At 41.6% G+C, this 922,746-nt stretch carries 790 protein-coding genes, 30 tRNA genes, 1 other RNA gene, 7 pseudogenes, 2 riboswitches and 1 other annotated feature (2 of these 831 only partly in view); of the genes and pseudogenes, 387 read left to right on the top strand and 441 right to left on the bottom strand.

Features of this window, described 5'->3' with window-relative positions; translation table 11 throughout:
* Positions 1-667: the 3' portion of a 2-octaprenyl-3-methyl-6-methoxy-1,4-benzoquinol hydroxylase gene (locus VCA1004_RS07900; RefSeq protein WP_086983339.1), read on the top strand. It extends 515 nt beyond the left edge of the window; 667 of the gene's 1,182 nt are visible here — the last part of the coding sequence; its start codon lies beyond the left edge, outside the window; it ends in the stop codon at positions 665-667.
* A gap of 120 nt (positions 668-787) precedes the next feature.
* On the opposite strand, the gene VCA1004_RS07895 is transcribed toward VCA1004_RS07900, so the two are convergent.
* The 17 genes from VCA1004_RS07895 to lolB form a co-directional block, all read right to left on the bottom strand.
* Positions 788-1,825 carry a lactonase family protein gene (locus VCA1004_RS07895; RefSeq protein ID WP_086983342.1) on the bottom strand — a complete coding sequence of 346 codons (1,038 nt, stop codon included), beginning with the start codon at positions 1,823-1,825 and terminating at the stop codon, positions 788-790.
* 276 nt (positions 1,826-2,101) lie between these two features.
* Positions 2,102-2,186 (bottom strand) — tRNA-Leu (locus VCA1004_RS07890).
* Between the two features lie 111 nt (positions 2,187-2,297).
* Positions 2,298-2,372 (bottom strand) — tRNA-Gln (locus VCA1004_RS07885).
* An 82-nt stretch (positions 2,373-2,454) separates the two neighbouring features.
* A tRNA-Leu gene (locus VCA1004_RS07880) sits at positions 2,455-2,539 on the bottom strand.
* 110 nt (positions 2,540-2,649) lie between these two features.
* Positions 2,650-2,724: transfer RNA gene (locus VCA1004_RS07875), tRNA-Gln, on the bottom strand.
* A 35-nt stretch (positions 2,725-2,759) separates the two neighbouring features.
* Positions 2,760-2,844: transfer RNA gene (locus tag VCA1004_RS07870), tRNA-Leu, on the bottom strand.
* 111 nt (positions 2,845-2,955) lie between these two features.
* Positions 2,956-3,030: transfer RNA gene (locus tag VCA1004_RS07865), tRNA-Gln, on the bottom strand.
* An 82-nt stretch (positions 3,031-3,112) separates the two neighbouring features.
* Positions 3,113-3,197, bottom strand: a tRNA-Leu gene (locus tag VCA1004_RS07860).
* A gap of 104 nt (positions 3,198-3,301) precedes the next feature.
* Positions 3,302-3,378, bottom strand: a tRNA-Met gene (locus tag VCA1004_RS07855).
* 138 nt (positions 3,379-3,516) lie between these two features.
* Positions 3,517-3,591: transfer RNA gene (locus tag VCA1004_RS07850), tRNA-Gln, on the bottom strand.
* A gap of 82 nt (positions 3,592-3,673) precedes the next feature.
* A tRNA-Leu gene (locus VCA1004_RS07845) sits at positions 3,674-3,758 on the bottom strand.
* Between the two features lie 104 nt (positions 3,759-3,862).
* Positions 3,863-3,939 (bottom strand) — tRNA-Met (locus tag VCA1004_RS07840).
* Between the two features lie 273 nt (positions 3,940-4,212).
* Positions 4,213-5,304, bottom strand: a complete 1,092-nt coding sequence (gene ychF / locus VCA1004_RS07835; protein ID WP_086983344.1) for a redox-regulated ATPase YchF — start codon at positions 5,302-5,304, stop codon at positions 4,213-4,215.
* Positions 5,305-5,373: 69 nt separating this feature from the next.
* The gene (gene pth, locus VCA1004_RS07830; protein ID WP_086983347.1) at positions 5,374-5,964 is read right to left on the bottom strand and encodes an aminoacyl-tRNA hydrolase; all 591 of its coding nucleotides are present in this window, start codon (positions 5,962-5,964) and stop codon (positions 5,374-5,376) included.
* A 190-nt stretch (positions 5,965-6,154) separates the two neighbouring features.
* Positions 6,155-7,099, bottom strand: a complete 945-nt coding sequence (locus tag VCA1004_RS07825) for a ribose-phosphate pyrophosphokinase (protein ID WP_086983350.1) — start codon at positions 7,097-7,099, stop codon at positions 6,155-6,157.
* Between the two features lie 27 nt (positions 7,100-7,126).
* The gene (gene ispE / locus VCA1004_RS07820; RefSeq protein WP_086984644.1) at positions 7,127-8,020 is read right to left on the bottom strand and encodes a 4-(cytidine 5'-diphospho)-2-C-methyl-D-erythritol kinase; all 894 of its coding nucleotides are present in this window, start codon (positions 8,018-8,020) and stop codon (positions 7,127-7,129) included.
* A 71-nt stretch (positions 8,021-8,091) separates the two neighbouring features.
* Complete coding sequence (gene lolB, locus VCA1004_RS07815) at positions 8,092-8,799, bottom strand: lipoprotein insertase outer membrane protein LolB (protein WP_086983353.1); 708 nt, start codon at positions 8,797-8,799, stop codon at positions 8,092-8,094.
* Positions 8,800-9,027: 228 nt separating this feature from the next.
* On the opposite strand from lolB, the gene hemA reads away from it, so the two are divergent.
* The 22 genes and pseudogenes from hemA to VCA1004_RS07710 all read left to right on the top strand — a co-directional run bounded on the left by hemA (position 9,028) and on the right by VCA1004_RS07710 (position 27,374).
* Complete coding sequence (hemA, locus tag VCA1004_RS07810; RefSeq protein ID WP_086983356.1) at positions 9,028-10,287, top strand: glutamyl-tRNA reductase; 1,260 nt, start codon at positions 9,028-9,030, stop codon at positions 10,285-10,287.
* A gap of 77 nt (positions 10,288-10,364) precedes the next feature.
* On the top strand, positions 10,365-11,453 hold the full coding sequence (prfA, locus tag VCA1004_RS07805) for a peptide chain release factor 1 (RefSeq protein WP_086983358.1): 1,089 nt from the start codon (positions 10,365-10,367) through the stop codon (positions 11,451-11,453).
* Between the two features lie 8 nt (positions 11,454-11,461).
* The gene (gene prmC, locus VCA1004_RS07800) at positions 11,462-12,307 is read left to right on the top strand and encodes a peptide chain release factor N(5)-glutamine methyltransferase (protein ID WP_086983361.1); all 846 of its coding nucleotides are present in this window, start codon (positions 11,462-11,464) and stop codon (positions 12,305-12,307) included.
* Positions 12,308-12,364: 57 nt separating this feature from the next.
* Positions 12,365-12,745 (top strand): SirB2 family protein, encoded by a 381-nt coding sequence (locus VCA1004_RS07795; RefSeq protein WP_086983363.1) that lies wholly within the window; start codon positions 12,365-12,367, stop codon positions 12,743-12,745.
* A 31-nt stretch (positions 12,746-12,776) separates the two neighbouring features.
* Positions 12,777-13,592: a SirB1 family protein gene (locus VCA1004_RS07790; RefSeq protein ID WP_086983366.1), complete on the top strand. Its 816-nt coding sequence runs from the start codon at positions 12,777-12,779 to the stop codon at positions 13,590-13,592.
* Between the two features lie 43 nt (positions 13,593-13,635).
* Positions 13,636-14,487, top strand: coding sequence for a 3-deoxy-8-phosphooctulonate synthase (gene kdsA, locus VCA1004_RS07785; protein ID WP_086983369.1), 852 nt, complete (start codon positions 13,636-13,638; stop codon positions 14,485-14,487).
* A 319-nt stretch (positions 14,488-14,806) separates the two neighbouring features.
* Positions 14,807-16,471: a bifunctional UDP-sugar hydrolase/5'-nucleotidase UshA gene (gene ushA / locus VCA1004_RS07780; RefSeq protein WP_086983372.1), complete on the top strand. Its 1,665-nt coding sequence runs from the start codon at positions 14,807-14,809 to the stop codon at positions 16,469-16,471.
* Positions 16,472-16,566: 95 nt separating this feature from the next.
* Positions 16,567-17,043, top strand: coding sequence for a Cys-tRNA(Pro) deacylase (gene ybaK, locus VCA1004_RS07775; RefSeq protein ID WP_086983375.1), 477 nt, complete (start codon positions 16,567-16,569; stop codon positions 17,041-17,043).
* Positions 17,044-17,303: 260 nt separating this feature from the next.
* The gene (locus VCA1004_RS15210) at positions 17,304-17,441 is read left to right on the top strand and encodes a hypothetical protein (protein ID WP_164520847.1); all 138 of its coding nucleotides are present in this window, start codon (positions 17,304-17,306) and stop codon (positions 17,439-17,441) included.
* Positions 17,442-17,605: 164 nt separating this feature from the next.
* On the top strand, positions 17,606-17,818 hold the full coding sequence (locus VCA1004_RS07770) for a hypothetical protein (RefSeq protein WP_086983378.1): 213 nt from the start codon (positions 17,606-17,608) through the stop codon (positions 17,816-17,818).
* 32 nt (positions 17,819-17,850) lie between these two features.
* Complete coding sequence (locus VCA1004_RS07765; protein WP_086983381.1) at positions 17,851-18,444, top strand: hypothetical protein; 594 nt, start codon at positions 17,851-17,853, stop codon at positions 18,442-18,444.
* A 99-nt stretch (positions 18,445-18,543) separates the two neighbouring features.
* Positions 18,544-19,068: a hypothetical protein gene (locus VCA1004_RS07760; protein WP_086983384.1), complete on the top strand. Its 525-nt coding sequence runs from the start codon at positions 18,544-18,546 to the stop codon at positions 19,066-19,068.
* Entirely contained in the window at positions 19,061-19,438 is a 378-nt protein-coding gene (locus VCA1004_RS07755; protein ID WP_086983387.1) for a hypothetical protein, read from the top strand. The genes VCA1004_RS07760 and VCA1004_RS07755 overlap by 8 nt, the downstream gene beginning before the upstream one ends.
* A 7-nt stretch (positions 19,439-19,445) precedes the next feature.
* A complete protein-coding gene (locus VCA1004_RS07750; RefSeq protein ID WP_086983391.1) occupies positions 19,446-20,588 on the top strand; it encodes a hypothetical protein in 1,143 nt (380 codons plus the stop codon).
* Between the two features lies 1 nt (position 20,589).
* Positions 20,590-20,967 carry a hypothetical protein gene (locus tag VCA1004_RS07745; protein WP_126000526.1) on the top strand — a complete coding sequence of 126 codons (378 nt, stop codon included), beginning with the start codon at positions 20,590-20,592 and terminating at the stop codon, positions 20,965-20,967.
* Positions 20,968-21,144: 177 nt separating this feature from the next.
* The gene (locus VCA1004_RS15375; RefSeq protein WP_086983397.1) at positions 21,145-21,540 is read left to right on the top strand and encodes an RDD family protein; all 396 of its coding nucleotides are present in this window, start codon (positions 21,145-21,147) and stop codon (positions 21,538-21,540) included.
* A 270-nt stretch (positions 21,541-21,810) separates the two neighbouring features.
* Positions 21,811-22,253, top strand: a pseudogene (locus VCA1004_RS15370) (SMI1/KNR4 family protein).
* Complete coding sequence (locus VCA1004_RS07730) at positions 22,243-24,039, top strand: hemagglutinin repeat-containing protein (protein WP_126000525.1); 1,797 nt, start codon at positions 22,243-22,245, stop codon at positions 24,037-24,039. Before VCA1004_RS15370 ends, VCA1004_RS07730 begins: the two are co-directional and overlap by 11 nt.
* A gap of 9 nt (positions 24,040-24,048) precedes the next feature.
* Positions 24,049-24,492, top strand: a complete 444-nt coding sequence (locus tag VCA1004_RS07725; protein WP_086983409.1) for an SMI1/KNR4 family protein — start codon at positions 24,049-24,051, stop codon at positions 24,490-24,492.
* Entirely contained in the window at positions 24,482-26,449 is a 1,968-nt protein-coding gene (locus VCA1004_RS07720; protein WP_086983412.1) for a hemagglutinin repeat-containing protein, read from the top strand. Before VCA1004_RS07725 ends, VCA1004_RS07720 begins: the two co-directional genes overlap by 11 nt.
* Positions 26,436-26,816 carry a hypothetical protein gene (locus tag VCA1004_RS07715; protein WP_086983414.1) on the top strand — a complete coding sequence of 127 codons (381 nt, stop codon included), beginning with the start codon at positions 26,436-26,438 and terminating at the stop codon, positions 26,814-26,816. Before VCA1004_RS07720 ends, VCA1004_RS07715 begins: the two co-directional genes overlap by 14 nt.
* Before the next feature lie 36 nt (positions 26,817-26,852).
* Positions 26,853-27,374: a hypothetical protein gene (locus VCA1004_RS07710; protein ID WP_086983417.1), complete on the top strand. Its 522-nt coding sequence runs from the start codon at positions 26,853-26,855 to the stop codon at positions 27,372-27,374.
* 116 nt (positions 27,375-27,490) lie between these two features.
* Here VCA1004_RS07710 and VCA1004_RS07705 read toward each other — a convergent pair.
* From VCA1004_RS07705 to smrA, 4 genes are all read right to left on the bottom strand, one after another.
* Positions 27,491-27,564 (bottom strand) — tRNA-Cys (locus VCA1004_RS07705).
* A gap of 53 nt (positions 27,565-27,617) precedes the next feature.
* Positions 27,618-27,704 (bottom strand) — tRNA-Leu (locus VCA1004_RS07700).
* A gap of 428 nt (positions 27,705-28,132) precedes the next feature.
* Positions 28,133-29,185: a 23S rRNA pseudouridine(2604) synthase RluF gene (gene rluF, locus VCA1004_RS07695; protein WP_086983420.1), complete on the bottom strand. Its 1,053-nt coding sequence runs from the start codon at positions 29,183-29,185 to the stop codon at positions 28,133-28,135.
* Between the two features lie 177 nt (positions 29,186-29,362).
* Entirely contained in the window at positions 29,363-29,944 is a 582-nt protein-coding gene (gene smrA / locus VCA1004_RS07690; RefSeq protein WP_086983422.1) for a DNA endonuclease SmrA, read from the bottom strand.
* A 334-nt stretch (positions 29,945-30,278) separates the two neighbouring features.
* On the opposite strand from smrA, the gene VCA1004_RS07685 reads away from it, so the two are divergent.
* Positions 30,279-30,355: transfer RNA gene (locus tag VCA1004_RS07685), tRNA-Pro, on the top strand.
* Between the two features lie 241 nt (positions 30,356-30,596).
* Positions 30,597-31,109 (top strand): RNA methyltransferase, encoded by a 513-nt coding sequence (locus tag VCA1004_RS07680; RefSeq protein ID WP_086983425.1) that lies wholly within the window; start codon positions 30,597-30,599, stop codon positions 31,107-31,109.
* A gap of 45 nt (positions 31,110-31,154) precedes the next feature.
* On the opposite strand, the gene VCA1004_RS07675 is transcribed toward VCA1004_RS07680, so the two are convergent.
* From VCA1004_RS07675 to VCA1004_RS07665, 4 genes and pseudogenes are all read right to left on the bottom strand, one after another.
* Positions 31,155-32,567: an FAD-dependent oxidoreductase gene (locus VCA1004_RS07675; RefSeq protein ID WP_408646900.1), complete on the bottom strand. Its 1,413-nt coding sequence runs from the start codon at positions 32,565-32,567 to the stop codon at positions 31,155-31,157.
* Between the two features lie 111 nt (positions 32,568-32,678).
* A pseudogene (locus tag VCA1004_RS15365) lies at positions 32,679-32,930 on the bottom strand (4Fe-4S dicluster domain-containing protein); the annotation flags it as partial.
* 332 nt (positions 32,931-33,262) lie between these two features.
* Entirely contained in the window at positions 33,263-34,138 is an 876-nt protein-coding gene (locus VCA1004_RS07670) for a TraB/GumN family protein (protein WP_164520846.1), read from the bottom strand.
* 116 nt (positions 34,139-34,254) lie between these two features.
* Positions 34,255-36,999 (bottom strand): heavy metal translocating P-type ATPase, encoded by a 2,745-nt coding sequence (locus tag VCA1004_RS07665; RefSeq protein ID WP_086983432.1) that lies wholly within the window; start codon positions 36,997-36,999, stop codon positions 34,255-34,257.
* A gap of 628 nt (positions 37,000-37,627) precedes the next feature.
* Between VCA1004_RS07665 and VCA1004_RS07660 the strand changes: the two genes are divergently transcribed.
* The 13 genes from VCA1004_RS07660 (at position 37,628) to VCA1004_RS07600 (ending at position 53,023) form a co-directional block, all read left to right on the top strand.
* Positions 37,628-39,064, top strand: coding sequence for a multidrug transporter (locus VCA1004_RS07660; protein WP_408646899.1), 1,437 nt, complete (start codon positions 37,628-37,630; stop codon positions 39,062-39,064).
* Positions 39,065-39,459: 395 nt separating this feature from the next.
* Complete coding sequence (gene gltX / locus VCA1004_RS07655; protein ID WP_086983438.1) at positions 39,460-40,887, top strand: glutamate--tRNA ligase; 1,428 nt, start codon at positions 39,460-39,462, stop codon at positions 40,885-40,887.
* A 256-nt stretch (positions 40,888-41,143) separates the two neighbouring features.
* Positions 41,144-41,980 carry a DUF3450 domain-containing protein gene (locus tag VCA1004_RS07650; protein ID WP_086983440.1) on the top strand — a complete coding sequence of 279 codons (837 nt, stop codon included), beginning with the start codon at positions 41,144-41,146 and terminating at the stop codon, positions 41,978-41,980.
* Positions 41,981-41,988: 8 nt separating this feature from the next.
* Positions 41,989-43,362: a MotA/TolQ/ExbB proton channel family protein gene (locus VCA1004_RS07645; RefSeq protein WP_408646898.1), complete on the top strand. Its 1,374-nt coding sequence runs from the start codon at positions 41,989-41,991 to the stop codon at positions 43,360-43,362.
* A complete protein-coding gene (locus VCA1004_RS07640) occupies positions 43,362-43,907 on the top strand; it encodes a MotA/TolQ/ExbB proton channel family protein (RefSeq protein ID WP_086983445.1) in 546 nt (181 codons plus the stop codon). The genes VCA1004_RS07645 and VCA1004_RS07640 overlap by 1 nt, the downstream gene beginning before the upstream one ends.
* On the top strand, positions 43,904-44,311 hold the full coding sequence (locus tag VCA1004_RS07635) for an ExbD/TolR family protein (protein ID WP_086983447.1): 408 nt from the start codon (positions 43,904-43,906) through the stop codon (positions 44,309-44,311). Before VCA1004_RS07640 ends, VCA1004_RS07635 begins: the two co-directional genes overlap by 4 nt.
* Positions 44,312-44,322: 11 nt before the next feature.
* Positions 44,323-45,027 (top strand): energy transducer TonB, encoded by a 705-nt coding sequence (locus VCA1004_RS07630; protein ID WP_086983450.1) that lies wholly within the window; start codon positions 44,323-44,325, stop codon positions 45,025-45,027.
* Positions 45,028-45,080: 53 nt separating this feature from the next.
* Positions 45,081-46,301: a tetratricopeptide repeat protein gene (locus VCA1004_RS07625; protein WP_086984645.1), complete on the top strand. Its 1,221-nt coding sequence runs from the start codon at positions 45,081-45,083 to the stop codon at positions 46,299-46,301.
* The gene (locus VCA1004_RS07620; protein WP_164520845.1) at positions 46,301-47,254 is read left to right on the top strand and encodes a helix-turn-helix domain-containing protein; all 954 of its coding nucleotides are present in this window, start codon (positions 46,301-46,303) and stop codon (positions 47,252-47,254) included. The genes VCA1004_RS07625 and VCA1004_RS07620 overlap by 1 nt, the downstream gene beginning before the upstream one ends.
* Before the next feature lie 144 nt (positions 47,255-47,398).
* Positions 47,399-49,627: a TonB-dependent siderophore receptor gene (locus VCA1004_RS07615; protein WP_086983456.1), complete on the top strand. Its 2,229-nt coding sequence runs from the start codon at positions 47,399-47,401 to the stop codon at positions 49,625-49,627.
* A 320-nt stretch (positions 49,628-49,947) separates the two neighbouring features.
* Positions 49,948-50,700 (top strand): siderophore ferric iron reductase, encoded by a 753-nt coding sequence (locus VCA1004_RS07610; protein WP_164520844.1) that lies wholly within the window; start codon positions 49,948-49,950, stop codon positions 50,698-50,700.
* A gap of 165 nt (positions 50,701-50,865) precedes the next feature.
* Complete coding sequence (gene yegD, locus VCA1004_RS07605; RefSeq protein WP_086983461.1) at positions 50,866-52,230, top strand: molecular chaperone; 1,365 nt, start codon at positions 50,866-50,868, stop codon at positions 52,228-52,230.
* Between the two features lie 37 nt (positions 52,231-52,267).
* Positions 52,268-53,023: a DUF1499 domain-containing protein gene (locus tag VCA1004_RS07600; RefSeq protein ID WP_086983463.1), complete on the top strand. Its 756-nt coding sequence runs from the start codon at positions 52,268-52,270 to the stop codon at positions 53,021-53,023.
* Positions 53,024-53,161: 138 nt separating this feature from the next.
* Here the strand turns inward: VCA1004_RS07600 and VCA1004_RS07595 are convergent, their stop codons facing one another.
* The 6 genes from VCA1004_RS07595 to VCA1004_RS07570 form a co-directional block, all read right to left on the bottom strand.
* Positions 53,162-54,766 carry an ABC-F family ATPase gene (locus VCA1004_RS07595; protein WP_086983466.1) on the bottom strand — a complete coding sequence of 535 codons (1,605 nt, stop codon included), beginning with the start codon at positions 54,764-54,766 and terminating at the stop codon, positions 53,162-53,164.
* Between the two features lie 246 nt (positions 54,767-55,012).
* Complete coding sequence (locus tag VCA1004_RS07590) at positions 55,013-55,522, bottom strand: OmpA family protein (RefSeq protein ID WP_164520843.1); 510 nt, start codon at positions 55,520-55,522, stop codon at positions 55,013-55,015.
* 383 nt (positions 55,523-55,905) lie between these two features.
* Entirely contained in the window at positions 55,906-57,879 is a 1,974-nt protein-coding gene (gene fhuB, locus VCA1004_RS07585) for a Fe(3+)-hydroxamate ABC transporter permease FhuB (RefSeq protein WP_086983471.1), read from the bottom strand.
* Between the two features lie 128 nt (positions 57,880-58,007).
* Positions 58,008-58,928 (bottom strand): iron-siderophore ABC transporter substrate-binding protein, encoded by a 921-nt coding sequence (locus tag VCA1004_RS07580; protein ID WP_086983474.1) that lies wholly within the window; start codon positions 58,926-58,928, stop codon positions 58,008-58,010.
* 49 nt (positions 58,929-58,977) lie between these two features.
* On the bottom strand, positions 58,978-59,748 hold the full coding sequence (locus tag VCA1004_RS07575; protein WP_086983477.1) for an ABC transporter ATP-binding protein: 771 nt from the start codon (positions 59,746-59,748) through the stop codon (positions 58,978-58,980).
* Positions 59,749-59,821: 73 nt separating this feature from the next.
* Complete coding sequence (locus tag VCA1004_RS07570) at positions 59,822-61,936, bottom strand: TonB-dependent siderophore receptor (RefSeq protein WP_086983480.1); 2,115 nt, start codon at positions 61,934-61,936, stop codon at positions 59,822-59,824.
* Positions 61,937-62,160: 224 nt separating this feature from the next.
* On the opposite strand from VCA1004_RS07570, the gene VCA1004_RS07565 reads away from it, so the two are divergent.
* Complete coding sequence (locus VCA1004_RS07565; protein WP_086983483.1) at positions 62,161-64,026, top strand: ABC transporter ATP-binding protein; 1,866 nt, start codon at positions 62,161-62,163, stop codon at positions 64,024-64,026.
* A 131-nt stretch (positions 64,027-64,157) separates the two neighbouring features.
* On the opposite strand, the gene VCA1004_RS07560 is transcribed toward VCA1004_RS07565, so the two are convergent.
* Positions 64,158-64,233 (bottom strand) — tRNA-Arg (locus VCA1004_RS07560).
* A gap of 146 nt (positions 64,234-64,379) precedes the next feature.
* Here VCA1004_RS07560 and VCA1004_RS07555 point away from each other — a divergent pair.
* Positions 64,380-65,645 (top strand): DUF2254 domain-containing protein, encoded by a 1,266-nt coding sequence (locus tag VCA1004_RS07555; RefSeq protein WP_086983486.1) that lies wholly within the window; start codon positions 64,380-64,382, stop codon positions 65,643-65,645.
* Positions 65,646-65,688: 43 nt separating this feature from the next.
* Here VCA1004_RS07555 and phrB read toward each other — a convergent pair whose 3' ends face one another.
* Together phrB and VCA1004_RS07545 are read right to left on the bottom strand one after the other, a co-directional pair.
* The gene (gene phrB, locus VCA1004_RS07550; protein ID WP_086983488.1) at positions 65,689-67,071 is read right to left on the bottom strand and encodes a deoxyribodipyrimidine photo-lyase; all 1,383 of its coding nucleotides are present in this window, start codon (positions 67,069-67,071) and stop codon (positions 65,689-65,691) included.
* Between the two features lie 24 nt (positions 67,072-67,095).
* Entirely contained in the window at positions 67,096-68,046 is a 951-nt protein-coding gene (locus VCA1004_RS07545) for a YbgA family protein (protein WP_086983491.1), read from the bottom strand.
* Between the two features lie 700 nt (positions 68,047-68,746).
* Between VCA1004_RS07545 and ccmA the strand changes: the two genes are divergently transcribed.
* The 10 genes from ccmA (at position 68,747) to VCA1004_RS07495 (ending at position 76,821) form a co-directional block, all read left to right on the top strand.
* Positions 68,747-69,367: a cytochrome c biogenesis heme-transporting ATPase CcmA gene (gene ccmA, locus VCA1004_RS07540; RefSeq protein WP_086983494.1), complete on the top strand. Its 621-nt coding sequence runs from the start codon at positions 68,747-68,749 to the stop codon at positions 69,365-69,367.
* Positions 69,367-70,035 (top strand): heme exporter protein CcmB, encoded by a 669-nt coding sequence (ccmB, locus tag VCA1004_RS07535; protein WP_086983497.1) that lies wholly within the window; start codon positions 69,367-69,369, stop codon positions 70,033-70,035. The genes ccmA and ccmB overlap by 1 nt, the downstream gene beginning before the upstream one ends.
* Positions 70,036-70,156: 121 nt before the next feature.
* Positions 70,157-70,927 carry a heme ABC transporter permease gene (locus tag VCA1004_RS07530; protein ID WP_086983499.1) on the top strand — a complete coding sequence of 257 codons (771 nt, stop codon included), beginning with the start codon at positions 70,157-70,159 and terminating at the stop codon, positions 70,925-70,927.
* The gene (gene ccmD / locus VCA1004_RS07525; protein ID WP_086983502.1) at positions 70,927-71,133 is read left to right on the top strand and encodes a heme exporter protein CcmD; all 207 of its coding nucleotides are present in this window, start codon (positions 70,927-70,929) and stop codon (positions 71,131-71,133) included. The genes VCA1004_RS07530 and ccmD overlap by 1 nt, the downstream gene beginning before the upstream one ends.
* A complete protein-coding gene (ccmE, locus tag VCA1004_RS07520; RefSeq protein WP_086983505.1) occupies positions 71,130-71,615 on the top strand; it encodes a cytochrome c maturation protein CcmE in 486 nt (161 codons plus the stop codon). The genes ccmD and ccmE overlap by 4 nt, the downstream gene beginning before the upstream one ends.
* Positions 71,616-71,620: 5 nt before the next feature.
* Positions 71,621-73,600: a heme lyase CcmF/NrfE family subunit gene (locus tag VCA1004_RS07515; protein ID WP_086983507.1), complete on the top strand. Its 1,980-nt coding sequence runs from the start codon at positions 71,621-71,623 to the stop codon at positions 73,598-73,600.
* A gap of 2 nt (positions 73,601-73,602) precedes the next feature.
* The gene (locus VCA1004_RS07510) at positions 73,603-74,187 is read left to right on the top strand and encodes a DsbE family thiol:disulfide interchange protein (protein WP_086983510.1); all 585 of its coding nucleotides are present in this window, start codon (positions 73,603-73,605) and stop codon (positions 74,185-74,187) included.
* On the top strand, positions 74,187-74,684 hold the full coding sequence (locus VCA1004_RS07505) for a cytochrome c-type biogenesis protein (protein WP_086984646.1): 498 nt from the start codon (positions 74,187-74,189) through the stop codon (positions 74,682-74,684). The genes VCA1004_RS07510 and VCA1004_RS07505 overlap by 1 nt, the downstream gene beginning before the upstream one ends.
* Positions 74,681-75,916, top strand: a complete 1,236-nt coding sequence (ccmI, locus tag VCA1004_RS07500; protein WP_086983515.1) for a c-type cytochrome biogenesis protein CcmI — start codon at positions 74,681-74,683, stop codon at positions 75,914-75,916. The genes VCA1004_RS07505 and ccmI overlap by 4 nt, the downstream gene beginning before the upstream one ends.
* Positions 75,917-76,098: 182 nt before the next feature.
* A complete protein-coding gene (locus VCA1004_RS07495; RefSeq protein WP_086984647.1) occupies positions 76,099-76,821 on the top strand; it encodes an MlaA family lipoprotein in 723 nt (240 codons plus the stop codon).
* Between the two features lie 113 nt (positions 76,822-76,934).
* On the opposite strand, the gene VCA1004_RS07490 is transcribed toward VCA1004_RS07495, so the two are convergent.
* The 3 genes from VCA1004_RS07490 to VCA1004_RS07480 form a co-directional block, all read right to left on the bottom strand.
* The gene (locus VCA1004_RS07490) at positions 76,935-78,227 is read right to left on the bottom strand and encodes an outer membrane protein transport protein (protein ID WP_086983516.1); all 1,293 of its coding nucleotides are present in this window, start codon (positions 78,225-78,227) and stop codon (positions 76,935-76,937) included.
* 367 nt (positions 78,228-78,594) lie between these two features.
* Positions 78,595-79,317 (bottom strand): DUF3379 family protein, encoded by a 723-nt coding sequence (locus tag VCA1004_RS07485; protein ID WP_086983520.1) that lies wholly within the window; start codon positions 79,315-79,317, stop codon positions 78,595-78,597.
* Positions 79,310-79,873, bottom strand: a complete 564-nt coding sequence (locus VCA1004_RS07480) for a sigma-70 family RNA polymerase sigma factor (protein ID WP_086983523.1) — start codon at positions 79,871-79,873, stop codon at positions 79,310-79,312. The genes VCA1004_RS07485 and VCA1004_RS07480 overlap by 8 nt, the downstream gene beginning before the upstream one ends.
* A gap of 484 nt (positions 79,874-80,357) precedes the next feature.
* Between VCA1004_RS07480 and fadI the strand changes: the two genes are divergently transcribed.
* Both fadI and fadJ read left to right on the top strand, forming a co-directional pair.
* Entirely contained in the window at positions 80,358-81,695 is a 1,338-nt protein-coding gene (gene fadI / locus VCA1004_RS07475) for an acetyl-CoA C-acyltransferase FadI (RefSeq protein ID WP_086983524.1), read from the top strand.
* 56 nt (positions 81,696-81,751) lie between these two features.
* The gene (gene fadJ / locus VCA1004_RS07470) at positions 81,752-83,872 is read left to right on the top strand and encodes a fatty acid oxidation complex subunit alpha FadJ (RefSeq protein ID WP_086984648.1); all 2,121 of its coding nucleotides are present in this window, start codon (positions 81,752-81,754) and stop codon (positions 83,870-83,872) included.
* Positions 83,873-83,953: 81 nt separating this feature from the next.
* Here fadJ and VCA1004_RS07465 read toward each other — a convergent pair whose 3' ends face one another.
* Positions 83,954-86,749, bottom strand: a complete 2,796-nt coding sequence (locus VCA1004_RS07465) for an insulinase family protein (protein ID WP_086983527.1) — start codon at positions 86,747-86,749, stop codon at positions 83,954-83,956.
* A gap of 350 nt (positions 86,750-87,099) precedes the next feature.
* Between VCA1004_RS07465 and sixA the strand changes: the two genes are divergently transcribed.
* Entirely contained in the window at positions 87,100-87,567 is a 468-nt protein-coding gene (gene sixA / locus VCA1004_RS07460; protein WP_086983532.1) for a phosphohistidine phosphatase SixA, read from the top strand.
* 251 nt (positions 87,568-87,818) lie between these two features.
* Here the strand turns inward: sixA and smrB are convergent, their stop codons facing one another.
* On the bottom strand, positions 87,819-88,349 hold the full coding sequence (smrB, locus tag VCA1004_RS07455; protein ID WP_086983535.1) for an endonuclease SmrB: 531 nt from the start codon (positions 88,347-88,349) through the stop codon (positions 87,819-87,821).
* Between the two features lie 117 nt (positions 88,350-88,466).
* Here smrB and prmB point away from each other — a divergent pair, with 117 nt between their 5' ends.
* A complete protein-coding gene (prmB, locus tag VCA1004_RS07450) occupies positions 88,467-89,399 on the top strand; it encodes a 50S ribosomal protein L3 N(5)-glutamine methyltransferase (RefSeq protein WP_086983538.1) in 933 nt (310 codons plus the stop codon).
* A 352-nt stretch (positions 89,400-89,751) separates the two neighbouring features.
* On the top strand, positions 89,752-90,837 hold the full coding sequence (aroC, locus tag VCA1004_RS07445; protein ID WP_086983541.1) for a chorismate synthase: 1,086 nt from the start codon (positions 89,752-89,754) through the stop codon (positions 90,835-90,837).
* A 292-nt stretch (positions 90,838-91,129) separates the two neighbouring features.
* On the opposite strand, the gene VCA1004_RS07440 is transcribed toward aroC, so the two are convergent.
* Positions 91,130-91,771, bottom strand: a complete 642-nt coding sequence (locus VCA1004_RS07440) for a trimeric intracellular cation channel family protein (RefSeq protein WP_086983543.1) — start codon at positions 91,769-91,771, stop codon at positions 91,130-91,132.
* Positions 91,772-92,015: 244 nt separating this feature from the next.
* Here VCA1004_RS07440 and VCA1004_RS07435 point away from each other — a divergent pair, with 244 nt between their 5' ends.
* The 3 genes from VCA1004_RS07435 to VCA1004_RS07425 all read left to right on the top strand — a co-directional run bounded on the left by VCA1004_RS07435 (position 92,016) and on the right by VCA1004_RS07425 (position 93,548).
* Positions 92,016-92,555, top strand: a complete 540-nt coding sequence (locus VCA1004_RS07435) for an elongation factor P hydroxylase (RefSeq protein WP_086983546.1) — start codon at positions 92,016-92,018, stop codon at positions 92,553-92,555.
* Between the two features lie 77 nt (positions 92,556-92,632).
* Positions 92,633-92,890, top strand: a complete 258-nt coding sequence (locus VCA1004_RS07430) for a YfcL family protein (RefSeq protein WP_086983549.1) — start codon at positions 92,633-92,635, stop codon at positions 92,888-92,890.
* Between the two features lie 130 nt (positions 92,891-93,020).
* Positions 93,021-93,548, top strand: a complete 528-nt coding sequence (locus tag VCA1004_RS07425; RefSeq protein ID WP_086983553.1) for an NADPH-dependent FMN reductase — start codon at positions 93,021-93,023, stop codon at positions 93,546-93,548.
* Positions 93,549-93,676: 128 nt separating this feature from the next.
* Here VCA1004_RS07425 and mnmC read toward each other — a convergent pair whose 3' ends face one another.
* Positions 93,677-95,728 (bottom strand): bifunctional tRNA (5-methylaminomethyl-2-thiouridine)(34)-methyltransferase MnmD/FAD-dependent 5-carboxymethylaminomethyl-2-thiouridine(34) oxidoreductase MnmC, encoded by a 2,052-nt coding sequence (gene mnmC, locus VCA1004_RS07420; RefSeq protein WP_086983556.1) that lies wholly within the window; start codon positions 95,726-95,728, stop codon positions 93,677-93,679.
* Positions 95,729-96,034: 306 nt separating this feature from the next.
* Here mnmC and fabB point away from each other — a divergent pair, with 306 nt between their 5' ends.
* From fabB to purF, 10 genes are all read left to right on the top strand, one after another.
* On the top strand, positions 96,035-97,258 hold the full coding sequence (gene fabB, locus VCA1004_RS07415) for a beta-ketoacyl-ACP synthase I (protein WP_086983559.1): 1,224 nt from the start codon (positions 96,035-96,037) through the stop codon (positions 97,256-97,258).
* A gap of 124 nt (positions 97,259-97,382) precedes the next feature.
* Complete coding sequence (locus VCA1004_RS07410) at positions 97,383-98,552, top strand: 4-phosphoerythronate dehydrogenase (protein ID WP_086983562.1); 1,170 nt, start codon at positions 97,383-97,385, stop codon at positions 98,550-98,552.
* Between the two features lie 46 nt (positions 98,553-98,598).
* Positions 98,599-99,612, top strand: a complete 1,014-nt coding sequence (locus VCA1004_RS07405; protein WP_086983565.1) for an aspartate-semialdehyde dehydrogenase — start codon at positions 98,599-98,601, stop codon at positions 99,610-99,612.
* A 488-nt stretch (positions 99,613-100,100) separates the two neighbouring features.
* The gene (locus tag VCA1004_RS07400) at positions 100,101-102,083 is read left to right on the top strand and encodes a FimV/HubP family polar landmark protein (protein ID WP_126000524.1); all 1,983 of its coding nucleotides are present in this window, start codon (positions 100,101-100,103) and stop codon (positions 102,081-102,083) included.
* Between the two features lie 204 nt (positions 102,084-102,287).
* Entirely contained in the window at positions 102,288-103,076 is a 789-nt protein-coding gene (gene truA, locus VCA1004_RS07395; protein WP_086983571.1) for a tRNA pseudouridine(38-40) synthase TruA, read from the top strand.
* A gap of 415 nt (positions 103,077-103,491) precedes the next feature.
* Positions 103,492-104,406, top strand: a complete 915-nt coding sequence (gene accD, locus VCA1004_RS07390) for an acetyl-CoA carboxylase, carboxyltransferase subunit beta (RefSeq protein WP_086983573.1) — start codon at positions 103,492-103,494, stop codon at positions 104,404-104,406.
* A gap of 104 nt (positions 104,407-104,510) precedes the next feature.
* Complete coding sequence (gene folC / locus VCA1004_RS07385; protein WP_086983576.1) at positions 104,511-105,800, top strand: bifunctional tetrahydrofolate synthase/dihydrofolate synthase; 1,290 nt, start codon at positions 104,511-104,513, stop codon at positions 105,798-105,800.
* On the top strand, positions 105,790-106,377 hold the full coding sequence (locus VCA1004_RS07380; protein ID WP_086983579.1) for an SPOR domain-containing protein: 588 nt from the start codon (positions 105,790-105,792) through the stop codon (positions 106,375-106,377). The genes folC and VCA1004_RS07380 overlap by 11 nt, the downstream gene beginning before the upstream one ends.
* 64 nt (positions 106,378-106,441) lie before the next feature.
* Positions 106,442-106,936: a CvpA family protein gene (locus VCA1004_RS07375; protein WP_086983583.1), complete on the top strand. Its 495-nt coding sequence runs from the start codon at positions 106,442-106,444 to the stop codon at positions 106,934-106,936.
* A gap of 44 nt (positions 106,937-106,980) precedes the next feature.
* Positions 106,981-108,498, top strand: a complete 1,518-nt coding sequence (gene purF, locus VCA1004_RS07370; RefSeq protein ID WP_086983586.1) for an amidophosphoribosyltransferase — start codon at positions 106,981-106,983, stop codon at positions 108,496-108,498.
* A gap of 163 nt (positions 108,499-108,661) precedes the next feature.
* On the opposite strand, the gene VCA1004_RS07365 is transcribed toward purF, so the two are convergent.
* Entirely contained in the window at positions 108,662-109,537 is an 876-nt protein-coding gene (locus VCA1004_RS07365) for a LysR family transcriptional regulator (RefSeq protein WP_086983589.1), read from the bottom strand.
* 522 nt (positions 109,538-110,059) lie between these two features.
* On the opposite strand from VCA1004_RS07365, the gene VCA1004_RS07360 reads away from it, so the two are divergent.
* The 6 genes from VCA1004_RS07360 (at position 110,060) to recR (ending at position 116,003) form a co-directional block, all read left to right on the top strand.
* Positions 110,060-111,160: a response regulator gene (locus tag VCA1004_RS07360; RefSeq protein ID WP_164520841.1), complete on the top strand. Its 1,101-nt coding sequence runs from the start codon at positions 110,060-110,062 to the stop codon at positions 111,158-111,160.
* Positions 111,161-111,595: 435 nt separating this feature from the next.
* Positions 111,596-112,003 (top strand): DUF454 family protein, encoded by a 408-nt coding sequence (locus VCA1004_RS07355; protein WP_086984650.1) that lies wholly within the window; start codon positions 111,596-111,598, stop codon positions 112,001-112,003.
* A 173-nt stretch (positions 112,004-112,176) separates the two neighbouring features.
* Positions 112,177-112,722, top strand: a complete 546-nt coding sequence (apt, locus tag VCA1004_RS07350; protein ID WP_086983591.1) for an adenine phosphoribosyltransferase — start codon at positions 112,177-112,179, stop codon at positions 112,720-112,722.
* A 53-nt stretch (positions 112,723-112,775) separates the two neighbouring features.
* Entirely contained in the window at positions 112,776-114,917 is a 2,142-nt protein-coding gene (gene dnaX, locus VCA1004_RS07345; protein ID WP_086983593.1) for a DNA polymerase III subunit gamma/tau, read from the top strand.
* 117 nt (positions 114,918-115,034) lie between these two features.
* Positions 115,035-115,364: a YbaB/EbfC family nucleoid-associated protein gene (locus VCA1004_RS07340; protein WP_086983596.1), complete on the top strand. Its 330-nt coding sequence runs from the start codon at positions 115,035-115,037 to the stop codon at positions 115,362-115,364.
* A gap of 39 nt (positions 115,365-115,403) precedes the next feature.
* Entirely contained in the window at positions 115,404-116,003 is a 600-nt protein-coding gene (recR, locus tag VCA1004_RS07335; protein ID WP_086983599.1) for a recombination mediator RecR, read from the top strand.
* A gap of 101 nt (positions 116,004-116,104) precedes the next feature.
* Here recR and VCA1004_RS07330 read toward each other — a convergent pair whose 3' ends face one another.
* A complete protein-coding gene (locus tag VCA1004_RS07330) occupies positions 116,105-116,353 on the bottom strand; it encodes a YkgJ family cysteine cluster protein (RefSeq protein WP_086983602.1) in 249 nt (82 codons plus the stop codon).
* A 157-nt stretch (positions 116,354-116,510) separates the two neighbouring features.
* Here VCA1004_RS07330 and VCA1004_RS07325 point away from each other — a divergent pair, with 157 nt between their 5' ends.
* Positions 116,511-116,951 carry a YcgN family cysteine cluster protein gene (locus tag VCA1004_RS07325; protein WP_086983605.1) on the top strand — a complete coding sequence of 147 codons (441 nt, stop codon included), beginning with the start codon at positions 116,511-116,513 and terminating at the stop codon, positions 116,949-116,951.
* A 281-nt stretch (positions 116,952-117,232) separates the two neighbouring features.
* On the opposite strand, the gene VCA1004_RS07320 is transcribed toward VCA1004_RS07325, so the two are convergent.
* Both VCA1004_RS07320 and VCA1004_RS07315 read right to left on the bottom strand, forming a co-directional pair.
* Positions 117,233-117,571 (bottom strand): cytosolic protein, encoded by a 339-nt coding sequence (locus tag VCA1004_RS07320; RefSeq protein WP_086983608.1) that lies wholly within the window; start codon positions 117,569-117,571, stop codon positions 117,233-117,235.
* Between the two features lie 538 nt (positions 117,572-118,109).
* Entirely contained in the window at positions 118,110-119,069 is a 960-nt protein-coding gene (locus VCA1004_RS07315; protein WP_086983610.1) for a ChaN family lipoprotein, read from the bottom strand.
* Between the two features lie 174 nt (positions 119,070-119,243).
* On the opposite strand from VCA1004_RS07315, the gene VCA1004_RS07310 reads away from it, so the two are divergent.
* Positions 119,244-119,993, top strand: a complete 750-nt coding sequence (locus VCA1004_RS07310; protein ID WP_086983612.1) for an endonuclease — start codon at positions 119,244-119,246, stop codon at positions 119,991-119,993.
* 34 nt (positions 119,994-120,027) lie between these two features.
* Here the strand turns inward: VCA1004_RS07310 and rlmA are convergent, their stop codons facing one another.
* The 3 genes from rlmA to gap form a co-directional block, all read right to left on the bottom strand.
* Entirely contained in the window at positions 120,028-120,879 is an 852-nt protein-coding gene (gene rlmA, locus VCA1004_RS07305; RefSeq protein WP_086983615.1) for a 23S rRNA (guanine(745)-N(1))-methyltransferase, read from the bottom strand.
* A gap of 115 nt (positions 120,880-120,994) precedes the next feature.
* Positions 120,995-121,879 (bottom strand): D-hexose-6-phosphate mutarotase, encoded by an 885-nt coding sequence (locus VCA1004_RS07300; RefSeq protein WP_086983618.1) that lies wholly within the window; start codon positions 121,877-121,879, stop codon positions 120,995-120,997.
* A 228-nt stretch (positions 121,880-122,107) separates the two neighbouring features.
* Positions 122,108-123,103 (bottom strand): type I glyceraldehyde-3-phosphate dehydrogenase, encoded by a 996-nt coding sequence (gene gap / locus VCA1004_RS07295; protein ID WP_086983621.1) that lies wholly within the window; start codon positions 123,101-123,103, stop codon positions 122,108-122,110.
* A 465-nt stretch (positions 123,104-123,568) separates the two neighbouring features.
* Between gap and msrB the strand changes: the two genes are divergently transcribed.
* Together msrB and VCA1004_RS07285 are read left to right on the top strand one after the other, a co-directional pair.
* Positions 123,569-123,952 carry a peptide-methionine (R)-S-oxide reductase MsrB gene (gene msrB / locus VCA1004_RS07290; RefSeq protein WP_086983624.1) on the top strand — a complete coding sequence of 128 codons (384 nt, stop codon included), beginning with the start codon at positions 123,569-123,571 and terminating at the stop codon, positions 123,950-123,952.
* Between the two features lie 132 nt (positions 123,953-124,084).
* Positions 124,085-124,369, top strand: coding sequence for a YeaC family protein (locus VCA1004_RS07285; RefSeq protein WP_086983627.1), 285 nt, complete (start codon positions 124,085-124,087; stop codon positions 124,367-124,369).
* Positions 124,370-124,471: 102 nt separating this feature from the next.
* On the opposite strand, the gene ansA is transcribed toward VCA1004_RS07285, so the two are convergent.
* Together ansA and sppA are read right to left on the bottom strand one after the other, a co-directional pair.
* Entirely contained in the window at positions 124,472-125,485 is a 1,014-nt protein-coding gene (gene ansA, locus VCA1004_RS07280; protein WP_086983630.1) for an asparaginase, read from the bottom strand.
* A 152-nt stretch (positions 125,486-125,637) separates the two neighbouring features.
* A complete protein-coding gene (sppA, locus tag VCA1004_RS07275; RefSeq protein ID WP_086983633.1) occupies positions 125,638-127,494 on the bottom strand; it encodes a signal peptide peptidase SppA in 1,857 nt (618 codons plus the stop codon).
* A gap of 278 nt (positions 127,495-127,772) precedes the next feature.
* Here sppA and VCA1004_RS07270 point away from each other — a divergent pair, with 278 nt between their 5' ends.
* The 3 genes from VCA1004_RS07270 (at position 127,773) to VCA1004_RS07260 (ending at position 132,551) form a co-directional block, all read left to right on the top strand.
* A complete protein-coding gene (locus VCA1004_RS07270) occupies positions 127,773-129,776 on the top strand; it encodes an NADPH-dependent 2,4-dienoyl-CoA reductase (protein ID WP_086983635.1) in 2,004 nt (667 codons plus the stop codon).
* Positions 129,777-129,942: 166 nt separating this feature from the next.
* Entirely contained in the window at positions 129,943-130,491 is a 549-nt protein-coding gene (locus VCA1004_RS07265) for an NAD(P)H nitroreductase (RefSeq protein ID WP_086983638.1), read from the top strand.
* Between the two features lie 101 nt (positions 130,492-130,592).
* Complete coding sequence (locus VCA1004_RS07260; RefSeq protein ID WP_086984651.1) at positions 130,593-132,551, top strand: DNA topoisomerase III; 1,959 nt, start codon at positions 130,593-130,595, stop codon at positions 132,549-132,551.
* A gap of 38 nt (positions 132,552-132,589) precedes the next feature.
* On the opposite strand, the gene VCA1004_RS07255 is transcribed toward VCA1004_RS07260, so the two are convergent.
* The gene (locus VCA1004_RS07255) at positions 132,590-133,813 is read right to left on the bottom strand and encodes an alpha/beta hydrolase (RefSeq protein ID WP_086983641.1); all 1,224 of its coding nucleotides are present in this window, start codon (positions 133,811-133,813) and stop codon (positions 132,590-132,592) included.
* Between the two features lie 440 nt (positions 133,814-134,253).
* Between VCA1004_RS07255 and VCA1004_RS07250 the strand changes: the two genes are divergently transcribed.
* A complete protein-coding gene (locus tag VCA1004_RS07250) occupies positions 134,254-135,237 on the top strand; it encodes a glycosyl transferase family protein (protein ID WP_086983643.1) in 984 nt (327 codons plus the stop codon).
* Between the two features lie 112 nt (positions 135,238-135,349).
* Here the strand turns inward: VCA1004_RS07250 and pncA are convergent, their stop codons facing one another.
* The 5 genes from pncA to VCA1004_RS07225 all read right to left on the bottom strand — a co-directional run bounded on the left by pncA (position 135,350) and on the right by VCA1004_RS07225 (position 138,835).
* A complete protein-coding gene (gene pncA / locus VCA1004_RS07245) occupies positions 135,350-136,021 on the bottom strand; it encodes a bifunctional nicotinamidase/pyrazinamidase (protein WP_086983646.1) in 672 nt (223 codons plus the stop codon).
* 119 nt (positions 136,022-136,140) lie between these two features.
* Positions 136,141-136,231: transfer RNA gene (locus tag VCA1004_RS07240), tRNA-Ser, on the bottom strand.
* A 378-nt stretch (positions 136,232-136,609) separates the two neighbouring features.
* Positions 136,610-136,686 (bottom strand) — tRNA-Pro (locus VCA1004_RS07235).
* 75 nt (positions 136,687-136,761) lie between these two features.
* A complete protein-coding gene (locus VCA1004_RS07230) occupies positions 136,762-138,579 on the bottom strand; it encodes a DUF3413 domain-containing protein (protein WP_086983649.1) in 1,818 nt (605 codons plus the stop codon).
* A 40-nt stretch (positions 138,580-138,619) separates the two neighbouring features.
* Complete coding sequence (locus tag VCA1004_RS07225; protein ID WP_086983652.1) at positions 138,620-138,835, bottom strand: YejL family protein; 216 nt, start codon at positions 138,833-138,835, stop codon at positions 138,620-138,622.
* Between the two features lie 184 nt (positions 138,836-139,019).
* Between VCA1004_RS07225 and yejK the strand changes: the two genes are divergently transcribed.
* Complete coding sequence (gene yejK / locus VCA1004_RS07220) at positions 139,020-140,021, top strand: nucleoid-associated protein YejK (protein WP_086983655.1); 1,002 nt, start codon at positions 139,020-139,022, stop codon at positions 140,019-140,021.
* A gap of 150 nt (positions 140,022-140,171) precedes the next feature.
* Positions 140,172-141,290: an aspartate-semialdehyde dehydrogenase gene (asd, locus tag VCA1004_RS07215; protein WP_086983657.1), complete on the top strand. Its 1,119-nt coding sequence runs from the start codon at positions 140,172-140,174 to the stop codon at positions 141,288-141,290.
* 223 nt (positions 141,291-141,513) lie between these two features.
* Here the strand turns inward: asd and VCA1004_RS07210 are convergent, their stop codons facing one another.
* Both VCA1004_RS07210 and VCA1004_RS07205 read right to left on the bottom strand, forming a co-directional pair.
* Positions 141,514-142,377 carry an ion transporter gene (locus VCA1004_RS07210; protein ID WP_086983660.1) on the bottom strand — a complete coding sequence of 288 codons (864 nt, stop codon included), beginning with the start codon at positions 142,375-142,377 and terminating at the stop codon, positions 141,514-141,516.
* Between the two features lie 31 nt (positions 142,378-142,408).
* Positions 142,409-143,047 carry a YchE family NAAT transporter gene (locus VCA1004_RS07205; protein WP_086983664.1) on the bottom strand — a complete coding sequence of 213 codons (639 nt, stop codon included), beginning with the start codon at positions 143,045-143,047 and terminating at the stop codon, positions 142,409-142,411.
* Positions 143,048-143,757: 710 nt separating this feature from the next.
* Here VCA1004_RS07205 and adhE point away from each other — a divergent pair.
* Positions 143,758-146,424 carry a bifunctional acetaldehyde-CoA/alcohol dehydrogenase gene (adhE, locus tag VCA1004_RS07200; protein ID WP_086983668.1) on the top strand — a complete coding sequence of 889 codons (2,667 nt, stop codon included), beginning with the start codon at positions 143,758-143,760 and terminating at the stop codon, positions 146,422-146,424.
* Between the two features lie 80 nt (positions 146,425-146,504).
* Here the strand turns inward: adhE and VCA1004_RS07195 are convergent, their stop codons facing one another.
* Together VCA1004_RS07195 and sodB are read right to left on the bottom strand one after the other, a co-directional pair.
* Positions 146,505-147,167 (bottom strand): SDR family oxidoreductase, encoded by a 663-nt coding sequence (locus tag VCA1004_RS07195; RefSeq protein WP_164520840.1) that lies wholly within the window; start codon positions 147,165-147,167, stop codon positions 146,505-146,507.
* A 277-nt stretch (positions 147,168-147,444) separates the two neighbouring features.
* On the bottom strand, positions 147,445-148,029 hold the full coding sequence (gene sodB / locus VCA1004_RS07190; protein WP_086983674.1) for a superoxide dismutase [Fe]: 585 nt from the start codon (positions 148,027-148,029) through the stop codon (positions 147,445-147,447).
* Positions 148,030-148,428: 399 nt separating this feature from the next.
* Here sodB and VCA1004_RS07185 point away from each other — a divergent pair, with 399 nt between their 5' ends.
* Positions 148,429-148,764, top strand: a complete 336-nt coding sequence (locus VCA1004_RS07185) for a Grx4 family monothiol glutaredoxin (RefSeq protein WP_086983677.1) — start codon at positions 148,429-148,431, stop codon at positions 148,762-148,764.
* A gap of 91 nt (positions 148,765-148,855) precedes the next feature.
* Complete coding sequence (locus VCA1004_RS07180; protein ID WP_086983681.1) at positions 148,856-149,473, top strand: DsbA family protein; 618 nt, start codon at positions 148,856-148,858, stop codon at positions 149,471-149,473.
* A 90-nt stretch (positions 149,474-149,563) separates the two neighbouring features.
* Here VCA1004_RS07180 and VCA1004_RS07175 read toward each other — a convergent pair whose 3' ends face one another.
* The 11 genes from VCA1004_RS07175 to VCA1004_RS07125 all read right to left on the bottom strand — a co-directional run bounded on the left by VCA1004_RS07175 (position 149,564) and on the right by VCA1004_RS07125 (position 159,349).
* Positions 149,564-150,883, bottom strand: a complete 1,320-nt coding sequence (locus VCA1004_RS07175; RefSeq protein ID WP_086983685.1) for a Na+/H+ antiporter family protein — start codon at positions 150,881-150,883, stop codon at positions 149,564-149,566.
* Between the two features lie 46 nt (positions 150,884-150,929).
* A complete protein-coding gene (gene rnt, locus VCA1004_RS07170) occupies positions 150,930-151,577 on the bottom strand; it encodes a ribonuclease T (RefSeq protein ID WP_086983688.1) in 648 nt (215 codons plus the stop codon).
* A gap of 217 nt (positions 151,578-151,794) precedes the next feature.
* Positions 151,795-152,211, bottom strand: a complete 417-nt coding sequence (gene gloA, locus VCA1004_RS07165) for a lactoylglutathione lyase (protein ID WP_086983690.1) — start codon at positions 152,209-152,211, stop codon at positions 151,795-151,797.
* Between the two features lie 41 nt (positions 152,212-152,252).
* Positions 152,253-152,894, bottom strand: coding sequence for an endonuclease III (nth, locus tag VCA1004_RS07160; RefSeq protein ID WP_086983695.1), 642 nt, complete (start codon positions 152,892-152,894; stop codon positions 152,253-152,255).
* Positions 152,895-152,950: 56 nt separating this feature from the next.
* Positions 152,951-153,646 (bottom strand): electron transport complex subunit E, encoded by a 696-nt coding sequence (locus tag VCA1004_RS07155; protein ID WP_086984652.1) that lies wholly within the window; start codon positions 153,644-153,646, stop codon positions 152,951-152,953.
* 55 nt (positions 153,647-153,701) lie between these two features.
* Positions 153,702-154,328, bottom strand: coding sequence for an electron transport complex subunit RsxG (gene rsxG, locus VCA1004_RS07150; protein WP_086983697.1), 627 nt, complete (start codon positions 154,326-154,328; stop codon positions 153,702-153,704).
* A gap of 5 nt (positions 154,329-154,333) precedes the next feature.
* On the bottom strand, positions 154,334-155,386 hold the full coding sequence (gene rsxD / locus VCA1004_RS07145) for an electron transport complex subunit RsxD (protein WP_086983700.1): 1,053 nt from the start codon (positions 155,384-155,386) through the stop codon (positions 154,334-154,336).
* Entirely contained in the window at positions 155,386-157,917 is a 2,532-nt protein-coding gene (gene rsxC, locus VCA1004_RS07140) for an electron transport complex subunit RsxC (RefSeq protein WP_126000523.1), read from the bottom strand. The genes rsxD and rsxC overlap by 1 nt, the downstream gene beginning before the upstream one ends.
* Positions 157,918-157,927: 10 nt before the next feature.
* Complete coding sequence (rsxB, locus tag VCA1004_RS07135; protein WP_086983704.1) at positions 157,928-158,527, bottom strand: electron transport complex subunit RsxB; 600 nt, start codon at positions 158,525-158,527, stop codon at positions 157,928-157,930.
* Positions 158,528-158,529: 2 nt separating this feature from the next.
* Positions 158,530-159,108 carry an electron transport complex subunit RsxA gene (rsxA, locus tag VCA1004_RS07130; RefSeq protein ID WP_086983706.1) on the bottom strand — a complete coding sequence of 193 codons (579 nt, stop codon included), beginning with the start codon at positions 159,106-159,108 and terminating at the stop codon, positions 158,530-158,532.
* Between the two features lie 165 nt (positions 159,109-159,273).
* Positions 159,274-159,349 (bottom strand) — tRNA-Asn (locus VCA1004_RS07125).
* 553 nt (positions 159,350-159,902) lie between these two features.
* Here VCA1004_RS07125 and uvrB point away from each other — a divergent pair.
* On the top strand, positions 159,903-161,933 hold the full coding sequence (gene uvrB / locus VCA1004_RS07120) for an excinuclease ABC subunit UvrB (protein ID WP_086984653.1): 2,031 nt from the start codon (positions 159,903-159,905) through the stop codon (positions 161,931-161,933).
* A gap of 86 nt (positions 161,934-162,019) precedes the next feature.
* Here uvrB and yvcK read toward each other — a convergent pair whose 3' ends face one another.
* Positions 162,020-162,910 (bottom strand): uridine diphosphate-N-acetylglucosamine-binding protein YvcK, encoded by an 891-nt coding sequence (gene yvcK / locus VCA1004_RS07115; RefSeq protein ID WP_086983707.1) that lies wholly within the window; start codon positions 162,908-162,910, stop codon positions 162,020-162,022.
* 150 nt (positions 162,911-163,060) lie between these two features.
* A riboswitch (molybdenum cofactor riboswitch) is annotated at positions 163,061-163,217 on the top strand.
* A gap of 39 nt (positions 163,218-163,256) precedes the next feature.
* On the opposite strand from yvcK, the gene moaA reads away from it, so the two are divergent.
* From moaA to moaE, 5 genes are read left to right on the top strand one after another with little or no spacing between them, the layout of a single operon-like run.
* Entirely contained in the window at positions 163,257-164,270 is a 1,014-nt protein-coding gene (moaA, locus tag VCA1004_RS07110; RefSeq protein WP_086984654.1) for a GTP 3',8-cyclase MoaA, read from the top strand.
* A 41-nt stretch (positions 164,271-164,311) separates the two neighbouring features.
* Positions 164,312-164,824 carry a molybdenum cofactor biosynthesis protein B gene (moaB, locus tag VCA1004_RS07105; protein WP_086983710.1) on the top strand — a complete coding sequence of 171 codons (513 nt, stop codon included), beginning with the start codon at positions 164,312-164,314 and terminating at the stop codon, positions 164,822-164,824.
* Positions 164,825-164,850: 26 nt separating this feature from the next.
* A complete protein-coding gene (moaC, locus tag VCA1004_RS07100) occupies positions 164,851-165,333 on the top strand; it encodes a cyclic pyranopterin monophosphate synthase MoaC (protein WP_086983713.1) in 483 nt (160 codons plus the stop codon).
* A 22-nt stretch (positions 165,334-165,355) separates the two neighbouring features.
* On the top strand, positions 165,356-165,601 hold the full coding sequence (gene moaD / locus VCA1004_RS07095) for a molybdopterin synthase sulfur carrier subunit (RefSeq protein WP_086983715.1): 246 nt from the start codon (positions 165,356-165,358) through the stop codon (positions 165,599-165,601).
* Between the two features lie 3 nt (positions 165,602-165,604).
* Positions 165,605-166,066, top strand: coding sequence for a molybdopterin synthase catalytic subunit MoaE (gene moaE / locus VCA1004_RS07090; RefSeq protein ID WP_086983718.1), 462 nt, complete (start codon positions 165,605-165,607; stop codon positions 166,064-166,066).
* Positions 166,067-166,180: 114 nt separating this feature from the next.
* Here the strand turns inward: moaE and VCA1004_RS07085 are convergent, their stop codons facing one another.
* Positions 166,181-168,715: a glycosyl hydrolase family 18 protein gene (locus tag VCA1004_RS07085; protein ID WP_086983721.1), complete on the bottom strand. Its 2,535-nt coding sequence runs from the start codon at positions 168,713-168,715 to the stop codon at positions 166,181-166,183.
* Between the two features lie 591 nt (positions 168,716-169,306).
* On the opposite strand from VCA1004_RS07085, the gene VCA1004_RS07080 reads away from it, so the two are divergent.
* The 5 genes from VCA1004_RS07080 (at position 169,307) to oppF (ending at position 175,417) form a co-directional block, all read left to right on the top strand.
* A complete protein-coding gene (locus VCA1004_RS07080) occupies positions 169,307-170,941 on the top strand; it encodes an ABC transporter substrate-binding protein (protein WP_086983724.1) in 1,635 nt (544 codons plus the stop codon).
* A 611-nt stretch (positions 170,942-171,552) separates the two neighbouring features.
* Positions 171,553-172,473, top strand: a complete 921-nt coding sequence (gene oppB / locus VCA1004_RS07075; protein WP_086983729.1) for an oligopeptide ABC transporter permease OppB — start codon at positions 171,553-171,555, stop codon at positions 172,471-172,473.
* 15 nt (positions 172,474-172,488) lie between these two features.
* On the top strand, positions 172,489-173,391 hold the full coding sequence (oppC, locus tag VCA1004_RS07070) for an oligopeptide ABC transporter permease OppC (RefSeq protein WP_086983731.1): 903 nt from the start codon (positions 172,489-172,491) through the stop codon (positions 173,389-173,391).
* Positions 173,392-173,420: 29 nt separating this feature from the next.
* Positions 173,421-174,395: an ABC transporter ATP-binding protein gene (gene oppD, locus VCA1004_RS07065; protein ID WP_086983735.1), complete on the top strand. Its 975-nt coding sequence runs from the start codon at positions 173,421-173,423 to the stop codon at positions 174,393-174,395.
* Positions 174,392-175,417, top strand: coding sequence for a murein tripeptide/oligopeptide ABC transporter ATP binding protein OppF (gene oppF / locus VCA1004_RS07060; protein ID WP_086983738.1), 1,026 nt, complete (start codon positions 174,392-174,394; stop codon positions 175,415-175,417). The genes oppD and oppF overlap by 4 nt, the downstream gene beginning before the upstream one ends.
* Positions 175,418-175,709: 292 nt before the next feature.
* Here oppF and VCA1004_RS07055 read toward each other — a convergent pair whose 3' ends face one another.
* Entirely contained in the window at positions 175,710-176,609 is a 900-nt protein-coding gene (locus VCA1004_RS07055; protein WP_086983741.1) for an ROK family protein, read from the bottom strand.
* A 445-nt stretch (positions 176,610-177,054) separates the two neighbouring features.
* Here VCA1004_RS07055 and VCA1004_RS07050 point away from each other — a divergent pair, with 445 nt between their 5' ends.
* Positions 177,055-178,434 (top strand): glycoside hydrolase family 1 protein, encoded by a 1,380-nt coding sequence (locus VCA1004_RS07050; protein ID WP_086983743.1) that lies wholly within the window; start codon positions 177,055-177,057, stop codon positions 178,432-178,434.
* Between the two features lie 399 nt (positions 178,435-178,833).
* Here VCA1004_RS07050 and VCA1004_RS07045 read toward each other — a convergent pair whose 3' ends face one another.
* Positions 178,834-179,136: a cysteine-rich CWC family protein gene (locus VCA1004_RS07045; RefSeq protein WP_086983746.1), complete on the bottom strand. Its 303-nt coding sequence runs from the start codon at positions 179,134-179,136 to the stop codon at positions 178,834-178,836.
* A 159-nt stretch (positions 179,137-179,295) separates the two neighbouring features.
* Between VCA1004_RS07045 and VCA1004_RS07040 the strand changes: the two genes are divergently transcribed.
* Both VCA1004_RS07040 and VCA1004_RS07035 read left to right on the top strand, forming a co-directional pair.
* The gene (locus VCA1004_RS07040; RefSeq protein ID WP_086983750.1) at positions 179,296-180,234 is read left to right on the top strand and encodes a glutathione S-transferase family protein; all 939 of its coding nucleotides are present in this window, start codon (positions 179,296-179,298) and stop codon (positions 180,232-180,234) included.
* Positions 180,235-180,367: 133 nt separating this feature from the next.
* Positions 180,368-180,748, top strand: coding sequence for a LysM peptidoglycan-binding domain-containing protein (locus tag VCA1004_RS07035; protein WP_086983753.1), 381 nt, complete (start codon positions 180,368-180,370; stop codon positions 180,746-180,748).
* Between the two features lie 181 nt (positions 180,749-180,929).
* Here VCA1004_RS07035 and VCA1004_RS07030 read toward each other — a convergent pair whose 3' ends face one another.
* From VCA1004_RS07030 to VCA1004_RS06995, 8 genes are all read right to left on the bottom strand, one after another.
* A complete protein-coding gene (locus VCA1004_RS07030) occupies positions 180,930-182,255 on the bottom strand; it encodes an anaerobic C4-dicarboxylate transporter (protein ID WP_086983755.1) in 1,326 nt (441 codons plus the stop codon).
* A gap of 215 nt (positions 182,256-182,470) precedes the next feature.
* A complete protein-coding gene (locus VCA1004_RS07025; protein WP_086983758.1) occupies positions 182,471-183,883 on the bottom strand; it encodes an 8-oxoguanine deaminase in 1,413 nt (470 codons plus the stop codon).
* A gap of 114 nt (positions 183,884-183,997) precedes the next feature.
* On the bottom strand, positions 183,998-185,521 hold the full coding sequence (locus VCA1004_RS07020) for a nucleobase:cation symporter-2 family protein (RefSeq protein ID WP_086983762.1): 1,524 nt from the start codon (positions 185,519-185,521) through the stop codon (positions 183,998-184,000).
* 475 nt (positions 185,522-185,996) lie between these two features.
* Positions 185,997-186,081: transfer RNA gene (locus VCA1004_RS07015), tRNA-Tyr, on the bottom strand.
* 99 nt (positions 186,082-186,180) lie between these two features.
* Positions 186,181-186,265 (bottom strand) — tRNA-Tyr (locus tag VCA1004_RS07010).
* A 99-nt stretch (positions 186,266-186,364) separates the two neighbouring features.
* Positions 186,365-186,449: transfer RNA gene (locus VCA1004_RS07005), tRNA-Tyr, on the bottom strand.
* Between the two features lie 99 nt (positions 186,450-186,548).
* A tRNA-Tyr gene (locus tag VCA1004_RS07000) sits at positions 186,549-186,633 on the bottom strand.
* Positions 186,634-186,732: 99 nt separating this feature from the next.
* Positions 186,733-186,817, bottom strand: a tRNA-Tyr gene (locus VCA1004_RS06995).
* A gap of 248 nt (positions 186,818-187,065) precedes the next feature.
* Here VCA1004_RS06995 and VCA1004_RS06990 point away from each other — a divergent pair.
* Both VCA1004_RS06990 and VCA1004_RS06985 read left to right on the top strand, forming a co-directional pair.
* The gene (locus VCA1004_RS06990) at positions 187,066-188,127 is read left to right on the top strand and encodes an efflux RND transporter periplasmic adaptor subunit (protein WP_086983765.1); all 1,062 of its coding nucleotides are present in this window, start codon (positions 187,066-187,068) and stop codon (positions 188,125-188,127) included.
* The gene (locus tag VCA1004_RS06985) at positions 188,127-191,240 is read left to right on the top strand and encodes a multidrug efflux RND transporter permease subunit (protein WP_086983768.1); all 3,114 of its coding nucleotides are present in this window, start codon (positions 188,127-188,129) and stop codon (positions 191,238-191,240) included. The genes VCA1004_RS06990 and VCA1004_RS06985 overlap by 1 nt, the downstream gene beginning before the upstream one ends.
* Positions 191,241-191,441: 201 nt before the next feature.
* Here VCA1004_RS06985 and VCA1004_RS06980 read toward each other — a convergent pair whose 3' ends face one another.
* Positions 191,442-192,062 carry an outer membrane beta-barrel protein gene (locus VCA1004_RS06980; RefSeq protein WP_086983771.1) on the bottom strand — a complete coding sequence of 207 codons (621 nt, stop codon included), beginning with the start codon at positions 192,060-192,062 and terminating at the stop codon, positions 191,442-191,444.
* Between the two features lie 155 nt (positions 192,063-192,217).
* On the bottom strand, positions 192,218-193,273 hold the full coding sequence (locus VCA1004_RS06975; RefSeq protein ID WP_086983774.1) for a PLP-dependent cysteine synthase family protein: 1,056 nt from the start codon (positions 193,271-193,273) through the stop codon (positions 192,218-192,220).
* Between the two features lie 136 nt (positions 193,274-193,409).
* Between VCA1004_RS06975 and VCA1004_RS06970 the strand changes: the two genes are divergently transcribed.
* Positions 193,410-193,898 carry an Lrp/AsnC family transcriptional regulator gene (locus VCA1004_RS06970; RefSeq protein ID WP_086983777.1) on the top strand — a complete coding sequence of 163 codons (489 nt, stop codon included), beginning with the start codon at positions 193,410-193,412 and terminating at the stop codon, positions 193,896-193,898.
* A gap of 105 nt (positions 193,899-194,003) precedes the next feature.
* Here VCA1004_RS06970 and tesB read toward each other — a convergent pair whose 3' ends face one another.
* The gene (tesB, locus tag VCA1004_RS06965; protein WP_086983780.1) at positions 194,004-194,870 is read right to left on the bottom strand and encodes an acyl-CoA thioesterase II; all 867 of its coding nucleotides are present in this window, start codon (positions 194,868-194,870) and stop codon (positions 194,004-194,006) included.
* Positions 194,871-195,003: 133 nt separating this feature from the next.
* On the opposite strand from tesB, the gene VCA1004_RS06960 reads away from it, so the two are divergent.
* Complete coding sequence (locus VCA1004_RS06960) at positions 195,004-195,453, top strand: YbaY family lipoprotein (protein WP_086983782.1); 450 nt, start codon at positions 195,004-195,006, stop codon at positions 195,451-195,453.
* Between the two features lie 149 nt (positions 195,454-195,602).
* Here VCA1004_RS06960 and VCA1004_RS06955 read toward each other — a convergent pair whose 3' ends face one another.
* Positions 195,603-195,905, bottom strand: a complete 303-nt coding sequence (locus VCA1004_RS06955; RefSeq protein WP_086983785.1) for an MGMT family protein — start codon at positions 195,903-195,905, stop codon at positions 195,603-195,605.
* Positions 195,906-196,149: 244 nt separating this feature from the next.
* On the opposite strand from VCA1004_RS06955, the gene ffs reads away from it, so the two are divergent.
* From ffs to VCA1004_RS06920, 6 genes are all read left to right on the top strand, one after another.
* Positions 196,150-196,246: signal recognition particle sRNA small type (gene ffs, locus VCA1004_RS06950), an RNA gene on the top strand.
* A 307-nt stretch (positions 196,247-196,553) separates the two neighbouring features.
* Positions 196,554-196,955 carry a DUF4113 domain-containing protein gene (locus VCA1004_RS06945; protein WP_086983788.1) on the top strand — a complete coding sequence of 134 codons (402 nt, stop codon included), beginning with the start codon at positions 196,554-196,556 and terminating at the stop codon, positions 196,953-196,955.
* A 277-nt stretch (positions 196,956-197,232) separates the two neighbouring features.
* Positions 197,233-199,077 carry an ATP-binding protein gene (locus VCA1004_RS06940; RefSeq protein ID WP_086983791.1) on the top strand — a complete coding sequence of 615 codons (1,845 nt, stop codon included), beginning with the start codon at positions 197,233-197,235 and terminating at the stop codon, positions 199,075-199,077.
* Positions 199,078-199,244: 167 nt separating this feature from the next.
* Positions 199,245-200,150: a retron St85 family effector protein gene (locus VCA1004_RS06930; protein ID WP_086983797.1), complete on the top strand. Its 906-nt coding sequence runs from the start codon at positions 199,245-199,247 to the stop codon at positions 200,148-200,150.
* Between the two features lie 153 nt (positions 200,151-200,303).
* Positions 200,304-201,263: a retron St85 family RNA-directed DNA polymerase gene (locus VCA1004_RS06925; RefSeq protein WP_086983800.1), complete on the top strand. Its 960-nt coding sequence runs from the start codon at positions 200,304-200,306 to the stop codon at positions 201,261-201,263.
* 857 nt (positions 201,264-202,120) lie between these two features.
* Positions 202,121-202,654: a GNAT family N-acetyltransferase gene (locus VCA1004_RS06920; RefSeq protein ID WP_086983802.1), complete on the top strand. Its 534-nt coding sequence runs from the start codon at positions 202,121-202,123 to the stop codon at positions 202,652-202,654.
* Positions 202,655-202,766: 112 nt separating this feature from the next.
* Here the strand turns inward: VCA1004_RS06920 and VCA1004_RS06915 are convergent, their stop codons facing one another.
* From VCA1004_RS06915 to VCA1004_RS06885, 7 genes are all read right to left on the bottom strand, one after another.
* Complete coding sequence (locus VCA1004_RS06915; protein ID WP_086983805.1) at positions 202,767-204,482, bottom strand: hypothetical protein; 1,716 nt, start codon at positions 204,480-204,482, stop codon at positions 202,767-202,769.
* Between the two features lie 470 nt (positions 204,483-204,952).
* A complete protein-coding gene (locus VCA1004_RS06910; RefSeq protein ID WP_086983810.1) occupies positions 204,953-205,441 on the bottom strand; it encodes a peptide-methionine (S)-S-oxide reductase in 489 nt (162 codons plus the stop codon).
* Positions 205,442-205,995: 554 nt separating this feature from the next.
* Entirely contained in the window at positions 205,996-206,457 is a 462-nt protein-coding gene (locus tag VCA1004_RS06905) for an NfeD family protein (protein ID WP_086983813.1), read from the bottom strand.
* Between the two features lie 3 nt (positions 206,458-206,460).
* On the bottom strand, positions 206,461-207,411 hold the full coding sequence (locus tag VCA1004_RS06900) for an SPFH domain-containing protein (RefSeq protein ID WP_086983816.1): 951 nt from the start codon (positions 207,409-207,411) through the stop codon (positions 206,461-206,463).
* A 266-nt stretch (positions 207,412-207,677) separates the two neighbouring features.
* On the bottom strand, positions 207,678-208,109 hold the full coding sequence (locus tag VCA1004_RS06895) for an acyl-CoA thioesterase (RefSeq protein WP_086983819.1): 432 nt from the start codon (positions 208,107-208,109) through the stop codon (positions 207,678-207,680).
* 127 nt (positions 208,110-208,236) lie between these two features.
* Positions 208,237-209,139: an EamA family transporter gene (locus VCA1004_RS06890; RefSeq protein ID WP_086983821.1), complete on the bottom strand. Its 903-nt coding sequence runs from the start codon at positions 209,137-209,139 to the stop codon at positions 208,237-208,239.
* A 90-nt stretch (positions 209,140-209,229) separates the two neighbouring features.
* Positions 209,230-210,063, bottom strand: coding sequence for a patatin-like phospholipase family protein (locus VCA1004_RS06885; protein ID WP_086983824.1), 834 nt, complete (start codon positions 210,061-210,063; stop codon positions 209,230-209,232).
* 129 nt (positions 210,064-210,192) lie between these two features.
* Here VCA1004_RS06885 and VCA1004_RS06880 point away from each other — a divergent pair, with 129 nt between their 5' ends.
* A complete protein-coding gene (locus tag VCA1004_RS06880) occupies positions 210,193-211,302 on the top strand; it encodes a GGDEF domain-containing protein (protein ID WP_086983827.1) in 1,110 nt (369 codons plus the stop codon).
* Positions 211,303-211,412: 110 nt separating this feature from the next.
* Here VCA1004_RS06880 and VCA1004_RS06875 read toward each other — a convergent pair whose 3' ends face one another.
* Positions 211,413-212,597: a sugar efflux transporter gene (locus VCA1004_RS06875; RefSeq protein WP_086983830.1), complete on the bottom strand. Its 1,185-nt coding sequence runs from the start codon at positions 212,595-212,597 to the stop codon at positions 211,413-211,415.
* Positions 212,598-212,987: 390 nt separating this feature from the next.
* Here VCA1004_RS06875 and VCA1004_RS06870 point away from each other — a divergent pair, with 390 nt between their 5' ends.
* The 3 genes from VCA1004_RS06870 to udp all read left to right on the top strand — a co-directional run bounded on the left by VCA1004_RS06870 (position 212,988) and on the right by udp (position 216,164).
* Positions 212,988-214,532: a bifunctional GNAT family N-acetyltransferase/carbon-nitrogen hydrolase family protein gene (locus tag VCA1004_RS06870; protein WP_086983833.1), complete on the top strand. Its 1,545-nt coding sequence runs from the start codon at positions 212,988-212,990 to the stop codon at positions 214,530-214,532.
* 168 nt (positions 214,533-214,700) lie between these two features.
* The gene (locus VCA1004_RS06865; protein WP_086983836.1) at positions 214,701-215,117 is read left to right on the top strand and encodes a CBS domain-containing protein; all 417 of its coding nucleotides are present in this window, start codon (positions 214,701-214,703) and stop codon (positions 215,115-215,117) included.
* Between the two features lie 276 nt (positions 215,118-215,393).
* Positions 215,394-216,164 (top strand): uridine phosphorylase, encoded by a 771-nt coding sequence (gene udp, locus VCA1004_RS06860; protein WP_086983839.1) that lies wholly within the window; start codon positions 215,394-215,396, stop codon positions 216,162-216,164.
* A gap of 152 nt (positions 216,165-216,316) precedes the next feature.
* On the opposite strand, the gene VCA1004_RS06855 is transcribed toward udp, so the two are convergent.
* A complete protein-coding gene (locus VCA1004_RS06855; RefSeq protein ID WP_086983842.1) occupies positions 216,317-217,480 on the bottom strand; it encodes a Card1-like endonuclease domain-containing protein in 1,164 nt (387 codons plus the stop codon).
* A gap of 450 nt (positions 217,481-217,930) precedes the next feature.
* Here VCA1004_RS06855 and hinT point away from each other — a divergent pair, with 450 nt between their 5' ends.
* The 7 genes from hinT (at position 217,931) to VCA1004_RS06820 (ending at position 224,082) form a co-directional block, all read left to right on the top strand.
* Positions 217,931-218,281 (top strand): purine nucleoside phosphoramidase, encoded by a 351-nt coding sequence (gene hinT, locus VCA1004_RS06850; RefSeq protein ID WP_086983845.1) that lies wholly within the window; start codon positions 217,931-217,933, stop codon positions 218,279-218,281.
* 154 nt (positions 218,282-218,435) lie between these two features.
* The gene (locus VCA1004_RS06845) at positions 218,436-219,821 is read left to right on the top strand and encodes a COG3014 family protein (RefSeq protein ID WP_086983848.1); all 1,386 of its coding nucleotides are present in this window, start codon (positions 218,436-218,438) and stop codon (positions 219,819-219,821) included.
* Positions 219,818-220,207 (top strand): YcfL family protein, encoded by a 390-nt coding sequence (locus tag VCA1004_RS06840; RefSeq protein ID WP_086983851.1) that lies wholly within the window; start codon positions 219,818-219,820, stop codon positions 220,205-220,207. The genes VCA1004_RS06845 and VCA1004_RS06840 overlap by 4 nt, the downstream gene beginning before the upstream one ends.
* Before the next feature lie 16 nt (positions 220,208-220,223).
* Entirely contained in the window at positions 220,224-220,808 is a 585-nt protein-coding gene (gene lpoB / locus VCA1004_RS06835; protein WP_086983854.1) for a penicillin-binding protein activator LpoB, read from the top strand.
* Positions 220,809-220,810: 2 nt separating this feature from the next.
* The gene (locus VCA1004_RS06830; RefSeq protein ID WP_164520839.1) at positions 220,811-221,731 is read left to right on the top strand and encodes a phosphotransferase; all 921 of its coding nucleotides are present in this window, start codon (positions 220,811-220,813) and stop codon (positions 221,729-221,731) included.
* Positions 221,732-221,868: 137 nt separating this feature from the next.
* Complete coding sequence (ycfP, locus tag VCA1004_RS06825) at positions 221,869-222,408, top strand: alpha/beta hydrolase YcfP (protein WP_086983860.1); 540 nt, start codon at positions 221,869-221,871, stop codon at positions 222,406-222,408.
* 384 nt (positions 222,409-222,792) lie between these two features.
* Complete coding sequence (locus tag VCA1004_RS06820) at positions 222,793-224,082, top strand: NAD(P)/FAD-dependent oxidoreductase (RefSeq protein ID WP_086983864.1); 1,290 nt, start codon at positions 222,793-222,795, stop codon at positions 224,080-224,082.
* 88 nt (positions 224,083-224,170) lie between these two features.
* On the opposite strand, the gene VCA1004_RS06815 is transcribed toward VCA1004_RS06820, so the two are convergent.
* The 3 genes from VCA1004_RS06815 to mfd all read right to left on the bottom strand — a co-directional run bounded on the left by VCA1004_RS06815 (position 224,171) and on the right by mfd (position 229,160).
* Positions 224,171-224,713, bottom strand: coding sequence for a GNAT family N-acetyltransferase (locus tag VCA1004_RS06815; RefSeq protein WP_086983867.1), 543 nt, complete (start codon positions 224,711-224,713; stop codon positions 224,171-224,173).
* Positions 224,714-224,780: 67 nt separating this feature from the next.
* Positions 224,781-225,530 (bottom strand): peptidoglycan binding protein CsiV, encoded by a 750-nt coding sequence (locus VCA1004_RS06810; protein ID WP_086983871.1) that lies wholly within the window; start codon positions 225,528-225,530, stop codon positions 224,781-224,783.
* A 132-nt stretch (positions 225,531-225,662) separates the two neighbouring features.
* Positions 225,663-229,160 carry a transcription-repair coupling factor gene (gene mfd, locus VCA1004_RS06805; RefSeq protein WP_086983874.1) on the bottom strand — a complete coding sequence of 1,166 codons (3,498 nt, stop codon included), beginning with the start codon at positions 229,158-229,160 and terminating at the stop codon, positions 225,663-225,665.
* Between the two features lie 264 nt (positions 229,161-229,424).
* Between mfd and lolC the strand changes: the two genes are divergently transcribed.
* From lolC to lolE, 3 genes are all read left to right on the top strand, one after another.
* A complete protein-coding gene (lolC, locus tag VCA1004_RS06800; protein ID WP_086983877.1) occupies positions 229,425-230,639 on the top strand; it encodes a lipoprotein-releasing ABC transporter permease subunit LolC in 1,215 nt (404 codons plus the stop codon).
* 63 nt (positions 230,640-230,702) lie between these two features.
* Positions 230,703-231,410, top strand: coding sequence for a lipoprotein-releasing ABC transporter ATP-binding protein LolD (gene lolD, locus VCA1004_RS06795; RefSeq protein WP_086983880.1), 708 nt, complete (start codon positions 230,703-230,705; stop codon positions 231,408-231,410).
* Positions 231,410-232,654, top strand: coding sequence for a lipoprotein-releasing ABC transporter permease subunit LolE (gene lolE / locus VCA1004_RS06790; RefSeq protein WP_086983882.1), 1,245 nt, complete (start codon positions 231,410-231,412; stop codon positions 232,652-232,654). The genes lolD and lolE overlap by 1 nt, the downstream gene beginning before the upstream one ends.
* Before the next feature lie 239 nt (positions 232,655-232,893).
* On the opposite strand, the gene VCA1004_RS06785 is transcribed toward lolE, so the two are convergent.
* The gene (locus VCA1004_RS06785) at positions 232,894-233,403 is read right to left on the bottom strand and encodes a DUF2062 domain-containing protein (RefSeq protein WP_086983885.1); all 510 of its coding nucleotides are present in this window, start codon (positions 233,401-233,403) and stop codon (positions 232,894-232,896) included.
* 5 nt (positions 233,404-233,408) lie between these two features.
* Between VCA1004_RS06785 and VCA1004_RS06780 the strand changes: the two genes are divergently transcribed.
* The 6 genes from VCA1004_RS06780 to VCA1004_RS06755 all read left to right on the top strand — a co-directional run bounded on the left by VCA1004_RS06780 (position 233,409) and on the right by VCA1004_RS06755 (position 240,241).
* Complete coding sequence (locus tag VCA1004_RS06780) at positions 233,409-235,718, top strand: DNA internalization-related competence protein ComEC/Rec2 (RefSeq protein ID WP_086983888.1); 2,310 nt, start codon at positions 233,409-233,411, stop codon at positions 235,716-235,718.
* Positions 235,719-235,748: 30 nt separating this feature from the next.
* Positions 235,749-237,515, top strand: a complete 1,767-nt coding sequence (gene msbA, locus VCA1004_RS06775) for a lipid A ABC transporter ATP-binding protein/permease MsbA (RefSeq protein ID WP_086983891.1) — start codon at positions 235,749-235,751, stop codon at positions 237,513-237,515.
* A 43-nt stretch (positions 237,516-237,558) separates the two neighbouring features.
* On the top strand, positions 237,559-238,566 hold the full coding sequence (gene lpxK / locus VCA1004_RS06770; protein WP_086983894.1) for a tetraacyldisaccharide 4'-kinase: 1,008 nt from the start codon (positions 237,559-237,561) through the stop codon (positions 238,564-238,566).
* Positions 238,547-238,726 (top strand): Trm112 family protein, encoded by a 180-nt coding sequence (locus tag VCA1004_RS06765; RefSeq protein ID WP_086983897.1) that lies wholly within the window; start codon positions 238,547-238,549, stop codon positions 238,724-238,726. Before lpxK ends, VCA1004_RS06765 begins: the two co-directional genes overlap by 20 nt.
* Positions 238,726-239,475 carry a 3-deoxy-manno-octulosonate cytidylyltransferase gene (gene kdsB, locus VCA1004_RS06760; protein ID WP_086983899.1) on the top strand — a complete coding sequence of 250 codons (750 nt, stop codon included), beginning with the start codon at positions 238,726-238,728 and terminating at the stop codon, positions 239,473-239,475. The genes VCA1004_RS06765 and kdsB overlap by 1 nt, the downstream gene beginning before the upstream one ends.
* A gap of 424 nt (positions 239,476-239,899) precedes the next feature.
* Entirely contained in the window at positions 239,900-240,241 is a 342-nt protein-coding gene (locus VCA1004_RS06755) for a hypothetical protein (protein ID WP_086983902.1), read from the top strand.
* Positions 240,242-240,352: 111 nt separating this feature from the next.
* Here the strand turns inward: VCA1004_RS06755 and VCA1004_RS06750 are convergent.
* A pseudogene (locus VCA1004_RS06750) lies at positions 240,353-240,583 on the bottom strand (IS110 family transposase); the annotation flags it as partial.
* A gap of 246 nt (positions 240,584-240,829) precedes the next feature.
* A complete protein-coding gene (locus VCA1004_RS06745; RefSeq protein ID WP_086983905.1) occupies positions 240,830-241,147 on the bottom strand; it encodes a hypothetical protein in 318 nt (105 codons plus the stop codon).
* 493 nt (positions 241,148-241,640) lie between these two features.
* Here VCA1004_RS06745 and VCA1004_RS06740 point away from each other — a divergent pair, with 493 nt between their 5' ends.
* From VCA1004_RS06740 to VCA1004_RS06725, 4 genes are all read left to right on the top strand, one after another.
* Positions 241,641-242,051 carry a lysozyme inhibitor LprI family protein gene (locus VCA1004_RS06740; RefSeq protein WP_086983907.1) on the top strand — a complete coding sequence of 137 codons (411 nt, stop codon included), beginning with the start codon at positions 241,641-241,643 and terminating at the stop codon, positions 242,049-242,051.
* A gap of 282 nt (positions 242,052-242,333) precedes the next feature.
* Positions 242,334-242,735, top strand: a complete 402-nt coding sequence (locus VCA1004_RS06735) for an ACT domain-containing protein (protein ID WP_086983910.1) — start codon at positions 242,334-242,336, stop codon at positions 242,733-242,735.
* Between the two features lie 102 nt (positions 242,736-242,837).
* Positions 242,838-243,419, top strand: coding sequence for a nicotinamide mononucleotide transporter (locus VCA1004_RS06730; RefSeq protein ID WP_086983914.1), 582 nt, complete (start codon positions 242,838-242,840; stop codon positions 243,417-243,419).
* Positions 243,420-243,513: 94 nt separating this feature from the next.
* The gene (locus tag VCA1004_RS06725; RefSeq protein ID WP_086983918.1) at positions 243,514-243,948 is read left to right on the top strand and encodes a nucleotide triphosphate diphosphatase NUDT15; all 435 of its coding nucleotides are present in this window, start codon (positions 243,514-243,516) and stop codon (positions 243,946-243,948) included.
* 170 nt (positions 243,949-244,118) lie between these two features.
* Here the strand turns inward: VCA1004_RS06725 and cueO are convergent, their stop codons facing one another.
* Positions 244,119-245,756 carry a multicopper oxidase CueO gene (gene cueO, locus VCA1004_RS06720; RefSeq protein ID WP_086983921.1) on the bottom strand — a complete coding sequence of 546 codons (1,638 nt, stop codon included), beginning with the start codon at positions 245,754-245,756 and terminating at the stop codon, positions 244,119-244,121.
* Between the two features lie 322 nt (positions 245,757-246,078).
* On the opposite strand from cueO, the gene VCA1004_RS06715 reads away from it, so the two are divergent.
* Positions 246,079-246,399, top strand: coding sequence for a YkgJ family cysteine cluster protein (locus VCA1004_RS06715; protein WP_086983926.1), 321 nt, complete (start codon positions 246,079-246,081; stop codon positions 246,397-246,399).
* Between the two features lie 56 nt (positions 246,400-246,455).
* Here the strand turns inward: VCA1004_RS06715 and VCA1004_RS06710 are convergent, their stop codons facing one another.
* From VCA1004_RS06710 to pflB, 6 genes are all read right to left on the bottom strand, one after another.
* Entirely contained in the window at positions 246,456-248,021 is a 1,566-nt protein-coding gene (locus VCA1004_RS06710; RefSeq protein ID WP_086983929.1) for a SpoVR family protein, read from the bottom strand.
* A gap of 11 nt (positions 248,022-248,032) precedes the next feature.
* A complete protein-coding gene (locus VCA1004_RS06705; protein ID WP_086983931.1) occupies positions 248,033-249,307 on the bottom strand; it encodes a YeaH/YhbH family protein in 1,275 nt (424 codons plus the stop codon).
* 86 nt (positions 249,308-249,393) lie between these two features.
* A complete protein-coding gene (locus VCA1004_RS06700; RefSeq protein WP_086983934.1) occupies positions 249,394-251,328 on the bottom strand; it encodes a PrkA family serine protein kinase in 1,935 nt (644 codons plus the stop codon).
* Positions 251,329-251,819: 491 nt separating this feature from the next.
* The gene (locus VCA1004_RS06695; protein WP_086983937.1) at positions 251,820-252,320 is read right to left on the bottom strand and encodes a YfbU family protein; all 501 of its coding nucleotides are present in this window, start codon (positions 252,318-252,320) and stop codon (positions 251,820-251,822) included.
* A gap of 58 nt (positions 252,321-252,378) precedes the next feature.
* Positions 252,379-253,119 (bottom strand): pyruvate formate lyase 1-activating protein, encoded by a 741-nt coding sequence (pflA, locus tag VCA1004_RS06690; RefSeq protein ID WP_086983939.1) that lies wholly within the window; start codon positions 253,117-253,119, stop codon positions 252,379-252,381.
* 219 nt (positions 253,120-253,338) lie between these two features.
* Positions 253,339-255,615, bottom strand: a complete 2,277-nt coding sequence (gene pflB, locus VCA1004_RS06685; RefSeq protein WP_086983942.1) for a formate C-acetyltransferase — start codon at positions 255,613-255,615, stop codon at positions 253,339-253,341.
* A 666-nt stretch (positions 255,616-256,281) separates the two neighbouring features.
* Between pflB and VCA1004_RS06680 the strand changes: the two genes are divergently transcribed.
* The 4 genes from VCA1004_RS06680 to VCA1004_RS06665 all read left to right on the top strand — a co-directional run bounded on the left by VCA1004_RS06680 (position 256,282) and on the right by VCA1004_RS06665 (position 259,474).
* Complete coding sequence (locus VCA1004_RS06680; RefSeq protein WP_086983945.1) at positions 256,282-257,052, top strand: ABC transporter ATP-binding protein; 771 nt, start codon at positions 256,282-256,284, stop codon at positions 257,050-257,052.
* Between the two features lie 151 nt (positions 257,053-257,203).
* The gene (locus VCA1004_RS06675) at positions 257,204-257,974 is read left to right on the top strand and encodes an ABC transporter substrate-binding protein (protein ID WP_086983948.1); all 771 of its coding nucleotides are present in this window, start codon (positions 257,204-257,206) and stop codon (positions 257,972-257,974) included.
* 71 nt (positions 257,975-258,045) lie between these two features.
* A complete protein-coding gene (locus VCA1004_RS06670) occupies positions 258,046-258,789 on the top strand; it encodes an ABC transporter permease (RefSeq protein WP_086984655.1) in 744 nt (247 codons plus the stop codon).
* A gap of 7 nt (positions 258,790-258,796) precedes the next feature.
* Positions 258,797-259,474, top strand: a complete 678-nt coding sequence (locus tag VCA1004_RS06665) for an ABC transporter permease (protein ID WP_086983952.1) — start codon at positions 258,797-258,799, stop codon at positions 259,472-259,474.
* Between the two features lie 125 nt (positions 259,475-259,599).
* On the opposite strand, the gene xthA is transcribed toward VCA1004_RS06665, so the two are convergent.
* Together xthA and VCA1004_RS06655 are read right to left on the bottom strand one after the other, a co-directional pair.
* Positions 259,600-260,406 carry an exodeoxyribonuclease III gene (gene xthA, locus VCA1004_RS06660; protein ID WP_086983955.1) on the bottom strand — a complete coding sequence of 269 codons (807 nt, stop codon included), beginning with the start codon at positions 260,404-260,406 and terminating at the stop codon, positions 259,600-259,602.
* Between the two features lie 167 nt (positions 260,407-260,573).
* Entirely contained in the window at positions 260,574-261,734 is a 1,161-nt protein-coding gene (locus VCA1004_RS06655) for a ribosomal protein uL16 3-hydroxylase (RefSeq protein WP_086983958.1), read from the bottom strand.
* Between the two features lie 314 nt (positions 261,735-262,048).
* On the opposite strand from VCA1004_RS06655, the gene VCA1004_RS06650 reads away from it, so the two are divergent.
* Positions 262,049-263,275, top strand: a complete 1,227-nt coding sequence (locus VCA1004_RS06650) for an alginate lyase family protein (protein ID WP_086983961.1) — start codon at positions 262,049-262,051, stop codon at positions 263,273-263,275.
* 183 nt (positions 263,276-263,458) lie between these two features.
* On the opposite strand, the gene purB is transcribed toward VCA1004_RS06650, so the two are convergent.
* The 4 genes from purB to VCA1004_RS06630 form a co-directional block, all read right to left on the bottom strand.
* Complete coding sequence (gene purB, locus VCA1004_RS06645; RefSeq protein WP_086983963.1) at positions 263,459-264,832, bottom strand: adenylosuccinate lyase; 1,374 nt, start codon at positions 264,830-264,832, stop codon at positions 263,459-263,461.
* Positions 264,833-264,891: 59 nt separating this feature from the next.
* The gene (gene hflD, locus VCA1004_RS06640) at positions 264,892-265,512 is read right to left on the bottom strand and encodes a high frequency lysogenization protein HflD (RefSeq protein ID WP_086983965.1); all 621 of its coding nucleotides are present in this window, start codon (positions 265,510-265,512) and stop codon (positions 264,892-264,894) included.
* Positions 265,513-265,600: 88 nt separating this feature from the next.
* A complete protein-coding gene (gene mnmA, locus VCA1004_RS06635) occupies positions 265,601-266,743 on the bottom strand; it encodes a tRNA 2-thiouridine(34) synthase MnmA (RefSeq protein ID WP_086983968.1) in 1,143 nt (380 codons plus the stop codon).
* A 114-nt stretch (positions 266,744-266,857) separates the two neighbouring features.
* Positions 266,858-267,550, bottom strand: a complete 693-nt coding sequence (locus VCA1004_RS06630) for an rRNA large subunit pseudouridine synthase E (RefSeq protein ID WP_086983971.1) — start codon at positions 267,548-267,550, stop codon at positions 266,858-266,860.
* A gap of 406 nt (positions 267,551-267,956) precedes the next feature.
* Here VCA1004_RS06630 and VCA1004_RS06625 point away from each other — a divergent pair, with 406 nt between their 5' ends.
* Positions 267,957-270,191 carry an NADP-dependent isocitrate dehydrogenase gene (locus tag VCA1004_RS06625; RefSeq protein ID WP_086983973.1) on the top strand — a complete coding sequence of 745 codons (2,235 nt, stop codon included), beginning with the start codon at positions 267,957-267,959 and terminating at the stop codon, positions 270,189-270,191.
* 365 nt (positions 270,192-270,556) lie between these two features.
* Here the strand turns inward: VCA1004_RS06625 and cspD are convergent, their stop codons facing one another.
* Positions 270,557-270,778: a cold shock domain-containing protein CspD gene (gene cspD / locus VCA1004_RS06620; protein ID WP_086983976.1), complete on the bottom strand. Its 222-nt coding sequence runs from the start codon at positions 270,776-270,778 to the stop codon at positions 270,557-270,559.
* 348 nt (positions 270,779-271,126) lie between these two features.
* Between cspD and clpS the strand changes: the two genes are divergently transcribed.
* Entirely contained in the window at positions 271,127-271,447 is a 321-nt protein-coding gene (gene clpS, locus VCA1004_RS06615) for an ATP-dependent Clp protease adapter ClpS (RefSeq protein WP_086983979.1), read from the top strand.
* 62 nt (positions 271,448-271,509) lie between these two features.
* Positions 271,510-273,777 (top strand): ATP-dependent Clp protease ATP-binding subunit ClpA, encoded by a 2,268-nt coding sequence (clpA, locus tag VCA1004_RS06610; protein ID WP_086983982.1) that lies wholly within the window; start codon positions 271,510-271,512, stop codon positions 273,775-273,777.
* Between the two features lie 200 nt (positions 273,778-273,977).
* Here the strand turns inward: clpA and infA are convergent, their stop codons facing one another.
* The 3 genes from infA to aat form a co-directional block, all read right to left on the bottom strand.
* Positions 273,978-274,196, bottom strand: a complete 219-nt coding sequence (infA, locus tag VCA1004_RS06605) for a translation initiation factor IF-1 (protein WP_001040192.1) — start codon at positions 274,194-274,196, stop codon at positions 273,978-273,980.
* 118 nt (positions 274,197-274,314) lie between these two features.
* Positions 274,315-275,001: an arginyltransferase gene (locus VCA1004_RS06600; RefSeq protein ID WP_086983985.1), complete on the bottom strand. Its 687-nt coding sequence runs from the start codon at positions 274,999-275,001 to the stop codon at positions 274,315-274,317.
* 39 nt (positions 275,002-275,040) lie between these two features.
* Positions 275,041-275,754: a leucyl/phenylalanyl-tRNA--protein transferase gene (gene aat, locus VCA1004_RS06595; protein ID WP_086983988.1), complete on the bottom strand. Its 714-nt coding sequence runs from the start codon at positions 275,752-275,754 to the stop codon at positions 275,041-275,043.
* A gap of 131 nt (positions 275,755-275,885) precedes the next feature.
* Here aat and aroA point away from each other — a divergent pair, with 131 nt between their 5' ends.
* The 8 genes from aroA to VCA1004_RS06555 all read left to right on the top strand — a co-directional run bounded on the left by aroA (position 275,886) and on the right by VCA1004_RS06555 (position 283,625).
* Positions 275,886-277,166, top strand: a complete 1,281-nt coding sequence (gene aroA / locus VCA1004_RS06590) for a 3-phosphoshikimate 1-carboxyvinyltransferase (protein WP_086983992.1) — start codon at positions 275,886-275,888, stop codon at positions 277,164-277,166.
* 196 nt (positions 277,167-277,362) lie between these two features.
* Complete coding sequence (cmk, locus tag VCA1004_RS06585) at positions 277,363-278,043, top strand: (d)CMP kinase (RefSeq protein WP_086983995.1); 681 nt, start codon at positions 277,363-277,365, stop codon at positions 278,041-278,043.
* 122 nt (positions 278,044-278,165) lie between these two features.
* Positions 278,166-279,836 (top strand): 30S ribosomal protein S1, encoded by a 1,671-nt coding sequence (rpsA, locus tag VCA1004_RS06580; RefSeq protein ID WP_086983998.1) that lies wholly within the window; start codon positions 278,166-278,168, stop codon positions 279,834-279,836.
* Positions 279,837-279,910: 74 nt separating this feature from the next.
* Positions 279,911-280,198 carry an integration host factor subunit beta gene (gene ihfB / locus VCA1004_RS06575; RefSeq protein ID WP_086984001.1) on the top strand — a complete coding sequence of 96 codons (288 nt, stop codon included), beginning with the start codon at positions 279,911-279,913 and terminating at the stop codon, positions 280,196-280,198.
* 195 nt (positions 280,199-280,393) lie between these two features.
* The gene (locus VCA1004_RS06570) at positions 280,394-280,681 is read left to right on the top strand and encodes a LapA family protein (protein ID WP_086984004.1); all 288 of its coding nucleotides are present in this window, start codon (positions 280,394-280,396) and stop codon (positions 280,679-280,681) included.
* Positions 280,682-280,693: 12 nt separating this feature from the next.
* Positions 280,694-281,863: a lipopolysaccharide assembly protein LapB gene (gene lapB / locus VCA1004_RS06565; RefSeq protein ID WP_086984007.1), complete on the top strand. Its 1,170-nt coding sequence runs from the start codon at positions 280,694-280,696 to the stop codon at positions 281,861-281,863.
* A gap of 66 nt (positions 281,864-281,929) precedes the next feature.
* A complete protein-coding gene (gene pyrF, locus VCA1004_RS06560; RefSeq protein WP_086984009.1) occupies positions 281,930-282,634 on the top strand; it encodes an orotidine-5'-phosphate decarboxylase in 705 nt (234 codons plus the stop codon).
* 196 nt (positions 282,635-282,830) lie between these two features.
* Positions 282,831-283,625 carry an alpha/beta fold hydrolase gene (locus VCA1004_RS06555; protein WP_086984012.1) on the top strand — a complete coding sequence of 265 codons (795 nt, stop codon included), beginning with the start codon at positions 282,831-282,833 and terminating at the stop codon, positions 283,623-283,625.
* Positions 283,626-283,627: 2 nt separating this feature from the next.
* Here VCA1004_RS06555 and VCA1004_RS06550 read toward each other — a convergent pair whose 3' ends face one another.
* The 7 genes from VCA1004_RS06550 to elyC all read right to left on the bottom strand — a co-directional run bounded on the left by VCA1004_RS06550 (position 283,628) and on the right by elyC (position 290,334).
* The gene (locus VCA1004_RS06550; RefSeq protein ID WP_086984015.1) at positions 283,628-283,951 is read right to left on the bottom strand and encodes a putative signal transducing protein; all 324 of its coding nucleotides are present in this window, start codon (positions 283,949-283,951) and stop codon (positions 283,628-283,630) included.
* The gene (locus tag VCA1004_RS06545) at positions 283,938-284,582 is read right to left on the bottom strand and encodes a CDP-alcohol phosphatidyltransferase family protein (RefSeq protein WP_086984018.1); all 645 of its coding nucleotides are present in this window, start codon (positions 284,580-284,582) and stop codon (positions 283,938-283,940) included. The genes VCA1004_RS06550 and VCA1004_RS06545 overlap by 14 nt, the downstream gene beginning before the upstream one ends.
* 33 nt (positions 284,583-284,615) lie before the next feature.
* Complete coding sequence (locus VCA1004_RS06540; protein ID WP_086984021.1) at positions 284,616-285,299, bottom strand: ATP-binding cassette domain-containing protein; 684 nt, start codon at positions 285,297-285,299, stop codon at positions 284,616-284,618.
* 4 nt (positions 285,300-285,303) lie between these two features.
* A complete protein-coding gene (locus VCA1004_RS06535; protein ID WP_232012580.1) occupies positions 285,304-286,986 on the bottom strand; it encodes an ABC transporter permease in 1,683 nt (560 codons plus the stop codon).
* A gap of 24 nt (positions 286,987-287,010) precedes the next feature.
* Positions 287,011-288,156, bottom strand: coding sequence for an ABC transporter substrate-binding protein (locus tag VCA1004_RS06530; RefSeq protein ID WP_086984023.1), 1,146 nt, complete (start codon positions 288,154-288,156; stop codon positions 287,011-287,013).
* A gap of 152 nt (positions 288,157-288,308) precedes the next feature.
* Positions 288,309-289,313, bottom strand: a complete 1,005-nt coding sequence (locus VCA1004_RS06525) for a substrate-binding domain-containing protein (RefSeq protein ID WP_086984026.1) — start codon at positions 289,311-289,313, stop codon at positions 288,309-288,311.
* Positions 289,314-289,536: 223 nt separating this feature from the next.
* On the bottom strand, positions 289,537-290,334 hold the full coding sequence (elyC, locus tag VCA1004_RS06520) for an envelope biogenesis factor ElyC (RefSeq protein ID WP_086984029.1): 798 nt from the start codon (positions 290,332-290,334) through the stop codon (positions 289,537-289,539).
* Positions 290,335-290,445: 111 nt separating this feature from the next.
* On the opposite strand from elyC, the gene cmoM reads away from it, so the two are divergent.
* From cmoM to mukB, 4 genes are all read left to right on the top strand, one after another.
* Complete coding sequence (gene cmoM / locus VCA1004_RS06515; RefSeq protein ID WP_086984032.1) at positions 290,446-291,279, top strand: tRNA uridine 5-oxyacetic acid(34) methyltransferase CmoM; 834 nt, start codon at positions 290,446-290,448, stop codon at positions 291,277-291,279.
* A 58-nt stretch (positions 291,280-291,337) separates the two neighbouring features.
* Positions 291,338-292,669 (top strand): chromosome partition protein MukF, encoded by a 1,332-nt coding sequence (gene mukF, locus VCA1004_RS06510; RefSeq protein ID WP_086984657.1) that lies wholly within the window; start codon positions 291,338-291,340, stop codon positions 292,667-292,669.
* A gap of 61 nt (positions 292,670-292,730) precedes the next feature.
* Entirely contained in the window at positions 292,731-293,444 is a 714-nt protein-coding gene (gene mukE, locus VCA1004_RS06505) for a chromosome partition protein MukE (RefSeq protein ID WP_232012642.1), read from the top strand.
* 14 nt (positions 293,445-293,458) lie between these two features.
* A complete protein-coding gene (gene mukB, locus VCA1004_RS06500) occupies positions 293,459-297,919 on the top strand; it encodes a chromosome partition protein MukB (protein ID WP_086984658.1) in 4,461 nt (1,486 codons plus the stop codon).
* Between the two features lie 345 nt (positions 297,920-298,264).
* Here the strand turns inward: mukB and VCA1004_RS06495 are convergent, their stop codons facing one another.
* Positions 298,265-299,152 (bottom strand): LysR family transcriptional regulator, encoded by an 888-nt coding sequence (locus tag VCA1004_RS06495; protein WP_086984038.1) that lies wholly within the window; start codon positions 299,150-299,152, stop codon positions 298,265-298,267.
* A 113-nt stretch (positions 299,153-299,265) separates the two neighbouring features.
* Between VCA1004_RS06495 and VCA1004_RS06490 the strand changes: the two genes are divergently transcribed.
* Both VCA1004_RS06490 and VCA1004_RS06485 read left to right on the top strand, forming a co-directional pair.
* The gene (locus VCA1004_RS06490) at positions 299,266-300,132 is read left to right on the top strand and encodes an MBL fold metallo-hydrolase (RefSeq protein ID WP_086984041.1); all 867 of its coding nucleotides are present in this window, start codon (positions 299,266-299,268) and stop codon (positions 300,130-300,132) included.
* Positions 300,126-300,746 (top strand): DsbA family protein, encoded by a 621-nt coding sequence (locus VCA1004_RS06485; RefSeq protein ID WP_086984044.1) that lies wholly within the window; start codon positions 300,126-300,128, stop codon positions 300,744-300,746. Before VCA1004_RS06490 ends, VCA1004_RS06485 begins: the two co-directional genes overlap by 7 nt.
* Before the next feature lie 151 nt (positions 300,747-300,897).
* Here the strand turns inward: VCA1004_RS06485 and VCA1004_RS06480 are convergent, their stop codons facing one another.
* Positions 300,898-301,137 carry a TIGR02647 family protein gene (locus VCA1004_RS06480; RefSeq protein WP_086984047.1) on the bottom strand — a complete coding sequence of 80 codons (240 nt, stop codon included), beginning with the start codon at positions 301,135-301,137 and terminating at the stop codon, positions 300,898-300,900.
* Between the two features lie 268 nt (positions 301,138-301,405).
* Here VCA1004_RS06480 and VCA1004_RS06475 point away from each other — a divergent pair, with 268 nt between their 5' ends.
* From VCA1004_RS06475 to VCA1004_RS06460, 4 genes are all read left to right on the top strand, one after another.
* A complete protein-coding gene (locus VCA1004_RS06475; RefSeq protein WP_086984050.1) occupies positions 301,406-302,311 on the top strand; it encodes a manganese-dependent inorganic pyrophosphatase in 906 nt (301 codons plus the stop codon).
* 192 nt (positions 302,312-302,503) lie between these two features.
* Complete coding sequence (locus VCA1004_RS06470; protein ID WP_086984053.1) at positions 302,504-302,893, top strand: DUF2750 domain-containing protein; 390 nt, start codon at positions 302,504-302,506, stop codon at positions 302,891-302,893.
* Between the two features lie 170 nt (positions 302,894-303,063).
* Positions 303,064-304,476 (top strand): SLC13 family permease, encoded by a 1,413-nt coding sequence (locus tag VCA1004_RS06465; RefSeq protein ID WP_086984055.1) that lies wholly within the window; start codon positions 303,064-303,066, stop codon positions 304,474-304,476.
* Between the two features lie 102 nt (positions 304,477-304,578).
* Complete coding sequence (locus VCA1004_RS06460; RefSeq protein WP_086984058.1) at positions 304,579-305,064, top strand: response regulator; 486 nt, start codon at positions 304,579-304,581, stop codon at positions 305,062-305,064.
* 121 nt (positions 305,065-305,185) lie between these two features.
* Here VCA1004_RS06460 and VCA1004_RS06455 read toward each other — a convergent pair whose 3' ends face one another.
* From VCA1004_RS06455 to pspF, 6 genes are all read right to left on the bottom strand, one after another.
* Positions 305,186-305,974, bottom strand: coding sequence for a peptide ABC transporter ATP-binding protein (locus tag VCA1004_RS06455; protein ID WP_086984061.1), 789 nt, complete (start codon positions 305,972-305,974; stop codon positions 305,186-305,188).
* Complete coding sequence (locus tag VCA1004_RS06450; RefSeq protein WP_086984064.1) at positions 305,971-307,002, bottom strand: peptide ABC transporter ATP-binding protein; 1,032 nt, start codon at positions 307,000-307,002, stop codon at positions 305,971-305,973. Before VCA1004_RS06450 ends, VCA1004_RS06455 begins: the two co-directional genes overlap by 4 nt.
* Positions 307,002-307,889, bottom strand: a complete 888-nt coding sequence (locus tag VCA1004_RS06445; protein ID WP_086984067.1) for an ABC transporter permease subunit — start codon at positions 307,887-307,889, stop codon at positions 307,002-307,004. The genes VCA1004_RS06450 and VCA1004_RS06445 overlap by 1 nt, the downstream gene beginning before the upstream one ends.
* Complete coding sequence (locus VCA1004_RS06440; RefSeq protein WP_086984070.1) at positions 307,876-308,838, bottom strand: ABC transporter permease; 963 nt, start codon at positions 308,836-308,838, stop codon at positions 307,876-307,878. Before VCA1004_RS06440 ends, VCA1004_RS06445 begins: the two co-directional genes overlap by 14 nt.
* Entirely contained in the window at positions 308,838-310,460 is a 1,623-nt protein-coding gene (locus VCA1004_RS06435) for an ABC transporter substrate-binding protein (protein ID WP_086984072.1), read from the bottom strand. The genes VCA1004_RS06440 and VCA1004_RS06435 overlap by 1 nt, the downstream gene beginning before the upstream one ends.
* Before the next feature lie 79 nt (positions 310,461-310,539).
* Positions 310,540-311,598: a phage shock protein operon transcriptional activator gene (gene pspF, locus VCA1004_RS06430; RefSeq protein ID WP_086984075.1), complete on the bottom strand. Its 1,059-nt coding sequence runs from the start codon at positions 311,596-311,598 to the stop codon at positions 310,540-310,542.
* 199 nt (positions 311,599-311,797) lie between these two features.
* Between pspF and pspA the strand changes: the two genes are divergently transcribed.
* From pspA to VCA1004_RS06395, 7 genes are all read left to right on the top strand, one after another.
* The gene (gene pspA, locus VCA1004_RS06425; RefSeq protein WP_086984078.1) at positions 311,798-312,466 is read left to right on the top strand and encodes a phage shock protein PspA; all 669 of its coding nucleotides are present in this window, start codon (positions 311,798-311,800) and stop codon (positions 312,464-312,466) included.
* A gap of 94 nt (positions 312,467-312,560) precedes the next feature.
* On the top strand, positions 312,561-312,791 hold the full coding sequence (gene pspB / locus VCA1004_RS06420) for an envelope stress response membrane protein PspB (RefSeq protein ID WP_086984081.1): 231 nt from the start codon (positions 312,561-312,563) through the stop codon (positions 312,789-312,791).
* A gap of 4 nt (positions 312,792-312,795) precedes the next feature.
* The gene (pspC, locus tag VCA1004_RS06415) at positions 312,796-313,185 is read left to right on the top strand and encodes an envelope stress response membrane protein PspC (protein WP_086984659.1); all 390 of its coding nucleotides are present in this window, start codon (positions 312,796-312,798) and stop codon (positions 313,183-313,185) included.
* Between the two features lie 80 nt (positions 313,186-313,265).
* The gene (locus VCA1004_RS06410) at positions 313,266-313,844 is read left to right on the top strand and encodes a DNA-3-methyladenine glycosylase I (RefSeq protein ID WP_086984085.1); all 579 of its coding nucleotides are present in this window, start codon (positions 313,266-313,268) and stop codon (positions 313,842-313,844) included.
* Between the two features lie 350 nt (positions 313,845-314,194).
* Complete coding sequence (locus tag VCA1004_RS06405) at positions 314,195-315,061, top strand: BCCT family transporter (RefSeq protein ID WP_331813066.1); 867 nt, start codon at positions 314,195-314,197, stop codon at positions 315,059-315,061.
* Positions 315,062-315,255: 194 nt separating this feature from the next.
* Positions 315,256-315,990 carry a recombinase family protein gene (locus VCA1004_RS06400; protein ID WP_086984089.1) on the top strand — a complete coding sequence of 245 codons (735 nt, stop codon included), beginning with the start codon at positions 315,256-315,258 and terminating at the stop codon, positions 315,988-315,990.
* Positions 315,991-315,992: 2 nt separating this feature from the next.
* A complete protein-coding gene (locus tag VCA1004_RS06395) occupies positions 315,993-316,799 on the top strand; it encodes a siderophore-interacting protein (RefSeq protein WP_086984093.1) in 807 nt (268 codons plus the stop codon).
* Positions 316,800-316,888: 89 nt separating this feature from the next.
* Here the strand turns inward: VCA1004_RS06395 and VCA1004_RS06390 are convergent, their stop codons facing one another.
* The 3 genes from VCA1004_RS06390 to cls all read right to left on the bottom strand — a co-directional run bounded on the left by VCA1004_RS06390 (position 316,889) and on the right by cls (position 320,229).
* Positions 316,889-317,320 carry an EamA family transporter gene (locus tag VCA1004_RS06390; RefSeq protein ID WP_086984096.1) on the bottom strand — a complete coding sequence of 144 codons (432 nt, stop codon included), beginning with the start codon at positions 317,318-317,320 and terminating at the stop codon, positions 316,889-316,891.
* 213 nt (positions 317,321-317,533) lie between these two features.
* Positions 317,534-318,736 (bottom strand): cystathionine beta-lyase, encoded by a 1,203-nt coding sequence (locus VCA1004_RS06385; RefSeq protein WP_086984099.1) that lies wholly within the window; start codon positions 318,734-318,736, stop codon positions 317,534-317,536.
* Positions 318,737-318,774: 38 nt separating this feature from the next.
* Complete coding sequence (gene cls / locus VCA1004_RS06380; protein WP_086984102.1) at positions 318,775-320,229, bottom strand: cardiolipin synthase; 1,455 nt, start codon at positions 320,227-320,229, stop codon at positions 318,775-318,777.
* Between the two features lie 386 nt (positions 320,230-320,615).
* On the opposite strand from cls, the gene VCA1004_RS06375 reads away from it, so the two are divergent.
* The 8 genes from VCA1004_RS06375 (at position 320,616) to VCA1004_RS06335 (ending at position 334,256) form a co-directional block, all read left to right on the top strand.
* Positions 320,616-321,956 carry a sodium-dependent transporter gene (locus tag VCA1004_RS06375; RefSeq protein ID WP_086984105.1) on the top strand — a complete coding sequence of 447 codons (1,341 nt, stop codon included), beginning with the start codon at positions 320,616-320,618 and terminating at the stop codon, positions 321,954-321,956.
* Between the two features lie 279 nt (positions 321,957-322,235).
* On the top strand, positions 322,236-324,236 hold the full coding sequence (locus tag VCA1004_RS06370) for a ShlB/FhaC/HecB family hemolysin secretion/activation protein (RefSeq protein ID WP_164520836.1): 2,001 nt from the start codon (positions 322,236-322,238) through the stop codon (positions 324,234-324,236).
* 11 nt (positions 324,237-324,247) lie between these two features.
* On the top strand, positions 324,248-325,171 hold the full coding sequence (locus VCA1004_RS06365) for a hypothetical protein (protein ID WP_086984111.1): 924 nt from the start codon (positions 324,248-324,250) through the stop codon (positions 325,169-325,171).
* Between the two features lie 565 nt (positions 325,172-325,736).
* Positions 325,737-327,542, top strand: coding sequence for an AMP-dependent synthetase/ligase (locus tag VCA1004_RS06355; RefSeq protein WP_197715831.1), 1,806 nt, complete (start codon positions 325,737-325,739; stop codon positions 327,540-327,542).
* 606 nt (positions 327,543-328,148) lie between these two features.
* A complete protein-coding gene (locus tag VCA1004_RS06350; protein ID WP_086984116.1) occupies positions 328,149-331,070 on the top strand; it encodes a pyridoxal phosphate-dependent class III aminotransferase in 2,922 nt (973 codons plus the stop codon).
* A gap of 110 nt (positions 331,071-331,180) precedes the next feature.
* Entirely contained in the window at positions 331,181-332,425 is a 1,245-nt protein-coding gene (locus tag VCA1004_RS06345) for a carboxynorspermidine synthase (RefSeq protein ID WP_086984119.1), read from the top strand.
* 149 nt (positions 332,426-332,574) lie between these two features.
* On the top strand, positions 332,575-333,720 hold the full coding sequence (nspC, locus tag VCA1004_RS06340) for a carboxynorspermidine decarboxylase (RefSeq protein WP_086984122.1): 1,146 nt from the start codon (positions 332,575-332,577) through the stop codon (positions 333,718-333,720).
* A 200-nt stretch (positions 333,721-333,920) separates the two neighbouring features.
* Complete coding sequence (locus VCA1004_RS06335; protein WP_086984126.1) at positions 333,921-334,256, top strand: hypothetical protein; 336 nt, start codon at positions 333,921-333,923, stop codon at positions 334,254-334,256.
* Positions 334,257-334,330: 74 nt separating this feature from the next.
* Here the strand turns inward: VCA1004_RS06335 and VCA1004_RS06330 are convergent, their stop codons facing one another.
* The gene (locus tag VCA1004_RS06330; RefSeq protein WP_086984130.1) at positions 334,331-334,864 is read right to left on the bottom strand and encodes a glycine cleavage system protein R; all 534 of its coding nucleotides are present in this window, start codon (positions 334,862-334,864) and stop codon (positions 334,331-334,333) included.
* 138 nt (positions 334,865-335,002) lie between these two features.
* Between VCA1004_RS06330 and VCA1004_RS06325 the strand changes: the two genes are divergently transcribed.
* Positions 335,003-336,205 (top strand): CinA family nicotinamide mononucleotide deamidase-related protein, encoded by a 1,203-nt coding sequence (locus VCA1004_RS06325; protein ID WP_086984133.1) that lies wholly within the window; start codon positions 335,003-335,005, stop codon positions 336,203-336,205.
* 113 nt (positions 336,206-336,318) lie between these two features.
* Positions 336,319-337,071 carry a DUF481 domain-containing protein gene (locus VCA1004_RS06320; protein WP_086984137.1) on the top strand — a complete coding sequence of 251 codons (753 nt, stop codon included), beginning with the start codon at positions 336,319-336,321 and terminating at the stop codon, positions 337,069-337,071.
* Between the two features lie 162 nt (positions 337,072-337,233).
* Here VCA1004_RS06320 and VCA1004_RS06315 read toward each other — a convergent pair whose 3' ends face one another.
* From VCA1004_RS06315 to ubiG, 4 genes are all read right to left on the bottom strand, one after another.
* Positions 337,234-337,512 (bottom strand): 2Fe-2S iron-sulfur cluster-binding protein, encoded by a 279-nt coding sequence (locus VCA1004_RS06315; protein ID WP_086984140.1) that lies wholly within the window; start codon positions 337,510-337,512, stop codon positions 337,234-337,236.
* Positions 337,512-338,645: a class Ia ribonucleoside-diphosphate reductase subunit beta gene (gene nrdB, locus VCA1004_RS06310; RefSeq protein ID WP_086984143.1), complete on the bottom strand. Its 1,134-nt coding sequence runs from the start codon at positions 338,643-338,645 to the stop codon at positions 337,512-337,514. The genes VCA1004_RS06315 and nrdB overlap by 1 nt, the downstream gene beginning before the upstream one ends.
* Positions 338,646-338,781: 136 nt before the next feature.
* On the bottom strand, positions 338,782-341,070 hold the full coding sequence (nrdA, locus tag VCA1004_RS06305; RefSeq protein ID WP_086984149.1) for a class 1a ribonucleoside-diphosphate reductase subunit alpha: 2,289 nt from the start codon (positions 341,068-341,070) through the stop codon (positions 338,782-338,784).
* A gap of 451 nt (positions 341,071-341,521) precedes the next feature.
* Positions 341,522-342,232, bottom strand: a complete 711-nt coding sequence (gene ubiG / locus VCA1004_RS06300) for a bifunctional 2-polyprenyl-6-hydroxyphenol methylase/3-demethylubiquinol 3-O-methyltransferase UbiG (protein ID WP_086984151.1) — start codon at positions 342,230-342,232, stop codon at positions 341,522-341,524.
* Between the two features lie 306 nt (positions 342,233-342,538).
* Between ubiG and gyrA the strand changes: the two genes are divergently transcribed.
* The 4 genes from gyrA to VCA1004_RS06280 all read left to right on the top strand — a co-directional run bounded on the left by gyrA (position 342,539) and on the right by VCA1004_RS06280 (position 347,463).
* The gene (gene gyrA / locus VCA1004_RS06295; RefSeq protein ID WP_086984154.1) at positions 342,539-345,154 is read left to right on the top strand and encodes a DNA topoisomerase (ATP-hydrolyzing) subunit A; all 2,616 of its coding nucleotides are present in this window, start codon (positions 342,539-342,541) and stop codon (positions 345,152-345,154) included.
* Positions 345,155-345,393: 239 nt separating this feature from the next.
* Positions 345,394-345,993: a GTP cyclohydrolase II gene (locus VCA1004_RS06290; RefSeq protein ID WP_086984157.1), complete on the top strand. Its 600-nt coding sequence runs from the start codon at positions 345,394-345,396 to the stop codon at positions 345,991-345,993.
* Between the two features lie 316 nt (positions 345,994-346,309).
* Positions 346,310-346,549 carry a hypothetical protein gene (locus tag VCA1004_RS06285; protein ID WP_086984160.1) on the top strand — a complete coding sequence of 80 codons (240 nt, stop codon included), beginning with the start codon at positions 346,310-346,312 and terminating at the stop codon, positions 346,547-346,549.
* A gap of 260 nt (positions 346,550-346,809) precedes the next feature.
* A complete protein-coding gene (locus VCA1004_RS06280) occupies positions 346,810-347,463 on the top strand; it encodes an MBL fold metallo-hydrolase (RefSeq protein ID WP_086984163.1) in 654 nt (217 codons plus the stop codon).
* 3 nt (positions 347,464-347,466) lie between these two features.
* On the opposite strand, the gene VCA1004_RS06275 is transcribed toward VCA1004_RS06280, so the two are convergent.
* The gene (locus VCA1004_RS06275) at positions 347,467-348,135 is read right to left on the bottom strand and encodes a DUF2982 domain-containing protein (protein WP_086984166.1); all 669 of its coding nucleotides are present in this window, start codon (positions 348,133-348,135) and stop codon (positions 347,467-347,469) included.
* 280 nt (positions 348,136-348,415) lie between these two features.
* Between VCA1004_RS06275 and VCA1004_RS06270 the strand changes: the two genes are divergently transcribed.
* Both VCA1004_RS06270 and VCA1004_RS06265 read left to right on the top strand, forming a co-directional pair.
* Complete coding sequence (locus tag VCA1004_RS06270; RefSeq protein WP_086984168.1) at positions 348,416-348,823, top strand: MarR family transcriptional regulator; 408 nt, start codon at positions 348,416-348,418, stop codon at positions 348,821-348,823.
* Positions 348,824-349,233: 410 nt separating this feature from the next.
* On the top strand, positions 349,234-350,817 hold the full coding sequence (locus VCA1004_RS06265; protein ID WP_086984171.1) for a BCCT family transporter: 1,584 nt from the start codon (positions 349,234-349,236) through the stop codon (positions 350,815-350,817).
* A gap of 206 nt (positions 350,818-351,023) precedes the next feature.
* Here the strand turns inward: VCA1004_RS06265 and VCA1004_RS06260 are convergent, their stop codons facing one another.
* From VCA1004_RS06260 to VCA1004_RS06245, 4 genes are all read right to left on the bottom strand, one after another.
* On the bottom strand, positions 351,024-351,755 hold the full coding sequence (locus VCA1004_RS06260; RefSeq protein ID WP_086984174.1) for a 3'-5' exonuclease: 732 nt from the start codon (positions 351,753-351,755) through the stop codon (positions 351,024-351,026).
* A gap of 13 nt (positions 351,756-351,768) precedes the next feature.
* Positions 351,769-353,700: a putative nucleotidyltransferase substrate binding domain-containing protein gene (locus tag VCA1004_RS06255; protein WP_086984177.1), complete on the bottom strand. Its 1,932-nt coding sequence runs from the start codon at positions 353,698-353,700 to the stop codon at positions 351,769-351,771.
* Positions 353,701-353,786: 86 nt separating this feature from the next.
* Entirely contained in the window at positions 353,787-355,940 is a 2,154-nt protein-coding gene (locus VCA1004_RS06250; protein ID WP_086984180.1) for an FAD-dependent oxidoreductase, read from the bottom strand.
* A gap of 188 nt (positions 355,941-356,128) precedes the next feature.
* Positions 356,129-357,319: an amino acid aminotransferase gene (locus VCA1004_RS06245; protein WP_086984183.1), complete on the bottom strand. Its 1,191-nt coding sequence runs from the start codon at positions 357,317-357,319 to the stop codon at positions 356,129-356,131.
* A 157-nt stretch (positions 357,320-357,476) separates the two neighbouring features.
* Here VCA1004_RS06245 and VCA1004_RS06240 point away from each other — a divergent pair, with 157 nt between their 5' ends.
* Positions 357,477-358,145: a YoaK family protein gene (locus tag VCA1004_RS06240; protein ID WP_086984185.1), complete on the top strand. Its 669-nt coding sequence runs from the start codon at positions 357,477-357,479 to the stop codon at positions 358,143-358,145.
* Positions 358,146-358,468: 323 nt separating this feature from the next.
* Positions 358,469-359,671, top strand: a complete 1,203-nt coding sequence (locus VCA1004_RS06235; RefSeq protein WP_086984188.1) for an MFS transporter — start codon at positions 358,469-358,471, stop codon at positions 359,669-359,671.
* Between the two features lie 49 nt (positions 359,672-359,720).
* Here VCA1004_RS06235 and VCA1004_RS06230 read toward each other — a convergent pair whose 3' ends face one another.
* Entirely contained in the window at positions 359,721-360,455 is a 735-nt protein-coding gene (locus VCA1004_RS06230) for a TerC family protein (RefSeq protein ID WP_086984191.1), read from the bottom strand.
* Between the two features lie 214 nt (positions 360,456-360,669).
* On the bottom strand, positions 360,670-362,070 hold the full coding sequence (gene asnS, locus VCA1004_RS06225; RefSeq protein ID WP_086984194.1) for an asparagine--tRNA ligase: 1,401 nt from the start codon (positions 362,068-362,070) through the stop codon (positions 360,670-360,672).
* Positions 362,071-362,341: 271 nt separating this feature from the next.
* Here asnS and VCA1004_RS06220 point away from each other — a divergent pair, with 271 nt between their 5' ends.
* Together VCA1004_RS06220 and VCA1004_RS06215 are read left to right on the top strand one after the other, a co-directional pair.
* A complete protein-coding gene (locus VCA1004_RS06220) occupies positions 362,342-362,923 on the top strand; it encodes a hypothetical protein (protein ID WP_126000522.1) in 582 nt (193 codons plus the stop codon).
* Between the two features lie 256 nt (positions 362,924-363,179).
* A complete protein-coding gene (locus VCA1004_RS06215; RefSeq protein WP_086984199.1) occupies positions 363,180-363,530 on the top strand; it encodes a RidA family protein in 351 nt (116 codons plus the stop codon).
* Between the two features lie 221 nt (positions 363,531-363,751).
* On the opposite strand, the gene VCA1004_RS06210 is transcribed toward VCA1004_RS06215, so the two are convergent.
* From VCA1004_RS06210 to pabB, 5 genes are all read right to left on the bottom strand, one after another.
* On the bottom strand, positions 363,752-364,747 hold the full coding sequence (locus VCA1004_RS06210; protein WP_086984202.1) for a 2-hydroxyacid dehydrogenase: 996 nt from the start codon (positions 364,745-364,747) through the stop codon (positions 363,752-363,754).
* A 235-nt stretch (positions 364,748-364,982) separates the two neighbouring features.
* Entirely contained in the window at positions 364,983-366,344 is a 1,362-nt protein-coding gene (locus VCA1004_RS06205) for an L-serine ammonia-lyase (RefSeq protein ID WP_086984205.1), read from the bottom strand.
* Positions 366,345-366,482: 138 nt separating this feature from the next.
* A complete protein-coding gene (locus VCA1004_RS06200) occupies positions 366,483-367,727 on the bottom strand; it encodes an aromatic amino acid transport family protein (RefSeq protein WP_086984660.1) in 1,245 nt (414 codons plus the stop codon).
* A gap of 267 nt (positions 367,728-367,994) precedes the next feature.
* Positions 367,995-368,591, bottom strand: a complete 597-nt coding sequence (locus tag VCA1004_RS06195; protein ID WP_086984209.1) for a CoA pyrophosphatase — start codon at positions 368,589-368,591, stop codon at positions 367,995-367,997.
* A 141-nt stretch (positions 368,592-368,732) separates the two neighbouring features.
* Positions 368,733-370,184 (bottom strand): aminodeoxychorismate synthase component 1, encoded by a 1,452-nt coding sequence (gene pabB / locus VCA1004_RS06190; protein WP_086984212.1) that lies wholly within the window; start codon positions 370,182-370,184, stop codon positions 368,733-368,735.
* A gap of 222 nt (positions 370,185-370,406) precedes the next feature.
* Between pabB and VCA1004_RS06185 the strand changes: the two genes are divergently transcribed.
* The 7 genes from VCA1004_RS06185 (at position 370,407) to VCA1004_RS06155 (ending at position 377,941) form a co-directional block, all read left to right on the top strand.
* Positions 370,407-371,924 carry a fumarate hydratase gene (locus VCA1004_RS06185; protein WP_086984215.1) on the top strand — a complete coding sequence of 506 codons (1,518 nt, stop codon included), beginning with the start codon at positions 370,407-370,409 and terminating at the stop codon, positions 371,922-371,924.
* Between the two features lie 205 nt (positions 371,925-372,129).
* Positions 372,130-372,324: a hypothetical protein gene (locus VCA1004_RS06180; protein ID WP_086984218.1), complete on the top strand. Its 195-nt coding sequence runs from the start codon at positions 372,130-372,132 to the stop codon at positions 372,322-372,324.
* Between the two features lie 153 nt (positions 372,325-372,477).
* On the top strand, positions 372,478-373,887 hold the full coding sequence (locus VCA1004_RS06175; protein ID WP_086984220.1) for a YcjX family GTP-binding protein: 1,410 nt from the start codon (positions 372,478-372,480) through the stop codon (positions 373,885-373,887).
* Positions 373,884-375,014 carry a YcjF family protein gene (locus VCA1004_RS06170; protein WP_086984222.1) on the top strand — a complete coding sequence of 377 codons (1,131 nt, stop codon included), beginning with the start codon at positions 373,884-373,886 and terminating at the stop codon, positions 375,012-375,014. Before VCA1004_RS06175 ends, VCA1004_RS06170 begins: the two co-directional genes overlap by 4 nt.
* A 224-nt stretch (positions 375,015-375,238) precedes the next feature.
* Entirely contained in the window at positions 375,239-376,861 is a 1,623-nt protein-coding gene (gene tyrR / locus VCA1004_RS06165; protein WP_086984224.1) for a transcriptional regulator TyrR, read from the top strand.
* A complete protein-coding gene (locus tag VCA1004_RS06160; protein ID WP_086984226.1) occupies positions 376,861-377,451 on the top strand; it encodes an HD domain-containing protein in 591 nt (196 codons plus the stop codon). Before tyrR ends, VCA1004_RS06160 begins: the two co-directional genes overlap by 1 nt.
* Positions 377,452-377,467: 16 nt before the next feature.
* Complete coding sequence (locus VCA1004_RS06155; protein WP_086984228.1) at positions 377,468-377,941, top strand: DUF2947 domain-containing protein; 474 nt, start codon at positions 377,468-377,470, stop codon at positions 377,939-377,941.
* 113 nt (positions 377,942-378,054) lie between these two features.
* Here VCA1004_RS06155 and VCA1004_RS06150 read toward each other — a convergent pair whose 3' ends face one another.
* Entirely contained in the window at positions 378,055-378,624 is a 570-nt protein-coding gene (locus VCA1004_RS06150; protein WP_086984230.1) for a PhnA domain-containing protein, read from the bottom strand.
* 281 nt (positions 378,625-378,905) lie between these two features.
* Here VCA1004_RS06150 and VCA1004_RS06145 point away from each other — a divergent pair, with 281 nt between their 5' ends.
* The gene (locus tag VCA1004_RS06145; protein WP_086984232.1) at positions 378,906-379,106 is read left to right on the top strand and encodes a hypothetical protein; all 201 of its coding nucleotides are present in this window, start codon (positions 378,906-378,908) and stop codon (positions 379,104-379,106) included.
* 156 nt (positions 379,107-379,262) lie between these two features.
* On the opposite strand, the gene VCA1004_RS06140 is transcribed toward VCA1004_RS06145, so the two are convergent.
* Entirely contained in the window at positions 379,263-380,081 is an 819-nt protein-coding gene (locus VCA1004_RS06140) for a phosphate ABC transporter substrate-binding protein (protein ID WP_086984234.1), read from the bottom strand.
* A gap of 258 nt (positions 380,082-380,339) precedes the next feature.
* Here VCA1004_RS06140 and VCA1004_RS06135 point away from each other — a divergent pair, with 258 nt between their 5' ends.
* Complete coding sequence (locus tag VCA1004_RS06135; RefSeq protein ID WP_086984236.1) at positions 380,340-380,705, top strand: DUF3024 domain-containing protein; 366 nt, start codon at positions 380,340-380,342, stop codon at positions 380,703-380,705.
* Between the two features lie 278 nt (positions 380,706-380,983).
* Here the strand turns inward: VCA1004_RS06135 and rnb are convergent.
* Positions 380,984-382,987 (bottom strand): annotated as a pseudogene (gene rnb, locus VCA1004_RS06130) (exoribonuclease II); the annotation flags it as partial.
* Positions 382,988-383,409: 422 nt separating this feature from the next.
* On the opposite strand from rnb, the gene VCA1004_RS06125 reads away from it, so the two are divergent.
* From VCA1004_RS06125 to VCA1004_RS06115, 3 genes are all read left to right on the top strand, one after another.
* Positions 383,410-385,269, top strand: a complete 1,860-nt coding sequence (locus VCA1004_RS06125) for a DEAD/DEAH box helicase (protein ID WP_086984240.1) — start codon at positions 383,410-383,412, stop codon at positions 385,267-385,269.
* Between the two features lie 269 nt (positions 385,270-385,538).
* Entirely contained in the window at positions 385,539-386,735 is a 1,197-nt protein-coding gene (locus VCA1004_RS06120) for an acetate/propionate family kinase (RefSeq protein WP_086984242.1), read from the top strand.
* Between the two features lie 315 nt (positions 386,736-387,050).
* Positions 387,051-387,965 (top strand): HNH endonuclease, encoded by a 915-nt coding sequence (locus VCA1004_RS06115; protein WP_086984244.1) that lies wholly within the window; start codon positions 387,051-387,053, stop codon positions 387,963-387,965.
* Between the two features lie 167 nt (positions 387,966-388,132).
* Here VCA1004_RS06115 and VCA1004_RS06110 read toward each other — a convergent pair whose 3' ends face one another.
* The 5 genes from VCA1004_RS06110 to VCA1004_RS06090 all read right to left on the bottom strand — a co-directional run bounded on the left by VCA1004_RS06110 (position 388,133) and on the right by VCA1004_RS06090 (position 394,787).
* Positions 388,133-388,978, bottom strand: a complete 846-nt coding sequence (locus VCA1004_RS06110) for an IS3 family transposase (RefSeq protein WP_086982454.1) — start codon at positions 388,976-388,978, stop codon at positions 388,133-388,135.
* Positions 388,975-389,484: a helix-turn-helix domain-containing protein gene (locus VCA1004_RS06105; protein ID WP_086981789.1), complete on the bottom strand. Its 510-nt coding sequence runs from the start codon at positions 389,482-389,484 to the stop codon at positions 388,975-388,977. The genes VCA1004_RS06110 and VCA1004_RS06105 overlap by 4 nt, the downstream gene beginning before the upstream one ends.
* Positions 389,485-389,800: 316 nt before the next feature.
* Positions 389,801-391,390, bottom strand: coding sequence for an ABC-F family ATPase (locus VCA1004_RS06100; protein ID WP_086984247.1), 1,590 nt, complete (start codon positions 391,388-391,390; stop codon positions 389,801-389,803).
* Between the two features lie 236 nt (positions 391,391-391,626).
* Positions 391,627-392,814 carry a mannose-6-phosphate isomerase, class I gene (gene manA / locus VCA1004_RS06095; protein WP_086984249.1) on the bottom strand — a complete coding sequence of 396 codons (1,188 nt, stop codon included), beginning with the start codon at positions 392,812-392,814 and terminating at the stop codon, positions 391,627-391,629.
* A gap of 80 nt (positions 392,815-392,894) precedes the next feature.
* Complete coding sequence (locus tag VCA1004_RS06090) at positions 392,895-394,787, bottom strand: PTS fructose transporter subunit IIABC (RefSeq protein ID WP_086984251.1); 1,893 nt, start codon at positions 394,785-394,787, stop codon at positions 392,895-392,897.
* Between the two features lie 265 nt (positions 394,788-395,052).
* On the opposite strand from VCA1004_RS06090, the gene VCA1004_RS06085 reads away from it, so the two are divergent.
* Positions 395,053-395,907: a helix-turn-helix transcriptional regulator gene (locus VCA1004_RS06085; protein WP_086984253.1), complete on the top strand. Its 855-nt coding sequence runs from the start codon at positions 395,053-395,055 to the stop codon at positions 395,905-395,907.
* A 135-nt stretch (positions 395,908-396,042) separates the two neighbouring features.
* Here VCA1004_RS06085 and VCA1004_RS06080 read toward each other — a convergent pair whose 3' ends face one another.
* The 5 genes from VCA1004_RS06080 to VCA1004_RS06060 all read right to left on the bottom strand — a co-directional run bounded on the left by VCA1004_RS06080 (position 396,043) and on the right by VCA1004_RS06060 (position 402,374).
* The gene (locus VCA1004_RS06080) at positions 396,043-396,897 is read right to left on the bottom strand and encodes a PTS sugar transporter subunit IIA (protein ID WP_164520835.1); all 855 of its coding nucleotides are present in this window, start codon (positions 396,895-396,897) and stop codon (positions 396,043-396,045) included.
* Complete coding sequence (locus VCA1004_RS06075; RefSeq protein ID WP_086984257.1) at positions 396,887-397,195, bottom strand: PTS fructose transporter subunit IIB; 309 nt, start codon at positions 397,193-397,195, stop codon at positions 396,887-396,889. The genes VCA1004_RS06080 and VCA1004_RS06075 overlap by 11 nt, the downstream gene beginning before the upstream one ends.
* A 77-nt stretch (positions 397,196-397,272) precedes the next feature.
* Positions 397,273-399,582 (bottom strand): zinc/cadmium/mercury/lead-transporting ATPase, encoded by a 2,310-nt coding sequence (locus tag VCA1004_RS06070; RefSeq protein ID WP_086984259.1) that lies wholly within the window; start codon positions 399,580-399,582, stop codon positions 397,273-397,275.
* A 231-nt stretch (positions 399,583-399,813) separates the two neighbouring features.
* Positions 399,814-400,623, bottom strand: a complete 810-nt coding sequence (gene yidA / locus VCA1004_RS06065) for a sugar-phosphatase (RefSeq protein ID WP_086984261.1) — start codon at positions 400,621-400,623, stop codon at positions 399,814-399,816.
* Positions 400,624-400,712: 89 nt separating this feature from the next.
* Positions 400,713-402,374 carry a DUF2813 domain-containing protein gene (locus tag VCA1004_RS06060; protein ID WP_086984263.1) on the bottom strand — a complete coding sequence of 554 codons (1,662 nt, stop codon included), beginning with the start codon at positions 402,372-402,374 and terminating at the stop codon, positions 400,713-400,715.
* A gap of 293 nt (positions 402,375-402,667) precedes the next feature.
* Between VCA1004_RS06060 and VCA1004_RS06055 the strand changes: the two genes are divergently transcribed.
* On the top strand, positions 402,668-404,401 hold the full coding sequence (locus VCA1004_RS06055) for a bifunctional metallophosphatase/5'-nucleotidase (protein ID WP_086984265.1): 1,734 nt from the start codon (positions 402,668-402,670) through the stop codon (positions 404,399-404,401).
* 344 nt (positions 404,402-404,745) lie between these two features.
* Positions 404,746-405,699 (top strand): TerC/Alx family metal homeostasis membrane protein, encoded by a 954-nt coding sequence (locus VCA1004_RS06050; protein ID WP_086984267.1) that lies wholly within the window; start codon positions 404,746-404,748, stop codon positions 405,697-405,699.
* A 138-nt stretch (positions 405,700-405,837) separates the two neighbouring features.
* On the opposite strand, the gene moeA is transcribed toward VCA1004_RS06050, so the two are convergent.
* Positions 405,838-407,097 carry a molybdopterin molybdotransferase MoeA gene (gene moeA, locus VCA1004_RS06045; protein ID WP_086984268.1) on the bottom strand — a complete coding sequence of 420 codons (1,260 nt, stop codon included), beginning with the start codon at positions 407,095-407,097 and terminating at the stop codon, positions 405,838-405,840.
* Between the two features lie 316 nt (positions 407,098-407,413).
* On the opposite strand from moeA, the gene folE reads away from it, so the two are divergent.
* The gene (folE, locus tag VCA1004_RS06040) at positions 407,414-408,076 is read left to right on the top strand and encodes a GTP cyclohydrolase I FolE (RefSeq protein ID WP_086984661.1); all 663 of its coding nucleotides are present in this window, start codon (positions 407,414-407,416) and stop codon (positions 408,074-408,076) included.
* A gap of 126 nt (positions 408,077-408,202) precedes the next feature.
* On the opposite strand, the gene arfB is transcribed toward folE, so the two are convergent.
* Positions 408,203-408,616 carry an alternative ribosome rescue aminoacyl-tRNA hydrolase ArfB gene (arfB, locus tag VCA1004_RS06035; RefSeq protein ID WP_086984271.1) on the bottom strand — a complete coding sequence of 138 codons (414 nt, stop codon included), beginning with the start codon at positions 408,614-408,616 and terminating at the stop codon, positions 408,203-408,205.
* Between the two features lie 161 nt (positions 408,617-408,777).
* Here arfB and VCA1004_RS06030 point away from each other — a divergent pair, with 161 nt between their 5' ends.
* Positions 408,778-409,365, top strand: a complete 588-nt coding sequence (locus VCA1004_RS06030; RefSeq protein WP_086984273.1) for a beta-phosphoglucomutase family hydrolase — start codon at positions 408,778-408,780, stop codon at positions 409,363-409,365.
* Positions 409,366-409,547: 182 nt separating this feature from the next.
* Here VCA1004_RS06030 and VCA1004_RS06025 read toward each other — a convergent pair whose 3' ends face one another.
* Both VCA1004_RS06025 and VCA1004_RS06020 read right to left on the bottom strand, forming a co-directional pair.
* Positions 409,548-410,018, bottom strand: a complete 471-nt coding sequence (locus tag VCA1004_RS06025; RefSeq protein WP_086984275.1) for an FKBP-type peptidyl-prolyl cis-trans isomerase — start codon at positions 410,016-410,018, stop codon at positions 409,548-409,550.
* Positions 410,019-410,031: 13 nt separating this feature from the next.
* A complete protein-coding gene (locus tag VCA1004_RS06020) occupies positions 410,032-410,658 on the bottom strand; it encodes a thiol:disulfide interchange protein DsbA/DsbL (RefSeq protein WP_086984277.1) in 627 nt (208 codons plus the stop codon).
* A gap of 254 nt (positions 410,659-410,912) precedes the next feature.
* Here VCA1004_RS06020 and VCA1004_RS06015 point away from each other — a divergent pair, with 254 nt between their 5' ends.
* On the top strand, positions 410,913-411,932 hold the full coding sequence (locus VCA1004_RS06015) for a S1 family peptidase (protein ID WP_086984280.1): 1,020 nt from the start codon (positions 410,913-410,915) through the stop codon (positions 411,930-411,932).
* 186 nt (positions 411,933-412,118) lie between these two features.
* Here VCA1004_RS06015 and VCA1004_RS06010 read toward each other — a convergent pair whose 3' ends face one another.
* Positions 412,119-412,619, bottom strand: a complete 501-nt coding sequence (locus VCA1004_RS06010) for a CreA family protein (RefSeq protein ID WP_086984282.1) — start codon at positions 412,617-412,619, stop codon at positions 412,119-412,121.
* A gap of 199 nt (positions 412,620-412,818) precedes the next feature.
* On the opposite strand from VCA1004_RS06010, the gene VCA1004_RS06005 reads away from it, so the two are divergent.
* The 4 genes from VCA1004_RS06005 (at position 412,819) to VCA1004_RS05990 (ending at position 416,530) form a co-directional block, all read left to right on the top strand.
* A complete protein-coding gene (locus tag VCA1004_RS06005) occupies positions 412,819-413,340 on the top strand; it encodes a hypothetical protein (RefSeq protein WP_086984283.1) in 522 nt (173 codons plus the stop codon).
* Positions 413,341-413,497: 157 nt separating this feature from the next.
* Positions 413,498-414,169 (top strand): 6-phosphogluconate phosphatase, encoded by a 672-nt coding sequence (gene yieH, locus VCA1004_RS06000; protein WP_086984285.1) that lies wholly within the window; start codon positions 413,498-413,500, stop codon positions 414,167-414,169.
* A gap of 439 nt (positions 414,170-414,608) precedes the next feature.
* Positions 414,609-415,202 (top strand): acyl carrier protein phosphodiesterase, encoded by a 594-nt coding sequence (locus tag VCA1004_RS05995; protein ID WP_086984287.1) that lies wholly within the window; start codon positions 414,609-414,611, stop codon positions 415,200-415,202.
* 38 nt (positions 415,203-415,240) lie between these two features.
* Positions 415,241-416,530 carry a DEAD/DEAH box helicase gene (locus VCA1004_RS05990; RefSeq protein WP_086984289.1) on the top strand — a complete coding sequence of 430 codons (1,290 nt, stop codon included), beginning with the start codon at positions 415,241-415,243 and terminating at the stop codon, positions 416,528-416,530.
* Here VCA1004_RS05990 and VCA1004_RS05985 read toward each other — a convergent pair.
* The 3 genes from VCA1004_RS05985 to VCA1004_RS05975 form a co-directional block, all read right to left on the bottom strand.
* Positions 416,527-417,243 carry a TetR/AcrR family transcriptional regulator gene (locus tag VCA1004_RS05985; RefSeq protein ID WP_164520834.1) on the bottom strand — a complete coding sequence of 239 codons (717 nt, stop codon included), beginning with the start codon at positions 417,241-417,243 and terminating at the stop codon, positions 416,527-416,529. The two genes, VCA1004_RS05990 and VCA1004_RS05985, sit on opposite strands and share 4 nt — an antisense overlap.
* Positions 417,244-417,399: 156 nt before the next feature.
* Positions 417,400-418,413: a low-specificity L-threonine aldolase gene (gene ltaE, locus VCA1004_RS05980; protein WP_086984293.1), complete on the bottom strand. Its 1,014-nt coding sequence runs from the start codon at positions 418,411-418,413 to the stop codon at positions 417,400-417,402.
* A gap of 33 nt (positions 418,414-418,446) precedes the next feature.
* The gene (locus tag VCA1004_RS05975; protein ID WP_086984295.1) at positions 418,447-418,968 is read right to left on the bottom strand and encodes an NUDIX hydrolase; all 522 of its coding nucleotides are present in this window, start codon (positions 418,966-418,968) and stop codon (positions 418,447-418,449) included.
* Positions 418,969-419,168: 200 nt separating this feature from the next.
* On the opposite strand from VCA1004_RS05975, the gene VCA1004_RS05970 reads away from it, so the two are divergent.
* The 6 genes from VCA1004_RS05970 to ppiC all read left to right on the top strand — a co-directional run bounded on the left by VCA1004_RS05970 (position 419,169) and on the right by ppiC (position 425,936).
* Positions 419,169-420,833 carry an ATPase RavA domain-containing protein gene (locus VCA1004_RS05970; RefSeq protein WP_086984296.1) on the top strand — a complete coding sequence of 555 codons (1,665 nt, stop codon included), beginning with the start codon at positions 419,169-419,171 and terminating at the stop codon, positions 420,831-420,833.
* A gap of 12 nt (positions 420,834-420,845) precedes the next feature.
* Positions 420,846-422,294, top strand: a complete 1,449-nt coding sequence (gene viaA, locus VCA1004_RS05965; protein ID WP_086984298.1) for an ATPase RavA stimulator ViaA — start codon at positions 420,846-420,848, stop codon at positions 422,292-422,294.
* Between the two features lie 227 nt (positions 422,295-422,521).
* Positions 422,522-422,608, top strand: a tRNA-Leu gene (locus VCA1004_RS05960).
* A gap of 193 nt (positions 422,609-422,801) precedes the next feature.
* Complete coding sequence (locus VCA1004_RS05955) at positions 422,802-424,547, top strand: choice-of-anchor I family protein (RefSeq protein WP_086984300.1); 1,746 nt, start codon at positions 422,802-422,804, stop codon at positions 424,545-424,547.
* 334 nt (positions 424,548-424,881) lie between these two features.
* Positions 424,882-425,565: a MaoC family dehydratase gene (locus tag VCA1004_RS05950; RefSeq protein WP_086984302.1), complete on the top strand. Its 684-nt coding sequence runs from the start codon at positions 424,882-424,884 to the stop codon at positions 425,563-425,565.
* A gap of 92 nt (positions 425,566-425,657) precedes the next feature.
* A complete protein-coding gene (gene ppiC, locus VCA1004_RS05945) occupies positions 425,658-425,936 on the top strand; it encodes a peptidylprolyl isomerase PpiC (RefSeq protein ID WP_086984305.1) in 279 nt (92 codons plus the stop codon).
* A 63-nt stretch (positions 425,937-425,999) separates the two neighbouring features.
* On the opposite strand, the gene VCA1004_RS05940 is transcribed toward ppiC, so the two are convergent.
* The 3 genes from VCA1004_RS05940 to msrP form a co-directional block, all read right to left on the bottom strand.
* Entirely contained in the window at positions 426,000-426,791 is a 792-nt protein-coding gene (locus VCA1004_RS05940; RefSeq protein WP_086984307.1) for a lipase family protein, read from the bottom strand.
* Positions 426,792-427,048: 257 nt separating this feature from the next.
* The gene (gene msrQ, locus VCA1004_RS05935; protein ID WP_086984309.1) at positions 427,049-427,672 is read right to left on the bottom strand and encodes a protein-methionine-sulfoxide reductase heme-binding subunit MsrQ; all 624 of its coding nucleotides are present in this window, start codon (positions 427,670-427,672) and stop codon (positions 427,049-427,051) included.
* Positions 427,672-428,682, bottom strand: a complete 1,011-nt coding sequence (gene msrP / locus VCA1004_RS05930) for a protein-methionine-sulfoxide reductase catalytic subunit MsrP (protein WP_086984311.1) — start codon at positions 428,680-428,682, stop codon at positions 427,672-427,674. Before msrP ends, msrQ begins: the two co-directional genes overlap by 1 nt.
* A 407-nt stretch (positions 428,683-429,089) precedes the next feature.
* Between msrP and VCA1004_RS05925 the strand changes: the two genes are divergently transcribed.
* Complete coding sequence (locus VCA1004_RS05925; RefSeq protein ID WP_086984313.1) at positions 429,090-429,629, top strand: cytochrome b; 540 nt, start codon at positions 429,090-429,092, stop codon at positions 429,627-429,629.
* A gap of 11 nt (positions 429,630-429,640) precedes the next feature.
* The gene (locus tag VCA1004_RS05920; RefSeq protein ID WP_086984662.1) at positions 429,641-430,213 is read left to right on the top strand and encodes a YceI family protein; all 573 of its coding nucleotides are present in this window, start codon (positions 429,641-429,643) and stop codon (positions 430,211-430,213) included.
* Positions 430,214-430,332: 119 nt separating this feature from the next.
* Here the strand turns inward: VCA1004_RS05920 and nadE are convergent, their stop codons facing one another.
* On the bottom strand, positions 430,333-431,163 hold the full coding sequence (gene nadE, locus VCA1004_RS05915; protein WP_086984315.1) for an ammonia-dependent NAD(+) synthetase: 831 nt from the start codon (positions 431,161-431,163) through the stop codon (positions 430,333-430,335).
* A 173-nt stretch (positions 431,164-431,336) separates the two neighbouring features.
* On the opposite strand from nadE, the gene VCA1004_RS05910 reads away from it, so the two are divergent.
* Positions 431,337-431,864, top strand: coding sequence for a nicotinate-nicotinamide nucleotide adenylyltransferase (locus VCA1004_RS05910; protein WP_086984317.1), 528 nt, complete (start codon positions 431,337-431,339; stop codon positions 431,862-431,864).
* A 168-nt stretch (positions 431,865-432,032) separates the two neighbouring features.
* On the opposite strand, the gene VCA1004_RS05905 is transcribed toward VCA1004_RS05910, so the two are convergent.
* Positions 432,033-432,665, bottom strand: coding sequence for a hypothetical protein (locus VCA1004_RS05905; RefSeq protein WP_086984318.1), 633 nt, complete (start codon positions 432,663-432,665; stop codon positions 432,033-432,035).
* 288 nt (positions 432,666-432,953) lie between these two features.
* Here VCA1004_RS05905 and VCA1004_RS05900 point away from each other — a divergent pair, with 288 nt between their 5' ends.
* Positions 432,954-434,069, top strand: coding sequence for a 1-acyl-sn-glycerol-3-phosphate acyltransferase (locus VCA1004_RS05900; RefSeq protein ID WP_086984320.1), 1,116 nt, complete (start codon positions 432,954-432,956; stop codon positions 434,067-434,069).
* Between the two features lie 73 nt (positions 434,070-434,142).
* Here VCA1004_RS05900 and VCA1004_RS05895 read toward each other — a convergent pair whose 3' ends face one another.
* From VCA1004_RS05895 to VCA1004_RS05865, 7 genes are all read right to left on the bottom strand, one after another.
* Positions 434,143-434,454, bottom strand: coding sequence for a DUF406 family protein (locus tag VCA1004_RS05895; RefSeq protein ID WP_086984321.1), 312 nt, complete (start codon positions 434,452-434,454; stop codon positions 434,143-434,145).
* Between the two features lie 88 nt (positions 434,455-434,542).
* Positions 434,543-435,436 carry a heme ABC transporter ATP-binding protein gene (locus VCA1004_RS05890; protein WP_232012578.1) on the bottom strand — a complete coding sequence of 298 codons (894 nt, stop codon included), beginning with the start codon at positions 435,434-435,436 and terminating at the stop codon, positions 434,543-434,545.
* On the bottom strand, positions 435,436-436,470 hold the full coding sequence (locus VCA1004_RS05885) for a FecCD family ABC transporter permease (protein ID WP_086984322.1): 1,035 nt from the start codon (positions 436,468-436,470) through the stop codon (positions 435,436-435,438). The genes VCA1004_RS05890 and VCA1004_RS05885 overlap by 1 nt, the downstream gene beginning before the upstream one ends.
* A 9-nt stretch (positions 436,471-436,479) precedes the next feature.
* Positions 436,480-437,352, bottom strand: coding sequence for a heme/hemin ABC transporter substrate-binding protein (locus VCA1004_RS05880; RefSeq protein WP_086984323.1), 873 nt, complete (start codon positions 437,350-437,352; stop codon positions 436,480-436,482).
* Positions 437,352-437,768, bottom strand: coding sequence for an ExbD/TolR family protein (locus VCA1004_RS05875; protein ID WP_086984324.1), 417 nt, complete (start codon positions 437,766-437,768; stop codon positions 437,352-437,354). The genes VCA1004_RS05880 and VCA1004_RS05875 overlap by 1 nt, the downstream gene beginning before the upstream one ends.
* Positions 437,761-438,447, bottom strand: a complete 687-nt coding sequence (locus VCA1004_RS05870; RefSeq protein WP_086984325.1) for a MotA/TolQ/ExbB proton channel family protein — start codon at positions 438,445-438,447, stop codon at positions 437,761-437,763. The genes VCA1004_RS05875 and VCA1004_RS05870 overlap by 8 nt, the downstream gene beginning before the upstream one ends.
* Before the next feature lie 3 nt (positions 438,448-438,450).
* A complete protein-coding gene (locus VCA1004_RS05865; protein WP_086984326.1) occupies positions 438,451-439,212 on the bottom strand; it encodes an energy transducer TonB in 762 nt (253 codons plus the stop codon).
* A gap of 158 nt (positions 439,213-439,370) precedes the next feature.
* On the opposite strand from VCA1004_RS05865, the gene hutX reads away from it, so the two are divergent.
* Together hutX and hutZ are read left to right on the top strand one after the other, a co-directional pair.
* On the top strand, positions 439,371-439,880 hold the full coding sequence (hutX, locus tag VCA1004_RS05860) for a heme utilization cystosolic carrier protein HutX (RefSeq protein ID WP_086984327.1): 510 nt from the start codon (positions 439,371-439,373) through the stop codon (positions 439,878-439,880).
* Positions 439,881-439,889: 9 nt separating this feature from the next.
* Positions 439,890-440,435, top strand: a complete 546-nt coding sequence (hutZ, locus tag VCA1004_RS05855; protein ID WP_086984328.1) for a heme utilization protein HutZ — start codon at positions 439,890-439,892, stop codon at positions 440,433-440,435.
* A gap of 128 nt (positions 440,436-440,563) precedes the next feature.
* Here the strand turns inward: hutZ and VCA1004_RS05850 are convergent, their stop codons facing one another.
* Complete coding sequence (locus VCA1004_RS05850; protein ID WP_086984664.1) at positions 440,564-441,349, bottom strand: M48 family metallopeptidase; 786 nt, start codon at positions 441,347-441,349, stop codon at positions 440,564-440,566.
* A 167-nt stretch (positions 441,350-441,516) separates the two neighbouring features.
* On the opposite strand from VCA1004_RS05850, the gene VCA1004_RS05845 reads away from it, so the two are divergent.
* The 5 genes from VCA1004_RS05845 to VCA1004_RS05825 all read left to right on the top strand — a co-directional run bounded on the left by VCA1004_RS05845 (position 441,517) and on the right by VCA1004_RS05825 (position 444,842).
* The gene (locus VCA1004_RS05845; protein WP_232012641.1) at positions 441,517-441,939 is read left to right on the top strand and encodes a hotdog fold thioesterase; all 423 of its coding nucleotides are present in this window, start codon (positions 441,517-441,519) and stop codon (positions 441,937-441,939) included.
* Complete coding sequence (locus VCA1004_RS05840; RefSeq protein WP_086984330.1) at positions 441,936-442,169, top strand: DUF3389 family protein; 234 nt, start codon at positions 441,936-441,938, stop codon at positions 442,167-442,169. Before VCA1004_RS05845 ends, VCA1004_RS05840 begins: the two co-directional genes overlap by 4 nt.
* A gap of 100 nt (positions 442,170-442,269) precedes the next feature.
* Positions 442,270-443,967, top strand: a complete 1,698-nt coding sequence (locus VCA1004_RS05835; RefSeq protein ID WP_086984331.1) for an SgrR family transcriptional regulator — start codon at positions 442,270-442,272, stop codon at positions 443,965-443,967.
* A 38-nt stretch (positions 443,968-444,005) separates the two neighbouring features.
* On the top strand, positions 444,006-444,332 hold the full coding sequence (cutA, locus tag VCA1004_RS05830) for a divalent-cation tolerance protein CutA (protein WP_086984332.1): 327 nt from the start codon (positions 444,006-444,008) through the stop codon (positions 444,330-444,332).
* Positions 444,333-444,368: 36 nt separating this feature from the next.
* Positions 444,369-444,842, top strand: coding sequence for a LabA-like NYN domain-containing protein (locus VCA1004_RS05825; RefSeq protein ID WP_086984333.1), 474 nt, complete (start codon positions 444,369-444,371; stop codon positions 444,840-444,842).
* A gap of 8 nt (positions 444,843-444,850) precedes the next feature.
* Here the strand turns inward: VCA1004_RS05825 and VCA1004_RS05820 are convergent, their stop codons facing one another.
* Entirely contained in the window at positions 444,851-445,030 is a 180-nt protein-coding gene (locus tag VCA1004_RS05820) for a DUF2986 domain-containing protein (protein WP_086984334.1), read from the bottom strand.
* Positions 445,031-445,169: 139 nt separating this feature from the next.
* On the opposite strand from VCA1004_RS05820, the gene queD reads away from it, so the two are divergent.
* Positions 445,170-445,532 carry a 6-carboxytetrahydropterin synthase QueD gene (gene queD / locus VCA1004_RS05815; protein ID WP_086984335.1) on the top strand — a complete coding sequence of 121 codons (363 nt, stop codon included), beginning with the start codon at positions 445,170-445,172 and terminating at the stop codon, positions 445,530-445,532.
* A gap of 13 nt (positions 445,533-445,545) precedes the next feature.
* Entirely contained in the window at positions 445,546-446,214 is a 669-nt protein-coding gene (gene queE / locus VCA1004_RS05810; protein WP_086984336.1) for a 7-carboxy-7-deazaguanine synthase QueE, read from the top strand.
* A gap of 172 nt (positions 446,215-446,386) precedes the next feature.
* On the opposite strand, the gene VCA1004_RS05805 is transcribed toward queE, so the two are convergent.
* Positions 446,387-447,553 carry an MFS transporter gene (locus tag VCA1004_RS05805; protein ID WP_086984337.1) on the bottom strand — a complete coding sequence of 389 codons (1,167 nt, stop codon included), beginning with the start codon at positions 447,551-447,553 and terminating at the stop codon, positions 446,387-446,389.
* A 199-nt stretch (positions 447,554-447,752) separates the two neighbouring features.
* Entirely contained in the window at positions 447,753-448,187 is a 435-nt protein-coding gene (gene trxC / locus VCA1004_RS05800) for a thioredoxin TrxC (protein ID WP_086984338.1), read from the bottom strand.
* A gap of 118 nt (positions 448,188-448,305) precedes the next feature.
* On the opposite strand from trxC, the gene VCA1004_RS05795 reads away from it, so the two are divergent.
* The 5 genes from VCA1004_RS05795 (at position 448,306) to hutW (ending at position 452,368) form a co-directional block, all read left to right on the top strand.
* The gene (locus tag VCA1004_RS05795; RefSeq protein ID WP_086984339.1) at positions 448,306-449,400 is read left to right on the top strand and encodes a ketoacyl-ACP synthase III; all 1,095 of its coding nucleotides are present in this window, start codon (positions 448,306-448,308) and stop codon (positions 449,398-449,400) included.
* Positions 449,401-449,700: 300 nt separating this feature from the next.
* A complete protein-coding gene (locus tag VCA1004_RS05790) occupies positions 449,701-450,123 on the top strand; it encodes a YeeE/YedE family protein (RefSeq protein ID WP_086984340.1) in 423 nt (140 codons plus the stop codon).
* A gap of 9 nt (positions 450,124-450,132) precedes the next feature.
* Complete coding sequence (locus VCA1004_RS05785; RefSeq protein ID WP_086984341.1) at positions 450,133-450,558, top strand: DUF6691 family protein; 426 nt, start codon at positions 450,133-450,135, stop codon at positions 450,556-450,558.
* 68 nt (positions 450,559-450,626) lie between these two features.
* Positions 450,627-450,869 carry a DUF2789 domain-containing protein gene (locus tag VCA1004_RS05780; protein ID WP_086984342.1) on the top strand — a complete coding sequence of 81 codons (243 nt, stop codon included), beginning with the start codon at positions 450,627-450,629 and terminating at the stop codon, positions 450,867-450,869.
* A 110-nt stretch (positions 450,870-450,979) separates the two neighbouring features.
* On the top strand, positions 450,980-452,368 hold the full coding sequence (hutW, locus tag VCA1004_RS05775; protein WP_086984343.1) for a heme anaerobic degradation radical SAM methyltransferase ChuW/HutW: 1,389 nt from the start codon (positions 450,980-450,982) through the stop codon (positions 452,366-452,368).
* Here the strand turns inward: hutW and VCA1004_RS05770 are convergent.
* Entirely contained in the window at positions 452,365-453,117 is a 753-nt protein-coding gene (locus tag VCA1004_RS05770) for a 5-oxoprolinase subunit PxpA (protein WP_086984344.1), read from the bottom strand. The genes hutW and VCA1004_RS05770 overlap by 4 nt on opposite strands.
* 131 nt (positions 453,118-453,248) lie before the next feature.
* On the opposite strand from VCA1004_RS05770, the gene galE reads away from it, so the two are divergent.
* Positions 453,249-454,265 (top strand): UDP-glucose 4-epimerase GalE, encoded by a 1,017-nt coding sequence (gene galE, locus VCA1004_RS05765; protein ID WP_086984345.1) that lies wholly within the window; start codon positions 453,249-453,251, stop codon positions 454,263-454,265.
* A gap of 667 nt (positions 454,266-454,932) precedes the next feature.
* Here the strand turns inward: galE and VCA1004_RS05760 are convergent.
* Entirely contained in the window at positions 454,933-457,107 is a 2,175-nt protein-coding gene (locus VCA1004_RS05760; protein ID WP_086984347.1) for a TonB-dependent hemoglobin/transferrin/lactoferrin family receptor, read from the bottom strand.
* Positions 457,108-457,331: 224 nt separating this feature from the next.
* Here VCA1004_RS05760 and VCA1004_RS05755 point away from each other — a divergent pair, with 224 nt between their 5' ends.
* Positions 457,332-458,228, top strand: a complete 897-nt coding sequence (locus VCA1004_RS05755; protein ID WP_086984348.1) for a LysR family transcriptional regulator — start codon at positions 457,332-457,334, stop codon at positions 458,226-458,228.
* A 36-nt stretch (positions 458,229-458,264) separates the two neighbouring features.
* On the opposite strand, the gene VCA1004_RS05750 is transcribed toward VCA1004_RS05755, so the two are convergent.
* Positions 458,265-460,946 carry a bifunctional acetate--CoA ligase family protein/GNAT family N-acetyltransferase gene (locus VCA1004_RS05750; RefSeq protein ID WP_086984349.1) on the bottom strand — a complete coding sequence of 894 codons (2,682 nt, stop codon included), beginning with the start codon at positions 460,944-460,946 and terminating at the stop codon, positions 458,265-458,267.
* Positions 460,947-461,173: 227 nt separating this feature from the next.
* Here VCA1004_RS05750 and VCA1004_RS05745 point away from each other — a divergent pair, with 227 nt between their 5' ends.
* Together VCA1004_RS05745 and VCA1004_RS05740 are read left to right on the top strand one after the other, a co-directional pair.
* Entirely contained in the window at positions 461,174-461,761 is a 588-nt protein-coding gene (locus tag VCA1004_RS05745; protein WP_086984350.1) for an SPOR domain-containing protein, read from the top strand.
* 150 nt (positions 461,762-461,911) lie between these two features.
* The gene (locus VCA1004_RS05740; RefSeq protein ID WP_408646848.1) at positions 461,912-462,919 is read left to right on the top strand and encodes a D-alanine--D-alanine ligase; all 1,008 of its coding nucleotides are present in this window, start codon (positions 461,912-461,914) and stop codon (positions 462,917-462,919) included.
* A gap of 109 nt (positions 462,920-463,028) precedes the next feature.
* Here VCA1004_RS05740 and VCA1004_RS05735 read toward each other — a convergent pair whose 3' ends face one another.
* Positions 463,029-463,997 (bottom strand): tyrosine-type recombinase/integrase, encoded by a 969-nt coding sequence (locus VCA1004_RS05735; RefSeq protein ID WP_164520833.1) that lies wholly within the window; start codon positions 463,995-463,997, stop codon positions 463,029-463,031.
* A gap of 178 nt (positions 463,998-464,175) precedes the next feature.
* Between VCA1004_RS05735 and yciH the strand changes: the two genes are divergently transcribed.
* The 3 genes from yciH to VCA1004_RS05720 are packed head-to-tail and all read left to right on the top strand — an operon-like array spanning position 464,176 to position 466,362.
* Positions 464,176-464,487 carry a stress response translation initiation inhibitor YciH gene (gene yciH / locus VCA1004_RS05730; RefSeq protein WP_086984352.1) on the top strand — a complete coding sequence of 104 codons (312 nt, stop codon included), beginning with the start codon at positions 464,176-464,178 and terminating at the stop codon, positions 464,485-464,487.
* A gap of 27 nt (positions 464,488-464,514) precedes the next feature.
* Positions 464,515-465,933 carry an MATE family efflux transporter gene (locus VCA1004_RS05725; RefSeq protein ID WP_197715827.1) on the top strand — a complete coding sequence of 473 codons (1,419 nt, stop codon included), beginning with the start codon at positions 464,515-464,517 and terminating at the stop codon, positions 465,931-465,933.
* A gap of 36 nt (positions 465,934-465,969) precedes the next feature.
* Positions 465,970-466,362: a cystatin domain-containing protein gene (locus VCA1004_RS05720; protein WP_086984354.1), complete on the top strand. Its 393-nt coding sequence runs from the start codon at positions 465,970-465,972 to the stop codon at positions 466,360-466,362.
* 590 nt (positions 466,363-466,952) lie between these two features.
* On the opposite strand, the gene VCA1004_RS05715 is transcribed toward VCA1004_RS05720, so the two are convergent.
* Both VCA1004_RS05715 and matP read right to left on the bottom strand, forming a co-directional pair.
* Positions 466,953-467,255, bottom strand: coding sequence for a c-type cytochrome (locus VCA1004_RS05715; RefSeq protein WP_086984355.1), 303 nt, complete (start codon positions 467,253-467,255; stop codon positions 466,953-466,955).
* 158 nt (positions 467,256-467,413) lie between these two features.
* The gene (gene matP / locus VCA1004_RS05710) at positions 467,414-467,863 is read right to left on the bottom strand and encodes a macrodomain Ter protein MatP (protein WP_086984356.1); all 450 of its coding nucleotides are present in this window, start codon (positions 467,861-467,863) and stop codon (positions 467,414-467,416) included.
* A 235-nt stretch (positions 467,864-468,098) separates the two neighbouring features.
* On the opposite strand from matP, the gene VCA1004_RS05705 reads away from it, so the two are divergent.
* Positions 468,099-469,769 (top strand): AAA family ATPase, encoded by a 1,671-nt coding sequence (locus VCA1004_RS05705; protein WP_086984357.1) that lies wholly within the window; start codon positions 468,099-468,101, stop codon positions 469,767-469,769.
* A gap of 63 nt (positions 469,770-469,832) precedes the next feature.
* Positions 469,833-470,357 carry a bifunctional 3-hydroxydecanoyl-ACP dehydratase/trans-2-decenoyl-ACP isomerase gene (fabA, locus tag VCA1004_RS05700; RefSeq protein ID WP_086984358.1) on the top strand — a complete coding sequence of 175 codons (525 nt, stop codon included), beginning with the start codon at positions 469,833-469,835 and terminating at the stop codon, positions 470,355-470,357.
* Positions 470,358-470,482: 125 nt separating this feature from the next.
* Here the strand turns inward: fabA and rmf are convergent, their stop codons facing one another.
* From rmf to VCA1004_RS05635, 13 genes are all read right to left on the bottom strand, one after another.
* Positions 470,483-470,656, bottom strand: coding sequence for a ribosome modulation factor (gene rmf, locus VCA1004_RS05695; protein ID WP_086984359.1), 174 nt, complete (start codon positions 470,654-470,656; stop codon positions 470,483-470,485).
* A 336-nt stretch (positions 470,657-470,992) separates the two neighbouring features.
* A complete protein-coding gene (locus tag VCA1004_RS05690) occupies positions 470,993-472,948 on the bottom strand; it encodes a DUF3466 family protein (RefSeq protein WP_086984360.1) in 1,956 nt (651 codons plus the stop codon).
* Positions 472,949-472,967: 19 nt separating this feature from the next.
* Positions 472,968-474,896, bottom strand: coding sequence for an ABC transporter ATP-binding protein (locus VCA1004_RS05685; protein ID WP_086984361.1), 1,929 nt, complete (start codon positions 474,894-474,896; stop codon positions 472,968-472,970).
* Positions 474,874-475,161: a glutaredoxin family protein gene (locus VCA1004_RS05680; protein WP_164520832.1), complete on the bottom strand. Its 288-nt coding sequence runs from the start codon at positions 475,159-475,161 to the stop codon at positions 474,874-474,876. The genes VCA1004_RS05685 and VCA1004_RS05680 overlap by 23 nt, the downstream gene beginning before the upstream one ends.
* An 11-nt stretch (positions 475,162-475,172) precedes the next feature.
* Entirely contained in the window at positions 475,173-477,311 is a 2,139-nt protein-coding gene (gene rlmKL / locus VCA1004_RS05675) for a bifunctional 23S rRNA (guanine(2069)-N(7))-methyltransferase RlmK/23S rRNA (guanine(2445)-N(2))-methyltransferase RlmL (protein ID WP_086984363.1), read from the bottom strand.
* Between the two features lie 597 nt (positions 477,312-477,908).
* Entirely contained in the window at positions 477,909-478,451 is a 543-nt protein-coding gene (locus VCA1004_RS05670) for a cell division protein ZapC (RefSeq protein ID WP_086984364.1), read from the bottom strand.
* 162 nt (positions 478,452-478,613) lie between these two features.
* Complete coding sequence (gene pyrD, locus VCA1004_RS05665) at positions 478,614-479,624, bottom strand: quinone-dependent dihydroorotate dehydrogenase (RefSeq protein WP_086984365.1); 1,011 nt, start codon at positions 479,622-479,624, stop codon at positions 478,614-478,616.
* A gap of 128 nt (positions 479,625-479,752) precedes the next feature.
* Entirely contained in the window at positions 479,753-484,597 is a 4,845-nt protein-coding gene (locus VCA1004_RS05660) for an NAD-glutamate dehydrogenase (protein ID WP_086984366.1), read from the bottom strand.
* A 627-nt stretch (positions 484,598-485,224) separates the two neighbouring features.
* Positions 485,225-487,831, bottom strand: a complete 2,607-nt coding sequence (pepN, locus tag VCA1004_RS05655) for an aminopeptidase N (protein ID WP_086984367.1) — start codon at positions 487,829-487,831, stop codon at positions 485,225-485,227.
* 164 nt (positions 487,832-487,995) lie between these two features.
* Complete coding sequence (locus VCA1004_RS05650; protein ID WP_086984368.1) at positions 487,996-488,652, bottom strand: lipocalin-like domain-containing protein; 657 nt, start codon at positions 488,650-488,652, stop codon at positions 487,996-487,998.
* A gap of 151 nt (positions 488,653-488,803) precedes the next feature.
* Complete coding sequence (gene prc / locus VCA1004_RS05645; RefSeq protein WP_086984369.1) at positions 488,804-490,810, bottom strand: carboxy terminal-processing peptidase; 2,007 nt, start codon at positions 490,808-490,810, stop codon at positions 488,804-488,806.
* A gap of 16 nt (positions 490,811-490,826) precedes the next feature.
* Positions 490,827-491,462, bottom strand: coding sequence for an RNA chaperone ProQ (gene proQ, locus VCA1004_RS05640; RefSeq protein WP_086984370.1), 636 nt, complete (start codon positions 491,460-491,462; stop codon positions 490,827-490,829).
* 158 nt (positions 491,463-491,620) lie between these two features.
* Positions 491,621-492,094 (bottom strand): GAF domain-containing protein, encoded by a 474-nt coding sequence (locus VCA1004_RS05635; RefSeq protein ID WP_086984371.1) that lies wholly within the window; start codon positions 492,092-492,094, stop codon positions 491,621-491,623.
* Between the two features lie 68 nt (positions 492,095-492,162).
* On the opposite strand from VCA1004_RS05635, the gene VCA1004_RS05630 reads away from it, so the two are divergent.
* The 4 genes from VCA1004_RS05630 (at position 492,163) to rsmF (ending at position 499,473) form a co-directional block, all read left to right on the top strand.
* Entirely contained in the window at positions 492,163-493,968 is a 1,806-nt protein-coding gene (locus tag VCA1004_RS05630) for an ABC transporter ATP-binding protein (protein ID WP_086984372.1), read from the top strand.
* Positions 493,969-494,011: 43 nt separating this feature from the next.
* Positions 494,012-495,310 (top strand): paraquat-inducible protein A, encoded by a 1,299-nt coding sequence (locus tag VCA1004_RS05625; RefSeq protein ID WP_232012630.1) that lies wholly within the window; start codon positions 494,012-494,014, stop codon positions 495,308-495,310.
* On the top strand, positions 495,300-497,936 hold the full coding sequence (locus tag VCA1004_RS05620; RefSeq protein ID WP_086984373.1) for a PqiB family protein: 2,637 nt from the start codon (positions 495,300-495,302) through the stop codon (positions 497,934-497,936). The genes VCA1004_RS05625 and VCA1004_RS05620 overlap by 11 nt, the downstream gene beginning before the upstream one ends.
* Before the next feature lie 94 nt (positions 497,937-498,030).
* Positions 498,031-499,473 (top strand): 16S rRNA (cytosine(1407)-C(5))-methyltransferase RsmF, encoded by a 1,443-nt coding sequence (rsmF, locus tag VCA1004_RS05615; protein ID WP_086984374.1) that lies wholly within the window; start codon positions 498,031-498,033, stop codon positions 499,471-499,473.
* 214 nt (positions 499,474-499,687) lie between these two features.
* Here the strand turns inward: rsmF and VCA1004_RS05610 are convergent, their stop codons facing one another.
* The 5 genes from VCA1004_RS05610 to VCA1004_RS05590 all read right to left on the bottom strand — a co-directional run bounded on the left by VCA1004_RS05610 (position 499,688) and on the right by VCA1004_RS05590 (position 503,912).
* Entirely contained in the window at positions 499,688-500,476 is a 789-nt protein-coding gene (locus VCA1004_RS05610; RefSeq protein ID WP_232012629.1) for a transporter substrate-binding domain-containing protein, read from the bottom strand.
* A 404-nt stretch (positions 500,477-500,880) separates the two neighbouring features.
* Positions 500,881-501,144: a hypothetical protein gene (locus VCA1004_RS05605; RefSeq protein ID WP_164520831.1), complete on the bottom strand. Its 264-nt coding sequence runs from the start codon at positions 501,142-501,144 to the stop codon at positions 500,881-500,883.
* Between the two features lie 273 nt (positions 501,145-501,417).
* The gene (locus tag VCA1004_RS05600) at positions 501,418-502,251 is read right to left on the bottom strand and encodes a CvfB family protein (RefSeq protein WP_086984376.1); all 834 of its coding nucleotides are present in this window, start codon (positions 502,249-502,251) and stop codon (positions 501,418-501,420) included.
* A 135-nt stretch (positions 502,252-502,386) separates the two neighbouring features.
* A complete protein-coding gene (locus VCA1004_RS05595; protein WP_086984377.1) occupies positions 502,387-502,860 on the bottom strand; it encodes a PaaI family thioesterase in 474 nt (157 codons plus the stop codon).
* A 149-nt stretch (positions 502,861-503,009) separates the two neighbouring features.
* Positions 503,010-503,912, bottom strand: a complete 903-nt coding sequence (locus tag VCA1004_RS05590) for a putative PEP-binding protein (protein ID WP_086984378.1) — start codon at positions 503,910-503,912, stop codon at positions 503,010-503,012.
* A 201-nt stretch (positions 503,913-504,113) separates the two neighbouring features.
* On the opposite strand from VCA1004_RS05590, the gene VCA1004_RS05585 reads away from it, so the two are divergent.
* On the top strand, positions 504,114-505,178 hold the full coding sequence (locus VCA1004_RS05585) for a 3-deoxy-7-phosphoheptulonate synthase (RefSeq protein ID WP_086984379.1): 1,065 nt from the start codon (positions 504,114-504,116) through the stop codon (positions 505,176-505,178).
* 2 nt (positions 505,179-505,180) lie between these two features.
* Positions 505,181-505,663 carry a YajQ family cyclic di-GMP-binding protein gene (locus tag VCA1004_RS05580; protein ID WP_086984380.1) on the top strand — a complete coding sequence of 161 codons (483 nt, stop codon included), beginning with the start codon at positions 505,181-505,183 and terminating at the stop codon, positions 505,661-505,663.
* A 198-nt stretch (positions 505,664-505,861) separates the two neighbouring features.
* Here VCA1004_RS05580 and VCA1004_RS05575 read toward each other — a convergent pair whose 3' ends face one another.
* The 3 genes from VCA1004_RS05575 to VCA1004_RS05570 form a co-directional block, all read right to left on the bottom strand.
* Positions 505,862-506,515 carry a hypothetical protein gene (locus tag VCA1004_RS05575; RefSeq protein WP_086984381.1) on the bottom strand — a complete coding sequence of 218 codons (654 nt, stop codon included), beginning with the start codon at positions 506,513-506,515 and terminating at the stop codon, positions 505,862-505,864.
* Between the two features lie 58 nt (positions 506,516-506,573).
* Positions 506,574-506,732 carry a hypothetical protein gene (locus VCA1004_RS15195; protein ID WP_086984382.1) on the bottom strand — a complete coding sequence of 53 codons (159 nt, stop codon included), beginning with the start codon at positions 506,730-506,732 and terminating at the stop codon, positions 506,574-506,576.
* A gap of 362 nt (positions 506,733-507,094) precedes the next feature.
* Positions 507,095-507,736, bottom strand: coding sequence for a LysE family translocator (locus VCA1004_RS05570; RefSeq protein ID WP_086984383.1), 642 nt, complete (start codon positions 507,734-507,736; stop codon positions 507,095-507,097).
* A gap of 146 nt (positions 507,737-507,882) precedes the next feature.
* Between VCA1004_RS05570 and VCA1004_RS05565 the strand changes: the two genes are divergently transcribed.
* A complete protein-coding gene (locus VCA1004_RS05565) occupies positions 507,883-509,364 on the top strand; it encodes a carboxypeptidase M32 (RefSeq protein WP_086984384.1) in 1,482 nt (493 codons plus the stop codon).
* A 120-nt stretch (positions 509,365-509,484) separates the two neighbouring features.
* On the opposite strand, the gene VCA1004_RS05560 is transcribed toward VCA1004_RS05565, so the two are convergent.
* Together VCA1004_RS05560 and VCA1004_RS15190 are read right to left on the bottom strand one after the other, a co-directional pair.
* Complete coding sequence (locus tag VCA1004_RS05560; protein WP_086984385.1) at positions 509,485-509,820, bottom strand: DUF1971 domain-containing protein; 336 nt, start codon at positions 509,818-509,820, stop codon at positions 509,485-509,487.
* 28 nt (positions 509,821-509,848) lie between these two features.
* A pseudogene (locus VCA1004_RS15190) lies at positions 509,849-509,983 on the bottom strand (NADH:flavorubredoxin reductase NorW); the annotation flags it as partial.
* Positions 509,984-510,142: 159 nt separating this feature from the next.
* On the opposite strand from VCA1004_RS15190, the gene VCA1004_RS05555 reads away from it, so the two are divergent.
* Together VCA1004_RS05555 and VCA1004_RS05550 are read left to right on the top strand one after the other, a co-directional pair.
* Positions 510,143-510,763 (top strand): outer membrane beta-barrel protein, encoded by a 621-nt coding sequence (locus tag VCA1004_RS05555; protein WP_086984386.1) that lies wholly within the window; start codon positions 510,143-510,145, stop codon positions 510,761-510,763.
* 47 nt (positions 510,764-510,810) lie between these two features.
* Positions 510,811-512,439 carry an ABC transporter substrate-binding protein gene (locus VCA1004_RS05550; protein ID WP_086984387.1) on the top strand — a complete coding sequence of 543 codons (1,629 nt, stop codon included), beginning with the start codon at positions 510,811-510,813 and terminating at the stop codon, positions 512,437-512,439.
* Positions 512,440-512,571: 132 nt separating this feature from the next.
* Here VCA1004_RS05550 and VCA1004_RS05545 read toward each other — a convergent pair whose 3' ends face one another.
* From VCA1004_RS05545 to VCA1004_RS05525, 5 genes are all read right to left on the bottom strand, one after another.
* Positions 512,572-513,108, bottom strand: a complete 537-nt coding sequence (locus VCA1004_RS05545) for a DUF924 family protein (RefSeq protein WP_086984388.1) — start codon at positions 513,106-513,108, stop codon at positions 512,572-512,574.
* A gap of 22 nt (positions 513,109-513,130) precedes the next feature.
* Complete coding sequence (locus VCA1004_RS05540) at positions 513,131-513,925, bottom strand: EcsC family protein (RefSeq protein ID WP_086984389.1); 795 nt, start codon at positions 513,923-513,925, stop codon at positions 513,131-513,133.
* A gap of 102 nt (positions 513,926-514,027) precedes the next feature.
* Positions 514,028-514,522 carry an outer membrane beta-barrel protein gene (locus VCA1004_RS05535; protein WP_086984390.1) on the bottom strand — a complete coding sequence of 165 codons (495 nt, stop codon included), beginning with the start codon at positions 514,520-514,522 and terminating at the stop codon, positions 514,028-514,030.
* 239 nt (positions 514,523-514,761) lie between these two features.
* Entirely contained in the window at positions 514,762-518,682 is a 3,921-nt protein-coding gene (hrpA, locus tag VCA1004_RS05530; RefSeq protein ID WP_164520864.1) for an ATP-dependent RNA helicase HrpA, read from the bottom strand.
* Positions 518,683-518,997: 315 nt separating this feature from the next.
* Positions 518,998-519,720: a sulfite exporter TauE/SafE family protein gene (locus tag VCA1004_RS05525; protein ID WP_408646886.1), complete on the bottom strand. Its 723-nt coding sequence runs from the start codon at positions 519,718-519,720 to the stop codon at positions 518,998-519,000.
* Between the two features lie 198 nt (positions 519,721-519,918).
* Between VCA1004_RS05525 and VCA1004_RS05520 the strand changes: the two genes are divergently transcribed.
* The 6 genes from VCA1004_RS05520 (at position 519,919) to purT (ending at position 525,739) form a co-directional block, all read left to right on the top strand.
* Positions 519,919-520,365, top strand: coding sequence for a tellurite resistance TerB family protein (locus VCA1004_RS05520; protein ID WP_086984392.1), 447 nt, complete (start codon positions 519,919-519,921; stop codon positions 520,363-520,365).
* 261 nt (positions 520,366-520,626) lie between these two features.
* Complete coding sequence (gene sbcB / locus VCA1004_RS05515) at positions 520,627-522,051, top strand: exodeoxyribonuclease I (protein ID WP_086984393.1); 1,425 nt, start codon at positions 520,627-520,629, stop codon at positions 522,049-522,051.
* Between the two features lie 94 nt (positions 522,052-522,145).
* Positions 522,146-522,478, top strand: coding sequence for a CidA/LrgA family protein (locus VCA1004_RS05510; protein WP_164520863.1), 333 nt, complete (start codon positions 522,146-522,148; stop codon positions 522,476-522,478).
* Complete coding sequence (locus VCA1004_RS05505; RefSeq protein WP_086984395.1) at positions 522,479-523,165, top strand: CidB/LrgB family autolysis modulator; 687 nt, start codon at positions 522,479-522,481, stop codon at positions 523,163-523,165.
* 317 nt (positions 523,166-523,482) lie between these two features.
* Positions 523,483-524,373 (top strand): cytidine deaminase, encoded by an 891-nt coding sequence (gene cdd, locus VCA1004_RS05500; RefSeq protein ID WP_086984396.1) that lies wholly within the window; start codon positions 523,483-523,485, stop codon positions 524,371-524,373.
* 190 nt (positions 524,374-524,563) lie between these two features.
* Complete coding sequence (gene purT / locus VCA1004_RS05495) at positions 524,564-525,739, top strand: formate-dependent phosphoribosylglycinamide formyltransferase (RefSeq protein WP_086984397.1); 1,176 nt, start codon at positions 524,564-524,566, stop codon at positions 525,737-525,739.
* Between the two features lie 108 nt (positions 525,740-525,847).
* Here the strand turns inward: purT and VCA1004_RS05490 are convergent, their stop codons facing one another.
* From VCA1004_RS05490 to nrfB, 9 genes are all read right to left on the bottom strand, one after another.
* Positions 525,848-526,492 carry a thiopurine S-methyltransferase gene (locus tag VCA1004_RS05490; protein WP_086984669.1) on the bottom strand — a complete coding sequence of 215 codons (645 nt, stop codon included), beginning with the start codon at positions 526,490-526,492 and terminating at the stop codon, positions 525,848-525,850.
* An 87-nt stretch (positions 526,493-526,579) separates the two neighbouring features.
* Positions 526,580-526,876 (bottom strand): integration host factor subunit alpha, encoded by a 297-nt coding sequence (ihfA, locus tag VCA1004_RS05485; RefSeq protein WP_086984398.1) that lies wholly within the window; start codon positions 526,874-526,876, stop codon positions 526,580-526,582.
* A 779-nt stretch (positions 526,877-527,655) separates the two neighbouring features.
* Positions 527,656-529,269 carry a peptide ABC transporter substrate-binding protein gene (locus VCA1004_RS05480; protein ID WP_086984400.1) on the bottom strand — a complete coding sequence of 538 codons (1,614 nt, stop codon included), beginning with the start codon at positions 529,267-529,269 and terminating at the stop codon, positions 527,656-527,658.
* A gap of 175 nt (positions 529,270-529,444) precedes the next feature.
* Complete coding sequence (locus VCA1004_RS05475; protein ID WP_086984401.1) at positions 529,445-530,017, bottom strand: hypothetical protein; 573 nt, start codon at positions 530,015-530,017, stop codon at positions 529,445-529,447.
* Between the two features lie 133 nt (positions 530,018-530,150).
* Entirely contained in the window at positions 530,151-530,684 is a 534-nt protein-coding gene (locus VCA1004_RS05470; RefSeq protein WP_232012628.1) for a cytochrome c-type biogenesis protein CcmH, read from the bottom strand.
* Positions 530,677-532,659 carry a heme lyase CcmF/NrfE family subunit gene (locus tag VCA1004_RS05465; RefSeq protein WP_164520829.1) on the bottom strand — a complete coding sequence of 661 codons (1,983 nt, stop codon included), beginning with the start codon at positions 532,657-532,659 and terminating at the stop codon, positions 530,677-530,679. The genes VCA1004_RS05470 and VCA1004_RS05465 overlap by 8 nt, the downstream gene beginning before the upstream one ends.
* Positions 532,660-532,761: 102 nt before the next feature.
* Positions 532,762-533,730, bottom strand: coding sequence for a cytochrome c nitrite reductase subunit NrfD (gene nrfD / locus VCA1004_RS05460; protein WP_086984403.1), 969 nt, complete (start codon positions 533,728-533,730; stop codon positions 532,762-532,764).
* Complete coding sequence (gene nrfC / locus VCA1004_RS05455) at positions 533,727-534,416, bottom strand: cytochrome c nitrite reductase Fe-S protein (protein ID WP_086984404.1); 690 nt, start codon at positions 534,414-534,416, stop codon at positions 533,727-533,729. The genes nrfD and nrfC overlap by 4 nt, the downstream gene beginning before the upstream one ends.
* The gene (nrfB, locus tag VCA1004_RS05450) at positions 534,416-535,027 is read right to left on the bottom strand and encodes a cytochrome c nitrite reductase pentaheme subunit (RefSeq protein WP_086984405.1); all 612 of its coding nucleotides are present in this window, start codon (positions 535,025-535,027) and stop codon (positions 534,416-534,418) included. Before nrfB ends, nrfC begins: the two co-directional genes overlap by 1 nt.
* 384 nt (positions 535,028-535,411) lie before the next feature.
* On the opposite strand from nrfB, the gene nrfA reads away from it, so the two are divergent.
* A complete protein-coding gene (gene nrfA / locus VCA1004_RS05445) occupies positions 535,412-536,914 on the top strand; it encodes an ammonia-forming nitrite reductase cytochrome c552 subunit (protein WP_086984406.1) in 1,503 nt (500 codons plus the stop codon).
* Between the two features lie 93 nt (positions 536,915-537,007).
* Here nrfA and VCA1004_RS05440 read toward each other — a convergent pair whose 3' ends face one another.
* The 3 genes from VCA1004_RS05440 to pheS all read right to left on the bottom strand — a co-directional run bounded on the left by VCA1004_RS05440 (position 537,008) and on the right by pheS (position 541,252).
* Complete coding sequence (locus VCA1004_RS05440) at positions 537,008-537,682, bottom strand: TPR domain-containing protein (protein WP_086984407.1); 675 nt, start codon at positions 537,680-537,682, stop codon at positions 537,008-537,010.
* A 183-nt stretch (positions 537,683-537,865) separates the two neighbouring features.
* Entirely contained in the window at positions 537,866-540,253 is a 2,388-nt protein-coding gene (pheT, locus tag VCA1004_RS05435; protein WP_086984408.1) for a phenylalanine--tRNA ligase subunit beta, read from the bottom strand.
* 18 nt (positions 540,254-540,271) lie between these two features.
* The gene (gene pheS / locus VCA1004_RS05430) at positions 540,272-541,252 is read right to left on the bottom strand and encodes a phenylalanine--tRNA ligase subunit alpha (RefSeq protein ID WP_086984671.1); all 981 of its coding nucleotides are present in this window, start codon (positions 541,250-541,252) and stop codon (positions 540,272-540,274) included.
* A 430-nt stretch (positions 541,253-541,682) separates the two neighbouring features.
* On the opposite strand from pheS, the gene VCA1004_RS05425 reads away from it, so the two are divergent.
* Positions 541,683-542,840, top strand: coding sequence for a PQQ-dependent sugar dehydrogenase (locus VCA1004_RS05425; RefSeq protein WP_086984409.1), 1,158 nt, complete (start codon positions 541,683-541,685; stop codon positions 542,838-542,840).
* 187 nt (positions 542,841-543,027) lie between these two features.
* Here the strand turns inward: VCA1004_RS05425 and VCA1004_RS05420 are convergent, their stop codons facing one another.
* Together VCA1004_RS05420 and VCA1004_RS05415 are read right to left on the bottom strand one after the other, a co-directional pair.
* Positions 543,028-543,756, bottom strand: coding sequence for an SIMPL domain-containing protein (locus VCA1004_RS05420; protein WP_086984410.1), 729 nt, complete (start codon positions 543,754-543,756; stop codon positions 543,028-543,030).
* Positions 543,757-543,794: 38 nt separating this feature from the next.
* Positions 543,795-544,190, bottom strand: coding sequence for a GFA family protein (locus tag VCA1004_RS05415; protein ID WP_086984411.1), 396 nt, complete (start codon positions 544,188-544,190; stop codon positions 543,795-543,797).
* A 102-nt stretch (positions 544,191-544,292) separates the two neighbouring features.
* On the opposite strand from VCA1004_RS05415, the gene VCA1004_RS05410 reads away from it, so the two are divergent.
* The 3 genes from VCA1004_RS05410 (at position 544,293) to VCA1004_RS05400 (ending at position 548,004) form a co-directional block, all read left to right on the top strand.
* A complete protein-coding gene (locus VCA1004_RS05410) occupies positions 544,293-544,985 on the top strand; it encodes a tRNA (adenine(22)-N(1))-methyltransferase (RefSeq protein ID WP_086984412.1) in 693 nt (230 codons plus the stop codon).
* Positions 544,986-545,297: 312 nt separating this feature from the next.
* Positions 545,298-546,986 (top strand): NAD-dependent malic enzyme, encoded by a 1,689-nt coding sequence (locus tag VCA1004_RS05405; protein WP_086984413.1) that lies wholly within the window; start codon positions 545,298-545,300, stop codon positions 546,984-546,986.
* A 295-nt stretch (positions 546,987-547,281) separates the two neighbouring features.
* Positions 547,282-548,004: a SanA/YdcF family protein gene (locus VCA1004_RS05400; RefSeq protein WP_331813065.1), complete on the top strand. Its 723-nt coding sequence runs from the start codon at positions 547,282-547,284 to the stop codon at positions 548,002-548,004.
* Here the strand turns inward: VCA1004_RS05400 and VCA1004_RS05395 are convergent.
* Positions 547,985-549,298 (bottom strand): GGDEF domain-containing protein, encoded by a 1,314-nt coding sequence (locus VCA1004_RS05395; RefSeq protein WP_086984414.1) that lies wholly within the window; start codon positions 549,296-549,298, stop codon positions 547,985-547,987. The two genes, VCA1004_RS05400 and VCA1004_RS05395, sit on opposite strands and share 20 nt — an antisense overlap.
* Before the next feature lie 272 nt (positions 549,299-549,570).
* Here VCA1004_RS05395 and VCA1004_RS05390 point away from each other — a divergent pair, with 272 nt between their 5' ends.
* The 4 genes from VCA1004_RS05390 (at position 549,571) to cydC (ending at position 555,352) form a co-directional block, all read left to right on the top strand.
* Positions 549,571-550,410, top strand: coding sequence for a DUF2797 domain-containing protein (locus VCA1004_RS05390; protein WP_086984415.1), 840 nt, complete (start codon positions 549,571-549,573; stop codon positions 550,408-550,410).
* A 224-nt stretch (positions 550,411-550,634) separates the two neighbouring features.
* Positions 550,635-551,597 (top strand): thioredoxin-disulfide reductase, encoded by a 963-nt coding sequence (gene trxB, locus VCA1004_RS05385; RefSeq protein WP_086984416.1) that lies wholly within the window; start codon positions 550,635-550,637, stop codon positions 551,595-551,597.
* A 256-nt stretch (positions 551,598-551,853) separates the two neighbouring features.
* Positions 551,854-553,638 (top strand): heme ABC transporter permease/ATP-binding protein CydD, encoded by a 1,785-nt coding sequence (gene cydD / locus VCA1004_RS05380; RefSeq protein ID WP_086984417.1) that lies wholly within the window; start codon positions 551,854-551,856, stop codon positions 553,636-553,638.
* Positions 553,631-555,352 carry a heme ABC transporter ATP-binding protein/permease CydC gene (cydC, locus tag VCA1004_RS05375; RefSeq protein ID WP_086984418.1) on the top strand — a complete coding sequence of 574 codons (1,722 nt, stop codon included), beginning with the start codon at positions 553,631-553,633 and terminating at the stop codon, positions 555,350-555,352. Before cydD ends, cydC begins: the two co-directional genes overlap by 8 nt.
* A gap of 117 nt (positions 555,353-555,469) precedes the next feature.
* Here the strand turns inward: cydC and serC are convergent, their stop codons facing one another.
* Together serC and VCA1004_RS05365 are read right to left on the bottom strand one after the other, a co-directional pair.
* Positions 555,470-556,552, bottom strand: a complete 1,083-nt coding sequence (gene serC, locus VCA1004_RS05370) for a 3-phosphoserine/phosphohydroxythreonine transaminase (RefSeq protein ID WP_086984419.1) — start codon at positions 556,550-556,552, stop codon at positions 555,470-555,472.
* Positions 556,553-556,757: 205 nt separating this feature from the next.
* Positions 556,758-558,023: a DUF945 family protein gene (locus VCA1004_RS05365; RefSeq protein WP_086984420.1), complete on the bottom strand. Its 1,266-nt coding sequence runs from the start codon at positions 558,021-558,023 to the stop codon at positions 556,758-556,760.
* A gap of 387 nt (positions 558,024-558,410) precedes the next feature.
* Between VCA1004_RS05365 and VCA1004_RS05360 the strand changes: the two genes are divergently transcribed.
* Complete coding sequence (locus tag VCA1004_RS05360; protein WP_086984421.1) at positions 558,411-558,965, top strand: hypothetical protein; 555 nt, start codon at positions 558,411-558,413, stop codon at positions 558,963-558,965.
* 154 nt (positions 558,966-559,119) lie between these two features.
* Here VCA1004_RS05360 and VCA1004_RS05355 read toward each other — a convergent pair whose 3' ends face one another.
* Positions 559,120-559,713, bottom strand: coding sequence for a TfoX/Sxy family DNA transformation protein (locus VCA1004_RS05355; protein WP_086984422.1), 594 nt, complete (start codon positions 559,711-559,713; stop codon positions 559,120-559,122).
* 443 nt (positions 559,714-560,156) lie between these two features.
* Between VCA1004_RS05355 and VCA1004_RS05350 the strand changes: the two genes are divergently transcribed.
* The 6 genes from VCA1004_RS05350 (at position 560,157) to VCA1004_RS05325 (ending at position 566,967) form a co-directional block, all read left to right on the top strand.
* A complete protein-coding gene (locus VCA1004_RS05350; protein ID WP_086984423.1) occupies positions 560,157-561,062 on the top strand; it encodes a lysine exporter LysO family protein in 906 nt (301 codons plus the stop codon).
* 108 nt (positions 561,063-561,170) lie between these two features.
* Positions 561,171-561,689 (top strand): M14 family metallopeptidase, encoded by a 519-nt coding sequence (locus VCA1004_RS05345; protein WP_086984424.1) that lies wholly within the window; start codon positions 561,171-561,173, stop codon positions 561,687-561,689.
* A gap of 106 nt (positions 561,690-561,795) precedes the next feature.
* The gene (gene panP / locus VCA1004_RS05340) at positions 561,796-563,460 is read left to right on the top strand and encodes a pyridoxal-dependent aspartate 1-decarboxylase PanP (RefSeq protein ID WP_086984425.1); all 1,665 of its coding nucleotides are present in this window, start codon (positions 561,796-561,798) and stop codon (positions 563,458-563,460) included.
* A 278-nt stretch (positions 563,461-563,738) separates the two neighbouring features.
* The gene (locus VCA1004_RS05335; RefSeq protein WP_086984426.1) at positions 563,739-564,593 is read left to right on the top strand and encodes a MurR/RpiR family transcriptional regulator; all 855 of its coding nucleotides are present in this window, start codon (positions 563,739-563,741) and stop codon (positions 564,591-564,593) included.
* A 167-nt stretch (positions 564,594-564,760) separates the two neighbouring features.
* The gene (locus VCA1004_RS05330) at positions 564,761-565,024 is read left to right on the top strand and encodes a GrxA family glutaredoxin (protein ID WP_086984427.1); all 264 of its coding nucleotides are present in this window, start codon (positions 564,761-564,763) and stop codon (positions 565,022-565,024) included.
* Between the two features lie 260 nt (positions 565,025-565,284).
* The gene (locus VCA1004_RS05325) at positions 565,285-566,967 is read left to right on the top strand and encodes an aspartate:alanine antiporter (protein WP_086984428.1); all 1,683 of its coding nucleotides are present in this window, start codon (positions 565,285-565,287) and stop codon (positions 566,965-566,967) included.
* Positions 566,968-567,233: 266 nt separating this feature from the next.
* Here VCA1004_RS05325 and ansB read toward each other — a convergent pair whose 3' ends face one another.
* The 12 genes from ansB to rsuA all read right to left on the bottom strand — a co-directional run bounded on the left by ansB (position 567,234) and on the right by rsuA (position 582,723).
* On the bottom strand, positions 567,234-568,289 hold the full coding sequence (gene ansB, locus VCA1004_RS05320; protein WP_179949580.1) for an L-asparaginase 2: 1,056 nt from the start codon (positions 568,287-568,289) through the stop codon (positions 567,234-567,236).
* A gap of 160 nt (positions 568,290-568,449) precedes the next feature.
* Positions 568,450-568,914, bottom strand: coding sequence for a methyltransferase family protein (locus VCA1004_RS05315; RefSeq protein WP_164520828.1), 465 nt, complete (start codon positions 568,912-568,914; stop codon positions 568,450-568,452).
* Positions 568,915-569,205: 291 nt separating this feature from the next.
* Positions 569,206-570,408 (bottom strand): enoyl-ACP reductase FabV, encoded by a 1,203-nt coding sequence (fabV, locus tag VCA1004_RS05310; protein ID WP_086984431.1) that lies wholly within the window; start codon positions 570,406-570,408, stop codon positions 569,206-569,208.
* Between the two features lie 179 nt (positions 570,409-570,587).
* Positions 570,588-572,885 (bottom strand): acyl-CoA dehydrogenase, encoded by a 2,298-nt coding sequence (locus tag VCA1004_RS05305; RefSeq protein ID WP_086984432.1) that lies wholly within the window; start codon positions 572,883-572,885, stop codon positions 570,588-570,590.
* A gap of 48 nt (positions 572,886-572,933) precedes the next feature.
* On the bottom strand, positions 572,934-573,563 hold the full coding sequence (locus tag VCA1004_RS05300) for a TetR/AcrR family transcriptional regulator (protein ID WP_086984433.1): 630 nt from the start codon (positions 573,561-573,563) through the stop codon (positions 572,934-572,936).
* Positions 573,564-574,111: 548 nt separating this feature from the next.
* Positions 574,112-575,260, bottom strand: coding sequence for a Na+/H+ antiporter NhaA (nhaA, locus tag VCA1004_RS05295; protein ID WP_086984434.1), 1,149 nt, complete (start codon positions 575,258-575,260; stop codon positions 574,112-574,114).
* Between the two features lie 250 nt (positions 575,261-575,510).
* Positions 575,511-576,635 (bottom strand): lipocalin-like domain-containing protein, encoded by a 1,125-nt coding sequence (locus VCA1004_RS05290; protein WP_086984435.1) that lies wholly within the window; start codon positions 576,633-576,635, stop codon positions 575,511-575,513.
* A complete protein-coding gene (locus VCA1004_RS05285) occupies positions 576,635-579,088 on the bottom strand; it encodes an ABC transporter permease (protein ID WP_086984436.1) in 2,454 nt (817 codons plus the stop codon). Before VCA1004_RS05285 ends, VCA1004_RS05290 begins: the two co-directional genes overlap by 1 nt.
* Positions 579,069-579,740, bottom strand: coding sequence for an ABC transporter ATP-binding protein (locus VCA1004_RS05280; protein ID WP_086984437.1), 672 nt, complete (start codon positions 579,738-579,740; stop codon positions 579,069-579,071). Before VCA1004_RS05280 ends, VCA1004_RS05285 begins: the two co-directional genes overlap by 20 nt.
* Positions 579,741-579,918: 178 nt before the next feature.
* A complete protein-coding gene (locus VCA1004_RS05275) occupies positions 579,919-580,563 on the bottom strand; it encodes a DUF2913 family protein (RefSeq protein ID WP_086984438.1) in 645 nt (214 codons plus the stop codon).
* 49 nt (positions 580,564-580,612) lie between these two features.
* On the bottom strand, positions 580,613-581,803 hold the full coding sequence (locus tag VCA1004_RS05270) for a Bcr/CflA family multidrug efflux MFS transporter (RefSeq protein ID WP_086984439.1): 1,191 nt from the start codon (positions 581,801-581,803) through the stop codon (positions 580,613-580,615).
* Between the two features lie 221 nt (positions 581,804-582,024).
* Positions 582,025-582,723: a 16S rRNA pseudouridine(516) synthase RsuA gene (rsuA, locus tag VCA1004_RS05265; RefSeq protein ID WP_086984440.1), complete on the bottom strand. Its 699-nt coding sequence runs from the start codon at positions 582,721-582,723 to the stop codon at positions 582,025-582,027.
* 725 nt (positions 582,724-583,448) lie between these two features.
* On the opposite strand from rsuA, the gene VCA1004_RS05260 reads away from it, so the two are divergent.
* The 4 genes from VCA1004_RS05260 to VCA1004_RS05245 all read left to right on the top strand — a co-directional run bounded on the left by VCA1004_RS05260 (position 583,449) and on the right by VCA1004_RS05245 (position 587,642).
* A complete protein-coding gene (locus VCA1004_RS05260; protein WP_086984441.1) occupies positions 583,449-584,687 on the top strand; it encodes an outer membrane protein transport protein in 1,239 nt (412 codons plus the stop codon).
* 178 nt (positions 584,688-584,865) lie between these two features.
* Positions 584,866-586,656, top strand: a complete 1,791-nt coding sequence (locus tag VCA1004_RS05255; RefSeq protein ID WP_086984442.1) for a DEAD/DEAH box helicase — start codon at positions 584,866-584,868, stop codon at positions 586,654-586,656.
* Positions 586,657-586,826: 170 nt separating this feature from the next.
* Positions 586,827-587,105 carry a 50S ribosomal protein L25 gene (gene rplY, locus VCA1004_RS05250; protein WP_086984443.1) on the top strand — a complete coding sequence of 93 codons (279 nt, stop codon included), beginning with the start codon at positions 586,827-586,829 and terminating at the stop codon, positions 587,103-587,105.
* 327 nt (positions 587,106-587,432) lie between these two features.
* On the top strand, positions 587,433-587,642 hold the full coding sequence (locus VCA1004_RS05245) for a hypothetical protein (protein ID WP_086984444.1): 210 nt from the start codon (positions 587,433-587,435) through the stop codon (positions 587,640-587,642).
* Positions 587,643-587,800: 158 nt separating this feature from the next.
* On the opposite strand, the gene VCA1004_RS05240 is transcribed toward VCA1004_RS05245, so the two are convergent.
* A complete protein-coding gene (locus tag VCA1004_RS05240; protein ID WP_086984445.1) occupies positions 587,801-588,061 on the bottom strand; it encodes a DUF1289 domain-containing protein in 261 nt (86 codons plus the stop codon).
* A gap of 166 nt (positions 588,062-588,227) precedes the next feature.
* On the opposite strand from VCA1004_RS05240, the gene VCA1004_RS05235 reads away from it, so the two are divergent.
* The gene (locus VCA1004_RS05235) at positions 588,228-588,680 is read left to right on the top strand and encodes an META domain-containing protein (RefSeq protein ID WP_086984446.1); all 453 of its coding nucleotides are present in this window, start codon (positions 588,228-588,230) and stop codon (positions 588,678-588,680) included.
* A gap of 268 nt (positions 588,681-588,948) precedes the next feature.
* Positions 588,949-589,743: a hypothetical protein gene (locus tag VCA1004_RS05230; protein WP_086984447.1), complete on the top strand. Its 795-nt coding sequence runs from the start codon at positions 588,949-588,951 to the stop codon at positions 589,741-589,743.
* An 81-nt stretch (positions 589,744-589,824) separates the two neighbouring features.
* Here VCA1004_RS05230 and metE read toward each other — a convergent pair whose 3' ends face one another.
* A complete protein-coding gene (gene metE, locus VCA1004_RS05225) occupies positions 589,825-592,203 on the bottom strand; it encodes a 5-methyltetrahydropteroyltriglutamate--homocysteine S-methyltransferase (RefSeq protein WP_086984448.1) in 2,379 nt (792 codons plus the stop codon).
* A gap of 268 nt (positions 592,204-592,471) precedes the next feature.
* Here metE and metR point away from each other — a divergent pair, with 268 nt between their 5' ends.
* Entirely contained in the window at positions 592,472-593,383 is a 912-nt protein-coding gene (gene metR / locus VCA1004_RS05220) for an HTH-type transcriptional regulator MetR (protein ID WP_086984449.1), read from the top strand.
* A gap of 341 nt (positions 593,384-593,724) precedes the next feature.
* On the opposite strand, the gene VCA1004_RS05210 is transcribed toward metR, so the two are convergent.
* The 3 genes from VCA1004_RS05210 to elbB all read right to left on the bottom strand — a co-directional run bounded on the left by VCA1004_RS05210 (position 593,725) and on the right by elbB (position 595,500).
* On the bottom strand, positions 593,725-593,919 hold the full coding sequence (locus VCA1004_RS05210) for a DUF4250 domain-containing protein (protein WP_086984450.1): 195 nt from the start codon (positions 593,917-593,919) through the stop codon (positions 593,725-593,727).
* 124 nt (positions 593,920-594,043) lie between these two features.
* Positions 594,044-594,718 (bottom strand): hypothetical protein, encoded by a 675-nt coding sequence (locus VCA1004_RS05205; protein WP_126000521.1) that lies wholly within the window; start codon positions 594,716-594,718, stop codon positions 594,044-594,046.
* Positions 594,719-594,849: 131 nt separating this feature from the next.
* A complete protein-coding gene (gene elbB, locus VCA1004_RS05200) occupies positions 594,850-595,500 on the bottom strand; it encodes an isoprenoid biosynthesis glyoxalase ElbB (RefSeq protein WP_086984452.1) in 651 nt (216 codons plus the stop codon).
* A gap of 128 nt (positions 595,501-595,628) precedes the next feature.
* On the opposite strand from elbB, the gene VCA1004_RS05195 reads away from it, so the two are divergent.
* Positions 595,629-598,007: a YgiQ family radical SAM protein gene (locus tag VCA1004_RS05195; protein WP_086984453.1), complete on the top strand. Its 2,379-nt coding sequence runs from the start codon at positions 595,629-595,631 to the stop codon at positions 598,005-598,007.
* Between the two features lie 179 nt (positions 598,008-598,186).
* Entirely contained in the window at positions 598,187-599,104 is a 918-nt protein-coding gene (locus tag VCA1004_RS05190; protein WP_086984454.1) for a 1-aminocyclopropane-1-carboxylate deaminase/D-cysteine desulfhydrase, read from the top strand.
* A gap of 41 nt (positions 599,105-599,145) precedes the next feature.
* On the opposite strand, the gene VCA1004_RS05185 is transcribed toward VCA1004_RS05190, so the two are convergent.
* The 3 genes from VCA1004_RS05185 to speA form a co-directional block, all read right to left on the bottom strand.
* Complete coding sequence (locus tag VCA1004_RS05185) at positions 599,146-599,586, bottom strand: hypothetical protein (protein ID WP_086984455.1); 441 nt, start codon at positions 599,584-599,586, stop codon at positions 599,146-599,148.
* A 233-nt stretch (positions 599,587-599,819) separates the two neighbouring features.
* Positions 599,820-600,755 (bottom strand): agmatinase, encoded by a 936-nt coding sequence (gene speB, locus VCA1004_RS05180; RefSeq protein WP_086984456.1) that lies wholly within the window; start codon positions 600,753-600,755, stop codon positions 599,820-599,822.
* Positions 600,756-600,914: 159 nt separating this feature from the next.
* Positions 600,915-602,828 (bottom strand): biosynthetic arginine decarboxylase, encoded by a 1,914-nt coding sequence (gene speA, locus VCA1004_RS05175; protein ID WP_086984457.1) that lies wholly within the window; start codon positions 602,826-602,828, stop codon positions 600,915-600,917.
* Between the two features lie 254 nt (positions 602,829-603,082).
* Between speA and VCA1004_RS05170 the strand changes: the two genes are divergently transcribed.
* Together VCA1004_RS05170 and VCA1004_RS05165 are read left to right on the top strand one after the other, a co-directional pair.
* Positions 603,083-604,774, top strand: coding sequence for a mechanosensitive ion channel domain-containing protein (locus VCA1004_RS05170; protein WP_086984458.1), 1,692 nt, complete (start codon positions 603,083-603,085; stop codon positions 604,772-604,774).
* 109 nt (positions 604,775-604,883) lie between these two features.
* The gene (locus VCA1004_RS05165) at positions 604,884-606,365 is read left to right on the top strand and encodes a diguanylate cyclase domain-containing protein (RefSeq protein WP_086984459.1); all 1,482 of its coding nucleotides are present in this window, start codon (positions 604,884-604,886) and stop codon (positions 606,363-606,365) included.
* 157 nt (positions 606,366-606,522) lie between these two features.
* On the opposite strand, the gene VCA1004_RS05160 is transcribed toward VCA1004_RS05165, so the two are convergent.
* Genes VCA1004_RS05160 through VCA1004_RS05135 form a run of 6 tightly spaced genes read right to left on the bottom strand, consistent with a single transcriptional unit; the run spans position 606,523 to position 617,522 of the window.
* A complete protein-coding gene (locus VCA1004_RS05160; RefSeq protein ID WP_086984460.1) occupies positions 606,523-610,380 on the bottom strand; it encodes a cellulose synthase subunit BcsC-related outer membrane protein in 3,858 nt (1,285 codons plus the stop codon).
* The gene (gene bcsZ, locus VCA1004_RS05155) at positions 610,368-611,579 is read right to left on the bottom strand and encodes a cellulose synthase complex periplasmic endoglucanase BcsZ (RefSeq protein ID WP_086984461.1); all 1,212 of its coding nucleotides are present in this window, start codon (positions 611,577-611,579) and stop codon (positions 610,368-610,370) included. Before bcsZ ends, VCA1004_RS05160 begins: the two co-directional genes overlap by 13 nt.
* Positions 611,579-613,891, bottom strand: a complete 2,313-nt coding sequence (bcsB, locus tag VCA1004_RS05150) for a cellulose biosynthesis cyclic di-GMP-binding regulatory protein BcsB (protein ID WP_086984462.1) — start codon at positions 613,889-613,891, stop codon at positions 611,579-611,581. Before bcsB ends, bcsZ begins: the two co-directional genes overlap by 1 nt.
* Before the next feature lies 1 nt (position 613,892).
* Entirely contained in the window at positions 613,893-616,520 is a 2,628-nt protein-coding gene (bcsA, locus tag VCA1004_RS05145) for a UDP-forming cellulose synthase catalytic subunit (protein WP_086984463.1), read from the bottom strand.
* Positions 616,513-617,301 carry a cellulose biosynthesis protein BcsQ gene (gene bcsQ, locus VCA1004_RS05140; protein WP_086984464.1) on the bottom strand — a complete coding sequence of 263 codons (789 nt, stop codon included), beginning with the start codon at positions 617,299-617,301 and terminating at the stop codon, positions 616,513-616,515. The genes bcsA and bcsQ overlap by 8 nt, the downstream gene beginning before the upstream one ends.
* Positions 617,298-617,522, bottom strand: a complete 225-nt coding sequence (locus VCA1004_RS05135; RefSeq protein WP_086984465.1) for a BcsR/BcsP family cellulose biosynthesis protein — start codon at positions 617,520-617,522, stop codon at positions 617,298-617,300. Before VCA1004_RS05135 ends, bcsQ begins: the two co-directional genes overlap by 4 nt.
* Before the next feature lie 189 nt (positions 617,523-617,711).
* Between VCA1004_RS05135 and bcsE the strand changes: the two genes are divergently transcribed.
* Genes bcsE through bcsG form a run of 3 tightly spaced genes read left to right on the top strand, consistent with a single transcriptional unit; the run spans position 617,712 to position 621,107 of the window.
* Positions 617,712-619,277 (top strand): cellulose biosynthesis protein BcsE, encoded by a 1,566-nt coding sequence (gene bcsE / locus VCA1004_RS05130; protein ID WP_086984466.1) that lies wholly within the window; start codon positions 617,712-617,714, stop codon positions 619,275-619,277.
* Complete coding sequence (locus VCA1004_RS05125) at positions 619,274-619,471, top strand: hypothetical protein (RefSeq protein ID WP_086984467.1); 198 nt, start codon at positions 619,274-619,276, stop codon at positions 619,469-619,471. The genes bcsE and VCA1004_RS05125 overlap by 4 nt, the downstream gene beginning before the upstream one ends.
* Positions 619,472-619,475: 4 nt before the next feature.
* Positions 619,476-621,107, top strand: coding sequence for a cellulose biosynthesis protein BcsG (gene bcsG, locus VCA1004_RS05120; protein WP_232012626.1), 1,632 nt, complete (start codon positions 619,476-619,478; stop codon positions 621,105-621,107).
* A 241-nt stretch (positions 621,108-621,348) separates the two neighbouring features.
* Here bcsG and VCA1004_RS05115 read toward each other — a convergent pair whose 3' ends face one another.
* The 10 genes from VCA1004_RS05115 to uvrY form a co-directional block, all read right to left on the bottom strand.
* Positions 621,349-623,679 (bottom strand): peptidase U32 family protein, encoded by a 2,331-nt coding sequence (locus tag VCA1004_RS05115; RefSeq protein WP_086984468.1) that lies wholly within the window; start codon positions 623,677-623,679, stop codon positions 621,349-621,351.
* 165 nt (positions 623,680-623,844) lie between these two features.
* Positions 623,845-624,939 (bottom strand): HNH endonuclease, encoded by a 1,095-nt coding sequence (locus VCA1004_RS05110; RefSeq protein WP_086984469.1) that lies wholly within the window; start codon positions 624,937-624,939, stop codon positions 623,845-623,847.
* Positions 624,940-624,941: 2 nt separating this feature from the next.
* On the bottom strand, positions 624,942-625,550 hold the full coding sequence (locus VCA1004_RS05105) for a class I SAM-dependent methyltransferase (protein WP_086984470.1): 609 nt from the start codon (positions 625,548-625,550) through the stop codon (positions 624,942-624,944).
* 561 nt (positions 625,551-626,111) lie between these two features.
* Positions 626,112-626,187: transfer RNA gene (locus VCA1004_RS05100), tRNA-Gly, on the bottom strand.
* A 29-nt stretch (positions 626,188-626,216) separates the two neighbouring features.
* A tRNA-Leu gene (locus VCA1004_RS05095) sits at positions 626,217-626,303 on the bottom strand.
* An 83-nt stretch (positions 626,304-626,386) separates the two neighbouring features.
* Positions 626,387-626,462: transfer RNA gene (locus VCA1004_RS05090), tRNA-Gly, on the bottom strand.
* A 24-nt stretch (positions 626,463-626,486) separates the two neighbouring features.
* Positions 626,487-626,560 (bottom strand) — tRNA-Cys (locus VCA1004_RS05085).
* Positions 626,561-627,108: 548 nt separating this feature from the next.
* On the bottom strand, positions 627,109-627,666 hold the full coding sequence (gene pgsA, locus VCA1004_RS05080) for a CDP-diacylglycerol--glycerol-3-phosphate 3-phosphatidyltransferase (RefSeq protein ID WP_086984471.1): 558 nt from the start codon (positions 627,664-627,666) through the stop codon (positions 627,109-627,111).
* 45 nt (positions 627,667-627,711) lie between these two features.
* Positions 627,712-629,559 carry an excinuclease ABC subunit UvrC gene (uvrC, locus tag VCA1004_RS05075; protein WP_086984472.1) on the bottom strand — a complete coding sequence of 616 codons (1,848 nt, stop codon included), beginning with the start codon at positions 629,557-629,559 and terminating at the stop codon, positions 627,712-627,714.
* The gene (uvrY, locus tag VCA1004_RS05070; protein ID WP_086984473.1) at positions 629,559-630,203 is read right to left on the bottom strand and encodes a UvrY/SirA/GacA family response regulator transcription factor; all 645 of its coding nucleotides are present in this window, start codon (positions 630,201-630,203) and stop codon (positions 629,559-629,561) included. Before uvrY ends, uvrC begins: the two co-directional genes overlap by 1 nt.
* A gap of 410 nt (positions 630,204-630,613) precedes the next feature.
* Here uvrY and VCA1004_RS05065 point away from each other — a divergent pair, with 410 nt between their 5' ends.
* The 3 genes from VCA1004_RS05065 to VCA1004_RS05055 all read left to right on the top strand — a co-directional run bounded on the left by VCA1004_RS05065 (position 630,614) and on the right by VCA1004_RS05055 (position 634,204).
* On the top strand, positions 630,614-632,992 hold the full coding sequence (locus VCA1004_RS05065; RefSeq protein ID WP_086984674.1) for a DNA polymerase II: 2,379 nt from the start codon (positions 630,614-630,616) through the stop codon (positions 632,990-632,992).
* Between the two features lie 234 nt (positions 632,993-633,226).
* Positions 633,227-633,796: an elongation factor P-like protein EfpL gene (gene efpL, locus VCA1004_RS05060; RefSeq protein ID WP_086984474.1), complete on the top strand. Its 570-nt coding sequence runs from the start codon at positions 633,227-633,229 to the stop codon at positions 633,794-633,796.
* 87 nt (positions 633,797-633,883) lie between these two features.
* The gene (locus VCA1004_RS05055; RefSeq protein WP_086984475.1) at positions 633,884-634,204 is read left to right on the top strand and encodes an HI1450 family dsDNA-mimic protein; all 321 of its coding nucleotides are present in this window, start codon (positions 633,884-633,886) and stop codon (positions 634,202-634,204) included.
* Between the two features lie 176 nt (positions 634,205-634,380).
* Here the strand turns inward: VCA1004_RS05055 and rluB are convergent, their stop codons facing one another.
* Complete coding sequence (gene rluB / locus VCA1004_RS05050) at positions 634,381-635,391, bottom strand: 23S rRNA pseudouridine(2605) synthase RluB (RefSeq protein WP_086984476.1); 1,011 nt, start codon at positions 635,389-635,391, stop codon at positions 634,381-634,383.
* Positions 635,392-635,739: 348 nt separating this feature from the next.
* On the opposite strand from rluB, the gene VCA1004_RS05045 reads away from it, so the two are divergent.
* Positions 635,740-636,150, top strand: coding sequence for a hypothetical protein (locus VCA1004_RS05045; RefSeq protein WP_086984477.1), 411 nt, complete (start codon positions 635,740-635,742; stop codon positions 636,148-636,150).
* Positions 636,151-636,309: 159 nt separating this feature from the next.
* Here the strand turns inward: VCA1004_RS05045 and VCA1004_RS05040 are convergent, their stop codons facing one another.
* The gene (locus tag VCA1004_RS05040) at positions 636,310-636,930 is read right to left on the bottom strand and encodes an L-threonylcarbamoyladenylate synthase (RefSeq protein ID WP_086984478.1); all 621 of its coding nucleotides are present in this window, start codon (positions 636,928-636,930) and stop codon (positions 636,310-636,312) included.
* Between the two features lie 75 nt (positions 636,931-637,005).
* Positions 637,006-637,884, bottom strand: a complete 879-nt coding sequence (gene rnm, locus VCA1004_RS05035) for an RNase RNM (protein WP_086984479.1) — start codon at positions 637,882-637,884, stop codon at positions 637,006-637,008.
* A 478-nt stretch (positions 637,885-638,362) separates the two neighbouring features.
* On the opposite strand from rnm, the gene VCA1004_RS05030 reads away from it, so the two are divergent.
* The 10 genes from VCA1004_RS05030 (at position 638,363) to gspS2 (ending at position 647,249) form a co-directional block, all read left to right on the top strand.
* Positions 638,363-640,000, top strand: coding sequence for an anthranilate synthase component 1 (locus tag VCA1004_RS05030; protein WP_086984480.1), 1,638 nt, complete (start codon positions 638,363-638,365; stop codon positions 639,998-640,000).
* Positions 640,001-640,011: 11 nt separating this feature from the next.
* A complete protein-coding gene (locus VCA1004_RS05025; protein ID WP_164520827.1) occupies positions 640,012-640,593 on the top strand; it encodes an aminodeoxychorismate/anthranilate synthase component II in 582 nt (193 codons plus the stop codon).
* Positions 640,594-640,664: 71 nt separating this feature from the next.
* The gene (gene trpD, locus VCA1004_RS05020; protein ID WP_086984482.1) at positions 640,665-641,663 is read left to right on the top strand and encodes an anthranilate phosphoribosyltransferase; all 999 of its coding nucleotides are present in this window, start codon (positions 640,665-640,667) and stop codon (positions 641,661-641,663) included.
* 14 nt (positions 641,664-641,677) lie between these two features.
* Positions 641,678-643,063 carry a bifunctional indole-3-glycerol-phosphate synthase TrpC/phosphoribosylanthranilate isomerase TrpF gene (gene trpCF / locus VCA1004_RS05015; protein WP_086984483.1) on the top strand — a complete coding sequence of 462 codons (1,386 nt, stop codon included), beginning with the start codon at positions 641,678-641,680 and terminating at the stop codon, positions 643,061-643,063.
* A gap of 47 nt (positions 643,064-643,110) precedes the next feature.
* A complete protein-coding gene (trpB, locus tag VCA1004_RS05010) occupies positions 643,111-644,316 on the top strand; it encodes a tryptophan synthase subunit beta (RefSeq protein ID WP_086984484.1) in 1,206 nt (401 codons plus the stop codon).
* Positions 644,316-645,137 carry a tryptophan synthase subunit alpha gene (gene trpA, locus VCA1004_RS05005; RefSeq protein ID WP_086984485.1) on the top strand — a complete coding sequence of 274 codons (822 nt, stop codon included), beginning with the start codon at positions 644,316-644,318 and terminating at the stop codon, positions 645,135-645,137. Before trpB ends, trpA begins: the two co-directional genes overlap by 1 nt.
* Before the next feature lie 256 nt (positions 645,138-645,393).
* Positions 645,394-645,930 (top strand): septation protein A, encoded by a 537-nt coding sequence (locus VCA1004_RS05000; protein ID WP_086984486.1) that lies wholly within the window; start codon positions 645,394-645,396, stop codon positions 645,928-645,930.
* Positions 645,931-646,026: 96 nt separating this feature from the next.
* Positions 646,027-646,428, top strand: coding sequence for an acyl-CoA thioester hydrolase YciA (gene yciA, locus VCA1004_RS04995; RefSeq protein ID WP_086984487.1), 402 nt, complete (start codon positions 646,027-646,029; stop codon positions 646,426-646,428).
* A 121-nt stretch (positions 646,429-646,549) separates the two neighbouring features.
* Positions 646,550-646,849 carry a YciI family protein gene (locus VCA1004_RS04990; protein WP_086984488.1) on the top strand — a complete coding sequence of 100 codons (300 nt, stop codon included), beginning with the start codon at positions 646,550-646,552 and terminating at the stop codon, positions 646,847-646,849.
* A 1-nt stretch (position 646,850) separates the two neighbouring features.
* Entirely contained in the window at positions 646,851-647,249 is a 399-nt protein-coding gene (gene gspS2, locus VCA1004_RS04985; protein WP_086984489.1) for a type II secretion system pilot lipoprotein GspS-beta, read from the top strand.
* A gap of 65 nt (positions 647,250-647,314) precedes the next feature.
* Here the strand turns inward: gspS2 and VCA1004_RS04980 are convergent, their stop codons facing one another.
* The 3 genes from VCA1004_RS04980 to VCA1004_RS04970 all read right to left on the bottom strand — a co-directional run bounded on the left by VCA1004_RS04980 (position 647,315) and on the right by VCA1004_RS04970 (position 649,593).
* Entirely contained in the window at positions 647,315-647,524 is a 210-nt protein-coding gene (locus tag VCA1004_RS04980; RefSeq protein WP_086984490.1) for a hypothetical protein, read from the bottom strand.
* A 396-nt stretch (positions 647,525-647,920) separates the two neighbouring features.
* Positions 647,921-648,856: a class I SAM-dependent methyltransferase gene (locus VCA1004_RS04975; RefSeq protein WP_086984491.1), complete on the bottom strand. Its 936-nt coding sequence runs from the start codon at positions 648,854-648,856 to the stop codon at positions 647,921-647,923.
* Between the two features lie 14 nt (positions 648,857-648,870).
* Entirely contained in the window at positions 648,871-649,593 is a 723-nt protein-coding gene (locus VCA1004_RS04970) for a TIGR01621 family pseudouridine synthase (protein ID WP_086984492.1), read from the bottom strand.
* Between the two features lie 651 nt (positions 649,594-650,244).
* Here VCA1004_RS04970 and VCA1004_RS04965 point away from each other — a divergent pair.
* Entirely contained in the window at positions 650,245-651,201 is a 957-nt protein-coding gene (locus VCA1004_RS04965) for an IS110 family RNA-guided transposase (protein ID WP_086984493.1), read from the top strand.
* 22 nt (positions 651,202-651,223) lie between these two features.
* On the opposite strand, the gene VCA1004_RS04960 is transcribed toward VCA1004_RS04965, so the two are convergent.
* The 4 genes from VCA1004_RS04960 to VCA1004_RS04945 all read right to left on the bottom strand — a co-directional run bounded on the left by VCA1004_RS04960 (position 651,224) and on the right by VCA1004_RS04945 (position 655,434).
* Positions 651,224-651,700, bottom strand: coding sequence for a GNAT family N-acetyltransferase (locus VCA1004_RS04960; RefSeq protein ID WP_086984494.1), 477 nt, complete (start codon positions 651,698-651,700; stop codon positions 651,224-651,226).
* A gap of 295 nt (positions 651,701-651,995) precedes the next feature.
* Positions 651,996-652,083 (bottom strand) — tRNA-Ser (locus VCA1004_RS04955).
* Positions 652,084-652,219: 136 nt separating this feature from the next.
* Positions 652,220-652,660, bottom strand: coding sequence for an L-alanine exporter AlaE (locus tag VCA1004_RS04950; RefSeq protein WP_086984495.1), 441 nt, complete (start codon positions 652,658-652,660; stop codon positions 652,220-652,222).
* A gap of 326 nt (positions 652,661-652,986) precedes the next feature.
* The gene (locus VCA1004_RS04945; protein WP_086984496.1) at positions 652,987-655,434 is read right to left on the bottom strand and encodes a family 20 glycosylhydrolase; all 2,448 of its coding nucleotides are present in this window, start codon (positions 655,432-655,434) and stop codon (positions 652,987-652,989) included.
* A 334-nt stretch (positions 655,435-655,768) separates the two neighbouring features.
* Here VCA1004_RS04945 and VCA1004_RS04940 point away from each other — a divergent pair, with 334 nt between their 5' ends.
* Positions 655,769-656,344 (top strand): UPF0149 family protein, encoded by a 576-nt coding sequence (locus VCA1004_RS04940; protein ID WP_086984497.1) that lies wholly within the window; start codon positions 655,769-655,771, stop codon positions 656,342-656,344.
* 221 nt (positions 656,345-656,565) lie between these two features.
* Here VCA1004_RS04940 and nadA read toward each other — a convergent pair whose 3' ends face one another.
* The 16 genes from nadA to aspS all read right to left on the bottom strand — a co-directional run bounded on the left by nadA (position 656,566) and on the right by aspS (position 671,104).
* Complete coding sequence (gene nadA, locus VCA1004_RS04935; RefSeq protein ID WP_086984498.1) at positions 656,566-657,627, bottom strand: quinolinate synthase NadA; 1,062 nt, start codon at positions 657,625-657,627, stop codon at positions 656,566-656,568.
* A gap of 111 nt (positions 657,628-657,738) precedes the next feature.
* Complete coding sequence (ybgF, locus tag VCA1004_RS04930; RefSeq protein WP_086984499.1) at positions 657,739-658,524, bottom strand: tol-pal system protein YbgF; 786 nt, start codon at positions 658,522-658,524, stop codon at positions 657,739-657,741.
* A gap of 14 nt (positions 658,525-658,538) precedes the next feature.
* Positions 658,539-659,054 carry a peptidoglycan-associated lipoprotein Pal gene (gene pal / locus VCA1004_RS04925; protein WP_086984500.1) on the bottom strand — a complete coding sequence of 172 codons (516 nt, stop codon included), beginning with the start codon at positions 659,052-659,054 and terminating at the stop codon, positions 658,539-658,541.
* A 36-nt stretch (positions 659,055-659,090) separates the two neighbouring features.
* Positions 659,091-660,404, bottom strand: a complete 1,314-nt coding sequence (tolB, locus tag VCA1004_RS04920) for a Tol-Pal system beta propeller repeat protein TolB (RefSeq protein WP_232012640.1) — start codon at positions 660,402-660,404, stop codon at positions 659,091-659,093.
* A gap of 60 nt (positions 660,405-660,464) precedes the next feature.
* A complete protein-coding gene (gene tolA / locus VCA1004_RS04915; RefSeq protein ID WP_086984675.1) occupies positions 660,465-661,460 on the bottom strand; it encodes a cell envelope integrity protein TolA in 996 nt (331 codons plus the stop codon).
* A gap of 7 nt (positions 661,461-661,467) precedes the next feature.
* Positions 661,468-661,917, bottom strand: a complete 450-nt coding sequence (gene tolR, locus VCA1004_RS04910) for a protein TolR (RefSeq protein ID WP_086984502.1) — start codon at positions 661,915-661,917, stop codon at positions 661,468-661,470.
* 2 nt (positions 661,918-661,919) lie between these two features.
* Positions 661,920-662,606 carry a protein TolQ gene (tolQ, locus tag VCA1004_RS04905; protein ID WP_086984503.1) on the bottom strand — a complete coding sequence of 229 codons (687 nt, stop codon included), beginning with the start codon at positions 662,604-662,606 and terminating at the stop codon, positions 661,920-661,922.
* Entirely contained in the window at positions 662,596-663,015 is a 420-nt protein-coding gene (ybgC, locus tag VCA1004_RS04900; RefSeq protein ID WP_086984504.1) for a tol-pal system-associated acyl-CoA thioesterase, read from the bottom strand. The genes tolQ and ybgC overlap by 11 nt, the downstream gene beginning before the upstream one ends.
* A gap of 356 nt (positions 663,016-663,371) precedes the next feature.
* Positions 663,372-663,689: a cyd operon YbgE family protein gene (locus VCA1004_RS04895; protein WP_232012624.1), complete on the bottom strand. Its 318-nt coding sequence runs from the start codon at positions 663,687-663,689 to the stop codon at positions 663,372-663,374.
* The gene (cydX, locus tag VCA1004_RS04890) at positions 663,673-663,780 is read right to left on the bottom strand and encodes a cytochrome bd-I oxidase subunit CydX (RefSeq protein WP_027697179.1); all 108 of its coding nucleotides are present in this window, start codon (positions 663,778-663,780) and stop codon (positions 663,673-663,675) included. Before cydX ends, VCA1004_RS04895 begins: the two co-directional genes overlap by 17 nt.
* A 12-nt stretch (positions 663,781-663,792) precedes the next feature.
* A complete protein-coding gene (gene cydB, locus VCA1004_RS04885) occupies positions 663,793-664,929 on the bottom strand; it encodes a cytochrome d ubiquinol oxidase subunit II (protein WP_086984506.1) in 1,137 nt (378 codons plus the stop codon).
* A gap of 14 nt (positions 664,930-664,943) precedes the next feature.
* Positions 664,944-666,530 (bottom strand): cytochrome ubiquinol oxidase subunit I, encoded by a 1,587-nt coding sequence (gene cydA / locus VCA1004_RS04880; RefSeq protein WP_086984507.1) that lies wholly within the window; start codon positions 666,528-666,530, stop codon positions 664,944-664,946.
* Positions 666,531-666,926: 396 nt separating this feature from the next.
* Positions 666,927-667,940 (bottom strand): Holliday junction branch migration DNA helicase RuvB, encoded by a 1,014-nt coding sequence (gene ruvB / locus VCA1004_RS04875; protein WP_086984508.1) that lies wholly within the window; start codon positions 667,938-667,940, stop codon positions 666,927-666,929.
* 15 nt (positions 667,941-667,955) lie between these two features.
* Positions 667,956-668,573, bottom strand: coding sequence for a Holliday junction branch migration protein RuvA (gene ruvA, locus VCA1004_RS04870; protein ID WP_086984509.1), 618 nt, complete (start codon positions 668,571-668,573; stop codon positions 667,956-667,958).
* Between the two features lie 129 nt (positions 668,574-668,702).
* Positions 668,703-669,224 carry a crossover junction endodeoxyribonuclease RuvC gene (ruvC, locus tag VCA1004_RS04865; protein WP_086984510.1) on the bottom strand — a complete coding sequence of 174 codons (522 nt, stop codon included), beginning with the start codon at positions 669,222-669,224 and terminating at the stop codon, positions 668,703-668,705.
* Positions 669,225-669,331: 107 nt separating this feature from the next.
* Positions 669,332-671,104 (bottom strand): aspartate--tRNA ligase, encoded by a 1,773-nt coding sequence (aspS, locus tag VCA1004_RS04860; protein ID WP_086984511.1) that lies wholly within the window; start codon positions 671,102-671,104, stop codon positions 669,332-669,334.
* Between the two features lie 451 nt (positions 671,105-671,555).
* On the opposite strand from aspS, the gene cmoA reads away from it, so the two are divergent.
* From cmoA to VCA1004_RS04835, 5 genes are all read left to right on the top strand, one after another.
* Complete coding sequence (gene cmoA, locus VCA1004_RS04855; RefSeq protein WP_086984512.1) at positions 671,556-672,284, top strand: carboxy-S-adenosyl-L-methionine synthase CmoA; 729 nt, start codon at positions 671,556-671,558, stop codon at positions 672,282-672,284.
* 112 nt (positions 672,285-672,396) lie between these two features.
* Positions 672,397-673,368, top strand: coding sequence for a tRNA 5-methoxyuridine(34)/uridine 5-oxyacetic acid(34) synthase CmoB (gene cmoB, locus VCA1004_RS04850; protein ID WP_086984513.1), 972 nt, complete (start codon positions 672,397-672,399; stop codon positions 673,366-673,368).
* A gap of 136 nt (positions 673,369-673,504) precedes the next feature.
* The gene (locus tag VCA1004_RS04845) at positions 673,505-674,293 is read left to right on the top strand and encodes an ATP-dependent zinc protease family protein (RefSeq protein ID WP_086984514.1); all 789 of its coding nucleotides are present in this window, start codon (positions 673,505-673,507) and stop codon (positions 674,291-674,293) included.
* A gap of 43 nt (positions 674,294-674,336) precedes the next feature.
* On the top strand, positions 674,337-675,845 hold the full coding sequence (locus VCA1004_RS04840; RefSeq protein WP_086984515.1) for an inactive transglutaminase family protein: 1,509 nt from the start codon (positions 674,337-674,339) through the stop codon (positions 675,843-675,845).
* A gap of 3 nt (positions 675,846-675,848) precedes the next feature.
* The gene (locus VCA1004_RS04835; protein WP_086984516.1) at positions 675,849-676,820 is read left to right on the top strand and encodes an alpha-L-glutamate ligase-like protein; all 972 of its coding nucleotides are present in this window, start codon (positions 675,849-675,851) and stop codon (positions 676,818-676,820) included.
* 218 nt (positions 676,821-677,038) lie between these two features.
* On the opposite strand, the gene VCA1004_RS04830 is transcribed toward VCA1004_RS04835, so the two are convergent.
* Together VCA1004_RS04830 and cysS are read right to left on the bottom strand one after the other, a co-directional pair.
* Entirely contained in the window at positions 677,039-677,617 is a 579-nt protein-coding gene (locus tag VCA1004_RS04830) for a thymidine kinase (RefSeq protein WP_086984517.1), read from the bottom strand.
* 93 nt (positions 677,618-677,710) lie between these two features.
* Positions 677,711-679,093: a cysteine--tRNA ligase gene (cysS, locus tag VCA1004_RS04825; protein ID WP_086984518.1), complete on the bottom strand. Its 1,383-nt coding sequence runs from the start codon at positions 679,091-679,093 to the stop codon at positions 677,711-677,713.
* A 303-nt stretch (positions 679,094-679,396) separates the two neighbouring features.
* Between cysS and VCA1004_RS04820 the strand changes: the two genes are divergently transcribed.
* The 4 genes from VCA1004_RS04820 to VCA1004_RS04805 all read left to right on the top strand — a co-directional run bounded on the left by VCA1004_RS04820 (position 679,397) and on the right by VCA1004_RS04805 (position 682,628).
* A complete protein-coding gene (locus VCA1004_RS04820) occupies positions 679,397-679,891 on the top strand; it encodes a peptidylprolyl isomerase (protein WP_086984519.1) in 495 nt (164 codons plus the stop codon).
* Between the two features lie 103 nt (positions 679,892-679,994).
* On the top strand, positions 679,995-680,717 hold the full coding sequence (gene lpxH / locus VCA1004_RS04815) for a UDP-2,3-diacylglucosamine diphosphatase (RefSeq protein ID WP_086984520.1): 723 nt from the start codon (positions 679,995-679,997) through the stop codon (positions 680,715-680,717).
* 172 nt (positions 680,718-680,889) lie between these two features.
* Entirely contained in the window at positions 680,890-682,119 is a 1,230-nt protein-coding gene (locus VCA1004_RS04810) for an EAL and HDOD domain-containing protein (RefSeq protein WP_086984521.1), read from the top strand.
* A gap of 20 nt (positions 682,120-682,139) precedes the next feature.
* Positions 682,140-682,628, top strand: a complete 489-nt coding sequence (locus VCA1004_RS04805; protein WP_086984522.1) for a YchJ family metal-binding protein — start codon at positions 682,140-682,142, stop codon at positions 682,626-682,628.
* Positions 682,629-682,753: 125 nt separating this feature from the next.
* Here VCA1004_RS04805 and VCA1004_RS04800 read toward each other — a convergent pair whose 3' ends face one another.
* From VCA1004_RS04800 to VCA1004_RS04745, 12 genes are all read right to left on the bottom strand, one after another.
* Positions 682,754-684,268 (bottom strand): DHA2 family efflux MFS transporter permease subunit, encoded by a 1,515-nt coding sequence (locus tag VCA1004_RS04800; protein ID WP_086984523.1) that lies wholly within the window; start codon positions 684,266-684,268, stop codon positions 682,754-682,756.
* Between the two features lie 16 nt (positions 684,269-684,284).
* The gene (locus VCA1004_RS04795) at positions 684,285-685,361 is read right to left on the bottom strand and encodes an HlyD family secretion protein (protein WP_086984524.1); all 1,077 of its coding nucleotides are present in this window, start codon (positions 685,359-685,361) and stop codon (positions 684,285-684,287) included.
* Between the two features lie 11 nt (positions 685,362-685,372).
* Positions 685,373-685,795: a MarR family winged helix-turn-helix transcriptional regulator gene (locus VCA1004_RS04790; protein WP_086984525.1), complete on the bottom strand. Its 423-nt coding sequence runs from the start codon at positions 685,793-685,795 to the stop codon at positions 685,373-685,375.
* A 205-nt stretch (positions 685,796-686,000) separates the two neighbouring features.
* Positions 686,001-686,660, bottom strand: a complete 660-nt coding sequence (gene hisIE, locus VCA1004_RS04785) for a bifunctional phosphoribosyl-AMP cyclohydrolase/phosphoribosyl-ATP diphosphatase HisIE (protein ID WP_086984526.1) — start codon at positions 686,658-686,660, stop codon at positions 686,001-686,003.
* On the bottom strand, positions 686,657-687,430 hold the full coding sequence (gene hisF, locus VCA1004_RS04780; RefSeq protein ID WP_086984527.1) for an imidazole glycerol phosphate synthase subunit HisF: 774 nt from the start codon (positions 687,428-687,430) through the stop codon (positions 686,657-686,659). The genes hisIE and hisF overlap by 4 nt, the downstream gene beginning before the upstream one ends.
* Positions 687,412-688,149 carry a 1-(5-phosphoribosyl)-5-[(5-phosphoribosylamino)methylideneamino]imidazole-4-carboxamide isomerase gene (gene hisA / locus VCA1004_RS04775; RefSeq protein ID WP_086984528.1) on the bottom strand — a complete coding sequence of 246 codons (738 nt, stop codon included), beginning with the start codon at positions 688,147-688,149 and terminating at the stop codon, positions 687,412-687,414. Before hisA ends, hisF begins: the two co-directional genes overlap by 19 nt.
* A gap of 17 nt (positions 688,150-688,166) precedes the next feature.
* On the bottom strand, positions 688,167-688,805 hold the full coding sequence (gene hisH / locus VCA1004_RS04770) for an imidazole glycerol phosphate synthase subunit HisH (RefSeq protein ID WP_086984529.1): 639 nt from the start codon (positions 688,803-688,805) through the stop codon (positions 688,167-688,169).
* Complete coding sequence (hisB, locus tag VCA1004_RS04765; protein ID WP_086984530.1) at positions 688,805-689,872, bottom strand: bifunctional histidinol-phosphatase/imidazoleglycerol-phosphate dehydratase HisB; 1,068 nt, start codon at positions 689,870-689,872, stop codon at positions 688,805-688,807. Before hisB ends, hisH begins: the two co-directional genes overlap by 1 nt.
* A 51-nt stretch (positions 689,873-689,923) precedes the next feature.
* Positions 689,924-690,964, bottom strand: coding sequence for a histidinol-phosphate transaminase (gene hisC / locus VCA1004_RS04760; RefSeq protein ID WP_086984531.1), 1,041 nt, complete (start codon positions 690,962-690,964; stop codon positions 689,924-689,926).
* Between the two features lie 13 nt (positions 690,965-690,977).
* Positions 690,978-692,276 (bottom strand): histidinol dehydrogenase, encoded by a 1,299-nt coding sequence (gene hisD, locus VCA1004_RS04755; RefSeq protein WP_086984532.1) that lies wholly within the window; start codon positions 692,274-692,276, stop codon positions 690,978-690,980.
* A gap of 4 nt (positions 692,277-692,280) precedes the next feature.
* Entirely contained in the window at positions 692,281-693,177 is an 897-nt protein-coding gene (gene hisG, locus VCA1004_RS04750) for an ATP phosphoribosyltransferase (protein ID WP_086984533.1), read from the bottom strand.
* A gap of 77 nt (positions 693,178-693,254) precedes the next feature.
* Positions 693,255-693,382 (bottom strand) — a sequence feature (His leader region).
* 217 nt (positions 693,383-693,599) lie between these two features.
* On the bottom strand, positions 693,600-695,183 hold the full coding sequence (locus VCA1004_RS04745; RefSeq protein WP_086984534.1) for a Na+/H+ antiporter NhaC family protein: 1,584 nt from the start codon (positions 695,181-695,183) through the stop codon (positions 693,600-693,602).
* A 117-nt stretch (positions 695,184-695,300) separates the two neighbouring features.
* Positions 695,301-695,534: riboswitch (Lysine riboswitch) on the bottom strand.
* Positions 695,535-695,877: 343 nt separating this feature from the next.
* On the opposite strand from VCA1004_RS04745, the gene VCA1004_RS04740 reads away from it, so the two are divergent.
* A complete protein-coding gene (locus VCA1004_RS04740) occupies positions 695,878-696,294 on the top strand; it encodes an H-NS family histone-like protein (protein ID WP_086984535.1) in 417 nt (138 codons plus the stop codon).
* 81 nt (positions 696,295-696,375) lie between these two features.
* On the opposite strand, the gene VCA1004_RS04735 is transcribed toward VCA1004_RS04740, so the two are convergent.
* Positions 696,376-697,680, bottom strand: a complete 1,305-nt coding sequence (locus VCA1004_RS04735) for an inosine/guanosine kinase (protein WP_086984536.1) — start codon at positions 697,678-697,680, stop codon at positions 696,376-696,378.
* A gap of 156 nt (positions 697,681-697,836) precedes the next feature.
* Entirely contained in the window at positions 697,837-698,871 is a 1,035-nt protein-coding gene (locus VCA1004_RS04730; protein WP_086984537.1) for a porin, read from the bottom strand.
* 616 nt (positions 698,872-699,487) lie between these two features.
* Between VCA1004_RS04730 and dinG the strand changes: the two genes are divergently transcribed.
* The 4 genes from dinG (at position 699,488) to rsmS (ending at position 703,155) form a co-directional block, all read left to right on the top strand.
* A complete protein-coding gene (gene dinG / locus VCA1004_RS04725) occupies positions 699,488-701,569 on the top strand; it encodes an ATP-dependent DNA helicase DinG (RefSeq protein WP_086984538.1) in 2,082 nt (693 codons plus the stop codon).
* A gap of 66 nt (positions 701,570-701,635) precedes the next feature.
* Positions 701,636-702,406 (top strand): sulfite exporter TauE/SafE family protein, encoded by a 771-nt coding sequence (locus VCA1004_RS04720; RefSeq protein ID WP_086984539.1) that lies wholly within the window; start codon positions 701,636-701,638, stop codon positions 702,404-702,406.
* 25 nt (positions 702,407-702,431) lie between these two features.
* Positions 702,432-702,998 (top strand): primosomal replication protein, encoded by a 567-nt coding sequence (locus VCA1004_RS04715; protein WP_086984540.1) that lies wholly within the window; start codon positions 702,432-702,434, stop codon positions 702,996-702,998.
* Positions 702,985-703,155: a pleiotropic regulatory protein RsmS gene (gene rsmS / locus VCA1004_RS04710; RefSeq protein ID WP_086984541.1), complete on the top strand. Its 171-nt coding sequence runs from the start codon at positions 702,985-702,987 to the stop codon at positions 703,153-703,155. The genes VCA1004_RS04715 and rsmS overlap by 14 nt, the downstream gene beginning before the upstream one ends.
* 123 nt (positions 703,156-703,278) lie before the next feature.
* On the opposite strand, the gene htpX is transcribed toward rsmS, so the two are convergent.
* On the bottom strand, positions 703,279-704,142 hold the full coding sequence (htpX, locus tag VCA1004_RS04705) for a protease HtpX (protein WP_086984542.1): 864 nt from the start codon (positions 704,140-704,142) through the stop codon (positions 703,279-703,281).
* Between the two features lie 393 nt (positions 704,143-704,535).
* Here htpX and VCA1004_RS15185 point away from each other — a divergent pair, with 393 nt between their 5' ends.
* The gene (locus VCA1004_RS15185) at positions 704,536-704,688 is read left to right on the top strand and encodes a hypothetical protein (RefSeq protein WP_164520826.1); all 153 of its coding nucleotides are present in this window, start codon (positions 704,536-704,538) and stop codon (positions 704,686-704,688) included.
* A 184-nt stretch (positions 704,689-704,872) separates the two neighbouring features.
* Here VCA1004_RS15185 and bioD read toward each other — a convergent pair whose 3' ends face one another.
* From bioD to bioB, 4 genes are read right to left on the bottom strand one after another with little or no spacing between them, the layout of a single operon-like run.
* Positions 704,873-705,571: a dethiobiotin synthase gene (bioD, locus tag VCA1004_RS04700; protein ID WP_086984543.1), complete on the bottom strand. Its 699-nt coding sequence runs from the start codon at positions 705,569-705,571 to the stop codon at positions 704,873-704,875.
* Positions 705,568-706,356 (bottom strand): malonyl-ACP O-methyltransferase BioC, encoded by a 789-nt coding sequence (bioC, locus tag VCA1004_RS04695; RefSeq protein WP_086984544.1) that lies wholly within the window; start codon positions 706,354-706,356, stop codon positions 705,568-705,570. The genes bioD and bioC overlap by 4 nt, the downstream gene beginning before the upstream one ends.
* Entirely contained in the window at positions 706,349-707,554 is a 1,206-nt protein-coding gene (gene bioF / locus VCA1004_RS04690; protein ID WP_086984545.1) for an 8-amino-7-oxononanoate synthase, read from the bottom strand. Before bioF ends, bioC begins: the two co-directional genes overlap by 8 nt.
* A gap of 4 nt (positions 707,555-707,558) precedes the next feature.
* Positions 707,559-708,608: a biotin synthase BioB gene (gene bioB / locus VCA1004_RS04685; RefSeq protein WP_086984546.1), complete on the bottom strand. Its 1,050-nt coding sequence runs from the start codon at positions 708,606-708,608 to the stop codon at positions 707,559-707,561.
* 95 nt (positions 708,609-708,703) lie between these two features.
* On the opposite strand from bioB, the gene bioA reads away from it, so the two are divergent.
* The 4 genes from bioA (at position 708,704) to VCA1004_RS04665 (ending at position 712,197) form a co-directional block, all read left to right on the top strand.
* A complete protein-coding gene (gene bioA, locus VCA1004_RS04680; RefSeq protein WP_086984547.1) occupies positions 708,704-710,023 on the top strand; it encodes an adenosylmethionine--8-amino-7-oxononanoate transaminase in 1,320 nt (439 codons plus the stop codon).
* A 133-nt stretch (positions 710,024-710,156) separates the two neighbouring features.
* Positions 710,157-710,756: an ATP-dependent zinc protease family protein gene (locus VCA1004_RS04675; RefSeq protein WP_086984548.1), complete on the top strand. Its 600-nt coding sequence runs from the start codon at positions 710,157-710,159 to the stop codon at positions 710,754-710,756.
* An 89-nt stretch (positions 710,757-710,845) separates the two neighbouring features.
* Complete coding sequence (locus tag VCA1004_RS04670; protein WP_086981789.1) at positions 710,846-711,355, top strand: helix-turn-helix domain-containing protein; 510 nt, start codon at positions 710,846-710,848, stop codon at positions 711,353-711,355.
* A complete protein-coding gene (locus VCA1004_RS04665) occupies positions 711,352-712,197 on the top strand; it encodes an IS3 family transposase (RefSeq protein ID WP_086982454.1) in 846 nt (281 codons plus the stop codon). The genes VCA1004_RS04670 and VCA1004_RS04665 overlap by 4 nt, the downstream gene beginning before the upstream one ends.
* A 66-nt stretch (positions 712,198-712,263) precedes the next feature.
* Here the strand turns inward: VCA1004_RS04665 and serS are convergent, their stop codons facing one another.
* The 5 genes from serS to lrp form a co-directional block, all read right to left on the bottom strand.
* On the bottom strand, positions 712,264-713,574 hold the full coding sequence (gene serS / locus VCA1004_RS04660; RefSeq protein ID WP_086983017.1) for a serine--tRNA ligase: 1,311 nt from the start codon (positions 713,572-713,574) through the stop codon (positions 712,264-712,266).
* Between the two features lie 126 nt (positions 713,575-713,700).
* Positions 713,701-715,050, bottom strand: coding sequence for a replication-associated recombination protein A (locus VCA1004_RS04655; protein WP_086983015.1), 1,350 nt, complete (start codon positions 715,048-715,050; stop codon positions 713,701-713,703).
* Positions 715,051-715,064: 14 nt separating this feature from the next.
* On the bottom strand, positions 715,065-715,664 hold the full coding sequence (gene lolA / locus VCA1004_RS04650) for an outer membrane lipoprotein chaperone LolA (protein ID WP_086983013.1): 600 nt from the start codon (positions 715,662-715,664) through the stop codon (positions 715,065-715,067).
* A 32-nt stretch (positions 715,665-715,696) separates the two neighbouring features.
* The gene (locus VCA1004_RS04645) at positions 715,697-719,020 is read right to left on the bottom strand and encodes a DNA translocase FtsK 4TM domain-containing protein (protein ID WP_408646885.1); all 3,324 of its coding nucleotides are present in this window, start codon (positions 719,018-719,020) and stop codon (positions 715,697-715,699) included.
* 274 nt (positions 719,021-719,294) lie between these two features.
* A complete protein-coding gene (gene lrp, locus VCA1004_RS04640; RefSeq protein ID WP_086983011.1) occupies positions 719,295-719,789 on the bottom strand; it encodes a leucine-responsive transcriptional regulator Lrp in 495 nt (164 codons plus the stop codon).
* A gap of 297 nt (positions 719,790-720,086) precedes the next feature.
* On the opposite strand from lrp, the pseudogene VCA1004_RS15360 reads away from it, so the two are divergent.
* Positions 720,087-720,365, top strand: a pseudogene (locus VCA1004_RS15360) (alanine dehydrogenase); the annotation flags it as partial.
* A 153-nt stretch (positions 720,366-720,518) separates the two neighbouring features.
* Here the strand turns inward: VCA1004_RS15360 and VCA1004_RS04635 are convergent.
* The 3 genes from VCA1004_RS04635 to VCA1004_RS04625 all read right to left on the bottom strand — a co-directional run bounded on the left by VCA1004_RS04635 (position 720,519) and on the right by VCA1004_RS04625 (position 723,845).
* Complete coding sequence (locus VCA1004_RS04635; protein ID WP_408646884.1) at positions 720,519-721,730, bottom strand: methyltransferase; 1,212 nt, start codon at positions 721,728-721,730, stop codon at positions 720,519-720,521.
* 9 nt (positions 721,731-721,739) lie between these two features.
* Positions 721,740-722,714, bottom strand: a complete 975-nt coding sequence (gene cysB / locus VCA1004_RS04630; protein WP_086983009.1) for an HTH-type transcriptional regulator CysB — start codon at positions 722,712-722,714, stop codon at positions 721,740-721,742.
* Positions 722,715-722,846: 132 nt separating this feature from the next.
* Positions 722,847-723,845 carry an AraC family transcriptional regulator gene (locus tag VCA1004_RS04625; protein ID WP_232012623.1) on the bottom strand — a complete coding sequence of 333 codons (999 nt, stop codon included), beginning with the start codon at positions 723,843-723,845 and terminating at the stop codon, positions 722,847-722,849.
* Positions 723,846-723,999: 154 nt separating this feature from the next.
* On the opposite strand from VCA1004_RS04625, the gene VCA1004_RS04620 reads away from it, so the two are divergent.
* The 3 genes from VCA1004_RS04620 (at position 724,000) to miaE (ending at position 726,501) form a co-directional block, all read left to right on the top strand.
* Positions 724,000-724,329 carry an MFS transporter gene (locus VCA1004_RS04620; RefSeq protein WP_086983005.1) on the top strand — a complete coding sequence of 110 codons (330 nt, stop codon included), beginning with the start codon at positions 724,000-724,002 and terminating at the stop codon, positions 724,327-724,329.
* Positions 724,323-725,546: an HlyD family secretion protein gene (locus VCA1004_RS04615; protein WP_086983002.1), complete on the top strand. Its 1,224-nt coding sequence runs from the start codon at positions 724,323-724,325 to the stop codon at positions 725,544-725,546. The genes VCA1004_RS04620 and VCA1004_RS04615 overlap by 7 nt, the downstream gene beginning before the upstream one ends.
* 163 nt (positions 725,547-725,709) lie before the next feature.
* Positions 725,710-726,501: a tRNA isopentenyl-2-thiomethyl-A-37 hydroxylase MiaE gene (miaE, locus tag VCA1004_RS04610; RefSeq protein WP_086983000.1), complete on the top strand. Its 792-nt coding sequence runs from the start codon at positions 725,710-725,712 to the stop codon at positions 726,499-726,501.
* A 143-nt stretch (positions 726,502-726,644) separates the two neighbouring features.
* Here the strand turns inward: miaE and topA are convergent, their stop codons facing one another.
* Positions 726,645-729,272, bottom strand: a complete 2,628-nt coding sequence (gene topA / locus VCA1004_RS04605) for a type I DNA topoisomerase (RefSeq protein WP_086982997.1) — start codon at positions 729,270-729,272, stop codon at positions 726,645-726,647.
* Positions 729,273-729,607: 335 nt separating this feature from the next.
* Between topA and VCA1004_RS04600 the strand changes: the two genes are divergently transcribed.
* Entirely contained in the window at positions 729,608-729,865 is a 258-nt protein-coding gene (locus VCA1004_RS04600; protein ID WP_086982995.1) for a YciN family protein, read from the top strand.
* Between the two features lie 81 nt (positions 729,866-729,946).
* Here the strand turns inward: VCA1004_RS04600 and focA are convergent, their stop codons facing one another.
* Both focA and sohB read right to left on the bottom strand, forming a co-directional pair.
* Positions 729,947-730,792, bottom strand: a complete 846-nt coding sequence (focA, locus tag VCA1004_RS04595; RefSeq protein ID WP_086982993.1) for a formate transporter FocA — start codon at positions 730,790-730,792, stop codon at positions 729,947-729,949.
* A gap of 291 nt (positions 730,793-731,083) precedes the next feature.
* Positions 731,084-732,151, bottom strand: a complete 1,068-nt coding sequence (gene sohB, locus VCA1004_RS04590) for a protease SohB (RefSeq protein WP_164520825.1) — start codon at positions 732,149-732,151, stop codon at positions 731,084-731,086.
* 127 nt (positions 732,152-732,278) lie between these two features.
* On the opposite strand from sohB, the gene VCA1004_RS04585 reads away from it, so the two are divergent.
* Positions 732,279-733,040, top strand: coding sequence for a YciK family oxidoreductase (locus tag VCA1004_RS04585; RefSeq protein WP_086982989.1), 762 nt, complete (start codon positions 732,279-732,281; stop codon positions 733,038-733,040).
* 75 nt (positions 733,041-733,115) lie between these two features.
* Here the strand turns inward: VCA1004_RS04585 and mlc are convergent, their stop codons facing one another.
* Positions 733,116-734,330 (bottom strand): sugar metabolism global transcriptional regulator Mlc, encoded by a 1,215-nt coding sequence (mlc, locus tag VCA1004_RS04580; protein WP_086982987.1) that lies wholly within the window; start codon positions 734,328-734,330, stop codon positions 733,116-733,118.
* 264 nt (positions 734,331-734,594) lie between these two features.
* Here mlc and pyk point away from each other — a divergent pair, with 264 nt between their 5' ends.
* Positions 734,595-736,040, top strand: coding sequence for a pyruvate kinase (gene pyk, locus VCA1004_RS04575; RefSeq protein ID WP_086982984.1), 1,446 nt, complete (start codon positions 734,595-734,597; stop codon positions 736,038-736,040).
* Between the two features lie 96 nt (positions 736,041-736,136).
* Here pyk and VCA1004_RS04570 read toward each other — a convergent pair whose 3' ends face one another.
* A complete protein-coding gene (locus VCA1004_RS04570; RefSeq protein WP_086982980.1) occupies positions 736,137-737,318 on the bottom strand; it encodes a patatin-like phospholipase family protein in 1,182 nt (393 codons plus the stop codon).
* Positions 737,319-738,000: 682 nt separating this feature from the next.
* Between VCA1004_RS04570 and VCA1004_RS04565 the strand changes: the two genes are divergently transcribed.
* Both VCA1004_RS04565 and VCA1004_RS04560 read left to right on the top strand, forming a co-directional pair.
* Positions 738,001-739,473 carry a sodium-dependent transporter gene (locus VCA1004_RS04565; RefSeq protein WP_086982978.1) on the top strand — a complete coding sequence of 491 codons (1,473 nt, stop codon included), beginning with the start codon at positions 738,001-738,003 and terminating at the stop codon, positions 739,471-739,473.
* A gap of 1 nt (position 739,474) precedes the next feature.
* Complete coding sequence (locus VCA1004_RS04560) at positions 739,475-739,570, top strand: MetS family NSS transporter small subunit (RefSeq protein WP_086982977.1); 96 nt, start codon at positions 739,475-739,477, stop codon at positions 739,568-739,570.
* 410 nt (positions 739,571-739,980) lie between these two features.
* Here VCA1004_RS04560 and VCA1004_RS04555 read toward each other — a convergent pair whose 3' ends face one another.
* The 15 genes from VCA1004_RS04555 to yceD all read right to left on the bottom strand — a co-directional run bounded on the left by VCA1004_RS04555 (position 739,981) and on the right by yceD (position 753,024).
* On the bottom strand, positions 739,981-740,448 hold the full coding sequence (locus VCA1004_RS04555; protein ID WP_086982975.1) for an RDD family protein: 468 nt from the start codon (positions 740,446-740,448) through the stop codon (positions 739,981-739,983).
* A 4-nt stretch (positions 740,449-740,452) separates the two neighbouring features.
* A complete protein-coding gene (locus tag VCA1004_RS04550; protein ID WP_086982973.1) occupies positions 740,453-742,066 on the bottom strand; it encodes a PTS transporter subunit EIIC in 1,614 nt (537 codons plus the stop codon).
* 241 nt (positions 742,067-742,307) lie between these two features.
* The gene (locus tag VCA1004_RS04545; protein ID WP_086982971.1) at positions 742,308-743,078 is read right to left on the bottom strand and encodes a TatD family hydrolase; all 771 of its coding nucleotides are present in this window, start codon (positions 743,076-743,078) and stop codon (positions 742,308-742,310) included.
* A gap of 74 nt (positions 743,079-743,152) precedes the next feature.
* Complete coding sequence (gene holB / locus VCA1004_RS04540) at positions 743,153-744,127, bottom strand: DNA polymerase III subunit delta' (protein ID WP_086982969.1); 975 nt, start codon at positions 744,125-744,127, stop codon at positions 743,153-743,155.
* Entirely contained in the window at positions 744,127-744,771 is a 645-nt protein-coding gene (gene tmk / locus VCA1004_RS04535) for a dTMP kinase (protein ID WP_086982967.1), read from the bottom strand. The genes holB and tmk overlap by 1 nt, the downstream gene beginning before the upstream one ends.
* Positions 744,771-745,793, bottom strand: coding sequence for an endolytic transglycosylase MltG (gene mltG, locus VCA1004_RS04530; RefSeq protein ID WP_086982965.1), 1,023 nt, complete (start codon positions 745,791-745,793; stop codon positions 744,771-744,773). The genes tmk and mltG overlap by 1 nt, the downstream gene beginning before the upstream one ends.
* On the bottom strand, positions 745,790-746,611 hold the full coding sequence (pabC, locus tag VCA1004_RS04525; protein ID WP_086982964.1) for an aminodeoxychorismate lyase: 822 nt from the start codon (positions 746,609-746,611) through the stop codon (positions 745,790-745,792). The genes mltG and pabC overlap by 4 nt, the downstream gene beginning before the upstream one ends.
* Before the next feature lie 138 nt (positions 746,612-746,749).
* A complete protein-coding gene (gene fabF / locus VCA1004_RS04520) occupies positions 746,750-747,994 on the bottom strand; it encodes a beta-ketoacyl-ACP synthase II (protein ID WP_086982962.1) in 1,245 nt (414 codons plus the stop codon).
* A 92-nt stretch (positions 747,995-748,086) separates the two neighbouring features.
* Positions 748,087-748,320 (bottom strand): acyl carrier protein, encoded by a 234-nt coding sequence (gene acpP, locus VCA1004_RS04515; protein WP_004406112.1) that lies wholly within the window; start codon positions 748,318-748,320, stop codon positions 748,087-748,089.
* 182 nt (positions 748,321-748,502) lie between these two features.
* A complete protein-coding gene (fabG, locus tag VCA1004_RS04510; RefSeq protein ID WP_086982960.1) occupies positions 748,503-749,237 on the bottom strand; it encodes a 3-oxoacyl-ACP reductase FabG in 735 nt (244 codons plus the stop codon).
* 63 nt (positions 749,238-749,300) lie between these two features.
* Positions 749,301-750,227 (bottom strand): ACP S-malonyltransferase, encoded by a 927-nt coding sequence (gene fabD, locus VCA1004_RS04505; RefSeq protein WP_086982958.1) that lies wholly within the window; start codon positions 750,225-750,227, stop codon positions 749,301-749,303.
* Positions 750,228-750,293: 66 nt separating this feature from the next.
* Positions 750,294-751,244, bottom strand: a complete 951-nt coding sequence (locus VCA1004_RS04500) for a beta-ketoacyl-ACP synthase III (RefSeq protein WP_086982956.1) — start codon at positions 751,242-751,244, stop codon at positions 750,294-750,296.
* A gap of 5 nt (positions 751,245-751,249) precedes the next feature.
* Positions 751,250-752,275, bottom strand: a complete 1,026-nt coding sequence (gene plsX / locus VCA1004_RS04495) for a phosphate acyltransferase PlsX (protein WP_086982955.1) — start codon at positions 752,273-752,275, stop codon at positions 751,250-751,252.
* A 9-nt stretch (positions 752,276-752,284) separates the two neighbouring features.
* Entirely contained in the window at positions 752,285-752,455 is a 171-nt protein-coding gene (gene rpmF / locus VCA1004_RS04490; RefSeq protein WP_017025198.1) for a 50S ribosomal protein L32, read from the bottom strand.
* Between the two features lie 44 nt (positions 752,456-752,499).
* A complete protein-coding gene (gene yceD, locus VCA1004_RS04485; RefSeq protein WP_086982953.1) occupies positions 752,500-753,024 on the bottom strand; it encodes a 23S rRNA accumulation protein YceD in 525 nt (174 codons plus the stop codon).
* Positions 753,025-753,188: 164 nt separating this feature from the next.
* On the opposite strand from yceD, the gene VCA1004_RS04480 reads away from it, so the two are divergent.
* The gene (locus tag VCA1004_RS04480) at positions 753,189-753,773 is read left to right on the top strand and encodes a Maf family protein (RefSeq protein ID WP_086984633.1); all 585 of its coding nucleotides are present in this window, start codon (positions 753,189-753,191) and stop codon (positions 753,771-753,773) included.
* Positions 753,774-753,921: 148 nt separating this feature from the next.
* On the opposite strand, the gene rluC is transcribed toward VCA1004_RS04480, so the two are convergent.
* On the bottom strand, positions 753,922-754,866 hold the full coding sequence (gene rluC, locus VCA1004_RS04475; RefSeq protein WP_086982951.1) for a 23S rRNA pseudouridine(955/2504/2580) synthase RluC: 945 nt from the start codon (positions 754,864-754,866) through the stop codon (positions 753,922-753,924).
* Positions 754,867-755,533: 667 nt separating this feature from the next.
* On the opposite strand from rluC, the gene rne reads away from it, so the two are divergent.
* From rne to cobO, 3 genes are all read left to right on the top strand, one after another.
* Positions 755,534-758,659, top strand: coding sequence for a ribonuclease E (gene rne, locus VCA1004_RS04470; protein ID WP_086982949.1), 3,126 nt, complete (start codon positions 755,534-755,536; stop codon positions 758,657-758,659).
* Between the two features lie 257 nt (positions 758,660-758,916).
* Positions 758,917-760,476, top strand: a complete 1,560-nt coding sequence (locus VCA1004_RS04465) for a SulP family inorganic anion transporter (RefSeq protein ID WP_086982947.1) — start codon at positions 758,917-758,919, stop codon at positions 760,474-760,476.
* A gap of 81 nt (positions 760,477-760,557) precedes the next feature.
* Positions 760,558-761,157, top strand: a complete 600-nt coding sequence (cobO, locus tag VCA1004_RS04460) for a cob(I)yrinic acid a,c-diamide adenosyltransferase (protein ID WP_086982945.1) — start codon at positions 760,558-760,560, stop codon at positions 761,155-761,157.
* Between the two features lie 127 nt (positions 761,158-761,284).
* Here the strand turns inward: cobO and VCA1004_RS04455 are convergent, their stop codons facing one another.
* The 4 genes from VCA1004_RS04455 to apbC all read right to left on the bottom strand — a co-directional run bounded on the left by VCA1004_RS04455 (position 761,285) and on the right by apbC (position 766,094).
* Entirely contained in the window at positions 761,285-763,471 is a 2,187-nt protein-coding gene (locus VCA1004_RS04455) for an AsmA family protein (RefSeq protein WP_086982942.1), read from the bottom strand.
* 86 nt (positions 763,472-763,557) lie between these two features.
* Positions 763,558-764,139, bottom strand: a complete 582-nt coding sequence (gene dcd, locus VCA1004_RS04450; protein ID WP_086982940.1) for a dCTP deaminase — start codon at positions 764,137-764,139, stop codon at positions 763,558-763,560.
* 42 nt (positions 764,140-764,181) lie between these two features.
* Complete coding sequence (gene udk, locus VCA1004_RS04445; protein ID WP_086984632.1) at positions 764,182-764,823, bottom strand: uridine kinase; 642 nt, start codon at positions 764,821-764,823, stop codon at positions 764,182-764,184.
* Positions 764,824-765,023: 200 nt separating this feature from the next.
* A complete protein-coding gene (gene apbC, locus VCA1004_RS04440) occupies positions 765,024-766,094 on the bottom strand; it encodes an iron-sulfur cluster carrier protein ApbC (RefSeq protein ID WP_086982937.1) in 1,071 nt (356 codons plus the stop codon).
* A 287-nt stretch (positions 766,095-766,381) separates the two neighbouring features.
* On the opposite strand from apbC, the gene metG reads away from it, so the two are divergent.
* The 3 genes from metG to VCA1004_RS04425 all read left to right on the top strand — a co-directional run bounded on the left by metG (position 766,382) and on the right by VCA1004_RS04425 (position 770,279).
* Positions 766,382-768,430 (top strand): methionine--tRNA ligase, encoded by a 2,049-nt coding sequence (gene metG, locus VCA1004_RS04435; RefSeq protein WP_086982935.1) that lies wholly within the window; start codon positions 766,382-766,384, stop codon positions 768,428-768,430.
* A gap of 161 nt (positions 768,431-768,591) precedes the next feature.
* Positions 768,592-769,230: a type II secretion system protein gene (locus VCA1004_RS15355; protein WP_408646882.1), complete on the top strand. Its 639-nt coding sequence runs from the start codon at positions 768,592-768,594 to the stop codon at positions 769,228-769,230.
* Positions 769,231-769,454: 224 nt separating this feature from the next.
* Positions 769,455-770,279 (top strand): hypothetical protein, encoded by an 825-nt coding sequence (locus VCA1004_RS04425; protein WP_086982933.1) that lies wholly within the window; start codon positions 769,455-769,457, stop codon positions 770,277-770,279.
* 33 nt (positions 770,280-770,312) lie between these two features.
* On the opposite strand, the gene fadR is transcribed toward VCA1004_RS04425, so the two are convergent.
* From fadR to VCA1004_RS04410, 3 genes are all read right to left on the bottom strand, one after another.
* Positions 770,313-771,152, bottom strand: a complete 840-nt coding sequence (fadR, locus tag VCA1004_RS04420; RefSeq protein WP_086982932.1) for a fatty acid metabolism transcriptional regulator FadR — start codon at positions 771,150-771,152, stop codon at positions 770,313-770,315.
* Between the two features lie 144 nt (positions 771,153-771,296).
* Positions 771,297-772,142, bottom strand: coding sequence for an IS3 family transposase (locus VCA1004_RS04415; protein ID WP_086982454.1), 846 nt, complete (start codon positions 772,140-772,142; stop codon positions 771,297-771,299).
* Positions 772,139-772,648, bottom strand: coding sequence for a helix-turn-helix domain-containing protein (locus tag VCA1004_RS04410; protein WP_086981789.1), 510 nt, complete (start codon positions 772,646-772,648; stop codon positions 772,139-772,141). The genes VCA1004_RS04415 and VCA1004_RS04410 overlap by 4 nt, the downstream gene beginning before the upstream one ends.
* Positions 772,649-772,996: 348 nt before the next feature.
* Between VCA1004_RS04410 and nhaB the strand changes: the two genes are divergently transcribed.
* Complete coding sequence (gene nhaB, locus VCA1004_RS04405) at positions 772,997-774,589, top strand: Na(+)/H(+) antiporter NhaB (RefSeq protein ID WP_086982927.1); 1,593 nt, start codon at positions 772,997-772,999, stop codon at positions 774,587-774,589.
* A gap of 145 nt (positions 774,590-774,734) precedes the next feature.
* On the top strand, positions 774,735-775,271 hold the full coding sequence (gene dsbB, locus VCA1004_RS04400) for a disulfide bond formation protein DsbB (RefSeq protein WP_086982925.1): 537 nt from the start codon (positions 774,735-774,737) through the stop codon (positions 775,269-775,271).
* A gap of 66 nt (positions 775,272-775,337) precedes the next feature.
* Here the strand turns inward: dsbB and VCA1004_RS04395 are convergent, their stop codons facing one another.
* On the bottom strand, positions 775,338-775,961 hold the full coding sequence (locus VCA1004_RS04395; protein WP_086984631.1) for an SEC-C metal-binding domain-containing protein: 624 nt from the start codon (positions 775,959-775,961) through the stop codon (positions 775,338-775,340).
* A gap of 156 nt (positions 775,962-776,117) precedes the next feature.
* Between VCA1004_RS04395 and dusC the strand changes: the two genes are divergently transcribed.
* Entirely contained in the window at positions 776,118-777,059 is a 942-nt protein-coding gene (gene dusC, locus VCA1004_RS04390; protein ID WP_086982923.1) for a tRNA dihydrouridine(16) synthase DusC, read from the top strand.
* A gap of 1 nt (position 777,060) precedes the next feature.
* Here dusC and VCA1004_RS04385 read toward each other — a convergent pair whose 3' ends face one another.
* From VCA1004_RS04385 to yfbV, 5 genes are all read right to left on the bottom strand, one after another.
* The gene (locus VCA1004_RS04385; protein WP_086982920.1) at positions 777,061-778,542 is read right to left on the bottom strand and encodes a sensor domain-containing diguanylate cyclase; all 1,482 of its coding nucleotides are present in this window, start codon (positions 778,540-778,542) and stop codon (positions 777,061-777,063) included.
* Positions 778,543-778,687: 145 nt separating this feature from the next.
* Entirely contained in the window at positions 778,688-779,482 is a 795-nt protein-coding gene (locus VCA1004_RS04380; RefSeq protein ID WP_086982917.1) for an ABC transporter ATP-binding protein, read from the bottom strand.
* Positions 779,479-780,378, bottom strand: a complete 900-nt coding sequence (locus tag VCA1004_RS04375) for an ABC transporter permease (protein ID WP_086982915.1) — start codon at positions 780,376-780,378, stop codon at positions 779,479-779,481. The genes VCA1004_RS04380 and VCA1004_RS04375 overlap by 4 nt, the downstream gene beginning before the upstream one ends.
* A 138-nt stretch (positions 780,379-780,516) precedes the next feature.
* Positions 780,517-781,485 (bottom strand): ABC transporter substrate-binding protein, encoded by a 969-nt coding sequence (locus VCA1004_RS04370; protein WP_086982913.1) that lies wholly within the window; start codon positions 781,483-781,485, stop codon positions 780,517-780,519.
* Positions 781,486-781,748: 263 nt separating this feature from the next.
* Positions 781,749-782,198, bottom strand: a complete 450-nt coding sequence (gene yfbV / locus VCA1004_RS04365; RefSeq protein WP_086982911.1) for a terminus macrodomain insulation protein YfbV — start codon at positions 782,196-782,198, stop codon at positions 781,749-781,751.
* A 325-nt stretch (positions 782,199-782,523) separates the two neighbouring features.
* Between yfbV and VCA1004_RS04360 the strand changes: the two genes are divergently transcribed.
* Positions 782,524-783,720, top strand: a complete 1,197-nt coding sequence (locus tag VCA1004_RS04360; RefSeq protein WP_086982909.1) for an acetate kinase — start codon at positions 782,524-782,526, stop codon at positions 783,718-783,720.
* A 90-nt stretch (positions 783,721-783,810) separates the two neighbouring features.
* Positions 783,811-785,952 carry a phosphate acetyltransferase gene (pta, locus tag VCA1004_RS04355; RefSeq protein WP_086982907.1) on the top strand — a complete coding sequence of 714 codons (2,142 nt, stop codon included), beginning with the start codon at positions 783,811-783,813 and terminating at the stop codon, positions 785,950-785,952.
* Positions 785,953-786,130: 178 nt separating this feature from the next.
* Here pta and VCA1004_RS04350 read toward each other — a convergent pair whose 3' ends face one another.
* Positions 786,131-787,006 carry a Tim44 domain-containing protein gene (locus VCA1004_RS04350; RefSeq protein ID WP_086982905.1) on the bottom strand — a complete coding sequence of 292 codons (876 nt, stop codon included), beginning with the start codon at positions 787,004-787,006 and terminating at the stop codon, positions 786,131-786,133.
* Between the two features lie 141 nt (positions 787,007-787,147).
* On the opposite strand from VCA1004_RS04350, the pseudogene VCA1004_RS04345 reads away from it, so the two are divergent.
* A pseudogene (locus tag VCA1004_RS04345) lies at positions 787,148-788,407 on the top strand (MFS transporter); the annotation flags it as partial.
* A gap of 232 nt (positions 788,408-788,639) precedes the next feature.
* Positions 788,640-789,572: a YeiH family protein gene (locus tag VCA1004_RS04340; RefSeq protein ID WP_086982901.1), complete on the top strand. Its 933-nt coding sequence runs from the start codon at positions 788,640-788,642 to the stop codon at positions 789,570-789,572.
* Positions 789,573-789,578: 6 nt separating this feature from the next.
* Here VCA1004_RS04340 and VCA1004_RS15180 read toward each other — a convergent pair whose 3' ends face one another.
* The 6 genes from VCA1004_RS15180 to VCA1004_RS04315 form a co-directional block, all read right to left on the bottom strand.
* Positions 789,579-789,752 (bottom strand): hypothetical protein, encoded by a 174-nt coding sequence (locus VCA1004_RS15180; protein WP_164520823.1) that lies wholly within the window; start codon positions 789,750-789,752, stop codon positions 789,579-789,581.
* A 199-nt stretch (positions 789,753-789,951) separates the two neighbouring features.
* A complete protein-coding gene (gene menE / locus VCA1004_RS04335; protein ID WP_086982899.1) occupies positions 789,952-791,457 on the bottom strand; it encodes an o-succinylbenzoate--CoA ligase in 1,506 nt (501 codons plus the stop codon).
* Between the two features lie 6 nt (positions 791,458-791,463).
* Positions 791,464-792,486: an o-succinylbenzoate synthase gene (menC, locus tag VCA1004_RS04330; protein ID WP_086982897.1), complete on the bottom strand. Its 1,023-nt coding sequence runs from the start codon at positions 792,484-792,486 to the stop codon at positions 791,464-791,466.
* A gap of 8 nt (positions 792,487-792,494) precedes the next feature.
* Positions 792,495-793,319 carry a 2-succinyl-6-hydroxy-2,4-cyclohexadiene-1-carboxylate synthase gene (menH, locus tag VCA1004_RS04325; protein WP_086982895.1) on the bottom strand — a complete coding sequence of 275 codons (825 nt, stop codon included), beginning with the start codon at positions 793,317-793,319 and terminating at the stop codon, positions 792,495-792,497.
* On the bottom strand, positions 793,309-795,087 hold the full coding sequence (gene menD, locus VCA1004_RS04320; protein ID WP_086982893.1) for a 2-succinyl-5-enolpyruvyl-6-hydroxy-3-cyclohexene-1-carboxylic-acid synthase: 1,779 nt from the start codon (positions 795,085-795,087) through the stop codon (positions 793,309-793,311). The genes menH and menD overlap by 11 nt, the downstream gene beginning before the upstream one ends.
* Positions 795,084-796,400 carry an isochorismate synthase gene (locus VCA1004_RS04315; protein ID WP_086982891.1) on the bottom strand — a complete coding sequence of 439 codons (1,317 nt, stop codon included), beginning with the start codon at positions 796,398-796,400 and terminating at the stop codon, positions 795,084-795,086. The genes menD and VCA1004_RS04315 overlap by 4 nt, the downstream gene beginning before the upstream one ends.
* Before the next feature lie 340 nt (positions 796,401-796,740).
* Between VCA1004_RS04315 and VCA1004_RS04310 the strand changes: the two genes are divergently transcribed.
* Together VCA1004_RS04310 and yfbR are read left to right on the top strand one after the other, a co-directional pair.
* Positions 796,741-797,955: a pyridoxal phosphate-dependent aminotransferase gene (locus VCA1004_RS04310; RefSeq protein WP_086982889.1), complete on the top strand. Its 1,215-nt coding sequence runs from the start codon at positions 796,741-796,743 to the stop codon at positions 797,953-797,955.
* Between the two features lie 62 nt (positions 797,956-798,017).
* The gene (gene yfbR, locus VCA1004_RS04305; protein ID WP_179949574.1) at positions 798,018-798,614 is read left to right on the top strand and encodes a 5'-deoxynucleotidase; all 597 of its coding nucleotides are present in this window, start codon (positions 798,018-798,020) and stop codon (positions 798,612-798,614) included.
* 47 nt (positions 798,615-798,661) lie between these two features.
* Here yfbR and VCA1004_RS04300 read toward each other — a convergent pair whose 3' ends face one another.
* From VCA1004_RS04300 to VCA1004_RS04280, 5 genes are all read right to left on the bottom strand, one after another.
* Positions 798,662-799,354: a fimbrial biogenesis chaperone gene (locus VCA1004_RS04300; RefSeq protein WP_164520822.1), complete on the bottom strand. Its 693-nt coding sequence runs from the start codon at positions 799,352-799,354 to the stop codon at positions 798,662-798,664.
* On the bottom strand, positions 799,326-800,666 hold the full coding sequence (locus VCA1004_RS04295; protein WP_086982883.1) for a fimbrial protein: 1,341 nt from the start codon (positions 800,664-800,666) through the stop codon (positions 799,326-799,328). Before VCA1004_RS04295 ends, VCA1004_RS04300 begins: the two co-directional genes overlap by 29 nt.
* Positions 800,667-800,675: 9 nt before the next feature.
* A complete protein-coding gene (locus VCA1004_RS04290; protein WP_086982881.1) occupies positions 800,676-803,165 on the bottom strand; it encodes a fimbria/pilus outer membrane usher protein in 2,490 nt (829 codons plus the stop codon).
* An 11-nt stretch (positions 803,166-803,176) separates the two neighbouring features.
* A complete protein-coding gene (locus tag VCA1004_RS04285; RefSeq protein WP_086982879.1) occupies positions 803,177-803,872 on the bottom strand; it encodes a fimbrial biogenesis chaperone in 696 nt (231 codons plus the stop codon).
* A gap of 67 nt (positions 803,873-803,939) precedes the next feature.
* Positions 803,940-804,488 carry a fimbrial protein gene (locus VCA1004_RS04280; protein ID WP_086982876.1) on the bottom strand — a complete coding sequence of 183 codons (549 nt, stop codon included), beginning with the start codon at positions 804,486-804,488 and terminating at the stop codon, positions 803,940-803,942.
* 424 nt (positions 804,489-804,912) lie between these two features.
* Here VCA1004_RS04280 and VCA1004_RS04275 point away from each other — a divergent pair, with 424 nt between their 5' ends.
* Positions 804,913-805,536 carry a response regulator transcription factor gene (locus VCA1004_RS04275; protein ID WP_086982874.1) on the top strand — a complete coding sequence of 208 codons (624 nt, stop codon included), beginning with the start codon at positions 804,913-804,915 and terminating at the stop codon, positions 805,534-805,536.
* Positions 805,537-809,085, top strand: coding sequence for a transporter substrate-binding domain-containing protein (locus VCA1004_RS04270; protein WP_086982872.1), 3,549 nt, complete (start codon positions 805,537-805,539; stop codon positions 809,083-809,085).
* Between the two features lie 6 nt (positions 809,086-809,091).
* Here VCA1004_RS04270 and VCA1004_RS04265 read toward each other — a convergent pair whose 3' ends face one another.
* Entirely contained in the window at positions 809,092-809,886 is a 795-nt protein-coding gene (locus VCA1004_RS04265) for an EAL domain-containing protein (protein WP_086982870.1), read from the bottom strand.
* 155 nt (positions 809,887-810,041) lie between these two features.
* Between VCA1004_RS04265 and VCA1004_RS04260 the strand changes: the two genes are divergently transcribed.
* The gene (locus VCA1004_RS04260) at positions 810,042-811,409 is read left to right on the top strand and encodes an anti-phage deoxyguanosine triphosphatase (protein ID WP_086982868.1); all 1,368 of its coding nucleotides are present in this window, start codon (positions 810,042-810,044) and stop codon (positions 811,407-811,409) included.
* A gap of 58 nt (positions 811,410-811,467) precedes the next feature.
* Here the strand turns inward: VCA1004_RS04260 and VCA1004_RS04255 are convergent, their stop codons facing one another.
* Positions 811,468-812,082, bottom strand: coding sequence for a tRNA-uridine aminocarboxypropyltransferase (locus VCA1004_RS04255; RefSeq protein WP_086982866.1), 615 nt, complete (start codon positions 812,080-812,082; stop codon positions 811,468-811,470).
* Between VCA1004_RS04255 and rrtA the strand changes: the two genes are divergently transcribed.
* Positions 812,081-812,641, top strand: coding sequence for a rhombosortase (gene rrtA / locus VCA1004_RS04250; protein ID WP_086982864.1), 561 nt, complete (start codon positions 812,081-812,083; stop codon positions 812,639-812,641). The two genes, VCA1004_RS04255 and rrtA, sit on opposite strands and share 2 nt — an antisense overlap.
* A 95-nt stretch (positions 812,642-812,736) precedes the next feature.
* Here the strand turns inward: rrtA and VCA1004_RS04245 are convergent, their stop codons facing one another.
* The 13 genes from VCA1004_RS04245 to VCA1004_RS04185 form a co-directional block, all read right to left on the bottom strand.
* Entirely contained in the window at positions 812,737-813,039 is a 303-nt protein-coding gene (locus VCA1004_RS04245; RefSeq protein WP_086982861.1) for a ComEA family DNA-binding protein, read from the bottom strand.
* A 314-nt stretch (positions 813,040-813,353) separates the two neighbouring features.
* Positions 813,354-815,213, bottom strand: coding sequence for a peptidylprolyl isomerase (gene ppiD, locus VCA1004_RS04240; RefSeq protein ID WP_086982858.1), 1,860 nt, complete (start codon positions 815,211-815,213; stop codon positions 813,354-813,356).
* A gap of 203 nt (positions 815,214-815,416) precedes the next feature.
* Complete coding sequence (locus tag VCA1004_RS04235) at positions 815,417-815,689, bottom strand: HU family DNA-binding protein (RefSeq protein WP_086982857.1); 273 nt, start codon at positions 815,687-815,689, stop codon at positions 815,417-815,419.
* Positions 815,690-815,924: 235 nt separating this feature from the next.
* The gene (gene lon / locus VCA1004_RS04230) at positions 815,925-818,276 is read right to left on the bottom strand and encodes an endopeptidase La (RefSeq protein ID WP_086982854.1); all 2,352 of its coding nucleotides are present in this window, start codon (positions 818,274-818,276) and stop codon (positions 815,925-815,927) included.
* 129 nt (positions 818,277-818,405) lie between these two features.
* Complete coding sequence (gene clpX, locus VCA1004_RS04225; RefSeq protein WP_086982852.1) at positions 818,406-819,686, bottom strand: ATP-dependent protease ATP-binding subunit ClpX; 1,281 nt, start codon at positions 819,684-819,686, stop codon at positions 818,406-818,408.
* A gap of 166 nt (positions 819,687-819,852) precedes the next feature.
* On the bottom strand, positions 819,853-820,479 hold the full coding sequence (gene clpP / locus VCA1004_RS04220; RefSeq protein ID WP_086982850.1) for an ATP-dependent Clp endopeptidase proteolytic subunit ClpP: 627 nt from the start codon (positions 820,477-820,479) through the stop codon (positions 819,853-819,855).
* A gap of 267 nt (positions 820,480-820,746) precedes the next feature.
* A complete protein-coding gene (tig, locus tag VCA1004_RS04215) occupies positions 820,747-822,051 on the bottom strand; it encodes a trigger factor (protein ID WP_086982847.1) in 1,305 nt (434 codons plus the stop codon).
* Between the two features lie 489 nt (positions 822,052-822,540).
* On the bottom strand, positions 822,541-823,152 hold the full coding sequence (locus VCA1004_RS04210; protein ID WP_086982845.1) for a hypothetical protein: 612 nt from the start codon (positions 823,150-823,152) through the stop codon (positions 822,541-822,543).
* A 175-nt stretch (positions 823,153-823,327) separates the two neighbouring features.
* Positions 823,328-824,035, bottom strand: coding sequence for a cytochrome b/b6 domain-containing protein (locus VCA1004_RS04205; protein WP_164520821.1), 708 nt, complete (start codon positions 824,033-824,035; stop codon positions 823,328-823,330).
* Positions 824,022-824,840, bottom strand: a complete 819-nt coding sequence (locus VCA1004_RS04200) for a 4Fe-4S dicluster domain-containing protein (protein ID WP_086982840.1) — start codon at positions 824,838-824,840, stop codon at positions 824,022-824,024. The genes VCA1004_RS04205 and VCA1004_RS04200 overlap by 14 nt, the downstream gene beginning before the upstream one ends.
* Positions 824,837-827,359, bottom strand: coding sequence for a molybdopterin-containing oxidoreductase family protein (locus tag VCA1004_RS04195; RefSeq protein ID WP_086982838.1), 2,523 nt, complete (start codon positions 827,357-827,359; stop codon positions 824,837-824,839). The genes VCA1004_RS04200 and VCA1004_RS04195 overlap by 4 nt, the downstream gene beginning before the upstream one ends.
* A gap of 138 nt (positions 827,360-827,497) precedes the next feature.
* The gene (locus tag VCA1004_RS04190; protein ID WP_086982836.1) at positions 827,498-828,046 is read right to left on the bottom strand and encodes a hypothetical protein; all 549 of its coding nucleotides are present in this window, start codon (positions 828,044-828,046) and stop codon (positions 827,498-827,500) included.
* A gap of 255 nt (positions 828,047-828,301) precedes the next feature.
* Complete coding sequence (locus tag VCA1004_RS04185) at positions 828,302-829,543, bottom strand: aromatic amino acid transporter (protein WP_086982833.1); 1,242 nt, start codon at positions 829,541-829,543, stop codon at positions 828,302-828,304.
* Positions 829,544-829,931: 388 nt separating this feature from the next.
* On the opposite strand from VCA1004_RS04185, the gene VCA1004_RS04180 reads away from it, so the two are divergent.
* Complete coding sequence (locus tag VCA1004_RS04180; protein WP_086982831.1) at positions 829,932-830,474, top strand: hemerythrin domain-containing protein; 543 nt, start codon at positions 829,932-829,934, stop codon at positions 830,472-830,474.
* A 1-nt stretch (position 830,475) separates the two neighbouring features.
* Here VCA1004_RS04180 and VCA1004_RS04175 read toward each other — a convergent pair whose 3' ends face one another.
* Positions 830,476-831,360: a LysR family transcriptional regulator gene (locus tag VCA1004_RS04175; protein WP_086982829.1), complete on the bottom strand. Its 885-nt coding sequence runs from the start codon at positions 831,358-831,360 to the stop codon at positions 830,476-830,478.
* Positions 831,361-831,516: 156 nt separating this feature from the next.
* On the opposite strand from VCA1004_RS04175, the gene VCA1004_RS04170 reads away from it, so the two are divergent.
* Positions 831,517-832,773 (top strand): adenylosuccinate synthase, encoded by a 1,257-nt coding sequence (locus VCA1004_RS04170; protein ID WP_086982828.1) that lies wholly within the window; start codon positions 831,517-831,519, stop codon positions 832,771-832,773.
* Between the two features lie 285 nt (positions 832,774-833,058).
* On the opposite strand, the gene VCA1004_RS04165 is transcribed toward VCA1004_RS04170, so the two are convergent.
* Positions 833,059-833,135, bottom strand: a tRNA-Arg gene (locus VCA1004_RS04165).
* A gap of 242 nt (positions 833,136-833,377) precedes the next feature.
* Here VCA1004_RS04165 and folD point away from each other — a divergent pair.
* Positions 833,378-834,232 (top strand): bifunctional methylenetetrahydrofolate dehydrogenase/methenyltetrahydrofolate cyclohydrolase FolD, encoded by an 855-nt coding sequence (folD, locus tag VCA1004_RS04160; protein ID WP_086982826.1) that lies wholly within the window; start codon positions 833,378-833,380, stop codon positions 834,230-834,232.
* A 136-nt stretch (positions 834,233-834,368) separates the two neighbouring features.
* On the opposite strand, the gene VCA1004_RS04155 is transcribed toward folD, so the two are convergent.
* Positions 834,369-835,289: an AraC family transcriptional regulator gene (locus VCA1004_RS04155; RefSeq protein ID WP_086982824.1), complete on the bottom strand. Its 921-nt coding sequence runs from the start codon at positions 835,287-835,289 to the stop codon at positions 834,369-834,371.
* A gap of 183 nt (positions 835,290-835,472) precedes the next feature.
* Between VCA1004_RS04155 and VCA1004_RS04150 the strand changes: the two genes are divergently transcribed.
* Positions 835,473-836,423, top strand: a complete 951-nt coding sequence (locus VCA1004_RS04150) for an SDR family oxidoreductase (RefSeq protein WP_086982822.1) — start codon at positions 835,473-835,475, stop codon at positions 836,421-836,423.
* A gap of 66 nt (positions 836,424-836,489) precedes the next feature.
* Here VCA1004_RS04150 and VCA1004_RS15175 read toward each other — a convergent pair whose 3' ends face one another.
* The 5 genes from VCA1004_RS15175 to VCA1004_RS04130 all read right to left on the bottom strand — a co-directional run bounded on the left by VCA1004_RS15175 (position 836,490) and on the right by VCA1004_RS04130 (position 842,743).
* Complete coding sequence (locus VCA1004_RS15175; RefSeq protein ID WP_164520820.1) at positions 836,490-836,639, bottom strand: hypothetical protein; 150 nt, start codon at positions 836,637-836,639, stop codon at positions 836,490-836,492.
* Between the two features lie 284 nt (positions 836,640-836,923).
* Positions 836,924-840,067: an efflux RND transporter permease subunit gene (locus VCA1004_RS04145; RefSeq protein ID WP_086982820.1), complete on the bottom strand. Its 3,144-nt coding sequence runs from the start codon at positions 840,065-840,067 to the stop codon at positions 836,924-836,926.
* Positions 840,068-840,077: 10 nt separating this feature from the next.
* Positions 840,078-841,226, bottom strand: coding sequence for an efflux RND transporter periplasmic adaptor subunit (locus tag VCA1004_RS04140; protein WP_164520819.1), 1,149 nt, complete (start codon positions 841,224-841,226; stop codon positions 840,078-840,080).
* Between the two features lie 162 nt (positions 841,227-841,388).
* Positions 841,389-842,309 carry a lytic murein transglycosylase gene (locus VCA1004_RS04135; protein ID WP_408646896.1) on the bottom strand — a complete coding sequence of 307 codons (921 nt, stop codon included), beginning with the start codon at positions 842,307-842,309 and terminating at the stop codon, positions 841,389-841,391.
* Positions 842,310-842,467: 158 nt separating this feature from the next.
* Positions 842,468-842,743, bottom strand: coding sequence for a YcgL domain-containing protein (locus VCA1004_RS04130; protein ID WP_086982815.1), 276 nt, complete (start codon positions 842,741-842,743; stop codon positions 842,468-842,470).
* Between the two features lie 280 nt (positions 842,744-843,023).
* Between VCA1004_RS04130 and minC the strand changes: the two genes are divergently transcribed.
* The 3 genes from minC (at position 843,024) to minE (ending at position 844,923) form a co-directional block, all read left to right on the top strand.
* The gene (gene minC / locus VCA1004_RS04125; RefSeq protein WP_086982813.1) at positions 843,024-843,686 is read left to right on the top strand and encodes a septum site-determining protein MinC; all 663 of its coding nucleotides are present in this window, start codon (positions 843,024-843,026) and stop codon (positions 843,684-843,686) included.
* Between the two features lie 161 nt (positions 843,687-843,847).
* Positions 843,848-844,660, top strand: a complete 813-nt coding sequence (gene minD / locus VCA1004_RS04120) for a septum site-determining protein MinD (protein ID WP_086982811.1) — start codon at positions 843,848-843,850, stop codon at positions 844,658-844,660.
* A gap of 2 nt (positions 844,661-844,662) precedes the next feature.
* Complete coding sequence (gene minE, locus VCA1004_RS04115) at positions 844,663-844,923, top strand: cell division topological specificity factor MinE (protein ID WP_086982809.1); 261 nt, start codon at positions 844,663-844,665, stop codon at positions 844,921-844,923.
* Positions 844,924-845,143: 220 nt separating this feature from the next.
* Here minE and rnd read toward each other — a convergent pair whose 3' ends face one another.
* From rnd to VCA1004_RS04085, 6 genes are all read right to left on the bottom strand, one after another.
* Positions 845,144-846,262: a ribonuclease D gene (gene rnd / locus VCA1004_RS04110; RefSeq protein ID WP_086982807.1), complete on the bottom strand. Its 1,119-nt coding sequence runs from the start codon at positions 846,260-846,262 to the stop codon at positions 845,144-845,146.
* A gap of 100 nt (positions 846,263-846,362) precedes the next feature.
* Complete coding sequence (gene fadD / locus VCA1004_RS04105) at positions 846,363-848,069, bottom strand: long-chain-fatty-acid--CoA ligase FadD (protein ID WP_086982805.1); 1,707 nt, start codon at positions 848,067-848,069, stop codon at positions 846,363-846,365.
* Between the two features lie 152 nt (positions 848,070-848,221).
* A complete protein-coding gene (locus VCA1004_RS04100; RefSeq protein ID WP_126000520.1) occupies positions 848,222-849,136 on the bottom strand; it encodes an alpha/beta hydrolase in 915 nt (304 codons plus the stop codon).
* A gap of 10 nt (positions 849,137-849,146) precedes the next feature.
* Positions 849,147-849,695 (bottom strand): Slp family lipoprotein, encoded by a 549-nt coding sequence (locus VCA1004_RS04095; RefSeq protein WP_086982801.1) that lies wholly within the window; start codon positions 849,693-849,695, stop codon positions 849,147-849,149.
* Positions 849,696-849,809: 114 nt separating this feature from the next.
* Positions 849,810-850,526: a tRNA (adenosine(37)-N6)-threonylcarbamoyltransferase complex dimerization subunit type 1 TsaB gene (gene tsaB, locus VCA1004_RS04090; RefSeq protein ID WP_086982799.1), complete on the bottom strand. Its 717-nt coding sequence runs from the start codon at positions 850,524-850,526 to the stop codon at positions 849,810-849,812.
* A 111-nt stretch (positions 850,527-850,637) separates the two neighbouring features.
* Positions 850,638-852,584, bottom strand: a complete 1,947-nt coding sequence (locus VCA1004_RS04085; RefSeq protein ID WP_086984630.1) for an ATP-dependent DNA helicase — start codon at positions 852,582-852,584, stop codon at positions 850,638-850,640.
* Between the two features lie 237 nt (positions 852,585-852,821).
* Between VCA1004_RS04085 and purU the strand changes: the two genes are divergently transcribed.
* Positions 852,822-853,655 (top strand): formyltetrahydrofolate deformylase, encoded by an 834-nt coding sequence (gene purU / locus VCA1004_RS04080; protein ID WP_086984629.1) that lies wholly within the window; start codon positions 852,822-852,824, stop codon positions 853,653-853,655.
* 170 nt (positions 853,656-853,825) lie between these two features.
* On the opposite strand, the gene VCA1004_RS04075 is transcribed toward purU, so the two are convergent.
* Positions 853,826-854,422, bottom strand: coding sequence for a VOC family protein (locus VCA1004_RS04075; protein ID WP_086982797.1), 597 nt, complete (start codon positions 854,420-854,422; stop codon positions 853,826-853,828).
* A gap of 226 nt (positions 854,423-854,648) precedes the next feature.
* Here VCA1004_RS04075 and argS point away from each other — a divergent pair, with 226 nt between their 5' ends.
* Entirely contained in the window at positions 854,649-856,382 is a 1,734-nt protein-coding gene (gene argS / locus VCA1004_RS04070) for an arginine--tRNA ligase (protein ID WP_086982795.1), read from the top strand.
* Positions 856,383-856,478: 96 nt separating this feature from the next.
* Positions 856,479-856,913, top strand: a complete 435-nt coding sequence (locus VCA1004_RS04065; RefSeq protein ID WP_086982793.1) for an HIT family protein — start codon at positions 856,479-856,481, stop codon at positions 856,911-856,913.
* A gap of 113 nt (positions 856,914-857,026) precedes the next feature.
* Here the strand turns inward: VCA1004_RS04065 and feoB are convergent, their stop codons facing one another.
* From feoB to znuA, 5 genes are all read right to left on the bottom strand, one after another.
* Positions 857,027-859,315, bottom strand: a complete 2,289-nt coding sequence (gene feoB, locus VCA1004_RS04060; protein WP_086982791.1) for a Fe(2+) transporter permease subunit FeoB — start codon at positions 859,313-859,315, stop codon at positions 857,027-857,029.
* Positions 859,312-859,542 carry a FeoA family protein gene (locus VCA1004_RS04055; protein ID WP_086982789.1) on the bottom strand — a complete coding sequence of 77 codons (231 nt, stop codon included), beginning with the start codon at positions 859,540-859,542 and terminating at the stop codon, positions 859,312-859,314. The genes feoB and VCA1004_RS04055 overlap by 4 nt, the downstream gene beginning before the upstream one ends.
* Positions 859,543-860,158: 616 nt before the next feature.
* A complete protein-coding gene (locus VCA1004_RS04050) occupies positions 860,159-863,632 on the bottom strand; it encodes a helix-turn-helix domain-containing protein (protein ID WP_126000519.1) in 3,474 nt (1,157 codons plus the stop codon).
* A gap of 144 nt (positions 863,633-863,776) precedes the next feature.
* Positions 863,777-864,985 (bottom strand): peptidoglycan DD-metalloendopeptidase family protein, encoded by a 1,209-nt coding sequence (locus VCA1004_RS04045; RefSeq protein ID WP_164520818.1) that lies wholly within the window; start codon positions 864,983-864,985, stop codon positions 863,777-863,779.
* Between the two features lie 111 nt (positions 864,986-865,096).
* Complete coding sequence (gene znuA, locus VCA1004_RS04040) at positions 865,097-865,981, bottom strand: zinc ABC transporter substrate-binding protein ZnuA (RefSeq protein ID WP_232012622.1); 885 nt, start codon at positions 865,979-865,981, stop codon at positions 865,097-865,099.
* 215 nt (positions 865,982-866,196) lie between these two features.
* Here znuA and znuC point away from each other — a divergent pair, with 215 nt between their 5' ends.
* From znuC to VCA1004_RS04025, 3 genes are all read left to right on the top strand, one after another.
* Positions 866,197-867,000: a zinc ABC transporter ATP-binding protein ZnuC gene (gene znuC, locus VCA1004_RS04035; protein WP_086982781.1), complete on the top strand. Its 804-nt coding sequence runs from the start codon at positions 866,197-866,199 to the stop codon at positions 866,998-867,000.
* A 2-nt stretch (positions 867,001-867,002) separates the two neighbouring features.
* On the top strand, positions 867,003-867,788 hold the full coding sequence (znuB, locus tag VCA1004_RS04030; RefSeq protein ID WP_086982779.1) for a zinc ABC transporter permease subunit ZnuB: 786 nt from the start codon (positions 867,003-867,005) through the stop codon (positions 867,786-867,788).
* A 216-nt stretch (positions 867,789-868,004) separates the two neighbouring features.
* A complete protein-coding gene (locus VCA1004_RS04025) occupies positions 868,005-870,011 on the top strand; it encodes an alpha-amylase family glycosyl hydrolase (protein ID WP_086982778.1) in 2,007 nt (668 codons plus the stop codon).
* A 133-nt stretch (positions 870,012-870,144) separates the two neighbouring features.
* On the opposite strand, the gene VCA1004_RS04020 is transcribed toward VCA1004_RS04025, so the two are convergent.
* The 9 genes from VCA1004_RS04020 to sdhC form a co-directional block, all read right to left on the bottom strand.
* The gene (locus tag VCA1004_RS04020; protein ID WP_086982776.1) at positions 870,145-870,519 is read right to left on the bottom strand and encodes a VOC family protein; all 375 of its coding nucleotides are present in this window, start codon (positions 870,517-870,519) and stop codon (positions 870,145-870,147) included.
* Between the two features lie 145 nt (positions 870,520-870,664).
* Complete coding sequence (gene sucD, locus VCA1004_RS04015; RefSeq protein ID WP_086982774.1) at positions 870,665-871,537, bottom strand: succinate--CoA ligase subunit alpha; 873 nt, start codon at positions 871,535-871,537, stop codon at positions 870,665-870,667.
* The gene (gene sucC / locus VCA1004_RS04010; RefSeq protein WP_086982772.1) at positions 871,537-872,703 is read right to left on the bottom strand and encodes an ADP-forming succinate--CoA ligase subunit beta; all 1,167 of its coding nucleotides are present in this window, start codon (positions 872,701-872,703) and stop codon (positions 871,537-871,539) included. The genes sucD and sucC overlap by 1 nt, the downstream gene beginning before the upstream one ends.
* A 122-nt stretch (positions 872,704-872,825) precedes the next feature.
* The gene (gene odhB / locus VCA1004_RS04005) at positions 872,826-874,031 is read right to left on the bottom strand and encodes a 2-oxoglutarate dehydrogenase complex dihydrolipoyllysine-residue succinyltransferase (protein WP_086982770.1); all 1,206 of its coding nucleotides are present in this window, start codon (positions 874,029-874,031) and stop codon (positions 872,826-872,828) included.
* Between the two features lie 58 nt (positions 874,032-874,089).
* The gene (gene sucA, locus VCA1004_RS04000) at positions 874,090-876,903 is read right to left on the bottom strand and encodes a 2-oxoglutarate dehydrogenase E1 component (RefSeq protein ID WP_086982768.1); all 2,814 of its coding nucleotides are present in this window, start codon (positions 876,901-876,903) and stop codon (positions 874,090-874,092) included.
* A 130-nt stretch (positions 876,904-877,033) separates the two neighbouring features.
* Positions 877,034-877,747, bottom strand: a complete 714-nt coding sequence (locus tag VCA1004_RS03995; protein WP_086982767.1) for a succinate dehydrogenase iron-sulfur subunit — start codon at positions 877,745-877,747, stop codon at positions 877,034-877,036.
* 14 nt (positions 877,748-877,761) lie between these two features.
* Positions 877,762-879,528, bottom strand: coding sequence for a succinate dehydrogenase flavoprotein subunit (gene sdhA / locus VCA1004_RS03990; protein ID WP_086982766.1), 1,767 nt, complete (start codon positions 879,526-879,528; stop codon positions 877,762-877,764).
* Positions 879,529-879,876 carry a succinate dehydrogenase, hydrophobic membrane anchor protein gene (gene sdhD, locus VCA1004_RS03985; protein WP_086982764.1) on the bottom strand — a complete coding sequence of 116 codons (348 nt, stop codon included), beginning with the start codon at positions 879,874-879,876 and terminating at the stop codon, positions 879,529-879,531.
* Positions 879,870-880,262 (bottom strand): succinate dehydrogenase cytochrome b556 subunit, encoded by a 393-nt coding sequence (gene sdhC, locus VCA1004_RS03980; protein ID WP_086982762.1) that lies wholly within the window; start codon positions 880,260-880,262, stop codon positions 879,870-879,872. The genes sdhD and sdhC overlap by 7 nt, the downstream gene beginning before the upstream one ends.
* A 388-nt stretch (positions 880,263-880,650) precedes the next feature.
* Here sdhC and VCA1004_RS03975 point away from each other — a divergent pair, with 388 nt between their 5' ends.
* Positions 880,651-881,940 carry a citrate synthase gene (locus tag VCA1004_RS03975; RefSeq protein ID WP_086982760.1) on the top strand — a complete coding sequence of 430 codons (1,290 nt, stop codon included), beginning with the start codon at positions 880,651-880,653 and terminating at the stop codon, positions 881,938-881,940.
* 124 nt (positions 881,941-882,064) lie between these two features.
* On the opposite strand, the gene VCA1004_RS03970 is transcribed toward VCA1004_RS03975, so the two are convergent.
* The gene (locus VCA1004_RS03970; RefSeq protein WP_086982758.1) at positions 882,065-882,823 is read right to left on the bottom strand and encodes a Nif3-like dinuclear metal center hexameric protein; all 759 of its coding nucleotides are present in this window, start codon (positions 882,821-882,823) and stop codon (positions 882,065-882,067) included.
* A 96-nt stretch (positions 882,824-882,919) separates the two neighbouring features.
* Here VCA1004_RS03970 and VCA1004_RS03965 point away from each other — a divergent pair, with 96 nt between their 5' ends.
* A complete protein-coding gene (locus VCA1004_RS03965) occupies positions 882,920-883,714 on the top strand; it encodes a DUF1853 family protein (protein WP_232012621.1) in 795 nt (264 codons plus the stop codon).
* Positions 883,715-883,783: 69 nt separating this feature from the next.
* Here the strand turns inward: VCA1004_RS03965 and pgm are convergent, their stop codons facing one another.
* From pgm to VCA1004_RS03945, 4 genes are all read right to left on the bottom strand, one after another.
* Positions 883,784-885,418, bottom strand: coding sequence for a phosphoglucomutase (alpha-D-glucose-1,6-bisphosphate-dependent) (gene pgm / locus VCA1004_RS03960; protein ID WP_086982756.1), 1,635 nt, complete (start codon positions 885,416-885,418; stop codon positions 883,784-883,786).
* A gap of 99 nt (positions 885,419-885,517) precedes the next feature.
* Positions 885,518-886,054, bottom strand: a complete 537-nt coding sequence (gene seqA, locus VCA1004_RS03955; RefSeq protein ID WP_086982754.1) for a replication initiation negative regulator SeqA — start codon at positions 886,052-886,054, stop codon at positions 885,518-885,520.
* Positions 886,055-886,268: 214 nt separating this feature from the next.
* Positions 886,269-887,180 carry a c-type cytochrome gene (locus tag VCA1004_RS03950; protein ID WP_086982752.1) on the bottom strand — a complete coding sequence of 304 codons (912 nt, stop codon included), beginning with the start codon at positions 887,178-887,180 and terminating at the stop codon, positions 886,269-886,271.
* A complete protein-coding gene (locus VCA1004_RS03945) occupies positions 887,177-887,830 on the bottom strand; it encodes a c-type cytochrome (RefSeq protein ID WP_086982750.1) in 654 nt (217 codons plus the stop codon). Before VCA1004_RS03945 ends, VCA1004_RS03950 begins: the two co-directional genes overlap by 4 nt.
* Before the next feature lie 212 nt (positions 887,831-888,042).
* Between VCA1004_RS03945 and VCA1004_RS03940 the strand changes: the two genes are divergently transcribed.
* The 4 genes from VCA1004_RS03940 to fcrX all read left to right on the top strand — a co-directional run bounded on the left by VCA1004_RS03940 (position 888,043) and on the right by fcrX (position 890,426).
* On the top strand, positions 888,043-888,816 hold the full coding sequence (locus VCA1004_RS03940) for an alpha/beta fold hydrolase (protein ID WP_086982748.1): 774 nt from the start codon (positions 888,043-888,045) through the stop codon (positions 888,814-888,816).
* A 95-nt stretch (positions 888,817-888,911) separates the two neighbouring features.
* On the top strand, positions 888,912-889,133 hold the full coding sequence (locus VCA1004_RS03935) for a DUF2788 domain-containing protein (RefSeq protein WP_086982746.1): 222 nt from the start codon (positions 888,912-888,914) through the stop codon (positions 889,131-889,133).
* Between the two features lie 78 nt (positions 889,134-889,211).
* Positions 889,212-889,739 (top strand): flavodoxin FldA, encoded by a 528-nt coding sequence (gene fldA / locus VCA1004_RS03930; RefSeq protein ID WP_086982744.1) that lies wholly within the window; start codon positions 889,212-889,214, stop codon positions 889,737-889,739.
* A 240-nt stretch (positions 889,740-889,979) separates the two neighbouring features.
* The gene (gene fcrX, locus VCA1004_RS03925; RefSeq protein ID WP_086982742.1) at positions 889,980-890,426 is read left to right on the top strand and encodes a ferric iron uptake transcriptional regulator FcrX; all 447 of its coding nucleotides are present in this window, start codon (positions 889,980-889,982) and stop codon (positions 890,424-890,426) included.
* A 74-nt stretch (positions 890,427-890,500) separates the two neighbouring features.
* Here the strand turns inward: fcrX and glnS are convergent, their stop codons facing one another.
* Both glnS and nagE read right to left on the bottom strand, forming a co-directional pair.
* Complete coding sequence (glnS, locus tag VCA1004_RS03920; protein ID WP_086982740.1) at positions 890,501-892,162, bottom strand: glutamine--tRNA ligase; 1,662 nt, start codon at positions 892,160-892,162, stop codon at positions 890,501-890,503.
* Positions 892,163-892,335: 173 nt separating this feature from the next.
* Positions 892,336-893,829: an N-acetylglucosamine-specific PTS transporter subunit IIBC gene (gene nagE, locus VCA1004_RS03915; protein ID WP_086982738.1), complete on the bottom strand. Its 1,494-nt coding sequence runs from the start codon at positions 893,827-893,829 to the stop codon at positions 892,336-892,338.
* Positions 893,830-894,100: 271 nt separating this feature from the next.
* Between nagE and nagB the strand changes: the two genes are divergently transcribed.
* The 5 genes from nagB (at position 894,101) to asnB (ending at position 900,902) form a co-directional block, all read left to right on the top strand.
* Entirely contained in the window at positions 894,101-894,904 is an 804-nt protein-coding gene (gene nagB, locus VCA1004_RS03910) for a glucosamine-6-phosphate deaminase (RefSeq protein WP_086982736.1), read from the top strand.
* A 12-nt stretch (positions 894,905-894,916) separates the two neighbouring features.
* On the top strand, positions 894,917-896,053 hold the full coding sequence (gene nagA, locus VCA1004_RS03905) for an N-acetylglucosamine-6-phosphate deacetylase (RefSeq protein ID WP_086982734.1): 1,137 nt from the start codon (positions 894,917-894,919) through the stop codon (positions 896,051-896,053).
* Between the two features lies 1 nt (position 896,054).
* The gene (gene nagC, locus VCA1004_RS03900) at positions 896,055-897,269 is read left to right on the top strand and encodes a DNA-binding transcriptional regulator NagC (RefSeq protein WP_086982732.1); all 1,215 of its coding nucleotides are present in this window, start codon (positions 896,055-896,057) and stop codon (positions 897,267-897,269) included.
* A gap of 96 nt (positions 897,270-897,365) precedes the next feature.
* Positions 897,366-898,994: a cation:proton antiporter family protein gene (locus VCA1004_RS03895; RefSeq protein WP_086982730.1), complete on the top strand. Its 1,629-nt coding sequence runs from the start codon at positions 897,366-897,368 to the stop codon at positions 898,992-898,994.
* A 243-nt stretch (positions 898,995-899,237) separates the two neighbouring features.
* Positions 899,238-900,902: an asparagine synthase B gene (gene asnB, locus VCA1004_RS03890; RefSeq protein WP_086982728.1), complete on the top strand. Its 1,665-nt coding sequence runs from the start codon at positions 899,238-899,240 to the stop codon at positions 900,900-900,902.
* Between the two features lie 130 nt (positions 900,903-901,032).
* Here the strand turns inward: asnB and rfaH are convergent, their stop codons facing one another.
* The gene (gene rfaH, locus VCA1004_RS03885) at positions 901,033-901,521 is read right to left on the bottom strand and encodes a transcription/translation regulatory transformer protein RfaH (RefSeq protein ID WP_086982726.1); all 489 of its coding nucleotides are present in this window, start codon (positions 901,519-901,521) and stop codon (positions 901,033-901,035) included.
* A 374-nt stretch (positions 901,522-901,895) separates the two neighbouring features.
* On the opposite strand from rfaH, the gene VCA1004_RS03880 reads away from it, so the two are divergent.
* Positions 901,896-903,395, top strand: coding sequence for a peptide MFS transporter (locus tag VCA1004_RS03880; protein ID WP_086982724.1), 1,500 nt, complete (start codon positions 901,896-901,898; stop codon positions 903,393-903,395).
* A gap of 89 nt (positions 903,396-903,484) precedes the next feature.
* On the opposite strand, the gene hemH is transcribed toward VCA1004_RS03880, so the two are convergent.
* The 3 genes from hemH to htpG form a co-directional block, all read right to left on the bottom strand.
* On the bottom strand, positions 903,485-904,459 hold the full coding sequence (gene hemH, locus VCA1004_RS03875; protein WP_086982722.1) for a ferrochelatase: 975 nt from the start codon (positions 904,457-904,459) through the stop codon (positions 903,485-903,487).
* A 129-nt stretch (positions 904,460-904,588) separates the two neighbouring features.
* Entirely contained in the window at positions 904,589-905,236 is a 648-nt protein-coding gene (gene adk / locus VCA1004_RS03870; protein WP_086982719.1) for an adenylate kinase, read from the bottom strand.
* A gap of 252 nt (positions 905,237-905,488) precedes the next feature.
* On the bottom strand, positions 905,489-907,414 hold the full coding sequence (gene htpG / locus VCA1004_RS03865) for a molecular chaperone HtpG (protein WP_086982717.1): 1,926 nt from the start codon (positions 907,412-907,414) through the stop codon (positions 905,489-905,491).
* 221 nt (positions 907,415-907,635) lie between these two features.
* Here htpG and VCA1004_RS03860 point away from each other — a divergent pair, with 221 nt between their 5' ends.
* The 3 genes from VCA1004_RS03860 (at position 907,636) to VCA1004_RS03850 (ending at position 909,512) form a co-directional block, all read left to right on the top strand.
* Positions 907,636-908,502, top strand: a complete 867-nt coding sequence (locus VCA1004_RS03860; protein WP_086982714.1) for a winged helix-turn-helix domain-containing protein — start codon at positions 907,636-907,638, stop codon at positions 908,500-908,502.
* An 8-nt stretch (positions 908,503-908,510) separates the two neighbouring features.
* Complete coding sequence (locus tag VCA1004_RS03855; RefSeq protein WP_086982712.1) at positions 908,511-909,020, top strand: regulatory protein ToxS; 510 nt, start codon at positions 908,511-908,513, stop codon at positions 909,018-909,020.
* Positions 909,021-909,236: 216 nt separating this feature from the next.
* Positions 909,237-909,512, top strand: coding sequence for a SelT/SelW/SelH family protein (locus VCA1004_RS03850; protein WP_086984627.1), 276 nt, complete (start codon positions 909,237-909,239; stop codon positions 909,510-909,512).
* Positions 909,513-909,565: 53 nt separating this feature from the next.
* Here VCA1004_RS03850 and yfcE read toward each other — a convergent pair whose 3' ends face one another.
* Positions 909,566-910,132, bottom strand: a complete 567-nt coding sequence (yfcE, locus tag VCA1004_RS03845; RefSeq protein WP_086982710.1) for a phosphodiesterase — start codon at positions 910,130-910,132, stop codon at positions 909,566-909,568.
* A 99-nt stretch (positions 910,133-910,231) separates the two neighbouring features.
* On the opposite strand from yfcE, the gene VCA1004_RS03840 reads away from it, so the two are divergent.
* Complete coding sequence (locus VCA1004_RS03840; RefSeq protein ID WP_086982708.1) at positions 910,232-911,140, top strand: TIGR01777 family oxidoreductase; 909 nt, start codon at positions 910,232-910,234, stop codon at positions 911,138-911,140.
* 395 nt (positions 911,141-911,535) lie between these two features.
* Positions 911,536-912,390, top strand: a complete 855-nt coding sequence (locus tag VCA1004_RS03835; RefSeq protein ID WP_086982706.1) for a co-chaperone YbbN — start codon at positions 911,536-911,538, stop codon at positions 912,388-912,390.
* A gap of 54 nt (positions 912,391-912,444) precedes the next feature.
* Here the strand turns inward: VCA1004_RS03835 and cueR are convergent, their stop codons facing one another.
* The 5 genes from cueR to zipA all read right to left on the bottom strand — a co-directional run bounded on the left by cueR (position 912,445) and on the right by zipA (position 918,323).
* Positions 912,445-912,843, bottom strand: a complete 399-nt coding sequence (gene cueR, locus VCA1004_RS03830; protein WP_086982704.1) for a Cu(I)-responsive transcriptional regulator — start codon at positions 912,841-912,843, stop codon at positions 912,445-912,447.
* Between the two features lie 88 nt (positions 912,844-912,931).
* Positions 912,932-913,675, bottom strand: coding sequence for a YccT family protein (locus VCA1004_RS03825; protein WP_086982702.1), 744 nt, complete (start codon positions 913,673-913,675; stop codon positions 912,932-912,934).
* A gap of 82 nt (positions 913,676-913,757) precedes the next feature.
* Positions 913,758-914,846 carry a porin gene (locus VCA1004_RS03820; protein WP_086982700.1) on the bottom strand — a complete coding sequence of 363 codons (1,089 nt, stop codon included), beginning with the start codon at positions 914,844-914,846 and terminating at the stop codon, positions 913,758-913,760.
* Positions 914,847-915,333: 487 nt separating this feature from the next.
* Positions 915,334-917,349: an NAD-dependent DNA ligase LigA gene (ligA, locus tag VCA1004_RS03815; protein ID WP_086982698.1), complete on the bottom strand. Its 2,016-nt coding sequence runs from the start codon at positions 917,347-917,349 to the stop codon at positions 915,334-915,336.
* An 86-nt stretch (positions 917,350-917,435) separates the two neighbouring features.
* On the bottom strand, positions 917,436-918,323 hold the full coding sequence (zipA, locus tag VCA1004_RS03810; RefSeq protein ID WP_086982696.1) for a cell division protein ZipA: 888 nt from the start codon (positions 918,321-918,323) through the stop codon (positions 917,436-917,438).
* 372 nt (positions 918,324-918,695) lie between these two features.
* On the opposite strand from zipA, the gene cysZ reads away from it, so the two are divergent.
* From cysZ to ptsI, 4 genes are all read left to right on the top strand, one after another.
* Entirely contained in the window at positions 918,696-919,460 is a 765-nt protein-coding gene (cysZ, locus tag VCA1004_RS03805; protein WP_086982694.1) for a sulfate transporter CysZ, read from the top strand.
* Positions 919,461-919,755: 295 nt separating this feature from the next.
* Positions 919,756-920,724, top strand: a complete 969-nt coding sequence (cysK, locus tag VCA1004_RS03800; protein WP_086982692.1) for a cysteine synthase A — start codon at positions 919,756-919,758, stop codon at positions 920,722-920,724.
* Between the two features lie 286 nt (positions 920,725-921,010).
* Entirely contained in the window at positions 921,011-921,268 is a 258-nt protein-coding gene (locus VCA1004_RS03795) for an HPr family phosphocarrier protein (RefSeq protein WP_086982690.1), read from the top strand.
* A 60-nt stretch (positions 921,269-921,328) separates the two neighbouring features.
* A protein-coding gene (gene ptsI / locus VCA1004_RS03790; RefSeq protein WP_086982688.1) for a phosphoenolpyruvate-protein phosphotransferase PtsI crosses the window boundary here: on the top strand, positions 921,329-922,746 show its 5' portion. The gene runs 307 nt beyond the window's last position; the window shows 1,418 of its 1,725 coding nt (coding positions 1-1,418); its start codon is at positions 921,329-921,331; its stop codon lies off the right edge, out of view.

Below are 922,746 nucleotides of genomic sequence, written 5' to 3'. Positions count from 1 at the left end.
AGCGAAGATTGGGGTGACAGCGTGGGATTATCGTCAACGCTGTATGTTAATTAATGTGGCTTTACCTGATCTTGCTGAAGGTAAAGTACGAGATGTGACATGGCAATGGTTTACGCCACAGGGGCCACGTTCGTTTCTGCCACTTGCTGCAAGTGCGGAAGGGGTACAACAAGGGTCATTAGTGTGGTATGACAGCCCTCAACGTATCAAGCAATTACAAGCGCTGTCTCCGGAATCGTTGAGAGAGGAAGTATTAACTCATTTTCCTAAAGAGCTCGGTGACATTCAAGTTTTGCAAGCGGGCTCTTTCTCGTTAACTCGTCGTCACGCTCAATGTTATGTGTCAAATCGTTGTGTACTGGTTGGTGATTCAGCTCATACGATTAATCCTTTAGCCGGGCAGGGAGTCAATCTTGGATTTAAAGATGTCTCCGTATTACTTGATACGATTGCAGATAAAGGGTTGGACTCAGAGGCGGCATTCATTGCTTATGAAAAGCAACGTCGTAAAGATAATTTATTGATGCAAACCGGTATGGATTTCTTCTATACAACCTTCAGTAACAATATCGCCCCGCTGAAAGTTCTGCGTAATGTGGCATTAAAAGCCGCTGAGCATTCTGGAGAAATTAAAAAGCAAGTATTGAAATATGCGTTAGGTTTATAAGAGCAATAGTACTTATTACCTGATCCTTTAACCTCTAATTAATGTGGTTGATATAACAAGAAATGGCCGCTTATCTCTAACTAAGCGGCCATTTATTATTTTTTCGTTGCTCGTTGCTCGTTAAATAAACTTTATGCAAGTTGGGGAAGGGACTTTATGCCTTATCTTCGTATCTTGCAGTTCACCTGTTTCATTATCGCGGCGAAAGAGCGCAAGGTTGTGGCTTAATTGGTTAGCTACTACCAGCCAGTTTCCACAGTGTGATATCGCAAAATCACGCGCAAAACGTCCTCCACAATCTATCGCGTATTGATACTCACATTCGCCAGTTAAACCATTAAACGCAAAGCACGCGATTAAGTTTTGACGGCGGCCGGTGAGATAGATAAAGCGCTCGTCTGGTGAAAATTTGATGGCTCCTGCCGCTTGACCATTTTCTGTTTGTGGTAATGCAGCTTGATGACCATGTATTTGCCATTTCCCTGCGATTTTTTTGAGTAAAATCAATTGTTCAGAAATCTCACATAACACGACCCCAAACTGTTCATTTTTATCAAAGATGACATGTCTAGGGCCACTTTCGATAGGGAGCGCTACAGAATAGGAGTCTGTGATAGCAACGGTGTGGTGATGATGATCAAAAGGAAACACACGTAAGCAATCACACCCTAAATCGACAGTAACCAGAGTCTGGCTGATAGGGAGTAAGACCGCTTGGTGGGCGTGTGATTCTTGCTCGTCAGACGCTGCAAAGGCCTGGCTATTAATGGTTTGTCTATGTTGATCAATAATCCCATCATCTGTGCATGAAAAAATATCGATATGGCCCGACCCATATTGAGCGGTTGCAATCATATTAGTGCTCAAACTGGCTTCTACATAGCAAGGTGCACTACCAGATAAGGGCGATTGAGTCTGCGGCGTTACTTGCCAGTTATCTAGGCGATATTGGCAAATAGTTGGTGACTGAGTTTCTAATACTTCTGAGATGACGGTTAATTGTTGGTTGGCATAATCAAAATAAGAAGGATGTTTTAAATCGATATTGGAAGGATGAAGCGTGAATTGATGGTGTTGAGTATTTAACTGAGCAAAATAAATACCGGTAGGACTTTCGTCATGAGTGTAACCACTGATAATTAAAGATAAATCTGCCATTCTTTTTTCACCATAAAGACTAAACGCTTCTATCTTGCAAGGTTCTAAAAGAGAAAGGAATCAAAAACTGCGTCAGGAAAAGTGATGTCGATTGCAAACTTGATAAAGATCGGTCATTTAGATTAATTAACACCATGATCAAGCCTTTACCAGCAAGGATTATCCGGTAATTAGGGCAATTGGTATGAGTACGATTGGTATCAGAAAGAGAATGGCAATAAAATGAAGAAACACCAGATACGACAAAGCCCACAATAAAGTGGGCTTTGTTGATGATGGTGCGGACGGAGAGACTTGAACTCTCACACCTTGCGGCGCCAGAACCTAAATCTGGTGCGTCTACCAATTCCGCCACGTCCGCAAATACGTGTCTAGAAAACTCGTTTCTAGTTTCTCGAATGTTACGAACATACTAATTGATGAAATATGTTCTTCGAGATACGAAACTCGATAACCGAGAAACGTAAAAAATTGGCTGGGCTACCTGGATTCGAACCAGGGAATGCCGGCATCAAAAGCCGGTGCCTTACCGCTTGGCGATAGCCCAGTCGACGGAACTCGAATTTTCGTTACTCGTCGCTCGATATGTTTCGAGAAACGAGACTCGATAACCGAGAAACGTTTATTCATGGTGCGGTCGGAGAGACTTGAACTCTCACACCTTGCGGCGCCAGAACCTAAATCTGGTGCGTCTACCAATTCCGCCACGACCGCAAAACCGTGTTCTGAGAAAAAGCTCTCAGTTATCTCGATAAAAAAAGCAAGCTGATTGGTTAAGCTTGCTCTCGAGATACGACACTCTAAAAGAATATCGTTTGCAAATATGGCTGGGCTACCTGGATTCGAACCAGGGAATGCCGGCATCAAAAGCCGGTGCCTTACCGCTTGGCGATAGCCCAGTCGACGAAACTCGATACCGAGAAACGTTTATTTATGGTGCGGACGGAGAGACTTGAACTCTCACACCTTGCGGCGCCAGAACCTAAATCTGGTGCGTCTACCAATTCCGCCACGTCCGCAAATACGTGTCTAGAAAACTCGTTTCTAGTTTCTCGAATGTTACGAACATACTAATTGATGAAATATGTTCTTCGAGATACGAAACTCGATAACCGAGAAACGTAAAAAATTGGCTGGGCTACCTGGATTCGAACCAGGGAATGCCGGCATCAAAAGCCGGTGCCTTACCGCTTGGCGATAGCCCAGTCGACGGAACTCGAATTTTCGTTACTCGTCGCTCGATATGTTTCGAGAAACGAGACTCGATAACCGAGAAACGTTTATTCATGGTGCGGTCGGAGAGACTTGAACTCTCACACCTTGCGGCGCCAGAACCTAAATCTGGTGCGTCTACCAATTCCGCCACGACCGCAAAACCGTGCTAGGAAGTTAATTCCTAGTAACTCGATATTAAATAGCTGATTGGTGAAGCTATTTCGAGTGACAAATCTCTTAAAAAGACATTTGTATAAAATATGGTGGCTACGACGGGATTCGAACCTGTGACCCCATCATTATGAGTGATGTGCTCTAACCAACTGAGCTACGTAGCCAATAGTTACTGAGTAACTTTATTTTGAGCCAAGTAATATAATATAAACTGACTCTTTGTTCCACCTTAGATGAAACTTTTTCTTTGAGCTTTTGCTCTGCCTAGAAACTAGCGACTAGTTATCTAGGAACTTAAATAGTGGCTGGGCTACCTGGATTCGAACCAGGGAATGCCGGCATCAAAAGCCGGTGCCTTACCGCTTGGCGATAGCCCAGTCGACGGAACTCGAATTTTCGTTACTCGTCACTCGATATGTTTCGAGAAACGAGACTCGATAACCGAGAAACGTTTATTCATGGTGCGGTCGGAGAGACTTGAACTCTCACACCTTGCGGCGCCAGAACCTAAATCTGGTGCGTCTACCAATTCCGCCACGACCGCAAAACCGTGCTAGGAATATATCCTAGTAACTCGTTAATGAAACAACTGATTGGTGACGTTGTTTCCGAGTAACGAATCTCTTTAAAAGACATTCGTATAAAATATGGTGGCTACGACGGGATTCGAACCTGTGACCCCATCATTATGAGTGATGTGCTCTAACCAACTGAGCTACGTAGCCAAAACTTGTTTCCTCTGCAACACTCGCTGTGCCTTGAGGACGGAGCGCATTATGCGTATCTGAGCCTCGAGCGTCAACAGTTTTTTTTAATAAATTAAGATTCTTGAATCGTTCGACTTTTTTTTAGACAAAAAGCCTTGTTTGTGAGCAATATCGCAGGGTAAATAGCAATTTTATCCTGAAATCGATAGAGACTTTATTGTCGAGCAGATAACAAAAAAGTCAGCGAAGGTGCTGACTTTTTAAAATTGCTTAAAAAATTATGCTTATATATTAAACATTAAAGCGGAAGTGGACCACATCGCCATCTTTTACGATGTACTCTTTTCCTTCTAAACGCCATTTACCAGCTTCTTTTGCGCCACTTTCACCTTTGTACTGGATGAAATCATCGTAACCAACGACTTCTGCACGAATAAAGCCTTTTTCAAAATCGGTGTGGATTTTACCTGCTGCTTGTGGCGCGGTTGCACCAATCGGAATAGTCCAAGCTCGAACTTCTTTGACGCCAGCGGTGAAGTAGGTTTGTAAATTCAATAATTCGTAGCCAGAACGAATCACACGGTTTAAACCAGGTTCTTCAATACCAAGATCTGCTAGGAATTCATCACGGTCTTCTTCATCAAGTTCAGACATTTCAGATTCAATTGCAGCACACACTGGTACAACAACAGCATTTTCGTTCTCAGCATACTCACGGACTTTGTCTAGGTATGGGTTATTTTCAAAACCATCTTCATTAACGTTAGCAATGTACATAGTTGGTTTTAAAGTCAGGAAGTTTAAGTAACCAACCGCTGCTAGTTCTTCTTTTGATAATTCAACAGAGCGAGCCATGCCGCCTTCTGTGAATACAGGAAGTAACTTTTCAAGTACGGTGATTTCAAATTTCGCGTCTTTATCGCCACCTTTGGCTTTTTTCGCTTGACGTTGGATCGCACGTTCACAGCTATCTAAGTCTGCTAAAGCCAGTTCAAGGTTGATGATTTCGATATCTTCGATAGGTGAAATACGACCTGCAACGTGCACGATGTTTTCATTTTCAAAACAACGAACCACATGGCCAATGGCATCAGTTTCACGGATATTGGCTAGGAATTTGTTTCCTAATCCTTCACCACGAGATGCACCTGCTACTAAACCTGCGATATCAACAAATTCCATCGTTGTTGGTAGCGTACGTTGTGGGTTTACAATTTCTGCCAAAGCATCAAGACGTAAATCAGGTACTGGAACAACACCTGTATTTGGTTCGATAGTACAGAAAGGGAAGTTTGCCGCTTCAATACCCGCTTTTGTTAGCGCATTAAACAGAGTGGATTTACCTACGTTTGGTAAACCGACGATTCCACATTTGAAACCCATGATATTAACCTTCTTTCATTCGGCGGTTGTGCCGACTTATGTTGTAATTTGAAAACCTTGAAAGGGAGATTATTCCGCTTTAAAGGTGTGCAATCTATTTTGTGCTTTTGCTAAACCATCTTTGAGTAGAATATCTAGGCTTCTAACGGACTCATCAACAACAGCATCTAATAATTCTTGTTCTTTGGTTGGCGCTTTGCCTAAAACATAACCTGCAACGCGATCTTTATGACCAGGGTGGCCAATACCAATGCGTAACCGGTAAAAATCTTTATTGTTGCCTTGCTTGGCGATGATGTCTTTCAATCCATTGTGACCACCATGGCCACCGCCTTTTTTAAACTTAGCGACACCAGGAGGAAGATCCAATTCATCATGTGCGACCATGATTTCTTCTGGGGTGATCTGGTAAAATTTCGCAAGTGCGGAAACAGATTTACCGGATAAGTTCATAAAGGTTGTTGGGATCAATAATCGTAAATCTTGACCATTAATTAAGAGGCGACCTGTGTAACCGAAGAATTTACTTTCATCTTTTAAGGTTACATTATGGACACGAGCTAACTCTTCTACCACCCATGCTCCTGCATTATGGCGAGTCTTTGCATATTCTGGCCCAGGATTGGCGAGGCCAACAAGTAATTTTATTGGTTGAGTCAAAGCGAGAAGTCTCTTTTCAAATTTAAAAAGCGCGGCATGATAGCATATTTTTTGCCTTGGTGGGCAAAGCAATAAAAAACCACTTTACCCTAAGGCAAAGTGGTTTCATTTTTTCGAGTTTCGAGTTTCGAGTTTCGAGTTTCGAGTTTCGAGTTTCGAGTTTCGAGTTTCGAGTTTCGAGTTTCTGCGATTAGTTAAACATGGCAGAGATAGATTCTTCGTTGCTAATACGACGAATCGCTTCAGCTAGCATGCTTGAAAGTGTCAATTGAGTCACTTTACCTGTTGCTTTCATCTCTTCAGTTAACTTGATTGAGTCAGTGATGATCACTTGGTCAATCACAGAGTTTTTGATATTTTCAGCGGCTTTACCAGAGAATACGGCGTGAGTTGCATAAGCAAATACACGTTTCGCACCACGTTCTTTTAACGCTTCAGCGGCTTTACATAAAGTACCACCAGTATCGATCATGTCATCAACGATCACGCAATCGCGACCTTTAACATCACCGATGAGGTTCATTACTTCAGAAACGTTAGCGCGAGGGCGACGTTTATCAACGATAGCAATATCAGTGTCATCTAACATTTTTGCTGTTGCACGAGCACGTACCACACCGCCTAAGTCAGGAGAAACAACCACTGGATCTTCTAAGTTACGAGACTTCATATCTTCCATTAGTACTGGCGTACCGAAGATATTGTCTACAGGAACATCGAAGAAGCCTTGGATTTGTTCTGCGTGTAGGTCGATGGTAAGAACACGGTCAACACCAACGTTAGAAAGGAAATCTGCAACAACTTTTGCAGTGATTGGAACACGAGCTGAACGGACACGACGGTCTTGGCGTGCATAACCAAAATAAGGAATGACAGCTGTAATACGACCAGCAGAAGCACGGCGCATTGCATCGATCATTACGACCAATTCCATTAAGTTGTCGTTGGTTGGGGCACAGGTAGATTGAATGATAAATACATCACTACCGCGAACATTTTCGTTGATTTGTACTGCAACTTCACCATCAGAAAAACGGTTAACAGTTGCATCACCAAGGGAAATGTAAAGACGATCGGCAATACGTTGGGCTAGTTCAGGTGTGGCGTTACCAGCAAATAGCTTCATATCAGGCACGGTGGAAACCTCGGGTTGCGTCCAGTTTTAGATTGAATTGTTGTCGGCTTGTTTATAGTCAGCCAAAGTCTTATGAAGTGGTGAGATATTCACCCCTTTGGCAATAAAGCCGAAGACACTATTTAATTTTGTATGGTCGTTGAATTTTTCGAGAACAATTTCTGCTGCTTGTTGAGTGTCAAACTCGGCAAATAGGCATGAACCCGTTCCAGTCAATCTCGACGGCGCATATTGTAGCAGCCATGAAAGTTGCTTAGCAACCTCCGGATACAGCAAAGTGACGATTTTTTGGCAATCGTTTCCGTACGGCAACTGTAAAAGTGTGTGTAGATCTCGTTTTTCAGTATTTCTTGTTAAATTTTGGTGAGAAAAAATATCAACAGTCGCAATGTTTGTTTCAGGTTTGATCACTAGATACCACTTCTCTTCTGGAGTGGCCGGGGTGAGTTTTTCGCCAACCCCTTCGGCAAAAGCCGCTTGACCTCGTACAAAAACCGGGACATCTGCGCCCAGTTTTAATCCTAATTCAGCCAAGGTATCCATCGGTAAATTGAGATTCCAGATAGCATTTAAAGCGATTAATGTGGTTGCCGCGTTAGAGGAGCCACCTCCTAATCCTCCACCCATAGGCAATACTTTGGTGAGATGAATGTGAGCGCCGAGTTGAGCTGCTTCTGGATAACCTTGATTAAACGCTTCTTGTTTTAGTGCTTGTGCGGCTTTCCAAATGAGATTGTCTTCTAATGCAACCCCGGAAATAGCCGGTTCAATATGGATATTACCGGAATTATTTGCTGCAAATGTGAGCGTGTCGCCAAAATCAATAAATTGAAATAATGTTTGTAATTCATGATAGCCATTCGCTAATTGACCAGTGATGTACAAAAAGAGGTTGAGCTTGGCAGGGGAAGGCCAAGCCATGAGCGTATTATTTGGTTCCGCTAATGGTGTTGATGGGGTGTTTGTTAACATAGCGCGTTCTTGTTGGGACATTAGATTATCCATTTACTGATCAGGATTTTAATGGTCGTTTCATTTTGTTGTAAAAGCATTTGCTTGGGTAAGGTTATCGAGGATTGACCTTTTTCAAAACTGGGCGATTCAACACTTTGGTAGCTTTGATAATTGAGTGACCAATTTTTATTGTCCATGGTTTTTTCTAGGTGTTCCACGGTATTGGACTGATTGAAAGTGATTGTATCAGCATTGGTCGGTAAGCCTTTTAACCAATCTGGTAACTGGCTCACAGGAATGGCAAGACCGGTGAGGTTTTTTATTAATTGGTCGGCCTGCTTGGCAGTTTGAATCTGTCCATCTGAAGTGGTAATCATGGCACCACTTGGCATCATTTGAACGGTCAGTACCGTTTGGCCAAAAAGCGATAACAGCTTGAGTTCGTTATAACTCGCTGCCTGCTTAAAAATAAAGCTGAGTGACTGGCGATGCTCAGGATCGGTATAGCCTATTTTACCGGTTGCTTTAAAGGTATTGAGTTGCTCTAGCTTGTGTTTTTGGATTTGCCAGTCAACAGAGTAGTTTTCTTGGCTAGGAGGTACACTGCTACAACCTGTTATCAATAGCATTAAGGCGGCTAAGCTGGTGGCAAACCAATGACGATATGCTTGGCTGATAAACGAGCTTTTATTGAAACCTAATGTAAGAGCTAGCTGAGAGTCGGAAAGGGAAAAAAATGAAGACAAAGCAACTTCCTTAGACGGTCTATAAACTGGCGCTGACTATATCATATTAATCAGATGAGAGCGCAGCCGTGCGACGATTTTACACAATTATTGCCTCGTTATTTTGTCACTTATTTTGGATGAATATTAGAGAAATGTGTTAATAAACATCGAAGACGCTTTCATTCATTAGTCCCATCAAGTAAAATTGCAGCCCTTTTATAACTAATTTCAGAGTATTCCCACTAGATGTCCTTGCTTGCTATTGGTATCAATCACAATACAGCGTCGGTTGAGTTGCGAGAAAAAATTGCATTTTCGCCTGAAAAACTGTCTGAAGCCTTAGCTCAGATAGCGCAGAGTGACGTCATTAAAAGTGGGGTCATTGTCTCAACATGTAATCGTACTGAAATTTATTGTGATCTTAAAAAAGGCACTCAAAAAGGCTATATCATTGATTGGTTGATGAATTTTCACCAATTAAGCTCAGATGAACTCATGTCTAGTATCTATTCTTATGAAGAGCAAGCGGCGGTGCGCCATTTAATGCGTGTGGCTTGTGGTCTGGATTCATTAGTATTGGGTGAGCCTCAAATTTTAGGTCAAGTGAAGCAAGCTTACGCAGAATCTACCGATTTGAAGGCCGTCAATGGCATGACCGAAAAGTTATTTCATAAAGCCTTTTCTGTTGCCAAACGAGTTCGTACCGAAACCGCAATCGGTGGGAGTGCCGTCTCTGTAGCGTATGCCGCGTGCATTTTAGCCAAACAAATTTTCGAATCGATGAAAGAGGTCACGGTACTCTTAGTTGGTGCCGGTGAAACCATTGAATTGGTAGCGAAACATATTTCATCGACGCAGTGTAAAAAGATCATTGTGGCCAACCGAACGGTTGAAAGAGCAAGAACCTTAGCGGAGCAGTTTGGTGGCGAGACGATTACCTTATCTGAAATCCCTGAACATCTTGCGAGCGCTGATATTGTGATCAGTTCAACCGCCAGCCCTTTACCGATCATTGGCAAAGGGATGGTGGAAACGGCCTTGAAAAAACGCCGACATCAACCGATGTTGCTGGTGGACATTGCGGTTCCTCGTGATATTGAATCGCAGGTCGGTGATCTTGATGATGCCTATCTCTATAGTGTGGATGATCTACAAGGTATCGTGAATAAAAACATGGAGCAGCGCAAAGTTGAAGCTATTCAAGCAGAAGCGATTGTTTCAGAAGAAAGTGCTGCGTTCATGACGTGGTTGCGCTCATTACAAGCGGTAGACAGTATTCGTGATTACCGTGAACAAGCCAATGACATCAAAAATGATTTGCTTGAAAAAAGCTTAAATGCTCTAGCTTCGGGGGGCGATCCTGAAAAAGTCTTACGAGAGTTGAGTAATAAATTGACTAACCGTTTAATTCATACCCCAACACGAGCTATGCAAGTAGTCGCAGAACAAGGGCAACCTGAAAAACTCGCAATTATTCGTCAAAGTTTGGGCTTAGAAGAATTGTAGCTATATTCATTATTAGCGCTACCCAAACCACACGCACTCCTAAAAATTGAATTATTAATCTAAATAAGAACTTAATTATGAATTCGTCAATTTTGACAAAATTAGAAACATTAGTTGAACGTTATGAAGAGGTTCAATATTTGCTTGGTGACCCTGGTGTTATCGGCGATCAAGATAAATTCCGTAATTTATCCAAAGAATATTCTCAGCTAGAAGAAGTGACGCAATGCTTCCAAGCCTATCAACAAGCGCAAGAAGACTTAGTGGCTGCCGAAGAAATGGCGCAAGAAGACGATGCTGAGATGCGCGAAATGGCTCAAGACGAAATCAAAGAAGCGAAAGCTACGATTGAACGTTTGGCAGATGAATTACAAATTTTGTTATTACCGAAAGATCCTAACGATGACCGCAACTGTTTCTTAGAAATTCGTGCCGGTGCAGGTGGCGATGAAGCGGGTATTTTTGCGGGCGATTTATTCCGTATGTACAGCCGTTTTGCTGAGAAAAAAGGCTGGCGTATCGAAGTGATCAGCTGTAATGAAGCCGAGCATGGTGGTTACAAAGAAATGATTGCCAAAGTAAACGGTGATGGTGCTTATGGGGTTCTTAAATTTGAATCTGGTGGTCACCGTGTGCAGCGTGTACCAGCAACCGAATCACAAGGCCGTGTGCATACTTCGGCTTGTACTGTGGCTGTGATGGCTGAGATCCCTGAAGCTGAAATTCCAGAAATTAAAGCCTCGGATCTAAAAATTGATACCTTCCGCTCATCAGGTGCCGGTGGTCAGCACGTTAACACCACCGATTCTGCTATTCGTATTACCCACTTACCAACAGGAACTGTGGTTGAGTGTCAGGACGAGCGTTCACAGCATAAAAACAAAGCCAAAGCGATGGCCGTTTTAGCCGCTCGTATTATTCAAGCGGAAGAAGCAAAACGCGCAGCAGAAGAGTCAGATACACGTCGCAACTTGCTGGGTTCTGGTGATCGCAGTGACCGTATTCGTACTTATAACTACCCACAAGGTCGCGTATCGGATCATCGTATTAACTTAACGGTTTATCGTTTAAATGAAGTGATGGAAGGCGATCTACAAAGCCTTGTTGATCCGGTTATTCAAGAACACCAAGCGGATCAACTTGCTGCGCTTTCAGAACAAAATTAATTGTCCGAATGATCAGTATTGAAGCGAATTTAAAATCTGCTATTGCCGCTTTAATGAAAAGCGGCAGTGAAAGCGCGGCACTGGATGCTTCGGTATTGCTTTGCTACGTGCTTGATAAACCTCGCAGTTACTTGTTGACTTGGCCAGAAAAAGAATTAACGCTCGAGCAGCAAGAGCAGTTTGATGTCATTTTGAGTCGCCGTCTGAATGGAGAGCCTGTTGCCTATATCGTAGGTGAACGAGAGTTTTGGTCCTTGCCGTTAGAAGTGTCGACCTCGACTTTAATTCCGCGAGCTGACACTGAAAGGCTAGTTGAATTAGCGTTAGACAAAGCGGAGCAACAGGAAGGGGATATTCTCGATTTAGGGACTGGGACCGGGGCGATTGCGCTTGCCTTAGCCTCCGAATTACCGACACGGCAAATTATTGGTATCGATTTACAGCCGGAAGCGCAACAACTGGCCACACGCAATGGTCAAAAGTTAAATCTGACGAATGCACAGTTTTTACAAGGCAGCTGGTTTGAACCGTTAGACCCGCAAGCGGAGTTTGCTTGCATTGTGAGTAACCCGCCATATATCGATAAGCTCGATCCCCATCTTTCTCAAGGTGACGTACGCTTTGAACCACTCAGCGCTTTAGTGGCTGAACAAAAAGGACTCGCCGATTTAGCCTATATTGCACAGCATGCTATTCACTTTCTTAAGAAAGGAGGGTGGTTATTGATGGAACATGGCTTTGAACAAGGTTCAGAGGTGCGTGATATCTTAACGCAATTAGGCTATCAAGATGTGACGACTGAACAAGATTATGGGCATAATGACCGAGTAACTTTAGGTTGTTGGAACGCTTAAATTAAAAAATAACCATATAGCTGCAACAGGTAATTAGCTTAAAAGGAAGAGTAAGTGATGTTATATAGTTCAATCAAACACATTCACCTATTGGCGATAGCGTTTAGTGTCTTACTGCTAACCCTTCGTTATATTTTAATGATGATGGATTCATCGCTGCTACACAAAAAATGGTTAAAAGTGACACCACATGTCGTAGATACCCTTTTATTGGTCTCTGGTGTGGCATTGATTTTTATTACCGGCTTTATTCCATTTACCGCCGCAGGTGCTTGGCTTACAGAAAAAATAAGCTGTGTCTTGGTGTATATTGCACTAGGTTTTGTAGCTTTGAAACTAGGTCGCAATAAAATTATTCGTAGTGTGGCATTCTTTGGCTCTTTAGGGTGGTTGTATTGGGCTGCGCACCTTGCAATGACAAAAGTTCCCACTCTGTAATCGCCAACCTAATGAGAGTACTTTAGCTTCAATGACTGATTTAGAATTATTTGAACAAGATTTAGATGAATGCAGCTTGCTTGAAGGTGCATTAGCCTTAAATGCAATGATTTTTCCTGAAACGGATAAGCACTGGGTTTCATGCACACTGGATTCTTTGTTTGAAGAGCTTGAACAAGCTTTAGTTCATGAAAGTGATGAAAAACAAAAGTTCGAATCATTCATACGTCACTTCTTTCATGAATGGAAATTTCATGGTGATAGTGATGAGTTCTTCAACTCGGAAAATACCCGCGTCGACTTAGTGCTAAAACGTCGTAAGGGGATCCCTGTCAGCTTAGGTGCATTACTTTTGTATTTTGGCCAACGCTTAGGCTTTCCTATTGAAGGTGTGAATTTTCCGAGCCAGTTTTTGATTAAATTAAGCTGGCCACATGAAGCGCCTTTGTATATCAATCCTTTTGATGGCGAATACGTTTCAAAGTCAATCTTACGAGCTTGGTTGATTGGTTATGAAGGGGCGCTGGCGAAATTAAAACCTCAGCACTTAACCGGTTGCGATAATCCTAGTGTGCTTGGCCGTTGGCTTGCGGTGATTAAAGGGGCATTACTACGCGAAGATAACTTTATTCAAGCCTTAAAATGTACCGATATCGCCTTGAGTTTTGTACCAGATGATCCGTATGAAATTCGAGACCGTGGGTTTATCTATCAACAATTAGATTGCCAACAATTGGCAGCTGATGATTTCCAATTCTTTATCGATAATTGTCCAGATGATCCATCATCTGAAGTCCTTAAAATACAGGTGAACGCATTAAGCGGACATCAGGTGACCATTCACTAAATTTATTAACTTCAAACGTCTTTGTTTGAATGATGGAGCAAGTATGCAACAGAAAACCGTTCAGATTGGCAACATCCCAGTTGCAAACGATAAGCCATTTACCCTATTTGCGGGTATGAATGTACTGGAATCTCGTGATCTTGCGATGCAAATTTGTGAGCATTACGTGAAAGTGACTGAGAAATTAGGCATTCCATACGTATTCAAAGCCTCTTTTGATAAAGCCAATCGCTCTTCGGTGCATTCTTACCGTGGCCCAGGCTTGGAAGAAGGCATGAAAATTTTCCAAGAATTAAAAGATACGTTTGGTGTAAAAATCATTACTGACGTACACACCGAAGCGCAAGCACAACCAGTTGCTGATGTGGTTGATGTTATTCAACTTCCAGCTTTCCTTGCTCGTCAAACGGATCTTGTTGAAGCAATGGCAAAAACCGGTGCTGTCATTAACGTGAAGAAACCACAATTTATGAGCCCAAACCAAGTGGGTAATATCGTGGATAAATTTGCAGAATGTGGTAATGATAAAATCATTTTATGTGAACGTGGTTCATGTATGGGTTACGATAATTTAGTGGTTGATATGCTAGGTTTTGGCGTGATGAAAAAAGCCTCTAACGGTAGCCCAATCATTTTTGACGTCACACATTCATTGCAAATGCGTGATCCATCAGGTGCAGCTTCAGGTGGTCGCCGTGAGCAAACCGTTGAACTGGCTAAAGCGGGTCTGGCAACCGGGATTGCAGGTTTATTTATCGAAGCTCATCCAAATCCAGACCAAGCGAAATGTGATGGTCCATCAGCGTTACCACTTGATAAACTTGAGCCTTTCTTAAAACAAATGAAAGCGCTTGATGATTTAATCAAAGGGTTTGACCATATCGATATTCGTTAATATTTCAATCATTAACGTTTTAAAACCAGTTCACGATGAGCTGGTTTTTTTATATTCATTATCTGGTCACCCTTGCGTGTTAAAAGGCTAAGAACAAGATGAAAATTTTAACGTAGTTATCCGCAACTGAGGTTAGTTATCAAGCCTTTTTTCTGCGCAACTTCTGAGCATCTAATCAGAGTGAGTGGTGTAACTAAATGTGATCTATATTGCATTTTTCTGTGCTATCGATTCACTAGAGTGATCAATGAATTAGACTTTCCTCACTTGTCTGGAACAAGTACCCCTTTTCGACTCTCACTTTTACAGGTATTCATTGATGAAGCAGTTTTTCTTAAAGACTTCCGTGGTAGCGATAGCGCTAGCCTCGGTGGTGGCATGTTCTTCTCAACAGTCAGCGCAACGCCAATGGCAAAGCGATAAAACCTATCACCTGACAATTTTACATACGAATGATAACCATGGCCGTTTTTGGCACAACCAAGATGGTGAGTACGGTATGGCGGCCCGTAAGACGGTGATTGATCGTATTCGTCAACAAGTGGTTGCGGAAGGGGGAAGTGTCTTGCTCTTTTCTGGTGGTGATATTAATACCGGTGTTCCTGAATCCGATTTACAAGACGCAGAGCCAGATTTTAAAGGCATGAACCAAATTGGTTACGACGCTATGGCGGTGGGAAATCATGAGTTTGATAATCCACTTTCAGTGCTGATGAAGCAACGAGATTGGGCTAATTTCCCTATGTTATCGGCCAATATTTACGATAAGCAAACCGGTAAGCGTTTATTCCAACCTTATAAGATTTTTGATGAGCAAGGAATCAAGATTGCCGTTGTCGGTTTAACCACCGAAGATACTGCTAAAATTGGTAACCCAGAATACATAGGCGGCATTGAATTTCGTGATCCAAAAGCTGAAGCGAAAAAAGTTATTGAGCAACTGCAAGCCAATGAAAAGCCGGATTTGATTTTTGCTGTTACTCACATGGGCCATTATGACAATGGTCAAAGCGGGGTTAATGCACCGGGTGATGTGACGTTAGCTCGTTACTTGCCACAAGGTGAATTAAATATGATCGTTGGTGGGCATTCACAAGAGCCAGTTTGTATGGAAAGCCCGAATCATCGTAATCAATCGTATCAACCGGGTGAGAAGTGTGTTCCTGATCAGCAGAATGGAACTTGGATTGTGCAAGCCCATGAGTGGGGAAAATACGTTGGGCGTGCAGATTTTGAGTTTAAAAATGGCGAACTTAACCTGGTCAGCTATGATTTGATTCCAGTCAATTTGAAAAAAACGGTGCAAGTAAACGGTGAGAAAACTAAAGCTTTCATCCAACCGGAAATCCCACAAGACCCTGAATTAAAAGCTTTGTTACAGCCTTATCAAGATAAAGGCCAAGCTCAACTGAATGTGAAAATTGCGCAATCAGATGGCAAATTAGAAGGTGATCGCAATGTGGTTCGCTTTAAACAAACCAATTTAGGTCGATTAATTGGTTTATCGCACATGGAAAGAGTGAATGCGGATTTTGCTGTTATGAACTCGGGTGGGGTACGTGACTCTATTGCCGCGGGCGATATTACCTATAAAGATGTCTTAAAAGTGCAACCATTTGGGAATATTGTCACTTACATGGATATGAAAGGCAGTGAAGTTCTGGATTACTTAAATTCAGTCGCAACGATGCCAGTAGATTCTGGAGCGTATGTGCAATTTGCTGGTATTTCCATGACGGTGGCAAATGATAAAGTCTCTAATGTTAAAATTGGCGGAAAAGCGTTAGATACCAATAAAATGTACCGTTTCACCATCCCAAGCTTCAACGCCGCAGGGGGTGACGGGTATCCTAAAATTAACCATAAACCAGGCTTTGTGAATACCGGGTTTGTGGATGCTGAAATATTGAAGGACTACTTAGAAAAGCACAGTCCAATTCATATCGCTGATTATGAACCAAAGGGTGAGATTCAATATAAGTAACCGATTTAACTCATTGATCTTAATTTGACTTTATTCAAAAATAGAACAGCGCCTAGCCGCGCTGTTTTTTTATTGTTTATTCTTAGGATATCGTTATGACTCCAGCCATTAACTTAGCAAAGAAGAAGAAAATCCCTCATACTGTGCATCAATATAAGCATGATCCAAATGCAGCAAGTTACGGGTTAGAAGCGGCAGAAGTCTTAGGTCAAAATCCTGCTCAAGTATTTAAAACCTTATTATTTTGTTTAAATGGTGAACCTAAAAATTTAGCTGTGGCGATCGTACCGGTTGAAAACAAATTAAATTTAAAACAAGCGGCTAAAGCGGCGGGTAGTAAAAAAGCCGAGATGGCAAACCCAGAGATTGCCCAAAAAACCACAGGCTATGTAGTCGGTGGTATTAGCCCCTTAGGACAAAAGAAAGCGCTCCCCACCTTTATTCATCAAACGGCCTTAGAGTTTGCCACCATTTGTGTCTCTGCTGGTAAGCGTGGCCTAGAAATTGAATTAGCGCCTCAGGATTTAGCCACATTAACCAGAGCTAAGTTTGTCGATTTGTGCCAAGGTTAGACCCAACGCAGTATTAACTATATAAGCGATGTAATATCAATCGTACAAATTATTTGATCATCCTGCTTATTAACTGGCTTAATAATGGAGTTTAGCTTTTCGTTTATACAGAAGTTAATTGTAGGATAAAGGCTTATCGGCATTTTAGCTTTGTTCTCAAATCTACGTCCTATACGTAATTTTTACCCATCTAGTTACCCGCAGCTGAGGTTAATTAGTATGATTGGTATAAGCTCATATCACACAACAAGGTAACAACCATGCTCATGAAGTTTTTTTTAATCGTATTAGCGTTACTCAGCCTGGTTATGGTCAGTCAGTGTGATAATTGGACAATCGATGCTTGTCTTGATAAAGGTGGTTATTGGAGTATGGATGAAGAAGAGTGTAAATTTTAATATAATGATATACCTCATGTTTTATTTTTTAATATAAAAATATACTTCATTTTTACGTTTTTATAAGGTGTAATTTTTATACCTCCTGCCGATGTTGGGTAAATGTTATATCTAGTTTGTGTTTGTTTGATTTTTGATTTTTAATTTAAGGGGTGAGGTGTTATATGTTTAAGTTTGTTTTTAAATTGTTTTTTTGTGTTTTTATTTTATCAGGGTGTGGTGGTTCAGATAATGAAGATTCGAGTTCATTGAATAGCTCCATAACAAAAAATGGCTTGGAGATTTTTAATCAATTGGATTATTGTTTTGAAAAAGAAGATGGTTGGACTGATTTTGAAAGTGAAGTGAAAAAAAACAAGATGACTACCTTCAAATAGAAAAAATTCAATATCATTGTCATGATGGTAAAGTGGCATTAGATAATAATGGGAACTTTGCCAAAATAGAGGGGGAGGAGATAGAGCTTAATGAATTAGAAGCCGATTCCTCTAGCTATTATCGCTCATTTATTAGTATACATGATGAATATATTCACATTTATACGGTTGAAACGGAATCTGATTGTTCCAACTTAATTGTACCTAATGAAGACAATACCTTTTATTTCAATTTATTGACGATTTCTTTGGGGGATGATGAGTTAAGTTATATTGAGGATGGTTTATACATAGATTCTTATTATGAAAATTTAAAAGATAAATTCATTAATGCTTCTCAGATCTATGTTAATGCTAATAATGGTTTTATTTACAAGCTAGACTCTGGTAATTTTAATAATGAAAGGCAGGTTATTGTTGACCTAAATTTAATTGTTTTGGAGATACTAGATGAAATTTCTGTTTTAAATGAGGGGGCTTTGTCTAGTGATGAAAGGGAAAATTTATTTTTAAATAGTGAAGTGGATATTTTTGATAACTCAAATGTGAATAATTTTAAATTTTATTATAATAAGGTTAGAAATACACTAGCTACTGGAGAGTCGGAGTTACTAGAAATACCATAAAATGATAGTTTTTATGTGGTAGCCAAAATATAGCATTAAAGGTCTGATTTCGAATATTTTTGAGATTAGATCTTTTTCTTTAATACACCGGGCAGTGGTGTGTTGCTAGATATCAACACGAACCAGTTTAATCAGGCCAAAGAGCATGGTGAGTTGGAGAATCGCCTTCCACCTAATGCGTTTAGTGTTGATTGGTCAAATATGGATGTTGGTGGTATTCAGGCGCAAGCGGATGTTGCAGAGATTGTAAAACAAGCTGATAAAGAGTCAAAAGAAGAGATGGTTGAAGCGACAAAAACCTATGGTCCATTAGCTGTAGGTACTGCGTGTACCGTTATGTCTATGGGCGTTTGTGCAAATGCCATGGCTGGTGCCGGATTTCTTATAGATTTAGAGGATTACGTCAGTGATGCCTCAGTAAATGGAATGGGTTCACCGAAAGCAGGTAAGCTAGTGATGGATGGTGGTACATTTCTTTTATCAAAAGAAATAGTTAATAGTCCATTTTTAGGGAACAAAGGAAAGATTACAGGCCAAATTACAACTGGGCTGTTTGGTTTTATGGCAAATGGTTGGGCAGATAAAGCTGCTGAACAACAGTTAAAAGAGAAAAATAATGACTAATTATAGCGCCTACATTAGTTTTAATAGCATCACAATGAGTGGCTTAGTTCTTGCGGCAGGAATATCTAAATGGATTTCCGGCTTATTATTAAATGTAGAGTTTGTATTTATTATAGCTTTTATTTCATTATTCTTCTTTATTGTATTTTTAACAACAAACCAGCACAGGCTCATCCTTAAAAAGGATCCTGTTTTTAGGGTAATAATTACTATCTATTATTTTTTTGTGGTTTTTAATACATCGGTTATTTTATATTTTATTCCTAGCTATTATTTGAGTGTTTTTATTTTAATTATTCCGGCCACCATAATGGTGGTAAAACGAATGATTGTAAGTTACGAGCGTTTAACTGGTGAAAAAGTAGAGTAACTCAGGCGTGTCTTTCGTTGGCAACGATGACGATAAAACCCGCGGCATATGGGAAACTCAGGTTAACAAACAAGAGTTCTTTACTGCGACTAAAAACTTTGTCGCTAACCCTGAGAATGCACAATATGTGCAAACACTGAATGACCCTAATGCCAGCCTTGAGCAAAAACAACAAGCGCAACAGGTGCTAGTTAATAACATTGCGGCGCAAATGAAGGTTGACCCTGCGGTGGTACTGCAAGTGATGACCAGGGATGAACAAAATAGCCCAACCAAAGGCGGCTACATTAATGGCGGCGATACTTTGTACGTGAATGGTGGTTTACACGACACGATTCAAGATGAAGCCAACACCGTCGGCCATGAAATGCAGCATTATTTGGATGATAAAGCTGGCACCACTGCGGGCAATGAGACCGCTAAGCAAAATTTAGAATACTTTGCTGATACTATGGGAAATGCTACTGAAGATTTTCTGGGCTTTAACTACGTCAACTTAACTGATACTACCTTTGGCGGTGACATCAACCATACCGCCAGCACTCATGCACCGGGCAGTGGTGTGTTGCTAGATACCAACACGAACCAGTTTAATCATGCCAAAGAGCAAGGTGAGTTGGAGAATCGTATGCCTCCAAATGCTTTCGGTGTTGATTGGTCAAATATGGATAGTGGTGGTATTCAGGCGCAAGCGGATACCAATCAGGCCGTGGCATATGTAGATTCAGTGATGAAAGATAATGCCACTTCGAAAGAAGCTGTGGCAGATTATGCAGGAATAACAACTGGGATAGGGAGCTGTTTGACATTGGCTGGTTGTGGTGCAGGACTGACGAATGCTGCAATTGCATTTAGTGATTTAGGGGAAGTGTTATCTCAGGGTATTTCAGTAAATCCAGTAGATAATGATCCAATCCAAAAAGGTGTGATTAGTATAATGCCAGACTTTGTTGGTAAGGATCAAAGCAAAAAATTAGCTTCAGATATTGTATTAGGGTTACCTACAGTTAAGTCGTTAATAGATATTAATAAATCAATCTCCAAATCGGAAGCTATAATGGATTCCGTGAACAAATCTTTAGATATACTAAGTATTGATGTATTGCATGATACAATCAAATCAGATTTAAATGAGGTAGATGGTGAATGATATGAACTCATTTTTTCTCGGTGGATTGAGAAAACTTGTAAGTTGGGTTTTTATTATATTTTTAATTATTGGCTCGGTTTCACTACTGTCAACATTAGATCGAGATAAAACTAGTGTAGGAGTTATTGTTCAAAAGTCTTGCGAGCCAGTGATTAAAGATAATGATAGATTATATATCGTAATAAAAAACAACAATAAGCTTCTTGATTTTAAGATGAAGCTGGATAGCCCAAATTGTAAAATACTTCTTGATGAAATTAATTTAAAAGATAAGGTAAAGGTTGTTTATAATCAAGGTACATTAACCTCAAGTATATATTACTTAGAGTTAAATGATGAGAGAGTCATAAAAGGACGATATTATAATGAAAGTAATTAGCTTTCAAAATATTCCGACTAAAGAGTTTGAGGAGCTAGAGAATGTCGGTTTTGAAATCTGCATTTATTTCGGTTTTCTATGATTTTCATATTAATTAAGGACAGTGTTTATGGAAAGTAACAATAACATCAGGAGCACAACTTAGCACCAAGATCTTCTAGATTAGGGGCGGTTTTTATCGATGGGCTTATCAATTTTGCTTGTCTTATGGGGTTGTTATACGTTACTGGTTGGGATGCAAAATTATTCGCGGATATTAGTTTGTTCGATACCAAATTTATAGTGTTGTTCGTCTATGGTAATGCTTGTTTTGTCATTTTTCATGGGTACTTGTTGTATAAAAATGGCCAAACGTTGGGTAAGTGGGTTTTTGATATTTCTATCGTAGCAAATGATGGAAGTAGGTTGAGTCTTACCCATATTTTATTTAAGCGCTATTTTCCTATTATGATTTTAGGTTTTATACCCATTGTGGGGCGTTTTATATGTTGGGTAGATGGTTTGTTCATTTTTAGAAAAAATAAACGATGCCTTCATGATTTGATTGCGAGTTCTAAAGTTATTCAGATATAGATAATTCACGGTTAATAGAACTCACTAATGTTAGTTTTGGGGTTTTATGATGGAAAGTTAAAACTTCTTTTCTATTGATTTTTTTCTGTGTTATTAATTGATATTAGTCTGCACCTCTATTTTCTTCCCTCTGTAGTTTTTTGGGCTTTGTTTTAGTTTTTTGGGGAGTGAGAGTGGCTAAAAAATGATTCATTATTTAATGAGGTCAAAGTGTAAGGGGTAAATAAAATATTGCCCGAATGGATTTGTGATAATAAATAAGGTTTACATATGAATTTTGATGGATTTAAGAAGCTTACAGATAAAAAGAAATCAATTAATCCTGTTTGGTTTTCTTTAGATGCTGATGAAATTAAAGATGGTAAATATATTAAAAAAATTGAGTGTAAGTTAAATGCTAAATTACCATTGGGTTATGTTGAATTTATTTTGACATATGGAGGGGGTACTTTGCCTTTTCTAATGTTTTTTCATTGGATGAGAAAAGTGATTGGTATATTTTAAATAAAAATAGAATATATAAAGATATAGCTCAAAATTATTTTTTATTTTCAGAAAGTGGAAGTGGTGATTTTTATGGCTTTGAAATAAAAGATGGGGAATGTTTATCTCAAGTTAATTTTTATGATCATGAATGCCATTCGTGGAACAAAACTCAATATTCTAATATATTTGAATACTTGGAAAAATATGCTCTTATGAATGGAGAGTAACAGCACTCACTACAACAACAGCGTGTTAGCTGGTGATAATGTCAATATCACCACCAGCAACGACACCACCATTAAAGGCGGTAATGTGATTGCGAATAATGGGTTGAATGTCGATGTCGGCGGCGATTTAACGGTTGAGTCTGTGCAAAACCGCGATACGGCCAGCAACCACGGTATGAGCATTAGCGCGGGAGTTGGCTCAAAAGACGGCAATCTTTCTGGTGCAAATGGTGGCTTTAACCAATCTCAAGGTCGCAGCAGCCAAACCGACACTGTCATCAGCAGTCTCGTGTCTAACGGTGAGGCCAACATTAATGTCAAAGGCAATACTGACTTAACCGGTAGCACCATTGCCACGCTTGATGAAAACGGCAATGACAGCGGCAAGCTTGCCCTAAACACAGGCAGCTTAACCTTCACTGACTTAAGTGACACTAGCTACAGCAGCCATAACAATAATGGCTTGAATACCTCAGTGGGCATTAACTCCACCGGCATTGATGCTACCAACAATAGCTCAACCTTGAACCTTGATAACGGCAGCCATTACAGCAAAGACAAAACGTTAGCCACATTAGGTCATGGGGATATTCAAATAGGCGATGGTACGGTTTTAGCGCCGGAGCTTAACCGCGATGTTCACAACCAAGACAAAGAACTGTTTGCGGTAGACCGCCAGCAAGGCAATGTGGATGTGACGGTTGACCATAGATTGTTGACGGAAGAAGGGCGTGAGCAGATAAAACAAGACATTAAAGAAGTTGGTAAAGCTTGGAATGACATCGCCACTCACGTGGATGTCGCGATTAAACAAGCGACAACCAATCTGAATAATCCAGAGATTAATGCCAAGCTGCAAGGCAATGCCGAAAGTGCATTGGATTTGATGATAGCGAAAGGTGTTGACCCTGAATTAGCGAAAGTAATACTCAGTGACCCGAATATTTATAATGCCGCAGGTCAAATATTAGAAGGTGCGCAAGAGGCCACAAATGGACAAACTTCACCTGAAACCGCTCAACAATCCCATCAACCGGGGCAACCGTTAGAGTTAGTTATTACAGAGGGTAGAAATCTCAGTGGCGGTGAAAAAGTGCTTGATGGTTTTGCGCAGACTAAGGATTACTTAGATACTCTGCCAACCGAGCAAGCGGAAGCGGCTTTGGTCGCCATTTCAGTATTAACTTTAGGTCCGACGAAAACCATTTTAGATGCAGGAAAATCAACGGTTGCGGATACCGTGATAGGCGATACATTAAAAGAGTTAAATACAGGTATAGCCAAACATGTTGTTGCAGGGGTTGAAGGGGTAACGGTTGAAAGCCATGAGAAGAATTTAGAACTAGAATCACAATATGTAGAAAATGGTTGGTCGACACGTTTTCAAGAGGGAGCAGAGTTTGGTGTTAACCTAGCAGGGATTGGTGTAGGAATTGGTGCTGCTGGTAAGGGGGTAAGCAATTCTGTAAAATATGGGCCAAATGATACTCCTGTTAGGGTTGAAGCTAATTGGTCGATAAATGATATGAAACAGGGATTATTAGGCCATCCACCAAAAGGGTTAGGGAGTCCTGATTTACATCATGCAGACCAAATGCCCGGTTCTGGCATTCATGAAATACTTCCGGTGGAACATCGAGGAAATAAAGAATTACATCCAAATAAATTCAATCAAGGAGTAACTCCTGAAATGCGAGATTCTGATCGTAAGTTGCATTGGTGGTATAGAGCTAGAGAGCAAGGGGCAGATAAAATATTGCCTGAATGGATTTATGATAATAAATAAGGTTTACATATGAATTTTGATGAATTTAAGAAACTTACAGATAAAAAGAAATCAATCAATCCTGTTTGGTTTGCTTTAGATGCTGATGAAATTAAAGATAATAAATATATTAAAAAAATTGAGTGTAAGTTAAATGCTAAATTACCATTGGGTTATGTTGAATTTATTTTGATATATGGTGGGGGGTACTTTGCTTTTTCTAATGTTTTTTCATTGGATGAAAAGAGTGATTGGTATATTTTAAGTAAAAACAGAGTATATAAAGATATAGCTCAAAATTATGTTTTATTTTCAGAAAATGGAAGTGGTGATTTTTATGGTTTTGAAATAAAAGATGGAGAGTGTTTATCTCAAGTTAGTTTTTATGATCATGAATGCCATTCGTGGAACAAAACTCAATATTCTAATATATTTGAATACTTGGAAAAATATGCTCTTATGAATGGAGAGTAACAGCACTCACTATAACAACAGCCTGTTAGCCGGTGATAATGTCAATATCACCACCAGCAACGACACCACCAGCAACGACACCACCAGCAACGACACCACCATTAAAGGCGGTAATGTGATTGCGAATAATGGATTGAATGTCGATGTGGGTGGTGATTTAACGGTTGAATCTGTGCAAAACCGTGACACAGCCAGCAACCACGGCATGAGCATCAGTGCGGGCACCAGCTTTGGCGGTGATAAGGCAAGCTCAAATTGGCACTTTCCTGAAGGGGGTGATTTAAGTGGTGGTAGCGCAGGCTTTAGTCAATCTCAAGGTCGCAGCAGCCAAACCGACACTGTCATCAGTAGTCTCGTGTCTAACGGTGAGGCCAACATCAATGTTAAAGGTAATACCGACTTAACCGGTAGCACCATTGCCACACTGGATGAAAACGGCAATGACAGCGGCAAGCTTGCCCTAAATACAGGCAGCTTAACCTTCACTGACTTAAGTGACACCAGTTACAGCAGCCACAACAACAATGGCTTGAATACGTCAGTGGGCATTAACGCAACCGGCATTGATGCTACCAACAATAGCTCAACCTTGAACCTTGATAACGGCAGCCATTACAGCAAAGACAAAACGTTAGCCACATTAGGTCATGGCGATATTCAAATAGGCGATGGCACGGTTTTAGCCCCCGAGCTTAACCGCGATATTCACAACCAAGATAAAGAGCTGTTTGCGGTCGATAGGCAGCAAGGCCATGTGGATGTGACGCTTGACCATAGGTTGTTGACGGAAGAAGGGCGTCAAAGCATTAAAGAGGATTTTAAACGCAATGACATTGTGATTGATTCGATTGTGGATGCGACCAAAGATGACTCAGGCGTGTCTTTCGTTGGCAATGATGACGATAAAACCCGTGGTATATGGGAAACTCAGGTTAACAAACAAGAGTTCTTTACTGCGACTAAAAACTTTGTCGCTAACCCTGAGAATGCGCAATATGTGCAAACACTGAATGACCCTAATGCTAGTCTTGAGCAAAAACAACAAGCGCAACAGGTGCTAGTTAATAACATTGCGGCGCAAATGAAGGTTGACCCTGCGGTGGTACTGCAAGCGATGACAACCGATGAAAAGGATGCTCCAACCAAAGGCGGCTACATTAATGGCGGCGATACTTTGTACGTGAATGGTGGTTTACACGACACGATTCAAGATGAAGCTAATACCGTCGGCCATGAAATGCAGCACTACTTGGATGATAAAGCTGGTACAACCGCAGACAATGACACCGCTAAGCAAAATCTAGAGAACTTTGCCAATACCATGGGAAGTGCTACAGAAGACTTTCTGGGCTTTAACTACGGTAACTTAACTGATACTACCTTTGGTGGTGACATCAACCACACCGCCAGCACTAATGCACCGGGCAGTGGTGTGTTGCTAGATACCAACACTCAACTATTTAATCAGGCCAAAGAGCAGGGTGAGTTGGAGAATCGTATGCCTCCGAATTCGCTTGGTGTTGATTGGTCAAATATGGATGTTGGTGGTATTCAGGCGCAAGCGGATGTTGCAGAGATTGTAAAACAAGCTGATAAAGAATCAAAAGAAGAGATGGTTGAAGCGACAAAAACCTATGGTCCATTAGCTGTAGGTACTGCGTGTACCGTTATGTCTATGGGCGTTTGTGCAAATGCCATGGCTGGAGTGGGTTTTGTAATTGACGCTGCTGATTATAGGAGTTATGAATCAGATGATACTTTAAATCCAAAAGCCGGCAAGTTAGTTTTGGATGGAATCTTATTCCAAGTATCACAAGAAATAGAAAACCTCCCTTTTGTTGGAGGCAAGGCAAAGATTGCTGGGCAAGTTGGCGCAGGATTGTTTGGCTTTATGGCTAATGGATGGGCAGATAAAGCGGCAGAACAAGAAATAGAGGTTAAAAGTGAAAGTAAATAGAGTTGGCTTTTATATTGGATTTACCAATGTGAGTATGAGTTCATGGATGCTTGGCTCAGGAGTCGGAAAATGGGCGTACGATCAATTTGAAAATTTAAATACACTAGGGGCTGCAATTTTTTTTGCAATATTGTTAATGTTACTTGCCCTGACCAGTAAAGAGCAGAGGTTAGTTTTAAAGCAAGATAAGACGTATAGAAGAAATTTTATTATGTTTTTTATCCTCAACTTTATTATCGTAGCTGTTATAACGTCTGTATGGTTTAGTTATATTTTTATATCACTAGTTTTTACCATACCTTATGGTTTGCTTTTGGTCAGAATGTTTATTAAGAGCTATGAGGAATTAACTGACGAAAAACTGTAGTGATTTTATCTTATATCCAACACCGTCGTCCATGAAATGCAGCACTACTTAGATGATAAAGCTGGCACCACTGCGGGTAATGAGACCGCTAAGCAAAATTTAGAATACTTTGCTGATACCATGGGAAGTGCCACTGAAGATTTTCTGGGCTTTAACTACAGCAACTTAACCGATACGACCTTTGGCGGTGACATCAACCACACCGCCAGCACCAATGCACTAGGCAGTGGTGTGTTGCTAGATACCAACACTCAACAATTTAATCAGGCCAAAGAGCAAGGTGAGTTGGAGAATCGTATGCCTCCGAATTCGCTTGGTGTAGATTGGTCAAACATGGATGTTGGTGCTATTCAGGTGCAAGCGGATACTAATCAGGCCGTGGCATATGTAGATTCAGTGATGAAAGATAATGCCACTTCGAAAGAGGCTGTAGCAGATTATGCAGGAATAACAACTGGGATAGGGAGCTGTTTGACATTGGCTGGTTGTGGTGCAGGACTGACGAATGCTGCAATTGCATTTAGTGATTTAGGGGAAGTGTTATCTCAGGATCTTTAGGTAAATTCTGTGGATAATGATCCAATCCAAAAAGGTGTGATCAGTATAATGCCTAAAGTGAATGGGAAATTTTAGACATAAAAAAAGACGTTTTTAAACGTCTTTTTTTATCAATTTGGAGGCGCCTCCCGGAGTCGAACCGAGGTCCACGGATTTGCAATCCGCTGCATAGCCACTCTGCCAAGGCGCCATATAATACTGAGTATTTATTTGAAGAGATATTTTCAGATATCTAAATTTAGATGGTGCCCCGGGCCGGACTTGAACCGGCACAGCGCGAACGCCGAGGGATTTTAAATCCCTTGTGTCTACCAATTCCACCACCAGGGCACAAGCAATCTAAATTGCAAGGCACCTAACTGAACAGTTAGAACACCATCGTTCCCGTTTGTCTTGGGAACGAGGCGTACTTTAACGCATTGAAAAAATAGGTAAACCTTTTTTTATTAAAAATACGTTTGAATGGCTGCTTTTTGGGCTATTTGTTTTCTTTATATCCATTGCTGCTAATTTTTTGTGCATTGATTTGCACAAGCGTTACCCGCTACGCATTATATTTCTCTTATACGACTCTTGGTGTGGAAAGGGTCGGAGTTAGGGGATATTTATCCAGACGTGATATAGCTGTTGTGTTTTACTGTAGGTGGGATTGTGATTTCAGCATTACGTTTTAAGAAAACACTGGATTAAACCACCGACAAAGTTAGTTTCATCGGCGGTTTATGAGAAATTAATTCATTGCTTTGGAAGAAGACAAGTTATTTCTTTGGTGTCCACTTTTTGATGGTGCTGCTGTTTGAATTACCGAAGCGAGAGCCTTTATTGGCTGGTTTACCTTGAGAATTTGAACCCGATTTTGGCGTGTCTTGATTGCGGCGACGGTTGCCACCAGAGCGTTCACCATCTTTGTGTGAAGAACGGCTTTTCCGTTCAAACTCACCTTTTCCACGGTAGGTTTTAAATCCGGATTGCTGATTTTTTTGCTCACGGGCTTTTTCATCTTGAGCTTGCTGGCGAGCATCATGCAATTTAGCATCGGTTGGCTTGGCGATGCGTTTGCCATCAACCACAACTTTAGAAGCGTCTTCCGTACCACTTGATCCTTCAATCATGCTATGAATTTCTGCCATCTCAGTATCACTTAAATAACGCCATTTACCGTTAGGCAAACCATCAATAGTGATGTTCATGATGCGCACGCGGCGTAATTTGTAGACATCATAGCCTAATGCTTCACACATACGGCGAATTTGGCGATTTAAACCTTGAGTCAGCACGATACGAAAGGAAAAGTCGGTTTCTTTGGTGACTTTGCAAGGCAGTGTCGTGGTATCTAAAATATCGACTCCAGCGCCCATCTTTTGAATAAATTCATCGGTAATCGGTTTATCGACACGTACCACGTATTCTTTTTCGTGAGCATTACCAGCACGTAGAATTTTATTAACAATATCCCCATCGTTAGTTAAGAAAATTAAACCATCAGACGGTTTATCTAAGCGGCCAATGGGGAAGATGCGTTTGCGGTGGCCAATGTAATCGACAATATTGCCTTCAATATGACGCTCGGTGGTACAGGTAATCCCCGTTGGTTTATTGAGTGCGATATAGATGGGTTTTTCTTTGCTACGAATTGGTTTGTTGTCGACTTCAACTTCATCATTAGGAAAGACTTTGGTGCCCATCTCTGGCACGATGCCATTGATAGTAACACGGCCTAGGTCAATCAGCTTGTCAGCCTCACGGCGTGAGCAAAAACCAGAGTCACTAATGAATTTATTTAAACGAATAGCAGAAGTTTGATCAGTCATAATGTTCTCTTTTGACGTTTCACAACGGAAGTGCTCACCGTACAGTCTAAGTGTTATGGTAAAGCGGTAATGTATAGTTAAGCGCTAGTATGTGCGATTAAGCGGGCTAAGTTTAGCAGCTTGGTAGAAAAAGAGACAGATTAATACAAATCGGCCTCTTTAGTGCAAAAGGGCGGGTTAACTCATTCTCTTTTGATGACGCTCGCGGTTGTCGAGTTTCATTTCGGCGCTTTTTTTAATTAGGACGTAAACGGCACCGCTGCCACCATGAAAAGGTTGCGCAGAATGAAAGCACATGACTTCTGCAATTTGCTCTAACCATGCGGCCAAATAACTTTTCATTAAAGCCGGAGGGTTAGAACGTTCGCCTTTGCCATGAACAATCAACACACTGCGAGTGTCTAGGCGCTGAGCTTGGCGTAAAAAAGACACTACATCATCTCGAGCTTGTTCTAAGGTTCGGCGATGCAGATCCAGCTTAGCGGTGATCGGGTATTTACCTAGGCGCAGTTTACGGAAGACCCCATCTTGCACACCGTCTTTTTTGTATTCTAAAATATCATCCGGTTTGAGCATGGGGGCATTATCAAGAGAAAGATATTCATCATATTCATCAGCAAGTGATACTGCTGCTTGACGTCGAGCGAGGTGAGCTTCGGTAATGGTTCTTTCTTTCAAGCGAACGGTGGTGTCTTGTTCGATGGGTTTTACGTCGCCCATCATTTGCTGGAATAAGTCTACATCATTATCATCATTCATCTTCGGCACCATGATTACAGGATGGGGATATTAGGGCCAATCGTAGCGATTATCGTTTTAGTCTTATTGTTCAACAGGCTTGATAACGGCATTATCAATATTGATTGGTATAGGCCGATTATAGCGGTCAGTGATCAGAATGAAATTGAATTTGATTATTAAATCAGCAAACAAACCGATTTTTTTAAAATATCAAAATAATTACAGAAAAACGCTTGCTAACGCTGAATAAATCCGTATTATACGCAGCTCATTCAGCGACACATTGTTGAATGTCTAGAGTTAAAAATACTAGCCTCTAGAAGACTTTAGCTAAAAGTTAAAGCAAAAATCTCGGTGAATAGCGCAGCTTGGTAGCGCATCTGGTTTGGGACCAGAGGGTCGGGGGTTCGAATCCCTCTTCACCGACCATATTAGAAAAAGGCTCTGCAGCAATGCAGAGCCTTTTTCGTTTCTATTCCGTTAAAATCTTAGCTCTTCAGTGAGCATAATGAAGAAAGCCACCTTAGTCAGGGGGTGGTTTTTTTGCCTCCTCTTTGCCTGTCTTTATTTTGAGGCTTCTTTTCTGTTTTTTATCTCATTTCTATCCTCACTTCGCCTGCTTACAATTATTTGCTATTATCGCCGCTTCCATTTTTTCTAGATATTGCCAATGAACCATTCAAATTCTCACGTTATTATCGGTTTAACTAATCCCAAGAGCCCATCGAATGTGGGGGCAGTGATGCGCGCCGCAGGCTGCTACCGCGCTGATGCGGTACGCTATACGGGAGTGCGTTACGAAAAAGCGGCTAAGTTTCATACTGACACCAAAAGTGCAGCGCGACATATTCCACTGGAAGGGGTGGATGATATGTTGCAAGCTCTTGAGCCTGATACTCAGATTGTGTGTGTGGAATTGGCTGAAGGGGCGATCCCATTACCGGATTTTCAACACCCTGAAAAGGCTTTGTATGTCTTTGGGCCAGAAGATGGCAGCATTGACCAAGGTGTTGTTTCTCATGCCGATGCGGTGGTGTATGTGCCGACGGTTGGTTGTATGAACCTAGCGGCAACGGTTAATGTGTTGCTTTATGACCGCTTGGCAAAATCAAAGAATGTGGAACAAGGGGATGAATTAATTCGTAAAAGCCGAGATAACCGAAATAAGCTACAAGTAAAGTAACCTATTTCGGTGTACTGAAGTGGAAGAGGGAGCGAGAGCAGCGGCTTAATGCTGCTCCTGACGCTCAAAGACTTGAACCATTTGTTGCGCGGCATTTCTTCCAGCTACCATGGCGGTGACGACTAAATCGGCACCATGTACGGCATCGCCGCCAGCATAAAACTTAGGGTTCGTAGTTTGGGTGCTCAGTGGCGTATCACTTTGAGTGATAATACCTCCCCATTGATCGAGTTTGATGCCATGTCCCTCTAGCCACGGCATGGCATGAGAGCGAAAACCAAACGCTAAGATCAAAACATCAGCGGGTAAAATAAATTCAGATCCTTCAATAATCACCGGTCGGCGGCGACCATCAGGCCCAGCTTCACCCATCTTGGTACGAATCATGCCGACACCTGTTACTTGTCCCTGTTCTCCAACTTCAATATATTGAGGTTGAACGTTAAACTGTAACTGGACGCCTTCCTCTTTTGCATTAGTGACTTCTTTTTTTGAGCCCGGCATATTGGCTTCATCGCGGCGATAGGCACAAGTGACACTTTTGGCGTTACGGCGAATCGAGGTTCGCACACAATCCATCGCTGTATCACCACCGCCAAGTACGACAACATTTTTATTTTCAACCTCTACCCACGGGAATTTATCACTTTCTTGTAAGCCCATCACTTCGCGAGTGTTGGCGATTAAAAAAGGTAGAGCCTGAATCACGCCTGGTGCATCTTCATTATCTAGCCCGGCACCAATGTATTGATAGGTGCCGACGCCTAAGAAAATAGCGTCGTAGTTATCGACGATCTCATCGAGTTGGATATCTTTGCCAATTTCACAATTTAAGTAAAAATTAATGCCCATTTGAGAAAAAATTTCTCGTCGCGTGGCGAGTACCGTTTTGTCTAATTTGAATGAGGGAATACCAAAAGTCAGCAGGCCACCAATTTCAGGGTGCTGATCATAAACATCTACTTGCACTCCTTGGCGGGCTAAAACATCCGCACAGCCTAAGCCTGCAGGCCCGGCTCCTATCACGGCCACCTTTTCTTTACGTGGAGTTACGTGTTGCAAGTTAGGACGCCAGCCTTGGGCTAAAGCATTATCAGTAATGTAACGCTCGATATTACCTATGGTGACGGAGCCTGAATAAGGAGTCATGGTACAAGCTCCTTCACAAAGCCTATCTTGCGGGCAGATGCGGCCACAAATTTCAGGCAATGAGCTGGTTTGGTGAGAGAGCTCTGCCGCTTCAATAATCTTCCCTTCCCGGGCCAATTGAATCATCTCTGGGATGGCATTATGTAAAGGGCATGTCCAGTTACAATTGGCTTTAGAGGCACAATGCAAGCAACGGTCGGCTTCATAGTCGAGCGTTGATTTATCAAATGGGAAATAGATTTCTTCAAAGTGTTGTTTGCGCTCTGCAGCGGCAAGTTTGGTGGCACCAATTCTAGCTGGTTTATCCAATAAAACGTCACGTTTGAGTGCTTTAGTGCCTGCCTTCCAATCTCTTGGGGTTAAGCAGGCAAGTTGTCTTTCGGTTCTTAATTGTTGAAGGTAATCTTCATCAGCCAGTTGCAAAGCTTGTGTCGGGCAGTTCGCGACACATTGCGGAGCCCCTTGAGGTGTCGATTCGCACAGATCGCATTTTTGAGCAATGCCTCGTGGTGATTCAACCAGAGAGATTGCCCCGAATGGACAAGCGATCTGGCATTGTTTGCATCCAGTACACTTGCTTTCATCTAAATGCACCATGCCATCTTGATGAGACAGCGCTCCTACCATACATCCTTTAACACAAGGTGCATCTTGGCAGTGTCGACAAGTCATGGTGACGTATTTATCACCCGCCGGATGTACCCAAATTCTAGGCTGAAATTCTGAACGGCGAGCTGGCCATTGCTGGTGGTTATGAGCTACAGAGCAGGAGATTTCGCAGACATGACAACCTATGCATTCTTGTGCATTGGCGAGGATAAATTTATTCATGGTTTACTCACATTAGCAGGAGGGATTCCAAAGGCAGTCCGATTAATGATTGCTTAGTTCGATTTCTTGAGTGAATCGTTATCTCACCAATTTATATCAAAATAATAACATCATTTCTAATGTGGTTAATCAATTTATGATTTGAGTCAGTGTTGTGGCGATTAATCCAAGTATTACTGGCAATCTACCGGTTTACTTTTTGTTATTTGCTCGACGTGGTAACCATGCTCAGTGAGGAGTTGGCGTAAATTTTGTTGCCCAATAAAATGCAATGTGCCTACCGCGACAAGGTACTTCCCTTGAGGTAATAAAAAGCTAGGATTGGTAATGCGGGATATCCAGCGTTGATTTCGTTGATAGAGCAGTTGTTGGCTTACCTCATCATCCCACTCGGAGGTGGTGAGAAGGTGTAATAAACGCTCACGGTCACCTTGCTTCCAGCTTTGAACAAGACATTGATAAAGGTGAGTTTCATCGCTGGATTCGGCCTCTAAACTGGCGATTAATAAGTCTTTGCCATTTTGTGGCAGACTTTGCAAAATCTGTAATTGCTCTGCCATGGTTTCTAGGGTTAATAACGGAACATTAAGCTGCTGTGCTTGGCGTAATAAGGTTTGATCGACGCCATTGTGGGCATCATAACCTAGCTTTTGGAAGGCGGTGTTCTCAATGGTTACTGCACTGAGCCAAGGGGGTAGGTTGAGTAACGTATGTGGATTCAGAGCTAACTTCTTGGCAAGGGCTTGAAGTTGGTGTTGTTGCGCCTCATCGAGTACTTCTCGGGTTAATAAAGCATCGGTTAAGTTGATCTCAGGGGGTTCTTCGGTGTCGGTCTCTAAGACCAATCCATCACTGGTTTTTAGAAATTGCGTTACAACAGCAGGAAGGGGATACATACTGTGATCGCCCAAATGAATGGTTCCGAGCAAGAGTAATTGTTGTTCGCCTTTTATTGCCTTCCAGATTAAGGGTTCGGCTTGAGCGCTATAGCTAAACCATAAAGAAGGAAGAGATAAAAAGGATAAGAGCAATGGACGCCAGTTTTTCATTATTCGCCTAAATGGATTTAAAATAAAAAGCATAGCATGAGAAGGAAATTCTCAAACTATGCTTTTCTATTATTTTTTATTGGAATGCGAGAGGTGTGATTTCCCCATGAGTGCGATTATTTAGGCTGAAATAATCGTAGTCGGTTAGCATTACTTACAACCGTGATTGAGGATAAAGCCATGGCAGCACCTGCAACAACGGGGCTTAGCATCACCCCAAAGAAGGGGTATAACACACCAGCGGCAATTGGAATACCTAAGCTATTGTAAACAAAGGCACCAAATAGGTTTTGTTTAATATTGCGCACTGTTGCTTTCGATAGCTCAATACTGTGTACGACGGCTAATGGGGACGATTTCAATAACGTCATATTGGCATTTTCAATCGCAATGTCTGAGCCACTGCCCATCGCAATCCCCACATCGGCTTGCGCTAAGGCTGGGGCGTCATTAATCCCATCACCGACCATAGCCACTATACGTTTCCCATGTTCATTGTGTTGCAAGGCTTTAATGTGCTCTGCTTTTTGGTCAGGCATAACACCTGCAATGACTTTATCGATCCCCAGTTGTTGAGCAATCGCGTGAGCTACCGATGGGTGATCGCCTGATAATAAAACCGTTTCAATGCCCATTTTTTGTAGTTGTTCAATCGTCGCTTTTGACTCGTCTCGAACGGGGTCAGATACGCCAATAATTGCTACTAATTGTGTTTGTCTTGCCACTAAAATCGGGGTTTGTGCTTGTTGTTCAAGTCGATTTAGCTCAGTGCGATGCGCGGTTAAGTCGACGCCGTTCTGTTCTAAGTAGCGTGGGCTACCAATCCAATATTGTTGTTCATTTATCGTGCCAGTTACCCCAAGGCCACGTTCTGTTTGGTAATGGCTAATCGTTGAGGGTTGATTGGCCTCAACTGGCAACTTTTGTTGTGCATAATGACATACCGCTTGGGCTAATGGGTGTTCTGATTGTGCTTCTAATAGGTTGATATGCTGCCAGAGTGTAGCGTGATCATCTGACAATAGCGTAGCCGATTGGACACTTGGTTTACCTTGGGTGAGCGTGCCGGTTTTATCAAATACGATGGTTTGAATTTGGCTGGCGGTTTGTAGAATTTCAGCATCTTTAATTAATACGCCCAGTTCAGCGGCTTTACCGACACCGACGGTCACTGACAATGGAGTGGCGAGTCCTAAAGCACAAGGACAAGCAATAATCAGTACCGTGGTTACCACTACGAGCATGTAACTGATTTGTGGTTCAGGACCAACCAAGTACCACACGGCGGCGGCAATGATGGCAATCGCGATAACGGTGGGAACAAAGACTGCCGAAATTTGATCCGCTAAGCGTGCCAGTGCCGGTTTACTGCTTTGTGCTTGACGGACCAACTGAATGATTCGTGCCAGTGTGGTCTGTTCTCCAACCATAGTAGCTTTGATCAATAAGCGGCCATCTTGGTTAATTGTTCCGGTAAAGACACTATCGCCAGGCTGTTTTAATGCTGCGATGGGTTCGCCAGTGAGCATGGCTTCATCAAGATAAGATTCACCTTCTATGACTTCACCATCTACCGGAATACGTTCACCCGGCTTCACGCGCAAAATCATCCCCGATTGAATGTCTTTTACCGAGATGGTTTGTTCTTGACCTTGATTATAAAGAACGGCGGTTTTGGGTTGTAGGTTAATTAACCCTTGTAGGGCGTCGGTGGTACGTGCTTTCGCTTTTGCTTCAATATAATGACCAAGAGAAATCAAACCAATAATCATGGCACTGGCTTCAAAATAGACGTGGCGAGCGGGCTCTGGGAACCATGAAGGCATTAATACTACCAACATTGAGTATAGCCAAGCTGCGCCGGTGCCAAGCGCGACTAAGGTATCCATTGTCGCACGGCGGTGTGTTAACGCTTGCCACGCATTGGTGAAAAAAGAACGCCCTGCGGTGGCAAGCAAGAAGAGACAAATAAGGCCAACGATTCCCCATCCCCATTGTGATTGGGAGCTCGTAATCATCATGCTACCACCCAGTAATCCCCATAGCATTAACGGCACCCCAATACCTATACCGGCAATGGCGCTGCGGCGATGGGTTTGCTGAGTTTGTGAAAATTGGGTTTGCTGCTGCTCACGCATTTGTTCATCATCTTTGATTAACTCCGCTTGATAGCCAGTTTGTTTTACGCGTTCAATGAGTTCATCAATCAGTTGTGGTGAGCTTTCTTTGGTATAAGCCCAAGCAGTTTGTTCCGACAAATTCACTTGAGCTCGCGCAACCTGCGGATGTGTCGCGATAGCTTTTTCAACGGAAGACACACAACTTGCGCAAGTCATACCAGAAATTAAAAAGTGTAAAGCCGCAAGATTGTCAGACTCTAATTCTGAATGGGATTGCGGCTCACTACTCATGCTCTCTATTGGCTGAGCGGATGGGGTATCTGAGCAAGCAATATCTGAGTTTGAATTGTCTGACGTTGGAAGAGCTTGATAACCAAGTTGCTCAATCGTTGCTATGATTTGGCGCTGCTCAACCTGACCTACAACTTGTAAAGTCTCTTTAGTCACTTGATAGTCTTGAAGGTTTGGGATTGCTTGCAGTGCCGTTTCTACTTTTGCCACACAACGACCGCAATTAAGCCCTTGCAGATGAAATTGATAGACCGCTTGCGCTTGATAGCCAAATTCATCCAAAGCTTGGTTAATGTCAGTCAATGAAGCTGATGTTTGTACTTGGGCCGTTTGGGGCGTGATATCAAGTACGGCAGTATTCGGTAGGGTTTCTAATTTTGCTTTAGTTTTTTTTGCGCACCCCATGCATTTTAAGCCATCGAGTTGCAATTGATACTGTTGAGTAGCCATATTTTTACTCCACTTATGTTTCAATGAAGACACTATAAACCCTCCCTTAAGGTAAAGGTCAATACCTTAAAATGACTCATTAAGAGATACATATTTACCTCTATTGATAGCGACGGATGTTATTTTTATTGTTGTTTATTTTTAATAAAAATTAAGTTGATGCTTTATTGCACAGGTCGTGACTTAAAAAGCAAGTGATAAATGTCAATATAACGCTCATTGATGTTGATAAATTGTTTCAAGCTATTGATTAATAGGTAATTAACGGTTTTGACGAGATTTTTTTTGTGCTCTTGATCATGTTTTCCCTTTTTACAATGAACTTATATTTTGTGTGGATATAAATTCGTTGTGATGCTGATCGGGATAAAGGTAAGAATATATAAATTCACGTGATTTGACTCACATTGCCTCAGCTTTATCTATTTTTACATTCAATGTAACCTATTGATTTGTATTGAATATGTTTTTTTATGTTCAGGTTGGTTTGAACAGGGTCATATTTTTTATTGATTTGAATTTTCGTCGAAAAAAAAGGTGGCATGATTTGGATGTGAGCTTTATTGAGCAACATCACCAGCTAGATGGGCTTAGTAAAATATAAAAACAATAGGGGAAAACTATGAAAATGTTTAAAAAGACAGTGCTTAGCACAGCCGTAGCGTCTTTACTTTTAGGTGTGTCAGCCTACTCAACGACAGCCTTAGCGGCTGATGACGTAGCACCTAATGATCCTGCTGTGGCGGGTGAAGGTATTCCTGAAAAACCATATGAAGGCGGTTTTTTTGAAGATGCAACCGTAAATGGTGCTGTTAATATTTGGATGCGTGATCGTACTCGCGCCAAAATTGTCGATGGCCATCAAACACCAAAATACACCAACCTTGATCATGGTTCGATTTATACGGGTTTAGATATTAAATCTGGTTATGCCGCCGATGTTGTGGGTTTAGATATCAACGTCTATGGCACCTTTGATATGTGGAATAACGGCTCTCCTGACCATGAAATGAACTTTTGGAACGTCGATAACCCTTATGACATGACTCCTGGCTCCAATACGGGTTGTGAAGGAACATGGGACTCTTCATGTACGGATAACGGCGCAGCTTTCCAAACCGCCGCAGTAAAATTCAAGTTTGGTGAACACGTTACTGCGCGTGGCGGTTATTTCCAACCGTCCGTACCAACGGCAATGGGCGTGAACTGGTCTTATGCGGCTGGTACTTATGAAGGGGGCGAAATTGGTGTCAACTATGGTCCAGTCGCACTCGGTTTTGTATACGCTGATGCTTATAAAGCGCCTTGGTATAAGCACGATTACAATTTCCGTACCGGTACAGGCCCAACCGCTGAAGATGCGGGCGATGCTTACTCAATCGGTATGCGTTATACCATTAATGATCAAATGCTGTTAGATGTGGCTTATGCCGGTTTAACCGATGGTGACCGTAAAAATGCGCATGTGAAATTTAAGTGGACAACAGATGGTGGTTGGTATGTTTCGCCACAAGTCTATGTTGTCGATGATGATAATCAATATGATAAAACCGCTTTCCAAGCTGCATTATTAACCGCGAAAACCTATGGTCAATATGGTCTACGTTTAGAGAGTACCTATACTTCTGCGGATTCAGAAGATACTCGTGGTAACGTTGGTAACATGGCTTACCGCTTGACTGAAGCTTATGGTGGTTCAAACGGTGCTTACGATATCTGGTGGAACAACCGTTCGGATTTCAACCACGATGGTGAGCTAGGCTTCTTTGCTGAGTTAAAACGTGATTTTTCTGACTTAGGTGCTCAGGGTCTATCTATTGGCCTAAACGGTGTTTATGCCTTCGGTGCGAAAGCAGAAGGTTACGATGAGCTAGTCGAATACTCAGGCAGTGCTTTTGTTAACTACGCTATCCAAAATGGCGCACTAGCTGGAGCTAACTTTGGAATCTATTACACTCATTACGTGAATGATTCAAACGCTGACAGCTGGGTTGGTTACTCAAATGCCTTCCAAGATGAGAATGACTTAAAAGTCACCTTAACCATTCCTTTTAACGTAAAATAAAGGAAAATATAGCGAACAAGCCAAGTGGTACTTAGTGTATAAAAGTGCCACTTGCAGAATGAAGGTGGCCGCCATTCGTTCATCGTTATCCTAAATGTTGATATAGCAAACCAACAGGAAGCGTTTCGGCGTTTCCTGTTTTTTTATTGGTAGGCTAATTATAAGTAGGTTAAATGGCGATTCATGCTCAGGCTTGGCGCTAATGTTGCACTAAAGTCATCCCTCTAAGCTATTTATCAAGCAAATTCCTGATTGGCTATTTTAGTGCCTAGCTTAGGGTGCTAGAATATGGTCACTATTTTGCTTACTTAGCCAACTTTTTATGCTGTATGGCTAAGTATTTTCAGCAAGTCTTCTTTCTCCTCTTTTATAAAAGAATTGATAAGGTAATTTTCATGACGGTTAAAACTCGCTTTGCCCCTAGCCCAACAGGCTATCTTCACGTTGGTGGCGCACGTACGGCTCTTTATTCTTGGCTTTATGCAAAAAACCAAGGCGGTGAATTTGTTTTACGTATTGAAGATACTGATTTAGAACGTTCAACCCAAGAAGCGGTAGATGCCATTATTGAAGGCATGAACTGGATGGGGTTGGATTGGGATGAAGGTCCTTATTATCAAACTAAGCGTTTTGACCGTTATAACGAAATGGTGGATAAACTGCTTGCCGAAGATAAAGCTTACAAATGTTATGCTTCAAAAGAATTGTTAGACGAAATTCGTGCTGAGCAAGAAGCGAATAAAGAAATGGCTCGTTATGATGCGAATCATCCAAAAATTGTTGCCGTGAATCAAGCAGCCAAAGAAGGCGATCCTTGTGTGATTCGTTTCCGTAACCCAAAAGAAGGCTCAGTGGTTTTTGATGATCAAATCCGTGGTCGTATTGAAATTTCTAACAGCCAATTGGATGACTTGATCATTCGTCGTACTGACGGCTCACCAACCTATAACTTCTGTGTGGTTGTCGATGACTGGGATATGGGAATTACTCACGTGGTTCGTGGTGAAGACCATATTAACAACACGCCTCGTCAAATTAACATTTATGAAGCGTTAGGTGCTCCTGTACCCACTTTTGCACACTGTGCGATGATCTTAGGCGATGATGGCGCTAAATTATCAAAACGTCATGGTGCAGTGAGCGTAATGCAATATCGTGATGAAGGTTACCTACCTAATGCACTGAATAACTATTTAGTACGTTTAGGCTGGTCTCATGGTGACCAAGAAATCTTCTCTCGTGAAGAAATGATTGAATTCTTTAGCTTGGATGCGATCAGTAAATCCGCGTCGGCATTTAATACCGATAAGTTGCTTTGGTTGAACAACCATTACATCAAGACTTCTGAGCCTGAGTATGTAGCGAAACATTTACAATGGCATTTAGATCATTTATCGATCAGCTTAGACAACGGTCCAGCAATTACGGAAGTTATTAAGTTAGTTGGCGAACGCTGTCATACCTTAATCGAATTAGCTGAGCAATCACGTTATTTCTACCAAGATTTCTCTGAGTTTGAAGCGGGTGCTGCGAAAAAACACTTACGCGGTGTCGCAAAAGAGCCACTAGAATTAGCGCTTGCAAAAATTGAAGCTTTAACAGATTGGACCGTTGAAAATCTACACGGCGTGATTGAAGCTGTTTGTGCTGAACTTGAAATTGGTATGGGCAAAATTGGTATGCCACTTCGTGTTGCGGTAACCGGTGGTGGTCAATCGCCATCTGTTGATGCGGTTATGCACCTTGTAGGTAAAGCTCGTGTGGTTGCTCGTATCCAAATGGCACTTGCTTTCATCGCTGAACGTGAAGCTAACGCTCAATAACATCATCTCTGACAGTGCATACGCACATTATCTCAGAACGATTCCTAATGCCGGTCTATAAGATCGGCATTTTTTATAGATGGCATAAAAATCGACAAAAAGCTGATTTTTATCAAGGATATTTTGAAATTCCATTCTTAATGGTAACTATTATCATTAACTTTTCTCTTTTTATCGTATAGAATATCCGCCTTACTGAATTCCTTATGGGATTCCGTTAGTTTATCTGACGTCATAATATCGAACGGACTTAATCATGTTGTTTCCATCATCAATCTCGTTTTCTCATAGTGACCATACTATGACGCTAAAAGGTTTTGCTTTAGCTAGCCTACTTGCGGTTTCTTGTTCAGCTTCTGCAGATTCATTAGACAATGCACGTAATATTGAACGTCAAACCAATCAGGCTGCCCAAACCGCCCAAAAGAAAATAGACACCAATTCAGATCAGAGCTTTCAATTGCTCGCTGAAGTCGAAAGCTTACAAGATCAAGTCGACAATTTGTCTTTATACCAAACGCATTTGAAAAAATTGGTGGCAAGTCAAGAAGCTGAAAAACAGAGCATTGATGAGCAATTAGTCAATATTGCTGAGACACGTCAAGGGGTAGTACCTTTGATGTATCACATGATTGATGGTTTACAATCTTCGATTGAACAAGGTGTGCCAGTACGACTTGAAAGCCGTCAACAACGTTTAGCGGCCTTAAAGACTTTGATGGGACGTGCGGATATCTCTGAAGCTGAGAAATATCGACGTATTTTAGAAGCCTATCAAATTGAATTGGATTACGGTTCAAAAATTGGGGTTTATGAAGGCCAAATTCAATTATCTGATGATGACCAACGTCAAGTGGATGTCTTGTATGTAGGTAAAATGGTGTTAGTCGCTCGCAGTAAAGATGCCAGCCACGCTTGGTTATGGAAGCAAGATGTGAAGCAATGGCAAGCCGTGAACAATGAGCAACAGGTTGAGATTAATAAAGCGTATGCCTTAGCACAAAAACAACAAGCGCCAAGCTTACTTACCTTACCGCTTTCAGTGACCCAAATTTCTACTTCAAATGACACTCACCTTAAGGAGACAAAATAATGAAGTCCCTGTCTCTAAAATATGCAGCACTTTGCATGGTTATGATCAGTGCAAGTTTGAGCTTTACTGCCTCTGCCGATGATCTTGCCAACCTGGATAATAAAGCGAAAGCGGATCAACAGGTAGAACGTAGTCACAACCAACAACGTGTTCAATTAAGCAGCAAACAGCGTGCAGAGCTACAAGCAAAACGCGATCAATTAGCCAAACAATTGGCGCAAATTGAACGAGAAAATGCTCAACTGAGTGATACCTTTGCCGCCAATGAAGAAGTCTTAGCAGAAAAAAGCAAAGAATTACAATTGGCAACTGGCAGTTTAGGTGAGCTATTTGGTGTGGTTCGTCAGGCGGCCAAAGAGCTCCAACTCAGCTATGAAAACTCATTACTGGGGCCACAAGGTCAAGTTTTTAATACTCAGTTAGATAAAGTGATCAGCACCGATAGCTTACCGTCATTGACGTTATTAAATGGTTTATGGCATGCCATGCAATATAAAGTCGAAACGGGCAGTCAATTGAGTGCGGTAACGATCCCGTATGTACAAAGCAATGGTAAAACGGAATCTATCCCAGCGTTGCGTTTGGGTGATATGGCTTTATTAGCTGAGCAAGGGTATGTTAAGTGGGACTTTAATCGTCAACAAGCCTCTGACTATCTCGCTTTGCCATCTAACACACCAACATTATCTAGCTTTAAAGCGGAGCCCGCTCAATCTATCTTGCTTGACCCAACTCGTGGTGTCATGTTGGAACAATACGCCCACCAGCCTACGCTGATGCAACGTATCGACCAAGCGGGGATTGTCGGTCAAATTATTATTGCGCTTTTACTGATTGGACTTGTGATTGCCATCGTGCGTGGTGTGCGTTTAGGTGTTACTCAGCAACAAATCTCTAAACAACTAAAGCAACCTGAAAACCCAACTGACGATAATCCACTTGGCCGCATTTTGCATGTTTACAATAAAGAGAAAAAGCAATCTGTTGAGTCGCTAGAACTGCGTTTATTAGAAAGTATTTTAGATGAACAACAAGGGCTTGAACGTGGCTTGTCTATGTTGAAGCTGTTTGCTGCGCTGGCGCCAATGCTGGGCTTATTGGGTACGGTAACCGGTATGATTGAAACTTTCCAAGTGATCACGCAGTTTGGTAATGGCGACCCAACTGTAATGGCGGGTGGTATTTCGATGGCGCTAGTAACCACCGTGCTTGGCTTAGTGGCAGCGATGCCGTTACTGTTGGCTCATAATATCTTATCAAACCGTGCGGAAGTCATTCGTAATACCTTAGAAAAACAAGGTGTTAGCTTAGTAGCAAGTCGCGCTGAAATAGAATCAGATAAAGCACTAACGACGTCTGAATTGGCGGGGGCAAGTGCCTAATGTTAGCGTGGATTTCCATCCAATTTCCTGACTTGATGAACTCGCATTTAATGGAGTTCATGTCTCGTGGCGGGCAAGTGTTGTGGTGGTTAGCTGCGGTAGTCCTCTTGTGTTGGATTTTAATCATCGAACGCATCGTCTATTTAAGCGTCTCTTACCGTCATCAAAAAGCCCAATGGGTTGCACAATGGAAGCAACGTTCTGAACATGATTCATGGTTTGCCTTAGCGCAAAAAGAAGGGATGTTACAGCAAGCTCATGTGATGCTCACTCAACACTTAGACTTTATTAAAGCCTTAGTCAGTTTATGCCCGATGCTTGGGCTGCTCGGAACGGTTACCGGGATGATCACTGTTTTTGATTTAATGTCTATTTCAGGCAGTAGCGATCCAAAGTTAATGGCATCTGGTATTTCAATGGCAACATTGCCGACAATGGCTGGCATGGTTGCCGCCTTGGCTGGCATGTTTGCCCATTCTCGATTAGTTAAAGTGGCTACTCGTAAAGAGCTGCACTTAGAACAACAATTAAGGAGTGGCGAATGAGATTAGTTCGTCCTGCAAAAGCAAAAGAAGAAGCACAAGTGGATTTAACCTCCATGCTCGATATCGTATTTATCATGTTGATCTTTTTCATCGTGACGAGTTCATTTGTCAATGAATCTGGGGTAGAAGTCAATCGCCCACAAGCGTCACATGCCACCGCACAAAAAGATGCTGGTATTTTTATTGCGGTGACGGCGGCCAATGATGTGTATATCGATAAACAACGTGTTGATGTTGAGCGTGTGAGCGCCGCTTTAGAGCGTATTGTGAGCGATAAACCCGATGCCAGTCTTGTGATTCAAGCCGATCAGCATGCTTATAATGGTACGGTAGTTGCGGTGATGGACGCAGCGAAAGGTGTCGGAATTTCAAAGATTGCTTTAGCCACAGCAAATAAGTCTTAAGGGTATAACGCATGCGTGTGAGCAGTACAGCACATAAGATGAACCGTTCGTCATTCAGATTATTGATTGCGATTCCATTAGGGTTAATCACGGCTTTTGCGTTATTTGCTTTTATGTCGTGGATGGTGGGCAGTGTGAAAACCAATGTTTCAGGTGATCAAGCGCCACTGGCCTTTGACGTGATTATGCAAGAGCAAGATTCTGACTCACAGCGTCGTCAGCGCCCGTTACCTGAGCCACCTAAAGTGCCGGAGCAGCCTCAACAATTGGCGACACCACAAACGCCGACAGCAGCGATGCCACAAGTGCAAGCTCCTCAAGTGGCCATTGATACCACCATGACGTTTTCAGATTCTAATGTGGCGATCAATATGCCAGCGATGAATATCAATCATTCATCTCCGGTAGCCGCAGGACAAATTGGTACAGGAGTAGGGCAACAGCAACAAGCAATGCCTCTATACCGCGCGGAACCGGCTTACCCTTCTCGCATGTTAAAGCGTCGAGTGGAGGGTTTTGTGGTGATGTCTTTTACGATTAATGAGCAAGGTCGCCCTGAAGATATTCAAGTGGTACAAGCTGAGCCAAGTAAAGCGTTTGTTCGCCCTGCGGTTCAAGCATTAAGAAACTGGAAGTACCAACCTCAAATTGAAGGGGGTAAAGCGGTGAAGCAACCTGGTCAACAAGTCAAAATTGAATTTAAGATCAATCGATAAGGTACATGGGATTTAAAATGAAAGTATCAATTTTTAAATCATGGCTTTTCAAGATGAAAAAAACCGGGGCACTGTATGGTGTCACAGCGTGTTTGGCCTTATTGCCATTGAATAGTTTTGCTGCGGGTTTGACTCCCTATGCGGGGGCGAAATTAGCCCAAGCGAATGATTTAGCTCAAAAAGATCATTTGGATAAAGCCATTGAAGTCTTGCGTGATTTTGATCCGAGTACAGATTACGATAAAGCGTTTGTGCAGCGTGTGCTGGCGATTTATTACTGGCAAGCCGAACAACCTAAATCGTCAATATCCAGTTTAAGAAAAGCTGTTGGCTTCAAGGCTTTAGAGCCCAAAGTGCAATGGCAAGCAAATCGTATGTTGGCTGATATTTTGTATTCTCAGCAAGATTTTGCTCATTCTGTAAAAGAATATCGAAATACTTTAGCGATAAAATACACGCCGACGGCACAAGAAAAACCGCAATTTTCCAAAGACGTCAATGAGGTGTATTTTCGTTTAGCTGCTGCCTATTATCAGCAACAGCAATGGGACCAAGTACGCTCGGCTATTGTTAAATACAAAGCACCAGATACACGAAAGCGTTTGCAAGCGTTACGTATGCAAGTGATTGCCGAATTAAGACTCAAACAATGGGCACATGCTGAAGGGACGCTGAGTAATTTGATTCGTATCGAACCCAATAATAAAGCTTGGTGGCAGCAACAAATTTCGGTTCAATTGCAACAACGTAAAAATACTTCAGCTTTGGACACTTATGCGTTAGCGAAAAAACAAAATGTTGAATTTAGTGCATCCGATTACAAAACACTGGCTCAGCTTTATGCTCAAAATAAAATTCCAGAACGTGGGGCTCGAATTTTACAAGAAATGTTTGAGGCATTTCCTGATAGTAAAACTCAACAGAATCAAAAAACACAAGCTTACTATTATCAAATGGCGCGTGAATGGCCACAAGCTATCCAGACTTGGGAAGCACTGGCACAGCGTAATAGCAAATACAATTGGCCATTAACTCAGTTATATTTACAACAAAAGCACTATCAAAAAGCGGCTCAAGTTATTGAAAAAGCAAAGCCTTATGCCAATAAAAAAGACTATAGTTTAGCCAAGATTCAATTGCTCTATCGCCTCACTCAATACAACGATGCTTTGGCGGAAGCAAAACGGTTAAATGAAGAAATGCCTTCTGATTCTGCTCAAACTTGGATTGTTTTCTTGCAGAATAAATTACAGAAGCAGGAGATGGCATCATAGTGGCGAATGATGCAAAAGGAGGAGCGAAAACTCCCCATTTCACTCGTATAGAAAAGGTGCTGGAATATATCCATCAGCACCTTTTTTTGCCTTTATCATTAGAAGAACTGGCCGATAAGAGTTGTTGGTCACGTTGGCAATTACAGCGTGTATTTCGTGCCGCAACCGGCATCAATGTGGCGCAATATGTCCGTGAATTAAAATTGAGTCGTGCCGCGGAAAGATTATTAACGCACCCCAATGAGCGAATTTTGGATGTCGCATTAACATTTGGCTTTAATTCTGAAATCAGCTTTAGCCGTGCCTTTAAACAATTTTTTGATTGCTCACCAAGAACCTACCGTAAACAAGCGATTCGCCGAGGGCTAAGACAGCCTTTAGCCTTCTCCCAAATTGAGCGCTCAGATTCAAGTAATCCTTATTTTGATCATACCTTTACTCAGATCCGAGTGGAATTTAAAGATACATTTGAATTGTTAGGTCACCCAGGAAGCATTAGTGGTTTATTTGCTTCGCAACCGGATTTTCAAACCAGTGTACCGAATATTTGGCAGCAATTTGAACATTTTGGTTTGTCTCAAGCCGAGATAAGCGGGCTTCGCTATGGAGTGATCGACACCTTTTCTCTAAACGCTGAAAGTTTAGTGTACTGGGCATCCATCGGAATAGAGGATTTACACGAAGAGGTGCTGAGTCGTCCAGTTATTCAAACAGCCATATCACAAGGTCTATTAAAGTCAGTTAGCATCCCGCCACAACATTATGCAGTTTTGACTTATCAAGGGCCTATTCAGGGGCTAAAGTCACAATTGCAATGGCTTATTACTCATTGGTTACCCCAAAGTGGCTATTGTGGTGTGGATGGTTTTGAATTGGAAATCTATCCTGCCGATTTTCAAATTCAAGATAAAGCGGCCAAGATGGAATATTGGTTACCGATTGAAGCGATATAAATGCCATTCTCATTCTTAACATGCACCAAATTGTTAACTTTCTTATCCAGCAACATCGTAATATATGCAAATGATAATGATTATCGTTAGTTTGCTTGGCTAACGCTTTGCTGTTAGAAATGAAACTGCTGTTAGGAAGAAAACATGTCTTTATTTGACCAAGATTTTAAAACTCATTCTTTAAAAGCTAGTTTTTTAAAAGCTAGTTCTTTAAAAGCCAGTTATTTGAAAACTATCCCTTGCATTACTCCGGTTGCCTTAGCGGTTACCAGTATTCTGATTGCGCCTTCATTGTATGCGGCTGACCTCGCCAATGAGCAAGAAGTCAGCGAGCAAGAAACCATTACGGTACTCGGCCAGACCTATCGTAACACCGCGACCAAAACCTCATTGGAACCAGAAGAAACGCCACAGTCGATTTCCGTTATTGACTCTGAGCAGTTCGAAAACCGTGGCGCGACTTCGGTACAACAAGTCCTACGTTATGCACCTGGCGTGAATGCGGAGTTAAAAGGTGGCAGTGTCACCATGTATGACAACTACAACATTCGCGGCTTTGAAAATAACCAGATGTACTACGATGGGTTAGTGTTGCAGTATTTAACGGGATGGAATTTACAGCCACAAATTGACCCGATTGCATTAGAGCGAGTAGAAGTCTTCAAAGGCCCAAGTTCAGTGTTATATGGCGCAATGCCTCCCGGCGGAATGGTAAACCTAATCACCAAGTCTCCGCAAAAAGAAAGTCATACCGATGTCTCTGTGGCTACCGGCTCTCGTAACCTAGCCAAAGCATCGATTGATACTACCGGCCAATTTGGTGACTCCAATGTGTATTATCGTTTGATTGGTTTAGCCTCTCATCGTGATGGACAAGTCGATAATACGACGGAAGAACGTTATGTTTTTGCCCCTTCTATTGATTGGTATGTGACTGATAATACCCTTATAAACTTCAATTTTTATTATCAGAACGATCCAAACATGGGCATGAACTCTTCGATGCCTGCTTCGGGTTCGGTGTGGGATAATCCGAATGGCAGTATTGATAAAAATGCCTCAATGGGGGATGAAAACTGGAGTAAGTTTGAACGCGAATTCTGGATGGCAGGCTACAAGATTGATCATCGATTTAATGATAATTGGTCATTCTTGCAAAACGCGCGTTTCATGAAAGCCGATCTATATCAAGAGAATACGTATCATGTGGCAAGCGGCTGGGATCCAACAACCGGAAGCTTAGATCGTTACATTTATAGCACTGATGAAGAGTCGGAAGGCTTTACTATTGATAACCAGTTATCAGGTCGCGTGGTCACTGGTGCGGTTGAGCATAATTTATTATTGGGTGTGGATTACCAACACTTAAAAGGCAGCTCAAATTACACCAGTTATAGTTATGGCAATAGTGCAACGGCACCAAGTTTTAATGTGTTTGCACCGAATAATAACCAAATCGATCGCTCGCAAGTGACGGCATCTGGTGTGTATATCGATAAAGTTAAGCTTGAACAACTGGGCTTTTATTTCCAAGATCAAATGCGTATTAATCGTGTGATCTTAATGGCGGGTGGTCGTTTTGATAATTATCAAGCGAGCAGTGATTACGTTGGAAGTTTAACTAAAACGGACCAAAATAATTTCTCTTACCGTATCGGAGCCATGTATGAGTTTGATTCAGGTTGGTCACCATATATTAACTATGCGACGAGCTTTGAACCGACGGCAGGGACTGATAGTAATGGTCAAGCGTACGACCCTGAAATTGGCCAACAAATTGAAGGGGGCGTGAAATATACGTCGGCAGATTATGCTACCTCCATGACTGCTTCGGTTTTCCATATTATTAAAAGTGATGTCTTGATGGCGAACCCTGAAGATATTTGGGGACCTGAATTGCAAATTGGTGAAATTCGATCTCAAGGTATTGAGTTAGAAGGAAGAACACTGTTAACGTCTAATTGGGATGTGTCTGCCAGTTATACTTTCACTGACATGGAAATTACCAAAGATAGTGAAGGTGGTTACGAAGGTAAAACACCGATTTATGTTCCTAAAAACGCAGCAACCTTATGGACGAACTATTATCTCTATGATGGTCTGTTAGCGGGTACAAGCTTAGGTGCGGGTGCACGTTATATCGGTGAGCGTCAAATGGATGCCGCCAATACAGATACGGTTCCTGCTTATACTGTTGTGGATCTCTCGGTAGGTTATGACTTAAGTAATATTAGCGGTGATTTACAAGGTGCTGCTCTGAACTTAAGTGTGAATAACCTGTTTGATAAAGATACTTTCAGTTGCTATGACACGGCGAACTGTTGGTATGGTGAAGAGCGTACCGTTGAAGTGAAGTTTGATTATAAGTTCTAGCATATAGCATCACTTATCAAATTACTGTAAAGAGCTAGCCGTTGGTTGGCTCTTTTTTGTTGAGTGAACGCTACATTTGGTGTTGCGGGTAAATTATCTGTTACGAGAAAAAGCGACAAATTAAAAAAGCTCGTCATCCTGAACGACACTCGTACCTCGTTTTTCAGGATGACGGTTTTCTTTCGGCAATATCTTTTCATATTAGTCACAGCACAGCACATGAAACAACTTTCGCGCATTTTAAACATCTTTTTACTTTTTAATATAAATGAAAATTAGTATCATTACGCTTAACGTAATTGAGTTTGATGAGCCTTGCTGTGAGTGATCCTAGATACCAACAATTATTCCACTATGCCGACCATGTGACGCCCTATCTTAGCGGTCAATTGTTCCATGATGAACTCATGCAAGCTCCATTAGGTGATGATTGGTTACTTGCGGAGCATAACAATCAAGAATTACTACACGATATTTACGCTAAACTTCAGCTCTCTCATCCTGAAGCAGGCCATGCATATTGGTTAAACCGCACCTGGACGTTGCTTGTTTGGCAACCGGTTTATATTAGCTTTATTAGTATTTATGGCATTCAAGCACTCCCTTCGCTTTCGAGTATGGCGCAACAATGGCGTGGCGAGGCTAACTTTGTTGCCGGCTTCAAATTGCACGATCAGCCGATGCAAGAGGGCAGTGCTGAGTGGCTTATTCAAAAAGCCGCTGAACAGTTGTTGCCATTGTTTGAATGTTACCGTAGTCAATTAGATCAATCGGTAAGAATTCGCCCCGGTTTCACCCAGCATATTTTGGCGGATTTGTTGGTGATGGCGTTATTACGGTTACAAGATCTGCATCAAGACTTACCGCAAGATTATATCCCTCAGCATGCCAAACGATGGCTAACCGCTTTTGGTTTGTCATTAAAAGCGATGGATTCACTGCATTATGATTTAGCCTCTCAACAATGGTGTTATGTGCGAACAACCTGTTGCATGGTGTATCGCTGTGAGGGGCGTGATGTGTGCCCTGATTGTCCTCGTGCAGGAAAAGCGACACTTCCATTGTCGAGTTAACTATTGCCGAGTTAATTTGCCATTGTTTAAAGAGCAGAATAACTAGTCATCCACAGCTGAGGTTAATTATGGAGCCGGATAATCACAGCGACATTGGGTTACTGTTATTTTAGTCAAAATACGTTAATATCAGCGCCCTTTTTTTATGGTATGGGTGAGGTGACAATGTTTATTGGTTTTGACTATGGGACGGCAAATTGTTCTGTCGCAATGATGAAACAAGGGCAACCTCAATTATTAGCGCTAGAAAACGTCGGCCTTGAGAGCGCAACTCCTTATATCCCATCAACGATCTGTGCGCCCACACGTGAGTCGGTCAGTGAATATCTATTTCGTTTTATGGACACTAAACCGAAAGATGCGTTAGGTGAGCAAGCGTTACGTCGTGCTATCAATTTAAATCGAGAAGAAGATATTGAGCTGCAACTGGGTGATGTGCAATTTGGTCAGCATGCACTGGATACTTATCTCTCTGATCCACAAGACGTGTATTACGTAAAATCTCCTAAATCCTTTTTAGGCGCAAGTGGATTGCACCCAACGCAATTGGTCTTTTTTGAAGATCTTGTTTGTAGCATGATGAAAAACATCAAAACGCAAGCGGAAATCTCAACTCAGCAAACCATTACCCAAGCGGTCATCGGCCGTCCGATTAACTTCCATGGCCGTGGCGGGGAAGAGGCTAACCAACAAGCGGAAACCATTCTGCGCCATGCTGCAACTCGGGCAGGTTTTCAAGATGTCGAATTTCAATTTGAGCCCGTAGCCGCAGGTTTAGAATACGAAAGCACCTTAACGACAAACCAAACCGTCTTGGTGGTGGACATTGGTGGTGGTACGACCGATTGTTCCTTGATTGAGATGGGACCAAGTTGGCAGAATCACACCGACCGTAGCGCCAGTTTATTAGGGCATAGCGGGCAGCGTGTTGGTGGCAATGATCTTGATATTCATTTGGCTTTCAAACAGATCATGCCATTATTTGGTTTAGGCTCCCAAATGTTATCGGGTATTGAAATGCCCATTACTCAATTTTGGAACCCGATTGCCATCAATAATGTGGTGGCACAAAAAGATTTTTATGAAAGTGCAAACTTTAAGGCATTAAAATTGCTTCATAAAGAAGCCAAACAACCGGAAAAATTGGCCCGCTTGTTGGCGGCTTATCAGCATACTTTAGGCTATCAAATAGTGCGCAAAGCGGAAGAGGCGAAGATTGGATTATCCGATAATGCTTGCCATCCGCTATCGATGTCGGTCGTGACTGAATGTTTAGAGCAAGAGATTACATTGCCACAAATGATTGAAGCGGTTGATATTCCAACTCAAAAAATGATGGATTTGGTGAAGGAAGTGATGGCGCAAGCAACTCAAAAACCGGATGTAATTTTTATGACAGGGGGGAGCGCGCGTTCGCCATTTTTACGCCAAGCATTAGAAGCTACCCTACCGAATGTACCAGTGGTCAGTGGTAACTATTTTGGCTCGGTCACCGCTGGGTTAGCACGCTGGGCGCAGATGATTTTTTAATTAAACGAATAGAATATCTAAGGATGGAGTAGAAGTAATGATAGGACAAAGAATTAATGCAGGGAATATTGCTTTGGTTATCGCAGTGCTATGTTTTGCGATAGCATTATTAATGGTATTTGGTTCACAATTGGGCTTATGGGAACCGATTGTCGGTTTTAGTGCCAGCCGCAATTATAATAATACCGTAGGCTATCTTGCGGTTGTGGTTGGGTTGTTCGGTTTTTTCATAAGCCTTAAGCAACAACAAAAAAGCGGCGTGTTTAAATCTATATTGGCGGTGGTGCTTGGTATTGGGATTTTAATGCCGATGATCGTTGGTTTATTGAAAACACCAGTCCGTTATCCTCCCATTCACGACATTACGACCAATCTAGAGCAGCCTCCATTATTTCAATTTTTAACAGATGACAGACCTGGGGCTAAAAATACTTTGGTGTATGGTGGTGAAGAAATCGCTCATCAGCAATTAAAGGCTTATCCTGATATTAAACCTCTTATTTCATCATTAGCTCCTCACGCGGCTTACCGCCAAGCGTTGGAGGTGGCTGAACAACTGAATTGGACTCTGGTTTATCAAGATTTTGAGCAATTCCATTTTGAAGCGACAGCAAGAACGGCGTTTTTTAATTTTGCCGATGATGTCGTGGTGCAGGTTGTAGCACTAGAAGGTGGCAGCCGAGTTGACGTGCGCAGTGTTTCTCGGATTGGACGTTCTGATCGAGGTGTGAATGCGCAACGTATTAGAGAGTTTATCCAACAATTTAAAGAGAATGAATCTGCAAGCCAATAAGATAAAATAATAGCCATATAAAAACAGAAACGGGGTCAACCGTTTCTGTTTTTTTATCGGTGATTGATAGACAGGTTCATAAGCCATAACGAATGTCATCATACCGCTATTGTGGGGTGATTATTTATAGCTTATAGCTTATAGCGTGGCAGTCATTTTCTTTTGATGATCTAAATACTCATCGTAAGTGCCTTGAAAACTCACCAATTTTTTATCTTTAATATCAATGATTGATGTCGCAAGTGATGAGACAAACTCACGGTCATGACTGACAAAAATGAGCGTACCTTTATACACTTTGAGCGCTGAGTTTAATGCCTCAATCGCTTCCATATCCATGTGGTTAGTTGGTTCATCCATAACTAACACATTGATATCTTGCATCATTAATTTACCAAATAATAGACGGTTTTTTTCACCACCGGAGCAATTACGTGCTTTTTTATTTGCATCATCTGCGGTGAATAGAAGGCGGCCTAAAATACCACGGACCATTAAATCATCATGTTTGGTGGTGCGCCATTGGGAAATCCAATCAAAAATAGTTAAGTCGTTATCAAAGTCTTTGGTACTGTCTTGTGGGCAGTAACCGATAGAAGCATTCTCTGACCATTTCACAATACCTTGTGTTTGTTCTAGATCTTTGACTAAGCAGCGTAAAAACGTAGTTTTACCCACACCATTTTCTCCGATCACTGCTAAACGTGTACCGGCTTCGAGCAGTAAATTACCTTGTTCAAACAGCAACTCCTCATCAAAGGCATGCCCTAGATCTTGGAGTTCTAGCGCTAAACGATGCAGTTTTTTACCTTCACCAAAATCAATCGAAGGGCTAATACGGCTTGATGATTTCACTTCATCTAGTTTGATTTTTTCCATTTTTTTCGCGCGAGAGCTGGCTTGCTTGGCCTTAGAAGCGTTGGCGCCAAAACGGTTGACGAAATCTTGCAGTTCATTGATCTCGGCAGCTTTCTTAGCGTTACTCGATAAGAGCTGTTCACGAATCAGCCCAGAAGCTTCTAAAAAGTATTCATAGTTACCCGGGTAGATTCGCAACTCACCATAATCAATATCCGCCATGTACGTACAGACTGAGTTTAAAAAATGGCGGTCATGCGAGATGATGATCATGGTGCATTTACGTTGATTCAGCTCTTCTTCTAACCAATTAATGGTGTGGATATCTAAGTTATTGGTTGGTTCATCAAGTAATAAAATATCTGGGTTGGCAAATAAGGCTTGTGCGAGCAGCACACGGAGTTTCCAGCCGGGGGCAACACGTTGCATTAAGTCGAAGTGGAATTCTTCTTCAATACCCGCTTGAATAAGGATGTCACCAGCACGGCTTTCTGCGGTGTAGCCATCCATTTCGGCAAATTCACTTTCCAGTTCAGCCACTTTCATCCCATCTTCTTCACTCATTTCAGGTAATGAGTAAATACGATCACGCTCTTGTTTGATTTCCCATAATTTGCGATCCCCCATGATCACAACATCAATCACGTTGTGCTGTTCAAAAGCAAATTGGTCTTGGCTTAAGACGCCTAATTTAAGCCCCGGTGTGATGGAAACATTACCTGAGCTAGGGGGTAAAGCGCCGCTTAAGATTTTCATAAAGGTGGATTTACCACAACCATTGGCACCAATTAAGCCATAACGGTTTCCGTTGCCAAATTTAGCGGAAATATTTTCAAATAAGGGTTCAGCACCAAATTGCATGGTGATGTTTGCAGTTGAGATCAAAGAAGTATCCTTAGAAGCCAGAAATACCCATAGAAAAAGGTCAATGGCTGAATGAGAGTGGGTAATAGGCGGCGGATTATACAGCTTTATTGATTAAAGAACAGGCGAGAAGTCAATCAAGAGCAAGAGAATAATTGGCAACGAACAGGTAAAAAAATAGTGAAGCCAAGCAGACTTCACTATTTCGTTATTCAGTGTTCTTGTCTTAATGTTTGACAAGAAGTGATGATATTAAGCTAGAGGCGTTTATTCAGCCGCTGCTTCTTCTGTTACAGCTGGTACTGGTTGCTCGATTTCAGCAGAAACAGTGACATCAGCACGACGGTTTTGTGAACGGCCTTCTACTGTGCTGTTATCAGCAACAGGAGAAGCTTCACCTTCACCACTAACAGAGATTAGGCTTGAATCAAAACCTTGGCTTACTAGGTAATCAGCTACTGCTTGTGCACGTTTTTCAGATAGTGTTTGGTTGTACTCTTCAGTACCCACGCTATCAGTGTGACCGACGATAGTGATTGATTTTAGATCCGCATCAGACGCTTTGCTTACTGCTTGATCAATAGAATCTGTTGTTTTAAGTGTTGCAGAGTCGAAATCAAAAAGTAGGTCAGCACTTAGGCTAATAGGAGCCTTAACTGTTGCTGGCATTTCTTGAGTTTGAACTGGAGCTTCAGCAACTTCTTCGCTTGAACTACAACCGGCTAGTGTTGCCATTAAGCCTAAAGTGCAGGCCATTGCTAGGTAATTTTTTTTCATACGTTTTTCCATTATTATTACTCCGATATTGAGCTATAGATTTTATCGTAGCCACTTATCAGCTCAGCGTAATCCTAAAAGGACCCACAAAAGAAAGCCAATTGTGAACCTAAATATAGTTGAACTACTGATTTAATTACAGTTATTGCAATCTCATTCAGTACATTATTTCAACCCATGACTTATAGCATGGTAAATAGTAAATGAAAAATCAATTGTTTACCTAGAGATTTAGTGTTAATTATCTGTGATTTTTTATATTTCACTTTTGTTCATACGGTATTCAGTTGTATTTGTTCTCGTACTATGTCAAATATCAATGCTTTCTTGTTAATCATTAGCTGTGTTTATTTTTGATACTGAGAAAAGCAACGGTTACTAGTTTAGCTTCTTTGCCCTCGGATCAATAAAAGTAAGAAATAACTCCCACCAATAATCGAAACAACGGTTCCGGCGGCAATTTGCATCGGGAATAAGAGGGTTTGCCCGATCCAATCTGCAGCCAGCATTAAGAGCCCGCCCATTAAACCGGCAACAATCAATTGATTGCGAGCTTGCTTTGCGCCCATCATGACGGCCATATGAGGGGCTAACAGACCAACAAAAGCTACTGGGCCCATTGTGGTTGTGACTAAGGCACACAGTAAGGCCACACTGCACAAGAGTATGACGCTGGTGGCTTGTACGTTTAACCCTCGAGCTGCGGCAAACTGGCGGCCTGCTGAAATTAACGTCAGCCAACGTGACACACTAATCAGCGCGATAAAAATCACCGTAACACTGATGGCAAGCACTAAAGCGTTGGTGCTGGAGACGCGATAAGTTGAACCAGCCAACCACCCTAAGATGGTATAAGTATCTTGTGAACCTTTAGCTAAAGCAAATTGCACTAAAGATTCAATGAGGGCGCTGATGGCAATACCGATTAAAATCATGCTTGAAGGCGCAAATTGGTTTTTTCTCCCTAATAACAATAAGAGTGCTAGAACCACCATACTACCGGCAAACGCCACTAATGAGCCAGACGCAAAAATATTACTCCCCAAAAATACGGTGGCGCCGACTAAGGCAAAAGTTGCCCCTGCGGAAATACCTAAAATATCAGGACTGGCGAGAGGGTTATAAATTAAGCGTTGTAAGACGGTACCAGCCGCCGCAAGTGCAATGCCGGCGGCTAAAGAGGTGAGGAATCTTGGCCAGCGTAAATTCCAGTTAAAAGCATCAGGAATGGCCCAATGTAAGCCAGTGTCAGACATAGAAACAGTGGTACTAATGAACAGGAATATCAGGGTTAAGCCAATAAAACACGGGATCGCTAAAGGAAATAATTGTGCTTTACTTGGGGGTAATTTAATGGAAATTTGATCTTGAGCTTTTAACGCTCGACGGCTAAACCAGACAAGTGCAGGCGCACCGATGGCCGCAGCGGTTGTGCCACTGGGCAGCATATCTAACGTAAATAGGCTAATGGATAAGGCTAAAATGTCGGTGAACAATAAGGCTATACTGCCAATCAACATACTGAGATAAAGTTCAGCTTTTGGTGTACGTGCTCCAATGGCGCGGGCGATGTTAGGCGATAATAGGCCTATAAAACTGATCACACCAACCGCAGTGATTGAAGCTGAAACCAACCATAAGCCGAGCACGATCAATAATAAAAAATACGGAATAACATTAAGACCACGAGCGGCAGCCCCTTGGTGCCCTAAACGCATTAAATTTAAAATACGAGGAGCAAATAGGAGCAAAGGGATAGCCACTGACAAACGGGGTAAGAGCCAATACACCATTTCCCAGCCATTTTGTGCTAGATCACCCGCGCCCCAAATAAAGACATTTTTAGCGTATTGATCATTAAGTAAAATAATGGCTGTGGCAATGGCTCCAAACAGAATATTGACCACCATGCCTGATAAGATCAAAGGCAAGCCGGTAATATTTTTAGGACCAGCAATGGTGATCACTAGCCCCATCGCAAATAGAGCTCCTACCATGGCCGACAATGCCATGTAATCTGCGGCTAATGTTGGAAACCAAACATTGACGATAATAAGTGCCAACCAAGCACCGGATGACGTACCTAATGTTAGAGGTGATGTGAGTGAGTTTTGTGTCAGTTGCTGCATTAAGCTACCAACGAGCCCTAACATTGCGCCTACAACAATAGCCATCACTGCGCGAGGTAACTGAGCATAGACAAAGTTGAAATCGGCAAATTCTTGGGCTTCCGCTCCGCTTAATAAATCCCATTGTTGAGAAAAGGAAAGCGGATTATCGATTTGAAGGCTAAAGATAACCACTAAAGTGAAGGCGAATGTGAGAATAATGGTCGTAATAGTTGGAAAGCGGAGCATCAAGAGTTCCTGGGTTTCTAGTTCCCTGTCCCTAGCTGTGTATGCTAGGGATTAGGAGATCATAATTAATTTTTGTGAAGCAACAGATTTTCGAGGTATTTCTTTTTCTAGAGTCTAAGCGCTCGACACTAGAGCCTTTTTAGTTCTAGCATACTTTTTGTTATCGACTCTGCGATATACTCCATCGACATTGCCCCGCCATAGTTCCAAACCGGTTCCGCTTCATTGACATGACCGTTGCGAACAAAAGGCATTGCTTTCCAGAGCATGGACTTATTCAGTTGTGCTTTTTGTTGTTGAGTGAAAGGACCAAAATACAGCACATATCCGTCTTTAATGTGTTGCAGTTCGGTGATTCTTTTTTGGCTAATGCCCCAAGGTTGTGAAGGTAGCGATAGAGCCGGTGTTAACCCTAATTGCTTGAGTACGTATTGAGTAGTGGAATGCTCAGTGTAAAGGTATACCGATGTTTGATTGGCAAATCGCATCGCCAAAACTTGAGGTAGAGGCTCACCAAAGGCCTCAATGAGTTGATGGCGTAGCTCGGCAAAACGAGTTTGCATGGCTTGTAATTTTTGATTGGCTACGTCTGATTTATTCACCACTTGCGCAATCTGCTTAAAGTTATCAATGGCCTCTTGAGCACTGTCTTGTTGGCCAGCATAAGATTCATAATACAGCACAGGTGCAATGGTTTGCAGGCGAGGGATTAAGTCTTTTTGTGGCGAAGCGGCTAAGATTAAATCCGGTTTTAATTCGGCTAATTTTTGCATGTTGGGCTCGGCGCGAGTCCCTAGGTCATCTACGGAAGCAGGGATAGCCGGTTTTACAACCCATTCAGAATAATCTTTGATATTTGGCACACCAACGGGCGTGATGCCAAGTTCGAGTAATTGCTCGGCTAAATCCCAGTTCAAAGCGACGATACGAGTTGGATGCCCATCAAGTTGATGTTCTCCTCGGCTATCGGTCACGGTAATTGCGGCGAAACTTGGAAAGGTGATAAATAAAGCCATGAAGACTGTAGCGATGTGACGACGTATTTTCATATTGGAAAAGTTCCCTGATTTTTCGTTCTTAGATGATGGCCTGTAATGGCTATATCACGACAGCGATTTTCTGATCTTGTTGTTGTGGGTGAGCAAGTAATTGAATATCAGTTTTATACAAATCACTGAGTCTTTTTTCATCTAGGAGTAATTCTTTAGCACCACTAAAAGCAATCTTGCCTTTTTTCAACGCCACAATATGCGTGGCATAACGTAGCGCGAGATTCAAATCATGTAAGATGACGAGTACGCCACATTGGGTTTCTTGGGTCAAAGATTGCAGCAATGATAATAAATGGTATTGATGATGGACATCGAGCGCAGAGGTGGGTTCATCCAGAATTAATACCGGAGATTGTTGTGCCAATAACATTGCAACCCAAGCACGTTGACGCTCGCCCCCTGAGAGTTTATCGGCTAGGTTGTCTGCGTAATGTTCGACGCCAGTCTTATGCATGGCATCGAGAATAATCGTGTCATCATTGTTTTGCCAACGACCAAAAACACCACGCCAAGGGAAGCGGCCTAAACGAACCAATTCTTTAACCGTGAGCCCGGCAACATCTGGCAATTTTTGTGGCAAGAACGCAATTTCTTTAGCGAGTTGTTTTTGAGAAAAATCGTGAATATTGTGGTTATTGAGTTTAACGGAACCTGAATCGGGCTCGGTTTGGCCGGAAAGTAAATTGACGAGTGTGGATTTACCACTGCCATTATGACCAAGTACCACAGTGAGCCCATCGGTAGGTATGGTTAATTCATCTATCGATAATATATCGCGATTATCACGATGCACTCGGACTTGATTCAATGTGAACATATTTTTCTCTAATTTAATAACACAAAAAGCTAGGGCTATTGTAATGAATAGCCCTAGTATAGTTAAGCTTAGATTACCAACTGTAGTTTAAATTGGCCGTTACTCTCCGATCCTCACCATAGTAGCAGACAGTACTTGAGCAACTTGCTACGTACTCTTTATCCAGTAAGTTATTTGCGTTCATTTGGAGTTGTAACTGACGAGTAAATTGATAACTTGCCATCGCGTCCCAGAGTGTCACCGCTGATATTTTGTCACCAGTTGTTGAGTTGACGCTAGTCCCAAGGTAGCGAACCCCTGTCCCCATTCTTAAATCAGGTAATCCCAATGACGCAAAATCATATTGTACCCAGCCTGATGCTAAGTTCTTAGGGACCAATGAAGCTTGGCGATAGCCTCCATTTGGGTCAACTTCTTCTAGGTTTGTGTAGGTATAGCTGGCGGTTAACTTTAGATTCTCAGTGACAAAAGCAGACCCTTCTAGCTCAATACCTTGGCTTTTTTGATCGGTTTGACTCGTTCCTAAAACACCATTGTCTCCCACGACCGAGGTTGTTGCATTGTCTTGCTGTATATCGAACCATGCAATATTGACGTAACCATCTAGCCAGAATGGAGAGTATTTCACCCCAACTTCCGTTTGTTTACTTTCGATTGGTTCATAGAGTTTATTGGTTATAAAGTCGAGACTAGCCAAAGTGTAGAATGAACTTGAGTAGCTAACATAAGGCGATAAGCCATTATCAGCAAGGTACATTAAACCAGTATTAAATGAGAGCTGACCATCATCAATTTTATCTGCATATAGGCCGGTATTTTCTACGTTAACCCAATCATAACGTAAGCCTAAGTTAGCCACCCAGTGGCTTGCTAATATGGATTGAAGCTGGGCATAAGTACCAATTTGCTCTTTGGTGATGTCATTCTTATACATTGAACTTGAAAGATCAGCTGGCACGCCATTGTCATAAGTCGGATTTCGACTATCGACGATTCCGGTCGACACACCTAAACCATTACCCATCCAGTTATTATTATGATGCTGATAATCGATACCAACCATCAGCGTATTCTCAGCAATACCTGTGATGAAGTTTGCGGTCAAGTTGTTATCAAAAGTATAACTATGAGAATCACCATCATTAATTAAGGTAGAACGTAGCAGAGTATTTGGATCGGAATCTCCACCCCATGCTGGATCATAATCATTTTGATAAGCGCTGGTACTGCGTAAATAGAGCTCTTTATAGGCAAAGTTGAAGTTTTGTTTATAAGTCCACACATCGTCAATATCGTATTTGAATTGATAACCTGCGGAAACTTGTGTTTGGTCTAAGCGGTCGGTATCTGGCTGGCCATAGTTCGTTGTTGGGTCAATATAACCACCGTCAGGTAAAGCTTGGTAAGTGCCATCGATAGGGAAGAAGCCATTATTAGGAACCCCTGTATCCTTTGTAAAGCTAGTTAATAGAGTTAATGTCGCTTTTTCATTGAAATCGATTGTATAGCTTGGGGCAATATAAAAACGTTCATTTTCAGTACCATCGAGTGCGCCGTCTTGGCGGTTTACCATCGCCACTAAACGATAACGTTGGTCACCTGTATCATTGGCCCAACCTGAAACATCGATACCCAGTTGCATATAATCATTGCTGCCACCAGAAATATTGATACTGCCTTGTGGGACATCGGTTGGTTTTTTCTGTACAACGTTTAAAACCCCACCAGGTTGAGAGTCACCATAAAAAATAGCGCTAGGGCCTTTTAATAGCTCAATACTTTCCATTCCATAAGGTTCGGTAGACCAACCAAAGAAACCTTCCTTATAAAGACGGTTACCATCTAAATAGACGCTAGGTTCAAAACCACGGACTAATAACCAATCAGTATCGACATCAACCCCATAAGGAGATACCACGCTAGTGCTATAGCGAAAGGCTTCATCAAGCTTGATCACATCATGAACATCGAGTTCCTCACGATCGATAATCGTGACACTTTTGGGCGTATCTTCGATTGGTGTCTCAACCTTCAAGGCAGAGGCTGTAACGGTAATCGTCTCTAAGTTTTGGATATCGGAAGTGTCTTCAGCAAAAGTGGGTAGAGCAAAAAGCGCTAAAGACAATCCAGCAACGGGTTTCATGATAGTTGAAACCGCTTTGGTCACGGGGTGTTGTGTAAAATGCATAAGTGAAATTTCTGTTATTGAGAATTGTTATTATTGCGAATTGTATTCATTTTTTAGGTGTGTGCCTAGTACTTATTTCGTTCAAATCCATGCCACTAAACTCAATCGGGGGTGGGCAATTTACTCTTTTACCTTTATGATAACGGTTCTTATTTTCCACCTCTTTATTTCAAAACAGTTAAGTGATTGATTGCGTTTGAATTCAATTCTTATGGAATACCTTTATGTTCAAATTCTTTGAAGGGCTGACGAAGCCTTTTCCAAAAGAGACGCTCACAACACCACCTAATACTTTATTTGCATTTTGTATGCATTACAGTCGTGATTTTTTATTACCCATTTTTGTGATGTCTATACTCAGCGCTGTTATTGCCATTATTGAAGTGTCTTTAATGGGCTTTATGGGCTCCTTGGTTGATATGTTATCGAGCCACACACCAGAGACACTTTGGGATGCTGAAGGGAGCAAAATTATCGGGATGGGTGTGGTTGTCGTCGTGGTCATACCCGTGGTGGGCTTTATTCACTCAATGATCATGCACCAAACCTTACTGGGTAACTTCCCGATGTCGATTCGTTGGCTGGCTCACCGTTATTTGTTGAATCAAAGCGTTACTTTTTATCAAGACGATTTTGCTGGGCGTATCGCGACGAAAGTCATGCAAACCTCTTTGGCTATTCGCGAAACCGTGATGAAATTTGCTGACGTATTGGTGTATGTGTCGGTGTATTTTTTCTCGATGATGTTCTTGATAGCCAAAGCAGATATTTGGTTAATGATCCCGGTTTTGGTTTGGCTGGTGGCTTATGTGCTGATTCAAGTGTATTTCATCCCTAAAATGAAAAGGATTGCTACGGCTCAGGCTGATGCTCGCTCGTTGATGACCGGTCGAATTGTCGATAGTTATACTAACATTTCAACAGTGAAATTATTTTCTCATACTAACCGTGAAACGGAATATGCAGAAAAAGGCATGAAGTCATTCTTGAAAACCGTGTATGCCCAGATGCGTATGGCAACGGTGTTTTTATTCAGTATCGATATGATCAACTATTTGTTGTTATTTGCCATTGCTGGTTTATCGATTGGTTTATGGATGAACAGCATGATCACGGTGGGAGCAATTGCGGTTGCGATCAGTTTGGCATTGCGTATTCAAGGCATGTCAAAATGGATTATGTGGGAAATCAGTACCATTTTTGAAAATATCGGAACAGTCGTTGATGGTATGAATACCTTATCAAAACCGGTGGTGACGCAAGATGTTGAAAATGCACCAGCTTTAGAGGTGAAAGAAGGCGGACTAGAGTTTGACCATGTTAGTTTCCATTATGGCGAAGAACATAAAGCGGTGATCACCAATTTAAACTTGAACATTAAACCGGGTGAAAAAGTCGGTTTAGTTGGACGCTCTGGAGCAGGTAAATCGACCTTAGTGAACTTATTGCTCCGCTTTTATGATGTAGAAAGTGGCACTATCCGTATTGATGGGCAAGATATTTCAAAAGTCCAACAAGATTCTCTACGTAGTAAAATCGGTATGATCACGCAAGATACTTCACTGTTACATCGCAGCATTCGCGACAATATTTTGTATGGTCGTCCAGAAGCAACAGAAGAAGAGTTGTTATCTGCGACAAAACAAGCACAGGCTCATGAGTTTATTGAGACTTTAACTGATACCTTTGGTAATAGCGGCTACGATGCGCAAGTTGGTGAACGTGGGGTGAAATTGTCAGGGGGTCAACGCCAGCGTATTGCGATTTCACGAGTGCTACTTAAAGATGCGCCTATTCTTATTATGGATGAAGCGACCTCAGCCTTAGATTCGGAGGTCGAAGCGGCAATTCAAGAGAGTTTGTATGAGCTTATGGAAGGCAAAACTGTGATCGCCATTGCGCACCGTTTATCTACCATTGCAGCTATGGACCGACTGATCGTATTAGATAAAGGTGAAGTGCTCGAGCAAGGTTCTCACCAAGAATTGTTAGCAGCGGGTGGTGTATATGCTCAATTATGGGCGCATCAAACGGGCGGATTTTTAGGTTCGGATGACGACGTGGTAGTCGAAGAAGTGGTGCAAAGCTAACCGTTTGTATTAATTGATTCCGCTTTATACTTAAAAGGCTTGCTGCGTTATGCGTGGTGAGCCTTTTTTAATTCTACATACTAAGCAGTAGCGTTTTAAAGCGTGGTGTTAAGTGGAAAGGTTAGGTGAAGTGGCGTCCCCTACAGGATTCGAACCTGTGTCTAAGACTTAGGAGGTCCTTGTTCTATCCAACTGAACTAAGGGGACGTATTAACCGCAGCTGATAATACGGACTTTAGTGCCATAATCCAAGTAGCAAGCTGTTTTGCTTTAATAAATCTGATGCAAATGCTGTTTTTTTATTCATTTAATACAGTGTTTAATTATCAATACATGAAACATAAGGAGATGTCATGCTGACTCGTTATTCGTCCGATCATCTACGATTTTTATATAATCGTCTAAAAGATAAATTATGGGTAAAGCCATTATGGATGTGTATTTGTTCTATTTTGGCTGTTTTTATTGCAAAAACTGCTGATCATGTTGATATCGGTTTATACATTTTGCCCATCAGTTTAAAGTCGATTATTGCTTTACTTGAAATCATGTCATCGAGTATGTTGGTGATTGCAACATTTTCAGTCGGTTCGATGGTTTCGGCTTATGCGTCCGCGAGTACTTCTGCCACCCCACGTTCTTTTAGTGTCGTGGTTTCAGATGATGTGTCTAAAAATGCGCTTTCTCGTTTCATCGGCTCGTTTATTTTTAGTATCGTGGCACTCACGGCTATCAATAATGATTTTTTTGATGTGACGGGGTTGCTGGTTCTATTTGTGTTGACCTGCTTGGTCTTTGCTTTGGTGATTTTAACTTTCATTCGTTGGGTTGACCGATTGGCTCGGCTCGGGAGAATTGGTAATACGGTCGATCGAATTGAAGAAGTGGCGATGAAGTCATTGCTGCATTTACGTAATAACCCGACTCGATGTGGTGCGCCTTGTGTCGATACCGGGCAAGGAGAGCCGGTGGTTGCGACTTCTGTTGGTTATGTACAACACCTTGATTTGAGCCGTCTACAGCACTGGGCTGAAGAACATTCTTCGGTGGTTGTCTTAGCGGTTTTACCTGGTGCATTTGTGGCTCCCGGAACAGTTTTAGCTTCTGTGATTCATCAAAAACAACAAAGTGATGATTTTGATTACCGAGCGGTATTAGCCATCTTCCAAATTGGTGCTGATCGATTATTTGATGATGATCCTAGATTTGGGCTGGTGGTGTTGTCTGAAATTGCGGGTAAAGCTTTATCTCCAGCTGTCAATGACCCAGGTTCTGCGATTAAAGTGATTGGAAGTTTAGTTCGATTATTTGTGAGCTGGAGTGAGCCTGTCCCTGAGCAAGATGAGCATTCTTCTCGTTACGATAGAGTGCAAGTACCTGAAATAACGATTGATGAAATGTTCGATGATGCTTTTACTGCGATTGCGCGTGATGGCGCAGGATGCGTGGAAGTGGCAAATCAATTACAAAAAGCGTTGAGTGCCTTATCTATGGTGGGAGATGAGGGCATGAAACAAGCGGCTAAACGACATTCAGAATTGGCATTAAAACGCTGCAAATTAGCGATGAATCTAGAAGAAGATTGGCAACAAGTAGAGAAGTCCAGCTTAACTCAATAGCTGAACATTGTTGTTGTGGCTCCATTCTTCTGGCCAATTTGAATTAGGCTTGTTGATAAAAGCTTAATGCCTGTTGTCTTGCGGTGGCATGATCGACAATGGCGGGCCAATAGCTTTCAATTTGATGGTGTTTTAAGTACTCATGGGGAAAATGTAAGTATTTTAATGGCACCTCTTCCAGCTCTGGCAAATACTTGCGAATAAAACTGCCATCGGGATCGTATTTTTCACTTTGGCTAATGGGATTAAAAATTCGAAAGTAAGGTTGGGCGTCGCAACCTGTTCCTGCCGACCATTGCCAACCGCCGTTATTTGCGCACAGATCGCCATCAATTAAATGTTGCATAAAAAATTGCTCACCTAATCGCCAATCAACTAGGCAGTGTTTGGTGAGAAAGCTGGCGACGATCATACGTAAGCGATTATGCATCCAACCGGTTTGCATTAATTGTCTCATTGCTGCATCAACAATGGGATAACCTGTTTTAGCATTTTTCCAAGCCTCAAAAAGTTCAGCAGAATTAGGCCAAGTTAAGGCATCGTATTTATCATTGAAATTTTGGTGTTTATTGAGTTTAGGAAAGTGATGCAATAAATGACGATAAAAATCTCGCCATGCCAGTTCATTTAGCCAACTGCCTTGCGGTTGGGAGATATTTTCCAATGCATGTGGAAAATGGTGGCATAACTCAGCAAAAACGCGACGAGGACTGATCGCGCCAATGGCTAGATAAGGAGATAGACCAGAGGTGCCTTTGAGGGCAGGGTAATCTCGGTCGTGATGATAATCGTGATATTTGTGATGAAAAAAAGTAGGTAGCACTTGTCTGAGTATAACTTCTGCCAGTGGCCATTTACTCGAGTCTTTTGTGTTCGTATCAAAGCCAATCACGGGGCATTCTATCGCTTGATTTTTATTGAGTTCGACTAAAAGTGGTTTGGCGGGCTCACGCATTAAATGGCTTGCCCAGGCTTTTTTAAACGGCGTAAAGACTTTGTACATCTCTCCTTGTTTATTGAGAATTTTTCCTTTTGCTACTATCACATCGGCTTCAAAAAGGTGGAGTTTAAGGCCTTGTTTGATTAACCATTGATCTCGTTGCCGCTCATTGAGCTCGACTTCTTCATTGGCATAGAGGTTTTCAATTTGCTCGCTCTGGCAATAATCGAGGAGCTGTTGAGCTTGGTCATGAAAGTCTGTGGCTTTGAGGTGAATAAAACGCACCCCCATACGCGAGAATTGCTGGGCTAGTAAATTGACATGACGTTCAATCAAATCAATTTTTATTGGTGCAAGATCATGTTGTTGCCATTGCTTAGGCGTGGAAATAAAGAGTCCACATAAGGGGTGACCAGTACTAAGGGCGGCCTGAAGAGCAGGGTTGTCATCTAAGCGAAGATCGTTACGAAACCAGACAATATTCATGAGGGGGCAATCCTTTAGGTGAATTTATATATAGCGCAGTTTGAGTTCTTGTGGGTAAGGAGATAAGTACACTTGCGCTGCTAGATATTGTTGGGGAAACTCTTTTAAATAGTGGTTAATCAAGGTTAGTGGGACTACTAAAGGCACTAATCCACGGCGAAAATCTTCAATATGGGTTGAGAGTTCTTGTTTTTGTTGTTTAGTTAGGACTTTTTTAAAGTAACCTTGTAAGTGCTGTAAGGTATTGGTATGACTGCGATGAGTGGCAACGTGCTTGAGGCCCGACATTAAAATAGCGAGGTATTGTTCCGCCATCTCATGAAGCTCCAGATCGGCTTTTGCCAGTATACGCCCAGCTTCTTTATAACTGATAAGGTGATGACTCATGAGTAGGTATTTTCGCTCACTATGAAAAGTGATTAACTTATGTTTAGTTAATCCAGAAGCGAGTAATTCCTTCCAATGTTGATAAGTGAAAACCCGAATAATAAAGTTTTCCCGTAAAGCGGGATCCATCAATCGACCATTTTCCTCACAAGGCAGATTGGGATGATGTGCCATAATCTGTTGAGCAAATAAACCCACCCCTGTCGCGGTACTGCCTTTACCATCTTCTTGATAGACTTTGACTCTTTCCATACCACAGCTTGGGCTTTTTTGGCAAAAAATAAACCCACTTAATGTCTCGAGCTGTTGAGCAACTTGATGACCGTAGTCGAGTAGCGGTTGTGTGACGTCGCCACTGCCATCTGGACGTTGAACATGAATGCCATCGGGATATTGTACTTGCCTAATCGTCGCTCTTGGGATTGGCAAGCCAATGGCAACTTCTGGGCAAAAAGGTTGATAAGTCACAAATTTAGCCAGTTGGCTCATACAAAAATCAGAACGCTTGTGACCTTTATCAAAACGAACCTCTTGCCCTGTTAGGCAAGCGCTGATCCCTATTGTTGGTGGTTGTTGTGGCTTTTTCATCATCATCCTTGTGAGGTCTTATTTTCCTTGAGCATATTGCTCTAAAAGAGGGGAGAATGTCCGTCAGTATTTGAGGCGGTTAATAAGCTTAATCGTTTGTAGTATAAAGCGTTTTACTTTTTATTTAACCTCAACTGCGGATAAGAGTGTCACAATAACAAGCCTAACCTTATGATATATAAAAGATAAAAAATCTATCAGGTACATAGGGTTGATTACTTTCTCTCAATATTGCAATTTGGGATGGCTAACAAGGCAAAATCATAAGTCAATAGCTGGCCTATTGCGTTGATTTTAACGAAGTTAGACGCCCAAAGTGCTGTATTGAGTGACTTCTAGTTATCCGCAGCTGAGGTTATTTACATTTGTTTTGTGATTAGGATTAGGCGATGGTTGCCGCTAACGAAAGGCGAGAGTACAGGATTGATTAAAATCATTAAAACTTTCATTAACCTGAGTAATACCTCTTTTGGATTATAGGTCTGATTAACAAGGTCGTTATTATTAATGGAGATGTAAAATGAAAAATGTTGATTTTTTGGTCAAGTCTTTGTTGCTAATTTATTGGGCTGGATGATGAATTTTACTCATTTTTGTGATTCTCTGAACATTCGTTAAACGCTTTACATGTTAACGCTTTCGAGAGCGTTTTCCTGTGGTAACATAAGCGCTTAATAACCTTAACGATAGATGAATACCTATGCTGGAAGTACGCGACTTGACCGCGATTCGTGATGACAGGGAATTATTTGAATCCGTGACGTTTTCTGTGTGTGCTGGTGACCTTGTTCAGGTTGAAGGGCGCAACGGTTCTGGTAAAACGACCATGCTGCGTATTATTACAGGTTTGGGGGAGTGCGATTCTGGACAGATCTTTTGGAATGGTGTTGAAACCCGTAAAGATCGAGACGCTTTTCATCAAGATTTATTATTTATTGGCCATCAAACGGGTGTGAAGAAAGAGCTGACTGCTTTCGAAAACCTGTCTTTTTACCAAAAGTTAAATGGTTCACCAGGCGTTACTCAAGATGATATTTGGTTAGCATTAGCCAAAGTGGGTCTAGCGGGTAAAGAAGACATTCCCGCTGGTAAATTGTCGGCAGGGCAACAAAGGCGCGTGGCGTTAGCTCGGTTATGGTTGAGTCAACACCCGTTGTGGATTTTGGATGAACCTTTAACCGCCATTGATAAGCAAGGTATTAAAGTGATTGAAGCTTTATTCATGGAACACACCAGTAACGGAGGTATGGTGCTATTTACGACTCACCAAGATATGTTTACGGATAACGACCTGCTTAAAACAATTCGGCTGGGTGAATAATGATAACCAATATGATGTCGATTATCCGACGAGAACTTCTGATTGCCTATCGTCGCCAAGCGGATGTATTTAACCCTCTGTGGTTTTTTATTATCGTTATCACTTTGTTTCCATTAAGTATTGGTCCTGAGCCTAATTTGTTAGCGCGTATTGCTGCAGGCATTATTTGGGTGGCGGCTTTGCTTTCGGCTCTGCTATCGTTAGAGCGTTTATTTCGTGATGATTTTCATGATGGGGCGTTAGAGCAATTGATGTTGTTACCCATTCCGTTACCACTGGTGGTGATGTCTAAAGTGCTCGCCCATTGGTTACTAACAGGGTTGCCACTCATTTTAATTAGCCCTTTGTTGGCGGTATTACTGTCTCTTGATTTCAATACTTGGTTGGCGGTCGTGATCACCTTGTTATTAGGAACCCCAACACTGAGCTTTATTGGGGCGATTGGCGTGGGGTTAACCGTTGGCTTACAAAAAGGTGGTGTGCTATTGAGTTTATTGGTTTTGCCACTGTATATTCCAGTACTCATTTTTGCGACATCGGCTATTGAGGCCGCAACCAGTGGGTTTGCTTATTCTGGACAGTTGGCCGTTCTTGGCGCCATGTTGATGGGAGCGGCTACCTTTACGCCTTTTGCTATTAGTGCATCATTGCGTATTAGTGTGAATTGATGGTAATCCAAGTTTCAAGGTTTACCTGGCTGGCAACGGCTATGAGAAGCAATAATAAAGATAATAACTAGAAAGATAATAAATAGGGCAGTCAAGCTCTAAACATAAAGTGAGAAGCACAATGTGGAAATGGTTACATCCATACGCGAAAGCTGAGAAAACCTATCAGCTATGCGGTTCGTTATTGCCTTGGTTTGCGGTATTGGCATTTGCTTTACTGAGTGTGGGCACCGTATGGGGTTTGGCTTATGCTCCAGCCGATTACCAACAAGGTGATAGCTTTCGTATTATTTATATTCATGTTCCTGCTGCAATATGGTCTATGGGGATTTATGTCTCTATGGCGATTGCCGCTTTTATTGGTTTAGTGTGGCAGTTAAAGCTGTCTAATATGGTGGCGGCTGCAATGGCTCCGATAGGCGCGGTTTATACTTTTATCGCCTTAATTACTGGGGCAGTTTGGGGTAAACCGATGTGGGGCGCTTGGTGGGTTTGGGATGCTCGCTTAACCTCTGAGCTGATTTTATTATTTTTATATCTAGGTGTGATAGCGCTTTATCATGCTTTTGATGATGAAAAAACCGCGGCCAAAGCTGCCGGGATTCTCGCGATTGTGGGAGTCGTCAATATTCCAATAATTCATTACTCTGTAGAGTGGTGGAATACGCTGCACCAAGGGGCAACGATTACGAAAATTGGTAAGCCCTCGATTGCACCAGAAATGTTATGGCCTTTATTGTGTAATATTTTTGGCTTTGCCTTCTTCTTTGCCGCGGTCACTATGATTCGTTTCCGCACAGAGATCCTTCGTCGTGAAAGTCATCGCCCTTGGGTTTTGCAATTAGTTAAGCAACATCGTGCTTCAGCGACTCATCAGCGTGAGGTGAAATAATGCATTTTGATTCCTTGAGTGATTTTTTTAATATGGGCGGCTATGCCGTGTATGTTTGGTCTTCATTTGGTATTACTTTTTTGAGTATGGCGGTGGTGTACTGGAAAAGTGTCAGTGATAGCAAAGCATTATTGAAAGAAATCCAACAAAAAATGGACCGTGAAGAGCGTCGTCAAGCGGCGAAAAATATGGAAAACACACTATGACCCCTAGACGTAAAAAAAGACTCGCAATTATTTTAGCCATTTTGATCGGCGTGGCCGGTACGGTTGGTTTGACCATGTACGCGCTGAATCAAAATATGAATTTATTTTATACCCCAACTGAAATCGTAAATGGTAAAGAGGATGGCACCAAGCCTCATGTTGGTGAGCGTTTGCGTATTGGGGGAATGGTCGTGGAAGGCTCTGTCAAACGGGATTCTGATTCCTTGCAAGTGAGTTTCGACTTAAAAGATATTGGTCCAGCTGTCACGGTAAAATATAACGGTATTTTGCCGGACTTATTCCGTGAAGGCCAAGGCATTGTGGCGCAAGGTACCTTAGTTGATGCAACCACCATTGATGCGTTTGAAGTGTTAGCAAAACACGATGAAAATTATATGCCGCAAGAAATTGAAGAGGCGATGCAAAAAGGCCATAAGGTCAAATATGACTATGAAACTCATACCATTAAAGAGCAGGAATAAGTGCAATGATTGCTGAACTTGGACATTTTGCCTTAATCCTCGCATTAGGGTTTTCTCTACTATTAAGTGTCATCCCTATGTATGGCGCAAGCGTGAATAACCGGACGTTAATGGGCATGGCAAGACCAATGTCTTGGGGTATGTTTTTAATGCTGGCGGTGTCATTTGCGACGTTGCTGTGGGCTTTTTATAGCAACGATTTTACTTTGCAATACGTCGCTAGTAACTCCAATAGTCAATTGCCTTGGTATTATCGCTTAACGGCGGTGTGGGGGGCACACGAAGGGTCATTATTACTTTGGGTATTGATTCAGGCGATTTGGACGATTGCTGTCGCGACCTTTAGCCGTGGCATGCCTCAAGAGTCGGTTTCTCGTGTGTTGTCGGTCATGGGGATGATTTCGGTTGGCTTCTTGCTATTTATCATTTTGACATCTAACCCATTTCTTCGCACCTTACCGTATTTCCCGATTGATGGTCGTGATTTAAACCCATTATTACAAGACCCTGGTTTGATTGTGCATCCACCTATGTTGTACATGGGGTATGTTGGATTTTCTGTAGCATTTTCGTTTGCGATTGCCTCACTTATGACGGGGCGTTTAGATACTGCTTGGGCGCGTTGGTCTCGTCCGTGGACGACGGCTGCTTGGGTATTCTTGACCGCAGGTATCGCTCTAGGTTCATGGTGGGCTTATTATGAACTTGGCTGGGGCGGCTGGTGGTTCTGGGATCCGGTTGAAAACGCATCCTTCATGCCTTGGTTAGCGGGTACGGCCTTGATGCACTCATTAGCGGTAACAGAAAAACGAGGCACATTTAAAGCGTGGACGGTGTTACTTGCCATTAGTGCCTTCTCATTGAGTTTGTTGGGTACTTTCTTAGTCCGTTCTGGGATCTTAGTGTCCGTGCATTCATTTGCCTCTGATCCAGCGCGCGGTATGTTCATCTTAGCGTTCTTGGTGATCGTAATTGGTGGTTCACTCTTGTTGTTTGCTTTGAAAGGCGCTTCAGTGCGAGTACGAGGCAACTACTCACTAATTTCACGTGAAAATGCCTTGTTATCGAATAATATTTTACTGGTAGCCGCTTTAGTGGTTGTGCTGATTGGTACTTTATTACCGCTAATACATAAACAAGTTGGATTAGGCTCAGTCTCGATTGGTGCGCCTTTCTTTAATACTTTGTTTACTTGGTTAATCGTGCCGTTCTCATTAATTTTGGGGATTGGTCCATTGGTACGTTGGAAGCGCGATAATTTGGCTGAAGTGAAAAAGCCAATGTTGGTGTCTTTCATTCTTTCGTTGTTGGGAGCTTTATTAATTGCTTTCGTATCTTCTAAAGAATTTATGCCATTGGCGACATTAGGTTGGTTCTTAGCGATTTGGATCATTGCGATGCATGGCTTTGAATTACACCAACGCGCGACTCACCGTCATACCTTCTTTAAAGGCATAACGAAACTTCAACGTAGCCATTGGGCAATGATGCTTGGACATGTTGGCCTTGCGGTAACCATTATTGGTATTGCGATGGTGCAAAACTACAGCATTGAGCGTGATGTTCGTTTGGCTCCGGGTGATAAGTTTACCATTCATGGTTATCAATTTGATTTTGCAGGGCTGCGTGATCATGATGGCCCGAACTATGAAGGTTTTATTGCCGATTTCATCATCAGTGAAGATGGTCAATTTGTGAATGAATTGCATGCGGAAAAACGTTATTACCATACCGCACGTTCGATGATGACTGAAGCGGCGATTGACCGTGGCTTTACTCGTGATCTTTACGTAGCGATGGGAGAACGTTTAGAAGGTACCGATGCCTGGGCAGTGCGTATTTATTACAAACCATTTATTCGTTGGATTTGGTTTGGTGGCATCTTAATGTCCATTGGTGGCATCTTGGCCATCAGTGATAAACGTTATCGCTTTCGGAAGAAAGTTGGTAAAACTACCGTTCGTTCAGAGAAGCAGGAGGCGTAATCATGAATCGTAATATTTTATTTGCGCCTTTGGCTTTGTTTGCCATTTTGGTCATAGTGTTTGCGACTCAATTAACTCGCAATGCGGATGGTGATGATCCAACAAAACTAGAATCCGTATTGGTGGGCAAACCCGTACCGCACTTCCAATTAGAAGATTTATTTCAATCAGAAAAAACCTACGATCAGAGTTTATTTACTGGTAAGCCCTTATTGTTGAATGTGTGGGCCACCTGGTGCCCAACTTGTTACGCTGAACATCAGTTTTTAAATAAATTGTCTCAACAAGGCGTCAATATCATTGGTTTGAACTATAAAGATGACCGCGAAAAAGCGAAGAAATGGTTACGTGACCTTGGTGACCCTTATCAAGTCGTGTTATTTGATGGTAGCGGTATGTTTGGTTTAGACCTTGGCGTTTATGGCGCACCGGAAACCTTTCTCATTGATGCCAATGGCCGTATTCAATATCGTCATGTCGGTGATGTGAATGTTGAAAATTGGAATGAAACCTTATTGCCGCTTTATAACCAATTGGCAGGTCAAGAAACGGAACTGAAACCAATTCCAATGGGGCGTTTGAAATGATGAAAAGATCACCGTTATTCATATTGTTGTGTTTGTTATTTGCAATTCCGGCCATGTCGGCAATTGAAGTATTTGATTTTGATACCCCTCAGCAAGAAGCACAGTTTCAAGAGTTGAGTCATACCTTACGCTGTCCTAAGTGTCAGAATAACTCTATTTCAGATTCGAATGCCGAGTTGGCGAAAGACTTACGTCTGAAAGTGTATCAAATGACGAAAGAAGGTAAGTCAAAACAAGAGATTGTCGATTATATGGTGGCCCGTTACGGTAACTTTGTGACTTATAACCCACCAGTAACAGCATCTACCGCCATTTTATGGTTAGCGCCTTTGGTGATCGTGGTCTTTGGTTTTGGCTTTATTGTTTTGAGGAGTCGAAACAAAGCGGCGATTCAAGCCACTCAAGAGACAGCCCAATGGGATGAAGAACAAGAGCAGCGTTTAAAGCATATTTTAGACGAGTCTGATTCAAAAGATAAAAAGGGTAATAATTCATGATGGCATTTTGGATTGGCACAGTATTGTTATTAATCGTCTCTTGCGCATTAATTGTTTACCCACTCTTGAAACCTAAAGAAGTGGATGAAGCGACGCAACGAGATGATCTCAATAAAGCGTTTTTTAAAGATCGTCTTGCCGAGCTTGAATCCGAAGATCAAGCGGGCATTGTGGGCAATAAAGACGACCTGGTTATCGACTTGAAACAGTCTTTACTGGACGATATTCCCAGTAATGCATCAAGCTCAACCAGTAATGCTTCTTCTATGAAGTGGCTAGTATGGCCTTTAGTGCTTTTTATGGCGGTGGTGTCTTACGGTGTTTATAGCTTGTATGGTGCGCATTCTAAAGTGGCACATTGGCAGCAAGTAGAAAATAATCTGCCACTGTTATCGCAAAAGTTAATGAATCCAAATGGGGTGGAATTAACCGATCAAGAAATGGATGATCTGACATTGGCATTGCGTTCTCGTTTACAATATAACGAACAAGATGCGACGGGTTGGGTATTACTTGGCCGTATTGGCTTGGCTAACCGTGATATTGAAACCGCGATTGGTGCATTAAATAAAGCCGATAAATTAATGCCTGGCAATAATGATATCCAATTAAGCCTAGCGCAAGCGTTAATGTTTTCATCGGATCCTGCCGATTTACAAAAAGCAGATGGTATTTTAGAGAGCCTGATCAAACAACCGAATGTGGATTTACGAGTGTATTCTTTGTTGGCCTTTAGTGCTTATGAGAATGGAGATTATGGTCAAGCCATTGATTATTGGAAGCAACTGCAAGCCAAAATCGGTAAAAATGATGAACGCTATGATATGTTAACTCGCAGTATCAACACCGCACAACGTGAGTTGGATGCACAAAAACTGGCGCAACCGACAGCCGTTGAAGGAACGCCGGTGAAAGTGAGTATCTCAATCGCACCACAAGTTACTTTGCCGAAAACTGGAGTGTTAATTGTGTCTATCCATACGGCGGATGGTTCACCTATGCCAGTGGCTGCCGGGCGTTATCCAATCAATCGCTTTCCAATGACGGTGGTACTCGATGACCGTAATAGTATGATTGAAAGTCGCAAGTTATCGAGCTTAACGGATATTATCGTCCGCGCGCGCATTGATACCGATGGCAATGTGGCGACCAAAGAGGGCGATTGGCATGGTGAAAGCTTAGTCATTCATCTTGGCGATGATGCCGTGGTATCTATTGATCAGCAGTATTGATGTTCAAGTTAAAGATACTCTATAATTAACCTAATTATAGATCGTTGATTAGTCGGTTATACTAGAGGCAATGTATTGATTTACGTTGCCTTTTTATTATTTTAGTCTTAATAAGGTGTCATGGTTTGAGTAATGTAAAACCAATTCAGTTGTTTCCCTTGTACTGCTTAACATTTCTGCTCATGTTAGGCTGTAGCTCGACACCAGAAGAAACCGCGACCTCATCAATAGCAGAAGAGCCAACCGATGAACGTTGGGACCCATTCGAAGGATTTAACCGTACGATGTGGGATTTTAACTATGATGTTCTGGATCCTTATGTAGTGCGCCCACTGTCGATTGGCTACATGGAATGGACCCCGTCACCGATTCGTTCCGGGTTAAATAACTTTTTAGACAATCTCGATGAACCCGCAAGTGGTATAAATAACTTATTAATGGGCAATGGAGCAGAAGCGGTACAAAATTTTAGTCGTTTTATTATCAATAGCACCATTGGGTTATTAGGTTTGATTGACGTGGCTTCTGCTGCGGATATCCCTCGCACTACTCGTGAATTTGGTGATGTGGTCGGACATTACGGAGTGGGCGATGGACCTTATGTTATGGTTCCTGCATACGGTCCAGTCACTCCTCGAGATATCACAGATACGGTTGATACGCTTTATATTCCTTTGAGTTGGTTAACTTTTTGGCAGAAAACGGGTAAATGGGCCTTCCAAGGTTTAGAGTCTCGCTATGAATTGATTAATCAAGAAGGCATGTTACGCAACTCTCCTGATAGCTACGAGTTGAGCAAAAGCATCTACTTTCAACATCAAGATTTTAAAGCGCAAATTAATCAAGAGCCTGAAGAGGTGTTGGATGAAGATTTATTGGAAGATTACCTTGGGCATGATTATTAATTTAACCTCAACTGCGGATAAGTTAAGTTAGCCACAAGATAACAAAAAGAAAGCCTTGTCATGATGGTGGCAAGGCTTTTGTTTTTTACAGATTATAGATTACAGATCACCCACTAGAAGGTTTTGCTGTATTGAACACCGGCAATCAGCGCGTCGGTATGGGTAGTCGCATCAATACTCGACACCCCTGCATGCTCTTCGTGAACATCGACATCCACACCAAGCAAATAAGTTATACCAAAATCAATACTAGAATCATGGCTAGGCGCATAAGAAAAACCGGCAGATAACCAATTACGGTTTGAATCAGGGACCGAAATAGTGGTGATTTTATCTTGTGCCCCTTGGTCAAATTTATACCCCGTACGCAGCGTCCATTTATCATTTAAGTAATAAGTACCACCGATTGCGACGGTCCATGTATCACGCCATTCAAATTTTTGTAAGGTATTGACTGCGCCATCGGTTGCTAACTTGTCGAATTTACTCCAATCCGTCCAGCCTAAGGTATAGCTGAGGGCAAATCGTGTACCTTTAAAGTGGTTATAACCTGAAAATTGCGCAAAGTCAGGTAAAGGGACATACAGGGTATCTGCAATGGTTACATCTGCAGGGCCATCAATTTTTCCTTTGGCCGAGATTTCAGGGCTGGCATGATAGGAAATCCCCCAGCGATTATTACGATCAAGCTCATAAGTGGTACCGACATTCCAACCTACTCCAGCCCCCGAAGCATCTACATCAGCGGCGTTAATACGGCTATCGACAGTAAAGGTATGCGAATAATCAGGTAAAGGGCGAGGAGTCTCAATGGTGATGGTTTTATTGGCATCGACATCAAGGCTTCGTTGAAATTTCCCGTGACCGTAAATTAAGTCAAGGCCAGCGCCAAAGCTCCATTGTTGATTTAAACGATAAGACACGGCTAAGGCTAAATCAGCGCTGATAATGCTTGAAGTACCGCCGTATTCACCGGGGAAAGAATCATCAAATTCAGATTCTGTACCAAAATTCGAATACAAGCCTGCGCCAACGGCCCACTTATCATTAAGAGGTACGATTAAAAACAGATTCGGAGCGACCGCTAAGTTGCCAGCATCATCATAACTGACCGCACCGCTATTATCATTGATGGCAGCATTGTAATCACCATTCTCAACGGAAATGTTTGGCTTGATGGCGGTGGCTCCCATGGTGAATGCTTTTTTATCAAAAAGAGCCATAGCGGCAGGGTTAATAGCCATGACCGCTGCGTTATCGGCAATAATGCCATCACCGGCATAAGCACGTCCTACACCGGTCGCTGATTGCGCTTCAATTTGGAACCCTGCAGCAAGAGTGGTTGGGCTAGAGAGTAAAGCTGCGCTTATCAACATGGATGTGGTGAACACAGGCATTTTTTTCATTAGAGAGTACCTAATTTAAATTTGTTTTTTCAAAGATGATGCTTTGAAAAGAGTGTGCTGGTTACAAAGGGGGCGCATTATGGTGGAAAACTGACCTTTGACAAATCCGACCAATGAGAAATTTGCATTAAATAGCGGGCATTTGCATCGAACTGCTTTGAACGTCTTGTATTTTATTTGTTATCAAACGAAGTGTTTGGGCTGCAAAGGTAATAACTATGGTGGTTGATATTTGAGCTGTGAATGCTTTGGCAGGTGAATGTTTTTGAGAGAGGAAGAGGAAAGTGATGACAAGCAATGGTTTGATAAGGCACCACCGGTTCATCTGGAAGATTATGATGAATCGGTGGTGATTTAAAGCGGCGAGTTAACCATTAAATTGCAGTAGCGGAGTAAGTTGTTGTGATATAGCGTTAATATCTTCGCCTTGTTGCCCAACTAACACGAGGCTGCCATAAGGTAATGGAGTGATTTCACCAGATTTACCTGAGCTTTCAAACTGACTCTGTTGCTGGACTGGAATATTAGAAATAAAGGCGGTCACTCGGCCTTTAGTTCCTTGGAACACAATATGTAAGGCATGGTGTTCTTTACTAAAACCACAATGATTTAAATAATAAATGTGATAAGGAAAGCGACCATCTAGGGCATAGGAATATACGCCTAATTTTGATTCCATTTCTTGGTGACTACTGCCTTCATTAACCCCCTTAATGAAAGGTTCCTCAGCCTCGATATGCGCCATCGCCATATTGACTAAATTGGCTTGAGCGGGAGTCACAATTAGATTTCCCCAATTGATTTGACCAATGAATAAGCCAAAAGTGAATAGGATTGATGCCGCTAATGCAAAGCTTTTACGCGAGAAGCTGACCGTTTTGACTTTAGATGAAGATTGCTGAAAAAGAATTTTATCGGCAAGATCATCAGGAACCTCCACCTTAAAGGCTTGCTCAAGTTGGGCATCCAGCTCGAGTAAACTCTCGGCGTACTTTTTATTTTGTTTATTGGCATGGAGTTCAGCCAAAACGTCTTGGCTATTATCATGGGGGTCCGATAATAAACGACGTCGTAGTTCTAAATCATCCATGTGTCACTCCTTGAGATATTGACGAGGAATCAAGCTGCTCTTTAATTTGGTTACGGGCACGAAATAAGCGTGTCATGACAGTATTTTTATTCAATTCTAAGATTTGGCTAATCTCTTCACCGGAAAAACCACCGATAACTTGTAGAAATAAAGGCTCTCGGTACTCTACATCCAGCTTCATGATTTGATGCCTTAACCAGTTAAGTTGATGATGCTCATTATCATCAGTAAAACCATGATTTCCTGGCTCATCAATATCGACTAAATCAAATTGTTTGCGTTCAAAGCGTCGAGCATTTTCGCGTCGTAAAATAGTAATTAGCCAAGATTTAGCGGCTTTTTCATCTTTTAAGCTATCGATGGCTTTCCAAGCACGTAGGCAAGTCTCTTGCACTAAGTCTTCTGCAACGTGTTTATCTTTGCATAACCAATACGCGTAACGGTAAAGATCACGATGATATGCTCTGACGAGTGATTCGTAACGTTTTTGTCTATTCATATCGCTATTGACCGTGTTTGACGGCTTTTTCTTTCCGAGCGATTGAAAAATACTCATCTTATTTCCTTATGAAGATGTATTCTCTTTGGTAAACCTGCCAAAAATTAAGCACAAAAACAAGAGCGTATAAATTTTAAGCGTATGATTTATTTTATTATTTCTTGAATGGATACTTTACATAAAGAAATGCTAACACTTATATTATGTAGAGTTACTTTTATTGTAAGAATGAAGGTCTAAGTATCAATATTGTTAATTATGTGTGTTTTTGGCTTGGGTTGAAATAGCCAACAGTAAAAAACTTATCCACTTTCTCTATGTGGTGAATTTATGTACCAATGTCACAAGTTTACTTTTGCAATAAAGGAAAGCACGGTTGATTGGTTTTAAGTTTTTGTCTCTTTATATACACTGAGGTCAGACCTCTTTGAGTGGTTCTCATTTCTTTAAATTCTAACCAATAATTTGAGCGTAATGTGGCTGGGTAGAACATCTCTATTGGTTTGATTTAAGAAAGATCGTTATTGATAAAGGAAAGAATATGATTCAGCAGGAAGTCAAAACCCGTAATGGGGAAAGAATTGCTATTGTGGCGGGTCTTCGCACACCGTTTGCACGTCAAGGTACCGCTTTTAAAGAAGTGCCCGCCGTCGATCTGGGAAAAATGGTCGTCAGTGAACTGCTGGCTCGAACGCAAATTGATCCTAAATTAGTGGATCAAGTGGTCTTTGGACAAGTTGTGCAAATGCCTGCCGCCCCTAATATTGCTCGTGAAATTGTGTTAGGCACAGGAATGGACGTTGCAACCGATGCCTACAGCGTAACACGTGCCTGTGCAACCAGTTTTCAATCTGTAGTCAATGTGGCTGAAAGCATCATGGCGGGCAATATCGAAATTGGAATTGCCGGTGGTGCGGACTCTTCTTCAGTCCTGCCGATTGGCGTCTCGAAAAGGTTAGCTCAAAGCTTATTAGAGCTCAGTAAAGCAAAAACACTTCCCAAGAAGTTGTCGATTCTAAGAAAACTTTCCTTTAAAGATCTTATGCCTGTTCCTCCTGCGGTTGCTGAATATTCAACAGGGCTATCTATGGGGCAAACTGCTGAGCAAATGGCAAAGACCCATCAAATTCCTCGTGATCAACAAGATGAATTAGCTCACCGCTCTCATACCTTGGCCGCACAAGCTTGGGAAGACGGTTTGATTCAAGATGAAGTCATGACCGCCTATCCTGAACCATATAAAGAATGGATTCATCAAGATAATAATATTCGTCAAGACTCTCAAATTGAGCAATATGCCAAATTACGTCCAGCCTTTGATCGTCACTTTGGCAGCGTGACGGCGGCCACCAGTACACCACTGACAGATGGCGCTGCGGCCGTGTTGATGATGAGTGAAGGCAAAGCCAAAGCACTTGGTTTAGAAGTGCTGGGTTATATTCGTTCTTATGCGTTCTCAGCCATTCAAGTCGAAGAAGATATGTTAATGGGGCCTTCGTATGCTACACCAGTTGCGTTAGAGCGTGCTGGATTAGAACTGGCTGACCTTGATCTCATCGAAATGCATGAAGCATTTGCCGCTCAAACATTAGCGAATGTGAAAATGTTTGCTTCTGACAAATTTGCGCAAGAAAAATTAGGTCGTGATAAAGCGATTGGCGAGATTGATATGGACAAATTTAATGTGCTGGGTGGCTCTTTAGCCTATGGGCATCCGTTTGCTGCAACCGGAGCCCGTTTAATGACCCAAACCTTAAGGGAGCTGAAACGTCGAGGGGGCGGGTTAGCCTTAACGACTGCTTGTGCCGCTGGTGGGTTAGGCGCTGCCATTATTTTAGAAGTCGATAAAGATGAAGCACACATGCAAGGAGCGAAATAATCATGAGTGAAAATCCAATTTTAACGTCAAGTGCTTCAGAGAATAACCTTGCAGAGATGAGTCCTGCTGAGACAAATCCTGCGTTTAGCCTGACGATTGATGATAACCAAGTAGCTTGGCTTGCGATTGATGTACCAAATGAAAAAATGAATACGCTTCAAGCTGAATTTGCCGATCAAATGGAGGCGGTATTTAAACAGCTTGATGCATCTGCAAACCGTTTAAAAGGGATGATAGTCCACTCTTTAAAACCGGATAACTTTGTAGCTGGCGCGGATGTTCGTATGTTGGAGGCCTGTCAATCTGCACAAGAAGCGGAGCATTTAGCCACCCAAGGGCAAGCCATGTTTAACCGTTTGGCAGCACTGCCATTTACGGTAGTGGCGGCCATTCATGGACCGTGCTTAGGAGGCGGCTTAGAGCTAGCCTTGGCGTGTGACTATCGTGTGTGTAGTGATGCTGATATTACCCGTTTAGGTTTACCTGAAGTGCAATTAGGCTTGTTACCAGGGTCTGGGGGAACTCAACGTTTACCGCGTTTAATCGGTTTACTCGAAAGCTTAGATATGATGTTAACTGGTAAACAAGTGCGCGCTAAAAAAGCCCTCAAACTAGGATTGGCTGACGCGTGTGTTCCACCAGCGATTTTATTGCAAGCGGCTCAACAATTTCTTGAAAAATCAAAGCGCAAAGAGAAGAAAGACATTAAAGAGAAATTGTTAGCGAATACCGGTTTTGGGCGTAAGGTGATTTTTGAACAAGCGACGAAGAAAGCCAATCAAAAAGCTCGAGGCAATTACCCGGCGATTCCGGCTATTTTACAAGTCATTCAACATGGTTTGGAAAAAGGGCTAACAGAAGGCCTTGCAAAAGAAGCGCAAGAGTTTGGTCAGTTAGTCATGACGCCTCAATCACAAGCTTTACGCTCGATCTTCTTTGCCACAACGGAAATGAAGAAAGATTTTGGCTCTAGCGCTCAACCTCAAAACATTAATAAAGTGGGCGTGCTTGGCGGTGGACTCATGGGGGCTGGTATTGCCTATGTGTCTGCTACGAAAGCGAAAGTACCAGTACGGATTAAAGACGTGTCAAATGATGGCGTTTTACATGCCATGAATTACAGCTATCAATTATTAAGCAAATTACAAAAGCGCCGCGCAATTACTCAAACTCAGCTCCAACGTCAGATGCAATTCATTTCTGGTGGAACGGATTTTACCGGCTTTAGCCAAAAAGATATGGTTATTGAAGCGGTATTTGAAGATCTGTCATTGAAACAAAACATGGTGCGTGACATTGAAGCACAGGCGAAGAAAGGGGTGATATTTGCCACCAACACCTCTTCATTGCCAATCGCCAGTATTGCTAAAGGGGCGGCCAAACCGGAAAATGTCATTGGTCTGCATTATTTTAGCCCGGTGGATAAAATGCCGCTGGTTGAGGTAATTCCACATGAAGGCACCTCGGAAGAAGTGATTGCCACAACGGTCAAATTTGCGCGTCGACAAGGGAAAACTCCGATTGTCGTGAAAGATAAAGCTGGCTTTTATGTGAATCGCATTTTGGCACCATACATGAATGAAGCGGCAAAAATTTTGTTGTCGGGCGAGCCGATTGAGCATATTGATGACGCATTATTGAATTTTGGCTTCCCAGTTGGGCCAATTGCTTTACTGGATGAAGTGGGAGTGGACATTGGTGCGAAAATTACCCCCATCTTAGTTGAAGCGTTAGGCGAGCGTTTCCAAGCACCCGATGTATTTGAAACGCTCTTAAAAGATGGCCGTAAAGGACGTAAAAGCGGTAAAGGATTTTATACCTATAAAGGCAAGAAAAAGACAGTAGATAAATCCGTATACAGCTTATTAAAACTGAAACCAGAGTCTTTATTGACAGAAGAAGTCGTGGCGCTGCGTTGTGTGTTGTTGATGTTGAATGAAGCCGTCAGAGCCTTTGATGATGGGATTATTCACAGCGCAAGAGACGGTGATATTGGTGCGATTTTTGGTATTGGTTTCCCACCGTTCTTAGGAGGGCCATTCCGCTATATCGACCAAATTGGTGCTGCTAAATTGGTTGAGATGATGAATGGCTATGCAGAAAAATACGGTAGTCGTTTTGCACCTTGCGATGGCTTATTGACTCGAGCTGGCACCGGTGAGAAATTTTATTCGTAAGCCTCGGCCTTAGCTGAGAAAATGAAAAGCTTTGTCGGTGATCGGCAAAGCTTTTTTATTTGGTACTCTCTTAGCTCGACTCTAGCCGATATCGACATCTGTGGGGCGCAATTGAAACTCGTCGATAGAGCCAATTTCTAATCCCGCCTCTAAATCAGGTGCATCGAGATGGGCGGTGCCCTTAGAGTGCATAATCAATCGATTAGCCGTTCTAGGTTTTAAGGTATTTACGACAAAGCGGATCATGTCGGTGCGGTCTAATTTGAGAATTTCTTCGACCACCAGTTCACGATTATTGAATTGTGCATCCTTATTGCCAATCGCTACCCAAAGTCGTTGACCTCGTGCTCTTAAATTGCTGTCAGGTGAGAGAATTTGGTTTAATAAGCCTTGCTTACTGTTTTGCCATTGCTGTTCATTTAATTCGAGCAGAACCAGATAAAAAGCATTGAGAAATTCATCGACCGAAGACAGTAACTCATTAGGTGCCGCATTGGGTGATTGCACATAAAGCGCTAAACCCGGGTGGCGATTGAGCGGCATATTACCGGTACCGACCATATAACCCAACTGTTGCTTAGTGCGAATTTCATGGAAAAACGCAGCAGACATTAAGTGGTTGGCTAAAATGTAGAGCGCAACATGATTTTCGGATATCTCTGTCGACTGATAATAAACAACTAACGCTGAATCAGCTTGATCACAGTAAACTTCACGCTGGAAGGTGCCATTATCGCCCAGCATAACTAAGGGGCGTAGCGACTCTTCATACTGCTGATCTTTAACGCGCAATGCTTCTTTTAAACTGTTGGCTAAACTCAAAGCCGATTGTTTACTCCAGTCACCATACACAAACATTTCAATGTGCAGCTCTGCTAGCATGGCGCTGACAAATGAAGGCAGTTCATCGACTTCAATTGATTCTAACGCTTCTATCAATACAGGATAAGGGGGATTATTAGGCTGTAAAATGCCCGTCATCGCATTAAATAGTTGTGAGATCGGACGATCTTTAGCGGTATTTCGCCAATTTCTGAGCATTTGTTGTTTGATCGAATCAAAACGCGCTTGATTAAATTCACGGGTATTAAATTTATTGATGATGACGTCTAATAATTGTGCTTGTTTTTGGGTAAAGCCCGATAGCATTAACGTCACACCACCTTGATGGGCATATAAGTTATAGCCCATACCCGCTATTTCTGCTTGATAGGTTTCTTTGGCTAAAGAGTCGAGAAACATCTCTACACATAAGCGAGTTTTGACGATTGTTCGCGCAGTTGATACCGCATGAGGGCTATCAATAGCAATGAAGGCTAAACCTTTTGGAACACGAAACTCTTTCTCTTGTAGGTGCCATAAACGAAAGCCGGGTTTATCTTCGATAATTTCAGGTAAGGTGTGGTCATCTTCAATCGGTTTAGGATCAAGCTCATAACAGATATATGGATTAGGTTCTGGCAGCTTGAGTTGACCGGTTAACCTTGGGTGTGTCCAAGTGTGCAGTTCTTGATCGTTAATGGCTCGGCTTGAGTAGGGCGTCTCATACCATTTTGCGGTACGGTCATAGTGCAGGCCTTTCGCCAGTAACATGACTCGCATATTGTAAGCCGTGAAGTGTTGCAATAATTGTCGCAAATGGCTTTCATCATACTCGGTCATCATGTAGTCGCCGTAAATGACGTCATCGGGATGATAGTGCTGTAAATTCATGACTAAATGGCTGGCGATATCCATAGGACGAGAGGCCTCTTGAAAGCGAAATGCCGATTCCAGAACCGCTTGTTTTTCAAGATAACGCCATTGAGCAAGGCCCTCTTGACGCACCAATTCGATAAATTCAAAGACACGTTGAATAATATAGGTGGTTTGCGATAAACCTTGTTTTGTTAGGCTACAGCTGATAGAAAATTCACGAAAGTTACTGCCACTAATACCGCCTCCAGCAGTGAGAGAGGTGATCAGTTCCTCTGATTTTAAAACTTGCAATAGGCTTCCTTCACTTTCATCGCCAAGCAAGTGAGCAAAATAAGACAAGGGCTTAGAACGATAGTATTGATCCATGCTTGGAAAATTAAAGGTTAGCATTAATTTTCGACTGTCTTTTTCTGGTTCTACACAAATAAATTGAGCGGCATCTTGTTCCCGAACTAATGGGATATTAATGATTTTCCCCGCACGTTGATGATTAATGATGGATTGAAAATAGTGGGAAGCGCAGTGCTCTAATTGATCTAAGGATTGAGGGCCAACGAGAGTGACAGTCATTAAATCTGCAGAGTAATGGTTATGGTAAAACTCAATAATCTCATCGCGGATTGAGCCTGTTGTTTGGCCGTTGTCATCCACTATGTCACTTAACGTTTGTTCATTACCCACGGAGAATTTAGCAAAAGGATGTTCTGGATTTACCACTTCTTTATGCACTTGATATAAGCGGCGCATGTCATCTTTCAGCTTTAAACGAAACTCGGAATCAACCGCCTGACGCTCTTTCTCTAAAGCTTCTGGATTAAATAACGGGGCGATAAAAAATTGGCTGAAACGGTCGAGGGCTTCTTCAAATTGAGTGGCGATAATGTCAAAGAAAAAGCACGTATGTTCAGTTCCTGTCCAGGCATTATTCTTACCGCCATGTTGACTAATAAAGGCTTGAAACTCACCAATAACAGGGAATTTTTGCGTCCCTAAAAACAACATATGTTCAAGATAGTGGGCTAATCCTTCACGTTGGTAAGGATCATCAAAATGACCAACATTGACGGCCAATGCTGCCGCCGCTTTTTGCGCTGAGCTATCATGGACGAGCAAAACCTTGAGTCCATTATTGAGAGTGATAGAGCGATAGTGTTTTTTATCGTTTGGACTTATGTGCACGATACATTCCCTGCGTTGAGTTGGCGTCCTTGCAATGCTGAGTATTTATTCTATTGAGAAGGCAAGACCGCACACTGATTTTCCTCAATCAATTGAGGGCTCCGAGATACATGAAACGAGTTGGTCATTGAATCATTATCATCATCAATTAATTATGACGCTTCAGCTTCAAGCTGCAAATGATTTCTTAAAGGAATTAATTCAAATCAAAGAATTAAAATGAATCTTGTGGTCAACTGTACAATTTTGTAATTTTTTCCTTCAAAGCACTGGAATTTGAATAATATTTGTAGCGGACTTGTTATACTAAAGTCTAACGCTCATTATCAGAGTATGAATTAGGATTGTGTATGCAAATTTTTATTATGCGTCATGGTGATGCGGAAACATTTGCCGCTTCAGATGCAGAGCGTCCGCTCAGTTCTCTTGGACGTGAAGGCTGTTACCAAATGGCTCAATATTGCAAAGCGCATGGACACGATGAGTTTGATTTAGTGTTAGTGAGCCCTTATTTACGTGCCCAACAAACCTGGCAAACTATTGCGCCATTAATCAGTGCACAACGGGTGGAAGACTGTGACGATATTACGCCTTATGGTGATTCTGATACGGTGGTCGAGTATGTCTGTGCTCTGGCGGAAACCCAAGATTTAGCGCGTATTTTGCTGGTTTCTCACTTACCCTTAGTGGGCTATTTAACTGCGGACTTTGTTACTGATATTCCGCCTCCAATGTTTCCGACATCGGGTCTGGCTTGTATTGAGTTTGATTTATTGTCACGTCGTGGTGAGCTGTTGTGGCAAACGCAGCCTTCTTAATGACGGCGAGCCTTTTAAGCAAAAAACAATAAAAACCACACAATCAGTACGAATATTTCATTGAAATAAAAAAGGGAAGCGAAATAAAAAAGGGAAGCGTAGGTGCTTCCCTTTTCGTTGCTGTCTCCCAACTTTTAAATGATGAAGGAGAGCATCAATCTTACTCACTATCTGACCATCTAATTAATGTGATTGGTATAAAGTGGCGCAGAGGGCAGGTGTTAAGTCAATAAGAGGACAATAGAAAGGCGTTATTTTTCTGGAATTGTGATAAGCACTAAGAGCGCGCCATTGCCTCCAAATTCAAGTGGTGCTTGATGATAAGCCATAACATCAGGGTGTTGCGCCAACCATAAAGGGACTTTTTGTTTTAAAATATGTTTGCCAATACCGTGCATGACGCTCGCGCAAGCCACCCCTTCTTTGACACAGTGCGCAATCATGGCACCTAACTCTCGCTTTGCTTCCATTTGAGTCATACCATGGAGATCTAAATATACGTCAGGGACATAAACACCGCGACGTAAACGCTTTAATTCGTATTTAGATACATCATCACGAGCGTATCGGGTTGGACCTTCATCACTTAATAGCGGGACAAACTCATCGGAAAAATAAAACTCGTTATCTTTGGCTTCACGGAAGGTGCGACGAATCTCTTTTTGATGTAAATTCTTTTTCGGTTGTTGGATTATGGTATCCTGTGACAACTTTTTAACGCCCTTCATTTCTTGTTGAAATAGCGCAAAGTCGTCTTCGTTATTGAAGTCTTTCTCGCTCATGATAGATCCTTTACAGTAAGGGCGGTATTGTAACCTTAAGATTAGTTAAGATGCGAGTTTCCTTATCGGTTTGTCGTGTCAGGATGTATTTTAGCTAAAAGCCATGTGGAGGCACTCTTGGATAAAATTTTTATAGATGAAGCGGTATCAGAACTGCATACCCTTCAAGATATGATCCGTTGGACGGTTAGCCGATTTAATGCCGCGGGATTATTTTATGGTCATGGCACGGATAATTCTTGGGATGAAGCCGTACAATTGATCCTACCAACTTTATATTTACCGATTGATATTCCTCCACACGTATTAAATTCACGCCTTATCACCAGCGAGCGCATGCGTATTGTTGAACGTGTGATTCAGCGTATAAATGAACGTACACCAACAGCATATTTAACCAATAAAGCCTGGTTCTGCGGCTTAGAGTTTTATGTCGATGAGCGTGTTTTAGTGCCTCGTTCGCCGATTGGTGAGTTGATTCAGCAACAATTCCAGCCATGGATAACAGAGCAACCGACTCGCATTATGGATTTATGTACCGGCAGTGGTTGTATCGCAATTGCTTGTGCCTACGCCTTTGAAAATGCTGAAGTTGATGCCGTGGACATTTCTGTGGATGCATTACAGGTTGCGGAGAGAAATATTGCCGATCATGGTTTAGAGCAACAAGTGTTCCCACTTCGTTCTGATCTTTTTAACGATATTCCACAAGATAAATACAACATCATCGTGACCAATCCGCCTTATGTGGATCAAGAAGATATGGACAGTTTGCCGGAAGAGTTTAAACATGAACCGGAGCTTGGCCTTGCAGCGGGAACTGATGGGCTTAAATTGATGCGACGTATTCTTGCCGATGCCCCTGATTATTTAACCGATGATGGTATTTTGATCTGTGAAGTTGGCAACTCGATGGTGCATGTGATGGAGCAATACTCACATATTCCATTTACTTGGTTAGAATTTGAAAATGGTGGCCATGGCGTATTCTTGCTTACTCGTGAGCAATTAGTTGAGCACGCGGCGGATTTTTCAATTTACAAAAGATAATGAGATAACCTGCGTATCATATCTAAGCTAGGTTTTTTAAATGGGCTTTTAAGACAATGCCAATCTCATACGAGGTTGGCATTTTTGTTTATAATAAGGCGATTATTTTCTCAAATAGGGTTTACAAGCTAAAGGCTTAAAGACACTATCTAGTCAGGTATAGAAAATCATTGTAATAATAGACAGTCATTATAGTAATAGACAGTTATTGTGCTATTGAAAGCAACGGTGTAATTAACGGTACACTTAAGCTAACTAACCTCAGCTGCGGATAATTAGAAGTTAATCAATACCGCAGTTGAGGCTAACTATGAAATTGAAACACGATTAGAGATATCGATAAGAGGGATTCATGGCAGGGAATAGTATTGGTCAGCATTTTCGAGTAACCACGTTTGGTGAAAGCCACGGAAAAGCACTCGGGTGCATTGTGGATGGTTGCCCTCCAGGGCTTGAGATTTCTGAACAAGACTTACAACAAGATCTTGATCGCAGACGTCCAGGAACATCTCGTTATACAACGGCGCGTCGGGAACCGGATGAAGTTGAGATTTTATCGGGTGTATTTGAAGGCGTGACAACAGGAACGTCAATTGGTCTGTTGATCAAGAATACGGATCAGCGCTCTAAAGACTATTCTGAAATCATGGACAAATTCCGCCCAGGCCATGCAGATTACACTTATCACCAAAAATACGGTGTGCGTGATTACCGCGGTGGTGGCCGTTCTTCTGCACGTGAAACCGCAATGAGAGTGGCGGCTGGGGGCATTGCGAAGAAGTATTTAAAGCAAGAGTTTGGCATTGAAATCCGGGCTTATTTATCCCAAATGGGCGATGTGACTATAGATAAAGTCGATTGGGATGAAATTGAAAATAACCCATTTTTCTGTCCAGATGTCGATAAGGTTGCCGCCTTAGACGAGCTAATTCGTGATCTGAAAAAACAAGGTGATTCGATAGGGGCCAAGCTTTCAGTAGTAGCAACCAATGTGCCAGTCGGTTTAGGTGAGCCGATTTTTGATCGCTTAGATGCTGATATTGCTCATGCACTTATGGGAATAAATGCAGTAAAAGGTGTTGAAATTGGTGATGGTTTTGACGTCGCCACGCAAAAAGGTAGCCAACATCGTGATGAAATGACCCCACAAGGTTTTAAATCTAACCATGCAGGTGGCATTTTAGGGGGCATTTCTTCTGGTCAAGATATTGTGGCCAACATTGCTTTAAAGCCCACCTCAAGCATTACGGTTCCTGGTGAAACAATTAATCGACAAGGGGAGTCCACGTCACTTATCACCAAAGGACGTCATGACCCATGTGTCGGTATTCGTGCGGTTCCAATTGCAGAGGCGATGTTAGCCATTGTTTTAATGGATCACTTATTGCGCCACCGTGGTCAAAATCATGGGGTGACAACGCAAACGCCGAAGATTTAATGGGTTTAACTGCATTTTTTGTTTTTATTCTATCCAAGATTCATTTTCGGTGAGTGACTGCTCTTGATAGAGGTAAATGAAAGGCTGTGGTAATTCCACGGCTTTTTTAGTGCAATATTGTTCTTATCATTTGATGGTGGGTGTAGCGCATAAGCTACCATTATGGATACGATTATTGGTCAAAGTGACATTGTGCTTTGAGCTCTGTGACGTAAAGAACTCTTTGACATAAAGAAAATAGAGAAACGAACTTTCGATACATCATCAAAGTTCGTTTCTTAAGAAGGCTGAGTTAATGTTTGACGGTTGACTCTGAATTGTTGTCTGAGTTGTCGATTAAACAAAACGTCGGTAATCGCCATTTAAAACGCACGGATGCCATACGCATAACATAACCAACAATTAAGGAGCTCACGGTTGCTATCTCATTAAAGCCAAAATGCAATAAAGCTAAGTACAAGGCCGCGACGACTAAAGCTACCGAGGCGTATAAGTCTTGATGCAAAACAAGTGGCGCTTGACGACAAATGAGATCGCGCAATAAACCACCAGAGACACCTGTCACGATAGCAGCAACCAGACAGATCCCTGGATGCAGCCCCATATTGATACCCACTTGGCAGCCAATAACACTAAAAGCCGCTAACCCTAAGGCGTCTAGGCGAATAAAAATACCATGGAATTTTACTACCCATTTTGCAACCCAGGTCGTTAAAATTCCTGCTACACAAGTAATGAGTAAATACTCAGGGTGCTTTACCCAAGTTAGAGGGTAGTTCCCTAAAATAATGTCGCGCACACTGCCGCCGCCAATTGCCGTTGCACTAGCAACTAGCATCACACCAAACCAATCCATATTTCTGCGTCCAGCACTTAATGCACCGGTCATCGCTTCAGCAGTAATGCCAATAACGTAAATAATACTTAACAACATGGAAGACTGTACCATTTCATTTATAAATTAGGCGAGATTGTAGAGTGGATCACTATTTATTGCGAATGAAAATTATCGTGCTTTTTAAGCTTAGAAGATTAGAAAAACTAATCTGAATGTTATGGGCTCGTTGAGAATAACTCATCTCCTTGATATTGCCTGTTATGGAAGCTTTACCTGACTAATAAAAGAAAGGACAATAGCCACCTATTAATTGTTATTATCGTTATTATTCATGAATACAATGCCGTTACAAACACATACACCTGAAGATATTATTGCTATTTTCAATCAAACTTTTTTTGCCGACTACAATACTCGTTTAGTTCGCGGTGATGATGAACCTATCTATTTACCTGCAGATGAAAAAACGCCTTATCATCGTATTGTCTTTGCTCACGGCTTTTTTGCTTCAGCGATGCATGAGATCGCTCACTGGTGCGTGGCTGGACCACAACGCCGTTTATTAGAAGATTTTGGCTATTGGTATGAACCGGATGGTCGAACGGCACAGGTTCAAGCGGAATTTGAAAAAGTTGAAATTCGGCCACAAGCTTATGAATGGATATTGTCAATGAGTGCCGGTTTTCCATTTTCGGTCAGTTGCGATAATTTAAATGGTGATTTTGAGCCAGACCGTTTAGGCTTTATGCAAAAAGTGAAACAAGAAGTGGTCACTATTTTGCAACAAGGACTTCCGCCTCGAGTAGCGATGTTGTCGGAGTCATTGCGTGAATATTATCAAGTGCCACCATTAAGTGCTGAGCAATTTATCGTTGCTTAAATCTTATTGTTAATTAAATCATATTGTTAATTGAATCATATTGTGGCTTAAACCGTTAAAGGAATAGAGAAAATAAAATGATACTTGAATTAGAAGAAGCCTTATTGGAATCCATTGATGCCACAGTAGCGACTGCTTCAGACGATGAGCTGTTTGCTGGTGGTTATTTGCGTGGTCATATTTCATTAGCGGCAGCAGATTGTGAATTGGAAGGGATCGAAGATGTAGAGATCTTTAAGCAAAAGATTCAAACCAGTTTGGATGAAGCTCGTAGTGAATTGAAACCATCAGACCAAGTGATTGTGGCAAAAATGTGGGACAGGTTGAACGGTTAACATGCAATTAACATCTTTTCTTGACTTTATTCTAAATTTTTGAACAACTTGATAAAAGCGTTTGGGTGTTAATAGGGAAATAAACTGAGTACAGTTAATCCATCGTTAGTGATTAAAATTTGGAGTTTTTATGAAAATTATTGCCTTTGGTGCGAGCACTAGCTTTCACTCAATTAATCGTGCTTTAGCGACTTATACGGCAAATTTAGTGAAAGGTGCTGAAGTGGAAGTGTTGGATTTGAACGACTTTCCCGTGCCTATGTTCAGTGAAGATACAGAAAAAGAAGTGGGTCGCCCAGAAGGTGCTCAGGCTTATTTTAAAAAGTTAGAAAGTGCCGATGCTTTTGTGATTTCTTTAGCAGAACATAATGGTACTTATACTGCTGCCTATAAAAACTTATTCGACTGGGCTTCAAGAATTAATCAACAAATGTTTGCTCACAAACCGGTGGTTTATCTTTCGACTAGCCCAGGTCCTGGTGGCGCACAGAGTGTTTTAGCTCAAGCGGTTAATTCGGGTGCTTTTTTTCATGCAGATGTTAAAGCTTCGGTATCTGTACCTAGCTTTTATGATGTGTTCGATATGGAAAAAGGACAAGTAACGGATGAAAAAATAGCGACAAAATTAGCGCAAGCCGCCGCAACATTAAATGCCTAACTCTCAGTTATTGAATTAATAAAAAACGGGATGCGCGGTAAGCTCATCCCGTTTTTTATTATATCAATCACACTAATTATACCAATCACATGAATTAGATGGTCAGATAATGAGTACGATTAATGGTATTACTCCTCGGTAATGGGGCGACCTTTGAGCATTTTTCTTACCCACATTCTCGCCGGATGAATTTTTTCTAATACTTCTAATGGTAACGGAAGTGGATCACCCGAGATTTGTGATGCCAGTACTTCGGCAAGTAATGGTGCAGAGCAAAGTCCGCGCGCACCTAGGCCTACCATACAAAATAAATTTGGATAATGCGGAATATTAGGCATGAGCTCTGAATGCTTACGTAGAATTTGAGGGTCTAATTGAGCATAACTTTCGACAACTGGCTCAAATTGGAAGACATTACCTACGAAAGGAAGGTGATCACGGGTGACACTACGAATGCCTTGTCGAGAAAGGTTACCGGAAGTATCAACCTCATTCACCCAAGCTTGGTTAGGAATGCAATCTTGTAAGCGTTTACCATTGCTCACCTGAGCTTCAGGATCAAAATGCGCATCGATATGACTGCGATCATAACTAGCCCCAATACAGTGATGTCCATTATTAACGTTTTGTGGCGTCATATAACCGTCATAGCATAAAACCGTGTTTAATTTACTGAGGGTATCCGTGGTCGGAATATGGCTCACTTGTCCTTTAACGGGAGTGGCCGCAATGGCGCTCAATTGTTTGAAGCGGGAAAATTGATGACCATTGGCGACAACAACGGCGCTATGGGTAAAGGAAGCCTCTGATGCTTGTAAAGTCCATTGACGCTCTTCGGGATGGAATGATAACGCCTCAATACGAGTATTAAACTGTACTTGGACATTTGGCTGTTTTTCCAACTCATAAATTAACGCTTGCGTCAGTTGCTGAGGGCATAACCAACCTCCTAACGGGTAATGGATGCTCTCTAAATCCATATCTAGGCCGATAGTCTTGGCGGTGTGTTCACTATCTAAAGCGGTTAGCAATTGGTCTGGATATTCATTGAGTAACATTTTATCCAGCTTACTTTTGGCTTTATCACTCCAAGCTAATTGGGTCACGCCACAAAATTGATGATCAAACTCAAGCGCTTGAGAAGCTTGTTGAACCAGTTGACGAGCAAATAAAAAGGCCGGGGCAAAGAATCGATTTAATGCGGAGCCAGGTTCAGCAATTAATGGATACAAAGCACCTTGGCGGTTGCCTGAAGCGCCTAAAGCGGGCTTATCATCTTCACAATAAAGGTTAATGTGATGGCCTCGACGATGCAGCGCTAACGCTAATGTCGCGCTGGCAATGCCGCCACCAATGATAGCAATAGATGGGTGTGTTGATTCCGATTCTAATGGGAAGCGAGGTAACCACGGTGCATAGGTTGATTGCGCTTTAAGGCTCATTAGTTGGCCGGCGATCATTTCGCGTTTGGTGCCAAATCCTTTGACTTTTTTCATGTCAAAGCCTGCTTCGATTAAACCGCGACGAACAAAGCCGGCAGCGGTAAAGGTGGCACAAGTTCCTGCAAGCTTGGTTAATCTTGCCATGTGATTAAATAGCGCGTCATTCCACATGTCTTTATTTTTACTTGGTGCAAAACCATCTAAGAACCACGAATCGACTAAGCCATGTTCAGATTGAGCAAGCTTAGGTAATGAGTCGTGGATGTCTCCAAACCAAAGATCAAGCGTGATCATGCCATCGGCCAACACTAAACGGTGGCATTCAGGGATCGCAAGCGGATAATGTTGCTGTAATTCTTTGGCGTATTGTTGCAGCTCTGGCCAAGCCGCATGAGACTTGATTAAATCATCTAATTGGACAGGGAATTTCTCGAAGCTAATAAAGTGCAATTGGGTAAGCGCCGATTGTGGATTAGCCAATCGAAATGCAGCAAATTCTTGCCAAACGGCTAAAAAGTTAAGGCCAGTTCCAAACCCGGTTTCTGCAATCACAAAGCGTGGTTGTAGTGCTGCTTGCCAACGTTCAAGCAAATGATTTTGTTTGATGAAAACGTAACGACTTTCTTCTAAACCGTTTTGGTTGGAAAAGTAGACATCATCAAATTGGTGGGAAATGGGAGTACCGGATTCATTCCATTCGAGCTGGGCATTTTTAATCACGCGGATATTACCTGTCATTTTGTATCAATTTGGGGCTATTATATACTTTAATGAAGTAAGGGTAAGGGGTGATCATTGCTAAGCGGTGAATTATAAAGGCCTTATTACCGATTTAATGGCTTGGGTTTTATCATTGGCCCGTTTTCTGTAGCATGACGATCAAGATCAACGCACAGAGAAAAGCTGGGCAGTAAGCTACAGCGACATCGAGTGATACAGAGCGATGAATTTTTGCTCATGTAGAATAAGTATTAAAGGAAAGCTGACCACTTAAATTGTGAAGTCAGTTATCATTAAGCGATTTTTGAATTATAGGAACGTCACATGAAACGAGCCGTCATCACTGGTCTAGGTATTATCTCTAGTATCGGTAATAACGTAGAAGAAGTATTAGCGTCTTTAAAAACAGGTAAATCAGGCATTACAGGTTCTGAACAGTTTAAAGAAGCTGGTCTACGCTCTCAAGTTTGGGGTGAATTGAAGATTAACCCAAGCGAGCACATCGATCGTAAACAAATGCGCTTTATGGGTGATACTGCCTCTTTTGCTTATCTTGCAATGCAGCAAGCGATTGAAGATTCTAAATTAACTGAAGATCAAGTGTCTAACGATCGTACTGGCTTAGTGGCTGGTTCAGGCGGTGTGTCTTCTCAAAACCAAGTACTTTCAGTCGATACCTTACGCGAAAAAGGCGTAAAACGTATTGGGCCTTATATGGTGCCACGTACAATGGCTTCTTCGGTATCAGCTTGTCTTGCGACGCCATTTAAAATCCGCGGTGTGAACTACAGCATCAGCTCAGCTTGTGCAACATCGGCACACTGTATTGGTCACGCTCTAGAACTTATCCAACTTGGTAAACAAGACGTAGTCTTTGCCGGTGGTGGTGAAGAATTACATTGGTCATCCGCGATGATGTTTGATGCAATGGGCGCGCTTTCAACCAAATACAACGAAACCCCTGATCGTGCATCTCGTACTTACGATGCTGACCGTGACGGTTTTGTTATCTCTGGTGGCGGCGGTATGGTGGTCATTGAAGAACTTGAACATGCTCTAGCTCGCGGCGCAAAAATCTACGGTGAAATCGTTGGTTATGGCGCAACATCAGATGGTTACGACATGGTTGCGCCATCAGGTGAAGGCGCAGTGCGCTGTATGAAGATGGCAATGCAAAATGTCGATGTGATCGATTATGTGAATACGCACGGTACATCAACACCTGTGGGTGATGTTAAAGAGCTTGGTGCGATTCAAGAAGTCTTTGGCAAAGGTAGCGATAGCAAATGTCCGGCGATTTCTGCAACTAAAGCGATGACAGGTCACGCATTGGGTGCAGCGGGTGTTCATGAAGCGATTTATTCTACTTTGATGCTTGAGCATGGCTTTATTGCACCGAGCATCAACGTTGACACGCTTGACCCTGAAGCAGAAGGTCTTGATATCGTGACAGAACCTCGTGAGCAAGAGTTGAAGACGGTCATGTCAAACAGCTTTGGCTTCGGTGGAACCAACGCAACGCTTGTGATTAAGAAATACGAAGCGTAATGGTCTTATGCCTTAAGCGGTCATCCCAATGATGTTAGGCATTATCAATATTTAATAAAAAAATCCTCGGCTTAGGCTGGGGATTTTTTTATTATGGGCCCTTATTCACTATTGAGATCTCAGAATGAAAATCGTCATTGATGAAAACATGCCTTATGCCGAAAGTTTATTTAGCCAATTAGGTGAGGTAGAAATGAAGCCTGGGCGAACGCTATGTGCAGATGATCTGGTGGATGTGGATGCCTTGATGATTCGTTCGGTAACCAAAGTAAATGCTCAACTGTTAATGAAAGCCAATAAGCTCAAGTTCGTTGGGACGGCGACAGCGGGCATGGATCATGTTGACCAAGCCTTATTAGCAGAAAAAGGCATTGCATTTTCAGCAGCGCCAGGCTGTAACAAGGTTGGGGTGGCAGAGTACGTGATCAGTGCGTTATTGGTTATGGCGCAGCAACAAGGCTTTCACTTATTCGATAAAACCGTAGGGATTGTGGGAGCTGGGCAAGTTGGAAGCTATTTAGCACAATGCTTACAAGCTATTGGAGTGAAAACTCTACTCAATGATCCTCCTAAGCAAGCTGCAGGCGATCCACGTCATTTCACGGAATTATCGGTATTGCTTCAGCAAGCGGATGTGATTTCTTTGCATACTCCTATTACTAATTCAGGGGAATGGCCGACTCATCATTTAATCGGTTCGGCGCAGTTAGCCTCGTTACGTGGCGATCAAATTTTAGTGAATGCTGCTCGTGGCCCTGTGGTGGATAATCGAGCATTAAAGCAACGTTTACAAAAACAAGATGGCTTTTGCGCTGTCTTAGATGTGTTTGAACAAGAACCGTGTGTGGATTTAGACTTGCTGCCTTTGTTGACTTTCGCCACGCCTCATATCGCAGGATATGGCCTTGAAGGCAAAGCACGAGGCACCACCATCATTTTCAATCGTTATTGTCAGTTTCTTGGCTTAGAGCTGCGCGCAAATCCTGAATCATTATTACCGGTTGCGCCCATTCCGGCGGTTAATTTGGCTCAAGGCTGGCAAGATGACGATAATAAAAACCAAGCATTACTGCACAATTTGACTCAGTTGATCTATGATGTGCGCCAGGATGATGCGCTGTTTCGTCGTGTAATCGATGAAGCAGACAGCGAAAAACAAGCAAAAGCGTTTGATCGGATGCGAAAAGAGTATTGGGACCGTCGTGAGTATTCGGCGATCACCGTATCCGCAACCCCGCAATTCAACGCAAAACTGACACCTTTGTATCAATTAGGGTTTAAACGAGCTGAATAAACAGCTTAAATGAATCCATACGCTCTATATCTAAATTGAGGTTTAAATGAGTCAAGAATTTAACGTGGCAATCTTTGGCGCAACCGGTGCCGTTGGCGAAACCATGCTGGAAGTACTGCAAGAGCGTAAATTCCCAGTAGGAGATTTATTCTTATTGGCGAGTGAGCGTAGTGAAGGCAAAACGTATCGTTTTAATGGCAAAACCATCAAAGTGCAAAACGTTGAAGAGTTTGACTGGTCGCAAGTGCATATCGCACTCTTTTCTGCGGGCGGTGAATTATCGGCGCATTGGGCACCAATTGCTGCGGATGAAGGGGTTGTCGTGATTGATAATACCTCACAATTCCGTTATGAATTTGATGTACCGCTAGTGGTGCCAGAAGTGAATCCTGAAGCGATTGCTGAGTTCCGTAACCGTAATATTATTGCTAACCCAAATTGCTCAACCATTCAAATGTTAGTGGCATTAAAGCCGATTCATGATGCGGTAGGTATTGAACGTATTAATGTTTCCACTTATCAATCCGTTTCAGGAGCAGGTAAAAAGGGCATTGATGAATTAGCAGGACAAACTGCAAAACTTCTGAATGGTTTACCAGCAGAAAATGATGCTTTCTCACAGCAAATTGCTTTTAACTGTATTCCACAAATCGATGTGATGATGGAAAACGGCTACACCAAAGAAGAGATGAAAATGGTGTGGGAGACGCAAAAGATTTTCAACGACCCATCCATTCAAGTCAATCCTACCTGCGTGCGAGTTCCGGTATTTTATGGCCACGCAGAATCTTTACACATCGAAACGCAATCGCCAATCGATGCTGAACAAGTAATGGATATGCTTGAGCAAATGGAAGGGGTGGAAGTTTTCCGTGGTGAGGATTATCCGACTCAAGTTCGTGATGCTGGCGGTAAAGATACCGTTATGGTAGGGCGTGTACGTAATGATATTAGTCACCACAGTGGGATCAATATGTGGGTTGTGGCTGATAACGTGCGTAAAGGAGCGGCCACCAATGCGGTACAAATTGCCGAAGTGTTAATCCGAGATTATTTTTAACACTGCCATCAGCAATAATATAAATTGATTATCACGAAAAGCCTTATGTCAAACATGAGGCTTTTTTTCTAACTTATCCGCAGTTGAGGTTAACTTAACCTCAACTGCGGATAAGAGTGTCACAATAACAACTCTAACCTTATGATATATAAAAGATAAAAAATCTATCAGGTACATAGGGTTGATTGCTTTCTCTCAATATTGCAATTTGGGATGACTAACAAGGCAAAATCATAAGTCAATAGCTGGCCTATTGCGTTGATTTTAACGAAGTTAGACGCCCAAAGTGCTGTATTGAGTGACTTCTAGTTATTCGCAGCTGAGGTTAACTTATTGGCCGTTAAGGTTAACTTAGGGTATGAAAAGTGAGGTTTGAGAGAAAAATAACTGAAAAATAGATGTTTTTAGACATCATCACTACCCGAATAGGGGTATTATCCTATATATTTAAATTTATTGATTAACTTCTTGGATCAGCCGAATTTTATATGCGCTATACATTTAAGCACTTTATCACTCCTGTTGTTTTATTGTTTGCAACGCAAATGCCGGCTGCTTGTGCAGATGAGGTAAGAACAGCAGAAGAACCAATAAGCCAGGTGTCTAGCCAACAAACATCGGAATCTCTGTCTTTGCCAACGGTCTCGTATTCTGACGATGATATAGCCTCAACTTATGGGCCAACGCAAGAAGAGGAAACGTTGTGGTCGATAGCAAAAGATTATCGTCCTGCGAAGTCGGTCTCTGTGGCTCAAACGGTATTAGCGACCTACCAACTCAATGCTAAGGCGTTTGAAGATCATAATATTCACGGTTTAATTCCCGGCAGTATGTTGCGCTTACCCACATTAGACGCGATTCAAAAGGTCACTACAGAACAAGCCGTTGAGGTTATTCAGCGCGATAAACAACGCCCGGTGCCTTCACAAGTTGATTCAAGCCTTACTCCCCCCCCGCCAGCCAAACTAGAAGATTATACCAGCCTAGCTGTGCCCGTTGAGGAGCGAGAAGGCGACGCAAAACCTACTATTACAGAAGCTGTTGTTAGCGAAACAGCGGCTACAGAACCTGTAGTTGCAGAACCGGCGTCTCAATCCCCACAAGAGCTTGCATCAGTTTCACAGAGCGCAAGTGCGTCACTAACAACGGATTCTCAATCTACAGTTTCTCAAACCACCGTTTCTCAAGCTGCGACCTCTCAAGTTTACGCTGTGTCGCCAGAGGATAGCTCAGTATCAAAGGCTAGCTTGCAACAAAACGAAGAAGCTGATGCTCCGGTGAATGGGGTCATCGCAACACAAGCTCCTGCTCATGAGGTGATGGATGAGGAGCAACAATCGATAGTATCGGATTTAACCACTGAAACCATCGAGATGGAAAAAGTTGAGGAAATGAATTCTCGCTTAACCGATGAACTGACAAAAATTCAGCAGCAGTTAAATGAATTGAAAAACAGTTTGGCCATAGGCGATCACAATCGAGCCAATGCTATGCAGGTTGATGAAGCGCCTTCTACATCAATCGACTCTCCTCAAGCTTTTGTACGTATTGCTAATCAACATCCTTGGTTGTGGGTGATCATCTTATTACCGTTAGTCTTGATTTTATTAATTGTGCGACTGCTTTTTGTGCGTCAACCGAAAACAAATCAACCGCTAGAAACCTTGGCAATGACTCAGAAAGTTGAGCCTAAAGAGGTGAGTGTTAATCCGGAAATTTTGCTTGCAGATGTCTCTGCTGTCGATAACCATTATCAAGAAACAGAAACAGAAACAGAAACAGAAACAGAAACAGAAACAGAAACAGAAACAGAAACAGAAACAGAAACAGAAATCAGCTTTGATGACATGGCATCGATGGTTTATAGCGAAGATGAAGCGCGCCTTGATGCAGAAATGAAACCGGTCGAATTTGATGTGTCAATGCAAGAGGTTCCAGAAGCACAAGCAGACGAGCCAGCTCCGCAACATGAGTTTGATGAACGTTTAATTACTCAGCCTCCTGTTCAATCTGAACAAGCGGTGGCGCTAGTATCTCCAACACTTGACGATAATACACAGTTACAGGCGTCTGTTTCGCAACAGCAGTCCCTCGAGCAATCGCAGGCCGAAGTTGCCACGAAAGCGCATAACGAGTTAACGCAAGCAAAAGCCGAAGCTCAACCAACTGGAATAGCTCAACCACCTGAAATAGATCAACCAACTAAAATAGCTCAATCATTTGAAACAGTCGACGCTTCTGATGAACCAGATTTAGAAGTCGGGCTGGATGAGTTCCCTGATGTGTTAGGGGATGTCAAACCTTTCGATGTGGATATTAACGCTGAAATGAACAGTCATTTAGATCTTGCTCGCGTCTTTATGGAAATGGATGACAAGCGTACCGCTGAAAAATTACTCAAAACAGTATTAGCCAAAGGCGACCAATCACTCAAACAGGAAGCGAAAAAGCTATTAGGGTTATTGTCGTGAATCGATAATATGTAAGGACAGTTTTATCATTTAAGGCGGCTTCGGGCCGTCTTTTTGTTGTTTAAATGGTTGTTTTACACCTGAGAAAAGGTGGCGATAGACTCACTGCTAGGTAATGAATTACGTGGTTATGACTTTCTTATCCATAATTGAGTCTATATACTTTGCGGCTTATTGATTGATGTATAAAAAAGAGTGGTTAACATGCGCATTGCTTTAGGTGTTGAATATGATGGTAGTAAGCTTTTTGGCTGGCAAAAGCAAAAAGACGTACCGAGTGTACAAGAACATTTAGAAAAAGCGTTATCGATTGTCGCGAATCACCCTATTGAAGTGCAATGCGCAGGGCGAACCGACGCAGGCGTTCACGGCACGGGACAGGTGGTACACTTTGATACTACGGCCTCTCGTAAGTTAGTTGCTTGGACAATGGGTGTGAATGCTAACTTACCAAGTAATATTGCGGTGCGTTGGGCGCATGAAGTCTCAGATGAGTTTCACGCACGTTTTACAGCGACAGCGCGTCGATATCGCTACATCATCTTTAATAATGCTTTTCGCCCTGGAATATTAAGCTCGGGAGTAAGCCATTATCATAATCCGCTCGATGAGCAAAAAATGCACCAAGCCGGGCAATACTTGTTAGGCGAAAATGATTTTACCTCTTTCCGAGCGGTACATTGCCAGTCGAGAAGTCCGTGGCGTAATGTGATGCACCTTAATGTTTCTCGCATGGGGCAATATGTGATTGTGGATATTAAAGCCAATGCTTTTGTACATCACATGGTGAGAAATATCGTTGGGAGCTTGATCAAAGTGGGCACTGGCGAAGAAAAGGTCGAATGGATTGAATGGTTGTTGGCGCAAAAAGACCGAACCTTAGCTGGAGCCACCGCCAAGGCCGAAGGGTTGTATCTTGTCGATGTGGATTATCCAGAACATTTTAATTTGCCGAAAGTGGCAATTGGTCCGTTATTTTTAGCTAATAATTAGTTTTATGTTAGCCTGCAATTCGCTCTATTTTAGCCAATAACTGGTTTTAGCGAATAATTGGTTGTGTTACCAAGGGGGTTGTGGAGAATCATTTGCGGCTGCTAATATCTTTTGCTGGTTGATTGCCTGTTATTGCTAATCAACCTTCAGTTTTATGGATTAGTTTGATTTTCTTCACATTATTATTACACTAGCGTGATTACGTCACTGTATGATAAATCTCAATTTTTCGATTAAAAACTGTGCATTAGTTAACCTTTTTGTGATTTTTGGTGTTTTTTAAAACGCATTAATATAGGTACAACCAGTTTTTTATCTACACTGCGGACATTATGTGTTTTAATTTGCTCCGTATTTTATTTCTCAAATTCTCATCTCTTGCATGACGCGAGGGATCTAGCTAAAAGGTCTTCCCATGAGTTGGCTTGAAAAAATTTTTACAACTACCAATATTGTTAATACTCGTAAAGCGTCTATCCCTGAAGGCATTTGGACCAAATGTACCTCTTGTGAACAGGTGTTATATCAAGCAGAGTTAGAGCGTAACTTAGAAGTTTGTCCTAAGTGTGACCATCACATGCGCATGAAAGGCCGTCGTCGTCTTGAAACCTTTTTAGATACCGGTACTCAAGTTGAAATTGGTCAAGAGTTAGAACCGAAAGATAAATTGAAGTTTAAAGACTCTAAACGTTATAAAGACCGTCTTTCAACTGCACAAAAAGAAAGTGGTGAAAGCGAAGCTCTTGTTGCTATGAAAGGTGAGCTGATGGGCATGCCATTAGTCGCTTGTGCTTTTGAATTCTCATTTATGGGCGGTTCGATGGGCTCTGTAGTCGGCGCGCGTTTTGTTCGTGCGGTCGATGCGGCGATTGAAAATAATTGTGGTTTAGTGTGTTTCTCTGCAAGTGGCGGTGCTCGCATGCAAGAAGCATTAATGTCCTTGATGCAAATGGCCAAAACCAGTGCGGCGTTAGAACGTTTATCTCAAAAAGGTTTGCCTTTTATTTCCGTGATGACAGACCCTACTTACGGTGGTGTGTCTGCCAGTCTTGCGATGTTAGGTGATATCAATATCGGTGAGCCAAAAGCCATTATTGGTTTTGCTGGTCGTCGTGTTATCGAGCAAACGGTACGTGAAAACCTACCAGAAGGCTTCCAACGTAGTGAGTTCTTATTAGAGCACGGTGCGATTGATATGATCGTTGACCGTCGTGAGATGCGTCCACGTATTGGTAAGCTGGTGGCTAAATTAACGAATTATCAGTTTCCATTAGAATCTTCTGATGATGCCGCATATGAAGTCCCTGTGGCAGATAAGAAAGAAAAATAATCCCTTTATCTTAGGATAAATAGCGGTTTATTTTTTGCGATAAATAGCCAATAAAATGTTATCTTATCTTCATTGATGTGAAGATATAATGAGTTCAGCATTTAATGAGCAAACTTAATTCTCCTGAAGCCACATCTCCTTTAGCGATGTGGCTTCATTATTTAGAAAATATCCATTCCAGTGCCATTGATCTTGGCTTAGATCGCGTGAGCCAAGTTGCTCAAGCCGCCAATCTAACCAAACCCGCTCCAACGGTGATTACAGTCGCCGGGACCAATGGGAAAGGGTCAACCTGCGCACTCATGGAATCCATTTTACTTGATGCCGGCTATACAGTGGGTGTTTATAGTTCTCCTCATCTGATTCACTATAATGAACGTGTACGTATTAACGGGCAGGATGTGTCAGATGCATTGTTAACCCAATCTTTCGATTTTATTGAACAACAAAGAAAAGACATTAGTTTAAGCTTTTTTGAGTTTGGGACCTTGTCGGCTTTGCGGATATTTCAACAACAAAATGTGGATGTAGTCTTGCTTGAAGTTGGGTTAGGAGGGCGCTTAGATGCCACGAATGTGGTTGATCACGATGTGTCTGTGATTACAAGTTTAGCGATAGATCATGTCGATTGGCTTGGTGATGATATTAATGTCATTGGCTTTGAAAAGGCAGGAATTTATCGTACAGGTCGACCGGCGATTTGTGGACAACCGAAAGCCCCTCATACCGTTGCAGCGCATGCTGATGATATTGGCGCTGAGTTTTATCAAGTAGGATTGCAATTTAACTATCAAGTGACGGATGAAAAACAACAACGCTGGCGTTGGCAGTCTGGTGGCTTTGATTTAAACGATTTACCTATTCCCTCTCTTCCTTTAGCCAATGCGGCTACCGCCCTGATGGCCTTGAGTGTCTCTGGTTTAGAGCTTAGCGATGTCAATGTTGTCAATGGCTTGCACAATGCGACGCTAGCAGGCCGGATGCAAGTTCTGTCTCAACAGCCCCTTATTTTGTTAGATGTGGCTCATAATCCACATTCTGCTCAATATCTGGTGACGCAGCTAAAACATGCTTATCCTAACCAAACCATTCGAGCCGTAGTGGCAATGTTGCATGATAAGGATATTGCTTCCACTTTATCGGCATTGTCTTCTGTCGTCACTCATTGGTATCCTGCTTCTTTGCATGGCCCAAGGGCGGCGAATGTGGATGAATTAGTCGGTTATCTTCCACAGGTGGAAGGTAAGTTTGAGACGCCTGTCGAAGCCTTTGTACAGGCAAATCAACACGCTACTAAAGATGATGTGGTTTTAGTTGTCGGTTCTTTCCATACGGTAGGAGCGGTTCTCGATTATTGGCAAACAACGAACATGGGGAGTCAGCATGGCCAGTAAGTTTCAAAGTCGTTTGATAGGGACGGTGATCTTAGTCGCGATTGGGGTCATTGTATTACCTGATGTATTTGATGGTCAGAAGGAACATTATAAAGAAGACTTCGCGGCGATTCCGATCAAACCTAATCATGAGGCAACGCCAAGCTCTGGTCATCAGGTTAAGCCACCGGTTGAATTAGATGTAGCCTTACCTGACGAACCCGTTAGCCAAACGATTGAAGAGCAACCTACAACCACAGCTAAAGCGGAACCTCAATCGAACAATCGTCCATCTGTTACCCAAACTAAGCCTAAAACCGTGGCGCAAAAGCCGGCACCAATGAGGGAAACCAATCAATATAATGATAGCGCTTGGATGATTCAGTTAGTTGCTTTGAAAAACCAAGATAACGCGAAGAAGCTCGTTGCCGATCTGCAAAAGCGCGGTTTCCAAGCGCATTTAAGACCAGATGGTGGATTATCTCGTGTAATTATCGGTCCTGATGTTTCAAAAGAAAAAATGGAACAACAAATTGATAAGCTAAAAGAAATTACTGGGCTCAAAGGTCAATTACAGACATTTAAGCCACTTAATTAATAAGAAAACGTTTGCGTCGCGTATTTTTCTGTTAAAATGCGCGCCAACTTAAGATGTAAATTTTATGATTTGGATAGATTTTGTCATTTTAGGGGTGATCGGCTTTTCAGCTTTGATCAGCTTAGTACGTGGTTTTGTAAAAGAAGCTTTGTCATTGGTGATTTGGTGTGGAGCATTTTATATTGCCACTCAATACTACCTGAAGCTTGCTGCCTACTTCACTAATATCGAAAATGATATGGCCCGCAATGGCGCTGCTTTAGGGGCGTTATTTATTGCCACTTTAGTGGTTGGAGCTTTGTTGAACTACGTGGTTAGTCAATTGGTGATTAAAACTGGTTTATCGGGCACTGACAGAGTATTAGGGATTGTATTTGGCGCTTTGCGTGGGGTACTGATCGTAGCGGTCGTGTTATTTTTTATGGATGCCTTTACAGCATTCCCAAATTCAGATTGGTGGAAAGAGTCGCAGTTGATTCCGCAATTTAGTCGAATCATTGCTCCTTTTTTTGACCATCTAAAACAAACATCAAGTTTTTTGTCTGGTGCGGCTATCTAAAGGGACGGTAAGCACCAGTTCTTTACCAATCGAGGATTTAAGACATGTGTGGTATTGTTGGGATCGTAGGTGTAACGCCTGTCAATCAATCGATTTATGATGCTTTAACGGTACTGCAGCATCGTGGCCAAGATGCGGCAGGTATTATTACCATAGATAGCAATCGTTTTCGTCTACGTAAGGCTAATGGATTAGTTAAAGATGTGTTTGAAATTAAGCACATGCAAAGACTACAAGGCACAGTGGGTGTGGGGCATGTTCGTTATCCGACGGCGGGGAGTTCAAGTGCTTCTGAAGCACAGCCTTTTTACGTGAACTCGCCTTATGGAATAACCTTAGCCCATAATGGTAATTTGACTAATGCCAACGACATCAGGCAGTGGTTATTTGAACAAGGACGCCGTCATATTAATACCACCTCCGACTCAGAAGTTCTTCTTAATATCCTCGCCCAAGAAATTGATCAATTCGAAAATTATCCCCTCACTCAAGCTGATATCTTTAATGCGATTCGAAAAGTTCACACCATCGTAAAAGGTGCTTATGCCGTCGCTGCGATGATTATTGGGCACGGTATGGTAGCGTTTCGTGATCCTAACGGCATTCGTCCATTATGTTTAGGTAAACGTGTCGTTGATGGCCGCGCTGAATACATGGTGGCGTCTGAATCGGTGGCATTGGATGCGGTTGGTTTTGATTTTGTTCGCGATGTCGCACCAGGTGAAGCGATTTATGCCACCTTTGATGGGCAATTATTTAGTGAGCAATGTGCTGAAGAGCCGAAATTAAATCCTTGTATCTTTGAGTTTGTGTATTTTGCTCGTCCAGATTCTTTCATTGATAAAATTTCCGTGTACAGCGCACGTGTTGAAATGGGTAAAAAACTGGGTGAGAAAATTAAGCGTGAATGGGATGATTTAGACATTGATGTGGTCATTCCTATTCCTGAAACTTCGTGCGATATTGCGTTAGAAATTGCGCAACTTATCGATAAACCTTACCGTCAAGGCTTTGTGAAAAACCGCTATGTTGGGCGAACTTTCATTATGCCGGGCCAACAACAGCGTAAAAAATCGGTACGTCGTAAATTAAACGCCATCCGTTCGGAGTTTAAAGGTAAGAATGTGTTATTAGTCGATGATTCTATTGTCCGAGGCACGACCTCTGAGCAAATCATTGAGATGGCTCGTGATTCTGGGGCGAAGAATGTGTACATGGTGTCGGCTGCGCCAGAAGTTCGTTTCCCGAATGTGTATGGTATCGATATGCCTAGCGCTAATGAATTGATCGCTCACGGTCGTGATATTGACGAAATTTGTCAAATGATAGGAGCTGATGCGTTAATGTTCCAAGAGATTGATGATTTAGTGGATGCAGTCGGTATTGGCAACCCCAATATTACTCAGTTTGAAACCTCAGTATTTAGTGGACAATACGTGACTGGTGATATTGACCAAGCTTATCTCGATCATATCGATTCGCTGCGTAATGATGACGCAAAATTAGAGCGTGATATGCAAGTGGATCTAGCAAATTTAGAGATGCATAACGAAGGGGCATGATTGGGAATGTGTTCGTAAGTCTGATATTTATCAGGCTTAGCCTTTCTCGACAGTGGGCTTGAGACCACGACAAATCTTGTTTACCAATAGCTTGTTTACTACTAGAAAGCCAGAGTGTAATGCTCTGGCTTTGTGTTTTCACGAGAGAGTCGTAGTTGCGAGATTAGAGCGCTTCGTGCTGCGCAATAAAATCAATCAAGAGACGAACTTTTTCTGGTTGATGATGTTTGTGGTTATACAGCATATAAATATCACGTGAGTTTGCGCTCCAGTCATCCAGCACTTGAACTAAACGACCCTCACGTAAATAGGCTTCAATCATTACATCTGGCATCAAACTGATCCCCAATCCATACGTACATGCTTTACGTACCACATTAAGTTCGCTGGCTTCCAGACGGCCTTTTTCATTTATTGTAATGGTTTCACCTTGAGAGTTAGTCAGTTGCCACTTAACGAGGGGTAAGCCTTTTAAGAGGGCATGATGACGTAAATCTTCGGCGTGGTGTAAATCACCGCAGTCAGCAAGGTATTTAGGGCTTGCGACCAGAATATCTTTCACTTGGTTTATTTTACGTGCAATTAGGGTGGAATCGCGTTGTGGGCCAACACGGAAGATCACATCCCACTCAGTAGGATCAAGTTGATCGGCGTAATTGGTCATAGAAAGCTCAATGCGAATCTCTGGATATTTGGCCATAAATTCATTCAGCATTGGCATGATCATGCGCTTGGCGGTATTGGAAGGCGCGGAGATACGCAATTTACCAGATGCGCCTCGACATTCATCTGAGATACTTTCGGTCGTTTCTGCTAGGTGCTTTAATAAAGGTGAACATTCATCGTAGAAACGTTGTCCAGCTTCGGTAAGTGAAAGCTTGCGCGCATTACGATTGAGTAAACGTAAGTTTAAGCCTTCTTCTAAAGCTTGAATCCGACGAGTGATAGTGGCAACAGGGATACTCGTTTTACGGGATGTTGCCGTGTAACTTCCATTGTCTACAACTAGTCGAAATAAATTCAAATCATCAAGTTTCATGGTATGTGCACTTATAAATACATCGAGTTAGTGGTTAGTGTAATCAAACATCCACAAAGTTGGTTGTTCAATATCAAAAATGATTGTGTATTATCAAAAATCCTTGTTATTTGACCTTATCATCAGGCCAGCTAGTTTTAAATACAATCTTTTATCTCTCATTTTCAAGCTGCCATCTAATCTTATTGATAAAAGTTCCAATTATTATTTGTTTTTGAGATCCCCTCAAAATAATCTGAGTTGTAAGTTGAATTTACTCTTTTTGATAACTACTTTTGAAGTAGGTTATGTGAACAAACTTGATGTGTTTAGGCTCTAGTTTTCGTAACAATCATTCTCATAAAAATCGTTTTATTCTCGTGTTTCACAATAAGTATTTTTAACTCGGCAGTTATTCTTATAAAAGCCAAGATATTGATAACCACACACTATAGATTGGCTGATGAACGTGTTGATGAGATAATTTCACCTTTCATATGAATGGTATTAGAGATTCACTGACGATTAAGAGGTTATCCCAATATGCATAATTTTGTGTCTTATATGCAAACCCCTGATGCTGACCTAGGTAATGCAATGCAAACAATTATGCTGGTGGATGATGATTCTGTTTTTCGTTCTATGATGGCTACTTACTTGCGGCAATTAGGCTATGAGGTCATTGAAGCGGAAGATGGTCTTGAAGCTCTGAAAACGTTACGCCAACATGTTCCCGATTTGATGATTTGTGATTTGAATATGCCAATCATGACCGGGATTGAATTAGTGGAAGAAGTCAGTTGGCAATTTCCCATGTTACCTATGATTGTGGTCTCAGCGACCGAAGATATGGCTGATGTGGCAAAAGTTCTCCGTTTTGGTATTAAAGACTTCCTGACCAAACCCATCACTCGCCTTGAACATTTTACCTCCGCAATTCAATCAACACTCTCTGAATCCCACGCAAATCCTAGTGTTGTCAGAGACTTTTCAAGCCAATGGTTTCAATTGGATCATTCTGGGCAAATTGATCAAGAAAAAGAGCTGTATTGGCACTTAAATCACTTAAAAGACAATGTTGTGACGTCTCGAGATCTGTTGCAAGCGCTTCAACCTGAACGGGACACCCAACAAGGGGGTTGGAAGTGCAGTTACTTAGTCTTACAGCCTTCGGAAATGATGCCCTTAGTGTTTGATTATGCTTGGTTAATGGATGGTCGATTTGCCTTTTATTTGTTGGATTCTTCTGATGGTGGCGACAATGGTGTGGGCTCAGCTTTGTTAGTAAGAGCATTATTTAATGACTTTTTAAGAACTCGTAAACGTTGTCATTCGGATTTAAAAGATTTGGCGGATGCGGTAGAAAAAGGCATTAGTTGTACTCAATGTTCTGCACCGATTAATGCGTTATTTGGCATTGCTGATATGGTTGAAGGCAGTATTTCTATTTTACCTGCTGGATTAAAAAGCCGTTGGACACACGCAGGCTCGGCACAAGTGATTGAAAAAGGAATTAAATTAGGTGAAGGGTGTACAGGTAACTTTATGACCAGCGACTTGCCGATGAAACAGGGTGGGGAGTTGGTGTTAAGTGAAATAGGAGTGCGAAGTTTTAAATTAATGATCACTAATCTTAGTTATTAATAACGGTGATGTTTTATGAGCTTGATTTGACTTTGTATGTTGGAGTTACTGATTCATAAGTTAGGTTCCTATCACTTGATTTGTGAGTATTAGGTTTGTGAGTATTTAGGCTTTTGAGGATTTAGCTTTTTGCCAACGGGTTTTGTGACGTAGCTTTCAGCTTTGGAATAACCCTTTGGATTGTCCGTTTTTGTCATCAACTTTATCTTTTATAGTGCGGCTTTCATGATAATGAAGGGATGAATGATGGCAGAGACCAATTTTAAGGAACCGTTTAATCTTTTTTACTTTTTAGGGATCATAGTAGCTTTACTTTTACCCACACTTCCTGCAACACTAACTTGGATAAACCTGCTTAGCCAAAACTAGTGTTACCACTAAAAATCTTGCAGTTAAGTAGGCGGTCTATTGCTTGTTTTTAGTGTTTATTTAGGGATAAAAGCCATCATACGTAAAATTTTATTAAACGCCGTAGGTGGCTTAGCCTTGATATTAGGCGTTTTGGGGATCTTTTTGCCCTTACTTCCTACCACCCCTTTTTTATTGCTTGCGAGTGCTTGTTTTCTTCGCAGCAATGAAAAATTCCATCACTGGATTCACCACCACCCTCATCTTGGGCCGATCATTGATAATTGGCAACAACACCGAGCCGTCAGTGCAAAGATGAAAAAGCGCGGTTATCTGCTGTTGAGTCTCAGTTTTATCTTTTCCTTTATCATGCTGACAGCTTGGTGGATGAAGTTAGGTCTTGTGCTCGGTTATGCCATATTATTGTTTTGCTTTCATCGATTACCCATTCTTGAAACTGATCATGAGGTTGATGAACCTCGTGAAAATCACTAACATCGCCATCTCAGGCGGCACATCAGCCTCTTTGTATAGGAAATGCTAAAAGCTTGCTTCTATATTGGAGCTTTTGTGTTCGTATATTGTAATGACAGGATATAAATCATTACTCCCACGCTTTAGGAGTGTTATTATTCTCCTTAAAGTTAATTTTAGATAAGAAATAGATTATGACTACAAAGACTCAAGCTTTCATTCAAGCGAGCATTAAAACCATCCCTGATTATCCAAAGCCGGGCATCTTATTTCGCGATGTGACCAGTTTAATGGAAGATGCTAAAGCCTATCAGGCAACCATCCAATTATTGGTTGAACAGTATCAATCAAAAGGTTTTACTAAAATCGTCGGTACGGAAGCCCGTGGGTTTTTATTTGGTGCACCTCTAGCGCTGGAATTAGGTTTAGGTTTTATCCCAGTTCGTAAACCCGGCAAATTGCCACGCGAAACCGTTTCTCAATCTTATGAGCTTGAATACGGTACTGACGTGCTAGAAATTCACACTGACTCTATTCAACCTGGTGATAAAGTCTTAGTGGTCGATGACCTGCTAGCCACTGGTGGCACCATTGAAGCAACCGTAAAATTAATTCGCCAATTGGGCGGTGAAGTAACGGATGCGGCCTTTGTGATTAATCTACCGGATATTGGTGGTGAGGAAAAATTAAAAGCATTGGACTTAACGGTGTACAGCATTTGTGAGTTTGCAGGACACTAATAGCCGCGAGCACGGTATCTTTCACTGTTGGAACAACTGAACCGGAATCATTAATGAGTTATTTAGCGTTAGCCCGAAAATGGCGACCAACCAAATTTGAAAATGTCGTTGGCCAGAGCCATGTCATTACTGCGTTAGAGAATGCCCTTAAACAGAATCGCTTGCATCATGCGTATTTGTTTAGTGGTACCCGAGGCGTAGGTAAAACCTCTATTGGTCGTTTATTTGCAAAAGGGCTTAACTGTGAAACCGGGATCACGGACAACCCTTGTGGTGTCTGTGACAGTTGTGTCGAAATTGACCAAGGGCGCTATGTCGATTTATTAGAAATTGATGCAGCGTCACGCACCAAAGTGGAAGACACTCGTGAGTTGCTTGATAATGTGCAATACAAGCCAGCACGTGGCCGATTCAAGGTGTATCTCATTGATGAGGTGCACATGTTATCGCGCCACAGCTTCAATGCTTTATTGAAAACATTAGAAGAGCCCCCTGAGTATGTGAAATTTTTACTCGCGACCACCGATCCACAAAAGCTACCGGTCACGATTTTATCGCGTTGTTTGCAATTTCATCTTAAACCGATTAATTCAGAACAGATACACGAACAGCTTAATTATGTGTTAGGTGAAGAGAGCATTACTTCTGAACCTCGCGCCTTGAGGCTGATCGCACATGCTGCAGATGGCAGTATGCGTGATGCGTTAAGTTTAGCCGACCAAGCGATTGCACTTGGAAATGGCCATATTGATGATGCAACCGTTGCCAATATGCTTGGTACTTTAGATACCGAACAAGCAATCTTTTTATTGGAAGCCATTAGCAGTAAGCAGCCACAAACCGCGATGGATTGCTTAGAAAAATTGGCAGCCAATGGCACGGATTGGGATGGTTTATTAAAAGAGTTAGCGACACAGCTGCATCGGATTGCGATGTATCAAGCGCTACCTGCCAGCTTAAATAAAGAACAGCCAGATGCGGAAAGAGTGGAGTTACTTAGCCAATCTTTGACGCCACAAGATATTCAACTGTATTACCAAATTATTGTTAAAGGTCGACAAGACCTTCCTTTTGCGCCAAGTGAAAAAATGGCGGCAGAAATGTTGATCCTGAGGATGTTGGCTTTTCGGCCTGCGACCGTGACCTCAGGTAATGCCATTGTTGAACCAACTCAACAAGCACATACTATTCCAGTGGTGGAATCTGCCCCTAAAGCGAAGCCAATGGCGAATCAGCAAGTGAACATGAGGCAAACCGATGCACCGGCTGCGCCAATGAACAAAGCACCGCAACGGCCTGCTTCGCAAGCTCCAACTTCGCAGACAGCAGTCTCGCAACCAACAGGCTCGCAACCATCAGCATCACAGTCGTTAGCGCCACAAGCGCCAGTTTCTCAGCCACCGGTTCAAGCTCAACCACAAGAGCCAAGCTCCGCAGCTTCACCATTAACTGGCTTGAGACATCAGTTGCGCAGTAAGCGTGAGCATTTAAAAGCCGCACCAACACAAGCGAGTGCGCAAGGAAACGACCGTTCAAAAAAGTTTGATACGACGTCTGCAAAACCGGCTAAAACCTCTGTCCTTGATCGTATCGCAAGTAAGCATACGGCAGCGGCAGTTGAGGCTGTGCAGGGGTCGTCTGCGACATCAATAGCAACTACGAGTACCGACAACGCGTCTGAGCAACAACCTTATCAATGGATACCCTCACAACCAGCACCATTGCAAGCAGAGAATAATGAGCTCACGCCTTCGCAAATTAAAAAAGCGTTAGAGCACGTTAAAACGCCTGAAATGGCAGAGATGTTATTACAAGAAAGTATTGCTCAAAGTGAATGGGCAGCCATCATTGCGAAAATGAATACCGCAAAGCTGGTGGAACAATTAGCCTTAAATTCCACATTTAGTAAGCAAGAGAATCAAATCGTTCTTGGGCTTCGTGCTGAACAAGCACACTTGAATACTCCGAAAGCTCAACAAGAATTAGTTGATGAATTATCGGCACACTTTCAACAAAGTTGTGAATTAGTGGTGGAAGTCAGCGACCAAGGCATGACACCGCTAGAATTAAGAGAAAAGCTTTATCAAGATAAATTACACAAGGCATTTGAAAGTTTAGAAAGTGATCCGAACGTGCAATTTTTGCAAAAGCGTTTTGCTGCAGAAATGGATGTGGATAGTGTACGTCCAATCTAAAATCAGCATTGTATGAAAAAGCAACACTTGGTCAATGAAGGATTGAAATCCAATCTTTCTAACCCAATAACCAACTTAAATATTTTATTCTAGTTAGATAACAAGCGAGAAATGAGCATGTTTGGTAAAGGCGGAATGGGCAACATGATGAAGCAAGCCCAGCAAATGCAAGAGCGTATGCAAAAGCTTCAAGAAGAAATCGCGAACATGGAAATTGTTGGTGAATCTGGTGCTGGCCTAGTGAAAGTAACAGTAACAGGCAGCCACAGTGTACGCCGCGTTGACATTGACGAAAGTTTAATGGAAGACGACAAAGAAATGCTAGAAGACTTAATTGCGGCGGCATTTAATGACGCCTCTCGTCGTATCGAAGAAACCCAAAAAGAGAAAATGGCTTCTATTACTGGCGGTATGCAATTACCACCAGGTATGAAAATGCCATTTTAATTTAACCATCAAAGGTCAATAGACCCGAGAGAGTCATACATGCGCACAAGCAGTATGCTGGAACAATTGATGGAGGCCTTACGTTGCTTACCTGGGGTAGGACCCAAATCAGCACAACGTATGGCCTTTCATTTATTGCAGCGAAATCGGAAAGGTGGCTTACAACTGGCAGAGGCGTTATCTCAAGCAATGACAGAGATAGGGCATTGCGATCAGTGTAGGACATTTACTGAAAATGAAACTTGTCACATCTGTACCAACCCAAAACGTCAAGCCAATGGGCAAATTTGTGTGGTTGAAACGCCAGCAGACATTGCCGCTATTGAAGCGACGGGCCAGTATTCAGGCCGTTATTTTGTGCTGATGGGACATTTATCACCCCTTGATGGGATCGGGCCAAGTGACATTGGCTTAGACTTATTGGATCGCCGTTTAAGTCAGGGTGATATTGAAGAAGTGATTTTGGCAACCAACCCAACGGTAGAAGGGGAAGCGACAGCGCACTATATTGCGGAGTTGTGTAAGGCCCATCAAGTCAATGCCAGCCGAATTGCTCATGGCGTTCCTATGGGAGGCGAGCTGGAGCTGGTGGATGGCACCACGTTATCGCACTCACTATTGGGACGTTTGAAACTGTAAGTTATATTTCAAACAATAATTTATATTTCAAATAATAAGTTAAACTCGAAACTTGATAAAGGTATTGATGATTCGACCCGATATTAAGTTTCGATTTTTGCTTAGGTCATCTTTTCTAAATCAGAAATAATCACGAGTGCTTCAGCATTAGAATGACCACAAATGGCTTTCTCTGCCTTAAATGCATGGCAGACGGCTGGGCGTTCAGGTTGACCAAATAACTGACATAAGTTGTCTTGATTCAATTGAATGCAACGCACACCAGCGGGTTTACCATTAGGCATACCTGGGATCGGTGATGAAATACTGGGGGCAATACAACAGGCTCCACAACCTAATCGGCATTCCATAAACTATTCCTCTACCTTTATATGCGCGAAAATTGGCCGCAGAGTGTAGCAAAATACCCTTTCAAAAAGTAGCATAACTTGAATTTCATTCAGAATGGGCGTATAAAGCGCAACCTATATTGAGTATTGGTTCCATTTATTTTTAAGTAGGCAGGTTATGACAATTCCATTTTGGCAAGCAAAGACATTACAACAAATGAGCGAGCAGGAATGGGAGTCTCTATGTGATGGTTGTGGTAAATGTTGCCTACATAAACTCATGGACGAAGACAGCGATGAGGTATATTACACCAATGTTGCCTGTAGCTGGCTGAATAGTAAAACCTGCAGCTGTAAAGATTACCCAAACCGCTTTCAATCTGGTGAAGAATGTTTAAAGCTGACTCGTGATAAAATTGAAGAGTTTAATTGGTTACCAGAGACATGTTCTTATCGCTTATTAGCCGAAGGGCAAACATTACCACAATGGCACCCGTTGATTACCGGCTCGAAATCTGCGATGCACGCCGCCGGAGAAAGTGTGCGCAATAAAGTCGTTTATGAAATCGATGTCGTGGATTGGGAAGATCACATTTTGAACCACCCACATCGTAGATAAGTGAGATGAAGCTGGATAAGGGCTTGTCCGTTATGTGAGTGCCTTTTTACGCCGATATCATTTTCTGTTATGACAATTTGCCGCCACTTTGTTGCCTATTTAATGGTAACAAAGTGGCTTTTTTAATGGTGATAAAAAATGATGGTAGAAAGAGTGGGAGTAAGAAGATCGTTGAGAGGTTTTAAAACAGGACACCATTTTAAGTGACCAGTGGATAAATAAGCGCACCGTGTGTTTTATCTGCGTGCTTAATTTACAGCGGTCAGCTAACTAAATGATTTTCAATCTATTCGAGTAATAAAGGTTTGCTCATCATCGACAAAAGCCACAAAGCCGCCGTGATAGATAAACACCCGACCACGCCCCTCAACGAGACAGGCAAGCTGTGGGTTTAAATCTTCTTCATTGTCTTGGCTCTGAAAAGTACCGGTATCGGTGATCACGCCACGGAGTGGAGGCAAATATCCATAAGTACGCTTGGCTTGATCAATTAGGCTCAATTCGCTAGCAATAGAGAAGCAAGAAGGGATCGTACCGGCATCTTCAATAAAGAGAGTTTTCAGCTCTTCAAAAGCGGTAATCACCAGCCAGTCGATATCATTAACATGATGAATATACATTGATTTTCTCGGTAATTCTGATGCGGAGATTCTATCATTATTAGCGATAGAGCGTAGTAGAAATTTAAGTAATCACAACTGAGACTAAGTATTAAAGGGAGTCATTTTGTGCCTGATTCGGATATCTGCGAGTAGCTTAAAATGAGTTTTCCCTCAAAAAGGATTTAGTGTAATCAATCCCATCCCCGCTTCCCCTTATAAACTATTATTGTCAGTGTGTAGTGGTACAGTGACACCATTTGCCAAGGGGAAGCTTTAGTTGCAGCTAAAGTCTTACCCGAAACAGGTCGAACGATAGGGATAATTTTCCATACTAAAGTTCAAGGCTTCAACATACTTTCGCTGATCTGATAGAAAGAGTTCCCTAAATCACAATTGTCCAAACACCTGTTACAACGAATAATCGACTGTGTAGTCACTATGGTGGCTGACGGTGTAAAGGAGTAGGGTTCACTTGTAGGGTAGAGAACTGCTTAGTTACACAAAGGTAGAATAGAGACAACGCCCTGCTTAATATTATCAGCAGGGCGTTTTTTATTTACTCACAACGAGTTGGGGCTGCGCGGGTGGACATTGCCTTATAGGCTTGTTGCTGGTTTTCTTTTTTCACATAGCGAACTGGTGGCGCTAAAACGTGTAATTGATAGTCGCTGTGATTGAGTTCTGGAGTGGCTACCGGAGTCACAATCATTACCTTTAGCTTAGGGTTCAGCTTGTTAATTTGTGCAGCGGTGCCTAAGCCACCTTCAGTATGAAACTTTCCTGCAATATGTAAGACTGTGGTATGTGGGTGCTGCTCAAGGTAATCAACGATGGTTTCTGCCATTGTGGCATCCCAAGTTAATTGAGAGGCATACATATTGATATGTTGGCTTGGTTCCCCATGGTGCATCGAGGCCATGAATTTTTGTTTATAGGCTGAGTCACTGATGTCGATATTAGCTGCTACAGAATGGCGGGTTGAAGCATCAAGTTTATCTAAGTAACCCAATCCTTGCTGAGCAATACAACGAATGATGGGTTTGGGAGCATTGGCTGCGAGTACATCAATATTCGACGCTTTAGCCACTTCAATTAAAGGGCGATAATCACTTTCATAATTGGGCCAAGCTTGTCCTTGTTGAATTAAGGTTTGCTCGCCGATCTCACCATGCAAATATTCATCGACGATAGGTTGCGCATCACGGCTAAATTGTTCCATCGACAAAGCAACGGGATGACTGCTGTTTGTGATTAATTGCTGCAAAGCTTGGGTCTGGAAGCGATGAATCCCCGCGTGTGTATGCCATTCACCAATCAAGATAACATCGGCTTGCTGTGCTTCTGTCACCCATTGTGATAATTCAAGTGGCTGATTCTGTGGGGTATAGAGTTGATAGTCGTAAAAAGTGTTCACTGAATCTGGCTCAGATGGGGTATTGAGCGTGCTGCAACCACTTAGCAATGCTGTGGCAGATAATAAGGCTGTTAGAGGTAAAGAAGTCGAAAGATTAACCATAATGTTCTCCGTGTAGGCGCTTATAGTAAAACGTTGGAGCAAATGATTCAATGCAATTGATAATTATTTTCATTAAAAATCTGTTTGCTGATTAATTGCACAATAACGTGATAATAAGTATGAAAAAAGTATTAAAGGCAACGTAAAATATAGGCTTCAAAAAGGAAGCTTATAATGAAAAAGTGGTCACTTATCCCTTATATGTTGTCTCCGTTACTGGCGTTACCCAGTTTCGCAATGGCAAGCCCTAATACTCAAATTGATTCATTTTCTAAAGCCAAGCGCTTGCTGATGGAAAAGGTTTACAATCAACCCTCTATGCGTAACACCGTGTATTGTGACGCCCAATTTGACGCGAAGAAAAATATCACCTTGCCCGCAGGTTTTGACGATCGTTTATATACCAAACGTTCAAAACGAGTGGAGTTTGAACATATTGTACCTGCTGAGAACTTTGGTCGTGCTTTTGTTGAGTGGCGAGAAGGGGATGCACAATGTGTGAGTAGTAAAGGCAAATCTTATAAAGGCCGGAAGTGTGCCGATAAAGTCAGCCACGAATATCGATTAATGCAAGCGGATGGTTATAACTTATTTGCAGCGATTGGCAGTGTGAATGCCTACCGCTCAAATTATAATTTTCAGATGCTTTCAGGCACTCAATCGGATTTTGGTAGCTGTGATTTTCATGTCGATGAGCGCAAAGCACAACCACCAGAAAAGGCTCGAGGTTTAATTGCTCGAACCTATTTGTACTTTGATGTGACCTACCCTAAGTTTCGCTTGAGTAAACAGCAAAAACAATTGTTTACCGCATGGGACAAACAATATCCGGTCAGTGATTTTGAATGTCAAAAAGCGAAAATTGTGCAAAGTTACCAGCACAACGATAACCCGATTTTAGCGGCACGTTGCGCGGCAAAATAATGTTATCCATCCGTGTTATTTGGCACTCTTTGCGCTAGTTATCCTCAGTGAGGCTAGTTAATGCGGATTTCTTATATACTCTCAACATGAAATCGGCTTCACATTGAAATTGTGGTGTAGATTTCAGTTGTTTCCGCATTGCCTCGGTTGCTTTCCAAGCGAACGGCGTCATTTGTAATAAGTCATCCGCCTGCTCTCCACTCATTGTCATGGTGTAGTGGAGTTTGTCGGCCTGTATCAATTCAAACCCTTCAATCTCTTCAGGGGTTTCATCATGCAAGCGAACGTCTTGATAAACCAATTCACGTAGTTGGTAAAGATGACGTGCTGCTGGCGTAACCGTAATAACGCAACCATTTTCTGTAGTGACTCGTTGTAGCTCTGAGTGATGACAGGGTGCGTATATACGTAAAATGGTATCTAAACTTTGATCCGCAAACGGGAGTCGGTGACTGGAGGCGACGCAAAATTGTAAATCATCACGAGCGTAGCGTTTGGCAGCATAGCGAATGGCGACTTTTGAAATGTCCAAACCATAACAGGTTGCGTTGGGGCTGCGCTGTTGGAGTTGCTGGGCGATAAAATCAGTGTAGTAGCCCTCACCACAGCCGATATCAAGGAGCTGGGGAGAGGCGACTAAGCTATGCTCAACACAAAGTGTGGCTACCGCTTCACGCATTTGATGGTAATGATTCGAATCTAAAAAGCGGCGTCGCGCTTGCATCATTTCTGCATTGTCACCGGGTTGTTTTGAACGCTTATGCTGAACCGGCATTAAATTAACATAGCCTTCTTTAGCACGATCAAATTGATGATTATGGTCACATTGATAGCCACTTGAGGTGACTGTGAGAGTGTGATGGCAAAGAGGGCATTGATAAGTCATACGGCTTTTAATCTTATTGTTAATTGGGCTGTGAAGTATGGCATGGAGTATATGATGAAAAAAGGACTAGGTTGAAAAAGATCCTAGCCCTTAGTTTTGAGCGTCTATATAGGTATTAAGCTTGCAAACCTATCTTAGTACTGAGTAAATAGCTTTCACCTGGCTCAAGAGTATGGCCAGTTTCAAGGCTTTCGGCATATAAGGTTGACTCGACACATACCATATTGCGGTAGGCTTCATCTTTCATATCAACCATACCATGGGTAAGCTCCCATGGGTTCCAAATCACGGCCGCATTATCACCGCTATTTTCCACACAAATGGTGCGTTGATGGCTGGGATCTGAAATGCAAATTTGTTGTGTTGGATGAGTATAAACACGATCAACACCGGCTGTGATATTTAATGTTGTGCCACCGAGACAAATTTTATCCGCCTGTAATTTATCAATATAGTGATCACCCATACCAGTAATTTGCGTTTCTAAGATATTCGCAATATTGAAATAGCTATGAAGAGCACCTGAGAAGGTCCACGCATGGTCATCGGTATTTTTAATGCGTAAAGTCGTCGTTAATTGCTCGGCAACTTCAATATCTAAAAAAACTTCAAATTGATGAGGCCAAATCGCGAGCGTTTCTTGTGAGAGAGGCAGGGCGATGCGTACCATAGCGCCGTGTTCATTTTCTCTATGCTCTACGAGTGACCATTGAGTGGTTCGTGCAAAGCCATGTGAAGGCGTGCCTATACGCGCAAACCAAGGCCAACAAACCGGAATACCGCCGCGGATCGGAGTGATTGCATCGAAAATAGCGTCTTCGCTAGTCCAAATAAGATCTTGCTCACCTTGTGGTTTGAATGAAATGACATGACCACCAAATAGAGAAATTGCAGCTTCGGCTTTAGGGTGTTGAATGTGGATGATTTTAAGCTGATCTTTTTGAGTAATCGTGATGTAGTCAGAGAGAGTACTGATGATAGGTAAATGGGTTAGCTTCATGGAATGGGTTCCTAGTTTCTGGTCCCTAGTTTCTAGGAAAAGAAGATTTCCTGAAAAAGGGAGTCATCAAAATCATAACTATAGTCAGTAAAGCAAATAGCTTCAGTGAAAACCCAGGGACTAGGGACTAGCCACCCAGGAACTATCAACAAAAAAGGCGACACTATGGCCGCCTTTTGTCACTTATCTTCTAAAAGAAGACCTTTCAAAGAAAGTCTGTGCTAATGCTTACTTAGAGATGTGAGCGATTAGGTCAAGAACTTTGTTTGAGTAACCGATTTCGTTGTCGTACCAAGATACAACTTTAACGAATTTGTCGTTTAGTGCGATACCAGCTTTAGCATCAAATACTGAAGTGTTAGTTTCGCCGATGAAGTCTTGAGAAACAACTGCATCTTCAGTGTAACCAAGAACGCCCGCTAGTTCATTTTCAGAAGCGCGTTTCATTTCTGCACAGATGTCAGCGTAAGAAGCAGCGTTAGATAGGTTAACTGTTAGGTCAACAACTGAAACGTTAGCAGTTGGTACGCGGAAAGCCATACCAGTTAGTTTGCCTTGTACTTCAGGAAGTACAACGCCTACCGCTTTAGCAGCACCAGTTGAAGATGGGATGATGTTTTGAGAAGCACCACGGCCACCACGCCAGTCTTTCATAGAAGGACCATCTACAGTTTTTTGAGTTGCTGTAGTTGCGTGAACAGTAGTCATAAGACCAGATTCGATGCCCCACTTGTCGTTAAGAACTTTAGCGATTGGCGCTAGGCAGTTAGTAGTACAAGAAGCGTTAGAAACGATGTCTTGACCAGCGTAAGTTTCGTGGTTTACGCCCATAACGAACATTGGAGTTGCGTCTTTAGAAGGACCAGTTAGAACTACTTTTTTAGCACCTGCAGTGATGTGTTTACGTGCAGTTTCGTCAGTTAGGAAGATACCAGTTGCTTCTGCAACGACATCAACATTGATTTCGTTCCATTTTAGATCTTCTGGGTTACGTTCTGCAGTTACACGTACAGTTTTACCGTTAACGATTAGGTTACCGTCTTTAACTTCAACAGTGCCGTTGAAACGACCGTGAGTTGAATCGTACTTAAGCATGTATGCCATGTACTCAACGTCGATTAGGTCGTTGATACCAACAACTTCGATGTTGTCACGCTCAACAGAAGCACGGAAAACGAAACGTCCAATACGGCCAAAACCGTTAATACCTACTTTGATAGTCATTGTAGTTGCTCCACAACTTAATTTTCAGATTAAAGATAACTGGTAGTAAAATTACAAAACCCAGTCAGTGACTGCAAGGCATAATCGGCTTTTACTTGTTTAAAGTCAAAAAAAAGAGTTACTTTCTTCCAAAACCGGCAAAATCGATTAATTTGCGCCCAATAAGTGACTGTTTCACTTTGCTAATACTACAAGCTTGTACATATCCTGCATGTTCAGACATGAATCATAGCTTAACGTGATTCACATCACCATTTCAAATCGTTGGAAAGTATGTGCCACATTGTAGTCAATACGCAAGTTTTTCTTATCCATATTCAGTGATAAACTTTTCCACTATAAAATGACGACAATAAAACAGAGACTGGACTATCAGTTTAATTCTCTGGTTATTGACTTCAATCTCTTCAATGTTGAATATCAGCCGCAATAAAACGATAACCTTAATCAAATGGAGTAGCTCTAGTGAAGAAAACGGATAAAGAATGGAAGGCAAGTCTGAGCGAAGAGCAATACCGTGTTTGTCGCTTAGGGGGAACTGAAGCGCCGTATTCGGGAACGTTACTTCATAATAAAGACACCGGCATTTATCAATGTACCTGTTGTCAGGCTGATTTGTTTTCATCCGAGAGTAAGTTTGATTCTGGTTGTGGGTGGCCCAGTTTTGATAAGCCGATCTCTGATGAGGCGGTGCGTTATTTGGAAGACCGGAGTCATGGCATGGTTCGTACAGAAGTTCGCTGCGCTCAATGTGATAGCCACTTAGGTCATGTTTTTTTAGATGGTCCTCAAGAGACGACTGGCCAACGTTTTTGTGTTAACTCAGTATCGCTAGTCTTTAATCAATAAATGATAAATCGACAAACGTTCAATCAAAGTGCCAATATATAACAGTATAAAAGTACTAATACATAAGCTATCAATACTCACTGTCACGGCGTGTCGTGATATCAAATTTAGTCTCATCAAGGAAAATTAAAGATGAATGTAGAACAATTGCTGGCCGCCATGACACCGGAAGTTTACCAACGTTTAAATTATGCGATTGAGACCGGTCGTTGGTTAGATGGCACTCCAATTAGTCAAGAGCAGCGTGATGCCTGTATGCAAGCGGTGATGTTGTACCAATCAAAGCATAACGTTGATGCGCAACACATGACGGTGGCAGCTGGTGGAGAAGTGTCGTTTAAATCTAAAGCAGAGCTGAAAAAGCAGTTTGCAGAACCTAATGAAGCCGATATTGTGAGAATGAAGGTGGATAATTAGTTCCTAGTTTTGAAAGGCACGGGGCTTGTTTCTCGGGCGCTTTGCTTCTCGTTGCTCGAACTATCTTTTCCGAGCAACGAGTAACGAGAATTCAAGTAACGCTTAAATACTCATCTCTCCACGCAAAACTTGTTTCATTTGCGCTTTGACTTCTTCGTAGCTTAAATTTTTACTTAATAAATAATGCAGTTTTGCCAGAGCGGCTTCATGGGTCATGTCATAACCACTGATCACTCCTGCTTCAGCCAGAGAAACGCCAGTCGCATAGCCATCCATATTTACTTTGCCTGTTAAACATTGCGTTAAGTTCACCACGATCACGCCACGTTCCGACGCTTCTTTTAAGTGAGCAAGCATATCTTTATTTTGTGGCGCATTACCCACACCAAATGTCAGCAGAATCATCGCATTGACCGGTTGAAGCAAGGTATTACGAATCACTTCGTGAGAAATACCTGGGTACATAGTGATCACGCCAATCGGTTGTGGGGTGATGTTGTGTACCTTAAATTCGCCTTGTGGTTTTTTATTAATCAGATCCGGATTGCTCACTTGGATGTTGATTCCCGCTTCTAATAAATGCGGTAGATTCGGCGAAGTGAAAGCATTAAAGCCATCAGCACGCGATTTGGTGCTGCGGTTACCACGCATTAATTGGTTATTGAAGAATAAGGTTACTTCATTAATCGGGTAGTTTGCCGCAATATGCAAAGCATTAAGCAGGTTAGCTTGACCGTCTGAACGTAATTCCGCTAAAGGAATTTGTGAGCCAGTGACAATCACAGGTTTGCTTAAGTTTTCAAACATAAATGATAAAGCCGACGCCGTGTAGGCCATAGTATCGGTACCATGCAGGATCACAAAACCATCGTATTTGTCATAATTGGCTTTAATGTCATCGGCGATATGTTGCCAATCATTAGGCGTCATATCCGATGAATCCATTAAGGGCGAATACTCATGAACCGTAAACAGTGGCATTTCTTCACGATGGAACTCAGGCATCGCTTCAAGTTGTTGGGTCATGAAACCATCTGCTGGAATGTAACCATGAGATGAACGTTTCATCCCAATCGTGCCGCCAGTGTAGGCAATATAGATGTGTTTTCTTGTCATAATAAGATTAATGTACTTGGGAACAGAGACCGCGATTATAGCGATAAATAACAATAAAAGGAAAAGGATAGCAGATTGAATATGAGGGAAATAAAAAAGCCAACGAGCGTGTCGTTGGCTTGAATCAATAGGATGGGTGTTTTACTGGTTAACTAGAGAGTCTGGCAATTTAAGCAAAACGCATAATAACCTTTAGGGTCATTAAAGCGATTGAGTAAGTCAGCACTTTGGACCATTTGTGTCGCGGCTGGTTTTAACGCATCAGGTAAGTATTGCTCAATGTGAGCGCCAAGAGAGGCATCCACCGTACTGAACAAATCTTGTAATAATTGCTGAGTTGGCGTGAGTGATTTATCTACCCACTTGAGTTGATAATCAGACACTTTTGCCAGTTTGGCCGCGGCGGCCACAGCATCATCAAAGTCACCGAGTTGATCGACTAAACCATGATTTAAGGCATCTTGTCCTGTCCAAACACGACCTTGAGCTACTTTATCAACCGCTTCTGTTGTCATGTCTCTATTGGCTCCAACTAATGAGATAAAGCGATGATACCCATGTTCAATCCCCATTTGCATCGCCTCAGATGCGCCTTTAGATAAACCATTGGTAATACCAACACCGGAGAATGGGCTAGTACCAATACCATCGGTGTGAACGCCCAGTTGATTTAAACCTTTTTCAAAGGTCGTAATGACGCCAAAAATACCAATTGAACCGGTTAAGGTTGTCGGCTGCGCAATGATTCTATCTGCGCTCATTGAAATCCAATAGCCTCCAGAGGCGGCTAGACTCGACATAGACACCACGACAGGTTTGCCCGCTTGCTTGAGCGCTTCGACTTCATGACGAATCACTTCTGAAGCAAAGGCGCTGCCTCCTGGGCTATCGACACGCAAGACTACCGCTTTCACATGCTCATCTAAGCGAGCTTGACGTAATAAGCGCGCAGTAGAATCTCCGCCAATACTGCCTTTGGGTTGGTCACCATCTAAAATGGTGCCACTGGCGACTACGATTGCAATATCGTTGGTTGTATTGGTGATTGGCTGAGACAAAGAGTGTTTATATTGATAATAACTGATGCCGTTGTAACCCTTACTCTCAGTACCGCCAAATTGGTTGCGTAGGAAGGTGGTCACTTGTTGGCGAGTCATGAGGCTATCGACCAAACCGACTTGTTTTGACAACGTGGCGAGATCACCATCTACCGCTTTCATTTGTGCCAAAAATTGCTCCATGGTTGGCGATAATACTTTGCCATCAATGTTACGGTTATGGGCAACGTCATCGACATAAGCTCCCCAGAGTTGAGTAAGCCAAGCGGTAGCCGATTCTTTTGCCGCAGGTGACATATCATTTCTAATGAAAGGTTCGACGGCCGATTTGTAAGTACCTACTCGGAAAATATGCGTTGAGACGTTCATTTTTTCGAGAAGATCTTTGAAATACAAATTATAGGCACTGTAGCCTTTGAGTAATACTGCGCCATCAGGGGAGAGCATGATTTGATTTGCGTAACTGGCTAAATAATATTGGCTTTGATTGTAAAAATCGCCATAAGCATAAATCGGTTTTCCGCTCGCTTTAAATTCGCTGATCGCTTTACCAATATAACGCAACTTAGTGAGGTTGGTTTCAGGCATTTGCTTGAGATTAAGAACGAGCCCGGTGATCGAAGGATCGACAGAGGCTGCGCGAATGGTGGTGACAATGTCGTACAACACGTTTTCTTTCGGTAGGTCTTTATCAAATACCGAGCTGGAGACGGAATCTAATGGGTTGACATAAGAGCGTTGTTCAACAATGGGGCCTTCTAAATTAAGGATCAGCGCTGATTTTGTATCCACGGCTTCATCGGAGGAGGTGGTGGATTGAGGAAAGAATGAGAAGTAAGCGAAGACTAAAAGCGCTAAAAAGGCGATGTTCAATAAGGCGACACGAAGAAAGCTAATCAACTTCCATATCCCTCTGAACATTTTCGCGATAAAGCAAAACAGTTTTTTCATATCTTTTATCCAGTTAAACGTGTGTATCTCTAATTGAGTAGCAAGAGAAGCATAATGCATTTAAGCAAATGTAACATAAGCTTGTGGCAGAAGGGTAAATCTGTCAGCGTTAAATATAAGCTTTTCATCCCTTTTTTCTATTTATGCTGCGTAAACGAAATATCGATATGAAAATTGGAACTAGGTTGCAAAAATGTAAACAGATGTTTGAGTCCTTGATTGGCAAGTTATATTCTGGTCGGACCATATACAATAATTATTAGCCGAAAAGGTAAGATATGTACCCACATTTATTAGCGCCACTCGACTTAGGTTTCACCCAATTACGCAACCGTGTTTTGATGGGTTCCATGCACACTGGCTTGGAAGAAGAACGTGGTGAGCTCAAAAAATTAGCCGCCTTTTATGAAGAAAGAGCAAGAGGTGGGGTTGGGCTCATTGTTACTGGTGGCTTTTCGCCTAATTTACGTGGACGTCTCACGCCTTTTAGCGCCCAATTAAGTACCTCATCTCATGCTAAAAAGCACCGAGTAGTCACGCAAGCGGTACATAAACATGGCGGTAAAATCGCGCTACAAATCTTACATGCGGGTCGTTATGCTTTTCATCCGTTTGCCCAAAGCGCCAGTGCGACGCGTGCGCCTATTGCTAAATTTACCCCGAGTAAAATGAGTGAGCGGCAAATACTCAATACAGTGAAAGATTTTGCAAATACCGCCAAGTTAGCCCAATCGGCAGGTTACGATGGGGTAGAAATCATGGGCTCTGAAGGGTATTTGATTAATCAGTTTATTTGTCAACGCACCAATCAGCGCAGTGATAAATGGGGGGGCAGCTATCAAAATCGCATCCGCTTTGCGTTGAATATCGTGAAGTCTATCCGGCAACAAGTCGGCACCGAGTTTATTATCATTTTCCGTCTCTCCATGCTGGATTTAGTCGAGCAAGGCAGCACTTTTGATGAAGTTGTTGAGTTAGCAAAATCACTTGAGCAAGTCGGCGTCACGTTAATTAATACCGGTATTGGTTGGCACGAGGCGAGGGTTCCCACCATTGCAACACAAGTTCCTCGTGCCGCTTTTAGTTGGGTTACCGAAAAAGTGAAGCCTCATTTATCTATTCCGGTGATTACTTGTAACCGTATTAATACTCCCGAAGTTGCAGAAGATATTCTCGCAAAAGGGCATGCCGATATGGTGTCAATGGCGCGTCCTTTTCTTGCCGACCCTGAGTTTGTCAATAAAGCGGCGCAGCAACAATCGAAACTGATTAATACCTGCATTGGTTGTAACCAGGCGTGTTTAGACAATGTTTTTAAAGGTAAGCAAGCCAGTTGTTTGGTAAACCCAAGAGCGTGCAGTGAAACCGAAATGATCATTCAACCTACAGATAGGCAGAAAAAAGTGGCGGTGGTTGGCGCAGGTCCTGCGGGGTTAGCATGCGCTACCATTGCGGCTGAACGTGGTCACATGGTTGATTTGTTTGAAAAGAGCGATCGAATTGGTGGGCAATTCCGTTTGGCTATGCAAATACCCGGCAAAGAGGAATTTCGCGAAACTATTCGTTATTTTGCTAATCGTATTGAACAAACAGGAGTGAATCTCAAGTTAGAAACTGAAGCCACTTTTGATGTGTTAGCGCAATACGATGAGGTGGTGATGGCAACGGGAGTGAAGCCAAGACAGTTGAAGCTGGAAGGTCTACAAGGTAATGACAAGGTGATTGATTATCAAACCTTGATCCGTGAAAAAAGCGCATTAGGTCAGAGTGTTGCCATTATTGGTGCTGGCGGTATTGGGGTAGATGTCGCCAGTATGATCACCGAGCCGGAGGCGCACGATATTAATGATTGGTTAGAAGAGTGGGGAATTGACCAAAATTTACAACAAGCGGGTGGATTAATGCCAATGCCAGATATGTCCAGTGATAAACAAGTTTGGCTAATGCAACGGCGTAAGGGCTCGGTGGGAAAAGGGCCGGGTAAAACCACAGGATGGATACATCGCGCGACATTAAAAAAACGAGGCGTACATTTAATCGGCGGCGTCAGTTATCAACGAGTCAGTGAACAAGGTTTACACATTAAACTGAATGACCAAGAAAGGTTATTAGAAGTCGATAACATCATCATTTGTGCTGGGCAAGAGTCAGTACGGCCTTTTGAAGAACGCTGGGACAGCATCAAAGATAAATTGCATATTATTGGCGGTGCTGATGTGGCGGGTGAATTGGATGCGGTACGTGCCATTCGTCAAGGAACCCAAGTTGCGATGTCTATTTAGGAGCGAGGTTTATTTAATAACAATATCTATTTACAGTCGCGAGGTTAATGTCGTCATTATCTCAATATAACCGACATGAATTTTCTGAAATTTCAATGAGAGTCATAGTCAATATTATTTTATTTGATTATGATTCTCATTGGTCTTTTAAGCGTTAGGGATAGTTATGCAAGCATTGGATTTGTTATTAGAACGCCGCTCTCTTGCCAATTTAGTCGCACCGGCACCAGAAGGTAAGGTATTAGAGAATATTATTAAAGCTGGCTTGCGAGCGCCTGATCATGGCAGTTTGACTCCGTGGCGTTTCGTGATTGCTCAAGGTGAAGGGTTAAAGAAACTGGCTGATATATTGGTTGATGCTGCACAAGCTAACCAAAGTGATGAAGCCGTAATTGAGAAATTAAAAAAAGCACCGTTTCGTGCGCCGATGGTGATCACTGTGATCGCCAAAGTCACCTCCCATGAAAAAGTCCCAGCGCTAGAGCAATATTTATCTGCAGGATGCGCCGCTCAAGCAATGCAAATGGCTGCGGTTGCTCAAGGATTTCAGGGCTTTTGGCGCTCCGGTGAATGGATGTTCCACCAAGAAGTTCACCAAGCTTTTGGTCTTGCCGAACAAGATCAAATCGTTGGCTTTTTATACCTTGGTACGCCAGGGTGTTCGCCAATGAAAGTACCAGAAAGAAAAATCAGTGATTATGTGTCTTTTCTTTAGCAAAAAATAACTGTATAAATTAACAGGTTAAATGATTTTAAAAGGTAACATAGAGATGTTGCCTTTTCTTTTTGTTATTTGAACTGCTATTTGAGATTGCTGTGCGTTTATTTATTGCTGAAAAACCAAGTCTAGGGCGAGCCATCGCGGCTGCGCTGCCAAAACCCCATAAAAATGAACAAGGTTATATCCGCTGTGCTAATGGCGATGTGGTGACTTGGTGCATCGGACATTTACTCGAACAGGTAGAACCTGACGCTTATGACCCGCGCTATAAAAAATGGAATATGGCCGATTTGCCTATCTTGCCGCAGCAATGGCAACTTAGACCACGGGCTGCGGCTAAAAAACAGCTTTCCGTGATCAAGCAGTTATTGAAACAAAAGCCAGATTTAATCAATGCCGGAGACCCAGATCGGGAGGGCCAATTGCTGGTGGATGAAGTCATTGATTACCTCAAAGCGACCAAGGCGCAGAAGCAAGCGACACAACGTTTATTGGTCAATGATTTAAATTTACCGGCAGTCAAACGTGCGTTGACCCACATGCGGTCGAATCAAGAGTTTATTCCGCTTTCCGTCTCGGCTTTGGCGCGTTCGCGTGCCGATTGGTTGTATGGCATGAACATGTCTCGCGCTTATACTTTATTGGGTCAGCAAGCCGGTTATCAGGGAGTGTTGTCGGTAGGGCGAGTGCAAACACCGGTTTTGGGCTTAGTGGTTAGACGTGATGAAGAGATCGAAAACTTTGTCCCACGAGATTATTTTACGCTACATGCTTTGATTCCCTATCAACAGGGTAATGACGCTTTTGATATTCGCGCCAAATGGAAACCAAGTGAAGCGATTAAGCCTTGGCAAGATGAAGAAGGGCGCGTGCTTAACCGTAAGTTGGTGGAGAATGTTGCCCGCCGTATTCAAGGCCAGCCTGCTATTGTGAAAGACTCAGAACAAAAGCAAACCAAGCAATCTCCACCATTACCTTATTCCTTATCTGCGTTACAAATTGATGCTGCGCGTCGTTTCCAAATGAGTGCGCAAGATGTGCTGAATGTGTGTCAGTCCTTGTATGAAAAACATAAACTGATCACTTATCCGCGCTCCGATAGCCGTTATTTACCCAAAGAACATTTCGCTCAAGCCAAGAGTGTGACGGAAGCCATTGCTAATAATGAGGCTCACTTACAAAAAGCGGTGGCTGAGGCGGATTTATCGTTGAAATCCAAAGCGTGGAATGATGCTAAAGTCGATGCGCATCATGCGATCATTCCGACACCTAAAAAAATGGCCGCCAATGGATTATCTGGTCAGGAAATGAAAATTTATCAGCTGATTGCTCGCCAATATTTGATGCAGTTCTATCCTGCTGCGGTATATGCCGAATCGAAATTAGAATTTGATATTGCTGGGGGATGTTTTATTGCCAAAGCGCGAGTATTGGTCAGCTTAGGCTGGAAAACGTTAAGCAATAGTAAAACGACAAACAACAGTAAAACGCTAAACAACAAAGCGACCGTGGTTGATGAAGATGATTTGGATCCGGTTCCAGCATTGGCGATCGGAGAAAGTTTGCTGTGTCGAGAAGGACAAATCAAAGATCATAAAACCGAGCCACCACGCCACTTTACTGAATCCACCTTATTGCAGGCGATGACGGGGATAGCGCGCTTTGTTGCCGATAAAAACTTGAAAAAAATCTTAAGAGAGACAGACGGCTTAGGAACAGAAGCGACACGTGCCGGCATTTTAGATACGCTGTTTAAAAGACAATTGCTGCTCCGTGATGGCCGTTTTATAAAAGGCAGTGAGGCAGGTAGAGGGCTGATCCATGCGCTGCCAGAAGAATCGACGTATCCTGATATGACCGCTCATTGGGAGCACCAATTACAAGCGATGGCGGAAAAGAAACAAAGCTATAGCCCATTTATGAGTACTCTTGAGCAACAAATCTCCGGTTTGATCGAGCAGGTGCAAAGCGGTGGTGTCCCTGAGGCTCTACGTCATCTACCTAAAGTAGACGGCAACAAAAAGTGGAAACGTAAAAAAGTGAGAAAAAAATAGGGACACACTCACTGGTGTCCCTACGGTTTATTCTCATTTTAAGGTTGTGCTATTGAGTCGGTTCTTGTGGCGTGCTCTGGTGGTGTATTACTGGCCTGCAGAGCATGTAAAACAAAAGGTACGGAATCGCGCAAAGACACATTCACTGTTTCAGAATGACTCATTTGAGGATAGGTACGAATTAGCGTTTGCGTACCTGAATTAGAGGCCGTTTTAGCAAAGATTTGCTGCATCACTGTTGGTACATTGACATCATTGAGGCCAATGCCGATGAAAACCGGATGATTGATTTTCAAAGTGGGATACGCCATTTTTTCAAGCTCTGATTCTAATAGGGTCTCAATATTAGGGAGTAAGCTATTACTCGCATTCAGTCCTTTTTCCATCACTAAAGCCGTTAAATCACCAATGCATAATTGACGAGCATATTGGATATTTTGTGCCGCCAATGGTTGGAAATAGTCTTCAGGTTTGAGTGTTTTATCTTGATCGGCTGCCGAAAGATAGATGTACATTGCATAAGGCAGCTTTGGATCGCCACCTTCTATTTTATGAGTACTATTAAATACTTGCGCAGCCGACATTCCCGGTTTGAAATAAGGTGTCCCCGTTAATACAGTTGCGACAATATTGAGTTCCGGTGCGTATTCAGGCTGATAACCCGCTGCAGAAAAGGCCGCATGTGCGCCTTGAGATTGGCCGACAATGATCATTTTATTATTCAGCGGAAATTGACTAAGAGCTGCACGGGCACCATCTAACACACTCCAAGCCTCAGCACGAGCATTGAGATAATGATGTAAACCGGAAGACCCTAAACCTGGATAGTCAGGGGCAACCACCGCAAAGCCCAGCGATAACCAAGTATTAAGATATTGTACATCACGAGGAGTGCGTGGGTTGAGTGAAGGAGCACATTGTGAGGCAACGCCAATCGTGCCATGCGCCCAAATCACAACAGGCCAGCCTTCTTTAGGCGCGGCACTTTTAGGGATAAACACCGCAGCGGTATCTTCTCTTTTAGTTTGACCATCAACACCACTGACTGAGGTGTAATGGATCTGATATTGTAGTGCCGCTTCACTTAATCCCAATGAAGAGGCTAAGGGCTCCTGAGCAACCAAAACCCCAGATGCGGTCTCGGTAGGATTAGAATCCAAAGCGGCATAAGAATTAAGAGAAAGACAAGATAACACCAATAAAGCAATTTTTAGCCACGGGCGGTGGATGGTTCTGAAATGAAACAAGGTCAATGATTTCATAAAGCTATTCTCTGGAGATGAGATTAAAAGTAATCAATCAGTTGAAAGGGGGCGTGATAATAAAGCGGTTTTAACCACGACCAAGTCAATTGAATGATCCATTCGTCCATAAATGTTAGCTTCAGTCTGCCGACTCAACTCCAATACAAGCACTTAAAAATGTGGGTAAATATCGATGGCTAATATCAATTTTGAATAGGCGTGAATGAATAAAGCCTAGCATTCACAACAATGATATTACTCAGTTAATTATTGCGCACAATATATACATTGCCGGATTTACATAAATTTTAACTTGGTCATCATTATGTTAATAGCGGGTTGCAAATTGGTAGTTATTTAAATCGTCAATAAAGCTGGTTTTCTCTTGGGAAAAAACACCATATTGGCTTACTTTAAGGTAAAGTAGCGCAGAGTTTTTAGGAAAATTAAGGATAAACATGAGCATTATTTTAGAGTGTATTCGTACAGTTGGGCGGGGAGAAAGAGGAAGGAAGCCGCTAACTGAAGCGCAAGCATTTGCTGTGATGGATGCCTATTTGACGAGCCAAGAAACACACAATGGCGAAATTGGTGATGATCAAATGGCGATGTTACTAATGTTGATCCGAGTGCAAAATGAAACTCAGCAAGAAATAGCCGGTTTTGTGAAAGCTTTCCAATCTCGTGTGCCAACTATTGGGGCAGATATAGATTGGCCTTGTTATGCGGGTAAGCGAGCGGGTGATGAGGCTTTATCATTTCCTTGGCATGGATTGGCGGCAAAGATTTTATCTCTTAATGGTTACAAGGTGTTATTGCATGGCTATAAAGAAGCCAATAATGGCCGGGTGCACATTGAAGATCATTTGGAGCAACTAGAGATTCCCCTTGCTGACACGCCGGAGCAGGCTAAACAATTATTAGAGCGTCACCATATTGCTTATTTACCATTGCAGGCTTTTGCTCCGATAGCACAGACGATGATGGGATGGAAAGCTCGCTATGGTCTTCGTACACCAATCAATACGGTTGTGCGCGCGCTTAATCCTGGAGCCGCCAAGTTAGGGGTTCGTGGGAGCTTTCATCCCGGTTTTCAGCAATTGCATGCAGAGGTTGACCAAGTCATTGATCGAAAAAGTTTATCGGTAATTTCTTATAAAGGTCAAAATGGAGAATCAGAATATAACCCCAAAGTGAGCCAAACCGTTTGGTTGAGTAATCAAGATGGCGTGACCTCTTATTATTGGCCTGAAATGCTCAAAGAACATAGGTCATTTCCAGATTCTTTTTCTGCTTTTGCGGCTTCACAACAAGGCGCTCATATTGCCAGTATTGTCATTTCCAGCATGGCGGCTATTTTATTTGCAGCTCACCAAAATGAAGATTTAGCTCATGAGCAAGCTTGTGGTTTCTGGGAGCAATATTGCCGAGATCATTCGTAATGTATAAATGAGAAGTGTGAATAACGAGTGACACCTTGTAAGGCAAACTTGTTAAGCCAAGAAGTGAAAAGCCGCCAGTGAAGCGGCTTTTGGTTAGATCAATCAAGCGAAATTAGAATATTTGTTCGGAATGAATTACCTGAACTCCATGTTGAGTTAATTCGCCATAAAGCTGCTTAAGATTGCTTTCACTAGGGTTGACCGCCTTGGTGAGATCTTTGACAAAATAGGTGGTATACCCCAGCTCCGCGCCATCGATAGCGGTAAACTTTACACAAAAATCTGCCGCCAAACCCACCACATAAATATCACTTACTGAGTGCGATTTTAAATAATCATTCAAGTCAGTATAGGCATGGCTGTTATTGTCTTTAAAGCCACTGTAGCTGTCTACCAAAGGGTCAGTTCCCTTTTGGGTAATATGTTGAATGCGCGTCGTGTCTATGTGAGGGACAAATTCAGCACCCTGGGTATTTTGCACGCAATGATCTGGCCACAGAATTTGTTCGACACCGCTTAAAGTAGTGATATCAAAGGGCTGTTTATCTGGGTATTGACTGGCAAAGCTTCCATGGTTTTGTGGATGCCAATCTTGCGTTGCGACAATTAAATCAAACTTGGCTTGTAAAGCATTGATCGCTGGAATTAATTCTCTGCCACCTTGGACTGCTAAACTATGTACGTTTGGATCATCGCCTTCAACAAAGCTGTTTTGCATATCCACAATAATGAGTGCACTTTTGCTCGATAATGACAGTTGAGCGGTATGATTCCCCGTGTTCATCAGACTTATCCTTTGTCTTAAAATATCAAATGTCTTAAAAAATCAAACTATACCATTTGCGAATAATTTGTATATTCCAGATACGACAAAGCCCGCTAAAATTAGCGGGCTTTTAAAAGTGGTGGAGGGATAGGGATTTGAACCCTAGAGCCGCTATTAACGACTGCCGGTTTTCAAGACCGGTGCTTTCGACCACTCAGCCATCCCTCCAGACGCGGTAAATAATATATAGAGCTAAAAAATTTGTAAACCCTTAATTTCAATAGTTTGAATGAATTTTAAGCGGTTGAACCATAAAAGTCGTCTTTTTACCCAAAAGAGGATTTGAACCTCGATGTTGGCACCTCATACGCGGTGGGTGACGACGCTACCAAGCTGCGCTCACGATAATTTCAGCGAGCCTAAAAAGCAAAAAGGCGCTGTGAACTCACAACGCCTTTAAATAAATGGTCGGTATGAGAGGATTTGAACCTCGATATTGGCACCTCATGCGCAGTGGGTGACGATGCTACCAAGCTGCGCTTACAATAATTTCAGCGAGCCTAAAAAGCAAAAAGGCGCTGTGAACTCACAACGCCTTTAAATAAATGGTCGGTATGAGAGGATTTGAACCTCCGACCCCTGACACCCCATGACAGTGCGCTACCAAGCTGCGCTACATACCGATTTCGCTAATGTAAATCATCATTATAAATGTCGTCAATATCATTCAGAAGTGAGTGATATCGTTCGACTAAAAACTAATCACTTTGACGATAAAAACGTTTAAGCTCTGATAAACCTTGCAACACAATGGATAACTTAGGTTTGATATCTTCACTGCGTTTGTAGTTTTGATCGTAGACTTTATAGTTGCCAAATTTATCGACAACCGTTGTAGTATCGTCGGTAATGAGTGCAATATCATCGCTGTCTCCAGCCAATATCCATGGGCGAGGAGTACTATTAAATAAGTTTTTCCCACTACCAAAGTCATAAGGGTTGGAAGAGGACTGAAATAAATCCTGCATCAGTGTGGCCGATAAATCTAAATGACTGGTTTTATGTTGAAATAACTCTGGTGCTTTTCCTGGCCAGTGAATGACCATTGGCACTTGTAATTGGTAGCGGCTAAAGTTGGTGTTTGAACCCCAGCTGTTACTTTTCGTTTCATTAAACTCAGTACCGTGATTTGAGGTCACGATGACAATGGTGTTGTCATACAGTTCTTTTATTTCTAATTCATTTAAGATCTGAGCAACCTTTTGGTCAGCAGTGAATGCCGCAGATTGATATTGGGCTAATAATTTATCACTCGCTTTTTTCGAGCCCGTATCAAATTGAGGCAAAATGGTCGGGTTATCTTCAAATTTATCCACTTCAGATAATTCAATGTAACTAAACCAAGGCTTATTAGTACTTGCACTGAGCCATTGTTGCCATTCAGAAATAGTTTCTTGATCGTTCTCGGTTTGGCGATTGCTTAATTTGGTAATATCAATTGGCGCAAAAATCTCATCATAAAATTTGGCATTATTAAACTGATCGCCGCTGAAAGCCGACATCGAGTAATCACGGTTATTCATAGTTGAGATAAATAACGGTGGAGTATCTTGGGTTTTGATGCTCGCGGCATAGTTGCTAGGTAGCCCATAAAATAGCCCGAAGACACCATAGATATTGTTACTGGCACTATAGTGATTGACGAAGTTTTGATTATTTTTAGCAAAATCAAACGTTGTCGGCATCGTAGCTTGAGTGAGCATGTCGCTACGTAAATTATCAATCATGACAATCAGGACATTGTACTTTTTGCCTCGACCCTCAAATTTAAGTGGTTCAAGAGGGTAATTGACTACTTCACTCGATTTACCATTTTTTTCCAAACGTTCTAGATATTCATCTTTATCTAAAAGCCCGTGTTTCTCCATGAAGGATTTCGCCGTCATTGGATAAGACAGTGGGAAGTTCGCTCTTTGGTTAGTAATTGGGCTATAGAAAAAAGCATCCGCCCAAATGTAAATTAGGTGGCTACTAATAAAGCACAAAAAGAAAATGATGGTAGCGGGTTTACCAATCTGCTTGCGAGACAATTTACGTTGCTTTTTCCAGATCCACTCTGAAATGGCGATTTGCAATAAGAAAATCACCGGCACAGCAGCAAATAAGTATTGCCACTCAGCATTAAAGGCGGTTTTTTCTTTGCTTAATAACAGCTCCCAAACGACGGGATTTAGGTGCAAATGCAATCGTTCGTAAGCTTGGCTATCAAGAATCAATAAGGTTAAGCAAATCGTGGCAAAACAGACACTGAATAAGCGTAACAATTTCCGCGAAGGGATAATGAAAGTTAGCGGAAACAATATCAAGATATAGAGACCGAAAACTAAGAAACTAAAGTGACCTACCCAAGAAATGAGTAAGTAAGCTTGACCTAGAATCGTCTCTGGCCATGGTGATTGGGTAATAAAGCTCGTCCCAATAAGCATGGCTATAATAATATTGAAGAAGGCGAACCAATGCCCCCAACTGACTAGTCGAGAGACTCGCTCTCCGTAAGAATTTCCGCTATCTACCATGTATGATTTCGTTCTAACTCAATTAGTTTAAGAATACATTTTAGTCATCGATTGATGATAAAAGAGCTTGAGAAAATTTATCCGCAATGAGTTTACGTTGAGATTTTGGCACATTTGAGTTCAAGATGTTAGTGGCTATATTACCAGCTATCATTAAGCTCAGATCAGGATTTGCATCATGCTTTTTTAACACGGCAGCAATTTCTGCCAGAATTTGTTCGATCTTTTGGTCGCTGTATTTTGAATTAATAGGCATAACGGTCTTGAATATTTTCCTAGATTTCGGTTAATGATAGTACTGAGTAGCAAGTCTGTGTTGAGATTTTTTCTCTGCTTTCAGAGCCTCTTAGTTAAGAGTGCTAAGCTACTTGGGTATATAAAGCGGCTTATGATAACCTAGTCTTCCTCACAACTGAAACATCAACTGAAACTAATTTACCATGAGCTTAAATATTTCCAACGTCATACTGCATAAATTGACAAAAAATGACCAAAATGAGCTAGTTGTTAGCTTACGCGATTCAGCTTTACCCAATGATGGTGTGACTGAGCAATTAGTTGCTGAGCTGCATCGAACCTTTAGTGCGAAAGCGGGTAAAGGGTTTGGTATCTACAAAGAAGACAGTGAATTCCAAGCGTGGATGAAGCAGTTACGCCAAGGTGAATTAAAGTTTTATGACTTTTCTCAGCAATCGGCTGAGCGTTTGAAGTCAGAATTAGCCAAATACCCTTTTGCCGATGAAGGCGTATTAGTGCTCGCCGAATACCAATCATTAGCGACAGATTACCTATTTATTGCATTGTTGCCTTCTAATCAAAGTTTAAAAGTAAACGATGATCTTGATATTAGCGGTACAGATTACCTTGATATCAATAAAATGGATATTGCCGTGCGTATCGATTTATCTCGCTATGAAACGGACCCAGATTCTAATCGTTATTTAAGCTACATCAAAGGTCGTGTGGGGCGTAAAGTGGCTGATTTTTTCTTGGACTTTTTGCAAGCTGAAGTGGGCTTAGACACCAAAAAGCAAAACCAAGTTTTGATGCAAGCGGTAGACGATTACTGTGCCGATGCGCAACTCAATAAAGAAGAAACAGTAGCCTGCCGTAAACAAGTGCATGATTTTTGTAATGAACAGCTTAAAGCGGGCGATGAAGTCACAATTAAAGAATTATCAGGTGAGCTAGCAGGCGCTGGGCATCATGATAATTTTCAAGATTTCACTCAAAAGCAAGGCTATGAATTAGAAGACAGCTTTCCGGTTGATCGTTCGACGATTCGTAAGTTAGCAAAATATGTGGGTGCGGGTGGTGGTTTATCCATCAACTTTGACAGTATGCTACTGGGCGAGCGTGTGTTTTATGATCCAGAAACGGATACATTAACCATTAAAGGTATTCCGCCGAATTTAAAAGATCAACTGACTCGCCATTCTTAAGTTTGTCAGTAATCTCTGATCATTAAAATCTTGAAATCGGATTTGAAGAATATCAGCAGCAATGAGATAGTACAGGTAACGTATAAAATTTTGGCTGTCTAACTGGGCGGCCTTTATAACATTAAAATTAATCATGGAGAGGATGAAATAATGAGAGTAGGTTTAGTCGGATGGCGTGGCATGGTGGGTTCAGTACTGATGCAACGCATGGTGGAAGAGAAGGATTTCGACCTCATTGAACCGGTATTTTACAGTACATCTCAAGTGGGCATTCCTGCCCCGGTTTTTGGTCAAAAAGAAGCCGGCTTATTACAAGATGCGTTTGATATTGAAAGCCTCAAGCAACTTGATGCCATTATTACTTGCCAAGGTGGTTCTTACACTGAAAAAGTGTATCCAGCATTGCGCCAAGCGGGATGGAAAGGATATTGGATTGATGCAGCGTCGACATTACGTATGCAAGACGATGCCATCATCACCCTTGATCCTGTCAACCTAACGCAAATTCAACAAGGTCTCCACTCTGGTACTAACACTTTTGTCGGTGGTAACTGTACGGTCAGCTTGATGTTGATGGGCCTCGGTGGTCTATACGAAAAAGGCATGATTGAATGGATGAGCGCGATGACGTATCAAGCTGCTTCAGGTGCTGGTGCGAAAAATATGCGTGAATTGATCTCACAAATGGGTGTGATTAATCAATCGGTAAGCGCAGAAATGGCTGATCCGGCGAGCTCTATTTTGGATATCGACCGCAAAGTGGCAGAGACGATTCGTTCTAGTGACTATCCGACTAGCGAGTTTGGTGCGCCTTTAGCGGGCTCGTTGATTCCATGGATTGATGTCAAACGTGACAATGGTCAAAGTAAAGAAGAGTGGAAAGGCACCGTCGAAACGAACAAGATTTTAGGTTTAGATGGAAATGCCATCGTACCGATTGATGGCACTTGTGTGCGTATTGGTGCCATGCGTTGTCACTCTCAGGCACTCACCATTAAATTGAAGCAAAATGTGCCAATGGATGAAATCGAAGACATCATTGCAAGCCATAACGATTGGGTCAAAGTGATCCCTAATGAGCGTGATATTACGATGCAAGAGCTTTCTCCTGCTAAGGTGACGGGTACTTTGTCTGTTCCGGTTGGTCGTTTACGTAAAATGGCGATGGGGGATACGTTCCTAAATGCCTTTACAGTGGGTGACCAATTGTTATGGGGAGCGGCAGAGCCACTTCGTCGTACATTACGTATTATTTTGCAAAACCGTTAATTGCGACTAATTACAAATAAATAAAAGAGGCGGAGTGTAAAAAGTGGCTTACTTTTAATGACTCGCCAGTACCTTTTAAAAACTGAAAGTCCGCGTTGAATCTAACGCGGACTTTTTTATGGGTAATAACGCATAAAGTTAGATGGAGCGAGCGATGAATATCAATCGTAGTCGTTATTCACAATGGAGATTAATTCGTAACTAAGGTTAATTCTGTGGCCATCTAATTAGTGTGATTGGTATCAGGGTCTTTGACCGGGACCACTCGCTTATCGGGATCGGCTAATTCACTGCCACAATGTTTACAGAATAGAGCATCAGTTTCATGACCAGGCTTGGTGCAATTAGGGCATAACACTAATGTGCGATGGGCTTTCATTTCTTGATTGAGCTCTGCCGTGATGATCCCGGTGGGGACGGCTAAAATGGAATAACCGAGTAACATCGTTAATGCTGCCACACCTTGACCGAGTGGAGTTTGTGGTACGACATCCCCATATCCTACCGTTGTAATGGTAATAATGGCCCAATAAATTCCTCTAGGAATACTGGTAAAGCCATTTTCTGGTCCTTCAATGACAAACATCAGTGCGCCAAAAATAGTCACTAAGATCGCAACCGCACTGAAAAATATTAAAATCTTTCGTTGTGACATCGCGAGCGTACGAACCAGTAAATTAGAGTCTTGTAAAAAGCGTACCAACTTTAAGATACGGAAAATGCGCATGACGCGTAATAAGCGGATGATGCCAATAAAACTGGCTGATGGGAAAAAGAAAGCCAAATAAGTTGGTAAGATCGCGAGTAAATCAATCACACCATAAAAGCTTTTGGCATAGGCACTGGGTTTAGGTGAGCAATATAAGCGCAATATATATTCGAGAGTGAACAGTGCGGTAAAAAAGTATTCAAGGAAATCAAATTCTCGTTGCCAGCTCGTAGCAAAATACGGTACTGAATCAAGGATCAGTACCGTTAATGAACTAAAAATAGCAAGGATTAATAAGATATCAAAACGGCGGCCCGCTGCGGTGTGAGTGCCAAATATGATGACATAGAGTCGATGTTTTAATGATTCTTGATTCATCAGGGTCCTTCCTAAGTTATCGTCCCAGTTATTACATTAAGCCCTGAACTAAGTTTCGTACACCTGTCACAATAAATTCAACGCCTAAGGCTGCAAGAATAAGACCCATGATACGAGTAATCACGTTAATGCCCGTTTGTCTTAAAAAGCGCACGATAAAAGGAGCGGAACGATATAAAAGCCAAGAACAAAAGCAAAAAACCATAATCGTAATGATGATGCCAACGGTTTCAAGTAGGGTTGGGTATCGAGAGCCATATACAATGGTTGAACTGATTGCGCCCGGGCCAGCCATTAAAGGCATTGCAAGCGGCACCACACCGATTTGTTCTCGGCTAATGTATTCGGTGCGTTCTTGTTTGTTTTGTTTATCTTCACCAAGTTTACCGCTCATCATGGAAAAAGCGATACTGATTAATAGCAACCCACCAGCAATTCGGAACGAATCGAGAGACACACTGAACATATCCAGTAGTAATTGTCCGCAAAGTAATGAAGCAATTAAGATAATCGCCACCGCAATATTGGCTGTAGTCGCCGTTTTATTTTTTTCTTCTGGTGACATGTGGCCAGTTAATGACACAAACACCGGCATAATACCTATGGGATTTACTGCAGCGACTAGCCCGAGGAAAAATTGTAAATAAATGGCAAATTCGATGGAGGTCATAGTGTTATCTCGGATATTGAACAGAAGAGGGGGGAGTATACATAGGGGGTGTGAATCTTTCGAGCTTAAATTTAATGATGAAAAAATTTATTTTTACTTAATGGGGCTGAGAGAGAAATCAAATTTCATCTCATGCTTTATATTTCGTCATGTTGACGTCACGGACGAGTGAGAACATGTGAGGTAGAAAAACACTGGTGGTGATATTTTAGCCAATACAGGGCATTTTGATATCAGTGTTGATTCAGCGTTTTACAACAGGTTAGATGTGAATTTCGAGCTAAGTCTTTAAAATCATTAATATAGTGAAAAAAATACCGCTAAAGTATTACCTTTCTATTTAGATTACGTATACTCGTTGTAGCACGATAAGATTGTGCTTTTTTGCAATGGTTTTATAGTAATAAACTTACAAAAATTGTGCTTAATTATGGTGTATGCTAACGGTAGGTTAAATATTTTTCACATTGTGAAATAAATAAAAACCTTTAAATATCAGTTATTTATAATTTTATTTTAACAGTAACTACCGCTTTGGGGGTATTTAGATTGCAAGAACTGATCTATATCAATATTCCAGAATATTTGAAGGAATATACTCAGTTTCGAAAGCGATTTACTAAGGCGAGTTTAGCGTTAAATTTGGTGCAAAAATCAAGCCGTATAGCCTTAATAAATAGTTTTTAATTTTTAATCTTAGGAGATTCATTATGCCTGTAACTAACTTAGCTGAGCTAGATGCTTTAGTCGCACGCGTTCAAGCAGCACAGAAAGAGTTTGCTACTTATTCTCAAGAGCAAGTTGATAAAATCTTCCGTGCCGCGTCTTTAGCTGCTAACCAAGCACGTATTCCTCTAGCGCAGCAAGCGGTAGCCGAATCTGGCATGGGTATTATTGAAGACAAAGTAATCAAAAACCACTTTGCATCTGAATTTATCTACAACAAATACCGCGATGAAAAAACGTGTGGCATCCTTGAAGAAGGCACTGACACGATTACTATCGCAGAGCCAGTCGGCATTATTTGTGGTATCGTCCCAACTACTAACCCAACGTCAACAGCAATCTTCAAATCTCTTATCTCTCTAAAAACTCGTAACGGCATTATCTTCTCACCACACCCACGTGCAAAAAATTCAACTAATGATGCGGCAAAATTAGTTCTTGAAGCAGCTGTGGCTGCGGGCGCTCCAAAAGACATCATTGGCTGGATTGACCAACCTTCAGTTGAATTGTCTAACGCACTGATGAAGCACGATGGTATCAACCTTATCCTTGCAACTGGTGGTCCAGGCATGGTTAAAGCGGCTTACTCTTCAGGTAAACCAGCTATCGGTGTAGGTGCAGGTAACGTTCCTGTGGTTATCGATGAAACAGCTGACATCAAACGTGCGGTTGCTTCTGTTCTTATGTCAAAAACATTCGACAACGGCGTAGTATGTGCATCTGAGCAAGCTGTTATCGTAATGGACGAAGTATACGAAGAAGTAAAAGAGCGTTTTGCTTCTCATAAAGGTTACGTTCTATCTAAAGCGGAAGCGGATAAAGTACGTAAAGTACTACTTATCAACGGCAACCTAAATGCTGACATCGTAGGTCAACCAGCAGTTAAAATTGCTGAATTAGCGGGCGTTAAAGTGCCAGCTGACACTAAAGTGTTAATCGGTGAAGGTGGCGTAGTCAGCCATGACGACGAGTTCGCTCATGAGAAACTGTCTCCAACTCTAGGCATGTTCCGCGCGTCTTCTTTCGAAAATGCAGTAGAGCAAGCCGTGACTATGGTTGAAATCGGCGGTATCGGTCATACCTCTGGTCTTTATACAAACCAAGACACCAATGCTGAACGTATTAAATACTTTGGCGACAAATTAAAAACAGCTCGTATTCTTATCAATATCCCAACGACTCACGGTGGTATCGGTGATTTATACAACTTCAACGTTGCACCATCGCTAACACTAGGTTGTGGTTCATGGGGTGGTAACTCTATCTCTGAAAACGTAGGTCCAAAACACCTAATCAACAAGAAAACTGTTGCTAAGCGAGCTGAGAATATGTTGTGGCATAAACTTCCAAAATCAATCTACTTCCGTCGTGGCAGCCTACCCGTTGCATTGACTGATTTAGAAGGTAAAAAACGCGCATTCCTAGTCACTGACCGTTTCTTATTCAACAACGGTTATGCTGATGAAATCGTAAGCCTACTGAAAGCGCAAGGTATGGAAGTGCAAACGTTCTTTGACGTAGAAGCGGATCCAACGCTATCTGTTGTTGAAAAAGGTGCAGCACAAATGCAAAGCTATCAACCAGACGTGATCATTGCGCTAGGCGGTGGTTCACCAATGGATGCAGCGAAAATCATGTGGGTTATGTACGAGCACCCAGAAACGCACTTTGAAGAACTATCAATGCGCTTTATGGATATCCGTAAACGTATCTACAAGTTCCCTAAAATGGGCGCAAAAGCTGAACTAGTCTGTGTAACGACGACTTCTGGTACAGGTTCTGAAGTTACACCATTCGCTGTGGTAACTGATGACCGTACTGGTGCGAAGTACCCACTAGCGGATTACGAGTTAACACCAAACATGGCGATCGTTGATGCGAACCTTGTGATGAACATGCCGAAGTCTCTAACAGCGTTTGGTGGTTACGATGCAATCACTCACGCACTAGAAGCTTATGTTTCAGTACTTGCCAACGAATACTCAGATGGTCACGCTCTGCAAGCTCTTAAGATGCTGAAAGAATACCTACCATCAAGCTACCAAAATGGTGCGGCTGACCCAATCGCTCGTGAAAAAGTACATAATGCGGCGACAATCGCAGGTATGTCATTTGCAAACGCCTTCCTAGGTGTGTGTCACTCAATTGCTCACAAACTGGGTGCTGAGTTCCACATTCCACACGGTCTAGCGAACGCATTGATGATCTCGAACGTTATCCGTTTCAACGCGAACGATAACCCAACTAAACAAACGGCATTCTCTCAATACGACCGCCCACAAGCACGTCGTCGTTATGCTGAAGTTGCCGATCACCTAGGCTTAAGCCAAGCAGGTGACCGTACTGCACAGAAAATTGAGCGTCTATTAGCTTGGTTGGATGACGTGAAGAAAGACTTGGATATTCCAATGTCAATTCAAGAAGCCGGTGTTAACGAAGCTGATTTCTTTGCGAAAGTCGATGAATTAGCGGTTGATGCGTTTGATGACCAATGTACTGGTGCAAACCCACGTTACCCTCTAATTAAAGAGCTTAAAGAAGTCCTTATCGCTTCTTTCTACGGTAAAGCCTACATTGAAGGTGAAACGTTTGAAGGTACGACTGTGATTAAGAAAACAGAAGAACCTAAAAAAGTCGCTAAGAAAAAATAATCTTAGTCTGACCAAATAATGAAAGCCCTACTTATTATGTAAGTAGGGCTTTTTTATTATTGATGATCTGAGGCATAACCTTAATAAGAATCAAGCACTCGCCCACTGAAGTAATCATTTTGTACGATATACTCGGTATTGCGGATCAACTCCTCATTTCTTTTTGCCCAACTACGCTGCCTAGAATGATGGCCTGAGCGAGGAGGTAAAATGCCAGCGACTCGAATATTAAAAGGCATTAATTCCTGCGCCCAATTTTGAGTAAACTCAGCAATCAAAGAAGATGACTGAACAAAAGCGTCTTGAGTTTGACTAGATAAATTGACGATAACCCCACGTTTTTGATTGGTTAGCATTTGTTTGGCTGCCAACTTACTAAAACACAACATCGTGGCGGCAAGCTTGGAAAATTGATAACTGTAGCTATCAATGGTTTCATCTTTGAATAAAGAAGGGCAAGGTAGGCTAGGGTATAGGTTTATTAGCACGTCGATACCTTTATCAAAATGTTGATTAATAGAGGAAAATAAAGGTTGGACACTTTCAAAGCTTTCATCATCAAGATGATATGGGAAGACATGAGAAGCATATGCCTGACAATGTTGCAGTGCTTGGTTTAGCGCCGTTTGATTGTTATCGACTAAAATGACGTTGGCATTAAGGGAAAGAAAATGTTGTGCTAAGTTTTGACCTAAATGAGAGCCTGCGGATGTGATCACTACGACTGAATTATTTATGTTCATGCGGAACCTCATTGGTATCAAAAAAAGTATCTAATACTCCCATCACTTCAAACCTCTGGACTTCATACTATAGTGAGAGCCTTAGAAGGTAATAATGGTCATAAAATAGACAAAGTTCCTGTGAATAATCTCAAAGAAGTAAAATGAAACAATGCAACTTATTGAATTAATTTGCCAATATTGAAAGGAAATTATGTGATATTAAAATAAAAAATGGCAAGAATAAAAAAGACTGGCGATAACCAGTCTTTTATGACGATATTATCTAATCAATGGATTATTTGATTAGGTTTTCTTCAACGAATGACCAGTTAACTAAAGACCAGAAACCATTCATGTAATCTGGACGTACGTTACGGTAATCGATGTAGTAAGCGTGTTCCCATAGATCTACAGTTAGTAGTGGAGTCACACCTTCTTCAGTGAGAGGCGTTGCTGCGTTAGACGTATTCACAATATCTAAAGAGCCATCAGCTTTCTTGATAAGCCAAGTCCAAGAAGAGCCGAAGTTATTGATTGCTGCATCAGTAAATTTTGCTTTGAAGTCTTCAAAAGAACCAAACTGTTGTTTGATCGCTTCTGCAACTGCACCTGTTGGTTCGCCACCTGCATTTGGTGCTAGGCAGTGCCAGTAGAAAGTGTGGTTCCAGATTTGTGCCGCATTGTTGAAGATGCCACCGGTTGAAGTTTTGATGATGTCTTCAAGTGACTTACCTTCAAACTCAGTACCTGGAATTAGGCCATTTAGTTTTACAACGTAAGTGTTGTGGTGCTTACCGTGGTGGTAATCTAAAGTTTCTGCTGAGATGTGTGGTTCTAGTGCATCTTTTGCGTAAGGCAGGGCTGGTAATTCAAATGCCATTGCTCAAATCTCCATGTGTTAGAAAGGGACTTTCTTGTGTTTTTACCGTAAGGAAAAACAGCTTCCGATTGTTATCATACTAACTGATGATGCCATTTTAATGACGATAAAACCTTAACACTCAGTTCAAAAAACTGAAATTTATGTCAGCGTAAATTGCCTTCATCAGCTTGAGCCGTTATCGACTGTGATCAGTTTAGCAAGTTTTTACTTTATTAAAAGAGGTTGTAAACAAAAAGTTCTTACTCATCACTTATTTGTGTGGTTTTCGCTATAAAAATTGTGCAGAAAGGAAACAAATCGAATAACCTTACAAAGATTGGCTTTTTATTCTTGGCGAGTTACAAGTAGAATGGGGCCCAATAAGAACAGCGATACCGATATCCGAGAGAGGAAGTAATGGAAACTATCGATAAAATTAAACAACAAATTTCTGAAAATGCCATTTTGCTATACATGAAAGGCTCACCAAAATTGCCTAGCTGTGGTTTTTCTTCTCAAGCGGCGCAAGCACTGATGTCTTGTGGTGAGAAGTTTGCTTATGTAGATATTCTACAAAACCCTGATATTCGTGCAGAGTTGCCAAAATATGCGCAATGGCCAACCTTCCCACAGCTTTGGGTTGAAGGCGAGTTAGTTGGTGGTTGTGACATTATTATTGAAATGTTCCAAAAAGGTGAGCTGCAAACGCTTATCAAAGAAGCTGCTTCTCGTGTACCTGCTGACGAAGAGTAACAGACTTCAATTGATTTAATACGATAAAAAAGAGCCGCACTAGGCTCTTTTTTTATAGACACAATATTGTTTAGTCATTTAAGGAAGAGTGATGAAAGCCATTTTATATTACATCCATGATCCCATGTGCAGCTGGTGCTGGGGATATAAGCCAACATGGGATAAATTAAAAGCCGCGTTACCAAGTCAAGTTACTGTTACGCCGTTATTAGGAGGACTTGCGCCAGATAATACTGAACCGATGTCAGTGGCTATGCAGCAGAACCTACAACAGATCTGGCGACAAATTGAAGCTAAATTAGGGACTCGGTTTAATCATGAGTTTTGGCGTCAAGCAAGTCCAGTGCGTACTACGTATCCGGCTTGTCGCGCGGTGATCGCCGCTCAAATGCAGCAGCAAGGTGAAGCGATGAATGAAGCGATTCAGCAAGCGTATTATTTAAGGGCAATGACACCGCATACGGAAGCAACTCATACGCTATTAGCCAAAGAGTTAGGACTGGATGTTGAACAATTTTTAATAGACAGGAAAAGTGAGAGGGTAGAACAAGAGTTTGCTCGCCAAAGGGCACAATGTCAGGCTCTTGGCATCGCTTCATTTCCAACATTAGTATTACAGGCTGGTGAGCAGTATCATTTACTGGAACTGGATTATTTGTCTGAAGTCACGACGTTAAATCACATTCAAGCCATCTTGAATACACTATAAAAGAAAACCGCATAGACATGCGGTTTTTTTATGATTTACTTTTATACCAATTGTACGAATTAGATGATCCGATAATGAGTACGATTGATATTACAGTACCATCGCTGCAATCCAACCAAAGATCACAAGCGGAATGTTGTAATGTAAGAAGGTTGGGATCACCGAATCTTTAATGTGATCATGCTGACCATCGGCATTCAAACCAGAAGTTGGGCCTAAGGTTGAGTCTGAGGCGGGCGAACCGGCATCTCCTAATGCAGCGGCAGTGCCGACAAGCGCAATAGTGGCTGCCGGAGAGAAACCAAATGAAATTGCCAGCGGAACATAAATGGTCGCGATGATAGGAATGGTAGAGAAGGATGAACCAATACCCATGGTGATCAACAAACCAACAATCAACATCATGAATGCGGCAATGGCTTTATGACCACTCATGCTTTCTTGTAAGAAGGCAACCAGTGTTTCAACACCGCCGGTAGCTTTCATGACACTCGCAAATCCATTGGCTGAAATCATAATGAAGCCAATCATCGCCATCATTTGGACGCCACGAGTAAAGTTATCTTGGCTAGTTTGGAATGGTTTACCGAAAGATAAAATAATGAAACCGACTAGCGCACCGACAATCATAGAGCCAGAATAAAGCTGAGCCGATAAAGTCGCAATAATACTGATCACAGCAACGATCACGGCTTTCTTATCAATACCTTGTTGTTGAACACTTTGCTCAGTATTTTGCTCTGGAGTATAAGTGCGAGGTTTGCGGTAAGTAAATAACACGCTGACTAATAAACCAAAAATCATCCCACAAGCTGGAATAAACATTGCCACAGGAATTTGTGAAGCGGTGGCGGTGGTTAAGCCATTGCTTTGTAGTGCGGGTAACAAAATATCATTTAAGAAGATGCCACCAAAACCAATGGGCAGCGTCATGTATGGCGTTACAAGACCAAAGGTAAGAATACAAGCGACCATGCGGCGGTCGATATTCATTTTATTAAATGCTGAAAGTAGCGGCGGAACAATGATAGGAATGAACGCAATATGCACGGGAATGACGTTTTGTGAAAAAATAGCCATGATAAAGAGAGCGCCAAAAATCGCGTACTTTAAAGCATTTGAAGCGCTTTGATTTTCTTTGCCGTGGACACGTTTTATCACTGCATTGGAAAGAAGATCGGTAATGCCTGTTTGTGACAGTGCAACGGCAAATGCACCAAGTAAAGCATAGCTTAATGCAATTTCAGCACCATCACCTAAACCGGCTTGAAAGGCGGCAATGGTATCATTAAGTGACATGTGTGCTAGTAAGCCACCGGTTATGGCGCTTAAAGTTAAAGCAATAACGACGTTGACTCGGAATACTGACAAAGCCAGCATCAAGCAAACGGATATAACGACAGGATTCATTGTAGTACTCTTTTAATATAGTAAATGTTGTGTGTTGGTATTGTATTTATTCTTCTTCTGAAACCACAGGCCAGCCACCAAGTGCTTTCCACTTATTGACAATATTGCAAAACAGCTTAGCGGTGATTTGGGTATCATAGAGAGCAGAATGGGCGGCTTGATTATCAAATTCGAACCCGGCTGCACGGCAGGCTTTCGCTAATACCGTTTGCCCATAAGCTAAGCCACTTAGCGCGGCGGTATCAAAAGTGGCAAAAGGATGAAAAGGAATGCGCTTTAATTTGCTGCGTTCAGCGGCCGCCATAACAAAGCTGAGATCAAAATTAGCATTATGAGCGACCATGATGGCGCGACTGCAATCTGCCGCTTTTTGCTCTTTACGTACTAATTTGAAAATTTCTTTTAATGCTTCTGCCTCACTCACGGCCCCTCTTAGTGGGCTATAAGGATCACGAATTCCGGTAAATTCAAGAGCTTCTTTCTCTAAATTTGCTCCCTCAAAAGGCTCCACGTTAAATTGAATTGTCGAGGCAGGGTACAAATCGCCCTTGTCATCCATAGCCAAAGTAACGGCACAGATTTCAAGTAACGCATCGGTTTGAGCATTAAAACCCGCGGTCTCTACATCGATAACAACAGGGAAATAGCCACGAAAGCGGTGTTTTAGGGTCAAAGCTTCATTTATGTCGGTCATGTGTTTTCATATCCGTGAATGTGAGGCGTATTATTGCAGATTAGAAATTGAACTTCACTCATAAATGTTACCAGTAGGTAGGAAAACATGACATTTTATTTAATATAAATGATTTTTTATGGATTCTGCAAAAGGTGGAAAATTTACAAAGAGTGAAATATCGATAAGAAAAAGAACCCATGGATTTGGGTTCTTTTTATTTGAGTTAGAACTAAGATTAGCCTTCTAAACCAGCGGACATTTGATCACGTTGAATTAACTCAATCATATAGCCATCAGGATCTTTTACGAACGCGATGTGGGTGGTGCCGCCTTTTACTGGGCCCGGTTCACGAGTCACTGTACCGCCGGCGGCTTTGATCGCATCACATGCTGCGTAGATATCATCAAAACCAAGTGCAATGTGACCATAACCTGTACCAAGATCGTATTCAGAAGTACCCCAGTTATAGGTTAATTCGATTACCGCACCTTGAGATTCATCACCGTAACCAACGAAAGCTAAGGTGTATTGATATTCGGTATTTTCATTTTTACGCAGTAACTGCATGCCTAGAACTTTGGTATAAAACTCGATAGAACGATCTAAATCGCCTACTCGAACCATAGTATGTAAAATTCTTCCATTCGACATTATGTGCTCCTAATAATGATAATAAGTAGTCTGAAGCGGTGTTATTCTTCAGGATAAACCTTGTCTTTAAATTCGCATAAATCTTCGATAATGCAGCTACCGCAACGGGGCTTACGAGCAATGCAAGTGTAGCGGCCATGTAAAATTAACCAATGATGCACATCGAGTTTGAATTCTTTTGGGACCACTTTGAGTAATTTGGCTTCAACATCATCGACCGTTTTACCCATGGCGAATTTGGTGCGATTGCTAACACGATAAATATGCGTATCCACGGCGATGGTTGGCCAGCCAAAAGCGGTATTTAAGACCACATTCGCGGTTTTTCGTCCAACGCCAGGTAAGGCTTCTAAGGCCGCACGATCTTCTGGCACTTGACTTTGATGCTTTTCAATCAAGATCTTGCAAGTTTTGATGGTGTTTTCGGCTTTGGAATTAAATAAACCAATAGTCTTGATGTATTGTTTTAGCCCATCAACCCCTAATGCCAAAATTGCTTCAGGAGTATTGGCAACAGGGTAGAGCTTGTCGGTGGCTTTATTGACACTGACATCGGTGGCTTGTGCGGATAATAACACCGCAATTAAGAGCTCAAAAGGCGTCGACCAATTAAGCTCTGTTTGCGGGTTTGGATTATTTTCACGTAACCTTTCAAGGATCAATCGACGTTTTTCGTTATTCATTATTTACCCGTTATAACCCGATTCAATTAATGATGTATCCATGTTCATTAGCTGGCTCATGCATTGGTGACACGAGCACGTTCAATAGTGGGTTTTTGTGCTTTGGGTTTACGCTTTTCAAACTGTTTATCAATAATTTGTTTTAAAGCAATTAAGAAACCCACCCCAATAAAGGCTCCTGGTGGTAGTAAGGCAAGTAAGAAGCTGCTGTCAATGTGAAAGACTTCAATTCGCAAAGACGCTGCCCAATCACCTAGCAGCAAATCAGCGCCATCGAATAGGGTTCCTTGACCAACGATTTCACGTAATCCGCCTAATAAAGTCAGCACAGCGAGCATACCTAATCCCATCCAAAATCCATCGAGTGCAGCTTTGGCCGCCGTATTTTTGGAAGCGTAGGCTTCGGCGCGACCAATGATGACACAGTTGGTCACGATCAACGGGATAAAGATACCTAATGAAAGATACAGTCCGTAAGCGTAAGCACTCATCAACAATTGCACACAAGTAACAACAGAGGCAATGATCATCACAAAAATGGGGATACGCACTTCATTCGGGACATAGTGACGTACCAGCGAGATAATCGTGTTGGTTGATATCAATACCATCATGGTTGCAATACCAAGGCCTAAAGCGTTTGTCACGGTCGATGAGACGGCCAGCAAAGGGCATAAACCTAGCAATTGCACTAAAGCTGGGTTGTTGTCCCATAAGCCATTTTTCATGAGCTGTTTATGCTCAGGATCCATCCCTTTCACTTCAGAAGCGACCGGGGTATCAAGAGTGGTGCTATCGTCAGACATATTATCCCTTACAGTTTAGAGGTTGCTTTAGGATCGTTTCTTTATTGGCTTTAAAATAAAGGACGGTTTTCTTTACAGCATTAACTACGGCACGTGGCGTAATCGTGGCACCGGTAAATTGGTCAAACTGGCCACCATCTTTACGTACTGCCCAACTTGACTGATTATCCTCGGTCACCGTTTTGCGATCAAAACTAAAAATCCAATCGCTCTTACGGGTTTCAATTTTATCGCCCAATCCTGGGGTTTCATTATGTTTTAAAATGCGAGTGCTGGTAATGACACCGTTCATATCTAACCCGACGATCAGCTTAATCGCACCACTATAACCATCAGGCGCATAGGTTTCGATGGCGATGGCGGTTGGCTGACCATCTTTGGTAGCAAGATAAGCCGGTTGTGGCGCAGTCGTCACGGTTGTTTGTGATGGCAATAGCATACAAGATGAAAATAATGGATTGTCATGCATACTTTGAGGAATGACTTGATTGAGCGTTTGCTGTAATTCACGCTGCTGCTGTTCAATTATTTTGTCTTGAGTGATCCAATTGGTGATCGCCACCAATGAAGTCGCAGCAATCGCAAAGACCGCTAAGACACCACCGTTTTTTTTCATTGCATTAAGCATAGACGTTACCTTGCATGACCGTAAGTACGAGGTTTGGTGTAGTAGTCGATAAGTGGAACCGACATATTGGCTAATAATACGGCGAAGGCAACGCCATCAGGGAAGCCACCCCAACTACGAATGAGAAAGACTAAAATACCAATAAAGGCCCCGTATATGATCCGCCCTTTGGTGGTGGTGGAAGCGGTAACAGGGTCTGTGGCTATAAAAAATGCCCCTAACATAGTCGCTCCTGAAAGTAGGTGCATCATAGGTGAGGCCGTGGTGCCAGGCAGAATCAATGAACAAATCGTGCTGATAATAAAAAGGCTCGCCAACATGGAAAGTGGGATTTGCCACTGCACAATTCGCTGCTTGATTAAGACTAATCCACCTAACAAAAAGGCGAGATTAACCCATTGCCAGCCGACACCTGCGACGCCAGAAAATACCGGTTGTTGCATGATTTCACTCGGTAGTAGCCCGGTTGTTAATGAGGTTTTAAACGTGTCTAATGGGGTCGCCATGGTGACACCATCAATGCCCGCTCGAACTTGTTGTAGCGAGAGACCATCGGCATTAAAACCGGTGAAAAACAATTTCAAACAGTCATCAAAATGCAAGTGAACAGAAGTGATGGATTCCGGCGTGATCCAACTGGTCATTTGTAGTGGAAAAGAAATCAATAGCACCACATAAGCGACCATAGCTGGATTAAATAAGTTTTGACCTAAGCCGCCGTATAAGTGTTTACCAATGACGATGGCAAAGAAAATACCGATCGCCAATAGCCACCATGGAGATAATGGTGGAATAGCGACAGCAATTAACATTCCCGTGACTAAAGCACTATGATCTCTGAGACTGGCTAGAATAGGGCGTCGGCGAACCAACATCACTAGGGCCTCTAATAACCAAGCAATGAAAATAGCAAAGGTGACTTGGATGAGCACGCCATAGCCAAAAAAGTACGTTTGTACGGCGATGGCAGGTAATAAACACAGGGCAACCCACATCATAATGTTGGATGTGGTGCGCTTCATTCTAACATGTGGAGAACTGGCGATGAAAAAAGGCACTATTTTTTCTCCTGAGAAGATTTATCAATAAATACGGGGATGTCTAATAAATCAAGAGTGACGGCAGGATCTGAACCTGAAGGTGGTTGAGATTCACTGTTCGTTGTGTCTTGTTGGGTTATGGCCTGCTGAGCTTTACGCGCTTTGGCACGGGCAATCGCTGCGGCGACCGCGGCTTTTTTCGAATCAGCCTCGCTGGCAGGTTGAGCTTGCTCAGCTTCTTTTGTTACAGGTGCTTGCTCTGTTGTTTCAGATTCGGTTGGTTGCTGAGCCTTACGCGCTTTGGCACGGGCAATCGCTGCGGCGACGGCGGCTTTTTTCGGATCAGCGTCGCTGGCAGGTTGAGCTTGCTCAGTTTCTTTTGCTACTGGTGCTTGCTCTGCTGCCGGTGTTTGCTCTGTTGTTTCAGATTCGGTTTGTTGCTGAGCCTTACGCGCTTTGGCACGGGCAATTGCCGCGGCGACCGCGGCTTTTTTCGGATCAACGTCGCTGGCAGGTTGGGCTTGCTCAGTTTCTTTTGTTACTGGTGCTTGTTCTGTTGCCGATGTTTGCTCTGTTGTTTCAGATTCGGTTTGTTGCTGAGCCTTACGCGCTTTGGCACGGGCAATCGCTGCGGCGACCGCGGCTTTGTTCGGATCAGCGTCGCTGGCAGGTTGAGCTTGCTCAGTTGCTTTTGTTACTGGTGCTTGTTCTGCTATCGGTGTCTGTTCGGTTGTTTCAGATTCGGTTTGTTGCTGAGCCTTACGCGCTTTGGCACGGGCAATCGCTGCGGCGACCGCTGGATTTTTATGCTCTGCCTCTTCAGGGGTAGTAGGTGCTTGATTATTAACTTGTTGCGCTTTTCTTTCACGCGCTTGTTGCTTACGCTCTTCGCGTAATCTCATCATTTCTGAGTTATCAGGTTGAGCCTGTCCTGAGTTGACCGCTTCGGCTTGTTTAGCTTTGGCTCTTGCGATAGCCGCCGCAACGGCTGGTTTGACTTCATTACTTGCTGAGGTTGCTTGTTTTGCTTTTACTCGCGCAATGGCGGCGGCAACGGCATCATCACCGCCTGTTTGGGTCATTTCACCACGACGTTTTTCAGCGGCTTGTTTAAAGCGTTGCTCACGTTCGACTTTATCGCGCTCAAGACGTTTTTGACGTTCTTCAAAGCGTTGTTTTGCTCGCTCTGCCTCTTTGGCTTCTTGTTTACGAGTCCAAATTTCAGATTTTGCTTGTCGGTAATACTGTACTAAAGGAATTTCACTTGGACACACGTACGCACAAGCGCCACATTCGATGCAGTCGGATAAATGATATTCTTCGCATTTCTCATAATCTTGTGCTTTGGCGTACCATTGAAGTTGTTGCGGAAGAAGCGAAGCAGGGCATGCCTCAGCACAAGCGGTACAGCGAATACAAGCCAGTTCATGACCAGCGGGAGCGATTTCTTTATTTTTAGGTGCGAGAATGCAGTTGGTGATTTTAGTGATTGGCACATCGGCATGAGGAATCGTAAATCCCATTAATGAGCCACCCATGATCAAGCGAGGTTTTTTACGCTCCGCTTTATAACCAAATTGACGCAATAGTGATGAAATTGGGGTGCCAAGACGTGCAAAGACATTCCCTTTTTGAGCAAAGGACTCCCCGGTGAGCGTGACGACACGTTCAATCAAAGGCTCACCATCGATAATGGCACGTTTAATCGCAAAGGCTGTGCCCACATTTTGCATTAATACCCCAACCGCTGCGGAGTGCTCTTTGGTAGGCACTTCTCGCCCGGTTAAAATTTTAATCAGCTGCTTAGCACCACCGGAAGGGTATTTTGTCGGTACGACTCGAATAATGAGATCAATGTCTTTCGCCGCGAGTTCCAGTGCTTCAATCGCGGCTTTTTTATTATCTTCGATACCAATAATGGTAATTTCTGGTTGCAAGATATGCTGAATGACTTGCACGCCCTGAATCACTTCTTGGGCATAATCTTGCATTAAACGATCATCTGCCGTGATATAAGGTTCACATTCAGCAGCATTAATGATGAGAATTTTGGTTTTAGCAAGGCCAGTATGCAGTTTACGTGCAGTAGGGAAACCAGCGCCACCCATGCCAGAGATTCCCGATTGACGAATTTTCTCAATCAGTTCTTCTGCATTACGCTGTTGGTAGTCTTCAATAGGTTCTTTGTCACACCATTGATCTTGCCCATCTGGTTTGATGACAATGCACAAATCAGATAAACCGGATGGATGAGCGATGGTGCGCTTCTCAATTGCGGTTACGACACCTGAGCTTGGGGCATGAACTGGCACCATAAAGGCTAAGTTAGCTTGGGTGAGTTGTTGGCCTTTTAATACGGTATCACCGACCTTAACGCAAATGTCACCGGGGCGGCCGATATGTTGCTTAAGCGGAAGGACGAATTCGTCAGGTAAATCGGCCAAAACAATCGGGGTGCCAGAAGATTGCAGTTTATTTTCAGGCGGGTGAATACCACCGGGAAAGTCCCAAATCATACCTTGACGAATTTTTTCAATGAGCGACAACATACAATTTCCTTTAACTCACAGTGGATTCTTTTGATTCAGCAGAGGCTGAAGTGGGTTCAAGATCAGTCACAACAGGAATGAGTTCAAGTTGCCATTTCCACGTATCAGGTGTGGTTTCAATTGGGATCATTTCAATACAATCGGTTGGGCAGGGGGCGACACATAAATCACAGCCAGTACATTCACTTTTGATCACAGTGTGCAACGCTTTGGTTCCACCAACGATGGCATCGACTGGGCAAGCTTGAATGCATTTAGTGCAACCGATACACATGTCTTCGTGAATAAATGCTACTTTTTTAACCGCATCTTCAACATCATCCGCGCTACTAGGCACATCAACACCCATCAGATCAGCCAGTTTTTCGATACCAGCTTGACCGCCAGGAGGGCATTTGGTGATCACGTCACCATTGGCAATGGCCTCTGCATAGGGACGACAGCCAGGGTAACCACATTGGCCACATTGTGTTTGAGGAAGAATACTATCAATTTGGTCAACGATAGGGTCTGCTTCCACTTTAAAACGAATAGAAGCAAAACCTAAAATGACGCCAAAGATAGAAGCCAGTACCGCAATGGCAACAATGGCAATAAATACAGTAGTCACGATTATTTCACCAAGCCAGTAAAGCCCATAAAGGCCAGAGACATTAATCCCGCCGTAATCATCGCAATAGAAGCACCTTTAAATGGCGCAGGCACGTCAGCGGCAGCAATTCGTTCGCGCATAGAAGCAAATAAAATCAAGACTAAAGAGAAACCAACGGCAGCGCCAAAGCCATAAATAATGGATTCGATGAAATTATGGTTTTCATTGATATTCAGTAACGCCACCCCTAATACCGCACAGTTTGTGGTAATAAGAGGTAAGAAAATACCCAGAAGTCGATATAAGGTAGGGCTCGTTTTATGCACCACCATTTCGGTAAATTGCACCACAAACGCAATCACTAAAATAAAGCTCATGGTTTGTAAGTATTCGATACCAAGCGGTCTTAAAATATAGCTCTGGACAAGATATGAACAAACAGAGGCTAAGGTTAGGACGAATGTCGTCGCTAGGCCCATTCCTATTGCGGTTTCGAGTTTTTTTGATACTCCCATAAATGGGCAAATACCGAGGAATTTAACCAGAACAAAGTTGTTGACCAAGACAGTGCCAACAAGCAGCAGTAAGTAGTCTGTCATATCGTCTCTTAAGGTTACTAATGATCTGAGTATTATCGTCATTTGTGAGGCCAATAACAACCTATAGGAAATAGGTATTTAGCGCTATTGAAGACTTTATTGATGATATGCCCGAAATTTAGACGAAAAAAAACCGCATATTCGATATATGCGGTTTTCTTAATTTGGCTCCCTGTGCTGGACTTGAACCAGCGACATACGGATTAACAGTCCGCCGTTCTACCGACTGAACTAACAGGGAATGAATATGGGGCGAATTTTAGCGAGTGATAAATTGACTGTCAATGTTTTGCGAAGCTAAAAAAGTGCTTTTTATGATAATTTTTTACTTTACTTTTTCGAACATCAGGCCGGATAAGGGGTTGCTATAGTTATCCACTAAATTTGTGGATAAGTGTGTTGATGAAATCTGATTAACATTTTTGAATAAAAATTCAACGGCATAAATACTGAGTTTTATTGTGGTAACTAGTTGATTTATTGGCTTTTAATTTTGATTCTGCTTGTGGGTAATTTTTAAAGTCAACTCTGTGATGTTCTGAAATGAAGCATTATTGCTCTATTTTGGGGAAAAGCAGTGGATTAAAATATTAAATATTGGGAGGGTATTAAATGCGTGGGACAGGGATACTATCAAATATGCCTACGTTACGCTAGAGATAAGTGGACTTTTTCTCTAGATATTTTAGCAAAAAAAACTATCGTTACCTTGGATGTAGCGATAGCAGCATGAGCGTGGCAAAATGTGTCGCAAACCTTTCGAGGAAGGGCAACGTTTATTGCAAGAGGCCAAAATGAGCAAGTTGTATCAATTAGAGTCGGATTACCAGCCCGCTGGCGACCAACCGAGTGCGATTGCACAATTATCCGAAGGATTAGACGTGGGCTTGGCTCATCAAACATTACTTGGGGTTACCGGGTCTGGCAAAACGTTTACTTTAGCTAATGTGATTGCCAAAGCACAGCGGCCGACCATACTACTTGCGCCAAACAAAACGCTTGCTGCGCAACTTTATGGGGAGATGAAAAGCTTCTTTCCTAATAATGCGGTCGAATATTTCGTTTCTTATTACGATTACTATCAACCAGAAGCCTATGTACCTACCACTGATACGTTTATAGAAAAAGATTCTTCGGTCAATGCGCATATTGAACAAATGCGCTTGTCTGCCACCAAATCCCTGATCGAACGTAAAGACGCAATTATTGTGGCTTCGGTATCTGCAATTTACGGTTTGGGTGATCCAGATTCCTACCTCAAGATGATGTTACATATTCGTCGTGGCGACATTTTAGAGCAGCGTGACATTATTCGTCGGCTAGCAGAATTACAGTACAGCCGTAATGATATGGTGTTTGAGCGTGGTAACTTCCGTGTGCGTGGTGAAGTGATAGATGTGTTTCCTGCCGATTCTGAACACGATGCCATTCGTATTGAAATGTTCGATGAAGAAGTTGAGTGCATCAGTGTTTTTGATCCACTGACGGGGGCGATAAAACAGCGTGATCTTGCTCGCGCGACGATTTACCCAAAAACGCACTATGTAACTCCGCGTGAGCGTATTTTAGAAGCCATAGAACAGATCAAAGAGGAGCTGGTTGAACGTCAGAAAGTCTTACGTGATAACAATAAGCTACTAGAAGATCAGCGAATTACCCAACGTACACAATTTGACATTGAAATGATGAATGAATTGGGTTTTTGTTCAGGGATCGAAAACTACTCTCGTTATCTCAGTGGGCGTAAAGAGGGTGAGCCACCACCGACGTTGTTTGATTATTTGCCACATGATGGCTTACTGATCATTGACGAATCCCATGTGACGGTGCCGCAAATTGGCGCAATGTATAAAGGGGACCGCTCTCGTAAAGAAACCTTAGTGGAATATGGTTTTCGATTGCCGTCAGCGTTAGATAACAGGCCGCTACGCTTTGAAGAATTTGAAGCCTTAGCGCCACAAACGATTTACGTTTCAGCGACCCCGAGTGATTATGAATTAGAAAAGTCCGCTGGAGAGGTCGCGGAACAAGTGGTGCGTCCGACAGGGTTATTGGACCCTGAAATTGAAGTGCGTCCGGTAGCAACACAAGTGGACGATTTGCTTTCGGAAATTCGTCAGCGTGTGACAGTGAATGAACGAGTGTTGGTTACTACCTTGACGAAACGCATGGCGGAAGATCTAACGGAATACCTAACTGAACATGATGTCAAAGTACGTTATTTGCACTCAGATATTGATACTGTTGAACGGGTGGAGATCATTCGCGATCTTCGTTTAGGCGAGTTTGATGTGCTGGTTGGGATCAACTTGTTGCGAGAAGGTTTGGATATGCCAGAAGTGTCTTTGGTTGCGATCCTCGATGCCGATAAAGAGGGCTTTTTACGTTCCGAACGTTCACTCATTCAGACCATTGGCCGCGCAGCACGTAACCTGCAAGGTAAAGCGATTTTATACGGTGACACCATCACGAAATCAATGCGTAAAGCGATTGATGAAACCGAGCGCCGTCGAGCTAAGCAGCAACAATACAATGAGAAAATGGGGACCAGTCCGCAAGCCTTGAAGAAAAGTATTCAAGATATTATGGAGCTGGGCCATGTAGGGACTCGTAAAGGAAAGAAAGACAGCAAGGTGATCCCATTGTCGAAAGTGGCAGAGCAGGCCGCCAACTATCAAGCCTTGACCCCACAACAACTTGAGAAACAAATTACCCAGCTTGAAAATGAGATGTATCAGCATGCGCAAAACTTAGAGTTTGAGCAAGCGGCGCAAAAGCGGGATGAGATAGAACAATTGAGAGCGCAGTTTATTGCCAATAGTTAAAGCGGAAGCTTGTTACTTGAGTGCTTCTCTTCTCGTGGCTCGAGGGATTATTCGAGCTACGAGAAACGAGTTTTCTCATACCGGTTTTATTGTAAAATAATCTTCTCTATTTCTTGTTGTAACTTTTTACGATCATGACGCCATTCGTGGTTTGGTGAGGCTAAATTGACTTCCACACATTGATAGTCTTGTTTGACATTATCCGTGAAGTTCTCTCCAAGTAACACATTCACTTTACGTCCATCACAAGCTCGCTGACACCACTTTAATTTTTCTTCTAAACTCATCATTCCCGCTGGACCAAACTCATTATCTAAGTTATCGACAAAAATGACTTTAGCTTGAGTATTTTTCGCAATGGCTTTTCCTATCTCGGGTAATAACAAAGGCGGCATAATACTAGTGAGAAAGCTACCAGGGCCTAAGATAATATAGTCTGCGGCTAAAATGGCTTCGACACCTTCGTCGGTTGCGGGGACTTCTGGCTCAACGTATAAACGTTGCAAAGGCTCTGACATGTCATCGACATTAGTTTCACCACGTACCCATTTGCCCGATTTTGATAATGCAGTGAGATCGGCAGGGTGCTCCGACATAGGAACAATATTGACCTCAACTTTGAGCATATCGCAAATCAGGTGAATCGCATCTAATGGGCGAATCGATAAATTATCTAAAGCGGTGAGCATCAAATTACCAAGATTATGGCCATTGAGCTCACCTTGTCCGCGGAATCGATACTCAAACATCATTGAGCTAATATTGGGTTCGGTGATCAACTGATTAATGCAGTTACGAGTGTCGCCCCAAGCGATCCCACCTTGGCATTGGCGAATACGACCTGTTGAGCCGCCGTTGTCGGTTGTCGCTACAATCCCAGTAGCATTTGAGCCAAAATCCTTTAGTGCGGCGAGCATTCGTCCGAGGCCGTGGCCACCACCAATCGCGACCACTTTTTTGGTTTTATGAATAGGCATGAATAAGATTCTCTGTCTTAAAGACAAATATTTGAATGTTCTTTGATATGGATTCGGTAAATATAACTGCCTCAGCCCTAAATGGGTATGGAAAAAATGCCATTTATTGCGTACTATTTAAAAACAGTGTTGCCGATCAAATTATTGGTAATTACGTCATAACTCCGAGCGTTAATCACTAAGTTCTTTATTCATTTAATTCTTGAATCCAGAATAGGTTTTTAAGGCCAGTGGCTTTATGTCACCAGGGTTTACTTAGAAATGGGTAGACCTCCCGTATTTGGAAAGGTGTTTCGTGACTCAATTAGTGTCTCAGTTTACTCCAGAGCATTCTGGTGTTTCTGCTGTGGATCGTGTCGATTCCGCAACAGAACAATCTCAATTTGTCGATCGTTTTGAGCGTAAGTTTTACTATTTACGTTTATCGGTTACTGACGTCTGCAATTTCAAATGTACCTATTGCCTTCCTGATGGTTACCATCCAACGGGTCGAAAAAATTCCTCTTTTCTTAACCAAGCAGAAATTAAGCGTATTGTTAATGCCTTTGCCGATTGCGGCACCACGAAAGTTCGTATTACTGGTGGTGAACCGACCTTGCGGAAAGATTTTAATGATATCGTGGCCTCAGTCGCCCAAACACCAGGGATTAAAAAAGTCGCAACTACCACCAATGGCTATCGTATGGCCAAGCAAGTGAATGATTGGAAACAAGCGGGCTTAACACACATTAATGTCAGTGTGGATAGCTTGGACCCTCGTTTATTTCATGAAATCACGGGTGAGAATAAATTTCACGATGTGATGGCCGGTATCGACCGAGCGTTTGACGTCGGTTATAAGCAAGTCAAAGTCAATGTGGTGTTGTTAAAGCAATATAATGGTAATGCGCTGCCTAGCTTCTTAAATTGGATTAAGCACCGACCCATTCAACTGCGCTTTATCGAATTAATGCAAACGGGTGAAATGGATGACCTGTTTCAGCAACAGCATCAATCTGGAGTGACGATTCGTAATCACTTGATCGCTAATGGCTGGTTATTAAAAGTCAAAGAAGCGAATGATGGCCCGGCACAAGTTTTTGTTCACCCTGACTATCAAGGTGAAATCGGGTTGATCATGCCTTATGAAAAAGGTTTTTGCGAAACCTGCAACCGTCTGCGTGTTTCGGCCACAGGGAAGCTTCACTTATGCTTATTTGGTGAAGAAGGGGTTGAGTTACGTGATTTATTGCAACACGATGAGCAACAACCAGCCTTAATTCAACGCATTCAAGGTGCGCTGGATACCAAATCGGTGAGCCATTTCTTGCAAGAAGGCAAAACCGGCATGACTCCCCACTTGGCTTCTATTGGTGGTTAACCTTTCTTTATTTTATTTTTTATTGGCTTGAGGATAACAACATGGCACGTGTGGCTGCTGAATTTAAACCAGCTCATATTGCGGTGATGACCGTATCGGATTCTCGTACTGCTGACAATGACACTTCTGGTGATTACTTTGTTGAGCAGCTTCAATTAGAAGGGCACCATTTAGCTGAGCGCCATATTGTGGTAGACAATAAATATCAAATACGCGCTCAGATTTCTCAATGGATCGCCGATGAGTCTATTCAAGTTATTTTGATCAGTGGTGGTACTGGCTTTACCGCTAAAAACTATACCACGGAAGCGGTGCTGCCTTTATTTGATAAGCCAGTTGAAGGGTTTGGTGAAATCTTTCGAATGTTGTCTTTTGCTGAGATTGGCTCTTCCAGTTTACAGTCGCGTGCAATTGCTGGCATGGCTAATCAAACGGTGATCTTTGCGATGCCAGGCTCGACAGGTGCGTGTCGCTTAGGCTGGGAGAAGTTAATCAAAGAGCAGCTTGATGCACGTCACCGCCCATGCAACTTCATGCCACATCTTTCGCTGTAATCTTTTAGTTTCATAGGAATAATGAGATGTCTCAATTTACTCACATTAATGCTTCTGGTGAAGCGAATATGGTCGATGTGTCGGCAAAACAAGAAACCGTACGTGAAGCACGAGCTGAAGCTTGGGTGAGCATGTCCAAAGAAACATTAGATTTGATCGTTTCAGGCTCTCATCATAAAGGTGATGTGTTTGCGACCGCACGTATTGCGGGTATTCAAGCCGCCAAAAAAACCTGGGACTTAATTCCGCTGTGTCATCCATTATTGCTTTCGAAAGTCGAAGTGCAGCTAGAAGCAAAGCCGGAAACCAATCAAGTGCGTATTGAATCGGTATGTAAATTGGCGGGTAAGACCGGGGTTGAAATGGAAGCGTTAACGGCTGCTTCAGTGGCGGCGCTGACTATTTACGATATGTGTAAAGCGGTTCAAAAAGACATGGTGATTGGGCAAGTCCGCTTATTAGAAAAAACCGGCGGTAAATCCGGTCATTTTGTTGCGACCGATTCATAATTTAGATTGGCAAGGTTAAATAATGATTAAAGTTCTATTTTTTGCTCAGACTCGTGAACAAATTGGTGTCGATTCTATTGCTATCGAAGCAGATAACCTCCGAGTTGACGCTTTACGTGAGCAACTGTGCCAGCAAGGCGAACACTGGGCGAGAGCCTTACAATCGGGTAAATTGCTGGTGGCAGTCAATCAAGACATGGTGTCAATGGACACGGTCGTGAAATCTGGTGATGAAGTGGCGTTTTTCCCACCGGTCACAGGAGGCTAAGCAATGTCACAAGCAGAGTGGGTCAGTGTTCAATTTGACGATTTTGATGTTGGTACAGAATACCAACGTTTAGCACAAGGAACGCAAGCGGGAGCTGTGGTCACGTTTGTCGGAAAAGTGCGGGATATGAACCTTGGCGATTCGGTCACTGGGCTAAGTTTGGAGCATTATCCGGGCATGACAGAACGCTCATTATTGGCGATTTGTGAACAAGCTCAATCACGCTGGCCATTGTTAGATATTCGTGTTATCCATCGCGTCGGAGATTTGGATTTAGGCGATCAAATTGTGTTTGTAGGAGTGTCGAGTGCGCATCGTAACGCGGCATTTGAAGCCTGTGAATTTGTGATGGATTATTTGAAAACCCAAGCGCCATTTTGGAAAAAAGAACGAACCACCGACAGTGTGCGTTGGGTTGAGTCGCGCGATTCTGATGCTCAAGCGGCAGAGCGCTGGAAACAATAGATTCTGAGGTTGCGCTAAACCTAGGAAAATAACAATAAAGGCCAACAGATTTGTTGGCCTTTTTGATGTTGCTACTTCTCGTTATCCGTAGCTGAGGTTACTTAGGGTTTCGAATTAATGACAGGTTGCTGCACCGAGGTTTTTCCATACTCCCCATTCACCAGTTTGTGTTGGGTTCTCACCTTTAGTCCACCATTTAGCTTCATACAATACGCCCTCCAGCGTGACTTGATCGCCACCAGTGTATACTGCGGAGGCGTCCCAAGCGTTGTCACAAGTGGGATCTGGGTCGACGTTACCTGAGGTTTTAAGTACCACAACCGAGGTCGTTGCTTGGCTAGTCAATTCACCATCGTTGACCGTGACGGAGAACGTGAGCGTAGTATCTTGTTCATATTCACTGGCAGTAAAGTGAATGCTCGAACCGGAGCCTGTTATCCCCGAAGGCAGGATCCAAGTATAGGTTAAGGGATCGCCTTCGGCGTCGCTAGAACCAGAAGCATCTACAGTCACGCTGTCACCCGCATTGACTTCACTTGGTGCACTCAGTTTAGCGACTGGCGCAGTGTTGTCGGGAGCTGTCGACATGGGATTAACTGTGATCACCACCGTATCGGTATCGGTTGCTCCTTCATTATCAGTGACGGTGAGTGAGAAAATCAGAGTTTGAGTTGCGGTGACTTCATCAATATCAAAGCCGGTTTTGGCTGCGGTTGGGTTTTGAATCGTTACCGCTTGTCCTGAGGTTTGAGTCCATTGATAAGAGGTTATCGAGCCATTACGATCGCTAGAAGCTGAACCATCCAGTTCAACACTTGCAGGACCTACAACGGTTTTATCAACTCCAGCATGGGCAGTTGGGGTTACATTGGTGACTTCTCCGGCAAGTCCTTCGTGCATGGCATTTAAAATATCACCATTATCGGCATCAATTTCCCAAGAGAAAAGCCCTGCTAAACCTAGACTACGAACATATTGCCCTTTGGCGATGACAGAACGATCATTGTCAAAGGTGACCAGCTTTCCATTGGTACGATTCCACGCCCAAGCGGCTTCAGCTTGCTCATCATAACCCAGTTCAAAGCCATTAATGCCGTTGCCATTTGGCCCCATCATGGTGCTTTTGATGCCTTTATAATCAATGACACCAGCTTCCCAAACGCCTTGTTCTTTTGTGCCAGTCAGTTTGCCATTGCCTGTTCCGGTCATTGGATCACTCGCAACGGTTAAGCTCTCTGGCATCACTCCATCCCAACCACGACCGTACATGGCAGCACCAACGACTAACTTATTCGCTGGCACGCCTTGTTCCAACAAGATCTTAATGGCGTTATCTGTGGTGTAAGCAGGACCTTTATACGGAACACCTTCTTCATCCACGCCACTGCCATCACATTGGCCTGGGCGCATGAAGCTACCACAATACAGAGCAGTTTGATGACCTGTTACATTATTCCAGCCACCGTAAAAGTCATAAGTCATGGCAAAGATATAATCCATGTACTGCGCCGCATCGGCGTAATTCACATCTTCAAGTTTGTCGTAGCCAACTCCAATCGCGGAAGTCAGTTCATATTCTTTGCCGTTTTCGGCTTCAAGTTCGTCTAACATGGCACGAAGCTCACGCATTAATGCCACATAAGCAGGGCCATCTTTGACGGGATCTCCTAAGTTGGCATTTTCACCGCCACCACCAGGAAACTCCCAATCAATATCGACGCCATCAAAAAACTTCCAAGTGGTCAAAAATGTTTTAACGGAAGCCACAAAGATGTCACGCTTGGCTTTATCTGTAAATGAGAAGAACGGATCAGAAAGGGTCCAACCCCCAATCGAAGGCACTATTTTAAGCTCAGGATTACGCTGTTTTAACGCCATCATCATGCCAAAATTACCCTTAATAGGTGTATCGTATTCATGACCAGCTTGTTTGAAACTTTTTTGATACGCGGCCCAAGGGTCATGGATCACAACATGATAATCAGGCACTCCTTTACAGGCGGTTTGCAAGGCATTAAAGCTATTGCCACCAACCGATTTTAGCGATTCATTTGGACCACAAATTGGGATAAAGCCATAAAGGATATGGGTCAAATTGTCCGCAGGAAGATTATCGACAGTGTAAGCACGCTCATAGATTCCCCATTCAACAAAGTAGGTTCCGACGACAGTATTGGGGTCGGTATTATAGGATTTATTGTTGGGGTCAACATTCATCGTTAATGGCGCTAAGTGCGAGCCATCCGTATCAGCAATCGACAACGGGTAAGCTTGAGTTTTGGTACAACCATTGGCATCACAAGCTTCAATGGCCATTTGATAAACACCTCCTTGTGGGTAGGCAAAAGAAGCGGTGGTTTTACTGCCAGAAATTGGTCCAGTAGCGACTTTATTATCATCAAAGTAGATATGATAAGTATCGCCTCTCTCGCCACTGTATTGATTGAAGATAATATCGATTTGGGCTGCGTCATGATATTGCACCATATCGTAGTAACCGGAAGTGGTCTCCATGGCTAAATCGATTTTAGAAAACTTTAAATTTTTGGAGCCATACATATCAAGACTCGGCATGCTAGGGGCGGCAATGACGGACGCAGACCCTAAGGCTAAAGCAATACTCACTGCGGTGAGATTGAAACGTTTCATAGCATTTCTCTCTATATTCCTTGTGATTGGTTCACGTTTAATCATTCGTGAAGATCTGCAGCTAATGTGCATCTCAAGCAGTGTTGTTGAGATAAAGAGAAGCAACAAAGTAGCAAAGGGCATTTTTGAATCGACTTACCAGTAATTCTGCGGGCGTGCACCCTGCTGACAAGCAAAGTATTTGTAGCCTCGATATTTGATAAAACTTGTCATTTATGGACTTGCAATGAGCGAGAAGTGGGCTAAAGCGTGAAAGTAGATTTAGAGTTGTGCGATTTTTAAACGAATTAGATGGTGGTAATTGAGGGGATATTAGTTAATCAAACTATAGGTTAAGTATTTTTTAGCAAAATATATGGGCGGTAAGTAAAAATGTAATCTATGTATTATTTTTATGATTCTGTTGTGGTGGTTTTCAAAAAATATTGATAGCGTTAACCGATCTTTATATCGCCAGTATGGTGTAAATTAGAGCGAAAATTCTACAAATCATTAAGTTCTAGTGAAGCCTACTGATAGGCCGAACTTACTTGGCGATAAACGATATGAAGATGTCACGGATGCATTATTATAAAATTGGAGTTCATTCATATGCGTAAAAACACACTCACCACGGCTATTTTGCTAGGCGCAGGCCTTACTTTTAGTGCCGCTTCTCTTCCCACTTTTGCCGCTCAGGTTCCTGCAGGTACTCAACTAGCGAAAACCCAAGAATTAGTAAAAGGTAATGGCGCTGAAGTGGCGTCAATTGACCCGCAAAAAACGGAAGGCGTGCCTGAATCTAACGTGATTCGTGATTTATTCGAAGGGCTAGTAAACCAAGATGCCGATGGCAATGTAGTGCCGGGTGTCGCAGAAAGTTGGGAAACTAAAGACAATAAAACGTTTATTTTCCACTTACGTAAAGATGCCAAATGGTCAAATGGTGAGCCGGTAACCGCCGATGACTTCGTGTTCACTTTCCAACGTGCAGTTGACCCAGCTACCGCATCTCCTTATGCATGGTATTTAGAAATGACGACCATGAAAAATGCCGCTGAAATTATTCAAGGTAAAGCCGATAAGTCTACTTTAGGTGTGAAGGCGATAGATGCTAATACCTTAGAAGTGGATCTAGAATCGGCGGTTCCTTACTTTGTGAAAATGATGGGCCACACCACAGTAAAACCGGTTAATAAGAAAGTGGTTGAGAAGTTTGGCGATCAATGGACTAAGCCTGAAAACTTTGTCAGTAATGGTGCGTATGTATTGGATAAATGGGTATTGAATGAGCGTATGGTGTTAGTGCGCAATACTCATTATTGGGACAATGAACATACCGTGATCGATAAAGTTACTTATTTACCGATTGAAAGCCAAAATGCGGAAATGAATCGCTTCTTGTCAGGTGAACTCGACATGACCGATGAGCTACCTAATGAGCAGTTTAAACGTCTGCAAAAAGAACATCCTGAAGATGTTAAAGTCGTGGGTAACCTATGTTCATATTACTACGGCTTTAATAATACCAAACCACCATTTGATGATGTGCGTGTACGTAAAGCACTTTCATATACGATTGATCGTGATGTAATGACCCGTATTTTATTAGGCCAAGGTCAGAAACCGGCGTATTTCTTAACGCCAGAAATCACAGCTGACTTCCACCCAACAATGCCTGAATATGGGACTTGGACGCAAAAGCAACGTAATGAGAAAGCCAAAGAATTATTAGCGGAAGCGGGTTATAACGAATCCAATCCGTTGAAGTTTACTTTGCTGTATAACACAGATGATAACCATAAAAAGAATGCGGTCGCGATTGCTTCTATGTGGAAAAAATCATTAGGTGCGGTGGATGTGACGTTGGAAAACCAAGAATGGAAAACTTATCTTGATACCCGTCGCCAAGGTAACTTTGAAGTAACGCGTGCGGGTTGGTGTGGTGATTATAATGAAGCATCAGCATTCTTATCACTCATGCAATCAAATAATAGCTCAAATGATCCACGTTATCACAGTAAAGAATATGACGCGGTGATGGAAAAAGCGCTGAATTCGACCAGTGATCAAGAACGTGCGGAGCTGTATGCTGAAGCAGAAAAGATTCTGGCTCGTGATATGCCTATTGCGCCTATCTTCCAATACGTTAAAGCTCGTTTGGTCTCACCATTAGTTGGTGGTTATCCAATGAATAATGCGGAAGATAAAATTTATACCAAAGATCTTTATAAGATTGCTAAATAATTAGCTGTGGCTTATAGGTTCTGCACGCTTAGTGTGGAACCTATTTTATTTGTATTTAACTTGATTCACTTCTCTACCTATTCTGAACGATATCCTGAAGTTTGCGTATAAGTTGAAACGAGCATAAATCGCCCGCATTGGTTGCTTTTTGTTCTGTTTTGCGTTTTTTGTTTGCAATATATACTAACTTTGACGCTTATTTCTAGATTATTCTATGGAATATTGGTAATGTGAATACAAGCAAGGTATTCCACTATTTGTAGTATGGATATTACGAAAATGGCTTTTTCATGTTCTGTCAAAGAGTGTGAAATTGATACCTGAACATACAGGGTAGGCATCTGTGTGTGTTTGAATGGAACTCAAATGATGAACTGGTACACGAGTCGACACGCTTAGTGACCAAAAACACCTCTAACCGTATTGGGATTAGAGTCTGTCTTCCTTCTCATTCCTCCAATGCTCCTGCTATTTTGTCGTAAATGTGTTTTTTCATTTATCGATATTTATCTTAATTGACAACGACAAAACATAATAAAAATAACATTACAAGGACTGTCGCCCACTGAAGTCGGCAACACAATTATTTCGTCACAACTGGAAGTTTTACTATGTTGAAATTCATTTTTAAAAGGCTTATCGAAGCAATACCCACAATGTTGGTGTTGATTACGGTATCCTTCTTCCTGATGCGGTTCGCACCGGGTAACCCTTTCTCTTCTGAGCGTCCGCTGCCCCCGGAAGTCATGGCGAACATCAACGCCAAATATGGTTTAGACCAACCGGTCTTGGTGCAATACACCACTTATTTGACCAATATCTTACAAGGTGACTTTGGTCCTTCATTTAAGTACCAAGATTATACCGTGAATGAATTAGTGTATTCCGCCTTGCCTGTGTCAGCCAAAGTGGGCTTTTTTGCTTTTATCTTTACGGTTGTGCTTGGGGTCGGGATAGGGACCATCGCGGCGTTGCGGCAAAATACTTGGGTGGATTACACCATTATGTCGACCGCCATGTTAGGGGTGGTGATGCCATCGTTTGTATTAGCTCCTGTTCTGATTTATTTCTTCTCGATTAACCTAGGTTGGTTTCCGGCTGGTGGCTGGAAAGATGGCGGGTTCTATTACATGTTTTTGCCTATGGTCGGGATGTCTCTACTTTATGTGGCGACCTTTGCACGTATCACCCGTGGCAGCATGATTGAAACGCTTAATAGTAACTTCATTCGTACAGCCCGTGCCAAAGGATTAAGTTACAAATACATTATTTTTAAACATGCGTTAAAGCCGGCGTTATTGCCTGTGGTGTCTTACATGGGGCCTGCTTTTGTGGGAATCATTACCGGTTCGGTGGTGATCGAAACCATCTTTGGTCTACCTGGGATCGGCAAGCTTTTTGTGAATGCGGCGTTTAACCGAGATTATTCATTGGTTCTAGGCATTACGATTCTTATTGGGTTCTTATTTATTTTGTTCAATGCCATCGTCGATGTGTTGTTGGCGTACATTGATCCAAAAATTCGTTACTAATCAGGGACTGAACGCATGTTAACAAAAAAAGAAAATTTAGAAGCGATCGAAAAGTTCTCTGAAAGCTTAGAGATCGAAGGTCGCAGTTTATGGCAAGACGCACGTATTCGTTTTATGCGCAATAAAGCGGCGATGGTTAGTTTGGTGATCTTAGCCTTAATTACTCTGGCGGTTATCTTCTTACCAATGTTTGCTCAATTTGCTTATGACGATACTGATTGGTATTCCTTACAAGCCGCGCCTTCGGCGGAACATTGGTTTGGAACGGATAGCTTAGGGCGTGATTTGTACGTTCGTACCTTAATGGGTGGGCGAATTTCCTTGATGGTTGGTGTATTAGGTGCGCTGGTGGCGGTGTTGATCGGTACGTTGTACGGCGCAGCTTCTGGCTTCATCGGTGGTAAAGTTGACCGCATTATGATGCGTATTTTGGAAATCTTATACGCAGTGCCTTTCATGTTCCTTGTGATTGTATTGGTGACTTTTTTTGGTCGCAATATCATCTTAATTTTCGTAGCCATTGGTGCCATTGCCTGGCTGGATATGGCGCGAATCGTACGTGGTCAAACGTTAAGTTTACGTAATAAAGAGTTTATTGAAGCGGCACATGTGTGCGGTGTCAGTAACTGGAAAATCATTACTCGTCATATTGTGCCAAACGTTTTAGGGATTGTTGCGGTGTATTCAACCTTACTCGTACCAAGCATGATCTTGACGGAATCCTTCTTATCTTTCCTTGGTCTTGGTGTGCAAGAGCCGATGACCAGCTGGGGCGCGTTACTGCAAGAAGGGGCACAAACCATGGAAATCGCCATTTGGCAACTTGGTTTCCCTGCCGCCTTTATGGTGGTGACACTATTCTGCTTTAACTATGTCGGTGATGGTCTGCGTGATGCGCTTGACCCGAAAGACCGCTAAACCGCAGACACAGAATTTAAGGAAAGATGATGAGTAATTTATTAGATGTACAAGATTTGCGGGTTGAGTTTAAAACCCAAGACGGCATGGTTACCGCAGTCAACGATCTGAGCTTCTCTATTAAACAAGGGGAAACTCTAGGGATTGTGGGAGAGTCTGGCTCAGGTAAATCACAAACGGTTTTTGCAATCATGGGATTACTGGCTAAAAATGGCGTGATCAGTGGCAGTGCGAAATTCGAAGGTAAAGAAATCCTGAATTTACCTGAAAAAGAATTGAATAAGATTCGCGCAGAACAAATCGCCATGATTTTCCAAGATCCAATGACCTCGCTAAACCCTTATATGAAAGTAAGCGCTCAATTGATGGAAGTGCTGATGCTACATAAAGGCATGGGCAAAGCGGAAGCATTTGAAGAATCGGTCCGCATGTTGGAAGCGGTAAAAATTCCCGAAGCACGCAAACGTATTAATATGTATCCGCATGAGTTTTCGGGTGGTATGCGTCAACGTGTGATGATTGCGATGGCGTTATTATGCCGTCCAAAACTGTTGATTGCGGATGAACCAACAACCGCGCTGGATGTGACTGTGCAAGCGCAGATCATGGATCTTCTCAATGAATTAAAGAAAGAGTTTAATACCGCGATCATCATGATCACTCATGACTTAGGCGTGGTTGCTGGCTCATGTGAAAAAGTCTTAGTGATGTATGCAGGTCGTACGATGGAGTACGGCAGCGTGGATGAAATCTTCTATAAGCCAAGTCACCCATACAGCGAAGGGTTGTTGCGAGCCATTCCTCGTCTTGATACCGAAGGAGAAGAACTGCCGACGATACCTGGAAACCCACCTAACTTATTACGCTTACCGACAGGCTGTCCTTATCAAGAGCGTTGTCATCGTGTAACAGAGCGTTGTCGTCAAGAAGCACCACAACTTTTACCGTTCGGTGAAGACCGTTTCCGTGCTTGTTTTTCTGATTGGGAGACTTGGAACGTATGAGTATTCAAACTAATGCCGCGGTTGAAAAAGTCGCGTTAGCAGATAAAAATTTATTACTGGATATCAAAGACCTTAAAGTGCATTTTAACATCGCCTCGAAATCAGCTTGGCCATGGTCAAAGCCATCGAAGTTAAAAGCGGTGGATGGTGTCAATGTTCGTTTGTATGAAGGTGAAACCTTAGGGGTTGTGGGTGAGTCTGGATGTGGCAAGTCTACCTTTGCTCGCGCAATCATCGGGTTAGTAGAAGCAACCGAAGGTGAAGTGCTGTGGTTAGGCCAAGACTTAACTCGTATGCATGCGGTACAAAAGCGTGAAAAACGGAAAGAAATTCAAATGATCTTCCAAGATCCACTGGCATCGCTCAACCCGCGTATGACAGTAGGTGACATCATTGCTGAGCCGCTTGTGACTTTCTACCCGCAACTGTCTAAAGCAGAAGTCAAAGCTAAAGTAAAGACCATGATGGACAAAGTAGGGTTATTGCCGAACGTGATTAACCGCTACCCACATGAGTTTTCTGGTGGTCAATGTCAGCGGATTGGAATTGCACGTGCGTTGATTTTAAACCCTAAAATGATCATTTGTGATGAGCCGGTTTCTGCACTGGATGTGTCGATTCAAGCGCAGGTTGTTAACCTTCTAAAAGAGTTACAAAAAGAACTCGGTTTGAGTTTGGTGTTCATTGCGCATGATTTGTCGGTAGTGAAACACATTTCAGATCGCGTGTTGGTGATGTATTTAGGCAATGCTGTGGAATTAGGTGAAGCCGATGCACTGTTTGCCAACCCTAAACACCCCTACACCAAAGCGTTAATGTCTGCCGTACCGATCCCAGATCCAAAGAAAGAACGTGCGAAAGTCATTCAAATGTTGGAAGGGGATTTACCGTCACCGATTAATCCACCGTCGGGGTGTGTGTTCCGTACTCGTTGTCCTATCGCCACCGAACAATGTGCGCAGCAAAAGCCTCAAATCAAAGGCAATGATGTGCATGCGGTCTCCTGTTTATTGGTGGACTAGTAGTTTATTGGTAGCCTCGCAGTTGATTGATGGACTAACAGTTTATGGGTGGATTAATGGTTTAGCTGTAGATTAACCACCACTTATTTATGCGAGAAGCTATGTAGTAGCGTTTAGCCCAATAAAGTCAAACGCTCGTAAAGCAGTGCTCACAGTGGCACTGCTTTTTTGTGGGTAAAATACAAGATACGATGAGAAAATGGGTATTAGATGGCGATGACCCCTTTACTCTCGCAAGGGCCTTATCGTCCTCCTTCCTTGGTCTGAATTACTTATGTTGAGGCAGCAATCTTCAGCCTTGGCGTTGTAAATAATGATATAACGCGCCGATCAAATTAGCATCGTTACCTGCTTTACAAACCCTGAGTTTAGGGCGAACACTAGAAAACGGAGCACCCTCAAAAATCACATCCAGTTTTGTTTCAAGTTGTGCGATGAAGTCTTGACGTGCACTGATGGCACCGCCAAGTATAATGAACTCGGGGTCGAGACAATATTGAACATTGTAAATACCATAAGCGAGCATCTGATACCATTTGTCAATAATGGCTTGTATTGCTAGATCCCCCCCTTCAGCTAGTTCAAAAACGGTTTTACCATCCAGTTGTTCTGGTGGCTTCTTTAGGACTTTCGCACACTGTTGAATTAATGCACGAGTTGCTGCACAAGCACTCAAAGTAATGGGCTTTCCTTCTTCATCAACCCCGACAAACATATAGCCAAATTCACCGCCATGTAAATGATGACCATGATGAACCTGCTGATTGATGACGATCGAGCCCCCAACACCTGTGCCGATCACCAATAAGCACATATCACCTTTGATATTTGATTGCCACAACTCAGCCAGTGCGGCGCAATTGGCATCATTTTCAATTTCACAAGCAAGTTGGTAATGGTGCTGAATATGTTGGCGAAAATTAGGTCCATGTAAATAACGTAAAGCACTATGGCCATAAATAATGCCAGAATCACAATCGACAGAACCGGGCGAACTGATGGCGATCCCTGAGATTGCGTATTGGCTAACTAAGGGTAATAAGTGCTGTTCAAAGGCTTGCCAAAAATGCTCGATTGAATGCCTAGGGCTAGGATAATGGCCTTTGTATTGAATCTCACCAACCGCAGTCATGATGGCATACTTGATGTCTGTACCACCAATATCAAGGGCTAAATAACGTTGTTCATCCATCTGACAACCTTTACTAAATGAAAGCAAAAAAGGAAAGAATTTAACGTAACAAAAAAAGGAGTAGCAAACTGAGGCGATGGAAAAGAAATTGCTCTAAAGTTCTGTAAATGCACATATATTTGTGTGTCTTCACATTTTTTTACTAAAGCGGGTTAAAGGGCGAATTGAGTTTATTGAATAAAAAGCTAGGTAGGATAACCTGTTGATTCTCCGGCTAGTTGATATTTATCGGCTCATTGTTATCACCGATATCTCATTTTTTCAGTATAGAGCTTACCCTCTGGTGATCCTATTCACAGTTAATTTGTTCATTAATGGAGACCGATTTCCATTATGTTTCCTTGTGATAAATTATTTTCCATCATAACAAACAAAAAACAACTCTATAAATAACCCAATAATATGGCGCTGATGAAGCCGTCATATTCATGAAGGATAGCGTGATATGAAACATCAATTTCCAGACAATTTTTGGTGGGGTAGTGCCTCTTCTGCTCCTCAAACTGAAGGGGCGGCGTTTGAAGGTGGTAAAGGTGAAAATATCTGGGATCTTTGGTATCAATTACAACCTGAGCGTTTTTTTAATAACGTCAGTGCAACTGAAGCCTCAACCTTTTATAAAAATTACCGTTCTGACATCGCCTTGATGAAAGAGATTGGTCATAACTCGTTTCGAACTTCAATTTCTTGGTCTCGTTTGATTCCTGAAGGTCGAGGTGAGGTTAACCCGATTGCAGTTGATTTTTATAATAAGGTGATTGATGAAATGCTGTCGCAAGGCATTCAACCTTTCATGAATCTTTTTCATTTTGATATGCCTGTCGCGATGCAAAAAATAGGCGGCTGGGAAAACCGTGATGTGGTGGATGCTTATGCTGAATTTGCCGCTACCTGTTTTCAGTTATTTGGCGATCGTGTGAAGCATTGGTTTACTTTTAATGAGCCGATTGTGCCGGTTGAAGCTGGGTATTTGTATGACTTCCATTATCCGAATGTCGTGGATTTTAAACGTGCCGTGAGCGTGGGCTATCATACGCTTTTAGCTCATGCAAAAGCCGTTCAGGCCTATAGAGAACAACAACAAGATGGGCAAATCGGAATTATTCTGAACTTAACCCCATCTTATCCTCGCTCTGATTGCACCGACGATGTCGCGGCGGCGGAATGTGCCGATTTACTATTTAATCGCAGCTTTTTAGATCCGGCGGTAAAAGGTGAAATTCCACAAGGGTTGATTGAGATCTTACAACACTATCAGCAAATGCCAGAATGCCAACCGGGAGACCGCGAATTAATTGCTCAAGGGAAAGTGGATTTACTTGGCGTTAATTATTATCAGCCTCGCCGAGTCCAAGCGCGTACCACGGCTGTTGACCCGAACTCGCCTTTTATGCCGGAATGGTTATTTGAAAACTATGAAATGCCGGGGCGTAAAATGAACCCACATCGTGGCTGGGAAATTTATGAGAAAGGCATTTATGACATCATGATTAATTTACGTGATAACTATGGCAATGTGCCTTGTTTTATCTCTGAAAATGGCATGGGCGTTGAAGGTGAAGAGAAGTTTCTAAAAGAGGGGCAAATTCAAGATACTTATCGAATTGAATTTATAAAAGATCATTTAACTTGGTTGCATCAAGCGATTCAAGAAGGCGCCGACTGTCGAGGATATCACCTGTGGACGTTTATCGATAACTGGTCATGGTGCAACGCCTATAAAAATCGTTATGGCTTCTATCGCTTAGATTTAGAGACGCAACAAAGAACGAAAAAGCTCAGTGGTGAATGGTTTGCTCAAGTGTCAAAAAATAACGGTTTTTAACCCCGTGCATGATGATCTGAAAATACTAAATATTAAATACTAATAAAAAGGTTGGAACCGAAAATGGATTTAGAAGAATAAGTGATGGGCTTTATGAGCAATGCGAGGCAATCGAAAAGCTTAGCCTTTGAAGCCTTGTATCAAAAAGTGGCTTAATATTGAGAGAAAGTAATCAACCCTATGTACCTGATGGATTTTTTATCTTTTATATATCATAAGGTTAGACTTGTTATTGTGACACTCTTATCCGCAGTTGAGGTTAATAAGGTTAATAAGGTTAATAAGGTTAAAAAGCAGTGCTCACCATGGCAGTGCTTTTTTATAGTGTGCTTTTTGTAATGTGTTTTTGGAGGCTGTAACAGGTTCTGTGGTAGCGCGCTTTATTTATTTTTAAGCGGTCTATTTGAGAGGTTGCTTTTCTAAGCAGGAGCGGCATAAACAAGTGTGAGGCGATGGTGAGCGTTCACGTTCTTCTAACTGAAAACACCAACACGATGTTTTACCTGCGGCGAGGTCGCAATGGCTAGGTTCAGCACATTGAGGACAGAAATGGGTGTGCTGCTGGCCTTGCAATTGTTCAATAATCTGTTGATGTTGCTGATCTGTCATCATGCGCCATTCTCGGATTTCTGCAACAGTGCGATGGCAACCTGCGCATATTCCACCATTATTCTTACACGCTGCGATGCAAGGGGTTTTCATAAAGTTAAATCCATTTGTTATTAAGGTGATCAGTTTAACATAGCCAGTGATGTTACTCACATCTTCAAATCTTTCGAACAAAACTATCAAATACTTACGGCGTCATTGCCACACTTGAGCCGTATACTGGGAGAAATTCTACAACGTAAAGGTGACGCAATGGGCAAGTTAGTGGAAGGCGTATGGCATGATGTTTGGTATGACACCCAATCAAGTGGCGGTAAATTTGTTCGCGAAGATGCAGGCTTTAGGGAGTGGGTGTCTGATCAGCCTGATGCCACATTTCAACCTGAATCGGGACGTTATCATTTGTATGTGTCTTTGGCTTGCCCTTGGGCGCATCGCACCTTAATTATGCGCGAGTTAAAAGGCTTAACTGAACATATTGATGTGACGGTGGTATCGCCCGATATGCTAACCAAAGGCTGGGAATTTATCGAGCCTGAACCTTTGTTTGGATTTACTCAATTGCATCAGATTTACACTCAAGCTAAACCCGATTATAGCGGCCGGGTGACGGTACCTGTGTTATGGGATAAACACACGAACCGCATCGTGAGCAATGAGTCGTCAGAAATTTTGCGGATGTTTAACTCAGCATTTAATGGCTTAACCGGTAACCAAGACGATTATTATCCGCAGGCGTTGCGATCTGAAATTGATAAGTGGAATGAGTTTATTTACCCCAACATTAATAATGGAGTCTATAAGACAGGGTTTGCAACGACTCAAGATGCTTATGAAGAAGCCTTTGAACAGTTATTTAGCGCATTAGAGACCATTGAAGCGCATTTAGCTGAGCATCGTTATCTGGTTGGGCAACACATAACAGAGGCCGATTGGCGCTTATTTACCACCTTAATTCGTTTTGATGCTGTGTATGTAGGTCACTTTAAATGTAACTTAAAACGCATTGCCGATTACCCGCATTTACAAGGTTATATGAAAGAGTTGTATCAAGTTCCAGGGATCAAGTCGACGGTCAATTTTGAGCATATTAAGCGTCATTACTATTTCAGCCATCAAACTATTAACCCTACTCAAGTAGTGCCTAAAGGGCCGCAATTGGACTTAGATTCTCCACATGGTCGCGATTAAAAAGAGTGGCAGACCTATACTAATCTGTGGCATGAATATAAATCACTTGAAATGTATAGGGTTTATTGACTAAATTAGAAGTGCAAAACAATCCCTCGAAATCATATTCGACTTAATAAAGGGTATTTGAACTATGTTAAAGAGTAACAAGAAAATCATCACATTAACGGCGCTAGTTTCTGCTGTCGCGTTATCGGGTTGTGCCTCTAATGATGAATTGATCGAGCAACAAAGCCAGCAAGCAGAACAACTTAGCACACTGCAATCAAACCTTCAGGCTCAGCAAGAGGCGACTCAGCAATTGGCGGATAAAGTCAATCAGTTGGCTTCTGATCAAGATGCAATGCAACAAAAAATGGCGGAAAGCAACAATACTTATGTGATCAAAGAAAACGACACACTGTACCGTATTGCACAAGAAAACGGCATGTCGCTCGATGAATTACTTCAATTGAACGCGGATATTAAAAATCCAAATTCATTATTAATTGGTCAGAAAATTAATCTTAACTAAAGCTGATTTTCGTATCACATCAATACACATGATGCTCAATATAAATGGCTGCTTACGCTAAGGTAAGCAGCCATTTTTTTGGTGAGTTAGGCTCTTTGAAATCTACGCGAGTTAGGTACCGCTAGGCTTAACAGAGCGGTTAATGCTCGCTTATCGGTTCGTACTCGCCTCGTCATAGCCATTAGCTCAATAGGGTTGTAGAGATGAAGTAACCGATGCAAGTTGCTGTGGCCACTCCAAGAATTCCTGGAATAAAGAAGCTGTGGTTCAACACATATTTACCAATCGAGGTTGTGCCAGAACGGTCAAAAGTAATGGCAGCTAAGTCTGATGGGTAAAATGGGAAGAAGAAATAGGCATAACAGGCTGGAATCACACCGACTAAAACTTCTGGTGGAATACCTAATGAGAAGCCTAGTGGGAACATAATAGTAAGTACCGCGGCTTGGCTTTTTAGGAAGACCGAGGTAGCAAACATGGCAAGCGCAAACGTCCAAGGGTGAACACTGACGATGTCACTTACCATTTCGATTAAATAAGGTTTGTGGTGCTCAATAATGGTGTCACTCATCCAAGCGATACCAAAAATAATGATCACAGCGGTCATCCCAGCGGTGAAAACATTACTTTTCACAATCTCTTTTGGGTCAACTTTAGTGCATAACAGAATAATTGCACCCACCGCTAACATTAAGAACTGAATCGCAACGGACATGCCCACGCCTTTTGGCAAGAGGTTTAAATCTTTGCCAAACATAGCCACAAATACCACGACGGCAATACCAGCTAAGAAGACGGTTAATCCCATTTTAGCTTGTTTGCTATTGGCGATGTCTGAGCCATCGGCAGAACTTTCATCAATCAAGGCAGCTTTAAATTTAGGATCTTTGCAACGTTCAATAAAGGCTGGATCTTTGTCTAAATCTTTGCCACGGAACAAGCTCCAAGTACAGCCAGCCATTAAGCCGCAGAATGTCGCAGGGATTGTCACTAATAAAACATGCACGAGAGAAATATCAAGATCATTTTGTGCAGCGGTTGCCATGACCACGGCGGCAGCGGCAGCAATAGGGCTCGCGGTGATGCCCATTTGTGAACCGACAGATGCCATCGCCATAGGACGTTCAGGACGAATGCCTTTTTTAATCGACACATCATAAATAACAGGAAGTAATGGGTAAACACTATGGCCAGTACCGACAAGGACGGTTAAAAGGTAAGTACAAAATGGGCCAAGGAAAACAATTTGATTGGGGTGTTTGCGTAGCAATTTTTCTGCAAATTGAACCAGCAGTTTTAAGCCGCCAGTCGCTTCTAATGTAGCCGATGCTGCGACAACAGCCAAGATGATCAACATAACACTGATTGGTGGCGTACCCGGGGCAATGCCGAACACAAAGGCGAGTACCGACACACCTAAGCCACCCAGTAAACCAAAGGCGATACCGCCAAACCGAATCCCGGTAAAAATGACTGCCAATAACAGCAGCATATGGACGTAAAACATACTAACTACCTCTAAAGAGTTATAAACTGAGAAAGAAGCTAGCATTGACGACTACTTAACATGTTGATCTAGTGCAACTTCCTGCGTGTATAGGCTTGTTCAGTCAAAATAGTGTGATAGAGATAAAACGCCCCTGAATACTTTATAATCAAGTGTTCAGGGGGTGTTAAGTTATTATGTTAATTGAGTTTATTTGATTGGTAGGGCAGAGGGTCTTAACGTAACTTGAGGGCCTTGTTGGCTAATCGTTTGGCTGCTTGTCGGTGTTGAATCAATAGAGCCTCAAGATCAAGCCCAATGACATAACCATCATGGACTCGCCATTCACCGTTGATCATCACGCGGTCGGCTTGTTGCGCGCCACACATAATTAAAGCGGCCAGAGGATCATGAGAACCTGAAAAGCGGATTTCATCTAAACTGAACATGGCAATATCGGCTTGCTGGCCGACCGCTAAGCTGCCGATATCGTGACGACCCATTGCGGCGGCAGAGCCTTGAGTTGCCCAACGTAGCGCATCCAGATGAGAGACATTGGCCGAGCCGTAGCGTAATCGTTGTAAATACATCGCCATGCGAACTTCAGCTATCATATTGGAACCATCATTAGAGGCAGAGCCATCAACCCCAAGGCCAACTTTCACTCCCGCAGCTTCCAGTTCGTTATTACGACAAATACCAGATGCCAACATCATATTTGAGGTTGGGCAGTGACTTATCCCTACACCTGCCTGACCTAAGCGTTTGATCTCTTCATCATTAAAATGAATGCCATGAGCAAGCCATGTTTTATCGTTCAGCCAGCCTACATTTTCGAGATAATCGACAGGGCGAAGACCAAAGCGTTTGAGACAGAAGGCTTCTTCATCCATGGTTTCACATAAGTGGGTATGCATCATGACATTTTCTTGATGCGCAATACGTGACGTCTCTTTCATTAAATCGCTAGTCACCGAAAAAGGAGAGCAGGGTGCAAGGGCAATTTGAGTCATCGCACCGGCTTCTCGCTGGTGATATTGATGGATCAAGCGCAGGCTATCATCAAGGATAGTTTGTTCGCTTTGAATCGTATGGCGAGGAGGTAAGCCGCCGTCGTCTTCTCCTAAGCTCATTGAACCGCGAGTCAGAATGGCGCGAACCCCTAAATTTTTTGCGACCTCAACTTGAATATCAATGGCATGTTCTAATCCCACAGGAATGAGATAATGGTGATCAGATGCTGTGGTGCATCCTGACATCATCATTTCCACTAAAGCAACCTCAGTGGATAAGGCGTGCATTTCTTCATCTAACCCAGCCCAGACTGGATAAAGCGTTGTTAACCAATGAAAGAGTTCTTTATCGAGCGCCTCAGGGTAAGCCCGAGTTAAAGTTTGATAAAAATGGTGATGAGCGTTAATTAAGCCAGGTGTAACAACGTGATTTTTGGCTTCGACCACATTGTCGATGCGATGAATGGGTTCTGCGTTTAAGGCGACTAATTCGATGATAAGGTTGCCTTGAACCACCAGGCCACCTCTTGCATCTTTTTCGCTACCGCTATAAATCGCTAGCGGGTTTTTAATCCAAGTGGTTGGGGCGTTACTAGTTGGGGTATTGCTGGTTGGGTTATTCACTTGATGTAACATTCATAATTGTCCTTAGCCTTCGCAACCATTTCAGGGGAGAAGGTCTTATTTATGATTGAGCGTGTAAAAAAGCAAAAGCCGAACGGGTCGACTTTTGCAGGAAGTATTACGTCATTATTTCATGACAGTACTATGAGTTAATTGGCTATCTGAGCAAGACTGTTTGTCATTGAGTTCCTCTTCATATTGCGCTTCTAATAAGGTTTGGTTTCTTACCGCTTCACGTTCTGCTGCAATGGTCGCAATCGCTTTAGATATCGTAGCTTTTGATTCCATGACCTTAAAGGCAGGTGAATGGCATTCTTCATCTTTGGCCATTTCAACCACTTCTTGTTTTTTAACCGCGATTTCTTCTTTACGGTTTTGCGGTAATACTTGGTGTAAAACAATCGCTACTAAGGTTCCTGTGGTGATCCCTGAGTGGAAGAACTCCGCTAGCGCATGTGGTAAGTGTTGAATTAAGCGTGGCTCAACGGTGACAGCAAGGCCTGCGGCAAGGCTGACACAAATAATGAGCGCATTACGTTTTGTATCTGCCGCTTTAATCAACATGCGAATACCTGCATAGGCGATCATGCCAAACATAATAAAGCCAACGCCGCCTAAAACGGGTTTAGGGATGGTGACGGCAATCGCAGCCAGTTTTGGAAATAGACCGCCAATGATTAATAGTCCACCAGTTCCCGCAACCACATAACGGCTAGCGACACCAGTGATTCCAACAATGCCCACATTCTGGCTAAATGAAGCAAGAGGCATGGCTGTCATTAAAGAGGCTAAAGTACTGCCGAGGCCATCGCCTAATACGCCACGTTTTAGATCTTTACCTGAGACGTCTTTTTGACAGTTTGCACCTAGCGCCATAAAGTCACCCGTCGCTTCGGCCACCACAATGATATATGCCAAGCTCATACTTAAGATAGCGCCCCAAGAAAAGGTCATACCATATTTGAGAGGGGTTGGGCTGCCGACCCAAGAAGCTTGTGTAACTTGCTCTAGGTTTACCATGCCCATGCTAAGAGCCACAATGTAACCACCGACCAGTCCAATCACAATGGCAGAGGCCGCAATGACACCTTTGCAATACACTGAGACTAAAATAACAATACCGAGTGAGATGAGCGCAAGAAACAGTTTAGGTAAGGTTGCAAATTCCGCACTGCCTTTAGGTGCATCACCGATCCAGTTCATAGCAACCGGTAAAATGGTCAAACCGATTAAGGTGATGACAACGCCACTGACGACATCGGGAAAAAGCTTTTTAATTTGATCCATGAAAAAGCTGGCGAGGATCACCAGAAACGAACCAACAAAGGCCGCTCCCATAATGCCACTCATGCCATCGGCTTTTCCTATACCAATCGCGACACCGAGAAAAGCGAAGCTAGAACCCATGACCACAGGTAAGCGAATACCAACGGGGCCTAAGCCTACACATTGAATGATGGTAGCAATACCGCCAACCAATAAAGCAGCGTTAATTAAGTTTGCGATTTCTTCTGCGGGTAGACCTACAGAAGCACCAACGATCAATGGTACGGCGACAATACCGCCAATGGATGCCAACATGTGTTGCAAGGCCAATAGTAGGGTAGTACCAATAGGTGGGCGTTGATTCAGCGTATATAAAAGCTTCATGACATTTCCTTATGTGTCTATTCCACTAAATTTTTAGGCAGTATGGGATTGCCATCCTAAGTAAAAATTTGCAGTTATTGATGTTATTTTTTTCTGCATTCATTTATGTATAGGCGTGCATTAACATTAATGCAACAATATTGAATACAATTCCTTTTGTAAATTAGTGGTGTTAATTTCTGCAAGCTAGGTCTAACACGCAACAAATGTGCCAGCTTTTTTGTGACGTGAATCTAGAGAATATTCAAAGAGTTGTTATTTCTAACTTATTGTAATTTAAAAGAAGTGATAAGTTTTGGTGCAAGGTTCGTTAGATATTGGTGCAAAAGAAGATTTCTATAAGTTGTATACAATTAATCTTCATTTTGTTTATTTTGATTGAGTTTGTATGTTGTGGTTTTGTGAAGCAAGGCAAGTTTTCAATACAAAAAACCGGTACAAAAAAGCCCGCTCTAATTGAGCGGGCTTTGAAGAATGGTGGAGGGGGACGGATTCGAACCATCGAAGGCGGAGCCGGCAGATTTACAGTCTGCTCCCTTTGGCCACTCGGGAACCCCTCCACAAATTGTGTTTGTTCATCATCAAAACGAATGGCTAATTCACTTCTAGAACGTTATTACTTGATTGAATGAAAACAGACAGTCAAATAATAGAAAAAATGGTGGAGGGGGACGGATTCGAACCATCGAAGGCGGAGCCGGCAGATTTACAGTCTGCTCCCTTTGGCCACTCGGGAACCCCTCCACAAATTGTGTTTGTTCATCATTAAAATGAATGGCTAATTCACTTCTAGAACATTATTACTTGATTGAATGAAAACAGACAGTCAAATAATAGAAAGAATGGTGGAGGGGGACGGATTCGAACCATCGAAGGCGGAGCCGGCAGATTTACAGTCTGCTCCCTTTGGCCACTCGGGAACCCCTCCACAAATTGTTTTTGTTCATCATCAAAATGAATGGCTAATTCACTTCTAGAACGTTATTACTCGATTGAATGAAAACAAACAGTCAAATAATAGAAAGAATGGTGGAGGGGGACGGATTCGAACCATCGAAGGCGGAGCCGGCAGATTTACAGTCTGCTCCCTTTGGCCACTCGGGAACCCCTCCACAAATTGTTTTTGTTCATCATCAAAATGAATGGCTAATTCACTTCTAGAACGTTATTACATGATTGAATGAAAACAGACAGTCAAATAATAGAAAAAATGGTGGAGGGGGACGGATTCGAACCATCGAAGGCGGAGCCGGCAGATTTACAGTCTGCTCCCTTTGGCCACTCGGGAACCCCTCCACAAGTGTGGGGCGCATAATAGCAAACTCTTTTAAGCTGTAAAGATTTTTTTTTAAATAATTGATTGAGTGTTGACTTTTCGAACTCTTCTGCGTTTTTATGCCAATTTATTAAGCAATTAAGCTTGTTTTGAATAATAAATCGCCATGATCACAATGAAGGCTTATTTAACTTTATTTACATTGCTTTACGCTCATTAAGATTATCTGCTGTTAGAATAATCCTATATAGGTAGATGGAATTCAGATATGAATAAAAAATCGTTTCTGACGGTGGGGATAGCGTTTTCTCTTTTAACTTTTTCTTCCCAATCGTCTTATGCAAACACCCCCGCGATTTCTGTTGGGGCACAAGTTGTCGAGCAGCATGATGTTCAACAAACCTTAACCTTAGTCGCTAAGCTGACGGCACAAGAGTCTGTGGTGATTCGGCCTGAAGTCGCCGGCAAGGTTGATAAAATTTTGGTGCAATCCAATCAAGAAGTGAAAATCAATCAACCGCTATTAATATTGGATACTCAAAAAGCTTACGCAACATTAAATGAAGCTCGAGCGTATTTAAATGATGAAAAACGTAAAGAACGTGAATACGCAAAGTTAGTGAAGCGTAATGCGATCACTCAGACCGAATTGGATGCACAGCGCGCCAGTGTAGATATTGCTCAAGCTCGTTTGGATGCCGCATTGGCCGACCTTTCTTATCTTAATATTAATGCTCCTTTTTCTGGCACGATTGGATTTATCGATTTCAGCCGAGGAAAAACGGTTACCACCAGTGAAGAGCTGTTTACTTTAGATAACCTCAATAGAATGCGTTTGGATCTACAAGTACCAGAAAAGTATTTATCGGAAATTTCACTGGGGATGGAAGTTGAGACTCAAAGCCGAGCTTGGGTAGGAACGAATTTTCCCGGTACGGTTACTCATATTAATACGCGTGTGAATGAGGCGACGTTGAGCGTACCTGTGCGAGTGGATATACCTAACCCAGATCATAAGTTAAAGCCCGGTATGCTGATGTCGGCGACATTGAGCTTCCCCAAAATCCATAAACCCATTATTCCGGTGCAAGCTTTAGAATATTCAGGCACTAAGCGTTTTGTTTATGTGATTGAGAATAACAAAGTGACACGTACAGAAATCACCTTGGGCGCAAGGATTGAAGATCAGATCGTCGTAGAGTCGGGTTTAGCGATCGGTCAGAAGATTGTCACGAAAGGTTTGGTCAATATGCGCGATGGTTTGGCTGTTCAGGTGGTGGAAGAAACCCCTGTAAATTTGCCAACATCAGACCGTAAAGGAGCACAATAATGTGGTTATCTGATGTGTCAGTAAAACGACCGACAGTAGCCATTGTGCTGAGCTTATTGCTCTGTGTCTTTGGTTATGTCTCATTTACTAAACTTGCGGTACGCGAAATGCCGGATATTTCTAATCCGGTGGTAACAGTATCTACCAGCTATGATGGGGCCTCGGCTAGCATCATGGAAAGCCAAATTACCACGGTACTGGAAGATCAGCTTTCAGGGATCAGTGGGGTGGATGATATTACCTCAGTATCACGTAATGGCAGCTCACGTATTACCATCACTTTTGATTTGGGCTATGACCTGACCACCGGAGTAAGTGATGTGCGTGATGCGATTGCGCGTGCTCAGCGTTCGCTACCCGATGAAGCGGACGATCCTATCGTATCGAAAGACAATGGTTCAGGTGAAGCGGCGGTTAATATCAATTTAACCTCGACCAAAATGGATCGCACCCAACTGACCGACTACATCAATCGTGTTCTACTCGACCGCTTCAGCTTGATTTCTGGGGTCAGCTCGATTGATATCAGTGGCGGTTTAGATAAAGTCATGTACGTCAAGCTCGATCCTACCGCGATGGCTGGATTGGGTATTACCACGACAGATATTGCCGATGCCTTGAATCGTGAAAACGTTGAAAATCCCAGTGGTGAAGTACGTAACGATACGACCTCGATGACGGTACGTACGACGCGTAATTATCTGACAGAAGAAGACTTTCAATATTTAGTGATCAGTAAAAGTCGCGATAGCCATCCGATTTACCTCAAAGACGTTGCGCAAATTTATCTAGGGGCGAAAAACGAAAGCTCGATGTACAAAAGTGATGGGGAAGTGGGCGTTAGTATGGGCATCATTACCCAAACCGATGCTAATCCATTAGAGGTGGCGCAACGTGTGCGCAAAGCCGTAGATGATGTGCAAAAGTTTTTACCTGATGGCACCACGCTTAAGATTGAATACGATGCTACGATCTTTATCGAGCAATCCATTAGTGAAGTATACAGCACGCTCTTTATTACTGGTGGCTTGGTGGTATTGGTGTTGTATATTTTCTTAGGGCAAATGCGCGCGACCTTAATTCCTGCGGTTACGGTGCCAGTTTCACTGATTTCAGCATTTATGGCCGCTTATTATTTTGGTTTTTCAGTTAACTTAATTACTTTGTTAGCACTGATCTTAGCCATTGGTTTGGTGGTCGATGATGCGATTGTGGTGGTTGAAAACATTTTCCACCATTTAGAAAAAGGTGAGCCACCCTTACTGGCCGCTTATAAAGGAACTCGAGAAGTTGGCTTCGCGGTTATGGCCACCACTTTAGTCTTGGTGATGGTATTCTTACCGATCTCTTTCATGGATGGCATGGTTGGCCTGCTCTTTACCGAGTTTTCAGTGTTATTAGCTATGTCCGTGTTATTTTCTTCGTTGATTGCCTTAACGTTAACACCGGTATTAGGCAGTAAACTGTTAAAAGCCAATGTGAAACCCAATCGCTTTAATGCGTGTATTGACCAAATGTTCTCTCGGGTTGAGCGTGCGTATCGTCAAGGCGTCACCCAAGCTATTCGATTCCGTTGGTCTGCGCCGATTAGCATTGTGGTTTGTATTGTGGCCAGTGGCGCTTTAATGCAGTTCATTCCTACTCAATTGGCACCGCAGGAAGATAAAGGCGTGTTATTTGCTTTTGTAAAAGGGGCTGATGCGACAAGCTTTAATCGTATGAGTGCCAATATGGATGAAGTGGAAAATCGATTAATTCCGTTACTAGGCAAAGGCATGTTGAAGTCTTTCAGTGTGGATGCTCCAGCATTTGGTGGTCGAGCGGGAGATGAAACTGGCTTTGTGATCATGGTATTAGAAGACTGGGGTAAACGCACAGTCACCGCAAAGCAAGCCTTGGGCATCATTAATAAAACCTTATCGGGGATTCCTGATGTGCGTGTTCGCGCCATGATGCCAGGTTTCCGTGGTGGTTCGGATAACCCTATACAGTTTGTGTTAGGTGGCTCTGACTATAAAGAGTTATTAATTTGGGCGGAGTATCTGCAACACCAAGCGGAAGCAGAAGGGGTGATCACCGGGACCGATTTAGATTACTCAGAAAAAACACCAGAGCTGGTGGTGACTGTTGATAAACAAAGAGCGGCGGAGCTTGGTATTAGTGTCAGTGAGATTGCCGATACGCTTGAAGTGATGCTAGGTGGTAGCAGTGAGACAACCTACCTTGAGCGTGGTGAAGAATACGATGTGTATTTACGAGGCGATGAAAACAGCTTTAACAATGCCGCGGATTTAAGCAAAATTTATTTACGCACAGATGGTGGAGAGCTGATCACCTTAGATACTGTTACCAAAATTGAAGAAATTGCTTCGGCGAACCGCTTATCGCATACCAATAAACAGAAATCGATCACCATCAGTGCAAACTTGACACCAAACTATACCTTGGGTCAGGCTTTAGATTACTTGGATCAGCAAGCGATTGATAACCTACCAAGTGACATTAGTGTGTCTTATTCTGGTGAGTCAAAAGATTTCAAAGAAAACCAATCAAGCGTGATGGTAATTTTTGCACTTGCACTCTTGGTGGCTTATTTAGTGTTAGCGGCACAATTTGAGAGCTTTATTAACCCTATGGTGGTGATGTTCACCGTGCCGATGGGGGTGCTGGGCGGCTTTATTGGTTTGTATGTGATGGGGCAAGGGCTGAATATTTACAGCCAGATCGGCATGATCTTGTTGATTGGCATGGTGACGAAAAACGGTATTTTGATCGTTGAGTTTGCAAACCAATTGCGCGACCGAGGAGTTGAGTTTGAAAAAGCAATTATTGATGCCTCAGCAAGACGTTTGCGGCCGATTTTAATGACGGCGTTCACGACGATTGCCGGATCATTACCATTAATGCTCTCAACGGGGGCGGGCTATGAAAGTCGGGTGGCAGTAGGAACGGTTGTGTTATTTGGAATGAGTTTTGCGACTTTAGTAACGTTGTTTGTGATCCCACAAATGTATCGTTTGATTTCACAACGCACCCATTCACCTGGCCATATCGAAGCCTTGTTGAAGCAGGAAATGGAAAAGGATAAAACCACACGACCAGGGCATGGTTAAAAGCAAAGATAATCTTAAGTCATTAGGGATTAGACTGCTAAGAAAAATAATAACGCGGTACGTTTCACCAATAGAAGAGCGTACCGCGTTTGATTTTAAAAGGGGATATTGACTGATTTGATGATGAGGCAGTAAGCGCTTTTTTAATCTCGCTCAGTTAATCATTTCACATACCGTCAAGATGTCACATTCAGTTAAGGATTAGAATGTACGGCCTAGGCTAATTTGTACGCCTTTATAGTCGTAATCATCATAATCAAACAGCTCACCCATAGTCAGGGCGTAAACGTATTCAGCGCGGAAGAAAAAGTCTGATTTCATGATATTCCATTGAACGCCGCCGGAAAGGTTTAAACCCAGCGTGCTGTCTTTATCATCAGAAAGCCCTAAATCAACAGCACTATCTAATTTCGCATAAGTATAGGTGCCTGATAATTTTGCATACAGTTCAAATGGGCTATTCCCTAATGGGCCAGTTGTGGCTAAGGCTGAAACACCTAATTGATGTGTATCTAGGGTGGCGTTAATGGTATTGGCATTAGTTGCTTGATCATTTTCAGTACCAGAGTAACGGTAGTAGCCTTCAACAGCATAGTGTTTTGAGTAGTAATGGCCGGCACCAATCAGCACGTTGGGTGTTTCGGTCAACTGGCTATCGTTAAGTTTAAGTGTTGCACCATTAGAGAATGTGATTGGGTCTGTGCTCACACCGACTGTACCTGTACCTAAATAAAAGTAATCTTTACCTGTTACATCTGCGGCATGGGCTGAAATGGAAAGTAGAGCTAAAGGGGTAAGCGCAAATAAGCGTAAGGATTTCATAAATAACCTTCAAATAATAAAGATGAAATACATCGCTTAGTCTCATCAGATTCCAGCGAGTATAAAAAAGGCATTATAGTAAAAATAATGCCTTTTCTCTTGATTTAATAAGGATATTTTGAAAATTACCTATTGTTTTTCCATGGGGTTGTTATTTATAAATGAGTAATATTTTTTAATTGTTCTTTATATGGTTCGGTATTGCCAATATTGTTAATTAACCATTCGGAGTTGTAATGACAATTTAAATAACGCTCACCGCTATCACATAATAAGGTCACGATAGAACCCGTTTCTCCACGCTGGATCATCTCGTGTGCAATAGTTAACGCACCATATAAATTAGTGCCAGTAGATGGCCCTGCTTTACGGCCAAGAATTTTTTCTAACCACTGGATGGTTGCCACACTCGCCGCATCAGGGACGGTTCGCATTTCATCGATGACTCCGGGAATAAAACTTGGCTCAACTCTAGGGCGACCAATACCTTCAATTTTACTGCCGGTTTCAATGGTAATATTGGCATCACCGGTTTGGTAATAATCATGAAAGACTGAGTTCTCAGGGTCTACGACACACAATTTTGTGGCGTGTTTTTTATAACGCAGAAAACGGCCAATCGTCGCAGAGGTTCCGCCTGTACCAGCACTCATGACAATCCATGATGGAATCGGGTGAGGTTCGCGGCTCATTTGACAGAAAATACTGTCGGCAATGTTGTTATTACCACGCCAATCAGTTGCACGTTCAGCATAAGTAAACTGGTCCATATAATGACCATTCAACTCTTGCGCTAAGCGATGGGATTCAGCATAAATTTGATCTGAGCGATCAACTAAATGCGCTTCACCGCCATAGAATTCGATTTGTTCTATCTTTTTGGTTGCCGTAGATTTTGGCATAACAGCAATAAAGCGTAACCCTAATAGGCGAGCAAAATACGCTTCAGAAACAGCGGTACTGCCAGACGATGCTTCAATAATGGCGGTTTCAGGGCCAATCCAACCATTTGATAACGCAAACAAAAAGAGTGAGCGGGCTAAGCGGTGTTTTAACGATCCGGTTGGGTGGGTGCTTTCATCTTTAAGGTAAATATCAATCCCTGTGAGATAAGGAAGATCGAGCTTGATTAAATGCGTATCCGCAGAACGTTGAAAGTCGGCTTCAATTTTGTTGATGGCTTGATTAATCCACTGTCTATCGATGCTCATAATAGATGCCTTAAAGAAATGAATAGGATAATTAAGAAGAAATAATTTACCCTTTATCACAGAAAAAGAGTTTGCTTTTTATGTAGTATAATGCCCATATTAAGAAAAAATTTTCTATATAAATGGATTATAAGAGATGGAAATGCTTGTTTTGGATAAAGTGGACAAAAAGCTCCTCAGTTTATTGCAACAAGATAGTGGAATGTCATTGCAAGATTTAGCTGAGCAAGTCAATCTCACCACTACACCATGTTGGAAACGATTAAAGCGCTTAGAAGATCAAGGCGTTATCGATAAACGGGTCGCATTATTGAACCCTGACAAGCTGGGGTTATCTTTTGTAGCCTTCGCCTTGATTAAAACTAATGATCACTCCAATGACTGGTATCAACGGTTTACTGAAACGGTGACAGATTTTCCTGAAGTGATGGAGTTTTATCGGATGGCGGGCGAGTTCGACTATATGATGAAAGTGTTGGTTTCCGATATGAATGCTTATGATGCTTTTTATAAAAAATTAGTGAACAGTGTGGCGGGCATTTCTAACGTGACTTCAACGTTTGCGATGGAGTCGATAAAATACACCACGGCTTTACCAATTAACACGACGCTACCAATGAAATAGTAGCCAAAAAGTGCATCAGGTACTCAAGATGATGTTAACGGTAGGCTGAAAAATAAAAATGCTTCGTACACGGCGATCATTTAGTGTGCGAAGCGTGATTTATGATTATTCAGGGCGAAAACGCATCACACCTTCTTGGATTGCACTGGCGACTAATCGACCTTGTTGATCAAAGATTTCTCCTTTTACCAGACCACGGCCATTACTGCTGGTCGGGCTATCAATCACATAGAGTAACCATTCATCCATTTTAAATGGGCGGTGGAACCACATGGAATGATCGATGGTCGCCACTTGAAACTTAGGGGTAAACAACGAGACTTGATGAGGAAACAATGCCGTGACGAGAAAACCCCAATCGGAAGCATAACCAAGTAAATACTGATGCAAGATTGGATCTTCTGGCAAAGTACCGTTGGCTTTTATCCATAAGTATTGTTTTGCCGGTAAGGTTTGCGGTTTGAATGGGTTGTTGACGATAACCGGGCGAACTTCAATGGGTTTCTCATGGCAGAAAGCTTGTTGCATCGCAGGTGGCATTTTATCTTTCATGGCCATTGCAATCTGTGTTTCTGAAGGGAAGTTCTCAGGTGCTGGCACATCAGGCATTGTCGACTCTTGATGCTCAAGGCCATCAAAGACGCCTTGATACGACGCAGTAAGATAAAAAATCGGTCGGCCATGTTGAATCGCTTTGACGCGACGAGTGGATAAGCTCTTGCCATCTCGGAGCTTTTCAACATCATAAATAATCGGTTGATTGACATCGCCGGGATGTAAAAAATAGCTGTGAAAAGAATGCACCGTTCGGTCTGAATCTACGGTATAACCCGCCGCAGATAAGGCTTGACCAACCACTTGGCCACCATACACTTGTGGTAGCCCTAAATGTTCACATTCACCGCGGAACAAACCAACTTCTAACTTTTCAAGTTGGTGTAAACTAAGTAAATCTTGTAATTGTTTGCTCATCAAACCTCCATATTGTATGGTCGATTATACTCAATTAGTATTAACATGCGAGTTTCACCGAGTATAAAGCGTCTATGATTTAAAATGATAGGCTTTGGTGAACCTTACCTCATAATCATAATTAGGAATAAGCATGAAAAAGTCACTATTGTTCATCTCATCCGTTGTTTTAAGTGTTGCTATGATAGGTTGTACAACCACAGAAACCGAAGCCACAATGTCTTCAACCACGACAACAGAGGCAATGAATATGCAAAGTATCTCAGGCAGTGTAGCTTATCGTCAGCGCATTGCCTTACCTGACCATGCCGTTGTTTCTGTCACCTTGGAAGACATTTCATTAGCGGATAAAGCCGCAGACGTGATTGCAACCGATTCTTTTGTGACAGGTGGTAAGCAAGTGCCATTTAGTTTCAAATTGGACTACGATGCGAATAAAATTTTGCCAAAACATACTTACAATGTGCGTGCAAAAATTACCGTTGATGGCAAATTACGCTTTATCACCGACACGATTACTCCGGTGATCACCGACCAAGCGGAAACACAAACGGTACACTTAATGATGATCGGTGTGAAATAACGTTAAGCAATAAATAGTCAAGAACAATGCATTATTGATTCAACGGTGGTGAGGAATGCCTTCACCACCGTTTTTATTAAATGTGGCTATGAAAAAAACGAGTTATGAAAAATACCAATGATAAAGGGGAGTACGAGATAGAGAAGCGCTTATGGCTGCCACAAATACATCTTCAAGTTGACTTTGCCAGCCTCACTCACGGCCACTCCATCTTGAATTAATAGTTGCTTTTGTCGTTCTAAATCCGCTCCTGTCAAAGAGATTTTTCCTTGGCTATTCAATACTCGAAACCAGGGCAAAGTGGAACCTTCTGGTAAATTTGATAAGAGCCGACCCACTTGCCTTACATAACCTGGGTAGCCCGCCATTGAGGCAATCAGTCCATAACTGGAAATCTTGCCTTTGGGAATTTGCTTTAAAACATAATAAATTTGCTGTTCAAATATGGTCATGAATTAAGGTAAACCTATTTATCGTTCGTTATTAATCGTCATCATCGGTTCTTATTAGAGTCTAAAATGAATGGGTGGGCGTTGTCATTACTGCTATGAATTAAGAGCACAAGATGTAAGCTTGATGAAAAGTTAGGCAAACAAACCAGAGTCAACAGTTTAACCTTGCAATACCGTAAAGCTTTCGCCATAATCACCGCACTCTTAAGTTGCTTCGCAATGAAAGATACAAAATCAATGGAGGCCCTGGTCCTCCCGCAATACTAGTTCGTGAACTTGGTCAGGCCCGGAAGGGAGCAGCCACAGCGGATGATGTGTGTGCCGGGATGTGGCTGGGGCTTCCACCTATCTGATATCTGCAAAATAAGTCTGCATAAATTGCAAAGAAGTTTGCATATTTGCAGGATAAGCCTGCATAGCCTACTTTTAGTTGTAAGTTTACAACAACATGGGTTTTCCCATATTTGATCAAACTGAAAAACCTTCTCATACCTATCGTATTTCAAAGTCATTTTCGGCCATAAAATCGTTTGTTTTTCTAGCTTCAAATTTTCCCCAATAAAATTCAAGTGAAAGACATGCAACTCACTTCGTAATTGCTAATTAAAAGTGAATAATTAGCAATTAACTGTCTGAGGATTTGCTGAAATGATATTAAGTCTATTTGCAGCAAGCTTTTCCTCTGATGCAGACCCGGTTAACGATAAGGCTATTCATCGCTTTGCTTACCCTACTGCCGATACTTGTGTGTTAACGCATATTGTCATGAAGATGGCCGAATCGATGTATAAGCCGGAGGGTCGTTACTATAAAATTGGTGTAGGGTTGATTGATTTGATTAATGGCAAACATACTCAAATAGATTGGTTAAATCCACAACAAGAAAACACCAAATTAATGCAAGTACTTGATGGTTTGAATCAACGCTATGGTACGGATAGCGTGTTTATTGCGGCGCAAGGTATAGAGCAAAAATGGGCAATGAGGCGTGACAGGTTAACACCTCAGTATACGACGAGATGGGGTGATATACCGGTGGTGAGGTGTTAGATTAAATGATATTTGCCCCAAACCTTCTCAGACGCAACTAACTTACCACTTAGTCAGTACTGCAATAGAATAAATTAATCTAATCCCTGTTTTGGGTACTTATACGGAAGGTTTCCGCAGTTCTATCCTGAAACTCTATGTCGATTCACACAACAGGTTGATACCTGTTGAGTTTCATAGTGAATGGCAGCAACATAGACGGAATGCAAATACAGAATAATTCTCTCTATAAATCGTTAACAATCGCAAATAGGTTGATCAATCTAGGTAAAAACAAATGAAACTAAGACTACTAAAAATAAAAAATTTTCGATGTTATCGTGAAGAAATAGCAATAGGTTTTGATGATTTAACAGCTTTAATTGCACGAAACGATACTGGTAAGTCGACAATCCTTGAGGCATTAGATGCTTTTTTCAACTTGGATAAGTTGGAAAGTGGGGATCGTTCTACAGGATTGTCAAATTCAATATCGGTTGAAATAACTTGTGTATTTAAGGATGTTCCACGTGAACTTATAATTGACACTGACAATCAAATTTCACCAGCGCATGAATACCTTCTCAATCAAGACGGTGATTTAGAAATTTGTAAGGTCTATAAGGGAGCTGCATTAAAGTGTGAAGAAATTACTTTAAGTGCGTTACATCCAACTGCAGAAAATTATGATGATTTGTTGAGTCTGACGATCACACAACTTCGAAGGAGAGCAAATGACCTAGGCGTTGACCTATCGCCTGTTAACCAGGCGGTAAAATCTGCAATTAGGCATGCTATATGGACACACGTATCTGATTCTCAACTAAACAAGCAGTTAGTAAGCCTGGATATAAAATCTAGTGTCTGGAAACAACTTCAAAACATACTTCCGTTATATCAGCTTTTTAAAGCTGATAGACCAAGCTCAGATCAAGATGCAGAGGCTCAAGACCCAATTAAGTTTGCAATCAAAGAAGCACTGAAAGATAAAGCTGCCGAACTTGAACTGTTAGAAAGTTATGTCCGTGAGCAAGTAGAAAATGTAACTAGCAAAACGATCGAGAAGCTTCGAGAAATGGACCCTGACTTGGCGAACCAGTTAGACCCGAAGTTTTCATCTTTTAACTGGAGCAAAGTATTTTCTGTTTCACTGACTAACGAAGATCAGATTCCACTCAACAAGCGAGGTAGTGGGGTTCGACGCTTGTTTTTAATCAACTTCTTTAGAGCAAAAGCTGAACAGTTAGCATCAGTACGTGATGTGCAAGATGTAATATTTGCCATTGAAGAGCCAGAAAACTCACAACATCCGAATAACCAGTTGTTGTTGCTAGACGCACTGACAGAGTTGTCTCTGGATCCACAGCATCAAGTTTTGTTTACAACTCACAATCCTGTTTTAGCTGGGCGTATTGATCACGATTGCATTAGATTCATCGATAAAAGTGCGGATGGAACTCGTTACATTGCAGAAAATGACGATACTACTTTTGAGCGAATCAAAGATAGCTTGGGAATGTTTGCAAACCATAATGTTAGGGTGTTTGTAGGTGTTGAGGGTCCTAATGATATTGAATACTTGAAACGTATGTCAGCTATTCTTGCACCTACCGAAGCCGATATCGCAGATTTCGCTGAGGCTGAATGCACTGGAAAGTTAGTGTTTATTCCGATGGGAGGCTCAACACTTGAATTATGGACTAGCCGACTAGAGGGGTTAGACTTGCCTGAAGTACATATCCTTGACCGTGATATAGAACCTCCTGCTAGCGCGAAGTACCAAGATGCAGCCGATAGAGTTAATGCCAGGGGACAACGCTCATTTATTACTAATTCACGAGAAATGGAAAACTACATCCATTACGAGGCAATTAACGAAGCTTTTGAACTCTCGCTGGAAAATAACTATTCTAGCTTTGACGATGTGCCTACTTTAGTTGCTATGGCGGTTCATGAAGCATCTGAATCAACAAGAGAATGGCATGAAATTAATGACAAGAAACGTGGACAGAAAGAAAGCAAAGCCAAGAAAAAGCTAAACCGTGAGGCTATAAGCTGCATGACTCCAGCTCGCCTAACACAAGTCGATCATGCAGATGAAGTAAGGTTATGGCTGCGCGAGATTAGTCAATACGTTCTGTGAGTGTTATCAAACTGTTTAAGAGTGATTCGCAACGCTTGGCGTTCTCGCTATGCGTTGCGTCTTGTGTTCAAGGCGATATACGGGAGATTAGGCATTGTGTTGCTCACACCTTAAATTCTCAAAATAGTGTATTATTTCAGTGGTTTATTTAGGTGCAAAGGTTGTATATGAACAAGTCTTTGACAGACCAAGAACTTGAGTATGTTGCTCAGGTTATAAAGGACAAGATTTTCGTACCTCGTAATCGAAAGCGAGTTACAGTATTTTTGTGTGGTGCAGACATAAAGAATGATAAGACAGCACGCTCTCAAATGGCTGCTGTTTTTTCACATTATCCTCGATATGAATTATTGTATCCTGAGGACTTATTCGATGATTTGCTAGCGGGCCAAGGTCAACATAGCTTGTTGAAGCTTGAGGGAATACTAGCCGATAGTGTCGATGCAATAGTATTATTCCCAGAAAGTCCGGGGTCATTTGCTGAGATCGGAGCCTTTTCCAATAATGAGCAACTTGCTCGAAAAATGGTTGTTCTTTCGAATAAAAGATATAAAAGCAATAAGAGCTTTATTAACTATGGCCCTTATCGATTAATAAAGTCATCAGGCACAGGAAAAGTTATCCATATCAACTACGACCATTTGACTAATCCTGATGAGTATCATCGAATCTATCGCAATGTTAACAACTATATAACTCAAATACGGAGAGAGCATCCCGTAGAAAAGGATGTTGCAAATATACTAGAAGCTGAAAATTTCATTCTTCCTTGCATCTATTTACTTGATAAACTTAATAACGTAATGCTGTCAAAATTGATTGGATTTGCGACCAATCAAGATAAGGTGTTATGTGATATCGCTACCAAGTCATCGCTCGGAAGATTAGCTTTTAAGAAGTACATATCACGAACTGCTACCGGTTACCAAGTAACTCCTTTAGGTGCTGAGTATGTTAGAAATACATTTAATAACAAATACTTGGATAAGGTTAGGATTGAGATATTGAATGCGGAAAATCGTAGGAATGCTAGTGTGTGTTATGATAGAATCGTCTCTGGCGCGCACCCTTAGCGAATGAGCTTACTTAGTTCATTGGATAGCGTTTCGCTATCCTGCATACAATCTGATTCAATGCCGCATGAAAATGTGCAGAGCCAGAATACAGTAGTTTCTGGAACTGCACATTTTCATCCGCGACTTAAGACGTAAGGGTGTGTCGCCACAATGACCTCAAAAAATATATACAGCCTCAAAAATATTGGGCTCCCTGCAATGGCATCTATTGATGATTTTGCGAATGAAGCTCGACTTTCTCCTGGTAAAATTCGTTATCTTTCTGCCACCGCTGAATCTCACTACAGAATCTATCCAATTCCTAAAGTAGGTGGAAAGAGCCGACTTATTTCTCAACCATCTAGAGAACTTAAAGCTGTGCAGGCTTGGATCTTGAGAAATATCTTGGACAAGCTTTCATCATCTCCATGCTCTAAAGGCTTCGAGATTGGAACGTCAATCTTAGATAATGCACGCCCTCATATTGGTTCTAACTATGTATTAACGATAGATCTAGAGGACTTTTTTCCCAACGTTTCAGCATCTAAAGTATTTGGTGTATTTAGTTCTATTGGGTACAACAAAGAACTGTCGATCTTGCTCACCAACTTGTGTACATACAGTGGGGGACTACCTCAAGGCGCTCCAACCTCTCCCAAACTCGCGAATCTAGTATGTGCAAAACTAGATGCTAGAATACAAGGCTATACCGGACCACGAGGTATTGTTTACACTCGTTATGCTGATGATATGACATTTTCTGCTCATACGGCGTCTAAAATTCGAAAAGTTAAACATTTTATCGGTACAATCATCAGCGATGAAGGGTTCAAGATTAATCATAAAAAGACAGCCATATGTGGCACCAAGCGGCAGAAAAAAGTTACTGGTCTCATCCTTTCGGAGAGCAGTGTTGGGATTGGACGTGTGAAACATAGAGAAATTAGAGCAAAGCTTCATCATTTATTTACAGGCAAGTCAGCAGAGTTTTCTCATGTTAATGGGTTACTGTCATACACTTATTCTGTAGATCGACGTTCATATAATAAGTTGTACTCTTACATTGCAGGTTTAAGTAAAAAATACCCTAACTCAAACGCAATTATAGAAATTAGCCCTAAAATCGTATAACAAACTGTTAAGAATGATTCGCATCGCGTGGCTGATCTGTACTGTCAATACTGGGGGCAGTCCAACTTTCCATACCTGTAGTTATCCAAGATTTTCTAATTTAGAAAAGTCACTGGCTCATTTTTGTCCAAAAATTGCTTAAACTGTTTAGTCGAGAAGTAAGATGAAGAAGGTCTTCTGAAAGTAACTTTCTTACAGGATTATGATCGGCATAAACATTATGCAAGCTATCACTTCATTTTTATGCAGACTTTTATTGCAAAATGGTATGTAAGTTACTGATTGGTTCGACTGGTTATGCAGACTTTTAGTTGTAAGTTTACAACAACATGGGTTTTCCCATGTTTGATCAAACTAAAAAAATCTTCTCATACCTATCATATTTCAAAGTCATTTTCGCTCATAAAATCGCTTGCTTTTCTAGCTTCAAATTTTCCCCAATAAAATTCAAGTGAAAGACGTGCAACTCCCTTCGTAATTGCTAATTAAAAGTGAATAATTAGCAATTAACTGTCTGAGTTGTGCCTCATAATAGTATTCTCCCATTTAACGAAGTTAGATGCCCAAAGTGCTGTAAAATGATGGTAATGTTCTGGTTTTAGTTTGAGGTTCCGGCTAAAGATGAGAAAGTAGTTTGGGTTGGTTAATAGTTGAAAACACGCTTATAGCAATGTGTTCTGAGAATGTTATTTTATTTTTTTCATTGTTGCCTTTGTTTTCATTATAAATGTATAAGAAGGTATTGAACGGTCGGATATAAATATCTAATTGTAAGATAAAGATGACTGTGGACTTTTTATCAAGTCATTTAATTGGCGTCAATGGAATGATTCATCAAGGTTTTTAAGAGGGAAGTTATGTTTACATTGGAAGTCGAAGCGGGGTTGGAGCTGGCACTCGTTGAGCCTAAATTAGCATCTAAATACTTTAAAATTGTCTCAAATCAGCGGGATTATTTAAGTGAATGGTTAGCTTGGCCAAGTTATGCGGAAAATGAAGAGTTCTTCCTAGATTTTATTAAGAAATCATTACACGATTATGCTGATGGTAAGTCATTAGTTTGTACGATGATGTTTAAAAATGAGGTGGCAGGTAATATTAGTTTTAATAGTATCAACCACGATTTACAAAAAGTAGAAATTGGTTACTGGCTACGCCGTGATTTACAGGGTATGGGCATTGTCAGTAAGTCTTTATCGATGCTTATAAATTATGCTTTTACGGAATTGAATATGCAGAAAGTTGAAATATCAGCCGCGGTCGATAATCAAGCCAGTCGTAGAGTTTGCGAGCGTTTGGGCTTCCAATTAGAAGGCATTATAACTCGCGCTGAAAATCTAAATGGCCGTATAGTTGACCATGCTGTATATGGCTTAAATCGGACTCATTAGTGTGATTAGTATAAAGCAGGAAACATTCAAAATAATTAACTTGAAATAGCAGGGTAAAAAGCGGCCGTATAAGCCGCTTTACATTATTTGAATGAGTCACTAAGAGTGAGGATTATTTCTTATACATTGATATAGTAGATAAGATTTCCCCGTTGTTACTTAGAGTGCGACGATTCAGAACGCCTTGGTCCCAATTCTTACCTGCTGGGGCATATTCCCAACGGTTAAATTTTATATCGTTGCTATCACAAGTTTCAGCTTGGTTAGGCTGGTCACTATCACACCAACGAATGGTGGTATTTAGCTGAGTTAAAGTTGCCTTACTTTCGTTACCCGCACCATTTGTGGTAAACCACCAGAAATCCATGTCGGCGAGTTCTTCATAAGTTGCCGTTTCTGAAATTTCTTCCGTTTGGCAGTTACCGATGAATTCATCTCCCTCAACAGTCATGCCATTTTCATGGAATGTGATGGTGCTTTTGGCTGTCACATCACAGTTTGGACGCGTTTCCACTGCTTGCCATGTGCCTTTAAAGTCAACGTATCGTTCTGCTGTAGGGCTATCAATCAGATAAGCAAAATTTAATGATTCTGAACGACGACCTTTAGAAATACCACTGGTCGCAAGGCGTTTTTTCACTTCAGTATAAACACCGGTGATAGCATCATAACTGGTGGATAAGTGATCTTTTTGCATTGCCGAACCATCTTGCTTCTCACTGTCATCGTATTCAGTGATATTAAAGCCGGTTAGTTTGGCTTCTGAGCAGTTTGCGTCTGCTAGGCATTCATAAAGGACGCCATAGTCTTTAATGTTTTCCCACTCGTATTTCAGATCCGCTTTTTCCGTAAATTCTGGAAGAAGAAGAGCGAAAGTATAGCGATCATTGAGTTTGTACAAAGGATTGGCTGTATCTAATGGTGCGCCATTACATAAGTGAAGACCATCAGCTTTATCTGGGTTTAAGTATTCGGCGTCAACATCTTCCTCGTCTAGACAGGTAAGGTAATAAGGCGTGTACACTGAGCTTGTCGTCTGAGTATCATTGGAGCCTTTTAAGATGGTTACATGTTGATCATCCAAACGTAAAGTACTATTTGGCATGCCACGAGTAGCATTAAATACATCATCAGGCAGAAGCTTGTCTGCGTAAACATAAAGCTGTGCATCTTTACCGTTATTTTGTGCAGACAGTGTCGATGTAATGATGCGAAGGTACTTGCCTGAGCCTTTTTGCCAATCGGTCAAAGGCTCTTTGCTTCCGCGCTCAAGGTTGGTTAACGAGTCGTTTAGATGAGCGAGTGCTTGTTCTTCTGTTACCCAGTCAGTGAGATTCAGTTCTGATTTAAGAGCAGAGGCTGAGTCTAAATCATGTAGCATGACATTATTCAATGCGCTAATCATGCTAGGACTTGGCGATTTAATGCTGTCAGGAAGGGTAATTGAGCCATTACCTGCATCATCCATGCTTTGTAAGATACGTGCTAGGTTTAAAGCTTTTTGGAAATTACCCGTAGCCTCAAATGGCGAAGTAATAGTTCGAGCGGATGTGTTACCAATTCTTAAGCCATTTTTACCACCTAAGAAGAAAGAAACAGTATCGCCTTCTTCATAATCGTAACGACCTTCTGCATCGGTAAAGCCTGATTTACCACTTGGTTGAGCTTCGTAATACAAGCCTTCGACTGCGGCATCAATAAATTGGCCTTGAGTTGCTGTAGTTTGTTTTACTGGTGTTGACGTATTATCTGAAGAATCACTTCCACAGCCAGAAAGTATCAATGCTGATAAAACTGATGTGGCAATAACTGTGTGTTTGAATGACATAATGTCCCTTGATGATGTAATTAATATCAAAAATTTTCAGGGGGTAACCCCTTGATTTTAATATTATCCTGAAAGTGGATTTAATTTCGAATTGATTTTGTAACTAATCTTTTCTTTTCAATCACTTACAGTTAATTGATTTCTCTTTTATTTGTTTTTATGTTTACTGGTTTAATTTTTTGTAAAGATGCTTGTTTTATAGTGTTTTGTTTTTATGTGGATATTCAGATTTAATGTTAAAAATAATATCAACCTATTGATTAGCAAGGGCACTTTTTGATTTTTGATTTCGGTTGTAATTGTTTTTTAATTGAGCTTATTTTATAGAATGAAGATGTTGCCTTGGAAGGGCGGAGTGAGAAGATGAACATACTTAGAAAAGTGACAATGGGCTGAAAATAAAGACCTTTTACCAGGTGGGATAACAGGTTAAAGAAAGGGGGAGATGATTTATTGGTCATTTTGACTAGCTATTTCTGCAGATTTTTATACTTATGAAGTAAATTCCAAGGAATATGGCATAAATAATGATTTTCAGGATGATGACTGAGGTGATGCTGATGTTCTTCATCACTAGCAATATAGTGCGTGAGGGGTAGCACTTCGACTTTTATTTTGTGGGCATCTTGTCGTTGTTGGATGTATTGTCTAGCAGCGGTCAGATGGTGCTGATGATGGCTGTAGATACCAGTGCGATATTTTACACCGACATCAGGGCCTTGTTGGTTGACGCTGTAAGGATCGATGATTTCAAACAAGGCTGCGATGAGTTGTGAAACACTGACGGTGTTAGGGTCGAAACTCACTTTGACGCATTCTGCATAACCGTCATATTCACTTTGAGTGGAGTGACTTGTCCCATTGGCGCGCCCCGCTTCCGTTTCTAACACACCGGGTACATATTTAATGAACTCTTGTACGCCCCACAGGCAACCACCGGCTAAATAAATCTCTTCCATACTCTACCTGCTTGGTTATTGTGTTTTAGTCATTGGATTCAGCGTGCAGTATGACGTGAATGGAGGTGAAATCAAAGGGTGTCCAGTGCATTGATTGCTTGAGGGCTTGATAATACGTCAGAGCATTTGTGACTGTGGGGTAAGAGGTTGTGACGCGCTTATTATCTTGGAAACTCTGGCGTTCGGGTGGTTAACAATACGTTATCTATTGGTGTAGATTGTATTCTATGGAGTCAGTCAAAGGAGAATGAACAGTGAAATTTATTTTGATTAAAGTCATCATAACTGTGGTGCTATTCGCCGCACTATTTGTTGGTGTCTATTATAAAGTACAAGGTGGCAGCTATTAAACAAACTGCTGATTAAGTGAAGTGCTTATTAATGAAATGATAATTCGCATAGAATACCAGAGATAAAAAGAAACCATTTGACCGAAAAATGTTCTGGAAAATCAATCCATAAAAGAAATATTGCCCCAGTTGTCGCTCTTGAACAACTAGGGCAAGATGAATGATGTTATCGGTAGGGCAGTTATTGGCGGTCACGCCATCGTATTAACTATTTACGGCCTCCACCCACATGGTACCGACCTCCATTTTGATGACTTTCACTTGCTGTCCTGCGCAAAGTGGTTGCTCACTTTTAACTTGCCAATTAATACCAGAATAAGCATAAAACACGTCACTTTGATGAGCGTTAATGTCTTTCTCTAGTAGAAAGGAAATCTGCGCAAAGTCAGAAGAGGTTTTTTGTAATACGGGCTTGTTCTGGAGGGATTTAAATGGTCTCCACAGTACCAGTGCCAATACCAAGGTAAGAATGATATTTGCCCAAACCGCCACGCTGAGGGTGTTGGGAAGCCACTCCATATACATACAGAAACCGCTGATCACGAAAGATAAACCGACAAAGAAGAAAATGAAAGTCGCAAACCCGAGGATCACCACTTCCAAGATCAGAGCTAAGATACCTATCGTCATAAGAACTTGCGGTAAGTAATTGAGTAACCAGTCCATAGGTTAAGCCTTAGGTTGTTTATTCAATGAATTGATAATCGACATACCTTGTGCCACTAAAGCACTCGCATCGGTGGCATTATCAGGCAATAGAACCACTGACGATTCTTTGGCAATCGCATGTTTGGCTTCGATCGCTTTGGTTGCCAGATCCAACTGAATGGCTTTTTGACCTTCTTCGGTATTAGCGGCATCACCTATGGTTTTTAACGCTTCAGCTTGGGCGTTAGCGACGGCGATGATAGCTTTAGCTTCCCCTTCAGCTTTTAAGATCTGCTCGGTTTTATCGGCTTCTGCGGCTAATACTTGAGCTTGTTTTTTACCTTCAGCAACGTTGATGGCCGCTTGTCGATCCCCTTCAGATTCTAAGATTTGCGCACGCTTTACACGCTCGGCTTTCATTTGTGCTTCCATTGATTCCATGATCGATTGAGGCGGCACAATATCTTTAATTTCATAGCGCAATACTTGGATTCCCCAAGGTTCAGAGGCGACGTTGATGGCCGACACAATATTGGTGTTGAGCAGATCACGCTCTTCAAAGGTTTTATCTAACTCCATTTTACCCAGCTCAGAACGCATCGTCGTTTGCGCCAATTGGGTCACGGCAAATACGTAATCGTCCACGCCGTAGGTAGCTTTGTAAGGGTCTAAGACGCGGAAATATAAAACACCGTCTACCACTAAAGAAATATTGTCTTTGGTAATGGCCGATTGTGAAGGTACATCTTGTGCTTGTTCCTTGAGGCTACGCACCGCAGAAATTCGATCAATAAAAGGAATGATGAAGTTGATGCCAGCGAGCTTGGTAGAGTGAAATTTACCAAAACGCTCTACCACCCAAGCTTGGTTTTGGGGAACGAATTTAATGCCACTTTTTAAAATGACGATGACAAGGATAAAGGCGACAATTAACACCAGATTATCGAGGATGAGATAAAGAGGACCGTTCATAATATTTTCCTAATATGAGAAGTGGCTTACCCAAATAATATGAGTAAGAAATACCAACAGTTTAAGGGCATTTGATCCGATTAGCTTGTTTGTTTTAAAAAAATGCGAATAAAAGAAGGATTTATCACTATAAAAGTGAGAATTTTCTTATTCTTGAATGGGTGAAATACCTAAGCGGATGAAATGAACGGACAGACAGAATGAATCAGCAAGCGCTGGGCTTCTCTCAATATGAGGCTTTGAGAGAAGCAGCGTTTCTAAAATAATTAATGTAAATTTTCAAGCCTTTGAATCGTAGCTACAATGTCGGCTGAAAGGTTGGCTTTTTGATTGCGAGCAAAATCAAACATAACCACGGTCGCACTGCCAAGAGTAACTACTTGATTAAGCTTCTTGCTCACCACTTGGTATTTCATGGTAAAACGGTCGTTTTGTAAGTCAGTAATCTTAGAGCCAATATAAAGCGTATCAGGAAACGTCACTGGGGCTTTATAGCGACAACTGGTTTCGCTGACAACAGGGCCGATGTGTGTTTTTGCCATGTTTTCTAGCAAATTAACCTGCTTAAAATAATCAATGCGAGCGGTTTCGAAATAACGAAAGTACACCACATTATTGACATGTTGCAGTGCATCCATTTCTCCCCAAGCCACGGAAATTTCTGTCACCACGGGAAAACCATCAAGTAAATGCGTCATTGCTCTTATCCTTAAAAGTCAAACGTGCGTTTAAGATAGGAGATGGCCGATAAAATACAATCGGCTTATATTAAAAGCGTGAATAGCATAGCTTTATTTCGCGCTTAGGCTAAGTGGGGCCTCGTCGTTATGATGAACGAGTTCCTCGTAGAGCCTGTTTTAATTGCTGATGGAAAGAATAAATAGCTAACCCCATGATCACGATTAAGCAGCCCAAAGCTTGTGTGAGATTGAGCGTTTCTCCCAGAAATACCCAACCAGATAATAAGCCAACCACTGGCACCAAAAGAGCAAATGGCACAACGTTGGCAGTACCATGTTTGGAGATTAAAACGCCCCATGCGGTATAGCCAAATAAAGACGCGGCAAGGATGAGGTAAGCCAGTGATAACATAGCGGTCACAGAAGGGTGGCTAACTATCTCGATAATGTGCTGGTGGTCTTCTAAAAAATAACTGGTTAAGAAAAAGGGTAAGGTTGGCAGCACCGCACCCCACACGACTAATTGCATCATGCTCGTACCGGGATAACGAGTTGAAATGGTCCGATTGCATAAGTTACCAATGCCCCATGAGCAGGCCGCCGCAAAAGTAAACAGGTAACCAAGCATGGAAATATTGGTCTCCAACACGCCGTATAGCAGTAATCCAATCCCAGCAAGGGCACATAGGCCGCCCAAGATTTGTAACCCATTGAGGCGGTCTTGATAGAGAATTACCCCCAAGAGTGCAGTGACAAACACTTGAGATTGTAAAACTAGCGATGCTTGCCCGGATGGCATTCCAATCGATAAGGCATAAAAGAGACATGCAAATTGCCCAAAGCTGATCGTTAAGCCATAAGCAGCTAACCAACGAAAAGGAATGTTAGGTTTAGGTAGAAACAACACCAAAGGAAACGCGAGAAATGCAAAACGAAGCCCTGCCATAAAAAACGGCGGAACTTCTTTTACGCCAACACTAATGACGACAAAATTCAGCCCCCATACTAAAACCACCAATAAAATAAGAAATAGGCTGCGTCGGTTCATGAGGATCCTTTAAAAAGAGTATGACGGAGTTGGATTTCACCCCATTAAGAGATGAAAGTGAAATTGAGCATGGTTGCGTTGATTCTATTCTTAACAGCTCGAGGCTTGTATATAGCGCTCTGCGGCATCCAAGCCCATTTGATAGCCGATATCCAATTTTTGTCGGTTTTTGGTTAAGCGTCCAACCGGAAAATCGTCAGGTGGCGCTATTACATGGACGGTGCAATCATTGGGCGGCGATTGGATAAACTCGATACTTTTATTGTAATTTTCGGCACGTTTTAATGTTGCTTCGGCAAGGTTTGGGTGCTGGCGAAGAAATTTTCTGATTAACCATGGGGTTTTAGAGGCTTTTTTATGGTAACCGAGCGGGCGAGATAGGATCACGGTGATGTCTTTGGCACCCATTTTATAAGCTTGTTCGACGGGAATAGAGTCAGCGACACCACCATCGGTCATTGGAATGCCTTGAATGATCGGATAATCGCGATAAGCGACCGGAACTGAGCACGAAGCTTTAAGCAGTTCGACCACATTCTCTGGTGTGGATTGAATATAATGCGCTTGGCCAGAATGAATATTGGTGGTGACAACATAAAGTGGCACGGGTTGCTGATGCAATTGCTGGATATGAATAGGAATTTCATTGAGAGTGATCTCCCACAGCCAATCTAGGTCGAGCCAATGTCCGCCTTTCATGAAACGCTTAAAATCAATAAACTCAGGGCGACAAGAATAATCGGTGATGACGGTATAGGTTCGACGATATTGCTGGGTAAGCCAAGAAGCCAAACTGGTTGAGCCGGCGGAGACGCCAATACAAAATTGGAAAGGTTGATAGTTTTGTTCTATGAACTGATCTAGGACACCGGCAGAAAAAATGCCACGCATCGCTCCCCCTTCCACAACCAAGGCTTTTTGCATAGTGATAACAAACTCCTAAAACTTAATCTATATCAATGTAACGATTTATTTCTGTTATATAAAGGTATAGTAAATCTGCGACCTTTATAAGAAAAGATTAAAATACTTAAAATCTTACAGAGTGCCCCTATGAAAAGAGTATTTCAAAGTTTAGCTGATCAAATGCGAATTACTGAGCATGATATCGACCGAAGAAAATTATTTATGTCATTTGGTGAAGAAGATATCGTACAACTCAAGGAGGTTTCTCCTTGGATAGAGCCACTTATCTCACATATAGTCAGAAAGTTTTATCAATTACAAACCGCCATTCCTGAGATTGCTTTGATTATTGGAGATCGTGAAACACTCAATAATTTGCATATGAGCATGGAACAATATATCCGTGAATTATTTATCGGTGAGTATGATCTGCATTATGTAGAAAAGCGCTTACGTATAGGTAAAGTTCACCATCGGATTGGTGTGAGTCCTAAGCTCTACCTCTCAGGGATTAACCAACTACAGCTTTTGCTTGAAGATGTCATTGATGAGAATAGTGCTGATCAAGGTTATGACAATAAAAGAGTGAAACGTGCGATACGAAAATTACTGTATTTTGATAATCAATTTGTCTTTGATACTTATATTGCTGCTTTGCAACGTGAGGTGGAATCTGCCAATACTCAATTAGAAGAGTATGCCGCACGCCTAGAAGAACAAGTAGCGGAGCGCACCAGAGCTTTGGTTGAGTTATCCATCAAGGATCCATTAACCAATTTATATAATCAGCGAGCTTTTTATGAGCAGCTTGAACAAGGCATGGCACAAGTCGAACGTACACAAGGGTACTATGCGATGCTGTATATTGATGTGAATAAATTTAAGCTAATTAATGATACCAAGGGTCATCAAGCTGGAGATGAAGTTTTAGTCTCGGTGGCTAAAGCGATCATGGCGACGATTCGTAAACAAGAAACTGCCGCTCGTTATGGAGGTGATGAATTTTGTATTTTATTCCCTAACACGCAAGCAAAAAATTTACGTTATTACTGTGAACGTTTATTTGCAGAATTTGAGAGAATTAAGCCGTTCAACGTGACCTTGAGTGCCGGGGCCGCCGAGGTGAGTCCTGAGGTGGGTTACGATCTTAATGAATTGATTCGTCGGGCTGATCAACAGATGTATTTTGCTAAGCAAGAAGCGCATAAGTTGGGCATTAGTCGTCTGAACATTGAAGACCAAACTGTCATTTTATAATCAATTATATTATTTTTTTATTTTTTACGGGCAGAGCTCTGTTTGTGTAAGAGCTCTGTTTGTATCAGAGAATAGAGTGATCCAGTATTGGGTTTTGATCGTTTTTTAGGTTAGGCATCACGCACTTTTAAAATCGTGAGGAAGGATAAAACCGTCAAGAGTAACGATGCGCCAAAGACCACTTGAAAGCTGAATATATCGGCAATCGTACCTGCTAATACCCCGCCAAGAACACCGCCAGTTTTAATCGCATTAGAATAGAGGGTGGTGATTTGGCCCATTTTTTTCGGTTTTAAATCTTGAAAATATGAGATCCCAAGGGCGGCAGTAACCCCAATAAACAGACCGTTGAGCAATTGCAATAACACAAAGCCAATGAAGCTACTGTTCACCAAGATCCCAATATAAAATACGCTGCCAGCTAAGATCGCAGCGGTGATCATTTTCTTCTTACCAAATCTCAAAGCATAACGACCAGAGAGCAACATGATCGGAATTTCAATCAGTGCTGCGGTGCCCATCATGATGCCTGCAACGGATGAATCTAACTGCAAATCATGAGTGATATATAACGGCATACTGATGATGTACATGTTGTTAGCGCAATACATAAAGACAAATGATAAGGACAATAAAATGATATTTTTATCACGCCAAATCGAGTCGCTAGGATCAAATTGTGTGTGCTTTGGGGTTGGCTCAATTTGCGGCAGCGTGAAATAAGTGACGAAACACAGAATCACAAACATGAAGGCGGCGAGCAAAAATAATTGAGTAAAACCAACGCTGGTGGCAATGAGAAAAGCAATGGGTGGGCCTATTACCCAGCCTAGAGAAATTTGAGCACGCAAAAGTGAACTAAAGGTTTCAGACGGGCGTGTGTTTCTATCTAAAATTTCACGTGCTAAGGCAAACACTTGTGGAATGGCTGCTGAGGTGGCACTGATAAAAATCGCCGAGGTGATCAGCAATACCCAGTAATCACGGTTAAAAGCAAAAATAGTAAATCCGATAACCCCCATCATATTACAAATGAGAATCAGCCTTTTACGGTCAACGCCTTGATCGGACCACCAACCAATAATTTGACTCACCAGTACGCCAGAAATCGTCATGACCATAAAAAATACCCCGATCAAGTAAGGGCGAGCCCCGACTTCTTCTGAGATAAATAAACTCATGGTCGGCATGGTGAAGGCACCAGCAATACCGACGAAAAAACAAGTAAATAATAGAGAAACCGAAGTTTGATCGGGCTGATTTCCTGGGAAAAGAGCGTAGAGAATTTTTTTCATAATCACTGTCTGGAAAGGGGAACGAAAGACCGGAACGGCAATGTGCGGATAGTAACAAAAAGCTTGCCTGAAAAATACACGAAAAGCATAAATATTATGCAATTTTACGAAGGGTAAGAGCTTGATTTTTTTAACTCGTTTGTACTATTTTTTAATCCGTTTGTACTAAGGGTGGAATTTATTGTTCAAGACTGCATAATGAATAACTAGGGTTGATTAACCCTACAGGTAGCGTTTGTTGGTCTTTTACCGTGTTATCAGCTTCTCGTGTAGGTTAACTACATCATAACTTCTCTGCCTAGCTCTTGGCTCATCAAGATAAAAAACCAACGATTCGCTGTATATATCATCGAAAAAGCTCAATAGATCTGAATTGAGGAGCAGACATTTATGGATGAGAACAACACACCGTTATTGAATTTACGTACGGTAACACCTGAAGATTATGAAGAACTGGCCGCATTAATGGATTTAGTCTTTCCTGATGTGGGAGGGGCTTGGCCAGAATCAACCATCATGGACCTGATCACCCAATTTCCTGATGGCCAAATTTGCATTGAAGATAACGGCAAACTCATCGGCGCTGCCTTGACCATTAAAGTCGATTATTCTCGTTTTTCACTTCCCCATACTTACACCGATATCGTCGACAGCAACAACGTAGCGCAGCACAATCCTAAAGGTGATGCCATCTATGGTTTAGATGTTTTTGTTCATCCCGACTATCGAGGTTTACGTTTAGGTCGCCGTTTATACGAAGCCCGTAAAGAATTGTGTCGTGGTGATAACTTAAAAGCCATTTTAACGGGGGGACGGATTACTGGCTTTAAGCAATACGCCGATACCATGCAAGTGAGTGAGTATATTGAAAAAGTAAAACGCCAAGAAATCCACGATCCTATCCTGTCCTTCCAGCTTTCCAATGACTTTGATGTCAAACGTTTAATGCGAGGTTATTTACCGGAAGATGAAAAATCTCAAGGCTATGGAACCTTACTGGAATGGGATAACATTTTTTATGAAGAAGAAGTCACTTCTATTCATGCTACCGAGAAAAATATTGTCCGTATCGGGGTCGTTCAATGGCAAATGCGCCATGTTATGTCTTTAGACGATTTAGTCAATCAAGCCGAATTCTTCATTACCTCCCTTGCGAATTACCAATCTGACTTTGCTTTATTTCCCGAGTTTTTCAGCGCGCCATTAATGGGGTTAGCTCCTGACTTACGTTCTGTTGAAGCGATGCGTTATTTAAGTGAATATTCTGATGAGATCATTCATCGTTTCTCCCACCTAGCAGTGACCTATAACATCAACATTATTGCAGGAAGCTTGCCTGTTCAACGTGATGGTAAGATGTACAATATTGCATACATGTTACACCGTGACGGAACCATCGAAGAACAATACAAAGTTCACATTACACCACATGAAGAATGGGATTGGGTGATCGAAGGGGGTGATAAAGTTAAGGTTATTGAAACTGACGCCGGTAAAGTTGGGATCTTAATTTGTTATGACGTTGAATTCCCAGAGTTAGGACGAATGCTAGCAGAGCAGGGGATTCAAATTCTCTTTGTACCGTTTTGGACTGACACCAAAAATGGTTATTTACGTGTGCGTATTTGTGCTCAAGCGCGTGCTATTGAAAATGAATGCTATGTCGCGATCAGTGGTAGCGTAGGGAATTTACCTCGTGTTGATAATGTGGACATTCAATACGCACAATCGGCGGTGTTCTCACCTTCGGATGTATATTTCCCCCATGATGCGATCATTGCCGAAGCCGATCCAAATACAGAGATGATGATTTATGCTGACGTGGATCTTTCTAAGCTGAAAATGCTGCATAGTGAAGGCTCGGTGACGAACTTAAAACATCGTCGCCCAGAGCTATACCAATTTTCACCGGTGAATAATCGAATAAAAAAATAACTCGTTGCGTGTTTTGCCAATGAGAATCAGGCCCAGATCACTCATTGGCATTACCGATTTGTAAAATTGGTTTAATCCATTTAGTAAAATCAAGAAATTAGACGACACTTAAAGAACCGGAGACAAAATAAGAGCCTAGATAGGCAATAATCCAAGGAGTTCTTTATTATGGCATCATTAAAAGTTAGAGATTACATGCGTCCTAGAGCGGTGACATTTACCGCCGATATGTCCATGCCAGCGGCTTTAGACAAAGTATTAAACGCCCAAAACATTGGTGGGCCAGTGGTGAATGAGAAAAATGAAGTGGTGGGTTTTTTATCCGAACAAGACTTATTAAATCGACTAGTGCAAGTTAGTTATCACTGCCAAGACACCCATTCTGTCGGGGACTGTATGCGTGTTGATGCATTAACCATTAGCCCTGAAATGTCAGTGATTGAGCTAGCTAATATGATGCAAGAAGGGAAACCGAAAGTGTATCCGGTAGTGGAGAATAAAAAGTTAGTTGGGATCATTTCTCGTCGTGAAGTGTTAAAAGCGATTCGAGATAATTTAGATAATTGCTTTAAGCATCAATTGTAATACCAAGCACACTTTGTGCTTATTGGGTCAATGTTGCTATATTAAAGGTCGTATTAATGCGGCCTTTTCTTTTACCTATTTTAGGCACGCGCCCTAAAAATAGTGATATAGTTAAAACTTTCATGCTAAACGTTGTCACCATTTCATTTATTTTGTGATCTTAATCTATAAAACATTTGAGTTGGTGCAATAGAGTAGCGTTATTCATTATTAAGTGATTATCCAATAGCACTCAACCAATTGAATTTGGTTACTTATTAAAATAAGGAGCACATTGTGGCACCAACAAACTCTCAAAATGTTTTTCACTTAGGTGTAAACCAACAAGATCTGAACGGCGCAACATTAGCGATCATTCCTGGGGATCCAGCACGCGTAGAAAAAATTGCCAACGTGATGGATGAGCCTGAGTTTTTAGCAAGTCACCGTGAATACACTGTGTATCGTGCCAAACTTAATGGTCAATCAGTTGTAGTCTGCTCAACGGGTATTGGTGGTCCATCTACCTCTATTGCGGTAGAAGAGTTGGCTCAATTGGGTGTACGTACTTTCTTACGTGTTGGTACTACTGGCGCCATTCAACCACACTTAAATGTGGGCGATATGATTGTGACTACTGGCTCTGTTCGCCTTGACGGTGCAAGCCTACACTTTGCTCCAATGGAGTTCCCTGCTGTTGCTGATTTTGATGTGGCAACCGCAATGAAACAAGCGGCTTTAGAAGTCGGTTGTAAAGTGCATACTGGTGTTACTGCATCAAGTGATACTTTCTACCCAGGCCAAGAACGTTACGATACTTTCACAGGCCGTGTAGTATCTCGCTTTAAAGGTTCTATGCAAGAATGGCAAGATATGGGTGTATTGAACTTTGAAATGGAATCAGCAACTCTATTAACCATGTGTGCAAGCTCTGGCTTAAAAGCGGGTTGTGTTGCGGGCATTATTGTTAACCGCAGTAAAGATGAAATCCCAGATCATGAAAAATTGAAGCAAGCAGAAACGCGCTCAATCCAAGTTGTGGTTGAAGCGGCGAAAAAACTACTGTAATGCTCATCACTCGCTCTAGATAGTGAGTATGACTGATATGAAGAAGCCCAGATTGACTGGGCTTTTTTGTATTGAGTTTTTTATGCTGAGATTTGGTTTTGTGCTGAAATTTGGTTTTTGTACTGAGATCGGGTTTTGTACTAAGAAAAAAGTTAGAGAATTTCTTCGTGACCACCGGCCTCATTAAACCAAGAGGTTAAATAGGTTTTAAGATCTTTTAATTCTTCAGGGCCAATGAGCGCCAATCCTAAGTCTTGCGCTCTGGAAATGTCATTATGGCGCATAGGACGGAAGCTCACTAACATGGCTCGAGCTTGTAATCCACCCAATAAGTCACGTAATGATTCTAGCTTATACAGCGTATCGTCACCGTCATCGCGCATGCCTTTGGTTTTACATTCAATAATATGCAGCTTATTGTTCACAACCGTCGCCACATCTAATTCGTTACGAACTTCTCGGCCACCACTTTCGCGATAAACTTGAACGTTGAGTGAATGATCTTGAATAGTAGGCAGTTCATCTTGAATTTCTCTGACGGTATTATGCACTAGGTTTTCTAACCATTCGCCGTTAGAGAATCGACGCGCATCTTCATTAAAAAACGTCAGAATACCTTTTTCATAAGTAGCTAATTTAATGTCGACCAGATCGGAGATCAACATATCTAATTCACGATAGCCTTGTTGTTTGTCTGAGAGAGCAACATCAAGTTTTTGTTCTTTACGGCAGGTCGTTGCAAGATAGTTCAAGGTAGCTAAGCCAGGACCTAATTCTAAGGCGTTACTTGCCCAGCGTTTACCCAGTTCATGTAATTTTGCATCCAGTGGTGCAGGGATTTCGTTAGCAGGAAATTCACTTCGAGCCCCAAAAATGGTTAAGTAATCACTGATACGGATGTGGTCTTGAACTTGTTGCTCGGGCTGGTTATCTGGATAAAGCCAACATTGGTTGTCACTAAAAGGTTCCACCACAAAAATCGGCCAATTGTAACTGCGAATGACTTCATAAACGGATAATAAACGGTGTCTTAATCCACAGCTGGCATTGAGTACAATTCTTTCGTTACGTTCTCTTAGGCGTTCGGCCAGTTGTTTGACTTTATTTTTGATCGCTGACGTTTGTACCGCATTCGGGATTTCAAAAAATTCACTACTGATCCCTCGAGATGATAGGACTTGTTCAAGCCGTTGGTACATTTCAGTTTGTGAATTATCACCAATAAATGCCATGTGTGTACATTCAGAGCGGTTATCTAAAAGCGGGGTGATTAAACGAACGGGATCTTGATCTATGATTCCAACATGAACCGCCATCTTAAATTCCTTTATTAGCAAAGCTAAAGTTTTTTAATAAAATCAATGACTCAGCTTTTATGTGTCGAGTGAGTATGGTAACGATTCACAACACATGAAAGCGGAGTAATCGACAAGTTGAGACAGACACACTCACCATAAAAGGTGTTACTACATTACGTGCGAGAGTGGTGATATCTTCTCTTCTTACCAATATGTGGATGACTGGGTGTAATAACAAGTCACCCTAGGCATTATCTTCTATATCATTATGTTAGTTGGATATTTTTTGAGATAAATGCCGGTTATTTATAGCTAGACCCTCAAAAGTGTGACAGGTTCCAAATTAAATTGGATTTCAGCTGAAATTTCAGGAGCCTAACGACATTGAGTAAGAGAAAATATTGTTATATTTAGAGGGTTAGCGCATACTAATAGACTCTTTTTATGGTAGTGCGGTAGGAGTAAAGCATGGCTGAAGAAACCATTTTTAGTAAGATAATTAATAAAGAAATTCCATCGGATATGTTATATCAAGATGATCTCGTTACCGCTTTCCGAGATATCAACCCTAGAGCACCAAGTCATATACTTATCGTTCCGAATAAATTAATCCCAACCACCAATGATGTGGCAGAAGAAGACGAATTAGTCATGGGACGTTTATTCACCGTAGCCAAAAAACTAGCGAAACAAGAAGGCATTGCCGAAAATGGTTATCGCTTGATCGTCAATTGTAACGCTCACGGTGGGCAAGAGGTTTATCATATCCATATGCATTTAGTGGGTGGTGAACCATTAGGTCCAATGCTCGTTAACTGATTTTACGGCTAACTCATATACGGTTAACCGACGCAAAGGTTAACAGTCCTAAACGTCGGAACGAATTAACCTAATAATTAGAGATATGATTACACCAACAACTTTAATAGCTGTAACACAAAGCAAGGATTACGGGTGGCTAAAGGCTGCTCGTATGAGCTTACTCATTACCTCTAGCTTGACCGTAACAGCGTGCGCCAATTTATCTGCGGGTAATTTGTTTAGCCATTATTCGGCACAGAATCAAGATATCTATCAAGAGGTTGAGCGTGGTGATTATCAAAATGCGGAATTGGAGCTGGTAGACTCGGAGGTCGGTGGCCCGATTTTAAGTAATATGGAAAAGGGTCGAGTGTCTTTTCTTGCGGCAAATTACCCTAATAGCTTTAGTGCTTTTCAATTAAGTGATGAAGCGTATAAAACCTTGGCTGAACGAGCGACGGTTTCGGTATCGGAAGGGGCCAACCAAGTCGGCTCATTAGCCACCAATGATAACCTCACCACCTATAACCCTGCCGATTACGAGCTAGGGTATTTGCATTTGTATTTAGGGTTGAACTATTTACAAAAAAATGATTTACAAGGTGCGCTCGTTGAAATGCGCCGGGCGAATCAGGTTCAAGAACAAGCGAAAAAAAATCGTGAATCGGAATTACAAGACGCTCAACAACAAATGGTCAGTAGTGGTGTAAAGCCTAATTTAGGCAGCATTATTTCGCAATATCCTGATGCGGGTAAGACTTTGCAAGCAATACAAAATGGCTATTTATTGTATTTGTCGGCCACTTTATTTGAGGCAGATAACCAATTAAACGATGCCTATATTGATTACAAACGTGCTTTAGCCGTCACACCGAATAATAGGGAAGTCATTGATTCGACCATTCGTGTCGCGAAAAAGCTGGGAATGCGTCAAGATTTAACGTCTCTTATTAAACAATATGGTGACACCAAAGCCGTCCCAAGAGGTCAAGGACAACTCATTGTGATTGATGAACGGGGCGTGGTAGCACAACGAGGCAGTTGGCGTTTGTCGTTACCGATTTGGGATAGCTCTGGGCACAGTAAAATTTATTCAGTGGCATTACCTGTATATAAAAATGTGAAGCCGCAAAAATTTACCCCGCTGCAATTAAATAATCAGCCGTTAACTGCTAGCCTTTTAGCAGACACCAATTTAATGGCAGTTAACGATTTGAGTGAAAGAATTCCTGCAATGGTTCTGAAACAAGGGTTACGCTTGTATACTAAAGATCAGCTACGCCACCAAGCCGCTAAAGTGGACAGTTCCGGTGTTTCAGAATTGGTCGCCAATATTTGGAATATGGTTACAGAGCAACCCGATACTCGAAGCTGGCAAACGCTTCCTGCTCAAGTGTACAGTAGTAGTGTAAATTTACATTCTGGGCAATATACGATAGAAGCGGGCGCTAAACAGTTCACTATTGAGATAAAAGAAAACCGCAGAACATTTGTCTGGCTGTCTCGCCAAGGAAATGCTGTCACTATGTGGTATAAACAATTAGGAGTCATTCAATGAAAAAATGGTTAATTGCAAGTTTAGGTATTATCGCGCTTGCTGGGTGTTCAAACACCAATACTGCTGGGTTGCGAATTGATAGTGCCAGTCAACAAGTCCTGTACAGTAATTCTGGTTTAGACGATGACTTGACCATTGATTCTATTGATACTCAAGAGAATAATGGCAATACTCGTGGCTTGGTGAGAATCGTTAATAATTCTCAAGATACGCAAAATTTACAATATCGTTTTTATTGGTATGACGACCAAGGTTTGGAAGTGAATGCGAAGCAAGGTGCTTGGCGTCAATTCATTCTACGTGGTTATGAATCAATGACTTTAAGTGAAGTGTCAGTGAATCCGAATGCCACTCAGTTTCGCATTCAAATTCGCCCACAAGATTAATGAAAGGAAGTAACAGATGAAAAAAACTGCAATTGCATTATTAGGTCTAGCGGTCATTCTAGGCGGTTGTTCGAACAAGGTTCAGTACGGTGATGCTAACGCAGCGGAAACGACGACTGTAGATTTTGGTTCAACTGACCTACAAAAAATTGCCAATGAAATGGCTGATAGTATGCTTGCTTCTGGTTCCGTAGCAGCGATCCAAGGTCGTCCAATTGTTTATGTGGATAATATCCGTAATAAAACCAGTGAGCACATTGATACTGAGTCTATTACCGATTCCATCACGACGAAGATGTTGAACTCAGGTAAATTCCAATTAGTGGATATGACAAAAATTGAAGACGTACGTAAGCAATTAAACTTCCAAAACAATGATGAATTGGTTGACCAAAGCAGTGCGATCAAATTTGGTCAAATGATGGGCGCACAATACATGTTGTACGGTAACCTATCTAGCATTGTTAAAAATGCCGGCAGCGACAAAGATGTTTATTACAAAATGACCATGCGTTTAATGGATCTTAAAACTGGCCTTATTCAATGGGCTGATGAAACTGAGATCCGTAAACAAGAATCGAAAAGCTTCTTTGGTATGTAAGGTTGCGCGTTACTGAGTACTGGCAACAAGCCCTTAAACAGGAACCCAGTTTAGTTGCTTTAGAGGCGTGGTCTAAACAGCCTATTTGTGCTCAGCCGCTGTCAGGGGGCTTGACCAACCAATGTTGGAAGGTCTCCACGCAATGTGGTCGTCATTATGTATGGCGGCCACATTCTCTTTCTACACAGATCTTATCTATTCATCGTTCGCATGAATATCATATTTTATCGGCCTTACAGTCAGCGCCATTCTCTCCCAAGGTTGAAGGTCTTTTTGCACAAGGCTTATTGGTACAATGGGTCGATGGGGACACGCTCACTCAAGTTGCCCAATACGATGCCCTTGCGAGCGTCATGAAGTGCTTATCCAATCTACATCAATACTCAATTAAAGATGCGGTTGCCCATCCCCGTTTGGTGGAGTCAGCCAACATTCGGTCATTTGATTATGCTCATTGTATTCAAGGTTACTGGCAAGCATTACAACCTGAACAGCGTACGCCGATTTTACAGCGGCGATTAGAGACGTTTTTATCGCAATATGATGTGCTTTATCGAGAAACCTTAGCCCTTGCGCCAGTGTGCTTATGTCACTTTGATTTAGGTGACTATAATATTATTCAAACGGATGATGCTAAGTTAGTGATCATTGATTGGGAATACGCGGCGCTAGCAAGTCCAATATTGGATGTGGCCATCAGCATCTTGGCAGGGCAATTTGATGTTCAATTAAGCGTTACCAGTTATGCTCAATGGCAGGGTATTAATGAATCGGCATGGTGTGAGATGATTTTACGTTGGTTGCCGCCGTTGCGTTTTATGGCACTGTTGTGGCACCAGATTGCGTATTCCTTGTATGGACGCACATCTGACAAAGAGGCGATATGCATACTGGACCGTCAATTACAGTCAGATGGTTACTAAATATCCAAGATGCGATGTTAAGAGTTACCCAGATCACTTTTCACGTTTTCTCAAAGGTTAAATTGTGCAAACAGTGGTTTAAAACCTTATTAATCATGGTAGATTGAAACAATCTATCGAGAACTGAGGATGGTTCAATGATCATTTATTTACACGGCTTTGACAGCAACAGCCCAGGGAATCATGAAAAAGTGCTGCAACTGCAATTTATTGACGATGATGTGCGCTTTATTAATTACAGTACGCTTCATCCTAAGCATGATATGCAGCATTTATTGAAAGAAGTGACCAAAGTCATTGAAGAGAGCGATGATCCATCACCGTTAATTTGTGGCGTTGGCTTAGGTGGTTACTGGTCAGAACGAATTGGTTTCTTATGTGGCATCAAACAAGCGATCTTTAATCCTAATCTTCACCCACAGGATAATATGCAAGGGCGGATTGACCGACCAGAAGAATACACGGACATTGCCACGAAGTGTATTACGAACTACCGTGAAAAGAACAAAGACAAATGTTTAGTGTTTTTATCTCGTCATGATGAGATTCGCAGTAATCAAGATGCTTATGACGAATTATCCCCATACTACAAGGTAGAATGGGATGAAAAAGAGACGCATAAATTCAAAAAAATCTCTCAGCATTTGCAAACTATCAAAGCGTTTAAACAAGCTTAACTTTCACTTTATCTGCTTTATCACAAAAAGAGCCTTATATGGCTCTTTTTTAATAATTATTAGTTTTTATTGATCATCACAATTCTCACTATATAATGAGCTAGATCAAATTTTTGATGTTATGCAGAATAAATTAAATCAAAAACAAACAACTTGTCACAACATCTTAATTTGATAACACCGATACGAAACAACTTTTTCATCTCTCAAAGATGGTCCTTTAAGTTTGATGATAAGCAAACCGGGTTAGCAAATTTATTTAACCAGCTTATCTATTAAACGAACTGTATCGACTAAACATGAAGAATTTTTCAGTTGGACGGCTGTCGAGCTGAATCGATTTTAATTTTTGCCGATTTGAATTATTGATTTTAGGAGTGTCGAATGACGCGAATTGTTGTTGTTGGTGGTGGTGCTGGTGGCTTAGAGTTAGCTACCAAATTGGGTCGTACATTAGGCCGCAAAAGACGTGCTAGCATTACTTTAGTAGACCGTAATGCCAGTCATTTATGGAAGCCTTTATTGCACGAAGTGGCAACGGGATCTTTGGATGAAGGGGTCGATGCGTTAAGTTATCGTGCTCATGCTAAAAATCATAGTTTCGATTTCCAAATGGGAAGCTTGGAAGCTATCGATCGTGAACGCAAAGTGATTACACTGAGTGAAATTCATGACGAAAATGACGACTTACTGATCCCTAGCCGTGAGATTGAATACGATATTTTAGTTCTAGCAATAGGCTCTAAATCGAATGATTTCAATACTCCAGGCGTTAAAGATAATTGCATCTTCTTAGATAGCCCAGAGCAAGCTCACCGTTTCCGTAAAGAAATGAATAACTTGTTCCTAAAGCTGCATGCTAAACATGGTGAAGGAACCGTTGATATTGCGATTGTCGGCGGCGGGGCAACAGGTGTTGAGCTATCGGCTGAGTTACATAATGCGATTAAAGAGCTGCATACCTATGGCTTTGAAGATCTGGATTCCACAAAACTGAATGTGAATTTAGTCGAAGCGGGTGAGCGTATTTTACCTGCTTTACCGCCACGTATTTCTGCGGCAGCGCATAGTGAATTGACCAAGCTCGGTGTCAATGTTCGTACTGCGACTATGGTGACCCAAGCGGATTCAGAAGGTTTGATCACCAAAGAAGGCGACCGTATTCCTGCCCAATTGATGGTGTGGGCTGCAGGTATTAAAGCGCCTGATTTTATGAAAGATATTGCCGGTTTAGAAACCAACCGTATCAATCAATTAGTCGTAAAAAATACCTTACAAACTACTCGTGATGATGAAATTTATGTTATTGGTGATTTAGCCTCATGTCAGCAAAAAGACGGCTCATTTGTACCACCGCGTGCCCAAGCTGCACACCAAATGGCCAGTCTTGCATATCGTAATATCATTGCACAAATGAATGGTCAGACTCTGAAGTCATACACTTATAAAGACCATGGCTCTTTGGTATCGTTAAGTCGCTTCTCTACCGTTGGTAGCCTTATGGGGAACCTGACCAAGGGTTCGATGATGATTGAAGGGCGCATTGCTCGAGTGGTGTATATTTCGTTATACCGTATGCACCTTGTAGCATTACATGGTTGCTTTAAAACGGGCTTAATGATGTTGGTTGGCCGTATTAACCGAGTATTGCGTCCAAACTTGAAATTGCACTAAGTTATTTAGGTAACACGTCACCGGTATAAAGCGGGTGTAAATAAACCAGATTGAAAAGGCTCCTACAGTGGAGCCTTTTTTATGCCTGCTATTCTGATGGAATAAATGAAAAAACAAGGCCATCTTTCGGTTTGCCATCAAATAAATAACGGTTACGAGCTAAGGCTTCTTGTAAGCCACCACAACTTAATGCCAGTTGATGACTTGCATGATTTAGAGGGTCGCAAATGCACTCTAGGCGAGTTAGCTGTAAAGTAGAAAAGCAAAATTGGATCAAAGCTTGGGTAGCTTCTTTACCATAACCACAATGCTGGTATTGATCTGCAATCCAATAACCAATGGTGCCCATATTAAAGCTCATGGAGACATCGGTTAAAGCGACCATGCCAACTAATCGATTTTGTTTTTGGGTGTAGATGCCGAACCCGTAGGCGGTATTTTTGACCCAGTTTAAACGCGTATGCATCAAAAAGTCGTTGGCTTCGTCAATTGAAAATGCAGCATGGCACCAGTCTAACCACGGATAAAGAGAAGGTGAGCGTTGGATAAGCTGAGTGAAGGTGTCACTTTCATCACCATTGATCATTCTTAAGATTAAACGTGATGTGGCTAGGCTATGATCGGGTGTCATAGTGGGCTCCCCAAATAACAAGAGGCCGTAAATGGCCCCTTGTGTGTTTGTTTGATGCAATAAGGCGTTAAGCTTTATCAATTCGAATGATGACCCCTAAAAGCGGGTTGTCGAGGTAATGAATTTCACCACTACGAATTTGTCTTTTTTGTTGCATACGGTAGCTATTTAAGAAATCTTGCACTTCCACTTTAGGCTTAATAGGCTCTAAATTACCTACTTGAACTTCAGCATTCTCATCTTCATTGTCATCCGATGGAGCAATTACAGAGTCTTTTAACACCACTTCATTTTTCCCTGGAACGCGCAGGTCAAGGTTGGTTTTTAAATAAAGGTAATGTTGCACGTATACCTGAATGGTACCGTCGAGCTCATACAGTGGGCTTTTTTCGATTGATAACGGTGTACCGTCAGCGGCTAATTCTTTTAGTGAGCGACCATCTGGAGCAAAGCGTTCAGAGAAATCTTGCCCAGCTTGAATATGTAAAACAGGGGAGGTGCTTTCGCCACGATCATTTTGACGCCAGGTTACATGCACTAAAGGCTTGAAGCCAGCATGACGGTCAAGTGCTTGGTATTGATTATTGAGACGGTAATAACCACTTGGCAGCAAGCTGGCACGATGCTGTGACATCATGTTGCTATCACGGTATGAGAACGCGCGGTCAAAATTAATGGGCGCAAGGTCTTGTGGCCAGGCTTCATTAATTTTAGATGGTTCAACATTACGCTTAAAAATGATGACTTCGACGTCAAAAGAACGCGCAAAAGTTGGTAATGAAACAAAAACCAATAGTAATAAAATCAGTTTTTTCATTGTTACTCCGTAATCAGAGGCACTGATGGCACCTCATTGATAAGTCTAGGGTTACGCCTCTATGAGGAAAATCGATTATAGCCAGTAAATCAATTTTACAACATCCGAGGAAACGCGTGTTGGTTGATTCAATTAACCAACTTTCGGTAAACGGTTTTGGTGAAACTCAGTTAATAATTCATTAATGAAGGCAATCCGTTCACGTCTGTCTGTTAATGGTACAGTAAACTTGAACTTAGTGGGTCCTTCCATTGCAAATTTTTTCGGCGAAGATTGCAGTAATTGCACCAAAAAGGCCGGGTTAATGTCGGCGGTTGGTGAAAATTCAATGTAGCCACCTTTGGCATGAGCTTCAATTTTCTTCGCCTTTATTCTAGCAGCTTGAAGTTTCATTTCACTGATAACTAATAAATTTTTTGCCGCATCAGGTAATGGACCAAAACGGTCGATCAATTCGACTTTCATTTCGGCTAGTTCATCTTCATTGCTCACACTCGCAATACGTTTATACATCGATAATCGAGTATTGATATCGGGAATATAATCGTCTGGTAGCAGCGCAGGAAGACGCAATTCTACCTCAGTTTGCTCACGTAAAAGTTCGTCTAATGACAATTCTTTGCCTTCTTTAAGTGCATTTACAGCTTGCTCAAGCATTTCCATATACAAAGAAAAGCCCACCGATTGAATCTGGCCGCTTTGTTCGTCCCCTAATAGCTCACCCGCACCACGAATTTCTAAATCGTGGGTTGCTAGGGTAAAGCCTGCGCCGAGATCTTCTAATGAAGCAATGGCATCGAGACGTTTGACGGCATCTTTACTTAAGGCTTTTGGATGAGGCGTTAAAAGATAAGCATAGGCTTGATGGTGTGAACGTCCCACACGACCACGTAATTGGTGTAATTGCGCCAGACCCAGTTTATCGGCCCGATCCATAATGATGGTATTGGCGGTGGGAACGTCGATCCCAGTTTCGATGATAGTGGTACACACTAACAGGTTGAAACGTTGATGATAAAAGTCATTCATGATGCCTTCGAGTTCACGCTCGCGCATTTGTCCATGAGCGGTGATCACGCGGGCTTCAGGAATTAATGTCGCTAAATGTTCGGCGACTTTATCAATAGTTTCGACGTTGTTGTGTAAGAAATACACTTGCCCACCACGCATCACTTCACGTAAGACGGCTTCACGGATCACGCTGTCTTCACTTTGACGAACAAAGGTCTTGATGGCTAAGCGTCGGGCAGGTGGGGTCGCAATAATGGATAAATCACGCATGCCACTCATCGCCATATTTAACGTGCGTGGGATAGGTGTTGCCGTGAGGGTCAGAATATCCACATCGGCACGCATGGCTTTGACTTTTTCTTTTTGCCGTACCCCAAAGCGGTGTTCTTCATCGACAATCAGTAACCCTAAATCGCGGAATTTAATGTCATCTTGCAACAGTTTATGAGTACCGATAATGATATCGACTTTCCCCTCGCTGACGTCCGCAAGAATTTGTTTTTGTTCTTTAGCCGATTTAAAGCGCGATAGAACCTCAACTCGTACGGGTAAGTTGGCAAAGCGATCTCGGAAGTTTTCAAAGTGCTGCTGTGCCAATAGAGTAGTCGGGACTAAAACGGCCACTTGTTTGCTATTATCAACCGCTAAGAAGGTGGCGCGCATTGCCACTTCGGTTTTACCAAAGCCGACATCGCCACACACCAATCGATCCATAGCTTTGGCTTGGCACATATCTGACAATACCGCATTGATGGCCATGGCTTGATCATCGGTTTCTTCAAATGGGAAGGTTGCTTTAAAGTGGGCGTATTGCTCTTTGTCGTGAATGAACTTAAAGCCTTTTTTAATCTCTCGTTTAGCGTAGACATCTAAGAGTTCGGCGGCCACATCACGGACTTTTTCCGCGGCTTTTTGACGGGCTTTATTCCATGCATCACTGCCGAGTTTATGTAAAGGTGCGGTTTCTTCCGCTCCTCCAGAATAACGACTGATCAGGTTAAGCGATGAAACCGGTACGTATAATTTGGCATTATTGAGATATTCTAATGTCACGTATTCTGTCGCTAAACCGCCAGCTTCTAAGGTTTGCAGCCCAATATAACGACCAATACCATGATCAAGGTGCACCACAGGTTGACCTGGTTTTAATTCTGCTAAATGACGAATAACCGTATCGCTATTGACGGCTTTACGATCTTTTTTGCGTCGTTGTAATACTCGGTCGCCTAAGACATCACTTTCACAAATAAACACAAAATCCGGCGCATGATGCACAAAACCATGTTCTGTTGAACCCAGCACTAAGGCATATTTAGCCGATGAAGCTAAGGCTTGCGCTAAGGTCGCGAATTCTTTAGGTCGAACCTTGATAGGAGCCAGTAATTCATTGAGTGCTTCACGGCGACCTTCTGATTCAACCGAAAAGATAACTTTACCCGTAGGTGTTTCTGTGGCGTATTGTTCAAGGTATTTACGCAGCGCCGCTAACGGTTCTTTCAACTGATGTTGAGCATTGAGGTTGGGTAAGGGGGCTACGGTTGCATTTATACGCCCAGCTTTTTCTTCAATGGCCTCAACCGATAAGGTCGCTTGTGGCATTGCTTTAAAGTGGTGATAAAGCTCGTCTTTTTTTAACCATAATTCATGCGGCTCTAACAGTGGGCGAAGTGGATCGACTTTGCGTTGATCAAAACGGTAGTCGACATCCGCTAAGAAAGTATCGATGCTTTTTTCTAAGTTGCCGGTAGTCAGCAGCAAGGTGTTGTCTGGCAAGTAATCAAACAGGGTGTCGGTATGCTCAAAAAATAATGGCTGCCAATATTCTATGCCGGATGGCCAAGTACCTTTGGACACTTGCATGTAAACGGATTCAGGCTCACGTCGCGCTTCAAAACGTTGACGCCAACGAATGCGGAAGTCTTCAATGGCGGCTTCTGTAGTCGGAAATTCGTGCGCGGGCAATAAACGCACTTCATTTATATCTTCAATGGTGCGCTGGGTTTCTGCATCAAAAGTGCGGATGCTGTCGATTTCATCATCAAAAAAATCAATGCGATACGGGTTTTCACAGCCCATTGGGAATAAATCGATAATAGAGCCACGGCTAGCGTATTCACCAGGGCCAAAGACTTGGTCAACGTGGCGATAGCCTGATTTTTCTAATTGCATGCGCAGTTTTTCTAGTGAATATAAGTCGCCACTTTTGACCATCAATGTGGTTTGCAATAAGAAATCTTTTGGTGACTGACGCTGTAGCAAGGTACTGATAGGGGCAATGATCAGGCCATTTTTTTGCGTTGGTAATTGATACAACTGGGCAATACGATCGGAAATAATGTCTTGATGAGGAGAAAAATTATCGTAAGGCAGCGTTTCCCAATCGGGGAAAATTGAAACGGAGTGTGGGGTAAACTGACGAACTTCATGCTGGAGTTTAATCGCTAATTGATGGTCGGGCACCGCGAGTAAGGTGACTCCGGCATGTTGTTGCGATAATTCGGCAATGGATAGGGCCATCGCACCGCCAACTAACTGACCGAGTTGTTTTTTATCACCCGGTTTGCTTGGCAAAGGTAGCTGAAGTAAAGAAGACGCTGACTTAGAAGATATTTCAGACATAATTGGATTTGGCTTTTATCAATGGAATGGCTCGATAAAACGAGTGCACTTTTAATGCATTGATTATCGTCATGTAGGAAAACTTATCAAGAGTATGGGCGTAATAGTTATTTTTTATCTGTCTATCAAGAAGCGAGTTGAGCAAGGCTTATTCAACTCTGGCGGGATATTTGCTAGAACGGCGTGAATTCTCGCGTTTACACTTGGTAAAATGCTCAGAGATCGTTATGCTCTGTTTTCATTATTTTTTTCAGGATGCTTTAGATGTTTCACCCAGTTTCGGCCTACATCGGTTTACGGTATTTGAAAGGCCGATCAGGCGATAAATTTAGTCGCTTTGTTTCCTATATGTCGACGGCCGGTATTTCTATTGGTGTGTTATCGCTAGTGACGGTGTTATCCGTGATGAATGGTTTTGAAGGTCAACTCAAACAGAAAATTTTAGGCGTTTTACCACAAGCGGTGATCAGCCAAGCTGAAGATAAAACCTTGAAATCTCAATCACCTCCTGAATTTCTCTCTCATATTCCACATGCGACGGATATTAGCCCAATCGTACGTAGCGAAGCCGTGATTCAAAGTGCCACTAAACTCAGTGCTGGCTTAATGATTGGTATAGAACCAAGAGAACAAGACCCAATAGCCAGCCGCATGATGATGGGGCAAATCTCACAGTTGAGCGCGGGCAGTTATCGCGTTTTTTTAGGTCATACTTTGGCGCGAAGCTTAGGCGTAAATGTGGGATCAAAAGTTCGCTTAATGGTGACCAACGCCAGTCAATTTACGCCCTTGGGCCGCATTCCAAGCCAACGTAACTTTACCGTCGCAGGTATTTTTAATACTGGTTCGGATGTCGATGGGATGTTGATGGTGACGAATATTGCCGATGCCGGGCGATTATTGCGTTATTCAAGTGACACCATTTCAGGTTGGCGGTTATTTTTTGATGACCCATTTGTGGTCGCAGACTTATCTCAACAAAGTGAATGGTTGCCAAGTGGATGGCATTGGTCTGATTGGCGCGAACAACGTGGAGAGTTATTTCAAGCGGTTCGTATGGAAAAAAACATGATGGGACTGATGCTGGGTTTAATCATTGCGGTGGCGGCCTTTAACATCATTTCTGCGCTTATTATGGTGGTGATGGAAAAACAATCCGAAGTGGCTATTTTAAAAACCCAAGGGATGTCGAATCACCAAATTTTAGCCATTTTTATGGTGCAAGGGGCCAGTAGTGGTGTGATTGGTGCGCTAGTCGGTGGGGTGTTAGGCACCTTATTAGCGGCTAATTTAAACGCCATTATGTCAGGGTTGGGATTATCACTATTTAGCCCGGGCAGTCAGCTTCCGGTGGTGATAGAACCGCTGCAAATTGTGGTGGTGATCCTTCTGGCAATTGGACTAAGCCTATTGGCGACCTTATTTCCATCGTATCGTGCCGCCTCAGTGAAACCTGCAGAAGCACTCCGTTACGAATAATTTATTTTACGTTGGCGCATCAAGGCGTGCGGTAACGAATATTGAGCGACAAGGCAAGACATTATGAATCCTTTATTAAGCTGTCAGAACATAAGTAAAACTTATCAAGAAGGAAACCTTGAGACCGAAGTGTTGAAAGGGGTGAGTTTGTCGATCAATCCGGGCGATTTTTTAGCCATAGTCGGCTCGTCAGGTTCGGGGAAAAGTACCTTATTGCATATTTTGGGCGCGCTTGATGATGCCAGTGCTGGGGATGTGACAGTGTTAGGGCAATCTTTATTGCGTCTATCGGGTAATAAACAAGCTAAGTTACGAAATCAGCACATTGGCTTTGTGTATCAATTTCATCATTTATTAGCCGACTTTACCGCATTAGAAAATGTCGCGATGCCATTGTTGATTGCTAAACAAAGTGCGACACAAGCGAAACAAAAAGCGCAAGCAGTGTTAGAAAAGGTGGGATTGGGGCATCGCTTAGAGCATCGACCATCTGAATTGTCTGGTGGTGAGCGTCAACGTGTCGCGATTGCTCGTGCGTTGGTTAATCAGCCCGATCTCGTGTTAGCGGATGAACCGACCGGCAATCTTGATCAAAAAACCGCGTTGGAAATTTACGACTTAATGCGTCAACTCAATCGTGATTTTGGCACCGCCTTTTTAGTGGTGACACACGATGCTCATCTCGCGCAAAAGATGGATAAGCAATACACCATGCAAGATGGCGTTTTGGCTTGGGATCAAACCATAAGCACTCTTAAAGCTGAGGGCTAATCGTCATGTTGTTATCCTTATTCATCGGTTCTAAGTTTAGCCGTGCTAAAGAGCGTAATAAGCTGGTCTCTTTTATTTCTTTTTCTTCTACCATTGGCATTGCGGTCGGGGTCGCGGTGATCATTATTGGCCTTTCTGCGATGAATGGTTTTGAACGTGAGCTTGAAAACCGCGTACTGTCGGTGATCCCACAAGCGGAAATTGAAGGGGTGCGGGAGCCGATCCAAGATTGGCAGCAAATTGCGGCGATAGCGAATAAGAATCAGCAAGTGAAAGCCGTTGCACCGTATGTTCGTTTTACGGCTTTGCTTGAGCGTGGTAATAACTTAAAAGCGGTTGAAGTACGAGCGGTTGATGCTGATTATGAACGTGCGGTGTCCAGCTTGTCACGCTTTGTGGATAAGCAAGCTTGGCAAAATTTCCGAGCAGGCCAACAACAAATTATATTAGGCAAAGGGGTGGCCGAAAAACTGGGGGTGAAGGTAGGGGATGCAGTGACGATTTTGATCCCACCGGCTAATGCCACTACTGAATTGAGCGCACCCAAACGAGTACGAGTTAAGGTGACTGGCTTGTTGACATTAGGCGGACAAATTGATCATGGTTTAGTGATGATCCCGTTAGAAGATGGGCAAAATTACATGAACATTGGCACGGCGGTGAGTGGAGTATCGATGAAAGTCTCACCAGTGTTTGATGCGGATCGTATTGTGCGCCAAGTGGGCTCGTCTATTCCGGTTTATGCTTATTTAAAAAGCTGGAAAAATAAATATGGTTTCTTGCACCATGATATTCAAATGGTCCGCACTATCATGTATTTAGTGATGATCTTAGTCATTGGAGTCGCCAGCTTTAATATTGTTTCTACTTTGATGATGGCTGTAAAAGACCGAGCTTCTGATATTGCTATTTTACGTACTATGGGAGCCAGTGATGGGCTCATCAAGCGTATTTTTGTTTGGTATGGCGTCCTGTCTGGCGTCTTAGGCAGCATTGTGGGGAGCGTGATTGGGGTGCTAGTTGCATACAACTTAACGCCAATGATGCAAGGGATTGAACATCTGATCGGTCATCAATTCTTATCGGGAGATATTTACTTTATTGATTTTCTACCGTCACAAGTGTCTTGGCCCGATGTGATGTTGGTTTCAGGAACGGCGATTACCTTGAGTTTACTTGCCACTTGGTATCCAGCATCTAGAGCCAGTAAATTGAATCCTGCGACTGTGTTGAGTGCGAAATAAATAACGTAACTCGAACGCTGCGCTTTTCGTTTCTTGTCGCTTGATGTTGTCGCTTTAATCGGGATGAACAGTTAGGCTTCGAGACACGAGAAGTGAAACGCCCGAGAACCGAGCGTCGTAAGCTGTCTTAAAAAAAAGAGTGCTATCAAGAATGTTCATTAAGAACGCTAACTTGATAGCACTTTTTTATTTCTATCGCAGGGATGAGCAAAAACTTGCTGAAAAATGGTTTCGTTTGGTTATCTTGAACGACGTTTTTTCCAACTGCGTACCACTGAATAGCGCCACAGCCCATGAATACCAAAATACCCAAGAACGGCAAGAACGGCACCGCAGACTAAACAGCCGAGTAAAAGTGGTGGACCTATGGTATTGATTTGTTCGACAAAGAAGCTCCAAGTCACTTCAAAGTGAAAGTGCTGCTCAGGTCGATGCAAAATCCAGTTACCGATGCGATAAGCAAAATAAAAGAGAAATGGCATGGTGATAGGGTTACTGACCCAAACCAAGGCCACCGATAAGGGGAGGTTAACACCACATAATATTGCCGCCCCAGACGCCATTAACATTTGGCTAGGGAGTGGAATGAAGGCAATAAAAAGACCGACCGCAAAAGCGCCAGCAGCAGAACGACGATTAAGACACCATAAGTTAGGGTTATATAAAACGCTACCAAAAATTTTTAAAGCTTTTTGGTTTTTGATTTTGTCATGGTCAGGCATGAAGCGTTTAATCAATTTTTTTGGCATATAGGGTGGCTCGTATTAATCGTAATTATGTTCTGCTCGGTTGTTTATGCAGCATGGCGAGTGGCTCAATTTGGCCCGTCATGCCGTCACTCATTTGGATGCTTCCGATTGTAGTACTTATTGGCTGTCTTTTCTCAAGAAATCATGGTTATTGGCTACAAGGGCTACTCCTTGGTTGCCTTATAATCATTATTCATGGAAATCATTATCGCCATGTGACAGAAACGCTCTTTTCACATGGGAAGACAATCACAGTACAAGCTCGAATCGTTGCATTAAATCAACCCACATTGCATGGGAAACAAACGATGCTGTCTATTTCGCGTATTGAAAGTGATCATTTACCTTTCTATACGCGTCCTCAAGTAAAACTGTATTATGCGACATCCGAAGTGCCGGCATTAAAATTGGGTGAGTTATGGCAACTACAACTTGAGGTCAAACCTGCGTTTGGTCGGTTGAATGACGCAGGTTATGATAACGAGCGCTATTATGTCTCTAATCAATGGCACGGTAAAGCAGTTATTGTCACAAATACCCCTATAAATCATAAGTTAATCGATAGTGCCTCTTGGCGGTTATATTTACATCAAAAAACCTTGCCTTTATTGGATAAATTACCGGCAAAACCATTTATTTTAGCGCTTGCATTTGGTGATAGAAGTGAAATCTCTTCACAGCAATGGGCGCAATTGAGAGACTCTGGATTGTCGCACTTGATGGCGATTTCTGGTTTGCATATTGCTTTAATGATGACCTTAGGGTGGGCACTAGGTCGAAGTCTTAAAAGTGCCATTTTGATGTTGCGACCTAATGGCTATCAAGTCATCCGATTCCTTCCGTTATGTTCTAGTTTTATTGCTGCTTGGTTTTATGCCTATCTCGCTGGCTTTTCTTTGCCAACACAAAGGGCGTTGGTGATGGGGTGTTTGGTATTAAGCATGTTATGTCTACGTATTCATTGGTCTGCTTGGCAAATTTTATTGTTTATCTTGGTGATGATTGTAGCACTGCAACCTTTTTCGATATTGCAAATGAGCTTTTGGCTGTCATTTAGCGCCATTTTAATTATTTATATCTCGATGTGGTTTTATCAGCAAAAAGGACATAGCTGGCGAGATAAGGTGTTAAAAGTGTTGGTGATCCAAATGGGATTATTTGGTGGCTTGTCTATATTAAGTATTGGCTTTTTTGGTGGCGTGAGTTGGGTGTCGCCGTTGGTCAACTTGGTGGTTATTCCTTGGGTTAGTTTTGTGGTTGTGCCCAGTATTGTATTCGCTTTAATTTGCCAATGGCTGCTAACTTTTGTGGTGTCTATCCATGTTCAAACCTTTATTTGGGGTGTTGTGGATGGGTTGTTGTCACCAGTGATGTGGATTTTACAGCAAACGGAAGGCGCTTGGCTTGCGGCGTCTGCGAAGAGTATGCTAGTGGTGTTGGGCTTGGTTATTGCCTCTATTTTATGGCGATTACGTTGTTATATCTTGTTGTATATGCTGGTGGTTGGGGGCGGAATAGTCATGTTGTTCCCACCATACTTTCAGCCTAATTGGCGAGTGCAAATTCTCGATGTTGGGCAAGGGTTGGCGATCTTAATTCGTAAAGATGGTGAGAGCGTGTTGTATGACACCGGGGTGAGTTGGCAAGGTGGCAGTATGGCTAACTCGGTGATTGTGCCATTATTGCAACAAGAAGGTGAGCGGCAATTGTCGGGGTTGATTATCAGTCATACGGATTCGGATCATGCTGGTGGTCGTCTCGATATTGAACAACAACTGCAACCGCAATGGCGACGAAGCAGTGAAAGGCTCCCCCATTATTTACCCTGCGAGAAAGGACAGAGTTGGCAATGGCAAGGATTATTATTTGAAGCATTATGGCCGCCTAAATCAGTTGCACGGGCGTACAATCCGCACTCGTGTGTGATTCGAGTCTCCGATGCGAGCTTCAGTATTTTACTCACCGGTGATATTGATGCTATTTCGGAAATTTTACTGACTCGCGAACAAAATATTGCCGCAGTTGATGTGATGACCGTGCCGCATCATGGTAGTGCGACCTCTTCTTTTCCAACCTTGCTTGAGGCTTTTACACCGACCGTCGCGATTGCTTCATTAGCCGTCAATAATCAATGGGGATTACCCAATCAAGCGGTAAAACAAAGATATCAAAAAGCCAATATTGATTGGTTAGATACCGGCACCAGTGGGCAAATAACACTCTCTATTTACTCAAATGATTGGCATATCAAACAAAAGAGAGGAAACCAATATCAGCCTTGGTATAGGCAGATTGTCCGTAACGGGTTAGAATAATGCTAATTGTCTAACTAAAAATAAGTGTTTATGACTCAACCTACAGACAGCCTCACATCAAAAGATGAAGGCACCTTTCAAACGTTTAAAAAATTATGGCCAATGATCAGCTTATATAAAGCGGGATTATTTGTTGCCACGATCGCACTCATTATTAATGCTGCCAGTGATACTTATCTTGTTTCCTTATTGAAACCATTATTGGATGAAGGTTTCGGAAGCGCAGAATCCAATTTCTTAAGCATTTTACCTTTCATCGTGATGGGGATGATGATTGTACGTGGTCTTAGTGGCTTTGTGTCGACCTACTGCTTGAGCTGGGTTTCAGGCAATGTAGTGATGGAAATGCGCCGCAAGCTATTTAACCATTTTATGCAAATGCCCGTGAGCTACTTTGATAAAGAATCCACTGGCTCTTTGTTATCTCGCATTACTTATGATTCTGAACAAGTAGCGGCAGCCACCAGTAAAGCGTTGGTGAGCATTGTACGTGAAGGGGCCAGTATCATTGGTTTACTGTTCTTGATGTTCTACAACAGCTGGCAATTATCTTTAGTATTAATTGCCGTTGCTCCTGTGGTGGCGTGGGCGATTCGTATTGTGTCGAAGCGTTTTCGTAAGATCAGTAAAAATATGCAAGATATGATGGGTAATGTGACCTCTTCAGCAGAGCAAATGTTGAAAGGGCATAAAGTCGTATTAAGTTATGGCGGTCAGAACGTTGAGAAAAAACGCTTTGACTCGGTCAGTAATAAGATGCGTCAACAATCGATGAAAATGGTGTCAGCGCAAGCAGCGGCTAACCCAATCATTCAAGTGATTGCCTCAATCGCCTTGGTGGTAGTGCTGTATTTAGCCAGTATTGATTCGATCAAAGCCGATTTAACACCAGGGACTTTCTCGGTGATTTTCTCAGCGATGTTTGCCTTAATGCGCCCATTAAAATCATTGACTAACGTGACCTCTGATTTCCAAAAAGGGATGGCGGCGTGTCAGACTTTGTTTGAATTAATGGAAATGCAAACCGAAGTTGATACGGGCAAAAAAGAAGTTGAGAAAGTGAAAGGCGTATTAAGCGTTAAAGACGTTACTTTTACTTACCCAACCAAAGACGCACCGGCGTTACGTCATGTGTCGTTTGATGTTCCAGCCGGAAAAACAGTGGCTTTAGTTGGCCGTTCTGGCTCTGGTAAGAGTACCATCGCGAACCTCTTTACCCGTTTTTATAATGTTGATTCCGGTGAAATCTATTTAGATGACAGCGAGATCCGTGACTACACGTTATCGAACTTACGAACTCACTTTGCCATTGTGTCGCAAAATGTTCATCTGTTTAACGATACCATCGCCAACAATATTGCTTATGCCGCTACTGAGCGCTATAGCATTGAACAAATCAAACGCGCCGCAGATTTAGCCCATGCGACTGAATTCATTGAAAATATGGATGAAGGTTTCGATACCATGATTGGTGAAAATGGCGTGAGTTTATCGGGTGGTCAACGTCAACGTTTAGCGATTGCTCGTGCATTATTACGTGATGCTCCTGTGCTGATTTTAGATGAAGCAACCTCGGCATTAGATACTGAATCTGAGCGTGCGATTCAAGCGGCATTAGATGAATTACAAAAGAATAAAACCGTGATTGTGATTGCTCACCGTTTATCGACCATTGAAAATGCCGATGAAATTTTAGTGGTGGATGAAGGTGAAATCATTGAACGAGGCAGTCACTCTGATTTGATCACTAAAGACGGTGCCTATGCGCAGCTTCACCGTATTCAGTTTGGTGATTAATGCGTTATTTGTCTAACAACATCAAGAGCACTAGGGTAGGACGATGATTGAGAAAATATGGTTTCATCGTCATCTCTTAGGCTACCTGCTTGCGCCGATTTTATGGCCTTTGAGTTTGTTGTTTAAGCGCATCATTCGCCAGCGTCGTCATGCTTATTTATCAGGTGGTAAACCTCGATATCGCGCTCCGGTTCCGGTGATCGTTGTGGGGAACATTACCGCAGGTGGTAATGGTAAAACGCCGGTGGTGATTTGGTTAGTTGAAACCTTACAAGCCTTAGGAATGAAGCCCGGCGTTGTGTCTCGTGGTTATGGTGGTAAAGCGGCTGCTTATCCGTTGATTGTTGATGCCAATACGTCTAGCTTAGAGTCGGGCGATGAGCCTGCTTTAATTAAGCGTCGAACTGGTGCGCCTGTTGCCGTAGACCCAGTACGCAGCCAAGCGGTAAAAGCTTTATTAGATTGTGATGTCGATGTGATTATTACCGATGATGGTCTGCAGCATTATGCGTTAGAGCGTGATATTGAACTGGTCGTGATTGATGGTCAGCGCCGTTTTGGTAATGAGCAATACATCCCATTTGGGCCGTTACGTGAAGGCTTAGAGCGTTTATCTGAAGTGGATTTTCTGATCACCAATGGTGGACTGGCTCAGGGTAATGAAATTGCAATGACACTGGAGCCCAGCAAGGCGATTAATTTAAAAACAGGTGAAGTTGTTGCTGTCGATAGCTTACCTCAATTGGTGGCCTTTGCTGGGATCGGGCACCCACCACGCTTTTTCAAAACGCTCTCTACACTGGGCGCTGATGTTATTAAAACTCAGGCATTTGCGGATCATCAAGCCTTTGAGCAAGCTGAATTAAATCAGCTTGCGGAACAAGGGCAACACCTGATCATGACAGAAAAAGATGCAGTAAAATGTCATCCATTTGCACAAGATAACTGGTGGTATTTACCGGTTTCCGCACACATTTCTGCGCAAGATAAACAAATCATTATTAAAAAAATCACAGAGGTTAAGAGTCAATATGGATCATCGTCTACTTGAAATTGTGGCTTGTCCTGTATGTAAAGGAAAAGTGGTATTGGATAATGAAAAACAAGAGCTAATTTGTAAGTTCGACCGTTTAGCGTATCCGATCAAAGAAGGTATCCCTGTGATGCTTGAAGTAGAAGCACGTAAAATGTCGATGGATGAGGGGCGCTAATGTCATTCACCGTAGTTATTCCATCTCGCTATCAATCTTCACGCCTGCCGGGGAAACCCTTGGCTGATATCGTGGGCAAGCCTATGGTGCAGTGGGTGTATGAGCAAGCCATTCAAGCGGGAGCAGAACGCGTGATTATCGCCACCGATGATGCTCGCATTGAATCTGTCGTCAAAGGCTTTGGTGGTGAAGTATGCATGACTTCTCCGGATCATCAATCTGGCACTGAGCGCTTAGCTGAAGTAGTTAAAAAAATGGGCATTGCTGATGATCATATCATTGTTAATGTACAAGGCGATGAGCCATTAATTCCACCTTCAATTATCAAGCAAGTGGCAGAGAATTTAGCCAACAGCGTCGCTCCTATGGCAACGCTTGGCGTGAGCATTGATGAGCCACAAGAAGTGTTTAATCCGAATGCGGTTAAAGTGGTGACGGATGAACAAGGTTACGCTTTGTATTTTAGCCGTGCGTCGATTCCTTGGGATCGCGATGCTTGGGCACAAGAAGATAAAGTAATCCGTCAACCATTGATGCGTCATATTGGTATTTATGCTTATCGTGCTGGCTTCATTAACACTTACGTGAACTGGCAACCAAGCGCCCTTGAGCAGATTGAATCACTAGAGCAACTGCGCGTGCTTTGGTATGGTGAAAAAATTCATGTCGCGTTAGCTAAAGAAGCCCCAGCTGCAGGTGTTGATACGCCTGAAGATCTAGAAATTGTACGTCAGATTTTAGCGAAATAAGCGCTAATTTAGTGATCCTCACTGAGGTTTATTAACTAACCTCAGTGAGGATCACTAGGCAAATGAAAGCTCAATTCAGAAACGGATTGGGCTTTTTATTTTTGGTATTAATACTTTCACATTCAGTAAACTCAAATAACCTCATTTATATTTCACCGTCATTCTGAAAAGCAAGGTACGAGGGCTGTTTAGAATCTCCTATTTACGTTACCAGAGCTCAAAAACAATCTTAGATATAACTTAAGAATTTAAATTCATATCAATCTATATGCTGATAATTTACACCGTAGCCTGATATGAGTTTATATTGGAAAACTAGACGGATGATTTCCGTATTTCATACCTCGAACGTATGAAATAAGTTTGATTTTATGAGTTAAGTTAGATAGCTACTTGCTCGGTAAAAAAATGAATGGAATGATAGGTGAAAAGACTAGACGGATTTTCTCCGTCTATTAAATTGTTATGTTTTACTGGTGATTTTATGAAATTTGGTGCAACTGTCTTTATATTGGCCATGATTAGCGCTATTTTATTCACATTGACTATGAAATATGATTGGTTACGATTAATTATATATTGTGAAGGTTTTGGATGTTTAGGGCTTGGGATTCTCTACAGAGTGATCAGCTTTTTAGTAGTTGTTATTTTTATTGTTTTTGGCCTGTGGCTTGGACCTAAACCAAAGTTTCTTTCTGCTTTGTTCGCAGGAAGTATTGCTTCAGTTGCTATGCTTATATCGTTTAAAGTCCTCTCTAACGCATAAACTTTGATAGCAATCAATAAAGACTATGCTTAGTATTGCAAATTATCCTCTGCGCAAAAACATAACAAACAACTATGGTCTCAAGAACTAATTTTTAGTAAAAATTTCATCCTACATGACCTCATCTCTTATCATCGAATTTACTATGACTACCATCTTACAAACACAAGCGATGATGGCTACCTTTTAGGTTTCCCTGTTTCTACAAGCCGTTGGTAAGTGGCTTTGAAAACAGGGCTGCATTGTATCACTGACATCATTGCCATATAGAGAACCTCCCTTACTTTAGCTCACTAGCTTGAATGGTTCTTTGCCTTTATAACGGGGATTTTCTTTAGTAAAACTAATTATGGCTCTGGCTTCACTGACCCACGAGATTGTAGGCAAGGGGTTTTTTTGGGGGCATTATGTCTATAACTACCGTCAGGTTTGAAAATTTATGGATATCGTTCTGGTGACCGTATATTAAGAGGAATGTTAACCGTATTATTAAAAAGTGAAATTTCTAAATAAAATTCCACTTTTCTAGTTATCCACAGATGAAGTTAATTAATAGTGATATTTTTAACCATTATAAGGAGGATAAAATTAAATGGTAATTTTACAACGTTTCGTTTTAATTACTGGAGTTGCAACTTTTTTAGCTGATGCATAAGCAGCCAATGCTGTTGCTTTAGCTGTATTAGCGGCACTTTCAGCAGAAGGACTTATTAGACCAATTAGGCTTGTATAATTATCAGAGCTATCAATGTTTTCTTTATAAGAATCAAAAGCAGTGTCGATTTGATCACAAGTTAATGTGTTGAAATCTACAGAGGTGATATCAACAGCATTGTCGCTAGTCGAAATACAACCAGTTAAAAATGAACTAGAAAGGATTAAGGCTAAAAGTGATTTATTTTTCATTTATATATCCAAATGTTTTTTAATTTTCATTTTAATAAAAGAATTTTGCATGGATGAATCATGCATAATTTGTATGGTTTATTATTGAATAATAACTGTCAAATATTATTTCTATTAAATTGTTTTTTAGTGAAATTAACTGTGCTTTGATTGATTTATTGAAAATGATTTATGTTTTTTGTTTGTTTTTATTTTGTGATTTGTTGTTTAATGTTTTTATGTTTATTTTTAGTATGTTTTATTTTTATTTATCATGTTGGTATTGTTGCTTTTCCTTTGGTTTGGTTGTTTGCTTTTTGTGGTGTTGTAATTAAGTTGGAGCGTATGTTTGTATTTGAGGTTGTAGTGTTTTTGTTATGTTGTTCCTATCGAGATTTCATAACATTAAGAGATGTAACTTATATTTCCACTTGTCATTTGTTTTGACTATGATGCTAAGTGCATGAAACCACAATTTTAACTGTTAGAATCAGTGATTTTGCGAGGAGTAAAAATGAAGCGATTGTTGTTGATAGTGTCATGCCTATTACTACCAGTTTCAGTGCAGGCGGAGGTGGATTGTCAGGCCCCTCAAAATACGGTAGAAATAAATGAATGCGCGATGGATAAATTGAAGCAAGCCACGCAAGAGCTAGATAAATATTTTGCAGCCAGTTTAGAGCAACATGCTGAAGATAAAGAATTGGTGAAGGCTATTGAAGTGGCACAGAATCACTGGCAACAATATATGCAAGCGCATTGCTCTTCGGTCTACACACAATGGCGTGATGGCACCATTCGAGGTGTGATGGCAGCCTCTTGCAAAACACAACTCACCAAACAAAGAACCCATGAAATTTGGGAAACGTTTCTAACCTATATGGACAGTACTCCGCCGGTATTGGTTGAGCCTATCTTAAACTAACCTCAGTTGCGGATAACTCGAAGTCACTCAATACAGCTCTTTGGGCGTCTAGCTTCGTTAAAATCAATGTAATAGGCCAGTTATTGACTTATGATTTTGCCTTGTTATCCATCCCAAATTGCAGCCTTGGGAGAAAGCAATCAACCCTATGAACCTGATAGATATTTTTATCATTTATGCATCAGTGTGTTATGGTTTTTATTGCGACCTACTTATCCGCAGTTGAGGTTAAACTAATATCGTTGCTCTTATTACTTAAGCACTTTATAAGGAAAGGAATCTATGTCAGGAGTGACCGAGCTCGAACAATTATTAAGGTCAATGAACCCACATTTAGTGAATGGTGATTTTGTTTTTTGTACAGTGGCGGGAGAGTTAAAAGATTATCTTGAGTGTAACCCGGTGGCGACTTTTGTTGAATCGGAAGGGGTAACACTGGTGATTGAAAAGTCTGTGGCAGAACAGCGAGGGATCAAGTTTGAAGGTATATACCGCCAAATAACCTTAACCGTTCATTCAAGTTTAGATGCGGTTGGTCTTACTGCGGTTGTTGCTACGCAATTGGCCTCTCAAGGGATCAGTGCCAATGTGATTGCTGCTTATTATCACGACCATATTTTTGTTCAATCGAGTAAAGCTGAAGCCGCCATACAGGCCTTAAAGGCATTAGCTGTGATTCAGTAAGAACGCAAGATTTAAGATTTAACCGGTGTTTTGTTAAGGTTGTTGAATTGGCCTAAAGCCTGGTTATTGTTGATGTGATGCACTCAAGGATGAGTATGTAATATGGATTTTATTTTACAAATCTGGGGTGGCAGTTTTTATCTTTTGAATAAGATTTTATTTGCCGTTTCAGAAAGTCAGCAGCAACGCCTGAAGAAAAAACTCAAAATTATCGGTTGGATTATTTATATTTTAGGAGTGCCAGCATGGGTCATTATTTTGGTTGGCCATCAAAATTGGATTGCTGCCTCGATAGAAGCGGGCGGGATCCCTGCCATGTTATTAGGCTTATATAACACTTATCATGATCATAAAAAGCCCCACAAAGGGTTTAACCTGCTAGTCACTTTGTCTACTTATGGCTCTTTAGCTTTTGGGGTACTTTATAGCGTCAATTTACACGGTGGCATAACCTCAATGACGCAAGTGTTAGAGCTTGGTGTGATGCTAGGCTTTTTGTTAGGCAGTTATTATATGGCGAAAAATAGTACTAAAGGTTGGTTGTTTTTTATGTTAATGAATTTAAGTATGGCCAGTTTAATGCTATTACAAGCTAAGCCTATTTTGATGGCGCAACAATTATTATCGTTTTGCTTTGTATTTTATGGGTTTAATAAAAGCCAAAGAAGGATCAATCAAGCATAAAAGAAATGGACTTCAATATAGAATACGGCTCAGGATATTTAACGTAGTAACGTGAATATTGTGAACCAATTATTTGCGATTAATAGGATAAAGAATGAAACAAGTAGTACGAGTAGGAGTGGCGGCAGTCATTGTACGTGATGGCGCAATATTACTCGGAGAACGAATCGGTTCTCATGGGGCCAATACTTGGGCAACCCCAGGAGGGCATCTTGAAGTGGGTGAAAGTATAGAGCAATGTGCCATACGAGAAACGCAAGAAGAAACCGGTTTAGCCATTGATTTTGTACGTAAGCTTACTTTTACTAATGATGTCTTTGAGAAAGAGGGTAAGCACTATATCACTTTGTTTGTGCTTGCTAAGGCTCGAGATGGTGAACCTCAAGTGATGGAAGTGGATAAATGTAAGCAGTGGCAATGGTTTGAGCTAGATTCCTTGCCTGAGCCATTGTTTTTACCAATACAAAACCTATTAAAAGCACATCAGGACGATCTTAGTTCATTGCTTAAGGGTGAACATACTGATTGAGTGGTTGCTCATTATACTGAGGCTGGGCGAGTTGAGTCGGGGGAATAATACAGTCAAGGCCTTCTCAAACCATATCAATAAAGCCAATACGAGAATAAATAATTAACCGCAGCTGAGGTTAATTAGCCAAGGACAAACTAGCTCTCAACGGAGCTAGTTTGATATTAGCGTTATTTTGATACGGTGAATTGCATCATCATACCGGTATCTTCATGTTCTAAAATATGGCAATGCGCCATGTACGGGTAATCTTTGTTAGCCAGATGGTTAAACTGAACTAACAATTCCGTTTGTCCCATTGGAAAGACACTAATGGTATCTTTCCAGCCACTTAAGTGCGCCGGTGGTGGATTACCATCAATGGCAAGGACACGAAAACGACAACCGTGAATATGAAAAGGATGCAGCATGTGATCTTTGCCTTGGCTAATAATCCAATGTTCAAATTCACCTTGTTTCGCATCAAAATCAATACGCTGCATATCAAATGGGCGGCCATTAATCGTATTAATATGCAGTAATTGCTCTTGAGTAAATGTGCTCTTTGGTGTTGAATTTGTCATCATCATTGAGCCATGCTTCATATCTTTCATCGAAGAATGCGTCATGTGATCTGTATGAGGTTCACCATGATTGGCCTTCATGTCCATCCGCTTTGCCATTCCTGATGATTTAGACTGTCTCGCCATCATGATTTGCATCGCTTGCTGGTCAAGTTCTTCAGGCATACCGAGCACCACCTCACGAGTGATCTTGGCAATGCTGGCCTCTACGGCAGGTAAATCGGTTAGTTGAGCGGGGAGTTCGCCTTTTCCTTGCTGTTGAGTGACGTCGATGGTGACTAAAGGGCAAGCACGATCAAACGGTGCATGCATCATGCCCATTTGCATGACAGGTAAGGTCACCCAATCAAACGAGCGTTTATCATGAGTTGCAACCATTATGTCGTAACGTTCTCCAGAGGCGATATCCAATTGCGTCATTTTGACAGGTTTATCCAGTAACCCTGCGTCTGAAGCAATCACATAAAAGGCCCGCTCATCTGATGCTGTTAAGCGATAGGTGCGAGCGTTTGAGCCATTAAGAACGTGAAAACGCACCCAGCCGGATTGAACTTGAGCTTTAGGATAAATAGCACCATTGACGAGTACTTGATCGCCAGCATAGCCCATGGCGACGTTAACGATATCCAAGAGTTCATAATCAAATTCGCCATTGTCTTTAAAGCGACGGTCTTGGATCACTAGGGGAATTTGGTTTTCGCCCCATTGTGAAGGCAAGTTGAGGCTATCGGTAATCTCATCTTCAATCAGCATCATGCCGGCAATGCCTTTTATCACATATTCGGCGGTTTTAGGATGTTGATGTGGGTGGAACCAACAGGTGGCGGCGGGTTGTCGAATCGGTAAAGTCAGTTGCCAAGTCTCATTGGGTTGAATGAGTTGATGCGGTCCACCATCAAGGTTGCCCGGTATCTCTAAACCATGCCAATGAATAGTCATGGCTTCATCGAGTGTATTAAGGACTTTAATGTGAGCATCTTGGCCTTGTCGCATTTTTAATACGGGTCCTAAAAAAGCCCTATTAATTCCGCAAGTTGGCGTTTTTTTGTCAGGCAGAAATTGACTCTCACCTGCTTGAATCGTTAAGGCTGTTTGGCCTTTGCTTGTATCAATTAACTCAGGAATAGGCAAAGTGGGTTGTTTTTTATGAGCCACAGACTGCGCGAAAGTAAGAGGAATACTAGGTAAGCTTAAGCCAACCACACCAGCAGCAGAGCTTAATTTTAAAAATCGACGACGTTCCATGATTTTCTCCTATGAAACTGTTTCTTATAAAATAATGATGTAAAACATAAAGCTTCCTGTAAGGGGAGGGTCAATAAAAAGCGTCGATTTTATAAGAAAAAAGATAAGATTTGAGACCTTTATCTCTGCTTAAGGTTAAGGGATTTCTAGGTTAATTATGGAAAATCTAATCGATGAATATGTCAGTGAGCTCTGGGAGAGTATTCATTGCTAGTCAATTGCTCAAGTGTGCACCGGTGTCGAAGAATCATCTTAAGGCAAAATAAACGCATCGCGACATCGTATTTCAGGTATGATGGACAATTGATTAAATGGTTGAGCCATGAATATACCTGTTACCAATCTTTCGACCTCACAAAGCACTTCGAGTGACGTGGCGGTTGAAGTCTCTTGCGCCAATTGTAAAGCGTGTTGTTGCCGTCTTGAAGTGATGATCATTTCAGATACCGGTGTTCCTGAAGATTTTATTTCTCGTGATCAATATGGTAGTGAAACCATGTTAAGGCTTAATGATGGCTGGTGTGCAGCGGTGGATCGTGAAACGTTATTGTGTACGATTTATGAAAATCGCCCATGGATATGTCGGGAATTTGAAATGGGATCTTATGAATGTGTTGATGAGCGCAATGCTCACCTACCATAAGCCCCATTTAGGTTATTTTTTATTGTCCTTATTTCCCAGAGATAAACTCATTACTTTTATGAAATACCGTGATCGTGAACTGTCGAACTTGGCGGACAAGTAGCGAGAATTTCACGACGACCTGTGTCTTTCACTTCCTCTAAAATAACGTCAAAGCCCCAGAGACGATGCAGGTGCTTCAAAACCTCGGGGTAACCATCATGTAAGGGGATTCTATCTTGTGGAACGTGTTGCAAGGTAAGTGAGCGATCGCCACGAACATTGACATTCCAAACTTGAATATTCGGCTCTAAATTACTGAGATTATATTGAGAGGCGAGCTTCTCACGAATGGCTTGATAACCCGTTTCATTATGAATAGCACTGATCTCAATATAATTTTTCCTATCATCATCCAAAACAGAGAATAAGCGAAAATCACGGATTAATTTAGGTGAGAGGTATTGGCTGATAAAACTCTCATCTTTGAAGTTGTGCATAGCAAAATGAACCGCATCTAACCAGTTTGAGCCAGCGAGATCTGGAAACCATTCTTTATCTTCTTCGGTCGGATTTTCACAGATACGTCGTATATCTTGGAACATGGCAAAGCCGAGTGCGTAAGGGTTAATGCCATTGTAGTATTTACTATTGTATTCCGGTTGTGCAATGACGCTGGTGTGGCTATGTAAAAACTCTAAAATGAACGCATCGGTGACCACTCCTTCATCATAAAGGTGATTTAAAATGGTGTAATGCCAGAAAGTTGCCCAGCCTTCATTCATCACTTGCGTTTGTTTTTGCGGATAGAAATATTGGCTGACCTTACGCACGATTCGTACAATTTCACGCTGCCAAGGTTCTAAAAGCGGTGCATGCTTTTCGATAAAATAGAGTAGGTTTTCTTGGGGTTCACTTGGAAAACGATGATCACTTTGTTGGTCGTCTTGTTTGGATTTTGGCACAGTCCGCCATAACTCATTCACTTGCGATTGTAAGTAGGCCTCGCGGGATTCTTGGCGTGCTTTTTCTTCTAAAATAGAAATTTTCTCAGGGCGTTTATAACGGTCAACCCCGTAATTCATTAAGGCGTGGCATGAATCAAGAATGTTCTCCACTTCTGAAATGCCATATTTTTCTTCACATTGTGAGATGTAAGTTCGAGCAAATAAAAGATAATCAATAATAGAGCTGGCATCGGTCCACGATTGGAATAAATAATTACCTTTAAAAAACGAGTTGTGGCCATAACAAGCGTGAGCCATCACTAAAGCCTGCATGGTTATGGTGTTTTCTTCCATTAGATAGGCAATACATGGATTTGAATTAATCACAATTTCATAAGCTAACCCCATATGCCCATGCTTGTAGTTTTGTTCGGTCTGTATAAAACGTTTACCAAATGACCAATGATGGTAGTTAATTGGCATCCCAATACTGGAATAGGCATCCATCATCTGTTCAGCCGTGATCACTTCGATTTGATTGGGATAAGTATCTAGACGATAGTGTTGTGCGACTCGTTTGATTTCGGTGTGATACTGTTCTAATAGATCAAAAGTCCAATCGGGGCCTGTGGGTAATGGGAATCCAGGGTGATTGCCTTGTTCGGTATCATGTGTATTTTGAGTCTTAGTAACCATAATTTATCCCCTTACGATTGAGCTTGCTTTTGAAATAGCTCGCGGAAAATTGGGAAAATATCATCAACAGATTGAATGTTTTTCATCGCAAAATTATCAAATTCTTCAGCAATGGCTTCGTATTCTTTCCATAAGGTTTGATGTGCTCGTTTTGTGATTTCAATGTAGGAATAATACTGACAAGCTGGCAGTAATTGTTTTACCAGAATCTCTCGGCAACGGGGGGAGTCATCTGCCCAGTTATCCCCATCGGAGGCTTGTGCCGCATAGATATTCCATTCATTGGTTGGAAAACGGTCTTTAATTATGTCATTCATGAGTTTTAAAGCGCTCGAGACAATCGTGCCACCGGTTTCTTGAGAATAGAAAAATTCATGTTCATCCACTTCTTTCGCTTGAGTATGATGGCGGATAAAAATCACTTCGACATTTTCATAGGTGCGGGTAAGAAATAAATACAGTAATACATAAAAGCGCTTGGCAATGTCTTTGGTTGCTTGATCCATCGAGCCTGACACATCCATTAAACAGAACATTACGGCTTGACTGGACGGAATAGGTTTACGCTCATAGTTTTTATAACGTAAATCAAAGGTATCAATAAAAGGCACCCGAGCGATTTTTTCTCGTAACTCAGCAATTTCAGCTTTGATGCGTGTTTCTTCTAAAGGTTGAGCTGGTTCGGTGAGTTGTACGTCATCTAATAAGCCTTCTAATGCTTTAAGTTGCTTGCGTTTTGCCGCTGTCATCGCGGTTCGACGGGCAAGCGATTGTTGTAATGAACGGACAATTGCAATATTAGAAGGAATACCCGCCGTTTGGTATCCAGAGCGATGGGTTTTCCATTCGGTAATTTTATTAACTTGGTTTTTCTTTAAATTCGGTAGCGCAAGATCTTCAAACAGAATATCGAGGTATTCATCTTTAGATATTTGAAAAATAAAATCATCGCTGCCTTCACCATCGTTACTGGCATCTCCATCTCCTGAGCCACCGCCTGCGCCGCCAGATGGTGGGCGATCAATTTTATCTCCGGTTGAGAATTGATCATTACCTGGGTGAACGCGCTCTTTAATACCGCCTGTGCCTTGATGAAAGGTCGGTTCATGAATATCTTGATTAGGAATCGTTACATCCTCACCCGATTCCGTATTAGTGATAGAGCGCTTTTTAACAGCTTCTGCAACAGACTGTTTAATCTGCTCTTTATTTCGACGTATAAAGCGCTGACGATTGACGGTACTTTTGTTTTTCCCATTCAAACGTCGGTCAATAAATTGTGCCATAGCTCCTCCCCAAAACCGCTTTCCGCTTAATGTTGAAAAGAGCAACAAAGTTAAGTTAATCAGTACTTCGTTGCTCTTAGCGTCGATTAAGAGGATTTACGTACACGTAGGTACCATTCTGCTAATAAGCGAACTTGTTTTTTGGTGTAGCCTTTCTCCATCATGCGAGCAACAAAGTTGTCGTGTTTTTTCTGATCATCGGTTGAGGTTTTCGCATTAAATGAAATCACCGGAAGTAACTCTTCGGTATTGGAGAACATTTTTTTCTCAATCACCGTACGCAGTTTTTCATAGCTAGTCCAAACCGGATTTTGTCCGTTATTATTGGCGCGAGCACGAAGCACAAAGTTGACAATTTCATTACGGAAATCTTTCGGGTTACTGATACCGGCAGTTTTTTCAATTTTTTCTAGCTCATCGTTTAGCGCCGAGCGGTCAAATAGCTGCCCGGTTTCAGGATCACGATACTCTTGATCTTGAATCCAGAAGTCAGCATAAGTGACATAACGGTCAAAGATGTTTTGTCCATATTCTGAATAAGATTCTAAATAAGCGGTTTGGATCTCTTTACCAATAAATTCCACATATTTAGGGACAAGATAGCCTTTTAAAAACTCTAAATATCGGTCTGCGGTTTCTTGAGGGAACTGCTCACGTTCAACTTGTTGCTCAATCACATAGAACAAATGAACTGGGTTGGCGGCCACTTCAGTTTGATCAAAGTTGAATACGCGAGAGAGAATTTTAAAGGCAAAACGAGTCGATAATCCAGACATCCCCTCATCGACACCCGCGTAGTCACGATACTCTTGATAGCTCTTAGCTTTTGGATCAGTGTCTTTGAGGGTTTCACCATCGTAGACGCGCATTTTGGAGAAAATGGAGGAATTTTCTGGATCTTTTAGACGTGACAAGATACTAAATTGCGCCAAGATATCGAGCGTACTGGGTGAGCAGGGCGCATGATGCAATTCACTATGTGTCAGTAGTTTTTTATAGATCTTAATTTCTTCCGACACTCGTAAACAATAAGGCACTTTGACGATATACACACGGTCTAAAAAGGCTTCGTTGTTTTTATTATGGCGGAAGGTTTGCCATTCGGATTCATTGGAGTGAGCGAGGATCATCCCTTCAAACGGTAATGCAGATAACCCTTCAGTGCCGTTGTAGTTGCCTTCTTGTGTCGCCGTTAAAAGCGGATGTAGCACTTTGATCGGAGCCTTGAACATCTCAACAAACTCCATCACGCCTTGGTTGGCTTTACACAATGCGCCAGAATAGCTATAGGCATCAGGATCATCTTGAGAATAATGCTCAAGCTTACGAATATCCACTTTACCGACTAAAGAGGAAATATCTTGGTTGTTTTCATCACCTGGTTCGGTTTTCGCGATGGCTATTTGATTAAGAATCGAAGGGCGAACTTTGACGACTTTAAACTGAGTAATATCGCCACCAAATTCTTGCAACCTTTTGGCGGCCCACGGTGACATAATGGAACGTAAATAACGAGAATCGATGCCATATTCACTTTTTAATAACGCGCCATCTTCATCGACATTAAATAAGCAAAATGGGTGATCATTTACCGGGCTACGGACTCCATTAGCAGAGAGTACATAGATAGGCATTTGTTGCATTAACGCTTTTAATTTCTCTGCCAGAGAAGATTTCCCCCCGCCAACAGGACCGAGTAGGTAAAGAATTTGTTTACGCTCTTCTAGCCCTTGAGCAGCATGCTTTAAGTAAGACACAATTTGCTCTATGGCTTCTTCCATGCCATAAAAATGTTCAAAGGTTTTATAGCGAGAAATCACTCGGTTAGAAAAAATACGACTCAATCTAGGATCTTTTGAGGTATCAATGATTTCAGGTTCCCCGATGGCTAACAACAGCCGCTCTGCAGCGTTGGCATAAGCACTTTTGTCCTGTTGACATAACGAAAGAAAGTCTTGTAGAGAAAGTTCTTCATCTTTCGCGGCTTCATAGCGTGATTGGTAGTGGTCAAAAATACTCATAGCGAAATCCCCTTGAACTTGAATATGTCGAATGATGAGATGACAAAAATTCTTATACCTATGTCACTGTAAGATGTGATTTGCGGTGAGAATAAAACAGTTTTTTACTCACTGTCTGTGAGCGATATCCAAATGATTCACTGAGTTTCGCTTGCTAGAAAGAGGACAATTTTCCGTTTTGACCTATTTCTTAACTCATCATTAGGAAAAGCGCTCATGAATCTCGCATCCTACGGTTATTTGGGTAGAAAGCCCCTATCAATAAGACTAGTCCTATTTTTGGATTTTGCTTAACAATTATGCACTTATTTATTGAAGCATTTGCAGTTCATCACATCTATTAGGCTGAAAAGTTCAAATAAGAGAAGGGAAATCAGAGACCATTATTAGGCGATTTTATGGTGGGAAAATGGCAAATATATAAAAAAAGAACGTAAAAAAGCGCGCCCAGGTGAAGGAGCGCGCGATATATTACTTAGTTCACGAGCAAATTAAGCGTTAAAAATCTGACTTAACTCTGTCGCCGATAAATGATATTGACGAGGACAGTTACGCCATACGTTTAACATGCGGCGATACTTATCTTGCATTGGCATTTGAGCGTTAAAATGGTGATCGGCTTTATCGAAATGAGGGTACATACCTTCAGAGTCGACTAGGAAGCGAACATAGTTAACGGCTTGATGCTCAGTAGCAATATCAAAACCTAAGAATTGTAAGCGACGTTGGTCAACTTTGGACTTATCAGAATCCGATAGCATGTTATAGGATTCTTGCATCGCATGGTACATTTCCATGATATCGATGATTTCACGACAAGATTCTTCTTCCATGTAACCAAAGTTTTTATCTAACTCACGCATTTGCAAACCGTATCCACGCTCTACAATGGTTTGTAAGCGTTTAAATTTCTTTGCTTCGCTAGGCTCAAGACTTGCCATTAGGCGATATTGGTTTGAAAGAATCAAACGCTGTGCATGTGTCATTTCCATTTTTGACCTCAGTAGTTTAGATGTAATTTTGAGTGAATAAGTCTCACGATGTCGTGAATTAGAACATCACGTTGTTATGATATTTACTCAATATCGCAACGACGTTTTCCATTGTTTCCTTTGAGGGTGGTTCAACACCTTCAAGTGGATAATCATGCCCTAATGCTTCCCACTTATGCGCACCAAGTTTGTGATAAGGGAGCAATTCAATTTTTTCAATATTGTCCATGTCTTTAATGAACTCACCCAGCATTTCTGCCGCTTCTAAGTCATCGGTATAACCTGGAACGATAACGTAACGTAACCATGTTTTTTGGCCGATTTTATGTAAATAGCGCGCAAAATCTAACGTACGACGATTAGATACCCCAATAAAATCATGATGGATTTCATCTTTCATATGCTTGATATCTAGCATTACAAGATCGGTGGCATCCAGAACTTCATCGACAACCTCGGTGTGTTTACGGATATAGCCATTAGTATCAAGACAAGTGTGAATGCCTTCTGCTTGCGCGGCACGGAATAAGTCACGCACAAACTCAGGTTGTAACATAGCTTCACCACCTGAACAGGTAATGCCGCCGCCTGAAGCATTCATAAAGTGACGGTAAGATTTGGCCTCCTTAATAATTTCATCGACAGAGACTTCTTTACCACCATGAGTGTCCCATGTATCGCGGTTATGGCAATACATGCAACGCATTAAGCAGCCCTGCATAAAAACGATGAAACGAATTCCAGGGCCATCAACTGTGCCACAGGATTCATAAGAGTGAATACGACCGATAGTAGACATAGGAAAATTCCTTAGCTTTATAATGTTTTTATTTTATTACAAAAAATAGGGTTAACCTAGGTTAAAAGGGAGATTTTTGTAGGAAGAATGTTTAATCCCAACCTAAGGATGTGTCACTAATTAATGTGTTGGGTATAAATCAGACTAAAAGTAAAAATAGAGATAAAGAAAGCCCCACTCCGAAGAGTAGGGCTTCATTATTCTGATTTCTCTAAAAAATTATAGAGATTCAGTGAAAGTACGTGCGATAACGTCTTGTTGTTGCTCTGAAGTCAGAGAGTTGAAACGTACAGCGTAACCCGATACACGGATAGTTAGCTGAGGGTATTTCTCTGGGTGCTTAACAGCGTCTTCAAGAGTTTCACGGTTAAGAACGTTCACGTTTAGGTGTTGGCCACCTTCAACGCCTGCTTCATGGTGGAAGTAACCATCCATTAGACCAGCAAGGTTCGCTTTCTTCGCATCGTCAGTTTTACCTAGTGCATTAGGTACGATAGAGAAGGTGTAAGAGATACCATCTTGTGCATCAGCAAACGGTAGTTTCGCTACTGAAGTTAGAGAGGCTACAGCACCTTTCTCATCGCGGCCGTGCATTGGGTTAGCACCTGGAGCGAATGGAGTACCAGCGCGACGACCGTCTGGAGTGTTACCAGTTTTCTTACCGTATACCACGTTTGAAGTGATAGTAAGAATTGACTGAGTAGGAGTCGCGTTGCGGTAAGTCTTAAGCTTACGGATTTTGCCCATGAATACAGAAACAAGTTCACATGCGATGTCATCAACGCGTGGGTCGTTGTTACCGAATTTAGGATAATCACCTTCGATTTCGAAATCGAGAGCTAGACCATCTTCATCACGGATTGGTTTAACTTTTGCGTATTTGATTGCAGATAGTGAGTCAGCTGCAACAGATAGACCCGCAATACCACAAGCCATTGTACGACGAACGTCACGGTCATGAAGAGCCATTAGAGACGCTTCGTAGCTGTATTTGTCGTGCATGTAGTGGATAGAGTTCAATGCTGTTACGTATTGTTTTGCTAACCAATCCATGAAGTGGTCCATTTTGTCCCACAACTCGTCGTAATCAAGGTATTCACCAGTGATTTTGTCCATTTTTGGACCAACTTGGATTTTTAGCTTCTCATCCACACCACCGTTGATGGTGTAAAGCATAGTTTTCGCAAGGTTTGCACGAGCACCGAAGAACTGCATTTGTTTACCAACAACCATTGGAGATACACAACATGCGATTGCGTAGTCATCAGATTGTAGGTCAGGACGCATTAGGTCATCGTTTTCATACTGGATAGAAGAAGTATCGATAGATACTTTTGCACAGAAGTGCTTAAAGCCAGCAGGTAGTTGCTCAGACCAAAGAACAGTGATGTTTGGCTCTGGGCTTGGACCCATTGTGTATAGGCTGTTTAGGAAACGGAAGTTAGTACGAGTAACTAGTGTACGTCCGTCAAGACCCATACCACCCATTGATTCTGTTGCCCAGATTGGGTCACCAGAGAACAATTCATCGTATTCAGGAGTACGTAGGAAACGAACCATACGTAGTTTCATTACGAAGTGGTCGATCATTTCTTGAGCTTGTTCTTCAGTGATGCGACCTGCAGCGATATCACGTTCTACGTAGATATCTAGGAAGCTTGAAGTACGACCAAGAGACATTGCCGCGCCGTTTTGAGATTTAACTGCTGCTAGGTAACCGAAGTAAGTCCATTGGATTGCTTCTTGTGCAGTTTCTGCTGGGCGAGAGATATCACAACCGTATTTTGCAGCCATTTCTTTGATTTGGCCTAGTGCACGGTGTTGCTCTGCGATTTCTTCACGTAATTGCATTGTTGCAGTTAGGTCTTCGCCATTTTCAAAACGCTCTTGTAGAGACGTGAATTGAGCGAATTTGTCTTTCATTAGGTAATCAATACCGTATAGCGCTACGCGACGGTAGTCACCAATGATACGACCACGACCGTATGCATCTGGAAGACCAGTTAATACGCCAGATTTACGACATTTCATGATGTCTGGAGTATAGATATCGAAAACACCTTGGTTATGAGTTTTACGATATTCTGTGTAGATCTTCTTAACTTCTGGGTCTAATTCACGACCGTAAGCTTTACAAGAACCTTCAACCATGCGAATACCACCGTTAGGGATGATAGCGCGTTTTAGTGGAGCTTCAGTTTGAAGACCAACGATAGTTTCAAGATCTTTGTTGATGTAACCTGCATCGTGTGCAGTGATGGTAGAAATAACAGAAGTGTCAAAATCAAGTGGAGCAAGAGTCTTGTTCTCAACCTTGATACCTTCCATTACTTGAGCCCAAAGCTTGTTAGTTGCTTCAGTACCCTCAGAAACTAGGAAAGATTCATCACCTTCATATGGTGTATAGTTCTTTTGAATGAAATCACGAACGTTTACTTCGTTTTGCCAATCACCTTCAGCAAAACCTTCCCAAGCTTTAGCAAATTGCTCTGCCATGACATACCTACCTTTATTAGTAGAAAAAATACATACTGCTGTGAAACTACTACAATGAGTAATCACTGCCCTGGAGCACAGTACACTCTGATAAATAATACTGATGAGCTAAAAATAACCCATTAGTATTAGTATTCAAGTAACGCTATCGTACGCTACCCAAATAAAATGACAAAGGAAACCGATATTTTACTTCAGCGCTAGGCTTAGATTTAACTACATAAAGACTAGTGTGTTCATGCCAGTTAGCAACATCATTTTCGTTTCTTTGTTCAGTATAATCGAATTTGAACTCTGTGATTTACTGTCGTCAAAACTTAACAATAGACATGACTTCATGTGTTGATCTCGATCACTTTATGTAAACAATTTACGCAAAATTACAAATTATTTTATAAATTATATAATTTTTTTTGAATTGAAGGGCAGTTAAATTTGTTTTATTTGGTTGAACAGAATGTTGAAGAAAAAGTAAGCAGTCATTAACTTTATGCTTACCTAAGTCTTGAAGTAAGTTAAAATGCCTATATTATGCATAAAAATTCAAAATATCAGCCTACCAACAATGGAGTTAACACCGAGCTAAGTTTGCATGCCATAAAAAGCAATGCTAGTTTGTTTAAACCATTAGGAAGATGGGTGTTAACAAATAGGGAGTAATAGCGCATGACGGATGTACCCGCGCTACGTATCAAAGACTTACATAAGACTTTTGGGAAAAATGAAGTTCTCAAAGGTATTTCATTATCTGCCAATAAAGGCGACGTGATTTCTATTATCGGATCTTCTGGGTCAGGTAAAAGTACTTTTCTTCGTTGTATCAATCTATTAGAAACGCCAACCTCAGGTGATATCTGGGTTAATGATGAATTAATTCAGATGAAAACTAACCGTAAAAATGAAGTTTTTCCCGCCGATGATAAACAAGTTCAACGTATTCGCTCACGTTTAGCGATGGTTTTCCAAAGCTTTAATCTTTGGTCACACTTGACCGTACTTGAAAATGTGATCGAGGCTCCAGTTCATGTATTAGGTGTCCCGAAAGCTCAAGCGATTGAAAATGCAAAACTGCTGCTAAAGAAAGTGGGGTTGTATGATCGTAAAGATTATTACCCGGGCCATTTATCCGGTGGTCAGCAACAACGGGCAGCAATTGCGAGAGCGTTAGCCGTTGAGCCAGAAGTGATGCTATTTGATGAACCGACCTCGGCTCTTGACCCTGAGTTGGTCGGAGAAGTGTTAGGGGTTATGCGTGATTTAGCCGAAGAGGGGCGCACCATGCTGGTGGTGACGCACGAAATGGCCTTTGCACGTGATGTTTCAAGTCATGTGATGTTTTTACACCAAGGAAAAGTAGAAGAACAAGGCGCACCAGAGAAATTATTTAATCATCCGGAATCGGAGCGCTTCAAGCAATTTATTTCTTCGGTGTATTAATCCAATGCGTCGTAATGGATTACGATAAATATTGAACCAGTGGTGTAGGGCAAGTTATTGCTGAGCCATTGCTTAAATAACGAACTTTGCGATAACAAAGCAGAGCATAAAGAAAGCAACACAACAAAAACATAATCACAGGAGTATGGAAATGAAAAAGTGGTTTTTAGCAGCGACATTGGCTGCAACAGCATTATCAGGGGCAGCACAAGCCAAGGATTGGAAGACGGTTCGTTTTGCGACAGAAGGCGCTTATCCTCCCTTTAACTATACCAATGCCGATGGCACGTTAGCTGGATTTGATGTTGACCTTGCTAATGCACTTTGTGAAGAGATGCAGGCTAAGTGTCAGATTGTCGCTCAAGATTGGGATGGCATTATTCCAGCACTACTTGCTCGTAAATATGATGCGATTATCGCGGGCATGTCGATTACCGAAGAACGTAAGAAAAAAGTCGCGTTTACACATAAATACGCTTTGATCCCTAATAAGTTTATTGCGAAAAAAGGTGCCAATCTCCAGTTTACTAAAGAAGGTCTAAAAGGAGTTAAGATTGGCGTTCAACGTTCAACCACTCATGATCAATATATCGAAGATAATTACAAAGGCATTGTAGATGTTTCTCGCTATGGCACATTTGATGAAGCTTACCTAGATTTAGAAGGTGGGCGAATCGATGCGGTATTTGGTGATGCTTCTGCTTTGCAAAGTGGCATGCTAGATAAAAAAGAAGGCTATGAGTTTACAGGCCCATCATTGACTGACGCTCAGTGGTTCGGTGACGGCTTTGGTATTGCGGTGCGTAAGCAAGATCAAGACTTAGCGACTCAATTAAATACAGCGATCGATTCTCTGCGTGCAAAAGGTATTTATCAGAAAATTGCCGCGAAATATTTCTCTTATGACGTTTACGGTGAATAAGCCACTTTAAAATTAGAGGCAGTACTGGTTTAAACAACGAAGACTGCCTCTCACAAAATTAGACCTTTATGATGTTAGATTTTTTACAAGGTTATGAACACACCATTTTACAAGGCGCTTTGGTTACGATCGAAGTCGCGTTGCTATCTTTGGTTGTGGCGGTGTTGCTTGGTATTTTAGGAGCACTGGCAAAGTTATCGCCTTATCGTGGATTACGTACGCTCGCGACCATTTACACCACTATTATACGAGGCATTCCTGACCTTGTGCTCATGATGCTGATCTTCTTTGGTGGGCAAATCCTGCTGAATAATTCTTTATATTCACTCAATGAGCAGATCAACAGTTGGATGACCCAATATGATCCTAGTCATGAGTGGATGTCTTATTTACCCGATTATATTGATGTCAGTCCTTTTACCGCTGGAGTGTTAACCATTGGCTTTATTTTCGGTGCTTATATGGCTGAAACTTTTCGCGGAGCCATCATGGCAGTCGATCATGGTGAATTAGAGGCCGCTAAAGCTTATGGCATGAGCGCTACGATGTCTTTTCGTCGTATTTTATTACCGCAAATGGTGCGTCATGCTATCCCAGGGTTTGGGAATAATTGGTTAGTTTTATTAAAAACCACGGCTCTGGTGTCGATTATTGGTTTGGATGATATGGTTCGAGTTGGGGCGTTGGCCGCGGGCTCTACTAAAATGCCATTTACTTTTTATATGACAGTTTCCGTGATCTTCTTATTTTTTACCAGTGTATCTATTGGCTTATTAAGGTTATTAGAGCGCAAATATACGATTCATATAAGGTAGGCATAACATGGATTTTTCAGTTGTGATTGACAGCTTACCTCTGTATTTTCAAGGTTTATGGACCACATTTTGGTTAGTGGGGCTCTCTTTAATAATCGGTTTATTGATTGCTATTCCAGCCGGAGTGGCTAGAACCAGTTCGAATCCTTTGATCAACTTTCCCGTGTGGTGTTATAGCTATTTCTTTCGTGGCACACCGTTATTAGTGCAGCTGTATTTAATTTATTACGGTAGTAATCAGTTCATGCAAGTTCGTGACACGTTATGGGAGCATGCTTGGTTTTGTGCATTAGTGGCTTTTGTCTTAAATACAGGGGCTTATACCGCAGAAATCTTTGCAGGGGCAATTAAAGGTTTGCATAAAGGGGAAATTGAAGCAGCAAAAGCTTACGGTATGCCGAAGTGGAAAATTTACCAACGTATTATTTTACCCAGTGCCTTAAGGCGAGCCTTACCTGCTTACAGTAATGAAGTGATCTTTATGCTTCACGGTTCAGCGGTGGCTGGTATTGTGACTGTGATGGACATCACGGGTGTGGCTCGCTTAGTGAACTCAAGAACGTATGCGCCGTTTGAAGCTTTCTTTACCGCCGGCGTATTCTATATGATCTTAAGTATGTCGATTATTTACGCGTTTAAACAAGCCGAGAAAAAGATGCTGGCTTACGCGAGACCTTTGAGTTGAATTATTATCACCGAGCTGAATTAAGGTGTGTTAGCTTACGTTAAGAGACGTTAAATCGCAGAGAGATAAGAATGCCAGCAAACCGAATATTGCTGGCATTCTTTATTTTATATAGCGTTTTTGAATTATTTAAAAACCGACCAAATAGGGGCGTGATCGGAAGGTTTTTCAATGCCACGCAACTCGTAATCGATACCGGCCTCAACACATTTTTCAGCAAGAGTTGGCGTTGCTAAAATTACATCAATACGCAGGCCGCGGTTATCGTCAAAACCACGTGAGCGATAATCAAACCATGAGAATTGGTCATCAACCTTAGGATGTAGATTACGGAAAGTATCTTCAAAGCCCCAATCTAATAAGGTTTTCAGCCATTCACGCTCTTCGGGTTGGAATGAACATTTGCCCGTTTTTAGCCAGCGTTTTGCATTCGGTTCACCAATACCAATATCTAAATCAATCGGGCTAATATTGATATCGCCCATGACGATGATTTGTTCATCGCTAGTATGGTGAGTATTCAAATGGGTCATCAAGTCTTTATAAAACTGACGTTTGTATGGGAATTTGGTTTCATGCTTGATGTTGTCACCTTGCGGGAAGTAACCATTCATCACGGTCGTCTTCTGACCGCTTTCATCTTCAAAGGTAGCCATGATCATGCGGCGTTGGTGTTCATCAGTATCGGTTGAAAAGCCTTTTTGCACCGAAATGGGCTCTTGCTTACACAGCATCGCCACACCGTAATGCGCTTTTTGACCGTGGAAATAAACGTGATAGCCCATGGCCTCAACATCCGCGAGTGGGAAGGCTTCATCGTGTACTTTAATTTCTTGTAGGCCAATCACATCAGGTTGATGTTTATCAATGATGGCTTGCAGTTGGTGAAGACGGGCGCGAAGGCCATTAATATTGAAACTGATTACTTTCATAGTCGGTCAATCCAATCCGTGAGTATTGAGAGTGATCCCATCATACAGACCATTGTGACGATAGGGTATGGTGAAGATTTTGTTTGTTGGATTTATGTACAAAAAAGGTGGGAAATGATCGGTAACACTAAGCGTTTCCTGTTTAGTGTTACCGTCAATGAGCGGGATTATTCGTTGAACCAATAGCCTTTGTTGACTAAGGTCGTCAATAAGTTAATTGCAGCGGGAATGCTGGTTAAAGAGCGTAAAGTTTGTGGCTCGATATCATCATAATCACATAGGATTTGCGCTAGTGGTTCAAGGCCTTCTTCCAGTTCAAAGACTTCGCCATTAATGTATAAAGTATTGGGCTTATGCTCATGATAGACCGCACGTAAGCCGGCCACTTTGTAGAGTGGTTGCTCAGTTTGGATATGTTGCATGAGTTCATCGGCATCAAATTCTTCTTCTGGCACAATAATGTTCAACTGGTGGCGTGACTGGCTTAACATGCAACCTAAGAAATCTTCAATACGATTAGGGTCTTCTAACGCACTGGTTAACATACGGGTTAAATGTTGCGTATCTTGCGCTTGGATCATGCCAAAACCAGTTTGAGTTTGTTGTTCTGGGTTGTGCAGATGAACATCGCCAATATCATGGGCCAAAATATAATCGGCAAAGTTGCTTAAGAGCTCTTGTTCTTTTGGCGAACGGAAACCTACAGAATAGCTCATTGATGGCTCTAAAGCGTAGCCATCATGTGGGAAACCCGGTGGAATATATAAAATATCACCCGGCTCTAGAACCTCATCAATGATTGCATCAAACTGTTTAATTTGACGTAAGGCCTGTGCTTGAATCACTTCTTCATATTGACCTTCATCTTTTGCACCCACACGCCAGCGACGCTTACCCATGCCTTGGCAAATGAAAACATCGTATTGATCGATATGTGGTCCAACCCCACCATTTTCGACAGCAAAACTGATCATCACATCATCAAATAACCAGCCTGGCATAGATTGAAAAGGCGTAACTAATTGCGCAACGTCAGAGTGCCAGTGATTCGCTGCCTGAACTAATAAAGACCAATGGCTTTCAGGTAGGTCGGAAAATTTGTCTTCAGAAAATGGGCCATGTTCAGCGGTCCATTGATTGTTATGGTTGGAAACAAAGCGTGAATCAATGACTTCTTCCATTGCCAATCCCGCTAATTCGTCTGGAGAGATCGGATCAACAAAGCCACTTTGTGGTGACTCAGTGAAAAAACCACCTTTGATGACCGTGGGCTTTTTTTGCCAGAATTCTTTGAGGAAAGTCTCTAAGCTAAATGAAAGTTGATACATGGGACTAAGGCCTATATGAGGACATATCGTATTTATCGATATGTTAATTTAGAAACAGGCGCAGAGTGTACCAGAAGATGTCCATGCAACGAATCATTCTAAGTCAAAGTAAAGATTTGATGATTATTTATTAGCAGATCAAGGGGATTTGAAGAGGACAATAAGTTAGACGGTGTATTGATTGGTTAAATGTGGAATTAAATTTGTCATTTTTAGAGTCTAACTTCGTTATTAATGTGTGAGCAAAATCTAATCTGCATTATTTGTATTATTATAATATTCATTTTGAATCCTATAACCTCTGAGATATTGTTATGAAAATAAAGTCAAAATTATTATTAAATACGATTGTTGTCGCTCTTTCTGGCCAGTATGCAATGGCAAGTGAATTTGTTCAAATAGATCCTGTTGCTCTGAATGATTTGAAAGTAGAGTTAAAAGAGAATAAAGCAGTACCATTAATCAGTGACCGATATCAAGATTTATTAAAAGATGCAGATAAAAATTTAACCAAAAAGAATCCATCAGTTATGGATAAAACGATCATGCCACCGAGTAATGATAAGCATGATTATCTGAGTATTAGCCGTTATTGGTGGCCTGATAGTAGTAAAGCTGATGGGCTTCCGTGGATTCGTAAAGATGGGATTACTAATCCTGATACCCAAAGTGATGATGTTGACCGACCACGAATTAGTAGAATGAGTCATGCTGTTTATAATTTATCCTTAGCTTATTATCTTTCTGGAAATGAAGAATATGCAGAGAAAGCAGTCAGTATGGTTAAAACCTGGTTTATTGATCCTGAAACTAAAATGAATCCTAATTTGAATTATGCTCAATCGGTACCGGGATACAATGAGGGCAGACGAGCTGGAATTCTAGATGGGCGTTTTATTCAAACTCAAATTTTAGATTCCATTAAGATTCTTGAAAATTCAAAGTCATGGACAAAAGAAGATCAAGAGCAGATGAATACCTGGCTTGAACAACATTTAGATTGGTTAACTAAAAGTGATATTGGTATTGCGGGAGCTAAGCAAACGAATAATCATGGAACTTGGTATCGTTTCCAAGTGAGTTCTTTAGCTTACTTCTTAGGTGAGGATGATATTGTTAAGCAAACTATCAATGAAACCAAAGACAGTATGAAAACACAGTTTGCCACTGATGGTTCTCAACCAGAAGAGTTAGCCCGTACAAGAAGTTTCTTTTACAGTGGTTTTAACTTAAATGCACTTAGTCGTGTTGCCATTGTTGCCGATAAATTTGGCGATTCTATTTGGCAATATCAACCAGAAAAAGGAAAAAGTATTAAAGCAGGGTTTAACTTTATACTGCCTGTTGTCCATGGTGAAAAATGGAATTATGCTACTCCTGGTATCAAGCTAGAGTATCTGATTCCTGCATTAGTAAAATACAATCAATACAATCCAAATGATAACTTTGCTAAAGAACTACAAATCATTACTGGATATAAAGGGACTGATGTTCAAGAAGTGTATAATCAACTATCAATACTAGAAAATAACGAAATGTAAATTATTAATTAAAGAGTCTATACCTTTAATACTATTGATCTTTAAACCTCATACAAGACTGTATGAGGTTTATATTAATTATGGTTTATTTCGTTATTGATGATTGATTGATTTACTTTGGTTTGTATTTTAAATACAAAAACGCGAGCCCATAATAATGATCTCGCGTTGAGTATAGTGTCCTTATTTCAATAAATCCGTCAGTTTAACCGCATCACCGATGTAGTTAGCTGGTGTCATTTGTTTTAAGCGATCTTTTTCTTCTTGTGGGATTTCCAGACCGTCGATAAACGCACGCATACCTTCACCATCAACACGTTTGCCACGAGTTAACTCTTTAAGTTTCTCGTATGGTTTTTCAATGCCGTAACGACGCATGACTGTTTGTACCGGCTCAGCCAATACTTCCCAGTTTTTGTCTAGTTCAGCTTCTAGTGCGGCTTGGTTGACTTCAAGTTTACTGATACCACGCATAACAGAAGAGTAAGCGATGATGGCATAGCCACAACCCACGCCTAGGTTACGTAATACGGTTGAGTCAGTAAGGTCACGTTGCCAGCGAGAAATTGGCAGTTTTTGCGCAAGGTGAGTGAAGATAGCATTGGCTAAGCCCAAGTTACCTTCTGAGTTTTCAAAGTCAATTGGGTTAACTTTATGCGGCATGGTTGAAGAGCCGATTTCGCCAGCAATGGTTTTTTGCTTAAAGTGACCTAGAGCGATATAGCCCCAAACATCACGGTCGAAGTCGATTAAGATAGTATTGAAACGTGCAATCGCATCAAATAGCTCTGCAATGTAATCATGCGGTTCGATTTGAGTGGTGTACGGGTTCCAATCTACGCCTAGTGACTCAGTAATAAACTCTTCACTGAATTTGTGCCAATCTAATTCTGGGTACGCTGAAAGGTGCGCGTTGTAGTTACCTACTGCACCATTGATTTTCGCTAGAATTTCAACGTTCTCAATTTGCTTGTATTGACGTTCCATACGGTACGCCACGTTTGCCATTTCTTTACCCATGGTCGATGGAGAAGCAGGTTGGCCGTGAGTACGCGATAATAGTGGGATATCACGATATTCAACCGCAAGACCTTTAATCGCATCAATGATTTCGCGAATAGCAGGCAGAATGACCTCATCACGGGCTTCTTTAAGCATTAATGCGTGAGAAGTGTTATTGATATCTTCAGAAGTACAAGCAAAGTGAAGAAATTCGCTAACGGCATGTAGCTCAGGAACCGCTTCTACTTTTTCTTTTAGGAAATATTCAACCGCTTTTACATCATGGTTAGTGGTGCGCTCAATCGTTTTAATACGGTTTGCATCTTCTTCACTAAAGTTGGCTGCAAGTTCGTTTAAGTATTGGTTGGCTTCGGCACTAAATGCAGGGACTTCTGTAATAGCTGCGGTCTCTGAAAGCTTCTGTAACCAACGAATTTCAACGATAGTACGGTATTTTAGGAGGCCATATTCACTAAAGATGCTGCGTAACGCAATCGTTTTACTTCCATAGCGGCCGTCTACCGGTGAAACAGCAGTCAATCCTGACAGTTCCATGTGTATCTCCTGAATTGAATTGAGTTTAATTAAATAAGGGTGAAATAGGGTGGCAGTGATTACCAAGCACGAGCTAATAAAATTTTAGCTTGTTCGAGCATTTTTTTGCGGCTGAGTAATAAATGACGACGTCGGCCGCCAACTTGACGCCATAATACAGCACATCGAACACCGGCTAGTAGCAGGGCGCGAACTTTGTGCTGATTGAGTGTTTGTTGCAGTACTGCGGGTGTGCCTGAAACTTGAATGCGTGGACCTACTGGGCTGATAACATCTAGATAGACACTGGCTAGGTTACTGATCATTTGCTCATCAAGTAGGTCATAGTGTTCCACTTGTCGTTCAATGGTAGTGAGACGATCGGCTAATTGAGACATGGAATCTGAACGAGCGCTTAGCTTGCGTTCTAATGACATGATACTAATGATATAACGTGTGAGTTCGCTGCCTTTAGGCGTACTGTCAATGCCTTTGACTAAAGTTTCAAGGCCAAGCTTGAGGTTAGATTCATCACCAAAAACATCCAGGGTATTACGTGGGTTCATATTGATGATGGTATTTAACGTAGCTTCTAAGTCTGAATGATTACAATCTCCGTCACGCGCAATTTGTTGAACCAGAGCAACGGCCTGGCAGATGCCAGCAAAAGCGATAGTACGGTCATAAAGAGTGTTTGCCACGTTTAATTCTCCTAGAATACTGACCAAAAACAATAAAATGTAGACTTGATACTATAAACGAAAGGGCTACAAAGAGCCCTTAAAATTATTAAATTCTTTCTTCGATGATACCACCGCCTAGACAGACATCGCCTGAATAGAATACGGCTGATTGTCCTGGTGTTACGGCAACTTGAGGTTCATCAAAAATGACTTTGATGGTGTCTGCATCGATTGGCTCAATGGTACAAGCAATATCTTGTTGACGATAACGAGTTTTCACTGTGCAGCGAAGTGGTTCGGTCATGGTCTTACGGTCAACCCAATGTAGTTGAGAAGCCATCAGGCCAGATGATTTCAATAATGGATGATCGCCACCTTGAACAGCAATTAGCACATTACGTTTTAAGTCTTTATCAGCAACATACCATGGGTCTTCATTACCGCCGCCGCCTTTTTGACCACCAATATGTAAACCTTTACGTTGGCCTAAAGTGTGATACATCAAACCTTGGTGTTCACCAATGACTTTTCCTTCAGGCGTTTCGATTTTACCCGGTTGAGCAGGTAAGTAGCGTGATAAAAAGTCGGTAAATTTACGCTCGCCGATAAAGCAGATACCGGTTGAATCTTTTTTCTTCGCGGTGATTAGGCCTTGCTCTTCGGCAATACGGCGCACTTCTGGCTTTTCTAAATCACCCACAGGAAATAGGCTACGAGCGACTTGTTGATGACTTAGTGTATATAAGAAGTAACTTTGATCTTTATTGTTATCTAAACCACGTAACATTTGTGGCACTTCACCGGCAGCCATTTGTTCAACGGTTGGGAAAGTGCGGCGAACGTAGTGACCCATAGCAATGAAGTCAGCATCGAGAACTTCATCGGCAAATTCCAAGAAAGCTTTAAATTTGATTTCTTTATTACACAAGATATCTGGGTTTGGAGTACGGCCAGCTTTATATTCGGCAAGGAAGTATTCAAACACATTATCCCAATATTCAGAGGCGAAATTGATGGTGTGTAAGTGGATACCTAGCTTGTCACAAACGGCCTGTGCATCAGCAAGATCTTCTGCTGCTGTACAATATTCTTCATTATCATCTTCTTCCCAGTTTTTCATGAAAAGACCTTCAACTTGATATCCTTGCTGTTGTAACAAGTAAGCTGAAACCGAAGAGTCAACACCACCGGACATACCGACGATGACTTTTTTGTTGCCGTTGTTGAGTTTTTGGCTGTTATCTGACATGCGTTAAATACCACAAAATGAATCTGGAGCGGATTCTAACAGAAAGTTATCGGCGGTGACAGATCCGTGAAGGAGTTCACATTCATTTCTACAGATAAAAAAACGATCCTGCTTTTATAATTGAATGTGTTGGTATTCACCCGGTTGCAATTGACCTAAATTCCAATCACCGATGGCATAGCGAATCAATCGTAAAGTTGGAAAACCAATATGAGCCGTCATACGTCTTACTTGACGATTTCGGCCTTCAATAATGGTAATTGATAGCCAAGTGGTTGGAATGTTAGCGCGAAAGCGAACCGGAGGGTTGCGTGGCCAAAGTTGTGGCTCCGGCATAATGTTAACTTGCGCCGGTAGTGTCATCCCGTCTTTTAGCTCAACTCCTTGACGAAGCTTGTCTAAATCGGCTTCGCTTGGAGCACCATCGACTTGTACCCAATAGGTTTTAGGTGCTTTAGATTGTGGCTGGGTAATTCGAGCTTGTAAGATGCCATCATTGGTCAGCACCATGAGTCCTTCGCTGTCACGGTCGAGGCGTCCGGCAGCATACACATGTTTGACATCAATATAATCGGCCAACGTTTTGCGTTGCTCACCATCAGTAAATTGGCTTAGCGTGTCGTAAGGTTTGTTAAATAATAAAACGATACGTTCACTATCGCGAATTGGTGCTGTGGTTTTTTTGGCTGCATGGTGAGGTTTTCTTTTGTTTTGTGCTGAGTAGTTTTCGCCGCCGTTTTGAGTCGAGTTTGTTTTAAACTTACGACGAGCTTGGGGCTTTTTAGAAGACGGTTTTGGGGTTGACATGTTAACTACCTTGCAAAAATGTAAACAAACGGAGTGGCTAAGTTTTAATAAACTAAGAATTGATCTAGTATGGTGCCGCTAAAAGAACAAGATAATAGACCAATAACTCTAATTTGTTTAATTCATTCGGGAATTTTTCCCCATAAAAGATTCCTTTGAACTGAAATAAAGACGTTGTTTATTGATTTAGCATTGTTGGATGAGTAAGCCGATAAGATGGCTTGTCACCATGATGACAAACCAATATCACGACAAATTGGAGCGACTCATGGTATGACATGCTGGTATTGATACAGTGTGTCTGAAGATTTTATTATCTAACACTATAGAAAGTGGTTATTGACCATTTTCTTGAGCCACACAGTCTTTCATCTATAAGGCTGTTCGATCTATATAGGGAAATTCAATGTCTACACACAAGCCAACAATTATTTACACTATTACCGATGAAGCGCCAGCTCTGGCTACTTATTCTTTATTGCCTATCATTCGCGCATACACAGCATCTTCTGGTATTAATGTAGAAACCCGTGATATTTCCTTGGCAGGACGTATTATTGCAAACTTTCCTGAATACTTAACCGAAGAGCAGCGCATTGGTGATGCTCTAACGGAGCTGGGTAACCTTGCCAACACACCTGAGGCAAATATCATCAAATTACCCAACATTTCGGCTTCGATTCCGCAATTGCGCGCGGCAATTAAAGAGCTGCAAGCAAAAGGTTATGCATTACCGAATTATCCTGATGAACCTAAAACAGATGAAGAGCGTGCGATTAAAGAAACGTACGATAAAATTAAAGGCAGCGCAGTAAACCCAGTATTGCGTGAAGGTAACTCTGACCGTCGTGCTCCGTTATCCGTGAAAAATTACGCGAAGAAAAATCCTCATTCAATGGGAGCGTGGGATGCTAATTCCACTTCACACGTCGCGAGCATGACGCAACAAGATTTTTACGGTAGCGAAAAGTCGGTAACCGTAGACGGTGCTCGTCAAGTTCGCATTGAACATGTCGATACCACAGGTTCAGTTGAAATATTAAAAGCGCCATTTGCTTTGCAAGATAAAGAAATTATTGACGCTGCAGTACTTAATAAAGCGGCCCTAGTTGAGTTTTTTGAACATGAAATTCAACAAGCTAAAGAGCAAGACATTTTGCTTTCTTTACACTTGAAAGCGACCATGATGAAAGTCTCAGATCCTGTGATCTTTGGTCATGCCGTCAAAGTGTATTACAAAGATGTGTTTGCTAAATACGGTGAACTATTTGAAGAGCTTGGTGTAGATGTCAACAATGGTATTGGTGATGTTTACAGCAAGATTGAAACGCTCCCAGCTGAACAAAAACAAGAAATTGAAGCCGCATTAGCAGCGGTTTATACGACTCGTCCTGCATTGGCAATGGTAGATTCAGATCGAGGCATTACTAACCTTCACGTACCTAGTGATGTGATTGTCGATGCATCGATGCCTGCGATGCTTCGCTCATCGGGCAAAATGTGGAATAGCGAAGGTCAATTGCAAGATACCAAAGCGATGATTCCTGATCGTTCTTACGCCGGCGTGTATCAAGCGGTTATTGATTTTTGTAAAAAACACGGCGCTTTTGACCCTACGACAATGGGCAGCGTACCCAACGTTGGCTTAATGGCGCAAAAAGCAGAAGAATACGGTTCACACGATAAAACTTTCATTACTAAAAAAGCTGGTACGGTTCGTGTGATTGATGAAAATGATCAAGTACTTCTTGAACAAGATGTCCAAGAAGGTGATATTTTCCGTATGTGCCAAGTAAAAGATGCTCCTATTCAAGATTGGGTTAAACTGGCAGTTACACGTGCGCGCGCCACTAACGTTCCAGCAATATTCTGGTTAGATGAAAATCGTGCCCATGACGCTGAATTGATCAAAAAAGTGAATGCTTATCTTCCTTTGCATGACACTTCTGGATTAGAGATTAAGATCTTGTCACCTGTTGATGCCACTAACTATTCACTAGAGCGCATTAAAGAAGGTTTAGATACGATTTCGGTAACAGGTAACGTATTGCGTGACTACCTAACGGATTTATTCCCTATTTTGGAACTGGGTACGTCGGCGAAAATGCTGTCGATTGTACCGCTAATGAATGGCGGTGGCTTGTTTGAAACCGGTGCTGGTGGTTCAGCGCCAAAACACGTACAGCAAGTGGAAAAAGAAAACCACTTACGTTGGGATTCATTAGGTGAGTTTTTAGCTTTAGCCGCGTCACTTGAACATTTAAGTACGGTTGCCGGTAATGCGAAAGCCAAAGTTCTTGCTGAGACCCTAGATAAGGCAACAGGCCAGTTTTTAGACGAGAACAAGTCACCATCACGAAAAGTGGGTGAGTTGGATAACCGTGGTAGCCATTTCTATTTAGCGGCATTCTGGGCGAAAGCCTTAGCCGAGCAGACTCAAGATGCGGAACTTGCTCAACAATTTTCAACCATTGCAGCGCAGTTGGCTGAAAATGAGCAGCAAATTGTGGCTGAATTGAATGGGGCGCAAGGTATCGTGGGTGACTTAGGTGGTTACTATTCATTTGATGATGAAAAAGTGTCGAATCTAATGCGTCCAAGTGCCACCTTAAATAAAGTACTTTCAACATTAAGTGAATAGATTCTCGAGCGAGACGTTCTCGATTTAATCACGCAAGGTTGTTAATAAAAGCCAGTTACTGTGAAGTGACTGGCTTTTTTGTGCCTGATCATTGGGAATAGTTGTGTTGAGACAAATCTGTATGGAGTATCCGCAACTGAGGTTGATTCATAGGAGGCGGGCAACTTGAATGGTAAGAAAGGGCAAAGTAGCTTAATGGAAAGCAGGGTTCGAAACAAAACTCGCGTTACGTTAAAAAGATATGAGTCGTGATAAAAGGCAATATAAACAGGATAAACAACAGTGTTAGTTAACACTGTTGTTTAGGTAGAGTTGTTTAGATACGATAATTTAGATAACGAAAAGAGGTTTGAAAGAGGTGTTACCTATTTACTTTGATCGTTATCAAGTGGCATAACGAGGCTTGCATGAGAGCCTTTAGGACCTTTTTCTACTTCATAGGAGACTTGTTGGCCTGCTTTTAACGTCCGGTATCCATCCATTTGAATTGTCGAATAGTGTGCAAAAATATCTCCTTCTTCACCCTCTGGACAAATGAAGCCAAATCCTTTGGCATTGTTAAACCATTTAACTGTTCCTGTAGCCATGCTTTACATCCCTCATGCTTTTTAACGATATAACGGTTAGTTTTTTAACCACTTCAGAACACAATTTAGACAATCATGACGGACAGTCAATAGTTGTTGTTGATAATTGTCGTTCAAAAGGTGAAATAGAGAGGTGGATTTAACTTTTTGTTAGTAAATGAAGTGGAGTTACATTTGTATGGGGCAGTTTGAGAACTATTGCTTTCTTTTTAGGCGGTTGATGTGTAAGTTTTATTGAATGGTAATCTTTTATTTGCAGGGATACAATTGGTGCATTAGTCTCTAATTAAGAAGACAGGTTGATAGTTATGTTTTCTATCTCTCTTGTTAATGAAAGTTGAATTAAACATGAATAAGCAATACCAATGGACTTCGCCAGATATCGATCTTCTGGAAGATGAGAAGACCAAATTGAAACCACCGGCGATGTATAATGTCATATTAAATAATGATGATTACACACCAATGGATTTTGTAATTGAAATACTGGGGCGTTTTTTCTCTATGGATTTGGAGAGTGCGACTCAGGTGATGCTCAAAGTGCATTACGAGGGAAAGGCCATTTGTGGCACCTTTACAGCAGAAGTAGCGGAAACAAAAGTGATGCAAGTGACTATGTGTGCCCGTGAAAATGAACATCCTTTGTTATGTACTATGGAGCAAGTATAAATAAAAACAGCTTAAGCTTTAGCTAAATATGAACAAATGAGTTGTTCTTTGGGGAGGTAGCTATGCTAAATAAAGAACTTGAAATGAGCTTGAATGGCGCATTTATGCGAGCTAGGGAAAAACGTCATGAATTTATGACGGTTGAGCACTTATTATTGGCGTTGCTTGATAATGATTCTGCTCATGAAGCCTTATCCGCTTGCCAAGCTGATATAGAGACATTACGTCAGGAACTCGAAGCGTTCATCGAGCAAACGACCCCACTAATTCCAACAACGGATGAAGAACGCGAAACTCAACCTACCTTAAGCTTTCAGCGAGTACTGCAGCGAGCAGTCTTTCATGTGCAGTCATCAGGCCGCAGTGAAGTTGCTGGTGCTAATGTGCTGGTGGCTATTTTCAGTGAACAAGAATCACACGCCGCTTACCTTCTTAAGAAAAATGACATTAGTCGTTTAGATATTGTGAACTTCATTTCTCATGGTATTCGTAAGTTTGGAGAAGATGATATTACCGGAGCGAGTGGTTTAAGTAATGACAGCACAGCCGATAATAATTCTGAAGAACGACTTGATAGCTTTGCCACCAACCTTAATGAAGTAGCGAAGAAAGGTCAGATTGATCCACTGATTGGGCGTGATGTTGAACTGGAGCGCACCATCCAAGTTCTTTGCCGTCGCCGTAAAAATAACCCTCTACTTGTTGGTGAGGCAGGCGTAGGTAAGACTGCGATAGCGGAAGGCTTAGCTTGGCGCATTGTGGAAGGTCAAGTACCGGATGTGATTAAAGATAGTGTTATCTATTCATTGGATATCGGTTCGCTATTAGCTGGCACTAAATATCGTGGTGATTTTGAAAAGCGTTTTAAAACCATTTTAAAGCAATTGGAAAAAGAAAAAGACACCATTCTTTTTATTGACGAAATTCATACAATTATCGGTGCAGGTGCGGCATCGGGCGGTCAAGTTGACGCTGCGAACTTAATTAAACCGTTATTAAGTAATGGTAAGCTGCGCTGTATTGGCTCAACGACTTATCAAGAATACAGCAGTATCTTTGAAAAAGAGCGTGCGCTGGCTCGACGTTTCCAAAAAATTGATATTTTAGAACCTTCAATTGATGACACAACCAAGATCTTAATTGGCTTAAAGAGCAAGTACGAAGAGCACCATCAAGTAAAATTCAGCAATAAAGCATTACGTGCGGCAGTGGAATTATCGGCCAAATACATTAATGAACGTCATCTGCCAGATAAAGCAATTGATGTCATTGATGAAGCGGGAGCTCATTGTCGTTTAGCGCCAGTCGGTAAGCGAAAGAAAACCGTGAATGTTGCTGATATCGAAGCCATTGTCGCGAAGATTGCACGTATTCCTGAAAAGTCGGTCTCCTCGTCGGATAAAGAAGTGTTATCTCGTTTGGATAGCCGCTTGAAATTATTGGTCTTTGGACAAGATCCCGCCATTGAAGTGCTGTGTGAGGCGATTAAATTAACTCGCGCAGGCTTAGGGCAAGAGAATAAACCAGTAGGTTCCTTCTTGTTTGCCGGTCCAACCGGGGTAGGTAAAACTGAAGTTACGGTTCAATTATCCAAATTATTGGGCGTTGAGTTATTACGCTTTGACATGTCTGAATATGGTGAACGTCACTCGGTTAGCCGATTGATTGGGGCACCTCCAGGTTATGTAGGGTATGACCAAGGCGGCTTATTGACCGATGCCGTGATTAAGCACCCTCACTCAGTGGTGTTGCTTGATGAGATTGAAAAAGCCCATAGCGATATTTTCAATCTACTATTGCAAGTTATGGATAACGGGACATTGACTGACAATAATGGTCGAAAAGCCGATTTCCGTAATGTTATTTTAGTGATGACGACTAACGCAGGGGTGCAAGAAACTGAGAAGCACTCAATGGGGCTGATTCAACAAGATAATAGTCATGATGCGATGGCTGAAATTAAGAAAGTTTTTACGCCAGAGTTTAGAAACCGCTTAGATAATATTATTTGGTTTAATAGCTTGAGCGAAGAAATGATCCACCAAGTCGTCGATAAATTCATTGTTGAATTACAAGCACAGCTTGATGGGCGTGGTGTATCAATGGAAGTGTCAGAAGAAGCTCGTCATTGGTTAGCGAAAAAAGGCTACGATAAAACAATGGGCGCAAGGCCGATGGGACGAGTCATTCAAGATAAACTGAAAAAACCGCTTGCGAATGAACTGCTCTTTGGTTCATTGGTGGATGGAGGCACCGTCAAAGTTCGTTTAGACGAAAGTAGTGATGAATTGGCATTTACCTACCTTAATGAAGAAGAAGCGGTACATTAAGATTTATCAATAAGCGATTGATACGACATTAAACATTAACTCCTGCTGTATTTATTATGGTGGGAGTTTTTTTATGGAGTCGCTTAATAAGCAAGGCAGATAAATATAAAAAAGCCGAAACAAGGTGGTTTCGGCTTTGAATTAAGAATCAATAATACATTGAATATTAAATGGTGATTACTACCACTTAATGAAAAATATTAGCGTGCGCGGAAAACGATACGGCCTTTAGATAAATCGTATGGAGTCATTTCTACAGTCACTTTGTCACCAGTCAGGATACGGATGTAGTTTTTGCGCATTTTTCCTGAAATATGAGCAGTAACTACGTGACCATTTTCTAATTCAACGCGGAACATAGTGTTTGGTAATGTGTCAAGGACAGTTCCTTGCATCTCAATTACGTCTTCTTTTGCCATTTAATCCTCTTACCGAAATTTGGCTTATTCTTAACCGCTAGATTGAGCAGTAAAGTTAGGGGGTAATATGCTCAAGCAGTGAATAAATATATGCTCGAGTTTAAAGTTGTTGCGTATTCTACCCTTGCCAACGCTGATTTACTAGCTTTTGATGGCGTTGAAATCGAACTTTGTAATTCATGGCCGGGCATTCATCAATTTGATAACCCAGATAAAGCCAATCTTTTTGCATCTTTTGGCACTGTTGAATTTGCAGTAGCACACAGAGTGTCCCAAGTGATAATGGGTAATCTGGGTCGTAAAAAGTATAAAAAGCACTGAGAGCATTGGGCACACAATCCGTCACCGCAACGGCAATGAGTTTATCGTTATCATAAAGATGGAGGAGTTTAGGTGGCATCCATTGGGCAAAGATGAAATCGGTAAAAAGATCTGGATTGGCTGGATACATGCTACCACTTTGATGTCGTGCATTAATATAACGCTCATAAAGTACAAACCAATTTTCATCTAATGTTTCTTTAAGCTCCCAAGTTAGGTGGCGGGCTTTATTAAGTAGTCGCCTTTGGCTTTTAGACCAATGGATATCCGCAATACAGAGGCGAATGGGTTGGCATGCTTGGCAAGAGCGACAGTGCGGGCGATAAATCATATTGCCACTGCGCCGAAACCCATTAGCAAGAAACACTTCATAATTTGCTTCAGTATGCAGTTCCTGTTCGAGTACCACGGCAACGCGTTCTTGTTGCTCGGCTAAGTAGCTACATGAATGTTCAGGACTTAAACCGATTTTTATTTGATGCATGAGTCATCCTGCTTAAAGCATTGTATTAATAAGGGTAAATTAAGCGGTGGTCGTTAAGCTCAAGGTTTTCGGTGCAAAAGCATTAATCGCTATGGGGTGTTGCTGTAATTGTTCTAGTTGCTGGATAAATGCTTTTCTCGGTATCTCGATGACGCCTAAACGTTGTAAATGTGGGTTCATCATCTGGCAATCAATTAATTGTCCACCGACGGACGAAAAATAATCGCAAAGATGCCAGAAGGCGACTTTTGATGCATTACTTTCTAAAGAAAACATCGACTCGCCGCAAAAAACGCGTCCTAATTTAATTCCATATAAGCCACCGATTAATTGCTCATCGTGCCAAACCTCAACTGAATGACAATGGCCTAGTTGAGCCAGTTGAATATAAGCATTAATCATCTCGTCGGTGATCCAAGTTTCTTCTTTGGGCCGAGTGCTGGCGCATAATTGAATGATTTTGTCAGTGCATTGATTCAGCGTGACTCGCCAAGACGAACGTTTGACGTGTTTGCGCAAACTTTTTGATGGGGAGAAATCTTGAGGGGCGATGACCGCACGAGGAGTTGGACTCCACCATAAAATAGGGTCGTCATCTGAAAACCAAGGAAAAATTCCGTGTTGGTACGCGGTCAGAATCCTTTGTGGAGAAAGATCGCCGCCATAAGCCAGTAATCCATTTGGTTCATCGAGAGCGAGATGGACATCTGGAAAAGTAAATTGGTTATCTAAGCAAGGAAGAGAGAAGGTCATGGTCTTGGATTCTTTTCAGTTTAATGACGAAATGATAGCAATATTTACACTGGCACTGTATCCCGATTTTCGTTAATCTCGAAGCCAGACTGTTTGTTTTAGTAAGATCATCGCAAGGAATATCAAAAATAATGGAAAGCCTTACTCTTCAACCGATTGACAAAATATCCGGTGACATCAATTTACCCGGCTCTAAGAGTGTGTCAAACCGTGCATTACTGCTTGCTGCTTTATCAAAAGGCACAACACGCCTCACCAATTTGCTCGATAGTGATGACATTCGCCACATGCTTAATGCCTTGACTCAACTTGGGGTAAAGTATTCATTATCTGAAGATAAATCAGTGTGTGAGGTGGAGGGCCTCGGCGGAACTTTTCAATCTTTGCAACCATTGGAATTGTTTTTAGGGAATGCAGGCACTGCGATGAGACCTTTGGCGGCGGCGCTTTGTTTAGGGCAAGGGGAATTTGTCTTAACAGGTGAGCCACGTATGAAAGAGCGTCCAATCGGCCATCTAGTGGATGCATTACGCTCTGCGGGGGCTGACATCACTTATTTAGAAAACGAGCATTATCCACCCTTAAAGATTGTGGGGACAGGATTAACCTCGGGAGAAGTGACGATTGATGGCTCGATATCCAGCCAGTTTTTGACCGCATTTCTGATGGCAGCGCCTTTTGCTTCTGGTGATATCACTATCCATATCGAAGGCGATTTAGTGTCCAAACCATACATTGATATTACGCTTGATATTATGGCGAAGTTTGGAGTGAAGGTGATTAATCATGATTATCAAACGTTTGTTATTCCTACCGGACAGCAATACCTAAGCCCTGGTCAATATTTGGTTGAAGGTGATGCCTCTTCAGCTTCGTATTTTTTAGCTGCCGCCGCTATCAAAGGTGGCGAGATTAAAGTAACAGGGATTGGTAAAAATAGTATTCAAGGCGACATTCAATTTGCTTATGCATTAGAAAAAATGGGGGCTGAGATTGAATGGGGGGATGACTATGTACTGTGCCGTAAAGGTAAGCTTAATGCCATTGATATGGATTTTAACCATATTCCAGACGCCGCGATGACTATTGCCACTACCGCATTGTTTGCGCAAGGGACTACCTCAATTCGTAATGTCTATAACTGGCGAGTGAAAGAAACAGACCGTTTAGCTGCGATGGCAACAGAACTGAGAAAAGTGGGAGCGCTAGTGGAAGAGGGAGAGGATTATATTACGATTACTCCGCCACAACAGCTAAATCATGCTGAAATTGATACTTATGATGACCATAGAATGGCAATGTGTTTTTCATTGGTAGCATTAAGTGATACGCCTGTGACCATTAATGACCCCAATTGTACTTCGAAGACATTTCCAGGGTATTTCGATAAATTTAAGCAGCTAAGCCAATAAGCTGAGCTACCGATATCATACCTCAAAGGCCTCGCATTACGTGGGGCCTTTGAGTTCTAACTGTTGGGAAAATAAGCGGTAACAAGATTTTTCATTAATAGTTCATGCATGATGGCCATGATTTCGATATAATTGCGCGCCGAAAATCATCCTATTTCATTGAGCTTGATGCTCACTCAAACACCGGAGAAAGTGTATGTCATCTCAAAGCCCGATAATCACGGTCGATGGGCCTAGCGGCGCAGGCAAAGGTACATTATGTATGATGCTTGCGGATAAACTGAATTTCCATTTACTGGATTCCGGAGCGATTTATCGAGTATTAGCATTGGCCGCACTTCACCATGGTGTTGATATTGAATCAGAAGATGCGCTTGTTCTTTTAGCGACTCACCTTGATGTCCAATTTATTGCTGAAGGCGATCTGGTCCGAGTGATTCTAGAAGGGGAAGACGTTTCGAAAGAATTACGTAAAGAAGAAACGGGCACGGCAGCATCGAAAGTGGCCTCTCTACCTCGAGTAAGAGAAGCGTTATTACGTCGTCAACGTGCATTCAGTGCCGAGCCTGGTTTGGTTGCCGACGGTCGAGATATGGGAACGGTAGTTTTTCCTAATGCTCAAGCGAAAATTTTCCTCGATGCCAGCGCAGAAGAAAGGGCACAGAGACGCTTGAATCAGTTGCAACAGAAGGGTTTAAGTGGTAAATTCGACCAACTTTTATGCGATATTCAAGAGCGTGACTATCGTGATCGCAATCGAGCGGTTGCCCCTTTACGTCCTGCTGAAGACGCATTAGTGATTGATTCTACTAAACTTTCTATTGAAGAAGTGGTGGAGAAAGCACTACAATTTATCGAATCTAAACTCGCTAAATAACGGTTATTTTATACTTTTATTTGGTGGTTAGACTGTCGGTCGCAAGGAAGATGACTGGCAAATTTATCAACCCCATGCGGTAGGATACCCATGGACGTTTAATTAATTGAAGATCATATATAATGACTGAATCTTTTGCTCAACTCTTTGAAGAGTCGCTAAACGAACTAGAATTCCGCCCAGGTACTATTGTTAAAGGTACTGTTGTTGCTATCGAGAACGGTTTTGTTCTTGTTGACGCAGGCCTAAAATCTGAATCTGCTATTCCAGCTGAACAATTCAAGAACGCTGCTGGCGAACTTGAAGTTGAAGTTGGTGCTGAAGTAGATGTAGCACTTGACGCGGTAGAAGATGGCTTCGGTGAAACTCAACTTTCTCGTGAGAAAGCGAAACGCCACGAAGCTTGGATCGTACTTGAGAAAGCATGTGAAGAAGCTGAAACTGTTGTTGGTATCATCAACGGTAAAGTTAAAGGCGGTTTCACTGTTGAACTAAACGGTATCCGTGCATTCCTACCTGGTTCTCTAGTAGACGTACGTCCAATTCGTGACACTGCTCACCTAGAAAACAAAGAGCTAGAGTTCAAAGTAATCAAGCTAGACCAGAAACGTAACAACGTTGTTGTTTCTCGTCGTGCTGTTATCGAATCAGAAAACAGCGTTGAGCGTGACGAGCTTCTTGAAACTCTTCAAGAAGGTACTGAAGTTAAAGGTATCGTTAAGAACCTTACTGACTACGGTGCATTCGTTGATCTTGGCGGTGTTGACGGCCTACTTCACATCACAGATATGGCTTGGAAACGTGTTAAACACCCATCTGAGATCGTAAATGTTGGTGACGAAATCCTAGTTAAAGTTCTTAAGTTCGACCGTGAGCGCACTCGTGTTTCTCTAGGTCTTAAGCAACTTGGCGAAGATCCATGGGTAGCAATCGCTAAGCGTTACCCAGAAGGTCACAAACTAACTGGTCGTGTTACTAACCTAACTGATTACGGCTGCTTCGTTGAAATCGAAGAAGGCGTTGAAGGTCTTGTACACGTTTCAGAAATGGATTGGACTAACAAAAACATCCACCCATCTAAAGTGGTTAATGTTGGTGATGAAGTTGAAGTTATGGTTCTTGATATCGACGAAGAACGTCGTCGTATCTCTCTAGGCCTAAAACAATGTAAAGCTAACCCTTGGCAGACTTTCGCTGAAGCACAAGCTAAAGGCGACAAAGTTACTGGTAAGATCAAATCAATCACTGATTTCGGTATCTTCATCGGTCTTGACGGTGGTATCGACGGTCTAGTTCACCTATCTGACATTTCTTGGAATGCTCAAGGTGAAGAAGCTGTTCGTGACTACAAAAAAGGCGACGAAATCTCTGCAGTAGTTCTAGCAGTAGATGCTGACCGTGAGCGTATTTCTCTTGGCGTTAAGCAAATGGAAAACGACCCGTTCAACAGCTATGTTGCAGATAACAAGAAAGGTACTCTTGTAACTGGTACAGTTACTGCAGTTGATGCAAAAGGTGCTACAATTGAACTAGTTGAAGGCGTTGAAGGTTACATCCGTGCTTCTGAAGCATCTCGTGACCGTATCGAAGACGCATCTCTAGTATTCAGTGTTGGTGACAGTGTTGAAGCGAAATTTACTGGTGTTGACCGTAAAAACCGCGTAATCAACCTATCTATCAAAGCTAAAGATGAAGCTGAAGAGCAAGAAGCAATGGCTACACTAAACAAAGCTGATGAAGCTGCGTTTGGTAACGCTATGGCTGACGCATTTAAGGCTGCTAAAGGCGAATAATTTTTGCCTATAGAAGGGAGCCGTAATGGCTCCCTTTTTTCGATAACAAGAAGAGTAAAGTGAGGGAATCACCTATGACTAAGTCAGAATTAATTGAAAGACTTTGTGCTCAGCAAACCCATTTATCAGCAAAAGAAGTTGAAGATGCTGTGAAAGATATTCTTGAGCATATGGCATCTAAACTTGAAGATGGGGACCGTATTGAAATTCGTGGTTTCGGAAGCTTTTCTTTGCATTATCGAGAACCACGTATTGGTCGTAATCCAAAATCGGGTGAAAAAGTAGAGTTAGACGGTAAATACGTTCCTCACTTTAAACCAGGTAAAGAGTTACGCGAACGTGTTAACAGTGCGATTGCTTAAGCATTTTTTTATTGCTGAAGTAACGAGAATTTTTAAAAAGCGGCACTCATTGCGATTGCCGCTTTTTTGTGGCTAAAATTCAACCGTATTGTGCGTTAATTCTGAATATTTCCATCTTTCAATTGATTGGCAATGGAGTGTCAGGCAAATTTGCTGCATAATCTAATTAATAATACGCTGTTGAAGGTGGTACTGATGAAAATTATAAAAATCATATTAGTTATCGCACTTTTTCTTGTCGCCCTAGCGCTTGGTGCACAAAATCAAGAAACAGTGACATTTAACTATCTTATTGCCCAAAGCGAGCTACCACTCTCATTATTGCTTGGTATTGTGTTTGTTGTTGCTTTTGCTATCGCCTGGTTAATCTTTGGTGGTTTGTATTTAAAATCGAATCTGACGGTGCGTCGTTTACGCAAGCAATTAAATAAAGCTCAAAAGTCTACCAAGTCATCAGAGCAGTTACCTGAGATCAAAGGTTAGGTTTATTCGTTAATGCTAGAGCTATTATTCTTGTTATTACCTATTGCAGCGGCTTATGGCTGGTATATGGGTAATCGCAGTGCTCGTCAAGATAAACAAGAACACTCCCATCAGATTTCTCGCCAATATGTGAGAGGTCTAAACCTCTTATTGTCAGAACAATCTGACAAAGCGGTCGAGCATTTCATTGAACTTTTACAAGTCGATGATGAAACCATAGATACCCATCTTGCTCTCGGTAATTTATTTCGTTCCCGAGGCGAGGTCGATCGCGCCATTCGTATTCACCAGAACTTGATCACCCGAGAAGGGCTGACCATTGATCAAAAAAACTTGGCGCTACAACAGTTAGCCAAAGACTACATGGTTTCTGGCTTTTTTGACCGTGCAGAAAAAATCTTTGAACAATTATTAGATGAACCAGAGCATCGAGAACAAGCCCTTCAACAACTGGTAACTATCTATCAGCAAACTCGTGAATGGTATAAAGCAATCAAATATGGTGATGCCTTAGTCGCGATGGGGCGCAAAAAAATGCGTCAAGGCATTGCCCACTATTGGTGTGAAATTGCCATGGCGGAACTTGCTCAATCGGATACCTCGAAAGCAATTTTGTATTTCAAGCGGGCCTTAACCGAAGACCCTAAATGTGTGCGTGCAACGATTGCGTTAGGCAATATTTATCTAGAAGCTGAAAATTATAAGCAAACTATTAAGTGCCTTGAAAAAATCTTAGAGCAAGACATCGATTTTATTTCCGAAGTATTACCAACCCTTGCCGACTGTTATAGCCAAATTGGTTATGAAGAAGGCATGCTGAACTTTTTAAAGCAGTGTATAGCTAAGAAAGCGGGAGTTTCGGCTGAACTGATGTTGGCACAAATGGTAGCCCAGCATGACGGGATAGCAGCAGCTCAGACTTTGCTGACTCAACAGTTAGTGAAGAACCCAACCATGAAAGGCTTCTATCGCTTGATTGATTACCATATTGCAGAAGCAGAAGAAGGTCGGGCGAAAGACAGTTTAACCACCCTACAAGAGATGGTAGGGGTACAAATGAAAGCCAAACCACATTATCAATGTCGACAATGTGGCTTTGCGACACACTCTATTTATTGGCATTGTCCATCATGTAAAGGATGGGGCACCATCAAACCTATTCGTGGTTTAGATGGTGAATAATCGTTGATAAAGAGTGTGTGAATTGATGCTTTTATTCACACTCTAAAACACACAAAAGGAAGACGGATGTTAGACCCAAAAGTAATTGTTGCCCTTGATTATGATAACCAAAATGAAGCGCTTGCTTTTGTTGATAATATAGATCCGGCACAATGCCGATTAAAAGTCGGTAAAGAAATGTTTACCTTCTTTGGGCCTGAGTTTGTACATCAATTACATCAAAAAGGCTTTTCCGTTTTCCTTGATCTCAAATTTCATGATATTCCTAACACTTGTTCGAAAGCAGTCAGAGCGGCGGCTGAGATGGGCGTGTGGATGGTCAATGTTCATGCCAGTGGTGGTGAGCGTATGATGACGGCATCTCGTGAGATCTTAGAGCCTTATGGAAAAGAGCGTCCACTATTGATTGGTGTGACAGTACTTACCAGTATGGAACAATCTGATTTGGCGGGCATTGGGTTAGACATTGCGCCTCAACAACAAGTTAAACGCTTAGCCAAACTAACGCAGCAAAGTGGCTTAGACGGTGTGGTGTGCTCAGCTCATGAGTCAACAATGCTTAAATCCGAATTGGGCCAAGAATTCAAATTAGTGACCCCAGGCATTCGTCCTATTGGCAGTGACGTCGGCGATCAACGTAGAATCATGACCCCACCTCAAGCCATGAGCGCGGGCTCAGATTATCTCGTGATTGGTCGTCCTATCACTCAAGCGAGCAATCCCAACCAAGTCTTGCTGGATATCAATGCTTCACTCACTTGTGCTGAGTAGGCGGCGATAGCCTGTGCGTATTTGATAAATTGAAATCGCCTTAATCTTCATCACTTATTAGAAAATAAACACTATTTTGGCCAAAGTTTTTTATAAAATTTAGACTTTGGTCAGTGTTTGATTGTCTGATGGAAGGAGCAAAAAAAGGCTATGGTATACTTTAGTTAATCGATGAATAATCAATAAGTTGCTAAACATGACGCCAGATATTTTGTTTCATAAAACCTATCAACATCCTACTAGCCAAGAGTGGGTGGTTTTCGTACATGGTGCAGGAGGAAGCTCCTCACTGTGGTTTAAGCAAATTAAAGATTATCGTCAACATTATAATTTGCTGTTGATTGATTTAAGAGGCCACGGTCGCTCTAATCAATTACTCAAAGGCCTGATTTCGAAGCAGTATTCTTTTCAAGATGTCACCCTTGATATCATTAATGTCTTGAACCATTTAAACATTGCGAAAGCCCACTTTGTTGCTTTGTCTTTAGGCACTATTTTAGTTCGTAATTTAGCGGAGTTAGCACCGCAGCGTGTTCAAACCATGGTCTTAGGAGGCGCTATCACACGATTAGATGCACGCTCAAAGATATTGGTGAAGATTGGTGATTGGAGTAAAAATATTATTCCTTATATGTGGCTATACCAATTATTTGCTTACATCGTGATGCCACAAAAGGGACAAAAGCAATCCCGACACTTGTTTATCCGTGAAGCGAAAAAGTTGTGCCAAAAAGAGTTTAAAAAATGGTTTAAGTTGTCAGCGGATGTCAATCCAATGATGCGTTACTTTCGTGACCGCGAGTTGAATATTCCAACCTTATATTTAATGGGTGAGATGGACTATATGTTTTTGCGTCCAGTAAAAGAAATGGTGAAAAAACATAAGTTTAGTCAATTATTGGAAATCCCAGACTGTGGGCATGTATGTAATATAGAAAAGCCAATTGAGTTTAATCAGTACTCGTTGGCTTTTATACAGCAGCACAGCTAAGCCTAAGTGGATGAGTGTTGTTTTGGATTGACCGCTCCACAATTCCAACAAACTGCAAATTGATTTTCGATGGTTTCTTGGCATGAAGGACACTGCCAACTAGGGCCGTTGTTCTCTTGTTCATATTCTGCAATGAGTTGACGAGCTTGTTGCTGATCTCTTTCATCCATTAACCAAACATAAGGATCGCTGTCTTGAGTTAGAGGCAGTTCACCTTTTAGGCTAAAGGTGTGCTCAGCATGAACCTTGGCATTAATGTGATGACTTTTAAGTAATTCACAAACGATATGAGCTTCAACAGGGTTACTGGCACTAAAGATTTTCATTGTGGTCATCCTCTGTCATTTCAGATACTTGTATGGTGCGATATCCTGCCCAAATGCGATTGAAGGTGGTGAGTAAACATAAGACTGCAAAAATGGTTGCTAATTGAGGAAAAGCGTGTGGCCATAAACAAAAAGCAATAAAGAAGGCGATGGTTTCAGTACCTTCCGCTATCCCTGACATGTAATACAAAGATTTGTTTTGATAGACAGGGTTAGCAATATTACGCTTGCCAGCAATGGAGGCAAAGGCAAGAAAGCTACTGCCAGTACCAACAAATGAGACGATTAATAAGGCTGCATAGAAGGCATTTTGTTCGGGGTTGGCGAGTAAGAATCCAAAAGGGATTAACGCATAAAATAAAAAGTCTAAACTGATGTCTAAAAAGCCCCCAGCGTCAGAAGGTTGGGTTTTTCTGGCAATTGCCCCATCTAAACCATCTCCGATACGGTTTAAAATAATTAATAGTAGCGCTAAATGATAATGTTGCAGCCACAAGGCGGGTAGTGCGAATAGTCCAATGACAAAGCTTATCACCGTGACCTGGTCGGCTTTGATATGGTAATGAAGGCAATAGCTTGCCGCGCTATTTAACGGTTTTTTAATGAGGGGGATGACGTATTTATCGAGCATCACACTTCTCCTGTCTTTAAATCTTACTAGTATTTAAATCTTGCCAGTGTTTAAATTTTGCCAATGAAGGATGCGACTATTTTGAGGGGCATCTTCTTGATCGTGTGTCACCATCAAGGTCGGGATCTTGGCTTGAGTGATTTGTTCAAATACCCATTGGCGGAAAGACGCTCTCAGCTCTGGGTCTAATTGGCTGAAAGGTTCATCAAGTAAAATCGCTTTAGGCTGTGCGCTGAGCATTCGTAATAAACTGATACGCGCTTTTTGTCCCCCAGAGATCTGATGTGGCATCGATTCACTTAAGTCGTCTAAATGTACCTTTTTTAATGTTGCAAGGGCATGCTGTTTTCTTTGTTTCCCATTAAGTTGGTTAGGCAGAGCAAAGGCAATATTTTCCCAAACGGTTAAGTGAGGAAACAGCAAGTCGCCTTGAAATAAAATACCCACACCTCGTAAATGCGGTGGCTGTGTTTGGATCGGAACACCTTGTAATTCGACACTACCTGAAAAAGCAAAGTGCGGATTAAGATGGCCAGAAATGAGGCTTAATAAAGTGGATTTGCCACAGCCACTTGGGCCCATTAAGGTGACAATTTCTCCGCTTTGAATTGTGAGGTCTAGCTCTTTGAGTAGCCAAGGTGTGCTCGACAATTCTGTCGCCGTTTTCTGTAACCTTGTCGCTTCAAAAATGGATAATGCTTTTATTGATAGCGTCATAGCGTTAATCCTTTTGGGAGTGTGTTGGATTGCGATAAGTCGGGCTGAGCATTCGATTTCCTATCATAGCGATCATGAAAAAGGCGAAAGGTAATAGGGCTTGCCATAATGCATAAAGAGAAACAATGCGTCGGTCATGCCCACTCGAGAGCGCAACGGCTTCAGTAGTGAGCGTTACAATACGGCCAGAACCTAAAGAAATTGTCGGTAAGTATTGTGCCAGACTTACGCTCATCCCCATCGCAAAAGCAAATAACATTGCCCCAGCTAATAAACGCAATTTGATCGTGAAAAATACCTTTAAAGGCGTTTTCCCTAAACTGATGGCAATTTTAGATAAAGAGTCGTTATAACTTTTCCATGGTCCATCTAAGCTTAAATACACATAAGGAAATGCAAAAAACAGATGTGCCCAAATCACCCATAACCAATATTGCTCTTGGTCGATCCATAAGCTGGTAATTTGTAAACCAAATAAGATGGATAATTGCGGAATAAGCATAGGCAAGGCAATTACATACATAGGTAAGTGAAGTTGGAAACGATGGCGGTATTCTTGAGCAATAATTGCCAGGATTAACGCGAATAGACTACTGATCAAGGCTAAAGACAAACTGGTGATAATCGTCTGTTGGATATATGGCCATTCGCTGACCCAAAATCGAGTGCTCCACAGTGTGGGTAATAAGTTAGGAAATGACCAACGTAAAGAAAAGCTCCAAATTAACAAAATGGGTAAGGTACATAAGCTGACGGCAATGAGAAAGTGCAAAAAATACGGTTTAATCGTCATAGCGTGGCGACGGCCAGAGACTAACCAAGCGCGATGATGATGAAGAAGCAGCGTTTCACTTAAAGCAATGACACCAATTAAGGCTGAGCATAATAGAAATAATATAAAAGCGCCTGCCGCAGCACGTGGCAATAAGGTTAAATCGGGATCATTGAACCACTGCCAGACCAATACCGCAAAGGTAGGTGGGTGAGTGGGGCCTAAAATTAAGCTGACATCCACCACCGAAGCTGAATAGGCCATAATGGCAAACAATGGGAAACGAATATGCTGCAGCCATTGTGGGAAAATCGCTTTCCACCAGGCTTGAGAATAAGAATAACCGAGACTTTGTGTCATTTGTAGTGTCGGCGTGATATTGAGGTTATTTAAAATCGGCACACTCATTAAGATCAAAAAAGGCGTTTCTTTGATCGCCAGCGCCAAAGTCAGAGCCAGTCCGGAATTATCTTGCAAGGAATAAATCGAGTTGAACCAAGAGGAGGTAATGAAGGTATGCAGAAGACGAGCCAACCAACCGGTGTCGGAAAAGAGAAATAAAAAACCGACCGCAAAGGCCACGTGAGGCAATGCTAATAACGGAGAAAGTAGCTTTTCAATCCACTGCCAACGGCGAGTATTCCAATAAGCCTGTAAAATCGCAAAGGTCATCATACAAGCCATAAAGCAACTTAATAGCGCAGAAAACACGCTTTGCAGTAAAGAACGTTCGACGCCAGGCCAAGCCAACACCTCGCTAAAACCTTGGCTTGAAAGCTGATAGAAGCCTAAGGGAGGAATGATCCCAAACGCAGGCAATATCATTCCTGCAATTCCAGGCAGAAGAGGGAGGATACAAATCAAGATAACGATGATGTAGCTAAGGCGCAGCAGACGACTTGGCTTGCTCTGCATAATAGTTCTCATTGTTGTAGTGACTTAACGGCTATAGCGAGCTAGCCAAGCTTGTTCTAGCGCATCTTGCCAGCTCGGATGAGGCTCTTCGACAGAAGAAAATAACTGAGTTTTAGCGGCGCTGCCGGTCAAATACTGAGTGCGTAATACCGAAGGGTCGCCCCAAACCGTATTATCGCCTTTACGTGATTGGGCTTCTGGGCTCAACAAAAAGTTAATTACCACCAAGGCCGCGGGTTTGGATTTGGCATTCCAAGGAATCGCTAAAAAATGGATATTGGATAATGCGCCTTTATCCCAAGCATAGGTATCGGTACTCGGCGCTAACTTACCACTGGCTTGAGCAGAAGAGACTTCATTGGGGTTAAAGGTAATGGCAATATCAATTTGGCCATCATCAAGTAACTGTAACATTTCCGGTTGAGTCGATGGGAATTGTTTTCCTTGTTGCCATAAATAAGGCTGGATGGTATCAAGATAGCGCCATAATGGTGCGGTGATAGAAGCAAAGGTGTCGGTATCAACGGGTTTGCCAAGTTCTGCAGGTTGTTTGGTCAACTCAATTAATAGGGCTTTTAAAAAGCTGCTACCGTGAAATTGTGGTGGCTTAGGGTAGGTAATGCGTCCGGGATGGGCTTTAGCGTAGTCAAGGAAGGCTTGAGCTGAAGTGGGAGGCATTGGCAGCTTTTTGTGATCATAAATAAATACCAATTGGCCGACTCCCCAGGGGGCTTCTAAACCGTCCGTTGGCTCTGAAAAATCTTTATCAATAGGCAGTGAAGCGTCCACTTTATCCCAATTGGGTAATTGTTGAGTAAACGGGCCAAATAACAGTTGATGATCTTTCATCGATTTGAAGTTTTCACCATTGATCCACACGATATCGACGCTGCCATTGGTGTGTTGAGCTGCGGCTTTTTCCGCCAATAAGCGGGCGGTGATCTCTGATGTATCGGAGACTTTGACGTGATGTAATTGAATACCATATTGCTGCTTAACTTCACGAGCTACCCAGCGTAAATATTGATTGATTTCTTGGCTGCCTCCCCAAGCATTAAAGTAAACGTCTTGTCCTTTGGCTTGTTGTTGAGTTGCCTGCCAATCCTGCTCCGCTGCATAAGAGAAAAAAGGCAATAAGGTGCTGATGATGAGTAAGAATGTACGTTTCATACATATCCTTATGTTTTTTGAAAATAGGCGGCATGCTGTATTAGACAGATAAGATACACAAAAACTTTCATCTTTTTGTGTTGAAATGAAATAAGCGAGGAAAATAAGAAGAAAAAAGCACATTCAGAGTGATCTGAATGTGCGGTAGTTGATTATTTCAGCGTTTTAACAGAAGCACGTTCGACGATTTCAGGGAACATCTCAAACGTTTGTTTTGCGTGGTTTTTGTCTTTAATACGTTCGAGCAAAATCTCGACCGCATTTTTACCCAAACGGCGTTTAGGTTGGTGAACTGTCGTTAGCGGTGGTGAGAAATATGGAGAAATATCAATATTATCGTAACCAATCACTGAAATATCTTCAGGTACATTCAGACCTTTTTCTTGCAGACGACTGATCAAGCCAAGTGCCATCACATCGTTAAAGCAAAATACCGCGGTAGGTTTTTTATCCATAGCGAGAATTTTATCAGCGGCAATCAGGGCAGTATCACATTCAAAGTTACCTTCTAGTAACCACTCATCAGGTAAAGTTAAACCGTTTTCGGCTAAAGCACGTTTACAACCGGCAATTCGCTCAATACAGGCGACTTTTTCAAAATGCCCGCTTAGGCAAGCAATATCGGTATGGCCGTGATCAAGTAAGTAACGAGTGGCTAAGTAACCACCTTCTTCTGAGTTATCAATGATCTTATCTGCTTTTGAGGTTTCAGGGCCCCAATCCATGACCACTTTTGGAATATCAGGGTGACCATCTAGCATTTCTCTTAAATCATCATCAAGATCTGAACAGATCACCAAGAGTCCATCAACACGCTTACCTGCCAGCATACGAATATAATCACGCTGTTTGTCGGCACGACCACCGGTATTACACAAGATTAAGGTATAGCCTTTGCGATAGCAGTAACTCTCCACACCGTCAACGACTTCAGCAAAAAATGGGTTGGTGGATTGAGTAACTAGCATACCAATGGTGCTGGTGGTATTACATTTTAAGCTACGCGCAACCGCACTTGGGGCATAATTGAGTTCCTTCACTGCGGCCATGACTTTTTCTTGGGTTGCCTCCGCAACAAAGCGAGTCTTATTTATCACGTGCGACACTGTGGTGGTCGAAACCCCAGCAATGCGCGCGACATCTTTTATTGTAGCCATAGTGAATTTCCTTTATACCGATACTGTCGTCGGATTATTATAGTTAACAGGAGAAATAAAAAAATAAAAGTCGCCTTTAATCAGCGACTTAATATAATTCAGGATTTATGTAATTAGGATTTTAGTCTTAAATACCATCTCTGACAATCAGATATGGCATTTTTATGACTAAAGATTGTAGTGAGCAAACGATAACGTTGCTCTTAATCGGCATAGTTTGTCGTTATTCTGGTTGTATCGCGGCAGAATCGGTTTGTGTATTAGACAGTTTATCGCGCAACAATGACCACCAACGTCCAACTAATTCATGCCAATAACGCTCACTTTGCTCTAAGTATTTCGCTTGTGGGGTATATTTTTCCCAAGCTTGTTGAATGTTATCAAAAGCAAGGTAGTTGGTTGGTGCGGGAATAGGCTGTAAACCTGCTTTTTGAAACTCTAAGATTGCGCGCGCCATGTGACTGGCCGAGGTGACCAGAACTAAGCGTTTATTACCCACAAAACCTGCTGCTTGATGGGCTTCATCCCAAGTGTCTTGTGCTGTTTCTAATAAGATAATATCTGACTTACTGACCCCAAGAGAGACCGCAACATTCGCCATCACTCTGGCATTACTGATCGAACTGCCACCATCGTAACCAGACAAAATTAATTTAGCCCCTGGATAAAGACGCAAAATACGCATCCCTTCTGCAAGACGCATCAGCCCATTACGTGATAACTCAGAGGTTGGAGGAATATCGTTATCGACAATATGTCCTGAGCCTAACACCATGACGTAATCAAGTGTACCATCGACGGGTAAAAAGGCTTTATAGGTTCTTTCAGTAGGTTTCAATAATGAAGTGGCAACGGGTTGAAATGAAAAAAGAAATATCCCCATTAGTGAAACAAAAGTGAGCAGACAACCAATCCCTCGTTTGTAGGTAAACATAATCAGAAACAAGCCTATGAATCCGATTATCAGCAAGGCTGGCAACGGCATGATCAGTGCGCCGATTATTTTTTTAAGTTCAAACATTTAAATAGTCCAAAAATTCATCATTCAGCGGATAAAATAGAGTATTTACTTTATTCCTGTAATTGCTGTGACAGAATACACGTAATTTCCAGTTATCTTAAATGAAAAAAAATGGCAGAAGATCGAAATTTCGATGATATTGCCCATAAATTCGCGAAAAATATTTATGGCTCCGATAAAGGAGATATACGGCAAATCATCGTCTGGCAAGACATTGAACAAGCTTTAGCTCGCATTCAGCAAGGGGATGCTCCCTTATCCGTGTTAGATGCTGGAGGAGGGCTGGCCCAATTGTCACAAAAGATTGCCCAGCAAGGACATCGTATAACCTTGTGTGATATTTCTTCTGAAATGCTCGGGTTAGCGCAACAAGAGATTGAGAAGAATCAGCTCTCTGCGCAGTTTCAATTTATTCATTCTGCCATACAAGATCTGGATGCCAAGTTAGCCCAATCTGCTGATTTGGTGTTATTTCATGCCGTGATGGAATGGTTGGAACATCCAAAAGAAGTGTTGGATCAAATCTTGGATAAAGTGAAGCCAGGAGGGATTGCTTCAGTGATGTTTTATAACCATCATGGTTTGGTTATGAAAAATGTAACTTGTGGTAATATTCCCCACATTTTACAAGGGATGCCGCACCGAAAGCGTTTTAAACTTCAGCCACAAAAAGGCTTGATACCCCACGAGGTTTATTACTGGATAGAATCCAAAGGCTTTCAAATTTGTGGTAAATCAGGCATTCGCTGCTTTAACGATTACATAGGTAATCAACAATATATGGGCGATTATCGTCCAGAAGATGTGTTGGCATTAGAGCAACAGTTATGCCGAACGGAGCCTTATCTTTCTCTTGGTCGCTATATTCATGTGTGGGCGCAAAAGCCATGGCATGAACAGAGCGATGGAGAGCTAAATAGTAAAAACAGGAATGATAATGAGTGAAATAACTCAATCTTCACTTGAGCAGCCCCCTAAGGCGCAGTCAATTAACGAGCAATCAATCAGCGAACAATCAATTAGTGAGCAACCTATTGATGAATTGGTCACTTGGGTCAAACAACACGACTTTTCGTTGAATCTAACTTCTGAACGTTTGGCTTTTTTGATTGCGGTTGCGGTACTCAGCCATGAAAAATTGGATGAGGAATTGGGCGAAGGTGAATTGCATGATGCGTTCAAAATTGTCACCCGCATGTTTGAAGACACTGGTGAAGCCTCCGCTTTTAGAGCCAATAACGCGGTGAATGAATTAGTATCACAGCGATTATTAAGCCGCTTTGTCAGCGAATTAAACGAAGGTGCGAGTATTTATCGTATTTCACCACTGGGCATGTCGATCAGTGATTACTATGTGCGTCACCGTGAGTTTTCTAAGCTTAAACTGTCCATTCAGCTGTCTATGGTGGCAGATGAAATGTCGAAAGCAGTACAAGCGGCGGAGCAAGCGAGTGATTTGGCGCAATGGCAAAAACACGTTTATGGGGTATTAAAATACTCAGTCAGTGAAATTTTTGACCGAATTGATCTCAACCAACGTGTGATGGATGACCAGCAAATAGAAATTAAACAACAAATCGCTGAGTTATTGAATCAAGATTGGCGAGACGCAATCAATAGTTGTGAAAGCTTATTAACGGAAACGTCGACCACCTTGAATGAATTACAAGACACCTTGCAAGCGGCAGGGGATGAGCTGCAAACGCAGTTGTTAGACATTCAACAAATCATTTATGGACAAGAAGGGCTCGATTTCATTGATGCCATTTTGTTCTCGTTGCAAACCAAACTTGATCGCATTGTCAGTTGGGGCCAACAAGCCATTGACTTATGGATTGGTTATGACCGCCATGTACATAAGTTTATTCGTACTGCGATTGATATGGACCAAAACCGCGCATTCAGCCAACGCTTGCGTCAATCGGTCACCGATTACTTTGAGACTCCTTGGTATTTAACTTTTTCTGATGCCGAACGCTTACGTGATATGCGCGATGAAGCCATGATGCTGCGTGATGACGAAGTGGTGGGGCAAGTGCCAGATGAAGTGGAATACGAAGAGTTATCGGTTGTTGATGATGAACTGAGCGAACGTGTGGCGGCGATGTTGCAACAACATAAAGACACTGGCGCACCTATTGATTTAGGCGCGGTATTACGAGATTACCTTGCGCAACACGCTTATGCGCAACATTTTGATTTAGCTCGAATGGTTATCGATCAAGCGGTAAGAATGGGGTATTCCGAATCGGATTACCGAGCGATTCAACCCGACTGGAAAGCGATTAACGATTTTGGAGCAAAGGTACAAGCAAATGTCATCGATAAATACTAATTACGACGCGTCAGACAACGCAGAACTGTCTTATAACACCGAGACCTCAAATGATGCTTATATGCCTAAACAGCTGATTAAAGCATTAGCCAATCCACTTTTTCCTGCATTGGATAGCCAATTGCGTGCTGGTCGCCATATCTCCAGTGATGATATGGATAATTACGCCTTCTTGAGTGATTTCGACAGTGAATTGGCAGCATTTTACCAACGCTATAATGCGGAATTGGTCCGCGCGCCGGAAGGATTCTTTTATTTACGCCCACGTTCAACCTCATTTATTGGTCGTAGTGTCCTGTCCGAACTGGATATGCTGGTGGGTAAAATCTTATGCTTCTTATATCTCAGCCCTGAACGTTTGGCTCATGAAGGAATTTTTACCAATCAAGAATTGTATGAAGAGCTGCTTGCGTTAGCGGATGAAAAGAAATTAATGCGTCTTGTCACCAACCGCGCTACCGGTTCTGATTTAGATAAAGAAAAACTATTTGAGAAAGTACGTACCTCTTTACGCCGTTTGCGCCGCATCGGCATGGTATTACCGGTGGGTGATGATGAAAAATTCCGTATCAGTGAAGCGGTGTTCCGTTTTGGCGCCGATGTACGTGTTGGCGATGATATCCGTGAAGCGCAGTTGCGTCTTATCCGCGACGGTGAAGCGGTGCTGGACCCTAGCGCAGTGAATGCAAAAAGTGCCAATGAAGCTCAAGAGAACAATGAGTCTTCTGATGAGCAAACAGAAGAATCAGAAGAACAACAAGCAGGTGATTTATGAGTGAGAAAGCGAACATGATTGAACGAGGTAAGTATCAGTCACTGACCATGATCAACTGGAACGGTTTCTTTGCGCGTACCTTTGATATCGATGGTTTAGTGACGACGTTGTCTGGTGGTAATGGTGCCGGTAAATCGACCACCATGGCGGCCTTCATTACCGCGTTAATTCCCGATCAAAGCTTACTGCATTTTCGTAACACCACCGAAGCGGGTAGTTCACAAGCCTCACGTGATAAAGGTTTGTTCGGTAAACTACAACCGGGGACTTGTTATTCGGTATTAGATGTTGTGAATTCACGTCACCAACGTTTACTGTTTACGGTTAAATTGCAACAAGTGGCGGGTCGCGATAAGAAAGTCGACATTAAGCCCCTGTTGATCCAAGGATTACCAAGCGACGTGAAGCCTACCGATGTCTTGATCGAAAATTTAGAAAACGGTCAAGCACGTGTACGTTCTTATAATGAACTGAAAGATAAAATTGCGGAATACGAAGGCGTACAATTAAAAGCCTTCTCATCGGTGTCTGATTATCACAGCATGATGTTTGAAATGGGCGTGTTGCCGAAGAAGCTGCGTAATACTGGCGACCGTTCTAAGTTCTATCGTTTGATTGAAGCCTCGCTATACGGCGGTATTTCTAGTGCCATTACTCGTTCATTGCGTGATTACCTATTACCGCAAAACGGTGGTGTGAAAAAAGCCTTCCAGGATATGGAATCGGCACTGCGCGAAAACCGCATGACGCTAGAAGCGATTAAAACTACTCAAGCCGACCGCGATTTATTCAAACATTTGATCACAGAATCGACCAATTATGTGGCCGCCGATTACATGCGCCACGCCAATGACCGTCGTCTTAAATTAGATCAAGCATTAGCACTGCGCAGTGAAATGAATCAATCGATCACCACGCTGCATTCACAAATGAATTTGATCACTCAAGTTCAAGCGCAATTAGAACAATTGATTGAGCAAGAATCTGGTCTTGAGCAAGATCACCAAGCCGCGACCGATCACTTGCAATTGGTGCAAACGGCGATCCGCCAACAAGAGAAAATTGAACGCTATCAAGAAGATTTGGAAGAGCTAAGCGAACGTTTAGAAGAACAAATCATGATTGTTGAAGAAGCGGCAGAACAAGTAGCCATGGCGGAAGAGCAGGCCGAAGTGTCTGAACAAGAAGTCGATAGCTTAAAGTCCCAGCTAGCGGATTACCAACAAGCGCTGGATGTCCAGCAAACTCGTGCTTTGCAATATCAACAAGCAGTACAAGCGTTAGAGAAAGCTCAGCAACTTACAGGTAATGACGATCTCAGTGCAGACAACGCACAAGCGCAATTATCACAATTGAAGCTGCAAGAATCATCAAGCACATCAGAATTGCTGTCACTGAAACATAAGTTAGACATGTCGTCTGCGGCGGCTGAGCAGTTTGAACAAGCACTCGGTTTGGTCAAAAGCATTGTAGGTGAAGTAGCACGTAACGAAGCATTGCCGCAGGCCAAACAAGCAATTCAAAAAGCGCAACAAGCCGAACAATGGTTACAAAACGAATCACAATGGCGTGCTCAGCAACGTGACTTAGAGCGCAACCTGAATGATCAACGTCAAGCTTCTGAATTAGTTGAGAAATATCAAGCGCAATACCAAGTCACGCTTGATGATGACATGGTGTTAGAGCAAGAGCGTGAACGTCATCTTGAGCAATTGGATATTTTGGCTGGTGAACAAGAAGAACTGCGAGATGTGCGTGGGGATTTGCGTCACAACCAACAAGATGTTCAAAGCCAAATTGAGACCTTACAAAAGCAAGCTCCATCTTGGATTGCGGCCAGCGATGCACTGGAGAAATTGCAATTACAAACCGACGCTGAGCTCACTGACAGCCATGCCGTTATGGCGCAAATGCAGCAAGTGTTGGAGCAAGACAAACAACAATCAATGGCCAAAGAGCGTCTGGCGGCGCGTCGTGATGAATTGGAAGCGGATATTGAGCGTTTAGCCTCACCATCTGGCTCTAATGATCCTCGTTTGAAAGGCTTAGCCGATAGCCTTGGCGGTGTGTTGCTTTCTGAAATTTATGACGATATCACCATTGAAGATGCGCCTTATTTCAGCGCTATGTATGGTCCTGCGCGTCATGCGATTGTAGTCTCGGATCTGGAAGGCATAAAAGAGAAGCTGGTGGATCTTGACGATTGTCCAGACGATCTTTACATCATCGAAGGGGATGTGGATGCCTTTGATGACAGCACCTTTAACGCTGATGAACTCGATGGCGCAGTGTGCGTACAATTGAATGATCGTCAATTGCGTTATTCTCGCTTACCAGCCATTCCCTTATTTGGCCGTGCGGCTCGTGAACAACGTCTTGAGTTGTTGCGTGCACAACGTGAAGAAGTGGCAGAAGAGTACGCGAAAGCGGCATTTGATTCTCAAAAACTGCAACGTTTGTACCAAGCGTATAACGAGTTTGTGTCAAAACACATTCATATTGCGTTCAATGCCGACCCTGAAGCGAAACTGGCACAAGCTCGTGATGAGTTAAATCAAATCACGCGTCAATTAACGCAATTGGATGAAAAAGAGCAGCAACAACGCAGCCAAATGCAAAGTGCGAAACAAGCGCTTGCTCAATTGGACAAACTGGCGAACGTAATGCATTTAATTGCAGACGAGAGCTTGGCTGAGCGTTTAGAGGAGTTGAATGATAAGCTAGAACAATTGGCTGAATATAAGTCGTTTGCTCAACAACACGGTAAAGCGGCGCAAAAATTAGCGACCATGGTGTCGGCATTAGAAGCCGATCCTGAGCAATTTGATGCCTTACAACAGCACTACGAGCAAGCGGACCAAAGTCTGCAAACGCTTAAAAAACAATTGTTTGCTTTGGCAGATTTACACGAACGTCGCCATTATTTTTCTTACTCGGATTCGGTATCACTGTTAGATCAAAGTAGTGAACTTAGTGAGCAGCTAAAACGTAAACTAGAGCAAGCAGAACAAGCCAAACTACGCAGCCGTGAAAGCTTAAAACAAGCGCAAGGGCAGTTGAACCAATACAACCAATTGTTGGCCTCGCTTAAATCGTCACATCAAGCGAAGTTAGAAACGGTACAAGAGTTCAAACAAGAGCTACAAGAATACGGTGTTACGCCTGATCTTGGTGCGGTAGAGCGTGCAGAAATTCGTAAAAATGAACTGCATGAACGTTTACATACTTCGCGTCAACGTAAGAGTGAATTTGAACGAACCCTTACGGCGACCGAGATGGAAATGAAAGCGCTGACTAAACGCGTGAAGAAAGTCGAAAAAGACTACAAAGACTTACGCAAGTTTGTGGTTACTGCCAAAGCCGGTTGGTGTTCAGTGTTGCGTTTAGCGCGTCTTAATGATGTCGAGCGTCGCTTACACCGTCGTGAGTTAGCTTATCTTTCGGATAACGAACTGCGCTCCATGTCGGATAAATCATTGGGTGCGTTGCGTCTTGCGGTGGCTAACAATGAAACTTTACGTGATGCACTCCGCGGCTCAGAAGACAGCGCTCGTCCTGAAGGCAAGGTATTGTTTTACATTGCAGTTTATCAGCATTTACGTGAGCGTATTCGCCAAGACATTATCCACACCAACGACCCTGTCGAAGCGATTGAAGAGATGGAAGTGGAGCTGGCACGCTTAACCGAAGAGTTGACTCAGCGTGAAAATCGTTTAGCCATCAGTTCTGGTTCGGTGGCGAACATCATCAAGAAAACCATTCAGCGTGAACAAAACCGTATTCGTATGCTTAACCAAGGTTTATCGAACATTGCCTTTGGTCAAGTGCGTGGCGTACGTTTGAATGTGGGTATCCGTGAAAGCCATGAAGTGCTATTAGCTGGTTTGGCGGAAGATCAAGGTAAGCATCAAGACTTGTTTGATAATGCTCGTCTTACTTTCTCTGAAGCGATGGCGAAATTGTTCCAACGTGTGAATCCACATATTGATATGGGTCAACGCTCACCGCAAATCTTGGGTGAAGAGCTATTAGATTACCGTAACTACTTGGAATTGAGTATTGAGGTTAACCGTGGCTCAGAAGGCTGGTTACAAGCTGAATCCGGCGCACTGTCTACTGGTGAAGCCATTGGTACCGGTCAGTCCATTTTGTTAATGGTGATTCAAAGCTGGGAAGAAGAATCACGTCGCTTGCGCAGTAAAGATATTGTGCCGTGTCGCTTATTGTTCTTAGATGAAGCCGCGCGTCTGGATACCAAGTCCATCAATACCTTGTTTGAGCTGTGTGATCGCTTAGACATGCAGTTATTGATTGCAGCGCCAGAAAACATCAGCCCAGAAAAAGGCACTACTTACAAACTGGTGCGTAAAGTGTTTAAAGATCATGAACACGTACATGTTGTTGGTTTACGTGGTTTCGGTAATGGGCCGAAAGAGAAAACTGACCAAGCGCAAGAGCTTGAAACGGTAGAGTAAATTTACTCAATAAGCCAGATAAGAAACGCCCCACTTTGTTATGAAGTGGGGCGTTTTTTTGAATTCAAGATTGATATTATTTAGGTAAGTGGCGCTCAACACGCTGTGGGAGATTCCGTATCTTCTTCGCTTAGGCTCATGTACGGAATGACGGTTTAAAAGGATGGGGTAAAGAAGTGACACATTTCCGTCATTCTGAAAAGTGAGGAACGAGCGCAGTTCAGAATCTCCTACCACATGTTCTTCAATTAAAGGTTATACAAAATGGCTCGTAACGTGTTTAAAAATCATGATGGATCAAGCTTTGCTTTAACACTCAAAACAGAAACGCTTAATTCAGAGGCTCTACCAAGGGTTCGCTTTAAAATACGCTTGTAAATAATCAATCAACGCTCTGACGGTTGAAGATTGATACTTTCTTGATGAATAGAGCGCATAGATCGTAAGGTTAGCTGGTTTCCATTCAGAAAGAACCGATTGCAAGGTTCCATTTTCAATGTATTGGTTAACTAAATAGGTAGGTTGAATAGCCACGCCGCCGCCGAGAAGTGCGGCATGCAAGAGGGTGGTGGCTTCATTGGCGGTCAGTTGGCAATGAACGGCGATGGATTGTTGTTGGCCGTCTTTGCTGAGATGCCAAACGTGCTGTTGAAAATTTTTATACCCAAGGCAACGATGTTTAGCCAATTGTTGAGGTTCCACAATATTTTCTTGCTTGGCTAAATAATCAGGAGAAGCCACTAACACTGATTCACAAACCGCGATTGGTTTACCTATCAAAGACGGCTCCGGGTTTGAGGCGAGTCGAATCGCAAGATCAATTTGTTTGTCTGTTAAATCGGCGACGGAATCTTGTAAATCGATATCAATATTCACTTTAGGGTGGAGCGCCATAAAATCGAGGACGGCAGGAACCAGTTGCGAAAAGCCAAATGACATACTGGTGGCTACTCTCACGGTGCCAGAAAGCTCATTATTAATGTCACTCAAAGCAACTAAATTCTCGGCTTGCTCTAGCCACACTTCGGTTTCTTTTAAACATCGTTCGCCAAGGGTAGTAAGAGAGACCTTGCGAGTTGTCCGATGTAATAAACGCACATTTAACCACTTTTCCATCGCATCAATATAACGAGTTACCATTGGGCGAGACATATCAAGACGCTCTGCTGTTGCAGTAAAACTGCCAGACTTAGCCACATCAACAAAGACTTGGGCGGCAATGAATTTATCCATTTATTTGCTCGATTTAAGAAACAAAGATGTTTGATTTTGTATGTTTTTCAGATCATGTCAATCTTTTATGATTTATCCCATCAGAACAAACCACCTTATTTACGGAGAAAATCATGAAAAGAATAAGCCTATTAGCCGCCTCTATCTTAGTTGCAGGAAGCGCGTTTGCGACAGAACAAACCCCACTGACATTTGATGTTTATAATGCCGATGAAGGTAGCTTCCATGTCAATTCAACGTTGATTATGGGTGAGCATGATCTGATGTTGGTCGATACCGGATTTACCAAAGCGGATGCATTGCGCATTGCCGCTAAGGTCTTGGATAGTGGAAAAGAGCTCAAAACTATTTTTATTAGCCAAGCCGATCCGGATTATTATTTTGGGGCAGAAGTGTTACATACTTTGTTCCCAGACGCCGATATTGTGACCACGCCTGCGGTGCGAGCAGTCATAGAAAATAAATTGGCTTCTAAATTGAAAGTATGGGGGCCTCAATTGGGTAAAAATGGCCCGGTTAGTCCTTATGTACCAAAAGCCATTGACGCGACCAGTCTTACTTTGGAAGGTCACAAAATAGAAATTAAAGGTACAACCGGGCTATTAGCTTATCGTCCTTATTTATGGATTCCTTCAAGTAAAGCTATTTTAGGTAACGTTGCTATCTTTGGTCAATTGCACCTTTGGATGGCTGATACACAAAGCGCGCAATCTCAAAAAGCGTGGAGTGATCAACTAAAAGAGATGCAAGCGTTGCAACCAGAGCTTGTGATCCCAGGACACATGAAGTCAGGCACAGCGCTCAACGTTGAGACGATCCGTTATTCTATCCAGTACCTTAATGATTACAACACGGCCAAAAAGAGCAGTAAAAATAGTGAGCAGTTGATTGAAAAAATGACCGCACAATACCCAGATTCAGGGTTTCCAGTGGGGTTAAATCTTGGCGCGAAAGTTCAAATGGGTGAGATGAAATGGTAACAATTCATTATTTCTATGATCCTATGTGTGGCTGGTGTTATGGTGCCACACCTTTAATCGAAGCGATTGTGCGTAACCATCAATTTAAGTTAATGCTTCATCCTGGTGGTATGTTACCAGCAAAGGCCATTGAAGCTTCATTTCGTCAGCATATTATAAGCAGTGATCAACGGATCAGTGATATAACAGGAGCTCAGTTTGGGCAAGATTATATCGAAAGGGTGAGGAGTCATGAGGCGTTGGTTCTGGATTCTTACCTGCCTACTCGAGCGGTTTTAACTGGAGAGTCATTAGGGTTACCTCCATTTGTGATGTTAAAAGCGATACAACAAGCCCATTACATGGAAGGCCGAAGAGTGAATGAGCTTGAAACTTTGGAAGCCTTAGCGGTTCAATTAAAGTTAGATCCAACCTTATGGCGACAAAAGATGCAAGCAATGGAAGGGGCAGAAATTGTGGCCATTGAGCAGAGCCAACAGCGGATGAATCAGTTGAATATACAAGGCTATCCAACGCTCATTCTGGAACAGAACGGGCAATTGATGAGATTACCACATACGGAGTTCTATGGCCGACTAGAGCAGTGGGAAACCTGGTTAGCTGGCTTAATTTAGTACAGCGTTATCTAATGCAACGTTATTTAATGCAACGTTGCAAGCTTGTGTTGACAGACAATCTATCATTGAAAAACAGAACCTCACCCAAGCGGAGAGGTTCTGTCATTATTAGAGCTCCCTCATGGCAGCACTAAAAACACGCCAAGTATTAAGCTTTAGACGACAGGACGTTCAGCAATTTGTGGGCACGTTCGGCGAGTTGAATTCCTTCATTAGTGAGATACCCCCCATCCGGTAGGGTACAGAGATTTTTATCGAATAAACTTTTTGCAGCGGCTTGTAGCTCTGGTGCGGCATCTGTGTGCACTTTGATGCCTGTTTGTAGACTAGCAGAATCAAATTGAAGCAACAGATTTAACTCAGCGATGTGTTCAACGGTAAATTTCATACTCAATCCTTATTTTTATTGTTAACCCTACAATAGGTTGCAAACTTTACCTTTGGCAAGCAGTAAAAATGGTTTTTGGTGGTCTGTTCACTTTCCTTCAAATTAACTGATGTTAAAAGCAACAACATCAGTGTGAGATACTAAGATTCTGCGGCTTAATTGTATTTATATCCGGCAAATTGTGACTTGGGCGATGACAAATTTTGAAAATAAGGTAAAGTAACGGGCAAAATTTCCCTGAGTAATAATAGTCGTAATAGGAAAAAACATGATCCAAGTAGTCGGTCACAAAAACCCAGATAGTGATAGCATTTGTAGTGCATTGGTTGCCACTGAGCTTTTGAAAGCACGTGGCCTAGAAGCAAAACCAGTTCGCCAAGGTGAGCTAAACCGTGAAACTCAATACATTCTTGAGCAAGCTGGTGTTGAGCAACCAGAAATGTGTACTGGCGTTGCGGGTCAAAAAATTTGGTTAGTGGACTACACGGATGTGTCTCAAGCACCTGATGATATTGCAGAAGCTGAAATTGTAGGTATTGTTGACCACCACCGTTTAGGTGATGTGATGACAGTCAACCCACTAGAAGCATGGATTTGGCCTGTAGGTTGTACTTGTACGATTTTGTTTAACCTATTCAAAATGGAACAAGCTGAAATCACTAAGCCTCTAGCGATTTTAATGATGTCTGCAATTTTGTCTGACACCGTAGGCTTTGCATCACCAACTTGCACAGCAAAAGATGAAGCAGCAGTGAAAGAGCTTGCTGAAATTGCGGGCATTGACAACCTAGACGAATTTATCAAAAACTTATTGATCGCGAAAACCGATATTGAAGGGCTAACAGCGGCTCAATTGGTTGAGAAAGATCTGAAAGCTTACCCATTCAATGGTCGTGATGTGGTCGTTGGTCAAGTTGAGTTGGCGACGATGGAACAAGTTGATGGCATGATCGATGATCTTAATGCGGATCTTGAGCGTCGTTGTCAAGAAGAAGGCTTAGCTTTTGCTGCGTTAATGCTAACCGATATCACCACAAGTACGACGGAACTTTTGTTCAAAGGTGAGTGGGCGACAAAACTTGAGAAGCACGTGAAAGATGGCTCTCTAGTAATGGAAAATACGTTAAGCCGTAAAAAGCAAGGCTGGCCTTGGTTGCAAGCTGAATTAGTTTAATTATTCTTTTAGAGGTTGCAGCGTTATAGTCTGCACATTGAATCAAGTTAAACTCTAAATAGAAATTGAAATGAAAGGCGGGTTGATACTCGCCTTTTTTATTGCCAATATACCGATAGCGTTTGGTATTATTTTAACGCTTCATACAAGAGCGCGGTTAGGCTATTTAGCACGACCTGAAGGAGAAAAACAATGTCACAAACATTAGACGCCACAACGATCGAAGCCATTAATGGTTATGACAGTGAAAAGCGTTTTCAATACTGCATTAAAGAAGTGGTTGCCAATCGTCAGATCTGGATTTTGGTCGATGAAGATGGTTGTGTCATGCTGAATACTGAAGACGAAGATTGTGTGCCAGTGTGGCCGAATCAAGAGTTTGCACAAGCGTGGGCAAATGGCGAATGGGAAGACTGTCAACCCGAGCCTATCTCTTTGAACAAATGGCACAGTCGCTGGACACATGGCCTGGAAGATGATGATTTATCGATTGTGGTTTTCCCAAATGCAGAACAAGAGGGAGTGATTGTTTTTCCTGATGAATTTGATTTTGAGCTTAAGAAGCAAGCGCAAAAACGTTAAGAAAAAAGCACTATTCTCATTTAAAAGGCAATCATAAGGTTGCCTTTTTTTGTAGGTAATCACAAAGCGAGCACAGGATTTTTGCTGGTGACGAGTTTATTGATCTACCTCTAAATAGTGAGGGTGAAATTGAATAAATAATGAAAGAAATTATTCTAAGAGCTCCTTCTATGCGCCATTATTTTCGTTATATTTTTCCCATTGTTATCCCATTGATTGTGCTTTTTATGCCACTGTCAGTGTTCCCATTTGATGGTATGACCATTGTTCAACAACGCGTGGCGGCGATCTTTTTATTTGCTGCGTTAAGCTGGGTCTTAGAGCCTATTCCTATCTATGCCACCTCAGTCGCCATTATTTGTTTTGAGCTTCTGTTAATTTCAGATAAGTCGTTAGTGTGGTTTACTGGGCAACAAGGTGAAGCGTGGTACGGCACCGTCATGAGTCATACTGAAATCATGGCAACCTTCGCCAACCCCATCATTATGTTGTTTCTAGGTGGTTTTTTTCTGGCTATTGCCGCAACAAAATATCGCTTAGATATCAACTTAGCGCGAGTTTTGTTAAAACCCTTTGGTGAGCAACCTAAATATATGATTTTAGGTTTGATGTTGATTACGGCGATGTTCTCGATGTTCATGTCTAACACCGCTACTACCGCGATGATGTTATCGATTTTAGCGCCGGTGATGGCACTATTAAAGCCGGGCGATCCAAGCCGTACAGCGTTTGCATTATGCATTCCTTTAGCGGCGAATATTGGAGGGATCGGAACCCCAATCGGCACCCCTCCGAATGCGATTGCTTTAAAATACTTGCAAGGTTCAAGCAATATTTCATTTGGTGAATGGATGGCGTTTGGGGTGCCATTTGTGGTGATTTTAATGGCGTTCGCCTGGTTGTTTATTATTGTTCTTTTTCCAGCGAAACAAAAAAGTATTTCACTCGATATCAAAGGCCAATTCTTAAAAACGCCACAAGCTTTTGTAGTGTACATCACGTTCATTACGACGATTGTTTTATGGTTGATGGGCGGCGCACATGGAATGAACTCTTATACCGTTGCTATGATTCCGGTCACAGTATTTTTAATGACAGGGATCATTAATAAGGAAGACTTAAAACAAATCTCATGGGATGTGTTATGGCTGGTTTCCGGTGGGATTGCTTTAGGGTTAGCGCTTGATAAAAGTGGCTTAGCGGCCTTATTGGTGTATAGCATTCCATTTGGTAACTTCTCACCGTATGTGGTGTTGGTTGGGGCCGCTTTATTAAGCTTGTTGATGGCAAACTTTATGTCAAACACAGCGACTGCCAACTTATTAATGCCGATCATGGCGGCACTAGGGGCGTCAATGAGCAGTTTAGAAGGGATGGGCGGGCAAACGACGCTAATCTTATTAGTTACCTTTGCCGCTTCGTTAGGGATGGCTTTGCCCATCAGTACACCACCTAATGCGTTGGCACATGCAACAGGCCATATTCAAACCAGCCAAATGGCAAAAGTAGGTATCTTTATTGGTTTATTAGGGATTGCCTTGAGTTTTGTTCTGGTTGCCATTTTGCATATTGTGAAACATTAACCAACCTGTGAAACAGTAAACGATTTGCGAAACAGTAAACAATCGACCTCAATGAACAGAATTTATTTTGGGTCAAGGTTGGGGTCAATAGGGGAATGAGAAATGGAAAAGTTTCATATAATTTGTGTGGATGACCAACCAGAAGTGCTTTTTCAATTAGCGCATGATTTAGCGGAATTTTCGGATTGGGTCAAAATTAAACTGTGCTCAGATGCTTTTAATGCTCAGTCATGGATAGATAAATTGGATCAAGAAGGTTGCTATGCCTGTGTCATTGTATCGGATCAACACATGCCTGGATTGGATGGTGTCGATTGGCTTCAAGAGTTAGCCAACGATAGGCGATTTTGCCATACCAAAACTGTAATGCTGTCTCAAAATCCCAATAATCAAATGCTCATCGATGCGATCAATAAAGCGCATATCGACCGATTCTTTTGTAAACCGTGGGACAGTGAATGTTTGGTTACCGAAGTTCGTATTTTACTGACGGAATATATTTTTGAAAAAGGAATCGAATACGAGCCTTGGCAAGCCTTTTTAGACCCTGAAACCATCTTTAAATATTTGCAAGGGGTGACGTCATAACCTTGTTCTGTAGAATCAATGTGGAATTGATGCGAACGTGTTCTGTAACATTGACCTAGAGAGAAGTCTCACCTTTAAGTGCCTAACTTGAGGCGGTGCTCAAAGATAAGACTGGATAACCTTATTTCAAATGACTTGGTGTTTTATTGAAATGGTTTTCTATCAGCTTTTGACTAATTGAATGCTGTGGTGAGGCGATAATTTTTTGTGTATCTCCGGTTTCAACGACTTCACCTTCATGCATCACCATGATTTTATCGGTAATGTGTTTCACCACGCCAATGTGTTGAGACACATACACGAATGACACTCCCATTTCTTCTTGTAATTCCAAAAACAAATTGATGATCTGTGAACGCATCGCCATATCCAACCCATTTAGAGCTTCATCTGCCACAATGACGGAGGGTTGCAATACCAAGGCTCTTGCTAAACAAACCCGCTGCTTTTGACCGGTTGCCAGCATTTGTGGGTAAAAATAAGCGTGTTCTGGTAACAAACCAACGCGCGTGAGGGTTTCTTTTACCCGCATGGTTCGCGCTTCTGGTGTCATTTGAGTATTACGTTTTAACGGCTCTTCGAGGATTTTTCCAATTTGAATACGTGGATTAAGCGAGGTATTCGGATCTTGGAAAATCATGCGAATTAATTTACAACGCGTTGAATAATCTTTATCAAATAATTGTTCACCATTGACAAAAATTTTGCCATGAGTGGGTTCAATAACGCCGGCGAGCATTTTGGCTAAGGTCGATTTTCCTGAACCATTCTGCCCAATAATGCCGAGAGTTTGTCCGGCATCTAATGTAAAAGAAATTGGCTTTACCGCCTGATGAACTCGCTTGGTGAAAAAGCCAGAACGAGTTACAAAGTTTTTCGATAAATCGATGACTTCTAACAGCGAACTCATACTTGTTTCTCCATAATGACTTTTTTCTCAGCCAGGGTGTGCTTTTCCATATTAAGCGGAAAGTGGCAACTGAATTTGTGATTTTTGATTTTACGTCTGATCGGCACATGGACGCATTTAGTTTGCGCATAAGGACAGCGAGGCCCCAAACGGCAACCTATTGGTAAGTGCTGTAGAGGAGGAATCGAACCGGGCAGCGACGGTAAGCGGCTTTTATGAGGGATCCAATCATTAAAGTCAGGCATCGCATGCAACAAGGCAACCGTATAAGGGTGCTTGGGTTCTTCTAAAATCGATTTGGTATCTGCCGATTCTACCGATTGACCACAATACATTACCGTAATCCGTGTTGCCCATTGGGTAATCGTAGTCAAGTCATGGCCGATCAACATGATAGTAGTGTTGTTGACTTGATTTAAACGGCTCAATAGACGCAGTATTTGTGATTGCGTGATGGGATCAAGGTCATTGGTCGGTTCGTCGGCAATCAAGAGCTTGGGTTTAGAGGCAATCGCCATAGCAATCATGATTTTTTGACATTGACCATCGGTCAGCTCGTATGGATAGCAATTCATGACTTGTCGGTGATCTTTAATCCCAACTTTGTGTAATAACGCTTTAGCTGATTTATGTCGCCAATGCCAACGCTGCCACCATTTGCCTTCAAAGGCAGAAGAGGGGATCGCTTCACGTAGCTGATGACCAATTTGTTCTGAAGGATCTAAACAACTGCCCGGCTCTTGGAAAATTACCGCAATATCTCGTGCGATCACGCGACGTCGTTCTTTTGCCGTCAACTGCAATAAGTCAATATTCCCAAGCCTCATACGGTCGGCTGAGATTTTCCATGTGTCTTTAGTCAGTCCTACAATGGCTTTAGCCACCAAGCTTTTACCGGAACCTGATTCGCCCACTAAACCACGGATCTCGCCTTCGTTTAAGGTTAAGCTCATTCGCTCAACAGCTTTCACGGTGCCGTGTGGGGTTTCAATTTCGATGGTTAAATTTCTAATATCCAGTAGTGGCATTATTCTGTCCCCGCACTGAGCGCATTACGAACACCTTCGCCAACTAAATTGATGATGATGACAGAAAACATAATAAAAATTCCCGGCAGAGTGACGGTCCACGGCGCAAGATAAATCAGATCCACCGAATCTCCCAACATGGTTCCCCATTCAGGAGAAGGAGATTGTGCCCCCAGTTCTAAAAATCCTAAGGCACTGATGTCTAAAATCGCCATAGAAGCGGCTACCGTCATTTCTGCGGCAATGACGGTTGATAAGTTGGGTAAGATGGAGCTCCATAAAACGTGGAAAGAGTTCGCACCATCGAGACGCGCCGCGATATTGTAATCTTTTTCCATTTCGCTACTCACTGCCACGTAAACTGAACGAATAAAACGCGGGATCAAAGATAAGCCGATCGCCAATAAGATATTGAATTCACCGGTTCCTAAAAAGGCGACAAAAATAATCGCCAGCAGAATAGATGGAATCGACATTACTGTATCTAAAAGGTGATTTAATACGCTCGACAACATGCCTTTAGTCATGCCGGCAAAAATACCAATGGTGCAACCAATGACGGTCGCAATCAGCATAATGATCAATCCTGAGCCAAAGGTTAATTGACTGCCAATAATGAGGCGAGAAAGAATATCGCGGCCAATATCATCGGTTCCTAAGAAATAATCGACATTCCCTTCAGGGTTCCAAGAAGGTGGCTGTAATCGTTCGCTGGCTTGAATTAAAGGGTCGTGTGGCGCAATCCATTGAGCAAAAATAGTGATGAGCAACAGCCCTGCAAAGCACCATAATCCAAACATGGCGAGGCTATTGGTGCGATAACTGCGCCAAAAACGCTCAAATTGACCTGGGATGCGATCTTCTTGATAGATGTTATTTGACAGCATACCACTGCTTCCTTACTAAAGGGTTAACCATTGCGCCAATAAGCTCTGACAGAATATTTACGAACAATACCAATGTGGCGACGGTCATGACGCCCGCTTGTATCGAAACAAAGTCTTTATTGGCCAGTGCATCTAATAACCAGCGGCCAATACCCGGCCAGTTAAAAATGGATTCAGTGATGATGGCATAGGTCAACATGGTCGATAACTGCACGCCTATTTTGGGAATAATAGGAGGAATGGCATTACGAAGAACGTGTTGGAAGATGATTTCAAAAGTCGATAAACCACGAATACGAGCTGCGCGAATATAGTTTTGTTTCCGCACTTCTGAAACTGAAGAGCGCATGATGCGGATCACTTCTGTGGTTGGCGCTAAGGCAAGGACCAGACAAGGTAAGATTAAGTGCATCGCTACACTGTGCATCATTTGGCTGCGATTAGGCGCATCCGATAAGAAGGTATCAATGGTGGCAAAACCTGTGATGGTTGGAATTTCTAATAATAAACCGTGTCTGCCTGAAATCGGGGTATAACCAAGTTTTAAAGAGAAAAACATGATCAGCATTAAGGCTATCCAAAAAATAGGGATAGAGTAGCCAACCATTGAGGTAAATGAGATAAAGGTATCGACGATTTTACCTTGGCGCATGCCGGCAATTGTGCCAATTGGAATGCCTATGAGCAAAGATAAAATCATCGCAAAAAAGCACAGCTCTAATGTGGCAGGAAACACGGATTGGATTTCGTCAATAACTGGATCACCGTATAAATTGACACCAAAATTCAGTTGCGCTAATTGACTTAAATAGCTGAACCAGCCGGTAAAGAAGTCTTGAATTGCCCATGGAGAAAGGGGGTCCAAACGTAAGATACTGTAGCCAACCAAGGTCAACATTAATAAAGTGATGATGAATAAGTTTATGCGGCGCAGGGTATAAACCAGCATTATTTTTCCCTTACAACGTGTTCAAAGCTGCCTGAATTATATGGATTTAATCTAAATCCGCTCAGCGAGCTGTGATGAACTTGGTACTGTACACCATGAGCAAGCGGAATGATTGGTAATTGTTGTGTCAACATCGTTTGCGCTTGGTGATATAAGTTTAATCGGTGACGAGTTTGCTCGCTTTCACGGGCTAACGTCAATAAAAAATCGAAGTCGGGATCACACCACATCGATACATTTAAATTTGCTCTGCGTGCTCCGCATGATAACTGCGGTCGTAACAAGCTGTCGGGTTCACCGGTATTGGCCGCCCAACCCGTTAAGATCAGCTCAGCTTCAGGCGGTTGAATCATAAAATCTCGCGCCACATAACGTTCTCTTAAAATAGAGAGTTCGACCCCTATTTGGGCTAAGTCTGACTGTATTAATTCGGCGGTTTTATGAGGGCTCGGATTATACGATTGTGCTGAAAGTGGTACCCACATAGTCAACTTTAATCCGTCATCATATCCTGCTTGCCGTAGCAGCGCTTGAGCATACTGCGGATCATAACGAATTTGAAGACGATTGTCTTGATATGCCCATGAATCTTCAGGTAATAATGAACTCGCAACCTGGCCTTGGCCAAAATACACCGCATCAATGATATTTTGACGATTAATCGCAAAGCTCAAAGCCTGACGAACACGTACATCATTAAGAGCAAAATGTTGGGTATTAAAAGAGATAAAAGCAACGTTCATGGCTTGGCTACTGATAGATTGAATATCGGTATTGTTATCGAGAGAAAGTAGCTGACTGGTGATGGGATCGCTCATGACATCACACTCGCGAGTCAGTAGTTTAGCTAAAGTGCCAGTACCTCGGTGTGAAAAATCAAACACCACTTGCGACATATGGGGTGAGCTTTGCCAATAATGAGGATTCTTCTCCAGCCGAACTAAAGTGTTTTTGTAGCTGCTGGTGAGCTGAAAGGGCCCAGTACCAATTGGGCGGTTATCCAGTTGCGATTTAGCCCCTCTGGCCGCTAATTGTTGAGCGTATTCTTGAGAATGAATTGCGGCAAAAACCGTGGCAATATTATCTAAAAAAGTATTGTCTGGTTGGTGCAAGGTAAAGCGCACATGGTAGTCATCTATAGCGATAATATCCTTAATTAAAGATTGGAAGGCGATACGCTCAAACCAAGGATAACGGCCGCCATTGACATAATAGTAAGGCGAACTGGAGTCAGTCAGACGCTTAAAACTGAATACCACATCCGATGCATTCATCGCGCGAGTTGGTGTGAACCATGAGGTGTGATGAAATTGTACGTTCTGACGTAAGGTAAAAGTATAGGCGGTTTTGTTGTCGTCAACCTGCCAAGATGTGGCAAGACTGGGGAGCGGTTGAAAGCTTTGCGGATCAAGAGTCAATAATGAATTAAATAATTGCGGACCAATCGATTTAATATTATCACTGCCATCCGAGAGTTGGGGGTTAAGAAACAGTGGGTGGTTGGTGCCACAATACACAAACCCCGTTTGCTCAATAGTGTTTTCTTGTTGTGAGTCATCACAGCCAATGAGTAGTGCCCCCATTAAGCAGAGTGTTAAATGACGGCATAATCTTGTCAACATAGAACCTCTTTCCAAGTGCTCAATTCAGAACTGGCGTGTTGCTGCCGAGTCGATGATTTCGGATGGACATTATTGCCTATTACAATTTACCGATTAAGTCGTATTTTCGTAACATTCCCCTAAATTGATGGTAGCTCAAGCCAAGGAGTTTAGCTGCATTTCTCTGATGATATTTGGCTTGATGTAGGCTGTGTTGAATGAGACTAATATCTTGTTCTTGTTGCCATTGTTTGTAATCAATGGGCAACTTAAGGCTCGATACATCCAAAGGGCTGTTATTAATTGGCTTTTCAGTTACAGTGTCACTTTTTTTGTGGTTGGAAGTATTGCAATTGGAAGTATTGTGATTGGCCGTAGTGTGATTAGACATTCCGGTTTGAAACGGATTAAACTCAATAGCGTCAATGTAACCCTCTTTATTACCATGCCGGTACACCGCTCGTTCGACCACATTTTTGAGCTCTCGCACATTACCAGGCCATGCATAGTCAATTAAGGCGGCTTTTACTCGTGGGCTAAAGCCGTGAAACATAGATAAACTTAGCTCTTGACACATTAAAATGGCGTAATGCTCGGCTAATAACAGAATGTCTTCCTGTCGCTCTCGTAATGGCGGTAAGTGAATCACATCAAAGGCAAGGCGATCGAGTAAGTCTGCTCGGAACTGTCCTTGTTGTGCTAATGAGGGCAGATCAGCATTGGTAGCACAGACGATGCGTACGTTCGCTTGTAAAGTGCGGTAGCCACCAACGCGTTCGTATTCGCCATATTCAATCACACGTAAAAGCTTTTCTTGTACCGAGAAAGGGGCGGTTGCCAGTTCATCGAGAAAGAGCGTGCCATTTTCCGCTCTTTCAAAACGTCCTTTATGTTGACCTTTCGAGCCAGTAAACGAGCCGGATTCATGGCCGAATAACTCAGAATCGATCAAGCCATCATTCAAAGCTGAGCAATTTAAACTCACCAAAGGGTGTTGCCAGCGTTTGGATAAATAATGTAAGCGTTGCGCAATCAGTTCTTTACCCGTGCCACGTTCACCCATGATCAAGACTGGCCTTTCGATGGCAGCGAGTTGCGAGGTTTTATCGAGTGCGGCTAAGAAAGACGCAGATTCACCAATAATGTTTTGCGTTTTCATTAATGACCTACCTTGCGGCTAAATTTACTAATAGTTAGTCAAAATGCTTACATGAATGCAAGAGATATTAATGAAAATAAAAATAGTGCATTAAAAACAATAGATTAAGAATTGGCACGCTTTGTGTATTGTAGATAACAACGGCACTAAAAATAGATTGCCATCACTTTATAGACTGCGATAACAGAAGGAACACAACATGGGTATTTTTTCACGTTTTGCCGATATCGTTAATTCAAATATCAGCTCATTATTGGATAAGGCGGAAGATCCTGAAAAGATGATTCGTTTGATCATCCAAGAAATGGAAGACACTTTAGTGGAAGTTCGCACGCATTCAGCAAAAGCTTTGGCTGATAATAAAGAGCTGGTTCGTCGTATTGAATTTCTTGAAGAGCATATTCATGAGTGGCAAGCCAAAGCATCACTGGCGATTCAAAAACAGCGTGAAGATCTGGCGCGCGCAGCTTTAATTGAAAAACAAAAACTGGAAGAACAATTAAAACACTTACGCACAGAAAAAACCTTATTGGATGAGTCAATTGAAAAATTGTCTAGTGAAGTTACGAAGCTGGAAACCAAAATTACGGAAACGCGCGCTAAGCAGCAATCGATTGTGATGCGCAAACAAACTGCGACTCACCGCCGTGATATCAAAAAGCAGTTGCATACTGGAAAAACTGAAGAAGCGATGTCGAAGTTTGCCCAATATGAGCGAAAAATTGATGAACTTGAAGCTGAAGCGGACAGTTATGATTTGGGCAATAAAGGCAAAGATCTCAACCAAGAATTTGCAGAGTTGCAAGCCGATGATGAAATTGAAAAAGAATTAGCCAAGCTTAAAAAAAGCCTGCAAGATAGTCATTAATTAAAAATTTAATAATAATTACAACGCTGAAGGTCAAGGTAACCGTATCAAGGTAGCTATCACAGCGTTGTAATGGGTAGGTTAGGAGCTGTTAATGAGTACTTTATTTGTCGCACCTTTAATTGTGTTCTTGATTTTTGTCGCGCCATTGTGGCTGCTGCTGCATTACCGTAGTAAACGTAAGGTAGCTCATGGATTATCCAATGAAGAACTTGAGCAACTTAAAACGTTAGCAGAGCGAGCAGAAAGCGTGCAACAGCGGGTCAAAACATTAGAGAAAATCCTTGATGTCGAATCACCGAATTGGAGAAATGAGCATGGCTAATGGGATGAATCGTAAAGCGCTGTACCGTGAACCGAAAAATGGCAAAATCGCCGGTGTCTGTGCTGGCTTAGGGCGCTATTTTTCCATGGAAGTCTGGTGGGTACGTATTATTGTGGTCTCCGCTTTCTTACTCGGCGGTGGTATTTTGATTGTTTTTGCCTATGTTGGCTTATGGCTAATGCTTGAGAAACGCCCAGATGATCTAGTGGCCGCTGACGAATTTGATTTTGACCACACGTTAAAAAGTAAGCCGTGGCAAACCGGACAACTACCATCGGAATTGTTGGCTGATTTGAATAAAGAATATTCACAAATAGAAACCAAAGTGCGCCAAATGGAAGCCTATGTCACTTCAGATGCGTATAAAGTGAATAAAGAATTTCGTCAGCTTTAATCATTAAGCTGACAAAAATGAATGAGAATGCCTCTGTATCAGTTATGCTGTACAGAGGTTTTTTTATATGAGATAGCAACATGAACGATACAACCTGTGGCTGGGCAATGAAGCATGACAATGAACGTGAGTATCATGATCAAGAATGGGGCGTGCCGGTCTTTGATGACACAATTTTATTTGAATTTATATGTTTAGAAGGCGCACAAGCGGGCCTCAGTTGGCGTACGATTTTAAATAAACGAGCGGGTTATCATGCTGCTTTTGAAGGATTTGATATCGCTACTTTAGCCCAATATCACGAAGATCGTGTGCCTTATATTATTGAAAATTTTGATGTAGTTAAGCACAAAGGCAAAATTGCCTCAGTCTTCTCTAATGCTAGGGCAGCACTAGCATTACAACAAGAGTTTGGTTCCTTACAAGCAGCATTGTGGCAATTTGTCGATGGCGTTCCTTTGCAACCGAAAAGACAATCGATGTCCGAGATTCCGACAACCAGTGCCCAAGCACAAGCTATGAGCAAGTTCTTAAAAAAACGCGGCTTTAAATTTATGGGCGAAACCATTTGTTATGCCTTTATGCAAGCGGTGGGGATGGTGAATGATCATGTTGTTGATTGTCCATGTTTTGAAAAGTGTTATTTACCCGTGAAATAGAAAAATAAAACGAATATCAGGTGAATCAATTGCTTCATAATTCTTTGGTACATAAATGGAAATCGATCTTACCGAGTTTGCTATTTGAATGTGTTGTTTGATTTTTGTTCATCTGTGTCAGTTTAAGGCTTTATCCTTGCAAAACTTATGGATATTAAAGTCACCGTTTTGTATTCTGAATTAAATGTTACTACATTGTTGTTATTGTATTTTATTGTTGGTTAGGTGACTGGACGTGATTAGGTGATTGAACACGAATAGCATAACAATAATAGATTTTTATTTTTTCAAAGGAGAGACGCAAAAAAGGTCATCGACGGTTTTAATTCCTGTTTTAAGACAACAATGCGATTGCGCTGTTTAAGTTGTTTGAACGCTTACCTATGACCTCGATCATTTCTTTTATCACGGTTATTTTGATCATTACGTTCTTTGTTACCTCCTCTGACTCGGGGTCTTTAGTGATTGACTCACTGGCTTCTGGTGGCGCACAACATACACCGGTATGGCAACGTACATTCTGGGTAGCAACGGAGGGGATTGTTGCTTCTGTATTGTTACTGGCTGGTGGTTTAGGTGCACTTCAAACCGCGAGTGTCGTGAGTGCCTTACCATTTGCGATCATTATGCTGATTGCTATGGTTGGCATGATTAAAGCTTTGCGTATTGAAGGACATCATGAAAGTAGTCAGCAACAATATATGCAGACTCAACAAACTACGTCAGGCCCGAGTGGTAAGGGAATGTGGAAAAAACGTCTGGCTAACTTAGTGGATTTCCCTGCTCGTAGTGATGTCGAGAAATTCATTAAGGTAACGGCGCTAGAGAGTATGCGGAAAGTAGAGCAAGAGCTTGAAGCACAAGAATGGCAAGCTGAAGTGACTTTCGATGAAGAGTTATGTCGTGCACACTTTGAGGTATTTAAAGAAGGGCAAGTTGAATTTATTTATGAGATTCGCTTGCGGGGTTATGAGATGCCAGAGTTTGCTTATGAAGGTGAAGAGCCAGAAGATGAATATTACTACCGCGCTGAAGTTTTCTTGCGTCGTGGTGGGCAGGCTTACGACGTGTATAACTATGAACAGCAAGATATCATCAATGATATTTTGAATCAGTTTGAACGTTATCTTCACTTTATTCATATTTCACCAGGTATCTTACCTTGGAATATGGAAGAGCATGATGATGATACTCCGCCAGAGCAACCATCTAACTAACCTCAGCTGCGGATAACTACACATAGCCTATAAAAAGAGTAAGCCTTATCAAGAAATTGGTAAGGCTTTTTTTATCGTTGAATCTGGCTTTTTGGTTCATTTAGTGTGGTGTTGACTTTTGAGCTTTTTGGGTTCATTATAACTTCAACAACACTAAATGAACCAATGTGGTTTCATCTATCGAAGGAGGATTTATGAATAATCCTAAAACTGTTGCTTATTTAAGAGTGTCACCTAAAGTGGCGGATATCGATCATCGAATTGAAGTAATGCAAGCGGCAAGTCAAGATGCCTTATTTGTTGAGCGTGGGGTACGTGGTAATGTGCCTTTAGAAGAAAGACCAGAATTTCAAAAAGCCTATGAGCATTTGCAAGCTGGAGATACTTTATTGATCTGGTGGATGACGGATTTCGGCTTAGGGTTTAAAGGCGCTTATGAGGTGATCGCTAAGTTGCTAGCTGATAATATTCATGTCAAAACCTATCATCAAGATTTATTATTTACACCTAATGATCCCCAAAGCGATGCTTTATTGCGTTTAATTAAGGGTTATGAGGAAGTGGAAACTCAACAACGGTTGATGGCGGCTGAATTAGGGCGCAGAAAATTAAGAACCAATCCTGAAGAATGGGAGTCCAAGTTTCAGGGGCGTCGCGCTAATCATGAAGTGCATCAAAAAATTGCCCATTTATTGGCAACCGATAAAACACTCCAAGCCATTGCTGACGAAACTGGCAGTAGCCTTTCCACCGTAAAACGAGTGAAAGCGAAATTACAATACCGTAAACAATGCCAAGATCAAGGGGGCATGAGGCCTCATCATGGTAAAGGTAAGCATGGTCATGGTCACAGAACACATGGCAAACAAGGTCAACATCGTCATGGAAAACCAATGACGGCACAACCTAATACACAAGAGAAGGAATAACCATGAAACCAAATCGTAAGCCAAAACACACTTGTGTAGTTGAAGTGTTTAAAGTGTCACCGACTATGCAACGTATTGTTCTACAAGGTGAAGATTTGAAGACACTACAAAAGTCGGATCTAGGTAACTACATTAAACTGATGTTCCATCCGCAAGGGCACACCAATATTGACTTATTGTCTGATAATGAGCGTCCACTGATGCGAACTTATACCATCAGTGAATTGGATATCGAGCTTGGTAAAATCAGCGTGGATTTCGTGATTCATGAGTCTTCACATGCAGTGAATCCTGAACAAGGTGGTTATGCCGTTAATTGGGCCATGGCGGCACAAGCTGGAGATGAAATTTATATTGGAGGCCCAGGGAAAAGCCAAGATATTGATTTTCATGCCGAGCAAGTCGTTTTGGTGGCGGATATGACGGCCATTCCAGCGATGAAAGCTAAGCTAGATACCTTGAATGATAGCGCGCAAGGCTATGTGGTAGTTCAAATAGCAACAGAAGCTGATAAGCCGGAATTAGCCTTACCTCAAGGTGTGCAACTTATTACGGTAGTGGGCACTGAGTCAGAGCAATTGGCTGACGCCGTTACCGCGCTTAAGGTGATTAACGTTGGCGAGAAAAACGACATAGCGATTTGGTGTGCTTGTGAGTTTTCCGCGATGAAGTCTATCCGTAATTACTTTACTGAGCATGACTGCGTGCAACGAGAAAAAAGCTATTTCAGTAGTTACTGGAAACAAGGTATCACAGAAGATGGGCATAAAGTGATCAAGCGAGAAGATGCGGAAAGCCTAACCCAGTAAAGTATTTGATTTAGAAATAAAAAGAGTGAAAGGCGAGTCAATCATAATGGCTCGCCTTATATTTTTTATTCGTTATGTTGATTCGTCTGTTAACCTTGCCAAGAAATCATTACCACACCGACTGTGATCAAGGCAACACCTAGCCAGTTCATAGCGCTCAAGTGTTCTCCTAATAATAACACCCCAAATATCGCCACTAAAATCACACTTAATTTGTCAACCGGTGCGACTTGAGAGACCTGTCCTAAGCTCATGGCACGGAAATAACAAAGCCAAGATGCTCCAGTAGCGAGTCCGGATAAAATAAGAAAAAGTAAGCCTTTAGATGAAATAGAGCTGATAGGTTGAAACTGTTTAGTAAAAAATGCGATGCCGCCTACCAACACTAAAATCACACAAGTACGGATAAAGGTTGCGAAATCGGAATTGATATTATTCACTCCGAGCTTAGTAAAAATGGCGGTCATGGCAGCAAACCCTGCCGATAACAAGGCCCAAAATAACCATGAAGTAGATGGCATAATCATCAATCCTTAAAGGGGAACTATAAAGGCATGATTATAACCTAATCCATTCATTAAATGAGAGTAATATTCATTTATATTATTGAAGTAAAAACAGAAAAGACCAAAATCAAGTGACCCTCAATAGTTGGATTCCAATTATTGAGGGTCACTTTCATAAGGTGCTAGTTGTTATGACCTTTTGACTAAGCCTTAGGTAAGCAAATGGTGTTAAGACTCAGATTGGTTATGACACACGGCATTATACGCTTGAAAGCCGCGCTTTAAATCTGCAATCAAGTCATCAACATTTTCTAAGCCAATATGAAGGCGTATTAATGTCCCTGAAAAATGTGGGTTAGAAATAGTACGCATATGGTCAAAACTGCTTGGTTCATTGGCTAAAATTAAACTCTCATAGCCTCCCCAAGAATACCCCATGCTAAAGTGTTCAACGGTATCAAGAAGCGCTGTGGTAGCTTGTTTTTTTGTGGTTTTTAAGACAAAAGAGAACAAGCCATTTGCCCCTTTAAAATCACGGACAAAATACTCATGGCCCGGGCAAGAGGCAAGGGCTGGGTGACGAACATGATCGACTTCAGGTCTAGTTGCGAGCCATTTCGCAATCGCAATGCTATTTTGCTCATGTTGTTTTAAGCGGACGCCTAAGGTACGTAAGCCTCGTAAAGCGGTATAGGCATCATCCGGTGAGACACATTGACCTAATAAATAGCTCTGTTCGCGTAATTGAGGCCAATATTTTTCGTTGGCAACCGCCGTGCCGAGCATGACATCAGAGTGCCCCACGATGTATTTGGTCGCCGCTTGAATAGAGATATCCACGCCGTGCTCAAAAGGAGAAAAGTTCACCCCTGCGCCCCAAGTATTGTCGAGCATAACAATAATATCTTGTTCATGAGCAATGCGAGCTAAGGTCGGAACATCTTGTACTTCCATCGTGTAAGAACCAGGAGATTCCGTAAATAAAATTTTGGTATTGGGGCGGATCAATTCACGGATCCCTTCACCAATGGTGGGCTCATAATAGGTTGTTTCGATCCCCATTTTCTTCAAAATGATATTACAAAAATCACGAGTTGGTTCATAGCAACTATCGACCATTAATACATGATCGCCTTGTTCGACAAACGAGAGGATAGCGTTGGTAATCGCCGCCGCACCACAAGGGTAGAGCGCACAACCTGCACCACCTTCGATTTGCGTCATTGCTTCTTGAAAAGCAAAATGAGTTTCTGTTCCTCGGCGACCATAAAATAAGGTGTGACCTTGACGCTTCATGGTCGCTTCATTTTTCTCAGCGACAGTATCAAAAACAATCGTAGAAGCACGTTGTACAGGTGGGTTAACCACACCGTGTGTCCATTTTTTATTGCGTCCTGCGGTGACGAGTTTGGTTTCGAATTTTTTTGACATTGTATATCCTTATATTGATAGCAACGTGTGTGATGAGATTAAAGCAAGGGATTAAATAAGTAGAAAATCCGCTCTAACATGCGATGGCCAAAAGTACGTTGCTTCCATCTTTCGTGTGAGATAGGGGTGGATTGTTGCAAATAATTTTCTTGAACCCAATACAGTTCTTTAGTGAATTCATAGTCATCAACGGCTAATGTTAATTCAAAATTGAGCCATAAGCTTCTCATATCTAAGTTAACACTGCCAACCAGACAATATTGTTGGTCAATCACGACCGACTTAGTATGCAGTAACCCCGCATCAAACTCATAAATTTTTACCCCGGCTTCCATGAGTTCACTAAAGTAGGATTTAGACGCCCAACTCACTAACAAGGAATCGTTTTTCTTGGGGATGATCAGTTCAACCACCACACCACGTTGTGCGGTCATTTTAATCACTTGGATTAGAGTATCGCTCGGCACAAAATAAGGGGTTGTGATACGAACCGACTTTTTAGCTTGGTTAATGGCCAATGACAGCACTTGCTGAATTAGGTTTTCTGGCATCCCTGGCCCAGACGGGACAACTTGGATAGGATGCAATGCGCCGTTATTCTCAAGAGCGCAGACAGGGAAGGTAGGTAGCTCACGTATTCCCGTTTCCACTTCCCAATCCCAAGCATGAATGGCTGCCAATACATTGACGGTAGGGCCGGTCATTCTCACCATAATATCAATCCATTCACCCACGCCAGCATCTTTTTTAAAGAATTCAGGATCGACCATATTCATTGAGCCGGTATAGCCGACTTCGTCATCAATGGTAATGATTTTACGATGCAAGCGTAGATCTAAGCGACGGAAGAACATTCGAAATGCATTCACTTCCAAAGCTTGACGGATATCGATCCCAGCCTTGAGCATCAATTTATACCAATGGCTACGGAAAAATTTGGGACTTCCGGCTGAGTCGATCAAGATGCGTACGTTTACGCCTCGCTTGGCCGCTTGGATGAGTGCCGAGTTGATGGCATCAATTAATCCTCCATTTTGCCAAATATAAAACTCCATACGAATAGTATGCTGAGCATCTTCAATATCATGGATGATCGAACGTAAGATTTTATCGGGTGTGTCTTGTAGCGACAAACTATTACCGCAAAGTGCAGGAATAGCGGTGCGGTTAGTGCATAGATCATGGATCTGCGCCAATTGTAAATTAAGTAAATTCGGCTGGTGGGCTTGGCATTCGTGCAATTGAGTGAACCATTCACCATAAGGGGTAAACATATTTTTAGAGCGTTCAGCACGCGTGCGACCTAAATTCAGTTCACCGAATAAAAGGTAAAATAACACGCCCACAAAAGGAATGATGTAAATGATCATTAACCAAGCAAGCGACACACTTACCGCGCGGCGTTTGAATACGACACGGATAGTGACAATCGCGACTAATAGCCAGTAACTAATTACGCCAGCTAACGCTAAGATTTGATAAAACTTTTCCATCTATTCCTTTGACACCACTGCTTAATAGAGCCCGATACTATCACTGTTTGATGTGAAGTTTGCATCTTAATCTGCCGGGGGCAATTATAGAAGATATGACCTCTTGAAGTTGCTTACTTGGTCAAAAGAAAGGATGAAATCATCTTTAAATTTCATTTAGCTATTTCTTCTATAAAACCGCCTTAAAAAATTAATTATTCACTGGTTATTTCACTGGCCTATCTGTTTTTAACTCACTTTGCAGTGAAAATTTGAGTTTTATTCTAATTTTTCTTTCAACTGATTCTATAAGCTGCTTTAATTGCAACCCCTTTTGATAAATTAAAACTTTATAGGTGTACGTATTTTTTTACATATACGTAAATCTTTTTGTAATGGAAAATAAAATGGCAGCAGGATCACGGGCACAATTTAGCTCTCGACTTGGATTTATTATGGCAGCGGCGGGTTCCGCTGTGGGTTTAGGTAATGTATGGGGGTTTCCAACACAAGCCGCCAGTAATGGTGGGGCAGTTTTTTTACTGGTTTATTTGTTTATGGTGGTGGTTCTAGCGCTCCCTATGTTGATTGCTGAATTGACGATAGGGCGTTATGGTCAAGCCAACCCGTTGCGCTCCGTAACTCGTATTTGGCCTAAGCAAAGTCGCCTTCCTGTTGGTTTTGGAGTTTTGGGTTTATTAACGGCTTTAATGATATTGAGCTTTTACTCTATTTTAGCTGGCTGGTTAGTCGGTTATTTAGTGAGCCCTATTTTAGAGTTGTTAGGCATGTCAGCGACCGCACATTGGTTAGAGCAGTTTAGTACTGAGCGTAACCTATTGTTAGCCTTTCTCTTTATTGCGATAACGATGAAAGTGGTGATGGGAGGAGTAACCGCCGGAATAGAGCGTTGGTCATCACGATTGATGCCGATTTTAGTGGCATTATTTGTCGTCATGATTGGTTATATTTTGACGCAAGATGGCGCAATGGAAGGGTTAAAAATGTATCTTGTACCTGACTTGTCGCATTTTAATGCTGATTTAATCGTCGGTGCAATGGGGCAAGCTTTTTTCTCATTATCGCTTGGGGTAACGGTGATGATCGTATATGGCTCGTACTTACCTAAACATGTCAACATTCCTAAAACAGCCGCTCAAGTTGCAATGATCGATACTGGGATTGCATTCGGAGCCGGCTTACTTATTTTACCAGCGATGTTTGTTGCACAAAAAAATGGTGTTTCCATTTACAGTGAGACTGGGCAGTTGCTTAATTCCGATACGCTGGTCTTTACGGTATTACCTGCAATGTTCGATACTATGGGCAGCATTGGTATTGTAGTCAGTATTTTATTTTTCGCTTTGATGCTAATTGCCGCATTAACCTCATCGATCTCAATGTTAGAAGTTCCAGTGTCTTGCTCGATTGAAGAGTTAGGACTGTCGCGTAATAAAGCCGTTTGGTGGATAGGTGGGCTAGCTTTAGTGATGGCCGCCGCCATTGTGTATCATTTTGAGACATTATTTGGCTTAGTGATCACTATTTCAACGGTGTATTTACAGCCATTACTCGGTTTAGTATGGGCAATCTGTGCTGGCTGGGTTTGGAGTCGCGCGAAATTATTAGAAGAGTTACAACAAGGTCATCCTGAGATTGAAAACAGCCTATTTTGGCGTTGCTGGCCAAACTATTTACGCTATGTTTGTCCAATTTTAATGGCGATGGTGTTCTGGGTGACTATTTAAACATGAAACAGTGACGATAAAGCGTTAAGAATCAAGTGCCCTGAAGTGAACCCCATAAAGTTGGTCATTTCTGTTATGCGGCTTCTAAGGCCTGATTTCGGTATTCTACCGGAGTCAGGTTTTTTTGTTTTGCCTTCATCTGTTTGATATTGGAGTTTTTAAATAACATTTAAAAAATCACCTGATTTTTAATACAAACATAGTACTTTTCTTATTTATATATTTGCTACTTTGGATTGCTCGTATTCATGTTATTTATAATAGGTGCAAGGAAGTATCGTGTTCCACTTATTCCTCTGGTTCATTTTAGGGTTTTATGTCGTTTGTGTGTGCCGTGTGTATGCATCACCAATTGTTAACCCATCTATTCAAGATGAATTACAACAACAACAGGCGGAACGTTTAAAGCAAATTGAGCAATCTCAGAAGCAGCTACAAAACCTCACGCCATTGCCTCAAATACCCGGTACCTCTCCGATCACAGAAGATGGGCAATGTTTTGATATAAGGGAAATTACTTTTCAAGGCAATGAGGTTATCTCTTCTGAAACACTTCATCAAAAAGTGGCGCACTATAAAGGTCAATGCTTAGGCTTATCGGGCATTAATCGCATTTTACATGACATCAGTAATTTTTATATTCAAAAAGGCTATGTCACCTCAAGGGCATTACTGATCCCGCAAGATTTGTCTCAGGGCACATTAGTGATCCAAATCTTGGAAGGTAAACTAGAAAATATATTACTCAACCATCAGCCTCATTGGTTTGGTAGTGCTTTTCCTTATGCGCAAAATCGAATTTTAAACTTAAGAGATATTGAGCAAGGGTTAGATCAAATCAACCGACTTGCTCGATATAACGCCACCATTGAATTACTGCCCGGCACCCAACCGGGATACACCATTTTAAACATCAAAACCGTTGATCAAGGTTGGCTAAGTGGATCATTGGGTTTTAACAACGGTGGACAGAAAAATACCGGTGAAACCCAGCTTTCTACTAATGCCTCGTTAGATGATATTTTCGGTCTTCTGGATAATTGGTCTATTTCAGGCAGCAAAAGCAGCGAATTCTCCAGCTATTACGACTCACAAAATGCGCGTTTAGCCGTGTCTATACCCAATGGCTACCGCACTTTTTCTTATTCCTATTCTTACAGCGATTATTTAAACACGATATCGAGTAATAACTTTAGCTTTGAGTCGACAGGCAATACCAGCACTCATGATGCGGCGCTTGATTGGATGCTGTTTCGTGATGATAAGCAAAAAATCGCGCAAAATGTTCCGGCATCGGAAGGCGGTAATGCTGTTGAAAATACAATTGGTAGTTTATTTAATGAGTTAAGTTATATCACAGGAGGCCTCACACCTAGCGATGCAACAGATGGGGGGATAATCGCTCAGCTTCCTGTGTTGTTGGGTGGTGACGATATTGTAAATAAAGTGCTTCAGGTTGGTACTAAGGATGCGCTGAAAAATAAAAACATGGATGATTATGTTGCTATTGAGGAAAGCAGTTATTACTTAGAAGCATCAGAGCAGACTCAAAATGAATTAAAAGGTAAAGGCCTGTATATCAGTAAAGCTCCGATAATAGTTCAAGAAGGTACGGCAACTTTTCAAAATGGTACCAATGGTATGATGAATAGTGAAGCCGATGCGATTAAAAATGTAATGAGCCAAACGCATAATTATGGCTTAAATGATATCAACGTATTATTTAACCTTAATTACAACCCGACACATGGATTTATAGCGGATGGGTTAGAATCTGGCGTCGATAAATTAGGCTTAACCACAGGAATTGCCAAACAAACCGGTGAGTTTATTCGTGATACCACCACCGCTCGAGGCAAAGAAGGTTCAAACTTTGCCAATCACTCACAAGGAAACTTATTAACACTGCAAGGCTTAGGTTATATCAATAATAAAGGCACTTACGATCAAGGTGGTTTTCAAGATACTAAGTACTTTGGAGGTAACATTCCAACAGTTGCTGGCTTTGGCTCACCAGTAAATACAGAAACAATGGATACTCGTGTAAAAAAAGAAGTTGAATTTGAATTTAAAGGTAATGTGACCAATGCAGGCGATTTTGTTGGGGAAGTATTAGGTAACAATGTCGGGGTGAATAAAGTTCGAGAACAGGGCGTGTTCGAAAATATATTTAGTCTTGATACCTATAAAAACTTAGGTTTACTTTTTACCGAAGGATCCCCTCATAGCAGTTACCGCTGTAGTGATAACCCTAACGCCGTGTGTGGAGCAAGACCATAATGAGGTTTTTCATGAATAAAATATTCATACTTGTCATCACCGCTTTTTTATTGGGTTGTGGTTCATCCGTTAAAATTATTAACCTAACGGATACAAATTTGCAGGTATTAGAGAATCCTTATGTGGTGTTAGATACACCAACGCCACGATTAAATTGGAGATTGTATAACGATACCGAATGGAGGTTGGCACATCAAGGTACTAAATCTGAAAACCCGCTAAGTCAATCTTTGTATTTAAGTCATAAAGATCCGCAAATAGGCGGTTTTAATGTCAGGACTGCCAATGTCGATGGTAAGATTTATGGTAAATTAGAATATAAAAATCTTAAAGGATTTCCTGACCAATTTGTTGAAGATGGCAAGAAAATAATTGATGGTTTTGGTGAGAAGAACATTAGTTATTACCTTGTTTCAAAGGTGTATGTAGATGGCATTCGTTGCGATTTCAGTCGAAGACTTCAAGGGTTTGGTGGCAGTTATGCTCCTTTTGGTTCTTTTGATACCTATATCATGTGTGACTATGCATTAATCGGCCAGCCAAATAACCAATATCGTGATTTTTCTTTTAGATATTCAATTTCTACCACGGCAAAAGATACCCCAGAAGCTGCGGCTCAGCGACGTCAGCTTGCAGATGAAACGGCACTGCGCATGATAAATAGTGTTCACTTAAAAAATGTTGATATTGAGCGAATGAAAGCACTTGGTTTATATGATGCAAGTCAAAAATTCAGTTTAGATCCACAAGAAGCGGTGATATGGGAAGAGGGTGTAGGGGTGTCCATAAGAGATAAAGGTGTTGATAGATTATATGTTCCTTATGAAACCATTATAAAAGAAAGACAAGCACGCAAAGATGCGGCAATAGAAGTGTGGGATAGAAAAGAAAAAGCTCGCAAAGAAGCAGTAATGAAAGACTTGGGTGAACAATAAAAAGTGATATTAAAAGTATATTAACTAGTGGTAGTTACACAGAATCTGTTACTGCCACCCAAGTCGCGATCAGATCGTTTGTCGAGAACTATCAATCGCAAGGACTTGGGCATGATTAATTTAGAAGCTATTTACACTGATGTCGATGATTTTTGTTTACTCTTTAATTCCTTAATGGGAAGCCCACTTAATTGAATCAGGGCTTAAGCAACGAAGAAGGCCTTCTAAATTAAGCGAAAGCGAAGTGATGACGATTGTCATCGCTTTTCATCAGTCTGGATACCGTGATTTCAAAACTTTCTATGTAAATTATATCAAGATATGTTCAGCGTTGGTCTTTTATTGATGCTTGCTATTGGGTTTTATCGCTATATAACCTAACGGTACTTCTGATTTTACTTTCTTTCCAGAGCGCCTCATTATTCATCTTGATACACGATTGGTAAAATATTTTTTTGAGCTAGTTCAACAATTTATATTTTTGAGCTTACAAGTGTTTCGCTTTTTATTCTGAGTAGGATACTATGCGCCAAATTGAAGCACTGTGTACGCTTAACTGGAAAATATTATGTCCCTTGATGCTTTTCATCTTTTGCATTTATTAAATACTCAAGCAATGCAACGTTCTAATGATGTTGCCTTGGAAGGGTTTGAAACCCCAGCGCCATGGCATTCCGTGACTTGGAGCCAATTACAGCAGCAGACAAATACGCTTGCGAAATTTTTAATTGAACACAATCTTGGCGTGCAAGATAAGTGTGCGATTCTTTCTCAAAATTGCCCACAATGGACGTGCGCCGATATCGCCATTTTAAAAGCGCGCGCGGTTGTGGTACCGATCTACCCAACGAGTACCAAAGAACAAGCCGAATTCATATTAAATGACGCACAAGTGTCCGTGCTGTTTGTGGATTCTAACGAACAATACCAAATGGCGTGTCAGTTGCTGCAGCACGTACCTTCCATTCAAACCATAGTGGTGTTTGATTCGTCTGTGACGCTGTTGGAGGATTCACAACATTATCATTTTGATGAGGTGTTAAAAGGCCAGTTTACAATGAGCCTGCATACACAAACTGAATGTGACCAACGTATTGAGCAGGCTAATTTGGATGATTTGGTGACCTTAATTTATACCTCTGGCACGACAGGTGATCCTAAAGGTGTCATGTTGGATTATCGTAATTTTGCCTCAACCATTGCTCAACATGATCAAGTCATTGATTTTGGAAAAGATGATGTGTCTTTGGCATTTTTACCGTTAAGCCATGTATTTGAGCGTAGTTGGACATTTTATGTGCTTTGTCGTGGGGGTAAAAATGTGTATTTGCGAGACACCGATCGTGTGAAGCAAGCCATTACTGCGGTGAAGCCTCATGCATTATGTGTTGTGCCTCGCTTCCTTGAAAAAGTCTATAGTGCGATTCAAGACCGTGTCAATCGTGACAGCAAAGCGAAACAAGCGATTTTCCAATGGGCTTTATCGGTTGGTAAACAGCAATTTGAGTGCCAACAATCCAAACGAGCTCCTTCAACGTGGTTGTCTTGGCAATACCATATTGCAAACAAATTGGTCTTTTCTAAATTGCAGTCAGCATTAGGTGGTCGTCTTAAATTTATGCCTTGTGGTGGTGCCGCTTTGGATGGCAAAGTCGCAGGATTTTTTCACGCGATAAATGTGCCTATCTTGTGTGGCTACGGCATGACAGAAACCACTGCAACAGTAACTTGTAATACGATCGGAAACCGCGTCACTGGCTCTAATGGTCAAACCTTGCCGAATACTGAAATTAAATTGGGCAAAGATAATGAAATTTTGATCCGTGGTGCGACAGTGATGCGTGGTTATTATAATCGCCCAGAGGAAACACAAGCGAATTTTGAAGATGGTTGGTTGAAAACCGGGGATGCAGGGCAGTTTGATGAGCAAGGTAATCTGTATATTACCGACCGTATCAAAGAGTTAATGAAAACCTCCAATGGTAAATACATTGCACCGCAACGAGTGGAAGGTAAGGTGGGATGTTGCCCGTTCATTGAACAAGTGGCGATTGTGGCAGATGCAAGAAATTATGTGACGGCTCTGATTGTGCCTGCGTTTGAAATGTTAGAGCAATGGGCAAAAGAAAAAGGGATCCAAGTTGAATCACCACTAGAATTGTTGCGTCATTCTCACGTTGTTGAGCATTTCGAACAAAGACTGAAAGAGTTACAAATAGAATTAGCCAGTTTTGAGCAGATCAAAAAATTCACGCTTTTACCCGCGGCTTTTTCGATTGAAGCTGGCTTAATTACACCAACCTTAAAGTTACGTCGTAAGAATATTTATCAGATGTATGATAAAGAAATTCAAGCGATGTACGGTGCTTAATTTTAATTCTATAAAAAATCAGTAAGTTAATTAAAGGGGAGATGAAAATGTTCATTTCCCCTTTTAAAATTGTTTGCGTTGAAAATAAAGAGTGTGTTATTTTCCGCCACAATCTCAAGGTCAACTTAAATGATTAAGTTGGTTTTTGCCTTAGGGGGATACGCGTAAGGACATTCAGGCTGATTGTGCCATTACGTATGAGTAGGTACTGCTAACACCAAGTTATCAGTAGACGGGAATCGATGCGAACTAACGCATTGTAATAGGAAGCCCAACATTGAACACATTAACTCAGATTTTAAAAATCAGCTTTACACATCTTCAGCGCTCGATCGTCACTTTTTTACGCACGATGACGCTATCTCATTTATCGAACCTTACGAGTTACGTGAGTGCTCCGTTAAGTCGTCGTACTTCCAGTATTACAGAACCCTGAGTTCTACATTTAGACACTTTGCAATGATTTGCCTTTGGTTTTGACTGTCTTAAGTTAAAACCTAAGGGCGCTATGTCATGTCTTCAATTTGAATCATTGAGGTTTAATTGAAGTTGGTTTGGCTGATTACTAGCCAGTATTCCCTGTATATCGTTTAAAGGGTTGATTTAATGACCACAGCTTTTGATTTTGAGTTAAACCAAGCTCAAACACCATTTACCACCAATATTCCTTATGTTGAGGGTGTGTATGATCTTACTCTTGACCAAGTCTTGCTTGATCAAGAACAACACGAATCTGCCGTTCGCTCTTATCCACGTCGCTTACCGATTGCGATCAAACGTGCATATGGTGCTCTAGTTGAAGATACTCGTGGCCAGTTATTTTTAGATTGTTTAGCTGGGGCAGGCACCCTAGTTCTTGGTTATAACCACCCAGAAATTAACCAAGCACTGAAAGAGCAGCTTGATAGTGGTTTGCCATATCAAACACTAGATATCACCACGCCAGCAAAAGACCGCTTTATTAAGCAAGTAAAATCGTTTTTACCTGCTGATTTTGCGAAAAACTCGGTGATCCAATTCTGTGGCCCTTCTGGCGCAGATGCGGTAGAAGCCGCAATCAAGCTCGCTAAGCAAACCACTGGCCGTAATACCATGATCGCTTTTCGTGGTGCGTACCATGGCATGACCAATGGCACTATGGGCATGATGGGTAACCTAGGTACTAAAGCGCGTCGCACAGGGCTAATGTCAGATGTGCATTTCATGCCATTCCCATATAGCTTACGTTGCCCATTTGGTATTGGTGGTGAAGAGGGCGCTCGTCAAAATATTCGCTATATCGAACGTATGCTAAACGACGATGAAAGTGGTATTCAAAAACCGGCGGCGATCATTGTTGAACCGGTTCAAGGTGAAGGCGGTGTGATCCCCGCACCTGCATTGTGGCTACGTGAATTACGTCGTATTACGACAGAGCACGGCATCTTATTAATTTTTGATGAGATCCAATGTGGCGTCGGTAAAACTGGTTTTAACTTTGCCTTTGAAGAGTCCGGTATTTCACCAGATATCCTTTGCTTATCTAAAGCGATTGGTGGTGGATTGCCTATGTCGATTTTGGTCTTCAACAAAGACATCGATACTTGGAATCCAGGTGAGCACACTGGCACTTTCCGTGGTAACCAATTGGCGATGGTGTCTGGTGCCAAAGCATTAGAAATCATTCAACGTGATAACTTGGTTGAACACGCTAAAGTGGCCGGCCAATACTTACGTGAAGGCTTAGAGCAACTACAAAAAGAAGTTGGTTGCATTGCCGAAGTTCGTGGTAAGGGCTTAATGCTTGGTTTGGAAATCGTTCAACCGAATGGTGAATTGAATAAATTTGGTGAGCCAGCGTCGGCTTCAGCACTAACACTAAAAATTCAACGCGCAGCATTAGAGCGTGGTTTGATGATTGAAAAAGGTGGCCGTGACGGTTCAGTATTACGTTTCTTACCGCCGGTTATTATTAGCTTTGAACAGCTTGATTTTGCATTAAAAACACTGAAAGCGGCGATCATTGCGGCAGGCGGTGGTATCGACCCTGAGAAGCAAAAAGCAGAGCAACAATCAATTGAGCAAAAAGGATGGCAGCAGCACTTTATTCAAACTGGCGCGAAAGGTGCAGACAGTTTTGAAAAGGCGATGAACCAAACTACTCAAGCGATGAAAGCGGTATTTGAAGCGGTAGATAAACCGTATTCAGGTATGGATCCACAGCTTCTAAAGGCACAAATTGAAGCGGTGAACTTAGATTCAAGCAACAGCGATTTACAACAAGTGATTAATAGCACGACCAACTTGGTAGCGAAGAACTCGATTTTTGTTCAGCACCCAAATTGTATTGCGCATTTACACACGCCACCGCTGGTGCCAGCGATTGCCGCTGAAGCTATGATTGCGTCTTTGAACCAGTCAATGGATTCATGGGATCAAGCCTCTGCGGCGACGTATGTTGAGCAACGTGTAGTCGATTGGCTATGTGAGCGTTACAACATGGGTGATAACGCAGATGGCGTGTTTACTAGTGGTGGCACGCAAAGTAATCAAATGGGCTTATTGTTGGCGCGTGATTGGATTGCCGATAAGTTGAGCCAGCACTCGATTCAAAAACTAGGCTTGCCTGATTATGCAGACAAACTTCGTATTGTGTGTTCGAAAAAATCCCACTTTACGGTGCAAAAAACCGCCTCGTTAATGGGCTTAGGTGAAGCTGCCGTGGTGTGTGTTGATACGCATAACGACGGCACAATCAACACGGATGCGATGGCTGATACTTTGAATCAACTGAAAGCAGAAGGCTTAATTCCGTTTGCGATGGTTGGCACAGCAGGTACTACCGATCATGGCGCAATTGATGATTTGAATACGCTGGCTGATTTAGCACTAGCGCATGATATTTGGTTCCATGTTGATGGTGCTTACGGTGGCGCGCTGATCTTAAGTCGCCATAAAAATCGCTTAGCGGGTATTGAGCGAGCTCAGTCAATCAGTGTGGATTTCCATAAGTTGTTCTATCAACCAATCAGCTGTGGCGCGGTATTGGTGAAAGATAAAGCGAACTTTAAGTACTTACTGCATCATGCTGATTACTTAAACCGTGAAACCGATGAGCTACCAAACCTAGTGGATAAATCAATAGCGACAACCCGTCGTTTTGATGCACTAAAAGTGTTCATGACCATGCAAAGTGTCGGCACTAAGGCGTTGGGCGAAATGTATGATCACTTGATTGAACAAACGCACGAAGTGGCACAAATGGTCGCTAATGACGCAGCGTTTGAACTATTGGCTCCACCAGCCTTGTCTACGGTATTGATGCGTTACAGCAACCCGAACTTATCAGAACAAGCGCTTGATGAGTTAAACCGTCAAATTCGCATTGAAGCATTGGTTCGTGGTGTTGCGGTACTGGGCGAAACCACCGTGGATGGCAAAGCGGCACTGAAGTTCACGATTTTGAATCCGTGCTTAGCGTTGAGTGATTTTGAAAAATTACTGAATGATGTAAACGAGTTAGCTCAAGTGTTAACGACAGAAATTTAATTTATTTATATGAACTAACACCCAAAGTAATTGGAGCTGTAGTGAGCGCAGTCAATAAAGTTACAGCTTCAAGTACGCAGGAATAACGAAGAAAGGAAGGTGACGATAAGATGTCTATTTTACAAATTGGCGCAGGTGGCGTTGGTTGGGTTGTTGCACATAAAGCGGCTCAAAACAATGATGTACTGGGTGATATTACGTTAGCGTCTCGCACTATTGCGAAATGTGAAAAAATCATCGAGTCGATCAAGGGTAAAAATAACCTTAAAGATCCATCAAAGAAATTAGAAGCACGATTTGTAGATGCTGACGATGTTGCCTCTCTTGTGGCATTGATTAACGAAGTCAAACCAGACTTAGTCATTAATGCCGGTCCTCCTTGGGTTAACGTGACCATTATGGAAGCGTGTTACCAAGCGAAAGTGTCTTACCTTGATACATCGGTTGCTGTGGATTTATGTAGCGAAGGTCAGCAAGTGCCGGAAGCGTACGATCCACAATGGGCATTTCGCGAAAAATTTGCCCAAGCAGGTATCACAGGTATTTTAGGTGCGGGTTTTGATCCGGGCGTAGTTAGCGTATTTGCCGCTTATGCCGTAAAACATCTTTTTGATGAAATCGACACCATTGATGTGATGGATGTGAATGCCGGTGATCACGGTAAGAAGTTTGCAACTAACTTCGACCCAGAAACCAACATGCTTGAAATCCAAGGCGATTCTTTCTACTGGGAAGAGGGTAGTTGGAAGCAAGTGCCTTGTCATACTCGTATGCTTGAGTTCGATTTTCCCAACTGTGGCAGCCACAAAGTTTACTCAATGGCGCATGATGAAGTTCGTTCAATGCAAGAGTTCATTCCGGCAAAACGTATCGAATTCTGGATGGGCTTTGGCGACCGTTACCTAAACTACTTCAACTGCATGAAAGATATCGGCCTACTAAGCCCAGAACCAATCACGTTGCAAGATGGCACTGTGGTTGAGCCACTCAAAGTATTGAAAGCATTGCTACCAGATCCAACTTCTCTTGCTCCGGGTTACACAGGAAAAACCTGTATCGGTACTTGGGTTCAGGGTAAAAAAGGTGGCGAGCAGCGTAGTGTATTTATCTACAACAACGCCGATCACGAAGTGGCTTATCACGACGTTGAACACCAAGCGATTGCTTATACGACTGGTGTACCTGCAATCACCGCCGCTCTTCAGTACTTCAAAGGTAACTGGAATGAAGCTGGCGTGTTCAACATGGAACAACTTGACCCAGACGGCTTCCTAGAAACCATGCCAAGCATCGGTCTAGATTGGCATGTTCAAGAGCTAGAACCAGGTCAGCCGAAGATTAATATTTTGAAATAAGAGAAGGTTCCTAGTCCCTAGTTCCTAGAGGGCTGGTTCCTTTGAATGATAAGCAGTAATACTCAGTTCGTTACTGCTTATTTTATTATTTATATCTTTGCTCTTACCTAGGAACTAGGGACTAGCATCTAGAAACTGTGTGGAAATCTATGTCTAACAATCTTCCTACTCCTTATTTCATGATTGATGAATCAAAGTTGATCCGCAATCTTGAGATCGCCAAGCAGCTTAAAGAATTGAGCGGCGTAAAATTAGTCTTAGCGCTGAAGTGTTTTTCAACTTGGGGCGTGTTTAACATTATTAAACCTTACCTGGATGGCACCACAAGCAGTGGCCCGTATGAAGTAAAGTTAGGCTATGAAACTTTTGGTGGTCCTGATTCAGGTAAAGAAAATCACGCATACAGTGTCGGCTACAGCGAAAATGACGTAAAAGAAGTAGCGGATATCTGCGATAAGATGATCTTTAATTCTTTAAGTCAGCTAAAAGCCTATCGTCATTTGGTGGAAGGCAAAGCCTCGATTGGCATTCGTTTGAACCCGGGTGTGAGCCGTGCAGGGCAAGATTTAGCCGATCCCGCTCGTCAATTTTCACGTTTAGGTGTGCAAGAAGGGCAATTGTCGGCTGAAATTTTTGATGATCTTGATGGCGTGATGTTTCACATGAACTGCGAAAACAAATCAGCGGATGATTTTATCGCTTTACTTGAGAGCATCTCTGAGCGTTTTGGCGCTTATCTAGATAAACTTGACTGGGTTAGCCTAGGCGGAGGCGTATTCTTTACTTGGCCGGGCTATCAAGTTGAAAAGCTTGCTCAAGCATTAAAACACTTTGCTGAAAAACATGGCGTGCAGCTTTACCTAGAGCCGGGTGAAGCCATCATTACTCAAACCACAGACCTTGTTGTTACCGTGGTAGATATTGTTGAAAATGGCATGAAAACCGCGATTGTCGATTCTGCTACCGAAGCGCACCGTCTAGATACCTTAATCTATAACGAACCAGCCTCGATTGGTGAAGCCTGTGAATATGGCGAACATGAATACGTGATCGGCTCTTGCTCATGTCTTGCGGGTGATCAATTCTGTGTGGCTAAGTTTGATAAACCTTTGGAAATTGGCCAACGCCTGCATATTTTAGATAGCGCAGGTTACACCATGGTGAAGTTAAACTGGTTTAACGGCCTGAAAATGCCGACGATTTACTGCCAACGTGCCAATGGTGAGATTCAAAAGCTGAATGAATTTGACTACCAAGATTTCAAACGTTCTCTGTCTCAATGGTCGGTGAGTTAGTTTGAATGGTGCATTGCTGGATAATAGACACTGTCGTTCAGTTCAATCACTTGGCATTGTAATAGACCACAACCAAGGTCGTCCTGCAATATTCGCTGAGTAAATCGGATGCCGTGAAAAGAAAAACGAGCGGCATTTTTATTTCTCAGATGTTAGGCTCAATAGCAAGTTAACTTATTGATGCGTCATAAGGAAAAGAGATGAAATTATTTTATCAAGGCAAGGTAGTGCCACATGGTGAACAACGTGCCCAACAATTAAAAAGCTATTTACAAACGAATCAAGGTGACTGGCAGCATCAATTGGTGCCAAACCTTGTATATATTGACCCTAGAGCCTTGAATGAGAGCGGCATTGATATTCAAGCTGTCAATTATATTGGTGAAAAGCGTTATTCGTTAACTTATCAATATGATTGGTTTGTGTTCAGTGGTTGTACCGATACAGATTTAAAAGGCACAGATACCAATAAAGTCACCTTTGAATTATTTGATAATGGTGAGCTGGTGTTTGATGTTACTGCCTTAGGACATTAAAAAATTGGCTGATGGCATGGCCTTAATCATCCAAGTGTTGAGGTTAAAGCCACGTTATTTTTTAGAGCAAAGATTTATTGCTTCAATGTGGCGCTTAAATCAATGACTTGGATACCCTGAGTGATCGCTTCTAGCTCTGCGATAATATCTTTAATATTGGTCTGTTCTGGAAGGGTAATACGAAATTGAGAAGTAAACAGGTTCGTATTGATCCCTTGTCTTCCTGCTAAAAATAAACGTTGAGTTTCAATGCTTAAAATATTGGCTCTTTCACGTTCTAAAATATGGCTGATTTCTTGAATGATCCCACTGCGTTCTTGGCTATCTAAGCGAAGTTGATAAATGTCATCTTCGGCATGTTTGTTGGCTTGCGATTGAGCAAATTGACAAGTTAACCCTTCAGCTTGATTAAAAGCACTTTGAATAATTTCGACCTTGGTTTCAGGGCAGGCGATCTTAATTAGACCTGCGAGCTGATCATCGAGATAATTAATTTTGCTAGTGATCCAACTACCATTATTTTCATGTGTGACCTTTGCTAACTGTTGGATCGTTTTCGGGCTTGCTTGACCAGAAATATTGGCAATAAAGAGTGTTTGATTTGTCATATTTCCCTCACCAGTTTCATGCAATGCTGTGGTTATTTTAGTACACAGAGTGAGGTTTGTTGAAAGAATAGAGTACTAAAATACCAATACTTATGTTTCAATCATGATAGAAAAAACAATAAAGAATAAGGATGAGAAATGGTCAAAGTATCAATGCTCAGCACTGGCGAAGAAGTGTTGCATGGCGATATTATCGATACGAATGCATCGTGGTTATCGGAACTGTTTTTTGAGCAAGGATTTGCTTTGCATTATCGTTCAACCGTGGGCGATCAGCTAGAAGAACTCAAACAAGAAATTATCGCTTTGAGCCTGAAAAGTGACATTGTGATTGTCAATGGAGGCTTAGGCCCCACCAGTGATGATTTGAGCGCATTGGCGGCGGCACAAGCAGTAGGAAAAGAGCTGGTATTAAACCAACAATGGGTTGACGTGATGACGGCTTACTTTGCGCGTATTGGTCGTCCGATGGCCGCCAGTAATGAAAAGCAAGCCATGTTGCCACAAGACGCAGAAATGATTCATAACCCAGTGGGAACGGCCTGTGGTTTTAGTATTGAGTTGAATGATGCCGTGGTCTTCTTTACTCCAGGGGTGCCTTTTGAATTTAAACGTATGGTGGTGGACGAAATTCTACCAAGGATGAAACAACGTTATCCCGAAGTCGACCGTCTTGAATGCAATAAAATTTATACTTTTGGCTTGGGTGAATCGGGTATTGCGGATTTGCTTAAAGATATTGAGTTACCGGTAGGTTTTAGTCTCGGCTATCGCTCGTATATGCCTTTTATTGAAGTGAAAGTCTTTAGCCGCTATCAAGATTCGAATATTGGTTCAGTGATTGAGCTTATTAGTGAACGATTAGCGAACTTTGTTTTAGGAGTCAATAAAGGCTTACCTAAAGTCGTGGCTGAGCTATTGGAAAGCAATGATTGGCAATTGTCTGTAATTGAACAAGCAACAGGCGGAGAAATTGCAAGATCCTTGTCATTAGAGCCGTTAGCGGCGGAATTTTTTGTTCAAAGCATTGTAGATAATCAAGCGCCTCTCATTACCGAGCTACAAGATTCTATGTTCTTGGTGGAAGAATATCGTCAAGAAAGTGGAGCGGATATGGTTCTTGGCAATTATAAAATGGATGATGGAACTTTTGCGTTGATCGTTTTAGATGCTCAAGGTTATTTTGCCCAGCAGATTTCATTTAAGCGAGATTATCCTCTAAAAGCACAACAATCATTAATTGCGACGATTGGCCTAGATATGTTGCGTCGTTATGTACAAAAAGAAGACTGTTTACCGCCGATTGGTCACTTTGAGCGTGTCGCTTATTCTCAGGCTTAATGGATAATTAAAAGATATAATTGATTAAAAAATATGCGCTTGCATTATCATTGCATGACAAATGTGAGTGAGAGCTTTATCATCACTGTAAATTCACCAAACGAGACGTTTACATGAAATTAACAGCGTTATTTTCTTCTCTTTCCATTTTGCTGATTTCAACCTCTTCTTTTGCTGCTGATGAAGTTTCTGCCTCTGATGACGGTAATTTAACGGGTGGTGCAAAACTGGGTTTTCTTTATTCTAATGCATCAAGCACATCGACTTCTTTAAATACCAGTGGTTGGTTGAAGTACGAAAAAGCACGATGGACGAATGATTTTTCTGCCAGCAGCTATTACACCAAAACCTCTGATGCAGAAGATGATGGAACCAATAAATACGATTTAGGCTACAAACTGTCTTATCAAATCGCTGAGAAGTATCAAGCTTATATTGATAACCAATATGAACATGATCAATACGAAACTTACCGTGAGGTCTACTCAGTGACTGCGGGTATTGAAAGAGCGCTGGTTGATACTGAAGCGACAAAAGTGAATATTGGTGGTGGTCCAGGTTATCGTCGTAGTGAGCGTCAAATGGATGATGTTGATCACCCAGGTCAAGTGACTGAAGATGTTACTGCGAATGCGTTTTTAAATGCTAAAACCAAAGTGACAGATACCTTAGCCATTGGTGGTGATGCTGAAGTGAATTACGGTGAATCTAACACCAAATATACTTTAGGCGCGAATTTGAAAAACATTTTAGTTGGTGATGTAGCTTTAGTGTTGGATGCTCAATACATCTACAATACAGATGTAGCATCAGATAAAAGCAATGATGAAATCTATACCACAGTGAGCATTAGTTACGATTTCTAAAGTATCTAGGCTTAGGGTATAAGGTATCTAAGGTAAGTGATGCAATAATACCAATCACACTGAAAAAAAGCTGGTTAAGAACGTATTCTTAACCAGCTTTTTTTATGTCTTACGGTGTTTATATTTTAATTACTCACCCCAGTTGAGGGTAATTAACACACATTAAGCTCTTTTTTTCGAAGCTTGATAACGAACTTTGCTGAGCACTAAGTCAGATTTTGCTTTGCAAATACAAGGCAAAATCTCTCTCGGCTGAGTGAAAGCTAAAGCAAAACCAACGTATTCAATATCACCTGCCTCTAATTCACATTTACAAGCGCCACAATGGCCATCACGACACATAAATTCAGGCTCAAGACCTGCATTCTCCATCGCTTCGAGCACCGTTTGGGTTGGAGCCGCTTTTACCTGTGTGAGTCCGTTGATTTGCAGTATTTTCATTACAGTTCGAAATCTCCAAAGTCATCAGAGCCTACTTCGTTGTCAATTTGACCGACTAAATAAGAGCTGATTTCTGCTTCTTGTGGAGCAACTTGAACGTTATCAGAAGATAACCAAGCATTAATCCATGGAATCGGATTGCTGGTGGCATTTGGATAAGCTGCCTCTAAACCTACCGCTTGCATGCGGATATTCGTAATATATTCAACGTATTGGCATAAAATATCTTTGTTTAAGCCAATCATTGAACCATCTTTGAATAAGTATTCAGCCCATTCTTTTTCTTGTTCTGCCGCTTCTTTAAATAAATCGAAGCACTCTTGTTTAGCTTCTTCCGCAATTTGCATGAAACTAAAATCATCTTGACCATTACGTAGAATGTTCAACATGTGTTGGGTTCCAGTCAGATGCAAAGCTTCATCACGAGCAATTAGCTTGATAATTTTTGCATTACCTTCCATCAGTTCACGTTCTGCAAATGCAAAAGAGCAAGCAAAACTCACGTAAAAGCGAATCGCTTCTAGAGCATTGACTGACATTAAGCAGAGGTAAAGTTGCTTTTTCAAGTCATGAAGTTTGACTTCAACCGCTTGACCATTGATGGTGTGCTTACCTTCACCTAGACGGTGGTAATCATTGGTCATACGAATTAATTCATCATAATAATGAGCAATATCACGCGCACGTTTTACAATAAATTCATTTTCTACGATGTCATCAAACACGACGCCCGGATCATTGACAATATTACGAATGATGTGAGTGTATGAACGAGAGTGAATGGTTTCAGAAAAAGACCAGGTTTCAATCCAAGTTTCTAGCTCAGGTAAAGAGACTAGCGGAAGTAAGGCCACATTAGGGCTACGACCTTGGATAGAATCGAGTAGGGTCTGGTATTTTAAGTTACTGATGAAAATGTGTTTTTCATGATCAGGTAACTTGTTGTAATCAATTCGATCGCTTGATACATCGACTTCTTCTGGACGCCAGAAAAACGAGAGTTGTTTTTCGATCAGTTTTTCGAAAATCTCAAACTTCTGTTGGTCGTAACGAGCTACGTTAACGGACTGACCAAAGAACATCGGTTCCTTTAATTGATCATTTCTTTTTTGATTAAAAATTGTATAAGCCATGATTACCTCATTAATGGATGACGTATCCTGTCCTCCATTATTCACAGTGAAAAAAGGGTCACTGTTACGTTGTTAATTAGAATGCGATTTACACAAGAAGCCTGCCGACGGGGCAGGCTTGAATTGTGGTGAATGATTAGATCTTACAAGCGCCGCCTGCACAATCATCATCTTGCTCAATAATTGCAGTAGTATCGCTTTGATCATCACTCGCACCATCACGAGTGTTATGGTAGTACAGCGTTTTCACCCCAAATTTGTAGGCCGTTAGTAAGTCTTTTAGTAACAGCTTCATTGGTACTTTACCGTTGGCATGTACACTCGGGTCGTAGTTGGTGTTCGCTGAAATCGATTGATCGATGAACTTCTGCATGATCCCCACTAGGTGTAAATAACCATCATTTGATGGAATACGCCATAGTAGCTCATATTGATTTTTGAGTGCTTGGTATTCTGGCACTACTTGCTTCAAGATCCCATCTTTCGATGCTTTTACTGAAACAAAACCGCGAGGTGGTTCAATACCGTTAGTCGCATTTGAGATCTGAGAAGAGGTTTCAGATGGCATTAATGCGGTTAACGTTGAGTTACGAAGACCATGAGTAGTGATTTCAGTGCGTAACGCTTCCCAGTCCAAATGCAGAGGTTCATTACAAATCGCATCCAAATCTTTTTTGTAAGAATCGATTGGTAAAATACCTTTAGCATAAGTTGTTTCATTAAAGGCCGGACAAGCGCCTTTTTCTTTGGCTAACTCAACCGAAGCTTTTAGCAAGTAGTATTGCATGGCTTCGAAAGTACGGTGAGTCAGGCCATTCGCGCTACCATCAGAATACTTTACGCCGTTTTTGGCTAAGTAGTATGCATAGTTGATTACACCAACTCCTAAAGTTCGACGGTTCATTGTCGCCTTACGAGCGGCTGGAAGAGGGTAGTCTTGGTAATCTAATAGTGCATCAAGTGCACGTACTACAAGCTCTGATAATTCTTCAAAATCATCTAAAGACTTAATTTCACCTAAGTTGAATGCCGACAAGGTACACAAGGCAATTTCGCCTTCTTCATCGTCTACATTACGTAGTGGTTTTGTTGGTAGTGCAATCTCAAGACATAAGTTAGATTGACGTACTGGCGCAACGCTTGGGTCAAATGGGCTGTGCGTATTACAGTGGTCAACGTTTTGAATGTAGATACGACCTGTTGAGGCGCGCTCTTGCATTAATAAGGAGAACAGCTCAACGGCTTTAATGGTTTCACGCTTGATGGTTTCATCGGCTTCGTATTTGACATACAGCTCTTCAAACTTCGCTTGATCTTCAAAGAATGCATCATACAACCCAGGGACATCAGAAGGCGAGAATAAGCTAATATTTGCACCCTTAATAAGGCGAGCGTACATAAGTTTATTTAATTGCACACCATAGTCCATGTGACGGACACGGTTCTCTTCAACACCACGGTTGTTTTTCAGAACTAAGAGCGATTGAACTTCACGGTGCCAAATTGGATAGAAAACAGTCGCTGCGCCGCCACGAACCCCACCTTGAGAACAACATTTCACCGCGGTTTGGAAGTATTTGTAGAATGGAATACAGCCAGTATGGAAAGCTTCACCATTGCGGATTTCAGAACCAAGGGCACGAATACGTCCAGCGTTAATCCCGATACCTGCACGTTGTGACACGTAACGAACAATAGAGCTTGCAGTCGCATTGATAGAATCTAGGCTATCACCACATTCAATCAGAACACATGAACTAAACTGACGAGTAGGAGTACGTACACCTGCCATAATCGGCGTTGGTAAAGAGATTTTAAATGTCGATACCGCATCGTAAAAACGTTTAATGTAATCGAGGCGAGTCTCTTTTGGGTATTTGGCGAATAAGCAAGCCGCTACCAAAATATATAAAAACTGAGCACTTTCATAAATTTGTTTGGTTACGCGGTTTTGAACGAAGTATTTACCTTCTAGCTGCTTGACGGCTGCATACGAGAAGTTCATATCACGGTTGTGATCGATGAAGCCATCTAAAGCTGCAAATTCTTCACGCGTATAATCTTCAAGTAAATGCTTATCGTATTTACCCATATCAACTAATTTTGATACGTGATCAAACAATGTTGGCGGCTCAAATTCGCCATAAGCTTTTTTACGCAGGTGGAAAACAGCTAAACGTGCAGCGAGGTATTGATAGTCTGGACTTTGTTCTGAAATCAGGTCAGCAGCAGATTTAATGATGGTCTCATGGATATCTGAGGTGGTAATGCCATCATAAAATTGGATGTGAGCTTTTAATTCAACTTGAGAAACTGAAACGTTATGAAGACCTTCAGCTGCCCATGTGATCACTCGATGGATCTTTTCAAGATCGATTGACTCTTTTTTCCCGCTACGTTTTGTAACTGTCAGTTGTTCGTTCATTCGAAATGAGTTCCCTAAACTAGATAAATGTAAAGCTGCGCGATTATTTTTTATATTTTGGGCGTGCTTTGTGTGGCTTTCTCGTTCTACCTTGCTTTGAAGTAAAACACTATATATTGGGTTGTCTGTGAAGACGAGTTACAAGATAGTGCGAAAAGAGCAGAGTTTCAAGATTTGCCGTTTATTAAACTTGTGGATAATAGGGGGATAGAAATTTTTGTGTAAGTAGCTGCTAACCTACAGAATAAAGAGATACGTGCAATGGATTACAACGAAGATCTTTTAAGGTGATTTTGTACCCAGCAAAAAAAATTTTCCGCTTGATCTTTCAAAGAAAATGAGCACGAAAAATGGTGTGGAATTAATGAGCGAGTTAGCACAATTTTGAAAGAAATATCATGAAAAAAGCGCCCACATTTTGTGAACGCTTCTAAGGTTGAAAATGGTTCGCTTATAGCAAGTGTTGAGTGTGTACGATGTAATTTACGTCCACATTTTTGCCTAGAGAGTAAGTGTCCATTAGTGGGTTGTAGTGTAGCCCCGTAATCGCTTTTTCTTGTAATGGCGTGCTATCCACCATTTTTAATAGTTCAGATGGGCGAATGAATTTTTTATGGTCATGAGTACCTTTAGGCACAATATTCATGATGTGTTCTGCCCCGACGATAGCAAATAAATACGATTTAACATTGCGGTTAAGGGTAGAGAAGAACACATGACCACCGGGCTTAACTAAGCGAGCGCACGATTGGATCACTGACAGTGGGTCGGGTACGTGCTCAAGCATTTCCATACATGTGACAACATCATAACTCTGCGGGTTTTGTTGAGCATGCTCTTCAATGGTACTTTGAATGTAATTGAGTTTTACACCGGCTTCTAATGCATGCAAGCGAGCCACTTCAAGTGGTTCTTTTCCCATATCTAGGCCTGTGACGTGGGCACCTTCTCGGGCCATGCTTTCTGCTAGAATACCACCACCACAGCCAACATCTAATACGTGTTTATCAAATAAACCGTTGGCTTTATCTAAAACAAAATTTAAACGAAGAGGGTTGATCTGGTGTAATGGCTTGAATTCACCATTGAGGTCCCACCAACGAGACGCCATATCTTCGAATTTTTTAATTTCTGCAGGATCTACATTTTGTTGAGTCGTCATGTTCGTCATTCTGTTATTAATTCACTTTGCTAACTATATCAGCATCGTTAAAGATAAGCATCACTAAAGCGGGAGACTCTCATTTGAACTTTCATGGTCACACGTTATAAAGTGGTTGATAAAATGCATATTTTTGAATCTAGCTCAATTTTTCTTCAGTTAAAGCGTGAACTCGCTATCAAGTGAGCAAAACCACCATGAAATAGATGCCGGATTTATGATTTCTGTGTTATATTTTTAAACCTTGTGCGGATTGCTATTCGTAATGAAATAAGCGATCAAAAAGAATAGAGGGATAATGGCTCTATGAGCGATTTAGCTAAACAAATTACGCCAGTAAACATTGAAGATGAGCTGCGTGGCTCATATTTAGATTATGCGATGTCCGTCATCGTGGGTCGTGCACTACCAGATGTACGTGATGGCCTGAAACCTGTTCACCGCCGTGTTTTATTTGCGATGAATGTTCTTGGGAATGACTGGAACAAACCTTATAAAAAATCGGCTCGTGTGGTGGGTGACGTTATCGGTAAATACCACCCTCACGGTGATAGTGCGGTATACGATACCATCGTACGCATGGCTCAGCCTTTCTCACTTCGCTATATGTTGGTTGATGGTCAAGGTAACTTTGGTTCGATTGATGGTGACTCAGCCGCGGCAATGCGTTATACCGAAGTTCGCATGTCGAAGATGGCACATGAGCTACTCGCCGACCTTGATAAAGAAACCGTCGATTACGTTGACAACTATGATGGCACTGAAAAAATTCCCGCTGTCCTTCCTACCAAAATTCCAAATCTCTTAGTTAATGGTGCTTCTGGTATCGCTGTTGGTATGGCGACCAATATTCCACCTCATAACCTAGGTGAAGTTTTAGACGGTTGCTTGGCTTACATTGATAATGAAGATGTGACCATTGATGAATTAATGGAGCACATCCCAGGGCCAGATTTCCCAACGGCGGCCTTGATCAGTGGACGTAAAGGGATCATTGATGCTTATAAAACGGGACGCGGTAAAGTTTACATGCGTTCAAAAGCACACATTGATACTGATAAGAATGGTCGTGAAACCATTATCGTTACTGAAATTCCGTACCAAGTGAACAAAGCTCGTGTAATTGAAAAAATTGCCGAGTTAGTGAAAGAAAAGAAAGTCGAAGGCATTAGCGCACTACGTGACGAATCAGATAAAGACGGTATGCGTATCGTTATCGAATGTAAGCGTGATGCGGTGGGTGAAGTAGTTCTTAATAACCTTTATTCACAAACCCAATTACAAACCACCTTTGGTATCAACATGGTTGCGCTTGATAATGGCCAACCTAAGCTATTCAACTTAAAAGAAATGTTGAAATGCTTTGTCGATCACCGCCGTGAAGTGGTTACACGCCGTACGATTTTTGAATTACGTAAAGCGCGTGATCGTGCACATATCTTAGAAGCGTTAGCGCTTGCTCTAGCCAATATTGATGACATCATCGAATTGATCCGTAACGCACCAACCCCTGCCGAAGCAAAAGCAGGCTTAGTGGCACGTGGCTGGGATCTTGGTAATGTAGCTGCCATGTTAGAACGTGCTGGCACCGATGCTGCACGCCCTGATTGGTTAGAAGATGAGTTTGGTATCCGTGATGGCCAGTACTTCTTTACCGAACAACAAGCTCAAGCCATTTTAGAATTACGCCTACACCGTTTAACCGGTTTAGAGCATGAAAAAATTCTCGATGAATACAAAGCGCTACTGGATGAAATCTCTGAATTGATTCATATCCTTTCAAGCACAGAACGTTTGATGGAAGTGATCCGTGAAGAATTAGAAGCCGTTCGTGAAGGCTTTGGTGACGCACGTCGTACTGAAATTACTGCTGCAAGCCATGATATCGACATGGAAGAGTTGATTGCTCAAGAAGATGTTGTCGTAACTCTTTCTCACGAAGGTTACGTGAAATATCAAGTATTGAGTGATTACGAAGCGCAACGTCGTGGTGGTAAAGGTAAGAGCGCCACTAAGATGAAAGATGAAGATTTCATTGAACGTCTACTGGTTGCCAACACACACGATAACATTCTGTGTTTCTCTACTCGTGGTAAAACATACCGCTTGAAGACTTATCAATTACCACTAGCGAGCCGTAATGCACGTGGTAAGCCTATTGTTAATATCTTGCCACTAGAAGAAGGCGAACGTATTACCGCTATCTTACGTGTTGATGAGTTTGCTGAAGATAAATTCATCTTTATGGCTACTGGTGACGGTACGGTTAAGAAAACGTCATTAGCGAGCTTCTCGAATGTGCGTGCAAATGGTCTGATTGCCGTGAACCTTCGTGATGATGACGCACTGATTGGTGTGGATATCACTTCAGGTGATGACGAAATTATGCTGTTCTCTAAAGAAGGTAAAGTGGTTCGCTTTAGTGAAGAGCACGTGCGTGCAATGGGCCGTACTGCGGCGGGTGTTCGTGGTATTCGCTTGGCTGATAACGACCAAGTTGTTTCTCTCATTGTGCCGAAAGATGACGGTGGTGATGTACTGACCGTAACTGAAAACGGTTACGGTAAACGTACGGTTATCACTGAGTACCCAACCAAAGGTCGTGGTACTAAAGGTGTGGTATCAATCAAAGTTTCTGAGCGTAATGGTCAAGTTGTCGGTGCCATCCAAGCTCTGGAAGCTGATGAATTTATGATGATCACCAACGCTGGCACATTGGTACGTACTCGCGTTTCTGAAGTGAGTCAAGTTGGACGTAATACGCAAGGTGTGACCTTGATTCGTACTTCAGATGATGAAAAAGTAGTTGGTTTACAACGCATTGAAGAAATGGAAGAAGATGAAATTCTTGAAGGTATTGAAGTGTCAGAAGACGCTCAACCTACAACGGATTCTGATACTGCGGAAAATGATGCGGAATAAGCAACAATAATTGCTTCATTATGAAAGGCCGGTGGTGAAAACCTCCGGCTTTTTTATTCTTAGTGATTCTTCAGCAGAATGTTTGTTCAGGTCTACGAATGATCTTGATCAAGATTTTTGCTTGATTAGTTAATTAATTGTAATAATATAACAACCACAACGATGATGAGATTTACCCTCAATTTTGTCCGTGTAAATAGGCATTTAACGGGTAGGCGAGAAGAAGAGTGAGAAGAATAATGGCGGAAGTTCGAGCCAGAGTAGATTTAAAAGTGGGTAAGGCAAGTGACATTGATGCAGAAATTTTATCTTTTTCTGGATTAAAAACGGACAAAGAGCATGTAGCGATTATTTTCAAATCAGCTGATAAAAGTTCTCAGATCCCATTAGTTCGTATGCATTCAGAATGTTTGACTGGAGATGTTTTTCATTCTTCTCGCTGTGATTGTGGTGAGCAGTTAGATGAAACCATTGAAAAAATGGGCCAACAAGGTGGCATTTTGCTGTACTTGCGCCAGGAAGGGAGAGGGATTGGTTTATATAATAAAATCGATGCTTACCGCTTACAAAGTCAAGGCATGGATACCTATGAAGCGAACAATCATTTAGGTTTTGGGGATGATTTACGTGATTTCTCAGAAGCGGCGCAGATGTTGAAAGCGCTTGGGGTTCTCAAAATTAAGCTCATTACCAACAACCCTAAAAAAATGAAAGAATTACAAGAGTTCGGGATTGAGCTTGATGAAGTATTACCAACTCATGTGCATTTAAAAAGTGGCAATGAAAAATATTTAAAAGCCAAAGCTTCTCATGGTAAGCACAAATTAAAGTTTGACTAAACGTGGTCATCAATAACATACCAAAAGCCTCTCATTGTAGAGGCTTTTGTCGTTTTATTATCTGGATCGTACTAATGGATGATTCTGGATGAGTCATTTAGGCTTAGTGATGTTATTTGATCTTTGTCGCAAACTCGATTGCTAGGATTAAACCTCAGTTCTGCGCGCTGGGTATGATTACGAAAGAGTAGCCGTTTTATGTGAATTTAGGTTAAGGTCCAGTTGTTATGTGCAAGGTACAAAGGCATATTAACAAAATAATTTATAGTTTGATTAGGACAATCATTGGAGCTTAATTCCATCGTAAGGGGACAAGATGAGATATAAACATTGGTGTTGGCTGCTGCTTCTTAGTTTAGCGACGTATAAAGTGCAAGCGACCACGAGGGAAGCTTTAGTGAAGCAAGTTTTAGAACAAAACCTACACGCTTCTCAGCAAAAAAATTCTGATGCTTATATGGCTACGGTACATACACAATCTTTATCTTGGGATATAACCAGGCAACAAATTAAAGGGATTTTTGATAATTTTGATTTGAGTTATCATTTAGATTAGTTTGAATTAGTTGCTCAAGATGACGAATATGTTTATACCAAAGTCTGGTTAACGACGAAAAAAATAAAGGGCGCGGCTTTCAAGAACAACCGTTTGCAAGCGTTAATTGTTTTTAAGCAAGAAAGGGGCGAGTGGAAGATTTGGTCACAAGCGAATATGCAGATTACATATTTGAATTAAATCGTGCCTTGTCAAAGCAGGAGCAGGCTGTCATAGTTTGACGAGATCTAAAATAGAGCTAGAAAATAGAGAGAAGTAGTATGAGCCTGAAATACCAATCTGTTCCTGTCACGCCATTCCAACAAAACTGTTCGATTGTGTGGTGCGATCAAACCATGAAAGGGGTGATCGTGGATCCCGGCGGTGAAGTCAATCATTTGATTACGATTGCGAATACATTAGGGGTCACACTCGAAAAAATCGTATTAACACATGGTCATCTCGATCATGTTGGTGGTACTCCAGAGTTAACAAAAGAACTGAATTTACCTGTGATTGGTCCACATATCGACGATGCATTTTGGTTGCAAGGTTTAATGAATCAAAGTCAAATGTTTGGATTTCCACCTATTGATGCGTTTGAACCAACAAAGTGGTTGCAAGAAGGCGACAAGATTGAATTTGGAGATGAGGTCTTAGACGTCATTCATACCCCAGGTCATACTCCTGGTCATGTGGTGCTGTATAGTGAGTCGGCCAACTTGGCCTTTGTGGGTGATGTTCTGTTTAATGGGGCGATTGGTCGTACTGATTTTCCGAAAGGGGATTATCAAACCTTAATCAACAGCATCAAACAAAAATTATGGCCGCTTGGTAACGAGGTACGTTTTATTCCGGGACATGGCCCAGAGTCAACCTTTGGACAAGAACGCAAAACCAATCCATTCGTGGCTGATGAAATGCCACTTTATTAACGTTTATTCTGCTTCATCCCAGCTCGCGGCAAGATAGCGGCGAGCTAAACCGACCAATTCATCTTTAGGAATGGTTAAGTCGTTTTCCGAGATAAAAACTTCATATCCCCAGACTTGTTTTTGAATCGCCATTCTGTTTGCAAATATCGCTTGAAGTCCTTTTACTTTTCTCCCATTAGAATAAGTGTAAATCGTGTCATTCATAATGTGCTTTTCTAATTCATGCAATCGACCATGTTGCTTTAGGCCTAAGTACAATAATGAACGTTGCTGAAGGAGCAATTTGGTCATGACTTTAGGGCTGATTTTATCAATAAAGGCTTGGTAATCTTTTATTTCAATGCCGATCCATCTTATCGGAACAGTAAAATCATTCAGGTTATATTCTAGAGAATGAATACGCTTAATATTTTGCCAACGTAAAACCCAACCGCCACGATAAAAATGTTGCTGAAAATGGCTACTGGTTAAGGTAAATCCTAAACGCTGACTATAAATAGATTGCCAAATAACAATCGCAAGCAAAAGCCAAGTAAAGAAAAAGAGAATGGCGACTTTTAGGTTCAGGGAATGATTGATGATTAGAGTTATAACGAAAATAATAAAACCAACAGCTAAGTAAAGCCCAGGGGGAAAATGAGGCTGCATTTGAAATATATGCTTTGTTTTCATCAATTTTCAAAACCTATGTCAGAGAAGCAATATTACCAAAGAGGAAATCAAGTAATCTAATGGTGATGTCTCTTTGAGTATAGTGAAAACAGATGTTTTATGTGATGTGGGTGAGCAGAAACTGAGGATGCCTATTTTCAAGGGTTTTTAGTGATTTTCAATTAAATTGCATTAAATGTGCTCACATATTGACCAATTGCTGTAAATTCGATTTAGATTTTGTTATAACTCACGCCATCATTTTTACCACACTATAATTAGTGTTTTGTGGAGAACTTCAATGAGACTTGCACATAAGCGCAATGTACAGCTTAAATTAAAAAAGAAAATTAAAGCAACGAAAGTAACGGCAGAGAAAACTGCTCAATCTATTCAATCAAAAGTAGAAAAAACCGTTGCTAAAACTAAATCAACGAAAGTCAAAGTTGAAAAAGTTGTTAATAAGGCGCTAGAAGCTGCAGTAGAAACTTCTCAAGATATCAAACTCACTCCTAAGCAACAGCAAATTTTAGATATCGTTGCAGCCAATGCGGAAGGCATTAATCCAAAAGCGATTGGTTTAGCCGCAGAGCAAGAAGAAGCAAAAGCAGCCGCATGGGCAACCGGCGGATTAAAAAAATTGCTTGAAGAAAACTTAGTTGTAAAAGAACAACTATCAGGCAATAAAGTGATGTATAAGCTTGCTTAGTTAACTATATTATTTAAATAAAACCTTTCTACATTGAGTATAGAAAGGTTTTTTCATTTATAACGTCTATAAAAATTAACACTCAATCGAGATTGTCGTTTCTCGATTTGTTTAAAGTTATTTTAAAGCTTGAGTTGGTATTTAGTTTTGATTAAAAACTGAAATTTAGTTAGAGCACTAAAGGTTTTTTGACTAATAAAATGATAATTTCAACAAAAGGTTGATGAGAAAAATAAGCTGAATGCTTGAAATTTCAGCAGATAAATGATGCTGAAGTGAATTTTTATGGATATTTTTTATAGTAAGTTTAAAATTTATTCTTATAATTTGTAGATGCTCAATTCTCTTTGTTTAGTAGGCAAAGTATTTGATTGGGTTTTCGTATTATTGTCACGAATGGACGAGGTTTTATGACTAAAGGTATAGATAAATACAGTATAGATAGTACCGACTATACGGTAGGGCAAGATAATGTCCAAAAGTGGGGCTTTGACGTACATAACGTTGTGTTTGTTACGAGTGCAGGGCTAACGATTCTTTTCCTTCTTGCTGTTTTGATTTTAGATCCGGTTACCGCAAAAAGTGCATTAGATGGCGTAAAAAATTCTATTATTAACAATTTTGACTCGCTGTTTATTCTTGCGGGTAACTTCTTTGTTATTTTTTGCTTATTTATGATTGTTTCTCCCTTTGGCAAAATTCGTCTGGGTGGAGAAGGTGCAGAAGCGGAACACTCTTACTTATCTTGGCTAGCAATGTTGTTTGCTGCGGGTATGGGTATTGGTTTGATGTTCTGGAGTGTTGCTGAGCCGGCGGCTTATTTTACCGATTGGTATGGTACGCCTCTTAATGTCGCACCCAACACACCTGAAGCTCAAAATGTAGCATTAGGTGCCACCATGTATCACTGGGGTTTACACCCTTGGGCGATTTATGCTGTGGTTGCACTGTCTTTGGCATTTTTCACTTATAACAAAGGCTTACCACTTTCAATCCGTTCGGTATTTTACCCTATCTTAGGTGACCGTGCGTGGGGTTGGGCTGGTCATATCATCGATATCTTAGCGGTTCTAGCTACCTTATTTGGTTTGGCAACATCGTTAGGCTTTGGTGCTCAGCAAGCCGCAAGTGGTATTGGTCATGTGTTTGGCATTGATAATGGTGTTGGACTACAACTGATTATTATTGCGGCTGTTACCGTTCTTGCAGGTATTTCGGTTTACCGTGGTATTGATGGTGGTGTTAAGCTCGTAAGTAACATCAACATGATTGTCGCCTTCATTCTGTTGGTGTTTGTGATTGCGGTGAGCTTCTCTATTGTGTCACATACTATTCCACAAACTTTGATGAGTTATGTTGAGAATATTATTCCACTTTCTAACCCTTTCAATCGCGCCGATGAAGATTGGATGCACGGCTGGACTGTGTTCTATTGGGCTTGGTGGATGTCTTGGTCTCCATTTGTAGGTATGTTTATTGCTCGTGTATCTCGTGGCCGTACGGTTCGTGAGTTCTTAATTGCAGTATTATTGATCCCAACCTTTATTACCATTGTATGGATGGGTACTTTTGGTGGCGTTGGTATCGATCAATTGATTCATAAAGTGGGTATGTTAGGGCAACAAGGTTTCAATGATGCCACAATGGCCATGTTTGAAATGTTCGATGCATTACCATTTAGCAAATTGATTTCTATTGTGGCGGTGTGTCTTGTGTTGGTGTTCTTCATCAGTTCATCTGACTCAGGTTCATTAGTAATTGATAGTATTACTGCGGGCGGTAAGGTTGATGCTCCAGTACCACAACGTATGTTCTGGGCCTTTATTGAAGGTGCCGTGGCGATGGCGTTGCTTTGGGTTGGTGGTTCTAATGCCATTGGTGCACTTCAAGCGGCGGCAATTTCAACAGCATTACCTTTCGTTTTTGTTCTGATTGTCATGTGTATCAGCTTGGTACTTGGTATGCGAACTGAGCCGAATGAAAGTAAAGGTTAATCTATCCATTCATTATTGTTAATGGTTTAACCAAAAGAAAAAAGGTTGGCTTACTCGCCAACCTTTTTCTTTGCTAGTTATCCGCAGCTCCGGTTACTTACATTTTATTGCTTACTCACCACTATTTTATTTGTCAGCTTTATTAGAAATATTGGTTATAGCCATAGTTCTTTGACAGTTATAGTCCTTTCACGGGCATAGCTCTTTCACAACCATAGCTCTTTCACTGCGGTTTCTGGGCTAAAGTGATGGCGAATTTGTGCCTGCAATAGCTCAGCGGTTGCAATAGCATCAACTAACGCGTGGTGTGGTTGGTAAGCTGGTAAGTTATAACGACTACGACTGGTGCCTAAGCGAACAGAGGCGGGTTTCTTGCCACGTAATTTATTCCACCATCCTCCAACTGCTCGGTGTTGGATATCAGATTCAATCGCTAAAGTATCAATCATCGGAAATAAAATACCTTCATTGATCCTTTCCATCAGGGCACGATTAAAAAACTGTCTTTCTATATATTGGTAATGTACCACGACAATCTTTCCTGCCAGCGAATCAAGCACTTCATCTAAGATACGTCTTAGATCTGGGGCATCAGAAAGGTCACTGTGTGTAATACCATGAATGACCACAGAATCTTCATTCAAAGGTTTACGTGGTTTTACCAACCAATGTTTACTTTGATTACAATAAATTCGTTGTAGCGTGAAGGGGATTAAACCAATGCTGATAATGCCATCTTTTTCTACATCAAGTCCGGTGGTTTCAAAGTCTAAAGCGACAAATTCAACTTCTGATAATGGGGTGTTTGGATCAATGACACCATTTTGGTAAAACTGTTGTAGACGCTTATCGTTTGCAGATTTGGCTTGTTGAGCAAAATATTGCTGCCAAGTTTGCTTCGGATCCAACTGAGCGTACAACGTATTTCTCTGTTTCATTTTCCCCCCTGACTTAACGCTTACGACGGATTGATTCCGTTTTTTTCGCTGGTGGTGGAGCATTTTTGAAAGAGTTACCGTGGTAACGATATTTTAAGAAGTTTTGTGCATTACTGAGAATTTGGAATGCATCTTTTAAATTGCGTCTTTCAAAATCCGACATGTTATCTGGCTCGATATTGTTATCCGGCTCAATTTCATTTTCGACATCCAAAGCTTGGTGACGAATACGAACCATGGAGATGTATTCCATTGCATCTTGTAAATCTTCAGCTCGTCCTTTAGGTAAGATACCAGCTTCAATGATATCGTCTAATCGCTCGAATGAATTTTGTGCCCGAGATCCAACCGCTAAGGCGTGTACACGAATTAAATCGGCAATAGGGGCGGTTCCGCGGCGTTTTAAATTGATTGAGTTATTATGTTGACCATCTTTTTCCATCACAAAGCCTTTGAAAAAACCAAGTGGTGGGGTGCGATTAATTGCGTTACGAGCTAAGCAAGCAAGGAATTTATTGTTTCTACGGGCGCGGCGAACGATGAAACCATTTAAGCTTTCTGCCCATTTCACGCGTCCATAAACCCCATCTAAATCAAAGAAAATAGAACTGTTTAATAATGCTTTAGGATTCGGATTATCTATCCAATCGGCAAAACATTCTTCCCATTCAGTACGGGTCATTCGCCACATTGGATTAGTGGCCATAATATCGCCAGTACATAAGTGATAACCACAACGAGCTAAGCCTTGGCAGACAAATTCGGCTAAATTGGCAAAATATTCACCGTGTTGGCTTTCATCATAGCGATTATCTAAAATAATGGCGTTATCTTGGTCGGTGACAATCAATTGCTCATCACGGGCCATAGAGCCTAATGCTAGAAAACAATATGGGATCGGTGGCTCACCATATTCAATTTCTGCCAATTCAATAATACGTTGTTTAAAACTGCGCCCAATTACGGCCATGGCACTGCCAATCATGTGAGAGTTCGCATCTTCATGAACCAGTCGTACAAAACAATCTTTCACTTGTTCTGAAATAGTGACCAGATCGTCGACGGTTTGTTGTTGGAAGATTTGATTGACGAGTAATAGGCTATTTTGAGATTCATAGCGAATAATATCCGCCACTTCGACGATCCCAATTGGTTGTTTATTTTTTAGAATCGGTAAGTGATGGACGTTACATCTTAACATTGCCAGCATGGCTTCATAGATGTAGGCATTATGATCGAGAGAAATCAGCTCTTGAGACATGACTTCACTGACCGGTTGATTCGGCTCTAACCCTTCGGCCAATACTCGAGTACACAAATCACGGTCAGTAATGATACCAATGACTTGAGTTTCGTTTTCTTCATCTATGTGAATAGACTCATCGGTGATAAGTAACGCTGAAATATTCTCATCAGCCATTAACTTAGCGGCGTTTTGAATGGTTTCATTTTTATCAAGGGTGAAGGCATCACGAGTGATCAGTGTTTTGACTTTTGAGGTCGTGAGGTCATTGGCGTTTTTATTGTCAGAGATGGCTTGTTTTAAGCGGGCATTATTCTCAATTTCAACAAAATCGGCAAAGCTATCTTCGCTTTCATATAACTCATGAAATACACTTTCTGGAATGCAATAAATTAATGAATCCACAATGGCAGTAGCGGGCAAGCGTACTTTACCATTCATTAATAATCCCATTTGACCAAAAATATCCCCGGTATCAAGGCGGTTGTAAAGCTCACCCCGACGACGATAGATTTCGACGACGCCAGAGCGAACCATATACAAGTCTTTAATATGATCGCCAAATTTGACGATCGGAGTATTTTCTCGGTAATAAGAGATTTCTGTGTTATTCGCCACATACGCCAGCTTGTCTTCAGGTAAAGAATCAAAGGGCGGATACTGGGCGATAAAATTTTGAATTTCTTGTAATTCGGCTTCCATTAGAACCACGATATGCTATATGAATTTTACCTAACTATAGGCAATTCAGCTTTGGATCTAAAGCATTAATCGCATTATCTTTATCATTAATTACGACGCCATTGGTGGTATTTTTCCAGCCAATTTAAAAGGGTTTGTGGAGCATGGGCTTTTTTCCATTCACCTGCGGCATATTTATTGCCTTCTGCCCAAGTTGGGTAAGCATGAATGGTGCCTAAAATTTTATTGAGCCCCAGTCCATGCTTCATCGCAAGCACAAATTCCGCAATTAAATCACCTGCTTGCTGTGCCACAATGGTTACGCCTAAGATGGTATCTTTGCCTTTAGGGGTGATGACTTTGATAAAACCTTTGGTGTTGCTTTCGGCAATCGCCCGATCCAATTCGGCAAACTCAAAGCGCGTGACTTCATATTCAATGCCTTGTTGTGTCGCTTCGGTTTCATTTAATCCCACACGGGCAACTTCGGGATCGATAAAGGTGGTCCAAGGAATGACGCGATAATCGACTTTGAATTTTTTGAACTGACCAAAGAGCGCATTCACCGCAGCGTACCAGGCTTGGTGAGCCGCGACATGGGTGAATTGATATGGGCCGACAATATCACCGGCTGCAAAAATATTCGGATATAAAGTCTCTAAATAATCATTGGTTTGTACTGTACGATTGGTTTCAATCCCCAAGGCTTCTAGTCCATATCCTTCAAGGCGAGCCGAACGACCTACCGCACATAGTAATTGATCAAAAGGTATTTCTATTTCTTGCTGTTGATGCTCTGCGACTAAGATTTTCTGACCATTTTTGAGTTCACAACGTAAAGCTTTGTGCTCAGTCAAAATATGCACACCACTTTGAGTCAATTCTTGATAAGCAAGCTGCGAAACTTCGGGGTCTTCTCTTAGCATTAGTCGTTCGGCCATTTCAATTTGAATAACTTGTGAGCCTAAACGTGCAAAACTTTGTGAGAGCTCACAGCCGATAGGGCCACCGCCTAAAACGACTAAACGCTTTGGTGGCTGTTCTAATTTACCAAAGGTTTCCCATAAGGTGTCACTGGTGACGTAACCGACGTCTTCTAAGCCTGGTAAGTTAGGGACAAAGGGACGGGCTCCGGTTGCGATCACAATGCTGCGGGTAGTTAACCGTTCGCAGCTTCCGTCTGGAGAGGTAATTTCAACGGTCCAAGGGTCGATAATCGTGGCGTAGCCAGTTTTAACCTCCACGCCGAGTTGAGTATAACGTTCAATACTGTCATGAGGTTCTACCTGGCTGACGACATCATGGACACGCTGCATCACTTTTTTAAATGAGAAGCTTACTTCATGATTTTCAAGTCCATAATTTTCAGCATGACGAAATTGCTCGGCGACTTTTGCGCTCTTTATGAGAGCTTTGCTGGGGACGCAACCATAGTTTAAGCAATCTCCGCCCATCTTATGAGTTTCAATTAAGGTCACTTTGGCTCGTACTGTTGCAGCAATATAGCTGCTGACTAGACCTGCGGCACCGCCACCAATCACAATCATATTACGATCAAAAGCGGTTGGCTTTTTCCATTTGGCATACACACGTCGTTGTTGAAGGCGATTTAGGATGGCTTTGGCCAATAAAGGAAAAATGCCTAATAATGCAAAAGAAAACAATAAGCTGGGAGATAAGATACCTTGTAAACTGTCAATTTTTGCCAGTTGAGTACCGGCGTTAACATACACGATAGTGCCAGCGAACATACCTACTTGGCTGATCAGATAGAAAGTGAGGGTTTTTATTTTGGTTAACCCCATTAATAGATTGATCAGGAAAAAGGGAAATATAGGCACTAACCTCAAAGTAAACAGATAAAAAGCACCATCACGCTCAATTCCTTGGTTAATCGCCTCAATACGAGTTGAAAATTTGGCTTCAATACTTTCTCGTAATAAAAATCGTGCGACTAAAAAGGCCAAAGTAGCACCGATGGTCGAGGCAAATGATACCAAAATGAGGCCAGTAACAAGCCCAAATAATGCTCCACCGGCGAGAGTTAAGATCACCGCACCCGGTAAAGACAGCGCCGTCACTATGATATAAATAATAAAATAGATAGCTGCAACTAAGGTGGGTGAGTTTTCTTTCCAAACCGTAAACTCATCTAATCTGGTTTTAAGGCCTTCCAATGTGAGGGTATGGTGCAAATCGAGCATAAAAAATGTCAGGACGATGGCTGCAACAACAATGAGTACAAATAGCTTTTTTATCATCGACTTTCCTTAGCGGTATCGAAGGTGAGAATAAGGGATCTTCTTTATAAGAAACGCAAACAAGATAAAAAATTTCAAGATTATTAAATGGCCAAGTAGAAAATAGCGAAATAGACGAAAAGAGTGGCCTAAAAAGAAAAAGGTCAGCAGTAGATTGCTGACCTTTTCAGGTTGGATTAGAGCTTAAGTTATAAAACCGCCGCAATACCTTTACATAAAGGTCCCATGTTATTTTTCGTCATACCGGCGACGCTGATGCGACCAGAGCCGACGATATAAATGGCAAACTCTTCTTTTAAGCGGGCGACTTGTTCTTTATTTAAACCCGAGAAAGAGAACATGCCATTTTGTGCTTCAATAAAGCTAAAGTCTTGTGAGACACCTTCTGCTTTAAGTGTTTGCACAAATAAGGTACGCATCTCTTGAATACGATCGCGCATCTCGGTGACTTCCGCTTCCCATTCAGTACGTAATGCGGAATCGTTGAGGATGTGTGTTACCACTGCCGCACCATGAGCTGGTGGGTTTGAATAAATAGAGCGAATGATTTTCTTCACTTGAGAGAAGGCCGTGTTTGCCGTTTCAGCCGTCGCTGCAACTAGGGTAAATGCCCCCACACGTTCATTGTACAAACCGAAGTTTTTCGAAAACGAACTCGCAACTAAGATTTCATCACAATACTTGGCAAAAGTACGTAGACCTGCGGCGTCTTCTTCTACGCCTTTAGCAAAACCTTGGTAGGCGAAATCAAACAGCGGTAATAAACCTTTATCTGCACATAATTGCGCGAGTTGTTCCCATTCAGCAGGCGTTGGATCGATGCCGGTTGGGTTATGGCAACAGCCATGCAGTAAAACGATATCGCCGGTTTGTGCATCGGCTAAGCTCGCTAGCATCGCATTGAAATCTTTATCATGCGTTTCGGCGTTGTAGTAGTTATACTGAGCGGTTTCTAGACCTGCTGCGGTGAACACCCCAATGTGGTTTGCCCATGTCGGGTTACTGATCCAAATTTTATTGGCATCCAGCTCACGTTTAATGAATTCACCCGCGACACGAAGGGCACCTGTACCACCTGGAGCTTGAGCGGTTTTGGCTAATTTATTCGTAACAATGTTAGAATCCGCACCAAACAGCAGTTTTTGAACCGCAAGGCCATATTCGGCTGTGCCTTCAATGGTTAAATATGATTTGGTTTTTTCTGATTCAAGCAACGCAGCTTCCGCTTTTTTTACGGTCGCAAGTACGGGCGTTTGGCCATCTTCATTTTTGTAGATGCCAACGCCTAAGTTGATTTTGTGAGCGCGAGAATCATTCTTAAATTCTTCAGTTAAACCAAGAATCGGGTCGGCAGGGGCAGCAGGTACTTTTTCAAACATAATTCCGTCCATGTAGATGAGTAAATATGTGATTATTTATACCGTTATAAGCATTGAGTTACAACCTGAAATCGTACTTGAGAGCTTGTTTGATTCATATCATTTTGGTCGTGACAAACTTAAGTAAAATTGCCGGGTATTTTTTGAGGGAAAAAGCGTGTTTACTAAATTACCTAGGTGGGTCGAATACGGCACTTTCACCTTAGCCTTTATTGCCGGTTTTGTTAATGCAATCGGATTACTTGGATTCGAGCATCAAGCCATCTCCCATTTATCGGGTAGCGTCACCTTAGTTGGGATCCATTTTTTTCAGTCACCGTTACAAGCGTGGTTTTTAATTGGGCTAGTGACGAGCTTTGTTTTAGGTTCGGCTATTTCAGGGGTGTTGATTTTTGGAGAGTCTTTAAAGCTAGGTCGCCATTATGATTCGGTGTTATTACTGGAGGCAACACTGCTTTTTATTTGTGCCTTTTTACTTGAAGAGCATATCAGTGTTGGTTTGTTTTTAGCTTCGATGGCTTGTGGGCTGCAAAATGCTTTGGTAACGACGTACAGTGGGGCGGTGATTCGTACTACTCACTTAACCGGCTTATTTACCGATCTTGGGATAATGTTAGGAAGAAAGGTATCTGGCTATCCTCTTAATCGCCGAAAATTTGTGATGTTTTTTGTTATTATCACCGGCTTTATTTGTGGGGCCTTTGTAGCGAAAGTGATGTTTGATCGCTTTAGTGTGATGGCGTTATTTTTTCCTGCAAGTTGTTGTTTAGTATTGGCTCTTGGGTATCGGATTTATCGTCAAACCCAAAAGCGCCACTCGCTTTAATCCGCTAATCGACTGACTTTAATTAATGGTGATAATATTTTAATTAATGGCGATAACATTTTTGCTACATGGCAACATGACAGTCTTGTTTCTTCAGTTTACAATGACTTCTTCAAGGACGAAGATGGTCGCCAAAATATAATCCTGCGCGTCACTTCTCTCTGAATGACTTCCCTTTTCTCTTGATGAGAAATTAACATCTTTAAGTTTCATTGGGTTGTTTGTCTTCTTAATGGTTTTTAGCCCATTGTAGAGAGCAAATGGTGTACGCCATTGCTCTTTTGATCGTGTTCACCCTTCATCTCTTTAAAAATGGAAATTTTATGCCTTTGTCGATTACTCGAAAATTACGGACATCATATTCATCTCGAAATATAGCAATGTTGATTGTGGCGGTGATGCTGCTGGCGGCCAATTTAAGAGCGCCGGTGACTGGGGTCGCACCTATGATCGAGATGATTTCTCAGGCTTTTCATTTATCGGCGACTCAAGCCGGTTTACTCACCACGCTTCCTTTAATTTGTTTTGCTATTTTTGCGCCACCTGCGGCATTTTTAACCAAGCGATTAGGCGTCGAACTCACGATTATTGTGGCGCTGCTATTGATCACTTTTGGCATTGTGATTCGCTCACTCGGTACGGTTGAATGGTTATTTATAGGGACGGCTTCGATCGGGGTTGGCGTGAGTATTGGTAATGTGTTGTTGCCGATTATTGTTAAACGTGATTTCCCCATGAAAGTGGCGCTTCTAACTTCAAGTTATGTATTAGCGATGGGGATTGCTTCCGCCTCGGCCTCGGCATTTTCAATACCATTGGCGCAATTTCAAGGCCTAGGTTGGCAAGGCTCGTTAGCCGCATTAAGTGTGATAGGAGTGGTTGCGATAATCGTTTGGTTACCACAACTAAAATACAATCAAAAACCCAGTAGCATGAACACTTCGGATTCACCGGTAACAAATTTATGGCGACATCGTTTAGCTTGGCAAGTGGCTTTTTATTTAGGTTGTGGTTCGTTTTTCACTTATACCATTATCGCTTGGCTACCCAGTATTTTAGTGGGGCATGGCTATAGCGCATCGGAAGCAGGAGTTGTGCATGGGGTCTTTCAAATTGGTACCGCATTACCGGGGTTATTTGTTATCCCGTTAGTGGCACGTCTATCCAATCAATGTTTACCGGCGGTGTCTATTTGTTTAATCGCTGCTTGTTCTACGGTTGGGTTAATATTTCTGCCACAGTTCGCTTATGTGTGGTCAATGGTGTTGGGGTTAGCCTCCGGGGCTTGGTTTATACTGGGTTTATCATTCATCAGCTTCCGTACACAAAATACTTTGCAGGCGACTGCGTTATCTGGGATCGCGCAATTTATCGGTTATTCCTTAGCGTCGATTGGACCATTATTGGCTGGATTTTTGTATGGGTTGCATCATCGCTGGATGGAAGTGTTGCTGATGATCCTATCTATTTGTGTTATATCCGCGTGTTTAGGTTGGTTTGCGGGTAAAGAGAGAGTCATCGAGTAGGCTATCTCAATGCCACAACATTGAGATAGCGCAAATCACACAGATAAGGTTAAGAAGTTTGCTCAACTGGCTTCGTTAGCTGTATTTTTTTAATTCGAATATGACACAATTCTAATAAAATACCGAAGCACATCGCAAAGTAGACGTAGCCTTTATTGACATGAATATCAAAGCCTTCAGCCATTAATAAGCCGCCCAATAGTACCAAGAACAATAACGCAAGCGTTTTAAAGCCGGGATATTGCATGACCACATTGTTGATTCTTTCAGCAACCATGACCATCACACAAGCTGAGCTGACAATCGCGGCAATCATGATAGGGATGTCATTGGTCAATCCAATTGCGGTGATCACTGAGTCCATTGAAAAGACAGCATCAACAGCCACAATCTGTAATAACACTACCGCTAAGCCCGTGCGTAAACACGTTGAATGTGTTTCTTTTGTTGGGTTTAACCATCCCCATAATTCTTTCAAGCTTTTCAGCATTAAGAAAAGCCCGCCTAAGATCATGATGATATCGCGGCCAGTAAAGATAACGCTTCCAAATTGCAAGATCGGTTGAGATAACGACATTATCCATGCAATTGAGAAAACGAGAAGAATACGAGCCATAACGGCCAACATTATCCCCATGTTGCGTGCAAACTTACGTTGATGTTGCGGTAAGCGTTCACATAACACCGAAATAAAAATAATGTTGTCGATACCTAAAATAATTTCTAGGGAGAAGAGGGTAAGGAAAATTAACCAAACTTCAGGTTGTGATAAAAGTTCTAACATACGAATCCTCCAAGAGCGGAAGATAGGAAAAGTGTCTGTCGACTAAAGGGGTCGTCCATTAATTGTAATAACCTCATATAACTTAGGGATCTAGAGTTGACCATAAGTTCAAAAGGTTGGCAATATTCTGAATTGTAACGATTTGTATGATTTTAAAAAAACAAAAACGCCTGCGTATTTTGCAGGCGTTTTATTCACAATTTATCTAATTATTTTAGAAGTTTGCGCTACGTGGAGTACGTGGGAATGGGATCACATCACGTACGTTACCCATGCCAGTCACATAAGATACAAGACGCTCAAAACCAAGACCAAAACCTGCGTGTGGAACGGTACCGTAACGGCGTAGATCGCGATACCAAGACATGTGCTCAGGGTCGATACCCATTGCCACCATACGTGCATCTAATACGTCTAAACGCTCTTCACGTTGAGAGCCACCAATGATCTCACCAATGCCAGGTGCTAAAACGTCCATAGCGGCAACGGTTTTACCGTCATCGTTCATACGCATGTAGAAAGCTTTGATATCTTTCGGGTAGTTCTTCACGATAACTGGAGCTTTAAAGTGCTCTTCTGCTAGGTAACGCTCATGTTCAGACGACATGTCGATACCCCATTCAACATCAAACTCAAACTTGCGGCCAGAGTCTTTCAGAATTTGGATAGCATCGGTGTAGTCCACTTGTGCGAAATCTGATTCAACAAATTGCTCTAGGCGAGTAATGGCTTCTTTATCAATGCGAGAAGCAAAGAATTCAAGATCATCACGACGCTCAGCCAAGACCGCTTTGAATACGTATTTCAACATATCTTCAGCCAGTTTTGCGACATCGTTAAGATCAGCAAACGCCACTTCAGGTTCCACCATCCAAAACTCAGCTAAGTGACGGCTTGTATTTGAATTTTCAGCACGGAACGTCGGGCCGAAAGTGTACACTTTGCTTAATGCGCAAGCGTAGGTTTCTGCGTTTAACTGACCTGAAACGGTTAAGAAGGTTTCTTTACCAAAGAAGTCTTGGTCGTAATCAACATCACCTTTATCAGTAAGCGGTAGGTTAGCATGATCAAGAGTAGACACACGGAACATCTCACCCGCACCTTCTGCATCAGAAGCGGTGATCAATGGCGCAGACATCCAGAAATAACCATTTTCATGGTAGAAACGGTGAATGGCTTGAGACAAACAGTTACGAACACGTGCTACCGCACCAATCACGTTGGTACGAGGACGAAGGTGAGCTACTTCACGTAAGTATTCGATAGAGTGACGAGTTTTTGCCATTGGGTAGGTTTCAGCATCTTCAACCCAACCAACCACTTTAACGGCGGTTGCAGCTAGTTCGAAGTCTTGACCTTTTGCCGGAGACTCAACGATTTTACCAGTCACTTCAACAGAACAACCTGTTGTTAGTTTTAAGACTTCGTCGTTGTAATTATTTAACTCATTAGGGACCACGGCCTGAATCGGGTCGAAACAAGAGCCGTCATAAATGGCAAGGAAAGAGATTCCAGCTTTGGAATCACGACGTGTACGGATCCAGCCGCGAACAGTAATTTCACTGTCGACGGCTAATTTACCGCTTAGTACGTCGGTTACAGGCGCGTAAGTCATGTTGTTCTCCATAAACACACCGCTCGAAAGGCGATGTAAACGATCAAAATAGAATGCGACATCAAATTATCACAAGTATTCGACATATTACCCATCACAGGACTGGCTTCAACCTTTTATTGCAGATTAATTTGTATTTTTAATGCTTTGAATCGTAAATGAAGTGATAACAACCAAAATATAAATAAAAAAACAAGCAATCCGTCTTTTAGTCAGTCTACAATGAGCACATCAATGGATTAACTCATAGTTTGGATAAACAGGGGGAAAGGTGAGCTTTCGATTACTTTCTACGAGCGTAATATGTGTCGCTTTCTTGGCGGGATGTTCGACGATTGGTGGTGATCAAGTGTCGGTTAAGTCGGCGCAAGACGTCAACGATAATATGACGCTGCAACGTGACCCGATTACCCGTAGTTTAGATTTACAAACCGATTCTTATTGGGCCAAATGTGACGAACAATGGGATGGTTTAGGCTATCGTTATCGTAGCTCGGTGTATCCTAGTGGCAATCAACAAACGCAATTGTACATTCGTTTGAAATCGTCTCAAGGTCATTATGGCATCAACAAAGCATTTAATGATCATGGTGAGCATTATCCACTGCACACTTATCAGCCCGAAAATAAATCGGATTCTGTGGTTTATGAAAACTTGGCGTTAACTCTGTCTGAGGCGCAATTGAAGAGTGCCAGTGAAGGGCCGTTGGTCATTTATTTAAAAGGTGAGCAACACAATTGTACTTTTACCGTTGAGCAACCTGTGAGTTATGCCTTTTCATTGAATTTGGATGAATTAATGAAACAAGTTCATCGCAACCTTACTCTTCAATCAGGAGTTGAGCAGAAATAGCGAGTAGTTAACCTTAGCTTGCAGATAACTAGATACCACTCAATACCCACTTTGGGCGTTTAACTTCGCTTAAATCAATGCAATAGGCCAAGTTAATTAAAAAGAGGCCAATTTAGTTAAAGAAGCCAGATTAGCTAGAAAAGGCTGGTTAGTTAAATAAAAGGGCATCGAGACCGTTCAAGGGCTCACTAAGATAATGGTATGAGGAGCAGTTTGTTAGGCTGCCAGAGATTTTAGAAACATAATGAGAGAAAACATGACAATTAAACGTATTAATCCTTGTGCTCGTTGGTCGGATGTCACTGTTTATAATGGAATTGCCCATTTTGTAGAAGTACCTGAAAGTGATCTCAGTGCGGACATTCGAGGCCAAGCACAGCAGGTATTTGCACAGGCAGAAGAGATGTTGGCAAGCGTGAACAGTGATAAAAGCCAAATTTTATCGTGCACGATTTATCTGACGGATTTCGCCAATATAGAAGCTTTCAATCAAGAATGGGAAACGTGGCTACCCACAGGATGTGCGCCAAGTCGTGCTTGTGTAAAGGTGGAATTGGCTAAGCCGGAGTACCTTGTTGAAATTGCTTTTGTGGCAGTCGCGCCATAACATGAAGTATCTATTATGTTTTGGGTTTATTGCCAGATAAAGTTAAAGCCCGTTGTGTTGGATGAACGCAACGGGCTTTGTGAGTTTATCTGATTAAAATTGTCATTGTAAGAGCACTACTTATCGACATTTGAGCCTTATTCTCAAGTCTTTTTTCTACGCAATTTCTGACCATCTAATTCGTGTGATTGGTATAACACGAGAATTAGTGCATTGGCTTATCAAGCTTCGATGACTTCATTGCCAGAGCGCTGGTGGTTTAAGAAGGCGTGGATGTTATTTAATGTTGTTTCAGCAATATTTTGTAAGGCTTCAGTGGTTAAAAATGCTTGATGGCCAGTAAACAGCACATTGTGGCAAGCAGATAAACGGCGGAAGACATCGTCGGTGATAATATCATTTGATTTATCTTGGAAGAATAATGCTTTTTCGTTGTCGTAAACATCTAAACCTAACGAGCCAATTTTCCCGGCTTTTAATGCTTGAATCGCATCTTGTGAATCGAGTAATCCGCCACGACTGGTGTTAATGATCATCACATTATCTTTCATTTTATTAAATGATTCGGCATTTAATAAACGTCGATTTTCTGGAGTTAAAGGGCAGTGCAGTGTGATCACATCCGCTTGTTGGTAAATCTCATCTAAAGAGGCGTAGGTGGCACCGATTTCTATTGCAGTGTCATTTGGGTAAGGGTCATAACATAAAATGTTCATGCCAAAGCCTTTGAGGATTCGCATGGTGGCTAAGCCAATCTTGCCAGTTCCAATAACCCCAACTGTTTTGCCATGGAAATTAAAACCAGTTAACCCCTCTAAAGAAAAGTTAGCATCACGTGTTCGTTGATAGGCTTTATGATAACGACGGTTTAAACACATCATTAATCCTACGGCATGCTCAGCGATAGCTTCAGGTGAATAAGCAGGGACTCTGACGACTTGTAACCCAAGTTCTTTGGCGGCAGCTAAGTCGATACGGTCAAACCCAGCACAACGCATTGCAATTAACTCAGTACCTTGTCTCGCGAGCTTTTCAAGCACAGGACGGTTTAGTTCATCATTAACAAAAGCACAGACAATGGTCGAGCCTTCTGCCAGTGACGCTGTTTTTTCATCGAGTTGGAAATTAAAAAAATGACATTCATATTGAAATTTTTCATTGGCTTTAGTGAAAGATATTTCGTCATAAGATTTGGTGCTAAAAAATGAAATTTTCATCTCGATACCTTGTAAATTGATGTGTCTTAAAGGTTACACCTAATGCATCCCAATTAACAATACTTCTCATTTATTCATTTTATTTAAGATCTTTTAAAGCGGACCTAATGGACGAAAGAAAATCAATAGGCTAAATAAAGTCGATGGGCTAAAGATAAAAAAAGGTGCGCAGAAGATTTCTGTGCACCTTTTTATTTGAAAGGGTAAATCGGGAAATGAAGCGATTAAGTGTAGATTAACAAATCACTTTTACAGCTAACCCACCTTGTGAGGTTTCACGGTATTTCGCGTTCATATCTTTACCAGTTTCCAGCATCGTTTCGATCACTTTATCTAATGACACACGTGGCTCTGATGAACGACGTAACGCCATACGGCTAGAGTTAATCGCTTTAACTGCAGCAATACCATTTCGCTCAATACATGGTACTTGAACTTGTCCTGCGACAGGGTCACAAGTGAGACCTAAGTTGTGCTCCATGCCGATTTCTGCAGCCATACAAACTTGTTCAGGGCTACCACCTAATAGTTCAGCTAAACCTGCTGCAGCCATAGAACAAGCTACGCCCACTTCACCTTGGCAACCCACTTCTGCCCCTGAAATAGAAGCATTTTGTTTGTATAAACCACCAATAGCACCTGAAGCTGCAAAGTAGCGGATATAGTCTTTTTCCGTTACTGGCTGAATGAATTTATCGTAGTAGGCCAGTACCGCAGGAATAATGCCACATGCACCATTAGTTGGCGCGGTGACAACACGACCGCCAGCCGCATTCTCTTCGTTGACAGCAAACGCAAACATGTTAACCCAATCGATCACCGCCATTGGGTCGGTTGAAGTATTGGAAGAAGTTAACAATTGTTGACGCAGAGCCGCAGCACGACGAGGTACGCGCAATGGACCGGGAAGAATGCCTTCTGTATTCATTCCTTTTTCCATGCAATCGCTCATGGTTTTCCAAATGTTGGCAAAGTATTCACAAACTTGTTCTTGTGAATAATGTGCGCTTTCATTTTTCATCACTAAGGTACTGATAGAAAGACCGTGCTCTTTACATAATGCGACAAGTTCTGTTGCCGTATTAAACTCATAAGGAACGTGCACAGTAGATTCTACTTTCTTACCAAAATTTTCTTCATCAACGATAAAGCCACCGCCGATCGAATAGTAAGTTTTAGAATAGGCCACAGTTTCGTTTACCCACGCATGAATGGTCATGCCATTTTCATGTAAGGATAAATTGGTTCTATGGAAATTCATGCCACCGTCTTTAGGAAAGTCGACAATATGGCTATTCATATTTACTGGCAAGCGTTCAGTATTTTCAACTTGCGCAATAAAGCCCGGAATAGCGTCAATATCTACGTGTTCTGGCGTGTTGCCTGCCAGACCCATAATAATAGCGATATCAGTATGGTGACCTTTCCCTGTCAATGATAATGAACCGTAAACATCGACCGTAATTTTTGTAATATCTGCTAATTTGCCTTGTTCAGTAAGGTCATCAATAAATTGCTTACCTGCTTTCATCGGGCCTACAGTGTGTGAGCTCGACGGTCCAACACCAATTTTATAGATATCAAAAACACTGATCATGTTATTACCTCTAAATAAGCCCCGAAAATCGAGGCTTTATTGTTATCTGTACTGCTTAAACAGCTTGTTGTTATTTTGTAAATACTTTGTACCGATACGTTGAATTATAGTCTATTTTCCATCATTCAACGTCAAGGCTTAAAAGGAGCCGTAGAGTACAGAAGTAATCGCTGCAACACCACAGATTGCTGTAAAGATTTGTGCAATCGTTGAGGTTTTTAGTTTGGCCATCGCTGGTACTTTGCGCATCGCATAAATCGGCATTAGGAACAAGATCGCAGCAATCATTGGTGCTCCCATGGATTCAATCATACCTAAGATGCTTGGGTTGATGATTGAAATGACCCAGGTAGTCAATACAATAAATAGCAGTGAAATTTTGTTAACTTTTGTTTCAGACATTGAAGTACGTACTTTTACTAAGCCAACTAAACCTTCATGAGCACCTAGGAAGTGACCAAAGTAACTTGAAACGATAGCTGAAAATGCGACCACAGGCCCAAGATACGAAATAAAAGGCGATGCGTGGATATTCGCTAAGTAAGACAATACGCTGATGTTTTGTACTTTTGCTTCAGTCAGTTGCTCTGGAGTTAGAGACAATACTACTGAGAACACGAAGAACATAACGAATGCCATTAACATGGTGGCAGCACCACCAGTGATCATGTCAGTTTTTTTCCAAGCAGTGTCACCATGAACGCGACGTTGTTCTTTAGAGAACTGGCTGATGATCGGGCTGTGGTTGAATGAAAATACGATTAATGGAATCGCTAACCAAACTGTTTTAGGCAGTTCAGATAAGTCAGGTGTGATTTCCATCATCGAGGTATTCCACTCAGGAATTAAAAACACAGAGAGTGCAAGTAAGATAAAGACTAATGGGTATACCATTAATGATGTAGCTTTTAACATCAAATCTTTACCAAAGATCACACCACAAGTCATCGCGCCAATAAGGGCACCAGACAGTAACCAACGAGGAATTGATTCGAAACCAAGTTGATTAACAAGGAAAGAGTCAACGGTATTGGTAATACCAACGCCGTAAATTAATACGATAGGGTAAATTGCGAAGAAATACGCAAATTTAATAATAGTGGCACCTTTACTACCGAAGTGTTCAGCAACGGTATCGGTAATATCTGCATCTGGATTTTTTGCAGAAAGAACAAAGCGAGCTAGTCCTTTATGCGCTAACCAAATCATTGGCATTGCAATAATAGCTAAAACCACTAAAGGCCAAAAACCACCCGCACCTGCTTTAATCGGAAGGAAGAGAACTCCTGCGCCGACTGCGGTACCGAATAATGACAAAACCCAAGAAAAATCTTGATAGGTCCATTTGCTTGCTACCGCAATGTCAGTTTTAGTAGCATTCATGCTTTTTGTTTGCATAGTTGTATTCTCTAATATTATTGGAACAGGAATAATAGGCGGCGATTATCCCTATTTTTTTCAATAAAAATACGATCAATATCAAGTTATTTACGGAAGAGCCTTCTCGTGTTTCATAACTTGCTACGCGTCACGAAAAATGGCTAGTTTGAATTAAAAACATTTATGATGATTAAGAAGAGATTTGATTTAAGAGGCTAAAAAATACTATTTCATATCAATCATTTATAAAAAATCACAATAAATAGAGGATTAAGGGACAATATTTAATTGACATTGGAGTGATTGAATTATTTGTGCGGTGACGCCCCAAATAAAATGTTTCTGATAGTTAATGGCAAATATTTGATGGGTCGTACCTTTTAGATGAATACGCTTCATGAGGAGATTTTGTGGGTTAAATAAATAATTAGCGGGGACTTCAAAAATAGATTCCACTTCATTAGCATCGATTTTGCTGCGGTAATTGGCGTCAACAATAGACATAAAAGGGGTGATACTAAAGCGGCTGATAGTGGTTAATGGTGGAAGTTGCCCAACCAAGCGGACTTGGCTTGGCTTTAAACCAATCTCTTCTTGGGCTTCACGTAAAGCGGTATTAGACAGACAACGATCTTCGGGTTCAAATTTCCCGCCAGGAAAGCTGATTTGTCCGGGATGATGTTTAAGGTGAGCCGCTCGCTTAGTTAAAATCACCGACAATCCATTTGCGCGCTCCACACACGGAATTAAAACCGCTGCTTTTCGTAGTGAATCTGGGCTGAGGTGTGCGACACGCTGTAGGCTTTCCGCGTGATAGCCTTGAGGAACGTGTAATGAAAATTGGCGTAATAAATCTTGTGTATTCATCGTATTCCTCAGCTTTCACCTTTTTATTAGTAACTAACCCTTAATATTGCCAGTCAAGTTTTGATTACCTTCCAAGCTATTATTTTTCAAGCTATTATCTTCCAAGCGATTACTTTCCAAGCAAGAACATAACTGAAAGTATTAGGGGGTCGAGTGGCTATTACTCGAGAGCGTTGGCAGAATTCGACTGAGTTTATCGAGCGTTTCTTGGTATTCAGATTCAGCTTGACTGTCTGCCACAATGCCGCCGCCTGCCCAAGCGTATAAATGTTGTTGATAAGCCACCAAAGTGCGAATGGTGATGTTAGTATCCATGCGGCCACAACGACTTATATAACCAATACTGCCACAATAGGCGTTGCGGCGGTGGGGCTCTAATTCTTCAATAATTTCCATAGCGCGAACTTTAGGGGCTCCGGTAATGGAACCTCCAGGGAAACAAGCTCGTAATAGATCGCTGGCGGATTGACCGTTATCGAGTATAGCACGAATCGTACTCACTAAATGATGCACCGCTGGAAAGCTTTCTATTGTAAAAAGTTCTGGAACCGTCACCGAGCCAGGTTTGGCGACCCGGCCAATATCATTACGCAGAAGATCGACGATCATCAGGTTTTCGGCTTGATCTTTTTCGGCATGTTTCAGCTCATTAGCAAGTTGTGCATCCTGCTGTGGCTGAGGCGAACGAGGGCGAGTCCCTTTAATAGGCTTGGTTTCGATAATTCCGTCTTTTAATTCAATAAAGCGTTCCGGTGAAATGCTTAATAACGTTAATTCATCGGTACGAATAAACGCTGAAAAGGGAGCATGGTTGCTACTCTCTAGCTGTTGGTAAGCTTGCCATTCAGAACCTTGATATTGGGCTTTAAAACGTTGTGCAAGATTAATCTGATAACAATCTCCAGAGCGTAAATAAGCTTGAATGGCGTGAAACTTCTCGTGGTAATCACGTTTAGTCATATTTGATTGCCAATCGGAGGCTAAAGAGAAGGCCGCTTGGAGAGGTGGCTGCTGAGATAAAAGCCAAGCTTGGTGTTGCTGAATATTTTCTCCCACGAAATAAGCTTGCTTTAACTGATGATCGACAATGAATGCCCACTCATAAAGACCAATGGCCATATCTGCGGTGTGAATATCTTGCTCGGCGAGTGAGGGAATTTTTTCCACACGACGGCCTAGATCGTAGCTGAAATACCCAAGTGCACCGCCGCAAAAAGGCACGTCTTCTATTGAGCTGGCGTTAGGTAACAATTCTTGAGGCAGCAAAGCTTGTTGATATTGATTCAATAAGGTAAATGGATCGAGCTCTGAGGTTTCTTGAGTTGATTTTCCAGCATCGTCTTGAGTCGATATTGTGGTTTTTTCACCATGAGTCACCAAAGTCGCTTTAGGGTTTGCGACTAAAATATCGTAGCGATTGTTGGGATGACCATCAGCGGCGGAGCGCAATAACATTGCCCAAGCAAGGTGTTCGATCCGTGCAAAATAATGGGTTGTGATTTCTTTGTGGTAGGGGATCTGAACAATATTTATGCGTTGAGATTGAGAGTATTGGCTATTTGATGTCATATCCGGATTATTTTGCTTATTCATTCTATAAAGTGTGACAAAGATTCAGTCGTTGCGTGGAATCCAATGAGGAGCGAGAGTATCATATTTCAAGATTTAAAATAGAAGCAATGAGCCGGTAATGGATTGGTTTCGCTAAATTCTTCTCATACAAGGATTTACTGGTTTTGAGTGACAGTGTCACATATTTAATGAACCATGACCCCAGTCTTGACCTGACCCAATTATAATAATGTAGAGGCAAGTATGACCGTCATTCGTAAGCAAGATGTGATCAGCAGTGTTGCTGATGCCCTTCAATATATCTCTTATTATCACCCAATGGATTTTATCCAAGCGCTTGAAAAGGCTTACCATAAAGAAGAAAGCCAAGCTGCTAAAGATGCGATTGCACAAATCTTAATTAACTCTCGTATGGCAGCAGAAGGTCATCGTCCTATTTGTCAAGATACCGGGATTGTGACCTGCTTTGTCAATATTGGTATGGACGTTCGCTGGGACGAAACCGATATGACGGTTCAGCAAATGGTGGATGAAGGGGTGCGTCAAGCGTACACCAACCCAGATAATCCATTGCGTGCTTCCGTATTATCTGACCCAGCAGGCAAACGTATTAATACTAAAGACAATACGCCAGCAGTGGTGCACATCAATATGGTGCCTGGCAATAAAGTTGAGATTCAAATTGCGGCGAAAGGCGGCGGCTCTGAAAACAAAACCAAAATGGTGATGCTCAACCCATCGGATGATATTGCCGAGTGGGTAGAAAAAACACTTCCAGCTATGGGGGCAGGCTGGTGTCCACCGGGCATGCTTGGTATTGGTATTGGCGGTACGGCTGAAAAAGCGGCCGTACTAGCGAAAGAATCCTTAATGGAACACATTGATATTCATGAATTGATCGAACGTGGTCCACAAAACGCAGAAGAAGAATTACGTTTAGATATCTTCAATCGTGTCAATAAACTGGGTATTGGCGCACAAGGTTTAGGTGGCTTAACTACGGTCGTGGATGTGAAAATCAAAACTGCACCTACACACGCCGCCTCTAAACCAGTGTGTTTAATTCCAAACTGTGCGGCGACGCGTCATGTTCATTTCACATTAGACGGTTCAGGCCCTGCACAATTAACGCCACCGAAATTAGAAGATTGGCCACAAATTACTTGGGAAGCGGGTGCCAATACCCGTCGTGTGAACCTAGATACCGTAACGAAAGAAGATGTTCAACAATGGCGCACTGGTGAAACGGTTCTGCTTTCTGGCAAAATCTTAACGGGTCGTGATGCAGCGCATAAACGTATTCAAGGCATGTTACAAAGTGGCGAAGGTTTGCCAGAAGGTGTCGATCTGAACGGTAAATTTATTTACTACGTAGGTCCGGTAGATGCAGTACGTGATGAAGTGGTTGGTCCTGCTGGCCCAACAACCTCGACTCGTATGGATAAATTTACTGACATGATGTTAGAAGAAACCGGCATTATGGGCATGATTGGTAAAGCAGAACGTGGTGCGGCAACGGTCGAGTCGATTAAAAAGAACAAATCGGTTTATTTGATGGCCGTAGGCGGCGCAGCTTACTTAGTGGCAAAAGCGATTAAGAAAGCGCGTGTGGTGGCATTTGAAGATCTTGGTATGGAAGCGATTTACGAATTTGAAGTTGAAGATATGCCTGTCACCGTGGCAGTGGATTCAACAGGTGCAAATGCCCACCAAATCGGCCCCGACACTTGGAAAGTGAAAATCGCTGAAATGGAAAAGTAAATTTAACAATAAAGAGCCTGTATGTTGCTAGAAATTCTGCATGTTACTGGAGATTTTCTAGCTTCTTTGCTCTGGTGCATGCACGGAATAACGGCTTGTTTAATGTTATTACTACCTTCAAGCAAAATTTTCCTGACTAATCGTGTTAAATTGATTATAGTTTCATTAACAAAATAGTTAACAGACTGAATGCTTAGGAGATTTTATGCCGCGTTTTGTACAAATTTTACAAATCTTGATCGCAATCGTTGTAGGTGGTTACGTGGGTGTGCAGATGATTTTGCACGGGATTGCTATTTTTAACACGGCGAACAACTGGTTTGCGGTGATGACCGTTGTCTTAGGCCTGTTATTAGAAATCTCACTGTTCGTTATTTATAAATTGATTGAAGAAGATTAAATTTACTCTTGATTCAATATCAAAGGCTCGTATTTTAAGTAAATGCGAGCCTTTGTTTTTTCTACAAAAAGCACAATGTGATATTCTCAATACACTTGCACTGGTTGTGACAGAAATAAGGTTGCCGCGCTTATTCGAACTTGAGGTTAATCAATGAAGATCAAACAAGAAGTGAATGATTTTGTAAAACGCAGTCTCGACCGACATTTACGGTTGGCAGTCACGGGCTTATCGCGTGCTGGTAAAACGGCGTTTATCACTTCACTCGTCAATCAGCTTTTAAATAGCTCAACTCAAGATAATTTGCCGCTTTTTGAATCGAGTCGCAACAAACAATTGTTGGGGGCTAAGCGTATCCCGCAAACGAATTTAATGGTGCCAAGATTTGATTATGATTTAGCGATAGAGCAACTCAATGCGACCCCACCACAATGGCCAGAGCCTACTCGAGATGTCAGTGAGATTCGTTTAGCGATTCGTTTTACCCCCAAAAAGGGTGCACGACGTTTATTAAAAAGTACGGCAACCCTGTATCTCGATATTGTTGATTATCCGGGCGAATGGTTACTCGATTTGCCTTTGCTTGATATGAGCTTTGAAGAATGGTCTCAAAGCCAAATGCAATTGCTTAAAGGGGAAAAAGCGGGCAGTGAACTACGCTCTACTTTGGCGAAACAATGGTTAGTGAAGCTGAATCATTTTGATATGTTTGCGCCGGCCAATGAAAACCGCGTGGCAGAATTGGCTAAAGCTTATACCGATTATCTTCATGCTTGCAAAGACGCCGGACTTCATTGGGTACAACCAGGGCGTTTTGTGTTACCGGGTGAACTAATTGGTGCGCCAGTATTGCAGTTTTTCCCTGTGGAAATAGAAACCGATGACAATGGCAAACCCGTTACCGAAATTAAGCGCAGTAGTGGTTATGCGATGTTGCGTTCACGCTTTAATGAGTACAAGAAGAAGATTGTTAAAGCCTTTTATCAAGAGCACTTTTCAACCTTTGATCGACAAATTGTGTTAGTGGACTGTTTGCAACCGCTCAACTCTGGCTATGATTCTTTTATGGATATGAGCGGGGCTATCAGTCAATTGATGCAAAGCTTTAAATATGGACGTAACTCGATATTAAAACGTCTATTCTCCGCTAAGATCGATAAAGTTTTATTTGCGGCCACCAAAGCGGATCACGTCACCCCTGATCAACATGTCAACATGGTGTCACTACTGCAACAATTGGTGCATGAAGCGTGGCAACATGTTTCTTATGAAGGCATTGATATGGAGTGTATAAGCTTAGCCTCAATTCAAGCTACGATGCCCGGTTATGCGCAAGCGGGAGAGACGACGCTGCAAGCAATTAAAGGCACGACCTTAGCAGAAGAAACCATTACACTTTTTCCTGGAGAAGTGCCACCTAAGCTGCCACAACGAGAATACTGGCAAGGCAATGGTTTTGAATTTTATCAATTTAGGCCATTAGTCATTCCGCATGATCAAGCGTTGCCGCATATTCGGATGGATAAAGCTTTGCAGTTTTTATTAGGGGATAAGTTGCGATGAGCCAAGATAAGCCAGAATATAAAACAAGGGTGGTTTTTACTAGCGATAAACCTGACTTGAATAGTGATAAATCAGATTTAAATAGTGAGAGATCACACTCAACCGATAAAGGTGCGCCGTACGCAGAGCCGAATGAGCCGTACTCATCAGATAAGGTAAGCCACACCATTCGCTTTGATGAGACCACTGAATTTGTGCCCATGACTCAAGCTCAATTGGAGTTAAGCGCAGAAAACCCACTTGAAAATGAGATGGTAAACATCATACGTCCACGTTCAAAGAAACGCTGGCTTGTTAGTGGTATGGTGGTGGCCTTTAGCGGTTTGGTTGGGTGGCAATGTGTTGAAAGTGTGGTGCAAGCTTATCAACAATCGGATTGGCTGACACTTGGTTGGACAGGGTTTATCGCCGCTCTCGCCTCATTGGGGATTAGCGCTACGCTAAAAGAGCTCTGGAAACTGCGTCGATTACGTAAACAATTGAGTAGCCAAGAGCAAGCGATGGATTTCATTGAATCTCATCATATCGGGCAAGCGAAACCTTTTTGTGAAGAACTGGCAAATCAAGCTGGCGTGACACTGGAACATGCCGGATACGATCGCTGGATCAAAACCGTGAATGACAATCACAATGACGCTGATGTGATTGAGCTTTACGATGATATGGTGATTGCTCAACAAGACAAGCAAGCGAAGAAGGTTGTCGCCACGTATTCAACAGAATCGGCCGTATTAGTCGCGGTGAGTCCACTGGCGATTGCTGACATGCTGCTTGTGGCGTGGCGTAATTTTAAAATGATCGATGAACTGGGCAAAATCTACGGCGTAGAGCTGGGGTATTGGTCACGCATTCGCTTAATCAAACTGGTATTTATTAATATGGCGGCGGCAGGAGCCAGTGAGCTGGCGGTCGATATCGGCACCAACGTGATGTCATTGGGAGTTGCCGGGAAAATATCCACTCGAGCAGCACAAGGTATTGGGGTTGGTTTACTGACTGGTCGACTTGGGATCAAAGCCATGGCTTTATTGCGTCCGTTACCATGGCGCAAAGATAAAGCAGTACGGTTAAGCGAGATCCGCAAGCTGGTGGTAGGTCGAGTCATGGGTAAATCGGAAGAAAAATAATAACGCTTTATATGTACACTAATGTCGTGGTTTATTCCGGTAGAACAAACCATGATAATAAGGTCTATACTTGCAGGTTAAAAACAGTGTGTAAACAAAGTCGCGCACTGTTATTGAAAAGGTTTTTCGTGATTAACCCGTCGCGTACGGTATTTTCTTGACGAAATTCCATACATACAACACACTACTGTCAACTTTTCGTGACACTTTGTAGGAACCAGAACGTGCGATTAGAAGTTCAATGCCAAGACCGTATTGGCCTTACCCGAGAATTATTAGACATCCTCGCTTCGAAAAACATTGATTTACGTGGAATCGAACTCAGCACCCACGGAATTGAAGTTGGACAACCGGGGGTTATCTATCTCAATTGCCCTGACGTAGAATTTCATACCTTCAGTGCCTTAATGGCGCAAATTCGTCAAATTAATGGGGTAACGGATGTTCGTAAAATTCCATTTATGCCGAGTGAACGTGAAAGCACTGAGCTAAATGCGATCCTAGATACTTTGCCCGATCCTGTAATTTCAATAAACCTGAAAGGGGATATTGAAATGGCTAACTTTTGTGCGTTATCCCTTTTTAAAGTGAGCGTCAAAGAAATTCAAACCTTTAGTATTTTTCATTACATTCCGAATTTAAAGTCTGCGCCTTGGTTTAAGGCCTTGTTTGGTGGCGAAATTAAACCTAAGCAAGGGCAGTTTGACGAAGGGCTATTGCGTTATCGCGATAAGATCACCATTGAAGGGCTCAATTATTTGATGGATGTGATGCCGGTGATGATTTACAGCGATTCTGGTGAAGCGATTCTGGCCAGTGCAGTGATCATGTTAAAGCCGATTGTCTTATCCGAAACCAAACTGACCTCCATTCCTGATTATAATCCGCTGGGATTTGAACACTTTGTTGGGGTATCTAACCATCATCAGCGTTTAATTTCGCAAGCGAAAAAGCTCGCCATGCTTGATCAACCGTTGTTGATTGAAGGGGAAACAGGAACCGGTAAAGAAATGTTGGCACGAGCCTGCCATAATCGCTCACATCGTTCTAATGAACCATTCTTAGTGTTAAGTTGTGCTTCTATGCCAGATGATGCTGCTGAAACCGAACTTTTCGGTAATGCTGCGGGGGCGTTTAACCATGAAGTGGCACAAAAAGGTATTTTCGAACAAGCCGACAAAGGCACTGTCTTTCTCGATGAAATTGGGGAAATGAGCCCTCATTTACAAATCAAGTTACTGCGTTTTTTACAAGATGGTTCATTCCGCCGAGTCGGGGAAGAAAAAGAAATGCATGTAGATGTGAGAGTGATCGCCTCAACCAAACAAACCTTATCGCAATTGACGCAATCAGGCTCGTTCCGCGAAGATTTATATTACCGTTTAAATGTTCTTAATTTAAGTATTCCGTCAATACGAGAACGCAGTAGTGATGTCTTGCCGTTAGTGGATATGTTCGTGGCGAAATATGCTCAACAACTGGGTTTGAAAGTACCCAGTTACGATGAGGATTTGATTGAACAACTCACCTTGTATCCTTGGCCGGGTAATATTCGTCAATTAGAAAACTCGGTTTTACGTGCTATGACTCAACTTGATGATGATGTTCTGAAATTTGAGCATTTCCAACTACCCACTTTGCAAGCCAGCCGATCTGTATTTGACACTCAATCGGAAATTTTCACGCTCGAAGGATCGTTAGATGAAATGATGCGTAAGCACGAAGCGCAAATTTTGGAGCGTTTATATCAATCCTTCCCATCAAGCCGTAAGTTGGCAAAACGCCTAGAAGTGTCACATACCTCGATTGCCAACAAATTACGTGATTATGGGATCAGAAAATCATAATGGAACGATTACATAAACAGATTGAGCTACTAATGGAGCTTGATAAACTCAAAACCGTATTGCGCCGTACGCGCGTGAAATCGGCAGAAGGGCGTTTAGAAAATACAGCTGAGCATAGTTGGCACGTGGCTTTAATGGCATTGTTACTAGAAGAGCACGCCAATGAGCCAGTCGATATCACCAAAGTCGTTAAAATGTTATTGCTACATGACGTGGTTGAGATCGATGCGGGTGATACGTTTGTGTATGATACGGCGGCGTCACAAGTGCAAGCTGACAATGAATTAAAAGCCGCTAAGCGTTTGTTTGGCATGTTACCGCAAGAGCAAGGCGACGCATTTATGGCAATTTGGCAAGAGTTTGAAGCGGCGCAAACCGCAGAAGCCAAATTTGCGAAATCTTTAGACCGACTGATCCCCATGTTGTTGAACTATTATAATAATGGTCAAAGCTGGATGGAGCACGGTGTAACGAAAACTCAAGCGTTAACCGTCAATGCAAGAATTGAATATGGTTCTGCCGCATTATGGGATAAAGCACAGCAAATGGTTGCCGATGCCGTGAATAATGGCTGGTTAAAAGATCAATAATACAAAGCGAGATGTTATGCCTTATATACCTTTGGACGAATACCAAAGAAAATGGATTTTCACCCATCAATCCATGCCTGTACCCGCAGAAGATTTAGTGCAAATTAAGCCTATTCCACCGCAACGAGCTGCTCAACTGTGGATTGAAAATATCAGCAAACAAAGTCCAGATGCAGAACGGTTAAGTCCGTCAGATTGGGCAAGCAAAGCCAGTAATTGGCATGATGAAATTGATTGGTCAGAAGCGTGGGAGGCCGATGAGCCTGAGTTACCACAAGCGATTTTAGATTATATTAATTGGCAAGATGATGTGACGGTTTACTTTTGTTATGAGAAGTACAACATTATCGAAACCAAGTGGTCAGTGTTTAAAAAGCATTGGAAAAACTTTTTATTTTTCGATGATGGCCCGCTCTTAATTGGTCGTCGTCGCTCTGAAGTTTTATGGTTTAACACCAATGGCACGGTGAAGCTTGGTCAACGTGTCTAATATTAATCACTTATAATTAGTACGATTGGTATAAGCCCCAACAACGCTAAATTACCAACAAAAATGCCGCTTAACATAAAGCGGCATTTTTTTATTGAATTCAATATGTTGAATTACTTCTTACGGCAGTACTCAGCGATGATGTACATAGATTGGCCGTTTGCTTTACCTGAAATCAATTTAGGATCATCGGCAAGGCTAATACCACGTACAACCGTACCTTGTTTGATGACTTGAGAAGAACCTTTGATTGGTAGGTCTTTAATGATGGTAACGTCGTCACCTTTTTTAAGCTCCACACCATTTACGTCACGAGGTTTTTCTTCGTCTTCATCCATGCCGATTTCAGCCCAGTTCTTGGTTTCGTCTTCTAGATACATCATATCTAAAAGTTCGTTAGCCCAAGTTTCACCTTTACGAGAAAGATGAGTCAGTTGACGCCATGCAAGCACTTGTACTTGTGGTACTTGGCTCCACATGCTGTCGTTAAGACAACGCCAGTGGTTTACATCCATGTCTTCTGGAGATTCAACTTGTGCGCGACAAGTGTCACAAATCATAACCGCGTGATCAACGGTGATTTGGGTGTGAGGTGCCACAACAAATGGAGCCAATGATGTAGTTGAAGAGCATAGCTCACATTTTGATTCGCAACGGGCAAGTAGCGTAGCTTCTGTTGACATAATGTTTACCTAATATGTTCAAGGATGAATTTTAAGCCCGCTATTATCCATGTTATCCATACTAATTAAAAGGAAATATGGTGTTTAAGTGGGTAAATTCAGTATAGATAAATAATCACGCGCGGTTTATTTCATGATATTTCGCTGAATTGAGTCTGATCTCAGGTTAAAAATAGCAGACATCAAAAGATTACTACTATGTGATCTATCAATGGTATTGGATGAGGTGTTGAACTTGTGTAAACTGAGCGTCATATTGCAGTAGGGAGAATAAGGTAATTATGAGTAAGTTGATTTTTGGGATCCTACTCGTTGCACTTGGCGTTGGTATTGGAATCAAATACCAAGATGAGATCATGGATGTCCTAAATTTACGTGATATGGAAGAAGTTCAAGACTCTATCGAAGATGCAGCTGACCGTTTCCAATCTGGTATGGATTCTCTATCCGATACCGTGAGTCAATTAGCGCAACAACATTGATCTTATAAATTAAGGTTTAACATACTCACTGACGCTTAACGTATTGATTTATAAGTCAGGAATGACTTTTTAAAAATGACCCATCGAAATATGGGTCATTTTTTATGCTTTAAATTCCGTTCAATTTTCTGTTCTATCAAGCCGTGCTGAGTACGCTTACTGTTTGATGGCGGTGTAACCGTAACTTGCAATCAAACTCTGGCCTTCTTTCGATAACACATAATCTAAAAATTGTTTGGCAGGAGCCTTCAAACTGTCTTTTTTATACACCACGAGGAAAGGGCGAGCTAATTTATATTGTTCTGACGAAATATTTTCCGCCGTAGGAGCAATGCCATCTAATTTAATCGCTTTTATTGATTTATCGAGTGAGCCGATGGAAACAAAACCTATCGCTTGGGTGTTGTGATTGATTAAGGTTTTCATCATGCCGTTACTATTTACGACCAGATTTTTGGCATGAATATTAGAAACATGGTGTTGATTGACAACTTTGGTTAAGCCGAGCAAGGTTTCAAAGCTGTAACGAGAGCCAGAAGAGGCTTCGCGTGTCACCACCGCAATGGCTTGATCATGACCACCAACTTCTTTCCAATTTTTAATTTCACCTAAATAAATTTTGGCTAATTGTTCACGTGTTAATGTATCAACGGGGTTTAAGATATTGGTCGCAATAGCCAGCCCGTCATGAGCAATAGGGACAATCGCAATGTGATCCTTGGCTTCTCCCTCGGTTAAATAACGCGAACTCATGCCTAAATCTGCTACACCTTTAGTGGCTAGTACAATACCAGCGGTAGAGTCTACCGCTTGAACCGCAATATAATCATCAGGGTGAGTTTGATTATATTTTTCGGCTAACACATCCATAACCCGCGCAACAGAACTGGAACCTGATACTACAATTTGCTTGGCTTGCACCGTTGAAATAAGTACCAGAGAAGATAAAAGGGAAGCGAGCAATACTCGAAACATGTGAACATCTCCGACAATTAATTAAGATGAAAAATATTATATGTCTTTCCTGTGACATTTCTGTGAATCAAAGGAGATTTTTAATTTAAATTTAGTTACTTATTGTTAATGATGGTGGCTGGCTTGCTGCTTTTATTTAGGTAGAGAAGGCAGCGTTAATCTCGTCGTTTGAGGATTATTTGATGAGCAGCTAGGATTATTGGAGAAAGAAGGCGGATAATCATTAAGAGCATTCGAACATCAAGGAGGCGGAAGCTTATGTGCAGTGAGCTAGATTGGTGGCGTTTGATGAAACGAGCGGAACAATTGTGTCATTATCGCAATGGTAGTGTACCGGTTGGACAGGGGAAAGCGTGTTTTGAAGGCGATCAGCAGCGCCATGTTATCATTTTCTCTAATGAAATTTATTCCATTGACTCAATGCATTGTGACCATCTTCTTGAAGTGGCAAAAATGAACTATGACTCAAAACATGAACGGTGGGAATTGTATATCAACAATGCCGATAGCAATGCGTTATCCGAACCTGAATGGTTGCCGCACCCCATTCACTTTGCTCATCAAGATGCTATGTTTTTATTAGCGGTCGTTGAAAAAGATGCTGAGGAATGTATTTGGGGTTAAATCATATTTAAGGTAAACCATATTGATCGTTAAACTCTATATGCAGTTAAGCCCAAAAAATAAACCAAAGCAAAAAGGCTACTCAGAGTATGAGTAGCCTTTGATTTATCTTTAGCTCACTTGTAAACACCGCTTAAAATAGCGGCTCAGTTTTACTGTGTGTCGCTTGGCGGTACTTTGGTTGCCTGATTTTCTGGTGTTGAGTCAGCTTCTTTTGATGACTTAGCTTCTTTTGAGGACTCAGCTTCGCCAGCCATATTCACTTCGTCAGTTACCTTAGTTTCAACAGAGTCAGGCAGTGGTGCAAAAGTCTGTGTCGGTTTCGCAACAATATTTCGGTTTTCGATGCTGACTTTAATTAAGGTGACTTCAATAACATCACCTAATTTAAACTCAACATGACCGTCGATTTGAATCGTGCCCAATTCACGAGAAGCAGAAATGCGCTCTTTATTGTCTATGATTTGAGAACATGGAATAAAGGCCGCTGCGCCATTTTCTAATAAACGAACACGCGCTCCAGCACGGTTGATATCAAAAATTTCGGCTTGGAATTTGGTCTCGTTTTTCGGTTCATTAAGTAAGGTACGAGCGTATAGCCAATCAGCCACGTTGCGCTCTGCCATATTGTGGAAGCGACGACACAAAGACAGTTCTTCACCGACTGTTTCATCGGGGACTTGTACCGGCTCTTTGTTCAATACCAAAGCTTTGAGCATACGATGGTTAATCATGTCGCCGTATTTACGAATAGGAGAAGTCCAAGTCGCGTAAATATCTAGCCCCATAGCAAAGTGTTGCTCAGGTTGATGATTAATTTCGCTATAAGCTTGGAATTTACGAATACGGTTATCTAAATAACTTTCTTCTTGTGCTGCCAGCCAACGACGCAGAGCACTGAAGCCTTCTAGGGTAGTAATGCTTTCAACCGTAAAAGGCAGTTCACCATTTGGGTTAGTCAGTTCAATGACTTCTTTTAATTTGTCTTCTTTAAAACCCGCATGAGTATTAAAAATACCCGAATTGAAGGCTGATTTCAGCGCAGTACCAGCACAGATATTCGCTGTGATCATGGCTTCTTCAACTAATTTATTGGCGGTGCGGCGCATATCGGCATGAATGGCGATGACGTCGTTATCTTCGCTAAGTTCAAAACGATAGTCAGGACGACCTGGGAAAACAACCGCATGGTTTTGACGCCATTGTGCACGAGCTTGAGCCAATTGATGTAAGCTTGAAACGACTTGAGCAATGGTTTCGTTGGGTTGCCACTGCTCACTTGAGCCGGTTTCTAACCAATCTGAAACAGGGTCATAAGCAAGGCGGGCATGTGATTGAATGTTCGCAGCAAAAAACTCAATATCATTACCGATCACACCATCTTTAGAGACCGTTACCGAGCAGCATAACGCCACACGAAGTTCATCTTGTTTTAATGAACACAAATCATCAGCCAAATCACGTGGCAACATTGGAATATTACGACCAGGTAGATAAATGGTGAAGCCACGCTTACGGGCGACAGTGTCCATATCTGAGTCAGGCGTGATATAAGCAGTTGGGTCAGCAATCGCAATGGTTAATTTAAAGTCCCCATTATCGGTGGTTTCTGCATACAAAGCATCGTCCATATCTTTGGTCGATTCGCCATCAATTGTCACAAATGGAATGTGGGTTAAATCACGACGCTGTAATGCTTCATCATCTTTTAACTGCCAAGTTTCACCTTCAGGTAAGCCTTGAGGTTCACTGTTAGGTAAATCATTTTGTGCCAATGTTACCCACCAAGGCGCAATTTTATCGTCGGCATCGGTGATTTTTTCTGAAATTTCAACAAAAAAGTTGTCTTTATCACAGTCTTTAGCAAGCGGGTGATCGACTAAATGAGCCACAACCCAATCACCGTCTTTCAGAGTTTCAGGGTTCAAACCTTTACGAGCTTTGGCTTTTAAAGAAAGCTTTTTCAGTTGAGGATGATCTGGAACGACATTCAATCGGCCTTTAAATAGCTTAATACGCGCAATAAAACGTGTTAAAGCAGGTTCAATTAACTCATCCGGTTCTGCGCTTTCTTTATCATTTTCAGAACGAATAATGGCAATAACTTTATCACCATGAATACACTTCTTCATGAAGTTGGGCGCAATGAAATAACTGGTTTTATTATCAACTTCTAAAAACCCAAATGATTTGTCTGTTGCTTTTACCGTACCTTCTTTCTTTGGTAGGTTTTCTTTCATCTGTTGTTTAAGTTGCGCAAGTAAAGGATTGTCTGAAAACATGTGTGTAATTCTTTAACTATTTTGAGTGAAAATTTATCGGCACACTATAATGATTGCCGTCGGGGATTACCACTTTATTAAAGTAAAACTGTTTAGAAGGTAAAAATCTAATGTGCGCTCTTGACCTTAGATTCATACTATTTTTTATTTTTGATGGACTTTTAGACGGCTAGATATAAAGGTTTTTTATGGTTTTTTATGAAATATGAGCGAATAACAGTAAAAATGTGATGAAATTCAATTTTTCCTAGCTTTTTTTATGATTGTCAGGCAGAATACGCCTCCCTTATAGATGTCCCGCAACAGCTTAAGGCGTTTTCTACCTAATCCATGATATGTATGGATACTAGATTTTAGGGTAGGTATTAGAGGTAGTTGAGCTGAATGGGACCGAGATTTTCCTTAAAATTAGTAGGAACCCCATGTCAGAAAATCAAATCAAATTTGTCGATCTAGATCTTAACCAAGATATTCTTTCAGCTCTAAACTCGATGGGATTTGAAACACCAACTCCAATTCAAGCTGCGTCAATTCCTCACCTTTTAGAAGGTAAAGATGCACTAGGTAAAGCACAGACAGGTACAGGTAAAACTGCCGCGTTCTCTTTGCCGATCTTGAATAAAATCGATCTTAAGCAATATAAACCACAAACCATCATCATGGCGCCAACTCGTGAGTTAGCGATCCAAGTTGCTGCTGAAATCAAAACACTAGGTCAAAACATCAAAGGCCTAAACGTGACAGAGATTTACGGTGGTGCCTCTATCGTTGAACAAATGCGTGCTTTGAAAAAAGGTTCTCACATTGTTGTGGGTACGCCGGGACGTGTAAAAGATCTTATTAATCGTCGCTCTTTACAGCTAGACGAAGTAAAAACCTTCGTTTTAGATGAAGCAGACGAAATGCTTAAAATGGGTTTTGTTGATGATGTAACTTGGATCATGGAACAAGCACCTGAATCAGCACAACGTGTTTTATTCTCTGCAACCATGCCTCCAATGGTGAAAACCATCGTTGATCGCTTCCTACGTAATCCTGCACGTGTTGACGTTGCTGGTGAAAACCGTACGGTTGCAAAAGTTGAGCAAAACTTCTGGGTCGTAAAAGGCGTAGAGAAAGACGAAGCAATGACTCGTCTACTTGAAACAGAAGACACAGATGCTTCAATCGTATTCGTTCGTACACGTCAAGATACTGAGCGTTTATCTGATTGGTTATCAGCACGTGGCTTTAAATCAGCTGCACTTCATGGTGATATCCCTCAAGCTCAGCGTGAACGTACCGTTGATAACATCAAACGTGGCGTGATCGATATTCTTGTCGCAACCGACGTTGTTGCTCGTGGTCTTGATGTGCCGCGTATTACGCACGTATTCAACTACGATATCCCATTTGATACTGAATCTTACATCCACCGTATTGGTCGTACAGGCCGTGCTGGACGTACAGGTAAAGCGATCTTGCTTGTTCGCCCAAATCAAATGCGCATGCTACGCACCATTGAGCGTGTTACTAAATCAGGTATGGAAGAAATTCAACTTCCACAACGTGATAAAGTGGCAGAAGCTCGTTTAGTGAAATTGAGCGCAGAGCTTGAAGCCGATAAAGAAAACGCATCGTTAGATAGCTTTGTTGAGTTGATTGAAAAACTGCAAACGTCTTTAGAGATCGATGCCGCGACATTAGCTGCTATCTTGCTAAAACGTCAACAAGGTAAACGTCCTTTATTCTATAAAGGCCCAGACCCAATGATCGAAGCGATTGAGCGTGATAACAAACGTCGTAAAGAGCGTCGTGAAAACCCTCGTGACGGTGGCCGTGGTGAAGGTCGTTCATTCGGTGGCAACAAGCAAGATTGGGATACTTACCAATTACAAGTTGGCCGTGATAGTGGCGTTCAAGTTAAAGACATCGTTGGCGCATTAGCAAACGAATTAGGTTTAACTAAACATTCAATCGGTGCGATTAAACTTGCACAAGGTCATACATTTGTTCAGTTACCGAAAGCAATGACTTCAGAAGTGGCTGGCAAACTTAAGAAATTACGCATTCGTCAAAAAGAAGTCGGTGCTGTGGTTTGTGATTTTGATGACTTCCGTGAGTCTCGTGGCCCTCGTTCTGGCGGTCCTCGTCGTGAAGGCGGACGTGATGGTGGCGGTTTCCGCGGTCGTGGTGGTGAAGGCCATCGTGGTCGTCGTGAAGGCAATGGTGGTGAGCGTCGTTTTGATCGCAACCGTGGCCCTAAAAGCAAACCGGCTCCACGTGGTAACCGCGAAAGTTAATTAATCTTCACTACTGTTTGTAGTTAGTTTTAAAAGCCGAGATTACGATAAGTTATCTCGGCTTTTTGCATTAATGGGCCTATACATTAATTGAATTTATTTTCTTACTAAAAGAAATCCTGACTTGTCTTAGATCAATCAATTTTGTAACCATTTCTGAAATTACCAAAATAAAGTTGAAAGATTAAAAAAATATTGAATAATGTAATGCAAAGAACACTATTCACGACTATAGTGTGTATCTTCACAAAAGGTAGAAAGAGAATCTCATGTCAAATCAATATGTATTAGTGATCAATTCCGGCAGTTCTTCATTAAAATTTGCCGTTATCAATTCAGTCACAGGGGATGCCGTTTTAACGGGGCTAGGTGAATGTTTTGGACTAGAAGATTCTAGAATGAGTTGGAAGTACCAAGGAGAAAAGACATCCGAAGCTATCCAATATGATGGTAGCCATCATCAATACGCTGTAGAACGCGTAGTGAAGCTTCTAAATACTTTAGGGCTAACTTCTGATTTTGTTGCTGTTGGACACCGTATCGTAGCCGGCGGTGAAACTTTCAAAGGCACAGTGCAAGTAGATGAAAAAGTGATTGAAGAAGTTGAGCGCCTTGCTGAACTTGCTCCTCTTCATAACAAAGCAAACGCAGAAGGGATGAGAGCGGCAATGAAAGCTTTCCCATCTCTACCACAATTTGCTGTATTCGATACTGCTTTCCACCAAACTATGCCACCGAAAGCGTTTATGTACGCGCTTCCTTATGAATTATATGAACAACATAAAGTACGTCGTTATGGTGCTCATGGTACAAGCCACTATTATGTCAGTCGTGAAGCGGCAAAAATGGTGAACAAGCCAGTTGATAACAGCAGCTACATTACAGTTCACTTAGGTAATGGTGCTTCTGTTAGCGCAGTTAAAAATGGCCAATGTGTTGATACCAGTATGGGTTTAACACCATTAGCAGGTCTAATGATGGGTACTCGTTGTGGTGATATCGACCCAAGCGTTATCGAATTCCTGTTCCGTAAAGGCTGGGAAAAAGATGAATTGTTCGAAATGTTGAACAAAAAATCTGGCTTCCTAGGTGTATCAGGTATCACAAGCGATGCTCGTGGCGTATTAGAAGCAATGGATGAAGGCAATGCTCGTGCTAAATTAGCATTCGAAATCTTCACTTACCGTGTTGCGAAATACATCACTTCTTACTTAGCTTCATTAGATTCTCTAGATGCGATTGTCTTCACTGGCGGCATCGGTGAAAACTCACTTCCAATTCGTCGTGAGATTTTAAATAACTTGAAAATTCTTGGCTTCGTTGAAGACGAGAAAGGTAATGAAGCCGCAAGATTTGGTGAGGGTGGCGAAATTGGTTCATCTGAGCTATTAGGTGCTAAAGCGTTGGTTATCCCAACCAATGAAGAATTCGTGATTGCACAGCAGTCAGTTGAATTACTGAAATAAGCTTAAATCATTATGAAGAAAAGCGAGCCCAAGTGGCTCGTTTTTTTTGTTTATCATATTGGAGATTGTTTTCTTATAACTCAACATCACGCGCTCTTAATTCATGCCTTTTTTGCCCAAAGAGAAAAACTTGGTATTTATAACCAAGGTAAGGATGGGGAAGTTAAGTGCGTATGAATCAGAAATATAGATCTGTTTTCGATTAGTGTTAGATACTGAGTAAATCTACAGCCCTTTACTATGAGTTTGTTTTAATGAACTATATGGATTATTTCCGTCTAATAACTTGTTAGGCTACAAAACAGGAGGTTAACTTTGACTTGTGTTATATGTCTTGGTGAAAACGAAATATCTGATGAAAACCCACTAACTGACGAACATATAGTCCCAGAATTCATTGGTGGAAATCTTGTAGTCAAAAACGTCTGTAAAACTTGCAACTGTAATTTAGGTAGTGGTTTTGAAGGACGCTTGGCTAACAACTTTTATTTTCAGCTAGCACGTCAGGTTCACGATATTAAAGGTAAGCAGCTATCTGCACCTAATGCCTTTACAGGCACATATGAACATGCAGAGCTCGGAAAAGTCCGAGTTGATGACAAAAACAATATGATTGTTTTCCCTGAGATAGACATTGACCAGCAGGATTCTAACTTCAGCATTTCCCTAAGAATTGATAAAACAGAGCAACGTCAAGTGAAGAAAATGCTTAGAACGAAGCTCCAGCGTCATTTTAAAAGTCAAGGAAAGACTGTTTCTAAAAATCAGCTTGCACAACTAGAAAGTCACTTATGGGAAAATGCTACCATTAGTAAACGCTCAGTAGAAAAGCCCCAGTTTACTGGGAATTTTGTATGGGATGTAAATGACCATAATCTTCTACATTTAAAAATTGCGTATGAGTTGCTTATTTACCATTTTGGAAATAGTTATCTACAAGACCAAACTGCTGACAAAATCAGACTTAGCCTCAAAAATCAGAAAATGCTCGATGAGGTATTTTTCACCAATCAGCTTGAACTAAGTGAGTTAGCTTCATTGTTTGATGACCAAAACCACTGGGTTTACATTGTACGAAATTTTTGTGTAGTTAGTATCTTTGGGCAACTTTCATCAGTCATATTCACAGACTCAATTTCAGATTTCTATGAAGTTCAAGGTGTCGTCTATAAATTTGATATCAAGTCAGGAAAACATGAAAAAATGCCACTTTTTGCGCTCATGAAGTAACCTAACAAGATAATTAGACTCCCTATCTAATAACAGGCTAACTTTTCAGTGAGTCTAACTGTTGGGAGAATTACTGGTGTTGACTTAACCACTAAAGCTCTACAAGTGTGCGTTTATCTTCACGCCAAGGTGCAGTTGAAGTGACCCCTTAAAGTTGGACATTTCTGTTATGCGGCTTCTAAGGCCTGATTTCGGTATTCTACCGGAGTTAGGCCTTTTAATTTCACCTTAATCCGATCGTTATTGTAATAATCAATATATTCATCAATGCATGCCATAAGTTGCTCAGCACTGTCAAAGTGGTAACCATGGTACATTTCTGTTTTTAAAAGTGCGAAGAAGTTTTCAGCCACAGCATTATCAAGACAGTTTCCTTTTCTCGACATACTCTGATTTATTCTTTTCTCTTTTAGCTTGTTACGATAATCACGGTGTTGGTATTGCCACCCTTGGTCACTATGTAAAGTTAACGAGGACGCTTGACTTAACTTACTCGTCGCTTTCTCTAGCATCTCGGTCACGAGATGTAATTTAGGTGAGGTCGCTACAGTATGACTAACGACTTCTTGATTAAATAAATCGATGATAGGAGATAAATAGACTTTTTCACCTGCCACTTTAAATTCCGTCACATCGGTCACCCATTTTTCATTTGGTTTCGTCGATTTAAAGTCTCGCTTCAGAATATTCGGGGCAATACGCCCAATCGCACCTTTATAAGAACGATATTTCTTCGGTCTTACGGTCGATTTTAGCCCTAGTTTTGCCATTAAGCGCTGAACCGTTTTATGATTTAAGTAGATGCCTTCTCTACGTAAAGCATAATGAATGCGTCGATAACCATATCGACCTTTATGCTTATGAAATATTCTTTCAATACTCGCTATCTCATTCGCGTAAGGCTCGGGAGTGCTCAACACTTGGCATTGGTAGTAATACACACTCTTGGGCAATCCAATGGATTGCAATAAATGCTGGATTTTGTGTTGGTGTTTTAGAGCTTGAACAGTCAACGCTTTTTCTTTGCTGCTTGACGTTTTAACTTGTCCAGCTCCTCTAACTTTTTTAGAACAGCATTCTCCGCTCTCAAATAAGCCAGTTCCTCTCTGAGTTCATCAAGTGACATGTCTTCATCAGGTTTAGTCGGACGCTTATTTGATTGAGTTTTCATAGATGGTCTGCCTTTAGGTCGGGAATGTAAGCCTTGGAATCCCGACTGATTATAAAGCTTTAACCAAACAGAAATAGTCCCGTTAGAAGAAAAATTGAATTCAGCACTCGCTTGGCTTATAGACCAGTTATTTTCCCACATTGATTTTAATACCGAGAATTTAAAATCTGCGGAATTTTCATAATCAAGAGGTAAAAATGAAGATGAACCATGGATCCTGTAAACAGAAGTCCAATAACGAATTTGGTTCGCAGGAATAGATAACTCTTTTGCAAGAGATGTCGATGATTCGCCATCAAGGCAACGCTGAGCAATGCACAGCTTTAATTCTCTGATGTACTTAGACATAAAATAACCCCCAATGTTGGTGTCCAACTATTGGGGGTCAGTTCAAGTCTAATAAAGAACCAACACCTCAGCAATTTAATGAGTTTTTACCTCAACAATTACCATGTCTCGTGGTATTCGAATCTGGTAGTGGCTCGAATTATTGGGCTTAACTTAGCCGTAATCCTAAATTGTTATATCCAAATACTTGTTAGCAGACACAAAAAAGCGAACCTGATGGCTCGCTTTTTGAGTATTTAATGACTCGTTTTAAATAATGGCTCGTTTATTTTGAGCCATTATTAACGCTTCCTCCAATAGGGGAGAATAGAGTCGTTTAGGCTTGTTCGCGAGCTTTTAAGAACTCATCGTAAGTGCCACGGAAGTCATGGATTTGACCATCACGAATTTCAAGAATACGTGTTGCGAGTGACGATACGAATTGGCGGTCGTGCGATACAAAGAATAGGGTGCCTTTGTAGTTTTCCAAGGCCAAGTTCAATGATTCAATCGATTCCATATCCATGTGGTTGGTCGGTTCATCCATCAATAACATGTTAGGCTTATGCATCATCAGTTTGCCAAGCAACATACGGCCTTGCTCACCACCCGATAAGACTTGTACACGTTTTTTAATGTCGTCTTGACCAAAGAGCATACGGCCTAAGAAGCTGCGTACGACTTGTTCATCGTCGCCTTCTTGACGCCATTGTGCCATCCAATCGAATACGGTTAGATCTTCTGCAAATTCATGTGCGTGATCTTGTGCATAGTAGCCAATGTTTGAGTTTTCAGACCACTTATAAAAACCAGTTTTTGGCTCTAACACGCCAGCTAGGGTATTCAATAGTGTGGTTTTACCAACGCCGTTCTCACCGATGATGGCAACACGTTCACCCACTTCAAAAATCGCATTGAAGTTATCATAAAGCGTGCTTTCAAAACCTTGAGAAAGATTCTCTACTTCTAAAGCGTTACGGAACAATTCTTTTGATTGCTCAAAACGAATAAATGGGTTTTGACGGCTCGAGGCTTTCACTTCTTCTAATTGAATTTTATCAATTTGTTTAGCACGAGAAGTTGCTTGTTTCGCTTTTGATGCGTTGGCAGAGAAGCGTGAAACGAAGGTTTGTAATTCTGCAATCTGGGCTTTTTTCTTCGCGTTATCTGCTAATAGACGTTCACGAGCTTGCGTGGCAGCAAACATGTAATCATCGTAGTTACCAGGGTAAACACGTAGCTCACCGTAATCGATATCGGCCATGTGCGTACAAACTTCATTCAGGAAGTGACGGTCGTGCGAGATGATGATCATGGTGCAGTTACGTTGGTTTAGTGTGTCTTCTAACCAGCGGATGGTGTCCATGTCCAAGTTGTTGGTTGGTTCATCAAGTAGCATGATGTTTGGATCGGCAAACAAGACTTGTGCCAAAAGAACACGCAGTTTCCAACCTGGTGCGATTTCGCTCATTGGGCCCCAGTGTTGCTCTGTTGGGATACCCACAGAAAGTAATAAATCACCAGCGCGCGCTTCAGCGGTGTAACCGTCCATTTCTGCGAATTCAGTTTCAAGATCGGCTACTTTCATGCCGTCTTCTTCGCTCATTTCGGCTAAAGAATAAATGCGGTCACGTTCAACTTTGACATCCCATAACTCTTTGTGGCCCATGATAACCGTATCGATTACCGTAAACTCTTCATAAGCAAATTGATCCTGATTCAGCTTGGCAACACGTTCGTTGGGATCAACGCTAACGTTACCAGCACTTGGCTCAAGCTCACCACTTAGAATTTTCATAAAGGTGGATTTACCACAGCCGTTTGCGCCAATTAAGCCGTAACGGTTACCGTCACCAAATTTAACAGAGATATTTTCGAATAGGGGTTTGGCACCAAATTGCATGGTGATGTTTGCTGTACTTAAGATAACGGCATTCCTCAGGTTTAATCTTTAAATTTTAATCACAAGGCAAAGCGTCATGACAAAGACACTTTATGGCAAAGAGACTTTATGAAAAAGACACTTTGCATTATGAATTAGCGCGCATTATAGACGATATGAAGGCTATGTGATACCCGTCAAATTATATGATTGAATGATAAAAAAACTGCGCCAAGGTTAGCGCAGTTTATAGGGTGGAGAGTTAGATGATGGTATTGATATTAATTATAGGCTCGGGCAAAGCAGCCAGAGCTTAACGCTTTATATGCGCCTGTAGAATATGGGATAAAGGCAGATTGACCTTTAGTCAGTACCAGTACCTCGCCGTTTTCATGCATTAAGGTCACATCAGAGTCGATAGCAAAAATGATTTCTGCACTTTGACAGGTCAAATTCGCTTCGCATTCATAGACACTGAATTTAAAGTCATCGACTGGGATTGGGTAATGCTTGGTATTTTTTTCTTCTTTCGGACTTAGCAGGATTTCAGCGCTTGGTTTTGGCTCACATAATGTATTGGCGATTAATTCCGGTACATCAATGTATTTAGGGGTTAAACCTGCACGTAATACGTTATCGGAATTAGCCATGATTTCTAAGCCGGTTCCTTTGATGTACGCGTGAGGAGTACAAGCGTCTAAGTACATAGCTTCGCCTGGCTGTAGAGTAATGGTGTGCAGCATTAATGGAGCCAGTAAACCTACATCTCCTGGGTATTGCGTTTCTAAATCCAAGAGTAAGTCTGCAAATTCGTCGCCTTTTTGTTGGCTGGCATATTGGTGCAGAGCTTGTAATGCTGACGCTTTTTCATCGCCAGATAAAGATAAGATGGCTTCAAAAAATTGACTCAGACCTTGAGTTGTTGGGTTTTGCTTTAATGCCTTCACGTAAGGGTGTAATGAGGCCGCATCCAGCGCTTCAAATAAGCGCACAATATCGGCGTAATCTCGAAAACCGTTCATGGCAACGTAAGGGGTAAGGGCATATACCAATTCAGGCTTGTGGTTAGGATCTTTGTAATTTCGGTTGGCCGCTTTAAGATCAATGCCGGCTTGGTTTTCTTTTTCAAAGCCAATTTCAGCGGCTTGTTTACTTGGATGAACTTGAATGGAGAGTGCTTTTTCGGCCGCTAACACTTTGAAGAGGTAAGGTAATTCGTTAAAGCGTTTTTCTGTACGTTCGCCCAATACGGCAGTTTTATTGTGTTCAATAAACTCATTTAAGCCCACAGTCTTATCTTGATGCGTAATTTGAGAGCAACCATTGGGATGGGCTCCCATCCAAATTTCCGCTTGCGGAAGGGCATCTGGATTGGGAATATCGAAAAGCTGCTGTATTGAGGTCGTGCTTCCCCAAGCATAATTTTGAATAACATTTTTCATGAGAATAAACGCAGGGAGTGTGTTCATAATGTTCCTTAGCAGCAAGCTGTGAATAAAAAAGAATGCAGGCATTATAGCCTGCATTGAATATAAAATTGAGGATGTTTTTACGCTGTAGCCATTTTTGCTTGGCGCATTTTCTTCAACGCCACACAGACAACGGCAGTAACGACAGCACCAGTTGCCATACACATAAGCGCTAATAGTGGTTTATTCATTGCGCCTAATAGAGCCACAACTGGGCCACCGTGTGCCACGCTATTGGTAATGCCAAATGAGAAGGCCATAACTGCACCCACCATTGAGCCAATTACGTTTGCTGGGATCACTGATAGTGGATCTTGCGCAGCAAATGGAATAGCACCTTCAGAGATACCTACTAAGCCCATGGCACCTGCCGCTTTACCAGCTTCAATTTCGCTGTCTTCAAAGATACCAAATTTACGACCAATGACGGTTGCCAATGCCATGCCTAATGGAGCAATTGGAATAGCGACGGCCATTGCACCCATAAATTGTGTTTGGCCGCTTGCGATCATGCCTACTGAGAATAGGAAAGCCACTTTGTTGAATGGACCACCCATATCAAAGCCAGCCATACCACCAAGCACAATACCAAGTAATACAACGTTACCAGTACTCATTTCTGTTAAGACGGCATTTAACCATTGCATAAGATCTGCAATTGGTGCGCCAATGACAAAGATGAATAGAGATGCGATAAAGACGGTTCCTAAAATCGGAGCAATCATAATCGGTACTAGTGGTGCAAGCATTTTGTGGTAGTCACGAGTGGCAATAAAGCGCACAAAGTAGCCCACAAGTAGGCCTGCAATAATCGCACCGATGAAACCAGTACCTGCTTCAGCACCATAGAAAGAGCCATTGTTCGCAATCCAACCACCAATGAAGCCCGGAGCTAAGGCAGCGCGATCACCAATGGCAAATGCAATGTAGCCTGCAAGAATCGGGATCATTAATTGGAATGCCACTACACCAACGTTTAAGACGTGATTCCATAAGCTACCTTCTGGAATTTGCATGCCGTTTGGTGTTGGTTGGCCGCCAATCGCCAATGAAAGCGCGATCATCAAACCACCTGTAACCACAAATGGGATCATATGAGAAACCCCATTCATCAAGTAGCGATATAAGTTAGAGCGACCTGAGTTGCTGGCTGATTTATCCTCTTTATTGGCGTGTGATGCATCCGCAGTGAAAGGGGCGGCGTCTAATGCTTGTTGAATCACGCCTTTACCATTACTGATGGGCGCTTTAACGCCAGTTTGAATCAATTTTTTACCGTTAAAACGTGCCATGTCTACTTGTTTGTCACAACTGACGACAATGGCGACCGCACGCTCGATTTCTTCTGGAGTCGGAGCGTTTTTCACCCCAATAGAACCATTGGTTTCGACTTTAATTTCGTAACCCATTTCGGCCGCGGCTTTTTCTAATGATTCGGCGGCTAAATAAGTATGGGCGATCCCCGCAGGACAGCCTGTTACGCCAATAATTAAACCTTTATCGGCTGCAACGGTGATTTCTGCTTCTTTTTTCTCAAGTAACAAAGCTAAAGCAGCTTCTGGAGTTTCGGCTTTAAAGAAAGCATCGATGAAACCATCTTCAATTAATTTAGATGATAATTCTGCCAACACTTCGATGTGGTGATCAGCGCCACCATCAGGAGAGGCAATCATAAAAAACAGTTTGGAATCTTCGCCATCTTCAGCGCCGTATTCGATACCGGAACGGCTAATACCAATGGCGACCGCGGGTTCTGCTACTGCCGCACTTTTGGCGTGGGGAATAGCAACACCTTCTTCAAAGCCGGTGTTACCAATCTCTTCACGTGCGTAAATATCACTTAAAAATTGTGCCTTATCGCTTAGTTTTCCTTGAGCATCTAAAATGTCCACCATTTCTGCAAAGACTTCATCTTTGGTGGTGGCTTTAAGATCTAAGCGGATTAGTTTTTCGTTAATCAGCTGGGTAATCATGGCAGTACCTATTTATTTTTATGGTTTATTTATGATGAATTGTTGGTGATTTGCTAAGGAAAGAATAGTGTAGATATGCGCCATTTACTGGATTATTGTAACCGTGATTGTCATTTGTGATCGTGATCACTGGTCAAAATAAGGCCACGCTATAGTGACTCTTTGCTTTACGATAGAATGAGAACCAGTGGATTTAAGTGACTAAAGTAGTGCGTTCATTAGGTCGTATTCGTTTGTTTTATCAGCATGAAATAAGGTTTTTAGTATGAATCAGGTGTTCATTAATGTGCTTGAAGGGGTGTTGTCTGAGCAACAAAGCTTTAATCGTGTTTGGTTTGCTCATGATAAAACTTCACCACCGCCTTTTAGCTATCAGGTGAACTTTCCTCGAATGGAGTTTGTGATCACTGGAGAATACATTAACCACATTGAGGACCCAGAATTTGGGGTGACAAATGTAACCGTATTGCCCGGCGATATTTTATATATTCCGCCTAACTGTTGGAATAAACCTGAGTGGGATACCGATTGTTGTGTCTTGAGTTTATTGTTTGGCAAAAGACAACTTGGATTCAGCCTAGTGGAAAAGCGAAAAGGCGAAAGTACCTTTTTTGATGTACAAAAACATAGTATTCAAACCCGCACCGGTCATGCTATTGATCATATCCTAAATGCACTTAACACCTTATCGAAAGAAAAAAACTTGCATCCGACCGGTGGGCATTTATTGATGGCTTTAATGAGTTATTGTCATGGAATGCTGCTTTCACCCGATGCGTCCTCCCAAAGCCGGGCTGAAGACCTGTATCAAGGCATTTGCATTTATATCCAAGAGAATTTCCATCGAAACATTACGCGTGACAGTATTGCTCACCGCTTTAATATCAGCCCCAATCATCTCTCCCGTTTATTTCGTCAACAAGGACACATGCGGTTAGCCGACTACATTACCTGGGTGCGATTAGAACGGGCTAAATTCATGTTAACGCGTTACTCATTTCGGTTAAATGAGGTGGCTTTACGTTGTGGCTACAACGACGTGAATTACTTTTTCCGGGTATTTAAGAGTAAAACGGGCCGAACGCCGAGTGAATTTCGCGCCATGTATGTGGACAATTAGAGATGCTTTACTAGTGACATCATAGCGGTGGCTTATTCTTACTTTAGGTTTTAGGTTTTAGGTTTTAGGTTTTAGGTTTAAGCCTTAGCTTCTAGCACTTTTTGTTTTGCTCAATTTTGTTTTGTCCAAGGTTCCCTATTCACTTAATTGCATGAAGCAGGTCAAAATGGCTTGTAATTCTAGCTGATCATTATGCTGACAAATAAACTCACAGACTTCGGGTTTGATGAGAGTGGTGACTAAATGGCGTACGGCTAACAAGGCATCAGCGCTAGGGGGCTTAGGGATGAGCAAGGCAATGACATGGGTGACAGGGCCAAAGGATGATAACCAATCGATATGCTTGTGTTGGGTTAAAATAATCAATTGGGGGGTCGTTACCGCGTCACTGATAATATGGGGTAAAGCAATGCCACCTTTCATTCCAGTGGATGAAAGTTGCTCACGCTGGTTGAGTTGTTGTTCTAATTGGATGGGGTCTGTCGTTTGGGCAAATTTGGCAATCCAACGTAAACAAAACTGCTTCTCCGCACCGGTATCATCTTCACTTTGCTTGACTAAAGAATACAGCTTTAAAAAATTGGTTAAGGCTTTGTCGATATGAAAGAGCTGGGTGTGAAAGAGTCCCATTTTTGAGGGCTTATTATCTTGGGCTTGGGCGCTGGTATTATCTTGAGAGTGCTCTTGGATACTGGTGGAAGCGTTTAAAACCAAACACTCATTTTGTAGAAAAAGGTTGAGCTTGTGTACTTGGCTGGTAAAGGTGGGAGAGGCGCAGTTACCACGTAGGACAAGCTGACATAATTCGAACGGCTGAAACGCCAGTTGCATGATATTGAAATAATCTTGGATATTGACCGATTGCAGTGATTGAACTTTGATGAGGGTCACGTCACCATCGAAGGCTTTGACTTGCTGATGAATGCCTTTAATCAACCAGGAAGGTAGGCCCGCTTCACCAAGATAAAAGGTGATCCGTTTAGTTTGCATATTGAATACAACGTTGGATGACATTATCTGGATTAGTCAGTACTTCTTCGATAGAGACGTGAAGCACATTGACTTGTTCAAAACGCTCTTGTTGTTCAATACTAATATCAGAGGCAATCAAGACGGCATCGGCAACACTGATGTCTTTATAACTGAGTTTGTTATCGATGCCCATCGCGCCTTGTGTTTCTACATGAATCGTAATATGAGCTTGAGCCGCCGATTTGATTAATGCCTCAGCGGCCATATAGGTATGAGCAATACCTGTTGGGCAAGCAGTGACTGCAACAATCTTCATTCATTTTCCTATCGATTGATGAACATTGGCACATCATACTTCTGAGGCAATATCTTTCAACTTGTTTCCTTGAAATTTTAATCAATATTTTTAGGTTTAAAACGTAATAATCGTAATGCGTTAGCGGTGACCAAGGCGGTGGCGCCACTGTCGGCTAAGACGGCCACCCATAGCCCGGTTATCCCTAATAAACTGGTGACTAAGAACACCGCTTTAAGTCCCAAGGCGATCGTCACGTTTTGGCGAATATTGGTTAAGGTGGCTTGAGATAACTCAATCATGACAGCTAATTCAGTTAAACGGTTATGAGTGATGGCAGAATCGGCGGTTTCTAAGGCCACATCAGTACCACTGCCCATCGCTACACTGACATTTGCCGCTTTCATGGCTGGCGCATCATTAATCCCATCTCCGACCATAGCAACATGTGATTGCTGTGCCAGTTTCTCAATAAACGTTACTTTATCTTTCGGTAATAAGCTGGCTTGAAAATCCATTGGCTTATTGTCGCTAGAAAGCTTTTTACTGATCGCTTCGGCACTGCGTGGGTTATCGCCGGTTAACATGATCGCTTGGATACCGAGTTTATTTAACGCAGATAAGGCTTGTTTAGCATCGCTGCGTAGTGTGTCTTGCCAAGCAATGATCCCAATCACGCTGGCCGCTTGTTGCTCAGGTTGACGTGTGACAACCACAACGGTTTTCCCTTGATCTTCTAATTGTTGCACGGTCGTGTTGACCGAAGGGGTAAGCGCCTCAGACAATTTAGAGGGTGACGAAATGCGAATAATTTGGCCTTGAACCTTACCTTGAACCCCAACGCCTGCAAGAGTTTGCTTATCTGTTGCCTCAGCCAAGATCACGCCTTGTTGTTGTGCTTTAAGCAGTAGTGATTTTGCCAGAGGATGGTTAGATCCAGTTTCAATAGCACCGGCTAATGATAATAATTCATCTTGAGTCAGGTTATCTAAACCAATGACGTCTGTTACGGTTGGCTTACCTTGTGTCAACGTACCGGTTTTATCAAACGCCATAACTTCTACTTTGCCTAGCTGTTCTAAGGCAGCACCACCTTTGATTAAGGCACCACGTTTGGCGGCGGTTGCTAATCCAGAAGTAATTGCGGCAGGGGTGGAAATCACCAACGCACAAGGACAAGCAATTAACAATAACGCTAACCCGCGATAGACCCAAGTTTCCCATGGCTGAGCAAATAACAAGGGCGGGGTGATCACCACTAATAACGCCACCACCATCATCAGCGGTGTATACCAGCGGCTGAATTTATCTAAGAAACGCTCTAAAGGTGCTTTGCGAGATTCCGCTTCTTCAATTAAGTGTAAAATGCGGTCAATGGCATTTTCACCTTGTTTCGAAATAGCTTTAAAGCGCACCACGCGGTCAACCACGATCGAGCCTGCCATGACGTTGTCACCTTTTTGCTTTTCAACAGGAAGGGATTCGCCAGTTAAAGCACTTTCATCCACACTGACGGTATCATCTAATAATTGACCATCGGCGGGTAAACGAGAACCGGGAGAAACTTCAATCACATCATCAAGTTGAAGCTCAGAGGCAGCAATAGTGACGCGCTGGTTATCAATGATTTTAATAGCGCTTTCAGGGACTAAAGCCATTAACGCTTGTACTCCGCTACGAGCTCGAGAGGCGGCAAATGCTTCTAACCGTTCTCCAATTAAAAACAACAATAACACCATGGCGGCTTCGGCAGTTTCACCTAAATACAAAGCCCCTAACGCCGCGACGCTCATAAGGGTTTCGATAGCAAAGGGCGTTCCTGAGCGAGTTAACTGATAAGCACTTTTTAAAATTGGTATTAAACCGAGCACGCAAGTTAAGGTAAATAACCATTGGCTGGCTTGTGGTGACCAAGATTTGAGTAGCGCAGCGACGATCATGCCAAGCGCAATACTAATAATCTGAATGTTGTCAGTGAAGAGCGAGCCTTTGCTTTTCTCTGATTTGTCTGGTGTGCTATGAACCGAAGTGAGCTGAAAACCGGCAGCGACACAGGTTTGTTCGATTTGTTCATGGGTTGCAGGTGATTGAAGTTGCACCACTAACTTTTCTGTGGCAAATAACACTTTAGCGCTGACAACTCCTTCGATTTTTATGACAGCATTTTCAACTTTTTTCGCGCACGCTGGACAATCCATCCCCACAACTTTCCACTCTTGACGCTCATGATCAGGATTGCTTGCAGCAGGGGCCTCATTATTGGCCTGGCATGGGGCCGATTGAGAGCAGCAAGATGAGGTGCCAGTGGTGTCTTGAGCGCAACTGGTCTCTGCAGAAGGCGCTTTGGCAACGGATAACGGTTGAATTGAGGATATGTGAGACAATGAATTCACATTTTTTATGGTCATAACCAAGCTCCATTAAGATTGATAAACCTACCTTACACCTTGGAGTACACTCTAAGGTCAATCAAAAAGTGAAAAATTAAAATTGATGGGGATATGAATGAGGTGTGCAAAAGAAAAAGTGCCTCATTTAAAACTTAATAAGGCACTTTAAGAAAACATGTGCTTAAAGAAACTGAACTTAAAGAAGCGACGTGTTTAAAGACACGACGCACTTAAAGAAACGAAAAATAATTAAGCAGTTAAGACAAACTTTTCAATGGCTTTCGCCACGCCACTGTTGCTGTTGGTGTCGGTGACATAATCTGCCACTTGCTTGGTTGCTTCGGTTGCGTTACCCATTGCAATGCCCAAGCCTGCGTATTCCAACATGTGATGATCATTGCCTGCATCACCAAAGGTAATCACTTCAGAAGGCTGAATATTTAAATGCTCTGCAAGTGCTTTGACACCGGCCCCTTTGTCACTGGCGGGGTTCATAAATTCTAAAAAGAAAGGCGCACTACGAACAATGGTGAATTTTTCATATAAATCTTGCGGCAGAGAAGCAATGGCTTGGTTAAGTTCCGCTTCTTCATCAACCATCATGGCTTTTAAAATGGGCGTTTCATCTTGCAGTTGTTGGAATGGCATTTCGGTGAGGGGCACGCCATTAATCGTACTCTCATGAGTGGTGTATTTATTGTTTTTTGGGGTGATTAATCCGTCTTTTAGCGAAAAAGCATGCACATTCACATTGAGTTTTTCTGCCCAGTTGGCAATAATTTTGGCATCGGCACCGGTTAAGATTTGTTGACGAATAATGCTTTTACTCGCGACTTTTTGCACCATAGAGCCATTGTAGCTGATAACAAAATCATCGTCTGAATCCATGTCCAATTCTTGCAGTGCAGACAGCATGCCATCTAAAGGTCGACCTGAGGCAAGCACTACATGCACGCCTTTCGCACGCGCCGCCGCAATGGCTTGTTTGTTATCATCACTAATACGATGTTCCGAGTTAAGCAGCGTTCCATCCATATCAATGGCAATCAGTTTGTACATGAAATCATTATCCTTACTACTGTTTTAATAAAAAGGAATCATACTATCATCGGCGATAAGACGCGAACATGAAAGCGCGGGCTTAACGTTCACTGGTTGCCATTTGCCATGGTGATGACCCGTTTTATGATCCAACGCAGTAATAAAGGAATAGACTCAGGACCTTGTTCCTCACAGTATTCGACGATCCCTAAAGCTAGATCTGGCTTGGCGTGTTTTTTTACCGCACGTTGCACAATCTTTTTATCTGGAATTGGGTGATTGGGCGTGATGTGCACCATATTACGGAAAAATTCTTCAAAACCATTGTGATATAAAAAGTGCTCAATATCACGGTCAGGAAGTTCAGTGAGGCGATGCTTTTCAATGTCGGCGCCTAACTGAGTTCGCACTGTGGTGGCGTATTTTTTACCGGCTGGATCGCCATCCACCACCACATGCCAATCAATATGCAAGGCTTTTGCCATTTTGATCAAAGACTTTAACCCTGATTGAGCAAACTCGATGATTTGCACTCCTTCTGAGGCCAAGTTAAAGCCGTAAATTTTAGCCAGTTCATTAAATAGCCATACTTCGGTTTCACCTTCCACTAATAACCAACAGCGCGCAAACAGTGCATTGGGGCGATGAAAACGAATATGAAAGCTGATACGACGTAAATCATCACGGTTAAGTTGATGTTCTTTGATTGAATAGGCTTGGGTAATATCGGACTGACGGACAAGGCGACGGATCGAAGATAAAGGAACGGCGCTGAGTAAAATGCCACTATTGGTGGTCAAAATCTTTTGCATTGGAATTAATTGCAATAACTCCCAAGATTTTAACAAATTGGTTGGGTGTAAGCGGCCTTCAGGATCTTCTAAGATCAAAATCGGGCGAGCCATCGGGCTAATGGTGGCATTCCCTTTGGCTTGTAAAAAAGCATTCAATAAGCCCATTAATAACAACTTACTTTGCTGGTTTTTACTTTGTTGTAAGATTTTGACCAAGCTCGAATGATCTTCGGCTGAAGTCGTATTGCCATTAAAGAGGTTCTCTCGCGTGGCAACTAACGGGCGAGCAGGGTGCTTTTCGAATGAAAAATAATGCTCGATTAAGTCTTGCATCGCATTAAGGGTGCTTTTTAATTCGGCTTTATTGACATGACCGGGCATAGCCAACAGCCGGCGGTAAGTATTATTAATACGCTTTTCGGTTTTGTCTTGAATGTGAGTGTCGAGCTTTTCATGCGTGGTTAATGTTGGGAGACGTCGTGCATCACGTAAGCGAATGACAGGATGAATGCGCGACAATTCCATCGCTAATTTATGACTGTCGTTTAATGCCAAAGGGCTGCCATCACGGTCTAAGAATTGGTGCTTGGTTTCAATTTTTAATTCATTGCGTGAAGCGGTGAGCTGATAGATACAGATTTTACATGGTTCATTGGCAGCATTGAGATCATCTTGCCAAATGGGTTTGAGTTTTTTATAACGTCTATTCTTATGTTCTTTGGGATAACTGGTGCGCCAACGGGTGATGATTTGTATTTGTTGCAGTTGAGGTTCCGATTGAGCGTAATCGACATGGAAATCTTCAATCGCAAATTGATAGAGTTGTCCGGATGTGGGCAGGGCGATACAAAGCGCATCAAGTAATGAGGATTTTCCCCAGGTATTTTCCCCAAGTAAGGTCGTGATTTCATCCAAACTTAATGACAAACGTTTGATACCACGAAAACCAAGGATCTCAATTCGGTCAAGTTGCATAGGTCACCTTAACAGTGGATTAGTGCAAAGTGGTGAGCGTATTGGCTTTGAGCATGTTCTTTCGTTGGACCAAGGCGCTTACCTTATAAATATAATGCTAGAGAGTGCATTATGTTGAAATTGTCAGACTTTCATATAGTGATGACTTTATAGTAGCGAGTTTATGAGTTAAGGAAAAATTAAAAATTCATAGTTTTGTCATCAAGCAAGCAGTAGTATGGAAAAACTTAACATCAAGGCCATCAATATTCATGAGATAGGCTTGGCAAGTTAAGCATAAAGATAGAGGTATAATGATTCAAAAGAACAATCAATCAGTCAGCCTTACTTTGGCTCATATCAATGATACTCATTCCTACTTTGAACCCAGTTCATTGCAGCTAAAACTGAATATTGGTGATCATCAACTAGAACCTTATGTCAGTGCTGGTGGCTTTGCTCGTATTTCCACTCGAGTTAAACAGCTAAAGCAACAAGCGCTTGAACGTAAACAAGGTTTTTTATTTTTGCATGCCGGAGACTGTTTCCAAGGCACCTTGTATTTCTCCTTATTCAAAGGCAAAGCGAATGCAGAATTACTCAATGCCCTCAATATTGATGCCATGGCATTGGGCAATCACGAATTGGATATGGGTAATGAACCGGTAGCGCATTTTTTAAGGCGCATACAGTTTCCTCTCTTAGCGGGAAATTGGGATGTATCGAAGGAGTCAACGGATAAGAACCTCCGTGTCAGTGATTCATCACAATTAATTGCCTACCAAAACACGCATGCTGGCTGGTTAGTCAAAGAAGTGCAGGGCGTGCCCATTGCGATCTTTAGTTTAGCCTTAGATAAAATGGCCGATATTTCTAACCCTGATGTGGATACGCCGTTTCTCGACTCTATCGAGGTGGCAAAACAAACGGTTGCCGCAATTCATCAGCAAGGCATTCACAATATTATTTTGCTGAGTCATTTAGGCTATGAATCTGATTTAGAATTAGCAAAACAAGTCTCTGGCATTGGCTTGATTGTGGGGGGGCATTCCCATAGGTTACAGGGTGACTTTTCAGGGTTAGGGTTAAGCAAAGATGATGACTATGGTCAATATGTTGCTGGTACTTACGTTGTACAAGCGGGGTGTCATGCTTTATCGCTCGGCCATTGTGAGATCACTTTTGATCAACATGGACGTGTGAGCGAATTTAATGGCAAAAATGAAATCTTGCTTGGGCGGCGTTTGTGTTTAGATGCCACCTTATCGAATGCTTATCAAGATGACTCGCACCAACAAGCCAGTGATTTTTTACGTCAACATCCTAATGTGGTGATTTGTAAAAAAGACCCTGAGTTGCACAGCATCTTGGTAGATAAATACATGCCACGTGTGCGTAAGTTACAAGAAACCATTATTGCTCGCAGTGAATATCCGTTAAGACATGTGCGTATTCCTGATGAATCTGGGCCGAGTGTTTTAGCACCGCTGGTGGCAGAATCTTTTGCCTTTATGATGCAAAAACAAGGCTATTTGGTTGATTTTGCTATTCATAATGCAGGTGGAGTGCGTTCTTCATTGAACCCTGGCAACATTACCATTGCTGATATTGCCGGTAAATTATTGCCTTTTGTGGTTCCGATTGGTGTGTATGAAATCCAAGGGAAAAACATTGGCTTGATCTTAGAAGGGGCAATTAATAATGCGTTAAATAATGGAGTTATAGGAACCGGCTCTGGCAGTTATCCATACGTCCATAATTTAGATTTCACCTATGTTGCCGATAATCCGCAGGGGCAGCGCATTCAACAATTGAAAATATTTTCTCAGTACGGCCGTTGGGAAAGCATCGAAGAGGAAAGTTGGTATAAAGGGACATCCTCGGCTTATACCATGAAAGGCAAAGAAGGTTATGACGCGATACTGAATATGCATAAGTACGGTAAAGTGACGCATTTTTCGATGGCTGATTGTTTTATTGAGTTTTTGCAAAATTTTCCTGAGCGTATTCAATCGATTGCACAAAATGTACAGGAACACTACCGATAATCGCTTGCCTTTATGATGCCTTTTTCAGCAAGTGGGGTAAAAAACTTCCATAAAAACATTTTGTTAATGTTTAACTTGGCAAATTTTTAAAATACTCCTTGTTGCTTTCTACTTAGACGAGTACATTGTCTGCGTTTGGGGAGTAGTCAGTGAAAATTTGCTTGTCGTCATCTCGAAATAGGCCACATTTGTGATAGATCTATTTCCGGTAAGCAAAGGTGGAAATCCACTCTGACGAGACCAACGCATAAAACTAATTATCTGGTTTTTGGCCAGATATGCGTCGTGTTATGCGGATGGTCTGAATGCTTTCATTCATTTCTATCCGCAGTGAGAGGATAGAAATGCACATCTCAACTTATGTTTATTTTGGTTTGTTAACATTAGCGATGTTATTGCTCGATGTATGGCAAACTCGAAATGGCAATATCACCATTAAAAAAGCCGCGATCTGGAGTTTATTCTGGGTTGCTTTAGCGCTGTTATTCTTTGTGTCATTGTATGAACTTTGGAACGTGTTTGAACCTGACAGCACGTATTCAGCTCATGATGCCGCCACCGCATTCCTGACGGGTTACTTATTAGAAAAATCACTCAGCGTTGATAACTTATTTGTCTTTGCTTTGATTTTTGGCCGATTTGCCGTTCCGCATGAACTCAGACCAAGAGTGCTACTTTGGGGGGTCATCGGTGCGTTGATCTTACGTGCGGTGATGATTGCCATTGGCGCGGAATTATTACACACCTTCCATTGGGTTTTGTACTTATTTGCTTTCTTCTTAATTTGGACTGGTTATCAATTGTCTAAGCCAGAAAAAGAAGAAGAGGAAGAGGTCAGTTCATTCCCAGAACGATTGGTGCGTAAATTGTTCCGAGTCACTGACAACTATCAAGGCACCAAGTTATTTACACGTGATAATCTCGGCTTTATGGTTACGCCATTGCTGGTCGTAGTCGCGGTGATCGCCATGACCGATGTGATGTTTGCGTTAGACTCTATACCGGCTATTTTTGCCGTAACGCAAGAACCGTTTTTAGTCTTAACGGCCAACGTATTCGCTTTATTGGGCTTACGTTCACTGTACTTCGTTTTAGAAGGGATGATTGATAAGTTTGTTTATTTACGTCCAGCGTTAGCCTTCATTATGACGTTTATTGGGGTGAAAATGTTGCTTATCGATACCGAATGGGCAATCCCAACCATGGTGTCGTTATCGGTATTGCTGACAACGATGACGGTTGCGGTTATTGCTTCTATCATCAAAGAGAAAAATGCGGCGAAGAAACAACAAGCATAACGGCAAAATACAGGCGAGTTGATCGCCGAGTCGTGGCTTAATCGATACTTGCTTAACCGTTAATAAATAACCAAATAAAGGCCGATATGAACAATACATTCATATCGGCTTTTTTATTGGCGACGGGTGAGCTCGAGATTAATAAAATTCCGGGCGGAACATCTGAATATTGACGGTTTCACCCACCTCAACGCGGCCTCGCTCTTGTTCTAGCACGACAAAGCAATTAGCAATACTCATCGAGCGAAATGCTCCTGAGCTTTGGTTACCTGTGGTGGACACTTCAAGCTGCCCCTGATCGTTAAGGCAATAGATGCCTCGTTGATAATCGGTTCTTCCAGGTGACTTTTTAAAGACAGTGGTTGCTACCGCAGGTAGGTTAGGTTGAGGTTGCCATTCACTGTGACCTGCCAGTTTGGCTAAGAGTGGCTGCACTAAAATATAGAAGGTCAGCATGGCAGAGACAGGGTTACCTGGAAGGCCACAAAAAATAGCCGCTTGATGTTCCGTGGTGGCTAATAGTTTACCGAAAGCAAAGGGTTTTCCTGGCTTCATCGCTATTTTCCAAAAACCAATTTCTCCCAGTTCATCAAGGATTTGTTTGGTATAGTCGGCTTCACCCACACTGACTCCACCAGATGTAATTACCACATCGGCTTGTTGTTGTGCATTTTGGAAGGCTTGCTTGAGTTGCGCCTTATCATCGGGGATCACGCCAAGATCGATAGCTTCACAACCAAACTTTTCCAGCATCGCTTTAATACCATAGCGGTTACTGTCGTAAATCTCACCAGCCTTGAGCTCAGTCCCTAAGGGTTTTAGTTCATCTCCGGTAGAGAAGAAAGCCACTTTAGGTTTAGAAAAGACCTGCACACTAGGGATACCTAAGGTCGCAATCAAAGGAATATCACGAGTAGTGAGGCGGTGACCTTGCGGTAACACCAAGGCACCTTGTTGAATATCATCACCGGTAGGGCGAATGTTCTGATAAGGTTTGAGTGGTAAGGCTTGGGTAAAATCCACTAAATCACCTTGGGCGGTAGCTTGCTCTTGCATGATGACGGCATCGCACCCAACTGGGATTTGCGCCCCAGTCATGATTCGGATACAGGTTCCTTGAGGCCATTCTCCGGTAAAAGGCACTCCAGCAAAAGATTTCCCAGCGAGAGGCAGTTGCGTTTGCTGAGTTAAATCCGCCATTCTCACCGCGTAGCCATCCATTGCCGAATTGTCGAATGGCGGGACATTCATTGGTGAAGTAATCGCTTGGCTTAATACATGACCCATCGCATTTTCTAATGGTATGTCAAAGACTGTTGAAACCGGCGTAATAGATTCAAGCATTTTTTCTATCGCAGTATCAATTGGCATCAAACCTGGTGTGTCACAGCAACCCATAAAAAGTCCTATTAAATTTGTCAACAAGATGAGCAATTATCACTAAATTCTTGATGAGATGAAATAACTAAGACCAACTAATTGTCATTAATGCCGATTTAGAAAGGGGTAAGCTAAACTCACACCTAAATTGTGGATGTATTTTGAGAAAATTACGAGTATCCTTGACCACCCACTCTAAGAGCCGTTCCGAGTTATACGCTATTGATGACAATAGTTTGTGAACCCTGCCTCGCTCGAGATTGCAGTAAAAAGGACATGTTAGAGTTGTTGTTTTATGTTGGAGAGAATGCAAATGGCAAATTTGGAAACACACATGGTAGCAAATTCAGAACTTAGTGACGCCGCAATATTGGTAAAAAATGCTCTGGCTGAACGTGGAATCGAAACCCCGATGTATCCAAATGATGTTTCTCAACAAGAAAAAAAACAACGTATTGAATTTCATATGCGCGAAATTCTTACTTTGCTCGAGCTGGATTTAAGTGATGATAGTTTAGAAGAAACGCCGCGCCGTATTGCTAAAATGTATGTTGATGAAGTTTTTTCTGGGCTCGATTATAAAAACTTCCCGAAAATTACCGTCATTGAAAATAAAATGTCTTGCAGTGAGATGGTTCGTGTCAAAAATATCACCGTTACTAGCACCTGTGAGCACCATTTAGTGACAATCGATGGTCAAGCCGCAGTGGCTTATATTCCACGTAGTAAAATCATTGGCTTATCTAAAATCAACCGTATTGTGCGCTTTTTCGCGCAACGTCCTCAAGTACAAGAGCGTATGACGCAACAAATTTTAGTTGCACTGCAGGCGTTACTAGAAACGGATGACGTTGCGGTCACTATGGATGCTACGCATTATTGCGTGAAGTCGCGAGGTGTGATGGATGCCACTAGTGAAACGACGACGACAGCGCTTGGTGGGATTTTTAAATCTAATCCTGCAACACGCGCCGAATTTTTACATGGGCTACGATAGTCCTAACGGATTCGTTATAAGCTTTGGTTTGTTATAAATTTTGGCTCGTGATAAGCCTTGGTAATCGAAACTACTGGAAAATAAAAAAGCCCTTTAAGCTTGCTGCTTGAAGGGCTTTTTTGTGAGTTAAAAGTCGACCTTTTTTCGTAGCGCTTTTGTTTGTCCGCGCTGAACTTTTTTATCCGTACGCTTTCTTTGAGATGCGCGAGTCGGAGAGGTGGCTCGTCGGGCTTTTTGGACCACGATTGCTTGCTGAATAAATTCTTTTAATCGCAGTAAAGCGTCTTCTTTATTTTTTTCTTGAGTACGAAATTGTTGAGCCTTTAAGACGATGATGCCATCGTTGGTGATTCTTTTATCTTTAAGCGCTAATAATCGATCTTTATAAAAATCGGGTAAAGAGGATTGGTGTATATCAAATCTTAAATGGATGGCGGACGACACTTTATTGACATTCTGTCCACCAGCTCCTTGCGCTCTTATGGCGGTGATTTCTATTTCATGGCTCGCGATTTCTACATTATTTGAAATTTTTAGCATAAATTGACCGTTAACTCACAGTTTTGCTGAATTTGGTTATCGAATTGTAAATAACATAAATGCTATGCTACCGCTATAGGAATAGAAAAAGAGGCTGGGCCATTTGTTTTCAAGGCTCTGACCATCTTGTTTTTAAACACTCTAACAGTAGAGAGGCACGTATGGCAGTAGATGTTTCTAGTTATAAAGGACTTATTTTTGATATGGATGGTACATTAATTGATACCATGCCATCACATCTACATGCATGGAAGCAAACCGCGGAACAGTATCAGTTTCCTTTTGATCAAGAATGGATCCACAGCATGGGTGGCATGCCAACGCAAAAGGTCGCAATGCAATTGAAATCAAGATATCACATTGATATCGATCCACAACAAGTTGCCGATACGAAAACCAGTTTATTTAGCCATTTAATTGAAGATGGCAGCATTATTCAATGTACTTTTGATGTGTTGAAGCAGTGCTATGGTAAGAAAAAACTAGCGATAGGTACTGGCAGTAATCAGGCTAATGCCATTAAATTATTAGATTACAACGGCATTTTACCTTTGCTTGATGCTGTCGTGACTGCGGCTGATGTCGATAATCATAAACCAAACCCGGATACCTTTTTGCTGGCAGCAGAAAAACTCGGACTTGAGCCAAGTGAATGCGTTGTTTTTGAAGATACAGAAATTGGGCGACAGGCTGCACTGGCTGCCGGAATGGATTGTATTATGGTGAAAGATGGGAAGTTGTTTGCTTGATAGAAACTGTTGTTGGCTTATTAATAGCAACATCATGGTTTGACACGATAACTGCATAAAAAAGAGACCTTAATTACATTGTTAAGGTCTCTTTTTTCGTATTTTTTTATGTTCAAAGCTTCTTTACTAAATAGTGACTATTTTGCTTGAGGGAGCTGTTATACCAATTAGTGCTATTGGTATTAGTCGACTTTGAGCAATTCAACATCAAAAATGAGCGTAGCACCAGGAGGAATAGGGCCAGAGCCTGATTTCCCATAAGCGATGTCGTACGGAATGAACAAACGGACTTTTTCACCTTCCACCATCAGTTGTAGTCCTTCTTGCCAACCTTTGATCACTTGATTTAATTTGAAGCTGATAGGCTCATTACGTTTATATGAACTATCAAATTCAGTACCATCGAGTAAGGTGCCTTGATAATGCACCAATACTTGGCTGGTGGCACTTGGATGAACGTCTCCGGTACCTTCTTTCAATATCAAGTATTGCAGACCACTGGCCGTGGTTTTCACGCCTTCTCTTTGACTATTCTCAGTAAGAAACTGTTGGCCTTTTTGGATATTCACAGAAGCAATTTTTTGATTGTTAATGTTGCGATAGACTAAAAAAGCCACCAATAACAATATAATGACAGGAATTAATACTTTCAATTTAATCAATCTCTTATGGTTGTTTTAATAAGTAGTTAATGGTGTTAGCGATGTCTTTAATATCTTTATGCTTGCTGATAAGGACTTCATATTTGCCATTTACCACAAAGGTTGGTACGGCACTGAAATTGCCTTGCTTGCTGATATCCATTGCTTGATCTAAATAGCTAAATAGCGCTTTTTGTTGTAACGCATCAAAATGGTAAGGGCTGATCATGCGTCTTGAGGTGAAAGCTTGCTCAATGGCTTGTTGTTGCTGTGTCATTGTTGCACCTTCACCGAGCTGTACCGCAGCAAATAAGTCTTTCATCATGGCTTCATCAGGCTTGTGGTTCAATTGCATCACCGCCGCGTAGTAAATCAATGCAGACACTTGCGCTTGTTGATTGAAAGTCACATGAACTTTAGCAATTGATTGATGAGTTAACTTTTCTAGTTCGGGAATGACCGCTTCCATATTTCGACAGTGTCCACAGGTTAATGAAAACACTTCTGTGACCGGTTTAATATCAGGTTGGGTGAGTGGAGTCGGGAGTTGTTGATATTGTTCACCTTTTTTAGGTGTTCCATTGTCTGAACAGGCGGAGAGGAATAGAGCAGTTAAAGTAATTAAGGTGATGGCTTTAAATTGTTTTAGCATAATGCAGTTCAACGTTAAGTTAGGGAGTTTCTACCTAGGTATAGGCTTATAGAGCCTGTAAGATAGGAAAAGTTCCATTGGATGTAAAACGACTTCTCATGAGCGTGCTGAAAATAAATGTCAGGATGTTTGATTAATAGCAATCGTACTCAATATCTGACCATTTAATTAGTGTGATTGATATAAGCTTTTTAATCTCTTGAGAATCAGGATAGATTATAATGATTATTATCGATTCAAAAGAGCTTATTTAAATGGAATTAAAAAATAAGTGGGTTTTATGCCTTTCTGTTACCTCAGTATCACTGAGCTCGATCTTGCTGTCTCCCCAGTCTTTTGCCGGTGAGTCGCCAAGTATCACGCCTTTTATTATTAACGGATTACCGCAAAGTACCCAGACCTATCCTTACATGGCCTTATTGATAAGAAATAACCTAGATTTGGCCGAACCGTATATAGAATCTTTCTGTGGTGGAACGTTGCTCAATGAACAATATGTATTAACAGCAGCGCATTGTGTGTTCACACAAGACCCGAGTGATTTTCAAAAATTAGCAGTCGCTTTGAACGTGGATGACATTACTCAAGATGCGTTTATTCAAGAGAATGTGTTTGATGCTGATGCCGTTTATTACCCCGATGAATACACAAATAGTGCTAATTTTGCCTCGGATATTGCCATCATTAAGCTCAAACAGCCCGTTAGTGCTAATGTTGTTCCTTATTATGATTATGTCACCTTAAGTGATAACGACAATTATCGAGTAGAAGGGCAAGCATTGACGGTGTTAGGTTATGGAAAAACTGGCCCAGATGCGACCTCTTCCAATACCTTACAAGCCGCTCAAGTGGAGTATGTTGAGTCGTCACAATGTAATCAAGCTTTTGATTTAACGCTCACCGACTACCAAATATGCGTTAAAGGGGAAGTGGCAAATAATTTACAGACCGGCGCGTGTGGTGGCGATTCCGGTGGCCCACTCATCTATGTGGAAGATGGTACAGCTTACCAAGCAGGGATCGTCAGCTTTGGCCCCAAGGAATGCGGTACGACAGATATAGCGGTGCAAAGTGTTTATACCGCGGTGAATGGTTACCATGATTGGATAGCCGATGTGCTCAATGGCACTATTGACCCACAATATACTCCTCAAGCACAACCTGAGACAACAGAAGTGAGTGCACAATCTGGTTCTAGTGGTGGCAGTTTAGGCGGGATAACTTTAGCCGTATTGCTTATGCTTGGCTGGATTCGTAAAAAGCGTTATCTGTAAAAAGGTCTATTTGTAAAAAAGCTATTTGTATAAAAAGCCACCTAAAAGGCAGCCTTTAGAAAAAACATAATGTGAATAAACCATAACGTGATTGGCTGTGATGCAAGTTGACTGTAATACCATTTGTCTGGGTCGCAATCACATTATGGTGTAACAATATATGCGTAATGATATATGACGAGCGACTTAGCTATTAGTTTGTGCGACCGCTTTATCGGCGGCAATTTGCTCTGGAGTTTTATAGGCTTTCGTTCCCCACAATGGAACGGTAGATAAGCTGTGTTTGTAGCTGCCTTCTATCTCTTTAGTGCTATAAGAAAGGTAGAGTAGGGTTTGTGAGCCTTCATCATAAATACGACGAATTTTTAGTGTTTTGAATAAGACACTTTTTGATTTTTTAAAGACAACTTCACCCGATTTTGATTTATCAATTTGAGCAATCATATCAGGTGTGATTTCACCGGTTTGACGACATGAAATCCCCATGTCAGAAGGGTCGGCGAAATCAAGGTTTGCTTCAACGTTGGAGATATGACAAGTCACCCCCGTCACAACAGGATCGGTCAAGACTTCAATTTTAATGTCTTTGGTTGTAAATATCCCTAAGGAGACATCACCCACTTCATTTTGGTCACAAGCAGATAACGACAGAGTCATAGCGGATACGATGGCGAGTTTTTTTATCATGTTCCTTTCCTTTGGGACAAGTCAATGTAATAGGGGTATGCATTTGGTTGTCTATCAAGTTTATCATAGCAATTCGTAAGCGAGATAAAATAATTCAATAGAGAGAATTAGTTAGTATATGGGTTGATAACTAGCACCCATACCCTCGAACTGTTAGGATGGCCTAATGATATTCATCATCCGCTAAGGCATATAACTCATGTTATCTCAAATAGAACAACTTGTTTCTAACAAAAATCAATGGCTCATCAATCAAGTCGACGTCGAATTTCCCACCCCAGAAAGCATTGCAGGTCGAGACATTTATCTACAATTACAAGCGACGCAGCTTTTCAACACAACGGCTAGCCATGAATTTTCTGATGCTCAGTGGGTCGACGAGGTCATTGAAGTGGATTTTCATCGTTTAACGATCATGTTTTCTTTACTACAAGCGACGCAATGGGAAGAAGGCAGTGATGAGCAGAAATTGGTCATTGAATTCTTAACACAAATTATTTTAGATTCTGAATATCAATTGTATCTCGGTTTCATTGCCGGAGAGCCGGTTGCTGCCCTGATCAGTAAAGTGCTTCCTGATGAAAATACGATTTTATTTACGGATATTGTCGTTAGCCGAGCATTTAAAGAACAAGATAAAGAACTGGCTTTTGCCGCTGATGTTCTCCATAAATTAGCCGCGGAAAAACTCACTGTTAATCACATTATTCATCCAGTATAACCTTCTTTTTTCACAGTGAATTAGGCTTAAAAAGTGATCCGCTTTGAAGTTTCTTAATTTTAAATTGGTCATACCTAGCATAAATCTTATCTCAGGCTTTTTTTAAGAAAAGTTAACACCGAAACTGAAACTATCTATTTCAGTAAAGGGTGCAAAGATGGATATAGGGAAAATAAAGTGTGTCATCTTTGATTGTGATGGTACCTTGGTTGATAGTGAACGCTTGTGTTGCCAAGCATTGGTTGACGTGTTTGCCAGTTATGGCGCGGACATTTGCTTTGAAGACTGTATGAATAATTTTCAAGGTGGCAAAATGTTCGATATTTTGACCGAAACCAGCAAGAGAGCAGGGTTAACTATTCCCATGGAAGTGTTAGAGCCTAAATACCGGGAAGTCGTCGCGGCACTTTTTGAGGCGCAACTTAAACCAATTCCATCAGCACCAGAAACCGTGAACCAATTGATTGATAAAGGGATCACGGTTTGTGTCGCCTCAAATGGCCCGCAAAGTAAAATGAAGCACTCGTTACATTTAACGGGCCTATTACCTTTATTTGAAAATAATATCTTCAGTGGTTTTGATATTAATAGCTGGAAGCCTGATCCTGACTTACTGTTATATACGGTGATGCAAATGGGGTTTTTAATTGAGGAATGCTTGTTTGTCGATGATACTGAAGTGGGCGTGTATGCTGGCATTAATGCTGGGCTAGCGACAATTCATTACTCACCTAATCATGCCGCGACCATTCACCACCCTCAAGTCACAACAATTCGCAGCCTTGCTGAAATACCCAGTTGGTTTCCAGCAAGGATTAATGAGAATTAATGAAGCAGTGGTGACGGTTTAAAACAATACTTTGAAATGCGTTTTATCATCATTTGAGAGTGTTTTAGATTTAAGTCAATGGGCCCACATTTAATACATATTAAGACATTAGTTTGTTCTGCAAGTAGGAACTCTTCGCCCAAGCAGACGGGACAGCAACAAATGTTCAGCGTATTTATTGGCAAGCTTTTAAGGGGGAGTTTGTTCATTGTTCAATCCTTCTATTGCCCATCTATAATGACATTTCATTTGAACTTATAACGCTCTCACAAAAATCATGATTTAATGTAACTGGTTTACATTAAAAGGTAACCTTTTTATTTACACATTGGTTGGATTTAAGAGACTTGTCTCAAAATAACGCTTAAGTAGAGAAAGCCTGCATTGTTATAGCTTCAGTGATGAGCTGGGATGACGTTGGTTAGATACAGGATAAATGATGAATTTTTTGGCACATTTACATATAGCTGATCATAATCACAGTAGTTTAGAAGGAAATCTATTAGGGGACTTTGTCAAAGGGAATCCTGAAGGGAAATATCCACAGCCTATCATCGATGGTATCCGCCTACATCGTTATATCGATCGGTTGACCGACACTCATCCCTTAGTGCTCGAGCAAAAACAAAAATTCCCCCAGCCGCTAAAACGCTTTTCTCCCATTGCGTTAGATATGTTTTGGGATCATTGTTTGGCAGTACATTGGTCGCGCTTTCATGAGAAGACGTTAGAGCAGTTTATTCAATATTGTCGAGAACACTGTCAAACGAGGGATTACGCTGTTCCTGAGCGATATTTAACGATGACAAAAGCCATGTGGCAAGGCGGTTGGCTATCTTCTTACCAAGACATCGACAATATTCTTTATGCGTTAGAAAGAATGTCTTTACGTCGTGTGAGAATGGCTCCACTAGCGACTTGTGGTGATTCATTAGTTGAGCATTATGATGAATTAACCCACGTCTTTTTACGTCTGTACCCTGAAGTGCTTAAGCATTCAAAAATATTTACCATCAACCAGATTAAAGTTTGATAGACTTGCCCGGTTTTCTTTATAGCTATGGGTTATTTATGTCATTTCAATCGTTAGGTTTATCAAGCTCACTTTGTCAAACTTTACACGAGTTAGGTTTTCAATCGCCAACCGATATTCAGCAACAAGCCATTCCACAAATAATCCAAGGTAAAAATGTTTTAGCCAGCGCTCAGACGGGGACAGGAAAAACTGCGGCCTTTGGTTTGCCAATCATCCAAAAAATTGTTGATTTACAAGCACAAGCAATGCAAACCACGGAAGCGATGAACAATGACGACCTTGCGCTAAAAGAGACCGCTTTAAAAGCGACGGCAGTACAAGCGTTGATCTTAACGCCAACCAGAGAGTTAGCTCAGCAAGTTTTTGATAATTTACTATCTTATAATCAAGGGCTTAAAATTGTAGTGGTTTATGGTGGCACAAGCATGAGCGTGCAAACCAAAGCCTTAAAGTTAGGGGCCGATATTGTGGTCGCAACACCAGGCAGACTGTTAGATCACTTATTTGTCGGTAATGTGCATTTAAAACAGACTCATACTTTAGTCCTTGATGAAGCGGACCGTATGATGGATATGGGATTCATGCCTGATTTACAACGTATTTTACGTCGTATGAACTCCGAGAAACAAACCTTATTCTTTTCGGCAACGTTTACCAAACGAATTCGTGAAGTAGCGTATAAATTATTAGAATCTCCGGTTGAAATCCAAATCGCCTCACAAAATAGTACTGCGGAAACCGTGGAGCAAATGGTATATCCGGTGAACAAATCACGTAAGAGAGAATTACTTGCGTATTTGATTGGTTCAAGAAACTGGCAACAGGTTTTAGTGTTTACCAAAACCAAGCAAACTTCAGATGTCTTAGCCAAAGAGCTAGCACTAGATGGCATTAAAGCAGCTTCGATTAATGGTGATAAAAGCCAAGGTGCACGACAAAAAGCATTAGATGACTTTAAAGCTGGAAAAATACGCGCCTTGATCGCAACTGATGTGGCGGCACGTGGATTAGATATTCAGCAATTGCCGCACGTTGTGAATTATGAACTGCCTTTTAAAGCGGAAGATTATATTCATCGCATTGGTCGTACTGGCCGAGCCGGAGAGACAGGTCAAGCGATTTCATTGATGTGTCCACAAGAGCAATACTTATTAGAGGCGATTGAAGCCTTGTTAGATCAACGCTTACCTCAGCAATGGCTTGAGGGCTATGAGCCGACCTTTGAAGAAGAAGAGGTGTCAACCAAGCGTCGTAGTCGTTCTTCTGAAAAACGAAAACTCAAAGCCAAATTAAATATCCATAAAAACCGAGGCAAGCGTCGTTAGTCATTGGGATCTTTCGGTGGTGGCACGATGATCTCTGCAAGGGAGGTCGGGTTTTCAATTTCAGATACCGGCACATGTAATTGCGCGGCAATAATATGATTAAATTGCTGCCAATGATGAAATAGTGCGGTTGCTTTGTCTTCCTTGTCGTAGACATGCAGCATTAACGGCTCTAAGGTGCTGGCAGAGTGTGAATACATGGTTGTCTGCCACCTTAAGGTTTTTGATGTTAAAGGAGAGCTTGGAAAGTCTTTTTTAAACTCCGCCATTAAGCGATCAATCAGTTGATTGCTTTTTTTACTGGGTTCCAATAGATAGTTGACCATTTTTTTATCTTGTCTCACCGCATCGGCTAAAAACGTCACGGCGCGAGGATCACTTAAACCACAAGCTAAAACTCGATTCATGAGCTTATATAATTGAATGTTTGCCGGCAGTTTTTGCGGTAGGGTGTCGATAATATATTGGAAATAGGTTTGGTAATATTGGTAGATCCCGTCACTAATGAATTGCCAGATCTTTTCTTTAGAGCCAAAGTGGTAGCGTAACAAACTGTGTGAAACACCTGCTTGTTCACTAATTTGACGTAATGACACTTTTTTATAACCGTATTGGCAAAACAATTCAGCGCCAACTTTTAGAATGGCTTTTTTAGTCTTTTCCGCTTCTTGTGCGCTACGACGACCTTGTTTCTTTTCGTTTGTACAGTTCAATGTCACTACCATATTCATCAAATCATTTTTTAAAAAGTATACTCATTTATGGCCTGATTTGTTGAAGATTATTGGAGAAAAGTGAGGGGAGAGAAACCTTCGCTCAATAACAATACAAGAATGATTGAGCAAAGGCGGTTTTATCATCAATTATCGTTAATTTTGTTGGATGAAGGTGGTTATCTGTTGCAATAACACATCGATATCTTCAGTTTGGATATCATTATGCAGCACAAAGCGGAGAGGGTTTCCTGTGCCAATTAAGATCCCACATTCATGAAGGTGATGTTTAAGAGCCGCCATATCCAGAGTAGGCGCGACTTTGGCAAATACAATATTTGTTTGTACGTGCTCAACATTGACTTGAAAGCCAGTAATTTTATCTAAACCTAAGGCTAATTTTTTGGCGTTAGCGTGATCAATGGCTAAGCGTTCGACTTGTTCAGTTAACGCGATTTTGCCTGCAGCGGCTAATATTCCCGCTTGGCGCATACCACCGCCTAACATCTTTCTAATTCTTCTTGCTTTCTGAATAAAGGTTTTAGGGCCGAGTAACAGTGAGCCTATTGGGGCTGCTAAGCCTTTGGATAAACACACTGTCATGGAGTCAAAATGACAACTGATGGCTTTGATATCCACATTCAGCGCTACGGCCGCGTTGTAAACTCGAGCGCCATCTAAGTGCAATTGTAACTGGTGTTGATCTGCAAACTCTCGGGCTTGTTGTAGGTATTCAAGAGGGAGCACTTTACCATTAATAGTGTTCTCTAGGCTAAGTAGCTTGGTTTGCGCAAAATGAATGTCATCTGGTTTTATTGCTTGAGCTAATTTTTTAAAGCAAAGAGTGCCATCGGGTTCGTTTTCAATAGGTTGTGGTTGAATAGAGCCTAATACCGCAGCACCACCACCTTCAAATTTATAATTGTGAGCTTGTTGGCCACACAGGTATTCATCGCCGCGTTCACAATGAGACATTAACGCCAGTAAATTAGCTTGTGTTCCTGAGCTGGTAAAGAGAGCTGCTTCAAAGCCATGACGTTGCGCCGCCCATGCTTCTAGTTCATTGATGGTTGGGTCATCCCCATAAACATCATCCCCGACCATCGCAGTAGCCATAGCTTGTCTCATTGCTTGTGTTGGTTGCGTGACGGTATCAGAGCGAAAATCCATATAAATCCCTTATTATAAATGTTGATGATATGACTAAGCGAGGGCACCACATAACTTAGCTTTATAGAGACATGAAATGGTTTTTGAATCGGTAATCTTATCTTCACTTATCCATTGCTCAACGTCTGATAAGGTGGCTTCGATAACTTCAATCACTTCATCATCATCTAAAGGCAAAGAGTCGTTACGTGATAATTCTGTTGCGACAAAAAGGTATTGTATTTCATCACAGAAACCTGCGAGAGGGGTGCATTGCCCAAGTGGCGTAAAATGTTCGGCTTGATAACCGGTTTCTTCAATCAATTCACGTTGAGCACAGGCTAATGGTGATTCATTACTTTCTAAAGTACCGGCGGGTAATTCGTAGATCCATTTGTTTAAGGATGGGCGAAATTGTTTCAATAACAAAATACCATTGTTATGAGTGATAGGTAGGATAACGGCAGCGCCAGGGTGAATAATGCTGGTATGGCGTATCGATTTTCTGTTTGGTAATTCGACATCCATTTCCACCAGTTGAATTGTTTTCCATCGATGTAAAACCGTGTGTGTCATGGAGCACTCTCATTAATGGTCAATCATTTTATACTGCCATCAATCGCACTAATTGCAATGGTAAATTAACAGGCATTTTGGAAAGCTATTTACCGGTGGTCATTGTCGTTAATGGTTTAAAAAAAGGTTTCCCTTTGTGGCAGAATAAGAGAAAGTACAGAATAAATAGAGCCTTAAACAATCAAATGAACGAGGAACGCATGGAAAGCCGACAACTGCGCACATCAGCTCAACGCTCTTTACTCTCGCAACGGATTAATAAACTTGTCACCGCCCTGTCTGATGGGGTGTATGAGAGAGAAGACACCATCAAATTGTGTTTGCTCGCCGCATTATCTGGAGAGAGTGTCTTTTTGTTAGGTCCTCCAGGGATTGCGAAAAGTTTGATTGCCAAAAGACTGATTCAAGCTTTTGAGAGTAACAGTTATTTCGAATATTTAATGACTCGCTTTTCTACGCCTGAAGAAGTGTTTGGCCCATTGAGCATTCAAGAGCTCAAAGATAATGGCCGCTATGTGCGATTAACTGAGGGCTATTTGCCGACCTCTCAAGTAGTGTTTTTAGATGAAATTTGGAAAGCAGGACCCGCCATTTTAAATACCTTACTGACCGTCGTGAATGAAAAGACGTTTAAAAATGGCCATGATATTGAACGTGTGCCGATGCGTTTACTGATTGCTGCTTCCAATGAGCTTCCTGATGAAGAGAGTGGTTTAGATGCTTTGTATGATCGACTTTTAGTGCGAGTGTTTGTCAATCGAATTCAGAATAAGCAGAACTTCCGCTCGATGTTAACTGTCGGGACAGACCAAGAAGCTCAAGTATCGCTAGAGCTGGCGATAAAAGATGAAGAATATTTTCAATGGTTAAAAGAGTTGGATCAATTGTCATTGTCAGAAGAGACTTTTGAGCAGCTTTATGCCATTAAATCAATGATTGAAACCAAAGAAAAGGCATTGGGCGTTCAAGGGCAAGCGAGCAATGATCTGTATATTTCGGATCGTCGTTGGAAAAAAGCGGTAAAACTTCTGAAAGCTAGCGCCTATTTTAATGGTCGTGATGCCATTAACGCTCTCGATTTATTATTACTTCAAGATTGTTTATGGAACTCTCCGCAATCACGCCTGATTATACGTGAATGTTTGGCAGACTTTGCCACCGAGCAAGCGTACAACCAAAGTGCACTGCAAAGCCAAATGGAACAACAGCAACAACAGTTAGCCGAGCTTAATGACGGGATCACGCAACGTTTTGCCATGAATTTAACCCAAGAGGTTGAAGGAACGCTGCGCAGAAAAAATGTCTATCAATATGATATTTCACGCGCTAAGCGTTACCGGGTTTCGAACAGTAGCGATTTAGTGAAGCTGGTTTTATTGCAAAGTAACTTGTCTGTCAGTGACCATGATACGGGTGACAGTCGTTGGGTTTATATTCCTTACAAAGAACTGGAACAGGTGGTCAAAGATGGAGGTGGGGAAGCTTACGGTTATGTTAATAAGAAAACCACCTTATGCCGTTTCCGCTTTGAAGTTGATGTAGAGCAGCACTTAGTGATTAAAGACATTGCCAATCGTAATATTCCCGTTACGCTCGTCACGCCACAAGGGTTTGATTCTCGCTTAATCGCAGAATGGCAGCAAAAGACACAAGACGTCATTCAAAGCTTAAATCATTTAGAATTTGATGTCCGAAAAGCACGCAATGAGTTCCATGCCAGTTTACCGCATACTTTTGTCGATAAATCGTTATTACTCGCGGTTGAATCCAGCATTCAGGAATTAACCCAGTTAAGTGATTCGATTAAAGAGCAATGCGAACAGGCGATGGAACAAGTCACTCGTTTTGAAGAATCCTTTGAATAGCAGGTTAGGGCAATGCTAGGAATTGATGCGTTAGATATTGCGGTCTTATTGGCCGATGCCGAAATGATGGAAGTAGCGTTACAAGACTTGATTGGACGCTCTCAATTACTGCCCTTAGTTGAAGATAATAAATCGGTCGGCAACTTGGTTCGTAATCAATTAAATCGTTGGAAAAAACGTGCTACGGGTCAATTAAATAAAGGCTTGCAAACCAAAGAAATGAAGCAAGAAATCGCTTTGTATCAAGAGGTGATTCACTGGACGGAAACGGAGTTCATTCAGCAAATTGATACCCTGTTGGCTCAATTACAATCCTGCTCAGAATTCTATCCCCAAGCGACTAAAATGGTGTCTACGGGGAATGCAAAATTAAACCCTATGTTGCCGCACTATTTTTGTCAGCAATGGTATAAAAGCATTACACAGCAGGTAAAACGTATTCAAGAAGCCCAATTAGAGCAAGAAAAACAAAAAGAATTGCAACAGCTCCAACAAAAACTAGAAAACATCAAAAAGATGGATCAACTGAGTAGGGGCGAAGATACCGGCACCATTGCGGCAAGAGTGTGGGATATGACCAACGTGAGTTTGTCGAAAAGTGATTGGTCGGTAATGAAATCGCAAGCTGATTTTTTACAAAAACATCCGAAGCTACAAGAAATTGCAGAAAGCCTTGGGAGGAGTTCAAATGAACAAAGCCCAGATGAGCCACCGCAATATAGCCAAGGAATTCAATATTTAGAGGAAACCTCTCAATTGGCGGCGGATGATATTGTAGGCATTCATGAAAGTGATGATTTGAACAAGCTGTTACCTAATGAGTTAATGTTGTTAGCTTATCCTGAATTAGAAGTGGTGTTTTATAAGCATTTAATTGATAAACGCTTAATGAACTATAGGATGCAAGGCAAAGCGCATTCAACGAAAAAAGTGACAGCAACCGAGCCTGTTCCGGCTAAAGTGGAGAATGAGCAAGGTCCATTTATTATTTGTGTGGATGCCTCAGGATCGATGCGTGGCTTTCCGGAGCAATGCGTCAAAGCGATTGCTTTTGCTCTGATGCAAATTGCCTTAGCGGAAGATAGAGACTGTTTTGTGGTGTTATTTTCCACCGATTACATTACTTATCAATTAACCAAACAAGATGGGCTACGAGAGGCCAGTGATTTTTTATCGTATACTTTTCACGGTGGCACAGATTTAGAGCCAGCAATTAATGAAGCGATAAAACAAATGCGAAATGAACACTATCAAAAAGCTGATTTAGTGGTTTTGTCGGATTTTATTGCTCCGAAGCAATCGAAAGACATGATTCAACAAGTTGCCGCGCTAAAATTAAAAAATAATCGCTTTCATGCCATCAGTTTATCTAAGTATGCTAACCCTGAATTAATGAACATTTTTGACCATGTTTGGTCGTATACACCGAATTTAGGACAACGATTTATCAAGCAGAAATGATTTAATATTGAGAGTTTGAATGGTTTTTTATCCGCTTGGATTAAAAAATAATCACTTAAACGTAAAATCATAAATTTATTGTTGACTCAAACGGTTACTCAAGTAAAGTATCACTCATCGGTTAGCCACTCAGGCTTTCCCATAAAATGAATTACATTGACATGACCTTAGGTGGTGTCAAGATGGTGTCTTAACTATTCAGTTAGGTGCATAACAAAGATTTGTGTGCCCTGGTGGTGGAATTGGTAGACACAAGGGATTTAAAATCCCTCGGCGTTCGCGCTGTGCCGGTTCAAGTCCGGCCCGGGGCACCATCATTATTAAAGGCTTATCAGCAATGGTAAGCCTTTTTTATTGCTCCTCATTTATACCAATCGTACCATTTAGACCAATCGTACTAATACCAACTGTACTAATTATCTCTCAACTTCTTAGCTTGTCATCAAATCGAAAGAATACTGCAACCACATTGTCAATGTTGGTGGTAATGATAGGAGTTTATTTTTCATGGAAGATTGGAGACCTCAAGTGAAAGTATTACCTTCCTTATCTATTATTGCGTTAAATTTTGCTGTTATCTTACCAGCTCACTCACTGACTATGGACCTTGTTGGTCGCTACCAAACAGGGGTGTATGGTGAAGCTGGAGCTGAAATAATTGATTATCATCACAATACACAATCTGCTTATGTCGTGGATGGCGCTAAAAACCGAATTGATATTATTTCATTATCCAATTTACCAACTCAGCCAATTAAAAACCCCCACACCGCCAATACCCTTTCAGCAAAGCATTTAAACCTGCCGACACAAGTGACGGTGGCTGGTGGACAAAAATTGCAACTTGCGACGGCAAATTCTCTATCTATTTTCGGTGATTGGTTAGCTGTAGCTGTGCAGAATGCTCAAAAACAACAAAATGGCGCAGTGCTGTTTTATAAAATTACAGATGATCAGCCTCAGTTAATCAAAGCGGTTCAAGTAGGAGCTTTACCCGATATGGTGACCTTTACACCTGATGGTAAAAAAGTACTGGTGGCAAATGAAGGAGAGCCAACAGCAGATTATAAGTACGATCCGGTAGGAAGTGTTGGCGTGATTAATATAAAAAATGGAATGCCAGAAGATAATTCGATCTTATTGATGTTTGATAAATTTGAGTCTCAAAAAGCTGAATTAATGAAGCAAGGATTTAAATACGCGAGTCCTCAAGGTCATACCTTAGCTCAAGATATTGAACCTGAATACATTACCGTTTCGCAAGATAGTCAATCTGCTTGGGTATCCTTACAAGAAAACAACGCCTTGGCTCAAGTTGATCTCAATAACAATACGATTATTGCAATTCATCCATTAGGCTTAAAACATTATGGCAAGGCTGATAATGCTATTGATGCCAGCGATAAGGATAAGAAAATTAATATAAAAGCTTGGGAAGGCGTGTATGGATTATATCAGCCTGACACCATAGACAGTTATAGCGTGAATGGTAAACATTACACTGTCACAGCCAATGAAGGGGATTCGCGAGATTGGTGGTTCAGTGCCAAAGATGAAACCTCTTGCCTACAAGCTGGTGGCACTAAATTTGATGATGAGGATGGCTGCTTATCTTATAGCGAAGAAGTCCGTGCGGGTAAATTAACCTTGGCAGCAAACCACCCTCAACGAGGCCATTTGGGTAAAGAAGAATTAGGGCGCTTAAAGGTTACAAAGGTAATGGGGGATGAAGATGGTGACGGTAAATATGAAAAGCTAATTTCATTTGGTGCCCGTTCTTTTTCCATTTGGGATGATAAGGGACAACAAGTTTTTGATAGCGGCAATCAATTTGCCAAAACTATCGCAAAACGTTATCCGAACGGCTTTAATACGGATGAGTCGGAAAATAAATTTGATAGTCGTTCTGATGATAAAGGCGTTGAGCCCGAAGCGTTAACGGTCGGCTCTATTGAAGGTAAAACCTATGCCTTTATTGGTTTAGAGAGAATGGGCGGTATTATGGTCTATGATATTAGCGACCCTAAAAAATCAAGTTTTGTTGATTACTTCTTAAATCGAGATTTATCCGTGGACTTTGAAATCAATGATTCTACTGACCCGGTTACTTTGAAGGGCGATTATATGAAAGCGGGTGATTTAGCGCCTGAAGGCATGCGTTTTGTTGCAGCCAAAGACAGTCCAATTCATAAACCACTCTTGTTGGTGGCGAGTGAGGTCAGTGGTACCGTCTCTGTTTATCAACTACGCTAAAAGAACGAATAAATAAAACTTTTTAGCCCTGTTTGTGATGAGCAGGGCTTTTTAACGTATTAAATTTGAAAAATAGCGAGTAATGGACCATATACAATTAGAGTGTCTATTTTTTCTATTATTCTATACGATTTATTACACATTATCCTTATTTATGAATGAAATTCAAAACTCACGGATTTAACTTAACTTGTTGATTTTTAATGGTTGTAATATGTTTGCAATACACTTGTACGCTCGAAAGTATTTGCATAGATATGTGAAGTGGTTCAAAATTATTGTTATACAATAACTGGTAAGAGTTCTTCTAACACTAATAGGGCTAAGACTGAACATGAAAGTCGTTGATTTAATCAAGCATAAAACAGATTCTTTAGCGAAACATCAATTCGATTTGAAAGATTTGATGTCTCCAGTATTGAGAGAATACTGGGCTGATTTTATTAATCGCGCTAATTCTCAACAAATTTTCCCTTGGTTGAAAGATTATCAAACACCAGCCGTCAATGAGGAAGTGGTTCCCGTTGCTGTGCCTGATATTGAGTTATCACCTGAAGCAGAAAAACTTTATCAGGAATTAAGTACTCAAATTGGTGAAGAGATCCATGTCGGACAGTGGCTAACGGTCGATCAAGAGCGTATTAATGCCTTTGGCCAAGTGACAGAAGACATGCAGTGGATTCATACTGATGAAGACAGAGCTGCGACAGAATCGCCATTTAAAACCACCATTGCGCATGGATTTTTGACTTTGTCGTTGTTATCTAAGTTGACTGATAGTGTTGATGAAAATAATCCACCATTCCCAACTGCAAAAATGACGGTTAATGTGGGCTTAAACGAAGTCCGTTTTCCTTATCCAGTAAAAGCAGGAAATAATATTCGTGCGCGCAGTAAGTTATTAAAAGTCACTCCGATCAAACGTGGATTGGAAATTGAACGCGAAGTGAAAGTCGAAATTGACGGGGTGAGACGTCCTGGTTGTGTCGTGGTTTCAGTGATCCGTCTATACTTTTAATTCTTTAGATACATTGATCGCTTAATAACGCGATTAACATTATTCATGGCGCTAATCTTGGTTAGCGCTTTTTTCATTTAAGGTAACTTCTTATGGCACGTACTGCGGCAGCTTTACATATTTTGGTGAAGCATGAATCACAAGCTAAAGACATCTTACAACAATTAAAAAAAGGCGCTAAATTCCAAACTTTAGCCAAAAAATACTCGCTTTGTCCATCAGGTAAAAAAGGCGGGGACCTTGGTGAGTTTCAAAAAGGTGCGATGGTACCGGCCTTTGATAAAGCGTGTTTTTCAGGGGAGTTAATTACCCCTCAATTAGTAAAAACAAAGTTTGGTTGGCACATTGTTAAAGTGTTATACCGAACCTAAGAGCTTGCTACCTAACTTAACCTCAACTGCGGATAAGATTGTCACAAAAACAAGTTTAACCATCTAACGTTCATCAAAAAAGTCTTTATCGCGAATATATTTGCTCATGAGATGATATGAGAATGGACGTATTAACCAACTTAATAGCGACCGACCGAGACGAATCACGGTCGGCGTATTTTCATAAATCCTTTCATTGTATAACCACAGCATTTTACCCACATGCCAATAACTAAAAGGGATGGGCGGTAAAAATGTCACAATGTCGATATCACAGCATATTCTAAATGTTCGCTTAGCCAATAAATATTTTCGTTTAAACCCCCAACCGCCAATAGCTGGCTGACCAAATGTGACCACTCGTTTGATCACTTTTGGGTATTTATGTTCTAAATAATCTGCCATGACGAGCGCAATCGCACCGCCTGATGAGTGCCCCGTGATACTGATTCTTTTCCCTTTTTGAATCAGTGGAATAAGAATTTTTTCTAGCCTTAGGTAGACGGGATCGCCTAAAGTATCTAAGCGGTGTGAGGGTGGGCTTTCTTGGTGAAGGAGATAATAAAAACCCGCGTGGATAGAGTATTTTAACCCCAGTGTTTGACCGCAACAGCGTTTCCACATGGCTAAATTTAATAACCAATCATAGACGCTGTGTGAGCCTTTTATCACGACAATGACTTCTTCTTTCTCTTTACTCCATAACACGCGAATTAAGGTTTTTCCGCGCGCATTTTTAATAATACGTTGCCCGTTGGGGTCAAAACCATACTGTGTTTGTCTAAAGATACGAGGGTAAGCAAGCCGGCACAACACGGCATAACGTTCGTACTGGTATCGCTTTAAAGACTTCAAGTGAGTGATTCATTTTATGGAATAATAAAACTCACCATGACATTGAATATTGAAGTTTTTATGACACATAGAGCTTATTTTTAAAGAGATATACGTAGAGACGATGGCAGTGGTGTTTTATCAAAATAGCCGGTTATTAAAACAGCCGATTATTAAAGCTGTACGCTATTGAAACCATACTTCATTAAAGCCATGTGACCATGTGGCAGTAAAGCGTAAATAACAACCTTTCTCCTCACTGATAAACGGCAAGCTGTCTATTCTTTTTTAGGTTGTATCCAAATCGGGCGTAACCAGCGTTGTATTTTATCTTTGCGCAAGAGGAGCAGCAGAGCCGCCATGAGAATGTATAGGCTTGGCTCAAGTATTTCTGACTTTACCGACCAGTAGTAATGAATTGGGGCGAGAATAAGTGCAACGTAGACCCAATTGTGAAGTTGTTGCCAACGTCGCCCCATACGCCGTTGTAATCGTTGTGTGGAGGTGATGGTCAGCAATAAGAGAATAATCCAAACACTGGCGCCGAGTAGCAAATAAGGTCTTTTTATTACTTCACTGCCAATTAAGTGCCATTGCAAACCTAAATCAAGCCAAGCAAATGCCAGTAAATGTAAGATTGCCCAAGCAAAACTGTATATCCCTAATAAGCGTCGACAACGTATTAATTGACCTTGCTTTAGTCGTTGTGCGAAAGGGGAAATCAATAACGTAATCATCAAAGTGTTTAAGGCCGCTTTTCCCGTAAAATGCAAAATGGGTTGGACAGGGTCAGCCCCCAAATAGCCATTTTGGACGGCAAAAAATAGCCACATAAATGAACAAAGTTGGGCGGCATGGATAATGGCCTTTAAGCCAATGATGTGATTCGCTTTTACATTCATTAGTAATTACGCTTTAAATCCAGGTTTTTATATAAAGAGGCAACTTGCTCTTCGTAGCCATTAAACATCAAGGTGGGTTGCCTTGTAGAAGCAAAAACGCTGCCTTGACCAATGAAACGTTCACTGGCTTGGCTCCATCGAGGGTGATCAACATGCGGATTCACATTGGCATAAAAACCATATTCGTCGGGAGCAAGCTTATTCCAAGTAGTGGGTGGCTGTTTTTCCAATAATTGAATTTTCACAATAGATTTAATGCCTTTAAAACCATATTTCCAAGGCACAATTAATCGCAATGGCGCACCATTTTGCGGCGCTAAGGTTTTACCATATAGCCCGACCGTCATTAAGGTTAATGGATTCATGGCTTCTTGGATGGTTAAACCTTCAACATAAGGGTAATCAATACTAGAAAAACCTTTTTGTCCTGGCATTTGTTCAGGATCATACAGAGTTTGGAAGGCCACATACTTAGCTTTACTGGTCGGTTTGACTTGTTCAAGTAACGCGGCTAATGGAAACCCTAACCAAGGCACATTCATTGACCACGCTTCAACACAGCGGTGGCGGTAGATGCGTTCTTCTATCGTCATTTTTTTCAATAACGTTTGAACGTCTAATTTAACCGGTTTAGCCACTTCTCCGACAATGTCGATAGTCCAAGGGTCGGTGTTAAAGTTCTTGGCTTGTTGTGCTGGCTCGCCTTTACCTGTGCCAAATTCATAAAAATTATTGTAACTCAGAACCTTATCTTCCGGTGTTAAGCTTAATTCTGAATTTGAATATTGAGACTGTTGGCCCTGAAGTATCACGCGACTATCGTTTTGAGCTTTATTGTCTGTAGAAGAACGAAATACATCAAATAGATTGGCACTAGCCGATGAAGCGAAAGGGGTGAGCGCGGCCGCAATCCCTAATTTTTTTACGATTTCACGGCGCTGATGATAAATAGCTTCAGGGGTCGCTTGATTCTCTTTTAAATGCCAACTTGGGTGCGATTTTATCAACATATATCCATCCTTGAGTGATTAATACAGCTATTAAATAGGGCTTGTTTAGATAAGACCGAAGGGAAGGGAGAATCATTTCAAGAAAGATGAAAATTAAGAAAATGCTCTTAACTGTGCGCGCTCTTAACTGTACCTACTGATAAAAAGTGAATTTAACAAAAGTCAGCTTATGGAAGGGAATTTTCTATTATGTTTTGATGTCAATGATACAGCGCATCAATAATTGTTACACAAAAGTATTATAAAAGTATGCAAATTGATGCTGTGTCGGTAGATGAATGAGCGTAATGGCGATATTATCATCGAAATATTTGAACAAGATGAACATAATCAGGGCTTTTATTTCAAAAGGTTATTGGTAATACTTGTTTTATTAAACAATATGACTGGTTGATTGGAATGTATTTATGAGTCGAGAAGTAGAGAGTTACAACCTATTAACGAAAATTAATCATTGGTTGTCTGCCGTTGTTGTAATTGGTTTGTTTGCCGTAGGTTTGTGGATGGTTGATTTAAGCTATTACAGCCCTTGGTATCAAGATGCTCCCCATTGGCATAAATCGGTTGGTTTGTTATTAGCCGCTTATACCGTATTCCGAGTATTGTGGAAACTTTTTACGGCTAATCCTACTATTGATGGTACGCCATTTGAAAAGATCTCGGCCAAAATAGCGCATTTTTTAATGTACGCTTTGTTATTTGGGATTTTCATTTCAGGTTACTTAATCTCGACCTCAGAAGGGCGTGGTATCGATATTTTTGATTGGTATACCGTCCCATCATTAGGTGCGTTATTTGAGGATCAATCTGATATCGCCGGATTACTACATTATTATTTTGCATGTATTTTGATTGGCTTAGCATCATTACATGCAATCGCAGCGTTGAAACATCACTTTTACAATAAAGACAATACCTTACGTAAAATGACAGGAGTAAGAAAATGATCAACATGGATATGAAAAAGTGGCTAGCGACCGCGAGCCTTTGTACCACAATGCTTTTACCTATCGGCGCGGTGGCGGCTGATTATACTATTGACACTAAAGGTGCTCATGCTTCTGTCAACTTTCGAGTCAGTCACTTAGGGTATAGTTTTACTCAAGGGCGCTTCAATGAGTTTGAAGGGACCTTTTCTTATGATCCACAAGACATTGCTGCATCAAAAGTGAATGTCGTGGTTGATACAAGCAGTATTGACTCTAACCATGCAGAACGTGATAAGCACATCCGTAGTGATGACTTTTTAGATGTGAGTAAATATCCAAAAGCGACCTTTACCAGTACTAAAGTGACCGATAAAGGTGATGGCAAACTCGCGGTTGATGGCACACTTGAGCTGCACGGTAAATCTTTGCCTGTCACCATTGATGCGGAATTTATCGGTGCGGGTAAAGACCCATGGGGTGGTGAGCGTGCAGGCTTTAAAGGGACTTCACGCATTGACCTAAAAGACTTTGGTATTAAAGAAATGGCTGGCGCAAGCTATGTAGATTTAGATTTATACGTTGAAGGCGTACAGCAAAAATAACAAGTGCTTCTTCAAAATAGACAAAAGGCTCACATCATTAAGGTGTGAGCCTTTTTTATTGTTTTAGATTATGGACGGAAGGGGGATTGGTGAGAAGATCCCCGTTCCCTGCGGCCGCTTTAATCGTAGATTGTAGGGATAGGCTGACGTTTATGTTGTGTAGCTTGATAAATCTTCACTAAGCGATCAACGACTTCTTGACTGACGGCTTTACCTTCTAAAAAGTCATCAATTTGGTCATAAGTGAGATTTAATGCATCTTCATCCGCTTTTTGTGGTGCTAGTTCTTCTAAATCGGCAGTTGGAACCTTCTTCACTAAGATATCGGGCGCTCCAAGCTCTGCCGCAACTTGACGAACTTGACGTTTATTCAAGCCAAATAGAGGCGCAAGGTCGCAAGCTCCATCACCAAACTTGGTATAAAATCCCGTAATGTTTTCAGCTGAATGATCCGTACCCAATACTAACCCGCCAACATAACCGGCCACTTCATATTGTGCTGTCATGCGTGCACGAGCCTTAACATTGCCTTTGACAAAATCCAGCTTACCAAGGTCTGTAGGCAGCAGTCCGGTACCACGAAGAGCTTCATGTGAAGCGGCATTCAATCCATCGACACCGGCTTTGATATTGACTGAAATCGAGTGACTCGGTTTTATGAATGACAGAGCTGCCTGAGCTTCGTCTTCATCTTTTTGTTCGCCATAAGGTAGACGCACCGCAATAAATTGATAATCTGTTGATTGAGTTTCTTGATTTAACTCTTCAATTGCTAATTGAGCTAAGCGTCCACAAGTTGTTGAATCAACCCCACCACTGATACCTAAAACTAAAGATTTACATCCAGATTGTTGAAGCTTTGTTTTAATGAAAGCGACGCGACGGGCGATTTCAAATTGAGCATCGATTGAGGGTAGAACTTGCATTTCTTGACGAATGAGTTGCTCCATGTGTATTCCTTATTGTGCAGCAAAATGTAAATGATTAGACAAGATTATCATATACCCGACTAACCTCAAGATATCCGTGGCGATTGGGCTAAAACAAACAAGGGACTTTCCATCCTCGTTACATCAAGGTAACCTTGCTCGCGGTTGTCATCGTGATACATAGGAAATTGACCGTGAAAATTGCCGTTTTTGGAAGTGCTTTTAATCCACCTAGCTTAGGCCATAAAAGTGTCTTAGAAAGGCTCAGCCATTTTGATTTGATCTTGATGGTGCCAAGTATTGCTCACGCTTGGGGAAAAGAAATGCTCGATTATGACACTCGCTGTGAAATGGTCACCGCATTTATGCAAGATTTGAATTTGCCACAAGTCGAACTGAGTACCATTGAGAGAACGCTTTTAGAGCAAGACGAGGATGCCCAAGCGGTGACTACTTTTGCGCTGCTGTCAGCATTACAATGTCGTTATCCAGCGAGTGAATTAACGTTTGTCATCGGGCCGGATAATTTTTTACAGTTTTCAAAATTTTATAAAGCTCAAGAAATCACGCAACAATGGAGCGTTTTAGCGTGCCCTGAAACACTCCCTGTACGCAGCACCCATATTCGACAACACCTTGAAGCTGGAAGCAGCATCGAGGGTCTCACCACCACCTCAGTAAGCCAGTTCATTCATAGCCATAAGTTGTATCAACAACATTGAGAATGAGTACGTGGTGAGTGCCATTAAGCTCGCGGTTTTAACCGGTCAAAGATTCTTTTAAGCCAAATAATCTTATAAACCACAAAGCACCTTATAAACCACAAAGCACCCTATAAACCAAATCATCTTATAGGCTGAAAAGGGTTATGAACAAGTCACGCCTTGTTATTAGAGAGAGTGATTCGCGATAGACAGACATAACTGTTGTGCGAGTTCATGATTTCCATCAAAGAGATCATTGATGATTTTTTGTGGCTTGCTGCCGGAAGAGCGAGCTTTTATAGCTTGTCTAACTTGTAACGCTAATTGCACTTCAGCTACATCAACCCCTTGTTCCGCAAGATTCGCTTGGCATGATGCTGTTGGTGACAGCGCCTCAAGCGTAAGGTGGGACTCGGTTAATGTCGGCGTTAGTTTTGTCAGTTGAAAATTAAGCGCGGTTAACCAAGATCGTTGTTCCTCATTATCAACATCAAAATCATTGCTTTTAAGTGTGTCTAATAACGCGCTTAAAAGGGGAGAAGCGTCGATAAAACCTGCCTGAAATGGATATACTTGGGTTGAGCGGCTTGAGATTTCGACTTCTAATACCTGACAATTTGGAAAGTAACTGATAGCGGTTAAGCAATCGAAAGGTAGCCAAATACTGTTGCCTGCGGTGACGAGATACTCATTTTTTCCCAAGCGAACGGACATTAAGCCCTTTAAGACCGTCATCAATTTATGCTTGAGAGTCTTTTTGCGTGCGGTTGTATGAAGGTAAGGGTAATGATGGACTTGGTGAGCAATAAGGTAATTCATGTATTTCTATATCGTTATAAAATGACGGGCTAAGATAACGCGTTCCAATCGGTATGCCAAATTTTTTAGCTTGCTCAAGGTGTAGATTTGTTTGGTCGTGAAGCAAAAATCGTACAAATTGTGAGGGGTTAAAACAGAGTTTGGTCAAACTTGAACTTGAAACTATTCACTATTTCTACGATTTCATGTACTTTACTGCCTCAAAATTGGCTTTACGTTAGATTGCGCCTGTTTATTTTAAGGGGATCAACGTAAAATAACGTGTTTATTCATAACTGCAGTAAATTAATGAGCATAGATAGCGATCCATATAAAGAAATTCGTCCCTATAATGATGATGAAATTCCAGCCGCGTTAGAACGATTAATTAATGATAAAGATTTCATTAATGCGATCATAAAATATCGTTTTTCGCATAAGCCTGCTTGGTTTAAAAAGCTGATTTTTCCGATGATCAAAGTGTATCTGAAACTCAAGTGGTCAAAGCTTAAGAGTGTTGATGATATCCAGCATGAAGTCGAACACTTTATGGATTCTACACTCAACAAAACCACCAATGGTGTGACCTACTCAGGTTTAGAGAAACTCGATCCACAACAAGCTTATCTTTTCGTATCCAATCATCGTGATATCGCCATGGACCCCGCCTTAGTGAATTGGGGACTATACAACAATGGACATAAAACGGTTCGTATTGCGATTGGTGATAACTTACTAAGAATGCCGTGCGCGACAGAAATGATGAAGTTGAATAAAAGCTTCATTGTGAAACGCTCAATCAAAGCACCACGAGAGATGATGAAGGCGTTGGCATTATTGTCTTCATACATTAAGCATTCTTTGGAAAATAATCATTCCATTTGGATCGCTCAGCGCGAAGGGCGAGCCAAAGATGGCAGAGATTTAACCGAACCGGCCATTTTAAAAATGTTCCACGTAGAAGGGCGTCGTCAAAAAATAGCCTTTCCTGAGTACATTAAGTCACTAAAAATTGTCCCTGTTTCGATCTCATACGAAAATGATCCTTGTGATCTTGATAAAGCCAAAGAGCTGTATGAAATTGAAGTCAATGGTCGATACGAGAAAAGTGAATTTGAGGATATTAGTAGTATTGTCAAAGGTATTATTGGTGAGAAAGGTCGCGTTCACGTCAGTTTTGGTGATGTGATTACTGATGATTTTGAGAGTGCCGATGAATTAGCCCAAGAGCTTGATCGTCAAATTCATGACTTATATCGCCTGTATCCTGTCAATTTATTAGCTGCCGGCAAACAAAGTGATTCGATTACAGAAGAAGTGGAAGCACATTTTGCGAAAAAACTAAAAGCACTACCGGAAGGTGCACAGCAAAAGTTAGTTGAAATGTATGCCAATCCTGTCGCCTATAAGCAAGATATTGTCTAATTAGAATAATTGAGTTCAAAAAAAGCAACTGTATTCGCAGTTGCTTTTTTTATACGTGATAAACGCAATATTATTAACGATTTAAAGAACGGCTTTGCAATTCAAAAATCAGTTTTTCAGCGCTGCATTCAAATTGAATACGAGCAGTTAATTGTGTTGCGTCATCCGCAATATCTTCGATTTCATGTTTATAGGCAGGGTTAACACGCTCTGCTAATTGAAGATATGGATTTAATTGAGAGAGTAAAACCTCTTTTCCTTGGGCAAAAATAGTGACTTCGGCAACATCATCACCTTCTTTAATGATGAATCCCATTTCCGCACTGCAGCCGCAAGCTTCACATACTTGGTTTTCAGCTACTTCATAATCGGTTTCGGTTGTCATATATTTATCCTCATACAAAAACTGTGGGTACTTTACGCCTGATTTTATGCAAAAACCAGGAAAATACGCTGAGATAAACAATTTTCAGCTACTTTGGCATGATCACCGGGAAACCGTATTTGGGATGTGTCGAAATTATAGTCTGTTGCCCATATACTTGCTCTATATTGGTTGGCGATAAGGTTTGCCATGCATTACCATCCGCCACAATATCACCTTCATGAAGTAATAAAATTCGGTCGGCATATTGCGCGGCGAGGTTTAAATCATGTAATACAATTACGACGGCAGTACCTGTTTGTGCCATTTGTTGAGCCAGTTGCAAGGTCTTATGTTGATAGGATAGATCCAGTGCAGAAGTGGGCTCATCTAACATGAAAATTCGATGGGCATCAGCAAAATGCAGTTGAGTTAACACCCGAGCAAGATGAACCCGTTGTTTTTCTCCCCCCGAGAGCTGTGGATATAAATGCTCAGCCAACTTATCAATACCAACTTGGCACATTTTTTCCTGAGTGATGTTTTGCAATTCTTCTTTTGATACTGCTAAGGGTAAGCCACCGAGTTCAACCACTTCTTTGACTAAGAAAGGAAATGATAGCGTACTGTGTTGCGGCAAGATGCCTAAATGTCTGGCTAATAGGGTTTTGTCCCACTGTTGTGCCGGTTTGCCAAAATAATGCAGTGTCGGAGTAGGTTCTGCTGAAGAGTTCGGTAAATTCATCTCACCACATAACAGCTTTAATAAGCTACTTTTGCCCGCACCATTTGGGCCTAGCAAGGCAGTGACACAGCCGAGATGAATATCTAAGTTGATGTTGTTTAGAATCGTTTTCTGACCAAACTTTAATGACAGGTGTCTTGCTTTGATAGCAACATTATTTTGAGCCAAGGGTAAGTTTTTTGGACGCACAAAGATTTGGTTGGCTTTATCAAGGTTTTGTACGGCCATTTTTTTCGATAGATTTTCAATGGAAAACATTAGATAAAGCGTCCTTTTTGTTTAAATAACAAATATAAGAAGAAGGGAGCTCCCACCAGTGCTGTCACTATCCCAACCGGTAGTTCTGCTGGGATGATTGCTATGCGCGCAAACATATCAGCTACGGTTAATAATAATGCTCCGAGTAAAATCGATACCGGCAATAAAGTTCGATGATCGGGCCCAACCAGCATTCGTCCTAAATGTGGGATAACTAAACCGATAAAACCAATGGCACCGGTTAAACTGACACAAACTCCGACGCCAACCGCTGTTAATAAGATCAGGCGACGTTTTAATGCTTGTATTGGGACGCCTAAATGTTTGGCTTCAGCATCACCGAGTAACAAGGCATTTAAGGCTGGGGCTTGTTTGATAAATAAAACTGAGAGTATCAGCAAGGTGGCAGCAGCGAGTAAAATACCACTCCAATTGGCGCCGGCTAATGAGCCCATCGACCATAAAGAGAGATCTCGCAGCATTTGATCGTCGGCAATGAAATTTAAATAACCAATCGCCGCGCCAGATAAGGCACTGATTGCCACTCCGGCTAATAACATGATGGTGACCGAGGTGCCCAAACGGCTGGTTCCCATTTTATACACAGCAACAGTGGTTAATGCGCCGCCTAAAAAAGCAAATAAGGGAATGGCGGCGATGTTCATAAATATCGGATATTGAGCTGAGATACCAGAAAAGAACACAATCGCTAAGGCTGCCCCTAGAGCGGCTCCGGCAGATACACCTATGATCCCAGGTTCAGCTAATGGGTTTCTGAAAAGCCCTTGCATGACCGCACCACATAATCCCAAAATCGCACCAATGAACATACAAAGTAAAGTTCGAGGTAATCGCACTTGATGGACGATTAACTCAACATGTGTTGGTAACCCCTCATTCATGAATAACATGCTTTGAATACTGTGGGTTAAGCTGATATTCATCGGACCAACAGTAATCGAAACCAATGAAGTGAGTACAACAAGGGTCAGAAACAAAAATATCACATGGGATAATCGGGCTTTCCTTAGCATGTTAAGGTCCTATTGTTGTGGATAAATAAGGGCTTGAACACGGTGCGCTTCTGATAACGTCATTAAACCTAATCCACCAACCAATGCTTTGCCATCAATAGGGAGAATAGACAACGATTGTCCTGCTGGAGTTGCCGCCAGTAATGGCATTTTTTTCAATACCGCTTGAGGACCACCAAGCTCTTGATAACTACGGCCACTCACTAAGATAATATCCGGTTGCATTGCCACCATAGATTCTACGGAAATGGGTTTGTAAGACTCTAGATGTTCGGCTGCGGGGTTGATGGCACCAATAAGCTGTATCAAGGCATCTGGTGTAGTATTGTTTCCTGCAACATTCGCTGGACGGCCTTCATGAATGAGTAAAAAAAGCACTTTCTTAGGTGTGGTTGGCTTGACACTAGAAAGTGCGGTTACTTGTTGGTGAACTTGCTGTTTAATGGCTGCTGCTTTGTCTTGTGTGCCAGTCAGGGCGGCAATTTCATCAATACGTTTATCTAACCCGGTAACGGAACTTTCATTATTCACCACCGCAACGTTAATATCAGCTTGCTGCAGTGTTTTGAGTGTGGCATCTGGGCCCATTTCATCGGAACCGATTAATAAAGTAGGGTGCAGAGCGATCAATCCTTCGGCAGAAAGTTGTCGGTGGTAACCCACAACCGGTAAAGTTTTACCTTGTGGTTGGACACTTGTGACATCAATCGCCACTAATTGGTCACTTGCCTCTAATGCTTCAACAATTTCAGTGACTGCAGAGCCGGCACTAATAATGCGTTCTTGTGCCATAGAAAAAGGTGATACAAGAAAAGACAGCGTTACCACTGGCACAGTAATAAGATATTTAAACGTGTTTAGAGTCGGTGAAAAAACAGACATTAATTGGTCTCCTCCATCAAAATTTGAGTTGCAGCAATATCGTTTTCATGGAGCAATCCAAATAGCTTCACCATGTGTTGAATTTCTGCGTGTTTATCTGCAGCAATCACCAGATCTTTATCTGGAGCAGCGGAGACTTTTTCTAACAACCCGGATTGAAAGGCTTCCCAGTTGTTATAGGTTTGGCCATCAATTGCCCAGTATGGGGCTTGATTTAAAATATTAATGGTTAATGATTGTTTCTCTAATGCTTTAGAGGCTGCGGTCTCACTCGATGGTAATTGAACATCTAATGACTTTAATTTGACCGATGCCGTTAACATTAAAAACACCATAACAATAAAAATGATGTCTAGCAGTGGCGTTAAATCTGGGCCGATGGAAGATTCAATAGGATGACGATTGGACTTAATCATTGAGCACCTTTGAGGATGAGTCATTCATCGGTTTTGATACTGGCGATAAAGCAACGTCAACCCCTTCAATCCATAGATTGACTCGATTCATAGCATGTTCTGCTTTAGCTAACAGCTTTTCACTCCATAGGGTGAATAATTGGGCTGAAACAATCGCTGGCAACGCAATAATTAAGCCTGCGGCAGTCGTTCTCATAGCCAACCCCAAGCCTTCGGCTAAATCATTCGGTGTGATGTTGCCTGAACTGGCCGCAACGCCTTTAAACATTTCAATCAAGCCAAGAACTGTCCCAAGTAAGCCTAATAAAGGACTGATCACACCAATTAAGGTCAATAATTTTATGCCGCTTTGTAGGTGGTGACGTTTTTCTTGTAGCCACATTTCAGCCACATCTTCACGTAAACTTTTTTCTGTTGTGGATTGATACAGCAAAACGGCCACTCCTTGATACAGCATGGCTTTACGTTGAGAAAATTGCTCTGCTAAGGTGTAAATTGCGGGCAATTGCTGAGGGGTAAGCATCGATAAGTGACGTGTAAATTGAGCTCGACCAATAGAGAGGTTGAGTATTAATAATAGCAAGCGATCAAAGATCAGGATTAAGGTGATCAAGGAACATAACAATAATGGCCACGCCATCATGCCTAATTGTTGTTCAATAAGAGATAGATAAGTCATGAATTAATCCAATTTAAAACGAACAGGAATTTGAACACGGTGGGCCATTGAAACACCGTTAACAGTACGAGGGGAAAACTTCCATTTTTTGATCGCATCCAGTGCCGCTTTATCTAGCATGGCTGCACCTGAGGAAGACAGTAGGCTTTGCTTGATTTGAGAGCCATCTTCATCAAGCCAGATTTCATACATAGCCGTGCCTTCAAGGCCTCGTTTTTGTGCGAGGCGTGGGTATTTAGGTTTTGTCGGTGGGGCTAAAAAATTAGGTTGCTCAATTAAGATGGGCATCTCAGAAACACCACTTTTAGTCAGTGCTTTTGATCTTTCACTGCTATTCTTAATAGGACTTTTAGTAGGTGTGAATGAGTCATTAAACGTAGGTGGTTCCGGTTTCTCAGCTTTTGGCTGATTAGCCGCAACTTGTTTTTTTGGAGCCGATATTTTTTTAGATACGACGGTGTTTTTTTGAACTAAATCTTTAGATGTCGCTCTAACTAACTCAGCTTTAGAAGCCGGTTTATTTGGCTTTGTCGCTGGAGTTGAGGTAGAGGGCTCTGCTGCTATTGTGTTAGCTTTATTCGAGTAGTTCTCTATTTTTTTATTGATTACCGGTTGGCTAGCCGGCTGTACAAATTGCACAGCGATCGAAGTTGATTGGCTACCGACTGGCATAGCCAAGGCATTGCTCACTTCAAATTGAGAGAAAATACCAGCATGTACCGCAATAGATACGGTGGCGGCTAATGTGTATCGACTGACGTTCACACCAAAATGTCCTTTTGAACGAACCTTAATTTTGGTGATTATTGATCACAATCTAAATAATATCAATTATCAATTGCATTATCATTTGGGTGAAATTATGATTTGCAACAGTTAGGTTTATCCCTCAATGAAATTATTAATTAAAATGAGTAAACACAATGGAAAAGGCTCAGTTACAACAAAAAGTCAGTCAGCTTATTGAAAGTGATCCGAATATCTTACCTTCCTCATTAGCACAAAACTTTAACGTCAGTGAAGGGGAGATTATTTCTGTATTACCAAAAGAAATGGTGACCGTTATTTCTGGAGATCACGCTCAATCAATTTTAGAAAGTATTGTGGGTTGGGGGCCTGTCACCACCATCGTTCACTCATTTGGTTCTATCTTTGAAATAAAAGCGCCATTTCCAAAAGGTAAAATCGCGCATGGTTATTACAATCTGATGGGAAGATCAGGAGAGTTACACGGTCACTTACGTTTAGATTTAATTACTCACGTTGCGTTAGTTTCAAAACCTTTTAGAGGAAAAGAAAGTTATTACTTTGGCTTTTTTGATAGCGATGGCAACAGCATTTTTAAGATTTATCTTGGCCGCGATGAGAAGCGAGTTTTATACGCTGATCAAGTAGAAAAATTCCAACAAATGAAATTAGAACTGACCGAATAGGACAAATACATGGAAACTCAATCTCTTGTAGACAACAATGTTAAAAAAGAAAGATTACAAAACCGTTTAGGGCCAGAAATTCAGGAGTTTAGGCAAGAAAGACGAACCCTTCAATTAGCAACGGTGGATCACAATGGTCAGCCGAATGTTAGCTATGCACCATTTGTGGTTCATCAAACGGGTTATTATGTATTAATTTCAGAGATTGCTCGCCATGCCAGAAATTTAATGGAAAACCCTCAAGTGTCATTAATGCTGATTGAGGATGAAGAGCAATCGAAACAACTATTTGCCCGTAAAAGGTTAACCTTTGATGCGGTAGCAAGTCTTGTTGAGCGAAATACGGACGAATGGCAAGCCGTGGTCACTGAATTAGAGCAGCGTTTTGGTGAGATTGTCAGCGGTTTAAGCCAACTTGAAGATTTTAAATTGTTTTGCTTGAAGCCAATCAAAGGTTTATTTGTAAAAGGGTTTGGTCAAGCATTTCAGGTTAGCGGTGATGATTTAGTCGATTTTGTTCACTTAGAGCAAGGACATAAAAAAATCACGGATTAATGTCCACACGCCAGTTCTTGAGTACTCTTGATTCGACCGAGTGCAGCATAAAGGGAAGTGATGTTGCTTCCCTTTATGTATATCTAACCTTATCGCATTTGTTAGATGAAATTAAACAATGATTGAGGTTATTGCTGACAATGCGGCTTTGCGGTTGTGTATTTCGGTAATTGCTTGATTTCTTTGGTAAGATCTTGAATTCGAGATTGATGTGAAGGATGCGTTGAGAGCAGCTCCGGAGGTTGATTTCCTGCCGATGCTTTTGCCATATTCTTCCATAACTGAATACTTTGTTGAGGATCAAATCCGGCTTTGGCCATTAAATCTATCCCCATAATATCCGCTTCGGTTTCCTGCGTTCTGCCATAAGGTAAGGTTATGCCATACTGCACACCTAAACCGAGAGCTCCCATCGTCATAGAGCGATATTCACTGCCAGATAAGGCGATATCGGTGATTTGTAAACCTGTGTTTGTTATTTGGCTACGAGACATACGCTCATTGCCATGATTTGCTAATACATGTGCGACTTCATGCCCTAAAACAGTAGCAAGTTGGTCTTGATTAGTAGCAACCTTTAATAGACCGGTATAGACGCCAATTTTACCGCCTGGTAAAGCAAATGCGTTGACTTGATTGGAATCAAAGACCACCACCTCCCATTGCTCAAAACTAGCTTGTTTCGGCACTTGTTTGGTGATCGCATCGGCGACACAATGAACATAAGCATTAAGTTGTTTATCGGTACTGAGTTTTTCAGATTGCTTCATTTGCTCAAAAGACTGACTTCCTAATTGAGCCATGTCACTTTCAGAAAACAAAATAATTTGACTACGACCTGTCGGAGAGGAAGCACAGGCGGTCAATAGGGCTGTCAGTGTTATACTGGATATCAGTGTTACACCGGATATCATTGTTTTAAATGGTATATGTATTGAGCTAGACATTGAGAACCTTATACAATCCCTTATTGGTTATTCATCATTATATTATCAATCACACGAATTATCTGTTCATTCTTGCTTGCAATCATGGCAGATGAGAATATGTTAACCATTCGTTTAATCACATCAATAAGGCCATTATGATCTGGAAAAAAGATGTCACGTTAGAAAGTTTAAATGCAACCTCAAAAAATACCTTGATGGAGCATTTGAATATTGAATATGTCGCGATAACCGACAATACCCTTTCTGCCACTATGCCGGTTTCCAATATTACGCATCAACCGATGGGATTGTTGCATGGTGGGGCATCAGTGGTTCTCGCGGAAACGCTCGGCTCGCTGGCAGCAAATATGTGTGTGGATGAAAACGCTTATTGTGTGGGGCTTGATATCAATGCTAATCATATTCGCGCGAAAAGAAATGGCGTTGTCACTGGCACTACTTGGCCTATCCATATTGGTGTCTCGACTCAAGTTTGGCAAATTGAAATTGTTGATGAAGAGCAACGTCTGCTTTGTACCAGTCGGATCACCATGGCGGTGAAAAAGCGGAAATGATCATCACCTTCAGCCAAGGCAAAATCATTGCCAATCTTCATGATATTGTGGTGCGATTTCATTCCCTTCCCGGTGTCAGCTTGCAAGCCCAAGTGGATGCGATACAGCTCATCGGACGCGGTGCCAATGTCGTGACTGCTCATGATATGCAATGCCAATGGTCTTTACCGCTCGACAATGAGCAACAAATACAACAACTAGCCGAATTTTTAGGCATTGCGATTCAATAAATCATGATATTAATCACAAGCTGTTGGCAAGATTTCTCTTAGTAAAGCTGCTAAAATAGGAAATTACTTCTTACCTTTTTATAGTTGAGTTTCCCCTTTAATGAGTAGCCCACGTTTACGCACACAATTTGAACGTCTATTTGAACATTTCCAAGGTGAAGATTGCGCTATCCAGCTCGAGGAACTCACCGATGTATTATGTTGTACGCGCCGTAATACACGGATTGTTTTGAATAAACTGGCAGAAGAAGGCTGGATAGAATGGATCCCTGCGGCGGGACGCGGAAAATTGTCCCGCTTGGTTTTTAAACGAAATAAGGCCGATGTCAGTGAAAATCTAGCGAAACGTTACTTAGAGGAAGGTAAAATTGAACATGCTTTGGCGGTCTTAGATAACGACCCCGCACGCCTGACACAAGTGTTTCAAGGTTATCTGGGGTTTAGCCATTTAGAAGGGCAACAAGTCATACGTTTGCCTTATTATCGCCAACTTGCCACTTTAAACCCTCATAAGCCTACACGCCGTTCTGAGCAACATATCATACGTCAAATTTTCAGTGGTTTAACCCGATTAGATGAGCAAGAAACGGTGCAGCCTGATCTTGCACATCACTGGGAAATGCTATCACCTACGCACTGGCGCTTTTATTTGCGTTCAGGCGTTCGATTTCATAATGGTGACCGCCTGACGATGCTTGATATTATTCACAGCATTCTAAAACTGAAAAAATGGACACTGTTTGAGCACATTGAGCAGGTTGATTCACCCTCAAATAACACCTTAGATATCTTTTTAACTCAAGACGATTACTATTTACCTCTCTTACTGACGGAAACACCCGCCAAGATTATCCAAGCGACAGTAGATGAAGAAAGTTTTGATCTTACACCCAATGGAACCGGGCCATATAAAGTCGTTCGAAATGATAATGCGCGGCTAGTGTTGGAAGCGTTTGAACATTATTTTGGTTATCGACCTTTAATTGAAAGAGTGGAAGTGTGGGTCATTGATGAAGCGCATTCTTCGATGGTTTATCCTAGCTTAACCCATCCGAATAATATTACCTCGGAAGGGCAATTTACCGATGTGGAGCTTGATCCCGGTTGTACTTATCTCTTACTGAATCGTCGTAGCGGCCTTGGTCAAGATGATCAATGGGCACATTATCTGGCACAAAAATTAAATCCTTTTGCGCTGCTCAGAAAAATTCCCGATCAAAAGGTGATTGAGCTAGGTTTGTTGCATGCTCATGGTTTAAAACCAGGCTGGCACCATAGTGGGATGCTCGAAACAAACCCAAGGCCCCCTGAGAGCGCGCAAGAAACGAAAAAGGCATTAACCATCGCTTATCATGGCATGCACCCTTTATTTCCTTATGTTATTCAAGCAATTAAAGCATTATTAAAAGAAGATAATATTGGTGTTAAAACTGTGAAGTACGAGCTAACCATAGATAATCCTGATGAGATTGATCTTTGGTTAAAACCAATGGGGCTGGCCAATAATCGTAAAGATGCTTTGTCGGGCTGGCTATTAGGATATAGCGATATTGATATCATGAGCACACCTGAAAATTTTGCCCAATGGAAGTCGATGGTATCTGATTGGCGTTCTCAACCTAATCAAGTGTTCCCTGCAAAAGAGTTGGCAAAACAATTAGTTCAAAGTTATCAATTAATTCCGATGTTCCACTGTTGGCTAGGAGTGAGTCAAGAACAGTGCGGGTCGTTACAAAATGCGAGCTGTAACGCTTTAGGTTGGTTTGATTTTAGCCAGGTCTGGGTGAAACCAGAATAATCACTCTACACTAATAAGAAATCAGGGGGAGAATGAAGATGGAAACTCAAGAAGGGTATGCGATCGTTTTATCGACCACCAATGAAGAAGAATGTCGCCAGAACATCATCAATGCGTTATTACAAGCTAAGTTAGCGGCTTGTATTCAAGTGATGCCAATAACAAGCTATTACCAATGGCAAGGTGAAGTGAATCAAGATCAAGAATCTTTGTTGATCATTAAAATTTTGCATCGACATTATGCCGAAGTTGAAAAGGTTATTTTAGAGCATCATTCTTATCAAGTGCCACAAATCATCATGTTGCCCATTGAAACGGGATTTCCTGAGTATTTGCAATGGATACAGTCCAGCAGCCACTCATAAAGCCACCTCGATAATTTAAACTAAGTAGAATTTGATATGCAGACTGTTTCCATTTTAGTGGATGTGCAAAATATTTATTACACCACCCGAGACCAATACCAACGCCACTTTAATTACAATGCTTTTTGGGCTCATGTGTTAAAAGATCGTCGTTTAATTAAGGCTAATGCTTATGCCATCGCGCGTAGTGATGAGAAACAAAAGCAGTTTCATAATATTTTGCGTGGTATTGGTTTTGACGTAAAACTGAAACCGTTTATCCAAAGACAAGATGGCTCGGCCAAAGGGGATTGGGATGTCGGCATTGCTTTAGATGCTATTGAATTAGCTGAAATATCGGATGTGATTGTTATTGCTTCTGGTGATGGCGATTTTGATTTGTTAGCTCAGCGCATCCAGCAAAAATATGGAAAAAAAGTCGAAGTGTATGGCGTACCCGGATTAACGGCGAACTCATTAATTGAATCCGCCGATGAATACATATCGATTGATGGGGCTTTGTTATTGTAGGGCGTTGATTATTTTTCCTCTGGCAAGGTTACATCATCAGAGGTTAAAGCGGACTCTTGCGCCTCTAATGCCATTTTTTCTCTTTCTGCTTTAGAGATATATTTGGGTTTGTTAGAGGTGTGAAGTTTCGAATTTTGCTTTTTTAAGCGCTTCTTTAAAATCGAATTAATTTTTTTCTTACGGTTCATCATCAATCTCACGTGGAAAATAGTGGCGCATCATAGCAAACAAAATGCATTATGTTGATCTATTTACGCATTCACCCCTTTTCATTCAGAATTTTGTTCTATATATTCGAGTCCCATTTTTATCAAGGCTCGAATTATCATGACTTGCGAGATTTACAAAGATTTCATTTTTGAAGCAGCACACCATTTACCTAACGTTCCAGAAGGGCATAAATGTGGACGTCTGCATGGTCATTCATTCTTTGTTCGCTTATATATTCAAGGTGAGGTGGATTCAACGACGGGTTGGATCATTGATTTTGGTGATGTAAAGAAAGTCTTTGCACCGATTTATGACCAACTCGATCATTATTATCTTAATGATATCCCAGGGTTAGAAAACCCAACGAGTGAAGTATTGGCTAAATGGATTTGGGACAAAGTCAAACCACTACTACCACAATTGAGTAAAGTAGAAATCAAGGAAACCTGTACAGCAGGCTGTCTCTACCAAGGTCAATAAAGGCGAATATTCTATGTATAAGGTCAATGAAATATTCCAAACCATTCAAGGTGAGGGGATCTATACTGGGGTGCCGGCGGTGTTTATTCGTCTTCAAGTGTGTCCTGTTGGATGCGCTTGGTGCGATACAAAGCAGACGTGGACAGCTGAAGAGCATGATCAAACGTCATTGCAGGATATTATAGTTAAACAAGGTGATAGCCCAAGTTGGTGCCAATCTAGTGTTGATGACATTATTACGCTATATCAAACGCAACATTATACCGCTAAACACATTGTCATTACCGGGGGCGAACCTTGTATTTATGATTTGCGTCCTTTGACTGAAGCCTTTGAAGCACTAGGTTGTCAATGTCAGATTGAGACCAGTGGTACGTCGCCGATTCAATGTTCAGAGTCTACATGGGTGACAGTGTCACCTAAAATTGCTATGAAAGGTAAATTAGAGGTGCTTGACTCGGCTTTGCAGCGAGCAAATGAAATCAAGCACCCAGTAGGTACGCAAAAAGACATTGATCAGCTAGATGCTTTACTGTTGCGCGCTGGCTGTGAGTCTAAATCCAATATCGCATTACAACCTATTAGCCAAAAGCCACGAGCAACTGAGCTTTGTATGGAAGTATGCATTCAGCGAAACTGGCGGTTATCTATCCAAACGCATAAATACTTAAACATTGCATAACGATTAAAGACAGTATGATGTTGTAAGGCTCTTCAATGAGCCTTCTTTTTATCAACATAGTGCACTATAACTAATAGTGATGCGATAAAATAGATCAGCATTACGCTGATCTATCTATACACTCTTTATTTCTTATCTTAGAAAGAAAAGGGAAAGTATTGTCTTAGAGCACTTATTTGCCTGCAACCATGTGAGATTTGCGTTTCACGCTCATTGCAAACATATAAAGCGATGTGGCTAATAGAATCATAAACAAAAAGCCAATCAGACCTTCAGGATTATTCATCCAGCTTTGTGCTGCTACTGGGCCGAGTACCGAACCAACGCTATAAGCCAGTAACATGACTTGAGTGGCTGATACAATATAGCTTTCTTCTAAGCCATCACAACCTAAGCTAATCGCAAGAGGATAGATAGCGAATGCCGCCATACCTAATAAGACTAAGCTTACCGCTAAAACAACCAAACTTGAGCTTAATGTTGTTAGACCAATCGCAAATACACCTAATAAACAAAATAGGCCCATTAATAGCTTTTTACCCATAAATTGGCTAGACCATGAGACCAATGGTTGTACCAGCATGGCACCCATCACCAATAGCGCCATCAAGCTTCCAATCGATGATGTTGATACATTTCTATCATGTAGCTCTAACGGCATTAAGCCATAAATTGAACCAATTAACAGGCCAGAAACCATACAACCAATCACTGCAGCTTTGTTCATTTTGAGAACTTGTTTGACATTTAAAGCCACATGATTTTCAGCTGCTGGTTGTTGGCAGCGACCAAAACAAAGAATCAAGGTACTAATGACAAGCAAGACTAAAATGCTGACAAATGGCCATTCACTGTCCATCGAAAACAAGCCAATACCTAATTGACCTAAGGTTCCGCCGCCGTATAAGGCCGCCATGTACAAACCTAAACGTTTGGCACGTGTTTTTTCTTCACCGATGAGTAGCCAAGATTCTACTACTACGAAAATACCCGCTACCGCAATACCAGCAATAAAGCGTGTGAATAGCCATGCTTCAAGCGTTGGTACCAGTGGCATGCTGACAACGGTTAATGAAAATAGCACTAAAAAGATAATAAATGATTTTTGATGACCAACCTTGGCAACAATTGGTTCGATAAACATTGCACCTAATAGCAAACCGGCATAAAAGGCACTCGCTAACCAACTTGCTGCATCCGTGCTTAAACCGTATTGGTTAAGCATTAATGGGATCAAACTCATCAAATAGCCTGAAGCGACAGCATATAAAGACAATGCTGCAACAGGGATTATAAATGATGATTTGGATGAAGCTAAAGGTACGTCGTTCACCGCCATACTCCACAAGGTTTAGTAATCGATAATTTAATGAGGGGATTTGCGGCGAATATGGGGCTTATATCAGATGAAGTAAAACGAGTTTTTTTTGATTTTACGATAAATAAAATCGATTATAGTGAAAAGTGTTAATTGAGTGACTCAAGTAGTCTAAATATTAGCATTTTAGACTACTTAATAGGGGATTTTGTAGGGAAGACTATTTAAGCAAAGCTTGATTTAACCATTGTAAAAATTGACCTTTTGGTAAGGCACCATTCAATGAATCCACTCTTTTTCCAGCTTTAAAGACCATGATGGTTGGAATGCTACGAATTTGATACATTGCTGCTAATTCTTGTTGCGATTCGGTATCTATTTTTACAAATCGAGCTTGGCCGGTAAATTCTGCCGCTATCTCTTCAAAAATAGGGGCAAATCCCACACACGGATTACACCAGGGAGCCCAAAAATCAACGATAATAGGCAACTCACTAGTTAACAAAGCGGAAAAGTTGTCAGAGGTTGCAGTGACCGGCTTACCATCGAAAAGAGGCGACTGACAACGACCACAAGTGGCTTTATCAGAAAGACGTGCATACGGCACTTTGTTTTTTCCGCCACATTGTGGGCAAAGTGAAATAAAAGTAGACATAACCATTCTAGTTTATAGTGATAAACAGGTCAAACCAGCATATCAGTTTTGTGTTAATTATCGTATACTAATTGGATGTTAAAAATAAACAAAAATAACAAATTTATAAGGTAATTCTATGGCCAATGTATACGCTGAAATTACTGGCTGGGGCAAATGTGTGCCGCCTGCTGTATTGACCAATGATGATTTAAGTACATTTTTGGAAACCTCTGATGAATGGATTCGAAGCCGCACGGGTATCGAAAGCCGCAGAATTAGCCATGTTGAGACCTCAGATCTTGCCACTGTTGCAGCTAAAAATGCCATGCAAGCCGCCGGGGTAACCGCAGATGAGATCGATTGCGTTATCGTGGCAACTTGTTCTCCAGATACGTTAATTCCAAATATCGCTTCTAAAGTACAAAGCAACCTTGGTATTCAAGTGGCGGCGGCATTTGATTTGAATGCCGCTTGTACTGGTTTTTTATATGCTCTTGAAACGGCGACTCGACTGATTCAAGCAGGTAATTATCGCAATGCTATTGTGATTGGTGCTGAGCATTTATCATTTTATCTAAACTGGACACAACGAGACACGGCGGTTTTATTTGGTGATGGTGCTGGCGCGGTCGTATTAACCCGCCGTGAGCAAGAACAACCTGTCGGTTTACAACAAGCTTCTTTAGGCTGTGATGCGGAAGGCCGTGATATTTTAGCCATTCCAAAATTTGGTACTGGGATGGATCGCTTTGATGCTGATAATGGCCATTGGAGCTTTGAATTTGTTGGCCGTGATATCTTTAAACGTGCAGTAAAAGGCATGACTGCCGCGACTCAAAATGTGTTGGAACGCTCAGGGTTGACCAAAGATGACATTGATTGTGTGGTTCCTCACCAAGCCAATATTCGTATTATTCAAACCTTGTGTGATTTTGCAGGCATTCCACAAGATAAAGCCTTTGTAAATATTCAAAAATACGGCAATACCTCAGCGGCGACTATGCCCATTGCCTTATGTGAAGCGGTAGAACAAGGTTTCATCAAGCCAAACCAAAATATTCTCGTTGCCGCTTTTGGCGCCGGTCTAACTTGGGGAGCCGGAATGATTAAATGGGGCGAGCGGGTTACTCCATTGGAAGCACAAACCGCTGAACTTGCACCTTGTGATAAGTCAGCGCTACAACTGCTAGAAGAAGCTATTGCTCACTGTAAAGCCCATAACAAATCATAAGTGATTGTGTTTTAAAGATTAACATTTCATAACTAATGGCCATAACATGACTCATGTTGTGGCCTTTTTTATCGCTTTTAATTTTTATCGCAATAATTGAATATTCTCCTTTCCATTAGTCATGACATAATTTTCGATGCTGAATTGTTGTGACATTGTCATAAGTTAAAAATCTCCTCATATCATCAAATGGGTTCGATCACTTTTAAAAATACTCATAACCATTGAATTAGTATTTACTAATTCAGGTTAATCTAATATATTGTGCGCAATAAATAACCTTAAACGTATGAGGTAAAAATGATGATTCCATGGCATGCCTTATTAGGGGGGATGTTACTTGGTGTCTCCGCGGCACTATTGTTACTTTTTAAAGGTAAAATCGCGGGCATCAGTGGCATTCTAAATGGCGCAATTACTCAACATTCAACAGATAAGCGGTGGCGGGTTCAGTTTTTATTTGGATTGATCGTTGGTGGCGCGCTTGTTAACGCTGTTATTCAACCTGAGCTCTCTGCCATTCCGACACAGTATTCAAGTTCTCTGTTTACTATGATGATAGCGGGTTTACTCGTCGGTCTAGGGACTAAGCTTGGTAATGGTTGTACTAGTGGTCACGGGATTTGCGGAATTGGCCGTTTTTCATTACGCTCTATCATCGCTACTCTCATTTTTATGCTTGTTGCAGCTTTGGTGGTATTTGTGCGTTTGCATGTTTTATAGGGGGTTCAAATGAAAAACTTTGCTTTTATCCCGTTATTATCAGGATTGTTGTTTGGCGCCGGTATGGTCATATCGGGGATGGTTGACCCAGATAAAGTGATTGCTTTTTTAGATGTGGCAGGAGCATGGAAAGTAGATTTAGCGTTTGTGATGGGAGGGGCTTTATGTGTGTTTGCCCCGATTTATCATTTTGTGATCAAGAAAAGAACTCAAGCCTTAGATAACAGCGAATTAAGTCTTAACCTTAAACGAACTATCGATAAGCAATTAATCATAGGGGCAAGTTTATTTGGTGCCGGGTGGGGAATAGCCGGAATATGCCCAGGCCCAGCGTTAGCATCGATTTCAAGCTTCAATATCAGTTTATTGGGATTTATTGTCGCAATGATAATAGGCATGAAAATCATGGGAGCGATCCAGAATAAGCCTCAATAAGTGCTCTATACTTAAGTTACGATTGTCACCAGCGCATCAATGATGAGAGTCATCCAGCAGGAGGTATCATGGAATTGCATCAACACACCTTAACAAGCTTATTTGAACAACTGGGGTTACCGAGTTCACAAGCTGAAATCCAAGAGTTTATTCGCTGTTACTCACAAAAAATCGATCATACGTTACCCATACATAAGGCAGACTTTTGGAATCCTTCTCAAGCAGCCTTTCTCAAAGAAGCCAAAGAAGACGATGCTGATTGGGTAGAAGTTGTTGATCAGTTGGATAATCTATTACGTTCCGTTCACTAAATTGATCACAGTCAATTTAATGGTGAGTTTTTACTTCATTGGACTTTCATAAATAGACACCTTTAATAAAAGTAATGATAATTATTATCATTACTTTTTGGGGGTTTCTTATGCTAAAGCACAATGACATTATTGATATCAGTCCATATCTTGCTTCTGAAACAGGGCATCGATTTCAAAAAAGACACGCTACTATGCCTTGGCGTAGTTCATTACCCGTTGATTCCAGTGAAGTAGCAAGCTGTTGGTTACAGTTACTTAATACTCCTCAAGCACAAGCAGCCCCTCAAAAAAGACTGGTGTATGTCCATATTCCTTTTTGTGAAACCCATTGTACCTTTTGTGGATTTTATCAAAATAAATTTACCGACTCTTTAAGTGAACATTATGTGGAAGCGCTAATTAATGAGATCACCTCTGAAGCTGAGAATCCTTTATATTCTAGTGCGCCTATCCATGCCATTTATTTTGGTGGCGGTACGCCAACTGCCTTGAGCGCTACCCAATTATTTCGAATTATCACAACGCTACGACAAGTGTTACCCGTGACCCCCGATTGTGAAATTACGATAGAGGGGCGAGTACTTAACTTTTCTCAAGATAAAGTGGACAGTTGCATTGATGCTGGGGCAAACCGCTTCTCTGTTGGTATTCAAACCTTTGATTCTAAGATTCGTAAGCGCTTAGCAAGAACCTCAACCGGTGAAGAAGCACAAACATTCATGCAGAGTGTCGTGGCGCGCGATCAAGCGGCCGTGGTGTGTGATTTGTTATTTGGATTACCCAACCAGACCATCGAATCTTGGCATCGCGATTTACAAATTATTCAAGATATCGGCTTGGATGGAGTCGATCTTTATGCTCTCAATGTTTTGCCAAGCACCGCTTTAGGTAAAGCGGTCACCAATGGTCGAGTTCAGATACCTTCGCATGAACAAAGCAAAGCATTCTATTTGCAAGGGTGTGATGTCTTGGATAAGGCCGGTTGGCAAATGATCAGTAACAGCCATTTTGCGCGTACAACTCGAGAGCGTAATCTCTATAATTTATTAATTAAACAAGGAGCTGATTGCTTGGCATTTGGCTCTGGTGCTGGCGGTTCAATCAATGGTTATTCTTACATGCTACAACGTAACTTAACGCAATACATTGAAGCGGTAAGCCAAGGAGAGAAGCCGATCATGATGATGACTAAATCCTTAGGTAAGCAAAGCTTTTGGCATCATCAATTGCAAGCTGGGATTGAACAAGGTCGAATTGACCTCGGGGAAATTACTCCTTTTGCTGAAAAATTAACACCGTTATTATCACAATGGCAGCAATGCAATATTATTCAATCAGACTCTACGCTTGTACGCTTAACCAATGAAGGACGTTTTTGGGCAAGTCACTTGTTAACCAGTCTACAAGAAATTATTCCGAAGCTGACGGCTCACTCTGTGTTACAGCGGCATAGCATTGATATACTTAATGTGACTGAGTGTGATACTGCGGTTTAATTATTATTGCTCAAGGCTTGGTAAATACGTTTAACAACGGCAATAGATTCTTGATTATCCCCATGAACGCATAGGGTATCCGCTTGTAATTCTAATGTATGACCTTTGATGGTGGTCACCGTACCAAAATTGGCTAATTGCATTGCTTGATAAAAGATATCTTCAGCGTTGTGATGTACCGAATTAGGATGTTGACGAGGTAGGAGTGAACCATCATCTTTATAAGCTCGGTCAGCAAAAGCTTCAAATAATAAAGGAACATCGTATTCATCAGCGATATCTAAATAAGCCGTATTGTCTTTTTTGGCCAATACCATCAAAGGAAGCCCGGTTGGCATTACGGCTTGAACAATCGCTTCAAAAATATCAGCATTACTCATCATGTCATTGTATAAAGCTCCATGAGGCTTAATGTAATCTACTTGGGTATCATAAAACTGCGCTAAACTTTGTATGGCACCAATTTGATAACTGATTAAATGGGAGATTTGTTCAGGTGTATGGGAAATTGAGCGACGGCCAAAGCCCAATAAATCTTGATAGGAAGGATGAGCTCCAATACTGACGTTATGTTTTACGGCCAACTGGATCGTTTTCGCCATCACATCCGGATCTGCAGCATGAAATCCGCATGCAATATTCGCCATGTGGATATAGGGGATCACTGCTTCATCTTTGCCCATCGTCCAATGACCAAAGCTTTCACCCATGTCACAGTTGAGTTTCATTTTAATGGTTTCAAGAGTCATTTTATTTCGTCGCTATTTCGTTTAAGTTTTTATTTCACTTAATAATATTGGCATTAGAAGGGTGTATCTACAAGCGTCAATATTGTATGGTAAGTCCAGTTTAAAAATATTGAGTTAATTTGAGGAACGTTATGTTTGTTTTAGTCACTGGCGGTATGGGTTACATTGGGAGTCATACTTGTATTCAAATGATTGAGTCAGGAATGACCCCGATCATTTTTGATAACTTATATAACAGTAAGCCAACGGTTCTTGATCGCATTGAAAAGGTCTCAGGCGTTCGTCCTATATTTATCGAAGGTGACATTCGAGACAAACAGGCACTTGCACAGGTTTTTGCTCAATATGATATTCAATCTGTCATTCACTTTGCAGGTTTAAAAGCGGTCGGCGAATCGGTAGAAAAACCATTAGAATATTACGATAATAATGTTCATGGCACTTTGGTTCTGGTTGATGCGATGCGTGATGCCGGTGTGAAATCGATGGTGTTTAGTTCATCGGCAACGGTTTATGGTGATCCGGCCTCTGTGCCTATTTTAGAAGACTTTCCAACCAGTGCGACCAATCCATACGGTCGCAGTAAATTAATTGTAGAAGAATGCTTAACCGATTTCCAAAAGGCCAATCCTGACTGGAGCATTACTTTATTACGTTACTTTAATCCTGTGGGGTCTCATCCATCAGGTGAGCTTGGTGAAGACCCTCAAGGCATCCCCAATAACTTAATGCCATTCGTGGCTCAAGTTGCCGTAGGGCGTCGTGAGTTTTTATCTGTCTTTGGGGGCGATTACCCGACTAAAGACGGCACAGGCGTCCGTGATTATATTCATGTGATGGATTTAGCCGATGGGCATTTAGCCGCACTTAACCATGTTGGTAGTAAACAAGGTTTACATATTTATAATTTGGGTACAGGGAAAGGTAACAGTGTACTTGAGATGGTGGTCGCTTTTGAAAAAGCCTCAGGCCAAAAAGTAGCGTATAAAATTGTTGATCGCCGTCCAGGTGATATTGCAGAATGTTGGGCAAACCCAGCTAAAGCCGAGCAAGAACTCAAATGGAAAGCGTCACGTAGCCTAGAACAAATGACCGAAGACACTTGGCGTTGGCAGTCAAATAATCCACTTGGTTATCCTCAATCTTAAGTTATTTGCAGTAGCGGTTAATTTATTCAAACTCTAAAAAGAGCTGGCTAAATGTCAGCTCTTTTTATATCACACATACTGATAAATAGATCGCATTAAAGGCAAAATTGTATACATTTTGATAACAATATTGGCTATAATACCCTCGATTTCAATTGAGACTGCTATTTGGTCAATAAAAAATCTAGGGGAAATTATGTCAATGTCATTAGTTCTGATCATTGCTTTTATCGTAGCGAGTGCGGTTATGGTGAAACATGAAATGTCGATGTCAAAGAAATCATAGGCTATTTGTTTATATAAATTTTTTATAACCCTTATATAAAATAAGTAAATAGACGTATTCAAAGTCAGCCATTGTGCTGGCTTTTTGTTTATCTATAAAATAATACCAATTGTACTAATTATTTGCTCATTCTTACTTGTTAAAAGGCTCGATAACTGTGTTATAAATTTAGATTGTAAAATGACCTACTTATCGAAAATTTCTGCCTTGTTCTCAAGCCTTGTTCTCAAGCCTTTTTCCTAGTTAATTTCTGAACATCTAATCAGTGTAATTGGTATAAAAAAGCCACAGATGCAACACCTGTGGCTTTACACTAATGAAAAATGTTATATCAGTGAGAAGCGTTATATCACTGAAAAACGTTATCCCCAAAAAGGGCGATTAGAATTGATAATCTAAGCTCACACCCCAGTTACGTCCTGGTTGAGAGTAGAAATCTTTACTTGCAGCGGAATAACCGGACTCCATATCAGAATAGACCCAGTATTTTTTATCAAAGGCATTAAATAAGCCCGCACGTAAAGTCAGATCGTTGATTGGACGATAATATGCGGTCAGATCAACGATGGTATAACCTGCCACATCGTCAACACTATCATCAGACCAGTTATCTTTACTTGCCACCATAGTAACATTGACTAAACCACCATAAATACGATCTACGCTGTCATACCCAATACCGGCCACTCCGGTTAAAGGTGCGACTGAATCTAGGTGTTCATCTGAATCTTTATCACGGCCTTCAGCGTAAGCCACTGAGAATTTAGAGTACAAACCACGTGGCGCATTAAAGGCCGCATCTAGATTTACGGTTGAAGCAAATTCAATACCATAGATTTCGGCATTGGAAATATTCTCGGTTGTGTACACATCTTTGCCATCTTGAGTGCCCACTTTGCTGCTATCAATGAAATCAGAGTAATCATTATAAAACGCACTCACTTCAAACTGACCGACATTGCTATAACCTCTAAACCCAAATTCGTAAGCTAAACTTTTTTCCGCTTTCAAATTTGGATTTGGCTCAAAAATTGCCCCTTGGTTATAGTAATAATAAAGGTCATAAACGCTTGGAGCTTTAAAGCCTTGGCTGATTTGTGCAAATGTGCTGAAGTTTTCTGAAATATGATAAACCGCACCCAATTTACCTGTTACCGCATCTTCACTATTAGAAGGATAATCCGTATCAAATTGTTCGTCGGTTTCAGGTGTGGTCTTGAATCCATCATAACGAACACCGGCGGTGAGAACTAAAGTTTCATCCAATAAGAACGCCTGATCTTGGAAGAATAAGCCCCATTTTTGTAACGTGGCATCCGGAATCCCGGTGCTACCCGCAGTCACAGTGCCAAGGTCGTATTTGTAATCAGTATTATCTAGAGCAAATTTGTCATTGCTGTAGCTTAAGCCATAAGTGAATTGATGGTAGCTATTGGCAAATTCAGCCAACTTGTCAAATTGAGCATCAAATTGAATTAAGTCATCACTGGCATCACGGTAACGCATACGCTCACCTGAGCCCATCATTCCTGTTGTCGTGTCGTAGTTTTTGTATTCTGAATCACTTTGTTGATAATTAAGTGACCAGTTAAGGCTATCAGCAATAGCACTTTGCATCGTCCACTCGTGGTTCACTCCAACACGTAGACGATTGACATCATCTTTATTGTAATTATCAGAGTATGTAATCACGGTTCCCATCCCTGGGTATGAAATACTGTTTCCATTATAATGCAGCTCTTGCTCATCATAATTACGTTGATAATATTCCACGACTAGACCAACGCGATGGTTATCATTAATGCGGTAATACATTTTACCAAGCACGTTGCCAATTTCTTTGTCCGCTGGATCGGCAGCGCCACGTTCCGAACCGTCGACATCGGCACCCGAGCTATGTGTTTCTGTTTCATGACCATCGGCATAAGTAAGAATTAATAAGGTTTCGAGGTCATCATGGCGCATTGCCCAGGTCGCGGTGTTTTTAAAGGTTTCATCTGCAGAAGTATAACTAGACTTGATACCGAAGCGATTTTCATTACCCTCGGTCACCAAAACATCATCAGGATCTTTGGTTTTAAACAACACGGCACCACCTAAAGCATCTGAGCCGTAAAGCGTAGAAGAGGGGCCTTTATTCACTTCAATAGCGGTGAGAGTATCGACTTCAATGGTACCTGGGTAATGGCGTTGTTCGGTCGCACCTGGATTATAAGGTGTTGGTTGTTCAACCCCATCCACCATAACCTTGATTTTATCCCCATCAGTACCACGGATGTTATAATCTGAAATCCCAAAACGTCCTTGACCTTGTACCTCGACACCAGGTGTATACTTCAGAGCTTGTTGAGGATCAGAAGCAATTTGAGATTCCATTGACTGTGCAGAAACCGACGCAACAGAAGACGAAACATCTTTGACTTCTTGCTCAGTACGCGTTGCCGATACCACGACTTCTTGTAAAGCGGTTAGCTCCTGTGCGGCTTGAGTGGTAGGGGCTAAAGTAATTGCAATACTAAATGCCAATAAGGTTGGCTTTAAATTGTGACGTTGCATATAGTTATTCCATTCCCAAAAGGTGAGTTCGGATGGTATTCTAATAAATAAGAATGATAATAACTATCATTTATAATTGCGTTTATTTGGTTTTAAATGGCACTGATTTTATCGATATATTTTTATAAACAATAAGTTACATGAAATTTTAAGATATTGAATAGTTCCAACTAAAGTAAAAAAAGTAGATCTTGATCACAAAAAGTTTAATGAAAGGATATATTTTGAACAGCAGCATCACTCTAGAAGCATTACATGTGTTAGATGCCATTGCACGACGAGGAAGCTTTGCCGCGGCGGCACAAGAACTGAATCGAGCCCCGTCATCTCTTAGTTATCAAGTACAAAAACTGGAACAAGATTTGGATTTGGTCATTTTTGATCGTTCTGGACATAAAGCGGTGTTTACGCAAGCTGGACAGTTTATTCTTGATAGGGGGCGTGCCTTAATCGCAGCATCGAATGAATTAGTGTCCGATGCGAATATTTTGGCCCATGGCTGGGAGCTGGATATTACCATTGCTTACGACTGTTTAATTCCCATTCACACATTTTTTCCACTTCTCAAGCAACTTGAAGAGCAATCGAAAACCCGCTTAAAGCTTCAAGAAGAAACACTGGCAGGTAACTGGGAAGCGTTATCTTATGACAGGGCAGATATTCTTATTTGTCCTAAACCAGAACATTTACCGATTGATGTTAAAGTTGACTCATTAGGTAAGCTGAACATGATCTGGGTGGCTTCACCGGAGCATATCGTACACAAAAGAACTGCAGATTTTGATCAGCAATCGCGAATTAAATACCGTGCCATTGTTGTCGCCGATACCGCAAGAACCTCACCAACACTAACGAAAAATTTACTCGACGAGCAACCAAGACTAACCGTTAGTAATTTTAATGCGAAAGTAGATGCGTTATGTGCAGGTTTAGGGATCGGGACGATGCCGGAAAATGTTGCGAAGCCTTTAATTGAAAAAGGACGATTAAAAAAAATAGCAGGTACGTACGATCAACCGATGGAAATCATCATTGCTTGGCGACGCAACAAAATGGGCAAAGCAAAGTCTTGGTGTATCCAATATCTGAAAAAACATTGGACACACGATTATTTGAGTTAGCGTTTGGAGGATATTGGCGTCGATTTTTGTACCACGTTACAAAATGAGTAACATCTCCACAATGTTATCTTCAAAATGAATGTCCGTTTTAAAATTCAGTTTCTTCGCTAATTGCACCATGCCTTTATTGGAAGGCATGGTGATACCACTGAGTTGAACCGTACCTTTGCTTTTACTATAAGCGATCAGCTTCTCCATTAGTATTCGACCTAAGCCCATACCTTTAAGATCGGAACGAATTAAAATGGAAAATTCAGCATCAAAATTACTCGGATCGGCAATGACTCTGGCCACGCCAATAATCGTTTCTGTATTTGATGAGTCTCTCTCCACAGCCACGAAGGCCATCTCGCGGTCAAAATCAATCTGAGTAAGATTGGCTAACGCTTCATGATTAAATTCACCCACTTCAGAAAAGAAACGTTTATAAAGATCTTCACGTGAAACTTGAGTGATGAAAGAGGCCATTTTTTCTTCATCTTCTGGTAAAACCGGGCGCAATAAGCAACGGGTGGCATTTTTTAAGCTGACAGATTGCTCATGTTCTACAGGATAGGGTTTTATCGCCAATCGTTGTCGTTTGATACCTAATTTGGCTTTTAATTCTAAGCGGGCATCGATGACCGTAAATTCATCGTCAGCCGCTAATAAAGGGTGAAGATCAAGGCTGAGGATTTCTGGGTTATCAACCATCATTTGAGATAAGCGCACTAATAATCGACACAATGCAATGGTATCAATAGGGTTAGGGAGTTGTTCTAATCGCAATTTCCCTACACGCATGGCTCGTATCACTAAATAGCGTGCCAATGCCATATTCAAAGGAAGCAACGCAACGGAAGCATCTTCGGTAACATCCCACTCTGTACCACCTTGACCCAACATAATAACAGGCCCAAAAATAGGGTCAGTTTCAATTCGAATTCGCAATTCTTGTGAACCGGCACGATTTGCCATTTTTTGTACCGAGACACCGTGAATTAAAGCGGAAGGGTAACGAAGTGAGGTTCGATCCATGATAGCTTGAGTGGCATTGGCAACTTCAACAGCATTACGCAAATTGAGCATGACACCTTGTACTTCCGATTTGCGAATGATATCAGGGGAACGCAATTTGATTGCCACTGGGTAACCAATTTTTTCACTAATATGAACCGCTTCACTGGCATCAGAAGCCAACCAGGTCGGTAATACCGAGACGTTGTAACTTTTTAATAAACCAGATATTTGATGAGATTCAAAAAAGCATGTGTCATCGTCTATATGTTGAATGATCCATTGCTTAGCTTGAGCTAATTGTTCTGGATTGCGCAATTCAACAGAGGATGGGGTTTCCATGAGTTGCTTTTGATTGCGGCGATATTCCACTAAGTGCATATAAGCTCCGACCGCACCCTCTGGGGTTCGATAGGTCGGGATTCCCGCTTTGGTAAATAAACCGCGCGCTTCTTTTGCGGTCAATTCTCCAGACCAATTCGTCAATATATTAAAATGGTTACTTTTAGGGTGTGATTGGATAACGTCAATGACCGCTTGCGCAGTGTGTGTAGGATGAGAAATTGCCGAAGGGCTGTGCATAATTAAGATGGCATCCACGTTCTCACTATCAAATAAGACATTCATCACATCCGCATAGCGTTGACTGTCGGCATCACCCACTAAGTCGATAGGGTTACTTTGGGACCAACTGGCCGGTAAAATAAGATCAAGTTTTGTTTTGGTGTCTTCCGTTAATGTCGCTAATTTGCCACCGCGTTGGATTAATTCATCCACCGCCATGACACCAGGGCCACCGCCATTGGTTATGATGGCTAAACGTTCGCCTCTAAGTGGCACCGAGTGCGTTAATGTTTCTAAAGCCGCAAACAGTTCATGAGTGTTATTTACTCGCAACATACCTGAGCGCTTTATTGCTGAATCATAAATGATATCAATACTTTGATTACCTCGAGTATGTAAAGACACCGCGTGTTGTCCTTCGGCACTTCGCCCTGATTTAAGTACCAATATTCGTCGATTGCGTGACGCACTCCGGGCTGCAGACATAAACATTCGGGCATCTTTAATTGAGTCTACATACAATAATATGGCCGAGGTTTTACTATCGACTGATAAGGTATCTAGTAATTCAGGAAAATCGATATCGATAGCATTACCTAACGATATAAAACTGGAGAATCCAATGTCTTTATCACTGGCCCAATCTAAAATGGTGGTACAGACCGCAGCTGATTGAGAGATAAAGGCAATATTGCCCTTGGAAGCAGAGACTGGGGCTAAGGATGCATTGAGGTTGATCCAAGGTAAGATAATACCGAGGCTATTGGAGCCTAAAATTCTCATTCCCGCTTTGTGCGCAATCGCAAGGCACTCATCATCTAAACTAAGGCGAGAGTCATCATTTGATTGGTACATATCCGCAGATATGATAATAACAGCGCCGACACCTTTATTGGCAAGTTGTTGAATGATCAATTTATTGTGTTTTGCATTAGTACACACAATAGCAAGATCCGGAATTAAAGGAAGGTGTTCAACCTGAGAATAAGCTAAGACACCATTGACGGATTTATATTTTGGTGTCACCGGCATAATCACTCCTTGGAAACCACCATTGAGCAAATTTTGCATGACGATAGAACCGGCACGAAAAGGGCGTTGTGAGGCGCCGATGACTGCAATGGAGCTTGGCTTTAATAATTTATTCAGAGTCAACATACTTCCACCATGAGTGATTAAGGCGCGAGTGATAAAGGTGCTTAGGATATTTTAATCAAAACCACAATGAACATCTTTGAATCTATATCTAGGTGTGATCTACCGCTACAAATATTGAACACTTCGAATATATTGACAAACATCTTACCTTATCAATTTCATTCATCTTGATATTCAGCAAGTGCAAAGGCATGATGTAGAAAGACTTTAAACACTTTGGCCTTATTATGAAGAAAATAGCAATTATCTCTCTTTCAGCACTATTTTTAGCCGCGTGTTCATCCTCTGATTATGACGGTGAAGTGGCGATGGAAACTTATCAAGAATCATATAAAACCGATGATGTACCACAACCGCTCACTGAGCTCAGCACTGCGCCATTAGAGCAAGACGTTCAATCAGTAACAAAAGCACAAACCGCTAAAAAAGGAGAGGTGGATAAGAAAGTGGTGAAGCTAAGTCCAGCCACCGCAGAGTCCTCAGAATCGACAGTAAAGGTTTTTTACCCTAACAACAAAGAAGCAACGCAGCCTCAATCAGGGCACTTTTTAGTACAAGTTATTGCGGTAGAGAATCAAAAAAACCTGTTACAAACGGCGACTGATTTACCAGAAAACCAACCTAAATGGGAAAATGTCAAAACCGTTAATAACAAACAATGGCACACCTTACTATTTGGAGACTTCAAAACCTCTCAAGAAGCAAAAGATGCCATCATGCGATTACCTGCTCGCTATCAAAATATGGGACCATTCGTAAAAAGCGTTGATTCCATTACCAATTCAGATTTTCCAACATTGAAAAAATTACCATAATTGAAAAAGTGAATAGAAAATCAACAAAGGGGTGCCGCGCACTCCTTTTTTATGCCAATTCACTCGATTAACGCTATTTAAGACTACCTTTAAATGAATAAAGCATTATTATTAAAGGAATTGCGTTAACGATTTAAAAGCAGCGTCGATATGAAGATGAAAAATATTTTATTATTATGTGGTGGTGGTTCATCTGAGCATGAAGTGTCACTGGTATCAGCAAAGTACTTAGAACAACAACTGGGACTCACACCAGAATTTAAAGTGATTAAAGTGGAGATAAAACCAGAAGCTTGGTTTGCCTCAACAGGGGAAAAAGTAGAACTTGATATAGCTCGCTCTTGTTTAAAAGGCGATCATTTCCCTGCCCAAACAATTGATTTTGTTGTGCCTTGTATTCATGGTTTTCCAGGAGAGACAGGGGACATTCAATCTTTATTCGAAATGGCCAATATTCCTTATTTAGGTTGTGGTCCAGAAGCGAGCTCCAATAGCTTTAATAAAATCACCTCTAAGCTTTGGTACGACGCACTTAATATTCCCAATACTCCATACCGTTTCTTGACTGAAAATAACCAACAATCCATTTCTCTCGCTGAACAAGCGTTTGATCTTTGGGGGAAAGTATTTGTCAAAGCTGCGCGCCAAGGGTCGTCCGTTGGCTGTTACAGTGTCACAAAGAAAGAAGAGTTAGCCACCGCAATCTCCTCAGCTTTTGGTTATTCTGATCAAGTGCTGATTGAAAAATCAGTAAAACCAAGAGAATTGGAAGTGGCCGCTTATGAGTTAAATGGCGAGTTGATTATTACCAAGCCTGGTGAAGTGATTGCTCCTGAAGGCGTGTTTTACACCTACGATGAAAAGTACAGCGCTGAGAGCCACTCTTCAACGGTGCTAGAAGCAGAAGGGCTAACAAATGAACAACTGGCTTGTATTGAAGAATACTCAAGAAAAGTCTTTGTTCACATGAACTTGAAAAACTTATCTCGTATTGACTTTTTCTTAACTGAAGAAGGGGATATTTACTTAAATGAAGTCAACACCTTCCCAGGAATGACGCCGATCTCTATGTTCCCGAAATTAATGGAACATAACGGTCATCAATTTAGTGAGTTTTTAGCCAGCTCAATTAAAGCCAGTTTAGAAAACCACGCATAATACCAACCACACTAATTAGATACTCAAATAATCAGTGCGATTGGTATAAATTTATAGTGACATAAATAACCCCCAATATTGGTTGTTCAACTATTGGGGGTCAGTTCAGTTAATCCCAGCTTTTTATTTTCTTAAATAGCAACTGTTCTGATTCTGACAAGGCATTCTTCCCAAGGTATTGAGCAGGCATCACGATACTTGACCAACGCCCAATATCTTGAATTTGCTGTAAATTGTATCCTTTCTTATATAAGTCTTGAGTCGCACCAATTCGGGTTGACTGACCTGAAAACGCCAAATGCTCGGGTAAATTCAGTAAGGTGCTGGCTCGGCGAAACACTCTAAAAATAGATGAATCATTTAACGCATCTTTTCCTAAGTTGCCATGCTTATCGATACGACAAAATACGTATCCGTGATGCTCTTCACCCAAGATTTGCAACCATTGGTCGACGAGTTCGGATGTCCTATCGCTGACACAATAACTTTTATCAGCGACAGACACTTGATAACCACCTGAGTGGTGTCTTTGTATTTGTGATGTTTGTAGATCTCGTAATTGACCTCGCTTTAAAATACATTCAAACATCAGGCTATAAATGACCAAATCTCGTAAATCTTTAATTGACTCACTGTCTTTTAACACTTCATAGAGTGAATCAAGATGCTTTTCAGTAAACGCAGTGGCTTGAGTCGCATCTCCTTTTTTCATATTGCGAATAGCCGATAACGTAAAATGAATTTGTCTATGGTTCGTCGGGTCAGCTAAGGAATGCAGACGATGAACTAATCCAATGGTTAAACTATATCGGCGTATAGAAGCAAATTTTCGGCTACGACATTCTTGTTCCAAAAATAATCTAACGGCGGTAATTGACGCTGGTAGGGGGCTGACTTTCTTTGTCAGACAAAAATCCACAAAACGATTCCAGTCATTTGTCATAGATAACAAAGAATTATGCGAATACATCTGGTGAGTTAAATCAGAAAATAATGAATAGCTGATGGGGTGACTAAATTGATTCAAACTTTGTTTTCGTTTCTTTTCGTCAGTTTGTAGTGGAATATTTTTCCGCATCAGAGCTCTCTCATTGCCTTTGTGATAGAAGGCGGTTACATGAATCATTGGTTTAGATATCGAAAGAGTGTAGCAAAGGCTTGAACCTTAAAGAAATACATTTACTATTAGAACTCTAACTTTAGTAAACTTCGCATTATACGAACTCCCATCAACACAAATAGAATAGGTATTAAATATGTCTCTCGTTTATTCCACTGAAACTGGTCGAATCAAGCAAGAAAAAATTATTGAAGAACGTCCCAAAGGCGATGGCATAGTTCGTATTCAAAGACAAACCAAAGGCAGAAAAGGAAAAGGGGTTTGCCTGGTTACCGGTTTAGACTTATCTGATACCGAGCTCAAATTAGTCGCCGCTGAATTAAAGAAAGTCTGTGGATGTGGTGGTAGCGTAAAAGATGGCGTTATTGAAATCCAAGGCGATAATCGTGAAAAGATCAAAGCTCATTTAGATAAAAAAGGCCACACTGTAAAATTAGCCGGTGGATAATCGTTTTTTATTGAGCATAGGATGATAATGAATCGCCAGCATATATTCGAAGGTTCCATAAACAAGGCATTAATTTCTCTTGCCATTCCTATTGTTTTAGCACAAATATTACAATCGGCTTATCAACTCACCGACGCTTTCTGGGTCGGACGTTTAGGGGCCGATCAAGTTGCCGCGGTATCGGTCAGTACACCTGTGACTTTTTTAGTGATTGCGATTGGTGCAGGGCTAGCCATGGCAGGAGCCACTTTGTCCGCTCAGTATATGGGGGCGGGCAATCATAAAATGGTGAACCATGTTGCTGCACAAACGATGCTCATGGTGATCATTACTGCCGTCACCTTAGGGCTATGTGGCTATCTCTTATCACCATACTTTCTAGATTTACTGGGTGTTGAAGCTTCGGTTTACCACGATGCTTTACAGTTTATGCATGTTTCGTTTATAGGCATTATTTTCGTTTTTACTTATGCCATGTTTCAATCTTTGATGCGAGGTATTGGCCAAGTAAAAATTCCGCTCATTATTGTCCTTGGAACCGTATTATTAAACTTTATCCTCGATCCCTTATTTATTTTTGGTGTGGGAGACCTTAAAGGCCTTGGTGTTATGGGAGCAGCCCTTGCAACCTTAGTGACTCAAGGACTAGCGGCAATAATAGGAATGTGTATTTTCTTTCGTGGTAAGCATGGCATCCATCTCACTTTAAGCAGCTTTAAACCTGATTTTTCTTATATTAAGCGCGCTTTTTTCTTGGGCTTACCAGGCTCGGTCGAATTATCGGCGCGAGCGTTAGGGCTAATTATTATGTCCTTTTTGGTTGCAAGTTTTGGCACCGTCACTATTGCATCTTATGGTGTGGGTTCAACCATATTACAAATCGTAACGATACCTGCGATGGGCTTGGCCATGGCGGTTTCGACATTAGTTGGTCAAAACATTGGGGCGAAAAATATCGAAAGGGCATCGAAAATAACCATTCTTGGGACAATTTGGGGCTGGGTGGCTCTAACCATATTGGGGATTTTAGCCTTTATTTTTGCACCACACTTTGTCGCTTTTTTCATCCCTGATGATGAGAATGTTATCGAACATGGGGCTAAATTTGTTCGAACCATGTGTTTAACTTGGGGCTTTATCGGCGTTCAATTGTGCATATTGTCAGCTTTTAGGGCCTCAGGAAATATGCTGAACACTATGATGATCTCATTATTTTCACAGTGGGTCGTACAATTTCCTTTAGCGTATGTATTATCGAAACATACGACATTAGGCACCTCTGGGATATGGTGGGCATTCGCTTTGACCAATATCATTGTTGCGCTTTTTTCTGTAGCTTGGTTTGCCAGAGGCACTTGGAAACATAAAAATCTAACAGATGATGATAAACAAATTGCCAAAATTGCCGATGAAGCCTATATAGAAATTGATGAACATCGAACATAATTATTTTATTCACCACAGCATTAAGGTTTGTTTACTATGTATAAAAATATTCTCGCGATTTCAACCATCACGCTTGCAATGACCGCATGTAGTGCAACACCACCAACTGAAAACCCTGAATTGACCATGAAATGCGAAACCGTCAAATCAATGCCGGGAGGCTGGCAAGAGGCTGAGATATCAGCAGAAGTAAAACAGTCAGCCTTATTAGCCGTGGCAAGCTTAGAAGGTAACCATAGCGTCAAATCGATTCAACGCGCACAGCAACAAGTTGTCGCAGGTATGAATTACAAAGTTGAATTTACCATTGAAGACGATACAACCTATACAGCAAAAGTTTATAAAGACTTAAAAGGTCAATACAAAATCATCAGTATCCAACCACAATCTTTACTAGATGAATGCCTAGCACAGCAAGACGCAAAATAAACAAGCCGCACAAAAGATAAAGCCAACCCAATAAGCGCAACTGAATTACCATCTGTCACAGTTCATTTGACAATGGTAATTCAGTTTCTATCTTAAGATTCATTCGAATACCGAACAAATAGCAAAAACAAACTTAATACCTAAAGAATGGGGAATTATGAAGGTAATGGTAGAGATTTGCTGTATTTGCATATCTTATTTAACATAAGATACATAATGCGCACTATGATGTAATTGCAAAGTGGAGATGGGTGCTCGTCCTTTTACTTTTAACAAGCAAGCAAACAAGGATGTTCATAATTAGTAAGTCAGTAAGATTTGATATAACACTCCTATGACCTTGAAGAATTTATCGTGTGTCTGTTATTGATTCTCTAGGTATAGCTTTACGAATGTTTGAGTATGGATAATAAGTTGGCGAAAATAACTTTTGATGAACACGAATAATGAAGACACTATTGCTTTATTGCTTTATTGCTTTAATAGCCAATAGCCAGAAGAACTGATTAACATGCAGTGGTATCCTCTTACAGAATAATCAACAAGTCTGGGGTTAATTCCATTCTGTAAGAGATGTGCTTATTAGCTTGTTACTTTAAACTTTCATAATAGGCAGCAATATCAGCAATATCGGCGTCATTAATAGTTGCAGCCATTGGTGACATAACAGGATCTTTACGTTCACCACTTTTAAAAGCTTTCATTTGCTTTTCTAGGTATGCAGCATTTTGCCCTTTAAGATTTGGATAAGTTTTGATTAAAGCGATACCATCAGCACCATGACAAGCGGTGCACGTCATGGTTTTTGCTTTTCCTGCTGCCGCATCGGCGGCAAATGTGATGCTTGGGGACATAGCGAACACACAAAGAGATAATAACGTGATTTTTTTCATACAACACCTCAGATAAATATGTTTAATGTGAACAAGAATGTAGACCTTAATGTATACAATCTAGCAACAAAACCATCAATATCTAGGTAGGATAATAAAAAACTTAATCTCGATCACGACTATTGATTAAAAAGATGTAATAAAAAAGGAAAATACGATTAGAAATCAAGTAATTTACTTAAATCGGCTTTAATACTATTCACTTTCTTACTCGCCTTCTCTCCTCGAGAAGCCTCGGATACCAAGTATTCAATAGCTTCTGATAAAGTACAGCCAAGCTCTTGAGCTCGTTCAGAGAGCTTTTCCCAGACTGCGTAGTCTAAATCTATCGACTTCTTCTTAGTATGAGTATGCTCTGCATTAAAATGACGTTTACGTTTCGCTCTAATTGCTTGTTTCAGCTTATTATCAAGGTGCGGATTCATGTGTTCATCAATCCAATTGAGAACTTGTGTGGGCTGATGTTCTAGCTTTTGCAAACCAATAATTGCTGCTTGAGATTCACTGGAATCTTGATAGCGTGTGATGGCTTCTCCATCTTTCCATTTTCGAATTAAATATTGCCACTTCCATCCGCACTCTAAATTTTCAAGTTGTTGATATTTCATTTGTCTTCCCTATAAACACACACAGTGACAGCGTAACCAAAAATCATTGTATTCACAACTTTTTACGTGATTTAAAATCATAGTCTAGCCATATTTTTGTTTATGATAACAGGCTCTCAAATCCATGGATTAATGTATGATTTATCACAATAAGTTAAAGCAATAAAACAGGTATAAGATTACCTTGTTTTTCTATATACTTCCTTACTTCTGACCACCTATAGAATTTTTTATAATGATCAAAGAGTCTTGGCAATCTGCACTACCTAATTTCTCACAATTTGAAGATACCCTTACACACGGAGCCTCTCTCCCTCCTTTATCTTTTTTGGATCTTCAGCCTAGACTTAAATCCAGTATTCTACATTTTCATCATCTTGTGGAGTTTCCCCGCTTTTTATTAATCAACGGGCCGGATAACTATCTTTATCGTCAAGCGATATACCAATCTTACCAGTCGCTCATCAATCTCAATGAAATTCACTCAGTTCCTGTTATTTCGAGCGAAACAATTGAACCAGAAGATTTATTTGGCCTTTATGAGAGTGAAAACGGTGAAATAAAGTATGAGAAACCTGGGCTATTAGATAAAGCGCATGGTGGCTACTTGATTTTATCGGCCAATGCGATTTTAGCGAACCCACGAATTTGGCCAAAATTGAAAGCAGCCATTCTCGGCAATCCATGCTCGGCCATTGCCGCTAATCCTAAGAATGTGGTTAGCCACCTATCTCAGAAACAATATGATATTAAATTAGTGATTATCGGCGACCGGATGCAACTGGGTGATTTAGACCTGTTTGATGCTGACATTCGAACGTCACTGTGTCTTTTTTCAGAAGTGGAATTGGACTATAAAATCGATGCAACGACTTTTGAGCCTTATATTCAATATATTAATGGAATTATCAAAGCGCATCACTTCCCACCTTTAGCGGATAAAGAAGCGTGGGCCTTCTTCCTTACTCAAGGTGCTAGAGAAACCGAAGATCAAAATAGAATGCCTTTATGCCCGATTTGGCACAAAACTTTATTAGCTGAGGCAGCGTTGCTCTCTAAGGGAGAGGCAATTACTCAGCCGCATTTAGCGCAAGCACTGGCGGAACGCAACTATCGACAGTCTTATTTACCAGAAAGAGCACTCGACGATATTCTCGAAGGTCAAGTTATCATCGAGACGCAAGGTGAACAAGTTGGTCAAGTCAATGGCTTAACCGTGATTGAAGTACCAGGACATCCTGTGACTTATGGTGAACCAGCACGTATCTCGTGTGTGATTCATTTTGGCGATGGTGACATTGCCGATGTTGAACGCAAAGCTGAATTGGGCGGTAATTTGCATGCGAAAGGCATGATGATTATGCAAGCCTTCTTAAGTAGTGCGTTAAATCTTGATGAGCCTTTACCATTTGCTGCTTCAATCGTATTTGAACAGTCCTATTCAGAGGTGGATGGTGATAGTGCGTCATTAGCGGAGCTTTGCTCTTTAGTCAGCGCGTTATCCGAGTATCCGATCAATCAACAAATCGCTGTTACTGGAGCTGTAGACCAATTTGGTCGAGTTCAAGCCGTCGGTGGTCTAAATGAGAAGATTGAAGGCTTTTTCCATGTTTGTAAACACCAGGGATTAACGGGCCAACAAGGCGTGATTTTACCTAAATCAAATTTAAAACATTTATCGCTGCAACAATATGTAGTGGACGCAATGAAGGATGAAACTTTCCATTTATGGTCTGTTGAATCTGTTGATGAAGCACTGCCGCTTATACTGGGTAAAGCATTTCGTGGTGATGATGATGAAACTATCTTGAAGAGAATTTCAGAGCGAATTGAACATTTTGATAAGCACGATAGCGTGCCTTGTGGATTTTTGGCTAAGCTCAAAAACCTTTTAAGTAATCACTGATCGGACTTGTTTAGCGTACACCTGTTCTCTAAGATACACAGACTATTTTTGGAGTGATACATAATGCAAAATAAACGTAATTCTTATACTCGTGAAGATCTTTTAGCCTCTAGCCAAGGTGAGCTTTTTGGCCCAGGCCGTCCACAATTACCTGCACCAAACATGTTAATGATGGATCGTATCGTTAATATTACTGACGAAGAAGGAGCTGGTGAATTTGGTAAAGGCATCATTGTCGCAGAGTTAGATATTACTCCTGATCTTTGGTTCTTTGATTGTCACTTTCCAGGTGACCCAGTTATGCCAGGCTGTTTAGGCCTTGATGCGATGTGGCAACTAGTAGGTTTCTTCCTTGGTTGGGTTGGCGGCGAAGGTAAAGGTCGTGCTTTGGGTGTTGGTGAAGTAAAATTCACAGGTCAAATTCTACCAACCGCGAAAAAAGTGACTTATGAAATCAACATGAAGCGTGTTGTAAATCGTCGCTTAGTGATGGGGTTAGCGGATGGACGCGTACTTGTAGACGGTAAAGAAATCTACGTAGCTAAAGACCTTAAAGTCGGTTTGTTCCAAGACACCTCCTCTTTCTAAGAGAAGAAACTAATATAGTATAAATAAGTCAGCGTAATGCTGATTTATTTTATGCCGCACATCTAGTTATAGTGCGTTATAATGTGTAAAAATAAGGCTCATTGAAGAGCCTTACAAAATCATACTTACTTTATTAGACCTGATTGACGATCGTCTCTTGCGTCTCGCCAACCACCTAACCAATTCGACTTAGCATCCGTTTGTTGATATGGACAGTCATCCATCGACCTCCCATTTAGACCTGCTTTATAACCTTGAGATTGAGCTCGTTCTAGGCGGTCGCGTTTCTGTCTCTTCATAGTACAATCCTCTTACTTTGATCATTATACCAATCGAACTTATTATCTGGTTATCCTTGGTTGTTAAAAGGCTTGATAACGGCGTTTAACTTTCCCTTATAAAGGCTTCGTTTATAAAAGAAGTTACTCGTAGAATAACAACTTATCTAAATTAGCCTTGCTCTCACCCTCTTTTTCCTCGGTATTTCTAACCATTTAATCAATGTGATTGGTATTACCAAAAAACGACTATCTTGTGGCAGTTCTGTGACACCACTTATTAAGCATCGATCAAAGCTGAGACTTTCTCAAGGTAAAAAAAAACTGGGGCTCATTTCTGTGAGCCCCAGTTCAATATTACATTTTTGTTTTCCTTCTTCGGAAACTAATTAAGCCTAACATGGTCAGTGCTAAATAGCCTAAGCTACCACCTTGCCTTTCTACATCCGCTTTATCTTCGCCACGGGTTTCAATGTCGGCTGAGGTCGCGCCAGCAATCGGAATCAGTTTCACTGCAACTAATTGCTCATCTTGAGTTCCATTACCACAATAAGCATTATGCGATGTATCATCGTATCCACCATCACAGAAATTGGCTGTGGCCGAGATTACGCCATCATCATTAATGCCTGTTGCACTGACAATCCGATATTGGTTATTTGCCTCAGAATATTCTCCACCATTGGTTAAGTTATCTAACCACCATGATTTATTTTCAAAGAGCGCTAAACGGTCCGCATTACTGGTTGATAAATTCAATGGGTCAATAAAGCCACGTCGACGACGTTGTTTACCATTTACCTCACGACTATCTTCTGCATCGATAGCCCCAACCACTTCATTATAGTTATTGATGGCATTAGCTTCACCACCGGCACCACTAAAGAAGATATCACCAGATAAATATACAGCAGTAGGCGCTGAATCTGCACTGCCTGTCGAAGCATCCGTGTAGAATAAACGATTATTCGCCGCACCATTTTCAGGGTAGCTGCCACTGCGTTTTGCTTCACCAATTGCAATGAGGTTATCATTAATATCTTTGATTAAGCTATTGCTATAAATATAATCATCGCCCTGTTCTACCTCAGCCCCTGAGACGTAAGCGGTTTCCCATTGGTCAGCCTCATCCGGTGAGGTAAAGGTCGATTTAGGATAGAAAATCGCTGCCTGCATCAGATAATTATCATCTTGATCAATAGTATTGAAACCGGCTAATACTGGCTTATTGGCATAAGTCGTCGTCGTTGGTACCGCAGCGGCACGTACACTGCCTTGAGCGGCCGCTTCATTATTGTCAGTATTATTTGCCGTAGTAGTATTAGTCCACCCTGATACACTGACGCCTGAAGTACCATCTGTCGCTGGCCAAACATAGGCTTTTGTGGCAAAAGCAAAGTTCTGGCATTCAGCAAGTAGTTCAGGTTCATCAGTATTGAGACAATTATTGAGATCACCGTAATCATAATCTTTACTGCTATCACCATAGGCAAAAGATGATACTGAGGCAGAACCGACAACATAAGTAGTGTTATTGTAAACAAAAGAGTCATACGCAAAGGTGCGCCCCATACGTTTAACAATAGTTTCGCCATCTTGTTTAGGTAACATGAAGGTGGTGTCGTAAAAACCGCGTTGGCGATAAGTCAATACATAGTTACCGTTAACATCATAATAACCACTGCTTGTAATACCAATGGCCGTTCCATCGGCGAAGACTTTATTGACTACCGTATTGGCAGAATCAGCAACCAGTGTCCCACCTGTTGGAGTTACACTGGTTTCGACTGGAGTTGAAATTTCAGCCCCATCGATAATCCCAATCGCATTACGGCCATTATAACCTTGATAAAACGCCCTACGCTCTTGGCATAAGCCACCCGTTAAGCTGTAGTCACACGAATTTTCATCATTATCAGAATAATCACCAAACCACTTTTTCTGCGCCCAACTGTCGCAAGTAGAGTACCCTAACTGGTTATAACAGTAGCTACGTAAATCGGTATAATCGAGATAAGTAAATGTATTATCAAATTTAAACGGTACTTCATCACGATAAGAAAAGCCTTCATCGCCTTCACGAGTATCGCCACCCAGTTTATAGCTACTCGCACTGCAGCTCGCACTATCAGCAAAGCAACCTAGCGGATCACTTTCTGATGCCGTTGATGAATCATTAATCGTACTTGAATAAACCTTAGTCGCATTCACATTAGAGTCGACGGGTACAATTTGATAAATGGCTGCGTTAGCACTATGAGCCGCTACCAGTGCGGTGGCAATCATAGATAATTTGAATATAGTATTTGGCATTAAATAAACTTCTAATCCGTTAGCCCTGCATTGACTCAAGCTCTTCCCATCGCTCGAATGCAGTCTCTAATTCTTGTTCAGCAGCGTTCAAGCGGTTCAAAATAGCTTGAGTATCCTCACTGCTCTGAGTAAAAAAGTCAGGTTGATTGACTTGGGTCTGTAAATCTTCAATTTCAGTCTCAAGTGATTCTAATACTTGAGGTAACGCATCCAACTCTCGTTGCAGTTTATAAGATAACTTCTTCGGTTTAGTTGCGTTTGGTTGAGTTTTGGGAGTTTCCTCAACCACTTTACTTTCTTTTGCTGGTTTATTGCTCGTTTCAACAGAAGAAACACCGCGTGCCAGCAAGGTTTGTGCTCTTTGTTCCTGGGCATCATGATAGCCACCGACAAATTCTTCGATCTTTCCGTTCCCTTCAAAAATCCAACTTGAAGTTACCGTATTATCAACGAATTGGCGGTCATGGCTAACTAAAAGTAAAGTGCCTTGATAGTTGGCAAGAATTTCTTCCAAAAGTTCCAAAGTTTCGATATCTAAATCGTTGGTTGGTTCATCCAGAATCAATAAATTGTTTGATTTCAAGAACAGACGAGCTAAGAGTAAGCGGTTCTTTTCACCACCCGATAAGGCTTTTACCGGTGTACGTGCCCTTTTCGGTTCAAATAAGAAATCCTGTAAATACCCAAGAGCGTGACGAGTTCGCCCACCAACGGTCACTTCTTGTTTACCATCAGCTAAGTTATCCATCACTGTTTTCTCAGGATCGAGCACTTCTCGATACTGATCAAAATAAGCTACTTCAAGCTTCGTTCCACAGTGCAAACGACCAGAATCGGGCTGTAATTTACCCAGCAATAATTTCAATAAGGTACTCTTACCACATCCATTAGGGCCTATCAATGCAATGCGATCACCGCGCATAATGTTGAAACTGAAATCATCAACGATGGTCTTGCCTTCAATTTGATAATGCAGGTTCTCAGCCTCAAAAATAATTTTGCCAGAGCGATTTGATTCATCAATTTGAATATTCGCTTTACCTTGCACTTCTCGGCGTTCAGAGCGTTCTTCACGTAATTTCTTCAATGCTCGAACTCGCCCTTCATTACGAGTACGACGAGCTTTAATGCCTTGACGAATCCAAACTTCTTCTTGAGCTAATTTTTTGTCAAATTCTGCGTTCTGCATTTCTTCAACACGTAAGGCTTCTTCTTTATCAATTAAATATTGCTCGTAGTTACCTGGGTATGAACTGAGCTTACCGCGGTCAAGATCGAGAATACGTGTCGCCATTGACTGAATGAATGCACGGTCATGGGAAATAAAGACAATCGAACCACGGAAGTCTTTTAAAAAGTTCTCTAACCATTCAATTGTGGTCACATCCAGGTGGTTGGTTGGCTCATCCAGTAATAAGACATCCGGATCACACACTAATGCACGAGCTAAAGCCGCTTTACGTTGCCAACCACCAGACAAGCTGGTTAACAAGGTATGCTCGTCCAAAGATAATGAGGTCAGAATGTTTTTAATTCTATCTTCTAAACGCCAAGCATCATTGTGATCCAGTTGCTCTTGAATCTTAGATAAACGGTTGATGTTTTTCTCTGAAGGGTCTTCTGCCATGATATCCAATTGATGTTGGTAGGCTTTTAAAAGCTCACCGACTTCTGCTAGACCTTCAGCGACGTAATCATAAACGGTCCCTTGAGCATTTCTTGGTGGATCTTGCTCTAGCCGTGAAACCACCACATCTTGTTCGATTTGAATTTTACCGTCATCCATAATGATTTCGCCAGCAAGGACTTTCATCATGGTTGATTTACCAGCGCCGTTGCGCCCCACTAAACAAACACGTTCATTTTGTTGTAGAGCAAAATCCGCTTTGTCTAATAAAGGATGATCGCCAAAAGCTAACTGGCCGTTATGGATAGTAATTAATGCCATTCTGTTTTAACCACACTTGTAATTCGTCTAAATTAAATGGCCAGAAAAGCTCATTCTCAAGGTTTGAAAATGGCTTTACCCCATCGTTAGTCAACTGTTGTTGAGAATATGCTAACACAGGAATAGTGACACCGTAACGAGAGAATAAAGCATCATCAAAAGCAATATCCACCACTTGAAGCGGCTCTTTTAAATTCAATTGCGAAATTAAGCTATACGCTTGTTCACACAAATGACAACCCGATGTTGAATACAGTGTTAGCATAACAATCCTTGCTACTTTTTATGCGTCACAATCCAACAGTTATGGATATGTTTATTACGCGCAAAATCCAATGGCAGTGTTTGAGAAGAAATATTCTCAACTTGCAACCCTAGTCTCTCTATCCCTTCGAGATCCATTTTGAACAAACGCTTGTTATTAGAAAAAACGACCACCGCATCTTCACGCATTAATCGTTTCAAGTTTTCCATTAACATCAGGTGATCACGTTGAATATCGAACGTTTGTTCCATACGTTTAGAGTTCGAAAACGTCGGTGGATCAATAAAAATCAGATCAAAAGTACGGTCTTCATGTTGTAACCATTGGAGGCAATCTGCTTGTTCAAACTGATGAGATTCGCCCGCAAAGCCATTGAGTTCCATATTACGTTGCGCCCATTGCAGATACGTATTCGACATATCTACCGTGGTGGTAGTCTTCGCACCACCAGCGGCGGCATGAACCGTAGCACTGCCGGTGTAAGCAAATAGATTTAGGAAATCTTTACCTGCCGCCATTTGTCCTAAACGACGACGAGTTAATTTGTGATCCAAGAACAAACCGGTATCTAAATAGTCTTGTAAATTAACCAGTAATTTAACGCCGTATTCATTCACCGTTAAGTACTCAGAATCTTGAGATAGCTTTTGATATTGACGCTTACCCTTTTGTTTTTCACGGGTTTTCAAAATCACTTTATTCGCATCCACATTGAGCACTTGAATGGTAGCGCGAATAATATCGGTTAAGCGACGTTTTGCGATCTCTTCAGGAATGGTTTTTGGTGGCGCGTATTCTTGAATAACCACTTGGTCTAAATATAAATCGATTGCCACGTTGTAATTGGGTAAGTCAGCATCATAGACACGATAACAATCTAATTGCTCACGCTTGGCCCATTTACCTATTTTGGCCAAGTTCTTTTTAAGGCGATTGGCAAAATCAGGAGCAATTTGAGCTTCTTCAAGCTCTGATTGGCGAGGAGTTTCACCATTAGGGTTCACTCGAGCGGTAATTGCATAGTTCTTTTGGTGACAAGGTAACGCACCATTGCTCAATTTATATTGTTTATCCGCACGCATGCGTAAACAACTTAATAACTCTTCACTGGATGAGAAAATCGATGCCTGACTGCCCGCAAATTCTGATTTTAATTGCGCACCGAAAGCCGTGTACAAGGCGATTAGCCCAGGTTCGGTACCTAAACGTTCACCATAAGGAGGGTTACAGATGATCACACCAGCATTAAATGCTTCAGGCTTTTGCAATTTGGCTGCATCACCCAGCTTAAACTGGATCACATTTTCTAAACCCGCACGCTTGGCGTTCTCTTTTGCCGTTTGCAGCACACGACTGTCGTTATCAAAGCCAAAGAATTGATGCTCACCTAAGGCTTTAACACCTTTACGCCCTTGAACACTGGCTTGAGCTTTAATTTCAGCCCAAGTTTCAGCATCAAAATCATATAAAGACTCAAATCCCCACTTCGCACGTTGTATGCCCGGAGCCATATTGGCAGCCATCATAGCCGCTTCAATCAATAAAGTGCCTGAACCACACATTGGGTCCAATAACGGTTGTGAATACTCCCAACCACTACGACTAACAATCGCACACGCTAGAGTTTCACGTAAAGGTGCAGCACCCGCTTTCAAACGATAACCACGTTGATGTAAACCTTGGCCCACCATATCGATACCTAAAATGGCACGATCTCGATGTAAACGAACATGGATACGTAAATCTGGTTGCTCTTTGCTGATATCAGGACGACCGAGATCTTTTTTGGTAAAGCTATCGACAATCGCATCTTTAACTTTCATCGCCCCATATTGGCTATTACGAATCTCTCGGTTTGTCCCATTAAAATCAACAATCAATCGCTTTTTAACCGAGAAATACGCTGACCAGTTAACTGCTGAAGCGGATAAATATAAATCCATATCATCGTTGCAATAAAACTCAGAAAGAATCAGCACAAAACGAGAAGCAAGTCGGCTCCATAAGCAACAACGATAGAGTTGAGCACTTGTTGCAGTAAACCGCACACCCGCTTGTACCGGTTTTGCATCGGTAATTCCTAATTGAGTGAGCTCATCGGCAAGTAAATTTTCAAGACCATTAGAAGTTATCGCTAAATATTGATTCATTATCGCTTTCAGTACAGTAGTAAATGGACGCAAATTATATAACGAAAGCCGTACCTTATGCGACCTCCAACCCCCTCATTCCCACTAAATAACCCACAAATAAGATTAACCGTTCATATATTCACCTTCTCAGCTAAAAACACAGCTTAAATCCATCCACATTTTCACACCCCTAATATGCATGGAAATCATAACCAAAAAACAAGCCATACACGCATAGTGAGTACTTATTCACTTTAAAATTCACCTCAGATTGGTATATACCAGCACACTATTTACAATGTAAATTAATTACAGAAACTGGGAAAAGGAGGAATAAAGTGTATTAAAGGTGGGAAATATGCCCTCTTATGAGAAAAAAACAGGCACAATTTTGGCTAAAATATAATTAATTAATGTTTGTTTTTTGCTCTAGGTCTGATTTTTTATGAAAGGATAAATGGCAATAAAAGGTAAGAATTGGCATTAAAGTGAAGAATTAGCCCACCATGATAGGCTTAAGCGATTTATAAAAGGCAAAAAAAAGCCGGCACTGAGGCCGACCGAATGAACAACAAGGAACGAAATATTGATGGATTAGGCTTATTACCCAACCATTTATCCAACCATGGCATAAGTTTCAAAGTTGGTGTGTAGGTTTGCTTTAGCGAATCTGTCATGCATCACTTTAATTGGCTCACCAAATTTAAGTACTTTTGTCTCTGTAAGACTGAAATCTCGCAAAGAAACAGAGACACAAATACTCGCAGCTTCACCAACTTCAACCACCATAAAATGCCCTTCTGAGTAGCAATTTCTTAGGTGGACAATCTCGCCTTCTTCAGGAGTGAAATCCCCTCCCTGAGACGAAAAGAACCAGCTTTTAGGCTGTACAGGCTTATGAAAGCGTCTTGCCGCTACGCTGTTTAAGGCCAGTTCGGCTTTTCTTGGTTCTGATAAGGGTAAGCCCTCAACTTGTTGACGAAATTTATGGTAGCTCGATGCGTCATCAACAGAAAACTCATTATCTTGAAATGCACTGTTAATAAGCAGTTTTTGAGAAATATTTACGCTGAAAACCATGTCCCGCCCAAGCTCCAGCATAAGGGACTTGTTGGTCTCATTGTAATACCATCTCCATGTATCACTCGGTTTAAGCATTGTTCCAGCCTCTCAAAAATAAAGCGAAATAGACACTTCACTTCTCGTCTATCCGTTAAGATGTTCTTTGATTGTACAAACGGACAAATAAAAAAAAAGAGGAAAAATTAATTCCTCTTTTCATGCTGAAACCGATTTATCATCAAAATGAATACTTGATTTCTAAATGTTTTTTACTATTTCTTTTACTAAGCTTGGGCCTTTGTATATGAAACCAGAAAAGACTTGTACCAGTTTCGCACCCGCTAACATTTTTTCTTTGGCGGCAATATAAGAGTCAATACCACCTACCCCAATGATTGGCACTTCTTCGCCTAGTTCTTTATAAAGCTGGCGGATCACTTCGGTACTTCTTGATTGCACTGGGCGACCACTTAATCCCCCCGCTTCCGATGAGTTCTTCATCCCATCGACCAAAGTACGATCTAATGTAGTATTGGTCGCAATCACAGCATCGATCTTATATTGCTTTAACGAGTCACAAATTTGCTTCAATTCTTCATCCGTCAGATCCGGAGCAATTTTAAGCGCCAATGGAACGTACTTATCATATTGTTTGGTTAATTCGGCTTGTTTGCTTTTTAATGCCGATAATAGCTCATCTAAAGCTTCACCATATTGTAGTGTTCTCAGCCCTGGGGTATTTGGAGAAGATATATTTGCGGCAATGTAACCTGCATAAGGATAAACTTTTTCCATACAGATCAAATAATCTTCAGTACCCTTTTCAATTGGCGTATCTTTGTTTTTACCAATATTAATACCTAGGATGCCATCAAAGCTTGATTTCTTAACATTTTCAATCAGTTCATCAACACCTTCATTGTTGAATCCCATGCGGTTGATGATCCCTTCCGCTTCAACAATACGGAAACAACGCGGCTTCTCATTACCCGGTTGCGGACGAGGTGTTACTGTGCCAATTTCTAGAAAGCCAAATCCCATTGCACCAAACGCATCAATGCATTCGCCATTTTTATCCATTCCAGCGGCTAAGCCAACAGGGTTTTTAAAGGTTAACCCCATCACTTCAACAGAGCGAATGGGTAAATTTTGACGAAAGAATAAGTCTAAAGGTGTGCCATTGAATCTTTTTAAATTTTTAATTGCCATTTCATGTGCCGTTTCAGCACTCAATTTAAACAAGCCAGCTCTGGCTATACGATAAAGCATACCTTCCTCCAAATCAGAACAAAAAAGCCCCAGAAAATCCGGGGCGAAGTATACCTTTGTTATCCTTGTTATACCAGTTGCAATCATTTGCAACCAATAAAACTCAATAATAACAAAATATTAAGATATCACTGATTTGCTGCACAATTTAAATTCAGCAACATCAGTTCACGTAATGCAACAGAGAATTTAGCAAACTCATGCGCATTTCCGACTTTAAACTCATTGAGAATACTTTCCCAACGATCAATCGATACTTGATTGGTTGCGATCCATTCCTCAAGTATCGAAACCACATTAGAAACGTCTGCTTCTTGTGATGAACAATTTAAGACTTGCAAGGTAAGCTGACGTTGCTGCCAATCCAGATCTTCACGGAATGTCGCTCTGGCCAGCGCTTGCCAATGATTATCAATCGGCTGGTTATTAATTTGATTTAAGAACCAATGTAAGGACAGTTTATCCCCTAACGTAAAGTATAAAGTGGCGGTGTGTTCAATCGTCATCTTAGATTCAGCTGCCACTGCCGATATATCTAGCGCCGAATACAAGCTCGTTAATCTTGCAATCGTATTGGCGAGCGGCTTATCTACCCCTTGCTTAATCCAAGCTTGTGCAAGTTGATTATGCTCTTTTACTTCAGATTCAACTAAATAATGATCTACATGCTGCTTAATATGATTTATATCCGATTGGAAATACTCAATAATGTCGGTGATATTGCGCTTAACCATACGATTTCTGAGCAACCAACGTGAAGAACGACGAAGTAAGCGTCGAACACACATCATTAATTCATATTGCACTTCAGCTGTTGCAACATTATCCAAGGCACGAATGTGTTCAAACAATGTCTCAGCATCGAAAATAACTCGTGCCGCAACATAAGCCTTCGTAATATCGATCACTGTTGAACCTGTTTCATCTTGCAGGCGAGAAACAAAGTTGCCCCCCATCTCATTCACCATTTGATTTGCCAAAGACGTCGCAATAATCTCTTGACTCAATGGGTGAATCGGCATCTTATCTTCATAGTGACAGCGTAACTTTGAAGGGAAGTATTTGACTAATAAATGGGCATTATAAGCATCATTTGCAACGTCATCACAAGCCAATTGCTCTTTAAGCACCATTTTTGAATACGCAATCAAAACCGATAGTTCAGGTCGAGTTAACCCTTGACCATGCTTCTCCCTTTCTAATAAGGTTTCATCATCTGGAATGTACTCTAAGGCTCGATCTAACTTGCCCATTTTTTCTAAACTATGAATAAATCGAATCTGTTCTTTGACTTGAGCCGTTCCTTGATACTCACTCACTGATATTGACTCAGCCTGACAATAAGCATCCTCTAACACTATCTCAGAGATTTCTTCTTCCATGCTATCGAGTAGTTCATTACGCTGCTTGAGAGTGAGATCACCATTACTCACCAACGTATTTAAGAAGATCTTAATATTGACTTCATTATCAGAACAATCCACCCCACCAACATTATCAACAAAGTCTGTATTAACGCGGCCACCAGACAGAGCATACTCAATACGGCCTCTTTGAGTCATACCTAAGTTGCCACCTTCTCCAACAACTTTCGCTCTCAAATCACAGCCATCGATACGTAGGCTGTCATTAGCCCTATCACCTACATCGGTATGACTTTCACTCGATGCTTTAACATAAGTACCAATGCCACCATTCCATAGCAGGTCCACTTTCATTTTCAGCAATAGTTTGATCAATTCTGTTGGCGTGACCGATTGCTTTTGCGTTCCTAACATTTTTTGAATTTCAGGGGTTAATGAGATCGATTTTGCACGACGAGAAAATACGCCGCCACCCGCTGAGATCAACTTAGGATCGTAATCCTCCCAGCTTGATCTTGGTAAGTTAAATAATCGTTCACGTTCGATCCAACTCTTAGCCGCGTCAGGGTTTGGATCAATAAAAATATGCAAATGATTAAAGGCTGCTTGTAGGCGAGTATGTTTCGATAACAGCATACCGTTCCCAAATACATCGCCAGCCATATCACCAATTGCCACACAGGTGAAATCCGTTGTTTGGCAATTCACGCCCATTTCACGAAAATGACGTTTTACTGATTCCCAACCCCCTTTTGCGGTAATCCCCATCGCTTTATGGTCATAGCCATTCGAGCCACCAGAAGCAAAGGCATCTCCTAACCAAAACTGATATTCAGCCGCGACTGAATTGGCAATATCAGAGAAAGTCGCGGTCCCTTTATCGGCGGCAACCACCAAGTAAGCATCATCTTGATCGTGTCTGACTACATTGTTCGGCGGCACAATCTTTCCTTCGACAATGTTATCGGATACATCCAACAAAGCACGAATAAAGCGTTTATAACAACGTTGACCTTCAGCAAAAATTTCATCACGAGTCGTCAAGTTTTGCTGCTGTTTACAGACAAAGCCACCTTTTGCGCCAACCGGTACAATGACGGTGTTTTTCACTTGCTGTGCTTTAACTAAGCCTAATATTTCAGTGCGGAAATCTTCTTGACGGTCTGACCAACGTAAACCACCACGTGCGACTTTACCTGCGCGTAAATGTACCCCTTCGACATCAGGCGCATAGACAAATATTTCAAACTCAGGTACTGGAGCCGGAATTTCGGGTATTTTTCTTGGCATTAACTTCAAGGCTAACCAAGGTTTAGGATTTCCATTGTCATCAACTTGGTAATAGTTCGTTCTAATCGTAGCTTGAATCATTTCCATATAACGACGAATAATGCGGTCATCATCCAAGCTTTCTACTTTTTCAAGCTGCTCTTTGATTGAAGCGACCAGCTTATCTTCCTGTTTATTTCGCGATTTAATGCTTGGATCAAAGCGTTTTTCAAATAAAGAAACTAATGCTTGTGCTAATTGATAATGATTGGAAAGCGTCTCTTCAATATATTGCTGGCTAAATGGAAAGCTTACTTGACGCATATAACGGGCATAACTTCTTAGAATAGTCACTTCTTTACCAGTCAAACCTGCTGACAAGATCAAACGGTTAAAGCCATCGCTTTCTAATTCCCCATTCCAAATGGCCGCAAAGGCTTGTTGGAATCGCTCACGAGCCTCACGAAGATCCACTTTTTGATCGCCGCGATGCAGCATAGAGAAATCTAAGATCCAATATACGGTACCATCCTCTTTTTCGATCTCATAAGGCGATTCTCCGATCACCCTTAGGCCTAAGTTTTCCAACATCGGCATTACGTCAGAAAGATGGATCGGCTCATCACGGTGATACAGTTTTAAACGCACAGCTTTTGAATCGCTTTTGATTTCTTGAGGTCGGTAAAACAACATTCCAAGTTTATTCTCTTCATTAAGCGCCTCAAGTTGCTCAATGTCAGCAACCGCGGTTCCCCCCGCTAAGGTATCTTCTTTATAAGAACGTGGGAAAGCGGTTTTATATTGCTTGGCTATTTCGGTGCCTTGGTTTTCCCCGAAATGATTGATGATGGATTGAGAAAGGCGATCATCCCAACTTGAAGATGCTTCCATTAAATTCCTCTCGATATTCTTGACGTTAATATCTTGGTTCGTATTGTCCACTCTGACAATGTAATGGGTGCGAGCTAACGGGCTTTCTGAGAAAAAAGTCGTAAATTCAACAGGCTGATTACTGCTGAAATACTCTTTAAATAGTTGCTGAGTTTTGTGGCGTAATTCGGTGTTGTAACGCTCTTTAGTGACATACACCATGCAGCTATAGAAACGACCAAAAGGATCTTTACGCACAAATAATCTTAATAAATCTCGATCTTGCATTTGCACAACGCCCATACCCACTTCAAGTAGTTCTGATTCTTGCGCTTGCAGTAGTTCATCTCTTGGGTAGTTTTCTAAAATATTGTGCAAGACTTTCCATGAATACGATCCCTTTAAGTAACCGCTCGATCCCAAGATCCGTGTTACTTTATCGCGGATCAATGGAATATTACCGACACTTTGGTTATACACGGCCGAGGTATAAAGCCCAATAAAGCGGTGTTCACCGACTACATTGCCTTTTTCATCGAATTTTTTGATACCAACTGAATCGGTATGCGCTGGACGGTGAATCGTAGAGGCTGTACTGCCTTTTGTTAAGATTAATAATTCTGCTTTTCTAGCTTCTTCTTTTGCTGATTCACTCAGTTCCGATAATTTATAACTACGAACTCGCTCAGGTTTAGTAAATAAGCCATAAGCTTGTGATGACGCAGGAACCAGTTCAAAGTCCCCTTTTATTGGGTTTAAGTTAAACTCTTTGTATCCCATGAAAGTAAAGTTATGCGCACCTAGCCAACGTAAAAATGCTAACCCTTCATCCATACGTTGTGCATCAATTGGAATATTTTTCGCGTTACTTTCAATCTCATTAATAACAACCTCTAACTTATTAGACATTGCAGACCAATCTTCTACCACTAACCTGGTATCTTTAAGAACACCAATAAGCTCTTCTTTTAAGTTATCCATGCGAGCTTTTTCATTGACTCGATCAATTTCAATATGAAAAAGTGATTGCATCTCCCCTTCATCATCATTTATTGACACGACCTGCCCTTTATTTCTGTGTATCTGTGTGGGAGCATTCGCCATAAAATGACTGGTAAAGCCTAAACGATTCAGTGCCATCTTTATTGAGTCGACTAAGAAAGCCGAATCCGGCACCACAATTTCTACAACGGTATGAGTTGACTGCCATCCTTGACGTGCCAATGTTGGGTTGAAGACTCGAACGGAAACATCTTTAGGGTCTTTGTCTACGATATGCTGCCATAAACTCACCACAGCACCGTAAAGATCAGACTCATTCCTTGCAAATAAATCATCTTGAGAGACGTTGCTGTATAAATGTTGAGCAAGCTTTTGAACTAAAGACTGTGAACCGTCATCCAGCTTGTCTTGGATTAATTGATAGACCTTTTCAAGCAAAACAGGGGTAATGGTTTCTCTCATTGGCATGGTGATACTCCACGAAATGGATTGTAATTATTATGAATGAATATCTAACGTCATCGAGTTCAAACAGATTCAGAGGCTGAATCATGGGTTGTCTTTAATGTTAGTCAGATAACTCAGTATTGTAAGAGGAGTATTACCGGAAAGTTAAATTATTTCTCAGTATTAAACAGGATAAAAGTCGAGAATGTGATTTGAGTAGTTATTGAAAAATCTAGGTAGGCTGTATTTAGATAGTGATAACTCTATTTCTTATCCTAATAGGTTAATATATTAACTCTGGTTATATTTAACCTCAACTGCGGATAAGAGTGTCACAATAACAAGCCTAGCCTTATGATATATAAAAGATAAAAAATCTATCAGGTACATAGGGTTGATTACTTTCTCTCAATATTGCAATTTGGGATGGCTAACAAGGCAAAATCATAAGTCAATAGCTGGCCTATTGCGTTGATTTTAACGAAGTTAGACGCCCAAAGTGCTGTATTGAGTGACTTCTAGTTATCCGCAGCTGAGGTTATTTAGATTTGCCGTTTTAAAAATACACAATAAAAAAGCAGCCCGAAAGCTGCTTAATCATAATGAAGCCGTTAGAAACTCACTAATGAAAGCTGAGTTATTACAAACTTATGCTTCTAATGCTTTAGTGATTTTCTCATACAGATCTTTAGCCAGATTGTCTAACGTGGCTAATTTCTCAAGCTCTGCACGAATGAGCCCCTGACGAACCTCATCGTATTGACGATATTTCAATAATGGATCGATCAAACGAGAAGCCACTTGTGGGTTACTTTCATTCAATGTATGCAAAATCTCACTCGCAAATTGATAACCCGATCCATCCACAGCATGGAAGTTCACTGGGTTTTGAGCAAAAAATGCCCCTACTAAACTGCGTGTACGGTTTGGATTTTTTAAGCTGAATGCTGGATGTGACATGGTTTCTTTTATCACGGTCAATGCATTTTGAGCTGGGTTGGTTCCTTGCAACATAAACCATTTATCCATCACCAAACCATCATGACTCCACTTATCACTAAAGTCTTTCATGAGGGTTTCACGACAAGCTAATTGAGCTTGGTTTGCCGCACTCATTGCCGCCATAGTATCGGTCATATTATTGGCTGTGTCATATTGAGCAACGACTAAAGACTCTCCTTCATCCGTTACCGCTAAGTAAGATAAACAAACATTGCGTAATGAACGTTGCCCAATTGCAGCATGCTCAACCGTATACTGTTCTTGTTTTAGGCTATGATAAATCGCCGTCAATTCATCCACTAATTCCGCAGCAATGGAGCGTTTAATAAAGCTTAATGATTCAGCAATGGCATCCACATCGACTGGTTTAAACCATCCTGCTACTTCATTTTGACTTGGCAGTGTCAGCATTTCTGCGATAAAAGCAGGCTCTAAGGTTTCACTTAGCAAAATCCCTTTAAACGCATCTAATACTGACTGAGGTAAAGAAAGCTCAGTGTTTGTCTTCCAAGCCTGAATATTTTGGCGTAAGTACTTGGCTAATAAGGTTTGCCCTGCATCCCAACGAGCAAACTCATTACGTGCTTGATTCATCAAAAAGACTAAGTCTTCATCTTTACACTGGTACTCCAATTTCACCGGAGCAGAGAATTCACGCAATAAAGATAAAATAGGCTCAACCTCAACATTTTCAAAAACAAAACTCTGTTGATGTTGAGTAAAGTCTAATACATTACCCACTTCTTGACCGTCAATCACCATAGGTAACACCTCACCATTAGGTGCATAAAGCTCAACATTCATCGGAATGTGCAAGGCTTGTTTTTGTGGCTGATCTAAAGTGGCATCCGTTTTTTGGGTTAAATGTAAGGTAAAGGTTTTTGCTTCAGCATCATATTGAGTTTGTGCCGTCACTTGTGGCGTACCTGATTGGCTGTACCATAAACGGAACTGGGTTAAATCGACACCTGAGCCCTCTTCCATCGCCGCCACAAAATCATCACACGTAGCCGCGGTACCATCATGACGTTCTACATACAATTTCATGCCTTTTTGGAAACCGTCTTCCCCTAATAAAGTATGGATCATACGAATCACTTCACTTCCTTTTTCATACACGGTTAAGGTGTAGAAGTTATTCATTTCGATTACTTTTTCAGGACGAATTGGGTGTGACATCGGGCTGGCATCTTCGGCAAACTGAGGCCCACGAATAATACGTACATTATTGATGCGGTTTACAGCACGAGAGCCTAAATCAGAAGAAAACTCTTGATCACGGAACACCGTTAAGCCTTCTTTTAAACTCAATTGGAACCAATCACGACAGGTAATACGGTTGCCGGTCCAGTTATGGAAATATTCATGACCGATAACCGATTCAATGCCCAGGTAATCTGAGTCCGTGGCCGTTTGATCATTCGCTAAAACATACTTAGAGTTAAAGACGTTTAAACCTTTATTTTCCATTGCGCCCATATTGAAGAAATCAACGGCGACAATCATGTAAATATCAAGGTCATACTCAAAACCAAAGCGCTCTTCATCCCACTTCATCGCATTGATGAGAGAAGTCATCGCATGAGGGGCGCGATCTAAATTCCCTTGATCCACGTAGATCTCAAGATCAACAGTACGGCCAGATTTAGTGGTAAATTGATCACGTAAAACATCAAATTGACCCGCTACAAGCGCAAATAAATAAGAAGGCTTCGGATGTGGATCGGACCATTTTACCCAGTGGCGGCCATTGTCTAGCTCACCTTCTGCAATTCGGTTACCATTACTTAATAAAAATGGGTTTTCTTTTTTATCTGCAATGACCGTCGTCGTATATTTTGCTAGCACATCAGGGCGATCTAAAAAGTAAGTAATGCGACGGAAACCTTCCGCTTCACATTGGGTACAGAATGCACCACCTGATTTATAAAGCCCTTCTAACGCCGTATTGGTCGATGGGTTCACTTGCGTCACAATGCATAATTCAAATTCATCAGGTAAGTCATGAATATGAAGTTGTGTTTGAGTCACTTCATATGCAGACCACTCAACGCCATTAATCGTGATACCAGCCAACTGCATATGCTCGCCGTCCAAAGTCAGAGTTGAAGAATCCCCTTTCTTAATCACTTTCGACGTCGCAGTAATTTTTGAATCTTCATCATATAGATCAAAAATCAAATCAATATCAGTAATGGTAAATTCAGGTGCCATGTAATCTTTACGATACTTAGCTTGTGGCTGGTGAGTCATAATTCATCCTTTTCATATTTGAAAAATTCAATCCATTCTGACATAAAATCCCAGCATTTCCCATTTCGACCTTCACTAAAATCTAGTAAATAAATAAACAACAAAGCTTATGATTACTTTTTAACCTCAATGAGAGTGTATTAAGAACTCACCTCTAGTGCATTCTAATGTTTACGTTGAAAAGCAATATACATATCAGCATCATCACTACTTAACACTAACTGATTATTTTTTAATGCAAACTGGGACGCTTGTTCTCCATCTTTAAAAATAAAGTAGATGTTGTTGTCTTCAATGTAATACACCCCTTCTCTATATTTATTTAAACCATTTGTCGCAGTCGATTGAATGGAAAAATAAAAGTCAGGGTTAAGAATCAAATCGATTGTTGAAATATAGCCACTCATCACATCAGCCCCTCTCACTTCGGTACTTTGCCAGTAACCAGATAAATGAGGCGGCATAGTTTTGTATAGCGTCACTCCATTTAAAACCAATTGGTTAGGATAGACACGATATTGAAAAATTTGAGGATGAACAGAGTTTGCACCAATGATTAGTTGATTATTCTCGACGCTATATTCACCCGCCCAAGAATCTCGAGTGTGACCTTTACGTTTTACGGAAATATTAAATCGATAGTTAGACTCTAATGAAAGTGAAATAGATTGAAAATCAATATGTTCATTTCTGGGTTCAGGATTAATGATACTCCATTGTCCGATTAAAAAAGGATCTTCAAATAGAAACATATCATGCTTTATTGGTGGGTCTATTGAACCTAACGTTAAGCAACTTAATAAAATGATCATACTTTTCATGACTCACCCTAAGCAATGGTATTTCTATAAGCTTAGATGGCAACACTGATTGAGCCAATTTCTGATCACATAAAAAAGAAATAAAAAAACGAGGCGATTAACCTCGTTTTGATTAGTTATGAAGATAACCTACAACTGCCGTCAGAAAATATTATCCTTTGGATAAATCTGCCGTAATTGCCACTGCTTCATTTAAGTAAGCATCAGGAGCTTCATAGTCTTTAGGAATGTCATCTAACGATTTAAATTCTGGTTTTTTAGCCAGTTTTTGACGCATATTAATACGTTTTAAACGTTCTTGTTCCGACTTATCTGCTTCTTGCTCACGATACTGTTCATTTAAAGAAATCGTAGTATCGTCTTTTTCAGCTTGGTATTTCGCAATATCTTGTTGAATAAATTTAAACTCAAGATCGTTGGCAATACGTTGCTTATGCTCAACCGTTAATTGGTTAATTTCAGCCGCTAATGCTTGTTGTGATTCAACAGAAGCATAATTTGCCGCCGGAATTTGATCCCAAGGTAAAGCATTATCTTCGACACTTTCACCGGTATCTTCTGGTGCAATCGCTGATGGGAAAGCGATATCAGGCGCGACCCCTTTTCTTTGGGTACTGCCACCACTGATACGATAGAACTTTTGAATCGTATATTGGACATAGCCCAATTCCTGATCAAACGTATCGTAGATATGAGTTAATGAGCGATGTTGTTGAACCGTACCTTTACCATAAGAATTTTCACCGACAATAACCGCTCGGTGATAATCTTGCATGGCTGCTGCAAAAATTTCTGACGCTGAGGCACTATAGCGATTGATCAATACCGTTAATGGGCCTGAATAATATTCAATATCATCATTATCACTATCGACATTCACGCGATCATAACTATCACGCACTTGAACCACAGGGCCTTTAGTAATAAATAAGCCTGATAATTCAATCGCTTCGGTTAATGCACCGCCACCATTATTACGTAAATCAACCACCACACCATCAACTTTGTCTTGGTTAAATTCTTGCAATAACTTATTCGTGTCTTTGGCTAATCCAACATAGAAACTAGGAACTTCCAATACGCCTATTTTCTTGCCATCTTTTTCAATCACCTTCGATTTAACCGCTCTATCTTCTAAGCGAATTTTATCGCGCGTAATTGTGACAACGTGACTTTTAGCGTTCTTACCTTCCGGTAGAATCTGTAGATGAACCTTGGTGCCCTTTGGTCCTTTGATCAGTTGTACGACATCGTCAAGACGCATGCCGATAATATCTACGATCTTCTTACCATCTTGCCCGACACCAATAATTTTATCGCCTTCAGACAATTCTTTCGATGAAGCCGCAGGCCCTCCGGTAACCAAAGAACGAATGATGGTATAATCATCTTCCGATTGGAGAACCGCACCAATGCCTTCTAGAGATAAACTCATCTCAGATTGGAATTCATCTGCCGAGCGTGGTGATAGATAGCTAGTATGAGGATCAATCTGACGTGCAAACGCATTCATGTAAATTTGAAAAACATCTTCACTGTGCGCTTGTGTAATACGTTTAATCGCATTGTTATAACGCTTGGTTAATAACTCTTTGATTTCAGGCCACTTCTTCCCTGTTAATTTCAGGTTAAGTGCATCGTATTTCACTCGCTGACGCCACAATTCATTTAATTCAGCCGTATCTTTTGGCCATGCTGCTTTTGAGCGGTCCAACTCCATTTTCTCATCAGTGTTAAACTGAATTTCGTGATCAAGTTGAGTCAAGGCATAGCTAAAACGCTCGTAACGACGTTTCATCGATAGATTAAACATATCGTAGGCTGCAACCGTATCGCCTGATTTCAACTGATCATCAATTTCAGTTTCAAATGGTTTGAAACGATCAATGTCTGATTGAGTAAAAATATTACGGTTATAATCGAGCGATTCTAAATAACGATCAAAAATGCCTTTAGAAAAAGCGTCATCTAAATTGAAATGCTTGTAATGAGAACGAGTAAAACGACTAGCTACTCTTTGACTGGCAATAGAATGTTGTATTTCTGGTGCCAGGGTGGGAATTTGTGATTCACTGATCGTAGGTTGTACAGCAAATGCAGAGTTTGCTGCCAGCGTTAAGCTAGCAGCAAGTAGTGAAACGTTTAATCGGCAATTCATGCGTAGGAATATCCTTTTATACGCGTAAGTGCTCCGCTTTCACGACCATTTGTAAGCCGTTAGCAAGACGGACACGCACATCGTCTTTATTAATCTCAACAATCGTTGCTGCCATGTTTCCTTGACCCATGTTCACATTGATATTTTTACCGATGACAATTTCATCTGAATTCAATTCGCGAGTCTCAACGGGAGCAACTTTTTGAGTTGTCTTTTTCGATTCTGGTTTTGGTTTGCGCGGAGCTTTTGGCGCAGCTTTCGCTTTTGCCTTTGCAATTCGTTCTTCACGGTTTTTATCCGCTTGCTCTTTACGACGAGCTTGAACACGAGCTTTACTTTCAGCCAATGTGGTTTGAGCGTGTTCTACATGCTCAGCTTCTAATTCACCGCATGCATTACCATCAAGGTCAACACGAGTTGCGCCTAATTTTACGCCGTGAAGATAGCGCCATGAAGATGTGTACTGACGTAAAGCCGCACGCAATTGTGTTTTGCTTACTTTAGCATCGTCACTTAAACGCTCAGCTAAATCTTGAAAGATACCAATTTTTAAAGGCTTCGCTTCGCCTTCTAAAGTAAAGCATTGTGGGAAACGTTCAGCAATATAGGCAATGACTTCTTTGCTGTTCTTTAACTTTTCAGTGTTTTCCATGAGGGTTCCTGGTTAGTGCAGAGTGCATCTGCACGGGTGTTCATATAAATAATTCTGGCTATTATAGTGAGATGGATATGAAAAACCACCAGCACATGCAAATTAACCTGAGTTATTATACTTAAATGGCGATAAAATGTATTCTAATCAATCAAATATCACGCTTTTGTATGATGCGATTCTAGGATTAATTCCACTTCTTTCATCATTGCCACTAAGCCTTGCTCATCAATGTCTGAAAATCGACCAATTTTTGGACTATCAATATCCAAAACGCCTACCACCTTACCATGGACAGAAAATGGAATAACAAGTTCCGAATTACTTTGAGCATCGCAGGCAATATGCCCTTCAAACTCATGAACATCTTTAATTCTTTGTACTGTATTTTCCGCTACTGCCGTACCACATACGCCTTTACCTACAGGGATACGAACACAAGCAGGCTTACCTTGAAACGGCCCAAGAACCAATTGATCATTTTTGAGTAAATAAAACCCTACCCAATTAATGTCGTCTAATTCCATATTCAATAGCGAACTAATATTAGACAAGTTAGCAATTAAATCCGGTTCTGATTCAATTAAGGCGTTTACTTGGGCGGTAAGTCGCTGGTACATCTTTAAACTCATGCTTTAATTTCCATATTCATTCTATACACGTACAATGCCTTATCCAGAAAATAGGAATAATTATCATTATGAATAACAACGATAGGCATCTTATTAATAAGAGTTGGTTTTTGACTCAAATCAAGAAACATAAGAGTAAATTAATCTTTGCCAATGTGGTAGCGATTTTCGCCACTATTATTAGTGTCCCTATTCCCCTTCTTATGCCATTAATGGTTGATGAGGTTTTACTCAACAAACCCGCCTCAGGTATTGCATTTATCAATTCAATCTTGCCTCAGTCTTTACAAACCCCTGCAGGTTATATTGCCTTTGTCTTTTTATTGATCGTGTTGATGCGAACGGCAAGCCAATTATTAAACATTCTTCAAAGCCGACAATTTACTCTCGTTTCCAAGACCATTACCTATCAAATTCGTGAAAAAATGATCGATAAACTGGGCCTTATCAGCATTCAACAATATGAAACTCGTGGTAGTGGTGGCATTAACTCTCATATTGTGACGGATGTAGAAACTATCGATCGCTTTATCGGCACCACATTAAGCAAGTTTATTGTTAGCTTTCTGACGGTATTTGGTACAGCAATCATTTTATTATGGCTAGATTGGCGACTTGGGTTATTTATTTTACTGGTTAACCCTATTGTCATTTACTTTTCCCGCAAGCTCGGTGGAAAAGTTAAAACCTTAAAGCAAAAAGAGAATCAATCTTTTGAACGCTTTCAAAATCGCCTCATTGAAGTCTTAGATGGCATTTATCAATTACGGGCTTCCAACAAAGAAAAGCTCTATTTAGAACAATTAAAATCTCAAGCTAATGACATTCGTCAGGATGCAGATAAGTTTGCTTGGCAATCTGAAGCGGCAGGTCGTCTGTCCTTTTTATTATTTTTACTCGGTTTTGAATTATTCCGCGCGGTGGCCATGCTAATGGTACTGTTTAGCGATTTAACGATTGGACAAATTTTTGCGGTCTTTGGTTACTTATGGTTCATGTTAAGCCCGGTACAGGAATTACTTAATGTACAATTTTCTTGGTATAGCGCTAAAGCAGCTTTACAACGCATTAATTTATTACTCGAAATGGAAGAAGAGCAACGCCCAGTGACCACCAAGAATCCATTTAAAAATCGCTCAAATATAGAAGTAGACATTAACGATGTGTGTTTTGCCTATAATGACGAAGCTCAAATTCTCAATCATTTAAACTTAACCATCCCTGCTGGGAAAAAGGTGGCTTTAGTCGGTGCCAGTGGTAGCGGTAAGTCTACTTTAATTCAACTACTTATCGGGGTCTATCAACCACAAAAAGGTCAGATTTTATTTAACGATATCGCTGCTAATCACATTGGCTTTGAACTCATTCGTGATCAAATAGCAGTTGTATTACAACAACCTATTCTGTTTAATGATACTCTTAGACAGAACTTAACCTTAGGCAGTGACTATCCTGATGACGCATTATGGGATGTCTTACAAGTTGCCCAGTTAGATGATGTCATCACGCAACTTTCTGATGGGTTAGAGACTCAAATTGGCCGTCAAGGTGTGCGTTTATCTGGAGGGCAAAGACAGCGGCTTTCTATCGCGAGAATGCTGCTGGCAGATCCACAATTGGTTATTTTAGATGAAGCGACATCAGCTTTAGATACGGCAACGGAATCTCGATTACATCAAGCGATGAATCATTTTTTAAATGGCAGAACCACATTAATCGTGGCTCATCGCTTATCAGCCGTCAAACAAGCAGATTTGATCTATGTCTTAGAAGATGGACAAGTAACGCAAACTGGTACTCATACTGAGCTTGTTAACCAATCGGGGTTATATAAAACGTTATACGGTAACGCGGCAAGCGCTTTGCAAAATTAACTCGTACCTAATACCCGTTTAAATTTAAGGATGAAGTAAGCCAATGAACGGCAATGGGATTAATCATTCCACAATGCAAGAACATGCCACAGCCTCTCAGTCTGTGGCTAAGCTTGATCGCGCCCAATACTACCTTATCTGCCCTAATTGTGACTTAAAACTCCCGAGTAAACCGGTAAAACACCGTATCAATGCGCACTGCCCTCAATGCGATACTTTATTGTACCGCGGTAAGCATTTTTTATTACACACCAACCTCATGTTAGCTCTGAGTGGCTTACTTTTTTTTATTCCCACTCTCTTTATTCCTTTTATTTCAATACGGCTGATTAATGTCAATTTTTCATCTAACCTCACCTCTGGTGCTTTTGCGTTGTTTAATGAAGGTTATACGACATTAGGCCTCTTAATTTTTATCTGCAGCTCTGTACTCCCATTATTATTATTTTTATCGGTTATTTGTGCCCATTGGGGATTAAAACATCATCATTTTACGGTGTTTAAATACGCTTTAGTTACCTTTCAAAAACTCAAACATTGGTGGATGTTGGATGTTTTCTTATTAAGTATTGCGGTGGCGGCATTTAAGTTAAGAGAATATTCGATCGTCACACCGCAAATTGGACTGATTGGCCTCATTTTTGCGCAAATCATCGCAATTACCTTAATTCTACGAATGAGCGTTCGTCGTTATTGGCAAAGGTGGCATCCTGCTGAGCATTATTCTGAAGAACAAATCTCATCACATTGTCAGCATTGCCACTTATCCCAGCCTCACACCACACAATGTCGACGTTGTCACAGCCCCATTTCATTTCGAAAAAAACATTCCATTCAAAAAACTTGGGCTTATCTGATTGCCGCCAGCGTCTTTCTTCTTCCAGCTAATGTGCTCAATATCTCCATCATTTTTAGTAATGGTATTCGCTATGAAGATACGATTTTTTCTGGTGTCGTGACGTTAATGAATGGTCATATCCCTATCGCCATTATCATTTTTGTTGCCAGTATCTTAGTTCCCATAGCAAAAATCATAGGTTTAGCTTATATTTTAATCTGCATACAATTAAAATCGTCTGTTGATCAATATCATAGGATGAAGCTGTTTCTCTTTGTAAAGTGGATTGGTAAATGGTCTATTTTAGATCTTTTTGTTATTGCCACCACGATAGCCCTCGTCGATAGAGATCAGATTCTTGATTTTTCTCCCGGCCCTGCGGCAATGGCTTTTGCGGCCGTCGTGGTGTTTACCATGTTCGCAGCCGAAAGCTTAGACCCTCGTTTAATCTGGGATACCACCAATCAACCCAATAATAAGAATGAAGCCTCTTATGAAGAATGAGCAATCCAAACCTCACGTTAAGTTAAAGCAAGACCGAAAAATATCCCCTTTATGGATCTTGCCAATTATCGCTTTATGCTTAGCCGCCTGGCTCGGGTATAAGAGTTATTCTGAAATGGGGCAACGTATTCAAATTCATTTTTCCAATGCCCAAGGATTAATCGAAGGAAGAACCACCATTCGCTATCAAGGTTTAGAGGTGGGAATTGTTCGTAAAATCAGCCTTGCCGATAATCTAAAAGACATCTTCGTGGATGCCGATATTTATCCTAAAGCCACTAAATTACTCTCTGAAAATACACGTTTTTGGTTGGTCAAACCTAAGGCAAGCTTAAGCGGTATCACAGGTTTAGATGCGTTAGTCTCAGGGAATTACATTGCGATTCAACCTGATGATGATGTGATGACAGGTAAAAAGCATACTGTAAAAACAAAATTTACCGCCCTAAAAGAAGAGCCAATGGATATCCGCTCTCAAAATGGTTTGAGTTTAATTCTCCATTCAAAAGACTTAGGATCGATCACCGTGGGTTCTAAAGTAATGTTTAGAAAAATCCCAATTGGCGAAGTCACCAATTTTAATCTGGCAGATGATTCCAATTCAGTCACAATACAAGTTTCCATCAAGCAACAATTTGCTCATATCATCAATTCAGATAGCCGCTTTTGGAATGTCAGTGGCATTAATGCCAATGTTGGATTTAATGGGATTGATGTTCAATTAGAAAGCATGAATGCCCTTCTCATGGGCGCGATTGCCGTGGATTCACCGCAAGATGGCCAAAGTGTCTCCGACAACCATGCTTATAAATTGTACCCTGATTTGAAAACCGCCGGACGTGGTATCCGAATCACCATGACAATCCCTGATGAAAGTAACATCACGCCTCACTCTCCGATTATGTATAAAGGCATTGAAGTGGGACGTATCACTGATGTCAATTTATCGAAAGATAAAAACCAAGTCATGGCTTCTGCCGCCATTGACCCCGCCTTTTCGGATGATTTAAATACCGGTTCTCATTTTGTACTTGAAGAAGCAAAGCTATCTCTCACCGAAATGAAAAACGTCAGTAACTTTATTCGTGGAAATTTTGTCAGCTTAGTACCTGGAACCGGAGAAAAAACGCGCCAGTTTACAGTGATTAAAAAAAATGAACTCTTAAATGCGGCTAATCAAACCACGCCGATCACACTGACCGCAGAAAACACCTACGGGTTAGAAGAAGGAACGCAAATACTCTATCGCGGTATTCCTGTCGGCAATGTTAACAAGGTCCACCTCGATGGCGAACGTGTACGTTTCGATGCACAAATTGATACCCAATACGCCAATTTAGTGAAATCCAAAACCCGCTTTTATATCAACTCCAGTGTTGATGCTAACTTCACAGGAACCGGTGTCAATGTCTCCATGCCTCCGATTAAGCAATTACTCGCCGGCTCTATTACTTTCGATAGCCAAGGCGAAAGTAAAATCAATAAGGAATATCACCTCTATGCAAGTAAACCCTTAGCCGACCTTGCTAAATATGAAAATGCCGGTTCAAGCAGCCTAACGCTATTTGCTAATAATCTCCCTCCGGTCTCCATTGGCAGCCCTGTTCTATATCGTAATTTAGAGGTTGGTAAAGTGTCACACTTCTCTTTAGTCGATGGAGGGGTAAAAATTCAGTTGCGAATAGAAAATCGTTATAAATACCTTATCACCAAGCAAACCGTTTTCTGGAATCATTCTGGTATCCAAGTTGATGCCAATTTAAGCGGATTAAAAGTGACCGCGTCACCAATTACTAGCTTAATTAAAGGCGCAATATCATTTGATAGCCTTCCGGGGGTCGATAACAAGTTAAAAGAAAACTGGCTCTTATACCCTGACTATAAATCTGCCCGCCAATTTGGGAAAAAAATCACGTTAATTGCGACAGACAATCAAACCATTAATATTGGCTCAGCGATTAAATATCAAGGAGTGCAAGTGGGTGAAGTGACCTTAGTGCATCCTAATTTTAATAAGAAAAACGTGGAAATCACCGCCAGAATATTCCCTGAATTTGTTGCTAATGTCACTCCTAAAGGCAGTCATTATTGGGTAGTTTCCCCTGAAATTGGCCTCTCTGGAGCCAAACATATTGATGCTATTTTAAGTCCTTACATTGAAGTAAAACCGTCAAACGCCACTGAGCTGGAAAGCGTGTTTAACTTAACGACCCGCTCACCGTCCTCCTCTGGGGTGGTATTTTATCTGCAAAGTCCAACAAGAGCCTCCGTCAAAGCGGGTGCTCCTTTGCTGTATCGTGACTTTGAAGTAGGCCAAGTCAAAGACGTTGAACTCGGTGATTTAGCCGATAGGGTTATCACTACGATAGAAATACAGCCTCAATACGCTTATTTAATTCGCAAAAACTCGGTATTTTGGAATGTCTCAGGGGTTAATGTGAGTGTAGGGATCTCTGGTGCCAAAATAAAATCAGGTACTATGGATGATATTTTACGCGGCGGTATTGCTTTTGCTACACCGGATGATGAGTCTCTCCAAAGCAAAGCCAGTGCAAAGTCCACCTTCTTACTTCATAAAGAACCGCAACCTGATTGGTTAAATTGGCAACTCGCCATTCCCAAATAAAGTTGAGAGAAGAAATGCAGTTGTTAAATCAGCTGCATTTTTTTTTAGTTACGTTAAAATTTGCCTTTGATTCTAACCTCACGAGGCTATTCCTTTGCATTCCAATGTTCACCTACCTTCTGACTTTCTAGCCCTAGTCGAAGAAACCATGCCTAGTCATTTATCAATGGATGATTTTATTGCCGCCTGTCAGCGTCCGTTACGTCGTAGTATTCGCGTCAATACTTTAAAAGTCTCAATTGATGAGTTCCTAGTGATTGCTCAGGAAAAATGCTGGGATCTTTCGCCCATTCCTTGGTGTAAAGAAGGATTTTGGATTGAACGTGAAGATGAATCCGTACCTTTAGGCAATACCGCAGAACATCTCTCTGGCCTATTTTATATTCAAGAGGCTAGTTCGATGTTGCCAGTTACCGCATTACTAGACGGCCATCCCCCGCTTGAACTGGTGCTCGATATGGCAGCCGCTCCCGGTTCCAAAACCACTCAGATTGCAGCCGCCATGAACAACCAAGGTGCCTTAATTGCCAATGAATACGCAGCAAGTCGAGTGAAAGTGCTCAGCGCAAATGTGCAACGCTGTGGGATCCACAACACTACTCTCACCAATTTTGATGCCCGTGTTTTCGGTGGTTGGTTACCGGAAACCTTTGATACGATTTTACTTGATGCACCCTGCTCTGGTGAAGGCACAGTACGTAAAGATGCCGATGCTATGAGTAACTGGGATTTAGCCTCGATTCATGATATTGCCATGACTCAATATGATTTAATTGAAAGTGCTTTCCATGCTTTAAAACCCGGTGGCACATTAGTCTATTCAACATGTACATTAAATCATCAAGAAAACCAACAAGTGTGTATGCACCTCAAAAATACCTTTGCCGATGCCGTTGAATTTCTGCCATTAGGGCATCTTTTTACCGATGCAGACAAAGCATTAACACCTGAAGGCTTTTTGCATGTCTATCCTCAAATTTTTGATAGTGAAGGTTTTTTTGTCGCAAAAATCAAAAAACTGTTCTCCACTACGCCACCAGAAGTCAACAAGCGCTTAGGTAAATTTCCTTTTAAACCTGCCGAAAGCAAGATTATTCAACAGTTGATCCATGAGTTAAAAGCCTCTCTTGGATTGGATATCCCAACCTCAAGTCAAGTCTGGTTACGCGACAATGAAGTCTGGTTATTCCCCAGTGCGATGGTGCACTTGATCGGTGAGCTACGTTTTAGCCGCATCGGAATCAAATTGGCTGAAGCATTAAAGCCTTCCAACAAAAAAAATGCTCCGTTATATCGTTGGCAACACGAAGCCGTAATGGCTCTGGGACAATCTAACCAAGCTAACAACGTACAATTAACACTTGAAGAGGCGCGTGAGTGGTTTATGGGACGAGATGTTCGACCTAACTTACCAGCAGGCAAAGGCGAAGTGATGGTTTGCTATTCTGGGGCTGTCATTGGCTTAGGTAAATGGGTAGGTAATCGCATTAAGAATGGCTTACCACGTGAATTAGTCCGAGATAAAAACTTGTTCTAACCAGCCAATCTCAGCCAAAATGAAAGCCAATCGTTAGCTGAAACCTAATAGGTGATGAATCACGACTGGACAATCTGAGGTGATGTACTACTGTTTAAATGTATACTGCTTAAGTAATCTGCATTTATTTACGCAGTGCTCGCCTAGAGCATTCCCCTAGGCTCGTAATCATGATTATTACGAGCCCTTTTTTGTCTATTGAGATTTACTTAAATTATTGAACCACTTCCCATTGTCTGATCAAGCGATTTTTATCCTTTCCTTCAAGCCATTGATTCACTTTATTTAGCAGTTCCGTATTGTCTTTTTTCATCATATAAACTTTAAAACTCTTTGTGCCATCCAGCACTTCATTCGAGGCAATACAAAACACCCCTTTCTCATTATTTTGATAATAACGACCTTCGATTAAATCCGTAAACATCACATCCGCGGTTTGATGTCTGATCGCCATTAAAGTATCAAAATTATCTTTTTTACGAATAATTTGAGCATGTTTTATGTGCTGATTAACATAAGCTTCGTTGGTGCCACCGGGGTTCACCACCACTTTCACAGCAGGTACATCTATCTCTTCTAAAGTTTCAAATTCCAAATGCTGATTACAATGAGTTAGCGCAATCTTGCCATTTTTAGCCACTGGATTGGATAACGCAAATTGTTGAGCACGCTGCTCGGTTTTAGTGACTCCTCCCGCAGCAATATCGAACTGATCACTTTGTAGGTCATGGCTTAAGTTCGGCCAAGTAGTTTGTATAAACGTTGCCTTTAAATTCAATGATTTCGCTAATGCTTTTGTCATATCAACATCAAAACCCACCAATTGCCCTAGTTTATTTTTAAATGACAATGGTGAATAGTCGCCGGTTAAACCAATACGCAGCTCGCCACTGGCTTGAATCTCATCCCACGTTCTGGCTTGCGCAGAAAATGTCGAAATCACAGCTCCGCATAACAATAAACTCTTAACAAAATGTATAATGGTTTGGTATTTTTTCATCATTTTACTTCCCTGTGAACGGTATGACTCAACCTATTTATTCGGATATTTTATAGATAAAGTGAAGTCATTCAAAAACTATATATTTAATTAACCTCAACTGCGGATAACTACGCTTTGTATTCAAACTCTTCTTTACTCTACAACTATTATTTACTTTTTAATATAGACCGCTTGCTTTACTTTAAGCGATGAGTTCGACTAATCATACTATTAGTATAATTAGCCTTAACTATGGATAAGAGCGTTACAATAAAACCATAAAACACTGATATATAATGATAAAATACCCATCAATACGTAAGATTAGTATTAATCACAGCGGAATAAAAGGGATGAGAATAAATAAATGCCAAACTTCATCCTTGAAGTTTAGAGTCGATGAATGGACAAAATCGAGGCTTAGTTTAGTGACGCACAATATTAGGTAATTCGTTAATAAAATAATGCTCCCTTTCTATCACTCCAGCCTTTTCTCGCTGCTGCGCTAATTCGGGTACGTCTAGAAAAGCAACGGCTTTTTTATAATCAAACACCTTAAACATACAAAATACATTCACTTCACTTGTTTCTGCTGCCGCTTCTTGCCACAAACTTTGCAGCATAAGCCCTGCTTCTTCATAAGAAATGGAATTAACCGAAAAGTAATCGTGCCACGCCTGGTAATCCATAATTTTATTTCTACATAAAAGATACATATTCAAACCTAGTTAATCACAACCTTAAGTTGTTAACTTTTAGTGAGACGCTATTGAATGTCAAGTATACAAAAACATCAAGTAAAGCTTATTAAACTCGTCTTTAAAAAATCATTTCTTTGACTTATCTCAACTCGTGGCGTTCAAAATACATTCGTATAAAAAAGCTGTGCAATAAAAAAACGCACAGCTTTCACTGTACGTTCTTCTTGGTGTTTAGTTCTTAGTATATGACTAACCAATCAATTAGATCTTATAGATCCCATCACTTTCGATGCGAATTTTACCTTGTTTATATAAACCGCCAATGGTTTTCTTAAACGTCCCTTTACTGGTTCTAAAAACAGTAAAAATGGCTTCTGGTGTTGATTTATCACTTAAAGGAAGGAAGCCGCCTTTGGTTTCTAATACATGCATCACTTTTTCACTTAAGTCATCCATCTTAGCCACGCCGACTTTTTGCAATGACAGGTTAATACGCCCATCTTCACGAATGCCTTTTATATAACCTTTCAAGCGCTTACCAACAAACAGCTTACCAAAAACATCCGATTTGAAGATAACGCCCCAATGAGATTCATTAATGATCGCTTTAAAACCAAGATCGGTACGTTCAGCAATTAACAATTCAACCTGTTGGTTAACTTCATAATTAGCTGGAGTTTTATCGAGTAACTTATTGAATTTAGTAGTACCAACAATCCGGCCTGACGCTTTATCAGAATAGACATACACTAAAACGTTTTGCTCTTCACGCAAAGGCACGCGTTGGTTGCTGAAAGGCACTAGTAAGTCTTTTTTATCAATACCCCAATCGACAAACGCACCTACACTATTGACGCCAACCACATGCATCATCGCCCATTGCCCTACTTGAGCTAATGGCGTTTCTGTGGTGGCCGATAATTGGTTATCTGAATCAAAATACAACATGACATCAATATCATCACCAACCTTCAGCCCTTCAGGCACAAACTTATTCGGTAGTAATACAGAACCATAATCCTCCGCATCGAGGAAATAGCCAAAATCGGCTTGCTTAGTGACAGTTAATGTATTGATTTGACCAATTTTAATCATGAAAACTCTTATTTATTATACAAGTATAGGGGGAATAGCTGGTGCAGAACACGAGACTTAAGACATTATACGCCCCTGCTTGTATTATTCACGTAAATACTCAATAAAAATAAAACTTCATCTCCAGGCGCCAATTTACTCCATCACCTTAACCGATAACGTCAGTTCAAACTCAGCCATGGGTTTCTCGCCATGCAAAGTAGGACAAAGAACCGTAATACGTACCGCTTGATTGACCCGCTCCCCGGTTGCCACCGTTTTCGCTAACATTTGGTCAATCAATTTGCCATCATGACAGACAAACACCACATCATCTTCTGGACGAGCAAGAAACTCTGCTTTGACGGCTTTAAAGGCTAAAGAGATTTTCTTGCCTAATTGCTCAGCTTTAGCAATGGCTAAAAATCCTCCTGCGGTATCAGCTCCAACCGCTAAGGCACCAAAATACATACTATTTAAGTGATTTTTTGTGGCCGTTACTAAGGGGATCTTAATTTCAACGCTTTCGTCAGTTAAACGTAATATTTCAGGTTTGCAGTAACCAATCATAGGCACCATTTGTTCACTAAAATATTTTAAATGCGCATTGGCTTGAGATAAATGGTCCATTGTTTATTCCTTATTTGATTCACATCTGACCAGTTAACGTATTATTAACACTCTGGTCAATAACCAATGCGTAATCTTGCTTAAGAGATAAAAAAAACCGATCACGAGATCGGCTTTTTGTGAACCTATCGAAAGTTTAGACAAAACCGTTACAGCAAAACTTGCACTTCATCTAATTCAGCTAAGGCATTCTGCATTTTTGGTAACTGCAGTAACTGTTGGCAATAGACGATAGCCGGTTTCTTGGCTTGATTGGCTGATTTCACCGCTTGCGCAATTAGCAGTAATACCGACTCATGTTCTGGATTAAACAAGGCCTGCAATGATTCATTATGAATATCGATACCCAAAGTAAGCTGAGTCAGGTTACCCGTATTAACAACTAGGCCATCAAAATATTGCAGCAATTTATCGGCAAGTAAAATAGATGACGGTGAATCGCAACAATACAACACTTTTAACCCACCTAACCCCCTTGGTAGCCCTTGTACCGCAAGACAATCAATGATCATCGCCGCGTCACTTAAAGCTCGAACAAACGGGACAACAATCTCAACATCGATACCTTTATCTCGCAATTGCTTAATGACTCGACATTCTAGTTCAAATGAATGAGTAAATTCAGGAGAAGAGAAACGAGATACCCCACGCACACCAATGGCTGGGTTGACTTCCGTCTGTTCAATACTGCCACCTATCAACGCTGAATAAGCATAACTATCGGCGTCAGACAAACACACTCGAATATGTTGATGTTGAGGTAAAATGGCATTTTCGATACTACTCACTAAAGTGGTCACAAAATGATTATCAATGATTGCCGAGTCCAACTCCTGTACATTCAAAATCGTTTGTAAGTGGCAAGTATCCGCTTCAGAAAGATGCACTAAATTCAGACCAATTTCAGGGTGATAATAAATATGTTCTTGTACTAATTCACTCAGGGAAACAAAAAGATGGCTTGCCTTATCAACTGAGTCTTTTCGTTGCGAAGGCAGAACATCACCAATGAGTGCATTAGAAGGAATGGTTCCTTGTAGATCTTGAGACATAAATACTCCATTAATTAGTCGCGATAACTTGAAAATACTGAGTTAACCGCCACAAAACAAGCAAAAATACATTTTCCGCTAAAAATACATCCTATTTAGAATTAAAAATCAGAAAAATTCAGAAGAAAGAACGTTAGAACGTTTATTCCATCACATATTTCCGTTATCTTTACGCAGTGTACTTTAAATGAAGACAAACGAATGCCTTTTGTAAAAACTGATGAGCTTAGAACTCAGCCTTTAGGCCCCATGCCTACCCCTTTAGAGTTAATGCAAGCTCATCCAATCTCTGATGAAGTGGCGGCACACATTGAATCCTCTCGTCGTCAGATTGAAAATATCTTATCCGGAAACGACTCTCGCCTACTGGTCATTGTAGGCCCATGCTCAGTACACGATACTGAAGCTGCGATGGATTATGCACAACGCTTAAACGCACTCCAAGAGCAATATCAAGACCAATTATTCATCGTAATGAGAACCTACTTTGAAAAGCCTCGTACTGTCATTGGTTGGAAAGGTTTAATCAGTGATCCTAATCTAGATGGCAGCTATGCCCTTGAAGCTGGCTTACATAAAGCCCGTAAACTGCTGCTTGATATCAACAAACTGGGTCTGGCCACTGCAACCGAATTTTTAGATATGATCACCGGTCAATATATCGCTGATTTAATCTCTTGGGGAGCGATTGGCGCGCGAACTACTGAATCACAAATTCACCGAGAAATGGCCTCTGCCTTGTCTTGTCCTGTGGGGTTCAAAAATGGCACCAATGGCAATGTGAAAATCGCAACCGATGCCATTCGTGCGGCACAAGCTTCGCATTACTTTTGCTCTCCAGATAAAAATGGCCGCATGACGGTTTACCGCACTTCAGGTAACCCTTATGGTCATGCAATTCTACGTGGTGGCGAGACTGGACCAAACTTTGATTCACACTCGGTAGAAACCGCGTGCACCCAATTAAAATCAGTGGGGTTAACGCCACGCTTAGTCGTTGATTTTAGCCACGCTAATTGCCAAAAAATCCACCGTAAACAACTGGATGTCGCCAAAGATATTTGCCAACAAATCGAAAATGGCTCTCAATCGATTGCCGGCATCATGGCTGAAAGCTTTATTGAAGAAGGGAATCAACCTATTGATGAACTTTCCGCCCTCACTTACGGTAAATCCATTACTGATCCTTGTTTAAGCTGGGAAGATACCGCAGAAATGCTTTCCTTACTTGCCCAAACCATTAAAAATCAATCGGAGAAAAACTGATCATGCCTTCATTTGACATTATTTCTGAAGTAGACAGTGTTGAAGTAAGAAATGCTACTGAAAATGCCAGCCGTGAATTAGATACCCGTTTCGACTTCCGTAATGTAAACGCAAGCTTCGAATTTAAAAATGATATCGTCAAGCTAACCGCCGAAAATGAATATCAAATTGGTCAGATGATGACGATACTTCGTGGTCAATTGGCTAAACGTGGTGTCGATGCGAATGCACTTGATCTTCAAAAAGCCGACCAAACCGGCAAAACGCATACTCAAGAAGCTTGGTTTAAGCAAGGTATTGATGTCGCTGTCGCGAAAAAAGTCGTCAAACTGATCAAAGACTCTAAGATCAAAGTTCAGGCTTCGATTCAAGGCGATAAAGTGCGTGTTACTGGTAAAAAACGTGATGATTTGCAACAAGTCATGAGCCTGGTACGTTCTTCTGAACTTGAGCAACCTTTCCAATTTAATAATTTTAAAGATTAATGACCTGCTAACTGGGTTCACAAATCTGAATCTATTCAAGGCTGCTTATACCAACAGCCTTAATACCAAGTGATTCAACGCTAAACGAACCAGCATTAAACTAAAAATGGCACGTGATTGAACGTGCCATTCTTATCTCGGCTCCACTGCCAATACAAACAGTAATGTTCAGATAATAAGTACGATTGGTATCATGGCTTATGATTTGACTCCCAGCTTAGCCATCAAAGCTTTTACATCGGCTAACTCTTGTTTTTTCTTGGTTAATGAAGCATCAATTTTACCAATTTGTTCTGTCGCTAACTTTTCTTTATCACAAGAATCCGATTTAGGGTCCCAACTTGTCCCATCTTTAAACAATTTACATTCTTCTTTGAGCTTTTTGCTTTGTACGACCAACTTCTCGCGAGTCGTCGTTAACTTGGTAATCTGTGCTTCAAGCTGCTCTTGCTGGGCGAATAATTCATGAGATTGTTTATACAAATCACTTTGCAGTTCCGTGGTTTTCTCAAGCTCTTTATTTGCGGTTTTTAAAGTCACCGCCTGCTTTTTCTGTACCACTAAAGTCTGCTCAACTTTTTTCTTTTGTTGTTGGATTTTGTCCAATTGCTCAGTCAGTTGTTGGATTTTCTCTTCTTGAGTTTGAGATTGTTGCGCAAACTTTTGTTGCAGTTGCTCGACAGAAGATTGTAACTCTTCATTCTTGGCCTGCAGAGCTTGGTTTTCATTGGCTAACTCAGTTTGTTGTGACTGTCGTTGTTGCGCCTCAGGATTAAGCTGAGTATAAGTCACAAGTGAGCCTAAAGCCCCACCAATAACGACAGCAACAAGCAGTAAAACTTTATTATTCATGAATGAATGGTTCCCAAAAATAATCAACAAAGAAGAATCGCTATAACCCAAAACGTCATTAACGAAGTAATTCTGTTATCACAACAAACGCCACGTACACCAATAAGGCAACCGATAATGTTATCGCCACCCACTTTTGCAAGGTTGCATTGGTGCGGTACTTGATCAGCAAATACGCTAATACTGCAAATATAGCAATGGCAATTAATCGATTCATCGTATCCCTTATTAGACCAATTGTACTCATTATCAGATCATTCTTGCTTGTTCAAAGGCTCGATAACTGTGTTTAACTTTTTGCTCGTATACGCTTAACTTTTCGCTTATAAAAGAGGTTAATTGTAGAATAGCGACTTATCAAAAACTTCTGCTTTGTTCTCAAGCTTTTTTCCTACGCAATTTCTGACCATCTAATTTGTGTAATTGGTATTACCCCTTGAACGAGCTTAACTTTAGGATTTATAACATAATCACGACAAAATACCTTAGTCTAGCTCAAGGTTTGTTTTCACAATGTCATATTCAGAAAAATGTCATACCCAGTAATATGTTTTATCTAGCAAAAGATAGTCTTGTCATTTAATCATTATCTAACGCTAATTTTAGACCAAGAGTCACTAAAACGGCACCGGTGACCCCTTCCATCCATTTCATCATAGAGGAATTTTGAATCCAGTTTTTTGCCGAATGTACCATAGTGGCAATCCCACACTGCCAAATCATCGCAATGACAAAATGAATGCACGCCATGAATAAAGATTGCAATAAAGCCGAATGTTGGGGGTTAATGAACTGCGGCAAAAAAGCCAAATAAAAGACAGCTGTTTTTGGGTTCAAGACATTCGATAATAAACCTTCGCGGAAAGAACGCTTTATCGAGAGCGGTTTACCGACACTGCCACTCGTCACATCAAGCTGCCCCTGACCTTTCCATACCGCTATCAAACTGGTGATCCCAAGGTAGACCAAATAGGCCGCGCCCACTAACTTCATCGCATGAAATAGCTCCGCAGATTGCAATAAAATGGCGGAAATCCCAATTGCAGACAAAGTAGCGTGCACAAACAAACCACAACAAATGCCAAGACTGGTCACGCAGCCATCCATGCTACCACTGCGAGAGGTATTACGAATCACCAAAGCGGTGTCTAACCCTGGGGTTAAGGTCAAAATAGTAATGGCGACTAAGAACGCCCCGGTATTTACAATATAAAAGTCCATGATATCCCTGCTCAAAAGCCATAAACGTTGAAATCCTCTTTTGTTATATCAGTGAAACTAAATGAAAGAAAGTGTTTTGCAGCGTTCTTTTCAAGATGCTATAACCTCTTAAAACTAAAGATCTTAAAAATGAATAAAGGAATATGATGAGCGACTATCAAAAGCTGGTTCAGCATTCACAAAAATTAGCGAATTTTAATCATTTGGCGGCCATTTCTGGCTGGGATCAAGCGGCGGTCATGCCCGCAGGTGGTAATGAGGCTCGCTCTAACGCCATGGCTGAATTATCCGTTCTTATCCATCAGCTCAATACCGCCCCTCAATTAGCTGACTGGTTTGCGGGCGCAGAACAAGAAAGCTTAACACTGCAACAACAAGCCAGCTTACGAGAAATGAAACAGCGTTGGCAACAAACGACAGTCTTACCGCAAGATCTTGTACAAGCCAAATCATTAGCTGGCTCTAAATGTGAACATGCATGGCGTACCCAACGTCCAAATAATGATTGGTCTGGTTTTGCCAAAAACTGGCAAGAAGTGGTGAACCTTTCTCAACAAGAAGCACAAATTCGGGCAGAAAACCTCGGCACAACCCCTTACGATGCGATGTTATCGTTATACGAGCCTGGCACCACCAGCACTTCATTAGATAGCGTTTTCAACGACGTCAAAACTTGGCTGCCTAATTTAGTCGATCAAGTAATTGAAAAACAAAGTCAAGAGTCCTTTATTCAACCACAAGGACCATTTTCAGCTGCCAAGCAAAAAGCATTAGGGCTTAAAATCATGCAGTTTTTACAATTTGATTTTAACCATGGCCGCTTAGATGAAAGTGTGCACCCATTTTGTGGTGGGGTTCCAACCGATGTACGAATTACCACCCGTTATGATGAAGCAGACCTTGTCCAATCCTTGATGGGCACCATTCATGAAACTGGTCACGCTCGCTATGAACAAGGCTTGCCGAAAGCGTTCGCAGGGCTGCCAGTCGGCGAAGCGCGCTCAATGGGAATTCATGAATCTCAATCTCTCTTTTTTGAGATGCAATTAGGTCGTAGCCCTGAATTTATTGCCCACTTATCCCATTTAGCACAACAAGAGTTCCAAGCAAACGATAATCACGCTTTTCACGCTCACAACTTTCAAAAGCTATATACTCGAGTTGAAAAAAGCTTTATCCGGGTCGATGCAGATGAACTCACCTATCCTGCTCACGTCATTTTACGTTATGAAATTGAACGTGACTTAATCAATGGCAAGATTTCATTTCAAGATGTCCCTGAATTATGGGATCAAAAAATGCAGCAATACCTAGGTTTAACCACCAAAGACAACTTTAAAAATGGTTGCATGCAGGATATCCATTGGACCGATGGCTCATTTGGTTATTTCCCAAGTTACACATTAGGTGCAATGTACGCTGCACAATTTATGGCAGCCATGAAAAAGACGGTTGATGTTGAAGCAGCGATTGTTAGCAGCGATCTCTCCCCTATTTTCTCTTGGTTATCGGAGAAGATTTGGAGTAAAGGTAGTAGCTTAACTACCGATGAATTAGTAAAAGCGGCAACCGGCGAAACCTTGAATGCCGCGCACTTCCAAGCACATTTGAGAAATCGTTATTTGTAATCAAGTTAATCAATAGAGGCCGAGTCATCGCTTTGGCTCGGCTGAAAAGATATTTGCTCTCAAACTCATAATACTCAGCCTCTGAAGCAATATTCAGAGGCTGAGTGACGATTTCAGCGCTTATTTAGTGTGGAACATGGTGGTGCTGGTATGTTCAGGGCTTGACCAAAAATTAATATTAAATTGTGCATCATCACTTAACTCTACACGATGCCAATATTGAGGTGGGCTGGTGGCAAATTGACCCGCTTTAATTACTACTTTAACTTCCGGCTCTGTTGCTGACTCATCCGCAAATCCAAAATAAGTCACTTGTCCTTCCATCACACATATCTGTCCAAATACCCCTGCGGCGGTATTGTGGTGTGATAGTAATGCTGCGGGGACATTCTCTTTAGTAAAAAAAGGAGTTGAACGTCGAACTGTCCAATCTTTTGGAATACGTAAATGTGACATAATAATATACCTCTTATACCGTAATTTATTAATTAGCCATGCTTTGTGATAAATCACGAAGTAATGGGAAAGCGTGCTTAACTTGACTATCCGTGACGACAAACCCGATCAATTGTTGCTGCTCATTTTTAGCTTTAGCCACGATTCCCTCTTGCGATATTTGAACACTCCAATGGTATCCCCATTAAAACACGCAATAATGAGTTGAATCATTACCTGTTTTAATCTCAAGAGCAACGTAGAATCCCGCCCACAAATTCAGACATTAAATGCAACTTCTCAAGGAATGAGAGCCGTTTATTTTTTTATAGGTTCATTCTGTATGCTTAACAAACTTTTTCTTACTCCTGTTCTTTTATTAAGCACCTTACCGTTAACAGCTCAAGCTCATTGGTATATTGGTGGTTCTGTTGGTCAAGCTCAATTTAGTGATACGTATGTTGAAGCGCAAGCTTTGGGTTACTCAACAACGCAGCACCTTTCGCTCCAAGAAGATGACTCTATGGCGGTTAGTATCTATGGTGGTTACCAATTTAATCCTTACTTTGGCTTAGAGGCCAGCCTTGCCGGAATTGATGCTTTAAATGGTTCTTATGCTTCAATTGGCGACATGAGCTACTTAGCACTACAACCTAAGATTTCTTATCCTGTAACCGATAATTTTAGTGTGTATGCGAAAGCTGGGATTGCGTATTTTAATGCTGAAGTCAAAGTCAGTAATCAATTGGCAGGCTACTCATCTTATTCAACATTCTCGGAGTCTGATGTTTCTGGCATTCTTGGTTTAGGCGTCGATTATGCGGTAACGAATAATGTCACTATCCGTGCATCTTGGGATTATTTAAGACCTGAACTGGATTTAATTGATAACGGATTAGCCAAAGTTACCGTAGATTCTGATATTAATATCTTCTCATTAGGCCTCAGTTACCACTTTCTATAATTAATCATTTATAATAGGGGCTTTCCTGCCCCTATTTAGTGAGTAACATGACCGAGAATAATCTAAGACGCTTCTACCAGCTATTACAACACTTCAATATAAAACAAGCCTATAGCGTTAATTTAGAACAACTAGAAACCATTCTTTCCACTTCTCGTCGTAACACCACAATTATTCTGAAAAATTTACATCAACTGAGTTGGATACAGTGGCAGCCCTCAAAAGGCCGCGGACGTAGCAGCCAATTAACACTCTGTGTGTCATGGTATGACGTTCTATTTCAAGTAATTCATTACGAATTGAATTTAGATCGTTTTACCTTAATCACTAAACTCATTAATACTTACGATGCAACGGTCATTGAAGCTTTAACAGAAGCCAAGCAACAAGCTCAATTTCAGGTGTGCAGTAATCAATTATTGATCGCCCAATACCCTTACCTACAAACGCTTGATCCCGTTAAAACCATACGTTCGGCAGAGCTGCAAGTCATTAAAAGTATTTACGATACCTTATTAACACAAGACAAAACTGGTCAGCTACAGCCCGGTATCGCTCACACTTGGGAAAGTAAAGAAAATGTACTTACTTTATGGTTAAGAAAAAATATTGTGACTCACCATGGTCGCATTTTAACCATGGATGACGTTATCTGGAGTTTAAATCGATTAAGACATGAAGATGGACCTATTCGGCATCTATGTGAGTCGATTGTCGATATTAAAGCCGATGGGCCCTATTGCTTAACCATCACCCTCAAGTCTGCCAATGTCTTTTTTCCATACGTTTTAGCGTCGACCAATACCTCGATCATGTGCCAATCCAAAGAGCTACAAAAAATTGGCACCGGGCCGTTTAAAATCAAAAAATGGGACAAAGAACAACTGATATTAGAGCAACACCGTGAATACTTTGGAGTAAATGCCTTAATCGAAAAAATCACCTTATTACATGGTGAGCGAGAAATTCACCACTCACTCAGTTTTAACCAAGCATCAGCTCAAAGTGAAACCACCGAAATTAACTCATTTTCTTATTTAACTTTTAATTATCGGAAAGACCGTCGGTTATCTCCACAAACTTTAAGCCAACTTTATCAGTATCTTGCCGTCAAAAAATACCAATTTGATGCTGAACGTGCAGTCGATAGCTTAACCTTACAATCGTCAACTCCGGCTGTCGGCCACCTCTCCTGCCCTCAATTGGTCGGTGAGATTGTGATTGCAGAGCCGCATTGGACCATTCCTCACTTACAAACTATGTCGGGTTGGTTACATCGCACCATTAGTGAAACTGGCTTAACACTCAAGGTGGTTGAATTGGTGGACATCAGCCACCCGGAAACCATGCACGACAAAGCCGACTTAATGCTTATTGAAGAAGTCATTGAACAACCCCAAGAATATGGTCTTTACGAATGGCTATCTATCTCAACTGGCTTGAAATTTACCTTTTCTCCAGCTGAAATGAAGCAACATAAGCAGTATTTGAACGCCGCGATTGGCACAGACAAGGCCTTTCTAAACTTAAAACGCATTGAAGAGCAATTATTAGCGAATGGTCGTTACTTGCCATTATTCATAGGAAAAGAAGTCTTAACGTCTACTCAAGAAGTACAAGGGATTCAAATCAATCATTCCGGATATGCGGACTTTCATCAATTATGGATTAAATAAACGTGATGTCGCGGCGCCAATCCCTCTGCTACCACCAGTAATAACTGCGACTTTTTGTGAGTGCATTGCTTGGTTCCTTATTCGTGAGTTCACACGCTAAGAAAATGTAGCTAAGCTGTCTAGTATCATGACTTAAAAACTTGAATCAGGTTGTTTTAAAAAGGCAATTTCAGCATCTGTTGAGGCACGACCTAAAATATCGTTTCGATGAGGGTAGCGCCCAAAACGGTCAATAATCACTTTATGACGATATTCAAAATCTAAATTAGTAGGTTTGCCTAACGCGGTAAATAAACCCATTGCGATCTCATGAATGAATGGGGACTCACTATGCATATAAGGAAGATATAAAAATAGCCGTTCATCAGGAGTTAACTGTTGATCAAGCCCTTGACTTACTGCTATTTGAGCCAGAGCTAAGGCTTGAGCATCACTGGCATAAGCTTTCGGGGTATCCCGATAAATATGGCGCGAAAATTGATCAAGAATGATGACTTCCGCCAAGGCCCCATGCGGCTCTGCACGCCAAGTATACAGCTCACCTAACTCTGCTTGAGTATGAAGGTTAGCAAACTTATGCTCAATCACGGCATCCAATTCAGGGTCGTGTTGCCACCATTGCTCTGGGCTCAATTCGTGAAACCAAAATTCCAACACTTGTTCTTGCATAGGTAACCTCAACTGTAGTTGGTTAAACTTCAAGCTTTTGATATTGCGTTTGAATATAAGCTTTCCCATATTGACGCTCAAGGCGACGAATAATGAAATGCCCAGTTGCCATATCTTGATAGTGGCCAATAAAAAGTGTGTTAATGATAGCGCCACCAGCTGCTCCAATCGCAGGAATGGCTTGTGCTGCCGCTTTTTCAGTCACTTGGATGCCAAATCGTTTTGCTACTTCTGCGGTTATTTTGACTAATAAAGGCGAGCCCTTATCCGTGAGCGTTTTCTTAGCTAAAAACTCAGAGGCGTCCATCACCGACTTCGCGAGCGCCGTACGTACCGCATAATAGCCACTCTCACTCCCGTCATCCTTTTGGCTTCGCCCACCTAAAGCAAAGACTTCAATACAAGCCAATTTCGTTTCCAGTTCACGAATAGACTCACCTTCTGCTCGAGCAATATCGGCAATAGAACGCAACATGATGGTCGTTGAAATCGGCAATTCAACAGCAATACCTGCAATACCAAAAAAACCACCAACGCCGCCACTGACCGCTACCCCCAATTGATGAAGACGATTGAATGAAGCGGCATCATCGGTTGAATCTTTCATCGTCATGATGGCGGTCTCGGAGGCTTTTAATAAGGCCTTTTGAGTCAGCTCATCAATACTATCATTCCAGCTCTTCGGTAAACGCTTCAAGCCATGTTCAATTGGAGAACCAATCGCATTGGACATTTTAGCTGCTAATCCTGGATTTTCCAGAAGTTGCTTTGCCCGCGCCAGTTGTCGTTGATCTTGTGGCGTTAACTCCATTGACATTACTCCCTCTTTAATAAGAAAAAACCGCTACCTAATAATATTAGGCAACGGTTTAAGAGACTTCATTCATTAACGGTGATTAAAACCGTATTAAGCGAGATTTTATAGGAAATGGAACGTCGCGCTTAATGTGTAAGTGTTAGCATCAAGTTGATCAAATCCAAAGTGGTTATACGCTAAACCTACGGATAATGAACCAAGTGGAATTCCGTCTAAAACCGTATATTCAACACCTGCGCCATACATGAAATCATAGCCATCATCGTCTTTAAATTGTTTACCCGCACCAACATCGTATTTGTTAGTCCCAAGTTTACCGTAAAACTCCAATGGACCAATATTAATGCTTGGTTTGATTGCGGCATAAACGGTGGTTAAATCAGAACCTGCTGCTTGACCAAGATCCCAGTAACCTGCTTCAACACCGATAAAAGGTAAAATACCAGTACCGATATTGACACCGTAAGTTCCGTCACTGCTAGTACCAGACTTGTTGTAATCGGCACTACCATAGTTAACACCAGCATAAAGCCACGAATCTGCTAATGCAGGTGACGCTGCTCCCATTAAAGCAAGCGCTAAAAGCGTTTTTTTCATTCTATTCCCTTCGAATTTATCGAGTTTCATTCATCTAAGCTAACGGATTGCCAGCTTTATATTAAATAGTTATACGCATGATTAGTGAGATGCCATGCAAAATCAAGAAATAATTCCCAAATGCTTGCTGAATATGACAAATCTTTACAAAACTTAAGAAAAATCCGTCAACCTTTGTCGAAAAGTCACACACAAGCCTTTAACAAATAGTGATTGATTAACAAGCCATCCTAAATTGATCAACACGCATCAATCGCATTTTTGATACGTTTATCCGACACAGGATAAGGCGTACCTAGTTGTTGAGCAAAGTAACTCACCCGCAGCTCTTCAATCATCCAACGAATTTCTTTAACGTTTTCAGGAATGTCCACGCCCTTTGGAATCTTGTTCAGCAGCTCTTTATAGTCTTTGACGGCTGATTCAACTTTGAGCATATGTAAGCGATCTTTATTCGGATCAATCGGCAATTTCTCCATACGGCGTTCAATTGCCTTCATATAACGTAAAATATCTGGCAAACGCTTCCAACCACACTCCGTTGCAAAACCTTTAAATATCAAGCTTTCGATTTGCGCTTTAATATCAGATAACGCAAATGCCATCGAAAAATCCACCTTACCTTTAAGCTTTTTATTGATACTAAAAGCGGTGGTTAAAATGGTTTCAACTTGCTGAGCAATATCGACAACAGTATCACCCAACTCGGCACGCACGTGCTCTTTTAAGGCTTCGAATTGCTGTGGCTGCCACACTAGGCCGCCCTTTTGTTCGATCAATTTATCCACACCACAAGCAATGCAATCATCGATTAAATCTAATACTTTACCGTATGGGTTAAAGTACAAACCCAGTTTCGATTTATTTGGCAAGTTACTGTGTAAATATTTAATTGGCGACGGCACATTAAGTAGAATTAAGCGTCGTTGACCTGCACGCATGGCTTGTTGTTGCTCTTGCTCGGTTTCAAACAGTTTGATTTCAACGCTATCTTTAGCATCAACTAAGGCCGGAAACGCTTTGACTTCAAAACCACCCCGTTTTTGTTGATACACCGTTGGCAGCTCGCCAAAACTCCACGTATGTAGCCCTTGTTGTTCAATGTCATCATCCGCCACTTTTGAGAGCGTTTCTTGCACTTTATCTTTTAAGCTTTCTTTCAGCTCATATAAATCATAATGCTCTTTTAGCTTACGTTTACGATGGTCAACCGCGCGGAAAGTCACTTTTAAGTGATCGGGGATTTGCTCAAGTTGCCAATCTTCACGCTTCACCTCAACCCCCGTCATGCGGCGTAATTCTTTTTCTAATGCATCAAGAAGTGGCATTTCCATTGGGGTAACCCGAGCTAAAAAAGCATCGGCATAGTTTGGTGCTGGCACAAAGTTACGGCGTAACCCTTTTGGGAGCGATTTAATTAAGCTAACCACCAATTCATGACGTAATCCTGGGATCTGCCAATCAAATCCATCAGGACTGATTTGATTTAGGATAGGTAGCGGAATATGCACCGTCACCCCATCATTGTCTTGGCCTGGTTCAAATTGATAGCTCAGCTTTAACTTCAAACCATTTTGGTGCCAAAAGTTTGGATAATCCAAATCCGTAACGTGGCTAGCGTCTCCTTGCAACAACATTTCTTTTTCAAAATCGAGCAGTTCAGGCGTTGCTTTACTGGCTTTTTTCCACCATGAATCAAAATGTCGCCCAGAAACAACTTCGGTACTGACCCGTTGATCGTAAAAGTTAAACAACTCATCATCGTCGACCAAAATGTCACGACGACGGGACTTGTGTTCCAACTCTTCCACTTCACGTAAGAGCTTACGATTTTGATGGAAAAACTTATGCTTAGTTTCCCAATCACCTTCCACTAGTGCGCTACGAATGAAAATTTCACGGCTGACCACTGAATCAATATTGCCATAATTGACCGTACGTTTCGGCACAATAGGAATGCCATACAACATCACTTTTTCATGTGCCATTACTGCGGCTTGTTTCTTCGACCAATGGGGTTCGCTGTAGCTACGCTTAATCAAATGTGGCGCAAGCGGTTCAACCCATTCAGGTTGGATCTTCGCAATGATACGACCCCATAATTTGGAGGTTTCCACTAATTCGGCCGACATTATCCATTTCGGTTGTTTTTTAAATAGGCCTGATGCAGGGAAAATATGAAAACGAGCATTACGTGCGCCTTGATATTCAATCTTTTCGGCGTCTTTCATACCAATGTGAGACAGTAAGCCTGAGAGTAAAGCAGTATGCACCGATTGATAACCTGCCGCTTCAGTGTTGAGTTTGGCATTCATTTCACGCATTGCTTGATGCAATTGAAAGTACACATCTTGCCATTCACGCACACGTAGATAATTGAGATAATCTTGCTTACATTGCTTACGGAATTGATTGTTAGATAAGGCTTTTTGTTGCTCTTTGATGTACTGCCAGACATTAACAAAGGTTAAAAAATCCGACTCTTCATGGAAGAAACGTTTATGTTTATCATCCGAGCTTTGTTGTTTATCACTTGGACGCTCACGCGGGTCTTGAATAGACAGAGCCGAGGTAATGATCATCACTTCTTGCAGACAGTTATATTTTACCGATTCCAGTACCATGCGCGCTAACCGTGGGTCAATCGGTAAACGGGCAAGTTGACGCCCTACTGCCGTTAAGCGTTTTTTAGGATCTTTGGCATTGGCATTAATCGCACCAAGCTCTTCAAGTAGGCGCACACCATCTTGAATATTGCGTTTATCCGGGGCTTCAACAAATGGGAAGGCTTCAATATCGCCAAGCCCTAAAGAGGTCATTTGCAGAATAACCGAGGCTAAGTTAGTGCGTAGAATTTCAGGGTCGGTAAATTCAGGGCGAGAGTTAAAATCTTCTTCGGAATACAAGCGAATACAAATCCCTTCACTCACACGACCACAACGCCCTTTACGTTGATTGGCACTGGCTTGTGAAATTGGCTCAATCGGCAAACGCTGTACTTTGGTGCGATAGCTATAACGACTGATACGCGCCGTACCAGGGTCAATCACGTATTTGATGCCCGGAACCGTTAATGAGGTTTCCGCCACGTTGGTCGCCAGAACAATGCGTCGACCAGCATGCGGTTGGAAAATCCGATTTTGCTCTGCTGATGACAAACGCGCGTACAACGGCACAACTTCAGTATCGCGTAACTTACGTTTCATCAAGGCATCAGCGGTATCTCGAATTTCACGTTCACCGTTCATGAAAATCAGAATATCACCTAAACCCGGCTCATCAGACAGTTCATCTACCGCTTGGAAGATACCTTCAAGCTGGTCAAGGTCTTGGTCTGAATCGTCAGGATTGAGCGGACGATAACGCACGTCTACCGGATAAGTTCGACCAGATACTTCAATGATCGGTGCATTATCAAAATGCTTAGAGAAACGCTCAGGATCAATGGTCGCTGATGTGATGATCACTTTTAAATCAGGACGCTTGGGTAATAACTCTTTCAAATAACCCATAATAAAATCGATGTTTAAGCTGCGTTCGTGCGCTTCATCGATAATGATAGTATCGTATTGATTTAAGAATCGGTCATGTTGAATTTCAGCCAGTAAGATACCGTCGGTCATCAATTTGATCTGAGTATTATCGGAAATTTGATCGTTAAAACGGACTTTATAACCGACAAACTCACCCATTGGGGTTTGCATTTCTTCTGCAATGCGGCTGGCAACCGAACGAGCCGCCAAACGACGCGGCTGAGTATGACCAATTAATCCTGCACGGCCTCGCCCTAATTCGCTACAAATCTTCGGTATCTGAGTCGTTTTCCCCGAGCCCGTTTCACCGGCAATGATCACCACTTGGTGATTAGCAATGGCCTGCGCAATATCATCACGCTTTTGACTCACCGGTAAATTTTCAGGATATTCAATATGTGGTTTATGCACGCTGCGGTTTTGCACCACCATCATAGACTTGGCAATATCCATGGCGATTTCATCAAATACCGCCGCTTGAGATTCCGGTTTTTTAATTTTACTGGCACCATGAATACGCTTACTTAAACGAAAACGATCACGGATCATACACTCTTTTAAAGCTGCACGTAGTGTCTGTGCTGTGTTGGCGTGTGCTTGAGGAGTATGGGATGAATGAGAGTCCACTTGAGCACGATCACTTTGATGAGGTTTGGTCAAAACAGGTCCTATGAAAACAAACGACAGCGTAAAATCAGCCTACTTCACGCTGTAAAAACAAAAATATAATATCGAAAGAAACGAATTGGCGAACTTATACCAATCACACTAATTATCTGATCATATAATTAATACGGTTGATATTAATAATGGGCCATTATATCACAGCTGGCAAAGGCTCATAACGTCTCAATGGCTTCTTTTAAGTCGCTTATTATCAAGCTTTATAATAAAACACAAAATTCATGGTACATCTCGAATGTCTATAGCAAGCCATGAACTCTAAGATAAACCGCGAATAATGGCAGTTAAGGCACTGACTAAACAAATCACCAGTGTTGAAATACGAATCCATTCCTTTGAAACGTGCTTCACGACAATTTGCGCCACAACATACCCCAGCCAACCCATCGGCAATAATGGCAAGGTTTTGATGAATAAATCCCAATGCAAATAACCAATAAAATATTGAACGGCCAATGAAATAATCGAACTAAAAACAAAGAATGCTGCCAAGTTACCCCGTAACGAAGCAGCATCTTGGTGTTGTAATATTAATGCCATGGGAGGGCCCCCAATACTTGAGCTCGTCCCCATAAAGCCAGAAAATACCCCCGCTATCGCCATTCGGTTTGGGGTTGGTTCAAAGCGTACCGGCAAAAAACTCACCAGCACAGCCAATAATACCATCACACCTAACCACAAAGACAACGCCGAGCTCGACACATACAAAAGTAATATTCCCCCCATGATTGAGCCGGGAATTCGCCCATAAATCGCCATTTTCAAGCCACCTAAGGCAATATTATTCCTATACTTATAAGCATTAAATAAGGAGTTGAATAACGCGACCATCACAATTGGGGCGGGAACATACTCTGGCGATACCAGAAATAACAAAGGAGCTGCTACCACCGCTAAACCAAAGCCAATTGCGCTTTGTACAAAGGAACCGAGAAAGATAATCGCCATGGCAAGTAACACGGTGTGATCAAACACAAGCATAGTTTTTAATACCTTCGAAATACGCAATACATAAAGGCTTGATACCCCACCAAGCCCCGTTCTAATTGACGGTAATTGTACACTATCCCAATACAACTAAGGGAGTAATTGAAACAATAAGGTTAAGATAGATAGGACTTTTGTTGAAATTTATCGTCAAAACGTTAGTGTGTTAAATCATTTTTTAGAGGTGCGCGTATGATCCAATCGTTAAAAACACTTTTTTCGCAATTAATAGAAGACCAAAAACAAAGCCAATCCACGCTCAACCCTAATTTAGCGATTGCTTCTTTGTTATGCCAAGTCTCACAAGCGGATCATAATGTGGATGAACAAGAACGTTCGACGCAACAACAAATGTTGATGAAGTTATTGTCCATTTCTGCAACCGACGCCGCTTCGTTATTGGAACAAGCCGAGCAACTTGCCCAAAACTCCGCCTCTTTGTACGAGTTCACGGATCATTTACGAGATTTAGAGCATCAACAACGTTTTGATGTCATTCAATCTTTATGGCAAGTCGCTTATGCTGATCATTATCTTGACCCGATAGAAGAAGCCATCATTCGTAAAGTAGCAGAATTACTCTATGTAAATCATACTGATTATATCCGTGCTAAATTATCCGTCGCTCCTGATCGGTAAAACTATGATCGGTAAAGTTATGATCGGTAGAACTATACTCTGTAAAGTTACGGCCTAATTGCTATACTTTGTTTCACTGTAATTAAGCTTCACTGTAATTAAGTTTCACTGTCATTCGATTTCACTGCGGCTAGATTTTATTCTGGTTAGCCTGAACAACCAAGAAATCTTAACGATTAGAAACTTAGCTGAAGCATTTCTTTACTTTGAGGTTCAAGGTAATATATCGCCTCTTAACTTATTCATATATTGGAAATTCCTATGAGTCATGACCACTCCCCAAGCTTTTTCTTTTTCGACTACGAAACCTGGGGGGTAAGTCCAGCGAAAGATCGACCTAGCCAGTTTGCTGGGGTTCGTACCGATATGGATTTCAATATTATCGGTGAGCCATTAGTGATTTATTGCCAACCACCGAGTGATTACCTGCCTTCTCCTGAAGCAGCATTAATTACGGGTATCAAACCGCAAAAAACCCAACAAGAAGGCTTACCTGAACCTGAGTTCATTCGTCGTATTCATGATGAATTGTCTATGCCTAATACGATTTCTTTAGGCTATAACAGCATACGATTTGATGACGAAGTAACTCGATATACGCTATATCGTAATTTTTTCGATCCTTACGCTTGGTCTTGGCAAAATGGCAATTCACGCTGGGATCTTCTTGATATTATGCGTACTTGCTACGCCCTGCGCCCTGAAGGCATTAACTGGCCTGAAAACGAAGAAGGTTTCCCAAGTTTTAAATTGGAACACCTTTCTGTTGCCAATGGCATTGAACACAGTAATGCCCATGATGCGATGGCCGACGTCATTGCTACCATAGAGCTGGCGAAAAAGCTCAAACAAGCACAACCTAAGTTATTTAATTATCTATTGAGTATGCGTCATAAGCGCAAACTCAACGAACTTATTGATATTGTTAACATGACACCACTGGTTCATGTTTCCGGTATGTTTGGCGTGCAGTGTTCGAATATCAGTTGGATTGTGCCGATGGCTTGGCATCCCACCAATAATAATGCCGTCATCACCGTCAATCTAGCCATGGATCCGACGCCATTAATCGAGCTTGATGCGGAAACCTTACATCAACGCCTCTATACTAAACGTGATGATTTAGCCCCAGACGAATTACCAGTACCGCTCAAGTTAATGCACATTAATAAATGCCCCGTGCTGGCTCCTGCGAAAACCCTGACCGCAGAGAATGCTGAACGTATTGGTATTGATCGACAACAATGTTTAGCCAATCTCGCTATCTTAAAATCACACCCAGAGATCCGAGAAAAGCTGATCGCCATTTACCATATTGAGCGTGAATTTGCTCAAGATAACAATGTTGATACGCAACTTTATCAAGGCTTTTTCTCTCCTGCAGATAAAGCCACTATTGATATCATTCGAGAAACCGATCCTGAAAAGCTAGCCGGTTTAGAATTATCCGTCAGCGATCCTCGTATCGAGCCTTTACTATTCCGATACCGTGCGAGAAACTTCCCATGGACATTAAACGAGTCAGAACGCCTGAAATGGCAAGCGCATTGCCGTGACTATTATGAAACTCACCTAGAAGATTACATGCTTAACCTTGAAAACTTGGTTTATGAGCATGAAAATGATGCGGCTAAAATGGAGATTTTAAAATCCGTTTATCAATATGTTGAGTCGTTAATGTCTTAACCTTGCCGTTCCATCGAACTCAATATCGTACAATTTCAGGAGTATCCGCTTGTTCAGCAAACTACTCAACTATGTCCTGTCTTTCGCTCTGATCATGCTGAGCTTATGGGCAGGTAATGCTATTCAACATTTTTTCCACCTTTCCGTTCCAGGTAGCATTTTTGGCATGCTCATTTTATTTACCCTGCTCGCTTCGGGGATAGTCAAAATAGAATGGGTTAAGCCCGGCGCACAATTATTCATTCGCTACATGATCATTTTATTTGTCCCAATCAGTGTCGGCTTAATGGATCATTTTCCTCTGCTTATCGAAAATGCCGTCTCCATTTTTGCAAGTAGTGTTGGCGCTACCTGCATCGTATTAGTGCTCTTAGCGTTAGGCTTACAGAAAATACTGGTCCCCAAATCAACGAAGGAGAAACAATAAATGTGGTTGCTTCTTACTTTTGCCGTATTCTTCTCGGTTCGTTGGTTAGCCAATAAAGTCAAACACCCGCTCGTCAATCCTTTATTGCTGAGTATTGTGATTATTATTCCAATTCTATTTGCATTAGATGTGCCTTATCAGGTTTATTATGCACAAAACAGTTGGATGACCTATCTGCTCCAACCCGCGGTGGTTGCGCTGGCTTATCCCTTATATGAACAATTACCGCAAATTAAACAAAATTGGAAAATCATCTTTTTAGCTTGTGGCGTCGGAAGTGTGATGTCGATGCTTAGCGCGGGGTTGATTGCGGTCTCTTTGCACACAGACCCGACGCTCATTGCCAGTTTAATGGGGAAATCCGTCACCACACCAATCGCTATGGAAGTGGGCAAAAGCTTAGGTGGAGAACCTGCGATTGCGGCTATTCTCGTATTAATCGTCGGTGTCTTTGGTTCTATCTTTGCCTATCCTATTTATACCTTATTGGGCGTCACCCATCCGATTGCTCGAGGATTAACCATGGGGACGGTTTCACACGCACTAGGAACGGCAACCTGTGCTGAAAAAAACGCAGAAGATGCCGCATTCAGCTCATTGGCTTTAGTCAGTTGCGGTATCATCACCTCGATCTTAGCTCCGCTTTTCTTTGCTTTTTGTTTATGGGTTGGCGGCTTTTTCTCTTAAAACCTCATCGCAAGTGTTTTCTCCCTCGCTTGCGATGATTCAGTCATTCTAAAGAGGCTCGTAATGCCTCTTTTTTTTCGTCTATCCTAGTGCATTTTCCCGCTTTATATTTCCAAGTATTCATTTGTAGCCACTCATCATCGACTATTGTTAGTTATTGTGACATTCACCTTCAAAGACAAGCTCAATAATTTGACGATTAGCACATTAAAAATGAAACAATAAATTATAATTTCATAAAAATGAGAGATCACCTATAGATAGCCTGGTGATGAGAGAATAACCACGATTGGTATCAACGTCTTAAAGGAATACCTATGACTCAACACATTCATTCTGAACATCTTAAGAATCTACCTGAAGCCTTAGCTGCACAATTAACATCGATTATGCAAAGTGATGAGTTCACAGGATATTTCAGCGCAACTCAATATCAATCTCTACTGTCTTTATCCAACATGACAGATACTGAATTTAAATTAGCATTACTTCCCATTGCCGCCACTCGTGCTTATTGCGGTATTTCCAACTTCCATGTTGGTGCGATTGCCGAGGGAAGCTCTGGGAATGTCTATTTTGGCGCGAATATTGAAATCCCCGGGGTTCAGTTAAATCAGACCGTTCATGCGGAACAATCGGCTATTAGCCACGCTTGGATGCACGGTGAAGATGGGATCAAAAATATCACCATCAACCATACTCCGTGCGGGCATTGCCGCCAGTTTATGAATGAGCTGAATAATGTCGATCAGTTGTCTATTCAGCTTCCAAACCGCCCTGCGTATAAGCTCGCTGATTTATTACCTGACTCTTTTGGACCAAAAGACCTCGATATCAGCTCAAGGTTAATGGATAGCCAACGACACGAATATCAATTCACCACAGATGATCTGGCACAGATAAAAGCGATTCAAGCGCTTAATCAAAGCCACGCACCCTATACTCAAAATCATAGCGGTGTGAGCTTACAAACCCAAGCAGGTGATATTTTTGCTGGCAGTTATGCCGAGAATGCGGCGTTCAACCCAAGCCTACCCCCACTACAAGTTGCGATTAATTTATTGTTACTAGCCGGTGAAAAATTAGAGCATATTACCTCAGCCGTGTTAGTGGAAAATGCCAATGGCAGTATGAGCCATCTTGCGGAAACCCAATCGACACTCGAAGCAATCAACCCTGACATTACGTTAGAGTATTTATCTTTATAACGACGCAGAAACTAAAATCTATTACTGCCGTTGATGACAAACCCACAACAAAGTGCTTTAGACATAAGCCATTTCTGTTGTGGGTTTTTTATTGATAATATTTTCCGCAACCTGTTGCGCAATCGTTTGCTTGAGGGGTAAAATCCATCACACCTTCATTACAGCACTCGTGAAAAAATAGGAATTCATCATGTTTGGTACTGCAACCGCCGCGTCGGCAACAAAAGTTATGCTTCTTGGTTCTGGGGAACTCGGTAAAGAAGTTGCCATCGAATGTCAGCGTTTAGGGTTAGAAGTGATCGCACTGGACCGTTATGAAAATGCTCCTGCAATGCAAGTGGCTCATCGTAGTTATACCCTTGATATGCTTGATGGCGATGCAATTGAAGCCATCATAGATAAAGAAAAACCGGATTACATTGTTCCTGAAATTGAAGCCATTGCGACAGAAAGACTAGTTGCATTAGAAGCAAAGGGCCTGAATGTGGTTCCAACTGCCAATGCCACTCAATTAACAATGAATCGTGAAGGTATTCGACGCTTAGCCGCTGAAACGTTAAACATTCGAACCTCACCTTACCGTTTTTGTGACAACTATGAAGAATTTGAACAAGCTATTAATTTGGTAGGGATGCCTTGTGTTGTTAAGCCCATCATGAGTTCATCAGGTAAAGGACAAAGTGTGATTAAAACTCCAGCTGATATGAAAAATGCTTGGCAATATGCTCAAGAAGGTGGTCGTGCTGGAGCGGGACGCGTCATCGTAGAAGGCTTTGTGGATTTTGATTATGAGATCACTTTATTAACGGTTCGAGCAGTTGATGGTGTGCACTTTTGCGCGCCAATTGGTCATCGACAAGAAGATGGCGACTACCGTGAATCTTGGCAACCACAAGCCATGTCGACCAAGGCATTACAAGCCGCAGAACAAATGGCTGAAAAAGTGGTGAATGCGCTAGGTGGTTTTGGATTATTTGGCGTAGAGCTCTTTGTAAAAGGAGATGAAGTTATCTTTAGTGAAGTCTCCCCTCGCCCGCACGATACTGGGATGGTGACATTAATTTCGCAAGAATTGTCAGAGTTTGCTTTGCATGTTCGAGCATTCACCGGTTTACCGATTCATTCAATTACTCAATATGGGGCGGCGGCTTCTGCGGTTATTTTAGCTGAAGGAGCATCGAATAATCTTCGCTTTTCTGGTCTCAGTCAAGCTCTTGCTCAACCACAAACTCAAGTTCGTTTATTTGGTAAACCCGATATCAATGGGCGTCGTCGTTTAGGTGTTGCTCTTGCCCGCAGAGACAATGTTGATTGTGCGGTTAATGATGCGATTGAAGCGGCTAAAAAAATCACTGTCCATTTCTAACGCAATCCCTGGGTTCTACTCTCTGCTGCTTCACTAACCATTATGTTAATCACTACACGCTCGAGCTCTAGTCTCGAGCGTGATGATGTTTAAAGCAGCAAGGAACCATTAAGATTCAATTAACCAAGTTTCTTCTGCAAAGCGAGATAAACCTTTTTGAATACGCGGATGATTGGCATCAGCCTCATCTCTTTGTAAGCACGTCACGGTATAACCGGCAAATAACGACTCAATTTCGGAACTTGCGACACTATATGGTGGCCCTTGCATTTCTTGTTGTGGGTAATCCAAAGTGATCAACAAGATCTTCCCTTGTGGAGCCAGCAAGGATTTAATTCTCTCAGCATATTCAACCCGCAGCTCTGGTGATAATGCCACTAAGGCCGCTCGATCATAAATGCGTGAATATTGAGATAAAGGCGCGGAAAAAAAGTCTCCTGCATAAATGGAGATTTCATCAAACTGATATAACTCATGTAAACCATTCAACGTGGTCACAAGCGGAGTATAAAAATGTTCAGCAAAAAATGACCTTACCGCAATTTGACTCAGTTCAACGCCTATAACCTCATCATGTTGTTGCGCCAACCAAATCAAGTCTTCACTTTTTCCACATAAAGGCACCAATACATTATCTTGACGTGACGAGCCAAGCTTTTGCCAAAACATTTTCAGCAATGGATTGACATCAGGCAAATGGAATCCGATTTGATTCTCTGCCCATTTTTGATGCCAAAATTCTTGATCTTGCATATTAATTTTTACCACACTTAATTTGACGTAATAAAAAGGCCACCTCATTGGTAGCCTTCTTTTGATTCCAATAACACAAAAACAGAGTTATTTTTCGATCTTAATATTTTCAACTCGTGCTTTTAGTTTTTGGCCCGGTCGGAATGTCACCACTCGACGAGCTGAGATTGGAATATCTTCACCTGTTTTAGGATTGCGTCCTGGCCTTTCACTTTTATCACGAAGATCAAAGTTACCAAAACCAGACAATTTAACCTGTTCACCATTTTCTAGTGCTTGACGAATTTCTTCAAAAAACGCTTCAACGGTTTCCTTGGCATCACGTTTGCTATAACCAAGTTTTTCGAACAGGTTTTCAGCCAAATCGGCTTTAGTGAGCGCCATAAAACATCCCTCTTTTGTAACCACTGTGTGCGTGGTCTTTATAGCATTAATACGTAGTTAGCAAGCTTACAGCAAGTTAGTAACACCGAAAGTGTATGCCAACCGTATGATTTTCGCCAAATTTTTTTTCTTTAACCTGATTAACACAGCCCTATTTCAACCTAATGAAAATACCAATTTAAAACAAAAAGTCAAAATAAAAACCCATGAGACAGCAAATTATTAACGATTAATCAATTAAAAGCTTCAGCATTTAAGTAATTTATAAAATATTCAACTTTTTTATAAATTAGTTAAATTTTTTGATCTCTGCCGTTTATAAGGCTTGAAATAATCAAAATTCATTTACAAAAATACAACTAGCGTCGAATAATCCTATGATTACCTAGAGGTTTTATCAAATGGCTGGATCGCAAATTATACATTTATTTTGATGTTTTTTTAACCTAAGAAGGCGAAAGGTCAATCGTAAGTTGGAGAAACCTATTCAAGCCAGCAAATTGGCTCAAATAGGTTTTGGATATAGGTGTTATACCAGTCACACTAATTAAATGGTCAGAAATCGCGTCGGCAAAAGGCATGAAAACAAGGTTAAAATTTCGATAAGTCGTTTTTCTGCAATTAACGTCTTTATAAACGAAAAGTTCTTTATAAACAAAGAGTTCTTTATAAACGAAGAACTCTTTATAAACAAAAAGCTCTTTATAAAACAAAAAGCTAAACACCGTTATCAAGCCTTTTAACAAGCAATGATGATCAGATAATGAGCACGATTGATATTATTTAGTGATGTAGAGATCTCTTGTATAACGGCGGTCAGAAGCATTATCTTTGCTATAGCCACCAACATGAGTATTCTTTAACACAGAGCGGGTATAGAAATAGACCGGAATTGCCGGCATATCATTGGCAAACACTTGTTCCGCTTTTTGATATAGCTCTGCACGTTCCTTATCACTCTTAGCTACTGAAGCTTGTTGCAAGGCTTGATCATAATCGCTATTACTCCAACCGCCATAGTTTAACCCTTCAGAAGCGAAATAGGATAAGAAGGTTGAGGCTTCGTTGTAATCCCCCATCCACGCATAACGAGCAACCGAGAACTGCTTAGTTGATAAAGTTTGTAAAAAGGTTTTCCACTCTTGGTTTGCAATAGAAACCTCTGCGCCTAGGTTTTTCTTCCACATAGATGCCATCACTATCGCAAGCTTCTTATGTGATTCACTGGTGTTATATTCCAATTCAAATTTAAGTGGATGGGAATGGTCATAACCGGCTTCTTTCAACAATTCCTTCGCCTTTTGGTTACGTTCTTTTTGCGACCATTCTGCCCACTCTAGTTTAGGCACAGTAAATCCGGCAACGGCTGGAGGCGTATTGGTATAAGCTGGCAATTGTCCTTGTCCTAAGATTCGAGCAGTAATCACATCACGGTCAATCGAATAAGCTAAGGCTTTACGTACACGAGCATCATCAAATGGCTTTTTATCCATATTAAACAGATAGTAATAGGTGCCTAATGATGGCATGGTAAGTAATTCATTTGGACGCTCTTTTTTAATGCTTTGATAAAGCTCCAATGGCACCACACTGGTAATGTCAATTTCTCCGGTACGGTAACGGTTGTACTCCGCATTAACATCTGAGATAGGCAAATAGGTTACTTTGTTAATAACTGTTTGTTTATCATTCCAATATTCTTTGTTTCTTTCCAAAACAATTTTTTCATTAATCACCCATTCAGACAGTTTATACGCCCCACTTACCACAATATGCTCAGGCTTAGTCCAGGCTTCTTTATATTGCTTCACCACTTTTTCAGGGATCGCAAACGTACTTTCATGAGCAAGCATTTTGGTAAAATATGGCACTGGCTGATTCAAGGTAATTTGTAAAGTGTGGTCATCCAATGCTTTCACACCCAAGCTATCTAAAGGTTGATCGCCTTTGATAATTTCTGCGGCATTCACAATATTAGCCATTGAAACATACCAAGAATACGGAGCACCTGTTTTTGCATCAACAATACGTTGTAGTGCAAATACAAAATCATTCGCGGTGATCGCATCACCATTTGACCATTTCGCATCACGTAAGTGGAAAGTATATTGCTTACCATCATCAGAAATATCCCAGCTTTTAGCTAAGGCGGGAATGATATTGCCATGTAAATCTTCTGTCACTAATCCTTCAAACATATCACTGATCACACGAGAACTGGCGGTATCTGAAGACATAGTGGGATCTAAGGTAGGCACTTCATCGCCATTACCTCGTACAAGTTCTTGTTTATCGGCAAGTTGTACATTATCGGGTACCTGAGCGGCTAAAGCAGGAAGAGAAAAAAACGCACTAAGAGCTAGTGCAAGACTTGATTTTGTCAATGTATGCATCTGTTGTATATCCTTATAAAGAACGGTGTCCATCCTACAGAGTAAAACTCAATGGAACCTGAGTCATCAGACTCATCCCTATTACATTTACCGAAATTATGAATATATTTCTAGTGACTTAGACAAAAAAACCGCCAATTGCGGCGGTTTTATTATAAAAAATGAGGTAAAAGCCTTAATCTTGAATATTTTCAACTAATCCTTGGCTATTAAATAAGACGTTCATTTTGTTAAAACGGTTTTTCCAATATACCCAAGTATTCATATCCGTCGACGGGGTCACATGTGCAGGTGGGTAGCCAATCGCATTTAACACGCCAGCCTTAGTCATACCCTTATACACTCGCCCTTCTTGGATGCCTTTTTTATCCGTTGCGTTTAATCCACTCAGCTTCGGACACGAAGTACCAAAGTCTCTAACAATACCTGATTGGAAATCCCCTGTCGCTTTATGCCAAACATATTGATATTGCAACCCAGTGTCTGCGACTTTAAACGTCATCACTTTTTTATTTGCTTCAACAATATCGACTTTCGTACAACGAGGAATGAACCCTTCTTGTAGGTAATTTAATGTGTATAATTTTTTTCTTGCCGCATCTGGGTGAAGGTTCACTTGGGTATAAATGGGTTGATTGGTATTCACAAGATCAACATTATCTTGGTTGATTACATCCATAGTAGAAGAACAACCGACCATAGTTAAAGTGGATACCGCCACTCCGAGTACTAGCCTTTTCATATTCATAACTCTTCATCTTTTTATTCATTAATTAATACTATTTATCAGTATAAGACAAAAAAAAGACTCATTCTTATTCACACATCACATTAAAAGGTCATTAACCTATCAAATCATGAGCTTGCCCTTGAAATTAACCTCACCTTGATTGCGTTAATTTACGAGCAAACATAAATAATACGAGAAACAATAAGAGCGGTAAGCACCATAAAAAAGCCGTTTTGAGTGAAAATGGTGGCTCATAAAGTACAAATGCTCCAAACCGGTCCGTCATAAATTGTAGAATATCTTCGTTGCTGTAGCCCTTATCGACCATAGAAAATACTTGCAGCTTCATATCTAACGCAATCGAAGCATTGGATTCCATTAAGTTTTGATTTTGACATTTTGGGCAACGTAATTGACGCGCTAAATAAAACGCTCTTTGTTCATCTTGGCGGTTATTAAATTGAAAAATATCAACTCGTTGGGGTTCGTAATTGAGGCTGCTAATTGAGGCGTTCTGTGCTGACGGCTGGAGTGCTCTCCCCTGCGCGGTATCAGCTATGCCGATTCCTCCTATTAATAAACTTACCATTAACAAACTGAACATCAGTAAACCTGGCATCGTCAATAGGTGACGGATGAGTCGAGTAGATAATGAATAACGCACTCGTTGACCATTATTAAACATTAGCGGCCTCATCTATCTTCCCTCTTCGCCCCATAAGCACGCTCAAGCAAGCTGACAGCACCATCAAGCCCGATGCAATCCATAACCACACCATCAGTGGCTTAAATTGAATTCGCACCGCATAGTGCTGCGCATCGATTTTATCACCTAATGTAATATACCAATCCCCCAGCCACGATGAATACACCGCCGATTCCGTCATATTCATGACTCGAACGGTATAATGTCGACGCTCAGGGTATAAATGTGTCACCTCTTTACCTTGCGCTGAGGTCAAGGTCATCGTCAGTTGTTCCGCAGTATAATTTTCACCAATCAATAAGTTTTGTTGTTGGTACTCAATGTGATAACCATTCAATTGCACCACCGTACCTGGTTTCATTTTTTGATTGGTTTCTAGCGCCGCATAATGTTCAAAACCAATAGCAAAGACCGCAATCGCAACACCGAAATGAGCTAAACACATCGGGATTTTTTTCCATTTATTGTTACTGGTGAGCAACGCATACAAGGTGGCACACATCACCCAGACCGCAATGATAACCGCCACCACCACCCAGGCGTAACTGTTCTCATACCATTGGTATTCAGGTTGATAAGCCAATATCGAAATAATACTCCCTATCAGCCATGCCCTCAGCGCCACCCATACGCTATGACGATGGATATAACCCGCTTGATGGACAAATGGATAAACCGCCATCATCACACCTAGAAATAACGTGATCGGTACAAAAATACTGTTGAAATAAGGCGCTCCTACCGAAATATTACCTAAATCAAACAAGGGTAAAATCATCGGATATAAGGTTCCCATTAACACTGTGAAAGTCGCAATGACAAATAAGCCATTGGTGATAAAAACAAACATTGGAAAACTTAACCAACGAAAAGCCATCGGTTGGATATACCTTTCCACCCGAAAAGCAAACACACTCAATGACAACACCACTACTAGCGCTAATATGGCCAATAAAATTGCGCCACGAGTCGGATCAACGGCAAAAGCATGCACCGAGGTTAATATCCCCGAACGGACAATAAACGTGCCTAATATACTGAGTGAAAAAGTAAATATGGCCAGCAAAAGGCTCCAACCAGATAGTACACTTGCCTTGTTACTTACCATCAGAGAATGAATCAAGGCCGTTGCCGTCAGCCAGGGCATTAGAGAAGCATTTTCAACCGGGTCCCAAAACCACCAGCCCCCCCAACCCAACTCGTTGTAGGCCCACCAAGCCCCTAAAGCAATACCTGCAGTAAGAAAGCCCCACGATGACACGACCCAAGGCTGCATTAATTGTGCCCAATTACTTTGTTTTTCTTTGGTAATGAGATTGGCCATCGCCATTGCAAAACTTACCGCAAAGCCAACGTAACCAAGATACAGCATAGGTGGATGAATAATTAAGCCAATATCTTGCAGCATAGGGTTTAAATCTCGACCTTCAAATGGCACAGGGTTAAGGCGTATAAAGGGGTTAGAAGCCCATAACAGGTAACCCCCAATCGCCATACTGATTAACCCTAATATCAATAAAGTCCAATAATGAAATTCAAAATGGTGATCTTTTTTTAAATGTGCAACTAACGTAGACCAACCAAGAAGGGACAAAAACCAAAATAAGAAAGAGCCTTCATGCCCTCCCCAAACCGCGGCAATTTTGTAAAAGATGGGTAAGTGAGAATTAGAATGCTGCGCAATATACGCTAAGGAAAAGTCATTATTAATAAAACAAACGGCTAACACTAAAGTGCTCAACAAACAACAACCAAAAGCCAGAGAAATCATTAAGCGACAATAACCGGCCCATTCATAAGAAATGCGAGAGTAAGAAGCTCTAGGATAAGAACTTCTAGGAGAACCAGCATTAGGGTAGCAAGTGCGACGGATAGCCATGAATGCCGTCAGCGAACTTAATACCGCAAAGCTAAAAGCAAAGATAAGAAGAAGGTGGCCGATTTCTGCAAACATATATTCAATCATTCAATAAATGGGTTCTAACTCTGCCCTCTCAATTTGCATCATCTCGATAATGAAATAACACAGAGTCAGAACCAAATCATGACAAGGCCATTAAGCGACGGTCATTTGTCCTGCATACAAAATGAACGTTCTTAATAATAAAACCCCAACTAAGCTGAGCGCTGATACCGCCACCACAAATCCTTTCGTATGTTGAGTTTTTAGCGAAGAAACCGTATTCATCACCAAAGGCAATACCATACCAAGCCCAATGACACCAACCCAAAACCAAATGGCCCAAAAACCGCCGCCAATCGCCGTTATCACTGCCACGGATTTTTGTCCTCCTCCAAAATACAAGCCAACGAAGAAAGCACACAGTACGAACAATTCAAACAATACTACTGGTTTTTCAATAGTATGCATCCATTGTACGCTCGCGCTGTTGGTCGGCTCTTTGCCTCCAAGTACGCCAAACAATAAGCACGCGGCGATCCCTGAAGAAACACTGGAAAACACAAATAACACCGGCAATACAGGGTTATTCAATAACGGATAAGTTTTTAATGCTGATAATAAGAACCCGGTATAAGCCGCCAGTAAAAAAGCGCAGGCCGCTAACACCCATTCGACTTTTCGCTCAAAGGGGATAAACCAAGCTAATACCTTATCTACTAACTGTCCAAGCGTAGGGACCTTAGACAAAAAGGAGACGATGTCGCTTCGGAAAAGCACACCAATCCAAATAAACAGCACTACCATATACACTTGGAACAATAACACCCCCATCGACATCACAGAGGTCACGTTATAATGGATCATGATTTTCCAAAATAGCCAAGGTCGTTGTAAGTGGAAGATCAATATCACCAAACCGACGATAATACCTAATGGTGCAAAAATCGCATTGGCTCGAATAATGCCGTTTTTACTGGCATCTCCTGTAATCACATGCCGTTTTAAATAAAGGGAAATCAATACCCCACCCGCTGACATGCCGGTTAAAAATAAATAAATGGCGATCACCCAATCCCAGACCAGGGAATCAAAGTGAAAGGCTTGGCTAATAATATCGCTCATCCTAAGATCTCCCCTTTGTTATTTGGGATCTTGTACATTTTCGGTTCAGTCCCTAATTCCGATTTCATGCGATAAACCGTATGAGTTTGAATGACTTTGTTGATTTCACTGCTTGGGTCATTTAAGTCACCAAAAGTCAGCGCTTTGGTTGGACATACTTCAACACACGCTGGCTGCTTACCTTGTGCTAAATTAGTTTCATGACAAAAATCGCATTTATCAGCGGCTTTGGTCACTGGGTTAAAAAATCGCACCTGATAAGGACACGCCGCCAAGCAATAACCACAGCCAACACAACGGTCATCATGTACATCAACAATGCCCGTCTCAGGGTCTTTATAGGCCGCTTGAGTCGGACAAACATGAACGCATGGTGCATTATCGCAATGTTGGCAAGAAATACGCTCAAAGGTGTAACTGGCATTAGGAAACTCACCAATCGGAGCACTACGCTGAATTTTTAAACGCGTGCCCCCTTCTGGCACTTGGTTCACTTCACGACAGGCATCAGTACACGCAGTACAACCAATACAGGCGGTTTCATCGTGCACCATCCCATAGCGTATTTGGCCATTTTTCATGGTTGCGACTAACTTGTTACCGCTTGCTAATACAGACGTTGCGATACCAGTAGTCACAATGACCGCACCACTGCCAAGCAAAAAATTACGTCTAGAACAGGACATTAGTTATCCTCCTGTTTAATCGCCGTCATATCCGAATGACAATCCACACACATTTTTATGCGTGATTTTCTGTCAATGCCTTGCATCGGATCGTGTTGAGGATGGATTTTATGACAGGATGCACACGTTAAAGACATAGCATGAACATCATGAGTCCAGTTAGCCTCCCGCAGCGTTTGCCCTTGGTGACAGTCAATGCATTGCGCATTTTGTTTTTGAACCCAAGTTGGATCTTGAGCCGGCTTATCTCTTCCCGCCATTACTTGGCCGGATTTAAATTTCACCACATGGGGCGCACCATTACGATGCTGAGGGCTAATCGTATTGTGACAATCAATACAACCCACATTACGCCCTGTTTTCTCGTTCACCGCATTCGCATGCTCCCCTTTCAGCGTGTCATGTTCATCTTTATGACATTGGGTACAGGCGTAGTTTTTATCCCGAACAAATGAAACGGCGTATTGATCCGATTGACTCTGATCAGTCGGCGTTATCGTCATTGGCTCTGCTTGGGCAGGTATGGTGAGTAAGAAAGAAAAAAACACCAAGCTCAGTAATAACACCCCGCGGTGTATCACTTGCCTTATGGTTATTTTTAAACCATCCATTTTTGCACCTTTATCATTCTATTTAAAACGGAATAGTCTTTGCTTTTTCTGAGCTGATAACTCTCAACCTATAAGCCAACATTCCAGAATTAACCATCATTTATCGCTATCAAATAGCGCTTCCAGTGCATTCTTTCTGTTATTTCCTTTAAGCCACAACGCCTAACTTTGCGCAATCTATAAACAAATTCACCTTAAAACGTCGATCATTTCGACACTTTTATAAACCCATATTTTTAATGCATCTTCTCTTGATGTTAATCAAATTCACGTGAAATTAACCATGCAATTTGAGTGGTTAATGCTATTCTGAACATGCACTCTTACGTTATTTTTATGGTCGCATTCACAACGCTTGGCTCATATTAAAACTAAATTGGAGTGATGATCGTGAATGTTAACTGGAAAAAAACAGCAGTTAATTCGGTTTTGTTGTCATTGTTGAGTGTAAGTTCTTTTGTCGTGACGTTTTCTTCACATGCAGCAAATACTAAATCAACCCCTGTCGCATCAACCAACTCTCCTGAGGAGAAAGATGCCACACAAATCATGACGTTTGATCCTCGAAATGAAAAATTTGAGGCCAAACATCCCGCACAATATCAAACTTGGAAAGCGACTTCGGAAAGCGAAGCTATTACCGATGCCTTAGCGCAAGATCCCAACATGGTCATTTTATGGGCCGGTTATGGATTTGCGAAAGACTATAACGCCCCTCGTGGACACTTCTACGCTGTCACCGATGTTCGAGAAACCCTTCGTACTGGTGGGCCTAAAGATGCACAATCAGGCCCTATGCCAATGGCTTGTTGGAGCTGTAAGAGCCCAGATGTGGCTCGCGTGATCGACGAAAAAGGTGAAGATGGTTATTTCCAAGGTAAATGGTCGCGTCTTGGAGCACAAATAGTGAATCCTATCGGATGTGCCGATTGTCACAACACGCAAAGCGATGATTTTAAGAAGGGTAAACCGGCACTCAGGTTGTCTCGACCTTATGCTGAAAGAGCCATGCACGCCATTGGTAAAGACTTCGACCAACAAGATCGCTTTGGTCAACAATCGCAAGTTTGTGGGCAATGTCATGTTGAATATTACTTTGAAAAAGATAAAAACAATCAAGTCAAATTCCCATGGGATAAAGGGATTACCGTCGATGCAATGGAGAAATATTACGATGAGATTGGCTTTAGTGATTGGGTAAATCCGCTTTCGAAAACGCCGATGCTCAAAGCGCAGCACCCAGGATATGAAACATGGCAATTAGGAGTTCATGGCAAAAATAATGTTGCCTGTGTTGACTGTCACATGCCAAAAGTTAAAAACAAAGATGGCAAAGTGTTTACCGATCATAAAGTTGGTAATCCGTTCGACCGCTTTGATGATACCTGTGCTCAGTGCCATACTCAGGACAAACAAGCTTTGCAAGACATTGTGAAATCACGTAAAGATAAAGTTCAAGAGATGAAGCTCATCGCAGAAAAACAAATTGTGGCGGCGCATTTTGAAGCCAAAGCCGCTTGGGAAGCAGGTGCGACTGAGGCTGAAATGAAGCCAATCTTAATGGATATTCGTCATGCACAATGGCGCTGGGATTATGCGATAGCCTCGCATGGCGTTCACATGCATGCTCCCGAAGTAGCGCTACGTGTTCTCGGCACCTCCGTCGATAGAGCCACTGAGGCCAGAACAAAGCTGATTCGTGTATTGGCAAAACATGGTATTACCGATCCGATTAAGCTACCGGATATTTCTAGCAAAGAAAAAGCACAAGCCGCGATTGGCATGGATATGAAAGCCTTAAATGATGAAAAAGATGACTTCTTAAAAACCGTCATACCTGAATGGGACAAAGAAGCTCAACAAAGAGAAGCGACTTACCCGCAATAATGGTGAGTTTGTTATCTCCTATCAAAGCTCCGGTTCATACTGGAGCTTTTAATTTTTACAATGCTTTAAGTTGTAAAGTTGAAGCTGTGTGCATTATTTTGAACTTGGAAGCAACGCTTTCGCTTGATTGATCGCTTGAATGATCGCGACACGATCAGCATCGATATGCCCCGTATCTAAGGCATGCTGCCAAGTGTTAATGGCATCTTGATATTCCGCATTTAAAAAATGATTTGAAGCCACCAGCATTAACGTGGGGACATTATCCTTATCGATAGCTAATGCATGCTGAATCAATGCGTCAATCTCCGTATTCATACGTTGATTATTAGCATAGTAAAGTGCGGTTGCTCTTGCGGCATAAATGTTGGCTTGGGGGGCTTTCGCTAATCGTTCGGCATATAAAAAAGCAGTGGCGGCATCTTCAAATTGATTGGCATACATATAAGCATTCCCCAAGGCATACCAACTCTCGCCATTTTGTTTGTCTTGGCGCACCCTGTCCTGCATTTTTTGTATCTGAACTTTATTTTGCTGCTCGGCATTTTCAATTAAGGCAGTTGGTTTTGTAGCTTGCTCCCTTTTTGCTGATGCACTTTCAGACCATAAATCGTTTATCGAACCTAATTGAAGGTAAATGCTCCCAGTCACTAAGACAGTGACCAGAGATAATATTAAGGGGATCTTGGCAGACTGTTGCGTTGGGCTTTTAAAGTGATATAGCCAAATCACAGCCATGAGGCTAAGCGTAACAATAATTGCGAACATAGCGTCCTTACATGAACAATAAAAGTCAGATTATCAAGTGGTAACAGAGTTAAAGTTATATCAGAATTTAACGCCGTTATTATTGATCTCATACTGAATTATTGCCCTCCGTTTCCCCATAAAAAAATCCACTTATTCATGACAAATAAGTGGATTCTAAGGTCAGGTTAATTCGAAAATGAATTAGTCACGTAATGAGGCATTAAATTGCGCCGTCAGTGCGGTTACAATCGCATCAACTGAAGCAGCAATATCCGCATCTTCCAGCGTACGTTCTGTTGATTGTAGGCTTAGTGCAATTGCTAGGCTCTTCTTGCCTTCTTCCACACCTTTACCACGGTAAACATCAAACAGTTTTGCACCAGTAAGTAATTCACCACCGTTTGCCAGACATGCATTTACCACATCACCACTGGCAATCGCTTCATCTACTACCACTGCGATATCACGGCGGTTGGCAGGGAATTTAGATAGGCTTACTGCTTCTGGGATCACGCGGGTATCAATCGCTGACCATTCGATTTCAAATACGATTGTACGGCCATTTAAACCAAACTTACGCTCAAGCTCTGGGTGAACCGTACCAATCACACCGACAGGTTCGCCATCAACAACGATTGCCGCTGATTGTCCTGGGTGTAAAGCTGGGTGGCTCACTGCTTCAAAGCTAAATGCTTTGTCGTTGGCAGATAACTCAAGAATCGCTTCTAAATCACCTTTCAGATCGAAGAAATCAACCGTATTGGTTTCGATATCCCAATGCTCTTCACTGCGAGTACCGGCAATCACACCAGCCAGCATTGGCTCTTGACGCATGCCGTTTTCTGCTGAGTCACAAGGAATGAAACGCAAACCGTATTCAAATAAACGAACGCGCGGTTGTTGGCGTTTTTGGTTATGTACCACAGTATTAAGCAAACCTTGAATTAAACCAAGGCGCATTGCTGACATTTCCACTGAAATTGGGAAAGGCAGGATCAGCGGCTCAACGTCTGGCACGATCAATTTTTGCTGTTCAGGTTCAACAAAGCTATAAGTGATCGCTTCTTGGAAACCACGGTCAACCAACAAGTTGCGAACACGTTTAAGTGGTAGATTCGCTTCTTTATGATCGTTCATGCTTAACGCCGCTTTTGGCGCTTGATTTGGAATGTTGTCGTAACCGTAAATGCGACCTACTTCTTCAATCAAATCTTGCTCAATTGCAATATCAAAACGCCATGTTGGAGCGACCGCCGTCCAACCTTCGTTGGTTGTTTCAACGCTCATGCCTAAACGCTCAAGGATCTCAACCACATCATTATCAGCAATGTGGTGACCAAGTAAGTTGTCTAGTTTCGTGCGACGTAATGCTACTTTGTTTGGCTTTGGTAAATCGCTTTCTGATTCAACGGCAACCACTGGGGCGACTTCACCGCCACAAATTTCAACTAATAGCGCCGTGGCACGCTCCATTGCGCTTACTTGTAGTGCGTAATCCACACCACGTTCAAAACGCATTGAAGAATCGGTATGCAAACCGTAATTGCGCGCGCGACCACGAATATGATCCGGTGCGAAGAAAGCACACTCAAGCAGTACGTCTTTAGTTTCCGTGGTTACACCTGATTGCTCACCACCAAAAATACCAGCGATGGCTAGTGCTTTATTATGGTCTGCCACCACTAAAGTATCGGCATTTAGTTTCGCTTCAGTGCCGTCGAGTAGCGTCAGTTTTTCATCTTGCTCTGCCATACGAACCACGATGCCACCTTCAATCTTCGCTAGATCGAATGCGTGCATTGGTTGACCTTGCTCAAGCAATACAAAGTTAGTGATATCTACGACAGGATCGATTGAACGAATACCACAACGACGCAGTTTTTCTTGCATCCAAAGTGGTGTTTGCGCTTGAACATTGACGTTCTTAACCACACGACCAAGGTAACGAGGACACGCTGCAGGTGCTTTTACTTCGATTGAAACTGTATCGTCAATTGAAGTCGCTACCGCGTCAGAGCTTGGCGCTGTCACGTCCGCGCGGTTTAATACGCCAACTTCACGAGCCATACCGCGAATGCTGAAACAATCCGCGCGGTTTGCTGTAAGGTCAACATCAACCGTAACGTCATCAAGACCTAAAAATTCACGGAAATCGGTACCGATAACCGCATCTTCTGCCAATTCCATGATGCCATCAGATTCCACATCGATGCCAAGTTCAGTAAATGAACACAACATGCCATGAGAAGGTTGGCCACGTAATTTTGCTTTTTTGATTTTGAAATCGCCAGGTAGAACCGCACCAACGGTAGCGACTGCAACTTTCAAGCCTTGACGGCAGTTTGGCGCGCCACACACGATGTCTAATAATTCTTCTGCGCCAACATCCACTTTAGTCACGCGTAATTTGTCGGCGTCTGGGTGTTGACCACACTCCACTACTTTACCTATCTTCACACCAGTAAAGCTGCCAGCAACAGGAAGTACGTCGTCGACTTCTAGGCCAGCCATTGTAATTTGGTGAGTCAGTTCATCTGTCGTTACCGCAGGGTTAACCCACTCACGAAGCCATGATTCGTTGAATTTCATTGTGATTAATCCTCTCGGTTACTTGAATTGTTTAAGGAAACGAAGATCGTTTTCAAAGAACGCACGTAAATCATTTACGCCGTAACGCAACATGGTTAAGCGCTCTACGCCCATACCAAATGCGAAGCCCGAGTATTTTTCAGGATCAATGCCAACACTACGCAGAACATTAGGGTGAACCATGCCACAGCCTAATACTTCTAACCATTTGCCATTTTTACCCATTACGTCCACTTCGGCAGAAGGTTCTGTGAATGGGAAGTAAGATGGACGGAAACGCACTTGCACTTCTTCTTCAAAGAAATTACATAAGAAATCGTTCAAAATGCCTTTTAGCTGAGCAAAGTTGACGTTTTCATCCACTAGCATGCCTTCCACTTGGTGGAACATTGGGGTATGCGTTTGGTCGTAATCATTACGATATACACGGCCCGGTGCAATGAAACGGAATGGTGGTTTGCCATTTTCCATCGTACGGATCTGAACACCAGAAGTGTGAGTACGTAGCATCAAATCAGGATTAAAGAAGAAGGTATCGTGATCAGTACGAGCTGGGTGATCGTCTGCAATGTTCAGCGCATCAAAGTTATGGAAGGCATCTTCAATCTCAGGACCGGCTTCAACATTAAAACCTAGCTCACCAAAGAATTGTTCAATACGCTCAACCGTACGAGTTACAGGGTGTAAACCACCGTTCTCAATACGGCGACCTGGTAGAGAAACATCTATGGTTTCTGCTGCTAATTTGGCTTCCAGTTCAGCGCGTTGCAGAGCTTCTTTACGAGCGGCAATCGCTTGTTGAACCGTACCTTTCGCTTTGTTGATCTCTTGGCCCGCGCTACGGCGTTCTTCTGGAGGTAATTTACCTAGGCTTTGTAATTGAAGGGTTAATTCCCCTTTCTTTCCTAGCACCTGTACACGGACATCTTCTAATGCCGCGACAGAATCTGCCTGCTCTATTGCTGCCGTTGCGTTGGCAATGATTTGTTCTAATTGCATCGTTTCCTCACCTACCATCTGGTAGTCCTGTGGGTAGTTCAGTTCCTAATTGGCACATTATCTGCCATTTTGCTCAACCTCTTAATCAGCATTAAAACGCTTTTTAAGCGGCCACTGCGAGATGAAAAAGTTATGCAAAATGACGATAGTTTACGCTTACCTTAATGACAATCCTTGTCGTTCTAGCCCGTTACCGTTCTAGTCAGATAGTCATTAGCATTAAGCGCACTGCGCATTAAAAACTCACCATAATAAATAGCCCTATATAGTAATGAATGCCGCAACTAAAGCCAAATTGAAATCATGTTAAATCGTGGTTTATTTTGTGATTCATTTAATTTGTCATGTCTATTTACGATTTCACGCTCGATTTTTATCCAATTGCTGTCCAAAGTATGAGTTATCACTCCCGTTCAACCTCGAGAGAATTATGCCAATGCTCCCTTTACTGTCTCACTGCAAACGTTATGCTTCACGACTACTATTAAGTTCGATCGCCGCTTTTTCTTGCATCGCAAGCGCTCAAGAAGCTTCTGAAAAACAGTACGAGTACACCACCAACTTAGTAACCAATAATCTAGGTGTTATTTGGGGAATGGATTGGGTCGATACCAGTCACTTATTAATGACCGAACGTAATGGCCATGTTTATCTATTCGACCTGAGCACGAAACAAAAATCTGAAATATCGGGCTTACCTGAGATCAAAGTATCGGGTCAAGGCGGTTTGTTAGATGTTGCGCGCTATACCGATTCAAACCAGCAAACTTGGTTTTACTTTACCTACGTAAAACCGCTCCAAGGTGGTTATGCTGCGACTACGCTGGCTCGGGCGCAATTAGATGTTAACAAAAAAGCCTTAACCCAATGGCAAGATTTACTGGTCACCGATTCAGCCGATGACAGCAGCAAACATTTTGGTAGTCGTATTACCTTTGATGATAGCGGCCATGTATTTTTTGGCGTAGGTGACCGTGGCAACCGAGATAACGGCCAAAATATCAATAACCAAGCTGCCGCTATTTTGCGCTTAAACGTGGATGGCTCAACGCCAAGTGACAACCCCTTTGTCAAAAGCCAACAAGGTAACTCAGCGGTGTGGAGTTATGGTCATCGCAACCCTCAGGGTTTAGTTTATGATTCAACTCGAAACCTATTATGGGAAGTAGAACACGGGCCACGCGGTGGTGACGAAATCAACATTATTAAACCGGGATTAAATTATGGGTGGGCCAAAACATCACATGGCAAAGAATATTGGAACCCACTTGATGTTGGGGAAGCGAAAACCCTGCCCGGCATTGAGTCTCCGCTCAAGGTTTATGTGCCTTCGATTGCACCGAGTAGCGCGGTAATCTATCACGGTAAAGCCTTTCCCAATTGGAATGGCAATATGCTCATTGGTGCGCTTGCAGGTACCCATATCAATATGGTGTCTTTTAATCAGCACAATCAACCACAAGATGAAGTGCGCTTAGCCAGTGACTTACATGAGCGAGTACGTGATGTGATTATCGATGATAAAGGATTTATCTATTTTTCTACCGATAGTGGTAAGTTATACCAAATAAGCCCAATGTCTCTTTGAGCGCAACGTGCTTCTTAGTATAACGTCTCCTTGGGAAAATAAATTCGGTAAATTAAGAGCACTATGCCCAACCTAGCTGGGCATAGTCTTTTTATGGGTCGTATGTTAGTAAATAGCATTCAAATTAAAGGCTAAGCCCTTATCAACTAAATCTCTATCAACTAAATCCCTATCAACTGAGCCCCTATCAATCAGACAAATAATACTGCACGGTAGAAACTACACGGACTTTCTTAATATATGGCGTATTTTTATCTCTTGGCAAAATAGTAAATTGCCCTTGTGAAGCTTGCTTTATTTTGCCGAGTTGACTGGCAGAATCTTTGGCAAATTTTTCCGCCACCACCCGAGCATTTTTGGTGGCTTCTTCAACCATGAGTGGTTTAATCTCGTTGAGCTGGGTATAAATATATTCTGGTTGCGTGGCATAGCCATCAGCACTTAAAACAATCCCTTCTTTACCCAACTCCGACATTTCAGCCATCACGTTACGTATCACATCGACCTTATGAGAATACACCGTCACATTTTGCTGTGCAGAATAACGAAATTCAGCGCGAGAGCTGTCTCCCCATTGCTGCGCAGATTTATCCACAATATTGGGTGCACTAAAGCTGATTTCTTCAGGTGCCACCCCTTTTAATAATAAGAAGGCTTTTATTTTCTCGGTATTGCGATCGACTTGACGGTATAAATCCTGTAAATCATTACTCGCTAAAGTAAATTGAATTGGCCAAATGACAACATCAGCCGCCACTTCTTTTTCTGCTAACCCTTTTACCGTCACACTTCGATCTAATTGCTTATAACTAATGGCAGCCGATGACAATTGGAAGCCAAGTACTATTAATCCTAGACATAGAAACGCGCCTAACAATAAGGCAGGTAACCATTTTTGAGATTGATTTTTTAACATATTCTGATCCTATCAAGTTATATCATTCCGGAGTGTGACTAACGATCACTCGGATGATTGATACCATCGCTGGTTTCAATATCCCCTAAGTCAAAAGGATTTACCCCTTCTAAACACCCAACATTGTAGCCATATTCTGTCGGGTTAGAACGCCTTTGATGATGAGTGTAAATACCACATTGTGAGCAAAAATAATGCTTTGCTGCATGAGTATTAAATTGATATTGCCGTAATGCTTTATCACCTTTTATTACTTTTAAATTCTCTCGCTTAACAGAGGCTGCAATCGCACCTCGTCGTCGACAAAATGAACAATCGCAACGTCGTGGATTTTCAATACCATTAGGCAGGGTCAATTCCAATTCGACCATTCCACAATGGCAACTGGCTTTATGCTTGAGCAAAATATCCGTATCAGCAACTTTTTTGATCATAATCTTCGTATCCGTCTTATAATGCCGCTCGTTAACCGTACATGAGTATGGCATTAATACACCGTTCTTGATTCACCATACCGTTTAAAAGTGAGAAAAGCTGTGAAACTTAGCAGACGTTTACAATATCTTGACCGTCTTATTCCAAACCACTATCAACACATTTGGGATTGCTGTTGTGATCATGGCTTTTTGGGGGCCAGCTTACTGCAACGTAATGCAGCGCCTCACATTCACTTTGTCGATATTGTGCCAACGTTAATGGAGACCGTTCAGCAACGTTTAACCCACTTTTTTGCTGACGCTGAATCACAATGGTCGACTTATTGCTTAGATGTCACTCAAATCCCTCTTAACCAATACCAAGGAAAACAATTAGTGATCATTGCTGGCGTTGGCGGCGATTTAATGACAGAAATGGTCATCGCCTTGCAGAGCAAGTTTACGCATCTTGAAATGGATTTCTTACTGTGCCCGGTTTATCAACAATTTTTACTTCGTCGAACACTCATTGAAATGAATATGAGTCTACAACACGAACATTTAATTGAAGATAAAGGCCGTTATTATGAAGTTTTATGGGTTTCTCAACCTTCCTCAACTCCTCAAGCACAACCGATCCATCCCGTGGGTAGTCAATTATGGCACGCCAATGATGCAGCACAGGCTAAGATTGCTCGCCAGTATCTCAATAACACGCTCAAACACTATCAACGTATGTTATTGAGCTCACCAATCGAAGCACAACAAGCGTTAACCCATTATTCAGAGGTTCAGCTAGTACCTAATCATTAAGAAACCTAGTAGAAAATCGATCAACAACGCAAAAAGAACAATGGATGTATACAAAAATTAAAAAAATTGTATCGATACAATACGCTAATTTTATACCGAATGATTAGAATATAATCTCTTTATATTAAAACAATACTTCAATAAGCCTCTAACAGCGGATATTTTATTACGCTTTAAGACTGTCTTTTTCTGTGCGCCAAGGTCAAACATTCAAGAAAGATTGTTTACAATCTCAATAAGACTTTTATTATTAAAAGCAATACAATGGAATTTGTGTTTTTCTCATTTTGCGCATTGAAAAAGAGTCTGCTCATGAATAACGATAAACGTCCCCTATACATTACTTATGCTGGTCCTGTTCTGATGGCAACCCCACTGCTTAATAAAGGCAGCGGTTTTACCTTTGAAGAAAGAAAAGAATTCAACCTCGAAGGCTTGCTCCCAGAAGCCACAGAAACCATTCAAGAGCAAGTTGAACGCGCTTATCTACAATATAAAGCGTTCGAAAGCGATATGGATAAGCATATTTATCTACGCAATATCCAAGATACTAACGAAACCTTATTTTATCGCTTAGTGCAAAATCACATCTCAGAAATGATGCCGATCATTTATACACCAACGGTTGGTGCTGCTTGTGAAAACTTCTCAAATATTTATCGTCGTGGCCGAGGATTATTTATCTCATACCCCAACCGAGATCGTATCGACGATTTGGTAAACAATGCCACCAGCCAAAACGTAAAAGTTATCGTGGTGACAGACGGTGAACGTATCTTAGGGCTTGGCGACCAAGGGATTGGCGGCATGGGCATTCCAATTGGTAAACTCTCTCTTTATACCGCTTGTGGTGGTATTAGCCCAGCTTACACTTTACCTATTGTTTTGGATGTCGGTACTAACAACCCGCAACGCTTAGCTGATCCTATGTATATGGGCTGGCGTCATCCTCGAATTACCGGTGCTGAATACGACAAGTTTGTTGATGACTTTATGCAAGCGATAAAACGTCGTTGGCCTGACGCACTTATTCAATTCGAAGACTTTGCTCAAAAAAATGCCATGCCATTACTTGAGCGTTATAAAGACAAAGTTTGCTGTTTTAATGATGATATTCAAGGCACTGCCGCTGTGACGGTAGGTTCTTTAATTGCCGCTTGTCACGCGGCAAAAAGTAAACTATCTGATCAACGAATTACCTTTGTCGGAGCAGGCTCTGCAGGTTGCGGTATTGCGGAAGCGATCATCGCTCAAATGGTATCGGAAGGCTTAACGGATAAACAAGCTCGCTCTCAAGTTTATATGGTTGACCGTTGGGGTCTACTGCAACAAGGCATGAAAAACTTACTCGACTTCCAGCAAAAGTTAGTACAAGACGATGCAAACTTAGAAGGATGGGAAGGTGATGAACAAGGTTATTCATTACTAGATGTAATGCGTAATGCCAAGCCAACAGTATTAATTGGTGTATCTGGCGTTCCGGGCTTATTTAGCCAAGAAGTGATTGAGACGATGCATGCTCATTGTGAGCGTCCAATCATTTTCCCATTATCGAACCCAACCAGCCGTGTTGAAGGTACGCCACAAGATATTTTCCAATGGACACAAGGTAAAGCACTCATTGCAACCGGTAGCCCATTTGCACCAGTGAAATACGAAGGCAAGGATTACCCTATTGCTCAGTGTAACAATAGCTATATCTTCCCTGGTATTGGTTTAGGTGTATTGGCGGTGTCGGCCTCTCGAGTCACCGACGAAATGCTGATGGAGTCAAGCCGTGCCTTAGCGACTTGTTCACCGCTATCATTAAAAGGCAAAGGTGCGCTACTGCCACCATTAGAAGAAATCCATTCGGTTTCGAAAAAAATCGCCTTTGCAGTCGCTAAAAAGGCTATAGAGCAAGGTGTGGCTTTATCGATTACCGATGAGGCTATTGAAGCGGCCATTGACAGCAGTTTCTGGCAGCCAGAATATCGCCGTTATAAACGTACCGCCTTCTAACCTCACAGTTATTGATAACGGATTGTCTTTAAATCGTTTAAATGACAACCGGTTATGAAAGCATAATGTCAGCCCACTTTAATATTTACCCAAAGTGGGCTTTTTTTATTTTTCACTCCTTGATTAGGCTGTTATCATCATCCCTAAGCCTGAACCTACTGTGGCTCAGTTCTCTTGTTCAAGAATTTAGGAAAAAATATGCATAACGGAATAGCCATTCTCTCTGTTTTTTTGCATCGGGCTCACACGCTACACTCATCTAGCCATTTGAACTGGCAACATTAAGTTCCGTTGTATGCTTGTGACTCCAGAAAAAAAGCAAACTATAACCAAGTGGTTTGTCCGTAGCTTAACGTTACTCTCGATGTTAGTGGTGCTTTTCGCCTGCACTATTGCCCTTATCGATCGGATGATCAGTTGGCAAACCCAATCGTCTATTTATCATGATATTGCCAATGTTCCCCACTATGAGGTTGGCCTTGTTTTAGGTACCAGTAAGTATATTGGACATACTTTAAATACCTATTATTCACATCGAATTGACGCCGCTATTGAGTTACACAAACAAGGGAAAGTACATTCTTTTCTACTAAGTGGTGACAACGCCCATCGTTCTTACAATGAACCATGGACGATGAAAAGAGATTTATTAAAAGCGGGAATTCAAGAACAAAATATCCATTTAGATTATGCCGGATTCAGAACCTTAGATTCGATAATTCGGGCAAAAGAAATCTTTTTAGCAAATCATTTTCTCATTATTACCCAAGATTTCCATTGTGAGCGCGCTTTGTATATTGCCCGTTATCACCATATTAACGCCCAATGCTTAGCGGTCCCAGGCCCTCTAAACACCTCAGGCTTGAACATCAGGATACGCGAAGTCTTTGCTCGTACTAAAGCCTTTTTGGATCTTTATGTGCTACATGCACAACCTAAGTTTCTCGGTCCGATAAAACCGATTCTCACTGATGAAGAAAGCCCAACTGAAATAGTCATTACGCCAACTTCCGCATAATTTCGACCCGATTACGGCCATTCTTTTTCGCTTTATACAAGGCTTCATCAGCTCGGGCGGTCATTTCCCTAACCGTTTCACCAGGAAACATTTCGACCACGCCAAAACTACAAGTAAGACGTTCAATTTGTGGCCAAGAATGCGTTTCTACTTGTTCTCGGATACGCTCCGCGAGACTTCTTGCCCCTTCCAAAGTCGAATTAGGACAGAAAACAATAAACTCCTCGCCTCCCCAGCGTACTAAATGATCATTGCCACGTAATTGCTGTTGGATTAAACACACAAACTCTTTTAGCACTAAATCACCCACCATATGACCAAAGTTATCATTAACCGCCTTAAAGTGATCTAAATCCAAATACACCATCGCAAGTTTTGCATTTCCCCAACGTACACGACGAGTAATATTATCTAGCCAATCACGAACTGCATATCGATTACTCGCTCCGGTTAATTCATCTTTCATGGCTTTATGAGTCGCTTGAGTATATTTGTCATTAAGATCTCTATTTAGTTGATCTAATTGTTTAGCATGAGCGTGTATTTTTTCTGCTCGACGACGTAAATGATAAAGTTCATTAAATAAAAAGATTAATGCGGCACTAATCCATATCGCAAGTAAACCATAAGCAAACCAACGTTGAGATAAATAAGTTCCTTTAAAAATAATTTTATTCACTTTAATTGTATGTTTACCCAATACAGAACCTGAATCAGTCGCAATCTGAATCATAGAGACATTATCAAGATTGACCCCTGCATTTTCAATTGGCACATTATAATCAAATAGCCACCAGGTCAGTACTTGGAACTTCGTAAAACTAATATCTTGCCCACCAGAACCTTCACCTGGATGATATTCAATTCCATTATATTTTAAGGTGTTATCATCTTCGGGTTTAAAGATCTCAGACTCATAATTTCGAATATAGAATCGCACTCTGTCTGTCGCATGACTTGGCCCTTGATAATCTATATCCAAATACACGCGATCAAAGCTGGATAAGTCTAGTCCATTTTCAACATCATCAGTTAAATTAATCGTTATCTCGCAATAGCGCCATGGGTAATCACTGTCAATCAACTCACAGTCCATGATCGCTGTATTTCGATTAAGTACTAATGATGCAGTACTTTTACCATTAACTACCTGATCGGTTGCGACTTTATAAGAGTATTTTTGTGGTGTTATTTCCAATGTCTTATTTTGACCCACAGTAAAATAAAATGCAGATAACATTACATTCAGCACAAACAAGATGAGGATAATTTTAATGTATATTTTATTTTGCACTTTTCACCCTTAGTACCAAAGTTTATTATCGATTAAAAATAAACCATTAAATTTTTAATGTTATTATCCCACCTTCATTGTCATTTACCAATTGATTTATATTGAAACTACGAATAATTGTTCTGAAGCAATAAGATATTAATATTATGTAACTGTTAATATAATTTTCCTCTTATTTCACTTTACAAAAATGAATCCTGATCGCCTTTCTAGTATTAACATTTCCAACTTTTCGATAAACTACACAAAAATACAATAATTAGGTTAATCACATGGAAAGCAACATCACTGGAACACTGGCTAAACTCTGTTCTGAACTTTCAGACCACGCTCAACAGCCAGTACAATATTCTCTCCCAATTGGAGAGCATCGTATCGCCTTAAATCCTTATCTAGGGCAAACCATTTCCCTTGCTCATACTGGTAATATTTTCTGCTCATCGTGTGGTAAAAAGACTAAAAAAAGCTATTCACAAGGCCATTGCTTCGTTTGTATGAAGAAATTGGCCAGTTGCGATATGTGCATCATGAAACCAGAAACCTGCCATTACGATGCTGGCACTTGTCGTGAGCCTGAATGGGGTGAAGCCAATTGTATGGTTGATCATTATGTTTATTTATCAAATACTTCCAGTCTAAAAGTGGGCATTACTCGACACAGCCAAATACCGACTCGCTGGATAGATCAAGGTGCGACCCAAGGGCTGCCTATTTTCAAAGTCAAAACTCGTTATATTTCTGGCTTAATTGAAGTGGAGCTGGCTAAACATATTGCAGATAAAACCAATTGGCGAACCTTGTTAAAACAAGATGGAGAGCCCCTTGCTTTAGAGGAACAGTTTAAAAAGCTATTGCCATTAGTTGAAGCGACTATTGCCGATATTCAAGCTCAATTTGGTGAAGATGCCGTTGAGATTTTAGGCAATGAGATAACCCCGATCGCTTATCCTGTTGAGCAACATCCAACGAAAATCGTGTCGCACAACTTTGATAAAAACCCAGTGGTCACCGGCCAACTGCAAGGAATTAAAGGGCAATATTTAATTCTAGATACAGGTGTCATCAATATCCGTAAGTTTTCCTCTTACGAAGTGACCTTTAACCCTCAATAACATCGCCATATAAAAACAAGCTCTCATTTGGGAGCTTGTTTTTCTTATAAATTTTGCTCTTTTTATCACTCTCTTTCATCCTTGAATCGTGTTTATTTTGTACGATTCACATTTTTATAATGAAATTCGAGTGCATACCTCATCTATTCCTTTCTTTAATGCGACATTTTCCCTACAATCCTGACACAATATATTGACTTTATCGCATTCAAGTTGGAGTTTTCATGAGCAACGTAAAGCATTGTAATCTACTTATCCTTGGTTCTGGCCCAGCCGGTTATACAGCGGCAGTGTATGCAGCTCGTGCCAACTTAAACCCAGTTCTCGTCACTGGCATGCAACAAGGTGGTCAATTAACCACGACAACCGAAGTTGAAAACTGGCCAGGTGATGCAGAAGGGTTAACAGGGCCAGGCTTAATGGAGCGTATGAAAGAACATGCTGAACGTTTCGAAACTGAAATCGTCTTTGACCATATTCATACTGTTGATTTAAACACTCGCCCATTCAAATTAATTGGCGATAGCAACCAATACACTTGCGATGCCCTTATTATTTCGACTGGTGCTTCCGCAAAATATCTTGGTTTAGACTCGGAAGAAGCCTTTAAAGGACGTGGCGTGTCTGCTTGTGCAACTTGTGATGGTTTCTTTTATCGTAACCAAAAAGTTGCGGTTGTCGGTGGTGGTAACACTGCCGTTGAAGAAGCGTTATACCTTTCAAATATTGCTGCTGAAGTCCACTTGATTCACCGTCGTGATACCTTCCGTGCGGAAAAGATCCTAATCAATCGCTTAATGGATAAGGTGGAAAACGGCAATATTATCTTACATACCGAGCGCACTTTAGACGAAGTGATTGGCGATGAAATGGGGGTAACGGGCGTTAAAATCAAACATACCCAAACTCATGATATTGAAACCATTGACGTCATGGGAGCTTTCATTGCTATCGGTCACCAACCTAACACTGCGATTTTCCAAGACCAACTCGACATGAAAGATGGCTATATCATCGTAAAATCAGGTTTAGAAGGTAACGCAACTCAAACCAGTATCGAAGGCGTCTTTGCCGCCGGTGATGTAATGGATCATAACTATCGCCAAGCTATCACTTCTGCGGGGACTGGCTGTATGGCGGCATTAGATGCTGAGCGCTACCTAGATACCTTACAGGCAAAAAAGTAATAAGCTAAAACGATGAAGGGTATATTGTACCCTTTGTCCGCTTAATCATAGTAAATTCAATATGCTTTATGCCTCACAATGGCCACCAACTCGTTTGTAGCACATTGGCCCATTGATAATATTGAGGCATAAAATGAGAACGACTTAGTCGTACCACTGCCACTTTCACTCGGCTTATTTCCTTTATTCCGGTGTTTGTTTTGGTTGGTCATAGGTGTCATACCTCCTATATCCCCCAGATGGAAAAGAGTGTCACATGGATAAACAACAACGACGTCATTTAAATAAGTGGCTCAAACAGCAAGGTAAACTGGCTAAAGTTTGGTTATTTGCCACTATAGGTTTAGGTCTACTTTCAACACTATTCTTACTTGGTCAAGCCGCATTTTTAGCGTCTATCTTACATAATGTCATTATTGAACAAACCGATAAGCACCAGCTCATCGGCTCTTTTATTGGCTTAGCGGTCATGATCGCAGGTCGAGCACTTTGTACTTGGGGTCGAGAGATCACTGGCTATCGATGTGGACAAGCTATTCGTATTTATATTCGCCAACAAATTTTAGATAAATTACGTGATCTTGGCCCAGCTTACATCAAAGGCAAACCGGCTGGTACTTGGGCGGCCTTACTCCTCGAACAAGTAGAAGAAATGCAAGACTTCTTTGCACGCTACTTGCCACAAATGTCGTTAGCGGTATTGATTCCTTTTTTAATCTTAATTGTGGTTTTCCCGTCCAACTGGGCAGCGGGGTTAATTTTCTTAATCACTGCGCCTTTAGTCCCTCTGTTTATGGCGCTAGTGGGTATGAAGGCGGCCGATGCCAATAAAAAGAACTTTAAAGCATTGCAACGCTTGTCTGGCCATTTTTATGACCGATTACAGTCAATGACAACCATACGTTTATTTTATCGAGCAGAGGCGGAAACGGAATTACTACGCGGTTCTTCTGAAGTGCTACGAAAAAGCACGATGGATGTTTTACGTATTGCCTTTTTATCTTCAGCAGTCTTAGAGTTTTTCACCTCTATTTCCATCGCTATTACCGCCGTTTATTTCGGGTTTAGTTATATCGGTGAACTTAACTTCGGCTATTACGGCGTTGGTATTACCTTATTTACAGGTCTTTTTGTTCTGATTTTAGCACCTGAGTTTTATCAACCCTTGCGTGATCTTGGTACTTTTTATCATGCTAAAGCCCAAGCTTTAGGGGCAGCAGAAAGCATTGTTGAATTTTTAGATGCCGATGTTGAAGCTGCTAAATCAGGCCATACCTCGTTACCATCACCACAAAATATCGAAATCATCGCGCACAATCTGGAAGTATTCAGCCCTGAAAAAACCAAACTCGTTGGCCCGATCTCTTTTACTATTCAAGCAAACCAAACCACGGCCTTAGTTGGCCCAAGTGGCGCAGGAAAAACCAGCTTAATTAATGCCATTCTCGGGTTCCTCCCCTATTCTGGCTCACTCACTATTAATGGTGTAGAAGTGAAAGAGCTCGATCTAAAACAATGGCGTCAAAATATTAGCTGGGTTGGACAAAACCCATTATTGGTCAATGGCACCATTTATGAAAATGTCGTTCTTGGGCAACAAAATGTCTCTGAGCCTGCGGTTAATAAAGCATTAAAAGATGCCTTTGCTGATGAATTCGCAACCAGCCATGGGCTTGATTACCCCATCAGTGATCGCTCAGGAGGCTTATCCGTCGGACAAGCACAACGTCTTGCTCTGGCTCGTGCGATGTTACAAAACGGCTCTTTCTGGCTACTGGACGAACCTACCGCTAGCCTTGATGCCCACAGTGAACATCTGGTTGCGAAGGCATTGAATGATAATACTATTGGTAAAACAACTCTGATGGTAACCCACCAATTAGATCATCTTAAATTGGTTGAAAATATTCTGGTAATGCAATCTGGGAGCATTGTTCAATCAGGTCAATACCATGAAATTAAAGATTCAGGTTTATTTGCTCAAATGTTGTCATCGAAAGTTGAAAATGACATCGAGAATAAGGGGAATTTAGATGCGTGAGTTAGCACCTTATCTCAAACTCTACAAGAAACATTGGTTTAGCTTATCGCTAGGGATGTTTCTCGCCTTTGCAACCTTAGTCACCTCCATCGGGCTGTTAACACTGTCGGGTTGGTTTCTTTCTGCCGCGGCGGTTGCAGGCTTAACCATTGCCCGTGAAACCTTCAATTACATGTTACCTGGTGGTGGTGTGCGTGGATTTGCGATGGCTCGTACTGCAGGCCGCTGGGGTGAGCGTGTGGTCAGTCACGATGCGACGTTCAAGCTACTTGCCGATTTACGTATCTTTTTCTTCCAGAAATTAACACCATTGATCCCAGGTCGTTTTTCTAAATTACGTGATGCTGACTTACTCAACCGCTTAGTAGCGGATGTGGATGCGATGGATCATGTGTACTTACGCCTGATCAGCCCTATCATTGTCGGAGTTTTAGGTATCATTTCCCTAACGCTCTTTATCTGTTGGTTTGATATGGCCATTGGATTGACCTTAGGCGGCATCTTATTGGCTCTTTTATTATTATGGCCAATTATCTTCTACAAATTAGGCAAACAGAATGGCGAAACACTGACTCAAAATAAAGCCAAGTTACGCATTGCCACTCTCGATTGGGTACAAGGGCACAGTGAATTAGTCTTATTTGGTGCAGAACCAAAATATCGTGATGCCATCAATCATCATCAAAATGCTTTAATCAAAAACCAATTAAGCAATGCCCACTATACCGGCCTTGCCAGCGCGCTATTATTGCTTGCTAATGGTTGGAGCTTAGTCTTGATCATTTGGATGGCTGCGGATGGTATCCATGGTCAACCTCCCGGCCCTATGGTTGCCATGATGGCCTTTGCCACAATGGCCAGCTTTGAACTATTAATGCCTATTGCCGGGGCATTTCAATATTTAGGGCAAACTTTAGAATCGGCTCGTCGATTAAATGAAGTGCTATCAGCTACCCCAGATGTTGTCTTTCCCGCCTCTGGCATCGACACATCCAAGCAATATGATCTTGAACTTACTGATGTCAGTTACCGCTATCCAGACAGTCAAACTAATGCATTAAATGCACTTTCACTGCATTTACCGGCTGGAAAAAAACTGGCAATAGTGGGACAAACAGGCTCAGGAAAATCGACCTTATTGCAATTGTTAACTCGTCAATTTGACGTAACAACGGGCTCGTTAACTCTGGCAGGTCACCCAATCGGCAGTTGGACAGAAAAAGGATTGCGCCAAAGTATTTCGGTTGTCAGTCAACGTGTTGATATTTTAAATGGCACATTAAAAGATAACCTTCATTTAGCCAAACCCGACGCTAGCGACGAAGTACTCTTGCAGATCCTCGAAGCTGTCGGTCTGTCTCATTTAACTCAAGGAGCAGGGTTAAACAGCTGGCTAGGTGATGGCGGTCGCCAATTATCTGGCGGAGAAAAACGTCGTATCGGCATAGCCCGTGCAATCTTACACGATGCACCAATCATGTTGTTAGATGAACCCACCGAAGGCTTAGATAAGCAGACGGAAACCCAAATAATGCAACTTCTCAATCAGCATACCCAAGGAAAAACCGTGGTGTTTGTCACTCACCGCTTAGTGGGGTTAGAACAAATGGATAAGATTTGCTTAATGGACCAAGGCAACGTGGTTGAACAAGGTACTCATCACCAATTGCTCGCATTAAATGGTTTATATCAACGGCTACACCAAAGGTTATAAATGAACCATAAAAAAACCGCGGTTAATTTAAACCGCGGTTTTTATTTGTGCTTTCAATACAATAGCATGTCAATCGGTAGTCATAGCAACGGATAATCATGACGACCGACTGTTTACTTATGCGTGTGCCGCTTCGAATTCTTGCATGAAGTCGACTAAAGCCTGCACACCTTCTAATGGCATCGCATTATAAATAGAAGCACGCATACCTCCGACGGCTCTATGACCTTTTAGCGCTTGTAAACCACGTGCTTCTGCTTGTTCTAAGAATAAAGCATCCAACTCAGGCTTAGCTAATTGGAACGGAACATTCATTAATGAACGATTATGAGGGTGCACATTATTACGATAAAAGTTTGATTCATCGATACAACGATACAGTACCGCCGCTTTTTCGCGGTTGATTTTCTCCATCGCCGATACCCCACCATTGGCTTTCAACCATTTGAAAACTAAACCAGATAAATACCAAGCATAGGTTGGAGGCGTGTTGAACATCGACTCTTTTTCATCCAACACTTTATAATTTAAAATACTTGGTAGCTCATTGCAGGCAAGATCTAATAAATCATCACGTACGATGACTAGACACAACCCTGCAGGTCCAATATTTTTTTGGGCTCCCGCGTAAATAACACCATATTGAGAAACGTCGATTTCACGCGATAAGATCGTTGAAGACATATCTGCAACAATCGGTTTATCCGTAATAGGCAAATCATTAATTTCAATACCATCGATGGTTTCATTTGGACAAAAATGAACATAAGCGGCATCGGCTGATAATGGCCATTGGGCTGCGGGTAAAATAGCCGTTTTGCCATCAATTTCAGTCGTAGCGTTAATCACATTCGGTTGGCAATATTTTTTCGCTTCATCGACTGCGCTTGCCGCCCAGTAACCACCATCAATGTAATCTGCTGACGTTGCCTGACCTAATAAGTTCATTGGGACAGCGGCAAACTGTGCACGTGCACCACCCTGACAAAATAGGACTTTATAATTATCTGGAATGGATAATAAATCGCGTAAATCTTGCTCAGCTTCATTCGCCACTTTCAAAAATGGTTTACTGCGATGGCTAATTTCCATAACGGAGGTGCCTAAGCCATTCCAATTTAAAAATTCACTTTGCGCCTGCTGCATCACGGCTTTTGGAAGACTCGCTGGTCCAGCACTAAAGTTATAGACGGGTTCCATGATCAATATTGCTCCTGCTTAAATAGGATGAAGTTCAATCGGATAAAAATGTGACTACAGTAATACCATTTTTTATCTGACAGAGAAAAGCGCTTTTTAAAGAAATACAAAAAAGAAGCGCATTTAGTGACTTTTTCTAGCCAAGACTTTCTTGGATCAAAAAACTGGCTCACTAAATCGCTTCTAATTGAAAAATAACTTTTCGTTATCTAAATAATAATGGCGCAATAAATGCTATTAATGGTAATGACTTACCACCTGAAAATTGAATATTTCCACCCGTAATTTTGCCATTAATATGATAGCCATCAGCTTGTTGATCCATCATACCTTGCTGGATCATATCGTCCAAACCAGGTTGCATAAAGGGATATCGTTTCACCATTTCATTTGAAATAAAGGCGTTGGCTCCCCCTTCCATAGAAGATAAAATTTGCAGTGGATTTTGACTAACCGGTTTATCGCTTTGTGGGAAGTTCAATGTTAATTGGCTATTAAACTTACCATCATCAATCGACGCTTTCATCTCATCGACTGAAACACTAAAGCCTTTGCTAAACAGCGTATCAACCGATGTGGTCGCACGTTGAATATCTTCCGCCGTCAATTGATGCTCATTAGTTTGATAAACCGTTAATAAATCAGAAAAAGCTTTTGTATCTAAATGCTTAAACGACGCCTCAAAACCTAAATCAGTGAGTGTCTCATCAGAAAAATCAACACTATCGACCGCCACTTGATGGTGACTTGAGAAGGTATTTTCTTTTGCGTCTTCTTGAGTATTAAATTGGTAATCAAATTGGTGAATATTGACCATGCTTTCACCTAGCGCATCGATCAGGTTCAATTCACCCAATTTCAGCTGTTGAGTTCCCAACCAAAAACCTTGTTTCTTTTCACCGCTCCCAGAGCCATTAAGTGAACTTAGAATGATCGATTCACCATTACTAAAGCGGCCATTAAAACCTTCTAATTGGTAATCAAATGTCAATTCATGAGAGGTCGAAAAGTGTGCCGAGAGTTTTGCTGGTGCAAATTCAAGTTTAGAATTCACATCATTGGCAAAATTAAAAGTCATCTTTTGACTGACGGCTGTCAACTCCGTTGCACCATTCACATAAGTGACCGAATGAACATCAATTGGTAATTGTTGATAATTCTGAAGTTTACTATCCGTCGACACACTCAATAATCCATGACGAATATCATGGTCTAATACGAATTCGGTCGGTAAGCCATCCATTTCAAAACGCTGCTTTAAAACTGGATTAATGATAGTAACTTTCGTTTGAGCACTTGAGCTCAAATAGCCGCGATGATATTGAACTAACTGAACCTGTACTTCATCTTGTTGAATTTGCGCAATACCATCTTGAAAAGTATTGTGTGCAAATTGCCCAACCGCGAGAGGCCAGCAAGCCGCAAGCGCAACCAAGCCACCTATTGCGGCGTATTTTTTTACCTTATCCATATTAATCCTTGAAAACGAGTTTAATGTCTTTAACCGTCGTTGTTATATTGTCAATCTTAGTTATACAGTCAATCTTAGTTGTGTCATAACTCTTAGTTGTGTCATAAATTTCGTTATACATTGAACCAGAGCTATACAGTATAAAAGAACAACAATGCTCCACTTTACCATTAATGTAAATTTAACATCTTGGTAAACAATGATATTTTTATTCTGCTTTATTTGCGTTGTCGCATACACTGTTACGTTTGTTAATTTACATAAAGCGTTACATCTGCGAAAATCAAACCATACAGCAAAACAAACAAAAGGTGTTTTACTATCAACCACCTTTATTCATATTTGCTATTTCTTCTTTATTGATCAATAAGAAAAGGGTTTTCTTACATGCACAAGTCTTTGATTCTAACAGGGCTATTACTCGCATCAAGTTCTGCGTTTGCCGCCAGTGATACAAGTTCTACCTCTATGAGTAATTTCAATTATGATTATGTCGATGCACGAATTGGCTTTAGCCCTCTGACCTTTGGTGCTGGTGTGAGTAAATCTATCCACCCTAACGCCCATGCCATTTTATCGCTAGATTCTGAATTCGATGATGATTATGACCTTTCTGCTGGCTTAGGCTTCCATGCACCGGTTAATAACTGGGCCGATATTACCGGTTCAATGTTATTTAAATTAGTAGATGACCAACATAAATTTGATAACGACACTGGTATGGAAGTAAATCTAGGTGTCAGACAATGGTTAGGTCCACAATTTGAAATTGGTGGTCAAGTGGGTTATTACAAAATTAATAACCAAGTAGACACCGATGAAGTTTACGGTGCTATTTCCGGCCGCTTCCATGCAACAGAGTTATTCTCTATCGGCTTAGAAGGTAAACTGAATTATATCTATGGTGATCAACTTATGGTCACAACCCGCTTTAACTTCTAAACTGCGTGATTATTTCTAAGCCGTGACGATTACTTTAAAATCATCGCCATGACATGAAATACAAAAGCCTCGAAAGTATTCTACCCTTTCGAGGCTTTTCTTTTGACCTTAACTCGATATCAACTATCTGATCATCTAATGAGTGTGACTGATATTAATGATGAACATTGGACAAAAGTTGCTGCTTACGAGGCTCTTGAAGAAGTTTCCAATGACAACCATCAACAGCGCCTGCAAATTTCCACAATAATCGGATATCAACATCACTACCGTAGACTTCTTTCACTTTATTAAAAACATCTTCCGGTTTCATCTGTAAAAAGGTATTCACATCCGGCACACCGGCTTTTTTCACCATACGTTCAAGAGTCAGTTGCATATTCGGCAAATCTCTTAACCTGCGACTATCAGCGGATTTTTGAAAAGCGCGTTCAGACTGAGAAAGCGTAATTGAACGTTGAATGATGTCATCCAAACAAGGATCATTGGTCATATAAAGTGTCGTAATGTCAAAGTAGTTCACAGTTGCTACCGTTTGTTTTTTAACGTGCTTATATCTTTGACATCCTTTTTCAACTAAAAGCCTATCTAATTGATTTCCACCACGAATAAATATGGTTTCATTAGAAATCAGTGCATACATAGCATTCTTACTAAACAGACCAATACCACCAAACATTGATCGCTTTTGAAACGAGCCAAACTTGGTCACGTATTGAAAAAATGACCGTTCCATATTAATGCTCATTGTGTAACCTCCATACTTATGTTTAACCCCCCGATCAGACACAAGCGACACCAAAGACCTCTTTTAATTCTTCTCTCTATTTTTATAAGCGGCTCTAAGAACAGTTCATCCATTTACCTGCTTTCATCAACACGCCCTAACATAAATGATACTTCATGATAAAAATTAAGTAAGTGCACAGCTCACACTGAAACATGAAAAATCAGCCCAAAAAGCGACTTATGTCGCAATATTTATTTAGAAATGTCATGTAAACGTAAAGTTATATTCCGAGAAAAAATAACCATATAGAATATAAGAGAATCATAGTGCCTTAATAGCGAGTCATTAAATAAGAAAAAAGAAACCGTTATATTTCGGATATAGATGATTTTTATTTTGAAAATCTTTAAGATAGAGAGAATTAACGCCGCAGCAACACTTCCCCAACAATTGAGGTTCTCATGTATTCAGGTGTCTTTATGATATTTTTGCCATTGGTCTTGGGGTATGTGATTACTCTTAAAAGTGAATCATGGCACCAAAGAATCAATAAAGCCGTATCCTACCTGATTTACGTTATTTTATTTTTTATGGGATTAAGCTTATCGGCACTCGATAATCTCAGTACAAACTTACAAACTATTCTCTTATTTACTGGTACATTTTTTATTTGTATCGGGGTTTGTAATATTGCCGCCCTGCCTTTTATTGATAAATGGATGCCAATCGCAGCACAATCGAAAGCCTCATCTATTCCTATTTATTTGTTAGCGCTCGAATCCGTCAAACTGATTGTTGTGGTTGCAGCAGGTTTGTTGGTTGGTCTTATCCTCCCCTTTCCTATTCCTTTTATATCAGAATCAAGCGAGGCTATTTTACTTCTACTCTTATTCTTTATTGGTATACAGTTGAGAAACAGTGGCTTAACACTCAAACAAATCATCTTAAATAAACGAGGGATGATCATTGCGACCATTGTGGTCATTACCTCTTGGATAGGAGGGATGATTGCCGCTTTCATTTTAGATATCCCTCTTAATAATGCGCTGGCTATGGCCTCAGGCTTTGGTTGGTATTCTCTGGCTGGCATTTTAATGGGGGATGCTTATGGCCCAGTTTATGGTGGTGCATCCTTTATGCTTGAATTATTAAGAGAATTGGTCGCTTTAATCATTATCCCACTCTTAATTCGCCGTTACCCTTGCTCAACCATAGGTTATGCGGGAGCAACGGCGATGGACTTCACTTTACCCGTTATACAAAATACCGGAGGGGTAAAGTGTGTCCCTATTGCGATTGTAAGTGGCTTTATTCTTAGCTTATTAGTCCCTGTTTTAATGCTATTTTTTATCTCTCTTGGCAACTAATGTGACAAATAGTGATGTGTCCCACTGACCAGTCGCTTGGCTTTATTTATACTAACTTCGTTTATACTTTGAGACGCTCGTAATCCTACTTTCAAGGAAAGAAAGAAAATGAAAAAACTGGCTATTCTTTTGCTATTCGCTGCAAGTAGCTCTACTTTTGCAGCCTCAGAGCAACACACTCAATGCCTAATTAATAAATACGACAGTTATATCGATGCTTCTTTAGCTTGGTATCAAGATTTAGTCTCCATTACCACGGCATCAAATCCAAACCTTACTGAAGTTGGCGACTGGTTTTTACAAGGGAGAACCCATCACTTTGAGCTCAACCGTGCCGCTGTCGATTATTATTTACAGCAACAACCAGAAAAAATTGCGACCGATGAACAACTTGAATCATGGTTAAAACTGTCTCAAGCCGATGTCAAAGCCCTATCACAGCGTGATGATGAATTGGGAAAAATTGCCAAAGCTACCTTTGATGATAGGCAGTCCCGTCCGAATGATAAAAACTATGAATTACGTTCAGCTTTTGCCGATTTACTCAGTCATCCGAGTAACATCAAACCCGCTTTAGATAAATACAATCAAGCGGTCGCCAAAGCCAATAACCTTCAATGTCCATAGCCATAAAGTACCCCGCCTAGTGTTTTGAGCGAGACATTCTGATTAATTTCATATAAATTGTCTCGTTCATAAAGAAATCATCAACTCAACAGAAGAATAGCGTGTTATGGGATTTGACGACAAAATTGCAGATGTCAATTTTGAGAGCTTACTGCGTATCTTTACGGTGCCGGAAGCACCGGACTCAACATTAGGCCATATAGAGCAAAAACTCTCACAAAATTTAAATGAATTTTTAAGAGAACATATTGTTGCCGAAGAAAAACCACTCTCAGAAATCGAAAAGGATTTTTCTAATGCCACAATCCCAGAAACGCCTACTTTTGTTTCTGAACATACGCAACATTTACTTGATACCCTCGTCTCTCACTCTGTTCATACCTCCGCACCCAGTTTTATCGGCCACATGACCTCGGCATTACCGTATTTTTTGATGCCATTATCAAAAATCATGATTGCTTTGAATCAAAACTTAGTCAAAATTGAAACCTCAAAAGCATTTACCCCTTTAGAGCGTCAAGTTCTAGGTATGTTGCACCGCTTAATCTACAGCCAACACGATGATTTTTATCAGCGATGGATGCACAGTGCTGATCATTCTTTGGGGGCATTTTGTTCGGGTGGTACTATCGCCAATATCACGGCGCTCTGGGTCGCGCGTAATAACGCTTTGCCAGCACAAGGTGCATTTAAAGGGGTTGAAAAAGAAGGCTTATTCAAAGCCATGATGCACTATGGCTACCAAGGAATGGCTATCTTAGTTTCTGAGCGGGGTCATTATTCCTTAAAGAAAGCCGCCGATGTCCTTGGGATCGGACGTGAAAATCTCATCGCCATTCCAACCGATGCCAATAACCGTTTATGCCCTCAAGCTTTAGAAAATAAAATCACCGAGTTAAAAGCACAAAACATCAAACCTTTTGCTATCGTTGGCGTCGCTGGCACCACCGAGACTGGCAATATTGATCCTCTCGAACGTATAGCCAAGATCGCTCAACGAGAAGGTTGCCACTTTCATGTGGATGCAGCATGGGGAGGTGCGACCTTAATGTCTAACCACCACCGTTATTTACTCAACGGTATTGAACAAGCCGATTCCGTCACCATTGATGCCCATAAACAGCTTTATATTCCTATGGGAGCGGGAATGGTGTTATTCAAAGATCCTTGTGCGATGAATGCCATTGAACACCATGCCGAATACATTTTACGTAAAGGGTCAAAAGATTTAGGCTCTCATACTTTAGAAGGGTCACGCTCTGGAATGGCGATGCTGTTATATTCAAGTTTACATATCATCAGCAGACCTGGTTATGAGTTGCTTATTGATCAAGGCATCGAAAAAGCTCACTATTTTGCTCGCCTTATCAAGCAGCAACCGGACTTTGAACTAATCACTGAACCTGAGTTATGTTTATTGACCTATCGTTATGTGCCCGCCACGACAAAGCAAGCTTTGGCTTTAGCCACAACAGAGCAACGCCAACAGCTTCATCAATGGTTGAATGATCTCACTCAATTTATTCAGAAAAAACAAAGAGAAACAGGGCTGTCTTTTGTTTCACGCACGCGTTTAACACCACAGCAATGGGATAATATGGAAACCATTGTTCTTCGTGTTGTATTAGCCAATCCATTGACTACCAATGAAATATTACACGCCATCATTACTGAACAACGTGACATCGCCCAAACTAGCTCTGTCGTTTTACCGAAAATAACAGCGCTTACCGAACAGATTTTAAATCAGAAGGTTGAACGTCAAATTTAGCCAGTCACCGATGAAGTCATCAGATTTGTAATTTTATTTCCTCTCATGAAAAATAAACTACAAATCTGAAGCTTTTTATATCAATTTTCATTACAATCCCTTTCAAAACTGTAACTTTCTTTGAAGTTTGTCATATTCTTATGACAAATAATCATAGTGAATGAGTGAATCTTTATCAGTCATGGTTATACTCAACATCATGTAATCAGACAGCACTGTTTAGTTTCTGATTAACCACTCTTCTATCTGACAATACATCTAAGCATTTCGAGAGCAGTATGAACATTCTAGAAAAGATCCAAAAAAACCTCGATATTTTCAGTAAATCCGAACGCAAAGTTGCGGAAGTGATTATTGAAGCGCCTCAAACCGCTATTCATTCTAGCATTGCCACACTCGCCAAAATTGCCGATGTCAGTGAACCTACGGTAAACCGTTTTTGTCGCCGTTTAGATACTAAAGGCTTTCCAGATTTCAAATTGCATCTCGCGCAAAGCCTTGCTAATGGCACGCCTTATGTGAACCGTAATGTCGAAGAATCGGATGGCCCTGACGCATATACCCACAAGATATTTGAATCCACGATGGCATGCTTAGATGTAGCAAAAAACAGTATCGACCCTTTTCAAATTAATCGCTCTGTCGACCTACTGACTCAAGCAAAACGCATTTCCTTTTTTGGTTTAGGTGCGTCATCGGCGGTTGCAAAAGATGCCCAGAACAAGTTTATTCGTTTTAACATTCCCATCATGAATTTTGATGACATCGTGATGCAACGTATGAGTTGTATTAATTCAACCGAAAATGATGTCGTTGTATTAATTTCTCACACAGGCAGAACCAAAAGCCTAGTTGAAATTGCTTACCTTGCTCGTGAAAATGGTGCAACGGTTATTGCCGTTACCGCAAAAGACTCTCCGCTTGAGCAAGCCAGTGATCTCGCCATCACCTTAGATGTCCCTGAAGATACCGACGTGTACATGCCAATGGCCAGTCGTGTTGTGCAGATGGTTGTTATTGATGTTTTAGCGACTGGTTTTACCCTAAGACGAGGTTCAGGTTTTCGCGATAATTTAAAACGAGTCAAAGACGTTCTTAAAAGTTCGCGCTACGATAAAATTAATATCGAATAAACCAGTATCGTCGCCTTTAATAGCTCTTTGCATTAGCGCTATCCACTGCTTTAGTACGATAGAACATAGTTAATTCCTTTTAGAGTTAAAAATTCTTTATGCTGTGGCTTTAAAAACGCAAAGGCTTCAGGCATAGTGACCAACATCAAGAACAAAGGAGAAAAACCATGTTTGTCGTTATCTTTGGCCGCCCTGCATGTCCATACTGCGTACGCGCAAAAGAACTCGCTGAAAAACTAAAAGAGCAACGTGACGATTTCAATTTCCGTTACGTTGATATTAATGCAGAAGGCATTAGCAAAGCTGACCTCGAAAAAACCGTGGGTAAGCCAGTTGAAACCGTACCACAAATCTTTGTCGACCAAGATCATGTCGGTGGCTTTACTGAATTTGAAGCGTATGCCAAAGAACATTTAGGCTTATACAACTAATTCGGGTTTAGCTATAAATAAGAGTTCAATTTCTCATTCTCAAAACGGTCAGTCTCACTGACCGTTTTTGTACAAAAATATTGAAAAATCAATCAGTAAAAATTTCATCAATTTTTTATGTTTTTTCTCTTATTTATTGCTTATTTATCCTATACACTTCGCACGTTGAAAGTCCAGATGACTGATCACTCTCGATCACCTCTCTTCACTTTTGATGTATCACTTACCCTTGTTTTCTATAACGTCATTTGAGAAATACTGTGAATATAGACGTCGCGGCACTGCTAAACCAAAATCCTATTTTGCTTCTTTTTGTGGTATTGGCAATAGGGCTATCCATTGGCAAGATTCGGTTTGGTAATTTTCAGCTCGGTAACTCCATTGGAGTCTTGCTGACCGCCCTCTTTATGGGGCACTTAGGCTTTGTGTTTAATGCAGAAGCACTGACCATTGGTTTTATGCTTTTCATTTATTGTGTCGGTATTGAAGCTGGTCCCAACTTTTTTGGTATCTTCTTCCGGGACGGTAAACATTATTTCTTTTTAAGCTTGATCGTATTAGCCACTGCGACCACCTTAACCTATAGCCTTGGGCATTTCTTTGGCTTAGACTTTGGCTTAACCTCTGGCATCATGGCTGGCTCCATGACCTCAACGCCTATTCTGGTTGGCGCTCAAGATGCATTAAACTCTGGTTTGGGAACCATTCCAGAAAACATGCAGCTCTCCACCATTTTAGATAATTTATCTGTCGGTTATGCCCTATCTTATTTAATTGGCTTAACCAGTATGATCTTGTTTGCCAAATTATTACCGAGATTACAAAGTGAAAACCTCAGTGATTCCGCACAACGTATTGCTCAAGAGCGCGGTTTAGGTGGTGCCGGGCAACGCAAAGTATATTTACCCATTATTCGAGCTTATCGTGTCGGTCAAGAATTGATTGATTGGACTGGTGGGAAAAACTTACGTGAGCTGGGTATTTATCGACAAACAGGTTGTTATATCGAACGTATTCGTCGCAATGGTATTCTTGCCCACCCTGATGGTGATGCTATTTTACAGCTGGGTGATGAAATTGCCCTTGTTGGCTACCCAGATAGTCATGCGCGTTTGGACCCAAGTTTTCGTAATGGTAAAGAGGTCTTTGATCGAAACCTACTGGACCTTCGTATTGCGGAAGAAGAAATCGTAGTCAAAAGTGACAGTATTGCGGGCAAAAAACTGTCGGATCTCAATATTGCAGAATATGGCTGTTTCTTAAACCGTGTCGTACGCGCTCAAATTGAAATGCCAATGGATTTGAATATTGTGCTGGCAAAAGGTGATGTTCTGCAAGTCAGTGGTGAAAAAAGCCGTGTCCTTGGTCTCGCTGAGCGTATTGGTTTTATCTCAATTCACAGTCAAATTGCCGATTTACTCGCTTTTTGTAGCTTTTTTATTGTCGGACTGTTATTTGGTTTGATCACAATGACATTTGGTCAAGTGACCTTCGGTTTAGGTAATGCGGTGGGTTTATTAATTTCAGGCATTACTTTAGGTTATCTACGAGCCAACCACCCCACTTTTGGCTATGTGCCACAAGGGGCATTGAATATGGTGAAAGATCTCGGCTTAATGATATTCATGGTCGGGATAGGGTTAAGTGCGGGTTCAAACATGCTCGAATATTTGAGCCAAATGGGACTTAAAATTGTTGGAGTTAGTTTTATCATCAGCGTGTTACCTGTCGTCGTAGCGTATCTTTTTGGTGCTCATATTCTTAAAATGAACCGCGCCTTATTGTTCGGTGCCATTATTGGAGCCCGAACCTGTGCTCCTGCTATGGATATTGTTAACGACTACGCTAAATCCACCATTCCAGCTCTTGGTTATGCAGGAACTTATGCTATCGCCAATATTTTGATGACCTTAGCGGGTACTTTACTGATCATACTCAGTTAACCCTTTTCACTATCAATAAGAACAATGCCAACCAATAAAAACAATGCCAGCGAAATGCTGGCATTGTTTTATCCATCAACAAATAGCAATCATACCGATTACACTAATTAGATGGTCAGAAATTGCGTAGTAAAAAGGCTTGAGAACAAGGCAGAAATTTTCGATAAGTCGTTATTCTACAATCAACTTCTTTATAAACAAAAAATTAAACGCCGTATCAAGCCTTTTAATAAGCAAAGATGCTCAGATAATAAGTACGATTGGCACTAATAATATTGGAACATCTTTTGAACTTCTTTATAGTCATGGGTTTGCGTTAACGATAACATTAACAGAATTCGTGATTTTTGTGGATTCAAAGTACCTGACGCAACAAAGCCGTATTTAGCATCATCCACTTCAGCATCTAAAGTCGTTGCTCCTGTCGGGGTACGAGAACTGCGAACCACCATGATTCCATCTTTACTCGCCTTAGCCAATTGCTCAAAAATACTATGGTATATATTTCCGTTACCAACACCAGCATTCACAATCCCATCATATTTAGCTGCAATCAGTGCTTTTACGGGCAAATCCGAAGCATTAGAATAATTGTAAACAATACCTACCTTTGGTAATTGATTGAGTTTCGAAACATCAAACACCGTCTTTACTGTATGCTTATGTTCCGGAGAGCGCTGATACATCACATCACTGTTATGAATATAACCTAACGCACCAAAATTTGGAGATTTAAACGTTTCAACTGCGGTGGTATTGGTTTTGGTAACATCTCGAGCATCAAATACACTATCATTCATGGCAACTAACACTCCACGTCCTATAGAGTCTTTATCTGCAGCGGTAACAACAGCATTATATAAATTCATAGGGCCATCAGCGCTCATTGCCGTAGAGGGACGCATAGAGCCAACTAGAACAACAGGTTTATTACTTTTTACTGTTAAATCAAGAAAGTAAGCCGTTTCTTCCATGGTATCAGTACCATGAGTGATCACTACACCATCGACATCATCTTGTGCAAGCAACGCATTCACTCTTTTGGCTAAAGTTAACCAAACTTTATCATTCATATCTTGAGAGCCAATTTTTACGACTTGTTCACCACTAATGTCTGCGACTTTTGTCATATCAGGTACGGCAGCAATGAGTTCATCGACCCCAACTTTTCCAGCGGTATAGTTAGAGTTAGTCGCAGATTGGCCCGCTCCTGCTATTGTCCCTCCCGTCGCTAATATTTTAATATTTGGCAAATCGCTCGCAAATGAAAAAGAACTAAAACACCAACTAATCATTAATGCACTAAAGCGAGTCTTATTCATAATCATACATAGATACCTCATAGTTTTTAATTTTAAAAATTCAAAAAGAACCAAAATATTACTCTGATAAATTAATATTTTTGAGCTCTATATCACTTATTAAAAACATGAAGCAACTTTTATCACTTGGATTATTACTGGTTAGGAAAAATAGCTTACATTACAACCAGCGACGTACTGTTTTACAATAGCCTTCATATTGCCGAGTAAACTTAGCATGTAAAAACCGCTCTTCAGGTTTGATTTGAAATTGATTAAGGTACAACACAAAGAGCACACAAACACCAATGGCTAACCAACTATTTAGCCAAATTGCGAAGGCAATAAGTATTAATAATAGCCCTAAATACATTGGGTTACGTGAAATTTGATAAACACCAGAGGTAACGAGAGTATTCGTTGCGTGTTGTAGGTCAGGATGGACGGTGGTTTCTGATTTCAAGAATTGCTGAATACCGATTAAAGATAGCCACACCCCTAAAATCACTAATAATAAGGCAAGCCCAACACCAAATGTACCCAAGCCTAAATGTACATCGGAACGTAAACCGTCAAGCAGTAACATCATTAGTATGGCAATACAGGCAATGATCGGAGGCTTAACTTTCAATTCTAACCAAGACATGAGTTTCCTTTTTAGCTGTTTATTTCTCATTAGTTTTGTTGGTATTTAACCTCAGCTGCGGATAACTAGAAGCCACTCAATACCGCACTTTGGGCGTCTAACTTCTTTAAAATCAACGCAATAGGCTAGAGGTTATTTAAGAAGCTTCCAACCAAGATATCACCTATCTCAGAGCACTTAAGTAAACATAAATGCTTCACATCATAGACACCACTCGATTGTTGAATGGTAGATATAAAAAAACCAGCGACTTTAAAAGTGCTGGTTTTCATTATTTAACTTAATACGACTTTAGATATCTTGTACGTCAAAGTTTACTTCAGGATTGACGTCAGCATCGTAATCAACACCATCAATACCAAAACCAAACAGTTTTAAGAACTCTTCTTTGTACTCAACGTAATCGGTTAACTCTTTTAAGTTTTCCGTCGTTACTTGAGGCCATAGATTACGACAATGTTGTTGAATATCTTCGCGTAATTCCCAGTCATCCAAACGTAGACGGTTTTTATCATCCACTTGAGGAGCCGAGCCATCTTCTTTATACAAACGCTGAGTAAACATGCGGTGAATCTGTTCCATACAACCTTCGTGTACGCCTTCTTCACGCATTTTCTTAAAGACCATAGCGATGTATAGCGGCATCACTGGAATGGCTGAACTTGCTTGAGTTACCACACTTTTCAGTACCGCAACATTCGCTGTGCCTTTAATATCAGCAAGTTTTTCATTAAGTGCCGAAGCCGCACGGTCTAAATCCATCTTCGCTTGACCTAGCGCACCATCCCAATAGATTGGCCAAGTTAACTCTGTACCGATGTAACTGTATGCAACCGTTTTGCATCCTTCCGCTAATACGCCAGCATCAGAAAGTGCAGCCATCCACAATTCCCAATCTTCGCCGCCCATTACGGTGACCGTGTCTTTGATTTCTTGCTCAGTAGCAGGCTCAACACTGGCTTCAATAATAATGTCTTTATTAGTATCGACTGCGGTTGCAGTGTAAGTTTCACCAATCGGTTTTAGAGAAGAACGAATCACTTCACCAGTTTCTGGCATTTTACGCACTGGAGAAGCTAATGAATAAACGACCATATCAACTTGACCTAAATCGGCTTTGATAAGATCGATGGTTTTTTGTTTCGCTTCATTAGAGAAAGCATCGCCATTGAGACTTTTTGAATATAAGCCTTCTTCTTTAGCCAACTTATCGAATGCAGCCGAGTTATACCAACCCGCTGTTCCAGGTTTCTTTTCAGTACCTGGTTTTTCAAAAAATACACCAATCGTTGATGCACCGCCGCCAAATGCAGCCGCAATACGAGATGACAAGCCATAGCCACTTGAAGAACCCACTACTAATACGCGTTTAGGGGCATTGGCAATTGGGCCTTGTGCCTTGGTGTAAGCAATTTGTTCTTTTACGTTTGCCTCACAACCCACAGGATGTGTCGTTGTACAGATAAATCCACGGATTTTCGGTTTGATAATCATATTCAGCTTCCTTTAAAAAACCCCTGTAGGATAAAAGTTTATCCGAGGTTTCGCATCTTATTTCTCAGATTTTTTGTCATATATTGAGGTGGTTAGACCTCTTTCACGCATTTTGTATAAAAGAAAACACCACAGCAAAGCTATGGCGTTGTCCATGAGATAAAATCATCGCGCATCGATTAAGCTGCGCTATTCAACTTTTTTGATGATTGCTTTTTACCATTTTGATAATGAGTACGAATATCACTAAAATCATGGCTAAAATGATCCACCTGAATTGAACGATAACGGAGCTTATCTGCTTGCAATATTTGTTCAACTTCTTCTTGAGTCAGAATTTTTTGCGCTAATGCCAATTCTAAACGAGATGCTAATGACCCATTTTTAGGTAAGTCACCATTTTTCACGGCGGTGATCATCTTACGCTCTAAATGTTTAATCCCATACATTTGGATAAAGGCACGCTCAATCAGACCTACGTTGTCATTGTCATCCTCACCAATGTAACAAAGATGAGTTAAACGATCGCGGTCTTCACCCGGCACCATTAAACGCTCCGCAACGTGCATTTTTTGTTTGTCTGTTGGGGCATTAAAGTGATTACCTAATGGGAAAACTAAGAATTTCAGTGCATAGGCAGCGATACGATTAGGTAGGTTGCGATAGGCCTCTTCCAGCCCTTCAGCCGCTTTACTTAAACAGTGATTCATTGCGTAATGAACGTAATCCAGATCCGCCTGTTGACAGCCCTCATCTTCGTAACGCTTTAATACTGCTGAACCAAGGTATAAATAACTTAACGCATCACCCAAACGTGCTGATAGCATTTCTTTACGCTTTAACTCTCCGCCTAGCGTGAGCATCGCAAAATCGGTTGTAACGGCCAATGCTTTACTTAAGCGAGTCATATCTCGATAGTATTGCTTGGTTGGGCCAGAGACATGCGAATGAGCGAATAGCGATCCGGTTAAAGCCATACCAAACGCGCCCAAACTATTTTTAATCGCGTAGCTCATGTGCTTAAACAGCAACTCATCAAACGCTTTCGCTCCAGCTTTTTCATCCGGATTTGCAGCCGCCTCCATTTCAGCGAGAACAAAAGGATGACAACGGGTTGCACCTTGTCCAAAAATCATCAAGTTACGGGTTAAAATATTAGCACCTTCTACGGTAATGGCGACAGGAACCCCATAATAGTGATGGGCAAGATAATTCATCGGGCCAGTTTGAATACCGCGACCTGAATGTATGTCCATCGAATCATTTAAAATTGTACGTGCCATTTCTGTCATGTGATATTTAGCAATCGCCGTGACAATTCCAGGTTTTTCACCCATATCTAAAGAAGTGGTCGTTAAGGTCCGCGCCGATTCTAGTATATACGTCATCCCACCAATACGAGCCATCGCATCGGCGACGCCTTCAAATTTACCAATTGATAAACCAAATTGTTTACGCACATAGGCATAAGCCCCCGTTGTGCGACTGGTCAAATGCCCAATTGCAGTCCCTAATGCTGGTAGAGAAATACCACGCCCTGCCGATAAACATTCCACCAGCATACGCCATCCTTTACCTGCGTATTCAGCTCCACCAATGAGCCAATCCATTGGAATAAACACATCTTCGCCACGAGTTGGGCCATTCATAAAGGCTAAGCCAAGTGGGTCATGACGCTCACCAATTTCAACCCCTTGATGATCGGCTGGAATTAAAGCGCAAGTAATACCAAGGTGCTGTTTATCACCCAACAAGTGATCGGGATCGTCAAGTTTAAAGGCCAATCCAAGTACCGTAGCCACAGGAGCTAGTGTGATATAGCGTTTATTCCAGCTTAACCGGATACCTAAGACTTCTTCACCATTGTGCATCCCTCTACACACAACGCCTTGGTCAGGGATGCCACCCGCATCCGAACCCGCTTCTGGGCCCGTTAAGGCAAAACAAGGAATATCCGTACCATCGGCTAAACGTGGTAACCAATAGTCTTTTTGCTCTTGAGTACCATAATGAGAAAGCAGCTCACCAGGGCCTAAAGAGTTTGGTACCATTACAGTTACGGCAGCACTGATACTTCGAGTGGCAATTTTCGTTACAATCGTAGAGTTAGCATGGGCGGAAAAATTGAGGCCTCCGTATGCTTTATCAATAATTAATGCAAAAAACTTCTCTTTACGGATGTAGTCCCATACTTCTTCTGGGAGATCTCTATCTTCTTGCACAATTTTATAATCATCGAGCATCGCCAATAAGGTTTCGACTTGATTATCAATAAAAGATTGCTCTTCTTGTGTCAGTTTAGGCTTAGGGTAATGATGCAAGGTCTGCCAATCCGGTGTGCCTGAAAATAATTGTCCATCCCACCAGACACTCCCCGCTTCCATCGCTTCACGCTCCGTATTTGAAAGAGGGGGTAACACTTGTTTAAACCATTTAAACGCTGGGTCACTGATCCATTTTTGTCTTAGTGAGCTCATAATCTATTCCTTTTTCCACGTTAATGAGTGTAATTATTATTGTTGACCCTATTCTTGCGCTGCCACGCCAGCGGCTAAGAAGGGAATTAATTGTTGAATGAGAACATCTGAATCGACTTTCTTCCCATAAGAGTTATAAGCGATTTCTGCTAATGCTTTGCTGGAAGACATGGTGAAAACACAAGTCCCAAGCGTAAAGTGAAGTCGCCAAAATAAAGTCTCAGGATCTAAATTCGGATTAGCCTTTTGAACTGATAATGTAAATAAATTCAACACCGTGCTGTAACGTGTCGTAATAAACCAACGTAAATGACCTTGCACATCGGTATACCCTCTCCCCGTTAATAGCATAAAGCGGCTGGCTCCATTAGGCCGCACTTTATCCAAAGAAAGTAAAGGCTGGACTAAGGTATTAAAAACCTCAGTCATGGTGTAATGATCTCGGGTATTAAGTTCGGTTAATGTTTTTTCTAACTCAGGCATAAACGCTTCTAAGTAACGATTGAGAACTGCTCGAACTAAGGTTTTCTTATCACCAAAATGATAATTAACTGAAGCCAAGTTCACATTGGCTTTGGTCGTAATACTGCGTAAAGAGGTGTCATTGAAGCCATGCTCAGCAAATAATGCTTCTGCTACATCCATGATTTTTGCTTTTGTCTTATTTCTTACTGCCATTTCAACTGCCTGTATTAAACGCTTGTTTGAATACTATCAAGATGGGCAAATCAGGCAAGTGCCCACGATCACAATTGTGAAACAACTGATAAACAATATTTAAATAATCAACAATATCAAATGGTTAAAAAAGACATAAAATTATTTGAAAAAAGATGGAACTGAATGAATAACGCTCAGTCCTATATTATGTAGCAAGTGAGGATAAGCTGATGAGTGAGAATTCTAGCTTAAGCGCTTCACCCAGTTTCTACGCCTAATTGCAATTTTTTTCATATATAACTCCTATATTGTTTTAGCCCATATCCTATTGATTTGGGCTTTTTTTTATCCAAAATTAACCGCTATTACGACCTAGTAGTTTTAAATGCAGTTATCAAGCCTTTTAACCAGTAAGGATGATCAGATAGTTATCCGCAGCTGAGGTTAATTAGTACCATTGGTATAAACATTTCCCCCACCCAAAAAAAGAGATCACTTTCAAAGTGATCTCTTCGATAAGCATTTATCAACACTATCATCAAGCGATAGTCTTGAGATAAAACCGCTTATTTTGCTGATTTAGGTAAGAAGATATTCAGTAGTACATAACCTAATACTGCCGCCGTAGTTGAACCAATCAAAATGCCTAATCGTGAATAGGTATCGAAGGCAACATCAACATTAGTAAAGGCTAAAGATGAAATAAAGATCGACATCGTAAAGCCAATACCACACAACACCGATACAGCAAATATTTGTTTGAAATTCACCCCTTCAGGCAGCTTAGCAATACCCGCTTTTACTGATAGCCAACTAAAGCTAAACACACCCAGTGGTTTACCCACTAATAATCCTAATGCAATCCCCATCGGTACAGTCGATGCCAACCCGCTTAGAGAAACACCTTCTAATGAAATACCGGCATTCGCAAAGGCAAACACTGGAAGAATCAAAAAGTTCACGTAGGGATGAAGTGCATGCTCTAATGTTTTCAGTGGTGATTTTTCGCCTTCTTTGCCGTGTAAAGGAATAGCAAAGCCAATCAGCACTCCAGCAAGCGTTGCGTGTACACCCGATTTCAATACACTCACCCACAGAATAAAGCCAACAATGAGGTACCAACGTGTTTTAGTAACATTTTTCATGTTCATATAGAACAAGATTGCTGTTGCGATGAAACCTATTAGCAGTGCTAAAGTCGATAAATCACTTGAATAAAATAAAGCGATAATCACCACCACGCCTAAGTCATCAATGATCGCAAGCGCTAACAAGAACACTTTTAAGCTCACTGGTACTCTTGGACCAAGTAAAGCCATAATACCTAATGCAAACGCAATGTCAGTCGCGGCAGGGATTGCCCAACCTCCAACTGCAACTGGGTCGTGCATATTAAACATTAAATAAATAACGGCAGGTGCTAACATGCCACCTACTGCAGCAATGGCAGGGAAAATGGCCGTTTCTTTAGAGCGTAAAGCTCCAACAAGAAGTTCTCTTTTTACTTCTAATCCGATTAATAAGAAGAATACCGCCATCAAACCATCATTAATCCAATGAGAGGCTGACATTCCCATAATATTCGCGTGTAGTGCGTCTTGATATGTTGGTCCAAAGGATGAATTGGCAACTAACATCGCTATCACAGCAGCGATGACCAAAATAATGCCGCTGGCTGATTCCATCTTAAAAAATTTCATAACTTGATCTCGCATAAGTTTCCTTTCGATTCGCGTTGAGTCAATAAACAAAGCATGTAGTCATAGTATCCAGATAACTTTGAGCGTAAAAATCGATTGTTTAGAGATTTAACATCGGTTTTTCCGAGCATTTGTCATACAAACAAGAAACAGTGTATGTCAATATAAAACCGCATGACGACACTTATTGTTTACAAAAAAATAACCAATTGAAATATAAGGTAATAATTTTTAGATAAGAAGGGAATAAGTTGAGGGTGCGAGGCTAATACCCTGTCAATTGCATAAAGCCAACACCTTTATGACTTCCGGTCACTATAATTGGTCCTTCCCAAGCAGGAATCCAAAATGGCAACCACAGCTCTTTATTTAACGTTTGGGTAATTAAATTGATATGAAGCTTAGGAATTTCGATCACCCATCGAAGAGGTAATTGTCGCCCATTCAATAATCGACTTTGCTCTAGCGGGTAAATTTTAATCTCATCATTATTAATGGTAATTTTAGCTCCATTCTTTCCTGAAATAGAACCTGAAAAGTAACGTAAATTTTGAGGATTATGATATTGAGTAATAGACAATGCCCGACCATCTTCTAAATGAATATTAAAGCTATCCCAGCGCAATGAACGATCAGCAATCAGGTGGTTTCCCCATTCTTTATCAAGCCAAGCCACACCTTGCACTTTGACATCACGACCATTTAACTTCAATAAGCCTTGGGTTTTCAAAAATGGTGCACTGAACGAGTAAGAGGCGGTCGATAACAAATCATGGGTTTTCTTATAGCCATTATCACCATTCAAGACAAATGGACCACCATTTGCGTTCTTTAATAAGACCGAAAAATCATCAGTGACAACATTCAGTAAACTAGGAACCGCAAAGTTATGGTTAGATACCCAGCTCCAATTATCTATCCATAGTCGAAATGGGTACATTAACGCTCCAGCTTGACCAATACCGCCTCTAGCCAACCGTTGCTGCATCCATGATTTCTGAGCATTTGAGACCACCACTTGTGCGGTATACACCTGTGTATTATGCCAGCCTACACCTTGTACATCACCGTTTGCTACGCGATACATCGTCCATTGCACAGCATAATCAAGGCCATCATCACCTTTCAAATTGGCTTTATAATGCCAAATTTCATTATGAAACCCAGGATGCTCAGCAAAGTCTTTACTGTAATTTATCGTATAATCAGGTAACACTGGCTCATAAACCGAAGAAGTACTATTCTTCTTTGGGAGATGGTCGACAGAGTGTTTTACTTCTTGGGCAACAATTTCTTTTATGATATGAGGTACCATTAAGCTCACTATTAAAATAGAGCACACTATCGCAACACTCCATTTCAACAAGCGTTGCGGTTTTCGATTTTTCATTACAAAGAATCCCTCAGCAATTTCATTGGTGTGGTTTTCACCATCAACCAAACTGGCCAAGCACCCGCCATAAATAACACACTTAATGACCACAAAAATGTCGTGATATATTGCTCTGGTAATAAGGTTAATTGCATCGTCCAACCAAAAGCATTTTTCAAGATCACTTCAACCATCAGTTGGGCCAAAATAATACCAAGCGGTAAAGCGATAAACGCCGTAAATAACCCAATCGCTAATAATTGCAACGCGCCAAGTATCACTAACTCTTTACCGGAAATCCCTAAACACCGAAGTAAAGCCACCTGCTTTTGTCTCGATACTTCACCTGCAACCGTAGAAACAAATAAACCAAATACCGCAATAAACAGGGTAATTTTGCCTAAGGTATCAGCAACTTTGAACGTTTGATCAAAAGCTATCATCGCTTGTGTATGCATAGCATGATTGTTGTATATTCTATCTGGTGACAGGCTATAGCGTTTTTCCATTCGATGAATTAACTCTGTTGCATCGCCTTTTTGTTTCAATACGACCCCTAATGCAACATCGCCACCCTCTTTAAAAATATCAGCCCAATTATGTTGTGAAATAATAACCTGATTATATGGGTTACCATAATCATAATAGATCCCAAGCACCGGCCACTCACTCCCTAAGGGCTCAGGTAAACTAACCTTATCTCCTGGGTGCAAATTCTGTTTTAACGACATCGATTCACTGATTAAGACACCTTTCTCACTGTGTAAACGATGCCAAAATTGAGGAACGGCTAATTTAACGGTTAAGGCTTTACGCTCACCATCGGTATCACCAGAACTCACGACTTGTAGAGTATTGTTCTTGGTTTGTAATGATTTCTCCCATCGCCACCACACCGTTTTCACTTCCGGTTGTTCTTCAAGCCAACTACCTAATCGACCGGCAGAGGAGCTTGTTGGCGTAATATAAAGGTCCGCAGACAAACGTTGAACTAACCATTGATCAGTCGTTTCACGGAAACTGCCAACCATAGTTTCAACACCAATATTGGTTGCCAAAGCTAACATGAAAGCCATTGCGGCCACTCCACGGTAGCTCATACTCGCGGCAATATCGGAAAAAAACCAACGAACTTTGACCCAAGGCATCGTAAAAGAGAAACTGGTAAATAGTTTCCATAAGAAATAAGGCATCACCAACCCGACACTCACCAACAATAGAGCAATTAAAGTAAACCCTTGCTCTTGCGACATCGGCGTTTGATAAAGCGCGATAGCTGCCACAATACAGACACAAGCAACAAAAGCTTGCAACGCAAATTCACGTCCCGCAAAACGCACCAAAGATAAACGTGAAGCTAAACGGACCGGTTGTGAACGAACCAGTCGAATTAATGGCCAAAAACAAGATAGCAAACAACCAAAAATTGCCATCAGCAAACTATATTGAATCCATTCCCAATTCCATTCAATGGATAACCCCACATCAGCATTATAAATATCACTCAAGCTTGCTGAAACCGATGGCATCAGGCTATTGGCCAGAGCTAAACCTAATACCGTACCACTGAGCCAGCCAATCAAAATCCAAGCCATAATTTCTAGCAATAAGGCTTTTGTCAACTGCCAACCCGATACCCCCATTAAACGTAAAACCCCAACCAATGGTTGACGTTGAACAAAAGATAACGACATGGCTTGATAAAAAATAAATAAACCAACCAAGAACGACAACATCCCCATCGCAGTCAAGTTCATATGAAACGCTTTCGTCAATGATCCTAATTCAACACGAGTATTACGATGCAGTGAAATGCCATTTGGTAAATACTCTCGAAGTTGTTCTAATTTATCTGGGGACATCGCTGAACAGGCAATCATATCAAAGCCAGAGCTACGATTAAGTGTACGAATTAAAGACATATCAGCGACAAGACGGGAGCCAGATATACGATTTTTGGTATCTACACTCAAAGGGCCAATTTTCTTGCCAGATTTAAGTAATAAATAATCATTATCTTCAATGTTCAAATATTGTGCTAATTGAGCACTGATGACTATTGGATATGGCGGACGCATGAGTTCAAGCATATCGGATGTTTTCAAATTCTTTTCAGATTGAAATGACATCATTGCGATAGGATCAAAGCCAACAATATTTAATTGCATCCCATCTTTTGTGACCACTCGATGAGTATCAAAAGGAGCGCATTGGTGGAAGCCATGGCGTCTTAGCTGAACATAAAAACCTTGCGGAATTTTATTCCCTGCCATTTTAGGCTGAATACGGTAAGGCAATGGGTTAGAGAAAAGTTTTTCCCCATGGGCATAACTTTGCTTAGCGTGATAGTTAACCGCAAGAACCCCAACAAATAATGAGATCCCAAGTGTTAACCCTAACCAAACAAGAAGAATTTGAAACGGGTGACGGCGATAATGACCTAGCAGTGCTTTAGCTACGGGCCACAACATTCAGCACGCCTCCTTGTAATCGAACACAACCATCCAAATGGCCAGCTACACGTTCACTATGGGTTACCAACAATAAAGTACAATCCATCTGTTTAGATAAACTGGTTAATAAGCGCATCACCGCTTCTGCATTCTTTTCATCTAAACTCCCTGTTGGCTCATCGGCTAGCAATAAAGAAGGCTCCATATAAAGCGCTCGAGCAATCGCGGCACGTTGTTGTTGTCCACCAGAGACTTCTTCAGGATAACGCCCCAATAAAGGCATTAAATCCAGCGATGACAAAATTTGTCGCCACAATTTAGGGTCTTCAGACAACCCTTTTAGTTGACGACAAAAACGAATATTGTCAGCAATATTCAACGTTGTTAATAGGTTAAATTGTTGAAATATCAAACCAATATTATTTCGACGAAACGCTGTTCGTTGGCGATCAGGAGCATCATGCATGGGAAAGCCCGAACAATGTATCTCACCAGAATCACAAGTATCTAATCCTGCAATCATGTTGAGCAAGGTGCTTTTCCCTGAGCCACTCTCGCCCATTAGTGCCAGTTGTGCTCCGCGTTCTAATGTTAACTCAGCACCTTGTAAAACGGGGCTGAACACACCTCCGTCGATGTAACCTTTACAAAGATTTTTAAGATCAAGCATGAAACGTGTACCCACAACCTAGAATAAGAAAAGAAATCTACACTAATCGGCCTTATGTAGAAAGGCATTTGATGCAATACATAGAAATTCAATAAAAAATCAACAAGTTAAACTAACATATTGATTTATTCACCTCATAACAATCAAAATATTGCCTTTATTATTTACAATTACCTCACTAGTAATTCAGCGGTATCTCTGCCAGTTTTAAACCGACATTGTTAGGGTAAATAAGATACTCACCATGATATTTCACAATCGACTTATAATCGGTTTGTTTATGCAATAAGAAACCTTGAGCTGTCGCCTCTTCGATAAACGCGGCATGATTACCCCGAACATAAAAGCTCATCGGGCGGTGCAATAATTCTCCATCGAAACAATCATCACATTGCTTTGCACACAACACGAAGGAGTTGGGTTGATCAGCAAAAATCTGCGTCTTTTCTGTCAATTCAAACTCATTGACGACTTCCCAACCCTTATTTTCCATATGGTCCATAAAGGCTTCAATATCGGCATCTTTAATCGGCTTTAATTCGCCATCTTTTGGAAGAAACTGCTGATATAATCTTGAAATGCGCTCAAATGTAGCAAGCAGCTCACTGCCAGCCCCTTTACTACGACTCATTTTTTGCCAACCAATCAGATCCTCTTTGACACAACGATCAAATTCTTGGCTTTTGAGGCTTTTGGTTACCCAACGAGCAATAAAATGCGTATTCGTGATGGGAGTGTTGGCCAGTTTGCCACTCTCATGTTGCCGTTTTAATGCTTCTAATGCCGTATTCACGACCCGCTGAATTTCTAAAGAATATTGCATCCACTCTTACTCTATCAATTTAATCTTTTTTCTATCAATGAAACACGCTTTATGCATGGCGACTTAACAACCAGTAGGAGCTCATTGAAAGCACACCACATAAAAACATACTAATGACCATTGGCCACACATAACCACTTGGTAACATCGCAATAATTGCGCTGATCACCGCGCCAGTTCCAAAACGTAAGGTGCCCGCTAAAGAGGAAGCGGTGCCTGCCATTTGTGGATAATTACTGAGCAATAACCCCATCGAGTTACTGCCTATAATAGAAATGGTACCAACAAATAAAATGACACAGGGAACAATCGCCCACAAGCCAAAATCACATAGCCAACTGATCAACAAAGCAATGGCGGCTAAAGATTGACAAGACAACCCAAAACGTAACATCCAATGTGAGCCCATTTTACGGACAGCACGACCGTTAAAGCTGGTCATTGCTACCATCCCTACTACATTTAAAGCAAATAAATAGCCAAAATATTCAGGCTTAACACCATAGATATCAATATAAACAAACGAACCTGCGGTAATAAACGCAAACATACCTGCAAATGAAAATGCACCACAGAATATCAAGCCAAATGCCACCGGGTTGGTAAATAAACGAAAATAATTACGTAGCGTGGTTTTAAAATGCAATGGCTGTTTATTTTCAGTTGCAAGTGTTTCCGGAATTTTTAGTACGACGGCTAACAAAACAATAAAGGAAACCAAAGCCAGCAACATAAAAATAGAGCGCCAACCAAACCAAACCGCTAAATGACCACCAATCATAGGAGCAAGCAAAGGGGAAATAGTAATGACTAAAGTAATAAAAGACATCGCTCGAGCAAACTCTTCTTTATTAAACATGTCTCTTACCACCGCTTGTACAATAACGGCTGCCGCGGCTCCTGCAAAACCTTGAGCAAAACGAGTATACAGTAATGCTTCAATACTGGTCGTAGTTGCACAAATCACGGAAGCAATAGCAAAGAATATAATCCCGATCATCAAAATAGGACGACGTCCATAGCTATCCGCTAATGGGCCATGCAACAATTGCCCTAACGCAAATCCTGCCGTATATGCCGTTAATGTCCCTTGCACCATGCCATGATTCACCATCAGGTCGCTGGCAATCGTTGGCATAGCAGGCAAATACATATCAATGGCAAAAGGGGTTAACAAGCCAATTGAGCCAAGAATCAAAAACAACAAAAAATTGCTCTTTGGCAAGGCAACTTGAGGCATAAAATATCCTTTTTAATTTGATACTGAATTAATATCACTATTGAATGGGTGCAGAAGTCTTTCAGAAGTGCATTTGGCAACCCGTTATAATAATTACTTAGCTTAAACAGTTTCTAGCTCGAGTACTCTTGCTGTCTAAAGCACCGTTTTATCTAGAACACTGTTTTGTCTATATCATTATTTTTTGCCTATATTACGAGTTCTACAATATTGCTATCTCGTTATACAATAGAGGCAATTTCTTCATTGGACAGGGCTCGATACTCCCCAGGTTCCAACGTTTCATCTAACTGAATACGACCAATCGATTCACGATGCAGTTGATCCACTTTATTACCCAATGCGGCAAACATACGTTTTACTTGGTGGTACTTACCTTCAGAGATAGTCAAAAGCAATTCATTGTTTGCAAAATCAACCACTTCCATCTTAGCGGGTAAGGTTAGCTCTTTTTCATTACGAAGTTGAATACCTTGGGCTAATTGATCGGCATAGTCTTCACCAATCGCATCTTCTAACCAAACTCGGTATGTTTTCTCACATTTGTGTTTTGGTGAAGTAATTCGGTGCGACCATTGACCATCATCCGTAATTAACACTAAACCTGTCGTATCCACATCTAAGCGTCCGGCAAAATGCAATTTATCCATATTGACTTCATCCAGTAATACGAATGCGGTTGGGTTATTACTGTCTTCATGCGAGCATACAAAACCTTCAGGCTTGTACAACATAAAATAACGTGGTCCAGGCATTGGAAGATAACGCTCTTGCCATTCGACACGAGATGCTTCGGTGACTTTAATTGAGGCCACTTTGACCACATTACCATCGACTGTCACTTCACCACGGCGTAATAAGATCGTAGCCTCTCTTCTTGTTACCCCTAATGTTTCACATAAAAACTTATCTAAACGCATGAATACCTCTTAATTTGCCCTTAATAGGGCGTTTATACTCTTAACATATCAGGTGGTAACTTTCTCTTTAAGGCTAATTAATCAACGCGATTAAATCCCCCACCTAAGTTAAAAGAAACAATCTGGCCATTATAAAGCTATTTACTGTATTAGTTGAGCGATTTCACCATTAAAACTAACCTTCCGCCTTTCATTACAAAGAAAGGTTATTCTAACTTCTTTATATTGAGGAATTCTCAGGCATTCAAATAAGAAATGTCTCAAAAATAATCAGGCCTTTTAAAGATGCTCCTTATTCACACCCAATCTAATTTGATTAAATTTTATACTTCATTATTATTTTGTCACAATTAACCCTTATTTTTTTATATCCTATTAACGCAATAAATAGACAATAGATTATTCACAAGGTAAATTAAGCCCCTCGACTTTCGTCTAAAATGAAACCAAAATGCCAGCCAAAAATTAAACTTTAGTCTTAGACTCTCCTTATCTCATTTTTTGACCAACAAATAAACAATATTAAATAAGTATAAATATCAAAAATTTATACTGGTCAGACCTGATTTCTTGTGAGAAATAAGATAAATTGCAAATTTATTAAGTTCGTAGCATTTTTTGAAAATTTAAATACACAAAAAAAACATTTAATAATAAAACTATTAACAACGTATCCATACATAATCGGTGCGATACAAATAATAAATAATGTGTAAGGGAAAACCATGAAAAAAACACAATATTCTCTATTAGCTCTTTCTATTGCTTTAGCCTCTCAAGTTCATGCAGCAGGTTTCCAAGTAGTAGAACACTCAGCCTCTGGATTAGGTCGCGCCTTTTCTGGTGATGGTGCTATTGGTGATAATGCGAGTGAAATGTCAGCAAACGCCGCCTCTATGATGTTATTTGATCGCGCTCAATTCTCTGGTGCTGTTTCTTACATCGACCCTGAGATTGATGTGAAAAGTAATACCTATGGTGACGAAGCGAATGACATCGCCCCTTCACAAGTCGTTCCGGCTTTTTATTATGTTCAACCAGTTAATGATAAGTGGGCATGGGGTATTGGCATGTTCACCGATTACGGTGTATCAACCGATTATCCATCAGATTTTTCTGGCGGCGATATGGCTGGGCATACCTCTTTAACCACATTTAAATTTAACCCTAATGTTGCTTATCGTCTTAACGAACAATTCAGTATTGGTGCTGGTGTGAACGTGACTTATGCCAAAGCAAAATTAGAGCGAAATGTCGGTATTGCGGGTAGCCAGCTAGGGGTACCAAGTTCAACTTCTCTATTAAAAATGGAAGGTGATGCATTTGGTTACGGTTGGAATGTCGGTGCGTTATTTGAACTTGACAAAAATAACCGTTTCTCAGCTTCATATCGCTCAGATGTCAAATTAAAATTCAAAGATGGCGACTTTACCGATGGAACTGGTCTAATAACAGGGAAACAACCGGGCTCAACCTCTAATGCTGATTTAGAAATTGAACTACCAGATATCTTAGAATTGTCGGGCTTCCATCAGCTTAATCAACAATGGGCTGTTCACTATAGCTGGCAATGGACCAATTACAGTAAGTTCTCTGAATTAAAAGCAACAAGTAATGCTTGCTCTGATGGCACTTGCTTTACTAAGTCTGAAAGCTATTCTGATAACCAACGCTGGTCAATCGGTACTACTTATGCGGTTAACGAACAATGGTTAGTGCGTGCTGGCTTTGCTTACGATGAACAAGCGGGGAAAGCAACCCTAAGTATTCCAGATACCGACCGCTACTGGTACACCGCAGGTTTAACTTACTTATGGACTCAAGATTTATCTCTTGATGCTGGTTTTGCTTATATTGACGGGAAATCAGGTAATTTCACAGAAACTGGGCTAGCAGGAAAACAAGAATTCCACTCATCTGGTCCTGCTTACATTGGTGCGATTCAGCTTAACTACGCCTTCTAATATCGGTTAGAAGTCGTCATACAAACCCACCTTCGCGGTGGGTTTTCTATTTTCGAGTCAATTAATCCCCACCAAAGTCGAGCCACGAGAAACGAAGTACCCAAGATTCGATAAACGCTCTAGCATTTCCCTGCCAACCCGATTATCCTCTGAATTCCATTTTATTACCTGATTTCTGATGTTCACACTCCGCCCTTATCAAGCCGACTCGGTTAAAGCCGTCATTCATTATTTTCGTCATCACAACGACCCTGCCGTCATCGTATTGCCAACCGGTGCAGGTAAAAGCCTAGTCATCGCTGAGTTGGCTCGTTTGGCCAAAGGCCGAGTGTTAATGTTGACCCACGTTAAAGAACTGGTTGAACAAAACCATGCCAAGTATGAAAGTTACTCAACAGACGATCGCCCACTCAAAGGCAGTATTTTCTCAGCTGGATTAGGCCGTAAAGAAACCGATGAAAAAGTGGTCTTTGCCTCTGTACAATCGGTTGTGAGAAATCTAGAGGCTTTTGCTAATCAATTTTCATTATTAGTGATCGATGAATGCCATCGCGTACCTGATAACCCCAAAAGCAGTTACCGTAAAGTGATTGCACATCTACAAACCGTCAATCCAGGCATCAAGATCCTTGGTTTAACCGCAACCCCCTATCGCTTAGGAATGGGTTGGATATACCAATATCAAGTCCGTGGTAAATCAGGCCAAGTACGCTCACAAGAGCCGAGATTTTTTCGAGATTGTATCTTTGAACTGCCAATCCAATATCTCTTAGACGAAGGGTATTTAACACCAGCACGTATGATAGATGCCCCGGTGCTCAGTTATGATTTTTCCAATTTAAAGCCCGCATTAGCCGGGCGATATAAAGAAGCAGATTTAGACTTAGTCATTGAACAATCCAAACGAGCTACCCCGCAAATAGTACAACAAGTCATTGAACTTTCTAAAGAAAGACAAGGCATCATGATTTTTGCGGCTACCGTTCGCCACGCACAAGAGATTTTAAGCTTATTGCCACCCTCTCAAGCGGCACTTGTCATTGGGGACACACACCAAAAAGAACGAGATCAAATCATTAATGACTTTAAAACTCGTCAAATAAAATATTTAGTCAATGTGTCTGTTCTAACGACCGGCTTTGATGCCCCACACGTTGATTTAATCGCGATATTACGCCCCACTGAATCCGTCAGCTTATACCAACAAATTATTGGTCGAGGCTTACGTTTGGCGGAAAATAAACAAGAGTGCTTAGTATTAGATTATGCGGGTAATCAATACGATTTATATCAGCCAGAAGTGGGAGAAACAAAACCTGACCCAACAAGTGACAGCGTCACGATCCCTTGTCCGGCTTGTGGGTTTAATAATACCTTCTGGGGAAAATTAGATAATAACGGCATGTTAATCGAACATTACGGTCGCCGCTGCCAAGGCTACTTTGAAGTCCTAAATGAACAAGACCTTCCTACTGGTGAGCGTGAACATTGTGATTACCGCTTTAAAGCTAAATTTTGCTCTGAATGTGGCGCAGATAATGACATTGCAGCACGAATTTGCCATCAATGTGATGCCACTTTAGTCGATCCTGATAAAAAACTGCGTGATGCCCTAAACCTCAAAGATGCCCTGGTGTTTGAATGCAAAGATATGAACCTTCAGGTCTACAAAAATCAAGATGGTAAATCACAACTCAAAGTGACCTATTCTGGTGAAAGTAATGATGAGCAATCTGCCGCCTTGGTACATGAATTTTGGACACTCACGACTAAGAAGCAAAAGCAAAGATTTGCTGAACAATTTGTTCGCCCTCACCTTGCAGATCGCCATCGTCCATTTGAGCATAGTACTCCCACTCAAGTGGCTAATAATCAACATCGCTTCCGTTTACCCTTATTTATTATTGCTCGGAAATCAGGCCGATTTTGGAAAATTCGCGATAAAATCTTTTCTGATGAGTTAAATTAAATGAAATCCCCTGATATCACGTTATTTTTTATTGATGAAACCGACGTTGAATGATAGTATCCGCGCTCGTTTCAATGCTTTAATCTTTTAAAGTGATTGGAACAACGATTAATCACTAGGTCGCTATGTGATTAAACATCTTTTAATTTACTAATTTGAGAGTAAATACTATGAAATTTGAAGCAGTAGTACGTACTGAACTAGGTAAGGGTGCGAGCCGCCGCCTACGTCTAGCTGGCCAATTCCCAGCAATCGTTTACGGTGGTGAAGCAGCACCTGTTTCTATCGCTCTAGACCACGACGAAATCATCAACCAAATGGACAAGCCTGCGTTCTACGAAGGCATCACTCTAGTGGTTGACGGTCAAGAGATCAAAGTGAAACCACAAGATGTTCAACGTCACGCGTTTAAGCCAAAAGTTGAGCACATGGACTTCATCCGTATCTAATTCTTCTACCAAAGAATTTATCTCGGATAAATCCACCTTTTGCATAACATTGAATTCGACTTTACCAATCGAAACTCAATAAAAATTAGAAAGCCCGATGCTACCAACATCGGGCTTTCGCCTTTTTATCATTATATTAATTAACCCCATCTCCCCAATTAGCCCTATCTCCCCATTTCTCTCTTATCATTCCCCAAAATGGTCTAAATCCAATCTGCATTTAAGTTAAAACATTTAAATTTGCATAAAATTTCGGCTCACTTCAAATTTAGTATCTATACTCGTTTTAGTTAGCTCTATCCCATCCAGTCAAAGAAGGAGATTCTTATGGCATCTTTAGATAGTAAATACGTTAACTTTAGTGAAGATCATGAACTCAATAGCTGCTTACGACATGCAGGATTACGGCAAACAGCTGATAATCGCAAAAAGTTACAAGCATTAGGTGCAGAGACCAAAGCTCGATTAGATAAAAAGCGACTCAGTCATGATGATTTATATGGCGCCATTGATATGTGTAAAAGTGATTTCGAGTAAGTTATCGAAAAGACTTTACGCACATCATTAATATGAGAAGTTGATAAGAGTGGCGTTGGCTGTTGGCGCGCCACTTTAAATTAGTAATCCGATTTAAGTTAGTGATCCGGTTTAAGTTGGTGTGCTACTTTAAGATGGTGCGTCACTTTAAAAAGAATCTAAAATAAATCTCCTTGTGGTGATTCATCCGAGTCTTCTAGTTGCTGAACCGGAATATTGTGCTGACGCATTGCCAGTCGTTTTCGATAATAACGCTGTTTACACAATTTAATGATGTGCCGTTGTTGTGCCGGAGTGAAGTTCAGCCAGTTAAATCTTTCTTCTCGTTTACGCATGCAGCCTTTGCAATACCCTTTTTCGTCGACGCTACATACACCAACACATGGACTGGGCACCGTAAAAAACTCTAACTGCTCCATACGTCCTCCATCCATCAAGAAAGTGATTAACTTGTTATACCTAATTGAAAAATAGCTGTAAATCATTTCATACGTCAAGAAATATAAACAGTGAGGTTAGCATCAACTAATTGAATTTAATGTTTATCCTTATTATTTTTGGTAATATTAGCCCACAACTATACTGATGGAGTTATTTATGAAAAAGCTGATCACAGCATTGACTGTTCCTATGTTACTTGCAGCATGTTCAACAACTGCAGATAAGGCAGCCTTTGTAAAACCAACGGATCTTCAACATCACCATTGGGTTTTAGCTAAAATTGACGGTAAAGACGTAGTTAAAGCTGAAAACGGTGCACAAGCTGACTTAGAAATTGGCGAGAACTTAAATTCTCATGGTAATGCTGGCTGTAATGGTTTCCGCGGTGTAGCTGAAATTAACCCAGAAAATGGTCAATTCCGCATTGAGAAAATGGCCATGACGATGAAAATGTGTATGGGCGATGCCATGACGACTGAGCGTGCAGTATCAAGCACTTTATCAGCGTGGAGCACTATCGATCTTCAAAAAGACACGCTAACACTATCAAACGACCAACATACTTTGACTTATACATTAAGTGATTGGGTAAACTAATCCGGTTAATAGTCTAGTATTTTGACTTGAAGTTGCAGCCTTAGACGCTGCAACTTTTTTATTGTCTCTTCTTACCTATTCACACTAACCCAACACATTTTACTTCTTCTCTCTGCTTCTTCTCTCTGTTTCTTATTTCTGCTTCTTCTCTCCGATTTTAAATTTTCTTTTTATTCTCTTAACCAGATAACAAAAATAACCCTCTCATCAAGTACATCTGAGCAAAATTTCAGTATAGAATAAGCACACTATCAAATGGAGTTTGACTGTGTTGAAATACAGCATTATTGCTTTACTGGCTTTTATTTCTTATCCCTTACAGGCTTGCCAAATTATTCAGTCTTCCGTCAAAGATGAATATTACATTGGTGAAAGTTGCCCACTCATTCCATTAACAACGGAACACAATAGCAACACGAATACGGTGTATTTCGTTCAATATTTGTTTGCCAACAACTTTTATACGTATGTGGATATCAAAGGTGTAATCCAAAATAAACTGACCTTCCCTATCGCAAACCAACCGTTTAATCATGGTTATAGGATGATGGTAGGCCCTTTGAGCCTTGATGATGCCAAATACGTTCAATCACGGTTACAAGCGCTCAATTATCCTGACGCTTTAATTAAATCCTATACACCGCAAACGCCGCAGCAAGCGTTATCCTTACCTCAGCTTTCCTCATCAATGCCTCCAGCCGCTCTCGACAATACCTTAACCTATCCCGATATGACACCAGTCTATTCTCTGGGTGGTTATATGGCCTTATTGCCCACTTATCATGATGATTATCAAGGAAAAGTAACAAAGTATAATCAAAGAAACCTTGGTAGCTTTACTTATCAACAAGCCCGAGCGGTATGCAGCTCAGCAAATAGCCGCATTGCCAATGAACAAGATTATAATGTGATATTGTCCAATACTGGCTTTATGATGAAATACGCGGTGAAATCTCAATTCTGGCTCACCCCGTCACAAACCATTACTCGTATCCACAATCAAGTGATCACTCGCAAACAAAATCCAAGCGCTCACTTTAACGTGATCTGTATTACCAAGTAACCGCTTGAATATGTTTACAATGAGCCCACGATCATCAATAACGATAATAGTGAGCTCATTCCCTAAATAACTACCAAATACTTATTGATTAAAACGCTGACGTAATGTTTTCGCTGCGGCCACCATATTCTTTAACGATGCTTCGGTTTCAGGCCAGTTACGGGTTTTCAAGCCACAATCTGGATTCACCCATAATCGCTCAACGGGAATTTTCTTGGCGGCGCTTTCCAATAATTGCAAGATCCATTCTTGAGTTGGTATGTTCGGTGAGTGAATGTCATAGACTCCAGGTCCAATTTCATTCGGGTAATTAAACTCTTCGAATGCTTTTAATAATTCCATATTGGAGCGCGAGGTTTCAATGGTGATCACATCGGCATCCAACGCTGCCACTGAATCAATAATTTCATTAAACTCGCTATAACACATATGGGTATGGATCTGGGTTTCTGGTTTAGCAATTGCAGCAGAGAGTTTAAACGCTTCTACTGCCCACTCAAGATAGGCTTGATGATCGCGTTGTTTCAACGGTAAACCCTCACGAATTGCAGGCTCATCAATTTGAATAATATTGATACCTGCATTTTGTAAATCATCCACTTCATCACGTAAAGCAAACGCCAACTGTTGGGCAATCTCTTTACGAGTAATGTCTTCACGAGGAAAGGTCCAGCATAAAATAGTAACCGGCCCGGTCAACATACCTTTTATTTGTTTTGCCGTTAGGGATTGCGCATACACCGACCAATCGACGGTTATGGGATGTTCACGCTCAATATCAGCAACCACAATCGCCGGTTTAACACAGCGCGAGCCATAACTTTGTACCCAACCAAAGCGCGTCACTTGAAAACCAGCCAGATTCTCCGCAAAGTATTCCACCATGTCGTTACGTTCAGCTTCACCGTGAACCAAAACATCTAAGTCCAACGCTTCTTGACGCTTAACGGCGTCTTGAATATGCCCTTTTAAAGCCTGTTCATAATCGGTTGCCGTAAGTTCACCGGCACGAAAAGCACTACGTTGTTGACGAATATCAGCGGTTTGTGGGAATGAACCTATGGTTGTAGTAGGTAATAACGGTAGCCCCAACACTTCCGCTTGATGATGAGCACGCTCGACATACGGCGCACTACGATTGATCAACTGGCGAGTGAACGATTGCAGACGAGCTTGTACTGACGCTTTATGGACATGCTTTGCCGTTAAACGCGCTTTAATCGGTTGGCTGTAAGCTTCACACGCGGCAATGGCATGAGTATTACCGTCGAGTGCTGCTCCCAATAAGCTCACTTCATTCAGTTTTTGTTTAGCAAACGCAAACCAACTTTTGACCTCTTCCGTTAATTCAGTTTCAAGCTCTAAGTCCATAGGACTATGCAATAACGAACAAGAACTGGCGAGCCATAATTTATCACCACGTTGTGCTTTTACTGGTTGCAGTTTCTCAAGCCACGATTGGAGATCCGCACGCCATACATTGCGGCCATTAATCACCCCTACCGACAATACCCAATCTTGCGGAATCGCATTATTCACTGCATCGAGCTGCTGAGGCGCGGCAGAAAGATCAATGTGCAACCCATCCACCGGCAATTCGATAATTTGACTTAGATTGTCTTCCACTGAATCAAAATAGCTAGTGAGCAATAGCTTCACATCGCCCGCTAAGATTTGATAAGCCAACTTAAAAGCACCGGACCATTTATCCTCTAACTCGAGGCTTAAAATAGGTTCATCAATTTGTACCCATTCAACCCCCAAAGCGGCTAATTTGCTTAAAATTGCTTGATAAGCAGGTAACAAACGGGCCAATAAAGACAGGCGATCAAAGCCATTGTTGACCTCTTCTTCATTGACTTCTTTACCTAGGTATAAATAGCTCAGTGGTCCAAGTAGAACGGGCTTAACTTTATGTCCCGCTTGAATGGCTTGACTGACTTCATCAAATAGTTGTGGCCAACTGACTTGAAAACTGTCGTCTTGACGAAACTCCGGCACAATATAGTGATAGTTGGTATTAAACCATTTGGTCATATCACAAGCCGCTGCATTAGCTGACTCGTCATGCCCAACCCCACAGCCACACTGACTCGACTCGGTGTTAGTGTGCTCACGATTGATTTGTTCTGTATTAACCGATTGACCTCGCGCCATTTTAAATAAAGTATCTAAATTGGGGAAACCGCCATTGGAATGACGCGCCGGTACATGCCCGAGTAACAAACTGGTGGTTAACACATGGTCATACCAAGCAAAATCACCCGCAGTGACATAGCTTAACCCACTGACAGCTTGATCCTTCCAATGCCGACTGCGCAACTCCGTACCAACTTGCTTAAGTTCCTTTTGCGTTATCTCTCCTTTCCAAAATTGTTCTTGAGCAAACTTTAATTCACGCTTTTCACCAATGCGTGGGTAGCCAAGAATATGAGTCGTTGTTTTTGAATGATTGGTCATGTCGATATCCTTATTTTATAAACGGCACACGGCGCTTTCGCTGTTGGATCACCTCGCTTTTACTTCTCGAAGAAATCCATCTAGATGGCCAAATCATTACGTTTTGCTCAGCTAGGAGCAATGTCTAATCATTCACATTGATTATGAATTTATTTCAATTCAACTGACTTTTAAAATAAAAATAGACGTCTAGACGTTTACAAATGGGGTTTTCCGGCGTAGTTTATGAATAAATCTAAAGGAATAATTTTCATCATGAGGATGAATAATGATAGAGATAAAGCATTTAAGGACAATTAGCGTATTGCGTGATACTGGCTCATTAACGGCAACCGCAACTTCATTGCACCTAACGCAATCAGCGCTGTCACACCAATTAAAAGACCTAGAATCTCGCATAGGCGGTAAACTGTTTTTACGTAAAACTCGGCCGATTAAATTTACTCAAGAAGGGACGATTTTACTTCAGTTAGCTGATGAAGTGCTGCCTAAAATAGCCAGAGCAGAAAATGACATTGCCAGTTTAAAAGAAGATGTGAATGGACGTTTGCACATGGCGATAGAGTGTCACTCATGTTTTCAATGGTTGATGCCAGCATTGAAAGAATACCAAATCGCTTGGCCAAGTGTGGCTTTAGATTTTTCTTCAGGTTTTGGGTTTGAACCTTTACCCGCTTTAGTTTCTGGCGATCTTGATTTAGTGATCACATCGGATATTCAGCCTCGCTCAGAAGTGCATTACGAACCTTTATTTGATTTTGAAATGCGCCTCATCACCGCCACTAATCACCCTCTTGCGGATAAAACCGTGATTGAACCTCAAGATTTAGCCACTCAAACCATGCTCTCTTATCCTGTGCAAAAGCAACGCCTAGATGTAGTAAAACATTTTTTGCAACCCGCCGGTATTGAGCCTGCAAAATGGAAGCAAGCCGACAATACCCTGATGTTAGTACAAATGGTCTCGGCTGGATTAGGGGTGGCCGCCCTCCCAAACTGGGCAATCAGCGAATTTTCTCGCCAAGGATTAATCACCAGTAAACCATTAGGTAAAGGGTTATGGCGTCGCTTATTTGCCGCCACAAGACATGCGGAAAAAGAAAAACGTTACTTACAGGCCTTCTTCAGCACCGCTAAACTGCAGTGCCAAAGTCATTTAGATGGGATAAAAAGTCCCTAGTTCCTGGTTCCTGGTTCCTGGTTCCTGGTTCCTGGTTCCTGGTTCCTGGTTCCTGGTTCCTGGTTCCTGGTTCCTGGTTCCTGGTTCCTGGTTCCTGGTTCCTGGTTCCTGGTTCCTGGTTCCTGGTTCCTGGTTCCTGGTTCCTGGTTCCTGGTTCCTGGTTCCTGGTTCCTGGTTCCTGGTTCCTGGTTCCTGGTTCCTGGTTCCTGGTTCCTGGTTCCTGGAGGACAGTTTTCCGTGACAACCATATTAAAGCAAGTAAGGTGTCTATTTTTATTACTGTAAATATTAAGTACCTACCCCTAGGAACTAGGAACCAGACCCTAGAAACCCGCTTTTCTTCACCTCGCCTTAAACTGATTGGTTAAAGGATCGTATTGATAACCTAACACATCAAGTTTACCGACCAAATCTTCAACATCCATTTCATACATGGTGACGAGTTCATCAAAGCTGTCACATTCGAGTCTGAGCTTTTCGTTAACAATACCTAGTAAAATAACGCTATCCCAACGTTGAATATTACTCAAGTCCATGCGTCTACTCCTTATGAAGAAATACCTTCATTAAGCGTAGTTCGAGTTAACGTAAAACTCTGTGATAGAGGATAAAAAGTCACCGCTTTTCATCCTAATCATTTCAGCCTTGTCACAGTTGAAATTAAAATAGCAGCGCGGCAAAACCAACCATCGCCACAAAGCTCAAGCAAAAACCTAATGCTGGTTTCCATTTAGTGATGGTTTGCTGTGTGAAGATATGCCAACTTGATCCTAGGATGCCAAGCAAAATTAAAGCAAAACAACCGACTAACCACCACACAATTTGATGAAGATAGTTCAAACTGTATTGCTGGGTTTGCCACAAGACGGCAAGACTAATCAGCATCGCTCCGACAATTCCCACTACAGGTAATAGACGATGAAAAGCTTGTAAGCGGGTACGAGCAAAGGTCAATAAAATATGACTTAGTCCAGCCCCTAAAAATACAATACTGAATAAAATAAATAACCCTTGCGGACGTTCACTACCAAGAATAAAGAAGATGGTGAAAGCGGCCGCCAAGCCAAGAGCTACTTGTAATAACCAAATCGGTCCAGAATCGCGTGTTTTACTCACTTTTACCTGAGAGAAGAAAGCAAGAATCACCACGCCAATTGAAGCCAAAGGCCAATACAGAGGGCTTATTGCTAACCATAATGCGCCAATTACCGGTAATTGTTTATGAATACGGCCACGTTGCCCAGGGCAAATTTCACCTTTAAGCAGCACCATTAATAAAACGCATTGAGCCCCAAGTAACATGGGGGGAATAACATTAAGCAAGTAAGAATACATGGTAATAACACATCAACTGAATAAGAAAAGTGGCGCGCATTCTAACAAAATATCCGCCAATGATCTTGATTAAAAGCCATTAACCCAACACAAGAGCTGGGTTAATTTGAATCTCGAACAAATGGAAACGGTTATAATGCCTTACAAACACTGGCGACTAATTTATCAATACCCGATTTCGCTTGTATGAGGTTGTCCGCCAACATGTACGCAGGTGTCGTAACCACTTTATAGTGTTCATCAATCGTGATCTCATTAACTTGGCATTCCACATGCTTGCCTCCTAATGAAGTAATCACCGCTGCCGTTTCAGGGTCATGACCGATCGTACATTTCACGCCTTCAAATACTTTAGGTAATAACACTGGCGCAATGCACATATAACCTGCAATTTTTCCCGCAGCATAAAAAGCTTTCATGGTTTTCGCTACGCAAGGCAACACATCAAACTCAGCGCCTTTAAAAGCCAATGAAGAAAGGTTTTTCGCGACCCCAAAACCACCGGTCATGATCAAGCCATCGTATTGGGAGACATCAAGCTCGGCAATATCTTTCACCTTACCACGCACAATACGTGCCGCTTCTTGTAGTACATTACGTGAACCGGATTGCTCTTCTCCTGTCAGGTGGTCCAACACATGGGCTTGTTCAATATTAGGAGCAAAGCACTGATAGCCGACACTTTGTTCTTCAAGGGCTAACAAGGTCAACACAACCTCATTAATTTCCGATCCATCAAAAACGCCACATCCTGCTAAAATTACCGCCACTTGTTTTGACATGAAAACTCCTTGATTGTCGATTAAACCCCTATAATCATAGGGCTATGAGATAAAAAATAGTTTCTTTAATCCTAGTCGATCTAGCTTGAAGTCTGTATACTTTGGCATCCCAAATTTGAGGTGAATTTATGTACAGCAACATCCAACTTACCAGCAAGCCAACACCGATTAACCAATATCCAAAATATTGGGCTGAGTGTTTCGGACCTGCGCCTTTCCTACCCACGAGCCGTAAAGAAATGGATGCACTCGGTTGGGACAGTTGTGATGTCATCATCGTCACTGGTGATGCTTATGTCGATCATCCAAGTTTTGGTATGGCCATCATTGGTCGTTTGTTAGAAGCACAAGGTTTCCGGGTCGGCATTATTGCACAACCTAAATGGGACAATAAAAACGACTTTATGAAGCTCGGTAAACCCAATTTATTTTTTGGGATCACTGCCGGTAACATGGATTCCATGATCAACCGTTATACCGCGGATAGAAAGCTGCGTCATGACGATGCCTACACACCAAATAACGAAGGTGGCAAACGTCCAGATCGCGCAACGCTGGTGTATTCACAACGTTGCCGTGAAGCCTATAAAGAAACCCCTATTGTACTGGGTGGTATTGAAGCGAGTCTGCGTCGCATCGCACATTATGATTATTGGTCAGATAAAGTCCGTCGCTCTGTGTTGTTTGATGCCAAAGCCGATATTCTGCTTTTTGGTAACGCAGAACGCGCCTTGGTTGAAGTGGCTCATCGCCTTGCCAATCAAGAACCGATCAGTGAAATGACTAACATTCGCGGTACTGCGGTCAATTTACCTGCTGCCCCTGAACATTACACCATTATCGATTCATCACGCATTGAGAAACCAAGCAAAGCGGTCTTTGTGCCAGTCAATCCCTATGAAGTGGAAAGCAACTGCGATACTCAATCTAAAGACCAACAAGCTGAAGATGCTGCAAATAACGCTGCGCAAGCAATCGAGATTCAACCTCAACCGATTAAACTTGAACGTAAGCCTCGTCACGATTCAAAAAGTACCGCTGTACGTTTGCCGCCCTTTGAAAAATTAAACAATGACCGAATTTTATATGCTCACGCCAGCCGTGTAATGCATTTAGAAACCAACCCGTATTCTGGCCGTGCTTTGATTCAAAAACATGGTGACCGTGAGTTATGGGTTAACCAAGCACCAATTCCATTATCTACTGAAGAAATGGATTTCGTGTTTGGGCTCCCTTACGCACGTAGACCGCACCCAATGTACGGCAAAGCCAAAATTCCGGCTTATGACATGATCAAAACTTCGGTCAACATCATGCGTGGCTGTTTTGGTGGTTGTTCTTTCTGTTCAATTACCGAGCACGAAGGTCGTATTATTCAAAACCGTTCTCAAGAATCGATTTTGACCGAGTTAGAAGAAATTCGCGACAAAGTACCCGGTTTTACTGGCACTATTTCGGATCTTGGTGGCCCAACTGCCAACATGTATCGCTTAGGCTGTTCCGATCCTAAAGCAGAAGCTAACTGTCGTCGTCCTTCTTGTGTGTTCCCGGGGATCTGTAACAAGCTCGATACCGACCACCAGCACACTATCGATTTATACCGTGCGGCGCGTAAAGTCCCTGGGATTAAAAAAGTGATGATCGCCTCTGGTGTACGTTACGATTTAGCGATTGAGTCTCCAGAATATGTCAAAGAATTAGTGACCCACCACGTGGGCGGTTACTTGAAAATTGCCCCTGAACATACTGAAAAAGGCCCACTCAATAAAATGATGAAACCGGGTATGGGCACCTATGACAAATTCAAGCAAATGTTTGAAAAATACAGTGCGGAAGCCGGTAAAAAGCAATATCTCATTCCTTACTTTATTTCAGCGCATCCGGGGACTGAAGATGAGGACATGCTCAACTTAGCATTGTGGCTAAAGAGCAATAATTTTGAGTGTGATCAGGTACAAAACTTCTACCCATCACCCATGTGTAATGCGACGTCTATGTATTACTCAGAAACCAACCCTCTAAAACGGGTGAAGTACAAACAACGTGAAGATGTGCCCGTTGCTAAAGGGGAACGTCAACGTCGCTTGCATAAAGCTCTATTACGTTATCATGACCCGCTTAACTGGCCATTGATCCGTGAAGCACTGATCAATATGGGGAAAAAACACTTAATTGGTGATAAGCCGAGCTGTTTAGTCCCGGCTGAAGATGCCGTTGATGCTCTTACCCCAGCGCAACGCCGTAAATCGGGCCGTCATGGTGCAAATCGTTTTGCGACCAAACACACTGGAGCAAAAGGTCAACCGGGCTTAGGTGGCGAACGTTCACAAGGTAATCGCTCTAATAATAATGGCCACAAAAACGGTGCCCCACAAAACAACGGCAATAAAAAGCCCACTGGCGGTAACCGTAAACCGAGCGGGCAAGGTAAACCTACCACAGGGAATAAACCGGGTGGTTTTAAAGGTAAACCCAAAGGCAAGCCGGCTGGTAGTCGCGCAAGATAGTTATGGAGCGTAACTCGTATTGCGGGCGCTACACTGCTCGTTGCTTGCTGCTCGTTGCTTGAAAATGCAAAGTACTATTCGAGTGATGAGAAACAAAAGCCCCAAGTAACCTAGGAACTAGGAACTAGGAACTAGGAACTAGGAACTAGGAACTAGGAACTATACCTTCACATTTAATTATGAAATTAGCCAACACCCCTATTACTCAACACACCATCAACGGTCATCCTTTCTACTTAAAACGGGATGACCTGCTCCACCCCGAGTTTTCAGGTAATAAAGCTCGCAAATTTATGGCGTTGTTAGAAGGCGACTATCCCAATATCACCACCTTAATTGGTTATGGTTCGCCCCAAGCTAATTCACTTTATAGCCTCGCCGCCTTAGCCAAATTAAAAGGCTGGCAGCTGGAATTTTATGTGTCACACATTCCAAGCTGGCTTAAACAAAACCCAGTTGGTAATTATCAAGCTGCGCTCAATCTTGGCGCGAATATCATTGATATGGCCTCGATGAGTCACGATCTTCACCCTACTGACTATATTCAATCGATTAGAAAACCCGATGAAACTTGCTTGAGCGTACCGGAAGGTGGCCGTAGCGCCATTGCAGAAATGGGTATTAAGCAGCTGGCACAAGAGATTCTAGATTGGTATCAACAACAAAAGCTTGAAAGCCTCACCGTGGCCCTACCCTCAGGTACTGGAACAACAGCAGTATTTCTCAATAAATACCTTGCTCCACATAACATTGAGGTAGTGACGTGTGCTTGTGTTGGTGGTAACGATTATCTTATTGAGCAATTTCAAGAACTGGTGCCAAGTTTACATTCGTATTGTGAACATCCCACTATCTTACAAACCGACTTAAAACCTAAGCACCATTTTGGCAAACTCTACCCAGCCGATTATCAAACTTGGTTGGATCTTAGCCTGCAAACCGGTGTGGAATTTGACCTACTTTACGACCCTTACATGTGGCAATGTTTACAACCTTGGTTGGAACACAACCCAAACAAGCCACTGATGTATATTCATCAAGGCGGCTTGCTGGGTAATGTGAGTATGGAAAAACGCTATCAGCGTAAATTGGGTTAATGGGGTTAATTTATCTTAAAAGTATCGCTTCCTTTAAAGCCTTAACTCCTCACTGTTTTTATCTCTCTTGCTCGATTTGATAAAGTTAACACATCAAACTCTCTTAATAGATACAAGACAAAGCACGCTGCTAACATCGGCCAAGCCGCGAAAAATAACAAATTATTGAATGGATCAAAATACTTAGTTAACGCGGATAATGTCGAGCCAGCATGAAAAATTAAAATCAACAAATAGGTCACATTCTTACATAAGCCAAGCGCAAATATTGTGACAAAAACAACTTGTATTATCCCTAAAGCCACCGCTAAATGACTTGAAATGTTCATACTATAAAATGCCGCAAATACTTTACTAGCATGTTCTGGTACAAAAATTTTATCCAATGCCCACATCATGAACACTAAAGCAATGGTTAGCCTTAATGCCAATAAGCAAACCGCCAATTTATTTTCAAGCTTTGAAGTTTGTCTTGTTTCCATTTAATCATCCTTAATAGTTTTCGATTATACCAATCACACTAATCAACCTCAGATGCAGATAATTAAGACAACTGGTATTACATGACAAGACCGAACAATTGGCTTTTTTATTTCATAAACATAGTGATAAAAAAGCACAACCGATAAAGATTGTGCTTCTTCAAGTCTCATACCAATCTCACGAATTAGATGATCAGATAATTAATACGATTGGTATCATATTAGAGCTCTATTTATTTAGCTATGTGTTGTTGAGTCCATAAATACAACAAATCTAACGCAATCGTTGCGCCCGCTAGCGCCGTAATGTCACTTTGATCGTAAGCCGGTGACACTTCCACCACATCCATACCCACTAAATTAATACCTTGTAAGTTACGGATAATTTTCAACACTTTATCTGAGGTCATGCCACCGCATACTGGCGTACCGGTTCCCGGAGCAAAAGCAGGATCTAAGCAATCAATATCAAAGGTGAGATACACGGGTTTATCACCCACTATCGCTTTGATTTTCTCTACCATCTCACTGGCAGAAAGATCATTCGCTTCCATGGCATTAATCACATTAAAGCCGTGGCCTTGTTGCTTATATTCCGTGCGAATACCAATTTGCACTGAATGCTCACGTGAAATCAGCCCTTCTTTCGGCGCATGATAAAACATAGTGCCGTGATCGTAGCGACTGCCATTGCTGTAAGTATCCGTATGAGCATCAAAATGAATTAACGCCATCTCACCGTATTTTTTCGCATGTGCACGCAATAAAGGCAAAGTCACGAAATGATCGCCACCTAAACTTAATAACGTTTTACCACTGCTGATAATGTCGGTTGCCGCGGCTTCCAAACGTTGTGTGAGATCTTCTGCATCCCCACAATCAAACACTAAATCGCCCGCATCCACCACATTGGTGTGTTGGAATAAATTAAAATCCCATGGAAACTTCTTGCTCTCCCACGCTAAATTTACCGATGCGCGTCGAATGGCATCTGGCCCCATACGTGCGCCCGAACGTCCAGATGTTGCCATATCAAACGGTACACCTAGTACCACCACATCTGCGTCAGCTTGTACGGGATTTTGCACCATAGGGCGACGTACAAAGCTCATTGAGTTTGAGTACAGCGAGTAATCTGGCTTGCTAAACAGATCATCAAATTGGCTCATTGTTAATCCTTTTAAATACAGCAAGATGAAATGGCAGTTTATGATTCATTTCAGTTCAAACTGCCACTCAACATAGACCTAAAATCATTGACGTTGCCGCAAGGCGAATGAACGCTGTCAACGAAACGGCAACTTCAAATATCAAGGTGATAAAAAATATTAAATATCTTCCAAATAGGTGTAACCCGAAAGTCCCTGCTCTAATTCTGCTAAGATCGCTTCTTGTTCACCACTTGCAACACGGCTTGCCACCAACTCACGATAGTTACGACGAATATCATCAACATCGATATGCACATAACGCAACATATCTTCTACCGTATCGCCTTCATTAACCGAGACAATTTCTGGCTCACCTTGTTCATTCACCTTCACCACAACCGAATGACTATCACCAAATAAGTTATGCATATCACCAAGAATTTCTTGATACGCCCCGACCAGGAAAAAGCCCATTAAATACGGGGTGTCTTTATCCCAACGAGGTACTGGCAGCGTGGTTTCAATGCCTTGACCATCCACATATTGGTCTACTACGCCATCGGAATCACAAGTAATGTCGAGCATCACGGCACGCGTTTGTTCGACTTGATTCAAATTAGTAAGTGGCATCACAGGAAACACCTGATCAATCCCCCACGCATCCGGCAACGATTGAAACAAAGAGAAGTTCACGAAAAACTTATCTGCCAAACGCTCGTTCAATTCATCTAAAATTGGGCGATGAAACCGATTTTTATTATTCAATTGCTGACGTAGTTCATAACAAATACGTAAACACACTTGCTCTGCCCAAGCACGATGCTGCAAGTTGATCACACCGGTCGCAAACTGGCTATGTGCTTCAGCTAAATCACTTTGTGTATCGTTGTATATCTCAATCAAAGCACGATCATCGGTGCCTTGTGACAAAATTTCCCAATTACGCCACATGTTATGCAGTAGCGTTGGTGCGTCCAACTCTGGCGCTAAAATCTCTTCTGGCTTATAACTTTCAGTGCCTATCACATTGGTGATCAATACCGCATGGTGCGCGGTTAATGAACGACCTGATTCTGAAATAATGGTCGGTTCTGGTTGGTGGTACAACTGGCAAATATCACCAATGGTTGCCACGATATTACGAGCGTATTCTGCCAAACCGTAGTTCATGGAACTGTGAGACTGGCTACGTGTACCATCGTAATCCACCGCCAAACCACCACCAACATCCATGTATTCCAGCTGCGCACCAATATCACGTAATTCGCAGTAAAAACGGGCCGCTTCACTCACCCCATTACGCACATCACGTATATTGGCCATTTGTGAACCTAAATGAAAATGCACTAATTGTAAGGTCGCTAATTGATCTTCGGCTTTTAAGCGATTGATCACAGTTAATACTTGGCTTGCTGATAAACCAAATTTTGATTTTTCGCCGCCGCTCGATTGCCATTTACCTGCACCTTGTGATGCTAAACGAATACGCAAGCCCATACGCGGTGTTACGCCTAATGATTTGGCTTCAGATAACACCAGATCGAGCTCTGAGAGTTTCTCTAACACGATAAACACTTTATGCCCTAATTTCTCACCAATTAAGGCCAGGCGAATGTATTCACGGTCTTTGTAACCATTACATACAATGACCGAGCTGGCTTGCTGAGCTAACGCTAATACGGCAAGCAACTCCGGTTTACTGCCCGCTTCTAAACCAAGTTGCTTTTGTTCAAGCTCTTTTTGGCTGGCTAATATTTCATCAACCACTTCTTTTTGTTGGTTTACTTTGATCGGATAAACCAACAAATAGCGGTTACTATAATGGTATTCTTCAATCGCTTGATTAAACGCATCACACACATTGTGAACACGTTGATGTAGGATTTGTGGAAAACGAACCAACGCTGGCAGCGTTAAATGACGCGCTTCCATTTGCTTTACTATCGCACTTAAAGGCACTTGAATCTGTTCTTGCCCTGCACGTGGGGAAACCGTCATTTCTCCTGCATCATTAATGCCATAAAAGCCTTGGCTCCAATGGCGAACGTTGTAGTTGGCACGAATTTGTTCTAGGTTCAAACAATTTTCCACATCATTTCCTCTCAATAAAAGGTATTTCCATATTTAATCAATAAGTTACCAAGGTAAGCGTAAGGGCTTGTTAGGCATTTCACGCGCATTAACTTATAAATATACCCCTGAGTCCAATGAGAAAATTTTGCCGTCTATATGAATAAATTTGTTATCAAAATGTTGATAGTTAATCAGCAAGGTTGCGTTTCCTCATAAGTCAGTAATAATGATCAATATCATTCAAAAAATATAACCACTAAGTTGATGTAATTATGAGATATTATTTAAGTTTTTTACTCATTTTGGCATGTGCATTCTCAAACATTTCTTTGGCACAAACCTCGCCTTCCACCAGCCAAAATAAAGATCAAGAAGAAGCCAGCTTAAGCCAGTCTGAGATCATTCAGATCAGCGATAACATGAAGGCATTAGCAGATAAAGCAAAAACGTTAAAAGGCGAAAGGCTCTCTATTATTCAACTTGAAATTTATAATATGAATGAAAAGTTGCGTAATGAATTAAGAAATGCGGTGGAAAAAGAGTCGTCGAATAACGAGTTTCTAATTCAACAAATTCAATTACAAACCCAGTATTACCAATTTTACCTTTCTTATATCGAAAAAAAGCTGAACACATTACAAACCGACATTGAACAAGCGAGTAAAGAAGACCGCCTATTAATGCAGATCCCAATGAATGAATTACGGGTGGCGCAAGCGGCGTTGTATTCTGAGCAATATCAAAATTATGCTTGGTTGCAATCATTAGGTGTCAATGTTGATCAATCGCTGGAAGATTTTAAAATTCAGCTGCAAGATTTATCACACTACACTTCCGCAGCGCTCAATTACGCGTTAACCCATAAGGAATCATTGCAAAAGCAATTAGAAGGTTTGCCCGCAGCCCAAGTCGATAAAATTAATTTAGAAATCTCTTATTTACAGCGTGATATTAATACCTACAGCCGCGCGTTATCTCGCCTTGCTGATACGGCGGATGCTCTGGACATCAACACCGTTGAATTAAGACATGAACTGTTTACGGCTACCGGTGATATTACGCATGATCTACTCAGTTGGGCGGTATTAAAATCCACTATCGTCAGTTGGGGTGGTCAATTTAATTCGTGGTTCATTAAAAATAGCCCCAACATGGTTTTTAATGTCTTCATGTTTATGCTCATCATGGTGATTGCGAGAGTATTGTCCAAAATAGTTCTGCATATTCTTTCTCGAGCGGTGAAAGCGCCCCACTTAAAACTTAGTAATTTAATGCAACAGTTTATTTTATCGATGTCGGTAAAATTGATTTTTTGCGTTGCCTTATTGATTGCGCTCGCACAAGTTGGACTCGATTTAACCCCAGTGATTGCCGGTCTTGGTGTCGCTGGTATTATCATTGGTTTTGCCTTGCAAGATACCCTATCCAACTTTGCTTCTGGCATGATGCTGTTAATTTATCGTCCGTTCGATGAAGGCGATTGGATTAATGCAGCGGGAGTGGAAGGTACGGTCAGTGATGTGAGTTTGGTAAATACCACCATTCGAACGTTTGATAATGAAGTCCTGATTGTTCCTAACTCTAAAATCTGGATGGAAGTGATCATCAACCGAACCTATGAAAAAGTGCGTCGTGTCGACATGGTGTTTGGGATTGGTTATAACGACTCCATTCCTGAAGCTGAAAAGATTTTTGCTGAAATTCTAGCGGCAGACGAACGAGTCTTAAAAACACCGGCCCCCATTATTAAAGTCAATACCTTAGGGGAATCTTCAGTCGATTTCATCGTTAGACCTTGGGTACGCACTGAAGACTACGTTGATGTGATGCGAGATTGCACCCGAGAAGTCAAAATGCGCTTTGATGCTGCTGGTATTAATATTCCTTACCCACAACGAGATGTTCATCTTCATATCAGTAATAGTGATGATTTCATATTTGCCAATAAAAAATCGTCCAATTAATATGAATTTTTTATATTAATCTACTCTTTATTGATTTCACACCATATTCTTAACTTTGAATATGCTAGCCTTGAAGCTTGCCGTTGTGAGCTTCATGGATTGAGAGCAGATGACCAATAAAAAATTGTCCATTATTCCAATAGTATTACTATCGATTATTATTATCATTTCTATTGCTTATACAATAAAACAATATTCCAATGTAAAGAAGTGTTTAGAAGATAGCACCAAAACCATTTTAAACACTTCGGTTGAAGCAAGCTATGACATTATTGATGCGACCGTCAATGAGTCTATCCGCAATTACTTAAAAGGAATTGCCTTCACTATAAAAAATATGGTCGAAATCTCTCATACAAATCCCCCCCCTTTTGACAGACATCTTCTAAATAATAATTTAGATCAATTAATTAAAAATATTCACATTGGAAAAAATGGCTATATCTCAATTATAAACCCGCAAGGCACTCTAATTTCTCATCCATTCATGATGTCAAAAGACATATCCAATATTGACATAATTAAAAAGCAATTATCATTATCTGAATCATTTTTTGAATATCCTTGGAAAAACCCAAATGATACAAGTGAACAATTAAAACTTGCCTATACACTTAAGCTTCACGATGGTTGTATTATTCATACTTCAGTTTACAAAGATGAAATCATCGATTTAATTGATAAAGAGGTACTCAAGAAAAAATTAAGCATGTACTCTTTTGAGCAAGCTGGTTATGTTTTTGTATTTAATACAAAAGGCAAGCTTATCTTACACCCTCTCTATCAAGGCAAATCTATTCATGATATTGCAGGGGCCAATATTGAAAAATTCATTACTAGAGCAAAAAAAGAACATCAAGGCACCTTCAGTTACCATATCACTATGCCTGATGGAAACATCGTGTTGAAAACAGCTGTCTATAAATATTACCCTAACCTTGATTGGGTTATTGCTGCAGGCATACCACAAAAAGACCTCAATGAATCAACCAACCTATTATGGGATGGATTACTATTAACTTTACTTAGTTTAATCTTAGTGATTATTGGCCTAACTTGGGGCTTAAGGACTCATCATAACCGTATTTTAATGGAAGAAAAAAAAGATTTCCTTACTGGCTTAAATAATAGGCGTAGTTTTATGGAATATAGTAAAGAATTAAATCTCAAGTCTAATTATTCCATTATCATTTTTGACATCGATTCATTCAAATCAATTAATGATAGATATGGGCACGATGAAGGTGACAAAGTGATCAAAGCCGTCGCCGACATATTTAAAAAATTCGAATCTGAACATATTTTAGTTTCTCGCTACGGCGGAGAAGAGTTTGTACTTTTACTCAATAAAATAACTAAAAATCAAGCTTATCTCATTGCTGAGCTCATTCGTTATAAAGTTGCTAATATTTCACACTTACAGATAAAATTTACCATCAGTGCAGGTATTTATGAATGTACAACCGTAGAAAATAGTTTAGCTGAGGCTATATTTCATGCTGACAAAGCGCTGTATAAAGCTAAAGAAAGTGGTCGAAATAAAGCCGTCATTTATCAAGAATACTTTAAGCAAGTGGACTCCATACTGTAACTCGAACAATGTTTTGCCAAAGACTGATTGAGCATCTTCAGTATCAATTAAAAAACACCCACTTATAAATAATCTATTGTATTTCATGACTAAAAATAAGGATGTCAATATTCTCCGACATCCTTATAGACTACTCTTAACTTAAACTACTCTTAATTTAATCAAAATCTGCGTATAAAGTCAGTGGATTGACAGGCATTTCAACCGGCTGCCAACGATCGCTGAATGTATATCGAGCATACAATAAGCCATGATTTGGCTCATAAAAATCCGAGCGTTGAATATCCATTGCCAAGCCAATATACCAATGCTTACTTACGCGTTTTTCCATTGCCGCTTCTAATGAATAACCAAAGCCCCCACCACTATCAGCGCTGCCTACTGCGCCATATAACGCATCTTCTTGTGACCATGAATTAGACACTGAGCCTCTGAGCACATAAGAAAAATCTTTTCCTAGCCGTTGATACCAGTTGACTGGCAATGACAGCGAAAAATACTGTTGTGGACTGTAGTAGCCGCCATAACCATAAGCGTATTCACTTAAGTTTTTATCATAATGAAAATACATGGCATTGAGGCCCACACTCAAGTTGCGGTCTGTCTCTGAAATGAGTTTCCAATAGCTGCCTCCAAGTAAGGCTAGGCGGGTATTGTCCTCGACGTTAACCCCATCCAGATAATGATATTGTAAGCTTGACCAAAACCCAACTGGCCCACCCACATCATAACTGGCACCTAACTTCACTCCAGTGCTCATGACATTCCCCCAATGCTCACCAGTATGAGTACTGTCGGCTTTAAGACGCTCACCGGCATCATCTAAATCGATCTCCGGCACCTCCATCCCACCAAACGATAAAGAGCTGCTGGTTTCGGAGCGTCGGGATAACGTGGCTTTCCAACCAAAATCACCAAGATCACCCGATAAATTAAGCCCTCCGACCCAAGTTTGTGAATCAAAGCCTATAGGTGTGGTACCTATATCCGCCGACCACGTTGCCGCTTGCCAGCCAACCCCCAATTCCACACCCTGTGATTGCGCATTGAATGTGGTATCGCTGCCATAGCCTTTGTCTTTATCAAAATAGGTCAAGTCTCCCGAGTCTAACCACACAAGATCGGTACGAATCAATAAATGTCCCTCGTATTTGGGCATGGGGATGCTGATTTCAACTGGAATTTGAATGGCGTTGTTTTCACTATCACGGCCACTGTAATCAAGCCCAAATTCAATGTAACCATCATGGCGAGCATTAATATGATCAATATCGGATTTAACCCCTCGGGTCAGCCAATTATCATCAGCGTCATCGTACAGTTGACGTAAATCTTGTTGTTGCGGACCTAGTTCTTGTTGCTCTTGTTCTCGTTGTGGCTGATATTGCTCTTGTTGCTGCTTAGCGGTTTGCTCACTCAGCAACGATCGATAAGCCAAAGACTGGGCTAAGGAATAATCTTGATTCTCCATCGCCACATTCATGCTAGTGCGAAAATCGATCGCGCCAGCATCAGCTTTTGTCAAGGTTTGTTGGCTTAACTCTAACGCTTGTTGAGGTTGCCCAACTTCATTTAAGACACTCGCTAACTCTGCGCTTTGATAACCAGTTAATCCATTGCGCTGCTGATAAATCTGTTGAACAAGCGCTTGTGTTGCTGCGGTATTTCCTGTGACTTTATAAATATCAATTAACGCAAATTGAGCGGTAATGGCGTCGTCACTTTTTCCGGCAGCAATCGGTCGATAAAGCGACTCTGCGGTTTGATAATCTTGTTGAGAAAGCGCATATTCGGCCAACAACATGTCGCGTTGCTGACGATAGGCCGCAACCTCATCCGGTGTCCCACTTGGCTCGGCTAATTGAGTTTGCCATGCTTCAAATTGTGACTCATTTTGTAAGCTCAGCAACAAACGGCCATAGTCTAATTGAGTGGCATAAGACCAGGTCGTATCAGGAGTAAGCCGCTTAGCTGCCTCTCTTGCTTGATCTTCAAAGCCAAGCTGGTATTCCATGGTAATAAGCTGGACTTCAGCTTGTGGATCACCTTGATAAGCCAACAATAATTGATCAATTTTGCGTTTTGCGGCATCAGGATCGCTTTCCATCAATAACGATAATTGTTGAAATTCCAGATCGCTTTTTAAACGAACCAAGTTGTTGTTCATGGACAACGTACGTTGAGTGGCCGGAATGGCATCTAATACTGCAATTGCTTGTTGGGTTTGACCATAACGCGATAAATACAAGGCATAAGCAAATTGCATTTCTGCCTCTTGACCTTGCGCCCATTGAGTTTTGTCTTGTGACCATTGCTTCATTAGGCGATTGGCCCGCGTAGGATCACCTGTTGTTTGTAACGCATCGGCAATCGCGGCCCTATCCCAAGGCGAGCTCGGTGGATTGACTAATAATTGATTGATTTTCTGGGTTGCGGCTTGCTTATCCCCTATCGTGATCGCTTGCTGAACGTCGGCCAATAATATCGTCGTGCGTAAGGCATTGATTTTATCTTGAACCACTTTACGCTGAGCGGCTGTGTAGCCTTGACTAAAGCGATAAGCCGCTTGATCACCATGTTGTTGAATTTGGTTATCAATTCGTCCGCGCAATGCCGTTTCATTAACAGAGTCATGTTGTAACGCTTGTTTATAATAGCGATCCGATTGAGCATAAGAGGTTTGCAAAGCGGCAAGTTCGGCTAATGAATTATAAGCATACGGCGATTCGGGCTTGAGTGTCACCGCCGCTTGGTACGATGTCTGCGCTTGAGCGTATTGGCCTTTTGACAAGAACCTATCGCCTTGATCTAAATTGGCCCAATAAGCCGATTCTGCGATTAAGGTATCCCATTTATCGGCTGAGCGCACATTAGTGTCATAAAGTTTCGCTTGCTTAAAATAATCGACTGCTGTGGCTTGTCGGCCGGTTTTCATGTACACAAAACCTAACCCACCGAGAATGTCAGGATCTTTAGGACGAGTAGACAGGGCGCTTAACAATTTCGGCTCTGCGGCGATATAACGGTCGGCATCGACTAAAGCCAGACCCTCTAACTTATCGCGGTAAGTGGGATCGGTTAAACGTTGTTGTTCCTGTTGTAACCTTTTTTGAGCATCAAGATACGCATTCGAATACTCTTGGTTACCTGTCATATAACTCGATAAAATGGCGTATTGTTTGACCACGTCTTCGGTAATATATTGCTCATTTAAATTTGAGAGCCAAAGCTTAGCCGCCGTTCCACTGGTGAGCGGGTTTAAGGTTAATTGTTGCACCATGGCTAACGCAGCAGGATCTTGAGCGTTACCATCTAATGTATGTCGAGCCCATGCAAGTTGAAAATCAGGCACTCCAGGATAGTCTTGATTTAATTGAACTAAGCCATCTTGCACTTGTTGCCAATAACTTGGATCTCTATCTTTAACCGATAAATACTCCAATTGTAATGCTAAGGTCGGCATACCCTGTGGGAAAATCTTGTCATAAAGCCGCAAAGACTCCGCCGGACGACCAGCCCGAGCTAACAGCTGTGCTTGCTGATAGTCTTGACGATGTGTGGAATAAATAGATAAAAAAGTGGCCAATTGCAACGTCTCTTTCGCTTTCGGCGCTTGAGATTGCATGGTTTTTAAAATGGCCTGAGCGAGATCGAGCTGCTTTATATCTACAAAATACATGGCTTGAAATTTTAATCCCGCCAGGTTATTGGGCGAAATCGCAAACAGACGTTCCAGTGTTGCTTGAGTAATATCAGGGCGATGCAGCAGTTGAGCATAAGTCAGTTGATTGACTAACCATTGCTCTGAGTTCACTGCCGATAAATCGGAATTAAAATGAAACGTCTGGTAGCTGATCACCGAAGCGGACACAGAGTCTGCCGCCTGTACGGAGTTAAGATGCCCAAGACTCGCCATTATCATAGCTGATACTAATACGGCACGCGATGAGCCCAACCACGGTAAATGACTAAGCCTAAATGGGCCGTTATCCAAAGGTTGTCTTATTCTTGACATGCCGTCACCCAATTCGGTGTCACTTTGCCAGTATCATCAAATTGAAAACGCCCCTGATGCCAGCCCAGAGCAAATAAGGTTAAAACACTTTGATAATAACGACTCTGTTCAATATGAGAGATATTTTCCTGCGTTTGCAAAGCCAATTGTTGTGCTAAATCCTGCTCACCGGCAGCGTGTAATAATGGAATGATCGCAGCCGTTAACCCAATACCCGCCTCACCTTTATAGCGTCCTGTCGTAACTTCAACGGTTTCAGGCACCACGTTAGTACGCTTAACAAGCTCAACCAATGGCTGCATTTTTGTGATCAATAGCTTTTTATAAGGGCTACCATCTGGCAACATCCCAGCCCACAAATAGGTTCGTATGGCGTTATAGCTGCCTATACTTTCTGTCGCTTCATCGGTTTGTAAACCAAGTGGCGTCATTTCTACCCAATCGGGGCTAAAGCCTTCAGGCATACTCTCTAATAATAATTTATCGCTGCTGTTTATTAGTGCTTGCCATTGATAATCAGGATAGAGATTTTGCATTCGAAGCAATAATTGCAATGGCACATAACTAGGATTTAAACGCACATGCTGCTCTCCTAACAAAAAGCCTTCACGCCCAGGTAGCAGCACCGTACCGTAATTGTCTACATGCGTGGTCTCTTCTTTTAGAATGCGCGCCGCAAGTAAATGACCCAACGTTTGATAATAATAGTTGTTCCATAAACGCCCAGCTTCAACCAAGCTATAGGCAATCCATAGATCTGAATCTGACGCGGTATTGGCATCTAATACCCCTTGCCCACCATTAGGTAATGTTCCCCATAACCAAGCGGGTAAGCGCGCCGTCAAATCTCCTCCAGATAAGTTCTGCTCTGTCCAAGTCAGCATTTGATCAAACATGGCTTGATCATTGGCAATTAACGCAAAGAATAAACCGTATGATTGCCCTTCTGAGGTAGTAATATTTCTTGGATCGCTGTCATCAATAACTCGCCCCTCTTTGACATAATGCTGTTTAAAACTCTGCCACAAAGGCCACTGACATTGAGTACTCGTAAGAGAAGATTGAACCTCTTGGCTAGCTGATGCGCTATGAGACGGAATATCCGCAGCCGTTGCTGACTCATTGACAGCTTGTGAGCTCGCTTGTGCAGCAAAGGCACTCATTAACACGCCCACCAATAACTTATTTGAGCATTTCATTAGTCTTCATCCTTCTCTTCAAGTCGTCGGCTAGCAATGCGGCGTAATACTCGCCATAAGGTCACAGTGACTAACACCATTAATAATAGTGATGCTAAAGCCATCAGCTCAGGACGTTGCGAAAAATGATACATAATCAACTGCCATACCGGTAAGCTGCCCACATAGTAATGCTCACCCACGTTGAAGCTAGCGACACTGTTGTCTCGAATCGCTACCACTGAACCAAACATGGCTTCTACTTTGCCTGAATCGTTCAACGCTTTATTAACCAAACCTAAAGATTGCGGAGAATCGGCTAAGATATTCACCACTGTACGCTGTGGGCTGTATGGCGATTGCTGACTGGTGATTGCCGCAAAGTTACCTTTCACCGCCATCTCAACCATATCAGCAGGCTGCGATTCTTGACTTGAAGGCTCAACCCAATTTTTACCTTGCTGCTTTTCATTTTTGCTTGGTAATTGACTGAAACGGCGTCCATCATTAAGCAGCATATTTGGCGTGTATTGCTTCGAAACATCTTTAAGATCAGGCATCACCCCAATCGCTAAGATGTCTTTATCTTGCAATGTCTTTTGTGACCAAACACCCGTAACCTCGACATTGACCGCAGGATACCCAGTATCGGCACCAAATTTTCCCATCAAATCAATAAAGGTTTCCACTTCCGATACGCTAGGCTTCTCAGGTAACACCGCTACAGTATCGGATAAATCCGCCATCCGTGTGAAAGGAAAGCCTGAGTTGGCAAAGGCCCGCATATTCGGCATCTCGATATAATGAGGGAAGCCTGAAAAGTCGATTTTTGAATTGCCATCAATGGTGGCGTATTGCTTACTCGGTTGAGAACTTTGACAGCTTGCTGTACCCGCTGTCGATGAAGAAAAACCAAACTCAAATTTTAAATCATTACGGCTTCCGACTTTAAAAGCGGGAATACGAATTTTATCACCAGAGCCCAATACTCCGTCATCTAATAAAGGCACACGTAGGCGGGTTTCATGGCTTGATTCACCTTGAGTATTGAGGTTAAAAGCTTGCACAAACTGATTATTAATACTCAAGCTCATGCGAGAGCCTGAATTGTCGGTTTGAGGCGGCGAATATCGATAAGACAAATCAAACGGGATCCCACGGCTTTGCCAAGTAAAGAGATCCGGTGGTAAGCGGAAACTGACCGACATCGGCGGTGGTGTTTGCCCTTCTACTTGCAAACTATTTTGATCTTTCACCATTTCCGACAAGGCAACCGGCCGTGAGGTACTGATCCAATTAGGCGCATCATAAGGCTGACGTGGTTCAATTTGCGCCATGCGCGTCACTTTTGCAATTGGCCCGGTGAATAAATGTTGACCAAATGCCAAGCCTTTCACTGCTTGGGTTAAGTCTTCACTATCACGACCACTGATAACCAATAGCTTCACATAGGGCTTAGTTGGATGAGAAATAACTTGTAAATAAGGCCCATCGGCATCGGGGTAATCTTTTAAAAATTCCGGTTTATTGTCATTGGTTACAAATACAATCGCATTGCTATCGGGCGCTTCATCTTGTATCACAGGGAAACTGGTTTTACGCCACTGCGCTAAAGAGCCAAAATACGAAGACGCAATTCCCGCGGCTTTGACTTCACCTAAATCAATGTGTTTTCCCATCACCATTGGCAGAGTTAACGGGTTGGTATCGCGCTCATCAAAGAAAGGCGCAGGCAATAAACTTAAGTCATTATTAAGTTGTGTTTTTTGGACTTTGAGGGCGATCTGGCTTTCTTGACTAATTTCCGCCCAAATACTGACATGGTTGGGATCTTGACAGGTTTGAGTGGCATTACCGATTAGCTCAAAACGCAACTGGTTATAATTACTAAATAGACGAGCATCAAGAGGAATGGTCGCTTTTACGCGCTGACCTTGCGTTCCATCGGTAATTGACACCACCCCCATTAGCTCATTATTAAAATACACCTTCATATGCGACACCACCGATAGCAAGGCCGGTGAAGGAATAAAATCAAACGATAACGTCGCTTGTGAAATGATTTCGTCTAACCGAGAACCAAATCCCACATACACCTGACTTTCGCTTCCTTGCATGAGGATAGAACCGGGATAGCCTAATTGATTAAATTTGAGCACACGCTCTTCCACTTTAGGCGACACTTTCGGCGTACTTTTCATCACCGCACTAACTGTGGGATTCGTCTGCAAAGGCGATGAATCTGCTGCGATAGCAGGGTTAAAAAATAATGCACTTCCGCATCCCAAGCTTACCGTATAAGCAAGCATTTTAACTTTATTGTTCATCCACATATTATTCGCTCTTTAATTGTGCATTTTGTGGTTTTAATGAATAAATAACATGCCAAATGTTCACCACGGCTTGGCTAACCTTCTGAATGAAAATAGGGCCATTAAATAAGATTCGACGATACCCTTCGGCCCCTATTTGTAACACCCGATACATACTGAGTAAGGGTTTATCCCGTTTAAAATCACTTTGCCATTGCGCCCAAGTATCCGCACGTGCAAAGGTACATTGAACGTAATCAATTTGTTGCTGTGTTCCTAATTCCAACAGTTGTAAGCCAAGTAACTTTTCATGGCTATAAACCACTTTCATTGGAAAGACATACGATTGCTCACCACGTTGCAGCACGACATCAAGCTCGTGGCCATATTGCAAATGAGCTGTTTCAGGCAGCTCAACTCGAATACCACCTAATGAAAAATCTTTCATGATGCATCGGATCATGTGACCAGATTTGAGCGTTAAACTCATCGGGATTTCAACATTGACACGGTGATTTTTTCGCACCTGTTTGGCTTCTTCTGCCACCGCAACCGCACCACCGAGAATCAATAAATTATAGAGCACCCAAAATAAGTTCACGGCGACACTGCTGAGTTCGTCAGTTGGGCCATAAAAAAGACGATAAATACCAAAACCCACCCCCAACACATTCAAAGCGACTAAGGCAATATAAGGGGTAGAAATACTCCAATCGTAGTGCTCTTTTTCAATCAACCCGCCTTTTGCGGTTACATTGAAGGTTCCTTTATGCGGTGCAAATAAGGCCACCGTCGTCGGGCGAGCGATATACCAAGACAACACAGTCTCATACACCTCTCCCCAGAAAGAATGGCGATAATCTCCTTGCATACGTGAGTTGGTCATACTGGAATGCACCATGTGTGGAAGGACATACAAGATAATCGCTAAGGCTGGGGCAAAAATGATGTAAGTATGCAAAATTAAAAAGGCTAATGGCGCGAGTAAATAGACAATACGCGGAATCCCTGATAAAAAGTGCAGCATCGCATTGGCATAACATAGGCGTTGTTGCCACTTTAATCCTTTGCCCGTAAAAGGATTATCGACACGAAATATTTGCGCCATTCCTCGTGCCCAGCGAATCCTCTGCCCAATATGAGCCGATAAGGTTTCGGTGGCTAAACCCGCTGATAACGGCTTTCGTAAGTAGGCGGAACGATAACCTAAACGGTGCATACGCAACGAGGTATGTGCATCTTCCGTAACCGTTTCGACCGCAATCCCACCAACAGCTTCTAAAGGTTCTCGGCGGATAACGGCACACGATCCGCAGAAAAACGTACTGTCCCATAAATCATTGCCATCTTGGATTAAGCCATAAAACAAATTCCCTTCGTTGGGGACATCCCGAAAGTTAGACAAGTTTCGCTCAAATGGGTCTGGCGAGAAAAAGTGATGCGGCGTTTGAATCATCGCTAATTTAGGATCTTTAATAAACCAACCCATGCTGAGTTGGAAAAACGCGCGTGTCGGAATATGGTCACAATCGAAAATGGCAACATATTCGCCCGAGGTTCGTTGCAATGCATAATTTATATTGCCGGCTTTGGCATGATTATTCAGTGGCCGTCGGATATAGCCCACTCCAGCTTCTTTAGCAAAATCACGAAAACTGTCCCGCTTACCATCATCCAAAATATAAATGTTCAGTTTGTCGCTAGGCCAATCGACACCTAATGCGGCATACACAGTAGCACGCACCACATCCAGATCTTCATTATAGGTAGGGATCATCAGATCAATCGTCGGCCAATCTTGTTCATTTTCAGGCAGTGCTACTGGCTTACGTTTCAATGGCCAAATATTTTGAAAATACCCCAGCATTAACACGATCCAAGAATAAATCTCAGCAATTAATAAAATCACCCCTAACAATAGAGCCAAAGAGTCATCATAATTAAGGGTTGAGGTCACTCGCCACCACAAATAACGGCACGATACCGTCACAGAAAGTACGATCATCAACATCGTCGCAAAACGACCGGATATTTTACGAAACATCATTGAAATCGCCCATAATACGACCACGAAAAAGGCTTGCGCCATCAAGCTAAACGGCACCGTAAAACAAAAAATAGCCAAAGCGATCGTAAAAGCGAGCAACAATAGATTAATGCTGCGACTAAGCTTGCTTTTACTGGCAGCCTTATTTAACGAAGGGTTTAAGGTTGTAGACGTTGCATAAGCCAATTGTTCCGCTTTTTGTTCTAACCAATGGGTCCATTTCCCAACCAAGTTCACCGGTAAATAAAAAACATATTTCACTTTGGCAAATACGCGCATAAAAAAGGCTTTCATTCCTCCGCCTGATTTGACTGAAGGTGCTTGTTGTATCAGCAGTACCCACAAGGCTTGAATAAGAAAGCGAACCGGATCTAAAAAAGATGGACGAGCGAAATCGATATGAGGAAATAAAAAGTACGGCAGTTGCCAACTTTTCTTACCAAACACTGTGGGCTTAAGCAGTATAAAGGCCAATACAAACCACACTGAAAGGAATAACTTACCCCACTTAGACGCTGGAAGCTCTCCAGCATAAAAGCTCAGTTGATGACGAAATTGCATCACCAAGGTAGGCTGAAAGAAAAACTTCAACCAACTAAACATGTGGCGTTTCCAATGAGCGATTCTGATTTAAATACGATAAACACCAAAAAGCTAAAGCATGGTAATCCTGCGCCGCTTGACTGTAGGGCGATGACTCTAAAACCGATTGAAGATTCGCAATCGCTTCTGAAACGGCCGTATCGGTGTGCATCAAAACAGGGATCAACTGCGCTTCAAATTCATATTGCATGACTAATTGAAGATCTCGGTTAATCTCACTGGAAGGTTGGCATTGATTGAGTAGTAATTTAGGTTGCGCCACTTGAGTTAATTTTTGAAAGCAAGGGCTTTGCTCAAGTAAGGAATAGCTTTGAATATCAGGCCTAACGACACATACCACCAAATCTGCTCGCTCAATTAATGAAAAATGCATCTCCTCTAAGCTAGGCAAGCAAGGTAATAAGAGTATTTGCCACTGATTATCTTGCGCTGGCTTGTGGCCTTTAACATCAAAACACTCGATAAATTGCTCGGGGTGAGCTTGAGCTGCTTGGTGCATGTGTTGGTATTGATTAGCTGAGAGCTGCCCAAAAGGAACAAACGCTATATGACGATGGGTTTGATAACCAGCTTGCATCCAAGATTCACCCGTTAACCACCTGACCGCCCAACCGTCAGTACTTTTAGGTTCCATACCAAAATGGAAACGCATCATGTTCTCTCGATTTAAATCGATAATGTGAGTTTGTTGGTCGATAGAATGCAGCGCGGTGACTAAATTAGCAGCAACTGTGGTTGCACCAACCCCTCCACGGATCCCTGTGATTACAATGCGCTTCATCGAGCTTTTCCTTGTCCACTATCCGTCTCTATGATGTGTGAGCTTGCTTGAACGGCATCGGCGGCGACGCCAGCAGAAAAATCAGAAAACCCTTGTAAGGCGGGCCATTTTTTTTTCGCTTTAAAATAGCGTTCCTTTTCAGATAGCTCTTTATAGTCAGGCTCGGTGACATGATAAGCATCAAATAAACTGCTGATGTCCTTGCTCAGTTCTCGGCTCATATAAACTCATATGTAAATTTATCAAATAAATTGATAATGAAAGTCACTGTTTCTTTTAAAAAATCTGTAATATATTATAAACATATATGGAACCAGTCAAAGATTTCATTCACATCTGGGTCAATGATAATTAATCATTAATTTGATTCCGCATATTATTGCTATCATCAATATTTAGGTAATTCGTTCATGTTTGGTATTCATCATTTAGAGCTTAAACATCAAGTCACCGACGCCCCTGGACTCTATATAACCACAACTCATTACGGAGACATGGCGAGTAATTACCTAAAAACTCTTTTAAATTCAGATAGTAAATCAAGCATCGTCTCTTTTGAATCTCTGGCATCTCTACTTAAAAATAAAACACAGCAAAGTAAAAACGAATTAAAATCTAGCCTTCATACACGCCAATCTTTTTTTATTGAGAAAAATAAATCCAATATAAAGTTAGAAAAACTGACAAACGACCTAAATAAAATCCGCTTTACCCAACAGAAAAGTCTTATTATTTATTTACCTGAAAGCACTATTTTATCTTCTAAAAATAATGAGCGAATTTCTTTCTTTACACATCTGAATAACATAGCGCAAAAATATAACCTTGCTGTATATGTTGTTATTTTTGGTGAAGATATTCACCACCTCAATCATTGGCTGATACAACACCCTAAATGTTTTCTAGGGGTTAGTACTCTCTATCAATCAGATCAAGATAAATATATTTATCAAATTCATTATTGGCTTTCTCAAGGAGAGATCACCACCAATTATGAATACGAGGTCGTACGTAATAGCCACGGAGAATTTTTGGTTGATATCGACGCTCTTAAAGCTGAGCACCCCGAATCTGTCGGTTCGAGCGACGATCACTTTATCTACATTTCAGCCAAGGCGATCGATTCCAATCAAAGCAGTCAACAGACAATGGTCAAGTTTCAGGATAACCAAGCCTTATTTGATGAAATCGACACTCTCCATGCGGCAACCTTAGTACTGAGCTTAAATCAGCAACAAGAAGTACATCCTTTGGCGATGCAAGTCTATCGACTCCGACGACAATTTGGCTTGAAATTTAAGGTGGTGATTCGCGAAATGCAGCAATGCTTACGCTATTCAGATGAAGCCTTTTTATCTCGTGCAGGCATTAACTTAATTGTGCCTTCTAGTGTGCGCTACCCTCGTTTTCTCAGCATGCTAGAGACACTCCAGAAGCAAAAATTAACTTGCTCTATCCCAGAATCAATGGATGCACTATTGGCTTTAAATACCAATGTTCACTATGGCCATCGCGGTTATGTCAATAATCATGTTTTTGTTGGTCGCTGCCATTATTTGTCACAACAATATGAAAGAACACAATTACAATTTGCTTTAGTGAAGCTCTCGCTCCTTCCTGGTATCAATACCAATTCTTGCTTGAATATGTGTCATATCAAACGTGATGGTGATTTAATTACTGCTTGTCACGATGCGCTCTACGTGTTGCTTTCTTCGGTACGTGAAAATGATGTGCACATTGCGCTTAACCACATTTTCAAGCTCCCGATTCGTGACATGTTTCATAGCCATAGTATCTTTACGACAGTATCTCGGATCCATGCTCAATTACCCGAAATCATTACCAATGCGGTCACCATAGATGAAGCCACTCAGCAGCTCATTCAATCCGGGTCTTTATTTGCAAATAACCCAACTAATCAGGCTGATGACTTTGTTTATGCCACTCACAAACCACTTGAGTTTTCATTATGAATATTGATGACTTTCTTTGGACGGCCAGCGTCAGTGCGATCATTGGCCTATTATGCGGATTTTTCTTGAGGGATATGGTTCGCTTTATCTTCCGGCTCTATAAACGCTACATCCGTAAACCAAAATACTTTCAACGTATTGTTTTTGATGACTTAGAAACATTACCCCAAGACTCGACAGACAAACAGAATTAGAAATATGAAGAAAAATAATCAAATCATGCAACAATCAATGATGCTTGGGCTGGGTTGGTGGAACCTGTATTTCATCATAAAATTAGTTTTATTCGCACAAGGAACCATTGGTTTTCATCCGATTGAAAACTTTGCCTTCGTGATCTACCTCTTGCTTCCTATTCGTCACAAACTCCTGAATAGCTTACGCCATGTTATCGCCTTCCCTATTGCTTTTTATTTAGGACATTATGACTCCTTCCTTCCGCCACTTGAGCGTTTGTGGAGTCAAATCGGGTCTTTACTGGATTTTCAACTCAGTTATTTATTGGAGTTAGCATCACGCTTTGTTTCATTACAAGATCTGCTGGCCATTGTCGTGTTGATTTTTGCCTATTATTTTCTCAACCGTATTTTTCGTATCTCGGTATTTGTCATCGCTGCAATGCTCTATTTCAGTTTACCTAGCCCAAAAGCGACCGCTCCGATGACTGAGGTAGTTTCAGCTAAGCCTGATTCTACGCCAACTAACACCGCTACTAACCGTCAAGTTGATGAAAGCGGCCCAGTCAATGACGCGGTATTAAACCAAGCGAAACAAACATTCTTTGACAATGAAGCCACTCGCGTTTCTACCTTTACGGATAATAGCGCCCAAGCGGCACCATTTGACCTATTATTTTTAAGCATTTGTTCTGTGGCTTGGGATGACATCAAAATTGCTGGCTTAGAAGATCATCCGCTATTTAAAGAATTCGATATCATGTTTGATAACTTCAGCGCCGCGACTTCATACAGTGGCCCAGCCTTGGTACGCTTACTGCGAGCCAGTTGCGGTCAAGAACAACATGAAGAACTGTTTTCAGATGCGCCTAAGCAGCAATGTTATTTATTCGATAATCTCGCTAAATTAGGCTACGGCGAAAACCTCATGCTCAATCATAATGGGTCATTTGATAACTTTACTGGCCTGCTTAAAGAAGAAGGCCACCTTGAAGCCCCGATGATGAGTAAAGCAGGCTTAGAGCCTTACCAAGCCGCCTTTGATGGTTCAAATATCTATCGTGATGAAGATGTGTTAAATCGCTGGCTCACTCAGCGAGAGAAAGACCCTCAATCAAAAGTAGCGGCGCTTTATAATACGATTTCTTTACATGATGGAAATCGCATTATCAAAGAGAGCGGCCAAACTGGCATGGTGAGCTACAAACATCGCTTAAAGAATTTATTAGATGATTTATACGCTTTCTTTGACACCTTGAAGCAGTCTAATCGTAATATCGTGGTGATGTTGGTTCCTGAGCATGGTGCCGGAATGCGCGGCGATAGAATGCAAATTTCTGGTATGCGTGAAATCCCCGCCGCCACCATAGTGCACACTCCGGTTGCGATGAAAGTATTTGGCCCTAACATGAAACGTGATGGTGATACTTACCATGTGACAGCGCCATCAAGCTATTTAGCTGTCTCCACTCTCATCAGTCGCTTACTCGAGCAAAATATTTATGCAAAAGGGAGTTTTGATCCAAAAGCATTGAGTAACGATTTACCACAAACGAAAATGGTCGCGCAAAACTCGGGAAGTACTGTGATGGAATACAACAATAAGCCATACGTTTCTTTAGACGGACAAACTTGGCAGGAATATCCTCAATAACTAACCTCAACTGCGGATAAGGGTGCGATTGGTATAAACGCCATCCCACTGTAAACACCACCCAAAAAAGCCCTGATATCGAGCAATGACGATATCAGGGCTTTTTAGATGAATATTTTAGGTTAAGGCTATGCCAATCAAGCTCATTATCTATCGGTTGCGGTAACTAACCTCAGTTGCGGATAATTAGAATTCCTAATCGCTTACTCAATTGATCAATGTTGATTGGTCATTTTAAGGATTATAACCCTCGGTGATATTGTTGATCCGTCGAAGCTGGAACCAGGTTTAATAAGGTATCACTTGCCAATTCATCACCCTTTAACAAGGCTTCAAATTGTTGAATCAAGGTCACTTTATCTGGCATTGTTTTACCACCAGCACCAATTTCAGTTAAATCAATCATAAAGCCATCAAACAAATCCCCTAAATCGCGAATAATGTCGGTGTTCAAGAATTGATCTTGATTATAAATGCTTGGGTAACCACCTTTTTGTTTATCAATCGAGAAGGAATCGCCTTTTAAGTTTTTAATACTGGTCTTTTTATCACAAGTTAACATGCAGCCATTATCAATACGGGGTTTATGGCAACCAACACTTTGCTGGAAGAAACACTGACGACTCGCCATCAATAAAATTGGATGATAAATGCTGTACATCATTTTAAAGTTATTCGGCCTTGCGATCTGACGTATTTGTTGTCGATTGATCTCATTCGATATAAATGCCCCGCTACAATTGAAGTTTTGCTGCAATGATAGCAAGGCATAAGAGTTCGTGGTATTGAGCATCGGCCCGGCTATCCATTCAATACCTAAGCGATCAGCATGGTAAGCAATACCGGTATTATTGGTGACAATCTGTTTTGGTCTCACTTCTTCTAAAATATTGAGTGCGACATCAAAATCTTTGCCGATCAACACGGGTGGGAACCATGGGATCAAACGTGGATTTTGTTGGAAAAACTCGACAAATTGAGTGCAACCACGTTTATAGGCATCCGGTAATTTAAAATAAATATCCGCATCGGTAAGCTCAGCTAATGACGCATCCGCTTTATCACAAATCAAAATCGATAACTCAGCAGGTTGTCCTTCCGGCTTCGGATGTCGTTCCACTTTCGGCAAAGTAACCTCAGGAATCATTGCCGTTCCCGCATTTAAATAGGTCAATAATTCATTTTTTAATGCTGTGATTTCACGATACGGCAGACTTAATCCATCGGCCACGTGATCAACATTAAACTCAATCAATTCATAACCGGCATTATTGATATTTTTAAAACGCTTTTCGATTAACGCTTTATCAACACTGAGTTTTTCACTTGCCATCATCACACTGGTTGAACGTAATATCTGGGTTGTGGTCACGCCGCCTTGCTCACGGCTAGCAGGTGCATCGGCTATCAACTCAGGGCTTAACGTACTGTGAGGCGTTTCCGTTGTCACGGTCAACATTAATGGTTCGCCTTGTTGACTCGCAAAGGCTAATTTCAGTTTCATTTTATCAATGGATAGATGGGCAATTTTCTCATCTACGGTAGCATTGATTTGCTGTTTCTCTGCGTGCAGCTCTTTCTTGGTATCAAAGATTTCTACCACCGAAATTGCCTCACCTTTTTCAGCTTTCAATTTATCGATAGCGTGATTTTTAGAATGATCACGTGGATTATCAATAAACATCGATTGGTTCAGATCACCACGTAAAAATGCATTGGTAAAATCACGGTTGAATACCTTGTATAAACGCTCGCCATCTTGCGTTAATTCACCGGTTTCAATATAGCCATCAATTTGCTTTCGAAAACTGTCAATAACCGTATGAACATAGCTTGCGCCTTTGATACGCCCTTCAACTTTAAATGAATAAACGCCCGCTTTAATTAACGCTGGCAAGTCAAAAAAGGCCGAATTATCTTTCACATTTAATGGAAAGCTATTGCCCGATTCTGTGGTTTCATATTCTTCACGGCATGCTTGGCTACAACGGCCACGATTGCCCGAGTTACCCGCAGTTGCAGACGTTGAATAACATAAGCCTGAAAAGGCAATGCATAATGAGCCATGCACAAACACTTCTAACAGCATATCGTGCTCACGGCTCGCGGCTGCAAAGGCAGTAATTTCACGTAAATTCATCTCACGAGAGAGATTAACGCGGCTGACTCCCAGCTTTTTCAAGAAGGGAATTTGCCCTACATTGTGCGTGGTCATTTGTGTTGAGGCGTGCACATCCAACGTCGGGAAATATTTGCGTAAGACATACAATAAACCCAGATCTTGAACGATGACGCCATCGAGCGTGGTATTCACCAAGCGATTTAATAGCTTAACCACACTCTTAAATTCGTTCTCTAGAATCACAATATTAAGGGTTAAAAAGATGCGGCAATCGTATTGATGAGCAAGCCTGATGACACCCACTAATTGATCGAAGGAAATATTGGTCGCACGGTTACGAGCATTAAACGTATCTAAGCCACAATAAACGGCGTCAGCACCTGCAATAATCGCCGCTTTAATCGCGTCAATATCACCACCGGGTGCTAATAATTCAATCTTTGGAGTCATCACACAAATTCTCTATTTCACGGTAAAGTGTGAATGATACCCGTAACTGCCGTTGATGAGTATGATTGAGGGCAATTAATCTGTTTGCTGGGGACAAATGCCGTTTTTATCGGCATAGATGGTTCAATGCTTGTGACTCGGGCTTTGTATTTAACACATTTTCAGCTATTTATATTGAGCTGGTTTTTCAGCCACCAAATCGAATGATTGGCCATATTGTAATGGCTGACTTGTGGCTAATTCAAAGCTATCTTTTGCCAACCAAAGCTTTGCACCATTATTTTGGGCGACTTGATAGGCCCAATGACTTACCGCACGAGACTTATCGGCATCGCAATGAAAATAAGCACTCAACTCAGATTCAATCGTTGCTTTAAATTGTACTAGGTTTTGATCTTCCCAGTGTTCTCTATGTTTTTGAGCAGCTAAAAAATCACGTTTATTGTTATTACAAGCCCGATGGGCTGCGACAAAATTATGACCTAAATCATTGGCATAACGAGCAAAAGGAATAAAGTGATCTACCTCTGTGTTGCGATTTAACGGCTTTTGGCAGTAGAAACACAGGCCTTGCTGTAATTCTTCTAGCACTGGCTTGGCTTTGCTTAGAGCATTGCGATCTAAGCCAAATAGAAAGTCATGCAACTGACTTTGTGGGCCAATTAAGCTTTGATTATGCTTAATACTCTGAATTTTTTGTAGCCACGAATTTTTAGCTAAATAGATAACCAAATCGTAAAAACGTCGAAAACAGGAAGCAATGCCCGGTTTTAGCGTAATGTATGATTGACCTTTAATATGAGGGTAAAGAAAACACTCTTCTTGTTTAGCAAGAATTTGTAAACGCCAAAGTGGGCCATCTTTTAAGGTTTTCATAGCGGCTTTAAATACACTCGACCAATACGCACTTTGTTTTAATGCCCGTAAGCTACGGATGTTATTTTGTTGGCATTCATAAAGCACCGAAATAACTTTAGATTGCCCACCACTATTTTGTTTAAGCAGCGCCATTTCACCAGTGTGCTCGGATGAAAATGGTACAGCATGGTGCCAATACAACACGATAAGTTTTTCAGCAAGCAAATCGAGTGGAACATTTAATTCGCTATTTTCATATATCAACGGTTGTTCAACACACACATCCGCTAGCGCATGCAATAACGCAAACTTATACGTTGCAGAAAAGTCCCCTTCTACAAGTAAGCGTTGAATATAAGCAATAAAATCTAGATGCTGCTGTTGATGGAGAATTAACGTCATATTCACTCTAATTTTTCTATCCGTTGTTTTAAGACAACTGTTTCCCAAACCACTGAGTTACGCTGTAACGCATCATCAGAGCCAGATTGTAGACATATCATCAAATCGACTTGATTGGCTAAGCGTTCAATTTCTTTAATCGAGACATCATACCCCTCTCGACCATCATCAAAGTCACCATGACGCAATGTAATGACGATCTTACCTTGAACATGTAATCGTTCAGTTAAAGCCTTTAATGAAGCTGGCCGTGATTCAAGTGGTATATGCATCCAAACCGCAGATAATAAGATCAGATCAAATGATTGAGATAACGCCTCAACACTTGTTAAATCTGGTAGATAATCCCCAATCCATTGAATAGAGCTTGGCGAGTTTTTCTGTCCTAATTGGCGCAAATTTTCACAAGGTTCGACAGCCACAACAGAGCAACCTTGATGAAAAAACCAACGTGAATCACGTCCAGATCCAGCGCCTATATCCAAGACCTTATCACCTGACTGAGGCCAATATTGCTGCCACGACTGATGAACCGATTCAAAAGTAACGGAATCATATTGGTCAACAAATTGCTTAGCTTTTTGGTTATAAACATCGAGGGTTTGAGGCATAGAAAAACCATAGGTAAGTCATTTGTTTATAATGATATATGACTCAATTAGATATGGCGATGGAAGATAAAGAAAATGTAGAGATCTACATAACAAAAAGCCCCAATCATTTCTGATCAGGGCTTTTCTATTTGGAGCAACACACGAGGTTCCCTGCTCTTGTGAACTAGGCGTGACCTCAGCCTTGGCAAGGTTGCGCTCTATTTGGTTTCATAAAACATCAAGAGCCTAAGATCCAAAAAGCCCCGACCATTTCTGATCAGAGCTTCTTTATTTGGAGCGACACACGAGGTTCCCTGCTCTTGTGAACTAGGCGTGACCTCAGCCTTGGCAAGATTGCGCTCTATTTGGTTTCATAAAACATCAAGAGCCTAAGATCCAAAAAGCCCCGACCATTTCTGATCAGGGCTTCTTTATTTGGAGCGACACACGAGGTTCCCTGCTCTTGTGAACTAGGCGTGACCTCAGCCTTGGCAAGGTTGCGCTCTATTTGGTTTCATAAAACATCAAGAGCCTAAGATCCAAAAAGCCCCGACCATTTCTGATCGGGGCTTTTCTATTTGGAGCGACACACGAGGTTCGAACTCGTGACCTCAACCTTGGCAAGGTTGCGCTCTACCAGCTGAGCTAGTGTCGCATTTGCTACTGAGCGTAGACTTTAATAGATGGTGCCCCGGGCCGGACTTGAACCGGCACAGCGCGAACGCCGAGGGATTTTAAATCCCTTGTGTCTACCAATTCCACCACCAGGGCACGCAATTCTTTATTGCGATGCACCTAACCGAAAAGTTAGAACACCATCTGATATCGATTATTAAAATCCATATCGCAAAATTTGGAGCGACACACGAGGTTCGAACTCGTGACCTCAACCTTGGCAAGGTTGCGCTCTACCAGCTGAGCTAGTGTCGCATTGACTCAAATAAAACAAGATAATGGAGGCGCCTCCCGGAGTCGAACCGAGGTCCACGGATTTGCAATCCGCTGCATAACCACTCTGCCAAGGCGCCTTACCTTGTAGAGGAAAAGCAGCAAACTTAGTTGCGTTCCTCTTGAGTACGGGGTGGCATTTTACGGATTCCTCGAGACACGTCAACACTATTTTTTAATTTTTAATTCGTTTGGCTGCTTTATAAACAAAAACCGTTAGATTGGTCAATTTAATAACAAAAAATAAGGCTAAGTAGTGATAAACGCTTACTTATACTCGGTTTATCTGAATCAAAATAAGGCTAAAACGAGTGATTAATCACAGTAATAAAAGGTGAAATCGTTTTTATTTCATTAAAAAAGCACCGTTTGGATGAAAAAATCAATAAATCATTTATTTTCATACTCATACCAATCGTACTAATTATTTAATCATCCCTACTCGTTAAAAGGCTTGATAACTGCGTTTCACTTTTCACTTATAAAAGAAGTTAATTATAGAGTGGCTAGTTATTTAACCAGTCTACTTGCAATCACTTGAGGAGTTAGCTGATATTTCCCTTTGCTAAAATAGAAAAAGCCCCGCTATATGCGAGGCTTTCTTCAATAATTCAATAACTCAATGGGTTTATTGATCTTGACCGGCCAATAAATCCCCCTTGGCTGCTTTTAGATATTGATACATAGACCAATACGTTAGTGCCGTTGCAATATAAAGTGCAATATAGCCTAACCAAATCATCCAATCATCATAGCGCCAAATCAGTACCCACAAAGCAAACATTTGTGAGAGGGTTTTCCACTTTCCAATCCAAGAGACCGCTACACTTGCGCGTTTGCCTATCTCTGCCATCCACTCTCGCAAAGCAGAAATAATAATTTCTCGGGCAATCATAGTTGCAGCTGGAATCGTGATCCACAGTGTATGGTAATGCTCGGTAATTAAAATCAATGACACCGCCACCATCACTTTGTCAGCAACAGGGTCTAAAAATGCCCCAAAGCGGCTGGTTTGACCCAGTTTTCGAGCAAGTACGCCATCAAGCCAATCGGTAAAACCTGCAACCCAAAACACCATTGCCGCAGCAAAAGGAGCCCAAGTATAAGGTAAATAGAAAATAACTACGAAAACCGGAATTAACGCAAGTCGAAGTAAAGTTAAAATATTAGGTATAGTAAATCGCATAATTACGTCTCTTGGAGAGTGCGGCTTAATGTTGCGTTAAAACGGCTATGGTTTCAATGCTTCATGAATGATTTCTGCCAAAGATTTACTGATCCCAGGAACTTTGGCTATTTCTTCTACAGTGGCTCGCTTCAATTCCTGAATACCACCCATATATTTTAACAAGGCTTGTCGTCTTTTTGGACCAACCCCTTCAATCCCTTCTAATGTGCTGGTGCGTCGAGTTTTAGCTCTTTTAGCTCGATGACCACTGATCGCATGATTATGACTTTCATCTCGAATATGCTGAATGAGGTGTAACGCCGGAGCATCACTCGGCATAGAAAACTCTTCACCAGTGACTTTAATGAGCGTTTCCAAGCCATGTTTACGAGTCACACCTTTAGCAATACCAATCAACTCTGGTTTTTTAGGCCAATCTTGCCAGTATTTTTGAATGATCTCATAAGCTCGATTCAGTTGTCCTTTACCACCATCAATAAAAATCACATCTGGAATTTTTTCCGCATAATGATCATCGGTATAAAGCTGCTTAGAGTAGCGACGCTCTAATACTTGCGCCATCGCCGCATAATCATCACCGCCTGTAATGCCTTGAATATTATAGCGACGATATTCTTGCTTAACCGGGCCTTCACGATTAAACACTACACAAGAGGCTATCGTACTTTCGCCCATGGTATGGCTAATATCAAAACATTCCATGCGTTCGATTCGCTCCATTCCCAACTCTAATTCCAGCTTTTTCACTCGCTGATTAACCGTCATTTTATGGCTAATTTTTGCAGTCAAAGCACTTCGAGCATTGGTATTGGCCAGTTTTAAGTAGCGCCCTCGAATCCCACGCGGGCTAACATGAAAGGTCACTTTACGCCCGGCGATCTCCGTTAATGCCGCCTGTAAAGGAATCTCATCTTCCACTAAATCAACATCATAAGTAATGCGATTGGGAATGGTCGACGCTTCATTATGACTTAAATAATACTGATTCAAAAAGCTAGAAAAGACTTCATGCTCATCGGTATTGGTTGGAATCTTGGGGAAATGGCTGCGGCTACCTAATACTTTCCCTTGGCGAATCATCAAAATATGCACACAAGCTAAACCATTTTCTTTGGCAAAACCGATAACATCCATATCTTCTGCGCTGTCATTCGATACCGATTGCTGTTCTTGTACTCGACGAATCGCTTGAATTTGGTCACGGTATTTGGCTGCTTTTTCAAAGGCTAAGCTTTGGCTAGCTTCATCCATTTTTTGGATCAAAGCATTAATCACTAGATCATCTTTGCCTTGAAGAAATAAGCGCACGTAATGAACACTTTCAGCGTACTCTTCTTCACTGACTAAGCCTTTAACACATGGCCCAGAGCAACGCTCAATTTGATACATTAAACAAGGTCGAGTCCGATTGGCGTAAATACTGTCTTCACATTGACGTACCGGGATGATTTTTTGCAATAAATGAAGTGTTTCCCGTACCGCCCCAGCTTCAGGGTAAGGCCCGAAATATTCGCCTTTCCTTTTTTTGGCGCCACGATGATAAGCAAGGCGTGGGTGCTTATGTTTGGTGATTAAAATATATGGGTAGGATTTATCATCCCGAAGCAACACATTATATTTGGGAAGATATTGTTTGATGTAGTTATGTTCAAGGATCAAGGCTTCGGTTTCGGTATGCGTCACCGTCACATCAATTTTTGCAATATGACTGACTAGCGCTTTGGTTTTTTCGTTATCCAGATTTTTACGAAAATAACTCGAAAGACGCTTAACCAAATTTTTGGCTTTGCCTACGTAAATAACTTCAGCCTCGGCATTATACATACGATAAACACCGGGCTGTTCAGAAACCGTCGCTAAAAAGGCGTTAGGATCAAACACTGACGACACTATAACGTCTCAGTATTTATCATGCCGTAACGAATTGCTAAGTGAGTCAATTCCACATCGCCATTGATATTTAACTTACTAAATAAGCGATAACGGTAACTATTGACAGTTTTAGGGCTTAAATTGAGCTGTTCGGAAATATCCGTTACTTTCTGCCCTTTCGTTATCATTAACATGATTTGTAACTCTCGTTCAGATAACTCTTTAAAAGGATTATCTGAAGGTGCAGAGAATTGACTCAACGCCATCTGCTGGGCAATTTCTGGTGAGATATATCGTTGCCCGCTGTGCACCATTCGTATTGCATTCACCATCTCGTCAGGGGCTGCGCCTTTGGTTAAATACCCTGCGGCTCCTGCTTGCATCACTTTTGTTGGAAATGGATTTTCAGTATGTATGGTCAAAACAATTATTTTAATATCTGGATTAAAACGCAGTATTTTTTTAGTGGCTTCCAAGCCGCCTATACCGGGCATGTTCATATCCATTAAAATAACATCCGCATAATGAGCACGGCACCATTTTACAGAATCTTCACCACTGTCAGCTTCCCCTACTACTTTCATTCCACGGACGTCTTCAATAATACGTCGAATCCCTGTGCGAACCAGTTCGTGATCATCTACAAGGAAAACATTTATCACTCTTGTATCTCCACACTTGGATTATCGCTGAATCAGCCTACTAAGCGTTTGCTGATGGTCTATTCTATCCTATTTTTAGCTCAGAAAAGGACGGTTTATGTCAACAGCCCTCTTTTTAAGGTTAAGCCACGTGGGATAACACGTATATTGTTGGCTTTCGATGTAAGGATGCTTGAGTTAGGATATACAAAATCAAACAATTACCTAAGCATTATTAATGGTTTGGCTAATAATGCAAGTTCGAATTTACTATATAATGACATTTTTATCACAACATCGGTAATTGACCCTTAATTTTAATTTAAGGTTATCTCTCTGGTTTATCACACTAATTTGTTGTTTATTGGCTAATGCAATTGATTATTGTCATTAAATATTACATGTAACATACAGGCATTCACTTGGATAATATAACAAGCACTCACACTGGTTTTGTTTTAACTCGACAAGCCCGTGATGTAGGCAATCCTCAGCAGACACAAATAGAAATATGGGTTGCTAGCGACCAAGGCCCCGTACAACTCTTGATTCCTGCCGAACAAAGTGTCTTTTTTATTTTGCAAGCCGATCAGCAGCGCGCATTAACACTATTACACACCAATCGCATTCACACCAATATCCGTTCTTTAGCGCTCAATACCTTTGAACAACAAGCCATTGCCGCTTGCTACTTCTCTAATATTTATCATGCAAATCAAGCCAAACAATTATTAAACCAAGCAGAAATCATCACCTTTGAAGACGACATTCGCGTGACGGATCGCTATTTAATGGAGCGTTTTATTCGGGGTGCTATCCAATTTACCGGGCAATATTCACTACGAAAAGGCTATACGCAAGTCTCTCAAGCTCATTGCAAGGCCGCCACCTATCAACCTAAATTATCCGTTGTTTCACTGGATATTGAATGCTCAGAAAAAGGCCTTTTATATTCAATCGGTTTAGATTCACTCATGGACAGCCGAGTCATCATGATAGGCTCTCCTATTGAACAAGAGACGGATATCCAAATTCAATGGGTGGAGAATGAATATCAACTCCTTCAAGCACTGATTGAATGGTTTCAAGACTTTGACCCCGATATTATCATCGGTTGGAACGTCGTTGATTTTGATTGCCGACTTCTGGCGAAACGAGCCGAATGGCATAAACTGCCGCTGACTCTTGGTCGGGGCAATCAAAAACTCTTTTTCAGGCAATCTAATACCACTCAACAAGGCTTTGTCTCTATTGCGGGGCGGGTTGTACTCGATGGCATTGATACGTTAAAGACCGCTACTTATCATTTTACTTCTTGGGCGTTAGAAGCAGTGGCTCAACAGTTACTCGGTGAAGGCAAAATCATTCATGACCCCTTCAATCGCATGGATGAAATTAACCGTCAATTTCGCGAAGATAAAATCGCGCTCGCTACGTATAACTTGCAAGATTGTCGGCTAGTCACGCGTATTTTTGAAAAAACTCACCTCCTCGATTTTGCTATTGAGCGCTCACGATTAACCGGATTGGAACTCGATCGCGTCGGAGGCTCAGTAGCCGCCTTTACCAATTTGTATTTACCGCAACTGCATCGTGCGGGTTATATTGCGCCTAATTTGCATTCAGAAAACTGGTTTGCAAGCCCTGGGGGGTATGTGATGGATTCAAACCCTGGTCTGTATCACTCGGTGCTGGTATTAGATTTTAAATCGCTCTACCCTTCGATTATTCGCACTTTCCTCATCGATCCTATGGGGCTGGTCGAAGGTTTAAAACAGGAATTGGGGCCTTTACCCCATCAAGCGGTAGCAGGTTTTCGTGGGGGACAGTTTCACCGCACCCAACACTTTTTACCGAAAATGATTGAAGAATTATGGGCGGCACGTGATGTAGCCAAAAAAAATAATGAAGCCGCCTTCTCTCAAGCCATCAAAATCATCATGAATTCGTTTTATGGCGTGCTCGGCTCTTCCGGCTGTCGTTTCTTTGATACCCGTTTAGCCTCTTCAATCACCATGCGTGGTCATGAAATAATGAAACAAACCCGAGTGCTGATTGAACAAAAAGGTTATCAAGTGATCTACGGCGACACCGATTCCTTATTTGTTTCCTTAATTCAACCCCATTCTCAAGCGCAAGCCGATGAAATTGGGCAAAGGCTAGTGACCGAGATTAATCATTGGTGGACGCAACATATTCATCAGCAATATCAACTCAACTCCGCCTTAGAGCTAGAATATGAAACCCATTATCAACGTTTTTTAATGCCAACCATTCGTGGCTCTGAAACCGGCTCGAAAAAACGCTATTGCGGGTTGATGAATAAAAATGGTCAAGAGCAATTAATTTTTAAAGGGCTTGAAAGTGCGCGAACCGATTGGACAGCGCTTTCTCATCACTTTCAGCAGCAGTTGTATTCCATGATCTTCCATGATGAAGACCCTCAACATTTTATCCGCCAATACGTTCAAGATACTCAAAATGGCCATTATGACGATGACTTGGTCTACCAAAAACGTCTACGTCGGAAATTAAGTGAATATCAAAAAAACATTCCTCCACAAGTGCGAGCGGCTCGCATGGCGGATGAGCACAATGCGCGGCTTGGTCGGCCATTGCAATATCAAAACAAAGGTCGAATTGAATATTTATTTACTTTAAACGGCCCTGAGCCTAAAGATTATCAAACCAGTCCGATTGATTATCAGCATTACATCGATAAACAAATCAAACCGGTAGCCGATGCCATTCTGCCGTTTATTGGCTTGGATTTTGAATCGATTATTGCCCCTCAAATGGGGTTATTCTAAGACATCAACTGGGCGGTTGTTTCAATTGAGGCTTGGAGATAAAAAACTCACACAATTGCAGTAATTCTTTTTGTCGTCAGCGCAATATCATGATATTTTCTGCCATGTTTTTTATCAGCAAAACAATTTTTATCAGCAACACAAAAGAGCCTCTGTGCTTCCAGAAAGTATTCGCTCTACTCGATTGCAACATCGGTGCCGATATTTTCTTTCAATTACAATTCAGGAAAGATCATGCCTAAAGCAAGTGAAATCAAAAAAAATGCCGTGGTTGAACTCAACGGTCGTGTATTCTCAGTTCGTGAAATCAGCAAATTGACACCAAGTGGTCGTGCTGGCGCAAGCTTATACCGTATGCGTATGTACGATGTCGCCACTGGCGCTAAAGCCGATGAAAGCTTTAAAGCCGATGAAATTCTAACGCTGGCGGATTTTAGCCGTCGCAGCGTCATGTTCTCTTACATCGATGGTGAAGAGTACGTATTCATGGACAGTGAAGACTACACACCATATCACTTCAATAAAGCGAGCATTGAAGATGAAGTGTTATTCTTTAATGAAGACACTCAAGGTTTGAACGTTGTTATCGTTAACGACAAACCCGTTGCGGTAGAATTGCCATCCAGTGTTGAGCTTGAAATCGTTGAAACTTCACCTTCGATTAAAGGCGCATCAGCAAGTGCACGTACTAAGCCTGCGACGCTTACAACCGGTCTTGTCGTTCAAGTACCTGAATACATTGCCGGCGGTGAAAAGATTCGTATCAATACCGCAGAACGTAAATTCATGAGCCGTGCTGATTAATCTTTGCTAAGATAACCATACACCAAGAAGCGGCGCTAAATTAGTGCCGCTTTTTATTTCAACTTCCTGAAAAAACAAAAGGCAATCATGACTGATTTAATTTCTTATGATGATGTAATCGAAGTCGGCTACGATATATTTTTAGAAATGGCTCCAGACAATCTTGAAGCGGCAGACGTCATCATTTTTACAGCACAATTTGAAGATCGTGGCGCAGCTGAAGTGGTTGAGACAGGTGATGATTGGGCACAACATGTCGGGTTTGAGGTCGATAAAGACACTTATGCTGAAGTTAAAATTGGCTTGGTCAACGAAGCCGATGATGCGTTAGACGATGTGTTTGCACGCATGCTGATCAGCCGAGATCCCGACAATAAATTTTGCCATATTCTCTGGAAACGTGATTAATTTATGACATTAAGTTAAGCGTAGCGCTTTGTCATTAACGGCGAGGTGGCTCGTACTTGATGCTATCAGATGTTATCAATAACGGCTCTTATCTAGCGCTCAATAAAAAGACCCATCGTAGTGATGGGTCTTTTTTATTTAACTGTCTTTCGTCTACTCATATCACTAGTACTGAGTTACTGACGAGTTCTCGGCTTATTATTGCCAGAGGTAGGCTTACGACGATTCGTCTGTTTAGCCTGACGTCCACCAACGGCTTCACCATTATTGGCTTTATTGGTCGTGGTGCCTTTGGTTGCCACATTACCACGAGTCGAAGTACGACCACGGCCTTTCGGTGCGGTTACACGTTCTTCATGGCGCTTCACGGCACGACGGATTTTTTGCCCACGAGAACGATCACGTTTACGAGAGCCCGCATTAGGGTCAATCAAACTTTCTCGTTCAGGTTGTAGATCTACCATTTCACGTAAGTAGTTCACTTCTTTGAGCTCTAATTCAACCCAACCACCACGTGGCAATGATTTCTCAAGGAAAATATCACCATAACGTACACGTTTTAGACGGCTAACCGTTACGCCTTGTGATTCCCACAAACGACGTACTTCACGGTTACGACCTTCAGTGATCATAACGTAAAACGTATGGTTCATTCCTTCGCCACCAGCGTAGACCACATCTTCAAAACGGGCTTTACCGTCTTCAAGTTCTACACCATTTGTGACATTTCTTACCATATCTTCAGTTACTTCACCGAAAACACGTACTAAATACTCACGTTCTACTTGACGACTTGGGTGCATCAAGCGATTCGCCAGCTCACCATCTGTCGTGAATAAGAGTAGCCCACCTGTGTTGGCATCCAAACGGCCAACAGAGACCCAGCGAGAGCCTTTAATTTTAGGCAAGCGATCAAATACTGTACGACGACCCTCAGGATCGTGGCGAGTACATAATTCACCTTCAGGCTTATTGTAAGCAAGTACACGGCAAATCACTTCTTCAGAATCTTTCACTGACACTTTATGGCCATCAATACGAACGGTGGCATTTTCATCTTCCAAACGATCGCCTAATCTGGCCACTTGTCCATTAATGCTCACGCGGCCGGCTTGGATCATCGCTTCTAATTCACGGCGAGAACCATTGCCCGCACGGGCTAAAATCTTCTGTAACTTTTCGCTCATTTTATTACCTATCTTCGTCGACTTCACAGCCGTCTTTCTGTTCAATATTTAAGAACAAACCTATCTCATTTATGCCATCAATCATAAATTAAAATGGATAAATGGGGGCCAATTGTACATCAAATGTTGTGCCGCAGGAACTGATTCTAACCATTAACAATATCTTTTTTAAAATTCGATTCACACAATCGCATTTCATTTTAATATCAATTGGATAACATCAAAAAATCCACTCGAGATTAGAAATTTATTTCATCAAAGTTTTACTCATAGGCTATTGATTCTGATAGCACAAAGCCGGATAGTCCCACTTTCTGAGCCAACAGGCTAAACCTAATGAGTATCAATATGAACACTGAGAATTGTCCAAACTGCCAACGTCAACAAGCGCCTTTTGCACACATGTGCCCTCATTGTGGATACCACTTTGAAATGCAAGATTTTGGCTATGCTCGTGACCTACCCGAAGACTTTCATCAGCAAAGTGACGATTTTGTCAGTTTTCGTTGGTGGGGCTTGTGGTCTACCTTACATTTGATTGGCTCAACCATCAGTTTTTTCGTGGCCATGGAATATGATATTTATTGGTTGGCCGCTTTGATGGGGGTGATTTTTGTGTTGAGCATGTACTCACTCAAATTCAATCGCTATGCCTTTACTGCTTTAACCGTGATTACCCTTGATCCCATCCAATATTGGATTAACTATCGTTATGGTAAATCACGTTGGAATCGACCTGAGCTCGATAATACGCTCTAAAGCCGGTGCTCTTTGATTCACTCAAAGCAAGGTTTAATTAAAGCTAGAATTGATTAAATCTAAGGCTTGAGTAACACGTTGACAAAAAAGCCCCTTCGCAGTGTGAAGGGGCTTCTTGTTATTATACGTGATCTTTCATTATTCAATCTTGAGCTTTGATTATTCAAATGGCGTTGGATCGCCCGCACCACGACGGACTACCACCATATCATCATCACTGAAATCCACCACGGTCGTTGGCTGCTCACCTAAGAAACCACCGTTCATGATCAGATCCACTGAATATTCCAGTTTATCGCGAATATCATCAGGATCGGACTCAGCATAATCATTACCCGGCAAAATTAATGTAGTCGACATTAATGGCTCGCCAAGTGCTTCTAGTAAATCCAAGGCAATTTTATTATCCGGTACACGGATACCAATGGTTTTACGTTTCGCATTCATCAAACGACGCGGCACTTCTTTTGTGCCTTTGAAAATAAAGGTATACGCCCCTGGGGTGTTATTTTTTAATAATCGAAATGAAGTATTATCAATACGCGCGTAAAGTGATAATTCAGAAAGGTCACGGCATAAAAGCGTAAAGTTATGCTTATCATCTATTTTACGAATACGACAAATACGCTCTAAAGCGCTTTTATTTTCAAGCTGACAACCTAGGGCATATCCCGAATCGGTTGGATAGACAATTACGCCCCCATTACGAATAATCGCCACAGCTTGATTAATCAAACGAGCTTGAGGATTCTCTGGGTGTAAATAAAAAAATTGGCTCATTGATACTCCTACTTGAGATAACAATTAACATCTCATTCCATCCAATTAAGAATAGACAAGATCTTAATATATTGGCTATTCAGACTCACTGATTGCGGTTGCTTGAATCTGCAAATGAGCGATCTGTTGCCAATCTTTCCACACAGGTTCAACACCTGAGGGTAACCATAAATTACGGCCTAACTCTGTCCACGGGGAAGGATAATGAAAATCCGAACCTTGTGAGGCTAATAACCCGTTGGCAATGGCATAGTCGGCTAATGTTCTTCTTTCTTGCTGAGATTGTTGTGGCTGCGCAACTTCCATTGCATCGCCACCAGCGTCAACGAATGCAGCAATTAAACGCTTCAACCATTTCGCTGTCAATTGATAACGCCCAGGATGTGCGAGCACTGCTTGCCCACCTGCGGCATGAATCGCTTTTACAGCCTCTTCAATACCACACCATACCGGAGGCACATAACCCGGGTTATTACGGGTTAGGTACTTTTTAAACACTTGTTGCATGGTTTTCGCATAACCATTTTCAACTAACCATTTAGCAAAGTGAGAACGCGTGATCGCAGCATCGCCAGCAATCAGCTTGACCTCTTCTAACACCCCTTCCCTGGTATGTTTGGCTAAACGAGCTGCCATTAATTCCGAGCGTTCTACACGACGTTGTTTTTGCGCCTTGATCAATGTCACCAATTCAGGGTGATGAATATCCACCCCAAGACCAACGATATGAATGTCTTTGTTTTGCCAAACGGTTGAAAACTCAATCCCTGTCACTAGATGTAGCGCCAATGCCTTATCGTCAATATAGTGCTGAGCTGAAGTAATGGCATCCACATTATCATGATCAGTGATGGCCAAGACATCAAGGTTCATTTCAACGGCTCTATCAATTAACTGTGTTGGGGTTAATCGTCCATCAGAGCAGGTGGTATGGCTGTGTAGATCAATTCTCATGCTAATAACCGGTTAATAATTTAAACAAAAAATAAAAAAATGCTTGACTCAAAACCATGTACTAGTTTACTAGTTCAAAAGAACCAACCTGAATTTTTAAATGGCAGGGTAATTAATGACAAGCTCAATGTTACAAGATCATAACATCATTCCTAATCGTGCTGTAGCTCGTTCTCGCAATTTCTCTTGGCGAGTGTGGTTGATCTCTGCGATAACGTGGGTTTGCACTGCTTAACGGTTTTCATATCGTCAATAAAGTAACCAGCCCGCCTCTAAATCGCGGGCTTTTTAATGCCCAATTGAATACTTAATCAACAATGATACTATTTCCGTTAAACACAGCGCACACATTGAATCAAAACCGCTTAGGAAACAAGACGGTTATGCGACTATCAAAACAGCGCAGCAGCTAATTTCCCAAGACATTTTAGGAAGCTTGGGTTGAAACGGAATTCAACGATAAATAAAGGGAAGTCTTATGAATAAGGCCGCAAAAATTCATCAAGAGACAATTAGCCATAAACACCCCATTGACGTGTTTCAGATCCATACTCCCTATTTGGAAGATCCAACGGAAGTTTTTCATGCCTTATGTGTCAATGATAATGCACTCGAAACCCAAAACAGCTTATTACTGGAAAGTGCTGAAATCAGCTCTAAAGAAAACTTAAAAAGCTTATTGCTGATCGATGCAGCAATACGCATTGAGTGTCGAGGCCAACAAGTCACTTTAACCGCTAAAACTCAAAATGGTCAGCACTTATTACAAGCGGTTCAAGCCAATCTTCCCGCCTCGATTTTAGTGGAACAAGGGCCAAAACAATTTACCTTACAATTCACCACAGCCAATCAAGACCTCGATGAAGATTCACGCCTACGTCAACCATCTAGCTTTGATGCCTTACGAGTGGTTCAGCACAGTTTTGATTTACAACAACTACCCGACTCGTTAGGCGTAAACAAAAAGCTCGCTATTTTTATTGGCGGTGCTTTTGCTTATGACTTAGTGGCCAACTTTGAACAATTAGGCGCAGCAGAAGCCGGTGATCGCTGCCCAGATTACGTATTTTATGTCGCAGAAACATTGATGATTTTTGACCATCAAACTCAACAATGCAGCGTACAAGCCACCGCGTTTAATAGCACCAATACTATCAAGGCTCAGTTGCAACAACGCTTGGCCGAAATTGCCGAGCATTGCACCGATGTTTCTCCTTTACCTCAAGCTACCGAAGTCGCGGACATGTCAGTCCAAACCAATATTAACGATGAGGATTTTTGCCAAATTGTTCGTGACTTAAAGCAGTACGTTATCCAAGGTGATATTTTCCAAGTCGTTCCTTCTCGTCGTTTTTCATTACCGTGCCCTTCTCCTTTATCGGCTTACAAAGCGCTCAAACAAAGCAATCCAAGCCCTTACATGTTCTATATGAAAGATGAGTTGTTCACCTTATTTGGTGCGTCCCCTGAAAGTGCTCTGAAATACGATGCCGACAATGAACAAATTGAAATTTACCCGATTGCCGGAACTCGCCGCCGAGGTAAAAACGCCAATGGCAGCATCAATTTTGATTTAGACAGCCGTATTGAATTAGAACTGCGTAATGACCAAAAAGAAAATGCCGAACACATGATGTTGGTTGATTTGGCCCGTAACGATGTGGCACGCATTGCGACTGCCGGTTCACGCCATGTGGCCGATTTACTTAAAGTAGACCGCTATAGCCATGTCATGCACTTAGTATCACGCGTGGTCGGTGAATTGCGTTGCGATCTGGATGCCTTACATGCATACCAAGCTTGTATGAATATGGGAACATTAACCGGAGCTCCTAAAATTCGCGCCATGCAATTGATTCGTGATGTAGAAAAACAGCGTCGTGGTACTTATGGCGGTGCGGTTGGTTACTTAACAGGTGAAGGTGATTTGGATACTTGCATCGTCATTCGTTCAGCGTACGTGGAAAACGGCATCGCACAAGTACAAGCAGGAGCTGGCGTGGTATTTGATTCCGACCCGCAATCTGAGGCCGATGAAACCCGAGGCAAAGCTCAAGCGGTTATTTCAGCCATTCAAGCTACTCATCAAAGCTCACCGTCGACTCAACAAGGTTAAGGATTATCCCCATGGCGAATATTATTTTTATCGATAATTTTGATTCATTTACCTATAACCTGGTTGATCAATTCCGTTCACTTGGTCATACGGTGACGATTTACCGAAATAGTTTGGCAGCAGCCACCATTGAACATGCGGTGATGACGCTCGATAACCCGATCGTGGTGTTATCCCCCGGTCCTGGCAAGCCATCAGAGGCTGGCTGTATGCCTGAGCTTATTCAAGGTTTAAAAGGCAAAGTGCCGATGATTGGTATTTGTCTTGGCCATCAAGCCATTGTGGAAGCTTATGGCGGTAAGGTTGCCGGCGCAGGTGACATTGTTCATGGTAAAGTTTCGATGATGGTGCACGATAACCACCCAACCTATCACGGTTTACCTTCACCATTTGCGATTGCACGCTACCACTCTTTAGTCGCCACAGAAGTCAGCGCAGCATTGACTGTCACAGCAAAAGTAAATGGGCTGGTGATGTCGGTGGTGGAAGAAAATCATAAAGTATGTGGTTTTCAATTTCACCCCGAATCAATCATGACAACTTATGGCGCAACACTTTTAGAAAATACGATTAATTGGGCATTAGGGAAATAACGCCACGAGCCTCGAACCTCGAACCTCGAACCTCGAACCTCGAACCTCGAAAGAATTATAAGGACATTATTATGCAAGACATCATCAACAAACTGTATGCCCAAAGCCATTTGACCGAACAAGAAAGCCACACTTTATTTGATAGCATCATTAAAGGGGAAATGGACCCTATTTTATTAGGTGCCGTCTTAACCTCTTTAAAGCTCAAAGGGGAAACCCCAGACGAAATCGCCGGTGCCGCGCAAGCTTTACTGACTAACGCAGCGCCATTCCCACACATTGACGGAGAATTTGCTGACATCGTCGGAACGGGGGGAGACGGTTCCAATACTATTAATATTTCCACCACCGCCGCCTTTGTTGCCGCTGCATGTGGCGTCAAAATTGCGAAGCATGGTAATCGTGGTGTCTCAAGTAAATCAGGTTCTTCTGACCTCCTCGATTCATTTGGAATCAACCTTTCCATGTCGCCAGAAAAAGCAAAATCGGCTATCGAAGAGATCGGCGTTGCCTTTTTATTTGCGCCGCAATATCACCAAGGTGTTCGTCACGCCATGCCTGTCCGCCAAGCAATGAAAACACGCACCATATTTAATGTACTTGGCCCTTTAATAAACCCTGCTCGCCCTAAAATTGAATTAATGGGTGTGTATGATGAGAACTTAGTCAGACCCATTGCTAAGACCATGCTCAATATGGGAATGAAACGTGCAGCCGTAGTGTTTGGCAGTGGATTAGATGAAGTAGCAATTCATGGCCCTACGCTCGTCAATGAACTCGTTGATGGTGAGATTAAAGAATACACGCTTACGCCTGAAGATTTTGGCGTAAAAACTTACCCGTTAGAAGCAATTAAAGGTGGCGAACCCGAAGAGAACCGTGCCATTATCACTAAGATATTAAATGGTGAAGGAACCGAGGCACAAGTGTCCGCTGTCGCAGTCAATGTCGCTTTACTTTTACGCTTATTTGGCCATGAAGATCTGAAAGCCAATACGCAAAAAGCGATCGATGTCATGAACTCAGGCAAAGCCTATCAGCTTGTCACTCGACTGGCCGCTCACGGATAAACAAGGAGTAACAATTGGAAACCGTATTAGCAAAAATCGTTGCCGATAAACGAATTTGGGTTGAAGAGCGTAAAAAGCAACAACCATTAGCAAGCTTTAAATCGACACTCACAGCCAGTGACCGAGATTTTTACCAAGCCTTAAAGACTGGCAAAACCGAGTTTATCTTAGAGTGTAAAAAAGCCTCGCCATCAAAAGGTTTGATCCGCGATGATTTTAACTTAGATTACATCGCCTCTGTCTATGCACGCCATGCCAGTGCCATTTCCGTCTTAACTGACACTAAATATTTTCAAGGTGAATTTGAATTTTTGCCACAAGTCAGACAACACGTGACTCAACCCGTATTGTGTAAAGACTTCATGATCGACGAATACCAAGTGTATCTGGCTCGTCACTATCAAGCCGACGCCATTTTATTGATGCTTTCAGTCTTAACTGATGAAGAATATCTGCACTTAGCTGACGTTGCTCGTTCCTTAAAGTTGGGTTATTTAACTGAAGTCAGTAATGAGGAAGAGTTAGAGCGAGCGATTGCCTTACAAGCACCCGTTGTCGGCATCAATAACCGTAACTTACGTGATTTATCGATTACTTTAGAACGCACCAAAGCCTTAGCGCCACGCTTGCCTAAAGACACGGTCGTCATTTCAGAGTCAGGTATCCACCATCATCAGCAAGTAAAAGAACTGTCTCATTTTGCCAACGGCTTTTTGATTGGTAGTTCACTCATGTCTGAAGACAATTTAGAACTTGCCGTTCGTCGGGTGATTCTTGGTGAAAATAAAGTGTGCGGCTTGACCCATCCAGATCACGCGAATTTGGCATATCAAGCCGGTAGTGTGTATGGTGGGCTTATCTTTGCTCGTCAATCCAAGCGCAAAGTCAATGTCGAAGAAGCTCGCCTCATCATGAGTGGCGCACCATTACATTATGTGGGTGTCTTCCAAAATCAACCGATGGATGAAGTCGCACAAACCGCCCATCAGCTTGGCCTAGCTGCCGTACAATTGCATGGTAATGAAAGTCAAGCCGAGGTTACTCAATTACGTGCGTTATTGCCCAAGACCGTCAAAATTTGGAAGGCTTATGGCGTGAGTGATACGCTGCCAAGCTTGCTCGACAAACATATAGATAAACACTTATTAGATTCACAAGTTGGACAACAATCAGGAGGAACTGGAGTGAGTTTTGATTGGACCCTATTAGACAAAGGCAAGACCTCAACCGCACACCGCCAAAACATCATGCTGGCGGGTGGGTTATCCCCTGACAACATTGCACAAGCCAGTCAACTTGGCTGCATTGGTCTGGATCTCAATTCTGGCGTTGAAAGTGAACCAGGAATTAAAGACGCAGGGAAACTGCAAGCTGCATTTGAAGCATTACGAAATTATTAATCCGCCGGTGTTATAGCACCAATAAGGACAGAGAAAGGATTGTATTTATGGCGAAGTTAGATGCCTATTTTGGAGAGTTTGGTGGGCAATATGTACCACAAATTTTAGTACCGGCGCTTGATCAACTTGAACAAGCGTTTATTGATGCGCAACAAGACCCTGAATTTCAAGCGGAGTTTATGGGCTTATTACAAGAATACGCAGGCCGCCCAACCGCATTAACCTTGTGTCGTAATATGACCAAAGGGACCAAGACCAAGCTGTACTTAAAACGTGAAGACTTATTGCATGGCGGCGCACATAAAACCAACCAAGTACTCGGTCAAGCGTTACTTGCAAAACGCATGGGCAAAAAAGAAATTATCGCTGAAACAGGTGCCGGTCAACACGGCGTTGCCACCGCACTCGCGTGTGCCCTACTCGATTTAAAATGCCGCGTCTATATGGGGGCCAAAGACGTTGAACGCCAAAGCCCGAATGTCTTTCGCATGAAGCTCATGGGAGCTGAAGTTATCCCCGTGCATTCAGGTTCAGCGACCTTAAAAGATGCGTGTAATGAAGCGCTTCGTGATTGGTCAGCCAGTTATGAGGAAGCGCACTATTTATTAGGCACCGCCGCTGGCCCACACCCTTTCCCCACCATTGTGCGTGAATTTCAACGAATGATCGGTGAAGAAACGAAAAACCAGATTCTAGCCCGCGAAGGCTGTCTACCTGATGCCGTCATCGCTTGTGTCGGTGGTGGCTCTAATGCCATTGGTATGTTTGCCGATTTTATTCCTGATGAACAAGTTCGCTTAATCGGTGTTGAACCAGCCGGTCTAGGTATCGATACTGACCAACACGGCGCACCATTAAAACATGGTAAAACCGGCATCTTCTTTGGGATGAAATCCCCATTAATGCAAGACGAACATGGGCAAATTGAAGAATCTTACTCGATTTCAGCCGGCTTAGATTTCCCATCGGTTGGGCCGCAACATGCGCACCTTAACGCAACTGGCCGAGCGGAATATGTATCAATTACCGACCAAGAGGCCTTAGATGCCTTCCAAAACTTAGCATCTCATGAAGGGATTATCCCGGCGCTAGAGTCCTCTCATGCGTTAGCTTATGCGCTGAAAATGGCTTATGCCGAACCAGACAAAGAACAGCTATTGGTGGTTAATTTATCCGGTCGAGGAGATAAAGACATTTTCACAGTGCACAAAATCTTAGCCGCTAATTCAGATAAAGATCAGGGAGCGATATAATGACACAAGCACACTCTACTCGTTATCAATCGCTCTTCACTCGTCTGAAAGCGAAAAATCAAGGCGCCTTTGTTCCATTTGTCACCATTGGCGATCCAAACCCTGAGCAATCTCTTGCGATTATGAAAACCTTGATTGCTGCTGGAGCCGATGCACTGGAATTAGGATTACCATTTTCCGATCCATTAGCCGATGGCCCAACCATTCAAGGTGCTAACATTCGTGCGCTCGATGCAGGCACAACACCCGATGTCTGTTTTGATTTAATTGCACAAATCCGCGCGGAAAACCCAGAGTTACCGATTGGCCTTTTAGTGTATGCCAACTTAGTTTATGCACGTGGCATTGATAACTTCTATGCTCGTTGTCAGCAAGCAGGTGTCGACTCGGTATTGATTGCCGATGTCCCAACTGGCGAAAGCGCACCATTTAATCAAGCCGCTAACGCTCACGGCGTTGACCCTATCTTCATCGCCCCGCCCACCGCAAATAAACAGACCCTTAGTGATGTGGCGCAGTTAGGAGGTGGTTATACTTACTTGCTCTCGCGCGCCGGCGTGACTGGGGCAGAAACCAAAGCCAATATGCCTGTCACCGCCTTACTGGATCGCCTCAATCAATTTAATGCTCCCCCAGCCTTACTTGGATTTGGAATCTCCGAACCAAGCCAAGTTGAAGAAGCTATTAAAGCCGGTGCCGCTGGCGCTATTTCTGGCTCAGCGGTGGTCAAAATCATTGAAAATAATGTCGCTGACCCCAAAGCCATGTTGCAGGCATTGCACGATTTTGTGCATGCGATGAAGCAAGCGACTCAAATGTAAGGCTGATGGCTTTTATGACTAACTTAATGTCAATATAAGCCGTCACCATCATTCAAGCCCGTTACACGTGTTCATAAAATGCGTTCAACGGGCTTTTTTTGTAGCAAAACATCTCTAAGTGGTTTTCATTTTGCTTTAATTGGTTAGACTTAGCCTCATTCTTGCTATCGCGGCAGCTTTGACTCAGAACTCACAACGTTTGACTCAAACACCTCGACGGCGTTATTTGCTGCAACGACATAAAAAATGGTATCTCATGAAGCAATTAATAGATTTTATTCCTCTGGTCATCTTTTTCTTTTTATACAAAAGCTACGATATCTATGTAGCGACTGGCGCATTGATTGTTGCGACAGCAATTCAAGTTGCAGTCACTTATGCGTTATATAAAAAAGTCGAAAAAATGCAATTAATTACCTTTGCGATTGTTGCGGTATTTGGTGGCATGACCCTCTTCTTCCATAATGATAATTTCATCAAATGGAAAGTCACCATTATCTATGCTCTATTTGCTATCGGGCTATTAGTGTCGGATTTCTTAGGCAAACCGGTTATCAAAGGGATGTTAAGCAAAGAGATCACCGTACCTGATATTATCTGGAAACGCATAAACCTTGCGTGGGTTGGCTTTTTCTCGGTATGCGCGTTATTAAATATTTACGTAGCTTATGAACTTCCTTTAGATGTTTGGGTCAATTTTAAAGTCTTTGGCCTATTAATCGCTACCTTCGCCTTTACGATTTTATCGGGCATTTACGTCTATAAGCACATGCCAAAAGAAAGCCAAGAATAGCGTAAACTATCGGCACTCAAGCCTCTTATTAGTTGAAAGTGATTCCATTACTGTCATAATTTACGACAGTAATGGATTTTTTATTTAGGAAAAAATATGAGCACCCCAACAATGGATGCCCCTCGTGGTTCAATGATTCTTCGTACCCTTGCCATGCCGGCAGACACCAACGCAAATGGTGATATTTTCGGTGGTTGGATCATGTCCCAACTTGACTTAGCTGGCGCAATTTTGGCTAAAGAGATTTCCAACAGCCGTGTCGTGACAGTTTCAGTATCAAGCATTACCTTTAAACAACCGGTCAAAGTCGGCGATGTCGTTTGCTGTTATGGTGAATGTATTAACATTGGCCGCACTTCGATGTCAGTCGCACTGGAAGTATGGGTAAAATCTGTCAGCCATGAAGGCGTGGGAGAGAAAAATAAAGTGTGTGAAGCAACCTTTAACTATGTGGCGATTGATAGTGAAGGTAAACCCAGAGCAGTGAAACCTGACTAACCCGCTCTCTAATATGATAAATCAATAGGCTACTCCACGCGCTTTTAGTTGTGAACGGTAGCCTTCTTTTTATCAGCAGCGTATGATGAATCTCTAATTCAATTCGATAAAAGGACTTCCCATGTGGTATGTGATTTTTTCTCAGGATGTTGAGAACTCTCTTGAAAAGCGAATGAGTGTACGTGAACGTCACTTAGCCCGCTTGGTCGCCCTAAAAGAAGAAGGACGTTTATTAGTCGCCGGTCCAATGCCTGCGATAGACAGTGAAAATCCAGGTGAAGCAGGCTTTACCGGTTCAACCGTTATCGCAGAATTTAACTCTCTTGAACAAGCTCAAGCGTGGGCCGATGCCGATCCTTATATTGAAGCCGGCGTTTATCAAAACGTCATTGTTAAACCGTTTAAAAAAGTACTGCCTTAATATGACTATCTCTTTTAAAACCCCACTATTCGCCCTCTTGGCCGCCAGCCTTCTTGCTGGTTGTGCTTCACAGCCAAACGAGGTCGAAATGATGGCAGATCATCGCGCGAACGTTATCGAAGCAGGGTTACCTTTTAAGCTTGGCCCATTAAATGTCATGCATGCTAAAGCAAAAGGCAATACGGTCAATTTATTAATGATTTATAATAGTACCGGTAGCATTGCTCCTAGTGCCTTAGTCGATGCCAGTGTTAAAAGCTATTGCCAAAGTAATGAAGTGCGTTCAGTGCTCAAAAAAGGCGTGATTTATCAGATCACCGTACGCAGTGAGCGCGGAAAATTGTTGGTGGATGAGAATATCAGCGAACAAACTTGCGCGGATTTAGAAGACGCTAGCTAATCCAAATCAGATAAAAAACACCCGATTGAATAGCAACATTCAGTCGGGTGTTTTCATTTCATTGATTAAATATCATGTACAAAATCGATCAGTAGCGGTAAGCCATAAATCCAAAAGGCATACACGCCACCGACAATAAGCACCAGCCACAAAATGGATCTAAACACTTTAGATTTCACTTTACTATTAAATGGGTCAGGTTCTCCGCATCCTGGACACGCATAAGCACGTTTTGAAATGGATTTCTCACATACAGGGCATTGAGCTAATGGCATATTATCACATCCTTATTCATCTGCTTTCTAGGTTAATCATGCACCAAAATGAAAAATATACCAGTGCATATGTCATAAAATAACCGAATTATCAGCCAGTTAGTTTTGACTTCACCTTGAAACTCAAAATAAACCTAGACATCATAATAGCCCTAACTAACCTCAGCTGCGGATAACTAGAAGTCACTCAATACAGCACTTTGGGCGTCTAACTTCGTTAAAATCAACGCAATAGGCCAGCTATTGACTTATGATTTTGCCTTGTTAGCCATCCCAAATTGCAATATTGAGAGAAAGTAATCAACCCTATGTACCTGATAGATTTTTTATCTTTTATATATCATAAGGTTAGACTTGTTATTGTGACACTCTTATCCGCAGTTGAGGTTAACTAACTTACGAATGAAAGACCATCACTTTTAAACTGGCTTGCTCATCAATATCCGCAAATTCTTCAGGGTTAGCTAAGCGTTCAATAAACGTTAACTCAGGAGCTTCTTCTGCCATAGAATCAATTAAAAAATCTTCACTAACTACGGGAGAGTTCACACAAGCCAGCACTTCTCCCCCTTCATTTAATAAGCTAGGTAAACGGCGCAGAATTTTTTTATAGTCTTTAGTGAGCGCAAAACTGCCTTTTTGAAATGATGGCGGATCGATAATCACCAAATCGTATGGACCAAACTTAGTAATTTTGCCCCATGAACGGAAAATATCATGACCTAAGAAGTTTACATCATAAAGATCATGTTGATTAAGTCGGTGATTTTCGCGTCCACGCGACAACGCCCCTTTTGCCATATCTACATTCAATACTTTATGCGCACCACCAGCCATTGCGGCCACAGAAAATCCACAGGTATAAGAAAAAAGGTTCAACACACGTTTTCCTTGCGCATGCTCTTGTACCCATTGACGGCCTAAACGCATATCCAAAAAGAGCCCCATGTTTTGGTTTTTACCCAGCACTAACTGGTATTGCAAACCATTTTCAACACCAATGGTATGCTCATGAATCTCACCTGCGATCACTTCAAACGGAGCACCGTGTTGATAGCGATGTTGTAAACCAATACCAATCCCTGAAACCGATTGCCACTCCTCACTTTGAAATAATTGCAACAAGCCTTGTGTTAACTGTTCGTGGAAGTCTTCCTCTACCGGTTTGAATAAGGTCACAATCAGCTGTTGCCCAATCCAGTCAGCGGTAATTTGCTCCAACCCTGACCAAGTTTGACCTCGACCATGAAATAAACGACGCATTTCATTTTGACAGCGCGGTAATTGCTGTTGAATATGTTCAAAAAAAATCGGTAATTGTGTGATTTGCATAGTATTCACTTTTATTATTTGATGGTTGGCCAAGTAAGCTGTGCTGGATGTTGCCATTGTTGCAGGGCCTGCAATACCGCCGGAGTTTGCCAAGCCTGACCAAGCGTAACGTAATCGCTGGGATCACACACAAAATCATAAGCTTGGCCGGCGTGCTCGAACGATAAAGCATAAGCATGTAAATAACCGCGATCCGCAGCCTGCTCACCGACACAACTGCTAGGGGTATAAATATCATCGCCCAAAATTGATGATCCAATCGAATTTAAAGCCACGCGAATTTGATGAGTTTTACCCGTATGTGGCTTACATAAGAAAAGACGTTGTCCAGCCTCACCGGCCAGTGAAAAGAATTGCGTTTTTGCTGGGTTATTCTGCGTTTTCATGAGTTTCCATGCCGAACGCCTAGAACGCTCCATATCTCCAGAAATCAGCCCTTGTTTCTTCTTCGGTTTTTTAACTCCAATCGCAAGGTAAAATTTACTCACCAGACGTTGAGCAAACTGCTGAGATAACTCACTTGCAGCTTGTTGATGCTTAGCTAATAACAAAATACCCGACGTCATCTTATCAAGGCGATGGACTAAATAAAGCTGATTACCCTCACTCAGTTCAACCTCGGATGATTTTGCAATTTCGAGTAAAAGTGAAGTCTCACCATCATCTTTATGAACACTGACATTAGGATGCTTATTGATCACTAAAAAATCGCAATTTTGATACAAAATATCGAACATGAGTCTCTTAACCATGACGTGCTAAAAATAGGACGTTAAAAAGGGCGCAAAAATAAGGCCCGAAGTATAGCTTGCCAGCTTAATAAACCCAAACGACAAACAGAAAAAATCCGCACGCATAATACTCACGAAACATTTCTAAGGTTCGTTCAGTTTCACATTCTGTCTCACTTTCACCGTCTTCTGTAACGTCATCAGCAAACCATTCCCCACGAATATAGTTATCCGTCATTGTTTTGAATAAGGCATGTAAACGACTTTCGATTGGGCGAGCACAAATAGGAACATTTTGGCTATCAAATATATTCCATGCACGGACGGGATAACAATGTACCGGTAATTATGTTCCTGATTTTGAACTATTCAACTCTCTAACACGTTCAAAAACATTACAGTTTCCTTTGCCGCTAATGCCAAGCGTTGTGAACCCCTCTTAAATTGCTTGTATGGGAAATTAACTCTGCTTTTGGGTAATGTGAGACCCAGGCCTAAGCTGCAACTTAGGCTTTCTATGCAGTAGTTCGATTAAACGTAGGCTCCTCTATCGAGAGACCGATAACAAGAACGAACGCTGCATAGGACTCCGAGCAAAAGACTCGAATAGCCCACTGGGTCTCGAACCCGCATTACGCAAGCATGAGTTAGCTTATTATGAATACTAATACACTTCAAAACATTAATGTCGGTGTTGATACTGGCAAGTCACAATTAGATATTTATATCCGACCTATAAATATTTTTTTCTCAGTTTCTAATGACGATAAAGGCATCAAAGAAGCCATTAAAAAGATAAAAAATCATTCGCCAGAACGAGTTGTTATAGAAGCGACTGGACGATTAGAGATGCCATTTATCATTGCTTGTGCTGAAGTCAATCTTCCATTCGTTATAGCCAATCCAATACATGTAAAACGGTTTGCAGGTGCGATTGGTCGACGAGCAAAAAATGATAGGTTAGATGCAGAGCTTATTGCTCATTATGCTGAGGCGATTAAACCGACATTGACTCAGTTAAAACCTGAAAATATGCGGATAATGAGTGATTTAGTTGCAAGGAGAAGTCAATTATTAACGATGCAAACAATGGAAAAAAATAGACTTCAGATACTACCAAAATCACTGGCTTCAACAATTAAACCAATATTAACAGCGTTCAAGAATCAGATAACCAAAATTGAATTAAAGATAGAAAGAATGATTAATGAATGCCCAGAATACCAAGCTAAAAATATGATACTTCAAAGTATGCCTGGGGTTGGAAAAGTCGTCGCTGCATCAATTATCAGCAATGTACCTGAGCTAGGATATATCACTAATAAACAAGCTGCCTCGCTTATTGGCGTTGCGCCAATAACCAAAGAAAGCGGCCAATTCAGAGGGAAAAGAAGCATTCAAGGCGGTCGTGCTCAAGTTAGAACAGTACTCTATATGGCAATGATGTCAGCTATGCAATGCAACCCTATTTTTAAAGAAAATTATCAGCGACTTCTTAAGCAAGGAAAACCCAAAAAAGTCGCCATTATTGCGTGTGTTCGAAAGATGGTGATCACCTTAAACTCAATGCTTAGAGATGGTGTTATGTGGGATGAAAATAGAATTAAAAATTAACTATTGACACCATAGCCCCTTGTTAAAAAGCAGTTTCCATCTGTATCAAAGGCCATTTCTTTCCATTGAACTCTCTAAATTTTGGCTCTTTGTCGACAGTTACAAAGCCATATGATTTGTAGCAATTATAAGCGGTTACATTGTCAGCAAAAACCGCCAAGGTCACAACACTGAACTGTTCACGTTTCCTGACTTCTTCGATAGAAAGTGAGATTAAAGCCCTACCAAATCCACGTCCTCGATATTCAGGGTTAACAGCAACTCGACACAAGCGTATTTCACTTTCACTTATGTGCTGAAGCTCAATGAAACCAAGCCTGTCATTACCATTGGATAAAATGAAGAACTCAATTTCTGGAAGTGCGCTGCGGTCTACTATTTTAGCTTCAGAAAGTGGCCAACCGAACATCCAACCGCCCCAGTACAAAGATTCCGTTTCAGTTGAGAACCATGAAATGACTTCTGGAGTATCTTGAGCTACAAATTTTCTTAAATTCATGAAACTTCCCTATCTTTTTGACTTTGTAACAACTAGATTAAAACTAAATGCTCTTACTTTCTAATTCGCTTTAAGGTAAAAATAAGCTAGCACTTACCATTTGGTACCCATAACTTAAGATTACGACTTGATGTGTAAACAAAGCCTAACCAACTAGCATGATGAATATATTCTGGGCATTACATTATGGTTAAGATTTTAAAAGAAATTCTGGGCGTCATCAGAAGCTAACTGATTGATTTAGAATTATAATAGGCATAAAAAAAGACGCCCTAAGACGTCTTTTTTTAGAATGTGGCGGTGAGTGAGAGATTCGAACTCTCGATACGTTGCCGTATACACACTTTCCAGGCGTGCTCCTTCAGCCACTCGGACAACTCACCGTAAATTGTAGGTCGAGGCTTCGCTCAACGAGGCGCTAATTTAATGATTCTACGGGGATTGGTCAAGCGCTTTGGGCCAATTTTCTTCGTTTTGTGTTTAAGTGGTCAATATTTGACTGATATGCGCATTTTTAGACTAAGAATACGCTGGCACCCGAAACCATTTACGGCAGGTATCTAAAAATGCTCCGTATACCACGCCCATTCCACCGGCAATAAGAGCGTTACTGAGGACTGCCGTTATAATCTGCTCAAATGAGGCTCCAACGATAAATAATATGGTGGCGTATACTGGTGATTGAAAAGTCACATAGGCAAACATGTCAGCCACTTTTTTCATCCAAAATTGGGTGGATATTTTTTGGCTAGAACGCAGAATCCAATCCCGAAATAACCCGTACGGCAGGGCAATAGTGAGATTAACAGGAATCGATAACGTTCTCGAAGCAAGTGATTGTTGAAAAGACATGCCAGAGACAAAAATCTCGATGGCCATACCTGCGACAAAACCAAAAACAACCATCGCAAACATGTCTGCCGCCACTTGGCGAAATCGTACCGAATCAATATGTCTCATTTACTTACCTGTTGAGCTAGAAATAATAGATTAAAACTGGTGGGTATTCTGGAGGTCCGACTCACTCACCCTGTAGAGCCGATTATATGTTTACATAAAGATAAATATCAAAGAACAACAAGCTAAAATATTGTTAATTATTGGTGTTATAGATTATAAATTAAACCCAATTGTAGTTAATTTAACCGTGAAATTATTATTACAAGAAATGATTCACTAGCTGTTTTTTGATATATAAAAAAAGGCGATCGAATGATCACCTTTTGTCGTTAACCCCATCTGCGGTTAATTACCATTTTATAGAAATGAGCGCTTATCAATATCGATTAAGGTAAGGCATGTAATAACTGTTCGGTGGGCCGAACCAGCGCGACAATGGCTTCATCAAATATAATTGCATTCTTATCTAGAATCGCTTGATAGTCTTGACGCTGCGCTAAAGTGAGCGACTGACCTTTTTGTGCTTGATCAATTAAAGATAAGCCGACATCGGCGACTTGAATGGTCGCTTGCGCAAGGGTATCGGTTGCAATACTCGCGATATTATCCACAAAAATAGCGCTTGATTGCTGGGCCGAACGCTTTGCTTGTTGATAATGCTGTTTGAGATCTTCCAAACGAGATTGCTCTCCTTGTTCAAAACGCTCTACGCTGTCTTGCATGTGATACACCGTCATACTCTCTACGGGTAATGCATCCACAAAGCGATTTAAACGTTCGTATTGGTTATATAAATCCCCTTTATTTGCCGTTGAATTCCATTTCTCCCAATGACGAGCATAATATTGTGCCGGTTCAACATAATGAGAAAAAGTTTGTAGTGGCTCGATCTCAACCCCGTTAGCTAATCGTTTAAGCATTATGGTGGCATCAGCATTGTGACGAAGCCCTAAAGAAATTTCCGACCATGTATCCATGACACTTAAACGCTGATACATACTTCGTTCATCGGTCAATTCTTGTCGTGACCACAAGCGCTCCGCAATCGCATAGCTGCGTGGCCATAAACGTTGCTCAATCGTCATAGAATCTAAATTCTCACCCCAAATTGTAATTTCACCACCCAATATTCGTTGTTGCTCTTGTACCGTTAACTCCGCAGGATAGCCTCCTACTGGCTCAGGGATAGTATTGTTGGCCAACTGACTCCCTGCAACCGCTTGGCCACTGGTCGGCCATCGCACATTGCCAATCAATTGATAGCTGCTGTCTTTTAATTGGTCATTTTCAAAGTCATAATGAAACTCGGTATAAGACATAAAGTTATCAAAGTGACCACGGAACTTCACCCCGGGGATATATTCAATGACCTCAACTTTATCGCGCGACTTACCATTGTAATCAGTAAACGCTCTAACACTGCCATCTGTCGCTTGGATGATGGTCAAATTTCCGGTTCTTGGCCCGCCTTTCGTTCTCGGTTTGGTCCAATCATAAGTGATAAACTTTTCGCCAGCGTGCAAGGTATCATCCACCGAGAGTCCTTGAGGCATAGGATCATTTCGATAGTGATAACTTGTCGGTTGTGGTTGATCTAAATAATAGCCTGTCGACAAAATACCGTTATATCCTTGTTTTGCTGCCTGCCCGATGCTGTCATGCCCACGCCAGCTTTGAATAACAATGGATTTAGGCAAATCTTTATGCCAGATTTCATCCCAGCCGGTGATATTTTTGCCCCGCTCTGCCAACATTTTTTCTACCTTGGCATTTAGATACGACTGTAGCCCACGCTCTCCATCTAAATGATTATCCTGTATAAATTTCTGAATTTTAGGATTATCTATCCATTGTTGATAGTTAGGTTCATCACCACCAATGTGAAAATATTCATCAGGGAAAAGTGCCACAATTTCATCAAAGACACTGGCTAACATCTTGTACAAATCCGGATTCGTAGGATCCATTAAAGGTTCAAATACTCCCCAACCTCTTTGTTGTGGATACTCGGTTTTATTGGGATCGGACATCAATTCTGGGTAGGCATGCGCGACTGCTGAAGCATGTCCAGGTAAGGAAATCTCAGGGATCACGCGAATCCCAAGCTGAGTCGCATAGTCAACAATCGAGCGAATTTGATCTTTGGTGTAATACTGACCATCCGCAGTGTCTTGCCATAATTTAGGATAGTGTTCGAGTTGTACCCGAATGGCTTGATCGTCCCAGATATGCCAATGAAAAACATTAAGCTTAGCCGACGCCATTGCATCCAACTGACGTTTAATCACATCCAGCTCAATATAATGACGTGCAGTATCATAAGACACACCACGCCATGGAAAACGCGGTTGGTCTTGAATTGAAACCTTAGGAAGGAAATAACCGTCTTTATCAACAGAAACTAGCTGCAATAACGTTTCTAGCGCTCGTATCGCCCCTAAAGGCCTCTTTGATTGAATATGGATTTGCTGATTTTCCACCCATAACGAATACGATTCATCGCTGTCCATTGTTTGAATTTTAGAGTTTGGACCTTGGCTGATATCGATAATAAGAGTGGCATGCTCCTCAGATGCCGCTTGCCAATTTAACATTGGTAAACCTGTCTGACGATATAACCGATTGATCATACGTTGCAGATTGTAATCCACTTGCGGCGAATGAAATGTTTTTACATAGAGACTAAATGACTCATCTAAAGTCAATCGGCCCTCTTGTAGGCTGACCTGATAAGGATAAGGCATAAGATTAAGCTGGGTGTTCGGAGCGTCTGCTTTTGTCATAGGTGCCACCATTAAAGTGGAAAGTAAAATTACTAAGGTTTTGCGGCTCATTACGTCATCTCACTAAAGTGTGTATATCATCAGGCTAAGTGCTTCATTGAAATTGGTATGAGCAACACGATAATAAAATGTATAAACGCTTTTAATCATTCATTCGCTTAACCATTCATTAGCCTTATGGTCTGCGCCCGTTTATAGCAATATTTGCATAATGCGAATAGTCGCTAAAATCACACTTTTTTTAGATAAAATATAAACTTACAAAATCCATCATAACCCGCTTTATAAATTTCAACTAAAACGATGAATCCGCTAGGCGCTTAACTGCGAGCTTGTTATCATTAACACAATTTTTTGCATAATCTGAACCCAATAGGTAACTCTTGTGACTTTAACTGAATTGCTCAGCCAACCTGAATTAGAAAACAAATTACTCAATGCAGAACAAACTCTCGGCTTTGTTACTGCGATGGCTGCCGCGCCACACGTCCTTGATCCATCTGAGTGGCTTGCTTATTTATGGGGTGGTGAAGAAACCGCACCTTTTGAATCTGCAGAGCAATTTGAACAATACGCAGAGCTAATTGTGGCGCAATGGAACCACACACACGCGGCCTTATTAGAAGGCACCTGGAGTTGGCCTGAAGGCTATAGCTTGGATGAAGAAGAAGTAGTGACAGAGTCTGTCCGTGATTTTGCTGAAGGCCTACTACAAGGTTGGCAACTGACTCGTGATGACTGGGAAACCTTAATGCCAGAAGATAGCGAAGATAATGCACTACTTGGTGGTGTGTTGCTTTCAGTCAGCATGCTTTACGATCCAGAAACCGCCATTATGACTCTGTCTGAGCAAGGCTTAACTGGCTTAGATGAATTTACTGAGATCTATAATGCTATGCCTGTTATGTTATGCGGGTTATCGCAACGAGGTAATCAGTTAGCGCAGAGCTCGAATCACTAGTTTCTAAGAAAGCATAAAAGCCGCCAAGTGGCTTGCAATCGTGAGACTAGTGCCAATCACATTAATGAGTACGATTGGCATAAAAACTAAGGCCGATATTTTTAATGATATCGGCCTTATTAGTATGTGGAGTTACGCTATGTAAACAACTTTAGAAGATTCGAACTAGGCTGCTACGTCGCTTTTCAAAATAACGTTTGACTTCATTCACCAGCGCTACTTTACGCATTACCTTTGACTTTTAAATTCAGTGAATCAGCAAAATCTAACATGCGGTTTAATGGGATAAGCGATTTCACACGAGTTTCTTCATCAACGAAGATCTCATGCTCAGCCCCCCCTTCTGATAATGCACTTTCTATCGCTTTCAGCCCATTCATCGCCATCCAAGGACAATGTGCACAGCTACGGCATGTTGCACCATTACCTGCTGTCGGTGCTTCTACTAGTTCTTTTTCTGGCACCAATTGCTGCATTTTAAAGAAAATCCCTTTATCGGTCGCCACGATCATTTTTTGATGTGGCAGTGCTTTAGCTGCTTTGATCAATTGACTCGTCGAGCCCACAGCATCCGCAAGCTCGACCACACTCGCGGGGGATTCTGGGTGTACTAAAACTGCCGCATCAGGATAAAGTGCTTTCATGTCTTTCAAAGCTTTGGCTGAAAATTCATCATGAACCACACATTCACCTTGCCATAGCAACATATCTGCGCCGGTTTTTTTAGCAATGTAAGAACCTAAATGGCGGTCAGGTCCCCAAATGATTTTTTTATCTTCGGAATCAAGATGTTCTACTATTTCCAATGCAATACTCGATGTTACGACCCAATCGGCACGGGCTTTGACAGCCGCCGAAGTATTGGCGTAGACCACGACGGTATGATCAGGGTGAGCATCACAAAATTCAGTAAATTTATCCGCAGGGCAACCTAAGTCTAATGAACATTCAGCTTGTAGCGTGGGCATTAGAATGCGCTTTTCTGGAGTTAAGATTTTAGCCGACTCCCCCATAAAGCGCACACCGGCAATGATCAGGGTAGACGCTGAGTGACGGTTGCCAAATTTCGCCATTTCAAGAGAATCGCCAACAAAGCCACCAGTCTCTTCTGCTAAGGCTTGGATTTCTGGGTCGGTGTAATAGTGAGCGATCAGCACCGCGTCTTTTTCGACGAGTAATGCTTTGATTTTTTGGATGTAATCTACTCGTTGCTCAGCCGTTAAAGGTACCGGCTTCGGAGGGAAAGGATAAACTGTATCAATTGTATCGTTGATATGCGCCATTGCTCTTACTCTACGCAGTTCTAATAATTCAGATATTGTACACTTATTGGCTACAATTCTAAATTTTATGAACCAGAAAAATTAAGCCACCTTATCGTGGTGGCTTAATGATCACAAATTGCTTTGAGCTAACTTTGCAGCTGATGAGTTTGGATATTCAGAAATGACTTGTTTGTAGTATTTTTGTGCCGCTTGTTGATTATTATTGCGCTTGGCAATATCACCAAGTTTCACTAAGGCGTCTGCGCGTTTTGAAGAATCTTTATAACTCACAACTGCCGCGAAACTTTTAGCAGAATCTACATCTTGCTTCTTCGCAAAATACAACTGACCCAGCCAATAATGTGCATTAGCAGCATAACCTGAATTAGGGTATTTAGTTTGGAAGTCTTTTAATGCCGTAATCGCACCATCATAGTCACGATCTTTTAAGATAAGGTCGACAGCCGCTTGGTACGCCGACTGTTCATCTGCGGAGGCTTTAATCACTTCCGATGAAGTTGCAACCGCAGCGGTAGCCGTTACAGCAGTGGCGGAACTTGAATTTGTTCCTGCTTTTTTCAAATCATTGACATCAGAGCGCAGCTTATCAAGCTCGATAAAGAGTTGACGTTGACGCTCAACCATTTGTTTCATATCGTAATTATTACGCTCAATGGTCCCACGAAGCTGTGTTAATTCTTCTTCTTGGCTATCCACTTGTTGTTGTAAACGAGCTTGGACACGATTGCTATTATCTAACAGTCGTTGTAGACGTTGAGTCGTCGTTTCTGACGAACTTGAAGCGGTTGGAACAGAGTCATTGAGATCAGATACTGGAGCAGATGCAGCAAGCACGGGACTTGCTGCACTTACTAGTAACGTAAGCGTAATAACTCGCTTAAAGTTACCAAACATAATTATCGCCTATATTAGTAAACGACAACTGCACGACGGTTTTTAGCATAAGCTTCGTTAGTTTGACCCATAACGAGAGGTTTTTCTTCACCGTAGCTTACGATAGAGATTTGGTCAGCTTGAACACCTAATGCTTGTAGGTATTTTGATACAGCTTCAGCACGACGCTCACCAAGTGCGATGTTGTACTCAGGTGTGCCACGCTCATCGGCATAACCTTCGATAGTGACTTTAACACTCGGCATGTTACTTAGGAATTTAGCGTGTGCAGCAAGAATGTCTTCATACTCAGAAGAGATTTCAGAGTTATCAAACTTAAAGAAAACCGTTGAGTTTTCACGTAGCTTTTGCTCCATTTGCTCTTGTTCAGATAGTGCTGACGTTTCATCCATTGGGCTAGTCACAGCTGTTTGTTGTGCGCTAGTTTGAGAATCAGATGCATTTGCTGCGTCATCGCTAGAACTACAAGCCGCTACAGTAAGTAAAGGTAGCGCGATCATCAGCCCTTTTAGAACTTTATTAAGTTGCATATTTTTTCTTCCTTATATTTTCAAAACTATCTTTTATTATAAAAATGGAGACCAAGCAGGCGCTTTCACTTGCCCGTTGGTAGCCGGTAGTCTAGCTTTAAAACGACCGTCAATAGATACCATTGAAAGTACGTTTTCTCTATTATACATAGAGCTGTATATCACCATACTACCATTTGGTGCAATACTTGGAGACTCATCAAGTTGCGTTTTTGTTAGCACTTGAACTGCCCCAGTTTCTAAATCTTGTTTCGCAATATTAAATCCTTCTGAATTTCGATTCACCATAATTAAGAATCGACCATCTGGAGTAATTTGCCCACCAAGATTTTGTCTACCTTGCCAAGTCAATCGAGTAATGGATTGATCTGACAAATTCACTTGATAAATTTGCGGAGAACCGCCACGGTCTGAAGTAAAAATTAATGATTTACCATCAGGATTCCAGAATGGTTCAGTATTATTGGCTCGGCCGCTAGTCACTTGTGTCAACTTACGAGTTTGCAAATCCAGGATATACACTTGTAGGCTACCGGTTTTCGATAATACTAATGCTAACTTTTTACCGTCTGGAGAAAACTCTGGAGCACCGTTATGACGTGGGAACGCCGTTAACACTTCCGTTTTACCCGTATAAATGTCCATCATGTAAAGCTGAGCACGACCGGTTTGGAAACTCACGTATGCCAGTTTACGAGCATCTGGTGACCATGCTGGAGACATCAAAGGTTGTTTCGAACGCAACACTAAGCGTTCATTGTAACCATCATAATCAGCAATACGTAATTCATAAGGATAGTTACTCTTGTTATTAACAACAACGTAAGCAATACGAGTTAAAAAGGCTCCTTTCTCACCAGTCAGTTGTTCATAGACCAAATCTGAAATGCGGTGGGCATATTCACGCAATCGTTTTGCAGGCACAACAGCACGCTTACTAAACAATAGGTAATCTTTAGATAACACTAATTGCCCTTGTTCATTTAAAGCCTTACTTTGTCCATTGTTTAGCTGGCCACGTACGATGTCTGATAATTGATAGGAAATCTCATATTGCCCGTCGTCGGTTGGTTTAATGGTTCCGGTGACAACCGAATCAACCCCAATCTTGTTCCAAGCTGAAAAGTTAATTTCGCTGTCATTGTACGGAGTCTGTGGCATTTTCGAGGTTGCCACAGGGTTGAATTTACCACTACGTTGTAGATCCGATGCAATTACAGCAGACACATCTTGTGGTAACTGGCCTGAGCCTTCCCATTTAAATGGCACGACACCAATCGGACGAGCCGAGTTTGTCCCTTCGGTGATCACCAGCTCCAACGCCGCATTCGCCGTCTGGGTTGCGAGCATACCAAGACAAAATAATCCTATTATAAAACGTTTAATCACTGAATCTTCCTTATTGGTACTTTATAGATGAACCAGTAAGTTGATATTTTTCAACTGATCCGCTACATCTTTTTCTTTAGGCATCGGGAAATTACCCACTTGTGCTACTGCACGTCTGGCCGCAGAACACACTGCTGCCTCTCCATCAATCGGTGTCACTTTACTTACAATCGCATCACTGCCTGTTTGCACTAAACGAATATTGATCTTACAAGACTTACCCGCAAAGGAGTCATCAGTTCTTAGATTATCTTGAATCATTTGCGTATAAATGGCGGCATATCGATCAATTTCTGAAGCCACATATTTTTGTCTAGCCGATGAAATTTGTTGAGTTTCCGCTTCTAGACCAGAAAAAATATCATTTAATGCCGCTTCTTGTGCTTCTTTTTCTCGAGCTAAACGTGCCTTTTCAGCCGCTTCTTTTTGCGCTTTTTCTTTAGCACGCTTGGCTGCATCAGCTTTGGCTTTTGCCTCGGCTTTAGCTTTAGCTTCTGCAGCCGCTTTTGCTTCTGCGGCGGCTTTTGCTTGTTCAGCCGCTTTCTTTTCGGCTGCCGCTTTAGCTATTGCCGCCTCTTTTGCTTTTCGTTCAGCTTCCGCTTTAGCGGCCCGTTCTTTTTCAATACGCGCTCTTTCTTGTTGTTCTTTTCTTTGTTTTTCAGCCAGTTGTTTCTGCTTTTCAGCTTCACGAGCTTGTTTTTCTTGCAAAACTTTTTGCTCTTGCAATTGACGTAAACGCTGCTCTTCTTTTTTACGATTTTTTTCTAACAATTCAGCTTGTTGTCGTAATTTTTCAACCCGTTGTTGTTCAGCTTTTTTAGCTGCATCGCGTTGTTCTCGAATACTTTTTGCTTGTTTTTCGATTGCTTTAGGATCGATAACAACCGCTTCTACCATCTGATGTTTCGGCTTTTTATCTTCATGAGAAAACCATGACCCACCTAATAGAAGTACAAACAACACAATGTGCAGTACCACTGAGATCAATATAGCTGATTTGTATTCTTTATTAAGCATTAACAAATTAGCGATTCTCTTTTATATCCGTTAATAAACCCACTTTGTCTATGCCTGCTTTACTTAGTTGATCAAGCACAAGCACGATATCAGCATAAGACGTTTGTTGGTCTCCACCTACGGCAACTGGCGATTTAGGAGATAAGGTACGCTCAGCTTTGACACGAGTGATCATTTCATTCATGGTTAAACCGCGCTCCATATCCTCATCATTAACACTGACCCCCAAGTTGCCTTGCTTATCTATTTCTACGATGATAAAGCTTGCATCGGAGTCTCCAGCGATATCAGAAGCCGGTTTAGCCGTTTCGGTTTTTGGTAATTCCACTTCAACGCCTTGAGTCACAAAAGGTGAGGTCACCATAAAAATGATCAGCAGCACTAACATAACGTCGATATAAGGAACCACGTTAATTTCAGCTTTGAGTTGGCGTTTTTTTCGAACGTAGCCGCTCATAATTAATCCTTGTGCTCCGCCATCACTTGACGATGCAAAATACTGTGAAACTCTTCAGCGAATGTCGCGTAATTATGTTCAAGTTTAGACACTTGATTACTTAAACGGTTATAAGCCATCACCGCAGGAATCGCAGCAAATAGGCCCATAGCAGTTGCTACCAATGCTTCCGCGATGCCAGGTGCGACCATTGCCAGTGTCGCTTGTTTAACTTGACCAAGTGCAATGAACGCCGTCATGATCCCCCACACAGTACCAAATAATCCAATGTACGGACTGATCGACCCTACTGTTGCTAAAAAGGGCAATTGATTTTCAAGTTCATCCACTTCTTTCGAAAGCGTCACCCGCATTGAGCGCCCCGCTCCATCCATGATGTATTCAGCTGATGCACCGTTGGTTCGACGTAAGCGTGCAAACTCGGTAAATCCAGCATAGAAAATTTGCTCTGAACCGATGATGCTATTCTTACGCGCTTTGACTTCATGATAAAGCTGAGCAAGATCGACACCCGACCAGAATTTTTCTTCAAACAGTGCAGCATTTTTTGATGCTTTATTTAGAATTTTACTTCTTTTTAGAATGACAGCCCATGAAAGCACTGACATTCCCAATAAAATAAGCATCACAAGTTTAACTAATAAACTTGCTTGTAAAAAAAGGTCAAAAATTGAAATATCAGCAGACACGGGCAAACTCCGATAAAATGTTGCTTGGGATGGCTTGAGGCTTCATCTGTTTAATGTTGACACAGGCTACCTTAACCGTTGCTTTACACAAGATTCTTCCTTCAAGATTGACTAATTCCTGACAAAATGAAATAGAAGCTCTTTTTAAATTCACAATTGAGGTGACCACTTCGAGTTGTTCATCCAACGTCGCACCTTGGATATAATCAATATCCATATGGCGAACAACAAAGCCAACTTCTTGTTCTAATAACGTATTTTGTATAATGCCTTGTGAACGAAGCAATTCAGTGCGCGCTCGTTCAAAAAATTTTAAATAATTAGCATGATAAACCACACCACCGGCATCGGTATCTTCATAGTAAATGGTCACTGGCCATTTAAATGTTGTTTTTGTTTGTTCTGTCACTTTACAACCTATCCGCGGTTAACCTGAATGCAGGTTTCATTTAGTTACTGCTTCCACTATACAACAACTTAAGCTATTGAATAATATCCCTAGCGATTTTTTTTGTTTAACCATTTATTACTGCTGCTTTTATCATCTATCTGGTTTTATCGCCTACCCAGTTTTATGCTCTCTCTGTTTTTTGAGCAACTCGCTTTTATTAACAAGCCGTTTTTGTTAATGATCTGTTTTTATTAAAAATATAGACACAACAGCTTGATAATAAGTTTCATCCATAAAAAAACCACCATCACTTTAAACTATGATGGTGGTTTTATTATTAGTGACAGTTGCTACCACATAACAGGTACGAGCTATCAACTGTGTAGCAAATACAAGCTAGTAAAGTAAATTAAGATTGGCCCAGAAATATAAGGACTAAACAAAATTTGCCATACCCATAAGATGGGCTTAAAACCAACGGAATAAATCAGTGAGCTACATAAGGCCCAAATAAACAATAGGGTTATCAGTAAACTAAAACCACCAACTTGTTGTGCGTAAGCGCGAGGCTCCCACATAAACATACTGATATGAAACACCGTGATGATAAAAAACAGGGCTCTGATCAGAGCCCTATCCATTGGTGAATGAATATCAGTCATTTTTTGACTAATGTTATTCACGATCCTCATCCATCATTTCTGAGTGCTCTAACCAAAGAGCATTGATAATACCGAATGCACAGGCCAATAATACGCCTAGAATCCAAGCAAAATACCACATATTATCTGCTCCTTAGTAAAGTGAGTTTTTGTTTTCTTCGATGAACTTGTCATCAAGACGACCAAACATTTTGTAGTAACTCCACGCCGTGTAGCCCAAAATAACAGGAACCATCACAAAGGCAACGCCTGTCATGATTTCTAGTGTTAATAAGCTAGACGTAGAATCCCATAGCGTAAAGCTCGCATTTGGATCGATGCTTGATGGCATCACAAATGGGAACATCGCAAAACCCGATGTTAAGATAACACCTGCACAAGTTAGACTTGATGCAAGGAAAGCTAACACGTTTTTCTCAGTTTTTGCTGCGATTACGGCTACTAATGCCATCACAACACCTAACACTGGAGCGATCCACATTAATGGGTAGGCAGCAAAATTGTTCATCCAAGCACCTGGCTCACGAGCAACTTCTTTAAGCAGTGGGTTAGATGGACCATTTGTATCGATCACACTTTTCACTACATAACCATCAATGTTTTGCACCCAGAATCCTGCGGCGACAAATAACACTGCAACTAACAAACCAGTTAACACTGAGACGTTACGTGCACGGTCGTATACTTCACCTGAGGTTTTCATTTGTAACCATGTTGAACCTTGAAGTACAAACATAGAAACACTCACTAAACCACATAGAAGGGCAAACGGGTTTAGTAGACCAAAGAAGTTACCGTGATATTGAGACATCATCAGTTCATTCAATTCAAATGGTACGCCTTGCAATAGATTACCAAATGCTACACCAAAAATAAGCGGAGGAACAAAGCCACTAATCGAGATACAGATATCCCAGTTATTACGCCATTTTGTTGTTTCTATTTTTGAACGGTAATCCAGTGCAACAGGGCGAAGCCATAATGCAGCTAATGTCACGATCATCGCTAAGTAAAAACCTGAGAATGATGTGGCATAAACCATTGGCCATGCGGCAAACAAAGCACCACCCGCTGTGATTAACCATACTTGGTTACCATCCCAGTGCGGTGCAATTGAGTTAATCATGACACGACGTTGGTTATCGGTTTTACCAATAATTGGCACTAAAGCACCAACGCCCATATCAAACCCATCGGCGATAGCAAAACCAACGAATAATACGCCGATTAGAAGCCACCAAATAAATCGTAATGTTTCGTACTCAAACATGAATTATCCCCTGCTTATGCTTCAACTTCGCGAGAAACTTTACCTTCTAAAGAGGTATCGTTTTGCTCGAAGTGGTAACGTCCAGTTTTTAAGCTACTAGGACCTTTGCGTGCGAATTTCACCATCAAATACACTTCTGCCACCAGCAAACATGTATAGAATGCAATAATAGCAAAAATAGACGTTAGAATTTCACCGCGTGATAATGCAGATGCTGCAACGCTTGTTGGTAGAATTTCACCAACAGCCCATGGTTGACGACCATATTCTGCAACAAACCAACCTGCTTCAATCGCAATCCAAGGTAATGGAATGCTAAATAGTGCAGCTTTGAGTAGCAATGGATGTTTTTCGATACGTTGACGACAAGTCTGAATAAATGCAAACGCAAATACCGCTAGCATAATCACACCCGCAGCCACCATGATACGGAATGACCAGAATAGAGGCCAAACTTGTGGAATAGAGTCTTTCACTGCTTTTTGAATTTGTGCTTCTGAGGCAGTAGAGACATCATCCACGTAACGTTTAAGAAGTAAGCCGTAACCTAGGTCTTGCTTCACTTCATCAAACGCAGCAACATTTGCTTCAGAGCGGTCACCTGAACGAAGTTTCTCAAGTAAGCTATAAGCAACCATACCGTTACGGATACGAGCTTCATGTTCCACTTCAAGGTCAGAAATACCTTTCACTTCTTTATCTAAAGAACGTGTCGCAATAATACCCAATGCATACGGGATTTGAATTGCATAATTGTTCTTCATTTCATCTTGGCTTGGGAAAGCAAATGCGGTAAAGGCGGCTGGCGCTGGCTCGGTATGCCATTCAGCTTCAATCGCAGCAAGTTTGGCTTGTTGTACGTCACCTAGTTCATAACCAGAGTCATCACCAAGTACTAGCGTTGATAAAATTGCCGCCATACCAAATGATGCGGCAATCGCAAATGAACGACGAGCAAAAGCAACATCACGACCTTTTAGTAGGTAGTATGCACTGATACCAAGAATGAACATCGCACCACAGGTATAACCTGAAGAAACGGTATGAACAAATTTAACTTGTGCGACTGGATTGAAGATCACTTCAGAGAAGCTCACCATTTCCATACGCATGGTTTCGTAGTTAAATTCCGCTCCAACTGGGTTTTGCATCCAACCGTTTGCGATCAAGATCCAAAGTGCAGAGAAGTTAGAACCAATCGCCACTAACCAAGTCACAACAAGGTGTTGACGTTTAGATAGACGATCCCAACCGAAGAAGAATAGACCAACCATGGTGGACTCTAAGAAAAACGCAATTAACGCTTCAACAGCCAGTGGCGCACCAAAAATATCACCTACATAATGTGAATAGTAAGACCAGTTAGTACCAAACTGGAACTCCATGGTTAAGCCAGTCGCGACCCCTAGAGCAAAGTTGATACCGAAAAGCTTACCCCAGAACTTCGTCATGTCCTTGTAGATTTGCTTCCCAGTCATTACATAAACTGACTCCATAATGGCAAGTAAAAATGCCATACCCAAAGTCAAAGGAACAAATAGGAAGTGATACATCGCCGTCATTGCAAATTGCAACCGCGATAGATCAACAACATCAATCATGGTAACTCCTTTTTATGTCGCTATCCGAGCCTGCACTAGGCGTCATACAACGATTAGGATGGTTAAAAATGACACAACTCACAAGAAAAAACACTTGTTGCATAATTGTGTATAAATGGTTATTATTTTGTTAAGCACTATCTAATATAGCTATCGCTAATATTACGCATTAACTACAAATGTTTCAAAAGATTTCTGTACTATTTTGATCGTGGTATCAAATTAATTATTTTCAATAATTTAGTTCGCGCATCTTAATCAACTAAATGCTGCTAAGCCTTCGATAATATTCACCTGCTCACCTCTGTAGCACGTAATTTGTGAGATTGTAGAGCTCTTAACTAGACATGCAAGTATTAAAAAAGGGTAACGAATAATTCGTTACCCTTTTGTTTATTATCTATCCGGTTTATCGAGCCCAAAATGCAAATAAGCACGATCACTGGCTATTCGACCCCTTGGTGTCCGCTGTAAATACCCTTGCTGAATCAGATAAGGTTCAATGACATCTTCAATGGTATCTTTCTCTTCACCAATCGCAGCCGCTAAGTTATCTAAACCAACAGGACCACCAGAAAATTTTTCCATGATCGCCAATAACAGCTTTCTATCCATATAATCGAAACCTTGATTATCAACATCCAACATGTTTAAGGCTTTATCGGCAGTTTCAGGGCAAATATGACCATTTCCTTTCACTTCTGCATAATCGCGTACTCGACGTAATAAACGGTTAGCAATACGCGGTGTGCCTCGAGAACGTCTCGCCACTTCTAATGCGCCCTCTTCCTCCATTGACAACCCTAAACAATCGGCGCTTCGTTTTACAATATGCTGTAAATCTTTAACTTTGTAGTACTCAAGACGTTGCACTATCCCAAAACGATCTCGCAATGGTGAGGTTAATGAACCGGCTCGGGTTGTTGCCCCAATCAAGGTGAAAGGTGGAAGATCAATTTTAATTGAACGTGCCGCAGGCCCTTCACCTATCATGATATCCAGTTGATAATCTTCCATTGCAGGATATAAGATTTCTTCAACCACAGGGCTTAAACGGTGAATTTCATCAATAAATAGAATATCGTTTTCTTCAAGGTTAGTTAGAAGAGCCGCTAAATCTCCGGCTTTTTCCAAGACAGGGCCTGAGGTAGTACGAATATTCACTTCCATCTCGTTGGCGACAATATTTGCCAAGGTGGTTTTACCTAACCCTGGCGGGCCAAACACTAATAGGTGATCAAGAGGTTCATTTCGTAACTGCGCAGCTTTGATGAAAATTTCCATTTGATCACGAACATGATCTTGCCCTTGATAATCGGCCAGTTTCTTAGGACGAATCGCACGATCAATCACATCTTCATCACGAAAAGTCGGGTTATCTACCGCTATTAGGCGATCCGCTTCTATCATTTATTTGACCTCAGGTTAAACCATCGATTTTAGCGCTTCACGAATAACCATTTCACTGCTCATATCGGCTTTTGCAACTTGTGAAACGACTTTTGATGCCATCGCCGGTTTATAACCTAGAGCAATTAACGCACTGACCGCTTCATCTTCCGCATTATGAGTGGTACGCGAGTCGGCTGAATCCATTGGAGCGGCATCGGTTGCTGGTGTGAATAAATCGTGGGTGACCCAACCTTTCAAGCGGTCTTTCATTTCAACCACTAGGCGCTCAGCGGTTTTTTTACCAACTCCAGGCAATTTCACTAATGTGCTAACATCTTCATGCTCAACACAAGAGACAAATTGTGATGCCGTCATACCAGATAAAATAGCCAAACCTAATTTTGGACCCACACCATTGGCTTTAATCACTTCACGAAATAAAGCGCGCTCTTTAACCGTATTAAAGCCATAGAGCAATTGCGCATCTTCACGCACAACAAAATGAGTATAGATGATGGCTTCTTCATTCACATTGGGTAATTCATAAAAGCAGCTCATCGGCATTTGCACTTCATAGCCGACTCCTGCAACTTCGATTAAGACTTCTGGTGGTTGTTTTTCAATTAATATTCCGCGAAGACGACCAATCACTTTTTGTTCCTTTCGATAAACACGACCTACGCCATGCCTTTTTCATTCTATGTTGTGGTATATCATAATAACTTACTGGATAAACATCCAGTAAAGAGATCACTTTCATCATATTTTGCTATAAATGCACTAGCGATACCGTCCACGTCTTGCCCCACTAGCCTTTCCAGCCAATGCAATTAATGTTTTGTTGGTATTGGCATGACAAATAGCCACGCCTAATGCATCCGCTGCATCGGCTTGGGGTTTGGCAGGCAGTTTTAACATGCTTTTTACCATGTGTTGTACTTGAGCTTTATCTGCGCCACCAGTGCCCACAACCGCTTGTTTAATTAACCTGGCCGCATATTCATAAACAGGTAAATCCGCATTCACTGCCGCCACAATCGCACTACCACGAGCTTGGCCCAGTTTTAAGGCTGAATCGGCATTTTTTGCCATAAACACTTGTTCAATCGCAAACACATCCGGTTGAAATTGCGTAATAATTTCAGAAACCCCAGCATAAATTTGTTTTAAGCGACCGGGAAGGCCTTCTTCTGAAGTACGGATACAACCACTGCCTAAATAATGCAAATGGCGACCTTCTTGACGAATAACACCATAGCCAGTAATACGTGAACCTGGATCGATCCCAAGAATAATGGACATTGGGTCCCTTTTTATATGCTAATGATTTTTTAAGTATAACGAGGCGTACAAACAAAAACACCCACATGATCAAATGTGGGTGTTTTTCATCGCTGACTAATGAACTATTACGCGTTTTCTTTCGTCGCCGTTACCGCAATAGAAAGCTCTTTAAGTGCGGCTGGATTCGCTTGGCTTGGTGCATTGGTTAATGGACATGCTGCCGCCGTTGTTTTAGGGAATGCGATCACGTCACGAATATTATCCGTACCACAAAGTAGCATCACTAAACGGTCAAGACCAAACGCCAAACCAGCGTGTGGTGGTGTACCGTATTTTAAAGCGTCAAGTAAGAAGCCAAATTTCAAGCGTTGCTCAGACTCATCAATACCAAGAATATCAAATACCGTTGATTGCATTTCGCTATTGTGAATACGTACAGAACCGCCACCTACTTCGTAACCATTTAATACCATATCGTAAGCATTCGAATTAGCAGCCGCTGGGTTAGCTTTCAATTCTTCTGCCGTTACGCCTAGTGGAGACGTAAATGGGTGGTGCATGGCATTTAAGTTGCCTTCTTCATCTTGTTCAAACATTGGGAAATCAATCACCCATAGCGGTGCCCACGCGTTCAAATCTGTTAATTCAAGATCAAGACCTAATTTAATACGCAATGCGCCCATCGCTTCTGAAACGATGTTCGCTTTATCTGCACCAAATAAAATGATGTCGCCAGTTTGTGCTTCTGTACGCGCTAAAATACCGTTGATGACGTCTTCATTTAAGAATTTAGCCACTGGAGATTGGATCCCTTCAACGCCGGCTTCAAGATCGTTCACTTTCATCCAAGCCAGACCTTTCGCGCCGTAAATACCGACAAAGTTGCCGTATTCATCGATTTGCTTACGTGATAATGACGCTCCACCTGGAACGCGAATAACCGCAACACGACCTTTTTCATCGTTGGCAGGGCCAGAGAAGACTTTAAACTCGACATCTTTCACTAAGTCCGCAACATCCACTAATTCAAGTGGGTTACGTAGGTCGGGTTTGTCAGAACCAAAACGACGCATCGCTTCAGAAAATGGCATAACATGGAAGTCGCCAAGGTCGACATTTAAAAGTTCTTGCCACATTTCACGAACCATTTTTTCAGTGATCGCACGTACTTCATCCGATGTCATGAAAGAAGTTTCGATATCGATTTGTGTAAATTCTGGTTGGCGGTCAGCACGTAAATCTTCATCACGGAAACATTTAACGATTTGGTAGTAGCGGTCAAAACCAGACATCATCAACAATTGTTTGAATAATTGTGGTGATTGAGGAAGCGCGTAAAAACAGCCTTTATGAACACGACTTGGCACTAAGTAGTCACGTGCGCCTTCTGGAGTCGCTTTTGTTAATACTGGCGTTTCAATGTCTAAGAAACCATTATCATCTAAGAAACGACGAACGAAGCTTGATGCTTTGGCACGCAATTTAATGCGATCACTCATTTCTGGGCGACGTAAGTCAATGTAACGGTATTTTAAACGCTGTTCTTCTGAGTTAGTTTGGTTGTAATCTAGCGGTAGTGCGTCAGAACGGTTAATGATTTCAAGACCTGTCGCAAATACTTCTACTTCACCGGTCGCCATGTCTTTATTGATTTGGCTATCAGGGCGAGCGCGAACTTCACCAGTAAACTTGATACAAAATTCATTACGTAGCTTGTTTGCTTCGGTAAAAACTTCTTTCATATCTGGGTCAACGACAACTTGAACAATGCCTTCACGGTCACGCATATCAATGAAGATAAGCCCGCCTAGATCTCGACGACGGTTTACCCAACCGCATAATTCAACACTTTGTCCAACGAGGGACTTGTTCAGGTGACCACAATACTGGGTGCGCATAATGAATTTCCCAATCTCTTTTAATGAATAATCTCGGTGGAGCAGGATGCTCGAACACCATACAAATAATTTATTATCTTTATACTTGGAAACCAGATAAAAATCGACCATCTCTCACAGAATTTATCTGCTTTTCTATCGTCGGGGCCTTAATTTAACAACGATGGTGATAAATTTAACAACAGATGATCATTATTTAACCTCCGCCCTCTCTCATCGTTTTTTCCTTACTTCCAATCACTGCTCAAAATACACGCAATTGAACTTGTCGCGAGAAATATGAAGAATTTTAATCGAAACAACATAGCGATAAAACGGAACTTACCTTAAAATAAACACCATTATAATGACGCTATAAACAGCTACCATTATCCCATTTTCGTTTATCGAGATCCCATTAAGATATGTGGTGATGAATAAACGTCCAAAACATAGAAAATAGTGAGTAAGAATGAGCCAGCGCGATGTGATTTTTTCAGCACCAATTGAAAAAATGGGTGACTTTACGTTTGATGAACGAGTTGCCGAAGTTTTTCCTGATATGATTCAACGCTCGGTGCCTGGCTATAGTAATATCATTTCGGCTATCGGTATGCTGGCTGAACGCTTCGCAAAACCAAACTCCAATATTTATGATTTAGGTTGTTCACTTGGCGCTGCTACCTTGTCAATGCGTCGCCATATTCATCAAGAAAATTGCCAGATCATTGCAGTAGATAATTCTCCCGCCATGATTGAACGTTGCAAACTTCATCTTAATGCCTATCGTTCAGACACTCCAGTCAATGTGATTGAAGCGGACATTCGTGACATCGACATCGATAACGCCTCGGTTGTGGTATTAAATTTCACCTTACAGTTTTTATCACCAGAGGATCGTTTGGCATTATTAGAGAAAATTTACGCAGGTTTACGACCTGGTGGTATTTTAATTTTGTCCGAGAAATACATTTTTGAAAATCAACCTGCTCATGAGCTTCTGATTGATTTACATCATGATTTTAAACGAGCCAATGGGTACAGTGAGCTGGAAATCAGCCAAAAGCGCAGTGCGATAGAAAATGTTATGCGCCCAGATTCCATTGAAACGCATAAACAGCGATTCCAAAAAATAGGGTTCACCAGTTATGAAGTCTGGTTCCAATGCTTCAACTTCGGCTCTATGTTCGCGCTAAAATAATGTTAGCCTAACCTTAAAGCACCACCACCGCTGACCTGTTAGTGTCATCACTTAATAGAAAAACCGAATATTACAAAACCCTAATTCAACTCAAACCTTAAGAAAGAGTGTTATGTTTAACTTTGCTAACTTTTATCAATTAATCGCCCAAGACCAACGTTTACAACCTTGGCTCAATGTCTTGCCTCAACAATTAACGGATTGGCAAAACGCAGAGCATGGTGACTTTGAACGTTGGGTTAAAGCATTAAATAAAATATCAGCAGCGCAGCCAGATAACATCGATATTCACACTCAAGTTAGCATTACCAATAATGACCCTCTTGCACTCGGTGAGCAAAAAAAATTAGAAAGTTTATTGCGCACCTTTCATCCGTGGCGTAAAGGGCCGTACCATGTGCACGGCTTAGATATTGAAACCGAATGGCGTTCAGATTGGAAATGGGACCGTGTCCTACCTCATATCTCCGATCTCAAACATCGTTCAGTCCTCGATGTCGGTTGTGGTAATGGTTACCACATGTGGCGCATGCTAGGCGCTGGCGCTCGTTTATGTGTTGGGATTGATCCTTCGCACTTATTCTTAATTCAATTTGAAGCTATTCGTAAATTGATGGGCGATGACCAACGCGCGCATTTATTACCATTAGGTATTGAACAACTTCCTGAATTAAAAGCTTTTGATACCGTATTTAGCATGGGCGTGCTTTATCATCGCCGTTCACCTTTAGATCATTTATATCAATTAAAAAATCAATTGGTGGCTGGGGGGGAATTAGTCCTAGAAACTCTGGTGATTGAAGGCGATGAAAACGCGGTATTAGTTCCAGTAGATCGCTATGCTCAAATGCGAAACGTCTACTTTTTCCCATCAGCTAAAGCACTCAAAGTCTGGTTAGAAAAGTGTGGCTTTATTAATGTACGTATCGTTGATGAAAATATCACTTCAACCGATGAACAACGTAGCACTACTTGGATGACACACAACTCTCTACCCGACTATTTAGATCCTAACGATCCATCGAAAACCGTTGAAGGTTATCCAGCTCCGCGTCGCGCTATCTTGGTGGCCACGAATCCGTAACCATCAATAAATCGTCTCCAGTATCTTGCCAAGAAGCAAAGGAATGACCTGAGCTTTACATTAAAGCGCTTCACGGCAAGATCCAGATACGCTAGACTTTGAACTTATAATTTTATAGAGGTTACAACAGCTTAATATGCTCAAAAAATCTTTAGGTCTTGCCTTCTTCCTTTTAGTCTCACTCTCAGGTTGTGCCTATATGACTGGGGAGCATTATTCCCAACAGACGATTCAAGCGATTAACCAAAGTGAAGAAAAATTATCGAATAGAATCGAAGAGTTAGACTCCAATCTTGATAAACAAACCGATTATATTGCTAGCTTAGAAGCGGAAGTCATTAATTTGAGTAACGAAGTTGAATTGATGAAACGTCGTCAGCAACGCTATTTGAGCTCAGCACATAAAACTCAAACACCTTCTCAACCATCAGGTACGTCAAATATTGTGGTTACAGACCTCGAACCTCAAACAAGACCGGGAATGGTGACATTAGGTTCATTAGAAAAAGTCGATATTGATATCGTCAAAACATCATTTACTGCCCGAGTCGATACCGGTGCGACCACCTCCTCAATTAATGCCATTGATCTACAAGAGTTTGAGCGAAATGGGAAAAAATGGGTTAAATTCCATATTGCAGATAATCGTGCACCAGAAGACCGCTTATGGATTGAAGCGCCTATTATCAAACATGTAAAGATTCGGCAATCCAGTACCAATGCACTAGATCGTCGCCCGGTAGTAGAAATTTGGATAAAAATCGGCAGTATTCATGAAAAAGCACAGTTTACTTTAGCTGATCGCACCCAAATGGATTATCCTATTTTATTAGGTCGTGAGTTTATTCAAGATGTTGCTTACGTGGATGTAAGTCGAGAATTCATTGAATCAAAAGAGCCACCGAAAAAAATTTCTACACAATAAAAAGTTTTTCAAATTATTAATTTAGACTGGTTAAGGAAAGGTTATGACGTCTAGAGTGCCATTTTATTTTCTCATCGCCATACTTGTCATTACAGGGATCACCCTGAGTGTCATGCGTCATCAAGACTATGGTGTTCCATGGGGCCCAGGAGAATCCCGACAAATATGGGATATTGAAGCTCGTATTGAATTTACCGCAACCGGTGGCCCAGCCAAAGTATCGCTCGCGGCACCACACACACAAGATGGCTTCACACTCATCGATGAAAGTGCATCCTCTCCAGGTTATGGCTTATCGTATGTCAATACCGATACCGGTCGCCGCGCCGAGTGGTCTGTCCGTGATGCCAAAGGGCCACAAACGATTTACTACAAAACTCAATTTTTAGTTGACCCTCAATCGCAAGCAGACGTGATTCCTCCTACTCAAGGTGACTTCAACTCTCCTACTTTCACTGGGCCACAACAAGCCGCTGTCGATGCTATTACCTCTCAAGCCTCTGAACGCTCAGCTGACGATATCACTTTTGCTCGTGAGTTAATTAAACAATTTAACGACCCTGATAACCAAAATGCCTCTTTATTGCTAGATGATTTTAGTAAGGTTCAAGCAATTGCCAAAATCTTAACCTCATCGGCTATTCATAGTAAAACGGTTGGTGTGGTAGAGCTAGAAGATGGCCGTCGTCGTCAATCGATTATTCCAATGATTGAAGTTTGGGATGGCAAAGTATGGCAACTATTTAACCCGGAAAGCACAGAGCAAGGTGTACAAGAAAACCTTTTGATCTGGGATGAATCCAATGTCTCTCTCTTAGATGTGATCGGCGGTAAACACAGTAAAGTGTTCTTCTCCATGCTGGCACAAGATGTTTCACCAAGTAATGCGACTAAACAAAAAGTGGTAGCGGATAATTTGCTGAACTTCTCAATTCATAGCTTACCACTTGAAGAGCAATCGATGTTCAAAACCATTATGTTAATCCCTATTGGGGCATTAATTGTGGTGTTCTTGCGTGTGTTAATCGGTTTGAAAACCTCAGGGACTTTCATGCCAGTATTGATTGCCGTCGCCTTTGTACAAACACAATTACTACCGGGGATTATTGGCTTCTTACTAATTGTAGGAACCGGCTTAGTCATTCGTGGTTATTTATCAAAACTGAACCTACTTCTGGTTGCTCGAATATCCGCGGTGATCATTACCGTTATCTTGATCATTTCGATATTTACTATCGTGTCTTTCAATATAGGTTTAACTCAAGGTTTAACCATTACCTTCTTCCCAATGATCATTCTATCTTGGACGATTGAACGTATGTCTATCCTATGGGAAGAAGAAGGCGCGAAAGAAGTCTTCATGCAAGGTGGTGGTTCATTACTGACAGCGGTTCTGATCTATCTTGCGATGACAAACTCGTATGTACAGCACATTACCTTTAACTTCATTGGTACTCAGTTTATTGTTCTAGCGTGTATCTTGGCTCTAGGTAACTATACCGGTTATCGCCTATTAGAATTAAAAAGATTCAAACCTTTAGCGGAGGACTAAACCATGTTTTCTAGTTTTACTTCACCGCAAAAGTTAAAAGCCAAAGGCATCATGGGCATGAACAAACGAAATGGCGCGTATATTTCGCGCTATAACGACCGTTCTAAATACCCATTAGTTGATGATAAATTGCAAACTAAAATCATCGCTCAAAAGCATGGTGCCACAGTACCTAAGCTTATCGGTGTTATCGCTCAACAAGCCGAAGTCAGACGTATTCATCAAATGGTGAAAGACTGGCCGGGTTTTGTAATTAAGCCTGCTCGTGGCTCTGGTGGTAAAGGCATTCTTGTTATTATTTCCCATAAAGATGGGGTCTATATCAAACCCTCTGGGCAAGCCATTAGTGAACAAGACGTCGAACGTCATATAAGTAATGCTCTGGCTGGATTATTTTCATTGGGCGGCAAAAATGATGTTGCTGTGGTTGAAAACCTAATCAAATTTGATGATGTGTCATTTGAAGGCTACAGCTATGAAGGCGTTCCCGATATTCGTGTTATTGTCTTTAAAGGCTACCCCGTTATGGCAATGATGCGTTGTTCAACAGCGGCCTCTGACGGAAAAGCTAACTTACACCAAGGTGCGGTGGGGGTTGGATTGGATATCGCCACAGGCCGAGCTGTACGTGGGGTACAATTTGACCGCCCTATCACTCATCACCCAGATACTGGGAAACCGCTCAGTGGCTTAGTCGTTCCAGATTGGGAAAAGTTATTGATTTTAGCATCAAGTGCTTGGGAGATGACTGGGTTAGGTTACATGGGTACCGATATGGTTCTGGATAAAGAAGAAGGTCCAATGGTATTGGAGCTCAATGCTCGTCCAGGGCTGGCAATTCAAATTGCTAATGGCGCAGGTCTCTTACCAAGATTGCAACATATCGAAAACTTAGAGCCGCCGATTGAATACCCTAAAGCGGCAGAACGTGTGGCATACGCAGCAAAACACTTTGCCGCAGAATCACAGTTCTAAACGTTTACTAAATAAAAAAGACCGCCGATAGTGATTATCGACGGTCTTTTTAATAGTAATACGGTTTTTAAGAACAATTCGTTTTTTTAAGAACAATTCGGTTTTTTAAGAAAAATACGATTTTTTGATAAGTTTCAATGACGCTCGATATAAAAAACTAAAGTAAAAATCCAAAGCTAAAAGCCAAGAGCAAACAAGCTAAACACCCTATCGCTCCACTATTTACCTAACGCTTCTTTATAATGATGGCGGCACACCGATTCATAACGGTCATTACCTCCAATCGCAACCTGATCACCTTCCGCAATCGCACGCCCTTGCTCATCCATACGAATGACCATGTTGGCCTTGCGACCACAATGACAAATTGTTTTCAATTCAACCAGCTTATCTGCCCACGCTAACAAGTATTGACTGCCTTCAAATAACTCACCTAAAAAGTCACTACGCAGACCGTAACACAATACCGGAATATGTAATTTATCCACCACTTCGGTCAATTGATAAACTTGCTGTTTATTTAAAAATTGGCACTCATCGATCATAATACAATGCGTTTTTTGCTTATTATTCAGTGCTTGTATTTCTGCAAATAAATCCGTTTTGGCATTATACAAATACGCTTCAGATTGCAAACCAATACGGGAGCTTACTTTACCAACCCCATCACGGTCATCGATCTCGGCAGTAAAAATAACAGGGTTCATCCCACGTTCACGATAATTAAATGAGGATTGAAGCAAAGTCGTTGATTTACCAGCATTCATTGCTGAGTAATAAAAATACATCTGTGCCAAAGGAAAGAGCCTTTCTTATTCTAGGTATTCAGTTATAGATAAAAAATTGCACCACAAAACTGCGGTGCAATCGTGTTAATATTCAGGTGATAATTATTTACGACGCCATGTTGTACCTTGAGCGCCATCTTCTAAAATAATGCCTAATTCATTCAGTTTATCGCGGGCTAAATCTGCATTTGCCCAATCTTTTGCTGCACGTGAATCATTACGTAACTTGATAAGTGCTTCAATTTCAGCTACTTCGTCATCATTACCGGCTCCACCTTGTAAGAAAGCTTCCGGGTCTTGATATAAAATACCAATCACATCAGCTAACTCACGCATTAGTGCCCCCAAAGCAGAAGCTTTATCTAGATCAAGCGTTTTTAAACGGTTAACTTCACGAGCCATATCGAACAATACCGAATAAGCTTCTGGGGTGTTGAAGTCATCATTCATCGCAGAAGAAAAACGAGCAACAAACTCTTCACCACCCGCAGGCGCAGCTGATAAATCTAGGCCACGTAAAGAGGTATACAAACGCTCTAAAGCTGAACGCGCTTGGTTCAGATTGTCTTCGCTGTAATTTAATTGACTACGATAATGACCTGACATTAAGAAATAACGCACTGTTTCTGAATCATAGTGCTTCAATACATCGCGGATCGTGAAGAAGTTACCCAGTGATTTCGACATTTTTTCACGGTCAACCATCACCATGCCGCTGTGCATCCAAGTGTTAACGTATGGCGTATCATGCGCACAGCAAGATTGAGCAATTTCATTTTCATGGTGAGGGAATTGCAAATCAGAACCACCGCCATGAATATCAAAATGTTGACCTAAAATAGAAGAATTCATCGCGGAACATTCAATGTGCCAGCCTGGGCGACCTGGACCCCATGGCGATTCCCAAGTCGGTTCACCTGGTTTCGACATTTTCCAGACCACAAAATCCATTGGGCTACGTTTTGCGCTTTCCACATCCACTCGAGCTCCCGCTTGTAATTGCTCAAGATCTTGACCGGAGAGCTTACCGTACTGCTCGAACTTCTTAACTTCAAACATCACATCGCCATTATCGGCAACATAAGCAAAGCCACGTTCAATGAGACGTTCTACCAATTCAATGATTTCTTTAATGTAATGTGTAGCGCGAGGCTCTACATCCGGTCGTTTGATATTAAGCGCATCAAAATCGGCATACATCTCTTCAATAAGACGTTCCGTTAATGAATCACAGCTTTCGTTATTTTCAGCTGCACGCTTAATGATTTTATCGTCGATGTCCGTAATATTACGCACAAAGGTCAAGTCATAACCTAAAAATCGTAAATAACGAGAAACAACATCAAATGACACAAAAGTACGACCGTGACCGATATGACAAAGATCATAGATAGTCACACCACAAACATACATGCCGATTTTTCCAGCATGAATAGGTTTAAATTCCTCTTTTTGGCGGGTCAATGTGTTATATATTTTTAACATGATCTCTATCTACGTCCGGTGAAAATTATAATTTTACGATTATACCCAAACAGGCAATGAAGTCGACATTCCCCCCATATTTTAATGGTCTATCCTTAAAGAAGCTTGCTGTTAATGGCGATATTTTATCCACATAGCACTATTTTGATTTCAAGTGTTAACTTCAATGCCATTCCGGTTAATGTTTAAAGTTGCTTTAGAGACAACTTTCGCTAAAATCGACCTTCTAACGCTTAGTTCATCTTGGTGACTATTAAGCAAACGACGTGTTAACCATTAAATCCAATCAGAAAGGACAAAACCATGATCATCCTTCACACCAACTTTGGCGATATTAAAGTGCAATTAAACGAAGAAAAAGCACCTGAAACGGCAGCGAACTTCTTACAATATTGCCAAGATGGCTTTTATGACAACACGTTATTCCACCGTGTTATTGATGGATTTATGATTCAAGGTGGTGGCATGACTTCTGGCTTAAAAGAAAAAGCCACTCGTGCACCAATTAAAAATGAAGCCAACAACGGTTTGAGCAACAAAGTCGGTACTTTAGCAATGGCTCGTACCATGGAACCACATTCTGCTAGCTCTCAATTTTTCATCAATGTGAATGACAATACTTTCCTAGATTTCAAATCTGAATCTATGAATGGTTGGGGTTATTGTGTCTTCGCTGAAGTAGTTGAAGGCATGGACGTAGTAAACAAAATCAAAGCAGTAAGCACAGGTTCATACGGCATGCACCAAGACGTTCCTCTTGATGAAGTCGTAATTACTGGCACAACGATCGAAGCCTAATTTCCACTCATAACGTCACTCTGATTAGCAAGATTGACGCGTATAAAATTAGCGCTTAAGGGGGAGTCAGTCTCCCCTTTTTACTATCAAAGTTTGAGATTTCATGACCACCTTATTTATTGCCGATCTGCATTTATCTCCCCTCCGCCCTGATATTACTCAGTGTTTTCTTCGTTTTATGGCAGAAGAAGCCCCTAACGCAGACAAACTTTATGTGCTTGGTGATTTATTTGAATTTTGGATTGGTGATGATGATGATTCTCCCTTTAATAGCCAGATAAAACGAGCATTCCAACAGCTTACCCAGCAAGGTGTTGAGTGCTTTTTTATTCAAGGGAATCGTGACTTTTTATTAGGCCAGCGCTTTTGTAAAGAAACCGGTATTACCTTATTACCAGATGTCCATGTAATTGACTTATATGGTGTAAAAACCGTTATTTTGCATGGTGATACGCTCTGCACTAGAGACGAAAAATATCAGGAATTTAGAAAAACCGTCCATCAACCATGGCTACAAACTTTATTCCACTGGATTCCATTATTTATCCGCAAAAAGATCGTCGCCAATATCCAAGCAAAAATTAAACGACAAAAACACGCTAAACAAATGGATATTATGGACGTCACACCAGAAGAAGTGGTGAAAGTCTTGGAAATAAATCATGTCACCAATATGATCCATGGCCATACTCACCGCCCTAATACACATACTCATCATACGAGCCTTGGTAATGCTACCCGAACCGTACTCGGAGACTGGTATACGCAAGGTTCAGTTTTAGTCTGCACGCCTGAAAAATGCGAGCTACAGCAAAGATCCTTGTAATAATCTATTATCATTTCTTCCATTTTGTGCATTCGTCTAAGCTTAGAAGATTCGGCTTATTTATAGATAATTTGATTATCGTTAATCATTGGATTTCAAGTAGAAACACGTGAGGTTTTCAGATATCGTGAGCCATTCACTTTTTATCGACAAAAGGCACAAAGTCTAAACGATGCATTCTTTTATTGCGCGTCAACCCATTGTAAACGCCAGCGATCACATCGTGGCTTATGAATTATTATTCAGAACTGGATTGCAAAATAAATACCCTTCTATTGATCCCGAACAAGCCACCAGTCGAGTACTCATTGAACACTTTTTTCTCACCAATGTTCAAGGCTATGACGATACTCTGTATCTGGTCAATTTCCCTTATCAAAGTCTACTCAATCAAATCCCAACCTTATTTCCTGCCAAATACCTTATGATCGAAATTCTTGAAGATTGCCCTCCTAGCGATGCACTATTAGCTGCTATTATCAACATGCATCAGCAAGGCTATAAAATTGCATTAGATGATTTTATTCCTTCGAAGAAATGGGAACGTTTTTTACCTTATATCACTGCCATTAAATTCGATATAAAACAGATTTCCATCAAACAAGCCAAACAGTTTATCGATACCCATCAACACTATTCATTACAATATTTAGCCGAAAAAATTGATAGCCTTGCTGAACTCAAGGCGGCTCGAGAGGCCGGGTTTGATTATTTCCAAGGTTATGAATTATATAAGCCTGAAATTATCAAAAAGAAACGGATCGAATCTTCTGAATTTACCGTTGAACAGCTTGAGTTAGCCATTCAGCAGTCCCCTATTGATTTTCATCTTATTGCTCGCTTAATACGTCACGACGTTACGATGTCTTATAAGTTAATGCGCTTTGTTCATGCTCATCTCAATGAACCATTTCGTTCATTCGAACAGGCTTTTCAATTACTTGGAGAAGAAAAGATACAGCTATTTATCTCATTGTCGTTAACTGCCGCACACGATCCTGATCCTTCGCCTCATTATGAAACCTCAATGCAAAGGGCCCACTTTTGCGAACAAGTTGCGGCTTTACCCCAATTTAATATCAACATTGAGCATGCTTATTACGTCGGCATGTTTTCGCTACTCGATAAGCTTCTTGAACATCCCCTATCTGACCTTATCGCAACCCTGCCCTTAGAATCCTCGGCGATAACAGCCCTGCTTACTCAGCAAGGAACCTTAGGAAAAATGCTAGCGTTAGCGATTGCATATGAAAATAACGATAAATCAAGTATCCTTAAGCAAGCCAATGAGCTGCAGCTCGAACTCGATCAAATCAATAGGTTTTATCGTAATGCGATCGACTGGTCAACGCCCGAATATCATCACCTTCGATTACAAGGCAACCTCGCTCATCAACTTTAATCACGTTTAAGGAAAAAATCATGCTTTGCCCATGTTGTAGCCAGCAAACCTATGATAATTGTTGTCGTCCTATCCATCTCAATGCAAAAAATGCACGCTTACCAGAGCAATTAATGCGTGCTCGATACTGTGCCCATGTCCTCAACAATACCGCATTTGTCATTGAGACTTATCATTCCTCATGTCACGCGGAACAAGATGCACAAGCCATTGAAGAGTCGATCCACAGTGAATGGGTAAAATTAGAAGTACTCGATGCGCCAGCCCCCGAAGCAGAAGAAGGCTTTGTGGAGTTTAAGGCGTATTTTATGGAAGAAGGTCAGCAACATTGCTTACATGAACGTTCGCGCTTTGTGATGGAAAGTCAACAATGGCGCTATATTGATGGCATCATGCCAGAGGAAATGGTTGATCCTCGGTTAAATCAAACCATTGCGAATACGAAAATTGGAAGGAATGATCCTTGTTTATGTGGTAGCGGCAAAAAATTTAAAAAATGTTGCGGCTAGATCGATGCCGCCGGAAATATTGAGTTAATCATGGTCCTATTTATCACAAACTAAACAATAATAAAAAAGCTCGATGATCAATAACGATAACCGAGCTGATTTATCTCTAATATGAGTGCTTTAAATTAGCGGCTACGCTTAAATAAGAAAATCATAGGTAGCATAATCACACAAACAAACATCATTAAGCGATAATCTTGTAAGTAACCTAATATTGCAGCTTGTCTATTCACTTCAGCATCAATGGCATATAAACCAGCTTGAGTGGTAATGTCATACATTCCTTTTTCTGCCGCTATATGAAGTGGATGACTAAATGGCGTAATATATTGAGCAAAGGTCGCATGATTATATTGAATACGGTGCGCCAAATACGTTGTCACCACCGAGATACCAATACTACTCCCTATATTTCGAATTAAACTATAAAGTGCGGTCCCTTCTGTTCGATATTTTGCTTCTAACGAAGAGAATGTCATCGTAGATAGAGGAACAAACACTAAACCTAATCCTAGACCTTGAACGACTCCTGTTCGAATAATATCCCATGAACTGACTTCAGCAGTAAAGAGTGTCATTTCCCATAAAGATACAATCATCAAGCCACAACCAGTGACCATTAAATAGCGTAAATCGACTTTTCTTGCTAAGCGGCCAACGATTAACATTCCAGTCATCGTTCCAAAACCACGCGGTGTTAATAAGAAACCAACATCCAACACCGGGTATCCCATTAAACTTTGCATAAAAGGTGGTAATAGCGCCATAGTAGCCAGTAACACCACTCCCATCATGAAACCGATGGTAATCCCTACAATGAAATTTCTATCCGCAAACATTTTTGGATCTAAAAAGGGCTGTTTCGCAGTAAACATATGAACAATAAACATATATAGTGCGATGGCGGCAATCGCAGTTTCTATAACAATCTCCATGCTGGAATACCAGTTTTGAGACTCGCCACGGTCTAAAAATAATTGCAACGATCCAATAGCTAGGGCAATGAGCGTAAAGCCAAATAAGTCAAATTTTCTATCAGCCTCAATCACCGTTTCTTTTACATAAGCTGCGATACCAAACCAGGCTAATGCTCCAAAAGGAATGTTGATATAAAATACCCAGCGCCAATTATAATACTCGGTGAGCCAACCACCTAATGATGGTCCTAAAATAGGCCCAACCATTACCCCTACCCCCCACAATGCCATTGCAGAACCGTGCTGTTCTCGAGGATATGTATCTAATAAAACAGATTGAGAAAGTGGCACTAAACTGGCACCAAAAATCCCTTGTAACAACCGAAACAAGATGATCTGATCCAGAGACTGTGCAGCGCCGCATAAAATAGAAGCAACAGTAAAACCAATTACTGAGTATATAAATAAGCGTTTACGACCAATTCTTGCTGCCACAAATCCCGTCAATGGCATCGCAATAGCAGAAGCCACAATATAAGAAGTTAACACCCAAGAAATTTGATCTTGAGTCGCCCCCATTGCTCCTTGCATATGTGGTAAAGCTACATTAGCAATGGTGGTATCAAGCGCTTGCATAATGGTGGCTAACATTACCGAAAAAGTAACCAGCAACCTTTTCGTGCTTTCTACTTTGTCATTAGCTCGTATTGTAACGTCATTCATAACCCTGCCACCTTAATCAAAATTCAAGCTGGCGTTTATGCTGGGTATCCACCGTCACAACCGCACTCATTCCTGCTCGTAACGTTGGCATATCCTCTTTCATTTCAAGTGAGATTCGAATTGGCAGACGTTGAGTTACTTTCACCCAATTTCCCGTTGCATTTTGTGCAGGGATCACCGAATACTCAGACCCTGTCGCAGGACTAATGCTTTTGACCTCTCCTTTCCAAGTATATCCCGGGGCATAGTCCACATGAATTTCAACCTGTTGACCCACTTGGACATTAGTCATTTCTTTTTCAGTAAAATTCGCCTCAATCCATAATTGTTTATCCGCGACCAACAACATCGTTGTACTATTTGAAGTAATATACTGACCATTCTCCAATACTTTGGACACCACACCATCATCAGGTGCGTAAACATTAACGTGTTCTAAATTATTATTAGCTTGGTCAAGTTGAGCTTTGGCTAATTGATATTTTGGATGCTGTTCAACGGGAGCAGAAGGATCACCACCAAGGCTTTCCGCCACTTGTTTTAACCCTTTCTGTAAAGCATTAATTTGCAATTCAAATAATAATGTTTTTTGATGAGCTGAATCATATTCAGCTTCTGAAGAGTATTTTTTATTACGTAAATCGTATTGACGTTTCTCTTCTATACGAGCGTAATCCAATTGACTTTTAGCAACTTCAATATTAGCGAGTTTACTTTGATATTCCGCTTTAAGAGTTTCTAAGCTAGTGCGAACATCACTGAGATTCGCTTGTGCTTGTGCCACTGCTATTTCATATGGTTTAGGGTCAATTTGCAGTAATAAATCACCTTTTTTCACATGCTGGTTTTCCACCACAGGAACATCAATAACTCGCCCAACGACTTCAGCATTAATAGGCGTTTTATCTGCTTTAACATAAGCATTATCTGTTTCAACATAACGGCCACTATTAAAGTAAACCACCAAACTAACGGCAATGATCAGAACAGGAATAATAAACAAAAGAATAAAACGTTTTGATTTAAATTTTGATTTTTTAACCAACGACTGGAAAGATTCTTCTTTCGTTGATGGGGTCACTTCATGAGCCATAATGTACCTAATTAATCTTGTAAAAAGTTACGATGTATATGTTCAAGCGTTTGAATAAACTGCTCACGCTGTTCTTCTGTTAATCCACTTAGCCCTTTCTGCCAAACCTTATTGCCAACGGATTTTACTGTTGTTAATCGAGTTTGAGCAGCTGGTAATAAATAGATTAAATAAGCTCGTCGATCAGCAGTGCTCGCACGGCGCTCAACCAATCCTTCTGCCACAAGCTGATCAATTAACCGAGCAACCGTCATAGCTTTGATCTCAAGAAGCTCAGCAAGCTCAACTTGTTTAATTCCCTCATGGCGGGCAATGGTGCTCAACATCTTTGCCTGAGCTAAAGTAATAGTGCCGATCTTGGGATCATTCTGAAATGTTTTGCGAACCAAACGCGATACATCAGACAATAAATAACCGACAGAACTTTTACTCATAATTCACCATAAAATACTCAGACAACATGCCTAAAACTAGAACTGAAATATAGTAAGCTTTACTTACTATTTTGGCAATAAATTACTATCCAAATGGATAGTAAAATTTTATCCTCTTGATATTTAAGGATTTAAAAATAAGAAAGGCCACCTCAACTTGAGGTAGCCTTGTTTTTTAGATAAGAAAATGTAACAGCTATCAGGCTTATCGATGTCTCTCTTTTAATTTATTGATCACATCATTAAATGACAGGCCTTGGTCTTGCAGCAGTACAAATAAGTGATAAATCAAATCGGCTGACTCACAGATCAATTCCTCCTTATCGCCCGACGTTGCCGCAAGCGCGACTTCAACGCCTTCTTCGCCGACTTTCTGCGAAATACGTTTCGTGCCACGAGCATAAAGGCTAGCGGTGTAAGACGATTCTGGGTCGGCACTCTTGCGGGCAGCCAATAATTGCTCAAGTTGATGAAGCCACACCAATTGAGTTTCCTCTTGCTGGTCAGCATCAAAGCAGGTGGTCGTGCCGGTATGACAGGTTGGCCCTATTGGGTTTACTTTAGCTAACAAGGTATCATTGTCACAATCTAAGCTAAGGTTCACCAGATTCAAGCTATTGCCTGATTCTTCGCCCTTGGTCCACAGACGCTGTTTAGTGCGAGAAAAGAAGGTCACTAAGCCTGTGTCTGCGGTTTTCTGCAGGGCATCGGCATTCATGTAACCCATCATTAAGACTTGGCTGGATTGATAATCTTGTACAATCACAGGCACTAGGCCGTCCACTTTGTCCCAATTAATTCGCTCAGAAATAGCCCTGACCTCTGACGCTTGAAACGTAGTTTGTGTTGTTACGGCTTCACTCATAAACGTATCTCCACGCCTTGTTGTTTTAGGTATTGTTTTAACTCACCAATATTGATGACTTGCTTATGAAACACGGAAGCAGCTAGCGCGCCATCTACATTAGCTTTTTGATAAGCCTCTTTAAAATGCACCATTTCACCAGCCCCTCCAGAGGCAATCAAAGGCACGTGACATACTTCACGCACCCTATTTAATTGCTCTAGGTCGTAACCATTACGTACGCCATCTTGGTTCATCATATTTAAAACGATCTCCCCAGCGCCGCGTTTTTGTACTTCTTGAACCCAATCACAGGTTTCCCATTGAGTGGCTTTGGTACGCTCTTCATCACCAGTAAATTGATACACTTGGTATTTACCAGTTTCTTTATCGTAGTAAGAATCGATGCCCACCACGATGCATTGCACGCCAAATTTATCAGCTAAATCGGTGATCAACTGAGGGGTTGCCAGCGCTGGAGAGTTAATCGATACTTTATCCGCACCAAACTCTAAAATGCGCGCCGCGTCTTCTGCCGATTTAATACCACCAGCCACGCAAAATGGAATATCAATCACTTCAGCAACCCGGGCCACCCAGCTTTTATCGACAACACGACCATCACTGGAGGCGGTAATATCATAAAAAACCAGCTCATCCGCCCCTTCTTCAGCATAACGCTGCGCTAAAGGAACGATATCACCAATGATTTCATGGTTACGAAATTGAACGCCTTTGACCACTTGTCCATCACGGACATCAAGACAAGGAATTATTCGCTTTGCCAACATGAGAATGCCTCCTCTGCGGTAAATTTACCATCTAACAACGCTCGGCCAACAATCACGCCAGCAACGCCCGTTCCTTTTAATGCCGCGATATCATCAAGGCTACCGATGCCACCTGATGATTGAAATTGCACTTGTGGGTATTGCTTACATAAATCCACATACAATTCGACATTAGAACCGGCTAATGTGCCATCACGAGAAATATCGGTACACAGAACATGTTTGAGCCCAACCGTGAGGTAATCATCAATCAAGGCCTCAATGGTGACACCAGAATCTTCTTGCCAACCTGAAATCGCCACTTTGCGCACGCCTTGCTCATCAATATTAATATCTAAAGCTAAGACAATTTTTTCTGCGCCGTACTTTTCCATCCATCCTTTGACCAACTCAGGTTGTTTTACCGCGGTTGAGCCGACCACCACACGCTGTGCGCCCGCTTCTAATAAGTCCACCACGTCTTGCTCACTGCGTACTCCACCACCAATTTGAATATTGGCTGGCGTACTGGCCAGTAATTTAGCAATCAAGTCTAATTGACGAGCTGTGGTATCTTTTGCGCCAGTTAAATCGACTAAGTGCAGCCAATTCGCCCCGGCTTGGTGATACAAATTAAATTGCTCTGCAGGGTCAACTTTATATTCTGTTTTTTGTCCGTAATCGCCTTGAAATAAACGAACCACTTGTCCATCAATTAAATCCAATGCAGGAATAATCATTTTTTAATCCTTTACTCTTATCCGTTCAATTCAAGAAAATTTTGAATCAATTTTGAGCCCGCTTTTGACGAACGCTCTGGGTGAAATTGCACCCCATAATAATTGCCACTTTGTAGTGCTGCGGTAAATGGATTACCGTAATCACAACGAGCAATGGTGTACTCACCAACGGGCATCGCGTAACTGTGTACAAAGTAAAAATAACTGTCTTCAGAAATATCTTTAAATAACGGATGCCCATCCACTGGCTGTACGGTATTCCATCCCATGTGTGGTAACGGCAGATCGCCAGTTTCCATTAAACGAACTTCACCATCACATAAGCCTAAACAATGGACTTCTTCATTACCTTGCTGGCCTTTTTCTTCGGATAATTTACCCAGTAGTTGCATACCCAAACAAATGCCAAGTAATGGTTTCTCAACCTTTTTCACTAAATCAATTAGGTCACGGTCTTCTAAATTCTTCATCGCCTCTGAAGCCGTACCCACGCCCGGTAGGAACAATTTATCAGCTGCTAGTACAATGCTTGGATCTTTAGAAATCGTGACTTGATAGCCAAGACGCTCTATCGCAAACCGTACTGAAGAGACATTGGCACAACCGGTATCAATAATCACAACTTTTTGCGCAGTAGAGGATAACGTGTTTGTCATTACAACACTCCTTTACTGCTTGGCAGTTCATTACCTTCCACTTTAATCGCTTGGCGTAAAGTACGTCCAAAGGCTTTAAATAAGCTTTCAATAATGTGGTGATCATTATCGCCCGTTGATGATAAATGTAATGTACAGGCTAAGGTATCGGTTAACGAGCGGAAGAAGTGCACCACCATTTCGGTAGAGAGCTCACCGACTTGTTCGCGACTGAACTGCGCATCGAACTTCAAATATGGACGGCCAGATAAATCCAAACCACATTGTGCTAAACATTCGTCCATTGGCAGGCTAAAGCCAAAGCGGCCAATACCACGCTTGTCGCCTAAAGCTTCTTTTAGAGCTTGACCTAACGCTAACGCGGTATCTTCAATGGTGTGGTGATCGTCAATATGTAAATCGCCATCGACTTTTGCAATCATTTGAAAGCCACCATGCGTAGCAATTTGATCGAGCATGTGATCAAAAAAGCCCATGCCGGTTGAGATCTGATTGCCACCTTGTTCATCTAAATTGACTCGAATAGTAATGTCGGTTTCTTTGGTGGTCCGCACGACTTCCGCAATGCGAGGCTGAGTAGTAAGGTCTTTCAAGATATCCAACCAAGTCATGGTTTGCGGATGATATTGAATGCCGCGAATCGCCATGTTTTCCGCTAATTGCAAATCGGTTACACGGTCGCCAATCACCGCTGAGGTTTTAAAATCTACTTTGCCTTGTTGTAAGTAGTCTTTCACTAAGCCCAGTTTTGGCTTACGGCAAGAGCAATTGTCGGCATCAAAGTGTGGACAAATCAGTACCTCATCAAACTTAACGCCTTGCGAAGTAAAAATGTCCATCATCATATTATGTGGTGCGTCAAAATCGGCTTGTGGGTAGCTGTCAGTGCCCAAACCATCTTGGTTGGTGACCATCACTAAGCGATAGCCTGCATCTTGCAGTTTCAATAAAACAGGAATGACATTGGGTTCGAATTTCAGTTTATCCAAACGATCAACTTGAAAATCTACCGGAGGCTCGACAATTAAGGTGCCATCACGGTCAATAAAAAGAATTTTTTGGCTCACATTGCTTTCCTTTTCTGAGCAGCCGCCATAACAAATTTGGCGGCTTAAATCTTATTGCAGTGTATTACGGATGAAACTCAGTGTTTTTTCACACTCGTCACGGTTCCCAATACTGATACGTACGCAGTCCTTGATTGGTGAATTACGCAAGATAATGCCGTTATCCCAGGCCGCTTTAAAGACCGCATCTCCATCGGCAAATTTGACTAATAAATAATTTCCCCAACCATCATATACCGTCACGCCCTCAAGCATACCTAACCCAGCCTGTAAGTAAGAACGATTAGCGCTGATGTCGAGCACTTGATATTTCATGCGAGCCAACCCAGCTTCAGACAAAGCTTGAACAGCAATATCGGCCACAGGAATAGGCACAGGGTATGGCGCAATCACTTTCAATAACACATTGATCAAAGCTTCATTGGCTAAGGTAAAGCCACAACGTAACCCTGCTAAGGCAAAGGCTTTTGACATGGTACGTAAAATCGCCAGGTTTGGATATTGTGCTAACAAATCAACCGTTGAAGCTTCGGGGCAAAAATCAATATAGGCTTCATCCATTACCACGATAGCTCGGTCTTTGGTCATTTCTAGCAAAGACACGATGTCATCTCGGTTCACCAGATTGCCCGTTGGGTTATTCGGACTACACACAAATACGAGTTTGACATTCGCTAAACTGGCTTCGATGGTTGGTAGATCAAGCTGCCAATCTGATGTTAATGGAACAACTTTTCGTTCAACACCAATTGTTTCTGCACTGATCGCGTACATGCCATAGGTCGGAGGGCAATATAAAATCGCATCTTGATTCGGCTCACAAAACGCGCGAATCAATAGCTCAATCCCTTCGTCTGCACCACGAGAGGTTAAGACTTGTTCCGGCTTTAACCCTGCGTAAGCTGCATAGCTTTCAATCAAAGCTTTAGGCTGACATTCACTATAACGATTTAACCGAGTGTATGAGGTTTTGTATTCATTATCATATGGGGATTCGTTGGCATTAAGCCACACATCCCCAGAGCCACCAATTCGACGAGCGGACAAATAAGGTGTCAACGCTTGTACTTGTTTGCGTGCTAACTTCTCCATGTTGACCCCTTTTTTATTCACATTGTTGATTTAATTTATCAATACGAATGGTCACGGCACGTTTATGCGCATCTAACCCTTCTGCTTCTGCCATAGTCACGACCGTTGGTGCAAGGCCTTTCAACCCATCTTTGGTGAGTTCTTGCACTGTCATACGTTTCGAGAAATCGGCCAGGCCTAAGCTTGAGTAGGTACGGGTATACCCGTAAGTTGGCAGAACATGGTTAGTGCCTGAGGCATAATCACCCACCGATTCTGGTGACCATTGACCGAGGAAAATCGAACCAGCATTATCCAAAAGCGGCAACAACTCACGAGGATTCTTAGTTTGAACAATTAAGTGCTCGGGGCCATAAAAGTTCGAAATCGATACACATTGTGTGAGTGATTCGGTTATCACAATCAAGCTCGAACCCAATGCCTTTTCCGCGATATCACTGCGAGATAATAGCTTCAACTGTTTTTGCACCGCTTCGGCTACTTGATCGGCAATCATCGGCGAAGGCGTCAATAAAACAACTTGAGAATCAGGACCGTGCTCGGCTTGAGATAAGAGATCGGCCGCGACAAAATCTGCATCAGCCGTTTCATCCGCAATCACTAATACTTCCGAAGGCCCTGCTGGCATATCAATGGCTGCACCACGGAAATCATTGCTCACTTGGCGCTTCGCTTCGGTCACAAAGGCATTACCTGGACCGAAAATTTTATCAACTTTGGCGACAGTTTCTGTGCCGTACGCCATTGCAGCAACAGCTTGCGCACCACCAACGTTATACACTTCATCGATGTTACACAGCTTGGCAACATATAATATCTCATCAGCAATCGGTGGTGGGGAGCACAAGACCACTTTACGACAACCCGCAATCTGCGCTGGCACTCCTAGCATCAATACGGTTGATGGTAATGGCGCACTACCACCAGGAATATATAAACCAACTTTATTAATAGCGCGAGTCACTAACTCACACACCACACCCGGTTGAGTTTCCACACTAAGCGGTTGTGCTTGTTGCGCTTTATGGAAAGTAGAAATATTTTTGTATGCTTGCTCTAACGCTTGTTTCATTTCATCAGACAATCGAGAAGCTGCTTGCTCGATGGCGTCTTGTGAAACCCGAATAGAATCGGGCTGCACTTTATCAAATTTTGCGGTTAATGCTTGTAAGGCCGCATCCCCTTCTTGTTGAACTTGAGTTAATACTTCGCTCACAATCGCCGTAATATTCGCGCCATCACTGATTGCTGGACGCTCAAGTACTGCACTTTGCTGCTCTTCACTTAATGATTGCCAAACCACCGTTTTCATCGTCTTACTCCATCATTTTTTCAATAGGCAGAACAAGAATGGAACTCGCACCTAATGCTTTTAAGCCTTCCATGGTTTCCCAGAATAAGTTTTCAGTACTGACTAGGTGAACCGCTACACGATTTTTTTCTTGAGATAATGGCAACACCGTAGGATCTTCAGCCCCTGGAAGCAGTTGTTTCACTTGCTCAAGCTTATCACTTGGTGCATGTAGCATGATGTATTTCGACTCTTTTGCTTGAATCACACCTTGCATGCGGGTTAATAATTTATCGATAAGGACAGTTTGTTCATTGGAGAACTCACCGTTACGTTGAATCAGTGTAGCCTTAGAGCGGAAAATCACTTCCACTTCTTTTAAGCCATTCGCTTCCAACGTTGCGCCAGTTGACACCAAATCTGCAATCGCATCAGCCAAACCTGCACGGGGGGCGACTTCCACCGAACCGGTTAGCATACAGGTACTAAAGTTAATGCCTTGCTCATCCATGTAGCTTTTTAATAAATGTGGGTAGGTCGTGGCGATGCGTTTTCCAGCTAAATCTTGTGGGCCACGGTAAGTTTCATCTTTATCAATAGCAATCGATAGGCGACAACCACCAAAGTCTAAGCGGCGCAATGTCGTAAATTCACAAGGTGAACCTTCCGCTTTACGATCCAAACGTACTTCTTCCAGCTCGTTTTCACCAATAAAACCAAGATCGACAACTCCATCCATAATTAAACCTGGGATATCATCATCACGAACTAACAATAAATCTAATGGCATATTTTCTGAATGCACCACTAAACGCTCACCCGCAATATTGAATTTCACACCACACTTTTTGAGTAAATCTTGGCATTCTTTACTCAAGCGACCTTTTTTCTGAATGGCAATTCGAAGACGTTTATTTTGCATTTTTCTATCCCTGTTTTATAACTTTGATTCAATAAACACTCAAAATGAAATTGAGTATTCAATGTTAAGGTCCCTAAATGAAAAAACCCCCGGAGAGAAAACTCTTCCGAGGGTTTGAATCTTGTCACTGATTCAGCGCCGGAAGAGATATCTTCCGGATGCACACACTCACCCGCAAGATATTACAGGATGATGGTGATGATGAATGTTCATATCAAATGTGCGCATGTATTTTCACTTTCTCAATCAGTTTCTATAGCTTCACACTAACTAAGCTGATGATAATTTTCAACCCTTTATTTTAATTATTTTTAAATTTCAGCCTAAGTGATAACAAGATGAAATCAAGAGCAAAAAAAAACCGAGCATAGGCACGCTCAGCTTTTCAATACTTCATCAACATTAATCATTAATATCAATCATTAAGCACAGGCTTTTTTCATTTTAGACTTTGAAACTATCGACATAGCAATACACACCACAATGAAGGCTATCGTGGCGGCGCTAAAGCCCATTGTCGATGAATCAGTTATCCCTAAAACAATAAAACCAACACAAGAAACAAGAGCAGTAGCTAAAGCATAAGGCAATTGTGTAGCAACGTGATCAATATGATTACAGCGCGCACCAGTCGACGATAAAATCGTAGTATCTGAAATTGGTGAGCAATGATCACCAAATACTGAACCAGCTAATACTGCACTCAACATCGGTAACATCAAAGCAAGATCGGTCGCTCCAGCTAGATCTCCAGCAATCGGCAACATGATACCAAACGTACCCCAAGAGGTGCCGGTCGAAAAAGCCATAACACCAGACAAAAGAAAGAGTAAGACAGGCAGCAAATGTACGTCGATATTACCTTCAACTAGAGTAGATAAATAAGCACCAGTACCAATATCTTTAATCACCGCGCCAATGGTCCATGCAAACGCAAGAATCCAAATTGCGCCAAACATAGATTTCGCACCAATCCACAGTGTCATTAGAATATCTTTTAACGGAATATTTTGTTTAAACACTGTCGCTAATGCACAACCAAGACCAATTATTGCGCCATAAAATAAAGATTGACCAACATTCGTGTTTTCAAATGCTTTTAAAATAGAAAAAGACTGACCACTTTCGGATAACGCTTGTGCTCCCGAATTAATCATGAAATAGATTGTGGCTGCGATTAAAGCAATAATAGGAATAATTAAATAAGAGACAGAACCGTTTTTACTTTCATTAATTTCCGATTCTTCACTCAAATCAATCGCATTTTCATCTTTATCATCTTTTTTACCTTGGGTAGCTGAAATTTCATGACGTCGCATTGATCCAATATTTAAATCAAACCAAACAACAGCAAATACCATGACTAAAGCAAAAATAGCATAATAATTCATAGGAACTAAACGCATATAGGCACCCAGAGCAGAATATTCGGTAATACCATGAGATATTAATATACCGCTCACTACGGTCATTATATAAGCCCCCCAACTGGAGGCTGGCATAATGACACACATTGGTGCTGCGGTAGAATCTAAGATATAGGCTAATTTAGAACGAGACACCATAAAGCGATCTGTAACCGGCCGAGAGATCGCCCCTACTGCTAAGCTGTTAAAGTAGTCATCAATAAAGATAAACACCCCTAACCATGCAGCTAATAACTTAGCCCCACGTTTACTTTTAATACGCTTTTGGGCCCAATCTGCAAAAGCATAAGTACCGCCAGACAAGGTCAATAATGCTGTCATCATTCCGAGCAGAATAAGGAAAAGTAGGATAAAAATGCTGCCCCAATTCAACTGACCATCACTTGCAAAAACACCAATCACTGTTGAGCTGGTATAGCTCACGGTATCAAGCAAAGAAAAGTTCGTCAGTAGTAACGCTCCAAGGATGATCCCTAAACCCAATGACAATAAAACACGTCTGGTCAAGACCGCCATGGTAAGGGCAAGGGCCGGTGGCAAGAGCGCCGCGGCAGAAGAAGTATAATCAATTAAATTCATGATCAAATAAACCAAAATTGGTTAGAGATCTACTGCAGAAAGGATATTGTTGAAGAAATCGATCGTAAAACAATAAAAAATCTTGTTGATAAACGTTGAAAGTCATTACTTTCATAGGTCTACAGTAGCGCTCCATAGCTGAAAAAAACCACACATTGACCTAAACACATCAATATGCAAACTATGGCAGTGTTACACTTATTCAATGTAACCCCAGCGAGTGGCTTTGATAAACCGTAACCAACTAATAGCACCAGTTAGCGCTCACTTCGGCAATATTTCCTTTCCTACACTCTCACTGGCATCACCCTAAAGTGTATTACTATTAAATACTGCACCTCTACATCAGACTAAAACATTCACCTTGTAAATCGCTAACTCACAGCCTATTTACAAAGGGTTCTAGCAAGATTTGGGTCATTGTAATGATGAAAAATCAAATGGCAAGATAAATGTCGAATATGATTTTTTATTGGAACTTATTTTAATCAACTTGGTCCTATAAAACTGATTAATTTATATGTTAATTAACATCAATAATGTTGATGTTAAAAATCAAATATCAACCGTAAATTTTAAATAATATAAATATATTTTTGACTAAAAAAGATATCGAATATAAAATTAGTTAAATTTTGCTTATAAGCATATTATTACTGAATCAATTTAGGCAATTTATCGTAAGGGATCCCATATGTCGGAAATCAAAAAATCAGCGCTTTTAAATATTCGTAGTCTTCGTGCATTCACTCGCGACGAATTTACATTACAGGAAGTAGAAGAGTTACTTGAAAAACTCACTATTGTTGTCGAAGAAAGAAAAGAAATTGAAGAAAAAGAATTAGCAGAACAAGCAGAACGTGAAGCGAAACTTGCTGAATATGCTCAAATGATCGCAAAAGATGGTATTGATTTAGAAGAATTAATTGCGGCAATGAATGGTACTGATGCAAAAACAAAAACACGTAAAAAGCGTCAACCACGTCCAGCAAAATATGAATACATGTTAGACGGTGAGCGTAAAACTTGGACTGGCCAAGGTCGTACCCCTTCAGCTATCCAAGAAGCGTTAGATGCCGGTAAATCAATCGATGATTTCCTAATCAAGTAATGATTCATTATTAACAAATGAAAATAAAAATGGAGTCTCTTGTGACTCCATTTTTTATTCAAATGACTTAAATAAACACCATTACCTTTCCCAATAAGCCTCTTCTAAACTGTCTTCTTTTTCTGGCAATCCACGTGAAAGTCGTGGTGAGTGCTGAGCTAATACCTCATAGCTAACCCGATTGGCGTATTTGCACACTTGTGAAAACGAGGAATAGGTTAAAAATGGATATTCATGCTTACTTGAATTAGGAATGTTTTCTTTATGATATTTATTCGCAGCCATATCATGCAATATTGCCGCTAATGCCGCATCACCTGCCCCATTCGTATTCTTAATCTTTTCTGGCCCACCCATATAAGGGGCAATATGTGAGTAAACTTTGATCGGTTGTTTACATTGGCTACGTATTGTTGGACGACTGAATTCATATTGATTGAACTCTGCAATGGCACCGGGTAACAAAGGCAAGCTAGTTTGACGTTTAGCTTCATTCTCAGTATATCCAGCCATGTATAAACCCACAGGGCCTGCTGTACATAACACTAAATCAACCCAACTTAACGCCATATCAGAAGCTAATAACGGGTCATGTTCCCCGGTTAATGCTTCAGCTTCTTCTTCATTCATGGCTAATACCGACACATTATCTTGTATAAACTGTCGCCAATAATCAGGGTCATCTTGAATCACAAATTTAGTACCCAAGGTCAGTACCACAGGTACGTTATATTTCTTCGCATATTCAATCGCTTTCATTGTCGCATCTGGCATAGGATCGCCTGGTTTACATCGGACAAGATAGGCAGTCAGCACTAAAGCGGAAGCATTTTCAAAAATCGATTCAGGAATAGAGCTTGGCAATAATTGATTCATTTTACCTTCGCTAATCGCAAAAGTTCGCTCACCATTCTCACTTATCAATGCAAAACAACGTCCAATCGCACCCTCTACGCCTTGTAGATAATTTAAATCCATACGGCTTGATGTATTACACAAATATCGATATCCATAACTACCAATCTTAATATTATTACTCATCACTCCTAATAAGGTTGATTTATCATCAGCAAGCACAGAGTAATTGTGTAACGTATTGCCAATCGTTCCACCAGCAAACTCATCGGAAATTAAGTCAAATTGCTTTAATTCGTTATAAAGTGCTTCTGCTTTATCATCATCAATCACTAACGAATGACCTTTACTCAATTGATATTTTTCGAGAAACTCATCGCTGACTTTAGCTTCAATATCCACCAAAGTTTGATCGATCCCAATAATATGAGTAAGTGACATTTGTTTGCTTTCTTGCGCTTGGCTGACTAAAGGATCACGAGCATCAACAGGAAAGTAATGTTTAGATTTACGTTGGCCGGGGAATTTCATTTTAATCGTATAAGTTATGAACAGGGAAGTGAATTGTAGACATCTATTTTCATTACATCAATATAACAATTGATAGCAACCGTTTGCTGGGAGGAAATAAAAAAACCCAGCGATTAAACTGGGTTTTTGTGTAATTTCTATTAGGATTAAAGAATATTACCAGTAGAAACGAGCACCTAAGCCAACATTATATTGGTCATCTGCAGAAGAAGGAGAAATTGCTGTACCTTCTGCACCACCAGCACCGTAACCTAATGTATCACCATCTAAGTATGCAACTTCTAGGTATACGCGAGCCCAATCAGTTAAGAAGTAATCTGAGCCCACATAAACAACAGTTGAATCTTTTAGCTCAATAGCATCTGAATCATGAGTAGTTAATTCATAACCTGCATAAGCTGTTGCATTATCAGCCCACTCATAAGTTGCGGCTAAAGAATAACCATTTTCTTCTACTGAAATATTCGTTGCATTTTCAGTCTCTAGCTTAGCGTAATAATATGTAAAGCCAATCACACCTTTACCATAATTATATTCAGCAGTTGCTTGACCATAAGAGTTCTTTAAAGAAACACCAGTATTGTTGCCAGCACTATCTAGAATATCTTCTGAACGGTTATAACCACCACCAATGTGAAGATTTAAATCACCAAGTGAAGTACCAACGAACAATTCACCAAGCTCTTGGTTGTCACCATTATTTGGTAGACCATAGTCCGCTTGCAACCAGAAGTTATCCGCTTCGAAAACATACTTAACCATTGCATCGTTAACTGCATCTGAAATCGTCCAGTAACGAAGTGCAGAACCACCGTAGAAGTATGAGTAATCAGCACCATAAATATCATCAGAAATAGTAAATTGTTTACCAAATTTGATAGTACCGAAATCACCCGAAAGACCAAAAATGTGTTGACGGACGTACATGTCGCTATCTTCATCAACAGATACTTCTACAAGGCCCAGAACAGACAGATTATCATTAACTTTATATGAACCATCGATACCTGTACGAGATGAACCAGAGCTTAGTTCTGGGTTTTTATCTTCAACATCATTCCACTTTAGCTCAGTACGAAGTTGACCATAAAAGTTAACTGAAGCGTCATCTGTTTTATAGATTTCAGCAGCATTCGCTGCACCTGTAAATGCGGCTGCTGTAACAGCAAGCGCTAAAAGCGATTTTTTCATAATAATCCACTGCCTTTTATTAAATTGAAATTCCCTTTGGGATTCCTTTCTTTTTTATTTGTTACTTCCGAGCTGCCTGCTCATAAGTAGTACATCTGATTCGCACACAAAGATTGCTATAAGTTCCCCAAAACTGTCAAATTAAATAAAAAAATGTAAAGCGCATCAAAAAAAATTCATATAATCATTTAATTTCAATGACTTATATTAATTAAATTTCTTAAGAAAACCCTAATAAAACAAGAAAACTCATACTCAAACACTTAATCTAAAAGCTAAAAAGCAGTCTATAAAACTAAAAAAATATAAATTTAACGTTTATAAAACATAAAAATAGCTAATTTTACAGAATAAAACCCCAAAACGAACACAAATCATACAATCGTCATGCTGAGCTGGTATTTATGCATTAATTTGTGACTTTGATCTTATTTTTAATGACAAGAGTTTTACGATAGGATGAATTTTAAGCAGTAATAGATTCAAATGAACTTGTAGGTAAAAAGGCTCAATCCTTAATATTTGTAAAAATACCCAGCCATTTATAGAAGAAATCAAAGATTACTTAGTTAAACCACTGTGATAATATCCAGTTGTTCAACTATGAGATCTCAGCATGCTATCAACCAATATCCAAAAAGCCATCAAACAAAGTTATCAGAACCTTTCTCAACAACTTGACGGTTTTATTCCTCGTCGAGCGCAAAATTACTTGGTCGCTGAAATCGCAAAAACCTTGGCCGGTAATTACCATAAATCTAACCGTATTATCGTTGCCGAAGCTGGCACTGGAATTGGTAAATCTTTGGCTTATCTCATGGCTTCTGTCCCTTTTGCACAATTTAGCGATAAGAAGATCATTATTTCGACGGCAACCGTGGCCTTACAAGAGCAGTTAATTCATAAAGATATGCCTTTATATCGAAGATTAGTTGAGACGCCATTTTCATTTATTCTAGCGAAAGGTCGTCAACGTTATTGCTGTGCTGAAAAGTTGATGCTGGCATCAGGCATACAACAAGATGGTCAACAAATAGCCATGTTTGAATCTAAGCCTCAGAAACAAGATATCAAGCTGCTTAATGACCTTTATCAAGCCTTCTCAAGCGATAAGTGGGATGGCGATCGAGACAGTTGGCCTGACACTATTTCAGATGAAATTTGGAAAATCATTGTCAGTGATAAACACAGTTGTAATAACTCAATGCCTTCTCATCGCGATTGCCCATTTCAAAAAGCACGCGCTGATTTAGATAAAGCTGATGTCATTATTGCTAATCACAGTTTAGTGATGGCTGATGCCGACCTAGGTGGCGGCGTTATCTTACCTGAACCGGAACAAAGTATTTATATTTTCGATGAAGCACACCACCTACCTAATGTGGCTCGTGAACATGCCTCAGCTTCTGCCAGTTTAAAAGGGGCTGCTAGCTGGTTAGAGAGTTTGAATAAAGGTGTGATAAAAATCGCTAATTTAACAGATGCAAAGCGTAGCTCCCGATTTCGAAATGAATTACAAGATGCGATTCAACAACTGATCCCAGCTTTAAATCAGTTGAGTAAACAACTGGCACATAACGAATTTAAAGAGAAAATCTATCGCTTCCAACACGGAGAGCTACCATCGTGGTTAGAAGAAGAGTCCAAAAACTTAAAGCAGCTCAGTAAAAAAGCCTATCAGGCCATGAATAAAATTGCCGATCTTATCTCAGAACGAGTGAAGGACGGAGAGCTCTCATCTCGATTAGCTGAGCCGGTATTAACAGAAGCTGGGTTTTACCTACAACGATTAGAAAACTTGTCTAAAGTGTGGCACTTAATGGCGGAACCTAATCATGATAAAGGGGCCCCTCTTGCCCGCTGGCTAGAAATTAGCCCAGAACGGGAAGATGACTATATTATCAGCGTCTCACCTTTAGAGGTGGGGTGGCAACTTGATCGCCAACTTTGGAGCCGCTGCGCTGGAGCCGTGCTCGTCTCTGCCACGATGCGCGCACTAAATTCCTTTCAATATTTTGCTATTCAAGCCGGTATTAGCCAAAAGCAAGAAGATGCAACGCAATTTTTAGCACTCTCTTCGCCTTTTAATTATGCTGAGAATGCTGAGTTATTAGTTCCAAAAATCAAATATGAACCACAGCACCCTGATTTTACTGGCTATTTAGCGAAAATTTTGCCCGATTATATTGAACTTGGAAAAGCGAATTTAGTGCTATTTTCTTCCTATTGGCAAATGAACCAAGTGGCAGAGAAGATTGCTAGCTTGGCCACTCAAGCTAAATGGAATTTACAAATACAAGGCAAAGCATCACGCACCGAAATACTCAATAAACACCGTGCCTATTGTCAGTTCAAGCAAACCAGCGTGATATTTGGAACAGGGAGCTTTTCAGAAGGCTTAGATCTTCCAGGTAACCTATTGGAAAACCTCATTATTACCAAAATACCATTTGGCGTTCCCACCTCTCCTGTTGAAGAGGCGCATTCTGAATATATTGAACAGCGTGGCGGTAATCCGTTTTTACAAGTTTCAGTACCAGAAGCGAGTAAAAAATTAATTCAATCGGTCGGACGTTTACTGCGTAAAGAGCAGGATTCTGGTAGAGTCGTGATTCTTGATCGCAGGCTGGTCACTAAACGTTATGGTAAATCACTTTTAGACTCACTACCGCCTTTTGCTCGTAAAATTGAATATTGATTCTAATTCTTGCTATCAATGCAAACGATGGATGATAAGAATTAGCGCTAAAGAAGAAGAATTTATATGGAAATGTTAGACCCAACGATGATGATCATTCTGGGCTGCGTTGCTTTTGCTGCGGGTTTTATTGATGCGGTAGCCGGTGGTGGCGGTATGCTGACCGTCCCGGCTTTGCTCTCGATTGGCCTCCCTCCCCACCTTGCCTTGGGGACAAATAAGCTATCTGCCACCTTTGCGTCTTCAACGGCGGCTTTTACCTATTATAAAAAGCAGTTATTTACTCCTGCCTTTTGGTATCGATCTTTTATCGCCACCTTAATTGGGGCTATTGCAGGCACACTGATTGTCAATGTCATTAGTACCGATTGGTTAGAGAAGCTATTACCCCTGATCATCCTAGCTACCGCTATTTATACGATTTTTCATCAAGCCCCGAAAGATAATCATTCGATGATGCCAACTTTCGATAAGAAAACTCATAAAAAACAAATTATTCAAGGATTCACTCTTGGTCTTTATGACGGAGCCATTGGTCCTGGTACTGGGGCATTTTGGACGGTTAGCAATATGGCTTTATATCGCATGAATATATTGCTCTCTTCTGGCGTCGCAAAAGCCATGAATTTTACCAGTAACTTCACCTCTCTAGTGACGTTTGCCATTTTAGGCCATATCAATTGGGTATTGGGCTTAACTATGGGGCTATGCTTAATGGCAGGGGCATATGTCGGGGCTCATTCAGCGATTCGCTTTGGCGCAGCATTTATTCGCCCTGTATTTATTATTGTGGTTAGCGTAATGGCCTTGAAACTGGCTTATGAAGCTTGGCTATAATCATCTTGAAGAACCGAGGTAAACCATGAGTCATTTCCAAGAGATAGCCAATAAATTAGAAACCCTGTCCCAACAAGCGGCACAGCGTGATAGGTACAAAGGTGAGCATCATCAACCTTTATTTGATGAACATTTATTTCGTTGTCGTGCTCGCTTATTAGTTCCTTGTGTCTCAGAAGCAAAATCGACTTATGAAAGTATCATCCGCGAACAACAAGCTAAACGCTTAACGCAATTAAGAGCAGAACATTTAACTCAACGACTCATCGCGCAGTTGGAGGCAATTCAACGTGAATTAGCCACTACAAAGATTCGTCATAATGAAATTAAGCACAGCAGCCATTATCGTAAGCCCATCAGTGAGCTGTACCAAGACTTATCCCAGCACCAAGAATGGGAAATCCGCTTAAAAGATTTGGTTTTACAAAAAACGCGTCATGTTGAACAATGCAGTAGTTTTGAACGAGCCAAGGCACAACAAGACCTGTTAGTAACTGAACAACGTTTAGAACGTTGCCAAGCCGCAAAATTAAAAATAGAAAAACAAATTACCTTTAGAGAAAGGCATAACCCAAGTAATGACTACGAATAAAACAACTTCCAGCCCGCTCGATAATGCGCCCGATGACATCAAACTCGCCGTGGATTTGATTTATTTACTCGAATCCAATCACATTGATCCGCGTATAGCGTTAAATGCATTAAAGATTGTAGAAGACGATTTAAGAAAAAAAATAGCCCAACAATAACGATCAGCAATAAAGCCAACTAAGATACTCGCTTTACTCACGCTAGCTAAGACTAAAACAAAGACAATTTCGCCTCTCATTACCAGATGTAACAAGAGGCGAAAATAGAAAGGCTATTTTTAATTATGAATGACGTAAAGCCTCAATACGCTTATCTAGCGGCGGATGGCTCATCAATAATTCCATCATCGTACGCTTACCATTGATACCAAAAGCCATCATTGACCCTTCCAATTGAGGTTCATGACTCATTTTTAAACGCTCTAAGGCCGCAATCATCTTATGTTTGCCCACTAAGTCCGCTGCGCCTGCATCTGCGTGGAACTCACGATGGCGGCTATACCACATGGTAATAAAGCTAGCTAAGAAACCAAACACTAATTCCAGCACCATCGAAATCAAGAAATAACTCATCATATTCGTGCCGCCACCCTCTTCATTATCACGAGAGCTCACCATATTCGCGATCGCACGAGATAAGAAAATAACAAAGGTATTCACCACACCTTGCATCAGGGTCATGGTCACCATATCACCATTTGAAATATGACTGACTTCATGTGCTAAAACAGCTTCAGCTTCATCTCGTGTCATGTTATGCAATAAACCAGTAGAAACCGCCACTAAAGAATCATCACGTTTCGCTCCTGTTGCAAACGCATTGATATCCGGAGAATCATAAATAGCGACTGTCGGCATCCCTATACCAACTTGTTGTGCTTGTCGGCTCACTGTTTCAACAAGCCAATGCTCCATTTCATTTCGAGGTGTTTCGATAACTTGGCCACCAACAGAACGCAGCGCCATTTTCTTAGACATAAGCAATGAAATGAATGAACCACCAAAACCAAATATGGCCGCCATGACTAACAAACCAGACAAACTGCCCGGTTGCATCCCGGTTACGGCATACACAATATTTAAAACAACACTTAGCACCAAAACCACCGCTAAGTTGGTTGCTAAAAATAACATCACTCGCTTCATTCTTTTATCTCCAATGAGAAACTTATCATTATCGGTTTTATCCCATCAAATCTGATGACATGAATAGTTAAGCCACTTTACAGCTAGGCTCTATCCTATAAGTATATTCTTTCATTTTAACTTCAAGGTTAAGCGATAAATTGCAACATTTAATGTCCTTCTAAATTTATCAAGTATTCTCCTCAGCGCTTACCCTGTCGTACCTGCTGATTATAAAGCGTGATCTGACTCACGTGTTAGCACTTCGTTATAATCAACCCAAGCAACTGAATTTCATCATGAATACAGATAAAATCACTCACGGTAGCCTCTTCTTAATACTTTGGTCGTATTGCCCAGTTCCAATCAGCAGACTAAGTTAGCTGCATTTAGTGCATTCATAAGGATATCGGCATGGCAGATAAAGAAAACTATCAAATGGCGATCGATTTACTCTCGTACCATTTAGGCTTATCAGAAGAAGAAGCCAAAGAAAGATTAGGGCTGAAAGAAAAACAGGCAGAAGCCTCTAACAAATTAATCCCAGAGACAACGACGAATCATTAATCACAAACTCAACAAGTACGATTTCATTCACAGATATTACTTTGGAGAAATAGCCGGGCATCCTCTTAGCGGTCAATTCAATTGCTGAGGTCCGGCTTTTTTGTGGAATACGATGCGACCTTTCATTTGGGGTCATAAATAAAGGCGTTAGAACTTATCTCCCCACTATGATTGGTATAAATATTTACGGTATTAAATCAAGCGACTCAGTCAGAAGAGCGAGATCCAAATATTGTTCAAGTGACGAGAGTTGCTCATGACGTAAATACGGGATAACACCTAAAAGTGGTATTGGTAAATGTTGCTCCAAAAACGCAATATTATCGTCAATATCGTTAAACTCTGGATCCACACAATTGGCTACCCAGCCAAGCAGTTTTACTCCATCCTTTTTAATTGACTCATACGTTAATAATGCATGATTTAAACATCCCAAACGAACCCCGACAACCACAATAACGGGGATCTTTTCTTGCCGCACCCAATCCGATAAAAAACCTTGTTCTGATATAGGAACACGCCAACCACCTGCGCCTTCAATGATCGTGATCTCTGCTGACGCTGAATGTTTCAATAAGGCTCGATTCAGAGCTTGGACATCAATATTAATGCCTTCTGCTTGAGCAGCAATATGAGGCGAGCTAGGTATGGGTAAAGCGTATGGGTTGACATCCTGATAGCTCAGCTCAACATTAGCGGCCTGTTGCAGCGCCAGTGCATCTTCATTCCCCCAAACACCATTATGATACTCGCAACCAGCTGCAATCGGTTTAAATCCCGACACGCGATGCTTCATTTTTCTTAATGCGCTCATTAAAGTCGTGGAAACCAGCGTTTTTCCTATTTCAGTATCAGTACCCGTTATAAATATCTTTTTATTCATCGTTGCAATACTCCGAAACCAACCTGATAAGTGGCCGGTAATAAATTATTTTCAGCCTTAATATCTTGATATGCCTTCTCGACTTGCTTTAATCGCTGTGGGGTGGTTAACCCTTGCCCGCGCCCAGCTCCATGAGTCGCGCCAATCCCTTTAAGATCTTTCATTAGCGCCAAAGCCGATGAATACCAACAGGTTATCGCTTGTTGCTCAAAGAACTTTTGCTGTGCTTGCAAGCTGGCTATCGCTTGTTGAATTTGTTGATATGGCTGAAAATGGTTAATATGTTGGTAAGTTGAACCCACTTGCTGCCAAGCTGATTTTAATTCGTTTAGTGAACCCTCTAACAACGTTGACCACAGCAACACCCCTTGAGGTTTTATTTTTAATAAAAGCTTAGGGATTAAATCATCGATATCTTCGCACCACTGCAAGGCTAAATTGGAAAAAATGACATCCACATCAGTGATAAAATCAGGCAACTTTTCAGCATCTGCTTGTAAGTATTGAACCGATAACCCTGCACAACGCGCGCGGCATCGCTCCAGCATGGCCGCAGAAATATCTATCGCCAACACCTCTGCACCTCGTAAGGCTAAGGCGTGGGTAAAATAGCCGGTTCCACAACCTAAGTCGACTAGCCGCCATCCTGTTAAATCTTCCGGCAAATGACTAAGCAGCACGCGCCCAACTTGACGTTGAAAGCGTGCATGTTGGTCATAATGCTTAGCGGCCTTGCTAAAAGCTTGTGCAACTCCCTCTTTGTATTCTGAGGCAACTTTAGCCATGAGCCTTCTCCTGCTGGGAAGCAATAAGCTGAGAATTGCCTCTCTCACCGTAAAATCGCTGCAAAGCCTGACTAAGCCGCTCAATATCGTGCTTACTATGAGTTGCATTTAAGGTGATGCGTAGTCGGGCTGCATTCGCCGTGACGGTTGGTGGCCGAATAGCTCCGACCCATAAATCTTGTTGTTTAAGCTCATCCGATAACGCCAAAGCATCTTCACTACGGCCACAGATCCACGGTTTTATCGTGGTTTGAGTCGCCCGGTAATGGGGCATCTTACCCACTTTGTCTTGGAAATAAGCGGATAACTCAGCTAATTTCTCTCGACGCCATTTTTGTTGTTGTACCATGTTAATCGAATGATTAAGCGCATACGCTTGTGCCGGCGGCATGGCGGTGGAATACACATAATGTCGTGCAAACTGAGTAAGATATTCACCCGTTGCTTGATCGCATAAAATCGCGGCGCCACTGATCCCAAGTGCTTTACCAAAGGTGACGACTAACAGCGTTGGTTTAATCCCTGTTACTTCAACCGTGCCTCCACCAAACTCACCAAGCACCCCAAGTCCATGTGCATCATCTAAAGCTAACCATGCTTGCTGTGATTGAGCCAATGTCATCAATTGCAGTACCGGGGCTTGATCGCCATCCATACTGAAAACCCCTTCACTGATGATCAGCTTAGCGACTTGTTTTGTACTCACCTTGGTCAGCTTTTTATGCAAATCATCCAAATCATTGTGCTTAAAACGTACCATCTCAGTTGGGGATAATAACCCTGCTTCTATGAGTGAGGCATGATTCAGTTTATCTTGCAGCAGCAAGTCACCTTGTTTTAATAACGTAAATATCAACGCTTGATTGGCACTGAATCCTGAACTCAACAATATCGCGCTGGGATAGCCTAACCACTCACATAAACGAGCTTTTAGATCGGCATGAGCTTGAGTGGTTCCCGTAACGACCGGAGAGGCTCCACTGCCACAACCATAGAGGCTCAACCCTTGCTGCCAAACTGAAATTAACTCTTTATCTTGCGCTAATCCCAAATAATCATTACTGGAAAAATTGACTAAAGGCTGCTCTAAATGGCTATGTGTGAGAAGTTGACCTTGGCGAAAGATCTCCGTATGCCGTAATAGACCTTGCTCTTGTCGCCTTGATAACGCTTGCTTTACTCTTTGCTCAAAAATCATTGCTTCAGCGAGCCTCATAGAATAAATCGGCTTTCGAAGGGCGAGACGCCATGTTAGTTATCACTTTATTGAGTAACTCAGAAGCTTGTTCTTCATCTGGCTTTTGCACATTTTGCTGATGATTAATGCCTAATTTATTGAACAGTTGTAAGTCAGAATCTTCCTCAGGGTTTGGCGTGGTGAGCAATTTACAACCATAAAAAATAGAATTCGCTCCTGCCATGAAGCATAACGCTTGCATTTGCTCATTCATGTTTTCACGACCAGCAGAAAGACGCACCGCCGACTGTGGCATCATGATTCGAGCCACCGCAATTAAGCGAATAAAATCAAAAGGCTCAACATCATCTACCTCCTCCATTGGCGTTCCTTTTACCTTCACTAACATGTTGATGGGCACACTTTCAGGATGAACAGGTAAATTTGCTAATTCTACTAATAAACCCGCTCGATCCGTCACAGACTCTCCCATTCCAATAATGCCACCAGAGCAGATTTTCATGCCGGCTTGTCTGACATGTGACAGCGTATTGAGACGATCTTGATACGTTCGGGTAGTAATGATGTTGCCGTAAAATTCCGGTGAGGTATCAAGATTATGGTTGTAATAATCTAACCCTGCTGCCGATAATTGCTGCGCTTGGCTTGCGCTCAACATGCCTAAAGTCATACAGGTTTCTAAGCCGAGTTTTTTGACACCTTTCACCATGTCTAAAAGGTAAGGCATATCTCGAGATTTTGGATTTTTCCAAGCTGCGCCCATACAAAACCGTGTCGAGCCTGATTGCTTTGCCTTTTGAGCAGCATCCAGCACTCGCTCAACTTCCATGAGTCTTTCTTTTTCAACATCCGTTCGATAATGGGCACTTTGAGGGCAATATTTACAATCTTCCGGACAAGCACCAGTTTTAATAGAAAGCAAAGTACTGACTTGAACTTGATTGGTAGGATGACATTGCCGATGAACGAGCTGTGCCTCAAACAATAAATCCATAAAGGGTTTTTCTAACAGTTCATGCACTTGAGATACGGTCCAGTTATGTCTTAGTTCCACACTATTTCCTTTCATCATGGTTATCAGGGCTTGGCTAGTCTACAAATGCAAGATAACATGTCAACCAAAATAAATTATAAAGGTTTACATTAATTATGAATGAGCAAGACCAGCTGTTTGATAAACATCATATCTGGCACCCTTATACATCAATGATCGACCCGCTCCCCTGCTATCCTGTCAAGTCGGCACAAGGGGTTTATATCAAACTGGCTGATGGCAAAAAATTGATTGATGGCATGTCTTCTTGGTGGTCAGCCATACATGGATATAATCATCCTGTGTTAAATCAGGCCGCTCACCAACAAATTGAACGCATGTCGCACATTATGTTTGGTGGGCTCACCCATCAGCCAGCAGTCGATTTATGCCAACAACTCATCGATATGACTCCCGCCGGTTTAGAAAAAGTTTTTGTTGCCGATTCAGGTTCTGTCGCGGTCGAAGTTGCCTTAAAAATGGCATTACAATTTTGGTATAACCAAGCGGTACAAAGCGGTAAGCCATCACAAAAAACACGATTTTTAACCTTTTCACATGGCTATCATGGCGATACGTTTGCTGCTATGTCAGTGACTGACCCTGATAATTCAATGCATAAAATGTACAAAGGCTTTTTACCACAACATCTCTTTGCGCAATCACCTCCTTGTGTACAAATACAACAAGGCCAATGGCCACAATTTAATGCTAATGATCTGGCTGACTTCACTCATAAACTCACCACTCACCACCATGAAATTGCCGCCGTGATCATTGAGCCTATCGTACAAGGCGCTGGAGGTATGCGTATTTATCACCCACAAAGCCTTTCTTACATCCGCCGTTTATGCGATCACTATAATGTGCTGTTGATCTTAGATGAGATAGCCACTGGCTTTGGCCGCACTGGTAAACTTTTTGCTTTTGAACATGCTGCGATTGAGCCAGATATTTTATGTGTCGGAAAGGCACTCACCGGCGGTTACATGACACTGGCTGCGACGCTGACCAATCGTCACGTCGCACAAGGGGTCTGTGATGGTGAGGCAGGTTGTTTTATGCATGGCCCAACCTTTATGGCCAATCCGTTAGCTTGTGCAGTCGCCTCAGCAAGCCTGAGCTTAATTAAGAGCAATACATGGCAACAGCAAGTATTGAATATTGAAAGAATCTTCGAGGCGACATTACCTCGGTTATTATCTTATCCAAGAGTAAAGGCGGTTCGGTGGTTAGGGGCTATTGGAGTAATAGAAACGCATCAAAAGGTACAGATGTCCTCTATACAAGAGTTATTTGTGCAGCATAATGTTTGGATTCGACCATTTGGTCATCTAATTTATATCATGCCTCCTTATATTATTACTGAGAAACATCTTCATACTTTATTAAATGCTATTGAAAGTGCATTGAATCATGATGACTGTTTCCAATAATGAAAAATAAAATTATGACCGCTATTGCAAACAGCAAGTAAAATCAAGATTCTGCTTATTCTTTAATAGCGTAACTTTATGCTAATATTGAGATAAATATTTCAGCTCAATAAACAATTAAGGTTTATTTAATATGTTCAGATGGTTACTTATTGCTTTGCTTTCTTGCTCTTTCTCAACTTTAGCCGCAGATAAAGCTCAGCCGGTCAGTCAAGTAACACCGCAAGAAATTACGGTCGCAACTCATACTAAAAGTGGCGATTTAGTACTAGGTGAAAAAGAATGGATTTATGTTAAAGATCTTAACCGTAACATCCTTTCTCGTGTCGATACTGGAGCGACTTCGTCGTCGATTAGTGCAGTCGATATCAAAACCTATAAAAAAGACGGTAAAAACTTCGTTGATTTCAAACTTGCACATAAAAAATGGGAAAGTAAAACACTCACTTACCCTGTCACTCGTTGGGTCGAGGTGGTTCAATCCACCACCGATAAGCCATCAAAATCACGCCCAGTGGTTCAGTTGGATGTTCAAGTAGGCGACTATAAAGTAAAAACTGATTTTACACTGGCGGATCGTACTCATCTACAATACCCGGTCTTACTAGGACGTACCTTTATCGATAACGTTGCTGTTGTCGATGTCTCACACAAATACATTCAGCCTCGAGTAAAAATCGAAAAAGCCGCTGCTGATACCGCTCAATCTGACAATGCTAAAACTGAGAAGTAAGCTCTTGTTGGTCACAGCATAATAAAAAACGGCCTAATCATTGATGAACTGACCCCCAATAGTTGGACACCAACATTGGGGGTTATTTTATGTCTAAGTACATCAGAGAATTAAAGCTGTGCATTGCTCAGCGTTGCCTTGATGGCGAATCATCGACATCTCTTGCAAAAGAGTTATCTATTCCTGCGAACCAAATTCGTTATTGGACTTCTGTTTACAGGATCCATGGTTCATCTTCATTTTTACCTCTTGATTATGAAAACTCCGCAGATTTTAAATTCTCGGTATTAAAATCAATGTGGGAAAATAACTGGTCTATAAGCCAAGCGAGTGCTGAATTCAATTTTTCTTCTAACGGGACTATTTCTGTTTGGTTAAAGCTTTATAATCAGTCGGGATTCCAAGGCTTACATTCCCGACCTAAAGGCAGACCATCTATGAAAACTCAATCAAATAAGCGTCCGACTAAACCTGATGAAGACATGTCACTTGATGAACTCAGAGAGGAACTGGCTTATTTGAGAGCGGAGAATGCTGTTCTAAAAAAGTTAGAGGAGCTGGACAAGTTAAAACGTCAAGCAGCAAAGAAAAAGCGTTGACTGTTCAAGCTCTAAAACACCAACACAAAATCCAGCATTTATTGCAATCCATTGGATTGCCCAAGAGTGTGTATTACTACCAATGCCAAGTGTTGAGCACTCCCGAGCCTTACGCGAATGAGATAGCGAGTATTGAAAGAATATTTCATAAGCATAAAGGTCGATATGGTTATCGACGCATTCATTATGCTTTACGTAGAGAAGGCATCTACTTAAATCATAAAACGGTTCAGCGCTTAATGGCAAAACTAGGGCTAAAATCGACCGTAAGACCGAAGAAATATCGTTCTTATAAAGGTGCGATTGGGCGTATTGCCCCGAATATTCTGAAGCGAGACTTTAAATCGACGAAACCAAATGAAAAATGGGTGACCGATGTGACGGAATTTAAAGTGGCAGGTGAAAAAGTCTATTTATCTCCTATCATCGATTTATTTAATCAAGAAGTCGTTAGTCATACTGTAGCGACCTCACCTAAATTACATCTCGTGACCGAGATGCTAGAAAAAGCGACGAGTAAGTTAAGTCAAGCGTCCTCGTTAACTTTACATAGTGACCAAGGGTGGCAATACCAACACCGTGATTATCGTAACAAGCTAAAAGAGAAAAGAATAAATCAGAGTATGTCGAGAAAAGGAAACTGTCTTGATAATGCTGTGGCTGAAAACTTCTTCGCACTTTTAAAAACAGAAATGTACCATGGTTACCACTTTGACAGTGCTGAGCAACTTATGGCATGCATTGATGAATATATTGATTATTACAATAACGATCGGATTAAGGTGAAATTAAAAGGCCTAACTCCGGTAGAATACCGAAATCAGGCCTTAGAAGCCGCATAACAGAAATGTCCAACTTTAAGGGGTCACTTCATGATGACTAGGCCGTTTTTTTACACTTAATAAAGATTAACCACCGATATGAGTCAATCCATTCATGTATGGACGCAATACTTCTGGAACTTCAATACGGCCGTCGGCTTGCTGGTTGTTTTCTAAAATAGCAACCATAGTACGCCCTACCGCTAATCCTGAACCATTAAGAGTATGAACTAGCTCTGGTTTCTTCTCACCTTTACGACGGAAACGCGCTTGCATACGACGTGCTTGGAAGTCACCGCAGTTTGAGCATGAAGAAATCTCACGGTAAGTTTGTTGCGCAGGAACCCACACTTCTAAGTCATAAGTCTTAGTCGCACCAAAGCCCATATCGCCAGTACATAACACTACTTTGCGGTAAGGCAATTCAAGTAACTGCAGTACTTTTTCTGCGTGACCAGTAAGCTCTTCTAACGCGTTCATTGAATCTTCTGGTTTTACGATTTGAACCAATTCGACTTTATCAAATTGGTGCATACGAATTAAACCACGAGTATCACGACCATAAGAACCCGCTTCTGAACGGAAACAAGGAGTATGAGCCGTCATCTTAATCGGTAAGTCAGCTTCGTCAGTAATGGTGCCGCGCATCATGTTGGTAACAGGCACTTCTGCTGTAGGGATCAACGATAATGTTTTTAGTGGTTCGTCGCTAACTTGCTCAGTTAATGGGCGAGTATGGAATAAATCTTCGCTAAATTTTGGTAACTGACCCGTGCCAAATAGGCTGTCTGAGTTCACCAAGTATGGAACATACATTTCAGTATAACCATGTTGCTCAGTATGCAAGTCCAACATAAATTGGGCAATCGCACGATGCAAACGAGCAAACTGACCTTTCATGACAATAAAACGAGAACCCGTTATTTTTACTGCACTCGCAAAGTCTAGACCATCGCCCATTTCGCCAAGATCAACATGATCTTTTAATTCGAAATCGTACGCTTTTGGTTCGCCCCAGCGAGCGACTTCCACGTTATCGTCTTCATCTTTACCCGCAGGAACAGAGTCATCCGCTAAGTTTGGAACCGCAAAAGTAATTTCATCTAATTGAACTTGCAGTTCGGCAAGTGCTGTTTTAGCCGCATCGAGATCCGCGCCTAACGTGCCCACTTCGGCCATGATACGTTCTGCTTCTTCGTGCTCGCCTTTGGCTTTTGCTTGACCAATGGATTTCGAACGGGAGTTACGCAGCGCCTGCAATTCTTCAGTCTTCACTTGTAAAGACTTACGTTGTTCTTCAAGGCTACGGATGCTTTCAACATCCAGCGTAAAGCCGCGACGGGCTAATTTTTCAGCTGTACTTTCCAGCTCTGTTCGAAATAATTTAGAATCAAGCATTGCTAATCCTGTTAGTCTAATTGTGATTTAAGTAAATAATGTCTTACTTTTTTAATACTAAGCATGCGTAAACGAAAACCGAAAACGAAAAAGTAGACACGACATTAAAAAGATACCCAAAAAGCATTACTTTTGATAGCGCTTTTGTGGGCTTTTTGCATCTAATTCAGCCAAATACTCTAACTTGTCATTAATTTTAGCTTCCAAACCTCTATTAGTCGGAAAATAATAACGAGTATTGGCTATTTCTTGTGGGAAATAATTTTCTCCCGCGGCATAAGCACCAGGCTCATCATGAGCATAACGATACTCCTGACCATACCCCATATCTTTCATTAAATGGGTCGGCGCATTACGAAGATGTAATGGCACCTCAAATTCAGGTTGGTTTTGAGCATCATTTAACGCCTGCTTCCATGCGGTATAAACGGCATTACTTTTCGGCGCACAAGCTAAATAAACGATCGCCTGAGCAATCGCTCTTTCACCTTCGGCTGGCCCTATTCGAGTAAAGCAATCCCAAGCGGATATCGCAACTTGCATCGCTCTTGGGTCAGCATTTCCGATATCTTCAGAGGCGATCGCAAGTAAGCGTCTAACAATATACAAAGGATCGCAACCCGCCGTCATCATACGTGCTGCCCAATACAAAGCAGCATCCGGATTAGAGCCTCGAATCGATTTATGAACCGCTGAAATTAAGTCATACCACATGTCACCTTTATTATCGAAACGGGCAATTTTTTCTCCCGCAACTTCGGCTAATAAGGCTAAGGTAATGACTTTTTCGCCTTGTTCATTCTCATTGGCCAGATCATATAAAAGCTCAAGATAGTTCAGTGACATTCGCGCATCACCATTCACTAAATCCACCAGCCTTTCTAGAATAGGATCTTCAAAAGTGGCTTTGATTTTACCCAAACCACGTTCAGAGTCATCAATGGCCTGACGCAACACCGCCATAATATCGGCATGATCAAGTGAAGTCAGCTTATAAACACGAGCGCGTGATAACAGTGCGTTATTAAGTTCAAAGGATGGATTTTCTGTTGTCGCACCAATAAAGGTCACAGTGCCATCTTCAATATGTGGCAAAAAAGCATCTTGTTGGCTTTTATTAAAACGATGTACCTCGTCGACAAACAGAATGGTTTTTCGGCCAGACAATTTATGTTCGCGAGCTTTTTCAATCGCAAGACGAATATCTTTCACACCCGCAGTAACCGCAGAGATACGCTCAACTTCAGCATTGGCATAGTTTGCCGCCACTTCTGTCAACGTGGTTTTTCCGGTTCCTGGTGGCCCCCACAAAATCATTGAATGCAGATGACCTGCCTCTAAGGCTCTGCGCAGAGGTTTATTCGGTCCTAAAATATGCTGCTGTCCACAGTAGTGTTCAATCGATACTGGCCGCATGCGAGCGGCCAGTGGTCGAAAATCTTCATCAGCTGAAAAATCTAAGCTGTAATTGCTCATTACCTCTCCCTTATTTATTGGCGTTGGTCATCGACCTCAACCCCTTTAGGGACTGTAAAAGTAAATAAAGAAGCGGCGGGTTTCTTCATTGTAAAATCGCTAAAAACAAATTGGCTGGTTTGTCCATCTTGCTCAATAACATTAAACGCTTGCACGACACCTTGCGCATTAATTTTAATTTGAAATGTCCCCACGGCGCTATCAGCTGACACAGGTTTCAGGGTAAAAGTATCTTTACTCTGAGTGACGGTATAATGCTGCCAATCACTAGCACGATTACGGGTTAACAGAACAAACGGCGTTTGCGCGGTAGCTTGCTCTTGACTCAAGATGGTCACTTGCTCAACAAATGGGCTGTAATACCAAACATTTTTACCATCTGACACTAATAAGGTTTCATCTGGACTCGTTGTTTTCCAACGAAACAAACTGGGACGAGAAATATCCGCTGTACCTTGGCCATCAAGTAAAACTTCACCTTCAGGGCTAGTCACCTTTTGGGTAAATTTGGCACTGAACCCATCATTTTTACTTAAACGAGTATTTAATTCATCTTTTGGTGCAGCCAGTACACTTGCACTAGCAAACAACAACACGAGTAGCCATTTCTTCATATCGATCCTCGATTTAATCCCAACATTCGACCTTAATCGAATTGCTTAATTGGTGGTGGAGCAATCACTTCACGATTTCCATTATGCCCCGGAGTACTTACGATTCCTTGTGCTTCAAGTTGTTCTACAATCCTTGCGGCACGGTTATAGCCAATTTTAAAACGACGCTGTACGCCCGAAACAGAGCCACGACGTGATTCAGTCACAAACTCCACCACTTGGTCGTAAAGCGGATCCACTTCTTCTTCACTTTCTAACTGTTCACCTGGCAGCAAACTGTCTGCCGTTGGCTCGCCATGAACAATTTCATCAATATAAACCGGTTTGCCACGTGCTTTCCAATCATTCACGACGGCATGCACGTCATCATCCGATGCAAAGGCACCATGAACCCGAATGGTATGGTTAGAACCCGGCGGTAGATAAAGCATATCCCCCATACCTAATAAAGATTCCGCGCCGCCTTGGTCTAAAATAGTACGGGAGTCGGTTTTGGTCGAAACAGTGAAAGCGACACGAGTTGGAATATTGGCTTTGATCAAACCGGTGATCACATCCACCGATGGTCGTTGCGTTGCTAATACCAAATGAATCCCTGCCGCACGTGCTTTTTGAGCAAGGCGCGCAATTAACTCTTCGACTTTTTTACCTACCACCATGATAAGATCAGCAAATTCATCGACGATAACGACAATATAAGGCAGTTTTTCCAGACGAGGTGGCATTTCATCCATGCTGTCACCTGGTTGCCATAGTGGGTCATGGATAGGATGGCCGGCTTCCGCTGCCATTTTCAGTTTTTCGTTGTAACCTTTTAAGTTACGCACCCCAACGGCTGACATCAACTTATAGCGACGTTCCATTTCGCCAACACACCAACGCAGCGCATTGGACGCATCTTTCATATCTGTCACCACTTCAGACAACAAGTGAGGGATACCTTCATAGATCGACAGTTCCAGCATTTTCGGGTCGATCATAATAAAGCGCACTTCTTCTGGCGTCGCCTTATACAGCATACTCAAGATCATCACGTTGACCCCAACCGATTTACCCGAGCCTGTAGTACCTGCTACGAGAACGTGTGGCATTTTGGCTAAATCAGCTACGACTGCTTCACCCGCAATATCTTGGCCTAAAACCACTGCAGTCGGTGATTTGTTATTTTGGAAGGCTTCACTGCTGATCACATCGGATAAATACACCGTTTCGCGAGTCATATTAGGTAATTCTAAACCAACGTACGGTTTACCCGGAATGACTTCCACAACTCGCACTGCCATGGCGGACAAAGAACGAGCAAGGTCCATTGAGAGGCCGGAAATACGGCTCACTTTAACGCCAGGCGCTAAGTCCAATTCAAAGCGAGTGATCACAGGACCTGGGAAAATATCCACCACCCGAGCTTCAATCTTATAATCCGCAAGCTTAGACTCCACTAAACGTGCAATCTCTTCTAAGGCATCCCGATCGATATTATTTTCACGCTTTTCTGGATGATAGAGTAATTCCAACGTCGGCATTGGCGCTGTTGGTGTAGGCAAATTCACATCATTTTGCACTAAGAAAGGGTTTTGAGAAGCTAAAGCATTCACTTGAGCGGCTGCCACCATATTCTGGAATGCGACGGCATCTTGATCGGAATGGTCTGGCGAGCTCGTTGCTGCGAGTGCATTGGCTTCTTCCGGCAATGGGGATGTGCCCTGCTCTGGCTCTTGAGCAGGTTTAATCGCTTCATGCTGAGCCTGAGTGACAGGTTGAGCCGAAACAGGTACAGAGGATTCAGATTGATGCGTCGATGAATTTGCTACTGGCTGTTCCTGTGGATTTTGCTGCATGAGATTGGGTTGCTGATGGGCAATCTCTTGTTGATGCATTGTCTCTTGTTGATGCACAGCTTCAGACTGAGCCACTACTGGTTGAGCATGCTCTGAATGAGAGACATGATTCGAGTGCGCCGCTGGAGTAACTTCATCATCTAAAAGGTCATCTAACTGACCTAATGACGGTTGTGCCTTTTCTTCAATATCGACATCACCAATCACACGAGAAGAGGTCTCGGAAGTTGTTGTGATTGAATCTGCCGTTTGGGTTGCTGATGGCTCGGTTGAGCAATTCGATTCAACCCCTGTCTTAGCGGAAACATTATCTTGATATTGCTCAACAAAATCATTTTCAGAAACTGCTTGTTGATCCAATTCAGCAATCGTGGCATTAGGATTTTGATAACGGTCGAAACCTTGAATAGCTTCAGAGTGTTGAGTCTCCGTCACTCGCTCTGCTGGCACAGTGTCTAATCTTGAGCTATTTGCTGAGGTTGCAGGCGTCTTCACCTCCTCGGCATAAGGGGTAACCGTTGGTGTTGCTGTTGAGCTAGCAGAGAACAGCGGATCATTTTTTTCTTCTTCCGTCAGTTCAAAGGCTGATGAGTCTGCAACCGAAGAGCGAGCCACTTTGGCCGCTTTACGTGGAAAATGAATATTAAAACGCGGTTTTTTCTGTTGAGGAGCTTGAACGCCCTCATCCAGATCCAAATTTTCAGTGCTGATATGTGGTACGGAATCGCTTTCATCAAGATCGCTGTTCACGTGAGATTTCAGCATTAATGAATCTTCTTCCACCCCAGACACTTGTATCTGACTTAATTCAGCTTGCTGATATTGATTAGCCGATAATGTGGTTGGCTCACTGTGACGTGCTCGATTAAACAAACGTTGTGAAAATTTCAAGGCAGCTTGGCCAAGGTGTTCGACAATGCTTAACCAAGAAATACCTGTCAGTAAGGTAAAACCAGCGCCCCATAAGAACATGAAGACTAAAGTTGAACCTAAAATATTCAGCGCAGGCGTCGCAATTGAGGTAAGCACATCACCAATCACACCACCCGAAGAGAAATACCAGATATCATCAAAGTTAATATCGGCCAGCCCACAGCTCGTCAATAAAACGATAACTAAACCAAGAAGACGGGTGCCCCACAACAGAAAGTCGATGCCTTCATTTTCATCACGTGAACGAAAAAATGCCCAGCTTGCACCAAGAATAATAAAAGGTAATGGATAGGCGAAAACGCCAAACGTAAAGAATAAAGTATCGGCAAGCCATGAGCCAATATACCCACCGGCATTATGGACGCTTCCACCCCAAGCCGTTTGTGACCAAGAAGGATCGGCAGGATTAAATGAAAAAAGTGACACCATCATTAAAATAGCAATCAAGAGCCCCAAAATTAAGCCACATTCTTTTAGGCGCTGAGAGCCATCGAGACGAGGTTTAGTCTGAGCCTCTTTGGCTTTAATAATGGTGATGGTTTTCGACTTGCCTTGCTTGAAAATATTTTTACTGTACGTAAACAAAACGTTCCCCTATTCCGAGCGGTTAATGGGCAATTGTGCTTGTCTCGTTAAGCTGCCAAAGCTTCAATACTTTTTATGAATACGCAACTTAATACTAAGAAAAAACAACACGTCACTCGGTGGTCCAAAATACAACGAGCGGCCCTAGGACACCCCATGGCCGCTCGCTAGACAACACTCGATACAATAACCGAAATAGGTAAAAAAACCTATACCCAAACGGTGACAAGAGTGAGATTTGAACGCATCTTGACATCGTTTGAACAGATTTTAATTATCGAGTTTGTATCACTAGTTGATTTGACTGCTTCACTTCTTCCATCACTACGTAAGTACGGGTGTCATTCACACCGGGTAGACGCAGCAAAGTATCTCCTAAAAGTTTTCGATAAGCGCTCATATCGGATACACGCGTTTTGAGTAAGTAGTCAAAATCGCCAGAAACTAAATGACATTCTTGAATATCATCTAATTTTTGCACCGCTTTATTAAATTGCTCAAATACATCCGGCGCACCACGGTTTAGCGTAATTTCTACAAACACTAATAGTGAGGCATCGAGATATTGAGGATTTAATAGTGCGGTATAACCTGTGATATAGCCTTGGCGTTCCAGGCGTCTTACACGTTCTAAACAAGGCGTTGGCGACAAACCAACGCGCTTTGAAAGCTCTACGTTTGATATTCGACCATCTTTCTGTAATTCATTAAGAATATTACGGTCAATCCTGTCTAAATCCTTTGATGGCTTTTTATAATTATCTGTCATTGATATTCACCTTATTTACTTCCCTGCAAAAATATATTCTACATTCTCTTTATATTTAGAATCAAATATTCCCAAATCATAACGACACTTTACATTGGCTCAGTGATTATGCCTAGAACCAGACATAACAACCATAGAAAAAAGAGAGTTCAGAATGAAAATTGGTGACGTAAAGAAATCAGAACCGGATTTCCATACTCGAAGCCTAACTCATTCACATTCAGTGCAATCAAGTCTTGCCCCTCACCCAGTGCTTAGCGAAAGTCAGCAAATCTAAAAAGAGATACTGGCCAAGGTTATATCGCCGTAGGTGCTTCCATTCTTCCCACTGCAAAAGAGATTTATTCTGCTGCCAATATGATTGTTAAGGTTAAATCCCTCAACACTCTGAGCATACCTTACTCAAAAACGGGCTAGATTGTTCACTCATTTACGCCATGCTCCTGATTTTCCATCAAGAAAAATCGGATAAAGAGTAAAGCAACCTAAATAGCCTCTTAGACTGTAACAGATTATATGGGGGTTTTACCACTATTAGCGAGCACCTCAGAGTTTCTATGTCGAATATCATGTCAGATAAAGCATAAACTCTCGATACAATGCCGAATCAGCGAGGAGGTGAATTTCATATCTTCTGCCAGAAATCCGAATAAAAGACGAATATCGCGCGCTAAATCATATCCCCATAGGTCTCCCCGTTAGCGTTCTCTTTGCCATTTTGCATCAGACTCAACACTGCTGACGCTTAGCCTGAATCAAAATATTACGTGGCGTAATCTCTCGTGAACAAAAACGACTCAAAGAGACCTCATAACCTGCCTGCTCTAATCGCAACGCTTTATCACAAACTAACCACATTTCTAATGGGCGACGAAATACTTGTTGAACTAAACTCAAACGTTCCATTTGAATAAAACGTTCAGCACCAATTTGATGCCATTTATCCAACTCTGATAAGTCAATATCTAAGGATTTTTGCTCTTTGGCCCACTGGCAAAAAAAGTCAAACCCGTTTGCAAGTAATGACTTTTTAATGCTCGGGATCGGAATATAATCTTGCGCGCCCAACTGCGCCTTTAACAACGCATCCAACCCTAAGCGATAGGTCATTTCTAACTCTCGGTGTCTTTTTACTCGCTCACCACCCGTGACGGTCTCTTGTAATGGGATTCGTAAATCATGCTTAGACAAACCTAATACTGATTGCTTTCCTTGTATAGACAGCGGCTGGTAATGATCTTGTTGGATTAAGTGATAACAACAAGGTGAAAGAGTGACCGCTGTGAGTTGCTGTTGGCAAACCTGTTCAATCAGGCGTGCATGTAAATCGCCACAAGCATGTAACGCCACCGCATGTTGTTGTGGTTTAAACACGGATTGGCATTGTGAAGATAACGCATCGCCTTGTACAAACGTCATCGGCAAACCATGCTGATCCGCCAAAGCTTGCCCTGAAGTACATAATGCCGCTTGCCACTCAAAGCTAAGTACCGGCAAGGTAGATTGATCCGCTAACCATTGGCCTAAATACCCTTTACCAGAGCACCACTCTAACCAAGACTGATGCGCGATGCCTATGTTAAGTGCTGCCATTCCCATGGACGTTATTTGCTGCCACTTTCTTCCTGGGATCCCTACATTTAGTGCGCGACTTGCCTGTGGCTCCTCGAGCGTTAATGTGGGAATTTGGCAATGCTGCCACACTAAAGGCAATTGCGGCAAATACGTTGTCAACGCCGCCACTAAAGCTTGATTATGTGTTTGATAAAACTCAATTTCAGGCAAAGTTAGTGTGTCGAGAAAAGCACATAACTCTGGCAGATCTTGCCACGGCATGGTTTGATAGCCACTGCAATGAAATGGTTCAAATCGCCAATAAGCTTGATGCGTTGCCAGCGCTTCATCTAAAGCAATAAAGCGCTCTACCAATGAGGAGGTCATAGTCAGTGTCTAGCGAATGGGTAATTTAATGTCTTTAAACATCGCTTCGATTTCTTGATTGTTTTTCAAGCTAATGGCTTTTTCAACAACCGGTCGGGTTAAGTGAGGGGCAAAACGTTCCATAAAGTCATACATATAACTTCTCAAAAAGGTGCCTCGCTTAAAGCCGATACTGGTCGTGCTCGCGCCAAAAATATGGCTGGCATCAATTGCCACCAAATCCTGATCCATATCCTCATCAATCGCCATACTGGCAAAAACGCCCACCCCGATACCAAGGCGTACATAAGTTTTAATGACATCGGCATCGGTCGCAGTAAACACAATCTTTGGCTGTAAGCCGGCTTGATTAAAGGCCGTATCTAACTCTGAACGTCCGGTAAAACCAAAGACATAAGTCACTAAAGAATATTCGGCTAAATCTTCTATTTTGATTTGGTCTAGTTTTGCTAATGGGTGATCTTTAGGCACCACAATAGAACGATTCCAATGGTAACAAGGCAACATAATTGCATCTTGATACAAATGCAGCGCTTCGGTCGCAATCGCAAAATTTGCCGTACCTTTGGATACCGCTTCAGACATTTGGCTTGGCGTTCCTTGATGCATATGAAGAGAAACTTTCGGATAACGAGCCGTAAAGCCTTTGATCACCTCAGGCAAAGCATAACGAGCTTGAGTATGAGTTGTTGAAATGTTCAAAGTCCCGCACTCAGGGTTAGTATGCTCGCCAGCTACCGCCTTAATACTTTCTACTCGGGACAAGATTTGCTGTGAAATACGTACGATTTCTTGCCCAGCGGGTGTCACCTGCGTGAGGTGTTTCCCACTGCGCTCAAAAATTTGAATACCAAGCTCATCTTCCAGTAAACGAACTTGCTTACTAATACCAGGTTGAGACGTATAGAGATTTTCTGCCGTTGCAGATACATTCAAATTGTTATTTACGACTTCAACAATATACCTTAGTTGTTGTAACTTCATCCGGCTTCCCTCTCCATCCGCTGAATTTGTCTATGCTCGTGGCGCTAATTTGTTTGCTTATGAAGTTTAGTTATAACGCGAATGGCCTTGTTTTTCTAGCAAAAACGCACTCAATCACACGCTTAAAGAGGATTAAAAAGGATCATGAAATTTTTGCTGATATTGTTGCGGTGTCAAACCACGCTGCTTTTTAAACATTCGATTAAAACTTTCTACATTGGTATAACCTAATCGTTGTGCAACTTGTTCTATCGGTATCGATAAGAGCAGTAAATTGGCCGCGGTATTGGTTAACACGAATGCACACACCGTCGAAAAGTTTAGCCCTTGCTTGCGTAACATTCTTTGAAATTGTTGCTCTGACAGCCCTAAAAACTCAGCCACCTTTGCGACTTTAGGTAATCCATAATGACAACTATATTGGATTAACTCATACACCACCTTTAACTCATCCTCTGGCTGAGGCATATTTAAAAATTCATCTAATTCCTGCAAGCTCATGGCTAATCGCTTCTTGGGCAATACCTCACTTTGCATTGATGCAAGCCTAACGTCAGAATGAAACCACAACTCGGTACAATGATGATTCCAACCTACTTCACAGCCAAAATACGCTTCATAATCTTTTTTATTACGATGGTTGCCAGAAAACAGCACACGTTTTGGGATATAGCTTTCACCTAAATAAATGCGCAAAACATTCAACAAGAAGGCGGCGACTCTCACTCCATCGTGAGTCCTCACACTATTATCTAAGACCGAATTATCATATCGCCATTTAATGATCTTGCCATTTTGGGTACTCGAAAGAAAAATGCCGGACTGCAAACAGTTCGAGCCATAATTGATACGCCGTATCGTCGAGGCCAGATCGTGCCCGGAAAACATCCATCGTCCAATCGCCCCCAACTCACGACTTCTAATTTGACTGACGGTTTTTAACACAAAATCTTGATCTTGAGTTTGAACTGCCATTTCTTGATAGAGTTTATTTAATTCAGAAATAGGCACCAACGTCATTAAATTTTCAAATACGGTTCTGGGAATCGATAATTGATGCTCTTGAAGGTCATACAGCTTCATTGCTTGTTGATACATATTCACAAAAGCCACCGCACGAATAAAATACATTTCCTTCCCCATCACAAATTATGTCAAAAAACCAAGCCGCACCAATAAACAGATCACGTCAAAAAACAACAAAAAACGAATAAATCTATCGTTTAAAGTTAAATGAATCAGAAACTTTGCACAATAGCGCCCAATGAAAAGTTGAGGCATTTTTATGAGTTTAATTACTACCCCATTCGTCGGGACGGGAACGGATACCGCCCTGCACATAGTCGCCACCATTATTCTCGTCGGTACGGTTGCCGGTGCGTTATATGGATTTTGGAAATTTCACGAACTACCGATCAATAAAGCCCATCGAAAAGATCACAGTCAAATTGGACTTATCACCATTTTAACTTGGATAGGTTTTATCTGGCATTGGGTATGGGTCTTAGCCGTCATTATTGCTTTTGTCGATATTGATGATGCCATCATTTACTTACGTGATACTTGGAAGGCATCGCCAAGCCAAGAAGAGATTAAAGAGGACAAACCATGTTAGAAGGTTTAGCGGTTTGGGCACTATTTATTTACTTATTAAGACTGATTGGCATGCCATGGAATAAAGCCACCAAAGCATTTGCTTATTTAGGTGGAACCAGTTGGTTATTGTTCGTTTGGGTTGGGTTAATTAACTACACCCCAATGGATTTATCCGGCGGCTCCTTAGTGCAATCTCCTCACATCCAACTAAGACCCGATAATATAAAGGTCAGTGGTAAAGTAAAACATATCTACGTACAGCCAAACCAAGAAGTTACAAAAGGACAATTAATTTATGAGCTGGAAAGTGAGCCCTACCAAATCGCCTTAAATCAAGCGACGGTGGCTCGACAATCAGCCTTAATCGCTTTGGATACGGCAAAGCAAGATGTGGAAATTGCCAAGCTCGATCATCAATCCCTCATCCATGATGAAAAAATATTGAATAATGAGCTCTCTGCCGCTCAATCGGATTACGCATTGCAACAAAAAATGTTAGACCGTTACCTTCATCAAAATCGGGTGGCCAAAAATACTATTTCTCAAAGTGATATCGATAAACAACGCAGTACAATGGAAATGACAAAGCAAAAAGTTCATACCATTGAATCAAAACTTGAAAAAAATCTTTTGGATGTCAAAAGAGCACAACAACAGATCGCTCGTAATGAACTAGCTGTACAAAGCCGCCAATCCGACTATGACGATAAACAGCAATTAGTTGCGAAAGCAGAGTGGGATTTAAAAAGCACTCAAGTGTTCGCTCCCGAAGATGGCTTTGTAACCAATTTTATTTTGCGTGAAGGACAACTGGTCTCTCGTATTCCGCGATTACAAATGTACACCCATGAAAAATATGTCTTAATGCGTGTGAATCATCAGGCAATACGTAATATCAAAGTCGGACAAACAGCGGAATTTTCATCCTCTGTGTATCCTGGAAAGATTTTTGCCGCGCAAGTAGAAGGGATAGTCGAAGCCACAGGGGAAGCGCAAAGTAACTTATTTGGTTTTGATCAACAGATACAAGCGACCACAGGAAAGAACGTCAACAATAAACATCATTTTGTACGTTTAAAAATCATGGAAACGGAAGATTATGATTTACCTGTTGGCTCAGTAGGATTAGCGTGGATTAGTGGCGAAAAACCCATCGCCTTCTTAAATTTCCTAGATGTGATTCGAGGCATCATTATTCGAATGAAATCACAGCTTTATTATTTCTATTCGATTTAACTCCTTTACTATTAGGTTTAAGATAAAATCTCGCCTTAAGGTCACATAGGTAATCTTAAGGTAACATAAGAAAACCCTAGGACAAAAATGACTCTAATCTAGGTAGTTAGAGTCATTTCATGATAAAATCGAGCCTATTCTCTGTTCTATTAAATCATTCATTATGTATCAAGAATTACTCGCGCCTATCCATTCTTTCCTACAATGCACCACCCCAGATGCATGGATTGAAAAAGCCAAACAACCTGAAAACCTAAAAGCCTTATTGATCGACCACTGTAACTGTGAGCTGAAAGCAGCTCAAACCGCCATGTTTATGGTTCGTAAATATGCCGTAGATGCACCAAGCGGTGATATTTTAATGCAATGGGCAAAGCCTTACGAAGACTATGTGTATAAATGCATTCGTGATGTTACATTCCCAGAAAAGAGCATTATGCAATCGAGCAGTTTGACGGTAAAACCCGGATTCGAACATGGGCAAGATTTGGTCGATAAGATGGTGCGACTGATTAAAGAAGAATTTCACCATTTCGAACAAGTGCTGGAAATCATGGAAAATCGAGACATCCCTTATCAGAATCTCACTGCGGGTACTTACGCAAAAGGACTGATGAAGATGGTTCGTACCTTTGAGCCTGCCGCTTTAATCGATAAACTGATCATTGGGGCTTATATTGAAGCTCGCTCTTGTGAACGCTTTGCCAAACTAGCACCGTTTCTTGATCAAGAATTGCATAAGTTTTACGTGTCATTATTACGCTCCGAAGCTCGTCACTACCAAGATTATTTAGCCTTAGCAGAAGCGATTGCTGGTGAAAATATCTCAGAACGAGTTCGTTTGATTGGGCAACGAGAAGCCGAATTAATTCAACGCCCAGAAGCTGAATTTCGTTTTCACAGTGGTGTACCGGTAGCAGAAGTAGCAACCCTCACCTCATCAGAACACGGTTAAGTCAGTTGGCCCAATAAGCCAAAACCACAAGCTACAAGCTACAAGCTACAAGCTACAAGCCAATGAAAAACAACAAGAGCTTAATGCCGAAACATTAAGCTCTTGTGTATTATGAGCATCTTTTGACGGATGAAACGTAACCGTTATTTTTTCGGTTTCTTACGTTTATCTGTAATCTCCCATTTACCATCGACATATAGCGCTGTCCAACCTGATGGTTTACCGTCCACTTCAGAACGTACATAATGTTCTTTCGATTTACGGCTAAAACGAACCACAGTGGGTACGCCATCAGGGTCTGCTACAGGTGCGCTTGCTAAGTATTGGAATTTTTCAGGAATACGTTCTTTGTACTCCGCCATTTCCGCCACTAAAGGTGCACGAGTTTCACGAGATTTAGGGAAGTTACTGGCCGCCATAAATAAACCAGAAGCGCCATCGCGTAAGACAAAGTAAGCGTCTGAATTTGAACATGGTAACTCAGGGAAATGCACTGGATCTTCTTTTGGTGGCGCGACTTCGCCATTACGTAAGATCTTACGAGTATTTTTACATTCCTCGTTAGTACAACCCATGTACTTACCAAAACGACCGTTTTTCAGCACCATGTCTGAACCGCACTTGTCACATTCAACTAATGGACCATCATAACCTTTCGGTTTGAACTCACCGTATTCAACGATATAACCATCACAATTTGGGTTATTACCACAAACGTGCATTTTACGTTTATCATCAATTAAGTACGCATCCATTGCCGTTTCACAAATTGGACAACGTTTTTTCGCACGCAAAGCAGCCGTTTCAACATCTTCTTCTAAAACGTTGATCACGCCTTCTTCATCACCCAAGTTAATGGTGGTTTTACAACGCTCTTTAGGTGGCAATGCGTAACCAGAACAACCTAAGAATACACCGGTAGAAGCGGTACGAATGCCCATTGGTCGTGAACACGTTGGACATTCAATATCCGTTTCGACGATCTTATTAGGCATCATACCGCCTTCAGATTCATCTAATTCCGCTTTTTCTAAATCAGCCGTAAAGGCCTCAAAGAATTCATCCAGCACTTGCGTCCAAGTGAGTTGGCCTTCTGCGATTTTATCCAGCTTTTCTTCCATGCGAGCGGTAAAATCATAATCCATTAAATCATTGAAACTACCATTTAAACGGTCAGTGACAATTTCGCCCATCTTTTCCGCATAGAAGCGACGTTGATCGACTTTCACATAGCCACGGTCTTGAATGGTTGAAATGATCGAGGCATAGGTAGAAGGACGGCCAATACCACGTTTTTCTAATTCTTTAACCAAGGCAGCTTCGGTATAACGTGCCGGTGGCTTAGTGAAGTGTTGTTTAGGATCCAACTGTTTGAGTGATAACGTTTCACCCACTTTCACCGCAGGTAAAATTTGATCTTCATTTTTACCCATCGGACGTTGAACACGGGTCCAACCATCGAATTTTAAAATACGGCCTTTGGCTTTAAGCGTAAACTCATCTGCTTTGACACTGACAGTCGTCGAGTCATATTTAGCTGGCGTCATTTGACAGGCCACAAACTGATTCCAAATCAAGGCATACAATTTATGTGCATCAGCTTCCATTCCTTGTAAATCATCAGCTTTCACCTCAACGCTAGAAGGACGAATCGCTTCGTGCGCCTCTTGAGCACCTTGTTTACTTCCATAGGTTAATGGTTTTTCAGGTAAATAAGCGTCGCCAAACTCAGATTGGATCAGTTCACGACAAGCCTCTACAGCCTCTTTACTCAAGTTAGTTGAGTCTGTACGCATGTAGGTGATGTAACCCGCTTCATAGAGCCTCTGAGCGAGCATCATGGTCTTCTTCACCCCATAGCCTAAACGGGTACTGGCCGCTTGTTGCAATGTTGAGGTGATAAACGGTGCTGAAGGTTTACTCGAGGTTGGGCGATCTTCACGCTTACAAACCTCAAAAGCCGCTTTTTCTAAGACAGATAGAGCCGCTTTGGTTTCACTTTCATTGACTGGTTTAAATGCATTGCCATTTTTCTGCGCCACCAGCAAACGGAAATCAGTGTTATCCAGTGTGGTAGTATCAGCGTGAATATCCCAAAACTCTTCAGGAATAAAGGCATTAATTTCGCGTTCACGTTCAACCAACAGCTTAACGGCAACCGATTGAACTCGCCCTGCAGATAGGCCGCGAGCCACTTTTTTCCACAATAAAGGAGAAGCCATAAAGCCCACTACTCGATCTAAAAAACGACGAGTTTGCTGAGCATTGACACCATCTAGGTTTAGTTCACCTGGAGTTTCAAAGGCTTGCTGAATCGCATTTTTGGTGATTTCATTAAAAACCACTCGCTTATAACGTGTCTCATCGCCACCGATGATCTCACGAAGGTGCCACGCAATCGCTTCTCCTTCGCGGTCCAAATCGGTTGCGAGATAAACGCAATCGGCGTCTTTAGCCAGTTTCTGTAATTCAGCTACGACTTTTTCTTTACCAGGTAAAATCTGATAATTCGCTTCCCAACCGTGATACGGGTTCACGCCCATCTTTTTGATCAGCGCAGCTTTATCTTTTTCTTTTTTAATGCGGGCTTTTTCTTCAGGACTCATGCCCTTCGTTGAAATAGCCGCGGCTTTTTTTCCACTGCTTTGGCCCGCAGTAGGTAAGTCACGAACATGACCAACACTGGATTTCACAACAAAGTCTTTTCCAAGATACTTGTTGATCGTCTTCGCTTTGGCTGGTGACTCCACAATAACAAGAGATTTGCCCATAACAGTTTCTAAACATCCTCATCAGGTTACGCTTAATTGGATACGCACACTGTTTATAATTAAATTACTTCTTTTTTTACTATCGAGTGAGATTTAAGTAAGGTCAACCTGTTTTTTTACTTTTCATTCTGAGTGGATGACATATCACCAATTGAGAAAATGCAACTTAAGCTCTCTAATTGATTGATATTTTACGTTAGACCCATACTCAACTTAGGTATAAACTGGTTTCTTCTGGAATTGAATCGAAGCGGACAATACCGACTTATTTCGATAGATTCAACCCAACTTGTAAAACAACTTATCTTGCAAACTAGACTTTAAAGTAGGCAATTATGACCAACAAGAAAGCCATCTCTGAATTTGAACTTCTTCTTATCGCCAATCAGGTCATTCAAGATCACGCGGATTATGTGGAAGGCATGCGTGCGACATCTGTGACAGAAAAAGACGATGTCCTCATTTTTAAAGGTGAATTTTTCTTAGATGAACAAGGGCTTCCAACTGAAAAAACCACGGTTGTGTTTAATATGTTTAAATACCTTGCGCTGCATCTTTCAAAAGAATTTACGCTAGAACATACCGTTCACTGATCTCTTATCAAACTAAAAACCGAGATAAAAAGATGCCCTAGTCTATGCTAGGGCATCGTTGTTCTTGATATGTTGAAAAACTTATTTGCGTAAGAAAATCGACCAGAACCAAAGCCCGACGAACACACTACCACCAATGATATTACCAATGGTCACAGGAATAAGGTTATTCATCACAAAATCTGCCATGTTTAAATCAGCGAACTGACTGGCAGTGGTACCCGTCATTTCCCAAAACTCTGCTGGCGCAAAATTCTTAATACCAATCGCCAATGGAATTTGGAACATGTTGGCGATGCTATGCTCAAAGCCTGACGCGACAAACATAGCCACAGGTAAAATCAGAATCAACATTTTATCAGTCAAAGTACGACCTGAATATGACATCCAAACTGCAATACAAACCAGTAAGTTTGCCATTGTGCCTAGTGCAACAGCTGACGCAAATGAATGGTGCATTTTATGCTGTGCAATATGCATAGTATTAATACCGATACCGCCGTTATCACTCATATATTGTTGAGCAACCAACATAATACCTACTAAAAGGATACAACCACAAAAGTTACCAATGTAAACTTGAATCCAGTTTTTAATCAACTGACCCCAAGTAATCATGCCACTGGCTCTTGCTACTACCACTAAAGTAGAGCTAGTAAATAATTCGCTGCCAGTTACGACCACAAGAATCAGGCCTAAACTAAAAGCTAAACCACCAACAAAGTGAGAGAAGCCTGGAGCCACTGACTCTGTGCCACTGGTTACTGTGGTGTAAAATAAAAAAGCAATACCAATCTGCATACCTGCAGTCATGGCAAGCATAAAGGTTTTAAAGAAGGATTTATTAACTTTATAAACACCAGTTTCTGCGGCTTTCTTAGCCATGTCAACGGGCATTAACGATTCAAATTGATTGTTGTTGTCCATTTGGTTTCTCGTAACAATTAGATACAAAGTAAGGAAGATAATCGAATATTGCTTTTAAATGTGACCAAATTCAAGCTTTGAAATTTAAAGGATACCTCATTGAAACTTCCCCCACATTCTACATCAAGTTAAAAAACGTCCCCATTTGCTGCAATATCCCGTTAAATATGGCGAAAATATCAAAAAATGACAGGATAAATACAAAAAAAATAAGCCCACACCTGGTGAGCTTTTTTCAATAAAGATTGATATAAATCAGTTCTGATTATTCTTGTCTATTCAAGTTAGCTTTTAAACAATCGGACGTTGACCACGTGAGACTAATTTTAACAATATACTATCGACCGTTTTAGCCGCACTACCTGAGATTTTATCGGATAATTTTTTCTTGCGTACATAGTGTAAAGCTAAAACCGACTTCTCTTTACTCGCTTCAATAATCAAATCATCTGAGGTTTTAATTTCATCCACTAAACCCAGTTCTAATGCTTGAGTACCAAACCAATGCTCTCCCGTCGCCACTTTTTCAAGCGCTAAACTTGGACGGTGAACTCGGATAAAATCTTTAAACAGACCATGGGTTTCTTCCAATTCATGCTTAAACTTCTCGCGTGCTTTATCGGTATTCTCACCAAACATCGTTAAGGTTCTTTTATATTCACCTGCGGTCATTTGTTCAAATTCAATATCATTCTTTTTAAGCAATTTATTAAAATTAGGGATTTGTGCAATCACACCGATTGAGCCCACAATGGCAAAAGGGGCGGACACAATTTTATCAGCCACACAGGCCATCATATAGCCACCACTTGCTGCCACTTTATCAACCGCAATGGTTAATTTGATATTGGCATTTTTTAAACGGTCTAATTGAGAAGATGCTAGACCATATCCGTGGACCATACCACCACCACTTTCTAGACGGACCAAAACTTCATCATTGTCTTTAGCTACCGCTAAGATCGCGGTGACTTCTTCACGTAATGAAGCAACTTCTTTGGCATCGATACTACCGTTAAAATCCAACACAAATAAATGCGGCTTACGCGTATCCACTAGCTCTCCGGCTTTGGCAGCCTTTTTCGCTTGCTTTGATTCTTGTTTATGCTTTTCTTTTTGCTCTTTCTGCTGCACTTTATGACGCGCTTTTAAATACACCTCATCGTGTAAATGTTCTTCAAGCTGCGCGACCGTTTCCTCATGTTTTTCAGAAAGATTCGTAACTTGCAATTCGCCTTTTGCCTGACCACCTTTAGAGCCTAAAACTTTTACCCCTACCACTAAAGCAATCACAGCAACGACAAACGTCACGACTTTGGCTAAAAACAGCCCATAATCCAGTAAAAATTCCAATATCATTCCCTCAAATATAATGATCTAGTGTATGGTAAGCTCGTTTGTTGATGCCAACCACTACGACAATAAATAGTACGGCATTATGGCATAAACATTGATGTGACATAAAGTTAGATAAGGACGGTATACGGTGAATTATTCTGTGACTCCAACAGCACTGGCTGGAAAAACCATTTTAATTACAGGTGCTGGTGATGGTATCGGCAAAGAGGCGGCACTTCACTACGCTCAACACGGTGCAACGGTCATTCTTTTAGGTCGAACTGTGGCAAAATTAGAAGCCGTCTACGATGAAATTGAATCAAAAGGATACCCGCAAGCTGCGATTGTTCCTCTTGATATGAAAGGGGCCAGCAAACAAAACTACCTTGATATGGCTGATACCATTGGTGAGCAATTTGGTCAACTTGATGGCTTGTTGCACAACGCTGGGTTACTTGGCGCTATTACGCCATTTGAGCAAATTGACGAAGCCAGTTTTGATGATGTGATGCAGGTCAATGTCAAAGCGCAATTGTTAATGACACAAGCCTTGCTGCCTTTATTAAAAAAATCGCCCGATGGACGCATTGTCTTCACCTCATCCACTGTCGGTCATATTGGTAAAGCTTACTGGGCCAGCTATTCGATCTCAAAATTTGCGACCGAGGGAATGATGCAAATTTTAGCCGACGAATTAAGCGATACCTCCATTCGTGTCAATGCAATCAACCCAGGCGCGACTCGCACTAAAATGCGTGCCTCGGCCTACCCGGCTGAAGATGTCGAGTTATTAAAAACACCGCAAGATATTATGCCTCTGTATGTCTATTTAATGGCTCCAGAAGGACGTACGTTGCATGGTCAATGTGTGGATGCGCAACCGGAACGCAATAAACTCTTTAAATCCTAAGTTGGCTCTTATTTTTAACTCGTCAACCACAAAGCCAGTTCTCTAACACACTGGCTTTTGTTGGTTAATCGAACCTTAACCTTCGATCACTTTTAATAGCAATGAGCCATCGTACAGAGCTTGTTTAATTAAGGCAGCGCCTGGCATGGTCGTTTGAGTGAAAAACTTACATTCAACAATGGGAATATCTTTTTCATAAAGAGCAAAATTATCTTGTTGTAAAACGTTTGAAATAGCAGGAAAAAGAATCGATTTAGCTTTGGTTAATGCTCCGCCTAATAAGATCTTTTCGGGACTGAATATATTCACCATAATTGCAATCCCTTTACCTAAATCATTACCTAATTTCTCAATGGCTCGAATCGCTAACGGATCACCATTCATCGCCGCTGAGCATATTTTTTCCATCGTCAAATGCTCTGCAGACAAGGTACTTTTTTCACCACTTTCAAGCTGCTTAACCACTGCGCGGCATACCGCTTCAGAGGAAGCCACCACATCTAAACAGCCGTGTTTTCCACACTCACAACGCTCACCATTAGGATCAATTTGTACATGTCCAAGTTCGCCCATATTACCGAAGCGATTATAAGCAAGGCGACCATTTAAAATCACTCCAGCGGCCACACCTTGATGGTTACTCACCAATAGGGAATTATCCACTTCTTGAGATTGACCAAATAGCATTTCAGCTAATGCCCACGCGCTAGTATCATTAGCAATAAAAACGGGAACACCAGTTTTATTATAAATAGCGGGCCCTAAGTCTAAATTTAATATATTGAAGTACGGCATTTGCAGCACTTTGCCTTCCGAAAAATTCACTTTGGCTGGCAATGTCACGGCAATACTGGTCATCCGTTCCACTAATTTCGCATTCTGTATAAAAAACGCGTCTATTTCCTCCAAAATACGCTGTTGTAATAGTATTTGATCAGAAGCTTCAATCGTAACTTTATGATCAACGACAATCTCTCCATCTAGTTCATGTAATGCCAGAATAAGATACCCTTTACCCAAGCGAACCGATAAAAATTGCCAACCTACATTATTAGTTTGCAGGCCAACAGCAGGACGACCACGAGATAAAGCTTCTTGCACCACGGTTTCGTGAATGAGATGCCCTTCCATGAGTTCGCGGGATATCTTAGTGATACTGGCTGGTGCCAAGCCGCTTAATTTTGATAAATCAATTCGAGAAATCGGGCCAAATTGATCAATCAATTTATATACACGACCTGTATTGATTTGCTTAATTTGATCAATATGACCAGGTTGAGCCATGTACATAACGTACTCCTTATTAGAAACAGGCTGCAATTTTTTTACACCCCAAACTAATTGTGAAGCTCAGTACTGCGGTTGCGTGACAGGTATCACGCTTATATTTTTATTTCTCGTTATTCTATTCAAATACATCAATAAAATCCCTTTAAGAGAGTCACTTGAGCTTTATTTTTAGACGGTCACATTTTGTTCCAGTTCTTAATGAAAGCTGAAACAAATTAATGGTAATGTGAATAAAGTTATTTTTAATCACAAATGGAGTTATGCATGTCTAAACGTTTAAGACGTACCAAAATTGTCACTACCTTAGGTCCTGCAACCGATAAAGATAATGTGTTAGAAGAAATTATCAAAGCTGGTGCTAATGTCGTTCGCATGAACTTTTCCCATGGTTCAGCCGAAGACCATATTCTTCGCGCCGAAAAAGTACGCAACATTGCGGCTAGACTCGGTATTCATGTCGCCATTCTCGGCGATCTTCAAGGTCCTAAAATCCGTGTTTCTACCTTTAAAGATGGCAAAATCCAACTCAATATTGGCGATAAATTTACTTTAGATAGTGAGTTACCCAAAGGCGCAGGTGATCAATATGCCGTTGGCGTCGATTACAAAGAATTACCCAAAGATGTCAGCCCTGGTGATATTTTGTTATTAGATGATGGCCGTGTTCAACTCAAAGTATTAGGCGTCGATGACAATAAAGTACATACCGAAGTCACCGTGGCAGGCCCACTTTCTAATAATAAAGGCATCAATAAAAAAGGCGGTGGCTTATCTGCGGACGCCTTAACCGAAAAAGACAAACAAGACATCCTGACCGCCGCTAAAATTAAAGTGGATTACTTAGCTATCTCCTTCCCAAGAAATGGTGAAGATATGCATTATGCACGTCGCTTAGCTCGTGATGCGGGATTAGAAGCTAAATTAGTGGCGAAAGTAGAACGTGCAGAAACAGTGATCAGTGAAGAGAGCATGGACGATATCATTCTGGCATCAGATGTTGTGATGGTGGCACGTGGTGATCTTGGCGTTGAAATTGGCGATGCTGAACTGGTCGGCGTGCAAAAACAATTGATTCGCCGAGCTCGCAGCTTAGATCGCAATGTGATTACAGCAACACAAATGATGGAGTCGATGATCACCAGCCCAATGCCCACCCGAGCGGAAGTTATGGATGTGGCGAACGCCGTATTAGATGGCACTGATGCAGTCATGTTGTCAGCCGAAACTGCGGCTGGTAACTTCCCAGTAGAAACGGTCAAATCCATGGCTGAAGTGTGTATTGGCGCAGAAAAAATGCCATCGGTTAATGTATCTAATTACCGTTTAGACCGTAAATTTGAATCGGCTGAAGAAACCATTGCGATGGCAACCATGTATTCGGCCAACCACATGGAAGGGATCACCGCTATGATTTCTATGACAGAATCAGGTCGTACCCCTTTAATGATGTCTCGTCTAAGTTCAGGTTTACCTATCTTTGCTTTATCTCGTAATGAAAGTACGCTGAACCGTGCTGCACTTTATCGCGGAGTAACGCCGGTTTACTTTGAAAATGAAGCGGGATCGGGATTACCTTGCGCATTATCTGCCATTGAAACGTTAAAGCAAAAACACCTACTCTCTGCGGGCGATAAAGTGATTATCACTCAAGGTGACGTGATGGACTTAGTGGGCTCAACCAACTGTATGCGTATTATCAATGTCGAATAAGCGCATGATATAACAACCAAATGAAAGGGGCACTCTTATTTGAATGCCCCTTATTTTTTGCTATTTAACCTCAGCTGAGAATAACTACTACAGAGATTAAAAATTAAGATAAGCATTATCATGAACCACGGGGGGTCGACAAGTCAGTGCCGTGTATTGTTCAATAAAGCGCTTACCAGCTTGTAACCCCAATTGATAATCAAATTCTAAATCTTCTGGTTTGCTTAATAAAGGTGACGATCTCAAGGGCTCTTCTGGAGCAATTTGTAAGATAAAACAATCATCTGGTGGTTTTATCATAAAATTATGCGTCAGAGTAAAGGTTTGATGATGGACCAACAGCATGTCCATCACACCCGCATCAAACTGGTCACCTAATAAATGACACAAGCGATACACATCGCCACTGCCAAATAACCAACGTCCACCATTTAAAACCGGCTTTTTTTGCTCCGTGTCGATCAGTTTAGAACGTGCAATTCTTTGTTTTAAAAAGTTATCGAAATCTAAGCGCCAACTTGCCGTTCTTTCAGCAATACGGCTCTGAATGGCACCTAAAGGCTGTTCTAAGCCCACTCGATTTAAAAATGCATTTAAACTATTGGCACTTTGTTCATCTTGCATTTCTTCATTTAACGCGACCGGCTCTGTGCGAATCACGGTAATTAAGCGGGCTCCTTGTCGCCATGCTTCTTGCGCTGGAATGGCAGCGGATACGCCTCCATCCACATACAATTGATTATCAATTTTTACTTCGTGTCGATACAAAGCGGGAATCGCACAGGTTGCTTTCAATACATCTGACCATTGATGAGAAAAAATAGGTAAATATTCATCATGTAAATCATGAATATTCGTTACCGCCGCATAGGCTTCACGGTCACCTAATGCAAAGCGACCCACATCAATATCGAGCAAATAAGGGGGAGCGATCAATTGTTCAAAAGCCCAATCGAGATCAAGCCGTTGCTTACGGCGAATATGTTTGAATAGACGAAAAAACTCGGGCCTCACTGTCAGTTCATTGATAAAAGCTTTGCCTAATCCTTTTTGTCGGCAAAGATAAGACGTCAAATTCAACGCACCGGCAGAGGTACCATAAAATACATCAAAAGGGTCTAAGGCCGCTTCTAAAAAACTGTCTAAGACCCCTGCTGTAAAAATACCTTTTTGTCCTCCGCCCTGAGCAACTAAAGCGTGCCGACCATTGGCATACTTGTTTAACGTGGTGACATCAACAGCTATACCTTGATCGGTAATAGTACCCGTATTATTCACTCACATACTCCTGGGGTAGATGGGCCATTAATGTGTTACGACAATCGCTGCAAACACACTTAAACAAACGACAATCGAAAAAATAATAGCTACCGAAATTTTCAAATCACGACTCATAATAAAACCTCTCTTTGTTGTTAATGAATGATAATAACATGACTAAAAATTCTAAACTCATGAAATTATTTTTAAGATAGAAAACCAACTTATGTGCTGCATTTACACCAGTATCTTGAGCATGTTCTAACAAACAATCAAAACTACCTTCCTACTAACAGAACCTAGAACAAAATATCGTTCCAGATCGTAAAACTGCACATTAAAACATCACTTAGCGTACAAATAGCTACAAAATTAATATTAAGTCATTTAATACACACCTAGCTAATTTAACTATAAATCTAAGTAAAAGCAGTTAAATGAAGCACATTGTAAAATATATCAAGTTTTATCCAATAATTAACCGCCCATTTACATTTTGTTCCATCTATTGCGTTATTTTCATTGAATATGTAACCTCAAATGATGCACAGGTGAAAATTTCACCTTCTGCAAACACAGATGATAAATATCAGAATAATAATCTGGAACTAAACAAATAAAACAGCATTTAAAACCATAAAAATGACTCTTGTTTATTTTTTGTTAAGTATCCAACCGTGCAGTTACAGAGGATTTGTACATGAAAAGAGAACAATGGGGCTCCCGAGCGGGCTTTGTTCTAGCAGCCGTAGGATCGGCAATAGGTTTGGGTAATATATGGCGTTTTCCATATATGGCATACGAAAACGGTGGTGGAGCCTTCTTCATCCCTTATCTTTTTGCCATGTTGACCGCTGGTATTCCTTTTATGATTCTTGAATTTACCATGGGGCATAAATTCCGTGGTTCTGCGCCAAGAACGCTCGCAAAAATCAATTCTAAGTTTGAGTGGTTAGGTTGGTTCCAAGTGATGATTGCCGCCGTCATTGGCGTTTATTATATTGCCATTATTGGTTGGGCAATCTCCTATGTTGGGCTGGCATTTACCCAAGGTTGGGGCAGCGATCCAAATGCTTACTTCTTTGGTGAATATTTACAACTAGGTAGTGATAACTCACCAAGCCAGTTAGGCAGTATTCAATGGCATATTGCGATTCCGATGCTGGTCGGTTGGTTAGTGACTTATGCTGCCCTATTTGGCGGTGTAAAAGGCGGCATTGAGCGAGCTGGTAAAATCATGATGCCAGTACTCTTTATTATGGTACTCGCCCTGATCGCTCGTATGATTGTTCTGCCTGGCGCTGTCGATGGCTTAAACTATATGTTTAAACCTGATTTCAGCCGCTTAACCGACCCATCCGTTTGGTCAGCGGCTTATGGTCAGATGTTCTTCACCTTATCGGTTGGCTTTTCTATTATGTTGGCTTACTCAAGCTACTTACCTGAAAAATCAGACATCAGCAATAACGCTATCATGACCGTATTGATTAACTGTGGTTTCTCAATTTTAGCGGGTGTCATGATCTTCTCAATCTTAGGCTATATGGCTCAAGAACAAGGCAAACCTCTTACTGAAGTAGTTTCAGCTGGTGTTGGCTTGGCCTTTGTGACCATCCCTGCCGCTATTAACTTACTCCCTATTCCTTACATTTTAGGGCCAGTCTTCTTCTTAGCGCTTGTGGTTGCTGGGTTTAGTTCACACATTTCCATTATGGAAGCGGTCACCTCAGCTTTCATCGACAAATTGAAATGGTCACGTCGTAAAGCCGCTAGCATCGTTTGTGGTGTAGGGCTTTTAGTTTCCTTATCCTTTGCGACCAACGGTGGTCTGCTCCTGTTAGATCTTGTGGATTACTTTATTAATAACATTGCCCTACTGAGCAGCTGTTTAATTGAACTTATCTTAGTTGGTTGGTTAATCAAAATTGCCGATATCCGTCACCATGCGAATGCAGTATCGGAATTATCTATCGGTATCTGGTTCGATTTATGTATCCGCTTCTTAAGCCCGATTATGATTGCGGTGATTCTTGCTAACAAGATCGTCTCAACCATCACTGACGGTTATGGTGGTTATAGTACACCCGATCTACTTCTTTTAGGCTGGGGATTATTAGCACTCATGCTGGTCATTTCCATTGTTGTTAACCTAAAAAAATCAAAAGAGGCTTAATATGACGACTGGTGCCATCATTATGATGATCATTGGCCTTGGTATTACTTGGGGTGGAGCTGCACTATGCATTCGCCACGCCATGAAAAGTGACTAAAAGCCAATAAAGTGCAAATAGAAAACCATTGTTAACCATACAATGCTTATCAAGCCCGCTATTTTGAAAGATCCACTTCTTCATAATGCGGGCTTTTTTGTCTCTGTATTTTAGCTAACTGCAACTGTAGATAAGAACATCACAATAACAAACCGAACTTACGGATATACAGATAAGAAAAACAACTATCCGATATCTATGATAAAAAACGGGCATTAAAATGAGTAACGAATAGGGAATAGCGATTGCTGCTTGAACATCCAGATCAAAGTCATCAGGAATATTAACGGCTGGTGCTAACTGCGCATAGCCGTCCGCCCGTCAACAGTTTGCCAATTTTAAGTAAAGAAAAAGCCAGCTAGGTTGACCTAACTGGCTTCAAAATTACACCATGATGTTATCAAGACAATTTAATATTCCACAACGGTAGTGGAATTCTTTTTATCATGCCACGGTGGGTGACTATGGGCTAAAAATTGAGCGCCATTATAAAGCACGTATAAGCCCAATGTTGCCACACTAAAATATATTTTTTGAAATTCTCGTTTTAAATAACGAGCTTCTGTCATCGGTTCATCTGATGTGGATTCAACCGATAAACGTAAAAAATATCGTGAGAATGAATTGCTAAGCAAGCGATAACTAATCCAGTGATAGGCCATATAGACACCGATAGTGACAAACATAACCCCGATGATAATCATCAATAAAACAGGTAAAGCAATCGCATCATTAAACGAGAAGTGCGCTCCTGTACCTTGGGATGCATAAGCTAGCACCCCTAGGTAGATATCTCTTACGATCATAGCAAACATTTGCACAATCGCCATATCGATAACAAACGCACCTACTCGCTTATATTTATGCTTAAAACTCATTCAATTAACGGCCAAGCTTAGAGTTAATTGCTGCTTTATAACCTGCAGCTTGAGCACCATAGATAGCCTGAATACCAGTACCACCCACTTTAACTAACCCTTTAGCACCAAGTTGTTGTGTCCAGTAATCATTCTCTTTAACCAGGTCACCGTCTTTAACAGAGATACGTAAGCGAGTAATACAAGCGTCAACATCAACGATGTTCTCTTTGCCACCTAGTGCTTCGATCATGCCATCAATTAATGCATCATCATTACTTTTACCGGCTTTCGCATCACGATATTCTTGTTTAGAAATAGTGGCAACTGCACTGCCTTTACGACCAGGCGTCTTCACATCAAATTTCACGATGTACCAACGGAATAGGAAGAAATAAATTGGCGCATAAATAGCACCGACAACTGGAATGTAGTACCAGTGGTTATCTGTACCCGTTAAACCAGGAAGCATACCGAACAAGCTGAAGTCGATAAAACCGCCACTGAATGTCATACCCACTTTAACGTTCAACAAATCCATTAGCATGAAAGAAATACCCGCTAAAGGAACGTGGATGAAGTAGTAAAGTGGCGCAGCCAAGAATAGGAATGTGAATTCAATTGGCTCTGTGATACCAGTCAAAAATGCGGTTAATGCAATCGAGAACAACATACCACCAGCGGCTTTCTTGTTGTTATCATCCGCTAGTGTATACATAGCGTAAGCAGCAGCAGGAAGTCCAAACATCATGAATGGGAATTTACCTGTCATGAAGTTAGTTGATGAGAACTGAGAGTAATCGCCGTTGGCTAGTGATGCAAAGAAGATATTTTGCGTACCAGAAACAAGGTTACCAGCGATATCAGCCGTACCACCGATGTTAGTTTGCCATAGTGGTAAGTAGAATACGTGGTGAAGACCAACAGGAATCAATGAACGCTCGATGATACCAAAAACAAATGAAGCGATAAAACCGTAACCAGAAGTTTTAAGCTCACCAAGGCTCCCACCAATAGAACCAAACAGCGCACCAATGAATGGCCAGATGAACACTAATGCAATACCGTAGAACAGTGCAGCAAACGCACTCACGATAGGAACAAAACGCGCACCGCCGAAGAACCCTAAGTAATCTGGTAGTTGGATATCATGGTATTTATTATGCAGGATTACTGTGAAAGCACCCGCGATCATACCACCAAATACCCCCATATTCATGGTGTTATGAATACCTAACATATCAGTCAAGATACCTTGGTAATGTTCACCCATCAAAACGATAGTATTACCATCCACCATGCCCGCAACGACCATCGCTTTTGCAATAACTACGTTCATAATAAGGAACGAAATTACCGCAGCTAGAGCAGCAGAACCTTTCTCTGTTTTTGCAAAACCAATCGCAACGGCAACGGCGAACATTAATGGCAAGTTACCAAAAACGATATCACCCGCAGAGGTCATAATTTGTAGGAAGCTGTTTAAAACGGTTCCATCTTGTAGAATTGAAATGTTGTATGCTTCAACCATGCTTTGGTTGGTGAAGCTTCCCCCAATACCCAGCATGATACCAGCAGCTGGAAGCAGCGCTATCGGAAGCATCAATGCTTGCGATAGTTTACTAAAAAAGGCTTTCATAACCCCTACTCCTTTGATTTGAATTTTTGTTTTACTAAATTTTACAATTCTAATTATTGTCCGCGCACATTAGCGATGACTGAATTTCTTGTCAATCTAGACGAGAGCTTTCCATTAAATTAGTGAATAAAATTTGATCTTGACAGAGATTTCTGTTGTATATATTTCAATCTGTGAAAAAAACAAGCGATTTTTTGCATTTTTTTTTATTATCATTAAAAATCATTTTTCAGCATCTCAGTTAACGATTTAGAAATAATCTTTCAAAGTTCTGGGTTGTTTTTTGCTCAACCTCATTTAATGAACATTCTTGTAAATCTGCCAAAAACTGAGCCACCTCTTTTACATAACATGGTTGATTTTCTTTACCACGATGCGGCACTGGTGCTAAAAAAGGTGAATCTGTTTCAACCAATAATCTGTCTAATGGCAATTGTTTGACGACTTGCTGTAATTCTGTTGCTTGCTTAAAAGTAATAATCCCGGATAGCGAAATATAAAAACCTAACTCCATGGCAGCTTGTGCAAAAGCTAAGTCCTCGGTAAAGCAGTGGATCACCCCACCACAACGCTCTGCATGACCATTTTTCAAAATATCCAGAGTCTCTTTTCGCGCATTACGAGTATGAATAATAAGAGGCTTATTCAACTCATTGGCAACATCAACATGTTGTTCAAATAATTCAATTTGTCGTTGAGCCGTTTCTGGTTGATAAAAGAAATCTAGACCAGTTTCACCAATTGCGACCACTTTTTTATTCGCAGCGTACGATTTAAAGAGTGAGAGATCGAATTCACTTTCACAATCCAGTGGGTGTACACCACAAGAAGCGTAAATTTGTTCAAATGATTCAATCATAGACAACATTTTAGGAAATGCCTCTAAAGTCACCCCTACCGTTAACATTTTTTCTACACCCACCGCCTGTGCTTTTGCGACAACATCACCAACACCTTGATGTAAATCGTCATAATTAAGCTTATCTAAATGGCAATGTGAATCAATTAACATAGCTGAGTTCCAAGAGTTTTAGGTGGTAAAAAAGTATGACTGTACAAGTTAAAATTAGTTAGTACACGATAAGTTTAGGCTGGATTTTTATCGTCTTGAATAAAATCAAGATACCAATCTGTAATCAGCAATTCTGTATTTAAACTACTGGATGCAGTTAACTTAGCGTAAAGTGATTGGATCATTTGATAGTGTGAGTAAGCTTTTTGATAAGAGATAAAAGCCATTAACTGTTCAAATTTTAGCGGTAGCGGCTCGTTGAAGAGGCCAAAATGGGCTTTTTGAAGATCGTTAAATAGATACAGCAACCACAATAACTTTTCTTGTGCATTGTCTTTAAAGAAAAGTTGAATCTCGCTTAATGAATAAGAACGATGAGATTGCCCATGAAGCAACAAGGTTAGCATTTGTTCCCATTGTTGATGTTTATCATTTTCAATAAAATCGAGAGCCTTCAATGGTGATTGTGCGTACATTTTTAGACTGAACCAATCGCTATCGTGTGCTTTATCAGATTGCGCTTTTAACCAATCCAATAACATCGGTTTCGATACTTCTGGCAGCGACCAAAATTGGCAGCGACTGGTGATTGTTGCTAACAGTTTATGCTTATCCTGTGTCACCAAAATAAACACGCATTGTTGCGGCGGGGTTTCAAGTGTTTTCAATAGCGCATTAGAAGCCGACTCATTCATTGCTTCTGCTGGATGAATAATGATCACTCTCTTGCCGCCAAGCTGTGAAGACTCTAAGGCATAGCGATTCGCTTCACGGATTTGCTCAACCGTGATCGCTTTTCCAGTTTGTTCAGCTTGTACCCAATGAATATCTGGGTGAGATCCATTCTTACTCAATTCACAGCTATGACAAAAACCACACGCTTCATCCTCGGCATTTTTACACACCAACGCCGCACTCAGCCGCGCAATTAATGATTCTATTCCCGTGCCTTCTTTGGCATTGCATAACATCGCATTCGGTGTCGTACCTTGCGATAACATGGACTGCCATTGATGCCATAACGGTGATAACCAAGGGTAAAGTGTCATTATTTAACCATTTGTCCGTTATCAAACCACGTTTGTAATGCTAGGGTAATATCCTGAGTCACTTTAGCCAGCGTTTGATTTGCATTGATGGTGATGATACTCGAATCATTCTCTGCGGCTTCTAGATAACGCAGGCGAGCACGCTCAAAAAAACTTAAATCCATCTTTTCAATACGATCTAATTCACCACGTCCACGCGCTCTTTCCAACCCAACCTTAGGATCAATATCCATATATAAGGTTAAGTTTGGCTTAAAGTCGCCCAATGCGGTGTGTTTTAAGCTTGCCATGATCTGAGGATCAATTTGTCGTCCGCCACCTTGATAAGCTTGAGATGAAAGATCGTGACGATCACCGAGCACCCATTGCCCACGTTGCAAAGCCGGTTTAATAACATTTTCAACTAACTGCACACGAGCAGCATAAATCATGAGTAACTCACTAATATCATGTAAGTGTTCCCCCTCATGCTCTTCTTTCACTAATGCGCGCAATTTCTCAGCTAACGCCGTTCCCCCCGGCTCCCGAGTTTGAATAATCTCAGCGGGGATATTGCGTTGAAGAATATCAAGAATGGTACTGATAGCCGTACTTTTTCCAGCCCCTTCTAAGCCTTCGACAACGATAAACTTTGCTTCATTCATTAGTGTTTTTTACTCGCTCTTAATTTTCTTAAATAATTTTGAACTGCGCGATTATGCTCTGCAAGAGAGCGGCTAAAGACATGCCCACCGTCACCACTCGCGACAAAATATAAATATCGACTTTGCTCTGGGTTAAGCGCAGCTTGAATTGACTCCACCCCTGGCATGGCAATTGGTGTAGGCGGGAGACCGTTAATCACATAGGTATTATAAGGGGTTGGCGTCGATAAATCTTTTTTTCGTATATCACCATCATAACTGTCACCTAGACCATAAATTACCGTAGGATCCGTTTGCAAACGCATCCCTTTATTTAGGCGGTTAACAAACACAGAGGCAATTCGAGTACGCTCAGACTCTATTGCGGTCTCTTTTTCAATAATAGAGGCCAGAATTAATGCTTGATAGGGGGTTTTTAGCGGTAGATGAGTTTGCTTCGTTTGCCACGCTTTATCCAACTCTCGTGTTAACGCCTTATGAGCACGCTTTAAGATATCTAGGTCTGACATTCCGGCGGTGTAGTGATAGGTTTCAGCTAATAACAACCCTTCTAGTTTGTCATGTCCCGCTCCAATCGCTTTAGCAATCTCCGCCTCGGTCATCGTAGCGGTTTGTTGCTTTAACTGTGGCGCTTGTGCGAATTGTGTCCGCCATTCTTTGAATTGGCTTCCCTCGATAAACGTCAGCGAAAATTGATGCTCTTCTCCCGACACCATCGTGGTTAGCACTTGCTGTAATGTTTCCCCTGGTTTGACTTGATAAGTACCCGCACGAATATGCACGACTTCAGGATACAAATGCGGTAATAAGCGAGAAAAGCGGTTCCCTTCAATCCAGCCTTGTTTTTCCATTGACCACAAGGCACTGCGTAAGGTTTTCCCATGCTCAACCGTGACCAGTTGTTCCGATGACAGCTGCATAGGTTGTAGCAAATAACCTTTGACTTGCTCTTTCGCGTAGAAAACCAATGCCATTCCTAGCGCAAGAACAAAAATGAATACCAGTATTAACTTTTTTATCACGGATTTATATTCTCCTGAATCATGCGAGTCATTGGACCTACATTAAATGTTGTTTTGTTTATACGAACAATAGGTACTACGCCATGTAGAGCATTCGTTATAAAGATTTCATCAGCAGTTAAAATATCATTCAAGACAAATTGTCCCACCTCAACCGGGTAACTATGTTGCTGTGCATATTGCAAAACACGCTGCCGCTGGATTCCAGCCACACCACTTTGCTTAAGCTCAGGAGTGAAAATACGTTGTTGACGAATCCAAAAGATATTAGCCGCACACATTTCAACAATGTGTCCATGACAATCCAGGACGATACAATCATCAACCATCTGCTGTTCAATGTCTTGCTTAATTAAAACTTGTTCTAAGCGATTGTTATGCTTAAGACCTGCTAGTAATGGGTTAACTCCAAGACCAATCAGACTGACGCCCACTTTTATTCCTTCAGATTGCCATTGAGCATAATGCTCCGGGTAGCGAAAGGCTTGTATAGTGACTTGAGTTTGCGTCGCCCCTTTAGCACTGTAGCCCCTTCCCCCTGAACCTCGGCTGATGTGAACTTTGATACCACTAAACTGAGCACTGGCAAAACCACTTTCAATAATAGCTTGTTTAATCCAGTTAACTATTTTGGGTTGCCACGCGGGTAGCGAAATCGCGAGTCGTTGACAAGTTTGAGTAAGTCGCTGTTGATGCGCTTCTAGATATAAAGGCTCACCCTCTTTCACTAAGATCGTCGTGAAACACCCATCTCCATAATGAAAAGAGCGGTCTTGTAACGAGATGTGCTCTTGTCTGTGTCCATTGACAAAAAACATAGCTAGCCTATCAAGTGATTGGTTATGTATAAAAAAAACGGCCTAATGCTATAACATTAAACCGTTTTATAAAATGACTTATTTACCCTAATGGTGTTTCTGTTGATATAGACAACAAAAAAACCATGTTAGATAAAATTAGACACGTTTGAAAATTAACGAGCCATTGGTGCCACCAAAGCCAAATGAATTACATAATGCGTATTCCATATTTTCGACTTTACGTGCTGTATGTGGAACATAATCGAGATCACAACCTTCATCTGGGTTATCCAGGTTAATGGTCGGCGGTACGATTTGATCCACGAGTGTCATTGCCGTAATAATGGCTTCTACTGAGCCAGCGGCACCTAATAGGTGACCTGTCATAGATTTGGTCGAAGAAACTAATACGTTTTTCGCAGCTTCTTCACCTAAAGCACGTTTGATGCCCAATGTTTCTGCCACGTCACCAGCAGGTGTTGAGGTACCGTGAGCATTAACGTAACCAATTTGTGCGCCAGTAATACCAGCATCACGAATCGCCGCTTCCATCGCCAGTGCACCACCAGAACCATCAGCGCTTGGCGAGGTCATGTGGTAAGCGTCACCACTCATACCAAAGCCAACGACTTCACAGTAAATTTTTGCACCACGAGCTTTAGCATGTTCATACTCTTCTAGCATCATCATGCCGGCACCGTCACCTAAAACAAAACCATCACGGTCTTTATCCCAAGGACGAGACGCTAATTCTGGCTCATCATTACGGCTTGAAAGTGCTTTAGCCGCAGCAAAACCACTCATCGCAAGAGGTGTTGAAGCTTTCTCTGCTCCGCCTGCTAGCATAGCATCAGCATCACCGTAAGCAATCATACGTGCAGCATGACCAATATTATGTAAACCTGTCGTACACGCTGTAGAAATCGCGATATTGGGTCCACGAAGTCCTTTCATGATAGACATGTGACCTGCAATCATGTTCACAATGGTTGAAGGAACAAAGAATGGACTCATTCTACGAGGACCTTTTTCTCGTAAAGTATGAGAGGCTTCTTCAATAATACCAATACCACCGATACCAGAACCAATAGCAACACCAACACGTGCGGCATTCTCTTCCGTGATTTCTAGGTTTGAATCGTTAAAGGCTTGAATACCCGCCGCGATACCATATTGGATAAATAAATCCATTTTGCGGGCTTCTTTCTTAGGCATGTACTCTTCACAGTCGAAGTTTTTCACTAAGCCTGCAAAACGAGTAGAAAAATTGGTGGTGTCAAAGTGTTCGATATTCACGATACCGCTTTGACCGGCTAAAAGGGCTTTCCAAGAGGATTCAACTGTGTTGCCTACCGGTGACAACATCCCCATGCCTGTAACAACTACACGACGCTTGGACACGATTCTTTCTCCGGAGATTATATACTGAGAGTAGTAAGGATGGATGATTCTAGAAAAACTCAGGCGGTCTGGGAGACCGCCTGGAGATGTTATTACTGTGCGCTGTTTACGTAGTCGATTGCAGCTTGAACAGTAGTAATTTTTTCAGCTTCTTCGTCAGGGATTTCAGTGTCGAATTCCTCTTCTAAAGCCATTACTAGCTCTACTGTATCTAGAGAATCAGCACCTAGATCATCAACGAAAGAAGCTTCGTTTTTTACTTCTGCTTCGTCTACACCTAGTTGTTCAACAATGATTTTTTTTACGCGTTCTTCGATGTTGCTCATTTTTCTTTTCCTATTACAGAGAGTTCGCTTAAATGCGATGTTAGCCGTAGTTTATTCAAACTTTTAAAAGTTGCAAGACTGACCTTGCTGGTCAAACCACAAATTTTATGTTTTTCACTGATATTTGGCACATTTTTGACCTAAATCATGCAAAACGCTGTTTAAAAAGCACTCACACAGATTTAGACCATATACATGCCGCCATTCACGTGAAGTGTTTCGCCTGTTATATAAGCAGCTTCATCAGAGGCTAAAAATACAACCGCAGAAGCAATTTCACGAGGATCACCTAATCGACCTGCTGGCACTTGTGATAGTGTAGCAGCACGTTGGTCATCATTCAGTGCTTTTGTCATATCTGTCTCAATAAAACCCGGTGCAACGGTGTTCACTGTTACACCACGAGAAGCGACTTCACGAGCCATAGACTTAGTAAAGCCAATTACTCCTGCTTTCGCTGCAGCGTAGTTAGCTTGACCGGCATTGCCCATTGTACCCACAACTGAGCCAACATTAACAATACGACCATGACGTTTCTTCATCATGCCTCGAAGAACCGCTTTAGACAAACGGAAAATCGAAGTTAAGTTAGTATCCATGATATCTTGCCATTCGTCATCTTTCATACGCATAAGTAAGTTATCACGAGTGATACCAGCATTATTCACTAAAATGTCAATTCCGCCGAATTGATCATTAATGGTTTTGATCGTTTCAGCAACCGAATCGGCATCCGTTACATTCAATGCTAAACCTGTACCATTGCTGCCAAGGTAGTCACTAATGGCTTGTGCGCCAGATTCACTGGTTGCCGTACCGACGACCGTAGCTCCACGCTCAACAAGTAGCTCAGCGATTGCACGACCGATACCTCGACTGGCACCAGTAACAAGTGCAATTTTACCTTCAAGATTCATTATAAATCCTCTTTATGACTGAAATTTTGTGACTAAACATAATATTACGCTTAGTTGTCATCATTAACCACGTACAGCATCAACTGAAGCAACATCATTAACCGCTTGAGCGCTTAATGATTTAACAATACGTTTTGTCAAACCAGTGAGTACTTTACCTGGACCAAACTCTAATAGCGATTCAACACCTTGTTCATGCATGGCGATCACGCCTTCAGTCCAACGTACAGGGCTATAAAGTTGACGAACTAACGCCTCTTTAATTTTTGCTGGATTCGTTTCTGCAATCACATCAACGTTATTAATTACAGGCACCGTTGGTGTATTGAACTCAATATTTTCTAATGCTTCTGCTAATTTATCTGCCGCTGGCTTCATTAATGCGCAGTGCGATGGTACCGACACAGGAAGAGGTAAAGCACGTTTTGCACCTGCCGCTTTACATAGCTCGCCTGCACGTTCAACTGCCGCTTTATTGCCCGCAATCACCACTTGACCAGGAGAGTTAAAGTTAACTGGTGATACAACTTCACCTTGTGCCGCTTCTTCACAAGCTTTCGCGATAGCCGCATCATCTAAACCAATGATTGCGAACATGGCCCCCACTCCAGCAGGAACGGCTTGTTGCATCAACTCTCCGCGTAGTGCGACTAATTTAATTGCTTGTTTAAAATCAATTACGCCTGCACAAACTAAAGCAGAATACTCACCCAAGCTATGACCGGCTACGACTTGAGGTTGTTCCCCACCAATTTCTTGCCATACACGCCAAATAGCAACAGATGAAGCTAATAATGCAGGTTGAGTACGGAATGTCTCGTTTAAGTCTTCTACCGGGCCATTTTGAACCAATGCCCATAAATCATAACCTAGCGCTTCTGATGCTTCTGAAAATGTTGATTTTACAACTTCATATTGCTCACCTAGGTCAGCTAGCATTCCTACTGTTTGTGAACCTTGTCCAGGAAAGACAACCGCAAACTTACTCATAGTAAATTCCTTGAAATAAAATAATATGCTCTATGTATTTAATGCAATAAACACATAAATGAAAAATTAGAATTTGACGAGCGCAGAGCCCCAGGTAAAACCACCACCGAAGGCTTCAAGTAATAACAACTGCCCACGTTGAATACGACCATCACGAACCGCTTCATCTAAAGCCGTTGGAACGGTTGCCGCTGAGGTATTACCATGACGATCTAGGGTTACGACTACTTGATCAAGTGACATGGCTAACTTTTTAGCTGTTGCTGAGATAATACGTAAGTTAGCTTGATGAGGAACTAACCAATCTAGCTCTGTTTTTGCCATATTATTGGCTTCTAACGTATCTTTCACTAATTTTGATAATTGTGTTACTGCGACTTTAAACACTTCATTGCCTGCCATGTGCAACCAAGCATCAATATTTTCACCACGCTTGGCTTCCTCTAAGCTCAGTAACTCACCAAAGCGACCATCAGCATGTAAATGTGTCGAAATAATTCCAGGCTCTTCACTGGCACCTAGCACGACCGCACCCGCCGCATCACCAAATAAAATAATCGTGGAACGATCTTCAGGATCGCACATTTTTGACAAGGCGTCGGCACCAATCACTAACACATGTTTTGCCATGCCTGTTTTAATGTGTTGATCGGCAATAGATAGCCCATAAACAAAGCCAGAACAAGCCGCCGCCACATCAAATGCTGGGCAACCTTTAATGCCCAATGCTGCTTGAACCTGACAAGCCGATGAAGGGAATTTATGGCTACCGCTGGTAGTGGCAACAATAATTAAGTCAATATCATGTTTATCAATTCCCGCCATTTCAATGGCATTGACCGAGGCATGATAAGCCATATCAGCCACTGACTCATCAGGCGCTGATATACGGCGTTCACGGATACCCGTGCGGGTTACGATCCATTCATCGCTGGTATCCACCATTTTTTCTAAATCGGCGTTAGTACGCACTTGAGTTGGTAGATAACTACCCGTTCCTAAAATTTTGCTATTCATGAAGACTAATAATGCCTCTCGAGTAAAACCGCTTCTAAGCGATCGCTTATACGGTTTGGAACTTGCTGTTTCACTTCATACACCGCTTCACCAATCGCATTGATCATAGCAGATGTATCAGCGTGTCCGTGACTTTTGATAACAATGCCGCGCAATCCTAACAAACTTGCGCCGTTATACTGGTCGGGGTTCAAGGTTTTTAACTCATTAAATAAATGAGAGAATAATTTTCGAGCAATCCAACCCTTTATCGTAGACGATGTAAAGTAGCTCTTTAATTTTTGATGAAATAAGTGAGCCACACCTTCACAGGTTTTTAGACACACATTCCCAACGAATCCATCACAAACTATCACATCTGCAACATCATAAAAAAGCTGATTTCCTTCAATATAACCAGAATAATTAATTTCTTTCGTTTGGCTGAGTAATTCTGAGCAACGTTTAACTAAATCGTTACCTTTTATTTCTTCTTCACCAACATTTAAAATCGATACTCTAGGAGGGTATGGGAGATGTACTTGCGCTAAAGCGCTCCCCATAACAGCAAATTGAAATAAGGTATCAGCATCAACCGAAACATTAGCACCAAGATCAAGCATCCATGTTTTTTTGCCAGAAACCGTCGGCAGAGCACTAATTAAAGCCGGTCGCTCAATACCAGGTAATAATTTCAGACGAAACTTCGATAATGCCATCAAGGCCCCAGTGTTTCCTCCACTGACACAGGCATTTGCCATCCCATCAGCCACTTGATCGAGTGCGATACGCATAGAGGTACCTGCACTATTGCGCAAAGCTAAGGATGGTTTTTCGCGATTAGAAATACACCTCTCACTATGTTTAATAATGAGACGAGGAGTCGGAGTAAATCCGAGATGTGTTAGTTCATTCGTGATTTGTTCACGATCACCAACTAAGATAACTTTCAGCTCTGGGAAATGTGACAATGCCTGCACGGCGGCAGGCACTGTTACGCGAGGACCGAAATCCCCGCCCATTGCATCAAGTGCAACGGTAATATTTTGCAAAGGTCAACCTTACTTGTTGATAACCTTTTTGCCACGGTAGTAACCGTCAGCAGTCACGTTGTGACGTAGGTGAGTTTCACCTGAAGTTGCGTCTACAGATAATGCACTAGTTGTTAGTGCATCGTGTGAACGACGCATGCCACGCATTGAACGTGATTTTTTGCTCTTTTGTACGGCCATGACCCTACTCCTTCGTTTTTAATCGTTAATATTTGTTAACAACACTAACGCTTCAAATTTTTTAAAACATCAAATGGATTCGGCTTATCTTCCACAATTTCTTTAGGAAGCTCACCAAACACCAAATTGTTTGATTGAACGCTACATTCAGATTCATCATGCATCGCAATTTGAGGTAATTCTAGAATGAACTCGTCTTCGACTAATTTAATCAGATCCAACTCACCGTACTCGTTCAGATCTACCAAATCGTACTCTTCGGGTGCGTCTTGTTCACTTTTCTCACTATAGATAGGAGTACAAGTGAATTCTACTTCGCATGTATGTGCGAATATCTCATTACAGCGTTGACATTCTAAATCGACTTCGACGTTAGCTTTACCAGAGATAACGACTAATCGTTGTTCATCCAACTCAAAGGACAATGATACTTCTGCGTCACGTTTGACGCCTTCAGTAAACTCAGTTAAGCGTTTTAATAAACTGACTTGGATTATACCTTGATAATCTAAGCGTTTTTGCGCTGATTTTGCTGGGTCCACTGTACGCGGTATTTTTACCTTTTGCATAGGGCGCGAATATTATCCTCCAAAATGAATTTAGTCAAAGAAAAAGGTAAAAAACTTACACTTTCTCTTATCATTATAAATGCGCCTTGATACATGACGCATGGTTTCAATTAGTTTACAGTGCAACGTTATGTTAACTGTTTAAAACAAAGTGAATATTTATGATGCCAACGTTGATTTTAGCGTCTACCTCAACTTATCGAAAACAATTATTAGATAAATTGGCGCTCCCGTTTGAAACCCGTCAACCTCATTGCGATGAAACACCAATGGAAGGTGAAAGTGCCGAAGCTTTGGTTGTACGCTTAGCGCAACAGAAAGCACAGTCTTGCGCCACCTCATCAACGGCCAATGAACTGATTATTGGCTCCGATCAAGTTTGTATGATCGACGGTCACATCGTGGGTAAACCGCATACTCGAGAAAAAGCCATTCAACAACTCTCTCAAGCGAGCGGTAAAATCATCACCTTTTATACTGGCCTTGCACTTTATCATTCCCAAACCCAGCAATGCGATACACAATTAGATTGTTTCAATGTCCATTTCAGAGCATTAACTCAATCTCAAATTGAATATTATGTCGATACTGAACAACCATTCAATTGTGCCGGCAGCTTTAAAAGCGAAGGGTTAGGCATTGCTCTATTTGAGCGATTAGAAGGTAAGGACCCCAATGCATTGATTGGCCTACCTCTTATCACCTTAATTGATATGCTTGAACAACAAGGGATCCAGGTATTAGCTTAAGCATTTCGTTATACGCCTCGCCTCTCAAACGGATTCATGTTCTAAAGCCAGGTTTAGCAATAAAAATCTGTGACTATTATAAAAAAATAAGTGGCGATTCTTAACCAGAAGCGCCACCCTTTATATTTACAACAGTCTTACTCTGTACTTATTTTGAACGTAACCCTATCAACACTTGATCCAATTTCTGTTCCATTGGAGCGGAAATATCCATGGGTTGTTCAGTGGCTGGGTGAATAAATTTAATATTGGCGGCATGCAGAAATAATCGGTCTAACCCCACTTGCCCAGTATAAGCATCAAAGCGGCGGTCACCATAACGGTCATCCCAAGCAATAGGGTGCCCGACATACTGACAATGCACACGAATTTGATGGGTTCTTCCTGTAATCGGGCTCGCTTGAACTAAAGTCGCTTGGTTAAACTTCTCTAAAATCTTATAACGAGTTTCTGACGGCTTACCATTGGGGTTAACCCTCACAATACTATTCACTTCATTTTTGAGCAGCGGAGCCTTGACCACTTTACAGCTCGACTTCCACTCTCCCATGACTAAAGCAAAATAATACTTCTGTACGGTCTTCTCGCGAAACTGTGCTTGTAAGTGACGCAATGCTGAGCGTTTTTTCGCAACCAGTAAAATACCTGACGTATCACGGTCGATTCGATGCACTAGCTCTAAAAAGCGCGCTTCTGGCCTCAATGCTCGCAATGCTTCGATAGCGCCAAACTTTAAGCCACTGCCACCATGCACCGCCGTTCCTGATGGTTTATTAAGAATCAGCAGGCTGTCATCTTCAAAAATAATGCAGCTTTCCAATTCAGACACTTTATCTAATTTAGTGCTAATGGGGGCAGCATCTTCTTCTAAGGAAATGCGTACCGGTGGAATACGCACAATATCGCCAGCTTGCAATTTGTATTCTGCTTTTACGCGCTTTTTATTCACGCGCACTTCTCCCTTACGCAAGATACGATACACCATGCTTTTAGGGATTTGCTTGAGTTGATTACGTAAAAAATTGTCGACACGTTGACCAGCCATATCACTGTCAATATCAACAAATTTCACTTCTGTTTTAAATTCGGTCATAGTGCCTATTCTATCACTCAAACCCTAAGCAATGGCATAAGATTTTTGATTTTATTCACGGCATTTTATCCCCCACATTCATTTTCAGCAGGCAACTGAACAAAATACCAACACCAAATAGCTCAAGCACCTGTTATAAAAGGTGTTAACTTAATAATGATTGAAATGGAATCAGGTAAATATTGTAAGTTAATCACAGGTTTTCCTATTTATTTATCGAGTTTGGCATAAAGCTGATTGCTGATATTTCTTGGCGCTGCTATAGTTCACAGCTGCAATGGTTGTATTGAACATTTTCTATGCATATTTAATGTCTTCCATTTGCGAAATGAGTAGAAGCTTCTGAAATCTGTGCTGCATTAGGCGTAAGACATAGCTGAAGAAGACCAACTTATCGCCTACTCACGTTATCAATGCAGAAGTAATACCGGCTCGAATTCGGACCAAGCATTCTCGTTCTACCCAAAATGATTGAAGTTACTGCAACTAATAATTGAAGTTACTGCGACTTTAAGTAAACAAGGTAGGAATGTTTGGTGACTATTGTGCCCAAGAGCATCCCCTATACAGCCGTGAGGTTGAAGCCAAAGCCATGGGATCCGGCACCTTTGATGCGACAAAAGCGATAAGCAATTATCACGAAGAAAAAACAACGAGAATTTAAAAAATGAAAAGAATGTTGATCAACGCAACTCAAAAAGAAGAGTTGCGCGTCGCATTAGTTGATGGTCAGCGACTGTTCGATTTAGATATTGAAAGTCCTGGACATGAATCTAAAAAAGCAAATATTTATAAAGGCCGTATCACTCGAGTAGAACCAAGTTTAGAAGCTGCATTTGTAGACTATGGTGCTGACCGTCACGGTTTCCTCCCTCTTAAAGAAATCGCCCGCGATTATTTCCCTGCAGGTTATACCTACCAAGGCCGTCCGAACATTAAAGAAGTGCTCAAAGAAGGCCAAGAAGTCATCGTACAAGTTGAAAAAGAAGAACGTGGCCAAAAAGGCGCGGCTCTAACGACCTTCATCTCTCTTGCAGGCAGTTACTTAGTTCTTATGCCTAATAACCCTCGTGCTGGCGGTATTTCTCGTCGTATCGAAGGGGATGAGCGTACCCAATTAAAAGCCGCATTAAGCACATTAGAATTACCACAAGGCATGGGCTTAATTGTTCGTACTGCAGGTGTTGGCAAAAGTGCTGAAGAGCTTGAATGGGATCTAAATATCCTATTAAAACACTGGTCGGCGATTAAAGAAGCCGCGGATACTGAAGCCGCTCCCTTCTTAATTCACCAAGAAAGTAATGTGATTGTACGTGCAATCCGCGATTACCTACGCCGTGATATTGGTGAAATTTTAATTGATAGCAATACTATTTATGAACGTGCAAAAGCGCATATTCAACTTGTTCGCCCAGATTTCGTTTCTCGCGTAAAAAAATACGATGGCGATGTACCGCTATTTAGTCATTACCAAATTGAGAGTCAGATTGAGTCAGCCTTCCAACGTGAAGTTCGCCTTCCATCTGGTGGCTCTATCGTTATCGATCCAACCGAAGCACTGACTTCTATTGATATCAACTCAGCCCGCGCAACCAAAGGCGGCGACATTGAAGAAACCGCTTTAAATACTAACCTAGAAGCCGCCGATGAGATTGCACGTCAATTACGCTTACGCGACTTAGGTGGTCTTGTGGTTATCGATTTCATTGATATGACGCCAGTTCGTCACCAACGTGAAGTCGAAACACGTATGCGTGAAGCGGTTCGTATGGACCGTGCTCGTGTACAAATTGGTCGTATTTCTCGCTTTGGATTATTAGAGATGTCTCGCCAACGCTTGAGCCCATCTCTTGCTGAAGCTAGCCACCACATTTGTCCACGCTGTACCGGTACCGGTGTCGTGCGTGATAACGAATCACTTGCTCTGTCTGTCCTTCGTTTAATTGAAGAAGAAGCATTAAAAGACAACAGTTCTCAAGTACTGGCTGTGGTTCCCGTTCCAATTGCCTCTTACTTATTGAACGAAAAACGTAAATCTATTCAGCATATTGAAAAGCATCAAGAAGTGAACATTATTGTTGTGCCAAATGCTGATATGGAGACACCACACTTTGAAGTGGTGCGTTTACGTGATGGTGAAGAACATCAAATTCTGTCTTATTTAATGCCGAAGAAAATCGAAGTATTGAAAGAGACTGAAGACCCGGGTTATGCCGATATTAAACCTCGTCGTATTGAAGAGCCTGTCCTAAAAGGTTTTGCTCCATCAAGCGCACCGGCACCAACGGCAACTGCTGAAGCGAAACCAAGTGTCGAGCCAACAGTAAAACCTAAGTCTGGCGGTTTCTTTAAAGCCCTTGCTAACTTCTTCTTTGGTAAAACTGAAAAAGAAGAGCAAGCCGTAGAAGAAGCGAAACCAGCTCAAACGAATAACCGTTCACGTAACGACCAGCGCGATAACAATCGTCGCCGTAATAATCGTGATCGTAATGAGCAACGTAATAAACGTCGTAAACCTCGCAACAACGAGGAAAGTACAGAAAAAGCCGCAGTAGACAATGTCCCTGCGCCGACCGAAGTACGTAACGATAAAAAACGCAAACCAAAGCAAGATAAAAAGCCGAGCAAAAACACCTCAAAAGTGGTTGAACAAGGTCAACAAATTGCGGCAGAAGCACAAGCGAAATCACCTTCAGCTGAAGAAAAAACGACTCAAGTGAAGCAACGTCGTCAACGTCGTCAGATGAAGAAAAAAGTTCGTATTAACCAACAAGTAGCTGACGAAGCTGTCGTCGCACCAGCAGCAGAGCAAGTGCCTGCAGCACAAGAAGTGGCAAAAGCAGAATCTGCACAACAAACTGCAGCTAAGCCAGAAGCTAACAATAAAGAAGAAGGTCAACAGCGTCGTAACCGTCGTTCACCTCGTCACTTACGTGCCAGTGGTCAACGTCGTCGCCGTACTCGTGATCGTCGTCCAAATCCTTACCGTCTACGCAGTGGTGGTATGGCATCACCAGAAATGGCGATGGGTAAAGTTTGGCCTAAATACGTGGCAGAAAAACCGAATCACAAAACTGCCAAACCAGCGGTAGAAACGACGATTCAAGGTGGCTTTGCGTTCCCTGAAATGTCAATGGGTAAAATCATCGTTTGGGCGAATAAATCCAATGCTAAGTCAGTAGAATCACGTATTGAAACGCCTGTGGCAACAACCCAAAAACAGGACATCGTTCCGTCTCCTGTGATGGAAAGCGTAGAGCAAACAGCAAGCACAACTCAATCTGTTGAAGTGACGCGTACGCCAGTTGAAGCGGCAAAAGCTACTGAAGCGGTAAAAGCAACTAAGGTTGTTGAAGCCACCCTTGTTGAAAGTAACGTTGATGAAGCTAAAGTTACTGAAAACAAAGTTATCGAAAGTAAAGCTATCGAAAGCAAAGCGACTGAAGATAATTTGGTAGAAAACAAGCCAACAAGCCAAACGCCTGATGCTCAAGTGGAAATGAAAACTTCCACGCAACAAGCCGAGCCAGAGCAAGCCGTTGCCGCTCCTACTTTGACCGTTGCGCCTAAAGCTCAACAAGCAAAAACGCCTAAATCGGTGAAAGTCAAAGCCGCTAAAGCCAGCTCGCATGTCAGTGCGCCAATGGCAAAAGCTTCAGGAACGGGTGTACTTAATGACATTACTGTCGTAGCCGCGCCTTTCCGTGAATCTACCTTCACCGGTAAAGTTGCGGGTAGCCAGGCAGCAACTGGTCATGCGAGTTCGGTTATGTCGAAAACGCACGATGCTTAATCGTCAGAGTTAACCCTCTCACGAACAAAAGAAGGTCGCACTCATTGCGACCTTCTTTTTTTATGTTTATCTGTCGATAAAGTGCTTTTCATTTTTGCATTCTTAATAATCAAGAACCATAACTTGTTGCAGGAAATACAACCATTCTGTAACATTCGTCAACCAATTTATCCACTCTCTAATTAATAACGTCCTTTTATTCCAAGTTTTGGTTTATTAGTTAGAGCCCATTTGTTCTAATTTTTAACTGAGAAAACATGTTTGAATTTCCCCAAATGTCGAGTCAATCCGTAAAAAATGATGTTTTATCTGGTTTAACCGTGGCTTTAGCTCTCGTACCAGAAGCCGTTGCTTTTGCTTTTGTTGCCGGTGTTGATCCTATGATAGGTCTATATGCGGCCTTTATTATGGGGTTGATGACCTCTATTTTCGGTGGCCGACCAGGCATGATCTCTGGTGCGACTGGTGCAACGGCCGTCGTAATGGTCAGCCTTGTGGCGGTGCATGGTATACAATATCTTTTTGCTGCCGTGCTACTCGTTGGCGTACTCCAAATTACCGCCGGCTTACTCAAACTCGGCAAATTTATCCGTATCGTCCCTCATCCTGTAATGATTGGCTTTGTGAACGGCTTAGCTATCGTGATCTTCATGGCGCAGCTCGGTCAGTTTAAGGCCCCGGATATCAACGGCATGATGACTTGGTTACCACAAGGCCCAATGATGATCATGTTAGGCTTGGTGGCATTAACTATGGCCATCATTTACTTTTTGCCTAAATTAACAACGGCCGTTCCTTCTTCTTTAGTCGCCATTGTGGCCGTCACCGCGATTACGCAAGTGTTCGATCTTGATACTCGAACCGTTGTCGACTATCTACGCACTATGTCAGGCGACCTTAATGCTACACTCGCAGGTGAATTACCGACTTTTGCTCTACCTGCAGTCCCATTTAATTTAGAAACCTTAAAAATCATTTTCCCTTATGCTCTGATCATTGCGGCAATTGGTTTAATTGAATCGCTACTGACTTTGACGGTTGTTGACGAGATGACCAACACCCGTGGTAAGGGTAATCGTGAATGTATTGGACAAGGCTTAGGGAATCTCACTTGTTCCGTGTTTGGTGCTATGGGCGGTTGTGCCATGATTGGTCAATCGATGATTAACATCAACTCTGGAGGACGCAGTCGCCTTTCCGGGATCACCGCGGCCATCGCCTTATTGTGCTTTATTCTATTTACTGCAACTTGGATTGAAATGATCCCACTTGCGGCCTTAGTGGGCGTTATGTTTATGGTTGTCATTGGAACCTTTGAATGGGCGACCTTCAAACTGGCTCGCCGTGTGCCAAAACAAGACTTCTTTGTGATTATTCTGGTCACCATCGTAACCGTCTTAACCGACTTAGCAGTTGCAGTTGGTGTTGGTGTCGTCGCTTCTGCCCTAATGTTTGCGTGGCAACATGCGAAACACATCAATGCAGTAACCACCATCAATGAAGAAGGCTCTAAAGTATACCAAATCAATGGCCCTATCTTCTTTGGCTCTGCTGCTAATTTTACTGAGCTATTTAATGCTTATGATGATCCACAAGATGTGATTATCGATTTTGCTCAGTCTCGCGTGGTGGATCATTCAGCGATTGAAGCAATTGAAACTGTAGCTGATCGTTACGCTAAATTAGGTAAAACCTTGCATCTACGTCATTTAAGCCAAGATTGCCGCACCTTATTGCATAAAGCTGGTAGCTTAGTTGAAATCAATGTTAAAGAAGACCCGAGCTACAAAGTCATTACTGATTTATTAGCCGACTAACCTTTTCGTTACCGTTGAAACACGCCCATGATCACTTATAAGATGATGGGCGTTTTTATACCCGCTAAACAAGGATGATTCATGCCAGAACACAAACACGATAACCATCAACAACGCCAACAAAAGCTCAAGCAACAAGTCGATAAACGCATTGAGGCAGCTCAAGAAGAACGAGGCTTACTGCTTGTTATCACCGGTAATGGTAAAGGTAAAACCACTTCTGGATTTGGAATGATCACTCGAGCGCTCGGACATGGGCAAACTTGTGGAGTGGCGCAATTTATCAAAGGAACCTGGGATAATGGTGAAAAAAATTTACTCGAAAGGCTTGGCGTCCCATTTCATGTGATGGCGACCGGCTTTACTTGGGAGACTCAAGATAAACAAAAAGATACCGAAGCGGCTCAACAGGTATGGCAACAATGTCGACAGTTATTGTCTGATGACTCAATTGATGTCGTGTTGTTAGATGAACTGACTTATATGATCACTTACGGTTATATTGAGTTGGAGGAAGTTATACAAGCGCTGCAACATAGGCCTCGTGAGCAATCGGTCATTATTACTGGCCGTGCCGCACATCGCCAATTACTCGAGTTAGCTGATACGGTTTCAGAAGTCAGAAATGTCAAACATGGTTTTGAATCGGGCTTAAAAGCACGCAAAGGTATTGATTGGTAACTAGCTTCAACGACGGATAACTAGAGTCGAACAATAAGCAGGTCGTGAACTTCTTGAGTTATGCACGTCCATGAAAAAAGCCTGAGGTCGACAACCTCAGGCTCATATTCAATAACGCTCAAGCAACTTAGTTAAATAAGCTATTTAGCAAATCACCTGCCGCTTTTTTCACATCATCTTTTGATTTAGAGTCATCATCACCGAGTAATTTATTGAGCCCGCGATCCACTTCTTTTTGTGCTTTCTCTTTAGCACGGTCGACCTCAGCTTGCACTTTTTGTTTGGTCTGATCATCTAAAGCCGCTTTAAAATCTGGCGTAATTTTAGGGTCAGCCCAGCTGCCTTTAATCCGGATCGGTAAGGTGATATTTTTCAACTCAGTGGTCTCTTTACCCTCTTGTCCTTTCAGCGTCCCTACAATCGATGCTTTCACTAAGAAATCAACGCTTTCATTGACATAGTTTGCTTGACCATTACCTAGAACGCGTAATAACGGAGATTTAACTGCCAGGTTATCGGTTGTCATCACCCCTTTAGAAAGGTTCAACGTTGAGGTGAAAGCACTAAAATCGGTTTTCTTAACTGTCTCAGCTTCCGCTTTTTTACCATTGAATAGCGCCTGAACAGAACGAACTTCATGTGCTACGTTAACACCATACAGTGCACCATCAGCGAAGTTGATGTTCACCACCCCAGCTAAGTTTTGCTTCGCTTTATCAACGATCAGACTCTTACCTTTTAAGTCCGCCGTGATATTACCTGTGCCTGCAATAAAATCCATTTGCGCGACATCGCTTAATAATGGCTGAACCTGGACCCCTTTAATTTCTTTATGAATACTATAAGTTGGCGTTGTTTGGCGAGCATCAATTTTAGCATTTGCCGCTATAGAGCCTTGGTATAAATTCGCCGCAAATTTTTGCAAATCAATCACGCCACGGTTCACTTTAAACTGTGTTTGAACATTCTGCATTTTCACATTGTTTGCAGTCAGCTTATCAATAGTAATCTTACCGGTAACATCCAGTGTTTTAGTCGCACTCAGATCAGGTTCAGATTCTTGAGTTGCTGTTTTGTTAGCGGCAGCCGTTTTCTCCGCGGCAGGTTGAGTCGCCTCGCTTGCTGTTGAAGCTCCTGACGATTGCTCCATTTCTGCTAACAAAGCATCCACATTGATCTCTGGACTGTGCATTGCAAAAACGACTTTCGGAATACTCGGCGCTAAACTGACTTGTGCAGAGCCATCAAATTGTAATTGATTAGCCGTCAACTTCGTTAAGACCACATCCAAATATTGCTTGGATAAATCAAAACTGATCGTCGATGCCATATCAATATTGAGGGGGTTAAGAGGTAACGCTTTACCCTCTACTTTACCTTTTACCGTCATTGCATCCAATGTCACTAAGGTCATGGCTTTATTCACGGTTAAAGTCGCGGCCTGTTGAATATCAAGATTCATATCAGCCGCCTTTCCTTGCACCGTCACGGCCATTTGATTCGGCGTATCAAATTGGAAGGTTTTCAAGTTCAGCGTAGCTTTCTTAATATCAGTCGCCCCATCTTTAAATTGCGCTTGAGCTTCCGTGTTGCGTAATTGGTAATCAGCTAGGTCTTGAGAGACTTTAAACTCTGTTTTACCAGCCGCAGAAAATTGCTGCTGATTATTGGTGCCAGTGATATTAAATTCAGCCTGACTCCATTGGTTAAAACTAAATTCAGATAAAGTAAAATTAACATCCGATAATGCTAAGTTTGAAGCAGTGGTCGCATCAAGCATCACAAGTTTGGCATCATTGACGGTAATGCCTGCCAACGTCACGCTCCAAGGGGCCTCAGTCTCACTGTTTGTCGCCTTAGATTCAGAAGCTGGTGCTTGCTCCGCAGGAGTAGTCTCTTGAGCGGCTTGCTCTTCTGCTGATTGCTTAACGATATCTAAATTAGAACGGCCATCTTTAAGCTTTTGGACAAAAATATCTGCCCCACTTAATGTGACATTGCCTATTTGTAGTTGGCGGTCTAACAGCGGAAGAACGGAAATATCCAATGCCGCTTCATCAATTTTAACCACCTGCTGCTGTTTAAAATCTTGGCTTGGATTTAAAACTTGGGTTTTGCCAATGGAAAAGCCTAAATGTGGGAAAAAGCTCCAAGAGATGTCGCCATCAATCACAAGATCGAAACCGGTTTGCGCTTTCGCTTGTTCAATGATCATGGGTTTAAATTGATTAGGATTTACAAATAAAACCAGTGCCAAAATCGCGATCACAATCACAGCGATAGGCACAGAAAGGAATAGGAGTACTTTTTTCATGACGTTCCCTTATTAAAAAGAAAAGTGGCGATACCAAAGGATAGCCACTTTTTTAAGAGTCAATTCTAAATTAAAGTCGTAACGACTTAATCTTCATTTATGCGGCTAGCAACGGCACCTTGCTGGTTTTTATATTTCGCGTTATTACGCTTGTTATACGGTTTTTCAGCATCACCGGATAACACTTCAAAACTTAATGCGCCAATTGGCATCATCGGCTTAAGTGCTAGCGGCAAACGACCAGAATTATAAAACTCTAATACAATACGCCCAGACCAACCTGGATCGATTCGGTGAGCAGTTACATGCACCATCAAACCTAATCGAGCCAAGGAAGAACGACCGTCTAACCACCCCACAATATTGGCCGGTAAATCAACCGATTCATAAGTGACCGCCAAAGCAAGTTGACCTGGATGCAAATAAAATTCTTCATCGTCTGAGATTTCTATTTCATCACTCATCACTTTTTCAAGTTGAGCCGTTACTTGATCTTTTTTACCAGACAGATCGATATAAGGCGCACTGTGATCATTAAATACACGGAACTGATGACCAAGGCGAACATCAACCGTTAAACCACTGATGCTCTCTTCCGATGGCGTTGGCGAAATGGCTATTTTACCTGCTTCCAAATATTTTTTTATATCCCTATCACACAATCTCACGAATATCTCTCCTAAGGTGGCTCTTAGCCTAATACATATTTCTTATGATTTCAAAAGCTTAGCGATATGAGCTTTAAGTACATCGATCGCAATACGGTTTTTACCACCACGTGGAACAATAATATCAGCGTGCTGTTTTGATGGTTCAATAAACTGCATGAACATTGGACGCACCGTTTTTTGATATTGTTTCAATACCGATTCCATAGTACGACCACGCTCTTCAACATCACGTTTAACACGACGTAATAAACAAATGTCTAATGGCGTATCCATAAAAACAGAAGCATGCATTAACTGACGTAAACGAGGTTCTGTTAGCAGTAAAATCCCTTCTAAAATGATGACCTTTTTTGGCGTCATTAATGTCGTATTCTCAGTACGAGTATGATCTGAATAGCTATACTCTGGAATTTCAACTGACTTACCTTGAACCAATTGCTCTAATTGTTCACATAATAAGTCATGATCTAATGCGCTAGGATGGTCATAATTTGTTTTTACACGCTCTTCCATACTAAGATGGCTTTGATCGCGATAATAGCAATCCTCTGTGATCACGCCAATCTGGTGATCACCGACTTTGGCACGTAATTCTTTATAGATGGTGCTTGCAATTAAGCTCTTCCCTGAAGCCGATGCGCCGGCGATTCCTACAATGACGCATTTATTTTTTTCAGGCATGTTTTGTTGTTCTGACATGTAAAGCACCCAAGCTCAATAGTGACAAGGAAACCCAAGTTGATTCCAGCGTTTTTCTAAGAATCAAAATGGGTATTTAAACCGCTTGATTATATACCCAAAATTAGGCGTGGTGCGAGTTACAAAAGCAATTTATTAATTGAATCAAAGTAGAGATGCTTATTTCTCCACCAATTTTTCATTTAATTCACTTCCACAAAACGAATTTCATCCGGTTTTGGTTTTCCTTGCCAAAATAAGTTGGCTGAAACATGTGATGCCAACTGTTGATAAATTAAGCCATGTTCACTTTGAGGCCTTGCTGCAACGGTAGGACAACCATTATCAATATCACTTCTCACATCAATATGCAGTGGAATTTGTGCTAATAAGGCAAGCTGAGCTTCTTGCGCCATTTTGGCCGCACCACCCTGTCCAAAAATGGCTTCATGGTGACCACAATTTGAGCAAATGTGATAACTCATATTTTCAATCAAACCTAAAACTGGAATATCCACTTTTTCAAACATGGTGACGCCTTTTTTAGCATCGGCTAGTGCGATATCTTGCGGCGTAGTCACCACTACAGCAGAAGTGACAGGAACTTGTTGTGCTAAGGTGAGCTGAATATCCCCTGTACCTGGTGGCATATCAATCACTAAATAATCCAATTGTGGCCACAAGGTTTCATTGAGTATTTGTCCCAGTGCTTTTGACGCCATTGGCCCTCGCCAAATTGCCGCGTCTTGGTCGTCAATCAAATAACCAATCGAGTTAGTAAACAGCCCGTGAGCTTCTACCGGGAGCATCCATTTACCATCTTGTACATCAGGTTGTGCGCCTTGAGTGCCGAGCATTAAGGGAACCGATGGGCCATAGATATCGGCATCTAACAAGCCAACCTTGGCGCCCAGAGCCTGCAATGCCAAGGCTAAATTGACGGCAGTGGTTGATTTGCCGACACCACCTTTTGCTGACGTTACCGCGATAATATTCTTGACTCCTTTCACGGCTTGACTTTGTTTGGTGACTAAGGGCTTAACTTGAGTCGTAATCTCAACCAAAGGAAAACCTTGCTCCCTTTGAGTCTCACACCAGGCTTGCAATTCTTCTACCAAGCCTTGATACACAAAAGGTAAGGTGATGCGTAAATGACCTTGTTTTATCATTTGCACAAGATTTGGTGTATCAGCCCAATGCTCAATCAAAGCTTCATGTTCAAATTGGTTTAAGCGTTGGAGACAGGCTTCTTTGGTGCGGTACAAATCAGACATAAAACCTCTTTAATGGCGAGTCAATTAACTCCGCCATCGTAACAATATTTGTTGCTCAGCAAAATATCTTAACCAATTGCGCTTAAAATAATGCCTAACAAACCTCCTCGTGGGCTTATCCGCATTAAAAATACCCCATAATGCCATGATGTGTTCTTGAAGTTAGTTGGCTATCGGGTAGAATCATTAACCACATTTATGACGATAAAGCTCTCCGGTATGCGCATTGTTTTTCAAGTCGCACACCCGCTTTGTCCATCTCTAAGAATAAGAAGCGAAAATAAACTATGGCAACTGACCCAAGAAAAATTTTGGTAACCTGTGCACTTCCTTATGCTAATGGCTCAATTCACCTAGGCCACATGCTTGAGCATATTCAAGCGGATGTTTGGGTTCGTTATCAGCGCCTACGTGGTAATACCGTCAACTTCATTTGTGCAGACGATGCTCACGGCACGCCAATCATGCTAAAAGCTCAACAGCTTGGGATCAAACCAGAAGATATGATCGCGGAAGTGCAAAAAGAGCATGAGAAAGATTTCGCCGGCTTCAACATCAGCTTTGATAATTATCACAGCACCCACAGTGACGAAAACCGCGAACTGGCGTCTTCTATTTACTTACGCTTAAAAGAAAATGGTTTTATTACCAGCCGCACTATTTCTCAATTATTCGATCCTGAAAAAGAAATGTTCTTACCGGATCGTTTTGTCAAAGGCACTTGTCCTAAGTGTAAAGCGGAAGATCAATATGGCGATAACTGTGATGCTTGTGGCGAAACCTACAGCCCAACGGATTTGATCAATCCAAAATCTGCGGTATCGGGTGCCACTCCAATCATGAAAGATTCTGAGCACTTCTTCTTCGATTTGCCACAATTCCAAAGCATGTTGAAAGAATGGACGCGTTCTGGCTCCCTACAAACCGAAACCGCCAACAAAATGCAAGAGTGGTTTGAGTCAGGCCTGCAACAATGGGACATCTCTCGTGATGCCCCTTATTTTGGCTTTGAAATCCCTGGTGAGAAAAATAAATTCTTCTATGTTTGGTTAGATGCGCCAATTGGGTACATGGGTTCATTTAAAAACCTTTGTGGCAAACGTGATGACTTAAACTTTGATGAATACTGGCAACAAGACAGCACCGCTGAGCTATACCACTTCATCGGTAAAGATATTGTCTACTTCCATAGCCTATTCTGGCCAGCCATGCTTGACGGTGCAGGCTTCCGCAAACCGAATAACGTGTTTGTTCATGGTTACGTTACGGTCAATGGCGCGAAAATGTCGAAATCGAAAGGCACTTTTGTTAAAGCTAGCACTTACTTAAATCACCTAGACCCAGAATGTCTGCGTTATTACTATGCCGCAAAACTTAATAGCCGTATTGACGACCTTGACCTTAACCTTGAAGATTTCACTCAACGTGTGAACTCTGATGTCGTAAACAAGATCGTTAACCTCGCTTCACGTAATGCTGGATTTATTACCAAACGTTTTGCAGGCAAGTTATCGGCTGAGTTTGCAGAACCAGCCTTGTATCAAGAATTTGTTGATGCTGCAGAGCGCATTGGCGAGCTATATGAAACACGTGAATTTGGCCGTGCTATCCGTGAAATCACCGCACTTGCAGACAAAGCCAACCAATACGTTGACGAAAAAGCCCCTTGGGTTATCGCGAAACAAGAAGGTAAAGACCAAGAACTGCAAGACATCTGTACGGTCGGCATTAACTTGTTCCGTGTCTTAATGACCTACTTGAAACCGGTTATGCCTGAGCTTGCTGCTCGCACAGAAGCCTTCTTAAATGAAACCTTAGCGTGGGATAACATTGCTCAACCACTTGTTGCTCATGAAATCACTAAATTTAAGGCGCTCTTTAACCGTATCGATCCTAAACATGTAGAAGCGATGATCGAAGCCTCTAAAGAAGATGCCGCAGCAGAAATGGCAGCGAAAGAGCAAGCACAACAAGCCGCTCAATCTGAATTAGATAAAGAGCCAATTGAAGCCGAAATCGAGTTTGATGACTTTGCAAAAATTGATCTGCGTATTGCGAAAATCATTGCGTGTGAATCCGTGCCAAAAGCCAACAAACTACTGAAATTCCAATTGGATATTGGTGGTGAAACGCGTCAAGTTTTCTCTGGCATTAAAGCAGCTTACCAACCGGAAGAACTCGTAGGTAAATTAACCGTCGTGGTTGCCAACCTTAAACCGCGTAAGATGAAGTTTGGTATGTCTGAAGGCATGATCCTAGCCGCTGGCCCTGGTGGCAAAGACCTATGGATTTTAGAGCCTCATGACGGCGCTCAACCTGGCATGCGTGTCATGTAAAATTCATATAATAGCCAAAGCATTGCATATCCAATACCCAGCATAATTTGCTGGGTATTTTTTTGCCTATTAGCCTTACACTTTTCGAAACAAAAAGTTACAAAATATTTAATCTGTGCTATAAATGAACAAATTTTACACATAGTTAGATTGATAACAATATGATAATAAACACTAATCAAAAAGGCTTTACTCTCATCGAGCTGGTGGTCGTGATTGTAATCCTGGGTATTTTAGCCGTCACTGCAGCTCCTAAGTTTTTAGATATTCAGACTGATGCCCGTCATTCAATCATGCACGGTCTAAAAGGGGCGATGAAAGATGCTGTACAAGAAGTGTATGGAAAAGCTGTCATTCAAGACAAAGAACACATAGGTGATACCTCAACGGGTCTTAATGGTACGGCATGTGTCAAGCTCAACGAACAAGGCCAATGCGGCATACTCAACCGTGGAAAGCCCAGTACTGATGACTTAAATGCCATTAACACCCAATTTGGCTATCCAGCCTTTGCCGTGGATTTATCTAAAGTCGTCGATGGGCTTGAAGGTATTACTGATGATGGACTTGGGTTAGAAAATATTGATAATGGTCAATATAAGATGATTGGAAGTACTGAAAGTACCCGGGCAAACCAAAACTACTCCATCTTCTATGCTGGCTCAAATGATCCTGATTTCAAAAATATCAATAATATAAGTAGTGCTCCAGCTTCTGGATGTTATCTGACTTATTCCACACCAATAAAAGATGGCGAACAGCCTATCATCACTCTTTCCCCCGATTGTGAATCACACTAATTTAGATGGTCAGAAATTGTGTAGGAAAAAGACTGAGAACAAGCAAAGATGATCAGATAATTGGCAAGATTGGTATAATCCCATGCACCAAATTGGTACATCAATATCACTTTGGTGCATACCCTCCTTCCTAACTACTCATGCTCCTTGTGCTAACAACGAATGAATCCTGGCTTAAAAATTGCATAAAAAAGGTAATATCGTCGTCAAGGGAAGGAGTCACCATGTTTATCACCTTCAGTTTTCTTATTGTTACTGGCGTAATTGCGTCACTCTTTTATCTGAACTTTGCACGTGAAAAAAGCAATCAATGGAGCTTTCAACGAGTAAATCAATGCCGCCAGTTATTGATTTTGATTCGACAACATCGCGCCTTAACGCATAGCCAACTTTCCATTCAAGACGGCAACAATAACGACATCAAGCAACTTCATGTTGATATCGAACAATGCTTAATCAAATTAAGAGAACAGTCCGGGACATTAACCGGCCCTGAAGTGAGAGTCTTGCAAGATAAAACTTACCGGATTATGGCTAATTGGTCAGAATTTACGGTGGCTAAAAACCAAATAGAGCATGGGAAGTTGATCCGACAAGCGATGTTTTTAATTGATGATATTATGATCAAATGGTTGGTTGATTCTCGACATGATGCAATCGCCTCGGATTATCATCATCATTGGCAAAAAGTCTTAGATACTCTTGAAGTATTAACACGATTTCGAATTTCTATCCCTGAGACGGTGACACCGCAAGGAAAACAGCGCTTTCGCCATTACGCTATTATGCTGAGCCGTAAAGTAAACCAACTGTCACTTATCTGCCCTTTAACCATTGCAGACAATGATCAATACGGTATTTTGCAACACCTAAAACGTTGGGAAAATGGCACTGATATTGAAGAGCCACAAGATGAGCTTTATGCGTTATCCCTTGAAATTTCTTATCTCATCTTTACTATTTATGACCAAATATTATACGAGATTTGTGAAGAAATTTATTTACCTTTAGAGAGCCCTCAACAAGTTGAAAAAAAGCCTGCAATGTAAGCAGGCTTTTCCTTATTTAACTATCATCTTCATTTAACTATCATCTTCTGTAAAGTTACTAGGAAGATTCTGTTTCATTTTCATCCAGATATGACCACTTTCGATGCCATAGCGACGAATAACCGTTGGTAACTCTTGGTATTCACCTTGCTCACACAACATCAATAAATCTTTATAGAACTTCAATGCTAATTGTCGTGCTTCTGGGTTTGAAAAATAAAAACTTCCCACTCGATCATAGAGCTTTTTAATACCATTAAAGATCAGCCCATAGATTTGATTACCAGAATGGAATGCTAAACGTTGGAACAACATATAATCATAGAAGTTAAATGTTTTCGCATACAGTATCGCATCACGCTTCTGTTCATCTTGTTCATTATCTTCTTTTACAGACTGTTTAATTTTGGCTGCATAAGGAGATTGCTCAATGAAAGATTCAAAGGTCGAATGTGCTAACAGATTATCACAAGACTCAATCACTCGATTAAGGGTCTTAATGCAAGCTTCAGGATTAGACTTAAAAGCATAACGCATAAAGATCGGGCTGATACTGGTGCGAACGGCCAGTAAATCTTCCACGATACTGGTGGCGTTATCGGTATCTAAAGTCATCAAAGTATCAAGAATATGCAAACTCGATGTTTCCATGAAGTTATTGACTTTTGTTGGCTTACCATGCTGAATTGTCAACCAACCATCACGAGCCAATCTTTGCAGCACTTCTCGTAATGTTGTACGGGTGACACCTATTAATTCAGATAACTCTCTTTCGGCAGGGAGAATAGAACCCGGAGGGAACTTTCCATTCCAAATACTTTCAATTATGTATTTCTCTGCAAACCCTGCAGGGCTTTTTGCCTTAATAACCATTATTCACTTTACTTAATCTAGAAATGAAAATTTGACTCATCATACCACTACTATTGACCGACTGAAAACCTACAAAAGAAATCCGTCAATTAAAGAAGGCTAATTGCTGCTCTTGAAGTGACCCCTTAAAGTTGGACATTTCTGTTATGCGGCTTCTAAGGCCTGATTTCGGTATTCTACCGGAGTTAGGCCTTTTAATTTCACCTTAATCCGATCGTTATTGTAATAATCAATATATTCATCAATGCATGCCATAAGTTGCTCAGCACTGTCAAAGTGGTAACCATGGTACATTTCTGTTTTTAAAAGTGCGAAGAAGTTTTCAGCCACAGCATTATCAAGACAGTTTCCTTTTCTCGACATACTCTGATTTATTCTTTTCTCTTTTAGCTTGTTACGATAATCACGGTGTTGGTATTGCCACCCTTGGTCACTATGTAAAGTTAACGAGGACGCTTGACTTAACTTACTCGTCGCTTTTTCTAGCATCTCGGTCACGAGATGTAATTTAGGTGAGGTCGCTACAGTATGACTAACGACTTCTTGATTAAATAAATCGATGATAGGAGATAAATAGACTTTTTCACCTGCCACTTTAAATTCCGTCACATCGGTCACCCATTTTTCATTTGGTTTCGTCGATTTAAAGTCTCGCTTCAGAATATTCGGGGCAATACGCCCAATCGCACCTTTATAAGAACGATATTTCTTCGGTCTTACGGTCGATTTTAGCCCTAGTTTTGCCATTAAGCGCTGAACCGTTTTATGATTTAAGTAGATGCCTTCTCTACGTAAAGCATAATGAATGCGTCGATAACCATATCGACCTTTATGCTTATGAAATATTCTTTCAATACTCGCTATCTCATTCGCGTAAGGCTCGGGAGTGCTCAACACTTGGCATTGGTAGTAATACACACTCTTGGGCAATCCAATGGATTGCAATAAATGCTGGATTTTGTGTTGGTGTTTTAGAGCTTGAACAGTCAACGCTTTTTCTTTGCTGCTTGACGTTTTAACTTGTCCAGCTCCTCTAACTTTTTTAGAACAGCATTCTCCGCTCTCAAATAAGCCAGTTCCTCTCTGAGTTCATCAAGTGACATGTCTTCATCAGGTTTAGTCGGACGCTTATTTGATTGAGTTTTCATAGATGGTCTGCCTTTAGGTCGGGAATGTAAGCCTTGGAATCCCGACTGATTATAAAGCTTTAACCAAACAGAAATAGTCCCGTTAGAAGAAAAATTGAATTCAGCACTCGCTTGGCTTATAGACCAGTTATTTTCCCACATTGATTTTAATACCGAGAATTTAAAATCTGCGGAATTTTCATAATCAAGAGGTAAAAATGAAGATGAACCATGGATCCTGTAAACAGAAGTCCAATAACGAATTTGGTTCGCAGGAATAGATAACTCTTTTGCAAGAGATGTCGATGATTCGCCATCAAGGCAACGCTGAGCAATGCACAGCTTTAATTCTCTGATGTACTTAGACATAAAATAACCCCCAATGTTGGTGTCCAACTATTGGGGGTCAGTTCACTCTTCATGCCATCATTTTTCACATAAAAACCCAACTCAGTTCCAGATATTTCATTTTGTAGGTTTACTATCTGCGTTGGTTCTGTATTGTTTGGCGCAGAGAAAACAAACAAAATAAAAACAAAAATAATCAATCAAATTAACAAAATTAAAATCACAGCAACCAAGCGTCAACTTTCTATAGCAGTTATTACGAATGTTTTCTTTTGTATGGCAAATAATTTGATGATTTTCACATTTTGAAATGAAAATCACGGCATACTGTGCATTGGTTCAAACTTTTGGAGTGAAATAAGCAAGTTCATGAATATGTCTTTAGGAAATGCACTAATCAAAAACTTTCTCGGTAAAGCGCCTGATTGGTACAAAGTGACCATTATTGCCTTTTTAATTATCAACCCCATTGTCTTTTTCTGGATTGACCCATTTATCGCTGGTTGGATGTTGGTGGTCGAGTTTATCTTTACCCTTGCCATGGCATTAAAATGCTACCCATTGCAGCCTGGAGGCTTACTGGCGATTGAAGCAATTGCTATCGGCATGACCAGTGCCGAACAAGTCAAACATGAACTCGCCAATAACCTTGAAGTTCTGTTATTGCTTGTTTTCATGGTGGCTGGGATTTACTTCATGAAACAATTGCTACTTTTTGTATTCACTAAAATTTTATTAGGGGTACGCTCGAAGATACTCTTATCTATCGCTTTTTGTGTTACCGCAGCCTTTCTTTCCGCCTTTTTAGATGCATTAACCGTTATCGCGGTGATTATCAGTGTCGCGATCGGCTTTTATGCAATTTACCATAAGGTGGTCTCTAGTCCAGATTCAACCGCATTTCATGACCACACCACCGATGCTCACATCCCTGAAATCACGCGTAATGATTTAGAAGATTACCGTGCCTTTTTACGTTCACTATTAATGCATGCGGGGGTTGGTACGGCATTAGGTGGCGTGATGACCATGGTAGGTGAACCACAAAATCTCATCATCGCCGATCAAGCAGGTTGGGGTTTTGGTGAATTTATTCTCCGCATGGCACCTATCACTCTGCCCGTTTTCTTCTGTGGCCTTTTAACCTGTATCTTTGTTGAAAAATTCAAACTGTTTGGTTACGGTGCAAAATTACCAGAAAATGTTCGTAAAATTTTAATTGAATATGAGCATGAACAGCAGAAAAAACGGACTAAACAAGATGTCGCTAAATTATACGTTCAAGCTTTAATTGCCGTTTGGTTAATTATCGGTTTGGCTGGCCACTTTGCGGCTGTAGGCTTAATCGGTTTATCTGTCATTATCCTTGCGACTGCCTTTACAGGTATTACTGAAGAACATGCTATGGGTAAAGCGTTTGAGGAAGCTCTTCCTTTTACCGCCCTATTGGCTGTTTTCTTTGCGATTGTCGCTGTAATCATTGATCAACATTTATTTAAACCTATCATTGAAACGGTGCTTGAGTTGGAAGGTGGTCAACAAATTACTATGTTCTACCTCGCTAACGGTATTCTATCCATGGTGTCGGATAACGTGTTTGTCGGTACGGTGTATATCAATGAAGTTAAGGCTGCGCTCTTAGATGGCACTATCACTCGAGATCAATTTGACCTTCTTGCGGTGGCGATTAATACCGGTACTAACTTACCATCGGTTGCGACTCCTAACGGTCAAGCTGCATTCTTATTCTTATTAACGTCCGCTCTCGCACCGTTAATTAGGCTCTCTTATGGCAAGATGGTATTAATGGCATTGCCTTATACTATTATCTTAACTTTAGTTGGTTACTTCGGCATTCATTTCTTATTAGAACCTATGACGGCCTACTTCCACTCTGTTGGTTGGTTAACCTCTTCAACCATTGAAATTGCAACCCAAGGTAGTCCTATCATCGGTCATTAATCCTTAAATTGCTGCTCGAGAATAAGGGTTTACATGCCCTTATTCTCGATTCATAATCCCAAGCAATTTTTATCATTTAGTAGCTTATGTTTCGAACAATGTGCTTAATGAATCATGTGTTAATTAACACAAATAAGGAATTAATGTGACCTGGTTATCTTCCCTTCATGCCTTTTCCCAAAAACGCGCTTCTTGGCTTCTGCTATTGTTATTAATTGTTTTTTTTGAACTATCGGCTCTTTATTTTCAACATGTCATGCTATTAGCACCGTGTGTCATGTGTGTCTATGAACGGGTAGCGATGTTGGGTATTGCTATTGCTGCCCTGATAGGGTTGATAAAACCGTCCAATAAATGGATTCGCTGGGGTGGCCTACTTGCATGGGGATATACCGCATTTCGTGGCTTACAATTAGCCCTAGAGCATGTTGGCTATCAATTTAACCCTTCTCCTTTTGCGACTTGTGACATTTTCCCTAAATTTCCAAGCTGGGCTCCTCTAAACCAATGGGCACCATGGATGTTTGAACCTACCGGCGATTGCTCAAAAATCGTTTGGCAATTTCTAACCCTCTCAATGCCGCAATGGTTAGTGGTTATCTTCAGTGTTAACTTGGTTATTTTGGCGTTAGTTTTCCTTGCTCAATTTGTACCATTAATTCAAAAATCACCGCGAAAATAATCCAATCATCATTAAAAAGGCCAAGGTAAAATCTTCACCTTGGCCTTTTTAGTGATTCTGCTCGTCTTAGTGTTGACGTCCACAACACTGCTTAAATTTTTTACCACTCCCACACACGCAAGGATCGTTTCTTCCAACTTCTTTATATGGGTTGACACTTTGAGCTTTCATCCCTTGCATCGCGTCATCGGCCGCTTTAGCTACTTCATTAATCATAATATCTAGCTGAGGCAATAAGCTTTGCAAAGTTGGCGGTGACTCAATGCCCGCTTGTTTCATTTGCTGATGTGTTGAAGCTTCATCAATCGCTAACATCATGGTAGTCAGTAGCGCTTGTAACATTCGAACCGTACCATCGGTTAAGGTATCAACTTCATTCCAACCGGGTTCAATCACCGGCCAAACCGTCATAAAGCCTTCAGCAAAATCTGCCAGCGATTCGAGTTGGTTTTCCGTTAAGGTAGCTAAACACTGATATTGGCAGCTCATTAATAAGCCATATTGTTGTTCAAAATGCTGTACCAACGTTGCTTGTGCTTGCTGTTTATCCAGCTCCACCAATGGTTCTATCCATTGTTGTGCGGTCAACGCTTTTGGCGTCATGTTCGCGGCTAAAAGCGCACCTTCAATAAATTCAGGCGTATAATCGGTTAAGTTGAGTAGTGTACTGTCAATTAATTTCATGAGCATCATCGAATAACTAAAACGAGGCTTAGTGTAACCAGATGTCACGTCTGTGCCAAATAAAACACAAATAATCCAGTTGGATTTCCCCTGCAAGCCGTGACAATCCCTAGTTAAGCCACTACAATCTCGCACCATTATTTTTATCTACTTGGAAGCCCCATGAGACTCGTTCTTGGACCGATGGAAGGTGTACTTGACCACCTGATGCGTGAATTATTAACTGACATTAATGACTATGATTTATGCGTGACAGAATTTGTCCGTGTCGTTGACCGTCTGTTGCCAGAACATGTCTTTACTCGCCTCTGCCCTGAGCTAAAACACGGCTCTAAAACCCTTTCAGGCACCCCAGTTCGCTTACAATTATTAGGTCAAGAGCCCAACTGGATGGCTGAAAATGCGGTCCGAGCCGTTGAGCTTGGCTCTCAAGGTATCGATCTTAACTTCGGTTGTCCTGCAAAAATGGTGAATAAGAGTAAAGGAGGAGCCGCTTTGCTTCAACATCCTGAACTCATTCATAATATTGTCTCCGCCTGTCGTAAAGCCGTGCCACAAGATATTATTGTTTCAGCTAAGATTCGCCTTGGCTGGGATGACCCACATGATTGCTTTGAAATTGCTGATGCCATTGAACAAGCTGGAGCAAATGAAATCACAGTCCATGGACGTACTAAAATGGGCGGCTATAAAGCCAGTGAAATTAAATGGGAGTTTATTGAGGCCATCAAACAGCGTAGTAAGATCCCAGTGATTGCAAATGGTGAAATCTGGAATTATCAAGATGGGCAAAACTGCTTAGCGCAAACTCAAGCCGATGCGTTGATGGTTTGCCGTGGTGCTTTCAATCTTCCTAACTTAGGTAATGTGGTAAAATACAACGATGCCGTTATGCCTTGGAAAGACGTTGTCGCACTTATGGTCAAATATTCTCAATATGAAATTGAAGGGGATAAAGGCTTATATTATCCAAATAGGATCAAGCAATGGTTAGCCTACTTACGACACGAATATAGCCAAGCCGATCAATTGTTCCGCGATATCAGACGCCATAATAAAGCGGCCCCTATCATTCAGCACATTCAAGCATTAGATATCGCTTAAGTTAGCTCACCACCACTTTATTTTTACCTGTCCGTTTGGCGGTATACAACTTAATATCAGCGTCTTTTATTAAGGCTTCTAAACTATTTTTATCCTTTCTCGGTTGGATAGACACGCCAGCCGAAACGGTGAAACCTGTCTCTAGAACCTGGGTTGAGTTCAAACCAACTTCTTTTTGCACACGGTTGAGCGCTTCTAACATTTTATCGGCATTGTTACCTTGCATATAGATAACAAATTCTTCACCACCAAAACGCGCAACAATATCTGATGCACGAGTATTCCGAGAGAGCGTATTAGCAACAGAGCAGATCACCGTATCCCCCACATCATGACCATAATGATCATTCACCAACTTAAAGTCATCGATATCGAATATAGCAAACCCTTCATAGTTAAGTGGTTTCACCATATGATAAGCCTTTTCAAAACCGCGACGATTTAATAATGAAGTGAGCGGATCTCTTTGTGAAAGGTCTTCAAAATGACGCTTCTCTTTACTGGTTTTCACATAGATCAATGCAATTACTGATATGACATATAAAACCAATAACATATATAGAGATGCGGCTCTTTTATACATAAAAGACTTCATCTCGTGCAGCCAATTCAAATCAAAATACATTAATTGATTCGTTTTCACCCCTTTTAATAATAAAACTTGGGGTTTCCAGCCATTAGACGGAAATATATCCGTAGAAAGATTAATAAACTTTATTTTCTCACCAATACTTGGATCCATCGAATACAGTTTTGAGGTGATGATATCAATTGCCACAATACCTTTAAATTCATGATCATGAAATAACCCCGCCGTAATAGTTAATGTCCGATTCCCGGTAATCAAATCATAGAAAGGCCCATTAAGTCGAATGGCACTAATACCACGTTTGGCCTCTTTCCAGTAAGTTCTTTGTTTCATAATAACCGGTACCTGGGCACTGACTTTTTCAACCAAATAACTTGGTGAGCCAATTAAATAACTCTCAGGCGATAAATAATATAAACCTAAAATATAATCAGTAATACCATTTAAAAATGAAAAAGTCGGAGCCAAATCGATTCGACGGCTAATTTCTTGAAATATAGGACTGTGAGGATTACAAGCTTCAGCTGTACCTTTTACTGCATAATCAAGCTGCAATACTTTTCTTGCATCGGTATGATAAACAGATTGTATTTTATAAGGTTGGGGTTTCCAGATACATAAACCATCTTGGCTTAAAGTCGATGTATGTTGAATAGAAGGCTTTTGCTGCTGTGTATTATTATCATCATTAAAATACACTGAAAAATTATAGTCTAAACTACTTAACAATTTAACCGAATGGGATAAATTATGTGTAATATTGGTATATTCTGCTTCTAAAGCGTCATTAAAATTTTTCACATATTCAATAACAATCAAAATAAAAATAATGAATATGAAAAAAAAGGGAGTTACAAATATCGTTTTAAAACTCAAAGGGGAACGATATCTCATGACGTTTAGCTTCTTCTGTAAATAGTAATTAAGGGTGGCGGATTTTACACCTAAACCAATATTTTGTAAATTTTTGATTTAGATCACACTATCTTTTTTAACGATAACGAAAAAAGATAGTGTAAATCCTTGTTTTTATGTCTATTTAGCCTAATAGCAGACTATCATCAGCAAGTTCTTCTCCTCGAACCCTACTAAACATTTCTAATAAATCAGATACTTGCATCCCTTCTCTTTGTTCATTTTCAACATCCAGAACTATTTCACCTTGATGTAACATAATCGTCCGATCACCACAAGCAAGTGCATCTTTCATCGAATGTGTCACCATCATGGCGGTCAGATCAAACTCTTTAATCACCTTTTTCGTCAGGTCAATCACAAATGCTGCCATTCTTGGATCTAAGGCGGCAGTATGTTCATCCAACAATAAAAGCTTGCTGTCCGATAAGGTTGCCATAATTAAGCTGACAGCCTGTCTTTGCCCTCCCGATAACAAACCAATGTTATCCCCAAGCCGGTCTTCTAAACCTAAACCTAGGATGCTGATCCGTTCTTGAAAGAGCTTTCGGCGTTGGCTGGTTAAGGCTAACGACCAGCCACGACGTTTACCTCGCATGTAAGCAATCGCCATATTTTCTTCAATGGTTAAATCCCCACAAGTGCCTGCTAAAGGGTCCTGAAACACTCGCGCGCACATATTGGCACGTTGAGCGACACTACGCTTAGTTACATCAACCTGATCAATGACCACCTGGCCACCAATCATCGGCGTTTCCCCCGTCACTGCGCCAAGTAAGGTTGACTTCCCTGCACCATTAGAACCAATAACAGTCAAAAACTGATGTTGCGGTACATTAAGGTTTACTTTCCTCAAGGCTCGGTTTTCAAGTACGGTTCCGGGGTTGAAAGTCACTTCGATATTTTTTAACTCGATCATGCTGCTCCCCTCGCCGCTTTCTTAGCTTTCATATTACTTTTTATTTTCGGTGCAACCAGAGCGATGGCAACCAAAATTGCTGTAACTAAATTCAGATCGGAAGCTTGCATACCAAACATACCAGTGTTCAAGGCGAACTGAATGGCAATGCGATATAAAATTGAACCGACAATAACGGCGACAACCGCTACCCAAATCTTACGGCTTGGAATGAGGGTCTGTCCTAAGATCACCGCCGCCAAACCGACAACAATCGTCCCTGCCCCTGCGGTCACATCGGCAAAACCATTTGTTTGCGCTAATACCGCCCCAGAAAACCCGACTAAACCATTCGAGAGTGCTAAGCCAAAATACGTATAAAACCCCGTACTTGCCCCTTGCGCTGCGACCATTCGGGCATTCACACCCGTTGCACGTAGCGCTAAACCAAAGTCACTATTAAGCAAACGAATAATTATTATCGCCGATACAATAACAATAATGGCTACCGCTAGTGGTCGAATAAATAACGCCCCACCTAGGCTGTCTAATGGAGTAAAAATGGTCTCTTCACCTAACAGCGATAAATTGGGTCTTCCCATAATACGAATATTAATAGAGAAGGCGGCTAACATGGTTAATATCGAGGCTAGCAAATGTAAAATGCCACATCGCACCGCTAAAAAAGCCGTCACCAATCCGCTTAATCCACCAGCCATAAATGCCATCGCAGTCGCTAACCAAGGGTTGACTCCCGAAACTAAAGCGGCGGCGGCAACGGCCGCTCCCATAGGAAAGCTACCATCAACGGTAAGATCAGGAAAATCCAGAACACGAAACGTGAGATAAACGCCCAAAGCAACCAAACCATACACTAGGCCTAATTCCAATGCGCCGTAAAAAGCAAAAGCAGACATATACACTCCCTCGCTGCTTAGCCCTATAACATCAATACACTGCACAGTGTGAAGCTTGTTATAGGTTTCTTTCTATCCACAGAAAGATTGAATCAAAATAAAGATGAGCCATTTTACTGACTCACCTTTGCTACGACATTATTTTTTGAAGACTTCAGCGCGTTCGAGAATGGACTGAGGAATATTGATACCCAATTGCGTGGCCGCTTGAGTATTAATAATAAGATCGGAGGCTTTCGCCACATGAACCGGCAGCTCACTTGGCTGTTTCCCTTCAAGTATCGCCGCGACATAATCGGCAGTTTGGATCCCTACTTGGTAATAATCTGCACCTAATCCAATGACAGCACCACTTTCAATATAAGTAGTTGAAGCTGCAAAGACTGGCTTTTTGGCTTGATTGGCCGCCGCAACCATACCATCAATGGCACTGGCTACCGTATTATCGATCATTGCATAAAGGACATCGGATTTCGCGACAATAGCCTGAGTAGCAGATTGGATATCAGCACTTTTTAATGCTGTACTTTCAATAATTTGAATATTACGTTTGGCTGCTTCAGACTTTAATAAAGTCATTAAAGCGACTGAGTTTGCTTCACCTGGATTATAAACGGCCCCAATTGTTTGCAAATTAGGCAATAGTTCTTTCATGAGATCAATGTGTTGACCAATCGGTGATAAATCCGAAAGCCCTGTAACATTGCCCGTTGGTTTATCCATGCTTTTGACCAGTTTAGCTTCCACAGGATCCGTCACCGCAGTGAATACAATCGGAATATTTTTGGTTGTTGCTGCTAACGCTTGCGCGGAGGGAGTGGCAATCCCCACAAGTACATCTGCGCCTTCTCCAACAAACTGACGAGCAATTTGTGAGGCAATGGCTGGATTGCCCTGTGCGGTGCGGTATTCAAATTCTAAATTTTTTCCTTCTTCATACCCTTTTGCTTTTAACCCATCCACTAATCCATTTCTTGTGGCATCTAATGCCGGATGTTCCACAATTTGTGATACCGACACTTTATAGGTTTCTGCTATAGCACCTGTGGTAGAAAGTAACGCTGTTCCCGCGATAACCGCGGTGGCGAAAAATTGCTTTGCTTTCATCTTGACTCCTTGATTCAGCAATAAATGTTGTGTTGATTTATTATTATCCGTAATAGGTCACCAATCGCTTAGTGACTGTCATATTCTTACCAGTTAATCTACTTAAAAGAAAGAACTAGACAACAAAATAGCAACAAAGCCCTAATAAACACATTATTAGGGCTTTGATATTGGTTATAGTAATTATTGGTTATGGCAATCATTGGTTGTAACAATCGTTGGTTATAATAATCATTAGTTATAGCAATCAATGCAACTTGTGATTAGAACCAGCGCTCCAATGCGCTTTCATCCAATTGTCGAAAGGCTCTTTTTAGCATTAAAGCCAGTTCTTTATAACGAGGCTTAGATTTGATTGGCTCTTGTGCGCCCCCTGACTCAGCGACTTTTTGATACAACTCTCGATACCAATTCGCCAAACTCGGAGGTAATACGGTATTAGAGCGCGTGCCAAGCCACCAAATGCCTTGTAGAGGTAAGCTAATGGCAAACAAAGCTACCACGACGGCTTGTGGCATAGCATGGTAATTATGTAAGCTCATTTGGATTAAAATACTGATCGCGGCGACAGCAGGCATCACCTTAATACCAAACTTAGTGGCTTTAATGATCCTTTGTTCTGGAAAGATAGGGGCAAGCTCTTTACGAACCGGCCAAAGATCCATGTATTGCTGACCATCTTTAAAACGGTGAATGAAACCTTTTTGGCTCATAAGTCCTCCCTCACTAAAATATCTCCGTAAAAAATCAACAAAAATCGCAATAAAATTGACTAAAGTTAATATTCATTAAAATATTTTTGTTATCTTGAGATATAATCGTTATTCTTTGCGCACTTTCATAATCTTTGCTTGCCAAATTGCATTGCAAACAGAGATACGTGTCGCATAAAACCGTTTTCGCCTTGTTTTGGCTTTGGTAGATACAAAGAAAAAGCACGGCACACTTAAGAATAATACGTTGATCGCAGATTGTCGTCTATTCTTGAAATTGTTTTATTTCATTACAATCATTTTGAACGAATACAGGTATTCACTCATGTCAAAACTAGTCCTAGTTTTAAACTGCGGTAGCTCTTCATTAAAATTTGCTATCGTTGATGCAGAATCTGGTGATGAGCATCTAACTGGCCTTTCTGAATGTTTAGGTCTTCCAGAAGCACGCATTAAATGGAAACTTGATGGCAAACATGAAGCTCAATTAAGCGAAGGTGCGACTCACGAAGAAGCCCTAGCTTTCATGGTTGAAACAATTCTTGCTTCTAAACCAGAACTTAAAGAAAACCTTGGTGCAATCGGTCACCGTATCGTTCATGGTGGTGAACAATTTACTAAATCTGCTCTTATTACAGATGAAGTATTAAAAGGCATTCAAGATGCAGCAACGTTTGCACCTCTTCATAACCCAGCTCACATCATTGGTATTGAAGCGGCAAAACACAACTTCCCTGAGTTGAAAAACGTTGCGGTATTTGACACTGCGTTCCACCAAACAATGCCTGAAGAAGCCTACCTATATGCGCTTCCTTACAACTTATACAAAGACCACGGTATTCGTCGTTACGGTGCTCACGGTACTTCTCACCGCTTTATCGCCCAAGAAGCTGCTGCACGTTTAAACAAACCACAAGCTGAATTGAACATCATCAACTGCCACCTAGGTAACGGTGCATCAGTTTGTGCAATCAAAAACGGCCAATCTGTTGACATCTCTATGGGTCTAACACCTTTAGAAGGTCTAGTTATGGGTACTCGCTGTGGTGACTTAGACCCTGCTGTTATGTTCCACTTACATGACAAACTAGGCATGAGCGTTGACCAAATTAATACTATGTTCACAAAAGAATCTGGTTTACTAGGTTTAACTGGTGTGACGTCTGACTGTCGTTTCGTTGAAGATAACTACGGCGACAAAGAAGAAGCTACTCGCGCAATGAACGTATTCTGCCACCGTTTGGCGAAATACGTAGCGTCTTATACTGCGACTCTTGACGGTCAACTAGATGCCATCGTCTTCACTGGCGGTATTGGTGAGAACTCTGCACCAATTCGTGAGCTAGTTCTAAACCGTCTTGGCCTACTAGGCGTTGAAGTTGATAGCGCGAAAAACCTTGAAGCTCGCTTCGGCGGCGAAGGAGTTATCACAACGGATAGCAGCCGAGTACCAGCAATGGTTATCTCAACTAACGAAGAGTTAGTTATCGCAGAAGATACCGCACGCATTACTGGTCTTTAATATTTTCAGGCTAACGAATTGTTAGCCTGTTTTCTTTTGAGCGAACCATTTACGTTCGCTCTTTTCAAAATAGTTAGAGGAAATTTGTCCATGTCTCGTACTATTATGCTTGTTCCTATTAGCTCTGGCGTTGGTTTAACTAGCGTTAGCCTTGGCGTACTTCGCGCTATGGAACGTAAAGGTGTAAATGTTTCATTTTTCAAACCAATTGCTCAACCTCGTAGTGGTTTTGATGCTCCTGATTTAACATCCACCATCATTACAGCAAGCAGTGACATTAAAGTGGCCGAAGCGACACCAATGTCAGAAGCTGAATCTTTCATCAGTAACGAAAAAACAGATGTTCTACTAGAGCAAATTGTTGAACGTTATAATACGATCAGCAACACGTCTGAAGTTGTGCTAATCGAAGGTTTAGTCCCAACTCGTAAGCACCCATTTGCCAACCAAGTGAACGCTGAAATTGCCAAAACGCTTGGCGCAGAAATCGTATTTGTTGCGACTCCAGGAACAAACAATGCCGCTCAATTAAAAGAGCGTATTGATGTTGCTTGTTCTAACTTTGGTGGCACAAAAAACAAAAACATCTCTGGTGTGATCATCAACAAATTGAATGCTCCAGTCGATGAAGCTGGTCGCACACGCCCAGATTTATCTGAAATCTTTGATGAGAAGAGCAGCGCAGCACAAGCCAACATCGAAGTAATGCAAATTTTCAACTCTAGCCCAATCCGCGTATTAGGCTGTGTGCCTTGGAAAATTGAATTGATTGCTACGCGTGCAATTGACATGGCTAAGCACTTAAATGCTGACATCATCAACGCCGGTGAAATCAATACTCGTCGTATTAAGAGCATCACATTCTGTGCCCGCTCTCTACCAAACATGATCGAGCACTTTAAGCCAGGTTCACTTCTAGTCACTTCGGCTGACCGTCCTGATGTTATTGTAGCGGCAGCTCTTGCTTCTATGAATGGCGTTGAAATTGGCGCAATCTTGCTAACTGGCGGTTATGACATCCCAGAGCAAATCGCTGACCTATGTAAACCAGCATTTGAAGCCGGCCTACCGATCTTCAAAGCGCAAGGTAACACATGGCAAACTTCATTGAACCTACAAAGCTTCAACCTAGAAGTTCCTGCTGACGATAAAGAACGTATCGAATTCATCAACGACCACGTGGCAAGCCACATCGATGGTCCTTGGATTGATTCTCTATCTGAAGGTACTCAAGGTATCCGTCGCCTAAGCCCACCAGCATTCCGTTATCAGTTAACTGAATTTGCTCGTCGTGCAGGTAAGCGCATCGTACTTCCTGAAGGTGATGAGCCACGTACCGTTAAAGCGGCAGCAATCTGTGCTGAACGTGGTATTGCGGAATGTGTACTATTAGGTAACCCTGATGAGATCAAACGTGTTGCTGCTCAACAAGGTGTGGAACTTGGTGCTGGCGTAACCATCATCAATTCTGATGAAGTTCGTGAAAACTACGTAGCGCGCCTAGTTGAACTACGTGGTGCGAAAGGCATGACTGAAGTCGTTGCTCGTGAAAAACTGCAAGATTCAGTGTTCCTAGGCACTATGATGTTAGAAGCGGGTGAAGTTGATGGTCTAGTTTCTGGCGCAGTTCACACTACGGCGAATACTATCGTACCTCCGTTCCAAATCATCAAAACAGCACCAGGTGCGTCTATCGTATCGTCTGTGTTCTTTATGCTATTACCTGACCAAGTATTGGTTTACGGTGACTGTGCAATCAACCCAGATCCAAACGCTGAACAATTAGCTGAAATCGCGATTCAATCAGCAGATTCTGCGAAAGCATTCGGTATCGATCCACGCGTTGCAATGATCTCATACTCTACCGGTACTTCTGGTAAAGGTGCAGACGTTGATAAAGTACGTGAAGCGACTAAGATCGCTCAAGAGAAACGTCCTGATCTTGTGATCGACGGTCCTCTACAATACGATGCTGCGATCATGGAAAACGTAGCGGCTTCTAAAGCGCCTAACTCTCCTGTAGCGGGTAAAGCCACTGTATTTGTATTCCCAGACCTAAACACGGGTAACACAACGTACAAAGCGGTACAACGCTCTGCAGACCTAGTCTCTATCGGTCCAATGCTACAAGGTATGCGTAAGCCTGTGAATGACTTGTCTCGTGGTGCATTGGTTGACGATATCGTCTACACCGTCGCACTAACAGCGATTCAAGCAGCTCAAGCTGAATAAGTTTTAAGACTCATTCAAAAATAAAATCCATCCCCAGTAGCATTTCGTTACTGGGGATTTTTTATGTCTCCATCTCAGCACATATCACTACCTCTATCTCGCCTCAACAATACACACACACTAAAAAAGCCAGCAGATTGCTCCACTGGCTTGTACAATAAAGAATGATGACTAAGCGTTATGAGTTAGTTTGAATCCCAACGATTAACCACGGTGCATTATTAGCGGTTAAATCACGTTCAAGATGCCAAACTTCATCAATATCTTCTTCCACACCTTCGACTGAATCACGATAGCGCCCCGTAAATTGAATGCTCAATTGTGCTTTTGAAGCATCGTATTCACCGCGAACAATTTCTGCATCAACGTACATGACATCGGTATGTTGATCGCCTTGCAGTTGAGCACGCTCCGCTTTTAGCTCTTCAAATAAACTCGGGGTGACGTATTCTTCAATCTTATCTAATTGATTAAAGTTCCAAGCACCTTGCAGTGTACGGTAATGCTCACGAGAACCTTCAACAAAGGCTACACGGTCAAAACCTGGAGGGAAGTTGTGAGGAACATCTGATTGCCCTGTTGCACCAAAACCACCTGCAGACTGAGGCTGTTCGAAGTTTTGTACATTTGGCTGCTCAAACTGCTGACGATTCATCGCCCCAGAATACGCCGCTTGTGGCCCTCGATTCATAGAACCTTGTTTGGCTCCCATCATGCCACGTAAGAATTTAAACGCGACAAAAGCAATTAAACCTATAATTAAGATATCAAAGAACTGAATACCTTCAAAACCACCGCCCATAAACAATGAAGCCAGTAATCCACCCGCTAATAAACCACCGAGCATTCCTCCCATCATACCGCCACGACGAGGCGTATTGGCATCAGGTTTTTTATTTAATGTATTGGTATTTTGGACGTTTTGTTTTGGCGCTGGCGCAGTTTTAAAACTTTTACCAAACGACTTACCCCCACCAAAACGCTTGGCTTCAGCAACTGGTACAGTCACCATAGCAACCACGATCAATGCGACCATGACAAAAAATCGGTTCATAAGATCCCTTTTTCTAATAATAATTAAGACTGAATTCATGATAGCGGTAATATACACGGTGTACACTATTGCTATGTTTCAGAATATTGCAGTATAAACGCGTCTGGATGTTATTGCTTCAATCACACTCTAAGGATAGAAATGAATCACTCGTCATCTCATCGTCGGCTCTTTTTTTCTCGACGTTTTTTCCCGTATTTTATGACTCAATTCTTAGGGGCATTTAACGATAATATCTACAAAAATGCTTTATTGATTTTTGTCGCTTTTGCGAGTGTGGAACAGCTCCCCATGTCGAGTACCTTATTTATCAACCTCGCCGCTGGGGTCTTTATTTTGCCCTTCTTTTTATTTTCTGCGACGGCGGGTGTGCTGACTGACCGATGTGAAAAATCAACGTTAATCCGCTGGGTCAAATTGGCTGAAGTTATGATTATGCTTTTAGGGGCAGTCAGTTTTATCACTCACAGTTACATTGCGTTACTGATTTTATTATTCTTGATGGGGGCTCAATCGGCTTTCTTTGGCCCCGTCAAATATGCCCTACTCCCACAACATCTCCACCCTCAAGAATTGCTCACAGGAAATGCTTGGGTTGAAACAGGAACCTTTTTGGCCATTTTATTTGGCACCATTGGCGCAGGCTTTATTGTCGCCGCCCCTTCCGCTTACACCACCACTGCCATTGCTGTCGTCAGCTTTGCGGTATTCGGCTTGATTGCCAGCCTGTTTATTCCCAAAGCTGATATCAAGAGCACGCAAACCCCATTTCAATGGCAGCCCATCAAACAGACGAAACAAACCTTACGCCTTGCCAAAAGTAATGGGCAGATTTTCTTCGCCATCACCGCGATTAGTTGGTTTTGGTTTCTTGGCGCCAGCTATTTAACACAATTTCCAAATTTCACTAAACATCATCTTAATGGCGACTCGACCACAGTGTCTTTCCTATTGGCGCTATTTTCCATTGGCATCGCTGTAGGGTCTTTGCTGTGTGCCAAACTCTCTCGTCATAAAATCAACTTAACCATCATTTTCTATGGCGGTTTTGGCATCTCCTTATGCAGTTTATTGTTAGGGCTGCTCACCCCGGCTCAGCCAACAGCTTTGCTCACCATCAGTACATTATTTTCAACAATATCGCTCTATCCGTTATTTCTCGCTTTACTGGGCTTGGGTATATGTGGCGGTTTGTTTATCGTTCCTTTATATACCTTAATGCAAACATCAGCCTCTGATCACAATCGCGCTCAAGTGATTGCCGCTAACAATATCTATAACGCACTGTATATGGTCGGCAGTGCCATTGTGGGTATGGTGCTGTTGGGATTACTGCATCTTGCCATACCGCACTTTTTCAAACTATTAGCTTTGGCAAATTTAGCCATGATGGTTTACTTAAAACAGAAACTAACACGCCTTTAACTCATCGAGAGTGGCGTTGTATCAACGCCTACCTCGAGCAACACATCGCAATATACCAGTATGTCTCAGGATTACCTGAACCCAGACGTCAAGTAAAACGAACCCAGGCGTCAAACAAAACAAAACATAAGGTTTAAATTATCAAGACTTACTAAACCAGGCAATTCCGCTATGATAGCCGCTTATTGTTAATATTGTTGGATTAAACATGGGTATCTATCTTCGAAATTATGGTTTATTCGCTCTTGGCGCTCTTGCGTGCTTTACCCCTTGGGTGAACTCTCCTATTGCGTTAACGCTAGGCTTTTTGCTCACCAGCTTTGGATTTGTACCTCATAGCATTCCCGTGACCAAAATCACCAAAAAACTCTTGGCTTATTCCATTGTCGGTCTTGGCTTTGGCATCAATATTGAGCAAGCAATTCACGCGACTGAGCAAGGGTTTGGTATTATTGTTACCAGTATTTTCAGCACGCTTATTATTGGGACCTTGCTAGCTAAGAAAATGAAATTAGAGCGAGAAACCGGCCACCTGATAGCTTCAGGTACGGCTATTTGTGGTGGCAGTGCCATTGCAGCAGTGGCTCCGGCGATCAATGCCAAAGATCAACCCGTGGGAATGGCTTTAGCCGTGGTGTTTGTGTTGAATTCGGTGGCCTTATTTCTCTTTCCAGTAATTGGTCATGCTTTAGGTTTAAGCCAAACTCAATTTGGTACTTGGGCCGCAATTGCTATCCATGATACTTCATCAGTCGTCGGGGCCGCCCAAGCTTACGGTGAACAATCATTGCAAATTGCGACGACACTCAAACTGGCACGTGCTCTATGGATTGTGCCGGTCGCCTTTATTAGCGCTATGATGTTTAAGAGTGAAAGCAAGAAAATAACCATTCCGTTCTTTATTATTTTCTATTGCGCTGCGATCGTCTTTTGTGACCAAGTGCCACAATTTTCAGCGGTTTACCATTCCATCTACAGCTTCGCCAAACAAACTCTTGTCCTGTGTTTATTTTTGATTGGCTGTGGTATTTCGGTTGGTAAATTAAAAGAAGCTGGTCCTAAACCTATGATATTTGGAATTACCCTTTGGGTACTGATTTCAACTTGTTCATTGGTTTATATCATGAGCCATATTCAATAAAACTTATCAAACATGAGGCTCAATTTGGGCCTCTTTACGTTTTACGGCTTGCTTACTTTTTAACACCCAGCTAATCACCACCACAAAGGCTAACAATTCAGCTAGAGCAGCGACCAAGCCTTCGGTGACGATTGCAATGGCGATGAATAGTGCAACAAGTAAGGTAAGTAATACTTTCATTTAATAATCCTTCATTGTGCAAGATATTGGTGTTTGAAGCTTCAAGCACCAATACCTCATTCCAATATTCTCTAATCGATTCAGTATGAAGAATTTTCATAAAAGTAATAAATACACTTTTGTACTAATACATAACCAACCTTGCTAACTCGGTTTAAAAGCGTAGAACATAACAATGGAAGGATTAAGCAAAAGAGCCTTAAGCATGATACTGCTGATAGTATTGAACTAACTCTGCGCGGGAGATCTTTATGCCAGTACTTAACAAGCTGGCTGGCAGTAAATAATAGGCATCTGGGCATTTGAACTTTTCTAAATAGCGCTCTAAAAAGTGTTGATAGGCTTGAGCGTCGAGTGGCATTTCGCTATCCCTATCAATCTCGCCCTCAAGATCAACAAATGCAACTGGCCTTTTTCCATATTGCTTATCATCTACTGCAATCACTAAGGCTTGTTTGATGGATGGATGGCGATTTAACACTGCTTCAATTTCTTCACAATGAATATTCTCACCACCTGAAATAAATTGATTGTCTGCCCGACCGATAATCACAAATTCTTCGGGTTTGCCTATTTGTTGGTAGCTATGCCCAAGGTCTTTGGTATCAAACCACGGTTGCTGCTGAGTCACTAACGGCGTTAATTGCCCTTTGAGCAAATAGCCAGCGGCTAATGTGTCTCCAGCGACATAAATACGCCCTTGATCGAGTTTGATTTTACGTTGTGGTAATAACCAGCCTGCTGTTGGACTCTCATCGACGGGTTTAGCAATTACGGTTGAGGCCATTTCAGTCATCCCATAGCCCACCCAGCAGTCAATACCACGTTGTTTGGCTTGCTCAATTAAAGGCATCGGAATGTGCGATCCCCCCAAAAGAACACGTTTTAAAGGTAAAGCTTGTTTGCTCTCTAATAAACGTTGTAACTGCAAAGGAACTAAAGAAGCATGAGTGACTTGTTGGATCTCCGCAGACAAATGCCCTTCACCAACCATTAGGCGAGCCCCTTTCACCATCCAGCGCCAAATAATAGACAAGCCAGAAACATGGTAAATCGGCAGACTCAATAACCAAGTATCCGCTTGTTCAAACCGAAACTTAGCTAATAAACCTTCGGCACTCGCGATGTGATGCTTTACCGCATGTACCACCGCTTTAGGTGTCCCCGTTGAACCCGATGTGAACACAATGCTGGCTAATTGCTCTCGGTGAAACGGTTCTCGCTGAAGTGATTCTTGGTGAAGTGTTTCTTGGTGAGATAGGCTGGTAATAGACCGCTGATAGCCTCGCGATTCAACGCGGTCTAGAGAATCAAGACTCTCGACTGAATCAGTGTTCAGGAACGGATCTAGAGATAATGACGACACCTGAAAATCTTGAGCATTTAATGAGGATACCTCATCACTTAACCACAGAAAATCAGCGTCAATGATGTCCAACTTTTGCGCGATCGCGACTTTAGGTTGAGGAGGCATCAAAGCGCACAATGCCCCTAACCGTAGTGACGCTAAATACAGTAACACCCCATTAATATGATTCTTGCCAACTAACGCAATGACGCTTTCTTTGGTCACCCCTTGCGCTTTTAATAACGAAACCAAGCTGTCGATCTGCTCATCCAGTTGTTGCCAAGTATAAGATTGCCGAGGCGTAATGATAGCCAGATCAAGAGGGTGAGAGAGTCGCCATTGCTGTATTAAATCCACTTAAGATTACCACTGTTGAATAAGTTGCTGCTCTTGTAAAGAGATTAACGGTAGTGGACTGTCAGGCCATCGGCGCTCTAATTGCGCTTGAAATAGCTGTAACGTATCCAAACCCGGTGTTTGCTGTGGGGTTTTCCAAGCAGAAAAACGAGCCAATTGACTCAAACCCAAACTAGTCTCAAGGCTTGAGCTGATCACCGCTTGTAAACCATGCTGATGAGCAAAATCAATGAATTGTGAACAGCGCTCTAGTGAGCCAATCAAGGTTGGTTTTATGACCAAGGCTCCCACATGCTCCCCTAATAAAGTTACAAGCTCACGTTGATGCCAATCGCTTTGCTGGATCGTTTCATCCCAACCAATCGTAATGCCGGTTTGATGAGCAAACTCTCGACTGAGCGCTTCGGTTTGACATGGTTCTTCTAAAAACGCAATTCGTGAGCGAAATTCAGGCATCACATATTGCGCAAATTTCAAGGCTTTTTCTAACGTCCAACTGCGATTGGCATCTAAACGCAATTGAAGATCAGGAATCGACTCTAAGAATAAATTCACCAGCATGCCATCACGAATAGGCTCATACAGCCCTACTTTAACCTTGGCCACTTTTTGCCGTCCTTCTTGGGACATAGCGTCAAATACCGGTAATAATTCATCTGGATCGCCGCTGCATAACGGTGCCGCTCGATATTCACCTTGGCTTGGTAAATCACCTTTAAGCTCACATTGCGCCATAGACAACGCAAAGGCCACACTCGGCGATAGAGACTCATCACTAGGCCAAAGACCGCTGCTGTGCCAAACTTGTAGTGCGTTAATCAATTCACTTTCTACTTGTGGCAAGCTTTCTTGACTGAAACTTGGCAGTGGTGAACACTCACCATAGGCCAAAGTGCCTGCCTCCTGCAGTTCGACAATATAACCTTCTCGTTGTGATAGGCGCTGATCACGTACGATCACCCCACTGTCCATAGGTAATTGGTAACGATACAACTTGGCAGAACGAGTTAATGAGTTGGAATTGGACATAATTTGATTTACTTCGTGATAGTCGATGAAAGTTGTTGGATAAATTCCGTCACAATGGTCGCAAATTCATTCGGTTGCTCATGGTGAGCATTATGACCCGCGTGGTTCACTTTGCGATATTGCAAGCCACTTTGCTCCGCTAATGCGACGAACTTAGTGTCTTTATCACCGCAAACATACAGCAAAGGTAAAGTCAGCGAAGTTAAAGACGCTAATAAATGTGGTTGCTTGGCCAATGATGTGGCTCGTAACACACAAGCCAGTTGCGCTCCTAAGTTATCGCTTCTTAGTTCAATCAAGTGCTCTCTTTGCGTCGGCGTTAATGAAGCAAACACACCTTGTTGATACCAATCAAATAACACTTCGTCCATGGCTTCTGTCGCAAATCGCTTTGACCAATGTTTGTCATTTTCCCAACGTAATACTTTTTCTTCTTCTGTCGCTAAACCGACATTGCCACCTTCTAAAATGGCACCTTGCACATTCAACTCAGTAAAGCCAGCTTGGGCAAGTCCATACATTGCAATGCGCGCACCTAGCGAATAGCCCACCAGCACCAAAGGCGTGCTCGTCGGAAGGCCAGATTTTTGTAGGGCTTCTAGCACCGTCGTTTGTACTTGTTGACACGCTTGTGCAAAATCATCAACTTCACAATATTTACTCACCCCATGACAAGGTAAATCAAGGCAAATCGCAGCAGAGCAATTCAAATACTCAAGAGTGGCACTCCAATCTTGACTCGAACCTAAAAAACCATGCAAAAAAACCGGGATCGGTGACGAACGGTGTGATTCTACAGAGGAAGACGGAATGACTGTGTGGCTATATAGCATGGGATTTTATTGCCTGTGTTATGGATTGTATTTGTTGTGATGCTTGCTCTGGAGGGGTGATCACTTCCACGACCAACGCCGTGTTTATCTCCCCCTTAGCAAAGCCATCTAAATAGTGTTGTATCCCATCAAGGCATGATGACCAAGATTGAGGATGGATATAGTGTAGACCAAACTGTTTCGCCGCATGTTCAAACTGATAACCATGAGGCATTTGGTATAAGCATTGTTTTTGCAGCTCAGGTACGGGTAATAGATCAAAAATAGCCCCACCATCATTGTTGGTGACTACCACCACATGAGGGTGTGCAACCTTACTCAACAAGGATAATGAGTTCAGATCATAAAGCAGAGAAGTATCACCAATTAAGGTCAGCATGCTTGCTTGTTTACCGCGCTGCACCCCAGCGGATGTTGCAATCAACCCATCAATGCCCGAAGCACCTCGATTAGTATGAACATTGATATTCGGTAACGGGGTTAACATATCTAGTAAGCGAACAATCAAACTATTACCAATAAATAATTCGGCGGCTGGGAGTAAATCGAGCAATTCTGGTAACGCTAAAGCCAATTGGCATTCCGTCAGTTGGCTAGCCGATTGTATTTCATGAGTAACACGCTGTACCAACGAGGTTGCTGATTTTAGCTCATCAGCCCAGCCGCAGGTTTGGATGCGTGTAGCCCCAATGGCACAATCGAGCAAAGTGATACTGGCAGAGATCGAAGCAACGGTACGTAATTGTGGTAAATGATCCGGATTTAAGACACTGACATTTGAATCAAATAACCAATAGGAGCAAGCTCGTTGGCTCACTTGTGGACGCAGCCATTGGCCTAAACGTTTCGAGACTAAGCGAGCGCCAAATTGTAAAATACACTCGGCTTGAGATAACACCTTGGCGTAATCATCATGTTGTAGCCATAAATCAAAATGAGCCCAGTCGCTTGTTACGCCAGATTGCGGATCGGCCAAGATAGGCCAACCAAGTTGCTCTGCCCACCTTTTAACTTGTCGTGCTTCAGACAACGGCATCTTACCAATAACAATCACCCCTTTTAAGCTCGGTAACTGACTCACCAGTGCTTGTTGCTTTTCATTGGTCAGTTCTGCCACATGATAACTGGGATAGGCTTGTGCAAACGAAGATAAATCAGGCAAGGCTTTCATTGCGTTCTCTCGCTCGACTTGATAGCCATTTTTTTCGTCCAGTGACTGAATATAAAGCGGTTCAGGGAAAGGACAGTTAATATGCAATGCCCCCCCCACCAGAGATTGATAGGCCAGACCTTGTTGAATCTCAAGCAGGCAATGAGTTAAAGCGTCGGGCTGGTTGCAGTTTGGACTTGGGAGCTCAATACTTTTACGTACATGAGAAGAATAGATCCCAGCTTGTACAATCGCTTGATTTGCCCCCACACCCACTAAATCCGCAGGACGATCGGCGGTCAATAACAGCAACTTCTCACTGGTTAACCCAGATTCTGCCACACTGGGTAATAAGTTTGCGACGGCCGTTCCTGAGGTCACAATCACAGCGACCGGTTGCTGTGTGGCCTTAGCCAACCCTAAAGCTAGAAAACCTAACCCACGTTCGTCAAAATGCGTATGAATGGTAATGTCTGAACGTTGCGATAATTCTAACGCTTCCAAGCTCAGCGGTGTTGAGCGAGAACCCGGAGCAATACAAATGTGTTTAACCTCGGCTTTGGCTAAAGTGTCTAAAATCGCTTGTGACCAAATGCGATTTAATCCCGCTTGACTCATTGCATTTCACCGTCTTCTTGTTCTATCGGATAATCCGTAATTAAATTTAATAATGTCGCTGTTTTTCGGTTAAGTTCTTGCCATTCAAACTCAGCCTCAGAGCCAGCCACAATACCGGCCCCAGCATAAAGCTTAACCGTATTGTCCACCAAAGAAGCGCTGCGAATTGACACACAAAACTCCGCCTTATTATGACCAAAATAGCCCACAGAACCACTATACCAACCGCGAGTAAAGGGTTCGTTCATGCGTATAAAGTTCAATGAATCTTCTCGCGGCAAACCGGCAATCGCTGCCGTCGGTTGAAGCGCACTTAACAGCTGGACACCTTTTACGCCCAAAGATAAATTACCGTGTATATGGCGCTTTAAGTGCTGCACTTTGCGTAATTGAATAAGTTGAGCGTCTGGTTGTACTTCAATACTTTCAGTATAAGGCGTCAATCGCTCAATGATATCATTGACCACAATCTGATTTTCACGCTGATTCTTATCATCATTTAATAACCAACTGGCTAATTGGTGATCTTCTTGCGGATCATCGCTGCGGCCAATTGTCCCCGCCAAAGCTTCCGTTTCAACCATATCCCCTAAACGACGGTATAACCGCTCAGGCGTGGAGCCAACAAAGCTCTGATTGGGAGCCAATGAAAAGAGAAAATGAAAACTGTCTAAATTGAGATCTCGACTGGATTTCAATAATTGCACCGCACTAATGGGTTTTGCTAATTCCACCACAGTTTTTCTGGCCAACACCACTTTTTCAAATTCATTCGCATCAATGGCTGACAAGGCCTTGGACAGAATATGCTTCCATTCATCAAATTGAGGCGAAAACACCACATAACTTGGCTGAGGCATTAAAGATTCCAGCGCTTGATATTGGCTATTTAAACTGGTTAGCGCTGCGATGGTTCGCGTTCCATCTCCTGATACGTTGGCATTTAATGTCCATTGATCATCTTGGCGAATCAGTTCAATTTTAGGAAGAAAGAAATAGGAAGATTGATGGGTGGTTTTTGCGTGCTCACTATCAAAGGCTTTGCCACCCCATACTCGTTGCTCTTCCCCTAGCATGGTATAGGCTGCTAATGGATCAGTAAAAGTATGAATTTGCGCTAGCGCTACCACCTCTTCACGTGCATCTCGAGATTGCCAATAAAATCGAGGATATAACTCTTGCCCAGAGAGCCAATCGACGGCACTAAAATCATGGGGAAGATCCACACTTTCTGAAATGCGGGTTTCATTGGGAACCAGTCCTTGTCTAATGCGTTTAATTAATCGCTCTATCACTTGGTGTAATGCAGACAAGTCGACCTCTCATTTTGCTATGGCTTAACAAGGATACCGGGCAATCGAACCCTATCTCTACCTTGTTTCGCACTGTCTTTTTATTCAAGTGGCATACTCTAGGGTTTCGAACCTTGCAAATCAAGCAGTAACCTCTTTTTCAGCTTAAATCTTGATCTCAACGCCTCTCCATAAGAATAGTGAAACTTGCTCCTTAAGGTGGATAATCTGGGCATTTTTTTCTATTCCACTAAAAACAGCCATAAATATCGTATTGACCATGCGACTGAGTATGGTTTGCTCTGAAAAAATAGTGTAACTTGAAGCCTCATTATCATTAACAATCAGTGGGTATAAGGCTATGAACAACATCGAGATGTCATCAAAACTCGATAATGTCTGTTATGACATACGTGGGCCGATTCTAAAGCATGCAAAACGTATGGAAGAGGAAGGGCAAAAAATATTAAAACTGAATATTGGTAACCCGGCCCCATTCGGTTTCGACGCCCCTGATGAAATTCTTGTTGATGTCATTCGTAATCTGCCGACTTCACAAGGTTACTGTGATTCTAAAGGGATTTATTCGGCACGTAAGGCGGTTGTCCAACATTATCAAAAGTTAGGCTTACGTGACTTAGAAGTGGAAGATGTGTATATCGGAAACGGTGCCTCTGAACTGATCGTCATGTCAATGCAAGCGCTGCTTAATAATGGCGATGAAATTCTGATCCCCGCGCCAGATTACCCATTATGGACTGCGGCCGCCTCTCTTGCAGGAGGCAAACCGATTCATTATATCTGCGATGAATCCTCTGATTGGTATCCTGATTTAGACGATATCAAAAGCAAAATTACGCCACACACACGCGGTATTGTTTTAATTAACCCCAATAACCCAACGGGCGCCGTCTATAGCCGCGACTTTTTATTACAAGTCGTCGAAATAGCGAGACAGCACAACCTTATTATCTTTGCCGATGAGATTTATGACAAAATTCTCTACGATGGAGCGACCCATACTTCTATCGCAACATTGGCTGACGATGTCCTCATGGTGACCTTCAATGGATTATCAAAAGCCTATCGTGTGTGTGGTTTCCGTGGCGGCTGGATGTTCTTAACAGGCCCGAAACACTTAGCTAAAGGCTACATTGATGGGTTAGATATGCTGGCCTCGATGCGGCTTTGTGCCAACGTACCGATGCAACATGCAATCCAAACAGCATTGGGCGGCTATCAAAGTATCAATGAGTTGATTTTACCTGGCGGTCGCTTACTCGAGCAACGCAATAAAGCTTACGATTTGATCACGCAAATCCCCGGGATCAGTTGTGTAAAACCCAAAGGGGCGATGTACCTCTTCCCTAAAATTGATGTTAAGAAGTTCAACATTACTGACGATGCGAAATTGGTGCTCGATTTCTTAGTACAAGAAAAAGTACTGCTGGTTCAAGGTACGGGCTTTAATTGGCAGCAACCAGATCATTTCCGTATTGTTACCCTCCCACATGTGGAAGACTTAGAAATTGCCATTGGTCGTTTCGAACGATTCTTAGCTGGCTACAAACAATAACCCCAAACAGGCTTCTTTAAAGAAGCCTGTTTTGTATCGTTACTCAAGAAAAAGAGAGAATTATGCAACAACAAAGTACCTTTATGGCCTGGGTGACTCGCATGCCCTTAATTAAGCGTTGGGCCTTAATGCACTGTTTCCAAGAAGAAAATATTTCTGAACATTCACATCAAGTGGCGATCATCGCCCATCTATTAACCGTAATCAAAAATAAACGCTATGGGGGGTCACTCAATCCTGATCGAGCAGCCGTAGTGGCGATTTACCATGAGATTTCAGAAACTAAATTACAAGATTTAAACTCCAAAACCAAATATCATAACCCTGAATTTACTCGCGCTTATAAAAAGCTAGAACATATTGCTGAACAAGAATGTTTAAAAACGATACCAGCAGACCTACGTCAAGAATTTGCAGGTCTATTGGTACAAGATAATGTTGAAAAAGAGTATAAATCTATCGTTAAAGCCGCTGATATTCTAGCCGCCTACATCAAGAGCCTAAATGAGCTGAGATTTCATAATGATGAATTTACCCACGTACAAGAAGGGTTAAAAACCACTATCGATGAGTTATGTCTTACCATGCCTGAAGTGAAAGATTTCATGGATATATTTTGTGATAGCTGCACCACAACTTTCGATAAAATATCTGGATAACTTGATCCAACTATCCGATGTAACGTCCATATCGTAAATAAGATCTCTTATCCTTCAACTCGACAAGATAATGGAAGGATTTGTGTGGTTCCGAGGTCTTGCAAATAAAGTATTTCCAGCTTTTCTACATCGTTAAGTTGAAAATTTTTATGAGTAAATGGTGGCAAATACCCCGAATGATCCAGTCCATTTATTTTTAAATAATTAAAATAAAAGGGACTCTCATTCACGATTTTAACTTCACCATTCTTTTGTTTTTGACAATATACCTCTTTAATTGAAGTGAACGATTGATCTTTCAGCTTACTCGGCCTAAGAAACAGCTTTATCTGTGTGGTCATGCTTACAATGATTTTATTTTCATCATTATCTGGTGCGGGAGGCACTTCATGTAAATTCAACAAATATAATTGTTCTGCCGATGTGGTTAATGCCTGCCCTGAATAATAAATATTTAAACGTTTTTTTTCACCCGGTTGTAACTTCGCCACTGGAGGTAACACCACAAATGGCGAGGTTGTTTCATCAGGTAGTGCATCACTATTTTCATCGGTAACCCAAGTTTGCATGAGTACCGGATAATCATTAGTGTTAACCACATACATGACACGTTCAGGTTGTGCATCGTCCATCACCACACGACTTTGATTTAACAATAATCCGCCATAGCTTGAGAGTGAAAACCCTAAGCATAGGAGTGTGGTCAGATATTTACTGTACTTTAATAATAATTCGCGCATGTGCATTAACCTTACCCGCCGTCACGCTACCAGAGGTTGGTAACTTTTCCAAACTCACAGTAAGCTGCTTAATATAACTCGTATGTCCTGTTTGAGCACTGCCCACAGTTTCTACATTTTCAAGTACGGGTACCCACCCAGCGGAGCGTCCAGATGCAGTCCCAGCTAAATAACCGGTAGAACGAACAAATGGAATATTAGTCCCTTGGCTATCCCACAAGCGTATTCCAACATTCTGAGCAAGCGAACTGTCTGTCGCATAATTATCTGATAAAAGATAAGTAATTCCCTCGCCACTAATTAAGCCTAATAGACTTGCTTGACTCTCAACTTCGGCGCTCGCCATAAAGCCTAATGCGGTTTGATTCGTTCCCACACCTGACTTCACATCATTCTCACATTCCAAAGAAATATTGAGTGACGCTTCCACTTTATTACCCGCTTCTAAAAGTTGAGTTGAGGCAGTAGGAAAGAGCACAACTGGAGTATGATTTCTTACCACGCAAGTTGGAAAATAAGACATTGTCAGCCCAGTCCGCAAGCCAAAAGCGACACCGTTATCTAACCAAAAGTCAAAATTAGTGGCCGAGTCTTCACCTTCTACATCAGCGTACCCAATATAAAGATCCGGGCCTCCTAATTGCACATAAAAATTAGGCTGAGTACAAGTATAAGAGCGAGAAATCGTTAATGAATCGAAGCTGGGGTTACTCCCACAGTAATTAGAACCAGAATTTGTTGGCGCAGATTCTGTTGAAACTCGGGCTAATTCAACACTGTAATTACTAAGGTGTTTTGTCTTAACATAAATTTTTGTCCCATCAGCACTGACTTCGTAATTTTTCAACGGCGCTTTTTGCCAAATACGAGACAGTACTTTACCACTATTTAAATGGGTTGTTTTTAAACCCAGATATGGAAACCAAGTGGCATAATAACCCGGCATTCCGTCATTTACTGATGCACCATCACCATTACCAATCTCCCAATAACCGCCAACCCGATCATCACCATTCGTAGCAAAAAGTTCATAAATTTCATCTTTATCCGCATAATCACAAGTCATCAGAATCGTTTCTGCTTGACTATACTTGCTGGTAGTCGGTGAAACGGTAATGGTGGATAACACCGTACCTACAGGCTGCAAATAAGAGCTACCCAAATTGATACGTCCAAAGTTTAGTATTGCGGAGTCACCATCGGCTGTCGAATCTTTACTGGTATCAACCGTACATTTGGCATAACTTTGAGAGCTCAACAATAAAGATAAAATCAACAAGCCCAATTTATGTTTATAAGATACTCGCATCATTATGTTTCCTTATTTACACACAGAATCCAATCGGAAAAACCGAGGAGCTGATGCCTTATTTTTGAGATGGGGAACTTGATAATGAACAACACATTGCTCTTTACCCCATTGAACATTCAATTTTCCTTGCTGTGTTGCAACACGTGCATAAATAACCCCATTTTGTCCAACGATACCCACTTCTTGATTGTCTTGGTCAGACACGGTAGCGCCTATCGGTAGCTTCTTGGTATTTTGACCTTGTGAAACATCGATTAACAATGGGTAACCTTTACGAGTTTGTACCTCAATCGCAACAGCTGCCCCAGCCATCGGCACCACTTTATGCCCTGACGACATAATTTCGACATAGGGGCTGTATTCTCCACCTAGCATCACATCATTTTCACGATAGGCAATCAGATTGGGCACTAAAGCGTAATCATTAAAGCCCACCTTTTGACCATAAGTATTTAAAACATCGGCCCCTTCTGCGCCTTCAGCATGAACAATGGCAAAGGTTTCACCCAGTGATTGGGCTAAATTAATGCCTCCGGAGTGCAACACTATTGAACCGGTTGCATTCGCTCCATACTGAAGATAATCGTGCCCTTTGGTATAGTTTGCTCCAAAGGTGCCAACAGAGGTACGTTTATTCACACCTAAATAATATCGATTACTATCAATACCCGTATTTGGCATTTGGCGGCTTGCTGACACGTTATAGCTTAACGTTTTGTCCTCACCTAATGTCCCTGACATCCCTACATCCACACTATCACCATAGTTTTCAGAATAGTTATAGCTTGAAGTCAACATATGCTGCGCTGAAAATAATGGGATTGAAATAGATGCCGTCCACAAATCCTCACTTTGTCGAGTATTCATATCCACTGTCGTATATTGTCGAGAATAATTAATATTTAAACTGACCGAGCCAAATGTAGTTGAATAACCCAAACCATATTGGTCATCATCTTCTTTCCCATCGCGATAAGTACGCTTAGTTCCATTCAGGCTTATCATGCCCATCCGTCCCAGATTTTGGTTAACACTTAACGTCATTTCTTCTCTTTGCTTATAAGAAGATGAATAGTATTGAGAGCCAGCAAAATCATTACGGTTTAAGACATCGGTTAACTCTCGATAACCATCGGTTGAATAATGATAACCGGCTACCGTTAGAGTCGTTCCAGTATCAAAACTACGACTGTAATCGACACCAAACTTCCAACCATCTAGCCAAGTATGCCCATAAGAGCGATTGGTTAACGAATACACCATTTCAGCCCCAAAGGCACCAAAGGATGTATTTAAAATAGACCCGACACCAAGTGCATAATAATCATCAGAGACACGAAGATCGGCATTGGCAGTGATTAAGTTAGACAAACCCACTTTATAACTACCATCCACCAGCCAGTCATCGGCGGCATAATCTTGGCTCTCACCAATAGAAAGAGAAAATTCATGTTGTCCAAGACGCAAGGCCCCTGGACGTGAAGCATAAGGCACCGTAAAGGTTGAAACTTGACCATTTGCTTCTATCACCTCAACTTGCAGATCACCTCGATAAGCCGTTGGATACAAATCGGAAATTTCAAATGGCCCTGGAGCAACCGAGGTCTGATAAATTTTTTGGTCTTTTTGTTTCACTACAACCAGTGCAGCCGTTTTGGCAATACCACGGATCACAGGCGCGTAACCTTGTTGTGAGTCCGGGTACATTCTCGTATCACTTTGTAATTGCATCCCAACAAAACTTAAATTACTTAATTTTCGGCTTTGAGTGTTTAACTCACCCAGTGAAAAGTCAGCCATTAAGTCAGGAATGGCTCGACTGACATAAGTACGAACGGATTGGAGACTGGTATTAGAATCGTTGTTAAATTCATTATAAGTATAAGTGGATTGGTTTCTGAAACGCCACATCCCGATATTAATACCTGAATATAAATTTAAAAATAATGACTCGCTCGAAGGGTTACCATCAAATTCCGTGTGATAGTAGTTAGTATTATAATTAACAAATAATGCTGAGGTACCGACCTGCCATTGTTGCGGATCAATATAGCCTCTTGGTTTATTATAAAAATAAGCTTGAGGAACCGATAAAGAGAGACGTAATGCTGAAGAATCAAAACTTATATGCGTATCGTCTACTTGAACGGGGTTCAAACACGTTTGATCTGTGACCTCAATAGGGTGAATGTATTGGGTATGAACACCTAAAGATTTAAACCAACTCGCACTCAAACAAGGAAGTGTATCTGTTTGATTATTATAAAAATGAATATCTTCTCTTTGCACAAAAGTATCATTGACAAACACGTCGACAGAATAAACCCCAACCTCTAACTGATCGTTATTAATAACTTGCTCAATCTTAGCGAAATCATAACCATTGCCTAACAGTAATGCTGGAAAAAATTGACTATCAGTATCATTACTTGCCAAAGCTATAGTAATAGGAAACAATCCTAAAAGGCAGATAAAAACTAATTTGATAGTATTTTTCATCACATAATCCTTTATTTATTATTTATTGCAACCCTCATATTTCTAGTAAAGGTGCCTCCTTGGTCATTAATAAAAGAGACTTTTACTTCTTCAGGGTTTTTAATCGCTAACGATTTTTTAAAGCTAGAAAAAGGTGAAATGGTTACATTATTAATCATCTGTTCTTCATTTGAACTTTTCACTATAACATTGGCAATATTAATATAATAACCAGAATCATTTTTAATATTTAAAGAGCCTTTCTTTATATTATAGGTCAACTTATCAACTGATTTAATTAAAGAACTTGCTAATCCCTTTGGTCGATAAAGTACTTTAACTCTATTTTTTAAAACCACGACCATTTGATTATCATTGGTTTTTGATAATGGGAACTGAACAAAATTAAAATAAAAAATACTCTCTCTATCTAAAGGTAGCTCTTGCCCGCTGTACATCATACGGAGAACTTGGTTTGATTTGCCTTGTATTTTGAACATGGCGGGCATTAAAATAAAATCACTATCGGCATCTTCGGGGGTAGAATCGATGTCACCATTATCAACCCAAGCCTGAATAATATAATCTGAATGATCATTATTATTAAAAACGATATCTTTACCTAAAGTATTTGAAGGATAGATAATCCGAGTGTTACCCAGGGTAACACTGGCCATTGCATTAACGCTAAATAGCATTAATAGCAGTATTTTTATAAAAAATTTCATTTTAATTCTGCCTGCAATCCATTGGTGAATAAAATAGGGCCTGGGGGCGGCCCTATTTTTCCTACTTTTAGTTGTAAGATAGTGCGTACTGAACTGAACCTACAACAGAACCAGCCGTCGCACTGCCCGCGGTAGAGACATATTGCACAAAGTAGTCGGCAGAACCTGAAGTAGCCGCAGCATCCAAAGAAATGGCCTTGTCTTTAGTCTCAGATGGAGTATTCAAATTAATAACAGTGCTGGTTGGCGTTAATAATTGCAAAGCAACATTAGTTGCCGTACCTGCAACGTTAGATAAGTTGCCATCGGTATCCACATTATTCCCAACAAAAACAGTGCTTATTTTTAATTCTGCTCCTTCTGCTGGTGCTTCACACCCTGTCACACCAATAGTAAATGCCGTTTTACCAGCGGTTGCACCTGCTGCAGTTAAATCGGTAGTACTGACTGTTGGTAGTAGCACTGTCGGGTTAGCTGCATTACCATTGACAGTTACTTGACAAGTTTGCGCGGCGACCTCTCCTTGAAAATTAATCGTGTTATCGCTGGCTGCTGATGCCGTACCAGCGACCAAAATACCTAAAGTTAATACAGATAAACGAGTTTTATTCAACATAACACTTCTCCTATATCTTCTATCCAAAGCAAAATACTTTGAATAGAAATCCTTTCTAAAATTAGAAAAATAATAAATTTACAAAATAACAACACATGTAACGTGATAAAAACCAAATAAAATAATCATCATTTGGTAAATCTAATCTACGACTATTAAGTTACCGTAAAGCCAAATCGGTTTCTGTAGGAATTTTCCTATAGAAATGATTTATTGTCCTAATGATGAATAGGAATTGGCTTTGTAAAAAAAATGTGATTAGATAATAATTAGAGATGTAATGAAATATAGATAAAAATAAGCAAGCACGTAATAGTGATCGAAATCTAATTAAAAAAAACATTTCCTCGCAATCCATTTACACAAAAAATATACTCATTTATTAGACTTCCTATGAGAGCATAGTTGTACAAAAGGAAAAAAAATGTCAAAAGTATTAATTGTTGATGACCATCCTGCCATTCGTATGGCCGTAAAAATGTTACTAAAAAATGCAGGGATTACGGATTTATTAGAAGCTGACAACGGAGTTGATGCGCTCAAAATCATTAATAATGAGAATATTGATATCGTTATTTTAGATTTAAATATTCCTCAGCTCGATGGAATGGAAGTGTTACATCGCACCATAAAAAATAAACCTGAGATAAAATCACTAATCTTAACCACGCATACGAGTGATCATTTTGCTTTACGCTGCTTACAAATGGGGGCGACAGGGTTTGTCTCTAAAAATGAAGATCTCACTAATATAGTCACTGCGACCAAAGCCATTCTTTCTGGACATAATTATTTTCCAGCATCAACTTTGGCCCATTCACGTTCACGAAAAATCACCAATGAAGAACAGTTAGTTCAGACATTATCAGATAGAGAACTCATGGTGCTTCAACAACTGTCTCAAGGTTTTTCAAATAAAGAAATTGCCGAAAAAATGTTATTAAGTAACAAGACTATCAGCACTTATAAAGCACGGATTATTGAAAAAATCGGGGTAAAATCCATCATTGATTTAACCAATTTTTCAAAAAGAAATGGACTTATTTAAATGAAACGTTGTTTTCTACCAGGGCTAATATTTACTATTTTTTTATGTATTATCCCTTATGCTAAAAGTAATGATAAATACCAAACTCTTCAATTATTAGGTAGGGAACACAAAAGCAATTTACATGCCCAGTTTTCTCCGCAACAGCAAGCTTGGTTGGATACCAAAAAAACCTTAACCGTTGGCATCTCCACACCTAATCATGAACCTTATGATTTCACGCTCAGTCGAATCAATTACGAAGGTATTTCTGCTGATTATTTAGCTTTAATCTCACAGCTCACAAAGCTGAATATTGTCATTAAGTCCTACACCAACAAAAATGAACTCATTACCGCACTCAACAACCAGGATGTTGACCTAATTCCTAGTGCCAATCTTTATGAAAAAGTAAATGGGCCATTTGCACTCACTCAAGCCTATGCAATAGACAAAGTGGCACTCTTTTCTCGAGACGAAAAAATAGGGTTAAATACCCAATTTGAGCCCACTAATGAATCAATCAGTGTGGTTGACAATTACTTGCCTAAGCAAATGCTCAAAAATCTCTACCCGAATGTCCGTTGGCAAGTTTACCCATCAACCAATGAGGCCATCAATGCGTTACACTTCGGTAAAGTTGATTATTTTTTAGGGGACATGATAAGCGCAAATTACTTTATAAACCAAAGACTTGTTAATGGTGTAAAGCTTTATGCCTTCTTAAATATTGATACATCAGGCTTCTCATTCGCTTATCGAGAAACTGATACTCACCTTGGTGATATCATCAACACTTCTTTAAATGCTATCAGTAAAAGTACCAATAAGAATATTTTAAAAAGATGGAGTGCTGGTTCTATCAGTTACTTAGATAGCCCAATTATTAATTTTTCCAGCCAAGAAAAAGAATGGATAAAAGCAAATCCTGTTGTCAAATTCACCACTGCCGATACCTCAGCGCCCTTTGCTTTTAATGATAAAAATGGTCATGTACAAGGAATCATCAAAGACATTTTAAACATCATCAACTTTAAAACAGGTTTAGCTTTTGACTTTACCCTTTCAAACTCATTGAAAGAAGATACTGAATCATTATTAAACAATAAAGCTGACCTTTCATTATTAGCCGAAAGCGAAGAAAGAAAAAAAGGCCTCACATTCACACGCCCTATATTTCATGACAATATGGTCTTAGTCACTAGAGATGATACTAATATTGAAAGTATCGAGGACTTAAAACCAAATCGATTGGTGCTACAACGTTCTGATATTACCGTTTCTAAAATACAGTCGGATTACCCTAATATTGATTTTATTACGTCAGACAATATCTTAGAGTCCATGCAAATGATCAGTGACAAAAAAGCCGATGCAACCATAGTTCAATTAAGGGTGGCACAATATTATGTTATTCGTTATTTTAATACCAACCTCAAAATTTCCTCAATAATCTATCCTTCTTTATCCGTTTCGTTTGTTACCAACAAAAATAATCAAATATTAAACTCCATTATTGAAAAAGCCATCGTTTCGATTTCTCCTGATGAAATTGCAAATATCACCAATAAATGGCGTGAAAATGCGGCCTTAGAATCTCCTAGTTGGCGAGATTACAAAGCTCAAATCTACCTATTGATCTCATTTATTATTATCATTGCTATTCTTTCATTCTTTTGGAATAAAAGACTACATAAACAAATTAGTGTCCGAAGAAAAGCAGAATCAAAGCTAAATGATCAATTAATCTTTATGCAAGCTTTAATCAATGGTATTCCCCATCCAATCTATGTCCGTGATAAAGATTTAAAACTAATCGCTTGTAATCATTATTATTACCAAGCCTTTAATCTATCAAAAGAATGTGCATTAGGTAAAACACCATTAGAAATCAAAAAAAACTTTCAAGATGCACATGAATTTGAGGCTGATTATAAAAAAGTGATTCAAGAAATGACGCCAATTTTAATGGATAGATGCATACATTTGAATGGAGCTCTTACGGATATTTATCATTGGATTGAACCCTACTTTGATAACGATGGTCAGTGCCAGGGTGTAATTTGTGGTTGGATAGATATTAGCGAAAGACAACATCTTATTGCCCAATTGGAACAAGCCAGCCGAGCTAAGACCACCTTTTTAGCTACTATGAGTCATGAAATACGTACTCCGATGAATGCCATCATTGGGTTACTTGAGTTATCGATTAAAAAAGCCAATCTTGGTGAGCTCGATCATTCTGGATTAGAAGTTGCTTATAAATCAGCTCATGAATTACAAGCCCTTATTGGTGATATCTTAGACGTAGTACGAATTGAATCTGGCTATGTGAAACTGTCACCTCAGCGTGTGAATTTTAGAGAAGCTTTAGAGGGGGTTATTAGAATATTCGATGGGTTGGCTAGGCAAAAATATCTACAATTGAATGTCAAGATTGATCATCGTATTGGTAATGAGATCTTGCTTGACCCGATGCGTTTTAGGCAAATACTAACCAATTTATTAAGTAACGCAATTAAGTTTACCGAACAAGGAAGTGTCTCTTTAACAGCCAAATTACTAGACTCATCCGGGAGCATTCCTGGTCAGCAAAAAATTGCGATCATTGTAGAAGACACGGGGATGGGAATGGACATCCAAGCTCAGCATAAACTTTTTCAACCTTTCGTTCAGGTACATAATGACGTCACCAAACAAGGTACAGGGCTTGGTCTATCCATAGTAGACTCTTTATGTGAGCTGATGGGAGCAAAAATTCATTTAACCAGTACCTTACATAAAGGAACTAAAATAGAAATTCAATTAACCGTTGACACTTTGGCACCAGAAAATAAACCAGAGCATGATTTTTTAATAACGCCAAATATTGAAAAAAAATCAAGAAAAGTATTGATCATTGATGACCATGCAGCTAATCGATTATTACTTTGCCAACAATTACAATATCTTGGTTATCGTGTTAAATCAGCAAATAATGGTGAAGAAGGCTTACATCTATGGTCTAGTGAGCAATTTCATATCGTTATCACTGATTGTAACATGCCTATTATGAATGGTTATCAATTAACAGAAAACATAAGAAAGATTGAAGAAAACAATATACATTCAATCCCTACTTATATTATTGGATTTACTGCCAATGCCCAAACTGACCAATATCAACGCTGCATTGACGTAGGAATGAATGACTGCTTGTTCAAGCCGCTAAGCTTAGATAACCTAAATCAGGCATTATTAAAAGAGACTATTTTCTCCTCTTCTATCAATGTTAATCAAGATAATCTAAGTATTGATATGACTCAGATAATAAAAGAAGTCATCAAAGAAAATAAAAATGACAAAGAAGCACTTGAAAGAGCAATAAACAATAAAGAGAGAGTAGTCATAAAAGAAATCGCCCATAAAGTTAAAGGGGCAGCAAAAATAATCAATCAAAACAATCTGGCCAAGCAATGCCAGATTTTGGAAGATCACATAACAAACAACGATAAGTTTGAAGCAATAAAAATAACTTCATTGCTAATATATAAAGAAATGATGCTATTAGAATCAAACAGTATTGAATAATGGCTTTTAAGTAATTTCAATAGGATGCATAGGCTTTGAAAAGTAATAACCTTGAGCGAACTTGCATCCTATACTTTTCAAAATTGAAAGTTGCTTTTTATTCTCTACCCCTTCAACGATAAAAGACAAACCTAAGTGCTTAGCTAATACCTGAGTTCTTTCTATTTTATTTATGCTATTAGGGTTGATAACTGCATTTTGTATATAACTCGAATCTAATTTAATTTCAGAGAATGGGAACTTTAATAACCTTGATAAAGATGAATATGACTTTCCATAATCATCCATGGAAATTTTTATTCCTTTTTCCATAAACTTTAAAAGATTCATTGTCACATTTTCATTGTCAAATCCAGACGATGTTTCTGTAACTTCAAAAATAACATTTTCAAACTCAACCTTCTTACTTTCTATCAAGATGTTCACTTTGTCTGCAAAATCAAATTCTTTTAGCTGCTGAACATCAATATTATATGAAAAGGTTATGTTATTTCTTTTCTGATTAATCTTTTCTTGAAAAACAAGGCCCATTGAAAAAACATTAAAAAAGAAAGCATTCCATAAATCATTCTGCATAATAAATGGAATAAAATGCATAGGTAAGATTGCACCGTATTGTGAGTTATTCCAGCGAGCAAGGGCTTCATAACCAATAATCTCTTCGGTATCTATATTATATTTAGGTTGATAATAATATAAAAATTCTCTTTTTAATAAGCCTTCTGTGATCATTTCAATCCATAAACTATGACTTAAAGAGACGTTTTGATTGACTTGAGGATCAAACATCAGCTTATTCATAAAACCTCCTTGATATGTATAGATTTATTTTATATGTTTATCTATACAACTCTATAAGCGCAGTCTCATGATAATGTAGGAATTACCTTATTTTTGCGTCAGGTAAATCTTGATTTTAATTTGATGTAACCCCCCTCAATGTTATAAGGACATCAATGAAAAAGACCACTAACCCAAGCTGTCTATTTAATTCGTCCAATACAAACTATTGGCAAGAGCGCATCAATAATGAGCAAAAATTAAGGCGCAATGACCACCGCGATGTGTATCAGCGAGACCGCGCTCGGGTGTTACATTCGGCGGCTTTTCGACGCTTACAAGCCAAAACACAAGTGCATGGAACAGGGCTGAATGATTTTTATCGCACTCGATTAACTCATTCGCTTGAAGTTTCTCAGATTGGAAGTGGTATTCTAGAACAGCTCAAACAAAAACAGCCGGACTATCAACCCATCTTGCCGCCTACTAGCTTGATTGAGACCTTGTGTTTAGCGCATGATATTGGCCATCCACCCTTTGGACATGGCGGAGAAGTGGCTCTCAATTATATGTTACGCAATCATGGTGGCTTTGAAGGGAATGCTCAAACTTTTCGCATTGTGACTCAATTAGAGCCTTACACCGAGCATCACGGCATGAATCTCACTCGGCGAACCTTATTAGGCTTATTAAAATATCCAGCCTTAATTAGCCAAGTCAGCAACCCAAATCAACCCGCAGAAGTCGCTTCACCTCGACAATTAAAAGCGCAGGATTGGTTACCGGCAAAAGGGATTTATGATATCGACCATGACTTTTTAAACTGGGTTCTATTGCCTCTTGAGCAAAGTGATAAAGACCTACTTGCTACTCACCGTGTTCCCTCCACGGCTGGCCCATATACTCACAGTAAAACTCGCTTTAAATCCTTAGATTGTTCGATCATGGAACTGGCTGATGATATCGCTTATGGTGTTCATGATTTAGAGGATGCCATTGTGTTAAATATGGTTAATCGTAAACAATGGCAAGAAGGTGCGGCCAGTAAGCTCGCAGACTGTGGCGATGACTGGTTTGAAAAAAATATCGATACCTTAAGTGAAAAGCTTTTTTCCGGTAAACATCACGAACGTAAAGATGCCATTGGAGGCATCGTCAATGCTTTACTCACCAGTATTCATCTGGCACCCGTTTATTCTGAGCACTCATTTAATAATGAGTTACTCAACATTAACGCCTATTTAGATGCGCCAATGGCTTATGCACTAGATGTCTTTAAAAGCTTTGTCTCGCAATATGTAATTCATGTCCCTGAAGTTCAACAATTTGAATATAAAGGACAACAAATTATCATGGATATTTTCGAAGCGTTAAATGCTGATCCTATGCGCCTTTTACCTGAGGCGACAAAACACAAATGGCAAGAGGCTGAGCAACATCATCAAGGTGGCACAAGAATATTAGCTGATTATATCTCTGCGATGACCGATGGTTATGCTCAAAAATTTCATCAACAGTTGTTTTCAGCACATACCTTGTTTTAACCCACAGCGGTAGCACTGTACTTAGCAATAGCCCTGTGCTTAGCGGATAGCCCTGTGCTTAGCGATAGTTTCGTTCAAAGGTGCCCGCTGGCATTTGTGCGATCTGAAAATCGATCATATTAATAAATGTGGTCATTAGCGACGATGCATCGCAATCAGGGTCAAGGACATTTAAAGCATAAAACACCGCTTCAACCGTAGATAAATGCTGCTCTGATGGGGCTTTTCGGATCCGATAGTTCCCTTGAAGATGATTAGGAAGCATGATGGATGGAAGCGCGTGTAAATTTGTAGACAATTGCCACATTTTATACGCTTTCTTCCAAGTTCCATCGAGTATGATGAGACAGACTTGTTGGCCTGGATTACGACATATCTGCGGTTGATTAGTTGAATTTAGCTCGATGCTGTGTTCATTAGGATACAAAACCAATGGCTGAATCTGGGGGTCTTGTAACAAATGATTCAGCCCATCATGGTGAGAAAAATCTTCCCCAACCCAGCGCTCACAGTGCTCTAAACTCAATTCAAGTATCTTTGCCGTCCCCATTGGGCGCTTGGTTTCCGATGGATGTTGCAAAATAACCACCTTAACTTGCGAGTCTATTGCTTTTATCCATTGGCAAATACAGGCATTATGAGCCTTACCACATTGCACACAATATCGAGACATGAAATTTAAACCGTTCCTTTTACTACTCACTATGACACTTTTGATGGGGCTTTTTCAGCTCCCTCATTTAGGGTACATCCTCCAATGGGATCATCAGGCTATTATCTCTGGAGAATGGTGGCGGATCGTAACAGGAAATTTTACCCATACCAATCTCTATCATTTAATCATGAATATATTCGGTCTTTGGATTATCGGCTTTATTTTTCGAGCACAACTGGAATCGCGTAGCTTATTGCTTATTATCTTAGGGATCAGTACCGCGATTGGCAGCTTACTACTCTTGACTGATTTATCACTGTATGTGGGCTTATCCGGAGTGTTACATGGCCTCTTTGGATTTTATGCCTTAAAAGAATATCGCTCAGGGAGGCAATCAAGCCTTTACCTTGTAATAGGGCTGCTAATTAAGATTTTATGGGAACAAAACTTTGGCTCCCCTACTGGCACTCAATCGTTAATCGATGCGCCAGTAGCGCTAAATGCACACCTATTTGGTACATTATCGGGCTTGATTTTGGCTCTGCTGACTGGGCGAAAAAAAGCCCTAATCCAATGAACTAGAGCTTTCTATTCACCTTACAAAAGCCAGAAATAAAGATCGGCTTAAAGAAAGATCAACTTAAAAAAGGATAAGTTTATAAAAGTATAAACTTAAAGAAGAATACGATTTTTATTTTTATCTATGGTGGCCTGACCAATCCCTTTCACTTGTTTAAGCGCATCGACATCCTTAAATTTACCATGTTGGTTACGATAATCGACAATATCTTGCGCTTTTTTCTCACCAACACCTTGTAATAAAGTTGCAATTTCCTTGGCATCAGCCGTATTAATATTCACGGTGACCTCTATGCCTTCATGCTGCTTAGTCGATTTTGTTTCAGCCGCATTCACTATACTCGTCGGTAATGTGAACATCATCATCAATAATAAAAATGAATATATTTTACGCATAAGTACACTCCCTTGTTTTATAAAATCGAGGCCAGTTTAAAATATCTTACGCACTAAGCACGCCTCCATTTTCAGCTTGAGAGCCACAGTAAAAAAACATTAATTAATAAACAGGACAATTACACATAAAGACGTAACACCTTGCTCTTTGTGTCTCAAAGTATGAGAAAAGTAATACCAATCACACTTATTAGATGATCATACTAAGTAGATAGTCAGAAATTACGTAGAAATAAGACTTGAAAACAAGATATAAAAAAAGGCCACGATAAGCGCGGCCTTTAAGAGAGATAACGTGGTTGAGAGGAGGGTAATTACTCCGCTGCTAATCCATGATATTCAATCGATGTTGATTCACGTAATGACTTAATCAACACTTCAAGATCTTGTTGATTATTCATACGCAACAACTGAGAGGCAATCTGTTGTTCAAACTGAGCATCTGAACCACTAGTCACTTTATTTAATTTAACGATAGTGATATTACCTTGGTCATCTTTAGTTTGAGCATAAGTAGACGCTCCCTCTTGTGGGTGAGGCATCGCAAATACTTTATTGGCTAATGGAGAACGACGATCAATGCTTTGTTCACTAGCAAAAGAAAGATCATTATCAGCCAATACTTTGTCTTCACCTTTTTGTAGAGCTTCAACTACTTTATTCGCTAACGTTAACGCTTGTTGTTCGCCTTTTGTTGCAAGCAGTTGAGCCTTAACTTGCTCTTTGACGTCATCAAATGGCAGAACGGTTTCATCACGAACGTCATTCACACGAACAACCACCACATGCTCAGGTGCCACTTCTAGCACTTCTGAGTTCATACCTTCTTTCTTCACATCAGTGTTTTCTAACGCTTGAGCGACTGCTGGGATCTTTAAAATCTCAGGAGCATCTGCTTGAGAAATAAAATCTGTGGTTTGAATTGATTGTGAAATGGCTTTTGCCGCTTCATCTAATGAATCTGGCGACTCAAAAGCAACCGATTCTAGTTTAGATTGTAATGAATAAAACTCATCAACCGCTTTTTGATCACGAAGCTCTGACTTAATCTCTGCGGCTACTTGTGAATATGGCTTCGATTGTGGCGCTTTCACATCTTCAAGTTGAATGATGTGATAACCAAAATCTGATTTAACTACCTCAGAAACATCACCTTTTGCTTGTAGATTAAAAGCAGCATCTTCAAACTCTGGGTCCATAACCCCTTTTTCAATCCAGCCTAAATCGCCACCTAGCTTCGCACTACCAACGTCTTGTGAGCTTTCTTTCGCAACCGTAGCGAAATCAGCCCCAGCTTTTAATTGAGCTAACAGTTCTTCTGCTTTGGCTTCGTCATCTTTGATCAAAATATGACGAACTTTACGTTGCTCTTTTGTTGAGTACTTATCGAGGTGATCTTGATAATATTGCTGAGCGTCTTCATCACTCACTGTAATCGTATCTTTCAGTTTTTCAGCCGACAGTTCAACATAAGCGACTTTCATTTGCTCTGGACGCTCATAGTTTTCAGAGTGTGATTGATAGTAAGCTTGCAACTCATCTTCGGTCACTTGTGCTTTTTTCGCAAAATCGGCAACACTTAACGTAATAGTTTGCACATCACGTGTTTGAGTTAACAAATGCGTTTGCTGCTCTACTTCATGCGGTAGCGTAAACTCACTATCTTGCAAAGCTGAAACCACCTGATTGCGTAACAAATCTGTACGTAAGTATTCAGCAAAACTATCGGCGCTAAAGCCTGCACGACGTAAGGTAGCTGCATAGATATCTTGATCAAATTTTCCGTTTGTTTGGAATTGCGGCATGGTTAAGATCAATTGACTGACTTGGTCATCACTGACACGCAAGCCTAGTGATTTAGCATATTGCTCAATCAAGACATCATTGATCATGCGGTCCAATACACTTTTACGGAAAGTTTGCACGTATTGAGGGTCACCCATTAACGTAGAAAAGTAGTCACCCATTTGGGATTGCATACGATTACGCTCATTTTGATAAGCTTGCTCAAACGCACCACGTTCAATCGTTGTACTGCCGACTTTGGCTGCAACGTTGTTGCCACCACCGCCTAAATAACCACTCACTCCTGTAAAGACAAAAGAAAGAATGATTAACCCCAGAATAATTTTAATCGCTATACCATTTACGCCTTCGCGTAGTCGATCCATCATAATCAGACTGCTCTCTAAAAACTAACTGCCACTAACAACGGCATCACCATGACACCTTTCTTAGCAAGATAAAAATATAACGTCGATGATATCAGAAAAAGAAAAGCGCACCAGTAAGATGCGCTTTTTGATAAAGAAAGATTGAGGTTAGACGTAAAAAACCTCAGCGTTTTCCCATAAACAGGAAAACACCATCAAACAAATTAATTACACGCGTCTTTCAATGCTTTACCTGCTTTGAATGCAGGAACTTTTGCTTCAGCAATTTGAATTACATCACCCGTTTTAGGATTACGACCGGTACGTGCCGCACGAGTACGAACACTAAAGGTACCAAAACCAACCAATGCAACTTGCTCATCCGCTTTAAGAGTTTCTGTTACAGCTTCAATAAATGCATCAAGAGCACGACCTGCTGCTGCTTTAGAGATGTCAGCGTCTGCTGCAATTTTTTCTACTAATTGAGTTTTATTCACTTGTTGTTCCCCTTTTAGCTATTAACTTGGCGCTAATAGCAAATCGTTCCGTTTAAAGAAGTTCTTTTTGGTAAAGATAATAGACTGGCCTTTATTTAATCAGCTTTTCGAAGGCTTATCCCCCGTCACTCTTGGCTCAGGTCTCTCGAAAGTTAACTTAGCCTTGAAAAAAAACGCTGACAAGTACTTTCTGGCTTGTCAGCGTCATTCTTTTAACTAAATTTGTTGAATATCACTAGTTTGTGACCTCAATCACACAACCTGCTGGGTCTTTTTCCAAGGCTAGCGGTAAAACTTCATCTAACCATTGGACAGGCTTAACATTTAAGTCACCGATAACGTTTGCAGGAATGTCTTCTAGATCACGTTCATTCTCTTTTGGAATGATCACCGTTTTAATACCACCACGGTGTGCTGCCAGAAGTTTCTCTTTCAAACCACCAATAGGCAATACTTCACCACGTAAGGTGATCTCACCAGTCATCGCTACATCAGCACGAACAGGATTACCCGTTAGGCTAGACACTAACGCTGTACACATTGCGATACCCGCACTTGGGCCATCTTTCGGTGTAGCACCTTCCGGTACGTGAACATGAATGTCACGCTTTTCGTAAAAATCAGAGTTAATACCCAGTTTCTCAGCACGAGAGCGTACCACCGTCATTGCCGCTTGAATCGACTCTTGCATCACATCACCTAAAGAACCGGTATAAGTCAGCTTACCTTTACCAATCATAGATTGTGTTTCAATCGTCAATAAGTCGCCACCAACTTCCGTCCAAGCAAGCCCTGTCACCTGACCGATACGATTATTGTCTTCAGCTTTACCGTAATCAAAACGTTGAACCCCTAAATATTCTTTTAGGTTATCCATTGTAACGGTGACTGATTTCAATTCTTTATTCAGCAGAATATTTTTCACCGCTTTACGGCAAACTTTTGAAATCTCACGCTCTAAGCTACGCACACCGGCTTCACGAGTGTAATAACGAATGATGCCAATGATCGCCGAATCATCAATAATAATTTCATTCGCTTTCAAACCATTGCGCTCAATTTGCTTATCCACTAAGTGACGTTTTGCAATATTAAGTTTTTCATCTTCGGTGTAACCGGAAAGACGAATCACTTCCATACGGTCAAGCAATGGGCCAGGAATATTCATTGAGTTCGAGGTCGCGACAAACATCACGTCAGACAAATCATAATCCACTTCCAGATAATGATCGTTAAACGAGTTGTTTTGTTCCGGATCGAGCACTTCTAATAATGCCGATGATGGGTCACCACGCATATCGGAAGCCATTTTGTCGATTTCATCTAACAGGAATAACGGGTTTTTCACGCCCACTTTCGACATTTTTTGGATCAATTTACCCGGCATCGAACCAATATAAGTACGACGGTGACCACGAATTTCAGCTTCATCACGCACGCCACCAAGTGCCATACGTGTGTATTGACGGCCAGTTGCCGCAGCAATAGAACGGCCTAATGAGGTTTTACCCACCCCCGGAGGCCCAACCAAACACAAGATCGGTCCTTTAAGCTTGTTAACGCGATTTTGTACCGCAAGATACTCAAGAATACGGTCTTTAACTCGCTCTAATCCATAGTGATCTTGATTTAAGATTTCTTCCGCTTTGGCTAAATCTTTTTTCACTTTAGAACGCTTGCTCCAAGGAACCCCAACCATCCAGTCAATGTAGCCACGGACAACCGTCGCTTCGGCTGACATCGGTGACATCATTTTTAATTTTTGAAGTTCTTGCTCGGTTTTTTCACGTGCTTCTTTTGGCATCTTAGCGGCTTCAATTTTCTTTTGCAGCGCTTCAAATTCGTCAGGAGCATCATCCATATCGCCGAGTTCTTTTTGAATAGCTTTCATTTGCTCATTCAAATAATACTCGCGCTGGGATTTTTCCATTTGCTTTTTAACACGGCCACGGATGCGTTTTTCAACTTGTAATAAGTCAATTTCCGATTCCATCATGCCCATCAGAAACTCAAGACGCTCTACTACATCCGTGATTTCAAGGACACGTTGCTTATCATTGAGTTTAAGTGGCATGTGAGCGGCGATAGTATCCGCAAGGCGCGCCGCTTCATCAATCCCATTCAATGAGGTCAGCACTTCTGGTGGGATCTTTTTATTGAGCTTAATAAAGCCTTCAAATTGATTAATTGCACTACGAACAATGACTTCTTGCTCACGCTCATCAATTTCTGGTGTGGTTAAATATTCCGCATCGGCCGTAAAGAATTCTTGATTAGAAAACGTGTGGACTTTGGCACGCTGTTGACCTTCAACGAGGACTTTAACGGTACCATCTGGCAATTTCAGTAATTGCAAAATCGTCGCAATTGTACCCGTTGAAAATAGGTCATCGATGTTCGGTTCATCGGTTTCCGCATCTTTTTGAGCCACTAATAAGACTTGCTTATTGGTTTCCATTGCGGTTTGAAGACATTGAATCGACTTTTCACGACCAACAAAAAGTGGAATAACCATGTGAGGGTAAACCACGACATCACGTAAGGGTAATACGGGAATCTCGATACGCTCGGAACGCTCCAAGTTCATATTATTCTCTCTATTCCGTTTGCACATTCATTGAAAAGTATATGGGGGCTATATTGCTAGATTCAATAACAAAATTAAAAAAGGAGGCCAAAAGCCTCCTTTAAATTAATATTTTAGTTTCTAGTCGAGTTATTCTGAGCTCGCAAGTTGATTTTCAGCGTTTTGATAAATCAACAAAGGTTCAGATTCACCCTTAATCACGGTTTCGTCGATCACTACTTTGGTGACATCTTTATTCGATGGCAACTCATACATAGTTTCAAGTAAAACGGATTCAAGAATTGAACGTAAACCACGTGCTCCGGTTTTGCGCTCCATCGCTTTCTTCGCAATGGCTTTTAACGCATCTTCACGGAATTCTAGCTCAGCACCTTCAAGATCAAACAACGCACCATATTGCTTAGTTAAGGCATTTTTAGGTTCACAAAGAATCTGGATTAATGCTTCTTCATCAAGCTCAGTTAGCGTGGTAGTGACTGGAAGACGACCGATAAACTCTGGGATCAAACCATATTTTACCAAATCTTCCGGCTCGACTTGTTTGAATAGCTCACCGGCACTTTTCGCTTCGTCTTTACTACGAACTTCAGCACCAAAACCAATTCCTGTACCAACCGCCACACGTTGTTCAATCACTTTATCTAGGCCCGCAAACGCGCCACCACAGATAAATAAGATCTTAGACGTATCAACTTGCAAGAATTCTTGTTGAGGATGCTTACGACCACCTTGTGGTGGCACTGATGCTACGGTTCCTTCAACAAGTTTCAATAATGCTTGTTGTACACCTTCACCCGAAACGTCACGTGTGATTGATGGGTTTTCAGCCTTACGAGAAATCTTATCGATCTCATCAATGTACACAATACCACGCTCGGCTTTAGCTACATCGTAATCGCATTTCTGCAGCAGCTTCTGAATGATATTTTCAACATCTTCACCCACATAACCCGCTTCGGTTAATGTGGTTGCGTCCGCCATCGTAAACGGTACATCAAGAAAACGAGCCAATGTCTCGGCTAATAATGTTTTACCACTACCCGTTGGACCAATCAACAAGATATTACTTTTGCCAAGTTCCACACCGTCTTTGGTTTTATCGCCATTACGTAAGCGTTTATAGTGGTTATATACCGCTACTGATAACACTTTCTTCGCGTAATCTTGGCCGATAACATAATCGTCTAAGTGCGCGCGAATTTCTTTTGGTGTAGGAAGTGCTTCTGATTCTTTCTTCGGAATCACATCCTTCACTTCTTCACGAATGATATCGTTGCATAAATCGACGCATTCATCACATACGTAAACGGAAGGACCTGCGATCAGCTTACGAACCTCATGCTGGCTTTTACCGCAGAAAGAGCAATACAGAAGTTTAGTACTTCCACCCTCTTTGCTTTTATCTGTCATTCGCTAACCTCTTAGCCTTTAATTCTTTCTTTCAGTCTATAACAATTTTGCTGACTATGCTTGTGGCAATTAAACGGCTCTTTCAACACAGCAGCAAACTGTAAAGCGATTGGCAGACTTATCATGAAAAGGTTTCAACCAATATCTCTGATAAGCCCGCAAACCATTAAGCTGGGCGCTTATCTAATACTGCGTCAACCAAGCCATAATCAACAGATTGTTGAGCAGACATGAAGTTATCACGATCAGTATCACGCTCAATCACTTCAAGTGGTTGGCCTGTATGTTCTGATAATAAATTATTTAAGCGCTGTTTAATGGTTAAAATTTCTTGTGCGTGAATCTGAATATCAGAAGCCTGACCTTGGAAGCCACCTAATGGTTGGTGAATCATCACGCGAGAGTTAGGCAAACAGAAACGTTTCCCTTTTGCGCCACCCGCCAACAAGAACGCACCCATAGAACATGCTTGTCCCATACATACTGTGCTCACGTTTGGCTTAATAAATTGCATAGTATCGTAAATTGACATACCAGCAGTAACAGAACCACCTGGTGAGTTAATATACAAAAAGATATCTTTGTCTGGACTTTCTGACTCTAAAAATAGTAATTGAGCAACCACTAGATTTGCCATGTGATCTTCAACTTGGCCGGTCAAAAAGATAATGCGTTCTTTCAATAAGCGAGAATAGATATCATAAGAACGTTCACCACGAGAAGTTTGCTCTACCACCATTGGCACAAGCGCATCAACAATTGGAGACATTGTATTATTTTCTTGGTAGCTCATTTCGCTTTCCCTGTAGTAGATAGGTTTATCAACCTGAATTGATTACTAAAATAATAAACAAGATAAGTTAATCATAAACCTAGATGCTTACCAATACCATTTCATTGAATCGCCAGATAAAAATAGATTAGCAAGCTAAAAAATAAAATGGCTCGTATGATCCACTCCAAAATGTAGAGACCATATCGAGCCATTGGTAACAGAAGAACTAAAACACTGTCAACTCTTCTGCTCAGCGCAGCCTGATTTCACTTAATATTTGAGTGATTAAGCAGGTTGTTGCTGGTTCATTAACTCATTAAAGCTAACTTCTTTTTCAGAAACTTTTGCTTTAGCGATGATTGCATCAATAGCTTGATCTTCTAGCGCTACGTTGCGAATGTTATTCATCATTTGCTCGTTTTGCTCGTAGTAAGCGATTACTTCAGATGGATCTTCGTACGCTGTTGCCATTTCTTCGATCAGTGCTTTTACGCGCTCGTCGTCAGCTTTAAGGTCTTCAGATTTGATCACTTCACCTAACAATAGGCCAACTTTAACGCGACGTGCTGCTTGCTCTTCAAACAATTCACGTGGAAGTTGAGCTGCTGCTTCAGGGTTGCCACCAAAACGTTGAGCCGCTTGTTGACGTAGCACTTGGATTTCTTGATCGATAAGTGCAGAAGGTACGTCCATCTCGTTTTGTTCAACCAGACCATTGATCGCTTGCTCTTTAATACGGTTTTTAACCGCTTGTTTAAGCTCACGTTCCATGTTTTTACGTACTTCAACTTTCAGTGCGTCAACGCCGCCTTCAGTTACGCCGAACTTAGAAACAAATTCGTCTGTTAGCTCAGGAAGTTCACGAGTTTCAACTTTGTTCAGTTTGATATCAAACTTCGCTGCTTTACCTTTTAGGTTTTCAGCGTGGTAATCTTCTGGGAAGTTCACATCAATTGAGAATTCTTCACCTGCTTTCTTACCTAGAATGCCATCTTCAAAACCAGGAATCATGCGACCTTGGCCCATTTCAAGAGGGAAGCCTTCTGCTTTACCACCTTCAAATGCTTCACCGTCGATGTAACCAACGAAATCGATAGTTGCACGGCTTGTTTCGCTTACAGCTTCTTCAACTTCAGCCCAAGTAGACTGTTGTTTACGAAGTGTTTCTAGCATTTCAGCAACGTCTTCATCTTTTACTTCTACCGCTGGTTTTTCAACTGCGATGCTTTCAAGACCTTTAAGTTCAACTTCTGGGTAAACTTCAAAAGTTGCTGTGAAAACAAGATCTTTGCCTGCTTCATTTTCAACTGGAGCAAACGTTGGTGCGCCTGCTGGGTTGATTTTTTCTTTAACGATGCTTTCAATAAAGTGGCGTTGCATCACTTCACCCATCACATCTTGACGTACTGCTTTGCCGTACATTTGTGCAACCATCTTCATCGGTACTTTACCTTTACGGAAACCATCAAAACGACGGTTTTTCGCGATGTTGCGCAATTCAGCTGTTACTGCATCTTCAATGTTAGCAGCAGGAACAGTAATAGTAAGACGGCGCTCTAGGCCTTCTAGATTTTCAACAGTAGCTTGCATTATTTATAAACCTCAAAACTGGCTCAGTAAGTATGAGCGTATGAGCTAATCTAAACCTTTAGGGAAAGGATTAGCTTCACTCCTTGTGTTGTATCCAATATGGACACATAAAATTATGAGCATCAATCAACCTAAATCGGCAAGATTGCCCACTGATTAATTGAACTAATGAGTGAAACCTTCTTCATTTTTACAACAGATAACATCTTAAATAGAAAAATAAAGAAAAAGGCCTCTCCTATTAGTCTCAGGATAAAATTCAGACGCGCCATTCTAGCGGCATGAGTTAAGCCTGTCGAGTCAAGTCCTAAATTCTCATGTACTCATTCTCTGGTTTTTTATTCAGTAGGGAGAATGATCACGTTTCATAGGTGGGGACATTCTATTTTTTTTCAAGACTCCAGGATGAATTTTTCATTTGAGTGATTAAAAATAGAGCACACCATCGGTTGTAACCCCTTTGAGTGAGCAGGTTATTCATTGCCATCTTTAACGACGCCCGCCCATTCGACCACCTAAACCACCGCCACCAAATGAAGGTCGGTTAATCGTCGGCCTGACTGCTGGTCGTGTGGTGGGTCTTTGTAAAGTGGGACGATCCGCGCTTTGCCAACGGTTTTTTAATTGTTGTTTTTGTTCTGTCGTTAGCGGTGAATGGGTTTCATTATTGGTTGCCGCTTCCAATACTTTAGGGTTTTCAGACATTTGCTGGCGTATTGATTCGCGCTTTTCGGTAATGGTTTGTTGCTGCTGCGGTGATAATGAATCAAATTTAGTTTGAAAATCATTTTTTAATGCCGAAATATCTGGCCCATCGCCCTCTTGCCAATTTTTGACTTTGTCTTTAATTTCGGCTTGTTTATCTGGATCTAAGGTATGCCACCAGTTAGTAACGGCTTGTTTAAATTCACCCTCGTTGTGACAGCAATCGGGGTACACATAATCTTGATAAAACCAATAATCACCATACCACCAGCTATCAGTGTAATAATAACTCATCGAGGAGGACGGCGAGCTGGAGCAGCCAACCAGCACTAATAAAACACTTCCCCATATCATCAAACCTGACTGAAATAATGGTTTTAACGTCTTCAAAAACATCCTATCTCTCCTCAATCACTTTCCGTGTACATGAGTGATACAAATGCGCTCATATAATCGCTAACTTTAGGAAGCCAAAGCCCATCTAACAGACAGTCAAATCGGCTTGGCTGAATTTCCATTAACTTTAAATAAGACCTTAACCCTAAGATTGCAAGGCCTTAAAACTCGAGTGTTATTGCCCCTTTTTTCTGATCAATTTTTCATACCAAAGAGGGTGATGATGCTTAATGTGTTCTAAAGATAACTTACCGTCACCAAACATGGAGCGCAGACCTTCCCGATTAATTGGAAATACTGCAAAATAAATATGCGCTACCATCATGATGCAAAGCAAAACAAAACACACTGCATGTAAACTACGCAACCATTCTTGTACATCCAATGAAAATTGACCGCGGAACATCAAAATAATACCCGACACAGCAATGCCAAGTGTGCAACCAATAATCGCCCACGCCATTAATTTTTGCGCCACATTGTATTTACCAATCTTGCCATGTTTGAAAGTAGTATAGGTAAAGACCACCTCTTTAATACCAGAAATCAAAGCACCAATAGTCCATTTATCTTCTGGCCATATTTGCCAATTTTTGATGTCTTTAAGCATCACGATCACAAATGGTATTGAAGACAACACAAACATTAATGCTATTATACGGTGTAGCATTCGAGCCGTATTAATCCCATCAGCCAAAATGATACTATTTGCCCCTGTGAGAAAATCATATGGCACTGCATATAAATATCCTAACCAAGTAAAATTATGCGAGAACACAGGCAAACCAGTTATAGTTAAAAAAAACATAAAATGAATAATATGTTTATGATACCAACGCTGTACACCCGTGAAAGCCTGAACTTGCTTATCATTTTTCATCATTCCTCTCCTTAAACTCAGCTTGCTGAACCAGATTCTTACGCTGAGTAAAGTAAAATAGGCCATGTAATGCTAGCGCTCCTGCAGTTACACCGACGCCGACACCAGACCAATCTTTGACCACACTTCGAATCTGCATACCTATTTCTTTTGGGTTTTCAGGAATTAAATACTCATTTTGATAAACTTTAGGGGCTATGGTTAACCAATGTAATCTTCCAACATAACTATTAGGTGCTTCTTCACCATATAGCACTATTTTTTGTTGTAGGGATTTCTCATAATGAGCTTTTCGATGACGCCCTTCCGCAATCATTTCTTCACGTGAACCCGATTGCAATGCCCCAGTTGGACACGCCGACACACACGCTTGTGGCAAACCATTTTCAATTCTGTCATAACAGCCAATACATTTGCTCGCTTTATTAGTTTGGGGATCGTATTGCGGTACATTGTAAGGGCACACATCAACGCAGGTTTGACAACCTACGCATGCTTTTTCATTAATCACTATTTCCCCTCCAGGACGACGCTCAATGGCATGGCTTGGACAATGCTGTAAGCAAGGAGCATTTTCACAATGTTGACAATGATGAAACCCAACAATTGTACGCGCATTAGGGTATTCACCCACCTCATGATTTACCGGGGTTAAATAATAGGTATCACTGCCTTTTGAATTCATCGAAACGGCGATATGCTTATTTGAATCACGCTGTTGACGAAGTCGATTTTCACTACTGCATGCTGACATGCAAGCAAAGCAATTGATACAATCAATTGCATCATATAAAATCACATTGCTCATGCTTGGATCCTCTCAATTTTTAAAACAATATCTTGTGGCGTGTGCGTTTTTACTCCCGGCGCTAAACGAGTATGCCCAAATTGGTTAACGTTAATCCCACTAGCCGCCGCATATTCCAATTTTTGTTTAGGACCATATAGGCCATTACCTGCACAGAAATAAGTGAATATCACTTCAGGATGAATGGTTTGACGAATTTCTAAGGTCGCGGTTTGTAAATCTGATTTATCATCTTTAGACCAGATCGCTACTTCATCACCAGACTTTAAACCTAACAATGTTGCACGTTGAGTATTAATAAATACTCGACTAAATTGCGTTAAATTTTGAAGATGATGCAAAATGGCATTGTCGCGCGCTTGTGCACCAGTAAAGCTACCTAGTGGTGAAAAACCTGTAACAGGAATGAACTCATTATCTTTGACCTTTCCTTTCTCTTGAATCCAAGCAGGCGGTAATTGCACGTTGAGGGGCGAGGCATGATCAACATTTTTATAACCTGGTTGATTCTGCTTAATCGATGACCACATATTGAATAACTGAGTACTAAAAAGTTCATATCGCTGTGTGGGTGTTACAGCAATAAGCGGATGCTCTTTTTCAAAACCACTCCAGCCACCAGCACGCTCTAATTCATCTAGAGATTTTGGTAAAGTTTGACGTTCAGCCTCAGTTAAACCCATGACACCAAACAGTTGTTTTTCTTTAGTTGCCGCTAAACCAGTTTCTGCCAACTCAGCAAAATAAGTTTGATAATCGGAATCGTTTAATGTTCGTTTTGCTAATTGAGTTAAGATCCAATAACCTGACTTAGAGTCAAATAATGGTTCTACAGCCTTTTGGTGCACACCGATAACAGGAACTAAAGTTTTATAATCAGCGCCAAGAGGTTCATCTCGTTCAAGATAAGTACAATCCGGCAAGATTACATCGGCGTACATCAAGGTATCATTCCAAAAAGGAGAAACACCGACAATATTGGGAATGGTTTCAAGCATTGAAGCAATGTCTACTCCGCCAGTCGTTCCTCCTAATAAGTTATTACCCCATAAAAACAGCATTTCTGGTTTTTGCGGCATATCTTGGTGATATGCCTTTTCGATAAGTGCACGATGTGAAGAAGAATTTACCCCCCAACTATCTTGATCGTTTTCCTTAAACCACTGAGTAAATGCATTGACACCAGGCGCAGGTGCTATTAATGGCATACCTAATTTCGCATTTTTATTAACTAAAATTCCGCCTTTTTCACCGAAAGTGCCGAGCAATAAATTCAACTGAAGTGCTGCTAATTGAGCTCGTAAATCAGAGCTATGACGAGAAAAACGGTAACCAACTTCCACAAAGCATTGTGGCATAGTATCACTAAGGCGTTTTGCTACCGAGGCCACTTGAGCCTCAGTCATACCACTCTCGTCAAGTAAATCATTCATTGATAATGCGAGTAGAGATCGACTCCAAACAACCCATGCTGTTGTAACGGTTTGACCATTAAATTGCCATTCACCATTTAATTCTGCCACGGTCACATCATATTTTTTCACAACTTTTTGAGAGTTTTTATCAAATACCCAATAATTGGGTGTTGCATCAACTGGAGCAAACGTTTTTGCATCTACCAGCATATCCGCATTAGTTTTTTCAGCTAATGATGCCCAATTAACCCGATTATCCTTGACTAAGGATTGCATGACAGCCATTAAAAATGCACTGTCAGTACCAGGTCGAATAGGCAACCAATCTGCATAAGATTGGCCTAATTCATTTGGGCGGCGAGGATCAACAATAGTAAACGGTACACCATTTTTTTGTGCATTAGCAAAGAGCTTTGACCAACCATAACCAATCACTGCACCGCCGGGATTTTTTCCTATAATCACTCCATATTTAGCGTTCTCCCAATCGGAAGTAAATGCTCCAGCACCACCTTTACCAAATACCATTTGTTGAGCAAAAGCCGTACTTTTCCAACAAGTATCAGCATAATCAACAATATTATTAGTTCCTAACAAGTGAAACCAACTTTTGTCGTACAATGGAGCTGAACTATAGCGGTAAAGGTAGTATAAACGTTCAATTTTATCTTGAGATTTCAGTTCATTTATAGAGTCAGCTACGCGATTTAATGCTTCATCCCAAGACGCTGGACGAAATTCACCTCGTCCACGCTCTCCGGTACGAATTAATGGTGTTTTAATTCGGTCTTGGCTGTATAACGCAGCAAGACCTGCTCGCCCCCGACCACAAACACCGGCATATTTATTAATAGGGTTATTTTCAATACGTACTACCTGACCATCTATTACTACAGCAAAAGCAGGACACATTTGTGCGCACATGCGACACATAACGGGAATACGCTTTTCCCCCATAAAGACCGCAGAAGACACATTTAAGGTAGAGTTTGATGAGGATATTGAATTAGCCAATGAAGTAGCTGGCATAAAAATTGCCGCGCTCCCCAATAAAGAAGCACTTTTTAGAAATGAGCGCCGGCTGTGATTAACATTAGATTTCATTGCTCTTCCATCTTTGAATAATTATTATACAAAGATGTACCACTACCCCTAAAGGGGTATTGTGATCGAAGTCAAATGTAACCAAAAGTAATAGAAGCAATATGATATTGTCTGAAGTCGATCAACATTATCCACTTTTTATTCATGGGTTACAGTATTCTTTATGCCGGTTCCAGCATCTTTTAGCAGATCTATCGGTGACAAGATAACGCCTTTTACTGCTCCTTGAGCTGCTTGCTTCGATAATTGCTCACTTTTATCCATCAAACTATCAACTTTAGCCAACATCGGAGGAACGGCTTCACGTAATTGCGCAGATTCGGCCAATACCTTAGGCAAGACATCGGTTCTCACCGCCTGCACTTCATCCAACACTTTCGGGATCGTTTGGTTAATATTCTCAGCAGTGTTATTAACAGCCTTGACCGTGGTGTTGACTTTATCTACGGTCTGGTTGATATCTTGCGCGGTTTTTAAGGCCTCTGGCGTCACATCAGCAAACTTATTTGCCACCATTAACCACTCATCCACTTTCAACGTTTCCGCAGTTTTAGAAATATCATTGAGTAATTGAGGGTACTTATCCACTACTGTCGTGACCGTCGCAGTAAAATGGTAAATGGTGTACCCCAAATAAAAAATCGATACGGCTAAAATAGTTTGAATCAACATTCCTAAACGCGCCATACACTTCCCTTTAACTAAAAATAATACTCAAAGTATACAAGCTAAGTCATCAATACAAGTAACAAACTCAGTCATTGAATAAGCAGCCTCAGTTGCGAATAACGAGAAGTCAGCAGGTTAGACTCATTATGAGTGACACTGTTATTCGCAATTGAGGTTAAATAAAATTAAGGTGAAATAAAAAGCCCTCAGCACGCTTTCTCGTTGAAAGTATCCTGAGGGCGATGTATTTCTATCTTGTTTACCTAAATGGATTTAACCTTTAAATACTGGCAATATCCCGAGCATCGCTAAAAAGTGGAATACGGCTGTCGCTACGCCAAACAGTAAGATCAAGTACGGCACAATATTTCCACCGGCAACCATAAAGCCTTGATGCCCATCTTTACGCTGACGAGATTTCAACGCTAACAAGGCTGGGATAATACATGTCCATACCGTCGCAGCCGCTCCCGCATAGCCAATCGCCAAAATAAAACCAAATGGGAATAGCAGTGACAACACCAATGGTGGCATAAACGTCACCGCCCAAGTTTTACTGCGGCCTGATTTGCTACGATTATCAAAACGGAACAAGTCGGCAATATAGTCGAAAACGCCTAAGCCAACGCCAATGAAAGAAGATAAAATCGCTGAAACAGAAAAGATATTAATGGCTTGCGAAACTTTCTCCGAAGCGACTACAGAACCTAACGCCGCCAGTAAAACGTCCACATTACCGTCTTTCTCAATCACAGGGCCAAAGGAATCACGAGATAAATGGCCAAAAATACTCACTAACCACACCACGTATAACAATAAGGCAATCGATGTACCGCCTAAAATAGCGTATTTCGCTTTACGTTCTTCCCCATAATAAGAGCGCATCGAAGCCACTGAGTGATGATAACCAAAAGAAGTTAATGCGATAGGAAGTAATGCCATTGCATATTTTGCGTATTGGCTGTTTTGGCTCACGGCATCGGTCAGTTTAGAGAGATCCACTTGCACAGTTAATCCAAACACACCAAAGACAAAGCTCAATAACATGATACCAATCAATACCACAGAAATACGGTCAACGGCACGAGTAGAGTGCCACACCACACTCGAGGCTAGAAAAACAAACAAGATTGAAGCGGTCTTACTTTCTAAGCCTAGTGAGCCTTGCAAAATCAAACCAAACGATGTGGTATAAGCATATAATAAAATCCCGCCGACGAAATAGACAGTTAAGTTATTAAAAGCATTAACCTTTTCACCTAATAAATCGGATGTAACGGTATTAAAAGAAACGTTCAGATCATAGTGTTTAAAGGCTTCTAATAATAACCAACCAGACACCGTCATCACCAGCATAGTCAATGCGATCGCAGCAATTGACCAAAATGTCCATGCGCCCGCTCCTGCACTGGGTAAGCCAAGCATACCTGCGCCGACACAAACACTTGCAATAATACAAGCACCACCAACCAATGAAGGTTGTTTTGCTGTTGCTGTTGCTGTTACGGTTGTCATATTGAATTCTCTTTACGCTAAATTAAGTACAGTGGCACTTAAAAACAAACAAGCATCGAGCGAAGAAGCTAGGAAGTGGTTTGAAATGCTACTACGGCGATTCAAACGCTAAAACTAGGATTCAAAAGCTGTGCTACCAAATTTCTATGCTGATGATGGGCTCATCATAACGACTTCTTTCGGACTAGTAAACTAGTTAACTGGTACAAAGTTTAAATAATGATAGATATCGCTCTCATTTTTAGCGCTTTTTTGGCACTTCAGTCTATTTTCTTTTGATTTAAATCAATAAACATTAAGATGCATTCTAAATACCACTTAAAGACAATAGCACATCTAAAGGTAGCGTTTATCATGATGGCTTTCATCTATTCAATGAGGCAAGATCATGAACATGTCCTGTGGTGCAACCAATTTAACGCCAGCTCAGTTAACCGAATTAACCCAGTTGCCAGCAGATAAGCTTGCTGACTTAATGGAATCGACCCACCATGAGTATATTCGTGAGTTTGGCCCTCAATTAATTGAAATGGCAGATAAATTATTACGTGTTCATGGCGAAGATTCGGCACTTATTCGTCAATTCACACCTTTAATTCATGCTCTCGTTGAAGATTTAACCCCGCACTTATTTAAAGAAGAGCAGATTTTATTCCCAGCCATTCGTAACCTTGCACAAGGTACATCAGAGCCCACTTGTTTTGGTCATATCGGTAATCCTATCCGCGTCATGACCCACGAACACCACGAAGCAGAGCGTATCATGCTTGCCTTACAACAACTCACCCAACACTTCCAAGCACCCGCAGAGGCTTGTCAGACTTGGCAACGTTGTTATCAATTGTGCGCCGAATTTTGCCAAGATCTAATTAACCATATTCATGTTGAAGATACGATCTTGTTCCCAACCGCCATTGAATTAGCGGAATAAATTACCCAACGGAATGTCGACGGGCGATCTCTTCATCAACCCAAAGCAGTAATTGTTTGATCGCCTTTGATAACACTCGATTTTGACGCACGATATAACCTAAACTGGTGGTCGGAAACTGTGGCAACGGGGTGACTGTCGTCGTTAAATGACTTTTGGTTGATAAAGAAAACTCCGGCACTATCGCAATACCAAAACCTGCTTCAGCCCAATCAATTTGTGCATCAACACTACCGACTTCCATGATTCGATAATTCGGTAATTTCAAACTCGGCAGTGCGCTATCTAGCAAATCCCGCGTTCGAGTATCGTGGCCCAACAAGATGAGCGTGGGTTGCTCTCCATGTTCATACTCCCCATCCTGCCATCTTGTTAAATGCTGGCCTAACGCGCACCACTTTACTTGTTGTAACTCCGTAAAATGCAGCGGCTCGCTTTCTTTTTGAGCGATCACAAACCCCAAATCGGCATCGGCACTTTTGACTAAATTGGAAGCTTGAGAGGAGGTGGTATTCAGCAGTGAGAAATCAATTCCCGGAAACTGCTTTTTAAATAGCTGAAACGGACCAATCAATAATAAACGCGAAATAATGTCACTGGCGGCAATGGTTAACGAACCTTGCTGCAAATCATTGATCGCATCCAAATCAGACTGACAAACCTGTAGCTCCCACAGCGCTTTTTGACCCGAAGCCAGCAGCCGCTCTCCTGCCTGCGTTAAATGGAAAGGGTTACGTTCAACTAACTTTACTTTGGTTGCCTGTTCCAAGTTTTTGATATGCAAACTGACATTGGGTTGAGTCATATTTAAAGCATGAGCCGTTTTACCAAAATGCTTTAAATCCGCTAAAGTCACAAAGGTTTTTAACCAATGAATATCTAACATTTGATGTCCTGATTTAGACGAAATTTATACAGGAATATTATCATAAGGCATTTACTGCTCATATGAATACCTTATCAGGATAATAATTATAATTAATTTCTCTTATCCAGATGAGCTGCGTACTATGACTACTCAAATCAATTTGGAGAATAAATTATGCCATCGATTGTTGTTGTAGGTGCTAACTGGGGTGATGAAGGGAAAGGTCGTATTGTTGACTTTTTAGCCGAAGAGGCGGCTGCGAGTATTCGTTTTCAAGGCGGAAATAACGCAGGCCATACGGTAGTAAACCAATTTGGTACATTTAAATTACACCAGCTACCGAGTGGTATTTTTAATCCAAACTGTACCGCTGTTCTTGGCCCAGGCATGGTCATTAGCCCTGCGGCGTTAACCGAAGAAATCGCAGAAGTAAAAGCTGCCGGAGTGGAAGTGAAATTATGCATTTCTGACCGTGCTACTTTGTGTCTACCGCTTCATGCGCTTGAAGATACACTAGAAGAACAACGCTTAGGTGATGCTGCTTATGGCTCAACCCGCCAAGGTATTGCACCAGCATACGGCGACCGTGTCATGAAAAAAGGCATTTTAGTGGGTTGGTTAAATCAACCAGAAGTGCTTAAACAACGCATCCAATTCCTACTTGATTGGAAAATGCCACAATTAAAAGCCCTCTACCCTAGCTGTGATTTTTCACAAACGGCTGAAGAAATGGCGGCGTGGTTATTAGAAGTCACCGCTGAATGGCGTCCTTTCATTTGTAATGTCACGGAACCTCTAAAAGCATTACAACAAAAAAACCAAAATCTATTATTTGAAGCGCAATTGGGCGCTGGTCGAGATTTAGTTTACGGTGAATACCCATTTACTACGTCATCTAATGTAACTGCTGCGTACGCAGGTATTGGTAGTGGCTTACCGGCTCTTCGCCCTGAACGCATTGTTGCTGTCGCCAAATCATTCAGCTCATCAGTGGGCACAGGCACTTTGGTTACCGCAATGGAAGAGCAAGATAGCTTCCGCGAAGCGGCAAATGAATTCGGAGCAGTAACCGGTCGTCCACGTGATATGGGATACTTTGACGCCGTCGCAACCCGTAATGGCGTTGAATTACAAGCGGCTACTGAAATCGCACTGACTAAAATTGATTGCCTATCTGGCATGAAAGATCTAAAGATCTGTGTCGCTTATGATGGTGATCACAGTGAAAACCCAATTTGGCCTCAAACTTCCGCGTTAAAACCGGTTTATGAATCAATGCCTGGTTGGGATGAAGACATCACAGGTTGCCGCACATTTGAGAGCCTACCTGCCGCAGCCCAACATTATGTCAAACGTATTGAAGACTTAATGGGTGTGCCAGTTTCTATGGTTTCTGTCGGTCCAGAACGTGAGCAAATGATCATTCGTTAATCTAATTTAATGAGATTAGCTATTTAAGTACTGCAATCGACCTAATATAACCCCCAGATAACTAAGCTGTTATCTGGGGGTTCTTTTTCTCTCCGCTTTTTACTTTCAGCCTTTGCTTCAATAAATACGGCATAAAATGAATGCAGCATAAAATATTCAATATCATATCCAGCCAGCTAAACTATCAATAAATAAGACGGCAATAAATAAGTCATAAATAAATCAACACTGATAAAACGAAAAAAACCTCACAAACACGAAGTTTATGAGGCTTTTTTCTCAATATGGCACGCCCTACAGGATTCGAACCTGTGACCACCTGCTTAGAAGGCAGGTGCTCTATCCAGCTGAGCTAAGGGCGCTTTAAGTGGAGGATTATACGAGATGGGTGAGTGAGGTCAATCGCTTTGTGTCGGATTGTGGTTTAAGTGTTGAAAAAAAAGGCATTTCATAAGCAATTATCCCCACTTTTAATCCACTTAATAAAATTGATTGCATAACCACCCAAAAGCAAACGTTTGCGTTGTGGATATTACAGCATTTTTTTGCGACAATACGCCGCAAATCTAGTACGTCTAGTCACATGAGGAATGTAAGGAAAACCATGGCCGCTCAAATTATTGATGGAAAGTTAATTTCACAAACTGTTCGTTCTGAAGTCAAAGCTCGTGTTCAAGCTCGCGTTGCAGCCGGTTTACGTGCACCAGGCTTAGCTGTCGTCTTGGTCGGCAGTGATCCAGCCTCTCAAGTTTATGTCGGAAGCAAACGCCGCGCTTGCGAAGAAGTTGGATTCGTTTCTAAATCCTTTGATTTCCCAGCAACGACATCGGAAGAAGAATTATTGTCCGTGGTTGAACAACTCAACAATGATCCTGAGATCGATGGCATCTTAGTACAGCTTCCTCTTCCGGCTGGTATTGATAGCACCAAAATTTTAGAGACAATTCATCCAGAAAAAGACGTGGATGGTTTCCACCCTTACAATGTGGGTCGTCTATGCCAACGCATTCCTAAATTACGTTCGTGTACGCCAAAAGGTATTATGACGTTATTAGAGCGCTATAATATTGATACACATGGAAAACATGCCGTGATAGTCGGCGCGTCTAACATTGTTGGCCGCCCTATGACGCTTGAATTACTCCTTTCCGGTTGTACCACAACTACTTGTCACCGTTTCACAAAAGATTTAGAGAGCCACATTCGCCAAGCCGATATCTTGGTCGTCGCGGTTGGGAAGCCTAACTTTATTCCTGGTGCTTGGATTAAAAAAGGCGCGGTAGTGATCGATGTCGGTATAAACCGTATGGACAATGGTAAGCTAATCGGTGATGTGGAATATGATGTGGCAAAAGAAAATGCCAGCCACATTACTCCTGTTCCTGGCGGCGTAGGTCCTATGACGGTCGCAAGCTTAATTGAAAACACCATGTACGCTTGTGAGAATTTTTCCCAATAATGTCAATATAGATGCCATTTCAAACATCTAAAACTTATCAGTAACTGAATATTCTCAACTACTCTACCCTCAATAGCTACATGATATTGAGGGTTTAATTTCAGATACCATTCCAGTTTATGCTCATCCCCACCAATCAATAGGTGATTTGAGTGGTATGTCGTACTGTTAAATTCTCAGGCAGCGTATGTGAACGACGCCATTGCTTGGGTGAGACACCAAACATACGTTTAAATTCTCGGCTAAATTGCGAGGCACTTTCATATCCAACATCCATAGCCACAATACTTACATTCTCTCCACCAGCTAACCTAACGGCTGCCGTATTTAATCGCATAGACTTTACAAATTGAATCGGAGACATACTAGTGGCTTGCTTAAACTTACGATGTAATACCGCTCGACTCATGCTAGCCTGTGAAACAATATCATCGATAGTGACAGTGCTGTGTAATTGTGACGACAAATATTCGATCACTTTGGCAATATCATTATCAACCCCCAAAGTACGCCTTATCGAAACTCCAGCCTGCCCTTTTAATACCGTATAATACAGCTCACGCATGCGACCATTAGCTAATATCGCCATATCGTCGGGATGATCCATCAATTGTAAAAGTCGTAGTAATGCTTCAGAGAACCCATTATCCCAATCAGAAAGCGCAAACCCTACAGGTACAGCCTCAACAAGAGTTTTATCAATGCCGCGGATAACACTTTCTAATTCGAGCACCAACTGTGTCATGATTTGGGTATCTAATGAAATATAAATACCTAATAAAGGATTATCAGATGAAGCGGTTGGTGTACCGGTTTCCAAAGGCATTGCCATCGAACAGCACATATATTTATTACTATCATACACATAACGTTTTCCGTTCAGTATTGCTTCTTTAGCCCCACTGACAATCGCCACAATCGATGGTTCATAGATTGCAGGTGAACAAAGAATAGGATGGCTTATCTTGAAAAATTTTACTCCCTTTATACCCGAGTCAATCATGCCATCTTCATCAATACTCTGGTCAATATAGTCTTTAATCATTTGAGGATACATGCCAATTCCTATTGCTATTTTATTGTTTTTCAAACTAGCACTGCGTCTATGAAGACTCAAGATAATGAGACAAATAGGCAAGTATTAAAGATTTTTACACCTCGTTTTAGACCACTTTGAGATTTATATTCAATTCCATAAATTCATAATCCTTTAAAACTCACGCGACAAGGAACTCAATCAATGAACAAGACAATACCATTTGCTCCCCAAGGCTGGACACCTGAACGCTTGGAGTCTTTAAGTAAAAAAACCTATATCATCACGGGGGCTAATAGTGGAGTGGGTTATCAAGCAACACGGATTCTCTTATCGAAAGGAGCGCAAGTAATCATGCTCAATCGTAATAGGCAAAAATCAATTGAGGCGGTCATAAAGCTCAAAACAGAATTCGGTGAAGCTTGTGAAATCTCTTACTTACAAATGGATCTGGCTAATATGGCAACAATTCGAGAAGCGGCAACTCAATTGCTAAATACCGTCCCTCGAATTGACGCCCTAATATGTAATGCTGCAGTCGCTCAAATTGCAAAGCAGACATTCACCGTAGATGGTTTTGAAAGTCAACTAGGGGTAAACCATTATGGGCACTTCTTATTATGCGGGTTATTATTTCCCCGTTTAGAAGAATCACATGGGCGTATTGTAGTCGTATCCAGTGAAGGTCATAAGCTGGGTCTGAAAACGATACAATTTGATGATATGAATTGGAGCCATAATTATCACCCGAATAAAGTGTATAGCCATAGCAAGCTCGCACAAATGATGTTCGCCTATCAATTACAAAACAGAATCACTGCAGAAAATAAAAATGTCTCCGTGTATGTGTGTCATCCCGGTGCATCAAATACCTCATTGATTCGTGAAAGTGCTAACGTCATAACTCGCATAACCTGGTCCCTTATGGTTAAGATTGGCCTAGCACAAACTGCTGAAAGAGGAGCCTATCCAGAGGTGATGTGTGCCACTGAAAACAACCTGGAACAACGTGCTTATTATGGACCAACAGGCATGATGAATTTTGGGGGCCCCGTTGGCATATGCAAACTAGAATCTTTTGTATTAACCCCAGAGGTATTAACAAGATTATGGGCATTATCTGAAAAAGAAACGGGAATAACATGGCCACAATAAATACATGACCATAATAAATTTAACGACCAGAAAATTAACAACTTGAAGACTTAGCAGAGTTTTATCTTAATTAAATGGGGTTAAGTTACGGCCCTTTTCATCATCATTCAGCAAAGACGTAATATGTTCTATTGTTTGCTTCCAAACAACATTCGATAATTCAAGTGCAGATAATGCCATTAACCCTTCATAAAGTAGCATTAATAAGAGTGTCACAATAACAAGTCTAACCTTCTGATATATAAATGATAAAAATATCTATCAGGTACCTAAGGTTGATTACTTTTTCTCAATGCTGCAATTTGTGATGGATAACAAGGCAAAATCATAAGTCAATAGTTGGCCTATTGCGTTGATTTTAAAGAAGTTAGATGCCCAAAGTACGGTATTGAGTGACTTCTAGTTATCCGCAGCTGAGGTTAATTATATGATCAGAAGTTGCGTAGGGAAAAGGCAGCCAGTTTTCACCCACTGCCTTTAGTTTTTTGTATTTTAACCACTTAAGATTCTATACCCGACAGCTTTTCTTCTGTTTTGTTAGGTGACACTTTTCTTTTTCCACCAAATAACTTCATCACACCGACATAAAACATCGGTACAAAAAAGATAGCTAAAAAGGTCGCTGTTAGCATTCCGCCAATAACGGAAGTACCAATGGCATGACGCGAATTAGCCCCAGCTCCAGTACTGGTTGCTAAGGGTAATACACCCAAAATAAATGCGAATGATGTCATCAATATTGGTCTTAAACGCATACGACAAGCTTCTAATGTTGCCTCCATTAGTCCCAAACCCTTTTCATGCAAGTCTTTGGCAAACTCCACAATCAATATGGCATTTTTAGCGGATAAGCCTATAGTCGTTAAGAGTCCCACTTGTAAGTAAACATCATTTTCCAAGCCACGTACCATCGTCGCAGCTAAAGCACCTAAAATACCCAATGGAACCACCAAAATAACCGCCATTGGTATTGTCCAGCTTTCATATAAAGCCGCTAAACTTAAAAATACAATCAACATTGATAATGCATATAACATGGGTGCCTGATCGCCAGACTCTCTTTCTTGATATGACATTCCCGTCCAACTCACCGCGACCCCATCAGGCAATGTTTTTGCAATATTTTCAATCGCTTTCATCGCATCCCCTGTACTGTAACCAGGAGCGGATTCTCCGAGAATCTCGACCGCAGAATTACCATTATAGCGCTGCAAATTCGGTGAACCGACTCCCCAATGAGTATGAGTAAAGGCATTGAAAGGTACCATTTTTCCTTCATTATTACGCACATACCATTGATTTAAATCATCAGGTGTCATTCGATATGGAGCATCAGCTTGAATATAAACACGCTTAATTCGACCTTGATCGATAAAATCATTCACATAAGCCGAGCCCCATGCCATTGATAATGTTTGATTAATATCATTAATACTGACACCTAATGCCTTCGCCTTTTCATAATCCAAATCTATGTAGAATTGCGCTTGATCGCTCAAGCCATTAGGACGTACTTTTTGTAACGCTGGGTTCTGATTCGCTGCTTGCAGTAGCATGTTACGCGCTTGCATCAACTTATCATGCCCAAGGCCTGCTCGGTCTTCGAGATACAAGTCAAAGCCACTTGCCTGCCCTAATTCACGAATTGCCGGAGGGTTGACCGCAAAAATAACCCCTTCATTATTTTGACTAAAATGTCGCATCGCTCTTCCAATAATCGAATTGACATCTTGTCCTGGCTTCGTTCTTTCTGACCAATCTTTTAATTCCAAAAATCCCATAGCCGCATTTTGGCTTTTACCTACAAAACTAAAGCCAGAGACTTGGAAGAAGGACTTCACTGTATCTTTTTCATTTTCTACAAAGTATTGACGAACATCTGCCATCACTTTTTCAGTCCGCTCTAAGGTAGCCCCTGTTGGCAATTGCACCATTACCATGAAGTTACCTTGATCTTCATCAGGTAAAAAACTCGAAGGAATAGAAGTGAACATCCAGCCAATCAATGGCAATATCACGATATAAATCACAAATGCACGCTTCGGACGACTTAACATCTTGTGTACACCATTGGTGTATTTTTCACTTGAACGTTTAAAGTGACGGTTAAACCATCCAAAGAATCCAGTGGTTTTTTCTCCATGTTGCGGCTTCAGCATGGTGGCACATAATGCCGGTGTAAAGATCATGGCGACAATCACTGATAGCACCATCGATGAAACAATTGTTAATGAAAACTGACGATAAATAGCCCCAGTAGAACCACTCATAAATGCCATCGGCACAAAAACAGCCGAAAGTACCATCGCTACCCCAATCAAAGCGCCGGTAATTTCTCCCATAGCTTTACGTGTAGCTTGCAATGGTGGCAGTTTATCTTCTGCCATTACACGTTCGACATTCTCAACCACGACAATAGCATCATCCACTAGCAAACCGATGGCTAATACCATACCAAACATAGTTAAAGTATTGATGCTAAAGCCCATGAAGGACATCACACCAAAAGTTCCTAATAAAACCACAGGCACTGCAATAGTTGGAATCAAAGTTGCCCGCCAATTTTGCAAGAACAGCAGCATAACTAAAAAGACTAGGACAACGGCTTCCACTAAGGTATGCAATACTTCTTTAATAGAAATTTTGACAAAGGGCACGGTATCTAGTGCTTTTACGACTTTCAAGCCCGCAGGCATGGACTTTTCTAGCTCAGCCAATTTAGCATCAACTAATTTTTGTGTTTCAATCGCATTTGCCCCAGTGGCAAGTTTAATCGCAATACCAGATGCACCTTGCCCATTGTAACGAGCAAGCACACTGAGATCTTCACCATTTAATTCAACTCTAGCGACATCTTTGACTCGAACTTGCGACCCATCTGATCGAACTTTAAGCAAAATATTCTTAAATTGATCCACGTTTTCTAGACGATTTTGCGCCGTGATGGTGGCATTAATCTGTTGCCCAGGTATTGATGGTGCTCCACCAATTTGCCCCACTGTGACTTCCGTATTTTGAGCTTCAATGGCTTGATAAACATCAAGCGGTGTTAACTGATAACTGGTTAATTTTGCCGGATCTAACCACAAGCGCATTGCATATTGTGAGCCAAAGACCTGCACATCACCGACCCCATTAATTCGGCTAAGTGGATCACTGATATTAGAGCTAACGTAATCTTGAATATCACTTTGATTCATACTGCCATCGGTAGAAATAAATCCAATTACCGACATAAATGACGATGAACTTTTTCGTACACTAAGCCCTTGCTTTTGCACTTCACTTGGCAACTGGCTCATTGCTTGTTGTAACTGGTTTTGTACCTGTACTTGGGCAATATCAGGATCGGTACCTAGAGCAAACGTTAAGGTTACCGTCACCGTACCGGATGAACTGCTTGAGGAAGACATATACAACAAGTTATCCAACCCCGTCATATTTTGCTCAATGACTTGTGTCACGGAATCTTCTGCAGTTTTCGCCGATGCCCCAGGATAGATCGCATTTATCTGCACGGCGGGTGGCGCAATCGTTGGGTATTGTTGAACGGGTAAATTCATCACAGACAACACACCAGCCAGCATAATTAAAATCGCAACGACCCAAGAAAATATTGGGCGGTCTATAAAAAATCTCACCATGGTTTTATCCCTATTTCTGTGTCGTGTTCATATCATGATTCTTGTCAGACACTACTTGAACAGGAGTACCAGGACGGATTTTAATTAAATTACTCGTAATGACTTGGTCACCATCTTTTAGGCCAGATTCAATAACCCATTTATTTCCCTTCACTGTTGCACCAGTGGTCACTGGGCGTATTGCCGCTTTACCGTCTTCCACAACGTATACCGTGGCTTGTCCACCCTGACCGAAATTCACCACAGCCTGAGATAAGGTATACATCGGCTTTTGGTCAGCTATCACAATACTCGCACGGACAAACATGCCTGGTAATAACACAGCATCTGGATTTGGTATTTTAGCACGTAAGGTCACACTTCCTGTTGTAGTATCAACCCGCGTTCCGGAAAACGTCAATATTCCAGATTGGTCATATTCTGTACCATCTTCTAATTTCAGTGTGACTTTAGGATTGCTATGAGCGCCTAAACTTTTCTTAATTTTGGCCATAGAAAGTGAAGATTGCGTCATATCCACATAAATAGGATCTAGAGGTTGGATTGTTGTCAAAGCGGTTGATTGATTTGCAGTTACCAATGCACCTTCAGTGACATTTGAAATATCAATGCGCCCGGAAATCGGAGCCGTTACTTTGGTATATGAAAGAGAGATTTTTGCATTATCGAGTGCGGCTTGTGCAACTGCCGACTGAGCTTTCGCTTGCTGCCACTTACCTTCTGCTGTGTCATAATCTTCTTGGCTAATTAATTTACGTTTCACCAAATCTTGATAGCGCAACGCCGTTTTACGAGAGACAGATTCATCCGCTTTTGCTTTCAATAATGCTGCTTGAGCGCTATTTAAGTCCGCTTGATAAGGAGCGGGATCAATTTGATAAAGCACATCTCCTTGCTGTACCGTTTGACCTTCTTCAAAGAAACGTTTTTGTAAAATGCCAGTGACTTGAGGTCGGACTTCAGATACGCGAGTGGCAATCACTCTGGCAGGAAGCTCAGTATTCATCGTGATTGGTGTTTTGGCCATCGTGACAACATTAACCGGCAAAGAGTGCGATGCCATGACTTGTTGAGACTTCGACGTTTGAGAATCACACCCAGTGATTCCCACGACTAACACAACGGATAATAATCCCACATTAAAACGATTAACAAGCATATTGATGTCTCGATATTGTTTGGATAACATTCAGAAAATAAAAGGTTGTAACAAAATATGTCACAACCTCTAGAAAATACCGTTTAACCATACAAAATGATACGAGATTCAGATAAATTTATATTATTTTACCTTACCAGTTATATGCTAAATATATGAAAACTACTCTACTATTTTGTCGGCTAATGTACTGACAGCTAAAGCAAAGTAATATGAGCGATTCCAGTGCATTAAAACGTTATAGTTATTGTAAACTAGATAACTGCGGCCGATCTCATCATCAGGCATAATCAACCATGCTTTGATATCTTCTTGTAAAACAGGCAAAGGTGAGCCATCTAGACTCGTAATACCAAGTTGGCTCCATTCTTGTAAATACTTACCTTTCTCAGCTTCACGCCCTTGCAGTTGAGGGTTAATTCCTTGTGGGACACGAATTTGACGACCCCAAGTATATTTATCATCCCAACCTTCCGTTTTTAGATAATTAGCGGTAGAAGCAAAAACATCTTGTTCCGTCGTCCAGATATCTTTTTTACCATCGCCATTGCCATCTTGGGCATACGCTAAAAATGAGGTAGGCATAAACTGACATTGTCCCATTGCGCCAGCCCATGAACCCTTCATATTATCAGCGCTAATATGGCCTTCATCGATAATTTGTAACGCTGCCATTGTTTGTTTTCTAAAGAGCGCTTCACGACGACCATCAAATGCCAGTGTGGCCAATGCATCAATCACATTATGCTTACCGGTAAACTTACCAAAGTTACTTTCGACGCCCCACAAGGCCACAATAAACCTTGGTTGAACGCCATACTGCTCACCAATACGCTGTAAGTCCTCAAAGTGTTCGTGATACAAACGACGAGCTTGCTTAATTTTCCAATTCGGTATCGCTCTTGGGATATACTCATCTAAGGTCAGTTTCTTTTCTGGCTGATTATTATCGGCTTTAACTGAATGCGGTTTAAATACAACATTGTTAAACGCCGCTTGAATAGTGGCATCCGAAATCCCTTTATCTTTTGCTTCTTGCTTTAAGGTTGCCACATAAGCTTGAAAATCTTTTTCTTGGGTCACGACATCGCTTGCAGGGACTTCTGTTGAAGCCACGTTTTGTGTCGAAGCTGCGAACGAATGAAAGCTAATCAAGCTCGTAACGAGTAAGCCCGATGCTCCTATTAATTTTTTATTCATAACAATCCTTAAAGTTGGGAAGTCTTGGATTAACCAATCGCTTATTCTGTTTGCGCTTTACGAGCTTTATGCTCATCTAATAAATTCACCGGTGGTGGTGGTAATTGCAGAAAATACCCATCATCTTTGAGCGATTGTTTCACTTTTTCAATATCCACTAACGCCAGTTTTCGGCCTTCCATTTTCATAACCATCACAAAAGTCGGTTTACCAAACATTTGCATCAAGGCCGCAGGGACTTCTGAGAAGTCGTCTTTTTTAGGAATATACAAATACATCCCTTCTTTTTTTGCACTTTTATAGATAGAACAAAGCATACAATATCCTTTATCAGTGAAGCTCAAGCTTGCCGTTTGATGAATCTTGGGTAGATAGTAAGCAAACTCATCAGTTAAACCGAGTTTCGCTTGGATTTAACCTAAATTTTTATCATTATGACAGGTAATTAACTCAATCATGTTTTAAATAGACTATAACATTGTCAGTCTTTGTAATGTTACTGTTAGTTTGTTCTAATAAAAGGATATTTAAAGCTGGTATTAACTAATATCATTCAATTTTATTAATACGTCTCCAACGTTCGGAGTAATGTGTTCTATGGCTCCAAAATCTGATTTAAAAGGCAGCAGTTTTGCATTATCGGTTCTGCATTTACCGGAAGACAATATTGAGTCCTGCTTACAATTTTTACATCATAAAATCGAGCAAGCTCCCGCCTTTTTTGCGCATGCTCCGCTGGTGATTGACATCGAAAAAGCACCACAAATCGATATTGATTTTAAAGCGCTACACGCAGGTATTATGCAAGCTGGGTTAATTCCTGTTGGTATCACGGGTTGTCAAAGCTCGTTAGTCAAAAAACAAGTGACTGAAGCTGGCTTTGCGGTAATGTCGACCAGTAAATCGGGTTATCAAGCCCCTGCTGAAACTATGCCGACAAAAGTGATTCGTACTCCTGTGCGCTCAGGACAGCAAGTTTATGCAAAAGATTGTGATTTAGTCGTGTTAAATCACGTCAGTGCAGGCGCAGAAGTCATTGCAGATGGTAGTGTTCATATTCATGGCACTTGCCGCGGACGAATTATTGCGGGAGCGAATGGCCAGAAAGGAGCCATGATTTTATGTGAGGATTTGCAAGCCGAATTGGTCTCAATTGCCGGACATTATTATCTCAGTGATCAAATCCATCCAGACTATTGGCAACAAAAAACCTTGATCACGCTCCATACCGAACAATTACAGTTTGATAAAATTAAGTAAAATTAATTAGTTGGATATATAAATATCCACTTTTGATGGTTAAAATTAACAATAACTAAAGAGAAACAATAACAGGCTTTACACTGTGAACATAAGCTATGCTCATAGAACAAGTGACATTTATTGTTGGGAAGAATTAGATTCAATATAAGGGAAATGAAATGGCACGTACTATCGTCGTGACGTCTGGTAAAGGGGGTGTAGGTAAAACTACATCTAGCGCAGCGATTGCCACCGGTCTTGCACTTAGAGGAAAAAAAACCGCTGTTATTGATTTTGATATTGGCTTACGTAACCTTGATTTAATCATGGGGTGTGAGCGTCGTGTGGTTTATGATTTTGTCAATGTTATCAATGGTGAAGCAACGCTTAATCAAGCACTTATCAAAGATAAGCGTTGTGACAACTTGTATATTTTACCGGCATCGCAAACCCGTGATAAAGACGCTTTAACTCACGTTGGGGTCAAACGTGTCTTAACCGAATTGCATGACATGGGCTTTGACTTCATCTTATGTGACTCACCTGCCGGTATCGAGCAAGGGGCATTAATGTCACTGTATTTTGCAGATGAAGCGGTGATCACCACGAACCCTGAAGTCTCTTCTGTTCGTGACTCTGATCGAATCTTGGGGTTACTCGATTCAAAATCACTACGTGCAGAGCAAGGCTTAGAACCCGTTAAGCAACACCTACTTCTTACTCGCTATAACCCTGCTCGCGTGACAGCAGGTGAAATGCTCAGTGTGACCGATGTTGAGGATATCTTACATATTCCATTACTGGGTGTTATCCCGGAAAGCCAAGCGGTCTTAAACGCCTCTAACAAAGGTGTTCCCGTGATCCATGATGAAGAATCTGACGCAGGTCAGGCTTACAGCGATGCAGTTGATCGTCTCTTAGGCGAAGAAAAAGAATTTCGCTTCTTAACAGAAGAGAAAAAAGGCATCTTTAAACGCTTATTTGGAGGTTAAACATGTCATTACTTCAATTCTTCCGCCCAAAGAAAAAGGATACCGCTAACCTTGCGAAAGAACGATTACAGATCATCGTGGCAGAGCGTCGTAATCAAGGCAGTGCAAACCCTTCGTATTTACCGCAACTAAAAGAAGATATTCTGCAAGTTCTCAGTAAATATGTTTCGGTTGATCCATCAATGGTCAATGTCAGCTTAGAGCAAGGTGATGATGATTTATCGGTACTGGAATTAAATATTCAGTTACCAGAAAAGGATTAATACCATTAATCTTGTTGCTCGAGTTTCGTTTCTCGAAAAAGAAAACCCACTTCACTATAAATGAAGTGGGTTTTATTCTTTTTAACTAACCTCAACTGCGGTATTGAGTGACTTCTCGTTATCCGCAGCTAAGGTTGACGAATAAACTCGATTAGGTTATCCCTTCCACATGACTTTTCACATCAAAAGCAAAACACGAGAAACGAAATTCTAAACTCCGCTATTTCATTTTTCCATTCAACGCATCACCGACTACCGCCTTACGCCAACCTTGCATGACCTCTGGCAATTTTTCTGGATGACGTTGATGTACCCAGACCCAGGTGATGAATTGATTAATTTGCTTTTTCGAGGCTAAAAACTCTGTGGCAAGACCTGAAGTCTCTGACGCGTGTTTCACGACATCTTTTAAGGTTTTAAATAATTGCTTATAAACCGGATTATCCATTAAGCGTGTGATCGGCTGTGGCCATTCCTGCTCTGGCACCTTTAAGCCCTGCTGCACCATTGCCAGTAACGTTTGTCCATGACGACGAATTTCACGATGATCAAATCCCGCTTCATTCATTTGCTTTAAACTGGTCATCTGCTGGCGACAAATTTCAATCATGTTGGCTTCTTTCACAATAAAGTTTAAAGCCAGATCGCGCGCTTTTGCTTCTTGCAAACGCCAGGTCGCCATAATTTTTAAAATAGCCAGTTGCTGCGAATTGAGTGTCCATGCACCTTTTACTGCCAGATAGGCTTGCTCTGGTTCAATGGTAGTTAAGCGTTTTTCCACCAGTAAGCGCGACTCTTGCTGTACCGCTTCAAGCCAGCCTTTTTCTTCCACTTGAGTCAGTAACTTTTGATACAACGGCAATAGATAATACACATCGGCTGCCGCATACTCGTGTTGCTTCTCAGTCAGAGGACGAGCTAGCCAATCAGCTCGAGACTCACTTTTATCAAGTTCAACCGCTAAATAATCCTTCACTAAAGCGGCAAACCCCGTGGATAGCCCATAACCTAAAAAAGCAGCCATTAGCTGGGTATCGATCATCGGAGTAGGCACACATCCAAACACATGCTGAAAAACTTCCAGGTCTTCACCACAAGCGTGTAAGACTTTCATCACGGAGGTATCGGCTAATAACTCTGCAAAACAGTGCATGTCCTCAATTTCAAGCGGATCGATCAATACCAGTTGCTTACCATCATACAGTTGAATTAAACCCAATTGTGGATGAAAGGTTCGAGTACGAACAAACTCAGTATCGAGCATGATCACTTCGGTTTGGCGGGCTTGTTCACAAACGTGTTGTAAGCTTTGGCTATCTTTAATGATGGTGTAATTCACGGTCTTCCTTAAATAAAATGCCAGAATTCAGCTCTGGCATTTTGGTTATATTTCAGCATTAGGCTGCCGGTTAACATCGGCTAATGTCGACTAATGTCGGTTAGGCACTTTTTTTATCGCCTGATAATTTAGACAAATTCGCGATATTTTCTTCACGTAATTCACGACGAAGAATTTTACCCACGTTACTCTTTGGTAGCTCTTCTCTAAATTCGACGACTTTTGGGATCTTATACCCGGTTAAGTGTTCACGACAATGCGCAATCAACTCTTCTTTAGTCAAACTATCGTCACTTTTCACGACATAAAGCTTAACGATCTCACCAGAAGTATCATGAGGTTGCCCAATTGCAGCGACTTCCAGCACTTTACTGTGTAGCGCCACCACATCTTCAATTTCATTTGGATAAACATTAAAGCCAGACACTAAGATCATGTCTTTTTTACGATCGACAATATACATAAAGCCTTGTTCATCAAAACGAACAATATCACCAGTTGATAACCAACCATCTTGAGTGATGACTTCTTTGGTAGCTTCACTGCGCTTCCAATAACCTTCCATCACCTGCGGGCCACGTACTTGTAACTCACCGGTTTGATCAAAGCCAACGGGATTGCCTTCGTCATCGACAATACGCACTTCAGTCGAAGGCATCGCCAAACCAATTGAGCCATTATATTGAGTCAAGTCGTACGGGTATGCCGCCACTAATGGCGAACATTCTGTTAGCCCGTAACCTTCAAGCAAATAACATTTAGTAATGTTGATCCATTTGTCAGCCACTGCACGCTGTACTGCCATACCACCACCAACGGATAAACGTAAGTGGCTAAAATCAAGCTCTTTAAAGTCTTCATTATTCACTAAAGCATTAAATAACGTGTTCACACCAGTAATGGCGGTAAAGGTATTTTTTTGTAGCTCTTTAACAAAAGTGGGGATATCTCTTGGGTTAGTGATCAATAAGTTTGCCCCACCGACCTCAAGGAATAATAAACAGTTAATCGTTAAAGCAAAAACATGATAAAGAGGAAGCGCCGTCACCACTGTTTCACGGCCATCACGTAATAATGAACCATAAGCCCCTTTGGCTTGCAGCACATTCGCCACCATATTTCGATGCGTCAGGATAGCCCCTTTCGCCACCCCAGTCGTACCACCAGTGTATTGTAAAAAGGCGATATCATCCCCTTCTAAAAATGGTTTCACATATTGCAAGCGACGACCGCGATATAAGGCTTTACGAAATGAAATTGCACCTGGTAAATGATATTTAGGGACTAAACCTTTTACATATTTCACAATGAAATCAACCGCCGTGCCTTTTACTTTAGGGAGCATTTGACCAAGGCTGGTTAAAATCACATGTTTAATTGGCGTGTTATCGACGGCTTTTTCTAATGTGTGTGCAAAGTTCGACACAATAACGATCGCTTTCGCATCGGCATCATTTAGCTGATGCTCTAACTCGCGAGGGGTATACATTGGGTTGACGTTTACCGCAATCATGCCGGCACGCAAAATACCAAATAACGCAACCGGGTATTGCAGTACATTAGGCATCATTAAGGCGACACGGTCCCCTTTTTGTAGTTTTAAATCATTTTGTAAGTAAGCGGCAAACGCACGACTGCGTTCTTCTAACTTACGGAAGGTCATCACTGAGCCCATATTAATAAAAGCAGGTTGGTCGGCAAACTTTTGCACGCACTGCTCAAACATTTCAACCAATGATGAATATTTGTCAGGGTCGATCGTGTGAGGAACATTTTCTGGGTAACGCTTTAACCACGGTTTTTCCACGGTATTTTCCTTTCATTAGTTTCACAGACAGTTTTCAAATAAAACCAATACAATCTGTTCTGTGTTATGTGTACATATCGCTCAAATGGCGACATTAACGGCGCAAGAGGATAAACAGTTCATGTAAAACCATTATATCCAAGGCTAGAGAGTTAATGATGAGTTTGTCTAATTTTATCTACAAAACTCACAATAAAGTCACTAACTTGCACGGAAGATTCAATATGACAATGATGCCCACCCGGGACGGTCACTTCTTCATGATGTGATAATGCGGCCTTCCTTGCTGCTGCCGATACTAATTGGGGATAGCCCGTTTCACCTAAAATCAACAAGTTTGGGCATTGTATCGCTTGTAAAAAGGATAAGGCTTGTTGTTCTGTCATACGGTAAAGTGATTCGCTCCTCAGTTTTGGATCATGACGCCAATACCACTGACCATCACGTTTATAGGTGCCTCTTTCAATAAGAGGTTTTAATTGAGAAGCGGACAAATGATTGACCTGCATACGATGTAAACAAGCATCCTGCTGCGTATTATAACCACGGATCGGCTTAGCCAAAATACGTTGACGACTTAATAGGCCCTTTCTTAATCGCTGGACGCTATTACTAGCTGATTCGGTATTATTAGCTGATTCAGTATTAGCCGATTCAGCCAAGGGCCCGAGCCCTTCAATCTGAATAAGGCCTGCTACATTCTCAGGAAAGGCGGCACTATAGCAACTTGCTATTAAAGCACCAAGTGAATGTCCGATTAAAATCGTTTTTTTTGAGTCTATTTGCGTCAATAGCTGATGAACATCGGCAATATAGTCGTGAAACGGATAAAAATTATCCGCACTACGATGCTGAGAGAGTCCATGCCCGGCAAGATCAATCGCGATCATGTTCCACTTATTTTGCTTAGCTATAACCAACAAATTTTGCAAGATCGCCGCAAAACTACCGGCATTATCTAGCCAGCCATGTAAAAACAAAAGAGTCACATCGGCGTGACTCTCGGGCTGGGTTTGTAATCCGGCTAAGCGAATATGAGGTAAAATGAACTCTGTTGGATGTAACATCGAAACCACATCACTTCACTTGTTGAATCACTTCGGCTCTTGTAGGGCCATAGCCAAATCCACCGCAGCGCCATGCTCCACGGAAACAACCGCCCATCATAAAGTCATTCTCTATATATGTGGTCTTTTCAATCGTCCACAAATGCTGGCCAGTCGCGTTCATCACCGGGAAGGTATAATTATAATCACCCACTTTATCAGTCTCCGGCGGCATACTTTTACCGGCCACTGTGATTAAACGGCCTTGACTAAAGGTCATTGGCTCGACAAAGCCATCGAGATAAGCAACAAAGCGACCTTGCGGCTCTTGGCTAATATCAGGTTTGCCTGCGGCATCAATCGGCAAGTTAACGATTTCAATTCGCGTTTTATCTTGTAGATTCGTCACTTTACTAATCACGCCTCCAAGACGCACATCAACGGTTTGACTCGGATTGGTATTGACCCATTGTTGATAATTGGTCACCGGTTGTTTTGAGTCCGTTGCCAGCTCGGTGGGTAAAGAAGAACAAGCCGACAAACCGACGACGGCCAAGAAGATCACACATAATTTTTTCATTATCACTTTCTCTTGTCTTCATCACATCAACGCCATCATTGATGTTTATTGAATGTTCGACCACCGAGCAATTCACTCAGTTCCCATCTCGCTTTTTACTGACAAAAAATTGACTTATTCTCGGCCTGGCAATTTTTTCCAAGTCACCTTATCACGCAGATAGGTTGGACTCGCTTGCTCAGCATCGACCGTATTACCTTGCTGCCATTGATATTGTGCTAATACCGCAATATCTTGAGCTTCAGGGTACAAAACTTGACCTTTTTCCATTTCCAATGGTAACGCTTCTAAATGTTCAGCATACGCTTCCCATCCCGTTCCCGCTTGAGTCCAAGTGCCCGTTTGCGGGGCTAAGTGCTCCGCTAACTCCTGTGGTGGAGTCACACATTCTGCTTGGTCATCATTAATCGCCACCGCTTGCCAATGACCATTGTGTTGACGTTGATACTGCCCCCAATACACTTCACCCATGCGCGCATCAATTGCTGCCACCACTTGCTCAGCTTGATGAACACGGTGACACGCTTGCGCCATTGCGGCTAAGGTGGAAATACCAATCATAGGCAATTCCGCACCAAAGGCTAATCCCTGCGCAATCCCAATACCAATTCGAACCCCAGTAAAGCTACCTGGCCCACGCCCAAAAGCTAAAGCATCCAGCTCTTGCAAGGTGATTCCCCCTTCTTTTAAGACTTCATCGACCATAGGAAGAATCTTTTTGGTGTGATCACGCGGGGCGACTTCGCTACGAGTAATCATGCGATCATTTATCATCAGAGCAACAGAGCAGTTTTCTGTTGATGTATCTAAGGCAAGAATTTTTGCGCTCATTACAGCCTCAAGCTAGTTATTTGTTGGTTTTAAAATACGTATTAAGTTTAAAGTGCTTGTTGAGTTCAACACTATTTGTTTTTCTTCGCAGCATGCCTGCCCTAGGGGTGATTATTCTGCAGGCAAACTCAAAAAGTCAGCGACTTTGGCTAAATCTCGAGTCCTTGGGATCGGTGGTAAACTTTGTAAAAATACTCCGCCATAATCACGTGTGACTAAGCGGTTATCACAAATGATCAACGCCCCTTTGTCTTTCTTATCTCGAATCAAACGCCCCACCCCTTGCTTTAAAGTGATGACCGCTTCAGGTAATTGTACATCCGCAAATGCATCGCCTTGTTTGAGTCGACAATCTTCAATGCGCGCTTTAAGTAAAGGGTCATCTGGAGCAGTAAACGGCAATTTGTCGATAATAACACAGCTTAGCGCGTCACCTCTAACATCAATCCCTTCCCAAAAGGCCCCCGTTGCCACAAGGACAGCATTACCAAGTTCAATAAACTCATTCAGTAGCTTTTGTTTGCTGGTTTCACCTTGTACCAAGACCGGAAGCTCCAATTGCTCACGAAATAAATCAGCCAGGCGGCGCATCATCTGATGTGAAGTACACAAAAAGAAACAACGCCCTTGGTTAGCTTGAATTACTGGAGTGAGCATCTGCACCAAGGTTTCAGCCATACTGGAATGATTCGGCTCCGGCAAATAACGAGGCACACACAGTAACGCTTGCGATTGATAATCAAACGGACTGGGCAAGGTAAATTGTTGCGCCGGTTGAATCCCAAGGCGTTCAGTAAAATGCTTAAAATCATCCCTTACCGCTAGGGTTGCCGAGGTAAAAATCCAACTGCCTTGTTTGGTTTCAATTTGTTCTTTAAATTTTTCAGCCACCGATAATGGCGTAATATGCAATACAAAATGACGTGGGCTACATTCATACCAATAGGAATATCCGGTGATGGATACATCGCACACGCGAGTTAAACGATTTTTGATCATGTGGGTGCGTTCATAAGCCGCATCTAATAACTCACTGCGGCCTAAGGCTAACTTTAACACTTGCAGCGCCAAATCGAGCGCTTCATGTAAACGTTCTATTTCTCGCATAACCTGTTGTGACTTAATCGCTTCTCGCCAGTTACCACGGCCACCTTTCGCAGATTGATGACTACCTTGCGTATTGGTATCGCCTAAAATGATCCGTAAATCCATAAAGGTTTGTGTCAATTTAGTCGCGATCTTTTGCAATTGCTTCATGTCTTTGGCTTCTGTGCGATAGCCAATTTCAATATCTTTTGCTAACTCCTGCATTTGACGGCTGGAAATCGACTGCCCAAAATATTGGCTCGCAATGTCAGGCAATTGATGCGCTTCATCAAAAATAAACACATCCGCATCTGGGATAAGCTCACCAAAACCCGTTTCTTTAATCGCTAAATCCGCTAAAAATAAGTGGTGATTTACTACCACTAAATCTGAATCCATTGCTTTTTTACGTGCTTTTAAAACAAAGCAATCTTGATAGTTCGGACACTCTTTACCTAAGCAATTATCATTGGTAGAAGTAATGGTACTAATGATCGGTGAATCTTCTGCAATCGCATCACAATCGCCTAAATCCCCCGTTTTACTTTCCGATGACCAAGAACGTACTTTGACCAATTGTGACAGTAATTCTGGGTCGGCTTCATTGGTATGACTTTCAATCAATTGCCGGCTCAATCTATCTAAACAGAGGTAATTTGAGCGCCCTTTTAATAACGAAACATGGCCAGTAAAACCTAATGCATTGACCATTAGCGGCAAATCGCGATGAAATAACTGCTCTTGTAAATTTTTTGAACCGGTGCTGATAATGACTTTTTTACCACTGAGTAAGGCTGGTACCAAATAGGCAAAGGTTTTTCCTGTTCCCGTTCCAGCTTCCACCACTAATTGCTGATCTTGGGCGATCGCTTGATGCACCGCTTCAGCCATATCAATTTGTGGCTGACGAGGTTGAAAGCCCGGGATAGCCTTACCTAACGCCCCCGTTGCAGAAAAAGTTTTTTTCATCATAGTAAAAGTCAGCACAATTTATTCGAATATTGAATGAATTATGTCAGCTTTCCTAGCCGAGTGGAAACCCCTTCCAATACCGATTCATTGATTACTGCTTGCCAATCGATGGTCAGGTCGTTAAATTGTTTCGCTACATTTGTAAGTCTCACCTTTTATGTGCTGAACACTTGCACTTTTTTAGGCTATATAGCCCATCGGTAAGTATTAATTATTTTTGGATTTATTATGGATAATTTGGAAAAGAAAACGCTGCTAACCCATTGCAGTGATGAACGTGGTCTCATCGCCAAAATCACCAACATTTGTTTTAAACATCAGCTCAACATTATCCATAACAACGAATTTGTCGATAATGCGACCGGCCATTTCTTCATGCGTACTGAGTTAGAAGGCACGTTTAACGACGACGCTTTTCTTGCAGACCTTGACCAAGCACTACCTGAAAATAGTAAGCGCTCTTTATTTTGCTCATCACGTAAAAAAATCGTCATCATGGTGACCAAAGAAGCACATTGTTTAGGCGACATTTTAATGAAAGCATACGATGGTAGCTTAGATGTGGAAATCGCTGCCGTTGTGGGTAACTACGATAAACTGCAAGCCTTAACTGAACGTTTTGATATTCCTTACCACTATATTTCGCATGAAGGGTTAAGCCGAGAAGAGCACGAAGAAAAAATGCTGGAAGTCATCAATAGTTATGACCCGCGTTATGTCGTATTAGCCAAATACATGCGTGTCTTAACGCCTAATTTTGTGGCGCAATTCCCACATAAAATCATCAATATCCACCACAGCTTCTTACCAGCTTTCATTGGAGCAAAACCTTATCAACAAGCTTTTGACCGTGGTGTGAAAATTATTGGTGCGACTGCGCACTTTGTTACTAATGATCTCGATGAAGGACCAATCATCAAGCAAGATGTTATCCCAGTCGATCATAACTTTAGCGCTGCCGATATGGCGCAAGCAGGTCGTGATGTCGAAAAAAGCGTACTGAGCAAAGCATTAAGCAAAGTAGTGAATGATCACGTCTTTGTGTACGGTAATAAAACCGTCATTCTATAAGCGCTCACACAAGTAATACTAACAAGCAGGGGCGGGTGTGTATCCTTTTCGATATACATCCGCCCCTATTATTTTTGTCCATTTATTTTTCAGTGATACTAAGCACTAAATACTAAACACTCGAATTAACATCAGCTGCAAATCATTAGAGAGTCAGATAATCCGTACGCTTAATGGTGAGACTGTTCGCTGGCAATCACTGCTTTTAAGCTATGGGGGTGTAATTTAATGCAGACCCCACCTTTTTTAAACGCCACCGTGGGATTGGCTAAACGCTCCCCTTCTCCTTGCGGGCTCGACAATTTTACTTTTACGCCCATCTCCGCCAGCGATGACCATTGTTGATCTAATTTAGGAAATGCTTTGCGGACCTCTTCAACAAAAGCGTCGGCAGTTTGTGCTTCACTGGCAACCACAAATTCAACGTGTTCCCAACCTTGCTGTGGATAGGACTTATTATTTGGGTAAGGCAACTCTAAACAATCAATGCTCTGTTGTGAAATTTCAATGGGATCATGTAGTTGGATCACAATTATTGGCCTTCCATTGATCATGGCATTGGATATCTGTGATCCATGTTGCAACCACGCATGATGAACTTGTTCAGCCAATGCTTTATCATTGATACGCATAGCAATATGATCTGCTGTTAACGTTTGCAGCTCAATTCCGAGTAACAATGCAAGGTCTTCAATTTCTTGCCAAAATGCTGGAATAGTTAAACGCAGCGCGGTAGGTGATAGGGATTCAAAATCAGTTACGGGCATAAAAGTAAATCATCAAAAACAGTAAAAATGGATCACGAGTGTAACTGATATATTGCTGTAGCCACAATATGCGAATAAATGTACTGATATATCATAAAAATTCAGATTTAGTTTTTAAACCTGTCGTAAATATTGGTATCATAGTTCACATTTTCTAATAAAAAATATTGACTGGATGTTTATCAAAACACAGCCACTCACTAGCTAACATAAATAGGAAGCACGCGTGAATATTGCAGCCCTTATCAACGATAAAGTATCGAAAGCTCTCGAAGCCGCAGGCGCACCAGCAGGTAGCCCTGCCGCCGTTCGACAATCCGCAAAAGCACAATTCGGTGACTACCAAGCCAACGGTGTTATGGGTGTTGCGAAAAAGCTTGGCATGAACCCACGTGAGTTTGCTCAAAAAGTCATTGATGTGCTTGACCTTGATGGCATCGCTAGCAAAACTGAAATTGCAGGCCCAGGCTTTATCAACATCTTTTTAGCACCAGAATTTTTAGCCCAACAAGCCTCTGCTGCTCTAGCGGATGAACGTTTAGGCATTGCCAAACAAGACCAACAAACCATCGTAGCTGACTACTCAGCGCCAAACGTGGCGAAAGAAATGCACGTAGGCCACTTACGCTCTACGATCATTGGTGATGCGGTAGTTCGCACATTAGAGTTTTTAGGCCATAAAGTGATCCGCGCCAACCACATTGGTGACTGGGGTACGCAATTTGGTATGTTGATCGCCAACCTTGAACGCGTTGAAAAAGAAAAAGGTGAAGTGTCAATGGAATTGGCTGACCTTGAAGCTTTCTACCGTGAATCGAAAAAATTATACGATGAAGATGAGGCCTTCGCAGAACGCGCGCGTAGCTATGTTGTGAAATTACAAGGCGGTGATGAGCATTGCGCACAAATGTGGAAGAAGTTGGTTGATGTCACCATGATCCAAAACCAACGTAACTATGATCGTTTAAATGTATCCTTAACTCGTGAAGACGTTATGGGTGAGAGCATGTATAACGATATGCTTCCTGAAATTGTTGCCGACCTAAAAGCACAAGGTCTGGCCATTGAAGATGATGGCGCACAAGTTGTTTTCCTTGATGAATACAAAAACAAAGATGGCGAACCTATGGGCGTTATCGTACAAAAACGTGATGGTGGCTACCTCTACACCACCACAGATATTGCTTGTGCTAAATATCGTTACGAACAACTTGGCGCAAACCGTGTCTTGTATTTCATCGATTCCCGTCAACACCAACACTTAATGCAGGCTTGGAGCATTGTTCGTAAAGCGGGTTATGTGCCAGACTCTGTCTCTCTTGAGCACCACGCTTTTGGTATGATGCTTGGAAAAGATGGTCGTCCATTTAAGACTCGTGCAGGTGGTACAGTACGTCTTGCTGATCTATTAGATGAAGCAACTGAACGTGCACAAACTCTGATCGAAGAGAAAAACCCAGAGCTATCCACCGAAGAAAAAGCCAACATCGCGACTACCGTTGCCATGGCAGCAGTAAAATACTCTGACTTATCAAAGCACCGTACTACTGACTACATCTTTGACTGGGATAACATGTTGGCGTTTGAAGGTAACACTGCACCGTACATGCAATATGCTTATACTCGTGTTGCTTCTATCTTTGCTAAAGCGAACATTGATATGAACACTTTGTCTGGAGACATTCAAATCTCTGACGACAAAGAAAAAGCACTTATCTCAAAACTACTGCAATTTGATGAAGCAGTTTCTTCTGTTGCTCGTGAAGGCCAACCACACTTATTGTGTAGCTACTTATTTGAATTAGCAGGTCAATTCTCAAGCTTCTACGAAGCCTGCCCAATCTTAAGTGCCGAAGATGAGACAATTAAGCAAAGTCGCTTAAAATTAGCGGCATTAACAGCCAAAACCATTAAACAAGGTTTAGCGTTATTAGGTATTGAAACGCTAGAACGTATGTAATTCACAGGTTGAATGAATGAAAAAATCCCCTCAATGTGTAAAACTTGAGGGGATTTTTGTATCTTACGAATCATTTTAATTTTACAAAGGTGGAACATGACTTTTCAATTACACCCACAACTGCAAGCCGATACCGACGTGATTGGCGAATTTCCACTTTGCCTCGCACTCTTACACAAAGAGGCCATTGGTCCTTGGGTTATCTTAGTCCCTAAAGTCGCGGGATTGCAGGAATTACATCACCTACCTATGGGTGATCAGCAACAATTTTTAATCGAATCCCAAAGCGTTTTTGAAAGCTTAGAGCAACTGTTTCAACCAAAAAAACTGAACTTAGGGGCCTTGGGAAATATGGTGCCACAATTGCACCTTCATCATATCGCCCGCTTTGAAACAGATGTAGCATGGCCCGGACCTGTTTGGGGCAATACTCAGGGAATACAGCGTACCCCACAAGAAACCAAAACCTTACTTCAAACACTCGCACAAGCCTTTCAGCAAAAATGTTCGGAGTTTATGTCTACGGACTAAAACCAGACTTTATTAATACCAATCACTTCACATCAAAAACAAAAAAGGCTCAATGTCTGTAGACGTTGAGCCTTTGTTTAATAAACATGAAAATGTTTAATAAGCATGAAAATCTAAACGATGTTCACTACATCAATACGTAATGCTTGTTCTTTTTGACCGGTGCGTTTTAAGCGGAAATACACCACCACAAAAATCGCCACCATCAAACCAATCCACAAGCTACTGCTTAGGGGATGAGAACTAAAATTGCTCGCTTGATAACAAATCGTTGCTGATGCATAAGCGAGGAACATGGTCCACACGCCAATGAATCGTGCAAAGTTATTACCAAACTCTCTGACATAAGCTCCCATTGCTGCAACGCACGGAGTGTAAAGTAAGATAAAGAGTAAGTATGCAAAAGCAGCGCCACCTGTGACAAAATACGTTTGTAAGTTACCATAGGTTCCAGCATTTACACCTTGTTCTTCTGCTGCTACTTGTGTATCGGTTAAATCACCCACTTCAATACCTAATGGGTCACTAAAGCTCAATGCCGATAAATTATCAGGGATTGATTGTAGCGCATCTTTTAAACTGCCTAACAAATCAAACTCTTCTGCTTCATCACTCGGCTCTGAATACAGGTTATTCAATGTACCAACAACCGCTTCTTTAGCAAAGATACCTGTGATAATCCCAACCGTTGCAGGCCAGTTATCTTGCTCAATCCCCATAGGAGCAAACACCGGTGTCACCACTTGCGCCGCTTTCGATAGTACCGAGTTTTGGCTGTCTTCATTGCCAAATGTGCCATCGGTTCCCAATGAGTTAAAGAAACTCAAAATAGCGACCACGACCACGATGGTTTTACCTGCACCAAGCACAAAACGCTTCAGCTTTTGCCATGTTTTCAAGCCAATATTACGTAAGGTTGGAATTTCATAATCAGGAATTTCCATAATAAAGCTGCTGCTTTTACCCGGGTACAAGGTGTTTTTCAATATAATACCGGTAAAGACTGCGGCTAAGATCCCTAAAAGATATAAAGCAAAGACCACATTTTGGCCACTATTTGGGAAAAATGCCGCCGCAAATAATGTGTAAACCGGTAAACGTGCCCCACAAGACATGAAAGGAGCCATCGCCGCCGATAATTTACGCTCTCTTTCTTGGTCCATGGTACGTGTCGCCATAATGGCAGGGACGTTACAACCAAAGCCCAAAATTAGAGGCACAAACGCTTTGCCCGGTAAACCAATTTTTTGCATACCTTTATCAAGCACAAAAGCGGCACGCGCCATATAGCCTGAACTTTCTAATAAGGATAAGAATAGGTATAAACAAGCAATTACGGGAATAAAGGTTGCAACCGTTTGAATACCACCACCTAAGCCATCAGCCAATACTGTCACTAGCCACACGGGTAAATGGTTATCTAATAAATAATGTCCGCCATCAACCAAAATAGAGCCCACACCAATATCAAAGAAATCAATAAAAGCACTACCAATATTGATAGAAAACATAAACATCACATACATGATGAAAAAGAAAATCGGGATCCCTAACCACTTATTCAGCACAATGGCATCTAACTTATCAGTAAAGGTTTTCGTCAAAGCAGAATCTGTGCGTCGAACTTGTTGGCAAATTTGATGCAAGTAGTTGTATTTATTTGTGGTAATAGTGAGATCGATATCGAGATCATGAGTTAATCGTGCCACCACGCCGTGATACTGGTTACGTTGTTCCGTGGTTAAGGTATCCAATACTAAAGCATCTTTTTCTAAGGCACGGATAGACATAGCCCTTGGCAGAATAATTTGTTCTTCCGACCACAATCCGTTGAGCTCGCTCAGTGCCGCTTCAATCGCTTGATCATATTCAACATGCAGACCATCTAACTCAAGCTTAGTTTTTGCGAAGTTGCCTAATTCACGCTTAAAATCTGCCACTTGTTTTTTATTCAGCGCCGATAAAATAAATACCGGACAACCTAAAATCTCAGATAAAGCTTCAACATCAATTTCTTGACGCTCACGATGTAAAGCATCTAATTTATTGAGCACCACGACCATTGGACGCCCAAGTTCTCGCAGTTGTAATGTCATATACAAACTACGTTCTAAGCTTGTCGCATCGACAACGTTAATAATTAAGTCTGCTGGCATAGCCGAAATAGCGGAAGAGGCGATCGACTCATCTACACTGTTAGCATCATTCGCGCTATCTAAAGAATAAATACCAGGCAAGTCCGTTAAGTTAAAACGGGTTCCTTCAAAATCAAACTGACCGGTTTTTTTCTCAACCGTCACCCCAGCCCAGTTACCAACGTGCTGTTTCGCTCCAGTCAAGCCATTAAAAAGAGTGGTTTTACCGCTATTTGGGTTACCAACCGTTAAGATATTAAAACTCATGGATTTACCTCAATTTCAATAGCGGCAGCAACTTGGCCACGAATCGCTAGTGATACACCTCTAACTTCAACTTGCAGTGGATCCCCCATCGGCGCTTTACGCACTAATGTCACACAAGTATTAGGCAACAAGCCCATAATCATTAGTTTTTTTCTCACGTCATCAGCCAATTCATTTAAATTGACCACATTGGCGCTTTGCCCAATTTCTAACTCAATTAATTTCATATCGTTGCCAAACCACTAATGATAACCATTACTATTTGCGATAATGATACCCTTTTTTACACTAATTTTATTGCTATATATCAAAAAATATACTGACTTCTTAGAAATCCCCATTCCGTTGGTTATCGTAATTCGTTAAAAACGTCATTTATTAACTCTTTATTCTCGTCAAAATTGTTAATTCTATAATTAAATCAACAACAATCGCCAGTTAACTAAAAAGCCAACCATTTGATTTTAAAGAATAAAAATCTAACTGTTAGAATTGTCGGTAATTTCATAGTTACTTGTCGTTATTTTTATACGCAAAATAAGATGAGTTAGGTATAAATAACTTACTGATAACGCAGAGTTATCTAACCCTTTATTCCTGATGTGTATTGTTTGTCAATACACTCCGGCAGCAAGCGAAGGTGTCATTGACACCCGTGACATAATCCCCCCGGTTGTGTCACGTTTTTTTTATTCATAAAATAAGGGCAGACGGTATTTAATCGTCTGCCCTTATTTTTTCTGAACTTAATCTTAAATGATATCAGCGTGAGCATTCATTTATCTCAACCCCCTTCTCACCCTAAAATGCCTCACTGTTTCAACCTGACTTGGTCAACGTGAACTAATCAATTGCATTCTCAATAAACTTAGAAGGTGACAAACCAAAATAATGTTTAAAGCGTTGGCTGAAATAAGAAGGATCATTAAAGCCCGTTTCAAACGCTGTATCTGAGATTTTCACCCCAGAAATAAGTAACTCACACGCTTTTTCTAACCGCACCTTGGTAACATAGTCCATAAAAGACCCACCAGTTAAGGACTTAAACTTACGTTGCAAACTACGCTCAGAAACAAACAATAATTTAGCAGCCCGACAAGTACTAAAATCCGCATCAGGATAATGCTGCTCCACCAGTTGATACACTTTATCTAACCATTCATTTTTAATTAACGTGGCTTCAGGCAACGCCTCTTGAAGTGAGTCAGGCGAGTGGCTCTCAGAGGCTGGCTCATCTTGGTTATCCTTTGTGAATGAAGATTCTGTTACTGGAGATAAGCTCGTTGCAACCGGCCAAGAAATCGCCAGCTGGGTAATATGGCTTAATTGATTATAATGAAAATCAAAGTCTCCTCCGCTTTGCTCGGCCATGTGAGCTATCGCGCACAATGAGGTATCCGAAAAAGAATAAGGATACTCAGCATCAACTAAACCATATTCTTGCTTTTCAAATGCTAATATTTCGTCCTCAGCCACACCCTCACCTGTATCTTCAATCGTGATACGCAAGTGCTGTGACTCGGTTAATTTAGCTGCAACATAAATAATTTGATTGGCGCTAGAACGAATCAAAGCACTGGCCATCAGAGTATTCAAAATCATATCCAAATTGAAATGTTTCACTTGAATAACACAACCTTGGGTCTGATCTTCCACCAATAGGGTGATACCACTTTTATCCGCTTCTTGCTGCCAACCTTTCACCACCGTTTTTAACACCAATGACACCACTTGTCCGTCCAACAAAGTAGAGCTCTTATCAGGATGACTATATAAAGCAAGAATTTGTCTTAGGGGCTCTAGAGCTAATCCCGTTTGCTGAGTAATCATAGACACCTTATCGCTATCCTGATTATCCGTCTCCGTTAGTTGCTCATTAAGCTTTTCTAAGATGGCCTTAGATTTACAGACTCGATCTCCTACCAGCATCTTTCTGGTTTGTGCTTGCTTTCGTAACTGTATATTACTACTCACTAATAATTGGCTTTGATGCTTCAATTGTTGAGTTTTTAAGTTAATGATTCGTCTTAAACGTACATTCGATTTCACCATCGCTTGTGAGCGCCACACTGCTAACAAGATAATGCTAGTAATAATGACAAAGGCAAATAAAGTTAAACTCCATGGCAATAAATACCATGGTTTATCAATAACTAAGATATATTGTACGCCACTGGTTCTCGCCCCAACTTGTGAGGCAGTTTTCAATTCCAATAAGTATTCACCCGGGTCTAAGTTTTCAAAGGTTAATTTTGCCCCTTGAAAATCAACCCAAGTATCTTTATCACTGCCGAGCAATCGGTACTGCAGTTTGGGCATTTCAAAATCAGGTAACACCCCAAATAACACACTGATAGAGCGGCCATAATCAATATGGATCGGCGTATTCGTTTGTGGGGCGACCATGGCAAGAGAATGATCAAGCTGCAACTCACCCACCAGCACATCATTTTCTGGCAGTTGAACCTGTTTCAACGCCGAAGTAGAAGCAAAAATCACCCCTAATTTAGAAGATAAAACTAACGTCTTCCCATCTGGAGACAGATCACAGCCATTAGGTAAGAACTCATTGGTCACCAAACCAAAGGGGGCCGAAAAACGCTGTTTCAATACCGTATCTTGATAAAAATTAATGCCTTTGCTGGTTGTTACCCAAGTGCCATTGTGAGTGCCTATAACACATAATGGTGGATTATTGGAACGGTGTAATAGTGAGTCTGTCTCATCAAAGTCACTGACTGGCATATTACGCAAGCCATAATGACTTGCACTCCACAACTGCTTACCTGCTGACTCAGATAAAGAGATCACCTCTCCATCATTGGCGCTGCGTGCATCAAATATAATTTCTTGTCCTTGATGTTGATAAACGCCATGCTCCGTTCCAATCCACAAGCGACCATTTTGCCCAACCGCTAAACGAGTAATGTTTGAAGGCGCATATTGCTCGACCATCCAAGCCAAACCAAAATCTTTGATTGTTTGTGTTAATGGTGAATATCGATATAAGCCTAAAGCAGTCGAAAACCACACCTCACCTTGTGCATCCGTTGCAATATGGGTGATCGGGCTATCTTGCCAAAGTGCTTGCTGCCTCACCACATACATTTTTTCCGTATGAGTATCAAAACGAATTAATTTTTCACCATAGCTGAGCCATAACGAACCATCAAAATAACTGAGATGGGAAATATTCAGGTTCACCACCTGACGTACAGTTTGAGTGCTAGCCTCATCGTCATTAACCGATACTTTAAAAACCCCATTATCACTGGCTAACCAAGCCACACCATCATCGCCCGCCACCACTTCATTGATGTGAACATAAGGAATATTATTGTGCGCACGGCCAAACCGAACCCGCTGAAAGTATTGACTGCTTGTGGAGTAATAATTAATACCTTTAGCTGTCGCGATCCAAACTCCTCCTTTGTTATCCTGCGCTAAATCCATAATATTATTATTTGATAACGCTAATTCATTTTGCGAACTGGCCGAGATTGATTGAATGGTCTGAGTGTCTTTTTGATATACTAACAAACCCTGTCTAGTTCCAACCCAATAGTCCTTATCACTGACTAAAAGCGCTTGGATTTGCCCATCGACGATGGTTTTTACATCGGGAGTAATGCCAATAAGATTAATGCTAAAGAGCCCACTTTGCGTCCCCACCAATAATCGTGATTGATAATGATCGAATTTCAATAGTTGTATATTGGTGAATTTTCGTGCGAGCAAACGACGCGGGCCATTTTTATCCAAATAAAATAATGAATCATGAGTGGCGACAATCCATTTGCCTGCGACATAAATGGCGGCCTGAATGCCTTGATTGTCCTGAGTAGAACCTCGAGTAATATTAGAAACCGAATAGGATTGGTGTTGTTGAGTGAGCGGGTCAAAGGTATAAAACTGGTGCTGCCCATATATCCACAGTTGTTGCTGAGATTGCCCTAAATGTTGAAAGGTCATATTCGATGGAGCAGTAAAGACCGATTGACGATTACCCGATGTGTCTACTTTCAGTAAGTGCTTACTATCAATAAACCAAAAATAATCTAAGAGATAGGTGTTGTGCGGGCTGTCATGATGAAATCCTTGATTGGGTAAGGGAGAGAAATTTTGTCCGTCAAAGTAATAAATATGATGACGAATATCTTGCACCCAAATTCCCCCCTTTTCATGAGGAAAGATTTTCTTCACCGTCAAGAAATGCCCTTGGGTCTGACTTGGTAAAGAATAAAAAATCGGATCAATTTCTATCGCTCTGACAGAACAAGAAATCAAGATCAACAACACAAAATGCAATAATTTCAAAATCGCCACTTACCTTAATATTTTTAAAGGCTTACTCTTTTGAATTATGGCACAGCTACGCTGAATTTTAAGGGATATTTTGCAGCTATTAATATGTAAGTGATCTAAAGCCTATAAACTTGCAAATTATCCGCTCAATACGAGTTAATTTAATGATATCGGTAACTTAAGGTAAGTTTGTAATAATGACATGCTGTGGTGAGCTTGCTGATCAAAAACGATTTTTTGCTGCTTTGTCAGTACAACACGTTGCGGTAAAGGGGCTTGCATTGCGTCAATTGGTTGACCATGTTGCCGTAACTCATAATGTAAATGTGGCCCGGTCGAACGTCCCGAATTACCCGTTAATGCAATAACCTGCCCTCTTTTCACGAAGTCGCCTTGGTTAACCAGTATCTGACTTAAATGGAAAAAATGTGTACTAAACCTGCGGCCATTTTGAAGCACGACAAATTTCCCAGCTAAAGTATGTCGGCCTACTTTCATTACAACCCCATCCCCTGTAGCCACAACCGGCGTTCCCACTGGCGTCGCAAAATCGGTCCCATAATGGGGTGCATAGTGCTGAGTCACTGGGTTTAATCGATGGGGATCAAAAGGAGAGCTAACCGGAAAAGTTTGCGTAAAAGGCCATCTATTTAATGACTTTTCAACACTCACGCCATCCATATCGTAAAACTTATCATCGGAAAAACGCACCAGTTGAATGTTTTTCCCGTGATGTTTAAACCAGATTGCTGCGATCTTGCCACTCGCCATTGGATGCTGACCAACCCATGGTTGTTGTAGCTCTACCGCAAATTGATCACCAATGACATCCGGCTGCGTGACATCTACAAACCAATATAAAGCATTGGCCACAGTCTGAATTTGGACATTGTTAAGTCCTGCTTGCCTTGCGGCTTGATAAAAGTTACGACGAATGTATCCATGACGCACTAGGCTTTTGAGCGTACCTTGAGTGACGGTGGGTTGAAAGACAAATTGTGTTCCTTGGCGAAGATAGCTACTACTCAATGTCGCATTACGATGGATCGCTAATTCCAGAATACGGCCCAATTCGTCTTGTTGCCATTCAATGACTTGTCCTTCTCTTAATTGAATCGCTTGTGGATTAGCCTTAATCATCGCCAGTAAATCATCAGGGTTCAATCCATATAATTGAAACACTTCTGATAAGGTTTGCTGCTTGATGACTTTATGAGTAAAGAACGTTGAATGTAAGCTATCCGCTATAAGCGTTAAATCAGGATCATTACGCGTTAATAGAGCTTCTGAATTTTTAATGCTTACCTGTTGCAAGGAATCTATTGACACTAAGCGCCCAACCAATAGCCAATAAGCGCTTAGCATTATAACTCCTCCAACCAATATCACACCTATCACAGCAGGACGTTTCATCACAATTCGCCTCACTGTTCAATTAATAATATTGTGTTAAAGGAGTATCCAAAATCAGCATGGTTACTTTGTTAAGCACTGAGTGAAATGAGCCGCTAGTTGAGATAAGAACTGAAAATAAGCCCCCGGCTCCACCGCTTGATCGGTCGCTAAAGGATCTAGAACCCCATGTTTCACCTTAGTGCCACGAGTAACGGACTCAATGACTGCTGGTGTGTATTGAGGTTCAGAAAAAACACAATACACTTGATCTGACAATAAAGCCTTTCGAATGGCAATCAAGCTTTTAGCTCCAGGACGTCGATCTGGAGAGACGGTGAAAGCGCCTAAATGGTTTAATCCAAAATATTGTTCATAATAATCATAAGCATCATGGAAAACATAATAGCCATGTTGTTTAACTGGCTCGAGCTGTTGTTTAATGTTGCTCACCGTTGCATCCAATTGAGTCACAAAATGTTGATAGTTTTGAGCATATTGCGTCGCATGACTTGGATCGATCTCACTGAGTTTCTGACTAATGATTTGTGCCATTTGTTGTGCTTGGATAGGCCCAAGCCACAGGTGCGGGTTATAGTTTCCATGATGGTGATGACCGTCATCATGATGTTCATGCCCTTCATGCTCATCGTAAACAATCTTATCAATAGCATCATACTGATCCAGCTGTAATGTATTATCATTTGCCTGCACAGCACTTTCTAAAAACGATTCTAAGCCCGGCCCAACCCATATAAACAGATCCGCAGCTTGCAATCTTCTTACATCCGATGGTTTTAACGCATAATCATGAGGGGAGGTGTTACTGGCTAATAGCACTTCTGTATCAGTGACATCTTTGGTTAATTCTTGGGTGATTAACTGTAACGGCTTAATCGATGTCATGACTTTTAATGTCGAGTCTTGGCTATTGGCCCAAGTTACGCTGGAAATGACGCTAAATATCATTGCAACTGCGATCCTTGCATGTGGTAAAATGCGCGGCATGTTTTTCTCCAAATTCAATATGATGATTGACATCTAAGCATTTGTTATCGGCATTTCAATATGCCATCTAAGCAAACGTCTTACTCGATTTATTTTATCTATGGTTTTTGATAACAGTGGAAATCACTGAAACTAATGTTACTATATAACATTACACATCATCAAGTTGGTTAGCAATGTCTGAATTAATTCGGCTGGATAATATTTCCGTTAAGTTCAATGATAAATCAGTTTTAGATAATATCAGCCTTTCCATTAAAAAAGGTGAGATCACAACCTTGATCGGGCCAAATGGTGCAGGTAAATCAACCTTAGTAAAAATCATGCTGGGGCTGATTAAATCGCATTCAGGTACCATCCATAAAAAGAAACCGTTACGTATTGGCTATGTGCCACAAAAGCTGCGTTTAAATGACAGTTTACCGCTCACAGTTGACCGATTTTTAAAATTGGCTGGTCGTTATAGTACCAATGAAAGAATGGAAGCGCTGCGCTTAGTGGGTGCGGAAACTTTATTGAAAAATGACATGCATAAACTGTCGGGTGGCGAAAACCAACGCGTACTTCTCGCAAGAGCCTTATTGCAACGCCCCGATTTATTAGTGCTTGATGAACCAGCTCAAGGCGTTGATGTTCAAGGTCAAATAGACCTATACACACTGATAAATTCATTAAGACAACGATTTGGTTGTGCCGTTTTTATGGTTTCGCATGATTTGCATTTGGTTATGGCTCAAACCGATGAGGTCATTTGTTTGCAGCACCATATTTGTTGCTCGGGTGCGCCAGAAGCCATCACTAAGCACCCATCTTATATTGCGATGTTTGGACAAACCGCAAAAGATACTTTGGCATTTTACCATCACGATCATCACCACCATCATGATCTTTCAGGCGAAGCCATTGAAGGTGAAGCGGATAGCTGCTCACACTCAAGTTGCGCCCACCCAGCCGCTCATCAACACAAACGTGGACACTGATTATGTTGGATATTCTACTCCCTTCCATTCTTGCTGGCTTAGGCATTGCTATTATCTCAGGACCTTTAGGCTCTTTAGTTGTATGGCGAAAAATGGCTTATTTTGGCGACACTTTAGCTCACGCCTCCTTGTTAGGTTTAGCACTAGGGTTTTTATTAGATGTGAATTTATACCTCACTCTCGTGATTTGCTGTTTAGCGTTGGCTGTCTTGCTGGCGACACTACAACAACAAAAAGTCATCGCAACCGATACCTTGCTTGGCATCTTAGCACACAGCTCGCTATCACTTGGTTTAGTGGCCGTCAGCTTTTTAGATAATGTTCGTGTCGATTTAATGAGTTATTTATTTGGCGATCTCTTAGCCGTATCACCGTCCGATTTATTGTTTATTTATCTTGGCGGTGCAGTGTTAATGGGATTAGTGATGTATTTTTGGCGCGCCTTGCTTTCAACCTCAATCAGTGAAGAGCTAGCCAGCGTTGAAGGTATCAATGTCCCTTTTATGCGAGTCGTGTTAATGCTATTGGTGGGTCTGGTTATTGCTGTGGGGATGAAATTTGTCGGAGCGTTGATCATCACCTCACTATTAATCATTCCAGCGGCAACGGCACGTCGATTTGCCAAAACCCCAGAACAAATGGCGATCGGAGCCTCATGTCTAGGCATCGTTTCAGTACTCGCGGGCCTAAGTTTATCTTGGTATTACGATACGCCAGCCGGACCATCTGTGGTCATTTCTGCCGCCGCACTATTTTTATTAAGCCAACTCAAACCACATCGACGTTAGCAATCTAAGACCTGGCTTTAAAACCAAGAGTGGTCTTGATATCACTCTTGGTTATATTACCTTTCATCCCTTCTTGCACCTAGTGTGACCGCTATCTCTCAGCCCTTAGAACTACGCCTAAAGATAGTCATTAAAGGAGGGTTTCAAGACTTCACCGCTATTCAATAATGACCCAACTCTATTCTCCGTTTCTGATAACGACAAAAATAAGAGGTCATGATGAGAAAACCTACCCACTCTATGCTTGCTAGTGCCTTAGCGTTGAGTTTATTTTCCGCTCACGCTTATCCAAGTACTGATCCCATGCAAAATGCCTGTCAATATCCATCGGCTCAACAAACCAATGATTTACGCCTGTACCAAATCATGGTGGAAAGTTTTGTTGATGGTGACAGTAAAGCAAACTACGGTGAGGGCTATGGTACCAGTCACCATAATGGCGATTTGCAAGGCATCATTAACTCTCTCGATTATATTCAATCACTTGGCGTTAACGCGATTTGGCTGACTCCAATTTTTGCTTCTCTCCCTATTGAAGGCCAATCTCACTGGGATGACAAACTCGATGCTACCGGCTACTTTGCCAGTGATTATTTTAAAATTGACCCTAAATTCGGCACGTTGGAACAAGCTAAAACTTTAGTTAATGAAGCGCATAAACGTGGTTTATATGTGTTTTTCGATGGTGTGTTTGGTCACCATAAGTCCAATATTGTCCCCTCACCAACCGGGCTGACACCCAAAGGAGCAGATAATCCCGTCGAATACCCAGCTAGCTTGCCGTTTTATCAACAAGTGGCAAGTTATTGGATCAGAGAATTAAAAATTGATGGCTGGCGATTAGACCAAGCCTACCAAGTTCCCCCTAAAGATTGGATTGAGCTAAAAAAGGCCGTACAACAAGCCTCGCAAAGTGTGCAGTACACTGACCACAAAGGTGAGAAAGTTCATCCGCTGGGATATATGGTGGCTGAAATTTGGAATAACCAAAATTACATCACTGAACATGGCTACGGTTCCAATGAAGAGCCGGTTTTATGTTCAGCATTTGATTTTCCAATGCGTTATCGTCTTGTGGAAACTTTTGCTGTCAATGAAAACAGCATTGGCGGTAAAGGTGGCGACTGGCTCGCACAAGGCATGGATTTACAATCGCTTTATCCCAAACATGCAAGACCCAACTTGATGCTAGGCAACCATGACTTAGTGCGGTTTGGTGATTTGCTACAACGCGGCTACCTAGCTCAACCTAAAGATGAAAGTTACTGGCAGCGCCATTTAGCTGCCATCAGTTTTATGGCTGCCTATACGGGGCCAATCACTTTATATTATGGCGATGAAATTGGAGATGAAGTGGCAGACTTCTCCGACAAAGTTCCTAATGATATCTGCGCGTCTCAAGGTTGGTGTGATGACCACGTAGCACGTTCTAGCGCGAAAATTGATGGGGTAACAGCCGATTTAACCCAGCAGCAGACCAACCTCAAGCAACATGTTAGTCAACTGATGGCGTTACGTGCTGCCAATCCTGTGTTATCACAAGGAGAAAGGGTTTCTGTTCTCGCCAATCAAGATGTATACATTGATCATAAAAGTTACCAAGGTAACAACATGCTCTTTATGGTGAGCACTTCGGATAAACCACAAACTTTCTCGTTAAACACCCAGCAAGTAGGCTCATCCGGTGCTCTAGCTGATATGCTAACAGGAGCGGATACCACGCCTAATCAAGGACAATATCTGTTCACCTTAGCGCCTTTTGAAGCCAAGTTTTTATCGATAAAGACACCAACAACCTTAGTGGTAAATAAAGCGCAAGTGAGCTTATCTGGCGATGGTTTTATGGCGCAATGCGATAACCCAACCTTAGAGGAAAGAGGCCCTATCGACAAACCTTTGTACGTGGTAGGTGATTTTACCGACTCAGGGTGGAAGCATGTGGCAAGCCGCCAGTTTAGCTATAAAGGACAAGGGGTTTATCAAGCGGTAGTTGATGAACAAGCTGGCAGTTACCGTATGCAATACGCCAGTCAGGATTGGAAACCTCAATTTACCTCAGCCAGCTTAGAAGTCAGTGCTGGAAAAGTGAGCCAATTAAAATATGGAGGTTACGGTAAAGACACAGCAGCTTTGATCCCAGAATCTGGTAAGTATGTATGGAGCTTGCAGTTTTCAGACTCCGGCAGCCCTGAGAAAATCATGCTGTCAAAATGTTCAGAGTAGAAAAATATCGTGAATAATGGCTGTGAATCAAAGGCTCAAGACGACATCCGTGGAAGATAAATAATAATAGCGCCGCCAAAGAAACATGGTGGCGCTACTGTTAACTCATTTTATTCATGCTCGAATAGCGTGATTATAAGCGGTGAGTACCACACAACTTGTTGCCAGAAGGGTCACGTAAATAGGCAAGATATAATCGCCCCGCAGGTCCATTACGCTCACCCGGAGGGTTTTCACATGATGTACCACCGTTAGCAACACCGGCTTCATGCCAAGCATCAACTAATTCCGGAGAGGTAATCGTAAAGCCAAAGGTTGAGCCATTACCATGTGTGGCAGGTTCACCATTGATGGGTGTTTTTAAAATAAAGATCCCTGTTGGCGTTGCATAAACACAACTATCGCCATGAATCACTCCTGGCTCATATCCTAATGTCCCTAAAATGGCATCATAGAATGTTTTGGATGCTTCTAGATCATTAGAACCTAACATAATGTGACTGAACATAATTCTTCCTTAATAATGAGTAACCTCGGCTGCGGTTAACTAACCACAAAACGACTTTAGCTTGATAAGCTACCATTAACTATCAGTCGCTGGCTATAACAAAAAAGGCCATCCGAAGACGACCTTTTCTCAAAAGGAGCAGTGATTACCAACCAGTCACTTCTTTTAGCGCTTCACCAATCTCGGCTAGAGACTTGGTTGTACGTACGCCAGCGGCTTCTAGTGCTGCAAATTTATCTTCCGCAGTCCCTTTACCACCTGAAATGATCGCACCTGCGTGACCCATACGTTTACCCGGAGGCGCTGTTACCCCTGCAATATAAGAAACTACAGGCTTAGTCACGTTAGCTTTAATATAAGCCGCCGCTTCTTCTTCTGCAGTACCGCCAATCTCACCAATCATTACAATCGCTTCGGTGGCAGGATCGTTTTGGAACATTTCTAGTACATCGATAAAGTTAGTACCCGGAATCGGGTCACCACCGATACCAACACAGGTAGACTGACCAAAACCCGCATCCGTTGTTTGCTTCACCGCTTCATAGGTTAGTGTACCTGAACGTGAAACGATACCTACGCGGCCAGGCTTGTGAATGTGACCAGGCATGATACCAATCTTACACTCTCCAGGAGTGATCACCCCTGGGCAGTTTGGGCCAATCATTCGCACGCCAGTTTCTTCTAGTTTTACTTTCACATCCAGCATGTCTAATGTTGGAATGCCTTCTGTAATGGTTACGATAAGTTCGATGCCAGCATCAATCGCTTCTAAAATCGCATCTTTACAAAACGCCGCCGGTACATAGATAACCGTTGCCGTTGCGCCAGTTGCTTCCACCGCTTCACGAACCGTATTAAATACCGGTAAACCCAAATGCTCAGTGCCACCTTTACCAGGAGAAACACCGCCAACCATTTGTGTGCCGTATGCAATCGCTTGTTCTGAGTGGAATGTTCCTTGACCGCCAGTAAAACCTTGGCAAATAACTTTAGTATCTTTATTAATTAGAACAGACATTATTTGCCCTCCGCCGCTTTAACTACTTGAACTGCTGCATCTTTTAGAGATGTTGCTGCAATGATATCTAAACCTGACTTCGCTAATACGTCACGGCCCAGCTCTGCATTGGTGCCTTCAAGACGAACCACCACTGGTACTTCAACACCGACTTCTTTAACTGCACCGATGATACCTTCGGCGATCATGTCACAACGAACAATTCCCCCGAAAATGTTAACCAATACCGCTTTGACATTTTCATCAGAAAGGATGATCTTAAACGCTTCTGCTACACGCTCTTTGGTCGCACCGCCACCTACATCAAGGAAGTTCGCCGGCTTACCACCATGCAAATTAACGATATCCATCGTACCCATTGCAAGACCTGCACCATTGACCATACAACCAACGTTACCATCTAGTGCGACATAATTAAGCTCATATTGTGCCGCATGTGCTTCGCGCTCATCTTCTTGTGATGGATCGTGCATTTCACGTAATTTCGGTTGACGGTACATCGCATTTGAGTCGATGTTGATCTTGCCATCAAGACATAGCAAATCACCCGCACCGGTAATAACCAATGGGTTGATTTCTAACAACGCTAAATCGTATTGAGCGAACATTTTACCTAGACCCATAAAGATCTGTGTAAATTGCTTAATTTGATTTCCTGTCAAGCCGAGCTTAAATGCCAGCTCACGACCTTGGTAAGCTTGTGGACCAACTAAAGGATCAATCGCCGCTTTATGAATTAATTCTGGCGTTTCTTCGGCGACTTTTTCAATTTCCACACCACCTTCTGTTGATGCCATGAAAACAATACGACGACTACCACGGTCAACCACAGCGCCTAAATATAATTCGTTCGCAATATCAGATGCTTCTTCAACCAAAATTTTCGTGACCGGCTGACCTTTGGCATCCGTTTGGTAAGTCACTAGATTTTTCCCTAGCCATTTTTGCGCAAACTCTTTAACGCCGTCTTTGGTGTCATGCAGCTCTACACCTCCAGCTTTACCGCGACCACCAGCATGCACTTGGCATTTCACGACTTTCTTAGCGGTACTAATACGACCCGCCGCTTCATAGGCTTCTAAAGGAGTATTGCAAGCATAACCTTCTGGTACCGGCAATCCGAATTCAGCAAATAACTGCTTAGCTTGATATTCATGCAAATTCATGTGCGACTTCCATTTTTTTATCCGTTGGGATTTATTATTTCCATAGGTATCGAAATACCTTAGTGTGTAGGTGTACTTTAAAATCGCCGAATAAATCATTATTCGGCGAGGGTATTACTGATTTATACATCAAGTAATAAACGAGCCGGATCTTCAAGTAACTCTTTAATGGTTACCAAGAATCCAACTGACTCACGACCATCAATTAAACGGTGGTCATAAGATAGCGCTAGGTACATCATTGGCAAGATTTCAACTTTTCCATCAACCGCCATTGGACGATCTTGGATTTTATGCATTCCTAAAATAGCTGCTTGCGGTGGGTTGATAATCGGAGTCGACATTAATGAACCAAATACACCACCATTGGTAATGGTGAAGTTACCGCCCATCAGATCTTCAACTTGTAATTTGCCATCACGGCCTTTAATCGCCAGCTCTTTGATGCCTTTTTCAATGTCAGCAAAGCTAAGTTGATCACAATCTTTTAAGACCGGCGTTACTAAGCCACGTGGAGTCGACACCGCCATACTAATATCAAAATAGTTGTGGTAAACAATATCATCACCATCAATCGATGCGTTGACTTCAGGATAGCGTTTTAGTGCCTCTGTTACCGCCTTCACATAGAAAGACATAAAGCCTAAGCGAGTATCATGGCGCTTTTCAAATTGATCTTTGTATTGAGCACGCAGATCCATGATTGGCTTCATATTGACTTCGTTAAACGTGGTAAGCATCGCAGTTGAATTTTTCGCTTCAAGTAGACGATTAGCCACGGTTTTACGTAGGCGAGTCATCGGAACACGCTTTTCAGTACGCGCCGCTGCTGGTGCTTCAATTTTTTGCTCTTCGGCAGGTTTTGTCGCCGCCGGTTTCGCTAGATGCGCTTCCACATCTTCACGTGTGATACGGCCACCGACTCCCGTGCCTTTCACATCAGATGCTTCTAGGCTGTGCTCGGCTAATAAACGACGCACTGCTGGGCTTAATGCGTCGTTAGACTCTTCATTTAACGAAGCTTTATGGCGCTTATCTGGTGAGGCTTCCGTTGGTTCGGCTTTATCCGTCGTTGGTTCACCTGCAACTGCACCCGGTTTTAATTTAGCTAACAGTTGCTTAGATAGAACCGTTGCCCCTTCTTCTTCTAAAATGGCTTCTAATACGCCATCTTCTGGAGCCGGCACTTCTAACACAACTTTATCGGTTTCAATTTCAACCAACACTTCATCACGCTCAACGCTGTCGCCTGGTTGTTTATGCCATGTAGCCACGGTAGCGTCGGCTACGGATTCAGGTAAATCTGGAACCAGAATTTCAATTGTCATATCTGTAAAGTCCTTATCTCTAGTTCGTTCAACTAAGAGTTTTAATCCAACTGTGCACTTAATAATCTAAATTCAAAGCATCATCGACCAATGCTTTTTGCTGTTTTAAGTGAACTGACATATAACCAACCGCTGGTGAAGCTGAAGCTGGTCGACCTGCATATTTTAACGTTGCCCCATTTGGCAATGCGAAACGCATATTGTGCTGACTGCTATACCAAGCACCTTGGTTTTGTGGTTCTTCTTGACACCAAACAAAATCTTCAACATTGGTATACTGTTCAATTGCTTTACTCACTTCATCGTATGGGAATGGGTAAAGTTGCTCGACACGTATAATAGCCACGTCAGTTTGCTCATTCTTACGGCGTTGTTCTAGCAAGTCGTAATAGACTTTACCTGAACACATCACCACACGTTTCACTTGGCTTGGCTCTAACTCATCCGTTTCCGGAATCGCGGCTTGGAAAGTGCCTTGAGCGAGATCCTCTAAGCTTGATGTACATAGTGGATGGCGCAATAAGGATTTCGGCGACATCACGATTAATGGGCGACGCATCGGACGAATCACTTGGCGACGAATCATGTGATACACCTGAGCCGGCGTTGAAGGAACGACCACTTGAATATTTTGCTCAGCGCACAATTGCAAGTAACGTTCAAGGCGAGCTGATGAGTGCTCTGGCCCCTGACCTTCATAACCATGAGGAAGCAACATAGTTAAACCGCAAAGGCGTCCCCACTTTTGCTCACCCGATGAAATGAATTGATCTATCACCACTTGAGCGCCGTTGGCGAAATCACCAAATTGAGCTTCCCAAATGGTTAAACCACTTGGCTCTGCGGTCGCATAACCGTATTCAAACGCCAATACTGCTTCTTCAGACAATACTGAATCAAACACTTGGAATGGCCCTTGATTATCATGAATATGACCCAACGGCATATAGGTACTGGCTGTATCTTGATCATGCAACACCGCATGACGGTGGAAGAAAGTACCACGACCAGAGTCTTGCCCAGTGAATCGAATACGTTTACCGCCATCGACTATCGTTGCATAAGCTAAAATTTCAGCCATGCCCCAATCAATTGGTTTTTCACCCGCAACCATCGCAACACGGTCGTTATACAGTTTTTCAACTCGGCTTTGTAAAGTATGACTTTCTGGGAATTGACACACTTTGGTGCCCAAATCTTTTAATCGATTAAAGTCAATTTGGTTATCCCACTCTTCATTCCATTCATGACCGAGGTAGGGCGACCAGTCTACAGAATGCAGCGCCATTGGACGCCATTCTTTCACCACGACTTCGCCACGATCTAAGGCATCTCGGTATTCATTGATTAACTGTGTTGCGGTTTCAAGTTCAATATCTTGACGATCCACCAGTACATCAGCATACAATTTACGAGGTGTTGGATGTTTTTTGATTTTTTGGTACATCAAAGGTTGAGTCGCATTCGGCTCATCGGCTTCGTTATGACCATGGCGGCGATAACACACTAAATCAATCACTACATCACGTTTGAACTCGTTACGATAATCCAAAGCAATACGCGTAATAAAAGCGACCGCTTCTGGGTCATCGGCATTCACGTGGAAGATCGGTGCCTGTACCATTTTCGCAATATCAGTACAGTACATGGTAGAACGAGTATCACGCGGATTGGAGGTCGTAAAACCGATTTGGTTATTGACGACAATGCGTACCGTACCACCGACCTGATAGCCACGAGCCTGTGACATATTAAAGGTTTCTGCGACCACACCTTGACCGGCAATGGCCGAGTCGCCGTGAATAGTGATCGGTAAAACTTTGCTGCCATCTTTATCGCCTAAACGATCTTGGCGAGCACGTACCGAACCAATCACTACAGGGTTAACAATTTCTAGGTGAGATGGGTTAAACGCCAAGGCTAAATGAACATTACCGCCAGGTGTTGCAAAATCAGCAGAGAAACCTTGATGGTATTTCACATCCCCGGTACCCCATGTTTCATCATGTTTACCAGCAAACTCATCAAATAGATCTTGAGGTTTCTTACCTAACACGTTGACTAACATGTTCAAGCGACCACGGTGAGCCATACCAATAACAACTTCGCGCATGCCTTGTGAGCCAGCATGACGAATCAACTCTTTGGTCATTGGTATCAGTGCATCCCCCCCTTCTAATGAGAAGCGTTTGGCACCCGGGAATTTCGCACCAAGATAACGCTCAAGTCCTTCCGCTGCAGTCAGTTCATCAAGGAAGGTTAACTTCTCATCTTGTGTGAAAGTTCCTTCACCGACGACAGACTCTAAGCGGTCTTGGATCCAGCGTTTTTCTTCGGTGTTAGTAATATGCATGTATTCAGCACCAATAGAACCACAGTAGATTTTATTCAGTGCGTCATAGATGTCTTTTAATGGCATAGTCTCTTGGCCAACCGCGAAAGAACCGACATTAAAGGACTCTTGGAAATCGTCTTGGGAGAGATTATGGAAAGCAGGATCCAGTTCAGCGACAGATTCACGTTTCCAAATATTGAGAGGGTCTAAATTTGCAGCTTGATGCCCACGGAAACGGTAAGCATTGATTAACTGCAAAACTTTTACTTGTTTAGCATCGACATCAGGATCACTAACTTGGACATTGTAATGCTTTGTCTCTTTCGCTAATCGTCTAAAGTAGTCACGAACACGAGAATGTGGTTGTTCACCATGCGCCGCAGCTTCTACGGGTAGGTTATCAAACACCTTTTTCCATTCGTCACCGACTTGATCGGGATCACTAAGATACAGTTCGTAGAGTTCTTCTACGTAAGTTGCATTGGCGCCAGCCAAGTGTGAAGACTCGAGCCATGCCTTCATCACGCCGTTGTGCATATTTTCCCTTAACCTTTTTTGGTTTCAAATTATGCTTCGAGATTTACTTACCTTAATTCAGAGTAAGTAAATACCTGATTAGCAGTCGACCTAACCACCAGGCCGACTGCCCTTGCTCTGTGAGCAATTTTTATACTGAGCGATTGATCAACATCGATTTGATATGACCAATGGCTTTTGTCGGGTTTAACCCCTTAGGGCAAACATTGACACAGTTCATAATCTCATGGCAACGGAAAACGCTAAATGCATCATCAAGATTTGATAAGCGTTCGTCTGTCGCAGTATCGCGGCTATCAATTAACCAACGATAAGCGGCCAATAAGCCAGCTGGGCCAATAAATTTATCTGGGTTCCACCAAAACGATGGGCACGATGTCGTACAACATGCACACATAATACAATCGTACAAACCATCTAAATGCGCACGATCTTCCGGCGACTGTAGATGCTCACGTGATGGTGGTAATTCACCGTCATTAATCAAATACGGTTTTACTTTGGCATAGTTATCGTAAAATTGAGCCATATCGACAATCAAGTCACGAATAACCGGTAAACCCGGCAATGGACGAATCACTACTTTACCTTTACCACTCAGTGCTGACAATGGTGTAATGCAAGCTAAGCCATTCTTACCATTCATATTTAATCCATCTGAGCCGCAAACACCTTCACGACAAGAACGACGGAATGAAATGGTGGGATCTTGTTCTTTTAGCAAAATTAAAGCATCCAACACCATCATGTCAGAGCCTTCTTCAACCTCCATTACGTAATCTTTCATATAAGGTTTTTTGTCGACATCTGGGTTGTAGCGATATAAAGAAAAATTCACTTTCATTGTTCAACCCTCCCTTAATAAGTACGTACTTTTGGTGGAAATGCTTCACGTAATACCGGCTGCATATTCACATCACGTTTCGACATTTGTTCTGTCTCTGGATTATAAATAGAGTGGCATAGCCAGTTAGCATCATCACGATCTGGGTAATCAAAACGAGCATGTGCACCACGGCTTTCCGTACGGTAGTTCGCTGCCACTGCGGTTGCAAAAGCGGTTTCCATCAAGTTATCCAACTCTAAACACTCAACTCGCTGAGTATTAAATTCTGTCGATTTGTCCGATAGATGGGCATTTTTCAAACGCTCACGAATAACTTTCAATTCTTCCAAACCTTCCGCCATCGCTTCCCCTTCACGGAATACCGAGAAGCTACGTTGCATACAGCTTTGTAAGTCTTTACGAATTTGTACTGGATCTTCGCCACCAGTGCTGTTTTCCCAGCGATTGAAACGAGCCAATGAGGCTTCAATATCAGAGTCTGTCGCTTCACGAGCTTCCGCTTGCGCTGCAAGAGTTTCCCCTAGATGTAAACCTGTAGCACGACCAAAGACCACCAAATCAAGTAAAGAGTTCCCGCCTAGACGGTTAGCCCCATGTACTGATACCGAAGCGATCTCACCACACGCAAATAAGCCTTGAACTTCTGAATCTGTACCATCCGCATTTTGCTTAATTGCTTGACCTGAAACCTGAGTTGGCACTCCGCCCATCATATAGTGACAAGTTGGAATAACTGGAATCGGCTCTTTGACTGGATCAACGTGCGCAAAGGTACGTGATAATTCAAGAATACCCGGTAAACGTGCATCCAAGACATCTTTGCCTAAATGGTCTAGTTTCAGTTTGATATGCGGTCCCCAAGGGCCGTCACAACCACGACCTTCACGGATTTCAATCATCATTGAACGAGCCACCACATCACGGCCAGCCAAGTCTTTGGCATTTGGTGCATAGCGTTCCATGAAACGTTCGCCATCTTTATTGAGAAGATAACCCCCTTCACCGCGACAACCTTCAGTAACTAAGACACCAGCACCAGCAATACCCGTTGGGTGGAATTGCCACATTTCAATATCTTGCATTGGCACGCCAGCACGCAGCGCCATCCCAACACCATCACCGGTATTAATGTGCGCATTGGTGGTCGATTGATAAATACGACCCGCCCCACCCGTTGCGAGTACCGTCGCTTTGGCTTTGAAATAGCAAATCTCGCCCGTTTCCATGCAAAGTGCGGTTGTCCCTAAAATCGCACCGTCTTGGTTTTTCACAAGATCAAGTGCATACCACTCAGAGAAAATGGTGGTTTTATGTTTGATATTTTGTTGATAAAGCGTATGCAGTAATGCATGGCCAGTTCGGTCTGCTGCGGCCGCTGTACGCGCCGCTTGCTCCCCACCAAAATCTTTAGATTGACCTCCAAATGGGCGCTGGTAAATGGAGCCATCGTCAAAACGAGAAAACGGTAAGCCCATTTTCTCTAACTCAATCACCGACTCTGGACCATTTTTACACATGTATTCGATCGCATTTTGGTCACCAATATAATCAGAGCCTTTCACCGTGTCATACATGTGCCACTGCCAGTCGTCTTTATGAGAGTTACCTAATGCAACGGTTATCCCACCTTGCGCTGAAACAGTGTGTGAACGAGTTGGAAATACTTTTGATAGCAACGCACAAGATAGACCTTGCTCAGAAATTTGTAATGCAGCGCGCATACCTGCGCCACCTGCGCCGATAACAACGGCATCGAATTCACGAACGGGAATACTCACTTACACACCCCACAGAATAAATAGACCAGAGAAGAAATACGCAATCAGTGTCACGATAATAAGCAGTTGTAAAACAAGACGAATTGCGGTTGGTTTAATATAATCGGTCAACACTTGCCACATACCAATCCATGCATGAATAAGCACGCTGACTAAGGCAACCATAGTGAACACTTTGGTGAAAGTACCACTAAAAAACGATTGCCAAGACAGATAGTTGATATCTGGTCCACAAGCTAGATAGCCCACCATATACACGGTATATAGGGCCATAATAATGCCTGTTGCACGAATGAGGAGGTAATCATGAACTCCATTACGTCCGAATGAAGAAATGTGCTTTACCATACAAGAACTCCTGCTAATACCGATAATATAGCTGTAACCACGAAAACCGCTTTCGCACTCAGCGCGCCGCTTTCTTTCTCTTCAAAATATTTCATATCCATGAATAAATGACGGATACCACCACAAATGTGATAAGCCAATGCGGTCAAAATGCCCCATAAAATAAATTTTACGGCAAAGCTTTCAATCACGTTGCTCACTTGTGAAAAACCGACTGGAGATGATAGTGAAGTGGCAAGGAGCCATAATAAGATACCAACAGAAACAAACATAATGACACCAGAGATACGGTGCACAATGGATGCGATTGCGGAAATCGGGAAATGTATCGTTTGTAAATCTAAATTAACTGGTCTGGACTTTTTTTCTTTCACGGGTGTGCTCACTCAGCTCTATTAAGAGCATTTATAGTTATTGACATAAATTGATAAACACCCTGTAACGATTTAATTAACAACTTCAGTCCATAACACCCAGTTTATCTATGAATTTTTTGTTAATTAAACGTCATTTTCATCCAGAGCTGCTTCTTAAACCCCTGATAAAATAAGGCGTTAACCAAAATTTTCATAAGCACTATACGACTGCCAACATATAAATTCAATTCATGTAACAAAATATGCTACATAGAACATATTTTTAACTTTTTCCACGTAAAAAATTCAAAGCATCCCACAGAACCGATTAGAATAATTGACTTTAGCCGCTAACCTGAGTACAAAAACCACACACAAAATATCCTGGACGGATTAATAATTTACAAAGGAGAATGTCATGGCGGATAAGAAAGCGACCCTTCATATCGAGGGAAAAGCACCTATTGAGCTCCCAATATTGAGTGGTACAGACGGTCCTGATGTACTAGATGTGCGTAAATTAGGTGCAAGTGGTTACTTTACATTTGACCCAGGTTTTCTTGCTACAGCGTCTTGCGAATCCCAAATCACATATATCGATGGTGGTAAAGGAATCTTACTACACCGCGGTTTCCCAATTGATCAACTTGCCAATAACGCAGACTATTTAGAAGTTTGCTATATCCTACTTTATGGCGAAGCGCCTTCTCGCTCCGAATACGAAAAATTCAAAAAAATCGTCTCTGACCACACGATGGTGCATGAGCAAATTGCAAGTTTCTTCCACGGCTTCCGTCGTGATGCGCACCCAATGGCTGTGATGTGTGGTGTAGTAGGTGCATTATCTGCGTTTTATCATGATGCACTTGATATTAACAACGCGACTCACCGTGAAATTACCGCATTCCGTTTATTGTCAAAAATGCCGACCTTAGCTGCGATGTGTTACAAATACTCTATCGGCCAACCATTTATCTACCCACGCAATGAATTGGATTATGCCGGAAACTTCCTTCACATGATGTTCGCTAATCCTTGTGAAGAGTATATGGTCAACCCTGTGGTTTCTCGTGCCATGGATAAGATTTTTACCTTACATGCAGACCACGAACAAAACGCATCAACCTCAACGGTTCGTCTCGCGGGCTCTTCAGGTGCTAACCCATTCGCTTGTATTGCTGCAGGTATTGCTTCTTTATGGGGACCTGCTCATGGTGGAGCGAATGAAGCTTGCTTGAAAATGCTAGAAGAAATTGGCAGCGTTGAAAATATTCCAGAATACATTGAAAAAGCGAAAGACAAAGATGACCCATTCCGTTTAATGGGCTTTGGTCACCGTGTTTACAAAAACTTCGATCCTCGAGCCAAAGTGATGCGAGAGTCTTGTCATGAAGTGCTGTCGGAACTCAACATCAAAGATCCTCTGCTCGATGTCGCCATGGAATTAGAACGCATTGCGCTGTCTGACCCTTACTTTGTCGAGAAGAAATTGTATCCAAACGTTGACTTCTATTCTGGCATTATCTTAAAAGCCATTGGCATTCCAGTATCTATGTTTACGGTTATCTTTGCGATTTCTCGTACTATTGGCTGGATCGCACATTGGAATGAAATGCACGACGATCCAAACAACCGCATCGGTCGTCCTCGTCAGCTTTATACCGGTAAACTTGAGCGTGATTTCACACCACTTCAAGAACGTGAATAATAGTCTCAGCTAGACCAAGACAACAAAGCGAGCCGACAATGGCTCGCTTTCTCGTTTCTCGTTTCTCGTTTCTCGTTTCTCGTTTCTCGTTTCTCGTTTCTCGTTTCTCGAGGACGATGCTACGCTAGACCGGGTTGTCGATATCGATAAACTCAACCTCAAAACCATGTGCTTGAGCTAACCATTCTCCTAGTGCTTTAACGCCATAACGCTCAGTAGCATGGTGGCCAGCAGAGAAATAATGAATGCCTAATTCACGAGCAATATATGTGGTGCGCTCAGAAATTTCACCAGAAATAAAGGCATCTAAGCCAGATTTTGCCGCCAACTCAATATAATCTTGACCGCCGCCCGTACACCAACCAATAGTTTTAATCGGCTTATTTAGCTCTTGCGGGGCGATGTGCAAGGGTTTGCGTTGTAACACTTTTTCAATGCGCGCCGCCAGTTGTTTACCCGACAAAGAGGTTTTAAACTCACCAAACATCGCCACAGATTGCGGATGCCCTTCTAGTCCACCTTGAGTATCAATCTCCAATAATTGAGCCAATTGGGCGTTATTTCCAAGTTCAGGATGAATATCCAGTGGTAAATGGTACGCATACAAATTGATATTATTTTGGATCAAGTGGCGAATGCGTTTACCTTTCATACCAACTAAAGGTTCGGCTTCTCCTTTCCAGAAATACCCATGGTGCACTAAAATCGCATCCGCCTTGGCTTCAATTGCAGCATCAATCAATGCTTGTGAGGCCGTCACCCCAGTGATGATCTTATTGACCTCTGACGTCCCTTCCACTTGTAAACCATTTGGGCAATAGTCTTTTACCAGTTGAGGTGATAAAGTTTGATTGAGCAATATCTCTAATTTCAGGTTATTCATTAACAGCCCTTTTGATTAATCTCAGATGGTGATTTAACAATGATCAACGGATGACGGCAAGGTTTCAACCTTTAACGCAAGGAATACGCATTATTCATGATGAAATATCAAATTTCGCCGCAACAACAAGACGAATTATTTCACAAAATCAGTCACTGGATGGCGGACACGCCACCACTGTTGATGCCCGATAATCACAGACTCGCCGACAACCCCTTCTCAGTCGAGATCCCCCCTCAGCCCATCGCTTATTCAGGAAACTCCAGACTTGGATTTTGGTATCAACATTTATGTCACCAACTGTTTGCTGGTCATCCTAATTATGAGATTTTAGCTGAAGAAATCCAGTTAAATCATCAAGGAAGAACCATTGGTGCGTTAGATTTTGTGGTGCATAATAATGCCACAAAGCGAAGTGAACATTGGGAAGTGGCCGTCAAGTTTTACCTTCTTTTTGACGGATTATGGTATGGCCCCAATAGCCGTGATCGGCTGGATCGTAAACTCGCGCACATGCTCAAACACCAACTGGCGATGTCACAACACCCCTGCTTTAAACAAAAATATCCTGAACTTGAGCAAATTGACCCTAAATTACTGATGCAAGGTCGTCTCTATATCAATCCGTTTCGCGATGAGCTAACCCCAACCAATTGTCTTGATTTCACTATCAATTCTTCACAAATCAATGGTTATTGGTGCTTTTTCAGTGAGTTAGAAAAGATTAATCAACCGCTATATGTCCTTAAAAAAGGACAATGGCTAACTGGTAAAGAGCCTGATTCCTCACCGTTGCAGACACTTGGAGATGAGTTTGTGCATTGCCAAGCCCAAGATGGACGTTTCTGGTTTATCCTGCCCAATATCTGGCCAAACCACGCGGTAAAATGATCCACATGAAAATAAAAACGAGAGCACTGAGGCTCTCGTTTTTGCACCATAGATCGTCTTCGCGACAGCCTATAAGCCAGCGTTTGCAAACACCTGATTGACGATTTCTTGCGCTTCTTTTTCAATTTGCTTCAAGTGGGTTTCTCCTTTGAAGCTTTCACAATAAATTTTGTAAATCTCTTCCGTTCCTGATGGGCGCGCGGCAAACCAACCGTTGTCAGTAGTCACTTTTAAACCACCAATTGCCCCGCCATTACCTTGAGCATGAGTTAATCGCGCGGTAATTTTCTCACCCGCCAATTCATCGGCACTCACCATTTCAGCCGACATACTTTTGAGCACATTTTTTTGCTCAGTGTTGGCTACCGCTTGAATACGGTTATAAGCTGATGCACCATGTTTCGCCGCAAGCTTATTATAATATTGCTGCGGATTCATACCGGTCACAGCGGTAATTTCAGCCGCTAACAAACATAAAATAATGCCATCTTTATCGGTAGACCACGGTGTGCCATCTTTACGCAAGAAAGACGCCCCAGCACTTTCTTCACCACCAAAACCAAAGCGCCCGTCATACAAACCGTCAACAAACCATTTGAAACCAACCGGTACTTCGCACAGTTCGCGACCTAGATCCGCTACCACACGATCAATAATGGCGCTAGAAACTAACGTTTTACCCACTTGAACATCCGGCTTCCACTCACTGCGATGACGGAACAAGTAATCAATGCACACCGCGAGATAATGGTTGGGATCCATTAACCCTTGTGGAGTTACAATCCCATGGCGGTCATAGTCAGGGTCGTTGCCGAAAGCCAAATCATAATCATCTTTCAACGCCAATAAACTCGCCATCGCATAAGGGGATGAACAATCCATACGGATCACCCCATCTTTATCAAGCGTCATAAACTGAAAAGACGGATCGACGGTTTCATTCACTAAGGTCATATCAAGTTGATAAGTTTTAGCAATGCGACGCCAGTATTCAATGCCTGCCCCGCCTAAAGGATCGATGCCAATTTTAATGTTGGCTTTTTGAATCGCCTCCATATCAATGACATTGACTAGGTCATCCACGTAAGGTTGAACTAAATCCATAGCCAATACTTGCTCTAAGGCATTATCGGCGCGTTTCACCCCGGCAAGTTGTGCGCGAATGTATTGGTTCGCTTTGTCTTCAATACGTTGCGTAATTTCCGCTTCTGCTGGACCACCATGGCTTGGGTTATATTTAATACCACCATCTTGTGGCGGGTTATGCGATGGTGTGATCACAATTCCATCAGCTTTATCTTGATGAGCCAGGTTATAGGTTAATATCGCATGGGAAATACCCGGGGTCGGGGTGAATCCATTGTCAGCTTGAACAATCACCTTAATCCCATTTGCAACCAAGACTTCAATGACTGAGCGACAAGCAGGCTCAGATAAAGCATGCGTATCTTTTCCGACAAACATTGGCCCCGTTAGCCCACTGGCCACACGCTCATCTACCACCGCTTGAGCGATCGCTAAAATGTGGTTTTGGTTAAAGGTCGCTTTGGTTGAACATCCACGGTGACCCGAAGTCCCAAATTGAACTTTATGTGCAGGATTGTCAGCACTCGGTTGCACGAAAAAATAATCACTCACTAAAGCAGGAATATTGATGAGATCTTCCGGTAAAGTTTTTGTACCAGCTCTTGGATGAATAGGCATTCCATAATCCTTTGCAATAATCTTAAAGTAAAAAAGCCTCATAATAGGTGGGAAACAAATATTATGAGGCTCTTATCAAAACTGTGTGGTATTTAAACGTTAGATGGCATTACACACTTTATCAATGAGATCAGCTTGAAAGCCCATCTGTGTCATTAATTGCTGCACCATTTGGCGTTTGCGGTTGGTATTGTTGTTGGTAATCACCCAAAATGGAGTATTGGGGATCGAGCGAGGTTTGGTTGTTTTGCCGCTCGCCAGCAATGTTTCTTCATTGTCAGCAAAATAAACACGGGTACGACCTTTCACCTTCGCCGCTTCCGCAAAATTGGCTGCATTGACATGGTACAAAGAAGATAAAATCATCATAAAACGATCGATGGCTTTATCTTTTTCTGCGAACTCATCAGAGATCAATAAGGAGCGCATTACTTTCACGCCATCAGGCTTCTCTTGCTTCGCGGGTTGAGTCGGTGTTTCGATCACAACCGGTTGTGCGACTTGAATAGCCTCTTGTGATCCTTGCTGCCCACCGATTAAAAGTCGACGTAATATATCCGAGGCACTTTCACCAATATGTTGGGTTTGACTCGCAATATAACGATAAAGTTCTTCATCTACTTCAATGGTTTTCATTGGCTTTTCACAATCTCAATCTGTTTAAAACTGGTGTGATTATACCTATAAGTGAACAGATACTCTATGCCAAATACGATGAGTTAATCATAAAAAGGATCGGTTTGATCACTGAATCTTTTATTCTTACCTGATCGTCTGTTCAAAAAAGCCTCTACCATAACTATAGAGGCTTTCTTTGCTTGCAGGATATCTATTCGTACCATTACACAATTTAATAAGCTTTTGTTCCTAAGATATGTTGATCAACGGGAGATGGCGTACCATATAACGAATCTTTCGCATGAAACTGTTTCGCGGTTTCAGCCACCGATTTCATTACCCGCGGATCTTGTGGGCGTTCATGGCTATTAATGAACGTCGACACATCCCATGCTTGTTGATCGGTTAAACTGTTTCCTTTACTTAAAGGCATGTTCGCTTTAATAAAGTTAGCCGCAGAACTGATTTGATGCATACCAGCTCCCCAGTTATAACTGTCTTTACCCCATAATGGAGGGAAAACATAACGCTCACCAACCTTGCGCCCTTCCCCATTATCACCATGACACAATGCACATTCTGCTTTATATACTTCCTGACCCCGGATAAAGTCAGGGGCTAACTTCGGTTGGGCTGCTTTGGGAAATCCGCGGCCAGAAATCTTCGCGTTCACTTTGGCATCAGTCGCTAACCAATATGAATAAGCCGTTAAATCTAAAATTTCTTGGCTGGTGGCCGCAGGTGGCTTTCCATTCATAGAATAAGCAAAACACCCTTGTAAGCGATCTTCATAAGTATTGATCTTGTTATTTTTACCCCGATATGCAGGATAAGACACATACGCCCCCCATAAAGGAGCTGAATTGGCTAAGCGTCCCGCTGATAAATGACAATTGGTACAGTTAAGGCCATTTCCGACCGCGCCATCACTTTTCATCTGCTGGCTATTCATAAAAATAGAATAACCTCGCTTTACTGCCTCAGCGAAATGCTCTTCAGGAATAGCGTTCCAATCAGGAACTTGGTGGTAATTCTCACCTTCTGCGAGAGCTTTTCCTGGTTCTACCTGAGCTAAATCGGTATGACCGGTTTCCGCCCATGTCATCGCACTTAACAGAGAAAGGCTTAATAAGAGATATTTCATTTTTTCACCTCCGCTGTTTGTTGTCCTATCGGTTGACCAAGTGAGGCGAAATAACCTGACACAGCCTTAATTTCTTCATCCGTTAAACCATTCGCAATCGGCCCCATTAACGCCATCGCCCCTGGTGGACGAGTCCCATCTTTCCATGATTTCATCTGGTTGATTAAATACGCGGCATTTTGCCCCGCAAGACGAGGGAAACTAGGCTTGACGCCGACGCCACTCGGACCATGACAAGCCACGCAAGCCGGAATGTTCGCTTCCATTTTTCCGCTATAAGCAATTTTTTCACCTAACTTCATATCTCCAGGCCATTTATCACCTCGCCATTGCAGGTCAAACGTTAATGCATTCGGCACACTTGAATAATGTTTTACAATGGTTGCCATTTGTTCATCTGAAATTTGATAAATAAACGCGTCCATAAAAGTGGTGTGGCGCTTCTTGCTACGAAAGTTTTCAACTTGCTCGTGGAGGTATTGTTCTGATTGTCCCCATAAATTAGGAATATGGTCTAAAGTAGAGACGCCATTCACTCCATGACAAGTGGAACAAAACGGCACAATTCCTTCTTTTTCTTCTGGTAAACTTTCTGCGGCTCCTATTATGGGAAGCAGCAATAAAGCTACCGCTGTTAAACGTTTTTTCATATTACTTCCTAATTATTATAGACTGATTAGATTACAAATAATTAAAGTATAGCGGATTCGATTTACAGTGCTTTTACAATAAGAACAGATAGTTAATATAAAATAAATTATTTTGTTTAATTTATGTTCACAAATGTAAGCCCGTCGACAGATTACTTTCTCTTTCACTCTGTATTATCATACGCCGCATCGCTTTTATCTGGGGAAACCTCATGCCATCACAACCCTTATTAAATTACACAATTCAAGGACAAGGTCCCGCCATTATTCTGATTCATGGTTTATTTGGCAGTTTAAGCAACCTCGGGTTATTAGCCCGCGATTTCACCACCGACCATACGGTCATTAGCGTCGACTTACGCAATCATGGCCACTCTTTTCATAGTGATACAATGCACTATCAAGCAATGGCAGACGATCTATTGCGCTTACTAAGCCACCTAAATGTAGAATCTGCGATCGTGGTCGGCCACTCGATGGGGGGTAAAGCAGCAATGGCATTATCAGCATTGGCCCCGCAGAAAATTACTCAATTGGTGGTTCTTGATATGGCACCGATCCATTACACCCAAAGACGCCATGACAATGTATTTGCTGGGTTACAATCTGTGATACAACAAAAACCAACCACAAGAAAAGCCGCTTTAGAGTGTCTTAGCCAGCATCTTGAATTAGATGGCGTTCGCCAATTTCTAGCTAAATCATTACATCACAAAGATGTCTATATGCAGTGGCTATTCAATGTGGAGGTGATCATCAATAATTATCATCACATTCAAGGCTGGGATCCTATTGCCCCTTTCCAGAATAAAACGCTCTTCTTAAAAGGTGCGAATTCAGATTATTTACTCCCTGAGCACCAATCAGCTATTATCCAACAATTTCCCAATAGCAAAGCCCATGTGATCGCCAATACGGGTCACTGGCTCCATGCGGAAAAGCCGGATGAAGTCCTCAGAGCGATTCGACGTTTTATTGCGAAATAATTCGTATTTCCTGTTAGGACGAGAGCGAGTTCGCATTAACTTTCAACGAGATTAATGCTATAGTTCAGCGATAAAAAACAAAGGTGATCAAACCTATGCTGTATGAACATATAAACACCATAGAATCTTTGGGTTTAGACTTATTTTTTGCATTCTTATTTTTGTTGATTGGATTAGCCATCAAAGATGTATTAAAACAAGGCAATGTTCCTGTATTTGGTCGCCGTATTGTATGGCTAGTTTTATTTTTAGGTTGTGCCGGCTTTATTGCTAAAGGCTTAATTCAAATGAGCTGGGAAGGTACAGGCTTAGGTTGAATCTCTTATTCAACTGCATCATTTTTTAATTCGATTGATACCGTCATATTCGGTAATAGATAAATAGGTAATATTTCTATGGCAAGTGTAGGACTCTTCTTTGGTAGTGACACAGGCAACACTGAAGCAGTTGCTAAAATGATTCAAAAAGAGCTGGGCAAACAACTTGTACATGTACAAGACATTGCAAAAAGCAGCAAAGAAGATATTGATAATTTTGACCTATTACTACTAGGTATTCCTACTTGGTATTACGGTGAATCTCAATGTGATTGGGACGACTTTTTCCCGGAATTAGAAGCTATCGACTTCTCAACTAAATTAGTGGCTATTTTTGGTTGTGGTGACCAAGAAGATTATGCTGAATACTTCTGTGATGCGATGGGTACGGTTCGTGACATCGTTGAAGCAAAAGGCGGTACTATCATCGGTTACTGGCCAACAGAAGGCTATGAATTTGAAGCCTCAAAAGCTTTAGTTGATGATGATAACTTTATTGGTCTTTGTATTGATGAAGATCGTCAGCCAGAACTCACAGAAGCACGCGTAAAAACTTGGTCTAAACAAATTTATGATGAAATGTGTCTAGCAGAATTAGCCGATTAATCAAAAATTTGTGACATATGAAGATACCTCCAAGGTGAGGTATTTTGTTATCATCAGTCTAATGTTATAGTCATTCTATATACATTTTGACAACATTTAGTGAAACACAGTGAACTTGGTCGTTGAATCTACCAAAATAAACAGCATCTTGGTGCTAAATATTTGTAGCATTAACATTAATCATAATTACTGATGTCATTCATGCCTTCTGCTCAAGACAGAATATCACAGGAAAGTACAATGCCAGATAACAACCAAGCTCTAAAGGAAGCAGGCCTAAAAGTCACCTTACCTCGTTTAAAGATTTTAGAGGTACTGCAACAACCGGACTGCCAACACATCAGTGCCGAGGATCTATATAAGAAGCTGATCGATCTTGGTGAAGAAATTGGTCTAGCAACCGTATATCGCGTTTTAAACCAATTTGATGATGCCGGTATTGTAACTCGTCATCATTTTGAAGGTGGTAAATCGGTATTTGAACTCTCAACCCAGCACCATCATGATCACCTTGTGTGCTTAGATTGTGGTGAAGTGATTGAGTTTTCTGATGAACTGATCGAGCAACGCCAAAGAGAGATTGCAGCTCAATACAACGTGCAATTGACTAATCACAGCCTTTACCTATACGGCCGCTGTGCAAATGGTAACTGTAAAACAGATAAAAACGCACATAAAACGAAATAGTTTTTAATGCTTTGTAATCACAATAAAAAACGCACTCATTGAGTGCGTTTTTTTATAACAGCTTCACAGCATGATTAATCGCCAATCTTAGCCCAAGAATCGCGTAAGCCAACGGTACGGTTAAACACTAAATGCTCCGGTGTTGAATCCTTAGCATCGACACAGAAATAGCCTGTACGCTCAAATTGGAAACCAACGCCCGCTTCCGCATCGATTAGACTTGGTTCCACAAACGCTTTTTTAACCACTAGTGACTCTGGGTTAATAGTCGCCGCAAAGTCGTCCGCCGCGGCTGGGTTTGGTACAGTAAATAAGCGATCATACAAACGAACATCCGCAGCAACACCTTTCTCCGCAGATACCCAGTGAATGACACCTTTGACTTTACGACCATCCGCCGGGTTCTTACCTAGCGTTTCAGGATCATAAGAACAGTAGATCGTCGTCACCTTACCTTCACTGTCTTTTTCAATACGGTTAGCTTGGATCACATAAGCACCACGTAAACGTACTTCTTTGCCAAGAACTAAACGCTTATACTTTTTATTCGCTTCTTCACGAAAATCGTCCGCTTCAATCCAGATCTCTTTGGTAAAAGGAACCTGACGAGTGCCCATTTCTGGCTTATTAGGGTGATTCGCAATCGTTAGAGTTTCTTCAGCTTCAAAGTTCTCAATAACCACTTTAACAGGCTCAATGACGGCCATAGCACGCGCAGCATTTTCGTTTAAATCTTCACGAATACACGCTTCTAAAGAACTAAACTCGATCATATTATCTTGTTTAGTAACCCCGATACGCGAACAAAACTCACGAATTGAATTAGGCGTAAATCCACGACGACGTAAACCAGAAATGGTTGGCATACGTGGGTCATCCCAACCATTGACTAATTTTTCAGTCACCAGTTGGTTAAGCTTACGCTTAGACATTACGGTATATTCTAGATTAAGACGGCTAAATTCGTACTGATGCGGTTGGCAGTCAATCGTAATGTTCTCTAAAACCCAGTCATACAAACGACGGTTATCTTGGAATTCTAAAGTACATAATGAATGTGTGATCCCTTCCAACGCATCTGAAATACAATGTGTAAAATCGTACATTGGGTAAATGCACCATTTATCACCCGTTTGATGATGCTCGATAAAACGCACACGATAAATCACCGGATCGCGCATCACGATAAAAGAAGACGCCATATCAATTTTGGCACGTAAACACGCTTTGCCTTCTTCAAAACCGCCATCACGCATCTTTTCAAATAAAGCTAAATTCTCTTCAATGCTACGATCACGATACGGGCTATTTTTACCCGGCTCTTTTAAGGTGCCACGGTATTCACGAATTTCATCAGGTGACAATTCATCCACATAGGCTAAACCTTTTTCAATCAGTTCAACCGCATAGCCGTATAAAGCATCAAAATAGTTTGATGAGTAACAAATATCCCCATCCCATTGAAAACCAAGCCAATTTACATCTTTTTTAATAGAGTCAACGTATTCAATGTCTTCTTTTGCAGGGTTCGTATCATCAAAGCGAAGATTACACTTTCCCTGATAATCTTGTGCCAAACCAAAGTTTAAGCAAATAGACTTCGCATGGCCAATGTGTAAGTAGCCATTGGGTTCAGGTGGGAAACGAGTATGAATCCCTGTGTGTTTGCCATCCGCAAGATCCTTGTCAATAATTTGGCGGATAAAGTTGGATGGTCGAGCCTCAGCTTCACTCATCGATAATACCTCAGTAAAAATGAAAGTCTTTTAATAATCAGGGCTAATGATCCACAATTCTTGCCCTTTACACAACTAGAAGTGCCATTTTCTTTAGCAAATAAATCAAAAGAACGGTAATTATAAAAAAAGGCTCCACAGTGGGAGCCTTAAGGTGAATATTATTCATTCAATTATGGAAGTGTCACATCCGATAAATCGTCAGATTCTGGTACTTTTTTCATTTCACCAGCAACAATTTCAGCCAGTGGACCTAAAATAACTTGTAAGTTATTAGTACCCAGTTTGATAACCCCCATAGCACCTAATGCTTTTAAGGTAGACTCTTCGATTTGGCTCATATCATTCACTGTCAAGCGAAGACGCGTGATACAGGCATCAATGCTAGATAGATTTTGATGGCCACCAAGAGCTTTCAAGTATTGGCGAGCTAATTCAGAAGACTTTTCAGAACCTTTCACATTGGACTCTGTCGCCGCTGTCTCATCTTCACGACCAGGAGTTTTAAGATTGAACTTAACAATCACGGTACGGAATACGAAGTAGTAAATGACAAAGAAAACCAAGCCTTGAGCAAGTAGCATGTACCAGCTTACCGCAAGTGGGTTGCGAGATGATAATACCATATCGACAAGACCAGCTGAGAAGCCAAAACCTGCAATCCAATGCATAGATGCGGCAATGTAAACTGAAATACCAGTTAACAAGGCATGCAAGAAGTACAATGGCGGCGCTAAGAACATGAAAGAGAACTCTAGTGGTTCAGTCACACCCGTAAAGAATGATGCGAAACCAGCGGCAATCATGATAGAAGCTACTTTTTCTTTATTTTTCAAAAAAGAAGTGTGATAGATAGCCAGAGCAGCACCTGGTAAACCAAACATCATGATAGGGAAGAAACCAGCTTGATACATACCTGTTACACCAGGAACAGCAGTACCTTCTGCAATGGATTTCGCACCACCAAGGAAGTTAGGAATATCATTAATACCGGCAACATCAAACCAGAATACTGAGTTTAATGCGTGGTGAAGACCCACTGGAATTAATAAGCGGTTAAAGAAAGCATAAATACCTGCCCCTGTCGCACCTAGACCTTGAATAGACTCACCAAATTGTACTAAGCCACCATAAACAATTGGCCATAAGTACATAAGGATGAAAGCAATCAAAATACCAGCAAAAGACGTTAGAATTGGAATTAAACGCTTACCTGAGAAGAAAGACAAAGCTTTATGTAGTTCAACATGAGAGAAACGGTTATAAATTTCAGCCGTTACGATACCCATCAAGATACCAACGAATTGGTTGTTGATTTTACCAAATGCAGCAGGAACTGCGCTCGGGTCAATGCCTTGAATTTGTGATACGGCACCCGGAGATAATAAAGTAATAACGACCGTATAACCGACAAAACCAGCCAATGCCGCGGCACCATCTTTATCTTTAGACATACCGTATGCAACACCAATTGCAAACAGATATGACATATTATCAATAATCGCGGCACCCGCCTTAATCAAAAATGCAGCTAAAGCACTGTTTGCACCCCAACCATTGGGATCAATCCAGTAGCCTATACCCATTAATATTGCGGCTGCTGGCAGTGTGGCAACAGGTACCATCAACGCCTTACCGACTTTTTGGAAGTATCCAAGAATATTCACCGTAATTCCCCCCTATAGGATTTGGTAAACTATAAAACTTATTTTTTTGGAAAAATTTAGTACAACGACAGTCTATGTAATTAATTTTAGCGCGCAAATTAAAAGGACTTTATTTGTGATCTTTATCAAGAGATATTTACCGGTTTGCTCAAATGTTGTGAAGGATTTATCGTATTTATACTAGATAGTTTTCAAAACTTATTTTATCATGCAAAATAATGCAGTTTAGAAATTATACTTAACTAAATTTGATGTCCTATTGAGGTGTATTATGAGACTTATTCCACTAGAAAATGCAACTGATGTTGGCTTATGGTCAGCTCGCCACATTGTTAATAAAATCAATAAGTTTAATCCAACAGAAGATCGCCCTTTTGTATTAGGTTTACCCACTGGTGGCTCTCCACTTAATACTTATAAACAACTGATCAAATTGCATCAAAACGGTGAAGTAAGCTTTAAACATGTCGTCACTTTCAACATGGATGAATACATCGGTTTACCAGCAGAACACCCAGAATCTTATCGTACATTCATGTATGAGAACTTCTTTAACCATGTTGATGTACAAGAGAAAAACATCAATTTATTAAATGGTAATACCGACGATCATGAAGCAGAATGTAAGCGCTACGAAGATAAGATTAAATCTTACGGCCGCATCAATTTATTTATGGGCGGTGTCGGTAATGATGGTCACATTGCATTCAATGAGCCAGCGTCTTCACTTTCTTCACGCACTCGCATTAAAACACTGACTGAAGATACACGAATTGCCAACTCTCGCTTTTTTGATGGCGACATCAATCAAGTTCCAAAATACGCTTTAACCATTGGTGTTGGCACATTATTAGATTCTGAAGAAGTCATGCTTTTGATCACAGGCCATAACAAGGCTTTAGCGTTACAAGCTGCTGTTGAAGGTTCCGTTAATCATCTATGGACCGTGTCAGCCTTACAATTACACGCTAAATCAGTGATTGTTTGCGATGAACCAGCCACTCAAGAACTCAAAGTAAAAACCGTTAAATACTTTAAAGAACTTGAAGCTGAAAATATTAAGAATATCAAATAAGGTAGGGCTTATATGTATGCTCTGATTAATGCAAAAATCTATACTGGTCATGACGTACTGACAGGGCAAGCCGTTGTGATAGAGAATGGCATGATTCAATCCATTCTCCAACAAGATGAATTGCCAAATGATATTGAGACTATCGATCTTAAAGGGGCAAATTTAAGCCCTGGATTTATTGATTTACAACTCAACGGTTGTGGTGGCGTGATGCTCAATGACGACATCACCGCTGATGCCATGCAAATCATGCATAACGCGAACTTAAAATCGGGTTGTACTAGCTTCTTGCCAACCTTAATTACGTCTTCCAATGAAGATATGCAACAAGCACTTAGCGCAGCACGTGAATATCAACAGCGTTACCAAAATCAATCACTAGGGCTACATTTAGAAGGCCCTTATCTCAATGTGTTGAAAAAAGGTATTCATCGCCCTGACTTCATTCGTAAGTCTGATGACGACATGATCCAGACTATTTGTGATAATCATGATGTGGTCGCTAAAGTGACTTTAGCCCCAGAACAAAATTCACCAGAGCATATTCGACGCTTACGTGAAGCTGGGATCATCGTATCAATCGGCCATACTAATGCGACTTACTCGGAAGCTCGTGCTGGATTTGCAAATGGTATAACCTTTGCTACGCACTTATTCAATGCAATGACACCGATGGTAGGTCGTGAACCCGGTGTAGTTGGGGCTATTTATGATACGCCTGAAGTGTATGCCGGCATTATTGCCGATGGATTTCATGTTGATTATGCTAATATCCGTATCGCACATAAGATTAAAGGTGATAAGCTCGTATTAGTGACGGATGCCACAGCTCCAGCAGGTGCGGACATGGATCACTTTATTTTTGTTGGTAAGAAAGTATATTACCGCAATGGAAAATGTGTTGATGAAAATGGCACATTAGGTGGTTCAGCTTTAACCATGATTGAAGCTGTGCAAAACACAGTTGAACATGTAGGAATCGCTTTAGACGAAGCTCTCAGAATGGCAACGCTTTATCCCGCTCGTGCAATCGGTGTGGACCATAAGCTCGGCCAGGTCAAACCAGGATTAGTGGCAAACTTAACCGTGTTTGATCGTGACTTCAATGTCAAAGCGACGGTTGTTAACGGACAATACGAGCAAGCATAGAATGAATGGCGGACAAATTGGTAATGTAGATTTAGTAAAACAACTGAACAGCGCAGCTGTCTATCGATTAATCGACCAACAAGGGCCGATTTCACGAATACAGGTTGCCGATGTTAGCCAATTAGCCCCCGCCAGTGTCACTAAGATTACTCGCCAGCTGTTAGAGCGAGGTTTAATTAAAGAAGTAGCGCAACAAGCCTCAACGGGTGGCCGACGCGCTATTTCTTTGACCACTGAAACCGCTCCCTTTCATTCTATTGCTATCCGTTTAGGGCGCGATTATATTCAATTGAGTTTGTATGATCTCAGTAGTTTTGAGTTGGCAAGCCAACATGCCCCCTTCAAATACGATAAGCAGCAAGACTTACTCGATGGTCTTGTTCTGCATACCCAAGCTTTTATCAATCAACACAAAGGGCTAATCGATCAATTGATTGCTATTGGTGTGACGCTTCCTGGCCTAGTCAACCCTGAAACTGGGGTGGTTGAATACATGCCTAATACCGAAATAGATAATCTCTCTTTAGGCAAGTTATTAAGCGATACTTTTGGCGTTGAAACCTTCGTGGGTAACGATATCCGCGGTCTCGCCTTAGCTGAACACTATTTTGGTGCGAGTCAAGATTGCCAAGATTCCATTCTTGTCAGTGTTTATCGTGGCACAGGTGCCGGCATCATTGTGAACGGTCAAGTATTTTTAGGCTCTAACCGTAATGTTGGCGAAATTGGTCATATCCAAATTGAACCACTTGGTGATCGATGCCATTGCGGTAACTTTGGCTGTTTAGAAACTATTGCCGCTAACTCCGCTATTATTGCTCATGTACAGTCTCGTCTTGATCAAGGATTTCCATCCAGTTTAGCGAAATTAGACACTCTAACCATGACGACGATTTGTGAACACGCCAATCAAGGTGATGAACTGGCAGTGCAATCACTCACTCGGGTCGGCCATTATCTTGGCAAAGCCATTGCCATGACAGTAAACTTATTTAATCCACAAAAAATCGTTATCGCGGGTGAGCTAGTGAAATCGAAAGAGATCATTTTCCAAGCGATTCAACGTAATATCGAAAGTCATTCACTCGCGACTTTCCATCAAAACCTTCCCATTGTGGAATCCCAGTTATACCAAAAACCCACTATTGGGGCTTTTGCCATGATTAAGCGTGCGATGTTAAATGGAGTCTTGTTGCAAAAACTGTTAGGTGAATAAGCCTAATCGCTCCGAATCCACTTAAAATCAGTATATAATCTTGACGGGTATATCCAGTGATATACCCGTTTTTTTATTGTTAGGAATACCGATTTCATGGATATCTTATTTATTATCGCTGCCTTCTTTTCAGGTTTTATCGCATTAAATCTTAAATTACCCCCGCTGGTTGGCTTCCTTGTCGCAGGTTTTGGCTTGCAATACGCAGGCTTTCACACTACAGAATTGATCACTGGCTTATCCGATGTCGGCGTTATTTTATTATTATTCAGTATTGGCTTGAAATTAGATGCCAAAACCTTAATGGCAAAAGAAATCTGGGCAAGCGCCACTTTGCACAACCTCCTTTCAACCACCTTTTTTTCATTAGCGCTATTTGGTCTAAAAATTCTTGGGATCAATTTATTCAATGATATAGAACATTCACAACTGCTTTTACTGGCTTTTGTCTTATCTTTTTCAAGTACCGTTTTTGCTATCAAAAGCTTAGAAGAAAAAGGCAATATGAACTCGACGTTTGCCACTATTTCAATCGGTATTTTAGTCATGCAAGATATCTTCGCAGTGCTATTTTTGACTATTTCTACCGGTAAAGCACCTGAATGGTATGCAATTGCGCTCTTTGCCTTGCCTTTTACCCGCCCTCTTTTTTATAAAGTCCTAGATAAATGTGGCCACGGTGAAATGTTAGTTTCTTATGGTTTTTTTATGGCCTTAGTTGTAGGCGCAGGTCTGTTTAAACTTGTCGGAATGAAAGCCGATTTAGGGGCGCTAGTTGTCGGAATGTTATTAGCTGGGCATTACAAAGCTTCCGAACTGTCTAAATCCATCTTTAACATTAAAGAACTCTTCCTAATTAGCTTCTTTTTAAGTATTGGCTTATCCAATACCCCAACCATGGACGGAGTTCTATTAGCACTCTTGTTAATGTTATTACTACCGATGAAAGGCTTGTTGTATTTTGCAGTCATTAACTTGTTTAAGTTTCGAGTACGCACCTCATTACTCGCATCCTTAACCTTACTTAACTACAGTGAATTTGGCCTGATTGTGTCGGGTATCGCCTTTAAAATGGGCTGGCTACCTGGAGAAATGATGGTGGCCATTGCTATTGCCGTATCGCTGTCATTCATCATTTCCGCCCCCATCAATAATATGAGTAATACGATTTATCGTCATACATCTCATTGGCTACGTGAACGCTCTGATGAAAAACTGCATTTTAAAGATAAACGTATCAATCCTGGCCATGCTCAAGTCCTGATCTTGGGAATGGGAAGAATCGGCACTGGAGCATACGATGAAATCCGTTCACGTTATGGCAAAATCAGCCTTGGTGTCGAAACTCGCGCCGATATTGCCAGCACTCACCGCAATAGCGGCCGTAATGTTATTCATGGCGATGCAACAGACTCTGATTTTTGGGACCGCATTTTAAATATTGCCAATGTCAAACTGGTGTTATTAGCGATGCCTCACCACAAAGGCAACCAATTTGCTTTAGAACAATTAAAATCCCGTCAATATAAGGGATTAATTGCCGCGATTGCAGAATACCCAGACCAAGTCACAGAAATGACACAAAATGGAGTCGATGCGGCATTTAATATTTATAACGAAGCTGGTGCCGGTTTTGCTCGTCACGTTTGTGATAAGTTATCTCCTCAATTTAAAATGATGCAACCAGGAGAATGGGATAAAACCAAAGATCTCACCGAGTCTTGATACTTTAGTTCACAAACCAGGAAAACTATTTTAAAAAAGAAGGTGCTGATTTATAGCTAGCTTGAACAAAAAACAACCTAGCCAATAAAATATTCACTATAAGTGTCTTTTTGGTGAATGCTATTTAATGGATTATTGATTTTGTCATTTTTTTAATAATGATTGGTTGCTTTTTTTGTTGATAGTGGCAAATTGAATGTAACGAAAAAATGATAATTTAGAACAGATTTTAAGGATTGAGATATGTGTTCAGTATTCGGTATTTTAGATATTAAGTCAGACCCAGCCACGCTTCGTCCAATGGCATTAGAAATGTCCAAAAAGCTTCGTCATCGCGGCCCAGATTGGTCAGGTATTTATGCTTCGGATAAGGCTATTTTAGCGCATGAGCGTCTTTCAATTGTTGGCTTAAATAGTGGTGCTCAACCGCTCTATAGTGAAGACAAAAAACACATTCTTGCGGTTAACGGTGAAATTTATAACCATAAAGAAATTCGTGCGCGTTATGCCGATAAATTCAATTTCCAAACTGATTCTGACTGTGAAGTGATTCTAGCGCTCTACCAAGAACTCGGTGAAGACTTACTAGAAGAATTAAACGGCATTTTTGCATTCGTTCTTTATGATGAAGAAAAAGACAAATACTTAATTGGTCGTGACCATATCGGTATCATTCCTTTATACCAAGGTTACGATGAACACGGTAACTACTACGTTGCTTCAGAAATGAAAGCATTAGTACCTGTGTGTAACACCATCAGTGAATTCCCTCCAGGTTGTTATTATGGCTCCGATGACGCAGAACCGGTGCGCTATTATCAACGTGATTGGATGGAATATGCGGCGGTACAAGGCAACACCACCAGCAAAGAAGATCTAACCAAAGCTTTAGAAGACGCCGTAAAACGCCAATTAATGACCGACGTGCCTTATGGCGTTTTATTATCCGGTGGTTTGGATTCTTCCATTACCTCCGCAGTAGCAAAACGTTTTGCCGCCCTACGTATTGAAGATGATGAACAATCACAAGCTTGGTGGCCACAATTGCACTCCTTTGCTATTGGCTTAGAAGGTGCTCCAGATCTTAAAGCTGCACGTGAAGTGGCTGAAAAACTGGGCACTGTCCATCATGAAATGACCTACACAGTACAAGAAGGTTTAGATGCCATTCGTGATGTGATTTATCACATTGAAACTTATGATGTCACCACCATTCGCGCTTCTACACCTATGTTCTTATTAGCACGAAAAATCAAAGCGATGGGCATTAAAATGGTTCTTTCAGGTGAAGGTGCTGATGAGATCTTTGGTGGCTATTTATACTTCCATAAAGCGCCAAATGCCAAAGAGTTTCATGAAGAAACCGTACGTAAGCTCTTAGCATTAAATATGTTTGATTGTGCGCGTGCCAATAAATCACTTGCCGCTTGGGGTGTAGAAGGTCGTGTGCCATTCTTAGATAAAGAGTTTATCGATGTTGCTATGCGTCTTAACCCTGAAGATAAAATGTGTGGCAATGGCAAAATGGAAAAACACGTTTTACGTGAATGTTTTGAACATTACCTTCCAGAATCGATTGCATGGCGTCAAAAAGAGCAATTCTCCGATGGTGTTGGCTATAACTGGATTGATTCCTTAAAAGCACAAGCCGAGGAAAAAGTAAGTGATCAACAGCTGGCTAATGCGGCATTTAAATTCCCATACAATACGCCAACCACAAAAGAAGGTTACGTATACCGTGAGATTTTTGCAGAATTGTTCCCATTAGAATCGGCAGCTAAATGTGTCCCTGGAGGCCCTTCTGTGGCTTGTTCTTCTGCAACGGCTATCGAGTGGGATGAATCATTCAAAAACAATGCAGATCCATCAGGGCGTGCCGTAAAAGCCGTGCATAACGACGCTTATTAATTTATTCATCGCTTACGTACAATAAAATCAAAGCCTATTCCATGAGAATAGGCTTTGTTATTTTGAATCAGCGCTTGGTTGAGTCAATGAAAGTAAAGAGAAATGAAATGAAAAGAACAGAAAATCTGTTTTACCAGTCAACTTGAGCGTTATCGACCTTAATGGTCACTTCTTTATTAATAAGGGTAATCAATAGTATTGACCGCTTTTCGCCATCAGGCTCTTGGTAAATGGCCTCAAATCCTGCAAATTGTCCAGCGGTGATTTGAACCTTTTGTCCATGTTTAGGCAGTTGAGCACAAGCTTCATCACAAGCTTGATAACATTGTAAACGCTCGATGATCCCTCTCGGAACTTGGTAGGGTTGCCCTCCAAAACGAACAAAATCCATGACTCCTCGAGTGGAGCGAATGGTGGTAAAGCTTGGCCCTACTTCTAGATCAATCGCAATAAACATATAAGAAGGAAACAGTGGCTCACAAACCCGTTGTCTTTTACCTCTTAAAATCTTTTCAACTTCAATTTCGGGTGAGTAACATTCTACCCCTTGATTTTCTAAGTGCAGCGTAGCCCTCTTCTGCTCTCCGCGCTTACAATAAAGTAAATACCAGCTCTTCATCGACTCGAACCTTAAAAAAATTTATTCATCCTAACAGGATGCATCCCTTATTCACACAGCTGACGGCCAAACAAATCGATTGAAATTGTATACAAAGATTAACTCTTACATCTTATATGGATATTTACGGTTAAAAATTGTCCAGACAGTAAGAAAATGTAAAAAGAATAGTTTTAAATCATTGTAGTTTCAATTTTTGAGCTGTATATATATTCTCAGCATTAGATTCTGTGTTCTCTTACATTATAAAAACTTATGAATAATGATTAAGATATGCGCAATAATAAAAAGCTAATTATATAGCACAAACAAAACATTATACGGTTTAGCGCTAATGTAGTTTGCACTAAACCAATATTGAAATGGGAAATCAAATGACAACACAACAAGCAACGGTTTCTAAGACTAAGTCATTTATGACTGTGTCACTAATCGAATTATGGGAGCGATTCGGTTATTACGGCATGCAAGCCCTCATCGTTTACTTCATGATCCAACGCTTAGGATTTGAAGACTCCCGTGCAAACTTAGTCTGGGGCGCTTGTGCAGCACTAATTTACGTCTCACCTGCTATTGGTGGATGGATTGGTGACAAAATATTAGGCACCAAGCGTACGATGATCATCGGTGCATTTGTTCTTTCTCTTGGTTATGCGTTAATGACGATTCCATCAGAAAACACTTGGGTGCTCTTTATTGCTTTAGGTGTCATTGTCGTTGGTAATGGTCTATTTAAACCCAATGCGGGTAACCTCGTTCGTAAAATCTACGAAGGTGATGATTCTAAAATCGATAGTGCATTTACCATTTACTACATGGCAGTTAACGTCGGCTCAACGATCTCCATGCTTCTAACGCCTTGGGTAAAAGATTACATCAATGAACAATACCAAAACCAATTTGGTTGGCACGCGGCATTTGCAGTATGTTGTGTCGGCTTATTAGTCGGCCTCGCCAATTACTGTGTCATGCGTAACACTTTAAAAGATTACGGCTCAGAACCTGATACAAAACCTGTTCATATGGGTAAATTAATGCTCGTATTAGCTGGCTCAGTGATCGCGGTCGGTGTTTCTGCCCTGATCCTTGAATATCAAGAACTGGCTCGTATTTTCGTTTACGTCGCGGGTATTGTGGTACTTGGTATTTTTACATACCTAATTCGTAATAGTGAGCAACATGAACGTGCCGGCTTAATTGCAGCGCTAGTGTTGATCATTCAAACGGTCTTCTTCTTTATTTTCTACCAACAAATGTCAACCTCACTGGCATTATTTGCATTACGTAACGTGGACTTAAACTTTACCGTTTTTGGTAGTCACTTATTAACATGGTCTCCAGCTCAGTTCCAAGCCTTGAACCCAATCTGGATCATGTTATTAAGCCCAGTGCTTGCTCTGATCTATTCAAAAGCGGGCGCTAAAAATAAAGACCTTTCAATTGCGGCTAAATTTGCTCTTGGTTTTGCGGTCGTGGCAATTGGCTTCTTTGTTTACGGTTTTGCGGGTAACTTTGCTGTCAATGGTAAAACCACATCATGGGTGATGATTGCTGGTTACGGTGCTTACTCTCTAGGTGAATTACTAGTTAGCGGCCTTGGTCTTGCAATGATTGCTCGTTACGCTCCTGAGCGTATGGGTGGCTTTATGATGGGTGCTTATTTCGTCGCATCGGGTATCTCTCAATACTTGGGTGGTGTGGTTGCAAACTTTGCCAGCATTCCAAAAGGCATGACAGATCCATTAGAAACGTTACCTATTTACACCAGCTTATTTAATAAACTCGGTATGGCTGCGGTCGTGTGTACTTTCATTGCACTGGCTGTATTACCATTAATGCGTCGCCTTGATAAGCAACACCAAGCGATTCGTTAAAAAGTAAATTTTCTATCTAAAAAAAATACCGCCTTAGTGCGGTATTTTTTTATCTGTTTAAGATGTATTTTCTCGCTTAAAACCCTAACCTAATCGGTAATATAGGGAGAAACCAGAGCCGCCATCATCTCAATATGCGTATCACTATCATTTAAACATTCAATATAGCGAAATGCCTTCCCGCCCGCTTGTTGATAAATCTCTTTACCTTCGATAGCAATTTCTTCTAATGTTTCAATACAATCGCTCGCAAAAGCAGGAGAGATAACATCTAAGGTTTGATGTTTTTGCGCCGCAAGTTGTTGTAATGTTTGCTCAGTGTAAGGTTGTAGCCACGCTTCTTTGCCAAATCTTGATTGATAACTCATCCCTATTTGCTCAGGCGATAAACCCAACTCCTGACCAAGCAATTGTGTTGTCATTTCACAATGCAGAGGATAGACATCACCTTGATTGGCTAAGCGCTGCGGAATACCATGATAAGAGCAAAGTAAGTAATCCCCTTGCCCATGTTGTTGCCAATATTGCTGCACTTTATGAGCCAATGCTTTGATATACAAAGGATGCGTATGATAGTCACGGATAAAATGATAACTGGGCATGGTGATCATTTTTTGCAAACAACGGGCCATTGCATCCGAGACTGCTGCTGTCGTCGTGCTGGAATATTGAGGATATAAAGGCAAGACCACAATCTCATCACAGCCTTGGGACAAGAGTTGTTGGAGACCACTTTCAATACTTGGATTTCCATAAGTCATGCCTAAGGCAACTGGCCGATTTAATACCGTTTGTAATTTTTCAACCTGACGTTTGGAATACACCATTAACGGTGAGCCTTCTGCCATCCAAACTTGTTGATAAACCTTAGCCACTTTAGGAGAGCGTAAAGGTAAGATAATACCATTGAGCAATGACCACCAAGCTAAACGAGGAATACTCACTACTCGCTTATCACTTAAAAATGGCTTCAAGAATTGTTTCACACCTTGAGGGGTTGCACTTTCTGGTGTACCAAGATTAACGAGTAATACGCCTGTTTGAGCTCCATTTGGTGTACTCATCTTCACCTCTCATCATTAATAGCTATAAAAAAAGCGACACTAAGGTCGCTTAATATATCAAATAATCTTTCTATACATCGACTCTTTTACCTATCAAATCAATAGACAAAATAACGATGAATATAACCATTATTTTGTTAGTGCTTTTTCGATATCAGCGCTAACATCAGAAACTGGTTTTGTACCGTCAAACTTCAAGTAAGTCGTGTTGCCCGCTTCCGCTTCTTTGGTGTAGTAAGCGATCAATGGTGCTGTTTGTTCATGATAAACACCTAAACGAGCGCGTACTGTTTCTTCTTTATCGTCATCACGAACCACAAGATCTTCACCAGTCACGTCGTCTTTTCCTTCCACTTTAGGCGGATTATAAACTACGTGGTAAGTACGGCCTGATGCTAAGTGAGCACGGCGACCTGCCATACGTTCAACGATCACGCTATCAGCAACATCAAACTCGATCACGTAATCAACATCAACACCCAGTGCCTTCAAGCCATCCGCTTGAGGAATAGTGCGAGGGAAACCATCTAATAAGAAGCCTTTTTCACAATCGTCTTGTGCAATACGCTCTTTAATTAAACCTAAGATGATGTCATCCGATACTAATTGCCCAGCATCGATAACCGCTTTTGCTTGTTTGCCCATCTCAGTGCCAGCTTTGATTGCCGCACGTAACATATCACCAGTGGAGATTTGTGGAATACCAAACTTTTCCATAATGAACTGAGCTTGAGTACCTTTACCTGCACCCGGAGCGCCTAAAAGAATGATGCGCATGATTATTCCTCTTTTTAATATTTTTATACCGAAGCTCACTGTAATGCAGCCACTACGGTAAGTTTCGGTATAATGATTGCGTCAGTATCTCTTTGTTATCAAAAAGATTAACGACAAATTACAAACTAAGGCCGGGATTTTACCACAAATTCCGACCTTAGTTCATTTTTAGTTATGATTGGTCTGTGACTTCTCTTTTAGTCAGCGACATTTTTACCCATAACTCATCTTTCAATGTATTACTGTTAAATATTAATGAGTCAATAGTGCGTTGATTGCGCCCACAAAGTGACTTGGGTCTTCCATTGCCCCACGTTCAGCCAACATCGCTTGACCTAACAGTACTTCCACCCAACGTCCGAATGCTTCTTCGTCGGTTTCATCGGCCATACGTTTCACTAATGCATGATTTGGGTTAATTTCAAAAATGTACTTCACTTCAGGGACATCTTGACCTGCTGCAGCAAGTAACTTCGCCATTTGAGTACCAATTTCGTAGTCATCAGTGACCACAACGGCTGGAGTATTAGCAAGCTTGAAGGTCGTACGAACTTCTTTAACACGGTCGCCTAGGTAAGTTTTGGTACGTTCAATAACCGACTTAAACTGCTCTTCCGTTTCTTTTTGCTGCTCTTTTTCAGCTTCATCTTCGAATGTAGATAAATCAAGACCGGCTTTAGTAATTGCTTGGAACTGTTTGCCGTCAAATTCTGTTAAGTAGTTCATCAACCACTCATCGATACGGTCAAACATTAAAATTACTTCTAAGCCTTTTGATTTAAACTGCTCAAGGTGTGGGCTGTTTTTCGCCGCAGCATAACTATCGGCCGTTAAGTAGTAGATCTTATCTTGGCCTTCTTTCATGCGCTCAACGTAAGAGGCAAGAGAAACGGTTTGCTCGGCACTCTCAACATGTGTCGATGCAAAACGCATCAAACCGGCAATTTTTTCTTTGTTAGAGAAATCTTCCGCTGGGCCTTCTTTTAGTACCAAACCAAACTCTTTCCAGAATGATTGATATTTTTCTTCATCACGGTTAGCTAATTTTTCAAGCATACCTAGCACCCGCTTAGTACAAGCATTGCGTAGCGATTGCGTGATCTTGTTATCTTGTAAAATTTCACGTGATACGTTCAGTGGTAGATCATTTGAATCAATCAAGCCTTTAACAAAACGTAGGTAAGAAGGCATAAACTGCTCAGCATCATCCATAATAAAGACACGTTGCACATACAGTTTTAAGCCTGCTTGATGATCACGATTCATCATATCCCATGGTGCTTTAGACGGGATATATAATAAACTGGTGTAATCATTTTTACCTTCAACTTTGTTATGGCTCCAAGTTAAAGGATCGGCGAAATCGTGTGATACATGCTTATAGAACTCAATGTATTCTTCATCTGTAACGTCAGATTTAGTGCGAGTCCATAATGCCTGTGCTTTATTGATCTGCTCCCAAGACGACTCTTTTTTGGTGACTTTAGTACCATCTTCGTTTTCTTCGCCCGTCTCAACGTCTTTTTCTACCCAAATCGAAACAGGAATACCAATATGATCAGAATATTTACTGATCACATCACGTAGTCGATACTCAGATAAGAACTCTTTTCCTTCTTCACGCATATGTAAGACGATGTCAGTACCGCGCGTTTCTTTGGTAATGTCTTCAATGGTGTAATCACCTTCACCGGCAGAATGCCATTGCACGGCTTTATCTGCCGCAACACCGGCTGCGCGAGTACGGACAGTCACCGCATCAGCCACGATAAAGGCCGAATAAAAACCGACTCCAAATTGACCAATCAACTGTGAATCTTTACTTTGATCTTCTGATAATTTAGAGAAAAACTCAGCTGTACCTGATTTTGCAATGGTACCTAAATGCTCAATCACATCGTCACGAGACATACCAATACCATTATCTGAAATAGTTAACGTATTGGTCTCTTTATTAAAAGACAGCTTTACCCCAAGATCAGCATCACCTTGATATAAATCTGGATTGGATAAAGCCTGAAAGCGCAACTTATCTGCGGCATCCGATGCGTTTGAAATTAACTCACGTAAGAAGATTTCTTTGTTGGAATACAAAGAGTGGATCATCAAATGTAACAATTGTTTTACTTCAGATTGAAATCCACGGGTTTCTTTATTATTTGTCATTGTATCGCTCATGAGAACTCCACTTTGTGTTGCTCGTATAGGTGTTAATCAAAATCGTATTTATGAAATTTGGGCGGAGGAATATAAATTCAAGGTAAAAAATCATCAAATTCGTGTTTTTCTTATCAATTTTGATTATCATGAAGGCGAAAAACATCATAAAATCTAAATTTCGATAATTTACATCCCATCGAAAGAGTAAAATCAACCTTTTTGCTACTGAGAACACCTAAATGACTAATATAGGCACTAAATATATTCTTGCCCAAAAGTTCATCTTCGATCCTTATAGCAATACGCTTACTGATCTCAATGATAATGATGAAGATAGTATCGTACGTTTAGGAAGTAACGAAAGCCGTATACTTATGATTTTAATTGACAACCCAAATCAAGTGGTGAGTCGGGATCAATTGCATGAGTATGTCTGGCGTGACCAAGGATTTCAGGTCGACGATTCAAGCCTAACTCAAGCCATCTCTACGCTGCGTAAGATGCTACAAGATTCTACAAAATCACCACAATTTATAAAAACCGTTCCTAAGCGCGGCTATCAACTGATCTCTGAAGTTGAACCAGCAACCTCACAAAAACAAAATGAAGACATCTCCGCCGCTCTCAATGAGGCAGAGATAATGACTACTGTTGCTGATATTCAAGAACCGGCGATACATCAACCTATTGAAATAACAACATCTTCTGCTCCTCATGCTCATCAACCTGTAGGAGTAAAACCAGAAAAAACCAAAACGCCATTATGGATTAAATGCGTTTGGGCCTTATCTTTGGCGGTACCGTTAACCGCATGGATAGCCAGCACTCCAAAGTCGGAAGATCTTGTTCAAGTGGCTATGTTAGATAATGTGCCCCTGATGCTCCTTTCCAACCAAGCAGAAATTGATAATTGGTTACCTATCATTAAAAAGTGTACTAAAAGTTACCAAAAAGACACCTCGACACCTTTGACTAAAGTAGTTACCACTGGCGGAAGTAATGACGATATTGCGCTAAATTTCATTCACGATGTCGCCCATTCGGAAGAAAATAAAACCATCGTGTTATTTAGAAACCAAACCGACTTCAATTTACTGTGTCAATAGAGGTGACTATGAAAAAAACAGTATCTATTGCCATATTCATTGCTGCCATTATCGGCTCCTTCTTATATTGGAATGGGGATGGAAAGATTAAGCAAAAATTGCTCTCTCAAGAATGGCACTCCACCACGATTGCTTACATGAGCCTCTGGGAGCATAGTGCCTCTTCTTTAGATAAAGCCGTGATAACTTCAACGGTAAAATATTTACCAAACCATACTTATTTGAAAAACTCGACGTTAGTATTTTCAAGCCAAAATATCAAAGAGCCTGTCGAGATCACCATTGCTGAAGCCGGCCAATGGGATTTAAGTGATAATTACCTGATTGTCGTACCGAGTGAGTTTAAAGATATTTCGACTAAACCGATCACGCAAATCTCTGCTGAGCACGCAGATACTTTGAAAAATCTATTTAAAATCAGCTCTCAACAAAGCCGTAAAATCGATGTCATTGATGATCGAACCTTGCTGCTGACAAGCTTAGGGCATGGCTCAACCCTGCTTTATGAATTAGATTAAGCTGGCATATTACAAGAAAAATGTAAGTATCGTGTGGACATGGGGGCTCAATGTGTACCCCCCCCCCTTTTTTAGTGGCTCTCAATATAATTGCGACTCTAGAAAGGCTCCATGTTTTACCGTTATCCCTTATACCAATCAGACTAATGAGATGATCTGGTAATGAGTAAGGTTGGTATTCACAACGTTCCCCATGATGATAAGAGAACCGATAAAATGAAAGCCGAGATCCACATTTATTATTGTCGCCAATGTAATTGGATGCTGAGAGCCAATTGGTTAAGCCAGGAACTCTTACACACGTTTAGTGAAGATGTTGATTTTATCGCCCTACATCCTGACACTGGAGGGCGATTTGAAATTCATTGTAATAGTCAGGTTATCTGGGATAGAAAAGTCGATAATGGCTTTCCAGAAGCAAAAGTACTCAAACAAAGAGTCCGAGATATTATTGACCCAGAAAGATCTCTAGGTCATGTCGATACTCATTAGTGTTAGACGCTCTTATTATAAGAGTTGGCTTCTATTTAAAAGTTAGCCTCTATTTAAGAGATATCGCCTACCAATAGAGAACCTTGAGTATACAGCGTATCGTCTTCTAAAAGCAGCACACTAAACACGCCATCTTGATACAGGCCATAACTCGCTTTTAAGCCATTTTTAGGAAACGTGATAGAACCCGGGTTAAAAATAAATTGTTTATCATGCCAACTGGCTTGTGGGATATGCGTATGTCCGTGACATAAAATATCCCCTGGGTTTAATAACGGAAGGCGACTCGCGTGATATAAATGCCCATGAGTTAAAAACATTTTTTGCCCAGATTCTAATAGTACTAACATCGAATCCATAAGCATCGGAAATTCCAATAACATTTGATCGACTTCACTATCACAATTACCGCGTACCGCACTGATACAATGTTTGTACTGATTTAAAAGGTTGGCCACTTCAGCGGGGTTATAATTATCTGGCACTGGATTTCTTGGACCATGGTTTAAAATATCCCCTAGTAAGATCAAATGCTCCGCTCCAGATCGCTCAAAAGCATTCAGGGCTTGTTGGGTTGATTTCAAACAACCATGTAAATCAGAAATAAAAAATAGTTTCATATCAAACTCATTTCATTGGTGTAAAAACGAGAACCGTCATCCGCTCTCGGCAGAACAAAAACCAAAGTCTATAATTAAGGCGATTGATAAGGAGAACGTATGCATATTTTAATCACAGGAGGCACGGGCTTCATTGGTAGTGAACTGATCAAGCATTTCACTGGCCACCAACTGACGGTTCTTACCCGTTCTATCAGTCAGGCTAAAAAAGCCTTAAAGCATGCTGACTTTTCAAATATTCACTATATCAGTAAATTATCAGACTTAACTGATCTTAATCATATTGATACCGTAATCAACTTAGCAGGGGAGCCCATCGCCAACAAACGTTGGAGCTCGCACCAAAAAGACAAGATTTGTTCCAGTCGCTGGGAGATCACCCAACAGTTGGTCGAACTCATTAAAAAGAGTCAATCGCCTCCTCATTGCTTAATTAGTGGTTCCGCTGTTGGCATCTATGGGGACAAAAAGAATCAACATGTCTACGAAAACTCAACATTGGCCGAGCAAGGCTTTCCCTATCGAGTCTGTCAGCAATGGGAAAACATCGCCTTACAAGCTCAAAGTAATAACACCAGAGTCTGCCTCCTACGAACTGGTGTCGTATTAGGTGCGCAAGGTGGTGCCCTCGCCGCAATGCTTCCCCCTTTTCAATTTGGGTTGGGAGCTAAAATAGGCTCAGGTGAACAATATATTCCATGGATTCATCTACAAGATGCCGCACGCGCGATAGCGTACTTAACTCAGCACAAGCAAGCCAAAGGGGTATTTAATTTAAGCGCACCACACCCTGTCACTAACAGTACTTTCACACAATGCTTTGCCAAAATATTAAAGCGTCCAGCCTTCTTAGCTTCTCCCAAATGGCTTATGAATATTGTGATGGGTGAATCCTGTCAATTAGTCCTCGAAAGTGTTCGAGCCAAGCCTAAGCGCTTAACCGAGCTCGGCTTTACTTTTACTTACTCACATCTTGAGCCTGCATTAAAGCAAATCTTTCATCGATAACCCAAAAGAAACAATAAGAATCAGCCAGTTATATTTTTAACAACGGCAAAATTAAGTGTATAAATATCATACGATGTCATGAAAGCTTAATATTATTGCGGCACTATATCCTTAATTAATTAGAGGATATTCATTTTGGAGCCGTAGGATGACCCTCAATAGACTAAATTGGTTATGCATCACCCTGGTGGTCGCTTTTTTCTTAATTTCTTAATTTCTTACATGGAAATATAATTACCTTGGCACATCAATACGATTATCGTGAAGAAAGTCCCTCATGATGAGCACAGATGCTTGAAAAGTGTAGAACAAACCCTCATTGTTATAGATATGTTTAGGTCCATCAGTGATTTATAAACCATCTAATATAATCTGCACAATTCAAGGATATTGAGATGCAACCAGAGAACATCATTCAACTTAATGAGCAAAACTTTCGCTCAACCATAGAGCGCTCTCAACAGCTGCCCGTTCTTATTCATTTTTGGGCACCATCCGTCGCAGAAAGTACAACGATCATTAATGAGTTACCCACTTTAGCTCATCAATACCAAGGTGCCTTTTTGCTCGCCTTTTTAAACTGTGAAGCAGAGCCTAACTTAGCCGCTCAATTTGGGGTTCAATCTCTTCCGACTATCGCATTATTTTCCAATGGACAAGCTGTCGATGGTATGGCGGGACCACAAGATATTAATTCAATTACGGCAATGCTAAGTAAACACTTACCCAGCCAAGATGATTTAACGCTTAAACATGCCATAGAAGCGATGGAAGCCAACCAACACCAACAAGCTTTAGGGTTACTGCAAACTTTACCAGAAAGCTATCTCTCACGTGGTGATATTAAACTGGCTATCGCTGATTGCTACTTGGAGACTCAACAGTTCGACCTGGCCGCCTCTCAGCTTGAGCATATACCCCTTGAATACCAAGATAATTATTACAAAGGGTTAGTGGCTAAGCTCGAGTTGCACCAACAAGCAGCAGATAGCCCAGAAATTCAAGCCCTTGAAACTCAACTGGCTGCGCAACCTGATAATCTGATATGTTTGTGTGACCTAGCCCTTCAATACCATCAAGTTGCACGAGATGATGAAGCACTGCAATTATTAATGAGCGTGCTGAAAAAAGATCTTAATGCTCATGAAGGTGAAGTGAAAAAAGTCTGTATGGATATTTTAGCCGCCTTGGGACAAACCAATTCACTTGCTTCAAAATATCGACGCCAACTTTATTCTTTACTGTATTAAGCCTGATGACAAGGGAGCCACATACGCTCCCTTTTTCCTCATATTAAAAACGCCTCAGTGTGATTGATTCCCAGTCAAACCATTAATAATGGGGCACTCAGGGCCTTCATCCCCTGGACACTCTTGAATCCAATCAACCAACTGTTGTCGAATTAAGGTTAATTCCGCTAACTTGTTGTCAACTTCCGCTAACTTTGCTTTGGCTGTTTCTTTAACAGTAAAACTACTGCGACAAGGATCCGAAGCTAAGCTAACTAATGCTTTGCATTCATCTAAATTAAAGCCAACAGCCCGCGCCCGCGCTACAATTTTTAATTGTTCAATTTGACGCTCAGCATAGTCCCGATAACCATTTTCTAAGCGAATGGGGGGCTGAATAATGCCTTTATCTTCATAGAAACGAATAGATTTCGCCGATAGCCCCGTGACTTTAGCAACTTGACTAATGTTCATCAAAATAACCTCATAAAAAAACCGACCATAATATGCATGATGGTCGGCTTAGTATAACTCATTCAACTAAAGAGAAGTGTTGGCAATATTATTCAACGGTTAATAACCAACTTAGAATGGCACTTCTTTGTTGTGGAGACGCTTTCTTATACCAATAATCCAGCATTTCACTTGGTTTATCAGTTGTTTTTAAATCATTAGAAACTTGCTTTCTATTTTGGAAAGCCCAACTAGAGAACGCTTCTTTCTCTACATCAGAGGCTTCACCATACCAATATTCCACCATTTCTTGTGGTTTACTTGCCCCTTTGTCAGAGGACACAGACGTTGCTGCAACAGCAGTTGCTGTTGAACCAGCAACAATAATGTTATTGGATTTATTATAAGCTGCAAGCTCTTTCGTATAATCACGAGTCAACCCACTGAGCGGGACTAAGACTCCTTGCTGGGCTGCAATGCTTTTGTTTGATTGATTAACTAGTAATAACTTAGGGTTTTTATTATATTGCTTCGCATCTTCTGTGGTTAAAATCTTACCTTCAGGCGATATCGTCAAACTAGCATTTGAAGCTGAAAAAGTGACAACAATAGCCGCTGAATTAAATTTCTCATATTCCCCACGATTTTGTACTAATTTTGAGACTTGAAGAACCAATTGGTTCTGACCATCCTTTAAAATGAACTCGCTTTTATCGCTTAAACTAAAGCCTAGCTCTTCACCATTAATGACTAAAGGTTGAACATCTCGATTAAGGTTTATCTTGACATCTGCAGCTGCTTGAAACGAAGCTCCAACCAAACCAGCTAACAACAAAATTTTAAGTGACTTCATATTTCATCCTTAATCTTAATAAAACGGGCACCATCAGTGGTGCCCGATTACTATAACAAAACTAAAGTGCTAACAATGTGAGTTAGAAATAGTATTCAGCACCGACAAGAACGAAATTGTTCCAATCACCAGAATTGTTCATGTCGTAGTTACGTGAATCGATGTATAGATATGTACTTGGTAGTAAGTATCCTAGACGAGCTGTCAAAGCAGTATCTGCGGTATCTTGACCAGTACCATCTGCCATATCGGCATCATCCGTACCTGCGTAACCAACTTTAAATACCCATTTATTATTGAGTACATATTGAGCTGTGGTTGACCATGCATTTTGGCTGTTTGTACCAGCGGCAGAGTCTTGCTCCATATATTTATAAGCTGCAGTAAATGTCACATCACCTAAGAACAAACTACCACCAACGATGGCATAGTTGTTACCATAAACTTTAACTTTGGCTCCATTTGGATCGTAATTTGGGTTAAGAACAACTTCGCCCGTATTTGGATCGATAATATATTGGTTTTCACCATTAGGACCTGTGCTGTCATAATCTCCGCGGTTATAATAACCCGCATGAACATTAAACATATCAGCAGAGTAAGACGCTGCCACACTTGCAACTAGTGCATCAACAGTATTCTCCATACCACTGACCGTTGCTTGGAACGAAAAACCACCCCAGTTTGCAGAATCATAGCGTACGACGTGATCAGCACGATCTTGGAAGCCAGCACCAATATCATTGTTCCAATCAAAGACATTACCTAAGCCTGGGTTCGAGTGAGGCCAGTCAACATAGTTATAAGTTGCCACTAATTGACGGCCATATTTGATAGAACCAAAGCCGTCAAAATCAAGACCTAAATAAGTATCACGAGCACCTAGCTGCCCTGATTTATCGCCGTTATTGGCATTACCACCTTCAATTTGCCAAATAAGATTTGGTGCAAAATCTTCAAACTCAACAGTACCACGGAAACCGATACGTGACTCTAAGTCGACCCCAAAGTTACTGTCATCTTGGTCATCAGCAAACAACATATAACCTGCTGCTTGACCATAAAATTGAACGGCATCACCTGCAAGAGGAATTGCTGCGTTAGCTGTACCAGCCAATGCGACGGTAGAAATTGCCGCGCCTAAAAGCGTACGTTTAAAAATTTTTTCCATGGAAAAGCTCCTAAAAATGGACATAGCTGTATTGACTTCACCTTGAAACTTTAAGTGGCCGCCGAAAGCAACAAGGTATCCTTTTCTGTTATTTCGCTTAGTAAACTAACTAGGCGAAAAAATATTTATTATGTTTATACACAATGTGTACCCACGTGCTTAAGACTAACTTTGCTACGCGAAATATCAACACTAAGTTAATTTTTTAGCAAAAAAACATGAGCCAGTGCAAAGTTCCCTTGCAAAGGTGACTCAAATCACACTTCTCGCAAAATAAGAATATAATTCATATTTATCAATAAGATAAAAAGCAAATATAAATGAAAACTTTAATTCCACCGCAAAGAATCATTCACTATGATTATCTTTTTTCGATGAAAATATTTTACTATTAACATTAACAACACTCATGTTACTTAAAAGTAAAAAAAAGGGCGCCCAAATGGACACCCTAAAAATAGATACTTATTTAAAAATTAAAATAAAGCTATTTATCAAGAATTTTCAGTAGCTGTTGTTCTGTTTGAACTTCAATTCCTAGCTCTTGAGCTTTCGTCAATTTAGAACCAGCCGCCTCTCCTGCAAATAAAATATCGGTTTTTTTCGATACACTACCAGCGACTTTGGCACCGAGCGCTTGTAAGGCCGCTTTCGCATCATTACGATTTAGGTGCGTAAACGAGCCCGTGATCACTACGGTTTTATCTTTTAATGGTAAAGATTCCGGATCCGCTATCACTTCAACTTCAGGCCAATGTATGCCTTGCTCAATCAAAGCATCGATCACTTTCTGATTATTTTCTTCTGAGAAAAAGTGCACAATATGCTCTGCAACCACTTGCCCTACGTCTTGAACCTCAATCAGTTGCTCTTGGCTTGCCGTGCGTATTTTATCTAAAGAAGTAAAATGCATCGCCAGGTTTTGCGCCGTCGCTTCACCCACTTCACGAATCCCTAACGAGTATAAAAAGCGGGCTAATGTTGTCTCTTTCGCAGCCTCTAAAGCATTCACAATATTTTGTGCTGATTTAGGCCCCAAGCGCTCGAGTACGGTTAACACTCCCGCTGATAATTTAAAAAGATCGGCCGGTGTTTCTACCATTTCACGATCAACTAATTGTTCTATCACTTTAACGCCTAAACCATCTACATCCATGGCTTTACGTGATACAAAATGTTTTAGCGCTTCAATACGTTGCGCTTGGCAAATTAGACCTCCGGTACAGCGTGTGACCGCTTCACCAACGATACGCTCAACATCAGAGCCACACACTGGGCATTGAGTCGGATAATTCACTTTCACCGCCTCAGCTGGACGTCGGTCAGGAACCACTCCGACAATTTTAGGGATAACATCCCCCGCACGACGCACAATAACGGTATCGCCAAGACGCACATCTAAACGTTCAATTTCATCGGCATTGTGCAAGGTGGCATTACTGACAGTAACGCCCCCTACATACACAGGTTCTAACTTAGCAACAGGCGTGATCGCCCCAGTTCTGCCCACTTGAAATTCCACATCATTTAAGCGTGTCATTTCTTCTTGCGCAGGAAATTTATAGGCAATGGCCCAACGAGGCGCACGAGCGACAAAGCCCAACTCCTCTTGCAGCGCAATATCGTCAACCTTAATCACAACTCCGTCAATTTCATAAGCTAGCTCACTACGGCGCTGCAAAATATCGTTATAGTAGGCTTTGACTTGTGTTAACCCTTCCACCACTTTGGTCTCAGGGCACATTGGCAAACCCCACGATTTTAACGTCAGAAAGCGTTGATAGTGGCTCACGGGTAACTCACCCCCTTCCACCACGCCAACACTGTACGCGTAAAAGCTTAAAGGACGAGTAGCGGTCACTTTAGAATCGAGTTGACGTAAACTGCCTGCGGCGGCATTACGAGGGTTAGCAAACGGCTTAGTGCCATTTTTTAAAGCTTTGTCATTAAAAGCATGAAAGCCATCAAGCAACATAAATACTTCACCGCGGACTTCAATTCGCTGCGGCCAGTCAGTGCCTTGTAACTTTAATGGAATCGATTTGATGGTCTTCACATTCGCGGTAATGTTTTCTCCTGTTGAACCATCCCCTCGTGTTGCGGCTTGAACCAATACGCCATTTTCATACAATAAACTTACGGCTAAGCCATCTAATTTCGGTTCACAACAATACGTTTTGCAGTGTTGATCTTTTAAACGAGTAGCAATTTTTTTATGAAAGTTATCCAACTCGCTATCTTCAAACGCATTATCGAGCGAAAGCATTGGGATCTCATGTTTCACTTGAGAAAATCCATCTAACGGTTTACCACCAACTCGCATCGACGGCGAAGAATCGGAATAATATTCTGGATGCTGAGCTTCTAACGCTTGAAGTTCTCGCATTAAGCGATCGTATTCTGCATCGGTAATTTCAGGATTATCTTCAACATAATAGCGCACACCATGGTAATGCAGTGTTTCGCGTAATTGTTCTATTGTTTGCTGAATATCATTCGCCATTGTCTATACCTGACTATTACATAAAATCTATGGGATTATTAATAAAAAAGGCCCCAGTAAAGGAGCCTCTAGTTTACGTGTTTTTGCTATTCGACTTCGGCATTTCTTGCGACATAATCACGAATTTGTTGACGGTACGCCGACAATCGATTTGGTGTCATTAAGTTGCGCTTATCATCAAGAACGTTTGCCCCTAGATCATCCGCGATCTGTTGAGCCGTTCGAAGCATGAGCTTAAAGTTTTGATCTGGATTGCCAAAACAAGGCAGGGTCATAAAAAACGATATCCCTTTCGTTTGGAACGTTGCCGGATCATCATGAGCCAATGTGCCAGGATTCATCATATTAGCGACACTAAATAAAACTTTACCAGTACCAGAGGTATCCGTATGGCGGTGGAAAATATCCATCGCACCATAAATTAAGCCATTTTGCTTCATGCTTTCAAAAAGATCAGTACCGACAAATTGCGCATTACCCGCAGCATGAACATGAAAAACGATCACTTCCATTTCTTCTTTTTTAGCTTCAGGTTCAGGCTGTTGTGTTGTTTTTTCCACCGCTGGTACTGCTTCAGCTTTGGGCTGAGATGGCTCATAAGTTGGTTGAGCAATAGCAGGCTCAACCACAGGTTCTGGTTGAGAGGTAAATTCTGGTTCTTCGGTGGGTGTTGCTGAAAATGACGTTTCTTTTATGCCAATATCCGAGCGTCCAAATAAAGGGTCGTGCTCTTCATCCTCGACCTCAGCGTGAAAAGCCGGTTCTGTTCTTTCTGCAATCGGCTTAGCATGTGAAACAATGCCTTCCTCTGCATCATCATCGAGTAAAGTATCGACTTTAGGTTCCATTTTGTTTAAAGGCTTATCAGCAAATTTTGCTTTACCTTCTTTCTTACTCGTCCAAATACCGTGTACCAGCAAACCAGCAATAGCCAGACCGCCAACAATGATGAGTACTAGTCGCAATTCCTGCATTTGTCACTCTCAACTATTAATCTAATTATCGAAACCATCATCCAACTTACTGAATAATAAACCATCACTTTGATACTTATATTGCCTTCACTCTTTTATGAAAATGTCTCACCAAAAGAGAAAAACAAGTTGGTTGCATAACACTGTCCGTTACTTTACCAAATATTTATATCAGTTTTGAACCAAATAATGTCAGTATTCAGGCATCTTTATAATTAAGTCAAGCATTGTGATGATTGAGTGAATCATTGTGATGTTTTTTTGTGCGATAGCGCATTGGCTGCATTATGCTTAACAAGTGCTTTCTCTTTTCTTATTGCAAGATAACAGTAGAATAGCGTTTAGACATTATATTGATTTATTGGAGTGTTCATGTCGTCTTCTGATCTTCACCAGAAAACTTCCCTTACGACTAAAACTGGATTTGGTTATTTTTTCTATGGAGCACAGCTCTGCTTTAAACCAGGAATCCGCCGATTTGTTATTTTACCACTTATCACCAATATTCTGTTGTTTGGTGGTTCTTTATTCTACTTATATAGCAATTTAAGTGAGTGGTTAGAAAGTTGGCTTGGCACCATTCCTGATATGTTTTCTTGGTTATCCTACCTACTACTTCCTTTATTAGGGATTACCATCATTGCCACCTTCAGCTACTTTTTCAGCACAGTCGCCAATTGGATTGCTGCGCCGTTTAATGGCTTATTGGCGGAAAAATTAGAAATTCAATTAACTGGCAGTGGTCCTAGTGAACAAAATTTGTTCTCACTGATTAAAGATACTCCACGCATTCTACACCGAGAATGGATTAAGTTAGTCTATTATTTACCTAAAGCATTAGGGCTATTTATCCTGTTGCTCATTCCTGCCTTAGGACAAACATTAGGCCCGATCTTATGGTTTATTTTTTCTGCTTGGATGATGGCCATTCAGTACTGCGATTATCCATTTGATAACCATAAAGTCACCTTTCCTAAAATGAAAGACGACTTAAAAGAAGATAAATGGCGAGCTTATAGCTTTGGTGGATTAGTCGCAGTATGTACCATGATACCCATTGTAAACTTATTCGTAATGCCGGTTGCCGTTTGTGGTGCTACAGCAATGTGGGTCGACAGATATAAAGCTAAAAACTGATCTTGGTTATCCCTCCCACCCCCAACCATGGCTCTAACCTGAGACGGGCCATGGTTGTTAAGCAAGAGAACGCGCACTTATTATTAGCATCGCATTTTCCAACTTAGGGTACCTTTTCTCCATATCATATAACCATTTATTCCTTTCACCTTATCCGTTGAAGATTTATCCTTTTGAAACTGCATAAAAAGCACCTAGACCCCAATTGAGAAAGTGAATCCCAATTGAACAGGTTCAATGAGGTACGCTTAAGTAAATCTATTCTTACTCTACTGTGTAATGAAGGAACATCGACATGACAAAAATTTACGAAGATAACTCTCAGACGATTGGTAATACCCCTCTCGTGCGCCTAAACCGTGTAAGCAAAGGCAATGTGTTAGCGAAGATTGAAGCCCGCAACCCTAGCTTTAGCGTAAAATGCCGTATCGGTGCCAACATGGTATGGGAGGCAGAAAAAGCAGGACTGTTAAAACCAGGGGTTGAATTGGTTGAACCAACCAGTGGCAATACAGGTATTGCACTAGCTTATGTCGCAGCAGCACGCGGCTACAAACTAACTTTAACCATGCCAGAGTCTATGAGTCTTGAGCGTCGTAAACTTCTCAAAGCACTTGGAGCCAACTTAGAGCTCACTGAAGCAGCAAAAGGCATGAAAGGCGCAATTGCTAAAGCCGAAGAGATCGTAGCCAGCGATCCGAGTAAATATCTCCTTTTACAGCAATTTAATAACCCAGCAAACCCAGCCATTCACGAACAAACTACCGGTCCAGAAATTTGGGATGCCACAGACGGTCAAGTCGATGTGTTTGTTTCAGGCGTAGGTACAGGTGGTACATTAACTGGAACCAGCCGTTACCTTAAAAATACTAAAGGTAAAGCTATCACCACAGTTGCCGTCGAACCAGCAGAGTCACCCGTCATTGCTCAAGCACTAGCAGGTGAAGAAATTAAGCCTGCGCCACATAAAATTCAGGGCATTGGTGCCGGATTTATCCCTGGTAACTTAGATTTATCGCAAATCGACAAAGTTATTTCTGTGACTTCAGATGAAGCAATTATCATGGCTCGTCGCCTGATGGAAGAGGAAGGAATCTTAGCAGGAATATCTTCTGGAGCAGCGATTGTAGCGGCTAACAAAATAGCAGAACTCCCTGAATTTGAAGGAAAAACTATTGTAGCAGTCCTACCGAGCTCTGGTGAGCGTTACCTCAGCACCGCTCTATTTTCAGGCCTCTTTACCGACAAAGAGAACGAACAGTAAAAACTGGTTCAAATCAATTTTTCTCGGAAAAAAGCTCCTTTATGGGGCTTTTTTGTTGATTCGCACCACGCCTTTAGTAATAATCGGGCTGTTTTATTTTAAGCTTCAAAATAAAGAAGCCTAATATTTGACCATAGGTTAGGTATTAGAAATAAATAAATATAAGTGATGATTGAAAGGACAAGTTTGGCGCGACTTATTTCTTCACTAGCGAAGCGATAAATAAGAAGGTAAGCTAAACTACTTTCAGTTTCCAACAAAAAGCAAATTAATCGGGGTAACACACATGTATCAGAAGCAAGTAGAAATCACTGCAGAAAACGGCCTTCACACTCGTCCAGCTGCGCAATTCGTAAAAGAAGCTAAAGCATTTGATGCTGATATCACAGTGACTTCTAATGGCAAAAGCGCAAGTGCTAAGAGCCTTTTCAAACTACAAACTCTAGGTCTAGTAAAAGGCACTGTTGTAACTATCTCTGCAGAAGGCCCACAAGCTGAAGCAGCAGTTGACCACCTAGTGGCTCTAATGGATGAGCTACACTAATCACCACGCGTGATTAGCTGTAATTGTACTTTTTATATTTGAACAAATTAAGGTAAGGCTATGATTTCTGGAATTCTAGCATCTCCTGGTATTGCTTTCGGTAAAGCACTACTTCTTCAAGAAGATGAAATTGTCCTAAATAAAACTCCTATTTCGGACGATCAAGTTGAAGCAGAAGTAAAACGCTTCTTTGATGCTCGTAATAAATCTTCTGAGCAATTAGAAGGTATTAAACAAAAAGCACTTGAAACTTTTGGTGAAGAAAAAGAAGCAATCTTTGAAGGCCATATCATGTTGCTTGAAGATGAAGAGCTAGAAGAAGAAATTTTAGCCCTCATCAAATCTGACAAAATGTCAGCAGATCTTGCGATTCACACTGTAATCGAAGAACAAGCTACTGCACTTGAGTCTCTTGATGATGACTACCTTAAAGAACGTGCTACCGATATCCGTGATATTGGTACACGTTTTGTTAAAAATGCTTTAGGCATTCACATTGTTTCATTAAGCGCTATCAACGAAGAAGTGATTCTTGTTGCTAACGATTTAACACCATCAGAAACCGCGCAAATCAACCTACAATACGTACTTGGTTTCGTATGTGATATTGGTGGTCGTACTTCTCACACCTCAATCATGGCACGCTCTCTTGAGCTACCAGCGATTGTAGGTACTAACGACATCACTAAGAAAGTATCCAATGGTGACACCATCATTCTTGATGCTATCAATAATAAAGTGATCGTTAACCCTTCTGAAGCTGAGCTTCAAGAAGCCAAATCAATTCGTGATGCTTTCTTAGCTGAGAAAGAAGAATTAGCGAAATTGAAAGATTTACCAGCAGTCACTTTAGATGAACATCATGTCGAAGTATGCGGTAACATCGGTACAGTGAAAGACTGTGACGGTATTATTCGTAACGGCGGTGAAGGTGTTGGTCTATACCGTACTGAATTCCTATTTATGGACCGTGATGCCCTTCCGACTGAAGAAGAGCAATATCAAGCCTATAAAGAAGTTGCAGAAGCCATGGGTGACCAAGCGGTGATTATCCGTACTATGGACATCGGTGGTGATAAAGATCTTCCATACATGGACCTGCCACAAGAAATGAACCCATTCCTTGGCTGGCGTGCAGTCCGTATTAGCTTAGACCGTCGCGAAATCTTAAAAGACCAATTACGTGGTATTTTACGTGCCTCTGCTCACGGCAAGCTACGCATCATGTTCCCAATGATTATCTCTGTTGAAGAGATCCGTGAACTGAAAGCGGCCATTGAAGAATACAAAGCTGAACTTCGTAGCGAAGGCTTGGCATTTGATGAGAATATAGAAATCGGTGTAATGGTTGAAACCCCAGCGGCAGCAGCAATTGCACATCACCTAGCTAAAGAGGTTTCTTTCTTTAGTATTGGCACAAACGATTTAACCCAATATACTCTGGCTGTTGACCGTGGTAACGAGTTGATTTCTCACTT

This window comes from Vibrio aphrogenes, from assembly GCF_002157735.2.
Taxonomy (GTDB): domain Bacteria; phylum Pseudomonadota; class Gammaproteobacteria; order Enterobacterales; family Vibrionaceae; genus Vibrio; species Vibrio aphrogenes.
The sequence above is the reverse complement of the archived record's forward strand: the minus strand, read 5'-3'. Positions and strand labels throughout refer to the sequence as shown.

Bases quoted from the DNA above. Each gene is read 5' to 3' on its own strand.
- VCA1004_RS07895 (WP_086983342.1), bottom strand. From the start codon at position 1,825: ATGGCAGATTTATCTTTAATTATCAGTGGTTACACTCATGACGAAAGT.
- ychF (WP_086983344.1), bottom strand. From the start codon at position 5,304: ATGGGTTTCAAATGTGGAATCGTCGGTTTACCAAACGTAGGTAAATCC.
- ispE (WP_086984644.1), bottom strand. From the start codon at position 8,020: ATGGCTTGGCCTTCCCCTGCCAAGCTCAACCTCTTTTTGTACATCACT.
- hemA (WP_086983356.1), top strand. From the start codon at position 9,028: ATGTCCTTGCTTGCTATTGGTATCAATCACAATACAGCGTCGGTTGAG.
- prfA (WP_086983358.1), top strand. From the start codon at position 10,365: ATGAATTCGTCAATTTTGACAAAATTAGAAACATTAGTTGAACGTTAT.
- prmC (WP_086983361.1), top strand. From the start codon at position 11,462: ATGATCAGTATTGAAGCGAATTTAAAATCTGCTATTGCCGCTTTAATG.
- VCA1004_RS07795 (WP_086983363.1), top strand. From the start codon at position 12,365: ATGTTATATAGTTCAATCAAACACATTCACCTATTGGCGATAGCGTTT.
- VCA1004_RS07790 (WP_086983366.1), top strand. From the start codon at position 12,777: ATGACTGATTTAGAATTATTTGAACAAGATTTAGATGAATGCAGCTTG.
- kdsA (WP_086983369.1), top strand. From the start codon at position 13,636: ATGCAACAGAAAACCGTTCAGATTGGCAACATCCCAGTTGCAAACGAT.
- ushA (WP_086983372.1), top strand. From the start codon at position 14,807: ATGAAGCAGTTTTTCTTAAAGACTTCCGTGGTAGCGATAGCGCTAGCC.
- ybaK (WP_086983375.1), top strand. From the start codon at position 16,567: ATGACTCCAGCCATTAACTTAGCAAAGAAGAAGAAAATCCCTCATACT.
- VCA1004_RS15210 (WP_164520847.1), top strand. From the start codon at position 17,304: ATGCTCATGAAGTTTTTTTTAATCGTATTAGCGTTACTCAGCCTGGTT.
- VCA1004_RS07770 (WP_086983378.1), top strand. From the start codon at position 17,606: ATGTTTAAGTTTGTTTTTAAATTGTTTTTTTGTGTTTTTATTTTATCA.
- VCA1004_RS07755 (WP_086983387.1), top strand. From the start codon at position 19,061: ATGACTAATTATAGCGCCTACATTAGTTTTAATAGCATCACAATGAGT.
- VCA1004_RS07745 (WP_126000526.1), top strand. From the start codon at position 20,590: ATGAACTCATTTTTTCTCGGTGGATTGAGAAAACTTGTAAGTTGGGTT.
- VCA1004_RS07730 (WP_126000525.1), top strand. From the start codon at position 22,243: ATGGAGAGTAACAGCACTCACTACAACAACAGCGTGTTAGCTGGTGAT.
- VCA1004_RS07725 (WP_086983409.1), top strand. From the start codon at position 24,049: ATGAATTTTGATGAATTTAAGAAACTTACAGATAAAAAGAAATCAATC.
- VCA1004_RS07720 (WP_086983412.1), top strand. From the start codon at position 24,482: ATGGAGAGTAACAGCACTCACTATAACAACAGCCTGTTAGCCGGTGAT.
- VCA1004_RS07710 (WP_086983417.1), top strand. From the start codon at position 26,853: ATGCAGCACTACTTAGATGATAAAGCTGGCACCACTGCGGGTAATGAG.
- rluF (WP_086983420.1), bottom strand. From the start codon at position 29,185: ATGACTGATCAAACTTCTGCTATTCGTTTAAATAAATTCATTAGTGAC.
- smrA (WP_086983422.1), bottom strand. From the start codon at position 29,944: ATGAATGATGATAATGATGTAGACTTATTCCAGCAAATGATGGGCGAC.
- VCA1004_RS07680 (WP_086983425.1), top strand. From the start codon at position 30,597: ATGAACCATTCAAATTCTCACGTTATTATCGGTTTAACTAATCCCAAG.
- VCA1004_RS07670 (WP_164520846.1), bottom strand. From the start codon at position 34,138: ATGAAAAACTGGCGTCCATTGCTCTTATCCTTTTTATCTCTTCCTTCT.
- VCA1004_RS07665 (WP_086983432.1), bottom strand. From the start codon at position 36,999: ATGGCTACTCAACAGTATCAATTGCAACTCGATGGCTTAAAATGCATG.
- VCA1004_RS07660 (WP_408646899.1), top strand. From the start codon at position 37,628: ATGTTTAAAAAGACAGTGCTTAGCACAGCCGTAGCGTCTTTACTTTTA.
- gltX (WP_086983438.1), top strand. From the start codon at position 39,460: ATGACGGTTAAAACTCGCTTTGCCCCTAGCCCAACAGGCTATCTTCAC.
- VCA1004_RS07650 (WP_086983440.1), top strand. From the start codon at position 41,144: ATGTTGTTTCCATCATCAATCTCGTTTTCTCATAGTGACCATACTATG.
- VCA1004_RS07640 (WP_086983445.1), top strand. From the start codon at position 43,362: ATGTTAGCGTGGATTTCCATCCAATTTCCTGACTTGATGAACTCGCAT.
- VCA1004_RS07635 (WP_086983447.1), top strand. From the start codon at position 43,904: ATGAGATTAGTTCGTCCTGCAAAAGCAAAAGAAGAAGCACAAGTGGAT.
- VCA1004_RS07630 (WP_086983450.1), top strand. From the start codon at position 44,323: ATGCGTGTGAGCAGTACAGCACATAAGATGAACCGTTCGTCATTCAGA.
- VCA1004_RS07625 (WP_086984645.1), top strand. From the start codon at position 45,081: ATGAAAAAAACCGGGGCACTGTATGGTGTCACAGCGTGTTTGGCCTTA.
- VCA1004_RS07615 (WP_086983456.1), top strand. From the start codon at position 47,399: ATGTCTTTATTTGACCAAGATTTTAAAACTCATTCTTTAAAAGCTAGT.
- yegD (WP_086983461.1), top strand. From the start codon at position 50,866: ATGTTTATTGGTTTTGACTATGGGACGGCAAATTGTTCTGTCGCAATG.
- VCA1004_RS07600 (WP_086983463.1), top strand. From the start codon at position 52,268: ATGATAGGACAAAGAATTAATGCAGGGAATATTGCTTTGGTTATCGCA.
- VCA1004_RS07590 (WP_164520843.1), bottom strand. From the start codon at position 55,522: ATGAAAAAAAATTACCTAGCAATGGCCTGCACTTTAGGCTTAATGGCA.
- fhuB (WP_086983471.1), bottom strand. From the start codon at position 57,879: ATGCTCCGCTTTCCAACTATTACGACCATTATTCTCACATTCGCCTTC.
- VCA1004_RS07580 (WP_086983474.1), bottom strand. From the start codon at position 58,928: ATGAAAATACGTCGTCACATCGCTACAGTCTTCATGGCTTTATTTATC.
- VCA1004_RS07575 (WP_086983477.1), bottom strand. From the start codon at position 59,748: ATGTTCACATTGAATCAAGTCCGAGTGCATCGTGATAATCGCGATATA.
- VCA1004_RS07570 (WP_086983480.1), bottom strand. From the start codon at position 61,936: ATGCATTTTACACAACACCCCGTGACCAAAGCGGTTTCAACTATCATG.
- VCA1004_RS07565 (WP_086983483.1), top strand. From the start codon at position 62,161: ATGTTCAAATTCTTTGAAGGGCTGACGAAGCCTTTTCCAAAAGAGACG.
- VCA1004_RS07555 (WP_086983486.1), top strand. From the start codon at position 64,380: ATGCTGACTCGTTATTCGTCCGATCATCTACGATTTTTATATAATCGT.
- phrB (WP_086983488.1), bottom strand. From the start codon at position 67,071: ATGAATATTGTCTGGTTTCGTAACGATCTTCGCTTAGATGACAACCCT.
- VCA1004_RS07545 (WP_086983491.1), bottom strand. From the start codon at position 68,046: ATGAAAAAGCCACAACAACCACCAACAATAGGGATCAGCGCTTGCCTA.
- ccmA (WP_086983494.1), top strand. From the start codon at position 68,747: ATGCTGGAAGTACGCGACTTGACCGCGATTCGTGATGACAGGGAATTA.
- ccmB (WP_086983497.1), top strand. From the start codon at position 69,367: ATGATAACCAATATGATGTCGATTATCCGACGAGAACTTCTGATTGCC.
- VCA1004_RS07530 (WP_086983499.1), top strand. From the start codon at position 70,157: ATGTGGAAATGGTTACATCCATACGCGAAAGCTGAGAAAACCTATCAG.
- ccmD (WP_086983502.1), top strand. From the start codon at position 70,927: ATGCATTTTGATTCCTTGAGTGATTTTTTTAATATGGGCGGCTATGCC.
- ccmE (WP_086983505.1), top strand. From the start codon at position 71,130: ATGACCCCTAGACGTAAAAAAAGACTCGCAATTATTTTAGCCATTTTG.
- VCA1004_RS07515 (WP_086983507.1), top strand. From the start codon at position 71,621: ATGATTGCTGAACTTGGACATTTTGCCTTAATCCTCGCATTAGGGTTT.
- VCA1004_RS07510 (WP_086983510.1), top strand. From the start codon at position 73,603: ATGAATCGTAATATTTTATTTGCGCCTTTGGCTTTGTTTGCCATTTTG.
- VCA1004_RS07505 (WP_086984646.1), top strand. From the start codon at position 74,187: ATGAAAAGATCACCGTTATTCATATTGTTGTGTTTGTTATTTGCAATT.
- ccmI (WP_086983515.1), top strand. From the start codon at position 74,681: ATGATGGCATTTTGGATTGGCACAGTATTGTTATTAATCGTCTCTTGC.
- VCA1004_RS07495 (WP_086984647.1), top strand. From the start codon at position 76,099: ATGTTAGGCTGTAGCTCGACACCAGAAGAAACCGCGACCTCATCAATA.
- VCA1004_RS07490 (WP_086983516.1), bottom strand. From the start codon at position 78,227: ATGAAAAAAATGCCTGTGTTCACCACATCCATGTTGATAAGCGCAGCT.
- VCA1004_RS07485 (WP_086983520.1), bottom strand. From the start codon at position 79,317: ATGGATGATTTAGAACTACGACGTCGTTTATTATCGGACCCCCATGAT.
- VCA1004_RS07480 (WP_086983523.1), bottom strand. From the start codon at position 79,873: ATGAGTATTTTTCAATCGCTCGGAAAGAAAAAGCCGTCAAACACGGTC.
- fadI (WP_086983524.1), top strand. From the start codon at position 80,358: ATGATTCAGCAGGAAGTCAAAACCCGTAATGGGGAAAGAATTGCTATT.
- fadJ (WP_086984648.1), top strand. From the start codon at position 81,752: ATGAGTCCTGCTGAGACAAATCCTGCGTTTAGCCTGACGATTGATGAT.
- sixA (WP_086983532.1), top strand. From the start codon at position 87,100: ATGCAAATTTTTATTATGCGTCATGGTGATGCGGAAACATTTGCCGCT.
- smrB (WP_086983535.1), bottom strand. From the start codon at position 88,349: ATGAGCGAGAAAGACTTCAATAACGAAGACGACTTTGCGCTATTTCAA.
- aroC (WP_086983541.1), top strand. From the start codon at position 89,752: ATGGCAGGGAATAGTATTGGTCAGCATTTTCGAGTAACCACGTTTGGT.
- VCA1004_RS07440 (WP_086983543.1), bottom strand. From the start codon at position 91,771: ATGTTGTTAAGTATTATTTACGTTATTGGCATTACTGCTGAAGCGATG.
- VCA1004_RS07435 (WP_086983546.1), top strand. From the start codon at position 92,016: ATGCCGTTACAAACACATACACCTGAAGATATTATTGCTATTTTCAAT.
- VCA1004_RS07430 (WP_086983549.1), top strand. From the start codon at position 92,633: ATGATACTTGAATTAGAAGAAGCCTTATTGGAATCCATTGATGCCACA.
- VCA1004_RS07425 (WP_086983553.1), top strand. From the start codon at position 93,021: ATGAAAATTATTGCCTTTGGTGCGAGCACTAGCTTTCACTCAATTAAT.
- mnmC (WP_086983556.1), bottom strand. From the start codon at position 95,728: ATGACAGGTAATATCCGCGTGATTAAAAATGCCCAGCTCGAATGGAAT.
- fabB (WP_086983559.1), top strand. From the start codon at position 96,035: ATGAAACGAGCCGTCATCACTGGTCTAGGTATTATCTCTAGTATCGGT.
- VCA1004_RS07410 (WP_086983562.1), top strand. From the start codon at position 97,383: ATGAAAATCGTCATTGATGAAAACATGCCTTATGCCGAAAGTTTATTT.
- VCA1004_RS07405 (WP_086983565.1), top strand. From the start codon at position 98,599: ATGAGTCAAGAATTTAACGTGGCAATCTTTGGCGCAACCGGTGCCGTT.
- VCA1004_RS07400 (WP_126000524.1), top strand. From the start codon at position 100,101: ATGCGCTATACATTTAAGCACTTTATCACTCCTGTTGTTTTATTGTTT.
- truA (WP_086983571.1), top strand. From the start codon at position 102,288: ATGCGCATTGCTTTAGGTGTTGAATATGATGGTAGTAAGCTTTTTGGC.
- accD (WP_086983573.1), top strand. From the start codon at position 103,492: ATGAGTTGGCTTGAAAAAATTTTTACAACTACCAATATTGTTAATACT.
- folC (WP_086983576.1), top strand. From the start codon at position 104,511: ATGAGCAAACTTAATTCTCCTGAAGCCACATCTCCTTTAGCGATGTGG.
- VCA1004_RS07380 (WP_086983579.1), top strand. From the start codon at position 105,790: ATGGCCAGTAAGTTTCAAAGTCGTTTGATAGGGACGGTGATCTTAGTC.
- VCA1004_RS07375 (WP_086983583.1), top strand. From the start codon at position 106,442: ATGATTTGGATAGATTTTGTCATTTTAGGGGTGATCGGCTTTTCAGCT.
- purF (WP_086983586.1), top strand. From the start codon at position 106,981: ATGTGTGGTATTGTTGGGATCGTAGGTGTAACGCCTGTCAATCAATCG.
- VCA1004_RS07365 (WP_086983589.1), bottom strand. From the start codon at position 109,537: ATGAAACTTGATGATTTGAATTTATTTCGACTAGTTGTAGACAATGGA.
- VCA1004_RS07360 (WP_164520841.1), top strand. From the start codon at position 110,060: ATGCATAATTTTGTGTCTTATATGCAAACCCCTGATGCTGACCTAGGT.
- apt (WP_086983591.1), top strand. From the start codon at position 112,177: ATGACTACAAAGACTCAAGCTTTCATTCAAGCGAGCATTAAAACCATC.
- dnaX (WP_086983593.1), top strand. From the start codon at position 112,776: ATGAGTTATTTAGCGTTAGCCCGAAAATGGCGACCAACCAAATTTGAA.
- VCA1004_RS07340 (WP_086983596.1), top strand. From the start codon at position 115,035: ATGTTTGGTAAAGGCGGAATGGGCAACATGATGAAGCAAGCCCAGCAA.
- recR (WP_086983599.1), top strand. From the start codon at position 115,404: ATGCGCACAAGCAGTATGCTGGAACAATTGATGGAGGCCTTACGTTGC.
- VCA1004_RS07330 (WP_086983602.1), bottom strand. From the start codon at position 116,353: ATGGAATGCCGATTAGGTTGTGGAGCCTGTTGTATTGCCCCCAGTATT.
- VCA1004_RS07325 (WP_086983605.1), top strand. From the start codon at position 116,511: ATGACAATTCCATTTTGGCAAGCAAAGACATTACAACAAATGAGCGAG.
- VCA1004_RS07320 (WP_086983608.1), bottom strand. From the start codon at position 117,571: ATGTATATTCATCATGTTAATGATATCGACTGGCTGGTGATTACCGCT.
- VCA1004_RS07315 (WP_086983610.1), bottom strand. From the start codon at position 119,069: ATGGTTAATCTTTCGACTTCTTTACCTCTAACAGCCTTATTATCTGCC.
- VCA1004_RS07310 (WP_086983612.1), top strand. From the start codon at position 119,244: ATGAAAAAGTGGTCACTTATCCCTTATATGTTGTCTCCGTTACTGGCG.
- rlmA (WP_086983615.1), bottom strand. From the start codon at position 120,879: ATGACTTATCAATGCCCTCTTTGCCATCACACTCTCACAGTCACCTCA.
- VCA1004_RS07300 (WP_086983618.1), bottom strand. From the start codon at position 121,879: ATGAAGCTAACCCATTTACCTATCATCAGTACTCTCTCTGACTACATC.
- gap (WP_086983621.1), bottom strand. From the start codon at position 123,103: ATGACTATCAAAGTAGGTATTAACGGTTTTGGCCGTATTGGACGTTTC.
- VCA1004_RS07285 (WP_086983627.1), top strand. From the start codon at position 124,085: ATGAATGTAGAACAATTGCTGGCCGCCATGACACCGGAAGTTTACCAA.
- ansA (WP_086983630.1), bottom strand. From the start codon at position 125,485: ATGACAAGAAAACACATCTATATTGCCTACACTGGCGGCACGATTGGG.
- sppA (WP_086983633.1), bottom strand. From the start codon at position 127,494: ATGAAAAAACTGTTTTGCTTTATCGCGAAAATGTTCAGAGGGATATGG.
- VCA1004_RS07270 (WP_086983635.1), top strand. From the start codon at position 127,773: ATGTACCCACATTTATTAGCGCCACTCGACTTAGGTTTCACCCAATTA.
- VCA1004_RS07265 (WP_086983638.1), top strand. From the start codon at position 129,943: ATGCAAGCATTGGATTTGTTATTAGAACGCCGCTCTCTTGCCAATTTA.
- VCA1004_RS07255 (WP_086983641.1), bottom strand. From the start codon at position 133,813: ATGAAATCATTGACCTTGTTTCATTTCAGAACCATCCACCGCCCGTGG.
- VCA1004_RS07250 (WP_086983643.1), top strand. From the start codon at position 134,254: ATGAGCATTATTTTAGAGTGTATTCGTACAGTTGGGCGGGGAGAAAGA.
- pncA (WP_086983646.1), bottom strand. From the start codon at position 136,021: ATGAACACGGGGAATCATACCGCTCAACTGTCATTATCGAGCAAAAGT.
- VCA1004_RS07230 (WP_086983649.1), bottom strand. From the start codon at position 138,579: ATGGTAGATAGCGGAAATTCTTACGGAGAGCGAGTCTCTCGACTAGTC.
- VCA1004_RS07225 (WP_086983652.1), bottom strand. From the start codon at position 138,835: ATGCCTATTAATTCAAAATACAGCGACCAAAAGATCGAACAAATTCTG.
- yejK (WP_086983655.1), top strand. From the start codon at position 139,020: ATGAGCTTAAATATTTCCAACGTCATACTGCATAAATTGACAAAAAAT.
- asd (WP_086983657.1), top strand. From the start codon at position 140,172: ATGAGAGTAGGTTTAGTCGGATGGCGTGGCATGGTGGGTTCAGTACTG.
- VCA1004_RS07210 (WP_086983660.1), bottom strand. From the start codon at position 142,377: ATGAATCAAGAATCATTAAAACATCGACTCTATGTCATCATATTTGGC.
- VCA1004_RS07205 (WP_086983664.1), bottom strand. From the start codon at position 143,047: ATGACCTCCATCGAATTTGCCATTTATTTACAATTTTTCCTCGGGCTA.
- adhE (WP_086983668.1), top strand. From the start codon at position 143,758: ATGCCTGTAACTAACTTAGCTGAGCTAGATGCTTTAGTCGCACGCGTT.
- VCA1004_RS07195 (WP_164520840.1), bottom strand. From the start codon at position 147,167: ATGAACATAAATAATTCAGTCGTAGTGATCACATCCGCAGGCTCTCAT.
- sodB (WP_086983674.1), bottom strand. From the start codon at position 148,029: ATGGCATTTGAATTACCAGCCCTGCCTTACGCAAAAGATGCACTAGAA.
- VCA1004_RS07185 (WP_086983677.1), top strand. From the start codon at position 148,429: ATGGAAACTATCGATAAAATTAAACAACAAATTTCTGAAAATGCCATT.
- VCA1004_RS07180 (WP_086983681.1), top strand. From the start codon at position 148,856: ATGAAAGCCATTTTATATTACATCCATGATCCCATGTGCAGCTGGTGC.
- VCA1004_RS07175 (WP_086983685.1), bottom strand. From the start codon at position 150,883: ATGAATCCTGTCGTTATATCCGTTTGCTTGATGCTGGCTTTGTCAGTA.
- rnt (WP_086983688.1), bottom strand. From the start codon at position 151,577: ATGACCGACATAAATGAAGCTTTGACCCTAAAACACCGCTTTCGTGGC.
- gloA (WP_086983690.1), bottom strand. From the start codon at position 152,211: ATGTCGAATGGAAGAATTTTACATACTATGGTTCGAGTAGGCGATTTA.
- nth (WP_086983695.1), bottom strand. From the start codon at position 152,894: ATGAATAACGAAAAACGTCGATTGATCCTTGAAAGGTTACGTGAAAAT.
- VCA1004_RS07155 (WP_086984652.1), bottom strand. From the start codon at position 153,646: ATGGATCCTGAGCATAAACAGCTCATGAAAAATGGCTTATGGGACAAC.
- rsxG (WP_086983697.1), bottom strand. From the start codon at position 154,328: ATGCTTAATGCAATGAAAAAAAACGGTGGTGTCTTAGCGGTCTTTGCG.
- rsxC (WP_126000523.1), bottom strand. From the start codon at position 157,917: ATGTTGTCGCTCATTGAAAAAATTCGTCAAGGTATGATTTGGGACTTT.
- rsxA (WP_086983706.1), bottom strand. From the start codon at position 159,108: ATGACAGACTACTTACTGCTGCTTGTTGGCACTGTCTTGGTCAACAAC.
- uvrB (WP_086984653.1), top strand. From the start codon at position 159,903: ATGAGCAAGTTGTATCAATTAGAGTCGGATTACCAGCCCGCTGGCGAC.
- yvcK (WP_086983707.1), bottom strand. From the start codon at position 162,910: ATGCCTATTCATAAAACCAAAAAAGTGGTCGCGATTGGTGGTGGCCAC.
- moaB (WP_086983710.1), top strand. From the start codon at position 164,312: ATGGCACGTGTGGCTGCTGAATTTAAACCAGCTCATATTGCGGTGATG.
- moaC (WP_086983713.1), top strand. From the start codon at position 164,851: ATGTCTCAATTTACTCACATTAATGCTTCTGGTGAAGCGAATATGGTC.
- moaD (WP_086983715.1), top strand. From the start codon at position 165,356: ATGATTAAAGTTCTATTTTTTGCTCAGACTCGTGAACAAATTGGTGTC.
- moaE (WP_086983718.1), top strand. From the start codon at position 165,605: ATGTCACAAGCAGAGTGGGTCAGTGTTCAATTTGACGATTTTGATGTT.
- VCA1004_RS07085 (WP_086983721.1), bottom strand. From the start codon at position 168,715: ATGAAACGTTTCAATCTCACCGCAGTGAGTATTGCTTTAGCCTTAGGG.
- VCA1004_RS07080 (WP_086983724.1), top strand. From the start codon at position 169,307: ATGCGTAAAAACACACTCACCACGGCTATTTTGCTAGGCGCAGGCCTT.
- oppB (WP_086983729.1), top strand. From the start codon at position 171,553: ATGTTGAAATTCATTTTTAAAAGGCTTATCGAAGCAATACCCACAATG.
- oppC (WP_086983731.1), top strand. From the start codon at position 172,489: ATGTTAACAAAAAAAGAAAATTTAGAAGCGATCGAAAAGTTCTCTGAA.
- oppD (WP_086983735.1), top strand. From the start codon at position 173,421: ATGAGTAATTTATTAGATGTACAAGATTTGCGGGTTGAGTTTAAAACC.
- oppF (WP_086983738.1), top strand. From the start codon at position 174,392: ATGAGTATTCAAACTAATGCCGCGGTTGAAAAAGTCGCGTTAGCAGAT.
- VCA1004_RS07055 (WP_086983741.1), bottom strand. From the start codon at position 176,609: ATGGATGAACAACGTTATTTAGCCCTTGATATTGGTGGTACAGACATC.
- VCA1004_RS07050 (WP_086983743.1), top strand. From the start codon at position 177,055: ATGAAACATCAATTTCCAGACAATTTTTGGTGGGGTAGTGCCTCTTCT.
- VCA1004_RS07045 (WP_086983746.1), bottom strand. From the start codon at position 179,136: ATGAAAACCCCTTGCATCGCAGCGTGTAAGAATAATGGTGGAATATGC.
- VCA1004_RS07040 (WP_086983750.1), top strand. From the start codon at position 179,296: ATGGGCAAGTTAGTGGAAGGCGTATGGCATGATGTTTGGTATGACACC.
- VCA1004_RS07035 (WP_086983753.1), top strand. From the start codon at position 180,368: ATGTTAAAGAGTAACAAGAAAATCATCACATTAACGGCGCTAGTTTCT.
- VCA1004_RS07030 (WP_086983755.1), bottom strand. From the start codon at position 182,255: ATGTTTTACGTCCATATGCTGCTGTTATTGGCAGTCATTTTTACCGGG.
- VCA1004_RS07025 (WP_086983758.1), bottom strand. From the start codon at position 183,883: ATGTTACATCAAGTGAATAACCCAACCAGCAATACCCCAACTAGTAAC.
- VCA1004_RS07020 (WP_086983762.1), bottom strand. From the start codon at position 185,521: ATGAAGCTTTTATATACGCTGAATCAACGCCCACCTATTGGTACTACC.
- VCA1004_RS06990 (WP_086983765.1), top strand. From the start codon at position 187,066: ATGAATAAAAAATCGTTTCTGACGGTGGGGATAGCGTTTTCTCTTTTA.
- VCA1004_RS06985 (WP_086983768.1), top strand. From the start codon at position 188,127: ATGTGGTTATCTGATGTGTCAGTAAAACGACCGACAGTAGCCATTGTG.
- VCA1004_RS06980 (WP_086983771.1), bottom strand. From the start codon at position 192,062: ATGAAATCCTTACGCTTATTTGCGCTTACCCCTTTAGCTCTACTTTCC.
- VCA1004_RS06975 (WP_086983774.1), bottom strand. From the start codon at position 193,273: ATGAGCATCGATAGACAGTGGATTAATCAAGCCATCAACAAAATTGAA.
- VCA1004_RS06970 (WP_086983777.1), top strand. From the start codon at position 193,410: ATGGAAATGCTTGTTTTGGATAAAGTGGACAAAAAGCTCCTCAGTTTA.
- tesB (WP_086983780.1), bottom strand. From the start codon at position 194,870: ATGAGCAAACAATTACAAGATTTACTTAGTTTACACCAACTTGAAAAG.
- VCA1004_RS06960 (WP_086983782.1), top strand. From the start codon at position 195,004: ATGAAAAAGTCACTATTGTTCATCTCATCCGTTGTTTTAAGTGTTGCT.
- VCA1004_RS06955 (WP_086983785.1), bottom strand. From the start codon at position 195,905: ATGACCATATTTGAACAGCAAATTTATTATGTTTTAAAGCAAATTCCC.
- VCA1004_RS06945 (WP_086983788.1), top strand. From the start codon at position 196,554: ATGATATTAAGTCTATTTGCAGCAAGCTTTTCCTCTGATGCAGACCCG.
- VCA1004_RS06940 (WP_086983791.1), top strand. From the start codon at position 197,233: ATGAAACTAAGACTACTAAAAATAAAAAATTTTCGATGTTATCGTGAA.
- VCA1004_RS06930 (WP_086983797.1), top strand. From the start codon at position 199,245: ATGAACAAGTCTTTGACAGACCAAGAACTTGAGTATGTTGCTCAGGTT.
- VCA1004_RS06925 (WP_086983800.1), top strand. From the start codon at position 200,304: ATGACCTCAAAAAATATATACAGCCTCAAAAATATTGGGCTCCCTGCA.
- VCA1004_RS06920 (WP_086983802.1), top strand. From the start codon at position 202,121: ATGTTTACATTGGAAGTCGAAGCGGGGTTGGAGCTGGCACTCGTTGAG.
- VCA1004_RS06915 (WP_086983805.1), bottom strand. From the start codon at position 204,482: ATGTCATTCAAACACACAGTTATTGCCACATCAGTTTTATCAGCATTG.
- VCA1004_RS06910 (WP_086983810.1), bottom strand. From the start codon at position 205,441: ATGGAAGAGATTTATTTAGCCGGTGGTTGCCTGTGGGGCGTACAAGAG.
- VCA1004_RS06905 (WP_086983813.1), bottom strand. From the start codon at position 206,457: ATGGACTGGTTACTCAATTACTTACCGCAAGTTCTTATGACGATAGGT.
- VCA1004_RS06900 (WP_086983816.1), bottom strand. From the start codon at position 207,411: ATGAACGGTCCTCTTTATCTCATCCTCGATAATCTGGTGTTAATTGTC.
- VCA1004_RS06895 (WP_086983819.1), bottom strand. From the start codon at position 208,109: ATGACGCATTTACTTGATGGTTTTCCCGTGGTGACAGAAATTTCCGTG.
- VCA1004_RS06890 (WP_086983821.1), bottom strand. From the start codon at position 209,139: ATGAACCGACGCAGCCTATTTCTTATTTTATTGGTGGTTTTAGTATGG.
- VCA1004_RS06885 (WP_086983824.1), bottom strand. From the start codon at position 210,063: ATGCAAAAAGCCTTGGTTGTGGAAGGGGGAGCGATGCGTGGCATTTTT.
- VCA1004_RS06880 (WP_086983827.1), top strand. From the start codon at position 210,193: ATGAAAAGAGTATTTCAAAGTTTAGCTGATCAAATGCGAATTACTGAG.
- VCA1004_RS06875 (WP_086983830.1), bottom strand. From the start codon at position 212,597: ATGAAAAAAATTCTCTACGCTCTTTTCCCAGGAAATCAGCCCGATCAA.
- VCA1004_RS06870 (WP_086983833.1), top strand. From the start codon at position 212,988: ATGGATGAGAACAACACACCGTTATTGAATTTACGTACGGTAACACCT.
- VCA1004_RS06865 (WP_086983836.1), top strand. From the start codon at position 214,701: ATGGCATCATTAAAAGTTAGAGATTACATGCGTCCTAGAGCGGTGACA.
- VCA1004_RS06855 (WP_086983842.1), bottom strand. From the start codon at position 217,480: ATGGCGGTTCATGTTGGAATCATAGATCAAGATCCCGTTCGTTTAATC.
- hinT (WP_086983845.1), top strand. From the start codon at position 217,931: ATGGCTGAAGAAACCATTTTTAGTAAGATAATTAATAAAGAAATTCCA.
- VCA1004_RS06845 (WP_086983848.1), top strand. From the start codon at position 218,436: ATGAGCTTACTCATTACCTCTAGCTTGACCGTAACAGCGTGCGCCAAT.
- VCA1004_RS06840 (WP_086983851.1), top strand. From the start codon at position 219,818: ATGAAAAAATGGTTAATTGCAAGTTTAGGTATTATCGCGCTTGCTGGG.
- lpoB (WP_086983854.1), top strand. From the start codon at position 220,224: ATGAAAAAAACTGCAATTGCATTATTAGGTCTAGCGGTCATTCTAGGC.
- ycfP (WP_086983860.1), top strand. From the start codon at position 221,869: ATGATCATTTATTTACACGGCTTTGACAGCAACAGCCCAGGGAATCAT.
- VCA1004_RS06820 (WP_086983864.1), top strand. From the start codon at position 222,793: ATGACGCGAATTGTTGTTGTTGGTGGTGGTGCTGGTGGCTTAGAGTTA.
- VCA1004_RS06815 (WP_086983867.1), bottom strand. From the start codon at position 224,713: ATGACACCCGATCATAGCCTAGCCACATCACGTTTAATCTTAAGAATG.
- VCA1004_RS06810 (WP_086983871.1), bottom strand. From the start codon at position 225,530: ATGAAAAAACTGATTTTATTACTATTGGTTTTTGTTTCATTACCAACT.
- mfd (WP_086983874.1), bottom strand. From the start codon at position 229,160: ATGTCTGAAATATCTTCTAAGTCAGCGTCTTCTTTACTTCAGCTACCT.
- lolC (WP_086983877.1), top strand. From the start codon at position 229,425: ATGTTTCACCCAGTTTCGGCCTACATCGGTTTACGGTATTTGAAAGGC.
- lolD (WP_086983880.1), top strand. From the start codon at position 230,703: ATGAATCCTTTATTAAGCTGTCAGAACATAAGTAAAACTTATCAAGAA.
- VCA1004_RS06785 (WP_086983885.1), bottom strand. From the start codon at position 233,403: ATGCCAAAAAAATTGATTAAACGCTTCATGCCTGACCATGACAAAATC.
- msbA (WP_086983891.1), top strand. From the start codon at position 235,749: ATGACTCAACCTACAGACAGCCTCACATCAAAAGATGAAGGCACCTTT.
- lpxK (WP_086983894.1), top strand. From the start codon at position 237,559: ATGATTGAGAAAATATGGTTTCATCGTCATCTCTTAGGCTACCTGCTT.
- VCA1004_RS06765 (WP_086983897.1), top strand. From the start codon at position 238,547: ATGGATCATCGTCTACTTGAAATTGTGGCTTGTCCTGTATGTAAAGGA.
- kdsB (WP_086983899.1), top strand. From the start codon at position 238,726: ATGTCATTCACCGTAGTTATTCCATCTCGCTATCAATCTTCACGCCTG.
- VCA1004_RS06745 (WP_086983905.1), bottom strand. From the start codon at position 241,147: ATGAAAAATAAATCACTTTTAGCCTTAATCCTTTCTAGTTCATTTTTA.
- VCA1004_RS06740 (WP_086983907.1), top strand. From the start codon at position 241,641: ATGAAGCGATTGTTGTTGATAGTGTCATGCCTATTACTACCAGTTTCA.
- VCA1004_RS06735 (WP_086983910.1), top strand. From the start codon at position 242,334: ATGTCAGGAGTGACCGAGCTCGAACAATTATTAAGGTCAATGAACCCA.
- VCA1004_RS06730 (WP_086983914.1), top strand. From the start codon at position 242,838: ATGGATTTTATTTTACAAATCTGGGGTGGCAGTTTTTATCTTTTGAAT.
- VCA1004_RS06725 (WP_086983918.1), top strand. From the start codon at position 243,514: ATGAAACAAGTAGTACGAGTAGGAGTGGCGGCAGTCATTGTACGTGAT.
- cueO (WP_086983921.1), bottom strand. From the start codon at position 245,756: ATGGAACGTCGTCGATTTTTAAAATTAAGCTCTGCTGCTGGTGTGGTT.
- VCA1004_RS06715 (WP_086983926.1), top strand. From the start codon at position 246,079: ATGAATATACCTGTTACCAATCTTTCGACCTCACAAAGCACTTCGAGT.
- VCA1004_RS06710 (WP_086983929.1), bottom strand. From the start codon at position 248,021: ATGGTTACTAAGACTCAAAATACACATGATACCGAACAAGGCAATCAC.
- VCA1004_RS06705 (WP_086983931.1), bottom strand. From the start codon at position 249,307: ATGGCACAATTTATTGACCGACGTTTGAATGGGAAAAACAAAAGTACC.
- VCA1004_RS06700 (WP_086983934.1), bottom strand. From the start codon at position 251,328: ATGAGTATTTTTGACCACTACCAATCACGCTATGAAGCCGCGAAAGAT.
- VCA1004_RS06695 (WP_086983937.1), bottom strand. From the start codon at position 252,320: ATGGAAATGACACATGCACAGCGTTTGATTCTTTCAAACCAATATCGC.
- pflA (WP_086983939.1), bottom strand. From the start codon at position 253,119: ATGTCTACTATCGGTCGTATTCACTCTTATGAATCCTGTGGCACAGTT.
- pflB (WP_086983942.1), bottom strand. From the start codon at position 255,615: ATGGCAGAGCAATTTGCTAAAGCTTGGGAAGGTTTTGCTGAAGGTGAT.
- VCA1004_RS06680 (WP_086983945.1), top strand. From the start codon at position 256,282: ATGACGGATGTACCCGCGCTACGTATCAAAGACTTACATAAGACTTTT.
- VCA1004_RS06675 (WP_086983948.1), top strand. From the start codon at position 257,204: ATGAAAAAGTGGTTTTTAGCAGCGACATTGGCTGCAACAGCATTATCA.
- VCA1004_RS06670 (WP_086984655.1), top strand. From the start codon at position 258,046: ATGTTAGATTTTTTACAAGGTTATGAACACACCATTTTACAAGGCGCT.
- VCA1004_RS06665 (WP_086983952.1), top strand. From the start codon at position 258,797: ATGGATTTTTCAGTTGTGATTGACAGCTTACCTCTGTATTTTCAAGGT.
- xthA (WP_086983955.1), bottom strand. From the start codon at position 260,406: ATGAAAGTAATCAGTTTCAATATTAATGGCCTTCGCGCCCGTCTTCAC.
- VCA1004_RS06655 (WP_086983958.1), bottom strand. From the start codon at position 261,734: ATGTATCAACTTTCATTTAGCTTAGAGACTTTCCTCAAAGAATTCTGG.
- VCA1004_RS06650 (WP_086983961.1), top strand. From the start codon at position 262,049: ATGAAAATAAAGTCAAAATTATTATTAAATACGATTGTTGTCGCTCTT.
- purB (WP_086983963.1), bottom strand. From the start codon at position 264,832: ATGGAACTGTCAGGATTGACTGCTGTTTCACCGGTAGACGGCCGCTAT.
- mnmA (WP_086983968.1), bottom strand. From the start codon at position 266,743: ATGTCAGATAACAGCCAAAAACTCAACAACGGCAACAAAAAAGTCATC.
- VCA1004_RS06630 (WP_086983971.1), bottom strand. From the start codon at position 267,550: ATGTCAACCCCAAAACCGTCTTCTAAAAAGCCCCAAGCTCGTCGTAAG.
- VCA1004_RS06625 (WP_086983973.1), top strand. From the start codon at position 267,957: ATGTCTACACACAAGCCAACAATTATTTACACTATTACCGATGAAGCG.
- cspD (WP_086983976.1), bottom strand. From the start codon at position 270,778: ATGGCTACAGGAACAGTTAAATGGTTTAACAATGCCAAAGGATTTGGC.
- clpS (WP_086983979.1), top strand. From the start codon at position 271,127: ATGAATAAGCAATACCAATGGACTTCGCCAGATATCGATCTTCTGGAA.
- clpA (WP_086983982.1), top strand. From the start codon at position 271,510: ATGCTAAATAAAGAACTTGAAATGAGCTTGAATGGCGCATTTATGCGA.
- infA (WP_001040192.1), bottom strand. From the start codon at position 274,196: ATGGCAAAAGAAGACGTAATTGAGATGCAAGGAACTGTCCTTGACACA.
- VCA1004_RS06600 (WP_086983985.1), bottom strand. From the start codon at position 275,001: ATGCATCAAATAAAAATCGGTTTAAGTCCTGAACATTCATGTAGCTAC.
- aat (WP_086983988.1), bottom strand. From the start codon at position 275,754: ATGACCTTCTCTCTTCCTTGCTTAGATAACCAATTTACTTTTCCAGAT.
- aroA (WP_086983992.1), top strand. From the start codon at position 275,886: ATGGAAAGCCTTACTCTTCAACCGATTGACAAAATATCCGGTGACATC.
- cmk (WP_086983995.1), top strand. From the start codon at position 277,363: ATGTCATCTCAAAGCCCGATAATCACGGTCGATGGGCCTAGCGGCGCA.
- rpsA (WP_086983998.1), top strand. From the start codon at position 278,166: ATGACTGAATCTTTTGCTCAACTCTTTGAAGAGTCGCTAAACGAACTA.
- ihfB (WP_086984001.1), top strand. From the start codon at position 279,911: ATGACTAAGTCAGAATTAATTGAAAGACTTTGTGCTCAGCAAACCCAT.
- VCA1004_RS06570 (WP_086984004.1), top strand. From the start codon at position 280,394: ATGAAAATTATAAAAATCATATTAGTTATCGCACTTTTTCTTGTCGCC.
- lapB (WP_086984007.1), top strand. From the start codon at position 280,694: ATGCTAGAGCTATTATTCTTGTTATTACCTATTGCAGCGGCTTATGGC.
- pyrF (WP_086984009.1), top strand. From the start codon at position 281,930: ATGTTAGACCCAAAAGTAATTGTTGCCCTTGATTATGATAACCAAAAT.
- VCA1004_RS06555 (WP_086984012.1), top strand. From the start codon at position 282,831: ATGACGCCAGATATTTTGTTTCATAAAACCTATCAACATCCTACTAGC.
- VCA1004_RS06550 (WP_086984015.1), bottom strand. From the start codon at position 283,951: ATGAAAATCTTTAGTGCCAGTAACCCTGTTGAAGCTCATATCGTTTGT.
- VCA1004_RS06545 (WP_086984018.1), bottom strand. From the start codon at position 284,582: ATGCTCGATAAATACGTCATCCCCCTCATTAAAAAACCGTTAAATAGC.
- VCA1004_RS06540 (WP_086984021.1), bottom strand. From the start codon at position 285,299: ATGACGCTATCAATAAAAGCATTATCCATTTTTGAAGCGACAAGGTTA.
- VCA1004_RS06535 (WP_232012580.1), bottom strand. From the start codon at position 286,986: ATGCAGAGCAAGCCAAGTCGTCTGCTGCGCCTTAGCTACATCATCGTT.
- VCA1004_RS06530 (WP_086984023.1), bottom strand. From the start codon at position 288,156: ATGAAACGTACATTCTTACTCATCATCAGCACCTTATTGCCTTTTTTC.
- VCA1004_RS06525 (WP_086984026.1), bottom strand. From the start codon at position 289,313: ATGGCTACAATAAAAGATGTCGCGCGCATTGCTGGGGTTTCGACCACC.
- elyC (WP_086984029.1), bottom strand. From the start codon at position 290,334: ATGTTTGAACTTAAAAAAATAATCGGCGCACTGATCATGCCGTTGCCA.
- cmoM (WP_086984032.1), top strand. From the start codon at position 290,446: ATGGCAGAAGATCGAAATTTCGATGATATTGCCCATAAATTCGCGAAA.
- mukE (WP_232012642.1), top strand. From the start codon at position 292,731: ATGCCTAAACAGCTGATTAAAGCATTAGCCAATCCACTTTTTCCTGCA.
- mukB (WP_086984658.1), top strand. From the start codon at position 293,459: ATGATTGAACGAGGTAAGTATCAGTCACTGACCATGATCAACTGGAAC.
- VCA1004_RS06495 (WP_086984038.1), bottom strand. From the start codon at position 299,152: ATGGATAAATTCATTGCCGCCCAAGTCTTTGTTGATGTGGCTAAGTCT.
- VCA1004_RS06490 (WP_086984041.1), top strand. From the start codon at position 299,266: ATGAAAAGAATAAGCCTATTAGCCGCCTCTATCTTAGTTGCAGGAAGC.
- VCA1004_RS06485 (WP_086984044.1), top strand. From the start codon at position 300,126: ATGGTAACAATTCATTATTTCTATGATCCTATGTGTGGCTGGTGTTAT.
- VCA1004_RS06480 (WP_086984047.1), bottom strand. From the start codon at position 301,137: ATGAAATTTACCGTTGAACACATCGCTGAGTTAAATCTGTTGCTTCAA.
- VCA1004_RS06475 (WP_086984050.1), top strand. From the start codon at position 301,406: ATGATCCAAGTAGTCGGTCACAAAAACCCAGATAGTGATAGCATTTGT.
- VCA1004_RS06470 (WP_086984053.1), top strand. From the start codon at position 302,504: ATGTCACAAACATTAGACGCCACAACGATCGAAGCCATTAATGGTTAT.
- VCA1004_RS06465 (WP_086984055.1), top strand. From the start codon at position 303,064: ATGCGCCATTATTTTCGTTATATTTTTCCCATTGTTATCCCATTGATT.
- VCA1004_RS06460 (WP_086984058.1), top strand. From the start codon at position 304,579: ATGGAAAAGTTTCATATAATTTGTGTGGATGACCAACCAGAAGTGCTT.
- VCA1004_RS06455 (WP_086984061.1), bottom strand. From the start codon at position 305,974: ATGAGTTCGCTGTTAGAAGTCATCGATTTATCGAAAAACTTTGTAACT.
- VCA1004_RS06450 (WP_086984064.1), bottom strand. From the start codon at position 307,002: ATGCCACTACTGGATATTAGAAATTTAACCATCGAAATTGAAACCCCA.
- VCA1004_RS06445 (WP_086984067.1), bottom strand. From the start codon at position 307,889: ATGCTGTCAAATAACATCTATCAAGAAGATCGCATCCCAGGTCAATTT.
- VCA1004_RS06440 (WP_086984070.1), bottom strand. From the start codon at position 308,838: ATGCTGGTTTATACCCTGCGCCGCATAAACTTATTCATCATCACTTTA.
- VCA1004_RS06435 (WP_086984072.1), bottom strand. From the start codon at position 310,460: ATGTTGACAAGATTATGCCGTCATTTAACACTCTGCTTAATGGGGGCA.
- pspF (WP_086984075.1), bottom strand. From the start codon at position 311,598: ATGAAAACGCAAAACATTATTGGTGAATCTGCGTCTTTCTTAGCCGCA.
- pspA (WP_086984078.1), top strand. From the start codon at position 311,798: ATGGGTATTTTTTCACGTTTTGCCGATATCGTTAATTCAAATATCAGC.
- pspB (WP_086984081.1), top strand. From the start codon at position 312,561: ATGAGTACTTTATTTGTCGCACCTTTAATTGTGTTCTTGATTTTTGTC.
- pspC (WP_086984659.1), top strand. From the start codon at position 312,796: ATGAATCGTAAAGCGCTGTACCGTGAACCGAAAAATGGCAAAATCGCC.
- VCA1004_RS06410 (WP_086984085.1), top strand. From the start codon at position 313,266: ATGAACGATACAACCTGTGGCTGGGCAATGAAGCATGACAATGAACGT.
- VCA1004_RS06400 (WP_086984089.1), top strand. From the start codon at position 315,256: ATGAATAATCCTAAAACTGTTGCTTATTTAAGAGTGTCACCTAAAGTG.
- VCA1004_RS06395 (WP_086984093.1), top strand. From the start codon at position 315,993: ATGAAACCAAATCGTAAGCCAAAACACACTTGTGTAGTTGAAGTGTTT.
- VCA1004_RS06390 (WP_086984096.1), bottom strand. From the start codon at position 317,320: ATGCCATCTACTTCATGGTTATTTTGGGCCTTGTTATCGGCAGGGTTT.
- VCA1004_RS06385 (WP_086984099.1), bottom strand. From the start codon at position 318,736: ATGTCAAAAAAATTCGAAACCAAACTCGTCACCGCAGGACGCAATAAA.
- cls (WP_086984102.1), bottom strand. From the start codon at position 320,229: ATGGAAAAGTTTTATCAAATCTTAGCGTTAGCTGGCGTAATTAGTTAC.
- VCA1004_RS06375 (WP_086984105.1), top strand. From the start codon at position 320,616: ATGGCAGCAGGATCACGGGCACAATTTAGCTCTCGACTTGGATTTATT.
- VCA1004_RS06365 (WP_086984111.1), top strand. From the start codon at position 324,248: ATGAATAAAATATTCATACTTGTCATCACCGCTTTTTTATTGGGTTGT.
- VCA1004_RS06350 (WP_086984116.1), top strand. From the start codon at position 328,149: ATGACCACAGCTTTTGATTTTGAGTTAAACCAAGCTCAAACACCATTT.
- VCA1004_RS06345 (WP_086984119.1), top strand. From the start codon at position 331,181: ATGTCTATTTTACAAATTGGCGCAGGTGGCGTTGGTTGGGTTGTTGCA.
- nspC (WP_086984122.1), top strand. From the start codon at position 332,575: ATGTCTAACAATCTTCCTACTCCTTATTTCATGATTGATGAATCAAAG.
- VCA1004_RS06335 (WP_086984126.1), top strand. From the start codon at position 333,921: ATGAAATTATTTTATCAAGGCAAGGTAGTGCCACATGGTGAACAACGT.
- VCA1004_RS06330 (WP_086984130.1), bottom strand. From the start codon at position 334,864: ATGACAAATCAAACACTCTTTATTGCCAATATTTCTGGTCAAGCAAGC.
- VCA1004_RS06325 (WP_086984133.1), top strand. From the start codon at position 335,003: ATGGTCAAAGTATCAATGCTCAGCACTGGCGAAGAAGTGTTGCATGGC.
- VCA1004_RS06320 (WP_086984137.1), top strand. From the start codon at position 336,319: ATGAAATTAACAGCGTTATTTTCTTCTCTTTCCATTTTGCTGATTTCA.
- VCA1004_RS06315 (WP_086984140.1), bottom strand. From the start codon at position 337,512: ATGAAAATACTGCAAATCAACGGACTCACACAGGTAAAAGCGGCTCCA.
- nrdB (WP_086984143.1), bottom strand. From the start codon at position 338,645: ATGGCTTATACAATTTTTAATCAAAAAAGAAATGATCAATTAAAGGAA.
- nrdA (WP_086984149.1), bottom strand. From the start codon at position 341,070: ATGAACGAACAACTGACAGTTACAAAACGTAGCGGGAAAAAAGAGTCA.
- ubiG (WP_086984151.1), bottom strand. From the start codon at position 342,232: ATGACGACTCAACAAAATGTAGATCCTGCAGAAATTAAAAAATTCGAA.
- gyrA (WP_086984154.1), top strand. From the start codon at position 342,539: ATGAGCGATTTAGCTAAACAAATTACGCCAGTAAACATTGAAGATGAG.
- VCA1004_RS06290 (WP_086984157.1), top strand. From the start codon at position 345,394: ATGGCGGAAGTTCGAGCCAGAGTAGATTTAAAAGTGGGTAAGGCAAGT.
- VCA1004_RS06285 (WP_086984160.1), top strand. From the start codon at position 346,310: ATGAGATATAAACATTGGTGTTGGCTGCTGCTTCTTAGTTTAGCGACG.
- VCA1004_RS06280 (WP_086984163.1), top strand. From the start codon at position 346,810: ATGAGCCTGAAATACCAATCTGTTCCTGTCACGCCATTCCAACAAAAC.
- VCA1004_RS06275 (WP_086984166.1), bottom strand. From the start codon at position 348,135: ATGAAAACAAAGCATATATTTCAAATGCAGCCTCATTTTCCCCCTGGG.
- VCA1004_RS06270 (WP_086984168.1), top strand. From the start codon at position 348,416: ATGAGACTTGCACATAAGCGCAATGTACAGCTTAAATTAAAAAAGAAA.
- VCA1004_RS06265 (WP_086984171.1), top strand. From the start codon at position 349,234: ATGACTAAAGGTATAGATAAATACAGTATAGATAGTACCGACTATACG.
- VCA1004_RS06260 (WP_086984174.1), bottom strand. From the start codon at position 351,755: ATGAAACAGAGAAATACGTTGTACGCTCAGTTGGATCCGAAGCAAACT.
- VCA1004_RS06255 (WP_086984177.1), bottom strand. From the start codon at position 353,700: ATGGAAGCCGAATTACAAGAAATTCAAAATTTTATCGCCCAGTATCCG.
- VCA1004_RS06250 (WP_086984180.1), bottom strand. From the start codon at position 355,940: ATGATAAAAAAGCTATTTGTACTCATTGTTGTTGCAGCCATCGTCCTG.
- VCA1004_RS06245 (WP_086984183.1), bottom strand. From the start codon at position 357,319: ATGTTTGAAAAAGTACCTGCTGCCCCTGCCGACCCGATTCTTGGTTTA.
- VCA1004_RS06235 (WP_086984188.1), top strand. From the start codon at position 358,469: ATGCCTTTGTCGATTACTCGAAAATTACGGACATCATATTCATCTCGA.
- VCA1004_RS06230 (WP_086984191.1), bottom strand. From the start codon at position 360,455: ATGTTAGAACTTTTATCACAACCTGAAGTTTGGTTAATTTTCCTTACC.
- asnS (WP_086984194.1), bottom strand. From the start codon at position 362,070: ATGACTTACGCGCCTGTAACCGACGTACTAAGCGGTAAATTAGCCGTC.
- VCA1004_RS06215 (WP_086984199.1), top strand. From the start codon at position 363,180: ATGACAATTAAACGTATTAATCCTTGTGCTCGTTGGTCGGATGTCACT.
- VCA1004_RS06210 (WP_086984202.1), bottom strand. From the start codon at position 364,747: ATGAAAATTTCATTTTTTAGCACCAAATCTTATGACGAAATATCTTTC.
- VCA1004_RS06205 (WP_086984205.1), bottom strand. From the start codon at position 366,344: ATGATCAGTGTTTTTGATATCTATAAAATTGGTGTTGGACCGTCGAGC.
- VCA1004_RS06200 (WP_086984660.1), bottom strand. From the start codon at position 367,727: ATGAATGCTACTAAAACTGACATTGCGGTAGCAAGCAAATGGACCTAT.
- VCA1004_RS06195 (WP_086984209.1), bottom strand. From the start codon at position 368,591: ATGAATACACAAGATTTATTACGCCAATTTTCATTACACGTTCCTCAA.
- pabB (WP_086984212.1), bottom strand. From the start codon at position 370,184: ATGAATAAGCAAAATAATCCGGATATGACATCAAATAGCCAATACTCT.
- VCA1004_RS06185 (WP_086984215.1), top strand. From the start codon at position 370,407: ATGACCGTCATTCGTAAGCAAGATGTGATCAGCAGTGTTGCTGATGCC.
- VCA1004_RS06180 (WP_086984218.1), top strand. From the start codon at position 372,130: ATGCCGCGTTTTGTACAAATTTTACAAATCTTGATCGCAATCGTTGTA.
- VCA1004_RS06175 (WP_086984220.1), top strand. From the start codon at position 372,478: ATGAAGATCAAACAAGAAGTGAATGATTTTGTAAAACGCAGTCTCGAC.
- VCA1004_RS06170 (WP_086984222.1), top strand. From the start codon at position 373,884: ATGAGCCAAGATAAGCCAGAATATAAAACAAGGGTGGTTTTTACTAGC.
- VCA1004_RS06160 (WP_086984226.1), top strand. From the start codon at position 376,861: ATGGAACGATTACATAAACAGATTGAGCTACTAATGGAGCTTGATAAA.
- VCA1004_RS06155 (WP_086984228.1), top strand. From the start codon at position 377,468: ATGCCTTATATACCTTTGGACGAATACCAAAGAAAATGGATTTTCACC.
- VCA1004_RS06150 (WP_086984230.1), bottom strand. From the start codon at position 378,624: ATGTCAACAGAAGCTACGCTACTTGCCCGTTGCGAATCAAAATGTGAG.
- VCA1004_RS06145 (WP_086984232.1), top strand. From the start codon at position 378,906: ATGAGTAAGTTGATTTTTGGGATCCTACTCGTTGCACTTGGCGTTGGT.
- VCA1004_RS06140 (WP_086984234.1), bottom strand. From the start codon at position 380,081: ATGTTTCGAGTATTGCTCGCTTCCCTTTTATCTTCTCTGGTACTTATT.
- VCA1004_RS06135 (WP_086984236.1), top strand. From the start codon at position 380,340: ATGTGCAGTGAGCTAGATTGGTGGCGTTTGATGAAACGAGCGGAACAA.
- VCA1004_RS06125 (WP_086984240.1), top strand. From the start codon at position 383,410: ATGTCAGAAAATCAAATCAAATTTGTCGATCTAGATCTTAACCAAGAT.
- VCA1004_RS06120 (WP_086984242.1), top strand. From the start codon at position 385,539: ATGTCAAATCAATATGTATTAGTGATCAATTCCGGCAGTTCTTCATTA.
- VCA1004_RS06105 (WP_086981789.1), bottom strand. From the start codon at position 389,484: ATGTCTAAGTACATCAGAGAATTAAAGCTGTGCATTGCTCAGCGTTGC.
- manA (WP_086984249.1), bottom strand. From the start codon at position 392,814: ATGAACACACTCCCTGCGTTTATTCTCATGAAAAATGTTATTCAAAAT.
- VCA1004_RS06090 (WP_086984251.1), bottom strand. From the start codon at position 394,787: ATGATTACCCAGCTGATTAACGAAAAACTAATCCGCTTAGATCTTAAA.
- VCA1004_RS06085 (WP_086984253.1), top strand. From the start codon at position 395,053: ATGAATCAGGTGTTCATTAATGTGCTTGAAGGGGTGTTGTCTGAGCAA.
- VCA1004_RS06080 (WP_164520835.1), bottom strand. From the start codon at position 396,897: ATGCAAACTAAACGGATCACCTTTTATCTTGGTGAAGCGGGCCTACCT.
- VCA1004_RS06075 (WP_086984257.1), bottom strand. From the start codon at position 397,195: ATGAAGATTGTTGCAGTCACTGCTTGCCCAACAGGTATTGCTCATACC.
- VCA1004_RS06070 (WP_086984259.1), bottom strand. From the start codon at position 399,582: ATGACCATAAAAAATGTGAATTCATTGTCTCACATATCCTCAATTCAA.
- yidA (WP_086984261.1), bottom strand. From the start codon at position 400,623: ATGTACAAACTGATTGCCATTGATATGGATGGAACGCTGCTTAACTCG.
- VCA1004_RS06060 (WP_086984263.1), bottom strand. From the start codon at position 402,374: ATGCAACTTGACCGAATTGAGATCCTTGGTTTTCGTGGTATCAAACGT.
- VCA1004_RS06055 (WP_086984265.1), top strand. From the start codon at position 402,668: ATGATTCAAAAGAACAATCAATCAGTCAGCCTTACTTTGGCTCATATC.
- VCA1004_RS06050 (WP_086984267.1), top strand. From the start codon at position 404,746: ATGCACATCTCAACTTATGTTTATTTTGGTTTGTTAACATTAGCGATG.
- moeA (WP_086984268.1), bottom strand. From the start codon at position 407,097: ATGGGTTGCTGTGACACACCAGGTTTGATGCCAATTGATACTGCGATA.
- folE (WP_086984661.1), top strand. From the start codon at position 407,414: ATGGTAGCAAATTCAGAACTTAGTGACGCCGCAATATTGGTAAAAAAT.
- arfB (WP_086984271.1), bottom strand. From the start codon at position 408,616: ATGCTAAAAATTTCAAATAATGTAGAAATCGCGAGCCATGAAATAGAA.
- VCA1004_RS06030 (WP_086984273.1), top strand. From the start codon at position 408,778: ATGGCAGTAGATGTTTCTAGTTATAAAGGACTTATTTTTGATATGGAT.
- VCA1004_RS06020 (WP_086984277.1), bottom strand. From the start codon at position 410,658: ATGCTAAAACAATTTAAAGCCATCACCTTAATTACTTTAACTGCTCTA.
- VCA1004_RS06015 (WP_086984280.1), top strand. From the start codon at position 410,913: ATGGAATTAAAAAATAAGTGGGTTTTATGCCTTTCTGTTACCTCAGTA.
- VCA1004_RS06010 (WP_086984282.1), bottom strand. From the start codon at position 412,619: ATGATAAAAAAACTCGCCATCGTATCCGCTATGACTCTGTCGTTATCT.
- VCA1004_RS06005 (WP_086984283.1), top strand. From the start codon at position 412,819: ATGTTATCTCAAATAGAACAACTTGTTTCTAACAAAAATCAATGGCTC.
- yieH (WP_086984285.1), top strand. From the start codon at position 413,498: ATGGATATAGGGAAAATAAAGTGTGTCATCTTTGATTGTGATGGTACC.
- VCA1004_RS05995 (WP_086984287.1), top strand. From the start codon at position 414,609: ATGAATTTTTTGGCACATTTACATATAGCTGATCATAATCACAGTAGT.
- VCA1004_RS05990 (WP_086984289.1), top strand. From the start codon at position 415,241: ATGTCATTTCAATCGTTAGGTTTATCAAGCTCACTTTGTCAAACTTTA.
- ltaE (WP_086984293.1), bottom strand. From the start codon at position 418,413: ATGGATTTTCGCTCTGATACCGTCACGCAACCAACACAAGCAATGAGA.
- VCA1004_RS05975 (WP_086984295.1), bottom strand. From the start codon at position 418,968: ATGACACACACGGTTTTACATCGATGGAAAACAATTCAACTGGTGGAA.
- VCA1004_RS05970 (WP_086984296.1), top strand. From the start codon at position 419,169: ATGGAAAGCCGACAACTGCGCACATCAGCTCAACGCTCTTTACTCTCG.
- viaA (WP_086984298.1), top strand. From the start codon at position 420,846: ATGCTAGGAATTGATGCGTTAGATATTGCGGTCTTATTGGCCGATGCC.
- VCA1004_RS05955 (WP_086984300.1), top strand. From the start codon at position 422,802: ATGGAAGATTGGAGACCTCAAGTGAAAGTATTACCTTCCTTATCTATT.
- VCA1004_RS05950 (WP_086984302.1), top strand. From the start codon at position 424,882: ATGAAAGTCGTTGATTTAATCAAGCATAAAACAGATTCTTTAGCGAAA.
- ppiC (WP_086984305.1), top strand. From the start codon at position 425,658: ATGGCACGTACTGCGGCAGCTTTACATATTTTGGTGAAGCATGAATCA.
- msrQ (WP_086984309.1), bottom strand. From the start codon at position 427,672: ATGAATGTAAAAGCGAATCACATCATTGGCTTAAAGGCCATTATCCAT.
- msrP (WP_086984311.1), bottom strand. From the start codon at position 428,682: ATGTTGATAAAATCGCACCCAAGTTGGCATTTAAAAGAGAATCAAGCG.
- VCA1004_RS05925 (WP_086984313.1), top strand. From the start codon at position 429,090: ATGAGTCGAGAAGTAGAGAGTTACAACCTATTAACGAAAATTAATCAT.
- VCA1004_RS05920 (WP_086984662.1), top strand. From the start codon at position 429,641: ATGAAAAAGTGGCTAGCGACCGCGAGCCTTTGTACCACAATGCTTTTA.
- nadE (WP_086984315.1), bottom strand. From the start codon at position 431,163: ATGGAGCAACTCATTCGTCAAGAAATGCAAGTTCTACCCTCAATCGAT.
- VCA1004_RS05905 (WP_086984318.1), bottom strand. From the start codon at position 432,665: ATGAATTACCTTATTGCTCACCAAGTCCATCATTACCCTTACCTTCAT.
- VCA1004_RS05900 (WP_086984320.1), top strand. From the start codon at position 432,954: ATGAGCATAGATAGCGATCCATATAAAGAAATTCGTCCCTATAATGAT.
- VCA1004_RS05895 (WP_086984321.1), bottom strand. From the start codon at position 434,454: ATGACAACCGAAACCGATTATGAAGTAGCTGAAAACCAAGTATGTGAA.
- VCA1004_RS05890 (WP_232012578.1), bottom strand. From the start codon at position 435,436: ATGTTTTCCATTGAAAATCTATCGAAAAAAATGGCCGTACAAAACCTT.
- VCA1004_RS05885 (WP_086984322.1), bottom strand. From the start codon at position 436,470: ATGCTAAGGAAAGCCCGATTATCCCATGTGATATTTTTGTTTCTGACC.
- VCA1004_RS05880 (WP_086984323.1), bottom strand. From the start codon at position 437,352: ATGTCTGTTTTTTCACCGACTCTAAACACGTTTAAATATCTTATTACT.
- VCA1004_RS05875 (WP_086984324.1), bottom strand. From the start codon at position 437,768: ATGATTAAGTCCAATCGTCATCCTATTGAATCTTCCATCGGCCCAGAT.
- VCA1004_RS05870 (WP_086984325.1), bottom strand. From the start codon at position 438,447: ATGACTTATCTATCTCTTATTGAACAACAATTAGGCATGATGGCGTGG.
- hutX (WP_086984327.1), top strand. From the start codon at position 439,371: ATGGAAAAGGCTCAGTTACAACAAAAAGTCAGTCAGCTTATTGAAAGT.
- hutZ (WP_086984328.1), top strand. From the start codon at position 439,890: ATGGAAACTCAATCTCTTGTAGACAACAATGTTAAAAAAGAAAGATTA.
- VCA1004_RS05850 (WP_086984664.1), bottom strand. From the start codon at position 441,349: ATGATATCCGGTGTAACACTGATATCCAGTATAACACTGACAGCCCTA.
- VCA1004_RS05840 (WP_086984330.1), top strand. From the start codon at position 441,936: ATGATCATCACCTTCAGCCAAGGCAAAATCATTGCCAATCTTCATGAT.
- VCA1004_RS05835 (WP_086984331.1), top strand. From the start codon at position 442,270: ATGAGTAGCCCACGTTTACGCACACAATTTGAACGTCTATTTGAACAT.
- cutA (WP_086984332.1), top strand. From the start codon at position 444,006: ATGGAAACTCAAGAAGGGTATGCGATCGTTTTATCGACCACCAATGAA.
- VCA1004_RS05825 (WP_086984333.1), top strand. From the start codon at position 444,369: ATGCAGACTGTTTCCATTTTAGTGGATGTGCAAAATATTTATTACACC.
- VCA1004_RS05820 (WP_086984334.1), bottom strand. From the start codon at position 445,030: ATGAACCGTAAGAAAAAAATTAATTCGATTTTAAAGAAGCGCTTAAAA.
- queD (WP_086984335.1), top strand. From the start codon at position 445,170: ATGACTTGCGAGATTTACAAAGATTTCATTTTTGAAGCAGCACACCAT.
- queE (WP_086984336.1), top strand. From the start codon at position 445,546: ATGTATAAGGTCAATGAAATATTCCAAACCATTCAAGGTGAGGGGATC.
- VCA1004_RS05805 (WP_086984337.1), bottom strand. From the start codon at position 447,553: ATGGCGGTGAACGACGTACCTTTAGCTTCATCCAAATCATCATTTATA.
- trxC (WP_086984338.1), bottom strand. From the start codon at position 448,187: ATGTCTACTTTTATTTCACTTTGCCCACAATGTGGCGGAAAAAACAAA.
- VCA1004_RS05795 (WP_086984339.1), top strand. From the start codon at position 448,306: ATGGCCAATGTATACGCTGAAATTACTGGCTGGGGCAAATGTGTGCCG.
- VCA1004_RS05790 (WP_086984340.1), top strand. From the start codon at position 449,701: ATGATGATTCCATGGCATGCCTTATTAGGGGGGATGTTACTTGGTGTC.
- VCA1004_RS05785 (WP_086984341.1), top strand. From the start codon at position 450,133: ATGAAAAACTTTGCTTTTATCCCGTTATTATCAGGATTGTTGTTTGGC.
- VCA1004_RS05780 (WP_086984342.1), top strand. From the start codon at position 450,627: ATGGAATTGCATCAACACACCTTAACAAGCTTATTTGAACAACTGGGG.
- hutW (WP_086984343.1), top strand. From the start codon at position 450,980: ATGCTAAAGCACAATGACATTATTGATATCAGTCCATATCTTGCTTCT.
- VCA1004_RS05770 (WP_086984344.1), bottom strand. From the start codon at position 453,117: ATGACTCTTGAAACCATTAAAATGAAACTCAACTGTGACATGGGTGAA.
- galE (WP_086984345.1), top strand. From the start codon at position 453,249: ATGTTTGTTTTAGTCACTGGCGGTATGGGTTACATTGGGAGTCATACT.
- VCA1004_RS05760 (WP_086984347.1), bottom strand. From the start codon at position 457,107: ATGCAACGTCACAATTTAAAGCCAACCTTATTGGCATTTAGTATTGCA.
- VCA1004_RS05750 (WP_086984349.1), bottom strand. From the start codon at position 460,946: ATGTTGACTCTGAATAAATTATTAAAGCCAAGCTCCATTGCAGTCATC.
- VCA1004_RS05745 (WP_086984350.1), top strand. From the start codon at position 461,174: ATGAAGAAAATAGCAATTATCTCTCTTTCAGCACTATTTTTAGCCGCG.
- VCA1004_RS05740 (WP_408646848.1), top strand. From the start codon at position 461,912: ATGAAGATGAAAAATATTTTATTATTATGTGGTGGTGGTTCATCTGAG.
- VCA1004_RS05735 (WP_164520833.1), bottom strand. From the start codon at position 463,997: ATGCGGAAAAATATTCCACTACAAACTGACGAAAAGAAACGAAAACAA.
- yciH (WP_086984352.1), top strand. From the start codon at position 464,176: ATGTCTCTCGTTTATTCCACTGAAACTGGTCGAATCAAGCAAGAAAAA.
- VCA1004_RS05725 (WP_197715827.1), top strand. From the start codon at position 464,515: ATGAATCGCCAGCATATATTCGAAGGTTCCATAAACAAGGCATTAATT.
- VCA1004_RS05720 (WP_086984354.1), top strand. From the start codon at position 465,970: ATGTATAAAAATATTCTCGCGATTTCAACCATCACGCTTGCAATGACC.
- VCA1004_RS05715 (WP_086984355.1), bottom strand. From the start codon at position 467,255: ATGAAAAAAATCACGTTATTATCTCTTTGTGTGTTCGCTATGTCCCCA.
- matP (WP_086984356.1), bottom strand. From the start codon at position 467,863: ATGAAATATCAACAACTTGAAAATTTAGAGTGCGGATGGAAGTGGCAA.
- VCA1004_RS05705 (WP_086984357.1), top strand. From the start codon at position 468,099: ATGATCAAAGAGTCTTGGCAATCTGCACTACCTAATTTCTCACAATTT.
- fabA (WP_086984358.1), top strand. From the start codon at position 469,833: ATGCAAAATAAACGTAATTCTTATACTCGTGAAGATCTTTTAGCCTCT.
- rmf (WP_086984359.1), bottom strand. From the start codon at position 470,656: ATGAAGAGACAGAAACGCGACCGCCTAGAACGAGCTCAATCTCAAGGT.
- VCA1004_RS05690 (WP_086984360.1), bottom strand. From the start codon at position 472,948: ATGCCAAATACTATATTCAAATTATCTATGATTGCCACCGCACTGGTA.
- VCA1004_RS05685 (WP_086984361.1), bottom strand. From the start codon at position 474,896: ATGGCATTAATTACTATCCATAACGGCCAGTTAGCTTTTGGCGATCAT.
- VCA1004_RS05680 (WP_164520832.1), bottom strand. From the start codon at position 475,161: ATGCTAACACTGTATTCAACATCGGGTTGTCATTTGTGTGAACAAGCG.
- rlmKL (WP_086984363.1), bottom strand. From the start codon at position 477,311: ATGAATCAATATTTAGCGATAACTTCTAATGGTCTTGAAAATTTACTT.
- VCA1004_RS05670 (WP_086984364.1), bottom strand. From the start codon at position 478,451: ATGCTTAAACCGAGTGATACATGGAGATGGTATTACAATGAGACCAAC.
- pyrD (WP_086984365.1), bottom strand. From the start codon at position 479,624: ATGCTTTATCGTATAGCCAGAGCTGGCTTGTTTAAATTGAGTGCTGAA.
- VCA1004_RS05660 (WP_086984366.1), bottom strand. From the start codon at position 484,597: ATGCCAATGAGAGAAACCATTACCCCTGTTTTGCTTGAAAAGGTCTAT.
- pepN (WP_086984367.1), bottom strand. From the start codon at position 487,831: ATGACTCACCAGCCACAAGCTAAGTATCGTAAAGATTACATGGCACCT.
- VCA1004_RS05650 (WP_086984368.1), bottom strand. From the start codon at position 488,652: ATGAAAAGTATGATCATTTTATTAAGTTGCTTAACGTTAGGTTCAATA.
- prc (WP_086984369.1), bottom strand. From the start codon at position 490,810: ATGAATTGCCGATTAAACGTTTCACTACTTGCTGCTAGCTTAACGCTG.
- proQ (WP_086984370.1), bottom strand. From the start codon at position 491,462: ATGGAAAACACTGAAAAGTTAAAGAACAGCAAAGAAGTCATTGCCTAT.
- VCA1004_RS05635 (WP_086984371.1), bottom strand. From the start codon at position 492,094: ATGAGTTTAAAGATGTACCAGCGACTTACCGCCCAAGTAAACGCCTTA.
- VCA1004_RS05630 (WP_086984372.1), top strand. From the start codon at position 492,163: ATGAATAACAACGATAGGCATCTTATTAATAAGAGTTGGTTTTTGACT.
- VCA1004_RS05625 (WP_232012630.1), top strand. From the start codon at position 494,012: ATGAACGGCAATGGGATTAATCATTCCACAATGCAAGAACATGCCACA.
- VCA1004_RS05620 (WP_086984373.1), top strand. From the start codon at position 495,300: ATGAAGAATGAGCAATCCAAACCTCACGTTAAGTTAAAGCAAGACCGA.
- VCA1004_RS05610 (WP_232012629.1), bottom strand. From the start codon at position 500,476: ATGATGAAAAAATACCAAACCATTATACATTTTGTTAAGAGTTTATTG.
- VCA1004_RS05605 (WP_164520831.1), bottom strand. From the start codon at position 501,144: ATGGATTACCAGGCGTGGCACGATTACTTTTCGGTTAATTCCATTTCT.
- VCA1004_RS05600 (WP_086984376.1), bottom strand. From the start codon at position 502,251: ATGATTAAAATTGGTCAAATCAATACATTAACTGTCACTAAGCAAGCC.
- VCA1004_RS05595 (WP_086984377.1), bottom strand. From the start codon at position 502,860: ATGGACCATTTATCTCAAGCCAATGCGCATTTAAAATATTTTAGTGAA.
- VCA1004_RS05590 (WP_086984378.1), bottom strand. From the start codon at position 503,912: ATGTCTCAAGATCTACAAGGAACCATTCCTTCTAATGCACTCATTGGT.
- VCA1004_RS05585 (WP_086984379.1), top strand. From the start codon at position 504,114: ATGCCTTTTGTAAAAACTGATGAGCTTAGAACTCAGCCTTTAGGCCCC.
- VCA1004_RS05580 (WP_086984380.1), top strand. From the start codon at position 505,181: ATGCCTTCATTTGACATTATTTCTGAAGTAGACAGTGTTGAAGTAAGA.
- VCA1004_RS05575 (WP_086984381.1), bottom strand. From the start codon at position 506,515: ATGAATAATAAAGTTTTACTGCTTGTTGCTGTCGTTATTGGTGGGGCT.
- VCA1004_RS15195 (WP_086984382.1), bottom strand. From the start codon at position 506,732: ATGAATCGATTAATTGCCATTGCTATATTTGCAGTATTAGCGTATTTG.
- VCA1004_RS05570 (WP_086984383.1), bottom strand. From the start codon at position 507,736: ATGGACTTTTATATTGTAAATACCGGGGCGTTCTTAGTCGCCATTACT.
- VCA1004_RS05565 (WP_086984384.1), top strand. From the start codon at position 507,883: ATGAGCGACTATCAAAAGCTGGTTCAGCATTCACAAAAATTAGCGAAT.
- VCA1004_RS05560 (WP_086984385.1), bottom strand. From the start codon at position 509,820: ATGTCACATTTACGTATTCCAAAAGATTGGACAGTTCGACGTTCAACT.
- VCA1004_RS05555 (WP_086984386.1), top strand. From the start codon at position 510,143: ATGCTTAACAAACTTTTTCTTACTCCTGTTCTTTTATTAAGCACCTTA.
- VCA1004_RS05550 (WP_086984387.1), top strand. From the start codon at position 510,811: ATGACCGAGAATAATCTAAGACGCTTCTACCAGCTATTACAACACTTC.
- VCA1004_RS05545 (WP_086984388.1), bottom strand. From the start codon at position 513,108: ATGCAAGAACAAGTGTTGGAATTTTGGTTTCACGAATTGAGCCCAGAG.
- VCA1004_RS05540 (WP_086984389.1), bottom strand. From the start codon at position 513,925: ATGTCAATGGAGTTAACGCCACAAGATCAACGACAACTGGCGCGGGCA.
- VCA1004_RS05535 (WP_086984390.1), bottom strand. From the start codon at position 514,522: ATGAAAAAAACGCTTTTAGCGCTTGCTTTAATGGGAGCAGCGTCACCT.
- VCA1004_RS05525 (WP_408646886.1), bottom strand. From the start codon at position 519,720: ATGCTTGTGTTTGATCACACCGTGTTACTTGCCATGGCGATTATCTTT.
- VCA1004_RS05520 (WP_086984392.1), top strand. From the start codon at position 519,919: ATGATCCAATCGTTAAAAACACTTTTTTCGCAATTAATAGAAGACCAA.
- sbcB (WP_086984393.1), top strand. From the start codon at position 520,627: ATGAGTCATGACCACTCCCCAAGCTTTTTCTTTTTCGACTACGAAACC.
- VCA1004_RS05510 (WP_164520863.1), top strand. From the start codon at position 522,146: ATGCTGAGCTTATGGGCAGGTAATGCTATTCAACATTTTTTCCACCTT.
- VCA1004_RS05505 (WP_086984395.1), top strand. From the start codon at position 522,479: ATGTGGTTGCTTCTTACTTTTGCCGTATTCTTCTCGGTTCGTTGGTTA.
- cdd (WP_086984396.1), top strand. From the start codon at position 523,483: ATGACTCAACACATTCATTCTGAACATCTTAAGAATCTACCTGAAGCC.
- purT (WP_086984397.1), top strand. From the start codon at position 524,564: ATGTTTGGTACTGCAACCGCCGCGTCGGCAACAAAAGTTATGCTTCTT.
- VCA1004_RS05490 (WP_086984669.1), bottom strand. From the start codon at position 526,492: ATGCAAGATCAAGAATTTTGGCATCAAAAATGGGCAGAGAATCAAATC.
- ihfA (WP_086984398.1), bottom strand. From the start codon at position 526,876: ATGGCGCTCACTAAAGCCGATTTGGCTGAAAACCTGTTCGAAAAACTT.
- VCA1004_RS05480 (WP_086984400.1), bottom strand. From the start codon at position 529,269: ATGCATACATTGACAAAATCAAGTCTTGCACTAGCTCTTAGTGCGTTT.
- VCA1004_RS05475 (WP_086984401.1), bottom strand. From the start codon at position 530,017: ATGAATATGAAAAGGCTAGTACTCGGAGTGGCGGTATCCACTTTAACT.
- VCA1004_RS05470 (WP_232012628.1), bottom strand. From the start codon at position 530,684: ATGTTTAATAATGGTCAACGAGTGCGTTATTCATTATCTACTCGACTC.
- VCA1004_RS05465 (WP_164520829.1), bottom strand. From the start codon at position 532,659: ATGTTTGCAGAAATCGGCCACCTTCTTCTTATCTTTGCTTTTAGCTTT.
- nrfD (WP_086984403.1), bottom strand. From the start codon at position 533,730: ATGAGCGATATTATTAGCCAAGCCTTTCACTTTGATTCCCTGGTCTGG.
- nrfC (WP_086984404.1), bottom strand. From the start codon at position 534,416: ATGTCCTGTTCTAGACGTAATTTTTTGCTTGGCAGTGGTGCGGTCATT.
- nrfB (WP_086984405.1), bottom strand. From the start codon at position 535,027: ATGGATGGTTTAAAAATAACCATAAGGCAAGTGATACACCGCGGGGTG.
- nrfA (WP_086984406.1), top strand. From the start codon at position 535,412: ATGATCGTGAATGTTAACTGGAAAAAAACAGCAGTTAATTCGGTTTTG.
- VCA1004_RS05440 (WP_086984407.1), bottom strand. From the start codon at position 537,682: ATGTTCGCAATTATTGTTACGCTTAGCCTCATGGCTGTGATTTGGCTA.
- pheT (WP_086984408.1), bottom strand. From the start codon at position 540,253: ATGAAATTCAACGAATCATGGCTTCGTGAGTGGGTTAACCCTGCGGTA.
- pheS (WP_086984671.1), bottom strand. From the start codon at position 541,252: ATGCAATTAGAACAAATCATTGCCAACGCAACGGCAGCAATAGAGCAG.
- VCA1004_RS05425 (WP_086984409.1), top strand. From the start codon at position 541,683: ATGCCAATGCTCCCTTTACTGTCTCACTGCAAACGTTATGCTTCACGA.
- VCA1004_RS05420 (WP_086984410.1), bottom strand. From the start codon at position 543,756: ATGTTAAAAAATCAATCTCAAAAATGGTTACCTGCCTTATTGTTAGGC.
- VCA1004_RS05415 (WP_086984411.1), bottom strand. From the start codon at position 544,190: ATGATCAAAAAAGTTGCTGATACGGATATTTTGCTCAAGCATAAAGCC.
- VCA1004_RS05405 (WP_086984413.1), top strand. From the start codon at position 545,298: ATGAATAACGATAAACGTCCCCTATACATTACTTATGCTGGTCCTGTT.
- VCA1004_RS05400 (WP_331813065.1), top strand. From the start codon at position 547,282: ATGCTTGTGACTCCAGAAAAAAAGCAAACTATAACCAAGTGGTTTGTC.
- VCA1004_RS05390 (WP_086984415.1), top strand. From the start codon at position 549,571: ATGGAAAGCAACATCACTGGAACACTGGCTAAACTCTGTTCTGAACTT.
- trxB (WP_086984416.1), top strand. From the start codon at position 550,635: ATGAGCAACGTAAAGCATTGTAATCTACTTATCCTTGGTTCTGGCCCA.
- cydD (WP_086984417.1), top strand. From the start codon at position 551,854: ATGGATAAACAACAACGACGTCATTTAAATAAGTGGCTCAAACAGCAA.
- cydC (WP_086984418.1), top strand. From the start codon at position 553,631: ATGCGTGAGTTAGCACCTTATCTCAAACTCTACAAGAAACATTGGTTT.
- serC (WP_086984419.1), bottom strand. From the start codon at position 556,552: ATGGAACCCGTCTATAACTTTAGTGCTGGACCAGCGAGTCTTCCAAAA.
- VCA1004_RS05365 (WP_086984420.1), bottom strand. From the start codon at position 558,023: ATGGATAAGGTAAAAAAATACGCCGCAATAGGTGGCTTGGTTGCGCTT.
- VCA1004_RS05360 (WP_086984421.1), top strand. From the start codon at position 558,411: ATGCACAAGTCTTTGATTCTAACAGGGCTATTACTCGCATCAAGTTCT.
- VCA1004_RS05355 (WP_086984422.1), bottom strand. From the start codon at position 559,713: ATGAGCATTAATATGGAACGGTCATTTTTTCAATACGTGACCAAGTTT.
- VCA1004_RS05350 (WP_086984423.1), top strand. From the start codon at position 560,157: ATGTATTCAGGTGTCTTTATGATATTTTTGCCATTGGTCTTGGGGTAT.
- VCA1004_RS05345 (WP_086984424.1), top strand. From the start codon at position 561,171: ATGAAAAAACTGGCTATTCTTTTGCTATTCGCTGCAAGTAGCTCTACT.
- panP (WP_086984425.1), top strand. From the start codon at position 561,796: ATGGGATTTGACGACAAAATTGCAGATGTCAATTTTGAGAGCTTACTG.
- VCA1004_RS05335 (WP_086984426.1), top strand. From the start codon at position 563,739: ATGAACATTCTAGAAAAGATCCAAAAAAACCTCGATATTTTCAGTAAA.
- VCA1004_RS05330 (WP_086984427.1), top strand. From the start codon at position 564,761: ATGTTTGTCGTTATCTTTGGCCGCCCTGCATGTCCATACTGCGTACGC.
- ansB (WP_179949580.1), bottom strand. From the start codon at position 568,289: ATGAATAAGACTCGCTTTAGTGCATTAATGATTAGTTGGTGTTTTAGT.
- VCA1004_RS05315 (WP_164520828.1), bottom strand. From the start codon at position 568,914: ATGTCTTGGTTAGAATTGAAAGTTAAGCCTCCGATCATTGCCTGTATT.
- fabV (WP_086984431.1), bottom strand. From the start codon at position 570,408: ATGATTATCAAACCGAAAATCCGTGGATTTATCTGTACAACGACACAT.
- VCA1004_RS05305 (WP_086984432.1), bottom strand. From the start codon at position 572,885: ATGAGCTCACTAAGACAAAAATGGATCAGTGACCCAGCGTTTAAATGG.
- VCA1004_RS05300 (WP_086984433.1), bottom strand. From the start codon at position 573,563: ATGGCAGTAAGAAATAAGACAAAAGCAAAAATCATGGATGTAGCAGAA.
- nhaA (WP_086984434.1), bottom strand. From the start codon at position 575,260: ATGCGAGATCAAGTTATGAAATTTTTTAAGATGGAATCAGCCAGCGGC.
- VCA1004_RS05290 (WP_086984435.1), bottom strand. From the start codon at position 576,635: ATGAAAAATCGAAAACCGCAACGCTTGTTGAAATGGAGTGTTGCGATA.
- VCA1004_RS05285 (WP_086984436.1), bottom strand. From the start codon at position 579,088: ATGTTGTGGCCCGTAGCTAAAGCACTGCTAGGTCATTATCGCCGTCAC.
- VCA1004_RS05280 (WP_086984437.1), bottom strand. From the start codon at position 579,740: ATGCTTGATCTTAAAAATCTTTGTAAAGGTTACATCGACGGAGGTGTG.
- VCA1004_RS05275 (WP_086984438.1), bottom strand. From the start codon at position 580,563: ATGCAATATTCTTTAGAAATTCAGCGGGTCGTGAATACGGCATTAGAA.
- VCA1004_RS05270 (WP_086984439.1), bottom strand. From the start codon at position 581,803: ATGCCTCAAGTTGCCTTGCCAAAGAGCAATTTTTTGTTGTTTTTGATT.
- rsuA (WP_086984440.1), bottom strand. From the start codon at position 582,723: ATGCGTTTAGATAAGTTTTTATGTGAAACATTAGGGGTAACAAGAAGA.
- VCA1004_RS05260 (WP_086984441.1), top strand. From the start codon at position 583,449: ATGAAAAAAACACAATATTCTCTATTAGCTCTTTCTATTGCTTTAGCC.
- VCA1004_RS05255 (WP_086984442.1), top strand. From the start codon at position 584,866: ATGTTCACACTCCGCCCTTATCAAGCCGACTCGGTTAAAGCCGTCATT.
- rplY (WP_086984443.1), top strand. From the start codon at position 586,827: ATGAAATTTGAAGCAGTAGTACGTACTGAACTAGGTAAGGGTGCGAGC.
- VCA1004_RS05245 (WP_086984444.1), top strand. From the start codon at position 587,433: ATGGCATCTTTAGATAGTAAATACGTTAACTTTAGTGAAGATCATGAA.
- VCA1004_RS05240 (WP_086984445.1), bottom strand. From the start codon at position 588,061: ATGGAGCAGTTAGAGTTTTTTACGGTGCCCAGTCCATGTGTTGGTGTA.
- VCA1004_RS05235 (WP_086984446.1), top strand. From the start codon at position 588,228: ATGGAGTTATTTATGAAAAAGCTGATCACAGCATTGACTGTTCCTATG.
- metE (WP_086984448.1), bottom strand. From the start codon at position 592,203: ATGACCAATCATTCAAAAACAACGACTCATATTCTTGGCTACCCACGC.
- metR (WP_086984449.1), top strand. From the start codon at position 592,472: ATGATAGAGATAAAGCATTTAAGGACAATTAGCGTATTGCGTGATACT.
- VCA1004_RS05210 (WP_086984450.1), bottom strand. From the start codon at position 593,919: ATGGACTTGAGTAATATTCAACGTTGGGATAGCGTTATTTTACTAGGT.
- VCA1004_RS05205 (WP_126000521.1), bottom strand. From the start codon at position 594,718: ATGTATTCTTACTTGCTTAATGTTATTCCCCCCATGTTACTTGGGGCT.
- elbB (WP_086984452.1), bottom strand. From the start codon at position 595,500: ATGTCAAAACAAGTGGCGGTAATTTTAGCAGGATGTGGCGTTTTTGAT.
- VCA1004_RS05195 (WP_086984453.1), top strand. From the start codon at position 595,629: ATGTACAGCAACATCCAACTTACCAGCAAGCCAACACCGATTAACCAA.
- VCA1004_RS05190 (WP_086984454.1), top strand. From the start codon at position 598,187: ATGAAATTAGCCAACACCCCTATTACTCAACACACCATCAACGGTCAT.
- VCA1004_RS05185 (WP_086984455.1), bottom strand. From the start codon at position 599,586: ATGGAAACAAGACAAACTTCAAAGCTTGAAAATAAATTGGCGGTTTGC.
- speB (WP_086984456.1), bottom strand. From the start codon at position 600,755: ATGAGCCAATTTGATGATCTGTTTAGCAAGCCAGATTACTCGCTGTAC.
- VCA1004_RS05170 (WP_086984458.1), top strand. From the start codon at position 603,083: ATGAGATATTATTTAAGTTTTTTACTCATTTTGGCATGTGCATTCTCA.
- VCA1004_RS05165 (WP_086984459.1), top strand. From the start codon at position 604,884: ATGACCAATAAAAAATTGTCCATTATTCCAATAGTATTACTATCGATT.
- VCA1004_RS05160 (WP_086984460.1), bottom strand. From the start codon at position 610,380: ATGTCAAGAATAAGACAACCTTTGGATAACGGCCCATTTAGGCTTAGT.
- bcsZ (WP_086984461.1), bottom strand. From the start codon at position 611,579: ATGAAATGCTCAAATAAGTTATTGGTGGGCGTGTTAATGAGTGCCTTT.
- bcsB (WP_086984462.1), bottom strand. From the start codon at position 613,891: ATGTGGATGAACAATAAAGTTAAAATGCTTGCTTATACGGTAAGCTTG.
- bcsA (WP_086984463.1), bottom strand. From the start codon at position 616,520: ATGTTTAGTTGGTTGAAGTTTTTCTTTCAGCCTACCTTGGTGATGCAA.
- bcsQ (WP_086984464.1), bottom strand. From the start codon at position 617,301: ATGAAGCGCATTGTAATCACAGGGATCCGTGGAGGGGTTGGTGCAACC.
- VCA1004_RS05135 (WP_086984465.1), bottom strand. From the start codon at position 617,522: ATGAGCCGAGAACTGAGCAAGGACATCAGCAGTTTATTTGATGCTTAT.
- bcsE (WP_086984466.1), top strand. From the start codon at position 617,712: ATGTTTGGTATTCATCATTTAGAGCTTAAACATCAAGTCACCGACGCC.
- VCA1004_RS05125 (WP_086984467.1), top strand. From the start codon at position 619,274: ATGAATATTGATGACTTTCTTTGGACGGCCAGCGTCAGTGCGATCATT.
- bcsG (WP_232012626.1), top strand. From the start codon at position 619,476: ATGAAGAAAAATAATCAAATCATGCAACAATCAATGATGCTTGGGCTG.
- VCA1004_RS05115 (WP_086984468.1), bottom strand. From the start codon at position 623,679: ATGACTCCAAAGATTGAATTATTAGCACCCGGTGGTGATATTGACGCG.
- VCA1004_RS05110 (WP_086984469.1), bottom strand. From the start codon at position 624,939: ATGACGTTAATTCTCCATCAACAGCAGCATCTAGATTTTATTGCTTAT.
- VCA1004_RS05105 (WP_086984470.1), bottom strand. From the start codon at position 625,550: ATGCCTCAAACCCTCGATGTTTATAACCAAAAAGCTAAGCAATTTGTT.
- pgsA (WP_086984471.1), bottom strand. From the start codon at position 627,666: ATGCGATTTACTATACCTAATATTTTAACTTTACTTCGACTTGCGTTA.
- efpL (WP_086984474.1), top strand. From the start codon at position 633,227: ATGCCTAAAGCAAGTGAAATCAAAAAAAATGCCGTGGTTGAACTCAAC.
- VCA1004_RS05055 (WP_086984475.1), top strand. From the start codon at position 633,884: ATGACTGATTTAATTTCTTATGATGATGTAATCGAAGTCGGCTACGAT.
- rluB (WP_086984476.1), bottom strand. From the start codon at position 635,391: ATGAGCGAAAAGTTACAGAAGATTTTAGCCCGTGCGGGCAATGGTTCT.
- VCA1004_RS05045 (WP_086984477.1), top strand. From the start codon at position 635,740: ATGAACACTGAGAATTGTCCAAACTGCCAACGTCAACAAGCGCCTTTT.
- VCA1004_RS05040 (WP_086984478.1), bottom strand. From the start codon at position 636,930: ATGAGCCAATTTTTTTATTTACACCCAGAGAATCCTCAAGCTCGTTTG.
- rnm (WP_086984479.1), bottom strand. From the start codon at position 637,884: ATGAGAATTGATCTACACAGCCATACCACCTGCTCTGATGGACGATTA.
- VCA1004_RS05030 (WP_086984480.1), top strand. From the start codon at position 638,363: ATGAATAAGGCCGCAAAAATTCATCAAGAGACAATTAGCCATAAACAC.
- VCA1004_RS05025 (WP_164520827.1), top strand. From the start codon at position 640,012: ATGGCGAATATTATTTTTATCGATAATTTTGATTCATTTACCTATAAC.
- trpD (WP_086984482.1), top strand. From the start codon at position 640,665: ATGCAAGACATCATCAACAAACTGTATGCCCAAAGCCATTTGACCGAA.
- trpB (WP_086984484.1), top strand. From the start codon at position 643,111: ATGGCGAAGTTAGATGCCTATTTTGGAGAGTTTGGTGGGCAATATGTA.
- trpA (WP_086984485.1), top strand. From the start codon at position 644,316: ATGACACAAGCACACTCTACTCGTTATCAATCGCTCTTCACTCGTCTG.
- VCA1004_RS05000 (WP_086984486.1), top strand. From the start codon at position 645,394: ATGAAGCAATTAATAGATTTTATTCCTCTGGTCATCTTTTTCTTTTTA.
- yciA (WP_086984487.1), top strand. From the start codon at position 646,027: ATGAGCACCCCAACAATGGATGCCCCTCGTGGTTCAATGATTCTTCGT.
- VCA1004_RS04990 (WP_086984488.1), top strand. From the start codon at position 646,550: ATGTGGTATGTGATTTTTTCTCAGGATGTTGAGAACTCTCTTGAAAAG.
- gspS2 (WP_086984489.1), top strand. From the start codon at position 646,851: ATGACTATCTCTTTTAAAACCCCACTATTCGCCCTCTTGGCCGCCAGC.
- VCA1004_RS04980 (WP_086984490.1), bottom strand. From the start codon at position 647,524: ATGCCATTAGCTCAATGCCCTGTATGTGAGAAATCCATTTCAAAACGT.
- VCA1004_RS04975 (WP_086984491.1), bottom strand. From the start codon at position 648,856: ATGCAAATCACACAATTACCGATTTTTTTTGAACATATTCAACAGCAA.
- VCA1004_RS04970 (WP_086984492.1), bottom strand. From the start codon at position 649,593: ATGTTCGATATTTTGTATCAAAATTGCGATTTTTTAGTGATCAATAAG.
- VCA1004_RS04965 (WP_086984493.1), top strand. From the start codon at position 650,245: ATGAATACTAATACACTTCAAAACATTAATGTCGGTGTTGATACTGGC.
- VCA1004_RS04960 (WP_086984494.1), bottom strand. From the start codon at position 651,700: ATGAATTTAAGAAAATTTGTAGCTCAAGATACTCCAGAAGTCATTTCA.
- VCA1004_RS04950 (WP_086984495.1), bottom strand. From the start codon at position 652,660: ATGAGACATATTGATTCGGTACGATTTCGCCAAGTGGCGGCAGACATG.
- VCA1004_RS04945 (WP_086984496.1), bottom strand. From the start codon at position 655,434: ATGAGCCGCAAAACCTTAGTAATTTTACTTTCCACTTTAATGGTGGCA.
- nadA (WP_086984498.1), bottom strand. From the start codon at position 657,627: ATGGCGCATATCAACGATACAATTGATACAGTTTATCCTTTCCCTCCG.
- ybgF (WP_086984499.1), bottom strand. From the start codon at position 658,524: ATGTTTGGTAACTTTAAGCGAGTTATTACGCTTACGTTACTAGTAAGT.
- pal (WP_086984500.1), bottom strand. From the start codon at position 659,054: ATGCAACTTAATAAAGTTCTAAAAGGGCTGATGATCGCGCTACCTTTA.
- tolB (WP_232012640.1), bottom strand. From the start codon at position 660,404: ATGCTCGCAACCCAGACGGCGAATGCGGCGTTGGAGCTGGTGATCACC.
- tolA (WP_086984675.1), bottom strand. From the start codon at position 661,460: ATGCTTAATAAAGAATACAAATCAGCTATATTGATCTCAGTGGTACTG.
- tolR (WP_086984502.1), bottom strand. From the start codon at position 661,917: ATGAGCGGCTACGTTCGAAAAAAACGCCAACTCAAAGCTGAAATTAAC.
- VCA1004_RS04895 (WP_232012624.1), bottom strand. From the start codon at position 663,689: ATGAGGATCGTGAATAACATTAGTCAAAAAATGACTGATATTCATTCA.
- cydX (WP_027697179.1), bottom strand. From the start codon at position 663,780: ATGTGGTATTTTGCTTGGATTCTAGGCGTATTATTGGCCTGTGCATTC.
- cydB (WP_086984506.1), bottom strand. From the start codon at position 664,929: ATGTTTGAGTACGAAACATTACGATTTATTTGGTGGCTTCTAATCGGC.
- cydA (WP_086984507.1), bottom strand. From the start codon at position 666,530: ATGATTGATGTTGTTGATCTATCGCGGTTGCAATTTGCAATGACGGCG.
- ruvB (WP_086984508.1), bottom strand. From the start codon at position 667,940: ATGATAGAAGCGGATCGCCTAATAGCGGTAGATAACCCGACTTTTCGT.
- ruvC (WP_086984510.1), bottom strand. From the start codon at position 669,224: ATGTCCATTATTCTTGGGATCGATCCAGGTTCACGTATTACTGGCTAT.
- aspS (WP_086984511.1), bottom strand. From the start codon at position 671,104: ATGCGCACCCAGTATTGTGGTCACCTGAACAAGTCCCTCGTTGGACAA.
- cmoA (WP_086984512.1), top strand. From the start codon at position 671,556: ATGAGCCAGCGCGATGTGATTTTTTCAGCACCAATTGAAAAAATGGGT.
- cmoB (WP_086984513.1), top strand. From the start codon at position 672,397: ATGTTTAACTTTGCTAACTTTTATCAATTAATCGCCCAAGACCAACGT.
- VCA1004_RS04845 (WP_086984514.1), top strand. From the start codon at position 673,505: ATGCTCAAAAAATCTTTAGGTCTTGCCTTCTTCCTTTTAGTCTCACTC.
- VCA1004_RS04840 (WP_086984515.1), top strand. From the start codon at position 674,337: ATGACGTCTAGAGTGCCATTTTATTTTCTCATCGCCATACTTGTCATT.
- VCA1004_RS04835 (WP_086984516.1), top strand. From the start codon at position 675,849: ATGTTTTCTAGTTTTACTTCACCGCAAAAGTTAAAAGCCAAAGGCATC.
- cysS (WP_086984518.1), bottom strand. From the start codon at position 679,093: ATGTTAAAAATATATAACACATTGACCCGCCAAAAAGAGGAATTTAAA.
- VCA1004_RS04820 (WP_086984519.1), top strand. From the start codon at position 679,397: ATGATCATCCTTCACACCAACTTTGGCGATATTAAAGTGCAATTAAAC.
- lpxH (WP_086984520.1), top strand. From the start codon at position 679,995: ATGACCACCTTATTTATTGCCGATCTGCATTTATCTCCCCTCCGCCCT.
- VCA1004_RS04810 (WP_086984521.1), top strand. From the start codon at position 680,890: ATGCATTCTTTTATTGCGCGTCAACCCATTGTAAACGCCAGCGATCAC.
- VCA1004_RS04805 (WP_086984522.1), top strand. From the start codon at position 682,140: ATGCTTTGCCCATGTTGTAGCCAGCAAACCTATGATAATTGTTGTCGT.
- VCA1004_RS04800 (WP_086984523.1), bottom strand. From the start codon at position 684,268: ATGAATGACGTTACAATACGAGCTAATGACAAAGTAGAAAGCACGAAA.
- VCA1004_RS04795 (WP_086984524.1), bottom strand. From the start codon at position 685,361: ATGGCTCATGAAGTGACCCCATCAACGAAAGAAGAATCTTTCCAGTCG.
- VCA1004_RS04790 (WP_086984525.1), bottom strand. From the start codon at position 685,795: ATGAGTAAAAGTTCTGTCGGTTATTTATTGTCTGATGTATCGCGTTTG.
- hisIE (WP_086984526.1), bottom strand. From the start codon at position 686,660: ATGAGTGAAGCCGTAACAACACAAACTACGTTTCAAGCGTCAGAGGTC.
- hisF (WP_086984527.1), bottom strand. From the start codon at position 687,430: ATGTTGGCAAAGCGAATAATTCCTTGTCTTGATGTCCGTGATGGACAA.
- hisA (WP_086984528.1), bottom strand. From the start codon at position 688,149: ATGATTATTCCTGCATTGGATTTAATTGATGGACAAGTGGTTCGTTTA.
- hisH (WP_086984529.1), bottom strand. From the start codon at position 688,805: ATGACAAACACGTTATCCTCTACTGCGCAAAAAGTTGTGATTATTGAT.
- hisC (WP_086984531.1), bottom strand. From the start codon at position 690,964: ATGGAGAAGTTAGCACGCAAACAAGTACAAGCGTTGACACCTTATTTG.
- hisD (WP_086984532.1), bottom strand. From the start codon at position 692,276: ATGAAAACGGTGGTTTGGCAATCATTAAGTGAAGAGCAGCAAAGTGCA.
- hisG (WP_086984533.1), bottom strand. From the start codon at position 693,177: ATGCAAAATAAACGTCTTCGAATTGCCATTCAGAAAAAAGGTCGCTTG.
- VCA1004_RS04745 (WP_086984534.1), bottom strand. From the start codon at position 695,183: ATGAATTTAATTGATTATACTTCTTCTGCCGCGGCGCTCTTGCCACCG.
- VCA1004_RS04740 (WP_086984535.1), top strand. From the start codon at position 695,878: ATGTCGGAAATCAAAAAATCAGCGCTTTTAAATATTCGTAGTCTTCGT.
- VCA1004_RS04735 (WP_086984536.1), bottom strand. From the start codon at position 697,680: ATGAAATTCCCCGGCCAACGTAAATCTAAACATTACTTTCCTGTTGAT.
- VCA1004_RS04730 (WP_086984537.1), bottom strand. From the start codon at position 698,871: ATGAAAAAATCGCTTTTAGCGCTTGCTGTTACAGCAGCCGCATTTACA.
- dinG (WP_086984538.1), top strand. From the start codon at position 699,488: ATGCTATCAACCAATATCCAAAAAGCCATCAAACAAAGTTATCAGAAC.
- VCA1004_RS04720 (WP_086984539.1), top strand. From the start codon at position 701,636: ATGGAAATGTTAGACCCAACGATGATGATCATTCTGGGCTGCGTTGCT.
- VCA1004_RS04715 (WP_086984540.1), top strand. From the start codon at position 702,432: ATGAGTCATTTCCAAGAGATAGCCAATAAATTAGAAACCCTGTCCCAA.
- rsmS (WP_086984541.1), top strand. From the start codon at position 702,985: ATGACTACGAATAAAACAACTTCCAGCCCGCTCGATAATGCGCCCGAT.
- htpX (WP_086984542.1), bottom strand. From the start codon at position 704,142: ATGAAGCGAGTGATGTTATTTTTAGCAACCAACTTAGCGGTGGTTTTG.
- VCA1004_RS15185 (WP_164520826.1), top strand. From the start codon at position 704,536: ATGGCAGATAAAGAAAACTATCAAATGGCGATCGATTTACTCTCGTAC.
- bioD (WP_086984543.1), bottom strand. From the start codon at position 705,571: ATGAATAAAAAGATATTTATAACGGGTACTGATACTGAAATAGGAAAA.
- bioC (WP_086984544.1), bottom strand. From the start codon at position 706,356: ATGGCTAAAGTTGCCTCAGAATACAAAGAGGGAGTTGCACAAGCTTTT.
- bioF (WP_086984545.1), bottom strand. From the start codon at position 707,554: ATGATTTTTGAGCAAAGAGTAAAGCAAGCGTTATCAAGGCGACAAGAG.
- bioA (WP_086984547.1), top strand. From the start codon at position 708,704: ATGAATGAGCAAGACCAGCTGTTTGATAAACATCATATCTGGCACCCT.
- VCA1004_RS04675 (WP_086984548.1), top strand. From the start codon at position 710,157: ATGTTCAGATGGTTACTTATTGCTTTGCTTTCTTGCTCTTTCTCAACT.
- VCA1004_RS04670 (WP_086981789.1), top strand. From the start codon at position 710,846: ATGTCTAAGTACATCAGAGAATTAAAGCTGTGCATTGCTCAGCGTTGC.
- serS (WP_086983017.1), bottom strand. From the start codon at position 713,574: ATGCTTGATTCTAAATTATTTCGAACAGAGCTGGAAAGTACAGCTGAA.
- VCA1004_RS04655 (WP_086983015.1), bottom strand. From the start codon at position 715,050: ATGAGCAATTACAGCTTAGATTTTTCAGCTGATGAAGATTTTCGACCA.
- lolA (WP_086983013.1), bottom strand. From the start codon at position 715,664: ATGAAGAAATGGCTACTCGTGTTGTTGTTTGCTAGTGCAAGTGTACTG.
- lrp (WP_086983011.1), bottom strand. From the start codon at position 719,789: ATGACAGATAATTATAAAAAGCCATCAAAGGATTTAGACAGGATTGAC.
- VCA1004_RS04635 (WP_408646884.1), bottom strand. From the start codon at position 721,730: ATGACCTCCTCATTGGTAGAGCGCTTTATTGCTTTAGATGAAGCGCTG.
- cysB (WP_086983009.1), bottom strand. From the start codon at position 722,714: ATGAAGTTACAACAACTAAGGTATATTGTTGAAGTCGTAAATAACAAT.
- VCA1004_RS04625 (WP_232012623.1), bottom strand. From the start codon at position 723,845: ATGTATTTTATTCGTGCGGTGGCTTTTGTGAATATGTATCAACAAGCA.
- VCA1004_RS04620 (WP_086983005.1), top strand. From the start codon at position 724,000: ATGAGTTTAATTACTACCCCATTCGTCGGGACGGGAACGGATACCGCC.
- VCA1004_RS04615 (WP_086983002.1), top strand. From the start codon at position 724,323: ATGTTAGAAGGTTTAGCGGTTTGGGCACTATTTATTTACTTATTAAGA.
- miaE (WP_086983000.1), top strand. From the start codon at position 725,710: ATGTATCAAGAATTACTCGCGCCTATCCATTCTTTCCTACAATGCACC.
- topA (WP_086982997.1), bottom strand. From the start codon at position 729,272: ATGGGCAAATCTCTTGTTATTGTGGAGTCACCAGCCAAAGCGAAGACG.
- VCA1004_RS04600 (WP_086982995.1), top strand. From the start codon at position 729,608: ATGACCAACAAGAAAGCCATCTCTGAATTTGAACTTCTTCTTATCGCC.
- focA (WP_086982993.1), bottom strand. From the start codon at position 730,792: ATGGACAACAACAATCAATTTGAATCGTTAATGCCCGTTGACATGGCT.
- sohB (WP_164520825.1), bottom strand. From the start codon at position 732,151: ATGATATTGGAATTTTTACTGGATTATGGGCTGTTTTTAGCCAAAGTC.
- mlc (WP_086982987.1), bottom strand. From the start codon at position 734,330: ATGTACATGGCTCAACCTGGTCATATTGATCAAATTAAGCAAATCAAT.
- pyk (WP_086982984.1), top strand. From the start codon at position 734,595: ATGTCTAAACGTTTAAGACGTACCAAAATTGTCACTACCTTAGGTCCT.
- VCA1004_RS04565 (WP_086982978.1), top strand. From the start codon at position 738,001: ATGAAAAGAGAACAATGGGGCTCCCGAGCGGGCTTTGTTCTAGCAGCC.
- VCA1004_RS04560 (WP_086982977.1), top strand. From the start codon at position 739,475: ATGACGACTGGTGCCATCATTATGATGATCATTGGCCTTGGTATTACT.
- VCA1004_RS04555 (WP_086982975.1), bottom strand. From the start codon at position 740,448: ATGAGTTTTAAGCATAAATATAAGCGAGTAGGTGCGTTTGTTATCGAT.
- VCA1004_RS04550 (WP_086982973.1), bottom strand. From the start codon at position 742,066: ATGAAAGCCTTTTTTAGTAAACTATCGCAAGCATTGATGCTTCCGATA.
- VCA1004_RS04545 (WP_086982971.1), bottom strand. From the start codon at position 743,078: ATGTTAATTGATTCACATTGCCATTTAGATAAGCTTAATTATGACGAT.
- holB (WP_086982969.1), bottom strand. From the start codon at position 744,127: ATGACACTTTACCCTTGGTTATCACCGTTATGGCATCAATGGCAGTCC.
- tmk (WP_086982967.1), bottom strand. From the start codon at position 744,771: ATGAATGAAGCAAAGTTTATCGTTGTCGAAGGCTTAGAAGGGGCTGGA.
- pabC (WP_086982964.1), bottom strand. From the start codon at position 746,611: ATGTTTTTTGTCAATGGACACAGACAAGAGCACATCTCGTTACAAGAC.
- acpP (WP_004406112.1), bottom strand. From the start codon at position 748,320: ATGAGCAACATCGAAGAACGCGTAAAAAAAATCATTGTTGAACAACTA.
- fabG (WP_086982960.1), bottom strand. From the start codon at position 749,237: ATGAATCTTGAAGGTAAAATTGCACTTGTTACTGGTGCCAGTCGAGGT.
- fabD (WP_086982958.1), bottom strand. From the start codon at position 750,227: ATGAGTAAGTTTGCGGTTGTCTTTCCTGGACAAGGTTCACAAACAGTA.
- VCA1004_RS04500 (WP_086982956.1), bottom strand. From the start codon at position 751,244: ATGAATAGCAAAATTTTAGGAACGGGTAGTTATCTACCAACTCAAGTG.
- rpmF (WP_017025198.1), bottom strand. From the start codon at position 752,455: ATGGCCGTACAAAAGAGCAAAAAATCACGTTCAATGCGTGGCATGCGT.
- yceD (WP_086982953.1), bottom strand. From the start codon at position 753,024: ATGCAAAAGGTAAAAATACCGCGTACAGTGGACCCAGCAAAATCAGCG.
- VCA1004_RS04480 (WP_086984633.1), top strand. From the start codon at position 753,189: ATGCCAACGTTGATTTTAGCGTCTACCTCAACTTATCGAAAACAATTA.
- rluC (WP_086982951.1), bottom strand. From the start codon at position 754,866: ATGACCGAATTTAAAACAGAAGTGAAATTTGTTGATATTGACAGTGAT.
- rne (WP_086982949.1), top strand. From the start codon at position 755,534: ATGAAAAGAATGTTGATCAACGCAACTCAAAAAGAAGAGTTGCGCGTC.
- VCA1004_RS04465 (WP_086982947.1), top strand. From the start codon at position 758,917: ATGTTTGAATTTCCCCAAATGTCGAGTCAATCCGTAAAAAATGATGTT.
- cobO (WP_086982945.1), top strand. From the start codon at position 760,558: ATGCCAGAACACAAACACGATAACCATCAACAACGCCAACAAAAGCTC.
- VCA1004_RS04455 (WP_086982942.1), bottom strand. From the start codon at position 763,471: ATGAAAAAAGTACTCCTATTCCTTTCTGTGCCTATCGCTGTGATTGTG.
- udk (WP_086984632.1), bottom strand. From the start codon at position 764,823: ATGCCTGAAAAAAATAAATGCGTCATTGTAGGAATCGCCGGCGCATCG.
- apbC (WP_086982937.1), bottom strand. From the start codon at position 766,094: ATGTCTGATTTGTACCGCACCAAAGAAGCCTGTCTCCAACGCTTAAAC.
- metG (WP_086982935.1), top strand. From the start codon at position 766,382: ATGGCAACTGACCCAAGAAAAATTTTGGTAACCTGTGCACTTCCTTAT.
- VCA1004_RS15355 (WP_408646882.1), top strand. From the start codon at position 768,592: ATGATAATAAACACTAATCAAAAAGGCTTTACTCTCATCGAGCTGGTG.
- VCA1004_RS04425 (WP_086982933.1), top strand. From the start codon at position 769,455: ATGTTTATCACCTTCAGTTTTCTTATTGTTACTGGCGTAATTGCGTCA.
- fadR (WP_086982932.1), bottom strand. From the start codon at position 771,152: ATGGTTATTAAGGCAAAAAGCCCTGCAGGGTTTGCAGAGAAATACATA.
- VCA1004_RS04410 (WP_086981789.1), bottom strand. From the start codon at position 772,648: ATGTCTAAGTACATCAGAGAATTAAAGCTGTGCATTGCTCAGCGTTGC.
- nhaB (WP_086982927.1), top strand. From the start codon at position 772,997: ATGAATATGTCTTTAGGAAATGCACTAATCAAAAACTTTCTCGGTAAA.
- VCA1004_RS04395 (WP_086984631.1), bottom strand. From the start codon at position 775,961: ATGCTCATGAAATTAATTGACAGTACACTACTCAACTTAACCGATTAT.
- dusC (WP_086982923.1), top strand. From the start codon at position 776,118: ATGAGACTCGTTCTTGGACCGATGGAAGGTGTACTTGACCACCTGATG.
- VCA1004_RS04385 (WP_086982920.1), bottom strand. From the start codon at position 778,542: ATGAGATATCGTTCCCCTTTGAGTTTTAAAACGATATTTGTAACTCCC.
- VCA1004_RS04380 (WP_086982917.1), bottom strand. From the start codon at position 779,482: ATGATCGAGTTAAAAAATATCGAAGTGACTTTCAACCCCGGAACCGTA.
- VCA1004_RS04375 (WP_086982915.1), bottom strand. From the start codon at position 780,378: ATGTCTGCTTTTGCTTTTTACGGCGCATTGGAATTAGGCCTAGTGTAT.
- VCA1004_RS04370 (WP_086982913.1), bottom strand. From the start codon at position 781,485: ATGAAAGCAAAGCAATTTTTCGCCACCGCGGTTATCGCGGGAACAGCG.
- yfbV (WP_086982911.1), bottom strand. From the start codon at position 782,198: ATGAGCCAAAAAGGTTTCATTCACCGTTTTAAAGATGGTCAGCAATAC.
- VCA1004_RS04360 (WP_086982909.1), top strand. From the start codon at position 782,524: ATGTCAAAACTAGTCCTAGTTTTAAACTGCGGTAGCTCTTCATTAAAA.
- pta (WP_086982907.1), top strand. From the start codon at position 783,811: ATGTCTCGTACTATTATGCTTGTTCCTATTAGCTCTGGCGTTGGTTTA.
- VCA1004_RS04350 (WP_086982905.1), bottom strand. From the start codon at position 787,006: ATGAACCGATTTTTTGTCATGGTCGCATTGATCGTGGTTGCTATGGTG.
- VCA1004_RS04340 (WP_086982901.1), top strand. From the start codon at position 788,640: ATGGGTATCTATCTTCGAAATTATGGTTTATTCGCTCTTGGCGCTCTT.
- VCA1004_RS15180 (WP_164520823.1), bottom strand. From the start codon at position 789,752: ATGAAAGTATTACTTACCTTACTTGTTGCACTATTCATCGCCATTGCA.
- menC (WP_086982897.1), bottom strand. From the start codon at position 792,486: ATGTCCAATTCCAACTCATTAACTCGTTCTGCCAAGTTGTATCGTTAC.
- menH (WP_086982895.1), bottom strand. From the start codon at position 793,319: ATGCTATATAGCCACACAGTCATTCCGTCTTCCTCTGTAGAATCACAC.
- menD (WP_086982893.1), bottom strand. From the start codon at position 795,087: ATGAGTCAAGCGGGATTAAATCGCATTTGGTCACAAGCGATTTTAGAC.
- VCA1004_RS04310 (WP_086982889.1), top strand. From the start codon at position 796,741: ATGAACAACATCGAGATGTCATCAAAACTCGATAATGTCTGTTATGAC.
- yfbR (WP_179949574.1), top strand. From the start codon at position 798,018: ATGCAACAACAAAGTACCTTTATGGCCTGGGTGACTCGCATGCCCTTA.
- VCA1004_RS04300 (WP_164520822.1), bottom strand. From the start codon at position 799,354: ATGCGCGAATTATTATTAAAGTACAGTAAATATCTGACCACACTCCTA.
- VCA1004_RS04295 (WP_086982883.1), bottom strand. From the start codon at position 800,666: ATGATGCGAGTATCTTATAAACATAAATTGGGCTTGTTGATTTTATCT.
- VCA1004_RS04290 (WP_086982881.1), bottom strand. From the start codon at position 803,165: ATGAAAAATACTATCAAATTAGTTTTTATCTGCCTTTTAGGATTGTTT.
- VCA1004_RS04285 (WP_086982879.1), bottom strand. From the start codon at position 803,872: ATGAAATTTTTTATAAAAATACTGCTATTAATGCTATTTAGCGTTAAT.
- VCA1004_RS04280 (WP_086982876.1), bottom strand. From the start codon at position 804,488: ATGTTGAATAAAACTCGTTTATCTGTATTAACTTTAGGTATTTTGGTC.
- VCA1004_RS04275 (WP_086982874.1), top strand. From the start codon at position 804,913: ATGTCAAAAGTATTAATTGTTGATGACCATCCTGCCATTCGTATGGCC.
- VCA1004_RS04270 (WP_086982872.1), top strand. From the start codon at position 805,537: ATGAAACGTTGTTTTCTACCAGGGCTAATATTTACTATTTTTTTATGT.
- VCA1004_RS04265 (WP_086982870.1), bottom strand. From the start codon at position 809,886: ATGAATAAGCTGATGTTTGATCCTCAAGTCAATCAAAACGTCTCTTTA.
- VCA1004_RS04260 (WP_086982868.1), top strand. From the start codon at position 810,042: ATGAAAAAGACCACTAACCCAAGCTGTCTATTTAATTCGTCCAATACA.
- rrtA (WP_086982864.1), top strand. From the start codon at position 812,081: ATGAAATTTAAACCGTTCCTTTTACTACTCACTATGACACTTTTGATG.
- VCA1004_RS04255 (WP_086982866.1), bottom strand. From the start codon at position 812,082: ATGTCTCGATATTGTGTGCAATGTGGTAAGGCTCATAATGCCTGTATT.
- VCA1004_RS04245 (WP_086982861.1), bottom strand. From the start codon at position 813,039: ATGCGTAAAATATATTCATTTTTATTATTGATGATGATGTTCACATTA.
- ppiD (WP_086982858.1), bottom strand. From the start codon at position 815,213: ATGATGGATCGACTACGCGAAGGCGTAAATGGTATAGCGATTAAAATT.
- lon (WP_086982854.1), bottom strand. From the start codon at position 818,276: ATGAACTTGGAGCGTTCCGAGCGTATCGAGATTCCCGTATTACCCTTA.
- clpX (WP_086982852.1), bottom strand. From the start codon at position 819,686: ATGACAGATAAAAGCAAAGAGGGTGGAAGTACTAAACTTCTGTATTGC.
- clpP (WP_086982850.1), bottom strand. From the start codon at position 820,479: ATGAGCTACCAAGAAAATAATACAATGTCTCCAATTGTTGATGCGCTT.
- tig (WP_086982847.1), bottom strand. From the start codon at position 822,051: ATGCAAGCTACTGTTGAAAATCTAGAAGGCCTAGAGCGCCGTCTTACT.
- VCA1004_RS04210 (WP_086982845.1), bottom strand. From the start codon at position 823,152: ATGTTTTTGAAGACGTTAAAACCATTATTTCAGTCAGGTTTGATGATA.
- VCA1004_RS04205 (WP_164520821.1), bottom strand. From the start codon at position 824,035: ATGATGAAAAATGATAAGCAAGTTCAGGCTTTCACGGGTGTACAGCGT.
- VCA1004_RS04200 (WP_086982840.1), bottom strand. From the start codon at position 824,840: ATGAGCAATGTGATTTTATATGATGCAATTGATTGTATCAATTGCTTT.
- VCA1004_RS04195 (WP_086982838.1), bottom strand. From the start codon at position 827,359: ATGAAATCTAATGTTAATCACAGCCGGCGCTCATTTCTAAAAAGTGCT.
- VCA1004_RS04190 (WP_086982836.1), bottom strand. From the start codon at position 828,046: ATGGCGCGTTTAGGAATGTTGATTCAAACTATTTTAGCCGTATCGATT.
- VCA1004_RS04185 (WP_086982833.1), bottom strand. From the start codon at position 829,543: ATGACAACCGTAACAGCAACAGCAACAGCAAAACAACCTTCATTGGTT.
- VCA1004_RS04180 (WP_086982831.1), top strand. From the start codon at position 829,932: ATGAACATGTCCTGTGGTGCAACCAATTTAACGCCAGCTCAGTTAACC.
- VCA1004_RS04175 (WP_086982829.1), bottom strand. From the start codon at position 831,360: ATGTTAGATATTCATTGGTTAAAAACCTTTGTGACTTTAGCGGATTTA.
- VCA1004_RS04170 (WP_086982828.1), top strand. From the start codon at position 831,517: ATGCCATCGATTGTTGTTGTAGGTGCTAACTGGGGTGATGAAGGGAAA.
- folD (WP_086982826.1), top strand. From the start codon at position 833,378: ATGGCCGCTCAAATTATTGATGGAAAGTTAATTTCACAAACTGTTCGT.
- VCA1004_RS04155 (WP_086982824.1), bottom strand. From the start codon at position 835,289: ATGTATCCTCAAATGATTAAAGACTATATTGACCAGAGTATTGATGAA.
- VCA1004_RS04150 (WP_086982822.1), top strand. From the start codon at position 835,473: ATGAACAAGACAATACCATTTGCTCCCCAAGGCTGGACACCTGAACGC.
- VCA1004_RS04145 (WP_086982820.1), bottom strand. From the start codon at position 840,067: ATGGTGAGATTTTTTATAGACCGCCCAATATTTTCTTGGGTCGTTGCG.
- VCA1004_RS04140 (WP_164520819.1), bottom strand. From the start codon at position 841,226: ATGCTTGTTAATCGTTTTAATGTGGGATTATTATCCGTTGTGTTAGTC.
- VCA1004_RS04130 (WP_086982815.1), bottom strand. From the start codon at position 842,743: ATGCTTTGTTCTATCTATAAAAGTGCAAAAAAAGAAGGGATGTATTTG.
- minC (WP_086982813.1), top strand. From the start codon at position 843,024: ATGGCTCCAAAATCTGATTTAAAAGGCAGCAGTTTTGCATTATCGGTT.
- minD (WP_086982811.1), top strand. From the start codon at position 843,848: ATGGCACGTACTATCGTCGTGACGTCTGGTAAAGGGGGTGTAGGTAAA.
- minE (WP_086982809.1), top strand. From the start codon at position 844,663: ATGTCATTACTTCAATTCTTCCGCCCAAAGAAAAAGGATACCGCTAAC.
- VCA1004_RS04100 (WP_126000520.1), bottom strand. From the start codon at position 849,136: ATGTTACATCCAACAGAGTTCATTTTACCTCATATTCGCTTAGCCGGA.
- VCA1004_RS04095 (WP_086982801.1), bottom strand. From the start codon at position 849,695: ATGAAAAAATTATGTGTGATCTTCTTGGCCGTCGTCGGTTTGTCGGCT.
- tsaB (WP_086982799.1), bottom strand. From the start codon at position 850,526: ATGAGCGCAAAAATTCTTGCCTTAGATACATCAACAGAAAACTGCTCT.
- VCA1004_RS04085 (WP_086984630.1), bottom strand. From the start codon at position 852,584: ATGATGAAAAAAACTTTTTCTGCAACGGGGGCGTTAGGTAAGGCTATC.
- VCA1004_RS04075 (WP_086982797.1), bottom strand. From the start codon at position 854,422: ATGCCCGTAACTGATTTTGAATCCCTATCACCTACCGCGCTGCGTTTA.
- VCA1004_RS04065 (WP_086982793.1), top strand. From the start codon at position 856,479: ATGACTTTTCAATTACACCCACAACTGCAAGCCGATACCGACGTGATT.
- feoB (WP_086982791.1), bottom strand. From the start codon at position 859,315: ATGAGTTTTAATATCTTAACGGTTGGTAACCCAAATAGCGGTAAAACC.
- VCA1004_RS04055 (WP_086982789.1), bottom strand. From the start codon at position 859,542: ATGAAATTAATTGAGTTAGAAATTGGGCAAAGCGCCAATGTGGTCAAT.
- VCA1004_RS04045 (WP_164520818.1), bottom strand. From the start codon at position 864,985: ATGCTAAGCGCTTATTGGCTATTGGTTGGGCGCTTAGTGTCAATAGAT.
- znuA (WP_232012622.1), bottom strand. From the start codon at position 865,981: ATGATATTTAGCGTCATTTCCAGCGTAACTTGGGCCAATAGCCAAGAC.
- znuC (WP_086982781.1), top strand. From the start codon at position 866,197: ATGTCTGAATTAATTCGGCTGGATAATATTTCCGTTAAGTTCAATGAT.
- znuB (WP_086982779.1), top strand. From the start codon at position 867,003: ATGTTGGATATTCTACTCCCTTCCATTCTTGCTGGCTTAGGCATTGCT.
- VCA1004_RS04025 (WP_086982778.1), top strand. From the start codon at position 868,005: ATGATGAGAAAACCTACCCACTCTATGCTTGCTAGTGCCTTAGCGTTG.
- VCA1004_RS04020 (WP_086982776.1), bottom strand. From the start codon at position 870,519: ATGTTCAGTCACATTATGTTAGGTTCTAATGATCTAGAAGCATCCAAA.
- sucD (WP_086982774.1), bottom strand. From the start codon at position 871,537: ATGTCTGTTCTAATTAATAAAGATACTAAAGTTATTTGCCAAGGTTTT.
- sucC (WP_086982772.1), bottom strand. From the start codon at position 872,703: ATGAATTTGCATGAATATCAAGCTAAGCAGTTATTTGCTGAATTCGGA.
- odhB (WP_086982770.1), bottom strand. From the start codon at position 874,031: ATGACAATTGAAATTCTGGTTCCAGATTTACCTGAATCCGTAGCCGAC.
- sucA (WP_086982768.1), bottom strand. From the start codon at position 876,903: ATGCACAACGGCGTGATGAAGGCATGGCTCGAGTCTTCACACTTGGCT.
- VCA1004_RS03995 (WP_086982767.1), bottom strand. From the start codon at position 877,747: ATGAAAGTGAATTTTTCTTTATATCGCTACAACCCAGATGTCGACAAA.
- sdhD (WP_086982764.1), bottom strand. From the start codon at position 879,876: ATGGTAAAGCACATTTCTTCATTCGGACGTAATGGAGTTCATGATTAC.
- VCA1004_RS03975 (WP_086982760.1), top strand. From the start codon at position 880,651: ATGGCGGATAAGAAAGCGACCCTTCATATCGAGGGAAAAGCACCTATT.
- VCA1004_RS03970 (WP_086982758.1), bottom strand. From the start codon at position 882,823: ATGAATAACCTGAAATTAGAGATATTGCTCAATCAAACTTTATCACCT.
- VCA1004_RS03965 (WP_232012621.1), top strand. From the start codon at position 882,920: ATGATGAAATATCAAATTTCGCCGCAACAACAAGACGAATTATTTCAC.
- pgm (WP_086982756.1), bottom strand. From the start codon at position 885,418: ATGCCTATTCATCCAAGAGCTGGTACAAAAACTTTACCGGAAGATCTC.
- seqA (WP_086982754.1), bottom strand. From the start codon at position 886,054: ATGAAAACCATTGAAGTAGATGAAGAACTTTATCGTTATATTGCGAGT.
- VCA1004_RS03950 (WP_086982752.1), bottom strand. From the start codon at position 887,180: ATGAAATATCTCTTATTAAGCCTTTCTCTGTTAAGTGCGATGACATGG.
- VCA1004_RS03945 (WP_086982750.1), bottom strand. From the start codon at position 887,830: ATGAAAAAACGTTTAACAGCGGTAGCTTTATTGCTGCTTCCCATAATA.
- VCA1004_RS03940 (WP_086982748.1), top strand. From the start codon at position 888,043: ATGCCATCACAACCCTTATTAAATTACACAATTCAAGGACAAGGTCCC.
- VCA1004_RS03935 (WP_086982746.1), top strand. From the start codon at position 888,912: ATGCTGTATGAACATATAAACACCATAGAATCTTTGGGTTTAGACTTA.
- fldA (WP_086982744.1), top strand. From the start codon at position 889,212: ATGGCAAGTGTAGGACTCTTCTTTGGTAGTGACACAGGCAACACTGAA.
- fcrX (WP_086982742.1), top strand. From the start codon at position 889,980: ATGCCAGATAACAACCAAGCTCTAAAGGAAGCAGGCCTAAAAGTCACC.
- glnS (WP_086982740.1), bottom strand. From the start codon at position 892,162: ATGAGTGAAGCTGAGGCTCGACCATCCAACTTTATCCGCCAAATTATT.
- nagB (WP_086982736.1), top strand. From the start codon at position 894,101: ATGAGACTTATTCCACTAGAAAATGCAACTGATGTTGGCTTATGGTCA.
- nagA (WP_086982734.1), top strand. From the start codon at position 894,917: ATGTATGCTCTGATTAATGCAAAAATCTATACTGGTCATGACGTACTG.
- nagC (WP_086982732.1), top strand. From the start codon at position 896,055: ATGAATGGCGGACAAATTGGTAATGTAGATTTAGTAAAACAACTGAAC.
- VCA1004_RS03895 (WP_086982730.1), top strand. From the start codon at position 897,366: ATGGATATCTTATTTATTATCGCTGCCTTCTTTTCAGGTTTTATCGCA.
- asnB (WP_086982728.1), top strand. From the start codon at position 899,238: ATGTGTTCAGTATTCGGTATTTTAGATATTAAGTCAGACCCAGCCACG.
- rfaH (WP_086982726.1), bottom strand. From the start codon at position 901,521: ATGAAGAGCTGGTATTTACTTTATTGTAAGCGCGGAGAGCAGAAGAGG.
- VCA1004_RS03880 (WP_086982724.1), top strand. From the start codon at position 901,896: ATGACAACACAACAAGCAACGGTTTCTAAGACTAAGTCATTTATGACT.
- hemH (WP_086982722.1), bottom strand. From the start codon at position 904,459: ATGAGTACACCAAATGGAGCTCAAACAGGCGTATTACTCGTTAATCTT.
- adk (WP_086982719.1), bottom strand. From the start codon at position 905,236: ATGCGCATCATTCTTTTAGGCGCTCCGGGTGCAGGTAAAGGTACTCAA.
- htpG (WP_086982717.1), bottom strand. From the start codon at position 907,414: ATGAGCGATACAATGACAAATAATAAAGAAACCCGTGGATTTCAATCT.
- VCA1004_RS03860 (WP_086982714.1), top strand. From the start codon at position 907,636: ATGACTAATATAGGCACTAAATATATTCTTGCCCAAAAGTTCATCTTC.
- VCA1004_RS03855 (WP_086982712.1), top strand. From the start codon at position 908,511: ATGAAAAAAACAGTATCTATTGCCATATTCATTGCTGCCATTATCGGC.
- VCA1004_RS03850 (WP_086984627.1), top strand. From the start codon at position 909,237: ATGAAAGCCGAGATCCACATTTATTATTGTCGCCAATGTAATTGGATG.
- yfcE (WP_086982710.1), bottom strand. From the start codon at position 910,132: ATGAAACTATTTTTTATTTCTGATTTACATGGTTGTTTGAAATCAACC.
- VCA1004_RS03840 (WP_086982708.1), top strand. From the start codon at position 910,232: ATGCATATTTTAATCACAGGAGGCACGGGCTTCATTGGTAGTGAACTG.
- VCA1004_RS03835 (WP_086982706.1), top strand. From the start codon at position 911,536: ATGCAACCAGAGAACATCATTCAACTTAATGAGCAAAACTTTCGCTCA.
- cueR (WP_086982704.1), bottom strand. From the start codon at position 912,843: ATGAACATTAGTCAAGTTGCTAAAGTCACGGGGCTATCGGCGAAATCT.
- VCA1004_RS03825 (WP_086982702.1), bottom strand. From the start codon at position 913,675: ATGAAGTCACTTAAAATTTTGTTGTTAGCTGGTTTGGTTGGAGCTTCG.
- VCA1004_RS03820 (WP_086982700.1), bottom strand. From the start codon at position 914,846: ATGGAAAAAATTTTTAAACGTACGCTTTTAGGCGCGGCAATTTCTACC.
- ligA (WP_086982698.1), bottom strand. From the start codon at position 917,349: ATGGCGAATGATATTCAGCAAACAATAGAACAATTACGCGAAACACTG.
- zipA (WP_086982696.1), bottom strand. From the start codon at position 918,323: ATGCAGGAATTGCGACTAGTACTCATCATTGTTGGCGGTCTGGCTATT.
- cysZ (WP_086982694.1), top strand. From the start codon at position 918,696: ATGTCGTCTTCTGATCTTCACCAGAAAACTTCCCTTACGACTAAAACT.
- cysK (WP_086982692.1), top strand. From the start codon at position 919,756: ATGACAAAAATTTACGAAGATAACTCTCAGACGATTGGTAATACCCCT.
- VCA1004_RS03795 (WP_086982690.1), top strand. From the start codon at position 921,011: ATGTATCAGAAGCAAGTAGAAATCACTGCAGAAAACGGCCTTCACACT.